General features: G+C 70.9%; 764 protein-coding genes, 6 tRNA genes, 3 rRNA genes, 8 pseudogenes and 3 riboswitches (1 of these 784 only partly in view). Of the genes and pseudogenes, 298 read left to right on the top strand and 483 right to left on the bottom strand.

The window, feature by feature from the left end; all coding sequences use genetic code 11:
- A protein-coding gene (locus IOD14_RS11865; RefSeq protein WP_123992375.1) for a rhamnogalacturonan acetylesterase crosses the window boundary here: on the bottom strand, nucleotides 1–628 show its 5' portion. The gene continues 413 nt to the left of window position 1, outside the view; 628 of the gene's 1,041 nt are visible here — the first part of the coding sequence; its start codon is at nucleotides 626–628; the stop codon falls past the left edge of the window.
- Between the two features lie 193 nt (nucleotides 629–821).
- Between IOD14_RS11865 and IOD14_RS11860 the strand changes: the two genes are divergently transcribed.
- Complete coding sequence (locus IOD14_RS11860) at nucleotides 822–2,504, top strand: rhamnogalacturonan lyase B N-terminal domain-containing protein (protein WP_212670208.1); 1,683 nt, start codon at nucleotides 822–824, stop codon at nucleotides 2,502–2,504.
- A 16-nt stretch (nucleotides 2,505–2,520) separates the two neighbouring features.
- On the opposite strand, the gene IOD14_RS11855 is transcribed toward IOD14_RS11860, so the two are convergent.
- Together IOD14_RS11855 and IOD14_RS11850 are read right to left on the bottom strand one after the other, a co-directional pair.
- On the bottom strand, nucleotides 2,521–3,930 hold the full coding sequence (locus IOD14_RS11855) for an RICIN domain-containing protein (RefSeq protein WP_123992373.1): 1,410 nt from the start codon (nucleotides 3,928–3,930) through the stop codon (nucleotides 2,521–2,523).
- Entirely contained in the window at nucleotides 3,927–5,027 is a 1,101-nt protein-coding gene (locus tag IOD14_RS11850; RefSeq protein ID WP_212670207.1) for a glycoside hydrolase family 43 protein, read from the bottom strand. Before IOD14_RS11850 ends, IOD14_RS11855 begins: the two co-directional genes overlap by 4 nt.
- Nucleotides 5,028–5,290: 263 nt before the next feature.
- Here IOD14_RS11850 and IOD14_RS11845 point away from each other — a divergent pair, with 263 nt between their 5' ends.
- Together IOD14_RS11845 and mmuM are read left to right on the top strand one after the other, a co-directional pair.
- Nucleotides 5,291–7,318: an autotransporter gene (locus tag IOD14_RS11845; protein ID WP_249125898.1), complete on the top strand. Its 2,028-nt coding sequence runs from the start codon at nucleotides 5,291–5,293 to the stop codon at nucleotides 7,316–7,318.
- 145 nt (nucleotides 7,319–7,463) lie between these two features.
- On the top strand, nucleotides 7,464–8,405 hold the full coding sequence (gene mmuM, locus IOD14_RS11840; protein WP_212670205.1) for a homocysteine S-methyltransferase: 942 nt from the start codon (nucleotides 7,464–7,466) through the stop codon (nucleotides 8,403–8,405).
- 81 nt (nucleotides 8,406–8,486) lie between these two features.
- Here the strand turns inward: mmuM and ppk2 are convergent, their stop codons facing one another.
- The gene (gene ppk2, locus IOD14_RS11835) at nucleotides 8,487–9,476 is read right to left on the bottom strand and encodes a polyphosphate kinase 2 (protein WP_123992950.1); all 990 of its coding nucleotides are present in this window, start codon (nucleotides 9,474–9,476) and stop codon (nucleotides 8,487–8,489) included.
- Between the two features lie 239 nt (nucleotides 9,477–9,715).
- Here ppk2 and IOD14_RS11830 point away from each other — a divergent pair, with 239 nt between their 5' ends.
- Nucleotides 9,716–9,910 carry an antitoxin gene (locus IOD14_RS11830; RefSeq protein WP_123992369.1) on the top strand — a complete coding sequence of 65 codons (195 nt, stop codon included), beginning with the start codon at nucleotides 9,716–9,718 and terminating at the stop codon, nucleotides 9,908–9,910.
- A 71-nt stretch (nucleotides 9,911–9,981) separates the two neighbouring features.
- On the opposite strand, the pseudogene IOD14_RS44235 reads toward IOD14_RS11830, so the two are convergent.
- A pseudogene (locus IOD14_RS44235) lies at nucleotides 9,982–10,208 on the bottom strand (hypothetical protein); the annotation flags it as partial.
- A gap of 237 nt (nucleotides 10,209–10,445) precedes the next feature.
- On the opposite strand from IOD14_RS44235, the gene IOD14_RS11825 reads away from it, so the two are divergent.
- The 3 genes from IOD14_RS11825 to IOD14_RS11815 all read left to right on the top strand — a co-directional run bounded on the left by IOD14_RS11825 (nucleotide 10,446) and on the right by IOD14_RS11815 (nucleotide 14,410).
- A complete protein-coding gene (locus IOD14_RS11825; RefSeq protein WP_123992368.1) occupies nucleotides 10,446–11,450 on the top strand; it encodes a TIGR03885 family FMN-dependent LLM class oxidoreductase in 1,005 nt (334 codons plus the stop codon).
- Nucleotides 11,441–13,141, top strand: coding sequence for an alpha-amylase family protein (locus IOD14_RS11820; RefSeq protein ID WP_212670204.1), 1,701 nt, complete (start codon nucleotides 11,441–11,443; stop codon nucleotides 13,139–13,141). Before IOD14_RS11825 ends, IOD14_RS11820 begins: the two co-directional genes overlap by 10 nt.
- A gap of 213 nt (nucleotides 13,142–13,354) precedes the next feature.
- Complete coding sequence (locus IOD14_RS11815; RefSeq protein WP_212670203.1) at nucleotides 13,355–14,410, top strand: LacI family DNA-binding transcriptional regulator; 1,056 nt, start codon at nucleotides 13,355–13,357, stop codon at nucleotides 14,408–14,410.
- Nucleotides 14,411–14,483: 73 nt separating this feature from the next.
- On the opposite strand, the gene IOD14_RS11810 is transcribed toward IOD14_RS11815, so the two are convergent.
- Nucleotides 14,484–16,064 (bottom strand): carboxylesterase family protein, encoded by a 1,581-nt coding sequence (locus IOD14_RS11810; RefSeq protein ID WP_212670202.1) that lies wholly within the window; start codon nucleotides 16,062–16,064, stop codon nucleotides 14,484–14,486.
- 93 nt (nucleotides 16,065–16,157) lie between these two features.
- Nucleotides 16,158–17,209, bottom strand: a pseudogene (locus tag IOD14_RS11805) (alginate lyase family protein); the annotation flags it as partial.
- 199 nt (nucleotides 17,210–17,408) lie between these two features.
- On the opposite strand from IOD14_RS11805, the gene IOD14_RS11800 reads away from it, so the two are divergent.
- From IOD14_RS11800 to IOD14_RS11790, 3 genes are all read left to right on the top strand, one after another.
- Nucleotides 17,409–18,161, top strand: a complete 753-nt coding sequence (locus tag IOD14_RS11800; protein ID WP_212673532.1) for a hypothetical protein — start codon at nucleotides 17,409–17,411, stop codon at nucleotides 18,159–18,161.
- Nucleotides 18,162–18,231: 70 nt separating this feature from the next.
- Nucleotides 18,232–19,275 (top strand): substrate-binding domain-containing protein, encoded by a 1,044-nt coding sequence (locus IOD14_RS11795; protein ID WP_212670201.1) that lies wholly within the window; start codon nucleotides 18,232–18,234, stop codon nucleotides 19,273–19,275.
- Nucleotides 19,276–19,436: 161 nt separating this feature from the next.
- Nucleotides 19,437–19,859: a helix-turn-helix transcriptional regulator gene (locus IOD14_RS11790; protein ID WP_123992363.1), complete on the top strand. Its 423-nt coding sequence runs from the start codon at nucleotides 19,437–19,439 to the stop codon at nucleotides 19,857–19,859.
- Nucleotides 19,860–19,892: 33 nt separating this feature from the next.
- On the opposite strand, the gene IOD14_RS11785 is transcribed toward IOD14_RS11790, so the two are convergent.
- Both IOD14_RS11785 and IOD14_RS11780 read right to left on the bottom strand, forming a co-directional pair.
- Nucleotides 19,893–20,432, bottom strand: coding sequence for a peptidoglycan-binding domain-containing protein (locus IOD14_RS11785; protein WP_123992362.1), 540 nt, complete (start codon nucleotides 20,430–20,432; stop codon nucleotides 19,893–19,895).
- A gap of 214 nt (nucleotides 20,433–20,646) precedes the next feature.
- Nucleotides 20,647–21,306 (bottom strand): ThuA domain-containing protein, encoded by a 660-nt coding sequence (locus IOD14_RS11780; RefSeq protein ID WP_123992361.1) that lies wholly within the window; start codon nucleotides 21,304–21,306, stop codon nucleotides 20,647–20,649.
- 73 nt (nucleotides 21,307–21,379) lie between these two features.
- Between IOD14_RS11780 and IOD14_RS11775 the strand changes: the two genes are divergently transcribed.
- Nucleotides 21,380–22,012, top strand: coding sequence for a VOC family protein (locus IOD14_RS11775; protein ID WP_123992360.1), 633 nt, complete (start codon nucleotides 21,380–21,382; stop codon nucleotides 22,010–22,012).
- 52 nt (nucleotides 22,013–22,064) lie between these two features.
- A complete protein-coding gene (locus tag IOD14_RS11770; protein WP_174269266.1) occupies nucleotides 22,065–22,466 on the top strand; it encodes a VOC family protein in 402 nt (133 codons plus the stop codon).
- Here IOD14_RS11770 and IOD14_RS11765 read toward each other — a convergent pair.
- Together IOD14_RS11765 and IOD14_RS11760 are read right to left on the bottom strand one after the other, a co-directional pair.
- Nucleotides 22,449–23,114 carry a helix-turn-helix domain-containing protein gene (locus tag IOD14_RS11765; protein WP_123992358.1) on the bottom strand — a complete coding sequence of 222 codons (666 nt, stop codon included), beginning with the start codon at nucleotides 23,112–23,114 and terminating at the stop codon, nucleotides 22,449–22,451. The two genes, IOD14_RS11770 and IOD14_RS11765, sit on opposite strands and share 18 nt — an antisense overlap.
- Before the next feature lie 9 nt (nucleotides 23,115–23,123).
- Entirely contained in the window at nucleotides 23,124–24,065 is a 942-nt protein-coding gene (locus tag IOD14_RS11760) for an AraC family transcriptional regulator (protein ID WP_123992357.1), read from the bottom strand.
- An 81-nt stretch (nucleotides 24,066–24,146) separates the two neighbouring features.
- On the opposite strand from IOD14_RS11760, the gene IOD14_RS11755 reads away from it, so the two are divergent.
- Nucleotides 24,147–24,983 (top strand): NAD(P)H-binding protein, encoded by an 837-nt coding sequence (locus IOD14_RS11755; protein ID WP_123992356.1) that lies wholly within the window; start codon nucleotides 24,147–24,149, stop codon nucleotides 24,981–24,983.
- Nucleotides 24,984–25,062: 79 nt separating this feature from the next.
- On the opposite strand, the gene IOD14_RS11750 is transcribed toward IOD14_RS11755, so the two are convergent.
- Nucleotides 25,063–26,208 (bottom strand): YihY/virulence factor BrkB family protein, encoded by a 1,146-nt coding sequence (locus IOD14_RS11750; RefSeq protein WP_123992355.1) that lies wholly within the window; start codon nucleotides 26,206–26,208, stop codon nucleotides 25,063–25,065.
- A gap of 585 nt (nucleotides 26,209–26,793) precedes the next feature.
- Between IOD14_RS11750 and IOD14_RS11745 the strand changes: the two genes are divergently transcribed.
- The 20 genes from IOD14_RS11745 (at nucleotide 26,794) to IOD14_RS11645 (ending at nucleotide 50,595) form a co-directional block, all read left to right on the top strand.
- Nucleotides 26,794–28,002 carry a heparan-alpha-glucosaminide N-acetyltransferase domain-containing protein gene (locus IOD14_RS11745; RefSeq protein WP_212670200.1) on the top strand — a complete coding sequence of 403 codons (1,209 nt, stop codon included), beginning with the start codon at nucleotides 26,794–26,796 and terminating at the stop codon, nucleotides 28,000–28,002.
- A 35-nt stretch (nucleotides 28,003–28,037) separates the two neighbouring features.
- Nucleotides 28,038–30,506, top strand: a complete 2,469-nt coding sequence (locus IOD14_RS11740; RefSeq protein ID WP_212670199.1) for a Pls/PosA family non-ribosomal peptide synthetase — start codon at nucleotides 28,038–28,040, stop codon at nucleotides 30,504–30,506.
- Nucleotides 30,507–30,577: 71 nt separating this feature from the next.
- Entirely contained in the window at nucleotides 30,578–32,677 is a 2,100-nt protein-coding gene (locus tag IOD14_RS11735) for a non-ribosomal peptide synthetase (RefSeq protein WP_123992352.1), read from the top strand.
- Nucleotides 32,678–32,689: 12 nt separating this feature from the next.
- A complete protein-coding gene (locus tag IOD14_RS11730; RefSeq protein WP_123992351.1) occupies nucleotides 32,690–33,676 on the top strand; it encodes a TauD/TfdA family dioxygenase in 987 nt (328 codons plus the stop codon).
- The gene (sbnB, locus tag IOD14_RS11725; RefSeq protein ID WP_123992350.1) at nucleotides 33,673–34,704 is read left to right on the top strand and encodes a 2,3-diaminopropionate biosynthesis protein SbnB; all 1,032 of its coding nucleotides are present in this window, start codon (nucleotides 33,673–33,675) and stop codon (nucleotides 34,702–34,704) included. Before IOD14_RS11730 ends, sbnB begins: the two co-directional genes overlap by 4 nt.
- Nucleotides 34,705–34,735: 31 nt before the next feature.
- On the top strand, nucleotides 34,736–35,719 hold the full coding sequence (gene sbnA, locus IOD14_RS11720; protein WP_123992349.1) for a 2,3-diaminopropionate biosynthesis protein SbnA: 984 nt from the start codon (nucleotides 34,736–34,738) through the stop codon (nucleotides 35,717–35,719).
- Between the two features lie 150 nt (nucleotides 35,720–35,869).
- Entirely contained in the window at nucleotides 35,870–37,504 is a 1,635-nt protein-coding gene (locus tag IOD14_RS11715) for an acyl-CoA dehydrogenase family protein (protein WP_123992348.1), read from the top strand.
- Between the two features lie 251 nt (nucleotides 37,505–37,755).
- Complete coding sequence (locus IOD14_RS11710; RefSeq protein WP_123992347.1) at nucleotides 37,756–39,045, top strand: GAF domain-containing protein; 1,290 nt, start codon at nucleotides 37,756–37,758, stop codon at nucleotides 39,043–39,045.
- A 156-nt stretch (nucleotides 39,046–39,201) separates the two neighbouring features.
- Nucleotides 39,202–40,497 carry a hypothetical protein gene (locus tag IOD14_RS11705; protein ID WP_123992346.1) on the top strand — a complete coding sequence of 432 codons (1,296 nt, stop codon included), beginning with the start codon at nucleotides 39,202–39,204 and terminating at the stop codon, nucleotides 40,495–40,497.
- A gap of 17 nt (nucleotides 40,498–40,514) precedes the next feature.
- Entirely contained in the window at nucleotides 40,515–41,087 is a 573-nt protein-coding gene (locus IOD14_RS11700) for a GNAT family N-acetyltransferase (RefSeq protein WP_123992345.1), read from the top strand.
- Nucleotides 41,088–41,423: 336 nt separating this feature from the next.
- Nucleotides 41,424–43,121, top strand: a complete 1,698-nt coding sequence (locus IOD14_RS11695) for a nitrite/sulfite reductase (protein ID WP_212670198.1) — start codon at nucleotides 41,424–41,426, stop codon at nucleotides 43,119–43,121.
- Nucleotides 43,118–43,297 (top strand): hypothetical protein, encoded by a 180-nt coding sequence (locus IOD14_RS11690; protein ID WP_123992343.1) that lies wholly within the window; start codon nucleotides 43,118–43,120, stop codon nucleotides 43,295–43,297. The genes IOD14_RS11695 and IOD14_RS11690 overlap by 4 nt, the downstream gene beginning before the upstream one ends.
- The gene (locus IOD14_RS11685) at nucleotides 43,294–44,004 is read left to right on the top strand and encodes a phosphoadenylyl-sulfate reductase (RefSeq protein WP_123992342.1); all 711 of its coding nucleotides are present in this window, start codon (nucleotides 43,294–43,296) and stop codon (nucleotides 44,002–44,004) included. Before IOD14_RS11690 ends, IOD14_RS11685 begins: the two co-directional genes overlap by 4 nt.
- Nucleotides 44,001–44,564: an adenylyl-sulfate kinase gene (cysC, locus tag IOD14_RS11680; protein ID WP_280845299.1), complete on the top strand. Its 564-nt coding sequence runs from the start codon at nucleotides 44,001–44,003 to the stop codon at nucleotides 44,562–44,564. The genes IOD14_RS11685 and cysC overlap by 4 nt, the downstream gene beginning before the upstream one ends.
- Complete coding sequence (cysD, locus tag IOD14_RS11675; RefSeq protein WP_123992340.1) at nucleotides 44,561–45,499, top strand: sulfate adenylyltransferase subunit CysD; 939 nt, start codon at nucleotides 44,561–44,563, stop codon at nucleotides 45,497–45,499. The genes cysC and cysD overlap by 4 nt, the downstream gene beginning before the upstream one ends.
- Nucleotides 45,500–45,501: 2 nt before the next feature.
- On the top strand, nucleotides 45,502–46,836 hold the full coding sequence (locus IOD14_RS11670) for a GTP-binding protein (RefSeq protein ID WP_123992339.1): 1,335 nt from the start codon (nucleotides 45,502–45,504) through the stop codon (nucleotides 46,834–46,836).
- 222 nt (nucleotides 46,837–47,058) lie between these two features.
- Nucleotides 47,059–48,162: an aliphatic sulfonate ABC transporter substrate-binding protein gene (locus IOD14_RS11660; RefSeq protein WP_123992338.1), complete on the top strand. Its 1,104-nt coding sequence runs from the start codon at nucleotides 47,059–47,061 to the stop codon at nucleotides 48,160–48,162.
- Between the two features lie 36 nt (nucleotides 48,163–48,198).
- Entirely contained in the window at nucleotides 48,199–48,984 is a 786-nt protein-coding gene (locus IOD14_RS11655; protein ID WP_123992337.1) for an ABC transporter ATP-binding protein, read from the top strand.
- The gene (locus IOD14_RS11650; protein WP_212670197.1) at nucleotides 48,971–49,849 is read left to right on the top strand and encodes an ABC transporter permease; all 879 of its coding nucleotides are present in this window, start codon (nucleotides 48,971–48,973) and stop codon (nucleotides 49,847–49,849) included. The genes IOD14_RS11655 and IOD14_RS11650 overlap by 14 nt, the downstream gene beginning before the upstream one ends.
- 5 nt (nucleotides 49,850–49,854) lie before the next feature.
- Entirely contained in the window at nucleotides 49,855–50,595 is a 741-nt protein-coding gene (locus IOD14_RS11645; RefSeq protein WP_212670196.1) for a sirohydrochlorin chelatase, read from the top strand.
- 3 nt (nucleotides 50,596–50,598) lie between these two features.
- Here the strand turns inward: IOD14_RS11645 and IOD14_RS11640 are convergent, their stop codons facing one another.
- Genes IOD14_RS11640 through IOD14_RS11630 form a run of 3 tightly spaced genes read right to left on the bottom strand, consistent with a single transcriptional unit; the run spans nucleotide 50,599 to nucleotide 52,545 of the window.
- On the bottom strand, nucleotides 50,599–51,618 hold the full coding sequence (locus IOD14_RS11640; protein ID WP_212670195.1) for a 2-dehydropantoate 2-reductase N-terminal domain-containing protein: 1,020 nt from the start codon (nucleotides 51,616–51,618) through the stop codon (nucleotides 50,599–50,601).
- A gap of 20 nt (nucleotides 51,619–51,638) precedes the next feature.
- The gene (locus IOD14_RS11635) at nucleotides 51,639–52,004 is read right to left on the bottom strand and encodes a DUF4440 domain-containing protein (protein WP_212670194.1); all 366 of its coding nucleotides are present in this window, start codon (nucleotides 52,002–52,004) and stop codon (nucleotides 51,639–51,641) included.
- Nucleotides 51,997–52,545: a DUF1697 domain-containing protein gene (locus IOD14_RS11630; protein WP_212670193.1), complete on the bottom strand. Its 549-nt coding sequence runs from the start codon at nucleotides 52,543–52,545 to the stop codon at nucleotides 51,997–51,999. The genes IOD14_RS11635 and IOD14_RS11630 overlap by 8 nt, the downstream gene beginning before the upstream one ends.
- 234 nt (nucleotides 52,546–52,779) lie before the next feature.
- Between IOD14_RS11630 and IOD14_RS11625 the strand changes: the two genes are divergently transcribed.
- Complete coding sequence (locus tag IOD14_RS11625) at nucleotides 52,780–55,044, top strand: MMPL family transporter (RefSeq protein ID WP_212670192.1); 2,265 nt, start codon at nucleotides 52,780–52,782, stop codon at nucleotides 55,042–55,044.
- Between the two features lie 74 nt (nucleotides 55,045–55,118).
- Here the strand turns inward: IOD14_RS11625 and mgt are convergent.
- The 5 genes and pseudogenes from mgt to IOD14_RS11600 all read right to left on the bottom strand — a co-directional run bounded on the left by mgt (nucleotide 55,119) and on the right by IOD14_RS11600 (nucleotide 60,448).
- Nucleotides 55,119–56,349: pseudogene (mgt, locus tag IOD14_RS11620) on the bottom strand (macrolide-inactivating glycosyltransferase).
- Between the two features lie 16 nt (nucleotides 56,350–56,365).
- The gene (gene erm / locus IOD14_RS11615) at nucleotides 56,366–57,142 is read right to left on the bottom strand and encodes an ErmE/ErmH/ErmO/ErmR family 23S rRNA (adenine(2058)-N(6))-methyltransferase (RefSeq protein ID WP_123992329.1); all 777 of its coding nucleotides are present in this window, start codon (nucleotides 57,140–57,142) and stop codon (nucleotides 56,366–56,368) included.
- 263 nt (nucleotides 57,143–57,405) lie between these two features.
- A complete protein-coding gene (locus tag IOD14_RS11610; RefSeq protein WP_212670190.1) occupies nucleotides 57,406–58,683 on the bottom strand; it encodes a sugar ABC transporter substrate-binding protein in 1,278 nt (425 codons plus the stop codon).
- Nucleotides 58,683–59,516: a carbohydrate ABC transporter permease gene (locus IOD14_RS11605; RefSeq protein ID WP_212670189.1), complete on the bottom strand. Its 834-nt coding sequence runs from the start codon at nucleotides 59,514–59,516 to the stop codon at nucleotides 58,683–58,685. Before IOD14_RS11605 ends, IOD14_RS11610 begins: the two co-directional genes overlap by 1 nt.
- On the bottom strand, nucleotides 59,513–60,448 hold the full coding sequence (locus IOD14_RS11600) for a sugar ABC transporter permease (RefSeq protein WP_123992326.1): 936 nt from the start codon (nucleotides 60,446–60,448) through the stop codon (nucleotides 59,513–59,515). The genes IOD14_RS11605 and IOD14_RS11600 overlap by 4 nt, the downstream gene beginning before the upstream one ends.
- Before the next feature lie 212 nt (nucleotides 60,449–60,660).
- Here IOD14_RS11600 and IOD14_RS11595 point away from each other — a divergent pair, with 212 nt between their 5' ends.
- Nucleotides 60,661–61,515, top strand: coding sequence for an aminoglycoside phosphotransferase family protein (locus IOD14_RS11595; RefSeq protein ID WP_212670188.1), 855 nt, complete (start codon nucleotides 60,661–60,663; stop codon nucleotides 61,513–61,515).
- A 6-nt stretch (nucleotides 61,516–61,521) separates the two neighbouring features.
- Here the strand turns inward: IOD14_RS11595 and IOD14_RS11590 are convergent, their stop codons facing one another.
- Nucleotides 61,522–62,430: a LysR family transcriptional regulator gene (locus IOD14_RS11590; RefSeq protein ID WP_123992324.1), complete on the bottom strand. Its 909-nt coding sequence runs from the start codon at nucleotides 62,428–62,430 to the stop codon at nucleotides 61,522–61,524.
- Between the two features lie 92 nt (nucleotides 62,431–62,522).
- Between IOD14_RS11590 and IOD14_RS11585 the strand changes: the two genes are divergently transcribed.
- A complete protein-coding gene (locus IOD14_RS11585; RefSeq protein WP_249126262.1) occupies nucleotides 62,523–63,506 on the top strand; it encodes a DMT family transporter in 984 nt (327 codons plus the stop codon).
- A 96-nt stretch (nucleotides 63,507–63,602) separates the two neighbouring features.
- Here the strand turns inward: IOD14_RS11585 and IOD14_RS11580 are convergent, their stop codons facing one another.
- The 4 genes from IOD14_RS11580 to IOD14_RS11565 all read right to left on the bottom strand — a co-directional run bounded on the left by IOD14_RS11580 (nucleotide 63,603) and on the right by IOD14_RS11565 (nucleotide 67,990).
- Nucleotides 63,603–64,325 (bottom strand): 3'-5' exonuclease, encoded by a 723-nt coding sequence (locus IOD14_RS11580; RefSeq protein ID WP_123992323.1) that lies wholly within the window; start codon nucleotides 64,323–64,325, stop codon nucleotides 63,603–63,605.
- A gap of 111 nt (nucleotides 64,326–64,436) precedes the next feature.
- Nucleotides 64,437–65,681, bottom strand: a complete 1,245-nt coding sequence (locus IOD14_RS11575) for an SAV2148 family HEPN domain-containing protein (RefSeq protein ID WP_123992949.1) — start codon at nucleotides 65,679–65,681, stop codon at nucleotides 64,437–64,439.
- A 115-nt stretch (nucleotides 65,682–65,796) separates the two neighbouring features.
- Nucleotides 65,797–67,113, bottom strand: coding sequence for a copper amine oxidase (locus IOD14_RS11570; protein ID WP_123992322.1), 1,317 nt, complete (start codon nucleotides 67,111–67,113; stop codon nucleotides 65,797–65,799).
- A 58-nt stretch (nucleotides 67,114–67,171) separates the two neighbouring features.
- On the bottom strand, nucleotides 67,172–67,990 hold the full coding sequence (locus tag IOD14_RS11565) for a Tat pathway signal sequence domain protein (RefSeq protein ID WP_212670187.1): 819 nt from the start codon (nucleotides 67,988–67,990) through the stop codon (nucleotides 67,172–67,174).
- Nucleotides 67,991–68,187: 197 nt separating this feature from the next.
- Between IOD14_RS11565 and glgX (IOD14_RS11560) the strand changes: the two genes are divergently transcribed.
- Both glgX (IOD14_RS11560) and IOD14_RS11555 read left to right on the top strand, forming a co-directional pair.
- The gene (gene glgX, locus IOD14_RS11560) at nucleotides 68,188–70,317 is read left to right on the top strand and encodes a glycogen debranching protein GlgX (RefSeq protein WP_123992320.1); all 2,130 of its coding nucleotides are present in this window, start codon (nucleotides 68,188–68,190) and stop codon (nucleotides 70,315–70,317) included.
- Between the two features lie 324 nt (nucleotides 70,318–70,641).
- The gene (locus tag IOD14_RS11555) at nucleotides 70,642–71,871 is read left to right on the top strand and encodes a histidine kinase (RefSeq protein WP_123992319.1); all 1,230 of its coding nucleotides are present in this window, start codon (nucleotides 70,642–70,644) and stop codon (nucleotides 71,869–71,871) included.
- 23 nt (nucleotides 71,872–71,894) lie between these two features.
- On the opposite strand, the gene IOD14_RS11550 is transcribed toward IOD14_RS11555, so the two are convergent.
- Together IOD14_RS11550 and IOD14_RS11545 are read right to left on the bottom strand one after the other, a co-directional pair.
- On the bottom strand, nucleotides 71,895–72,503 hold the full coding sequence (locus IOD14_RS11550) for a response regulator transcription factor (RefSeq protein WP_123992318.1): 609 nt from the start codon (nucleotides 72,501–72,503) through the stop codon (nucleotides 71,895–71,897).
- 130 nt (nucleotides 72,504–72,633) lie between these two features.
- The gene (locus IOD14_RS11545; RefSeq protein ID WP_123992317.1) at nucleotides 72,634–72,918 is read right to left on the bottom strand and encodes a DUF6059 family protein; all 285 of its coding nucleotides are present in this window, start codon (nucleotides 72,916–72,918) and stop codon (nucleotides 72,634–72,636) included.
- Nucleotides 72,919–73,048: 130 nt separating this feature from the next.
- Here IOD14_RS11545 and IOD14_RS11540 point away from each other — a divergent pair, with 130 nt between their 5' ends.
- Together IOD14_RS11540 and IOD14_RS11535 are read left to right on the top strand one after the other, a co-directional pair.
- Nucleotides 73,049–74,641 (top strand): acyl-CoA carboxylase subunit beta, encoded by a 1,593-nt coding sequence (locus tag IOD14_RS11540; RefSeq protein ID WP_123992316.1) that lies wholly within the window; start codon nucleotides 73,049–73,051, stop codon nucleotides 74,639–74,641.
- A gap of 34 nt (nucleotides 74,642–74,675) precedes the next feature.
- Nucleotides 74,676–74,888 carry an acyl-CoA carboxylase subunit epsilon gene (locus IOD14_RS11535; protein WP_123992315.1) on the top strand — a complete coding sequence of 71 codons (213 nt, stop codon included), beginning with the start codon at nucleotides 74,676–74,678 and terminating at the stop codon, nucleotides 74,886–74,888.
- Nucleotides 74,889–74,977: 89 nt separating this feature from the next.
- On the opposite strand, the gene IOD14_RS11530 is transcribed toward IOD14_RS11535, so the two are convergent.
- Nucleotides 74,978–77,092, bottom strand: coding sequence for an MMPL family transporter (locus IOD14_RS11530; protein ID WP_123992314.1), 2,115 nt, complete (start codon nucleotides 77,090–77,092; stop codon nucleotides 74,978–74,980).
- 149 nt (nucleotides 77,093–77,241) lie between these two features.
- Here IOD14_RS11530 and IOD14_RS11525 point away from each other — a divergent pair, with 149 nt between their 5' ends.
- The 6 genes from IOD14_RS11525 (at nucleotide 77,242) to IOD14_RS11500 (ending at nucleotide 85,440) form a co-directional block, all read left to right on the top strand.
- Complete coding sequence (locus tag IOD14_RS11525) at nucleotides 77,242–77,997, top strand: TetR/AcrR family transcriptional regulator (protein ID WP_160160177.1); 756 nt, start codon at nucleotides 77,242–77,244, stop codon at nucleotides 77,995–77,997.
- Nucleotides 77,998–78,197: 200 nt separating this feature from the next.
- Nucleotides 78,198–79,919 carry an MFS transporter gene (locus IOD14_RS11520; protein WP_123992312.1) on the top strand — a complete coding sequence of 574 codons (1,722 nt, stop codon included), beginning with the start codon at nucleotides 78,198–78,200 and terminating at the stop codon, nucleotides 79,917–79,919.
- Nucleotides 79,920–80,141: 222 nt separating this feature from the next.
- Complete coding sequence (gene asnB / locus IOD14_RS11515) at nucleotides 80,142–81,989, top strand: asparagine synthase (glutamine-hydrolyzing) (protein ID WP_212670186.1); 1,848 nt, start codon at nucleotides 80,142–80,144, stop codon at nucleotides 81,987–81,989.
- A 56-nt stretch (nucleotides 81,990–82,045) separates the two neighbouring features.
- The gene (locus IOD14_RS11510) at nucleotides 82,046–83,143 is read left to right on the top strand and encodes a methyltransferase (RefSeq protein ID WP_212670185.1); all 1,098 of its coding nucleotides are present in this window, start codon (nucleotides 82,046–82,048) and stop codon (nucleotides 83,141–83,143) included.
- A gap of 40 nt (nucleotides 83,144–83,183) precedes the next feature.
- Nucleotides 83,184–84,209: an LLM class flavin-dependent oxidoreductase gene (locus IOD14_RS11505; protein ID WP_123992309.1), complete on the top strand. Its 1,026-nt coding sequence runs from the start codon at nucleotides 83,184–83,186 to the stop codon at nucleotides 84,207–84,209.
- Nucleotides 84,210–84,267: 58 nt separating this feature from the next.
- The gene (locus IOD14_RS11500) at nucleotides 84,268–85,440 is read left to right on the top strand and encodes a nucleotide disphospho-sugar-binding domain-containing protein (protein WP_212670184.1); all 1,173 of its coding nucleotides are present in this window, start codon (nucleotides 84,268–84,270) and stop codon (nucleotides 85,438–85,440) included.
- A gap of 80 nt (nucleotides 85,441–85,520) precedes the next feature.
- On the opposite strand, the gene IOD14_RS11495 is transcribed toward IOD14_RS11500, so the two are convergent.
- Complete coding sequence (locus IOD14_RS11495) at nucleotides 85,521–86,378, bottom strand: LLM class flavin-dependent oxidoreductase (protein WP_123992307.1); 858 nt, start codon at nucleotides 86,376–86,378, stop codon at nucleotides 85,521–85,523.
- A gap of 201 nt (nucleotides 86,379–86,579) precedes the next feature.
- Between IOD14_RS11495 and IOD14_RS11490 the strand changes: the two genes are divergently transcribed.
- The 3 genes from IOD14_RS11490 (at nucleotide 86,580) to IOD14_RS11480 (ending at nucleotide 89,128) form a co-directional block, all read left to right on the top strand.
- A complete protein-coding gene (locus IOD14_RS11490; RefSeq protein WP_123992306.1) occupies nucleotides 86,580–87,596 on the top strand; it encodes a methyltransferase in 1,017 nt (338 codons plus the stop codon).
- 96 nt (nucleotides 87,597–87,692) lie between these two features.
- Complete coding sequence (locus IOD14_RS11485) at nucleotides 87,693–88,427, top strand: SDR family oxidoreductase (RefSeq protein WP_123992305.1); 735 nt, start codon at nucleotides 87,693–87,695, stop codon at nucleotides 88,425–88,427.
- Nucleotides 88,424–89,128 carry an SDR family NAD(P)-dependent oxidoreductase gene (locus IOD14_RS11480; RefSeq protein ID WP_212670183.1) on the top strand — a complete coding sequence of 235 codons (705 nt, stop codon included), beginning with the start codon at nucleotides 88,424–88,426 and terminating at the stop codon, nucleotides 89,126–89,128. Before IOD14_RS11485 ends, IOD14_RS11480 begins: the two co-directional genes overlap by 4 nt.
- A 38-nt stretch (nucleotides 89,129–89,166) precedes the next feature.
- On the opposite strand, the gene IOD14_RS11475 is transcribed toward IOD14_RS11480, so the two are convergent.
- The 11 genes from IOD14_RS11475 to IOD14_RS11425 all read right to left on the bottom strand — a co-directional run bounded on the left by IOD14_RS11475 (nucleotide 89,167) and on the right by IOD14_RS11425 (nucleotide 96,209).
- Complete coding sequence (locus tag IOD14_RS11475; protein ID WP_212670182.1) at nucleotides 89,167–89,499, bottom strand: antibiotic biosynthesis monooxygenase family protein; 333 nt, start codon at nucleotides 89,497–89,499, stop codon at nucleotides 89,167–89,169.
- A 5-nt stretch (nucleotides 89,500–89,504) separates the two neighbouring features.
- On the bottom strand, nucleotides 89,505–90,371 hold the full coding sequence (locus IOD14_RS11470; protein WP_123992302.1) for an NAD(P)-dependent oxidoreductase: 867 nt from the start codon (nucleotides 90,369–90,371) through the stop codon (nucleotides 89,505–89,507).
- 76 nt (nucleotides 90,372–90,447) lie between these two features.
- Entirely contained in the window at nucleotides 90,448–90,759 is a 312-nt protein-coding gene (locus tag IOD14_RS11465) for an antibiotic biosynthesis monooxygenase family protein (RefSeq protein ID WP_123992301.1), read from the bottom strand.
- Nucleotides 90,749–91,072 (bottom strand): antibiotic biosynthesis monooxygenase, encoded by a 324-nt coding sequence (locus tag IOD14_RS11460; protein ID WP_123992300.1) that lies wholly within the window; start codon nucleotides 91,070–91,072, stop codon nucleotides 90,749–90,751. The genes IOD14_RS11465 and IOD14_RS11460 overlap by 11 nt, the downstream gene beginning before the upstream one ends.
- Nucleotides 91,072–91,827, bottom strand: coding sequence for an SDR family NAD(P)-dependent oxidoreductase (locus IOD14_RS11455; protein ID WP_123992299.1), 756 nt, complete (start codon nucleotides 91,825–91,827; stop codon nucleotides 91,072–91,074). Before IOD14_RS11455 ends, IOD14_RS11460 begins: the two co-directional genes overlap by 1 nt.
- A gap of 73 nt (nucleotides 91,828–91,900) precedes the next feature.
- Entirely contained in the window at nucleotides 91,901–92,362 is a 462-nt protein-coding gene (locus tag IOD14_RS11450; protein WP_123992298.1) for a DUF1772 domain-containing protein, read from the bottom strand.
- A 16-nt stretch (nucleotides 92,363–92,378) separates the two neighbouring features.
- Complete coding sequence (locus IOD14_RS11445; protein ID WP_123992297.1) at nucleotides 92,379–92,840, bottom strand: SRPBCC family protein; 462 nt, start codon at nucleotides 92,838–92,840, stop codon at nucleotides 92,379–92,381.
- A gap of 40 nt (nucleotides 92,841–92,880) precedes the next feature.
- A complete protein-coding gene (locus tag IOD14_RS11440; RefSeq protein ID WP_212670181.1) occupies nucleotides 92,881–94,122 on the bottom strand; it encodes a ketosynthase chain-length factor in 1,242 nt (413 codons plus the stop codon).
- Nucleotide 94,123: 1 nt separating this feature from the next.
- Nucleotides 94,124–95,422: a beta-ketoacyl-[acyl-carrier-protein] synthase family protein gene (locus IOD14_RS11435; protein ID WP_123992295.1), complete on the bottom strand. Its 1,299-nt coding sequence runs from the start codon at nucleotides 95,420–95,422 to the stop codon at nucleotides 94,124–94,126.
- The gene (locus tag IOD14_RS11430) at nucleotides 95,419–95,877 is read right to left on the bottom strand and encodes a cupin domain-containing protein (RefSeq protein ID WP_123992294.1); all 459 of its coding nucleotides are present in this window, start codon (nucleotides 95,875–95,877) and stop codon (nucleotides 95,419–95,421) included. Before IOD14_RS11430 ends, IOD14_RS11435 begins: the two co-directional genes overlap by 4 nt.
- Entirely contained in the window at nucleotides 95,874–96,209 is a 336-nt protein-coding gene (locus IOD14_RS11425; RefSeq protein WP_123992293.1) for a TcmI family type II polyketide cyclase, read from the bottom strand. Before IOD14_RS11425 ends, IOD14_RS11430 begins: the two co-directional genes overlap by 4 nt.
- Before the next feature lie 186 nt (nucleotides 96,210–96,395).
- On the opposite strand from IOD14_RS11425, the gene IOD14_RS11420 reads away from it, so the two are divergent.
- Nucleotides 96,396–96,779: a SchA/CurD-like domain-containing protein gene (locus tag IOD14_RS11420; RefSeq protein WP_123992292.1), complete on the top strand. Its 384-nt coding sequence runs from the start codon at nucleotides 96,396–96,398 to the stop codon at nucleotides 96,777–96,779.
- A gap of 67 nt (nucleotides 96,780–96,846) precedes the next feature.
- Here IOD14_RS11420 and IOD14_RS11415 read toward each other — a convergent pair whose 3' ends face one another.
- The 5 genes from IOD14_RS11415 to IOD14_RS11395 all read right to left on the bottom strand — a co-directional run bounded on the left by IOD14_RS11415 (nucleotide 96,847) and on the right by IOD14_RS11395 (nucleotide 99,670).
- Nucleotides 96,847–97,299 (bottom strand): DUF1772 domain-containing protein, encoded by a 453-nt coding sequence (locus tag IOD14_RS11415; protein ID WP_123992291.1) that lies wholly within the window; start codon nucleotides 97,297–97,299, stop codon nucleotides 96,847–96,849.
- 4 nt (nucleotides 97,300–97,303) lie between these two features.
- Nucleotides 97,304–97,684, bottom strand: a complete 381-nt coding sequence (locus IOD14_RS11410; protein WP_123992290.1) for a SchA/CurD-like domain-containing protein — start codon at nucleotides 97,682–97,684, stop codon at nucleotides 97,304–97,306.
- Nucleotides 97,684–97,947: an acyl carrier protein gene (locus IOD14_RS11405; protein ID WP_123992289.1), complete on the bottom strand. Its 264-nt coding sequence runs from the start codon at nucleotides 97,945–97,947 to the stop codon at nucleotides 97,684–97,686. The genes IOD14_RS11410 and IOD14_RS11405 overlap by 1 nt, the downstream gene beginning before the upstream one ends.
- Nucleotides 97,948–98,031: 84 nt before the next feature.
- Entirely contained in the window at nucleotides 98,032–98,859 is an 828-nt protein-coding gene (locus IOD14_RS11400) for an AfsR/SARP family transcriptional regulator (RefSeq protein ID WP_123992288.1), read from the bottom strand.
- Between the two features lie 28 nt (nucleotides 98,860–98,887).
- Nucleotides 98,888–99,670 carry a thioesterase gene (locus tag IOD14_RS11395; RefSeq protein ID WP_212670180.1) on the bottom strand — a complete coding sequence of 261 codons (783 nt, stop codon included), beginning with the start codon at nucleotides 99,668–99,670 and terminating at the stop codon, nucleotides 98,888–98,890.
- 452 nt (nucleotides 99,671–100,122) lie between these two features.
- Between IOD14_RS11395 and treY the strand changes: the two genes are divergently transcribed.
- Together treY and IOD14_RS11385 are read left to right on the top strand one after the other, a co-directional pair.
- A complete protein-coding gene (gene treY, locus IOD14_RS11390; protein WP_212670179.1) occupies nucleotides 100,123–102,477 on the top strand; it encodes a malto-oligosyltrehalose synthase in 2,355 nt (784 codons plus the stop codon).
- Between the two features lie 268 nt (nucleotides 102,478–102,745).
- Nucleotides 102,746–103,996 carry a M14 family zinc carboxypeptidase gene (locus tag IOD14_RS11385; protein WP_123992285.1) on the top strand — a complete coding sequence of 417 codons (1,251 nt, stop codon included), beginning with the start codon at nucleotides 102,746–102,748 and terminating at the stop codon, nucleotides 103,994–103,996.
- A 49-nt stretch (nucleotides 103,997–104,045) separates the two neighbouring features.
- Here IOD14_RS11385 and IOD14_RS11380 read toward each other — a convergent pair whose 3' ends face one another.
- The 3 genes from IOD14_RS11380 to IOD14_RS11370 all read right to left on the bottom strand — a co-directional run bounded on the left by IOD14_RS11380 (nucleotide 104,046) and on the right by IOD14_RS11370 (nucleotide 106,525).
- Nucleotides 104,046–104,474: an SSI family serine proteinase inhibitor gene (locus tag IOD14_RS11380; protein WP_123992284.1), complete on the bottom strand. Its 429-nt coding sequence runs from the start codon at nucleotides 104,472–104,474 to the stop codon at nucleotides 104,046–104,048.
- Nucleotides 104,471–105,835 (bottom strand): M14 family zinc carboxypeptidase, encoded by a 1,365-nt coding sequence (locus IOD14_RS11375; protein ID WP_123992283.1) that lies wholly within the window; start codon nucleotides 105,833–105,835, stop codon nucleotides 104,471–104,473. Before IOD14_RS11375 ends, IOD14_RS11380 begins: the two co-directional genes overlap by 4 nt.
- A 138-nt stretch (nucleotides 105,836–105,973) precedes the next feature.
- Entirely contained in the window at nucleotides 105,974–106,525 is a 552-nt protein-coding gene (locus IOD14_RS11370) for a DUF1707 and FHA domain-containing protein (protein ID WP_123992282.1), read from the bottom strand.
- A gap of 173 nt (nucleotides 106,526–106,698) precedes the next feature.
- Between IOD14_RS11370 and treZ the strand changes: the two genes are divergently transcribed.
- Nucleotides 106,699–108,444: a malto-oligosyltrehalose trehalohydrolase gene (gene treZ / locus IOD14_RS11365; RefSeq protein ID WP_123992281.1), complete on the top strand. Its 1,746-nt coding sequence runs from the start codon at nucleotides 106,699–106,701 to the stop codon at nucleotides 108,442–108,444.
- A gap of 19 nt (nucleotides 108,445–108,463) precedes the next feature.
- Here the strand turns inward: treZ and IOD14_RS11360 are convergent, their stop codons facing one another.
- From IOD14_RS11360 to IOD14_RS11345, 4 genes are all read right to left on the bottom strand, one after another.
- A complete protein-coding gene (locus IOD14_RS11360; protein ID WP_212670178.1) occupies nucleotides 108,464–108,997 on the bottom strand; it encodes a hypothetical protein in 534 nt (177 codons plus the stop codon).
- A gap of 101 nt (nucleotides 108,998–109,098) precedes the next feature.
- The gene (locus IOD14_RS11355) at nucleotides 109,099–110,046 is read right to left on the bottom strand and encodes an aminoglycoside phosphotransferase family protein (protein ID WP_123992279.1); all 948 of its coding nucleotides are present in this window, start codon (nucleotides 110,044–110,046) and stop codon (nucleotides 109,099–109,101) included.
- A 47-nt stretch (nucleotides 110,047–110,093) separates the two neighbouring features.
- A complete protein-coding gene (locus tag IOD14_RS11350; protein ID WP_123992278.1) occupies nucleotides 110,094–111,218 on the bottom strand; it encodes an aminopeptidase P family protein in 1,125 nt (374 codons plus the stop codon).
- Between the two features lie 115 nt (nucleotides 111,219–111,333).
- Complete coding sequence (locus IOD14_RS11345; RefSeq protein ID WP_212670177.1) at nucleotides 111,334–111,957, bottom strand: LysE family translocator; 624 nt, start codon at nucleotides 111,955–111,957, stop codon at nucleotides 111,334–111,336.
- A gap of 128 nt (nucleotides 111,958–112,085) precedes the next feature.
- Between IOD14_RS11345 and IOD14_RS11340 the strand changes: the two genes are divergently transcribed.
- The gene (locus IOD14_RS11340) at nucleotides 112,086–112,841 is read left to right on the top strand and encodes a phosphodiesterase (protein ID WP_212670176.1); all 756 of its coding nucleotides are present in this window, start codon (nucleotides 112,086–112,088) and stop codon (nucleotides 112,839–112,841) included.
- Between the two features lie 89 nt (nucleotides 112,842–112,930).
- On the opposite strand, the gene IOD14_RS11335 is transcribed toward IOD14_RS11340, so the two are convergent.
- Together IOD14_RS11335 and IOD14_RS11330 are read right to left on the bottom strand one after the other, a co-directional pair.
- Nucleotides 112,931–113,515, bottom strand: a complete 585-nt coding sequence (locus IOD14_RS11335) for a PDZ domain-containing protein (protein ID WP_212670175.1) — start codon at nucleotides 113,513–113,515, stop codon at nucleotides 112,931–112,933.
- Between the two features lie 89 nt (nucleotides 113,516–113,604).
- Nucleotides 113,605–114,480 carry a LysR family transcriptional regulator gene (locus IOD14_RS11330; protein WP_123992274.1) on the bottom strand — a complete coding sequence of 292 codons (876 nt, stop codon included), beginning with the start codon at nucleotides 114,478–114,480 and terminating at the stop codon, nucleotides 113,605–113,607.
- A gap of 78 nt (nucleotides 114,481–114,558) precedes the next feature.
- On the opposite strand from IOD14_RS11330, the gene IOD14_RS11325 reads away from it, so the two are divergent.
- Entirely contained in the window at nucleotides 114,559–115,302 is a 744-nt protein-coding gene (locus IOD14_RS11325) for a hypothetical protein (RefSeq protein ID WP_212670174.1), read from the top strand.
- Between the two features lie 145 nt (nucleotides 115,303–115,447).
- On the opposite strand, the gene cyc2 is transcribed toward IOD14_RS11325, so the two are convergent.
- Complete coding sequence (gene cyc2 / locus IOD14_RS11320) at nucleotides 115,448–117,607, bottom strand: germacradienol/geosmin synthase Cyc2 (protein WP_212670173.1); 2,160 nt, start codon at nucleotides 117,605–117,607, stop codon at nucleotides 115,448–115,450.
- Nucleotides 117,608–118,009: 402 nt separating this feature from the next.
- Between cyc2 and fxsT the strand changes: the two genes are divergently transcribed.
- Nucleotides 118,010–121,273 (top strand): FxSxx-COOH system tetratricopeptide repeat protein, encoded by a 3,264-nt coding sequence (fxsT, locus tag IOD14_RS11315; protein ID WP_212670172.1) that lies wholly within the window; start codon nucleotides 118,010–118,012, stop codon nucleotides 121,271–121,273.
- Here the strand turns inward: fxsT and IOD14_RS11310 are convergent.
- From IOD14_RS11310 to IOD14_RS11295, 4 genes are all read right to left on the bottom strand, one after another.
- Nucleotides 121,234–121,968 (bottom strand): class I SAM-dependent methyltransferase, encoded by a 735-nt coding sequence (locus IOD14_RS11310; RefSeq protein WP_249125897.1) that lies wholly within the window; start codon nucleotides 121,966–121,968, stop codon nucleotides 121,234–121,236. The two genes, fxsT and IOD14_RS11310, sit on opposite strands and share 40 nt — an antisense overlap.
- 88 nt (nucleotides 121,969–122,056) lie before the next feature.
- A complete protein-coding gene (locus IOD14_RS11305) occupies nucleotides 122,057–123,208 on the bottom strand; it encodes a damage-control phosphatase ARMT1 family protein (RefSeq protein WP_212670170.1) in 1,152 nt (383 codons plus the stop codon).
- A 20-nt stretch (nucleotides 123,209–123,228) separates the two neighbouring features.
- Nucleotides 123,229–123,876 (bottom strand): ScbR family autoregulator-binding transcription factor, encoded by a 648-nt coding sequence (locus tag IOD14_RS11300; protein WP_212670169.1) that lies wholly within the window; start codon nucleotides 123,874–123,876, stop codon nucleotides 123,229–123,231.
- Between the two features lie 70 nt (nucleotides 123,877–123,946).
- Nucleotides 123,947–124,888, bottom strand: a complete 942-nt coding sequence (locus IOD14_RS11295) for a ScbA/BarX family gamma-butyrolactone biosynthesis protein (RefSeq protein ID WP_212670168.1) — start codon at nucleotides 124,886–124,888, stop codon at nucleotides 123,947–123,949.
- A gap of 146 nt (nucleotides 124,889–125,034) precedes the next feature.
- On the opposite strand from IOD14_RS11295, the gene IOD14_RS11290 reads away from it, so the two are divergent.
- Nucleotides 125,035–125,697: a ScbR family autoregulator-binding transcription factor gene (locus IOD14_RS11290; RefSeq protein WP_123992266.1), complete on the top strand. Its 663-nt coding sequence runs from the start codon at nucleotides 125,035–125,037 to the stop codon at nucleotides 125,695–125,697.
- A 261-nt stretch (nucleotides 125,698–125,958) separates the two neighbouring features.
- On the opposite strand, the gene IOD14_RS11285 is transcribed toward IOD14_RS11290, so the two are convergent.
- Nucleotides 125,959–127,743 carry a S8 family serine peptidase gene (locus IOD14_RS11285; RefSeq protein WP_123992265.1) on the bottom strand — a complete coding sequence of 595 codons (1,785 nt, stop codon included), beginning with the start codon at nucleotides 127,741–127,743 and terminating at the stop codon, nucleotides 125,959–125,961.
- A gap of 411 nt (nucleotides 127,744–128,154) precedes the next feature.
- Between IOD14_RS11285 and IOD14_RS11280 the strand changes: the two genes are divergently transcribed.
- A complete protein-coding gene (locus tag IOD14_RS11280; RefSeq protein WP_123992264.1) occupies nucleotides 128,155–129,090 on the top strand; it encodes a lytic polysaccharide monooxygenase in 936 nt (311 codons plus the stop codon).
- 18 nt (nucleotides 129,091–129,108) lie between these two features.
- Here IOD14_RS11280 and IOD14_RS11275 read toward each other — a convergent pair whose 3' ends face one another.
- Nucleotides 129,109–129,771, bottom strand: coding sequence for a Tat pathway signal sequence domain protein (locus IOD14_RS11275; protein ID WP_174269265.1), 663 nt, complete (start codon nucleotides 129,769–129,771; stop codon nucleotides 129,109–129,111).
- A 664-nt stretch (nucleotides 129,772–130,435) separates the two neighbouring features.
- Here IOD14_RS11275 and IOD14_RS11270 point away from each other — a divergent pair.
- Entirely contained in the window at nucleotides 130,436–131,101 is a 666-nt protein-coding gene (locus IOD14_RS11270) for a DUF6230 family protein (protein WP_123992263.1), read from the top strand.
- On the top strand, nucleotides 131,101–131,640 hold the full coding sequence (locus IOD14_RS11265; RefSeq protein ID WP_212670167.1) for a DUF6114 domain-containing protein: 540 nt from the start codon (nucleotides 131,101–131,103) through the stop codon (nucleotides 131,638–131,640). Before IOD14_RS11270 ends, IOD14_RS11265 begins: the two co-directional genes overlap by 1 nt.
- A gap of 73 nt (nucleotides 131,641–131,713) precedes the next feature.
- Here IOD14_RS11265 and IOD14_RS11260 read toward each other — a convergent pair whose 3' ends face one another.
- On the bottom strand, nucleotides 131,714–132,445 hold the full coding sequence (locus IOD14_RS11260) for a peptidase E (RefSeq protein ID WP_212670166.1): 732 nt from the start codon (nucleotides 132,443–132,445) through the stop codon (nucleotides 131,714–131,716).
- A 398-nt stretch (nucleotides 132,446–132,843) separates the two neighbouring features.
- On the opposite strand from IOD14_RS11260, the gene IOD14_RS11255 reads away from it, so the two are divergent.
- Genes IOD14_RS11255 through IOD14_RS11235 form a run of 5 tightly spaced genes read left to right on the top strand, consistent with a single transcriptional unit; the run spans nucleotide 132,844 to nucleotide 138,227 of the window.
- Nucleotides 132,844–133,854 carry a substrate-binding domain-containing protein gene (locus tag IOD14_RS11255; RefSeq protein WP_123992260.1) on the top strand — a complete coding sequence of 337 codons (1,011 nt, stop codon included), beginning with the start codon at nucleotides 132,844–132,846 and terminating at the stop codon, nucleotides 133,852–133,854.
- A 59-nt stretch (nucleotides 133,855–133,913) separates the two neighbouring features.
- The gene (locus IOD14_RS11250; RefSeq protein WP_249125896.1) at nucleotides 133,914–136,853 is read left to right on the top strand and encodes a nitrate- and nitrite sensing domain-containing protein; all 2,940 of its coding nucleotides are present in this window, start codon (nucleotides 133,914–133,916) and stop codon (nucleotides 136,851–136,853) included.
- A gap of 10 nt (nucleotides 136,854–136,863) precedes the next feature.
- Nucleotides 136,864–137,286 carry a roadblock/LC7 domain-containing protein gene (locus tag IOD14_RS11245; RefSeq protein ID WP_030313681.1) on the top strand — a complete coding sequence of 141 codons (423 nt, stop codon included), beginning with the start codon at nucleotides 136,864–136,866 and terminating at the stop codon, nucleotides 137,284–137,286.
- Nucleotide 137,287: 1 nt separating this feature from the next.
- The gene (locus IOD14_RS11240; protein ID WP_123992258.1) at nucleotides 137,288–137,647 is read left to right on the top strand and encodes a DUF742 domain-containing protein; all 360 of its coding nucleotides are present in this window, start codon (nucleotides 137,288–137,290) and stop codon (nucleotides 137,645–137,647) included.
- Entirely contained in the window at nucleotides 137,634–138,227 is a 594-nt protein-coding gene (locus IOD14_RS11235) for an ATP/GTP-binding protein (RefSeq protein ID WP_123992257.1), read from the top strand. Before IOD14_RS11240 ends, IOD14_RS11235 begins: the two co-directional genes overlap by 14 nt.
- Nucleotides 138,228–138,293: 66 nt before the next feature.
- Here the strand turns inward: IOD14_RS11235 and IOD14_RS11230 are convergent, their stop codons facing one another.
- The gene (locus tag IOD14_RS11230; protein WP_212670165.1) at nucleotides 138,294–139,802 is read right to left on the bottom strand and encodes a M81 family metallopeptidase; all 1,509 of its coding nucleotides are present in this window, start codon (nucleotides 139,800–139,802) and stop codon (nucleotides 138,294–138,296) included.
- Between IOD14_RS11230 and IOD14_RS11225 the strand changes: the two genes are divergently transcribed.
- Complete coding sequence (locus IOD14_RS11225) at nucleotides 139,801–139,941, top strand: hypothetical protein (protein ID WP_160160175.1); 141 nt, start codon at nucleotides 139,801–139,803, stop codon at nucleotides 139,939–139,941. The genes IOD14_RS11230 and IOD14_RS11225 overlap by 2 nt on opposite strands.
- On the opposite strand, the gene IOD14_RS11220 is transcribed toward IOD14_RS11225, so the two are convergent.
- Nucleotides 139,938–141,131, bottom strand: a complete 1,194-nt coding sequence (locus tag IOD14_RS11220) for an ROK family transcriptional regulator (RefSeq protein ID WP_123992255.1) — start codon at nucleotides 141,129–141,131, stop codon at nucleotides 139,938–139,940. The two genes, IOD14_RS11225 and IOD14_RS11220, sit on opposite strands and share 4 nt — an antisense overlap.
- A 180-nt stretch (nucleotides 141,132–141,311) precedes the next feature.
- On the opposite strand from IOD14_RS11220, the gene IOD14_RS11215 reads away from it, so the two are divergent.
- From IOD14_RS11215 to IOD14_RS11195, 5 genes are read left to right on the top strand one after another with little or no spacing between them, the layout of a single operon-like run.
- Nucleotides 141,312–143,057 carry a peptide ABC transporter substrate-binding protein gene (locus IOD14_RS11215; RefSeq protein ID WP_212670164.1) on the top strand — a complete coding sequence of 582 codons (1,746 nt, stop codon included), beginning with the start codon at nucleotides 141,312–141,314 and terminating at the stop codon, nucleotides 143,055–143,057.
- Nucleotides 143,057–144,016, top strand: a complete 960-nt coding sequence (locus IOD14_RS11210) for an ABC transporter permease (protein WP_123992253.1) — start codon at nucleotides 143,057–143,059, stop codon at nucleotides 144,014–144,016. The genes IOD14_RS11215 and IOD14_RS11210 overlap by 1 nt, the downstream gene beginning before the upstream one ends.
- A gap of 26 nt (nucleotides 144,017–144,042) precedes the next feature.
- Nucleotides 144,043–144,915 carry an ABC transporter permease gene (locus IOD14_RS11205; RefSeq protein WP_249126261.1) on the top strand — a complete coding sequence of 291 codons (873 nt, stop codon included), beginning with the start codon at nucleotides 144,043–144,045 and terminating at the stop codon, nucleotides 144,913–144,915.
- Complete coding sequence (locus IOD14_RS11200) at nucleotides 144,912–146,537, top strand: ABC transporter ATP-binding protein (protein ID WP_123992252.1); 1,626 nt, start codon at nucleotides 144,912–144,914, stop codon at nucleotides 146,535–146,537. Before IOD14_RS11205 ends, IOD14_RS11200 begins: the two co-directional genes overlap by 4 nt.
- 2 nt (nucleotides 146,538–146,539) lie before the next feature.
- On the top strand, nucleotides 146,540–147,433 hold the full coding sequence (locus IOD14_RS11195) for an ROK family protein (protein ID WP_123992946.1): 894 nt from the start codon (nucleotides 146,540–146,542) through the stop codon (nucleotides 147,431–147,433).
- A 150-nt stretch (nucleotides 147,434–147,583) separates the two neighbouring features.
- Here the strand turns inward: IOD14_RS11195 and IOD14_RS11190 are convergent, their stop codons facing one another.
- Nucleotides 147,584–148,549: an ABC transporter substrate-binding protein gene (locus tag IOD14_RS11190; RefSeq protein ID WP_123992251.1), complete on the bottom strand. Its 966-nt coding sequence runs from the start codon at nucleotides 148,547–148,549 to the stop codon at nucleotides 147,584–147,586.
- A gap of 368 nt (nucleotides 148,550–148,917) precedes the next feature.
- On the opposite strand from IOD14_RS11190, the gene IOD14_RS11185 reads away from it, so the two are divergent.
- Genes IOD14_RS11185 through IOD14_RS11170 form a run of 4 tightly spaced genes read left to right on the top strand, consistent with a single transcriptional unit; the run spans nucleotide 148,918 to nucleotide 153,220 of the window.
- Nucleotides 148,918–151,722, top strand: a complete 2,805-nt coding sequence (locus IOD14_RS11185; protein ID WP_123992250.1) for a sensor histidine kinase — start codon at nucleotides 148,918–148,920, stop codon at nucleotides 151,720–151,722.
- Nucleotides 151,719–152,195 (top strand): roadblock/LC7 domain-containing protein, encoded by a 477-nt coding sequence (locus tag IOD14_RS11180; RefSeq protein WP_123992249.1) that lies wholly within the window; start codon nucleotides 151,719–151,721, stop codon nucleotides 152,193–152,195. Before IOD14_RS11185 ends, IOD14_RS11180 begins: the two co-directional genes overlap by 4 nt.
- 19 nt (nucleotides 152,196–152,214) lie before the next feature.
- Nucleotides 152,215–152,631 (top strand): DUF742 domain-containing protein, encoded by a 417-nt coding sequence (locus tag IOD14_RS11175; protein WP_123992248.1) that lies wholly within the window; start codon nucleotides 152,215–152,217, stop codon nucleotides 152,629–152,631.
- Nucleotides 152,618–153,220, top strand: coding sequence for an ATP/GTP-binding protein (locus IOD14_RS11170; RefSeq protein WP_123992247.1), 603 nt, complete (start codon nucleotides 152,618–152,620; stop codon nucleotides 153,218–153,220). Before IOD14_RS11175 ends, IOD14_RS11170 begins: the two co-directional genes overlap by 14 nt.
- Before the next feature lie 34 nt (nucleotides 153,221–153,254).
- Here the strand turns inward: IOD14_RS11170 and IOD14_RS11165 are convergent, their stop codons facing one another.
- The 3 genes from IOD14_RS11165 to IOD14_RS11155 are packed head-to-tail and all read right to left on the bottom strand — an operon-like array spanning nucleotide 153,255 to nucleotide 155,736.
- Nucleotides 153,255–153,923, bottom strand: coding sequence for an ABC transporter permease (locus IOD14_RS11165; protein ID WP_212670163.1), 669 nt, complete (start codon nucleotides 153,921–153,923; stop codon nucleotides 153,255–153,257).
- The gene (locus IOD14_RS11160; RefSeq protein WP_123992245.1) at nucleotides 153,920–154,609 is read right to left on the bottom strand and encodes an ABC transporter permease subunit; all 690 of its coding nucleotides are present in this window, start codon (nucleotides 154,607–154,609) and stop codon (nucleotides 153,920–153,922) included. Before IOD14_RS11160 ends, IOD14_RS11165 begins: the two co-directional genes overlap by 4 nt.
- A complete protein-coding gene (locus IOD14_RS11155) occupies nucleotides 154,606–155,736 on the bottom strand; it encodes an ABC transporter ATP-binding protein (RefSeq protein ID WP_123992244.1) in 1,131 nt (376 codons plus the stop codon). Before IOD14_RS11155 ends, IOD14_RS11160 begins: the two co-directional genes overlap by 4 nt.
- A gap of 233 nt (nucleotides 155,737–155,969) precedes the next feature.
- Here IOD14_RS11155 and IOD14_RS11150 point away from each other — a divergent pair, with 233 nt between their 5' ends.
- From IOD14_RS11150 to IOD14_RS11140, 3 genes are all read left to right on the top strand, one after another.
- Complete coding sequence (locus IOD14_RS11150; protein ID WP_212670162.1) at nucleotides 155,970–158,054, top strand: glycosyltransferase family 39 protein; 2,085 nt, start codon at nucleotides 155,970–155,972, stop codon at nucleotides 158,052–158,054.
- Nucleotides 158,055–158,190: 136 nt separating this feature from the next.
- Entirely contained in the window at nucleotides 158,191–159,024 is an 834-nt protein-coding gene (locus IOD14_RS11145) for a tetratricopeptide repeat protein (RefSeq protein WP_212670161.1), read from the top strand.
- Nucleotides 159,021–159,443 (top strand): hypothetical protein, encoded by a 423-nt coding sequence (locus IOD14_RS11140; protein WP_123992241.1) that lies wholly within the window; start codon nucleotides 159,021–159,023, stop codon nucleotides 159,441–159,443. The genes IOD14_RS11145 and IOD14_RS11140 overlap by 4 nt, the downstream gene beginning before the upstream one ends.
- Before the next feature lie 44 nt (nucleotides 159,444–159,487).
- Here the strand turns inward: IOD14_RS11140 and IOD14_RS11135 are convergent, their stop codons facing one another.
- From IOD14_RS11135 to IOD14_RS11125, 3 genes are read right to left on the bottom strand one after another with little or no spacing between them, the layout of a single operon-like run.
- A complete protein-coding gene (locus IOD14_RS11135) occupies nucleotides 159,488–160,228 on the bottom strand; it encodes an FAD:protein FMN transferase (RefSeq protein ID WP_249125895.1) in 741 nt (246 codons plus the stop codon).
- Between the two features lie 10 nt (nucleotides 160,229–160,238).
- Nucleotides 160,239–160,949 (bottom strand): FMN-binding protein, encoded by a 711-nt coding sequence (locus IOD14_RS11130; RefSeq protein ID WP_123992239.1) that lies wholly within the window; start codon nucleotides 160,947–160,949, stop codon nucleotides 160,239–160,241.
- A gap of 10 nt (nucleotides 160,950–160,959) precedes the next feature.
- Complete coding sequence (locus IOD14_RS11125; RefSeq protein WP_212670160.1) at nucleotides 160,960–162,300, bottom strand: ferredoxin reductase family protein; 1,341 nt, start codon at nucleotides 162,298–162,300, stop codon at nucleotides 160,960–160,962.
- 148 nt (nucleotides 162,301–162,448) lie between these two features.
- Here IOD14_RS11125 and IOD14_RS11120 point away from each other — a divergent pair, with 148 nt between their 5' ends.
- The 3 genes from IOD14_RS11120 (at nucleotide 162,449) to IOD14_RS11110 (ending at nucleotide 165,664) form a co-directional block, all read left to right on the top strand.
- A complete protein-coding gene (locus tag IOD14_RS11120; RefSeq protein ID WP_174269264.1) occupies nucleotides 162,449–163,138 on the top strand; it encodes a response regulator transcription factor in 690 nt (229 codons plus the stop codon).
- A complete protein-coding gene (locus IOD14_RS11115; protein WP_123992238.1) occupies nucleotides 163,135–164,592 on the top strand; it encodes a HAMP domain-containing sensor histidine kinase in 1,458 nt (485 codons plus the stop codon). Before IOD14_RS11120 ends, IOD14_RS11115 begins: the two co-directional genes overlap by 4 nt.
- A 70-nt stretch (nucleotides 164,593–164,662) precedes the next feature.
- Complete coding sequence (locus IOD14_RS11110; RefSeq protein ID WP_212670159.1) at nucleotides 164,663–165,664, top strand: NAD-dependent epimerase/dehydratase family protein; 1,002 nt, start codon at nucleotides 164,663–164,665, stop codon at nucleotides 165,662–165,664.
- Nucleotides 165,665–165,758: 94 nt separating this feature from the next.
- On the opposite strand, the gene IOD14_RS11105 is transcribed toward IOD14_RS11110, so the two are convergent.
- Nucleotides 165,759–166,871, bottom strand: a complete 1,113-nt coding sequence (locus IOD14_RS11105) for a HAMP domain-containing sensor histidine kinase (protein ID WP_123992236.1) — start codon at nucleotides 166,869–166,871, stop codon at nucleotides 165,759–165,761.
- A 2-nt stretch (nucleotides 166,872–166,873) separates the two neighbouring features.
- Complete coding sequence (locus IOD14_RS11100; RefSeq protein ID WP_123992235.1) at nucleotides 166,874–167,590, bottom strand: response regulator transcription factor; 717 nt, start codon at nucleotides 167,588–167,590, stop codon at nucleotides 166,874–166,876.
- 103 nt (nucleotides 167,591–167,693) lie between these two features.
- On the opposite strand from IOD14_RS11100, the gene IOD14_RS11095 reads away from it, so the two are divergent.
- The 3 genes from IOD14_RS11095 (at nucleotide 167,694) to IOD14_RS11085 (ending at nucleotide 170,310) form a co-directional block, all read left to right on the top strand.
- Nucleotides 167,694–168,404 (top strand): glycosyltransferase family 2 protein, encoded by a 711-nt coding sequence (locus IOD14_RS11095; RefSeq protein WP_212670158.1) that lies wholly within the window; start codon nucleotides 167,694–167,696, stop codon nucleotides 168,402–168,404.
- A complete protein-coding gene (locus tag IOD14_RS11090) occupies nucleotides 168,401–169,009 on the top strand; it encodes a DUF2064 domain-containing protein (RefSeq protein ID WP_123992233.1) in 609 nt (202 codons plus the stop codon). The genes IOD14_RS11095 and IOD14_RS11090 overlap by 4 nt, the downstream gene beginning before the upstream one ends.
- Before the next feature lie 413 nt (nucleotides 169,010–169,422).
- Entirely contained in the window at nucleotides 169,423–170,310 is an 888-nt protein-coding gene (locus tag IOD14_RS11085; protein ID WP_212673250.1) for a class I SAM-dependent methyltransferase, read from the top strand.
- Between the two features lie 292 nt (nucleotides 170,311–170,602).
- Here the strand turns inward: IOD14_RS11085 and IOD14_RS11075 are convergent, their stop codons facing one another.
- Nucleotides 170,603–171,829 (bottom strand): molybdopterin-dependent oxidoreductase, encoded by a 1,227-nt coding sequence (locus tag IOD14_RS11075; RefSeq protein ID WP_212670157.1) that lies wholly within the window; start codon nucleotides 171,827–171,829, stop codon nucleotides 170,603–170,605.
- Nucleotides 171,830–171,943: 114 nt separating this feature from the next.
- Between IOD14_RS11075 and IOD14_RS11070 the strand changes: the two genes are divergently transcribed.
- On the top strand, nucleotides 171,944–173,302 hold the full coding sequence (locus IOD14_RS11070) for a hypothetical protein (protein WP_212670156.1): 1,359 nt from the start codon (nucleotides 171,944–171,946) through the stop codon (nucleotides 173,300–173,302).
- Here IOD14_RS11070 and IOD14_RS11065 read toward each other — a convergent pair.
- From IOD14_RS11065 to IOD14_RS11005, 14 genes and pseudogenes are all read right to left on the bottom strand, one after another.
- Complete coding sequence (locus tag IOD14_RS11065) at nucleotides 173,289–174,722, bottom strand: ATP-binding cassette domain-containing protein (RefSeq protein ID WP_249126260.1); 1,434 nt, start codon at nucleotides 174,720–174,722, stop codon at nucleotides 173,289–173,291. The two genes, IOD14_RS11070 and IOD14_RS11065, sit on opposite strands and share 14 nt — an antisense overlap.
- A gap of 90 nt (nucleotides 174,723–174,812) precedes the next feature.
- Nucleotides 174,813–175,577 (bottom strand): annotated as a pseudogene (locus IOD14_RS44865) (ABC transporter permease subunit); the annotation flags it as partial.
- Between the two features lie 32 nt (nucleotides 175,578–175,609).
- The gene (locus IOD14_RS11060; protein ID WP_212670155.1) at nucleotides 175,610–176,563 is read right to left on the bottom strand and encodes an ABC transporter permease; all 954 of its coding nucleotides are present in this window, start codon (nucleotides 176,561–176,563) and stop codon (nucleotides 175,610–175,612) included.
- On the bottom strand, nucleotides 176,560–178,125 hold the full coding sequence (locus IOD14_RS11055; protein WP_123992229.1) for an ABC transporter substrate-binding protein: 1,566 nt from the start codon (nucleotides 178,123–178,125) through the stop codon (nucleotides 176,560–176,562). Before IOD14_RS11055 ends, IOD14_RS11060 begins: the two co-directional genes overlap by 4 nt.
- 15 nt (nucleotides 178,126–178,140) lie before the next feature.
- Nucleotides 178,141–178,956 carry a class I SAM-dependent methyltransferase gene (locus IOD14_RS11050; protein WP_212670154.1) on the bottom strand — a complete coding sequence of 272 codons (816 nt, stop codon included), beginning with the start codon at nucleotides 178,954–178,956 and terminating at the stop codon, nucleotides 178,141–178,143.
- Nucleotides 178,953–180,191 carry an MFS transporter gene (locus IOD14_RS11045; protein WP_212670153.1) on the bottom strand — a complete coding sequence of 413 codons (1,239 nt, stop codon included), beginning with the start codon at nucleotides 180,189–180,191 and terminating at the stop codon, nucleotides 178,953–178,955. The genes IOD14_RS11050 and IOD14_RS11045 overlap by 4 nt, the downstream gene beginning before the upstream one ends.
- Complete coding sequence (locus IOD14_RS11040; protein WP_212670152.1) at nucleotides 180,175–181,230, bottom strand: dipeptide epimerase; 1,056 nt, start codon at nucleotides 181,228–181,230, stop codon at nucleotides 180,175–180,177. The genes IOD14_RS11045 and IOD14_RS11040 overlap by 17 nt, the downstream gene beginning before the upstream one ends.
- Nucleotides 181,227–182,309 carry a pyridoxal-phosphate dependent enzyme gene (locus IOD14_RS11035; RefSeq protein ID WP_212670151.1) on the bottom strand — a complete coding sequence of 361 codons (1,083 nt, stop codon included), beginning with the start codon at nucleotides 182,307–182,309 and terminating at the stop codon, nucleotides 181,227–181,229. The genes IOD14_RS11040 and IOD14_RS11035 overlap by 4 nt, the downstream gene beginning before the upstream one ends.
- On the bottom strand, nucleotides 182,306–183,133 hold the full coding sequence (locus IOD14_RS11030) for a DUF364 domain-containing protein (RefSeq protein WP_123992942.1): 828 nt from the start codon (nucleotides 183,131–183,133) through the stop codon (nucleotides 182,306–182,308). Before IOD14_RS11030 ends, IOD14_RS11035 begins: the two co-directional genes overlap by 4 nt.
- Nucleotides 183,134–183,294: 161 nt before the next feature.
- Complete coding sequence (locus IOD14_RS11025; protein WP_174269263.1) at nucleotides 183,295–184,545, bottom strand: ATP-grasp domain-containing protein; 1,251 nt, start codon at nucleotides 184,543–184,545, stop codon at nucleotides 183,295–183,297.
- 1,378 nt (nucleotides 184,546–185,923) lie between these two features.
- Complete coding sequence (locus tag IOD14_RS11020; RefSeq protein ID WP_212670150.1) at nucleotides 185,924–187,060, bottom strand: NlpC/P60 family protein; 1,137 nt, start codon at nucleotides 187,058–187,060, stop codon at nucleotides 185,924–185,926.
- 100 nt (nucleotides 187,061–187,160) lie between these two features.
- The gene (locus tag IOD14_RS11015; protein WP_123992223.1) at nucleotides 187,161–187,694 is read right to left on the bottom strand and encodes a sigma factor-like helix-turn-helix DNA-binding protein; all 534 of its coding nucleotides are present in this window, start codon (nucleotides 187,692–187,694) and stop codon (nucleotides 187,161–187,163) included.
- 85 nt (nucleotides 187,695–187,779) lie between these two features.
- On the bottom strand, nucleotides 187,780–188,445 hold the full coding sequence (locus IOD14_RS11010; protein ID WP_123992222.1) for a M15 family metallopeptidase: 666 nt from the start codon (nucleotides 188,443–188,445) through the stop codon (nucleotides 187,780–187,782).
- Nucleotides 188,446–188,543: 98 nt separating this feature from the next.
- Entirely contained in the window at nucleotides 188,544–191,774 is a 3,231-nt protein-coding gene (locus IOD14_RS11005; protein ID WP_212670149.1) for a BTAD domain-containing putative transcriptional regulator, read from the bottom strand.
- Nucleotides 191,775–192,158: 384 nt separating this feature from the next.
- Between IOD14_RS11005 and IOD14_RS44740 the strand changes: the two genes are divergently transcribed.
- The 4 genes from IOD14_RS44740 to IOD14_RS10985 all read left to right on the top strand — a co-directional run bounded on the left by IOD14_RS44740 (nucleotide 192,159) and on the right by IOD14_RS10985 (nucleotide 198,051).
- Entirely contained in the window at nucleotides 192,159–193,103 is a 945-nt protein-coding gene (locus IOD14_RS44740; protein ID WP_282959516.1) for a hypothetical protein, read from the top strand.
- 122 nt (nucleotides 193,104–193,225) lie between these two features.
- Nucleotides 193,226–193,678: a hypothetical protein gene (locus IOD14_RS10995; protein WP_123992220.1), complete on the top strand. Its 453-nt coding sequence runs from the start codon at nucleotides 193,226–193,228 to the stop codon at nucleotides 193,676–193,678.
- Between the two features lie 213 nt (nucleotides 193,679–193,891).
- On the top strand, nucleotides 193,892–194,932 hold the full coding sequence (locus tag IOD14_RS10990; RefSeq protein ID WP_123992219.1) for a lysylphosphatidylglycerol synthase transmembrane domain-containing protein: 1,041 nt from the start codon (nucleotides 193,892–193,894) through the stop codon (nucleotides 194,930–194,932).
- A gap of 47 nt (nucleotides 194,933–194,979) precedes the next feature.
- The gene (locus tag IOD14_RS10985) at nucleotides 194,980–198,051 is read left to right on the top strand and encodes a beta-N-acetylglucosaminidase domain-containing protein (protein ID WP_212670148.1); all 3,072 of its coding nucleotides are present in this window, start codon (nucleotides 194,980–194,982) and stop codon (nucleotides 198,049–198,051) included.
- 111 nt (nucleotides 198,052–198,162) lie between these two features.
- On the opposite strand, the gene IOD14_RS10980 is transcribed toward IOD14_RS10985, so the two are convergent.
- Nucleotides 198,163–198,927 (bottom strand): SIS domain-containing protein, encoded by a 765-nt coding sequence (locus IOD14_RS10980; protein WP_123992217.1) that lies wholly within the window; start codon nucleotides 198,925–198,927, stop codon nucleotides 198,163–198,165.
- Between the two features lie 119 nt (nucleotides 198,928–199,046).
- Here IOD14_RS10980 and IOD14_RS10975 point away from each other — a divergent pair, with 119 nt between their 5' ends.
- From IOD14_RS10975 to IOD14_RS10950, 6 genes are all read left to right on the top strand, one after another.
- Entirely contained in the window at nucleotides 199,047–199,931 is an 885-nt protein-coding gene (locus IOD14_RS10975; protein ID WP_123992216.1) for a MurR/RpiR family transcriptional regulator, read from the top strand.
- Between the two features lie 110 nt (nucleotides 199,932–200,041).
- The gene (locus tag IOD14_RS10970) at nucleotides 200,042–204,256 is read left to right on the top strand and encodes an NEW3 domain-containing protein (RefSeq protein ID WP_212670147.1); all 4,215 of its coding nucleotides are present in this window, start codon (nucleotides 200,042–200,044) and stop codon (nucleotides 204,254–204,256) included.
- A complete protein-coding gene (locus IOD14_RS10965) occupies nucleotides 204,253–204,942 on the top strand; it encodes a peptidyl-prolyl cis-trans isomerase (RefSeq protein WP_123992214.1) in 690 nt (229 codons plus the stop codon). The genes IOD14_RS10970 and IOD14_RS10965 overlap by 4 nt, the downstream gene beginning before the upstream one ends.
- 117 nt (nucleotides 204,943–205,059) lie before the next feature.
- Nucleotides 205,060–206,436, top strand: coding sequence for an extracellular solute-binding protein (locus IOD14_RS10960; protein WP_123992213.1), 1,377 nt, complete (start codon nucleotides 205,060–205,062; stop codon nucleotides 206,434–206,436).
- A gap of 2 nt (nucleotides 206,437–206,438) precedes the next feature.
- Nucleotides 206,439–207,452, top strand: coding sequence for a sugar ABC transporter permease (locus tag IOD14_RS10955; RefSeq protein WP_212670146.1), 1,014 nt, complete (start codon nucleotides 206,439–206,441; stop codon nucleotides 207,450–207,452).
- The gene (locus IOD14_RS10950; protein ID WP_212670145.1) at nucleotides 207,449–208,333 is read left to right on the top strand and encodes a carbohydrate ABC transporter permease; all 885 of its coding nucleotides are present in this window, start codon (nucleotides 207,449–207,451) and stop codon (nucleotides 208,331–208,333) included. The genes IOD14_RS10955 and IOD14_RS10950 overlap by 4 nt, the downstream gene beginning before the upstream one ends.
- Here the strand turns inward: IOD14_RS10950 and IOD14_RS10945 are convergent.
- Together IOD14_RS10945 and IOD14_RS10940 are read right to left on the bottom strand one after the other, a co-directional pair.
- Nucleotides 208,323–210,542 carry a glycoside hydrolase family 3 N-terminal domain-containing protein gene (locus IOD14_RS10945; RefSeq protein ID WP_212670144.1) on the bottom strand — a complete coding sequence of 740 codons (2,220 nt, stop codon included), beginning with the start codon at nucleotides 210,540–210,542 and terminating at the stop codon, nucleotides 208,323–208,325. The two genes, IOD14_RS10950 and IOD14_RS10945, sit on opposite strands and share 11 nt — an antisense overlap.
- Complete coding sequence (locus IOD14_RS10940) at nucleotides 210,539–211,615, bottom strand: BadF/BadG/BcrA/BcrD ATPase family protein (RefSeq protein WP_123992209.1); 1,077 nt, start codon at nucleotides 211,613–211,615, stop codon at nucleotides 210,539–210,541. Before IOD14_RS10940 ends, IOD14_RS10945 begins: the two co-directional genes overlap by 4 nt.
- Nucleotides 211,616–211,718: 103 nt before the next feature.
- Here IOD14_RS10940 and IOD14_RS10935 point away from each other — a divergent pair, with 103 nt between their 5' ends.
- A complete protein-coding gene (locus IOD14_RS10935) occupies nucleotides 211,719–212,939 on the top strand; it encodes a cellulase family glycosylhydrolase (protein ID WP_249126259.1) in 1,221 nt (406 codons plus the stop codon).
- A 64-nt stretch (nucleotides 212,940–213,003) separates the two neighbouring features.
- Here the strand turns inward: IOD14_RS10935 and IOD14_RS10930 are convergent, their stop codons facing one another.
- The 5 genes from IOD14_RS10930 to IOD14_RS10910 all read right to left on the bottom strand — a co-directional run bounded on the left by IOD14_RS10930 (nucleotide 213,004) and on the right by IOD14_RS10910 (nucleotide 217,927).
- Entirely contained in the window at nucleotides 213,004–214,476 is a 1,473-nt protein-coding gene (locus IOD14_RS10930) for a glycoside hydrolase family 3 protein (RefSeq protein ID WP_212670143.1), read from the bottom strand.
- Nucleotides 214,477–214,552: 76 nt separating this feature from the next.
- Nucleotides 214,553–214,960, bottom strand: coding sequence for a peptide-methionine (R)-S-oxide reductase MsrB (gene msrB / locus IOD14_RS10925; protein ID WP_123992206.1), 408 nt, complete (start codon nucleotides 214,958–214,960; stop codon nucleotides 214,553–214,555).
- Nucleotides 214,961–214,973: 13 nt separating this feature from the next.
- Nucleotides 214,974–216,365: a UDP-N-acetylmuramate--L-alanine ligase gene (murC, locus tag IOD14_RS10920; protein ID WP_212670142.1), complete on the bottom strand. Its 1,392-nt coding sequence runs from the start codon at nucleotides 216,363–216,365 to the stop codon at nucleotides 214,974–214,976.
- A gap of 137 nt (nucleotides 216,366–216,502) precedes the next feature.
- On the bottom strand, nucleotides 216,503–216,958 hold the full coding sequence (locus tag IOD14_RS10915) for an indole-3-glycerol phosphate synthase (RefSeq protein WP_123992204.1): 456 nt from the start codon (nucleotides 216,956–216,958) through the stop codon (nucleotides 216,503–216,505).
- 171 nt (nucleotides 216,959–217,129) lie between these two features.
- The gene (locus IOD14_RS10910; protein WP_123992203.1) at nucleotides 217,130–217,927 is read right to left on the bottom strand and encodes a pyrimidine reductase family protein; all 798 of its coding nucleotides are present in this window, start codon (nucleotides 217,925–217,927) and stop codon (nucleotides 217,130–217,132) included.
- Nucleotides 217,928–218,000: 73 nt separating this feature from the next.
- Between IOD14_RS10910 and zapE the strand changes: the two genes are divergently transcribed.
- From zapE to IOD14_RS10835, 16 genes and pseudogenes are all read left to right on the top strand, one after another.
- On the top strand, nucleotides 218,001–219,068 hold the full coding sequence (gene zapE, locus IOD14_RS10905; RefSeq protein WP_212673248.1) for a cell division protein ZapE: 1,068 nt from the start codon (nucleotides 218,001–218,003) through the stop codon (nucleotides 219,066–219,068).
- A 185-nt stretch (nucleotides 219,069–219,253) separates the two neighbouring features.
- Nucleotides 219,254–219,649, top strand: a complete 396-nt coding sequence (locus IOD14_RS10900; RefSeq protein ID WP_123992202.1) for a hypothetical protein — start codon at nucleotides 219,254–219,256, stop codon at nucleotides 219,647–219,649.
- Nucleotides 219,650–219,761: 112 nt separating this feature from the next.
- Nucleotides 219,762–220,340, top strand: coding sequence for a carbonic anhydrase (locus IOD14_RS10895; protein WP_123992201.1), 579 nt, complete (start codon nucleotides 219,762–219,764; stop codon nucleotides 220,338–220,340).
- Between the two features lie 5 nt (nucleotides 220,341–220,345).
- The gene (locus IOD14_RS10890) at nucleotides 220,346–221,827 is read left to right on the top strand and encodes a SulP family inorganic anion transporter (protein WP_123992200.1); all 1,482 of its coding nucleotides are present in this window, start codon (nucleotides 220,346–220,348) and stop codon (nucleotides 221,825–221,827) included.
- A gap of 100 nt (nucleotides 221,828–221,927) precedes the next feature.
- Nucleotides 221,928–222,704: a slipin family protein gene (locus tag IOD14_RS10885; RefSeq protein WP_123992199.1), complete on the top strand. Its 777-nt coding sequence runs from the start codon at nucleotides 221,928–221,930 to the stop codon at nucleotides 222,702–222,704.
- 101 nt (nucleotides 222,705–222,805) lie between these two features.
- Nucleotides 222,806–224,173 carry a PhoX family protein gene (locus IOD14_RS10880; protein ID WP_123992198.1) on the top strand — a complete coding sequence of 456 codons (1,368 nt, stop codon included), beginning with the start codon at nucleotides 222,806–222,808 and terminating at the stop codon, nucleotides 224,171–224,173.
- Between the two features lie 79 nt (nucleotides 224,174–224,252).
- Complete coding sequence (locus tag IOD14_RS10875) at nucleotides 224,253–225,149, top strand: PPK2 family polyphosphate kinase (protein ID WP_212670141.1); 897 nt, start codon at nucleotides 224,253–224,255, stop codon at nucleotides 225,147–225,149.
- A 21-nt stretch (nucleotides 225,150–225,170) separates the two neighbouring features.
- A complete protein-coding gene (locus tag IOD14_RS10870) occupies nucleotides 225,171–226,688 on the top strand; it encodes an FAD-dependent oxidoreductase (RefSeq protein ID WP_212670140.1) in 1,518 nt (505 codons plus the stop codon).
- A 60-nt stretch (nucleotides 226,689–226,748) separates the two neighbouring features.
- Nucleotides 226,749–227,597, top strand: a complete 849-nt coding sequence (locus tag IOD14_RS10865) for a polysaccharide deacetylase family protein (protein WP_212670139.1) — start codon at nucleotides 226,749–226,751, stop codon at nucleotides 227,595–227,597.
- A 9-nt stretch (nucleotides 227,598–227,606) separates the two neighbouring features.
- On the top strand, nucleotides 227,607–227,786 hold the full coding sequence (locus tag IOD14_RS10860; RefSeq protein WP_123992194.1) for a hypothetical protein: 180 nt from the start codon (nucleotides 227,607–227,609) through the stop codon (nucleotides 227,784–227,786).
- A gap of 16 nt (nucleotides 227,787–227,802) precedes the next feature.
- Nucleotides 227,803–228,519, top strand: coding sequence for an aminoacyl-tRNA hydrolase (locus IOD14_RS10855; protein WP_123992193.1), 717 nt, complete (start codon nucleotides 227,803–227,805; stop codon nucleotides 228,517–228,519).
- A pseudogene (locus tag IOD14_RS44225) lies at nucleotides 228,516–228,647 on the top strand (TetR/AcrR family transcriptional regulator); the annotation flags it as partial. The gene IOD14_RS10855 and the pseudogene IOD14_RS44225, both read left to right, overlap by 4 nt.
- Before the next feature lie 233 nt (nucleotides 228,648–228,880).
- Complete coding sequence (locus tag IOD14_RS10850; protein ID WP_212670138.1) at nucleotides 228,881–230,185, top strand: DUF692 domain-containing protein; 1,305 nt, start codon at nucleotides 228,881–228,883, stop codon at nucleotides 230,183–230,185.
- Nucleotides 230,186–230,422: 237 nt separating this feature from the next.
- Nucleotides 230,423–231,211, top strand: coding sequence for a DUF4142 domain-containing protein (locus tag IOD14_RS10845; RefSeq protein ID WP_123992191.1), 789 nt, complete (start codon nucleotides 230,423–230,425; stop codon nucleotides 231,209–231,211).
- Between the two features lie 100 nt (nucleotides 231,212–231,311).
- Nucleotides 231,312–232,109 carry a TIGR04222 domain-containing membrane protein gene (locus IOD14_RS10840; RefSeq protein WP_123992190.1) on the top strand — a complete coding sequence of 266 codons (798 nt, stop codon included), beginning with the start codon at nucleotides 231,312–231,314 and terminating at the stop codon, nucleotides 232,107–232,109.
- A 116-nt stretch (nucleotides 232,110–232,225) separates the two neighbouring features.
- A complete protein-coding gene (locus IOD14_RS10835) occupies nucleotides 232,226–233,872 on the top strand; it encodes an alpha/beta hydrolase (protein ID WP_212670137.1) in 1,647 nt (548 codons plus the stop codon).
- On the opposite strand, the gene hemQ is transcribed toward IOD14_RS10835, so the two are convergent.
- Nucleotides 233,873–234,604, bottom strand: a complete 732-nt coding sequence (hemQ, locus tag IOD14_RS10830) for a hydrogen peroxide-dependent heme synthase (protein WP_062022024.1) — start codon at nucleotides 234,602–234,604, stop codon at nucleotides 233,873–233,875.
- A gap of 5 nt (nucleotides 234,605–234,609) precedes the next feature.
- Nucleotides 234,610–236,049 carry a protoporphyrinogen oxidase gene (gene hemG, locus IOD14_RS10825; protein ID WP_123992188.1) on the bottom strand — a complete coding sequence of 480 codons (1,440 nt, stop codon included), beginning with the start codon at nucleotides 236,047–236,049 and terminating at the stop codon, nucleotides 234,610–234,612.
- A gap of 157 nt (nucleotides 236,050–236,206) precedes the next feature.
- On the opposite strand from hemG, the gene IOD14_RS10820 reads away from it, so the two are divergent.
- Both IOD14_RS10820 and IOD14_RS10815 read left to right on the top strand, forming a co-directional pair.
- Nucleotides 236,207–237,208 carry a DUF4349 domain-containing protein gene (locus IOD14_RS10820; RefSeq protein ID WP_123992187.1) on the top strand — a complete coding sequence of 334 codons (1,002 nt, stop codon included), beginning with the start codon at nucleotides 236,207–236,209 and terminating at the stop codon, nucleotides 237,206–237,208.
- A 73-nt stretch (nucleotides 237,209–237,281) separates the two neighbouring features.
- On the top strand, nucleotides 237,282–238,676 hold the full coding sequence (locus IOD14_RS10815) for an FAD-dependent oxidoreductase (protein ID WP_123992186.1): 1,395 nt from the start codon (nucleotides 237,282–237,284) through the stop codon (nucleotides 238,674–238,676).
- Nucleotides 238,677–238,688: 12 nt separating this feature from the next.
- Here the strand turns inward: IOD14_RS10815 and IOD14_RS10810 are convergent, their stop codons facing one another.
- On the bottom strand, nucleotides 238,689–239,015 hold the full coding sequence (locus IOD14_RS10810) for a hypothetical protein (RefSeq protein WP_174269261.1): 327 nt from the start codon (nucleotides 239,013–239,015) through the stop codon (nucleotides 238,689–238,691).
- A gap of 134 nt (nucleotides 239,016–239,149) precedes the next feature.
- On the opposite strand from IOD14_RS10810, the gene IOD14_RS10805 reads away from it, so the two are divergent.
- Nucleotides 239,150–239,977 carry a rhomboid family intramembrane serine protease gene (locus tag IOD14_RS10805; protein WP_123992938.1) on the top strand — a complete coding sequence of 276 codons (828 nt, stop codon included), beginning with the start codon at nucleotides 239,150–239,152 and terminating at the stop codon, nucleotides 239,975–239,977.
- A 1-nt stretch (nucleotide 239,978) separates the two neighbouring features.
- Here IOD14_RS10805 and hemE read toward each other — a convergent pair whose 3' ends face one another.
- A complete protein-coding gene (hemE, locus tag IOD14_RS10800) occupies nucleotides 239,979–241,034 on the bottom strand; it encodes a uroporphyrinogen decarboxylase (protein WP_212670136.1) in 1,056 nt (351 codons plus the stop codon).
- 116 nt (nucleotides 241,035–241,150) lie between these two features.
- Between hemE and IOD14_RS10795 the strand changes: the two genes are divergently transcribed.
- From IOD14_RS10795 to IOD14_RS10785, 3 genes are all read left to right on the top strand, one after another.
- Nucleotides 241,151–241,819, top strand: coding sequence for a DUF3000 domain-containing protein (locus IOD14_RS10795; protein WP_123992184.1), 669 nt, complete (start codon nucleotides 241,151–241,153; stop codon nucleotides 241,817–241,819).
- Nucleotides 241,820–242,030: 211 nt separating this feature from the next.
- Entirely contained in the window at nucleotides 242,031–242,693 is a 663-nt protein-coding gene (locus IOD14_RS10790; protein ID WP_123992183.1) for a response regulator transcription factor, read from the top strand.
- Nucleotides 242,694–242,826: 133 nt separating this feature from the next.
- Nucleotides 242,827–244,107, top strand: a complete 1,281-nt coding sequence (locus IOD14_RS10785; protein ID WP_123992182.1) for a ribonuclease D — start codon at nucleotides 242,827–242,829, stop codon at nucleotides 244,105–244,107.
- 28 nt (nucleotides 244,108–244,135) lie between these two features.
- Here the strand turns inward: IOD14_RS10785 and IOD14_RS10780 are convergent, their stop codons facing one another.
- The 3 genes from IOD14_RS10780 to IOD14_RS10770 are packed head-to-tail and all read right to left on the bottom strand — an operon-like array spanning nucleotide 244,136 to nucleotide 247,223.
- Nucleotides 244,136–244,966, bottom strand: a complete 831-nt coding sequence (locus tag IOD14_RS10780; protein ID WP_123992181.1) for a carbohydrate ABC transporter permease — start codon at nucleotides 244,964–244,966, stop codon at nucleotides 244,136–244,138.
- Nucleotides 244,963–245,904, bottom strand: a complete 942-nt coding sequence (locus tag IOD14_RS10775) for a sugar ABC transporter permease (RefSeq protein WP_212670135.1) — start codon at nucleotides 245,902–245,904, stop codon at nucleotides 244,963–244,965. Before IOD14_RS10775 ends, IOD14_RS10780 begins: the two co-directional genes overlap by 4 nt.
- Nucleotides 245,904–247,223 carry an ABC transporter substrate-binding protein gene (locus IOD14_RS10770; RefSeq protein ID WP_212670134.1) on the bottom strand — a complete coding sequence of 440 codons (1,320 nt, stop codon included), beginning with the start codon at nucleotides 247,221–247,223 and terminating at the stop codon, nucleotides 245,904–245,906. The genes IOD14_RS10775 and IOD14_RS10770 overlap by 1 nt, the downstream gene beginning before the upstream one ends.
- Before the next feature lie 163 nt (nucleotides 247,224–247,386).
- Here IOD14_RS10770 and IOD14_RS10765 point away from each other — a divergent pair, with 163 nt between their 5' ends.
- The 4 genes from IOD14_RS10765 (at nucleotide 247,387) to IOD14_RS10750 (ending at nucleotide 254,257) form a co-directional block, all read left to right on the top strand.
- Nucleotides 247,387–249,756 carry a glycoside hydrolase family 2 protein gene (locus tag IOD14_RS10765; protein WP_212670133.1) on the top strand — a complete coding sequence of 790 codons (2,370 nt, stop codon included), beginning with the start codon at nucleotides 247,387–247,389 and terminating at the stop codon, nucleotides 249,754–249,756.
- Nucleotides 249,753–250,790 (top strand): LacI family DNA-binding transcriptional regulator, encoded by a 1,038-nt coding sequence (locus tag IOD14_RS10760; protein ID WP_212670132.1) that lies wholly within the window; start codon nucleotides 249,753–249,755, stop codon nucleotides 250,788–250,790. Before IOD14_RS10765 ends, IOD14_RS10760 begins: the two co-directional genes overlap by 4 nt.
- A 117-nt stretch (nucleotides 250,791–250,907) precedes the next feature.
- Nucleotides 250,908–252,134: an acetyl-CoA C-acyltransferase gene (locus IOD14_RS10755; RefSeq protein WP_062022059.1), complete on the top strand. Its 1,227-nt coding sequence runs from the start codon at nucleotides 250,908–250,910 to the stop codon at nucleotides 252,132–252,134.
- On the top strand, nucleotides 252,131–254,257 hold the full coding sequence (locus tag IOD14_RS10750) for a 3-hydroxyacyl-CoA dehydrogenase NAD-binding domain-containing protein (protein WP_212670131.1): 2,127 nt from the start codon (nucleotides 252,131–252,133) through the stop codon (nucleotides 254,255–254,257). The genes IOD14_RS10755 and IOD14_RS10750 overlap by 4 nt, the downstream gene beginning before the upstream one ends.
- A 58-nt stretch (nucleotides 254,258–254,315) precedes the next feature.
- On the opposite strand, the gene IOD14_RS10745 is transcribed toward IOD14_RS10750, so the two are convergent.
- Entirely contained in the window at nucleotides 254,316–255,344 is a 1,029-nt protein-coding gene (locus IOD14_RS10745; protein WP_212670130.1) for a hypothetical protein, read from the bottom strand.
- 70 nt (nucleotides 255,345–255,414) lie between these two features.
- Between IOD14_RS10745 and IOD14_RS10740 the strand changes: the two genes are divergently transcribed.
- Nucleotides 255,415–255,783, top strand: coding sequence for an NTP pyrophosphohydrolase (locus IOD14_RS10740; RefSeq protein ID WP_123992174.1), 369 nt, complete (start codon nucleotides 255,415–255,417; stop codon nucleotides 255,781–255,783).
- Nucleotides 255,784–255,888: 105 nt separating this feature from the next.
- On the opposite strand, the gene IOD14_RS10735 is transcribed toward IOD14_RS10740, so the two are convergent.
- From IOD14_RS10735 to ngcE, 10 genes are all read right to left on the bottom strand, one after another.
- Complete coding sequence (locus IOD14_RS10735; RefSeq protein WP_212670129.1) at nucleotides 255,889–257,319, bottom strand: glycosyltransferase family 39 protein; 1,431 nt, start codon at nucleotides 257,317–257,319, stop codon at nucleotides 255,889–255,891.
- 71 nt (nucleotides 257,320–257,390) lie between these two features.
- Nucleotides 257,391–258,890 carry an amino acid permease gene (locus tag IOD14_RS10730; protein ID WP_123992172.1) on the bottom strand — a complete coding sequence of 500 codons (1,500 nt, stop codon included), beginning with the start codon at nucleotides 258,888–258,890 and terminating at the stop codon, nucleotides 257,391–257,393.
- A gap of 142 nt (nucleotides 258,891–259,032) precedes the next feature.
- Nucleotides 259,033–260,952, bottom strand: a complete 1,920-nt coding sequence (dxs, locus tag IOD14_RS10725) for a 1-deoxy-D-xylulose-5-phosphate synthase (RefSeq protein WP_212670128.1) — start codon at nucleotides 260,950–260,952, stop codon at nucleotides 259,033–259,035.
- A gap of 134 nt (nucleotides 260,953–261,086) precedes the next feature.
- Nucleotides 261,087–262,403: a sugar ABC transporter permease gene (locus IOD14_RS10720; protein ID WP_123992170.1), complete on the bottom strand. Its 1,317-nt coding sequence runs from the start codon at nucleotides 262,401–262,403 to the stop codon at nucleotides 261,087–261,089.
- Nucleotides 262,400–263,191, bottom strand: coding sequence for an ATP-binding cassette domain-containing protein (locus IOD14_RS10715; protein ID WP_174269260.1), 792 nt, complete (start codon nucleotides 263,189–263,191; stop codon nucleotides 262,400–262,402). The genes IOD14_RS10720 and IOD14_RS10715 overlap by 4 nt, the downstream gene beginning before the upstream one ends.
- 288 nt (nucleotides 263,192–263,479) lie before the next feature.
- Nucleotides 263,480–264,571, bottom strand: a complete 1,092-nt coding sequence (locus tag IOD14_RS10710) for a substrate-binding domain-containing protein (protein ID WP_123992937.1) — start codon at nucleotides 264,569–264,571, stop codon at nucleotides 263,480–263,482.
- A gap of 133 nt (nucleotides 264,572–264,704) precedes the next feature.
- Complete coding sequence (locus IOD14_RS10705; RefSeq protein WP_123992936.1) at nucleotides 264,705–265,904, bottom strand: ROK family transcriptional regulator; 1,200 nt, start codon at nucleotides 265,902–265,904, stop codon at nucleotides 264,705–264,707.
- Nucleotides 265,905–266,087: 183 nt separating this feature from the next.
- Nucleotides 266,088–267,011 carry a carbohydrate ABC transporter permease gene (locus IOD14_RS10700; RefSeq protein ID WP_123992168.1) on the bottom strand — a complete coding sequence of 308 codons (924 nt, stop codon included), beginning with the start codon at nucleotides 267,009–267,011 and terminating at the stop codon, nucleotides 266,088–266,090.
- 18 nt (nucleotides 267,012–267,029) lie between these two features.
- The gene (locus IOD14_RS10695; RefSeq protein WP_123992167.1) at nucleotides 267,030–267,965 is read right to left on the bottom strand and encodes a sugar ABC transporter permease; all 936 of its coding nucleotides are present in this window, start codon (nucleotides 267,963–267,965) and stop codon (nucleotides 267,030–267,032) included.
- Between the two features lie 67 nt (nucleotides 267,966–268,032).
- Nucleotides 268,033–269,478 carry an N-acetylglucosamine/diacetylchitobiose ABC transporter substrate-binding protein gene (ngcE, locus tag IOD14_RS10690; RefSeq protein WP_123992166.1) on the bottom strand — a complete coding sequence of 482 codons (1,446 nt, stop codon included), beginning with the start codon at nucleotides 269,476–269,478 and terminating at the stop codon, nucleotides 268,033–268,035.
- A 357-nt stretch (nucleotides 269,479–269,835) separates the two neighbouring features.
- On the opposite strand from ngcE, the gene IOD14_RS10685 reads away from it, so the two are divergent.
- Nucleotides 269,836–273,633: a GH92 family glycosyl hydrolase gene (locus tag IOD14_RS10685; RefSeq protein ID WP_212670127.1), complete on the top strand. Its 3,798-nt coding sequence runs from the start codon at nucleotides 269,836–269,838 to the stop codon at nucleotides 273,631–273,633.
- Nucleotides 273,634–273,653: 20 nt separating this feature from the next.
- Nucleotides 273,654–275,591: an alpha-glucuronidase gene (locus tag IOD14_RS10680; protein ID WP_212670126.1), complete on the top strand. Its 1,938-nt coding sequence runs from the start codon at nucleotides 273,654–273,656 to the stop codon at nucleotides 275,589–275,591.
- On the opposite strand, the gene IOD14_RS10675 is transcribed toward IOD14_RS10680, so the two are convergent.
- From IOD14_RS10675 to IOD14_RS10650, 6 genes are read right to left on the bottom strand one after another with little or no spacing between them, the layout of a single operon-like run.
- Nucleotides 275,585–277,594, bottom strand: a complete 2,010-nt coding sequence (locus IOD14_RS10675; RefSeq protein WP_212670125.1) for a beta-galactosidase — start codon at nucleotides 277,592–277,594, stop codon at nucleotides 275,585–275,587. The genes IOD14_RS10680 and IOD14_RS10675 overlap by 7 nt on opposite strands.
- The gene (locus tag IOD14_RS10670; RefSeq protein ID WP_212670124.1) at nucleotides 277,591–278,295 is read right to left on the bottom strand and encodes a DUF624 domain-containing protein; all 705 of its coding nucleotides are present in this window, start codon (nucleotides 278,293–278,295) and stop codon (nucleotides 277,591–277,593) included. The genes IOD14_RS10675 and IOD14_RS10670 overlap by 4 nt, the downstream gene beginning before the upstream one ends.
- Nucleotides 278,292–278,579 carry a hypothetical protein gene (locus IOD14_RS10665; protein ID WP_249125894.1) on the bottom strand — a complete coding sequence of 96 codons (288 nt, stop codon included), beginning with the start codon at nucleotides 278,577–278,579 and terminating at the stop codon, nucleotides 278,292–278,294. The genes IOD14_RS10670 and IOD14_RS10665 overlap by 4 nt, the downstream gene beginning before the upstream one ends.
- The gene (locus IOD14_RS10660) at nucleotides 278,576–280,231 is read right to left on the bottom strand and encodes an extracellular solute-binding protein (protein ID WP_212670122.1); all 1,656 of its coding nucleotides are present in this window, start codon (nucleotides 280,229–280,231) and stop codon (nucleotides 278,576–278,578) included. Before IOD14_RS10660 ends, IOD14_RS10665 begins: the two co-directional genes overlap by 4 nt.
- A 35-nt stretch (nucleotides 280,232–280,266) precedes the next feature.
- The gene (locus tag IOD14_RS10655) at nucleotides 280,267–281,139 is read right to left on the bottom strand and encodes a carbohydrate ABC transporter permease (RefSeq protein ID WP_212670121.1); all 873 of its coding nucleotides are present in this window, start codon (nucleotides 281,137–281,139) and stop codon (nucleotides 280,267–280,269) included.
- Nucleotides 281,133–282,113 (bottom strand): ABC transporter permease subunit, encoded by a 981-nt coding sequence (locus IOD14_RS10650; RefSeq protein WP_212670120.1) that lies wholly within the window; start codon nucleotides 282,111–282,113, stop codon nucleotides 281,133–281,135. Before IOD14_RS10650 ends, IOD14_RS10655 begins: the two co-directional genes overlap by 7 nt.
- 203 nt (nucleotides 282,114–282,316) lie before the next feature.
- Here IOD14_RS10650 and IOD14_RS10645 point away from each other — a divergent pair, with 203 nt between their 5' ends.
- Nucleotides 282,317–283,312, top strand: coding sequence for an acetylxylan esterase (locus IOD14_RS10645; protein WP_212670119.1), 996 nt, complete (start codon nucleotides 282,317–282,319; stop codon nucleotides 283,310–283,312).
- On the opposite strand, the gene IOD14_RS10640 is transcribed toward IOD14_RS10645, so the two are convergent.
- From IOD14_RS10640 to acnA, 6 genes are all read right to left on the bottom strand, one after another.
- Entirely contained in the window at nucleotides 283,302–286,571 is a 3,270-nt protein-coding gene (locus tag IOD14_RS10640; RefSeq protein ID WP_212670118.1) for a GH92 family glycosyl hydrolase, read from the bottom strand. The genes IOD14_RS10645 and IOD14_RS10640 overlap by 11 nt on opposite strands.
- 354 nt (nucleotides 286,572–286,925) lie before the next feature.
- Nucleotides 286,926–287,990, bottom strand: coding sequence for a lytic polysaccharide monooxygenase (locus tag IOD14_RS10635; RefSeq protein WP_174269259.1), 1,065 nt, complete (start codon nucleotides 287,988–287,990; stop codon nucleotides 286,926–286,928).
- A gap of 203 nt (nucleotides 287,991–288,193) precedes the next feature.
- Entirely contained in the window at nucleotides 288,194–288,958 is a 765-nt protein-coding gene (locus IOD14_RS10630; protein WP_212670117.1) for a phosphotransferase, read from the bottom strand.
- 485 nt (nucleotides 288,959–289,443) lie between these two features.
- Nucleotides 289,444–289,992 (bottom strand): DUF1062 domain-containing protein, encoded by a 549-nt coding sequence (locus tag IOD14_RS10625; RefSeq protein ID WP_123992153.1) that lies wholly within the window; start codon nucleotides 289,990–289,992, stop codon nucleotides 289,444–289,446.
- Nucleotides 289,993–290,199: 207 nt separating this feature from the next.
- The gene (locus tag IOD14_RS10620; protein WP_249125893.1) at nucleotides 290,200–292,065 is read right to left on the bottom strand and encodes an ATP-binding protein; all 1,866 of its coding nucleotides are present in this window, start codon (nucleotides 292,063–292,065) and stop codon (nucleotides 290,200–290,202) included.
- Nucleotides 292,066–292,216: 151 nt separating this feature from the next.
- Nucleotides 292,217–294,934 (bottom strand): aconitate hydratase AcnA, encoded by a 2,718-nt coding sequence (acnA, locus tag IOD14_RS10615; protein WP_123992152.1) that lies wholly within the window; start codon nucleotides 294,932–294,934, stop codon nucleotides 292,217–292,219.
- Between the two features lie 419 nt (nucleotides 294,935–295,353).
- Here acnA and IOD14_RS10610 point away from each other — a divergent pair, with 419 nt between their 5' ends.
- The 4 genes from IOD14_RS10610 (at nucleotide 295,354) to IOD14_RS10595 (ending at nucleotide 298,427) form a co-directional block, all read left to right on the top strand.
- Nucleotides 295,354–295,554, top strand: a complete 201-nt coding sequence (locus IOD14_RS10610) for a DUF4236 domain-containing protein (protein ID WP_123992151.1) — start codon at nucleotides 295,354–295,356, stop codon at nucleotides 295,552–295,554.
- Nucleotides 295,555–295,637: 83 nt separating this feature from the next.
- Nucleotides 295,638–297,167 carry a UDP-N-acetylglucosamine 1-carboxyvinyltransferase gene (locus IOD14_RS10605; RefSeq protein WP_212670115.1) on the top strand — a complete coding sequence of 510 codons (1,530 nt, stop codon included), beginning with the start codon at nucleotides 295,638–295,640 and terminating at the stop codon, nucleotides 297,165–297,167.
- 203 nt (nucleotides 297,168–297,370) lie between these two features.
- Nucleotides 297,371–297,940, top strand: coding sequence for a TetR/AcrR family transcriptional regulator (locus IOD14_RS10600; RefSeq protein WP_123992149.1), 570 nt, complete (start codon nucleotides 297,371–297,373; stop codon nucleotides 297,938–297,940).
- Nucleotides 297,941–298,031: 91 nt separating this feature from the next.
- Nucleotides 298,032–298,427, top strand: a complete 396-nt coding sequence (locus tag IOD14_RS10595; RefSeq protein ID WP_123992148.1) for a helix-turn-helix transcriptional regulator — start codon at nucleotides 298,032–298,034, stop codon at nucleotides 298,425–298,427.
- 25 nt (nucleotides 298,428–298,452) lie between these two features.
- Here IOD14_RS10595 and IOD14_RS10590 read toward each other — a convergent pair whose 3' ends face one another.
- Nucleotides 298,453–299,142: a M24 family metallopeptidase gene (locus IOD14_RS10590; protein WP_212670114.1), complete on the bottom strand. Its 690-nt coding sequence runs from the start codon at nucleotides 299,140–299,142 to the stop codon at nucleotides 298,453–298,455.
- Nucleotides 299,143–299,421: 279 nt separating this feature from the next.
- On the opposite strand from IOD14_RS10590, the gene modA reads away from it, so the two are divergent.
- The 4 genes from modA (at nucleotide 299,422) to IOD14_RS10570 (ending at nucleotide 303,257) form a co-directional block, all read left to right on the top strand.
- Nucleotides 299,422–300,240 (top strand): molybdate ABC transporter substrate-binding protein, encoded by an 819-nt coding sequence (gene modA, locus IOD14_RS10585; protein ID WP_212673246.1) that lies wholly within the window; start codon nucleotides 299,422–299,424, stop codon nucleotides 300,238–300,240.
- Nucleotides 300,237–301,109: a molybdate ABC transporter permease subunit gene (gene modB, locus IOD14_RS10580; RefSeq protein ID WP_212670113.1), complete on the top strand. Its 873-nt coding sequence runs from the start codon at nucleotides 300,237–300,239 to the stop codon at nucleotides 301,107–301,109. Before modA ends, modB begins: the two co-directional genes overlap by 4 nt.
- Before the next feature lie 634 nt (nucleotides 301,110–301,743).
- The gene (locus IOD14_RS10575; RefSeq protein WP_212670112.1) at nucleotides 301,744–302,841 is read left to right on the top strand and encodes an ABC transporter ATP-binding protein; all 1,098 of its coding nucleotides are present in this window, start codon (nucleotides 301,744–301,746) and stop codon (nucleotides 302,839–302,841) included.
- A gap of 209 nt (nucleotides 302,842–303,050) precedes the next feature.
- On the top strand, nucleotides 303,051–303,257 hold the full coding sequence (locus tag IOD14_RS10570; RefSeq protein ID WP_123992143.1) for a hypothetical protein: 207 nt from the start codon (nucleotides 303,051–303,053) through the stop codon (nucleotides 303,255–303,257).
- 31 nt (nucleotides 303,258–303,288) lie between these two features.
- On the opposite strand, the gene IOD14_RS10565 is transcribed toward IOD14_RS10570, so the two are convergent.
- Nucleotides 303,289–303,717, bottom strand: a complete 429-nt coding sequence (locus tag IOD14_RS10565; protein WP_123992142.1) for a DUF6299 family protein — start codon at nucleotides 303,715–303,717, stop codon at nucleotides 303,289–303,291.
- Between the two features lie 243 nt (nucleotides 303,718–303,960).
- On the opposite strand from IOD14_RS10565, the gene IOD14_RS10560 reads away from it, so the two are divergent.
- On the top strand, nucleotides 303,961–304,155 hold the full coding sequence (locus tag IOD14_RS10560) for a DUF5999 family protein (protein WP_123992141.1): 195 nt from the start codon (nucleotides 303,961–303,963) through the stop codon (nucleotides 304,153–304,155).
- A gap of 85 nt (nucleotides 304,156–304,240) precedes the next feature.
- Here IOD14_RS10560 and IOD14_RS10555 read toward each other — a convergent pair whose 3' ends face one another.
- Both IOD14_RS10555 and IOD14_RS10550 read right to left on the bottom strand, forming a co-directional pair.
- On the bottom strand, nucleotides 304,241–304,639 hold the full coding sequence (locus IOD14_RS10555; protein WP_212670111.1) for a RidA family protein: 399 nt from the start codon (nucleotides 304,637–304,639) through the stop codon (nucleotides 304,241–304,243).
- Entirely contained in the window at nucleotides 304,636–306,081 is a 1,446-nt protein-coding gene (locus IOD14_RS10550; RefSeq protein ID WP_212670110.1) for an acyl-CoA dehydrogenase, read from the bottom strand. The genes IOD14_RS10555 and IOD14_RS10550 overlap by 4 nt, the downstream gene beginning before the upstream one ends.
- A 159-nt stretch (nucleotides 306,082–306,240) precedes the next feature.
- Between IOD14_RS10550 and IOD14_RS10545 the strand changes: the two genes are divergently transcribed.
- Together IOD14_RS10545 and IOD14_RS10540 are read left to right on the top strand one after the other, a co-directional pair.
- Nucleotides 306,241–307,833, top strand: a complete 1,593-nt coding sequence (locus IOD14_RS10545; protein ID WP_212673245.1) for an AMP-binding protein — start codon at nucleotides 306,241–306,243, stop codon at nucleotides 307,831–307,833.
- Nucleotides 307,834–307,848: 15 nt separating this feature from the next.
- A complete protein-coding gene (locus IOD14_RS10540) occupies nucleotides 307,849–308,661 on the top strand; it encodes a PaaX family transcriptional regulator C-terminal domain-containing protein (protein ID WP_123992138.1) in 813 nt (270 codons plus the stop codon).
- A 79-nt stretch (nucleotides 308,662–308,740) separates the two neighbouring features.
- Here the strand turns inward: IOD14_RS10540 and IOD14_RS10535 are convergent, their stop codons facing one another.
- Nucleotides 308,741–311,023 carry a bifunctional salicylyl-CoA 5-hydroxylase/oxidoreductase gene (locus IOD14_RS10535; RefSeq protein WP_249125892.1) on the bottom strand — a complete coding sequence of 761 codons (2,283 nt, stop codon included), beginning with the start codon at nucleotides 311,021–311,023 and terminating at the stop codon, nucleotides 308,741–308,743.
- The gene (locus IOD14_RS10530; protein ID WP_123992137.1) at nucleotides 311,024–311,851 is read right to left on the bottom strand and encodes an enoyl-CoA hydratase family protein; all 828 of its coding nucleotides are present in this window, start codon (nucleotides 311,849–311,851) and stop codon (nucleotides 311,024–311,026) included.
- A 328-nt stretch (nucleotides 311,852–312,179) separates the two neighbouring features.
- Here IOD14_RS10530 and IOD14_RS10525 point away from each other — a divergent pair, with 328 nt between their 5' ends.
- Complete coding sequence (locus IOD14_RS10525) at nucleotides 312,180–312,632, top strand: ATP-binding protein (RefSeq protein WP_123992136.1); 453 nt, start codon at nucleotides 312,180–312,182, stop codon at nucleotides 312,630–312,632.
- Between the two features lie 3 nt (nucleotides 312,633–312,635).
- Here IOD14_RS10525 and argF read toward each other — a convergent pair whose 3' ends face one another.
- Nucleotides 312,636–313,643 carry an ornithine carbamoyltransferase gene (argF, locus tag IOD14_RS10520; protein ID WP_123992135.1) on the bottom strand — a complete coding sequence of 336 codons (1,008 nt, stop codon included), beginning with the start codon at nucleotides 313,641–313,643 and terminating at the stop codon, nucleotides 312,636–312,638.
- A 59-nt stretch (nucleotides 313,644–313,702) separates the two neighbouring features.
- Entirely contained in the window at nucleotides 313,703–314,926 is a 1,224-nt protein-coding gene (locus IOD14_RS10515) for an arginine deiminase (RefSeq protein ID WP_123992134.1), read from the bottom strand.
- 123 nt (nucleotides 314,927–315,049) lie between these two features.
- Here IOD14_RS10515 and IOD14_RS10510 point away from each other — a divergent pair, with 123 nt between their 5' ends.
- Both IOD14_RS10510 and IOD14_RS10505 read left to right on the top strand, forming a co-directional pair.
- Nucleotides 315,050–316,054, top strand: coding sequence for an SPFH domain-containing protein (locus tag IOD14_RS10510; RefSeq protein WP_123992133.1), 1,005 nt, complete (start codon nucleotides 315,050–315,052; stop codon nucleotides 316,052–316,054).
- Entirely contained in the window at nucleotides 316,051–316,941 is an 891-nt protein-coding gene (locus IOD14_RS10505; protein WP_212670109.1) for an NAD(+)/NADH kinase, read from the top strand. The genes IOD14_RS10510 and IOD14_RS10505 overlap by 4 nt, the downstream gene beginning before the upstream one ends.
- Before the next feature lie 41 nt (nucleotides 316,942–316,982).
- Here the strand turns inward: IOD14_RS10505 and IOD14_RS10500 are convergent, their stop codons facing one another.
- From IOD14_RS10500 to IOD14_RS10490, 3 genes are all read right to left on the bottom strand, one after another.
- Complete coding sequence (locus IOD14_RS10500; protein WP_123992131.1) at nucleotides 316,983–319,526, bottom strand: polynucleotide kinase-phosphatase; 2,544 nt, start codon at nucleotides 319,524–319,526, stop codon at nucleotides 316,983–316,985.
- The gene (locus tag IOD14_RS10495) at nucleotides 319,523–320,986 is read right to left on the bottom strand and encodes a 3' terminal RNA ribose 2'-O-methyltransferase Hen1 (protein ID WP_212670108.1); all 1,464 of its coding nucleotides are present in this window, start codon (nucleotides 320,984–320,986) and stop codon (nucleotides 319,523–319,525) included. The genes IOD14_RS10500 and IOD14_RS10495 overlap by 4 nt, the downstream gene beginning before the upstream one ends.
- A gap of 153 nt (nucleotides 320,987–321,139) precedes the next feature.
- Nucleotides 321,140–322,063 carry an LLM class F420-dependent oxidoreductase gene (locus IOD14_RS10490; protein WP_212670107.1) on the bottom strand — a complete coding sequence of 308 codons (924 nt, stop codon included), beginning with the start codon at nucleotides 322,061–322,063 and terminating at the stop codon, nucleotides 321,140–321,142.
- Between the two features lie 290 nt (nucleotides 322,064–322,353).
- Here IOD14_RS10490 and IOD14_RS10485 point away from each other — a divergent pair, with 290 nt between their 5' ends.
- The gene (locus tag IOD14_RS10485) at nucleotides 322,354–322,524 is read left to right on the top strand and encodes a hypothetical protein (RefSeq protein WP_212670106.1); all 171 of its coding nucleotides are present in this window, start codon (nucleotides 322,354–322,356) and stop codon (nucleotides 322,522–322,524) included.
- A 219-nt stretch (nucleotides 322,525–322,743) separates the two neighbouring features.
- Here IOD14_RS10485 and IOD14_RS10480 read toward each other — a convergent pair whose 3' ends face one another.
- From IOD14_RS10480 to IOD14_RS10465, 4 genes are all read right to left on the bottom strand, one after another.
- Complete coding sequence (locus tag IOD14_RS10480) at nucleotides 322,744–323,208, bottom strand: DUF6099 family protein (protein WP_123992128.1); 465 nt, start codon at nucleotides 323,206–323,208, stop codon at nucleotides 322,744–322,746.
- 178 nt (nucleotides 323,209–323,386) lie between these two features.
- Nucleotides 323,387–323,713, bottom strand: coding sequence for a nucleotide pyrophosphohydrolase (locus IOD14_RS10475; RefSeq protein WP_123992127.1), 327 nt, complete (start codon nucleotides 323,711–323,713; stop codon nucleotides 323,387–323,389).
- Nucleotides 323,710–324,906, bottom strand: a complete 1,197-nt coding sequence (locus IOD14_RS10470; RefSeq protein WP_123992126.1) for an ATP-binding protein — start codon at nucleotides 324,904–324,906, stop codon at nucleotides 323,710–323,712. The genes IOD14_RS10475 and IOD14_RS10470 overlap by 4 nt, the downstream gene beginning before the upstream one ends.
- Nucleotides 324,907–324,987: 81 nt before the next feature.
- On the bottom strand, nucleotides 324,988–325,377 hold the full coding sequence (locus IOD14_RS10465; protein WP_174269257.1) for a cell division protein SepF: 390 nt from the start codon (nucleotides 325,375–325,377) through the stop codon (nucleotides 324,988–324,990).
- Nucleotides 325,378–325,644: 267 nt separating this feature from the next.
- On the opposite strand from IOD14_RS10465, the gene IOD14_RS10460 reads away from it, so the two are divergent.
- Nucleotides 325,645–327,315 carry a hypothetical protein gene (locus IOD14_RS10460; RefSeq protein ID WP_212673243.1) on the top strand — a complete coding sequence of 557 codons (1,671 nt, stop codon included), beginning with the start codon at nucleotides 325,645–325,647 and terminating at the stop codon, nucleotides 327,313–327,315.
- On the opposite strand, the gene IOD14_RS10455 is transcribed toward IOD14_RS10460, so the two are convergent.
- The gene (locus IOD14_RS10455; protein ID WP_123992125.1) at nucleotides 327,296–327,811 is read right to left on the bottom strand and encodes a YceI family protein; all 516 of its coding nucleotides are present in this window, start codon (nucleotides 327,809–327,811) and stop codon (nucleotides 327,296–327,298) included. The genes IOD14_RS10460 and IOD14_RS10455 overlap by 20 nt on opposite strands.
- Nucleotides 327,812–327,899: 88 nt before the next feature.
- On the opposite strand from IOD14_RS10455, the gene IOD14_RS10450 reads away from it, so the two are divergent.
- On the top strand, nucleotides 327,900–328,382 hold the full coding sequence (locus IOD14_RS10450) for a winged helix DNA-binding protein (RefSeq protein WP_212670105.1): 483 nt from the start codon (nucleotides 327,900–327,902) through the stop codon (nucleotides 328,380–328,382).
- 131 nt (nucleotides 328,383–328,513) lie between these two features.
- On the opposite strand, the gene IOD14_RS10445 is transcribed toward IOD14_RS10450, so the two are convergent.
- The 5 genes from IOD14_RS10445 to IOD14_RS10425 form a co-directional block, all read right to left on the bottom strand.
- Nucleotides 328,514–329,113, bottom strand: coding sequence for a sigma-70 family RNA polymerase sigma factor (locus IOD14_RS10445; protein ID WP_249125891.1), 600 nt, complete (start codon nucleotides 329,111–329,113; stop codon nucleotides 328,514–328,516).
- 262 nt (nucleotides 329,114–329,375) lie between these two features.
- The gene (locus tag IOD14_RS10440; protein WP_212670104.1) at nucleotides 329,376–330,032 is read right to left on the bottom strand and encodes a hypothetical protein; all 657 of its coding nucleotides are present in this window, start codon (nucleotides 330,030–330,032) and stop codon (nucleotides 329,376–329,378) included.
- 66 nt (nucleotides 330,033–330,098) lie between these two features.
- Nucleotides 330,099–330,812, bottom strand: a complete 714-nt coding sequence (locus IOD14_RS10435) for a YcnI family protein (protein WP_212670103.1) — start codon at nucleotides 330,810–330,812, stop codon at nucleotides 330,099–330,101.
- Nucleotides 330,813–330,852: 40 nt separating this feature from the next.
- On the bottom strand, nucleotides 330,853–331,428 hold the full coding sequence (locus IOD14_RS10430; RefSeq protein WP_174269255.1) for a hypothetical protein: 576 nt from the start codon (nucleotides 331,426–331,428) through the stop codon (nucleotides 330,853–330,855).
- A gap of 48 nt (nucleotides 331,429–331,476) precedes the next feature.
- Nucleotides 331,477–335,745: a bifunctional nitrate reductase/sulfite reductase flavoprotein subunit alpha gene (locus tag IOD14_RS10425; protein ID WP_280846270.1), complete on the bottom strand. Its 4,269-nt coding sequence runs from the start codon at nucleotides 335,743–335,745 to the stop codon at nucleotides 331,477–331,479.
- Nucleotides 335,746–335,961: 216 nt separating this feature from the next.
- On the opposite strand from IOD14_RS10425, the gene IOD14_RS10420 reads away from it, so the two are divergent.
- Together IOD14_RS10420 and katG are read left to right on the top strand one after the other, a co-directional pair.
- Nucleotides 335,962–336,408 carry a Fur family transcriptional regulator gene (locus tag IOD14_RS10420; RefSeq protein WP_123992121.1) on the top strand — a complete coding sequence of 149 codons (447 nt, stop codon included), beginning with the start codon at nucleotides 335,962–335,964 and terminating at the stop codon, nucleotides 336,406–336,408.
- A 24-nt stretch (nucleotides 336,409–336,432) separates the two neighbouring features.
- Nucleotides 336,433–338,646 (top strand): catalase/peroxidase HPI, encoded by a 2,214-nt coding sequence (gene katG, locus IOD14_RS10415; RefSeq protein WP_123992120.1) that lies wholly within the window; start codon nucleotides 336,433–336,435, stop codon nucleotides 338,644–338,646.
- A gap of 46 nt (nucleotides 338,647–338,692) precedes the next feature.
- Here katG and IOD14_RS10410 read toward each other — a convergent pair whose 3' ends face one another.
- Nucleotides 338,693–339,874 (bottom strand): pyridoxal phosphate-dependent aminotransferase, encoded by a 1,182-nt coding sequence (locus IOD14_RS10410; protein WP_123992119.1) that lies wholly within the window; start codon nucleotides 339,872–339,874, stop codon nucleotides 338,693–338,695.
- A gap of 197 nt (nucleotides 339,875–340,071) precedes the next feature.
- Here IOD14_RS10410 and IOD14_RS10405 point away from each other — a divergent pair, with 197 nt between their 5' ends.
- Both IOD14_RS10405 and IOD14_RS10400 read left to right on the top strand, forming a co-directional pair.
- The gene (locus IOD14_RS10405) at nucleotides 340,072–341,280 is read left to right on the top strand and encodes a phospholipase D-like domain-containing protein (RefSeq protein WP_212670101.1); all 1,209 of its coding nucleotides are present in this window, start codon (nucleotides 340,072–340,074) and stop codon (nucleotides 341,278–341,280) included.
- A 36-nt stretch (nucleotides 341,281–341,316) separates the two neighbouring features.
- On the top strand, nucleotides 341,317–342,231 hold the full coding sequence (locus IOD14_RS10400) for a YihY/virulence factor BrkB family protein (protein ID WP_212670100.1): 915 nt from the start codon (nucleotides 341,317–341,319) through the stop codon (nucleotides 342,229–342,231).
- On the opposite strand, the gene IOD14_RS10395 is transcribed toward IOD14_RS10400, so the two are convergent.
- From IOD14_RS10395 to IOD14_RS10380, 4 genes are all read right to left on the bottom strand, one after another.
- The gene (locus IOD14_RS10395) at nucleotides 342,218–343,060 is read right to left on the bottom strand and encodes an RNA polymerase sigma factor SigF (protein ID WP_123992117.1); all 843 of its coding nucleotides are present in this window, start codon (nucleotides 343,058–343,060) and stop codon (nucleotides 342,218–342,220) included. The genes IOD14_RS10400 and IOD14_RS10395 overlap by 14 nt on opposite strands.
- 105 nt (nucleotides 343,061–343,165) lie before the next feature.
- A complete protein-coding gene (locus IOD14_RS10390; RefSeq protein ID WP_212670099.1) occupies nucleotides 343,166–345,130 on the bottom strand; it encodes a thiamine pyrophosphate-dependent enzyme in 1,965 nt (654 codons plus the stop codon).
- A 14-nt stretch (nucleotides 345,131–345,144) separates the two neighbouring features.
- Nucleotides 345,145–346,728 carry an FMN-binding glutamate synthase family protein gene (locus IOD14_RS10385; RefSeq protein WP_212670098.1) on the bottom strand — a complete coding sequence of 528 codons (1,584 nt, stop codon included), beginning with the start codon at nucleotides 346,726–346,728 and terminating at the stop codon, nucleotides 345,145–345,147.
- Nucleotides 346,729–346,941: 213 nt separating this feature from the next.
- Nucleotides 346,942–348,375 carry an amino acid permease gene (locus tag IOD14_RS10380; RefSeq protein ID WP_123992115.1) on the bottom strand — a complete coding sequence of 478 codons (1,434 nt, stop codon included), beginning with the start codon at nucleotides 348,373–348,375 and terminating at the stop codon, nucleotides 346,942–346,944.
- A gap of 168 nt (nucleotides 348,376–348,543) precedes the next feature.
- Here IOD14_RS10380 and IOD14_RS10375 point away from each other — a divergent pair, with 168 nt between their 5' ends.
- Complete coding sequence (locus IOD14_RS10375) at nucleotides 348,544–349,269, top strand: GntR family transcriptional regulator (protein WP_212670097.1); 726 nt, start codon at nucleotides 348,544–348,546, stop codon at nucleotides 349,267–349,269.
- A 107-nt stretch (nucleotides 349,270–349,376) separates the two neighbouring features.
- Nucleotides 349,377–350,849, top strand: a complete 1,473-nt coding sequence (locus IOD14_RS10370) for an APC family permease (RefSeq protein ID WP_212670096.1) — start codon at nucleotides 349,377–349,379, stop codon at nucleotides 350,847–350,849.
- A 40-nt stretch (nucleotides 350,850–350,889) separates the two neighbouring features.
- Here IOD14_RS10370 and IOD14_RS10365 read toward each other — a convergent pair whose 3' ends face one another.
- Nucleotides 350,890–352,356, bottom strand: a complete 1,467-nt coding sequence (locus IOD14_RS10365; RefSeq protein WP_123992112.1) for a WGR domain-containing protein — start codon at nucleotides 352,354–352,356, stop codon at nucleotides 350,890–350,892.
- A 262-nt stretch (nucleotides 352,357–352,618) separates the two neighbouring features.
- Here IOD14_RS10365 and IOD14_RS10360 point away from each other — a divergent pair, with 262 nt between their 5' ends.
- The 3 genes from IOD14_RS10360 to IOD14_RS10350 are packed head-to-tail and all read left to right on the top strand — an operon-like array spanning nucleotide 352,619 to nucleotide 355,084.
- Nucleotides 352,619–353,056, top strand: a complete 438-nt coding sequence (locus tag IOD14_RS10360; RefSeq protein ID WP_123992111.1) for a GntR family transcriptional regulator — start codon at nucleotides 352,619–352,621, stop codon at nucleotides 353,054–353,056.
- Nucleotides 353,057–353,060: 4 nt separating this feature from the next.
- A complete protein-coding gene (locus tag IOD14_RS10355) occupies nucleotides 353,061–353,993 on the top strand; it encodes an ABC transporter ATP-binding protein (RefSeq protein ID WP_123992926.1) in 933 nt (310 codons plus the stop codon).
- Entirely contained in the window at nucleotides 353,990–355,084 is a 1,095-nt protein-coding gene (locus IOD14_RS10350; RefSeq protein WP_249125890.1) for an ABC transporter permease subunit, read from the top strand. Before IOD14_RS10355 ends, IOD14_RS10350 begins: the two co-directional genes overlap by 4 nt.
- 162 nt (nucleotides 355,085–355,246) lie before the next feature.
- On the opposite strand, the gene IOD14_RS10345 is transcribed toward IOD14_RS10350, so the two are convergent.
- Together IOD14_RS10345 and IOD14_RS10340 are read right to left on the bottom strand one after the other, a co-directional pair.
- On the bottom strand, nucleotides 355,247–356,575 hold the full coding sequence (locus IOD14_RS10345; RefSeq protein WP_212670095.1) for a class I SAM-dependent RNA methyltransferase: 1,329 nt from the start codon (nucleotides 356,573–356,575) through the stop codon (nucleotides 355,247–355,249).
- A gap of 70 nt (nucleotides 356,576–356,645) precedes the next feature.
- Nucleotides 356,646–358,691: an APC family permease gene (locus IOD14_RS10340; protein WP_123992095.1), complete on the bottom strand. Its 2,046-nt coding sequence runs from the start codon at nucleotides 358,689–358,691 to the stop codon at nucleotides 356,646–356,648.
- A gap of 383 nt (nucleotides 358,692–359,074) precedes the next feature.
- Here IOD14_RS10340 and IOD14_RS10335 point away from each other — a divergent pair, with 383 nt between their 5' ends.
- Nucleotides 359,075–359,746 (top strand): TrkA family potassium uptake protein, encoded by a 672-nt coding sequence (locus IOD14_RS10335; protein ID WP_123992094.1) that lies wholly within the window; start codon nucleotides 359,075–359,077, stop codon nucleotides 359,744–359,746.
- Complete coding sequence (locus IOD14_RS10330; protein WP_123992093.1) at nucleotides 359,746–360,423, top strand: TrkA family potassium uptake protein; 678 nt, start codon at nucleotides 359,746–359,748, stop codon at nucleotides 360,421–360,423. The genes IOD14_RS10335 and IOD14_RS10330 overlap by 1 nt, the downstream gene beginning before the upstream one ends.
- 79 nt (nucleotides 360,424–360,502) lie before the next feature.
- Here IOD14_RS10330 and IOD14_RS10325 read toward each other — a convergent pair whose 3' ends face one another.
- From IOD14_RS10325 to IOD14_RS10285, 9 genes are all read right to left on the bottom strand, one after another.
- The gene (locus IOD14_RS10325; RefSeq protein ID WP_212670094.1) at nucleotides 360,503–361,267 is read right to left on the bottom strand and encodes a DUF3159 domain-containing protein; all 765 of its coding nucleotides are present in this window, start codon (nucleotides 361,265–361,267) and stop codon (nucleotides 360,503–360,505) included.
- Nucleotides 361,268–361,270: 3 nt separating this feature from the next.
- A complete protein-coding gene (locus IOD14_RS10320; protein ID WP_123992091.1) occupies nucleotides 361,271–361,669 on the bottom strand; it encodes an OB-fold nucleic acid binding domain-containing protein in 399 nt (132 codons plus the stop codon).
- 46 nt (nucleotides 361,670–361,715) lie between these two features.
- Nucleotides 361,716–362,399, bottom strand: a complete 684-nt coding sequence (locus IOD14_RS10315) for a response regulator (RefSeq protein WP_123992090.1) — start codon at nucleotides 362,397–362,399, stop codon at nucleotides 361,716–361,718.
- Nucleotides 362,396–364,951, bottom strand: coding sequence for a sensor histidine kinase KdpD (locus IOD14_RS10310; RefSeq protein WP_123992089.1), 2,556 nt, complete (start codon nucleotides 364,949–364,951; stop codon nucleotides 362,396–362,398). The genes IOD14_RS10315 and IOD14_RS10310 overlap by 4 nt, the downstream gene beginning before the upstream one ends.
- 398 nt (nucleotides 364,952–365,349) lie before the next feature.
- Nucleotides 365,350–366,042, bottom strand: coding sequence for an ABC transporter ATP-binding protein (locus IOD14_RS10305; RefSeq protein WP_123992088.1), 693 nt, complete (start codon nucleotides 366,040–366,042; stop codon nucleotides 365,350–365,352).
- A 70-nt stretch (nucleotides 366,043–366,112) separates the two neighbouring features.
- Nucleotides 366,113–367,279 (bottom strand): alginate lyase family protein, encoded by a 1,167-nt coding sequence (locus tag IOD14_RS10300; protein ID WP_123992087.1) that lies wholly within the window; start codon nucleotides 367,277–367,279, stop codon nucleotides 366,113–366,115.
- Between the two features lie 157 nt (nucleotides 367,280–367,436).
- Complete coding sequence (locus IOD14_RS10295) at nucleotides 367,437–368,195, bottom strand: DUF3710 domain-containing protein (protein ID WP_123992086.1); 759 nt, start codon at nucleotides 368,193–368,195, stop codon at nucleotides 367,437–367,439.
- 1 nt (nucleotide 368,196) lies between these two features.
- Nucleotides 368,197–368,748: a dUTP diphosphatase gene (gene dut / locus IOD14_RS10290; protein ID WP_212670093.1), complete on the bottom strand. Its 552-nt coding sequence runs from the start codon at nucleotides 368,746–368,748 to the stop codon at nucleotides 368,197–368,199.
- The gene (locus IOD14_RS10285; RefSeq protein WP_212670092.1) at nucleotides 368,745–369,329 is read right to left on the bottom strand and encodes a PaaI family thioesterase; all 585 of its coding nucleotides are present in this window, start codon (nucleotides 369,327–369,329) and stop codon (nucleotides 368,745–368,747) included. The genes dut and IOD14_RS10285 overlap by 4 nt, the downstream gene beginning before the upstream one ends.
- Before the next feature lie 58 nt (nucleotides 369,330–369,387).
- Here IOD14_RS10285 and IOD14_RS10280 point away from each other — a divergent pair, with 58 nt between their 5' ends.
- Complete coding sequence (locus tag IOD14_RS10280) at nucleotides 369,388–369,852, top strand: DUF3093 domain-containing protein (protein ID WP_123992083.1); 465 nt, start codon at nucleotides 369,388–369,390, stop codon at nucleotides 369,850–369,852.
- 53 nt (nucleotides 369,853–369,905) lie between these two features.
- On the opposite strand, the gene IOD14_RS10275 is transcribed toward IOD14_RS10280, so the two are convergent.
- From IOD14_RS10275 to IOD14_RS10260, 4 genes are all read right to left on the bottom strand, one after another.
- The gene (locus IOD14_RS10275; protein WP_123992082.1) at nucleotides 369,906–370,802 is read right to left on the bottom strand and encodes a hypothetical protein; all 897 of its coding nucleotides are present in this window, start codon (nucleotides 370,800–370,802) and stop codon (nucleotides 369,906–369,908) included.
- A 13-nt stretch (nucleotides 370,803–370,815) separates the two neighbouring features.
- Nucleotides 370,816–371,112, bottom strand: a complete 297-nt coding sequence (locus IOD14_RS10270; RefSeq protein ID WP_005481602.1) for a DUF4193 domain-containing protein — start codon at nucleotides 371,110–371,112, stop codon at nucleotides 370,816–370,818.
- Nucleotides 371,113–371,516: 404 nt separating this feature from the next.
- The gene (locus IOD14_RS10265; RefSeq protein WP_123992081.1) at nucleotides 371,517–372,755 is read right to left on the bottom strand and encodes a HAMP domain-containing sensor histidine kinase; all 1,239 of its coding nucleotides are present in this window, start codon (nucleotides 372,753–372,755) and stop codon (nucleotides 371,517–371,519) included.
- Nucleotides 372,756–372,761: 6 nt separating this feature from the next.
- Entirely contained in the window at nucleotides 372,762–373,415 is a 654-nt protein-coding gene (locus tag IOD14_RS10260) for a response regulator transcription factor (protein WP_007385219.1), read from the bottom strand.
- Between the two features lie 414 nt (nucleotides 373,416–373,829).
- Here IOD14_RS10260 and IOD14_RS10255 point away from each other — a divergent pair, with 414 nt between their 5' ends.
- Nucleotides 373,830–374,000, top strand: a complete 171-nt coding sequence (locus tag IOD14_RS10255) for a hypothetical protein (RefSeq protein WP_174269254.1) — start codon at nucleotides 373,830–373,832, stop codon at nucleotides 373,998–374,000.
- Nucleotides 374,001–374,104: 104 nt separating this feature from the next.
- Here IOD14_RS10255 and IOD14_RS10250 read toward each other — a convergent pair whose 3' ends face one another.
- Entirely contained in the window at nucleotides 374,105–374,920 is an 816-nt protein-coding gene (locus IOD14_RS10250) for an inositol monophosphatase family protein (RefSeq protein WP_212670091.1), read from the bottom strand.
- 8 nt (nucleotides 374,921–374,928) lie between these two features.
- Complete coding sequence (locus IOD14_RS10245; RefSeq protein WP_123992079.1) at nucleotides 374,929–376,056, bottom strand: ferrochelatase; 1,128 nt, start codon at nucleotides 376,054–376,056, stop codon at nucleotides 374,929–374,931.
- A gap of 170 nt (nucleotides 376,057–376,226) precedes the next feature.
- Here IOD14_RS10245 and IOD14_RS10240 point away from each other — a divergent pair, with 170 nt between their 5' ends.
- The 3 genes from IOD14_RS10240 (at nucleotide 376,227) to sepH (ending at nucleotide 380,210) form a co-directional block, all read left to right on the top strand.
- Nucleotides 376,227–377,465, top strand: coding sequence for an MFS transporter (locus tag IOD14_RS10240; protein WP_123992078.1), 1,239 nt, complete (start codon nucleotides 376,227–376,229; stop codon nucleotides 377,463–377,465).
- Nucleotides 377,425–378,744 carry a D-arabinono-1,4-lactone oxidase gene (locus IOD14_RS10235; protein WP_212670090.1) on the top strand — a complete coding sequence of 440 codons (1,320 nt, stop codon included), beginning with the start codon at nucleotides 377,425–377,427 and terminating at the stop codon, nucleotides 378,742–378,744. The genes IOD14_RS10240 and IOD14_RS10235 overlap by 41 nt, the downstream gene beginning before the upstream one ends.
- 431 nt (nucleotides 378,745–379,175) lie before the next feature.
- On the top strand, nucleotides 379,176–380,210 hold the full coding sequence (sepH, locus tag IOD14_RS10230) for a septation protein SepH (protein WP_123992076.1): 1,035 nt from the start codon (nucleotides 379,176–379,178) through the stop codon (nucleotides 380,208–380,210).
- Nucleotides 380,211–380,266: 56 nt separating this feature from the next.
- Here the strand turns inward: sepH and IOD14_RS10225 are convergent, their stop codons facing one another.
- Nucleotides 380,267–381,124 carry a sulfurtransferase gene (locus IOD14_RS10225; RefSeq protein WP_123992075.1) on the bottom strand — a complete coding sequence of 286 codons (858 nt, stop codon included), beginning with the start codon at nucleotides 381,122–381,124 and terminating at the stop codon, nucleotides 380,267–380,269.
- Nucleotides 381,125–381,421: 297 nt separating this feature from the next.
- Here IOD14_RS10225 and IOD14_RS10220 point away from each other — a divergent pair, with 297 nt between their 5' ends.
- A complete protein-coding gene (locus IOD14_RS10220) occupies nucleotides 381,422–382,213 on the top strand; it encodes a VOC family protein (protein WP_174269253.1) in 792 nt (263 codons plus the stop codon).
- A gap of 70 nt (nucleotides 382,214–382,283) precedes the next feature.
- On the opposite strand, the gene IOD14_RS10215 is transcribed toward IOD14_RS10220, so the two are convergent.
- From IOD14_RS10215 to IOD14_RS10200, 4 genes are read right to left on the bottom strand one after another with little or no spacing between them, the layout of a single operon-like run.
- The gene (locus IOD14_RS10215) at nucleotides 382,284–382,943 is read right to left on the bottom strand and encodes a thymidine kinase (protein ID WP_212670089.1); all 660 of its coding nucleotides are present in this window, start codon (nucleotides 382,941–382,943) and stop codon (nucleotides 382,284–382,286) included.
- 49 nt (nucleotides 382,944–382,992) lie between these two features.
- Nucleotides 382,993–384,189: a nucleotide pyrophosphatase/phosphodiesterase family protein gene (locus tag IOD14_RS10210; RefSeq protein ID WP_123992072.1), complete on the bottom strand. Its 1,197-nt coding sequence runs from the start codon at nucleotides 384,187–384,189 to the stop codon at nucleotides 382,993–382,995.
- Nucleotides 384,189–384,785 carry a DUF5998 family protein gene (locus IOD14_RS10205; RefSeq protein ID WP_123992071.1) on the bottom strand — a complete coding sequence of 199 codons (597 nt, stop codon included), beginning with the start codon at nucleotides 384,783–384,785 and terminating at the stop codon, nucleotides 384,189–384,191. Before IOD14_RS10205 ends, IOD14_RS10210 begins: the two co-directional genes overlap by 1 nt.
- Before the next feature lie 42 nt (nucleotides 384,786–384,827).
- Nucleotides 384,828–387,662, bottom strand: a complete 2,835-nt coding sequence (locus IOD14_RS10200) for a bifunctional GNAT family N-acetyltransferase/acetate--CoA ligase family protein (protein WP_123992070.1) — start codon at nucleotides 387,660–387,662, stop codon at nucleotides 384,828–384,830.
- Nucleotides 387,663–387,860: 198 nt separating this feature from the next.
- On the opposite strand from IOD14_RS10200, the gene IOD14_RS10195 reads away from it, so the two are divergent.
- Complete coding sequence (locus IOD14_RS10195; RefSeq protein ID WP_069767459.1) at nucleotides 387,861–388,142, top strand: HPr family phosphocarrier protein; 282 nt, start codon at nucleotides 387,861–387,863, stop codon at nucleotides 388,140–388,142.
- A 127-nt stretch (nucleotides 388,143–388,269) separates the two neighbouring features.
- Here IOD14_RS10195 and IOD14_RS10190 read toward each other — a convergent pair whose 3' ends face one another.
- The 4 genes from IOD14_RS10190 to IOD14_RS10175 all read right to left on the bottom strand — a co-directional run bounded on the left by IOD14_RS10190 (nucleotide 388,270) and on the right by IOD14_RS10175 (nucleotide 393,080).
- Entirely contained in the window at nucleotides 388,270–388,965 is a 696-nt protein-coding gene (locus IOD14_RS10190; protein ID WP_123992069.1) for a GntR family transcriptional regulator, read from the bottom strand.
- Between the two features lie 189 nt (nucleotides 388,966–389,154).
- Nucleotides 389,155–389,916 carry a M23 family metallopeptidase gene (locus tag IOD14_RS10185; protein WP_123992068.1) on the bottom strand — a complete coding sequence of 254 codons (762 nt, stop codon included), beginning with the start codon at nucleotides 389,914–389,916 and terminating at the stop codon, nucleotides 389,155–389,157.
- A gap of 13 nt (nucleotides 389,917–389,929) precedes the next feature.
- Nucleotides 389,930–390,094, bottom strand: a riboswitch (cyclic di-AMP (ydaO/yuaA leader).
- Between the two features lie 209 nt (nucleotides 390,095–390,303).
- Nucleotides 390,304–391,692: a pitrilysin family protein gene (locus IOD14_RS10180; protein WP_123992067.1), complete on the bottom strand. Its 1,389-nt coding sequence runs from the start codon at nucleotides 391,690–391,692 to the stop codon at nucleotides 390,304–390,306.
- Complete coding sequence (locus tag IOD14_RS10175; RefSeq protein WP_123992921.1) at nucleotides 391,689–393,080, bottom strand: pitrilysin family protein; 1,392 nt, start codon at nucleotides 393,078–393,080, stop codon at nucleotides 391,689–391,691. The genes IOD14_RS10180 and IOD14_RS10175 overlap by 4 nt, the downstream gene beginning before the upstream one ends.
- Before the next feature lie 363 nt (nucleotides 393,081–393,443).
- Here IOD14_RS10175 and IOD14_RS10170 point away from each other — a divergent pair, with 363 nt between their 5' ends.
- The gene (locus IOD14_RS10170; RefSeq protein WP_212670088.1) at nucleotides 393,444–395,897 is read left to right on the top strand and encodes a DNA topoisomerase IV subunit A; all 2,454 of its coding nucleotides are present in this window, start codon (nucleotides 393,444–393,446) and stop codon (nucleotides 395,895–395,897) included.
- Here IOD14_RS10170 and IOD14_RS10165 read toward each other — a convergent pair.
- Nucleotides 395,894–396,970: a GTP-binding protein gene (locus IOD14_RS10165; protein ID WP_212670087.1), complete on the bottom strand. Its 1,077-nt coding sequence runs from the start codon at nucleotides 396,968–396,970 to the stop codon at nucleotides 395,894–395,896. The genes IOD14_RS10170 and IOD14_RS10165 overlap by 4 nt on opposite strands.
- Before the next feature lie 322 nt (nucleotides 396,971–397,292).
- Between IOD14_RS10165 and IOD14_RS10160 the strand changes: the two genes are divergently transcribed.
- Both IOD14_RS10160 and IOD14_RS10155 read left to right on the top strand, forming a co-directional pair.
- Entirely contained in the window at nucleotides 397,293–397,835 is a 543-nt protein-coding gene (locus IOD14_RS10160; protein WP_212670086.1) for a DUF6082 family protein, read from the top strand.
- A 150-nt stretch (nucleotides 397,836–397,985) separates the two neighbouring features.
- The gene (locus tag IOD14_RS10155) at nucleotides 397,986–398,222 is read left to right on the top strand and encodes a hypothetical protein (protein ID WP_123992064.1); all 237 of its coding nucleotides are present in this window, start codon (nucleotides 397,986–397,988) and stop codon (nucleotides 398,220–398,222) included.
- Nucleotides 398,223–398,390: 168 nt separating this feature from the next.
- On the opposite strand, the gene IOD14_RS10150 is transcribed toward IOD14_RS10155, so the two are convergent.
- Entirely contained in the window at nucleotides 398,391–399,557 is a 1,167-nt protein-coding gene (locus tag IOD14_RS10150; RefSeq protein ID WP_123992063.1) for a citrate synthase/methylcitrate synthase, read from the bottom strand.
- Between the two features lie 112 nt (nucleotides 399,558–399,669).
- Here IOD14_RS10150 and IOD14_RS10145 point away from each other — a divergent pair, with 112 nt between their 5' ends.
- From IOD14_RS10145 to IOD14_RS10130, 4 genes are all read left to right on the top strand, one after another.
- Nucleotides 399,670–400,932, top strand: a complete 1,263-nt coding sequence (locus IOD14_RS10145; RefSeq protein WP_212670085.1) for a citrate synthase — start codon at nucleotides 399,670–399,672, stop codon at nucleotides 400,930–400,932.
- A 51-nt stretch (nucleotides 400,933–400,983) separates the two neighbouring features.
- Nucleotides 400,984–401,928 (top strand): sucrase ferredoxin, encoded by a 945-nt coding sequence (locus IOD14_RS10140; RefSeq protein WP_212670084.1) that lies wholly within the window; start codon nucleotides 400,984–400,986, stop codon nucleotides 401,926–401,928.
- A gap of 156 nt (nucleotides 401,929–402,084) precedes the next feature.
- Entirely contained in the window at nucleotides 402,085–403,761 is a 1,677-nt protein-coding gene (locus IOD14_RS10135; protein ID WP_212670083.1) for a sensor histidine kinase, read from the top strand.
- Nucleotides 403,761–404,441, top strand: coding sequence for a response regulator (locus tag IOD14_RS10130; RefSeq protein ID WP_212673241.1), 681 nt, complete (start codon nucleotides 403,761–403,763; stop codon nucleotides 404,439–404,441). Before IOD14_RS10135 ends, IOD14_RS10130 begins: the two co-directional genes overlap by 1 nt.
- A gap of 15 nt (nucleotides 404,442–404,456) precedes the next feature.
- Here IOD14_RS10130 and IOD14_RS10125 read toward each other — a convergent pair whose 3' ends face one another.
- From IOD14_RS10125 to IOD14_RS10115, 3 genes are all read right to left on the bottom strand, one after another.
- A complete protein-coding gene (locus IOD14_RS10125) occupies nucleotides 404,457–405,530 on the bottom strand; it encodes an ABC transporter substrate-binding protein (protein ID WP_123992059.1) in 1,074 nt (357 codons plus the stop codon).
- A 70-nt stretch (nucleotides 405,531–405,600) separates the two neighbouring features.
- Entirely contained in the window at nucleotides 405,601–406,479 is an 879-nt protein-coding gene (locus IOD14_RS10120; protein ID WP_123992058.1) for an ABC transporter permease, read from the bottom strand.
- Nucleotides 406,469–407,284 carry an ABC transporter ATP-binding protein gene (locus IOD14_RS10115; RefSeq protein WP_123992057.1) on the bottom strand — a complete coding sequence of 272 codons (816 nt, stop codon included), beginning with the start codon at nucleotides 407,282–407,284 and terminating at the stop codon, nucleotides 406,469–406,471. The genes IOD14_RS10120 and IOD14_RS10115 overlap by 11 nt, the downstream gene beginning before the upstream one ends.
- A gap of 161 nt (nucleotides 407,285–407,445) precedes the next feature.
- Here IOD14_RS10115 and IOD14_RS10110 point away from each other — a divergent pair, with 161 nt between their 5' ends.
- A complete protein-coding gene (locus tag IOD14_RS10110) occupies nucleotides 407,446–408,138 on the top strand; it encodes a response regulator (RefSeq protein WP_123992056.1) in 693 nt (230 codons plus the stop codon).
- A gap of 155 nt (nucleotides 408,139–408,293) precedes the next feature.
- Here IOD14_RS10110 and IOD14_RS10105 read toward each other — a convergent pair whose 3' ends face one another.
- The 6 genes from IOD14_RS10105 to IOD14_RS10080 form a co-directional block, all read right to left on the bottom strand.
- The gene (locus IOD14_RS10105; RefSeq protein WP_212670082.1) at nucleotides 408,294–409,886 is read right to left on the bottom strand and encodes a cation acetate symporter; all 1,593 of its coding nucleotides are present in this window, start codon (nucleotides 409,884–409,886) and stop codon (nucleotides 408,294–408,296) included.
- Nucleotides 409,883–410,443, bottom strand: coding sequence for a DUF485 domain-containing protein (locus IOD14_RS10100; RefSeq protein WP_212670081.1), 561 nt, complete (start codon nucleotides 410,441–410,443; stop codon nucleotides 409,883–409,885). Before IOD14_RS10100 ends, IOD14_RS10105 begins: the two co-directional genes overlap by 4 nt.
- Nucleotides 410,444–410,503: 60 nt before the next feature.
- The gene (locus tag IOD14_RS10095) at nucleotides 410,504–411,196 is read right to left on the bottom strand and encodes a response regulator transcription factor (RefSeq protein ID WP_123992053.1); all 693 of its coding nucleotides are present in this window, start codon (nucleotides 411,194–411,196) and stop codon (nucleotides 410,504–410,506) included.
- On the bottom strand, nucleotides 411,193–412,344 hold the full coding sequence (locus IOD14_RS10090; protein WP_212670080.1) for a histidine kinase: 1,152 nt from the start codon (nucleotides 412,342–412,344) through the stop codon (nucleotides 411,193–411,195). Before IOD14_RS10090 ends, IOD14_RS10095 begins: the two co-directional genes overlap by 4 nt.
- Entirely contained in the window at nucleotides 412,341–412,865 is a 525-nt protein-coding gene (locus IOD14_RS10085) for a DUF1453 domain-containing protein (protein ID WP_123992051.1), read from the bottom strand. Before IOD14_RS10085 ends, IOD14_RS10090 begins: the two co-directional genes overlap by 4 nt.
- A gap of 513 nt (nucleotides 412,866–413,378) precedes the next feature.
- Nucleotides 413,379–415,502 (bottom strand): DNA topoisomerase IV subunit B, encoded by a 2,124-nt coding sequence (locus IOD14_RS10080; RefSeq protein ID WP_123992050.1) that lies wholly within the window; start codon nucleotides 415,500–415,502, stop codon nucleotides 413,379–413,381.
- Between the two features lie 442 nt (nucleotides 415,503–415,944).
- Between IOD14_RS10080 and IOD14_RS10075 the strand changes: the two genes are divergently transcribed.
- Complete coding sequence (locus IOD14_RS10075; RefSeq protein ID WP_053848812.1) at nucleotides 415,945–416,175, top strand: hypothetical protein; 231 nt, start codon at nucleotides 415,945–415,947, stop codon at nucleotides 416,173–416,175.
- A 123-nt stretch (nucleotides 416,176–416,298) separates the two neighbouring features.
- Here IOD14_RS10075 and IOD14_RS10070 read toward each other — a convergent pair whose 3' ends face one another.
- The 7 genes from IOD14_RS10070 to IOD14_RS10040 all read right to left on the bottom strand — a co-directional run bounded on the left by IOD14_RS10070 (nucleotide 416,299) and on the right by IOD14_RS10040 (nucleotide 427,578).
- Complete coding sequence (locus IOD14_RS10070; RefSeq protein WP_212670079.1) at nucleotides 416,299–417,180, bottom strand: serine protease; 882 nt, start codon at nucleotides 417,178–417,180, stop codon at nucleotides 416,299–416,301.
- 121 nt (nucleotides 417,181–417,301) lie between these two features.
- On the bottom strand, nucleotides 417,302–418,840 hold the full coding sequence (locus IOD14_RS10065) for an RNA polymerase sigma factor (RefSeq protein ID WP_123992048.1): 1,539 nt from the start codon (nucleotides 418,838–418,840) through the stop codon (nucleotides 417,302–417,304).
- Between the two features lie 428 nt (nucleotides 418,841–419,268).
- Nucleotides 419,269–420,156: an FCD domain-containing protein gene (locus IOD14_RS10060; RefSeq protein WP_123992047.1), complete on the bottom strand. Its 888-nt coding sequence runs from the start codon at nucleotides 420,154–420,156 to the stop codon at nucleotides 419,269–419,271.
- Between the two features lie 162 nt (nucleotides 420,157–420,318).
- The gene (locus IOD14_RS10055) at nucleotides 420,319–422,316 is read right to left on the bottom strand and encodes an ATP-binding cassette domain-containing protein (RefSeq protein WP_212670078.1); all 1,998 of its coding nucleotides are present in this window, start codon (nucleotides 422,314–422,316) and stop codon (nucleotides 420,319–420,321) included.
- Between the two features lie 40 nt (nucleotides 422,317–422,356).
- Nucleotides 422,357–423,115, bottom strand: a complete 759-nt coding sequence (locus IOD14_RS10050; protein ID WP_030326766.1) for an NUDIX hydrolase — start codon at nucleotides 423,113–423,115, stop codon at nucleotides 422,357–422,359.
- Nucleotides 423,116–423,244: 129 nt separating this feature from the next.
- Nucleotides 423,245–425,155: a glycogen debranching N-terminal domain-containing protein gene (locus IOD14_RS10045; RefSeq protein WP_249125889.1), complete on the bottom strand. Its 1,911-nt coding sequence runs from the start codon at nucleotides 425,153–425,155 to the stop codon at nucleotides 423,245–423,247.
- Nucleotides 425,156–425,814: 659 nt separating this feature from the next.
- A complete protein-coding gene (locus tag IOD14_RS10040) occupies nucleotides 425,815–427,578 on the bottom strand; it encodes a DUF4192 domain-containing protein (protein ID WP_212670077.1) in 1,764 nt (587 codons plus the stop codon).
- 141 nt (nucleotides 427,579–427,719) lie between these two features.
- Here IOD14_RS10040 and IOD14_RS10035 point away from each other — a divergent pair, with 141 nt between their 5' ends.
- Together IOD14_RS10035 and IOD14_RS10030 are read left to right on the top strand one after the other, a co-directional pair.
- Nucleotides 427,720–429,891, top strand: coding sequence for a RecQ family ATP-dependent DNA helicase (locus tag IOD14_RS10035; protein ID WP_123992044.1), 2,172 nt, complete (start codon nucleotides 427,720–427,722; stop codon nucleotides 429,889–429,891).
- Nucleotides 429,892–430,184: 293 nt separating this feature from the next.
- Nucleotides 430,185–430,817, top strand: coding sequence for a hypothetical protein (locus IOD14_RS10030; RefSeq protein WP_123992043.1), 633 nt, complete (start codon nucleotides 430,185–430,187; stop codon nucleotides 430,815–430,817).
- Between the two features lie 285 nt (nucleotides 430,818–431,102).
- Here IOD14_RS10030 and IOD14_RS10025 read toward each other — a convergent pair whose 3' ends face one another.
- From IOD14_RS10025 to IOD14_RS10015, 3 genes are all read right to left on the bottom strand, one after another.
- Nucleotides 431,103–431,768 (bottom strand): hypothetical protein, encoded by a 666-nt coding sequence (locus IOD14_RS10025; protein ID WP_123992042.1) that lies wholly within the window; start codon nucleotides 431,766–431,768, stop codon nucleotides 431,103–431,105.
- A 68-nt stretch (nucleotides 431,769–431,836) separates the two neighbouring features.
- Complete coding sequence (locus IOD14_RS10020; RefSeq protein WP_212670076.1) at nucleotides 431,837–432,538, bottom strand: ribonuclease HII; 702 nt, start codon at nucleotides 432,536–432,538, stop codon at nucleotides 431,837–431,839.
- Between the two features lie 82 nt (nucleotides 432,539–432,620).
- Nucleotides 432,621–433,244 (bottom strand): TetR/AcrR family transcriptional regulator, encoded by a 624-nt coding sequence (locus tag IOD14_RS10015; protein ID WP_123992040.1) that lies wholly within the window; start codon nucleotides 433,242–433,244, stop codon nucleotides 432,621–432,623.
- Nucleotides 433,245–433,431: 187 nt separating this feature from the next.
- Here IOD14_RS10015 and IOD14_RS10010 point away from each other — a divergent pair, with 187 nt between their 5' ends.
- Nucleotides 433,432–434,979 carry an MFS transporter gene (locus IOD14_RS10010; protein ID WP_212670075.1) on the top strand — a complete coding sequence of 516 codons (1,548 nt, stop codon included), beginning with the start codon at nucleotides 433,432–433,434 and terminating at the stop codon, nucleotides 434,977–434,979.
- Between the two features lie 343 nt (nucleotides 434,980–435,322).
- Here IOD14_RS10010 and IOD14_RS10005 read toward each other — a convergent pair whose 3' ends face one another.
- The 3 genes from IOD14_RS10005 to IOD14_RS09995 all read right to left on the bottom strand — a co-directional run bounded on the left by IOD14_RS10005 (nucleotide 435,323) and on the right by IOD14_RS09995 (nucleotide 437,622).
- Nucleotides 435,323–436,225 (bottom strand): ADP-ribosylglycohydrolase family protein, encoded by a 903-nt coding sequence (locus IOD14_RS10005; RefSeq protein WP_212670074.1) that lies wholly within the window; start codon nucleotides 436,223–436,225, stop codon nucleotides 435,323–435,325.
- 12 nt (nucleotides 436,226–436,237) lie between these two features.
- Nucleotides 436,238–436,897 carry a phosphoglycerate mutase family protein gene (locus IOD14_RS10000; protein WP_123992037.1) on the bottom strand — a complete coding sequence of 220 codons (660 nt, stop codon included), beginning with the start codon at nucleotides 436,895–436,897 and terminating at the stop codon, nucleotides 436,238–436,240.
- Between the two features lie 119 nt (nucleotides 436,898–437,016).
- Complete coding sequence (locus IOD14_RS09995) at nucleotides 437,017–437,622, bottom strand: YdbC family protein (RefSeq protein WP_123992036.1); 606 nt, start codon at nucleotides 437,620–437,622, stop codon at nucleotides 437,017–437,019.
- Between the two features lie 149 nt (nucleotides 437,623–437,771).
- On the opposite strand from IOD14_RS09995, the gene IOD14_RS09990 reads away from it, so the two are divergent.
- The gene (locus IOD14_RS09990; RefSeq protein WP_212670073.1) at nucleotides 437,772–438,296 is read left to right on the top strand and encodes a TerD family protein; all 525 of its coding nucleotides are present in this window, start codon (nucleotides 437,772–437,774) and stop codon (nucleotides 438,294–438,296) included.
- Nucleotides 438,297–438,300: 4 nt separating this feature from the next.
- Here IOD14_RS09990 and IOD14_RS09985 read toward each other — a convergent pair whose 3' ends face one another.
- From IOD14_RS09985 to nrdR, 3 genes are all read right to left on the bottom strand, one after another.
- Nucleotides 438,301–439,008 carry a DUF6215 domain-containing protein gene (locus tag IOD14_RS09985; protein ID WP_212670072.1) on the bottom strand — a complete coding sequence of 236 codons (708 nt, stop codon included), beginning with the start codon at nucleotides 439,006–439,008 and terminating at the stop codon, nucleotides 438,301–438,303.
- Nucleotides 439,009–439,150: 142 nt separating this feature from the next.
- On the bottom strand, nucleotides 439,151–442,051 hold the full coding sequence (locus IOD14_RS09980; protein ID WP_123992033.1) for a vitamin B12-dependent ribonucleotide reductase: 2,901 nt from the start codon (nucleotides 442,049–442,051) through the stop codon (nucleotides 439,151–439,153).
- A gap of 162 nt (nucleotides 442,052–442,213) precedes the next feature.
- Entirely contained in the window at nucleotides 442,214–442,792 is a 579-nt protein-coding gene (nrdR, locus tag IOD14_RS09975; RefSeq protein ID WP_212670071.1) for a transcriptional regulator NrdR, read from the bottom strand.
- Nucleotides 442,793–443,353: 561 nt separating this feature from the next.
- Here nrdR and lexA point away from each other — a divergent pair.
- Complete coding sequence (gene lexA / locus IOD14_RS09970) at nucleotides 443,354–444,133, top strand: transcriptional repressor LexA (RefSeq protein ID WP_057613273.1); 780 nt, start codon at nucleotides 443,354–443,356, stop codon at nucleotides 444,131–444,133.
- A gap of 141 nt (nucleotides 444,134–444,274) precedes the next feature.
- Here lexA and IOD14_RS09965 read toward each other — a convergent pair whose 3' ends face one another.
- The 4 genes from IOD14_RS09965 to IOD14_RS09950 all read right to left on the bottom strand — a co-directional run bounded on the left by IOD14_RS09965 (nucleotide 444,275) and on the right by IOD14_RS09950 (nucleotide 451,808).
- Nucleotides 444,275–446,293: an ATP-dependent DNA helicase gene (locus IOD14_RS09965; protein ID WP_212670070.1), complete on the bottom strand. Its 2,019-nt coding sequence runs from the start codon at nucleotides 446,291–446,293 to the stop codon at nucleotides 444,275–444,277.
- A gap of 310 nt (nucleotides 446,294–446,603) precedes the next feature.
- Nucleotides 446,604–447,485 carry a GNAT family N-acetyltransferase gene (locus IOD14_RS09960; protein ID WP_212670069.1) on the bottom strand — a complete coding sequence of 294 codons (882 nt, stop codon included), beginning with the start codon at nucleotides 447,483–447,485 and terminating at the stop codon, nucleotides 446,604–446,606.
- Between the two features lie 38 nt (nucleotides 447,486–447,523).
- Complete coding sequence (locus tag IOD14_RS09955) at nucleotides 447,524–449,467, bottom strand: IucA/IucC family protein (RefSeq protein ID WP_123992029.1); 1,944 nt, start codon at nucleotides 449,465–449,467, stop codon at nucleotides 447,524–447,526.
- A 787-nt stretch (nucleotides 449,468–450,254) separates the two neighbouring features.
- Nucleotides 450,255–451,808: a diaminobutyrate--2-oxoglutarate transaminase family protein gene (locus IOD14_RS09950; RefSeq protein WP_249126257.1), complete on the bottom strand. Its 1,554-nt coding sequence runs from the start codon at nucleotides 451,806–451,808 to the stop codon at nucleotides 450,255–450,257.
- A gap of 425 nt (nucleotides 451,809–452,233) precedes the next feature.
- On the opposite strand from IOD14_RS09950, the gene IOD14_RS09945 reads away from it, so the two are divergent.
- On the top strand, nucleotides 452,234–453,463 hold the full coding sequence (locus tag IOD14_RS09945; RefSeq protein WP_212670067.1) for a hypothetical protein: 1,230 nt from the start codon (nucleotides 452,234–452,236) through the stop codon (nucleotides 453,461–453,463).
- A 156-nt stretch (nucleotides 453,464–453,619) separates the two neighbouring features.
- Here IOD14_RS09945 and hflX read toward each other — a convergent pair whose 3' ends face one another.
- The 6 genes from hflX to miaA form a co-directional block, all read right to left on the bottom strand.
- Nucleotides 453,620–455,116, bottom strand: a complete 1,497-nt coding sequence (gene hflX / locus IOD14_RS09940) for a GTPase HflX (protein ID WP_123992026.1) — start codon at nucleotides 455,114–455,116, stop codon at nucleotides 453,620–453,622.
- Nucleotides 455,117–455,250: 134 nt separating this feature from the next.
- Nucleotides 455,251–456,804 (bottom strand): M1 family metallopeptidase, encoded by a 1,554-nt coding sequence (locus IOD14_RS09935; protein ID WP_123992025.1) that lies wholly within the window; start codon nucleotides 456,802–456,804, stop codon nucleotides 455,251–455,253.
- A gap of 274 nt (nucleotides 456,805–457,078) precedes the next feature.
- The gene (locus tag IOD14_RS09930) at nucleotides 457,079–459,397 is read right to left on the bottom strand and encodes an HD domain-containing protein (RefSeq protein ID WP_212670066.1); all 2,319 of its coding nucleotides are present in this window, start codon (nucleotides 459,395–459,397) and stop codon (nucleotides 457,079–457,081) included.
- A 287-nt stretch (nucleotides 459,398–459,684) separates the two neighbouring features.
- Complete coding sequence (dapF, locus tag IOD14_RS09925) at nucleotides 459,685–460,554, bottom strand: diaminopimelate epimerase (RefSeq protein ID WP_212670065.1); 870 nt, start codon at nucleotides 460,552–460,554, stop codon at nucleotides 459,685–459,687.
- 485 nt (nucleotides 460,555–461,039) lie between these two features.
- Nucleotides 461,040–461,543: a hypothetical protein gene (locus IOD14_RS09920; RefSeq protein WP_123992917.1), complete on the bottom strand. Its 504-nt coding sequence runs from the start codon at nucleotides 461,541–461,543 to the stop codon at nucleotides 461,040–461,042.
- Nucleotides 461,544–461,651: 108 nt separating this feature from the next.
- Nucleotides 461,652–462,590, bottom strand: a complete 939-nt coding sequence (gene miaA, locus IOD14_RS09915; protein ID WP_123992022.1) for a tRNA (adenosine(37)-N6)-dimethylallyltransferase MiaA — start codon at nucleotides 462,588–462,590, stop codon at nucleotides 461,652–461,654.
- 183 nt (nucleotides 462,591–462,773) lie between these two features.
- On the opposite strand from miaA, the gene IOD14_RS09910 reads away from it, so the two are divergent.
- Both IOD14_RS09910 and IOD14_RS09905 read left to right on the top strand, forming a co-directional pair.
- Nucleotides 462,774–463,145: a hypothetical protein gene (locus IOD14_RS09910; protein ID WP_123992021.1), complete on the top strand. Its 372-nt coding sequence runs from the start codon at nucleotides 462,774–462,776 to the stop codon at nucleotides 463,143–463,145.
- Nucleotides 463,146–463,169: 24 nt separating this feature from the next.
- Nucleotides 463,170–463,439, top strand: a complete 270-nt coding sequence (locus tag IOD14_RS09905) for an antitoxin (RefSeq protein ID WP_123992020.1) — start codon at nucleotides 463,170–463,172, stop codon at nucleotides 463,437–463,439.
- A 104-nt stretch (nucleotides 463,440–463,543) separates the two neighbouring features.
- Here the strand turns inward: IOD14_RS09905 and IOD14_RS09900 are convergent, their stop codons facing one another.
- From IOD14_RS09900 to IOD14_RS09825, 16 genes are all read right to left on the bottom strand, one after another.
- Complete coding sequence (locus tag IOD14_RS09900) at nucleotides 463,544–464,251, bottom strand: class III extradiol dioxygenase subunit B-like domain-containing protein (RefSeq protein WP_123992019.1); 708 nt, start codon at nucleotides 464,249–464,251, stop codon at nucleotides 463,544–463,546.
- Nucleotides 464,252–464,261: 10 nt separating this feature from the next.
- Nucleotides 464,262–464,561 (bottom strand): hypothetical protein, encoded by a 300-nt coding sequence (locus tag IOD14_RS09895; RefSeq protein WP_123992018.1) that lies wholly within the window; start codon nucleotides 464,559–464,561, stop codon nucleotides 464,262–464,264.
- 27 nt (nucleotides 464,562–464,588) lie between these two features.
- On the bottom strand, nucleotides 464,589–466,115 hold the full coding sequence (miaB, locus tag IOD14_RS09890; RefSeq protein WP_174269250.1) for a tRNA (N6-isopentenyl adenosine(37)-C2)-methylthiotransferase MiaB: 1,527 nt from the start codon (nucleotides 466,113–466,115) through the stop codon (nucleotides 464,589–464,591).
- A gap of 93 nt (nucleotides 466,116–466,208) precedes the next feature.
- Complete coding sequence (locus IOD14_RS09885; protein WP_123992017.1) at nucleotides 466,209–466,883, bottom strand: response regulator transcription factor; 675 nt, start codon at nucleotides 466,881–466,883, stop codon at nucleotides 466,209–466,211.
- Between the two features lie 95 nt (nucleotides 466,884–466,978).
- A complete protein-coding gene (gene mslH / locus IOD14_RS09880) occupies nucleotides 466,979–468,301 on the bottom strand; it encodes a lasso peptide C-terminal Trp epimerase (protein ID WP_123992016.1) in 1,323 nt (440 codons plus the stop codon).
- The gene (locus tag IOD14_RS09875; RefSeq protein WP_212670064.1) at nucleotides 468,298–469,029 is read right to left on the bottom strand and encodes a thioredoxin domain-containing protein; all 732 of its coding nucleotides are present in this window, start codon (nucleotides 469,027–469,029) and stop codon (nucleotides 468,298–468,300) included. The genes mslH and IOD14_RS09875 overlap by 4 nt, the downstream gene beginning before the upstream one ends.
- The gene (locus tag IOD14_RS09870) at nucleotides 469,026–469,580 is read right to left on the bottom strand and encodes a MauE/DoxX family redox-associated membrane protein (RefSeq protein WP_212670063.1); all 555 of its coding nucleotides are present in this window, start codon (nucleotides 469,578–469,580) and stop codon (nucleotides 469,026–469,028) included. Before IOD14_RS09870 ends, IOD14_RS09875 begins: the two co-directional genes overlap by 4 nt.
- On the bottom strand, nucleotides 469,577–470,446 hold the full coding sequence (locus tag IOD14_RS09865) for an ABC transporter permease (protein ID WP_123992014.1): 870 nt from the start codon (nucleotides 470,444–470,446) through the stop codon (nucleotides 469,577–469,579). Before IOD14_RS09865 ends, IOD14_RS09870 begins: the two co-directional genes overlap by 4 nt.
- On the bottom strand, nucleotides 470,443–471,408 hold the full coding sequence (locus IOD14_RS09860; protein ID WP_123992013.1) for an ATP-binding cassette domain-containing protein: 966 nt from the start codon (nucleotides 471,406–471,408) through the stop codon (nucleotides 470,443–470,445). Before IOD14_RS09860 ends, IOD14_RS09865 begins: the two co-directional genes overlap by 4 nt.
- On the bottom strand, nucleotides 471,408–471,896 hold the full coding sequence (locus IOD14_RS09855) for a lasso peptide biosynthesis B2 protein (RefSeq protein WP_123992012.1): 489 nt from the start codon (nucleotides 471,894–471,896) through the stop codon (nucleotides 471,408–471,410). Before IOD14_RS09855 ends, IOD14_RS09860 begins: the two co-directional genes overlap by 1 nt.
- The gene (locus IOD14_RS09850) at nucleotides 471,893–472,156 is read right to left on the bottom strand and encodes a lasso peptide biosynthesis PqqD family chaperone (protein ID WP_123992011.1); all 264 of its coding nucleotides are present in this window, start codon (nucleotides 472,154–472,156) and stop codon (nucleotides 471,893–471,895) included. The genes IOD14_RS09855 and IOD14_RS09850 overlap by 4 nt, the downstream gene beginning before the upstream one ends.
- Complete coding sequence (locus IOD14_RS09845; RefSeq protein WP_123992010.1) at nucleotides 472,153–474,006, bottom strand: lasso peptide isopeptide bond-forming cyclase; 1,854 nt, start codon at nucleotides 474,004–474,006, stop codon at nucleotides 472,153–472,155. The genes IOD14_RS09850 and IOD14_RS09845 overlap by 4 nt, the downstream gene beginning before the upstream one ends.
- Before the next feature lie 74 nt (nucleotides 474,007–474,080).
- Complete coding sequence (locus IOD14_RS09840; protein ID WP_123992009.1) at nucleotides 474,081–474,209, bottom strand: aborycin family tricyclic lasso peptide; 129 nt, start codon at nucleotides 474,207–474,209, stop codon at nucleotides 474,081–474,083.
- A gap of 115 nt (nucleotides 474,210–474,324) precedes the next feature.
- Nucleotides 474,325–475,077 (bottom strand): ABC transporter permease, encoded by a 753-nt coding sequence (locus tag IOD14_RS09835; RefSeq protein ID WP_160160173.1) that lies wholly within the window; start codon nucleotides 475,075–475,077, stop codon nucleotides 474,325–474,327.
- The gene (locus tag IOD14_RS09830) at nucleotides 475,070–476,020 is read right to left on the bottom strand and encodes an ATP-binding cassette domain-containing protein (protein WP_123992007.1); all 951 of its coding nucleotides are present in this window, start codon (nucleotides 476,018–476,020) and stop codon (nucleotides 475,070–475,072) included. The genes IOD14_RS09835 and IOD14_RS09830 overlap by 8 nt, the downstream gene beginning before the upstream one ends.
- 139 nt (nucleotides 476,021–476,159) lie before the next feature.
- The gene (locus tag IOD14_RS09825; protein WP_249125888.1) at nucleotides 476,160–477,296 is read right to left on the bottom strand and encodes a histidine kinase; all 1,137 of its coding nucleotides are present in this window, start codon (nucleotides 477,294–477,296) and stop codon (nucleotides 476,160–476,162) included.
- A gap of 150 nt (nucleotides 477,297–477,446) precedes the next feature.
- Here IOD14_RS09825 and IOD14_RS09820 point away from each other — a divergent pair, with 150 nt between their 5' ends.
- Nucleotides 477,447–478,139, top strand: a complete 693-nt coding sequence (locus IOD14_RS09820; protein WP_123992006.1) for a response regulator transcription factor — start codon at nucleotides 477,447–477,449, stop codon at nucleotides 478,137–478,139.
- A 190-nt stretch (nucleotides 478,140–478,329) separates the two neighbouring features.
- Nucleotides 478,330–479,784 carry an argininosuccinate synthase gene (gene argG, locus IOD14_RS09815; protein ID WP_123992005.1) on the top strand — a complete coding sequence of 485 codons (1,455 nt, stop codon included), beginning with the start codon at nucleotides 478,330–478,332 and terminating at the stop codon, nucleotides 479,782–479,784.
- A gap of 248 nt (nucleotides 479,785–480,032) precedes the next feature.
- On the opposite strand, the gene rutA is transcribed toward argG, so the two are convergent.
- Nucleotides 480,033–481,118 carry a pyrimidine utilization protein A gene (rutA, locus tag IOD14_RS09810; RefSeq protein WP_212673239.1) on the bottom strand — a complete coding sequence of 362 codons (1,086 nt, stop codon included), beginning with the start codon at nucleotides 481,116–481,118 and terminating at the stop codon, nucleotides 480,033–480,035.
- A 169-nt stretch (nucleotides 481,119–481,287) separates the two neighbouring features.
- On the opposite strand from rutA, the gene IOD14_RS09805 reads away from it, so the two are divergent.
- Both IOD14_RS09805 and IOD14_RS09800 read left to right on the top strand, forming a co-directional pair.
- Nucleotides 481,288–484,176, top strand: coding sequence for a SpoIIE family protein phosphatase (locus IOD14_RS09805; protein ID WP_212670062.1), 2,889 nt, complete (start codon nucleotides 481,288–481,290; stop codon nucleotides 484,174–484,176).
- A gap of 112 nt (nucleotides 484,177–484,288) precedes the next feature.
- Nucleotides 484,289–484,750, top strand: a complete 462-nt coding sequence (locus tag IOD14_RS09800; protein WP_212670061.1) for a hypothetical protein — start codon at nucleotides 484,289–484,291, stop codon at nucleotides 484,748–484,750.
- Here the strand turns inward: IOD14_RS09800 and IOD14_RS09795 are convergent.
- On the bottom strand, nucleotides 484,737–485,390 hold the full coding sequence (locus IOD14_RS09795) for a response regulator transcription factor (RefSeq protein ID WP_123992001.1): 654 nt from the start codon (nucleotides 485,388–485,390) through the stop codon (nucleotides 484,737–484,739). The genes IOD14_RS09800 and IOD14_RS09795 overlap by 14 nt on opposite strands.
- A complete protein-coding gene (locus IOD14_RS09790) occupies nucleotides 485,390–486,337 on the bottom strand; it encodes a HAMP domain-containing sensor histidine kinase (RefSeq protein ID WP_212670060.1) in 948 nt (315 codons plus the stop codon). Before IOD14_RS09790 ends, IOD14_RS09795 begins: the two co-directional genes overlap by 1 nt.
- A gap of 174 nt (nucleotides 486,338–486,511) precedes the next feature.
- Between IOD14_RS09790 and IOD14_RS09785 the strand changes: the two genes are divergently transcribed.
- From IOD14_RS09785 to IOD14_RS09775, 3 genes are all read left to right on the top strand, one after another.
- Nucleotides 486,512–486,997 (top strand): TrkA C-terminal domain-containing protein, encoded by a 486-nt coding sequence (locus IOD14_RS09785; RefSeq protein ID WP_123992000.1) that lies wholly within the window; start codon nucleotides 486,512–486,514, stop codon nucleotides 486,995–486,997.
- Nucleotides 486,998–487,002: 5 nt separating this feature from the next.
- On the top strand, nucleotides 487,003–488,217 hold the full coding sequence (locus tag IOD14_RS09780) for a cation:proton antiporter (protein WP_123991999.1): 1,215 nt from the start codon (nucleotides 487,003–487,005) through the stop codon (nucleotides 488,215–488,217).
- A gap of 618 nt (nucleotides 488,218–488,835) precedes the next feature.
- Nucleotides 488,836–489,834, top strand: a complete 999-nt coding sequence (locus IOD14_RS09775) for a TAXI family TRAP transporter solute-binding subunit (RefSeq protein WP_123991998.1) — start codon at nucleotides 488,836–488,838, stop codon at nucleotides 489,832–489,834.
- Here IOD14_RS09775 and IOD14_RS09770 read toward each other — a convergent pair.
- Together IOD14_RS09770 and IOD14_RS09765 are read right to left on the bottom strand one after the other, a co-directional pair.
- Nucleotides 489,824–491,206: a HAMP domain-containing sensor histidine kinase gene (locus tag IOD14_RS09770; RefSeq protein WP_212670059.1), complete on the bottom strand. Its 1,383-nt coding sequence runs from the start codon at nucleotides 491,204–491,206 to the stop codon at nucleotides 489,824–489,826. The two genes, IOD14_RS09775 and IOD14_RS09770, sit on opposite strands and share 11 nt — an antisense overlap.
- A gap of 401 nt (nucleotides 491,207–491,607) precedes the next feature.
- Nucleotides 491,608–492,294 (bottom strand): response regulator transcription factor, encoded by a 687-nt coding sequence (locus IOD14_RS09765; protein ID WP_123991996.1) that lies wholly within the window; start codon nucleotides 492,292–492,294, stop codon nucleotides 491,608–491,610.
- A 311-nt stretch (nucleotides 492,295–492,605) separates the two neighbouring features.
- Here IOD14_RS09765 and IOD14_RS09760 point away from each other — a divergent pair, with 311 nt between their 5' ends.
- From IOD14_RS09760 to IOD14_RS09730, 7 genes are all read left to right on the top strand, one after another.
- The gene (locus IOD14_RS09760; RefSeq protein WP_007385132.1) at nucleotides 492,606–493,382 is read left to right on the top strand and encodes an amino acid ABC transporter ATP-binding protein; all 777 of its coding nucleotides are present in this window, start codon (nucleotides 492,606–492,608) and stop codon (nucleotides 493,380–493,382) included.
- A gap of 61 nt (nucleotides 493,383–493,443) precedes the next feature.
- Nucleotides 493,444–494,289 (top strand): glutamate ABC transporter substrate-binding protein, encoded by an 846-nt coding sequence (locus IOD14_RS09755; protein ID WP_123991995.1) that lies wholly within the window; start codon nucleotides 493,444–493,446, stop codon nucleotides 494,287–494,289.
- Between the two features lie 220 nt (nucleotides 494,290–494,509).
- Nucleotides 494,510–495,187: an amino acid ABC transporter permease gene (locus IOD14_RS09750; RefSeq protein WP_123991994.1), complete on the top strand. Its 678-nt coding sequence runs from the start codon at nucleotides 494,510–494,512 to the stop codon at nucleotides 495,185–495,187.
- A complete protein-coding gene (locus tag IOD14_RS09745) occupies nucleotides 495,184–496,125 on the top strand; it encodes an amino acid ABC transporter permease (RefSeq protein WP_123991993.1) in 942 nt (313 codons plus the stop codon). The genes IOD14_RS09750 and IOD14_RS09745 overlap by 4 nt, the downstream gene beginning before the upstream one ends.
- 182 nt (nucleotides 496,126–496,307) lie before the next feature.
- Nucleotides 496,308–497,912 carry an FAD-dependent monooxygenase gene (locus IOD14_RS09740; protein WP_123991992.1) on the top strand — a complete coding sequence of 535 codons (1,605 nt, stop codon included), beginning with the start codon at nucleotides 496,308–496,310 and terminating at the stop codon, nucleotides 497,910–497,912.
- 240 nt (nucleotides 497,913–498,152) lie between these two features.
- Complete coding sequence (locus IOD14_RS09735) at nucleotides 498,153–498,686, top strand: cysteine dioxygenase family protein (protein ID WP_212670058.1); 534 nt, start codon at nucleotides 498,153–498,155, stop codon at nucleotides 498,684–498,686.
- Nucleotides 498,683–499,159, top strand: a complete 477-nt coding sequence (locus IOD14_RS09730; RefSeq protein ID WP_212670057.1) for a rhodanese-like domain-containing protein — start codon at nucleotides 498,683–498,685, stop codon at nucleotides 499,157–499,159. Before IOD14_RS09735 ends, IOD14_RS09730 begins: the two co-directional genes overlap by 4 nt.
- A 172-nt stretch (nucleotides 499,160–499,331) precedes the next feature.
- Here IOD14_RS09730 and recX read toward each other — a convergent pair whose 3' ends face one another.
- Nucleotides 499,332–500,348, bottom strand: coding sequence for a recombination regulator RecX (recX, locus tag IOD14_RS09725; RefSeq protein WP_123991990.1), 1,017 nt, complete (start codon nucleotides 500,346–500,348; stop codon nucleotides 499,332–499,334).
- A gap of 4 nt (nucleotides 500,349–500,352) precedes the next feature.
- Nucleotides 500,353–501,477, bottom strand: coding sequence for a recombinase RecA (recA, locus tag IOD14_RS09720; protein ID WP_123991989.1), 1,125 nt, complete (start codon nucleotides 501,475–501,477; stop codon nucleotides 500,353–500,355).
- Between the two features lie 332 nt (nucleotides 501,478–501,809).
- On the opposite strand from recA, the gene IOD14_RS09715 reads away from it, so the two are divergent.
- Nucleotides 501,810–502,214 carry a hypothetical protein gene (locus IOD14_RS09715; protein WP_212670056.1) on the top strand — a complete coding sequence of 135 codons (405 nt, stop codon included), beginning with the start codon at nucleotides 501,810–501,812 and terminating at the stop codon, nucleotides 502,212–502,214.
- Complete coding sequence (locus IOD14_RS09710; RefSeq protein ID WP_249125886.1) at nucleotides 502,214–503,014, top strand: hypothetical protein; 801 nt, start codon at nucleotides 502,214–502,216, stop codon at nucleotides 503,012–503,014. The genes IOD14_RS09715 and IOD14_RS09710 overlap by 1 nt, the downstream gene beginning before the upstream one ends.
- A 51-nt stretch (nucleotides 503,015–503,065) precedes the next feature.
- Here IOD14_RS09710 and IOD14_RS09705 read toward each other — a convergent pair whose 3' ends face one another.
- Nucleotides 503,066–504,325, bottom strand: coding sequence for an AI-2E family transporter (locus tag IOD14_RS09705; RefSeq protein ID WP_123991987.1), 1,260 nt, complete (start codon nucleotides 504,323–504,325; stop codon nucleotides 503,066–503,068).
- Between the two features lie 125 nt (nucleotides 504,326–504,450).
- Nucleotides 504,451–504,645 (bottom strand): DUF3046 domain-containing protein, encoded by a 195-nt coding sequence (locus tag IOD14_RS09700; protein ID WP_123991986.1) that lies wholly within the window; start codon nucleotides 504,643–504,645, stop codon nucleotides 504,451–504,453.
- An 80-nt stretch (nucleotides 504,646–504,725) separates the two neighbouring features.
- Here IOD14_RS09700 and IOD14_RS09695 point away from each other — a divergent pair, with 80 nt between their 5' ends.
- From IOD14_RS09695 to IOD14_RS09680, 4 genes are all read left to right on the top strand, one after another.
- Nucleotides 504,726–505,670: a hypothetical protein gene (locus IOD14_RS09695; RefSeq protein WP_123991985.1), complete on the top strand. Its 945-nt coding sequence runs from the start codon at nucleotides 504,726–504,728 to the stop codon at nucleotides 505,668–505,670.
- A 389-nt stretch (nucleotides 505,671–506,059) separates the two neighbouring features.
- Complete coding sequence (locus IOD14_RS09690) at nucleotides 506,060–511,018, top strand: ATP-dependent helicase (RefSeq protein WP_212670055.1); 4,959 nt, start codon at nucleotides 506,060–506,062, stop codon at nucleotides 511,016–511,018.
- A gap of 47 nt (nucleotides 511,019–511,065) precedes the next feature.
- On the top strand, nucleotides 511,066–511,920 hold the full coding sequence (locus tag IOD14_RS09685) for an Fpg/Nei family DNA glycosylase (RefSeq protein ID WP_212670054.1): 855 nt from the start codon (nucleotides 511,066–511,068) through the stop codon (nucleotides 511,918–511,920).
- Nucleotides 511,921–511,952: 32 nt separating this feature from the next.
- Nucleotides 511,953–512,717, top strand: coding sequence for an SDR family NAD(P)-dependent oxidoreductase (locus tag IOD14_RS09680; protein ID WP_212670053.1), 765 nt, complete (start codon nucleotides 511,953–511,955; stop codon nucleotides 512,715–512,717).
- Here the strand turns inward: IOD14_RS09680 and IOD14_RS44220 are convergent.
- From IOD14_RS44220 to IOD14_RS09640, 9 genes are all read right to left on the bottom strand, one after another.
- Nucleotides 512,665–512,979, bottom strand: a complete 315-nt coding sequence (locus IOD14_RS44220) for a hypothetical protein (RefSeq protein ID WP_249125885.1) — start codon at nucleotides 512,977–512,979, stop codon at nucleotides 512,665–512,667. The two genes, IOD14_RS09680 and IOD14_RS44220, sit on opposite strands and share 53 nt — an antisense overlap.
- 208 nt (nucleotides 512,980–513,187) lie before the next feature.
- Nucleotides 513,188–513,568 carry a helix-turn-helix transcriptional regulator gene (locus IOD14_RS09675; RefSeq protein ID WP_007385114.1) on the bottom strand — a complete coding sequence of 127 codons (381 nt, stop codon included), beginning with the start codon at nucleotides 513,566–513,568 and terminating at the stop codon, nucleotides 513,188–513,190.
- 109 nt (nucleotides 513,569–513,677) lie between these two features.
- A complete protein-coding gene (locus IOD14_RS09670) occupies nucleotides 513,678–514,223 on the bottom strand; it encodes a CinA family protein (RefSeq protein WP_212670052.1) in 546 nt (181 codons plus the stop codon).
- The gene (gene pgsA / locus IOD14_RS09665) at nucleotides 514,220–515,092 is read right to left on the bottom strand and encodes a CDP-diacylglycerol--glycerol-3-phosphate 3-phosphatidyltransferase (RefSeq protein ID WP_123991979.1); all 873 of its coding nucleotides are present in this window, start codon (nucleotides 515,090–515,092) and stop codon (nucleotides 514,220–514,222) included. Before pgsA ends, IOD14_RS09670 begins: the two co-directional genes overlap by 4 nt.
- Nucleotides 515,089–516,585 carry a 30S ribosomal protein S12 methylthiotransferase RimO gene (gene rimO / locus IOD14_RS09660; protein WP_123991978.1) on the bottom strand — a complete coding sequence of 499 codons (1,497 nt, stop codon included), beginning with the start codon at nucleotides 516,583–516,585 and terminating at the stop codon, nucleotides 515,089–515,091. The genes pgsA and rimO overlap by 4 nt, the downstream gene beginning before the upstream one ends.
- A gap of 92 nt (nucleotides 516,586–516,677) precedes the next feature.
- Nucleotides 516,678–517,514, bottom strand: coding sequence for a helix-turn-helix domain-containing protein (locus tag IOD14_RS09655; RefSeq protein ID WP_123991977.1), 837 nt, complete (start codon nucleotides 517,512–517,514; stop codon nucleotides 516,678–516,680).
- Nucleotides 517,515–517,758: 244 nt separating this feature from the next.
- Complete coding sequence (locus IOD14_RS09650) at nucleotides 517,759–520,464, bottom strand: DNA translocase FtsK (protein ID WP_249125884.1); 2,706 nt, start codon at nucleotides 520,462–520,464, stop codon at nucleotides 517,759–517,761.
- A gap of 140 nt (nucleotides 520,465–520,604) precedes the next feature.
- Nucleotides 520,605–521,291 (bottom strand): response regulator, encoded by a 687-nt coding sequence (locus IOD14_RS09645; protein ID WP_212670050.1) that lies wholly within the window; start codon nucleotides 521,289–521,291, stop codon nucleotides 520,605–520,607.
- Nucleotides 521,292–521,535: 244 nt separating this feature from the next.
- Nucleotides 521,536–527,007, bottom strand: a complete 5,472-nt coding sequence (locus IOD14_RS09640; protein WP_123991974.1) for a HAMP domain-containing protein — start codon at nucleotides 527,005–527,007, stop codon at nucleotides 521,536–521,538.
- A 396-nt stretch (nucleotides 527,008–527,403) separates the two neighbouring features.
- Between IOD14_RS09640 and IOD14_RS09635 the strand changes: the two genes are divergently transcribed.
- Nucleotides 527,404–530,157, top strand: coding sequence for a SpoIIE family protein phosphatase (locus IOD14_RS09635; protein WP_212670049.1), 2,754 nt, complete (start codon nucleotides 527,404–527,406; stop codon nucleotides 530,155–530,157).
- A 47-nt stretch (nucleotides 530,158–530,204) separates the two neighbouring features.
- Here the strand turns inward: IOD14_RS09635 and IOD14_RS09630 are convergent.
- The 8 genes from IOD14_RS09630 to thyX all read right to left on the bottom strand — a co-directional run bounded on the left by IOD14_RS09630 (nucleotide 530,205) and on the right by thyX (nucleotide 540,455).
- Nucleotides 530,205–530,280, bottom strand: a tRNA-Thr gene (locus tag IOD14_RS09630).
- Between the two features lie 74 nt (nucleotides 530,281–530,354).
- On the bottom strand, nucleotides 530,355–531,014 hold the full coding sequence (locus IOD14_RS09625) for a DegT/DnrJ/EryC1/StrS family aminotransferase (protein ID WP_212673238.1): 660 nt from the start codon (nucleotides 531,012–531,014) through the stop codon (nucleotides 530,355–530,357).
- Between the two features lie 114 nt (nucleotides 531,015–531,128).
- Nucleotides 531,129–531,245: ribosomal RNA gene (gene rrf, locus IOD14_RS09620) — 5S ribosomal RNA — on the bottom strand.
- 71 nt (nucleotides 531,246–531,316) lie between these two features.
- Nucleotides 531,317–534,439: ribosomal RNA gene (locus tag IOD14_RS09615) — 23S ribosomal RNA — on the bottom strand.
- A gap of 307 nt (nucleotides 534,440–534,746) precedes the next feature.
- Nucleotides 534,747–536,272, bottom strand: a 16S ribosomal RNA gene (locus IOD14_RS09610).
- Together the 16S, 23S and 5S rRNA genes form the textbook arrangement of a ribosomal RNA operon.
- Before the next feature lie 502 nt (nucleotides 536,273–536,774).
- Nucleotides 536,775–538,460, bottom strand: a complete 1,686-nt coding sequence (locus tag IOD14_RS09605) for a ribonuclease J (protein WP_212670048.1) — start codon at nucleotides 538,458–538,460, stop codon at nucleotides 536,775–536,777.
- 151 nt (nucleotides 538,461–538,611) lie between these two features.
- The gene (gene dapA / locus IOD14_RS09600) at nucleotides 538,612–539,511 is read right to left on the bottom strand and encodes a 4-hydroxy-tetrahydrodipicolinate synthase (protein ID WP_123991971.1); all 900 of its coding nucleotides are present in this window, start codon (nucleotides 539,509–539,511) and stop codon (nucleotides 538,612–538,614) included.
- Between the two features lie 209 nt (nucleotides 539,512–539,720).
- Entirely contained in the window at nucleotides 539,721–540,455 is a 735-nt protein-coding gene (gene thyX, locus IOD14_RS09595) for an FAD-dependent thymidylate synthase (RefSeq protein WP_212670047.1), read from the bottom strand.
- A 154-nt stretch (nucleotides 540,456–540,609) separates the two neighbouring features.
- On the opposite strand from thyX, the gene IOD14_RS09590 reads away from it, so the two are divergent.
- Together IOD14_RS09590 and IOD14_RS09585 are read left to right on the top strand one after the other, a co-directional pair.
- Nucleotides 540,610–540,849 (top strand): hypothetical protein, encoded by a 240-nt coding sequence (locus IOD14_RS09590; RefSeq protein WP_123992909.1) that lies wholly within the window; start codon nucleotides 540,610–540,612, stop codon nucleotides 540,847–540,849.
- Between the two features lie 90 nt (nucleotides 540,850–540,939).
- Nucleotides 540,940–541,497: a phage holin family protein gene (locus IOD14_RS09585; RefSeq protein WP_212670046.1), complete on the top strand. Its 558-nt coding sequence runs from the start codon at nucleotides 540,940–540,942 to the stop codon at nucleotides 541,495–541,497.
- 69 nt (nucleotides 541,498–541,566) lie between these two features.
- Here IOD14_RS09585 and IOD14_RS09580 read toward each other — a convergent pair whose 3' ends face one another.
- From IOD14_RS09580 to eccD, 6 genes are all read right to left on the bottom strand, one after another.
- Entirely contained in the window at nucleotides 541,567–542,022 is a 456-nt protein-coding gene (locus IOD14_RS09580) for a tetratricopeptide repeat protein (RefSeq protein WP_123991968.1), read from the bottom strand.
- Nucleotides 542,022–542,774, bottom strand: a complete 753-nt coding sequence (gene dapB / locus IOD14_RS09575) for a 4-hydroxy-tetrahydrodipicolinate reductase (RefSeq protein WP_123991967.1) — start codon at nucleotides 542,772–542,774, stop codon at nucleotides 542,022–542,024. Before dapB ends, IOD14_RS09580 begins: the two co-directional genes overlap by 1 nt.
- 25 nt (nucleotides 542,775–542,799) lie before the next feature.
- Entirely contained in the window at nucleotides 542,800–544,179 is a 1,380-nt protein-coding gene (locus tag IOD14_RS09570; protein ID WP_123991966.1) for a pitrilysin family protein, read from the bottom strand.
- Nucleotides 544,176–546,398: a polyribonucleotide nucleotidyltransferase gene (locus IOD14_RS09565; RefSeq protein WP_123991965.1), complete on the bottom strand. Its 2,223-nt coding sequence runs from the start codon at nucleotides 546,396–546,398 to the stop codon at nucleotides 544,176–544,178. Before IOD14_RS09565 ends, IOD14_RS09570 begins: the two co-directional genes overlap by 4 nt.
- 313 nt (nucleotides 546,399–546,711) lie before the next feature.
- Nucleotides 546,712–546,999: a 30S ribosomal protein S15 gene (rpsO, locus tag IOD14_RS09560; RefSeq protein WP_005479656.1), complete on the bottom strand. Its 288-nt coding sequence runs from the start codon at nucleotides 546,997–546,999 to the stop codon at nucleotides 546,712–546,714.
- Nucleotides 547,000–547,257: 258 nt separating this feature from the next.
- Nucleotides 547,258–548,721, bottom strand: a complete 1,464-nt coding sequence (eccD, locus tag IOD14_RS09555; protein WP_249125883.1) for a type VII secretion integral membrane protein EccD — start codon at nucleotides 548,719–548,721, stop codon at nucleotides 547,258–547,260.
- 260 nt (nucleotides 548,722–548,981) lie between these two features.
- On the opposite strand from eccD, the gene eccCa reads away from it, so the two are divergent.
- Nucleotides 548,982–552,920 carry a type VII secretion protein EccCa gene (gene eccCa, locus IOD14_RS09550; protein WP_123991964.1) on the top strand — a complete coding sequence of 1,313 codons (3,939 nt, stop codon included), beginning with the start codon at nucleotides 548,982–548,984 and terminating at the stop codon, nucleotides 552,918–552,920.
- A gap of 78 nt (nucleotides 552,921–552,998) precedes the next feature.
- Here eccCa and IOD14_RS09545 read toward each other — a convergent pair whose 3' ends face one another.
- The 7 genes from IOD14_RS09545 to IOD14_RS09515 all read right to left on the bottom strand — a co-directional run bounded on the left by IOD14_RS09545 (nucleotide 552,999) and on the right by IOD14_RS09515 (nucleotide 558,172).
- A complete protein-coding gene (locus IOD14_RS09545) occupies nucleotides 552,999–553,583 on the bottom strand; it encodes a hypothetical protein (RefSeq protein ID WP_249125882.1) in 585 nt (194 codons plus the stop codon).
- The gene (locus tag IOD14_RS09540; RefSeq protein WP_212670045.1) at nucleotides 553,580–554,077 is read right to left on the bottom strand and encodes a hypothetical protein; all 498 of its coding nucleotides are present in this window, start codon (nucleotides 554,075–554,077) and stop codon (nucleotides 553,580–553,582) included. Before IOD14_RS09540 ends, IOD14_RS09545 begins: the two co-directional genes overlap by 4 nt.
- On the bottom strand, nucleotides 554,074–554,832 hold the full coding sequence (locus IOD14_RS09535; RefSeq protein WP_212670044.1) for a hypothetical protein: 759 nt from the start codon (nucleotides 554,830–554,832) through the stop codon (nucleotides 554,074–554,076). Before IOD14_RS09535 ends, IOD14_RS09540 begins: the two co-directional genes overlap by 4 nt.
- 3 nt (nucleotides 554,833–554,835) lie before the next feature.
- Nucleotides 554,836–556,056 (bottom strand): putative T7SS-secreted protein, encoded by a 1,221-nt coding sequence (locus tag IOD14_RS09530; RefSeq protein ID WP_123991961.1) that lies wholly within the window; start codon nucleotides 556,054–556,056, stop codon nucleotides 554,836–554,838.
- 107 nt (nucleotides 556,057–556,163) lie between these two features.
- Nucleotides 556,164–556,451: a type VII secretion target gene (locus IOD14_RS09525; protein WP_007385088.1), complete on the bottom strand. Its 288-nt coding sequence runs from the start codon at nucleotides 556,449–556,451 to the stop codon at nucleotides 556,164–556,166.
- Between the two features lie 110 nt (nucleotides 556,452–556,561).
- Complete coding sequence (locus tag IOD14_RS09520; protein ID WP_249125881.1) at nucleotides 556,562–557,332, bottom strand: hypothetical protein; 771 nt, start codon at nucleotides 557,330–557,332, stop codon at nucleotides 556,562–556,564.
- 123 nt (nucleotides 557,333–557,455) lie between these two features.
- Entirely contained in the window at nucleotides 557,456–558,172 is a 717-nt protein-coding gene (locus IOD14_RS09515; protein ID WP_123991960.1) for a DinB family protein, read from the bottom strand.
- Between the two features lie 204 nt (nucleotides 558,173–558,376).
- Between IOD14_RS09515 and IOD14_RS09510 the strand changes: the two genes are divergently transcribed.
- Genes IOD14_RS09510 through IOD14_RS09495 form a run of 4 tightly spaced genes read left to right on the top strand, consistent with a single transcriptional unit; the run spans nucleotide 558,377 to nucleotide 563,401 of the window.
- A complete protein-coding gene (locus IOD14_RS09510; protein WP_123991959.1) occupies nucleotides 558,377–560,104 on the top strand; it encodes a nucleic acid/nucleotide deaminase domain-containing protein in 1,728 nt (575 codons plus the stop codon).
- A gap of 53 nt (nucleotides 560,105–560,157) precedes the next feature.
- Nucleotides 560,158–560,730 carry an SUKH-4 family immunity protein gene (locus tag IOD14_RS09505; protein WP_212670043.1) on the top strand — a complete coding sequence of 191 codons (573 nt, stop codon included), beginning with the start codon at nucleotides 560,158–560,160 and terminating at the stop codon, nucleotides 560,728–560,730.
- A 5-nt stretch (nucleotides 560,731–560,735) separates the two neighbouring features.
- Entirely contained in the window at nucleotides 560,736–561,512 is a 777-nt protein-coding gene (locus IOD14_RS09500) for a nucleic acid/nucleotide deaminase domain-containing protein (protein ID WP_212670042.1), read from the top strand.
- Between the two features lie 17 nt (nucleotides 561,513–561,529).
- A complete protein-coding gene (locus IOD14_RS09495; RefSeq protein ID WP_249125880.1) occupies nucleotides 561,530–563,401 on the top strand; it encodes a hypothetical protein in 1,872 nt (623 codons plus the stop codon).
- Nucleotides 563,402–563,845: 444 nt separating this feature from the next.
- On the opposite strand, the gene IOD14_RS09490 is transcribed toward IOD14_RS09495, so the two are convergent.
- The 15 genes from IOD14_RS09490 to eccB form a co-directional block, all read right to left on the bottom strand.
- On the bottom strand, nucleotides 563,846–565,126 hold the full coding sequence (locus IOD14_RS09490) for a hypothetical protein (protein ID WP_249125879.1): 1,281 nt from the start codon (nucleotides 565,124–565,126) through the stop codon (nucleotides 563,846–563,848).
- 191 nt (nucleotides 565,127–565,317) lie between these two features.
- On the bottom strand, nucleotides 565,318–566,448 hold the full coding sequence (locus tag IOD14_RS09485; protein ID WP_123991955.1) for a WXG100 family type VII secretion target: 1,131 nt from the start codon (nucleotides 566,446–566,448) through the stop codon (nucleotides 565,318–565,320).
- Complete coding sequence (locus IOD14_RS09480) at nucleotides 566,445–566,768, bottom strand: hypothetical protein (RefSeq protein ID WP_123991954.1); 324 nt, start codon at nucleotides 566,766–566,768, stop codon at nucleotides 566,445–566,447. Before IOD14_RS09480 ends, IOD14_RS09485 begins: the two co-directional genes overlap by 4 nt.
- A gap of 597 nt (nucleotides 566,769–567,365) precedes the next feature.
- Nucleotides 567,366–568,172, bottom strand: coding sequence for a hypothetical protein (locus tag IOD14_RS09475; RefSeq protein ID WP_249125878.1), 807 nt, complete (start codon nucleotides 568,170–568,172; stop codon nucleotides 567,366–567,368).
- Between the two features lie 247 nt (nucleotides 568,173–568,419).
- Nucleotides 568,420–569,082, bottom strand: coding sequence for a hypothetical protein (locus IOD14_RS09470; protein ID WP_249125877.1), 663 nt, complete (start codon nucleotides 569,080–569,082; stop codon nucleotides 568,420–568,422).
- Nucleotides 569,055–571,268, bottom strand: coding sequence for a hypothetical protein (locus tag IOD14_RS09465; protein ID WP_123991953.1), 2,214 nt, complete (start codon nucleotides 571,266–571,268; stop codon nucleotides 569,055–569,057). Before IOD14_RS09465 ends, IOD14_RS09470 begins: the two co-directional genes overlap by 28 nt.
- Before the next feature lie 84 nt (nucleotides 571,269–571,352).
- Nucleotides 571,353–571,793 carry a hypothetical protein gene (locus tag IOD14_RS09460; protein WP_249125876.1) on the bottom strand — a complete coding sequence of 147 codons (441 nt, stop codon included), beginning with the start codon at nucleotides 571,791–571,793 and terminating at the stop codon, nucleotides 571,353–571,355.
- Nucleotides 571,794–572,067: 274 nt separating this feature from the next.
- Nucleotides 572,068–572,712: a hypothetical protein gene (locus IOD14_RS09455; protein ID WP_212670041.1), complete on the bottom strand. Its 645-nt coding sequence runs from the start codon at nucleotides 572,710–572,712 to the stop codon at nucleotides 572,068–572,070.
- Nucleotides 572,713–573,527: 815 nt separating this feature from the next.
- A complete protein-coding gene (gene mycP, locus IOD14_RS09450; protein WP_212670040.1) occupies nucleotides 573,528–574,859 on the bottom strand; it encodes a type VII secretion-associated serine protease mycosin in 1,332 nt (443 codons plus the stop codon).
- Between the two features lie 93 nt (nucleotides 574,860–574,952).
- Nucleotides 574,953–576,362 (bottom strand): hypothetical protein, encoded by a 1,410-nt coding sequence (locus tag IOD14_RS09445; protein ID WP_212670039.1) that lies wholly within the window; start codon nucleotides 576,360–576,362, stop codon nucleotides 574,953–574,955.
- A gap of 57 nt (nucleotides 576,363–576,419) precedes the next feature.
- Nucleotides 576,420–576,734 (bottom strand): hypothetical protein, encoded by a 315-nt coding sequence (locus IOD14_RS09440; protein WP_020122655.1) that lies wholly within the window; start codon nucleotides 576,732–576,734, stop codon nucleotides 576,420–576,422.
- A gap of 5 nt (nucleotides 576,735–576,739) precedes the next feature.
- Complete coding sequence (mycP, locus tag IOD14_RS09435) at nucleotides 576,740–577,906, bottom strand: type VII secretion-associated serine protease mycosin (RefSeq protein WP_249125875.1); 1,167 nt, start codon at nucleotides 577,904–577,906, stop codon at nucleotides 576,740–576,742.
- A 376-nt stretch (nucleotides 577,907–578,282) separates the two neighbouring features.
- A complete protein-coding gene (locus tag IOD14_RS09430) occupies nucleotides 578,283–578,576 on the bottom strand; it encodes a WXG100 family type VII secretion target (RefSeq protein WP_007385065.1) in 294 nt (97 codons plus the stop codon).
- A 67-nt stretch (nucleotides 578,577–578,643) separates the two neighbouring features.
- Nucleotides 578,644–578,964, bottom strand: a complete 321-nt coding sequence (locus IOD14_RS09425) for a WXG100 family type VII secretion target (protein WP_007385064.1) — start codon at nucleotides 578,962–578,964, stop codon at nucleotides 578,644–578,646.
- 222 nt (nucleotides 578,965–579,186) lie between these two features.
- A complete protein-coding gene (eccB, locus tag IOD14_RS09420) occupies nucleotides 579,187–580,764 on the bottom strand; it encodes a type VII secretion protein EccB (protein WP_123991949.1) in 1,578 nt (525 codons plus the stop codon).
- Nucleotides 580,765–580,959: 195 nt separating this feature from the next.
- Between eccB and eccE the strand changes: the two genes are divergently transcribed.
- From eccE to IOD14_RS09400, 4 genes are all read left to right on the top strand, one after another.
- The gene (eccE, locus tag IOD14_RS09415; RefSeq protein WP_123991948.1) at nucleotides 580,960–582,291 is read left to right on the top strand and encodes a type VII secretion protein EccE; all 1,332 of its coding nucleotides are present in this window, start codon (nucleotides 580,960–580,962) and stop codon (nucleotides 582,289–582,291) included.
- A complete protein-coding gene (locus tag IOD14_RS09410) occupies nucleotides 582,291–583,121 on the top strand; it encodes a hypothetical protein (protein WP_123991947.1) in 831 nt (276 codons plus the stop codon). Before eccE ends, IOD14_RS09410 begins: the two co-directional genes overlap by 1 nt.
- Nucleotides 583,122–583,268: 147 nt before the next feature.
- Nucleotides 583,269–583,562 (top strand): DUF397 domain-containing protein, encoded by a 294-nt coding sequence (locus IOD14_RS09405; protein WP_037708688.1) that lies wholly within the window; start codon nucleotides 583,269–583,271, stop codon nucleotides 583,560–583,562.
- 288 nt (nucleotides 583,563–583,850) lie between these two features.
- Nucleotides 583,851–586,889, top strand: a complete 3,039-nt coding sequence (locus tag IOD14_RS09400; RefSeq protein ID WP_212670038.1) for an SCO5717 family growth-regulating ATPase — start codon at nucleotides 583,851–583,853, stop codon at nucleotides 586,887–586,889.
- Nucleotides 586,890–587,006: 117 nt separating this feature from the next.
- Here IOD14_RS09400 and IOD14_RS09395 read toward each other — a convergent pair whose 3' ends face one another.
- Both IOD14_RS09395 and IOD14_RS09390 read right to left on the bottom strand, forming a co-directional pair.
- Entirely contained in the window at nucleotides 587,007–587,957 is a 951-nt protein-coding gene (locus IOD14_RS09395) for a bifunctional riboflavin kinase/FAD synthetase (protein ID WP_123991945.1), read from the bottom strand.
- 166 nt (nucleotides 587,958–588,123) lie between these two features.
- Nucleotides 588,124–591,465 (bottom strand): trypsin-like peptidase domain-containing protein, encoded by a 3,342-nt coding sequence (locus tag IOD14_RS09390; protein WP_212670037.1) that lies wholly within the window; start codon nucleotides 591,463–591,465, stop codon nucleotides 588,124–588,126.
- A 102-nt stretch (nucleotides 591,466–591,567) separates the two neighbouring features.
- Between IOD14_RS09390 and IOD14_RS09385 the strand changes: the two genes are divergently transcribed.
- Nucleotides 591,568–592,011, top strand: coding sequence for a hypothetical protein (locus IOD14_RS09385; RefSeq protein ID WP_212670036.1), 444 nt, complete (start codon nucleotides 591,568–591,570; stop codon nucleotides 592,009–592,011).
- A gap of 376 nt (nucleotides 592,012–592,387) precedes the next feature.
- On the opposite strand, the gene truB is transcribed toward IOD14_RS09385, so the two are convergent.
- The 7 genes from truB to rimP all read right to left on the bottom strand — a co-directional run bounded on the left by truB (nucleotide 592,388) and on the right by rimP (nucleotide 599,386).
- On the bottom strand, nucleotides 592,388–593,296 hold the full coding sequence (truB, locus tag IOD14_RS09380) for a tRNA pseudouridine(55) synthase TruB (protein ID WP_123991943.1): 909 nt from the start codon (nucleotides 593,294–593,296) through the stop codon (nucleotides 592,388–592,390).
- Nucleotides 593,293–593,745 carry a 30S ribosome-binding factor RbfA gene (gene rbfA, locus IOD14_RS09375; protein WP_007385054.1) on the bottom strand — a complete coding sequence of 151 codons (453 nt, stop codon included), beginning with the start codon at nucleotides 593,743–593,745 and terminating at the stop codon, nucleotides 593,293–593,295. The genes truB and rbfA overlap by 4 nt, the downstream gene beginning before the upstream one ends.
- A 32-nt stretch (nucleotides 593,746–593,777) precedes the next feature.
- Nucleotides 593,778–594,071, bottom strand: coding sequence for a DUF503 domain-containing protein (locus IOD14_RS09370; RefSeq protein WP_031052658.1), 294 nt, complete (start codon nucleotides 594,069–594,071; stop codon nucleotides 593,778–593,780).
- A gap of 134 nt (nucleotides 594,072–594,205) precedes the next feature.
- Nucleotides 594,206–597,352 carry a translation initiation factor IF-2 gene (gene infB / locus IOD14_RS09365; protein WP_123991942.1) on the bottom strand — a complete coding sequence of 1,049 codons (3,147 nt, stop codon included), beginning with the start codon at nucleotides 597,350–597,352 and terminating at the stop codon, nucleotides 594,206–594,208.
- Between the two features lie 162 nt (nucleotides 597,353–597,514).
- Nucleotides 597,515–597,796, bottom strand: a complete 282-nt coding sequence (locus IOD14_RS09360) for a YlxR family protein (RefSeq protein WP_123991941.1) — start codon at nucleotides 597,794–597,796, stop codon at nucleotides 597,515–597,517.
- 97 nt (nucleotides 597,797–597,893) lie between these two features.
- Nucleotides 597,894–598,886, bottom strand: a complete 993-nt coding sequence (nusA, locus tag IOD14_RS09355; RefSeq protein ID WP_123991940.1) for a transcription termination factor NusA — start codon at nucleotides 598,884–598,886, stop codon at nucleotides 597,894–597,896.
- Nucleotides 598,887–598,888: 2 nt separating this feature from the next.
- Nucleotides 598,889–599,386, bottom strand: coding sequence for a ribosome maturation factor RimP (rimP, locus tag IOD14_RS09350; RefSeq protein WP_123991939.1), 498 nt, complete (start codon nucleotides 599,384–599,386; stop codon nucleotides 598,889–598,891).
- 176 nt (nucleotides 599,387–599,562) lie between these two features.
- On the opposite strand from rimP, the gene IOD14_RS09345 reads away from it, so the two are divergent.
- From IOD14_RS09345 to IOD14_RS09335, 3 genes are read left to right on the top strand one after another with little or no spacing between them, the layout of a single operon-like run.
- Nucleotides 599,563–600,111: a hypothetical protein gene (locus IOD14_RS09345; protein WP_212670035.1), complete on the top strand. Its 549-nt coding sequence runs from the start codon at nucleotides 599,563–599,565 to the stop codon at nucleotides 600,109–600,111.
- On the top strand, nucleotides 600,108–600,587 hold the full coding sequence (locus tag IOD14_RS09340) for a ferritin-like domain-containing protein (RefSeq protein WP_212670034.1): 480 nt from the start codon (nucleotides 600,108–600,110) through the stop codon (nucleotides 600,585–600,587). Before IOD14_RS09345 ends, IOD14_RS09340 begins: the two co-directional genes overlap by 4 nt.
- 28 nt (nucleotides 600,588–600,615) lie before the next feature.
- Complete coding sequence (locus IOD14_RS09335) at nucleotides 600,616–601,506, top strand: aminoglycoside phosphotransferase family protein (protein WP_212670033.1); 891 nt, start codon at nucleotides 600,616–600,618, stop codon at nucleotides 601,504–601,506.
- Nucleotides 601,507–601,640: 134 nt separating this feature from the next.
- On the opposite strand, the gene IOD14_RS09330 is transcribed toward IOD14_RS09335, so the two are convergent.
- The 8 genes from IOD14_RS09330 to IOD14_RS09295 form a co-directional block, all read right to left on the bottom strand.
- A complete protein-coding gene (locus IOD14_RS09330; RefSeq protein ID WP_212670032.1) occupies nucleotides 601,641–603,344 on the bottom strand; it encodes a proline--tRNA ligase in 1,704 nt (567 codons plus the stop codon).
- 73 nt (nucleotides 603,345–603,417) lie between these two features.
- On the bottom strand, nucleotides 603,418–603,948 hold the full coding sequence (locus IOD14_RS09325; RefSeq protein ID WP_123991934.1) for a GNAT family N-acetyltransferase: 531 nt from the start codon (nucleotides 603,946–603,948) through the stop codon (nucleotides 603,418–603,420).
- Nucleotides 603,949–603,973: 25 nt separating this feature from the next.
- The gene (locus tag IOD14_RS09320; RefSeq protein WP_212670031.1) at nucleotides 603,974–604,822 is read right to left on the bottom strand and encodes a GNAT family N-acetyltransferase; all 849 of its coding nucleotides are present in this window, start codon (nucleotides 604,820–604,822) and stop codon (nucleotides 603,974–603,976) included.
- Nucleotides 604,823–605,010: 188 nt separating this feature from the next.
- A complete protein-coding gene (gene ispG / locus IOD14_RS09315) occupies nucleotides 605,011–606,168 on the bottom strand; it encodes a flavodoxin-dependent (E)-4-hydroxy-3-methylbut-2-enyl-diphosphate synthase (protein ID WP_123991932.1) in 1,158 nt (385 codons plus the stop codon).
- Between the two features lie 189 nt (nucleotides 606,169–606,357).
- The gene (locus IOD14_RS09310; RefSeq protein WP_212670030.1) at nucleotides 606,358–608,316 is read right to left on the bottom strand and encodes a recombinase family protein; all 1,959 of its coding nucleotides are present in this window, start codon (nucleotides 608,314–608,316) and stop codon (nucleotides 606,358–606,360) included.
- A gap of 122 nt (nucleotides 608,317–608,438) precedes the next feature.
- On the bottom strand, nucleotides 608,439–609,731 hold the full coding sequence (locus IOD14_RS09305; protein ID WP_212673232.1) for a site-2 protease family protein: 1,293 nt from the start codon (nucleotides 609,729–609,731) through the stop codon (nucleotides 608,439–608,441).
- Nucleotides 609,732–609,739: 8 nt separating this feature from the next.
- A complete protein-coding gene (dxr, locus tag IOD14_RS09300; RefSeq protein WP_123991930.1) occupies nucleotides 609,740–610,996 on the bottom strand; it encodes a 1-deoxy-D-xylulose-5-phosphate reductoisomerase in 1,257 nt (418 codons plus the stop codon).
- Between the two features lie 75 nt (nucleotides 610,997–611,071).
- Nucleotides 611,072–613,003, bottom strand: a complete 1,932-nt coding sequence (locus IOD14_RS09295; RefSeq protein ID WP_123991929.1) for an acyl-CoA dehydrogenase family protein — start codon at nucleotides 613,001–613,003, stop codon at nucleotides 611,072–611,074.
- A 447-nt stretch (nucleotides 613,004–613,450) separates the two neighbouring features.
- On the opposite strand from IOD14_RS09295, the gene IOD14_RS09290 reads away from it, so the two are divergent.
- On the top strand, nucleotides 613,451–614,464 hold the full coding sequence (locus IOD14_RS09290; protein ID WP_123991928.1) for a LacI family DNA-binding transcriptional regulator: 1,014 nt from the start codon (nucleotides 613,451–613,453) through the stop codon (nucleotides 614,462–614,464).
- Nucleotides 614,465–614,612: 148 nt separating this feature from the next.
- Nucleotides 614,613–616,652 carry a glycoside hydrolase family 31 protein gene (locus IOD14_RS09285; RefSeq protein WP_212670029.1) on the top strand — a complete coding sequence of 680 codons (2,040 nt, stop codon included), beginning with the start codon at nucleotides 614,613–614,615 and terminating at the stop codon, nucleotides 616,650–616,652.
- 56 nt (nucleotides 616,653–616,708) lie between these two features.
- On the opposite strand, the gene IOD14_RS09280 is transcribed toward IOD14_RS09285, so the two are convergent.
- From IOD14_RS09280 to IOD14_RS09245, 8 genes are all read right to left on the bottom strand, one after another.
- On the bottom strand, nucleotides 616,709–617,329 hold the full coding sequence (locus tag IOD14_RS09280; RefSeq protein WP_212670028.1) for a chorismate mutase: 621 nt from the start codon (nucleotides 617,327–617,329) through the stop codon (nucleotides 616,709–616,711).
- A gap of 35 nt (nucleotides 617,330–617,364) precedes the next feature.
- Nucleotides 617,365–618,075: a hypothetical protein gene (locus tag IOD14_RS09275; protein ID WP_212670027.1), complete on the bottom strand. Its 711-nt coding sequence runs from the start codon at nucleotides 618,073–618,075 to the stop codon at nucleotides 617,365–617,367.
- Between the two features lie 39 nt (nucleotides 618,076–618,114).
- Complete coding sequence (locus IOD14_RS09270; RefSeq protein ID WP_212670026.1) at nucleotides 618,115–620,334, bottom strand: glycoside hydrolase N-terminal domain-containing protein; 2,220 nt, start codon at nucleotides 620,332–620,334, stop codon at nucleotides 618,115–618,117.
- Nucleotides 620,331–622,313 carry a beta-galactosidase gene (locus IOD14_RS09265; protein ID WP_212670025.1) on the bottom strand — a complete coding sequence of 661 codons (1,983 nt, stop codon included), beginning with the start codon at nucleotides 622,311–622,313 and terminating at the stop codon, nucleotides 620,331–620,333. Before IOD14_RS09265 ends, IOD14_RS09270 begins: the two co-directional genes overlap by 4 nt.
- Nucleotides 622,310–624,523 (bottom strand): sialidase family protein, encoded by a 2,214-nt coding sequence (locus IOD14_RS09260; RefSeq protein WP_123991922.1) that lies wholly within the window; start codon nucleotides 624,521–624,523, stop codon nucleotides 622,310–622,312. Before IOD14_RS09260 ends, IOD14_RS09265 begins: the two co-directional genes overlap by 4 nt.
- A gap of 123 nt (nucleotides 624,524–624,646) precedes the next feature.
- Nucleotides 624,647–625,573, bottom strand: a complete 927-nt coding sequence (locus tag IOD14_RS09255) for a carbohydrate ABC transporter permease (protein WP_123991921.1) — start codon at nucleotides 625,571–625,573, stop codon at nucleotides 624,647–624,649.
- Nucleotides 625,570–626,631 carry an ABC transporter permease subunit gene (locus IOD14_RS09250; protein WP_123991920.1) on the bottom strand — a complete coding sequence of 354 codons (1,062 nt, stop codon included), beginning with the start codon at nucleotides 626,629–626,631 and terminating at the stop codon, nucleotides 625,570–625,572. Before IOD14_RS09250 ends, IOD14_RS09255 begins: the two co-directional genes overlap by 4 nt.
- A complete protein-coding gene (locus tag IOD14_RS09245; protein ID WP_123991919.1) occupies nucleotides 626,631–628,319 on the bottom strand; it encodes an extracellular solute-binding protein in 1,689 nt (562 codons plus the stop codon). The genes IOD14_RS09250 and IOD14_RS09245 overlap by 1 nt, the downstream gene beginning before the upstream one ends.
- Nucleotides 628,320–628,646: 327 nt before the next feature.
- Between IOD14_RS09245 and IOD14_RS09240 the strand changes: the two genes are divergently transcribed.
- Nucleotides 628,647–631,484: a glycoside hydrolase family 3 C-terminal domain-containing protein gene (locus IOD14_RS09240; RefSeq protein WP_212670024.1), complete on the top strand. Its 2,838-nt coding sequence runs from the start codon at nucleotides 628,647–628,649 to the stop codon at nucleotides 631,482–631,484.
- Between the two features lie 145 nt (nucleotides 631,485–631,629).
- Here IOD14_RS09240 and IOD14_RS09235 read toward each other — a convergent pair whose 3' ends face one another.
- From IOD14_RS09235 to IOD14_RS09225, 3 genes are all read right to left on the bottom strand, one after another.
- On the bottom strand, nucleotides 631,630–633,075 hold the full coding sequence (locus tag IOD14_RS09235) for an aldehyde dehydrogenase family protein (RefSeq protein ID WP_123991917.1): 1,446 nt from the start codon (nucleotides 633,073–633,075) through the stop codon (nucleotides 631,630–631,632).
- A 120-nt stretch (nucleotides 633,076–633,195) separates the two neighbouring features.
- A complete protein-coding gene (locus IOD14_RS09230; RefSeq protein ID WP_123991916.1) occupies nucleotides 633,196–634,851 on the bottom strand; it encodes a PucR family transcriptional regulator in 1,656 nt (551 codons plus the stop codon).
- Between the two features lie 137 nt (nucleotides 634,852–634,988).
- A complete protein-coding gene (locus IOD14_RS09225; RefSeq protein WP_212670023.1) occupies nucleotides 634,989–637,103 on the bottom strand; it encodes an ATP-binding protein in 2,115 nt (704 codons plus the stop codon).
- 267 nt (nucleotides 637,104–637,370) lie between these two features.
- On the opposite strand from IOD14_RS09225, the gene gabT reads away from it, so the two are divergent.
- On the top strand, nucleotides 637,371–638,705 hold the full coding sequence (gene gabT / locus IOD14_RS09220; protein ID WP_212670022.1) for a 4-aminobutyrate--2-oxoglutarate transaminase: 1,335 nt from the start codon (nucleotides 637,371–637,373) through the stop codon (nucleotides 638,703–638,705).
- Between the two features lie 223 nt (nucleotides 638,706–638,928).
- Entirely contained in the window at nucleotides 638,929–639,720 is a 792-nt protein-coding gene (locus IOD14_RS09215; protein ID WP_212673231.1) for a phosphatase PAP2 family protein, read from the top strand.
- A gap of 141 nt (nucleotides 639,721–639,861) precedes the next feature.
- Here the strand turns inward: IOD14_RS09215 and IOD14_RS09210 are convergent, their stop codons facing one another.
- The 7 genes from IOD14_RS09210 to IOD14_RS09180 all read right to left on the bottom strand — a co-directional run bounded on the left by IOD14_RS09210 (nucleotide 639,862) and on the right by IOD14_RS09180 (nucleotide 647,637).
- Nucleotides 639,862–640,317: a hypothetical protein gene (locus IOD14_RS09210; protein ID WP_123991913.1), complete on the bottom strand. Its 456-nt coding sequence runs from the start codon at nucleotides 640,315–640,317 to the stop codon at nucleotides 639,862–639,864.
- 120 nt (nucleotides 640,318–640,437) lie between these two features.
- Nucleotides 640,438–641,856, bottom strand: a complete 1,419-nt coding sequence (locus IOD14_RS09205; protein ID WP_212670021.1) for an FAD-dependent oxidoreductase — start codon at nucleotides 641,854–641,856, stop codon at nucleotides 640,438–640,440.
- A gap of 47 nt (nucleotides 641,857–641,903) precedes the next feature.
- Nucleotides 641,904–642,704 carry an ABC transporter permease gene (locus tag IOD14_RS09200; protein WP_123991911.1) on the bottom strand — a complete coding sequence of 267 codons (801 nt, stop codon included), beginning with the start codon at nucleotides 642,702–642,704 and terminating at the stop codon, nucleotides 641,904–641,906.
- Nucleotides 642,705–643,634 carry an ABC transporter permease gene (locus IOD14_RS09195; protein ID WP_123991910.1) on the bottom strand — a complete coding sequence of 310 codons (930 nt, stop codon included), beginning with the start codon at nucleotides 643,632–643,634 and terminating at the stop codon, nucleotides 642,705–642,707. It lies immediately after the preceding gene.
- Nucleotides 643,634–644,800 (bottom strand): ABC transporter ATP-binding protein, encoded by a 1,167-nt coding sequence (locus IOD14_RS09190; protein WP_212670020.1) that lies wholly within the window; start codon nucleotides 644,798–644,800, stop codon nucleotides 643,634–643,636. The genes IOD14_RS09195 and IOD14_RS09190 overlap by 1 nt, the downstream gene beginning before the upstream one ends.
- Nucleotides 644,797–646,044, bottom strand: coding sequence for a spermidine/putrescine ABC transporter substrate-binding protein (locus IOD14_RS09185; RefSeq protein ID WP_123991908.1), 1,248 nt, complete (start codon nucleotides 646,042–646,044; stop codon nucleotides 644,797–644,799). Before IOD14_RS09185 ends, IOD14_RS09190 begins: the two co-directional genes overlap by 4 nt.
- Nucleotides 646,045–646,101: 57 nt before the next feature.
- On the bottom strand, nucleotides 646,102–647,637 hold the full coding sequence (locus IOD14_RS09180) for a gamma-aminobutyraldehyde dehydrogenase (RefSeq protein WP_212670019.1): 1,536 nt from the start codon (nucleotides 647,635–647,637) through the stop codon (nucleotides 646,102–646,104).
- 210 nt (nucleotides 647,638–647,847) lie between these two features.
- Between IOD14_RS09180 and IOD14_RS09175 the strand changes: the two genes are divergently transcribed.
- Nucleotides 647,848–648,417: an NADAR family protein gene (locus IOD14_RS09175; protein WP_123991906.1), complete on the top strand. Its 570-nt coding sequence runs from the start codon at nucleotides 647,848–647,850 to the stop codon at nucleotides 648,415–648,417.
- A 44-nt stretch (nucleotides 648,418–648,461) separates the two neighbouring features.
- Here the strand turns inward: IOD14_RS09175 and IOD14_RS09170 are convergent, their stop codons facing one another.
- Nucleotides 648,462–649,136 (bottom strand): DUF4190 domain-containing protein, encoded by a 675-nt coding sequence (locus tag IOD14_RS09170; RefSeq protein ID WP_212670018.1) that lies wholly within the window; start codon nucleotides 649,134–649,136, stop codon nucleotides 648,462–648,464.
- Nucleotides 649,137–649,785: 649 nt separating this feature from the next.
- On the opposite strand from IOD14_RS09170, the gene IOD14_RS09165 reads away from it, so the two are divergent.
- On the top strand, nucleotides 649,786–650,829 hold the full coding sequence (locus IOD14_RS09165; RefSeq protein ID WP_123991904.1) for an adenosine deaminase: 1,044 nt from the start codon (nucleotides 649,786–649,788) through the stop codon (nucleotides 650,827–650,829).
- Between the two features lie 40 nt (nucleotides 650,830–650,869).
- Nucleotides 650,870–651,571: a glycerophosphodiester phosphodiesterase gene (locus IOD14_RS09160; RefSeq protein ID WP_123991903.1), complete on the top strand. Its 702-nt coding sequence runs from the start codon at nucleotides 650,870–650,872 to the stop codon at nucleotides 651,569–651,571.
- Here the strand turns inward: IOD14_RS09160 and IOD14_RS09155 are convergent.
- On the bottom strand, nucleotides 651,556–652,152 hold the full coding sequence (locus tag IOD14_RS09155) for an NAD(P)-binding domain-containing protein (protein WP_212670017.1): 597 nt from the start codon (nucleotides 652,150–652,152) through the stop codon (nucleotides 651,556–651,558). The two genes, IOD14_RS09160 and IOD14_RS09155, sit on opposite strands and share 16 nt — an antisense overlap.
- A 103-nt stretch (nucleotides 652,153–652,255) precedes the next feature.
- Between IOD14_RS09155 and IOD14_RS09150 the strand changes: the two genes are divergently transcribed.
- Complete coding sequence (locus IOD14_RS09150) at nucleotides 652,256–652,615, top strand: helix-turn-helix domain-containing protein (RefSeq protein WP_123991901.1); 360 nt, start codon at nucleotides 652,256–652,258, stop codon at nucleotides 652,613–652,615.
- Here IOD14_RS09150 and IOD14_RS09145 read toward each other — a convergent pair.
- Nucleotides 652,597–654,261, bottom strand: coding sequence for a sigma-70 family RNA polymerase sigma factor (locus tag IOD14_RS09145; RefSeq protein WP_249125874.1), 1,665 nt, complete (start codon nucleotides 654,259–654,261; stop codon nucleotides 652,597–652,599). The two genes, IOD14_RS09150 and IOD14_RS09145, sit on opposite strands and share 19 nt — an antisense overlap.
- A 233-nt stretch (nucleotides 654,262–654,494) precedes the next feature.
- Between IOD14_RS09145 and IOD14_RS09140 the strand changes: the two genes are divergently transcribed.
- Nucleotides 654,495–655,628, top strand: coding sequence for a serine hydrolase domain-containing protein (locus IOD14_RS09140; protein ID WP_212670015.1), 1,134 nt, complete (start codon nucleotides 654,495–654,497; stop codon nucleotides 655,626–655,628).
- Between the two features lie 60 nt (nucleotides 655,629–655,688).
- Here the strand turns inward: IOD14_RS09140 and IOD14_RS09135 are convergent, their stop codons facing one another.
- The 4 genes from IOD14_RS09135 to IOD14_RS09120 form a co-directional block, all read right to left on the bottom strand.
- A complete protein-coding gene (locus IOD14_RS09135; RefSeq protein ID WP_212670014.1) occupies nucleotides 655,689–656,216 on the bottom strand; it encodes a hypothetical protein in 528 nt (175 codons plus the stop codon).
- Between the two features lie 60 nt (nucleotides 656,217–656,276).
- Nucleotides 656,277–656,702, bottom strand: coding sequence for an SRPBCC family protein (locus tag IOD14_RS09130; protein WP_212670013.1), 426 nt, complete (start codon nucleotides 656,700–656,702; stop codon nucleotides 656,277–656,279).
- 153 nt (nucleotides 656,703–656,855) lie between these two features.
- A complete protein-coding gene (locus IOD14_RS09125) occupies nucleotides 656,856–658,049 on the bottom strand; it encodes a spermidine/putrescine ABC transporter substrate-binding protein (RefSeq protein WP_212670012.1) in 1,194 nt (397 codons plus the stop codon).
- A gap of 137 nt (nucleotides 658,050–658,186) precedes the next feature.
- The gene (locus IOD14_RS09120) at nucleotides 658,187–659,626 is read right to left on the bottom strand and encodes a gamma-aminobutyraldehyde dehydrogenase (RefSeq protein WP_123991895.1); all 1,440 of its coding nucleotides are present in this window, start codon (nucleotides 659,624–659,626) and stop codon (nucleotides 658,187–658,189) included.
- Nucleotides 659,627–659,796: 170 nt separating this feature from the next.
- Here IOD14_RS09120 and IOD14_RS09115 point away from each other — a divergent pair, with 170 nt between their 5' ends.
- From IOD14_RS09115 to IOD14_RS09085, 7 genes are all read left to right on the top strand, one after another.
- The gene (locus IOD14_RS09115) at nucleotides 659,797–660,327 is read left to right on the top strand and encodes an Lrp/AsnC family transcriptional regulator (RefSeq protein ID WP_123991894.1); all 531 of its coding nucleotides are present in this window, start codon (nucleotides 659,797–659,799) and stop codon (nucleotides 660,325–660,327) included.
- 19 nt (nucleotides 660,328–660,346) lie between these two features.
- Nucleotides 660,347–661,711 (top strand): aspartate aminotransferase family protein, encoded by a 1,365-nt coding sequence (locus IOD14_RS09110; protein WP_123991893.1) that lies wholly within the window; start codon nucleotides 660,347–660,349, stop codon nucleotides 661,709–661,711.
- Between the two features lie 190 nt (nucleotides 661,712–661,901).
- Entirely contained in the window at nucleotides 661,902–662,642 is a 741-nt protein-coding gene (locus tag IOD14_RS09105) for an ATP-binding cassette domain-containing protein (RefSeq protein WP_123991892.1), read from the top strand.
- Nucleotides 662,624–664,045, top strand: coding sequence for a hypothetical protein (locus tag IOD14_RS09100; protein WP_123991891.1), 1,422 nt, complete (start codon nucleotides 662,624–662,626; stop codon nucleotides 664,043–664,045). The genes IOD14_RS09105 and IOD14_RS09100 overlap by 19 nt, the downstream gene beginning before the upstream one ends.
- 85 nt (nucleotides 664,046–664,130) lie before the next feature.
- Nucleotides 664,131–664,550: a VOC family protein gene (locus IOD14_RS09095; RefSeq protein WP_123991890.1), complete on the top strand. Its 420-nt coding sequence runs from the start codon at nucleotides 664,131–664,133 to the stop codon at nucleotides 664,548–664,550.
- 48 nt (nucleotides 664,551–664,598) lie between these two features.
- Complete coding sequence (locus IOD14_RS09090; RefSeq protein WP_123991889.1) at nucleotides 664,599–665,720, top strand: LOG family protein; 1,122 nt, start codon at nucleotides 664,599–664,601, stop codon at nucleotides 665,718–665,720.
- A 147-nt stretch (nucleotides 665,721–665,867) separates the two neighbouring features.
- A complete protein-coding gene (locus IOD14_RS09085; RefSeq protein WP_123991888.1) occupies nucleotides 665,868–666,563 on the top strand; it encodes an LAETG motif-containing sortase-dependent surface protein in 696 nt (231 codons plus the stop codon).
- A gap of 113 nt (nucleotides 666,564–666,676) precedes the next feature.
- On the opposite strand, the gene IOD14_RS09080 is transcribed toward IOD14_RS09085, so the two are convergent.
- From IOD14_RS09080 to rlmN, 5 genes are all read right to left on the bottom strand, one after another.
- Nucleotides 666,677–667,465: a maleylpyruvate isomerase family mycothiol-dependent enzyme gene (locus IOD14_RS09080; protein ID WP_212670011.1), complete on the bottom strand. Its 789-nt coding sequence runs from the start codon at nucleotides 667,463–667,465 to the stop codon at nucleotides 666,677–666,679.
- Between the two features lie 140 nt (nucleotides 667,466–667,605).
- Complete coding sequence (locus tag IOD14_RS09075) at nucleotides 667,606–668,628, bottom strand: ABC transporter ATP-binding protein (RefSeq protein ID WP_212670010.1); 1,023 nt, start codon at nucleotides 668,626–668,628, stop codon at nucleotides 667,606–667,608.
- On the bottom strand, nucleotides 668,628–670,292 hold the full coding sequence (locus tag IOD14_RS09070) for an iron ABC transporter permease (protein ID WP_174269249.1): 1,665 nt from the start codon (nucleotides 670,290–670,292) through the stop codon (nucleotides 668,628–668,630). Before IOD14_RS09070 ends, IOD14_RS09075 begins: the two co-directional genes overlap by 1 nt.
- Nucleotides 670,268–671,344: a thiamine ABC transporter substrate-binding protein gene (locus tag IOD14_RS09065; RefSeq protein ID WP_123991884.1), complete on the bottom strand. Its 1,077-nt coding sequence runs from the start codon at nucleotides 671,342–671,344 to the stop codon at nucleotides 670,268–670,270. Before IOD14_RS09065 ends, IOD14_RS09070 begins: the two co-directional genes overlap by 25 nt.
- A riboswitch (TPP riboswitch) is annotated at nucleotides 671,341–671,448 on the bottom strand. It overlaps the preceding gene by 4 nt.
- A gap of 23 nt (nucleotides 671,449–671,471) precedes the next feature.
- Entirely contained in the window at nucleotides 671,472–672,578 is a 1,107-nt protein-coding gene (rlmN, locus tag IOD14_RS09060) for a 23S rRNA (adenine(2503)-C(2))-methyltransferase RlmN (protein WP_123991883.1), read from the bottom strand.
- Between the two features lie 169 nt (nucleotides 672,579–672,747).
- Between rlmN and IOD14_RS09055 the strand changes: the two genes are divergently transcribed.
- Nucleotides 672,748–672,969: a hypothetical protein gene (locus IOD14_RS09055; protein WP_249126256.1), complete on the top strand. Its 222-nt coding sequence runs from the start codon at nucleotides 672,748–672,750 to the stop codon at nucleotides 672,967–672,969.
- Between the two features lie 578 nt (nucleotides 672,970–673,547).
- Here IOD14_RS09055 and IOD14_RS09050 read toward each other — a convergent pair.
- From IOD14_RS09050 to rpsB, 8 genes are all read right to left on the bottom strand, one after another.
- On the bottom strand, nucleotides 673,548–673,811 hold the full coding sequence (locus IOD14_RS09050; protein WP_212670008.1) for a hypothetical protein: 264 nt from the start codon (nucleotides 673,809–673,811) through the stop codon (nucleotides 673,548–673,550).
- Entirely contained in the window at nucleotides 673,808–674,944 is a 1,137-nt protein-coding gene (locus IOD14_RS09045) for a WXG100 family type VII secretion target (protein WP_212670007.1), read from the bottom strand. The genes IOD14_RS09050 and IOD14_RS09045 overlap by 4 nt, the downstream gene beginning before the upstream one ends.
- Nucleotides 674,941–675,270, bottom strand: coding sequence for a type VII secretion target (locus tag IOD14_RS09040; RefSeq protein WP_249125873.1), 330 nt, complete (start codon nucleotides 675,268–675,270; stop codon nucleotides 674,941–674,943). The genes IOD14_RS09045 and IOD14_RS09040 overlap by 4 nt, the downstream gene beginning before the upstream one ends.
- Nucleotides 675,271–675,518: 248 nt before the next feature.
- On the bottom strand, nucleotides 675,519–676,703 hold the full coding sequence (locus tag IOD14_RS09035; RefSeq protein ID WP_123991879.1) for a phosphatidate cytidylyltransferase: 1,185 nt from the start codon (nucleotides 676,701–676,703) through the stop codon (nucleotides 675,519–675,521).
- Nucleotides 676,703–677,260 carry a ribosome recycling factor gene (frr, locus tag IOD14_RS09030; protein WP_037708751.1) on the bottom strand — a complete coding sequence of 186 codons (558 nt, stop codon included), beginning with the start codon at nucleotides 677,258–677,260 and terminating at the stop codon, nucleotides 676,703–676,705. The genes IOD14_RS09035 and frr overlap by 1 nt, the downstream gene beginning before the upstream one ends.
- Nucleotides 677,261–677,407: 147 nt before the next feature.
- The gene (gene pyrH, locus IOD14_RS09025; RefSeq protein WP_123991878.1) at nucleotides 677,408–678,166 is read right to left on the bottom strand and encodes a UMP kinase; all 759 of its coding nucleotides are present in this window, start codon (nucleotides 678,164–678,166) and stop codon (nucleotides 677,408–677,410) included.
- 189 nt (nucleotides 678,167–678,355) lie between these two features.
- The gene (gene tsf / locus IOD14_RS09020; protein ID WP_123991877.1) at nucleotides 678,356–679,192 is read right to left on the bottom strand and encodes a translation elongation factor Ts; all 837 of its coding nucleotides are present in this window, start codon (nucleotides 679,190–679,192) and stop codon (nucleotides 678,356–678,358) included.
- Nucleotides 679,193–679,350: 158 nt separating this feature from the next.
- Nucleotides 679,351–680,280 (bottom strand): 30S ribosomal protein S2, encoded by a 930-nt coding sequence (gene rpsB, locus IOD14_RS09015; RefSeq protein ID WP_123991876.1) that lies wholly within the window; start codon nucleotides 680,278–680,280, stop codon nucleotides 679,351–679,353.
- A 272-nt stretch (nucleotides 680,281–680,552) separates the two neighbouring features.
- Between rpsB and IOD14_RS09010 the strand changes: the two genes are divergently transcribed.
- Nucleotides 680,553–681,125 (top strand): M23 family metallopeptidase, encoded by a 573-nt coding sequence (locus IOD14_RS09010; protein WP_249125872.1) that lies wholly within the window; start codon nucleotides 680,553–680,555, stop codon nucleotides 681,123–681,125.
- A gap of 37 nt (nucleotides 681,126–681,162) precedes the next feature.
- Here IOD14_RS09010 and IOD14_RS09005 read toward each other — a convergent pair whose 3' ends face one another.
- The 18 genes from IOD14_RS09005 to proS all read right to left on the bottom strand — a co-directional run bounded on the left by IOD14_RS09005 (nucleotide 681,163) and on the right by proS (nucleotide 695,798).
- Nucleotides 681,163–681,720, bottom strand: a complete 558-nt coding sequence (locus IOD14_RS09005) for a TetR/AcrR family transcriptional regulator (protein WP_123992898.1) — start codon at nucleotides 681,718–681,720, stop codon at nucleotides 681,163–681,165.
- A gap of 105 nt (nucleotides 681,721–681,825) precedes the next feature.
- A complete protein-coding gene (gene whiG / locus IOD14_RS09000) occupies nucleotides 681,826–682,668 on the bottom strand; it encodes an RNA polymerase sigma factor WhiG (protein WP_057616558.1) in 843 nt (280 codons plus the stop codon).
- A 243-nt stretch (nucleotides 682,669–682,911) separates the two neighbouring features.
- Nucleotides 682,912–684,057 carry a DNA-processing protein DprA gene (dprA, locus tag IOD14_RS08995; protein WP_212670006.1) on the bottom strand — a complete coding sequence of 382 codons (1,146 nt, stop codon included), beginning with the start codon at nucleotides 684,055–684,057 and terminating at the stop codon, nucleotides 682,912–682,914.
- Nucleotides 684,054–685,664, bottom strand: coding sequence for a YifB family Mg chelatase-like AAA ATPase (locus IOD14_RS08990; protein ID WP_212670005.1), 1,611 nt, complete (start codon nucleotides 685,662–685,664; stop codon nucleotides 684,054–684,056). Before IOD14_RS08990 ends, dprA begins: the two co-directional genes overlap by 4 nt.
- Nucleotide 685,665: 1 nt before the next feature.
- Nucleotides 685,666–686,028, bottom strand: coding sequence for a YraN family protein (locus IOD14_RS08985; protein ID WP_123991872.1), 363 nt, complete (start codon nucleotides 686,026–686,028; stop codon nucleotides 685,666–685,668).
- A 126-nt stretch (nucleotides 686,029–686,154) separates the two neighbouring features.
- Complete coding sequence (locus IOD14_RS08980) at nucleotides 686,155–686,463, bottom strand: DUF2469 domain-containing protein (RefSeq protein ID WP_123991871.1); 309 nt, start codon at nucleotides 686,461–686,463, stop codon at nucleotides 686,155–686,157.
- 56 nt (nucleotides 686,464–686,519) lie between these two features.
- Nucleotides 686,520–687,044: an NUDIX hydrolase gene (locus IOD14_RS08975; RefSeq protein ID WP_123991870.1), complete on the bottom strand. Its 525-nt coding sequence runs from the start codon at nucleotides 687,042–687,044 to the stop codon at nucleotides 686,520–686,522.
- Entirely contained in the window at nucleotides 687,034–687,807 is a 774-nt protein-coding gene (gene lepB, locus IOD14_RS08970; protein WP_123991869.1) for a signal peptidase I, read from the bottom strand. Before lepB (IOD14_RS08970) ends, IOD14_RS08975 begins: the two co-directional genes overlap by 11 nt.
- A gap of 114 nt (nucleotides 687,808–687,921) precedes the next feature.
- Nucleotides 687,922–688,893, bottom strand: a complete 972-nt coding sequence (gene lepB / locus IOD14_RS08965) for a signal peptidase I (RefSeq protein WP_123991868.1) — start codon at nucleotides 688,891–688,893, stop codon at nucleotides 687,922–687,924.
- Nucleotides 688,781–689,875 carry a signal peptidase I gene (lepB, locus tag IOD14_RS08960; RefSeq protein ID WP_212670004.1) on the bottom strand — a complete coding sequence of 365 codons (1,095 nt, stop codon included), beginning with the start codon at nucleotides 689,873–689,875 and terminating at the stop codon, nucleotides 688,781–688,783. The genes lepB (IOD14_RS08965) and lepB (IOD14_RS08960) overlap by 113 nt, the downstream gene beginning before the upstream one ends.
- Entirely contained in the window at nucleotides 689,868–690,563 is a 696-nt protein-coding gene (lepB, locus tag IOD14_RS08955; protein ID WP_123991866.1) for a signal peptidase I, read from the bottom strand. Before lepB (IOD14_RS08955) ends, lepB (IOD14_RS08960) begins: the two co-directional genes overlap by 8 nt.
- Before the next feature lie 45 nt (nucleotides 690,564–690,608).
- Nucleotides 690,609–690,959 carry a 50S ribosomal protein L19 gene (gene rplS, locus IOD14_RS08950; RefSeq protein WP_053848457.1) on the bottom strand — a complete coding sequence of 117 codons (351 nt, stop codon included), beginning with the start codon at nucleotides 690,957–690,959 and terminating at the stop codon, nucleotides 690,609–690,611.
- 133 nt (nucleotides 690,960–691,092) lie between these two features.
- Nucleotides 691,093–691,926 (bottom strand): tRNA (guanosine(37)-N1)-methyltransferase TrmD, encoded by an 834-nt coding sequence (gene trmD, locus IOD14_RS08945; RefSeq protein ID WP_123991865.1) that lies wholly within the window; start codon nucleotides 691,924–691,926, stop codon nucleotides 691,093–691,095.
- Nucleotides 691,926–692,495 (bottom strand): ribosome maturation factor RimM, encoded by a 570-nt coding sequence (rimM, locus tag IOD14_RS08940; protein ID WP_212670003.1) that lies wholly within the window; start codon nucleotides 692,493–692,495, stop codon nucleotides 691,926–691,928. Before rimM ends, trmD begins: the two co-directional genes overlap by 1 nt.
- Nucleotides 692,496–692,584: 89 nt before the next feature.
- Nucleotides 692,585–692,824, bottom strand: coding sequence for an RNA-binding protein (locus IOD14_RS08935; protein ID WP_003973401.1), 240 nt, complete (start codon nucleotides 692,822–692,824; stop codon nucleotides 692,585–692,587).
- A gap of 2 nt (nucleotides 692,825–692,826) precedes the next feature.
- Nucleotides 692,827–693,246 (bottom strand): 30S ribosomal protein S16, encoded by a 420-nt coding sequence (rpsP, locus tag IOD14_RS08930; protein WP_123991863.1) that lies wholly within the window; start codon nucleotides 693,244–693,246, stop codon nucleotides 692,827–692,829.
- A 272-nt stretch (nucleotides 693,247–693,518) separates the two neighbouring features.
- The gene (locus IOD14_RS08925; protein WP_123991862.1) at nucleotides 693,519–694,121 is read right to left on the bottom strand and encodes a hypothetical protein; all 603 of its coding nucleotides are present in this window, start codon (nucleotides 694,119–694,121) and stop codon (nucleotides 693,519–693,521) included.
- 261 nt (nucleotides 694,122–694,382) lie between these two features.
- Complete coding sequence (proS, locus tag IOD14_RS08920) at nucleotides 694,383–695,798, bottom strand: proline--tRNA ligase (RefSeq protein ID WP_123991861.1); 1,416 nt, start codon at nucleotides 695,796–695,798, stop codon at nucleotides 694,383–694,385.
- A gap of 199 nt (nucleotides 695,799–695,997) precedes the next feature.
- Between proS and IOD14_RS08915 the strand changes: the two genes are divergently transcribed.
- Nucleotides 695,998–696,855, top strand: a complete 858-nt coding sequence (locus IOD14_RS08915; protein ID WP_123991860.1) for an SAM-dependent methyltransferase — start codon at nucleotides 695,998–696,000, stop codon at nucleotides 696,853–696,855.
- On the opposite strand, the pseudogene ftsH reads toward IOD14_RS08915, so the two are convergent.
- The 6 genes and pseudogenes from ftsH to IOD14_RS08885 form a co-directional block, all read right to left on the bottom strand.
- A pseudogene (ftsH, locus tag IOD14_RS44735) lies at nucleotides 696,852–698,825 on the bottom strand (ATP-dependent zinc metalloprotease FtsH). The gene IOD14_RS08915 and the pseudogene ftsH overlap by 4 nt on opposite strands.
- 72 nt (nucleotides 698,826–698,897) lie before the next feature.
- Complete coding sequence (gene ffh / locus IOD14_RS08905; RefSeq protein ID WP_212670002.1) at nucleotides 698,898–700,445, bottom strand: signal recognition particle protein; 1,548 nt, start codon at nucleotides 700,443–700,445, stop codon at nucleotides 698,898–698,900.
- Between the two features lie 85 nt (nucleotides 700,446–700,530).
- Nucleotides 700,531–702,984, bottom strand: coding sequence for a [protein-PII] uridylyltransferase (locus tag IOD14_RS08900; RefSeq protein ID WP_123991858.1), 2,454 nt, complete (start codon nucleotides 702,982–702,984; stop codon nucleotides 700,531–700,533).
- A gap of 26 nt (nucleotides 702,985–703,010) precedes the next feature.
- Nucleotides 703,011–703,349, bottom strand: a complete 339-nt coding sequence (locus IOD14_RS08895; RefSeq protein ID WP_003997576.1) for a P-II family nitrogen regulator — start codon at nucleotides 703,347–703,349, stop codon at nucleotides 703,011–703,013.
- Nucleotides 703,346–704,677, bottom strand: coding sequence for an ammonium transporter (locus tag IOD14_RS08890; RefSeq protein ID WP_123991857.1), 1,332 nt, complete (start codon nucleotides 704,675–704,677; stop codon nucleotides 703,346–703,348). Before IOD14_RS08890 ends, IOD14_RS08895 begins: the two co-directional genes overlap by 4 nt.
- A gap of 324 nt (nucleotides 704,678–705,001) precedes the next feature.
- On the bottom strand, nucleotides 705,002–706,507 hold the full coding sequence (locus tag IOD14_RS08885) for a hypothetical protein (RefSeq protein ID WP_123991856.1): 1,506 nt from the start codon (nucleotides 706,505–706,507) through the stop codon (nucleotides 705,002–705,004).
- A gap of 434 nt (nucleotides 706,508–706,941) precedes the next feature.
- Here IOD14_RS08885 and IOD14_RS08880 point away from each other — a divergent pair, with 434 nt between their 5' ends.
- Entirely contained in the window at nucleotides 706,942–707,598 is a 657-nt protein-coding gene (locus IOD14_RS08880; protein WP_123991855.1) for a bifunctional DNA primase/polymerase, read from the top strand.
- Nucleotides 707,599–707,685: 87 nt separating this feature from the next.
- On the opposite strand, the gene ftsY is transcribed toward IOD14_RS08880, so the two are convergent.
- Nucleotides 707,686–708,879 (bottom strand): signal recognition particle-docking protein FtsY, encoded by a 1,194-nt coding sequence (ftsY, locus tag IOD14_RS08875; protein WP_123991854.1) that lies wholly within the window; start codon nucleotides 708,877–708,879, stop codon nucleotides 707,686–707,688.
- 105 nt (nucleotides 708,880–708,984) lie between these two features.
- On the opposite strand from ftsY, the gene IOD14_RS08870 reads away from it, so the two are divergent.
- Nucleotides 708,985–710,400, top strand: a complete 1,416-nt coding sequence (locus IOD14_RS08870) for a cytosine permease (RefSeq protein WP_249125871.1) — start codon at nucleotides 708,985–708,987, stop codon at nucleotides 710,398–710,400.
- A 53-nt stretch (nucleotides 710,401–710,453) separates the two neighbouring features.
- Entirely contained in the window at nucleotides 710,454–711,425 is a 972-nt protein-coding gene (locus IOD14_RS08865; RefSeq protein ID WP_212670000.1) for an LLM class flavin-dependent oxidoreductase, read from the top strand.
- 152 nt (nucleotides 711,426–711,577) lie between these two features.
- Here IOD14_RS08865 and IOD14_RS08860 read toward each other — a convergent pair whose 3' ends face one another.
- The 4 genes from IOD14_RS08860 to IOD14_RS08845 all read right to left on the bottom strand — a co-directional run bounded on the left by IOD14_RS08860 (nucleotide 711,578) and on the right by IOD14_RS08845 (nucleotide 717,839).
- Nucleotides 711,578–712,996 carry a sugar porter family MFS transporter gene (locus IOD14_RS08860; RefSeq protein WP_123991851.1) on the bottom strand — a complete coding sequence of 473 codons (1,419 nt, stop codon included), beginning with the start codon at nucleotides 712,994–712,996 and terminating at the stop codon, nucleotides 711,578–711,580.
- Nucleotides 712,997–713,164: 168 nt separating this feature from the next.
- Nucleotides 713,165–716,749, bottom strand: a complete 3,585-nt coding sequence (smc, locus tag IOD14_RS08855; RefSeq protein ID WP_212669999.1) for a chromosome segregation protein SMC — start codon at nucleotides 716,747–716,749, stop codon at nucleotides 713,165–713,167.
- Between the two features lie 222 nt (nucleotides 716,750–716,971).
- Nucleotides 716,972–717,175, bottom strand: coding sequence for a hypothetical protein (locus IOD14_RS08850; protein WP_123991849.1), 204 nt, complete (start codon nucleotides 717,173–717,175; stop codon nucleotides 716,972–716,974).
- A 382-nt stretch (nucleotides 717,176–717,557) separates the two neighbouring features.
- On the bottom strand, nucleotides 717,558–717,839 hold the full coding sequence (locus IOD14_RS08845) for an acylphosphatase (protein ID WP_031041224.1): 282 nt from the start codon (nucleotides 717,837–717,839) through the stop codon (nucleotides 717,558–717,560).
- A 171-nt stretch (nucleotides 717,840–718,010) separates the two neighbouring features.
- Here IOD14_RS08845 and IOD14_RS08840 point away from each other — a divergent pair, with 171 nt between their 5' ends.
- Together IOD14_RS08840 and IOD14_RS08835 are read left to right on the top strand one after the other, a co-directional pair.
- Nucleotides 718,011–719,087 (top strand): CAP domain-containing protein, encoded by a 1,077-nt coding sequence (locus IOD14_RS08840; protein ID WP_212669998.1) that lies wholly within the window; start codon nucleotides 718,011–718,013, stop codon nucleotides 719,085–719,087.
- 80 nt (nucleotides 719,088–719,167) lie between these two features.
- Nucleotides 719,168–719,569, top strand: coding sequence for a helix-turn-helix domain-containing protein (locus IOD14_RS08835; RefSeq protein WP_123991846.1), 402 nt, complete (start codon nucleotides 719,168–719,170; stop codon nucleotides 719,567–719,569).
- On the opposite strand, the gene mutM is transcribed toward IOD14_RS08835, so the two are convergent.
- The 8 genes from mutM to IOD14_RS08795 all read right to left on the bottom strand — a co-directional run bounded on the left by mutM (nucleotide 719,542) and on the right by IOD14_RS08795 (nucleotide 727,851).
- Complete coding sequence (mutM, locus tag IOD14_RS08830; protein ID WP_212669997.1) at nucleotides 719,542–720,402, bottom strand: bifunctional DNA-formamidopyrimidine glycosylase/DNA-(apurinic or apyrimidinic site) lyase; 861 nt, start codon at nucleotides 720,400–720,402, stop codon at nucleotides 719,542–719,544. The two genes, IOD14_RS08835 and mutM, sit on opposite strands and share 28 nt — an antisense overlap.
- Before the next feature lie 103 nt (nucleotides 720,403–720,505).
- Nucleotides 720,506–721,315, bottom strand: a complete 810-nt coding sequence (gene rnc, locus IOD14_RS08825; protein WP_123992897.1) for a ribonuclease III — start codon at nucleotides 721,313–721,315, stop codon at nucleotides 720,506–720,508.
- 19 nt (nucleotides 721,316–721,334) lie between these two features.
- On the bottom strand, nucleotides 721,335–721,508 hold the full coding sequence (gene rpmF, locus IOD14_RS08820; RefSeq protein ID WP_006139588.1) for a 50S ribosomal protein L32: 174 nt from the start codon (nucleotides 721,506–721,508) through the stop codon (nucleotides 721,335–721,337).
- A 2-nt stretch (nucleotides 721,509–721,510) separates the two neighbouring features.
- Nucleotides 721,511–722,164 (bottom strand): DUF177 domain-containing protein, encoded by a 654-nt coding sequence (locus tag IOD14_RS08815; RefSeq protein WP_123991844.1) that lies wholly within the window; start codon nucleotides 722,162–722,164, stop codon nucleotides 721,511–721,513.
- 132 nt (nucleotides 722,165–722,296) lie between these two features.
- Nucleotides 722,297–723,409: a cell division initiation protein gene (locus IOD14_RS08810; protein WP_212669996.1), complete on the bottom strand. Its 1,113-nt coding sequence runs from the start codon at nucleotides 723,407–723,409 to the stop codon at nucleotides 722,297–722,299.
- Nucleotides 723,410–723,466: 57 nt separating this feature from the next.
- Nucleotides 723,467–723,946, bottom strand: a complete 480-nt coding sequence (coaD, locus tag IOD14_RS08805) for a pantetheine-phosphate adenylyltransferase (protein WP_020138732.1) — start codon at nucleotides 723,944–723,946, stop codon at nucleotides 723,467–723,469.
- Nucleotides 723,947–723,972: 26 nt separating this feature from the next.
- Entirely contained in the window at nucleotides 723,973–724,575 is a 603-nt protein-coding gene (rsmD, locus tag IOD14_RS08800; protein ID WP_212669995.1) for a 16S rRNA (guanine(966)-N(2))-methyltransferase RsmD, read from the bottom strand.
- 39 nt (nucleotides 724,576–724,614) lie between these two features.
- The gene (locus tag IOD14_RS08795) at nucleotides 724,615–727,851 is read right to left on the bottom strand and encodes a helicase-related protein (RefSeq protein WP_212669994.1); all 3,237 of its coding nucleotides are present in this window, start codon (nucleotides 727,849–727,851) and stop codon (nucleotides 724,615–724,617) included.
- Between the two features lie 163 nt (nucleotides 727,852–728,014).
- On the opposite strand from IOD14_RS08795, the gene IOD14_RS08790 reads away from it, so the two are divergent.
- Nucleotides 728,015–729,850 (top strand): HSP90 family protein, encoded by a 1,836-nt coding sequence (locus tag IOD14_RS08790; protein ID WP_212673229.1) that lies wholly within the window; start codon nucleotides 728,015–728,017, stop codon nucleotides 729,848–729,850.
- Nucleotides 729,850–732,774 carry a tetratricopeptide repeat protein gene (locus IOD14_RS08785; RefSeq protein ID WP_212669993.1) on the top strand — a complete coding sequence of 975 codons (2,925 nt, stop codon included), beginning with the start codon at nucleotides 729,850–729,852 and terminating at the stop codon, nucleotides 732,772–732,774. Before IOD14_RS08790 ends, IOD14_RS08785 begins: the two co-directional genes overlap by 1 nt.
- Nucleotides 732,775–732,787: 13 nt before the next feature.
- Here IOD14_RS08785 and IOD14_RS08780 read toward each other — a convergent pair whose 3' ends face one another.
- Nucleotides 732,788–734,551, bottom strand: a complete 1,764-nt coding sequence (locus IOD14_RS08780; protein ID WP_212669992.1) for a DAK2 domain-containing protein — start codon at nucleotides 734,549–734,551, stop codon at nucleotides 732,788–732,790.
- A 257-nt stretch (nucleotides 734,552–734,808) separates the two neighbouring features.
- On the opposite strand from IOD14_RS08780, the gene rpmB reads away from it, so the two are divergent.
- Entirely contained in the window at nucleotides 734,809–734,994 is a 186-nt protein-coding gene (gene rpmB, locus IOD14_RS08775) for a 50S ribosomal protein L28 (RefSeq protein WP_007384934.1), read from the top strand.
- 161 nt (nucleotides 734,995–735,155) lie between these two features.
- On the opposite strand, the gene thiD is transcribed toward rpmB, so the two are convergent.
- The gene (gene thiD / locus IOD14_RS08770; RefSeq protein ID WP_123991838.1) at nucleotides 735,156–735,959 is read right to left on the bottom strand and encodes a bifunctional hydroxymethylpyrimidine kinase/phosphomethylpyrimidine kinase; all 804 of its coding nucleotides are present in this window, start codon (nucleotides 735,957–735,959) and stop codon (nucleotides 735,156–735,158) included.
- Nucleotides 735,956–736,924, bottom strand: coding sequence for a thiamine-phosphate kinase (locus IOD14_RS08765; RefSeq protein WP_123991837.1), 969 nt, complete (start codon nucleotides 736,922–736,924; stop codon nucleotides 735,956–735,958). Before IOD14_RS08765 ends, thiD begins: the two co-directional genes overlap by 4 nt.
- A gap of 206 nt (nucleotides 736,925–737,130) precedes the next feature.
- Here IOD14_RS08765 and IOD14_RS08760 point away from each other — a divergent pair, with 206 nt between their 5' ends.
- Both IOD14_RS08760 and IOD14_RS08755 read left to right on the top strand, forming a co-directional pair.
- The gene (locus tag IOD14_RS08760) at nucleotides 737,131–737,364 is read left to right on the top strand and encodes an Lrp/AsnC ligand binding domain-containing protein (protein WP_020121007.1); all 234 of its coding nucleotides are present in this window, start codon (nucleotides 737,131–737,133) and stop codon (nucleotides 737,362–737,364) included.
- A 20-nt stretch (nucleotides 737,365–737,384) separates the two neighbouring features.
- Nucleotides 737,385–737,867 carry a DUF3515 domain-containing protein gene (locus IOD14_RS08755; protein WP_123991836.1) on the top strand — a complete coding sequence of 161 codons (483 nt, stop codon included), beginning with the start codon at nucleotides 737,385–737,387 and terminating at the stop codon, nucleotides 737,865–737,867.
- An 11-nt stretch (nucleotides 737,868–737,878) separates the two neighbouring features.
- On the opposite strand, the gene IOD14_RS08750 is transcribed toward IOD14_RS08755, so the two are convergent.
- From IOD14_RS08750 to IOD14_RS08740, 3 genes are all read right to left on the bottom strand, one after another.
- Nucleotides 737,879–739,036, bottom strand: coding sequence for a D-alanine--D-alanine ligase family protein (locus IOD14_RS08750; protein WP_212669991.1), 1,158 nt, complete (start codon nucleotides 739,034–739,036; stop codon nucleotides 737,879–737,881).
- An 82-nt stretch (nucleotides 739,037–739,118) separates the two neighbouring features.
- A complete protein-coding gene (locus IOD14_RS08745) occupies nucleotides 739,119–740,129 on the bottom strand; it encodes an NAD(P)H-dependent glycerol-3-phosphate dehydrogenase (protein ID WP_123991834.1) in 1,011 nt (336 codons plus the stop codon).
- The gene (locus IOD14_RS08740) at nucleotides 740,126–740,890 is read right to left on the bottom strand and encodes a lysophospholipid acyltransferase family protein (RefSeq protein WP_123991833.1); all 765 of its coding nucleotides are present in this window, start codon (nucleotides 740,888–740,890) and stop codon (nucleotides 740,126–740,128) included. The genes IOD14_RS08745 and IOD14_RS08740 overlap by 4 nt, the downstream gene beginning before the upstream one ends.
- 155 nt (nucleotides 740,891–741,045) lie before the next feature.
- Here IOD14_RS08740 and cofC point away from each other — a divergent pair, with 155 nt between their 5' ends.
- Nucleotides 741,046–741,684, top strand: coding sequence for a 2-phospho-L-lactate guanylyltransferase (cofC, locus tag IOD14_RS08735; protein WP_123991832.1), 639 nt, complete (start codon nucleotides 741,046–741,048; stop codon nucleotides 741,682–741,684).
- Nucleotides 741,685–741,693: 9 nt separating this feature from the next.
- Nucleotides 741,694–741,885: a hypothetical protein gene (locus IOD14_RS08730; RefSeq protein WP_123991831.1), complete on the top strand. Its 192-nt coding sequence runs from the start codon at nucleotides 741,694–741,696 to the stop codon at nucleotides 741,883–741,885.
- Nucleotides 741,886–741,957: 72 nt separating this feature from the next.
- Here the strand turns inward: IOD14_RS08730 and IOD14_RS08725 are convergent, their stop codons facing one another.
- From IOD14_RS08725 to leuC, 4 genes are all read right to left on the bottom strand, one after another.
- A complete protein-coding gene (locus tag IOD14_RS08725; RefSeq protein ID WP_037708473.1) occupies nucleotides 741,958–742,605 on the bottom strand; it encodes an HU family DNA-binding protein in 648 nt (215 codons plus the stop codon).
- A 137-nt stretch (nucleotides 742,606–742,742) separates the two neighbouring features.
- Nucleotides 742,743–742,973 carry a hypothetical protein gene (locus IOD14_RS08720; RefSeq protein WP_007384922.1) on the bottom strand — a complete coding sequence of 77 codons (231 nt, stop codon included), beginning with the start codon at nucleotides 742,971–742,973 and terminating at the stop codon, nucleotides 742,743–742,745.
- A 277-nt stretch (nucleotides 742,974–743,250) separates the two neighbouring features.
- A complete protein-coding gene (gene leuD / locus IOD14_RS08715; protein WP_123991830.1) occupies nucleotides 743,251–743,844 on the bottom strand; it encodes a 3-isopropylmalate dehydratase small subunit in 594 nt (197 codons plus the stop codon).
- Between the two features lie 5 nt (nucleotides 743,845–743,849).
- Nucleotides 743,850–745,274, bottom strand: coding sequence for a 3-isopropylmalate dehydratase large subunit (gene leuC, locus IOD14_RS08710; protein ID WP_123991829.1), 1,425 nt, complete (start codon nucleotides 745,272–745,274; stop codon nucleotides 743,850–743,852).
- 191 nt (nucleotides 745,275–745,465) lie between these two features.
- Between leuC and ndgR the strand changes: the two genes are divergently transcribed.
- On the top strand, nucleotides 745,466–746,182 hold the full coding sequence (ndgR, locus tag IOD14_RS08705; protein ID WP_007384919.1) for an IclR family transcriptional regulator NdgR: 717 nt from the start codon (nucleotides 745,466–745,468) through the stop codon (nucleotides 746,180–746,182).
- Nucleotides 746,183–746,276: 94 nt separating this feature from the next.
- Here the strand turns inward: ndgR and IOD14_RS08700 are convergent, their stop codons facing one another.
- Nucleotides 746,277–746,789, bottom strand: a complete 513-nt coding sequence (locus IOD14_RS08700; RefSeq protein WP_123991828.1) for a DUF4188 domain-containing protein — start codon at nucleotides 746,787–746,789, stop codon at nucleotides 746,277–746,279.
- A gap of 80 nt (nucleotides 746,790–746,869) precedes the next feature.
- On the opposite strand from IOD14_RS08700, the gene IOD14_RS08695 reads away from it, so the two are divergent.
- Entirely contained in the window at nucleotides 746,870–747,514 is a 645-nt protein-coding gene (locus tag IOD14_RS08695) for a MerR family transcriptional regulator (RefSeq protein ID WP_123991827.1), read from the top strand.
- A 64-nt stretch (nucleotides 747,515–747,578) separates the two neighbouring features.
- Here the strand turns inward: IOD14_RS08695 and IOD14_RS08690 are convergent.
- From IOD14_RS08690 to IOD14_RS08650, 9 genes are all read right to left on the bottom strand, one after another.
- Nucleotides 747,579–747,651 (bottom strand) — tRNA-Glu (locus IOD14_RS08690).
- Nucleotides 747,652–747,695: 44 nt separating this feature from the next.
- Nucleotides 747,696–747,767: transfer RNA gene (locus IOD14_RS08685), tRNA-Gln, on the bottom strand.
- Nucleotides 747,768–747,788: 21 nt separating this feature from the next.
- A tRNA-Glu gene (locus IOD14_RS08680) sits at nucleotides 747,789–747,861 on the bottom strand.
- Between the two features lie 62 nt (nucleotides 747,862–747,923).
- Nucleotides 747,924–747,996: transfer RNA gene (locus IOD14_RS08675), tRNA-Glu, on the bottom strand.
- A gap of 40 nt (nucleotides 747,997–748,036) precedes the next feature.
- Nucleotides 748,037–748,108 (bottom strand) — tRNA-Gln (locus IOD14_RS08670).
- A 91-nt stretch (nucleotides 748,109–748,199) separates the two neighbouring features.
- Nucleotides 748,200–748,934, bottom strand: a complete 735-nt coding sequence (locus tag IOD14_RS08665; protein WP_123991826.1) for an HAD family hydrolase — start codon at nucleotides 748,932–748,934, stop codon at nucleotides 748,200–748,202.
- A gap of 102 nt (nucleotides 748,935–749,036) precedes the next feature.
- A complete protein-coding gene (locus IOD14_RS08660) occupies nucleotides 749,037–749,699 on the bottom strand; it encodes a DUF4241 domain-containing protein (RefSeq protein WP_123991825.1) in 663 nt (220 codons plus the stop codon).
- A 119-nt stretch (nucleotides 749,700–749,818) separates the two neighbouring features.
- On the bottom strand, nucleotides 749,819–751,303 hold the full coding sequence (gene gltX, locus IOD14_RS08655; RefSeq protein WP_123991824.1) for a glutamate--tRNA ligase: 1,485 nt from the start codon (nucleotides 751,301–751,303) through the stop codon (nucleotides 749,819–749,821).
- Nucleotides 751,287–752,072: a fumarylacetoacetate hydrolase family protein gene (locus IOD14_RS08650; RefSeq protein WP_123991823.1), complete on the bottom strand. Its 786-nt coding sequence runs from the start codon at nucleotides 752,070–752,072 to the stop codon at nucleotides 751,287–751,289. The genes gltX and IOD14_RS08650 overlap by 17 nt, the downstream gene beginning before the upstream one ends.
- Nucleotides 752,073–752,379: 307 nt before the next feature.
- Between IOD14_RS08650 and IOD14_RS08645 the strand changes: the two genes are divergently transcribed.
- Nucleotides 752,380–752,787, top strand: a complete 408-nt coding sequence (locus IOD14_RS08645) for a peptidase inhibitor family I36 protein (RefSeq protein WP_249125870.1) — start codon at nucleotides 752,380–752,382, stop codon at nucleotides 752,785–752,787.
- Nucleotides 752,788–752,896: 109 nt separating this feature from the next.
- On the top strand, nucleotides 752,897–753,847 hold the full coding sequence (locus IOD14_RS08640) for a hypothetical protein (protein ID WP_249125869.1): 951 nt from the start codon (nucleotides 752,897–752,899) through the stop codon (nucleotides 753,845–753,847).
- Between the two features lie 52 nt (nucleotides 753,848–753,899).
- On the opposite strand, the gene IOD14_RS08635 is transcribed toward IOD14_RS08640, so the two are convergent.
- Nucleotides 753,900–754,085 carry a hypothetical protein gene (locus IOD14_RS08635; RefSeq protein WP_123991821.1) on the bottom strand — a complete coding sequence of 62 codons (186 nt, stop codon included), beginning with the start codon at nucleotides 754,083–754,085 and terminating at the stop codon, nucleotides 753,900–753,902.
- 565 nt (nucleotides 754,086–754,650) lie between these two features.
- Here IOD14_RS08635 and IOD14_RS08630 point away from each other — a divergent pair.
- From IOD14_RS08630 to IOD14_RS08595, 8 genes are all read left to right on the top strand, one after another.
- A complete protein-coding gene (locus IOD14_RS08630; protein ID WP_123991820.1) occupies nucleotides 754,651–758,445 on the top strand; it encodes a nitrate- and nitrite sensing domain-containing protein in 3,795 nt (1,264 codons plus the stop codon).
- Between the two features lie 9 nt (nucleotides 758,446–758,454).
- Nucleotides 758,455–758,868 carry a roadblock/LC7 domain-containing protein gene (locus tag IOD14_RS08625; RefSeq protein ID WP_003993189.1) on the top strand — a complete coding sequence of 138 codons (414 nt, stop codon included), beginning with the start codon at nucleotides 758,455–758,457 and terminating at the stop codon, nucleotides 758,866–758,868.
- Between the two features lie 110 nt (nucleotides 758,869–758,978).
- Nucleotides 758,979–759,377, top strand: coding sequence for a DUF742 domain-containing protein (locus tag IOD14_RS08620; protein ID WP_003973454.1), 399 nt, complete (start codon nucleotides 758,979–758,981; stop codon nucleotides 759,375–759,377).
- Nucleotides 759,358–759,933, top strand: coding sequence for an ATP/GTP-binding protein (locus tag IOD14_RS08615; RefSeq protein WP_123991819.1), 576 nt, complete (start codon nucleotides 759,358–759,360; stop codon nucleotides 759,931–759,933). Before IOD14_RS08620 ends, IOD14_RS08615 begins: the two co-directional genes overlap by 20 nt.
- Nucleotides 759,934–760,335: 402 nt before the next feature.
- Entirely contained in the window at nucleotides 760,336–763,626 is a 3,291-nt protein-coding gene (locus tag IOD14_RS08610; protein WP_123991818.1) for a nitrate- and nitrite sensing domain-containing protein, read from the top strand.
- Nucleotides 763,627–763,636: 10 nt separating this feature from the next.
- The gene (locus tag IOD14_RS08605) at nucleotides 763,637–764,050 is read left to right on the top strand and encodes a roadblock/LC7 domain-containing protein (protein WP_004983065.1); all 414 of its coding nucleotides are present in this window, start codon (nucleotides 763,637–763,639) and stop codon (nucleotides 764,048–764,050) included.
- A gap of 100 nt (nucleotides 764,051–764,150) precedes the next feature.
- Nucleotides 764,151–764,738: a DUF742 domain-containing protein gene (locus IOD14_RS08600; protein ID WP_123991817.1), complete on the top strand. Its 588-nt coding sequence runs from the start codon at nucleotides 764,151–764,153 to the stop codon at nucleotides 764,736–764,738.
- Nucleotides 764,719–765,300 carry an ATP/GTP-binding protein gene (locus IOD14_RS08595; protein ID WP_026248371.1) on the top strand — a complete coding sequence of 194 codons (582 nt, stop codon included), beginning with the start codon at nucleotides 764,719–764,721 and terminating at the stop codon, nucleotides 765,298–765,300. The genes IOD14_RS08600 and IOD14_RS08595 overlap by 20 nt, the downstream gene beginning before the upstream one ends.
- 179 nt (nucleotides 765,301–765,479) lie before the next feature.
- On the opposite strand, the gene IOD14_RS08590 is transcribed toward IOD14_RS08595, so the two are convergent.
- The 3 genes and pseudogenes from IOD14_RS08590 to IOD14_RS08580 all read right to left on the bottom strand — a co-directional run bounded on the left by IOD14_RS08590 (nucleotide 765,480) and on the right by IOD14_RS08580 (nucleotide 769,798).
- Complete coding sequence (locus IOD14_RS08590) at nucleotides 765,480–765,671, bottom strand: acyl-CoA carboxylase subunit epsilon (protein WP_020121024.1); 192 nt, start codon at nucleotides 765,669–765,671, stop codon at nucleotides 765,480–765,482.
- A gap of 57 nt (nucleotides 765,672–765,728) precedes the next feature.
- On the bottom strand, nucleotides 765,729–767,324 hold the full coding sequence (locus IOD14_RS08585) for an acyl-CoA carboxylase subunit beta (RefSeq protein ID WP_123991816.1): 1,596 nt from the start codon (nucleotides 767,322–767,324) through the stop codon (nucleotides 765,729–765,731).
- 151 nt (nucleotides 767,325–767,475) lie between these two features.
- Nucleotides 767,476–769,798, bottom strand: a pseudogene (locus IOD14_RS08580) (polysaccharide lyase 8 family protein).
- 134 nt (nucleotides 769,799–769,932) lie between these two features.
- On the opposite strand from IOD14_RS08580, the gene IOD14_RS08575 reads away from it, so the two are divergent.
- Entirely contained in the window at nucleotides 769,933–770,487 is a 555-nt protein-coding gene (locus IOD14_RS08575) for a YceI family protein (RefSeq protein ID WP_123991814.1), read from the top strand.
- A gap of 15 nt (nucleotides 770,488–770,502) precedes the next feature.
- Here the strand turns inward: IOD14_RS08575 and IOD14_RS08570 are convergent, their stop codons facing one another.
- Nucleotides 770,503–774,366, bottom strand: coding sequence for a DNA-binding protein (locus IOD14_RS08570; protein ID WP_212669990.1), 3,864 nt, complete (start codon nucleotides 774,364–774,366; stop codon nucleotides 770,503–770,505).
- A 252-nt stretch (nucleotides 774,367–774,618) separates the two neighbouring features.
- Here IOD14_RS08570 and IOD14_RS08565 point away from each other — a divergent pair, with 252 nt between their 5' ends.
- Together IOD14_RS08565 and IOD14_RS08560 are read left to right on the top strand one after the other, a co-directional pair.
- The gene (locus tag IOD14_RS08565; RefSeq protein ID WP_249125868.1) at nucleotides 774,619–775,995 is read left to right on the top strand and encodes a glycosyltransferase 87 family protein; all 1,377 of its coding nucleotides are present in this window, start codon (nucleotides 774,619–774,621) and stop codon (nucleotides 775,993–775,995) included.
- A gap of 244 nt (nucleotides 775,996–776,239) precedes the next feature.
- Complete coding sequence (locus IOD14_RS08560) at nucleotides 776,240–777,022, top strand: serine protease (RefSeq protein ID WP_123991812.1); 783 nt, start codon at nucleotides 776,240–776,242, stop codon at nucleotides 777,020–777,022.
- Between the two features lie 116 nt (nucleotides 777,023–777,138).
- Here IOD14_RS08560 and IOD14_RS08555 read toward each other — a convergent pair whose 3' ends face one another.
- Together IOD14_RS08555 and IOD14_RS08550 are read right to left on the bottom strand one after the other, a co-directional pair.
- Nucleotides 777,139–778,554, bottom strand: a complete 1,416-nt coding sequence (locus IOD14_RS08555) for a hypothetical protein (protein WP_212669989.1) — start codon at nucleotides 778,552–778,554, stop codon at nucleotides 777,139–777,141.
- Between the two features lie 91 nt (nucleotides 778,555–778,645).
- Nucleotides 778,646–781,651, bottom strand: coding sequence for a glycoside hydrolase family 3 N-terminal domain-containing protein (locus IOD14_RS08550; protein ID WP_212669988.1), 3,006 nt, complete (start codon nucleotides 781,649–781,651; stop codon nucleotides 778,646–778,648).
- Nucleotides 781,652–781,833: 182 nt separating this feature from the next.
- On the opposite strand from IOD14_RS08550, the gene IOD14_RS08545 reads away from it, so the two are divergent.
- A complete protein-coding gene (locus IOD14_RS08545) occupies nucleotides 781,834–782,325 on the top strand; it encodes a hypothetical protein (RefSeq protein ID WP_123991809.1) in 492 nt (163 codons plus the stop codon).
- Between the two features lie 3 nt (nucleotides 782,326–782,328).
- On the opposite strand, the gene cimA is transcribed toward IOD14_RS08545, so the two are convergent.
- The 10 genes from cimA to IOD14_RS08495 all read right to left on the bottom strand — a co-directional run bounded on the left by cimA (nucleotide 782,329) and on the right by IOD14_RS08495 (nucleotide 795,543).
- Nucleotides 782,329–783,933 (bottom strand): citramalate synthase, encoded by a 1,605-nt coding sequence (cimA, locus tag IOD14_RS08540; RefSeq protein WP_123991808.1) that lies wholly within the window; start codon nucleotides 783,931–783,933, stop codon nucleotides 782,329–782,331.
- Between the two features lie 309 nt (nucleotides 783,934–784,242).
- The gene (locus IOD14_RS08535) at nucleotides 784,243–785,457 is read right to left on the bottom strand and encodes a PD40 domain-containing protein (RefSeq protein ID WP_123991807.1); all 1,215 of its coding nucleotides are present in this window, start codon (nucleotides 785,455–785,457) and stop codon (nucleotides 784,243–784,245) included.
- 26 nt (nucleotides 785,458–785,483) lie between these two features.
- Nucleotides 785,484–787,541, bottom strand: coding sequence for a PD40 domain-containing protein (locus IOD14_RS08530; RefSeq protein ID WP_212669987.1), 2,058 nt, complete (start codon nucleotides 787,539–787,541; stop codon nucleotides 785,484–785,486).
- The gene (locus IOD14_RS08525) at nucleotides 787,541–788,602 is read right to left on the bottom strand and encodes a protein TolB (protein WP_212669986.1); all 1,062 of its coding nucleotides are present in this window, start codon (nucleotides 788,600–788,602) and stop codon (nucleotides 787,541–787,543) included. The genes IOD14_RS08530 and IOD14_RS08525 overlap by 1 nt, the downstream gene beginning before the upstream one ends.
- 124 nt (nucleotides 788,603–788,726) lie before the next feature.
- Nucleotides 788,727–789,329, bottom strand: a complete 603-nt coding sequence (locus IOD14_RS08520) for a TetR/AcrR family transcriptional regulator (RefSeq protein WP_123991804.1) — start codon at nucleotides 789,327–789,329, stop codon at nucleotides 788,727–788,729.
- A 95-nt stretch (nucleotides 789,330–789,424) separates the two neighbouring features.
- Nucleotides 789,425–790,450 (bottom strand): agmatine deiminase family protein, encoded by a 1,026-nt coding sequence (locus IOD14_RS08515; protein ID WP_123991803.1) that lies wholly within the window; start codon nucleotides 790,448–790,450, stop codon nucleotides 789,425–789,427.
- Between the two features lie 17 nt (nucleotides 790,451–790,467).
- The gene (locus IOD14_RS08510) at nucleotides 790,468–792,177 is read right to left on the bottom strand and encodes an urease subunit alpha (protein ID WP_212669985.1); all 1,710 of its coding nucleotides are present in this window, start codon (nucleotides 792,175–792,177) and stop codon (nucleotides 790,468–790,470) included.
- Nucleotides 792,174–792,980, bottom strand: a complete 807-nt coding sequence (gene ureA / locus IOD14_RS08505; protein ID WP_212669984.1) for an urease subunit gamma — start codon at nucleotides 792,978–792,980, stop codon at nucleotides 792,174–792,176. The genes IOD14_RS08510 and ureA overlap by 4 nt, the downstream gene beginning before the upstream one ends.
- A 174-nt stretch (nucleotides 792,981–793,154) precedes the next feature.
- The gene (locus tag IOD14_RS08500) at nucleotides 793,155–794,243 is read right to left on the bottom strand and encodes a branched-chain amino acid aminotransferase (RefSeq protein WP_123991800.1); all 1,089 of its coding nucleotides are present in this window, start codon (nucleotides 794,241–794,243) and stop codon (nucleotides 793,155–793,157) included.
- Nucleotides 794,244–794,499: 256 nt separating this feature from the next.
- The gene (locus tag IOD14_RS08495) at nucleotides 794,500–795,543 is read right to left on the bottom strand and encodes a 3-isopropylmalate dehydrogenase (protein WP_123991799.1); all 1,044 of its coding nucleotides are present in this window, start codon (nucleotides 795,541–795,543) and stop codon (nucleotides 794,500–794,502) included.
- A gap of 142 nt (nucleotides 795,544–795,685) precedes the next feature.
- Here IOD14_RS08495 and IOD14_RS08490 point away from each other — a divergent pair, with 142 nt between their 5' ends.
- Nucleotides 795,686–797,236, top strand: coding sequence for a metallophosphoesterase family protein (locus IOD14_RS08490; RefSeq protein WP_212669983.1), 1,551 nt, complete (start codon nucleotides 795,686–795,688; stop codon nucleotides 797,234–797,236).
- A 51-nt stretch (nucleotides 797,237–797,287) separates the two neighbouring features.
- On the opposite strand, the gene IOD14_RS44730 is transcribed toward IOD14_RS08490, so the two are convergent.
- From IOD14_RS44730 to IOD14_RS08480, 3 genes are all read right to left on the bottom strand, one after another.
- Nucleotides 797,288–797,419, bottom strand: coding sequence for a hypothetical protein (locus IOD14_RS44730; protein WP_107056436.1), 132 nt, complete (start codon nucleotides 797,417–797,419; stop codon nucleotides 797,288–797,290).
- Nucleotides 797,420–797,729: 310 nt separating this feature from the next.
- The gene (pruA, locus tag IOD14_RS08485; RefSeq protein WP_123991797.1) at nucleotides 797,730–799,361 is read right to left on the bottom strand and encodes an L-glutamate gamma-semialdehyde dehydrogenase; all 1,632 of its coding nucleotides are present in this window, start codon (nucleotides 799,359–799,361) and stop codon (nucleotides 797,730–797,732) included.
- A 39-nt stretch (nucleotides 799,362–799,400) separates the two neighbouring features.
- Entirely contained in the window at nucleotides 799,401–800,327 is a 927-nt protein-coding gene (locus IOD14_RS08480; protein ID WP_212669982.1) for a proline dehydrogenase family protein, read from the bottom strand.
- A gap of 107 nt (nucleotides 800,328–800,434) precedes the next feature.
- On the opposite strand from IOD14_RS08480, the gene IOD14_RS08475 reads away from it, so the two are divergent.
- Nucleotides 800,435–801,775 carry a helix-turn-helix domain-containing protein gene (locus IOD14_RS08475; protein WP_212669981.1) on the top strand — a complete coding sequence of 447 codons (1,341 nt, stop codon included), beginning with the start codon at nucleotides 800,435–800,437 and terminating at the stop codon, nucleotides 801,773–801,775.
- Nucleotides 801,776–801,843: 68 nt separating this feature from the next.
- On the opposite strand, the gene IOD14_RS08470 is transcribed toward IOD14_RS08475, so the two are convergent.
- Nucleotides 801,844–802,443, bottom strand: a complete 600-nt coding sequence (locus tag IOD14_RS08470) for a TetR/AcrR family transcriptional regulator (RefSeq protein WP_212669980.1) — start codon at nucleotides 802,441–802,443, stop codon at nucleotides 801,844–801,846.
- A gap of 76 nt (nucleotides 802,444–802,519) precedes the next feature.
- Here IOD14_RS08470 and IOD14_RS08465 point away from each other — a divergent pair, with 76 nt between their 5' ends.
- Nucleotides 802,520–804,070, top strand: coding sequence for an MFS transporter (locus tag IOD14_RS08465; RefSeq protein WP_212669979.1), 1,551 nt, complete (start codon nucleotides 802,520–802,522; stop codon nucleotides 804,068–804,070).
- Nucleotides 804,071–804,130: 60 nt separating this feature from the next.
- Here IOD14_RS08465 and serA read toward each other — a convergent pair whose 3' ends face one another.
- The 6 genes from serA to IOD14_RS08435 form a co-directional block, all read right to left on the bottom strand.
- On the bottom strand, nucleotides 804,131–805,720 hold the full coding sequence (gene serA, locus IOD14_RS08460; protein WP_007384881.1) for a phosphoglycerate dehydrogenase: 1,590 nt from the start codon (nucleotides 805,718–805,720) through the stop codon (nucleotides 804,131–804,133).
- Between the two features lie 232 nt (nucleotides 805,721–805,952).
- Nucleotides 805,953–806,951: a ketol-acid reductoisomerase gene (ilvC, locus tag IOD14_RS08455; RefSeq protein WP_123991792.1), complete on the bottom strand. Its 999-nt coding sequence runs from the start codon at nucleotides 806,949–806,951 to the stop codon at nucleotides 805,953–805,955.
- Nucleotides 806,952–807,061: 110 nt separating this feature from the next.
- Complete coding sequence (ilvN, locus tag IOD14_RS08450; RefSeq protein WP_123991791.1) at nucleotides 807,062–807,589, bottom strand: acetolactate synthase small subunit; 528 nt, start codon at nucleotides 807,587–807,589, stop codon at nucleotides 807,062–807,064.
- 21 nt (nucleotides 807,590–807,610) lie between these two features.
- Nucleotides 807,611–809,455, bottom strand: a complete 1,845-nt coding sequence (locus IOD14_RS08445) for an acetolactate synthase large subunit (protein WP_174269332.1) — start codon at nucleotides 809,453–809,455, stop codon at nucleotides 807,611–807,613.
- 207 nt (nucleotides 809,456–809,662) lie between these two features.
- Nucleotides 809,663–812,659: an EAL domain-containing protein gene (locus IOD14_RS08440; protein ID WP_212669978.1), complete on the bottom strand. Its 2,997-nt coding sequence runs from the start codon at nucleotides 812,657–812,659 to the stop codon at nucleotides 809,663–809,665.
- 440 nt (nucleotides 812,660–813,099) lie between these two features.
- Nucleotides 813,100–814,050 (bottom strand): 2-hydroxyacid dehydrogenase, encoded by a 951-nt coding sequence (locus IOD14_RS08435; RefSeq protein ID WP_212669977.1) that lies wholly within the window; start codon nucleotides 814,048–814,050, stop codon nucleotides 813,100–813,102.
- 75 nt (nucleotides 814,051–814,125) lie between these two features.
- Between IOD14_RS08435 and IOD14_RS08430 the strand changes: the two genes are divergently transcribed.
- Nucleotides 814,126–815,124, top strand: a complete 999-nt coding sequence (locus IOD14_RS08430; protein ID WP_212669976.1) for an aldo/keto reductase — start codon at nucleotides 814,126–814,128, stop codon at nucleotides 815,122–815,124.
- A gap of 477 nt (nucleotides 815,125–815,601) precedes the next feature.
- A complete protein-coding gene (locus IOD14_RS08425) occupies nucleotides 815,602–816,813 on the top strand; it encodes a PQQ-dependent sugar dehydrogenase (protein ID WP_123991786.1) in 1,212 nt (403 codons plus the stop codon).
- Here IOD14_RS08425 and IOD14_RS08420 read toward each other — a convergent pair.
- From IOD14_RS08420 to IOD14_RS08390, 7 genes are all read right to left on the bottom strand, one after another.
- Nucleotides 816,806–817,012: a DUF6191 domain-containing protein gene (locus IOD14_RS08420; RefSeq protein ID WP_123991785.1), complete on the bottom strand. Its 207-nt coding sequence runs from the start codon at nucleotides 817,010–817,012 to the stop codon at nucleotides 816,806–816,808. The genes IOD14_RS08425 and IOD14_RS08420 overlap by 8 nt on opposite strands.
- A 35-nt stretch (nucleotides 817,013–817,047) precedes the next feature.
- Complete coding sequence (locus IOD14_RS08415) at nucleotides 817,048–820,110, bottom strand: helix-turn-helix transcriptional regulator (RefSeq protein ID WP_212673227.1); 3,063 nt, start codon at nucleotides 820,108–820,110, stop codon at nucleotides 817,048–817,050.
- Between the two features lie 140 nt (nucleotides 820,111–820,250).
- Nucleotides 820,251–820,439, bottom strand: coding sequence for a hypothetical protein (locus IOD14_RS08410; RefSeq protein ID WP_123991783.1), 189 nt, complete (start codon nucleotides 820,437–820,439; stop codon nucleotides 820,251–820,253).
- Between the two features lie 196 nt (nucleotides 820,440–820,635).
- Entirely contained in the window at nucleotides 820,636–821,235 is a 600-nt protein-coding gene (locus IOD14_RS08405) for a hypothetical protein (protein ID WP_212669975.1), read from the bottom strand.
- A 35-nt stretch (nucleotides 821,236–821,270) separates the two neighbouring features.
- The gene (locus IOD14_RS08400; protein ID WP_123991781.1) at nucleotides 821,271–821,843 is read right to left on the bottom strand and encodes a GNAT family protein; all 573 of its coding nucleotides are present in this window, start codon (nucleotides 821,841–821,843) and stop codon (nucleotides 821,271–821,273) included.
- Complete coding sequence (locus IOD14_RS08395; RefSeq protein ID WP_123991780.1) at nucleotides 821,821–824,061, bottom strand: MMPL family transporter; 2,241 nt, start codon at nucleotides 824,059–824,061, stop codon at nucleotides 821,821–821,823. Before IOD14_RS08395 ends, IOD14_RS08400 begins: the two co-directional genes overlap by 23 nt.
- 194 nt (nucleotides 824,062–824,255) lie before the next feature.
- The gene (locus tag IOD14_RS08390) at nucleotides 824,256–824,561 is read right to left on the bottom strand and encodes a hypothetical protein (RefSeq protein WP_123991779.1); all 306 of its coding nucleotides are present in this window, start codon (nucleotides 824,559–824,561) and stop codon (nucleotides 824,256–824,258) included.
- A 140-nt stretch (nucleotides 824,562–824,701) separates the two neighbouring features.
- Here IOD14_RS08390 and IOD14_RS08385 point away from each other — a divergent pair, with 140 nt between their 5' ends.
- Nucleotides 824,702–825,517 carry a methyltransferase domain-containing protein gene (locus IOD14_RS08385; RefSeq protein WP_123991778.1) on the top strand — a complete coding sequence of 272 codons (816 nt, stop codon included), beginning with the start codon at nucleotides 824,702–824,704 and terminating at the stop codon, nucleotides 825,515–825,517.
- Between the two features lie 73 nt (nucleotides 825,518–825,590).
- On the opposite strand, the gene gatB is transcribed toward IOD14_RS08385, so the two are convergent.
- The 9 genes from gatB to IOD14_RS08340 all read right to left on the bottom strand — a co-directional run bounded on the left by gatB (nucleotide 825,591) and on the right by IOD14_RS08340 (nucleotide 836,356).
- Complete coding sequence (gatB, locus tag IOD14_RS08380; RefSeq protein WP_123991777.1) at nucleotides 825,591–827,105, bottom strand: Asp-tRNA(Asn)/Glu-tRNA(Gln) amidotransferase subunit GatB; 1,515 nt, start codon at nucleotides 827,103–827,105, stop codon at nucleotides 825,591–825,593.
- Between the two features lie 15 nt (nucleotides 827,106–827,120).
- Complete coding sequence (locus IOD14_RS08375) at nucleotides 827,121–827,360, bottom strand: hypothetical protein (RefSeq protein WP_031051298.1); 240 nt, start codon at nucleotides 827,358–827,360, stop codon at nucleotides 827,121–827,123.
- On the bottom strand, nucleotides 827,357–828,850 hold the full coding sequence (gatA, locus tag IOD14_RS08370) for an Asp-tRNA(Asn)/Glu-tRNA(Gln) amidotransferase subunit GatA (protein WP_123991776.1): 1,494 nt from the start codon (nucleotides 828,848–828,850) through the stop codon (nucleotides 827,357–827,359). Before gatA ends, IOD14_RS08375 begins: the two co-directional genes overlap by 4 nt.
- A gap of 5 nt (nucleotides 828,851–828,855) precedes the next feature.
- The gene (gene gatC, locus IOD14_RS08365; RefSeq protein WP_007384860.1) at nucleotides 828,856–829,152 is read right to left on the bottom strand and encodes an Asp-tRNA(Asn)/Glu-tRNA(Gln) amidotransferase subunit GatC; all 297 of its coding nucleotides are present in this window, start codon (nucleotides 829,150–829,152) and stop codon (nucleotides 828,856–828,858) included.
- A 169-nt stretch (nucleotides 829,153–829,321) separates the two neighbouring features.
- Nucleotides 829,322–831,559 carry a bifunctional diguanylate cyclase/phosphodiesterase gene (locus tag IOD14_RS08360; protein ID WP_212669974.1) on the bottom strand — a complete coding sequence of 746 codons (2,238 nt, stop codon included), beginning with the start codon at nucleotides 831,557–831,559 and terminating at the stop codon, nucleotides 829,322–829,324.
- A gap of 272 nt (nucleotides 831,560–831,831) precedes the next feature.
- On the bottom strand, nucleotides 831,832–834,024 hold the full coding sequence (ligA, locus tag IOD14_RS08355; protein ID WP_123991774.1) for an NAD-dependent DNA ligase LigA: 2,193 nt from the start codon (nucleotides 834,022–834,024) through the stop codon (nucleotides 831,832–831,834).
- A gap of 15 nt (nucleotides 834,025–834,039) precedes the next feature.
- Nucleotides 834,040–835,041: a methionine synthase gene (locus IOD14_RS08350; RefSeq protein ID WP_212669973.1), complete on the bottom strand. Its 1,002-nt coding sequence runs from the start codon at nucleotides 835,039–835,041 to the stop codon at nucleotides 834,040–834,042.
- A 62-nt stretch (nucleotides 835,042–835,103) separates the two neighbouring features.
- Complete coding sequence (locus IOD14_RS08345; protein ID WP_123991772.1) at nucleotides 835,104–835,793, bottom strand: SDR family oxidoreductase; 690 nt, start codon at nucleotides 835,791–835,793, stop codon at nucleotides 835,104–835,106.
- A 23-nt stretch (nucleotides 835,794–835,816) separates the two neighbouring features.
- Entirely contained in the window at nucleotides 835,817–836,356 is a 540-nt protein-coding gene (locus IOD14_RS08340; protein WP_123991771.1) for a TIGR00730 family Rossman fold protein, read from the bottom strand.
- Between the two features lie 50 nt (nucleotides 836,357–836,406).
- On the opposite strand from IOD14_RS08340, the gene IOD14_RS08335 reads away from it, so the two are divergent.
- Together IOD14_RS08335 and IOD14_RS08330 are read left to right on the top strand one after the other, a co-directional pair.
- Nucleotides 836,407–836,730: a DUF427 domain-containing protein gene (locus IOD14_RS08335; protein ID WP_020139928.1), complete on the top strand. Its 324-nt coding sequence runs from the start codon at nucleotides 836,407–836,409 to the stop codon at nucleotides 836,728–836,730.
- Nucleotides 836,731–836,767: 37 nt separating this feature from the next.
- The gene (locus IOD14_RS08330; protein WP_212669972.1) at nucleotides 836,768–837,550 is read left to right on the top strand and encodes an alpha/beta hydrolase; all 783 of its coding nucleotides are present in this window, start codon (nucleotides 836,768–836,770) and stop codon (nucleotides 837,548–837,550) included.
- 310 nt (nucleotides 837,551–837,860) lie between these two features.
- On the opposite strand, the gene mnmA is transcribed toward IOD14_RS08330, so the two are convergent.
- Nucleotides 837,861–838,985, bottom strand: a complete 1,125-nt coding sequence (gene mnmA, locus IOD14_RS08325; RefSeq protein WP_123991769.1) for a tRNA 2-thiouridine(34) synthase MnmA — start codon at nucleotides 838,983–838,985, stop codon at nucleotides 837,861–837,863.
- Nucleotides 838,986–839,045: 60 nt separating this feature from the next.
- Between mnmA and IOD14_RS08320 the strand changes: the two genes are divergently transcribed.
- Together IOD14_RS08320 and IOD14_RS08315 are read left to right on the top strand one after the other, a co-directional pair.
- A complete protein-coding gene (locus tag IOD14_RS08320) occupies nucleotides 839,046–839,717 on the top strand; it encodes a peptidoglycan recognition family protein (protein ID WP_123991768.1) in 672 nt (223 codons plus the stop codon).
- 175 nt (nucleotides 839,718–839,892) lie between these two features.
- Nucleotides 839,893–841,416, top strand: a complete 1,524-nt coding sequence (locus IOD14_RS08315; RefSeq protein ID WP_249125867.1) for a multicopper oxidase domain-containing protein — start codon at nucleotides 839,893–839,895, stop codon at nucleotides 841,414–841,416.
- A 204-nt stretch (nucleotides 841,417–841,620) separates the two neighbouring features.
- On the opposite strand, the gene IOD14_RS08310 is transcribed toward IOD14_RS08315, so the two are convergent.
- From IOD14_RS08310 to IOD14_RS08300, 3 genes are all read right to left on the bottom strand, one after another.
- A complete protein-coding gene (locus IOD14_RS08310; RefSeq protein ID WP_212669971.1) occupies nucleotides 841,621–842,790 on the bottom strand; it encodes a cysteine desulfurase family protein in 1,170 nt (389 codons plus the stop codon).
- 66 nt (nucleotides 842,791–842,856) lie between these two features.
- Nucleotides 842,857–843,123 carry a DUF4190 domain-containing protein gene (locus tag IOD14_RS08305; protein WP_123991766.1) on the bottom strand — a complete coding sequence of 89 codons (267 nt, stop codon included), beginning with the start codon at nucleotides 843,121–843,123 and terminating at the stop codon, nucleotides 842,857–842,859.
- A gap of 35 nt (nucleotides 843,124–843,158) precedes the next feature.
- Complete coding sequence (locus IOD14_RS08300) at nucleotides 843,159–843,323, bottom strand: hypothetical protein (RefSeq protein ID WP_174269245.1); 165 nt, start codon at nucleotides 843,321–843,323, stop codon at nucleotides 843,159–843,161.
- A 145-nt stretch (nucleotides 843,324–843,468) separates the two neighbouring features.
- On the opposite strand from IOD14_RS08300, the gene IOD14_RS08295 reads away from it, so the two are divergent.
- Nucleotides 843,469–844,095, top strand: a complete 627-nt coding sequence (locus tag IOD14_RS08295) for a TetR family transcriptional regulator (RefSeq protein ID WP_123991765.1) — start codon at nucleotides 843,469–843,471, stop codon at nucleotides 844,093–844,095.
- 225 nt (nucleotides 844,096–844,320) lie between these two features.
- Here the strand turns inward: IOD14_RS08295 and IOD14_RS08290 are convergent, their stop codons facing one another.
- The 3 genes from IOD14_RS08290 to IOD14_RS08280 all read right to left on the bottom strand — a co-directional run bounded on the left by IOD14_RS08290 (nucleotide 844,321) and on the right by IOD14_RS08280 (nucleotide 846,736).
- Nucleotides 844,321–844,734, bottom strand: coding sequence for a hypothetical protein (locus IOD14_RS08290; protein ID WP_212669970.1), 414 nt, complete (start codon nucleotides 844,732–844,734; stop codon nucleotides 844,321–844,323).
- A gap of 114 nt (nucleotides 844,735–844,848) precedes the next feature.
- Nucleotides 844,849–845,853: a YafY family protein gene (locus IOD14_RS08285; protein WP_212669969.1), complete on the bottom strand. Its 1,005-nt coding sequence runs from the start codon at nucleotides 845,851–845,853 to the stop codon at nucleotides 844,849–844,851.
- Between the two features lie 28 nt (nucleotides 845,854–845,881).
- Nucleotides 845,882–846,736: a thioesterase family protein gene (locus tag IOD14_RS08280; protein WP_212669968.1), complete on the bottom strand. Its 855-nt coding sequence runs from the start codon at nucleotides 846,734–846,736 to the stop codon at nucleotides 845,882–845,884.
- Nucleotides 846,737–846,882: 146 nt separating this feature from the next.
- Here IOD14_RS08280 and IOD14_RS08275 point away from each other — a divergent pair, with 146 nt between their 5' ends.
- Nucleotides 846,883–848,103 (top strand): alpha/beta hydrolase-fold protein, encoded by a 1,221-nt coding sequence (locus IOD14_RS08275; RefSeq protein ID WP_123991761.1) that lies wholly within the window; start codon nucleotides 846,883–846,885, stop codon nucleotides 848,101–848,103.
- Here the strand turns inward: IOD14_RS08275 and IOD14_RS08270 are convergent.
- The 10 genes from IOD14_RS08270 to IOD14_RS08225 form a co-directional block, all read right to left on the bottom strand.
- Complete coding sequence (locus tag IOD14_RS08270) at nucleotides 848,012–848,668, bottom strand: trimeric intracellular cation channel family protein (RefSeq protein WP_123991760.1); 657 nt, start codon at nucleotides 848,666–848,668, stop codon at nucleotides 848,012–848,014. The two genes, IOD14_RS08275 and IOD14_RS08270, sit on opposite strands and share 92 nt — an antisense overlap.
- Nucleotides 848,669–848,691: 23 nt before the next feature.
- Nucleotides 848,692–850,083 (bottom strand): M1 family metallopeptidase, encoded by a 1,392-nt coding sequence (locus IOD14_RS08265; protein ID WP_212669967.1) that lies wholly within the window; start codon nucleotides 850,081–850,083, stop codon nucleotides 848,692–848,694.
- A gap of 98 nt (nucleotides 850,084–850,181) precedes the next feature.
- Nucleotides 850,182–851,513 carry a dipeptide ABC transporter ATP-binding protein gene (locus IOD14_RS08260; protein ID WP_212669966.1) on the bottom strand — a complete coding sequence of 444 codons (1,332 nt, stop codon included), beginning with the start codon at nucleotides 851,511–851,513 and terminating at the stop codon, nucleotides 850,182–850,184.
- Nucleotides 851,510–852,601 carry an ABC transporter ATP-binding protein gene (locus tag IOD14_RS08255; protein WP_123991758.1) on the bottom strand — a complete coding sequence of 364 codons (1,092 nt, stop codon included), beginning with the start codon at nucleotides 852,599–852,601 and terminating at the stop codon, nucleotides 851,510–851,512. Before IOD14_RS08255 ends, IOD14_RS08260 begins: the two co-directional genes overlap by 4 nt.
- A complete protein-coding gene (locus IOD14_RS08250) occupies nucleotides 852,598–853,605 on the bottom strand; it encodes an ABC transporter permease (RefSeq protein ID WP_123991757.1) in 1,008 nt (335 codons plus the stop codon). Before IOD14_RS08250 ends, IOD14_RS08255 begins: the two co-directional genes overlap by 4 nt.
- A gap of 69 nt (nucleotides 853,606–853,674) precedes the next feature.
- Nucleotides 853,675–855,423: an ABC transporter substrate-binding protein gene (locus tag IOD14_RS08245; RefSeq protein WP_212669965.1), complete on the bottom strand. Its 1,749-nt coding sequence runs from the start codon at nucleotides 855,421–855,423 to the stop codon at nucleotides 853,675–853,677.
- A gap of 59 nt (nucleotides 855,424–855,482) precedes the next feature.
- Nucleotides 855,483–856,481: an ABC transporter permease gene (locus tag IOD14_RS08240; RefSeq protein WP_123991755.1), complete on the bottom strand. Its 999-nt coding sequence runs from the start codon at nucleotides 856,479–856,481 to the stop codon at nucleotides 855,483–855,485.
- A 334-nt stretch (nucleotides 856,482–856,815) separates the two neighbouring features.
- On the bottom strand, nucleotides 856,816–857,610 hold the full coding sequence (locus IOD14_RS08235; RefSeq protein ID WP_123991754.1) for an enhanced serine sensitivity protein SseB C-terminal domain-containing protein: 795 nt from the start codon (nucleotides 857,608–857,610) through the stop codon (nucleotides 856,816–856,818).
- A 139-nt stretch (nucleotides 857,611–857,749) separates the two neighbouring features.
- Nucleotides 857,750–858,544: an enhanced serine sensitivity protein SseB gene (locus IOD14_RS08230; RefSeq protein ID WP_123991753.1), complete on the bottom strand. Its 795-nt coding sequence runs from the start codon at nucleotides 858,542–858,544 to the stop codon at nucleotides 857,750–857,752.
- 112 nt (nucleotides 858,545–858,656) lie between these two features.
- The gene (locus tag IOD14_RS08225) at nucleotides 858,657–859,325 is read right to left on the bottom strand and encodes an AAA family ATPase (RefSeq protein ID WP_123991752.1); all 669 of its coding nucleotides are present in this window, start codon (nucleotides 859,323–859,325) and stop codon (nucleotides 858,657–858,659) included.
- Between the two features lie 194 nt (nucleotides 859,326–859,519).
- Nucleotides 859,520–859,616: riboswitch (glycine riboswitch) on the top strand.
- A 153-nt stretch (nucleotides 859,617–859,769) separates the two neighbouring features.
- Between IOD14_RS08225 and gcvT the strand changes: the two genes are divergently transcribed.
- The 5 genes from gcvT (at nucleotide 859,770) to IOD14_RS08200 (ending at nucleotide 864,954) form a co-directional block, all read left to right on the top strand.
- Complete coding sequence (gene gcvT / locus IOD14_RS08220; protein ID WP_123991751.1) at nucleotides 859,770–860,888, top strand: glycine cleavage system aminomethyltransferase GcvT; 1,119 nt, start codon at nucleotides 859,770–859,772, stop codon at nucleotides 860,886–860,888.
- Between the two features lie 98 nt (nucleotides 860,889–860,986).
- Nucleotides 860,987–861,364, top strand: a complete 378-nt coding sequence (gene gcvH, locus IOD14_RS08215) for a glycine cleavage system protein GcvH (protein ID WP_031058756.1) — start codon at nucleotides 860,987–860,989, stop codon at nucleotides 861,362–861,364.
- 14 nt (nucleotides 861,365–861,378) lie between these two features.
- Nucleotides 861,379–862,644 (top strand): serine hydroxymethyltransferase, encoded by a 1,266-nt coding sequence (glyA, locus tag IOD14_RS08210; protein ID WP_212669964.1) that lies wholly within the window; start codon nucleotides 861,379–861,381, stop codon nucleotides 862,642–862,644.
- Nucleotides 862,645–862,702: 58 nt separating this feature from the next.
- Nucleotides 862,703–864,070: an L-serine ammonia-lyase gene (locus IOD14_RS08205; RefSeq protein WP_212669963.1), complete on the top strand. Its 1,368-nt coding sequence runs from the start codon at nucleotides 862,703–862,705 to the stop codon at nucleotides 864,068–864,070.
- 299 nt (nucleotides 864,071–864,369) lie between these two features.
- A complete protein-coding gene (locus IOD14_RS08200; RefSeq protein ID WP_212669962.1) occupies nucleotides 864,370–864,954 on the top strand; it encodes a nucleotidyl transferase AbiEii/AbiGii toxin family protein in 585 nt (194 codons plus the stop codon).
- A gap of 422 nt (nucleotides 864,955–865,376) precedes the next feature.
- Here IOD14_RS08200 and IOD14_RS08195 read toward each other — a convergent pair whose 3' ends face one another.
- The 5 genes and pseudogenes from IOD14_RS08195 to IOD14_RS08175 form a co-directional block, all read right to left on the bottom strand.
- The gene (locus IOD14_RS08195) at nucleotides 865,377–865,787 is read right to left on the bottom strand and encodes a hypothetical protein (RefSeq protein ID WP_212669961.1); all 411 of its coding nucleotides are present in this window, start codon (nucleotides 865,785–865,787) and stop codon (nucleotides 865,377–865,379) included.
- A 75-nt stretch (nucleotides 865,788–865,862) separates the two neighbouring features.
- Nucleotides 865,863–866,375 (bottom strand): hypothetical protein, encoded by a 513-nt coding sequence (locus IOD14_RS08190; protein ID WP_212669960.1) that lies wholly within the window; start codon nucleotides 866,373–866,375, stop codon nucleotides 865,863–865,865.
- A 52-nt stretch (nucleotides 866,376–866,427) separates the two neighbouring features.
- Nucleotides 866,428–868,602 carry a ricin-type beta-trefoil lectin domain protein gene (locus IOD14_RS08185; protein ID WP_212669959.1) on the bottom strand — a complete coding sequence of 725 codons (2,175 nt, stop codon included), beginning with the start codon at nucleotides 868,600–868,602 and terminating at the stop codon, nucleotides 866,428–866,430.
- Between the two features lie 661 nt (nucleotides 868,603–869,263).
- A complete protein-coding gene (locus IOD14_RS08180) occupies nucleotides 869,264–869,452 on the bottom strand; it encodes a hypothetical protein (protein ID WP_249126254.1) in 189 nt (62 codons plus the stop codon).
- Nucleotides 869,453–869,519: 67 nt separating this feature from the next.
- Nucleotides 869,520–870,539: pseudogene (locus tag IOD14_RS08175) on the bottom strand (MFS transporter); the annotation flags it as partial.
- Nucleotides 870,540–870,869: 330 nt separating this feature from the next.
- Here IOD14_RS08175 and IOD14_RS08170 point away from each other — a divergent pair.
- Both IOD14_RS08170 and IOD14_RS08165 read left to right on the top strand, forming a co-directional pair.
- On the top strand, nucleotides 870,870–871,427 hold the full coding sequence (locus IOD14_RS08170) for a glycoside hydrolase family 25 protein (RefSeq protein WP_123991748.1): 558 nt from the start codon (nucleotides 870,870–870,872) through the stop codon (nucleotides 871,425–871,427).
- A 26-nt stretch (nucleotides 871,428–871,453) separates the two neighbouring features.
- A complete protein-coding gene (locus IOD14_RS08165) occupies nucleotides 871,454–871,996 on the top strand; it encodes an MOSC domain-containing protein (RefSeq protein WP_123991747.1) in 543 nt (180 codons plus the stop codon).
- A 253-nt stretch (nucleotides 871,997–872,249) separates the two neighbouring features.
- On the opposite strand, the gene IOD14_RS08160 is transcribed toward IOD14_RS08165, so the two are convergent.
- Entirely contained in the window at nucleotides 872,250–872,468 is a 219-nt protein-coding gene (locus IOD14_RS08160) for an EF-hand domain-containing protein (protein ID WP_123991746.1), read from the bottom strand.
- 174 nt (nucleotides 872,469–872,642) lie between these two features.
- On the opposite strand from IOD14_RS08160, the gene IOD14_RS08155 reads away from it, so the two are divergent.
- On the top strand, nucleotides 872,643–873,323 hold the full coding sequence (locus IOD14_RS08155; protein WP_123991745.1) for a GNAT family N-acetyltransferase: 681 nt from the start codon (nucleotides 872,643–872,645) through the stop codon (nucleotides 873,321–873,323).
- Between the two features lie 94 nt (nucleotides 873,324–873,417).
- Here IOD14_RS08155 and IOD14_RS08150 read toward each other — a convergent pair whose 3' ends face one another.
- The 6 genes from IOD14_RS08150 to IOD14_RS08125 form a co-directional block, all read right to left on the bottom strand.
- Complete coding sequence (locus IOD14_RS08150; RefSeq protein WP_212669958.1) at nucleotides 873,418–874,605, bottom strand: YncE family protein; 1,188 nt, start codon at nucleotides 874,603–874,605, stop codon at nucleotides 873,418–873,420.
- Nucleotides 874,605–875,339 carry a polysaccharide deacetylase family protein gene (locus IOD14_RS08145; protein ID WP_123991743.1) on the bottom strand — a complete coding sequence of 245 codons (735 nt, stop codon included), beginning with the start codon at nucleotides 875,337–875,339 and terminating at the stop codon, nucleotides 874,605–874,607. Before IOD14_RS08145 ends, IOD14_RS08150 begins: the two co-directional genes overlap by 1 nt.
- 20 nt (nucleotides 875,340–875,359) lie before the next feature.
- Complete coding sequence (locus IOD14_RS08140) at nucleotides 875,360–875,863, bottom strand: ATP-binding protein (protein ID WP_174269243.1); 504 nt, start codon at nucleotides 875,861–875,863, stop codon at nucleotides 875,360–875,362.
- 262 nt (nucleotides 875,864–876,125) lie between these two features.
- Nucleotides 876,126–876,893, bottom strand: coding sequence for an enoyl-CoA hydratase-related protein (locus IOD14_RS08135; protein WP_123991741.1), 768 nt, complete (start codon nucleotides 876,891–876,893; stop codon nucleotides 876,126–876,128).
- A 76-nt stretch (nucleotides 876,894–876,969) separates the two neighbouring features.
- Entirely contained in the window at nucleotides 876,970–878,211 is a 1,242-nt protein-coding gene (locus IOD14_RS08130) for an Ig-like domain-containing protein (protein WP_212669957.1), read from the bottom strand.
- A 162-nt stretch (nucleotides 878,212–878,373) separates the two neighbouring features.
- Entirely contained in the window at nucleotides 878,374–879,606 is a 1,233-nt protein-coding gene (locus tag IOD14_RS08125) for an Ig-like domain-containing protein (RefSeq protein ID WP_212669956.1), read from the bottom strand.
- A 196-nt stretch (nucleotides 879,607–879,802) separates the two neighbouring features.
- Between IOD14_RS08125 and glgX (IOD14_RS08120) the strand changes: the two genes are divergently transcribed.
- The gene (glgX, locus tag IOD14_RS08120; protein WP_212669955.1) at nucleotides 879,803–882,049 is read left to right on the top strand and encodes a glycogen debranching protein GlgX; all 2,247 of its coding nucleotides are present in this window, start codon (nucleotides 879,803–879,805) and stop codon (nucleotides 882,047–882,049) included.
- Between the two features lie 70 nt (nucleotides 882,050–882,119).
- On the top strand, nucleotides 882,120–883,532 hold the full coding sequence (locus IOD14_RS08115; RefSeq protein WP_212669954.1) for a sulfatase-like hydrolase/transferase: 1,413 nt from the start codon (nucleotides 882,120–882,122) through the stop codon (nucleotides 883,530–883,532).
- Here the strand turns inward: IOD14_RS08115 and IOD14_RS08110 are convergent.
- The 4 genes from IOD14_RS08110 to IOD14_RS08095 are packed head-to-tail and all read right to left on the bottom strand — an operon-like array spanning nucleotide 883,529 to nucleotide 887,063.
- Nucleotides 883,529–884,167 carry a response regulator transcription factor gene (locus IOD14_RS08110; RefSeq protein ID WP_123991737.1) on the bottom strand — a complete coding sequence of 213 codons (639 nt, stop codon included), beginning with the start codon at nucleotides 884,165–884,167 and terminating at the stop codon, nucleotides 883,529–883,531. The two genes, IOD14_RS08115 and IOD14_RS08110, sit on opposite strands and share 4 nt — an antisense overlap.
- Nucleotides 884,157–885,401 (bottom strand): sensor histidine kinase, encoded by a 1,245-nt coding sequence (locus IOD14_RS08105; RefSeq protein WP_123991736.1) that lies wholly within the window; start codon nucleotides 885,399–885,401, stop codon nucleotides 884,157–884,159. The genes IOD14_RS08110 and IOD14_RS08105 overlap by 11 nt, the downstream gene beginning before the upstream one ends.
- Before the next feature lie 25 nt (nucleotides 885,402–885,426).
- Nucleotides 885,427–886,161: an ABC transporter permease gene (locus tag IOD14_RS08100; protein WP_123991735.1), complete on the bottom strand. Its 735-nt coding sequence runs from the start codon at nucleotides 886,159–886,161 to the stop codon at nucleotides 885,427–885,429.
- Entirely contained in the window at nucleotides 886,158–887,063 is a 906-nt protein-coding gene (locus IOD14_RS08095; RefSeq protein WP_123991734.1) for an ABC transporter ATP-binding protein, read from the bottom strand. Before IOD14_RS08095 ends, IOD14_RS08100 begins: the two co-directional genes overlap by 4 nt.
- A gap of 250 nt (nucleotides 887,064–887,313) precedes the next feature.
- Here IOD14_RS08095 and IOD14_RS08090 point away from each other — a divergent pair, with 250 nt between their 5' ends.
- The 7 genes from IOD14_RS08090 (at nucleotide 887,314) to IOD14_RS08060 (ending at nucleotide 899,384) form a co-directional block, all read left to right on the top strand.
- A complete protein-coding gene (locus tag IOD14_RS08090; protein ID WP_123991733.1) occupies nucleotides 887,314–889,164 on the top strand; it encodes an ABC transporter ATP-binding protein in 1,851 nt (616 codons plus the stop codon).
- Nucleotides 889,161–891,020 carry an ABC transporter ATP-binding protein gene (locus tag IOD14_RS08085; RefSeq protein WP_212669953.1) on the top strand — a complete coding sequence of 620 codons (1,860 nt, stop codon included), beginning with the start codon at nucleotides 889,161–889,163 and terminating at the stop codon, nucleotides 891,018–891,020. Before IOD14_RS08090 ends, IOD14_RS08085 begins: the two co-directional genes overlap by 4 nt.
- A 28-nt stretch (nucleotides 891,021–891,048) precedes the next feature.
- Nucleotides 891,049–892,791 (top strand): ABC transporter ATP-binding protein, encoded by a 1,743-nt coding sequence (locus IOD14_RS08080; protein WP_123992892.1) that lies wholly within the window; start codon nucleotides 891,049–891,051, stop codon nucleotides 892,789–892,791.
- Nucleotides 892,788–894,542, top strand: coding sequence for an ABC transporter ATP-binding protein (locus IOD14_RS08075; RefSeq protein ID WP_212669952.1), 1,755 nt, complete (start codon nucleotides 892,788–892,790; stop codon nucleotides 894,540–894,542). Before IOD14_RS08080 ends, IOD14_RS08075 begins: the two co-directional genes overlap by 4 nt.
- A 255-nt stretch (nucleotides 894,543–894,797) precedes the next feature.
- Nucleotides 894,798–896,843, top strand: coding sequence for a M4 family metallopeptidase (locus IOD14_RS08070; RefSeq protein WP_212669951.1), 2,046 nt, complete (start codon nucleotides 894,798–894,800; stop codon nucleotides 896,841–896,843).
- A gap of 284 nt (nucleotides 896,844–897,127) precedes the next feature.
- On the top strand, nucleotides 897,128–898,795 hold the full coding sequence (locus tag IOD14_RS08065) for a M4 family metallopeptidase (RefSeq protein WP_123991729.1): 1,668 nt from the start codon (nucleotides 897,128–897,130) through the stop codon (nucleotides 898,793–898,795).
- Between the two features lie 79 nt (nucleotides 898,796–898,874).
- Nucleotides 898,875–899,384, top strand: coding sequence for a DUF1990 domain-containing protein (locus IOD14_RS08060; protein ID WP_123991728.1), 510 nt, complete (start codon nucleotides 898,875–898,877; stop codon nucleotides 899,382–899,384).
- Between the two features lie 24 nt (nucleotides 899,385–899,408).
- Here IOD14_RS08060 and IOD14_RS08055 read toward each other — a convergent pair whose 3' ends face one another.
- The gene (locus IOD14_RS08055) at nucleotides 899,409–902,027 is read right to left on the bottom strand and encodes a glycosyltransferase family 1 protein (RefSeq protein WP_123991727.1); all 2,619 of its coding nucleotides are present in this window, start codon (nucleotides 902,025–902,027) and stop codon (nucleotides 899,409–899,411) included.
- Between the two features lie 299 nt (nucleotides 902,028–902,326).
- On the opposite strand from IOD14_RS08055, the gene IOD14_RS08050 reads away from it, so the two are divergent.
- From IOD14_RS08050 to glgB, 5 genes are all read left to right on the top strand, one after another.
- On the top strand, nucleotides 902,327–903,529 hold the full coding sequence (locus tag IOD14_RS08050) for a S8 family peptidase (RefSeq protein WP_212669950.1): 1,203 nt from the start codon (nucleotides 902,327–902,329) through the stop codon (nucleotides 903,527–903,529).
- A 216-nt stretch (nucleotides 903,530–903,745) separates the two neighbouring features.
- The gene (locus tag IOD14_RS08045; protein WP_212669949.1) at nucleotides 903,746–905,836 is read left to right on the top strand and encodes an alpha-1,4-glucan--maltose-1-phosphate maltosyltransferase; all 2,091 of its coding nucleotides are present in this window, start codon (nucleotides 903,746–903,748) and stop codon (nucleotides 905,834–905,836) included.
- Nucleotides 905,833–907,533 (top strand): maltose alpha-D-glucosyltransferase, encoded by a 1,701-nt coding sequence (gene treS, locus IOD14_RS08040; RefSeq protein WP_123991725.1) that lies wholly within the window; start codon nucleotides 905,833–905,835, stop codon nucleotides 907,531–907,533. Before IOD14_RS08045 ends, treS begins: the two co-directional genes overlap by 4 nt.
- A gap of 96 nt (nucleotides 907,534–907,629) precedes the next feature.
- The gene (locus tag IOD14_RS08035) at nucleotides 907,630–909,018 is read left to right on the top strand and encodes a maltokinase (RefSeq protein ID WP_123991724.1); all 1,389 of its coding nucleotides are present in this window, start codon (nucleotides 907,630–907,632) and stop codon (nucleotides 909,016–909,018) included.
- A gap of 33 nt (nucleotides 909,019–909,051) precedes the next feature.
- A complete protein-coding gene (gene glgB, locus IOD14_RS08030) occupies nucleotides 909,052–911,760 on the top strand; it encodes a 1,4-alpha-glucan branching enzyme (protein WP_212669948.1) in 2,709 nt (902 codons plus the stop codon).
- A 494-nt stretch (nucleotides 911,761–912,254) separates the two neighbouring features.
- Here glgB and IOD14_RS08025 read toward each other — a convergent pair whose 3' ends face one another.
- From IOD14_RS08025 to IOD14_RS08005, 5 genes are all read right to left on the bottom strand, one after another.
- Nucleotides 912,255–913,682 (bottom strand): cytochrome P450, encoded by a 1,428-nt coding sequence (locus IOD14_RS08025; protein WP_123991722.1) that lies wholly within the window; start codon nucleotides 913,680–913,682, stop codon nucleotides 912,255–912,257.
- A 55-nt stretch (nucleotides 913,683–913,737) separates the two neighbouring features.
- Nucleotides 913,738–916,026 carry a UvrD-helicase domain-containing protein gene (locus tag IOD14_RS08020; RefSeq protein ID WP_212669947.1) on the bottom strand — a complete coding sequence of 763 codons (2,289 nt, stop codon included), beginning with the start codon at nucleotides 916,024–916,026 and terminating at the stop codon, nucleotides 913,738–913,740.
- Between the two features lie 132 nt (nucleotides 916,027–916,158).
- The gene (locus IOD14_RS08015) at nucleotides 916,159–916,473 is read right to left on the bottom strand and encodes a thioredoxin domain-containing protein (protein WP_123992888.1); all 315 of its coding nucleotides are present in this window, start codon (nucleotides 916,471–916,473) and stop codon (nucleotides 916,159–916,161) included.
- Between the two features lie 14 nt (nucleotides 916,474–916,487).
- Nucleotides 916,488–916,916 (bottom strand): MerR family transcriptional regulator, encoded by a 429-nt coding sequence (locus tag IOD14_RS08010; RefSeq protein WP_212673225.1) that lies wholly within the window; start codon nucleotides 916,914–916,916, stop codon nucleotides 916,488–916,490.
- Nucleotides 916,917–916,945: 29 nt separating this feature from the next.
- On the bottom strand, nucleotides 916,946–917,455 hold the full coding sequence (locus tag IOD14_RS08005; RefSeq protein ID WP_249125866.1) for an Lrp/AsnC family transcriptional regulator: 510 nt from the start codon (nucleotides 917,453–917,455) through the stop codon (nucleotides 916,946–916,948).
- A gap of 45 nt (nucleotides 917,456–917,500) precedes the next feature.
- Between IOD14_RS08005 and IOD14_RS08000 the strand changes: the two genes are divergently transcribed.
- On the top strand, nucleotides 917,501–918,412 hold the full coding sequence (locus tag IOD14_RS08000; protein WP_212669946.1) for an NAD-dependent epimerase/dehydratase family protein: 912 nt from the start codon (nucleotides 917,501–917,503) through the stop codon (nucleotides 918,410–918,412).
- 29 nt (nucleotides 918,413–918,441) lie between these two features.
- On the opposite strand, the gene IOD14_RS07995 is transcribed toward IOD14_RS08000, so the two are convergent.
- The gene (locus IOD14_RS07995) at nucleotides 918,442–920,004 is read right to left on the bottom strand and encodes an ATP-binding protein (protein ID WP_123991718.1); all 1,563 of its coding nucleotides are present in this window, start codon (nucleotides 920,002–920,004) and stop codon (nucleotides 918,442–918,444) included.
- A 564-nt stretch (nucleotides 920,005–920,568) separates the two neighbouring features.
- Nucleotides 920,569–921,225: a maleylpyruvate isomerase family mycothiol-dependent enzyme gene (locus tag IOD14_RS07990; protein ID WP_174269239.1), complete on the bottom strand. Its 657-nt coding sequence runs from the start codon at nucleotides 921,223–921,225 to the stop codon at nucleotides 920,569–920,571.
- 79 nt (nucleotides 921,226–921,304) lie between these two features.
- On the opposite strand from IOD14_RS07990, the gene IOD14_RS07985 reads away from it, so the two are divergent.
- Nucleotides 921,305–921,778 carry a MarR family transcriptional regulator gene (locus IOD14_RS07985; protein ID WP_123991717.1) on the top strand — a complete coding sequence of 158 codons (474 nt, stop codon included), beginning with the start codon at nucleotides 921,305–921,307 and terminating at the stop codon, nucleotides 921,776–921,778.
- Nucleotides 921,779–921,802: 24 nt separating this feature from the next.
- Here the strand turns inward: IOD14_RS07985 and IOD14_RS07980 are convergent, their stop codons facing one another.
- Nucleotides 921,803–922,570: a DUF2127 domain-containing protein gene (locus tag IOD14_RS07980; RefSeq protein ID WP_123991716.1), complete on the bottom strand. Its 768-nt coding sequence runs from the start codon at nucleotides 922,568–922,570 to the stop codon at nucleotides 921,803–921,805.
- Nucleotides 922,571–922,746 lie beyond the last annotated feature (176 nt).

Genomic DNA, 922,746 nt, shown 5'->3' with positions numbered 1-922,746 from the left:
TGTCGTTGTGGGCGAGCTGGATCAGGACGAGGTCGCCGCGGTGGATCAGCGGCTGGACGGTGGCCCACAGGCGCGGCTCGGACAGATAGGTCACGGTGCTCTCGCCGGAGTCGGCGTAGTTGGCCACGGAGACGCCCTTGCGCAGGTACTGGGGCAGCTGCTGGCCCCAGCCGGAGTAGGGGTCGCCGGGCTGGTCGCAGACCGTGGAGTCGCCGACCAGGAGGATCTGGCGGGTGTGCCGGGCGCGGGTGACCTTGATGTCGGCGAGCGCGGGGGCCGAGCCGCCCAGCACCAGGTCGAGGCCCGGCGTGCCGTCGGGGCCGGTCGGTTCGCCCTCGGGGGTGCGGACGTTCACGGTGAAGCTGCGGGAGACCCGCTCGCCGGCCTCGACCGCCGTCTCCGGCAGCAGGGAACGCCGGGTCTCACCGCTGATCCTCGTGCTCGACGCGGCGTCGCCGCCGAGGAGGACCTTCACGTCGTACGTTCCCGGCGGGACGTCGAAGTGGCAGCCGGCGGTGGTGCAGTTCTCGATGCCGAGGGGACGGCCGGAGTGCGCCTGTGCCGGTACGGCGGTCAGGCCCGCGCTCAGGGTGACCGCCGCCAGCACGGCGAGGTTGAAACGTCTCATTCGAGGCTCCTCAGACGGACGACAAGGCCTGGCGGCTGGACCGTACCCCCATTGGCAAGCGCTTTCTAGTCCCTGGGCGGATTTCACAAGATTGCCAACTCCCAGGCAGCGAAAGCCCTTTCGCGAAATCGATTCAACTGTCACTCTCCAAAGCACCCGCACCACCCCCACACGTCTCGAAGGAGGCACCCCCATGTCCGAATCCACCGTGCACAGAGCGGTCGGACGCCGCACCTTCGTCCTCGGCACCGCGGCCGCCGCGGGCACCGCCGCCCTCGCCGGACCGCTCGCCGAAAGCGCGTCCGCCGCGGGCTTCGGCTACACCGACGACGGCTCGAACTACGTCGTCGACACCGGCGCGAACCTGGTCTTCAAGGTCAGCAAGACCAACGGCGACCTGACCTCGCTGGTCTACAAGGGCACGCAGTACCAGGGCTACGGCGGCAAGAATTCGCACATCGAGTCCGGCCTCGGCACGTCCACCGTGAGCATCAAGCAGTCCGGTACGACGATCCTGATCTCGGTCGCGCACGGCACGCTGAAGCACTACTACGCGGCCCGCAGCGGCGAGAACAACATCTACCTGTGGACCAACAAGGCAGACGACTCGGTCTCGGCGACCCGCTACATCCTGCGCGTCAACGCGGGCAGGTTCCTCAACGACGAGCCCGACTCGTACACCTACGCGCCCACCACCATCGAGGCCGCCGACGTCTTCGCGAAGTCCGACGGCCAGACCCGCTCCAAGCACTACGCGAGGGCGCGGGTCATCGACTACAACTACGTCGGCTGGACCACGGGCAGCGTCGGCCTGTACATCGTGCGCTCCAACCACGAGAAGGCCTCCGGCGGCCCGTTCTACCGCTCCCTCCTGCGTCACCAGAGCGCGGACGGCGGCGGCCTGTACGAGATCCTGTACTACGGCGAGAACCAGACGGAGGCCCAGCGCTTCGGCCTCCAGGGCCCCTACGTCATCGCCTTCACCGACGGCGGCGCCCCCTCCTCCTCTCTGTACCCCGGGACCCTCACCACGTCGTGGGCGGACTCGCTCGGCATCTCGGGCCACGTCCCCGCGAGCGGCCGGGGCAAGGTCGCCGGCGTCGGCATCACCGGGCGGAACACGGCGTACGCCTACACGGTCGGGCTCGCCAACTCCGCGGCCCAGTACTGGGGTTCGGCGCGTTCCTCGGACGGCTACTTCTCCATCGGGGGTGTGCTGCCTGGGACGTACACGCTGACCGTCTTCAAGGGTGAACTCGCCGTCTACACCGGCTCGGTGAGCGTCAGCGCGGGCGGTACGACCACCCTCAACTCCATCGCGATCCCGTCCTCGAACGATCCGGGCAACGCGAGCGCGATCTGGCGCATCAACAACTGGGACGGCACGCCCGGCGGTTTCAAGAACGCCGACCTGATGACGTACGCCCATCCGTCCGACGTCCGCGCCTCCTCCTGGACCGGCAATGTCGTCATCGGCAGCGGCACCGAGACCTCGGGCTTCCCCTGCTATCTGTGGAAGGACGTCAACAGCGGAATCATCGTCTACTTCAAGCTGACGGCCGCCCAGGCCGCCGCCGCGCACACCCTGCGCATCGGGGTGACGACGGCCTACGCCAACGGCCGCCCGCAGGTCGTCGTCAACGACAGCTGGACCTCCGCCGTCCCCTCCCCGCCCACCCAGCCGAGCACCCGGTCGCTGACCGTGGGCTCGTACCGTGGCAACAACCACACGTTCACCTACAGCGTGCCGGCGTCCGCCTGGCTGACGGACACCGGCGCCTACAACACGCTGAAGATCTACGTGGCGAGCGGTTCGGGGTCCACGTCCTTCCTCAGTGCGGGCACCTCGATCGACGCGATCGACCTGCTCGCGTGAGGCCCCTGAGCTGACGTCAGGTCCCGCGCGTCCACTGCTGGTTGGTCGCTCCGTTGCACGTGTACGTGATGATCGCGGCGGAGTTGGCGGTGGACGCGCCGTTCACGTCCAGGCACTCGCCGCTGGCGCGGGCCTTGATGTTCACGTACGAGCCCGAGGTGACCACCGACCACTGCTGGGCGGTCGCGCTCCCGCAGTTCTCCTGGGTGACGTTCGTGGCGTTCTCCTGGAGGCACAGCGAGCTGCCGCGGCCGACCAGCTGGTAGTAGCCGGTGCCGAGGCTCTTGAACCACCACTTCTGGTTGCCGCCGCCGTTGCAGGTGTACTGGCTGATCGCGACGCCCTGCCACAGCGACTGGTTGGCCACGTCCGCGCACTTGCCGCTGTGCCGGGCGACGAGCGTGTTGTACGTGGCGCTCGTGCCGCCGATCGTCCCGGCGGCCGCGTCGATCGTGACCTCGGGGTACCAGGACATGGACATCGTGGTGGAGGTCGGGAAGGTCAGCGGCAGCCACACGTAGCGTGAGTCGTTGACGGTGCCGCCGAAGGAGTTGCCCCAGCGGTCGCCCATGTACAGGTACGAGGTGCCCGAGGTCCCCTGCACCGGAAGGACGTACGCGGTCTGGGAGTTGTAGGTCGTGGAGTCGCCGACGTTCGCCATCGAGGTCCAGGGACCGGCGAGGGAGGTCGCGGTGGCGTACTGCTGCTGGTTGGCGCTCCAGCCGGTCGCGCCCGAGGTCAGCATGAAGTAGACGCCGCCCCGCTTGAAGAGGGCCGGAGCCTCCCGGTGGCCGCCCGGCCAGGGGTTGGCGACCAGACTCGCGATGCCGGTGTAGTCGGCGGTGAGCCGGTAGATCTGCAGGTCGTAGTTCTCGTTGGCGGCCGAGACCATGTAGCCGGTGCCGTCGGTGTCGACGAACGTGGTGATGTCCCGGGACATGTACTGGCCGAGCGGGCGGAAGCTGCCCTGGTAGGAGTAGGTGCCGTCGACGGTGTCGGAGACGGCGACGGCCGCGCGGGCCTCGCTGTAGTCGGTGCCGTTCTCCTTGTGCATCCACATCACGAACTTGCCGGTGGTCGCGTTGTGGACGACCTTGGGCCGCTCGATGTAGGCGGTGCCCAGTTCGGAGGCGCTGGACTGGGTCAGGACGTGGTTCCTGAACTCCCAGTTCTTCAGGTCGGTGGAGCGGTAGGCGTCCACGTACCGGAAGGTGTTGTCGGCGTTGCGGTCCTCGCCGAACCAGTAGTAGTAGGAGCCGACCTTGATGACCCCGCCGCCGTGGGCGTGCAGGGGGTTCCCCGAAGTGTCCGTGAACTGGACGCCGTTGGGGACGGTCAGCGGGGCCGCCTGGGCAGGTCCGGCGGTCACCAGGGCGCCGGCCAGGGCCAGGCACAGGGCGAGCAGTACCGCGTGAGCACGTCTCATGACGCGACCTCCGTGTCCGTGACGGTGTCCGCCACCGGTATGCCGAAGTTCGGGGTGCCGTCCGCGTTCCAGCCGAGCTTCTGGACGCGGGTGTGGCGGTTGGGGTCGTTCAGCGGGTCGCCGACGATGTCCTTGTACTGGCGGGCGTGGTAGACGAGGACGTCACTGCGGCCGTCCTCGGCGACGGTGAAGCAGTTGTGGCCGGGGCCGTACTGCTTGGTGGTGTCGTTGCTGGTGAAGACGGGCACCGGCGACTTGGACCAGCTCGCCGGGTTCATCAGGTCGGCGTCCGCGTCGACCGTGAGCAGGCCCATGCAGTAGTGCCAGTCGGTGGCGCTGGCCGAGTAGGACATGAACAGGCGGCCGTTGCGGGCGATGACCGAGGGCCCCTCGTTCACCTTGTAGCCGATGCGCTCCCAGTCGTACTCCGGTGTGGAGAGCCTGATCTGAGGGCCGGTCAGGGTCCACGGGTTCGCCATCCTCGACAGGAAGATGCCGGTGTTGTTGTCCATGCCGGGCTCGTGCTGGGCCCAGGCGAGGTAGCGGGAGCCGCGGTGGGCGAAGGTGGTGGCGTCCAGGGAGAAGGTCTCCCAGGCGGTCCTGATCTGGCCCTTCTCGACCCAAGTCCCCTTGAAGGGGTTGGGGTTGGCGTTCTCCAGGACCCAGATGCGGATGTCCCAGACGCTCTCGGCGGGCGCGGAGGCGAAGTAGATGTACCACTTGCCGCCGATGCGGTGGATCTCCGGCGCCCAGATGTGGGCGCCCATGGCACCGGTCGGGTGCTTGGTCCAGATGACGGACTCGTCGGCGCCGGCGAGGCCGTTGAGGGTGCGGGAGCGGCGCAGGATGATGCGGTCGTACTCGGGCGCGGTGGCCGTGAAGTAGTAGTGGCCGTCGGAGTGACGGTGGATGTACGGGTCGGCGCGGTTGCGGACGAGCGGGTTCACGAAGGGTGCGGCCTTCTCGGGGCGGACGGCGGCCGGGGCGGCCGTGCGGGTCGCGGCCTGGGCCGCCGTGGGGGTCGCGGCCAGGGCGCCCGCGGCCAGGGCACCCTTCAGCAGCAGTCGTCGGTGGGGGACTTGGGGAACGCGGCTCATGCGGACTGCCTCTCGGGTGGGGGTGTCCTGAGAGCGATGTTCGGTATTGAGAACATCTGTTGTTATTGCGAACAGCCGAAAGGTACGGCTGGGGAACCAGGAGGTCAACGGGTCGGACGCGACCAAGAGAAGGCGCTTTCTGTTCTCGGGTTTCTGTTCTCGGGTTTCTGTTATCCGTCCCCGTCTCACCCGTCTCCGATCATGTGTGCAGCCATTTCCACAGAACAGCAGCGGCCGCCGGCGCCCTGGCGGCGGTCGCCCTCATGGTCACCGCTCCCCCGGCCCTGGCCGCCGGCACCCGGGACGTCACCGCCGACGTCCTCGCGGACCGGGACGTCACGCTGAGCGGAGACACGGTCGTCACCGTGCCCGCGGGGACGACGACGTACGACGGGGTGTTCCGCGGCGAGGGAACGCTCACCGTGCGCGGCCGCGGGACGCTGATCCTCACGAAGGACAGCGACTTCACGCTGCCCCGGTCCCGGCAACGGCAGTCCGTACGGACTCAGGGCGGCAACCACCCGTACGTCACCACGACCCGTCCGGACCCGCCCGCGATCACGGTCGAGCGCGGAGCGACCCTCCAGTACGGCAACGGCGGGACGACCGGCCTGATCGGCCACTTCCCCTACGCCACCCCGGCGTTCCGGCTCAACCAGGACAACATCCGGGTCGACGGCACCCTGCGGCTGTCCCTCAGGAGCGCCTACAACCTGGGCACCGTCAGCGGCTCCGGCCTGATCACCCAGCCCCGCTTCCTGTGGGGCACTTGGGACCTGACGTCCGGCCCCTTCTCCGGGGTCATCGACAACGGCACGCAGACCAACGCGGGGCGGCCCGAGTACGCGACCGCACTGCCCGGCATGCGCAAGGTGCTGAACCAGGGCACCTGGACCGTGGACACCCCGCTGGGCCAGACCGTCACCGAGCGGATGGACTTCTACCAGCGCGAGTACGGCAGCGACATCAACGTCCAGTCCCGGCCGGGCGGCAAGGTGATCCTTACCGGCCAGTACAGCTGGTCGAACCAGGGCGGCGACACCGATCCCTCGCTCAGCGACCCCGCCCTGAACTGGACGCCCGCCACCAAGAACGTCAACAAGCGCGGCACCAACATCAAGGGCGCGAACGTCCAGTGGGGCGACGGCACGACGCACCGGATCTTCATGCCGGGCACCGCGGAGACGGTGTACATCAACCTCCTCGCGGCCCGCTCCCGCTCCCTGCTGACCTTCGACTACAACGGGCCGGTCACCCTCGGCGCCCCGATCGGCGGCGGCCGTTTCCACGACACCCTGTCCGCGCCCGGCGCGGGTGACATCGTCATCAAGGGAACCAGGGGCAACGACGTCACCTTCGCCGCCGTCCAGTACTACGACGGCTCCACCACCGTCGAGAAGGGCGCCGTGCTGCGCCTGGGCAGCGGCAGGCCGGGGGGCGACGGCGGCCTCTACACCGGGGGCAGCCTCTACAGGCTCGTCAACAACGGCTCGCTCGTGCTCGCCAACAGGGCCAGGTCCCTGACCCTGCCCCGGGTCAGCGGCAGCGGCTCCCTCACACAGGCGGGCACGGCGACCACCACGCTGACGGGCGGGGCGATCACGTACACGGGGACGACGACGATCCGGAAGGGCACGCTGGCGCTGCGCGGTGGCGCGACGCTTCTTCGCAGCAGGGCGATTCGGCTCACCTCGACGGCGGCTCGTCTGGACGTCGGCGCGGCGGGGCTGCGGGTGACCTCCTCGCTGTCCGGCAAGGGGACGGTGAAGGGCTCACTCACCAACGACGGTGTGGTCGCGGGCGGTGTCACCGTGTCCGGCGGCTACACGCAGAGCGCGAAGGGCGCACTGGTTCTGGGCGGGAGCCCGTTGAAGGTGACGGGTCCGGTGCGGCTGTCCGGCGCCCTCGACCTCGCCGCAGCCGCCACGGACCCGGCCCGCACGATCACCGTGCTGGACAACAAGGGCGGCGCGAGGATCGTGGGCGCCTTCAAGGGCCTCAAGGAGGGCACACGGCTCGAACTGGCCGACACGACGTACCGGATCACCTATCGGGGCGGGGACGGCAACGACGTCGTGCTGACCGCGGTCACGGCGAGCGCGGCGCCGGGGGTGCGCGCGGACACGTCGTCGGCGACGTCGGCTGCGCCGCACACGGCGGCGGCGGAGTCCGAGGGGCTGGGCTGGTGGCCGTATGTGCTGGCGCTGGGACTGCTCGGCGGGCTGGTGGTGCCTCCCACCATGAGAAGGCGAGGCAAGCGCCGCGGCGCCGGACGCCACGCGGCGCCCTGAACGCGTTGCCGCGGGTGAGGGGGACGCGAGGACGTCTCCCGGGCCGGTGCCGAGGAGCGCGTGAGCGACGTCCCACATTCTGGTCCCGATGTTCGCGGACCGGACAGGCGCGGCCGTCCTCCGCCCCTTCGGCTAGCGTCGGGGCATGACCAGCGACACCCCCGAAGTCCCCGACGCCCCCTCCCGCTCCTTCGCCGAGGCCCTCGCGGCCGGGCCGGTCGTGCTCGACGGCGGCATGTCCAACCAGCTGGAGTCCGCCGGGCACGACCTGAGCGACGAACTGTGGTCGGCGCGGCTGCTCGCGGAGCGGCCCGAGGCGATCACCGAGGCGCATCTCGCGTACTACGAGGCGGGCGCGGACGTGGCGATCACGTCCAGCTACCAGGCCACGTTCGAGGGGTTCGCCAAGCGCGGGATCGCGCGCGAGCGGGCGGCCGAGCTGCTCGCCCTGAGCGTCGGGCTGGCGCGGGAGGCGACGCGGCAGGCGGCGGCGAAGGGGATCGGGCGGTCGCTGTACGTGGCGGCCTCGGTCGGGCCGTACGGAGCGATGCTCGCGGACGGTTCGGAGTACCGCGGCCGGTACGGCCTGAGCGTGGCCGAGCTGGAGGCCTTCCACCGGCCACGGCTCGAGGTGCTGGCGGCGGCCGGGCCCGACGTCCTGGCCCTGGAGACGGTCCCGGACAGCGACGAGGCGAAGTCGCTGCTGCGGGCGGTCCGCGGTCTCGGTGTCCCGGCCTGGCTCTCCTACTCCGTCGCCGGCGACCGCACCCGTGCCGGGCAGCCGCTGGAGGAGGCGTTCGCTCTGGTCGCCGATGCGGACGAGGTCGTCGCGGTCGGTGTGAACTGCTGCGTCCCCGAGGACGTGGACAACGCGATCGAGACCGCCGCACGGGTCACCGGCAAGCCTGTCGTGGTCTACCCCAACAGCGGCGAGACCTGGAACGCGGGGGCGCGCCGCTGGGAGGGACGGTCCTCGTTCACGTCGGACGAGGTCATGGGGTGGCGGGAGTCGGGCGCACGGCTGATCGGGGGATGCTGCCGGGTGGGTCCTGAGGCGATCTCGGGGATTGCGGGAGCGGTGCGTTAGCGGATTCCGGCGCCCCACGTACCGCGGTCGGCCGGCCGGTGCCGGGCCGGCCGGGAACACCTCGTTGCACAGTGGTGCCGCTCAGTCCCCCTCCTCCGGGTGCTGCCCGGGGCCGCCGCCCTGGGGCGACAGCGGGGTGGGGGAAAGGTCCGTGGGTTCCTCCCCGCTCTCCAGGAGAGTGTTGGCGGCGCCGATGATCCGCGGGTCGGCCGACCCGACCGCCTCCTCGTCCTTGGCGGCGTAGTCGCAGCGCAGCAGCAGATGCCGCATCGCCTCGAGCCGGGCCCGACGCTTGTCGTTGCTCTTCACCACGGTCCACGGGGCGTAGGGCGTGTCCGTCGCGCGGAACATGTCGACCTTCGCCTTCGTGTAGGCGTCCCACAGGTCGAGCGAGGCCAGGTCGATGGGCGACAGCTTCCACTGCCGTACGGGATCGACCTGGCGGATCGCGAACCGTGTGCGCTGTTCACCTCGCGAGACGGAGAACCAGAACTTGACCAGCGTGATGCCGTCGTCCGTGAGCAGCTTCTCGAAAACGGGTGCCTGGGCGTGGAAGTGCCGGTACTCGGCAGGGGTGCAGTAACCCATCACCCGTTCCACGCCGGCCCGGTTGTACCAGGACCGGTCGAAGAAGACGGTCTCGCCGGGAGCGGGCAGATGGGGGATGTAGCGCTGGAAGTACCACTGCCCGGCCTCCCTCTCGCTCGGCTTGTCGAGCGCCACCACCCGGGCTCCACGCGGGTTGAGGCGTTCGGTGAACCGCTTGATCGTGCCGCCCTTTCCGGCCGCGTCCCGCCCCTCGCACACCACCACGAGGCGCTGCCCGGTGTCGCGCACCCACTTCTGCAGCTTCAGCAGTTCGATCTGAAGGATCCGCTTCTCCCGCTCGTACGGCATCCGCCGGAGCTTCTCCTCGTACGGATGGTTCTCGCGCCAGGTGTCGAGGGCATTGCCGTCGCCGTCCAGCAGGATCGGCTGCTCGGGCCGCTGCTCGTCCACGAGCAGCCCCGCGAGCAGTTCCGACGGGGCGGACGTGCCCTCGGGGGCTGCGGCCGGTGCCGCCGGCCTCACGGAATCAACCACGGGCGGGTTCCTCCTGCTCACGACGTCGACGGTTCGCTGCGCTCCGCTCCCGGGCCGAAAGGGGGAGGGGGCGACCGGGCGGACCGTCCGGGTCCTGCCGAGTGCCCGCTGCCCGGCCGTGCATGTCCGTCCGCGCGGTTCGCCCGTCGGCCGGTTCGCGATGATTTGCCCCGGCCACCCCGGGTACTCGGCGCCGGGTACGACGCACGCGCTACGGGAGGTATCCCATGGGCAAGCTGGGCGACATGGCGAACAAGGTCAAGGCAATGGCGAAGGGCCACCCGGACCAGGCCGACAAGGGCGTGACGCGCGCCGAGCGCATGGTCGACGAACGGACCGGGAACAAGTACGACGCCCACACCGACAAGGCCGCCGACGCGGCCCGTCGTTCCTACCGGGACAGCGGTACGACGGAACACTGACCCGCGTGACGGACCTGCGGCCCCCGGCGCACGGCGTCGGGGGCCGCAGACGTGCGGCCGGCCGGCGGGGTCCGCAGGCCGATGGAGTCGGCGCCGAGCCGGGGCTTGACGAGTACCGGTCCGCTGCGGGCAGCCGGTCCAGGTCCTCGGCGCGGTCGGCCGTCGGAATGACGGGGAGTCCGGCGGCCGTGAGGTCGAGCAGGTACTGCTTCCCCGCCATGTCCGTCTTGCCGCACAGCGGGTTGTAGACCCGCGTGCCGGCTCGCAGCGCCCGCTCGCGGAACGCGTCGTAGGCCTCGCTCCGGGGGCGGTCGCCCGGGGACTCCGATCGCCCACCGGTCCGCACGGCGCCTTGTGCCGCGAGACGGGCAGGAGGCCGCTCACCTCCCGAGGACGTCCTCCGGGCGCAGCTCCCGAGGCCTCCTGCCGCGCCCCGGCTCCACCAGGCGCATCGTGCGGCCCGGGAGTTCCGAGGGCGCCGACACCCGTGGGGTCGGCGCCCGCTGAGGGACCGCCCGGGGGGTAGTCGCTTGCCATGACTGTCTACGGATTGCACGCCTCGCACGAACAGGTGCCGCCCGCGGATCTGCTCGACGCAGTGGTACGCGCGGAGCAGGCGGGCTTCACCGCCGCCATGTGCTCGGACCACTTCTCGCCGTGGAGCGTGCGTCAGGGCGAGTCCGGCTTCGCCTGGTCATGGCTCGGAGCCGCCCTCCAGGCCACCGACCGGGTGCCGTTCGGTGTGGTGAACGCGCCCGGCCAGCGCTACCACCCCGCCGTCGTCGCCCAGGCGATCGCCACGCTCGCGTCCATGAACCCGGGCCGGTTCTGGACCGCGCTCGGCACCGGAGAGGCCTCCAACGAACACATCACCGGCGCGGGCTGGCCCCGCAAGGACATCCGTTCCGCGCGCCTGCGGGAGTGCGTCGACGTCATCCGGGCGCTGCTGCGGGGCGAGGAGGTCAGCCACGACGGGCTGGTGACCGTGGACCGGGCCCGGCTGTGGACGCTGCCGCCCGAGGAACCGCCGCTGATAGGGGCCGCGTGCAGCACGGCCACCGCGGCCTGGTGCGCCGAGTGGGCGGACGGACTGATCACGGTCAACGCCCCGCGTGAACGCCTGCGCGAGATCATCGGCGCGTACCGTGACGCGGGCGGCCGTGGCCCCCTCCATCTCCAGGTGCATCTGAGCTGGGCGCCCGACGAGGCCGAGGCGCTCGCCCTCGCGCACGACCAGTGGCGGACCAACGTGCACGCCCCGCCGGTCAGTTGGGACCTCGACTCCGCGGAATTGTTCGATGTCGTCAGCGAGCACGTCACCCCCGAGCAGGTGGCGCGCACGGTCGACGTCTCCTCCGACCTCGGCCGGCACGCCGCCCGGCTCCAGGAGTACGCCGACCTGGGGTTCGACGTGGTGATGCTGCACCACGTGGGCCGTGAACAGGCCGCGTTCATCGACGCGTTCGGCGCCGAGGTACTGCCGCGACTCGACGTGACCCGCCCGATCCCCGCCACGGCCAAGGAGTACCGATGCGTCTGACCCGCACGTCCGACCTGTGGTGGAAGAACGCGGTGGTGTACTGCCTGGACGTCGAGACGTACCAGGACGGCAACGGCGACGGCATCGGGGACTTCGCGGGGCTCACCCAGCGCATCGACCACCTGGTGCGCCTCGGCGTGACCTGCGTGTGGCTGATGCCCTTCTATCCCACGCGGGAGCGCGACGACGGCTACGACATCACGGACTTCTACGGCGTGGACCCGCGCCTGGGCACCCTCGGCGACTTCGCCGAGTTCGTCCGCACCGCGCGCGACCGCGGCATCCGTGTGATCGCCGATCTCGTCGTCAACCACACCTCCGAGGACCATCCCTGGTTCCAGGACGCCCGCTCCGCCCGGGACTCCGCCCACCGCGACTGGTACGTCTGGAAGGACGAGCCCCCCGAGGACGGCCCCCAGGGCGTGGTCTTCCCCGACGCGGAGGACAGCCTGTGGGAGTACGACGAGGGCAGCGGCCAGTACTACCTGCACCGCTTCTACAAGCAACAGCCCGACCTCAACGTCGCCCACCCCGGGGTCCGTGACGAGATAGCCCGCATCATGGGCTTCTGGACCCAGCTCGGCCTGTCCGGCTTCAGGGTCGACGCCGTGCCCTTCCTGCTGGAGACCGACGGTCAGAGCGACGCGGGGGAACTTCCCGATCCGCACGAGTACCTCGCCGACCTGCGTGCCTTCCTCGGCCGCCGCAACGGCGAGTCGGTCCTGCTCGGCGAGGTCAACCTGCCCTACGACGGCACCACCCGCTTCTTCGGCGACCCCTCCTCGGACCGCGGCGACGAACTCACCATGTGCTTCGACTTCGTCGCGATGCAGCAGATGTACCTGTCGATGGCACGCCACGACGCCAGGCCGCTGGCCGCCGCACTGCGCGACCGCCCCGAGGCGCCGCGCGACGCCCAGTGGGCGATGTTCGTGCGCAACCACGACGAACTCACCCTCGACAAACTCGGCGACGACGAACGGGCCGAGGTGTTCGCGTCCTTCGGCCCGGAGAAGGACATGCAGCTGTACGACCGAGGGCTGCGCCGCAGGCTCCCGCCCATGGTCGACGGCGACCGACGCCGCGTCGAACTGGCCTACAGCCTGCTGTTCACCCTGCCGGGCACCCCCGTGCTCTTCTACGGCGAGGAACTCGGCATGGGCGAGAACCTCGCCGCGGAGGGACGCCAGGCCGTACGCACCCCGATGCAGTGGACCCCGGAGAAGGGCGCCGGTTTCTCCACCGCCGAGCCGGACGCCTTCCCCAACCCGCTGGTGGAGGGCGCGTTCGGTCCCCAGCACATCAACGTGTACGAGCAGAGCCGCGACCCTGCTTCCCTGCTGAGCCGCATGCGTCTGTTCGTCGAACGCTACCGGGAGGCCCCCGAACTGGCCTGGGGCGACCACCGCTTGCTGAACACGGGAGAGGACGCGGTCCTGGCGCACGTCTGCCGCGCCGGCGACGGCACCGTACTGGCCGTGCACAACTTCGCGGACCGGCCTCACACCGTACGGCTGGAACTTGCCGAGGCCGGACCCGGCGGACGGCTGACGGACCTGCTCGACGAGGGCCACACCGGCCTCAAGTCGGACGAGGACGGCATGTTCCACGTCGACCTGCCCCCGTACGGCTACCGCTGGCTCCGCGTCGGCACCCCGGCGGACGACCCCGACAGCATCACGTCCGGCTGACCGGCCCATGGGTGACAGCACGATGCCATCCAGCACGGCGACCGACCCGATCGCCGCGGCCTTCATCACCCCACTGCGCATGCGAAACCCCGCCCCGGGTGCGCTGCGCTCCCCCGGTTTTCCGCGCTCCGGCACTTAGTCCTGTCCCTCCTCCCCTGCTAGCTCGGGAACCGGTTTCCATCGGTGTTGCCGCTGTTCGCGAGGGGGCGAGGCATGACCAGGAAGAGCGAGGACGCTAGCCGGAGCACGATCCGGGACGTGGCGACGCGGGCCGGGGTGTCGGCGTCGACGGTCTCTCGGGTGCTCGGCGGGGTGTATCCGGTGAGCGCGGCGACACGCACGCGCGTGATGCGGGCCGTGCGCGAGATGGACTATGTCGCCGACGCGCGCGCGAAGGCGATCGCGGGGGTCGGCACCCCCACGCTGGCGTTCGTCCTGGAGGACATCACCGGCCCGTCGTTCGCCCTGATGGCGCACGGCGTGGAGCGCGAGGCGACCCGGCTCGGCCATCTGTGCCTGGTGTGCAGCACGGAGGGGGACGTCGCGCACGAACTGGAGTTCGTGGAGATGATGCGGGCCCAGCGGGCCGCCGCCGTGATCCTGGTGGGCGGCGGCGCGGACACCGCCGAGTACCGCGAGCGGACCCGCCGGATGGCCGACTCACTGGCGTCGGCGGGGTCCCGGCTGGTGCTGTGCGGCAGACCGCCGCTCGGCCCCGGGGCACCCGTCACGGTCATCGAGTACGACAACGAGGGCGGCGCCTACGCGCTCGTGGCCCATGTCCTGGCCCAGGGCCACCGACGCGTCCTGTTCCTCGGCGGCAGGGCGGACCACACCACCGCCCAAGGCCGTGAGCGCGGCTATCTCGCGGCGCACCGGGCCCGGGGGCTGGATCCCGACCCCGCGCTGGTCCTCAACGGCGACTTCACCCGTGGCTCCGGTCACCGCCTGATGCGCCGGGCCCTCAAGGACGGCCTGGACTTCACCGCCGTGGTCGCGGCCACGGACATGGTCGCGGCGGGCGCCCTGACCGCCCTCCACGAGTCCGGCCTCGACGTCCCCGGCGACGTCTCCCTGGCCGGCTACGACGACATCCCCTTCGCCCGCGACCTCCACCCGGCGCTCACCACGGTCCACGTGCCCTACGAGGAACTGGGCCGCCTCGCCGTACGCACCGCGCTCGGCCGTACGGCGGAGGACCCGGCCGAGCATCTGCTGCTCGGCACCCATGTGGTGGTCCGGGACTCGGTCGCGGCGACCGGTACCTGAGACGGACGTCCCGGCCGCGGTGCCGGGGGCCGCGCGTGCCCTCGGCATCCCGCGTCCTCGGCGTCCCGCGCGCTCAGTGCCGCCGGGCCAGCCCGGTGCGCCGCAGCCGCCGTACGGCCGACCGGAGCTCCCCGGTCCGCCCGGGCCAGCCCTCCACGGGTTCCGACACGGGGGCCGTCTCCGCCGTGGTCGGGTCAGCCGTCCACACCGCGAAATCGTGGTCCCGAGGGCCGGACTCGACGTAGGGGTCGCCCTTGCCGAAGATCTGGACGGGATGGGTGGCGTCCCAGGACGGCCAACCGGGATCCCCGTCGGCGGCGAAGCGCACCCACGACCCGTGCATGGCGTCGGCGAGCTCGGTCGGGGCGCCCTCGCCCGCGAGCTTGGCCGATTCGGGGGCGGCGCCGGTGTCGAAGACGAAGCCCAGTTCGAGGGCGTGGCAGGCGCCGAGGTCCGGACGGTTGGAGGGCCAGGCGAACTCGTAGACGTACGACGAGCCCGGGCGGGCCTCGGCGAGCCGGTGCAGGGGGATGCGCAGCAGGTGGTCGGTGACCATCTGGCCGACGATGTCGGCGGTGCCCGCGCCGGGGTGCAGGGCGCGGTAGCCGCGGACCACCTCGGAGCCGCAGTGGCAGCGGGCCATGGCGCCGGCGAGGGCGACAGGACCGAGCCGGTCGACGCGCTCAAGGAGGCCGCCGGGGACGAGCCAGAGGCGGTACTCGTCGCTGGTCCAGCCCAGCATGAGGTCGACCCCCGGGGCCGCCGAGCCCTCGACCAGCGCCTCCAGGGGATCGCGCGGCACGAGGTCGCCGTCGACGACGATCCCGAAGGCCGGGCCGCCGAGGACCGGGCTGCTCAGGCGGCCCACCTCGGCCTGGGTGCGCAGCAGCAGTTCGCGGTCGACCTCGGCGAAGGCCGCGGCGGTGGCGGGGATCTTCAGCCGGGTCGCCATGCGGCGCACCATCCGCCGCACCTTGTCGCGGTCGCTCGCCTCGGGCGGCCCGCTCTGCAGCACCGCGCGCCGGAACAGGCCCTGGGCCTGCGGGGCGGCCAGCAGGGCGCCGATGCTGATCGCGCCGGCCGACTGTCCGGCCAGGGTGATCCGGCCGGGGTCGCCGCCGAAGGCCGTGATCGCCTCGTGCACCCAGCGCAGGGCGGCGAGCTGGTCGCGCAGGCCGGGGTTGGCGGGGGCGTCCGGGAAGAGGCCGTAGCCCTCGACGCCGAGGCGGTAGTTGACCGAGACGAACACGACGCCGTCCCGGGCGAAGGCGTGCCCGTCGTACACGGGCACCGCGGAGGATCCCCTGGTCAGGGCGCCGCCGTGGAGCCACACCAGGACCGGGAGCCGGGCACCGGGGCCGGGCTCGGGCGTCCACACGTTGAGGTTGAGGCAGTCGTCGCCGGGGACGACGGGGTCGGACAGGTACTGGGCGAAGGCCTCGGAGTACGGCGGTTTCGGCGCGGTCGGTCCGAAGTCGACCGTGTCGCGCACGCCGTCCCAGGGCTCGGGCGGCACCGGTGGCCTGAAACGGTGGGGGCCGAAGGGCGGGGCCGCATAGGGGATGCCCCGGAACACCGCCACGCCGTGTTCGTACCGGCCGCGTACGCTCCCGTACGGCGTGCTCACCACGGGGTCTGCCTGGAATGCTGTCATACGGCCACCAGCCTCCTCGCCGCGCTACTGCACCGTGAACAACAGAGCATCACATTTCGGCCCGTTATTCCGGTGCAGAGCGCGGTTCGGCCGCTACTTGGCGTACATCAGGGTGCCGAAGCCCAGCTGGTCGAAGCCCCGCTGGTGGTGCCGTAGTCACCGCCTCCGCCCTCGGGGGCGACGAGGTCGTAGTACATCTGCGAGATGTACTTGTCGTCGAGACCCAGGCGCCGGTTGTAGTGGAAGTGGAGCATCGCCCAGACCGGGCGGACCTGGCCGCGTGAGGCGGAGGAGACGACGGTCTGGGAGGAGGCGGCGCAGTTCTGCCCGGTGCCCCAGTCGTAGGTGGTGAAGGGGACGTCCTGGCCGAGGTTGTACTTCGCCACGTACTGGGCGCCCTTCATGAAGCGGCGGCTGTCGTAGGAGTAGAGGTCGTCGCCCTGGTTCCAGGCCATCTCGCAGACGGCACTCATCTGGCCCATGCCCATGACGGTGTGGCCCTGGTCGCGGCCGAACTCCTGCCACTGGCCCAGCGCGTACCCGTCGGAGTCGGTGTACAGGTACGGCACCGCGTGGGCGATCGAGCCGTTGCCCGCCCCGGACTTGAAGTAGGTGACGGCCTGGTCGTACTTGGCGCTGTCCTCGTTGAGGATGCCGATGGCCAGGACCGAGGCCATGTTGCACAGGTCCCAGTTGGCCCAGTAGTTGGTGATGCAGGCGTCGTTGTGGTTGGTCAGGAAGCTGTTGTTGAGCGGGTAGAAGACCCTGGCGAGCATGTCCTGGGCGGCGGCCAGGTCGAACCCGCTGTAGCCGCGCATGAGTTCGCAGGCGTTGGCGAACTGCCAGCCGTAGATGCCGGCCGCGAGGAACCGGTCCGCGTTGCCGGTGACTGTGGTCAGCGTCGTCGACCAGGCGTTGAGGATCCGCGCGGCGCACGCGGCGTTGGCCTCGGTGCCGCCGACCTGCCGGCGCAGTGCGTTCTGGTAGGCGGCCGCGATGTCGTTGAAGAGCAGGGAGTAGTTCTCGCCGGTGCCGCCTCGGATGACGGTCGCCGTGGCCCGGTCGGTCCAGGTGGACCGGGAGTGGGAGTTGGCGACCAGCTTGTTCCAGCCGGAGAGCCAGGGGTCGGTGCCCGCGGCGACCCGTCGGCATCTCGGCGGGCGGCCGACTCCGAGAGCGGGCCGCGCCCGGCCGCGTTCGTCCCACCTGCGCCTGGAGGGTGGGGCCGCTGCACCGGCGGATCCGGAGCCGGCGGACCGAATCGGCACTCCGGCGCACCCTCAGCCCCAGGCCCAGGCCTACCCAAGCACCCCAGCCCAACCGCACCCGGCGTTCCAGCCCGCCGTGCCAACACACCCGCAGTCGTCCAGACAACTCGCGCACGCGGCCGATCCGTTGGGCTGGCCCTGGAGTACTCTTCGGGCCGCGCCCGATCCCTCCTGGACGGACACCACCGCCCGACCCGGCTGGATCCGGCTGCGCGGACGGCACGGGCCGGAGTCGCGGTGGGCGCACAGTCTGCTCGCCCGGCGGATCACCGAGCACCGGGCGGGGGCCGAGGTCACCGTCGAGGCGCGGCCGGACAGCTTCACGCGGGCCGCCGGACTGGTGCTCTGGTACGACACCCAGTCCTATCTGGCCCTGGACGTGACGTGGGCGGAGCCCGAGGGAGAGGGGCAGCGCGGTCAGCAGTGGCGGGGCGGCGGGCGGACCGTGCTCAGCCTGGTCGAGCGGGACGAGGGCAGCACCCGGCAGGTGGCCATGGTGGACGTCGGCACGGAAAGCGCCTTCATGCTGGGGGTGACCGTGGAGGACGGGGTGGCCCGTTTCTGGCACCTCGGCAGCGATGGCGCACGGCGGTCCGTCGGTCCGGGACTGGACTTCACCCAGCTCTCCGACGACCACGGCTCAAGGCTCCGGTTCACGGGCGCGATGGCCGGAATCCATGCGGTGGACCTGGTCGACGCGAGCTTCACGGCCGACTTCACAGGGTTCCGCCTGAGCTGCGGGCAGCGTTCGAGGTTTCGAAAGTCACGGGGACGCCAAGACCCGCCGAGCCCGACCTCTTCCCGACTTCACACGGCGAACCTAGGGTAGGAAGCGCTTACTGTTTCCGCGCTGGTCGAAACTTTCATGGCCCTCGGGCGGGCCGGAGAGGTGGTTCCCGATGGTCCGCACGGGGAGTGCGAGCGTGGCGGCCGGTCCCACGCTGGCGGTGGTGGCCCGGGAGGCGGGCGTGTCGGTGCCGACCGCCTCCAAGGTGGTCAACGGCCGTGAGGACGTGGCCCCCGAGACCCGCCGCCGGGTCACCGAGGCGCTGGACCGGCTGGGCTATGTCCGCAGACCGAGGTTCGACGCGGCGAAGGCGTCGGGGCTGGTCGACCTGGTGGTGCACTCCCTGGAGACCTCGTGGTCGGGCGCGGTGCTGCACGGGGTGGAGGCGGCCGCCCACGACGCGGGTCTGGAGGTGGTGGTCTCGGCCGGGCTGACCCGGAACCGGGCGGGGCGCCCGGACCGCGGCTGGATGGACAAGCTCACCGCGCGCGGCTCCTCCGGGGTGCTGTTCAACCTGGCCGAGCTGACGCCCTCGCAGTACGGCTGGCTGGACCAGCACCGCATCCCGTACGTCCTGATCGACCCGGTGCTCGAGCCGCCGCCGGGCGTGGTCTCGGTGGGCGCGGCGAACTGGCAGGGCGGGGTGACGGCGACCGAGCATCTGCTGGCGCTGGGCCACGAGCGCATCGCGGTCGTCGCCGGGCACCAGCGCAGGATGTGCAGCGGCGCGCGCGTGGCGGGCTACCGTTCCGCGCTCGCGGCGGCGGGGATACGGCAGCGTCCCGAGTACGTCCGCCACGCCGGTTTCGACGAGAGCGCGGCCCACCGCCGCACGCTGGAACTCCTCGATCTGCCCGAACCACCCACCGCGGTCTTCGTCTGCTCCGACCGCATGGCCCTCGGCGTGTACGAGGCCCTGGCCGAGCGGGGCCTGCGCGTCCCCGACGACATCAGCGTGGTCGGTTTCGACGACCTCCCCGAGGCCCGCTGGACGACCCCGGCCCTCACCACGATCCGTCAGCCGCTGTCGGAGATGGCGGCGACGGCCCTGCGTCTGCTGGTCCGCATGATGGAGGGCGACCGGCCGGAGAGCACCCGGACCGAGCTGTCGACGCGGCTGGTGGAGCGGGCGAGCACGGCCCCGCCGCGCGGCTGATTCGCCGATCGGCTGCATGAGCCACCCACCGCCGGATTCGTTCACCTCCGGTCAACTGTGGGCGAGGGGAACTGGCCGGGGCGGGCGGGCGTCGAACGATGCGGCGGGGAGGGGGGCCGCTGCCCCTGCCGGGGGTGGCGGCGAGCACTTGGGGGACGACCATGACGCGCTGGCGGCCGCTGCCGGACTCACTTCCGAGGGAGGCGCGGCATCTCGTCGAACAGCTGCGGCACCTCAAGGACCGTACGGAGCTGAGCCTGGCCGAGCTGGCCCGGCGCACCGCGTACAGCAAGTCGTCCTGGCAGCGGTACCTCAGCGGGGCCAAGCAGCCGCCGCGGGGGGCGGTGCAGGCGCTGTGCCGGGTGGCGGGCGCGGACCAGGCACGGCTGCTGGCGCTGTGGGACCTGGCGAATCCGGTCTGGCCGTACGGCTCGGTGGTGAGCGCGGTGGCCCAGGAGGCGGCGGTGCCGGTTCCGGCCGGTGTCGAGTACCGGCGATGGCGTACGGCGGCGCTGACCGCGTTCGCCGTCATCGTGCTGCTGGTGGCGGGAGTGCTGTGGGCGTGGCCGTCGGGGGGCGGGTGACCGTTCGGCCGCCCGCTCCCCCGCCGGCAGGGGTCAGCCGAGCTGGTCGTAGTACGCGATCCGCCAGGGTCCGTTGCCCTTGAGCTTCACCCGGTACTTGCCGCTGACCCGCTTGAAGTCGACGTCCCGCCGGTCGCCGTCGTAGCGGACACCGCCGCCCGAGACGGGGCCGTGGAGCCACTGCTGGGCGAACTCCCAGCTCTGGTCGGTGACCACGCCGTCGTTCTCCTGGAGGCCGTAGCGCTCCTGCCACCACTGCGTGGCCGACTCGGTTTCCGGGCCGAACGAGCCGTCGATCTGGCTCTTGCCGAAGTTGTGCCAGTCCCCGTCCTCGTCCTGCCACTTGGCGCCGTCCGCGTACAGGACGGACTGCCACAGGGCGGTGGCGTTGCTGTTGGCGTAGTCGTCGACGCTCAGGTTCTCCTCGTCCTGCAGGTCGTCGCTGACCACGCCGTTGCCGTCGATGCCGTGGTACGAGGCCGCGTCGGCCGTCGGCGCCACGGCGAGGCCGAACGTCCCGGCGCCCAGCAACGCGGCCGTCACCATCGCGACGGCCCGCTTGCGCATGCTCATGGAGGTCTCCCTTTCCGAACCGCCGTGGTTCCCCCCGTGGTTCCCCCTCGGGCGGTTCGCTTCGCTTGGCACGGCAAAGACTCACAGTCCGAGGTGCGCGCGGCGAGACCTGCCGGCGTCCCCGGACCGGCGGGGGACGGTCCGCCCCGGGTACGGCGGTGCGGTCCGGCAGCGTGGACCGTACGGAGACCTGCTGGGACGGGGTGGGACGGGTTCAGTCGGTGTCGTGCCCCGGCCCTGCCGCCCAGGTGATCCCGCCGAGCAGATGGGCCCGGAAGTCGGGGTCCCGGTACGCCTCGGCGGCGTGCCCGAGGGCCGTGTAGAAGACCCGGCCCGCGCCCTGCCGCCGGCACCACACCAGCGGATGGTCGGCGCCCATGCCGCCGCCGTCGTACGACGACTCGTCGGCACTCGCCAACACCCGTACGGATCCTCGGGGGTTGGTCTCGAAGTCGTACCACTCGTCGGTGAACCGCCATACGGCGGGGAGGTGTCGGGTGGCCGGGTGGTCGCGGTCCTCGACGCGGATCCTGCCGGGCTGGTACGCGGGGTGCTTGTCGAACCGGGCCCCCAGCAGCTCGCCGTAGTGGGGCCAGGTGTACTCGGTGCAGGCCGCCGCGTGCACCCCGACGAACCCGCCGCCGGACGCCACGTAGCCGGCGAGCCGCTCGCGCCCCGCCGGGGTGAGGATCTCACCGCTGGTGGAGAGGAAGACGACGGCGGCGTACCGGTCCAGGGGCCGCTCCAGGGCCGCCGGGTCCTCGCTCGCGTCCACCTCGAAGCGTCCCAGGGCGCGGACGGCGTCGACGGCGGCCGGAATGGAGTCGTGGCGGTAGGCGGTGGTGCGGGTGTGGACGAGCAGTCGGGGAGCCATGGCCCGAGCCTAGGAGGTGTGTCCGCCGTACGAGTGTTCCGTCGTGCGGAGTGCGGGCCGTAGCCTCGGCGCGGTGAACGCGATTCCCGCACGGCTGGACCATCTCGTCCTCGCGACCCCCGACCTGGCGGCGACGGTCGCCGACTTCGCCCGGCGTACCGGTGTGCACCCCGCTCCCGGCGGGGTGCATGTCGGTCTCGGCACCCGCAACCACCTCGTGTCGCTGGGCGGGGCCGCCTATCTGGAGATCATCGGCCCGGACCCGGAGCAGCCGGAGCCGATGGGCCCGCGCCCCTTCGACGTCGACACGCTCGCCGCCGCCCGCACGGTGACCTGGGCGATCGCCCCGCCCGACCTGGACGCTGCGGTGGCGACCGCTCGGGCCCGTGGTTACGACCCCGGCGAGATCCGTCCGATGAGCCGCCGCAGGCCCGACGGCACCCTGCTGGAATGGCGTCTGACGGACGGCGAGACCCAGCACCCCTCCGGTCTGGTCCCCTTCCTCATCGACTGGGGCGCCTCCCCGCACCCCACGGCCTCGGGTCTGCCCACCACCGCCCTGCTCTCGCTGACCGCGACCGCGCCGGCCCCGCACGAGATCCAGCCCCTCCTCACCGCCCTCGACACCGAACTCCCCCTGGCCGAGGGCCCCGTGGGCCTCTCCTTCACGGTGGACGGCCCGCGGGGACCGGTGACCTTCGGCTGAGGTGTCCGATTCCTTCAAGACCGCTCGCCCCGGCCCCGCCTACGGTGGCGTCATGACTCCACGATTCGACGCCATCGGTCTGGTGGCCTCCGACATGGCCGCCTCCGTCGCCTTCTACCGGCGGCTGGGATTCCCGTTCCCCGAGGGCTCGGAGACCCAGCCGCACGCGGAGGCCGAACTGCCCGGCGGTGTGCGGCTGATGCTCGACACCGAGGAGACGGTCCGCTCCTTCCACCCCGCATGGCGGGCGCCGTCCGGCGGCAGCCGCACCGGGCTCGCGCTGCGGTGCGCCGGTCCGGCCGAGGTCGACGCGGTGTACGAGGAACTGGTGGCAGAGGGCTTTCACGGTGAGCTCAAGCCGTGGAACGCCGACTGGGGCCAGCGGTACGCGAGCCTGCACGATCCCGACGGCAACGGCGTCGACCTGTACGCCCCGCTAACCGGCGGCGAGTAGCCGCCCGAGCGGCAGGCCCGCCAACTCCCGCACGTCCCGCGCGAGATGGGCCTGGTCCGCGAACCCGCTCCGCGCCGCCGTCTCCGCGTACGGCACCCCGGACCGCGCCAGCGCGAGGGCGCGCCGCAGCCGCAGGATCCGGGCCAGCGTCTTCGGCCCGTACCCGAACGCCACAAGGGATCGGCGGTGCAACTGGCGTGCTCCCAGGCCGAGTTCGTCGGCGGTGGCGGCGACGGGGCGGCCCGCGTCGAGACGGGTCACGAGAGCGCGCAGGACGGGGTCGACAGGCGCCGCGCGCTCCGCCACGACCTCCTCGAGCGCCGTGGTGGGGTCCGGGGCCCCGGCGATGCGGCTCCGCAGCCGCCGTACCTCCGGAACCGGCCAGAGGTCGGCCAACTCGACCCGCAGGTCGCGCAGTTCGTGCGCGGGCACGCCCAGGAAGGCGGGCGCGGAGCCGGGGTAGAAGCGCAGGCCGACCCAGGTGCCGGGGGCGCCCGCGGTGACATGGGCCCGGGTGTCGGGGCCGGCGACAAGCAGCCGCCCCTCGTGCCAGAGCAGATCCATGCACCCGTCGGGCAGTACCCGCCCGGAGCCGTCCCCGGTCCAGACGACGGCGCCGGCGAGCCGGGAAGGCCGTTCGGTGTACATCTCCCCAGGTTACGACGGGCCGATCCGCAGCCGGAACTCCTGCGGGCTGACCCCGTACGCCCTCTTGAACGCACTGGACAGAGCGAACGCACTGCCGTAGCCGACCTGCCGGGCGATCGCGTCGAGGGTGGACGAGCTCCCCCGCAGGAGGTCCGCCGCCAGCGCCATCCGCCACCCGGTCAGGTAGGCCATCACCGGCTCCCCGACCAGCTCGCTGAACCGCCGGGCGAGCGCCGCGCGCGACACCCCGGCCTTCGCCGCCAGGGACGCCACCGTCCACGGATGCGCGGGATCGTCCTGCACCAGCCGCAGCACGCGCCCCACCACGGGGTCCGCCAGTGCCGCGTACCACGCGGGCGCCTCCGCCTCGGGCCGGGAGAACCAGGCCCGGAGCGCGGCGATGACCAGGAGATCGAGCATCCGGTCCAGCACCACCTCCTGGCCCGGTTCGTCGCGCACGATCTCCTCCATGAGGAGGGGCGTCAGGGGGCACTCCCACACGTCGGTGGTCAGCGACAGCAGCGGTGGAAGCGCGTCCAGGAGGCGGTTGCTGATCTCCCCCTCCATCAGGTACGTCCCGATGAGGACGACGGTCTCGCCGTCGAGCCGGTCGCCCCAGCTGCGCACCCCGAGGTCCATGGAGCCGTTCAGGGCGCGCCCGTCCGGATAGCGGCACTCCGCGTTGGGCAGGATCAGCGCCTGCGGGGCTGTACCGGGGTCGTCGGCGCAAGTGTAGGGGTCGGGGCCGCGGGCGATGGCGAGGTCGCCGGGGCGCAGCCGGATCCGCTCGCCCGTGTCGGGCAGGATCACGGCCTCCCCGCGGACCATCAGCATCACGGTCAGGGGCGCCCGGTCCTCCACCCGCACCGCCCACGGCGGGTCGAAACACGCGCGGATCATGAAGGCGCCACGCGCCCGCGGTCCTTCCAGCAGGCCTGCCAGAGCGTCCATACGGTCAGCGTAGACGCGTGCGCATGGGAATGAGCCGTTCAGCGATGGTCCCTTGCGGCGGGCGGCAGTTGACTCGATGGCATGACGGAGAACTCGCGGAACATGACAGTGGTGGTGACCGGTGCCTCGGGTCGTACGGGCAGCCGGGTGGCGCGGTCCGCGCAGGCGGCGGGGCTGACGGTCAGGGCGGCCTCGCGGGCGCAGGGGTTCGACTGGCAGGACCGGTCGACGTGGGCGCAGGTGCTGCGGGGCGCGGACGCGGCGTACCTCGTGTACCCCTCGGACATCGGCGCCCCGGGGGCCGCCGAGGCGGTCGGGGCCCTCGCCAGGGAAGCGGTGGACGTCGGCGTGCGGCGGCTGGTGCTGCTGTCGTCGCGGGGGCAGGACCGGGCGCGGGACGCGGAGGAGGCGCTGCACGCGTCGAAGGCCGACTGGACGGTCGTACGGGCCGCGTGGTTCGCGCAGAACTTCAGCGAGGGGCCGCTGGTGGAGGAGCTGCGGCTGAGCGGCGAGCTGGTGTTTCCGGCCGGTGAGGTGCGGGAGCCGTTCGTGGACGTGCGGGACATCGGGGACGTGGTGGCGGCCGCGCTGGTGTCGGGCGACCGCTATGTCGGCGAGACGGTCACCGTCTCCGGGCCACGGCTGCTGACCTTCGGCGAGGCGGTGGCCGAGATCGCGCAGGCGACGGGGCGCGAGCTGACGTATCGGGCGGTGTCGCCGCGGGAGTACGGCGAGAACCTGGCGGGGTTCGGGGTCCCGGCGCAGGAGGTGGACGCCCTGGTGGAGGCGTTCACGCAGCTGCTGGACGGTCGGAACGCCTACCTGTCGGACGGGGTCCGGCAGGTACTCGCCCGCGAGCCACGGGACTTCACGGAGTTCGCGAGGGAGGAGGCGGCCGCGGGAACGTGGAAGGCATGACCGCGGCGAGTGGTCCCACCGGGGGCGCGCGGAACCGCGCGATCAGCCCCCACCGGCCCCCGGCCCACGACGTGTCCCCTCAGGAGCGCTCCGGCTTCTGAGGGGGGTGCGTCGACTTCGCATGCGTGCGCAGACGGGACGTCACATCCTCCGGCGGCAGGAAGCGCGACCACCTCTCCGGGAACTCCGAGGGCATGTCGGGGTCGTCCGAATCGACGTCGGCGTCCCGGACCGCTGCCGCCGCCCGAGCCACGTACTCCGCGACCTGCGCCTCCCGCACCCGCTCGTTCGCCGCCCGCGCCGCCGCCGTCGCCGCGGCCGGCCAGACGCGGTCGATCGCCGCGTTGACGGCCGCGCCCACCAGGACCGCGAAGGCCGAGACCCCGATCCACAGCAGCACCGCCACGGCCGCGGCGAGCGAGCCGTAGATCGTCGCGCCCTCGACGGTGCTCTGCAGGTAGATGCGGAGCAGGAAACTGCCCAGGACCCACATGGCGAGGGCCACCAGGGCGCCGGGGACGTCCTCGATCCACGGGGAGCGCACCGGCACCGACACGTGGTACAGCGTGGTCAGGAAGGCGATGGACAAGATGATCACCACGGGCCAGTACAGGACCTGGACCACCGTCGTCGACCAGGGCACGATCCGCACCACCGCGTCCGGTCCCGCCACCATCAGCGGCAGCGCCACCGAGCCGATCAGCAGCGCCGCGACGAACAGCGCGAACGCCACGAGCCGGGTCTTGACGATGCCGCGGACCCCGTCGAGGCCGTACATGACGGTGATGGTGTCGATGAAGACGTTCACCGCGCGGGAGCCGGACCACAGGGCGAACAGGAAGCCGACGGAGATGACGTCGGGACGGCCGCCCTTCATCACGTCGTCGAGGATCGGCTGCGCGATCTCCCGTACCCCCTTGTCGGACAGGACCGTGCGCGCGGCGTCCAGGAGGTTGGCCTCCAGGCTGCTGATGCTGTCGGTGCCGGTCCAGTCGTCGACGTAGCCGAGCAGGCCGATGAGGCTGAGCAGCAGGGGCGGCACGGACAGCAGCGAGAAGAACGCGGCCTCGGCGGCGAGCCCCAGGATGCGGTACTCGATGCACGAGTTGACGGTGTCCTTGAGCAGCAGCCAGGCGGTCCTGCGCTTCGACACGTTCCGGTAGAGGGCACGGGCCCGGTGGAGCCGCCCGGAGGGCTGTTGAGGGGATTCGCTTGCTGCCTGCACGACCTAACGGTATCCGCCGTGGCAGCGTGCACTCATCCCCCGGCCCCGGTCCCGGGCACGCCCGTGCGGGGAACGCCCGCTCGCGTTCGGTTCCGCCATGGTGCGGAAAACACCGGGCAACCCCGCGGAAATCGTCAAGGAAATCGAACCCCTTTTCTGTCATGAACTCGGTGGCCGGATTTCGAGGACCGGTGAACCGGAATGCCGGATGACATATGCACCGCCCGTGGAGTGAGTTCCCCGGTAGCGCCATCCGACGGGAAGAACCAGCCTTACCGCCGACGAACGACCGACCAGCTAGAAAGCGCCATTGACTGAAATGCGCTTGACCCGTTCATGAGCCCCTCGAAACAATTCGGATTGCATACTCAGGGCCCTGACCTAGGCTCGAGCCGACCACCCCGTCCCCGCCGTGTGGTCACTCCAGGCGCATACCGAACCGCTCCTCCTCCTTTCTCATTCCGTGTCTCATGACACTTCTTCTCCTTCCGGCACACCGGAAACACGGGGGTTCTTCGTCATGGTTTTCCGCTGCGCGATGAACAGCGGGCACTATTCCGCCGTATCCCACTCTGGAGAATTCGCATGCCTGCTCCGTACACGCCGAAGCATGTCGTGCCGCGCATCGTGGGGGTCGATGTGGCACGGGGCCTCGCCCTGCTCGGAATGTTCTCCGTTCACGTGTTCGGGGCGTTCGACGAGGCCGGCTCGCCCACGCCCGCCTGGATGTTCGCGGGCGGCCGTTCCTCGGCGACGTTCGCCGTGACGGCCGGGATCGGGCTGGCCTTCACGACCGGCGGACGACGGCCGGCCACCGGACGGCCCGCGGCCGTCGCGGTGGCGGCACGGGCCGGTGTCATCGCGCTGATCGGGCTGCTGCTCGGCTTCGCCTCACGCGCGGCGGACCTGGACGTCGACGTGATCCTGGCCTTCTACGCCCTGCTGTTCCTGCTGGCCATCCCCCTGCTGGGCCTCGGCCCACGGACCCTGGCAGGTCTGTCCCTGACCCTGGCCGTGGGGGCGCCGTTCGCCGTCCACGCACTGCGGGGCGTCCTGCCCGAGCCCGCGTTCGACGGCGATCCGACCCTCCTGGACGTGCTCACCGATCCGCTCGGCCTCCTGTCGGACCTGCTGGTCCACGGCGACTACCCGGTGCTCGCCTGGACCGCCTACCTGTGCGCCGGACTGGCCGTCGGCCGACTGGACCTGACAGCGCGGAAGGTGGCGCCCCGGCTTCTCGGGGGCGGTCTCGCGCTCGTCGCCGGGATCTGGCTGCTCTCCGACCTGATCCTGTTCCGGTACGACGGGCTCCGGCACCTGTGGCGCGCGGAGTTCCCCGGCGCCTCCCGTGCCGAGGCCCTGTGGGACAGCCCCGACGGAGCGACCTGGTGGGCGCTGCTCTCCCGCGCGCCGCACGCGACCACGCCCTTCGACATGCTCCTCACCCTGGGCTCGGCGGCGGCGATCCTCGGCGGCGCCCTGCTGCTCACCAGGAGCGCCCTCCTCACCCGTGCGCTCACGCCGCTCGCGGCGGCGGGCAGCATGCCGCTGACCCTGTACGCCGCCCATGTGCTTCTGCTCGCCACCGGCGCGCTCTCCGGCTCCCCCGAGCTCCTCTACGCCGTCATGACCACCGGAGCGCTCCTGTTCGCCCTCTCGTGGCGGCACGTCGGACGTGGCCCGCTGGAAACGGTCGTCGCAGGCGCGGCCCGGCGGTGTCGCGAGGCCGTAACACCGCCGCGGCCGCCGGAACCGGTCACGGACCCGGCCCGACTTAGCAGGCACACGGAATAGTCCATAAGGCCAAAAGTAATGATCTAGGAGCTCAAGTGGTGGTAAATCCCGGCGAGATCACGACAGTCGCCCCGGTGGACGGCACCGCTCACGTCCTCGCCGAGGTGCTGGCCGGGGTCGTGAAGACGGATCAGGTCCCCCTCGACAGCCACTTCTTCGACGACCTGGGCGCCAACTCCCTGCTCATGGCCCAGTTCTGCGCCCGGGTGCGGAAGCGGGACGATCTGCCGCAGGTCTCGATGAGGGACATCTACGGCCACCCGACGATCCGCGCCCTGGCGACGGCTCTCGCCGAGGTCCCGGACGCCGGGCCGGCTCCCGCCCGGCCGGCCGAGCCGCCCCCGCCGCCGGGCAGCACCGCCCGCTACGTCCGGTGCGGGATCCTGCAGTTCCTCGCCTTCGCCGCGTACTGCTTCGGGGCCGGGACCGCCACCGCCGAGGGGTACTCCTGGATCTCCGGCGGTGACGGCCCGCTCTCCGTCTACCTGCGCTCGCTGGTCTTCGGCGGCGCCCTGTTCCTCGCCCTGTGCACCCTGCCCGTGGTGGCGAAGTGGGTCCTGGTCGGCCGCTGGAAGGAGACGGAGTTCCCGGTGTGGGGCCTCGCCTACGTCCGCTTCTGGCTCGTCAAGGCGCTGCTGCACGCCAACCCGATGGTCCTGTTCAGCGGCAACCCGCTGTACGTCCTCTACCTGCGGGCCCTCGGCGCCCGCATAGGCCCGGGCGTCACGATCCTGTCCCACTCCGTACCGGTCTGCACCGACCTGCTGACCGTCGGCGCCGGGACCGTGATCCGCAAGGACGCCCTGTTCCTCGGCTACCGGGCGCACGCGGGCCGGATCCGCACCGGCCCCGTCACCCTCGGCCGGGACGTGTTCGTCGGCGAGAAGACCGTCCTCGACATCGGCACCTCGATCGGCGACGGCGGCCAGCTGGGCCACTCCTCCGCGCTGTACGACGGCGCCGCGGTCCCCGCGGGCGAGCGCTGGCACGGCTCACCGGCGCGCCCCACCGACGTCGACCACGTCCGTGTCCCGGCCGCCCGCTGCACCACCCCGCGCCGGGCCGGCTACGCCCTCGCGGCACTCCTCCAGACGCTGCTGGTGTACGTCCCGCTCGGCGTCGGCGGCACCTTCCTGCTGCTGGACCTCGTGCCGGCGCTCGACCCGCTGCTGGAGCCGAACGCGAGGGAACTGGAGTCGGCGGCCTTCTACGCCCAGGCGCTCGCCCTGTCCGTCGCCCTCTTCGCGGGCTCCGTGGTCCTCGGCCTCCTCACCGTGACCGTGCTGCCGCGGCTGCTGAACCTGACCCTGAAGGCCGACCGGGTCTATCCGCTGTACGGCTTCCACTACTCGGTGCAGCGCGCGATCGCCCGCATGACCAACATCAAGTTCTTCAAGTGGCTGTGCGGCGACAGCTCGTACATCGTTCCCTACCTGCGGTCCATCGGCTACGACCTCTCGCGCGTCGAGCAGACCGGATCGAACTTCGGCACCGAGGTCGCGCACGAGACGCCGTACCTGGCCACCGTCGGCAGCGGCACGATGGTCGCCGACGGGCTGTCGATCCTCAACGCCGAGTACTCCAGCACGTCGTTCCGCGTCTCGCGGGTGACGATCGGCCGGCACAACTTCCTCGGCAACCACATCGCCTATCCGGTCGGAGGCCGCACCGGCGACAACTGCCTGCTGGCGACGAAGGTGATGGTCCCGCTCGACGGCGAACTCCGCGAGGGCGTGGGCCTGCTGGGCTCGCCGCCCTTCGAGGTCCCGCGCACGGTGGAGCGCGACACCCGCTTCGACCACTTCCGCCAGGGCGACGAGCTGCGCCGCCGCCTCGCCGCCAAGAACCGGTTCAACGCCCGCTCGATGGCCCTGTTCCTGTTCGTCCGGTGGCTGCACTGGTTCGTGCTGACGCTGCTCGGCTTCGCGGTCGTCGATCTCCACGGCGGCCAGGGCACCCTCGGCGGGGCACTGATCGGCGGCTACCTGATGGCCGGGCTCGCGCTGACCGTCGCCTACTACGTCCTCGTGGAGCGGGTGATCACCCGGTTCCGGCCGCTGCGGCCGCGGCTGTGCTCGATCTACGAGCCGTACTTCTGGTGGCACGAGCGCCTGTGGAAGGTGCCCGACGGGCAGCTGAAGATCTTCAACGGCACGCCGTTCAAGAACGTCGTCTGGCGGCTCATGGGCGTACGGATCGGACACCGGGTCTTCGACGACGGTGTCGCCATCACCGAGCGGACGCTCACCTCGATCGGCAGCGACTGCACGCTCGGGGCCCACTCCAAGGTGCAGGCCCACTCGCAGGAGGACGGCACCTTCAAGTCCGACCACATCGTCATCGGCGACGGCTGCACCCTCGGGGCGGGCGCGCTGGTCCACTACGGCGTCTCGATGGGCGACGGCGCCGTGCTCGGTGCCGACTCCTTCCTGATGAAGGGCGAGGAGATGCCGGCGGGGGCGCACTGGGGCGGGAATCCGGCGGTGGCGCTGCGACGCGCCTGATCAGGCAGGACCGCCGGGGCTGCCCGGACTGCCCGGACTGCCCGAACGAAGAAAACAGGGGGAAAAGAGTCATGGAAACAACTCCGCACCGGATACCCGGTCCGGTACCGGACGTCATCGAGTACACGGTCCCGCTGCCCGACGGCACACCGACCGATCCCGCCGCGCTGCTCGCCGCCCACACCAGGGTGCTGGCCGCTCTCTCCGGCGAGCCGGCGGGCGCTCCCGCCTCCGACGACCTGCGGGTCGCCGTCACCGACGGCGAGCTGCGGCTGCGCTGTCGCACCGGCGCCCTCGACGCCCTCGACACGGGGGCCGCCGCACGCATCGCGGGCTATCACCTGACCGCGCTCGCCCACCCGGACCGCACGAGCCTGCTGTCCGAGGAGGAACTCCGCTTCCAGCTGGAGGAGTTGGCGGGCCCGGTCCGCGAACTCCCGGACCGGCGGGTGCACGAGCTGTTCGAGGAGCGGGTCGAGAAGCACCCGGACGCCGTGGCCGCCGTCCAGGGCGGGCGGCGCTGGACCTACGCCGAGCTCAACTCCCGGGCCAACCAGGTCGGACGAGCGCTCCTGGCCCGCGGTCTGGAGGCCGAGGACGTCGTCGCCGTCGTCATGGAACGGAACCTGGACTGGATGGCTGCCGTGCTCGGCGTGCTCAAGGCGGGCGGGGTCTACCTGCCCGTCGAGCCGCACTTCCCGGCCGAGCGGGTCGCGAGGACACTGTCCCGGGCGGGCTGCGCGTTCGTCGTCACCGAGCAGGGGAGCACCGGCTCGCTGTCCGGGACGGCCGCCGAGACGCTGTTCGTGGCGGGCGCGTACGCCGAGGGCCACGCGGGCGACGATCTCGGGGTCCCGGTCCGGGCGGGTCAGCTCGCCTACATCTACTTCACGTCCGGATCCACCGGCGAGCCCAAGGGTGCGATGTGCGAGCACGCCGGCTTCCTCAACCATGTGCTCGCCAAGGTGGAGGACCTGGGGATCGGCGAGGACGACGTGGTCGCACAGACCGCGCCGCAGTGCTTCGACATCTCCCTGTGGCAGCTGCTCGCCGGGCCGGTCGTCGGCGGACGGACCCTGATCGTCGACCAGGAGACCGTCCTGGACGTGCCGCGGTTCGTGGACACGGTGGTGCGGGGGCGGGTCAACGTGCTCCAGGTCGTGCCGTCGTATCTGGAGGCCGTGCTCTCCGAGTTGGGGCAGCGGCCGCGTGAACTGGCCGACCTGCGCTGTGTGTCGGTCACCGGGGAGGCGGTGAAGCGGGAGCTGGTGCAGCGCTGGTTCGCCGTCGCGCCCGGCATCGGGCTGGCCAACGCCTACGGTCTGACCGAGACGTCGGACGACACCAACCACGAGGTCATGGACCGGGTGCCGGACGGCGACCGGGTGCCCCTCGGGCGGCCGGTGCGCAATGTGCGGGTGTACGTCGTCGACGAGAACCTGGTCCCCGTGCCGCTGGGCGCACCGGGCGAGATCGTCTTCTCCGGCGTGTGCGTGGGGCGCGGGTACGTCAACGACCCCGAGCGCACCGCGGCCGCCTTCACGGAGGACCCGCACCGGCCCGGCGAGCGCCTGTACCGCAGCGGTGACGTGGGACGCTGGCGCTCCGACGGCAGGCTGGAGTTCCTCGGCCGCCGGGACACCCAGATCAAGATCCGCGGGTTCCGCGTCGAGATCGGTGAGATCGAGAACGCGCTGCTGCGGGTGGACGGGGTGCGCGACGGGGCCGTCGTGGTGGTCAGGGGCGCCCAGCTCGCCGCGTTCTGCACCGGGCCCGAGCCGGTCGGCGCGGACACGGTACGGGAGCGGCTGGCCGCGTCGCTGCCGTCGTACATGGTGCCCGCCGTCGTGCACTGGCGGGAGCGGCTGCCGCTGACCGCCAACGGCAAGACCGACCGCAGGACGCTCACCGCGCTCGCCGAGGACCTCGAGTCCGGCGCGGCGGACGGGCCCCTGACGGACGGTGAGCGGCGGCTGGCGGACGCCTGGGCCGAGGTGCTCGGTGTGCCCGCCGACCGGATCGGCCGGCTCGACCACTTCTTCGACCGCGGCGGCAGCTCGCTGTCCGCCGTGCGTCTCGCGATCGCCCTGGACCGGGCGATCACCCTCCAGGACGTCGTCCGTCACCCGGTCCTCGCGGACCTGGCGGGCCTGCTCGACCGGCGCAGCTGAAAGGAATCCGAGATGTCATCCACGAGTCTGCTTCCGTACCTGGACCTGGCCCCGGGCGCTCCGCCGATCCTGCACGCCAAGTCCGTGGACGATCCGGCGAGTTGGGCCGCCGCGCACCACGACCCGCTGCGCGCCCTCGTCCTCGAGCACGGCTGTGTCCTGGTCCGCGGCCTGGGCCTCGCCGACCCCCTGACCAGCGAGGCGGTCTTCCGGCGGCTGGCCGGCGGCCTGATGGCCGACCGCGAGCCCTTCGCGCCCCGCCGGCGCTACGCGGACGGCGTGTACTCCTCCACCAAGTGGCCGCCGAACCAGCAGATGTGCCTGCACCACGAGGTCAGCTACGGCCTGGAGTTCCCGGGTCTGCTGCTGTTCGCCTGTCTGGAGGCCCCCGGATCCGGGGGCGCGACCGCGCTCGCCGACGCGTCGGCGGTGCTGCGGGACCTGCCCCGCGACCTGGTCTCCCGCTTCGAGCGGGAGGGCTGGCTGCTGACCCGCGCCTACCACGAGGAGATCGGCGCGTCGGTCGAGGAGGCCTTCGGCACCGGTGACCGCGACGCCGTCGAGCGCTACTGCCGCCGGCACGCCATCGAGTTCGCCTGGCAGGACGACGGCTCCCTGCACACCCGGCAGCGGCGCGGCGCGGTGCTCCGGCACCCCGCCTCCGGTCTGCCCTGCTGGTTCAACCAGATCGCGTTCCTCAACGAGTGGACCATGGAGCCCGAAGTGCACGAATACCTGGTGGACATGTACGGCGCCGACGGACTTCCCTTCAACACCCGCTTCGGGGACGGGAGTCCGATCGACGCGGACGTCGTGCGGGCCGTCAACGAGGTCTACGACGCCCACACCGTGCGCGAGCCCTGGCAGGACGGCGATCTGCTGCTCGTGGACAACATCCGTACGGCACACGGCCGCGAGCCCTTCGAGGGGCCGCGCGAGGTGCTGGCCGCGCTCGGCGAGCCGGTGCTGCGCGCCGACGGCGAGGTGAGCGGCGTATGAGCACCGTCGACGCCCCGTCCTTCGCGCTCGTCACCGGCGCCCAGGTCCAACAGGCCCTGCACGGGCGGGAATCGGAGATCGCGGACCTCGTCGAGGCCGTGTACCGGCTGCACGGGGCGGGCGACTCGGTGAACCCGCCGTCGTACTTCCTGAGGTTCCCGGACCGGCCGTCGTCCCGGATCATCGCGCTGCCCGCCTCGCTGGGCGGACCCTTGCGGGTGGACGGCCTGAAGTGGGTCTCCAGCTTCCCGGAGAACATCGAGTCCGGGCTGCCGCGCGCCTCGGCGGTGCTGATCCTCAACGACCCGGACACCGGCTATCCGTTCGCCTGTCTGGAGAGCTCGGTCATCAGCGCCACGCGCACCGCGTCCTCGGCGGCGCTGGCGGCCGGGAGGCTCAGCGCGGGTCGGACCCGCCCGGCCCGGGTGGGCTTCATCGGCACCGGGCTGATCGCCCGCTACATCCACACCCATCTCACCGCCACCGGCTGGGAGTTCGAGGAGACGGGCGTGCACGACCTGTCCGCCGAGAGCGCCGCCGGGTTCCGCGGCTACCTGGAGCGGTCGGGGGCGCCGGGGAAGGTGTCCGTGCACGACACGGCGGAGTCCCTGATCCGCTCCAGCGACCTGGTGGTCTTCGCCACGGTCGCCGGCCGGCCGCACGTCCACGATCCGTCGTGGTTCGGCCATCACCCCCTGGTCCTGCATGTGTCCCTGCGCGATCTCGACCCGGAGATCCTGCTCGCGTCGGCCAACTTCGTCGACGACGTGGAGCACTGCCTCAAGGCCGAGACCTCCCCGCATCTGGCCGAACGGCTCACGGGGAGCAGGGACTTCATCGACGGCACGCTCGACGACGTGCTGACCGGACGGGTGACCGTCCCGACGGACCGGACGGTGGTGTTCTCCCCCTTCGGCCTGGGGGTGCTCGACCTCGCCGTCGGCCGGTTCGTCCACGACGAACTGGCCCGGCGCGGCGAACTGCATGTCGTCGACGGGTTCTTCAACGAGCTGCGCCGGTACGGCTGATCCACCGGTGGCGCATGAGGAGGGGGGCGTCATGCCCGTCATATCCGATCCTTCGGAGTTCAACGAGTCAGACCTCTACGTCGACCTGCGGGCGGCGCTGGAGCTTCCGCTGTACCTCAAGTGCGAGGGCTTCAACTTCGCCGGGTCCATCAAGCTGAAGGCGGCCCGCGAGATGGTGGACGCCGCCGAGCGCGACGGCACCCTGCGGCCCGGGTCGATCCTGGTCGAGTCGTCGTCGGGGAACCTGGGGGTGGCCCTGAGCATGATCGCCGCGAGCCGGGGCTACCGGTTCCTGTGCGTGACCGACTCGCGGTGCAACCTGGCGACGATCCGGCTGATGGAGTCGCTCGGCACCCGGGTGCACGTGGTGCGGGAACCCGACCTGCACGACGGGTACCTCGGGGCCCGGCTCAACTACGTGCGGGCGCTGTGCGCCTCGGACGAGCGGTACGTGTGGCTCAACCAGTACAGCAACCAGGGGAACTGGCGGGCGCACTACCGCAGCACGGCGCCGGAGATCGCGCGGCGCTTCCCGGACCTGGACGTGCTGTTCGTCGGGGCCGGCACCACCGGGACGCTGATGGGCTGCGCCCGCTGGTTCTGGCAGTGGCGGCGCCCGGTGCGGATCGTCGCCGTCGACAGCGTCGGCTCGGTCACCTTCGGCGGGCCGCCCGGCGTCCGGATGATCCCGGGACTCGGCACCAGCGTGCCGCCGCAGCTGCTCGACAAGTCGTACATCGACGACGTGGTCCTCGTCGAGGAACCGGACACCCTCCAGGTCTGCCGCAGGCTGGCCGCCCGGGGTTTCCTGTTCGGCGGGTCGACGGGCACGGTCGTCGGCGGCGCCCACCAGTGGCTGTCCGCGCACGGCCGCCGCGGGCTCACCGCGGTCGCGATCGCCCCGGACCTCGGCGAGCGCTACCTCGACACCGTGTACCGGCCCGGCTGGCCGCACGGCCTGCCCGAGGCGGACCCGGTCCACCACCCGGCGGAGGTGATGGCCCACCTCGCCTGAGCCCCGGCCCGCCCGCGCCCCCACGGCGCCCGGACCGCGCACCGCGGCGACCGGGCGCCGGGTCCGTGCGGGTCGGACCGCGCCTCCGAGGTGGTCCGATGCCGTGTCCGTGAGGTGACCGGCCCCCTGCCCCGGGGTACTTTCGCAGGCATGGCAGGCACCACGCACACCGTGACCAACCAGCCCCCACCCCTGATCGGCTACGACGTCTACGGCGCCGACCGTGCGCTGAGGGCGGCCGTCGAGCGGCACCTCGATGCAGCCCTGCTCGACGAGGTGCACGGCGAGCTGTCGGCGCTCGGCCGGGCCTGCGGCTCCGCGCAGGTGCAGGAGTGGGGCGCCCAGGCCAACGAGAACCCGCCCCGGCTGCGCACCCACGACCGCCACGGCCACCGCGTCGACGAGGTCGAGTTCCATCCGGCCTGGCACCGGCTGCTGGGCAAGGGCGTCTCCGCGGGCCTGACCGCCGCCTGGGTCCGCCCCGGCGGACATGTCCGGCGCGCGGCGGCCTTCCTGCTGTGGACCCAGGTCGACGCGGGCAACTGCTGCCCCCTGTCGATGACCCACGCGGCGGTCCCCGCCCTGCGCACCGACCCGGATCTGGCGGCCGAGTGGGAGCCGCGGCTGACCTCCATGGTCTACGACCGGGAGCTGCGGCCCGCCCACCTGAAGGCGGGGGCCCTGTTCGGGATGGGCATGACCGAGAAGCAGGGCGGCAGCGACGTCCGGGCGAACACGACGTCCGCCCACCCCCTGCCCGACGGCGAGACCTACGAGCTCACCGGCCACAAGTGGTTCTGCTCCGCCCCCATGTCGGACGGCTTCCTGGTCCTCGCGCAGGCGCCGGGCGGACTCACCTGCTTCCTCGTCCCCCGGGTCCTGGAGGACGGCACCCGCAACCCGTTTCTCCTCCAGCGCCTCAAGGACAAGCTCGGCAACCGCTCCAACGCCTCGTCCGAGGTCGAGTTCGACCGGACCTGGGCCCGCCGCGTCGGCGACGAGGGGCGCGGGGTCCGCACCATCATCGAGATGGTCGCCGCGACCCGGCTCGACTGCGTGCTGGGCTCGGCGGGCCTGATGCGCCAGGCCGTCGCCCAGGCGATCCACCACTGTGCCCACCGCGAGGCCTTCGGCGGCAGACTCCTCGACAAGCCGCTGATGCGCAACGTCCTCGCCGACCTCGCCGTGGAGTCCGAGGCCGCGACCACCCTCGCCCTGCGGCTCGCCGCCGCCTACGACACGGACGACGAGCAGGAACGGGCCCTTCTCAGGATCGCGGTCCCGGCAGCCAAGTACTGGATCACCAAGCGCTGCACCCCGCTGACCGTCGAGGCCGCCGAGTGCCTGGGCGGCAACGGCTACGTCGAGGAGTCGGGCCTGCCCCGTCTGGTCCGCGAGTCACCGCTCAACTCCGTCTGGGAGGGCGCGGGCAACATCCAGGCCCTGGACGTCCTGCGCGTCCTGCGACGAGAACCGCAGGCCCTGAACGCCTACCTCCTGGAGATCGGCGAGACCCGGGGTGCCGATCACCGCCTGGACGCGGCGACCAAGGGCCTCTTCACCGAACTGGCCGACCTGGAGGGCGTCGAGGGCCGGGCCCGCCATCTGACGGAGCGCCTCGCGCTCGTCCTGCAGGGCTCCCTGCTGGTCCGCCACGCGCCCCCGGAGGTGGCCGACGCGTTCTGCGCGTCCCGACTGGGCGGCGACGCCGGATCGGCCTTCGGCACCCTGCCCGTCGGCCTGGACCTGGCGTCGGTGGTGGAGCGGGCCCGGCCGGTGCACTGACCGGTTCGCACGGGAACGCGTGAACGGGGGTGGTGCTGCGCCGACACGGCACCACCCCCGTTGTGGCCCTCGGAGGCCGAAGAACACCGCTGCGAGACGGCGTTCGACCAAGTTTCAAACAAGCCGGGGTCCACCACCAGGGTTGCAGGGGGTTGCAACTTCCTGGCGTCTGTGGGCGGACTGTGTTCCTCTTCGAGGCACGACCGGCACTATGAGACAGACAGTCAATGGACCCGGGACCGGGAGGACCAGTGCCGCTCTCGCCGACGCATGTGACCCACCTAGCCACCGTGGACACGGCACGTGCAGCCCGGGTACTGAACGACATCCGCTCCGCCGCCCTGTCCGGCCGGCGCGCGCCCATCGCCCCGCGTCCCGTCATCGAGGAGTCGTGGAGCCGTATGCTGCGCGGCGGCGTCGATCCGGACCACGACTTCCGGTCGGGTCTGCTGCCCCCCGAGGAGGTGCAGCGGCGCCGGGAGAGCACCCCGCTGCGGCACGTCCTGCCGGTCCTGCGGGAGGGCCTGCTGTCGGTCGCGGACGTCGCCCACCACATCATGGTCGTCGCCGACGAGGACGGCCGTGTGCTGTGGCGGGAGGGCAGCTCCCCCGTGCTGCGCAAGGCCGACGGCACCGGCTTCGAACTCGGGGCCGACTGGCGGGAGAACGTCGTGGGCACCAACGGCATCGGCACCCCGGTGGTGGTGCGCCGCCCCGTGCAGGTCTTCGCCTCCGAGCACTTCGTGCGCTCGCAGACCTCCTGGACCTGCACCGGAGCCCCCATCAAGGATCCGCGCGACGGCCGGCTGATCGGCGTGGTCGACGTGAGCGGCCCCCTGGACACCATGCACCCGGCGACGCTCGCCTGGGTCGACTCGGTGGCCAAGCTCGCCGAATCACGGCTGCGCGAGCTGCATCTGACCTCGCTGGAGCAGTTGCGGGCGGTGGCGGCGCCGGTGCTCTCCCGGCTCGCCGGCCGGGCCCTGGTGGTGGACCGGGACGGCTGGACGGCGGCGGTGACCGGAATGCCGTATCCGAACCGGATCGCGCTGCCCAAGTCGCCGTCGCCGGGCCGCCGATGGCTGCCGGCGCTCGGTCTGTGCGCGCTGGAGCCGCTGGCGGGCGGCTGGTTGATCCGTGCCGCCGACGAGCCGGAGCAGCAGGGCGTGACCCGGATCGTGCTCGACCTCGCGCATCCGCGCCGCTGGACGGTGACGGTGTCGGGCGGCGCGGGCACCTGGAGTCACGAACTGAGTCCCCGGCACGCCGAGTTGCTCTATCTGCTGGCCCTGCACCGCTCGGGCCGCAGCGCGGCGGGCCTGGCGCAGGACATGTTCGGCGATCCGGCACGCACGGTGACCGTGCGTGCCGAGATGTCCCGGGTACGGCGGTATCTCGGGGCGTTCCTGGAACACCGGCCGTATCGTTTCTGCGAGGAGGCGGAGGTCGAGGTGCTGCTGCCCGACGACCCGGGCGACCTGCTGCCGCACTCGACGGCCCCGGCGGTGCTCGGGGCCCGCGCCACCGCCCGGACCGAGTGAAAACCCTCGATCTGGGCGCATCTTCCGCATAATTGCAGGGTCTTCGTCCCCATCGGTGCCTTACTGCCGTAGCATCCCTCTACGGGCCACACCCCACCTGCTCCTCGGTCAACGTACAGATCATCAGGCGCAGTTGGCCCGCCTCGGGAGGACGGTATGAAGCAACGTGGCAGACACCGCAGGCGGAAGCGCGGCCAAGCCCTGCGCGCCTTCCTCGCCGGGACCGCCCTCGCACTGACCGCCGCGGCCACCCTGATCAGCGCCTCGCAGGCCACGGTCGCCGCGAATCCCGGGACCCTGAAGCCGCTCACCTCGGCCGCCGAGACCGCCTCGCTGCGCCTCAAGGAGTCCCAGGTCCCGCCGGGGGCCCTCGAGCGGCTCTCCTCCGCGATGGGGCGTCCGGTCGGTGTCTCCGCCGTCCTCGACTCGGCCGACCGGCCCCTGGGCGACGCGATCGACTGCACGCCCGGCGAGCGCAGGGCGCTGCCCCTGGAGCCGACGGCCACCGCCGCGTACTGCTGGGACTCCGCCGACACCCGGTCCTGGCGGGCCGGGGCGGTCACGACCTCCGGGGACGCCGACGACGACGGCCTGTGGGGCGCCAACCGCGTGATCCTCTCCGCGTGGAGCCGCACCGGCACCGCGGCGGACGACGGGGGCCTGGCCCGGGTCGCCTTCGTCGACGCCAACGACCTGAACCGGCTCACCTACTCCTGGGTCCTCCTCGCCGTCCCGGTCGACGACGGACGCGACTTCCGCGGCCTCGTCTCGCAGGTCTCCGGGATGGTCTGGTACCAGAACAAGCTGCTGGTCACCGCGAGCGGCGACGGCGGCGACGCGCTGTACGTCTACGACATGAACCGCATCCAGCGGGCCACCGTCGACAGCGGCGCGATCGGCAGGGTCCGCGGCGGCTGGTCGGCGCACGGCGCCCAGTGGGTCCTGCCCGCCGTCGGCTCCTACCGGCTGACCGCAGACGCGGGCGCCGCCCGCCCCGACTACCTCTCGCTGGACCGCACCACCGCACCGGACAGCCTGGTCGCGAGCGAGTGGATCTCCGGGGACGGCGACGCGGGCACCCGTCTGTGGCGCTACGACTTCAGCGGCGACCCAGGCCGCTCCGGCCTCCTGGCCACGGACACCGGCGGGTACGCGCGCCCGGCCGAGGTCTATGTCACGAAGGCCTCGGGCTCCGGCCCCGTCCTGTCGCACGACTCCGAGTGGTACCTGGGCCGCGCGGCCGAGACGGAGGGCGACCACGGCACGCTCTGGCGCCAGAACACCTCGAACCCCGCGAAGACCACCCGCTGCGGCACGGACGAGACCCGCAGCTGCTGGAGCGGGGAGTCGGAGTCGCTGTCGTACTGGGAACAGACGGGCGACGTGTGGTCCCAGTCGGGCAGGGTGCTCTTCGCACTGCCGCTGGCCTCGATCGACAGATCTCTGGGATAGATGATTCCCTGACCGGCATGCCGAACATCCCCGTGACCACCTGGTCCCTGGAACAGACCGCGCCCACCGACCTCCTGGCGGCCGAGCCGCCGGAGGGCGACGTCCGCGTCCACCGCGCGGAAATCCCCTCCCCCGAGTTCAGCCGCTTCCTCTACGCCTCCGTGGGCGGCGACATCCGCTGGACCGACCGGCTCTCCTGGACGTACGCGCGGTGGCGGGAGCACCTGGAGCGGCCGGGCGTTGAGACCTGGGTGGCGTACGACCAGGGCACTCCCGCCGGATACGTCGAGCTGGAGCCCCAGGACGACGGTGTCGTGGAGATCGTCTACTTCGGCCTGCTCCCGGCCTTCCGCGGCCGGCGGATCGGCGGCCACCTCCTCTCGTACGGCACGGCCCGCGCCTGGGACCTCGCGGACCGCTGGCCGGGGCTGACGGACACCAAGCGGGTCTGGCTGCACACCTGCTCCAAGGACGGCGAGCACGCGATGGCCAACTACCAGCGCCGTGGCTTCCAGCTCTTCGACACCAAGGTCGAGGAGGAGCCGGAGGTGCCCGCTCCGGGTCCCTGGCCTGGGGCGTACCCGGCCTGACCTGCGGGAACAAGAGGTCCCGCGATCTTTGTGACCAACGACACCCTTATCTCGCCTGTCGAGACAAGGGTGTCCACATGGCGGATAAAGCTGGACTGTGTCCAGATCGCCGTGACACGCTTCCGTCATGTCTGGAACTGGAATTGCCTTGGTGAGTCGGCGGCACGTCGACCTCGGCCGCATGTCCAGCGCCATCTGTCCGGTGCGCTGACGAGCCGCAGCGTCACCCGACACATCCTCTCGTTCTCCTCCCCGCGCAATGACGCGCAGGTATACCCATGCGCCCGTACGCGCAGGTAAGAGCCGCTTTCCGCCTGTCCCGAAGGACGTAGAACCATGGCCGCCACCCCGCAGAACCCTGCTGCCGCAGCGCCCCGCCGCAAGGTGAGCCGTCACCGCGGCGAGGGTCAGTGGGCCGCGGGGCACCACACCCCGCTGAACGGCAACGAGCAGTTCAAGAAGGACGACGACGGTCTCAATGTGCGGACACGCATTGAGACGATCTACTCGAAGCGCGGCTTCGACTCGATCGACCCCAACGACCTGCGCGGCCGGATGCGCTGGTGGGGGCTCTACACCCAGCGCAAGCCCGGGATCGACGGCGGCAAGACCGCGATCCTGGAGCCGGAGGAGCTGGACGACAAGTACTTCATGCTGCGGGTGCGGATCGACGGCGGACGCCTCACCACCCAGCAGCTGCGCGTGATCGGCGAGATCTCCGAGGAGTTCGCCCGCGGCAGCGCGGACGTCACCGACCGGCAGAACATCCAGCTGCACTGGATCCGCATCGAGGACGTCCCGGAGATCTGGAACCGCCTGGAGGCGGTCGGGCTGTCCACGACCGAGGCCTGCGGTGACACCCCGCGCGTGATCATCGGCTCGCCGGTCGCCGGCATCGCCGAGGACGAGATCATCGACGGCTCCTGGGCCGTCGACGAGATCCACGAGCGGTACATCGGCAGCAAGGAGTTCTCCAACCTGCCCCGCAAGTTCAAGACGGCGATCTCCGGCTCCCCGCTCCTGGACGTGGTCCACGAGATCAACGACATCGCGTTCGTCGGTGTCGAGCACCCCGAGCACGGCCCCGGCTTCGACCTGTGGGTCGGCGGCGGACTGTCCACCAACCCCAAGCTCGGTGTGCGGCTCGGCGCCTGGGTGCCGCTGGAGGAGGTCCCGGAGGTGTGGGCCGGCGTGGTCGGCATCTTCCGTGACTGGGGCTACCGGCGGCTGCGCACGCGTGCCCGGCTGAAGTTCCTCGTCGCCGACTGGGGGCCGGAGAAGTTCCGCCAGGTCCTGGAGGACGACTACCTGGAGCGCAAGCTCGTCGACGGTCCCGCGCCCGCCGAGCCCTCGGGCCGCTGGCGCGACCACGTCGGCGTGCACCGCCAGAAGGACGGCCTGTTCTACGTCGGTTTCGCCCCGCGCGTCGGTCGCGTCGACGGCGCCACCCTCACGAAGATCGCCGAGGCCGCCGAGGCGCACGGCTCGGGCCGGGTCCGGACCACCGTCGAGCAGAAGATGATCATCCTCGATGTCGAGGAGGCGCAGGTCCAGCCGCTGGTCGAGGCCCTGGAGGCGCTCGACCTCACCGCCAAGCCCTCCTCGTTCCGGCGCGGCACCATGGCCTGCACCGGCATCGAGTACTGCAAGCTCGCCATCGTCGAGACCAAGGCGCGCGGCGCGCAGCTGATCGACGAACTGGAGCGCCGGATCCCGGACTTCGACGAGCCGCTCACCATCAACCTCAACGGCTGCCCGAACGCCTGCGCCCGTATCCAGGTGGCGGACATCGGTCTCAAGGGCCAGCTGGTCCTGAACGACCGGGGCGAGCAGGTCGAGGGCTACCAGGTGCACCTGGGCGGCGCACTCGGCCTGGAGGCCGCGTTCGGCCGCAAGGTGCGCGGCCTGAAGGTCACCGCCGAGGAGCTGCCCGACTACGTCGAGCGCGTCCTGAAGCGGTTCCAGGCCGAACGCGAGGAGGGCGAGCGCTTCGCCGCCTGGGCCTCCCGGGCGTCCGAGGAGGCACTGTCGTGAGCGAGCGGGCCGCCCCCTTCTACTGCCCCTACTGCGGCGACGAGGACCTGCGCCCGTCCGAGCAGGGTCACGGCGCGTGGGAATGCGCGGCGTGCAACCGCGCATTCCAGCTGAAGTTCCTCGGGCTGCTCGCCCGGGGCCTTCAGTCCAACGACGCAGGGGGAGACGAGATATGACCGCGGTTCAGGAAGAACGCACGACCGACGAGCTCAAGGCGCTCGCCGAGCAGGCGGGCCGCGACCTGGAGGACGCCTCCGCGCTGGAGATCCTCCAGTGGGCGGTCGACACCTTCGGCAAGCGCTTCTGCGTGACCTCCTCGATGGAGGACGCGGTGGTCGCACACCTCGCGTCCCGGGTCCTCAAGGGCGTGGACGTCGTCTTCCTCGACACGGGCTACCACTTCGAGGAGACCATCGGCACCCGCGACGCGGTCGAGGCCGTGATGGACGTCAACGTCATCACGCTCACCCCGCGCCAGACGGTCGCCGAGCAGGACGCCGAGTACGGCCCCAAGCTGCATGACCGCAACCCCGACCTGTGCTGCAAGCTGCGCAAGGTCGAGCCGCTGGAGCGGGGCCTGAAGGACTACGTGGCCTGGGCGACCGGCCTGCGCCGCGACGAGTCCCCCACCCGGGCCAACACCCCGGTCGTCGGCTGGGACGAGAAGCGGCAGAAGGTCAAGATCTCCCCGATCGCCCGCTGGACCCAGGACGACGTGGACGCCTACGTCCAGGAGCACGGCGTCCTCACCAACCCCCTGTTGATGGACGGCTACGCGTCCGTCGGCTGCGCCCCCTGCACCCGCCGCGTCCTGGAGGGCGAGGACGCGCGCGCCGGCCGCTGGGCCGGGCGTGCCAAGACCGAGTGCGGGCTGCACGGATGACCGCCACCGACAAGGAGTTGCACGTGACGACCGGAGCCACCGTCTGGCTCACGGGTCTGCCGAGTGCCGGCAAGACCACCATCGCGTACGAGCTGGCCGGCCGGCTGCGCGAGGAGGGCCACCTCGTCGAGGTGCTCGACGGCGACGAGATCCGCGAGTTCATCTCCGCGGGCCTCGGCTTCAGCCGCGAGGACCGGCACACCAACGTGCAGCGCATCGGCTTCCTCGCCGAACTGCTCGCCCGCAACGGAGTCAAGGCGCTGGTCCCGGTCATCGCGCCCTACGCCGACAGCCGTGAGGCGGTGCGCAAGCGCCACCAGGAGAGCGGCGCCGCCTACCTGGAGATCCATGTGGCGACTCCGGTCGAGGTGTGCTCCGTACGCGATGTGAAGGGTCTGTACGCCAAGCAGGCCGCGGGCGAGCTGTCCGGGCTGACCGGGGTCGACGACCCCTACGAGGAGCCCGAGTCGCCCGACCTGCGGATCGAGTCGCAGAACCAGACCGTGACCGAGTCCGCGACCGCGGTCCACGCGCTGCTCACCGAGAGGGGACTGGCATGACGACGACCGTTGCCCAGGTGGCGGAGGGTACGGACGCTCCGTACGCCCTGTCCCACCTGGACGCTCTCGAGTCCGAGGCCGTGCACATCTTCCGTGAGGTGGCGGGTGAGTTCGAGCGGCCGGTGATCCTGTTCTCCGGGGGCAAGGACTCGATCGTCATGCTGCACCTGGCGCTGAAGGCGTTCGCCCCGGCTTCCGTGCCGTTCTCGCTGCTGCATGTGGACACCGGACACAACTTCCCCGAGGTCCTTGAGTACCGCGACCGTGTGGTGGCCGCCCATGGGCTGCGCCTGCATGTGGCCTCCGTACAGGACTACATCGACCGCGGTGTGCTCAAGGAGCGTCCCGACGGGACCCGCAACCCGCTCCAGACGCTCCCCCTGACCGAGAAGATCCAGGCGGAGAAGTTCGACGCCGTGTTCGGCGGCGGCCGCCGGGACGAGGAGAAGGCCCGCGCCAAGGAGCGTGTGTTCTCGCTGCGGGACGAGTTCTCGCAGTGGGACCCACGCCGCCAGCGCCCGGAGCTGTGGAACCTGTACAACGGCCGCCACGCCCCCGGCGAGCACGTCCGGGTCTTCCCGCTGTCCAACTGGACCGAGCTGGACGTCTGGCAGTACATCGCCCGCGAGGGCATCGAGCTGCCGGAGATCTACTTCGCCCACGAGCGCGAGGTGTTCTCGCGCAGCGGCATGTGGCTGACCGCCGGCGAGTGGGGCGGGCCCAAGGACGGCGAGAGGGTCGAGAAGCGGCTGGTGCGCTACCGGACCGTCGGGGACATGTCCTGCACGGGCGCGGTCGACTCCGACGCGGTGACGCTGGAGCAGGTCATCACCGAGATCGCCGCCTCCCGGCTCACCGAGCGCGGTGCGACCCGCGCCGACGACAAGATGTCCGAGGCCGCGATGGAAGACCGCAAGCGCGAGGGGTACTTCTAGACATGAGCACGACCACTTCCGAGGTGCTCTCGGAGACGACCCTGCTGCGCTTCGCCACCGCGGGCTCCGTCGACGACGGCAAGTCCACGCTGGTCGGACGGCTGCTGCACGATTCCAAGTCGGTCCTCACCGACCAGCTGGAGGCCGTCGAGCGGGTTTCGGCCTCCCGCGGCCAGGACACGCCCGACCTCGCGCTGCTCACCGACGGTCTGCGGGCCGAGCGCGAGCAGGGCATCACCATCGACGTCGCCTACCGCTACTTCGCCACGCCGAAGCGCCGGTTCATCCTCGCCGACACCCCCGGCCATGTGCAGTACACCCGCAACATGGTGACGGGTGCCTCCACGGCCGAGCTGACGGTGATCCTGATCGACGCCCGCAACGGCGTCGTGGAGCAGACCCGCCGGCACGCGGCCCTCGCCGCGCTCCTGCGCGTCCCGCACGTGGTGCTCGCGGTCAACAAGATGGACCTGGTCGACTACGCCGAGCCCGTCTTCGCCGCGATCGCCGAGGAGTTCACGGCGTACGCGCTCGAACTGGGCGTCCCCGAGGTCACCGCGATCCCGATCTCCGCGCTCGCCGGGGACAACGTGGTGGAGCCGTCCGCGAACATGGACTGGTACGGCGGCCCGACCGTCCTGGAGCACCTGGAGACGGTCCCGGTCACCCACGACCTGAGCCACTGCCACGCGCGTCTGCCGGTGCAGTACGTGATCCGGCCGCAGACCGCCGAGCACCCCGACTACCGGGGTTACGCCGGTCAGATCGCCGCCGGTTCCTTCCACGTCGGCGAGCAGATCACGGTGCTGCCCTCGGGGCGTTCCACGAGGATCGCCGGCATCGACCTGCTCGGCGAGCCGGTCGACGTCGCCTGGACGACCCAGTCGGTGACGATCCTCCTGGAGGACGACATCGACATCTCGCGCGGTGACCTGCTGGTGCCCAGCAAGGACGCCCCGCCGACCACCCAGGACATCGAGGCGACCGTCTGCCACGTCGCCGACGCCCCGCTGACGGTCGGCCACCGGGTGCTGCTCAAGCACGGCACCCGCACGGTCAAGGCGATCGTCAAGGACATCCCGTCCCGGCTCACGCTCGACGACCTGTCCCTGCACCCGCACCCGGGACAGCTCGTCGCGAACGACATCGGCCGGGTGAAGATCCGTACCGCCGAGCCGCTGCCCGTCGACTCCTACTCCGACTCGCGGCGCACCGGCTCGTTCATCCTCATCGACCCGAACGACGGCACCACGCTCACCGCGGGCATGGTCGGCGAGTCGTTCGCGTCCCCGGAGCCCGTCAAGGACGCGTCCGAGGACGACGGGTGGGACTTCTGACATGAACTCCACCGACTACTGGTCCACGTTCGCGAAGGAGGGCGGCCGCGTAGGCAGCGGCGCGCTCGGCAGCGGGCAGGGCGGGGTGGCGCGATGTGTGCGCTGACGTACGCGCACCGCTTGCGCGCCCCGTCCCCCCACAGCCGTAGACGCAGACCTGCCGACCTCCCGGCCACGACCTGAGAGACCGTGACCGCCGGGCCTCCGAGAGGAACACCTCCCGTGCCTGCTTCATCCGCTCTTCGCCGCTCCTTCGCGGTCATCGCCGCGCTCCCGCTTCTCACCCTCGCCGCCTGCGGCTACGGCTCCGAGGCGAAGGACACCGACACCGCCAAGGTCGCCGCCGGGGCCAAGAAGATCGACGGACTGGACTCCGTCAAGATCGGCTACTTCGGCAACCTGACCCACGGCACCGCGCTCGTCGGGGTCGACAAGGGCTTCTTCCAGAAGGAGCTCGGGGCCACCAAGGCCTCGTACGCGACCTTCAACGCCGGCCCGTCCGAGATCGAGGCCCTCAACTCCAAGTCGATCGACATCGGCTGGATCGGCCCGTCCCCGGCGATCAACGGCTACGTCAAGTCGGGCGGCAAGAGCCTGAAGATCATCGGCGGTTCGGCCTCCGGCGGTGTGAAGCTGGTCGTCAACCCGGACAAGATCAAGTCCCTGAAGGACGTCAAGGGCAAGAAGATCGCGACGCCTCAGCTCGGCAACACGCAGGACGTGGCGTTCCTCAACTGGATCGCCGACCAGGGCTGGAAGGTCGACGCGCAGAGCGGCAAGGGTGACGTCACCGTCGTCCGCACGGACAACAAGATCACGCCGGACGCCTACAAGTCCGGTTCCATCGACGGCGCCTGGGTGCCGGAGCCGACCGCGTCGAAGCTGGTCGCCGAGGGCGGCAAGGTGCTGCTGGACGAGTCGTCGCTGTGGCCCGACAAGAAGTTCGTGATCACGAACATCATCGTGCGCCAGGACTTCCTCAAGGAGCACCCGAAGGCGGTCGAGGCCGTCCTGAAGGCGTCGGTGGAAGCCAACAAGTGGATCAACGCCAACCCGGACGAGGCGAAGGCGGCGGCCAACAAGCAGCTGGAGGCCGACTCCGGCAAGGCGCTCAAGCCCGAAGTCCTGGACCCGGCCTGGAAGTCGATCCAGTTCACCGACGACCCGCTGGCCGCCACCCTCAACACCGAGGCGGAGCACGCGGTCAAGGCCGGTCTGCTGGAGAAGCCCGACCTGAACGGGATCTACGACCTCACGATCCTCAACAAGGTCCTCAAGGCCGACGGCGAGCCCACGGTCGACGCCGCCGGTCTCGGCACCAGCTGATCCCGTTCCCCGAAGAGTTCCCAGGAGGTGACGACCATGGCCACGACCACGACACTCGCCAAGGCCGACGAGTCCGTCGAGTACGCCGCACGCCTCGATCACGTTTCGAAGTCCTTCGCGGGACCGGGTGGACAGCAGCTCGTCCTGGACGACGTCAGCATCGATGTCGCTCCGGGCGAGTTCGTCACCCTCCTGGGAGCCTCGGGCTGCGGCAAGTCCACGCTGCTGAACCTGGTGGCCGGCCTCGACAGGCCGACCGCCGGGTCCATCACGACGGACGGCCGCCCCGCCCTGATGTTCCAGGAGCACGCCCTCTTCCCGTGGCTGACCGCGGGCAAGAACATCGAACTCGCCCTGAAGCTCAGGGGAGTTCCCAAGCCCGAGCGGCGCGGCAAGGCCGAGGAGCTGCTCGAACTGGTCCGGCTGAAGGGCGCGTACGGCAAGCGCGTCCACGAGCTGTCGGGCGGTATGCGCCAGCGCGTGGCCCTGGCCCGCGCGCTGGCGCAGGAGAGCAACCTGCTGCTGATGGACGAGCCGTTCGCGGCCCTCGACGCCATCACGCGGGACGTGCTGCACGACGAGATCACCCGGATCTGGACGGAGACCGGGATCTCTGTCCTGTTCGTCACGCACAACGTGCGCGAGGCGGTACGGCTCGCGCAGCGGGTGATCCTGCTGTCCTCCCGGCCGGGCCGGATCGCGCGCGAGTGGACGGTCGACATCCCGCAGCCGCGCCGCATCGAGGACGCGCCCGTGGCCGAACTGGCCCGTGAGATCACCGAAGAACTGCGTGGGGAGATCCGCCGTCATGGCCAGCACTGACACGACACCGGCCCAGGACGCCGGGAGCGTAGAGGCGGGCCTCGACGCACTGGAGACCCAGGTCACCGGCCGCCCGACCCTCCGGCAGACCCTCGTCGGCAAGATCCTGCCGCCGGTCATCGCGCTCGCGGTGGTCCTCGCGGTCTGGACCCTGCTCTACCCGGTCGTCGACGACCCGTCCAAGCTGCCCTCGCCGGCGGCCGTGGGCTCCACGTTCAAGGAGGCCTGGCTCCAGGGCGATCTGCTCGGCTACATCTGGACCAGCGTCTCGCGCGGTCTGCTGGGCTTCTTCTTCGCCCTGCTCATCGGCACCCCGCTGGGTCTGATCGTGGCCCGGGTGAAGTTCATCCGCGCGGCCATCGGCCCGATCCTGTCCGGCCTGCAGTCGCTGCCCTCGGTGGCGTGGGTGCCGCCGGCCGTGATCTGGCTGGGCCTGAACAACTCCATGATGTACGCGGTGATCCTGCTCGGCGCGGTCCCCTCCATCGCCAACGGCCTGGTGTCCGGCGTCGACCAGGTGCCGCCGCTGTTCCTGCGGGCCGGCCGCACGATGGGGGCGACGGGCGTCAAGGGCATCTGGCACGTCACCCTGCCGGCCGCGCTGCCCGGCTATGTCGCGGGCCTCAAGCAGGGCTGGGCGTTCTCCTGGCGCTCGCTGATGGCCGCGGAGATCATCGCCCAGTTCCCCGACCTGGGCGTGGGCCTCGGCCAGTTGCTGGAGAACGGCCGCACCAACAGCGACATGGCGATGGTGTTCGAGGCGATCCTGCTCATCCTGTTCGTCGGCATCGCGATCGACCTGCTGATCTTCAGCCCGCTGGAGCGGTGGGTGCTGCGCAGCCGCGGTCTGCTGGTGAAGGGCTGAGTCCCATGAAGCCCGTCCTCCTGGTCATCGCCCACGGCAGCCGCGACCCGCGGCACGCCGCGACGGTGCACGCTCTGGTGCGCAGGGTGCGCTCGCTGCGCCCGGACGTACGGGTGGAGACGGGCTTCCTGGACTTCAACCTCCCTTCCGTGCAGGGGGTGTTGGAGTCCCTGGCGGCCGAGGGCGTCCGTGACGTCGTGGCGCTGCCGCTGCTGCTGACGCGGGCGTTCCACGCGAAGGCGGACATCCCCGCGGTCCTCCGGGAGGCGCCGCCGCGGCTGCGCATCCGGCAGGCGGAGGTGCTGGGGCCGTCCCCGCTGCTGCTGTCGGCGCTCGAACGGCGCCTGTACGAGGCGGGGTTGACGCCCGCCGACAAGTCCTCGACCGGGGTCGTGCTGGCCTCGGCGGGGTCCACCGACCCGGAGGCGATCGCAGTGATCGCTGACATCGCGCGGGAGTGGCGGCACACCGGTTGGTGCGCCGTGCGGCCTGCGTTCGCCTCCGCGGCCCTGCCCCGCACCGAGGACGCGGTGCGCGAACTGCGGGCTCTCGGCTGCGCGAAGGTCGCCGTGGCGCCGTACGTCCTCGCCCCCGGGTTCCTGCCCGACCGCATCGCGCGGGGCGCGGCACAGGCGGACGTGCTCGCGGACGTGCTCGGCCCCGCGCCGGAGGTGGCGCGAGTGCTGCTGCGGCGGTACGACGCGGCGGCGGCGCGGGGGCTGCTGCGGCTGACGGTGAGCGCGTAGGCGCTACTCCTGGGCAGCCGCCACCGCCTCCTCGGCCAGCCGTGCCAGCTCCCCCACCGGCAGCGACCCGGCCGCCCTGCGCTCGCGGGCGAAGGTGTTGGCCAGGCCCTGGAGAAGTTCGTTCAGCGGCGTCGGGACGCCGTGCAGGCGGCCCAGGAGGACGATCTCACCGTTGAGGTAGTCGGTCTCGATGGTGCCGGTGGCGCGGGCGAGGGACTGCCAGGAGGAGCCGCCGACCGGGACGCCGTCGAGCGGGACGGCGGTGACCTTGTCGCCGCGGGTCGTCCGCTGTTCCTCGACGCTCGCGTAGGGGATCCCGGCCGCGTCGAGCACCGCCTCGCCCTCGGCACGCACCCGGCGGCGCAGGGACCTGCTGTCCGCCCCGCCGTCGTCGGGGCCGCTCAGCGCCATCAGGGCGTTGCCGAGGTTGGTCAGCAGCTTGGCGTACTGCCAACGCGTCACGTCCGCCACGACCGGCGCCTCGAACCCGGACTTCTCCAGGTCGGCGGCGATCCGGTGCAGGATCTCGTCGGTGCCGTGCGGGTGCCGGCCGAGGTGCAGCATCCCGGTGAGCGGGGCGCAGGCGGCGCTGACGACACCGGGTTCCACGAAGCTCGCCGGCAGCCAGACGCAGACGCCGTACACGTGCCGGAACCGGCGCAGGGCCATGCGCTGCCCCTCCACGCCGTTCTGCGCGCACAGCAGCGGCAGCCGCTCGGCCGCCGTGCCACCGCCCTCGACCGGGGCCCGGCCCCACGCGTCGAGGGCGCCTTCCGTGTCCTGGGTCTTCACGGCGAGCACGAGCACGTCGTCGGCGCGCAGGGCGCCCAGCGCGGCCGGCCCGTCCACGACCGGGAGCCGGTGGGTGAACTCGCCCTCCGGCACCCTCAGCCGCAGTCCGCCGGCCTTGAGCGCCGCGTGGTGGGCGCCCCTCGCGACCAGGACGACCTCGTGCCCGGCCCCCGCGAGCCGCCCGCCGACGGCACCGCCGACCGCTCCTGCCCCGATGATGACGTAGCGCATGGGAGGAGCCTCGCACACCGTCAGGGTGCGAACGGCGTCGCCTGGTGGAAGTACAGCAGCCACCCGCCGGACGTATGCCGCCACAGTGAACTGCGGTGCGCCCGGCTGCCGTTGTGCTCGGTCTCGAAGGTGAGGTGGACGACGTCCGGCGCGAGCCGGACCCCCTTCATCCCGGATGCCACGATCGGGGCGGCCTCCCGGTCCGTGGCCCCGGCGAGGGCGGCGATGATCGACACCCGGTCCCAGTGCCGCCCGGACGCGCCGAACTCGTGGAACTCGGGGTGCAGCAGCGCGCCCACCTGCTCGGGCGAGGCGCGGACCTCGGGGTCGAGGAGACGCAACTCGCCCCGGACGGCGGCCTCCACGGCGGGGTCGCGGTCACTCACCCGTCATCTCCACCAGCTTGACGACGGTGTTCCAGTTGCGGCTGGTGGCGATCACGCCCTTGTTCAGCCGGGGCTTGGACAGGTGCTCGGCGAGCTTGGAGCGGCCGAGGCCGTTCGGGGCGTAGAGGTACAGGGCGCGGTCGCCGAGGCGGAACTCCTCGGGGAGGTGTGCGGCTTGGTCGATCTCCGCGAAGCGGTCCTCGTCGACGGGGGCGGAGAAGTAGGTGACGTGCAGCTGCTTGCCTTCCAACTCGGCAGCTGGAAACGGGCAGTTGTCGGCGACGGCCTTGAGGTAGGCGTGGTCGCGGACGATCACGTCGACGGTGAAGCCGAAGCGCTTCTCGATCGCGTCCGTGAGCTCGGCGGCCAGGGAGTCCTCGTCGCCGTGGTCGGCCGTGAACACTGCCTGGCCGCTCTGGAGGTAGCTGCGTACACCGTCGTGGCCGAGGCCTTCCATCAGCGTGCGCAGGTCGGCCATGGGGACCTTCCTGCTTCCGCCGACGTTGATTCCGCGCAGCAGCGCCGCGTACGTCGTCGTCATACGCACACCCTAGGACGGCGCTCCCCCGGACCCCGATCACCGCCCCGCACAAGGTCCATTAGATGTAAGGGTCACGATCCTCCCCAGTACGGAGGCCGCGCGGTCCCTTGGGAGGAGCCGGTGGCCCCCGCACTTCACCGGACAGCACGACGAGAGAGGTTTATCCAGCTCATACCTTCGAAGCGAGAGGTGGCGGCAGGGGGCTGCCACCGCTTTTGAGGGGGCAAGCCCGTCATGGGGAACGGAGACACAAGGGTGCGTGGCCTGGCCGCCAGGGCCGGCGGCTGGAGCGCACGGCACCGATGGGCTGCCGTCGGCATCTGGGTGCTGTTCGTCGTCCTGGCCATGGGACTCGGCTCGGCGGCCGGCCGGGTCGACGTCAAGGACAGCGACCAGCTGAAGGGCGAGACCCACACCGCCGCGAAGATCATCGAGGACGCCGGGATCGAGGAGCCCGCCGGCGAGACGGTGCTGATCCAGGCCAAGGGCGCCGGCGGCAAGGCAACCGACGCCGACTTCAGGGCCGCCGTCGCCGCGGTGATGAAGGCGGTCGAGGGCACCGGCAAGGTCACGGACGTGACGTCGCCGTACGACACGAACACGATCTCGAAGGACGGCCGCAGCGCGCTCGTGCAGTTCGACATGCGCGGCGAGGCGGACACCGCCGGTGACCGGGTCGAGCCGGTGCTGAAGGCGGTCGAGGGAGTGCAGAAGGAGCACGGGTCGCTGCGGATCGAGGAGATCGGCGGCGCCAGCATGATGAAGACGTTCTCCGACGCGTTCGGCGACGACTTCGAGAAGGCCGAGCTCTCCGCGGTCCCGGTGGCCCTCGGCATCCTGCTCATCGCCTTCGGCGCGCTGGTCGCGGCCCTGCTGCCGGTGCTGCTCGCCGTCAGCGCGATCATGGCGACGATGGGCCTGATGGGCATCGTCAGCCATGTGATGCCGATGAGCGACACCGCCAACTCGGTGATGCTGCTGGTCGGTCTGGCCGTGGGCGTCGACTACTGCCTGTTCTACCTGCGCCGTGAGCGCGAGGAGCGGCAGGCCGGACGGGACTCGCAGACCGCGCTGAGGATCGCGGCGGCCACCAGCGGCCGCGCGATCATCGTCTCCGGTGTCACGGTGTGCGTGGCGATGGCGGGCATGCTGTTCACCGGGCTCGCCGAGTTCGAGGCGATGGGCCTGGCCTCGCTGATGGTCGTGGCGGTCGCCATGGTCGGTTCCGTGACCGTGCTGCCCGCGCTGCTGTCGCTCCTTGGCGAGCGGGTCGAGAAGGGCAAGATCCCCTACCTGCACCCGGAGAGCCGGCTGCGCCGCAAGCGGGCCGGCAACCGGGAGAGCCGGTTCTGGACCGCCGTGCTGAAGGGCGTCCTCGCCAAGCCGGTCGTCTCGGTCGTGGTCGCGGCCGGCGCACTGCTCGCCATCGCGGCACCCGCGCTCGGCATGAAGACCCAGAACCTCACCCTGGACCAGGAGTTCGGCGACTCGCTGCCGATCGTGCAGACGTACAACCGGGTCAACGACGCCTTCCCCGGCGGTTCCGAGCCGGCCGAGGTGGTCGTCAAGGCCGCCGACATCAACTCCCCCGAAGTCACCGGTGCGCTGGCCGAGTTCAAGGAGCGGGCGATCTCCTCGGGCGCCTCGCGCGGCCCGGTCGAGATCAAGCTGCACGACGCGCAGAACCTCGCCTTCGTGTACGTCCCGCTGGTGGGCGGCTCCGACTTCGACAAGGCCGGTCAGAGCCTGGACAAGCTGCGCGACGAGGTGCGTCCGGCCACGCTCGGCAAGGTCGACGGTCTTCAGGCGCCGATCACCGGACAGGTCGCGGGCTCCAAGGACTTCAACGACCAGCTGACCGGAGCGGTCGTCCCGGTCTTCGCGTTCGTCGTGGTCTTCGCCTTCGTGCTGATGCTGCTGTCGTTCCGCTCGCTGACCGTCGCGATCACCTCGATCGTGCTCAACCTGCTGTCGGTGGGCGCCGCCTACGGCATCCTCGTCGCGGTCTTCCAGCACGGCTGGGGGGCGTCCCTGGTGGGCGCCGAGGGGGTCGGCGCCATCATCACCTGGCTGCCGCTGTTCCTCTTCGTGATCCTGTTCGGTCTGTCGATGGACTACCACGTGTTCGTGGTCTCGCGGATCCGCGAGGCGCGACTGCGGGGCCGTACGACGAAGGACGCGATCCAGCACGGCGTGGTCACCACGGCCGGTGTCGTCACCAGTGCCGCCGTCATCATGGTCGCCGTGTTCGCGATCTTCGGAACGCTGTCCATGCAGTCCATGAAGCAGATGGGTGTGGGCCTGGCGGCCGCGGTGCTCATCGACGCGACCATCATCCGGGGCGTGCTGCTCCCGGCGGTCATGGCGCTGCTCGGCGAGCGCAACTGGTACCTGCCGAAGTGGCTGAACCGGCTGCCCGACCTCACCCACGACGAGGCCGCGGACGCCGTGGTGGCGCCCGCGGCACGGGACGACGAGGGTGAGCCGCTGAGGGTCTGAGCCCTCTGCACGGCGAGGCTGAACCCCCTTTTACCGAGGGCCCGTTGGCGACCGGGGTGCCAACGGGCCCTCTCTCATGCGCGCAGGTGTGCCTCGATGAGATCGGCCGCCCTGCGGGTGCCGCCCTCCTGGGCCATCCCGGCCTGGATCTCCTTGAGCCTGCGGGCGGCCTCGGGGTCGTCGACGAGCGCGAGGGCGGCCTCCCGCAGCACCTGCGCGGTCGCCTCCTCGGTGTCGATCCGGCGGGCGACCCCGCACGCCTGGAGCATGTCCGCGTTGCCGAACTGGTCCACGGCCTGCGGTACGGCGATCATCGGCGTGGCGGTCGCCAGTCCCTCCTGGCTGCCGCCCGCACCGGCGTGCGTGACGAACAGGTCGGCCTGCCCGAGGATGGCCAACTGCGGTACCCAGGAATGCACTTCGACGTTGTCCGGTACGGCGCCCAGCTCGGCCGGATCCACGTGTTTGCCGATCTGGAGCACGAGGTGCCAGCCGGGGAGGTCGGCGAATGCCCTGACGCACTCCCGGTAGAAGTCGGGCCGCTTGGTGAAGGAGGATCCGAGCGAGACGAGCACCACCTTCTCGGCAGCGGCCGGCCGCTGCCAGTCCCCCTGGGAGCCGCGGTCCCCCTGGCAGGCGCCGACGAAGGTGTACACGCTCTCGTCGACCCGGTCGGCGTTCGGCTGAAGCACCCTGGGGATCAGGACGAGGGAGCGGTCGGGGCGGCCGACGAAGGGGTCGGGGTGCAGGGCGATCCCGTTCTCCTCCAGCCAGCCCTGGAACCGGGCGTAGTAGGCCTGCCCCCGTTCGGTGCGCTTCGGCTCGGCCCACATCGGCTCGGCGACCTCCTCCTCGTAGCCCTGCCAGGCGACGAGGTTCGGTGAGAGGGAGATCGCCGGGACGCCCCAGCGGTGGGCGAGGATCCGGGCCGGGTAGGCGGCGATGTCGTGCAGGACGAGATCCGGTTCGTCGCCGTCGTAGGCCTCGGCGAGCTGCGGCAGGGCCTGCATCGCGTCGGCGAGAAAGATCTCCACGTGGTCCAGGAGTTCGGAACCCCAAGCCGCGGGGTCGTCGTCGGGCCCGGGAAGCGTGGAGTTCCAGAGCTTCGGCTCGGCGCCGGTCTCGGCGACCTTCCGGGCGAACAGGGGCGGGATGGCGTACGTGACCCGGTGCCCGCGCGCCACGAGCTCGCGGATCACTTCCAGGCTGGGGTTCACGTGGCCGTGGGCGGCGACGGAGAACATGGCGATGTGCGAGCGAGGGGTCATGTCGGCAACGTTAAACGAGACGAGACGTCTCGTGCAAGTTGTTGGAGTCCTTCTCACGCCTCCAGCCCCTCGTGCAGCCGCAGCCACCGGTCGGGCGACACCTCTCCCACGAGTACGGCCCGGTCGACACCGGCGCCCCGGAAGGCCGCGTCCACCCGGCGCCGGGGGTGGGCCCGGCACAGAGAGGCGTGCAAGGAACCGCCGACCCCCGAGAAGCCGAGCTCGACCAGGTGCCGCCAGCCACTCAGTGCGGCCGGGTCGAGGAGCGGGGTGCGGCGGCGCTCGATCCGGAGGATGCCCGCGTCCACCCGCGGCACGGGCCGGAAGCCGTGCCGTCCGACCCGCCCCACCAGACGCCACTCGTACCGGGGCCAGCTCAGAACGGTCAGAGAAGTCCACCTCCCGTAGTCCCCCGTGCGCTTGCGGGCGTACTCCAGCTGCGTGAGGAGTGTCGCGTCGGTGAGTGCCGGGGCCGTCAGACACCAGTGCACGATGGCGGCCGTCCGGGAGAAGGGCACGTTCCCCGCGACCGAGAACGGCGTCCGGGGTGGGCGCGCGGCGAGGAAGTCCCCCGCGACGACCTGGACCTGGGATGCGGAGCGAAAGCGGGCGTCGAGCTGCGGGACGAGCCGTTCGTCGATCTCGTAGGCGAGGAGCCGACGGCAGCGCGGGGCGAGCAGCTCGGTCAACGCGCCTTTGCCGGCGCCGACTTCGAGGACGAGCCCCGCTTTCGGGTGCGGTACGGCGAGCCTGGCGAGCCGGGCCGCCGCCGTGCGATCGGTGAGGAAGTTCTGCGAGAGCGCGCGAGAGACGTGCGTGGGGCGGGCCATGGCCTGCGGTCCTTGTCTTCCGGAAGGGGAGGGAGGGCAGACGAAGGCCCTGACCGGAAGACAGGAGAGTGTGTGCGGGACGAACCGGGCCGCGGGTGATCAGCGGCGGCGGGCGTGGCTCCCGGGACCGGTCAGGGCTCCGGGGCCACGGCGCTTCCGCTGGGAATGCGCACAGCCCCGGCCGAGACCGGAGAAGGAGATCGCGTTGTTCGCTGCCACGGACGGGACGTTAGGGCGCGGCGTCCCGCCCGGGCAACCGGTTTTCAGCGCTGGTAGCGGGCGAGCACCCGGTTCCCGTCGTCCACCAGCCGTTTGCGCAGCTCACCGAGGCCGATCGCACCGCTGTAGTACTCCTGGAAGGCGGGGGTGGCGACCTTGTCCTTCCACTCCGGATAGCCCCGGACGGACTGCGCGGGCGCCGGGCTCAGCCGGGAGGCGAGGGCGGTACCGGTGGCCCAACCGTCCTTCGCGGTGCGCAGGGCGGGGTCCTTCAGGGCCTCGGTTCCGGTGGGCAGCATCCAGTCCCCCAGCGCCAGCCGGACCATGTTCTTCGGCTGGAGAAGGAAGTCGATGAACGCGGCGGCCTCCTTCTTGTGCGGGCTGTCCTCGGCGACGGACAGAGTCTGCGGGCTGACTCCCTGGGTGAGCCCCTCGGCGCCGGCCGGGGCGGGCAGCACCTGCCATGCGAAGCCCTTCGGCGCCTGCTGTGCGATCTGCTGACGGTAGGAGAACCCGAGCGGGACCATCGCGTACTTGCCGCCGAAGAAACCGGGCAGGGTGTCGGAGCCGCCGCTGCCGAGCGTGGTGGGCGAGGCGCTGTGGTCGGTGTTCGCCTGGTCGTGGATGGTGCGGGGCACGGTCTCGTCGGGCTTCTCGAAGCGGATGGTGACCTTTCCGTCGGCTCCCCGGTGGAAGAGCCGGCCGCCCGCCGACAGCGACAGGTTGAGGGTCGCGGAGACGGGTTCCTTCAGCGGCCAGGCCACTCCGTACTTTCCGTCCCCGCTGAGCCTTGCGGTGATGTCCCGGAACTCGGCCCAGCTCCAGGGGTGTTCGGGGGTGGGGATCCGCACGCCGGAGTCCTTCAGCCACTCGGCGTTGGCGATCAGCACGCGGGGTTCCTGCAGGAAGGGCACGCCGTAGACGCCGTCGCCGAAGGTGGCGGTGTCCCAACTCCGCTGCGGGATGTCCGACGTGAGACGCCGGGGCAGCAGGTTCTCGAGGTTCGCGAGATAGCCGCCGTAGGCGAAGTCCGCGAGGTCGTCGGTGGCGTCGTGGATGATGTCGGGCGCCTCGCCGCCCTCGAAGGAGGTGAGCAGCTGATCGTGCACACTGTCCCAACTCCCCTGTACGTACTCGACCTCGACGCCGGGGTGGGTCGCGTTCCACTCCTTCACGAGTTCCTTGTTGGCCGCGACGGACTCCTCCTGCCAGGCGAGGGACTGGAAGCGGAGGGTGATCCGGCCGTCGTCGCGCGCGCTCGTGCCGGTGCAGCCGGCCAGGAGCAGCAGGAGGAGGACTCCCACGAACCGCCGTGCGCGCATCAGCTCTTCACCGCCCCGGTCAACATGCCTCCCGTGATGCGGCGTTGGATGATCGCGAAGATGATCAGCGAGGGCAGGGTGGCGAGGAAGGCGGCGGCCGCCAGTGGGCCGAGGTCAGCGACTCCCTCCGCGCCGATGAAGTGGGTGAGGACGACCGGCAGGGTCTGTTTGTCCGCGGTCTTCAGCAGCACCAGGGCGAAGAAGAACTCGTTCCACGCGGTGATGAACGCGAACAGCCCCGTCGCCACGATCCCCGGCGCGAGCAGCGGCGCGGTCACCGACACCAGGGTCCGCAGCCGCCCGGCCCCGTCGACGGCGGCCGCCTCCTCCAGCTCCGTCGGCACGGCACGGACGTATCCGACGAGCATCCACAGCGCGAACGGCAGCGCCCACACGACGTACACCATCACCAGGCCCGCGAGGGAGTTGATCAGTCGTAGCTCCTTGAGCACCAGGAACAACGGGATGATCACCAGCACCAGCGGGAACGCCTGGCTGACCACCACCCAGCCCGTGGCAGCCTTCCCGAGCCGGGTGCGGTGGCGGGCCATGACGTAGGCGAGCGGGGTCGCGATCAGTACGGCGATCACGGCGGCGGCGAACGCGGCGAGCAGCGAGTTCCCGGCGGCGCGCAGCAGGGGCTGTTCGTCGAAGGCCTGGCGGAAGTTGTCGAGGGTGGGCTGGCGGGGGATCCAGGTGGGATGCAGACTGCCCAGCTCGCGCGGGGACTTGAAAGCGGTGGAGATCAGCCAGAGGAAGGGGAACGCGAGGAAGACGAGATAGGCGAGGAGGGCGGCGTACTGGCCGACGCGGCCGGAGGTACTGGTTCTCATGCGTCGTCACCTCCCTTCAGGCGGCCCACGAGGAACAGGGCGAGCAGGACGGAGACGACCGCGACCATCACACAGCCCATCGCGGCCGCGTAGCCGAACTGGCCGTAGCGGAAGGCCTCTTCGTAGGCGAAGAGCATGGGCAGACGGGTGCGGCCGCCGGGTCCGCCGCTGGTCAGCACGTACACCAGGGCGAACGAGTTGAAGTTCCAGATGAAGTTGAGCGCGGTGATCGCGAGCGCGACGGGTCTGAGCGCGGGCCAGGTGACCGTGCGGAACCGGCGCCAGGCGCCCGCGCCGTCCATGGAAGCCGCCTCGTGGAGTTCGCGCGGGGTGTTCTGGAGGCCGGCGAGCAGGGTGACCGTCGTCTGGGGCATCCCGGCCCAGACGCCGACGACGATCACGGCGGGCAGGGCGGTGGACAGGCCACTGAGCCAGTCACGGCCGTCGCCGAGGCCGAGGGTGCGCAGCGTCTCGTTGAGGACACCGGCGTCCGGGTTGTAGACGAGGCGCCACATCACGCCGACGACGACCTCGGGCATGGCCCAGGGGATGATCGCGAGGGCGCGGGCGAGCCAGCGCAGCTTGAGGTCCTGGTTCAGCAGGAGTGCGAGGCCGAGCGCCAGCAGGAACTGCGGGACGGTGACGCCGACCGCCCACACCAGGCCGATCCGGAACGACTCCCAGAACAGGGTGTCGTGCAGCAGGTCCTGGAAGTTGAGGCCGCCGATCCACTGCGTGGCCCGGGTCCGGCCCGACTGGGCGTCGGTGAAGGCCAGCAGGATCCCGTACAGCAGCGGCCCCACGCTCAGCACCAGGATCGGGATCAGCGCGGGCAGCACCAGGAACCAGGCCCCGCGGTCGGACGGGCGACGGTCCCCCTCGGCGTGCCCAACGCCCTGCGCCGACCGCTGCGTCGCGGTCACCAGTGTCACGTGATCGGCTCCTTCGCGCGGTTCGTGACGATCCGGCCCTCCCGGCCCGGGCCCCCGTCATGGTCGTGAAGGGGGTATGCGCCGTCAAGGCAGCGCGCACACGTGCCCACCTGTGGGAATGCGAGACTGGCCGGGCGATGGCGCGAACTCGACGCCGTTCGCGGTGGCAATACACAGGCATGCGCGACATGTCGGGAGCGGGAGGCCGGACGATGGACGAGACACGGGCGCGGGACGTACTGGCCGCGGCGGGGCTGCCGGTGGGGCCGGCGCGACTGCTCGCCCTCGGCGAGAACGCCGTGTTCGCCGTCGATGACCTGGTCGTCAAGGTGGGCCGCGACGCCGAACTCCTCGACCGGGCGCGCCGGGAACTGGACATCGCCCTGTGGCTGGCGCAGGCGGAGGTGCCCGCGGTGCGGGCGGCCGAGCCGGAGGCACGACTGGTCGACGGCCATCCGGTGACGCTGTGGCACCGGCTTCCCGACGCCGTACGGCCCGCCGGACCGCGGGATTTGGCCGAACTGCTGCGGGTCGTGCACGCGCTGCCGGCGCCGCCGTTCGAGCTGCCGCCGCGTGAGCTGCTGGGCGGTGTCGAGCGGTGGCTGCGGCTCGCGGGGGACGCGATCTCCTCCGCCGACGCCGAGTATCTGCGTCGGCGGCGGGACGGCTTCGTGGGGGCGGCGGCCGCGGTGACGCCTCGTCTGACGCCGGGGCCGATCCACGGGGACGCGCTGCCCCGCAATGTGCACGTCGGGCCCTCCGGACCGTTCCTCGTCGACCTGGAGACCTTCTCCTCGGATCTGCGCGAGCACGATCTGGTGGTCATGGCTCTGTCCCGGGACCGGTACGGGCTGTCCGCGGACGCCTACGACTCGTTCACCGCCGCCTACGGATGGGACGTGCGGGAGTGGGAGGGGTGCTCGGTGCTGCGGGGTGCCCGGGAGACGGCCAGCTGTGCGTGGGTCGCCCAGCACGCGCCGTCGAACCCCAAGGCGTTGGCGGAGTTCGAGCGGAGGGTGGCTTCGCTGCGGGACGGCGACGAGACGGTGCGGTGGTATGCGTTCTGACCGCCCTCAGGAAGTCTCCTCGCCCTGAATCACAAGCGCCGCCCTCCGCAGTTCGGTCAGCACCGTGCGGACCGCCCTCCTCGCCGTTCTCTCCGGGCGGTACAGGGCGTCGATGCGGCGCCTGGCCCGTACGCCGCTCAGCGGTCTCAGCACCAACGCCGGATGGCGGCGCATCGTCCAGCGGGGCATCAGCGCCAGGCCTCCCCCCGCCGCCACCGCCTCCGCCGCCACCGCGAACTCGTTGATGCGGTGGGCGAGGTGCAGCCGGTGGCCCGCCGCCGCCCCGATCGCCTCGATGGTGGCCATGACCGGGAAGCCGTCGTGGACGGTGATCCAGGGCTCGCCGGCCACGTCCGCCGGAGTCACCCGGCCCTTGGCCGCCAAGGGGTGGTCGGCGGGCATGGCGACGTCCAGCGGTTCGCGCAGGAGCGTGGTGGCCGTCACCGTGGGCGGCCAGGCGCCGGCGTGGTCGAGGCGGTGGGCCAGGACGAGGTCGTACGCGCGGGTGAGGCGGGGGAAGTCCTCCTGCGGGACGTCCTCGTCGGCCAGCCTCGGTACGGGGCCGCCCGGGTCGGCGAGGGCACGCAGCAGCAGGGGGAAGAAGGCCGCGCCCGCGCTGTGGAAGGCCGCCACCGACACCTCGCCCTCGGGCCGGTCCGCGAACTCCTCGACCGTGTGCCGCGCGCGGGCCAGCGCCGTCTCCACCTCGATGGCCGCGCCCGCGAGCGCCTGCCCGGCGTCCGTGAGCACCAGCCGTCGGCCGTCGCGCTCGGTCAGCGGCACCCTGACCGACCGCTGCAGCAGTCTGAGCTGCTGGGAGATCGCCGACGGGGTCACCAGCAGCGCCTCGGCGACCGCGGTCACGCTGCCCAGTTCGCCGAGTTCCCGCAGGATCCGCAGCTGTCGTTCGTCCACCTCCCGAGTCTAGGGAACCGTGCAGCAAAACTAAAAGATCGTTGAAGAAGGTGCCTCTGGGCTTCAACGGGCTCCTGGTGGACCGTGGGGAGGTGTCCGACGCCCGCCGTACCGACGTGGTACTCCTGCTGGTCGCGATCGTCTGGGGTTCGAGTTATCTCTCCGCCCAGACGGCGACGTCCGCCCTGCCTGTCCTGCTGGTGCTCCTCGCCCGCTACGCCCTGTCCGCGCTCGCCTGTCTGGGCGTCCTCGTCTCCGGGCGAGGGCCCCGCCGGTGGACCCGTGAGGAGCTCCGGGCCGGGGTGCCCCTGGGCCTGACCCAGGCCGCCGTCCTGGTCGTCGAGACCTACGGCGTCGCCCACACCAGCGCCGCCAACGCGGGGCTCATCATCAGCCTGACCATCGTCCTGACCCCCCTCCTCGACCGCACCGGCCACCGGGGCGGCCTCCCGCCCGCCTTCTACGCCGCGGCCGGTGTGTGCGTCCTGGCCGTCGGACTGCTCATGGCGGGCAACGGCTTCCACGCGCCCCGCCTCGGCGACCTGCTGATGCTCGGGGCCGCGGTCGTGCGGGCCGGCCATGTGGCGCTGGTCGGCCGGCTCACCACGGGCCGGGCGATCAGGCCGATGCATCTCACGACCGTGCAGACCCTCGTCGGCACCGCTCTGTTCCTCCCCCTGTCCGCGCACGAGCTCCCGACCCTGGCCCACGCGGGAACGGCGACCTGGGCCCAGCTGCTCTATCTCGCCCTGTTCTGCAGTGTGTTCGCCTTCCTCGCCCAGACCTGGGCGGTGCAGCGCACCTCGGCCAGCCGGGCCAGTCTGCTGCTGGGCACCGAGCCGATCTGGGCCGCCGCGGTGGGACTCGCCCTGGGCGGCGAGCACTTCACCGCTCTGACCGGGCTCGGAGCGGTACTGATGGTCACCGGCACCTACTGGGGGCAGTCCGTGGAACGAGCCCACCGCGGGGCCGCCCCGCCCCGCGCCGAAGCGCACGCGCACCTCACCGACGAGGAACCCCCGAAGCCCGACGACGCCCGCGACACCACGACGCCCGCGACACCTACGGCCGTCTGAGCTCGCGGAGGATCGAGCGGCCGGCGGCCGACCACGAGCCGTCGGCGAAGCCCCGGAGGGAGTCCGTCGCCGGCCCGCAGCCGGGGTGAGCCCCGCTCATACCGTCTCGTCGGCCGGCTCGCGCAGCGGCCAGGTGCCGTCGACCACCGCTGTCGCGTCGCCCTTGCGGCGCAGGAAGTCCTGGAAGTCCGCCGCCCACTCGGCGTACCACTCGATCTGACGGCGGTGCAGGTCCGCCGGGCCCAGGGCGGCGACCTTGGGATGGCGCACGGCTATCGCGCAGGCCAGCCGGGCCGCGGCGAGGGCGTCGGCGCAGGCGTCGTGGGCGGCGTCGAGCGCGACGCCGTACTCCGTGCAGACCGCTTCGAGGTTGCGCTTGCCGCGGCGGTAGCGGTCCACCGAGCGGTCGATGGTGTACGGGTCGATGACCGGGGCCGGGTCGAGGCCGCCCAGGCGTTCACTCAGGGACGGCAGGTCGTACCGGCGCAGTTCGGCGGAGAGCAGGCTCAGATCGAAGGCGGCGTTGTACGCGACGACCGGGACGCCCGTCTTCCAGTAGGTGGTGAGGACGTCCGCGATGGCGTCGGCGACCTGGTCGGCGGGGCGGCCCTCGGCGGCCGCCCGCTCATTGCTGATCCCGTGCACCGCGACGGCGTCCGCCGGGATCTCCATGCCCGGGTCCGCCAGCCACTCCCGGCGTCCGAGCGGCTGCCCGTCCCTGACCTCGATCACGGCTCCCGTGACGATGCGCGCCTCGCGCGGATCGGTGCCGGTCGTCTCCAGGTCGAAGCCGATCAGCAGCTCTCGGTGCCAGCCCATGGGCGGTCCCCCTTCTTGGTGGTGCTTTCCCCCAGTGGTCTCCACCTTCCCATGTGCCACTGACAATCAGAGGACCGCATTCCGCTTGGCGGCATCGCAACCCTGGACACTTCAGGACACCGGCCGCGAATCCGCCCAGTTCGTCTCGAACTCCTCGCGGTAGGTGGGGAAGAGACCGCTGTCGTCCACATCGCCCGCCTTGACGACCCGGTTTCCGTTGCGCAGCACGAGGACCGGCGCCTCCATGCCCCGCGACCGGCGCAGATAGGACTGCACGACCGCTATGCCGTCGGTGCCGTCGCCGTCCACGAGGTAGGCCGTGAAGCGCGGGGTGTCGTCGTAGACCTGGATCTCGAAGGCGCCCGGGTCGCGCAGTCTCGACCGCACCCGGCGCATGTGCAGGATGTTCATCTCGACGGCACGGCTCAACTCGCCCCGCTTCATGCCGAGTTCCCGCTCGCGTCGCTTGACCGCGCTGGAGGCCGGGTTGAGGAACAGCAGCCGCACCCGGCAGCCCGCCTCGGCGAGCCGCACCAGACGGCGGCCGGAGAAGTTCTGCACGAGGAGGTTGAGGCCGATGCCGACGGCGTCGAGCCGGCGGGCGCCGCCGAAGATGTCCTCGGCGGGGAACTGCCGCAGCAGCCGCACCCGGTCGGGGTGCACGGCGACCACGTCGGCGTACCGGTCGCCCACCAGGTCCTCGACCGCGTCCACGGGCAGTCGGCGGGCGGACGGCACGTCACCGCCGGCGCCGAGTATCTCGAGGAGTTTGGCGGAGGCACGCTCGGCCTGGCCGAGGACGGCCTCGGACAGGGCCCGGTTGCGGGAGACGACGTTGCGCGTCACCTCCAGCTCGTCCAGGGCCAGTTCGACGTCCCGCCGGTCGTCGAAGTAGGGCTCGAAGCAGGGCCAGTGCTGCACCATCAGCTCGCGCAGCTGGGGCAGCGTGAGGAAGCTGAGGACGTTGTCGTCGGCGGGGTCGAGCAAGTAGCCCTTGCGGCGGCTGACTTCGCGGACGGCGACCGCACGCTGGACCCACTCCTGACCGGCGGGCCCGGCGGCGGCCACCACCCAGTCGTCGTGGCCGTGGACGGGTTCGTAGATGGGACGCAGAACAGCGGCCACGACAGCCCGCAGCCGCTGTTCGACGAGGTTCAGCCAGATGTAGGCCCGCCCCGCCCGTTGTGCGCGCGTACGCACCTCGCGCCAGGCGTCGGCGTCCCAGTCCAGCTCCGGCCCGATCGTCGCTCCCGCGTCCATCGGCCGTGCCAGGGACACCGTGCCGGGCGGGGCGTCTTGGGAGTTCCCCTCGTGACCCTCGTCACCAGGGGGCAACTCCAGCCCTCCCGAGCCCACCCGCGCACCGCCTTCCGCTCCCCCGGGCTCGGCCCGAGGGGTCACCCCCACCCAACGATCAAGGAAGGGTACTCCGGGAGCGGTCGGCGGTGCAGCCGGATGGACAGGGTCGTTCTCAACTACCGAACTCCCAGTGGCCGTTCTGCCCGGCGAGCTCGGCCGGAGTGAGCGGATTCATAGCCGTGACGTCCCTGGGGGCGACGGAGAATCCCTGCCAGTGGACCGGCATGGGCTGCTGGTCCTCGTCCCGCGCGATGTGGTGGAAGCCCACGTTCATCCAGACGACCGGGTGGGTGAGGGTCTGGCCGTTGACCCACTTGTCGACGGAATTGCCCGCTCCGGCGGCGCAGCTGCCGGTGTTGTTGCTGGCGAACTGCTCGCACTGGTTGTACTCGGTGAAGTACACGTCGTGCTTGGTGAAGCTGCGGCCCGGGTACTTGGTGCTCGGACCGGGGACGATCTCGTACGACCGCTGGTGCCAGTCCTTGTTCTTGCCGACCGCGCTGACCATGCGCCACCAGCGGTAGCTCTTGGCGTCGCCGGCGAGTTCCTTGGTGACCGGGGTGCGGGTGGTCTTGGTCGTCGGCGCCTGCTGGCCCTGGGCGGCCGCGGTGACCGTCGAGTCGTACTGCTCGACCCGGTTCTTGGAGGAGCCGTCGAGGGCGAAGTCCAGGCGCCAGAAGGCGTTGTGGCTGTGGCTGGTGGCCTGGGCGCGGGGACCCTTGCCGATCGGCCAGCCGCGGCCGTCGCCGGCGTCGTAGTCCTCGTAGGAGAGGCTGCCGGTCGCGCCGAGGTTCATGGTGATGGTGCCGTCGTCCTGGAAGCGCCACTCGGTCATGTACTCGTACCAGCCGACCTGGTTGACCGAGTAGACGAGCAGGTCCTTGCCCTGGGCCTGGTAGACCTTGTTGGCGCTGTCGCCCTGCATGCGGTAGGCGTGGCCGCGGGAACGGGTCGTGGTGCACAGGCCGTTGACCTCGGCGCGGTCCGGGTCCCAGGAGTCCGGGACCTTGACCTTCTTGATGGTGCCGCCGGGACACTCGCCCGGGTCCAGGTTCATCAGGCCCTGGGCGAAGCCGAAGCCCGTCAGGTCGTCGTACTCGACGCTGCCGTCGTCGTAGGGGACGTGGATCTGGCCGAGCCGCGCGCTGTTGAGGACCTTGATCGGGGTGGCCTCGCCCTTGGGCTGGTAGGAGATGTCCTCCAGCACCATTCCGGCCTTGCTGTCGTAGCGCCAGCACATCCGCCAGGTCGTGCCGCTGGAGAGCTTCTGCTCGATCTTGTAGGCGGTGCTGCACTCCGCGGCCGCCGCGGCGGCCTTCGGCTGGGCGACGGCCGGACCCGCACCGGTGGTGACACCGGCGGCCAGCGCGGCCACGGACACGCCGAGGGCCGCGTGCCTGCGCGCGCGGCTGATTCTGTTGACACGCATGAAGAGATGACTCCCTTGCGGAAGGAGCAGGTGGGAAAAGTGGACTGAGGGAGGCGGATCAGCTCTCGAGCTTGGCGACCTTGCGGGCGCTCAGATCGATCACGAAGGCCCTGGCGTCGATCCAGGGGCCGTTCTTCACCTTCGGGAACAGCCGCACACAGCGGTGCTCGCCGCACTTGTCCAGCGCGGCGGGCTGGCCACTCGGGACGGCCCGGTACACGGCGCCGGTGAGCAGCAGCTGGTCGGGGTTGGTGAGTTCCTTGTCGGTGGCGTCCTTGTAGTCGGCCTTCAGGTCCGCGCCGAGCGGGTCGGCGATCAGAAGGCTCGCGGCCTCGGCGTACTCGGCGCTGCTCAGCGGCGGCTGGACGCCGTGCTGGGTGCCGGTCGCGACGACCTTGCCGCTGGCCAGGTCGACGGTCCTGGTGACCAGGGCGTCGTCCCGGTAGTCGTAGAACGTGACGTTCGCGCGCCGGGGCGCGTTCGGGTCGTCCAGTTCACCGGCCTTCGGGTCGGCGAGGTCCACGGTGAGCCGTTCGGGGCCGCGGTCGCCCTCGACGTCCTCACTGGCGTTCATCATCTGCGGGTTCACGGCGAGCTGCTCGACCCGCTTGATCTCGTCGTCGGTGAGCGGGTCGCGACCCTTGCCCTTCTCACCCTCGGCGGCCGGCGCCTGCTCGACGACGCCGGGCGCGACGGAACCGTCCGCCCCCTGTCCCGCCTGCGCCGCGGACTGTCCGGCGGCCGCCTTGCCGCCGTCCGTGTCGTCCGCCCCCGCCGTGCCGGGCAGGGTGATCCCGATCATCACGGCGGTCCCGGCCACCGCGATCGCCGCACCTGCCACCACCTTCCCGAGGTGGCGGTGCACTATCTTGCGCACATCTTCCCCCTACTCCCCGGGCAACTTCCGGGAGTACGTGTCTGCCCCAATGGTTCGGCACGGAACGGTCTCTGTGATCGTCCCGTGCTCCGGTCGATCGGTAAGAGGGACGTAAGTCATAGGTGGTTCCATCAGTTTCGGGGACACTCGGGGCCAAGGGGCCCCACGCGGCGCGGCACAGCTGAAAGAGTCGTTTCATGCAGGTCTGGCCTGGAGAGGCGTATCCACTCGGTGCCACGTACGACGGCGCCGGTACCAACTTTGCGGTCTTCACGGAGGCCGCGGACCGAGTAGAGCTGTGTCTGTTGCACGACGACGGCTCGGAAACGGCGGTGGAACTGCGCGAGAGCGACGCGTTCGTGCGGCACGCGTACCTGCCCGGCGTGATGCCCGGACAGCGCTACGGCTTCCGTGCGCACGGCCCGTACGCACCCGACCGGGGCTTGCGCTGCAACTCGTCGAAGCTGCTGCTCGACCCGTACGCGCGCGCGATCAGCGGTTCGATCCGCTGGGGCGAGGAGGTGTACGGCTATCACTTCGACTCCCCCGACAAGCGCAACGATCTCGACTCGGCGCCGCACACCATGACGTCGGTCGTGGTCAACCCGTACTTCGACTGGGGCGACGACCGGCGGCCCCGGATCGGGTACCACGAGACGGTGATCTACGAGGCCCACGTCAAGGGCCTCACCATGCGGCACCCGGGGCTCCCGGAGGAGCTGCGCGGCACCTACGCCGCCCTAGCGCACCCCGCGATCATCGAGCACCTGGTGGAGCTCGGCGTCACCACCCTGGAGCTGATGCCGGTCCACCAGTTCGTGAACGACCACCGCCTGGTCGACATGGGCCTGAACAACTACTGGGGCTACAACACCATCGGTTTCTTCGCCCCGCACAACGCGTACGCCTCCTGGGGCGACCGCGGACAGCAGGTCCTGGAGTTCAAGTCGGCGGTCAGGGCGCTGCACGAGGCCGGGATCGAGGTCATCCTGGACGTCGTCTACAACCACACCGCCGAGGGCAACCATCTGGGCCCGACGCTGTCCTTCAAGGGGCTCGACAACCCGCAGTACTACCGGCTGACCGACGACCAGCGGTACTACATGGACACCACGGGCACCGGGAACTCGCTGCTCATGCGGTCCCCGCACGTCCTCCAGCTGATCATGGACTCGCTCAGGTACTGGGTCACCGAGATGCACGTCGACGGTTTCCGCTTCGACCTGGCGGCCACCCTGGCCCGGCAGTTCCACGAGGTGGACCGGCTGTCGTCGTTCTTCGACCTGGTGCAGCAGGACCCGGTGGTCTCCCAGGTGAAGCTGATCGCCGAGCCGTGGGACGTGGGCGAGGGCGGCTACCAGGTGGGCAACTTCCCGCCGCTGTGGACCGAGTGGAACGGCAAGTACCGCGACACCGTGCGGGACCTGTGGCGGGGTGAGGGCCGCGCGCTCGCGGAGTTCGCGTCCCGGCTGACCGGTTCCTCCGACCTCTACCAGGACGACGGGCGCCGCCCGCTGGCCTCCATCAACTTCGTCACCTGCCACGACGGTTTCACCCTGCGTGACCTCGTCTCGTACAACGAGAAGCACAACGAGGCCAACGGTGAGGACAACCGCGACGGCGAGAGCCACAACCGGTCCTGGAACTGCGGGGCCGAGGGCGAGACCGACGACCCGGGCGTGCGGGAGCTGCGCGCCCGCCAGATGCGCAACTTCATCGCCACGCTGATGCTGTCCCAGGGCGTGCCGATGATCAGTCACGGCGACGAGGTCGCGCGCACGCAGCGCGGCAACAACAACGCCTACTGCCAGGACAGCGAGCTGGCCTGGGTGAAGTGGCCGGACGCCGACGAGGACGAGACGGGGCTCGGCAGCGAGCTGCTGGCCTTCACGCGCGCGATGGTGTGGCTGCGCAAGGACCATCCGGTCTTCCGGCGCCGGCGCTTCTTCCACGGACGGCCCGTGGAGGGCACCCATGACGAGCTCTCGGACATCGCCTGGTTCACCCCCGAGGGCAAGGAGATGACTCAGCGGGACTGGGACCGGGCGCAGGCCTCGGCGCTGACGGTCTTCCTCAACGGCAACGCGATCTCCGAGCCCGGCACCCGCGGGGAGCGGATCACCGACGACTCGTTCCTGCTGATGTTCAACGCCTCGCCGAAGACGCTCGACTTCGTGGTCCCGGTGAACCACGGCCGGCAGTGGCAGGTCGTGGTCGACACCGGCCGCCCGGACGGGGTGCCGCCGGGCACGGGGGCGAAGGTGCAGGCCGGGGACCGGCTGACGCTGGTGGACCGGAGCATGGTGGTGCTGCAGCGTCCGGTCTAGGCAAATGGAGGGTGAAGGAATACCACAGAGAATTATGGGATTTCTTCACCCTCTTCCATGTTTAACCAGCTCGAATTGAATGCGGGTAGAGAACCGGTAAAGTTCCCCAACGAAACTCCAACGATCGCCCGCCGCTTATCGGAGCAGACTGTTCCGGTTTACCGGATTTCAAGACGCGCTTGCCATGATAATCCGGTCACGGTTAAGCTTCGAGCCGTCAGTTACGGGGTAACTGCAGGCTGCCGCCGCCTCACCGCCGGCGATTACTCCTCACACTCACTGAATGGTTTGAATCAAACCGGCCACGTGCAGAGGTGATACTCGATGAAATCGGTGCAGCCACGGAAATCACCGAGCAGCCGTGTCGCTCACCTGGACAACTCACCCGCTCCACGTCTGGCACACGCCGTCCAGCTCGCTGCCTTCGCCCTGATCTGTGGTTACAGTCTGCTCTGGCTGCTCGCCCTCAGACCGGACAGATATCGCCTCATCGGCGCCATCCTGTGCATCCTGGGTTCGCTGGCGATCATGGTCAGACTGTGCTGGCCCGGCTGCCACAGCCGAAGGGCCCGCCGCCGGATTCCGGTCCTGCTCACCCTGGCGGCGCTGACCTTCGCTCCGGTGTGCTGGTTCGGCGCCGGCTGGCTGGGCGTCCCGGGGTTCCTCGACGGGGCGATCCTGCTGATGTACTCCGGCGCGGTCAGCTGGTGCTGCTTCGCCCTGCTGGTGCTGCTGACCGGGGCGATCGCCACCGGTGAGCACCCGGGAGCCCTGGGCACCGCCTACTTCGTCGGATCCACCCTGCTGTCCGGCCTCAGCGTCTTCGGCCTGACCCGGCTCAACGACATGGTGCTCAGCCTGCGGGCGGCCCGCGAGGGACTGGCCGTGCTCGCGGTGGAACAGGAGCGGCTGCGCTTCGCCCGCGACCTGCACGACCTGCTCGGCTTCAGCCTCTCCACCATCGTGCTGCGCGGCGAACTGACGGCCCGGCTGGTCCGGGACGACCCCGGCCGGGCACACCAGGAGGTCGACGCCATCCTCGGGGTCGCGCGCCAGGCACTGACCGACGTACGGCAGGTGGCCCGGTCCTACCGGCATCTGAGCCTGTCCGAGGAACTGTCGGCGGCGCGCTCGGTGCTCGGCTGTGCGGGGATCGAGGTCGAGGTGCGGGGAGCGGCGCTCGCGGAAGGGCTGAGTGCGACGGTCAGCACCGTCCTGGGCACGGTGCTGCGAGAGGGCACCACGAACATCCTGCGACACAGCACGGTGCGGTGGTGCCTGATAGAGGTACGGCGCGAGGGGGCGTCCGGTGTGCTGACGCTCGTCAACGACGGGGTGCCCGAACACGGACCCTCCTCCGGCTGCACGGGCGGCCCGGGCGGTACCGGGCTCGGCAACCTGGCCGCACGCGTCGCGGCCATCGGCGGCACGCTCGGGGCCGGCGTCCTGCCCGGTCACCGCTTCCGGCTGGCGGCCGAGGTGCCGCTGGCGCCGGTGTCGGCCGTCGCCGACCCCGTCGGCACCGCGGCCGGACGGGACGCGCGGGAACACTGACCGGGGGACGGCGGGGGCGGGGCCTACAGCCATCCGGACTGCCGGGCGACCCGGATGGCGTCGACCCGGTTGCGCGCGTTCAACTTGGTGACGACCGCGGTGAGATAGTTGCGCACCGTACCGACGGACAGACACATCCGTTCGGCGACCTCCCTCGCCTCGGCGCCGTCGGCGGACATCCGCAGCGCCTCCATCTCCCGCGCGGTGAGCGGGTTCTCATGGCTTTCCCAGGCTGCGAGGGCGAGTTCCGGATCGATCGCGCGGCGCCCGGACGCCACGGTCCGGATCGCGTCGGCGAGCCGTTCCGGCGGCGCTTCCTTCAGCAGCAGGCCCCACACCCGCAGTGACATGGCCCGGCGCAGATTCGCCGGATGGCCCAGGTTGGTCAGCATCAGCGTCTTCGTGCGCGGCCAGCGTTCGTGCAGCACCGCGGCGGCCGTCAGACCGTCGGTGCCAGGAAGGTCTATGTCGAGCACCGCCACGTCGGGCCGGTGCCGGGCCACGGCGGGCACGATCTCGTCACCGGACGAGACGGCCTCGACGACGGAGATGTCGGCCTCCGTCTCCAGCAGGGCGACCAGCGCCCCTCTGATCATGTGCATGTCCTCGGCCAGGACGATTCTGATCGGCATCGGCTCTGCTCTCCCCCGTGGTACCGACTGCGCTGCCCGGTGTGCGAAGCGTCCCGGCGAGCACGCGGGGCGCCTGTGCGGACACCTGAGCGTAACCGTTCAAATCCTCTACCGGACAAGCCGGTTGACGCTACTCCGTGGGCCACCGCTGGTCCGAGAGCTCCCTCAGCAATGCCTGTTCGGCATCCGTCAGCGGCAGGTCCGGACACAGCCGCTCGGGGTGGCACGGCGGCGGCGCCGACAGCTCCCGCGGGATCGGCGGCGGCCCGGACGGGACACCCCACGGCAGGGGCGGGAAGCGGGTGAGATCGAAGGGCGGGAGCACGCCGTACATCGGGGCCAGCGCGGCGAAGCACTCGCCGACGGTCCGCAGGGCCCGGACACTCCAGCGCCGAAGCCAAGTCCTGTGCTGCACTGCGCGCTCCTCCCGCTGTGCGGTACACCGTTGCGGGGTGAGCCTGGCAGCCGGGACTCGAGGAACACTCGGCACACGCATCGAGCCGCCCGCGAGCCAGGACCGAGGCCGCCTTCCTACGGTCCTGCGCATGACCACCCTTGAGGAACCGGCCGCTGTCACCGCCGCCACGGGAAGCACCCGCGACCGGACGGCCGCCCTGCACGCCGTGCGGGAGCGGGTGCTGCGCGGCCCCGGCGAGCAGGCCACGGCCGCACAGCACGCGAAGGGCAAGCTGACCGCCCGGGAGCGGATCGGCCTGCTCCTGGACGAGGGGTCCTTCCACGAGATCGAGCCGCTGCGCCGGCACCGGGCCACCGGCTTCGGCCTGGAGGCCCGCCGTCCGCACACCGACGGCGTCGTCACCGGCTGGGGCACCGTCCACGGGCGTACGGTCTTCGTCTACGCCCATGACTTCAGGATCTTCGGTGGCTCGCTGGGCGAGGCACACGCCCAGAAGATCCACAAGATCATGGACATGGCCATCGCCGCCGGGGCACCACTGGTGTCGCTCAACGACGGCGCGGGCGCGCGGATCCAGGAAGGCGTGACGGCCCTGGCCGGGTACGGCGGGATCTTCCGGCGCAACGCCACGGCGTCCGGCGTGATCCCGCAGATCTCGGTGATGCTCGGCCCGTGCGCCGGCGGCGCCGCCTACTCCCCGGCGCTCACCGACTTCGTGTTCATGGTCCGGGAGACCTCGCAGATGTTCCTCACCGGACCGGACGTGGTGCAGGCGGTCACCGGGGAGACGATCGGGCAGGACGGACTCGGCGGCGCCGACGTGCACGCGTCGGTCTCGGGGGTCGCCCACTTCGCCTTCGACGACGAGCGCGGCTGCCTGGAGGAGGTGCGCTACCTGCTCTCCCTGCTGCCGCAGAACAACCGCGAGGCGCCGCCGTACCGGCCCACCGGCGACCCCGCGGACCGTCCCACCGAGGCGCTCACCGAGCTGGTCCCGGCCGACGGCAACCGGCCGTACGACATGCGTGCCGTGATCGCGGAGATCGTCGACCACGGCGAGTTCCTGGAGATCCACGAGCACTGGGCGTCCAACGTGCTGTGCGCCCTGGCCCGCGTCGACGGCCGGGTGATCGGGGTGGTGGCCAGTCAGCCGCAGTCGCTGGCCGGGGTGCTGGACATCGACGCCAGCGAGAAGGCGGCCCGCTTCGTGCAGCTGTGCGACGCCTTCAACATCCCCCTGGTCACCCTGGTGGACGTGCCGGGCTTCCTCCCCGGGGTGGGCCAGGAGCACGGCGGGATCATCCGGCACGGGGCCAAACTGCTGTACGCGTACTGCAACGCCACCGTGCCGCGGGTGCAGTTGATCCTGCGCAAGGCGTACGGAGGCGCGTACATCGTGATGGACTCCCGGTCGGTGGGCGCCGACCTGTCCTACGCCTGGCCCACGAACGAGATCGCCGTCATGGGGGCCGCGGGCGCCGCCGAGGTCGTCTTCCGCCGGGAGATCGCCACCGCGGCGGACCCCGAGGCGGTGCGCGCCGAGCGGACGAGGGCGTACGAGAACGAGCTCATGCACCCGTACCACGCCGCCGAGCGCGGACTGGTCGACGACGTCATCGACCCCGCGCGTACCCGGTCGGTGATCGCCGCCGCGCTCGCCGTGCTCCAGTCCAAGCACGCCGACCTGCCCGACCGCAAGCACGGCAACCCCCCGCTCTAGTCCGCCCGTCCCGTCCCCCAGGAGGTCTCCGCCCATGTCGTCCGTCCCGAAGCCTGCCGAATCGGTCCTGCGTGTCGTCAGCGGCACCGCGACCGACGAGGAACTCGCCGCCCTCACCGTCGTCCTCCTCTCACGGCTCGCCGGGACGGGGCCGGCGCCCGTCCCCCTGCGGCCGGTCGACCGCTGGTCACGCGCCGAGCGGCTGCGGGCCCTGTGGTCCCCGACCAGTTGGCGCCGGGCCGCCTGAGCCGCCCGCGGATCGCCGCCGTCCCCCGGCCCGCCCCGGCCGGGGGACGGCGGCTTCGTTTGCGTACCGCGTCCGGCGCCCGCTCCGGGTCAGCCGCCCACCGGCGAGGTCCGGTCCGGGCGTGCGGTCGCGGAGCCGGCGGGCTCGGTGCGCGACGCGAGCCGGGCGGGCCACCAGCTGAGCCGGTCGAGCCGCAGCGTGAGCGCGGGGACCAGCAACGACCGCACCAGGAAGGTGTCGAGCAGCACCCCGAAGGCCACGATGAAGGCCTGCTGGGCCATCGAGACCATGGGGACCACCGCCAGTGCGGCGAAGGTGGCCGCGAGCACCACACCGGCCGAGGTGATGACCCCGCCGGTGGTGCGCAGGGCCGTCGTGACGCCGACGCGGGTGCCCGCCCGCAGCGCCTCCTCGCGCACCCGGTGCATCAGGAAGATGTTGTAGTCGACGCCGAAGGCCACCAGGAAGACGAACCCGAGCAGCGGCACCCAGGGTTCCGCGCCCGCGAAGTCCAGCACATGGTCGAAGACCAGCGCCGAGACCCCCATGGTCGCGGCGTACGAGAGGACGACGCTCGCCACCAGCACCACCGGTGCGACCAGGGAGCGCAGCAGCAGCGCGAGGATCACCAGGATCACCGCGAGGACCGCCGGGATGACGACCTTCAGGTCCCGCTCGCCGGCCGTCCGGGTGTCCAGGGCGACGGCCGTGTAGCCGCCGACCTGGGCGTGCGCCCCGGGTACGGCGTGCACCGCCGTACGCACCCGCCGTACCGCCTGCTCGCCCGCCGGGCCGTCGGGGGTCACGTCGAGGACGGCGCTCACCGAGACCAGGCCGTCCTCGGGACCCTGACGGGTGACGGCGGCGACGCCGGGCACCCCGCGCACCGCGGTGACCACCGCGTCGGCCCGCGCGGCCCTGGCGATCACGGTGACGGGGGTCGCCGTGCCGCCGGGGAAGTGCGCGCCGAGCACCCGTTGTCCCGCGACGGCGTCGGTGGTCTTGGTGAAGCCGTCGGACAGGGCGAGCCCGGATGCCTTGAACTGCCCCACGAACGCCGCGCCCACGGCCAGCAGCAGCACGCTCGCCGCCAGGACGGTCCGCTGCCTGCGCTCCACCAACCCGGCCACCCGGGCCCAGACGCCCTGCGCGCCGCGTCCGGTGCTGCCGTACGTCGGGCGCAGCGGCCAGAAGGTGCCGCGTCCGGTGAGCGCGAGCACCGCCGGCACGAAGGTGAGTCCGGCGAGCAGGGAGGCGAGGATGCCGAGCGCGGCGACCGGACCCAGGCTGCGGTTGCTGTTGAGTCCGCTGAGCAGCAGGCAGAGCGTGCCAAGGACCACGGTCCCGCCGGAGGCCAGCACCGGCCGGAGCACCGCCCGCCAGGCGGTGGTCAGCGCCTGGCGGGCGTCCTCCGTGCGGCGCAGTTCCTCCTGGTAGCGGCTGATCAGCAGCAGGGCGTAGTCCGTGGTGGCGCCCACCACCAGGACCAGCAGCACGCCTTGGCTCTGGCCGGTCAGGGTGAGGTGGCCGCCCTTGGCCAGGGCGTAGACCACGGCGGCGGCCAGTCCCATGGCGAACACGGCGGCGAGCAGGACGACGAACGGCAGGGTGGGGCTGCGGTACACCAGGATCAGCACCAGGACCACGAGCCCGACCGCGACCAGCAGCAGGGTGCCGTCCAGGCTGGTGAAGGCCGCCCCCAGGTCGGCGAAGAGTCCGGCGAGGCCGGTGACATGGACGACCGGGCCGGGACCGGAGTGCACCCGGTCCCGCAGGGCGGTCACGGTGTCGTGGACCCACTGGGTCCGATTGCTCACCGGGACGGTGAACTGCAGTGCCCGGCCGTCCTCGGACGCCCGCACCGGACTCACCGGACCGGTGAGGTGGGGCAGCCGGGCGGCGAAGGCGGCGTCCGCGGCGGCCTTGTCACGGTCGGCGGCCGTGATGCCGGACGTTCGCTCGTAGACCACGACGGCCGGATAGGTCTCGGCCGTCCGGTCGAAGCGTGCCTGCGCCTTGTCGGCCTCCACGGACTCGGCGCTCGTGGGGAGGTAGGCCTGGCCGTCGTTGGTGGCCACGTCGGAGAGCTTTCCCTCGTAGGGGCCCGTCGTGGCGGCGAGCGCCAGCCAGCCGACGACGAGGAGCGCCGGCAGCAGCCGGCGCAGGATCCTGCCGGTTCGCGTGGTGCCGCTTCGGGGTGTCACGGTGAGACCTCCTGGTCAGGTGCGTACGGATGGGGTGGCGGGGCAAGGAGGACACGAGGGCGGCGCGCCGGTCTTCCCGGCGCAATCGAGCACGGCTCGAGCGAAGGGGCTCCCTGACCTCGCGGGACCGCGCAGTAGGATCCGAAGCCATGGACGAGCCGCTGCCCCCCGTTGCCGGAAAGGCCGCCGGTGTGCCGACACCGCCGTGGCTCCAGCCCGAGCGGGCGCCGCGCCGGATCCGCGTACCGCTCAGCCAGGAGACCGTGGTGGACGCGGCCCTCGCACTGATCACCGAGGAGGGTCTCGACCGCCTCACCATGCGCCGGGTGTCGGACCGGCTGGAGGTCAGCCCCGGGGCGCTGTACGCGCATGTCCGCAACAAGGAGGAGCTGCTGCAGCTGACGCTGGACCGGGTGATGGGCGAACTGTCGCTGCCCGAGCCCGAGCCGGGGCGCTGGGCGGAGCAGGTGAAGGAGTTCGCGCGGGCCACCCGGGCCCTGCTGTCGCGGTACCCGGCGGTGGCGCAGATGTCCTTCGGACAGATCCCGTCGGGCCCGAACGCGGTGGTGGTCTTCGAGGGGCTGCTGGCGATCCTGACCGCCGGCGGTCTGTCGGGCCGGGATGCGGCGTACGCGGCCGAACTGGTCGCCGGCTACGTCAAGTCGGCCGTCTTCGAGGCGAGCGTGTGGCGGGAGGCGGACGCCCAGGGCGCCTCGGTCGAGCAGCGCCTCGAACAGGCCCGCGCCTACCTCAGCGCGCTGCCGGCCGAGCGGTTCCCGAACCTGACGACCCTGGCCGGGCCCATGTACGACGCCTCCCCGGGCGACCGCTTCGAGTTCGGCCTCGACGTGCTGGTGGGCGGCCTGACCCGGCTGACCGGACCGGCGTCCGACCCGGCGGGCTGACCTCTCTCCCGGGCCCTCGCCCGGCGCTTCTCCCTGCGAACCCCGCGGCCTGTGCCGCGGGGTTCGCCTTTGCTGTCCGGGCACAACAGCCCCCTTGGATTGAATGCCGTACTCTTGCTGAACAACGTTTTCTTCTGAACACTGTTCACCAAAACAACGCCGCTCAGCAAGCGGCGGGGGCAAAATCTCTGGAGGCCGGGATGTCCACCCAGAACGAGACGGCCGAGCGGGCGGCCGAAGAACGGGAAGAGGCCGCCGATCCACGGCGGTGGCGGGCACTGATCGTCGTGATGTGCGCGTCGTTCATGAACCTGCTGGACGGCTCGATCGTGAACGTCGCCACACCCGCCATCGAGAAGGACCTGCACACCGGCTATGCCGCCATCCAGTGGATCGCGGCCGGATACACCCTGGCCTTCGCCGCGATCCTGATCACGGGCGGCCGGCTCGGCGACATCCACGGCCGCAAGCGGATGTTCACCCTCGGGATCCTCGGCTTCACCGTGGCGTCCGCCCTGTGCGGGCTCGCCACCAGCGGCGGGATGCTGATCGGCAGCCGGGTGCTCCAGGGCGCCTGCGCCGCGGTGATGGTCCCTCAGGTCCTCGGCGTCATCCGGGACATGTTCCCCCGCCGGGAGCAGGTCGTCGCCCTGGCCATGTACGGGCCGGTGATGGGGCTCGCCGCGGTCGGCGGGCCCGTCCTCGGCGGTCTGATCACCCAGGGCGACCTCTTCGGTCTGGGCTGGCGGCCCATCTTCTTCGTCAACGTCCCCGTGGGGCTCGCGGCCTTCCTCGCCACGGGTCCGCTGCTGCGCGAGTCCCGGTCGCCCCGGCCGCTCCGGCTCGACCTGGTCGGCATGGTGCTGGTCGTGGTGGCCCTGCTGATGCTGATCGCACCGGTGATCGAGGGACGCGAGCACGGCTGGCCGCTGTGGACCTTCGTCTGCATGGCGGCCTCGCTGCCCGTCTTCGCCGTCACCGCTGTGTACGAGCGCCGTCGCGACCGCGCGGGCGGCTCACCGCTGCTGGAGCTGAGCCTCTTCCGCAACCGCACCTATCTCGCCGGGCTGCTGGTCACCGTCATCTTCTTCGCCGGAATGGCCGCGTTCTTCCTCGTCTTCGCCCTGTACCTGCAGATCGGCCTCGGGTACTCGACCCTGCGCACCGGCCTGACGATCGGGGCCTGGGCCCTGGGCACGGCGATCGGCGGCGCGGCGGCGGGCGGCTCGCTCGGCCCGAAGTACGGCCGCAAGGTGCTCCAGGCGGGAGCCGCCCTGATGACCCTCGCCGTCGCGGCGACCGTGCTCACCATCCAGCACTACGGCGCCGCGGTCACCTCGATGGAACTGGTGCCGTCGCTGACCGCAGCGGGCGTCGGCATGGGCCTGGTGCTGGCACCGCTGTTCGACATCATCCTCGCGGGCGTCTCGGACCGGGAGATCGGATCCGGCTCCGGCATGCTCAACGCCGTCAACCAGATCGGCAACACCGTGGGCGTCGCCGTCGTCGCCACGCTGTTCTTCACCTTCATCGGCCAGCAGGCCGGGACCGCGGCGACCGACTCGGCGGCGCCGGTAAGGGCCGCACTGACCGCGGCGGCGGTACCGTCCGCCCAGCAGCGGTCGATCCTGGCCGACTTCAGCACGTGCAGCCACGACGAGGCGGTCAACAAGGACCAGGGCAGGACCCCGCCGAGCTGCGCCCGGCTGGCGCGGGAGATCCGCTCGTCCGCCGGCTCGCCCCGCGAGGCCGCCGCGATCGGCCGGGCGGTCGGTGCCGCCGGTACCGAGGCGACCGGCACAGCGTTCACCGCGGCGGTCAAAAGGACCCTGTGGATCGAGGTCGGACTGTTCGGCCTGACCTTCGTCCTGGCCTGGCTGCTCCCCCGACGCGCCCGCGGCCACGTCGCGGAGGCCGCCTGACGGCTGTCCCGTCACCACGCCCGGGAGGGCCGGCCCTGCGGCCGGCCCTCTTTCCGTGCGCGGCGCCGCGCACGCCTCTGGTCCCGTGCACAACGGCACCCGCGGCTGGAGCCCCGTGCACGAAGGCGGCGCCCGCGGCTCGAGCCGGTTCCCACCCCGCCTCCAGCCGGGGCCGCCACGATCGAGCCCACGCCAGTGCCGAGCCACATCAGGAGGCAGTTCATGTCGGGTATCGCCGGGTGGGTCGACTACAGCAGGGATCTGACCAGTTGGCTCCCGACCGTGAGGACCATGGCGGCCGAGCTCGCCCACCGCGGCCCCGACGCCGAGGAGCTGTGGGCCGACGGCCACGCCGCCCTCGCCCGGCGCGTCCTGGCCGCCGACGGCCCTCCCGTCCGTGAGCCCTGGACGGTCGCCGACGCGAACGGCACCCCCGTCGCGGCCGTCGCCTTCGCCGGGCAACTCACCAACACCAGTGCCCTCGCCACGGAACTGGCCTCCCGGGGCCACCGCGGCGCCGCCGCCGGCAGCCAGGCGCGCACCGTCCTGCACGCCTACCTGGAGTGGGGACCCGCGTTCGTCGAACGGCTGGAGGGTGTCTTCGCCTTCGCCCTGTGGGACATCCGGTCGCAGGAGCTGCTGCTCGGCCGGGACCGGCTGGGCTTCACCCCGCTCTACTACGCGCCGGTCCCCGGCGGTGTGCTGTTCGGATCCGAGGCCAAGGCCATCCTCGCCACCGGCGCGGTGGAACCGGTCGTCGACGCCCAGGGGATGCTGGAGATCCTCACCTACGCGGGCAGCCCGGAGCACGCCGTCTACCGCGACATCCGCAAGGTGCGGGCCGGAACCGTCGTGCGCGTCGACCGCAACGGCAGCCGGGTGCTGCCGTACTGGCGGATGACCTACCGGGAGCACACCGACGATCTGCCGACCACCATCGACACCGTGCGCGAGCTGCTCGGCCGGTCGGTCCGCGACCAGATCGCCCATGACGGTCCGATCAGCTCGATGCTCTCCGGTGGCCTGGACTCCAGCGCCATGGTGGGCATGGCCGACCGGCTGCGCCCCGACCGCCCGCAGAAGACGTACACCGTGACCTTCACCGGCTACGACGAGCAGTTCCAGCCGGACGTCATCCGCTCGACACCCGACACCCGGTTCGTCAGGGACGTCGCCGACCGGGTGGGCGCGGAGCACTTCGACATCGTGCTGGACACCGAGGAGCTGACGGACCCCGTGGTCCGCCGGGCGGCGCTGCGCGCGCGGGACCTGCCCAGCACCTACGGCGACATGAACACCTCCCTCTATCTGCTGTCGCGGGCGGTCCGCGAACACACCCGGATCGTGCTGTCCGGCGAGACCGCCGACTCGGTCTTCGGAGGCAACGTCTTCAGCGACGAGGAGGAGCCGGGCGGCGAACCCCTGCCCTGGGTGGCCCTGGCCCGTCGGCACGGCGCCCGCCACGCCCTCGGCTGCGGGCTGCTCTCCGACGACCTGCTGACCCGATTGGACGTGCACGGCTACGCGGTCGACCGCTGCCGCGAGGCCCGCGAGGAGCTGGACCTGCCGGCCTCGCTGGCCCCCGCCGAGCGCCGCGCCCGTCAGTACACCTACCTGCAGCTCACCCGCTGGGCCGAGAACCAGCTCGCGCACAGCGAGCGGATGGCGGCGGCGGTCGGGCTCCAGCTGCGCATGCCGTACGCGGACACCCGGCTCATCGACTACGTCTTCAACGTCCCGAACGCCATGAAGACCTTCGACGGCCGGGAGAAGAGCCTGCTGCGGGCCGCCGCCGACGACGTGCTGCCGGAATCGGTGCTGCGCCGGCGCAAGAGCCCCTTCCCCATCGCCATCGACCCCGGTTACCAGAAGACCGTCGTCGAGGACCTGCGCGCACTCGCCGACGACCGGGACGCCCCGGTCGGACCGCTGCTCGACCGGACGGCGGTGCGCCGGCTCCTCGACCGGCCGGGCGGACCGCCGGAGAACTGGATCATCCGCACGGACGCCGAGACCGTGCTCTCCCTCGACCAGTGGCTGCGCCACTACGGCGTGCGGCTGGCGCTCTGAACGCGCCACCGCACCGGACAGTCATCAAAACCACCGTCAGAGAGGAACCGACTGCGATGCAGCACGAGGAACCGGACCAGCCCACCGACCGCCCCGTCCCCTCCGGCTTCTGGGCCTGGGTCTCCCGCAACGCCGAACTGCCCGCCTTCGACCGGCTGTTGTTCCTTCTGTACGGCGTGCGGATCATCGCGATCCTCAACGTCGTCGCCGAGCTGGGCGTCGCCGACCTCATCCGCGAGCGGCCGCGCACCGCCGAGGAGCTCGCGGAGGCGACGGGGACGCGTCCGGACGTCCTGTCGCGCGTCCTGCGGGCCGCCTCCTCGATCGAGCTCTTCGCCGAACTGCCCGACGGCCGCTATGTGATGACCCCCGAGGCCGAGTCGCTCGCCTCGGACGGCTTCAGCCTCCGCGACCTCACCCTGTTCAACACCGGCGAGATCTTCACCACCGGCTACGCGGCTCTGATGCACAGCGTCCGCACCGGTGAACCCGCCTTCGACAAGGCGTTCGGCCTGCCGCTGTACGCCTACTTCGACGAACACCCCGAGGCCGGAGAGCTGTTCGACCGGTGCATGCTCCAGCGCAGCCGCCTCGTCGTCAACGCCGGCGACCTGCTGTCCACGACCGACTTCTCGCGGTTCTCGCGGATCGCGGACATCGGCGGCGGCCGGGGCCATTTCCTCGGCGAGGTGCTCAGCAAGCAACCGCACGCCACCGGGGTGCTGTTCGAGCGGCAGGCCGTCCTCGACCATGCGGGCCCGCTGCTCGAGCAGTTCGGGGTGCAGGACCGCGTCGACCTGGTCGCCGGGGACTACTTCGCCCAGGCCCCCGCCGGTTGCGACGCCTACGTCCTCAACACGGTCCTCAACACGATGGACGACGCCCGGGCCGAAACCGTCCTGCGGCGCGTCCGGGCGGCGATGGGCGACCGCGCCGACAGCCGGCTCTTCGTCTGCGAGAAGGTCGTCAGCCACCTGCCCAACAAGTGGGACTACAGCAAGCTCATCGACCTGGACCTGCTGATGCTCTACGGCGGCGGCGAGCGCACCCTCGCCCAGTGGCGGGAGCTGGCCGCGCGCGCGGACTTCGAGGTGGTCACGGTGCCCGCCCGGGACAGCTCGCCGTGGACCGCGCTGGAGTGCCGTCCCGTCTGACCACGCCCCCGGCCGCCCGGGACGACGAACGGAGAGCACCATGCGCCTCGGGGCGTACTTCACCTACGACGAAGCGGCGTGGACGGCGCCGGTGGCGGAAGAACTCGGTTACGAACTGGGACTGGTGGCCGAGGGGTACGTCACCGAGGCCGCGGTCGCACTGGGCGCGGCGGCGAGCCGGACGACCCGGCTCCAGCTCGCCTCCGGGGTGTTCGAGATCCCCGCCCGGACCCCGGTGCTCACCGCGATGACCGCGGCGACGCTGGACGCCGTGTCCGCAGGCCGCTTCACACTCGGCCTGGGTGTGGCCAACGCGCAGGTCTCGGAGGGCTGGCACGGTGTCCCCTTCGACCGGCCGCTGGCCCGCACCCGTGAGTATCTCGACGTGGTGCGGCTGACGTTGAGCGGCTCCCCGGTGAGCCACCGGGGAGAGCACTTCCCGCTCGCTCCGCCCGGCGGGCCCTGGGCACCCTTCACCCTGCGGGTGCCCGGGGCCCGCCCCGACCTGCCCATCCACCTCGCCGCCGTGGGGCCACGCAACGTGGAGCTTGCGGGAGAGGTGGCCGACGGCTGGATCGGCAACTTCTGTCCGCCGGACCGGGTCGCCGAGAACCTGCGCCGGCTGGAGACGGGCCGGCGACGGGCCGGCCGGGACGGCCTCGCGGACTTCGACGTGCTGCTGTCGGTGCCCGCAGTGGTGGCCGACGACCCTCGGGAGGCCGCCGAACCGGTGCGACGGTATGTGTCGCGTTTCGTCAGCCTCGGGCGCGGCACCGGGAACTTCTACTACGCGCATCTCGCCCGGCTCGGTCTGGGCGAGGCCGCCGAGGCCGTCCAGGAGAGGTTTCTCGCGGGTGATCCGGCGGGCGCGGCGGCGGCCGTGCCGTTCGACTTCGTCGACCGGATCGCCCTGCTGGGACCGCCGGAACGGATCGCCGAGCGGCTGCGCGCCTACGACAAGGCCGGCGTCACCACGCTCGCGGTCTCCCCGCTCTCCCCCACCTCCGAGGAGCGGGCGCGGACCCTGACCGGGGTCGCCGCCGCCCGCCGCCTGGCGGGCCTGTGATCCCCGCCCCGCCACCCCAGCTCGCGATCGCTCCACCGGGAAGGATCAAGGACCGGACATGAAAGTGCTCTTCTGCACCTGGGCCTGGCCGTCGCATCTCTACGCCCTGGTCCCCCTCGCGTGGGCGTGCCGGGCCCGCGGCCACGACGTGGTGGTGGCGGGCCAGCCCGCGCTGCTCGACGAGATCGCGCGCACCGGTCTGCCGGGCACCGCCGTCGGGACGGACGTGGACTCGGTCGAGCTGGTCCGCGGCTATGTGCTGCCGTCGGCGGCGGACGGGCCCCCGTCGGCCGGCCCGCCCGTCGGCGGGGGCCCGCGCGCGCTGCGCATGGTGCTGGACAACGCCGAGTCGATGACGGCCGACCTGGTGGACCTCGTCCGCGACGAGCGGGTGGACCTCGTGGTCCACGACCCCACGGCCATGGCCGGTCCGATCGCCGCGGCGGCGGCCGGTGTCCCCGCCGTCCGTCATCTGTACGGCACCGACCTGCTGCTGCGAGCCCGCGGCCCGCTCACCGAAGCGCTCGCACCGCTCGCCGCACGGCACGGGGCGGTCGGATTCGACCCCTTCGGGACGGCTACCGTGGATCCCACCCCCACCGGTCTCCAGGTGCCCACCGACTACCGCCGGCTGCCGATGCGCCACGTCCCCTACAACGGGTCGTCGAGGGGCCCACGGCCGACGGGAAACTCCAGCCGACCGCGGGTCTGTGTCACCTGGGGGCACACGATGGCCCGGCTCGGCCCCGACCGCTTCCTCGGCGCCCGGACGGCGGCCGCGCTCGCCGCGGCCGGTGCACAGGTCGTCCTGGCGGTCTCCGAGGCACAACTGCCGCTGCTCGACGGAGTGGTGCCGGAGGAGGTCGAGGTCGTGGTGGACACGGCGCTCGACCGGGTGCTCCCCGGATGCGACCTGGTCGTCTCCCACGGCGGCGCCGGGACGGTCCTCACCGCTCTCGCCCACGGGCTCCCGCTGCTCCTGGTGCCGCAGCTCCCCGACCATGCCGGGCACGCCCGGCGGGTGGCCGAGGTGGGCGCGGGCGAGGTCCTGACCCGCGACGAGGCCACCCCGGGGCGCTTGCTGGAGGCGACCCGGCGACTGCTGCCGGAGGACGGTCCGGCGCGCGCGGCAGCGCGCAAGCTACAGGCGGAGATGGCGGCCCAGCCGTCACCGGCGGAGGTGGCCGAGCAGCTGGAGGGGTACCCCGGCGGACGCGCCGGGCACCTCTGACGAGCCACGGCGGAGGCCGTCGTACGTCGAGGTCCGTCTCCGGGTCGGAGGGAGGCGGACCTCGACGCGTGCGGGCCGGCTCAGCCGAGGGCGGCGCGGGCCAGGTGGTCGAGCTGGCCGAGGTCGGCCGTGCACGGGAAGACCAGCAGTTCGTCACAGCCCTCGGCGGCATACCGGCCGATCGTGTCCTTGAGCTCTCGCTCGTCGGTGATCACGGCACGCGCGGCCATCTCCGCCTTGGGCCCGATGAAGGCGTAGTAGGCCCGGAGATATCTCTCGGCCGTCGCCCGGGCGTCCGGGCCGAGGCAGGCGTAGAGCAGCGCCACCGTCCGCGGCCGCCCGGTACGCCCCTCGGCCGTCCAGATCTCGCCCGCCCGCCGGGCCAGTTCACCGAACCCGGCCGCCGAGCTGCCGCCCGCGATCCAGCCCTCGCCGTGGCGGGCGGCTCGGCGCATCGCCGCCGGGGAGTGGCCGCCGAAGAGCAGGCGCGGACCGCCGCTCCCGGGCCGGGGGCCGATGCCCGGCACCGGACCCCCGCCGGCCCAGATCTCCCGGAGAGCGACCGCGAGGGCGTCGAGTCGGCGCCCCCGGTCGCCGTACGCCGCCCCGGTGGCCCGGTAGTCGTCGTCCCGTCCGCCGGCCGCCAGGCCCACGACGAGCCTGCCGCAGGAGAGCTCGTCGAGGGAGGCGAGCTGCTTGGCCAGCAGGGCGGTCCCGGGGCGGTAGGGGGCGATCAGGATGGTGGTGGCGAGCCGGATCCGCTCGGTGACGGCCGCCGCGGCGGCCAGTGACACCAGGGACTCGTGGTTGTCGTACACCAGGCGGTCGAGGACGCCGAGCGTGGAGAACCCGTACCCGTCCGCCTCCCGCGCCCAGGTCAGCAGCCTGTCGCGGGTGACGTCGGGGACGGTGGTGGGCAGGCCAACTCCGATGTCCACGGGGAACGTCCTTCCTGTCGGCTGTTCGCTTCGTCGCTCCTACGCCAGGGATAGCCGGGCCTCCTCGAGGACGGCCTGAGGTCCGCGGGACCGCCGCCCGGCTGCCGTGAGCGCCCTTCGAGCCGTACTCCATCGCCGCCTGCGACTGTCCGACGCAGCGGCGGTGGCGCCCGACCACGCCGTCCTGGAAGGAGTCCGCGCATGACGCTCACCACCCCGGACGTCAGCACCCCCTCCGGCATCATCCGGATGGCCAACATGTTCTGCGACGCCAAGGCACTGCTGACCGCCGTCGAGTTCGGTCTGTTCACCCACCTGCACCGGCACGGCCCGGCCACCGAGGAGGACGTGCGCGCCCACCTCGGTCTGCACGGGCGCGGTCTGGCCGACTTCCTCGACCTGCTCACCGCCCTGGGGCTGCTGGTGCGCGAGAACGGCACCTACCGCAACGCCGAGGGCCCGGACCGCTTCCTGGTGGCGGACCACAAGGACTACGTCGGCGGGTTCCTCCAGCGCTCGAACCGCAACCTGTACCCCGCCTGGGGCAGGCTCTCCGAGGCGCTGCGCACCGGGGAGCAGCAGTCGGGCAGCCACTTCGAGGCGGTCACGCAGAACCCGGCCGTTCTGCGGCAGTTCGTGGGAATGATGGACGCGCTGACGCAGGTGATCGGCCCGGAACTGGTCAAGTCGTTCGACTGGTCGCGCAGTTCCTCCGTGCTGGACATCGGTGGCGCGCGGGGCAATCTCGCCTCCCTCGTCGTCGCCGCCCAGCCGCACCTGAGGGGCCACGTCTTCGACCTGCCCGCCATGGAGCCGCTGTTCACCGAGCACATGGCCGAGCGCGGTCTGACCGGACGTGTGGAGTTCCACGGCGGCGACTTCTTCGACGACGGCGTCCCGGTCACCGCCGACGTGGTGACGATGGGTCACGTCCTGCACGACTGGGACCGGGACCGGCGCGAGCAGCTGGTGCGCACGGCGTTCGACGCCGTCAACCCCGGGGGATACCTGCTGGCCTACGACCGGATGCTCGACGAGGGGCCGGCGTACGTGGAGAACCTGGTGATCAGCCTGGACATGCTGCTGGTGACCGACGGCGGCTCCGAGTATCCGGTGTCGGAGCTGCTGGGGCACACCGAGAAGGCCGGCTTCGTCTCCACCGAGATCATGCCGCTCGGCGAGTTCGACACCCTCGTCATCGCCCACAAGGCGCCCTGACCACCCGCCGGGGCGGCGCGCCGATTCCGGTGCGCGCCGCCCCGCAGTCGTGCTCCGGGCCCGGTCGCGCGGCCCGGGATTTCTGGGAGGAAGCTGATGGATCACGGACTGTCCGGCAAGCGGGTGCTGGTCACCGGCGGTACCCGGGGGATCGGCCGGGCCACGGTGCTCGCGTTCGCACGCTGCGGTGCCCGGGTCGCCGTGGCGTCCCGGGGCGGTGAGCAGGAGCAGGCCCTGGGACGGGAGTTGAAGGAGCTGGGAGCGTGGCATCTGCTGGTGCGCGCGGACGTGACGCGCGCGGAGGAGGTGGCCGACCTGGCCGAGCGCGTGCGGGAGTCCCTGGGCGGGCTCGACGTGCTGGTCAACAACGTCGGCGTGGACGGGCACACGGCCTTCGGTGAGCTGACGCCCGACGAGTGGCACCGGGTCGTGGACCACAACGTCACGTCCACGTACCTGGTCACCGGGGCCGTGCTGGACCTCCTCGGTGAGGGGGCCTCGGTCGTCAACGTCGGTGCGTCGGTGGCGCTGCGGGGGCGGCCCGGCGGGGCCCACTACGCGGCCTCCAAGGCGGCCCTGATCGGCCTGGGGCGGTCGCTGGCCAAGGAGTTGGGCCCCCGCGGTGTCCGGGTCAACACGGTCGCTCCCGGGGTCATGGGGGGTGAGCCGGGAGCGGGCCCGCCGCCGGCCGTCGCCGCGCGGATCGCCGCGTCGACGGCCCTGGGGCGGCTGGGGCGGCCCGCGGAGGTGGCGGGCGCGATCCTGTTCCTGGCGGGCGCCGCCGCGTCGTACGTCACCGGTCAGGTCCTCGACGTGGACGGCGGGATATGAACGCGGCGGGGGCGGTGGCCGGGGTGCGTCGCACGGTACTCGTGACCGGGGCGGGGCGCGGTCTCGGACTCGCGGTCGCCACGGCGCTGAACGGGCTGGGGCACCGGGTGCTGGCAGGGGTGCGCGACGAGCGGGACGGTGCACGGGTCGCGGCGGGGCTCGGCGGGGATGCCGGGTCGCTGGTGCTGGACGTCACCGACGCGGGATCGGTGGCCCGGGCCGCGGAGGCGGCGGGTCCGGTGGACGTCCTCGTGAACAACGCGGGTATCCAGCTCGACTGGGGGACCCGGCCGTCGTCGGTGGCGCTGGGCGTGGTGGCGGACACCTTCGCGGTGAATCTCTTCGGGGCCTGGCGGGTGTCGCAGGCGTTCGTGCCCGGCATGGTGGAGCGCGGCTGGGGCCGGGTCGTGATGGTCTCCAGCGGGGCGGGGTCGTTCACCCACGGCATCGCCGCGCAGTGTGCCGGCTACTCGGTGTCCAAGGCCGCCCTGAACGCCCTGACCGCGACGCTCGGTGCGGAGCTGGACGGCACGGGAGTGCTGGTCAACGCGGTCAATCCCGGTCTGGTGCGCACCCGGATGCGACCGGACGCCCCGCAGAGCCCTGAGGAGGCCGCCGAGGCGGTGGTGCACGCGGCGCTGCTGCCCGACGACGGCCCCACCGGGGTCCTGCTGCGGCGGGGGGCCGTCATCGGCTGGTAGCGGCCGCGGCCGCAGGGACCCGCCCGACGCTCCGTCGGTCAGGCGGGTCCTTCCAGTGTGTGCACGACCGCGGTCACCGTCATGTCGCCGCCCGCGCGCAGCGGGCCGAGGCGGCGCCGGTTGTCCCCGTGGTGGCGGCTGGTCTCGAACGCCCGGAAGCTCGCCTCGTCCGTCCAGTCGGTGTACACGTAGTACACGCTCGCGCCGTCCACCGCACCGGCCCGGGCCAGGACCTGCCCCCGGTTGGCCGGGCTGCGCCCGATCGTCCGGGCGATCTCCAGCCAGAGCTCCTCGAACTCCCGCTCCCTGCCGGAGACGATCTCCATCCGCAGCACCACCCGCACCGGTTCCCCGGTCCGCGGCCCGCTCATGGCGCTCACCGTCCGGTGTGCCGGACGACGACGGCGGCGTCCTTGTCACCGTCGCCCGCCCGCACGACGTCCTCGAAGCGGCTCCGGACCGTCTCCAGCACGGGCATAGGCACCCCGAGGCCCGCCCCGTCGGAGACCGCCAGGCGCAGGTCCTTCTCCATCAGCGCCGAGCGGAAGAAGGCCGGTTCGTAGCTGTCCTTGCGCATCAGCTCGGCCCGGAAGCGCAGGACGGCCGAGCTGAAGCCGCTCCCGGCGACGGAGGCCAGCAGCTGGTCGCGGTCCAGGCCGGCCCGTACGCCGTAGGCGACCGCCTCGGCCAGGGAGGCGACCTGGGCCCCGAGCAGGAGGTTGAGGACCAGCTTGACGGTGGCCGCCGTGCCGGGGGCGCCGACGGTGACGACCTCCGTGCCGATCGCCTCCAGGAGGTCGCGCACTCCTTCGATGTCCTGCTCCTCCCCTGCGGCGAACACCCGCAGGGCGCCTTGGCGGGCCTGGAGCGGGTTGCCGACGACGCATGCCTCCACCCGGCGCACTCCGGCGGCGGCGAGCCGCCGGGCACAGGCGCGGGCGTAGCGCGGGGAGACGGTGGAGGTGTCGACGACCGTGGCGCCCTGCCGCAGGACGGGCAGCACCTGGCCGAAGAGCACCTCTTCCACGGCGGTCTCGTCGCTGAGGCTCAGCACGACCGTGTCCCGGTCGGCCGCCGCCCGGGCGGCCGAGGCGGCGACGTGTGCTCCGGCCTCGGCGAGCGGGGCCGCCCTGCTCGCGGTCCGGTTGTGGACAGTGACGTCGAAGCCCGCGTCGAGCAGGCTGTGGGCCATGCCGGCACCCATGGCGCCGAGTCCGATGAATGCCGTTGTCCTGCTGCTCACAGTGGTCTCTCCCAAGGTCGTGGAAACGGTCCCCGGCACGGCGGAGGCCGGGCCGGGGACCGGGGCGGTGTGCCGGTCAGTGCGCGGCGTCGACTTCGTAGACCGCGAACGGCACGGGTCTGCGGGTGTCGCGGTAGGCCCGCAGCGGGGCGGTGTCCGCGCGGTGCGAGGCGCCGGACTCCCAGGCGTCGAACGCCTCCCGGCCGGCCCAGCGGCTGAGCACCACCAGGGACGTCGGGTCGTGGGGGCTGCGCAGCAGTTCGTTGCCGAGCAGCCCGGGCACCGTCGCGAGCCGGGTGCTCACCTCGTGGTAGGCGGCGCGGACGGCGGCCAGTTCCCGTTCGTCGTGGGCGGCCTGATAGACCATCACCCGCACTTCAGCCGTCATGGACCGCCGCCGCCCTTCCCTCGATCCGGGCGACGATGTCCATCGTGTGGAAGGAACCGCCGGACCTGAACGGATGGAGCTTCGCGCGGTGCCGCAGGTGCTCGGGGCTGTCCTCGAAGGAGCGGAACCCGGCCTCGTCCACCCAGTCGCTGACGATCCAGTAGACGCGCGGCTCGGCGGTGTCCCTGGCCAGCCACTGGCCGAGGCACGCGGGGTGCCCGGTGACCGCGTCGGTCCCGCCGAGCCACTCCGCCTCGAACGCGGCGGCCGCGGCCTGCTCCACCTCCATGCGGAGCACGACCCGGAAGCCCATCAGGAGATGCCTCCGTCGACGCTGACGGTCGAACCGGTGACGTACCGGGACAGGTCGCCGGCCAGCCACAGCACCGCGCCCGCCACCTCCTCGGGCAGGCCGAGCCGGCCGAGGGCGGTCTTCGCGCTGTACCGCTCGATCATGAGGCGCCGGTCCGCCTCCGGCAGCGCGTGCAGGTTCTCGGTCTCCACCACGCCGAGCGCGACCACGTTGAAGCGGATGCCCCGGGGCCCGAACTCCTTGGCCAGGGAGCGGTTCAGTCCCACGAGCGCCGCCTTGGTGGCGGTGTAGTGCGAACGCAGCGGTATGCCGGCGTCCACCGCCTTGGACCCGATGCTCACCACGGAGGATCCCGCCCGCAGCAGCGGCAGGGCGTGCTGGACGACGAGGTGGACGGCGGTGAGGTTGGTGGCCAGGATGCGCTGCCATTCGTCCAGCGAGAGCTGCTCGTACGGGATGTGGCTGATGGCTCCCGCGTTGTTGACGACCAGGTCCAGGACTCCGCCGTGGGCCTCGCGCACCTGTTCCAGCAGCCGGGCGACGCGCACCGGCTGGGTCAGGTCGGCCTGGACCACGAGGTGGTCGCCGCCGATCTCCTTGAGCTCCCGTTCCAGGGAGGCGACGTGCTCGCTCTCGCTGCGGTAGCAGGTGACGACGTCCGCTCCGGCACGTGCCAGGGCGAGCACGATGCCCCGGCCCACACCTCGGGTGCCGCCGGTGACCAGGGCCTTCTTGCCCCTGAGACCGAGATCCATGGTTGCCTCGTTTCTTGGTAGAAGCCCCGGAGTTCCGTCGGTACGGGTCCGGACGGGCTCGTGGGGAGGGTCGTCACAGCAGGGTGGTCAGGGCGACGCAGTTCACGGCGAAGGCCGCGATGCTCAGCACGCTGCGGCGCCGGTTCCAGGGGCCCCAGCTGGGCCGGGGGTCGAGTCGTGCGAAGTCGGGCGGCAATCGGTCCGGGTCGATGGTCCGGATCCACTTGTTGACCGGGACGTTCTTGGTCACCGAGATGGCCACGGTGGCGGCGGCCGCCAGCGCGCCCGCCCCGAAGAGCAGCCGCGCGGCCGTGTGGGGTGCCGTGAGGGCGAGGACGCCGTCGCCGAGCACGGTGCCGAGCAGGCAGATCGGCATGGCGGGGTCGTAGCGGGTGGCGAAGAAAGCGTGGGCGTGCACGTAGCGGTCCGGGGGGAGGGCGGCGAGCAGCGGCCACCCGCCCAGCTGGGTGCCGAGGAGGACTCCGGCGGCGAGACCGTTCAGCAGCACGACCACCGGGGCGAGCACGGGGATCATCGTGGCCTCCGCGGTGTCAGACGGCGGCGCGGGCGGCCGCCTCGACCTTGTCCTTGATGAGCCGCATCTGCACCGCGGTGCTGCGGTTGAGGTGTTCGGTCATCGCCTCGTCGGTGACCGGGGCCTCGGGCTTCATGCGGAAGTCCTGGATCCAGCGCATCCGGATCCCGCCGCCGTCGGCCCGGGTGTACTCCCAGCGCAGGTTCATGTAGGCGAAGGGCCCGGTCTCCACCCGGTGGGCCACGACGGTGCGGGTCACCGGGTCGGGGGTGCGCCGTGAGACCCAGGACCAGACGTTGCCGTCCTCGTCGGGGTGCATGGTGAGCCGGAAGGTGACCGTGTCGCCGTCGCGCTCCAGGATCTCGGCGGCGGCGTACTCGCTGAACAGGTTCGGCCAGTCGGCCACGTCGTTGGTGGTGTCCCAGACGAGGTCCATGGGTGCCTGGATGACGATCGAGTTGTCGGTGTGGCCTGCCATTGCGGTTCTTCCTTCCGGTACGGGGTGCCGTGACGGGTGCTCAGCGCCCGAGGACGAGGGCGGAGACGAAGCCGCCGTGCCCGCGGGCGAGGACGAGGGCGTGGCGCAGGTCGGCGGTGCGCGGTTCGCCGGTGACCAGGTCGATGTCACAGCCCGGCGCGAGGGCGGTGACCCCTGCGGTGTGCGGAACGACGCCGTCGCGCAGGGCCAGCAGGGCGGTGGCGGCGTCGAGGGCACCGCCCCCTCCGTAGAGCCGCCCGGCCAGGACCTTGGGGACGGTGACCGGGACACCGCGCGGACCGAAGACCTCACTGATCGCCTCGGCCTCGGCGCGGTCGGCGGCGGGCACCGCGGCGCCGTCGGCGAAGACCACGTCGATCGCACCGGGTTCGAGGCGCGCGTCCGCCAGCGCCTTCAGCACGGTGCGGCGCAGCGCCGGGGGGCGGTCGCTGCCCGGGGGCGGGTCGAACCCGGCCGCGTATCCGAGGACGGTGCCGTAGGGCTGCCCGGCGCCGCGTTCGCGGGCCGCGGCTGCGTTCTCCAGGACGAGGATGGCGCCGCCCTCGCCGGGCAGGTGTCCGGCGGCCGCGCGGTCGAAGGGCAGATAGGCCCGGGCCGGGTCGGGGACGGTGGAGAGCGTGCCGGCGGCGAGCTGGGCGGTTAGGCCGTAGGGGCACAGGGAGGCGTCGGTGCCTCCGGTGAGGACGAGCCGGGCCCCGCCCCGGGTGAGTCGTCGGGCCTGCCCGACGGCGTCGAGGCCGCCGGCCTGCTCGGCGCAGAGCACCCCGCACGGGCCGCGCATGCCGTGCCTGATCGAGAGCTGCCCGGTGGTGGCGGCGTAGAACCAGGCGATCGACTGGTAGGCCCCGACCCAGGACGGGTCGTGCTGGTAGAGCGCCTCCATCTCGTGCTGGCCGAACTCCGTTCCGCCGGAGGAGCTGGAGGTGACGACCGCCATTTCGTACTCGGGCAGTTCGGCGGGGTCGACGCCCGCGTCGGCGAGTGCCGACTCGGCGGCCGCCAGCGCCAGATGGGTCCAGTGGTCGGTCTGCGGGATCAGCCGCCCGGGCACCCGCTCCTGTGCCGAGAAGCCGGGCACCTGCCCGGCCAGCCGGACCGGGTAGGGCTCGGGATCGAAGCGTTCGATGCGCCCGATGCCGGACTTGCCCGCCAGCACGGCGGACCAGTGGGCCTCGACACCGATGCCGGTGGGGGCGGTGATGCCGAGTCCGGTGACGACGGGCGCTTCGGGCCGGGCCGCCGGGGTCGGTCGCAGGCTCATGTCAGCTCCCCTCGTAGTCGACGACACCGGGCCGGGTCAGCACCATGGCGCTCTGGAAGCCGCCGAAGCCGCTGCCCACGGTGAGCACCACGTCGGTGGCCTGCTCCCGGGCGGTCAGCGGTACGTAGTCGAGGTCGCACTCCGGGTCGGGGTGGTGCAGGTTGGCGGTCGGGGGGATCACCCGGCGGTCCAGAGCGAGGGCGCAGGCGGCGATCTCCAGGGAGCCGATGGCGCCGAGCGAGTGGCCGATCATCGACTTGATGGAGCTGACGGGGATCCGGCGGGCGTGGTCGCCGAGGCTGCGTTTGAAGGCGGCGGTCTCATGGCGGTCGTTCTGCTTGGTCCCGGAGCCGTGGGCGTTGACGTAGTCCACCGCAGTGGGATCGAGCCGGGCCTGGTCCAGGGCGACCCGGATCGCCTCGGCCATCTCCCTGCCGTCGGGCCGCAGCCCGGTCATGTGGTACGCGTTGCTGCGGCCGGCGCTGCCGACGATCTCCGCGTACACATGGGCGCCTCGCGCCTCGGCCGCCGTCTTCTCCTCCAGCACCAGAACGGCTGCGCCCTCGCCGAGGACGAAGCCGCGGCGGTCCCGGTCGAAGGGGCGCGAGGCGTGTTCGGGGTCGTCGTTCATGGGTGTGGTGGCCCGGATGGCGTCGAAGCAGGCCGCGCTGATCGGCGAGACGGGGGCGTCGGTGGCGCCGGCGACGGCGACCTCGGCGCTGCCTTCCTCGATCAGCTGGACGGCGTGCGCCACGGCGTCGATGCCGGAGGTGCAACCGGTGGAGACCAGGGCGACCGGTCCCTCCGCGCCGATCTCCCGGGCCACTTCCACCGCGAGGGTCGAGGGCACCATGTAGCCGTACAGGTGCGGCACCGCGTAGGCGTGGTCGACGAGCCACTGCCTGCCGTGGTCGCTGAGGACGACGTACTCCTCCTCAAGGCCCATGGTGCAGCCGACCGCGCTGCCGAGGCCGACGGCAATGTCCTCCGGGGCCAGCGCGGCGAGGTCCAGGCCGCTGTCGGCGAGTGCCTCGCGCGCGCAGACGACGGCGAACTGGGCCGCCCGGTCCGTGCGGCGGATCTGCCGGGCCGTCAGTCCGGCGGCCTCCGGGTCGAAGTCCACCTCGGCGGCCACCTGGGAGCGCAGTGCGGCCGGGTCGAACAGGCTGATCCGGCGGGTGGCGGTACGGCCGGCGGTGAGCAGGTCCCAGAACGCCTCGCGGCCGACCCCGCCGGGGGCCACCACACCGATGCCGGTGACCACGGCCCGCCGCGGGCCGGCCCGGTGCGCGGTGGTCACGGCGTCCCGCCGACCCGGGGATCCCCGGCCTGCGGGTGCTGGACCTGTTCGGTGTCCACGTGCCCGAGTTCGGGGCGGGGCGCGAGCGGGGACAGGTGGAAGACGCAGTGCGCCACCGTGTCGCCGGTGTTGACCAGCCGGTGGCGGACTCCGATCGGGACGAGCAGCGAGTCCCCGGCGGCCAGTGCGACCGGCTGTCCGTCCATGGTCATCTCCAGCTCGCCGGAGACGATGTGCAGGAACTCCTCCGAGTACGGGTGGTAGTGCTCGCTGACGAAGTCGCCGGGGGCCAGCTCGAGCCGGCCGCCGAAGCCGGAGGTGCAGGCCACGGTCTTCGGGCTGAGGGTCACCCGGATGTCGCCGCCTCGCCGGGTGTTGGCCTCGACGTCGGCGGCAGTGACCCTGACCGTGCGGGTGAGCGTGGTGGGGCGGTCGGCCGTGGGGGTGGCGGTCACAGGATCCGCCCCCCGTCGCCGGTCCACACGTAGAAGGGGGTCGCCATGGCGTCCTTGGGTTCCTTCCAGTCCGGGTCGTAGGGGTGGACACACTCCGCGAGCCGGGTGTTGACGTCCTCGTACAGGGGGTGGCTGCGGGCCCGGTAGAGGTTGGGGGAGATGTCCTGGTCGGCCTCGACGAGGTGGAAGTACAGGTCGTGGAAGCGGAAGAGGGTCCGCCGGGAGACCCCGATCATGTGGGGCAGGTCGGTGGCGTCCGAGTCGCCGAAGATGGTGGCGATGTCGTCGGTCCGCCCCGGGCGCAACTTCGCCACGATGAGGGTTCGATGCACTGCTGGCCTCCTGCCAACCGGTTACCGGAAATCGGCTCCGTGGCACCGTCGCAGCGGCTGCTGGAATGCCGCTCGAAAGCGCGTACAGGACGGCGGCCGCGGCGTCCCGGACGCTCCAGGTGGACACGAGCGGGCTCTGCTGGCATGGCTCTGCCCTTACGTCCAGCTCCCGAACAGGAGTGGCCCATGCCGTTCGCCGCCGTCACCTACGACGTCAAGCCGGGGTTCGAGGAGGAACTCGCCGAGATCTTCCGCACCTTCCGCCGGGTGAAGTCGGACCAGGTCAGGGACGAGACCGGCGCGCGGGCCGGCCGGATCCTGTCGACCGCCGTGTTCGTCAGGGACGCCACGCTGGTGCGCGTGATCGAGTACGAGGGCGATCTCGACGCGGTGGCCCGTCACATGGCGGCGCAGCCGGGGGTGCGGGAGGTGGAACGGAAGCTGAAGCCCTATCTGAGCAGGCCGCGGGAGACCGACACGGTGGAGGGCTTCGTGGCGACGTTCCGGCGCAGTCTGCTGCGCACCGTCGCCCAGGTCTCGGTCCGCGACCGGCAGCCCGCCGCGGGCTGAGGCGCACGGAGGCGGCCCGGAACCCCTGGGTTCCGGGCCGCCTCCGTGCGCGGGACGCGTCAGGCCGTCAGCGCAGGGCGACCGCCGCCGCGTTGACGGCGAGGGCCGCGACGGCGAGGGCGGTGCGCAGCAGGTGCCAGCGCCGCCACAGCGGGCGCGGGTCGGTCCAGTCGTCCGGCAGCCGCCGGGTGTCGGTGACCGCCTTGACGCGCCGGTTGATGGGCACGTTCGCCAGGTGGGACACCGCGGAGACACCCAGCAGCAGCACCGCGGCGGCCACCGCGAGGGCGCGGGCGGTGCCCGTGGACCACACGGCCAGCAGGGCGTCCGCGGCGGTCGAGGTCAGGACGATGACCGGCATGGTGGGGTCCCAGTTGCGGCCGAGCAGCTGGTGGGCGTAGACGTAGGTGCCGGTCGGCATCGCGAGGAGGGCCGGCAGGACGCTCACCGCGACCGCGAACAGCACGCCGGCGGTGAGCCCGCTGCCGAGCAGCACCAGGACCCCGAGAGTCACCGTCATCCGCTCACGTCCGGGTGGGGTGGGTGTCGATCGTCAGCTGGGAGACCGACCGCATCAGGGCGTTGCGGAAGTACTCCTGGAAGCCCTCCGCGGTGGCGGTTTCACGCCGCTCGGCGAGGAAGGGTGCCAGCCGCTCCTCCAGCAGGTGCACGCCCTTCTGCCCGGCCATGTGCCGGCCCACGGCGGCGAAGTCCCCCTCGTAGTGGATGACACGGACCATGACGTCGTCCTTGACGAACACCCCGGTGCCCAGCAGCCGGCCGGACGGAGTGCCGTTCTCGGCGCCGAACTCGGGGGTGTCGACTCGTTGGAAGGCGGCGAAGATCTCGGCGATCTCGTCCTCGTGCCCCGGCCGGACCCGGTAGGTGATCGCTGCGTACGGCATCAGGCGGCCTCCGTCCGCAGTCCGGCGTTGATCAGCCGCAGCAGCAGCCGAGGGGTCTCCACGGCCGTCACGTCCTCGTCGGCCAGTTCGACGCCGTACTCGCGCTTGACCAGGCCGGCCACCTGCAGCAGGGCGAGGGAGTCGTAGCCGAGGTCCAGGAACGTCAGGTCCGAGACGTCCTGCGTCCCCAGATCCGCCGTCTCGATGTCACCGGCGCTGTCGCGCAACAGCGCGGTCAGGTCCTCCATGGTGAGCTCGTTCATCGCGGGGTTCCTCTCGTGGCTCGTCGTCGGGTCGGTGCCGCGGCGCGCCGGTCCGTCGGCGCGCCGCTCCGGTGGGAAGGCGGCTCACCCGGCTCGCAGCAGGCTGCGTGACCGGGGTTCGGCGGGCAGGTCCAGTGCGGGGTCGGAGTCGAGCAGGGCGCTCTGCAGTTCCCGCAGTTCGGGGGAGGGGTCGAGGCCCAGTTCGGTGTTGAGCACGGTGCGCAGCCGCTGGTAGGTCTCCAGCGCGGTGCTGCGGCGTCCGGCCCGGTGCAGGGCGAGCATCAGTTGGGCGTGGTAGCCCTCGTGCAGCGGGTACTGGTCGGCGAGCCCGGACAGTTCGCCGACCAGCTCGTGGTGGCGGCCCAGGCTCAGGTCCGCCTCGATCCGCCGGCTGAGGATGCTCAGCCGGGACTCCTCCAGGCAGCGGGCCTCGGCCTCCAGTCGCGGGCCGCGCTGGACGTCGGCCAGGGCCGGGCCCCGCCACAGGTCGAGGGCCTGCCGGAACGCCAGGGACGCGGCGGCGCGGTCCCCGGCCTCCATCGCGCGGTGGCCGCGTCGGGAGAGCCGGTCGAACTCCACCGAGTCGGCCGATCCGCCCCCGGTGTCCAGCAGATAGCCGCCGGGTTCGGTGACCAGGACGCTCTTGTTGCCCAGCGGCAGGTCGCCGTGGGGCGTGTCGCCGAGCGCGGCGGAGATACGGCCCCGCAGTTGCAGGACGTAGGTCTGGAGGGTGGTCTGCACGCTTCGGGGCGGACGTTCTCCCCACACCTCCTCGATCAGGGTCTCGACCGGGACGAGTCGGTTCGGACAGGCCGCCAGCAGCGCCAGGACGGTCCGTGGCTTTCTCGCCGTGGGTACGACTGGTTGTCCCGAGAGTTCGACCTTGAGCGGACCGAGCAGACCGATGTCCACGGTGAGTCCTCCTTGGGGTGGGTGGGGGTCAGCGCCCGGCCGGGACGGCGGTAGCCGCTGCGGCCAGTGGTTCGAGCAGCTGCCCGACGAGGCGGGGCAGCGCGGGCTCCCGTACGAAGAAGTGGTCGCCGGGAAGGACGTGCATGCGGAACGCGCCGGTGGTCCAGCGTTGCCACCCCGCGACCGCGGCGGGGGCGGCGACCCGGTCCCGCCGTCCGGCGAAGGCCCAGAGCGGGCCGGGCACCGGGCGGTGTGAGCGCGCCCGCAGGGCGCGGCAGAGCCGGAGATCGTCGCGGGTGGTGGCGAGTGTGCTGCGCAGCAGGGCCGGCCGGGCCTCCAGATCGGCGGGGACACCGCCGGCCGCCCGCAACGCGGCGAGCAGCCGGTCGTCGGTCAGGTCGCCGTCGTCGGTCAGGTCGCCGTCGTCGGTCAGGCCGTTCGGCAGGTGCGGCGGCGCGCAGGCGCCCAGGAGCAGCGCCCGTGGCGGTCGCCCGCCCGCCGCGAGGCGGTGCTCCGTGTAGCCGTGGGCCACCAGGGCGCCGAGGCTGTGCCCGTAGAAGGCGTACGGTCCCTCCTCCAGCAGCGCGCCGAGGTTGTCGTCGAGGTCCTGGAAGAGGACCTCGGGTTCGGTGATGCCGGCTTCGGCGCGCCGGCTCTCCCGGCCGGGCAGCCGCACGGGCACGACGGAGAACGCCGGGCCGAGGCGGCGCGTCCAGCCGGCGAAGGCGGAGGCGCCCGCTCCGGCGTGGTGGAAGCAGTAGAGGGTCAGGGAGGTGCCGGTGCGCGGCCGGGCCGCGAGGTACTGGTTCACAGGAGTCCTCTGCCGTGGGACGGCGCCGCCCGGTCCGGCCGGGTGCGGGCCGCGACAGGGAGCGGTGTCGGCGCGTGGGTGAACGAGTTCGGCCGAGTGGCACGGGCGGCGTGCGAGCGGGGGGGGGGAGCCGCGACCGTGCGGGTGAGGGGACGGGTGTGGGGTAGTTGTGGGGTTGGATGCGGGGTGCGGTGCCGGATCGCGACGGTCTTCGATGCCGTGTCCGACTGTCTGGAGCTTGCCATCCGGCAGCGGCCCGCGGACAGTGACGCCCTCAGGAATCGGGCAGGAGGAAGACTCACGCGAGGACCGTGAGATTCTCACGGTCGCTCGCCATTGCGGCAGGTCCAGGCCGGTGTCCGCCCGGAGCGGCCCGTGGGCGTCCGCAGGCGGTGGGGCCGCGTGGACCAGTCCGTGTCGGGAAAGCGCGCTCGGTGGGTACCTAGCTCTGCATGACACCTGAGCGATCCGCCCCTGCGGTGCCCACGGCCACCTACCGGCTCCAGCTGCAGCCCGAGTTCCCGTTCGCGGCCGCGGCGTCCGCTGTGCCGTACCTGGCCTCGCTCGGTGTCTCGCACCTGCACCTGTCCCCCGTCCTGGAGGCGGTCCCCGGTTCGTCGCACGGCTACGACGTCGTGGACCACACGCGCGTGCGCGAGGAACTGGGCGGCGAGGACGGGCTGCGGGCGCTGTCGCGCACCGCGCGGGAGCACGGGCTCGGCCTGGTGGTGGACATCGTGCCGAACCACATGGCGATGGCTCCGCGCCACAACCGCGCCCTGTGGGAGGTGCTGCGGGAGGGCCCGAAGTCGCCGTACGCGCGCTGGTTCGACATCGACTGGGAGGCGCAGGGCGGCCAGGTGCTGCTGCCGGTGCTGGGGCGCCCGGTCGGTGCGGAGCTCGGCGACCTCAGGGTGGACGGCGAGGTGCTGCGCTACCACGACCATGTGTTCCCCGTCCGCGAGGGCACCGGGGACCTCCCCCTGCCGCAGCTCCTGGACGCGCAGTGGTACCGGCCGGCGTGGTGGCGGCTGGCCCGTACGGAGCTCAACTACCGGCGTTTCTTCAGCATCTCGGAGCTGATCGGGGTGCGGGTCGAGGACCCCGAGGTGTTCGAGGCGACCCACGCCAAGATCCTCCAGCTGCTGCACGAGGACGTGGTCGACGGGCTGCGGATCGACCACCCGGACGGCCTCGCGGACCCCGACGCCTACCTGCACAGGCTCCACGAGGCGACCGGCGGGCGCTGGACGGTCGTGGAGAAGATCCTCGCGGACGGGGAGCACCTGCCCGCCGCCTGGCCGGTGGCGGGGACGACCGGCTACGACGCGCTCAGGCACCTCGACGGGCTGTTCACGGACCCGGCCGGGTTCGGGGAACTCCTCGGCCAGTACCGGCGGTTCGCGGCCCCGCAGACCGACCGGGGCGGCGACTGGGCCGCGACGGCACGGCGGGCGGCGTACAAGGTGATCACGCACGAGCTGGCCGCCGAGACGGAACGGCTGACCCGGGTGGCGACCCGCCTGTGTGCCGGGTCCCCGGAGCCCGCGCTGCGCGACCGCGCGCCCTGGGCGCTGCGCACCGCCCTGCAGGAACTCCTGGTGCGGATGGAGGTCTACCGGCCCTACGGTTCCTCGGACGCCGCCGCCGTGGTCACCGAGGAGGCCGCGGCCGAGGCCCGGCTCGCCTTCGTGGTCCCCGAGGAGGCGGAGGCCGTCGATGTCGTACGGGATCTGGTGCTGGGGCGGGCCGGTGACGGGCCGGAGCACGAGGAGTTCCGGACCCGGTTCGCGCAGACCTCGTCGGCGCTGCGGGCCAAGTCCGTGGAGGACACGGCGTTCTACCGGTACGTGCCGCTGCTCTCGGCGACCGAGGTGGGCGGGAACCCCGGCAGCCCGGCCGTCGCGCCCGAGGAGTTCCACGCGTACTGCACGCGCGTGCAGCGCGACTGGCCGCTGACGGGGACGGTGGTGTCGACGCACGACACCAAGCGCAGTGCCGACGTGCGGGCCGCCCTCGCCGTGCTCACCGAGTGTCCCGAGTGGTGGGCGGACACGCTGGCCGAGGTGACCCGCGCCGGCGACGGCGTGCCGGACGCGCAGCTGGCGTGGGCGGCCTGGCAGACGGTGTTCGGGCTCGGCCCCGCGGCCCCGGAGCGGGTGCGGGAGGCGCTGCTGAAGCATGTGCGCGAGGCGGGGCTGTACACGAGCTGGACGGAGCAGGAGCCGGCGTACGAGGAGGCGGTGGCGGCGTTCGTCGAGGCGGGGCCGTGCGGGCCGCAGGGCGAGCAGGTGGCCGCGTTGCGAAGCCGTCTCGAGCCGCACATCCGGGCGAACGAGCTGGGCACGGCCCTGGTGCAGCTGACGATGCCCGGGGTGCCCGACGTGTACCAGGGCACGGAGGGCAGGTACCTGGCGCTGGTGGACCCGGACAACCGGCGGCCCGTGCGGTTCCCGCCCGAGGACAGCGGGGACAAGGGCGCGCTCACGGCGGCCGCGCTGCGGCTGCGCCGACGCCGGCCGGACGTCTTCGGGGACGCGGCGACGTACACGCCGCTGTCCGCGGAGGGGCCCTCGGCAGCGCACTGCGTGGCGTTCGCGCGCTCGGGCGAGGTGGTCACCGCGGCGACCCGGCTGTCGCTGCGGCTGGCGGAGGCGGGCGGCTGGGGGGAGACGGTGCTGCCGCTGCCGCCCGGCCTGTGGCGCGATGTGCTGGTCCCGGAGCGGGAGTTCTCCGGGCACGCGCGCGTGGCGGAGCTCCTGGGCGAATCACCGGTGGCGCTGTTGGAGAGAGTCGCCGCGGAGTGAGCGGGGCCGCGCGGGAGCACCGGAGCGGAGTGAGCCGAGCACCAGCGCCGGGGAGTGCGCGCGGCCCGCGCGGGAGCACCGCACCGGCGGCGGCGCCGGCCCGTCGGAGCGGGTGGAGGGGCGCGGGCGACCCCGCTGGTGGCCACCGCCCTACCGGTTGCCGGTAAATGCTTCTGGGCGCCCCCTGGAGGCTCCCCCACGGCGTCCTTGACACCTCAACCAGACCGTGGGGTACTGCGGATTGCGAGGCCGGTCGGACGTGTCGGGGGTGAGTCTCCTGCCGGAGCTGCGCTACCCCACGGTGACCGAACTGGTCCGGTCGGCGCGGGCGCTGGCCGCACTGCGGCCTGGCGTCTGCAGACTGCGGCAGGTGGGTGTCTCGCGTGCGGGCAGACCCCTGCAGCTGCTGTCGGTCGGCGATGCCCGGCGGGCCGTCCTGGTGGTCGCGGGCGCCCACTCCAACGAACCGGCCGGCGGCCCCGCGGCCCTCGCGGTGGCCCGGCGGGTGGTGGCCGACCGGGAGTTGAGGGCGGACACGTCCTGGCACTTCCTGCTGTGCGCGGACCCCGACGGGGCGAGTCTCCATGTCACCCCGGCGCCGCGCAGTCTCTTCGACTACCACCTCGGCTTCTTCCGGCCGGCCGGCCAGGAGCAGCCGGAGTGGGCACCGGCGATGCTGCCGGCCGACCGGCTGCCGCCCGAGACCCGCGCCCTGACCGGGGTGATCGACGAACTGCGGCCCTACCTCCAGGTGACCCTGCACGGCACCGATCTCGGCGGCAGCTGGGTGCAGTTGACGAAGGACGTGCCGGGTCTGGCCGAGCCGTTCGCCAAGTCGGCGGAGGAGCTGCGGATCCCGGTGGAGACCGGTGCCTCGGACGCGGCGGGCTGGCCGGCGTCCGGGCCCGGGGTGCATGTGATGCCGGCGCCGGGCGCGGGGGCGGCGTACCCGAGCATGCCGGACGACGCGCGGCGCAGCACCTGGTACCACGCGCACCGCTACGGCGGTCTGACCGCGGTGGTCGAGGTGCCGATGTGGGCGAGCGACCTGGTGGACGATCCGGCGCCGCACCCGGCGCCGCAGGCGGAGATGCGCCGGTTGGCGGACCGGCTGCTGCGCCAGTCGCGGGCGGTGGACCGGGTGCTTGCGGAGGCACGGCCACGTCTGGTGGGTCGCGACGGGCCGCTGCTGCGAGCCGCCTGCTGGGGACTGGAGCTGGTGCCGGGGCTGGCCGCGGACTGGATCCGCACCCGGCCCGCCGACGACACCCGGGCGTACATCGGCAGTGTGGACGCGTTCTCCCGCCGGCTGCCGCTGCGGGCGGCGGCCATGCTGCTGCGGGTCCTGCGCGAGGCCGACGACCGCGCGGCGCCGGGACTCGAGAGGCTCGTCGAGACCTGGAGCGACGCCTTCGCGGAGCGTTTCCGGGCCCGCTGGGTGCCGTTGGAGCACCAGGTCGAGCACCAGGCCCGCACGGTCGTGGCGGTGGCGCGGCACGCGCGCGGACGGGCGGACTGAGCCGACGCCGCGCCACGCGCGTGTGCGTCACCGCGCCACGAGCCGTGCGTCAGCTCTCCAGTGCGAAGACCGCCCCGGTGCGCGCCCCCATCACACAGCCGTTCGAGAAGGTCTGCCGGTACTCGACCGGCCGACCGCCCCATGCTCCGCGGGCCTGGACGGTGACCGGCGCGTAGATCATCGGGCAGCGGGCGGGGGCGGGTTCGAGGGCGCCGATGTCGCCGCCGACCGAGTCCAGTTGGGCGCAGGCCTCGGCGGCCCTGCCGTGACCCTGGGGCGGGTCGCAGAGCAGGAGCGTGCCGCGGGTGTCGCTGGAACGGCCGTCGCCCTTGGTCACCATGAGGAAGAGGTGGTCGCCGCCGGCAAGGGGCCCGGCCGTCGCGGGGGCCGCGGCGGCGAGGAGCAGGGCGGTCGCCGCCGTCAGAGCCGCGTGCGCCGCCCGCCGAGCCACCGCCGCCGTTGTGATCGTGTACGTCATTCCCTGTGCATCGGCACGGCGGCCTCGGATCCCCACTCCGGCTCACCCGAACGGGAACACGCGGGCGCGTGCCGCGCGGCGAGCTCGAAGGCGGCGAGCACGACCCGGGACTGGTACTCGATCTGGCGCGGCACCGGGATCCAGCGCGCGCCGCAGCCGTCGCGGTAGTCGGCGCACCACAGGTCGATGAGCCGGTCCAGCTCCGGCAGCGCGCCGGCCGGGTCGGCGCCCGCGCGGGTCACGAGCTGGTGCAGGAGTCCGGCCGTGCGCAGGGCGAGGCGCCGTCCGGCGATGCGCAGCGCGGCCAGGTGGCCGGTGCTGAGCGGGGGCAGCGGACGGCCGCCGTCGGTGACGTCGGGGTCCCAGGCGTCGGCGAGTCCGGGGCAGACCAGTAAATAGTCCTCGACCGGGGCGAGCAGGCGTGCCGCGTCCGGGGCGGCCGAGACATGCGGGCGGATCCGCGCCAGGACGTCCTCCAGGAGCCGCGCGTCGCGGCGCAGCCCGTGGCTGACGGTGCGCAGCACGGCGGCCGCGTCGGCGGGGGTTCCGGCGTCCTCGACGGCGGCCACCCCCCACATGGGGGACTCCACGACGGCGGTCACGGTGCCGTACCGGTGGGGGTGGTACCAGGTCGACTCGACGGCGGCCTCGGTGATGGCGGCGGCCAGGTCGCCGCGGCGGGGCGGCGGGATCCGGTAGACGGCGGGCCCCAGACACGGCCAGTAGAGGGTGTCGTACGGGCCGAGCTCGCGCGGGATGCGCAGCCGGGCCGCGGTGTGGGCGACGCGCCGGGCGAGGCCGGGCAGGTCGCGGGTGAGTTCGACGAAGCCGCCGCCGACGTCGACGCCGTGCAGGGAGCACTGGAGGAAGGGTTGCAGTTCGTCCTGGAGGGCGAGGAGGGTGCGGGTCTCCGGCAGGGCGGCGGCCTCCGCGCCGTCGGGCAGCCATTCCGGCTGTTCCCCGAAGCCGGGCCGGAAGAAGTTCCGGAAGTAGCGGTCGAGGGAGTACGGGCCGCGCAGCCAGCCCTCGTTGCGGCGCAGGCCGTCGGGGTCCAGGCAGAGCAGAAGGTTCCAGGTGGCGTCCGCCCCGACGGTGAGCCGGGGGTCGGCCAGGGCCCGCTCGGCGAGTCTGAGGACGGTGCCGCCGCCCACGGGCTCGTTGGCGTGCGGTCCGGCGACGACGAGGGCCTGGCGGCTGCCGTGGCCGACGGAGAGCAGCCACAGGGGGGTGCCCGCGCGGGAGGTGCCGGCGCGGCGCAGTCGGGCGTCCGCGGGATGGCGGGCGACGAGCGCCGCGGCCCGTGCGCCGAGCTCGTCGACGGTCGGGTAACTGAGGAGGGGCGGCAGGGCACACCTCCACAATGTGGTGCCGTCGATTCACCTGGTGTGCATGGTGTACGCACAGTCAGTCACGACTTGAGGGGTACGTCAACACCGCGCGACGGACCGGGTTTTGAGCCGCGACCGCACGTAAAGCCCAGGCCAGAGGTGAGGTTGGGCTCAGTTGATCGCGAGCCGGAAGGCCATCCGGCCGAACCCGACCTGGTCGCCCTCGCGGACGACGGCGGCGCCGATGACACGTCGGCCGTTGACCGTCGTGCCGTTGGTGGAGCCGAGGTCCCGCAGGACCCACATCCCGCCCTGACGGCTGAGTTCGGCGTGGACGCGGGAGACCGTCTCGTGGGTCAGCCGGAGCCCGTTCGCCGGGTCCCGTCCGATGCGCAGCGCATGGCCGCTGCCGGGGTGCGGCAGCAGCAGCTTGGGCAGGCGCTCGGCCTGCCACGCCCTGCGCAGCCGTACGGTGAAGCCGGAGACGGCCTCGACGGTGCCGAACACCAGCCGGGAGACACGGCTCTCCTGGGGCAGGTCCGCGGTGAGCGCGACGAGTTCGTCGGAGCGGCGCGCGATGAGGGCCAGCTCCATGCGGCGCACGAACGTGTCGTGCGACAGGCGGCCCATGGCGACGCCGTCACGGAGCACCTTCAGCACCTTGTCGCGCTCCGCGTCGGACAGCCGCGCGGGGTACGTGTTGAACTCGAAGGACGACGTCACGTTGGTGATTGTCGGGCAGTGAACCCCGGGTGTCCAGAAAACGAGACAACGGCCGCCCCGCGCGCGCACCCGACGACACCTGCCGCAATGGGGAGGATTCCACGACGGATTGATCGCGTTTGAAGCACCATGGACGGGCTACATCACGGTGAGCAGACGAAGGGGAACCGTCCGTGCAGTTCGAGGTGTGGGCACCGCAGGCCGGCCGTGTGACGCTCCATTGCGCGGGCGTCGCGCGCGCGTTGGAGCGCGATCCTGAACGTCCGGGATGGTGGTGGGGGGAGGCGGAGGCCGAGGACGGCACGCGGTACGGCTTCGCGCTGGACGACGGTCCCGTCCTGCCCGATCCGCGCTCGCGCCGCCAGCCCGACGGGCCGGACGGGCTCAGCGCGGTCGTCGAGCACGAACGCCACGCGTGGCGTACCCGGTGGGCCGGCCGGCCGCTGCCGGGAGCGGTCCTCTACGAGCTGCACGTGGGCACGTACACGCCCGAGGGCACCCTGGACGCGGCCGCCGCCCGTCTCGACCACCTCGTGGAACTCGGGGTCACCCACGTCGAGTTGATGCCGCTGTGCCCCTTCCCCGGGCGGCACGGCTGGGGCTACGAGGGTGTCTCCCTGTGGGCGGTGCACGAGCCCTACGGCGGTCCCGAGGCCCTCAAGCGGTTCGTCGACCGGGCGCACGAGGCGGGCCTCGGGGTCGTCCTGGACGTGGTGCACAACCACCTGGGTCCGTCGGGCAACTATCTGCCCGCCTTCGGGCCGTACTTCACGGACACCCACCACACCCCCTGGGGTTCCGCGGTCAACCTCGACGCCCCCGGCTCCGACGAGGTGCGCGCGTATCTGCTGGGCAGCGCGCTGTCCTGGCTGCGGGACTACCGGATCGACGGACTGCGCCTGGACGCCGTGCACGCACTCGCCGACACGCGCGCGTGCCACTTCCTGGAGGAACTGTCGACGGCTGTCGACGCCCTCGCCGCCGATCTGGGGCGGCCGCTGTTCCTGATCGCCGAGTCCGACCTCAACGACCCGCGGCTCATCACGCCTCGCGCGCAGGGCGGTCTCGGGCTGCACGCGCAGTGGAACGACGACTTCCATCACGCCCTGCACACCGCGCTGACCGGCGAGTCCCAGGGCTACTACGCCGACTTCGCCCGCGCTCCCCTGGCCTCGCTCGCCAAGACCCTCACCGGCGGCTACTTCCACGACGGCACCTACTCCAGCTTCCGCGGCCGCGGCCACGGGCGCCCGCTGGACCGTACACGCGTGGCGGCGCACCGGCTGCTCGGCTACTCCCAGACCCACGACCAGGTCGGCAACCGCGCCCAGGGCGACCGGCTGGCCGCGTCCCTCTCCCCCGGTCTGGCGGCCTGTGCGGCGGCGCTCGTGCTGACCGCGCCCTTCACGCCCATGCTGTTCATGGGTGAGGAGTGGGCGGCGGGCACGCCCTGGCAGTTCTTCACCGACCACACCGACCCCGAGCTCGCCGATGCCGTACGACGGGGCAGGCGGCGGGAGTTCGCGGAGCACGGCTGGGCCGAGGAGGACGTGCCGGACCCGCAGGACCCGGCGACCCGCGACCGCTCCTGCCTCGACTGGTCCGAGCTCGAACGCGAGCCCCACGCGCGGGTGCTGGCCTGGTACCGCAAGCTCCTCGCGCTGCGGCACGAGCAGCCGGACCTCACCGACCCCGACCTCGCCGACATCAAGGTCGCCCACGACGAGGGCCAACGCTGGCTCGCGTTCCGCCGGGGAGACGTCCGGGTGGCCGTGAACCTCGCGAAGTCGTCGGCGACGATCCCGCTGGGGCCGCGCGAGGCCCGCGTCCTGGCGGCCTGGGAGCCGGTGGAGGCACCGGGCGCGGACGGGGTGCTGCACGTGCCCGGGGAGTCGTGCGTGGTGCTGCTGCAGGCGTGACCTCACGGGGCCCTCCGGTTCAGACGGCGGCGGGCAGGGAGTCGCGTCCCCAATGGCCGGCGCGGGTGTGGAGGAGGCGGCCGCGGACGACGATGACGGCGAGACGGACGACGACCTCGCCGAAGGCCATGAGGACCATGGCGGCGACCCACGCCTGCTCGCCGGTGATGGTGTGGTCGGCGGAGAAACGGGCCAGGTGGTCCATGCCGGAGGGGTGCGAGGACCAGACCGCGAAGCCGAGACGGAAGCCCATGCTGATCACCCAGAGGGCCGCCGCGCCGAGGGTGGCCCTGACCCGTATGTGCCCGTCCGCGTACCGCACCCGGGTGATCAGGCCTCCTGCCAGCCCGAAGGCGACGCCGGTGCCGGCGAACGCGCCGATCAGCACGAGGTCGTTGCCCGCGGTGGGGATGTCGTGCAGGTAGGTGGCCGCCGCCCAGCCGATCAGTGCCAGCGGCAGCAGGATCGTGCGCGCTGTCAGTCTCTCCTCCCGCAGCTGCCGGAAGACCACGAGGAGAAGCGCCACGTCGATGAGCCAGTCGGAGATCGTCATGCCTCGACTATCCGGCTCCGGCACGCTCCGCCGCCTCGGCCCACGGGTGGACCGAGGGTGGAAAAAACCAGGTGGAGCCACCTGCACCCGCCTGCACCCGCCTACAGTTCCGCGTCGTCCGTCTCCTCGTCCCGCAGCTCGGTGACGCGCTCCAGCAGGATGGCCTCCCAGGCGCGCCGCAGCCGGGTGCGCAGGAGGGGCGGCGGCTCGGCGGCGCGGCCGTCCAGGCCCGCGGCGAGGCGGATCACGGTGTCGCAGCGGGCGAGCCACAGTCCGCGCAGACAGGGGCGGGCCCCGTACCCGGCGAGGGTGGCGGCGCGGACGGCGGCGGGCGAGCCGACGGCAAGCGCGAGGCCCGCGATGTCCTCGGCGGGGTCGCCGACGACCGTGTGCGTCCAGTCGAGGACACCGCGCACCCGTCCGTCGGCGCTGATCACGAGGTGTTCGCCGGTCAGGGCGTGGTGCACGAGGACCGCGCTGCCCGGCTGTGCGGCGAGCTGGACCGCGGCGGGAGAGGTGAGCTGCTGGAGCCGTACCGGGTCGAACTCGTCGGCCGCGCGCAGGAGTTCGGCGGCTCTCCCGGCCTCCCGGCGCAGCGCCTCCAGGGAGCGCGGGGCGACGCGTGGCACCCCGAGCGCCTCGGCCTGCCGTACCGGCACCTCGCGCAGCCCGGTGAGCAGGCCGGCCAGGTCGGCCTCGCCGACGGCGGACACGTCGTGCTCCTCCGCCGACCCGCCGGGCACCTTGGTGTCGAGGGTGTAGGCCAGCCCGGGCGCCCACTCGCCCTGGGCCACGCTGGTGGGGACCGCGACCGGGACGTGCGGGCGGACCAGATCGCGCAGCCGCAGTTCGCGGCGTCGGCGGGTGGCGGCCTCGCGATCCCCGGCGAGGCGCAGGACATGGCGGGTGCCGACCCACCAGGTGGAGGGTTCGCCGCCCTCGGCGACGGGCCGGACCTCGGGCCCGCCGGTGTCGGGCGTGCCGTCCTTGAGCAGGGAACGGACCAGTCGGCGGACCGTGTCCGCGGTGGGTGTCGGTGCCTGGGTCATGGTCGCGCCGTAGTCGCTCGGGGGTGGAGGGTCTCCTGGGGGCCGGGTCAGTCCACTATGACCATCTCGCGGGTGGTGTCGTTGAGCCTGCGGCCGCCGTCCTCGGTGACCGTGACGATGTCCTCGATCCGCACCCCGAAGCGGCCCGGCAGATAGACGCCGGGCTCCACGGAGAAGCACATGCCCGGGACGAGGGGCTGTTCCTCGCCCTCGATCATGTACGGCGGTTCATGGGTGGTGACGCCGATGCCGTGCCCGGTGCGGTGGATGAAGTACTCGCCGTACCCGGCCTCGGCGATGACCGCGCGTGCGGCCCGGTCGACCTCCTGGCAGGGCACCCCGGGCCGTACGGCACGAAAGCCCGCTTCCTGCGCCGCGCGCACGACGTCGTGCACCCGGCGTTCCTCGTCGGTGGGTTCGCCGACGTGGACGGTGCGGGAGGTGTCGGAGCCGTAGCCGTCCTTGAGGCCGCCGAAGTCGAGGACCACCATGTCGCCGCGTTCGATGACCCGGTCGCCCACCTCGTGGTGCGGGTTGGCGCCGTTCGGTCCCGAGGCGACGATGGTGAAGTCGACCTGGGAGTGGCCGAAGCGGCGCAGCAGGTCGGCGAGGTCGGCGGCCACCTCGGACTCCCTGCGGCCGCCGAAGGCAACCGTGCGGATCTCCTCGAACGTGGCGTCCGCTGCCGCTCCCGCGGCCGCCAGGAGCTCCAGCTCCGCGCTGTCCTTGACGGCGCGGAGCATCGGCAGGGCCTCGGTGAGGGAGGCGTACGACGTGCCGGGCAGGGCCTTCTGGAGACCCAGCAGGTGCATGGCCCAGGCGTTGTCGCTGATGCCGAACCGGCCGCCGGAGTCCAGGAGGACCGCGGTGGCGGCGTAGGGGTCCTTGCCGTCGGTCCAGTCCCGCAGGGTCAGCGCGCTCGCGCCGGCGGCCTTGGCGGCGTCCGGGGCCTCCAGGGTGGGCACGACGAGGACGGGGTCCTGTCCGGGGGCGAGGACGAGCAGGGTGAGCCGTTCGGTGGCGGCGGTGGGCGCGTAGCCGGTGAGCCACACCAGGTCGGGGCCCGGGGCGACGAGGAGTCCGGCGAGCCCGGCCTCGGCGGCCGACCGTGCCGCGCGCTCCATGCGGGCCCGGTAGTCGTCGGCTGCGAAGGGCGCTGCGGTGCCGGTCATCGGGGCCTCCCTGGGCGGATGAAGGTCTTTGGGCAGCATCCTGCCCGGACGGCGAGGGGCGCGCGAGCCGGTCGACACGTCTTTCGCACGGACCGTACCGAACGCCGGGCGGGTGTCAGCTCTCCAGGGCCATGCGGACACCGAGGAGCAGCAGGACGCCCCCGGAGACCTGTTCCAGGCGCCGGCGCACGCCCGCGCGGGACAGCACGGCCCGCAACCGGCCGACGAACCAGACGTAGAGGCCGTAGTAGCCGATCTCGTAGACCGCCCAGAGCGCGGCGAGCCCGATCATGGTGGGCAGGTGCGGGGCGCCCTCGGGCACGAACTGTGGCAGGAAGGACAGGGCGAAGACGGCCGCCTTGGGGTTGGCGAGGTTGAGCAGCAGTCCCGCGCGGTAGGCGGCCGGGCCGGTCCTGCCGGTGCTCTCCCAGCCGCCGTCGTCGGTGCGGGTCCTGGCGCGGCGCGCCTGCCGCAGCGCCTGGATGCCGAAGGTGACGAGGACGACCGCACCGACGATCCGCATCACGTCGTAGGCGATCTCGGAGGCCGTCAGCAGTGCGGTCAGGCCGAGGGCGGCGACGACGCCCCAGACGAACACACCGGTCTCGTTGCCGAGGACGGTCAGGAAGCCGGAGCGTCGGCTGTGCAGGGACTGCTTGATGATCAGCACCGTGCTCGGCCCGGGTGACGCGGCGATGAGGGTGCAGGCCCCCAGGAAGGCGACGAGCGTGGTCGGCATGGGCTCATCGTGGCTCCGGGGGCCGGATGCGGACCAGTGGTTTTCCGCCCTGGGCGCGGTAAGCAGCTTGATGGAACGTCACTTCTAATGCTTGTATCAATCAAAACCATTAGAAGAAGGGGTACGTCGTGCTCGTACTCGCACACATCAGCGATCTGCATCTCGACGGGAGCGCGCGGGCGACCGAGCGCGCCGAGCGGGTGCGTGACCGGCTGTGGACGCTGCCGGGGCAGGTGGACGCCCTGCTGGTGACCGGTGACATCGCGGATCACGGCACGGAGGCGGAGTACGAGGAGGCCGCGCGGATCCTGGGGCTGCACGAGGGCGATCCGCCGTTCCCGGTGCTCACCTGCCCGGGCAACCACGACAGCCGGGTGCCGTACCGCAAGGCCCTGCTGCGGCGGCCCGCGGCCGTCGGGCCGGTGAACAGCGTGCGGGTCTTCGCCGGCGGCGCGGTACTGATGTGCGATTCCAGCATCCCCGGGAGCGACGAAGGGGCGCTGGACGAGGAGACGTACGACTGGATCGAGGCCACGCTCGACGAACTGGACGGGAGCCTTCCGGCATTGCTGGCCTTCCACCACCCGCCGGTGGCGCTGCACCACCCGCTGCCCGACTCCTACCGGCTCGACGGGCCCGGGCGGCTGGCCGCGCTGCTGGAGCGGCGGCCCGAGATCGCCGGACTGATCACCGGTCACGCGCACACACCCGCGGCGACCGTGTTCGCCGGGCGCCCCCTGGTCGTCGGCCCGGGGGTGACGTGGACCCTGCGGCTGCCGTGGGAGGGCGAAGAGATCGCGGACCGGGACGCGCCGGTCGGCCTGGCCTTCCATGTGCTGGACGACGAGGGACGGCTCACCACTCACTTCCGGGTGGTCACCTGAGCACACGGGGTCCGACGGGGGTTCGACGCACCCCTGCCGACGATTCGACGGACCCTTGCCGACGGTTCGTCGGACCACTTGCCGACGGTTCAGGTGACGACTCCCGGTACGGCCGTGAGCTGCTGATAGCCGCCGCTGCGGTGGCGGACCGTCAGCACCAGCTCGCGACCGGGCCGGGCGGCGGCGACGGCCCGCGCGAGTTCGGCGGCCGTGTCGACGCGGGTCCGTCCGACGGCGAGGAGTACGTCGCCGCGGACCAGGCCCGCCCTGTAACCCGGGCCGGGGACATGGACGCCGACCACCAGCGCGCCCGCCTTCTCGGCGTCCACGGCCTCCAGGGCGAGGGTCGCGGCGGCTGGCGCGGGCGAGGAGGCGGTCGTCGTGGGCGACGGCGAGGGGCCCGGGTGCGCCGAGGCGGACGGACCGCCCCCGCCGGGGCCCGCCTGCCGTTGGAGTTCGGCCAGCCTGCTCATGCCGATGATCGCGGCGCCCACCGTGCCGAGCCCCACCCCCGACAGCACCAGGACGAGCGCGACGATCAGACCGAACAGCACGGTCGTGAACCGGCGCCCGCGCCGGCGCGCGGCGTGCGGGCGCCGGGCGGGCCCGGACTTCCTGCCGCCGCCGGGCTCCTGACCGGGCATCGGCTTGGGGCGCAACGCAGTCTGTTCCATGGATCGCCTCCGGCTGGATCACCACCGGGTGGTGACTACCCGGCGCACCGGCGCGCGACGAGCCACGAACGAGTGAGACTGACGACCGGTCAGGAGCGGGAAGCGGCGGGAATCAGCAGGTCGACGAAGTCCGCCGCCGCCCCGCTCGGTGCGCCCGCGTGCACCAGTTCCGTCCGGTGCACGACCCGCGGGTGGGTGATCGGCACGGCGACCGCGCCTTGCACGCCGGTCGCGGCGGACCGGGGCAGCAGGGCCAGGCCGTGCCCGGCGGCGGCGAGGGCGGTCAGGACGGCGACGTCGGTGCCCTCGTACCGCAGGGCGGGCCGGAAGCCGCGGCCGCCGTTAGCGGCACGGAGCCGGGCCGGCGGCAGGGCGGTGTCCGGGGCGTCCAGCCAGCGGGCGTCGGCGAGGTCGCCGAGGCGCAGTCCGGTGCGCCCGGCCAGCGGATGCGTGTCCGGCAGCAGGACGCACACGGGCTCCTCGGCGACGCCCCGGGTGATCAGCGGGGCCACGTCGGGCAGGCGCAGCGGGTCGCTGGGGGCGACCAGGCCGTCGGTCAGGCCCAGGTCCGCGGTGCCGGTCGCCACGGCCGCGGGGACCGCGTCACGGGCGACCACCCGCAGGGTCACACCGGCAGCCGGGAGCGCGGCGAGGATCCGCGGCCCCAGTGCGGTGGGCGCTGCCGCGAGGGTCAGTCCGTGCGCGGGCGCGGCGGCCGTCCTGGCCACGTCCGCGCGGGCCGCGTCCAGGCGCAGCAGCAGTGGCTCGGCGTGTTCCAGGAGCCGCTCGCCGGCCGGCGTGGGGGCGACCGGCCGCCGGGTGAGCAGCGGCGCGCCGAGATCCTGTTCGAGCGCCGCGATGTGCTGCGACACCGCCGACTGGGTGTAGCCCAGCTCCCTGGCGGCCTCGGAGAAGGAGGCGAGGCGGGCGACGGTGACGTAGGTGCGCAGGAGGTGCGGGTCCATGCGGCCAGCATCGCATCAGATCTGCTTATCGAGAGTGCAGCAATCATCGTTGGACGCGATCCTCGGGCGCCGGTCAGGATGACGGGCATGACGACGAAGACGGCACGGACCGCCCGGGTCGCCCTGGTGGGCGACCGCTCCCCCGGCGTGGTCTCGCACACCCGCATCCCCGTCCTGCTGGACGCCCTGGTCGAGCACGAGCGGATCGTGCTCGACGCCTACTGGATCCCTTCCGAGGACGCCGGCGACACCGACGCCGTACGAGGGTTCGACGCGGTGTGGGTGGTGCCGGGCAGCCCCTATCGCAGTGAGGCGGGCGTCCTCGCGGCGATCCGCACCGCGCGCGAGGCCGGCATCCCCTTCCTCGGCACCTGCGCCGGGTTCCAGCACGCGCTGCTGGAGTACGCCCGTCACGTCTGCGGGCTGACGCGGGCGGCGCACGCCGAGAACGACCCCGATGCCGACGACCTGCTCATCGAGCCGCTGGCCTGTTCCCTCGTCGACCACGAGGGCCGGGTGGACATCGAGCCGGGCTCGCTCGCCCGGTCGGTGATCGGCTCCGAGCGGACCGTGGAGCGCTACTTCTGCGCCTACGGCCCCTCCCGCCATCTGGACACCCTGCGCGCACACGGTCTGCGCTTCTCCGGGCACGACGAGAGCGGCCGGGTCCGGATCGCCGAACTCCCCGGCCATCCCTTCTTCCTGGCCACCCTGTTCCAGCCGGAGCTGTCCGACGACGGCTCGCGTCCGCACCCGGTCGTGCGAGCGCTGGCGCGAGCCGCGGTGGATCATGCGACGCGGGGGGAGCGTCAGCCCGCCTGACCCTCGACGTGGGCGCCGTGAGCGCCGTGAGCGCCGTGAGCGCCGTGGCCGCCGTGAGCGCCGTGGCCGCCCTCGCCGCCGTGGACCCGGCCGGGCCCGAACGACCGGCTCCTCGGCGAGGGCTTCGAGCGGCCCGGCGGGCGGGTCAGCCCGCCAGGGGGAGCGCCGGCGGCCGGTCCGGGAGGAAGCCGTGGGTGCGGCGGGCGAGGTGCTCGGCCTTGTAGCGGTCGACCGTGCGGTGCCAGTTCAGGATGCCCGCCATCCAGTGCTGCAGGTCGGTCACATAGCCCCGCATGACCTCGCGCGCCTCCTCCGAGAGCCCGAAGTCGTCGTAGACGACGGGCAGTTCGTTGGCGGCGACATGCTCGAACTGCTGCATGCGCTGGGTCATCAGGTCGTGGACGACACGCAGCGCCCGCGGGTAGTCGATGCCGAAGAAGTTCTGCACGACCAGGATCGCGTTGTGCACCTCGCCCTCGTACTCGATCTCCTTCTGGTACGAGAAGACGTCGTTGACCAGGCACGCGTAGTCGACGGCGGCGTTCTCCAGGGAGCGCACGGGTCCGCTGCGGTAGACCTCCGGCGGGACGGCGGGGCCGTGGCCCATCCGGCACATGCTCATGGTGAGGTCGGAGCCGAAGGTGGCGCGCCGCATCTCCAGGTAGTCGACCGGGTCCGGGACACGGTGCTGGATCTGGTTCACCAGCTCCCACACCCAGCTCTCGGTCATCACGTTCACGGCGTCCTTGAGGGTGCGCCGCTGGTCGGGCGTCATCTCGGCCGTGGTGCGGGCCCACAGGTCGATCAGGCCGCGTTCCATGCCGTTGACGGGGACGAGGGTCTGCTCGCCGTCGAGGGGCATGCAGTCCGACAGGCGGTGGGTGGTCAGGCGGGCGGCGGCGAGGTCGCGGCGGCCGCCGTAGACCAGGGGGTAGTAGTCGTCGCCGTAGGTCCCCCAGGCCAGCCAGTGCGAGCTGAGGTCGAGGGCCTCGGGACTCGCGTCGGGGTCGATGCCCGCGGAGCACAGGGGCAGGTCGGCGGCGGCGAGCCTGTCCTCGTCCCAGACGCCCTCCTGGAGCATGCCCATGCGGTGCATCCACTCGGTGAGGCGGGGGCGGGCGCCGGGCAGGTGCGGACTGAGCTCGTGCTGGAACGGCATGTAGAAGTCGGGCAGCAGGGACGGGCCGACCTTCTGGAACGGCACGTGCGCGTGTGCGCGCAGCCGCTCCGCGCCGGCCGCGGCGAGCAGGGCGCCCACGTCGGCGGCCGAGGTGCCGGGGCCGGTCAGGGACTGCCAGGGGGAGGTGGTCTCGGCGCGTGCGTTCATGTAGCGGCTGGAGCGCATGTGCCATTCGTGGCCGCCGGACTGCCAGTCCTGGAGCCCCTGCGTGTACCGGGCGACGGCGGTCACCTCCCCAGGCGCGAGACTCTTCTCCAAGGCGACCGCGGGGACCTCGGTGAGGGCTGTGTGCTCGAACTGGTGGAGACGGGAGGTGAGGACGTCGTTGACGGTGTCGGCGGCCTCCTGGGTGGTGCAGCCGAAGAAGGTCTCCAGGACCAGGACGCCGTTGCTGAGCTCGCCCTCGTCCTCGACCTCGCGCTGGTAGGAGAACAGGTCGTTGCGCAGGTGAACGGCGTCCGAGAAGGTCTCCATGAGCACCCGCAGGGGTCGGGTCCCGGCCACGGACGCCGGTACTTCGGCCGTCGCGTACTCCACGAGACCGGCCGACCAGGGGGCGCCGCCGACCTTGCGGCGCATCTCGATGTACTCGACGGGGTTGGCGATCCGCCCCTCGTTGATGTTCGACAGCTCCCACAGTGACTCGTTGAGCAGATGCTCGGTGGCGACGGCGAAGCGGCGGCGCCAGTCGGAGGACATCGACGGCACGGTGCGGGTCCACAGGTCGGCGAGGCCGGCCTCGACCGGGTTCTCCGGCTCGGGCATCGGGGTCGCCAGGTCCATCGGCATGAACAGGGGCAGCCGGTCCAGGTAGGCCTTTCCGCCGGCACGGTCCTGGGTGCGCTTGAAGATCTCCAGGAAGTGGTCGTCGAAGAAGAACACCCACACGTACCAGTCGGTGATGAGCGAGAGCGCGGGGCCGTCGCAGTCGGGGTGCGTGTAGGCGCAGAGCAGTCCGTAGTCGTGCGCGTCGAGGTCGGACTGCTCCCAGATCCCGGACCCCTCCAGCATGCCCATCTCGCGCGCCCACGTGGACGAGTGGGCGCGGGCCTCCTCGACGTGCGGGTTCAGTCGCGCGGGATACGGCATGTAGAAGTGCGGGAGTTCGAAGGGCTGCTGCGTCATGAGCCGGGCCCTACCCAGGGCTCTTCACAGGCATCCGCCGCGGCACACATGATCACACCATCGCGTGAATCGGGACGCCTGGGCTCACGGGTACCGCTACAGTGCCGGCACCGTCCGCGAGCCCCGACGGCCCGGACCCGTCCGGCGAACGGCTGTCCGAGGTCCGGCGAAGACCGCCCGAGGTCCGGCGAACCGCCCTCCGCGCGGCCGGAGTCGAACCGCTCGGCGAGCGCCCGCCGAGCATCCCCGCCCGCGCCGCGCGCCGCGATAGCACCCGTTCGAGCCGTGTCGAACTGCATCACCGCAATCAAGTCCCTTCTTGTCCACATGACATGAGAACCTGAGGACGGGAGAGGAGTTCGGACGTAGCCGTCGAGGTGTGTGCCGACAGGGGGGTCCTCGATGTTCGGGCCAGAGTTGTTCACCCAGACCGCTGCCGCCGCCGCGGGCACGATGGTCGGGCTGATGACCACCGATGCCTGGCAGGCGGCCCGGCAGCGGATGGCGCGGTTCCTGCGACGGGAGGACGTCGAGCGGCTGGACCGGGTCCGTGCGGCGCTCGACGCGGCTCCGCCGGCCCGGCAGGAGATCATGCTGCGGGAGCAACGGCAGGAGTGGGATTCCACCCTGCGCGGCCTGCTGGCCCGCGATCCCGCGATGTCCGCTCTGCTGAGCGAGTTCGTCCAGGAGTTCTCCGGCCTCGCGCGTCCGGTCTTCATCCAGGTCCAGCAGTCCCAGGCCCCGCCGGACCCCGTCCGGGTCCCGGGCGCGCTGACCGTCGCCCCTCCCCTGGGCCGGCTCGACCGCCGGGTGCGCGGCCGTGAGCCCCTGCTCGACACGCTCAAGCAGCTGGTGGGCAAGCCGACTTCGGGTGTGCGGGTGCTGCACGGCATGGGGGGCAGCGGGAAGACGACGGTCGCCCTGGAGATCGCCGCCTACGCGGCCGCGCTCAACGTGGACGTGTGGTGGGTGACGGCGAAGAACCCCGCCACGCTGAGCGCCGGAATGCGCGAGGTGGTGGCGGCGCTGGGCACCCCCGCGGACCTCATCGACCGTGCCTGGTCGGGGCGTTCGAGCGCGACCGACCTCCTGTGGCGGCGGCTGTGCGACACCGCGAACCCCTGGGTGCTGGTGGTGGACAACGCGGACGAGCCCGAACACCTCGCTCCCTACGGCCGGTTGGCGGAGGGCACGGGCTGGGTCAGGCCCGCCGCGGAGCTGCCGGGACTGGTGCTGATCACCAGCAGGGACAGCAGCCCGACGACCTGGGGGCCGTGGGCCACGCTGCACTCGGTCGACGCCCTGGAGGAGGACGACGCCACCGAGGTGCTGTGGGACCTCGCCGGGGAGCGGGCCGGTTCCCGGGAGGACGCCCGGCTGCTGACCCGGCGGCTCGGCGGGCTGCCGCTGGCCCTGCGCATCGCGGGCTCGCACCTCGCGGCGGCCTCGGCGTTCCCCGCCTGGCCGGGCACGACGACCGTGCGCACGTACGCCGACTACCGCGTGGCCCTGGACGAGCGCTTCGCCGAACTCCTCGACGAGCGCCCGCCCGGGCAGCAGGGCGGCACCTACTCCGTGCCGGTGACCGGCACCTGGGAGCTGTCGCTGGACCTCCTCGAGCGGCGGGGCATCGTCCAGGCCCGGCCGCTGATGCGGCTGTTGTGCTGTCTGGGCGAGGCGCCGGTGCCGCTGGTGGACCTGTTACGGCCCGACCGGCTGGCGGCCTCCTCGCTGCTGCCCGGTGTCACACCCCAGGAGCTGTTCACCGCGGTCACCGCGCTCGCCGACTTCGGCCTGGTCGAGCTGCACACCCCGCGTGGCGGGGACGACCACGCCCGCACCCTGCTGATGCACCCGCTCGTGCGGGACGCCGGCCGGCTTCAGCGGGACCTGGCCGAGCACATGAGGGAGTACGCGGCCGCGATAGCCGATCTGGTGGTCTGCGCCACGGCCGGGCTGAGCGAGGACGACCCCCGTGACTGGCCGCGCTGGCGGCTGCTGCTCCCGCACTGCGACGCCCCGCTGGCCCTGATCGGCGACCCGTACGAGGCGGAGGACGACCTGGTCTCCAAGGCGCTTCGGTCGGCGGCGGCCGGGGCCCGGCATCTGATCCGGAGGGGCTGGCTGGACCGGGCGGAGGAAGTGCTCGGGGCGTGCGAGCCGGTGGTCCTCGCGTGCGGCCCACGCGACCCCGACGCGCTCGAAGTGCGGTCCGCCGCAGCCCATCTGCTCCATCTGCGCGGCCGGCTGTCGGCGGCCGAGTCGCTGCTGCGTACCGTCCTTGAGGACACGCGAGCCCTGTTCGGCGACGCGGCCGGTGAGACCGCCGACGCCCGGTACGCACTGGCGAACCTGCTCAACGGCCGGGGGCGCCCGGTCGAGGCGGAGACCGAGTACCGCGCGGTCCACGCCACGCGCCGGACCCTGCTGGGCGAGCGCGATCCGCGGACCCTCGCGGCCCGCAAGGGCGTGGCCTGGATGGCCCGGTACCGAGGACTGCTCGCGGAGGCCGAGGAGGAGTACCGGCTGCTCCTGGACGCCTACCGGGAGACCCTGGGCGCGAACCACCCCGACACCCTGGTCACCCGGCACGAGATGGCCCAAGTGCTGCACGAGCGCGGTATGTTCCGGCAGGCCGAGCAGGAGCTGCGCCAGACGCTCGGGGTGTGCGCGGACGTACTGGGCGAGCGCCACCCGAGCACGCTCGCGGTGCGCCACGACCTCGCGGACGTCCTGCGCGACCGCGGCCTGCTCGTGGAGGCCGAGCAGGAGTTCCGTACGGTGCTCGGGCTGCGCGCCGACGCCTACGGCGAGGATCACCCGGAGACCGTGGCCGCCCGGCACGGCCTGGCCACCGTGCTGCGCGACCGGGGCTGGCCCGGTGACGCGGAGACCGAGTTCCGGGAGGTCTTCGAGGTCCAGCGTCGGCTGCTCGGCGACATGCACCCCCACACCCTGGTGGTCCGGCACAACCTCGCCGACCTGCTCATGGAGCGCGGCCAACTGGAAGCGGCGGAGACGGAGTTCAGGGAGGTGTACGCGGCGCGCCGGGAGGTGCTCGGCGAACAGCACCTGCTGACCCTCTCGGTACGGCACGGCGCGGCGCACGTCCTGCACCTGCGGGGCCGTACCGACCGGGCCGAGACCGAGTACCGCACGGTCCTGGCGGACTGCGTGGAGACCCTCGGCCCCCGCCACCCGGGCACGCTCGCGGTCCGGCACAACCTCGCCGACCTCCTCAAGGACCAGGGCCGACTCGCCGCGGCGGAACAGGAGTTCAGGGAGGTCTACGAGGCCCGGCGGACCGTACTGGGCGAACAGCACCTGCTGACGCTGTCCGTACGGCACGGCGCGGCGCACGTCCTGCATCTGCGCGGGCACGTCGAGCAGGCGGAGGCGGAGTACCGGACGGTGCTCGCGGACTGTGTGGAGACGCTGGGACGGCGGCACCCCGGAACCCTGGCGGTCCGGCACAACCTGGCCGGACTGCTCTGCCTCAAGGGCGAACTGCGCGCCGCCGAGGTGGAGTTCACGGAGGTACGGGAGGCCTGTGAGGAGGTGCTGGGACTACGGCATCCCCGGACCCTGGCCGCCCGGGAGGCCCTCGCCCGTCTGCGCTCCGGGAATCAGGCGCCCAGGGACCCGGACTCGGCGGCGGGCTCGTAGCCCGGAAAGCGCGCGGGGATCTGCGCGAGGTCCCACAGGGCGAGAACCTTGTCGTCGTAGAAGTCGTCGGACTCGTCGTCGTCGATGACCTGGAGGGGCTCGGGCAGTCCGAAGGGGGCCAGCCGGAGGTTGATCGGCCGCCACCAGCCGGTGACGATGTCGGTGTTGGCGGCCGTCCGGGAGAAGGTCGTGGTGAGCAGGTAGCGCGAGCCGCTCTCCCGGAAACGGGTCAGCGCCTCCACCACGTGCTGGTAGGAGAAGTGCACGAGGGCGTCCCGGCACACGATGAGGTCGACGCGCGGCACGGGCTGGGCGGTGAAGTCGAGCAGCTGGAACTCCCGCCCCGGACCGGGGTGGTCGGCGCGGTTGGCCGAGACGAGCTCCGCGACGACGTCCCCGCCGAGGTAGGAGGCGCCGTGCAGGTCGACGTACCGCATCCAGTTGAAGTCGCCGCACGGCGCGTCCAGCACGGAGCGGACGCCCAGGTCCTCGACGAGTGCGCCGAGCCGGCCGATCACCCGCTTCATGCGCTGCAGTTCGGAGCCCGGTCCGGAGCGGGTCTCGTCGGAGCCCCAGCGGTTGGTGCGGTAGATGTCCGTGAACACGTCGTGCAGGTCGGCCTCGTCACGGGCGTCGGTGACATCGACGTAGCGCCGTGCGTCCACGTCGTAGACGGGCTCCCCTGGATTGCTCACGTACCGCGGGGTCAATGACGTCCTCTTTCGCTGCCCGTCGGCGGGACGTAGGGCAGCCCACCGGTACAACTCGGCAGCATAACGCTCCTCAGGGCCGGACCTGGATCAGCGCACGGGTCCCGCCGGTCCGCCAGCGCTGCCCATCCGCCTCGACCAGCGCGGCCTCCGTACGCTCGTCGAGCCCGGTGATCACATCGGACTTCAGTGTGCGCAGGGCGGCGAGCGGCCCCGGGAAGTGGGCGGTCACATCGGCGAAGGACGTCGTCGGGGCCCACCAGCGATCCCCCACCAGGCGCCGGTAGTTGAGGTCGCCCTTCAGCACGGTCAGCGCGGCCCCGCCGATCTCCGCACGAAGGTCGTCGGGCATGTCCGCGTAGGGCAGCGGGGCGCAGGAGAAGGCGTGCGCGCGGACGCTCAGCCGCCCGTCGCCCATGGCGTCCCACAGCCGGCGCCCGTAGGCCGCGGCCTCCCCCGGTGCCCGCACGAGCCGGCGCAGCGCGTCGACGACGTCGGCGGTGGTGGCGTCGGAGACGTAGTAGGGGTACGGCTTCACGTGCAGCAGAGCCCGCTCGATACGCCCGTGTTCGAGGAGGTGGGCGATGAGGAGGAGATCGGGGATCAGCTCGCGCCCGGCGTTGTCGGCGATGAGGCAGAGGGTGCCGGCGCCGTCGAGCAGTGCCCACAGCCGCTCGCTGTCGTCGGCGACCAGGTCGGACACGGCGTCACGTTCCTCGGCCCCGCCGTCGGAGAGCCGGAACCCGAGGTCGGCGCGGTTGCCCCACAGCGATCCGTGCAGCAGGGCCGCGCCCTGCTCCTCGGCCGGCCGCAGGGCGAGTTCGTCCAGCGCGGCCAGTTCCTGGTCCGTCTCCGGGGAGTCGAGTTCGGCGAGCTTGGAGGGCCTGAAGGGGTCGATGCCCTGCCAGGGGCCGGGCCCGAAGTAGCCGACGGCGTCGAGGAGTCGGCGGTAGAAGTAGCTCTCGGACCAGAGCCAGGGCACGTCGAACCAGGACTGACCGAGATGGGTGTCGATCCCCCACTCGCCCCACGCCCCGTCCGGGAGCGGCTCGATCACGCCCTTGGTGCAGCTGTCGAGCAGGGCGTCGAGAGCGCGGTGCTGTCCGGGGCCGTAGGGGAACGCCTCCCGCACCTGCGCGATGATCGCGGGATGCCGCTCGGCGAGCACGCTGTGGGGGAAGGAGCCGGGTTCATTGGCGAGGACGACAGCGGCGCTGAGAGACATACGCCGACTGTAGCCACCTCTCACGCACCCCTCGACTCCTGCTCCAGCTGACTCACCAGAGCCAGGTAGCGGGCCCGGCGGGGAACCGGCACCAGACCCCGGATCATCACGTGCCACATCTCGGCGAGTCGCCGCGGCTGGCGCCCCACCGGCTCCAGATGCCGTCCCACGACCCGGGTCCCGACGAAGAAGCAGACCAGCGAGTGCGCCACCGCGTCCACGTCGGTGTCCGGATGGAGGTCGGACTCCTTGACCGCGCCCTGCAGTCTCCCCGTGGCGAGGTCCAGCCACTCCGTGAACGGATGCCGCAGCGGCGGCCGCACCGCGACTCCCCCGGTGGCGAGCCGGAGCCCGGCCCGCAGCACCGGCCCCTCGACCGACAGCCGCGCTATCCCGAAGGTGATGCGGACCAGTGCCTCCAGTGAGGTGTACCCCCGGGCGTCCACGTCGCCCGCCACCTGCCGCGAGGCCCGGGACTGGATCTCCATGATCGCGTGGGCGAGGTCGTCCTTCGCCGCGAAGTGGAAGTACAGCGCGCCCTTGGTGACTTGGGCGTGCTCGACGATGTCGCTGAGACTGGTCGATTCAAAGCCACGGCGGTCGAACAGATCGGCGGCGGCGGTGATGATCGTCGCTCGGGTCTGTTCAGCGCGTAACTGCCTCGGCATCGACTGCACACTCCTGGTACGGAAAAGAACGGGTCATGCCGTTTGTTTCTCACTCCCTGTACACGATATCTCACCCTTCGGCGACACCCACCCGGCACTCGAAGACCACGGATTCCCCTTGCAGCGCTACGAGTTGTACGTCGGCGCCGCCCTCCTCGCTCACTTCCATCCGGACCGGCCGGTCGAGTTCCGCGTACTGGTGGAAGGCGGCATGGAAGGAGAAGGGCACCCGGGGCGGCATCCCCTTGTGTGCGCGTGCCGCCTGGCGGGCGGCCTCCAGGAGGAGCATGCCGGGGATGTGGTCCAGCGGGTGGTCGAAGAAGACCGGGTGTGCGGTATCGACCCGGAGCAGCCAGCGGCCGGGGCGTCCCGCGGGCGACAGGAGGACGTCGGCGCTCAGGGCCCGCCCCACCGCGGCGGCGGGCAAGGGCGGGGGCAGCGGTCGCGGCAGCCGCAGGGCACCGACGTCGGCGGTGCGCCCTCCGCGCAGTCGGCGGTAGACGGACTCGTTCGTCCAGGTCACGGCGATGTGGCCGGTGGCGACCCGCTCACCGCCCAGGCGCAGGTCGGCGTCGTAGCGGAGCGCGGCCGGGCGGCCGGCACGGCGGCGGACCTCCGTGACGGTGATGTCGATGACGGGCTCGGCGGGGGCCGCGCCGACGGCCAGGTGTTCGGGGCGCGTGTCGACGCGCAGCTCCTGTAACACGAACTGGTGACCGAGCGGAACCTGGTACGCCGCGTGGGCGAGCAGCGCCCCGCACTGGCGGACCGTTTCTGCAATCAACAGCGGCTCGTAGGCCGAGCGGTCAGGGGACACGTGTAACTGATGGGCGCGCGGCCACTGGGCGGTGATGGTGAACCGGTCGGCGTCGAGCCCGTCGGTGTGCACCCGCGTCCAGCCGGTGAGCAGGATCTCCGCGACGGCCGCGCGGTGCACGAACTCACGTGGGACGGTGGCGGTCAGGAGCCCTGACCCGGCCGGGGCCTGCGTGAACCGCCGTGACTCTGGCATGTTTCCCCCTCGTTCCCCCGAAGCGATGACGGACGGTGAGGTGCCCGTGTCGGTGAGCGATAGAGTACGAGGGATTCCGGTCTGTTTTCAATGTGACCTGATCGAGACCGGACGAGATCCGAACTCGGCGCATGGGAGGGGTTCTTATGGCGAGACAGGAGCGCGCCATCAGGACACGCAGGACGATCGTGGAGGCCGCGGGTGCCGTCTTCGACGAGCACGGGTACGCCGCGAGCACCATCGCGATGGTGCTGGAGCGGGCCGATGTCACCAAAGGCGCCCTGTACTTCCACTTCCCCTCCAAGGAGTCCCTGGCCCAGGCCGTGCTCGACGAGCAGTTGTCGCTGGGTGCCGTACCGCCGCATCCGTGCAAGGTGCAGGAGATCGTCGACATGACGTTCGTCTTCGGGCAGCGGCTGCGGACCAACGCGCTGCTGAAGGGGAGCGTGCGGCTGACGGTGGATCAGTGCGCGCCGCCCGGCGTCGATCACACGGGGCCGTTCCGGCAGTGGAGCGAGCATCTGGTGGCGATGCTTCAAGAGGCCCGGGAACAGGGCGAGTTGCTGCCCACGGTGGAGCCGCGGGACACGGCGGACCTGCTGGTCGGGGCGTTCGCCGGGGTGCAGCTGATGTCACGGGCGCTGCACGGACGGGAGGATCTCGGGCACCGGATCTCCGTGATGTGGGCCCATCTGCTGCCGAGCATCGCGGTGCCGGGGCTGCTGATCGGCCTCGACAGCCGCCCCGACCGCGGGGCACGGGTGCTGGCGTCCGTCGGGAGCGGTGAACTGGTGGGCGCCGAGGCGTGATCGGGGCGGGGCCTTGCGACGGGGGCCGAGCGGTGCGCCGGTGTGACGGGAGCTGAGCGGGCCGGCCCTTCCGACGAGTGCCGAGCGAGGTGGGCCCGTGTGACGGGTGCCGCACGAGGCGGCCGGTACTACGGATGCCGCACGAGGCGGCCGGTACGACGGGTGCCGAATGAGGTGGGCCGGTGCGGCGGATGCCGAGTGAGGTGGGCCGGTCGGTGCCCCATCCGCACCGGCCGGCCCACCTCGTCGGGGGAAGGTCGCTCAGAAGGTGAGCTTCCAGCTGTTGAGCGTGCCCGTGTCCTGGGCGGCCGTGTCCTGGACGCGCAGCTTCCAGGTGCCGTTGGCCGTCTCGGAGGAGGCATTGACGGTGTAGGTGGTGTTGACGTTGTCCGCGGAGTCCGAGGAACTCGCCGCCTTCAGGCTGTACACCGTGCCGTCCGGGGCGACGAGGCCGATCACCAGGTCACCGCGGTAGGTGTGGGTGATGTCGACGCCGACCTGCAGGGTCGAGGGGGCGTTGCCGCTGCGGCCGCTGACGGCGATGGAGGACTCGATCGCGGAGCCGTTGTCCGGGACGGCGACGGCGGTGGTGCTGGAGAAGGTCGTCCCCGTCGTCGTACCGCCGCCGCTCACGGCCGCCACGGTCTTCGCCGCGTCCGCGAGGCCCGCGCCGCAGCCGCCCGAGCAGGCGCCCGGCAGCGGACGGGCGTTGTTCTTGATGGCGGTCTCGATCTGCGCCGGGGTCAGCGAGGGGTTCGCCGACTTCACCAGCGCGACCAGGCCCGCGATGTGCGGGGTGGCCATGCTGGTGCCCTGGTAGTAGGCGTACGACTCCGAAGAGGGCGTGGACGCACCGGAGTTGAGCGTGGACAGGATGCCGTTGGCGGTGCCGGTGCTGGTCTGGCCGCCCGGCGCCGAGATGTCCACCAGCGAGCCGTAGTTGGAGTACGAGGCCTTGGCGCCGGAGCGGTTGGTGGCGGCGACCGAGATGATGTTGTTGCAGTTGCCCGGGGAGTGGCCGGAGACGTTCTCGTTGTCGTTGCCCGCGGCCACGACGACGGTCGTACCGCGGCCGACGGCATTGTTGATGGCGGTCTGGGTCGCCGAGGTGCAGGCGCCGTCGCCGCCGAGGCTCATGTTGATGACCTTGGCGACGTTGGTGTTGGCGGGCACGCCGGAGACGGTGCCGCCGGACGCCCAGGTGATGGCGTCGATGATGTCGGAGTCGTAGCCGCCGCACTTGCCGAGGACGCGCACCGGGGAGATCTTCGCGCCGTATGCGATGCCCGCGACACCCTTGCTGTTGTTGGTGACCGCGGCGATGGTGCCGGCGACGTGCGTGCCGTGCCAGGAGGAGCTGGAGGCCGGGATGCCCGAGCCGCACTCGTTGGCCGCGTAGTAGTCGCCCGGGTCGGCCGGGTTGCTGTCGCGGCCGTTGCCGTCGACGGAGACCGCGGTGTCGGAGATGAAGTCGTAGCCGCCGACGATGTTCGCCGCGAGGTCCGAGTGGGTGACGTAACCGGTGTCGATGACGGCGACGGTGACCCCGGTGCCGGTCGACGTCGGCCAGGCCGCCGGCACGTTCATGCCGGCCGTGGACTCGAACAGGTCCCACTGCTTGGCGTACTCGGTGTCGTTCGGGTCGGCCTGCGGCTTGTTGAGGCGGTCCGGCACGACGTAGGCGACCTGCGGGTCGGCCTTGAACTCGGCCACGGCGTCGGCGACTTCGGCCTTGCTGGGGTCCGCGCCCAGGTCGACGAGGGCGGCACCGGTGCCGAGTCTGCGCTGGAAGTCGGCGTCCTTGGCGGCGGCGTCGGCCTCGGCGGCCTTGTTCGACGTGGCCTCGGCGGCGCCGGACTTGTAGCCGACGATGAGGCGCTCGGCCTGGACGCCGGGAGCCGCCTCGGTGAGCGCGGCCGGGACGGCGGCCTGCTGGACGGGGGCGTCCTGGGCGGCGGCGACGGAGGCCGTGCCGACGGAGAGCAGGGCCGCGGAGACGGCGGCGGCGGATATCAGCTTCCGCCGGAGGGAGGGGGAGGTACGCAAGGGCTTGCCTTTCGTAGCCGTGCTCCGGGCAGCGCGGAGCGGCAGTCGATCGCTTCGTCGATGAAGCGGCGGGGGGGGTGAAGCCAAGAGCGCGGCGGCCGGCCGGAGGGGGAGAGCGTGACCCGTTCGGGGTTACCTGGGAGTCAGCTGTGGTCGAACGATAGGCAAAGAGAAGGTCATGCGGATACAGGGGAAACCCTTGACCCGGCCGGGAACCCACCCTCTGCGATGGCCGGTTGACCGCGGATGGCCGCTTTGCCCGCGTCTGAACGCGGGCGAACGACGTCCGCTCGCGGGCGAACGGAGCCGGCTTCCGGGCGAACGACCCGGCGCGCCGGTGAACGCGGGCGGCTGCTGCCCCGTACTGCACGGAAGCCCGTCGTTCCCGCGCCGCCCGAGGAGGCGTTCCGGATGGCCCGGATGCCCTGGACAACCGCCCGTCGTACGAGTGCGGCGCTCGCCGCCCTGAGCCCGTTCCTGCTGACCGTGTTCGCGGCGGCGCCCGCGCAGGCCCACGGGGCCCCCACAGATCCGGTCAGCCGGGTCTTCGCCTGCTCCCCCGACGGCGACTCCACGGGCACCACCGCGTGCCGGGCGGCCGTCGCGGCGAACGGCTCCGCCTTCACCGCGTGGGACAACCTGCGGGTCGCGAACGTCAACGGCCGGGACCGGCAGACGATCCCCGACGGAAAGCTGTGCAGCGGCGGCCTGCCCGCCTACCAGGGCCTCGACCTGGCCCGCTCCGACTGGCCGGCCACGCGCCTGTCTCCCGGCGCGACCCTGACCATGAAGTACGTCTCGACGATCCCGCACACCGGGACGTTCCGCATGTACCTCACCGAGCCCGGCTACGACCCGTCGAAGCCGCTGAAGTGGTCCGATCTTCCGGAGCAGCCGTTCGCCCAGGTGAAGGACCCGGCGCTGACGGACGGCGCGTACCGGATCAGGATGACGCTGCCGAAGGACCGCACGGGCCGGCAGGTGCTGTACACGATCTGGCAGAACACCAGTACCGCGGACACGTACTACTCGTGCTCGGACGTGGTGTTCCCGGCGGCGGCCGAGGACAAGGGTGCCGCGGCGGGTGCAGGGGCCTCCCCGACGCCGTCGAAGAGTGCGAAGAAAGAGCCCGCGACGAGTCCGGCGCCGACCACGCCGGCCGCCGTTGCCACGCCGGCACCTTCCGTGGCCCGTTCGGCGGCCGCGGCCGTTCCCGACTCCACTCCGGTGGCCGCCGACGCCGATCCCGGCTCCGGACCCTCCGCGCCCATGCTGGCGGGCGGCGCCGCCGGGGTGTTGGTACTCACCGGCGGCGCCGCCCTGGCGCTTCGTCTGCGTCGACGCTGAACTACGTTGCTACGAGGTTCAGTTGACGTAGACCGGCTGGCCGTCAGCGGTCACCGGGCTGTACTTCGCGGTCCAGAACCCGCTGGCGGGGCACAGCGAGGAACCGGACGTCCGGCTGAACTGCTGGTTGGCGAACTTGATGCTGTTGTCGGTGTTGTCGGCCGTGCCGGACAGGCCGGACGCCGCCTGGTAGACACAGCTGACGCTGCCCAGCAGGGTGCGCAGCACGACGGTGGTCTGGATGGCGGAACCGCTCGCCGGGGTCACGGCGACGGAACCGTCGGAGGACACGGCGGTGGTGTACGGCAGGTTGTTCACCGTGATGCTGGTGACGCCGAGGACACCGACCACGTTGGAGGTGCAGCTGCTGAAGGTCTGCCCGGTCAGGGACTCGGTGGCGGTGCCCGGCGCGGTGGGGTTGCTGCCGACCGTGGCGGTGAACGTGGAGGCCGAGCAGGTGATGCCGCTCGTGCCCGTCGCGCTGGAGTAGAGGGTCGCGGTGGTGCCGCTCGCCAGGGACGCGCTGATGGTCGAGCCCTCGGCGACGTTGGGGCCGCCGACCGAGCCGGTGGTGAGGACCGCGACGTCGGCCGCCGCGGCGGGGGCGGACGCGGCGACGGCCACGGGAAGCGCGAAGGCGGCGGCAGCGGCGGTGAGGGAGAGCAGAGAACGCATACGCATGCGGGGTTGCCTCTTTCCTGAGGTGAGGGTGGGTGTGGGGGGCGCGGACGCGCGTCGGCGTCCGCCGTTGCCGACCCGTCACGCCTTCTCCGTACGTGACGGACCGGCAACGGCATCCGGCCGGCGGCGACCGGGCGCCCCATGGGGGAGGGCTCCGGCCGGGCCGGGCGAGAGGTGGCGAGCCCGGCACGGCCCAGGGGGGAAGCGGCCGGTTCGGGTGCCGTGGAGGGTCGGACTCGGGCGGTGCGGAGCCCGTGCTGGACAGATGGTCCGGGAAACGTGGGCAGGTGCCGCCCGACAACTTGGATCCGGCGCCACGGATCCGGGGGAAGCCAGGGAGAGTTGTAGACCTGATCATCCGTCAACGTCAAGGTGCAGAAGGGGAGTTGATCATCGATCGACTCTTTTTTCAGGTGGCAGGGACGTTGTGGATCACAGGTGGCACATAATCAACACCCTTTACTCACAACTTGCTTGACCCATGAGCGTAACCGCCGGTAACTTCCGTGGCATTACTGCGGAGTACGGGAAAGCCCTTGCAGCCGCCGGGGGTTGGAAGAACACGTGCGCCGCAGCCGATGTCCGCGCCAGGACACCAAGCCACTGAAGCCGTAACACCGCACGTGAGCCCCACTTGCGTTGACTATGCCCCTGGGAGCAGCACATGGCCTCGTCCGTCGGCACCACCTCCGAGACCCCCGAAAGCGGTTCCGCACCCGAAGCCCCCGACACCCCCGCCAGACGCGGGCGGGTCCGGGGTCGCCGGGCCGCGATCATGGCCGTGCCGGCCGTCGCGATCACCGCGGGTCTCGCGATCATGACCGCCGAGGGTGCTCTGGGCGTCCAGTTCGCCATCTCCGGCATGCCCTTCACCGTCACCGCGGAGAACCTCGACGGCACCGGGTTCGAGCAGTTCGGCGGCCTCGACAACATGGCGGAGAACAGCCCGAACGCCGGCGACAGCGGTGGTCAGGTGCTGGTCGTGACCTCCGCCATCAAGAAGGCGACGCTCAGCAAGCTGTGCCAGAGCGTCGACCTGGGCGGCACCAACCTGCTCATCAAGGCGGGCCAGGGGAAGGACAAGGTCGAGGCGACCGACCTGACCACGGACTCGACCGAGCTCACCGGTAACGCCTCCTTCGACAACATCGAGATCGGCAACGACGCCAGCACCCTCACCAAGGCGGGTGTGAAGGGTCCCATCGGCGTGTTCAGCCAGCAGGCCGACACCGTGCACATCGGTGACCTGCGACAGACCAACTACGCGACCACGGCAGGTGTGTTCAAGCTTCCCGGCCTCAAGCTCAGCTTCAGCGACAAGGGTTGCTGATGGCGAGCCAGGAGCCGGCGAGCGGGCACGAGCCTCAGGACGGGCAGCTGTCTGTGGCCGGCCAGGACGCGTTCACCCGCTGGGTGAACGGGCGCCCCTTCTTCGGCGGACTGTGGCTCACGCTGGGCGGGGCCTGGATCCTGCTCACCATGAAGGCCTCGATCAAGGTCGTCATGCACGTCGGGATGCAGGGAGTGGCGGGCTACCTCCTGCCGACCATGATGATCCTGGTGGGTCTGCTGACCCTCTTCAGTCCGGCGCAGCGTCTGTTCTACTCGATCGTCGGCGTCCTGTGCTCGATGGGCACCTGGCTCACCTCGAACCTGGGCGGCTTCATGGTCGGCCTCCTGCTCGGGGTCGTGGGCAGCATCCTCACCTTCGGCTGGCTGCCCGACCAGGAGCCGCGGGTGAGCCGTCGCGAGCGGCGCGGGCCGGCACAGCAGGCGCCGCACGACGGCCCGGCGACCGAGACGGGACCGACCGGTACCGACACGGCTCAGGCCCACATGGCCGCAGGTACCCCGCAGACCGCACAGTGACCCGGATGCGCGGGCCGTTCCCGCAACCGGCTCGCGCATCCGCCCTCCCGGGGCTCCGCGCGCAGGCCGCCCGTCACACGCCGGGCAGCCTGCGCGGTTCGACGCGTTCCTCGACCGCCGTGTCGCCGTCGCGCGTGACGACGTAGGCGCCCTTTCCGGGGACCTCGGTCACGGCCTCGACGAGTTCGGTGCCGCGGTAGACCAGCCCGACGCCGTCGTCCGTGCAGTGGGTGGCGGGCAGGGTGCCGTCCGCGACGAGCCGGTGGATCAGGGGGCGACGGCCCGGGTCGCTGTCGTAGTGCACCCCGTTGCCGTACGGCAGAAAGCCCAACGCGTCGGTCAGCGGCCTGAGTTCGGGGCCGTACGAGTCCGTGGTGCCGCCCTGGAACCAGCACAGGGAACCCGCGCTGACCCCGCTGAGCACCACGCCGGACTCCCAGGCCCGGCGCATGATCCGGTCGAGGCCGTGCACCCGCCACACGGCGAGCAGGTTCGCCACCGAGCCGCCCATGACCCACACCACGTCCTGCTCCAGGACGGTGCCCTCGACGTCGTCCAGGTTGGGCATGGGGAACAGCTGGAGCGGTGTGAGATCGAAGCCGGCCACCCGGGCCGCCTCGTGCATACGTGCCGTGAAGTGCTCGGCGTCCCCGATGGCCGTGCCGACGTACATCACGCGCGGCCTGCGGCCGTGGGCGCCGGAGAGCTCGACGGCGTGGTGCACCAGTGCGTGGAACGACACCATGGTGCGACCGCCGGTGCGGTGCCCTCCCGAGGTGGCGACGATCGTCGGTTGTGAGGCCATTCCCGTGATCATAGTCAGCGGCCCGGCGGGGAGGGACGGGAACGGGGACGGGGACGGGGACGGGAGCATGCTCGACGGGGCGGGCGCCGTTCAGCCGGATCGCCTCGGTGCCGGACGTCTCGGTGCCGGACGTCTCGGTGCCGGATCGCCTCGGTGCCGGACGTCTCGGTGCGGACCCTCGCGAACGCAACCCCGCTACCGCCACCTCCCTGTGCGTGCTGACGTGAAGATCATTACGATGCGGAACCGAGAAGCCACTACAAGGGGCTGATCACTTGACTACCGGCGGTCACACGCGGTTGGCTCCTGGCCAGTGAAAGTCACCCGGCCGACGCGCCCGCGTTCCGGCCACCCTTTCGCGTTCCGCCTGCTAGGCCGCACAGCGAGGTGCCGCACCCATGAACACTCCTCCCCCACCTCGGACTTCCTCGAGATCCCTGCGCGTGGCCGCCTTCACCTCCGTCGTCCTCCTGCTGCTCGCCGGCTGCTCGGGCGCCGGTGACGACTCCCGGCTCGACACGGGCACGGCGGAGCGGGCGGGCGCCGCAGGGCTGAGGATCGCCCTGATCACCCATGCCGGCAAGGACGACGCCTTCTGGGAGCGGGTGCGCAAGGGCGCCGAGGCCGCCGCCGCCAAGGACGGTGTCGAGCTGACGTACGCGAACGACCCCGACTCGACGGGCCAGGCCCAGCTGGTGCGCGACGCGATCGGCGACCGGGTCGACGGCATCGCGGTGACCCTGGCCAAGCCCGCCGCGATGAAGGCACCGGTGGCCGCGGCGCGGGCGGCGGGCATCCCGGTGGTGGGCCTCAACTCCGGTATCGACGCCTGGAAGTCGCAGGGGGTGCTGCAGTACTTCGGCCAGGACGAGATCGTGGCAGGCGCGGCCGTCGGGAACAAGCTGAACGGCCTGAAGGTCAAGCACGCCCTGTGCGTCATCCACGAACGGGGCAACGTGGCCCTGGAGGCGCGCTGCGCCGGCGTGAAGAAGACGTTCGGCGGCGAGACCGAGAACCTGTACGTGGAGGGCACCGACCCCGAGGCCGTGGACGCGGTCCTCACCGCCAGGCTGCGGCAGGACTCCGACATCGACGAAGTCGTCACCCTCGGCGCGCAGTTCGCGCTGGACGCCGTGGACTCGGTGCAGGCCGCCGGCAGCAGGGCCCGGGTCGCCACCTTCGATCTCAACGACGACCTGGTCAAGGCGATCCGCTCCGGAAGCGTGCAGTTCGCGGTGGACCAGCAGCCGTATCTGCAGGGCTACCTCGCGGTGGACTCGCTGTGGCTGTACAGGACCAACGGCAACATCAGCGGGGGCGGCGTGGCTCCCGTGCTCACCGGTCCCGCGTTCGTCACCCGGACGAACGTCGCCTCGGTCGCGAAGTTCGCCGCCGCCGGCACCCGGTGACCTCCCCTGTGACCCCCGGAACGGCCCACCCCGTTCTCCCTGACCGCCCAAGGACGACCATGCCCGACCGGAAAGGTGCCCGGCGCCGCCTCGGCTCCATACGTCTCTCCCTCATCATGCTGGCGCTGGTGCCGAGCGTCACGCTCACCGCGATGTGGGCCGTGACGACCAGCCAGTTGTTCTCGGAAGGCCTACGGCTGCGCTCGCAGACCGAGCTGAGCAGGTCGACCGGTGCGATGGGTACCGAGGCCACGCTCGCGCTGCAGGGGGAACGCGCGGTGTCCGCCGCCTGGTTGGCCGAGGTGCCCGGTTCCCGGGCCGCCCTGGACGAGAAGCGCGCGGCCACGGACGCGGCGGTCGCCAAGCTGGTGCGGCAGTCCGACGAGATCCAGCGGGCGCCCTCGCGCGTCGCCGACCAGCTGTACTCGGTCCTCGGCTCGGTGGGCAGCCTGGAGTACTACCGCGACCAGGTGGACCGCCCCACCGACATCACCGCCCAGCAGGCCCTCGACCAGTACACGTCGATCATCGATGACCAGATCCACGCCTTCCAGCAGCTCTCGCAGGTCGACGACGGCGACCTCACCTCTCAGGCCGGGCCGCTCGTCGCGCTCGAACACGCGGCGGAGCTGACCTCGCAGGAGGACGTGGCGCTCACCCTGGCCTGGCCGTCCGGTCATCTCGACGAGAACGCCTGGGAGCAGTTCGTCCAGCTGGTGAACACGCGCCGGTGGCTCGTCGAGGACCAGATCGTGCCCGCGCTCAGCGGCAGCGCGAAGACACAGACCGAGCGGATCCTGACGAGCGCGGACTGGCGCACGCTGACGGCGGTCGAGGACCAGGTCCTCGCCGCGCGGCCCGCCGACGGCACGGGGCGGGTGGCCCTGCCGGACGCGGGGAAGCGGTGGACGGCCGCGATGGAGCGGGTCTCCGTCAGTTACACCGCCCTGATCCGGCAGCAGACCTCCGCGCTGCTGAACCGGAGCGCGGACAAGGCGCACGAGCAGCTGCTGACGGCGGCCTCGCTCAGCGCGGGCGGGCTGATCGCGCTGCTGATCTGTCTCGTGATGTCCTGGCGGATCACCCGCTCGCTGTCCCGGCGGCTGCGCGGCCTGCGCGAGGCCACGCTGGGTCTGGCCCAGGAGCGGCTGCCGGACGTGGTGGCCCGGCTGGAACGCGGCGAGAAGGTCGACGTGGACCGGGCCGCGCCCGAGCTGGACTACGGCTCGGACGAACTCGGGCAGGTGGCCAAGGCGTTCAACGCGGCACAGCGGACGGCCGTGGTGACCGCCGTCGAACTCGCCGACACCCGGCGGGGGTTCCAGAAGGTGATCCTCGGGATCGCCCGGCAGAGCCAGAACCTGGTCAACCTCCAGCTCAGCCGGCTGGACACGCTGGAGCGCGAGCACCAGGACCCGGACGTGCTGTCGGGGCTGTACGAACTCGACTCCACGGCCAGCCAGTTGCGGCGGTACGAGGAGAACCTGGTCATCATCAGCGGCGGGCAGCCGCGGCGCAGCTGGACCGAACCGGTCGCGCTGATCGACATCCTGCACAGTGCGGTGGGTGAGGTCGCCGAGTACCAACGGGTGCAGGTGCACACGGAGGAGGAGGTCTGTCTGGCCCCGCCCGCGGTGGCGGACGTGATCCACCTGCTGGCCGAACTGATCGAGAACGCGACGCTGTACTCGCCGGCACCGAGTCCCGTCGGGGTGCGGGCCGCGCTGGTCGGCAAGGGCCTGGCCGTCGAGGTCGAGGACCGGGGCCTCGGCATGTCGGAGGACGAGTACACCGCCTTCAACGCCCAGCTGGCCGAGGAGCCCAAGTTCGACGTGGTCGCGCTCGCCGACGATCTCCGCCTCGGCATGTTCGTCATCGCCCGCCTCGCCAACCGGCACGGCATCCAGGTGACCCTGCGCGCCTCGCCGTACGGCGGAACGACGGCGATCGTGCTGATCCCGCACGAGATCGTCGTACGGGAGGAGGACGAACCGAAGACCCTGCCCGGACCGACGGCTCTGGAGCTGGGAGCCGCGACGCGGGGAGGACGTACGGAGAGCGGCGGCGGAGCCCTGGTGGGCGCGGGGCACGCGGAGAGCGGCGCCGGAGCCCCGGTCGGCTCGGGGTACGCGGACGGTGACGCCGAGGGCCCGGCCGCTGCGGGCCGCGTGCCGGGAGCCGTGGAGGCCGACGGCGCCGAGGGCACGGAAGACGTCCCGGACACCGGCGACCCGGCCGCAATCACGGGCCCCACTGCGGCTTCCGGGGACGCGGCAGGCTCGGCGGGCGTGGGGAGTTCGGGTGCCCCTGCTGCCGCCGTGGAGGCCGGGAAGTCGGGCGATCCGGCTGCCACCGTGGAGGCCGAGAAGTCGGGCGATCCGGCAGACGGCTCCGCGGGCACCGCCGGTTCGGGCGATCCGGCAGACGGCTCCGCGGGCACCGCCGGTTCGGGCGATCCGGCAGACGGCTCCGCGGGCACCGCCGGTTCGGGCGATCCGGCAGACGGCTCTGCGGGCGCCGGGGGTTCCGCCGACCGTCCGGGCGGGCTTGCGCCGCTCCCCCGGCGGGTGCCGCAGACCAGTCTGGCGGTCGAGCTGCGGGAGGACGCCCCGGCTGCCTGTGAGGAAGAGGGCGCCGACGAGTTCACCGCCGACCACGCTGCCTCCTCGCTCGCCGGATTCCAGCGCGGGACGCTCCGCGCCCGGGACGAGGACGACCTCTCGGGCACCCCGGAGGACCTGACGGCGGGGGCCGGACCGGCGGACGAACCGAAAGAGGCGCCCTCCCCCGGGGCCGACCCGCACGGCACCCCCGACCCGCACGGCACCCCCGAGGACACGGCACCCGAGGACACGGCACCGGCAGACCGCACCCCCTCCCCCGGCCCCCCGACCACCCCCGGCGCGCAAACCCCGCTCCACGCCGAAGAGGTCCTCCCCGATGGTCCGCCGCCCGACGTGGCCGTCGCCGCCCGTACTCCGCATACCGATCGCTCGTGAAGGACACCCCATGACACGCCCCACCCCCGCCACGCACACCCAGCTGGACCAACTGCTCACCGGACTCGTGGAGCGGGTCGCCGACGTGACGCAGGCTGTCGTGCTCTCGGAGGACGGGCTGGTCGTCAGCAAGTCCACCGGGTTCCTGCGCGACGACGCCGAGCGGCTGGCGGCGACCGCGTCCGGTCTGATGAGCCTGAGCAAGGGCGTCAGCATGGACTTCCGCGGCGGCCCGGTGCGCCAGGCCCTCATCGAGATGGCCAACAGCTTCCTGATCCTCACCTCCGCGGGGCCCGGCGCCCATCTCGTCGTCCTCACCGGACCGAACGCCGACGTCGGTGTCGTCGCGTACCAGATGAACATGCTGGTGAAGAAGATCGGCGAGCACCTCAGCGCGGCACCACGGGCCGGCATCGGCCCCACCGGCGGGTGAGGTGACCGACAGTGACGCGTCGGGCCGGCTGGTGCGACCGTTCGCCCTGACCGGTGGACGGACCAGACCCAGTCGCGCCGACTTCACCCTCATCACGACGGTGACCGCGGTGGACCCGCCGCCGGAGCAGGCTCCCCGCCCGCAGGCCGAGCAGTCCCGCATCCTGCGCCGGTGCGCCCGCCCGGTCGCCGTGGCGGAGCTGGCCGCGCTGCTGGACCTCCCGGTCAGCGTGGTCGTGATCATGCTGTGCGACCTGCTGGAGGCGGGCCTGATCACCGCGCACCCGCCGCGCCCCGTCTCGCCCCGCACTCCGGACCTGGACCTGTTGCAGAAAGTGAGGGAAGGCCTTGGCCGGCTCTGACACGCTCGCCACCGGGACAACCGGCACTCCGGCCGCACCCGACACCGTCAAGATCCTGATCGCCGGGGGCTTCGGCGTCGGCAAGACCACCATGGTCGGGTCGGTCAGCGAGATCACCCCGCTGCGCACGGAGGAACCCCTCACCGTCGCGGGCCTGGGAGTGGACGACCTCGCCGGGATCGAGGAGAAGCGGGCCACCACCGTGGCCATGGACTTCGGCCGCATCACCATCAGCGACGAACTGGTGCTGTACCTCTTCGGCACCCCGGGCCAGCAGCGGTTCTGGTTCATGTGGAACGACCTCGCCGTCGGCGCTCTGGGGGCCGTCGTCCTCCTGGACGTCCGCCGCCCGGAGTCGAGCTTCGCCGCGGTGGACTTCTTCGAGCGCCGGCGCATCCCCTTCGTCGTGGCGGTCAACGGCTTCGACGGCCGGCACCCGTACCCGGCCGAGGACATCAGGGAGTCCCTCGCCCTCCCGGCGGACGTGCCGGTGGTGCTGTGCGACGCACGGCGGCGGGAGTCGTCCCGGGACGTGCTGATCACCCTCCTGGACCTGCTGATCGCCGCCGCGGTCGACTAGCCGCCGTCGCTCGTCGGGATCCGCCGTCACGCGTCAGGATCCGCCGTCACGCGTCGGAACCCGCTGTCACTCGTCGGGACCGGTCAGCTCCTCGTTCGAGGACGGGATCAGCCGGGCCCCGAGGTCCGGTTCGGGCATCTCGCGGTCGAAGGGGAACATCGGCCGGCGGATCCGGCGATGGCCCAGACGCGGCAGGTCCTGGTCGACACCGCCGGGAGTGAGGGCCATCTTCCAGTCGGCTGCCATCGCGAACAGCTCAGGCTCGAGATACCCGATCTTGACGAGCACGACGTCCGCCTCGCGCGGGGCCAACTCCAGGTCGGTGAAGTCGTGTTCGCAGTGGTACGGCTTCCTCAGCCGGGTCAGGACCACGTACACGCTCCCCACCCGCAGCACCACCTCGGTCCGCGCGTGCGGGTCGCCGTGCCGGATCGCGTGGACGACCCCGGTCAGGGTCAGCGGGCCCGCGTGCCGGTCGTCGACCTCGGCGCCCGCGGTGACGGTGACCGTGGCGCCGACGCCGGCCCGTACGGCCGTGTCGACGGCGGACGGGCCCGGGAGCGAGGCGTAGATCGCCGTCGGGCCGGACGGGTCGGCGAACTCCGGCCTGGCCAGCACCTGTCGGAGCCCCCAGGTGACGTCACCCGCGCCGCCCGCCGTGGGGTTGTCGCCGGTGTCACTGATGAAGTACGGCCGTTTCCGGGAGGCCAGGGCCGCGTCCAGGCACTCCTCCATCGTGCCGGTCGGGGCGACGAAGCCGAAGTCGTGGCGGGCCTTCCAGAAACCGCGGGCGAGCCGTTCGGCACCGGTCGTCACCGCGTCCGCAGAAGGGCCCGTGACGACGACGGCGGCCCGGTTGCGGGGTTCGTCCGCCCACGCGTAGCCCACCCAGATCGCCGCGTCCGTCACTCCGTCGGCCGCCTCCACCTCCGCCACGGCCGCGTAGACGCTCTTCGCCGGCTCGATCCGGGTGGAGGTCTGCTCCCCTGCCAGCAGCACGGGGACCGGGATCCAGGCCTTGACCGGGCGGGGCGCGCCGCTCGCGAGGTGGTCCACGAGATTGCGGGCGGCCCGCTCCTTGGTCTCCATGGCGTCCTCGTGCGGGGCCATGCGGTAGCAGGTGATCAGGTCGGTGCGGTGGACCAGTTCGCGGGAGACGTTGCCGTGCAGGTCCATGGAGGCGGAGATGACGGTGTCGGGGCCGGTGATCTCCCTGATGCGGTTCAGGAGTTCGGCTTCGGCGTCGACCACGCCCTCCACCGTCATCGCGCCGTGGATGTCGTACCAGAGGCCGTCGATCGGGTCCGACCGGGCCAGACGGTCGAGGAGTTCGGCGGTCAGGTCGGCGTAGGCGGCGGCGGTGACGATGCCGCCGGGGAGTGCCTTGCCCACGAGGGCGCCTCTCCAGTCGGCGGCTTCGCGCAGCGGTCGTCCCGGCGCGAGGAAGGGGTAGCGGGTGAGGACGTCGTCGCCGCGCAGGGGGTGGAAGGCGGGGGCCTCGGTGCGGGCCGGGGAGAAGGTCGAGGACTCGATGCCGAGTCCTGCGACGGCGATCACGGGACGGGAAGGGGGCATGGGGTGCTCCAGGTCGTTCGTCGACTGCGGATTCGTCGGCCGCGGATTCGTCGGCTGCGGATTCGTGGACTGCGGGTTCGTCGTGTCCGGCCGTGCCCGCGCGGCGGAACCGCGCAGGGACACGGTCCAGCGCCTCTAGAGGCCCCCCGTGACCGTCTGCATCGCCCGCGCCAGCGCCCGCTGCAGGGCGAACTGACCCGCCCCCGCCAGCCCGGCGTCCGCCCCGAGCGACGTCCGCTCGATCACCAGGTGCTGTGTCACCAGGGGATGGCAGCCCTCGTACAGCTGGCTGCGAACGGCCGCGACGAAGGGTTCCAGCGTGGAGAGGATGCCGCCGAGATAGACCGCGTCGGGGTTGAAGAAGTTGACGTTGGCCGCCAGGACCCGGCCCAGGTAGCCACCGGCCCGGCGGACCGCGCGGGTGGCCTCGGGGTCGGCGTCGGTGGCGAGCCGTACGACGTCCTCGGTGGCCGCCACCCGCAGGCCCTGTTCCCGCAGGATCCGCACGAGTGCCGCGCCCGAGGCGACCGTCTCCAGGCAGCCGGTGTTGCCGCAGGAGCAGGGCGTGTCCTGGGCGGCCTCGACGCGGACGTGGGTGATCTCCCCCGCCCCGCCGGTCGCGCCCCGGTACAGCCGTCCGTCCGCGATGACGCCCGCGCCGATCCCGGAGCCCACCTTCACCATGATCGACTGCCGGTGCTCGGCGGGCCGGACGCTGTGCTCGCCGACGGCCATGCAGTTGGCGTCGTTCTCGACGGCCACCGGCACGGCGAAGCGCTCCTCGAACCAGTCGCGTACCGGGAAGCGGTTCCAGCCGGGCATGCGCGCCGGAAGGGTGACGAGTCCCGGTTCCACGTCGACCGGGCCGGGCAGGCACAGGCCGACGCCCCGCAGCCGGTCCCGGCCGTGCCGGTCGATCAGGGTCTGGAGGGTGTCCGCCAGGCCGGGCAGCGCGGCCTCGGGGCCGTCCGCCGTGGCGAACGGCACGGTCGACACGTCGGTCAGGCCGCCCCCGGGGTGAACGACCCCCACGCGCGCGTGCTTTCCACCGAGGTCGGCCGCGACCGCGTACCCGTCGCTGCCGCCGAGCCGCAGCACCTTGCGCGGTCGTCCGCCGGTCGAGGACCGGGTGCCCTCCTCGGCGACCAGGCCATGGGTCAGCAGCTGGCCGACCGCGAAGGACACGGTCGAAGGGGCGGCACCCAGCAGTGCGGCGAGTTCGGTACGGGTCGACGCCTGTCCGGAGGCGAGGAGTTCGAGGACGCCCTCGGCGAGGGAGGAGAAGCCGGTGCCGTGCCGGCGATGCGATGGCGGACTTTTTTCAAGCATGGACGAAGTTACTCCCGAATTCCGGGGTCGGGGCGTCGAGCGTAAGTCCCAAAACTCTCCCTGTCCTTTTTCCAGAACAGCAGAAACAGGCTTTTTACAGCGGCGCGCCTGTTTCTTCCAACGGACGGGGCGTTCACTGGCTCCACCCCCGCTTCCGCCTCCCTTGTCCCTGGAGCAACCATGTCCCCTGTCCGCACGAGACTCTTCGCCGGCGCCGCCGCCCTCAGCGCGGGCGCCCTGCTTCTCACCGCGTGTTCCGGGTCGAGCGGCACGTCGTCGTCCTCGCACGACGTCATCAACTACGCGCTGCCGGCGAACTTCACCCCGAACTGGATCCTGCCGATCGGCACCGCTGCGCACCTCAACACCAACAACATCTCCATCGCGAACACCCTGTGGGAGCCGCTCATCGCCTACGACGGCTCCACGGGCAAGATCGCCTGGAACAAGGCCGGTTCGGTCGCCACGGCCGCCGACTTCGCCGCCGACAACAAGAGCGTGACGATCACCCTGGGCGACCGGCACTGGAGCGACGGAAAGCCGATCACCTCGGCGGACGTGAAGTTCTGGTTCGACCTCATCAAGGCGAACAAGGCCCAGTGGGCGGGTTACAACCCGGGCAAGGCGCCGGACAACTGGACGTCCTTCAGGACGGTCGACGACCGCCACTTCACCATTACCTTCGACCGGGCCTACAACCCGCAGTGGATGCTGGCCAACGAGCTCAACTCCATCACCCCGCTGCCGCAGCACGCCTGGGCCGGGGGCCGGGACGCCAAGCAGGCGTGGACGTATCTGAACGACGCGGCCAAGAACATCTCCGGGTACGCCTCCGACCCGCTGTGGAAGACCGTCAGCGGCCCCTACGCCGTCAAGTCCTTCTCCACGGCGGGCAAAGTGGTCCTCACCGCCAACAAGAAGTACGACGGCGGCGAGAAGGCGAACATCCCCACGGTGAACCTGCTCCCCTTCACCACCGCGGACGCCGAGAAGAACGCCCTGCGTTCCGGCAGCGTCGACTACGGCTACATCGAGGCCACCGACCTCGACCAGAAGGACAGCTTCACCGCGCGGGGCTACAAGGTGGAGCCGTGGTCGGGCTGGGCGATCACCTACATGCCGTACAACTTCAACAACCCGGCGATGGGCGCCGTGTTCAAGCAGCTCTACGCCCGTCAGGCCGTCCAGCACTCCATCGACCAGACCACCCTCGCGAAAGTCGTCCTCAACGGCACGGCGGTACCCGGATACGGGCCGATCCCGCAGGGACAGGCCTCCGACTTCCTGTCGCCGGTCCAGAAGGACAACCCGTACCCCTTCTCGAACGACACCGCCAAGTCGCTCCTGACCAGCCACGGTTGGACCGAGCAGGGCGGGGTGATGACCTGTGCCGAGCCCGCGAAGTGCGGTGAAGGCATCGCCAAGGGCACCAAGTTCGAGATGCAGGTCCTCTCGCAGTCCGGCTCCGCGGTCACCGACAACATGATGAGCGCGATCCAGTCCTCGCTCGCGAAGAGCGGCATCAAGTTCTCCATCAGGACGGCTCCGGTCAACTCGGTGCTCTCCCAGACCCCGCAGTGCACCTCGGGCCAGCCCATCTGCAAGTGGCAGCTGAGCTTCTTCGGCACGGCGGGCAGCTGGTACTTCAACGCCTTCCCGACCGGTGACTCGCTGTTCCAGACCGGCGGCGGCTCCAACTTCGGCGGCTACTCGAACGCGGACGTCGACAAGCTCGTCTCCGCCTCCACGACGTCGAGTTCGAACCGGGCGATCCAGGACTACAGCGCGGCCCTCGCGAAGGACCTGCCGGTGATCTGGCTGCCCGAGCCGGACTACCAGATCTCCGTCGTCAGAGACGGACTCGGCGGCTTCTCCCAGGACTCGCTCGCCAACTTCCACCCGGCGCAGTGGAAGTGGACCGACTAGTGGACACGGTGCTCTACCTCGTCCGCCGGCTCCTTCAGGCCCTCGCCGTGATCCTGATCGTGACGATCGTGGTCTTCGGCCTGCTGCACGCACTGCCCGGGGGCCCCGCACGCGGAATCCTCGGACCGCAGGCGACGGCCGGCCAGATCGCCGCGTTCAATCACGAGCAGGGGCTCGACCGGTCCTTGCCGGTGCAGTACGTCCTGTATCTGCGCGAGTTGGTGCAGGGGGATCTCGGGACGTCGTACACGCTGAACGAAGCGGTCTCTCGGCTGATCGGGCAACGGCTGCCGAAGACCCTGGTGCTGACCGTGCTGTCGGCCGTCGTCGGGCTGCTGCTGGCGGTGCCGCTCGGGATGTGGCAGGCGGTGCGACGGAACAAGCCGGCCGACTACGTCATCACCACGCTGGGTTTCGTCGCGTACTCCACGCCCGTGTACTTCCTGGGACTGCTGCTGATCCTGCTGTTCACGCAGGTCCTGCGGTGGTTCCCCTCCCAGGCACCCCAGGGGGACACGCTGGGGCAGGTGTTCGCGGACCCGGCGGCGCTGGTGCTGCCCGTGGTGACCGGGGCCGCGTCCATGGTCGCCGTGTTCAGCCGGTACATGCGCGGCGCGACCCTGGAGAACCTCTCGGAGGACTACGTGCGGACCGCTCGGGCGGGTGGGGCCTCGCAGTACGCGGTGCTCTTCCGGCACGTCCTCCGCAACTCGCTGACCCCGGTCGTGGCGATGCTCGGGTACTACGTGCCGGTGCTGTTCGGCGGCGCGCTGGTGGTGGAGCAGTTGTTCAACTACCCGGGGATGGGGCTGCTGTTCTGGTCCGCGGCCCAGTCGTCGGACTATCCGGTGCTGCTCGGGTGTGTGCTCGTGATCTCGGTGGCGACCGTGGTGGGGACCTTGCTCGCGGATGTCGTGCAGCGGGTTGTGGATCCTCGGGTGAAGGAGGGGCGGGCGTGAGTGTTCAAAGCGCGGGCCGGTGGGGGCTGATCGCGCCCCGCGGCGGAGCCGCGAAGGGACGCACCCCCTCGCCGCTGAGAGCGCGCTTCGCGCGAAATCGGCTCGCTGTTGCGGGGAGCGCTGTGGTCGTTCTCTTCCTGCTGTTCTGTTTCGTCGGCCCGCTGGTGTACTCCACCGACCAGACCCATACCGATCTCACCCAGGTCAACCTGGCGCCCGATTCGGCCCATTGGCTCGGTACCGACGCCGTCGGGCATGACCAGCTCGGGCGGCTCATGTACGGCGGTCAGGTCTCCCTGCTCGTCGGGCTCGCGGCCGGGGTGCTCGCCACGGTCATCGGGACCCTGTGGGGCGCGGTCGCCGGATACGTGGGCGGCTGGGTGGACGCGGTGATGATGCGGGTCGTCGACGCCGGCATCGCCATCCCCGCGCTGTTCATCCTGCTGGTCGTCTCCGCCATCACCAGTCCCGGCACGCTCGGGCTGATCGTCGTGCTGGGGCTGGTGTCCTGGCTGGTGCCGTCCCGGCTCGTGCGGGCCGAGACGCTCACGCTCAAGAACCGGGACTACGTGCTGACACTGCGCGCCACCGGCGGCACGCACGGGCGGGCGATCCGCCGGCACATCCTGCCCAACGCCGTCTCCACGATCGTCGTCGCGGCCACCTTCCAGGTCGCCGACGCGATCCTGCTCATCGCGTACGTGTCGTATCTGGGCCTCGGTGTGCAGCCGCCGAAGACCGACTGGGGCGGCATGCTGTCGACCGGGCTGACGGCCGCGTACTCGGGGCGCTGGTGGCTGATCGTGCCACCGGGCCTGGCGATCATCCTCGTCGTGTGCGCGTTCAACGCGATCGGCGACGGCCTGCGGGACGCCTTCGACGTGAGGGGACGGGCGTGAACATCCTGGCCATCGAGGACCTCGGGGTGACCTTCTCCACCGAGACGGGTGACGTGCCCGCCGTGCGCGGGGTGTCGCTGCGGGTGCGGCCCGGCGAGACCCTGGCGCTGGTCGGCGAGTCGGGGTCCGGCAAGTCGACGGTCGCGCTCGCCGCGATGGGGCTGCTGCCGGGCAACGCGCGCGCGTCGGGGCGGATCACGGTCGACGGCACGGAGATCGTCGGCGCGTCGGAGGCGTCACTGGCCCGGCTGCGAGGACGGACCGCCTCCATGGTCTTCCAGGAACCGGCCACCGCTCTCGATCCGCTGACCCGGGTCGGTGCCCAGATCGCGGAGGTCGTACGCAATCACCGGGCCGTCTCCCGGTCCGAGGCCGCCCGGGAGGCGGTCGAGCTGCTGCGCCGTGTCGGGATTCCCGAGCCGGAGCGGCGGGCCTCGGCGTTCCCCTTCCAGCTGTCGGGCGGCCAGCGGCAGCGGGTCGTCATCGCCATGGCGATCGCCAACTCGCCGAGCCTGCTGATCGCGGACGAGCCGACCACCGCCCTCGACGTCACTGTGCAGGCCGAGATCCTGGATCTGCTGCGGCGGTTGGCGGCCGACTCCGGCACCGGTGTCCTGCTGGTCACGCACAACATGGGCGTGGTGGCCGACTTCGCGGACCGGGTCGCCGTGATGCTGCGGGGCGAGGTCGTGGAGAGCGGGCCGGTGGAGCAGGTGCTGCTGCGGCCCGGTCACACCTACACGCGGGAGCTGCTGGCGGCGGTGCCGCGGCTGAGGTTCACCGGCGAGGACGCTCCCCCGGTCGAGGTCGAGGAGCCCGCGGTGGTGCGGCTGCGTGAGGTGTCGGTGCGGTTCGGTCGGGTCCGGGCCCTCGACGGCGTCTCCCTCGACGTCCGTCCCGGTGAGACCGTCGGGCTCGTGGGCGAGTCCGGGTCGGGCAAGTCGACGGCGGCCAGGGTCGCGCTCGGGCTGATCGCGCCCGCCTCCGGCTCGGCGTCGCTGTTCGGGGCCGACCTGGGCCGGGTCCGGGGCCGGAAGCGGCGGGCCCTGCTGTCCGGTGTGGGTGTGGTGCTCCAGGACCCGGTGGCCTCGCTGGACGCGCGGATGAGTGTGGCCCAGTGCGTGGCCGAGCCGCTGCGGGTGCACCGCCGGGGCATGTCGCGGGCGGAACGTCGGGACCGGGTCGCGCAGGCCCTCGAACTCGTGCGGCTGCCGCAGGAGTTGGCCGAGCGCGGCCCCCGTGAGCTGTCCGGCGGTCAGCGGCAGCGGGTGAGTCTGGCGCGGGCGCTGGTGCTGGAACCCCGGCTGCTGGTCGCGGACGAGCCGACGAGCGCGCTCGATGTGAGCGTGCAGCGGACCGTGCTGGAGGTGATCGCCGAGTTGCAGCGGGAGCTGGGGTTCGCCTGTCTCCTCGTCTCCCACGACCTGGCCGTGGTGCAGGAGTTCGCACAGCGGGTCGTCGTCATGCGGGACGGGCGCATCGAGGAACAGGGGGCGACCATGTCCACGCTGCTGCGCCCGGAGAGCGCGTACACGCGGCGGCTCATCGCGGCCGTACCCGTGCCGGACCCGGTGGTCCAACGGGAGCGGCGGGCCCGACGGCGGACGGAGGCCACCGCGTGAAGGTGCTCGCCGGGGTCGACATCGGCGGCACGACCACCCAAGTAGCGCTGCTCTCGGGCGACTTGACCGTGGTGGAGCGGTTGGAGGTGCCCACCCCCGCGGCCGCCGGCGGGGGTGCGATGGCCGGCGCCGCGCTGGCCGCCGTACGCCGGCTGCTCGACCGTACGGGCGCACGGCTGCTGGGTGTCGGGGTCGGGGCGGCGGGCGTGGTGGACGCGCGCGGGGGGCGGATCCTGGTCGCCAGCGACTCCTTCCGGGACTGGGCGGGGTTCGCGGTGACGTCCGCGTTCGAGGAGGCGCTCGGGGTGCCGGCGTTCCTGGACAACGACGTCAACGCGTTCCTGCGCGGCGAGGCCACGGCCGGAGCGGTCGCGGGTGAGCCGCACGTGCTCGGGATGACCCTGGGCACCGGGGTCGGCGGGGCGCTGTGGCTGGACGGGGCACTGTACGACGGTCCGCACGGCGCGGCGGGCGAGATCGGGCACGTGCCGGGCTTCGGCGACCTGCCGTGCACGTGCGGCGGGCGCGGTCATCTGGAGACACTGGCGTCGGGACGGGCGATCGCGGCGCGGTACGCCGAGCGGACAGGGCGTGCACTGAGCGCCCGTGAGAGCGCGGAGGCCGCCGACCCGGACGCGCTCGCCGTGTACGAGGAGGCGGGCACCGCCGTCGCCCGCGCGCTGCTCGTCACGGCGGGGCTCCTGGACGTCACCACCGTCGTGATCGGCGGGGGCGTCAGCCGCGCCTGGGCGCTCCTCGCACCACCGATCCTGCGGGCCCTGGGCGCCGAACCGCCGGTCAGCGGGCATCCGGTGCGGGTGGTGCCCGCGCTGCTCGGCGCGGACGCGGTGGCGGTGGGAGCGGCGGCGCGGGTGCGGGCGGAACTCGGGGCGTGAGCGGCGCGGACGCGAACGGCGCGGATCACCCCCGTGGAGGCGGGTGTCCGCGCCGGTCGTGGATCGGTGCCGGCCGAGGCCGCGCGCCGATCGGGATCAGCCGAGGCCGGTCGTCGATCGAGGTGAGCCGAGGCCGGTCGTCGATCGAGGTCAGCCGAGGCCGTTCGTCTTCAGCCAGGCCTTCGCCACGTCCAGCGGGTCCTTGTTCTCCAGCTGGACCTGGTAGTCCATGTCGAGGAGCGCCTTGGTGTCCAGCTTGGCCGAGACCGCGTTGAGGGCGGCGACGCCCTCCGAGGAGAGGCCGGACTTGTACACCAGGGGGGTCACGTTCGCAAAGCCGAACAGGTTCTTCGGGTCCTTGAGGACGACGAACTTCTCCTTGGTGATGGTGGGGTCGGTCGTGAAGATGTCCGCGGCCTGCACGGTGTTCTTCTTCAGCGCCGCCTGGGTCAGCGGACCACCCGCGTCGAGGGCCTTGAAGGACTTGAACTTCAGGCCGTACTCGGACTCGAGGCCGAGCAGACCCTGCTGCCGGGTCTGGAACTCGGGCGATCCGCCGATGACCAGGTCCGGGGCGATGGCCTTGAGGTCGGCAAGGGTGGACTCGGCGGTCAGGTTGTACTGCTTCGCGGTGGCCGCGTTGACCGAGACCGAGTCCTTGTCCTCCGCGGGCGCCGAGTCCAGCAGCGTCAGCTTGGAGTCGAGCTTGGCCTTGACCGCGGCGTCCACGGCCTGGATCGACTCCTGCTTCGCGTCCTTGTCGAGGTAGGCCAGCAGGGAGCCGTTGTACTCGGGCAGGACGGTGATGGAGCCGTTCTTCAGCAGGCCGTAGGTGGTCTCGCGGCTGCCGATGTTGGGCTTGTAGGTGACCTTGACGCCCTTGGCCTTCAAGGCCTCGCCGTAGATGTCGGCGAGCAGGATGCTCTCGGCGAAGTTGTTCGAGCCGACGACGACGGTGTCGCCGCTGCCGGCGCCGGCCGTGTCCTCGGAGAGCGGGTCGGAGGTGTCGTCGGAGGACCCGCATCCCGCCAACAGCACCGTCGCGGCGGCGAGCGCGACGGCGGCCACGCCGGGGTTCTTCCTGAGGGACCTGCGGAGTGCGGCGGTAGAAGTCACGATTCCCGTTCCGGAACTGAGGGGATTCAAAGTGGTTCAAGGGCGTTCGAGGAGGGAAGCCCTTGCACTGATCCAATCCAGCCCGTTCTGGCTCAGTCAAGACCGGCCTGGTCACAATTGGCGTCAACCCGTGGCCGGTTGTGAAGGAAGAGCGAAACCGGCCCGCCGGGTACGGCGCAGGTTGTAACGGATTCTTGACTCAGGGCAGCGGCAAGCGCTGTCGGAAGAGGCTGTAGTCTCGCCGAAGTTGGCGCCGGTCACACAGGCGTGCAGGAGCCACTCAGGTGTCCTATGCACGTCCCGTAGCGATCAGGATCGGTCATGTGCGGTTGTCGCGCGCCGACCGAGACACCCACGAAGGAGGGCTGGTGTCCACGAACGAGGTGGGCGCGTCCACCCGGCCGGCACCGTCGCCGGCCCGGGACGGCATACGTGGCAGCGGCATACGTGGCATACGGGACTTCGCCGAACGCTGGCCGTTCCGGCGCAAGCTGAACATCCTCGTGGGCGTGCCGCTCGCGGTGGTCGCCGTGCTGCTGGCCTATCTCTTCGCCGACCAGGTCGGCCAGTCCCAGGACGCCTCGGACGCGGCCCAGCTGGTGCGGGACAGCGCCCAGGTGGCCAAGCTGGTCGGGCAGTTGGAGGCCGAGCACCAGCAGGCCGTCCTGCTCTCGGTGCGCCACCAGTCCACCTGGGACGGCAACACCCCTTCGCAGAGCGCCTACCGCGAGGCCCAGACCCGTGTGGACAACCAGGTCGAGAAGGTCCTCTCGACCTTCGGCGACCGGCTGCCGGAGGAGGAGGCCCAGGCCCTCCGCGAGGTCAACGGCCTGGAGGACCTGCGCAACACCATCGAGAAGGCGTATCTGCCCGCCGACAACATCGACCCGGCCTACAGCGACGCCGCCAAGGGGCTCATCGACGGTCTCGGGCTCGACCGCAACCCGGCCCTCGCCGCCACCTTCACCGGCAACCTGCTCGACTCGCTGCTGCGCGCGGACGCCGCGCACGGTTCCTTCGAGACCGGTGTCTTCTCCGCGACGACCGGCGACTCCAACGCCCTGATCGAGCTGATCGGCGCGATCGGCTCCTACGACGAGTACACCCACCAGGTCGAGCGCTTCGGCCGGTTCGCCACGACGGAGCAGGCCGAGGAACTCGGCGACATCGAGCACAACACGGCCCAGGCGACGATCGCCCGGCAGTACGCCGAGCTCCAGATCGACCCCGGATCGCTCCAGGCGGGGAGCCCCGCCGAGATCAAGGCCGCCTTCCAGACGGCGCTCGACTCCTACCCGGACTACCGCACCCAGGCCCGGACGCGGCTGAAGACCACCACCTCGCTGATCGACCAGATCGCCGACCGTGCCGACGCCGCCTCCCGGGACGCGCGCTCGAACGCCGCCTGGCTGCTCGGGGCGGCTCTGCTCGGCTTCGTGCTCTGGTTCGCCTTCTCGGTCGCCGTACGACGCTCGGTGGTGCGTCCGGTGCAGGCGCTGACCGGTGCCGCCAAGCAGGTCGCCGAGGTGGCGGGCCGCGAGCTCGCCCGCGTGGCCGACGACGACACCGAGGACGACGGTCCGCCGCGGCTCCAGGAGATGCCGGTCACCGCGAAGGACGAGATCGGCGACCTCGCCGACGTGTTCAACCAGGTGCAGACGACCTCGCTCGCGCTCCTGGAGCGCCAGGTGCTCAGCCGCCGCAACGTCGCCGAGATGTTCGGCAACGTGGGCCGCCGGGTCAGCAACCTGACCACCCGGCAGCTGGCCCTGATCGACGCGGTGGAGCGCGGCGAGACCGATCCGGAGCTGCTGGAGCGCCTCTACAGCATCGACCACATCGCGGTCCGGCTGCGCCGCAACGCCGACAGCCTGATGCTGCTCGCCGGCATCCGTGAGACGGTCCTCGACTCCGGGCCGCTCGCGCTCACCAACGTGGTGCGGGCCGCGCTCGGCCAGATCGAGGGTTTCCAGCGGGTCTCCCTGCAGGTCGGCACGGAGGTCATGGTCGAGCCCGACATCATCGGCGACCTCACGCTGATGGTGGCCGAACTCGTCGAGAACGCCGTGTCCTTCTCCCCCGCCGGCAGCCCCGTCGAGGTCATCGTCAAGGACAGCCACGAGGGTGCGCTGGTCGTGATCTCCGACCACGGTCTCGGCATGAGCGCCGAGCGCCTGGAGGAGGAGAACGCCCGCCTCATCCGCCGCGAACGCCTCGACCTCGTCCCGACGAAGGTGCTCGGTCTGTTCGTCGTCGGCTCCCTGGCCCGGCGCTGGGAGGTGGCGGTCACCCTCTCCCGCACCCCCGGCGGCGGCGTCACGGCCGAGGTCACCATCCCCTCCTCCCTCCTGCTGACGATGAGCCCGGTGGCGGTCGCCGCCGGCGGTCCGACAGCAGCCGCGGCGACGGACTCCGCCGCGACGGATGCCCGTACGGCGGCCACGGCAGGACACTCCGGCTCCGTCCCGGACGCGGCCGAGGACGCCCGTACGGTTTCGACGGCGGCCGCAGTGCACTCCGGCGCGGGTACCGGCGCACCCGCCGCCCGCCCGGCACCGGCCTGGGCCTCGGACACCGACTCGGACACCGACTCGAACACGACGCCGGCCCCGGCCCCTGCCCCGTCGACAGGTCCTACGGCGGTACGGCCCGACTCCGGTCAGGAGGCGGCCGCGGGCACGGCGGCCCGGGGTACTGCCCCCTCCGAGCCCGGCGTCACCGGGGGCGCTTCCGGTGACGGCGATCACGCACCTCTCCCCCGCCGGGTCCCCCAGCGCGATGCGGCCCCCACCGGCCCGGGCACCGGGTCCACGGCCTCCGAAACCCCCTCTCCCGCACCCCCGTTCATCCCGAAGGCCCGCACCGGTGACGTGACCGGGACCGGCGCGGAAGGAGACGGGCCCCGTCCCTTGCGCCGCCGGGTACGCGGCGCCACCCTGCGGACCACCGTCGGTGCCGACGCCCTGCAGAAGGCGGTCCCGCCCCGGCCCGCCGACGCCGAGGCCGTACGTGACGCACTCGACGAGTTCGAGGCGGCCGTGGAGCGCGCCCACCGGGACAGCGACACCGGCAGCCACACCAGACCCGCACTCAGGGACGACGTGGAAACCCGTCAGACCGCATCCAACCCCCCGCACGAACAGAACCACTCCCCGGAAGGAGCGGAGCAGTGAGCACGTCCACAGGTGACACGCCTACGGAAGGCACCACGCCCGCCGACCTGCAGGCCGCCGCAGCCGACTTCACCTGGCTGCTGAACCGTTTCGCGACAGAGACCGCGGGCGTCGTCGACGCCATCGCCGTGTCCTCGGACGGGCTGCTCATCGCCGTGTCCGAGCTGCGCGAGCACGCTGACTCCGAACGACTGGCCGCGATCGTCTCCGGCATCACGAGCCTGGCCGCCGGGGCCTCCGGCAACTACGGCCTCGGCGGCCTCAACAAGGTCATCATCGACCTGGAGGGCGGCCATGTCCTGGTCTCCGCGATCGGCAGCGGCGCCGTCCTCGGCGTCGTCACCGACAAGGAGGCCAAGCTCGGCAACATCGCGTACGAGATGACGCTGTTCGCGAACCGTGCCGGTGCCGCGCTCAGTCCCCAGCTCGTGCTCGAGCTGAAGAACAGCGTCGGCGCCACGTCGAAGCGCTGACCGAGGAGGAAGCGCAGTCATGGCGGACGGCAGCACGCCTCCGAACCCGGAGCCGGGCGGCCACGTGCCCGCCGTACGGCCGTTCCTCGTCACCGCCGGCCGGGTGGCACCCGATCCGTCCGGCCGGACGATGCCCGTCGAGACCCAGGTGGTGGCCACCGCCGAGGGACTCGCCGTGCTCGACCGGCTCGCCTTCGAACAGCACGACATCGTCGCCGCGTGCCGCATCCCGCAGTCCATCGCGGAGATCGCGGCCCGGCTGCGGCTGCATCTGAACGTGGTCAGGATCCTCGCCGAGGACCTGCGCACGGCCGGTCAGCTGACGGTGCACGTGCCCGACACCGGCGTCACCCACGACGCCTCCGTCCTGCGCAGGCTCATCGACGGCCTGCGCGCCATCCCCGACTCCCGAGGGGTACTCCGTGACACCGACTGAACCGGCCACCCGGCCCTCGGCCGCGCCCTCCGCCGCCGTACGACCGCCGCTGCCGGTCAAAATGGTGATCGCGGGCGGTTTCGGGGTGGGCAAGACGACCGCGGTCGGCTCGATCTCCGAGATCGAGCCGCTGACCACCGAGGCCGCCATCACCGAGGTCGCGGCCGGCGTGGACGACCTCAGCCACACGCCCCGCAAGACCACGACGACGGTCGCGATGGACTTCGGCTGCATCACCGTCGACCCGACCCTGAAGCTGTACCTGTTCGGCACGCCGGGTCAGGAGCGGTTCGGGTTCATGTGGGACGACATCGTCGAGGGCGCGGTCGGCGGACTCGTCATCGTCGACACCCGCCGCCTGGACGACTGCTACGCCGCGGTCGACTACTTCGAGCACAAGCAGATCCCGTTCGCCGTCGCCGTCAACGCCTTCGACGGCAGGGTCGAACACACCCTGGACGAGGTCCGCTGGGCCCTGGACGTCAACGACCGCGTCCCCGTGGTCGTCTTCGACGCGAGGGAGCGCGGTTCGGTGCGGGACGCCCTGCTGGTCGTGCTCGAACAGGCACTGGCCCGCACGCAGACGTGACATGGGCCGGGGGCGAACACCCCCGGCCCTTTGTCTAGTTGCTCCTGAGCACCCCGCGCGAGACCGTGAGCCGGGTGATCCCCCAGAACAGCGCGAGTGTCGCCAGCGCCATCAGGGCGACCAGCGTGGCGCCTCCCACGACCTTCTCGTAGTTGCGCTGGTACAGGCCGTCGACGATGTAGCGGCCGAGCCCGCCCAGGGAGACGTACGCGGCAATGGTGGCCGTCGACACGATCTGGATGGCCGCGGACCGCAGCCCGCCGAGGATCAGCGGAAGGGCCACCGGGAGCTCGACCCGGAAGAGCACCTCCACCTCGTGCATGCCCATGCCCCGCGCCGCGTCCACCGGGGCGGGATCCACCGACCGCATCGCCTCGTAGGTGGTCACGAGAATCGGCGGCACGGCGAGCACGACCAGCGGGATCATCACGTTGATCAGCCCGAACCCGAGCGACAGGGTCATCAGCACCAGCAGACCGAAGGTCGGCAGGGCCCGTCCGGCGACGGCGATGAAGGCCAGCGCGTTGCCGCCGCGCCCGTAGTGCCCGGTGACGAGCCCCACCGGCAGCCCGATCGCCGCGGCGATGGCGAGCGCCTCCAGGGTGTACTGGACGTGCTCCCCGAGCCGCGTGGGAATCCCGTCGTAGCCCTGCCAGTGGGCGCTGTCGCTGAAGAAGGCGTTGATGAAGTTGAGGATGTTCACCGGGCGGCGACCTCCGGTTCGGGCCGCTGCGCGCGCCGCGCACGCGCGCCGCTCGGCATCCACGGCGTCAGAAGCAGTCGTACGACGACCAGCAGCCCGTCGGCCAGGATCGCGAGGACCGCCATGGTCACCACGGCGTTCACGGCGAGTTCGGGCCGGTTGTAGATGTTGGCGTCGTTGATGAGGTTGCCGAGCGCACCCTGGTTGCCGATGAGCGCGCCGACGCTGACGAGGGAGATGCTCGACACGGTCGCCACCCGCAGCCCCGCGATGATGGCGGGCACGGCGATCGGCAACTGCACCTGGACGTAACGGCGTACGGGCCCGAAGCCCATCGCCGTCGCGGCGGCGAGGGTCTCCTGCGGCACCGAGCGGACGCCGTCGACGATCGCCGGGACCAGGATGACGAGCGTGTAGACGGTGAGCGGGATCATCACCGTGAGTTCGGTCTGGCCGGTGTAGTCGATGAGGACGACGAAGAAGGCCAGCGACGGGATCGCGTACAGCACGGTCGTCACCCACAGCACCGGCGGGTACAGCCACCGGAAGCGCACGCACAGCTGGGACAGCGGCAGGGAGATCAGCAGCCCGGCGAGGACCGGCAGCAGGGCCTCCCTCAGGTGCAGCCCGATCAGCCCGAGCCAGCTGTGCTGGAGGTCGCTCGGAATGTCGAAGAAGCCGCTCATGGACTGACCTTGGAGTCCGTACGGCCCTCGGCGTGCGCTCCGCGGATCGCCTCGCCGATGGCCTGCTGGGAGACCACCCCGGCCACCCGTCCCTCGGCGTCGACGCCGACGGCCCATCCGGTGGGCGAGAGCACGGCACAGTCCAGCGCGGCCCGCAGCGAGTCGGTGCCGGCGACGAACGGCCGTCCGTACGGCAGCAGTCGCCCGACATCGATGCTGCCCGCGGTGAGGTCGCGCGGTTCGCTCCAGCCGAGGGGCCTGCCGTCCACGTCCGTGACGAGGAGGTAGGGGGCGTCGGCCGTGCCGCGGGCGGCGATCTGCTCGGCGGTGGCGTCGACCGCGACGACCGGCGTGGTGAGCAGCCGGAGCCCGGCGGAGGTGAAGAAGGACAGCCGCCGGATGCCGCGGTCGGTGCCGAGGAAGTCCTCGACGAACGCGTCGGCGGGGTGGGAAAGCAGTTCGGCGGGCGGCGCGTACTGGGCGAGCTTGCCGCCGGTGCGCATCACGGCGACCATCGTGCCGATCTTGACGGCCTCGTCGATGTCATGGGTGACGAAGACGATGGTCTTGCCCAACTCGTCCTGGATGCGCAGGAGTTCGTCCTGGAGTCCCTTGCGGACGACGGGGTCGACGGCCGAGAACGGCTCGTCCATGAGCAGCACCGGCGGATCGGCGGCGAGTGCCCGCGCCACCCCGACGCGCTGCTGCTGTCCGCCGGACAGCTGGTAGGGGTACCGCCGGGCGAGCGAGCCGTCGAGCCCGACCCGCTCCATCAGCTCCCGGGCCCGGGCCCGCGCCTTGTCCTTGCCCCAGCCCAGCATCCGGGGCACGGTGGCGATGTTGTCGACGATCGTGCGGTGCTGGAAGAGACCGGCGTTCTGGATGACGTAGCCCATGGACCGGCGCAGGGTGTTGACCGGCTGCTGCCGGCTGTCCTTGCCGTCGATCAGGATGGTCCCCTCACTGGGCTCGACCATCCGGTTGATCATGCGCAGCGTCGTCGTCTTGCCGCAGCCCGAGGGGCCGACGAGCACCGTGATCGAGCGGTCGGGTATCTCCAGGGAGAGCCGGTCGACCGCCACCGTGCCGTCCGGGTACCGCTTGGTGACTGAATCTATCCGTATCAAAGCGCCGAATACCCTTCGGGTCTGGCAGAAGTCGTCCGCATTCGGCCGGTTCAGCAGGCCGTCCGGCAGAGTCTAGACCGGTTGTGTTACGTCACCGAGGTCGGTCCCGGGCCGCTGTGGGCTTCCTGTGAGTTCCCTGATTCTCATCCTTCGTTCAGTGAAGCCACAGGGATCACCCAGGCCCGGGCCCGATGGTCGTGGCAACCACCGCTCGCAGACCTGGAGTACGTGCCATGACGACCCTCGCCCCACCGCCCGCGCCGTCCGTAGAGGAGGGCAGGCACCGGGCCGTGCCGCCCGCCGCGAGCAGCCGGCTGCGCAGGATGTTCACCGGCGCCCCCGAGGACCCGCGCTGGGCCCGCCCCGCCCTGTGGGCGATCCTGGTGCTGGCCACGGTGCTGTACGCCTGGAACCTGTCGTCCATCACCGGCAACACCTTCTACGACGCGGCCGTCTACTCCGGCACGAAGAGCTGGAAGACGTTCTTCTTCGGCGCCCTCGACTCCGGCAGCTTCATCACGGTCGACAAGCCGCCGTTCGCCCTGTGGGTGATGGGGCTCTCGGCCCGTGCCTTCGGGTACGGGACCTGGCAGTTGATGCTGCCGATGGTCGCCGTCGGCACCGGTTCGGTGGCGCTGCTGTACCGCATGGTCAAGCGGGACTTCGGTGCCGTGGCCGGCACGATCGCGGCACTCGCGCTCACCCTCACCCCGATCACCGTCGCCATCAACCGCGACACCAACCCCGACCCGGTCCTGGTCTTCCTGATGCTGCTCGGCGCCGCCGCGCTGATGAAGGCCGTGCGCACCGGGCGGCTGATGCCGCTGGTGTGGTCGGGGGTCGCGATCGGCTTCGCGTTCAACACGAAGATGATGCAGGCGTACGTCGTCCTGCCGGCCTTCTTCCTCGTCTATGTGTGGGCGGCCAAGGGCTCGCTCGGCCGCCGGGTCCGCAACCTCGCCGTCGGCACCGTCGCCCTGGTCGTCTCCAGCGCCTGGTGGATGGTGGTCGTCGATCTCATCCCCGCCTCCTCCCGGCCCTACATCGGCGGCTCCACCGACAACACCGTGTGGGACCTGGTCATCGGCTACAACGGCTTCGGCCGGATCTTCGGGGCGAGTTCCTCGGTCGGCTCGCAGGGCAACGGCGCGAGCTTCGGCGGTGAGGCGGGTCTGTACCGGCTGTTCAACAGCATCATGGGCGGTCAGATCTCCTGGCTGATCCCCTTCGCGCTGATCGCGCTGGTCGGCGGTCTGGTGCTGCGCGGCCGGGCGCCCCGCACCGACGCCAGGCGGGCGGCGCTGATGCTGTGGGGCGGCTGGTTCGTCCTGCACTACCTGACCTTCGCGCTCGCCGAGGGCACCTTCCATCCGTACTACGTCACGGCGATGGCGCCGGGCGTCGCCGCCCTGGCGGGTATCGGCGCGGTGATGCTGTACCGGGCCTTCCGGGAGGGCTCGGCGGCGAAGTGGGGCTGGGTCCTGCCGGCGTCGATCGCGGTCAGCACGGTGTGGGCAGTCGTCCTGCTCCAGCGGGTCTCCGGCTCCGGGACGCTCTACACGGTCGCCGAGGTCGTGGCCGGGGTCGCCGGTGCGGTCGCGGTGATCGGACTGCTGCTCGGCAGGTTCACCAAGCGGCAGCGCCTGACCGGCATCGCGGCCCTCGCGGCGGTCGTCGCCCTGCTCGCCGGTCCCGCCGCGTACTCGGCGTCGGCCGCCACCTCCAGCACCAACGGCACGAACCCGACGGCCGGTCCCAGCACCGGCGGCATGGGCGGGGGCGGCGGCATGGGCGGCGGTCAGCGCCCGAGCGGCAACGGCGGCCCGGGCGGCGGCACGAGCGGCTCCACCGACTCGGGCAGCTCCAGCGGCTCCGGCAACCAGTCCACGGGCCGGCCCCCGTCGGGCACCGGTTCCGCCACAAGTGAGTCCGGTACCGGCGCCGAGTCGAAGACGGCCGGCGGTGGTGGCATGGGCGGCGAGAGCCAGGTCTCCTCCGCGATGATCACGTATCTGAAGAAGCACCAGGACGGCGCCACCTGGCTGGTCGCGGTCGCCACCGACCAGACCGCCTCCTCGATCATCCTGGAGTCCGGTCAGCCGGTGATCTCCATGGGCGGTTGGTCCGGCTCCGACAACGCGATGACCCTCGCCAAGCTCAAGAGCCTCGTGAAGTCCGGCAAGCTGCACTACATCGTCATCAGCGACTCAGGCCAGGGCTCGTCGAACTCCGATATCGCCACCTGGGTCAAGAAGAACGGCACGGCGGTGAGCACCTACAGCGGCCTGTACCGCCTGGACGCCTCCGACGTCGGCTGACGGACGACCAGGGCACGCGGGCGCACAGCGGGCGGGCCGCCGGTGAACACACCGGCGGCCCGCCCTCGTCTCTGCCCAACCTCCGTTTCCTCCCCTACAGTTGAGCCGTCGGCGAGCCCGGGGAGGGGAGGCGCGAATGGCGTGGAGAGCCCTCCTCGACGGCGCGCTCGACGTCCTGGCCCCCGGGCACGCGCAGGTCGGGGCGCGGCGGCAGGAGCCGGACTTCCACGAACGGCTGACCCGGCACTGGGCGACGGCGTACGCCGATCTGGGGACACCGCCCGAGACGGACACCCACCTGCGCGCACTCGACCTCGCCCGTGGCGGACGGATCGAGGAAAGCGCCCGGCTGCTGCGACGGCTGGCGGACTCAGGCAGCGTGCGGGCACTCACCGACCTCGGGGTGCTCCGTTTCCGGATGGGTGGACCGGCGGAGGCGCGCCGTCTGTGGCGCGAGGCCGGCAGCCGGGGCAGCTCGCGCGCCCTGCACTTCCTGGGCCTGACGTCGATCCAGGCGGGTGACCACGCCCAGGCGGAGCGGCAGTTGCGGCAGGCCTTCGAGAACGGCACGGCCCAGGCGGCCAAGGACCTCGGGCTGCTGCTGCAGCGCGAGGGCCGGATCGAGGAGGCCGAGGAGGCGTGGGTGGCCGCCTCCGAACAGGGGGTGGCGGAGGCGGACTCGCTGCTGGGGCTGCTCTGGAGCGAACGGGACGACCTCGAACAGGCTCGTCGATGGTGGCGCAGAGGAGCGCTGCGGGGCAGCCCGGACGCCGCGTACAACCTGGGGTTGCTGCTGGCCGACGAGGGGAACCTCGCGTCCGCGACCGAATGGTTCCGGCAGGCGAAGAGCCTGGGGCACCCCCGTGCCAGGACCGCCCTCACCCGGGCGGCGGCCAAGAATCGGGCTCTGCGGCGAGCCGCCCACGAGGACCTCGACATCGACCCCGTACACGGCCGGGAGCGCCGATGACACGTCAGGATCCCGGCCCGGGCCCACGCTGGGACGCGAGCGTCGCCCGCGAGTGGGAGTCGGTCAAGCCCGGTCTCGCGGCCGAGATCTGGGACGAGTTCCGCGTCGACGAGCGCCACCGCCGCCGTATGGCATGGGCGGCCGTCGCCCAGCGGGCCATGGGCCAGGTGTTCGCGCTGACGTCCGTCGGGGCGATGCTCCTGTTCGCGAAGTACAGCATCGACGCCGGGGAGCCGCTGGTCGCCGCGTTCGCGGTGGGAGCACCGTCGATCTCCCTGGCGGTGATCTTCGGCCTGTCCCGTATGCCGGGCCGCACCCTGGAATCGGGACTGAGCCGTCCCGTCCGCCGGATCACCGCGGTGACGGCTGCCCAGCCGCCGCCGCCCGACGCGGTGTCCGGCGGTTCGACGGGACCCTGAGCGAGCGCGAGGCCGGCACGACGGAGCGCCGGCGGATCACGCGGCTACGCGGCCGTCTGCTGCCCGACCGCCGGGAACCCCGGCGTCCGCAGCACCCGTCGCTCCGCGTCCACCGCGAACACCTCGCACCCGTCCAGCGACGCGGCCCAGTCGACCCCCTCGGGCCCCATGGCGAAGGCCGCCGTGGCGACCGAGTCGGCCTCCGTCAGGGTCGGGGCCACGACGGTGAGGCTGAGCAGGCCCGTCGCCGCGCGGCCGGTGCGGCCGTCGATGATGTGGTCGCCCCGTTCGTAGCACGCGGACGTCGCGACCGCGCCGCTGTCGAGGGAGAGGACCGTGCAGAGTCTGTCGGCGTGCTCGGGGTGGCGCACGCCCACCCGCCAGGGGCCGCCGGCGGCGACCACGTCGCCGCCGGCGTTGAGGACGAACCGTGTCGCGCCCGCCGCGGCCAACCGCTCCGCCGCGCGCTGCACCGACCAGCCCTTGACCACCGCGCATGGGTCGAGACGGCGGCCGGGCAGTCGTACGTCGAAGGCGCCGCCGGTGGCCTCGCGGTAGTGCTCGCACAGGTCGAGGATCTCGCGCAGGTCCGCGCTCAGCTCCTCGGCGGACAGCTCGCCGCGGCCGTACCGTGACACCTCGCTGTCCTCCTTGAAGGGGCTGAACCGGGCGTCGACCTCGCGCAGCCACGCGAAGACCGCGTCCGCCGCGGACTCGCGGACCGTCTCGTCGTCGACCCGCAGCGAGACGGGAAAGCCCATGACGTGTTCGACCCGGTGCAGCATGCTCGGTTCCTCAGCCCTTCGCGTCGATCGCGGCCTGGAGGGACTCCTTGTAGCCGTCGCTGGTGATGGTCGCACCGGAGACGGTGTCGATGTCCGCGCTCTGCGCCTCCAGCGTCTCCGCGACCAGCTTCGGCACGGCGGCCGTGGTCTGCGGGTGGTTCGGCTGCTGGAGCATCCTCACGGCGCTGATCTTGTCGCCCTCGAAGGTCACCTGAACCTGGACGGTGCCCTTCTCCGTGTCGACCGCGGTGCCGTCCACGGTCCTGGACGCCTCCTCGGTGGCGGAGGCCGACGGGGACGACGAGGCCGCCGACGCCGTCTTCGCGTTGTCGTCGATCGTGGCCTGGAGGGACTTCTTGTAGGCCTCGCTGGTGATCGTCGCGCCCGACACGGTGTCGATGTCCGCGCTCTGCGCCTCCAGCGTCTCCGCGACCAGCTTCGGCACGGCGGCCGTGGTCTGCGGGTGGTTCGGCTGCTGGAGCATCTTCACCGCGGTGATCTTCGTACCGTCGAAGGTCACCTGGAGCTGCACGGGGCCCTTCTCGGTGGTGATCGTCGAGCTCGTGACGACGTTCGCACCGGAGGATCCCGAGGACGAGGAGGTGGAGGAAGGCGCGGGGGTGGTGGCCTGAACGGTGGAGGAGCCGGCCGAGGGCTGGTACAGCCACACGGGGACCAGGCCCGCGATGCTCAGGACGACGACAGGTATGGCTCGTTTCACGGTCTCTTCCTCATCCCGCCAGGCTGAAGCGTTCGAAGTGGGTCTGCGCCTTGGGCACGTTCAGTTCGCGCAGGCTGGCCAGGACCGCGTTCATCATCGGGGGCGGTCCGCACAGGAAGACGTCCCGCTGCGCGATGTCCGGCACGAGCCGCGCCAGCTCGCCCGCGGCCAGCTTGTCGGGCACCGGCGGGCCGGTGACCAGGTGGAGTTCGGCGCCCTTGGCGAGGGCGAGGTCGCGCAGCTCGTCGTAGAGGACGGCGTCCCGGTCGGAGCCGACCCGGTAGATGACCACGGCGTGTCCCTCCAGCTCCTCCAGGAGGGCCCGGATGGGGGTGACGCCGACGCCGCCGGCGATGAGCACGGACTCGGGGCGGGTGCGGTGCAGGGCGGTGAAGGCGCCGTAGGGGCCCTCGGCGAAGACGCGGGTGCCGACCTTGACGTGCCGGAGGGCGGCGCTGCCCTCGCCGGCCGCCTTGGCGGTCAGGCGCAGCGTCCGGCCGTCGGGGGCGGCGGACAGCGAGAAGGGGTTGGCCTGCCACCAGCGGTCGGCGGTCAGGAAGCGCCACAGGAAGAACTGTCCGGCGCGGGCGGGCAGCTGGTCGAGGTCCTTGCCGCTGATGTAGATCGAGACGACCTGGTCGTTCTCCGGCACCACGGCGGTGACCCGGAACTGGTGGCGCCAGTTGCGCCACAGCGGGAGCACCGCGCGGCCCAGGACGACCGAGCCGAGGGCGACGCCCCAAACGCCGTACCAGTAGGCGGTGGCGGCGGACGAGGACGTGAAGGTCGTACCGACCGAGACCTGGTGGGTGAAGGCCAGCACCACGGCGACGTAGGTGTACAGGTGGATGAAGTGCCAGGTCTCGTAGGCGAGGCGGCGCCGGGCGTAGCGGGCGGAGACGGCGCCGACCGCGAGGATCAGGAAGAACGCGACGACCGCGCGGAGCACGCCCTCGGTGGTCTCGGCGAGGTCGACGATCTCGCCGATCGGGCCCACGTCGGTGCCCTCGGCGTAGCCGAAGGCGATGAGGACGACGTGGGCGAGGAGCGTCCACAGGATGCCGAAGCCGGTCCAGCGGTGCCAGGAGGTCAGCCGGTCCATGCCGATGCGGCGGTCGAGCCAGGGCAGCCGGGCCACCAGGACCAGCTGGAACGCCATGATGAGCGCCGCGTACAGGCCGGTGAGGCGGCCGAGCACGATGAGCGCGTTGGAGGCGAAGCCGGCCTGGGCGAAGAACCAGGCGACCACGGCCACGTTGGCGGCCAGCACGGCGTAGAGCCCGGCGCGGGCCACCACCCTGGGGCGTTGTGCCGCCGTGGGGGGCGCAGGGGGCGATTGGACGGTCGTCACTGACTAGCTCCTTGATCGGGGCCTGGGTAACGAGCTTCTCCGGCGGGAGCTGTCGTTTTACTGTCGTACAACTTTCAAGAGGTTATCGATGTGGCCTGAGAGCCGACCCCGCATCGGCTTTCCGCCCGCTGTGAAGCACTATGAGCGGGTGGAAAAAGTACGACTCCTCGTCGTGGACGACGACCCGCCGATCGCCGATCTCGTGGCGACGGTCGCCCGCTACGAGGGCTGGGAGGCGGTCACCGCCAACTCCGGCGAGGAGGCGCTCGCCCGCGCCGCGGAGTTCCATCCGGACATCGTGGTGCTCGATCTGATGCTGCCGGACATCGACGGCTTCGGCGTCCTGGACCGGCTGCGCCGTTCGGGGACCATGGTGCCCGTGGTGTTCCTCACCGCGCGCGACGCGGTCGCCGACCGGGTGGCGGGGCTGACCCGCGGCGGGGACGACTACCTGGTCAAGCCGTTCGCGGTGGAGGAGCTGATGGCCCGGCTGCGGACGGTGCTGCGGCGCAGCGCCGGGCCCGGCTTCCAGCGCTCGGTGCTGCGGGTCGCGGACCTCACGATGGACGAGGACACCCGCGAGGTCCGGCGCGGCGACAAGCTCCTCACGCTCACCCCCACCGAGTACGAGGTCCTGCGGTACCTGATGCGCAAGTCGCCGACCGTGCTCACCAAGGCGCAGATCCTCGACCATGTGTGGGAGTACGGTTTCGGCGGCCGCTCCAACGTCGTCGAGCTGGTCGTCAGCCGGCTGCGCCGCAAGCTGGACGACACGGGCGAGCCGCTCATCCACACCGTGCGGGGCTTCGGGTACGTCATCCGGCAGACGGCCGAATGAGGTCCGTCCTCGGCCGGGTGCGGTCGGCCTACCGGAGGATGCGGCTCGGCACCCGTCTCGCGCTGGGCCTCGGGGCGCTGGCCCTGGTGGTGTTCGCGGTCGTGGGGACCGCGCTGACCACGTACATGCGGGACTATCTCTCGGCCCAGCTCGACACCCAGCTGGCGCAGGCCCAGATCGCCCAGTCCAAGAGCATCGCGGACTACGGCACGCTGTCCGGCAAGAAGTACTACAGCTGGTTCTACGCCGTGTACGACGTGTCGGACGGCGCCCCGCGGCTGCGCAAGCCCGAGGACCCCGGCGACCTGCCGAAGGACGTCGAGGACTTCACCGCCCTCGCCGAGGCGCAGACCGCCTCCCACACGGAGGTCCTGAGCACCGGGCACATCGGCGGCGCCGGCGACTACCGGCTGCGCGCCTGCGAGGTCGAGCCGGGGGTGGTCCTGGTCAGCGCCGCGCCGATGGACGAGATCGACGACACCGTACGGCGGCTGATCACCGTGCAGGTGATCGCGTTCGGGCTCGCCCTGCTGGGGCTCGTGGTGATCGGCCGGAAGCTGCTGCGGCGCGGTCTGAAGCCGCTGAGCGACATGGCGACCACCGCGCACGGCATCGCCTCGCACGACCTCAGCGACACGGCGGCCCGGCTGCCGCTGCGCGCCGACAAGCGGGGCGGCGGCCCGGAGGTGGAGGAGCTGCGGACGGCGTTCAACACCATGCTGGAGCACATCGACGACTCGCTCGCGGTCCGCGCGGAGGCCGAGCAGCGGCTGCGCCGGTTCGTCGCGGACGCCTCGCACGAGCTGCGCACCCCGTTGATGTCCGTGCGCGGCTACGCGGACCTCTTCCAGTACGCCGCCGCGAACGCCCCCGAGGAGCGGGACAAGCACCTGGCCCGGCTGCGCGCCGAGGCCGCCCGCATGGGCTTCCTCCTGGACGACCTGCTGCTGCTCGCCCGCCTGGACGCGGCGGAGGTGGAGACCCCGCTGCGGCCCGCCGAGGTGGATCTGGTGGAGCTGGTGGAGCAGGCGGCCGACGCGTTCCGCGCGAGCCACCCGGGCCGTCCGCTGACGGTGACGCCGGGCCCGCAGGCCCTGAAGCTGCGGCTCGACCCGCAGCGGGTGCGCCAGGTCCTCGACAACCTCCTGACCAACGCGGCCGTGCACACCCCGGCGGGCACCGAGGTGTCGGTCGGGGTGCGGGTGCGGGACGGGCAGGCGCAGGTGCGGATCGCCGACAGCGGGCCGGGCATCCCGGCCGCCGACCAGGAGCGGGTCTTCGACCGCTTCTACCGCGTCGACAAGGCCCGCAGCCGGGACCGGGGCGGCAGCGGTCTCGGCCTCGCGGTGGCGAGCTCCCTGGTCCGGGCGCACGGCGGCACGACCGAGCTCTCCAGCGAGCCCGGCTCGACGGTGTTCACGGTGTCGTTCCCGCTGAGCCTCATGGGGCCGTGAGTCTTACGAAGCCGTGACGTGACGGGCGCGGTCCGGCCGTCCGGGCAGCGCACGGCCCTAGCGTGAGGGCATGCGCGTACTGGTCACCGGCGGTGCCGGTTTCATCGGGTCCCGGATCGTCGAAGCGCTCGTGGCACACGGTCACGAGCCCGTCCTGTACGACGTCCGGGCCGACCCGGCGTCCGACGTACGGGACCCCGACGCCGTCCGCCGCGCCCTGAAAGGGGTGGACGCGGTGTGCCACCAGGCGGCGATGGTCGGCCTGGGCGTGGACTTCGCCGACGCCCCGGCGTACGTCTCCCACAACGACCTCGGCACGGCGGTGCTGCTCGCCGCGATGGCCGGGGCGGGGGTACGGCGGCTGGTGCTGGCCGGGTCGATGGTGGTGTACGGCGAGGGCCGGTACACCTGCGCCGCGCACGGGACCGTACGGCCGGGCCCGCGGGCCGTCGCCGACCTGGACGCGGGGCGCTTCGAGCCGCCGTGCCCGGTGTGCGGCGCGGACCTCTCCCCCGGCCTGGTGGGCGAGGACGCCCCGGTCGATCCCCGGAACGTGTACGCGACGACCAAGCTCGCCCAGGAGCACCTGGCGGCCTCCTGGGCGCGGGCCACGGGCGGTTCGGCGGTGGCCCTGCGCTACCACAACGTGTACGGGCCGGGCATGCCCCGCGACACCCCGTACGCCGGCGTCGCCTCCTTCTTCCGCTCCGCGCTCGCCCGCGGCGAGGCCCCGCGCGTCTTCGAGGACGGCTGCCAGCGCCGGGACTTCGTGCACGTACGGGATGTGGCCGCGGCCAACGTGGCGGCGCTGGAGGCGAGTTCGAGGGACGGCGCGCTCACCTCGTACAACACCGGAAGCGGCGAGCCGCACACGGTGGGCGAGATGGCCCGCGCGCTGGCCGGGGCGTACGGCGGGCCCGAGCCCGTGGTCACCGGGGAGTACCGTCTCGGGGACGTACGGCACATCACGGCGGACTCGGCGCGGCTGCGGGCGGATCTGGGGTGGAAGGCGGAGGTCGGATTCGCCGAGGGAATGCGGGAGTTCGCGGGCGCGGGGATGCGAGGCGCGTAGCCCGCGGTGGACCGGTGGTGCCGCCCGCGAAAGAAAGCGGCCGCGGGTGGCACCACCCACTTTCCCTGTGGTGCAGGCGTTTGCGCCCGCCTTCTCAGGAGGCCGCCGACGGCAGCACCACCTCGAAGCGGCAGCCGCCCGGGACGTTGCGCACGGTGGCTCGGCCGGCGTGGGCCTCCACGATGCCCCGGACGATCGCGAGCCCGAGTCCGGCCCCGGCGGGCGGTGTCCGGGCGTGCGTGCCGCGCCAGCCGGTGTCGAAGACGCGGGGCAGATCCTCCTCGGGGATGCCGCCGCAGCCGTCCGTGACGGACAGGACGACCCCCTCGGCACGGTGCTCGGCGGCCACCGCGACCGTCCCGTCGGCGGGCGTGCGGCGGATGGCGTTGACGAGGAGGTTGCCCAGCACCCGGCTCATCTCCTTGCCGTCCACCTCGACCGGTACGGCGGCCACCCGGTCGCCGACCAGCCGTACTCCGTGTTCGCGCGCCAGGGGGTCGGCGCCCGCGAGGGCGTCCGAGACGAGGTCGTACAGGGAGATCCGGCTCGGGCTCAGCGCCAGCGTCCCCGCGTGGATGCGGGAGAGTTCGAAGAGGTCGCCGACCATGTCGTTGAGGCGTTCGACCTCGGTGCGGATCTGCCTCAGATAGCGGGCGGGGTCGGCGGCGACACCGTCCTCCAGGGCCTCGGACATCGCGCGCAGCCCGGCGAGCGGGGTGCGCAGGTCGTGGGAGATCCAGGCGACGAGTTCGCGCCGGGAGGACTCCAGGGCGCGTTCGCGCTCCCTGGACTCGGCGAGCTTGGCGCTGGTGGCCTCCAACTCCCGGCTGAGGTCGGTGAGTTCCGCGGTGGTGGGCCCGCCGGGCGAGGTGAAGTCGCCGCCGTCGCCGAAGGAGCGGGCGGCGAGCGCGAGGGCCCGGCTGCGCGCGGCGACCCAGCGGCCGAGCAGCAGGGCGGTGGCCAGCGAGACCACGGCGGCCATCAGGACGACGGTCGTGACGACGCTCAGGTCGTGCCGGGACAGGAACATGGCCTGGGCGACCGCGAGGGTGCCGGCCAGCATCGCGGTGACACCCACGGCGGCGACCACGGTGAGGTGCAGGGAGAGCGAGCGGCGACGGATCAGCAGCAGCACCCACGCGCCGAGGAGTCCGGCGGCGACGGCGCCGAGGAAGGCGTAGAGGGCGATGAGGAGCATGTCGGACATGGTCAGACCTCGGTTTCCGGGGCGCCCTCGAAGCGGTAGCCGACGCCCCACACCGTCTGGATGAGCCGCGGGCGCGCCGGGTCGTCCTCGACCTTGCCCCGGAGCCGGCGCACATGGACGGTGACGGTGGACAGGTCGCCGAAGTCCCAGCCCCACACCTCGCGCATCAGGTCCTCGCGGCCGAAGACCCGGCCGGGGTTGCGCAGGAAGAACGCGAGGAGGTCGAACTCGCGGATGGTGAGGGCGAGTTCGGTGCCGTCCTTGAGGGCGCGGCGGGCCGCAGGATCCATCGACAGGCCGGCGGCGCGCAGGTGGCCGGACGGCTGGGAGGGGCGGGCGCGGCGCAGCACGGACTCCACGCGCAGGACCAGTTCTCGGGGACTGAAGGGCTTGGTGACGTAGTCGTCGGCGCCGACCTCCAGGCCCAGGATGCGGTCGTCCTCGTCGCCGCGGGCGGTGAGCATGATGACCGGCACGGGCCCGCGCCCGCGCATCCGGCGGCACACCTCCAGGCCGTCCATGCCGGGCAGCATCAGATCCAGGACGACGAGGTCCGGGCGGTGCGCGGCGGCGCGGGCGAGCGCCTCGGGGCCGTCGGCGGCCCGGTCCACGAGGTAGCCGGCCCGGTCCAGGTAGCCGGAGACCACCTCGGCGACGGTGGGGTCGTCGTCCACGACGAGCACCCGGGGCCGGGTCTGTGCGTACTGCTGCTGCTCCATGCCGCCAGCCTCGCACCGCGCACGCGCATGTGCCGCCCACGGCCGCCGACGTCCTTGTTTCGTAAGAAGCCGAAGTCGGATTCGTCCGTTTTGTACTCGTAGGGTGAAAGCCGTGACGACCCCTTCCCCAAACGAAACGGCGGCGTCCGTGGACGTCGTGCTGCCCTGTCTGGACGAGGCCGAGGCCCTGCCGTGGGTGCTGGAACGCATCCCGCCCGGCTGGCGCGCGCTCGTCGTCGACAACGGCTCCACGGACGGCTCCGCCCGCATCGCCCACGCCCTCGGCGCGACCGTCGTCCGTGAGGAGCGGCGCGGTTTCGGCGCCGCCTGCCATGCCGGGCTGACCGCGGCCACGGCCGACATCGTGTGCTTCTGCGACTGCGACGCCTCCCTGGACCCCTCGGACCTGGTGCCGTTCGTGGGCGAGGTGCTGGCCGGAGAGGCGGACCTGGTGCTCGGCCGGCGCCGCCCGCAGGCCCGCCGTGCCTGGCCACCGCACGCCCGGGCGGGCAACCTCGCGCTCGCCCGGCTGCTGCGCCGCCGCACCGGTCTGCGCCTGCACGACCTTGGCCCGCTGCGGGCCGCCCGGCGCGAGCCGCTGCTCGCCCTCGGCCTCACGGACCGACGCAGCGGCTACCCGCTGCAGATGGTGGTGCGGGCGGCCGACGCAGGCTGGCGGATCGCCGAGCACGACGTCCCGTACCGGCCGCGTACCGGCACCTCCAAGGTGACGGGCACGTGGCGGGGCACCTGGCAGGCGGTCCGGGACATGAGCCAGGTCCTCTCCGAGTCCGAGAAGGGGGTGCGCGCGTGACCACGCTGCTCGTCATCGCCAAGGAGCCGCGGCCGGGGCGGGTGAAGACCCGGCTCACCCCGCCCTTCACGCCCCCGGAGGCGGCCGCGCTGGCCGAGGCGTCCCTCGCGGACACCCTCGACGTCGTGGCCCGCACCCCGGCCCGGCGCCGGGTCCTGGTCCTGGAGGGCGAACCGGGCCCCTGGCTGCCGCCCGGCTTCGATGTCGTACGGCAGTGCGCGGGCGGTCTCGACGAACGGCTGGCCGCGGCCTTCGCGGGCTGCGACGGCCCGGCCCTGCTCATCGGGATGGACACCCCCCAGGTGACTCCGGAGCTGCTCACGGTGGATTTCGCCGACTGCGAGGCGTACTTCGGGCCGGCCGAGGACGGCGGCTTCTGGGCGCTGGGTCTGGCGGACCCGGATCCGTCCCTGCTGCGCGGGGTGCCGATGTCGACACCCCGGACCGGAGCGGCCCAGCGCGCCCGGCTGACCGGCCTGCGGGTGCGGGAGCTGCCGCCGCTGCGGGACGTGGACACGGCGTACGACGCGCAGTTGGTGGCGAAGGCGGCACCGGGCGGACGGTTCGCGGCCGAGCTGGAACGGCTCGCGGGAGCGGGGCGATGAGGGGGCCGGGGGTCGACGTCGCGAGGGCGCCTCTGCGGGAGGACGGTGACAGCGGCGCAGGCCCCGAGCCGCGCGACGAGGCCGACAGCCCGCGACGGGCCGGGGTCGGACGACAGCGGGACGCGGACCGGACACCACGGGCACAGCCCCTGCCGACCGCACCCGACACCCGGCCACCCGCCCCGGACACGCAAGCCCGAGCGGACAGCACCGGGCCGCACCGAAACCCGGCCACGACCACCACGACCGACACACGACCCGGAACCCGACCACCCGGCCCCGGCACCGGCATCGGCACCGGCGCCCGAGCCGACAGCCCGCAACCGCAGACGGACAGCACCGGGCCGCACCGAAACCCGGCCACGGCCACCACGACCGACACACGACCCGGAACCCGACCACCCGGCCCCGGCATCGGCACCGGCACCGGCACCGGCGCCCGAGCCGACAGCCCACAACCGCAGACGGACAGCACCGGGCCGCACCGAAACCCGGCCACGGCCACCACGACCGACACACGACCCGGAACCCGACCACCCGGCCCAGGCACCGGCGCCCCCTCCCACGACGGCACCTGGTCCGCCGACCCCTATGCCCGGGCCCTCCGCACCGGGCAGGGTCCGCTGTTCCTGCGTCGCTCCGACGGATGGCTGCTGCTGCTCGAGCTGGAGCGGTGGTGTGCGGCCGCGGATGCCGCGGACCTGGAGGTGCTGCGGCGCTGCGAGGGGGCGGTACTGGACGTCGGCTGCGGCCCGGGGCGGCTCGTCGCCGCGCTCGGTGCCCACGGCCGGCCGGTGCTCGGCATCGACGTGAGCGAGGCGGCCGTCGCACGGACCGTCGCGCTGGGCGGGCAGGCCCTTCGGCGGTCCGTCTTCGAGTCCCTGCCGGGCGAGGGCCGCTGGGGCACCGCGCTGCTGATCGACGGCAATGTCGGCATCGGCGGCGACCCGCAGGCCCTGCTCGACCGGATGTCCCAACTGCTCGCCCCTGGCGGACTGCTGATCGCGGAGACGGTCACGGACCCGGACATCGACGAGCGGATCCAGGTGCGGGTCACCGATGCCAGGGGAGCCACCGGCAACCCGTTCCCGTGGGCCCGGCTCGGCAGCCCCGCCCTGCTGCGGCACGCGCCCCGCACCGACTGGGCGTTCGTGGATCAGTGGACGGCGGGCGGCCGTTCCTTCGTGTCCCTGCGCCACCGTACGACGAAGACCGCCGCCGAGCCACCGAACAGCGCGGCCGTCACCAGCAGCCAGCGGGCCAGGAAGCCGTCAGGGGACAGGCCGGTCGCGGAGGCGTAGCGGTCCGCGACCTGCCCGCTGATCAGCGGGAACCACACGAGCAGGAGCAGGAGGGAGAGGGCGGCGGGGACCCGCACGTACAGCACGTGCCGCCCCGCCGTCCTCACGAGCGCCCGGTCCGCCGCCGCGTACAGCGGCAGCAGCACCAGGTCGTGCACCACCGCCGCCCCCACGAACCACAGCGCGACGCCGAACCAGTCATCTGCCAGGAGCCGCACCCCCGCGTACCCCGCGAGGGCGAACGAGCAGGCGAGCAGGAGGATTTGGAGAGGGTTGCCGAGAGGGATCCGCATCACAGGTCTCCGAACGTCAGCCGGGCCACCCACTTGGTGTTGAGCACACCGGGCGCCGCGGGCACGATGATCCGGGCCGGGTGGCCGTGGTCGGGGGTCAGGTCCTCGCCGTTGACGAACAGGGCGAGCAGGGACCGCGGGTCGGCGACCTGGTTGGCGCGCAGGGCGGCCCGCCGGAAGGCACCGTGGCGTTGCAGCGACTCCACGAAGACGTCCGGTGGATCGTCCTCGTACCCGACGAGCGCGGCGAGGTCCCGCAGCCGCACCCCGCGCCACCACTGGTCGGAGGTGGACCAGCCCTCCACACAGGCGATGGGCAACGCCGAGCTGTGCAAGGGAAGTCGGAGGAGTTCCGCGCGGCCGAGGCGGACGGTGCGCCCCGCGCGCCCCACGACGACGAGCCGCCAGGCCTCCTCGCTCGTCTCATCCGGATCGATCCCCGCGTACGCGGCGGTCTTGTTGATCTGGAAGCCGCCCGGTCCGGAGGCCGGCTCGCCGCCTCCGTGCGGGGCGAGCAGGGCGGTTCTGCGGAGCACACCGTCGAAGTTCTGCCCGGCCGTGGTGACGAACAGCAGCAGCGAGCCGCTCCCGACGAACCAGAGGGCCCCGCGCCGGGACACCGTCGGCGGCGCGGGGTTCGGCGACACCAACTCGGTCTTCTCCTCACGGAGTCGGCGCAGATTCCGCCAGGCGAGCGGCATCTTCAGGACGGCATGGGCGACGAACGCGCTGAAGAACACCCATGCCCCGTAGAAGTGCAGGGGATAGAAGGAGCCCGGGAAGAGGTAGTCCAACTGGACGTTGAGCACGCCGGTCACGAACTCGAACAGGGCGCCGCCGACCAGCAGCAGGAGCGAGATCCGTTCCAGGACGTGCGCGAGCGACCGCGCGGGCGGCAGCGTGAACAGCTTCGGTACGACCGACCACAGCTTGGCCAGCAGGACGGGGATCAGGGTGATGCCGAGGGTGACGTGGACGCCCTGGTTGAGCCGGTACAGCCAGTGCGGGTCGGTCGGCCAGGAGAAGAGGTAGAAGCCGAGGACGCCCTTGTCCGGGGTCTTGTCGTTCACCGGCGAGAGGTCCGGGTTGTAGGCGGCGTACGACAGCAGCCCCGTCATGAACAGCAGGGTGATCCCGCCGAGGAGGACGACCCCGAGGACCGAGGTGAGCCAGGGGCCGCGCAGCGGACTGCGCCAGAAGGAAGGTGCGAAGGGTGACCGTGCCATGCCCCGACGGTAGGTCCGCACCACCCCGTGAACGGGTCCGCGAACCATGACGAAACTCTGACGTCCTCGCATGTCAGCCGTCCGGGGGAGACCGTGCGGCCTAGCGTCGTCCGCGTGAACCGGGACCTCCTTCGTGACCTGTACGCGGCCGTGTGCGCCGCGCTCCTCGTGCTGACCGCCGCACTGGTCGGCACGGCGATCCAGCACCGGGACGGCTCGCTCCGCGTCGGCTGGCCGCCGCTGCTGGCGAGTTGGGACCCGCACGTCGGCCCCGGCACGCCGGCCGCGGCCGTCGTCGCGGCCGCCGTGGTGGCGTACGGCCCCTCGCTCGCCGCCCGGCTGTCCTGGCGCCCGCTGCTGCTCGCCGTCTGGGGCGCGGGCATGGCCTGGACGTGGTCCCTGGCCCTCGTGGACGGCTGGCAGCGCGGGGTCGCCGAGCAGCTCACCACCAGGAACGAGTACCTCCCGGCCGTCGGCCGCTTCCACGACATCCCGGCCGCCCTGCGCGACTTCACCCGGCACATCCTGATCGACTCGCCGGACAACTGGGGCGCCCATGTCGCCGGGCATCCCCCGGGCGCGACCCTCACCTTCGTCCTGCTCGACCGGACCGGGCTGGGCGGCGGGGGCTGGGCGGGCACCTGGTGCATCACCGTCGGCACGACCGCGGCGGTCGCGGTCCTGGTCGCCGTACGGACTCTCGCCGCCGAGTCGCTCGCCCGCCGCGCCGCGCCCTTCCTGGTCCTGGCCCCGGCCGCGGTCTGGGTGGGCACGTCGGCCGACGGGTACTTCGCGGCGGTGGCCGCGTGGGCGGTGGCGCTGCTCGCCCTCGCGGTGCGGGGGGTCCGGCCGGGACCGTACGGCTTCTGCTCGGGGCTGCTGTTCGGGCTGACCGTCTATCTGTCGTACGGCCTGACGCTGATGGCCGTCGTCGCGGGGGCGGTGGTGTGGGCGGGGTCCTCCCGTCGGCGGCCCCTGTTGTTCGCCCTGGCCGGTTTCGTGGTCGTGCCGGCGGTCTTCACCGCGCTCGGGTTCGAGTGGTGGGAGGGGTATCGGATCCTCGTCACCCGCTACTACCAGGGGGCGGGCGGGGTTCGGCCGTACGGGTACTGGGTGTGGGCGAATCTGGCGTGCACGGTGGTGATCGTCGGACCGGCGACGGTGGCGGGGGTGCGGCGGGTCGTCGTTCGGCTGCGGCCGTACGGGGGCTGGTCGCACAGCTCCCTGCGCCCCCACCCGGCACCCCCGAACCGTGGTGATCACCGCCTGGGCCTGCTGGTGACGGCCGCTCTCCTGGCCCTGCTCGTCGCGGATCTGTCCGGGATGAGCAAGGCGGAGACCGAGCGGATCTGGTTGCCGTTCGCGGTGTGGCTGTTGCCGGCGGGTACGTTTCTGACGGGTGTGCGGGGGTGGCTGGTCGGGCAGGCCGTGCTCGCGCTGCTCGTCAACCACCTGTTGCTCACGGGGTGGTGAGGCGCCTCGACTTCCGTACGGTGACGAGTTCACCCCCGTCCACCACGGCGACACGGTGGGCGATCCTCGCCGTGTCCTGGTCGTGGGTGATCAGGACCAGGGACAGGCCCTCGCGCTCACGCAACAGACCGGCGAGGAGGTCGAGAATCCCGCGCCGCGTGACCATGTCGAGTCCGGAGGTGATCTCGTCGCAGATCAGCACCCGGGGACGGGCCAGGAGGGCACGGGCGAGCGCGACGCGCTGGAGCTCGCCCCCCGAGAGCCTGCCGGGCAGGCGGTACGGCAGATCGTCGGCAGGGAGACCGAGGCGGACGAGAGTGGCCAGCGCCTCCTCCCTCGCCTCCTGTTCGCCGCTGCCTCGCAGGCGTACGGCCGTGCGGGCGACCTGGTCGAGGACGGGCCGGTATTCGTCGAAGGCGGCCCGTGCATCCTGGAACACGTATTGCACGGCGGCGAGTTGGGCACTGCTGCGGCGACGGAGGGTGCGGGGCAGCGGCGTTCCGTCGAGGAGAACCTCACCTCCGTGGTCGCGGTGGAGCCCCGCCAGGCAGCGGGCGAGGGTGGTCTTGCCGCTGCCCGAGCGGCCCACGACGGCCAGGCATTCGCCGGAGTCGAGGGTGAGGAGGGGAGCGCGCAGGACCGTGGCCTTGCCGTGTGCGGCGGTCAGATCGCGTATTTCCAGGACGGGTCGGCCTCCTCCGGCCTCGGGTGGGTCCGCCCGGTGCTCGTCGAGCAGCCGACGGGTCCATGCGTGCCGCGGCGCACGCCACAGCCGTTCCGGCGGTCCCGACTCCACGACCCGGCCCGCCCGCATGACCAGGACGTCGTCGGCGAGCGCGCGGACCACGTCGAGATCGTGGCTGAGCAGCACGACGGCGATACCGCGCGCCGCGACCGCCGCCAGCTGCTCGACGATCCGGCTCCTGGTCAACGGGTCCTGCCCGGTGGTCGGTTCGTCGGCGACGATGACGCGGGCCCCGAGGAGAAGGGCCTGGGCGAGGACGACGCGTTGCTGCTGACCGCCGGAGAGCTGGTGCGGATAGCGCCGCAAGAGGGCTTCCGCATCGGGGAGTTGGGCGTCCGCCAGTGCGTCGAGCACCCGCGCGCGGGCCGCCGCACGGCGCCGGCCCCGGGGCAGATGGCGGACGCGGGCGCGGGCGATGTCGTGGAGAAGCGCGGAGATCCTCCTGGCGGGATTGAGAACGGCGGCGGGATGCTGCGGCACGTAACCCACGGGCCCGTCGGCCGCGCGGTACACCTCACCCGTGACCCGGGCACCGGGCGGGAACTCTCCGAGCAGGGCGAGCCCGGTGGTGGTCTTCCCGCTCCCGGAAGCCCCGACGAGCGCGGTCACCTTCCCGGGCAGCACACACAGATCCACGCCGTCGACGATCACCCGGCCACGGACCTCGACCCGCAGACGACGAAGTCCGGCAACACAAGTGCTGCTCCGCCGCGTGGGGGCGCCCGGCGACGACGGCGACGCAGACTCACGACGGCCGGGTCCCACCGCGTCGAAGAGCAGATTCGTGCCCGTGGTCAGCGCCACGATCAGCACCGCGGGCACCACCACGGCCCAGGGCTGCACCACCAGCCCGGTCCGGTTCCGGTCCACCATCACCGCCCAGTCCGCCGCGTCCGGAGCCACCCCGACCCCGAGAAACGCGGCCGTGGACACCAGATAGAGCACCCCGGTCAGCCGCACACCCGCGTCGGCGGCAAGAGTGCGCACGGTGGCCCGGCCGACATGACCGAAGGCGATCCGTCCCCACGACTCCCCCTGCATCCGCAACGCCTCGACGGCGGGCCGCGCGGCCACCTCCCCCGCCGCGGTCCGTACGATCCGCGCCGCGTCCGGCACGTTCACCGCCGCCACGAGCAGCGCGAGCCCCACCGCCCCGGGCGAGAACACGGACGCCACCAGCAGGATCAGCAGCAGCGACGGCACGGCGAGCAGCACGTCCAGCGGCCGCATCAGCACGTCCTCCAGCCGCCGCAGATGGGTGAGCGCGGCGACGAGACCGACCGGCAGCGCGACCAGATAGGCGAGGGCGGTCGCGGCGAGCGCGGTCACGACGACGGTACGGCCGCCGAGCAGCACTTGCCGCCAGACGTCCCGGCCCACGAAGTCGGTGCCGAGCCAGTGGCCGTCGCCGAGCGTGAAGGAGACGGCACGGGGGCCGGGCTCGCCGGCGAAGAGGGGCCCGAGGAGGGCGAGGAGCAGGGGGACGGCGATGATCGCGAGTCCCCACGCGAACCGACCGGCACGAGGGATACGAGAGGCCCGTGCAGCGGGAGTCCGTGTCGTCACGCCGCCACCCACGCCCTCGGCGTCAGCCGGTACGCCACCACGTCCGCCCCCAGGTTCAGTACGACGGTCAGTGCGCCGAACACCACCGCCAGCCCCTGCACCACCGGCACGTCGCGCTCCGCGACCGCGTTGAGGAGGACCGTGCCGAGGCCCGGGATCACGAAGAGGGCCTCCACGACGATGACCCCGCACAGCAACCAGTCGACGGTGCGGGCGAGTTGCTGGACCGCGGGGGCGAGGGCGTTGGGCAGGGCGTGGGTGTAACGGACCCGGGCGCCGGGGACGCCGTAACGGTGGGCGTGGGCCGTGTAGGGGGCGGCGAGGGCATCGACCATGCCCGCGCGGACCAGGCGCGACAGGGAGCACACCGGGCGGGAGAGCAGGACGAGCACCGGCAGGACCAGTGCGGCCGGGTGGCCGAGCAGGTCCGTGCCGTACCCCACCGCGGTCGGCGGCAGCCAGGCCAGCTTCAGGGCGAACACCGTCACCAGCAGCACCCCGAGAGCGAACTCGGGGACCGCGTACACGGCGAGGGTCACGGAGCTGACCAGCCGGTCGACGGGCCGCCCCTCGTGGCGGGCCGCGAGGACGCCGAGCCCGAGGCCGAGCGGGACCAGCAGGGCCAGGGTGAGTGAGGCCAGCAGCAGCGTCGGACCGAAGCCGCCGGTGATGTAGCCGAGCACCGGCCGTCCGGAGGCGAGGGAGGTGCCGAAGTCGCCGTGCGACAGGCCCCACGCCCAGTCGGCCAGCCGCTCGTGGGCGGGCCGGTCCAGGTGCATGGCCTCGCGGATCGCGGCGATGCGGGCCGGGTCGGGCTGGTCGCCCGCGAGGGCCACCGCCGCGTCGCCCGGCAGTGCCTCGGTGAGCGCGAAGACCAGCAGCACCACGGCCACGGTCTGCACGGCACCGAGGACCAGCCGCCGGGCGACGAAGGAACGCAGACCGCTCACGCGAGCCAGACCTTGTCGAAGCGGGCCCAGTCGAGCGTGTTGGCGGGCGCCTTGGTCGCAACCCCCTTCACATTGCGGCCCGTTCCGATGATCCAGTCGGCGAACCCCCAGATCAGGAAACCGCCCTCGGCGTACAGACGGCGCTGCATCCGCTCGTACACCGCCGCGCGCGACGCCTTGTCACGGGTGGACTGCGCCTGCTGGTACAGCGCGTCGAAGTCCTTGTGGTGCCACTTCGTCGCGTTGGTCGTGGAGTCCGTGAGCAGGCGCTGGGAGATGTGGGCCTCGATGGGCATGGCGCCGGAGCGGTAGCAGCACAGGGTGCCGTTGTCGAGGATGTCGCTCCAGTAGGAGTCCTTGCTGCCCATCCTCACGTCGATCGTGACGCCCGCCTTGGCGGCCTGGTCGCGGAAGATGCCGGCGGCCTCGGTGAACCCGGCGGCGACGGCCGAGGTGTCCAGGGTGACCCTGAGCTTGTCGGCACCGGCCTGCTTGAGGAGGGAGCGGGCCCTGTCGAGGTCCTGTGCCCGCTGCGGGAGGCTGTCGGCGTAGTACTCGTAGCCCTTCCCGAACAGGTCGTTGCCGACCACGCCCGCGCCGGACAGGGCGCCGTCGACGAGTTCCTGGCGGTCGGCGATCAGGAAGAACGCCTCGCGCACCCGCCTGTCGTCGAAGGGAGCCCGGTCGGTCTTCATGCAGAACGCCTGCATGGCGCTGCCCCGCAGCCGCACGATCTCGATCTGCCCTCTGCCTTCGTGGGCGCGGGCGGTGGTGGGGCTCAGTTCGTGGGCGTACTCGACCTGGCCGCCGAGCAGGGCGTTGACGCGGGCCGACTCCTCGTTGGCGACGAGGAGTTCGAGTTCGTCGAGGTGCGGAGCGCCGTCCCAGTAGTCGTCGTTGCGGCGGAAGACGGCGGAGCGGCCGGGGGCGAAGGAGACGAGGCGGAAGGGGCCCGAGCCGATCGGCTTGCGGTCGAAGTCCTTCGCGCCCTCAGGGATGATGTACGCCCCGAACGCGGCCAGGATGTTGGGGAATTCGGCGGTCGGCCGCTTGAGGACGAACTCGATCGACCGCTGCCCGGTGGCCCGGCTGGCGTCGAGGTCGATGGGGTCCAGGGACGCCTTGGCGCGGAACGCCTGGTCCGGGTCGGCGATCCGGCGGTAGCTGTGCAGGACGTCGTCGGCGGTGACCGGGCTGCCGTCGTGGAAGGTGGCCTCGCGCAGGGTGACCTGCCAGCGGCCCAGCGTCTTGTCGGGTTCCCACTTGGCGGCGAGACGGGGCTGGGCGGACAGGTCGGCGCCGTAGTCGGCGAGCTTGTCGTAGAGGGCCTTGGCGCGGGCCACGTCGGCGAACAGGTTCGCCAGGTGCGGGTCGAGGGTCTCGCTCGCCCCGCCTCCGGCGAACGCGGCGCGCAGCCGGCCGCCCCGCTTCGGAGTGCCGTCGGCGGACGGGGACTCACCGGTGTCGGATCCGGCGCAGCCCACCAGGGCGGCCGCGGCGACGCCTCCGGTGGCGGCGAGGAATCCGCGTCGGCGCAGGCCGGAGAAGCGTTCGTCGTGCATGGATGGTCCTTCGTGTCAGTCGGTGCGGCTGCGCGCGACGACGTGCAGCCGGTCCCCGTCGGTGGTGGTGCCGGGCAACTCGCCCTGGTTCCAGGTGGGTTCGGTGCGCGGTCCGGGCCCGTCGTGGAGTTCGAGGACCTCGAAGCCGTGCACGGCGAGGAAGTGCCGCAGCTCCTGCGGGAACAACAGCCGCCAGGCGGACCGCTGTTCGACAGGAGGTGAGGAGTCGGACGTCCATACCCGGGTGCGGCGCAGGAGTTGCGCGGCCCGGTCGACGTACAGGGTGGTCGTGGAGCGGTGGTCGGCGCCCTGCCAGGTGAAGCTGTTGACGGTCTCGGTGTCGAGGAGTTCGGTGCGGCCCAGGAAGTAGGCGCCGTTGCGCATCTCCGCGACGAGCAGTCCGCCCGGGGCGAGGGCGCGGCGGCAGGAGGCGAGGAAACCGTCGAGCTGGGCGTTGGTGTGGCAGTACAGCAGGGCGCTGTCCAGGCAGACGAGCGCGTCGAACGCGGCCGGGCCGAAGTCGAAACCGTGCAGGTCGGCGTGGACGTACTCGGGCCCCGGATGGTGGGAGCGGGCGTGCTCGAGCATCGCCTCGGACAGGTCGGCCCCGGTCACCGTACGGCCGGCCCGGTACAGGTGGGCGGCGTCGCGCCCGGTGCCGCAGCCCAGGTCGAGCACGCGCGGTCCGGCGCCGTGGCGGCTCAGACAGTCCTCGGCCCAGCGTCCGGCGAGCCGGTCGGGGTCGGGGAAGCGGACCTCGTACAGGGCGGGGTTGTCGGTGAGGAGGTTGCCGGCCGCGGCGCTCTCGTCGGCGTTCGTCCGCGGGCTCACGCCGTGCTCCTCTCCCGGGCGGGAGCGACCACGGTCGGCGGACTCCCCGGCAGCATTCCGCGCCGGTGCAGCCACGCCACCCCGCCCGCCGAGGCCAGCCCGAACAGGGCGCAGCACCCCCAGGGCAACCGGTCCCCCGTGTCCATGGCCCAGCCCACGGCGGTGTTCCCGATCGCGGCCGCGACGCCCGAGACGACGTAGAAGATCCCGAAGTACGTGCCGGTCAGTTCGGACCGGCCGAAGCCGGGGATCAGCTCCATGACGAAGGGCGAGGCGACCATGACGCCGAGGTAGAGCAGCAGGGTGCCGAGCAGCACGGCGACGACGGCGAGCGGCCCGCGGGCCCCGGTCACGAGCATGGGCGGCAGGAACGCGAGACCCATCAGGGCGAGTCCGGTGGCGATCCAACGCGCCCTGCTGCCGCGGGACTTGAGGGCCCGGGTGATGCGCAGTTGGAGGGCCAGGTTGGCGAGCGTGCCGACGAGGAAGACGAGCCCGGCCGCCCCGCCCCAGCCGGTGGCCTGCCGGGCCCCGTCGGGCAGCAGCAGGTAGAGCTGGCTCTCCAGGGTGAACATGCCGACCATGGCGAGGGCGAACGCGACGAAGGCACGGTTGCCGAGGACTTCCCGCCAGTCCCCGAGGACGGACCCCTTGCTCGGCTCGGGCCGGTGCGCGGGCAGCACGAGGGCCTGTGCCACGGTCAGGACCGCGAAGAGGGCGGCGGCGGTGAGCGCGGACGTGCGGAAGTCGACGAGGAGCAGGGCGCTGCCCAGAAGCGGTCCGATCAGCGCTCCGGCGGTGGCGAAGACGTTGAACAGGGCGAACGCCTCGGCCCTGCGCTCCCCCGACTCCTGTGCGAGGTAGGCGCGCACGGCCGGGTTGAACAACGCCCCGGCGAGTCCGCTGAGCACGGACGCGGCGAGCAGCACGGGCAGCCCGTCGCCGAGCGCGAACAGTCCGAACCCGACCGTCCTGAGCGCGCATCCGGCGATGATCACGCCTCGCGCGCCGAGCCGGTCGGAGGCGGACCCGCCGATGATGAAGAGCCCCTGCTGACTGAGGTTGCGCACCCCGAGGACGACGCCGACGACGGCCGCCGACATGCCCAGGTTGTCGGTGAGATGCACGGCGAGATAGGGCACGAGGAGGTAGAAGCCGGTGTTGACGCCGAGCTGGTTGACCAGCAGGAGCCGGACGGCGAGCGGGAAGCGGCGCATCTCACGCCACGTCTTCACGCGCCACCACCTCCTCGACTCCCAGGCCGGGCAGGCCGTTCGCGCGTACGACCCCGTCGGCGCCGCCGATCCCGGACCACGGGTCGTGGGCGAGCAGCAGGTGTCCGTCGAGGTCGGTCCAGCGGGCCCGGTCGGCGAGGTGGACGGCGGGGGCGAGCCCGAGGGTGCTGGCGGTGAGACAGCCGAGCATCAGCTCGGTGCTGCTGCCCTCGATCAACTCGGCGATGCGCAGGGCGGCTTGGACCCCGCCGCACTTGGCGAGCTTCACGTTGACGCCGTGGACGCGTCCGGCCAGGCGGCGGACGTCTTCGAGGCTCACCGCGTCCTCGTCGGCGATGACGGGCAGGGGCGAGCGTTCGGCGAGGGCACCGAGGGCGTCCGGGTCGCCGGGGGCGAGAGGCTGCTCGACGGCCTCGACACCGAGGTCGGCGAACCGGGGCAGCAGGGCCAGGGCCTGCCGTACGGTCCAGGCGCCGTTGGGGTCGAGGAGCAGCCGGGCCCCGGGCGCGGCGTCGCGGATGACGCGTACGCGTTCCACGTCGTCCTCGGGGTCGGGGGTGCCCGCCTTGACCTTGATGACCTGGAAGCCCTGCGCGGCGAGGCGGCGGGCCTCGGCGGCGGCGTGCAGGGGGGAGGTGATGCCGATCGTGCGGGCGGTCGCGGCGACCGGCGGTTCGGGGGTGCCGAGGAGACGGTGGACGGGGGTGTTCGCGCGCTTGCCGACGAGGTCGAGGAGCGCGGACTCGACGGCGGCGGTCACGGCGGGCGGCACGGCCCGCGGTGACGCCAACTCGCCTTGCCGCAGGGCCTCCAGGGCGCTTTCCGGACGAGCGAAGAGGGTGAGGTCCACAGCCGACAGCAGCCGTACGAGTGTGTCGGCGTCGAGGCCGTAGTACACGCTGGTGACGGCCTCGCCGTGGCCGGACAGGCCCTCGTGGTCGAGGGTCAGCCAGACGGCCTCGCGAGCGGTCATCGTGGAGCGGGAGATGCGCAAGGGCTCGGCGAGGTCGAGGCGCACGGTGCGCAGGCGGGCCTTCACTCGGTGCCTTTCAGGGGAGTGAGCGGATCGGTGATCCTTGTGCAGCGCACCCAGCCGGTGGCCTCGGCCGCGCAGGGGTCGGGTATCTCGACCGGCCGGTCGGCCGCGGTGTGCGGGTCGAGGCCGTGCGCGGTGGTGAAGGCGTCGTCGTAGACGGTGCCGAGGTAGCGGTGGGGGCCGTCCGGGAAGACGGTCGCGACGACCGCGCCGGCGTGCACGCGGGCGGCCCAGGCGGCGACGCGGGCGGCGGCCCCGGTGCTCCAGCCGCCGCTGACGAAGGAGCCGCGGGCCAGTCTGCGACAGCTGTCGACGGCCGCCGCGGGGCCGACCCAGTGGACCTCGTCGAAGGCGCCGTAGGCGACGTTGCGGGGGTGGATGCTGCTGCCGAGGCCACGCATCAGGCGGAGCCGGGCGGGCTGGCCGAAGATGGTGGAGCCGGTGGCGTCGACACCGATGAGCCGCAGGGCGGGCCAGTGCCTTCGGAGCGGGCCGATGATGCCGGCGCTGTGGCCGCCGGTGCCGACGCTGCACACCAGGATGTCCAAGTGGTCCAACTGGGCGGTGAGTTCGGCGGCGAGGGAGGCGTATCCGGCGGTGTTGTCGGGGTTGTTGTACTGGTCGGGCCAGTAGGCGCCGGGGAGTTCGGCGAGCAGGTCCTTGAGGCGGGCGAGCCGGGCCGCCTGCCAGCCGCCCTGGAGCGCCGGGCGGTCGACGATCTCCAGGCGGACTCCGTGGGAGTGCAGCAACTGCCGTACGGAAGGCTCCAGTTCGCTGTCGCCGACGAGGACGATCGGATGCCCGAGCGCCTGGCCCGCGAAGGCGAGACCGATACCGAGGGTGCCCGAGGTGGACTCCACCACCGGGGCGCCGGGCAGCAGTTCGCCGCGCTCGCGGGCGCCCAGCAGCATGGACACGGCGGCCCGCGCCTTCATGCCACCGGCGGCGAGGCCTTCGAGTTTGGCCCAGAAGCCGGGGTGGGCGCCGGGCAGGTCGGTGGTGATCCGGACGACCGGGGTGCGGCCGAGCAGGGCGAGCAGTTCGGGGCGCGCGCCTGTGGGGCGTACGGCGGTCGTGGTCATCGGCCGTCTCCCCGCCGACGGTAGCGGTGGACGAGTCCGGGGCCGCCGTCGAGCCAGAAGAAGGGGTACGGCTCCGCGCACACCGCGCTGACCCCGTGGCCGAGGAAGCGGGGCAGGACGGCGCTGCCGGTCTGGGCGAACATCACCAGCTGCTTGCCGTGGAGCAGGGCGTGGCGTCGCAGGGGTTCGAAGGTGCCGTTGCCGAGTGTCATGCCGGAGACGAGCAGGGCGTCGCAGTCCCCGGCAGCGACGAGCGCGTCGGCGACGACGTGCTCGCCCCACTCGGTCGTGCCGCCCTTGAGGTCGCAGGGCACGTATCCCAGTCCGCGCGAACGCAGGGCCTCCAGGAGGGAGTTGACCACTCCGACCACGAGCACCCTGGCACCGGCGGGCAGATCCAGCAGCTCGACGACGACCTTCGCGCGGGCCCGGGACTTCTCCAGGGAGGAGCCGGCGGCCAGCGCTGCAGCGCGGGCCCCGTGGTCCGGGGTGTGCGGGGTGACGTGCATCAGATACGCGTCGAGCGCGGCCACCCGCACCGGCGGCAGGGGGTGTTCCAGAAGCCGGGCCACATCCGCGCCCACGCACTCGTCGAGCGCGCTGTCCGGCAGCTCGCCGGGTTCCACCGCGCACGAGCCGACGGCTTCGGCGAGGCGCAGGCTGAGGACCTCGTTGCGGTAGCCGGTGCCGCGTCCGTCGTGGCGTACGGCCTGGCGGGTGGTGAAGGCGACGGCGATGCGGAGCGCGGCCGGGTCGGGGCCGAGGGCGCCCGCACGGACGTGGCCGACGAGGTCGCCGTAGCTCTGGAAGGTCACGGTGGACATCGCGGGACGAGCCCCGGCCGCCGCGTGGGCCCGGAACGCCGTCACGAGCGACGGAGGCCCGGCCCCGTTCGCCGTGTCGCCGTGCCCCGGCGCAGCCGCGGCTGCTGCGGGGGAGCGGGGACCGCCCGCCTCGGCGGCGTCGGCCCGGAAGGTACGCGCGGTCATCGGACGACCAGTCCCGACCGCAGTTCGGCCAGCAGTGTCTCGACGCGGTCGCGGGCGCCGGGTCCTTCGGGGTCGCCCGCCATGACATGGCCCAGGTACTCGTTGTTGCTGCCCGCAGCCTTCACGGCCTTGCCGGGCTCGGTGAGGAGAAGTTCCAGCACTCCGTCGGTGTCCCGGAGTTCGCCCTGTGCTTCGAGCGTGCCCGTGTGCTCCGGCACGAGGAAGCCGATGGCGGCGCTGCGCAGGCCGGTGTCCGTGCGGCGCAGGTCGGGGGCGCGGCCGAGGGAGACGTCGACGAAGGCGGCGGCGAGGTCGATGCCGGTGACATGGCGGACGAGCTCGGTGATGCGATTGCCCGCGGGGCGGGGGTTGACCTCGACGACGCGGGGTCCTGCGGAGGTCAGCTTGATCTCGGTGTGAGCGACCACCGCGTCGGTCAGGCCGAGGGCCTTGAGAGCGGTCAGGGCGGTCTGCTCGGCCGCCTCGGTGTCGGCGGAGGACAGGGCCGCCGGGAACATGTGCCCGGTCTCGACGAAGGCGGGCGCTCCGCCGATGCTCTTGTCGGTCACGCCGACCACGTGCACCGCGCCGGCGTGCGACACGGTCTCGACGCTCACCTCGGGGCCGTCGAGGAGCTCTTCGAGCAGGACGACCGGGTCCCGGCGCTGCCCGCGGGCGTTCACCGGGAAGTCGGCCAAGGCGCCCACCGCGTCGGCCAGTTGGGTCTCGTCGTCCACGCGGCGGACGTACATGCCCGCGCACAGGTCGACGGGTTTGACGACGAGCGGATAGCCGATCTCCCGCGCGGCCCGGGCGAGGTCGGCCCACTCACGGTGCAGGGCGAAGCGGGGACCGGGCAGGCCGGCCTCGGCGAGGACGCGGCGGGTGGCGTCCTTGCGGCAGGCGTTTCCGACCGCTTCGGGGCCCGGTCCCGGCAGGCCGAGATGCCCGGCGATCCGGGCCACGGCCGGCAGGTAGTAGTCGCAGGAGGTGAGGACGCCGTCGAAGCGCAGCACCGTGTGCAGCCGCTCGATCTCCGGCAGCAGGGTCTCGGTGTCGTTGGTGTCGGCGGTGATCACGTTGCGGGCGCCGAGCAGCGGGTGGGCCGCGCCCTCGGGCGCCGAGCGGAGGTAGTGGTGCAGGTCGCGGGTGAGGAACGTGAACTCGTGTCCGCTCTCCCGGACCGCCCGGGGCAGCAGCCTGCTCATCGACCCGACCCAGCTCTCGACCATCAGCAGATGAGCCACAACTCCCCTTTTCATGCGGTTGGTTCAGGCGTCAGGGCAGCCCGGAAAGACCCTCGGGCGGGAGGGGCGGGCGCTGCGCATCAGACGTTATCGATAATCATTTTCATTTACTAGTCCCTTACCGAACATGAATCGGAGAGACATGTGTTCATGACCCGTAGCGCCCTTACGGCAGCGGCAGTTCGGTCCGGATGAAGTTCCGTCAGGGGCGCGGTCGCGGGGCGGCCGTAGCCGGACGGGCCCACGGCGTGACGGATGGCGTTGGTGACCGGTTCGCCGGCGACGGGTTCGACGGTGAACGACAGCTCGTCCAGGCAGGCCACGTCGGCTGGGGCAGGCCGGGAGCGGCGTGTCCCGCACGGCCTCGCAGGTCTCCTCCGGTGCCCGGTCGGCACGGGCCGGGACGGTACGCAGCCCCTCCGGCCCGGCGTCGACGTCCTGGTGCCGGTCCTCGATCAACCCGTCGGTGCGGAGCACCGGTTGGCCGCCCTCGGCCGGTTCGGGCTCCACCGTCCCGAGCAGCCCACGCGGGCCCGCCGCTCTCCCGCTTCCCCCTCCGGGCCTTCGGGGCGACGAGCTGCCCGGCTGGCTCCTCGGGATCCGGTCGGCCGCGGCGAAGGGCATGCCGCCGAGCCCGAGGGCAGAGGTCGACGAACTCGACGGTGCCGTCGGGGCCGACGACCGCGGGCAAGGGGTGTCCGGCGCGGGTGGGGCACAGCGCCGGGACACCGGGTCGTAGCCGGCGCACGGACAGGCGGCCCCGACGATGCCGGAGTCCGCCTGACTGCTGTCCACCGCCCAGCCCTCGCCGCGCTCCAGGCGGCCCACCGGGTCGTCGAGGCGGGTGAGGAGTTCGTCGGGCGGGGTCCGGGGAAGCCGGTCGCCGCTGGGCCGTCCGGCCCTGGCCGTCGCAGAGCGCGATGGTCATGCCGGCCTCGGACAGCGAGCCGGTGAGCCGTTGCAGCACCGGTTCGGCGGCCCCCAGGAAGTGTCGTCCGGGGCCGGGCCGGGCGCACGGCACCAGCAGCCCGCCCGGCTCGGGACCGGCGGACCTGCACAGCTGCCAGGAGTCGAGCACCGCGCCCCGGACGTCCGCGTCCACCCGGGCACCGGCCAGGAATCGTTCATGGGCATCGACCAGGCCGCCGATGTCGTCCCAGGGTGACGGGCAACGGAATCGCTTCCCTCACCTGGAGGCGGCCCGGTCGCTCGCCGCCACTCGGCTCGCCCCAAGGCGCCCGCCGAGCGCCTGCACCGCAGACCCCTTGCGCCACGCATCACAGCACCTGCCGGGCGCTGGCACATCGCCTTCGACACCGGGTCGTGCCGCGACCGGACCGGCCCACCCGCACGGCCGATCCGGTGGCAAGGGGACGGGTCAGCAGGTGGCCACGCCGTCCAGCCAGGCCGGGCCCTTGATGTAGATGTTGGTCATCCACGAGCCGTCGGTCAGCTTCGACCAGGCGTCGTTGGTGTAGCCGTCGGCCGTGACCTGCTGGGCGTGCTTCTGGCAGACCACGTTGACCGTGGTCGGCTGCGCGAAGTAGTCGACCACACCGGCGTTGACGTTCGGCTCGCTGTGGGTGCGCACCCCGGTGCCCCAGGTCTGGAACGCCTTGCTGCCGCCGGACGGCGGCGGGGTGCTGCTGCCGCCGCAGTCCGGGATGCCGGGCAGCCAGGCCGGGCCCTTGATGTAGATGTTGGTCACCCACGAGCCGTCGTCGAGCTTGGCCCAGGCGTCGTTGGTGTACCCCTCGGCGGTCACGGTCTCCGCGTGCTGCTGGCACTGGACGGACACCTGCGTCGGCCCGGGGAAGGTGTCGACGACGGGGGAGCCCACGCTCGGCGACCGGTGCGTGCGCACACCCGTGCCCCAGGTCTCGAAGACCGTGCCGCCGTTCGCGGGCGGCGGTACGGGCGTGCCGGAGCCGTTGATCCGGACTGCGCCCGCGTAGTCGCCGCCGGTGCGCACGGACGTGACCCTGATGTGGGTGCCCGACTCGTAGGCCTCGACCATCTGGCCGCCGCCCAGGTACATGGCGACGTGGTGGATGTGCCCGCTGCCCCAGAACATCAGGTCGCCCGGCAGCAGCGGGGCGGTGCCCTGCCCGGCGGAGAACCGGGCGGAGGCCTGCGGGGTGTGGAACTGGTCGTCGGCCGTGCCGTTGAGGAGGTCCTTGCCGGTGGCCCGGTAGTAGGCGTACCGCATCAGGCCCGAGCAGTCGAAGCCCTTGCGCTCGCCGTCGTGGAGGCTGTCCGGGTCGGAGCCGTCGTAGAAGCCGTAGCTGGCGCCCGGCGTGGCCGCGTGGCCGCCGCCCCAGCTGTACCAGACGCCGATCTGCGAACAGGCGGCGTCGACGGCGGCCTGCGCGGTGGCCGAGGCGCCGGGCGCGAGCACACCGCAGGTGGCGTCCTGGGCCGCATGGGCCGGGGCGGAGAAGAACGCGGTGAGCGCCAGTGCCGAGGCGCCCAGGATCGCGCCGCTGGTCCGGCGGCGCGTGCTGATGGTCTTCAAGGGACTCTTCCTTCGTCGAGGAGGCGTCAGCGGGATGCCGGTGGCGCCGACGGGAGGTGCGGGTGGCACACCCCACCCCCGTGGGGGTGTGCCACCCGGGCTAGTTGGGGAGGGCGGCGCGCATCTTGGCCAGGCCGCGCAGGCGGTTGCGCTGGACCGTGCCGCGATGGGCGCCGAGGCGCTCCCCGGCCGTGTCGTGGGTGAGTCCCTCCAGGTCCACGAGGATCACCGCGGCGGCCTCCTTCTCGGAGAGCATCCCGAGCAGCGCGAGCGCCGTGGCGGAGGCCTCGTAGGAGGCGAGTCCGCCGTCCCAGCCGGCCTCCGGCAGCTGGTCCGTGGTGCGCTCGCGGCGGGAGGGGTGCTGCCAGGAGTCGCGCAGCAGGTTGAGGGCGACGGCGCAGGTGTAGGCGTACGGGTGCTGCTGGCGCGTCAGGTTCCGGTCGCGGGCCCGCCGGGACAGCCGCAGATAGGTCTCCTGGAGCAGGTCGTCGGCGTCGTGCGGATTGCCCGTCAGGGCCAGCAGCCGTCTGCGCAGGCGTGGCATGTCGGCCGTGAAGGACGCGTCGAAGTCCCCCGGGCTCATCCGGTTGTCGGCCTCGCGCGGTGGTGGCGGACAGGTGGCGTGGCTGTGCATGTTTCCCCCTTGCGGTGTTCCTCGCGGCGATCCCCCTGCGGTGATCCCCTCGTGGTGCTCTTCGTGCGGTGTCGCGCTCCGGTGGTCAGGCCGGAGGGCGGGGCGGGTCGGCGGGCCCGTAGCGGGCGGTGGGGACGCGGCGCAGCAGGGCCCAGTACCGGTCGCCGTACGACCAGTGCCACCACTCGGTCGGGTAGTTGACGAAGCCGGTCGCGCCGAGCACCCGGCCGAGCAGGGCCCGGTTCTCGCGGGCCTCGGCGTCGATGCCGGGCGCGTGGGTGCGGCAGGCGCCCGCGCTCTCCTCCGGGGTGGCGTTGACCTCCGTGCCGAGCGGCAGTTCCCGGCCCGCGTGGTCGCACAGGGTCAGGTCGACCGCGCCGCCGCTGACGTGCGGGGCGACCTCCGGCGGCGAGATGTACGCGCTCGCCAGCTCGCGGATCCGCTCGGGAGACGCGTCCGGGTGGGCCTGCCGCATGGTCGCCGCGTACTGCTCGAAGTACCGGCGCTGCAGGTCGGGCGGCCGGTACCCCTCCACCACCAGCAGGCGGATCCCCGCGGGCAGCAGCCGCTGCGCCCGCACGAGCCGCCGCAGCGCGCCGGCCCTCAGATGGGCGTAGCTCCCCTCCTCGTCGGCCTGGCGGGAATCGAGGAGCAGTTGCCCGTCCTCGCGCAGATCGACGAGCGGTTCCCCGCACTCGTCGTGCGCCACCGCGGCAACCCTGGGATCCGCGAGCGTGATGATGTCTGTCACGGGAAGAGCTTCTCCGGGCCCTCTGCAAATGCTCTGCAGTTCGCCTGCAAGCGCCGCCCCAGGGGTTCTGCAGGGACATCGCGGCACCCGCGTCGCACCTACGCGCGGTCCCGCGCCTCCCGCGCCCCCAGCTCCCGGAAGACGCCCATCGCCTCGGCGCGGGACCGCGCGGCCGCGTCCGTGTCGTCCGCGGCCTCCCGCACCCGGGCCAGGTCCCACAGGGTCCGCGCCCGCCACAACGGCAGCCGCAACGCCTCCCACAGCGACAGCGACCGCTCCAGCGGTTCCCGGGCGCTGTCGGCGTCGCCGGAAGCCAGGTGCCACTCCCCCAGGGTCCGCAGCACCAGCGCCTCACCGAACCGGTCCTGCCGCTCCCGGGCCAGCTCCAGGCACCGCCCGAGCCGTTCGCGCGAGGCGTCCAGGAGGCCCAGCCGCAGTTCCACCTTGGCCAGCGACTGCTCGGTGTACATCACTCCGAAGGTGTCGTGGAGCTCGGTGAAGACCCGCAGCACGCCCCGCAGCAGTCGCTCGGCGTCCGCGTACTGCCCCTGCGCCCGGTGGCACAGGGCCACCGCGCGCAGGACCAGCGCCTCACCGTGCCGGTCGTCCTCCGCCCGGTGCAGCTCCAGGGCCTGCGCGAAGGCCGCGCGGGCGGCGGGGTCGTCGCCCTGTTCCCGGTACACGTAACCGAGTCCGTAGAGCACCCGGGCCCGGGCGCCCCGGTCGTCGAGCCGCTCGTAGTGCTCCAGTGCCGCGCCGAGCAGCTCCAGCGCCTCGGGGTAGCAGGCCTGTTCCCGCCGGGCCGTGGCCATGCCGAGAAGGGCCTGGGCCGCCCCCTGCGGTACGTCGTCGTGATGGGCCTCGAACAGCCGCAGGGCGTCCCGGAAGTAGCCGTACGACTCCTCGAACTCGTCCTGCTCGTAACGCAGTTGCCCCAGCCCGGTGAGCAGCCACGCCTCCCCCTCGCCGTCCCCGCTGCGCCGTACCGCCGCCATGGCCGCGGTGTGCGAGCGGGACCAGGCGTCGAACTGGTTGTAGAGCGCGACCGAGCTCGCGATCAGCGCCCCTGCGAGGTCCCGGGCGGCGCGGTCCATCCCGTGGTCGGCGCAGTACTCCACCGCCGCCAGCAGTCCGGTCTGCTCGGCGGCGAACCAGGCCGCGGGCCGGCTGAGCAGGTCCTCCTCGGCCTGCGGATCGAGCGGGTCCACGGGCCGTACGGCGGCCGGTTCGGGGAAGTAGCGTGCGGTGCCGCCGGGGCCCCGCGCGGCGGCCTTCTCGGCCAGTCCCAGCCAGCATTCCACCAACCGCCCCACGGCCGCCGTCCGTTCCTCGGCGCTCTCCTCCGACAGACAGCGCTCGCGGGCGTGTTCGCGGGCCAGGTCGTGGATGCGGTAGCGGCCGCGGCCCGTGCCGTCCACGCCGATCACGTCGATGAAGTGGCAGTCCACCAGGCGCTCGACGGCCTCCTCGGCCTCCTCCGTGCCGATGTCCAGCAGGGGCGCGGCGACCCAGGCAGCGAAGTCGGGCAGGTCGAGCAGGGCCAGCCGGCGCAGGGCGCGCCGCTCCTGCGGATCGAGGTCGGCGTAACCCAGTTCCAGGCTGGTGCGCAGCTCCAGGTCCCCGGCGCGCAGTTCGTTGAGCCGCAGCCGCTCGTCGCGGAGCCGGGCGGCGAGCCGGCCGGGCACCCAGTGCGGGCGGGCCGCGAGCCTGGCCCCGGCGATGCGCACGGCGAGCGGCAGCCGTCCGCACAGGGAGACGATCTCGGCGGTCTGCTCGGGCTCGGCTCGCACCCGGTCCGCTCCGGCGACGCGTCTGAGGAGTTCGAGTGCCTCCTCCTCGTCCGGGACGGTCAGATCGAGGTGGGCCGCGCCCTCCAGGGCCACCAGCCGGCGCCGGCTCGTGACGAGCACCGCGGAGCCGGGGCCGGGCGGCAGCAGCGGCCGTACGTGGGCCTCACCGGCGGCGTTGTCGAGGATCAGCAGGATGCGGCGGTGACCGGTGTACGTGCGGTACAGCCCCGTCAGTTCCTCCACGGAGCTCGGCAGGGTCTCCGGTTCGGCGCCCATGGCGCGCAGCAGCCGGGCGAGGGCGTCGGCGGGCTGCAGCGGGGCGGTGTCGGCGGCCCGCAGGTCCACGAACAGGCGTCCGTCCGGGAAGAGTTCGGCGGTGCGGTGGCCGACGTGGACGGCGAGGGCGGTCTTGCCCGTTCCGGAGCGTCCGGAGATCACCCCGATCGGCGGGGCGGTACGGCCGGGGTCGTCGACGCGGCCCAGCAGCGAGACGGCCCAGTCGATCTGGTCCGAGCGGCCCACGAAGTCGGCGATGTCCGGGGGGAGATGGGAGGGGGCGGGTCGAAGTACCTCTTCAACGACCCGCAGGGCACCGCTTCGCGGGGCCGACGCGCCCGGCCCGGTGCCCGCCGCCTCCGTACGGCCTGTCGCCCGCTGCCGGGCGGTCGAGGCGGCGGCTTCCCCCGCGACCGGACCGGCACCGGAGTCGGATCCCGGCCGTGCGGGGCCGTGGGGGCGGGGGCCCGAGCCCTGTGGTGCGGGGTCGTGGGGCCGGGAGCCGGTGCCGAGCAGCGCGGTGTCGTTGGTCAGTACGGCCTTGTGCAGCGCCCGCAGTTCCGGGCCCGCGTCGATGCCGAGTTCCTCGCGCAGGACCTCGCGGCCCTCCTGGTAGGTGTGCAGGGCGTCGGAGACACGTCCGGTGCGGAACAGGGCGGTCATCAGCTGGCCGCGCGGCCGTTCCCGGAGCGGGTGGGCGGCGACGTGGGCGAGCAGGGGCGCGATGGTGCGGTCCGCGCGGCCGAGCTCCAGTTGGAGGCCGAAGGACTCCTCCTGGGCGACCAGCCGCAGTTCGGCCAGCCGGGCCGCCTCGATCCGGGCGAACGACTGGCCCAGCCCTTCGAGGGCCTCCTGTCCCCGCCACAGTCCCAGCGCCTCGGAGAGCAGTTCGGCGGCCTGGTCCGCACGGCCGGCCGCGGCCTCGGCCCGGCCCGACACGAGCAGTTCCTCGAAGCGGCGGGCGTCGACCTGGGAGGCGTCGAGGTCGGCGACGTAACCCGGCGGCCTGGTGCGGATCACCTCGGCCTCGCCGACGCGGGCCAGGGCGCGGCGCACCGCGGAGACATGGGTGGCGACGAGGGCGCTGGCGGTGGCGGGCGCCTGCTCGTCCCAGACACAGTCCACGAGCCGTTCCGTGGAGAGCACCTCGCCCAGGTGGACGACGAGTGCGGACAGGACCGCCAGGGGTCTGACCCCGCCGAGCGGAGCCCGTCGGTTGCCCTCCCACACCTCCACGGGACCCAGAAGACGTACCTGGAGCATCGTTCCCCGATCGCCGTACCGCCCGCTCCACGGATGCGTGTTCGACGATATCGACGGGCGGTGTCGCCGGACGACGAGAACGGGGCGGTCCTGGCCGGATCCAGCCAGCCGTTCACCCCTCGACGGGCGCTGAACGGCGGCTGACAGCGGGAGCACAGGAAGCGGGCTCCCGGCTTCCTCCTGGGCGGCGGTTGGCTGGATTTCGACGGCGCGCACAGAGGGCCCTCGCCTGAGGGACGGCTGCTCGGGGCCGCCCGTATGAGCGTTCCGCGAAGTTTCTCGCGCCGGAAATTCATGAGGGTCACGGGTCATACGGACGGGGCGTGCGAGGCGTCAACAGCCTGCAAGCACAAACCGTTTCCACCGCGCCCAGGGAGTCGCCCGATGTCACGCCGGACCTTGCTCCTCACGACCGCCGCTCTGCTGGCGGTGACGCTCACGGGGTGCGCGGACGGCACGACGCCGTCGCAGACAGCCGCCCAGGGGTCGGGCTCCGGTACCGGCCGTCACGCCTCGGACACCCCGGAGCAGACCCTCCACCTGGCCGAGCAGCTCCTGACCAAGGAGTGCATGGAGAAGCTCGGATACAAGTACTGGGTCGAGGAGCGGCCGGCTCCCGACGGGCCGAGCCTGTTCCCCTACGTCGTCGACGACCCGGCGTGGGCCGCCCGGCACGGATACGGCAACGACATCTACCGCGCACAGCAGCGGGAGGCCCTGCGCGACCCGAACCAGCGGTACTTCCGCTCCATGCCCGCCGACCGGGCTCCCGAACTGGTCAGCGCCCTCAACGGGCCGCGGCCGGAAGGACTGTCCGTCCGCCTCCCGAACGGCATCCAGGTCACCCACAGCGACCAGGGCTGCGTCGCCGAGGCCGAACGCGCCCTGTACAAGGACCTGCCGGCCTGGTTCCGGGCCACCCGTGTCGCCACCAGCCTCGCCGGCATGCGGGCCGGCATGGTGGTCGCCGACAAGCGCTACCTGGCGGCCCTCAAGCCGTGGGCGCGCTGCATGAAGGCGAAGGGCTACACGTATCCGAGCCCCGCCGAGGCCCGCGCCGCGGCCACCCGGCCCGACAAGGAGTGGCCGCACGCCGAGGAAGTGCGCCTGGCATCGGCCGAGGCGGCCTGCGCCGGCTCCACATCCAGCCCCAGCCCCAGCTCCGGCCCGGGTTCCGGCTCCGACACCCTGTCCGCCGTCGTGAAGTCGCTCGACGCCGAGTACCGGGCCGAACTGCGACGGCGCCACCCCGGACCGACGGCCGATCTCGACCGCCTCAAGCGCGAGGCGCTGCCGCGCGCCCGGACGATCGTCGCGCGCGGCGACTGAGTCGCGGCCGGCCCTCCACAGACCACCACGGCCCCGGCCGTGGCCGCACCACCCACCGCTCACTCACCACCGTTCACCCATCACCGCTCACTCAACACCCCTCACGAAGCGAAGGATTCCCCATGTCCATCAAGCGCGTCCTCACCCTCGCCGCCTCGGCCGCGGCCGTCGCCGTCCTCGTCTCCCCGGTCACCAGCGCCAGCGCCCTGGAGTCCGGCTCGCAGGGGACCAGGGCGGTGGCGGCCGCGGACGGTTACCTGCACGTCTACACCCAGCCGTACGGCCGCGGCACCGAGTGCAAGTGGGAGGGCAACTCCAACAACTGGGGCGCCTGCCGCAACCTGACCTCCGACATCTGGAACAACGCCTACCTGGGCGGCAACGACGCCGTCGACCTGTACACGGCTCCCGACGCGGGCGGTGCGCACGCCTGCATCGACGGGGGCGACCGCTGGATCGACACCACCACCAACCAGTACCACTTCACCTACGGCGCCGGCCTGGAGGGCTACGGGCAGAGCGTCAACAACAACATCTCCTCGCACCGCTGGGTCAACTACTGCAGCCAGCACTGATCCGTCCGCGAGACCGCCCCGGCACCCCGGCAGGGTTGCCGGGGCGGCCCGTTCTCCCCACCCCGTGTCGCCCACCCGCCCGCGCTCCTTCGGCTGCCGGACATTTGAACGTCACACCGAGCGGGAACGTTTCACTCGTCCCCTCAGCATCGCCTTGCCTCCGCCATGCCCCGTGTTCCGCACGGGGCGTGACGCGAAAGGACGACGTGCGCCGTGTCCCTGCTTCCGCTCGAAGGCCCCGCGGGCCCGCTCCCCGCCCCCGCCCCGGCCCCGCTCCCCATCGGCGTTCCGGCCCCCGCTCCCGCCGGTTCCCGCCGCGGCCTGAGCCGTCTCACCCGCCGTCTGCTCACCCTGCTCCCCCTTCTGCTCATCGGGATCTGGGCGGCGCTGGACTGGCGTGCCCTGTACGACGGCACCTCGCGACTGGCCTCGGCGGACCCCGGCTGGCTGCTCGTCGGGCTCTTCTACACCTGCCTGGGCTGGATCTCCGCCTCCGTCGTACGCCAGGGCGCCCTGCCCGAGCGGCTGCCGACGGGGCTCCTGGTCGCCTCGCAGTTCGCCGCGGGCGCCGCCAACCATGTGCTGCCGGCGAGCCTCGGCGCCCATGCCGTCACCCTGCGCTTCCTGCAGGGCCAGGGCATCCCGCTGCCCCGCGCCACCGCCTCACTCGCCCTGTACGCGCTGGTCAGGCCGATCGCGAAGACGCTCGTCCTGATCGGTTTCCTGGTCGCTCTGCCCGGTCTGCTGGGGCTCGGTGATCTCGTCCCGGACCGGCGCATGCTGTTCCTGCCCCTGGTGGCCGTGGCACTCGGACTCGGCGGCACACTCCTGCTGCTGACCCTCGTCCGCCCGCTGCGCCGCCCGGCGGTCACGTTCGTGCGCACCGCCCTGACCGACGCCCGCCGTCTGCACACCATGCCCAGCCGGATCCTCGCCCTGTGGGGCGGCGCGGCCGCCGCACCGCTGCTCCAGGCGAGCGTGATCCACGCGGTCGGCGCCTCGCTCGGGGTGACGCTGTCCTGGGCGCAGGTCGCGTTCGCCTATCTCGCCGCGAGCAGCGCGGTCGGGTCCGTGCCCGCGCCCGGCGGCATCGGCCCGGTGGACGCGGCCATGGTCTTCACCCTCGCCGTCTACGGCGTCCCCGTGGCCCTCGGCACGGCGACCCTGATCGGCTACCGCGTCCTGACGGTGTGGCTGCCCCTGCTGCCCGGGGTGCTGTGCATGTCGGCCCTCGTGCACCGGAAGGCTCTTTGAACGTTCGCCCCATTGAATGCTTCATTCAACATCCATAGCCTTACAGGGTGGATTCATTCATCAGTCTCAGACGTACGGCCGTCGCCCTGCTCCTGGCCGTCGGTCTCGCGGCTCCGGCGGCCCCCGCCACCGCCGAGTCCCGGCAGTCCGCCCCCCAGGTCTGGCCGACTCCGCAGAGCACGAGTGTCGGAAGCGGCCGAATCCCCGTCCCCCGCCGGGTCGTCGAGGTCGTCGGCCCCCGCACCGACCCGTCCGCGAGACGGGTCGTCGAAGCGGCTCTCAGAGCCGCCGGAGCCGACCGGATCACCACGGTCGACGCCGGTGAACGGCCACCCGCTGCCGCCCTGACCGTCTACCTGGGCGGCCCCGGCGAGAACAGCGCCACCGCCCACGCCCTCGAACAGCTCCACGCGGGCGCCCCGACCGGCCTCGCCTCCGGCGGCTACGCGCTGGCCTCCGGCCGCAGCCACGGGCGGGCCCTCCTCGCCCTCTCCGGCGTCGACACCACGGGCACCTTCTACGCCGCCCAGACCCTGCGCCAACTCCTCGACGGCAGGCGCGAGATGCCGATCGTCACGATCCGCGACTGGCCGACCGCCGCCCTGCGCGGGGTCATCGAGGGCTTCTACGGCACCCCCTGGACGCAGGCCGAGCGGCTCGCCCAGCTCGACTTCTACGGCCGGACGAAGCAGAACGTCTACGTCTACTCCCCCAAGGACGACGACTACCTGCGCGCCCGCTGGCGGGACGAGTACCCGGCAGCCGCGCTGGCCCGGATCAAGGAGCTGGTGGACCGGGCCGAGGCGAACCACGTCCGCTTCACCTACGCGCTCTCCCCCGGCCTGTCGGTCTGCTACTCCTCCGACGCCGACATCAAGGCGCTCACCACCAAGTTCGACTCGCTGTACGCCATCGGCGTCCGCTCCTTCGCGATCCCGCTGGACGACATCAGCTACACCAAGTGGAACTGCCCCGAGGACGAGCGGGAGTTCGGCACCGGCGGCGGCGCGGCCGGTGCCGCCCAGGCGCAGCTGCTGAACACCGTCTGGCAGCGGTTCTCCGCCGACCACACCGGACTTCAGCCCCTGGAGATGGTCCCCACCGAGTACTCGGACCTCGCCGACTCCCCGTACAAGAAGGCCCTCAGGGAGCAGCTCGACCCGTCCGTGGTCGTCGAGTGGACCGGCGTCGGCGTGATCGCGCCCACCATCACCGCCGACCAGCTGAAGCAGGCCCGTCAGGTCTACGGCCACCCGATCCTGGTCTGGGACAACTACCCGGTCAACGACTACGTCACCAGCCGCCTCCTCCTCGGCCCCTACACGGGCCGCGCACCCGCCGTCGCCTCGGAGGCGACCGGTGTGACGGCGAACCCGATGGTCCAGGGCGAGGCGAGCCGGATCGCCCTGTTCACCTCGGCCGCCTACCTGTGGAACCCGCACGCCTACGCCCCCCACAAGGCGTTCCTCGCCTCGGTCCGGGACCTCGCGGGACCCGCGGCCGCCAAGTGGCTGCGGATCTTCGCCGAGAACAACTACTCCTCCCAGCTGGACGCGACCGAGTCCCCCACCCTCACCGGGCTGATCGCCGCCTTCCGCACGGCGTACGAGCACGACAGCGGGCTCGACCGGGCGGCGGCCCGGCTGAAGTCCTACTTCGCGGACATGGCGGCCGCACCGGCCCAGTTGCGCGCCCGCCTCGACAACCCCGGGTTCCTCGACGAGACCTCCGCCTGGCTCGACAAGCTCGGCAGCTACGGCAGGGCGGGCGGGACGGCCGTGGACCTGCTGCTGGCCCACAAAGCGGGTGACACGGCGGCGGTCTCGACGTACTGGAAGCAGCTCCAGCAGCAGCGCAAGGCGTTGGACGCCGTCCCGCAGCAGGTGGCACCGGGCGTCATGGACCAGTTCCTCTACACGACGATGCTGGAGAACGCCCCCGACCCCGGCGTGGACGCCTCCTTCTCGCCGGCTTCCCTCTCCTTGAAGCCCGGTGCCTCCGCGACGGTCACCCTCGACTTCTCCGACGCGCAGGCCAAGACGGTGAACTGGAGGCTCAAGGTGCCCGAGGGGGTCACCGCCACGCCCGCCGAGGGCACGGCCGACACCCCGGACGGCAAGGTCACCGTCACCCTCACCGGGAAGACGGAGGGCGTGCACTCCGTGGTCGTCGAGGGCACCGGCATCCTCGACCGCGCCCTCCCCGTCCAGGTCACCGACGGCACCGGTACGGCCCGTGCGCTGACCGCCGACTTCAGCGGGGCGTCGGTCAGTTCGATCGACCTGGGCGACGGCACGACCAAGAACATCGCCGTCGGCGCCAACCCTGGCGAGGTCGTGGTGAGCGCGGACGGCCGTACCGCCTACGCGGCCAACCAGGGCTCGAACTCGGTCAGCGTGATCGACGTGGCGAGCGGCGCGGTCACGGCGACGGTCGCCGTCGGCAAGGTCCCGGCGGGTCTCGCGCTCACCCCGGACGGCACCACCCTCTGGGTCGCCAACTACACGGACGGCACCGTGCAGTCGATCGACACGGGCACCCTCGCCACGGGCACGCCCGTCGCCGTCGGCGACGGCCCCGAGAACATGGCGATCACCCCCGACGGCAGGACCCTGTACGTGGCGAACATCCACGACAACACGGTCAGCCCCGTCGATCTCACCACCGGCAGGGCGGGCGCGGCGATCCCGGTGGGCCCCAGCCCCTTCAACGTGGTGGCCGCACCCGACGGCAAGACGGTGTACGTCTCCAACTCCGGCGGTTCGACGGTGACCCCGATCGACACGGCGACGAACGACACGGACCCCACCCTCCTGGTCACAGGCCAGGCGTACGGCCTGGGCCTGTCCCCTGACGGCCGAACCCTCTGGGTCAGCCCCAGCAACGGCGACACGATCACCCCGGTGAACACGGTCACCGGCGCCCCGGGCACCCCGGTGAAGGTGGGCAGGTCCGCCTTCGACGTGTCCCTGGACTGGAACGGCACGACCGCCTACGTCACCACGGCGGACGCCAACACCCTGGTCCCGGTGGACACGGCGACGAACACCACCGGGTCGCCGCTGACGACGGGCGCGTACCCCCTGGCGGTGGCCCTGACCCCGGTACCGGTGAAGTAGCGGCATCCGCAAAGGATCGCGGGGAGCTTGCGACCGGCCCTCACCGGCCGCAAGCTCCCCGCGACATCCCGAGCTCCCGAGCTCCCGAGCTTCCCGAGCTACCGGGAGAACCTACGTGGCCGTACGCCGAACCCGGCCCGCGTACCGCTTCTCCAACTCCAGGTTCCCCTCGAAACCACCGGGCACGTTGGCCGACACATAGACCGGCGGACGCTCACCCGCGGCGAGCAGCAGCCCCGACGCCTCGGCCACGACCATCTGCACCAGCATCACACCGGTCAGGGTGGACAGCGCCCCCACCGCCCCGCCCCCCGGCAGCGACAGCAGCGCGTCCCCGACCGGGGCCGCGTTGTCCAGCACCACGTCCGCCAGGTCCACGAGCTTCTTGCCGCTGGAGTGCCCCGCGGGCACCGCCCCGGTGTGGGTGAGCGAGGTGATGGCGAGGATCTTGTGCCCCTGCTCCTTCGCGTGCAGGGCCATCTCCACGATGACGTTGTTGACCCCGGAGTTGGAGATGATGACGAACAGGTCCTGGGCGCGCGGGGCGGCGAGCTCGTAGAGCCGGACGGCCACCCCCGGCTCGCGTTCGAGGAGCGGGTCGTCGAGGACGCTCGGCGCGTCACCGCCGTAGAGGACGAGGTCGGACATCTGGAGCCGGTTCGTGGGCACGAGCCCGCCCGCGCGGCCCGCGACCTCCAGGACCATCGCCTGGGAGTGGCCGGTGCCGAAGGCGTGGATCACGCCGTCGGCGCGGATGCACCCGACGAGCAGTTCGGCGGCGCGGCGCACGTCCTCGCGGGCGGACTCGGTGACGTGACGGAGGACGTCCAGGCTCTGTTCGGCGAAGCCCTGGGCGCTGACTGACTCGACGGACACGCGACACTCCCCACTGATGGATTGAACCACCATTCAATCACTCATGGGTGAATCAATAAACCATGGTGCGGTCCTGGTATTCAATCAGTGGCCCTATGGGTGGCTGATACCTTCTCTGCATGCCTCCGACCGACGTCACCACACTGATCCGCACCGAGCTGCCCCGGCTGGCCGGTTCCCTGCGGAAGGTCGGCGAGCTGATCCTGGAGGATCCGGCCGCCGTCACCCACTGCTCGGCCGCCGAACTGGGCCGCCGCACCGGGACTTCGCAGGCCACGGTGACCCGTTTCTGCCGGGCCATCGGGCTCGACTCCTACCAGCATCTGCTGATCGAACTGGCCCAGGAGCGCGGCCGCGGCGAGGTCTCCGACTGGGGCTCGGCCGAGATCGGCCCCGACATCTCCCCGGACGACAGCCTGGAGCGGGTCGTCCAGGTGGTCGGCAGCGCGGATCTGCGGGCGATCCAGCAGACCATCGAGCGTATCGACCTCGACGCCCTGGAGCGCGCGGCCCAGGCCCTCGCCCGGGCCCGCCGCATCGACGTGTACGGCGTCGGCGGCAGCGGCGCGGTCGCCCAGGAGACCGAGACCCGGCTGTTCCGCATCGGCTGTCAGGTGCGCGGCTGGACCGAGGTGCACGGCGCGGCCACCTCGGCGGCCCTGCTCACCCCGGCCGACGTGGCCATAGGGATCTCCCACTCCGGCGCCACCCGCGAGACCCTCGAACCGTTCGAGATGGCCAAGGAGCGGGGCGCGACCACCATCGCCATCACCACCGATCCGCGCTCCCCGCTGGCCAGGGCCGCCGACATCCGGCTCATCTCGGCGACCTCGGAGACCAGTTTCCGCACCGGCAGCATCGGCGGCCGGCACTCCGTCCTGATGATCGTCGACTGTCTCTACGTCCGTGTCGGCCAGGTCGCCTACCAGCGGGCCAGCGCCTCCCTCGCGCTCACCGACCACATCACCCCGCAGCACGCCGTGAAGGCGCGCCGCTCTCGTTGACCGTGTCTGATCATGCATGGATGAACCACCGAGATAACGCAAAGATGGTTGTTTGAATCATCCCCTCGGTGCCAGGATGGGGCTCCCCCGAGCCATCTCGTAGGAGCCCCATGCGTGTCACCGCCGTTGAGTCGACCGAGTTGTTCGTCGGTACACCCGAGCAGCCGCTCCAGGTGGTGGCCGCCTCGATCGAGCATCTCCCGGGCCGCCCGGTCCACGTCACCGTCGAGGGCCGCGGCACCGGAGAGACCGTCGTCACCGTCGGCGAGGACGGCACCGTGCGCGCCGAGATCCCCGTGACCGGCGAGGGCGGCCCGATCACGGTCACGGCCACCGACGGGGACGAGACGGCGACCGGTACCGGTGTGTTCACGGTCGCCGAACCCGGCTGGACCATGTTCATGGTCAGCCACTTCCACTACGACCCCGTCTGGTGGAACACCCAGGGCGCCTACACCGAGACCTGGGACGTCGCCGACGACCCGGCCACCACCGGCCTGACGGCCCGCACCTTCGACTCGCGCGGCCAGTCGGGCATGAGCCTGGTCCGGGCCCACAGCGACCTGGCCCGGCGCGACCCGGCGTACACCTTCGTGCTGGCGGAGGTCGACTACCTCAAGCCGTACTGGAACGCCTTCCCGGAGGAGCGCGGCTTCCTGCGCGAGCTGATCCGCACCGGCCGCGTCGAGATCATGGGCGGCACCTACAACGAGCCGAACACCAACCTCACCGGCGCGGAGGCGACCGTACGCAACGCGCTGTACGGCGACGGATACCAGCGGGCGATCCTCGGGGCGTCCCCGGAGACGGCCTGGCAGCTGGACGCGTTCGGGCACGACCCGCAGTTCCCGGGGCTGATGGCCGACGCCGGGGTGACCTCCAGCTCCTGGGCGCGCGGCCCGTTCCACCAGTGGGGCCCGACCCTGTCCGTCTTCGGCGAGGAGCCCCGCGACCCCAAGCGGATGCAGTTCCCGGCCGAGTTCGACTGGATCGCCCCTTCGGGACGCGGGATCCTCACCGCTTACATGGTCAACCACTACGGCGCCGGCTGGCGGATCGACAACGCGCCGACCCTGCCCGAGGCGGAGGCGGCCGCGTTCAAGCTGTTCCAGGGGCTCAAGCAGGTCGCGCTCACCCGCAACGTGCTGCTCCCGGTCGGCGGGGACTACGCGCCGCCGTGCCGCTGGGTGATGGACATCCACCGGGACTGGAACGCCCGTTACGTCTGGCCGCGCTTCGTCTCCGGCATCCCCCGGGACTTCTTCGCCGCCGTGCGCGCCGAGCTGGAGGCGGAGGGCCGCAGGGCCTCGCCGCAGACCCGGGACATGAACCCGATCTACACCGGCAAGGACGTCTCCTACATCGACACCAAGCAGGCCCAGCGGTACGGCGAGACGCTCCTCGCCGACGCGGAGGCCTGGGCGACCCTCGCCTCGCTGGTCACCGGGCACCCCTATCCGGACGCGGCCCTCGACAAGGCGTGGCGGCAGCTGGTCTACGGCGCCCACCACGACGCCATCACCGGCTCCGAGTCGGACCAGGTGTACATCGATCTCCTCACCGGCTGGCGGGAGCTGGCCGACCTCGCCGAGACCGTGCACGCGGACGCCACCCAGGCGCTGGCCGACCGCGTCGAGCCGGGCACCGGCCCCGACCTGGTGGTCTTCAACCCCGTGACCTGGGAACGGCAGGACGTGCTGAGCGTCGACGACCCGGGCCTGGTACCGGTCGGCGAAGACTTCCAGCCGCTGCCCGCCGTCCGCGAGAAGGACGGCACCCTCAGGGTCGTCGTCCCGCAGCTGCCCGGCATGGGCCTCAAGGCCCTGCCCCTGGCGGCCGGTTCGCTCCCCGGGTGGACCGCGGGCGAGGGCACCACCATCCGCAACGAGTTCTACGAGGTGACGGTCGACCCCGAGCGCGGCGGGGCCGTGAGCAGTCTGCGCTCGTTCGCGGAGGGCGGCCGTGAACTGCTGCCCGGCGGTGACATCGGCAACGAGCTCGTCGTCCAGGAGGAGTTCCCGAGGCACCCGCGCTTCGGCGAGGGCCCCTGGCACCTCACCCCGACCGGCACGACGGCCGCGCGCAGCCGTGACGTGACCGCCGACATCGATGTCGATCACTCCCCGGCCGGGTCCCGGATCACCGTCCGCGCCGACCTCGGCCCGTTCAGGTACACCCAGCGACTGACCCTGTGGACCGGCGTCGACCGGCTCGACATCACCACGACGATCGACGGCTACGACGGCGAGGACCGCCTCATCCGGGTCCGCTGGCCCTCCGACGTGCGGGGCGGACTGCCCGTGCACGAGGTCGCCGACGCGGTGATCGGGCGGGGGTTCGGGTTCGTGGAGGTGAACAGCGAGGAGTTCCCCTGGACCTTGGACAACCCGGCCAACACCTGGTTCGCGCTGGGCTCCACGGCCCGCGTCGCGCTCAAGGACGACTCCGGTGCCTCGCTCGGCCAACGGGCCTTCGGGGTGGCCGAGTTGGTGTACGCCGACTGGGACGAGGCCGGTGAGCTGGGCGCCCCGCTCGCGGCCGCCCTGGTCCGCGCGGGCGTCACGGCCACCTCGACCGTCGCGGGCGGCCCGCGCTACGGCGACCTCGAGGTCGACTCCAACCTCCCCGACATCCGGATCGCCGTCGGCGGCCCCGAGCGCAACCTGCTGGTCGCCGAGGCCCTCGCCATGGACCCGGCCGCCGACCGCGAGCTGCGCCGCCAGGTCGCCGCACAGGGCACGGCGGCCGTCTGGGTCGCGCCGCGTGCCTCCCTGCGCGAGGAGTGGGTGCCCGGCGCCGACCTGCGCGACCTGGAGCGGCTGCCGCTGCTGGTGATCGCGGGCGCGGACTCCTCGGGGGACGCGAAGGCGGTGGATGCGCTGATCACGGATCTGGAGGACTTCACCGTCACGGCCACGGCGGCCGGCGGCGGCGAGGCACTCCCGCCCGGTGACGCCTGGGACGGGCGCGGCTTCGCCGTCCTGAACCGGGGCACCCCCGGCTGCGTGATCACCTCGTCCGGTGACCTCTGCATGTCCCTGATGCGCTCCTGCACCGGCTGGCCCTCCGGCATCTGGGTCGACCCGCCCCGCCGCACGACCCCCGACGGCTCGGGCTTCCAGCTCCAGCGCTGGTCGCACACCTTCGAGTACGCGGTCGTCGCGGGCGAGGGCGACTGGCGGGACCTTCGGCTCCCGGCGCGCGGCCACGAGTTCAACCATCCGCTCACGGCCCGGGTGCGCGGCGAGGGCGAATCCGCGCTCCTGCCCCGCACGGCCTCCCTGCTGGAGGTCGAACCGGCCCGCGAGGTGCTCCTCGACGCCCTCAAGCCGCTCGGCTCCCCACTGGCCCGGGGCAGCGCGGCGCCCGTGGATCCGGGACGCGGGGTCGTGGTGCGGGTGCACGAGGTGAACGGACGGCCGGCGAGGGCGCGGGTGCGCGGGCCGGTCGCCTGGACGGAGGGCGCCCGGGCGGACGTACTGGAAAGGCCCGGGGACTCCCTGCTCCCGGACGGCGAGGGAGCCCTGGAGACGGCGCTCACCGGCTTCGAGGTGGCCACGCTCCTCGCCACGCCCCCGCAGGCGCCGGAGCCCGGGTCCGACCCCGGCATCGCGGCCCACGAGCCCGCCCAGCCCGTCCACACCCGCTACTGGCTGCACAACTCCGGGCCCGCCCCGCGCGGCAACATGCCGGTGTCCGTCTTCCTCTCCCCCACCGCGCTCACCGCGACCGGCCCGGTCACGGCGACGGTCCGGGTCGGCTCGGAGCTCACGGACACCTCGACGAACGGCACGGTGGAATTCGAGGTGCCGCCCGGCTGGTCCGTCCAGCCGGCGGAGCTGCCGTACGCGCTGGGCCCGGGCGGCTTCTCGCTGTCCGAGGTGACGGTGACCCCGCCACCGGACGCCGAGCCCGGCCGGCACTGGCTCAGGGCCCGGCTGTCGTACGGCGGCCAGAGCTACGAGGACGTCGTGGGCCTCGACGTACCAGGCGGACCTCCCCCGGGGCCCGGCCTGGTGTGCGACCTGGTCGCCGACCGGATCACCGTGCGCAGGGGTGAGCGGGCTCAGGTTCCGGTGAGCCTGCGCAACACCACCCGGGGTCCGGTCGGCGGCCAGCTCTGGGCGGTGTCGTCCTGGGGCACATGGCAGGGCGTGGCACCCGGGCTGCAGGGCTTCAAGGTGCCGGGCGGTGAGCAGGTCGAGTCCGTGATCGAGGTGGACGGCTCGGCGATCCCGCCGGGTTCGTACTGGCTGATGGCGAAGGCGGCGTGGAACGGCCAGGTGGCGTACACGAGGACGATCCCCCTGGAGGTGACCCCGTGACGCCGGAGTACGCGGCCCTGATAGACGGCGAACCGCTGCCGAGGGAACGGGTGGACGCGTTCCTTCAGGCGCCCCTCGGGGGCGCGGGGCCGCATCGATCCGCGGCTCCGCCGCTAGGCGCGAGCAGCCACGACGAACCCGCACCCGCCCGACGACGGAACGAACCCCCCTCGGTCGCGCGACAACGCCGCCGCTGGGCGACCCAGGTCGTGGTCACGGACGAACTCGCCCGCCGCGCCTGCGCCGACCGGGGCCTGAAGGTCCCGGAAGAGGTGTCCCCCGTCTCCGTCCTGGCCGTCGCCGAGACAGCCGTGGCCGACCTCGGCAGCATCGTCGCGGCAGCGCTGGCCCACTCCCCCGCCGCCCGCATCCTCCTCGCCGCCCTGGAGTCCGGACAGACGGTCCCGGAGACCGCCGTACGGGATTACTACGACCGCAACCAGGACCGCTTCCTCACCCCGGACGCCCTGAGACGCGGCGCGGACCCCTTCGGCGAGGCAGCCGCCCCGCAGGACGTCCTGCCGTACGAGGACGTCCGCGAGGGCATCGCACGCGAGCTCCGGAAGGCAGCCGGCCGCCAGGCATTCTTCGGTTGGCTGGACCAGGCACGCGGCGGCGTGACGTACTCGCACGGCCATGAACACCCCGGCGACCCCTCGCACCCGGACCACGAGCACCGGCACTGATCTCGCACGGAACCTAAACGCAACACTGGAAACCATTGACCTCCGATGAATTCTGGTCCACCTTTTCATCAATCGGAGTCGGAGTTGGTTCATTGAACCAGCCGTGGAGGGCATGACATGAGCGCAAAGAGACTGACCCGCACCCTGACCTGTATCGCCGTTCTGTCGCTGACGGCCGCCGGCTGCGGCCTGTCCGGCGGCGGATCCGACAGCGGTGACGCCACCGCCGGCGGCTGCAAGGTCGACAAGGGCAACGTCGGGTCGGGGAAGCTCACCGGCGAGGTCAAGGGCGACATCACCTTCCAGACGACGAACCTGAAGAAGGACTTCGGGGACTTCTTCAACGGAGTCATCGCCGACTTCGAGAAGGCCCACCCCGGCACCAAGGTCAAGTGGATCGACGACCCCGGCGACAACACCTTCACCAGCCGGACCGTCGCCGACGCCCAGGCCTGCACGATGGCCGACGTCATCAACGTCAACGCGCCGACGGCGACCGCCCTCACCAAGGCCGGCTACCTGCTCGACATCGGCACCAAGGACCCGGACGCGTACAAGCCCTTCGTCCCGTCCTTCTGGAAGACCGCCACCTTCGCGAACGCCTCCGGCACGTCGATCCACACCACGCTGCCCTGGTACACCGGCGGGGTCCTGCTCACCTACAACAAGGACCTGCTGGACAAGGCCGGCGTCGACCCGGCGAAGCCGCCGACGAGCATCTTCGGGCTCTTCGCCGACTACGAGAAGGTCGCCAAGGCCGCCGACGGCAAGTACTTCGCGACGATGGCCAACCCGGTCTGGCGCATCCCCGCCGACTTCGACCAGATGGGCATCAAGGTCCTCTCCGCCGACGGCAAGTCCGCCGTCTTCGGCGACGACCCGCGCACCACCCAGTGGGTCGCGTGGATGGCGAAGCTGTACAAGGAGGGCGCGATGCCGAAGGACTCGCTGTCCTCCAGCAACGACCCGTCCACGCTCTACAGCCAGGGCAAGGTGGCCTACGGCTCGACGAACCCGAGCTTCGTGCGGTTCGTGAAGCAGAACAGCCCGTCGATCTACGCCAAGACGGCCGTCGGCCAGCAGCCCTACGACGCGCTGGGCCGCGCCTCCGCCGGCGCCCCGCAGTACATCTCGGTCGCCGCGACCAGCAAGCACGCCCCCGTGGCGCTCGCGTTCGCGGAGTTCCTCACCAACGCCGAGAACCAGACGGCCTGGTGCAAGGACCCGGCGGTGGTGATCTTCCCGACCACCACCGACTCGCTGAGCGACCCGTTCTTCCAGAACGTCAGCGGCACCGACGCGTTCTCCCAGGCCCGCAAGCTCGTCGCCGACCAGCTGAAGACGGCCTCCACCAACCAGACCAACCTGTCCCCGGCCGTGCAGAACGCGATCGTGGCCCAGGTGCAGCTGGCCATGCAGGGCAAGAAGAGCGCGGCGGACGCCGTCAAGGACGCCCAGGAGAAGGCGAACGAGCTGCTGAAGCAGGGCAGCTGACGGTGACGGCACAGATCACGCAGCCGGTGTCCGGCGTGGAGCTCCAGACCTCCACGCCGGCCCCGGCCCCCTCCCGCCTCCGCCGACTCGCCAAGGCCGCACTGCCCGGTCCCGCTCCCGGGGCCAACGGGGCCGCCATGTACCGCCGTTGGTGGCTGCCGTGGCTGTGGACCGCCCCCGCGATCGGGTGCGCGGTGGTCTTCGGGGTGTTCCCGTTCCTCAACACGGTCCTGCTGTCGTTCACCAACGCCAAGCCGCTGGGCGGCACCGCGGGTTTCGTCGGACTCGACAACTACACGCGGATGCTCCAGGACGACGACTTCTGGCTCGCCACCCGCAACAGCATCCTGTACGCGGTGATCGTGGTGCCGCTGATGGTGCTGCTGCCGCTGATGCTGGCCGTCCTGGTGGAGAAGAACCTCCCCGGCATCGGCTTCTTCCGCTCCGCCTTCTACACCCCGGTGCTCGCCTCCAGCGTGGTCGTGGGCCTGAGCTGGCAGTGGCTGCTCGCGGACGACGGACTGGTCAACACCTGGCTGGAGAAAGCCCACTTGATCCAGTCGGCGATCCCCTTCCTCTCCGACTCGTGGCTGATCCTGCTCTCCGCGATGGGCCTGACCCTGTGGAAGGGCCTCGGCTGGTACATGGTCTTCTACCTGGCCGCCCTCGGGAACGTGCCGAAGGAACTCCACGAGGCCGCTCAGATGGACGGCGCGGGCGCGGTGCGCCGCTTTTGGCACATCACGATCCCCGGAGTCCGGCAGGCCATGATGCTCGTCGGCACCCTCACCGGCATCGGCTCGCTCAGGGTCTTCACCGAGATCTACATGCTCGGCAGCTCCACCGGCGGCCCCGGCGGCGCCGACCGCACCCTGCCGTTCTACATCCGGGACGTCGGCCTGGACCCGATCACCGGCAACGCGGGATACGGCTCGGCCGTCAGCGTGGCCCTGTTCGCGCTGACGCTGGGGCTGACCCTGCTGGCGCAGCGTCTGACCAAGGAGGACGAGTCATGACGACGAGTGTCGTCGAGACCAAGGGCCGTCGCCTGCTGCCGCGTTGGCGTGACTACGGCCGCCCGCGCGAGCTCGTCGTACGCTATCTGCTCCTCCTCCTGGTGCTCGGCCTCACCGTGGGCCCGCTGCTGTGGCAGCTGCTGGCCTCCCTGAAGGGCACGAGCGAGGACGTCTTCGGCGCGGACGCCACCCTGCTGCCGCACCACCCGACGCTGCGCGCCTACCGGACGGTCTTCGACCAGGTGCCGGTGTGGTCGTACATCAAGAACAGCCTGATCGTGGTCGCCCTGTCGATCACCAGCCAGCTGGTCTTCTCCGCGACGGCGGGCTACATGCTCTCCAAGCCCGCCTGGAAGGGCCGCAAGGCGGTCTGGGTGGTGCTGGTCGCCTCGATGATGTTCCCCTTCGAATCGATCATGGTGTCGCTGTTCATCAGCATCCGCGACCTGGGCCTGGTCGACAGCCTGGCCGGTGTGTGGCTGCCCGGCTTCGTCGGCGCGATCAACGTCCTGCTCATGCGCGGCGCGTTCCTCGCGGTCCCGCGCGAGATCGAGGACTCGGCGATGCTGGACGGCGCCAACGAGTGGCAGCGCTTCCGGTACCTGTATCTGCCGTCCGCGTGGGGCGCGATCATGGTGGTCGTCATCAACACGTTCATCAGCGCCTGGGACGACTTCCTGTGGCCGCTGATCGTGCTGCGCTCCGAGAGCAACATGACGCTCACGCTGGGACTCTCCCGACTGCAGAGCTCCTCGTTCGGCTACGACCAGCGGATGGTCATGGCCGGTTCGGTGATCTCGGTGGTCCCCGTACTGGTGCTGTTCGTGATCACCCAGCGCTGGTTCTACAAGGGCGTGTCCTCGGGAGCGGTCAAGGTCTGAGGTCGAGGGTCAGCGGTACGGCGGTGAGGGCCGCCCGTGCCGACTCGGCGACCCTGACCTCGACGACGTCGGCGCCGGCCAGCTGGTCGGCGCCGAGTCGTGTCACGACCGTGCGGGACTCGCCCGGCGCGAGGTCGACGTTCTCGAACGCGCACAGTTCGAGGGTGCGCGGCCAGGTGGTCGTGATCATCCGCCGCAGATAGACCTGCAGGACCGAACGCCCTCGCCGCTCACCGGTGTTGGTGACCTCGACCTCGACCGTGCGCCCCGTCAGACGTGGCTCGCCGTACGCGAAGCTCGTGTACGCCAGTCCGTGCCCGAAGGAGTGAGCGGGCTCGGCGCTCTCGTCGACGTAACCGCCGTACTCGGTGTCCTTGTGGTTGTAGTGGACGGGGAGCTGGGCCGCCGAACGCGGCACGGAGACCGGCAGCCGGCCCGCCGGTTCCGCGAGTCCGAGCAGCACCTCGGCGATCGCCTCGCCGCCCCAGGGGCCGGGATACCACGCGGTGAGCAGGGCGGGCGCGGTGTCCGGCACGACGTGCGGGCGCCCCTGGACCAGCACGACCGCGGTCGGTGTGCCCGTCGCCACGACGGCGTCCAGCAGTGCGTACTGGGCTGCTCCCAGCCGCAGTTCGGCGAGGTCGACGCCCTCGCCACAGGTCATCTCGGAGACCGCTGTGAGCGCTGCCCCGTTGGCGTCGAACTCGGTCTCCGGCGTACGGGCGCTGCTGCCGCCCAGGACCAGCACGGCGAGGTCGGACGCGGCGGCCTCGGCGATCGCCGCCGGGATGCCGGAGAGGTCCGTGCCGGTGAGGGTGCAGCCGGGAGCGTGCCGGATGTCGAGGCCGGGCGGGGCGAGCCGGCGCAGGGCCTCGAGGACACTGCCGCCGGTGCCGGGGCGCTGCGGGGCCGTGTAGTCGCCCAACGCGTGGGCGGTGGTGTCGGCTTGGGGTCCGAGGACGGCGATCCGGGAGACGTTCCCGCCGACAGGCAGCACACCGTCGTTGCGCAGGAGGGTGACCGCTGCTCGGGCGACCTCCCTGCTGATCTCCGCGCCGCCGGTCGGCACAGGGGTGGCCGTCCCCTGCTGCTGCTCGAACAGCCCCAGCCGGAACTTGAGATGCAGGACGCGAGCGACGGCGGCGTCGAGGACGCTCTCCTCGACGAGCCCTCGCTCGACCGCCTCCTCCAGATGCGTGAAACCCTCGTCCCAAAGGCTCAGATCCACACCGGATCTGAGGGCGAGGGCGCCCGCGGAGACCTTGTCCCCGGTGATCCGGGCCAGCCGGTCGACGGCGAGACCGTCCGCCATGACGAGCCCCTCGAAGCCCCACTCCTCGCGCAACAGGCCGGTGAGCAGGGCCCGGTTGCCGGAGCAGGGCATCCCGTCGACCTCGTTGTAGGCGGCCATGACGGCGGCGGCCCCGGCGCGGACACCGGCCCGGGCGGCGGGGAGGTGGATCTCGTGCAGTTCGCGCAGGCCGAGTTCGGACTCGGCGGAGTTGCGGCCGCCGACGGTGGCGCCCTGGCCCGCGAAGTGCTTGAGGACGACGGGGGCCTTGTCGGCGGCGAAGACCCCGTCGGCCGGGGAGCCCTGCATGCCGCGGACCAGCGCCTCCGTGAGCCGGGCGGCCAGGTACGGGTCCTCGCCGAAGCACTCCTCCGTGCGGCCCCAGCGGGGGTCGCGGGCGATGTCCAGCGCCGAGACGAGGGCGATGTGGCCGCCGCGGGCGCGCAGTTCGGCGGCGGCGTGCGCGGCGGCGCGCTCGTACAGGTCCGGGTCCCAGGTGGCGCCCACGGCCAGGTTCACCGGGAGGACCGTGCCGTCGAGGGCCATGAGACCGTGCGGGACCTCCTCGACGAACAGGGTGGGGATGCCGAGCCGGCTCCGCTCCACGACATGGCGCTGGACCAGCTCGGTGAGGGCGGCCCCGTCCTCGGCGCCGGGTCCGTCGCCGTGGTCCACGCCGGACCAGGCGTCGGCGCGCTGGAGGCCGTACAGGGCGCCGAGCCCCTCGAAGCGGTCGGTCTCGGCGTACAGGGCCTCGGTGAGTTCGAAGCCGCCGTCGGGGGTGCGGCGGTAGGCGTCCCAGCCGTACATCCGCTGGTTGAGCTGGCCGGCCTTCTCGCGCAGGGTCATCCGGGCGAGGAGGTCCTGGACGCGGGCGTCGGTCGGGGCGGTGGGGTCGCGGTACACGGCGTCGCTCATGACAGGTGCGCCAGCCGTGCGAGGGCGACCGCGCCGGGGCAGCCGTCGGCCACCCAGTCGAGGCTCAGACCGTGGGCGTGGAGCCGCTCGGAGAGCGGGGCCGTGAGCGGCCCCTCGGGGCCGAGGAGCCCGCCGGTGGCGACGATCCGCTCACCGGGGAGCGGCTCCAGTGCCCGTACGGCCTCCAGCAGGTGGTCCGCCGCCTCGCTCAGGATCGCCTGGGCCACCGCGTCCTTCTCGGCGGCCGCCTCGGCGACCAGCGGGGCGAAGCGGGCCAGCCGGATCGGCGGGTCGGCCATCACGGCGGGCAGCAGATGGCGGCGGAAGTCCTCACGCCGGGCGCGTTCCCAGCCGGGGACGCCGGTGGGGTGGGCCCCGGTACCGCTCGGGAGGGGGGCGCCGCCACGGTCGTACGAAGGGATTCCGCCCTTGGGGAGGACGTCGACCGGCAGGCCGAGGGTGCGGCCGACCCAGCCGGCGAGGACGGTCGGGCGGCCGCGGCCGTCGGCCATCCGCAGGGCGGCCCGGACCGCGCCGCGGCCGATCCAGAAGCCGCTGCCCTCGTCGCCGAGGAGCCAGCCGTCGCCGTCGACCGTGGTCGTGGCGTGCCGACCGGTGATGCGCATGGCGACCGCGCCGGTGCCCGCGACCAGGGCGAGGCCCTCGGAGGGGGTGCCCGGGGCGGCGGCGAAGGCGGCCTCGATGTCGCTGCAGACGCCGATCCGGCCGGCCGGGACGCCCAGGCGGCGCAGGGCCTCGGTGAGGGCGGCGCGGGCCCGGCCGGTGCCGGGGTCGTCCTCGGAGGCGGCCGTGGCGCCCGCGAAGCCGCCGGTCACGGCCACGACCCGGGCGCGCTCCTCCTCGGGCACCACCCGGGCGAGCGCCTCGGTGAGGTGGTCGGTGAGCTGGGGGACCGGCACGGTCATGGCGTTGCCAGGGCCGCCGGTGCTCTCGTTCAGCACGCGGCCGTCGGCGGCGGCTGCGAGGACCGCGCGCGTGCGCGTGCCCCCGGCGTCGAGACCGATGACGAGGTCGCGGCCGCCGCGCGGTTCGTGGTTCAAATAATTACCCATCGATGACTATGGTGATTGATACATTCGCGCAGGACAAGAGCGAACCAGAGCCGGACCGAGGTCGGACCCCAGGTCGGACCGGGCCGGACCCGAGGAGGATCCCATTTCCACGCTCCGCTTCGGCGTCAACTACACGCCCCGCCACGGCTGGTTCCACGCCTGGCACGACTTCGACCCGGCCCGCACCCGCGAGGACCTCGCCCAGATCGCCTCACTCGGCCTCGACCACGTCCGGGTCTTCCACCTGTGGCCGCTGCTCCAGCCCAACCGCACGCTGATCCGCTCCGCCGCGGTGGACCAGCTGGCGCAGTTGGTCGACCTGGCGGCCGAGGCGGGCCTCGACGTCATGGTGGACGGCGTGCAGGGCCATCTGTCGAGCTTCGACTTCTACCCGGAGTGGACCCGCAGCTGGCACCACCGCAACGTCTTCACCGACCCGGACGCGATCGCCGCCCAGGCGGACCTGCTGCGCACCCTCGGCCGCGCCCTGTCCGGCCGCCCGAACCTCATCGGCCTCCAGCTGGGCAACGAGCTCAACAACCTGATCGAGCACAACCCGGCGACGGCGGCGGAGGTCGACCACTACCTGGACTCGCTGCTGGCGGCCGCCCGGGAGGGTCTCGGCACCGCCCGGCACCTGGTCACCCACTCCGCGTACGACGCGGCCTGGTACGGCGACGACCACCCCTTCACCCCCGAGGCCTCGGCCCGCAAGGGTGACGTCACCACCGTCCACCCCTGGGTCTTCTCCGGCGGCTGCGCGAGCCTCTACGGCCCCCGCTCCCCGCAGGTCCTGCACCTGGCCGAGTACGGCACGGAACTCGCCAAGGCCTACGCCGAGGACCCGTCCCGCCCCGTCTGGATCCAGGAGACGGGCGCCCCCGAGCCCCACATCCCGGCCGCCGACGCCCCGCACTTCGCCCGCGAGACGATCCTGAACGCCTCCGGCTGCACGGGCCTGTGGGGCGTGACGTGGTGGTGCTCCCACGACGTGGACCGGTCCCTGGCGGACTTCCCGGAGCTGGAGTACACGCTGGGTCTGTTCGACGCGGAGGGCCGCCCCAAGCCGATAGCGGAGGCGGTGGCGGCGACGGTGGCGGAACTGCGGAGTGGTTCAACGGTCCCGGAGCCCCGCGACACGGCCCTGGTCCTGGACTGCACCCCGTCCACCCGGTCGGTGTCGGGCCCGGGCGGGGTGTACTTCGAGGAGTGGATGCGACTGCGTCAGGAGGGTCTGCGCCCGGCGGTGGTGCGGGCGGAACGGGCGGAGGACGAGAGCTACTTGGCGGCGAGGGAAATCAAGGAGCTCAGACGCATGCCGTGAAGGTGAGCCACCCAAGGGGCGCGGGGAACTGCGCGACAGGCCCCCACCGGCCCGCGGACGAGATTCAACCCGCACCGACCAGAACCTCGGCCGCCGCCCGCAGATTGACCTTCCCCCGTCCGTAAGAACACATCGCACCCCCGTCCGGCAGCCCCGTGGCGACCTGAACCGCCCCGGGCCGCCGGGCCACCAGCGCGTCCCGCAGACGCCCCTGCCAGGGATACAGCCCCGCGTCGCACGTGGCGACGACAAGCGGCGCGCCCCCGGCCTTGGCCAGGATCTCCTCGACCACACCGTCGAGGTCGGCCGGCTCCCCGGCCACCGCCGTCCCTGTGGCCGTCGGGTCGACGGCCAGCACCTGGGTCAGCAGATCCTCCCCGCCCCAGTTCAAGGCGGGGTGCGGCGCCGGGAACAGGTCCACGACATGCGCCCCCCGCACCCCCACCGGCGGTACCCGCACGGCCCGCCGCGCCGCCTCCAGCCCTGCCCCCGCGTCCCACGGGGCGACCTGCGCGGCCGGCGTCGCGTACCGCTCGACCAGCCGCTGAACCCGCCGGGAGGCCTCCCGCACCCGTTCCTCGGCCAGCACTCCCTCGCGCAGCGCCTCGATCACCGCGTCCCGGCACTCCAGAGTGACCCCGAGATCCGGCACGGCGACGATGACCTGGTCAGCCCCCGCGGCGAGGGCGATTCGTGCCCCCGCAGCCTCCCCGTACCGGTCGGCGATGGCCTTCATCTCCAGCGCGTCACTGACCAGGACGCCGTCGAACTCGAGCTCGTGCCGCAGCAGATCCCCGAGGATCCGCCGGCTGAGCGTGGCCGGCCGGTTGGCGTCCAGCGCCGTGAAGACGACGTGCGCGCTCATCAGCATCGGCACGCCCGCGGCGATCGCGGCGCGGAAGGGGGCGAGGTCGAGTTCCTCGTACGGGCGCGGGTCGACGGCGAGCTCGTGGTGGCTGTCGGTGAGGGTGCCGCCGTGCCCCGGGAAGTGCTTGGCGCAGGAGGCGATGCCCCGTGCCTCGGTGGCCGCGATCCAGGCGCTCAGGTGCCGGGAGACCAGCTCGGTCTCCTCGCCGAAGGCACGCGTGCGCACGATCGGGTTGTCGGCCTGCCGCTGGACGTCGGCGACGGGGGCGTAGGAGGCGGTGATGCCGAGGGTGGCCAGGTGTCCGGCGAGGGCGTCGGCGCAGCGGGCGGTGAGGGCCGGGTCGTCGACGACGCCGAGGGCGTAGGAGCCGGGGACCTCCGGGGCGCCCGCGGCGACCAGGTGCCCGATGCCGCCGCCCTCGTTGTCGATGGCGACCAGCAGATCCGGGCGCAGCGCCCGGAGCGTGTCGGTGAGCCGGCGCACCTGTTCCGCGTCGCGCACGTTGCGGGTGAACAGGATGACCCCGCCGAGCCCGCGGTCGATGAGCCGCTTCAGCGTGTCGGGGACGGCCGTGGTGCCTTCGAACCCGGCGACGAGACAGCGGTGTGCGGCCTCGTCGAGGTCGACGGGCAGGGCGGTGCGGACAGACGGGCGCTGGGTGTGGGTCACCCCCGGAATCTTCTGGCTCGATCAGCCGAAAGTCAACATACCGATGGTTCGGTCATTCACTCCGGGGGTGCCGGTGTCAGCTCTCGTCCGCCGTCAGCCGCAGCGAGATGCTGTTGATGCAGTACCGCTGGTCGGTGGGGGTCGGATACCCCTCACCCTCGAACACGTGCCCGAGATGCGAGCCGCAGCGGGCGCAGCGGACCTCGGTCCGCACCATCCCGTGCGAGCGGTCCGCGATCAGTTCGACCGCGTCGGTGTCCTTCGGGTCGTAGAAGGACGGCCAGCCGCAGTGGGACTCGAACTTCGTGGTGGAGGTGAACAGTTCGGCACCGCAGGCGCGACAGGAGTACACACCGGTGGTCTTGGTGTCGGTGTACTCGCCGGTGAAGGCGGGTTCCGTCCCGGCCTGACGGAGTACGGCGTACTCGGCCGGCGTCAGCTCCGCACGCCACTGCTCGTCCGGCTTTTCGACGTCGTACGACATGAAGCTCAGCCCCTTACTTCGCGAGACGTTCCAGGATCAGCGGGCCGAGGTCCGTCACGTCACCCGCGCCCATGGTGAGAACGAGATCACCGGCCTTCGCCATTCCCGCGACCACCGCGGGCACCTCCGCCGTGTCGTGCACCGGCGTCACGTCCGCGTCCGCGGCCCGCGCCGCCTCGATGATCAGCTCGCTCGTCACCCCGGGGATCGGGTCCTCACGGGCCGGGTAGATGTCCAGCACGACCGAGGCGTCGGCCAGCGCGAGCGCCTCGCCCATCTCCTTGCCGAGCTCCTGGGTCCGCGAGAACAGATGCGGCTGGAAGACGACCAGGATGCGGGCGTCACCGGCCGCCGCGCGCATCGCCTCCAGGTCCGCCGTCATCTCGGTGGGGTGGTGGGCGTAGGAGTCGATGACCTGCACCCCGGCCGCCTCGCCCTTCAGCTGCAGGCGCCGCTTGACGCCGGTGTACGCGGCCAGGGCCGGTGCCAGCTCGGCGGCGGGGACCCCGAGGGCCACGCCCGCGGCCAGGGCGGCGACGGCGTTGTGGGCGTAGTGGCGGCCCGGGACGGAGACGGCGAAGGTGAGCTCCGCGCCGTCGAGGAGAACGGTGACCTCGCTCCTCAGGCCCTGCGGGACGACCGACAGCACCCGCACATCGGCGTCCTCGGCGTCGCCGTACGTCACCACGCGCACGCCGCTCGCGGTGACGCGCCGGGTCAGCTCCCGCGCGCCCTCGTGGTCGGCGTTGATCACCAGCGTGCCGCCCTCGGTGACCCGGCCGACGAACGTCTCGAAGGACTCGTAGATCTCGTCCATCGACGCGTAGTTGGCGTGGTGGTCGAGCTCGACGTTGAGGACGATCGCGACCTCGGGGGCGTACTTGTGGAAGCTGCGGTCCGATTCGTCCGCCTCGGCGACGAAGATCTCGCCCTCGCCGTGCAGCGCGTTCGAGCCGGGGGCGTCCAGGTCGCCGCCGATGGCGTACGACGGCGCGAGGCCCAGCGCCGACAGGGAGACCGCCAGCATCGAGGTCGTGGTCGTCTTGCCGTGCGTCCCCGCGACCGCGATCGGCCTGAGGCCGTCCATCAGGGAGGCGAGGGCGTCGGAGCGGTGGACCACGGGGATGCCGAGCTCGGCCGCGCGGGCGAGCTCGGGGTTGTCGGCCCGGATCGCCGAGGACACGACGACGCAGGTGGCGTCGGACGCCAGGTGCTCGGCGGCGTGCCCGATGTGCACGGTGGCGCCCAGCGCCCGCAGCGCCTCGGCGGTCGCCGACTCCTTGGCGTCGCTGCCGGCCACCTTCGCCCCGCGCTGCGCGAGGATCTTCGCGATCCCCGACATCCCGGCCCCACCGATCCCGATGAAGTGCGGTCGGTCCATGGCGGTAGGAAGGCCGGGTGCCATGCGATTTCTCCCCAGGATGTGGTGCGACGGTGAGCCCTCAGCCTATTGCGTACGGGGAGGTGCCCACCCCGAGGGGCACGGGGCCGTGTCGGTTCGCGCCTCCGTCCCGCCGCCGACGGTCCTGCCCTGCGGCGGCGCTACGCCTTGCTGTGCGAGAACAGCTTCAGCACCGGTACGCCCACCTTGTGCCGGGCCCGGGACGCCCAGTCGCGGTGGAAGAACTCCTCCACGTAGTGGGGGTCGGTCAGGACGATCACCTCGTCGGCGCCGATCTCCTCGACCAGGGCCTTCAGCGCGTCCAGCGGGTGGTCCTCGATGAGCCGCCCCTCCGCCTCGCTCCCGGAGGCTCTGAGCGCCTGCAGGGACACGTCGAGGGCCCGCTCCCCCACGCCCTTCGCGTCCTCGCCCTCGGGCGTCTCCCGCTCTCGCACGGCCTCGTCCAGCTCGCCCAGCGCCACGTCGTCGATGGCCCGCAGCAGCCGGTCGGCCTGGTCCCCCCGCGGCTGGAGCAGCACGTGGAACGCGACCGACTCGTCGCCGTGCAGCGTGGTGACGAACTCCACGTCTGCGGACGTCAGGGCCTTCTCGATCATCAAAACGCTTGTGAACACCGGGCGTCCCTTCTCTGCGCTCTGCGGAAACCATCCTGCCCCGTGATCGCACGGGTAGTGCCCGGATTCAGTGTGCCCGCCGGAAGCTAAACGGAACGGCAGATTCCATCGATGTCGGCTTCAGCGGTACCGCTCGAACCCTCGTCCGGGCGGTCACGTCCTGCGATACCTGCTGAAGAGGAATCCGTCCTCCTCCAGCAGGGAGTCCAGCGCGAACCGCACCGGGACCGCCACCGACGGCCCTCCGGCGATCCGCTGCGCGTCCCCCGCGGTGAGCATCGGGGACAGGGTCAGACAGAGCTCGTCGAGCACTCCGGCCGCCACCAGCTGCCCCAGCAGCCGGGGGCCGCCCTCGGTGAGCAGCCGGGTGTGCCCGAGCTCGGCGAGCGCCCGTACGGCCCGCGCGGGGTCGACGCCGACGCCGTCCCCGGCGATCACCACCCGGGCGCCCGCCTTCTCGGCCGCGGCGATCCGGTCCGGGGCCGCCGCGGCACCCGTGAGGATCAGCGTGGGCACCAGGGGCGAGGTGTAGAGCGGGAGCGAGAAGTCCAGGTCCAGGCTCGCGCTGACCACCGCGATCGCCGGGGCCGGGCCCTGTCCGGCCGCCTCCCGCGCGGCCGCGAACTCCGCACGCGCGCGTGCGGGCCGGTACCCCTCCTGCCGGACCGTTTCCGCGCCGGCGATCACCACGTCCGCCAGCGCCCGCAGCGTCCCGAAGATCCGCATGTCGGTCGCGGTGGAGATGGGCTGCGAACGGCCGTCGTGCTGGGCGGCCCCGTCGATCGTGGAGACCATGTTCGCGCGCAGCCACACCTCGGGGGTCCCGGGGCCGGGGCCGAGCTCGGGATACGCGTAGGCGGCGGCCAGCTCGTCGAGGCTCCAGTCATGGCCGGCCTCCCCTTGCGGGCTCCGGATCGCTGTCTCGTCGGTCACAGGGAACAGGCGTCGCATGTCGTGCAGTGTGGCACGGCCCTTAGCATGGTGAACCGTGTCTACTTCCCCCGCCGCGTCCGGGTTCGGCTCGATGACCGAGACCGCCCCGCTGTCCCTGTGCGACCGTGAGCCGCACGTCCCCGCGGACCGGCTGGTCGCCGAGATGGTGCCGCCCCCGCGGTTCGACTCGGTGCGTTTCGACACCTACATCCCGGACCCGAACCAGCCCAGCCAGACCGAGGCCGTCCGGGTCCTCGCGGGCTTCGCGGCGGGCCTCGGCGGCGCGCACGCGATCGGCGGCGGCAAGCGCGGCTTCCTCGGTCTCGGAAGGTCCCGCGCCAAAGCCAAGGCCCCCGCCGGCCCGCGTGGCGTCTACCTCGACGGCGGCTACGGCGTCGGCAAGACCCACCTGCTGGCCTCCCTCTGGCACGCCACCCCGGCCGAGCCCTCCCTCAAGGCCTTCGGCACCTTCGTGGAGCTGACCAACCTGGTCGGCGCCCTCGGCTTCCAGAAGACGGTCCAGACGCTCTCCGGCCACCGCCTGCTGTGCATCGACGAGTTCGAGCTGGACGACCCGGGCGACACCGTCCTGGTCTCCACGCTGCTCGGCAAGCTGGTCGACGCGGGTGTGGCGCTCGCCGCCACCTCCAACACCCTGCCGGGCAAGCTGGGCGAGGGCCGGTTCGCGTCCGCCGACTTCCTGCGCGAGATCCAGGGCCTCGCGGCGCACTTCCGCCCGCTGCGCATCGACGGCGAGGACTACCGCCACCGCGGGCTGCCCGAGGCACCGGCGCCGTTCGCCGACGAGGCGGTCGTCAAGGCGGCGCACGCCACCGAGGGCGCCTCGCTCGACGACTTCCCGAACCTGCTGGCACACCTCGCCAAGGTCCACCCCAGCCGGTACGGCGCCCTGACCGACGGCCTGAAGGCGGTCTGCCTCACCGATGTCAAGCCGGTGCCGGACCAGTCGACGGCCCTGCGGCTCGTGGTGCTCGCGGACCGGCTCTACGACCGCGAGGTGCCGGTGCTGGCCTCCGGGCTGCCCTTCGACCGGTTGTTCAGCGAGGAGATGCTGAACGGCGGCTACCGCAAGAAGTACTTCCGCGCGATATCCCGCCTCACCGCGCTGGCCCGGGACGCCAAGGGGCTCGTCGCCTAATCACGCCGAAACCTCGCACGTCAAGGGCAGGTTCGCGTCAGCGACCCCGCACTCTTCAGCCTCTCTTCAGCCGGAAACGTTAAGTTAACCCAGCAAACAACTTTGCCGGGCTAAGGTGTTTCTTGACCAGCCATTGACCAAGCGTTGGTCTGGACTAGAGGCACGAACTGCGAGAGGGGGGTGGCATGTTCCGAGGTGCGACGGTCCGAACCGTGATCGCGGCCCTCGCCGCCCTTCTGCTCGCCCTGCAGTTCTTCGCACCGGCCGAGTGCTTCGCATCCGCGTACACAGGCCGTCAAGTTGAGGCCAAAGCCCTTGCCGGATTGAAGCTCTCCGGCAAGACCGCGCGTGCCGAAATCGCCACGAAGCGTCACTGCAACCCGGCAGGGGACCCGACCGGTCCCCTGCGCGTCCGCGACCGGCACCGGTCCGTCGACTTCGCCCCCGAGGGGCCCGAGCGCTCCCCGCAGGCCCAGGAGTCGGCGGCCGTGTCCGGGAAGCAGGCCGTACCGGGCGGCTTCCCGCTGTCGAGACCCTCGACAGCCCATGCTCCGGCGGCACTTCAGGTCTTCCGCTGCTGACAGCAGAGCAGTCCCCCACCTCAGCTGAACCACTGTCATGTAAGCCGACGCGCGTCTCGCGCGCCAGGTAAGCCCGACGCGCCCCCCACAGCGCGCCAGGAGGAGTCACCACATGCAGCCCCTCATCGACAACGCCCGTACCTTCGGACAACGCCCTGAGGAGTTCGCCAAGCTGGCCGAAGGCCAGTCCCCCCAGGTTCTGTTCATCACCTGCTCGGATTCCAGGGTCGTCCCGGCCCTGATCACGGGCGCCCGCCCGGGCGAGCTCTTCGAGCTGCGCACCGCGGGCAACATCGTTCCCCCCTACGCCTCGGAGCACCCCACCAGTGAGGCGGCCACCATCGAGTACGCCGTGGAGGTCCTCGGCGTCCGCGACATCGTGGTCTGCGGACACTCGCACTGCGGCGCCGTCGGCGCCCTCGTCCGCGGCGACGACCTCGACGCCGTCCCCGCCGTCCGCGACTGGCTGAACAACGCCACCCCGCGCCCGGCCGGCACCGTCGAGGACCCGGAAGTCGCCGAGGGCGTGCAGAGCCACGTCCTGGCCCAGGTGCTGCGCCTGCGGTCCTACCCGTTCATCGACAAGAAGCTCGCCGAGGACCGACTGACCCTGCACGCCTGGTACTACGAGGTGCACACGGGCGCGGTGCGCGTCCACCGCACCGAGACCGACGCGTTCGAGGGTCTGTGATCGGCATGATGACCAAATACCCTCACCTGCGGCAGGACTTCGCCGCCTCCCTGGTCGTCTTCCTCGTCGCGCTCCCGCTCTGCGTGGGCGTGGCCGTCGCCTCCGGCGTCCCGGCCGAACTCGGCCTGGTCACCGGCATAGTCGGCGGCCTCGTCACCGGACTCATGCGGGGCAGCAGCCTGCAGGTGTCCGGCCCCGCCGCCGGTCTGACCGTCCTGGTCTTCGAGGCGGTGCAGGAGTTCGGGCTGCCCGCGCTCGGCGTGATCGTGCTGGCCGCCGGACTGATCCAGCTCGCCATGGGCGCTCTGAAGCTGGGGCGCTGGTTCCGGGCGATATCCGTCTCGGTCGTCGAGGGCATGCTGGCCGGTATCGGCCTCGTGCTCATCGCCGGCCAGCTGTACTCGGCGGCCGGTCTGAAGGCGCCCACCACCGGGATCGACAAGATCCTCGGACTGCCCGGTGCCGCCGCCGACGCGCTCGGCAGCACCACCGCGCTCACCTCGCTCGCCGTCGGCGCGGGCACCGTCGCCGTGCTGGTGCTCTGGAAGAAGCTGCCCAAGAAGGCGCAGGCCGTGCCGGGCGCGCTCGCCGCGGTCCTGCTGGCCACCGTGGTCACCCAGGTCTTCGGTCTGTCGATCGCCACGGTCGAGGTGAACGGCCTGCTGGACTCCATCCAGCCGCCCGGCTCGGAGGCCTTCGGCGAACTGGCCAACCCGGCCATCTTCGGCACCATCATCGCGTTCACCCTGATCGCCTCCGCCGAATCGCTGTTCAGCGCGGCCGCGGTGGACCGGCTGCACGACGGTCCGCGCACCGAGTACGACAAGGAGCTCATGGCCCAGGGCGCGGGCAACGCGGTGTGCGGGGCGCTCGGCGCCCTGCCCATGACCGCGGTCATCGTGCGCAGCTCCGCCAACGTCCAGGCGGGCGCCAGGACCAAGGCGTCCCGGGTCATGCACGGCGTGTGGCTCCTGCTGTTCGCGGCCCTGCTGCCCTCGACGCTGGCGCTCATCCCGCTGCCCGCGCTCGCCGGCATCCTCGTCCACGCGGGCTTCAAGCTGATCCCCTTCCGGGGCATCGCGTCGCTGTGGCGCGGCCACCGCGGCGAGGCGCTGATCCTGGTGGTGACGGCCGTCTCGATCGTCGCGGTGAACATGTTCGAGGGCGTGCTGATCGGTCTGGCCCTGTCGGTCGTCAAGACCGCGTGGGAGGCCTCGCACCTCAAGCTGGAGATCGTCGACAAGGGCGCGGGCCCGATCCAGGCCCACCTGTCGGGCAACGCGACCTTCCTCAGGCTGCCCAAGATCCTCGACAGCCTGGAGTCGCTGCCGCAGGACCGGCCCGTGGAGCTGGACCTCTCGGGTCTGCACCACCTGGACCACGCCTGCCGTACGGCCCTGGAGAACTGGGCCGAGCGGCACAGCGCGGTCGGCACCGAACCGGTCCGGGTCACGGAGCCGGAGCCGGCGAAGATCACCGCCGCCTAGTGCTCTCCCGCCCGGTCCGGGGCCGAGCGTGGCCCCGGACCGGGCGCCGGGCATATCGTTGCAGGAGCAGACATACAGACCTCTGGACGAGGAGGTCGGAATGCTCCAGGAACTGTTGACGGCGGCCGTGGCGGCCGGTGCCGCGGGGCTCGTCTACCTCGCGGCGGCGGCCCGGGTCGTCAAGCAGTACGAGCGCGGGGTCGTCTTCCGTCTCGGGCGCCTCGCGGGCGAGGTGCGCGAACCCGGGTTCACGGTGATCGTGCCGTTCGTGGACCGGCTGCACAAGGTGAACATGCAGATCGTCACGCTGCCGGTGCCCGCCCAGGAGGGCATCACCCGGGACAACGTGACCGTGCGCGTGGACGCGGTCGTCTACTTCCGCGTCGTCGACGCGGCGAGCGCCCTCGTCAAGGTCGAGGACTACAAGTTCGCCGTCTCCCAGATGGCCCAGACCTCGCTGCGCTCGATCATCGGCAAGAGCGAGCTGGACGACCTGCTCTCCAACCGCGAAAAGCTCAACGAGGGCCTGGAGCTGATGATCGACAGCCCGGCCGTCGGCTGGGGCGTGCAGGTGGACCGCGTCGAGATCAAGGACGTGTCGCTGCCGGACGCGATGAAGCGCTCGATGGCCCGTCAGGCCGAGGCCGACCGTGAGCGGCGGGCCCGGATCATCAACGCCGACGCCGAACTCCAGGCCTCCAAGAAGCTCGCCGAAGCCGCCAAGGAGATGTCCGAGCAGCCCGCCGCGCTCCAGCTCCGACTGCTCCAGACGGTCGTCGCGGTGGCCGCCGAGAAGAACTCGACGCTGGTCCTGCCGTTCCCGGTGGAGCTGTTGCGCTTCCTGGAGCGCGCGCAGGAGCACCCGACCGGGCAGTGACGGACGGGGACACGCTACGCGCGTGGTTCCCGCGGGCCGACCCAGGTGATAGACACAGCGGCGTCACAGTTCCTGTCCGCCAGCAGGAAGGTCGCACCGCCATGTCTGCTACACGACGTCAAGTCCTCGCCCGCTCAGGGGCCCTCGGGGTCGGCATCGCCTTCACCGGTGCCCTCTCCGAACTCTTCGCCGGCACCGCCGCCGCCCAGTCCCTCGGCCACACCGGCTACGGCCCCCTCGTCCCCGACCCGAAGGGCCTGCTGGACCTGCCGAAGGGCTTCCGCTACAAGGTCCTCTCCCGCGAGGGCGACCAGCTCCGCTCCGGCGAGGGCAAGGTCCCCTCCAACCACGACGGCATGACCGCGCTGCCCGGCAGACACGGCCGGGTCCACCTCGTCCGCAACCACGAGAACCGGCCCACCGCCGCCATCGCGGTCCCGACGGTCAAGGGCCTGACCTACGACCCGGCAGGCAAGGGCGGCTGTACGGCCCTCACCCTGGACTCCCGCAACGACGTGCTGTCGGAGCGGGTCGCCATCGCCGGTACCGCGGTCAACTGCGCGGGCGGGCCGACCCCTTGGGGCACCTGGCTGACCTGCGAGGAGACCGAGGACAAGGCCGGCACCAACGGCTACACCAAGGACCACGGCTTCATCTTCGAGGTCGACCCGGTCGACCCGCACCGCTCCGGGGCCGTACCGCTGACCGCGATGGGCCGCTTCCAGCACGAGGCGATCGCGATCGACCCGAAACGCGGCATCGTCTACGAGACCGAGGACGCCTTCCTCAAGCCCTTCGGCCTCTTCTACCGCTTCCTGCCCAACAAACCCGAGGGCGGCCTCGGTTCGCTGCGCGCGGGCGGCAGGCTCCAGGCGATGCGGGTGCCCGGCGTGCCGGACCTGTCCGTGATCCAGGAGACCGGGGCCTGCTTCGAGGGCATCGAGTGGGTCGACGTACCGGACCCGCTCGCCGCTCAAACCCCGATCCGGCTCCAGGACTTCGGCCCGAAGGGCATCACCCACGCCCAGAAGCTGGAGGGCTGCTACTGGGGCGGGAAGTCCGTCTACTTCGTGTCGTCGTTCGCGCACAGCGCCGACGGTTCGGCCGCCGACCACTTCGGGCAGATCTGGCGCTACGACCCCTCGGCGCGCCGGCTGACCCTGGTGATCGTCTTCGGTCCCGACACCGACGTGCAGCTGCCCGGCGAGTCCCCGGACAACATCTGCCTGGCCCCCAGCGGCGGCCTGATGGTGTGCGAGGACGGCAACGGCGCCCAGCACGTCTTCGGCGTCACGAGGCACGGCGAGGTCTACGCGATGGCCCGCGGGCGGCAGAACATCGGCACCCCGGAGGCCCCGGAGTGGGGCGAGTTCGCCGGCGTCACCTTCTCCCCCGACGGGCAGACGATGTACGTCAACTGCTACACGCCCGGGACGACCTTCGCGGTCACGGGTCCCTGGCGCAGGTAGCCGTCCTCCGCGACGGCTGGCGCCTCCCGGCCTCTCGACGCAGGATCGAGGGGCCGGACCCGGACCGGAAGGGGCGCCCATGTCCACGAAGGGCTCGAAGACCCGCACGGCGAAGAAGAACGCGAAGACCGGTGACGGCCTCGCGCTGCGCGAGCTGCTGCGCGTGCCCGGCGGCAAGCCGGTGGACCTGGCCGCCCACGGCACCCGGGCGGTCCCGGCCGGTCCCCGTCACAAGCAGGCGGGCCTTGCCGCGATGACCGACCTGGCCACACCGCTCGCCGACCTGCAGGAACGCCTGTGGGCGGCGAGCACGGCGGGCGACCGGCGGCGGGTGCTGCTGGTGCTCCAGGGCATGGACACCAGCGGCAAGGGCGGCACGGTCAAGCACGTCATCGGCCTGTTCAACCCGTCGGGCTGCCGGATCCGGGCCTTCAAGGCACCCACCCCGAAGGAACGGGCGCACCCCTTCCTGTGGCGCATCGAAAGGGCTCTGCCGCACGCCGGTGAGCTGGGCATCTTCGACCGCTCCCAGTACGAGGACGTCCTCGTCGCCCGCGTCCGCGCGCTCGTCCCGGCCGCCGAGATCGAGCGCCGCTACGACGAGATCAACCGCTTCGAGAAGACCCTCGCCGACGACGGCGTCACCCTCGTCAAGTGCTTCCTGCACATCTCCTACGACGAACAGCGCGACCGTCTGCTCAAGCGCCTCGACCGCCCGGACAAGCACTGGAAGTTCCACGCCTCGGACATCGACGACCGCGCCCTGTGGCCCGCCTACCAGCACGCGTACGAGCTCGCCCTCGAGCGCTGCTCGCCCCCGCACGCCCCGTGGTACCTGGTCCCCGCCGACCGCAAGTGGTACCGGAACTGGGCGGTCAGCCGGCTCCTGCTGGAACACCTGACCGAGCTGGACCCGCGGTATCCGCCGGCCGACTTCGACGTGGAGGAGGCCCGCAGGCGGCTGCTCCAACAGTGAATCCCGGGGTACTCGGGGCGCATGACCGAGAACCGGCACGTCAAGGGCTCGTACTGGCTGGACACGGCACCCGGCAACCCCCAGCCACCGCTGACCGAGGACCTCGATGTCGACGTGGCCGTGATCGGCGCCGGCATCGCCGGGCTGAGCACGGCGTGGGAACTGACGCGGGCCGGGCGGCGGGTGGCGGTCCTGGAGGCCGGGCGGGTGGCCGCCGGCGTCACCGGGCACACCACCGCCAAGCTGACCGCCCTGCACACCCTGATCTACGACAAGCTGCGCCGCACCCGCGGCCCCGAGGGCGCCCGGCTGTACGCGCGCTCGCAGAGCGAGGCGATCGAGCGGGCCGCCGGGATCGCGGAAGAGCTGGGCGTCGACTGCGACTGGGAGCAGCGCAGCGCCTACACCTACGTCCGTGACGAGGGCCGGGCGGAGGAGCTGCGGGCCGAGGCCGAGGCGGCCCGGGAGGCGGGGCTGGCCGCGTCGTTCGTGACGGAGACCGGGCTGCCGTTCCCGGTGGCGGGCGCGGTGCGGGTGACCGGGCAGGCGCAGTTCCATCCGCGCAAGTACCTGCTGGCCCTGACCGAGGACCTGATCGCCTCCGGGGCGGCCGTCCACGAGGACACCGTCGTGGTCGGCCTCGACGAGGGCGAACCGTGCCGTCTGACGACGGACACCGGGGTCAGGGTGACGGCCCGGGACGTCGTGGTCGCCACGCACTACCCGATCTTCGACCGGGCCCTGCTGTTCACCCGGCTCTCCCCGCGCCGCGAGCTGGTCGTCGCCGGGACGATCGAACGGGAGCGGGATCCGGACGGCATGTACATCACGCCCGACGAGGGCACCCGCTCGGTCCGCACCGCCCCCTGGGACGCCGATCGGCGCCTGCTCATCGTCACCGGGGAGCACTTCACGCCCGGCACCGGCGACACCCGGGCCCGGTTCGACGACCTGTCCGCCTGGGCCGCCCGGCACTTCCCCGACGTCGAGCTCACCCACGCCTGGGCCACCCAGGACAACGACCCCACCGACACCGTGCCGCTCGTCGGCCCGCTGCACCCGGGAGCCCGGCACACCTATGTCGCCACCGGCTTCGGCGGCTGGGGCATGAGCGGCGGTGTCATGGCGGGCAGCCTGCTCACGGCCCAGATCACCGGCGAGGAGTGCGCGTGGAGCGAGCTGTACGACCCGCGCCGCCTGCGCTCGACGGTCCGCGAGGCCCCGTCCTTCCTCAAGCACCAGGCGCAGGTCGCCCGTCACTTCGTCGGCGACCGGCTGCGCCCCTCCCCGCCGCTGGAGGCTCTTCCGCCCGGGGAGGGCGCGGTGGTCCGCGTGAACGGCGACCGTGTCGCGGTCTACCGCGACGACGAGGGCGCCCTGCACGCCGTCTCCCCGCGCTGCACGCACATGGGCTGTCTGGTGTCCTTCAACGGGGCCGAGGACGCCTGGGAGTGCCCCTGCCACGGCTCCCGCTTCGACACCAACGGCAAGGTGATCCAGGGCCCGGCGACCAAGCCGCTGGAGAGGCGGGACATCTGAGCGGGTGACGGCACGGCCGGGGTGAGAGGCAAATGAGGCGGTTCGCCCTACTTTCATACGGTGATCACTCTGGTACGACGCGTCACCGCCGCCTGTGTCCTCGGCGCCGCCCTCACGGCCTGCGCCGCCGCTCCCCACCAGTCCGCCCGGGCGGCCCACCCGGCCCCCACCGCGACCTCCCGGACCTCCCCGACCGCGGCGGCTTCGGCGCCACCCACGCTGGCCCCCGGCCCCGGAGGACTGACGCCGGTCTTCAGGAACGGATCCCGTGCGCACGGCAGGACGATCGCGCTCACCTTCGACGCCGACATGACCGCGGACCAGGGGCCCCGGGCGGCGGCCGGCGAGCACTTCGACAACCCGGGACTGATCGCCGCTCTGCGCGCGCTGAAGGTGCCGGCCACCGTGTTCATGACCGGGCGGTGGGCCGAGGAGTATCCCGAGCAGGCCCGCTCCATCGGGCGGGACCCGCTCTTCGAGGTCGCCAACCACTCCTACAGCCACCACGCCTTCACCGACGACTGCTACGGACTGCCGACCGTCTCCGGCGACCGGATTCGGGCGGATGTGGAGCGGGCGTACGCGGCGTTCCGGAAGGCGGGCGTACCGGACGCGCGGCCGTACTTCCGCTTTCCCGGTGGGTGCTACGACCGGCGGGCACTGAAGGCGCTGACCCCGGTCGGTGTGACCGCCGTCCAGTGGGACGTGGTGAGCGGGGACGCGTTCGCGACGGACGCGGAGGCGGTGTCCCGGCAGGTGCTGGAGGGGGTGCGGCCGGGGTCGGTCGTGGTGATGCACTGCACGCGCAGTGCCGCGCCGACGACGGAGCGGGTGGTGCGGACGGTGGTGCCGGAGCTGCGCGAGCGCGGGTACCGGTTCGTGAAGGTGTCCGCCCTGATCGGGTCCTAGGCTGGAGGCATGAGCGAGGACTACTGCACGATCGGCAAGGTGCCGAAGCCTCCGGTCGCCGACGGGCCGCCGTACGCGGAGTGCGTGCTGTGCAGGCGGCCGACGGAGTATCCGGAGTCGTACAAGGGGATCACCCTGTGCCCGGTGTGCGAGTGGCAGGAGGCACAGCGGACGGCTTGTTCGGGGTGACCTTAGGGTTGTCCGGGTGAGCCACGACGTGACGCCCTCGACCGACAGCCCCTTCCGCCCCGAGCCGACCGCACGCGACCAGGCACCCCAGTTCGTGCTGCCCCTGGTCGTCCGTATCGAGAAGGCCGCTCCGCCCGCGCGTACCGACGCCCTGGAGACCGCCGCCCGCGCCGTTCTCGTCATGCTGGCCGACGAGCGTTCCGTCGGCGACGGGGAGTGGGCCGAGGTCATGAGGGACTGGCAGGACGCCCGGATCCGGAAGGTCGTGCGGCGGGCCCGGGGCGCCGAGTGGCGGCGGGCCGAGGCGCTGCCCGGGATCACCGTGACGGGGAAGTCGGCCGAGGTGCGGGTGTTCCCGCCGGTGCCGCTCGACGGGTGGCCGAAGGACCTGGCCAGGCTCCAGGTCTCCGGCACCGACCTCGAGGACCCGGAACCGCCCGCCGAGGCCGATACGACCGTCCCCGTGCTCTGGCTCAACCCGGATCTCGACATGTCGGCCGGCAAGGCGATGGCCCAGACCGGTCACGGCGCTCAACTGGCCTGGTGGGAACTGTCGGACGAGGAGCGGGCCGTCTGGCGGGACGCCGGGTTCCCGCTCGCCGTGCGCACCGCCGATCCCGGCCGCTGGCCCGAACTCACCACCGCCGGACTGCCGTTGGTCCGTGACGCCGGTTTCACCGAGATCGCGCCCGGCTCCTGCACGGTCGTCGCGGACCATCCGGCGCTGCGATGACCCGGCTCGACGGCCGCGTGGAACGCGGCAACCGCACCCGGCGGACGGTACTGCGACGGGCGGTCGACATCGCCTCCGTCGAGGGTCTCGAGGCCTTGTCCGTGGGACGGCCGGCGGGGAGCTGGAGCTGAGCAGGAGCGGGGCTGTTCGCCCTGCTGGGTCCAAACAGGCTGCGGCTGCTGGACCGGGACCCACGGGCGTGGTCCGGCACCGGCGTCCGGCGCCCCGGGTCCGAACCTCAAATGTTGCTCTGAAGGTTCCCCGGGCGCGGTTCGGGCCCGGGCCCCGGGGCCATACCTCCGTCACGCCGGGCGGACGACGACCGGAGGGCACGCGGGAGAGGCCGAGGAGGGGACGGACCATGGAGCGACTGGGAACGGGTATCGGGTGGCGGCCGGAGATCGCGGACGCCGTGGAGGGCATGCCGGGCATCGACTGGGTCGAGGTCGTGGCCGAGAACGTCTGTCCCGGGCATCTGCCCGAGTCGCTGCGGCGGCTGCGCGAGCGCGGGGTGACCGTGGTGCCGCACGGCGTCTCGCTCGGCCTGGGGGGCGCGGACCGGCCCGACGCGGGGCGGCTCCAAGCGCTCGCCGAGCGGGCCGAGGCGCTGGGCTCGCCGCTGGTCACCGAGCACATCGCCTTCGTCCGCGCGGGCGGCCCGCTGACCGCCTCCCCGCGGCTGGAGGCCGGACATCTGCTGCCCGTACCGCGCACCCGGGACGCCCTCGACGTGCTGTGCGAGAACATCCGCGTCGCGCAGGAAGCGCTGCCGGTGCCGCTCGCCGTGGAGAACATCGCCGCACTGCTCTCGTGGCCGGGCGAGGAGATGACCGAGGGGCAGTTCCTGTACGACCTGGCCGACCGGACGGGCGTGCGGCTGCTGATCGACGTGGCCAACCTGCACACCAACCACGTCAACCGCGGCGAGGACCCGGCCGAGGCGCTCGCCGAGCTGCCCCTGGAGGCCATCGCGTACGTCCATGTCGCGGGCGGGTTCGAGCGGGACGGGGTGTGGCACGACAGCCACGCCCACCCGGTTCCGCGGCCGGTCCTCGACATCCTCGCCGACCTCGCGTCCCGGGTCTCGCCACCGGGGGTGCTGCTGGAGCGGGACGAGAACTTCCCCGAGCCGGCCGTGCTGGAGGGGGAGCTGGCGGCGATCCGGGAGGCGGTGGAGAAGGGGTGCGGGGAGCGGGCCGACGGTGCGTGGCGCGCGGCCCCCGCCGCGGAGGACTCCGGGGTCCCGGCCGACGCCGCCCGTCAGCGGCTCGCCCTCGCCCAGACCGCGCTGCTGTCCGCGCTCGTGGCGGGGACGCCGGTGCCGGAGGGGTTCGACCGGGTGCGGCTGGGGGTGCAGGCGCGGGCCCTGGCCGGGAAGCGGGCGGACGTGGTGGCGAAGGTCGCGCCCGAGTTGCCGGTGATCCTCGGGGCGGGCTACCGGCCGGCGTTCCTGGCCTACGCGCAGGGGGCGCCGATGACGGACGGGTACCGGCGGGACGCGCTGAGCTTCGCCGAGCAGCTCCTGCTGGGCGGGGAGTTGGGGGACGCGAGGGCACGGCGGGAGCTCCGGGAGTGGTGGCTGGAACGCTCGGGCCCGGCACCGAGGTCCCGGAGGCCCGGGGTGCGGCTGGCCCGGGCGACACGGAGGGTACTGCTCAGGCACTGACGGGTCGGGGGCCGAGGGCTTCGGATGTCGGGGGCGGGGGCTCCGGAGTTCGCGGGGGCTGGGGGCTCCGGAGTTCGCGGGGGCTCAGGAGTTCGCGGGGGCGCAGGGCTCCGAAGCTCGGGGGCGGAGTCGCCCCCGCCTTCCCCACAGCCGTCGAAGGACCGCGCGGACCCGGCAGTAATATGTCAGTCCCGCACCTGAAACTCACTAGCGTGCGGTGCCGCAACAGGAGGCACCATGCGACCGCGACCGCCCGTCAAGGGGCGAGGCATATTCTCCGGCACCGGCGTCATCATCGCCGGGCTGACGGCGACCCTCGTGGCCCTGCTCTTCCCGATCTGGTCGTACGCCGACCGCTCCGGCACGGGAGTGAGCGTGCTCAACGCCGGGACGGTGACGACACCGTACGGACCGCTCTCCGCCCTGGACCGGGACTTCGTCACGAAGGTACGGCTCGCGGGGCTGTGGGAGCTGCCCGCCGGTCAGCAGGCGGAGCAGAAGGGGACGACGCAGGCGGTACGGACGGCGGGACAGCACCTCGTGGAGGGGCACACGTTCCTCGACGCCCGGGTGCGCGACGTGGCGTCCAAGCTCGGACTCGCCCTGCCCAACGAGCCCAACGACCAGCAGAAGCAGTGGCTCGCCACCCTGAACCAGGCCCAAGGGGTCGACTACGACCGCCAGTTCGCCAACATCCTGCGCCTCGCGCACGGCAGGGTGTTCTCGGTCGTCGCCCAGGTCCGCGCGAGTACCCAGAACTCGCTGGTCCGCGCCCTGGCCGACGACGCCAACACCACCGTGCTGGACCACATCAAGGTGCTGGAGGCGACCGGATACGTCGACTTCGGCGCCCTGGCCCGGGACCTGGCCGGGGACAGTGCCCCGCCGCTCGTCAACTCGCCCGCCCCGCCCGGCCCGACGACCGACCCGGGCGTGGTCGTCCCGGTCACGCCCTCGCCGTTCGCGACGACGTACTCGCTTCCCCCGGCCGCCTCCAGCCCGGCCCCGGACCCCGTCGCGTCGTAGTCCGCTTCCGGACAAACGGAACGTCACACACCGACAACACTCCGTCCGGATGGTGAACAACCCATGGCGCCGCCAGGAGCCTTTGGCATAGAAACGCGGCATGTTCTGGGTTCTTCTTCTGCTGCTGGCCTGGGCCGCCGCCGGCACCGCGTGCACGCGGCTGTGCCTGGCCGCCGTGCACGCGGCGGCCGCGGACGCGGATGCCCGGGCGCACGATCTGACGCTGTACGAGGCCGCGTTCCTGTCCGGCGGCCCGCGGCGGGTCGCCGACCTGACGCTCGTCTCCATGGCCCGGCAGCGACGGCTGCTGCTGGCCCACACCGGCTGGGCGACCGTCGTCGACCCGCGCGGGCGGGACGAGATGGAGCGCACGGTCATCGGAGCCATCGGGCCGGAGGGGCAGTCCCGCATCGCCCCGGTGCGGGCGGACGCGGCCTCGGCGGACGCGGTGCGCAGCCTCGCCGACCGGCTCGTGGACGCGGGTCTCGCCGTGCCCGACGGAGCCCGCTCCGGCATCGCGGAGGGGGTCCGCCAGGTGCAGCTGGCGGCGGCGGCCGTCGTCGCGCTGGGCGCTGTCGCGCTGCTGGCGCCCGCCCCTTCGGAGATGCCCCGGCATCTGGTCGCCCTCTGGTTCGCGCTGCCGCTCGCCCTCAGCCTGAGCTGCCTGGCCATCGCGCGGATGGAGGTCCACCCGTACTCGCGCTGGGCCTCCCCGGCGGGCCAGCGGCTGCTCGGCACCCTGAACAGGCGCACCGGCGGCACGGACGAGCGGACGTATCTCACCTCCGTCGCCGTCCGCGGGATCAGGGCCATCGGTGAGCCGGACCTGCGCGCGGCCTTCGCCCACCGGCCCGACGGCCAGGGCGAGGAGCACCACCGTCCGCACCGGCGCCACTGAGCCCGACCGGGGGCGCACGGAGGCATTGGGGCCGACACCGGCGGGGCGGTGCTTGCCTTCCACCACGGCCGAACCAAACATCCCTTTTGTCGCTGCCGCGCACCGAAGGGATACCGATGAGAGCTCCCGCCCTCTACACGGCCGCCGGGTCCTTGCTCCTGACCACGCTCGCCGCCGCACCGGCCGGGGGCGCTCCGGCCGCCCCGGGCGCGGCGGAACTCCACGGCACCGCGATCGCGGCCGCCCGCGCCGAGGCGGCCGGCATCCGCTTCGGCGCCTGCCCCGCGGTGGAGGACCTGCCCGACGGTGTCCGGTGCGGCACGGTGTCCGTCCCGCTCGACTACGCACACCCCGACGGCAAGCAGATCAAACTGACCGTCAGCCGGGTGCCGGCCACCCACAAGGACCCGCGCAACAGCAAGCGCCGGGTGCCCCGGCAGGGCGCCCTGGTCTACAACCCCGGCGGCCCCGGCGCCTCCGGCATGTACTTCCCGCTGATCGGTGTGCTCCCCGAGTGGAAGGGGCTCGCCGCGGCGTACGACCTCGTCGGCTACGCCCCGCGCGGGGTGGGCCGTTCGGCGCCGCTGTCCTGCACCGACCCGAAGCAGTACTTCAAGGCGCCCACACAGGCGCCGACGCACCCCTCGGAGTCGTACAAGAAGGAACGCGTCGCGCAGGCGAAGGCGTACGCGCGCGGGTGCGCGCGGCGGGCCGGCGCGACGCTCCGGCACTACACGTCCCTGAACAACGCCCGTGACCTGGACGTGCTGCGGGCCGCGCTCGGCGAGCAGAGGCTGACGTTCATGGGGGCGTCGTACGGCACCTATTTCGGCGCCCTGTACGCGACCCTGTTCCCCTCCCATGTACGGCGGATGGTGTTCGACGCGGCGGTGAACCCTGACCCGGATCAGGTCTGGTACCGCAACAACCTGGACCAGTCGGCCGCGTTCGAGGGGCGCTGGGCGGACTTCCGGGAGTGGGTCGCCAGGCACGACGACGTGTACGGGCTCGGGGCCACGGCCGAGGAGGTGCTGCGCAGCTACGAGAAGGCGGCGGCCCGGCTGGCCGTGGAGCCGGCCGGCGGGAAGGTCGGGCCGGGGCAGCTTCAGGGCGCCTTCCTGTCGACCGGTTACTACGACGACTTCTGGCCCCATCGGGCGCAGGCCCTGTCGGCGTATCTCAAGGGCGATCCGAAGCCGCTGATCCAGCAGGCGGGGCCGCATCAGGAGGCGGCGAAGGAGGCGGAGAACGCCAACGCGGTCTACACGGCCGTCGAGTGCAACGACGCGCCCTGGCCCACGGACTGGAAGGTCTGGGACCGGGACAACACACGGCTGGCGCGGGTGGCGCCGTTCGAGACGTGGGACAACGTGTGGACGAACCTGCCGTGCGCGTACTGGCCCGCGGCCCGGCAGGAGCCGCTGGACGTGCGGACGGGGCCCGGTGAGCTGCCCGCGACCCTGATCCTGGCCGCCGAGAGGGACGCCGCCACCCCGTACGACGGCGCCCTGAAACTGCACCGGCGGCTGTCCGGGTCGGTGCTGGTGACCGAGCGGGACGCGGGCACGCACGGCATCGCGGGCGGCCCGAACCCCTGCGTCAACGGATACCTGGACGCCTACCTGCTGGAGGGCCGCCTCCCGGTGCGGCGCGCCGCCTGCGCCCCGCACCCCGAGCCGAAGCCGCGGGTCGCCTCCCGGAAGGCGACACCCGAAGGGAAGGCGACCGCTGGAGGGAACGCGACCGTCACACCCGCTCGCTGATCAGGCGAGGCCCGCGACGAGGTCGCCGAGGTCCTTGCGGCGGCCCGTGTAGAACGGGACCTCCTCGCGGACGTGCATACGGGCCTCGGAGGCGCGCAGGTGGCGCATGAGGTCGACGATGCGGTAGAGCTCGTCGGCCTCGAAGGCCAGGATCCACTCGTAGTCGCCCAGCGAGAACGACGCGACGGTGTTGGCACGGACGTCCGGGTAGCCGCGGGCCATCTTGCCGTGGTCGGCGAGCATGCGGCGGCGGTCCTCGTCGGGGAGGAGGTACCAGTCGTAGGACCGGACGAAGGGATAGACGCTCACGTAGTCCCGGGGGTTCTCGTCCGCCAGGAACGCCGGGATGTGGGAGCGGTTGAACTCGGCGGGGCGGTGCAGCGCCATGTTCGACCAGACCGGCTCGAGGGCGCGGCCCAGCTTCGTGCGGCGGAAGAGGTTGTACGCCTCCTGGAGCTGGTCGCTGGTCTCCGCGTGCCACCAGATCATGACGTCGGCGTCGGCGCGCAGCCCGGACACGTCGTAGGTGCCGCGGATCGTGACGTCCTTGGCGGCGAGCTGGTCGAACAGCTCCTGGACCTCGTCGGCGTAGCCGGTGCGGTCCTCGGGCAGCACGTCCTTCAGCTTGAAGACGGACCAGAGCGTGTAACGGATGACCTCGTTGAGGTCCTTGGCCAGCTTGCCCTTGTTCGGGACCCTGCCGGACTCGGGGGTGGGGGCGTCGTTGCTCATGGGCCCTATTCTCCCGCTCCGCCGTGCAGACTCTGCACCGGGTTGGCCGTGAGCTCCCGCACGGCGGCGAGGTCGCCCTGGATCTGGTCCACGGCCGCGTGGGCGCTCGCGATGCAGGCCGGAATGCCCACGCCGTCGTACTGCGCGCCGCACACCGCGAGGCCGGGCAGCTTGGCGATGTGCTCGCGGATGCGGGCCACGCGCGCGTGGTGGCCGACGGGGTACTGGGGCAGGCCGTCGGTCCAGCGGGTGACACGGGTTTCGAGGGGGGCGGCGTCCAGCCCGGTGGCCTCGCGCAGGTCGTGGCGGGAGACGTCCACCAGGGCGGTGTCGTCGCGCTCCAGGATCTCCGTCTCGCCGTGGCGGCCGACGGAGGTGCGCAGGACGACGACGTCGGGGTTCTCCTCGGCGATCCAGCCCCACTTCTGGGAGGCGAAGGTGGACGCCTTGATGGTGCGGCCGTCCACCGGCGGGACGAGGAAGCCGCTGCCCGCGGGCAGGGCGGTGTCGGAACGGCGGTAGGCGAGGGTGACCAGGGCCATGGAGGCGTACTCGACGGTGTCGAGCTCGCCGGCGGCCTCGGGGGCCTCGGCGCGCAGGAGGCTCGCGGCGGCCGGGGCGGGGACGGCGACGATCACCGCGTCGGCGTGCAGGACGCGGTCCGCGGTGACGACCCTCCAGCCGCCGGACGCCTCGCGGCGCAGCTCGGTCACCGGGGCGCCGGTGACGATCTCGCCGCCCTGTGCGCGGACCGCGTCGGCGACGGCGAGCGGGAGGGTGCCCACGCCGCCCTCGATGCCCATGAACACGGGCCCGGTCTGCTGGTTGGCGGCCATCCGGGCCTGGATCTCGCGGACGCCCTCGGTGAGGGAGGTGTGGGTCCTGGCGACCTGGAAGAGCTGCGGGACCGCCGAGCGCATCGAGATGCGGTACGCGTCGCCCGCGTAGACCCCGCCGAGGAGGGGCTCGATGAGGCGGTCGACGACCTCGCGGCCCAGGCGCGCCGCCACGTACTCCCCCACCGCCACGTCGTCGCCGACCTCCGTGCGGGGCAGCCGGGCGTCCTGCTCGATGCGGGCCAGGCCCTCGTCGGACAGCACTCCGGCCAGCGCGTCGGCGGTGCCGGGGACGCCCATGACGTGGCCCTTGGGCATGGGGCGCAGGGCGCCGCGGGTCCAGATCGAGGCGGTTGCGGTGGCCGGGGGCTGGAGGCGCTCGTCCAGGCCCACCTCGCGGGCGAGGGCCACCGCCTCCGGCCTGCGGGCCAGCATCGACTCGGCGCCGAGGTCCACGCGCGCGCCCGCGATCTCGCCGGGCAGCAGCTTGCCGCCCACCCGGTCCGACGCCTCGAGGACGGTGACGCGCGCGCCGCGCCGCGCCAGTCGGTGGGCCGCGGCCAGTCCCGCGATGCCCGCTCCGACGACGACCACCTGTGATCCGCTCATGGACCCAGCCTCTCAGACCCCTCTGACAGTCCTGCGGCGGCCCGGTGTCCTTCACGAGTCCTGACCGTGACCGCATCGGGACCGCCGGAGTCCAACGTTCGCACCCCTTCCGGCGTCGAAGGAGCGTCAGTTGTTCACGACCCTCGGGGGGACGCCCATGCGCACACCACGTTCACGCCGTTCACGCAGCTCGGTACGTCCCGTCCGGGCCCTGGCCGGACTCCTGCTGGCCGGGTCCCTCGCACTGGCCGGGTGCAGCGGCGCCTCCGATTCGGGTGCCGACAGCAGCGCCCTCTCCAAGGACGACCGTGCGGCCGCGTCCCAGGCTCCCGAGGGCGCGGCCGGTGCCGAGGCCGACGCGGGCGGCAAGCAGGCCACCGCCGCGCCGAACCCCGCCGCGAACCACATCATCCGCACCGCCACGCTGACCGTGCGGGTCAAGAACGTGCCGAAGGCGCTCGCCGCGGCCCGCACCACCACCGAGAACGCGGGCGGGTTCGTCGGCAAGGAGTCCACCTCCCGCGACGAGGAGGGCCGGGAGCAGACCGAGGTGGTGTTGCGGGTGCCCGTCGAGAAGTACGACGAGGTCCTCGACGACCTGCAGGGCGCGGGCAAGCTCATGGAGCGCACCGCGAACGCGCAGGACGTCACCGACCAGGTCGTCGACGTGCAGAGCCGGATCGCGACGCAGCGCGCGAGTGTGGCGCGGATCCGGGAGCTGATGGACAGGGCGACCAGGCTGAGCGACGTGGTCACCCTGGAGGGCGAACTGAGCACCCGCCAGGCCGACCTGGAGTCGCTGCTGGCACGTCAGGCGTCCCTGAAGGACCGCACGAGCCTGGCCACCATCACCCTGTCCCTGTCCGAGGCGCCCGTCGTCAAGGCCGAGAAGGACGACGACCCCGGTGTCGTCGACGCGCTCGCGGGCGGCTGGGACGCGTTCGTGACCATGCTGCGCTGGATCGTGATGGCGCTGGCCGCGGTGCTGCCCTTCCTGGCCGGGATCGCGCTGCTCGTACTGGTGTGGCTGCGGCTGGTCCGCCCCCGGCTGCCGCGCCGGCCGGCCCCCGCGGGCGCCTCGACCGCGCTGGGCCCTCTGCCCGTGGCACGGCCCGTCCCCGACCCGGACCGCCCGCAGGAGCGGGGCGAGGAGGACTGACGCCCGCGGGCGTGACGCACGCACGGGGCGGGGCGAGCGGGACTGAAATGCCCCGCTCTCGTAGCGTGTTCGCATGAACATGAGCCGTACGCGGGACACGAGGGAACGTCTGGTCGTGATCGGCGGCGACGCCGCGGGGATGTCCGCGGCGTCGCAGGCACGCCGGATGAGGGGCCCCGACGAGCTGGAGATCGTGGCGTTCGAGCGGGGCCACTTCACCTCCTACTCGGCGTGCGGCATCCCGTACTGGGTGGGCGGGGACGTCGCCGAGCGGGACGAGTTGATCGCCCGTACTCCCGAGGAGCACCGGGCCCGGGACATCGACCTGCGCATGCGCACCGAGGTCGTGGAGATCGACGTCGACGGGCAGCGGGTACGCGCGCGTGACGTCGATTCGGGGGCCGAGTCCTGGACGGCGTACGACAAGCTGGTGATCGCGACCGGGGCCCGTCCGATCCGCCCGGACATGCCGGGCGTCGACGCCCCCGGGGTGCACGGGGTGCAGACCCTCGACGACGGGCAGGCGCTCATCGACACGCTGGCACGCACGCGTGGCCGCAGGGCGGTGGTGGTGGGCGCCGGTTACATCGGCGTGGAGATGGCCGAGGCCCTGATCAACCGGGGCTACGAGGTGACGGTCGTCAACCGGGGCAGTGAGCCCATGTCGACGCTCGACCCGGACATGGGCCGTCTGGTGCACGAGGCGATGGAGGGCCTGGGCATCACGATGGTCAACGAGGCCGCGGTGACCAAGGTGCTCACGGACGAGGACGGCCGGGTGCGCGCGGTGGCCACGGAGGACGCCGAGTACCCGGCGGACGTGGTGGTGCTCGGGATCGGCGTGCGCCCGGAGACGACGCTCGCGAAGGCGGCGGGCCTGCCGCTGGGGAGCCACGGCGGTCTGCTGACGGACCTCGCGATGCGGGTGCGCGGCCACGAGAACATCTGGGCGGGCGGTGACTGCGTGGAGGTCCTCGACCTGGTGTCGGGGCAGGAGCGGCACATCGCGCTCGGCACCCACGCCAACAAGCACGGCCAGGTCATCGGTACGGGCGTCGGCGGCGGCTACGCCACGTTCCCGGGTGTCGTGGGCACGGCGGTCAGCAAGGTCTGCGACCTGGAGATCGCCCGCACCGGGCTGCGGGAGAAGGACGCCCGTCGGGTGGGGCTCCAGTTCGTGTCGGTAAGGATCGAGTCGACCAGCCGCGCCGGCTACTACCCGGGCGCCTCCCCCATGACGGTGAAGATGCTCGCCGAGCGCCGCACGGGGCGGCTGCTCGGCGTGCAGATCGTCGGGAGAGAGGGCGCGGCCAAGAGGGTCGACATCGCCGCGGTGGCCCTGACGGCGGGGATGACGGTGGAGCGGATGACCGCCCTGGACCTGGGGTACGCGCCGCCGTTCAGCCCGGTGTGGGATCCGGTGCTGGTGGCGGCCAGGAAGGCCGCCGCGAAGGTGCGGGCCTCCTGAGGGCTCTGACCGCTACGCCGTTCCGTTGATCCGTTCGATGGCCTGTCGGGCCTGGTCTGCCGGCGGCCGGGGCGGCAGCGCCGAGACGGAGGCACTGGTGCTGGTGGGCATCGCGGTCGGCTGCTCGCCCGCCGGCTTGGCGTGGGCCGCCGGCCGCGTGGTCCTGAGACGGTTGCTCACCGCCTCGTCGAGGGTGACCGGGCGCTGCATCTGGGAGGCCAGCCGCCCGGCCTCCTGACCGAGCCTGGCCACGTCCTCCCACGGCAGTCGCACCACCAGGGAGAGTTCGGCCTCACCGTCGGGAAGAGCGTGCATCGGCGGAGCAATACGGTCGTTCATCGCTGTTCCTCACGTAGTCCCCGCGGCCCGCCTTCCCCGTGCCGCGGGCGGTTGAGGAGACATACGCACGCGTGCGTGCGGGTGTTCACCGAGCGGCACCGATTCGCGGGGCCCATCGCGGGCACTACTTCCTTGTGGTCATCCCCGTCCATGACGTGAACCCCGTGCGCCGCACCCCTGTGGTGACGTACGCGCTCATCGCCGCGAACGTCCTCGTGTTCCTGTTCATGCCCGGCCTCGCCGGTTCGGTGGCGGGCGACAGCAGCGTGTCGCAGCTGTGCCACCTCCAGGCGTTCCTGGACCACTGGGCGGCGATCCCGCAGGAGTTGATCCACCATCAGATGCCGAAGCTCGTCCCCACGGGCGACGTCGGCACGAATGCGCAGGGCGCGACGGGCTGTGTGGTGGCCCCGCCGGACTACGACAAGTCCCCCGCGCTGTCGGTCCTGACGGCGATGTTCCTGCACGGCGGCTGGCTGCACCTGCTGGGCAACATGCTGTTCCTGCTGATCTTCGGCAACAACGTCGAGGACCGCATGGGGCATGTGCGCTTCGCGCTGTTCTACGTCGTCTGCGGCTACGCGGCCTCGTACGGCTTCGCGCTCCTCAACGCCGACTCGCGCGACCCGCTGATCGGGGCCTCGGGGGCCATCGCCGGTGTTCTGGGCGCCTATCTGGTGCTGTACCCGAAGGCCAGGGTGTGGGTCCTGGTGCCGTTCCTGGTCTTCCTGCCGCTGAGACTGCCGGCCTGGCTGGTGCTGGGCTTCTGGTTCGTGCTCCAGGCGTTCTACTCGTCCGGCGAGGGCGTCTCCGCCGCGGGCACGGTCGCGTACGCGGCGCACGTGGTCGGTTTCCTCGCCGGGATGCTGCTCGCCTGGCCGCTGAAGGCCGGCACTCCCCCGCCGCCGGAACCGCGCGGCCTGCTGTTCGGCAGGAAGGCGCGGCCCCGGCACACCTGGTGACTCAGCCGGCGGTGTGCGTGTGGACGTAGTCCACGAGGCGGGTCAGCGCGTCCGGGTCGGTGGACGGCATGACGCCGTGGCCGAGGTTGAAGACGTGGCCCTCGATGTCCTTCGCCGAGTCCAGGACCTCGCGGGTCTTGGCCTCGACCGCCTCGGTGGAGGCGAACAGGACCGTCGGGTCGAGGTTGCCCTGGAGCGCCTTGCCGGGACCGACCCGGCGGGCGGCCTCGTCGAGCGGTACCCGCCAGTCGACGCCGACGACGTCCGCGCCGGCCTCGCCCATGAGCTTCAGCAGCTCGCCGGTGCCGACGCCGAAGTGGATGCGGGGGACGCCGTATCCCTCGACCGCCTTGAAGACCTTCGCGGAGGCGGGCAGCACCGAGCGGCGGTAGTCGGCCGGGGCGAGGGCGCCGGCCCACGAGTCGAAGAGCTGGACGGCGGAGGCGCCGGCCTCGATCTGGACCTTCAGGAAGGCGGCGGTGATCTCGGCGAGGCGGTCGAGGAGGTCGACCCACAGTTCGGGGTCGCCGTACATCATCGACTTGGCGTTCTCGTACGTGCGCGACGGACCGCCCTCGACGAGGTAGCTCGCGAGGGTGAAAGGCGCGCCCGCGAAACCGATGAGGGGGGTCGGGCCGAGCTCGCGGGTCAGCAGGCCGATGGCCTCGGTGACGTAGGAGACGTCCTCGGGGGTGAGGTCGCGCAGCTGGGCCAGGTCGGCGCGGGTGCGGATCGGGTGCTCGACGACCGGGCCGACGCCGGGCTTGATGTCGAGGTCGATGCCGATGGCCTTGAGCGGGACGACGATGTCGCTGTAGTAGATCGCCGCGTCGACGTTGTGGCGGCGCACCGGCTGGAGGGTGATCTCGGCGACCAGCTCGGGCCGTGCGCAGGACTCGAGCATCGGGATGCCCTCGCGGACCTTGCGGTACTCCGGCAGCGAGCGCCCCGCCTGGCGCATGAACCAGACCGGGGTGTGCGGCACGGGCTCGCGCCGGCAGGCCTTGAGGAAGGCGGACTCGTACGTGGCTGACGGCGGCGTCTCGTGTGCACTCACGTCGGAAAGTCTCGCACGGTGCGATGTGTGCCGAGCGCGCGGTGTCCGTGTGGGCGAGGAGCCAAGTCCGGGTGTCTAGGGCGGCACCACGCCCCCCTTCCGCTTAACCTTCCCGCATGGCTGCGGCACAAGGACGACTGTCGGACGACACGGGTGGTATGGACGACGCGAAAGGGAGTGACCGGGATGGGAGCGGTGCGGCTCCGCCGGCCTTCCAGGCCGCGGTTCAGGCCCTGCGCGGCAGTCGGCTGCGGCCGCAGATCGAGATCGAGCCCACCCGGGCCCCCCAGCGGCTCGCCCCGCACGCGTACGCGCTGGAGGCGACCGTCGTCGACGGCGACCAGGACCTCGCCGACGGGCGGCTCGTGCTGCTGCACGACCCGGACGGCCACGACGCCTGGCGGGGCACGTTCCGGCTGGTGACGCTGGTGCGGGCGGAGCTGGAGCCGGAGATGGCCGCCGACCCGCTGCTGCCCGAGGTCTGCTGGTCCTGGCTGACCGGGGCGCTCTCGGCGCGCGGGCTGTCGTACGGCGAACCGAGCGGCACCGTCACGCGCGCGAGCTCGCACTACTTCGGCGGTCTGTCCGAGCGCCCGGCGGCCTCGCAGATCGAGATCCGTGCCTCCTGGACGCCCCGCGAGGGCCTGGGAGGGGTGCCGGACACGGCGGGGCATCTCGCGTCCTGGTGCGATCTGCTGGCCCAGGTCGCGGGTCTGCCGCCGGCCGGTCCGGGTGACGCGTCGGTCGTGACGTTGCCGCAGCGGCGGGATCCGCAGGCGCGCTGACCACCCGCACGGAGCATCACTTTGTCGATACGGCCACTTTCAGTCAGGAGTGGCCCCTCGAACGAACCGATGTGTTCACCGAACGATCGACCGTACGTCCGAATTGCACTAATTGTTACTCACTAGATCGTGATCATTCTCTAAAGGACGCCGGGTTCGGTGCCGAAGACGTCTGTGACCTTCCAAGCCGTCCCGCACCCCAGGAGGCCCGGTGTCCGTTCTCCTCGAGCAGCCCGCAAGCCTGGTCGCCTACCGCCCGAACAAGCCCACCGCCATGGTGGTCGTGGCCGACCCGCGCGTACGATCCACCGTCACCCGTCACCTCTGGGCGCTCGGTGTGCGCGATGTCATCGAAGCCTCTTCCGTGGCGGAGGCCCGTCCCCGCATCGGCAACCCCAGAGACATCTGCGTAGCCGACGTCCACCTCCCCGACGGCTCCGGCCTGACCCTGCTGTCCGAGACCCGCGCGGCGGGCTGGCCCAACGGCCTCGCCCTCTCCGCGGCCGACGACATCGGCGCCGTGCGCAACGCCCTCGCGGGCGGCGTCAAGGGCTACGTCGTCACCGGCACCCGTACGAACCTCGGGCTCCCCACCCGACCGGGCGCCGCCCCCATCGGCGCCGCCGCCGCCCGTATGCACCGCCGCCCCCCGGGTGCCCCGAGCCACCCGGGCGGCTACCGCGAGCTCTCCGGCCGTGAGGTCGAGGTCCTGCGGCTGGTGGCCGAAGGGCAGTCGAACAAGGCGATCGGCGTCTCGATGGGCCTGTCCGCACTGACCGTCAAGAGCCACCTCGCCCGGATCGCCCGCAAGCTCGGCACGGGCGACCGCGCCGGCATGGTGGCGGTGGCGCTCCGTACCGGCATCATCCACTGAGGCTCTTCGAAGCCTCGCAGTTCACGGACGTGAACCAGAGCTTTCACCGGGCTGACTGGTTTACGACCCTCAGGCGCCTGCCGACGGAACGTTCCGTCGGCAGGCGCTGTCCATACACAGATACCCTTGACATGTGACCGACGCCCAAGAGACCGCAGCAGACGTTTCACTGCGAACCACCGGAGGCGGCCCTCCGGACGATGGCGGATCTTCTGTCGCGGAGGCTCCGATCCCTCTGCTGGAGCCGCGCGAGGGCATTCCGCCCGTGATCGCCGACGAGGACTCGCTCGCCGAGGTGATCGCCGCGTTCGCCGCGGGCTCCGGCCCCGTCGCCGTCGACGCCGAGCGGGCGTCCGGCTACCGCTACGGACAGCGCGCCTATCTCGTGCAGCTGCGCCGCGCCGGTGCGGGCACCGCGCTGATCGACCCTGTGGCCTGTCCCGACCTCTCCGGGCTCGGCGAGGCACTCTCCGGCGTGGAGTGGGTGCTGCACGCCGCCACGCAGGATCTTCCGTGTCTTCGCGAGATAGGCATGATCCCCTCGCGCCTCTTCGACACCGAGCTGGCCGGGCGGATCGCCGGGTTCCCCCGGGTCGGGCTCGGCGCGATGGTCGAGGGAGTGCTGGGCTTCGTCCTGGAGAAGGGGCACTCGGCCGTCGACTGGTCGACCCGTCCGCTGCCCGAGCCCTGGCTGCGCTACGCCGCCCTCGACGTGGAGCTTCTCGTCGACCTGCGGGACGCGCTGGAGAAGGAGCTCGACCGGCAGGGGAAGCTCGAGTGGGCACTCCAGGAGTTCGAGGCGATCGCCGCCGCGCCGCCCGCCGAGCCGCGCAAGGATCCCTGGCGCCGTACGTCCGGGATGCACAAGGTGCGGCGGCGTCGGCAGCTGGCCGTGGTGCGGGAACTGTGGGAGGCGCGGGACCGGATCGCCCAGCGGCGTGACGTGTCTCCGGGCAAGGTGCTGTCCGACGCGGCGATCGTCGAGGCGGCGCTCGCCCTGCCGGTGAACGTGCATGCCCTCGCCGCGTTGAACGGGTTCGGGCATCGGATGGGGCGGCGCCAGCTGGAGCAGTGGCAGGCGGCCGTCGACCGGGCCAGGGCGCTGGCCGAGACGCAGCTGCCGCAGCCCGGGCAGCCGGTGACGGGGCCTCCGCCGCCGCGGGCCTGGGCCGACAAGGACCCTGCCGCCGCGGCTCGCCTGTCCGCGGCCCGAGCGGCGGTGTCCGCGCTGGCCGAGACGCTGAACATGCCCCAGGAGAACCTGATCACTCCGGACACCGTGCGGCGGGTGTGCTGGGAGCCGCCCGGTGTGGTCAGCGCCGAGTCGGTGGGGGCCGCCCTGGCGGGGCTCGGGGCCCGGGCCTGGCAGGTGGAGCAGGTGACTCCCGTGCTGGTGGCCGCGCTGTCCGCCTAGCCGCCGTAGGTGGTCCTCGGGCGCGGAGTCATCTGGTCGCGCCCCTCATGAAGCCGTTGTAGATGAAGCGCTGCAAGGACAGGAAGACGATCAGCGTCGGGAGTATGACCAGGACCGCTCCCGCCGAGATCACCTCCCAGTGGGCCGCGTAGGGGCCCTTGAAGCGGAACAACGACGTCGAGATCACGCCAAGATCTTCCGAGGGCATGTAGAGGAAGGGGATGTAGAAGTCGTTGTAGACGGTGATGCCCTTCACGATCACCACGGTCGCCGTCGCCGGCTTCAGCAGCGGGAAGATGATCCTGCGGTAGATCGTGAAGGCGTTGGCTCCGTCCAGGCGTGCCGACTCGTCCAGGGAGATCGGGATCGAGCGGACGAACTGCAGGAAGATGTAGATCGAGACGATGTCCGTGCCCATGTAGAGGACGATCGGGGCCCACAGAGAGTCGAACATGCCGAAGCTGTTGACGATCTGGAACGTCGCCACCTGGGTGGTGACACCGGGGACCAGGGCCGCCGTCAGGAACAGGGCCACCACCAGCTTCTTGAAGCGGAAGGTGAAGCGGTCGATGGCGTAGGCCGTCATCGAGCCGATGAGGACCGTGCCGCCGACCGAGATCAGCAGGATGATCGCCGTGTTGGTGAAGGCGGAGAGCATCTCGCCGTCCCGGAACGCCGCCGCGTAGTTGTGGAAGTTCAGCAGGTCGTGCGGGAGTTCGAGGGCGCCGCTCGTGTCGGCCATCTCCCGCTCCGACTTGAGGGAGGTCAGGACGACCACCACGAGCGGGAGCAGGACGACCACCGTCGCGGCGATCAGGGACAGGTGGACCAGGGCGCGGGTGAGAGTACGGCGGGTCATACGAGGTCCACCTTGTCGTCGGGGACCAGGCGCCGCTGCACCCAGGTCACCAGCAGGATGATCAGCAGGAGAACGACGGCGGCGGCCGAGGCCAGGCCCGTCTTGTTGAAGCGGAAGGCCAGGTTGACCGTCTGGATCACGAAGGTCTCGGTGCCGGTCGCGCCGCCGGTCATGATGTACGGGATCTCGAAGACCGAGAGCGAGCCGGAGATCGAGAGGATCACCGTCAGGGTCAGGACCGGTTTGATGCCCGGCGCGATGATGTGCCGGAACTGGTGCCAGCGGTTCGCGCCGTCCAGCTCCGCCGCCTCGTACAGCTCCCCCGGGATGGACTGGATCGCGCCCAGGAAGAGGACGAAGTTCAGGCCCAGGTAGCGCCAGACCGAGACGCCGGCCAGCGAGGTGTTCGCGGAGACCGGGGTGCCGAGCCAGGCGTGGTCGGTGTGCACCCCGAACAGGCTCAGCACCGAGTCGAGGGTGCCGCCGTCCTGGAAGAAGTAGAGGAACACGAAGCCGATCGCGACCCCGTTGATCAGGTACGGGAAGAACAGCACGCCCTTGAAGAAGTTCCGGAAACGGACGTCGAAGCTCAGGACCGTCGCGAAGTAGAGCGCGAGGACGATCTGGACCGCCGACGCGGCGAGGTAGTAGCCGCTCACCCAGAAGACCTCGAAGAGATCCGGGCGGGTGAAGACCTCCCGGTAGTTCTCGGCGCCGGTGTAGTGCAGCACGGGGCTGACACCGTCCCAGTCGGTGAAGCTGTAGGCGAGCATGTTGACGATCGGCGCGTACGTGAAGGTGACCAGCAGGGCGAGCGGGGCGATCAGGAACAGCCAGGGGGTGACGCCCCGCCACGCACGGGTCCGGCGCGGGGCGGGTGCCGGGACGGGGGCGGCCGTGCTCACCTCCACGGCCGCCTTCTCGGTGATGTCCGTCATCAGGACCCCAGGTTCTTCTGGGCGTCGGTCCAGCGCTTGCTCAGGTCGCCGAGGAAGCCGTCGAGGCTGCCCTTGCGGGCCCCGCGGGCGAGGTCGACGAGGTTCTGGCGGTACTCGGGGGCGTAGATGCCCACCTCCGAGTCGCTGTCGATCTGCTTGACCCGGGCGCCCTGTGCGTCGTCGACCTCGATGAGCTTCACGCCCTGCTCCTCGTACGGCGCCAGGACCTCGGGCATGGGGGCGTTCTTCAGCGGTGAGACGGCGAGGTTGTCCTGCCCGTACGTGGACTTGTCGGTGAACCAGTCGATCCAGGCGCGGGCGGCCTCCTTGTACTTCGAGTGGACGTTGACGGCCTGGTTGTAGTCCGGGGCGACGGTCGCGCAGAACCTGCCGTCCGTCTGGGACGGGAAGGGCATGAACCCGATGTCGTCGGGGTTCACGCCGGCCTTCCTGGCGGCGTCCTGGAACTGCACGATCGCCCAGGTGCCGAGCCACTGGGTGGCGATCTCACCCTTGGCGGTACGGGGCTTGGACTCCTCCCAGTTGCTGGTCGTGGGGTCCTTCTCGACCAGGCCCGCCTTGACGATGTCGTGGAGCAGGGTGTCGCCGACGCGCAGGTCGGCGCCCTTCGCCCACGGGTCGCCCTCGGCGAGCTCGGTGGTGGCCTGCGGATCGCAGTGGACGGCGCCGTCGACGTACGTCCACGAGGTGAGCGTCCAGCCGGCCGCGAAGTTGGTGTAGTACGGGATCGCGTCGGTCTTGGCCTTGATGGCCTTGAGGTCGGCGATGAACTCGGCCGGAGTGGTGGGCCAGTCGGTGACCCCGGCCTCCTTCCAGATCCGCTTGTTGTAGACGAACCCGGGGGCCACGCCGATCGGGCTCTGCCCGTAGACCTTGCCGCCGACGGTGGTGTAGTCGGTGAAGCGGTACTTCTTGCCGCGCTCGGCCGCGGTGCCCAGCGAGGCGAAGAACCTCGGGTAGTCGGCCTTCTTGATGACCGCGGGGATCAGCAGGACGTCACCGTAGTTCTCGGTGTTCATCCGGATCTTGACCTCGGCCTCGTAGTTCGTGAGGGCCTCGAACTCCACCTTGACCTTGGGGTACGTCTTGTTGAACTCGGCGGCGTACTTCTTCATCGTGCCGTCCTGCACGAGGTCGGTGCGGACGGTGAGGACCTTGATGGTTCCGGAGACCTTCGACGGGTCGTCAGCAGCCTTCGCGTCGGCGCCCTTCGAGGATCCTCCGGTGCCGGTGCAACCCGGCAGCAGCAGGGCGGCACTCATGGCCACGGCCAGGGACAGGACTGTACGGCGGTTCATGTGCATCAGCTCCGTTCACGGGACGGACGAGCACGAGCGGGTTGGCTGGTTCGGTACTCTGACAACGTTTTCTTAACCGGTAAAGTCCCTATCCCGCCAACGATGGCAGCGCTGCCGGAAGGCATCCGCAACACTGGACTTGATCGGTTTAGGGAGTGCGTAGATGCTTCAGGCGACACCGCTCACCGAGGGATGGATCCTGCGGCACGAGGGTGAGGCGCTGCCGGCCGCCGTGCCGGGCTGTGTGCACACCGACCTGCTGGCGGCCGGGGTGATCCCGGATCCGTTTCTCGGCCTGGGCGAGACCGAGGTCGCGTGGGTGGGGCGCCGGGAGTGGACCTACGAGAGGGACCTCGCGCCCGTGAACGGGCACGAGCAGACCGACCTCGTCTTCGACGGTCTCGACACCGCGGCCGAGATCCTGCTGGACGGCCGACTCCTGGGCCGCACAAGGAACATGCACCGCTCCCACCGCTTCGACGTGACCGGCATGGCGGGGCGGCTGAGCGTGCGGTTCGCCTCCGCGTACGCCGAGGCCGAAGCCGTGCGCGGGAAGCTGGGCGAGCGGCCCGCCGCCTATGCCGAGCCCTATCAGTACATCCGCAAGATGGCCTGCTCGTTCGGCTGGGACTGGGGGCCCACGCTGGTGACGGCCGGGATCTGGCGGCCGGTGCGGCTGGAGCGCTGGTCGACGGCCCGGATCGCCCGGGTGCGGCCGCTGGTGAGCGTCCAGGAGGGCACGGGGGTCGTCGAGTTGGCCGTCGACGTCGAGCGGGCCCGGGTCGAGGCGCCCCTGACCGTCGAGGCCGTGGTGGGCGGGGTGCGGGCACGCGCGGCGATCGTGAAGACCTCGGGGACAGTACGGCTCGAGGTCCCGGACGCGCGGCTGTGGTGGCCGCGCGGATACGGCGAACAGCCCTTGTACGAGGTCGAGTTGACGCTGCTGCACGAGGACGGGCCGCTGGACGTGTGGCGGCGCCGGATCGGCTTCCGGACCGTCGAGCTGGACCGGTCCGCCGACGAGCACGGCACCGGGTTCACGTTCGTCCTGAACGGCGAGCGGCTGTTCGCGCGCGGCGTGAACTGGATCCCGGACGACGTGTTCCCCTCCCGGATCACCCGTGAGCGGTACCGGGAGCGGCTCGGGCAGGCGGCCGGGGCGGGCGTCGATCTCGTACGGATCTGGGGCGGGGGGATCTACGAGAGCGAGGACTTCTACGACGCCTGCGACGAGTTGGGGCTGCTGGTCTGGCAGGACTTCCCGTTCGCCTGCGCGGCCTATCCGGAGGAGCAGCCGCTCAGGGGCGAGGTGGAGGCGGAGGCGCGGGAGAACGTCGTACGGCTGATGCCGCATCCCTCGCTGGTGCTGTGGAACGGCAACAACGAGAACCTGTGGGGCTTCCGGGACTGGGGCTGGGAGGCGCGGCTGGCCGGGGACTCCTGGGGCGAGGGGTACTACCTGGGTGTACTGCCGCGTGTGGTGGCCGAGTTGGATCCGACACGGCCGTACACGGCGGGCAGTCCCTGGTCGGGTTCGTGGGAGCACCATCCGAACGACCCCGCGCACGGGACGCACCACTCGTGGGAGGTGTGGAACCGACTCGACTACGCCGAGTACCGCAGTGAAGTGCCGCGCTTCGTGGCCGAGTTCGGCTGGCAGGCACCGCCCGCCCACGCCACGCTGGCGCGTGCGCTGCCCGGGGAGGTGCTCGCGGCGGACTCGCCGGGCGTACTGGCCCACCAGAAGGCCGATGACGGGAACGGGAAGCTGCGTCGGGGGCTGGAGCGGCACTTCCCGTTCCCCGAGGGGGACTTCGACCGCTGGCACTACCTCATGCAGGTCAACCAGGCGCGGGCCGTGGCCGCCGGGATCGAGCACTGGCGCGCGCACTGGCCGGTGTGCGCGGGGACGGTGGTGTGGCAGCTCAACGACTGCTGGCCGGTGACGAGTTGGGCGGCGGTGGACGGGGACGGCCGGGAGAAGCCGCTGTACCACGAGCTGCGGCGGCTGTACGCGGACCGGTTGCTGACGGTCCAGGAGCGGGCACGGGGACTGGCGTTGGCGGCGGTCAACCAGGCGGGCGAGCCGTGGACGGGCGTGCTGCGGCTGCGGCGGATGTCGGTGGAGGGGGTGCTGATCGGCGAGGCCGAGGTGGGGTTCGCCACCGAGAGGCGTGCGGTGGGCCGTGTCGACGTACCGAGGGAGCTGGAGCCGGCCGGACCGAAGGAGTTCCTCGTGGTGGACGCCGACGGGCTGCGGGCCCTGCACTTTCCCTCCCCCGACCGTGAAATCCCTTACCCCCGAACCGAGTTCGACGTGTCCGTGGCGCCGGGTTCGGTCACTGTGACGGCGCGAACCCTCGTACGGGACCTGCTGCTCCAGGCGGACCGGTTGCAGCCGGAGGCGCGCGCCGACCGGGGGCTCGTCACCTTGCTGCCCGGGGAGCGGGTCACGATCGGTGTACGGGGCTGGGAGACTCCTGACGCGGACCTCGCCCGGTCCGCCCTGTACTGCCTGGAGTCCGGTCGATGACAGCCCAGCCCGCCTCGCGCGTCACCATCAAGGACGTCGCCGCGCGCGCCGGGGTGTCCAAGGGGGCCGTGTCGCTCGCCTTCAACCACAAACCGGGGCTGTCCGAGGCGACCCGGGACCGGATCTTCCGGGCCGCGCGGGAGCTCGGCTGGGCACCGAACCTCACGGCACGGACGCTGGCCGGGTCGCGGGTGGACGTGGTGGGTCTCGCGATCTGCCGGCCGGCCCGGCTGCTGGGGCTCGAACCCTTCTACATGGAGTTCGTGTCGGGCGTGGAGAGCGTGCTGATCGAGCGGAGCTGCTCGCTGCTGCTGCGGCTCGTGCGCACGGTGGAGGAGGAGGTCGGGCTCCAGGAGTCCTGGTGGCGGGGACGGCAGGTCGGAGGGTCGATCCTGGTCGACTTCCGGGCGGACGACCCGCGCGTCACGGCGGTGGAGCGGCTTCGGATGCCGGTCGTGGCCGTGGGGCATCCGACGTTCACCGGCTCCCTCACCTCGGTGTGGACCGATGACGCCACCGCCGTGACGGAGGCCGTGCGGTATCTGGCGGCGCTGGGACATCGGCGGATCGCCCGGGTGGGGGGTGCGGCGGCGCTCGGGCACACGGCGACGCGGACGGCGGCGTTCGACGAGGCGGCGCGGGGGCTGCGGCTGTCGGGGGCCTGGCAGGTGACCACGGACTACTCGGGGGAGGCCGGGGGGCGGGCGACCCGGTCCCTGCTGGCCGCTCCGCCGGCGGACCGGCCGACGGCGATCGTCTACGACAACGACATCATGGCGGTGGCCGGTCTGTCGGTCGCCGCGGAGATGGGACTGAGCGTTCCGCACGACGTCTCGCTGCTCGCCTGGGACGACTCCCAGCTGTGCCGACTCACCCACCCCACGCTCTCCGCGATGAGCCATGACGTGCACGGATTCGGCGCCGACGCGGCCCGTACCCTGTTCGGAGTGATCACCGGGGAGGGGCCGGGATCGCACCCCGTGCCCATTCCGGTACTGACCCCACGGGGTTCCACGGCGCCTCCCGCGATGTGACCTTCGCCGCTCCCTCCCTCAGGACTGTGCAGTCACGTTACTCATAAGTAGCATGGTCCTGAGCGCGCGCTCAGCGCATCGCAGCAGTGCAGATCCCGCATCTGGAGGAGAGCCATCGTGCCTCGTACCGTCAGGGACGTCGTCTTCGTCGACGGCGTCCGCACCCCGTTCGGCAAGGCGGGCCCGAAGGGCATCTACCACGAGACCCGCGCCGACGACCTCGTCGTGAAGGCGATCCGGGAGCTGCTGCGCCGCAACCCGGGTCTGGACCCGAAGAAGATCGACGAGGTCGCCATCGCCGCGACCACGCAGATCGGTGACCAGGGCCTCACCATCGGCCGCACGGCGGGCATCCTCGCCGGTCTGCCGCAGTCGGTACCCGGTTACTCCATCGACCGCATGTGCGCGGGCGCGCTGACCGCCGTGACCACGGTCGCCGGTTCGGTCGCCTTCGGTGCCTACGACATCGCCGTCGCCGGTGGTGTCGAGCACATGGGCCGTCACCCCATGGGCGAGGGCGTGGACCCGAACCCGCGGTTCGTGAGCGAGAAGCTGGTCGACGAGTCCGCCCTGTTCATGGGCATGACCGCCGAGAACCTGCACGACCGGTACCCGACGATCACCAAGCAGCGCGCCGACGAGTACGCCGTGCGCTCCCAGGAGAAGGCCGCCAAGGCGTACGCCAACGGCAAGATCCAGGCCGACCTGGTCCCGATCTCGGTGCGCCGCACCAACCCGGAGGCCGGTGAGACCGGCTGGGGCCTGGTCACCGCCGACGAGCCGATGCGCCCGGGCACGACCCTGGAGAACCTCTCCGGTCTCAAGACCCCGTTCCGCGTCCACGGCCGGGTCACCGCCGGTAATGCGGCCGGTCTGAACGACGGCGCCACCGCCTCGCTGATCGCCTCCGAGGACTTCGCCCGCGAGAACGACCTGCCGGTGAAGATGCGCCTCGTCTCGTACTCCTTCGCGGGTGTCGAGCCGGAGGTCATGGGCTACGGCCCGATCCCGGCCACCGAGAAGGCCCTCGCCCAGGCGGGTCTGTCGATCTCCGACATCGGCCTGTTCGAGATCAACGAGGCCTTCGCCGTCCAGGTCCTGGCCTTCCTCGAGCACTACGGCATCGCGGACGACGACGAGCGCGTCAACCAGTACGGCGGCGCGATCGCCTTCGGTCACCCGCTGGCCTCCTCGGGTGTGCGTCTGATGACGCAGCTGGCCCGCCAGTTCGAGGAGCAGCCCGAGGTCCGCTACGGCCTGACCACCATGTGCGTCGGCTTCGGCATGGGCGCGACGGTCATCTGGGAGAACCCGAACCACAAGGACGCCGGAGGCAGCAAGTGAGCACCACTGAGCTCTTGAAGGGTGCGGCCGAGCTGTTCCCGGACGAGGTAGTCACCCAGGCGCACGTACGCCACCTGGACCTGCCGTTCAACGCGGGGCGCTTCGCGCTCATCACGCTGGACAACGGCTTCGACCACACCAAGCCGACCACCTTCGGCCCGGCGTCCCTGGCGAACCTGAACACCGCCATCGACCAGGTCGAGAAGGAGGCCTCCGCCGGCGAGATCGTCGGTGTCGGCATCACCGGCAAGCCGTTCATCTTCGCGGTGGGCGCGGACCTCAAGGGCGTCGAGCTCCTCAAGGAGCACAAGGACGCGCTGGCCATCGGCAAGGGCGGCCACGAGGTCTTCAAGCGCCTCGCCGGCATCGCCGTGCCGACCTTCGCGTACTACAACGGCGCGGCGATGGGCGGTGGCGTCGAGGTCGGTCTGCACTGCACCTACCGCACGGTCTCCGCGGCCCTGCCCGCCTTCTCGCTCCCCGAGGTCTTCCTCGGTCTGGTCCCCGGCTGGGGCGGGTGCACGCTGCTGCCGAACCTGATCGGCGCCGAGAAGGCCGTCTCGGTCATCATCGAGAACTCGCTCAACCAGAACAAGCAGCTCAAGGGCGCGCAGGTCTACGAACTGGGCATCGCCGACGCGCTGTTCGAGGGCGCGGACTTCCTGGAGCAGTCCCTGCTGTGGACGGCGTCCGTCCTCAAGGGCGAGATCGTCATCGAGCGTCCGGCGATCGACCGCGGTGAGGCCTGGGACCAGGCCGTCGCCAAGGGCCGCTTCGTCGCGGACTCCAAGGTGCACGGCGCCGCTCCGGCCGCCTACCGCGCCCTGGACATCATCGAGGCCGCCAAGAACGGCGACCTGCAGCAGGGCTACGACGCCGAGGACCAGGCCCTCGCCGACCTGATCATGGGTGGCGAACTGCGCTCCGGCATCTACGCCTTCAACCTGGTGCAGAAGCGCGGCAAGCGTCCCGCCGGTGCCCCGGACAAGAACCTGGCCCGCCCGGTCACCAAGGTCGGTGTCGTCGGCGCCGGTCTGATGGCCTCCCAGCTCGCGCTGCTCTTCCTGCGCCGCCTGGAGGTGCCGGTCGTGCTGACCGACATCGACCAGGAGCGCGTCGACAAGGGTGTGGGCTACGTCCACGCCGAGATCGAGAAGCTGCTCGGCAAGGGCCGTATCAACCAGGACAAGGCCAACCGCCTCAAGGCCCTGGTCACCGGTGTGCTGGACAAGGCGGAGGGCTTCTCCGACGCCGACTTCATCATCGAGGCCGTCTTCGAGGAGATCGGCGTCAAGCAGCAGGTGTTCGCGGAGGTCGAGGCGGTCGCCCCGGCGCACGCGATCCTCGCCACCAACACCTCCTCGCTGTCGGTCACCGAGATGGCGTCGAAGCTCAAGAACCCCGAGCGGGTCGTGGGCTTCCACTTCTTCAACCCGGTCGCGATCCTCCCGCTCCTCGAGATCGTCCGCGGCGAGCAGACCGACGACGCCTCGCTGGCGACCGCCTTCGCGGTGGCCAAGAAGCTGAAGAAGACCGCGGTACTGGTCAAGGACGCCCCGGCGTTCGTCGTGAACCGCATCCTCACCCGCTTCATGGGCGAGATCCAGAACGTCATCGACGAGGGCACCCCGGTCGCGGTCGCCGAGAAGGCCGTCGAGCCCCTCGGTCTGCCGATGTCCCCGCTGGTGCTCCTGGAGCTGGTCGGTCCCGCGATCGGTCTGCACGTCTCGGAGACCCTCAACCGGGCCTTCCCGGACCGCTTCACGGTCTCCCCGAACCTCGCGGCCGTCGTCAGGGCGGGCAAGCGCGGCTTCTACGTCTACGACTCCGGCAAGCCGGAGCTGGACCCGGAGGTCGCCGCGCTGCTGAAGCAGGGCGATGTCGTCCTGTCCGAGGAGCAGGTCCGCGAGCGCGTCCTGGACGCCGTCGCCCAGGAGATCGGGCTCATGCTCGACGAGGGCGTCGTCGCCGAGGCCCAGGACATCGACCTCTGCCTGATCACGGGCGCCGGCTGGCCCTTCCACCTGGGCGGCATCACGCCGTACCTGGACCGCGAGGGTGTCTCGGAGCGCGTGAACGGCAAGAAGTTCCTGGCGCCGGGTGTGGCGTCGGTTCCCGCGTAAGTGTTCTTCGTACGACCGTGAAGAGGGCCTCCGCCGCGGCGGGGGCCCTCTTGGGCTCTCAGACCTCCTGCCAGGCCGCCAGCGCCAGTCCCGGCTCGTCCTTCTGCCGGGCGACCCGCAGTTCGCCGTCGGGAGTCACCGTCGCCGCGACGACACGGCCGTCCGCGTCCTCGGCACAGGCCACGGCCGTGCCCACGGGCAGCTGCGGCCCGGACTCCGTCCACCACAGGCCCGCCGACTCCTGCTCGGTGGGGTAGGCGGCGAAGGCGACCCGGCCGGAGGCCGAACGCTGGGCGAGCAGCGTGCAGTCGTGGCCGTCCAGTGTGCAGCGCAGCGGCATCACCGGACCGGGCCCGGCCGCGGCGAGCAGGGCCGTGGGAGCGGTGTCCGGACGCCAGGCGTGGAGCATGCCCTCGGGGTCCGCGAAGAACAGGGTGGTGTGCTCCTTGGAGGTGGGCAGCGCGCTGAGCGTGCCCGGCTCGACGCGCACCGGCAGCGGATCGGCCGGTACGGGAGCCGCGCCGGCCTCCTCCTGGAACCAGCGCACGATGCCGGCCGGGTCGGTGCCGTACAGCTCGACCCGGCCCGACTCGCCCGTCACGGCGGTCAGTTGCCCGTGCACGCCGGTCCCCCCGAGGTCGGCCCAGGCGTTCCAGCCGCCGCGTTCCTTCTGGATGAGGGCGTGCACGCCCTCGCCGCGGTTGCCGACGAAGACATGGGCCCGGCCCTCCGCGTCGACGGCCACGGCGGGCATGCCGGTGCGGGCGCCTGTCCTGTCGGGGTGGCCGACCGGAGCCCAGTCGAGGGCGGCGAGGTGGACGCGGAAATGCGTGGAGTGGACCAGGCCCGCCTCCTGGGCCTTGGTGGGCCGCCAGGAGACGAGGTGTGCGTAGCCGTCGGCGCCGTGTCCGACGGCGAGCCCGGGGTGCAGGCGCTGGCCGCCGCCGACCTTGCGCCAGGGCAGCCAGGTGTCGCCCCCGGGGTGCCGCTCCGCCCGGCACCACACGGCGTCGTCGCGGGTGGCGTAGACGCCGAGTCGGCCGTCGCGGGCGCGGATGAGCCAGTCGCCGTTCACTGTACGGACCATTGACACGGCACCACTTTAATCGGGCGGTCGGCGCGGTCCTCGGGTGGGCCGGTCGTGGGACGCTGGGGGCATGAGTGACGTGCTGCTGGTCGTCGTGGATGCCGCGAATGTCGTCGGGTCGGTGCCGGACGGCTGGTGGCGGGACCGGCGGGGAGCGGCGGAGCGGTTGCGGGACCGGCTCGCGGCGGACGGGGTGCCGGGGCGTGAGGGTCCCGCGGAGATCGTCCTGGTGGTGGAGGGGGCGGCTCGGGGGGTGTCCTCCGTGCCCGGGGTGCGGGTGGAGTCGGCTCCGGGGAGCGGGGACGACCACATGGTGGAGCTGGTGGCGGGGGCGGCGGGTGAGCGCCCGGTCCTTGTGGTCACCGCGGACCGGGAACTGCGGCGCAGGGTCGGGGAGTTGGGGGCGGAGGTGGCGGGTCCGCGGACGGTTCGTCCCTGACCGGGTGCGGTCGACGCCTGGCCGGCTGTACCCACCCAGGGGCGCGGGGAACTGCGCGGCCAACCCCCACCGGCCCGCAGCCGAACGAGACCGCCCCCACCGCCCCTACCGCCGCCGCGCGTACAGCACAGCCCCGTCCACCGTTCCCACCTCCTCGTACCCCGCCGAGAGCAACCGCCGGAGGCCCCGCACCCGTTCCGGCGCGTACGGCTTGCCCCGGGAGTCGTCCACCACCAGGGCCGCCGAGACCGCCTCCCGCCGGAACACGGTCCACGCACCCCGCATGGCATACCTCTCCCCCACGCGCCCGCCGTCGCGGCCCCCGCTGTAGTTGGTCAGGAGTCCCGCCGTCAGATAGCGGCTGGCCGGGGCGCGGTCCGCCAGCCAGTACGTCTCCGGGTGCATCCCCCAGATCAGGACCGGATCACCGGGGACCGTCCGCGACGTCACCGCCTGCGCGACCCGGCGTGCGTGGTCGAGGTCGGGGCGAGGGGCCAGCACACCCCACGTCAGGAAGAGCACGCACGCGCAGGCCGACGTGAGCAGCGCGGTGACCGTGCGGTCGTACGGCAGCGTGCGGAGCGCCCCCGTGGCCAGGAGGGCGGCGGGTGGCAGGAGTTGGAGGTAGTAGTGGCCGAAGAAGTGGAGGCCGAGCAGGACCGCTCCCGCCGACGCGAGCAGCCACAGCCACAGGTCGGCCGTCGGTGCGCGCCGGGCCCGTACGACGGGTGCGATCAGGCCCGCGCAGGCCACCGCCACGATCCCGGTGTTGACCAGACCGCGTGCCAGGACGTGGAGTTCGGAGCCGGTCGGTGTCGCGTACGCCCCCGAACCCGTCACCGTCCAGAACACGAAGCCCGCCGGGTCCGTGACCAGCGCCGCGCACAGCACCGGCAGCACGGCGCCCGCGACGAGCGGCGGCACCCCTGCGCGGCCCGCGCCGGCGGCGACGTACAGCCACAGGACCGGCAGCAGCACCGCCCCGCCCGTCTGCTTGGTGAGGAAGGCGCAGGCGACGGCCGTGCCCGCCGCGCCCCACCGCCGCCGGTCCGCGCACCACATCGCCGCGGCCGTGCAGGGCAGGAGGAACACCTCGAAGGTGGCTGCCTGCGCGTCCAAGGGGTTCAGTCCGACGGAGACGAGCAGGTACAGCACTCCGGCGGTCCGGCCGGGCGTGTCGCCCCAGCGGCGGCGCGCCAGGGAGGCGAGCAGGGCGGCGGTGAGGAGCTGGGCCAGGACCGCCAGGACCCGCACCCCGGCCAGGGTGCCGGAGCCCGTCACCGCGAAGGCTGCCTCGTAGAGCCAGGGGACGAACGGCGGCTTGCGGTCGACGACCGTCTCGTAGAGCTGTCCGCCGTGCGCGAGGAGCCGTGCCTGTACGGCGAGGTAGCCCTCGTCCGGGTTCCAGAGGGGGCGCGTGAAGGACGGGAACCTCGTCACGCAGGCCAGGACCGCGAGCGGGGGCAGCAGTCGGCTCCAGTACGCGGCACGGGAGCCGGGCACGGAGGGTGACGGGAGCAGGAGCTCTGCAGGCATGACCCGCACGCTATCCGGCCCCGCATCTCCTGACTGATCAGGACATACGGGGCCGGTAGGCGGAACGTGTGTTACTCCGTGTTGTCGGCCGTCGTTTCCGCGCGCTGTCCGAGACGGCTGTGGCTACGGCCGTAGAGGAAGTAGACGAGGAAGCCGAGGACCATCCAGCCCGCGAACCGCAGCCAGGTCTCGGTCGGCAGGTTGAGCATCAACCAGAGGGAGGCCGCCACCGACAGGATCGGGATGAACGGCACCCACGGGGTGCGGAAGGCGCGGGGCAGGTCCGGGCGGGACCTGCGCAGGATGATCACGCCGATCGCGACCACCACGAACGCGAACAGCGTGCCGATGTTGACCAGTTCGGCGAGCTCGCTCAGCGGGGTGAAGCCCGCGACGATCGCGATGATCACGCCGAGCAGGATGGTCGGGCGGTGCGGGGTCCGGAACTTCGGGTGGACGTGGGAGAAGAACGTGGGCAGCAGTCCGTCGCGGCTCATGGCGAAGAAGACCCGGGTCTGGCCCAGGAGCAGGATCATGCAGACGGTCGTCAGGCCGACCGCGGCGCCGAAGCTGATGAAGCCCGCGAACCAGGGGTGGCCGGTGGCCTTGAAGGCGTCGGCGAGGGGGGCCGTGATGGACAGGTCGGTGTACTTCTGCATGCCCGTCACGACGATCGACACGGCCACGTAGAGCGTCGTGCAGATGAGGAGGGAGCCGAGGATGCCGCGGGGCATGTCGCGCTGCGGGTTCTTGGTCTCCTCCGCGGCCGTCGCCACGACGTCGAAGCCGATGAAGGCGAAGAAGACGACGGAGGCGGCGGTGAAGATGCCCATCACGCCGAAGTTGGAGGGCGCCCAGCCGAACATCAGCTGGATCAGCGGCGACTGGAGACTGTCACCGGCGGGCACGTCCTGCGCCTTCGGGATGAACGGGTCGTAGTTGTCGCCCTTGATGAAGAAGGCGCCGGCGATGATCACGGTCAGGACGACCGTCACCTTGACGGCGACGACGATCGAGGTGACGCGCGCGGAGAGCTTGGTGCCGAGCACGAGGATGGCGGTGAGCACCAGGACGAGCGCGGCGGCGAGGATGTCGAAGCCGAAGCCGTCGGCTCCGTCGCGGCTGCCGAGCGCCGCCGGCAGATGCCAGCCCGCATTGTCCAGCAGTGAGGCGATGTAGCCGGACCAGCCGACGGCGACCACCGCGGTGCCGAGCGCGAACTCCAGGACCAGGTCCCAGCCGATGATCCAGGCGGGCAGTTCGCCGAGGGAGGCGTAGGCGAAGGTGTACGCCGATCCGGCCACCGGGACGGTGGAGGCGAACTCGGCGTAGCAGAGCGCGGCGAGCGCGCAGACGACGCCGGCCACGACGAAGGCCAGGGCGACCGCCGGGCCGGCGTTGTTCCTGGCGACGGTGCCGGTCAGGACGAAGATGCCGGTGCCGATGATGACGCCGACACCGAAGACGGTCAGATCCAGCGCGGACAAGGACTTCTTGAGCGCGTGCTCTGGCTCCTCGGTATCGAGGATGGACTGCTCGACCTTCTTCGTCCGGAAGAGGGTGCTGCTCACGGGTACCTCCCACGCTGTGTCGTCCTCGACATGATCGAGAGGGGGCGTAGGTCGTATGCCCCGGCGCGGGCGGATTCACGCGAACGGGCCGGTCACACCACTGTCAAGAGTGGTGCGACCGGCCCATACGGACGAGCCCCCGTCAGTCGCGGGCGGGCTCCACCTCGGCCGGGGCGCTGTCGTAGCGGCCGTCGAGCTTGGAGACCAGGCCGGTGACCTGGCGGGCGATGTCGGGGGCGGTGAGCCCGATCTCGGCCATGATCTCGGCGCGGGAGGCGTGGTCGAGGAAACGCGGCGGGATGCCGAAGTCGCGCAGCGGGACGTCCACGCCCGCGTCGCGCAGGGCCTGGGCGATCGCCGAGCCGACACCTCCGACGCGGGAGTTGTCCTCGACGGTGACGACCACTCGGTGCCGCTCCGCGAGCGGGGCCAGGGCCTCGTCGACGGGCTTGACCCAGCGCGGGTCGACGACGGTGGTGGAGATGCCCTGCCGGTCGAGCAGACCGGCGATCTCCAGGCACATCGGGGCGAGGGCGCCGACGGAGACGAGGAGCACGTCGGGCGTGTCCGTCCCCGGCTCGCGCAGCACGTCCATGGAGCCGACGGTGCCCACGGCGGGTACGGCGGGGCCGACGACGCCCTTGGAGTAGCGCAGCACGGTCGGCGCGTCCTTGACCTGGACGGCCTCGCGGAGCTGGGCGCGCAGCTGCTCGGCGTCGCGCGGGGCGGCGAGCCGCAGCGTCGGGACCACCTGGAGCATCGACATGTCCCACATGCCGTTGTGCGAGGCGCCGTCGTCGCCTGTGACGCCGGCCCGGTCGAGCACGAAGGTCACCCCGCACTTGTGCAGGGCGACGTCCATGAGGACCTGGTCGAAGGCGCGGTTGAGGAAGGTCGCGTAGACCGCGAAGACCGGGTGCAGTCCACCGGTCGCGAGGCCCGCCGCGGAGACGGCCGCGTGCTGCTCGGCGATGCCGACGTCGTAGATGCGGTCCGGGAAGGTGTCCGCGAACTTCTTCAGGCCGACCGGCTGGAGCATGGCCGCGGTGATGGCGACGATGTCCTCGCGCTCCTGGCCGAGCTTGACCATCTCGTCGCCGAAGACGGAGGTCCAGCTGGCGGCGGAGGCCTTGATGGGCAGCCCGGTGTCCGGGTGGATGGGGCCGATGCCGTGGAAGCGGTCGGCCTCGTCCTGCTCGGCGGGCTCGTAGCCGCGGCCCTTCTCGGTGAGGCAGTGCACGATCACCGGGCCGCCGAAGCGCTTGGCGCGGGCCAGCGCCGACTCCAGCGCCTCGATGTCGTGGCCGTCGATGGGGCCGACGTACTTCAGGCCGAGGTCCTCGAACATGCCCTGGGGCGCGATGAAGTCCTTGAGGCCCTTCTTGGCGCCGTGCAGGGTCTCGTAGAGCGGCCGGCCGACGACCGGGGTGCGCTCCAGGAGGTCCTTGCCGCGGGCCAGGAAGCGCTCGTAGCCGTCGGTGGTCCGCAGGGTCGCGAGGTGGTTGGCGAGGCCGCCGATGGTCGGCGCGTAGGAGCGCTCGTTGTCGTTGACGACGATGACGAGCGGGCGGTCCTTGGCGTCGGCGATGTTGTTGAGCGCCTCCCAGGCCATACCGCCGGTCAGGGCACCGTCACCGATGACGGCGACGACATGGTCGTCGCGTTTGAGCACCTGGTTGGCCTTGGCGAGCCCGTCGGCCCAGCCGAGGACGGTCGAGGCGTGGCTGTTCTCGATGACGTCGTGCTCGGACTCGGCGCGCGAGGGGTAGCCCGAGAGGCCGCCCTTGGATCGCAGCTTCGAGAAGTCGTGGCGACCGGTGAGCAGCTTGTGCACGTAGGACTGGTGACCGGTGTCGAAGAGCACCCGGTCCTTGGGCGAGTCGAAGACCCGGTGCAGCGCGATGGTCAGCTCGACCACACCGAGGTTGGGGCCGAGGTGGCCGCCGGTCTTGGAGACTGCGCCGACGAGGAAGCTCCTGATCTCCTCCGCCAGCTGGTCCAGCTCCTCAAGGCTGAGCCGGTCCAGATCACGCGGTCCCCTGATACGGGTCAGCAGCGGCACCCGTGCCTCCTTGCATTAGAGCTGATCGAGCTTGCCGGGTGTGTCGAGTCTAATGTTCTACGACAACAGTCCTGCCCGGCACCTTGAGGGTGCCGGGCAGGACTGTCGACCGGGAGGGGCTGCCCCCTGCGGTGTTATCCGCGACCCGAGGCCTTCTGAGACCTTCGCGACACCGAGTCGATGACGACCGCGCCCAGCAGAACACCGCCGGTGATCATGTACTGGATCGAGGCGTTCATGTTCAGCAGGTCCAGACCGGTCGTGATGGACTGGATGACCAGCATGCCCAGGAGGGCCGACCACACCGAACCGCGGCCGCCGAACAGGCTCGTACCGCCGATGACGGCCGCCGCGATGGCGAGCATCAGGGTGTTGCCGCCGCCGGCGCTGAGCGTCGCGCTCGCGGTCTGACCGGCGAAGAACATACCGCCGATCGCGGCGAACCCGCCGGAGATGGCGAACACGGTGATACGGACCATCGGCACGTTGATACCGGCACGTCGCGCGGCCTCGATGCCACCGCCCACCGCGAAGACCTGACGGCCGTACGTGGTGCGGCGGAGCACGAAGTCGACGACCACCAGAGCCGCCAGGAAGATCACCAGCGAGTTGGAGACACCGGCCGCGTTGTTGAGCACGGCGGCGGCCAGGAAGGACGCGACGGCGAGCGCGCCGACGCGGACCAGGATCTCGACGGTCGGCCGGAAGGGCACGCCGGCGGCCTTGCGGCGCCGCTGCTCGTTGAAGTTGCCGACGAGGGTCAGCACGACGGCGAGGCCGGCCAGCAGGTACGCGCCGATGATCGCCTGGTCCATGAAGAACGAGCTCTGGCCGAACAGGTGGATCGGACCCGAGTCGGACGGGATGTTGATGGTGCCGCTGGAGCCCAGCAGCCACAGCATCAGACCGTTCCAGCCGAGGAGACCGGCCAGGGTGACGACGAACGCCGGTACGCCGACCTTGGCGAAGAACCAGCCGTGCAGGGAGCCGATGGCGATACCGGTGACGACCGCCAGGATCAGTGCCAGCCAGACGTTCATGCCGTTGTTCACGACCCACACCGCGAACAGGGTGGAGGCCAGGCCGCTGACGGAACCGACCGACAGGTCGATCTCGCCGAGCAGCAGCACGAACACCAGGCCGATGGCGATCATGCCGGTGGCCGACAGGTAGTAGCTGATGTTGGAGACGTTGTCGGCGCTCAGGAAGCGGTCGTTCTTGAACTGGAAGATCGCCCAGATGACGATCAGGCCGACCACCACCGGCAGCGAGCCCAGCTCACCGCCCTTGACCTTGCGCGTGAACTCGGTCCAGTAGCCCTTGAAGCCCTCTTCGCGGACCAGCAGCCGGGGGTCGACCACCGAGACCGGTGCCGCGGTGGGGTCGTCGGCGGGGGCGACCGTGGTCTGCGCCTCCGCGTCCGCCTTGGAAACCTTCGATGTGTCGCTCACTTTGCCGCCTCCGCGCTGCGACGTCCCGCACGACGGGTCACGGCGTTGTCCGTGGCACCCGTGATCGCGGAGATGATTTCTTCCTGACTGGTGTCCTTCACCGAGAAGGAACCGTTGTTCCTGCCCAGCCGCAGCACGGCGACGGTGTCGGCGACCGCCTTCACGTCGGCCATGTTGTGGCTGATCAGGATGACGCCGAGGTTGCGCTCGCGCAGCCGCTCGACGAGGTCGAGGACCTGTGCGGTCTGCTCGACGCCGAGGGCGGCGGTGGGCTCGTCGAGGATCACGACCTTGGGGTCGCCGATCAGGGCGCGCGCGATGGCGACGACCTGACGCTGACCGCCGGAGAGGCTCGCGATCGGGATGCGCACACTCGGGATGCGGATGGAGAGCGTGTCCAGCAGCTCGCGCGCCTTCTGCTCCATCGTGACCTCGTCGATCACACCACGGCGCAGCAGCTCGCGTCCGAGGTAGAGGTTGCCGACCACGTCGAGGTTGTCGCACAGGGCGAGGTCCTGGTAGACCGTCGCGACGCCGAGTCCCTGGGCGTCGTGCGGCCTGTTGATGCTGACCGGGTTGCCGTCCCACTCGATGACACCCTCATCGATGGGGTGGACACCGGCGATCGTCTTGACCAGCGTGGACTTTCCGGCGCCGTTGTCGCCGACGAGGGCGACCACTTCTCCGGCGTGGACCTCCAGTTCGACATCGGTGAGGGCCTGCACCGCACCGAATCGCTTGGAGACTCCGCGCAACGCCAGCACGGGCGTAGCGGACACGTTAACCATCTCCTTCGCCGCCTGACCGGCGGGGATGCCGCGCTTGGGGTAAGGCGCGGAGGGGTCGTGCTCGGGGCACTGGGCTCGTAGCACTCGACTGACGAGTTGTGCCGCAAGCACCGATTTACAAGTCGAACATGCGCGCGACCGATGCCTCTTGGCAACGGCTGCGTCCGTCATGCTTCCGTCCGGCGCCCGCCCCGCAGCGGGGTATGAAGGCGGTGCGGGCGCCGGACAGGCTCGGTGCCGGCCTCGGGGCGGGTCCGTCGAAGGACGCGCCCCGGGGCTCAGCGGCTCTTACTGAAGGCCGGCCTTCTTGCACGCGGCGGCGTAGTCCGCGGTGCAGATCTGGGCGACGGTGTACAGACCGTCCTTGACGACCGTGTCCTTGATGTTCTTCACGGTGACCGAGACCGGGGTCAGGAGCTTCGCCTGGACCTTGTCGCCGGAACCGCTGGTGACCTCGGTGTCGGCCAGGGACTTGATGTCCTTGCCCTGGAGCAGGTTGACCGCGAGCTCGGCGGCGGTGTCGGCCTCCGGCTTGTAGGCCTTGTAGACCGTGGCGGACTGGGTGCCGGCGACGATCCGCTGGATGGCGGCGAGCTCGGCGTCCTGACCGGTCAGCGGGATGGTGCTGATGCCCGCGCCCTTGAGGGTGTTGGCGATACCACCGGCCATGCCGTCGTTGGCGGCGTAGACGCCCGCGATGTTCTTGGCGCCCAGCTGGGTGATGGCCGCGGACATCTTCTGCGCGGCGACGGTGTCCTTCCACAGGCCGGACTGCTCGTAGGCGATGTCGACCTTGCCGTCGAGGACCTTGTGCGCGCCCTCCTTGAACTGACCGGCGTTCGGGTCGGCGTCGTCACCGTTGATCATGACGACCTTGGCCTTCGGGGTCGCCTTGGAGCCGAGCGCGTCCAGCAGCGCCTGGCCCTGGAGCTCGCCGACCTTGACGTTGTCGAAGGAGACGTACGCGGAGACCGGGCCCTGGGCCAGACGGTCGTACGCGACGACCTTGACGCCCTTGCTCACCGCGGAGGCGATGGAGGACTTGATGGCGGCGGAGTCCTGCGCCGAGACCACGATCACCTTGACGCCCTTGGTGACCATGCTGCTCATCTGCTGGGCCTGCTTGGCCGGGTCGGCCGCGGCGTTGGCGTAGGAGACGGTGCAGTCGCTGCACAGCTCCTTGACCTTGTCCTCGAAGTACGGCTTGTCGAACTTCTCGTACCGCGCGGTGACGTTGTCGGGCAGGAGCAGGCCGATCGACTTGCTGCCCGAGCCCGAGCTGCTGCTGTCGCTGCCGTTGTCGTCGTCGCCGGCCTTGCCACAGGCCGCGGCCGAGACGGCGAGCGCCGAGATCGCGACGGATACGGCCACACGACGCATGAGCGTGTTCACTTGAGAAACCTCCCTGACGAGGCCGCGTCGTTGCGGCCGAGGTGGCTGGAAGTCAACTCGGCCGCACGTGCGACGTCAAGAAGTAAATACTTAACGAGATGGCAACGACCTCCTGCGTTCTCTAAGTGAACGCAGGTGCCGCCGCATGCAGCGTGCTGTCCAAAAGGGTCGAATCACCCATCTCGCTGAGAGCGAGGGCGAGCGCTCCGAGCACCTCCGCACGACCTCCAAGTGCCCCTGGAAGCACGGACAGTTGACGCGCCGCACTGGGGATCGCATAGCGGCCGACGGACTCCCTGATCGGCCCGAGCACCAGCTCACCGGCCTCGGCGAGATCACCGCCCAGGACGACTCGGCTCGGGTTCAGCAAGTTGCAGAGATTGGCGACTCCACTGCCGATGTGTCGGCCGACGTCGGCGATCACCCGACGACAGCCTGGGTCTCCGTCCCGCGCGAGTCGAACAACGCCTTCCATGGTGAGATCGGTGCCGTGGCTGGACTGGAGCAGCGGAAGCACATAGCGCGCGGCCGCGAAGGTCTCCAGACAGCCGCGGTTGCCGCAACGGCAGACAGGGCCGGACTCATCAAGAGTAATATGCCCGATTTCTCCCGCCGTGCCACCCGGACCCCGGTAGATCTTGCCATCGATCACCAGTCCGGCCCCCACACCGCTCGCGACCTTGATGTACGCCAGGTCCCGCACCCCGCGGCCGCTGCCCCACACCAGCTCACCGAGGGCGCCGAGGTTCGCGTCGTTGTCCACGTGCACGGGCACGCCGAGGCGCCCCTGGAGCTCCTCGGCGGGCTTGGTGCCGATCCAGCCCGGCAGGATGGCGGAGGAGCCCAGGGAGCCGGATTCCAGATCGATCGGCCCGGGCACGCCGAGGCCCACTCCGGCGATCTTCGAGCGGTCCACCCCGGTCGCCTCGATCAGCCGGTTGACCAGCTGTTCCGCCCGGTCGAAGCCCTGCGGCGCGGAGGCGTCCACGTCCAGCGGCTCGGATTCCTCGGCGAGCACCTGGTGGGCGAGGTTCCCGACCGCGACACGCAGATGGGTGTGCCCGAAGTCCACCCCTATGACGATGCCTGCGTCCCCGCTCAGGGAGACCGCGCGGGCCCGCCGGCCACCGGCCGAGGTGGGTGTGACCTCGACGGTTCCGCCGTCCTTGAGCTCGCGGACGATGTTGGAGACGGTCGCGGCGGACAGTCCCGTGGTCCGTGCGATCTCGGCCTGCGTGAGCGACCCGGCCAACCGGACGGCCCGGACGACCCGCTCCAGGTTGGCTCGGTGCAGCGACGACTGCGACCCCGGAGTCTCCACGACGACCTCCCGCGCGCGGGACCGCATCGGTGAGGCCCCGTCTATGTCCAACTAGTGAACTCTAAGCTGAGCCGTTCGGGTCGCCTCCCGTCAAGAGGTTGAACAGTTTCCGGGGTGTAGGGCACACATGAACGCACCGTCACCGAGACCGGCGACAGTGCGCTCGTGCGCGCTCGCGCAGCGCTACTTCAGGGTCGCCGAGGTGAGGCCCGCCTGCACCTGGCGCTGGAAGGACAGGTACACCACCAGCATGGGGATCATCGCGATGGTCACCCCCGCGAAGAGCACGGGAAGGTCCGAGGCGTAGCCCATCTGCTGCTGGAGCTGGATGAGGCCCTGGGTGAGCACATAGCGCTCCGGATCGTCGCCGCTCTGCGGCTGCATCAGCACCGTCGGCAGGATGAACTGGTTCCACTGGCCGAGGGTGTTGAAGATGCCGACGCTGATCAGTCCCGGCTTCGCCATCGGCAGCATCACCTGGAAGAAGGTCCTGGTGTGCGAGGCCCCGTCGAGGACCGCGGCCTCGAAGACGGCCGTGGGCAGCGTCCGGAAGAACGCGTGCATGAAGAACACCGTGAACGGCATCGAGTAGGCGACGTACACCAGGATCAGCCCCTGGTAGGTGTTCAGCATGTCCAGCCGCTTCACCATGAAGAACAGCGGGACCAGGGCCAGGAACACCGGGAACATCGCGCCCGCGACGAAGAAGAAGTACAGGAACCTGTTGCCCCAGAACTGGTAGCGGGCCAGGACGTAGGCGGCCATGGAGCCGAGCAGCATCGTCAGTGGCACCGAGAAGACCAGCACGATGACGGTGTTCAGGAAGTAGTCGCCGATGCCCTTGTCCCAGGCCCGCCCGAAGACGTCCAGGGACCAGTTCTGCGGCCAGCCGAAGGCCGAACCGCCGATCTGGACGTCGGTCTTGAAGGAGCTGAGCACCAGCCACAGCAGTGGCAGCACGATCAGCAGGGCCCACAGCGCGAGGAAGCCGTGCGAGAAGGCGTTCAGGACGACGCCCTCGCTGCGCTCGCTGCCGGGGCGGGCCGGGGCCTTGCCCGTGGTCCGCTGGGCCGGGACGGCCGCGGTCTCCTTGATGGGTGCGCTCATCGTCGCAATCTCTCCCGCTCAGAACTCGACGCGGTCGCGGCGGGTGGCACGCAGCATGACCACGGACAGGACCAGGGTGAGCAGCAGCATGACGACGCCCATCGCGCAGGCGTATCCGCTCTTGCCGAAGTACTGGAAGTTGCGCATCATCACCGTCGACATCACGTCGCTGTGGTGGTCGGGGCCGCCGCCGTAGGCGCCCATGTTCTGGGTCATCGACGACACCAGCACGAACATGTCCATCGCGACGATGCCCAGATAGACCCAGGCGGTCTGCACGGTGTCCCACAGCAGCGGCAGGGTGATGCGGAAGAAGGACTGGTTGCGGCCCGCGCCGTCGATGAGCGCGGCCTCGTAGATGTCCCTCGGGATGGACTGCATGGCGGCCGAGAACAGCACCAGGTAGAAGCCGACCCCGTGCCACACCACGGCGATGATCAGCATCCACAGCACCAGGTTGGGCTCGTTGAGCCATTCCATCGGATTCTCGGCGTCGACCAGGCCGAGTTTGATCAGGAATCCGTTGAGCAGACCGCCGCCGTCACTGCGGTACACCGCGTTGAACAGCACGGCGACGATCGCCAGCGACAGCACCTGGGGAAAGAAGTAGACGACTTTGTAGAACTGCGATCCGGCGACTCCCCGTACTCCGCCGGCCCTGCTGCGCCCGCCCGCGTTCAGCATGAACGCGAAGAACAGGGCGAGCAGGATCGTGATCACCGGAATGAAGATCAGGAACAGGATGTTGTGCCAGATGGCCTGCATGAAGACGTCGTCCTGGAACAACGCCTGGTAGTTGTCCAGACCGACGAACTTGAACGTCTGCGACTGCCCTTTCCAGTCGGTCAGCGAATAGCCGAACGTCTGGACATACGGCCAGATCACGAAGATCAGGTAGAGCGTCACGGGAACGAAGAGAAATCCCGCGACAAACCTGTACTGCCCTTTGCGCATTGGCGATTCCTGCCCCTGGTGTCCTCCCCCGGGCCGGAGCGCTCCGGCCCGGGAAACGGCGTTGCGGTCAGTCCCGGTGGTTCTTCTTGGAGGCCGGGTCCTTGGCCTGCTTGTCGACCGCGGCCTGGGCCCGCTTGAGCCACTCCTTCGGCTGGATGCGCTTGGCCATCAGCTCGTTGGACGCGGCCTCGATCGCCGCCCCCATCTCGCTGTACCACTCGGTGTACAGGTAACGGAAGGTGTCGTCACCGGCCGCCTTGGACGCCTCGACGGTGGACTGGGTGCCCGGGCGCAGCTTGACGCTCGGGTCGACGCCGTCCTTGAGGATGGTCAGCGAGTTGGCCTCCTTGGCGAACAGCGTCGACCACTCCTTGGAGAGCATGCGCCGCATGAACTCCTTGGCCGCGGGGAGGTTCTTGGCCTTCGCCGGGATGATGAAGGGCTCGCCGGAGCCGGCCCGGATCGCCGGGAAGGGCAGTGCGCTGTCGGGCAGCAGCGGCATCGGCATGAACTTCATGTCGAAGTCCGTCGGCGTCTGCTTGAGCTGCTCGTTCTCCAGCCAGGAGCCACAGGTGATGAAGGCGGCCTTGTACTGGTTCCAGCGGGTCTGGGACTCGGTGTGGGTCAGGCCGTTGGTGCCCGGCATCAACAGGCCCTTCTCCACGACCTCGTAGATCGCCTCGACACCGGCCTGGGCCGCGTCCGAGCCGACGAAGGCCTTCGGGTCGAGGTTGTCGATCGCCTTCATGGCGTCCAGGCCGCCCTTCTTGGCGATCAGGTCCATGATGGCGACGTTGATGTAGTACGGGTACTTGCCCTGGTGGGCGAGGCCGCCGATGCCCTGCTTCTTGGCGTCCTGGCAGATGGCGAGGAAGTCGTCCCAGGTCTTGGGCTCCTCCCAGCCCTTCTCCTTGAAGAGCTTGCCCGAGTACCACAGGCCCCAGACGGTGTAGATGTAGTTGAGGGCGACGATCTTGCCGCCCTGGAGACCGGCGTCGAGCGTGCCCGGGATGATGAGGTCGCGGACCTTCTTGCCCGGATCGTCGATCGCGGGCGCGTCCAGGACCTCGGCGAGGTCGAGCAGCTGCCCGTTCTTGTAGAGGACGTCGACCTTGATCTGCTGGGCGCCGGAGTCGTCGACGATGTCCGGCGGGTTGCCCGCGTTGAAGCGCGGCTGCAGCTTTCCGGTGATCTCCTGGGTGCCGGTGTGGGTGGAGGTGATCCCGAGCTTCTTCTGGAAGTCGGCCTCCCACGCCTTGGCGTAGTCGTCGCCGTAGCCGCCCTTGAAGATCACGACGTCGAGCTTGCTGCCCTTCGCCGCGCCGAAGGGGTTGTCCTTCGAGGTGGTGCCCTTGGTGCTGTCGTCGCTCGAGTCGTCGCCCCCGCCGCTCGCGCAGGCGGACAGGAAACCGGTCGCGGGAACGGCGGCCAGTCCGAGCGCGGCGGACCGCTTGATCAGATCTCGGCGGCCGACACCTTCATCACCGTGGCTGTCTGCGGAAGTGGATCCCATGCTCAAGTCCTCGCCTTCTCCAGGACTCAGGCGGTGAACCGGATCCTCCCGGCACCGCGGTCAGGTCAAGCAGGTTCGTGCAAGAGGTTCGTGCAAGAGGGGTGAATCGCCGACAGGTATAGTCCACTTCCGGTCGGCGGAGCAAGATCGAATGCAAGGTTGGCCATGGGTGTTTTCGAGTTGAGACCTCGCGGAAATATGAGCGCCCTGTGCGAAGCTTGCCGGAAAAATCCGCGACATAGGCCTCGAATGCCACAGCCAACGCCCTTGACATCACTGTCCACTTGGGCCCCTACTGAACCTTGCACGGAATTGGTGACAACGTTGTCCGTCCTTGTGCAGGGAGGGTACTAGCCGATGGATCGGTACAGAACTCGGCTCAGACGGAGTACGGCGGTCGTGATCACGGCCGCCTTTTGCGTGACCGTGGGCTCGCAGGGCGCGGCGGTCGCCCTGCCCGAGGCCCCCACCCGGGCAGACCGGGGCTTCGCCTCCTCCTTCGAGGCGGGCGACCCGGCCCCCGACTGGCTCAGCACGGTCGACGGCGGCCGGGCGGCCGGCGTCGACGGCGGCTACCGCACCGGCATCCCGGGCAATGTCACCGACCACGTCACCGACGTCCGGGCGAGCGCCGAGAACGCCTCCGGCGGCGAGGTGAAGGAGAACCTCGCCGACAGCGAGGCGGGCACCAAGTGGCTCGCCTTCGCGTCGACCGGCTGGGCGGAGTTCGACCTGGACAAGCCGGTGAAGGCGGTCACCTATGCGCTGACCTCGGCCAACGACTTCGCCGAGCGCGACCCGAGCAACTGGACGCTCAAGGGCTCCACCGACGGCAAGGACTGGAAGACGCTCGACACCCGCACGGGCGAGTCCTTCGCCGAACGGTTCGAGACGAAGTCGTACGACATCCCCGCGGACGCCGTCGCCGAGTACCGGCACTTCCGGCTGGACATCACCGCGAACAACGGCGCCTCCGGCATCCTGCAACTCGCCGACGTGCAGTTCTCCACCGGGCCGAGCGACGGGCCGGTCCCGCCGGACATGCTCTCGCTGGTCGACCGCAGCCCGACCGGATCGCCCACCGCGAAGGCGGCCGCGGGATTCACCGGAAAGAAGGCCCTGCGTTACGCCGGACGGCACACGGCCGACGGACGGGCGTACTCGTACAACAGGATCTTCGACGTGAACGTGCGGGTCGACCCGCTGACCCGGCTGTCGTACCGGATCTACCCCTCGATGGTGGACGGCGACCGGGACTACGACTCCACCAACGTCTCGGTGGACCTGGCCTTCACCGACGGCACCTTCCTGAGCGACCTCGGGGCGCGCGACCAGCACGGGTTCACGCTGTCGCCGCAGGGACAGGGCGCGTCGAAGGCGCTCTACGTCAACCAGTGGAACAACGTCGTCTCGCGGATCGGGTCGGTCGCGGCCGGGAGGACCGTCGACCGGATCCTCGTCGCGTACGACTCCCCGAAGGGCCCGGCGAAGTTCCGGGGCTGGCTCGACGACGTGACGCTGGAGCGGGCCGCGCCGGAGAAGCCCGAGGCGCATCTGTCCGACTACGCGCTCACCACCCGGGGCACCAACTCCAGCGGCGGCTTCTCGCGCGGCAACAACTTCCCGGCGACGGCCGTGCCGCACGGCTTCAACTTCTGGACGCCGGTGACCAACGCGTCCTCGCTGAGCTGGCTGTACGACTACGCGCGCGCGAACAACGACGACAACCTGACGACGATCCAGGCGTTCAGCGCGAGCCACGAGCCGAGCCCGTGGATGGGCGACCGGCAGACCTTCCAGGTGATGCCGTCCGTCGCGTCCGGCACCCCCGACACCGGCCGGGAGGCGCGGGAGCTGGCCTTCCGGCACGAGAACGAGACCGCGCGGCCGTACTACTACGGGGTGCGGTTCGAGAACGGGCTGAAGGCGGAGATGGCACCGACCGACCACGCGGCGGCCCTGCGCTTCACCTACCCGGGCGACGACGCGAGCGTCCTGTTCGACAATGTGACGGACCAGGCGGGGCTCACGCTCGACAAGGAGAGCGGGACCTTCACGGGCTACTCGGACGTGAAGTCGGGGCTGTCGACGGGAGCGACCCGGCTGTTCGTGTACGGCGAGTTCGACCGGGCGGTCACGCAGGGCTCGTCGAGCGGGGTCAAGGGGTATCTGCGGTTCGACGCCGGCGACGACCGGACCGTCACGCTGCGCCTCGCCACCTCACTCATCAGCGTCGACCAGGCCAAGGACAACCTGCGGCAGGAGATCCCGGACGGCGCGTCCTTCGACGACGTGAAGAAGGAGGCCCGGCGCGCCTGGGACCGGATCCTCGGCAAGGTCGAGGTGGAGGGCGCCACGAAGGACCAGCTGACCACGCTGTACTCCAGCCTGTACCGGCTGTATCTGTACCCCAACTCGGGCTTCGAGAAGGTGGGTTCGAAGTACCAGTACGCCTCGCCCTTCTCGCCGATGCCGTCTCCCGACACCCCGACGCACACCGGGGCGAAGATCGTGGACGGCAAGGTGTACGTCAACAACGGCTTCTGGGACACCTATCGGACCACCTGGCCGGCGTACTCGCTGCTGACGCCCTCTCAGGCGGGCGAGATGGTCGACGGGTTCGTGCAGCAGTACAAGGACGGCGGCTGGACCTCGCGCTGGTCCTCGCCCGGCTACGCGGACCTGATGACCGGCACGTCCTCGGACGTCGCCTTCGCGGACGCGTACGTCAAGGGTGTGGACTTCGACGCCCGGTCGGCGTACGACGCGGCCCTGAAGAACGCCACGGTCGCTCCCCCGTCCTCCGGTGTGGGCCGCAAGGGCATGGAGACCTCGCCCTTCCTCGGCTACACCAGCACGGACACCCATGAGGGCCTGTCCTGGGCGCTGGAGGGCTACCTGAACGACTACGGCATCGCGCGGATGGGCCAGGCCCTCCACGCGAAGACCGGCGAGAAGCGCTACAAGGAGGAGTCGGAGTACTTCCTCAACCGGGCCCGGGACTACGTGAACCTCTTCGACTCGAAGGCCGGCTTCTTCCAGGGCCGCGACAAGAAGGGTGGGTGGCGCGTCGAGTCCTCGAAGTACGACCCGCGCGTGTGGGGCTACGACTACACCGAGACCAACGGCTGGGGCTACGCCTTCAGCGCCCCGCAGGACAGCCGGGGCCTCGCCAACCTGTACGGCGGCCGCTCCGGGCTCGCCGAGAAGCTGGACGAGTACTTCGCGACGCCCGAGACGGCCTCGCCGGAGTTCGTCGGCTCCTACGGCGGTGTCATCCACGAGATGACGGAGGCGCGGGACGTCCGGATGGGCATGTACGGCCACTCCAACCAGGTCGCCCACCACGTCAACTACATGTACGACGCGGCCGGTCAGCCCTGGAAGACGCAGAGGAACGTCCGTGAGGTGCTGTCGCGGCTGTACGTCGGCAGCGAGATCGGCCAGGGCTACCACGGTGACGAGGACAACGGCGAGCAGTCGGCCTGGTTCCTGTTCTCGGCGCTGGGCTTCTACCCGCTGGTGATGGGCAGCGGCGAGTACGCGGTCGGCTCACCGCTGTTCACCAAGGCCACCGTCCATCTGGAGAACGGCCGGGACCTGGTGGTCAGGGCGCCGAGGAACAGCGCGCGGAACGTGTACGTGCAGGGTCTGAAGGTCAACGGGAAGCCGTGGACGTCGACTTCGCTCCCGCACTCGGTGCTGTCCAGGGGTGCCGTCCTGGACTTCGACATGGGGCCGCGGCCGTCGAAGTGGGGCACGGGGAGGAACGCGGCTCCGGTGTCCATCACCCGGGACGACGAGGTGCCCACGCCGCGTGCGGACGTGCTCGCCGGGGACGGGGCGCTGTTCGACGACACCTCGGCGACGGACGCGACCGTGACCTCGGTGGATCTCCCGGTGTCCGGTGCGGTCAAGGGCGTGCAGTACACGGTGACGTCCTCCGGGGACCGGTCGAAGGCCCCGACCGGCTGGACCCTCCAGGGCTCGGACGACGGGACCACCTGGAAGACCCTCGACCGGCGGTCCGGTGAGTCCTTCGCATGGGACCACCAGACACGGGCGTTCTCCGTGGGGTCCCCGGGTACGTACGGGAAGTACCGTCTCGTGCTCGACGGCGAGGCGGTGGTCTCGGAAGTCGAACTGCTGGCCTGAGCGCCGGTGTTGGGGGTCTCATGCAGGGTGTCGATCCGGCCTGGCTGCCGGACGTGGCGTTCCGGCCGATCGGCACCCGGCGGACCCTGATCCGCGGCTCGGGCCCGCTGGTGGACACGGTGCGCGGCGAGGTGGCCGCGGCCTGCGAGCGGTTCGGCGGGCGTGTCCTGCGTGAACCCGGGCCGTGCGACCTGCTGTTGGAGCTGGACGGCGACGACGGCTCCGAGGGATTTCGGTACGGACGCCGTGACGGCCGTACGACCGTCACGGCGTCCGGTGCGCGCGGGCTGCTGTACGGGTTCTTCCACGTCGTACGGCTCGGGGAGACCGCGTTCGCCGACGAGGCCCCACCTGCCCTCCATCGGCCGGAGTCGGCGCTGCGGATGCTCGACCACTGGGACAACGTGGCCGTGCATCCGGTCATGGGCCAGGTGGAGCGCGGGTACGCCGGCGGTTCGCTGTTCTGGGCGGACGGGCGGGCTCGCGGGGACCTCGACCGGGTGCGGGCGTACGGCAGGCTGCTGGCGGCCTGCGGGATCAACGCCGTGGCCGTGAACAACGTCAACGTGCACGCGGCCGAGGCCAGGCTGCTGACCGATCGTCTCCCTGAAGTGGCCGACATCGCGGGCGCGTTGCGGCCGTACGGCATACGCACCCATCTGTCGGTGACGTTCGCCGCACCGGTCGTGCTGGCCGGCCTGGAGACGGCCGATCCGCTCGACGCGGAGGTGCGGGCGTGGTGGGCCGAGGCGGCCGCACGGGTGTACGCGGCGATCCCCGACTTCGGCGGCTTCGTGGTGAAGGCCGACTCCGAGGGACAGCCGGGCCCGTTCGCGTACGGGCGCAGTCACGCGGACGGCGCGAACCTGCTGGCCGCCGCGCTCGCGCCGCACGGCGGCACCGTCCACTGGCGGGCCTTCGTCTACGACCACCGCCAGGACTGGCGGGACCGCTCGACGGACCGGGCGCGCGCCGCGTACGACCATTTCGTGCCGCTGGACGGGGAGTTCGCCGACAACGCCGTGCTCCAGGTCAAGCACGGGCCGATGGACTTCCAGGTGCGGGAGCCGGTCTCCCCGCTGATCGGGGCGATGCCAGGGACGCGGCTCGCGGTGGAGCTGCAGGCCACGCAGGAGTACACCGGGCAGCAGCGGCATGTGTGCTGGCTGGGGCCGATGTGGAGCGAGGTGCTGCGGTTCGGGATCGACGGGGAGTCGTCCGTGGGGGCCCTCGCGCGCGGCGGGCTGGTCGCCGTGTCCAATGCCGGTGACGACCCGTTCTGGACCGGGCATCCGCTGGCCCAGGCGAACCTGTACACGTTCGGGCGGCTGGCCTGGGAGCCCGGTGCGGATCCGCGTCGGATCCTCGACGAATGGATCCGGCTCACCTTCGGGGACGGACCGGCGGCGGGCGTGCGCGCGGTGCTGACCGGATCGTGGCGGACGTACGAGAAGTACACCGCTCCGCTGGGTGTGGGCTTCATGGTGCAGCCGGGCCATCACTACGGGCCGAGCGTCGACGGCTACGAGTACAGCCCGTGGGGGACCTACCACTTCGCGGACCGCGACGGCATCGGCGTCGACCGGAGCGTGGCGGGCGGGACCGGGTACGCGGGGCAGTACACCAAGCCGTGGGCGGACCTGTACGAGTCGCCGCTCTCCTGTCCGGACGAGCTGCTGCTGTTCTTCCACCATGTGTCGTACGGGCACGTACTGAAGAGCGGCAAGACGGTGATCCAGCACATCTACGACACGCACTTCGAGGGCGTGGAAGAGGTGGAGGCGGCCCGCGAGGTGTGGGCGTCGCTGGTGGACCACATGGACCCGGCGCGCCACGCGCGGGTGTCGGAGCGGTTCGAGGAACAGCTCCGAAGCGCCCGCGAGTGGCGCGATCAGGTGAACAGCTACTTCTTCCGGAAATCGGGGGTGCCGGACGAGCGGGGGCGGACGATCTACTGAAGGCGCAGGACGGCGACGCCCCGTGGGTCGAGGACCGACGGAGCTCCGGCCTCGATCCGTTTGCCGGTGAGCAGGTCGGTCGCGGTGGCGTGGGCCGTGAAGTGAGCTGTTGCGTCGGCGTGGTTGAGGAGGAACAGCAGGCGGGTGCCGTCGGGGGCGACTCGGGTGGCCGTCTCCAGGGCCTCGTGGTCGGCGTACGGGCCGATCAGGTCGTGGCGGGCCAGGACGCGGCGGACCACCTGGTCCACGCCGGGCGGGTCCAGGGCCGTGGCGATGTACCAGCCCTCGCCCCGCCCGTACCGGTTGCGGGTCACGGCGGGGGTTCCGGCATAGAAGTCGGTGCCGTAGCCGGCGACCGTCTCGGCTCCCCTGAGCTGCACGAGCTCGAAGACGAGCCGCCCCTGCGACGCCAGTTCCGGGACGGGCTGGGCGAACTCGGGCCGGCGGGCGTCCCATTCGTCGACGCGGATGCCCATGAGGGGCGCGAGGGGTCCCGGCACGTCGGCGAGGAAGGCCCGGTCGTGTGCGTCGACGCGGCCGGAGAGGAAGGTGGCGAGGACCGTGCCACCGCGTTCCGCGACCGCTTCGAGGCGGGTGGCGAGGTCACCCTTGACCATGTGCAGGGCAGGGGCGAGAACCACGTCGTACGGGGTGAGGTCGGCGGTGTGCGGGACGACGTCCACGTCGGCGCCGGCCTCGCGGGCGGCCCGGTAGTAGGCGTGCACCACCTCCTGGTACTTGACCAGTCGCGAGGGGCCGTCGGAGATCTCCAGGGCCCACCAGCTGTCCCAGTCGAAGAGCAGCGCGGTGCGGGCCGGGGTGCGGGCGCCGAGGGAGGCGCTGCCGAGCAGTTCCAACTCCGCGCCCAGCGCCGCCACTTCCCGGAAGACCCGGGTGTCGTCACGGCCCGCGTGGCCGATGACCGCCCCGTGGTACTTCTCGCAGGCGCCGCGGGAGGCACGCAGCTGGAAGTAGAGGGCCGCGTCGGCGCCGTGGGCGATCGCCTGGAAGGTCGCCAGACGCAACTCCCCCGGTCTGCGCAGGGGGTTGACGTCTCGGCAGGCGGTCGTGGACGGGGTCTGCTCCATCAGCCAGAAGGGGGCGCCGTCCTTCAGGCCCCGCATCAGGTCGTGGGCGAGGGCGGCCCAGGTCGTCGGGGCGTCGACCGGCGGATAGTTGTCCCAGGACACGAAGTCGAGGTGGGGTGCCCAGCGGTGGTAGTCGAGGGGGCGGAACATGCCCATGAAGTTGGTCGTGACGGGGGTGACCGGATCATGGGTGCGGATCACCTCCTTCTCGGCGAGGAAGCAGCCGAGCAGCGCGTCGGTGGTGAAGCGGAAGTAGTCGAGCGTGATGCCCTGGAAGGCGGTGTGGTCGGGGCCCCGCCAGTGCTCGGTGAGGGCGTTCGGCGGTTCGATCTCGGCGAAGTCGGTGAAGCGGTGCGACCAGAACGTCGTCCACCAGGCGTCGTTGAGGGTGTCGAGGGTGACGTACCTGTCCCGCAGCCAGTTCCGGAAGGCCTCGGCGCACAGCTCGCAGTAACAGACGCCGCCGTACTCGTTGTTGATGTGCCAGGCGAGCAGCGCCGGGTGGTGCGCGTACCGCTCGGCGAGCCGCGCCGCCAGCTCCGTGGCGGACCGGCGGTACGCCGGTGAGCTGGGGCAGAAGTTGTGCCGCTGGCCGTAGCGGTGCCGGCGGCCCTCGAAGTCGGTGCGGTTGACCTCGGGGTACTTCTTCGCGAGCCAGGGCGGAAGGGCGGCCGTGCCGGTGGCCAGGCAGACTCGTCGGCCCTCGGCGGCCGCCCGGTCGAGGATGCGGTCCAGGACCGTGAAGTCGTAGGTGTCCTCGGCCGGTTGGGTGAGCGACCAGGAGAAGACGCCGACGGTGAGGGTGTCGATGCCGGCCCGGGTGAACAGCCGGTGGTCCGCGTCCCAGACCTCCGCCGGCCACTGCTCGGGGTTGTAGTCGCCGCCGTAGGGGATCTTGGGGCTCGACGGGGTCATGCGGTGAAGTCCTCCTGGGTCTCGGCGATCACCGGGCGGCTGCTGTGCAGCAGGGACAGCAGCAGCGGTGCCGCCAGCAGGGCGGGCAGGGCCTCGGTGAGTACGGCGGTCCCGGCGGCGGTCAGGACGAGCAGCGAGGCGGCGCCGAGGGTGGCGCGGACGTGCCGGAACAGGAAGTAGCCGGCGAGGCGAGCGGTGTCCCGTGCCCGGAAGGCGAACAAGGAGGTCAGGACGAGCGCGTGCGCGCCCCACAGCAGCAAGCCGACGCCGATCGCCGCGAGCAGCACCGCCCACCAGCCGGGCAGGCCGGTGGCGGCGAAGTGGGTCAGTGTGAACGCGATGACCGTCAGCCACGCCAGCAGGGGTGACCACAGCTTCAGTGCGGGGACGGCGTTGAGCCGCCAGCCGCGCCAGTACGCCCGGGCCGGGTGGAGGTCGGCGAGATCGCGGTCACGACGGTCGAGCGCGTACAGGGCGGCGGCCGTGGCCGGGCCGAACGGCAGCAGGCACACGGCGGCGAGGGGCAGGTTCGAGGGAGCGGCCCCCAGCAGGAGCAGCCCGACCACCCCCGGGGACACGGCGACGAGCAGCAGCGCCTCGACGGTGAGGAGGGTGTGCACGAGGGCGACGGCCCGGGAGAGGGCGCCGGTGCCGACCCCGCCCTCCCGGCTCGCCGTACTCGTGTCGCTCGCCCCGCTCACCCCGGCACCTTCCCCAGCAGTCGGCGTTCGTCCCACCACTCGGGTTTCTCCTCCGTGAGCGGGGTCACCTCCACGAGGGTGATCTCGTGGCGGGTCAGTGTCAGGTCCAGCTCGGTGCGGTCGTCCTCGACCGGGAGCCGCAGGTGCTGTCGGCCGGGCTCGGCGGCCTCGTGGAGTACGTCGAGCCGGTGCCGGCCGGGTGAGTGCGGGCTGCCCGTTCGCTGCCGGGCCGTGCGGGCGTTGCCCTGCTCCTCGTCGACCACGGACCGCCGACGGAAGATCACCCGTTCTCCTTCTTGAACCGCTCGTGCGCCTTGTTGTGCAGGTCGACGAGTTGCTGCATGTTCTTCGCCTTCAACTCGGCGATGAAGGAGTCCCATTCGGACAGGGGGCGCTTGCCGAGCACGAACTGGAGGGTGTTCTGGATGGCGTGGTCCTTGAGCGGCGTGTCCCACAGGGTCGCCTGCTCCTGCTCGAAGGACTGGAGCGGGTGGGCCGGGTCGACGGGGAGTTCCTTGCGCTGGGACATGACGTCCTGGAACTTCTTCTCGTCGGGGCTGAAGTTGGAGGAGACCAGCTCCCAGCTGCCCCCGTAGGTGAACACGCCGTTGAAGAAGCCGTAGTCCTTCTGGAGGTCCTTCGGGGCGTCCGAGTCGGAGCCCATGAGCGAGATGCCCGGCTCCAGCGTGTACCTGCCGCCCGACTCGGTGTAGGTGACGCCCTTCACGCCCCACTTGCAGAACTTCTGGCCCTCGTCGGAGTACCAGAGCCAGTCCACGAACTGCATCATCGCGACGAAGGTGTCGCTCTTGAGGGCCTTGCTGGAGATCATGACGCCGTTCTCCAGCCGGATCCCGCTCAGGAGGATCGGTCCCGCCGGGCCGAGGGGCACCGGGACCATCTCGATCTTCGAGCCCTTGACCTGCTTGCCCAGGTTGTAGCGGTAGTTCTGCACCAGCTCCTGCGGGTTGGCGCTGATCGCATAGGACTTCTCGGCCAGCAGCTTCTGGATGGCCTGGTCGTCCTGCTGGGTGAAGCTCTCGGGATCCAGCAGCTTCTCGGCGACGATCCTTCTCAGGTACTCGATCATCTGCCGGTAGGCGTCCTGGGCCGCGGTGAAGACGAACTTCTGCGCCTTGGTGTCGAAGCTGATGTTGTCGTAGTTCCACCCCGCCTTGACGCCGTACGCCTGGCCGAGATAGCCGAACAACGCGCCGCACGGGAACGGGGTGTTGGTGCTCCAGCGGTCCGTCCACGGGTACTTGTCCGGGTACTCCGCCTTGAGCGCCTTGAGGACGTCGTACACCTCGTCCCAGGTCGTGGGCAGAGTCAGTCCGTGCTTGTCGAGGACGTCCGTGCGGAAGGACAGCGAGTAGCCGGACTTGGGCCGCTCGTGCAGGCCGGGCAGCAGGTAGTACTTGCCGTCGGACTGGCGGATGGAGTCGAGCTCGGGCTCCAGCTTCCACTTCCTCACCTTGTCGCGGAAGTTGGGCATCAGGTCGACGTACTCGCTGACCGGGAGGATCGCGCCCGAGGACACGAAGGCGACCTCGCCGGGGTGGTACGTCTTGGGGATGATGAAGGGGGCGTCGCCCGAGCCGATGAGCACGCTGCGCTTCTTCTCGTAGTCGGCCAGCGGGACGTCGAGGGGCTTGATGGTGATCCCGGTGCGCTTGGTGACCTCCTTCCAGAACAGCCAGCCGTTCTTCAGGGGGTAGACCGGGTTGTCGTTGTGCAGCATCGAGAAGGACAGCGCCTTGGCGGCCTTGAACTGCTGGCCGGCCTGGTAGTCCTTCATCGCGCCGTTCTGCTTCTTGGTCAGGTCCTTGGAGTCGCCTCCGTCGTCGCCGCTGCCGCAGCCGGTGAGGGTGGCGAGGCCGATGAAACCGGCGGCGGCCAGGATCTGACGCCGTGACAGCTCTCCTGCATTGCGCACGGGAACTCCCTTGTTCCGTAGCTGAGTTGCTGGGATCAGCCCTTGACCGCGCCGAGCATCACGCCCGAGACGAAGTAGCGCTGGACGAACGGGTACACGCAGATGATCGGCAGTGCGGTGAGCACGATGGTGACCGCCTGGATGCTCGCGCCGACCTGGCTGAGCTCCGCGGTGGAGGCGCCCGCGTTGCCGCCGCCGGTGGCGCCCGCGATGAGGTTGCGCAGGTAGACGGTGACCGGCATCAGGTCGGAGTGGTCCATGTAGAGGAAGGCGCTGAACCAGGAGTTCCAGAAGGACACCGTGTAGAAGAGCACCATGGTCGCCACGACCGCCTTGGACAGCGGCAGCACGATCCTGAGGAGGATGCCGTAGGTGCTCAGTCCGTCGATCTGCGCGGCCTCCTCGAGCTCGGTCGGCAGGCTCTCGAAGAAGGCCTTCATCACCAGCAGGTTGAAAACGCTGATCGCGTTGGGCAGTGCGATCGCCCAGACGCTGTTCTTCAGTCCGAGGCTGGTGACCAGGACGTAGTTGGGGATCAGTCCGCCGGTGAAGAACATCGTGAACACGGCGATGCCGACCAGCACCCCGCGCCCCTTGAGATGCTTCTTCGACAGGACGTAGGCGTAACAGGTCGTCAGGACCATGGCGACGGCGGTGGCGACGACCGTGTAGAACACGGTGTTGCCGTAGTTCCGCCAGAACATCGCGTCCTGGAACACGATCTTGTACGTGGTGAGGCTGAACCCCTTGGGCCACAGGGTCACTTGGCCGGCTCGGATCTGCCGCTCGCCACTGAAGGACCGCGCGACGATGTTGACGAAGGGGTACAGGGTGACCACGACGACCAGGGTGAGGATCACCCCGTTGACACCCTGGAAGACCCGGTAGGAACGGCTCGGCTTCACCACAGGCTGGTCCCCACTGTGCGGCGCGAGAGCGTGTTGGCGGACGTGATCAGGACCAGGCCGATGACCGCCTCGAACAGGCCGATCGCGGCCGCGTAGCTGAAGCTGTTGGACTCGACGCCCGCCCGGTAGACATAGGTCGAGATCACATCGGCGGTCGGGTAGGTCAGCGGGTTGTACAGCAGCAGGACCTTCTCGAAGCCGACGGCCATGAAGGTGCCGATGTTGAGGATCAGCAGGGTGATCATGGTGGGGCGGATGCCGGGCAGGGTGACGTGCCAGATCTGCTGCCAGCGGTTGGCGCCGTCGATGCGCGCGGCCTCGTACAGGTCCTCGTCGATGGTGGTGAGCGCGGCGAGGTAGAGGATCGTGCCCCAGCCGGCGGTCTGCCAGATCTCCGAGCCGACGTAGATCGTGCGGAACCATTCGGGTTCCTGGATGAAGCGGATCTCGTCGTGGCCGAGCAGGCCGAGCGCGTGGTTGACCGGGCCGTCGGTGGCGAGTATCTGCAGGGTGAGGCCCGCGACGATCACGATCGACAGGAAGTGCGGGAGGTAGGACACCGACTGCACGAACCGCTTGAGGGAGCGTCGGCGCACCTCGTTCAGCAGGAGGGCGAGGACGATCGGGATGGGGAAGCAGAACACCAGCGTGAGTCCGCCGAGCCACAGGGTGTTGCGGAACACCTGCCAGAAGGTCGGGTCGCTGAGGAACATGCGCACATAGCGCAGGCCCACCCAGTCCTCACCGAACATCGAGCCGCCGGGCTCGAAGCGCCGGAAGGCGATCACGTTGCCGATCATCGGCAGATAGCGGAAGACCAGGAAGAACAGCAGCGGCAGCACGGCCAGCGAGTACAGCTGCCAGTCGCGGCGCAGAGACCGGCGCCATCCACCGCGCGGCGCGGGGCGGGCGGCGACTCCGGGTGGGTCTTCGACGCTGGGTGGCAAAGAGGCCGACTTGACGGATGTGCTCACGCTCGGTCCTCTCAGACGGAGGCATGGAACCGAAACTTTCGAGCTCTTACCGGTAACTTCGCGGCAACTTAGAGCCACGAAGAAAGCGCTGTCAATGGGGCGGGCGCGAGATACCTGAGGCAGGAGTGGGGTAGGACAGGGAAGCCAAAGCCCGGCCCCCTCCGCAAGTTTCACCACTTGGACCGACTCATGCGAGGTGCCCTGTGCCTGCGTTCGACCTGCCCCTCGGAGAGCTGCAGCAGTACCGTCCCGATGTCCAGGAACCCCCGGATTTCGACGAGTTCTGGCGTGACACCCTGAAGGAAGCCGCGCAGGCGGACGTGTTGGTGTCGGTACGCCCGGTCGACAGCGGGCTACGGCTCACGGACACCTGGGACGTGACCTTCCGGGGCTTCGCCGGCGATCCGGTGCGCGCCTGGTACAGCAGACCGGCGGGAGTGCGCTCGGCACTGCCCGCGGTCGTCGAGTACGCCGGTTACGGCCGCGGGCGCGGTCTCCCCCACGAGCGGCTGACCTGGGTGAACGCCGGTCACGCGCATCTGTTGATGGACAACCGCGGCCAGGGCGACCAGTACGGCAACGGCGGCGCGACCCCCGACCCGCACGCCCTGGCGCCGGGCGGCCCGGGTCCCGCGGTCCGGGGTCTGCTGGACCCGCGCGACTACCACTACCGGCGTCTGATCACGGACGCCGTGCGGGCGGTGACGGCGGTGCGGGTACTGCCGGGGGTCGACGGGGGACGCGTCGCGGCCGTCGGCAACAGCCAGGGCGGCAGCCTGGCGCTGGCCGTCGCGGGACTGGTGCCGGAGCTGGCGGCGGTCCTGGTCACCGCGCCCTTCCTGTGCGGCATCCGGCGCGCTCTGGACCTGACCGACGCGAGTCCCTACGGCGAGATCGGCGCCTACCTCTCCGTGCACCGGGGCGTGGAGGAGGCCGCGTATCGCACGCTCTCGTACATGGAGGGCGTCTCCTTCGCCCGCCGCGCCGGCGCACCGGCTCACTTCGGGGTGGGCCTGCGCGACACGGTGTGCCCGCCGAGCGGGGCGTACGCGGCCTTCAACCGCTACGGCGAACTGACCGGCGTGGACCCCCGCAAGGAGATCCACGCCTATCCGTACAACGGCCACGAGGGCGGCGACGCGGTGCAGGTGCGCCGCCAACTCGACTGGCTGGCCGCCGCGTTGGAGGTCAGTCGGTAGCCAGGGCGAACACGTGCAGATCGGTGTTCCGCGGCAGCGTCACGCTCGCGATCCGCCGGCCCTCCGGTGCCGTGAACGCCTTCGTGGCGAAGACGTACGTCGCCACCGGGTCCCGGTCCGCGCCCGCCACGTTGCGGTAGGCGGCGCGGGCGACGACCTCGTTGCCGTACTGGACGGTGCCGCCGCCTCCTCCGACGGTCCAGTCGGTGAAGGCGAGTCCGATCGTGCCGGTGCTGCCGTCGGTGTAGGTGACGGTGGCCTCGGCCTGTTGGTTGCCGTTCACGGCACTGCCGACGAAGGACAACTGACGTGCGGGACTCGGCAGTTGGATGGTCCGGCCGGATCCCGTGGCGTTGTCGGGCCGTCCGGCCGGTGAGTTCGGCCATGTGAAGGTCAGGCCGGCGGTCGTGCCCTGCTCGCCCGGCGTGAGGCCGGCCGCCTCCAGGGCCTGGCGGGAGTAGCTCCAGCCGCCGCCGTCGTAGTCGGCCTCGTCGTGGTCGCCGGAGTCGTCGGAGATCCCGGTGCTGTCGTAGGCGGCGAGGAGGGTGCCCGGCGCGGCCACCGTGAGGGACACGGGCTGCTCGTAGGCGGTGCCGTCCGAGGTGACGGCGACCGTGACGTCGTAGAAGCCCTGCTTGCTGCCCTCGTCGGCGCTGAGGGTGATCTCCTGGGAACCGTCGACGACTGTGCCCTCGCCGGGAGTCGCCTTGACGCCCTCGGGTGTCCGGACCCGGAAGCGGACCTCTGGGCCCGTGCCGTCACCGCTCAGCGAGAGTGCGCGGACACCGACCTTCGTGCTGCCGCCCGGCGCGATCGTCGCCGTGGTCGGGCCGACTCCGATCTGGTACGGCTGCTCGCCCTCGCGGAAGGACGGCGGGGGCGCGTCCGCTCCCCAGGCCGGGGCGGGCTCGGTGGAGAGGGTGTAGTCCAGCCGGCCGCCGTCCCTCACGAAGGAGGCCGGGAGCCAAGCCGCCTTACTGGTACGGCCGTTCAACTTGAGCGCGTGCACGTACGGCGCGTCGGCGGCCGCACCCTGCGCGCGGACGGAGATGTCGTTGCCGGTGGGGCGGTCGATCTCGATGCGCGGGAACAGCGGTGAGGCGAGGACCAGTTCGGAACGGGACGGCACCTGGGGGTACATGCCGAGCGCGGAGAAGACGTACCAGGCGGACATCGCGCCGAGGTCGTCGTTGCCGGGGATGCCGCCCGGGCGGGTCGACCAGAGCTGCCGCATGGCGGCGCGGACGGTCTCCTGTGTCTTGTAGGGGGCGCCTGCGTAGGCGTACAGGTAGGGGACGTTGATCGACGGCTCGTTGTCCAGCTCGGACTTCTCGCCGCCATTGCCGGTGAAGGCCCAGTCGCCCTTGTCGTCGTGGAAGAAGGCGTCCAGGCGGGCCAACGCCCGGTCCCGGCCGCCCATCGCGGCGAACAGACCCGCCGGGTCGTGCTGGACCATCCAGGTGTACTGGGCCGCCGTCCCCTCGACGAAGCCGTTGCCGGTGGACGGGGTGAATCCGGTGACCCAACTGCCGTCCGCCTTGCGGTTGGCGATGTAGCCGCCGCTCGGGTCGGCGGCGATGTTGAAGTTGTTCTGCCACCACTGGGACCTGTCGGAGAAGGCGGCCGCCGTGCCCTTCTCCCCCGCCGCGCGGGCCAGTTGGGAGAGCGCGAAGTCCGCGCCGGACATCTCCAGGGTCTCGGCGGCGCCACCCCAGGCGTTGGAGACGGACGGCATGTAGTGCAGTTTCAGGTACTTGTCGAGGGAGGGGCGTTGACCGACGGAGAGCACCGGCTTGCCGGCGGACGACAGGTCCTGCGCGGTGGGGACCGTGGCCGCCTTCACCAGGGAGTCCAGTGCGCCGCGCAGGTCGAAGTCCCTGCCGCCGAAGGCGTGGATGCCGGCCAGGGCGATGGGTGAGGGGTCGCCGTTCATGACGTGGGTGCCGCTCGTGCCGTGCAGCCAACGGTCCCAGACTCCGCCGTTCTGCCGGGCCAGTTCGTACAGGGACTGCGCCACGTCCGAGCCGGTGCGCGGGTCGAGCAGGGTCAGCAACTGCACCTGGCCGCGGTAGACGTCCCAGCCGGAGAAGGTGCCGTACTGGGCCCGGTGGCCGCGGGCGACGGAGTGCACCTCACCGTCACTGCCTCGGTATCTGCGGTCGGCGTCGCTGATCACATTGGGGTGGAGCAGGGCGTGGTAGAGCGCGGTGTAGAAGGTGGTGCGCTCGTCGTCGGTGCCGCCGCCCACGCGGATCGCCCGCAGCCGCTCCCGCCAGGCATGGCGGGCCGCCTCGCGCACCGAGTCGAAGGAGCGCCGGGGCGGGTTCTCCGCGGCGAGGTTGGCCGCCGCGCCGGCCCGGCTGACGTACGAGATCCCGATCCTGACGCCGACCTGTTCGGTGCCGGGTGCGAACTGGACGTAGCCGCCCGCTCCCTTGCCCGCGACGGGGCGCCCGCCCTGCGAGAACCCGCCCGTGCCGCCGGAGGCCGTGCGGGATCCGGGGGCGAGCCTGTCGTCCTGCCAGGTGCCGGTGGCCGCGAAGGGCTGGTCGAAGTGAGCGGTGAAGTGGACGGTGTAGTAGGCGCGTTGGCCTTCCGGGTCCAGGTAGCCGCAGAAGTTGCCGGAGGTGACCGAGCCGGAGACCGTCCGGGCCGCCGGGTCGATCTCGACGGTCGAGTCGGACGAGCCCACCTCGGAGTTGGCGGTGCGGAACAGCAGCGAGGCGGGCTTGTCGGCCGGGTAGGTGAAGCGGGCCGAGCCGGTGCGGGCGGTGGCCGTGAGGTCGGCGGTGACGCCGGAGGCGAGGCCCACCCGGTAGTGGCCGGGCTCGGCCGTCTCGTCGGCGTGGCTGAAGTCGGCCGCGTACACCGCGTCCTTGGTGTCGCTCGCCGGGGAGGAGGTGACCTCGCCGGCGAACGGGAAGAGCGGGATGTCACCGCTGCCGCCCGCGCAGCCCGTGCCGGACATGTGCGTGAGGCTGAAGCCGCGGATGCGGGTGGCGTCGTACAGATAACCCCCGGGCGCGGCGGTTCTGGTGGCGTCGCCGCGGGTGTTCTCGGGGCTGAAGGAGAACATGCCGAACGGGGTGACGGCGCCCGGGAAGACGTTGCCGCCGTTCGTCGTGCCGATGAGCGGATCGACGTGTGCGGTCGGGTCGTCGACGAGACCGGGGGGTGCGGCGGAGGCCGCGAGGGCTGGGGTGGCGCCGGTGACGGCGAGAACGGCCGCCAGCAGCAGGGACGTAGGACGCAAACGCATGACGCGGCCCCTCCTTCTTCGGACGGGTCGCGCACCACAGGTCGCACAAGCCGCTGGGACAGTAACGTGCGCCACGCGTATCACGGAAGGGCGCGTGTGTCGGTGGGGACGCGCGAGGGCGTCACTCCGCTGGTCCAGCCCTTTCCGCCAACTAATTTGACATCGTTGTCCGTTGAGGCGGTAGAGTCATGCACAGACCACTCGACAACGTTGTCGCGCGTCACGTCGTCACAAGCCATGCACCATCCGCGTCGGCCACCACCCCCCTGTGCCGACACGGCTCGCGGACCCGGTGGCGCACAGCCCCACCGGGTCCGCCCTGAGCTGAGGGTTCGAGCGTGTTCGGACGGTGGCTCAGCCGACGCGGCAGGGAAGGGTCGTGGCCGTGTCGCCTCCGGAGCCGGTGACGACGTAGCCGAACGTCGTACTCTGCCCCGGACTGAGCGAGCCGTTCCAGTTGGCGTTGTGGACCATCACGCCCTGACCGCTGTAGGTGGCGTTGCCGTTCCAGAGACTGTCGACCTTCTGGCCGGACGGCAGGTTCCAGTCGACCATCCAGCCGAGCATCGGGACGTCGCCGGAGTTGGTGACGGTCACCTCGGACTGGTAGCCGCCGCTCCAACTGCCGGTGGTCCTGCGGGTGGCCGTGCAGGTACCCGGCACCGGTTCGGTCGGGTTGCCCGGCTCGTGGATGCCGGTGACCTCGCCGTTGCCGCCGTCGAAGACGACGTCGGAGCAGGAGTAGAAGGTCTCCGCGCTGTCCGAGCGCTGCCAGACCATGTAGATGATGTGGCGGCCGGACTTGTTGGCCGGAAGCTGACCGGTCCAGGAGTAGTTGGCCTCGACCGTGCCCGGGCTGCCGTTGAGCGGCGGGTGGTCGACGCTGAGGAACGGCTGCGACTCCATGTCGTTCCAGGTGAGCGTCTTCTTGGGGTCGAAGCCGTCCTTGGTGACGTAGACGTAGAACCAACCCGGGTGCGCGGCCCAGGCGTTGTAGGAGAAGTCGACCGTCTTGCCCGAGGTGAGGTGGGTGAGCGGCCAGTCGTCACGGGCCGCGTTGAAGCCCGTGAAGTTCGTGTTGCCGCCGCTGCACAACTGGCCGTCGGGGACGAAGCCGCGGGTGCGGCCCGCGCCGTCCGAGCGCAGCACCGAGAACCAGTTGTAGAACGGCGTGGTGCCGCTGACCTGTTGCGCGTTCTTGCAGGCCGGGTTGACCGGTTTGATCTCACCGGTGTCGGTCAGCCCGTCCTGCCAGCACAGGAAGGTGCGGCTGGCGGGCTTCATCGGGGTGCCGTGGGCCTCGGCCTTGCCGCCCGCGGTGAGGACGAGACTCAGAGCGGGGATGGTGGCGAGAAGGGAGACGAGGACCAGGAAGAGGGCTCTGGGGCGGGTCACCCTCGATAACTTTGTCAGGATCATGACAGTCCAGTCCGTTCCTTGAGGTACGGGCCGTGCGGGGTGTGTTGTGCGGGGTGTGTTGTTGCGTCGTTCGGGGTGTGTTGTTGCCGCGGGGTGGGAGCGGCACGCGGGCGGGTTCCGGTCCGTCCGCATGGGAGCGCTCCCACCCCACGTGTTGCGGAAGGTAGCGCGAACCGGGGCGACTGTAAACAGTCTGCGGCTCTTCAGCCGCCCGCGCGGTCCGACATCCGGGCTCTCAGTACGTCGACCTCGCAGCCCGGCGCGAAGGGGTCGAAGCCGTGCTCGGCCAGCCAGCGAACGATCAGCAGGCTCCGCAACGACCACCACGCGCGGATGACGTCGAGGTCGACGTCGATGCCGTAGCCGGCGATGACGTCGTCGAGGTGCCGCTCGTGTTCGAGCGTGAAGGTGGCGAGGTCGTGGAGGGCGTCGCCCCGGCCCGCCTCGGACCAGTCGATGATGCCCGTGACCTCGTCGCCGTCGACGAAGACGTGCGCGATCTGCAGGTCGCCGTGCGTGAACGCCGGCGTCCACGGCCGGAGCGCGGCCTCGGCGACCTGGCGGTTGCGGGTGACGAGGTCGGCGGGCAGGACGCCGATCGCCACGAGCGACGCGCACTCGCGGTCGAGTTCCGCCGCCAGCGCGGCGGCGCTCCGGCCCGCCTGGCCCGTCCGGGACGGCAGCGGCGCCTCGTGCAGCTTCCGGATGGCGGCGCCCGCCGCGGCCCACGCCTCCGGCGACCCGGTGGACGGCCCGCCGAGGCGTCCGAGGGTGGTCCCCGGGAGCGCGGCGAGCGCCAGCACGGACGGCTTGCGCCAGAGGATCCTCGGGGTCGGGACCGGCACGAGGGACATCACCTCGGCCTCGGCGTCGATGCGCGCCTGATCGCCGTCCACCTTCAGGAACACGTCACCGACGCGCAGCGTGGCACGTTCGGAATGGGCGACGACTACTTCGACCTCATTCATGGGCGATCAGTATCGCGGGGATGTCGGGCGGCGTCGCCCGGTTTGTGGCGCGCGATGACGGGGCCGGCCGTGGTGCGCCAGCCTGAGCACTCGTCTTGGTGGCGTGTCACCGGGGGTGCGTCACCGGGGGCACCGGGGGGTCTGGTGGTTTGTCGGTGCTTGGTGGGCGGGTGCGAGTGGCCGAGGGCGAGCGGCCGGGTGCAAGTGGGCGGGTGCGGGTGGCCGTGCCCGAGTGGACGGGTCAAGTGGGCGGGTGGAAGCGGCCGTAGTCGAGTGGCCGTTGTGGAAGCGGCCGCGCCCGAGCGGGCGGGTGCGAGTGGGCGGGTGCGAGTGGCCTCGCCCGGGCGGCCGCGCCCGGGCGGGCGGGTGCAAGCGGCCGAGCCCGAGTGGCCGGTGCGAGTGGCCGTGTCGTGGTCTCTCGCATGTGCGGGCGCCTGGGGCCGGCCCGTGGAGTCGGTGGGCCGGGCCCAGGTGGCCGGAGGGGCTCAGCGTTTGAGCGTGAAGGTGAAGTCGCTCGAGAGCCTGGTGTTCAGGCGGACGGCCGAGACGAGGTTGCCCTCGGTGATCGCCCTTTCGACCTCGGCCCGGGGAAGACCGCAGCCTTCGGCGATCAGCCGCACCGGCCGGACCGGGATCCGTGCCGCGAAGCGGACCGAGACGTCGATCACCTCACGGTCCAGGTGATCCGATCCGCCGGTGTCGAGGCGCCAGGCGTCGTCCCAGTCCAGGGCGATGCGGTTGCGGCGCCGCAGAGCCGGGTCCTGGAGCAACTCGGCTGCCAGGTCAGGGTCGTTGTCGTGCAGCCGGTCCAGCAGCTCGGGTCGTACGGAACGCACCTGCGCCCGCTCCAGGACCGTGAGCTTCGCCGTGTCCCCGCAGCCGGTGCAGAGCACGAGGAGCCAGGCGTCGAGAAGCTTGTGGTGGGCGTTGACGCGGAACTTGCCGTTCGCTCGGAAGCTGTCCGACGCGCACGTGTGGCAGCGGCGCAGGACGAGGGGCAGGCAGGTGGGCATGACCACCCAGGAGGTGAGCACAGAAGTACACCGGTTTCAGTGAGAAAGCCGCAGCAGGAAGCAGCGCGGCGCACAGGTGCGACGCGCGACCAATCAGCGTTCGGGGGGTCTCACACGGTGTACAACGGCACGTCCTTGCCTCGGCGACTCGGTCCGGCAGCACGCTAACCGCGCGCTGCGGTGCCGATCCACCGGTTTTCGACCGGCCGACCGACGGCACTCCTGGCGTTACACCGACGCCCCGTTGCCCGAGACCGCCCGCTGCTCCGCCTCGGCCTCCACGGCCGCCGGGAGATCGACCGTGAACTCCGTACGCCCGGGGACGCTGTCGACGTGAATGCGGCCTCCGTGCGCCGCCGTGATCGCCGCCGCGACGGCCAGCCCCAGCCCGGAGCCTCCGGAGCCGGCGTCGGTGCGGGAGCGGGACGTGTCGGCCCGGGTGAAGCGTTCGAAGACCGTGGGCAGGAGGGGCGCGGGGATGCCGGGGCCGTCGTCGCGGACGCGGATCACACGGCGTTCGGCCGTGGACCGCACCGATGCCGTCACCGTGGTGCCGGCCGGGGTGTGCATCCTCGCGTTGGACAGGAGGGCGGCCACCACCTGGCGCAGGCGGGCCTCGTCGCCGGTCACCGACGCCGGTGCGTCCAGGCTCAGTTCGAGCCGCCAGTCATGGCCGCCGGCCGCCGCCCGCGCTTTCCGCACCGTCTCGGCGACCAGCGCCGCCATGTCCACGTCGCGGGAGTCCAGGGGGCGGCCCTCGTCGAGACGGGCCAGCAGGAGGAGGTCCTCCACCAGGCCCGTCATCCGTGCCGACTCCGCCGAGACCCGGCGCCAGGCCAGCACCGGTTCGACGCGGTCGGTGCCGCGGTTCATCAACTCGGCGTATCCGGCGATCGAGGCGAGCGGGGTACGGAGTTCGTGGCTGGCGTCGGCCAGGAAGCGTCGCATGCGTTCCTCGCTGCGCCGCATGCCTTCCTCGCTGCGCCGTACCCGCTCCTCGCTCCGCCGGATCCGCTCCTCGTCGCGCTGCCGCTCGGCGAGGGACGACTCCACCTGGTCGAGGAGATGGTTGAGCGCTGCGCCGACCTGGCCGGCCTCGCTGCCCGGGTCGGTGTCGCGTGCGGGCACCCGGGTCAGGCCGGTGATCCCGCCGTCCCCGAGCGGGGCGCGGGAGACTTCGGCAGCGGTGGCGGCCACCCGGCCGAGGGGGCGCAGTTGCCGTCGTATGACCACCGCGCAGACGCAGCCGGCGGCGGCGAGCCCGGCCACGGCCACGCCTGTCTCGATCGTCACGAGTGCGTCGAGGGTGTCCTGGACGTCGTCCATGGGCAGCCCGGCGAGGACCCGGACGTCTCCGTCCTCCAGGACCGTGACCCGGTAGGTGCCGAGGCCGGGCACGGTCCGGGTGTGCATCGCGCCGTCGGCCCGGAGCCCGGCCAGGGCGGAGCGCTGGCCGGTGCCGAGGTCGTGGACGGGGTCGTGCACGGGATCGTTGGCGGAGGCGTCCTGGACCACGACGGCCGCGGAGAGGACTGCGCCCTTCTCGTCCAGCCGGGCGGAGAGCGTCCCGGCGGGCTGCCCGGTCCCCCTCAGGAAGGTCGGGTCGTCCGCGCCGTCCGGGTGCGAGGAGGCCCTGCTCAGGGCCCGTTCGGCGGTGTCGAGGACGCGGTCGTCCAGGTTGCCCATCAGATAGGCGTGCTGGAAGAGCGCGGTGATCACGCCCATCGCGACACAGACGACGACCAGGGTGGCGCCGACGAGGACGTACAGGCGGGTACGGATGGACCGGGTGCGCGCCCCGGCGCTGGACCGCCGGAGAGTCTCCCGGCCTCCGCGGGCCCGCTGGACCGGGCCGGGTCCGGGCAAGGGCTGGGTGACGCGGTCGTCGGCCGGGTCGGGCGGCGTGCTGTCGGGCGCAGTGGCGGGGGGTGTGCGACCGCGGTTAGCGGGAGGGGCGCTGCGCCCGTCCGGTGCCGGGTGGGGGCGCCGGGCCGCCTCGGTGACGGCGCCGGGCGGTACGTCGTCGAGTGCGGGCCTGTCGTCGGCGATGAGCCCGCGTACGCGGCCGGTTCGGTACCCGGGTGTGCCAGTCATGTACCGATCGTGTCCCCGCCCGCTGAGGGAATCCTGTGTTCCGCCTGAGGGTGGGTGATGACCTGCGGTGACGGGGGAGGTACGGCGAAGGGCCGCACTCCCGTGACGGGGAGTGCGGCCCTCGGATGCCCGAAAGGACGTGCCCAGGGGCTTACTTGCGGATCAGGCTGCGCAGCACGTACTGCATGATGCCGCCGTTGCGGTAGTAGTCGGCCTCACCGGGGGTGTCGATGCGGACGACCGCGTCGAACTCGACGCCCGTGTCGGTGGTGACCTTGACCGTGCGCGGTGTGGTGCCGTTGTTGAGCTCCTCGACGCCGGTGAAGGAGAAGGTCTCCTCGCCGGTCAGGCCGAGGGTGGCGGCGGACTGGCCCTCCGGGAACTGCAGCGGCAGGACGCCCATGCCGATGAGGTTCGAGCGGTGGATGCGCTCGTACGACTCGGCGATGACGGCCTTGACGCCGAGGAGCGCGGTGCCCTTGGCGGCCCAGTCGCGGGACGAGCCGGAGCCGTACTCCTTGCCGGCCAGGATGGCCAGCGGGATGCCCTGCTCGATGTAGTTGCGGGAGGCGTCGTAGATGAACGACACCGGACCGCCGTCCTGGGTGAAGTCGCGGGTGTAGCCGCCTTCCGTCCCCGGCGCGATCTGGTTGCGCAGACGGATGTTGGCGAAGGTGCCGCGGATCATGACCTCGTGGTTGCCTCGGCGCGAGCCGTAGGAGTTGAAGTCACGACGCTCCACACCGTGCTCGGTGAGGTACTTGCCGGCCGGGGTGTCGGCCTTGATGGCGCCGGCGGGCGAGATGTGGTCGGTCGTCACCGAGTCGCCGAGCTTGGCGAGCACGCGGGCGCCGGTGATGTCGGAGACCGGGGTGGTCTCCATCGTCATGCCCTCGAAGTACGGGGGCTTGCGGACGTAGGTCGACTCCGCGTCCCACTCGAAGGTGTTGCCGGTCGGGATCGGCAGCGCCTGCCACTGGGCGTCGCCCGCGAAGACGTCGGAGTAGGACTTGTTGAACATGTCCTCGCCGATGGCGTTCGCCACGACGTCGTTGACCTCGGCCTCGGAGGGCCAGATGTCCTTCAGGTAGACGGCGTTGCCGTCCTGGTCGACACCGAGCGCGTCCTTGGTGATGTCCACCTTCATGGAGCCGGCGAGGGCGTACGCGACGACCAGCGGCGGGGAGGCCAGGTAGTTCATCTTGACGTCGGGGTTGATACGGCCCTCGAAGTTCCGGTTGCCGGAGAGGACCGAGGTGACCGCGAGGTCGTGGTCGTTGACGGCCTGGGAGACCTCCTCCGGCAGCGGGCCGGAGTTGCCGATGCAGGTGGTGCAGCCGTAGCCGACGAGGTTGAAGCCGACCTTGTCGAGGTAGGGGGTCAGGCCCGCCTTGTCGAAGTAGTCGGTGACGACCTTGGAGCCCGGGGCGAGGGTGGTCTTGACCCACGGCTTGCGGGTCAGGCCCTTCTCCACGGCCTTCTTCGCGACGAGCGCGGCGGCGACCATGACGTACGGGTTCGAGGTGTTGGTGCAGGAGGTGATGGCCGCGACCGTCACCGCGCCGTGGTCGATCTCGTACGTCGAACCGTCGGGGGCGGTCACGGTGACCGGGTTGGACGGGGCGCCGTTCGGGGCGACGGCCGGGGCGTCGGAGGCCGGGAAGGACTCCTGGCCCGCCTCGTCCACGGAGTCGACGTAGTTGCGCACGTCGACCTTGAACTGCTCGGCGGCGTTCGCGAGGACGATGCGGTCCTGCGGGCGCTTCGGGCCGGCGATGGAGGGGACGACCGTGGAGAGGTCGAGCTCCAGCTTCTCCGAGAAGTCCGGCTCGGCCTTCGGGTCCAGCCAGAGGCCCTGCTCCTTGGCGTACGCCTCGACGAGCGCGAGCTGCTGCTCGGAGCGGCCGGTGAGCTTGAGGTACTTGATGGTCTCGTCGTCGATCGGGAAGATCGCGGCGGTCGAGCCGAACTCCGGCGACATGTTGCCGATGGTGGCGCGGTTCGCGAGGGAGGTGGCGGCGACGCCCTCGCCGTAGAACTCGACGAACTTGCCGACGACGCCGTGCTTGCGCAGCATCTCGGTGATGGTGAGCACCAGGTCGGTGGCGGTGGTGCCGGGCTTGAGCTCACCGGTCAGCTTGAAGCCGACGACGCGCGGGATGAGCATGGAGACCGGCTGGCCGAGCATCGCGGCCTCGGCCTCGATGCCGCCGACGCCCCAGCCCAGCACACCGAGGCCGTTGACCATGGTGGTGTGCGAGTCGGTGCCGACGAGGGTGTCGGGGTAGGCCTGGCCGTTGCGGACCATGACCGTGCGCGCCAGGTGCTCGATGTTGACCTGGTGGACGATGCCGGTGCCGGGCGGGACGACCTTGAAGTCGTCGAACGCGGTCTGGCCCCAGCGCAGGAACTGGTAGCGCTCGCGGTTGCGGCCGTACTCCAGCTCGACGTTCTGCGCGAAGGCCTCGTTGGTGCCGAACTTGTCGGCGATGACGGAGTGGTCGATGACCAGCTCGGCCGGGGAGAGCGGGTTGACCTTCGCCGGGTCGCCGCCGAGCTCCTTGACGGCCTCACGCATGGTGGCGAGGTCGACGACACAGGGCACGCCGGTGAAGTCCTGCATGATCACGCGGGCGGGCGTGAACTGGATCTCCTGCGACGGCTGGGCCTGGGAGTCCCAGCTGCCGAGGGCGCGGATGTGGTCGGCGGTGATGTTCGCGCCGTCCTCGGTACGGAGCAGGTTCTCCAGCAGAACCTTGAGGCTGTACGGCAGGCGGGCCGAGCCCTCCACCTTGTCCAGCCGGAAGATCTCGTACGACTCGTCGCCCACGCTCAGCGTGGCGCGGGCGTCGAAGCTGTTCGCCGACACGACAGTCTCCTTCATTTTTGTGCGCTTACCACCGCATCCTGCCGCCACGCCGTCTTGGCCGATCCGCTAAGGTAAGGCTAAGTTAGGTATGCCTTACTGCCAGACCCAGCGAAAGCGTGCGACTGCGGTACGCCTCGGCAGATATCTCGATGTCGAGATAACTCTAGTACATGAGGCCGGGATGGTCATGCCCGGCCTCGCTGTGATGTGCGGCGCTTCCACGGAATTCCCCGCGAGCGTCCACGCCCAGGCCCAGGTCCGGGAACCGCGCCCCCCGCCTTCCGCGGCGCGATCCCCGTCGGACATCCCCAACTCGCCCATGACGACGGGGTGATACGAACCCCGCACCCATCACTTCGCCGAGCCGGGGTATTCGAACGAGGTCGAAAGCACGCGACCGACCTACGAGGGAGGCCCCCATGGCGCTCACTTTCCGCAAGAGTTTCCGGATCCTTCCCGGAGTGCGGCTGAACATCAACCGGCACTCCTGGTCCATCACGACCGGTGGCGGAAGCCACGGACCGAAGCACACCCACAGCAGCACGGGACGTCGTACGACATCGATGGATTTGCCCGGACCTTTCGGATGGCGTCGGACCCGTACCGCCAAGCGTCACTGACGTTCCCTCAGGTCAACGGGGGCCTCTCACCCGAGCGGACCCCTCGGAATGCGCCATCTCATATCTGAGATAGCCTCAAGCTCATGGCAGACGACTACCTCGTACGTATCGGCAAGCTCATCCGTGACGCCCGACAGCACCGTGGCTGGACACAGTCGCAGCTCGCCGAGGCGCTCGGCACCAGCCAGAGCGCCGTCAATCGCATCGAGCGCGGCAACCAGAACATCAGCCTTGAGATGATCGCCCGTATCGGCGAGGCACTGGACAGCGAGATCGTCTCTCTGGGCTACGCGGGCCCGATGCATCTGCGGGTGGTCGGAGGCCGTCGGCTGTCCGGCGCCATCGACGTCAAGACGAGCAAGAACGCGTGCGTGGCCCTGCTCTGCGCCTCGCTCCTCAACAAGGGGCGGACGGTGCTGCGCAGGGTCGCCCGCATCGAGGAGGTCTACCGCCTGCTGGAGGTGCTGAGCTCCATCGGGGTGCGCACCCGGTGGATCAACGGCGGTGTCGACCTGGAGCTGGTGCCGCCGGCCGAGCTGGACATGGACGCCATCGATGCCGAGGCGGCCGTCCGCACGCGCTCGATCATCATGTTCCTCGGCCCGCTGCTGCACCGCATGGACGGCTTCAAACTGCCGTACGCCGGCGGCTGCGATCTCGGCACCCGGACCATCGAGCCGCACATGATCGCGCTGCGCCGGTTCGGCCTGGACGTCGCGGCGACCGAGGGTCAGTACCACGCCCGGGTCGACCGCGCGGTCCGCCCCGACCGTCCGATCGTGCTGACCGAGCGCGGCGACACCGTGACGGAGAACGCGCTGCTCGCGGCCGCCCGCCACGACGGCGTCACCGTCATCCGCAACGCCTCCTCCAACTACATGGTCCAGGACCTGTGCTTCTTCCTGGAGGCGCTCGGGGTCCGGGTCGAGGGCATCGGCACCACCACCCTCACCGTGCACGGCGTGCCGAACATCGACGTGGACGTCGACTACTCCCCCTCGGAGGACCCGGTCGAGGCGATGAGCCTGCTGGCCGCGGCCGTGGTGACCGAGTCGGAACTCACGGTGCGCCGGGTGCCGATCGAGTTCCTGGAGATCGAGCTCGCGGTCCTGGAGGAGATGGGGCTCGACCACGACCGCACGCCGGAGTACTTCGCCGACAACGGCCGCACCCGCCTGGTCGACCTCACGGTCCGCCCCTCCAAGCTGGAGGCGCCGATCGACAAGATCCACCCGATGCCGTTCCCCGGCCTCAACATCGACAACGTCCCGTTCTTCGCGGCGATCGCGGCGGTCGCACAGGGCCAGACCCTCATCCACGACTGGGTCTACGACAACCGCGCGATCTATCTGACGGATCTGAACCGCCTCGGCGGACGCCTCCAACTCCTCGACCCGCACCGGGTGCTGGTGGAGGGCCCGACCCGCTGGCGCGCCGCCGAGATGATGTGCCCGCCCGCCCTGCGCCCCGCGGTGGTCGTCCTCCTGGCGATGATGGCGGCCGACGGCACGTCGGTCCTGCGCAACGTCTATGTCATCAACCGGGGTTACGAGGACCTGGCCGAGCGGCTCAACTCGATCGGGGCGCAGATCGAGATCTTCCGGGACATCTGACGCGACGGTACGGTCCGGGATCGTCGCCCTGTGGCCGACGGTGCCGAGCGGACGACTGTACGGTGCGTCTCCTTCGTGCCGGTCCTTCGTGCCGGGCAGTTGTCCGCTTCGGTTCCCGTCCCCTGCCGTCCCGTTCCGCTTTACCGGCCCGCCTTGAAAACCGATCGGTTTTCATTTTGTCCTGTTCGCGTTACCCTCACAGCATGACCACCGCAGTGAAGCCAAGCCCGAGAGAGCGGCTGCTGAAGGCAGCGGCCACGCTCACCTACCGCGACGGTGTCGGCATCGGCGTCGAGGCGCTGTGCAAGGCGGCGGGTGTGTCGAAGCGCTCGATGTACCAGCTGTTCGAGAGCAAGGACGAGCTGCTGGCCGCGAGCCTGACGGAGCGGGCCGCCGCCTACGTGGCGGCCCTCCTGCCCGCGGCGGACGACGGCAGGTCACCCCGCGAGCGAGTCCTGTACGTCTTCGCGCAGGTGGAGTCGCAGTCGGCCGAGCCCGAGTTCCGGGGCTGCCCCTACCTGGCCGTACAGATCGAGCTCAAGGACCAGGACCACCCCGCGAGCCAGGTGGCCCACCGGATCAAGGCCGACCTGACGGCCTTCTTCCACGCCGAGGCCGAGCAGGGCGGCGCGAGCGACCCCGGCCTGCTGGCCCGGCAGCTCAGCCTGGTCTTCGACGGCGCCAGTGCCCGGGCGGGCATCGGGGCGGACAGCATGGCCGGGCTCATCGCGCCCACAGTCACCGCGCTGCTCGATGCGGCAGGCATGCGCTGAGGCGACGCGGCGCGGCCTTGTCGGTTTTGCGGGCCGCCCCTGCGCGGCCCGACGCGCGTCCCGCCGTCATGGATCGCCTATCTTGGCGCCTATGCAGTCCTACACGATCGGCCAGGCGGCGCGTCTGCTCGGGGTGAGTCCGGACACCGCGCGGCGCTGGGCGGACGCCGGGCGCGTTCCCACGCACCGGGACGAGGGCGGGCGGCGCCTGATCGACGGGAAGGATCTTGCCGCCTTCTCCGTGGAGCTGGCCAAGGGCGACGGCGGCGAGGAGGACATCTCCCACACCTCCGTCCGCAACGCCTTCCCCGGCATCGTCACCGCCGTGAAGCTCGGGGACGTCGCGGCCCAGGTGGAGATCCAGGCGGGCCCGCATCGCCTGGTGTCACTGCTGACGCGGGAGGCCGTGGAGGAACTGGGCCTCGAGGTCGGCGTGGAGGCCATCGCCCGGGTGAAGTCGACGAACGTGCACATCGACCGCGCCTGACCGCGGCCGCCCTGCGTACCGAGGTTCAGAGGGTGAGCAGTTCCTCGTGGAAGCCGCCGAACTCCCTCTCGGTGTCGATGAGATGGATCTCCAGGATCCAGTGGCAACGGCGTCCGGCCTTGTCGGTGCGGCGCAGGGGGGTGTCGTTGGCGGGGGTGATGTACGACTCCACGTCGGCGCCGTCGATCCACTCGTGCGGGAACTCCCCCACCAGGTGACCGGCGTGCCACCCGCCCAGTGCCCAGCCGGACTCGGCGGCCAGCCGCTCGACCTCGGCGTACAGCTGCGCGCCGGTGATGTCCGGGTCGGCCTCGAAGCGGCTCCGGCCCGCGGCGAAGATCTTCGGCAGGTCGTCGTGGAGGCGGTGCTTGACCGGGTCGTCGCCGAGGACGAAGGTCCGGCCGAAGTCCGCCTCGTACTCCTCGAAGATCGGGCCGAAGTCCGCAAAGACGATGTCGTCCGCGCCGATCACCCGGTCCGGCGGGTTCTCCCGATACGGCATGAGCGTGTTGGGCCCGGAGCGCACGATCCGTTTGTGCCAGTGCCGGGTGGTGCCGAACAGTTCGTTCGCCAGGTCCCGGATCCGGTCGCTGACCGCCCGCTCCCCCTCGCCCGGCGCCACCAGCCCGCGCGCCTCGATCTCCGCGAAGAGCCGGGCGGCCTTCGCCTGGGCGTCCAACAACTGTGCCGCGCGCGTGGGTTCGTCATCCGCCATGGGCCCGAACGTAATCACCCGGATCATCCCCGGCAACGCAATTCGGTGGGTGAGTGGGCGGCGGGTGAGTGGGCGGTCAGCGGCTGCCCGGCTAGCGGATGCCGGACCCGACCCCGTCGGCCGTACAAACGCACATGCCAACCTGATAGATCACAGATCCGGCTCATGCGGTGCCACAAGAGATTTTCACCTCGCATCTGCGTCATTATCATCGGGATGGGGTCCGTCCGGGCCGCAAGCGATTCGTGTCCGTCAGGACCCAGAGGGAGTGGACCCGTGATGACCCGTACCGCGCGTCGGAACCGCCGGAGCCTGCAGGTGGCCGGGGTCGGCGCCGTCGCGCTGCTGGCCCTCAGTGCCTGCTCGTCGTCCGGCTCGGACTCCTCGTCCACGACCTCGGGTTCCTCGGCGTCCGGCAAGCTCTCCGGAACGGTGACCGTCTTCGCCGCGGCCTCGCTCAAGGAGAGCTTCACGACGCTGGGCAAGCAGTTCGAGCAGGCCCACCCCGACACGAAGATCACCTTCAGCTTCGGCGGCAGCGACTCGCTGGCCGCGAGCATCACCGGCGGGGCCCCGGCGGACGTGTTCGCCTCGGCCAGCCCCAAGACGATGAAGATCGTCACGGATGCCGGGGACGCCTCCGGTACGCCCGCGACCTTCGTGCGCAACCAGCTGGAGATCGCCACCCTGCCCGGCAACCCGCACAGGATCGCGTCCCTGAAGGACCTGACCGGCTCGGACCTGAAGGTCGTCCTGTGCGACAAGCAGGTGCCCTGCGGCGCCGCCGCCCAGAAGGCCCTCGACACCAGCGGACTGAAGCTGACGCCGGTCTCCTACGAGCAGGACGTCAAGGCCGCGCTGACGAAGGTCGAGCTGAAGGAGGCCGACGCGGCCGTCGTCTACAAGACCGATGTGCACGCCGCGGGTGACAAGGTGGAGGGCGTGGAGTTCCCCGAGTCCGCCGACGCCGTCAACGACTACCCGATCACCCTGCTCAAGAACGCGCGGAACACCGGCACCGCCAAGGCGTTCATCGCGCTGGTGCGGTCCGCCGAGGGCCAGAAGGTGCTGACCGGGGCGGGGTTCCTCAAGCCGTGACCGTTCCCTCCCCGGGCAGGGCCGATGCCGCGACCGAGACCCTCCGGGGCGGGCCGTGGCGCCGTCGCGTCCGAACGGGTGGGGGCGGCGGCCGTGGTGTGCCGCTGCCGCTGCTGGTGCCCGCGCTGCTCGGTCTGGCGTTCCTGACCGTGCCGCTGGTGGCACTTCTCGTACGGGCGCCCTGGCGGAGCATGCCCGAGCAGCTGACCAGCGCCGATGTGTGGCAGGCGCTTCAGCTGTCCCTGGTCTGCGCCACGGCCGCGACCGCGGTGAGCCTGGTCGTCGGGGTTCCGCTGGCCTGGCTGCTGGCCCGCGTCGAGTTCCGCGGCCGCGGGCTGGTTCGTGCCCTGGTCACCCTGCCGCTGGTCCTCCCCCCGGTCGTCGGCGGAGTCGCGCTGCTCATGGCGCTCGGGCGCAACGGGATCGTCGGCAAGTGGCTCGACGCCTGGTTCGGGATCACGCTCCCGTTCACCACGGCCGGGGTCGTGGTCGCCGAGGCGTTCGTCGCGATGCCGTTCCTCGTCATCAGCGTGGAGGGCACCCTGCGGGCCGCCGACCCGCGCTACGAGGAGGCGGCGACGACCCTGGGGGCCTCCCGCTTCACCGCGTTCCGCCGGGTCACGCTGCCGCTGATCGCACCGGGCATCGCGGCGGGCGCCGTCCTTGCCTGGGCGCGGGCGCTCGGCGAGTTCGGCGCGACGATCACTTTCGCCGGCAACTTCCCCGGCCGCACCCAGACCATGCCGCTCGCCGTCTACCTCGCCCTCCAGAGCGACCCGGAAGCGGCCATCGCCCTCAGCCTGGTCCTGCTGGCCGTGTCCGTGGCGGTGCTGGCGGGGTTGCGCGACCGCTGGATGACGGCGGGGTGAGGGCTGGTGCGGGATGGACTCCGGGGGCCGAGGAGGGCGGTTCCGCGGCCGAGGAGAGCGGGTCCGCTGCGGCCGAGGACCGCATGGCCGCTCGGGGCGGCGAGAGCAGGGCGGACGACACCGACGCGAGCCGCCGGCCACGTCAGGCCACTGACCGCCGTAGGCGCCGGGTGGATGACTGCGGGACGGCTCGGGGCAGCGACTGCCGAGGCCGCCTGGCCGGAGACGACGGGACAGCGCGGGCGGGTGGCTCCAGGAGGGCAAGGGCGGATGACTGCGGGACCGCTCGGACGGATGACGGCAGGACCAGCCCGGCCGACGCCTACGGGACGGCGAGGGCGGGTGACCGCGGGACGGCAAGGGCGAGTCACCACGGAAGAGCAAGGGCGAGTCACCACGCGACGGCAAGGGCGAGTCACCACGGAACAGCAAGGGCGAGTCACTACGCGACGGCTCAGGCGGGTGACGACGGGGCCGCTCCCGACAGCGACAGCAGAACGAGCCTGGGCGACGTCTCCCGACCACCTGGCAACCCACCCACCGCGACAGGCACCGACCGGCCCACACCGAAGCCCGTCCCAGCCCACGGCGGCAGCCGACGGCTGTCCCCCCGACGGCGACCGGAGGCCGTGCGATGAGTGAGAAGACCCGAGCCGCCACCCCCGGCACCCGCCCCCGGTCCGCCGTCGCCGTCGAGGGCCTTGACGCCCGTCTCGTCGTGGACCGCGGTGCCTTCCGACTCGACGTGTCGCTCACCGTCGCCCCCGGAGAGGTCGTCGCCCTCCTCGGTCCGAACGGTGCCGGCAAGACCACCGCACTGCGCGCTCTCGCCGGCCTGACCCCCCTCACCGACGGTCATCTGCGCCTGGACGGCACCGCGTTGGAGCGTACGGCCCCGGAATCCCGTCCCGTCGGTGTCGTCTTCCAGGACTACCTGCTGTTCCCGCACCTCACCGCCCTCGACAACGTCGCCTTCGGCCCGCGCTGCCAGGGCGCCACCAAGGCGGCGGCCCGCGCGCGGGCCGCCGAGTGGCTGGACCGGATGGGGCTAGCGGCCCACGCGGGCGCCAAGCCCCGCAAGTTGTCGGGTGGACAGGCCCAACGCGTAGCCCTGGCAAGGGCGTTGGCGACCCACCCCCGGCTGCTGCTCCTCGACGAGCCCCTGGCCGCCCTGGACGCCCGTACCCGCCTGGAGGTGCGGGCCCAACTCCGGCGCCACCTGGCAGAGTTCGAGGCCGTCGCCGTACTCGTCACGCACGACCCGCTGGACGCCATGGTCCTCGCCGACCGTCTCGTGGTCGTCGAACACGGCGAGGTCGTCCAGGAGGGCGCCCCGTCCCACATCGCCCGCCACCCGCGCACCGACTACATCGCCCAACTGGTCGGCCTGAACCTCTACCGGGGCGAGGCCGACGGCCATACGGTCCGCCTCGACGCCGGGCCCGCCCTCACCACCACGGAAGACCTCTCAGGACCGGTGTTCGTCGCCTTCCCGCCGAGCGCCGTGACCCTCTACCGCGAACCGCCCGCCGGCTCCAGCGCCCGCAACCACTGGCGCTGCGAGGTGGCCGGCCTGGAGACCCACGGCGACCAGATCCGCGCCGACCTCACCGGTGAACTCCCCCTCGCGGCGGACCTGACGACGGTGGCCGCGGCCGAACTCGATCTGCACCCCGGCGCGGAGGTCTGGGCGGCGGTGAAGGCGGCGCAGACGCACGCGTATCCCGTCTGAGCGAGGCGCCGCCCGAGGACCGGTACGAGACGGACCTCACCCGAACGGCCGTCCGGACGGGCTGCCCGGCCCACGCGTTCCTAGCGTGGTGAGCGCATGCGGGATGCGTCTGCCGGTCCCCCACCTCGCCCGGCCGGCGGACCGCAGGAGGAGGACACCATGAACCCGGCCACCCTCGAACACATCTCCGACGTCAAGGCGGGCTTCCGGTGACGGCCGCGGACGCCGCGCCCGCGCTGCGGTGCGCGAGCCGGCACTCCGGTCCGCGGGACGGGGAGGAGTGCGGGGCCCGCGCCCGCTTCCGGATCTCCTGCCACGCCCGGCCACCACTGGTCGTGTGCCCGCAACACCTGGGCCCCGCCCTGCTGTTGGCCGAGGGTGTGCTGTGGCCCCCGGAGATCGCACTGGTGCGTTGAGCGAGGGCCTCCGACATGACCGGCCGGCCGCTCAGCCCTTCGTCAAGGTGATGTCCTGCTGCCCGGCCGCGTGAAAGCGGGGCAGGGGCAGGCCGCCCTGGGGGCTGAGTTCCATGAGGGTGGCCTCGACGTGTGCCGCACCCGGCTCGAGGGCGCCCGGGGTGGGCTTGCCCGTGTTCTCCCAGATGTGCTCCACGCCGTCGCACACCGCGACGGTCCCGCCGATGCCGTGCCGGACCGACGTGGAACGCTGGGCCACGGAGGAACTCACGAACACCGGGCCCGTGCCGCCGGTGCAGCGATAGGTGCCGGACAGGATCACGGTGCCGTCCTCGGCGATACGTCCGCCGGGGTCGACGGTGACGGTCTCGTACGGGTCGGCGCTCGCCGGCAGCGTGGGGACGGCCAGCAGGAACAGCGCGGCACCGGCGGCGGCGACGAGAGCGGGGCGAACAGACACGGGGAGTACCTCCCGGGTGAGTGGAGTGGGAGCCTCCACTGCTACCGGGAACGCGCGCCCCCGGCCGTGATCGTCACTCCTTCGGTGGCGAGTCCGCACCGAGCGTCGTGGAACCGTCCGAGAGTTGTCCGCGTGTTGTCACGCTTCACGTCGGCCGGTTCCGATGAGTTCGCGACGAGAGCATGGTCTACACATACGGATACGGACCCCATGTGGGGGGTCCCAGCAATGTGGAGGTGCGCCATGTGTTCTCACCGGTCTTCGTGCGCTTCGTCCGACCGCACCGCCCCGCACGTCGTCGCGGCCCACCCCGAGCAGGGCTGGAATCTGCTGTGCAACGGCGCGATCGTCTTCGACGACACCGGCGAGCTGCTGCCCGACGGCCGGATCGTCGCACCGCACCGGGTGCCGGCCGGACAGCTGGCCGTCGCCGCCTGATCCCTTCCCCGCCCAAGCAAGCTGCCGCCTGGTCCCTCCCCCGCCCAAGCAAGCTGCCGCCTGGTCCCTCCCCCGCCAAAGGAAGCTACGGCAGCACGGCGAACCCGTCGAGTTCCACCGCCGCCTGGTCGTCCCACAGCCGCACGACCTCCACGACCGCCATCGCGGGGTAGTTCCTCCCCGCCAACTCCGCCCAGATGCGCCCGAGTTCGGCGGCATGTGTGCGGTAGGCGGCGATGTCGGTGGCGTAGACGGTGACGCGCGCGAGGTCGGACGGGCCGCCGCCGGAGGCCTTGAGGGCGGTGAGGAGGTTGGTGAGGGCCTTCTCGAACTGTTCCGGCAGGGACTCCCCGACCACTTTGCCGTCGGCGTCGAGCGCGGTCTGCCCCGCCAGGAAGACCACCCGGGACCCGGAGGCGACGACCGCGTGCGAGAAGCCGGTGGGCGGGGACAGTTCGGGCGGGTTGATGCGCTCGGCGGTCATGAAGCCTCCCTCGTCGTTACGGCATCATCGGCGCCCTCGGCCTCCAGCGTCGCCAGGCCCGCGTACAACTCCTTCGCGATGATGCCCCGTTGCACCTCGCTCGCCCCCTCGTAGATGCGCGGGGCGCGCACCTCCCGGTACAGGTGCTCCAGCAGATGACCGCGTTGCAGGGCGCGTGCGCCGTGCAGTTGGACCGCGGTGTCGACGACGTACTGCGCGGTCTCGGTGGCCAGGAGCTTCGCCATCGCCGCACGCTTGGGCACGTCCGGGGCGCCTTCGTCGTACGCCGTCGCGGCCGCGTACACCATGAGGCGGGCCGCGTCCGTGCGCAGGGCCATCTCGGCGACCGTGTGGGCGACGCTCTGCAGGTCCCGCAGCTTGCCGCCGAAGGCGTCCTGTCGGGCGGTGTGTCCGAGGGTGGCGTCCAGCGCCGCCTGTGCCATGCCGACCGCGAAGGCGCCGACGCTGGGCCGGAAGAGGTTGAGCGTGCCCATCGCGACCCGGAACCCGCGGTCCACCTCACCGAGGACGTCGTCGGCGCTCACCGGCACCGCGTCGAACGCGAGGGCGCCGATGGGGTGCGGGGAGAGCATGTCGAGGGGGGTGCCGGTGAGTCCGGGGCGGTCGGCGGGCACGAGGAACGCGGTCACGCCCCGGGCCCCGGCACCCGGGGTGGTGCGGGCGAAGACGGTGTAGAAGTCGGCCTCGGGGGCGTTGGAGATCCAGCACTTCTCCCCGGTGAGCCGCCACCTCGAGGAACCGTCGGACTCGGCCACGGGGTCACCGGTACGCGACCGGGCCCCCGACGCCCCGGCCGACGGGAGGACCGCGGACTCCGTCCCCGGCACGTCCTCCGACCGCACGTCTCCCGACACCGCTTCCGACCTCACATGCCCCGACGCCGCCCTCGCAGCCGACGCGTCAGGATCAGGCGATCCGCCCGCCGCTGCCCTCTCCGACTCCGCCCTCTCCGACTCCGCCCCCGGCGATCCACCCACCCCATCGGCCCTCGCCCCGGCCGCCTCCCCCCACTTCCCCCGCTCCGCCCGCAGCGCCAACCCCGCCGCGTCCGACCCCGCCCCCGGCTCGCTCAGCGCGAACGCGGCCACCGCGGTGCCGTCGCTCACCGCGGGCAGCCAGCGCTCCCGCTGGGCGGGGGTGCCGTGGGCGTGGACGGGGTGGGCGCCGAGGCCCTGGAGGGCGAGGGCCGTCTCCGCCTCGGTGCAGGCGTACGCGAGGGACTCCCGCATCAGGCAGAGGTCGAGGGCGCCGGAGGTGAACAGCAGTTCCAGCAGACCGAGTTGACCGAGCTCAGCGACCAGTGGGCGGTTCACCCGGCCCGGCTCGCCCTTCTCCGCCAGCGGGCGCAGCCGTTCCGCGGCCAGGGCGCGCAGTTCCGCACACCGGGCGGTCTGTGACGGTTCGAGCGAGAATGCGGGCATTGCCGGTCCCTTCTCGTCGACAGGGCCCCACGACAGTATCGCGTGCCGTTGACTGTCGTCACCAACACGATACGCTCCTTGTGCGAGCCCACCATCGACGCCCACGAGGCGGCCCACACGGCGGCCCACGCGGCCCGGAAGGCAAGGGGGCGACCCGCCATGAACGTCTCGGCCCACGTCGACACCTTCGCGCGCGACCACCTCCCGCCCCCCGACCAGTGGCCCGAGCTCCGCTTCGACCTGCCGGAGCTGCGCTACCCCGATCGGCTGAACTGTGCCGCCGAGCTGTTGACGGGCCCGCCCGACGAGCGCCCGGTGTTCCACACCCCGACCGGGGACACATGGACGTACGGCACACTGCGCGCCCGTGTCGACCGGCTCGCCCACCTGCTCACCGGCGACCTCGGGGTGGTCCCAGGCAACCGGGTCCTGCTGCGCGGCCCGACCACCCCCTGGCTCGCGGCCTGCTGGCTGGCGGTGCTGAAGGCGGGCGCGGTCGCCGTGACGGTGCTGGCCCAGCAGCGGCCGCACGAGCTGGCCACGATGTGCGAGATCGCGCGCGTCGAGCACGCCCTGTGCGACATACGCGCCGTGGACGATCTCGCCAAGGCCGAGATACCGGGCCTCAGGATCACGACCTACGGCGGCGACGCCCCCGACGACCTGCTGAACCGCGAGGCGCCCGGAACGCCGTACACCGCCGTGCGGACCGCGGCCGACGACGTGGCGCTGATCGCCTTCACCTCCGGGACCACCGGGCGCCCCAAGGGCTGTATGCACTTCCACCGGGATGTGCTGGCGATAGCGGACACCTTCTCCAAGCATGTGCTGCGACCCCATGTGGACGATGTCTTCGCCGGCAGTCCCCCGCTCGGTTTCACCTTCGGCCTCGGCGGGCTGGTGATCTTCCCGATGCGCGCGGGCGCCAGCTCCCTCCTCCTCGAACAGGCCCATCCCCAGCAGCTGCCGCCGGCGATCGCCGAGCACCGCGTCTCCGTCCTGTTCACCGCCCCCACCGCCTATCGCGCCATGCTCGACGGACTCGACGCGTACGACATCTCGTCCCTGCGCCGCTGTGTCTCCGCCGGCGAGAACCTGCCCGCGGCCACCTGGCGGGCCTGGCAGGAGCGGACCGGGCTGCGGATCGTCAACGGCATCGGCGCCACCGAACTGCTGCACATCTTCATCTCCGCGGCCGACGAGGACATCCGGCCCGGGACGACCGGGGTGCCCGTACCCGGTTGGCAGGCGCGCGTGGTCGACGAGACGGGTCGCGAGCTGCCCGACGGCGAACCCGGCCTGCTCGCCGTGCGCGGCCCCGTCGGCTGCCGCTATCTCGCCGATCCCCGGCAGCGCGAGTACGTACGGAACGGCTGGAACATCACGGGCGACACATACATCCGGGAGAACGACGGTTACTTCCGCTATGTGGCCCGCGCGGACGACATGATCATCTCTGCCGGGTACAACATCGCCGGACCGGAGGTCGAGGACGCCCTGCTGCGGCACCCGGACGTGATCGAGGCGGCGGTCGTGGGGCGGGCCGACGAGGCGCGCGGGCAAGTGGTCGTCGCCTTCGCCGTCCTCAAGGAGGGCGCAGAGCGGGACGCCGACACGCTGCGCACCTTCCTCAAGGCCGAACTGGCGCCCTACAAATGCCCGCGCGAGATCGTCTTCCTGGACGCGCTGCCGCGGACGGCGACCGGCAAACTCCAGCGGTTCAGGCTGCGCACCGATGGTGACCAGCAGTGATCCACACGACCTAAGATGATCAACGTGTCCGACCAGCATGCACCACGGTCTCTCATCGTCACGCTCTACGGAGCCTACGGCCGCTTCATGCCGGGCCCCGTGCCCGTCGCCGAGCTCATCCGGCTGCTGGCAGCGGTCGGCGTGGACGCACCCTCCGTACGGTCGTCCGTGTCCCGCCTGAAACGGCGCGGGCTGCTGCTGCCGGCCCGCACCGCACAGGGCGCGGCCGGGTACGGGCTGTCGCCGGACGCCCGTCAGCTGCTCGACGACGGCGACCGGCGCATCTACGCGGTGACCCCGCCCGAGGACGAGGGCTGGGTGCTCGCCGTGTTCTCGGTGCCCGAGTCGGAGCGGCAGAAGCGGCACGTGCTGCGCTCGCGGCTGGCCGGGCTCGGCTTCGGCACGGCGGCCCCCGGGGTCTGGATCGCGCCGGCCCGGTTGTACGAGGAGGCCCGGCACACGCTCCAGCGGCTCCGGCTCGACCCGTACGTGGACTTCTTCCGCGGCGAGCACCTCGGCTTCGCGGCGACCGCCGAGGCCGTGGCCCGCTGGTGGGACCTGGCCGCGATCGCCAAGGAGCACGAGGCGTTCCTGGACCGCCACGCGCGCGTGCTGCACGACTGGCAGGACCGGGCCGACACCCCGCCCGAGGAGGCCTACCGCGACTACCTCCTCGCCCTCGACTCCTGGCGCCATCTCCCCTACGCCGACCCCGGCCTGCCCGCCGCGCTGCTGCCCGAGGACTGGCCGGGCGAGCGGGCGGCCGCGGTGTTCCGGGGCCTGCACGAGCGACTGCGGGACGCGGGTGCCGCGTTCGCGGGTGTGTGACCGGCGACGAGACACGCCACTGCCTCTCCGCCGGTCTGCTTCTCCTGCGCAGCGCACCGCCGATCCGCGTCGGCGGGTCTCAACTGCCCAGCACGAGACGGGGTTTCGGCCCGTCCGTGCGGCCGGTCCGGGGTCGCCGGCTGCCCGCGCGGTAGGGGTCCGGCCAGCGGGCGCCGGGGCCGTCGTACCCCTGCTCGGCGGCCGCGTGCAGGGTCCAGTTCGGGTCGTGGAGATGCGGCCGGGCCAGCGCGCACAGGTCCGTGCGCCCGGCCAGGATCAGTGAGTTGACGTCGTCCCAGGAGGAGATGGCGCCGACCGCGATCACCGGGATCCCGGTCTCGTGACGGATCCGGTCGGCGTACGGCGTCTGGTACGACCGCCCGTACTCCGGCTGCTCCTCGGCCACGACCTGCCCGGTCGACACGTCGATCGCGTCGGCGCCGTGCGCGGCGAAGGCGCGGGCGATCTCGACGGCGTCCTCGGCCGTGTTGCCGCCCTCGGCCCAGTCGGTGGCGGAGATGCGGACGGTCATGGGCCGTTCCTGCGGCCACACTCCCCTGATGGCGTCGAAGACTTCGAGCGGGAAGCGGAGGCGCTTCGCGAGCGAGCCGCCGTAGGCGTCGGTGCGCCGGTTGGTCAGCGGGGAGAGGAAGCCGGAGAGCAGATAGCCGTGGGCGCAGTGCAGTTCGAGGAGGTCGAAGCCGGCCCGGACGGCGCGCCAGGCGGCAGCCGTGAACTGTTCGCGGATATCGGTCAGTTGTGCGCGGCCGAGCTCGCGCGGGGTCTGGTTGCAGGGCCGGTACGGGATCGGGGAGGGCGCCACGACCGGCCAGTTGCCCTCCGGCAGCGGCTCGTCGATGCCCTCCCACATCAGCTTGGTCGAGCCCTTGCGGCCGCTGTGGCCGAGCTGGACGCCGATCGCGGTGCCCGGTGACCGCGTGTGGACGAAGTCGGTGATCCGCTTCCACGCCTCGGCCTGCCTGCCGGTGTAGAGGCCGGTGCAGCCGGGCGTGATGCGCCCCTCGGGCGAGACGCACACCATCTCGGTCATCACCAGCCCGGCGCCGCCGAGCGCCCGGGCGCCCAGGTGGACCAGATGGAAGTCGCCGGGGATGCCGTCGGTGGCGGAGTACATGTCCATCGGCGACACCACGACCCGGTTGCGCAGAGTCAGACCGCGCAGCCGGAACGGGGTGAACATCGGGGGCGTGCCGGGCGGGCAGCCGAACTCGCGCTCCACGGCGCCGGTGAAGCGGGCGTCGCGCAGCCGCAGGTTGTCGTGGGTGACGCGGCGGCTGCGGGTGAGCAGGTTGAAGGCGAACTGGCGGGGCGGCTGGTCCAGGTACAGGCCGAGGTTCTCGAACCACTCGAGGCTGGCGCGGGCGGCGCGTTGCGTGGAGGCGACCACCGGCTTGCGCTCGGCCTCGTAGGCCGTCAACGCCTCCTGCAGTGACGGCTGTTCCTGCAGGCAGGCGGCCAGGGCGAGGGCGTCCTCCACGGCGAGCTTGGTGCCGGAGCCGATGGAGAAGTGGGCGGTGTGGGCCGCGTCGCCGAGCAGCACGGTGTTGCCGTGCGACCAGTGCTCGTCGACCACCGTGCGGAAGGTGGTCCAGGTGGAGTTGTTGGAGCACAGGGGGCGGCCGCGCAGCGCCTCCGCGAAGATCTTGGCGCAGCGGTCGATGGATTCGGCCGTGTCCGGTTCGGCGAAGCCCGCTGCCCGCCACACCTCCTCGCGCATCTCGATGATCACGGTGGAGGCGTCGGGGGCGTAGGGGTAGCCGTGGAGCTGCATCACGCCGTGCTCGGTCTCGGCGATCTCGAACCGGAAGGCCTCGAAGGCGAAGTCGGCGGCGAGCCAGATGTAGCGGCAGCGGTGCGGGGTCACATGGGGGCGGAACACATGGGCGTGGGCCTCGCGTGTGGTGCTGTTGACTCCGTCGGCGGCGATGACGAGGTCGTGCGTGTCCGCGAGGTCGGGTGGGGCCTGGGTGCGGAAGCGGAGGTCCACGCCGAGGGAGCGGCAGCGGTCGTGCAGGATCTCGAGGAGCCTCTTGCGGCCGAGTGCGGCGAAGCCGTGGCCTCCGGAGGTGTGCCGTACGCCTCGGTGCACGACGTCTATGTCGTCCCAGCGCACGAAGTCCTTCTGCAGGGCCGCGTAGACCACGGGGTCCGCGTGTTCGATGCCGCCGAGGGTCTCGTCGGAGAGGACCACGCCGAAGCCGAAGGTGTCGTCGGGGGCGTTGCGTTCCCAGACGGTGACGTCCCGGGCGGGATCCAGGCGTTTCAGCAACGCGGCCGCGTACAGGCCGCCGGGGCCGCCGCCGATGATCGCGACGCGCAGGGGGTGGCTAGGTCGGGACACTTACCGCCCCTTCCATTTGGGCGGCCTCTTCTCCGCGAAGGCCGCATGGAACTCCGCGTAGTCCTCACCGTTCATCAGGAGGGCCTGCGTCGAGGCGTCCAGTTCCACCGAAGCCGCCAACGGCATGTCCAGCTCCGCCGTGAGCAGGGCCTTCGTCTGGGCGTACGCCAGTGCCGGGCCCTCGGCCAGGCGGCGGGCCAGTGTCCGCGCGGCCTCGTCCGCGGCGCCCTCCGCCGTCAGTTCGCTGATCAGGCCGATGCGCTCGGCCTCGGGAGCGCGGACCGGTTCGCCGAGCATGAGGAGGCGGGTGGCATGGCCGAGGCCGACGACCCGGGGCAGCAGATAGGCCGCGCCCATGTCTCCGCCGGACAGGCCGACCCGGGTGAAGAGGAAGGCGAAGCGGGCCGAGGGGTCCGCCACCCGGAAGTCGGCCGCCAGGGCGAGGACCGCGCCCGCACCCGCGGCCACCCCGTGCACGGCCGCGATCACCGGGAACGGGCACTCCCGTACGGCCCGTACCACCTGGCCGGTCATCCGGTTGAAGTCGAGGAGCTGGGCGGTGTCCATGGCGAGGGTCGCGCCGATGATCTCGTCGACATCGCCGCCGGAGCAGAAACCGCGTCCCTCTCCGGCCAGGACCAGGGCCCGGACGGAGCGCTCGCGGGACAGCTCGGCGAGCAGGTCGCGCAGGTCGGCGTAGGCGCCGAAGGTGAGCGCGTTGAGTTTCTCGGGGCGGGCCAGGGTGACGGTGGCGACCCCCTCGGTGACGTCGACGCGCAGGTGCTGCCAGTCGGGGGTGCGGGCGGCGGAGCCGGTGAAGGGGCTCATGTCCGTGCGGCCTCCTCGTGCTCGGGCGAGGTGCGAGGTGCGGTCCACTCTCGAAGCTATCACTCATCTTTGACTGTCGTCACGAGTGCGCGATAGGAGTGGGCGAGGAGTAGGCATGCCGAGGAGGGCATGGACATGTGACCTGGCCCCGTCACATCCGTCACGGCTCGTCGACAGACCGGCAACGGCGGGATCAGCGGTGCGAGGCAAGCCGTTGCTACGGGTAAGCCGCCTGCCAACGGGGCCGAAGGTCCCGTACGGCGCCCGCCGGACGACCCTGCCGACGGCGCCGTACCATTCATACGGTTGAAAGCAGGACAGCCTGCTCATGAACGGACCCGCCTTGCAAGATCGCCCCTCAGCCTCCGCCTCCTGGCGCATCGCGCTGCCGCATTCCGCCGCGGCCGTGCCCGTGGCGCGCGCCCTGGTCCGCACCGCGCTGGCCGAGCTGGAGCACGGGGCGGACAGCGACACCGCGGAGCTGCTGACGGCCGAACTGGTGGCGAACGCCGTGGAGCACACGGCCGGCGACACCCCGATAGAGCTGGTGGTGGAGCTGCTGCCGACCGGCTGTCAGGTGGAGGTGCACGACCCGGACCCGGCGCCTCCGGGGCACCTGACCCAGCCGGAGCCCCGGGACCCGGACCCCTGGCAGGAGCACGGCCGGGGTCTGCTGCTGATCCGGGCGCTCAGCTCCTCGTGCGGCCACCGCCCGACCGAGACCGGCAAGGCGGTGTGGTTCCGGCTGTCGGTGGTGCCGCCTCAGTGGCACCCGGCGTGACGCTCAGGCCAGCGTCGCGACCAGGATCGCCTTGATCGTGTGCAGCCGGTTCTCCGCCTCGTCGAACACGACCGAGTGCGCCGACTCGAACACCTCGTCCGTGACCTCCAGGGACTCCAGCCCGTGGGTCTCGAAGATCTCCTGACCCACCTTGGTACCGAGGTCGTGGAAGGCGGGCAGGCAGTGCAGGAACTTCACGTCCGCATTGCCCGTGGCCCTCAGCACGTCCATGGTCACCGCGTACGGCCCGAGGGCCGCGATCCGCTCGTCCCACACGCTCTTCGGCTCGCCCATGGAGACCCAGACGTCGGTCGCGACGAAGTCCGCCCCCAGCACGCCTTCCGCCGGCGACTCGGTGAGCGTGATCCGCGCCCCGCTGTCCACGGCGAGCGCGCGCGCCCGCTCGACGACGTCCTGCGCGGGCCAGTAGGTCTTCGGCGCGACGATCCGCACGTCCATGCCGAGCAGGGCGCCGGTGATCAGATACGAGTTGCCCATGTTGAACCGCGCGTCACCGAGGTAGGCGAAGGCGATCTCCCGGACCGGCTTCGCGGTGTGCTCGGTCATCGTCAGCACGTCGGCCAGCATCTGGGTGGGGTGCCAGTCGTCGGTGAGCCCGTTGTACACCGGCACCCCGGCGTACGCGGCCAGCTCCTCCACGTTCTGCTGGCTGTCCCCGCGGTACTCGATCCCGTCGTACATACGACCGAGCACGCGCGCGGTGTCCCGTACGGACTCCTTGTGCCCGATCTGCGAGCCGGACGGGTCCAGGTAGGTCGTCGAGGCGCCCTGGTCGGCGGCGGCGACCTCGAACGCGCAGCGCGTGCGCGTCGAGGTCTTCTCGAAGATCAGCGCGATGTTCTTCCCGCTCAGGTACCGCGTCTCGGTTCCCGCCTTCTTGGCGGCCTTCAGCTCGGCGGCCAGCTCGACCAGGCCGAGGAACTCCTCGGCCGTGAAGTCGAGCTCCTTGAGGAAGTGGCGCCCGGCGAGGGCGGTGGGAACAGTCGCCATGGGGGCGCTCCAGAGGGACGGGAACAGGACGCTGGAAGTCTATACGATGTTCAGCATTTCTATACAGCCTCCCTCTCCACCGGACAGCTCATGCAGCGCGGCCCGCCCCGCCCCCGCCCCAGTTCGCTGCCCGGGATCTCGATGACCTCGATGCCCTGCTTGCGCAGATGGGTGTTGGTGGTGGCGTTGCGCTCGTAGGCGACGACGACACCCGGCTCGACGGCGAGGACGTTGCAGCCGTCGTCCCACTGCTCGCGTTCGGCCGCGTGCACGTCCTGGGTGGCGGTCAGGACCCGGATCTCGCTCAGCCCGAGCGCGGCGGCGATCGCGCGGTGCATGTGCTCCGGCGGATGGTCGGTGACCTTGAGCTCCTTGTCCCCGACGCCCGGTTCGATGGTGTACGACCGGAGCATGCCGAGTCCGGCGTACTGGGTGAAGGTGTCGCCGTCGACCATCGTCATCACGGTGTCGAGATGCATGAAGGCCCGCCGCTTCGGCATGTCGAGGGCCACGATCGACTGCGCGGAGCCTGCGGCGAACAGCTTGTGCGCGAGCATCTCGACGGCCTGGGGCGTGGTCCGTTCGCTCATGCCGATGAGGACGGCGCCGTTGCCGATGACGAGGACGTCGCCGCCCTCGATGGTGGACGGGTAGTCGGCCTGACCCTCCGACCAGAGGTGGAACGTCTCGTCACGGAAGAGCGGGTGGTGGCGGTAGATCGCCTCGAAGTGCACCGTCTCGCGCTGCCGGGCGGGCCACTTCATGGCGTTGACGGAGACCCCGTCGTATATCCAGGCCGAGGTGTCGCGGGTGAACAGGTGGTTGGGCAGCGGGGCCAGGAGGAAGTCGTCCAGGTCCATGACGTGGAAGCGCACGGAGGTCGGCTCCGGGTGCGCCTCCAGGAACTCCCGCTTGGTCATGCCGCCGACGAGTGCTTCCGCGAGCTCCTCGGCGGGCAGCGCCTCGAAGGAGGCGCGGAGATGGTCGGTGGCGAGCGGGCCGTACTCCTTCTCGGCGAAGACCCGGTCGAGGACGAGCGACCGGGCCGCCGGGATGTCCAGGGCCTCGGTGAGCAGGTCGCCGAAGAGGTGCACGGCGACACCGCGGTCGCGCAGCACGTCGGCGAACCCGTCGTGCTCGGCGCGCGCCCGGCGCACCCACAGCACGTCGTCGAAGAGGAGTGCGTCCTTGTTGCTGGGGGTGAGCCTTTTGAGCTCGAGGTCCGGCCGGTGCAGGATGACGCGCCTGAGCCGCCCGGTCTCGGAGTCGACATGGAATCCCATGCCTCCATCCTGACCAACGGGGGCCGTCTTGACCCCTCCGTCCGCCGGGGTTTCTTGTTCTCGTCCCCTTGACGACAATCCTGCCCCACGGTTATCGTCCAAGAGACGAAAAGAGGGGGTTCGATGGCCGACATCACCCGGCGCCTCGGTTGGCGCCATCTGCGCGGTGCGCCCACGGCGCACATCCGGCACCACCGCGGCGGCACCCTGCTGCACGACGGTCCCGGGCTCAGCTTCTGGTTCCGCGCGCTGACGGCCGCACTCTCCGAAGTTCCGGTGGACGACCGCGAGTTGGCCATGACGTTCCATGCCCGTACGTCCGACTTCCAGGACGTGGCGGTGCAGGCCACCGTGACCTACCGGATCGGCGACCCCGCCCTCGCCGCCGCGCGCCTGGACTTCTCGATCGACCCGGACACCGGGGTGTGGCGGGGCGCGCCCCTGGAGCAACTGGGCACGCTGCTCACGGAGACGGCCCAGCAGCACGCGCTCGACGTACTGGCCCGCACTCCGCTGTCCTCCGCCCTGGTGGACGGGGTCGCGGCGGTGCGCGAGCGGGTCGCGGCGGGCCTGGACGCCGAGCCACGGCTGCCGGCCACCGGCATCGAGGTGGTCGCCGTACGCGTGATGGCCCTGCGCCCCGAGCCGGAGGTGGAGCGGGCGCTGCGGACCCCGGCCCGCGAACAGATCCAGCAGGAGGCCGACCGGGCCACCTACGAACGGCGGGCCGTCGCCGTGGAGCGCGAGCGGGCCATCGCCGAGAACGAACTGGCCAGCCAGATCGAACTCGCCCGCCGCGAGGAGCAGTTGGTGGAGCAGCGCGGCACGAACGCCCGCCGGGAGGCGGAGGAGCACGCGGCCGCGGACGCGGTACGGGCCGAGGCGGAGGCGACGCGCTCGGTACGGCTGGCTCGCGCGGAGGCCGAGGGAGTGCGCGCGGTCGGTGACGCGAAGGCACAGGCGCAGGCCGCCTGGCTGAAGGTGCACGAGGACGTCGAGGTCGCCACCCTGCACGCGCTCACCGGGACCCGTCTCGCGGAGAACCTGCCGCACATCGACAGCCTGACCGTCTCGCCGGACGTGCTGACAGGGCTGCTGGCCAAGCTGGGCGCGCGGGAGCCGGAGTGAGTCTCGCGCCACGGGCCGTCCTGGTCCATCGCACCACGGAGTACGAGGAGTTGGTGGCCCACCACGGCACCCACGGCCAGGCCGCCTTCTTCCTCTCCTCCCGGGGCCGGGACATCGAGGAGGTCGCCGCCCGCCACGAGCGCACCCGACGGGCGCTCGCCGAGGTGACCTCCGCGATTCCCCTGACCTGGCGTCAGGCCCGGGTGGAGCGGGCTGACCTGGACCGTTTCCTGTTCGCCCCCGAGGACGTCGTGGTCGTGGTCGGCCAGGACGGACTGGTGGCCAACGTGGCCAAGTACCTGTCCGGGCAACCGGTGCTGGGCATCGACTCCGAGCCCGGCCGCAACCCCGGTGTCCTGGTGCGGCACCGCCCGCGGGACACGGCGAAGTTGCTGGCAGCGGCGGGTGCGAGCGTCGACGAGCTGACGATGGTCGAGGCCGTCGCGGACGACACCCAGCGGCTCGTCGCACTGAACGAGATCTACCTGGGCGCCTACGGTCATCAGACCGCCCGATACCGCCTGGGCCTGGAGGGCGACGGGGGTGTCGTCGAGGCCCAGGCTTCGTCCGGGGTGCTGGTGGGGACGGGGACCGGGGCCACGGGCTGGCTCCGGTCCGTGTGGCAGGAGCGGGGTGGTGCCCTGCGGCTGCCGGCCCCGACGGAGACCCGCCTGGTCTGGTTCGTCCGCGAGGCCTGGCCGTCCCCGGCCACCGGCACCTCCCTGACCGCCGGCGAGCTCCCCGCCCCCGCCCGCCTCCGCCTCACCGTCGAGTCCGAACGTCTGATCGCCTTCGGGGACGGCATGGAGGGCGACTCGCTGGAGCTGACGTGGGGGCAGACGGTGGAGGTGGGGGTGTGCGGGGAGCGGTTGCGGCTGGTGGGGTGAGGGGTGACCGACGGGTCACCCCTCACGTCCGGCCCGGTGGCTCACAGCCGCGGGTCCACCGGCTCCGACTCCAGTGCCAGCACCCCGAACACCGCCTCGTGCACCCGCCACAGCGGCTCGCCCTCCGCCAGCCGGTCCAGGGCCTCCAGGCCGAGGGCGTACTCGCGGATCGCGAGGGAGCGCTTGTGGTTCAGGAACCTCTTGCGCAGGCGGTCGAGGTTCTCCGGGCGGGTGTACTCCGGGCCGTAGATGATCCGCAGGTACTCCCGGCCACGGCACTTGATGCCGGGCTGCACCAGACGCCCCTCCGTGCTGCGGACCACCGCGCCGAGCGGCTTGACGACCATGCCCTCGCCGCCGCGGCCGGTCATCTCCAGCCACCAGTCGACGCCCGCCCGCACCGACTCCGGGTCACCGGTGTCGACGTAGAGGCGTCGGGTGGTCTGGAGCAGGCCCGTGCTGTCGTGCTCCACCAGCCGGTCCAGCAGGGCCAGCTGCTCGTCGTGCGGGAGCCCGGCGAGGCTGCGACCCTGGACCGCGAGGATCTGGAACGGTGCCAGGCGGACACCGTCCAGGCCGTCGGTGGTCCAGCAGTAGCGGCGGTACGCGTCGGTGAACGCGCCTGCCGCGTCGGCCCGTTCGCGCTGGCGGGCCAGCAGGTCCGTGACGTCCACGCCCCGGCCCGCCGCGCCCTGGAGCGCGGCCAGCACTCCCGGGAACACCGCGCCGGACGCGGCGCCGACGGCCGCGTACTGCGACCGCAGCAGACCGGAGGCCTTCAGCGACCACGGCATCAGCTCGGCGTCCAGCAGCAGCCAGTCCGTACCGAGTTCGTCCCACAGGCCCGCCTCGCCGATCGCCGTCCGCAGCCGGTCGAGGATCGTCTCCGTCACCGACTCGTCGTCGAAGAACGGGCGGCCCGTGCGGGTGTAGAGCGAACCCGTGGGTCCGTCCACGCCGAAGCGCCTGCGCGCCGCCTCCGCGTCCCGGCAGACCAGGGCCACCGCCCGCGAGCCCATGTGCTTCTCCTCGCACACGACCCGCTCGACCCCGTCCCCGGCGTATTGCGCGAACGCCTCCGCCGGGTGCTCCAGGAAGCCGTCGACATGAGACGTGGCGGTCGGGGCCATCGTCGGCGGAAGGTACGGCAGCAGCCGCGGGTCCACCGCGAAACGGCTCATGACCTCCAGGGCCGCCGCCGCGTTCTCCTCACGGACCGCGACCCGCCCCTGGTGCCGGGTCTCGACGGCCCTGCGGCCGTGCACGTCGGCGAGGTCCAGCGGACGGCCGTCCTGGCCGCCGGGGGCCTCCGACTTCAGCGGCCTGGCCGGCTCGTACCAGACCTGCTCCGCCGGTACGTCGACCAGCTCCCGCTCCGGCCAGCGCAGCGCCGTGAGCTTGCCGCCGAAGACGGCACCGGTGTCCAGGCAGATCGTGTTGTTGAGCCAGGTCGCGTCCGGGACCGGGGTGTGGCCGTAGACCACGGCCGCCCGGCCGCGGTAGTCCTCCGCCCACGGGTAGCGCACCGGCAGGCCGAACTCGTCGGTCTCGCCGGTGGTGTCGCCGTACAGGGCGTGCGAGCGGACCCGGCCGGAGGTGCGGCCGTGGTACTTCTCCGGCAGACCGGCGTGGCAGACGACCAGGCGGCCGCCGTCGAGCACGTAGTGGCTGACGAGGCCGTCGATGAACTCCCGCACCTCGGCCCGGAACTCGTCCGACACGCTCTCCATCTGCTCGATGGTCTCCGCGAGGCCGTGCGTGTGCTGGACCTTGCGGCCCTTGAGGTAACGCCCGTACTTGTTCTCGTGGTTGCCCGGCACGCACAGCGCGTTGCCGGACTTGACCATCGACATCACCCTGCGCAGCACACCGGGGCTGTCCGGGCCGCGGTCGACGAGGTCGCCGACGAAGACCGCGGTACGGCCCTCGGGGTGGACGCCGTCGGAGTACCCCAACTTGCCCAGCAGCGACTCCAGTTCGGCGGCGCAGCCGTGGATGTCGCCGATGATGTCGAAGGGGCCGGTGAGGTGGGTCAGGTCGTTGAAGCGCTTCTCGGTGACGACGGTGGCGCTCTCGACGTCCGCCACCCCGCGCAGGACGTGCACCTTGCGGAAGCCCTCGCGCTCCAGGTGACGGATCGAGCGCCGCAGTTCACGGATGTGCCGCTTGATGACCCGGACCGGCATGTCGGCCCGGTCGGTGCGGCCCGCGTTGCGCTCGGCGCACACCTCCTCGGGCACGTCGAGCACGATGGCGATGGGCAGGACGTCGTACTGCTTGGCCAGGTCGATCAGCTGCCGCCGGGAGTCCGACTGCACGCTGGTCGCGTCGACGACCGTGCGGCGGCCGGCGGCCAGGCGCTTGCCCGCGATGTAGTGCAGGACGTCGAAGGCGTCCTTGGTGGCGCCCTGGTCGTTCTCGTCGTCGGAGACCAGGCCCCGGCAGAAGTCCGAGGAGATCACCTCGGTCGGCTTGAAGTGCCGCCGGGCGAAGGTGGACTTGCCGGAACCGGAGGCGCCGACGAGGACTACGAGGGAAAGGTCGGTGACGGGCAGAGTCCGTCCCCTGGTCTGTGTCTCGCTCATGCGGCCTTCGCCTCCTTCTCGTTCCTCATGACGAACGCGGCCATCTGGGTGGGCGGTCCGACCTCCGGGTCGTCCGGCCCGACAGGCACGAACTCCACGTCGTAGCCGTGCCGTTCGGCCACCGTGGACGCCCACGACCGGAACTGCTCGCGCGTCCACTCGAAGCGGTGGTCGCCGTGCCGTACGTGCCCGGCCGGGAGCGACTCCCAGCGGACGTTGTACTCGACGTTCGGGGTCGTCACCAGGACGGTCCGCGGGCGGGCCGCTCCGAACACCGCGTACTCCAGGGCGGGCAGCCGGGGCAGGTCGAGGTGCTCGATCACCTCGCTGAGCACGGCGGCGTCGTACCCCTTGAGCCGCTTGTCGGTGTACGCGAGCGAGCCCTGGAGGAGCTGGACGCGGGAGGCCATCCGCTCCCCCATGCGGTCCAGCTTCAGCCGCCGGGAGGCGATGGTGAGCGCCCGCACCGACACGTCGACGCCGACGATCTCCGTGAACTTCGGGTCCTTGAGCAGCGCCTGCACCAACTGGCCCTGGCCACAGCCGAGGTCGAGGACGCGGGCGGCGCCGGCGGCGCGCAGCGCCTCCAGGATCGCCTCGCGGCGCTGGACCGCGAGCGGGGTCGGCCTCTGTTCGGTCTCGGTCTCCGCCTCGACGGCGTTGTCGATGTCCTCGACCTCGCTGTCGTCGGCCTCGGCGAGCCGCACCAGCTCCAGACGCTCCATGGCCTCGCGCGTCAGAGACCAGCGGCGGGACAGGTAGCGGCTGGTGATCAGCTTCTGCTCCGGGTGCGCGGGCAGCCAGCCCTCACCGGCCCTGAGCAGCTTGTCGACCTCGTCGGGGGCCACCCAGTAGTGCTTGGCGTCGTCGAGGACGGGCAGCAGGACGTACAGATGGCGCAGCGCCTCGGCGACGGTGAGCTGCGTGGACTCCAGTTCGAGACGGACGTAGCGCGAGTCGCCCCACTCCGGGAACGCGCTGTCCAGCGCGACCGGTTCGGCGGTCACGGTCCAGCCGAGCGGCTCGAAGAGACGCCGTACCAGCTCCGGGCCGCCGCGGGCCGGGAGCGCCGGCACCTCGACACGCAGCGGCCGTGCCTGCGAGGGGAGTTCGGGCCTGGCGTTGCACATCCCGCGCATCGCACTGGAGAACACCGCGCTCAGTGCGACCGCGAGCAGCGAAGAGGCCGCGTACGGGCGGTCGTTGACGTACTGCGCGAGGGCCGCGTCGGGGGCGCCGCCGCGGCCCTTGCCCTTGCCGCGCCTGACCATCGCCACCGCGTCGACCTCCAGCAGCAGCGCCGCCGTACAGCGCTGCTCGTCCGCCTCGGGATAGAGGACGTGCGCCGTGCCGTAGGAGGTGGAGAACGCCTGCGCCTTCTCGGGATGCTTGTGCAGCAGGAAGCCGAGGTCGGTCGCGGGGCACTTGGGAGTGCCGGTGGTACTGATCGTCAGAAACATGCGCGTGGCCTCTCCGGCCGGTGGACGGGACTGGGACGCCGTACGCCAAAGCCCCCGAGGACGGTGATCCCGGGGGCTCGGCAGGACGACGTCCTCAGCTTCCCACGATCGGTCCGACCTGCGCCTTCGAATAAGCGGGAGACGTCGGCCGGATCACGACAGCTGCGACTGGACCTGCGCGGAGATCAGCTCCAGGTGGTCCAGGTCGTCGAGGTCGAGGATCTGGAGGTAGATCCGGCTGGAGCCCACGGCGGCGTAGCGGCCGATCTTGTCGACGACCTCGGCGGGGGTACCGGCCAGGCCGTTGGTCTTGAGCTCGTCGACCTCACGGCCGATCGCCGCGGCGCGCCGGGCCACCTCCTGGTCGTCCTTGCCGACGCAGACCACGAGGGCGTTGGAGTAGGTGATCGCGTCGGCCGCGCGGCCCGCCTCCTGGGCGGCGGCCCGGACCCGGCCGAACTGCGTCTCGCTGTCCTCGGGCGAGCCGAACGGCAGGTTGAACTCGTCGGCGTAGCGGGCGGCCAGACGCGGGGTGCGGGTCGCGCCGTGGCCGCCGATCAGCACGGGGATCTTGCTCTGGGCGGGCTTGGGCAGCGCGGGCGACTTCGTGAGCTGGTAGTGCTCGCCGTGGAAGTCGAAGGTGTCGCCGTGCTCGGTGGCCCACAGGCCGGTGACGATCTCCAGCTGCTCCTCCAGGCGGGGGAACTTCTCCTTCGGGAACGGAATGCCGTACGCCGAGTGCTCCTCCTCGAACCAGCCCGCCCCCAGGCCGAGTTCGACACGTCCGCCGGACATCTGGTCGACCTGGGCGACCTGGATGGCGAGGACGCCGGGGAGCCGGAAGGTGGCGGCGGTCATCAGGGTGCCGAGCCGTACGCGCTTCGTCTCGCGGGCCAGGCCGGCGAGGGTGATCCAGGCGTCGGTGGGGCCGGGGAGGCCGTCGCCGTCGCCCATCCTGAGGTAGTGGTCGGAACGGAAAAATGCGTCGAAACCGAGGTCTTCCGTGGCCTTCGCGACAGTGAGGAGGGTGTCGTAGCTTGCGCCCTGCTGGGGCTCGGTGAAGATGCGGAGATCCATGTCTCCATCCTGCACGCAGGAGTGAACCGTGGCCCCCTCGGCCCCCGCGACCTCCTCGGACCCCATGGCCCCCGTGATTCCGCCGCCCCCGCCGCCCCCGCGGTCCTCGCCGTCTCCGCGGTCCCCGGGCGGGTGAAAATCCGTCAACGGCGTGCGCGAGGGGTGAACGTGCCAGTGACCGGGCCCTTTGGTGATCGTTGGCTCGGGCGGAGCCGGCTTGTCGTCGCCGGCGCGTCATCCGTTACCCGCGTCGGCCCCTTCGTCGGGGTCCTTTGGCCGAGGAGGCCGTCATGTCCGAGGAAACTGTGCCGCTGATCGCGGGGGCTGGGCAGCCGAAGGGGTTGCTGCAGCAGATGGAGGAGCTGATGGCGGCCCTGAACGCGGATCTGTCGGCGCTGGACGCGGATCTTCAGGGGGCCGGAGGTGCTGGGCGCGAGGCCGGTGAGGAGGCGGCCGACTGAGGACGGTCTTCGGCTGCGGGCCGGTGAGGAGGCGGCCGACTGAGGACGGTCTTCGGCTGCGGGCCGGTGGGGGGCTGGTCGCGCGGTTCCCCGCACCCCCGGGTCGGCGCAGTCGAAGCATGCCCAGCGGAGCCCACCTCTTTCAGGGGCGGCGCGGGGCCGTGACATCAACGGCTCCGCCGGGGGCGCGACCGGCCCCACCGGGACGGGCCGAGGAGCTCACCCCGCCTCCGGCAACTCCTCCCCCCGGTCCGCCAGTCTTCGCAGCATCTGCAGGACCCGGTCCCGTGACTCGTCCGCCGCGTCGATCGCCTCCATGCACTGCCAGTACGTCGTCTCGTCGTCCGCCGCGCAGGCGAGGCCGACCAGGGCGATGCCCACCTCGCCGAGGAGGCCGCCGAGGTACAGGAGGGCCTGGCGGGCATCGCCGAGCTCGGTGAGCTGCGCGGCCCGCAACTCCGCCAGGGCTATGTCGGGACGCTCCAGGACCCCGCACCCCCGGCCCGCGAGTTCGGTCAATCCCAGTGCCTCGCCCCGGAGTTCGGGCGGCCCGGCGACCGCGAGGCGACTGCCTATCGCCTGCGCCAGGGCCTGCGCCTGCCACACCTCCGCCATGACCTCGGGCGCCTCGCCGCCCCCGGCCAGGGCACGCCTGCTCGTCACGATGAGCCGCACCGCGTCCATCGGCTGCCCCCGTCTGTCCCGGCGCACTGCCGGGCACGTCCGCCCGAACTCCCTTGTCCACTACCCAGAGTGAGCTCGCTCGGAACGAAAAACCAGAGGTAGACGGAAATCTGTGGACAACAAATCGGTTTCGGACTCACTTTTCATCACGGAGAGTGAAAGAGGACTGCATCCTTCCTCACGGTGCCGGAAATCTCCGTTCGTTGCGGTCGATCTTCGCGTCCAGCGCCGCCAGCGGATCGACATCGAGCACCTCGCACAGCTGGAGCAGATACGCGAGCACATCGGCGATCTCGTCCGTCACGCGGTGCGCGCTGTCGGGGTCGTCCATGACCCGCGTCGACTCCTCGGGCGTCAACCACTGGAAGATCTCGACCAGTTCGGAGGCCTCCACACTGAGCGCGGCGACGAGGTTCTTGGGGGTGTGGTACGGCTGCCAGTCGCGTGCCGCCGCGAAGTCGGCCAGCCGGCGCTGCAGTTTCGCCACGTCGAGAGGTTCTGTCACGGCTCCAGGTGTACCACCGTGACCCCGTCCACCCCGACGGCCCACGAGGCGTCGCTCACCGCGCCGACGAGCCGGATGTGCCCGCGCTCGCACATCCGCACGGCCAGCCGCAGCAGTTCGGCCCGCTGCCGTGGGTCCAGGTTCCGGTCGAGGTTGTCGGCGAGCACGGTGAGCGTCTGCATCGCGGCGGGCACCTCGCCGGCCGGGTCGACCTCCAGCACCCCCGGCCCGGTGAGCAGCACCAAGGCGAGCGCGAGATACCTCAGCTCGCCGTCGCCCAGCCGCCCGAGCTCCGTGCGGCCGCCGTCCCCGCGGTCGAGCAGGGCCCGGACCGTCCCGATGGGCAGGGGTTCGGCGAGCACGTCGGCGACGGGCCCCGCGCATCCGGCGCGCACCGCGGCGACGAGTTGCGCGTGCCGTCGGGGGCACTCCGCGCGGGTGCGCCACAGGACGTCGGCGAGGTTGTCGCAGCCGCCCAGCAGCCGTCCGGTACCGGTCGGGACGGGCAGCCGCATGCGCCCGGGGCGCGGGTCGCAGCCGAAGACCGAGCGCAGGGCGACGACCATCTGCTCGGCGGCGGCCAGGACGCGCCGCTGTCCGTCGGTCTTGCCCGCCACGCGCAGCGGCAGCAGGGCGGTGCCGAGCTGGTCGTCCGGGAGCGGGGCGCGGGTGACCGGTGCGCTCCCGGCCGTGTGCCAGGCGGCCTGCACGAACCGGCGGGAGGGGTCGCGCAGCGCGGTCTCCAGGAGAACGAGCCCGCCGGACGTCAACCGCTCCCCCACGACACGTAGTTCGGGCTCGGCCTGGACGGCGACGTCGAGCCGGACCGGCCCCTCGGGGCCGTCCGCCGTGCAGCCGATCCGGAAGCCGCGGCGGCGCTGTGCGTCGGGGCGGGCCCGGTCGGGGACGCACCCGAGGGGATGCGGGAACACCTCGCCGAGGCTCGCGCCGCCACCGAGCCGGGCGAGCGCCTCGTACGCCCGCAGCGCGCTGCTCTTGCCGCTCCCGCTGGGCCCGGCGAACAGGGTCAGCGGCCCGAGCGGCAACCCGGCCCGCCGGTGCACGGCGTACGCGGACAGTCGCAGTTCGGTGAGACAGGGCCGGTCGGGGCGGTGTTCACCACCGTGCGCGAGCTCCGCGCGCGGTGCGGCCGACTGAGCCGGGACGACAGCGGATGTGGGGGATGCACGCATATCCGGACCGTAGGACTCCGCCCTTGGGCGAACCGTTCCTGCCCGACGGCCTTCCTACGAACGAGCTAACCGTCCCGAGGCTCAGACCCCGGGCATCCCCGCCCCCTCCATCAGCCCGGTCACCTCGGTCCCGGCCGGGGTCAGCAGGAACACGTTGCGGTCCACGCGGTGCATTCCGCTCGCCAGGCCGAACACGACACCCGTGCTGAAGTCGAGGACCCTCTTGGCGACCTCCGTCTCCGCGCCGGTGAGGTCGAGCAGGACCGGGATGCCCGCCATCAGGGTCTCGGCGACCTCGCGGGCGTCCGCGAAGACATTGATCCGCAGGACGACGAAACGGCGTCGGGCCTCGGTCACGGCCTCCGGCATCGACCGGTGGTCGATCGCGGACGGCCACGCGTCCCGTCCACGCAACGGAACGACCTGGGCGAGCCCCTCCCACTGTTCATCGGTGACGTCGTACCTGTTCACCGGCTCCCCCCGATCCGACTCGCCTTCAATGCCTGCACCAGCCAATTCTTACGCCAAGTCACCCGTACGGCCCAACAGCGACACGGTCCGCGACGGACTCGGCGGACACATCACGTCACCCCCCATCGTGACGAAAGGGTCTTACCCCCCTCACACCGGACTCTTGGCCTCCGTCGCCACCCCGCTCACCGGGTCCGATTAGCGTCCGATGCCGTGCTCCTGGCAGATACTCAGCTGTCGGCACCCGGCCGGCCCACCCAGCCGGCGGTGTCCACCGCCCCGGAACCCCCCACGCAGTGGCATCGCGTCCTGACGCTGCTCGCGGACGTCAGCCTTCTCATCGGCACGCGCGAGGTGTGGACCCAGGCGGCCACCCACCGGCCTGCCGTCGCCGCGGTCATCTCGGTCTGCTACGCCTCGATCCTCGTCTGCGGCGTACTCGCCCTGGTGGTGCGCGGCCGGCGCGCCCTCGCGCGCGTGGACCTGTGCGTGCTGGTGACCGGTCTGGCACTCGCACTGTGCGCGTTCGTCCTGTTCCACCGCGGCTCCGACGAGTCCGTCCTCACCACCCAGGCGGCGCGCGACCTGGTCGCGGGGCACGGCGTCTACGGCAACCCCTGGCCCTGGCTCTTCGGCGCCAAGGGCATCGCACTGACCCCGACCGTCACCGGGGGGTACGACTACACGTACGGCTATCCCCCGCTCGCCCCGCTGCTGACGGCCCCCTTGCTGTGGCTCGGCCACGGCAGCCTGCCGGCCATAGCGATGAGCACAGGTGCCCTGCTCGTCGGCACGGTCGTGCTGTGGTGGCTGCTGCCCGCGCCCTGGCGTTCGGCGGCGACCATGGCGTGCCTCGGATTCTCGATGCTCACGATGTACGGCCGTCTCGGCTACCCGGCGATCCTGGCGCTGGCCCTGATGATCCCGGTGGTGGTGCGCTGGCCCCGGATCGGGCGGGGCGGGCGGCTGGGTCCGGCCGGGGTGGCGCAGGCGGCCTGCCTGGGCGCGGCGTGCGCGGCGCAGCAACTGCCGTGGTTCCTGGCGCCGTTCCTGCTCGCCGGGATCTACGCCGTACGGCGCGGGGAGCTGGGCGGGCGGGCCGCGGGAGCGGTGTTGCTACGGCTCGCCGGGGTCGCCGCCATCGCATGGCTGCTGATCAACGCGTACTTCCTCGTGAGCCAGCCGGTCGCGTGGCTGAAGGGCATCGCGCTGCCGCTGATCCAGGGCGCGGTGCTGCACGGCCAGGGCCTGGTGGGGGTGTCGCTGTACCTCACCGACGGCAGCGACCGGCTCGACTGGTACGGGTACGCCAGTCTGCTGCTGCTCGCCGGTCTGCTGGCGTTGTTCGTGCTGTTCGTGCGTCGCCTCGGTCCGGCGGCGACCGTGCTGCCGTGGCTGGCCTTCTGGCTGGCGACGCGTTCGCAGGACGGCTACTACCTGATGATGACCCCGCTGTGGCTGGCGGCGGCGGTCACGGCGCCCGCGTCGGAGTTCGCGGGGGCCTGGCAGCCGTTCACGCGCCGGCTCGCCGGTCCGCACCGGCGTCCGGCGCGGATCGCCGCGGCCGTGCTGCTGCTCGGCCCGGCGCTGGCGAGCGCGGCGCTGGCGGCCACCGGCTCACCGCCCCTGCGCATGCGGGTCACCGCCGTGCGCCACGACGTCCGCTCCCTCTCCCGGCTGACCCTGCGGGTCACCAACACCGGCGACGAAGCCCTCACCCCGCACTTCACGCTCACCCGGGGCCAGGGCATGTACCCGTACTTCTCGGTGCTGCGGGGGCCTGCCACGCTGGCCGCCCACGCGACGGCGACGTACGAACTGCGGCCGCCCGGGGGGACGTACGCGCTCCCGCACGCGCATCAGCAGGTCCGGCTGCGGGTCTTCACGTCCTCGCCGCAGACGCTGTCGAGCACCTACGTCAAGCTGCCGACCGCTTGAAGCGGAGCGTCGCGGTGACCGCGGTCAGGCCGCGGATCATGCCCAGCTGGTTCCAGCCCAGGCCGAAGTGGTCGCGGTCCACCGAGAACTCGGCGTTGATCGTGACCGCGTCGGCGCTCGCGTCGGTGACCGCGGCGGTGAAGGACTGGGGGCGGCTGATGCCGCGCACGGTCAGCTGGCCGATCACATGCACCTGGTCGCCCTCACGCAGCTCGGCGCTGCGCACCGCGAAGGTGATCTCGGGGTGGTTGGCGACGTCGAAGAAGTCGGCCCCGCGCAGGTGCTCGTCGCGCTTGGCGTTCTTGGTGTCGAGGGAGGCGGCGTCCAGGGTCACGGTGCCGACGACGGACCCGTCCGCCCGTACCTCGCCCTGACCGTCCACGGTGGTGAAGGCGCCCTTCACCGTGACCAGACCCCACATCGTCCTGTGCTTCAGGGCGACGGTGGTGGCGGTCCGGTCGAGCTGCCAGGTTCCGGTTTCGACGGCGACGGTCATGGTTCCGTTCCTCACTGAGGTAGTCCAAATTTGGATGACAGCACGCTAGTCGATTATTCAAATTTGGACAACGGGTAGAATCGAATCCATGGCCGACCACTCCGACTGCCCCTCCGCCGCAGGTGACGGGCTCCTGCCCGCCGAACTGCACGCCTGGATGCTGATGCTGGCCGCGACCGGTGCCGTGGAACAGGAGCTGCGGGGCGTCGTCAAGGAGCGGCTGGACGTCTCGCACGACGAGTTCCTGGTCCTGTGCCTGCTGGCCGCGGGCCCCCGCGAAGGCCGCCGCATGACGCGGATCGCGGAGCTCCTGGGCCGCCCCAAGACCCGTCTCACCTACCAGATCGCCTGTCTCCAGCACGCCGGACTCGTCACCCGCAAGTCGGTCTGCGGAGACAAGCGGGGCGTGGAGGTGGCCCTCACCGAGAAGGCCCGGGACCTGCTCAAGGACGCCTCCGACACCCTCGCCGCGACGGTGAAGGAGGCCCTGTCCCGCTTCATGGGCGCCGACCAGCGCCAGGCCCTGTGCGCGCTGATGCCCGACCTCGCCGCGGAGGCGAAGCCGGAGTAGGCGCCGGTGCGGTGCCATGGCGCCGGAGACGGCGGCCGGGGACGCGCGCCGGGCGAGCGGGTCGACGGCGAGGTCCGCTGCGACGCCGGCGGCCGGGTCGCAGGGCCGCCGTTCTGGTCGTCGAGTCGACCTCAGACCACCAGTTCCATCAGCTCTCCCCTGGCCCGCGCCACGCGAGATCTCACCGTCCCCACCGGGCAGCCGCTCACCACTGCCGCCTCCTCGTACGACAGCCCCAGCATCTGTGTGAGCACGAACGCCTCCCGCCGCTCGTCGGACAAGGTGCCCAGGAGATCGGTCAGCGCTATCCCGTCGTCGAAGCCGGGCACGCCCCGCGGCTGGGCCCGCTCGGCCGCGGCCTGCCAGTCCGCACCGTCGTACCGGCGGGGCCGGACGGCCGCGTGCCGGAACCCGTCGATCACCGCGCGCCGGGCGATGGACAGCACCCAGGCCCGCGCCGAGGACCGCCCTTCGAACCGGTGCAGACTGCCGAGCGCCCGCAGGAAGGTGTCCTGGGCCAGATCGTCCACGGCCTGCGGGTCGGCGCACAGGTGGGAGACATAGCGCAGCACGTCACGGTGCAGAGCGCGTACGAAGTGGTCGACGGCGTCGGTGTCACCGGCGCGGGCGGCGAGTGCCCAGGCGGTGGCGGAGGCGTCGGCCGACTCGCGGCGGGCACGGAGGTCGGCGGAGGCGGGGGCGGGGGCGGCGGGCAGGGTGGAAGTGATCACCAAGTGTCCTTCGGGGTCAGCCGTGATCCGGGCCGCCGTGGCGCACAGGGGTGCGCGGCGGTCCGGTGAGGGGATACGGCCGTGCGGCGACCACATGTGCGCAGACCACAGCTGCGTTGCGCGCATCTGCGGTGCGACGCGCCTGTGTGGGGTGAACACATGGTGGTGAGCACATGGTGGTGAGCGCGGGGCGCTGAGCACATGTGCGGGTGCACGACCGAGCCCGAGGCGCACCGGGGCGGCCTCGGGTTGCCGTCTGTCGTCAGGCGACAGCGGTCCCCGGGGGTGGCCCCCGATGGGTGATCGCGTGGACGAGAAGAAGGGCCCGCGGCCCGCGCTCCGAGCGGGGCCGGCACACCCGCAGACGCGGGCGGTGCGGGGTGGCGGGCAGGGCGAGCAGCAGCCGCAGCGGGGCCACCAGCCGTCCGGCGACCGCCCGCAGGATGCGGAACGCGGCCCGCTCCCCGTACGCCAGCCACAGGCCGGTGAGGAGCGCGGCGAGCAGATGGGCGGCGTACATCCCGAACGGCATCCAGAACGAGAGGGCGTCGACACCCGACGACGTCCCCATGGGGGCCGTGTCCATGGGGGCCGCATCAATGGCGTCCATGCCGCTGGTGTGCATGGACGCCATGTGCATCACGCCGGTGTCCTGCGCCGCCGGTGCGGGCTGCGCGAGGGAGAACGCCGAGTGGAGGGCCGTCTGGGCGCCCACCACCACGGCCACGATCAGCGGCAGCCCGCGTTCACGGCCGGCCAGGCACCAGCCCGCGCACCCGGTCGCGACCAGGCCCGCGGCCAGTGTCCAGCCCGGCACATGGGCGCCGGACATGAGGACGTGGCCCAGGGCGGCGAGCAGCACACAGACGGCCGCGAACACCGCGGCCCTCAGCGTGCGTGCGCACCACCCTGCTGTCATGGCGCCATATCCTCCCATCCGGGCACCGGAAGTCACCCGTGGGTACGGAAATCCACAGGTGACTGCTCAGTTCGTACGGCGGCTCCGTACGACGGCGAAGGCACCGGCCGCGAGGCCGAGCACGCCCACGACCAGCCCGGCGACGCCGAGGCCGCGGGCGGTGGAGTCGCTCGCGGAGGTCTTGGCCGCCCCGGCCGCGACGGCGGAGGTCCGCGCCGTGGTGGCCGACGCGGCGGTGGCCGCCGTCAGCTTGAGGACCGGGGCCGGGTTCTCCGGCTCCTCGTCGCCCTTGGCGGCCTCCTCGATCCAGCGGACCACCTTCCCGTCGGAGTAGGTCTGGAGCGTCTTGAAGGTCAGCTGGGCGGTGTCGTCCGGGAGTTGACCGAAGGCGACGTCGAAGTCCTCGTACTGGCCGGGGCCGATCCTCCCGCCGGTCCAGGTGATCTCGGAGACCGCGTCGGTGATCGTGCCGTCGTCCGTCTTGACCGGCGTCCTGAGCCTGGTGTCGGTGACCTTGGCGGTCCAGCCGTCGTGCGGGGAGACGAGCACGCCGAGCAGCGGGTGGTCGCTGGGCAGGAACAGCTGGACCTCGGTGGTGCTCGCGGTGTCGCTCTCGTCGGGGACCCGGAAGCTCAGGGCGCCGTCGGTGGCGCCCTTGGCGTAGCTGTCGGGGTGGACGGTGACGTGCGCGGAGGCGACGCCCGCGGCGGTGAGGACGGCGCAGGCGGCGAGGGCGGTGCCGAGGCCGGCGCGGCGCACGGCGGTGTGTGCTGAGGACATGGGTGAGGGATCTCCGTACTGACAGGAAAGGGTGAAGGAGTCAGATCGCGTACGGGATCGTCGTGGGCGGTCCGCGCCGGTGGACCGTGTGGCGGAGCAGCAGGGGGCGGGGGGTGCGCGGGGCGTCGGCGGTAGGGCGCACGGGGTCCGGGGCGACCGGTTCGCCGTACCCCCGCCACCAGGCCGCGAGGCCGGGTACGAGGGCGACGGCCCGGCGCAGGAGCGACCACAGGGCCGCCTCGCCGCGCCGGAGCCACCAGGTCAGCAGGAGGGCGGCCGAGAAGTGGGCCGCGGTGGCGTACGGGGTGAGGGCGTGGACGGGTGTGTGGGTCATGCGCATGCCGTGCATGACCATCACGGTGTGCGGACGGGCGGCGCCGAAGGCCATGTGCAGTCCGCCCTGGGCCGTGAGGGTCGCCCCGCCGATGGGGCCCAGCGAACGCTCCCGGCCGCCGAGCAGCCATCCGGCCGCGAACACCGGCACGAACCCGGCCGCCTGCGTCCACACGGGCGGCGCCATGCCGGTCGCCAGTGTGTGTCCCCCGGCGGCCAGCAGCACGCAGAGCGCGGCGAACACCGCCGCGCGCAGGCTCCGGACCGCAGAGGACGCCCTCATGGCGACCGATACTCCCACGTGTGGCCAGAGCTCCGCCGACGGGTTCGGTCAGTAGATGTCTCGCACATAGCGCTTGTCGGTGGCGAGTTGCTTCACCCAGGCCGCCGCGCCCGCCTGGTCCATGCCGCCGTGGAGGACCGCGATGTCCCGGAGCGCCTGGTCGACGTCCTTGGCCATGCGGGAGGCGTCTCCGCACACGTAGAAGTGGGCGCCGTCCTGGAGCCAGGACCACAGCAGCGGGCCGTGCTCGCGCATCCGGTCTTGGACGTAGACCTTGGCGCGCTGGTCGCGGGAGAAGGCGGTGTCCAGGCGGTCGAGGGTGCCGTCCGCCAGGAATCCGGCCATTTCGTCCTCGTAGTAGAAGTCGGTCGCCCTGTGCTGTTCGCCGAAGAACAGCCAGTTCGGGCCCCGGTGGCCGAGGGCCCGGCGCTGCTCCAGGAAGCCGACGAAGGGCGCGACCCCGGTGCCGGGGCCGACCATGACCATGGGGGTGGCGGGGTCGGCCGGCGGACGGAAGTGCGGGGAGCGCTGGACGTGGACGGGCACCGGGGTGCCCGCGGCGGCGTCGGCGAGGAAGGGTGAGCAGACGCCCTGCCGGGGCCTGCCGTGCAGGTTCTCGTAGCGCACGACGGAGACGGTCAGCGAGACGAGGTGCGGGTCGGTCAGCGGGCTGGACGATATGGAGTACAGACGCGGCTGGAGGCGCCCGAGGGTCTGCGCCCACTCCTGCGGGGCGGCCTGCACCGCGTACTCCGTGATCACGTCCACGGCCTGCCGGCCCCAGCCCCACTTGGCGAGCTCGTCCTTGTTGTCCGGGCGCAGGAGCTTCTTCAACTCCCTCGGGTCCCGGGTGCGTTCGGCGACGAACCGGAGCAGGCCCGGGGTGATCCTGGTGATGTCGAGGTGGCGCAGGAACGCCTCGCCGAGCGCGACCTCGCCCACGCCGTTCACGTCCACCGCGGCCCCGGCGTCCAGTCCGGTGACCGCCAGCCACTCCTCGACCAGGTCGGCCGAGTTGAGCGGCCTGATGCCGAGCGCGTCGCCCGCGTCGTACAGCAGCGGGCCCTCGGCGTCCCGGGTGTCGAAGGTGAACCTGCGGACCTCCTTGCCGGCGCCGGGCAGGCTCAGGAGGCGGTTGCCGGTGAGACGGGCGAGGACGGGGGCGGGTTTCCCGGTGCGGGGCGCGGCGGGGGAAGGGGCGACCGGGACTGACGACGGGACCGCGGCAGGGGTTGGTCGCGGGTCGACGGGGGCCGTCTGGAGGCCGGTTGGCGCGAGCCGGACACCGGCGGACATCGGCGGGACGGCACCGGGACCCGGCTCCCCCGCTCCGGGGGCGGTGTCGGACAGTGCCGTCAGGACCTGGTCAAGCCATCCGTGCGCCGCGTCCTCGAAGTCCGGCTCGCAGTCCGTGCGCGGGGCGAGCCGCAGCGCGCCCAGTTCGTCGAGGCGCCGGTCGAGTCGGCGGCCGTGCCCGCAGAAGTCGTCGTACGACGAGTCGCCGAACGCCAGCACCGCGTACCGCCGGCCCTCCAGCCCCGGGGCGCCGGGGTCGGCGAGGGTCTCCCAGAAGCCGCTGCCGTTGTCGGGGGCGTCGCCGTCGCCGAAGGTGCTGGTGATCAGCAACAGGTCGGCGCCGGGCGGCAGTTCGCCGAGGTCGGCCTGGTCCATGCCGACCAGGGACGTGCGGTGGCCGACGGTGGTGAGCCGCTCGGCGGTGGCGGCGGCGAACTCCTCCGCGGTGCCGGTCTGCGAGGCCCACAGGATGACGACCTCACGGCGCAGGACCGTCACCGGGGCCGAGGTGGCCGGGGACTGTGTGGGCGCGGACTGTATGAGCGCGGCCTGTGTGGTCAGGGGCTGTGTGGCCGGCGCCCGGGAGTACATCCCGGCGAGTGTGCCGTTCACCCACAGGGCGTGCTCGGGGCTGAAGGGTGCGTCGGGCGGCAGCACCGGCACCCCGGGAGCACCGGCGGGAATCCCGGCGAGGAATCCGACCAGATACTGCCGTTCCTGTGCGGTGAGAACGGGCGGCGGGGCGGGGACGAGCCCGAAGGCGGACACGGCCGTGGACGCGGTGGGTGCGATCTCGGCAGCCCCGGCAACCCCAAGAGTCCCGGGAGCCTTGGGAGCCTCAATGACCTCGGAAGCCGAGGAAGACCCCGCAGCCCCCGCAGACCGCAGGGCCACCGGCACCGCCACCTTCGTCAGCGACACCGCGCACACCTTGAACTCCGGCTGGAACGACAGCGGATCCACCGCGTCGCTGGTCACCGCGTTGACGCTCAGGTACTCCCCGAACAGGTCGTTCCAGTGGAAGGGCGCGAAGCAGCAGCCGGGCCGCACCCGGTCCGTCACGACGGCCGGCAGCACGGCCCGTCCACGCCGCGAGGCCACCTCCACGGAGTCGCCGTCGACCACTCCCAGGGCCGACGCGTCCTGCGGATGCAGCTCCACGAACGGCCCGGGGTTCAGCCTGTTCAGCTTCGCCACCCTCGCCGTCTTGGTCAGCGTGTGCCACTGGTGCTGGAGCCGCCCGGTGTTCAGGACGAAGGGGTAGTCGTCGTCGGGCATCTCCGCCGGCGGGATGTGCGGCCGGGCGTGGAAGACGCCCCGTCCGCTCGCCGTGGGGAAGCGGAGCGTCCCGTCCTCCCCCACGTACCGGATCGGGTTGCGGTCCGGCCCGTCCTCGCGCGCCGCCGGCCACTGCACCGGCGTCTCCCGCAGCCGCTCGTACGAGACCCCGCGCAGATCCCATCCCGTCTTCGGGTTCCAGGCCCGCTTGATCTCCTCGAAGACCTCCTCCGCGCTGTCGTACGAGAACCCCTTCTCGTACCCCATCGCACACGCGACGGCCGCGATGATCCGCCAGTCCGCCATCGCCTCGCCGGGCGGATCGGCCACGGCCGGGGTCAGCGTGAGGTTGCGCTCGCTGTTGACGAAGACGCCCTCGCCCTCGGTCCACATCGCGCCGGGCAGGACGACATCGGCGTACGCGTTGGTCTCGGTGTCGGCGAAGACGTCCTGGGTGACGACGAACTCGGCGGCCTCCAGGCCCTCGATGACGGTACGGCGGCCCGCGACGGAGGCGACCGGGTTGGTGCAGATGATCCAGCAGGCCTTGATCTCGCCGTCGGCCATCTTCCGGAACATCTCGACGGTGCCCTTGCCGACGCCGTCGGCGCGCAGGGTGTCCGGTGGCAGCTCCCAGAGGTCCTCCATGAAGGCCCGCTCCTCGTCGACGAGGACGGACCGCTGGCCGGGGAGGCCGGGGCCCATGTAGCCCATCTCGCGGCCGCCCATCGCGTTGGGCTGGCCGGTGAGGGAGAAGGGACCGCTGCCGGGACGGCAGATGGCTCCCGTGGCCAGGTGCAGGTTGACCAGGGCGTTGGTGTTCCAGGTGCCGTGCGTGGACTGGTTGAGGCCCATGGTCCACAGGCTCATCCACTCACCGGCCGATCCGATGAGCCGCGCCGCCTCCCGGATGTCCTCCTCGGCGAGGCCCGTCATCCCGGCCACCGCCTCGGGCGTGTAGTCGGCGAGGAACTCCGGCATCGCCTCCCAGCCCTCGGTGTGGGCGGCGATGAAGTCGGGGTCGGTGCGGCCCTCGGCGTGCAGCAGGTGGAGCAGGCCGTTCAGGAGGGCGAGGTCGGCGCCCGGCTTGATCTGGAGGAACAGGTCGGCCTTCGCCGCGGTGGCGGTGCGCCGCGGGTCCACGACGATCACCTTGGCGCCCGCCGACTTCACCCGCTCCATCATCCTGAGGAACAGGATGGGGTGGCAGTCGGCCATGTTGGAGCCGATGACGAGGAACAGGTCGGCCTTCTCGAAGTCCTGGTACGAGCCGGGCGGGCCGTCCGCCCCGAGCGACAGCTTGTAGCCGGTGCCGGCGCTGGCCATGCACAGCCGGGAGTTGGACTCGATCTGGTTGGTGCGGACGAACCCCTTGGCGAGCTTGTTCGCCAGGTACTGGGCCTCAAGACTCATCTGGCCGGAGACGTAGAGGGAGACCGCGTCGGGGCCGTGCTCGTCGATGATCTCCCGCAGCCGCCGGGCCGTCTCGGTGATCGCCGTGCCGACGGCCTCCGGCACCGGCTCCTCGCCCCGCTCGGGCCGTACCAGGGCCGTGGTCAGCCGGCCGGGCGCGGCCAGCAGGTCGGCGGTGGTCGCGCCCTTGGTGCAGAGCCTGCCGAAGTTGGCGGGGTGCTCCTTGTCGCCGGAGGCCTTCAGGACCGTACGGCGTCCGTCGGGGCCCATGCCGATGTCGAGGACCAGGCCGCAGCCCACACCGCAGTACGAGCAGACCGTCCGCACCACGGGCACGCCTCCTGAGCTCAGCCGGTTCGATCTCCACCGACCGTACGAAACACCCATTACGCAGATGTCTCCCGAGCCGTTCATCAGGAGTTACACCGCCCGCACACCTGACAAGGAAGCCTTGTGAGCGCCTCCGGGCCCCCGAGCCGACGCGACACAGATTTGGAACGGTTCCATTTCTTGAACCATTCAGGTTTATGGGGGTAGGTTGGTCGCATGACCGCCCCCCAGCTTCCGAACACCGCCGCTGAGCTGCGCGGTGCCGGCCTGCGGGTGACGGCCGCGCGCGTCGCGCTGCTCGAGACCGTTCGGGCCGGTGACCACCTCCCGGTCGACGCGATCGCCACGGGAGTGCGCGACCGTCTCGGCCATATATCCCTCCAGGCCGTCTACGAGGCCCTGCACTCGCTCGCCGCGGCGGGGCTCGTGCGGCGCATCGAGCCGCCGGGCAGCCCGGCCCGGTTCGAGGGGAGGGTCGGGGACAACCACCATCACCTGGTCTGCCGGTCGTGCGGGGCCGTCGTCGACGTCGACTGTGCCGTCGGTCACGCGCCCTGTCTGACAGCTTCCGACGACCGCGGCTTCTCGATCGACGAGGCCGAGGTCATCTACTGGGGCCTGTGCCCCGCGTGTTCCCCCCAAGCCGTTACTTCAGCACCCTGATCCACCCAGTTCGGAAGGACTCCCATGTCTGAGAACCCCGATGCAATCGTCACCGACGCCAAGACCGACGGCACCGGTGGCTGCCCGGTCGCGCACGGGCGCGCCCCGCACCCGACGCAGGGCGGCGGCAACCGCCAGTGGTGGCCTGAGCGCCTCAACCTGAAGATCCTTGCCAAGGACCCGGTCGTCGCGAACCCGCTCGGCGCGGACTTCGACTACGCCGAGGCCTTCCAGGCCCTGGACCTTGACGCCGTGAAACGGGACATCGCCGAGGTGCTCACCACCTCGCAGGACTGGTGGCCGGCCGACTTCGGCAACTACGGCCCGCTGATGATCCGTATGGCCTGGCACAGCGCCGGCACCTACCGCATCAGCGACGGCCGCGGCGGTGGCGGCCGCGGTCAGCAGCGCTTCGCGCCGCTGAACAGCTGGCCGGACAACGGCAACCTGGACAAGGCCCGCCGTCTGCTGTGGCCGGTGAAGAAGAAGTACGGCCAGTCCATCTCCTGGGCCGACCTCATGATCCTCACCGGCAACGTCGCGCTGGAGACGATGGGCTTTACGACCTTCGGCTTCGGCGGCGGCCGCGCCGACGTCTGGGAGGCCGACGAGGACGTCTACTGGGGTCCCGAGACCACCTGGCTCGACGACCAGCGCTACACCGGCGACCGTGAGCTGGAGAACCCGCTCGGCGCCGTCCAGATGGGCCTCATCTACGTCAACCCCGAGGGCCCCAACGGCAACCCGGACCCGCTGGCCGCGGCCCGCGACATCCGTGAGACCTTCCGCCGGATGGCGATGAACGACGAGGAGACCGTCGCCCTCATCGCCGGTGGTCACACCTTCGGCAAGACCCACGGCGCCGGTCCGGCCGACGCGGTCGGCAACGACCCCGAGGCCGCCTCCATGGAGGAGCAGGGCCTGGGCTGGAAGTCCACCTACGGCACCGGCAAGGGCGGCGACGCCATCACCTCCGGTCTCGAGGTGACCTGGACCACCAAGCCCACCCAGTGGAGCAACGACTTCTTCGACATCCTCTTCGGCTACGAGTGGGAGCTCACCCAGAGCCCCGCCGGCGCCAACCAGTGGGTGGCCAAGGACGCGCAGGCGATCATCCCCGACGCCCACAGCGACTCCAAGAAGCTGCCCACCATGCTCACCACGGACCTCTCGCTGCGCTTCGACCCGATCTACGGCGAGATCTCCAAGCGCTTCCACGAGAACCCCGACCAGTTCGCGGACGCCTTCGCCCGTGCCTGGTACAAGCTGACCCACCGTGACCTGGGCCCGAAGTCCCTCTACCTCGGCCCGGAGGTCCCGGCGGAGACCCTGCTGTGGCAGGACCCGCTGCCGCAGGCCGAGGGCGTGGCCATCGACGCCGCCGACGTGGCGGCCCTGAAGGCCAAGGTCCTGGAGACAGGTCTGACCGTCTCGCAGCTGGTGTCCACCGCGTGGGCCTCGGCGTCCACCTTCCGCGGCAGCGACAAGCGCGGCGGTGCCAACGGTGCCCGCATCCGCCTGGAGCCGCAGCGCGGCTGGGAGGTCAACGACCCGGAGCAGCTCGCCCAGGTCCTGCGGGTCCTGGAGGGTGTCCAGGCCGAGTTCAACGCCGGTGCCAAGAAGGTCTCCCTGGCCGACCTGATCGTCCTCGCGGGTGCCGCGGCGGTCGAGAAGGCCGCCAAGGACGCCGGCGTCGAGGTGGAGGTCCCCTTCACCCCGGGCCGTGTGGACGCGACCGAGGAGCACACCGACGTCGAGTCCTTCGCGGCGCTGGAGCCGGTCGCGGACGGCTTCCGCAACTACCTGGGCAAGGGCAACCGCCTGCCGGCCGAGTACCTGCTGCTCGACCGCGCCAACCTGCTCACCCTGAGCGCCCCCGAGATGACCGTCCTCGTCGGTGGTCTGCGCGTCCTCGGCGCCAACCAGGGCGGCGCGGCGCACGGCGTCTTCACCGACCGTCCGGGCGTCCTGACCAACGACTTCTTCGTCAACCTGCTCGACCTGGGCACGACGTGGAAGTCCACCTCGCAGGACCAGACGGCGTTCGAGGGCCGCGACGCGGAGACGGGCAAGCTGAAGTGGACCGGCACCCGTGCCGACCTGGTCTTCGGCTCCAACTCCGAGCTGCGCGCGCTCGCCGAGGTCTACGCGAGCGACGACGCGAAGGAGAAGTTCGTGAAGGACTTCGTCGACGCGTGGGTCAAGGTCTCGAACCTGGACCGCTTCGACCTGGTCTGAGCGTCTGAACGAGGTGGGGGCCGGTCCTCTGGGACCGGCCCCCGCTTCATGCCTGCGACAGCGTGGCCACGAACTTCCCGAGCCGCGCGATCCCCTCGCGCAGCTCCTCGGCCGAGGCCGCGTAGGACAGCCGTACATGCGTGTCGGCGGTGCCCACGCCGAAGTCCCGCCCCGGCGTGAGGGCGACGTGCGCCTCCTTCAGCGCCCGTCCGCAGAACTCCCACGAGGTGAGCCCGGTGCCGCTGACGTCGAAGTAGACGTAGAAAGCCCCGTCGGGCGGCACGGGCACCGGCAGCCCGAGCTGCGCGAGCCCGTCGAGCACGAGCGTCCGCCGCCGCCCGAACTCGGCCCGCCGCTCCTCGCACACGGCGAGCGACTCGGGCGTGAAGCACGCGAGCGCGGCGTGCTGGGCGGGGGTGGAGGCACAGATCATGTAGTTCTGGGCCAGCCGCTCCATCGCCGGCACGAGCGCGTCGGGCACCACGCACCAGCCCAGCCGCCAGCCGGTCATCCCGAAGTACTTCGAGAAGCTGTTGATGACGATCGCTTCCGGGTCGTACGACAGCGCGCTGCGCGGCGGTCGCCCGTGCTCGTCGTGGTCGCCCAGGTCGAGGTAGATCTCGTCGACGATCCGCCAGGCGCCCCGCTCCCGGGCCAGCTCGCAGATCGCGGCCAGCTCGTCGGCCGGTACCGAGGTGCCGGTCGGGTTGGAGGGGCTGGCGACCATGATCCCGCGGGTGCGGTCCGTCCAGTGCGAGCGCACGGACGCCGTGTCCAGCTGGTACCGCGATGCGGCGCTGGTGGGCACGAGGGTGACCCGCGCCCCGAAGCTCTCGGCGATCTGCCGGTTGCAGGGGTAGGACGGGTCGGCGATCAGCACCTCGTCCCCGGGATCGACGAGCGCGGCGGCGCCCAGCACCAGCGCGGCCGACGCCCCGGCGGTCACCACGACCCGGCCCGGGGCGATGTCGACGCCGTGCTGATCGCCGTAGAACCGCGCGATCGCCTGCCGGAGCTCGGGCAGGCCGAGCGCCCCGGTGTAGCTCATGGGCCGGCTGCCCACGGCCTCCCGGAGCGCGTCGAGCACGGCCGGCGGCGCCCCGAAGTCCGGTTCGCCGAGGCTGAGTTTGACGACGTGGTGCCCCTCGGCCTCCAGCGCCGCCGCGTGCTTGCCGAACTCCATGGCGTAGAACGGCGCGACGGACTGGGCGCGTTGCGAGATCCTCATGCGGCGGGCCTCCCGGGGGTCATGTGATCGAGGGCTCCAGAGGGGCCACGCTCTCGTGCGGGATGTCAGCCACATCGTGCCGCAGGAACCCGGGACCGGGGTAATCGTGTGCAGCGGCGCCGACCGGGAAGGTGGTTGTTCGGGCTCGCTCGGCAGCCCGTGACCTTCCCGTTTCGCGACCCGTTCGGAGACTCGGCGTGACACTCGGCGGCAGACCCGCACCACCCGCACCGGACACCGCCCCCGACCTCGCGGCGCGCAAGCAGCGTCTGCGCCGCCGTCTGGAGCGGCTGATCGGTGTGGCCGCGACCGAGGGCAACGTTCTGGTGCCGCTGCGCAACGGCGATCGGATCTTCCCCGCGATGCTCGAGGCGATCCGTTCCGCCCGGCACACCATCGACATGATGACGTTCGTGTACTGGCGGGGGCAGATCGCCCGGGACTTCGCCGAGGCGCTGGCCGAGCGCGCCCGCGCGGGGGTACGGGTGCGCCTGCTGCTCGACGGCTTCGGCGCCAAGGAGATCGAGCGGCGGCTGCTGGACCTCATGAGCGACGCGGGCGTGCAGGTGGCCTGGTTCCGCAAGCCCGCGTGGCTGTCGCCGTTCAAGCAGAACCACCGCTGCCATCGCAAGGCGCTCGTCGTCGACGAGGACACCGCCTTCACCGGCGGCGTCGGGATCGCGGAGGAGTGGTGCGGCGACGCGCGCAACCCTTCCGAGTGGCGGGACACGCACGTCCAGGTGCGCGGTCCGGCCGTCGACGGCATCGCGGCCGCGTTCGCGCAGAACTGGGCGGAGTGCCACGACGAACTCTTCGACACCCGCGACCGCTTCACCGAACACCGGCAGGCCGGCTCGTCGGTGGTGCAGGTCGTCCGCGGCTCCGCGAGCATCGGTTGGCAGGACATGCAGACCCTCATCCGGGTCATGCTCAGCTCCGCCGAGGAACGCTTCCGGCTGGCCACCGCATACTTCGCTCCGGACGCCTACTTCATCGACCTGCTGTGCGAGACGGCTCGGCGCGGCGTGCGGGTCGAGATCCTGCTGCCCGGTCCCCACACCGACCAGCGCGCCTGTCAGCTGGCCGGTCAGCACCACTACACGCGGCTGTTGCGGGCCGGTGTGCACATTCGTCAGTACCAGCCGACCATGATGCACGCCAAGATCATCACCGTGGACTCGGTGGCCTCCCTCATCGGGTCCACCAACTTCAACCGCCGGTCCATGGACCACGACGAGGAAGTGATGCTCGCCGTCCTGGACGAGGAGTTCACCGCCGTCCTCGACCGGGACTACGACGCGGACCTCGAACGCAGTGTGGACATCGACCTGCACCGGTGGAGACGGCGGGCCGTGCTGCAACGCGTCGAGGAGGCCGCGGTCGGACCGATCCGGCGCTTCCTGTGAAGGTCAAGTCCCCCGCAACCACGAGAAAGTCCTGCCATGGATGACGCGGACGGTCGCACGGCCCGATGGGGGGCGGCGCTGCGCCGTACTCCGGTGTCCGTCTGGAACGACGACGTCACGGACTGGGCCGCGGCGCTGACCTACTACGCGGTGCTGGCCCTGTTCCCGTCGCTGCTGGTGATCCTCTCGATCCTCGGTCTGGCCCTGCCCGCCGCCGAGCCGGGCGTCATCGACCGCATCGTGCAGGCCACTCCGGCCGCGTCCCGCGAGCTGCTGCGCGGCGCCCTGCGGGAGATGGCCGGGCAGTCGTCGACGGCATGGACGCTGATCTTCGTCGGCGGGACGGGTGCCCTGTGGTCGGGATGCAGCTATCTGAGCGTCTTCCGTCGGGCGCTGTACTCGATGCACCGCATCGACGCGGACCGGCCGGTCTGGCGGACCGCTCCGCGCATCCTCGCCACGGCCCTGGTGCTGCTCGCCCTGCTCCTCGCGTCGACCCTCGCGCTGCTGCTCAGCGGCGGTCTCTTCCGGCGGCTGGGCAGCGCGCTGGATCTCGGCACCGGGCCGCAGGCCGCCTGGGACACGCTGCGGTGGCCGGTCATCGCGGCGGTGGCCGTCGCCCTGGTACTCGTTCTGTACCGTTCGGGTCCGTCGCGCTCCCGCCCCATCGGCCGGATGGCACCCGGTGGCACCCTGGCGGTGGCCCTCCTGCTGGCCGTCTCCCTCGGGTTCGCCGTGTACACCTCGCACGTCGGCACGTACAACCGCCTGTACGGCTCGCTCGCGGGCGTCGTGGTGTTCCTGGTCTGGCTGTGGCTGTCCAACCTGGCACTTCTGGTCGGCGCCCAGTTCAACGCGGAGCTGTCGAAGGCCGGTCACGGGGAGCGATCCGGTACCGGGGAGGGGGCAGGTACCGGATCGCTCACCCCGCCGTCCGTCACTGGGTGCTGAGCATGCCTTCGCGCAGACGGGCCAGGAGGCGGTTGATCAGACGGGAGACATGCATCTGGGAGATGCCGAGGCGCTCGCCGATCTGGGCCTGGGTGAGTTCGTCGACGAAGCGCCAGTGGATGATCTGCCGGTCGCGTTCGCCCAGTTCGGCGATCATCGGCGCGAGAGCGTGGAAGTCCTCGACCAGGGCGAGGGCCCCGTCCTCGTCGCCGATGAAGTCCGCCAGTGCGGCCTCGCCGTCCTCGCTGCCGTTGATCGCCGCGTCCAGGGAGGCCGACCTGTACCCGTTGGAGGCCAGCCGGGCCTCGACGACCTCGTCCTCCGGAAGACTCATCAGCTCGGACAGTTCGGCGATCGTGGGCATGCGGCCGAGCCGGCTGTGCAGTTCCTCGTTGGCGCGGGCCAGCTGGACGCGGGCTTCCTGCAGACGCCGGGGCACGTGGACGGCCCAGGAGGTGTCGCGGAAGAACCGCTTGATCTCACCGACGATGTAGGGGACGGCGAAGGAGGTGAACTCGACCTCGCGGGTCAGCTCGAACCGGTCGATCGCCTTGATCAGGCCGATCATGCCGACCTGGACGATGTCCTCCATCTCCTCCGGACCGCGGCTGCGGAACCGGCCGGCCGCGTAGCGGACCAGGGACATGTTCATCTCGATCAGCGTGTTGCGCGCGTACTGGTACTCGGGCGTGCCCTCCTCCAGCACCGCGAGCTGCTCGAAGAACAGCCGCGACAACTCGCGCGCGTCCTTGGGCGCGACCTTGGAGGGCTCCGCTATCTCCGGAATGTCCACGGTCTGCTCAGCGGTCCGCACGGTGGTCGTCGTCATGCTGCACCCCTCCCGGCCGATCGGTCTTGAAATCGCCGGCCCTTGGTCCGGCAAGCACGCGCATACCCCGGCTCCGGAAGCACACACCAGGAACGTCAAAAACTTTCAGCGCCCGTCCGGCTCCCCGATGCTCCGCAACGCCTCCTTCATCTTGGCCACCGCGAAACCCCAGCCCTGCTCGACCGTCGGTTTGGCGGGAACGGCGATCTCGTCGGGGTTGGTGAGGACGTCGAGGAGGACCGGGCCCTCGGTGCGGAACGCCCGGCGCACGCTGTCCTCGAGTGCGGCGGGCTCCGTCACGCGGATGCCGGGGATGCCCATGGCCCGGGCCACGGAGGCGAAGTCGGGATTGTCGAGCACGGTGCCGAACTCGGGCAGCCCGGCCTGTTCCTGTTCGAGTTTCACCATGCCCAGGCGCCGGTTGTCGAAGACGACGAGCTTGACGGGCAGCTTGTACGTCTTCAGGGTCATGAGATCGCCGAGCAGCATGCTCAGCCCGCCGTCGCCGCAGAAGGCGACCACCTGGCGGTCCCGGTCGAGGCACTGGGCGCCCAGTGCGTGCGGCATGGCGTTGGCCATCGACCCGAGGTTGTAGGAGCCGATCAGCCGCCGCTCGCCGCGCATCTCGACGAAACGCGAGAGCCACACCGTGGCCATGCCGGTGTCGGAGGTGAAGACCGCGTCGTCGGCCGCGACCCGGTCCACGACGGCGGCCAGCGCCTCGGGGCGGATGTCCTTCCCACGGTTGTCCAGCGCGGAGCGGACCCGGCCGACGAGCCCCTTGTCGTGTCCGGGGTCGGCGAGCCGGGCCTGACCGTCCCGCCAGCGGTCGTAGCGGTCGCGCGCCTTGGTCAGGTGCGAGCGGTCGCGCGCCGGGGCCGGGGCGGAGCGGTCGTGCGCCTGCGCCGGCGCCGAGGCCGAGGCCGAACGGTCGTGCGCCCCCTCCGAGCCCGAACGGTCCCGCGCCCCCTCCGAGCCCGAACGGTCCCGCGCCCCCTCCGAGCCCGAACGGTCGTGCGCCCCCTCCGAGTCCGAACGGTCCCGCGCCCCCTCCGAGTCCGAGCCGTCCCGCGTCTCCTCCCTGCCGGCCGGGGTGGTGGCGAGGTGGCTCAGGAGGTCGCGCACGGTGGCGCCGGTGTCGCCCACGAGTCCTACCTCCACCGGGACCCGGCGTCCGATGTGGGTGGCGTCGGTGTCCACCTGGACGACCGTGCGTCCCTCGGGATACCAGTCCCGGTAGGGGAAGTCGGTGCCGAGCAGCAGGAGCGTGTCCGCGTCCTGGAGGGCGGAGGCCGCCGCGGGGTTGCCGATCAGCCCCGTCTGCCCGACCTGGAAGGGGTTGGCGTCGCCCTCGAAGCCCGCCTTGGCCTTCAGGGTGAGCACCATCGGCGCGGCGAGGCGGTCGGCGAGGGTGAGGACGTCGTCGCGGGCGGCACGGGCGCCCTCCCCGACGAGCAGGGTGACGCGTTCGGAGCGGTCGAGGAGTTCGGCGGCGCGACGAACGGCGGACTCGTCGGGCCGGCTCACCGGAGCGTTCAGGGAGAACCGGGCTGACCGGTCCGCGGTCAGCTCCTGGTCGCCGAGGTCGCCCGGCACGGTGAGGACGGCGACGCCCTTGCGGCCCAGCGCGGTGCGGACGGCCGTCTCCAGCATCTGCGGGAGCTGGCCGGGAGAGGTGACGGTCGCGCGGAAGACGGCCACGTCGCTGAAGAGGGCGTCGTTGTCGACCTCCTGGAAGTAGTCGCTGCCGAGCTCGGCGAGCGGCACCTGGCCGGCGATCGCCAGCACCGGGGCGTGCGACTTGGCCGCGTCGTAGAGGCCGTTGAGCAGGTGCACGGAACCCGGTCCGACCGTGCCCATGCACACCCCGAGGGTCCCGCTGAGCTGCGCCTGGGCGCTCGCGGCGAATGCAGCCGCCTCCTCGTGCCGGCATCCCACCCATTCGAGGCCGTCCGTGGTGCGGATGGCGTCCGTGACGGGGTTGAGGGCGTCTCCCACGACGCCGAAGACCTGACGCACGCCGAGTTCGCTCAAGGCGTCCACGATGACTCGGGCAACGGTACGGGCCACTTTCGTCCTCCAGGTCACACGGTGAAACGGTCGGGGTCGGCGGCCTGCCAGTCGGCCGCCCACGAGGCGGGCGGCTCGGCGAGCAACTGGCCCGGCGCGAGCCACTCGTACAGCTCCGCGTAGGAGCGCTCGGTGCAGGGGTCGACGCGCCGGTGGAGCATGTGCGGGCGCAGCTCCGCGGGGTCGGTGACCCCCATGGACGCCATGATCTGCAGCGCGCCGGCCACGGTCGCCTCCTGGAAGCGCCGGACGCGCGGCGCCTTGTCGGCGACGTCGAGGGCGCGGGCTCGGCGCGGGTCCTGGGTGGTGACACCGGTGGGGCAGGTGTTGGTGTGGCACCGCTGCGCCTGGATGCAGCCGACGGCGAACATCATGGCCCGTGCCGCGTTGCCGTAGTCGGCGCCCTGCACCATGCGTTTGACCAGATCGGCGCCGGTGGCGATCTTGCCGCTCGCACCGATTTTGACCCGGTCGCGCAGACCGGCGCCGACGAGGGCGTTGTGCACGGTGAGCAGCCCCTCGGTGAGCGGGGCCCCCACGTGGTCGGCGAACTCCAGCGGCGCCGCGCCGGTCCCGCCCTCGGCTCCGTCGACCACGATGAAGTCGGGTGCCGTGCCCTCCTCCAGCATGGCCTTGCACACGGCGAGGAACTGCCGGCGCGAGCCCACGCAGAGTTTGAAGCCCGCCGGCTTCCCGCCGGACAGCTCACGCATGCGGGCGATGAAACGGACGAGTTCGCGCGGGGTGGAGAAGACGCGGTGGTACGGCGGTGAGACCACCGTCCGCCCTTCCGGCACGTCTCGCACCCGGGCGATCTCCGCGTTGACCTTGGCTCCCGGCAGCACTCCCCCGATCCCGGGTTTGGCTCCCTGCGAGAGCTTCAGGGACACGCACTTGACGTGCTCGTGCGCGGCCTTGTCCGCGAACTCGGCCGCGTCGAAATCGCCCTTGTCGGTACGGCAGCCGAAGTACCCGGTGCCGATCTCCCAGACGAGGTCGCCCCCGGGACGCAGGTGATACTCCGACAGGCCGCCCTCACCGGTGTCATGGGCGAAGCCTCCGGCCGCGGCGCCCCCGTTCAGCGCGAGGATCGCGTTGGCGGACAGCGAGCCGAAGCTCATCGCCGACACGTTCAGCAGCGCCATGTCGTAGGGGCGGGCGCAGTCGGGACCGCCGAGGCGCACCCGCGGTGGCGTCTCCGGTACCGCGCAGGGTGCCATGGAGGGGACGAGGAACTCGTGGCCGGGCCGGTACACGTCCCGTTCGGTGCCGAACGGCTCCTCGGCGTCGGTGCCCTTCGCCCGCTCGTAGACGATGCTGCGCACATCCCGGTCGAAGGGACGCCCGTCGTAGTTGCGTTCGATGAAGTACTGCTGGAGTTCCGGGCGAATCCGCTCCAGAAGGTAACGGGCGTGCCCCAGGACCGGATAGTTGCGCAGCACCGAGTGCCGGCGCTGCAGCAGGTCCCGGGAACCCAGCAGTGCCAGGAGCGCGAGCGGGACGGCGGCGAACAGCCAGCCGGGCGAGACCCGGATCGAGGCCGCGGCCGCCGCGACGGCGACGACCCAGGTCAGGACGATGATTCCGACGCGTGTCACTCCTCGCAGGTTGCCCGGCGATCGCGCTCCATGCGTCCGTCCCTGCCCAAGAGACGACAAAGCCGGATGACCCGCGCGAGCCCGGCCCGGGCGCTTGCGCGTCGCGCCGGCCCGCACCCGGCAATTGGGCGTCGCGGGAGCCGGGACTCGGCGCCTTTGCGTCGGAAGGAGCGGCGACGCGGTGGTGGCATGCGCCGGAAGCGCCCGTACGGCCTACGACACCGGGGCGCGGTCAGGCGTGTGCGTGCCCTTCCGGACCGTCCGGCGCTCGCGGACCACGGCGAAGACCACCACGGCCAGCGCCACCAGGGTGGACAGGACGACCTGGTCGCGGCCGCCGCCGTCGGCCGTGTCGGTGAGCATGTAGCCGAGGACGAAGGTGATCAGGGCGATGGTGGCCCAGGTCAGATAGGGGTAGAGCCACATCCTCACGACCAGCTTCTCCGGCGACTCCCGCTGGATGATCCTGCGCATGCGCAGCTGGGAGAAGCAGATCACCAACCAGACGAACAGGGCGATCGCACCGGAGGAGTTGAGCAGGAACTGGAAGACGGTGTCCGGCCACAGGTAGTTGAAGGCGACCGCGACGAAGCCGAAGACCACCGAGGCCAGGATGGCCGCCTGCGGCACCCCGCGGCCCGTGGTCCGCCCGAACGCGGCCGGGGCGTCGCTGCGGCGGCCGAGCGAAAAGGCCATCCGGGAGGCCGTGTACAGGCCGGAGTTGAGACAGGACAGGACCGAGGTCAGCACGATGGCGTTCATGATCTGGCCGGCGTGCGGGATGCCGACGGAGCTCAGGGCGGCGACGTACGAGCCGTCCTTGAGGATCGCCGGGTCGTTCCAGCTCACCAGCGACACCACGACCAGGATCGAGCCCAGGTAGAACACCGCGATCCGCCAGATGACGCTGTTGGTGGCCTTGGTGACGGCGGCACGCGGGTCCGCGGTCTCGCCGGCCGCCAGTGTGACGATCTCGCTGCCCATGAAGGAGAAGACGACCATCAGGACGCCGGTGAGGATCGCTCCGGGTCCGTTCGGCAGGAAGCCGCCGTGCGCGGTGAGGTTGGAGAAGCCGGAGGCCGGGTGGTCCGAGCCGGGCAGCAGACCGAAGACGGCGAGCCCGCCGATGACGATGAACGCGGCGATCGCTACGACCTTGATCCCGGCGAACCAGAACTCGAACTCGCCGTAGGAGCTCACCGAGGCCAGGTTGGTGGCGGTGAGGACGACCATGACGATCAGCGCCCAGCCCCACTGCGGGACCGCCGGTATCCAGCCGGCCAGGATCTTGGCCCCGGCGGTCGCCTCGACGGCGAGCACCACGACCCAGAAGAACCAGTACAGCCAGCCGATGGTGAAGCCGGCCCAGCGGCCGAGCGCGCGGTCCGCGTAGGCGGAGAACGAACCCGAGGTGGGGTTGGCCGCCGCCATCTCGCCGAGCATCCGCATCACGAGGACGACCAGGACACCGACGAGGGCGTACGAGATCAGGATGCCGGGTCCCGCGGCGGCGATGCCGGAGCCGGAGCCGACGAACAGACCGGCGCCGATGACACCTCCGATCGCGATCATCGACAAGTGGCGGTTCTTGAGCCCGGGCTTCAGCCCCTGCTCGTCGGGCGGACTCTGGGTGATCGTTGCGGTCATCGAGACATCCAAGAGGGGAGTCGGGGACGGTGACCGGGAAATTAGTTCAGTACGATCCAAAAAAACAGTCTTGTTTAACTGTTCACCTTGCTCTATTTTCCGTACATGCAGAGCACGCCGTGCCACCGTCCCCCGTAACCGCGCTCAGCAGGCCGTTAGGGTGGCGTCGTGGTGAATGCAGCGGGCAAGTTCGGGCCCTACAACCAGCCGGCGCCCGCGCAGGTCGGCGGGGTGTGGGACACCCGTGTGCTGGCCGGCCGGGGCCCCACGGGCGCCGAGCTCGTCCGGTCCCGCATCGCCCTGCGGCTGCGCCTGAGGTCCGTGGCACCGGGCGACCGGCTGCCGGACGCGGGCGTCCTCGCCGAGGAGCTGGGCATCAGCGAGATCACCGTGCGCCGAGCGCTGGAGGCCATGTGCCAGGACGGTCTGCTGGACCGCCGTCGGGGCCGGGCGGGCGGGACCTTCGTCGCGGCCGACTGGGACACGGTCGTCGCCGTGACCCACGACGCCGACGAGACGGCCTCGCTGGACTCCTTCCATCTCCTGCTCGAATGCGGTCTCGTGGCGCACGGCACGGGCGAGGTCCCGGACGGACGGCTCGACGGACTGCGGACCCTGGTCGAGGAGATGGACCTGTCCGAGGACCCGGCCCGGCTGCTCGAACTGGAGACCCGCTTCCACCTCGACCTCGCCGAGGCGCTCGGCGGCGTCGGGATCCGCGAGTTCGCCGCCGACCTGCTCGGCCGCCAGTGCCTGCTGGGGCCCGCACCCGCCCCCTCCGTCATACGGGCCCGCAACCGCTGCCACGCCGACCTGCTGGACGAAATCACCCGCGGCGCGATGGACCCGGCGGTACGCGCGGTGAAGGCACACCGCCACGCCGGCCTGAACTAATCCCCTCTGTCCCCTTCTCCTCCGTCCCCTTCTCCTCCGTCTCCCTTCCCCCTCCCCCGCTCCCCTCACCCCTCCCGCGTCGCCGACCCGCTGAAGGAGCTGTCTCCATGCCGGTACCCGGACCTGCCGGCCCGTCGCCGACGTCGGGCCCCGCCGCCGACGCGCCGCAGCGGCTGCGCGGCGGCGTCCTCGGCATGGCCGACATCGCCGCCGCCACGATGGCCAACGTCGGCCCGGCGATGAGCTTCTTCTTCGGCTTCGCCTTCCTGGCCACCACCGCGGGCGTCGCGTCCCCGCTGACCATCGTGGCGGCGGGCGTGGCGGTCGCGCTGCTCGGCAACACGCTGGCCGAGTTCTCCCGGGCGCACCCCTCGGCGGGCAGCTTCACCACCTTCGTCGGCAAGACCTTCGGGCCGGTCAGCGCGGTGACGACAGCCCTGCTGGCAGGGCTCGGCTACATCATCGCGATGGCCTCGGTGATCGCGATCTCCGGCGGCTTCGTGCAGATCACCCTGCAGCACTACACGGGCGTCGACCTGCCGTGGATCCTCTGGACGCTACTGCTGACCGGCCTCTCGGTGGTGCTCATGCTGCGCGGGATCGTGGTGTCCACCAAGTGGGCCGGGTACTTCTTCGGCGTGGAGATGCTGGTGCTCGTCGTGGTCTCGGTCGCGGCGATCGTCGAGCACCGCGGCGACCTCTCCGCCACCCCGTTCCTGCCCGGTCATCTCGCCCATGGCCTCAAGGGCCTCGCGGCCGGATTCCCGCTGGCGGTGTACCTGTTCATCGGCTGGGAGAACTCGGCGGCGCTCGCCGAGGAGACGGAGAACCCTCGGCGCAACGTCGGCCGGGCCGTGTTCTCCTCCGTCGCGATCATGACGGTGAGCTACATCCTCTTCTCCTACGCCACGGTGACCGGCTTCGGCTACGACGTGGACCGGCTCGGCGCCTCCAGCATCCCCTTCATCGACGTCGCCCAGCACACCCTCGGCGCGCTGGCGTTCCTCGCCTACGTCGGCGGCCTCACCTCCACCCTCGGTGTGCTGATCGCGGGCATCAACTCCCAGGCACGTCTGGTCTTCAACGCGGGGCGCGAGGGACTGCTGCCGTCCTTCTTCGGATACGTCCATCCCACGCGCCGTACGCCCAACAACGCGATCGTCACCTTCGCCGTCACCGCGCTGCTGATCATCGGCGGCTGGGGTCTGGGCCATCTGCTCGGCGCCGACGGCGGTCCGATGAACCCGGTGGTCTTCTTCACGGAGTCCTCCAGCCTGGGCGCCATCCTGATCCTGCTGGTCTACCTGGCGTCCAACATCGCCCTGCCGCTGTACTATCGCCGCTACCGCCCGCAGGAGTTCCGGACCGTCCGCCACCTCGTGCTGCCCGCGCTCGGCACGCTCGCCATCCTGGTCCCCCTCTACTACCTCGCCAAGCCCGGCCAGCCCGCCCCCTACAGCTGGTTCCCCTACGCCGCCCTGGTCACGCTGCTCGCCGCCGTCGGCTACGCAGCCCTCCTGGTCCGCCGCGACCCCGGCCTGGCGGAACGGGTGGGGTCGGTGGTGGCGGACGCGGAGTAGCCGCAGCGGGTGCCGTCGCCGCCGGTCCCGGCGCGCCCGGTCACACCAGACGCCTGATCTCTCCGCGCACCCGGTAGAAGCCACCCGGGGAGGAGTGCAGGGCGTCCACCACATAGCGTGCGCCGGGCTGACGTATCGCCCGCGGGAACTGGACGTTCCAACCGGGCTCGTAGCCCTCGGAGACCACGTGCACCCGCACGCGGCCGCCCTGCTCGACGCACTCCACCACCACTCCGCTCCCCGCCGCGGGGACCGCGCTGACCGTGGCGACGGAGGCGGCCGTGGTCAGCGGCGCGTACGTCGGCAGGGCAGCCGCCAGCTTGACGTCCGCGGCGACCGGAACGGTGCCCGACTGGGCGGCGTTGATCGCGGTCTCGCTCGCGTCGATGCAGGCCAGCGAGCCGTCGGTAGAGACGAGGTAGAGCCGCTCGTCGTGGTACTGCATGGAGAGCGCCGAGCCGCCCCCCGTGCCCAGCTTCCACAGGCGGGTGCCGTCTGCGGTGAAGCAGTAGACGGAGGAGGCGGAGTCGCCCGCGAAGACGTACCGCCCGCCGGGGGACGTGGCGCACGAGTACACCGCGGCGTCGCACGAGTAGGAGGCCTCGACGAGCCCGGAGGACTTGGCGAGCCGCTGGACGACCCGCCGCCCCGTCCCGGCGTAGACCGCGTCCTCCTCCTGCCATCCGAAGAGCACATTGCCGCCGGTCCGGGTGTGCCAGAGCTGGCTGGTGCCGTCGGCCGCGTAGGCCGTCACACCGTCACTGTGCCCGTGGAACACCGCGTGTTCGTCGGCCCGCACCATCCATCCGTGTTCTCCGGAGGAGTTGCGCGACCACTGGAGCTCGTCCTCGTGGTCGATGACCGTCAGGCCGCCGTTGCGGTCGGAGACGTTCAGCACGCCCGCGTGGATGTCCAGCCAGAAGATGTCCACCTCCGCCGCGATCTCGTAGGCGGCGAACGGCACCTTCGCCGAGAGGTCGTACACCCGGCCGTCGTCACAGCCCGCGTAGATCCAGAAGTCGTCCGCCACCAGGCACTTCACACCGTCGGGCAGCGAGTAGTGCGCCAACACCTCACCGTCGTGGCTCAGGTTGTAGACACTGCCCTGCTGGTTGCCGACCCAGCAGCGGTCCTCGTCCACATGGATGCCGAACGCCGAGGCGCCCGTGCGGAACCGCCACAGCACCGGGGCGGTGGCGCGCGCGGTGGACGGGGCGGACGTCACCTGACGGCGCGTCACGGGCCGGGCCGCACGCTGTCCCTGGACCGCGGGCTCGTATCCCTTGCGCACCTTCTCGGCGATCTTCTTCGCCGCGGCCGTCCTCGCCTTCTCGGCGGTGGGAAAGGTGGAGGTCTGGCGCTGCCCGTCCACACCGATCCGGCCGTACCGCACGGAGACCGTCGTCCCCTCGACGATCACCTCGTAGAACTTGTGGGCACCGCCGCTCTCCTGAGACAGCTCCAGGTACGTCACGCTCTCCGACTGTCGTGCCTGCGCAGCGGACACAGCACACCCCTCCCCAAGGCCCCGGTCGACCGCGGCGGCCGATCTCCAGTGACTCCCAAGCTAATGGTCACCACTGACATCGACGCCCGAGCCCGATCACGGGGCCCCGCCCCGTCCCCGCGAAACCCAGGGCTCCGGTTCAGCAGGTCAACATTCCTCTCCTGGTCTGCTTCCGGACCGTTCCCGAACCCTGTTGACAACTACCTCCACTCCCTTCCATCATCATTCCACTAATCGAGTAGTGGAATGATGATGGAAGGGAGTGGAGGCCGTGGAGTACCGCATCGACAGGCGGAGCGGGGTCCCCGCCTTCCAGCAGATCGTGCAGCAGACCAAGCAGGCCCTCCGGCTGGGCGTACTGGTGCCGGGCGACCGGCTGCCCACCGCCAAGGACGTCGCCGAGACGAGCGCGGTCAACCCGAACACCACCCTCAAGGCGTACCGCGAGCTGGAGCGCGAGGGCCTGGTCGAACCGCGACCGGGCCAGGGCACCTTCGTACGCCGCACGCTGGGTCGCCCCGAGACGGGCACCGACTCACCGCTGTACGGGGAGCTGCTGGCGTGGATGTCGAAGGCGGCCGGGGCCGGTCTGGAGCAGGAGGACGTGGCCGCGCTGGTCGCGTCCGCGCTGGAGAAGCAGTACGCCCCCGGGACCACGGTGGTCGCGGGGGTCACGACAACGAGGAGCACAGGTGAGTGACGTCATGTACGCGGAGGAGCCGGCGCTGGAGGCGCGCGGACTGGGGATGCGCTACCGGCGGGGCTGGGCGCTGCGGGACTGCACCTTCCGGCTTCCGGCAGGCAGGATCTGCGGGCTGGTCGGACCCAACGGGGCGGGCAAGACCACGCTGCTGAACCTCGCGGCCCATGTCCTGAAGCCGACGCAGGGCTCGATCAGTCTGTTCGGCGAGGCGCCGGGCTCGGTGGAGTCCGGTCGGCGTACGGCCTTTCTCGCGCAGGAGAAGCCGCTGTTCCGTCGTTTCACCGTGGCGGAGACCCTGCGGCTGGGGCGGGAGCTGAACCCCACCTGGGACCAGCGCGCCGCCGAGGACATCGTCCGCGCGGGCAACGTGCCCTTCGACGCGAAGATCGGCACCCTCTCCGGTGGCCAGCGCACCCGCGTCGCCGTCGCCCTGGCCTTTGGGAAGCGCCCCGACCTGCTGCTGCTCGACGAGCCGATGTCGGACCTCGATCCGGTCGTGCGCCACGAACTCATGGGCACCCTCCTCGCCGAGGCCGGCGAGCGCGGCACCACCGTGGTGATGTCCACCCACGTCCTGGCCGAACTGGAGAACGTGTGCGACTTCCTTGTCGTCGTCTCCGGCGGCGGAGTGCGCCTCGCCGGTGACGTCGACGACCTGATGACCGTGCACGCCCTGGTCACCGGGGCCCGGGAGGGCGAGGGCCTGCCCGCCGAACTCGGCTACCACACCCTCGTCGAGGCCCGGACCAGCGGACGGCAGTTCACCGCGCTCATCCGCCCGGAGGGCCGGATCACCGGCCCCTGGGATGTGGCTGCCCCGAACATGGAGGAACTCCTGCTCGCCTATCTCCGCTCCCCCGACGCACCGCCGCTGATCACCCCCACCGCCCATGTCCAGGGCCAGGCGTTCGGCACCGGGACGGTGGCGGCGTGAGCACATTCACCAGCCCCTCGACCGACGGCACGAACGGGAGAACGAACCGCACGATGAACGGCACCATGCACGCAACCAAGAACGGACCCAGGCACGGGGCCAGGAACGCGACCACCCCGAAGGCCACCCGGCGCCCCCGCCTCAGCGGTATGACCTGGCTGGTCTGGCACCAGCACCGGGCCGCGTTCTGGACCATCATCGCCGCCACCGTGCTCTGCTCGGCCTGGATCGTCTACCAGCGCGGCCAGATGATGGACTTCCTCGACGCCTACGGCTTTCCCACCAAGCCCCTCCAAGACGCGGAGACGGAGTTCAAGCCGTACGCAGGCGCGTTCACGTCCGTCACCACCGGTCTCACCGCGCTCCCCGTCATGCTCGGTGTCCTCCTCGGTGCCCCGCTGTTCGCGGGCGACCTGGAGAACGGCACGGCCAAGCTGATCGCCGCCCAGTCCGTGAGCCGCAACCGCTGGCTCGCCACGAAACTGGGGCTGACCGGGCTAGTGGTCGTGGCGACCACGGTCACCCTGTCGGCTGTGTTCGCCTGGTGGTGGAGCCCCATCAAGTCCGATTACCTGCACTTCGACTGGACCTCCCGTGAGTTCTTCAACACCACGGGTGCGGTGCCCGTCGCCCTCACCCTCCTTTCCGTGTTCGGTGGAGCGGCGATCGGTGTGGTCCTGCGCCGCACGCTGGTAGCGATGGTCGTGACCCTCGGTTTCACCGTCGCCCTCCAGGTGGTCTGGGGCCACTTCAGGCTGGCGCTCGGCGACATCGTCACGGCCACCAGCAAGCCTGTCAGCCCCGGCACCCCGATCGTGTTTCCGAAGGTGCCCGGCACCGCGCACCAGTTTGACCCCTCGTATGTCACCGGCAGCGGGAAGCTGCTCGGCTTGGACACGTGTACGGAACAGCAGACGGATCAGGCACTTCAGCTGTGCATGAAGAAGGCGGACATCGTCGGCGCGTCGGTGGATTACATCCCCATCTCGCAGATGAGCGGAATGCAGTGGCTCGGGGCGTCGATTCTGTTCGCCCTGACGGCCGGCATCGTGGTGTTCCTCTTCATCTGGGGACGCAAGCGGCTCGTCTGAGGAACCGGTCATGCCCCCACAGGGAAACTCGCTCTCCGCAGTCCCACCGACGAAGGCGAGCAAGTGCGGCTTCGACGCCCCGGCGACGACCGCGAAGACCGGGCCACGGAGTACCGCATTCCGCGGGCAGGGCCACGTCGCATCAGCTGCTGGAACCGCAGTTCACAGCCCCTTTTGGGCAGGCTCCAGAATCGCCACGCACTCCACGTGATGCGTCATCGGAAACAGATCGAACACCCGAAGCGTCCGCACCCGGTACCCCCCGTCCCGGAAGTACCCCAGGTCCCGTGCCAGCGCGGCCGGATCGCAGGCCACGTACGCGATGCGGCGCGCGTCCAGGGACGACAGGTGTTCCACCGTCTTCCGCCCCGCCCCCGCCCGCGGCGGGTCGAGGACGATCAGGTCGACCTCGGTGATGCCCGTGCGCGGCAGGACGCTCTCGACCTTGCCCTGCTCGATGCGGACCCGGTCGAAGGAGGCCAGGTTGTGCCGGGCGTCCTCGACCGCGCGCTTGCCGGACTCGATGCCGAGGACCGCGCCCTGGTCGCCGAGGCGGTCGGCCAGCGCCCCCGCGAACAGTCCGACACCGCAGTACAGGTCGAGCGCCATCTCGCCCTTGCGCGGGAGCAGGCCCTGCATGACCGCCTTCACCAGGGTGTCGGCCGCCTGCGGGTGGACCTGCCAGAAGCCGCCGCTGCCCACCCGGTGGGTGCGGCCGTCGGCCCGCTCGCGCACGAAGGCGCGGCCGTGGACGCGGTGGACGCCGCCGTCCTTCTCCTCGACGCGCATGACGGAGACCGGCTTGTCGAGCTCCACGAGGGGAAGGCGAGCGCCCGGCCGGGGCTCCAGGATGACCATGCGGTCCTGCGACCCCGTCGCCGCGATGGCCTCCACGGACGCCATCCCTGACCAGTCGCGCTCCTCGATGCCCAGCTCGCTCACACCGGGCGCCGCGATCATGCAGTGCTCGATCGGCTCGACCTCGTGCGAACGGTGGCGGCGCAGACCGGCGTTGCCGTCGGCGTCCACCGCGTACTGCACGCGCGTGCGCCAGGCCGGCACCTCGCCCGCCGGCAGCTTGTCGCCCTCGGCCGGCATCACCGTGCCGTCCCAGCCGGCCTCCTCGGGCGTGAGGCCCGCGAGCCGCTTCAGCTGCTCGGCGACGACCTCGCCCTTGAGGCGCCGCTGCGCCCCCGGCTTGGCGTGCTGCCAGTCGCAGCCGCCGCAGCGCCCGGGACCGGCGTAGGGGCAGGGCGCCTCGATGCGGTCCTTGGACGCCTCCAGCACGGAAACGGCGTCGGCGCGCAGGAACCGCGCGCCCTCCTCGCCCTCGGTGACCCGGGCCACGACCCGCTCGCCGGGCAGGGTGTGCCGGACGAACAGCACCTGGCCGTCGTCCGTGCGGGCGATGCAGTGCCCGCCGTGGGCGACGGGGCCGACCTCGACCTCGAACTCCAGCCCCACCATCGACTTCTTCGGTTCTGCCTGCATGGCGGGGTGACTCCACAACGTCAAGGGAAGCGGTGGGACGACAAGCCCACCAGGACAACAGCCGACCAGTCTACTTCGGCGTCGAGGGCTCCTTCGCCCGCTCGGCCGGACCCCGGCGCACCGCACCCGGCGCGTTCCACTCCTGCCGCTTCTTCGCCCGCTTCTTCGCCACCTCCGAGGACTGGAGCTGGTAGGGCACCGAGGTGACCATGACTCCCGGCGTGAACAGCAGCCGGCCCTTGAGCCGCAGCGCGCTCTGGTTGTGCAGCAGGTGCTCGTACCAGTGACCGACGACGTACTCGGGGATGATCACGGACACCGCGTCCCGCGGGGACTCCTTCCTGAGCCCCTTCACGTAGTCGATGATGGGGCGGGTGATCTCCCGGTACGGCGAGTCGAGGACCTTCAGCGGTACGGCGATCCCGCGGCGTTCCCACTCCTCGCGCAGTGCCTTGGTCTCGGCCGGGTCCACGTTGACGCTGAGCGCCTCCAGGGAGTCGGAGCGCATCAGCTTGGCGTAGGCGAGGGCGCGCAGCGCCGGGCGGTGGATCTTGGAGATCAGGACGACGGAGTGGACGCGGGACGGCCTCAGGGTGTCGTCGCTCGGGCCCTCGGGCGCGGCGAGTTCCTCGGCGACGCGGTCGTAGTGCTTACGGATCGCCGTCATCGTCGCGTAGAAGATGCACATGCCGAGCAGGGCCACCCAGGCGCCGTGGGTGAACTTGGTGACCAGGACGACGACCAGGACCAGGCCGGTGAAGAAGGCACCGAAGGCGTTGATCGCCCGGGAGCGGATCATGTGGCTGCGCTTTGCCTGGTCCTTCTCCGTGGCCAGGTGGCGGTTCCAGTGCCGGACCATGCCGGTCTGGCTGAGCGTGAAGGACACGAACACGCCGACGATGTAGAGCTGGATCAGCCGCGTCGAGTCGGCGCCGTAGATCCACACCAGGAGTCCGGCCGCGCCGGCCAGCAGCACGATGCCGTTGGAGAAGGCGAGGCGGTCGCCGCGGGTGTGCAGCTGGCGCGGGAGGTAACGGTCCTGCGCGAGGATCGAGCCGAGCAGCGGGAAGCCGTTGTAGGCGGTGTTGGCCGCCAGGAACAGCACCAGCGCGGTGGCCGCGGCCAGCACGATGAACAGGAAGCTGCCCTTGCCGAAGACGGCCTCGGCGACCTGGGAGATCACCGGGTTCTGCACGTAGTCCGAACCGAGCGCGACGCCGTTGTGGATCAGGTCGACGGCCGGGTTCTCGGCCATGCGCACATTGGTGGCCATGGCCAGCGCGATGATCCCGCAGAACATGGTGACGGCGAGCAGGCCCATCGCCGCGAGCGTGGTCGCGGCGTTCTTCGACTTGGGCTTGCGGAACGCCGGCACACCGTTGGAGATCGCCTCGACGCCGGTGAGCGCGGCACAGCCGGAGGAGAAGGCGCGCAGCATCAGGAAGACCAGCGCGAAACCTGCCAGCCCCTGGTGTTCGGCCTTGATGTGGTAGTCCGCCGTCGGTGCCCGCATGGTGTCGCCGAGGACCAGACCGCGGAAGGCGCCCCACGCGATCATGACGAAGACGCCCGCGACGAAGACGTAGGTCGGGATCGCGAAGAGCGAGCCGGACTCCTTGACTCCGCGCAGGTTCATCAGGGTCAGCAGGATGATCACGGCGATCGCGCACAGCACCTTGTGCTCGACGACGAAGGGAATCGCGGAGCCGAGGTTCTCGATGCCGGAGGCGATGGAGACGGCGACCGTGAGCACGTAGTCGACGAGCAGCGCGCTGGCGACCGTGAGGCCCGCCTTGGGTCCGAGGTTGGTGGTGGCCACCTCGTAGTCGCCGCCGCCGCTCGGGTACGCGTGCACGTTCTGCCGGTAGGAGGCGACCACCGTGAACATCAGCACGACGACCGCCACGGCGATCCAGGGGCTGTAGTGGTACGCCGACACACCCGCGATGGACAGGACCAGCAGCACCTCGCCGGGCGCGTACGCCACGGAGGACAGCGGGTCGGAGGCGAACACGGGTAGGGCGATGCGCTTCGGCAGGAGCGTTTCCCCGAGCCGATCACTGCGCAGTGCGCGCCCGATCAGGATCCGTTTGGGCACGTCGGTCAGTTTGGACACAACAGAGAAGCGTAAGCGTTCGAACGCGCGCGCAACCACCCGGCACCCCGCATCTGCTCTCCGGGTGAAAACAGGACACGTCCCGGCTACGGATTCCGCAGGTGGGCCGCGCGGCATGCCTATATGACAGGACCCCCGTTCCTCGCCGCCCCCGGAGGTCCCGTGCACACGACCGCAGAGCTGATCGGCGCCGCAGCCACCCTCGTCGGCCTCGGAATCCTGACCCTCGCGAGCGTCCGCAGCATCAGCCGCCGTTGACGGACTCCAAGTCGAGGGCAACCGTGCACAGGGGTGCCGTCGTCCTACCGCGCGTGTGTAGCTTGGGCCTCTGTCTGAGACCCTGATGTGGCTGAGCAGTAACTATTGACACCGGAAGGACGGTCGTGCACATCGTCATCATGGGCTGCGGGAGAGTGGGTTCCGCTCTCGCCCAGACCCTGGAGCAACAGGGGCACACGGTCGCCGTGATCGACCAGGACCCCACCGCCTTCCGACGACTGGGCTCCGGTTTCGGCGGCCGTCGCGTCACCGGAGTCGGCTTCGACCAGGACACCCTGCGCGAGGCGGGCATCGAGGAGGCCGGCGCCTTCGCCGCGGTCTCCAGCGGCGACAACTCCAACATCATCGCCGCGCGCGTGGCCCGCGAGATGTTCGGCATCGAGAACGTCGCGGCCCGGATCTACGACCCCCGGCGCGCCGAGGTCTACCAGCGCCTGGGCATCCCGACGGTGGCCACGGTCCGCTGGACGGCGGACCAGATGCTGCGCCGGCTGCTGCCGTCCGGCGCGGAGCCGCTGTGGCGCGATCCCACCGGCGGGGTCCAGCTGGCCGAGGTGCACGCCTCGACCGCCTGGGTCGGCCACAAGATCAGCAGGATGCAGGAGGAGACGGGCGTCCGCGTGGCGTTCCTGACCCGTCTCGGCGAGGCCGTCCTGCCCACCTCGCAGACCGTCCTCCAGGAGGGCGACCTGGTCCACGTCATGATGCGCACGGACGACATCGAGAAGGTCGAGGCGTCCTTCGCCGAGGGCCCCGAACAGGAGGGCGGGCACTGATGAGGGTCGCCATTGCCGGTGCCGGTGCGGTCGGCCGCTCGATCGCGGGCGAACTGCTGGAGAACGGCCACGAGGTCCTTCTCGTCGACAAGGCGCCGACCGCCATCTCGGTCGAGCGCGTCCCGCAGGCGGAGTGGCTGCTCGCCGACGCCTGCGAGATCACGTCCCTGGACGAGGCCGCGCTCCAGCGCTGCAACGTCGTGATCGCCGCGACCGGCGACGACAAGGTCAACCTGGTCGTCTCCCTGCTGGCGAAGACGGAGTACGGCGTCCCGCGTGTCGTCGCCCGCGTGAACAACCCCAAGAACGAGTGGCTGTTCAACGAGTCGTGGGGCGTGGACGTCGCCGTCTCCACCCCGCGCCTCATGTCCGCCCTGGTCGAGGAGGCGGTGAGCGTCGGCGACCTGGTCCGCCTGCTCCGCTTCAGCCACGGCGACGCGAACCTGGTCGAGCTGACCCTCCCCGAGGAGTCGGCCCTGGCGGGCACGCAGGTCGGCGACGTGGAGTGGCCCGAGGACACCTCCCTGGTCACCATCATCCGCGGCACCCGCGTCCTGACCCCGTCCCGGGAGGACTCCCTGGAGGCCGGCGACGAACTCCTGTTCGTGGCCGCCCAGGCCCGCGAGGAACAGCTGGAGGACCTGCTGTCGGTGCGCCGCGAGGACGCGACCGGCTGAGGTCTTCGAGGGGTACGACGGCGGAGGGCGCCCTGCGTGTGCAGGGCGCCCTCCGCCGTCGTAAAGGAAGTGCCGGGTGCTACGCCTCGCGCCGGTGCCGTCCGGCCGCGGCCTCCGTGTCCCCGTGCTCCGCGGCCTGCGCCGCCTTGCGCTCCTCCTCGGCCTTCTCCTCCGCCTCCATCTCGGCGAAGACGTCGATCGGCGCGGGCGCCTTCGCGAGGAAGACCCAGGTCAGCCAGACCGCCAGCAGGAACGGGGGGATCTTCAGGGCGACCAGGACCCACCCGAGCTGGGCGGTGTTGGCCCACCAGTACAGCGAGAAGAGGATCGCGCACTTGGCGAGCAGGATCGCGCCCCAGGCGTAACTGGCCTTGGCGTACGCCTTCTTGCGGCCGGGGTTGCGGGTCCGCCAGGAGAGGTTCTCCTTGAAGACCGGGCCGAGGATGAGGCCGATCAGCGGGACCCCGCACAGCGTGGTGATGATGTACGCCAGCCCGAGACCCAGGGTGTACAGCATGCCGGGCAGGTAGAAGTCCTTGGCATTGCCCGTCATCATCGCGAAGACGACACCGAAGGCGACACCGAAGACACCGCTGAAGGCGTGCTTGACGGTGTCCCGCATCACCAGGCGGACCACGACCAGCAGCAGGGACACCGCGAGCGCGGCGATCGCCGACAGGTGCAGGTCCTTGTTGATCGTGAAGATCGTGACGAAGAGCAGGCCCGGCAGGACCGTCTCGACCATGCCCCGGACGCCGCCGAACGCCTCGAACAGGGCAGCCTCGGTCACCGCCCGAGCGTCGTCGGCCTGAGTGTCTTCGGTCGGCTTGTCGAGCGACGTCACCGGCTACTCCCGTCCCACGGGTCGGAGTTCGTATTTCGGATTGAACAGCACCCGGCGGCCCCGGCTCATCGAGATCCGGCCCGATGCGATCAGCTTGCGCCCCGGTTCGATCCCGACGATGGAGCGCCTGCCGAGCCACACCACGTCCAGGGCGGCGGAGCCGTCGAACAGCTCGGCCTCCAGGGCCGGGACGCCCGCGCGCGGCCGCAGGGTGACCGTGCGCAAGGTACCAGTAACGGTCACGATCTGACGGTCGTGGCAGTCGCCGATGCGGGTGCAGCCAGCGGTCTCGGTGTCCTCCCGCAGCTCCTCGGACTCCAGGTCCTCCTGCGACGAGGAGAGCCGGTCGAGCATGCGCCGGAACCGGCCCGCCGGCTTCTCGGAACGCGGAACAGCACTCATATCCGAAAGCGTACCGGGGTGCGCCGACAGCGTTGTACCCGCAGCACTAGCGTTCGAACCGGTATCCCATCCCCGGTTCCGTGACGAAGTGCTTCGGATGCGAGGGGTCCGCCTCCAGCTTCCGCCGCAGCTGGGCCATGTAGACCCGCAGGTAGTTCGTCTCCGTCCCGTACGACGGCCCCCAGACCTCCTGGAGGAGCTGCTTCTGCCCGACGAGCCGGCCGCTGTTGCGGACCAGCACCTCCAGCAGGTGCCACTCGGTGGGGGTGAGGCGCACGTCCCTGCCGTGCCGCTGGACCCTCTTGGCGGCCAGGTCGACGGTGAACTCGTCGGTCTCCACCAGGACGTCGTCCTCGCCGCCCCCGGTGGGCTCGGCGCGGCGCACGGCGGCCCGCAGGCGCGCGAGGAGCTCGTCCATGCCGAAGGGCTTGGTGACGTAGTCGTCGGCTCCCGCGTCGAGCGCCTCGACCTTCTCGTCCGAGGAGTGCCGGGCGGACAGCACGAGGATCGGCACCCGGGTCCAGCCGCGCAGCCCCCTGATCACCTCGACGCCGTCCATGTCCGGCAGTCCCAGGTCCAGGACGACCACGTCGGGGTGGCGGGCGGCGGCGAGCCTGAGGGCGGTGGCGCCGTCGTGCGCCGCGTCGACCTCGTACTTGCGCGCCTTGAGGTTGATCACGAGGGCGCGCACGATCTGCGGCTCGTCGTCGATGACCAACACCCTGGTCATGTGGCCTGCCTTTCGGGTTCCGCGGCTGCGAAGGGGTCTGCGAGGAGTTCCGCGGGCGGGTCCGCCGCGCGGAGCGTCAGCACCATGGTGAGGCCTCCCCCGGGTGTGTCCTCGGCGTTGAGAGTGCCGTTCATGGCCTCCGCGAAACCCCTGGCCACCGCGAGCCCGAGCCCCACCCCGGCTCCGCGCGGGGCGTCGCCGTAGCGCTGGAAGGGCGCGAAGATGCGCTCCTTGGCCTCGTCGGGGACGCCGGGGCCGCGGTCGACGACCCGTACCTCGACCCGGTCGGCGATGGCGCTGGCGGAGACCCAGACCACGGTGCCGGGCGGGCTGTACTTGACGGCGTTCTCGACCAGGTTGGCCACCGACCGCTCCAGGAGCCCCGGGTCCACGGCGACCATCGGCAGCGACTCCGGCACGTCCAGCTCCACGCTCCCGTCCGGCACCCCGCCGAGCGCCATCGGCACCACCTCGTCGAGGTCGATCTCGCGGATGATCGCGGTGACCGTGCCGGTCTGGAGGCGGGACATGTCGAGCAGGTTGCCCACGAGATGGTCGAGCCGGTCGGCGCCCTCCTCGATGCCCTCCAGGAGCTCCGCCTGGTCCTCCTCGGACCAGGCCACGTCGTCGGACCTGAGCGAGGACACGGCCGCCTTGATGCCCGCCAGGGGCGTGCGCAGATCGTGCGAGACGGCCGCCAGCAGGGCCGTACGGATGCGGTTGCCCTCGGCGAGCGCCCGGGCCTGGTCGGCCTCCTCCTGGAGCCTGCGGCGGTCCAGGACGACGGCTGCCTGCGCGGCGAAGGCAGCCAGCACCCGGCGGTCCTCGGCGGGCAGCACCCGGCCGGTGAGCGCGAGCGCCATGTGGTCCCCCACCGGCATGTCGACGTCGGCGTCCTCCGGCCGCTCCACGGGCGGCCCGAGTCCCGCCCGGCCCGCGCAGGTCCACGGCTCGACGTCGCCGGCCCGTTCCAGCAGGGCCGCCGACTCCATGCCGAAGGTCTCCCGGACGCGCTCCAGGAGCTCCTCCAGGCCGGTCTCGCCGCGCAGCACGTTGCCGGCCAGGAAGGACAGGATCTCCGACTCGGCGCGCAGCCGGGCAGCCTGGTGGGTGCGGCGGGCGGCGAGGTCGACCACCGAGGCCACCGAGATGCCGACGCCCACGAAGATCACGATGGCGACGATGTTCTTCGGGTCGGCGATGGTCCAGCGGTGCAGGGGCGGTGTGTAGAAGTAGTTCAGCAGCAGGGAGCCGACCGCGGCCGAGGCGAGCGCGGGCAGGAGTCCGCCGAGCAGGGCCGCAGCGACCACGACGGCCAGGAACAGCAGCATGTCGTTGGCGAGGCCCAGGTCGACCGTGGTGAGGAGGACCGTCAGGAGCGCCGGCCCCGCGACCCCGACCAGCCAGCCCCACAGGATCCGGGCCCGCCCCAGCCGCGCGCCGCGTGCCACGGGCAGTCCGCGGCCCTTGGCGACCTCCTCGTGGGTCACGATGTGCACGTCGAGGTCCGGCCCGGACTCCCGGGCCACGGTCACGCCGACGCCGGGCCCGAAGACGTACTGCCAGGTCCTGCGCCGGGACGAGCCGAGGACGATCTGGGTGGCGTTGACCCCGCGTGCGAAGTCGAGCAGCGCGGCCGGTATGTCGTCGCCGACCACATGGTGAAAGGTTCCTCCAAGGTCCTCGACGAGGGTCCGCTGGACGGCGAGCTCCTTCGGCGAGGCGGAGGTCAGCCCGTCGCTGCTGGCTATGTAGACGGCGAGCACCTCACCGCCGGCGCCCTTCTCGGCCAGCCGCGCGGCTCGTCTGATGAGCGTCCGGCCCTCCGGACCGCCGGTGAGCCCGACCACGATCCGTTCCCGTGAACCCCAGATCTTCGAGACCCGGTGCTCGCTGCGGTACTGCTTGAGGTACTCGTCGACCCGGTCGGCCACCCACAGCAGCGCGAGCTCGCGCAGGGCGGTCAGATTGCCCGGCCGGAAGTAGTTGGACAGTGCCGCGTCGACCTTGTCGGGCTGGTAGATGTTGCCGTGCGCCATCCGGCGCCGCAGCGCCTGGGGCGACATGTCGACAAGCTCGATCTGGTCGGCCCGGCGTACGAACTCGTCGGGCACGGTCTCCTGCTGCCGCACCCCGGTGATGGACTCGACGACGTCGCCGAGCGACTCCAGATGCTGGATGTTCACGGTCGAGACCACGTCGATCCCGGCCGCGAGCAGTGCCTCCACGTCCTGCCAGCGCTTGGCGTGGCGCGAGCCCGGGATATTGGTGTGGGCGAGTTCGTCCACCAGGGCGACGGCGGGAGCGCGGCGCAGGACGGCGTCGACATCCATCTCGGTGAAGACGGAGTCCCGGTACTCCAGCTCCCGGCGCGGGATCTCCTCGAGGCCGTGCAGCATCACCTCGGTCCGCGGCCGCCCGTGGTGCTCCACGAAGCCCACGACGCAGTCGGTACCCCGCTCGATCCTGCGATGCGCCTCGGACAGCATCGCGTACGTCTTGCCGACGCCCGGTGCCGCACCGAGGTAGATCCGAAGCTTTCCGCGTCCCATGAGCCCATTGTCTTCCGGTCACCACTGCCTACGCAGCGTCGACCTTACGGCCAACAATCCCGGCAAAGGGGCCCAGGACCAGCCCGAAGGCCGTCTTTGACGCAACTCTGACGCGGAGGGGCGGCGCGGTGGCGGGGCCGGGGCGCGGCGCGGTTCGCGGGTGGCCCGGCGGCCCTGGAAAGCGCGACGAGGGCCGGACCGGCCCTGCCCCCGGACCGACAGGGCGGTGACTGCCCGGGCGCTCCCTCGACCGTGGACGCCTCATCCCTGCCACCGCACCCCGGGGCCCACGCCGGAGCGGCCACCACGCTCCCGCCCTGCGGCTCGGAGCCGCGGACCCGAGCACGCCCTCCAGAGCCGGGCGGCCGGTCCGACACCGCGTGGCCCCGTGACGCCCCTCAGCGCCCGACGATCTCCCCGTCCCCCAGTTCCAGCACGCGGTCGGCCAGGTCCAGCAGGGTCGCGTCGTGGGTGGCCACCAGCGCGGTGACGTTCTCACTGCGCACGACGGCCCGCAGCAGCTCCATGACGGCGTGACCGGTCTCCGCGTCCAGCTGTCCGGTCGGCTCGTCCGCGACGAGGAGGGAGGGGTTGTTGGCGAGGGCACGGGCGATGGCGACACGCTGCTGCTGGCCGCCGGAGAGCTCACCGGGCCGCTGTTTGGCGTGGTCCGCGAGGCCGACCAAGGACAGCAGCAGCTCGACGCGCTCCTCACGCGCGCGTGCGTCCATCCGGCGCAGCCGCATCGGCACGCCGACGTTCTCGGCGGCGGTGAGGATCGGGATGAGCCCGAAGGACTGGAACACGAAGCCGATGCGGTCCCGGCGCAGCGCCAGCAGCCCGTCCTCGTCCAGCCCGACGAGGTCCACCCCGTCGAGCTCGACCCGCCCCCGGTCGGGCTGGTCGAGCCCGCCGACGATGTTGAGCAGCGTGGTCTTGCCGGAGCCCGAGCGCCCCTTGAGGGCGACCAGTTCACCGCGCGGCACCTCGAAGGAGACCCCGCGCAGTGCGTGCACCGCGGCGGCCCCCTCACCGAACGACCTGTGGATGTCCTCGACCCGCACCATGGTCTCGGTGACCACCTGAGTCATGCGTCCTCCCCCGTGAAGCCGTGCAACCGGGCGCCAGTATCACCGTCCGGCGCCCGGCCTTTCAACGGTTTCAGCTCGGGTTGTCCCCGTGGGTGAGGGTCTCCCAGGCCACGAAGAGGTTGTTGCTGCCGGCCGGACGGTTCCGCTCGGTCAGCGCCTGAGTGTTGGTCATGCCCATGCCAAGCCTGTTGTGCAGCGCGTTGTAGCCGACCTCGGTGACCGGCCCGAGCCCGAGCTTCAGCGACCCTCCGCAGAGCCAGCCGGGCACGGCCGTCCCCAGCTCGTACTTCGCCTGGAACCCCAGTGCCTGCCGCAGCCGTTCGCCCACGTCCGTGCCGTACAGGTCCTGTCCCTGGATCCGGCTCGTCTCGGCGACGTGCGAGATCGCGGAGATGCCGTACCCGGTGTGCGTGAGGTCCCGGCAGGTCTCCTGGGTGAGCCCGGTGACGAAGGTGGACTGCCCCTGCCAGTAACCGACGATCTTTTCCCGGGTGTTGAGGTTCTGACTCGGCACGGTCTTCGGCACCTCGCCGTCGGAGTCGAGGTACACATAGGCCGCGGTACGGGTGCGGAACTTCCCCATGGCCTTGTCGTACGACGCCTTGTCCTCCAGGAAGACGGAGATGCCGACGGCCGCCTCCATCATCGACAGCTCCCAGTTCCCGTTGGAGTTCGAGCCGTTGATGATCTCGGGCAGATAGACGCTGCGGAGCATGGTCGCGAAGCGTCCGGAGTTCGCCCAGCTCCCGCTGTAGGTGTACTTGATGATCTCGGCCGCCCTGGGCCACGAGGAGCCGGCCCAGCCGGTCTGCAGGGGCGCGTTGCTGTTGGTGTGGTCGGTGATCACCCCCGACCAGGCGTCCATGAGCTGGATGGCCTTCCTGGCGTACCGCTCGTCCCGGGTGATGTACCACGCGAGGGCGTCGGTGTAGGCGGCGATCGCGTCCTCGCGCTCGTCGGTGCAGCCGTTGTTGGGGTTCGAGTACGACCCGCACTCGACGACCGCGCGCGGCTTGGGTGTGCGGTTCAGGTCGGCGTACTTGCTCGCCAGCATCTTGTCGAAGGCGCCCTTCCAGGGCTGGGCGCCGGCGTTGACCTTGCCTCGGACGAAGTCCAACTGCCCCTGGGAGACGGTGACCCCGGGGTGGACGAAGGTGGCGGGGGCGGCCTCGGCGGGCACCGCGAGGGCACCGGCGGCAAGGGCCGCGGCGGCGGCGAGGAGAGCGGTTCTGCGCATGCGTGGGGGGCCTTTCGTTCTCGTATATGAACGGAAAGCGCCTTTATGAACAGAGGCGTTGAGCGGAGACCGTAGGTACAGACCAATCGGCCGTCAAGGGTCCGCGCACGCAAAAGGGCCGCACCCCACCAGGGGTACGGCCCTCGACGTCGTACGACTAGCGGACCTCGGTGATCTCCGGTCCACGCTGGAGCTGGCCCATGCCGCCGGAGAAGCGGGAGCCCTCGTCCTGCTGCTGGACGCCCTCGGGGACCATCTGGGCGTCGTTCGGCAGCTTGAGGACGATCGGGTCGCGAGGCGCCATCGGGCCCTCGCCGCGGACCACGACCGTGTCCCGGAAGATCTGCTCCAGGAGACCGGCCGCCTGCGGCTGCACCGCGCCCTGACCCGAGATCACACCGCGCAGGAACCAACGCGGGCCGTCCACACCCACGAACCGCACGACCTGGAAGCCGCCCGTGCCGTCCGGCAGCTGCACCGGCACCTGGGCACGCAGCTCCCAGCCCAGCGGACCCTCGACCTCGTCGATGATGCCGCCCTGCTGGGTGATCCCGGAGCCGATCTCCTCGCGCACCTCGCCCCAGATGCCCTCGCGCTTGGGAGCGGCGAAGGCCTGCAGCTGGATGGCGCTGTCGCGCAGCACGACGGTCGCCGCGACGATCGCGTCGCCCGCGACCTCGACCCGCAGCTCCATGCCGTCGACACCCGGCACGAACAGACCGCCCAGGTCCACCCGGCCCTCGGCGGGGTCGCGGACCTCGGTGTCGTCCCAGGGCCCGTCGGGGCGCGGCTCCGGCTCCAGCCGTACGCGCTCGCGCTCTACGTCGTCCGCCTCAGTGTCGACACTGTCGACGACCTGCTCGGCCTCGCCGGCCGCGTCCTCGGCGGCACCCTTCTTCTTGCGACGTCCGAACACGTCACTGTCCTTCCCGGTCGGATACGACCGAAGCGTATCGATTCCCACCCGTATGACCGCCCACGGCGGCCGCATCGTCTGTATCGCCCCCGTCGCCCACGGCGGCGTGACCGCCGGTGGACCCGAAGCCCCCCTCGGCCCGCGCCGATTCGGGAAGCTCCGCCACCTCCTGGAAGCGGACCCTCTCGACCTGCTGGACGACGAGTTGGGCAATCCGGTCGAAGCGCTCGAACCGCACCGACTCGTGCGGGTCGAGATTCACCACGATCACCTTGATCTCCCCACGGTACCCGGCATCAACCGTCCCCGGGGCATTCACGAGAGCGACACCGCAGCGGGCGGCGAGACCGGATCGGGGGTGCACGAAGGCCGCGTACCCCTCCGGCAGCGCCACAGACACCCCCGTGGGCAGCACGGCCCGCTCCCCCGGCTTGAGTTCACGGCTCTCGGTCGTCCGCAGATCGGCCCCCGCGTCACCGGGGTGCGCGTACGACGGAAGCGGTACGTCGGGGTCGACGCGCCGGATCAGCACGTTCAGGGGATCACGGCTCACGGGTTCACCTCGAAGGCACGGGCACGCCGGACCTGGTCCGGGTCGTCCATGGCGGCCCGGATCTCCTCCAGGCGGCCGTTGTCGATGAAGTGGTCCACCTTGACCTCGATGAACAGGGCGTCCGCGCGGACCGCGACGGGCCCCTCGGGGCCGCCGATCCGGCCGGTGGCGGTCGAATAGATCTTCCGCCCGGCCACCGCGGTCACCTCGGCCTCCAGGTGCAGCACCGTGCCGACCGGCACCGGACGCACGAAGTCGCTCTCCAGGCGTCCGGTCACCGCGATCGTGCGCAGCAGCCAGTTGAGCGAGCCCAGGGTCTCGTCGAGAGCGGTCGCGAGCACACCGCCGTGGGCGAGTCCGGGAGCACCCTGATGGGCGGGGCGCACGGTGAACTCGGCGGTGACCGAGACCCCCTCGCCGGCCCGCGTCTCCAGGTGCAGCCCGTGCGGCTGCTCGCCGCCACAGCCGAAGCACTGGCCGTAGTGCGCACCGAGCAGCTCACCGGGCGCGGGAGCGTCCGGGTGACGCACGGGTTGCGTCGCGTCGGCGGGAGGCTTGAGAGCCGGGGAAGTACCACTCACAGGCGCAGACCTTACCCGCGCGTCGGCCCCATCAGGACACCGTGCCAAGCTTGGATTCATGCAGCCCTCCGCCGCCCCGTACGACGAACGCCTCACCGCCCCCCGCTCCTGGTGGCTGATCTCCTTCCTGGTCGGGGTCTCCTTCGCCCTGATCCTGCTCCCCTTCGGGACGCTTCCGCTGCTCGGCGGCCTGGTCGGCGGCACTGCCGTGGCGGCGGTCTGCGCCAGCTCCTACGGCTCGATGCGCATCCGCGTCGTCGGGGACTCCCTGATCGCCGGCGAGGCGAAGATCCCGGTGTCGGCGCTGGGCGAGGCGGAGATCCTGGACCCGGAGGAGGCCCGCGCCTGGCGGACCTACAAGGCCGACACCCGCGCCTTCCTGCTGCTGCGCTCCTACATCCCCACCGCGCTGAAGGTGGAGGTCACGGACCCGGCCGACCCGACGCCGTACCTGTATCTGTCGACGAGGGAGCCGGAGCGGCTGGCCGAGGCGCTGAAGTCGGCCCGCACGGCCGCCGCCTAGAACGTTCGTGCAGGACTTCACCCGGCGGTGAGACCTGAAGTCTCACGGAAGTCTTACCCCTCCAGTTCCAGCGGGTCCGCCGGAGTCTCCAGGGCGGGGAGCTCGGGCAGCGCGTCCCACGGGACCTGGGTCTTCCGCAGGTCCTTGCGGATGCGCTCGGCGAGCTTCCGGGTGTCGCGGCGGTTCATGACCGCCCCCACGGCCGCGCCCACCATGAACGGCATCAGGTTCGGCAGGTCGCGAATGGTCCGCTTCATGATCTGCTGGCGCAGCTGTTGCTTCATGTGGCTGTTGACGGCCGAGTTGAACGTCGACGGCTTCTTCACGTCGATCCCGCGCTCACCCGACCAGGAGTCCAGATAGGCGGTGCTGCGCTGCTTCAGGTTGCCGGGCGGCCGTACGCCGTAGACCTCGTGGAGTTCGGCGATCAGCTTCAGCTCGATCGCGGCCACGCCGGTGATCTCGGCGGCCAGTTCGGTCGGCATCGCCGGCGGCACGGGAAGCATCGCCGCCGCGCCGATCCCGGCTCCGACCGTGGCCGTGGCGCTCGCGGCTCCCGTGACGAGCTTGTCCGCGAGTTCCTCGGGTCCGAGACCGGGGAACTGACGGCGGAGGGTCGCGAGGTCCCGTACGGGGATACGCGGGGCGTTCTCGATGATCCGGTCGGTGACGTACGCCAGGCCCGCCCTGGCCCGGCTGCCGCCCTTGCGGACCCCTTCCCGGGCCCTGTCCCGGATCGCCGCCACCCGTCGTTTCGCGACGGGCGCGGGCGTCCTGGTCCTGTCGGCCTGCACCGGGAGGTCAACCCGGCCGGCCGCGGGTTCGAGCGAGGCTCCCGGATCGAAAGAGCCCCGCTCGTCGTCACGCGCGCGGTGGGGGCCGTCGGACGGCCCCTGGTCCGCTCCCCATCGGGGAGAGCGGCGCTTCCAAGGAGGGGTCGAGCCAGTCATGCCCGACCCGCCCTCAGTCGCAGTCGCGGCAGATCGGCTGGCCGTTCTTCTCCCGGGCCAGCTGGCTGCGGTGGTGCACCAGGAAGCAGCTCATGCAGGTGAACTCGTCCTGCTGCTTGGGAAGCACCCTTACGGCCAGCTCTTCGTTCGAGAGGTCCGCTCCGGGCAGCTCCAGGCCTTCGGCGGCCTCGAACTCGTCGACGTCCACTGCGGAAGTCGACTTGTCGTTCCTACGCGCCTTGAGCTCTTCAAGGCTGTCCGAGTCGACGTCGTCGTCGGTCTTGCGTGGGGTGTCGTAATCCGTTGCCATGTCGCTCTCCCCCTCTGGGTGTCTGCGGTGTCTCCAGCGCACGTAACGCGTGAGAGGCCGGACTTGTGCCCGACCCGAGGCGGAGATTTTGCCTCACATCAAGGTCTGTTACTCAATCGACACCCAACCGGACTCCTCTTGAGTGATCGGGTTGGATGGCGATCGGGACCGTACACGGTCCGAATCCCGCACTTCAAAGGCGTCTCACCGTGTACTTCCCGTGATCAGGACCCCTGAAAACCGGATGTTCCCGGCTTTCCGACAGGGTGCATGATCACGGAGAGTAGATGGCCGGAAATTCTCCCTTGTGATCGATCACACATGGGGCGGTCCTCCTGGTGCCCAGAAAATTCCGCGCAAAGCGAACATCCCTGTGTGTTGATCTCAGTGCGGGGGCCATGGTCTCAGACGGGAAGGGCGACTCGCATCACGAGCCCACCCCCTTCACGCGGCTGAGCGGTGATGTGCCCGCCGTGCGCCCGCGCCACGGACCGCACGATGGACAGACCGAGACCGACACCCTTGTCGCTGCCCGTGCGGTCGGCGCCGCGCAGTCGCTTGAAGGGCTCGAAGAGATTGTCGACCTCGTACGCCGGCACCACGGGGCCCGTGTTGGACACCGTGAGCACCGCGTGGCCGTGCTGGATCTCCGTGGTCACCTCGACCCAGCCGCCCTCGGGCACGTTGTAGCGCACGGCATTCTGCACCAGGTTCAGGGCGATCCGCTCCAGCAGGACGCCGTTGCCCTGGACAACCGCCGTCTTCTGCTCGCCGCGGATCGCCACGCCCTTGGCCTCCGCCTCGCCGTGCACCTGGTCGACCGCCTGCTCGGCGACCTCGGCGAGGTCCACGGGCTTGCGCTCGACGATCTGGTTGTCGCTGCGGGCGAGCAGCAGCAGGCCCTCCACGAGCTGTTCACTGCGCTCGTTGGTGGCCAGCAGCGTCTTGCCCAGCTGTTGCAGCTCCACGGGTGCCCCCGGATCCGACAGATGCACCTCCAGGAGCGTGCGGTTGATCGCCAGCGGCGTCCGCAGCTCGTGCGAGGCGTTGCCGACGAAGCGCTGCTGGGCCGTGAAGGCGCGCTCCAGGCGTTCCAGCATGTCGTCGAAGGTGTCGGCCAGTTCCTTGATCTCGTCGTCCGGGCCGTCCAGCTCGATACGGCGGGAGAGGTCCGAGCCGGCCACCGCGCGGGCGGTGCGCAGGATCCGGCCCAGCGGCGACAGGACGCGGCCCGCCATCGCGTAGCCGAAGGCGAAGGCGATGATCGCGAGGCCGAGCAGGGCCAGCAGGGAACGGCTCAGGAGGTCGTCGAGGGCGTGCTGGCGCTGGGCGTTGACGCAGGCGTTGATGGCCTTGTTCATGACGTCGGCCCGCCCTGCCGACGGCAGGTTGTTGCAGATGTCGCTGGTGACATTGCCCGAGGTGATCTCGAAGGGCAGTTTGCTGCCGACGTTCAGTGCCTGGGCGGCGACCAGGTAGATGATCGACAGCAGCAGGATGCCGGCGATCAGGAACATGCCGCCGTAGAGCAGGGTCAGCCTTATGCGGATGGTCGGGCGCAGCCAGGGCAGCTGCGGCGCCGGCCTCCGGGGGTCCCAGGTGGGCTTCGGAGGGGCCTGGGGAGGAGCGGGAGTCGAGGCCACGGGTTATCAGATCCGGTATCCCGAGCCGGGGACGGTGACGATCACCGGGGGTTCGCCCAGCTTGCGGCGCAAGGTCATCACGGTCACCCGCACGACGTTGGTGAACGGGTCGGTGTTCTCGTCCCAGGCCTTCTCCAGGAGCTGCTCCGCGGAGACGACGGCGCCCTCGGAGCGCATCAGCACCTCCAGGACGGCGAACTCCTTCGGCGCCAGCTGGACCTCCTTGCCGTCACGGAAGACCTCGCGGCGGTTGGGGTCGAGCTTGATCCCGGCGCGCTCCAGGACCGGCGGCAGCGGCACGCTGGTGCGCCGGCCGAGGGCACGCACGCGTGCCGTCAGCTCGCTGAAGGCGAAGGGCTTCGGCAGGTAGTCGTCGGCGCCGATCTCCAGGCCCTCGACACGGTCGCTGACGTCGCCGGACGCCGTGAGCATCAGCACGCGGGTGGGCATGCCGAGTTCGACGATCTTGCGGCAGACGTCGTCGCCGTGGACGAGGGGGAGGTCGCGGTCGAGGACGACCACGTCGTAGTCGTTGACGCCGATGCGCTCCAGGGCGGCCGCACCGTCGTACACGACGTCGACGGCCATGGCCTCCCGGCGCAGTCCGGTGGCCACCGCATCGGCGAGCAGCTGCTCGTCCTCGACGACGAGTACGCGCACGTCGCTTGTCCTTCCTGTGTCCACCCGCGTAGCGCGTTTCGGGCACGCGCGGGCAGGGGTCCGGGTCAGTGTTGGCTTCCATCCTGCCCTTTTCGGCCATAAGTCGGCTGTAAGGCGGGTGAGCGGCAGCTGAAAGACAGGTGTGAGAGCGGGAATGCGGGATTTTCTCGCGTGGTTGAGGTTTCCGTCGAAGGGAGCGGGGGGAGGACGGCTTTACACCCCGCGATCACGCTCTGCATGTGCCGTACCACCATGCGGCACTACGTGCTCCCGTTTGTCCAGAGCGGGCGTGGGTGTCCGGCACCGTCGCCGCCCGGCAGGGCAGCGCTGGGCACCCGCAGGAGACGTGATCGCCCCTTCCGATCGGCACACCCCCGTGCCACCGACCCACGACCCAGGACGAGGGGGCGCAGCATGGACGCATTCACCGCAGGACTTCTGCAGCGCATAAGGGCGACCGAGACCGACCTGACGCGGGCTCGTGACGAGGGCGACGACTTCCTCGTCGAGGTGGAGCAGGGCGAGCTCGACGACCTGCGCCGCCTCGCCGCCGAGCACGGTGTGGAGGTCAGCGCCGGCGTCTGATCGACTTCGCGGCACGACAGCGGGCCCCCGGCGAATCCAGCGCCGGGGGCCCGCTGCGTCGGCGCACGGGCCTGTTCACCTCGTGTTCGCCGGGAGTCGGCCCGTCAGTCGTGCCAGGCGCCGAAGTCCTCCAGGAGCTGCTGGAGGGGCTCGAAGACCCCTGGGGTGCCGGCGACGGTGAGGCCGGGGTTCGGGCGCTCTCCGGGGCGGCCGCCGGTCAGGACGCCCGCTTCCCGGGCGATGAGGTCGCCCGCCCCGTAGTCCCAGGCGTTCAGTCCTCGCTCGTAGTAGCCGTCCAGGCGGCCCGCGGCCAGGTCGCACAGGTCGACCGCCGCCGATCCGCCGCGGCGGATGTCACGCAGGAGGGGGATCAGCCTCCGGGCCACGTCGGCCTGGTGGGTGCGGACCTCGGTGACGTAGTTGAAGCCGGTGGACACCAGGGCCTGTTCCAGGGGCGGCGCCGGGCGGCAGGTCAGCGCGCGCTCGCCCTCCCAGGCACCCGTGGCCCAGGCGCCCGCGCCGCGGACCGCGTGGTACGTCTCCCCGCGCATCGGCACCGCGACGACCCCGACGACGGTCTCGCCGTCCTGCTCGGCGGCGATGGAGACGGACCAGGTCGGCAGCCCGTAAAGGTAGTTGACCGTGCCGTCGAGCGGGTCGATGACCCAGCGGACGCCACTGGTGCCCTCGGTGGAGGCGCCCTCCTCGCCGAGGAAGCCGTCGTCCGGGCGCTGCTCGGAGATCAGGTCCGTGATGAGTTTCTCCGCCGCGATGTCCATCTCGGTCACCACGTCGATGGGACTGGACTTGGTCCTGGCGACGGCGAGGTCGGCCGGGCGGCCGTCCCGCAGCAGGGTGCCGGCGCGACGAGCGGCCTCCTGGGCCGGCCGAAGCAGTTCCGCGTGCAGGGGGTCGGTCACGGGGCTCCTCACGCGTACGGGCTGTCGACGCCCGCGGCGGCGGGCTTGGGGGCTCGGGCGGGGCAGCAGCCGACCGGGCAGACGTTGTGGTCGGCCCCGAGCGCGCCGAGGGCGCAGGGCGTGACCTCCTGTCCGCGCTCGACGGCGGCCCGCTCCAGGACCAGGTCGCGGACGGCGGCGGCGAAACGGGGGTCGTCGCCGACGGTCGCCGAGCGTCGCATCGGCAGGCCGAGTTCCTCCGCCTTGGCCTTCGCCTCGGTGTCGAGGTCGTAGAGGACCTCCATGTGGTCGGAGACGAAACCGACGGGCGCGATCACCACGGCCGGGACGCCGGACTCGTGGCGCTCCTCCAGGTGGTCGCAGATGTCGGGCTCCAGCCACGGGATGTGCGGGGCTCCGGACCGCGACTGGTACACGAGCTGCCAGGGGTGCTCGACACCGGTGCGCTCACGGACGGCGTCGGCGATCAGTCGCGCGACCTCCAGGTGCTGCGCGACGTACGCCCCGCCCTCGCCGTGGCCCTCGACGGGACCCGAGGTGTCCGCGGAGGCGGTCGGGATCGAGTGGGTCGAGAAGGCGATGTGGGCGCCGTCGCGGACGTCCTCGGGGAGCTCGGCGAGGGACTCGACCACCCCGTCGACCATGGGCTCCAGGAAGCCGGGGTGGTTGAAGTAGTGCCGCAGCTTGTCGACCTTGGGGAGCTCCAGGCCCTCGGCCTCCAGGGCCGCCAGCGAGTCGGCGAGGTTCTCGCGGTACTGGCGGCAGCCCGAGTAGGAGGCGTAGGCGCTGGTGGCGAGGACCAGGATGCGGCGGTGGCCGTCGGCGACCATCTCGCGCAGGGTGTCGGTGAGGTAGGGCGCCCAGTTGCGGTTGCCCCAGTAGATCGGCAGGTCCAGGCCGTGGTCCGCGAAGTCCTTGCGGAGGGCGTCCAGCAGGGCACGGTTCTGGTCGTTGATGGGGCTGACCCCGCCGAACAGGAAGTAGTGCTGTCCGACTTCCTTCAGGCGTTCCTTGGGGATGCCGCGCCCGCGCGTCACGTTCTCCAGGAACGGGACCACGTCGTCCGGGCCCTCGGGGCCTCCGAACGAGAGCAGGAGCAGGGCGTCGTAGGGGGTGGCGTCGAGCGCGTCTCGCATGGGTCGATCCTGTCATCCGGTACTGACAGCCGGGAAACGGCGGGGTGACCACCCGGGTTCCCGACCGTTCGAACGGGTGCGTCGGGGTCACCTCACCCGTAAGCTGTATCAGGCGTATTCGCGCCTTACCGCTGCACGAGCCGCTGCTCGCCGGCCGACCGGAGACCCCTGTGCCCAGCCCCTACCGCGCCCTGTTCGCCGCCCCCGGCTCCAAGGGCTTCGCCGCCGCGGGCTTCGTGGGCCGGATGCCGCTGTCCATGATGGGCATCGGCGTGGTCACGATGATCTCCCAGCTCACCGGCCGGTACGGGCTGGCGGGCTCGCTGTCGGCCACCATCGCGCTGGCCGCCGCGGCGATCGGACCGCAGGTCTCCCGGCTGGTGGACCTGCACGGCCAGCGGCGGGTGCTGCGCCCGGCGACGCTGGTCGCGCTGGTGGCCTCCGCCGGGATGCTGCTGGCCGCGCACTTCGGCTGGCCGGACTGGGTGCTGTTCGTGTGCGCCGTGGGCATCGGCTCGGTGCCGAGCCTCGGCGCGATGATCCGCGCCCGGTGGGCGGCCCTGTACCGCGGCACGCCTCAGTTGCACACCGCCTACTCCTTCGAGTCGGTGGTCGACGAGGTCTGCTTCATCTTCGGGCCGATCATCTCCATCGGGCTGTCCACGGTCTGGTTCCCGGAGGCGGGTCCGCTGCTCGCCGCCTGCTTCCTGGCGGTCGGTGTCTTCTGGCTGACCGCGCAGCGGGCCACCGAGCCGGCCCCGCACCCGCGTGAGCACGACGGTGGCCGCACGGCACTGCGCGCACCGGGTCTGCAGGTCCTGGTGCTCACCTTCGTGGCCACGGGGGCGATCTTCGGGGCGGTGGACGTGGTCACCGTGGCCTTCGCCGACGAGCAGGGCCACAAGGGGGCCGCGAGCCTGGTGCTCGCCCTCTATGCGGCGGGCTCCTGCGTCGCAGGCCTCGTCTTCGGGCTTTTGCACTTCGGGGGGCGGCCCGAACCTCGCTGGCTGCTGGGCATATGCGCCATGGCCGTGAGTATGATCCCCCTCCTACTGGTCGGAAACTTGCCGTTTCTGGCCGTGGCGCTGTTCGTAGCGGGTCTGTCCATCGCTCCCACGATGATCACGACGATGTCCCTGATCGAGCAGCACGTACCACGCGCACAGCTGACCGAGGGAATGACCTGGATCAGTACCGGGCTCGCGGTCGGGGTCGCGCTCGGCTCCTCCGCGGCCGGCTGGGTGATCGACGCGGCCGGTGCGCGCGCCGGGTACGGGGTTCCGGCGGTGTCCGGGGCCGTCGCGGTCGCGGTCGGTTTCCTGGGGTACCGCCGGCTCAAGAGGCCGGCTCCACGTCGGGGAGGCAGCGTTGAGCACGGCAGCGAGCGCGAAGAACGGCACGTGGCGTAACTGGGGCGGCAATGTTTCCGCGCGTCCCGCGCGGGAGGTCACGCCCGCCTCGGTCGACGAGCTGACGGCTGCCGTGCGGAAGGCGGCCGAGGACGGTCTGAAGGTGAAGGCCGTCGGCACCGGCCACTCCTTCACGTCGATCGCCGCGACCGACGGTGTGTTGATCCGTCCTCAACTGTTGACCGGCATACGCAACATCGACCGGGACGCCATGACGGTCACGGTGGAGGCCGGCACCCCGCTCAAGCGACTCAACATGGCTCTGGCGCGCGAGGGACTGTCGCTCACCAACATGGGCGACATCATGGAGCAGACGGTCTCCGGGGCCACCAGCACCGGAACCCACGGCACGGGCCGCGAGTCGGGGTCGATAGCCGCCCAGATCAGGGGCCTTGAGCTGGTCACTGCCGACGGTTCGGTGCTCAGCTGCTCGGAGAAGGAGAACCCGGAGGTCTTCGCGGCCGCGCGGATCGGCCTGGGGGCACTGGGCATCGTCACCGCGATCACGTTCGCCGTCGAGCCGATCTTCCTGCTGACGGCCCGCGAGGAGCCGATGAGCTTCGACAGGGTCGCCCGCGACTTCGACGAACTCTGGGCCGAGAACGAGCACTTCGAGTTCTACTGGTTCCCGCACACCGGCAGCACCAACACCAAGCGCAACAACCGCAGCGCGGGCCCCGAGAAGCCGGTGCCGCAGCTCCAGGGCTGGTTCGAGGACGAGTTCCTCTCCAACGGGGTCTTCCAGGTGGCGCAGTGGGTGGGCCGCGCGGCGCCGGGCACGATCCCCTCGATCGCCCGGATCTCCAGCAAGGCACTGTCCGCGCGGACGTACACGGACATCCCGTACAAGGTCTTCACATCGCCGCGCCGGGTGCGCTTCGTGGAGATGGAGTACGCCGTCCCGCGCGAGGCCGTGATCGAGACGCTGCGCGAGCTGAAGACGATGGTCGACCGCTCGGGTCTCCGGGTCAGCTTCCCCGTGGAGGTGCGCACCGCGCCCTCCGACGACATCACGCTGTCCACCGCCTCGGGCCGCGACAGTGCGTACATCGCCGTCCACATGGTCAGGGGGACGCCGTACCAGGCGTACTTCACGGCCGCGGAGCGGATCTTCACGGCGCACGAGGGACGCCCGCACTGGGGGAAGATCCACACGCGCGACGCCGAGTACTTCGCCGGGGTCTACCCGCGCTTCGGCGAGTTCACCGCGCTCCGGGACCGCCTCGATCCCGAGCGGCTGTTCCAGAACGACTACGTGCGACGGGTGCTGGGGGCGTAACGCGACGTTCGACGGACGTACGCGCGAAGCCAATAGTTCCGTTTCTGGTGATTCCGTGAAGTGCACCACGTCCAAGATCGCGAAAACCGCTCAACGAACGGCCGGACGGCGTTTCTTGAACGAAGTTGAGTGGCGCGCCAATCCACGCACGTGGCCCAAATGGAGTACTGTTGCGAGCCCTGGGTCCGGTCTCCCGCCAGGGCGTCCGTGGCCTTCAAGGGCGGCCGGGAGGGGGCTAGTTGCACAGGGTGACGGAGTTGGTCACTTAGCGTTGCGAATAAGTAACCGTGCCATAACGGCGATCCAGGGCCCGTGCCCGACACGCCGGGCAACTCGGCAAGGTTGTGGCAGGCTGCACCCGGGCAGGCCACACTCGACTAGCGGAAGCAGCGACGCACGTGACGTCGGCAGGCACCACCCGGGAGGTCCCCATGCCCGAACTGCGTGTCGTGGCCGTCTCCAATGACGGCACACGGCTGGTGCTGAAGGCTGCCGACTCAACGGAGTACACGCTTCCGATCGACGAGCGGCTGCGCGCAGCGGTGCGCGGCGACCGTCCCCGCCTCGGTCAGATCGAGATCGAGGTCGAAAGCCATCTCCGTCCCCGCGACATCCAGGCGCGTATACGCGCGGGTGCCACCGCGGAAGAGGTAGCCCAGCTCGCAGGTATCCCCGTAGACCGTGTACGGCGCTTCGAGGGCCCCGTGCTCGCCGAGCGCGCCTTCATGGCCGAACGAGCCCGCAAGACCCCGGTGCGCAGGCCCGGCGAGAACGCCGGACCGCAGCTCGGCGAGGCCGTGCAGGAGCGGCTGTTGCTGCGCGGCGCCGAGAAGGACACCGTCCAGTGGGACTCCTGGCGCCGTGACGACGGCACCTGGGAGGTGCTGCTGGTCTACTGCGTCGCGGGCGAACCGCACTCGGCGAGCTGGACCTACGACCCGCCCCGGCGGCTCGTGCAGGCCGTCGACGAGGAGGCCCGCTCGCTGATCGGCGAGTCCGAGGACCTCGGGTCGCCGGAGCCCAGCTTCCCGTTCGTGCCGCGTATCGCGCGGCTGCCGCGCGACCGTCCGCTGGACCGCGCCCTGGACCGACCGAGCCTGCCCCCGGCCGAGCCCGGCGAGGAGACCGTCGCCGAACGGGACTCGCTGACCAGCCTGTTGGAGGCCGTACCGAGCTTCCGGGGCGACATGGTCGTACCGGAGCGGCCGTCCGAGACGGCGAGCATCGAGGAACCTCCCGCCCTCGAGGAGGAGCCCGAGGCGGAGGAGCCGCCGGCTCCCGCGGCCTCGGCCGGTTCCGCCTACGCGGATGTCCTCATGCCGCGTTCGGTGGCCAGCCACCGCGACCGCCTCATCGGCGCGACCGACCGCCAGGCCGAGGCGGACGGCGTCCGCCCGGGCCGCAGGGCGGCGGTCCCGAGCTGGGACGAGATCGTGTTCGGGACGCGGCGCAAGAAGCAGGAGTAGTCCGTTGAGCGCAGAAGGGCCCGCCTCTGTCCGAGGCGGGCCCTTCTGCCGTGCGCCTACTGCGGATCCGGGCCCACCGCGACCGGGCGCTCGGGGTCGGAGGACCACTCCGACCAGGAACCGACATACAGCGCGGCCGGGATGCCCGCCACCGCCAGCGCCAGGACCTCGTGGGCGCCCGAGACGCCGGAGCCGCAGTAGACACCGACCTCGGCGTCCTCGGTGGCGCCCAGGGCCTTGAAGCGGGCGTGCAGCTCCTCCGCGGGCAGGAACCGGCCGTCCGGGCCGACGTTGTCCGTGGTGGGCGCGGAGCGGGCGCCCGGGATGTGGCCGCCGACGCGGTCGATCGGCTCCACCTCACCGCGATACCGCTCCCCCGCCCGCGCGTCCAGGAGAACCCCCGCACGGGCCAGCGCCGCGGCCGCGTCGGCGTCGAGCAGACCGGCCGTCGCGGGCACCGGCTCGAAGTCGCCCTCGGCGAGGGCGGGACCCGGCACGGAGGACTGCAGCGGCCCCTGCCAGGACGTCAACCCGCCGTCGAGAACCCTCACGTCCGGGTGACCCGTCCAGCGCAGCAGCCACCACGCGCGGGCGGCCGCCCAGCCCTGTCCGCCGTCGTACACGACCACCGGCCGCCGGGCGGAGACACCCGCCCTGCGCATCGCGGCACCGAACTCCGCGAGGTCGGGCAACGGGTGCCTGCCGGCGGAGCCGGCCCGGCCGGCCAACTCCCGGTCCAGGTCGACGTAGACGGCTCCCGGGAGGTGCCCGGCCGCGTACTCGGCGCGGCCGTCGAAGGGCGGCTCACCGGCCGCCTTGGCCACGCTCAGCTGCCAGCGGACGTCGAGCAGGACGGGCGGGTTCGGGCCCGCCAGGTCACTCGCGAGTTCGGATGCGGAGATGATGGCGTTCATGCCCACCATCCTTGCGCACGGGGTGGCCGCGTCGTCCATGTCCGGCTACTGTGCTCCGCCGGACAGGCCCGATCACCAGGCGTACGGGAACGGGCACATGCTGTACTGCCGATCGACATCCGCCGGCCATCGCGTGGCAACGCTCAGGCAGCCGTGCGGCAGGCACTCTCCCGGCACGGGAGGCCGTGCGGCGGCGCGCCCGGAGCGCGCGGCACCGCGGGCGGTGCGAGCATCGGCACGGAGGTCCGGACAGCGGACACGACACGGCCAACGCGAGAGGCCGAGGAGAGAGTGACGATGACCGAGGCAAGGGGGTCGGCCGCCCCGCCCTCTCGGCACACGCCCGGTGCACCCTGCTGGGTGAGTCTGATGGTGCACGGGATGGCCGCGACCCAGGAGTTCTACGGATCGCTGTTCGGCTGGGAGTTCGTGCCGGGGCCGCAGCAGCTCGGTCCGTACGTCCGCGCGCTGCTCGACGGACAGGAGGTCGCCGGGATCGGCCAGCTGCCGCCCGACCGCCATCTGCCGATCGCCTGGACGCCCTACCTCGCCTCGGACGACATCGACCTGACGGCCGAGACGGTACGGCTGTGCGGCGGCACGGTGGGGGTGGGGCCGCTGGACGCCGGGGACGCCGGGCGGCTGGTGATCGGCTCGGATCCGTCCGGCGCCGTCTTCGGCGTGTGGCAGGCGGCCGCCCACCTCGGCACCTCCGTCGCGGGCGTACCGGGCACTCCCGCCTGGCACGAGCTGCTCACCTTCGAGACGGTGAGCGTCATCAAGTTCTACGAGACGGTGTTCGGCTGCGAGGGGGAACGGGTGGTCTCCGCCGACTTCGACTACATCACCCTCCACGTCGGCGGCCGCCCGGTGGCCGGTCTCCACGGCGTCGGCCACGACCTCCCCCGCGACCGGGGGCCGCACTGGATGACGTACTTCGAGGTCGCCGACGCCGACGCTGCGACCCGCCTCCTGGTGGACCTCGGCGGCCACGTCCTGCGCCCGCCGCACGACAGCCCGCACGGCAGGGTGGCGACGGTGGCGGATCCGGAGGGGGCCCGGTTCTCGTTGATCGAGAATCCGCACTGAGGCGCGTCTTTCGCGCCTTTCGCGTCTTTAGCGTGAGACCAGGGCGTCGGCGCGCGGTCGTCGATTCCGCCTAGAAGCGCGCCTCGGCCGACGGGACGGGCAGGACGTCCGGGGACAGCGCGGCCGCTCGGGCCGTACCCGCGGTCATGCGGCGGCGGTGGTGCCGGCGGCACAGGACCTCGTAGCCGATGTCGTCGGCCTGGTTGACGTCGCCGACGACCACCTGGGCGCCCTCGACGACCATCTCGCCGCCCACCGTGCGGGCGTTGTGCGTGGCCCGGGCGCCGCACCAGCACAGGGCCTCGACCTGGAGGACCTCGACCCGGTCGGCCAGCTCCACCAGGCGCTGGGAGCCGGGGAACAGCTTGGAGCGGAAGTCGGTGGTGATGCCGAAGGCGTACACGTCGAGGTCCAGGTCGTCGACGACGCGGGCGAGTTGGTCGATCTGCTCCGGCGCGAGGAACTGCGCCTCGTCCGCGATCACGTAGTCCGCGCGGCCGCCCCGGGAGAGGTGGTCGACGAGGTACGCGTACAGGTCCTGGCCGTCCTCGACCTCGACCGCGTCCGTGACCAGGCCGAGCCGCGAGGAGAGCTTGCCCTCGCCGGCCCGGTCGTCCCGGGTGAAGATGATGCCCGTCAGGCCACGCGCCGAACGGTTGTGCTCGATCTGGAGAGCCAGCGTGGACTTCCCGCAGTCCATCGTTCCGGAGAAGAACACCAGCTCGGGCATGGGAGGTCGAGCGCCTTTCGGTTCGTGCGGGCAGGGGGCCGGGTGGGCTTCAGGAGCGTACTTCGAGCAGCGGGACGAGTTGCTCGGCGGGGGTCATCGAACCGTGGTTGCCGACCATCGCCGACTCCTTCGGCTCCCGCTCGGAGGCGATGAGCAGCACGTCGTCGCGGGCGGCGGCGATCACGTCGCCGAGGCGGTCGTAGACCCGCTCGTCGAACTGGTCCGGCGGCCCGAACCAGCCGGCCGCGATGGCCTCGTCCCGGGATGCGACCCAGAACTGCTCACCGAGCACCTCGCGCCAGCAGGTCAGGACGTCCCCCGCGGCGCCCGGCACCGCGTAGACATGGCGGGCGCGGCCCTCGCCGCCCAACAGGGCGACCCCGGCGCGCAGTTCCCAGTCCTCGTCGAAGTCGATGCGGTGCTGCTCGTCGAACGGGATGTCGATCATGCCGTGGTCGGCGGTGACGTACAGCGCGCTGCGCGACGGCAGTTGCTCGGCGAGGCGCTGGACCAGACGGTCGACGTACATCAGTTGGCCGCGCCAGGTGTCGGAGTCGACGCCGAAGCGGTGGCCGGCGCCGTCGACCTCGGCGTAGTACGTGTAGACCAACGAGCGGTCACCGGCGGCCAGTTGCTCGGCCGCGAGATCCACCCGCTCCTCGCCGGACAGCCGTCCGTGGAACGTCCCGCCGCTGAGCGCGACCTTGGTCAGCGGGGTGTTCTGGAAGGTGGGCGAGGAGACCTGGGCCGCGTGCACCCCGGCCTGGTGGGCGAGTTGGAAGACGGTGGGGTACGGCTGCCAGGCCCCCGGCTTGGTCCACGGCTGCCAGCGCAGCTGGTTCATCAGCTCGCCGGTGGCCGGATTGCGCACGGTGTAGCCGGGCAGGCCGTGCGCGCCGGGCGGGCGGCCGGTGCCGACGGAGGCGAGGGAGGTCGCGGTGGTCGCCGGGTACCCGGCGGTCAGGGGGCGGCCGGTGCCGCCGCGCGAGCCGGCCAGCAGGGAGGTCATGAAGGGCGCCTCGTCCGGGTGCGCCTTCAGCTGCTCCCAGCCCAGGCCGTCGATCAGGAACACGCAGTTCCGGTCGGCGGGCGTGAGCTCCTGGATCGTGGCGGTCATGTCCGGTACGGCCATGCCGGCGGCGAGGGTGGGCAGCAGGTCGGCGAGGGAGCCGGTGCCGTACTCGGGGACGGGCGCGGTGTCGAGGGCGAGGGGTTCGGGGTGATCCCAGGCTGCGGGCTGTGCCATCAGCGGGTGACGTCCGCGGTCGCCTCGGAGATGGCCTGTGCGAAGGCGAGGGCCTGGCGCACGGTGTCCGGGCCGTCCCCCGCCTCGCTGACGCGCAGGCTGAGGTCGTCCGCCGTGGAGTTGCCGGTGTAGCCGTGGTCCGCCTCGCAGTTGGGGTCGCCGCAGGCGGCGGGCTCCAGGTCGATGCGGGAGACGGCGCCCCAGCCGATGGTCAGCACGACCTCGCGGGGCAGGGTGCCGGGCTGGTACTGCTCGGGGTTCGCGACGACCCTGCTGACCACGACCGACGAGATCCGGCCGAGCTTCACGGACTCCGTCGACGTGGTGGCGTACGGCGTCGGGGACGTGGTGTCCGCGTTCTGCTCGTCGGTGTGGCTCACGATGAAGCGGTTGCCGGTGAGGACGAGCACGGTGACGTGCCGCCGCACCTCGTTCTGGTCGAACGTCGTCTCCTGATGGACCAGGTACGACCGGATGGGCTCGCCGCCCACAGCGGCCTCCACCGCCTCGGCCACGAGGGCCGGGTAGTAGCCGCTGCGCTCGATCGCCGCACGCAGCCCCTGGGTCGTCGTACTGGTCTTGGCCATGACGTCCATCCTACGGTGGACCACTGACTGCGAGGCACCGCTCGCGGCCGCTCAGTACGCGGGAAGCGTGCGCGGGCCGAGGTCGTCGCGGGCGGGCGGCGGCGCGAGCCGTACGGAGGCGCCGAGGACGCTCAGGCCGCGCTGGGCGACGACGACCGGCTCCAGGGTGACCGCGACGACCTCGGGATGGTCGTCGACCAGCCGGGACACCCGCAGCAGGAGTTCCTCCAGGGCCGGTGTGTCGACCGGGGTGGAACCGCGCCAGCCGAAGAGGAGCGGTGCCGTCCGGATCGAGCGGACGAGGCTCGTCGCCTCCCGGTCGGTGACCGGAATCAGCCGGTGCGCGGTGTCGCCGAGCAGCTGTGAGGCGGCCCCGGCCAGTCCGAAGGACAGCACGGCACCGGCGGCGGGGTCGATGACGGCCCGGATTACGGTGTCCACCCCGCGCGGGGCCATCCGCTGCACCACGGGCCGCAGTTCGTCGGGGGTGCCGAACAGCTCGGTCAGCTCGGTGTACGCCCGCCGCAGCTGCTCCTCGTCCGCGAGATCCAGGCGTACGCCGCCGAGGTCGGCGCGGTGGCGCAGGTGCGGGGCGGTGGCCTTGAGGGCGACCGGGTAGCCGAGGGTCGCGGCGGCCCGGACCGCGGCGTCGGCGGTGGCGGCGGGCAGGGCGCGGTGGACCTCGATGCCGTACGTGCCGAGCAGCTCGCAGGTCTCCTCGGCGCCCAGGGTCAGGCCCTGCCCGCGCGTGAGCAGTCCGTCGATCAGGGCGGCGGCGCCCTTCTCGTCGATGTTCTCGTACTCGGGCACCCTGCCCGGCTCGGCGGCCTCCCGGCGCCACTGGGCGTACTGGACGACGTCGGCCAGGGCGCGCACCGCGCGCTCGGCGGCGGGGTAGGCGGGGATGAGGCGGTCGTCGCCGGGGGCGGGCGGTTCGGCGGGGGCCGGCGTGGCGCGCAGCCGGTCCAGGGCGCGGAACGGGTGGTCGGCACGGATCTTCGGCGGTCCCGCGGCGGCCTGGGGCGCGGTGCTGGCCGCCGCCGACAGAGCCTCCGCGAGCCCGCCGAGCTCGACATGGACCACGAGGACGGGCTTGCCGGGAACCTGCTTCGCCGCGGAACTGAGCGCCTCGGCGAGGGCGGCGTCGCCGACGGTTCCCTCGCCGACCGCCGGGATGGCCGTCACGATCACCGCGTCGTAGGAGTCGTCGGCGAGCGCCCGCGCGAGGGCCGCGTGGAAGTCCTCCGGCGCGGCCGACGTGGTCAGGTCCAGCGGGGTCGACGGCCGCAGCCCCTCGGCGACGCACGCGTCGTAGGTGAGCAGACCGAGCGACTCGGAGTTGCCGAGGATCGCGACCTTGGGACCGGTGGGCAGCGGCTGGCGGGCGAGCAGCAGGCCGGTGTCCACGAGTTCGGTGATGGTGTCCACGCGGATGACTCCGGCCTGCCGGAGCAGTGCGGACACCGTGGCGTGCGGCAGGCGCGTGGCGCGGACGGCGTGGCCCTGCGGGGTGGTGCCCGAGCCCTGCACGACGACCAGCGGTTTCGCGGCGGCCGTGCGCCGGGCGAGGCGGGTGAACTTGCGGGGGTTGCCGATGGACTCCAGATACATGAGGACGACGTCGGTGTCCGGGTCGTCGTACCAGTACTGCAGGACGTCGTTGCCGGAGACGTCCGCGCGGTTGCCGGAGGAGACGAAGGTGGAGACGCCGGTCACGCCGGTGACGCCGCCGCCGCGCCGGTGCAGCCGGGAGAGCAGGGCGATGCCGATGGCGCCGGACTGGGCGAACAGGCCGATCCTGCCGGGGCGGGGGGTCTCGGGGGCCAGGGAGGCGTTGAGCCGGACGTCGGGGTTGGTGTTGATGATGCCGAAGGCGTTCGGGCCGATGATCCGCATGCCGTACGCGCGCGCGTGCCGCACGAGTTCGCGCTGGCGCTCGCGTCCTTCGGGGCCGCTCTCGGCGTACCCGGCGGAGAGCACGACGAGTCCCTGCACTCCGTGGGCCCCGCACTCGGCGACGACCTCGGGGACCTGCTCGGCCGGCACGGCGACGACCGCGAGGTCGACGGGGCCGTCGATGTCGCGCACCGAGCGGTGCGCCGGGATCCCGTCGAGCTCCTTCTGCTCCTCGGGGAACGCCTTGTTCACGGCGTACAGACGGCCGCCGAAGCCGTAGTCCCTGATGTTGCCGAGCACGCTGCGGCCCACCCCGCCCGGGGTGCGGCCCACTCCTACGACGGCGACGGAGCCGGGGGTGAGCAGCCGCTGCACGGACCGCGACTCGGCACGCTGCTCGCGCGCGTACTGCACGGCGAGCGAGCGGTCGGTGGGCTCCAGGTCGAACTCCAGGCGTACGACGCCGTCCTCGAAGCTGCGCTTCTGGGTGTACCCGGCGTCGGTGAACACCTTGATCATCTTGACGTTGGCGGGCAGCACCTCGGCGGCGAAGCGCCTGATGCCGCGCTCGCGGGCGACGGCCCCGATGTGTTCGAGGAGGGCAGAGGCCACGCCGCGCCCCTGGTGGGCGTCCTGCACGAGGAAGGCGACCTCGGCCTCGTCGGCGGGGGCGGAGGCGGGCATGCCGTCGGCGCCGATGCGGTCGTAGCGTACGGTGGCGATGAACTCGCCTCCGACCGTGGCGGCGAGTCCCACCCGGTCCACAAAGTCGTGGTGCGTGAAGCGGTGGACGTCCTTGGCGGACAGTCGTGGGTAGGGCGCGAAGAAGCGGTAGTACTTCGACTCGTCCGACACCTGCTCGTAGAAGCTGACCAGGCGATCGGCGTCGTCGACGGTGATGGGCCTGATGCGCGCGGTGCCGCCGTCGCGCAGCACCACGTCGGCCTCCCAGTGGGCGGGGTACTCGTGCCGGTCCGACGCGCTCTGCATGGGCCCCAGAGTACGGCTCGCGTACGACAACGGCGCGAGGCAGTCTGTGGAGAACGCGCAAGAGGGCACAAGGACGGAAGTCGGGCCGAGGCCGCGGTCCGACCACTCACCCCGGACGGGACTTCGGGTCCTGTCCGGAGACGCTTCACGTGTGGGAAACTGGTCTAGACAACCCTGAACACCGAAGGGCAGCATCACATGGCTGAGCGCCGCGTCAACGTCGGCTGGGCCGAGGGCCTCCACGCCCGCCCCGCTTCCATCTTCGTCCGGGCCGCCACGGCCGCAGGTATCCCGGTGACGATCGCCAAGGCCGACGGCAACCCCGTCAACGCGGCCTCCATGCTGGCCGTGCTCGGCCTGGGCGCACAGGGCGGCGAGGAGATCGTCCTCGCCTCCGACGCCGAGGGCGCGGACGTGGCCCTCGACCGGCTCGCGAAGCTGGTCGCCGAGGGGCTCGAGGAGCTTCCCGAGACCGTCTGAGAACGGGTGCCCTGAAAAGCACCGGAGGGCTCGTCCGAATTATCGGGCGGGCCCTTCGCTTTTCCCTTTGAATGGGCAGCAGAAATACCGCCCCGCGAATTACTCCTCTTTGTATACGGCGCCCGTGTTAATGCCGCACACCCGTCACGTTTACAGGATGTTGCGAGGTCCTCACACGGTCCGCGCGGTCCGGCCCGGCGACGAATCGGAGCCGGTGCACCGCGCCCGAGCGTTCGGTGTGCAGCGCCGTGATCGCCCGCGCGCGCTCTCCGTCGCCGCGGGCCACCGCGTCCACGATCGCGCCGTGCTCCGCCCAGGACTCCACGGGGTCGGCCGGCGCGTCCACCGCGTACATCCAGGCGATCTTGTGCCGCAGCTGGGTCAGCATCGAGGTCAGGGCGGGGCTGCCGGCGGCCTGCGCGAGCGTCTCGTGGAACCAGCCCCCCAACGAGCGCAGATCGTCGCTGTTGCCCCGCCTGGCCCGCTCCTGGCCCAGCCGGACCAGGCCGCGCAGCACCTTCAGATGGGCCTCGGTGCGCCGCTGGGCGGCCCGGGAGGCACCGAGCGGTTCCAGGAGCATGCGCATCTCCAGGAGGTCGGCGCCCTCCTGCTCGGTCGGTTCGGCCACGCACGCGCCCGCGTGCCGCCGCGTCACCACGAAGCCCTCGGCCTCCAGCGTCCGCAGGGCCTCGCGGACGGGGACGCGGGAGACGCCGTAGCGGCGGGCGAGGAGTTCCTCGGTGAGCCGGCTGCCGCGCTCGTAGACACCGGCGACGATGTCGTCCCGGATCGCCGTGCATACCGAGTGCGCCGGAATACGCATGTCCGACCTCCGTCTTAATCCCCGTGAAACGTCGCCGATTGACGTGTGTTCAGTGACTCTATTGCAATGAGCGGGAATTTCCGACGCCGGACCGGAATCCGGGGATATTTTTTGGACAACAGGGCCGTGGAAACGACGAAACCCCGGCTCGGGGAGCCGGGGTCTCGCAAAGATCGCGCGGTGGGACCGTCAGAGGTTCACGCCGTGCGAACGCAGGTAGGCGACAGGGTCGATGTCCGAGCCGTACTCGGGCGTGGTGCGCGCCTCGAAGTGCAGGTGCGGGCCGGTGACGTTGCCGGTCGCGCCGGAGACGCCGATCTGCTGGCCGGGGGTGACCGACTGGCCGACCGAGACGCCGATGGACGACAGGTGGCCGTACTGGGTGTACGTGCCGTCGGCCATCCTGATCACGATGTTGTTGCCGTACGACCCGCCCCAGCCGGCCTCCACGACCGTGCCGCGGCCGACCGCGTGGACCGAGGTGCCGCTCGCGGCGTGGAAGTCGACACCGGTGTGGCTGCCGGACGACCACAGGGAGCCGCCGCTCTTGTAGCCGGTGGAGATGTAGGAGCCGGAGATCGGGGCGACGAAGGCGTTGAGGCGCTTGCGCTCGGCCTCGCGGGCGGCGCGCTCCTTGGCCTCGCGGATCTCCTTGGCCCGCGCCTCGGCCTTGCGCCTGGCCTCCTCGGCCGCCTTCTTCTGCGCGGCGGCCCGCTCCTGGGCGACGGCCTGGGCGTCGATCTGCTCGGCGAGCGAGTCACCGGCGCTGACGACGGGCATGAGGCCGGTCTGTTCCACGGAGCTGACGGAGTTGTCGGCCGCGAGGGCCGGAGCGGCGATGGTGCCGATGACGCCGGTGGTGGCGAGGGCCGCGACGCCCGCCGCGCGGGCGGTGGTGCGCTTCATGCGGCTGGGACGACGGTGCTTCCCGGTGGCGCAGGTGAACGCCATGTAGTGGCTGATCCTTTCCTTCCTTCTCGCCTACCGGGTTAGCTGACGGGTTCGGAGCAGGAAGGTCTCCTACGGACCCCCTCGCGGTGCGCGGGCGTCCGATTCACCCCAGGGACTCTTGGTGTGGGTCCCCGGCTCCCCTGGCTCGCGCCATGCGGGGACTCGGCGATGACTGCCCGGTGCCGCGGGCGCGGCGCAGTGCCTGACGGACAGCCCAGAGGACGCTAAGCGGGGCCACTTTCAATCCCCAAACCGATCAGGGCTTTTGTAGCGCATCCCACAGGGCAGACAGGCAACCTCCTGCCCAATTCGGACATCTGACGAACTCGGGTGACGAAGGGGCCCTGGTGACGCTTCCGTCACCAGGGCCCCTGAGGTCGGGTGCCGCTACTCGGCCGTCACGACCTTGACCTCGCCGATGCCGAGGGCCTCGACGGGCTCCTTGATGGCGGCCGCGTCGCCGACCAGGACGGTCACCAGCCGGTCCACCGGGAAGGCGTTCACGACGGCGGCGGTGGCCTCGACGGTGCCGGTCGCGGCGAGCTGCTGGTACAGGGTCGCCTGGTAGTCGTCGGGCAGGTGCTGCTCGACCTGGTCGGCCAGCGTGCTCGCGACGGCCGCCGCGGTCTCGTACTTGAGCGGCGCCACCCCGACGAGGTTCTGCACGGCGACATCGCGCTCGGCGTCGGTGAGACCGCCCTCGGCGAGCGTGCGCAGCACCTTCCACAGATCGTCCAGGGCGGGACCGGTGTTGGGGGTGTCGACCGAGCCGCTGATGGCGAGCATCGCGGCGCCCGAGCCGTCCGGGGCGGACCTGAGGACCTGGCCGAACGACCGTACGCCGTAGGTGTAGCCCTTCTCCTCGCGCAGGACGCGGTCCAGACGGGAGGTGAGGGTGCCGCCGAGGCAGTACGTGCCGAGCACCTGCGCGGGCCACACGCGTGCGTGCCGGTCGGCGCCGATGCGGCCGATCAGCAGCTGCGTCTGGACGGCGCCGGGACGGTCCACGATGACGACCCGGCCGGTGTCGTCGGCGGTCACCGGCGGCACGGGGCGCGGCTGGGCCGTGGACCCCGTCCAGGAGCCGAGGGTGTCGGCGAGCAGCGCGTCCAGGTCGATGCCGGTGAGGTCGCCGACGACCACGGCGGTCGCGGTGGCGGGGCGCACGTGCTTCTCGTAGAAGCCGCGCACGGCCGCGGAGTCGATGTTCTCGACCGTCTCCTCGGTGCCCTGGCGCGGACGCGACATGCGCGAGTCCGCCGGGAACAGCTCCCGGGAGAGCTCCTTGGCGGCGCGGCGGGACGGGTTGGCCAGCTCGTGCGGGATCTCGTCCAGGCGGTTGTTGACGAGCCGCTCGACCTCGCTGTCCGCGAACGCGGGCGCCCTGAGCGCGTCGGCCAGCAGACCGAGCGCCTTGGCGAGCCGGGAGGCCGGCACTTCGAGGCTGAGCCGGACGCCCGGGTGGTCGGCGTGCGCGTCGAGGGTGGCGCCGCAGCGCTCCAGCTCGGCGGCGAACTCCTCGGCGGAGTGCTTGTCGGTGCCCTCGGAGAAGGCGCGCGCCATGATCGTGGCCACGCCGTCCAGTCCGGCCGGCTCGGCCTCCAGGGGGGCGTCCAGGAGCACCTCGACGGCGACGACCTGCTGGCCGGGGCGGTGGCAGCGCAGAACGGTGAGGCCGTTGTCGAGCGCCCCGCGCTCGGGGGCGGGGAAGGCCCAGACCTTGGGCTCGCCCGCCTGCGGCTGCGGGTGGAACTCCATCGCGGCGAGCTCGCTCACTTGGCCGCCTCCTCGTTGTCGTCGGTGGCTTCCACGGTGGCCGCGGACTGCGGGGCGTCCGCGTCCTCGGCGCTCTGGGCGATCTCGCCCGGGGCGGTGGGTTCGTAGACGAGCACCGCGCGGTTGTCGGGGCGCAGCTTGGCCTGGGCGACCGCCCGGACCTCCTCGGCGCTCACCTCCAGGACGCGCTGCACGGCGCTCAGGGCGAGCTGGGGGTCGCCGAACAGGACGGCGTAGCGGCACAGTTCGTCGGCACGGCCGGCGACGGTGCCGAGCCGGTCCAGCCACTCGCGCTCCAACTGGGCCTGGGCGCGCTCCATTTCCTCGGCGGTCGGGCCCTCCTCGGCGAACCGGGCGAGCTCCTCGTCGATGGCGGCCTCGATGACCGGCACCTCGACGTCACCGGAGGTCTTCACGTCGAGCCAGCCCAGGGAGGGCGCACCGGCCAGCCGCAGCAGGCCGAAGCCGGCCGCGACGGCCGTACGGTCGCGCCGTACGAGCCGGTTGTAGAGGCGGGAGGACTCGCCGCCACCGAGGACGGTGAGGGCGAGGTCGGCCGCGTCGGCCTCACGCGTGCCGTCGTGCGGCAGCCGGTAGGCGGCCATCAACGCGCGCGCAGGGACCTCCTCCTCGACGACCTCGCGCAGCTGCTCCCCGATGATCTCGGGCAGGGAGCCGTCGCGGGGCGCGGGCTTGCCGTCGTGCGAAGGGATGGAACCGAAGTACTTCTCGACCCAGGCGAGCGTCCGCTCCGGGTCGATGTCGCCGACCACCGACAGGACGGCGTTGTTGGGCGCGTAGTACGTGCGGAAGAACGCGCGTGCGTCCTCCAGGGTGGCCGCGTCCAGGTCGGCCATCGAACCGATCGGGGTGTGGTGGTAGGGGTGGCCCTCCGGGTAGGCGAGCGCGGTGAGCTTCTCGAACGCGGTGCCGTAGGGGACGTTGTCGTAGCGCTGCCTGCGCTCGTTCTTGACGACGTCGCGCTGGTTCTCCATCGACTCGTCGTCGAGGGCGGCCAGCAGCGAGCCCATGCGGTCGGCCTCCAGCCAGAGGGCGAGCTCCAGCTGGTGGGTCGGCATGGTCTCGAAGTAGTTGGTGCGCTCGAAGCTGGTCGTGCCGTTGAGCGAACCGCCCGCGCCCTGGACGAGCTCGAAGTGCCCGTTGCCGTGCACCTGCTTCGAGCCCTGGAACATCAGGTGCTCGAAGAGGTGAGCCAGGCCGGTACGCCCCTTGACCTCGTGGCGCGAACCGACGTCGTACCAGAGGCACACCGCCGCGACCGGGGTCAGGTGGTCCTCGGAGAGCACCACGCGCAGGCCGTTGGCCAGGCGGTGCTCGGTCGCTGTCAGGCCCCCGGTGCCTGCCTGGTCTGTGGCCGTGTGACCCATGGGCATGTACGTCCCTTCGATCGCGGTCGCGGTCGTGGAAACCGCGGTTCGTGGAGCTGTTTTCCTGCCGGTCCTGCCACTGTATGCAAGCGTGCGGACCCTCGGTGAAGTTCCCGGGGCGCGTACGCCCACAGCGGATCGCGTAGCCTGCGGACAACCGTGAGCAGGGCACTGCGCGGTCGCCGGGCCGGGTGGCCCGGTGGTCGCCGGGCAGAGCGGCTCAGCCGGGTCCTGGCCCGGACTGTCAGTGCCGCGGTCCACAATGGTCCGCGTCAGATCCTGTTCACGCTTCAGCAAGAGTGAGCCAAAGGGCCGATGTGAGCGACCCGTAGGCGAGCGACCAGAAAAGAGGAGCCGGCAGCGATGGCCCGCCGCAGCACGAAGACCCCGCCGCCCGACGACTCGTACGAGGAGCGGATCCTCGACATCGACGTCGTGGACGAGATGAAGGGCTCGTACCTCGAGTACGCGTACTCGGTCATCTACTCCCGCGCGCTCCCGGACGCCCGCGACGGCCTCAAGCCGGTGCACCGGCGCATCGTCTACCAGATGAACGAGATGGGCCTGCGCCCGGATCGCGGATACGTCAAGTGCGCGCGCGTGGTCGGCGAAGTGATGGGCAAGCTGCACCCGCACGGAGACGCGTCGATCTACGACGCCCTCGTGCGCATGGCCCAGCCCTTCTCCATGAGCGTGCCGCTGGTCGACGGCCACGGAAACTTCGGCTCGCTGGGCAACGACGACCCGCCGGCCGCCATGCGGTACACCGAGTGCCGCGCTGCCGAGGCCGCGAGCCTGATGACCGAGTCCATCGACGAGGACACGGTCGACTTCGCGCCCAACTACGACGGCCAGGAGCAGGAGCCGGGCGCGCTGCCCGCCGCCTTCCCGAACCTCCTGGTGAACGGCGCCTCCGGCATCGCGGTCGGCATGGCCACCAACATGGCGCCGCACAACCTCACCGAGGTCATCGCGGCCGCCCGCCACCTGATCCGCTACCCGAACGCGGATCTGGACGCCCTGATGAAGCACATCCCGGGCCCCGACCTGCCCACCGGCGGCCGGATCGTCGGTCTCTCCGGCATCCGGGACGCCTACGAGACGGGCCGCGGCACCTTCAAGATCCGCGCGACGGTGTCGGTGGAGACGGTGACCGCCCGCCGCAAGGGTCTGGTCGTCACCGAGCTGCCTTTCACGGTCGGCCCGGAGAAGGTGATCGCCAAGATCAAGGACCTGGTCGGCTCGAAGAAGCTCCAGGGCATCGCCGACGTCAAGGACCTCACCGACCGCGCGCACGGCCTGCGCCTGGTCATCGAGATCAAGAACGGCTTCGTGCCGGAGGCGGTCCTGGAGCAGCTCTACAAGCTGACGCCGATGGAGGAGTCCTTCGGTGTCAACAACGTGGCGCTGGTGGACGGCCAGCCCCTCACGCTCGGCCTCAAGGAGCTCCTGGAGGTCTACCTCGACCACCGCTTCGAAGTGGTGCGCCGCCGCAGCGAGTTCCGGCGCACCAAGCGGCGCGACCGGCTGCACCTGGTCGAGGGCCTGCTCACCGCCCTGGTCGACATCGACGAGGTCATCCGGATCATCCGCTCCAGTGACAACTCCGCGCAGGCCAAGGAGCGCCTGATCGAGCGCTTCTCCCTGAGCGAGATCCAGACGCAGTACATCCTGGACACGCCCCTGCGGCGCCTGACCAGGTTCGACCGCATCGAGCTGGAGTCGGAGCAGGACCGGCTCAACGCGGAGATCGCGGAGCTGACCCGGATCCTGGAGTCGGACGCCGAGCTGCGCAAGCTGGTCTCCGCCGAACTGGCCGCGGTCGCCAAGAAGTACGGCACCGAGCGCCGCACCGTCCTGCTGGAGGCCGGAGCGACGGCCCCCGTGGCCGCCGTACCGCTGCAGGTGGCGGACGACCCGTGCCGGGTGCTGCTGTCCTCGACGGGACTGCTGGCGCGTACGGCGAACGGCGAGCCGTTCCCGGAGGACCCGGGCGGCAAGCGCGCCAAGCACGACGTGATCGTCTCGGCGGTGCCGGCCACCGCGCGCGGCGAGATCGGCGCGGTGACGTCGTCAGGCCGCCTGCTGCGGCTGAACGTGATCGACCTGCCGCAGCTGCCGGAGTCGACCGCGAACCTCGCGGGCGGCGCCCCGCTGGCGGAGTTCCTGTCCCTGGAGGACGGCGAGACGCTGATCTGCCTGACCACGCTGGACGAGTCCTCGCCCGGTCTGGCGCTCGGCACCGAGCAGGGCGTCGTCAAGCGCGTGGTGCCCGACTATCCGTCCAACAAGGACGAGTTGGAGGTCATCACGCTCAAGGAGGGCGACCGGATCGTCGGCGCGGTCGAACTGCGCACGGGCGAGGAGGACCTGGTCTTCATCACCGACGACGCGCAGTTGTTGCGCTACCAGGCCGCGCAGGTCCGCCCGCAGGGCCGTCCGGCGGGCGGTATGACGGGCATCAAGCTCACCGAGGGCGCGAAGGTCATCTCCTTCACCGCGGTGGACCCGGCGGCCGACGCGGTCGTCTTCACGGTCGCGGGCTCGCGCGGCACGCTCGACGACTCGGTCCAGACGACGGCCAAGCTGACCCCGTTCGACCAGTACCCGCGCAAGGGCCGCGCCACGGGCGGCGTCCGCTGCCAGCGGTTCCTGAAGGGCGAGGACTGCCTGTCCCTGGCCTGGGCGGGTCCCGTCCCGGCCCGCGCCGCGCAGAAGAACGGCACACCGGCCGAGCTCCCGGAGATCGACCCGCGCCGCGACGGCTCGGGCGTGTCGCTGGCGAAGACGGTGTCGGTGGTGGCGGGGCCGGTCTAGGCCGGTTCCTCGGGATCCTCCTCGGTCCCGCGGACGTAGCGCAGGACGCCCCACATGCCCGCCTCGTCGGCATGTGGGGCGTCCTCGTGGTCCGCCTTGCACGCCTCCAGCTCCTTGCCGAGCGCGGAGGTGTCGCTGCCGGAGCCGATGAGGACGAGCTGGGTGAGCCGTTCGTCCCCGGCGCTCCACGGCTCGAGGTAGAACCGCAGGAAGCTGCCCACGGCGTGCACGGCGTAGCGGTTGCGGGTGTCGTACGGTCCGAAGTCGACGTACCCCTTGATCCGGTACAGCCCCTCCGGCCGGCTGTCGAGGAAGGCCATCAGCCGACGGGGGTCCATGGGCACGTCGGACCGGAAGGGCACGCTGTCGTAGCCCGAGTGCAGGTGGTCCTCGTGACCGTGTTCGTCGGTGCGGTCGTGAAGGTCGTCGAAGGACAGCTGCCCGATGCGCTCCTCGCCGGGGCGGCAGTCGAAGAGGAACTCGGGGTCGATGCGGCCGTAGGTGGCCGGGACGACGGCGGCGTGCTCGACGAGGGATCGGACGACCCCGAGAACGCGCTCGGCGTCCTGGCCGGCCGCCCGGTCGAGCTTGTTCACCACGACGAGGTCGGCGAGGGCGAGATGCCGGTCGACCTCGGGGTGCTTGGCACGGGTGTCGTCGAACTCGGCGGCGTCGACGACCTCGACGAGACCGCCGTACACGATGTCCGTCTGCTCGCTCGCGAGCACCATGCGCACGAGTTCCTGCGGCTCCGCGAGACCGCTGGCCTCGATGACGATGACGTCGATGCCTGCGTCGGGGTGGGCGAGCCTGGCGAGGTACCCGTCGAGCTCGCTGACGTCGACGGCGCAGCACAGGCAGCCGTTCCCGAGGGAGACGGTGGAGTCGCCGAGCGCGCCGGCGACGGCCATGGCGTCGATCTCGATGGCACCGAAGTCGTTGACGAGGGCGCCGATACGGCTGCCACCGCTGCGGTGGAGGAGATGATTGAGAAGCGTGGTCTTGCCGGAACCCAGGAATCCGGCGAGCACGACGACCGGGATCTGCCGGGGGCTCCCGCTCGGCTGACTCAACGTACGACCTCTTTCGCGCTGCCGCGTGCACCGGATCGCGGTCCCGGCGCACGTACGGGGTGTGAATGCCGGACCAGGATACGAGCCGGAACAATCCCCCCGAAGTGAACGATTGTTAGCAGCGCTTGCGGGGCAGACGTTGGGCAAGGCGCCGGTTCGTGCGACCCTCACTTCCCTCCGTGCGCCTCCTCTCCGCCTCCCCCGCCGATCAGAGCCGCTCGGCACCCTGGGAGACGGCAAGCGCCGCCCACCGCTCGCCGGTCCCCATCAGTCGACCCGAACCCCGACGACCGGCGGACGACCGCCTGATCCGGGGGTTGACATGGCCACACAGAAGTCTGGGAAGCCGGGGCTCGATTGCGTGCTCGCGGCGGGGGTCGCGTTCACCGCCGGGGTCCTCACCGCACTGAGCGCGCGGCGCAACAAGGCAGCTCGACACCGGTCGGCGGAAGCCCTGCGGGCCGAGAACCTCCGCGCCAGCCTGGTGGACTACCAAAAGCTGCAGCTCGGCCTCCTGGAGCGCGCCATCGACGATCCCGAACTGGCCGCGGTCCTGAGCACCTTCGAGGTGGAGTCGCCGACCCATCTGCGGCAGCACCTCTTCGCGAATGCCCTCTACTCCAACGCCCTGTTCGGCTACCGCATCGGCGTCGCGACGATGGAGGAGTTGCACGGCCACTTGCGGGTGCTCTGCAGGAGCGCGCTCTTCCGCAAGTACTGGGAGTCCACACGTCCGCACCGGGCCAGTCTCAAGGACGACTCGGAGGAGGGACGTATCGGCCGGATGGTGGACAACCTCATTCGCGACTTGGACGAGGCCGACACGGAGGAGTGGTGGGTGGTGGGTGAACCTCCGGCCGATTGAACCCAGTTGAGGCAAGGCGAATCGTCCGGGGCGCAGATCCGTTTGGCGTAGACCGTCTCAATGGATGGACAGAGGGTGTGGCAACAGGGGTCGACGGTGGGACTACCCTGTCCCCCGCCCAACACCCACATCGTGAGAACGGGGACTCCCTTGAGAATCGTGCGTCGCATTGGTGCCTCTCCCAGGGAACGCGGGAGCATGAGCGGCGACACCTGTCCCGACATCTTCGAGCTCAGCGACGGCAACTTCGCCGTCATCGGGACCGAGGCCACTGCGGCGCTCGACGGCCAGCTCCCTCCGGACGCGGCACGCGCCGACTACGAGCGGATCGTCGTGGTGACCCGGGAAACCCTGGTACGCGCCAAGGCCGACATCCCCGACGCCTGAAGACCTCCCCGGGCACCTGAGCGACCCTGACCCGTGCCCACGGACCGCCGCCCGCCCTACCCGTCGACAAGCGGCAGATGCGTCCGATTCCGAGCAGTTCGACACCCCGGACACTGCTCACGACTCCCGTGAGCCCGGCGCCAGAACGGCACCGGGCCTCATTCACTCTCAGGCCATCATCGGCACCGCCACCGGCGCCTCCGCCCCCACATACCGCGCCACCGGCCGGATGATCTTCGAGTCCGCCGCCTGCTCCAGGACGTTCGCACTCCAGCCCACCACCCGTGCCGCCGCGAACGTCGGCGTGAACATCTCGCGAGGCAGCCCGCACAGTTCCATGACCACGCCCGCGTAGAACTCGACGTTGGTGTGCAGCTCCCGCCCCGGTTTGAGCTCGGCCAGGATCGCCTCGACATGGCGTTCCACCTCTACGGCGAAGTCCACGCGGGGACCGCCGAACCGCTGGGCGACCTCCCTGAGCATCCGGGAGCGCGGGTCCTCCGTGCGGTAGATCGCGTGGCCGAAGCCCATGATCCGCTCCCCGGCGAGCACCCGTTCCCTGATCCAGGGGTCGATGCGGTCGGGCGTGCCGATCGCGTCCAGGGTGTCCAACGCCCTGCTCGGCGCACCGCCGTGCAACGGTCCGGACAGCGCACCCACCGCCCCCACGAGGCACGCCGCCACATCCGCTCCTGTCGAGGCGATGACCCGGGCCGTAAAGGTTGATGCATTGAAGCCGTGATCAATGGTTGAGATCAAGTACTGCTCGACCGCACGGGCCCGTTGAGGCTCCGGCTCCGACCCCGTCAACATGTAGAGGTAGTTCGCCGCGTACGAGAGGTCCTCGCGCGGCTCGACCGGCTCCAGCCCCTCACCCAGCCGGTGCAGCGCGGTGAGCAGCGTCGGCACCGCCGCGGCCGCCACGAGCGTGTCCCTTCGCCGCTCGTCCGGGTCTATGTCGTACACCGGCCGGAACCCCTTCGCCGCACCGAGCAGCGACAACGCGGTGCGCATGCCGGCCAGCGGCCCGGACCGCCCGCTGGCCGCGGCGACGGCGGGCAGCGCCGCCCGCACCTCGTCCGGCAGCCGCCGCAGCGCCGCGGTCTCGGCACGGAAGGCCACGGCCTGTCCGGCGTCCGGCAGTTCGCCGTGGACGAGGAGATGCCAGACGTCCTCGAAGCCGCGGGTGTGCGCGAGCTCGACGGCGGAGTACTGGCGGTAGTGATAGAACCCCTCCCGCCCCCGGACATCCCCGACCTCGGTGTCGGTGACGACGACGCCGGCGAGTCCTCGCGGTACGTCGACGAGTGTGGTTGCGGACCTGTTGACCGACATGATTCCTCCCTGGACTTGATTCGACTGTCCATGGTTGACTCATTCACTGTCAATATTGATTGAATCAATGCACACCGATCAACCCACCCGTCTGCGGATACGGTGACCTCTTATGCGCGATCAAGACCCCCTCCCCGGCTCCGCCGACCACCGGCTCAGCACCAAGGAGGCCGCCGAGCTGCTCGGCGTGAAGCCCGAGACCGTGTACGCCTACGTGAGCCGCGGCCAGCTCAGCAGCCGACGCGTCCCCGGCGGCCGGGGCAGCACCTTCGACGCCAAGGAGGTGGAGGCCCTCTCCCGGCGCAACCGCCGGGAAAGCGGCGGGAGTCCGGGCTCCGGCGGCGAACTGTCCGTACGGACCCGCATCACGTTCATCGACCGGGACCGCTACTACTTCCGGGGCGTCGACGCGACCGAACTCGCCGCGCGCCACTCGTACGAAGAGATCGCGGAGTGGCTCTGGACCGGTCGGATGCAGCCCGGCGTCACCTTCACCGCGCCCGACGGCACGGTCGACGCGGCCCGCCGCGCGGTGGACGCGCTGCCCGAACACACCAGCCCCACCGACCGGTTGCGGATCGCCGCGATCGCCGCCTCGGCGGCCGACCCCCTGCGCTTCGACCTGTCCGAGGAGGCCGTGCTCGGCACCGCGCGGACCCTCATCCCGACCCTCGTCGGCGCCCTGCCGCCGGTCCTCCACGACCGCCGCCGCGACGACGGCCCGCTGGGCCCCCGGCTGTGGACACGCCTCACCGGACGCAAGCCCGACGACGCGTCCCTGCGCACCCTGGACACCGCACTCGGCCTTCTCGTCGACCATGACCTCGCGGCCTCGACGCTCGCGGTGCGCGTCGCCGCATCGGCCCGCGCCCACGCGTACGCGGCCGTCTCCGCCGGGCTCGGCGTCCTGGAGGGCCCCTTGCACGGCGCGGCGAGCGGGCTCGCCCACAAGCTGCTGCTCGACGTGCTCGACCGGGGCGACGCGGCCCCCGTGATCGCGGAGGAACTGCGAGCCGGCCGCCGCATCCCGGGCCTCGGTCACCGGCTCTACCCGGGCGAGGACCCACGCGCGCGTGTCCTGTTCGCCCTCCTGGAGAGGATTCCGCGCGCCGAGCCCGCTCTCCTCGCGGCCCGCGACATCGTGGCCACCACGGCCCGCCACGCTCCCCTGCACGCCAACGTGGACCTGGCCCTCGCCGTGCTCACCGTCTCCTCCGGGATGCCGTCCACGGCGGGCGAGACCATCTTCGCCGTCGCCCGTACGGCGGGCTGGATCGCCCACGCGCTGGAGGAGTACGGGGAACGCCCCCTGCGCATGCGGCCGAGCGGCATCTATGTGGGTCCCAAGCCACCGCAACCACTGCCGGAGCCCTGACAACACGAGGCCGGAAGTCGCCGCGCCCCAAGTCAGGTTAGGCTCACCTCTGTGAGTACCTGCTCAACGGTCTCGCACGACCTGGACGAGCCCGTTTCCGGAACCGCGGCCACCGCGCGGACCTGGCTGCTGCTGGAACAGCCCGGCCCCTGGGGCGCCAAGGCGCTCACCTCGAGCCACCTGGATCCCGCGCTGGGCCGCGCCCTGGAGGCCGCGGCCAAGGACACGGGCGTGCGCATCGCGTTGATCCGCCGCCCCGGTCGGCACGCCGACAGCGGTACACCCACCCTCCGGCAGGTGTACGCCGCCCACACCGTGCCCGGGAACGTGTGGTTGCACAGCGCGACGACGTGCGATCCGCGTGACCTGCTCGACCTGGATCTCGCCGCACTCGGCAGGGGCGACCACGGCAGCTTCGACGCGAGGCTCGGCGGACGCCCCCACACCGGCGATCCGCTGGCGCTCGTCTGCACCAACGGCAAACGGGACCGCTGCTGCGCACTCCTGGGCCGCCCGCTCGCCGCGGAACTCGCCGCCTCGGGTGTCGGGGGCGCCTGGGAGGTCACCCATCTGGGTGGTCACCGGTTCTCCCCGACGCTGCTCGTCCTGCCGTACGGCTACGCCTACGGCCGCGCCGAGGCCCATGCCGTCAAGGACGTCCTCCACAGCGTCCAGGAGGGCCGGGTCGTGGTCGAGGGGTGTCGCGGCAACTCCGCCTGGGAGCGTCCCGGCCAGGCCGCCGAGCTGGCCGTGCGCACGGCGGTGGGCGAGTACGAGGCGGAGGCGCTGACGGTCGTCCGCACGGACGGCGCGGCCCCGCAGTGGGAGGTGACCGTCGCGCACACCGACGGTCGCCGCTGGCGCGTCCTGGTGGCGCAGACCGCGTCCCTGCCGCCCCGCCCGGAGAGCTGTGGGGCGTCGGTGCTCGGCTCACCCGCGCGGATGGACGTGGTGGCGGTGGACGAGCTGACGACCTCGGCGGCGGCGACGAGCTGACGGCCCCCTTGTGCCTCTCGGCCCCGGTGTGCACCCGGTGTGCCCGTCACCGCACTGTCAGGCCGGCCCGACGGCAACATCCGTCAACGTGTTGATCAAGAGATCCATGCCACACCCCCTGCGGCAGATCCGGCACCTCCCCGTACCGTCATGGGTATGAGCCGCACTCCCCCCGCACGTCGTCTGCGCCTCGGGCTGCCCCGCCGGGTGTTCTCGCAGGTGCTTCTGATGCAGTTGGCGATCGCCGCGGGAGTCGCGGTGCTCGCGACCGGACTGTTCCTGGCGCCTCTCAGCAACCAGCTGGACGACCAGGCGATGCGCCGGGCCCTCGCCATCGCCCAGACCACCGCCGCCGAGTCGCAGATCGCCGAGCAGGTCAAGGACACGCCCCCGCTGCCCAACGGCCCCGTGCAGAAGGAGGCGGAGCGAATCCGCCGGGCGACCGGGGCCGAGTACGTCGTGGTGATGGACTGGCGCGGCGTCCGCTGGTCGCACCCCACCCGCAGCGAGGTCGGCAGGACCGTCTCGACCGACCCCGGCCAGGCGCTGGCCGGCGACGAGGTCATGCAGATCGACAGCGGCACCCTGGGCCGTACCGCCCGCGGCAAGGTGCCGCTGTACGACAGCGAGCACAAGATCGTCGGGGCGGTCTCGGTCGGCATCGCCTACGACAGCGTGCGCGCCCGGCTGATCCACGCGATCCCGGGGTTGTTCGCCTACGCCGGCGGGGCCCTCGCCGTCGGCGCGCTGGCAGCCTGGCTCATCTCCAGGAGAGTCCAGCGGCAGACCCGTGACCTGGCCTTCTCCGACATCTCCGGCCTCCTCGCCGAGCGCGAGGCCATGCTGCACGGCATCCGGGAGGGCGTTGTCGCCCTGGACCGCGCCGGACGCATCCGCCTGCTCAACGACGAGGCCAGGCGTCTGCTGGGCATCGGCGACGAGGCCGTCGGCCGCTCTCCCGACGAGGCGCTCGGAGACGGCCGTACGGCCGATGTCCTGGCCGGACGGGTGACAGGGACCGATCTGGTCACCGTCCGAGGCCAGCGGGTGCTGGTCGCCAACCGCATGCCCACGGACGACGGAGGTGCCGTCGCCACCCTGCGCGACCGCACCGAACTGGAGCAGCTCGGCCGGGAGCTCGACTCGACCCACGGGCTCATCGACGCCCTGCGCGCCCAGGACCACGAGCACGCCAACCGGATGCACACGCTCCTGGGGCTGCTGGAGCTGGAGATGTACGACGACGCCGTGGAGTTCGTCGGCGAGGTCGTGGGCGACCACCGGGCCACCGCCGAACAGGTCACCGAGAAGATCGAGGACCCGTTGCTCGCCGCGCTGCTGGTGGGCAAGGCGACCGTCGCCGCCGAGCGCGGGGTCGCCCTGTGGGTCTCCGACCGCACCCGGCTGCCGGACCGGCTGGTCGATCCGAGCGGCCTGGTCACCATCGTCGGCAACCTCGTGGACAACGCCCTGGACGCCGTCGCCGGTGCCCTGCACGCGCGCGTGGAGGTCGAGCTCCACGCGGAGGGCCGTACCGCCGTCCTCAGGGTGCGCGACACCGGGCCCGGAATCCCGGTGGAACAGCGCGAACTGGTCTTCACCGAGGGCTGGTCGACGAAGGAGCCCCCCGCCCACCGCGGCCGCGGACTCGGGCTCTCCCTCGTGCGCAAGCTCGCCGAACGTCAGGGCGGCAGCGCGACCGTCGGGGAGGCCGCGGGCGGAGGCGCGGAGTTCACCGTCGTACTGCCCGACGCCCTGGCCGAGCCGCAACCGGCGCTCACCGCGCCGACCGCCCGGCAGACCGCGGTTGGCGCCACCGAGGAGGAGTCGTGATGATCGAGGTCCTGGTCGTGGACGACGACACCCGCGTGGCGCGCGTGAACGCCGCCTACGTCGAGAAGGTCCCCGGCTTCCACGTGGCCGGGGAGGCGCACAGCGCGGCGGAGGCACTGCGGCAGCTGGAAGCGCTGCCCCAGGTCGACCTGGTGCTCATGGACCACTACCTGCCCGACGAGACGGGCCTGGCGGTCGTCCAGGAGATGCGCCGGCGCGGCCACCAGACCGACGTGATCATGGTGACGGCCGCGCGGGACGTGACGACCGTGCAGGCGGCGATGCGTCACGGCGCGCTGCAGTACCTGGTCAAACCGTTCGCCTTCGCGGGCCTCAGGGCCAGGCTGGAGGCGTACGCCGAGCTGCGGCGCACCCTGGACGGCGGCGGCGAGGCGGAGCAGGCCGAGGTCGACCGCATCTTCGGTGCCCTCTCCTCGCCGGCGGAGCCCGATCTGCCCAAGGGGCACTCCCCCACCACGGTGGAACTCGTCCGCAGGTCCCTGATGAACGCCGAAGGGCCGCTGTCGGCCCAGGAGATCGCCGACCGCACCGGGGTGAGCCGGCAGACCGCCCAGCGCTATCTGAAGCTCCTGGAGCGCACGGGGCGGGCCAGACTCACCCTCAAATACGGCGACGCGGGCCGCCCGGAACACCGTTACGTGTGGGCGACCCGCGCGTGAGGAGGTGTCTCGCGCTCAGCCGGTGGTGCTCTGCGCGGCCTTCTCGACGAACTCCGTCGTGTACGTCTTGTCGAGGTCCACGTCGGCGTTCTGGATGTTGGGGTTGAACGCCTTGAGGACCTTCTCGACGGTCTCGGGGCCGTCCTTGGGCATCACGCCGTCCTTGGTGAACATCGGCAGCGTGTTCTTGATGGCCACCGAGTAGAGCAGCTTGTTGCCCTGTGAGTAGTCGGCGGGCATCTTGTCGGCGATCTGGGTCGCGCTGTGGGTGGACATCCACTTGAGCGTCTTGACGAATGCATTGGCCAACTTCTGGACGGTGTCCTTGTGACTGTTGACCCAGTCCGTCTGCATGTACAGGCTTGACGAGGGATACGGTCCGCCCAGCGCCGCGTCCGAGCCCTGGGGCGTGCGCATGTCCAGGAGGATCTTGCCGGCCTTCTTGTCCAGGATCGTCGCCACGGTCGGGTCGGTCGTCATACCGCCGTCGATGGCCCCCTGCTGGAGCGCCGAGATGAAGGTCGGCCCCGCGCCGACGGCGACCGGGGTGAAGTCGCTGACCTTCACGCCGTTCTTGACCGCGAGGTACTTGGTCAGGAAGTCGGTCGAGGAGCCGAGGCCCGTGACACCGAGCTTCTTGCCCTTGAAGTCCTTGGGCGAGGTGATGTCGCCCGCCGCCTTGTTCGACACGATCTCCACCTCGCCGGGCGCGTGCGAGAACTGCACGACCGACTCCACGTCCTTGCCCTTGACCTGCAGGTCGAGTGTGTGGTCGTAGAAGCCGACGGCGCCCTGGACCTGGCCGGAGACGAGCGCGGTCTCGGCCTGGACGCCGGCGGGCTCGCTCAGCAGTTCCACGTCGAGTCCCTCGGCGTCGAAGTAGCCGAGCCGCTGGGTCAGCATCGCGGGCAGGTAGATGACCTTGTCGAGGCCACCGACCATGATCTTGACCTTGGTTCCCTTGCCGTCGCCCTTGCTGTCGGAGCCGGCGGAGGCCGTGCTGGAGGCGTCGTTCGCACAGGCGGTGAGCGAGGAGAGGGCGAGCAGGCCGACGGCAGCCAGGGAGGTGTATCTGGCGGTCTTGCGCATGGGGTTCACGTCCTTGTGAGGGGCGGTGCGGGAAGGGCTGAAGCGGGGAGGGGGCAGTTGTCGCGCGGGCTCAGCTGTCGGAACTCGCCGGCTTCCAGCGGAAGATGCGGCGCTCGGCGAAGGTGAGCAGCCCTTCGGCGAGGAGTGCGACGACGGCGAGGATGACCATCGCGGCATACACACCGGCCGCGTTGAAGGTGCCCTGCGACTGCGCGACGAGCAGGCCGATGCCCTTGGTCGCGCCGATGTACTCGCCGACGATCGCGCCGATGAGGGCGAAGCCGAAGCTGACGTGCAGGCTGGTGAAGATCCAGGAGGTCGCGGACGGGATGACGACCTGAAGCGTCACCCTGCGGTCGCTCGCGCCGAGGATGCGGGCGTTGGCGACCAGGTTGCGGTCGACCTCGCGGGCGCCCTGGAAGGCGTTGAAGAAGACCGGGAAGAAGACCAGGACCACGGCGGAGGCCACCTTGGAGGCCGGTCCGAGTCCGAACCAGATCACGAAGATGGGTGCAAGGACAATCCTCGGGATCGAGTTGAGCACCTTGATGTATGGACCAAGGACGTCGGCAAGCAAGGTGATCCGCCCCAACGCAATACCGAAGACCACGCCGGCCACCACACCGACGATCCAGCCGAGCAGCGCCTCGTACAGCGTGTACCAGATCTGTTCGCCCAGGGACCCGAGTGCAGTCCCGTGCGTCACCCAGGTCCAGATCTGGTCCCAGATCTTCGAGGGCATGGAGAAGTTGAAGGGATCGATGACCTCGGCCCGGGAGAGGACCTCCCACAGACCGAGGACCACCACCAGCAGCAGCACCCGGGACGCGGCGACGACGATCCGGCGTCTGCGGGCGGCACGCGCGCGTGAGTACGCGCGGTCGGTCTTGGCGCCGGACTCGCTCGGGGCGGGCGCCACCTGGGCTTCGGGCAGGACGTCAGGCGACATGGGCGGCACCCCTCTCGCGGGTGATGCGGACCTCTTCGCCGAGGGACTCCCAGATCTCGCGGTAGATCTCGATGAACCGCGGTTCCAGGCGCACCGCCTCGACCTTGCGCGGCCGCGGCAGGTCGATCTCGAAGACGTGTTTCACGGTGGCGGGCCCTGCCGTCATCACGACGACCTTGTCGGCCAGGGCGATGGACTCCTCCAGATCGTGGGTGACGAAGACGACGGAGGCGCCCGTGCCCTCCCACAGTTCGAGGAGCTCGTCGGACATCAGGGCCCGGGTCTGCACGTCGAGCGCGGAGAACGGCTCGTCCATGAGCAGGATCTCGGGATCGTTGACGAAGGTCGCGGCGAGTGCGACCCGCTTGCGCTGGCCACCGGAGAGCTGATGGGGGTAGCGGTCCTCGAAAGCCGCGAGGCCGACCCGGGCGAGCCACTCCCGCGCCTGCTGCCGGGCCTCCGCCTTGGGCACACCGCGGAAGCGGGGGCCGGCCATGACATTGGACAGGACGGTGCGCCAGGGGAAGGTGGCGTCCTGCTGAAAGACGAAACCGACCTTGTCGCCGACTCCCCTGACCGGCTCCCCGACGACCAGAACCTCCCCCTCGGACGGCTCCTCCAACCCGCTGACCAGCGTCAACGTCGTCGACTTGCCACAGCCCGTGGGACCGACGACCGCCACGAACTCCCCACGCCCCACCGTGAGATCAAGTCCCCTGACGGCCGTGTGCAGACCCCCCGACGGGGTCCGGAATGTCTTGCTCGCGCCCCGCAACTCGATGGCGGGGCTGGTGTCTGCGCTCATGGCCGGGGACGGTAGATGTGGCCTGCGCCACGGCATCAGTCTTCTGGGCACATGCCGTTCTTTTGCTTGCAACGGCCTGTTGTGCTCGTTTTGCGCGCGCTACAACAGCGAAGCCGAAACACGGGCGTTACGCCCGCCAGGCCTTGAGGGAAAGAGGCCCGATGATTGACGTCCTGGTCGTGGACGACGACTTCCGTGTCGCCGAGATCAATGCCAAGTACGTGGGAAAGGTTCCCGGCTTCCGGGTGGCCGCCCGCGCGCACAGCGCCGCCCAGGCGCTCGCCAGCGTGCAGCGCGGGACCATCGACCTGGTCCTGCTCGACCACTACCTGCCCGACCAGACGGGCCTCGAACTCGTCCACCGCATGCGCGAACAGGGCCACGGCACCGACGTCATCATGATCACGGCAGCCGGCGATGTGACGACCGTCCAGACCGCGATGCGCCTGGGCGCCCTCCACTACCTCGTCAAGCCCTTCACCTTCGCTGCCCTGCGCACCCGCCTGGACTCCTACGCCGCCCTGCGCCGCACCGTCGACCGGGTCGGGGGCCGTGGCGTCGCCGGCCAGGAACAGGTCGACCGGATCTTCGGCGCCCTGCGCACCACACCGGCTCCCGCCTCCCCCGGACTGCCCAGCGGCCACTCGGAGCCGACGACGGACCTCATCTGCCACGTCCTGCACCACGCCGACCACCCGCTGTCGGCCCACGAGGTCGCCGCCGAGACGGGCCTGAGCCGCTCCACCGCCCAGCGCTACCTCCGCCACCTCGAACAGGCCGGCCGCCTCCGCCTGTCCCTCCGATACGGCGACACGGGGCGCCCGGAACACCGGTACGCGTGGGTGGCGCCATAGCCGTACGCGGCGAGAGGCGCCACCTGCAGACGTCGTACACCGCAGACGGCTGCCCGTACGCCGCGAACGGCAGCCGTACGACGAAGACGGTCGCCGTCGGGCCAAGACAGTCGCCGTACGACGACGAGGGCGCCGCCATGTCGCACGCGCCGCCCCTACACGGCCCCCGCCCCCGTGAGTGACCGCACCTCGGTCTCCGCGTGCTTGGCCTCGTCGGCGATCTCCGCAGAGGTGACCGTGCCGAGCCAGCCCGCGACGAAGCCCAGCGGGATGGAGACCAGGCCGGGGTTCTGCAGCGGGAAGTACTGGAAGTCGACGCCGGGGAAGAGCGATTCGGGGCTGCCGGACACCACGGGTGACAGCAGCACCAGAGCCACGGCCGGGATCAGACCGCCGTAGACGGACCAGACGGCGCCCCGGGTGGTGAACCCGGGCCAGAACAGCGAGTAGAGCAGCACCGGCAGATTGGCGGACGCGGCGACGGCGAAGGCGAGGCCCACCAGGAACGCGACGTTGAGGTCGCGGGCCAGCAGGCCGAGGGCGATCGCGATCACACCGATCCCGACCGCCGCGGTCCTGGCCACGGCCACCTCGCTGTGCGGCTTGGCCCGTCGGCGTCGCAGTGAAGCGTACAGGTCGTGGGCCACCGAGGCCGAGGAGGCGAGCGTGATGCCGGCGACCACGGCGAGGATCGTGGCGAAGGCGACGGCGGCGACGACCGCGAACAGAACCGTTCCTCCCGTGGAGTCGGCTCCGCCGCCCAGGTCAAGGGCCAAAAGAGGGACAGCGGTGTTCCCCGCTGCGTTCGATCCCCGGACCGTCTCCGGTCCCACGATCGCCGCGGCACCGAACCCGAGGACGATCGTCATCAGGTAGAAGCCGCCGATGAGCCCGATCGACCAGACCACCGAACGCCGTGCGGCGCGTGCCGTGGGCACGGTGTAGAAGCGGGACAGGATGTGCGGCAGCCCTGCCGTTCCGAGCACGAGCGCGAGTCCCAGGCTGATGAAGTCCAGGCGCGCGGTCCAGTCCCCGCCGTACTTGAGGCCGGGCGCCAGGAAGGACTCGCCGTGACCGCTGCGCTCCGCCGCGGTGAGCAGCAACTGGTCGAAGTCGCCGTGGAACCGCACCAGCACGAGCACGGTCAGCACGATGGTCCCGCCGAGCAGCAGGACCGCCTTGACGATCTGGATCCAGGTGGTCGCCCGCATCCCTCCCAGGGACACATAGATCACCATGAGCGCCCCGACGGCGATGACCGTCCAGGACTGTGCCGCCTCGCTGGTGCCCCCGAGCAGCAGAGCAACCAAGCTGCCCGCGCCCACCATCTGCGCCACCAGATAGAGGACGGACACGGTCACGGAGGAGGTGCCCGCCGCGATCCGCACCGGCCGCTCACTCATCCGCGCGGCGACCACGTCGGCGAGCGTGAACCGCCCGCAGTTGCGCACCAGTTCGGCGACGAGGAACAGCACCACCAGCCAGGCCACGAGGAAGCCCACCGAGTAGAGCATCCCGTCGTAGCCGAAGAGCGCGATGAGCCCGGAGATACCGAGGAAGGACGCTGCCGACATGTAGTCGCCCGCGATGGCAAAACCATTCTCCATCGGCGAGAACAGTCGGCCGCCCGCGTAGAACTCCTCCGCCGAACCATGCCGGTGGCGGCTCACCCATGTCGTGATCCCCAGCGTGACCGCGACGAACGCGCTGAACAGCAGCAGCGCCAGAGTCTGATGGTCCCCCGTCACGACACACCGCCCCGTGCTGTGCGCGTCAGTTCCTGCGTGTCCCACCGCAGTTCGAGCGCCGCCCGGTCCCTGCGCAGCCTCGCGTGCCGGGCGTACGCCCAGGTCAGCAGGAAGGTGGTGAGGAACTGCCCGAGTCCCGCGAGCATCGCCACGTTCACCGCGCCGGCCACCGGCCGCGCCATCAGCCCCGGCGCGCTCGTCGCCGTCACGACATAGGCCACGTACCAGGCGAAGAAACCGATGCCCGCCGGTACCACGAACCGCCGGTACCTGCTGCGCACCTCCCGAAAGGCAGCGCTGCGCTGCACCTCGAGGTAGACGTCGGCCGCCGCCGCGGCCCGGACCTCGCGCTCCGCGCGCGCGGACGCGACCGGCGCCCCGGGTGTGCCGTCACCGCCCGTCTCACCCCAGCCGGAGGCAAGCGCGTCATACCAGGGGTCGTCGTAGCGCACCCCGGCGGACGCGTCGGCGCGGGCCACCTCGTGGCCGTCGGGGTTCTCGGCCGAACTCTCGGCGTCACCCCCGCTTCCGCGGGGACGAGCGTTGCTTGACTGCATGCCCAAGGATGGACAGAACGGGAAGATCCCCGACTCTTCTTCCTGACGCTCTTCACCCCATCAGGTGATTCCTCCCATCGGTGGCCGTACAAGCCCCTTCGCATAGGCGTAACGCACCGCCTGCGCACGGTCCTTGATGCCCGTCTTGGCGAAGAGGTTGTTGATGTGTGTCTTCACCGTGGCGGTCGAGACGTGCAGTTCGCGGGCGATCTCCTGATTGCTCAGTCCCTCGGCGATCAGCGCCAGCACCTCGACCTCCCGGGCGGTGAGCCCGTCGGGCGCCTCCGTCGGCAGCGGTTGCGGCGGTTCGGGGTCGGACAGTCGCTCCAGCAGCCGCCGCTGGATGCTCGGTGACAGTCCGGCATCCCCGGAGAGCACGCTGTGCACCGCCCGCACGATCTCGTCACCCCCCGCGTCCTTGGTGAGGTAACCCCGCGCCCCTGCCCTGAGCGCCGGGAACAACGACTCGTCGTCCCCGAACGTCGTCAGCACCACGACCTGCGTCCCCGGGTATTCGGCCCGGATCCGCCGGGTCGCCTCCACGCCGTCGCAGCGGGGCATGCGCAGATCCATGAGCACCACGTCCGGGGCGAGTTCGGCGACGAGCTCCACCGCCTCGTGACCGTCCCCGGCCGCGCCCACGACCTCGATCCCCGGCAGCAGACCGAGCAGCATCACGATGCCTTCGCGCACCACGGTCTGGTCGTCCGCGACCACCACACGCGCGGGCTTCGCCTGTGCTCCCTCCGTCATACCGGCACCTTCAACGTCACCACGAACCCTTCGTCGTCCGGCCCGGCGTCCAGCGAACCGCCCAGGAGCTCGGCGCGCTCCCGCATCCCCAGCAGACCGTACCCGCCCCCGGAGGCGGTGAGTTCACCCGGCGAACCTCCCGAGTCCCGCACGACCAGCATCACCTGGTCCTCGCCGTACTCCAACCGCATCCGGACCTTGGCCCCCGGCGCGTGCTTGCGGACGTTGGTCAGGGCCTCTTGAGCGACCCTGCGCACGGCCTGCGACGCCTCGGCCGACAGCGCTCTGCGCTCACCCGAAACGGTGGCCTCGGCTCCGTCGGCCGTCCCGACGAGCTGAGTCAGGAACTCCTCCAGCGGTGTCATGTCCCCGCGCAGAGCCGACAGCGCCTGCCGGGTCTCCGCGAGACCGTCGCGGGCCATGCCTCGCGCCGCCACCACCCGTTCGAGGATCTGGTCCCGCCCCGCGCCCCGTTCGATGAGCAACCGGGCTGCCTCCAGGTGCACGAGCTGGGCCGAGAGACTGTGGGCCAGCACATCGTGGATCTCCCGAGCGATACGGGCGCGCTCCGCGAGGGCCGCCGACTCCGCCTCGGCCACCCTCGCGGCCCGCTCCTGGTTGAGCAGGCGTTGCGCGTTGCCGCGGGCCTCGGCGTCCAGCCGCAGGACATAGCCGGCCAGGGCGAGTCCCGCCGTCGTGGCCAGGGTGGTCAGCCACACGTCGTCGTTGACAGCCGCGTAGAGGGCGAGGGCCACCACGGTCACGGGCAGGGCGGCGGCGATGGGCAGCCGCTCCAGAGCGGTGATGGCGCAGCCGCACCACAGGACGAGGGCAACGGCCCCGAAGTCGGCGACCTGGGCGGCGACCGCGATCGCCAGGAGGACGCCGTAGAGCGCCATGGAGGGCCAGAGCCGGTGCGCCAGCGTGGTGCGGAAGAGCGCCCAGGCGACGACTGCGGACAGGAGGATCGCCGCCACTGCGCCCAGCACGCTCCAACCGCGTACATGAGTGCTGTTGAAGGCGCCCCAGAGGAGCATGGCGAGCACCAGCGACCTCGTGACCCAGCCGAGCACTCGCCGGGGACGCGTGGCCGCCTCGCGCTTGAGTGCCTCTCGGGAGGGCCAGCGGGTCCAGGCGTTCTCCGTCACGCGCGTTCCTTCCCCGTGGAGTGGAACATGGGCTCACCGTACGCCGGGGCCGGTGCGGCGGCAGGGCGCAGGGAATGCGCTCGCTGGACGAGAATCCCGGAGCGCACGAGCAGGGTGGCTGCCAGGGCGAGCAGCAGTGCGGAGGAGTTCTGGTGGACACCGATCGCCGCGCCGAGTGCGAAGAGGCCGACACGCACACCGATGCCCACGGCCCAGACAGCGCCGCTCGCCCTGGTGCTCCTGCTCCACACCGCGCCGTCGGGCTCCGCCCATATCCGGCTCGTCCAGGCCCAGCCGGCTCCGATGGCGAGGCCGGTGAGCAGCTCGGCGGTGAGCAGGACGACGGATGCCGTGCGGTGATGGGCGTCCACCAGCCCCGGCTCGCGAAGGGCCACGACGGCCAGGACGACGGGCAGCAGCCACCAGCGCCGACCGGCGTCGATCCGGCTCGCCCGGAACTGGCGGGCGATCACCACGACCACCACGACCACGATCAGCAACGCGTCGACGAGCCCGGACATCACAGCCTCCGTGAGCGAGAAGGGGACTGTCGGCAGCGGATGCCGCCGACACCTTCGAAGCTACGGAAATCCGCAGGCCGGGAGATCGGAGCCGGGGTGGATCACGGGTGGAATCTCAGGCGGGCGACTCCTCCACCCCTGGGTGGAGCCCGCCGAACCGGACCTTCGCAAGCAGGGCGATCCGGAACTGGCCCTTCCGGGCCAGGGCTGACGGAATCCGGGCCGACGCAGTACGGGCCTTCGGAACCGGGACAACGGATCCGAGCCTTCCGAACCCGGGCCCACGGAATCCAAGCCTTCCGAACCCGGGCCTCGCCGGAACTCAGGCCCGTCAAGCCCACTCTCGGACCCAGGCCTTCGGACCCAGTCGTCGCCCCGAAGGCCAGACAAGCCAGACGCAACGGGAGCCACCCACACCACCGACCACGCAAGCCCCCCGTCAGCGCCAGCGCAAAAGCAACAACCCGGTCGACCATGCCCGGGGCCGGTCGCAGAACCAGCCCCGGCCCGCCCCTACGCGTCGATGCGCGACCGATCCAGCGTCGCGGCCGAGCCCGAGATGAACTCCTTGCGCGGCGCTACGTCATTGCCCATCAGCAGATCGAAGACCTGCTCGGCAGCCTCCAGATCGGCGAGGTTGATCCGCCGCAGAGTCCGGTGCCGCGGGTCCATCGTCGTCTCGGCCAGTTGGTCGGCGTCCATCTCGCCCAGACCCTTGTACCGCTGGATGGAGTCCTTGTACCGGACCCCCTTGCTCTGGAACTCCAGCAGCTTCTCGCGCAGCTCACGGTCCGAGTAGGTGTAGACGTACTTGTCCTGGCCCTTCTTCGGCTGGACGAGTTCGATGCGGTGCAGCGGCGGCACCGCGGCGAACACCCGGCCCGCCTCGACCATGGGCCGCATGTAGCGCTGGAACAGCGTCAGCAGCAGGCATCGGATGTGAGAGCCGTCGACGTCGGCGTCGGTCATCATGATGATCTTGCCGTAGCGGGCCGCGTCGATGTCGAAGGTCCGGCCGGACCCTGCTCCTATGACCTGGATGATCGCACCGCACTCGACGTTCTTGAGCATGTCGGTGACGGACGACTTCTGGACGTTGAGGATCTTGCCGCGAATGGGCAGCAGCGCCTGGAACTCAGAGTTCCGGGCGAGCTTCGCGGTACCGAGCGCGGAGTCGCCCTCGACGATGAACAGTTCGCTGCGGTCGACGTCGTCGCTGCGGCAGTCGGCGAGCTTGGCGGGCAGCGAGGAGGTCTCCAGAGCCGTCTTGCGGCGCTGTGCGTCCTTGTGCTGGCGGGCCGCGATACGCGTGCGTGCAGCGGCGACCGCCTTCTCCATGACGACCCGGGCCTGGGCCGCGGTATCCCGCTTCGTGGACGTCAGGAACGCCTTGAGCTCCTTGGAGATCACGGTGTTCACGATGCGGCGGGCCGCCGAGGTGCCGAGGACTTCCTTGGTCTGGCCCTCGAACTGCGGCTCGGCGAGGCGAACGGTGACGACTGCGGTCAGGCCCTCGAGAGCGTCGTCCTTGACGATGTCGTCCTCGGCGACACGCAGCATCTTCTTGGCGCGCAGCACCTCGTTCATCGTCTTGGCCACGGCCTGCTCGAAGCCGGCGACATGGGTGCCGCCCTTGGGAGTGGCGATGATGTTGACGAACGACCTCAGGGTCGTGTCGTAGCCGGTCCCCCAGCGCATCGCGACGTCCACGCCGAGTTCGCGGGTGACCTCGGTGGGCGTCATCTGGCCGTGGTCGTCGAGGACCGGGACGGTCTCCTTGAAGGTCCCCTGGCCGGAGAAGCGGAGGACGTCGTTGACCGGCTTGTCGGTGGCCAGGTACTCGCAGAACTCGCTGATGCCACCGTCGAACCGGAACGACTCCTCGCCCTTGCTGCCGCCTTCGCCCAGCCCGTACTCGTCACGGACGACGATGGTCAGGCCGGGCACCAGGAACGCGGTCTGGCGAGCGCGCTGGTGGAGGTTCTCGAGGGAGAGCTTGGCATCCTTGAGGAAGATCTGGCGGTCGGCCCAGTACCGCACGCGCGTGCCGGTCCGGGTCTTGGGGATCCTCTTGGCCTTGCGCAGGCCGCTCGCGGCCTCGAACTTGGCGTCGGGGCCGATGGCCGCGAAGGCACCCGGCACACCGCGCCGGAAGCTGATGGCGTGGGTGTTGCCTGCGCGGTCCACCTCGACGTCCAGCCGCGCGGACAGGGCGTTCACCACGGAGGCGCCCACGCCGTGCAGACCGCCGGAGGCGGCATAGGAGCCACCGCCGAACTTGCCGCCGGCGTGCAGCTTGGTCATGACGACCTCGACGCCGGACAGACCCGTCTTGGGCTCGACGTCGACCGGGATGCCCCGGCCGTTGTCCCGGACCTCCACGGACGCGTCGTCGTGGAGGATCACCTCAATGTGGTCGCAGTACCCGCCCAGGGCCTCGTCGACGGAGTTGTCGATGATCTCCCACAGGCAGTGCATCAACCCACGGCTGTCGGTCGAGCCGATGTACATACCCGGGCGCTTGCGTACGGCCTCGAGCCCCTCGAGGACGAGCAGGTGCCGCGCGGTGTAGTTGGACCCGTCCCGGTCTGCTCCTGCCAGCAGAGCTGTGGACGGCACGGACGTCTCGGCGGTCACGCGGTTCGCTCCTCGCTGAATTTCAGGTGAGGCCCTTGTGGGTAAGGGCGCGGCTTCGGTCGCCGCCAAGAGGGTACCGAGGCCTGGTAGAGCCGTTGTAACGCCACCCTCGTGCGGAAACACAGACTAGTCCACGGTCGCATACCTGTTCGATCCCTCGATGGGGTGAAGTACATATCACGTTCCCTTGGGGGCATGAACCATTTAGGCTCCGGGCACGTCCTCATGAACAACCGGCAACCCAGCCGGGAGGACCGACCTTGACCGACAGCGCGAAACCGTAAGACACACAGACACGCAATACGGCACATTCGCCGCCAAACCGGCAGCAGCCAGCCGTCCGGAAAATTTCTCTCTGGGTGAAGCCCCGAGCGGGAACGTTTTGGGGCTGGTTGGATGTTGACCCTGGTACGACAGCTCGTCGAGCTAGAGAAGAGGCGACGTGACTACTGTTCTGACCCCCGCGAGCCCGCTGACGGCCGCTGACCGCTGCGACCGCTGCGGCGCCCAGGCGTACGTGCGCGTCGTCCTGCTCAGCGGCGGAGAACTGCTCTTCTGCGCCCACCACGGTCGCAAGTTCGAGCCGGAACTCAAGAAGATCGCCGCTGAGATACAGGACGAGACGGAGCGGCTCACGGCCGTTCCCGCATCCGCCTCAGAAGAAGAGCGCTGACACCTCGCGTCCACGACGAGCCAGCTCCGGCACAGGCCGGCACAAGGGCGGCTGTCCCTGCTCCCAGGGGCAGCCGCCCTTACTCATGGCTCTTGTGGGGCGCGCATCGCCCTCAAAGTGCTGTCACGCGATTCCGTGGCGTCCGTCCCCGGCATGGCGGCCATCCACAGCGTGACGACCGTCCCAGTCGAGCGTTTTCATGACCTCGGACACACGGGCGTAGACACCGGGCCGGCCCGCTCGCCCGCAGCCGCTGCCCCAGGACACCAGCCCTACAAGCTTTCCTCCGGCGACCAGCGGTCCACCACTGTCGCCCTGGCAGGCGTCACGGCCACCCCAGTCCTCCCCGGCGCACAACATGCTGTCGGCCCGGTAGGTGCCGTCCGCACCACCCGGATAGGCCTCCTCACAGCTCGCGTCGGACATCACGTGCACGCGTGCCGCCCGCAGACTGCGCGCATAGTCGCCGCCGCCCGTGGCGTCACCCCAGCCGTACACCGTGGCGCCGGTCCCGGGTGCATACGCGGCGTCGCCGGCCGCCGCCATGGCGATCACGGCGCTCTGCGGCAGCGGCTCCGCGAGCGTGAGGACCGCGAAGTCGCCCGCGTTGCTCTGCGGGTCGTAGCCCGGATTCACCCAGGCTTCGCGCAGGGCGATCTCCTCCCCCTGGTCCGAGAGAAGATCCGTACGGCCCGCGATGACACGGAAGTCCCTCACCTGCTCCGGCGGTGCCCCCAGGACGTCCTCGCCCATGCAGTGGGCCGCGGTGAGCACCGTCATACGGCCGACGGCGACACCGCCGCAGAACTGCCCGGCGCGCGTACCCCCGAACCGGTCACGGCTGGACAGGGCCACCGTCCAGGGCGCCTTGGACACGTCGACCGGGAATCCCCCGACGACGATGTTGTCGGCGGCCACGGGGGCGGCCGACACCAGCGGTATGGCCGCCGCCACGGCCGCCAGAACCAGCGGCCGGGCCAGCGCCCGGGTAATGGGATGACGCATGCATGCTCCTCACTCCGGGGTGATGATCGGAAACCCAGAGTCATGCAGGGTGCCTGTGCGCGCAGCACGAAGGCCCGGCCCCCGAGGAGGGACCGGGCCTTTCGTGTCGTAGGACTACGACCTAGTCGAGGTAGTCGCGCAGCACCTGCGAACGCGACGGGTGGCGCAGCTTCGACATGGTCTTCGACTCGATCTGGCGGATGCGCTCGCGCGTGACGCCGTAGACCTTGCCGATCTCGTCGAGGGTCTTCGGCTGACCGTCGGTGAGACCGAATCGCATCGAGACGACGCCCGCCTCGCGCTCGGACAGGGTGTCGAGGACGGAGTGCAGCTGCTCCTGCAGGAGGGTGAAGCTGACCGCGTCGGCCGGGACGACGGCCTCGGAGTCCTCGATGAGGTCACCGAACTCGCTGTCGCCGTCCTCGCCCAGCGGGGTGTGCAGCGAGATCGGCTCGCGGCCGTACTTCTGGACCTCGATGACCTTCTCGGGGGTCATGTCGAGTTCCTTGGCCAGCTCCTCCGGGGTGGGCTCGCGGCCCAGGTCCTGGAGCATCTGGCGCTGCACGCGCGCGAGCTTGTTGATGACCTCGACCATGTGCACCGGGATACGGATGGTGCGTGCCTGGTCGGCCATGGCGCGGGTGATCGCCTGACGGATCCACCAGGTGGCGTACGTGGAGAACTTGTAGCCCTTGGTGTAGTCGAACTTCTCGACCGCGCGGATCAGACCGAGGTTGCCCTCCTGGATGAGGTCCAGGAAGAGCATGCCGCGGCCGGTGTAGCGCTTGGCCAGGGAGACCACCAGACGGAGGTTGGCCTCCAGGAGGTGGTTCTTGGCGCGGCGGCCGTCCTCGGCGATGATCTCCAGCTCGCGCTTGAGCTTGGGGGCGAGCTTGTCGGCGTTGGCCAGCTTGTCCTCGGCGAACAGACCGGCCTCGATGCGCTTGGCGAGCTCGACCTCCTGCTCGGCGTTGAGGAGGGGGACCTTGCCGATCTGCTTGAGGTAGTCCTTGACGGGGTCGGCGGTGGCACCGGCCACGGCGACCTGCTGGGCCGGCGCGTCGTCCTCGTCGTCGTCGGAGAGGACGAAGCCCTTGTTCTCGGCCCCCTCCTCTTCCTCCTCGCCCGGCTTGATCTCCTCGAGGACCTCGTCCTCGACGGCCTCGGCGTCGTCCTTCTTGGCAGTCGTCTTCTTCGCCGTCGCCGTCTTCTTGGTGGCGACGGTCTTCTTCGCGGCCGCCTTCTTGGTGGCGACGGCCTTCTTCGCGGCGGGCTTCGCGGGCGCTTCGCCCTCGACTGCGGGCTCGGCGGCGGGAGCCGCGGGGGTGGCGGTGGCGGTGGCCTTCTTCGTGGTCACCGTCTTCGCCGCGACCGTCTTGGTGGCGGTGCGCTTGGCCGGGCTCTTCGCTGCGACGCTCTTTCGGGTGCGCTTGGGCTCCGCGGCACTGACCATCAGCGTCACACCCTCTTCCTCGAGGATCTGGTTGAGGCTGCGCAGTACGTTCTTCCACTGAGTGGCCGGAATCTGGTCAGCTTCGAAGGCCCGACGCACGTCATCGCCGGCGATCTGCCCCTCAGCCTTTCCCCGCTCAATGAGAGCCATGACAGAGACGGACTCGGCGATCTCCGGCGGGAGCGTACGGGATGTGCTGGCCGACACGAACAACCTCTCGGAACGTTGGAAAACGGCTTCCGGCCCCGTCCAGGGCGGACAGGAGCCGACCACCGGCCTGGGAGTGGCCGACGGCGCGGGCGGGGGGCCGGGAAGATGCACAGCGCCTGAAACGGCGTCCGTATTCCCTCCGCGGCTGTCACCTCTTAGGTCATCGCGCTGTTCCCGCGAGCGTTACGCCCAATCTGCGTGGCCCGAGTCACACCCCGTAAGCAATCAAAAACGGTCAGACAAGGACAGACAAGGCCACCCGCCTGCCCCGACCAGCGATGCCCTGTGATGCCGTCACCACGCCGCGCCGTCGGACCCCGCAGGAACCGTGGGGCTCCTGCGGGGTCCGACGACGGCGGTTCGGCGGCCGAACGATGTCGCAGGAGGGGAAGAACACCCTCGGCCGCGCGGCCCGCGGTGCGCGGTCAGTGCTCGCGCGGGGCGGGCACCACGCGCTCCACCTCGGGATGGACGGTCAGCAGTTGGCGCATGGCCGCTTCCGCCGCCGCGCCGTCGCCTGCGGCGAGGGCGTCGGCAATCCGGCCGTGGTGCGCCAGGGAGGACTCGTTCGGCCGGTCACAGCCGGTGACCGGAGCACCGGAGACCTGGAGGGCGGCGGAGACGATCCCGGAAAGGTGCTCCAGCATGCGGTTGCCCGCGAGCTGGATGAGCAGGGAGTGGAACTCGGCATCGGCGCGGGAGAAGGTGAGCGCGTCGCCCTGGCTCATGGCGTGGCCCATGATCTCGACCATGTCACCGAGGCGCTGCTGGACGTCCTCCCTGCCATGACCGGCGGCCAGCCGCGCGGCGAGCGGCTCGATCGTCCAGCGCAGCTCGCTCAGCTCCCGGCGCTGGTCGTCGCGCTGCGGTCCGAAAGCACGCCATTCGATGATGTCCGGGTCCAAGAGGTTCCAGTCGCTGACGGGACGCACGCGCGTGCCGACGTTGGGACGGGCACTGACCAGGCCCTTGGCCTCCAGGACGCGGAGCGACTCACGGACGACGGTACGGGAGACCTCGAAACGCTGGCCGATCTCCTCGGGGACCAGCGGGCGGTCGGCGCCGAGGTCACCGGAGACGATCATCTGGCCCAGCTGCTGGACGAGTTGGCCGTGCAGTCCGCGCCCGCGGCTGCCCGCGGCCCGTCGGCCCACGCGGCCCAGCTCCGGGTCCGAGCCGTCCCAGACGGAGGCTCCGACGCGGCCTGCGGCCGGGGCCTCGGCGTAGGGGTAGCGGTCGAGTTCGCCCGGGCCGGCCAGACCGGAGTCGGCGGAGCGGGCGGCGGTCATCATGGTGTGCGCAAGGGTACTCACGGATCCTTTGTCGGCGTTGCCTCCAACTCCCTTGAGGTCTTTGGTGAAAAGCACACGAAAGGGTGATCGCTCACCCCGTCGCAATTGACGCCTTATCGGAAAGAAATGCGCTTTCGTCGGGAAGTTGTGCGCAGGTCGGGACCGGAAGCGCCCGGACGGTCGTCATCGGACCCTGCTGCGCAGGGTCGTGAACAGATACGCGCAGACCAGAGCGGTCAGGGACAACGTCAGTGCGCCGCCGACGGGTTGAGCGATCACCCGCACCGCCCCGGTGAGATAGCGCTCTCCACCGAACGGCCACTGCGACAGGAAGACCTCGCGCAGCCGCGCGGGAAGACCCACCGCGGCTCGCATGGATGCCCCCTGCAGAGCTTTTTGCACGAGGGGGACGACGAGAACGGGAACGGCGACCACGGCGGCGAGCCCGGCTGTGGTGGACCGGAAGACGCCGGCGGCCAGCACACCGGCCCATGCGCACCCGACCACGAGTCCGAACCAACTCGCGCTCAGCAAAAACCAGTCGGCGGGAACTTCCGTGAGTTCCCGTCCGTAGACGAGATAGAGCACTTCGGCGTCGCAGCCCAGCGTGAGAAAGGCCAGCGCCAGCGCGGTGACGGCGGTGACGACGAGTTTCGCGGTCAGCAGTCCCAGTCGACGGGGGACGGTGCCGCGGTCCGCGGCCAGGGCGGGGTGGCGGAACTCGTCGCCGAACGCGAGCGCGCCGAGCAGTCCGGCTCCGAGTGCGGCCGGTGGCAGCGGCAGCTCCCTCGGCCACGCGGCCAGCAGACGCGCCTGCGGAGTGTGACCGACTCGCGCCAGGAATACGGCGGTGAGGGCGGACGTGACGAGCACGGCGGCGGCGGTGAGGAACCCGGTGCCGATCCCTGCCGCGCGACGCAGTTCGTAGCGCAGAGGACGCAGGGGGCTGGGGGCGGACCGGACGGAGATGGGGGGCGGGAGGGAGGGCAGGGGGGCGGGGGGCCTGGAAACCGTGGCGGCGCCCTGAACGCCGCCACCGCTTCCCGCAGCCGGGCGGGCACCTGGAACGTCGTGTGCCGTCCGGTCCCCATGCTTATCCGATCCGGCGGGCACCACCGTGTCTCCGTGCACCTGGGAACCGCTCTGCGGTGCGCTCTGATCGAGCTCGACTCGGCCGCTCGACCTCTCCGTCCCGGCCGGCTCGACGGCCCCGGCATCAAGGAGCTCGCCGGACTCCGGCCCCTCGCCCGCTGCCGGGACACCCTGGACCGCCTCCAAGGCCTCGCCTGGAAAGGGGCCGGCACCGGGTCCCATGTCCCCGATCTCGTCGGCGAGTTGGTGGACGAGGATGCCGTGGCGGAAGGCAGTCTCACCGATGTCGGCACATGTACTGCCGTACACGGACAGACGGTTGCCGCCCTCCCGGACGACTTCGACGGAGCGGTGTGCCGTGCGGGCCTCCTTGGCGAGCAGGGCGGCGAGGCGGGCGACATGGGGGGTACGGACGGCGACACGGGGCCGGAGTCTGGTGCGGGCGAACTCCGCGGCCGCCTGGTCCGCGACGACTCTTCCTTGATCGAGTGTCACTACGTGATCTGCGGCGCGTGCGGCCTCTTTCGGCTCGGCCGTGGTGAACAGGACCGTGCCGCCCTGAGTGGCGTGGGCTCGCAGCATGCCGTGCAGCCAGTGGCCCTCACGAGGGGCGAGTCCGTCGGCGGGATCGTCCAGTACGAGAGTGTGCGGGTCCGACAACAGGGCGCAGGCCAGGCCGAGACGGCGGTCCATGCCGCGTGACAGGGCGCCGAGCCGCTCGTCGCGCAGGCTGACCAGGCCCACCACCTCGAGCACCTCGTCGGCACGCCGGACCGGGACACCGGCCGCGGCGCACAGCATGCGCAGATGACCGCGGACCGTGCGCGCGGGATGGCCGGGCACATCGCCCATGAGGACGCCGACCTCGCGTGAGGGATGCGCGATGCGATGCAGCGGACGGCCCCTGAAGTAGGTGAGGCCACGGCCCTGTTGGAGTTCGAGCATCAGTCTGAGCGTCGTCGTCTTGCCCGCACCCGTCGCTCCGAGAAGCGCGGTGACATGGCCCGCGCGGGCTTCGAAGGACACGTCGTCGACCGCGGGCGGGAGGTCCTTGCGGGAATTGCTGGTCAGTCCGAAGGCCTGGATCACCCGTAGCAAGATAGCGCGTTATGTCCGGTTTTCCGGTCCGTCACACTTCGGGACGCAGCATCGGAGGGTTGAGAAGGGTGGCGCCGCCGGCCCTGAAGAGCTGGGCGGGGCGGCCGCCCTGGCGCGTGGTCGTGCCTCCGGTGGGGACCAGGAAGCCCGGTGTCCCTGTCACCTTGCGGTGGAAGTTGCGGGGGTCCAGTGCCACGCCCCACACCGCCTCGTAGACACGGCGCAGCTCGCCGACGGTGAACTCGGGTGGGCAGAAGGCGGTGGCCAGCGAGGAGTACTCGATCTTCGAGCGGGCGCGCTCCACTCCGTCCGACAGGATCTGCGCATGATCGAAGGCGAGTGGTGCGACCGGCTCTCCGTCCCGGCCGTAGCCGCCCTGCTGCAACAGTTCTTCGACGGGTGCCCAGCGCGCGTTGCTGGCGTCGCCGCCTGCCCGGGGAGCGGGCAGGTCGGGGGCGAGGGCGAGGTGGGCGACGCTGACCACGCGCATCCGTGGGTCACGCTTGGGGTCGCCGTAGGTCGCGAGCTGCTCCAGGTGCGCTCCGTTGTCCTGGACGGGGACAGCGGGGTCGTGGGCGCGCAGCCCCGTCTCCTCGGCCAGCTCACGGGCGGCAGCCTGCGCCAGGTCCTCATCGGCCCGTACGAAACCGCCGGGAAGCGCCCAGCGCCCCTGGAACGGCGGCTCGCCCCTGCGCACCGCGAGCGCACACAGGGCGTGGCGGCGCACGGTCAGTACGACCAGGTCCACGGTGACGGCGAAGGGCGGAAAGGCTGACGGGTCGTAGGGCATGCGGCGATCATAGTCGTCTGCCTGACGATAAACAGTCCCTTCGCCGGTCGCATCGGTGGTTGATCCACTCCGCCCGGGCCAGGTCCTGCCCCGCCCCCCTGTCTGTGTCGGACGTGGTGTCGTTCGAGGTCACGCCTTCAGTCGCAGCCCTTCGGCAACCTCCTCGGCCATGGCCAGCCCGAGTCTGCTGACCCGGACCGAGAACGGGGCCTCCGCGACCCTGAGTCCGGTCAGGACGATCTCCCCGAGAGGCACGCTGCGCACCGGGCGCAGTGTGACCGTCCCCGCCGGGACGTCGGGGCGGATTCCCGCCAGGGTGCTCAGCAGCAGGACTCCGGAGGCGGCCGCCGTGGCCGCGGGACGGCAGGCCGCCGGGTGCGGAAGGGGGGCGCTCCCGTCGGTGCGTCGCTCACCCGCGTACATCTCGGGGAGCCGGTGTCCGAAGGCCTCAGCCGCGGCCAGCAGACCTCGCAGGAGCGAGCCGGCTTCCTTCTCGTACCCGGCTGCGGCCAGGCCGGAGACGGCGATCGCCGTCTCGTGGACTCTCACGGTGCCGGTGCGGTGGCCGAACGGGTTGTAGCCCTCCTCGTTCGTGCCCAGTCCGCGCAGCCCCCAGCCTGAGTCCATGGCCGGGCCGCCGAGCAGCCGGGCGAGCTGCTCGGTCTGCACCCTGTCGAGCAGGCCGGGCGCCAGTTCGCCTCCGCCCAGCAGGCCGGTGTCCAGGAGATGCGCGGCCGCGGCACCGAGGTGCGGCACAGGGCGCCCGTCGGGGCCCCTGGCGGCCGCCGGTCGACCTCCGCCGCGATCCTCGACCCAGAAGTCCCGGCGGAAGGCCGTACGCAGTGCGCGGCCCCATTCCCGCAGCGCCGCGCCGCCAGGTCTGTCGAACACGTCGAGCAGGTCGGCACCGAGTACGGCCGCGCGGTGCGCGTGGGCCTGTGTCTCGCAGCGGGCGGGGCCGCCGGATTGTGGATCGCACAGGTATGTCGTGTCCCCGACCGCTGCCCGCATCCAGGCCAGGCATCGTTCGGCTGTGGGGAGCAGCTCTTGCGTCTCCTGGTGCGAGAGCCCCCACCGGAAGGCCTCGGCGAGGAGGGTGGGGAAGAGCAGGGTCGCCTCGGTGCCCGTGCAAGCGGGTGGAAGGTGCGCGCCCGCGTCCCGGCGCGGCCCGGGGATCAGGCCGGACTGGGCTGTCCGCCCGCGGAGTTGGGTGCGGGCGAGGGTCCGAAGGGTGCCGGCGGCGAGTCGGGTGCCGAGCGGCAGCGCCATCCGGGCTGCGGCGAGTGCGTCGGCGGGGGCCAGGCCGCAGCGCCACGGGGCTCCGGCCGCGAGGTGGGTGTCGGTGGGGTCTGCCGGATCGCGCAGCAGCAAGGACCGGAGATCCTCGATGCTCGTGTGCAGGAGCGGCTGGACCGCGGAGTGGTCTCCTGTCGCACGGGCCGAGGTCAGGGGGCTGGTCGCCGCGCGCCCCACAGCCCGGACGGGGCCCGCGCCGTCCAGGCGTACCCGCAGCTCCAGTCCGGCCGTGCCTCCGGGGGGCAGGTCGAGTTCCCAGCGCAGCAGGCCTGCCGACGCGAGCGCGTCGGCGGGCGGTGGGTCGGCCGTGACCGTCGCCTCGCCTGCCGCGCAGGACCAGCGCAGGCCGGAGTCGTGGACGGTTGCCGGCAGTTCGGGCCCCGCTCGGCCCGACGCGATCGCGCCCAGGTCCGCCAGGTCCGTACCGAGTGCCACCTCCACCGGCAGCCGCAGGGGGCGGGCCGCGGAACTGTGCAGCAGGATGCGCTCCGTCCCGTCCGCGCGGCGTGTGCGCTCCACGACCACGTCCGGGTCCGGGCCGCCGCCCTGGGCGACACGCGCGGTGGCCACGAAGCGCGCCCGGTCCGCCGCGGTCGTCCGTGCCTGGACCACCACCGGCTCACGGCCGGCTACACGGATCCGGCACCGGGAGAGCACGCGTCGGCCTGCGTGGTAGAAGCCCTCCAGCCCTTGGCCGGTCAACTGCCCTTGGTCCGTGGAGATGGCGAGGCCCGGAAGGGCCACGCAGATGATGACCGAGTGCGCCGGGGGGAGTTCGGCCGGGCCCCGGGAGCCCGGATAGGAGTTCTGTGGCGGCGGACCGGAGGGGACGGGCGAAGGGGGACGGGAAGGACGGCTGGCCGTCGGAGGCTGAGTCCAGCCCGGCGTCGCGGGTGTCGACGGGCGTCGTACGGGCCTCGACGGAGGCTCACGGTCCCACGACGGTGAGGGGGCGAGGTCCTTGCGGTCCTGTTCCGGAGCCGGGTTCCGACGGTGCTCGGCTGCCTGCGAGGTGGGCCGGGTGCCGCTCGGGAACCTCGGCTCAGGCATGTCGTCGTCCGTGGCCCGCGGCGGCGGACCGGCGCTCTGTCGCCATGCCGTCGCTGGCGCGCCGAGGGTGGGGCGGCCTTCGTCGGTGGAGGGCGGAGTCGGCTGATGCAAGGGGTGCTTCCTCTGCGCTCTGCGCGGCTCGGGCGTGTTCGGCGCCCGGTGCGGGGCTCCTGAAGGACATGGGCGAGGCGGCGGCACGGTCCGTTCGGGCGTTCCGCCACTCAGGTGAACGGGGCGGGCTTGTTCCGGGTCACGCCCACGGCCTCGGAAGCCGACCGAATGGCGGCGGGCCGAAGCCCTCATCCGGCTGCACAGGTGTGCGCACTCACGTGCGAGGCGCTCCCAGCGGCCGTTCATCCCTCCTCCTCGGTGGCACCGCTCCCCGGCCGTGTGCCCTCGGGTCGGCGCGCGCCGTCCTTGCCCGTGGTGCGGCGGACGGCACCGGGACGTGTCCCGCGGGCCGGCCGGGTGCGTGGGCGGGATCCCTCGGCACAGACCTGGCGTCCCTCAGCCTCCGTGGGACGGGGAAGGGCCTCGGTACGAGCCCCTGGCCGCACCCGCTTGCGGCGGCGGGCGGCCGTGGTGGGCTGCGGCGCGGGCAGCGCAGGGTCGGTTTCGGCCGGGCACGACGGCAGCGCGCGTTCCGCAGGGGGCGGACAGGCGGAAGGGGCCTCCATGCGGTTGCCGGGCAGTGACGTGGCGTCCGTGACCTCGCCGGAAGGGTGCGAGGTTGTCGGGGGCTTCCGGTCAGGAGCGGGCGTGCTCGGCCGGTTCAGGTCCTCGGTCGTCTTCACGGCGGCGGACTGAGTGGCCTCCGACCGCGCGCGTACATCGCGACTCTCGCGTTCCGCACGCAGGCAACGGCGGATGGATTCCGGGTCGAGCCCCTCGTTGCAGGCCTGGTGCAGGAGTCGGGCGAAGAGATAGCCGGAATCCGCGCCCAGGGCCATGGCCAGCGCCTCCCGGGCCTCGATCTCGTCGCCACCGGACCACGCGACCCATCCGGCGAGGGTGAGGGGCGCCGCCGCATGCTCGCCGTAGGGTCCGACGCACCGGCGGGCCAGTGCCCGCCACAGACGCAGGGCGGGTCCGGCCTCCTCCGCCTCCATCCACTCGGCCGCGCGGTCCCGGGTCGTGCGGTCCTGCAGACCGAGGATGAGCTCCGCCGCCTCGTCGTGCCCCAGCAGCTCATCGTCACGCAGATCCGCCTGAAGCGGTCCCGCGACGGGCGCGGCCTCGGCGAGACGTGTCATGGTGCGCCTGGCCAGGCGCACTGTCTCCTCGGCCACCTCCGCCCTGCTCACCTCGTCGAGCATCCTGGGCACCAGGGCCATGCCCGCGGTGTCCAGGGCGACCTCCTGTTCCAGCGCGGCCGCGGTCTCCCAGGGCTGCAGCCTGGCCCGCAGCTCGCGCAGTGTTCCGCGCACCTGCAGTCCGGCGTAGGTGGCCGCGGCGGCGAGCACCGATGTGCCGGGCAGCCCCATCGGGACGCCCTCCGCGGGGCAGCATTCCTCGCTCGGACAGCAGTAGGACCAATAGCGGCCGTCGGAGATGCACAACGCCTCGATCACGGGAACGTCGAGGCGGCCGCACTCCGTGCGCAGCAGCCCGGCGAGCGGGGCGAGCCGTTCCGTGATCTCCCTGCCCGTCTCGCCAGCTCCCGGTTCCTGGCAGAGGTAGGCAACCATCTGCTCGGGGCGGGCACCCCTGCGCTCGCTGCCGGTGATCAGTCCGTGGGCCAGTTGCCGGGCCACGGCCGACCAGTCGTCCTTGTTCGCGGGGATACCCAGCCGGGCGCGCCCTCCGAATCGGCCACGGCCGCCCTGGTCGTGCAGGGCGACCAGCACGATGCTGTCCTCGGGCCGGTACCCGAGCAGGTAGGGCAGGGCGTCGGCCAGTTCGCCCGGAGTTCGCAGGGTGACCTGGTGTTCGGCACCGTGTGCGTCGAAGCCGACCCGGTCGCCGATCCCCGAGCCGTCGTTGTCCCGCCTGCCGTTGTCCCGGCCGGCGCCGTTCTGTCCGTCGGTGTTCTGTTCGTCGGTGTTCCGTCCGCCGCTGTTCCGTCCGCTGTTGTTGCCGTTTGCAGCGGGCCCGGCCGTTTCGCTGTGATTCGTCATGCGCAGACGATCTCGCGGATCTCGATGTTCCGTTTGAGCCTGTGGATAAGTCCGATCAGGGCCACGACAAGCCCCGTCCCGTCGTCCACAGCCGGACCGCCGCGACGCCCCGCTGTCGGAGGCGTCCTGTTGTATGGGGGCATGACGCACACGAGCAAGACGGAGTTGCGCGAGGCTGCCGACGGGATCCTCGTCCGGCTCGTCGGGGACGGCACCGGATCGGCCAGGCTGCGCGAGGACCAGTGGCGGGCGATCGAGGCGCTGGTCGCCGACAAGCGCCGGGCCCTGGTCGTGCAGCGCACGGGGTGGGGCAAGTCCGCGGTGTATTTCGTGGCGACGGCCCTGCTGCGCGAGCGCGGCGCCGGGCCGACCGTGATCGTCTCTCCGCTGCTCGCGCTCATGCGCAACCAGGTCGAGGCCGCCGCCCGAGCCGGCATTCACGCCCGGACCATCAACTCCTCGAACCCCGAGGAGTGGGAGACGGTCCGCGCCGAGATCGCCGCGGGAACCGTGGACGTACTGCTGGTGAGCCCCGAGCGGCTCAACAACCCCGACTTCCGCGACAACGTCCTTCCCGAACTGTCCGCCGCCACCGGCCTCCTCGTCGTCGACGAGGCGCACTGCATCTCCGACTGGGGCCACGACTTCCGCCCCGACTACCGACGGCTGCGCACCATGCTCACCGACCTCCCGCCCGGGGTTCCGGTGCTGGCCACCACCGCCACGGCCAACGCCCGGGTCACCGCTGACGTGGCGGAGCAACTGGGCACCGGCGGCGGTTCGGACGCACTGGTCCTGCGCGGCCCGCTCGACCGCGAGAGTCTCAGCCTCGGCGTGCTCCAACTTCCCGACGCGGCGCACCGGCTGGCCTGGCTCGCCGATCACCTGGACGACCTGCCGGGCTCCGGGATCATCTACACACTGACGGTGGCCGCCGCCGAGGAGATCACCGCCTTCCTGCGGCAGTGCGGACACACCGTCACCTCGTACACGGGCAAGACGGAGAACGCCGAACGCCAGCAGGCCGAGGAAGCCCTCCTCGCGAACAAGGTGAAGGCCCTGGTGGCCACCTCCGCGCTCGGCATGGGATTCGACAAGCCCGACCTCGGCTTCGTCGTCCATGTCGGCTCGCCCTCCTCCCCCATCGCCTACTACCAGCAGGTCGGTCGCGCCGGACGCGGCGTCGAGCACGCCGAGGTGCTGCTCCTGCCCGGCCGTGAGGACGAGGCGATCTGGTCCTACTTCGCCTCCGTCGCCTTTCCGCCCGAGGAATCCGTACGGCGCACCCTGGACGCCCTCGCCCGCGCGGACCGGCCACTGTCGCTGCCCGCACTCGAGCCGCTCGTGGAGCTCAACCGGACCCGCTTGGAGATCATGCTCAAGGTGCTCGACGTGGACGGAGCGGTCCACCGGGTCAAGGGCGGCTGGATCGCCACAGGAGTGCCCTGGTCGTACGACACCGAGCGCTACGCCTGGGTCGCCAAGCAGCGCAGCACCGAGCAGCAGGCCATGCGCGACTACGCCACCACCACGGGCTGCCGTATGGAGTTCCTGAGGCGGCAGTTGGACGACGAGCAGGCGGCCCCGTGCGGGCGCTGCGACAACTGCGCCGGACCTCGTTTCACCGCCGACATCTCCTCGACCGCCCTGGACACGGCGGGCGGCTCGCTCGCCCGCGCTGGTGTCGTGGTGGAGCCCCGCCGCATGTGGCCCACAGGCCTCCCGGCCATCGGCGTCGACCTGAAGGGCCGTATTCCGCCCGGCGAACAGGCGCTGCCGGGCCGGGCGCTCGGGCGACTCTCGGACATCGGCTGGGGCAACCGCCTGCGTCCGCTGCTCTCACCCCTCACTCCGGATGCTCCCGCGCCCGACGACGTGGCGAACGCCGTCGTGACTGTGCTCGCCGACTGGGCCCGGTCGCCCGACGGCTGGGCCTCCGGCGCTCCGGACGCACCGGCCCGCCCCGTCGGGGTCGTCACGGTTCCCTCGCGCAGCCGGCCCCAGTTGGTCCACTCACTGGGGAGCCGTATCTCCGCCGTCGGACGCCTGCCGTTCCTGGGGTCCCTCGCGTACACGGACCACTCCGACGACCTCTCTCTGCCCCGCTCCAACAGCGCCCAGCGGCTGCGAGCCCTCCACGGAGCGCTCACCGTGCCCCCGCCCCTCCTGGAGGCGCTGCGAGCATCCTCGGGTCCGGTCCTGCTCGTCGATGACATGACCGAGACCGGCTGGACCCTCGCCGTCGCCGCCCGACTGCTGTTGCGATCAGGCGCCCAGGGAGTGTTGCCTCTGGTGTTGGCCGTACGTGGCTGAGCGGACACCGGAAGCGACAACGCTCCCCGCGCGCGACGGATGCGGGCTTCGAACGTTCGGGCGCGGCGGCCCCTGGCGTCGCCCGGTAAAACACTGGGTAGGGATATAAGCCACGAACCGTCTGATTCGGGTCTGTGGACCCAATTGCTCGTTGCCGCAACCAAGTTCGGCAGGAAGAATTGAGGTCCGCTCCCCGCACGGCCCGTCCGTAGACCGGTAGGGCTCTGCTGCGGTGCGCGCTCCCCCGAATCCGACCCCGCCCGCCGTATGGGCGCGTAGCCGAAGGGAGGACCGTGACCTTCGGATTCGCTCCGTCCTCCGCGGCGTCCACGTCGTCAACCGACCTGTCCGCCGCATCCGCCAACCCTCTGGCCCGTCTGCTCGAACCCGCCGAGTGGGCCGAGGCCGGTATCCCGCTGCTGCGCAACCCGCGCGAGGTCGTCAGCGGGCTGCACTCGCGGCATCGCCCCAAACCGGCGACCGCGATCGTGGCAGTCCTCGACCCGGACGAACGACTGCGGGCGAGCGCCTCGTTCACGCGGCGCCCGACGCCGGCCGACGGCTGGATGTTCCGGAACACGCTGCTCGCCCAGCTGCGCCGGGTGATCCCGCACGACCTGCGGCGCCGCACCCCGGTGCGCACCGCCGTGCTGCTCTACTGCCGTGAGGGCGACGCGCGTTGGACCGAGGAGGACGGCGCGTGGATGTGGGGGCTGCGTGACGCCTGCACCCTGCACGGGCTGCGCTGCGGGGCGTACATCACGCTGACACGTGACGGGTGGCAGGTGCTCGGCGAGGGACGCGGCGGACGCCGGCCCAACGCGGACTCCGCGCCGGAACCCTTCGCCACGTCCGAGTCACCGCCACTGCTGCCGCGCACCGGTGGCGCCGCCTCGGAGGTCCTGCGCCGCGTGGCGGCTCGCTGAAGCGGAGACCGTCCCGATTCACCGCTGCCGAACCCGATTCACCGTTGCCGGACCGGATCACCGCTGACCGACCGATCACCGTTCCTCGGCCGTACGTCCATGACGTACGGCCGACGACATCATGGGCCGCTCAGGGCGCACACCCTGCCGGTCCCCCGCACGGCGTGAGGCGTGAGCGGGGATGCCCCGCCCGGACGCGGGCATGCCAAGGGATTCGCCGTGCAGGTGCCGCACGAGCGGCACCTTCGTCACCCCCGGTGCCCTTCCGGACGTACCGGAACCGGCTCAGACGCCGACGCCCAGTACCGAGTTGATCTGCTGCGGGTCGCCGCAGACGATCAGCAGGGCACCGGCCCGGGTGTGTGCCAGCGGCAGAGCTTCGGCGACAGCGGCGGTGGAACCGCCGTTGACGGCGACCACGACCACCGGACGGGACGCGGCACGCGAGGCCGCCGTGGCGTCCGCGTAGAACACGTCGTCACCGGCGTCGTGCTGGGCCCAGTAGGCGGCTTCGCCGAAGGACAACTCATGGGCGGCCCACGGGTGGTGTTCGCCGGTGGTGATCACCAGTACGTCACCGGGGGCACGGCCCGAGTCCAGCAGCAGGTCGACAGCTTCCTCGGCGGCATCGAGCGCACCCTCGACCGAGGCCGGGATGAGCTGGATCTGCGGAGCTGCCGAAGCCGGAGCTGAAGCCGGGGCCGGAGTCGGAGCGGAGGTGGCACGGGCAGCCGGGCCCGGCACTGCGGGCTTGGCCACGGCCACGTCGTGCGGCGTCCGCTGCACCGGCGGCGCGGGCCGCAGCGGGCCGGGACGACCGGGGCGCGGCGGAGCCACGGGGCGTGGACCGGGTACGGGGCGGGGGGTCGGCGCGGTGCGGCCGCTGGCCGGAGTGGCGCGGGGACCCTGGGCACTCTCGTGAATCTGAGGCTCCTCGGGAATGAGAGGCATGGGCTGATGTTTATCAAACGTTGGTGCGGCTCGCGTCAGCGGGTGGCACATCAGTGCGAGCGGAATCGTCAGAAATCGAAGCCGAGCTGGCCCTCGATTTCCGGAACGCTTCCGTCCGCCCAGCTGCGGGCCTTCTTGAGGTGCCGCCACTGAGGCAGCGCATCAAGATACGCCCACGACAACCGGTGGTACGGGGTGGGGCCCCGAACCTCCAGCGCGGCCTTGTGCACGGGCGACGGATACCCGGCATTGGCCGCAAAACCGAAGTCTGCATGGTCGACACCCAGTTCGGCCATCATTTTGTCGCGCTGAACCTTGGCGATCACCGAGGCCGCCGCGACCGCCACACACGATCGGTCGCCCTTGATGACGGTCCGGACCTTCCAGGGCGTTCCGAGATAGTCGTGCTTCCCGTCGAGGATCACCGCGTCCGGACGGACCGGGAGCGCCTCCAGGGCGCGTACGGCGGCGATCCGCAGGGCGGCCGTCATCCCCAGGTTGTCGATCTCCTCGTGACTCGCGTGCCCCAGGGCGTACGACGTCACCCAGGTCCGCAGTTCCTCTGCGAGTTCGGTGCGGCGCTTGACGCTGAGCAGCTTGGAATCGGTGAGGCCTTGGGGCGGTCGGCGCAGTCCGGTGACGGCCGCGCAGACGGTGACCGGGCCGGCCCAGGCACCTCGCCCCACCTCGTCGACACCGGCAATGATCTTCGCTCCGGTCGTGGCGCGGAGGGAGCGCTCGACGGTGTGAGTAGGCGGTTCGTACGGCATGGCGCCCTTAGCGTACGCCGCTCGGATCACCCTGCGACACCCCGGTTTCCTCGGTCGGCCTCGGGACATCCACGATCGCCGGTCACAGACCGGTCGGCCGCAGCAGCGGCAGGATGAACCGGTCGATCATCTCTTCGAGATCCTCGTCGCTCCATTCGCTTCCGCGCATCTTGGAGCGGTACATCATCATGGCCGGAATGGCGTCGAAGACGTAGTCGTTGGCCGCGTCGGGGCGCACTTCACCGCGCCGTATTCCACGGGTGACGATCTCGCGCAGCAGCTTGATGCTCGGCTCCACGACGCCGTTGAAGATCACTGCATGGAAGCGCTCGGCCTGCACCTGATCGCATTCGTGAATGACTGAACGCAGCGCGAAGCCCGGCCGGGAGTACATCGCCTCGCGCGCCTGGCGACACAGCTCGAGCAGGTCTTCGCGCACACCTCCGAGATCGGGAACATCCTCGAACTGCGGCAGCCCGGCCCGAAGTGCGTCCGCGACAAGGTCCTCCTTGGAGGGCCAGCGACGATAGACCGCAGCCTTGCCGGTCTGGGCTCCGGCGGCGACGCCTTCCATCGTGAGGGCGTTCCAGCCGACCGTACTGAGCTGTTCCAGCGCGGCGTCGAGGATCGCGCGCTCCAGCACGGCGCCGCGCCGACGGAGGGAGGCCGTCCGAGCGGGGGCGGCCGTCCAGCGCGAGGTAACCATCTGAGTGTCTCCAGCGAACAGGGAAGCGGGGATTTCGGGGAGGGGTGCATCGCCGCGCGGTGACACAGGGGGATACATCGCGCGCCGACAAACTTAAGTGAACGCTTGCGTTCACTACGGGGGACTCACTACCGTTGACGCAACAGTGAACGCGACCGTTCACTAAAGCGCTTGTGGGGGACCCATAGTGACGACCTCTCAGTTGTTCAAGGATCAGAAACCAGGTGCGGCACGCCGGGAGGGGCGACCCGGCATCGCGCTCGCGGTCATCGCGGCCTGCCAACTCATGGTGGTACTCGACGCGACGATTGTGAACATCGCGCTGCCGCACATTCAAGACGCTCTCAAGTTCAGCACGACCGACCTCACATGGGTCGTCAGTGCCTACACGCTCACCTTCGGCGGTCTGCTGCTTCTGGGTGGCCGCGCGGGTGACATCCTCGGACGCCGCCGGGTCTTCATGACCGGCATCCTGTTGTTCACCTTCGCCTCGCTGCTCGGCGGACTCGCCCAGGAGCCCTGGCAGTTGCTGGCCGCCCGCGTCCTGCAGGGTGTGGGTGGCGCGATCGCGTCGCCGACCTCGCTGGCGTTGATCACCACCACGTTCCCCGAGGGGCCCGAGCGGAACCGGGCCTTCGGTGTCTTCGCTGCCGTCTCCGCGGGCGGCGGCGCCATAGGCCTGCTGGCGGGAGGCATGCTCACCGAGTGGCTCGACTGGCGATGGGTACTGTTCGTCAACGTGCCGATCGGCGTGCTGATCGCCGTACTCACCCCGCTCTACATCAGCGAGTCCGAACGGCACAGCGGCCGCTTCGACATCGCGGGCGCCCTGACCTCCACGGGTGGCATGGCCCTGCTGGTCTACGGCTTCATCCGTGCCGCCGACGAGGGCTGGCGGGACAACCTGACCATCGGGTCCTTCGGCGTCGCCGTGGTGCTCCTGCTGGCCTTCGCGTTCATCGAGTCGCGGGCCACGGAGCCGATCACACCCCTGCGGATGTTCGCCGACCGCAACCGCTCGGGCACATACGTGATCATGCTGAGTCTCGCTGCCGCGATGTTCGGCATGTTCTTCTACATCGTGCTCTTCGTCCAGAACGTCCTGGACTACACCCCGATCGAGGCCGGTCTCGCCTTCCTGCCGGTGACCGTCGTGATCGCGCTGGGGGCGGGCCTGTCGCAGCGGTTCCTGCCGGTGCTCGGCCCCAAGCCGTTCATGCTCGCCGGTTCGGCGCTCGCGGTGACCGGGCTCGCCTGGCAGGCCCTCATCAGCTCCGACAGCTCCTACGTCGGTGGGGTGCTGGGCCCCATGCTGATCTTCGGCTTCGGCATGGGTCTGAACTTCGTGACGCTGACGATCACCGCGGTCTCCGGCGTCGCCCAGCACGAGGCCGGCGCGGCGTCCGGGCTGCTCAACACCACCCAGCAGGTCGGCGGTTCGCTCGGTCTGTCCATCCTGACGACGGTGTTCGGGTCGGCCAGCAGGGACGAGGCGGAGAAGCAGCTGCCGCGCTTCATGGCCGACGGTTCGGCGGAGCAGAAGGCGGAGTTCGCCAAGACGCACCAGCTGCCCGCCCCGTGGGGACACGAAGTACTCGCCCAGGGCATCTCGTCGGGCTTCGTGGCAGCCGCCTCGATGGCCGTACTCGCCCTGGTCAGCGCCTGGTTGGTGATCAAGGTCCGCAAGAGTGACCTGGAGGCGCTGGCGGGCACGGCGGGTCCGGGGCTCGGCTGATCGGGCCTGGTTCACACCGAACAGCGGATGGCCGGGCCCGGTCCGAGGGACCGACGGCGAGGACGGCGGCCCGGCCATCCGTACGCGGAACATCAGCCCCACGCGCACGTGCAGCATCAAGCCCTCGTACATGGGGAGCATCAGGCCCACGCGCACTCGGAGCATCAGGCCCACCCCGACGAGCATCGACAACCACCCCACGACCACACCCCCCGCGCCTGCCTTAAGCGACCGACGCTCCGCCCATCCGCCGCACCGCAACTGACACGACAACGAGCGCACGGTCACGCAGAGTTCCCGAAGAACACGGAGAGTTTCCGCGAGCGGGCGGGCGGGGCTCCTATCAAGGGACTCGCAACCACTCGGGAAACGCCTCGGTCCGTTCCACCCACTCGGCGGGCGGCGTCCCGGCCTTCCCCGCGGCGATCACACCGCCCACGATGGCGCAGTTCGTGTCCACGTCGCCGCCGACCTGGGCGGTCGTCCAGAAGGCCGCTTCGTAGTCGCCCAGGGAGCGGGCGGCGGACCAGAGCGCGAACGGCACGGTGTCGTGGGCCGTCGTACGGCGCCCGCAGCCCAGCACGGCCGCGACGGTGGAGGCGTCGCCGTAGTCGAGCATGTCGCGCGCCCGCCGCAGCCCGGCTGCGACGGCACTCTTCGGAACGAGTGCGATGACGCCGTCGAGGAGCGCCCCGGGGCTGGGCGGACCGCCGGGGACGGCGGCCAGCGCGGCGGCCGCGGCTACGGCCATGGCGCCGACGACGGCCTCACGGTGCTGATGCGTGGGATATGCGGAGATCTCCGCCTGGTGGGTCGCCTGCTCCGGGTCGTCCGCGTAGAAGGCCCCGAGGGGCGGGATGCGCATCGCCGCCCCGTTGCCCCAGGAACCCTGCCCGTTGAAGAGGGCCGCGGCGAGTTCACGCCAGTCGCCGCCCTCGCGGACCAGCCGCAGCAGACGGTTGACCGCGGGGCCGTACCCTCGGTCGAAGTCGTGGTGCTGGGCGAAGGAGTGGGCCAGGGCATCCTGGTCGATGCGGTGGTGGGCGGCCAGGACGGCCACGACGGAGCAGGCCATCTCGGTGTCGTCCGTCCACTGCCAGTGGCCGGGCGGCAGCTCGCGGTTCTTCAGCAGGGGGTAGTTCACCGGCACGAAGAACTGCGAGCCCAGCGCGTCTCCCACGGCCAGACCACGCAGGCTGGCCAGGGCGCGCTGCAGGCGCCCGTCGGTTGCGGAGTCAACGGTCATCGGTCTGCCACTCTAATCGGTGATCCCGTAGGGTTCCGGCTCTCGCCAGCGTCCGAAGGGCCGGTCAAGGGCGTATTTGCCGTCGTCCCCGAGAACGAGCATGCGCATCTCCGCGTTCCCCGGGTTCGACAGCGACTCGAATTCGGCGACCGTCCAGTGGAACCAGCGCATGCAGAACAGCCGCATGGCCAGACCGTGCGTCACGATCAGCACGTTGGGCGGATGGTCGGGTGCCTCGAAGCTGCGGAACAGGCTCTCCAGGAAGCCGCCCACCCGGTCGTACACATCGGCGCCGGACTCCCCCTGGGCGAACCGGTAGAAGAAATGCCCGTAGGCGTCGCGGTACGCCTTCTGGAGACGTACGTCGTCGCGGTCCTGCCAGTTTCCCCAGTCCTGCTCCCGCAGTCGGGGTTCCTCGCGCACCCGTATGAGATCGGGGTCGAGATGGAAGGCGCGCAGGGTCTCGTGCGTGCGGCGGTACGGCGAGACGTACACACTGACGCGTTCGCGGCCCAGCACCTCTCGTATCCGCTTACCTGTCTCCTCCGCCTGCCGCCAGCCCTGTTCCGTCAGGGCCAGGGCGTGGTCGGGCTCGCGTTCGTACACGGTGTCATCAACATTGCCCGTTGACTCCCCGTGCCGGACAAGGATGATTCTCCGTGGTCGTGCCATGCCAAGACCCTAGATCGAGTGAGGTCGTATCGAGCACTCGTACGGGCTCCATACGGCGTAGGTCACACATTTCCCGCACCATCGGCCACACAGAGGCGCACGGATGGGGCGTCCGGATGTCAAACCGTCCAGGCCGGTTCGAGATCCAGGATGTCACCTGTGAGGGCGGCGACGTCGGCCTCGGTCTGGGCTCTCAGCGCGAGCCGTTCCACGCGTTCGGCGCGGTATTTTCCGTGCTCGGCGGCCGATCGCCACATCGAGAGCACCAGAAACTCGTGCCCCGGGGCCTCTCCGAACAGACCACGGATCATGCCGGGCGAGCCGGCCATCGCAGGGTTCCAGACCTTCTCCTGCATCAGGGTGAAGTGCTCCGCGCGCTCCTCATGGACGCGGCAGTGGGCGAACCGCACCAGATCGGCGTCGGTGAAGCGGGGCTCGAAGCCCGTCTTCACGTCGAAGCGGTAGTCGAACAGCTTGACCTGGATGTCCTTGAACGTGCCTGACTGGGCCGCCGCGAGCCGGTCATGGGAACGCGCCATGAAGGAGTCGTAGAAGGAACGGCTCTCCCAGAAGGAGAAGATGTGCGCCACACCCTGCCGCCCCCGGCTCCAGCCTCCGCCCTGTCCCCGAAATCCCGGCTCTCCCAGAAGCCCCGCCCACTTTCGCTGCCCCCGCTCGAAGCCGCGGCGGTCCACCACGGTGCAGCGAATCCACTTGACCAGCACCGCGCCATGGTAAGGCCCCGGAGCGTGGCGCCGGTCACGCTCGGCGGCAGAGGAGACCCACGAGTGACACACGCGCGTGGCAGGATGGACAACCGGTCCTGCCTGACCGGCAGTTCGGACCGTGGGCACTGGGGGAAGGGGAGAATCTGGTGAGCGGCATCAACAAGGGGATCCGCAAGGTCGAAGTCTCGCTCAAGTGGGATCCGAGTCCGGCGGGGCAGCCGCCCACCGACCTGGACATCGTTGCCGCGACCTACGTGGCGGGCGATCCGTACGGCGATCCCGCCTACGTGGTGCACTTCGACAGCCGCTCCCCCGACGGCACCATCTATCTGAACCGGGACAGCAAGGACGGCAAGGGCTTCGGCTGGGACGAGGTCATGACCCTCGAACTCGACCGTCTGGACGCCCGGTACACGCGCGTGGTCGTCGGCGCCGTGATCCAGCAGCGCTCCGCACCCCGCACCTTCGTCGGTGTGATCAACCCGGCGTTGCGGATCCGCGAGGGTTACACGGTTCTGGCCGAGGACGACTTCGGCGGCGTCCTCGGCGCCACGGCGGCGCGGGTCGCGGAGTTCGTGCGTCAGGAGTCCGGCACCTGGGACTTCCACCCCGGGATCAACGGCTACGAGGACGACCCCGCGACCTTCACCCGGAGCATGGGCCGGGCGTAGGACGTCAGCCGGCGGTCCAGCCCGGGACCGTCGGCAGCACCGCCTCGGCGACGCGGAGCAACGCGAGGTCATCGGGTACGACGTCGTCCTGACGCCATATGGAGACCTCGTAGAAGCCGCCGCCGTCCTTGGCGTCCTTGGCGACCAGCAGGCTGCGGGCGATACCGCCGGGACCGGTGTCGACCTTGCCGCCACCGAGGTTGAAGTTGAGGGCGATGGTCCGGTCCGAGTAGAGGACCGCCGGGTGCCCGCCTATGGACCTGTTCTCCACCCGGCTCCCCAGGAAGCCGGCCATCTCGGCCACCGGGATGTCCTCGTCGGACGTCGAGAGCTTCACGGAGTACGTGGCCAGCTGGATCTCCGCCTCGGGCGTGACGGTCTTGGTGCCGTCGGCCCAGTTGCTCATGCTCTCGTTGCCGCTGGCGTTCATCACGTACTCGGTCGGTGTACCGAGCAGCGTGGGCAGTTCCGCACGATTGAGCGCCGTGCACAACTGCACGCCGGAGACCGGCTTCGACGGCCTGGCGTCGTCCGATGCCTCACAGGCCGCCGCTTCGGGGTCACTGGACTTCTGCTGAAAGGTCCCTGACAACAAAAGAGCCGCGAGGCCCCCGACCACCACCAGGGCCGAGAGTGCCTGCCCCCACTCGTTCACGCCCTTCTCAGGTCTCTCGACGCTCTTCGTGGCGTCGACCATCTGCTGCTCGCTCATGTCCCCGTGTCCCCACCCTGCCGTTCGCGCCGGTCGTGCGCGGGGGGAGCCTAGCCTGTGATCGTCTCGTGGAGAAACGGAAAAGACCGAGGGCGGTGCGGTCGGTTTCCCGACCGCACCGCCCCTAGCGACTCATTCGGCGTCAGCTGCAACCGCTGGTCGAGCCACAGCCCTCGCAGATGTAGCAGGAACCGGCCCGCTGCATCTTCGTGCCGCAGGAGAAGCACAGCGGAGCGTCGGCCTGGATGCCCAGCTGCATCTCCACCAGCTCGGCGCTGGTGTGGGCCTGCTGCGGGGCGGGCTTGGCCGCCTCGACCTCGGCACGCGGCGTGGCGACGGCCTTCAGCTCCTGGGTGCGCGGCGCCGACTGGGCCAGCCCCTCGACGTCGACCTCCTCCTCGGTCGGCTCGTAGGAGCCGGTCTCGAGGTGGCGCTGACGCTCCTCGGCGGAGTGGATGCCGAGCGCGGAACGCGTCTCGAAGGGCAGGAAGTCGAGCGCCAGGCGGCGGAAGATGTAGTCGACGATCGACTGCGCCATCCGCACGTCCGGGTCGTCCGTCATACCGGCCGGCTCGAAGCGCATGTTGGTGAACTTCGAGACGTACGTCTCCAGCGGCACGCCGTACTGGAGACCGACGGAGACCGCGATGGAGAAGGCGTCCATCATGCCCGCGAGGGTGGAGCCCTGCTTGGACATCTTCAGGAAGACCTCGCCGAGACCGTCGTCCGGGTAGGAGTTGGCGGTCATGTAGCCCTCGGCGCCGCCGACCGTGAAGGACGTCGTGATGCCGGGACGGCCCTTCGGGAGGCGCTTGCGGACCGGGCGGTACTCGATGACCTTCTCGACCGTCTCGCGGATGGTCGCCTCGGCCTTCTCCGTGACCTCGGTCTTCTCCTTCTCCTTGGTCTTCGCGGAGAGGGGCTGGCCGACCTTGCAGTTGTCGCGGTAGATGGCGAGCGCCTTCACGCCCATCTTCCACGCCTCGAAGTAGACCTCTTCGACGTCCTCGACGGTCGCCGTCTCCGGCAGGTTGACCGTCTTGGAGAGCGCACCGGAGATCCACGGCTGGATCGCGGCCATCATGCGGACGTGGCCCATCGCGGAGATGGAGCGCTCGCCCATGGCGCAGTCGAACACCTCGTAGTGCTCGTGCTTGAGGCCGGGGGCGTCGATCACATTGCCGTTCTCGGCGATGTGGGCGACGATCGCCTCGATCTGCTCCTCCTGGTAGCCCAGGCGGCGCAGGGCCTGCGGGACGGTGCCGTTGACGATCTGCATCGAGCCGCCGCCGACCAGCTTCTTGAACTTGACCAGCGCGAGGTCGGGCTCAAGGCCGGTGGTGTCGCAGGACATCGCCAGACCGATGGTGCCGGTCGGGGCGATGACGGATGCCTGGGCGTTACGGAAACCGTTCTTCTCGCCAAGGCGCAGCACGTCCTGCCAGGCCTCCGTGGCGGCGGCCCAGATCGGCGTGTCGAGGTCGTCCATGCGGACGGCCTTGCCGTTCTCGTCGGAGTGCTGCTTCATGACCCGCAGGTGCGGCTGGGCGTTGCGGGCGTAGCCGTCGTACGGGCCGACGACCGCGGCGAGTTCGGCGGAACGCCTGTACGAGGTACCGGTCATCAGAGAGGTGATGGACCCGGCGAGGGCGCGACCGCCGTCGGAGTCGTACGCGTGGCCGGTCGCCATCAGCAGGGCGCCGAGGTTGGCGTAGCCGATGCCGAGCTGGCGGAACGCGCGCGTGTTCTCGCCGATCTTCTGCGTCGGGAAGTCGGCGAAGCAGATGGAGATGTCCATCGCGGTGATGACGAGCTCGACGACCTTGGCGAAGCGCTCGACCTCGAAGGACTGGTTGCCCTTGCCGTCGTCCTTGAGGAACTTCATGAGGTTCAGCGAGGCGAGGTTGCAGGACGTGTTGTCCAGGTGCATGTACTCGCTGCACGGGTTCGAGCCGTTGATACGGCCGGACTCCGGGCACGTGTGCCAGTTGTTGATGGTGTCGTCGTACTGGATGCCCGGGTCGGCACAGGCCCACGCGGCCTCTGCCATCTTGCGGAACAGCGCCTTGGCGTCGACCTCTTCGATGACCTCGCCGGTCATACGGGACGTCAGGCCGAACTTGCCGCCCGTCTCGACGGCCTTCATGAAGGTGTCGTTCACACGGACCGAGTTGTTGGCGTTCTGGTACTGGACCGACGTGATGTCGTCGCCGCCCAGGTCCATGTCGAAGCCCGCGTCACGCAGGGCGCGGATCTTCTCCTCCTCCTTCACCTTGGTCTCGATGAAGTCCTCGATGTCGGGGTGGTCGACGTCGAGGATGACCATCTTGGCGGCGCGACGCGTGGCGCCACCCGACTTGATCGTTCCTGCGGAGGCGTCGGCACCGCGCATGAAGGAGACGGGACCCGAGGCGTTGCCGCCCGAGGACAGCAGCTCCTTGGAGGAGCGGATGCGGGAGAGGTTCAGGCCGGCGCCGGAGCCGCCCTTGAAGATCATGCCCTCTTCCTTGTACCAGTCGAGGATCGACTCCATGGAGTCGTCGACGGCCAGGATGAAGCAGGCCGAGACCTGCTGCGGCTGGGGCGTGCCGACGTTGAACCACACCGGGCTGTTGAAGCTGAAGATCTGGTGCAGGAGCGCGTACGCCAGCTCGTGCTCGAAGATCTCCGCGTCGGCGGGCGAGGCGAAGTACTTGTAGTCCTCGCCGGCCTTCCGGTAGGTCTTCACGATGCGGTCGATGAGCTGCTTGAGGCTCACCTCGCGCTGGGGGGTGCCGACGGCACCGCGGAAGTACTTGCTGGTGACGATGTTGACCGCGTTCACCGACCAGAAGTCGGGGAACTCGACGCCACGCTGCTCGAAGTTGACCGAGCCGTCGCGCCAGTTGGTCATGACGACGTCACGGCGCTCCCAGGCCACCTCGTCGTACGGGTGCACGCCGGGGGTGGTGTGGATGCGCTCGATGCGCAGGCCCTTGTTCGCAGCCGCCTTGGTGCCCTTGGCGCGGGAACTCCGTGCCGGACCGCTCGCCGTCTCTGTCATGCCGCCTCCCTGTACGGGCGAAAACGCCCTGAAGTGCCCCGTTGTTCCCGTGGCACGGTGTTCTGTCTGGTATTGCGGGCACCCACTCACTACGACCCGCAACAGGTCCTGGTTCGCCGCCGTCCGGCCGGCCCGGGGTCCTGGCCCGGTCCGGCCCGCCGATCAGTCGGCGGCGCGGGCGGGCACGGGGACTTGAGCAGTCCCGCCGGGCCCGCGATCGTCTTCCTGGCTCCCCACGACGGCCTCTTCGCCGTCCGCAGCCTCTCCGCGGTCCTCGTCGTCCGCGGCGGGCGGTCCCGTGTCTTCCCTGAGTTCCGCGATCGCGGCCTCGAAGTCCTCGAGCGAGTCGAACGCCCGGTAGACGGAGGCGAATCGCAGATACGCGACGAGATCGAGCTCCTGCAACGGTCCGAGTATGGCCAGACCCACGTCATGGGTGGTCAGCTCGGCGCTTCCGGTGGCCCGCACCGCCTCCTCGACCCGTTGGCCGAGCTGGGCGAGCGCGTCCTCGGTGACAGGTCGTCCCTGACATGCCTTGCGCACGCCGTTGATGACCTTGGTACGGCTGAAAGGCTCGGTGACCCCGGACCGCTTGACCACCATCAGCGAGCAGGTCTCCACGGTCGTGAAACGACGGGAGCAGTCCGGACACTGACGGCGCCTGCGGATCGACGTGCCGTCATCGGTCGTACGACTGTCGACGACACGGCTGTCGGGGTGCCTGCAGAAGGGGCAGTGCATGTACTCCAACCCTCCTCACAGCAGACTCAATAGCCTCGCTGAGCCCCATGGGCCCCTCGAAGCAGCCCCAAGCATAGGCGATCGCTGCGGGCGTGGAGACCCGGGGGACCACAACTTCTGGGCTGCTGTAGCAATCCAAGCACTACATGTAGGGATTGGCACGGCATACACGCCGTACACGCGTGTCGCGCCTGTATGAGCCTGTGCCATACGACCGCCCCGGCGCCCGGCGAACACGGCGCACAGCCGTATCGCTGCGGCGGATGCGGAGATACCGTGGGCGCCACAAGGAGGGGACGTGGGATTCCCGCACAGATGGGAGCCGCTACCCGGCCCGCGGAGCACCGGATGGCAGACTGGGGCAACAACCCGCGAGGTCGCCGTCCGGCGGTGAAGAGTACAGCAATGGGCCCTTTTGTTCGGCAGGCGGCGCGTTAGCCATACACCCAGACACATGATCGCGACAGGCTATTCACGTTTTTTCACTCGAACGTGTGTTTGGCGCAACCTTTCGAAAGCAACTACCGTTGTCCAGCAGGGAGACCATCGAGAGGGGCCGACGTGACCACGACCGCAGACAGTGCCACCATCACTGCCCAGGACCGTTCCCAGGGCCGACTCGAGCCGGTGCATGCGATGAACGAAGCCGTGAATCCCGAGGGACACAAGCGGTCCCTGCCGGGGCGACCTCCAGGCATCCGGGCGGACAGCTCGGGACTCACCGACCGGCAGCGCCGGGTGATCGAGGTCATCAGGGACTCCGTCCAGCGGCGCGGCTACCCGCCGTCCATGCGGGAAATCGGCCAGGCAGTCGGCCTGTCCAGCACGTCGTCCGTGGCACATCAGTTGATGGCACTGGAGCGCAAGGGCTTCCTGCGCCGCGACCCGCACCGTCCGCGCGCGTACGAGGTGCGCGGCTCGGACCAGGGCGCCTCGGTGCAGCCCACGGACACCGCGGGCAAGCCCGCCGCGTCGTACGTCCCGCTGGTGGGCCGGATCGCCGCCGGTGGCCCGATCCTCGCCGAGGAATCCGTCGAGGACGTGTTCCCTCTGCCCCGCCAGCTCGTCGGTGACGGTGAGCTGTTCGTCCTGAAGGTCGTCGGCGATTCGATGATCGAGGCCGCGATCTGCGACGGCGACTGGGTCACCGTGCGCCGCCAGCCCGTCGCCGAGAACGGCGACATCGTGGCTGCGATGCTCGAAGGCGAAGCCACCGTCAAGCGCTTCAAGCGCGAGGACGGCCATGTCTGGCTGCTCCCCCACAACTCCGCGTACGAGCCCATTCCCGGCGACGACGCGACCATCCTCGGCAAGGTAGTCGCGGTCCTGCGGCGCGTCTGAGCCCCGCGACCGGCCTCGCCGACCCGACCGGGCCCCGGAACCCCTGCGCCGGTTCCGGGGCCCTGTGCTGTCCGGCCCCGACTCCGGGTCGCTGTGCATGGCCGGTTGGGCTGCCCGGTGCCTGGGCAGCCCAACCGGCGATCACTCGACGGCCGCCTGCGCCTTCTCCGCCTCGGCGGCGAGCTCCGCCGCTTCCATGACCTTGGCCGCGGCGTCGATCGCCGCAAGCGACTTCCGCACCTGGTTACGGTCCGTGGTGTACCAGAAGTCGGGCAGTGACGCCTTCAGATAGCTTCCATACCGCGCCGTGGCCAGCCGCTGATCCAGGACGGCGACCACGCCACGGTCCCCAGAGGCCCGTACGAGGCGGCCGGCGCCCTGTGCCATGAGCAGGGCGGCGTGAGTGGCCGCGACCGCCATGAAGCCGTTCCCGCCCGCTTCCTCCACCGCTTTCTGGCGGGCGCTCATCAAAGGGTCGTCTGGGCGCGGGAACGGGATCTTGTCCATGACGACCAGCTGGCAGCTGGGGCCGGGCACGTCGACGCCCTGCCAGAGCGACAGCGTGCCGAAGAGACAGGTCTTCGGGTCGGCCGCGAAGTTCTTGATCAGCTCGCCGAGGGTCTCCTCGCCCTGGAGAAGGATCGGGAACTCCGGGATCCGGGAGCGGAGTTCCTCGGCGGCCAACTGTGCCGCCCTCATGGAGGAGAAGAGCCCCAGGGTGCGGCCGCCGGCACACTGGATGAGCTCCGTCAGTTCGTCGAGCATGTCCACGCGGTCACCGTCACGCGCGGGACGCGAGAGGTGCTTGGCGACGTAGAGGATGCCCTGCCTGGGGTAGTCGAAGGGCGAACCGACATCGAGGCCCTTCCACTGCGGCAGGTCGTCGCCTTCGGTTCCCTCCGGGGCGAGCCCCAGGGACGCTCCCACGCCGTTGAAGTCGCCGCCCAGCTTCAGGGTTGCCGAGGTCAGGACCACGGAGCGGTCCGCGAACAGCTTCTCCCTCAGCAGGCCCGACACCGACATGGGGGCCACGCGCAGTGAGGCGCCGAAGCGATCATGGCGCTCGTACCAGACGACATCCCACTCCGAGCCGTTCGTGATCCGCTCGGCCACGTCGTGCACCGACTCCACGGAGGCCAGCGCCTGTTTGCGGACCGCGTCCTCGTCCTGGACGGACTTGTCGCGCGTCGCGCCGATCGCGGAGATGACCGTACGGGCGGCGTCGCGCAGGGCCATCAGCGCGTAGCCGAGATCCTCCGGGATCTCCTCCAGCCGGCCGGGCAGGGCGAGCTCCATCAGCCGCTCGAAGCCCTCGGCGGCGGTCTGGAGCTGGTCGGCGGCCTTTTCGTTGACGAGCTTCGCGGCGCGGCGCACCGCCCGGTTGACCTGGCCCGGGGTGAGCTCGCCGGTGGCGACGCCGGTGACCCGGGAGACCAGTTCGTGCGCCTCGTCGACGATCAGCACCTCGTGCTGTGGAAGGACGGGGGCGCCTTCGATGGCGTCGATCGCGAGCAGCGCGTGGTTCGTGACGACGACCTCGGCGAGCTTGGCGCGCTCGCGGGCCATTTCGGCGAAGCACTCGGCGCCGTAGGCGCACTTCGTGGCTCCGAGGCACTCGCGGGAGGACACGGAGATCTGTGCCCAGGCACGGTCGGAGACGCCCGGCGTGAGGTCGTCGCGGTCGCCGGTCTCGGTGTCCTGCGACCAGTCCCGCAGCCGCAACAGGTCCTGGCCCAGCTTGCTGGTGGGCGCGGCGGCCTCGAACTGGTCGAAGAGACCCTCCTCCTCGTCCTGCGGGACGCCCTCGTGGAGGCGGTGCAGACACAGGTAGTTCGACCGGCCCTTGAGCATCGCGAACTCCGGGCGGCGGCGCAGCAGCGGGTGCAGCGCGTCGACCGTGCGCGGTAGGTCCCGCTCGACGAGCTGTCTCTGCAGGGCCAGGGTCGCCGTCGCGACGACGACCCGCTCTCCGTGCGCGAGCGCGGGCACGAGGTAGCCCAGCGACTTTCCGGTACCGGTGCCGGCCTGCACCAGCAGGTGGGAACCGTCATCGATCGCGTCCGCGACGGATTCGGCCATGGTCACCTGGCCGGGGCGCTCCGTACCGCCGACGGCAGTGACGGCAGCATGCAGGAGTTCGGGGAGTGAGGGCTTCGTCATAGCGCGACCACCCTACGGCGCTGCACTGACAAAGGGGTGATCAAGGCGGGGACGAGGGGTGGGATCAAGACCCGGAGCTGGTCGGTGAAGGGGCGGGATGTCGACGGATCGGCACGACTTCGTTCGCCTTCGGCCGGGTGCGGTCCGGTCGGGACCGACTTCGGTCCGGAGGGGGTCGGAATTGATCGATGTCCCGCAGGGTGATGTGGCGGAAGCGGTGCGGTCGGGGCCGTTGGAAAAAGTCTCGCGGAGAGTGGGAACCGACTCGGCGCGAGCGGTGTACCAAAAGTGATTGCACGATGACGCATTGCTACATCAGATCGCGCAGGGACCGGTCTCGGATCACGAGGGCTGCCCGTTTGGCGGGCAGGTCCATTTCGGCGGAGAACCGGAACCCTGCGCTCAGAAAGGCGGTGACGGACGGGATGTTGCGAAGGTCGGGTTCCGCGATGACGCGGGCACAGGCGGGCCGCTTGTCGAGCACGAGATCGGCGACAGCTCTGAGCAGAGCGCTGCCGAGACCACGCCCCCGATCACTGACGGCGCCGAGGAGGAGATGGATACCGGTGTCGTGCGGCCTGGCCGGATAGTGGCGGGCCAGCGGATCCAGGTCTGCCCGGTAGATCTCCCAATAGCTCATGGGGACGCCTTCCAGTACCCCCAGGCAGGGGACGCTGCGCCTGTCGCCGCCCAGTTGGGACCGCAGGTGGTCCTCCGTCACGTTCTGGGGCCCGGCCAGCTCCCAGAACGCGGCGACGGCGGGGTCGTTCATCCAGCGGCAGATGAGGGGAAGGTCGCGTTCAACGCGCACGGGCACGAGTTGGAACGGGCCTGCGGGGGTCGTGATCGGGCCCCACTCGGCGACCCCGTCGAGCAGGTCATCGCCGGCCGAGGTGCCTGAGGCGGGGAGCCCGGCGCTGTCACCCGGGGCCAGTTGCCCGTGTCCGGCCACGGGGTCGGTGCCGCTTGCTGGGGCTGGGCCTGCGGCTGCGGCTGCGGCTGCGGAGGACGGTCCGGCGTCGAAGAGCGCGATGAGTTCGTCCGGCAGGCGCAGATCCAGTGTGTCCTCGTGGTCGGTACTCCGTCCGGCGCCCCCGGCAGACCCGTCCACGCCCGGGTCGGGGCGGGTGCCGGAGCCGAAGTCGGGCAAGGGAGCGGGCACGGCGTCGGCAGGGGCGTCGGGGGGAGACACGGGGTGCTCCTCTCAGGAGACGGGGTGGGTCATGTTCCTCAGGAGTGAAGGGGGTTGGCGATCGTGACGTAGACGGACTGGGTGTCGACCGGTCCGACGAGCTCGTCCAGGCCGTGCACGCGGGTCAGCAGATTGGCCTTGCAGCGCAGGACGGGTGAGTCGAGCAGGCGGCCGGGGAGCGTGGAACGCAGTCGGGTGGGTCCGGAGGCCACGCCGGCGAGGAAGCGGCGGAAGGCGGCCAGCAGCAGCCGTTCGTCAGCCAGGCGCTGGGAGCCGAAGGCACCGACGAGGCCGAGGACGTTGTTGATCGCGAGGTAGTAGACGAAGCGTTCGTCGGTGACCTCGTCGGAGACGAAGGTGTCGCTGTGCGCGCCGATGCCGGGCAGCCGGGCGTCGAGTTCCGCTCGTCGGGACTCGCGGAAGTAGTAGCCCTGGTTGTCGCGGTAGCGGCCACCGGCGGGCCAGCCGTCGCCGTCCAGCAGGACCAAGGTGTTCTGCTGGTGTGCTTCCAGCGCGATCCCCGCCTCGCCGTCGAGCCACAGCACCGGGCGGACGACGTGTTCCAGGTAGCGCAGGAACCACTCGGCGGCGACGGCACCTCGCGGGCGGCCGGTGCGGGCGGCAAGGCGGGTGACGACTTCGCCCAGCCGGGACCGCCAGGCCGGTCGGTCCGACTCCGGGCGGCCTCTGTCCGGTCGGTCCCCGGCGGTACCAGCTCGGGCGTGGGGGCGGGATGAGACGAGTCCTGCGATGCAGGAGACGTCGTGCGAAGGACTGAAAGGGTTGTGCCGGATCATCACGTCGATTCCGGGGACGGGACTGCCGTCGGGTCCGTCGACGGCGAGCCAGGCCGGATCACGGACGATGTCGAACGCCGGGTGGGCCGCCTGCCACTCCTTGGACAGGCCGCCGCGCAGGAGCCGGTGCACCTCGACACCACGATGGAGTTCCTTTCGGAGGTTCTCGCGTCGGGAGTTGGTGATGCGCAGGCCCAGGGAGAGCTTGAGCATGGCGGGAGCACCGGATCGATGGACAGTGCGTACGGAAGAGGTGGGGTACCAGGGAGAGCCGTGGGCGCCCAGGTCTCGAAGCAGTCCGGTGGCGAAGAGAGGGGCGGACTCCGGACGGTGCCAGACCTCTCGGAGTTGCCAGGGGTGAAGCGGCAGGGCGGTGTGTCCGTCCGGCAGCGGCAGGTCGGGGCCGGCCAGGCGTTGGGTGAGCTGAGCGGCGGTGACGGGGCGACCGCGCTCGGTCCAGGCCGAGTCCGTGGCGAGGAGCGAGGGGTCGACAGCGAGCCAGTGCAGGGGGAAGGAGCCGCCCAATTCGGGTGAGTACAGGGCCGCTTCGGCCTCGGAGAGACCTTCGCGGCTCTTCGGGGCCGGGTGCAGAGGGTGGCCGAGGACGAGCGCCTGTTCGGCGCTGAGGAAGAGATCGGGGCCGTCGTCGGGGTTCTCGCGGCGCTCGCGGACGAAGGTGGCAGTGCGGCGGACGGAGTCGGCCACCCTGGCCACGAGGTCGGCGCCGCGTGCGGAACCGGGGGCTTCCGCAGCCGGCGACTCTCGGGTGAGCAGCGCCGCGACGGTGACGGAATCGACCGGCGGGGCCTGTTCGGAGACGTTGGCGAGACGGGGGAGGCCGAAGCGGTGCCAGCCCGTCGGGGACCAGTAGTGGACGGGGACGAGGAGGGAGGTGCCACTGGCGGGGAGGGGGATGCGGAGCGTGCCGCTCGCAGGGGCCGGCAGGTCGGTCTCGCGCACCCAGCAGCGCAGCAGATTCTCCACGGTCGCGGCTTCGGCGGCAGCGTGCGGGTCAGGGTGGTTCAGGGGGTCTGCGGTGGCGTCACGCAGGCGTTCCTGTTGAGGCGGCCCGCTCTGGGGCGGGGTGCGGTCCGGGCGGGAGAGGCGTTGTGGGGCGGGCGCTGTGTCGGAGGAGTTACGCGGATGCGTGGGGGTGGGGCCGTGGGGGGTGGGGGTGGTGTTCAAGTTCGGGGTTCCTCGGGGGTGGTTCTGCCTTGGAGGGGTGGATCTGACTCGGCGAGCTGCTGTCTCGTTGAGGCTGGGGCTGTCGTGCCGGTCCGGAGCGGCTGGTCGGGAGCTGGTGGCGGTGAGGGGTGGGGTCGTGGAGGGGGTGTTCGTGAAGGGGCCAGTGCGCGATCAGCGTGGTGGCGGTCGTTCGGGGGCGTCGGTGGCTGTGGAAGTGGATGTCGGGCGACGGTTCGGTCTGTGGCGCAGGGGGTGGTGGCATTTGCGGGGCTGGGCCGGGCTTCGGGTTCCGGACCGACTCCGGGTGCAGCGCCGACCCGAGCCTCAACGCCACCGCCAACACCAACCCCTTCGCCAACACCGACTCTGGCTCCGATTCCGGCTCCGGCTTCCGATCCAGCTCCGGCCTCGACTCCGGACCCAGGTCCGACTCCGGACCGAGTCCGGACCTCGGCTCCAACTCCGGCTCCGGCTCCTGAATCCGACCCCGGCCCTGGCTTCGCCGCGCGCCCCAGCATCGACACCGCCCCCAGGCCCGGCCTCGGCCCCAAGTACGGTTGCCAACCAGCGTCGGGGGAAGCTGCCGTGCGGGCCGAAGCCATGGCTGCTAAGCCGGTTTCATGTACGGCGGCTCCAGCCAGGACGCCGACCGCTGCCGCTCCGTCCACACCAACCGCCACGGAACCGTTTGCCGTTCTGCCGGAGTCAGCCGCCAGCACGTCGGCTACCGGCGCTCCAGCAGCCTCAGCCAAGGCACCAGCCTTTGCTGTCCCTTCAGCTCCAGCCGTCACCCCGCCGACGTCACCGCCCCGTCGCCCCAGCTCCGACCTCGGTGATGCTGTTGCCTCCTGCCACCGGGTCCGTGATCGCGGGCCACCACTGCCACGGCGTCGGCGAGGCGGTCGAGGACGGCGGTGGCCTGTTCGTCAGTGATCGTCAGAGGCGGGAGCAGGCGGACGACGCTCGCGTGACGGCCACCGAGCTCGACGATCAGGCCACGCCTGAGACACTCTCGCTGGACGGCGGCAGCAAGCTCGGGGGAGGCAGGGCGAGGAGACGAAACGGCGCGGGGCGTCATCGCGGCACTCGCACCAGCGGATCCGGCGGCCCCACCGAACCCACTCACCCCATCAGAGACACCGGAATCACCGGAGCCACCGGGCGCACCGAGGCCCCGTCCCTCCCACTTGCTCTCCCTCTCCCCTTCCCCCTCCACCATCTCCACCCCGATCATCAACCCCCGCCCCCGCACATCACCGACGACGGCGAACTCCCGGCTCAGCTCACGGAGTTGAGCCAGCATCCGCGCACCCAGCGTGGCCGCGCGTTCCGTGAGGCCGTTCTCGCGGACGTAGGCCATCGTGGCCGTGCCCGCGGCCATGGCGAGTTGGTTGCCGCGGAAGGTGCCGGCGTGGGCGCCGGGTTCCCAGACGTCGAGGTCGTCGCGGTAGACGACGACAGCGAGTGGCAGGCTGCCGCCGATGGCCTTGGAGAGGACCATCACGTCAGGGGTGATGCCGCTGTGCTCAACGGCCCAGAAGGCGCCGGTGCGGCCGACTCCCGTCTGGACCTCGTCGGCGATGAGCGGGATCGAGCGATCGGCGGTGATCCGGCGCATGCGCCGCATCCACTCGTCCGGGGCCGGGAGGACCCCGCCCTCACCCTGGACGGGTTCGAGGATCATCCCGGCGGGCAGCGGCACCCCGGACTTGGGGTCGTCAAGGACGGATTCGGTCCAGCGGGCGGCGAGTTCGGCGCCGTGGGGGCCACCGACCCCGAAGGGGCAGCGGTAGTCCTGCGGATAGGGCAGCCGGGCGACCCGTACGTCGAGGGCGTCGCCGGACGCTTCGAGCGCGCCGGAGGTCATGCCATGGTAGGCGCCGGCGAAGGCGAGCATGCCGTTGCGGCCGGTCGCGGCGCGTACGAGCTTGAAGGCGGCCTCCACCGCGTCGGTGCCGGCCGGGCCGCAGAACTGCACGCGTGCGTGGCCGGCCAGTCCGGGAGGAAGAGTGCGGAACAGTTCGGTGGTGAAGGCGTCCTTGACGGGGGTGGCCAGGTCGAGGACGTGGAGGGGCGCGCCCGAGTCGAGGACCTTGCGAATGGCTTCCAGGACCACGGGGTGGTTGTGTCCGAGGGCCAGGGTGCCGGCACCCGAGAGGCAGTCGAGGTAGCGGCGGCCGTCGGCGCCCTCGATGGTCAGGCCTCGTGCGCGTACGGGGACGATCGGCAGGGCTCGGGCGTAGGTGCGGGCCGCCGATTCGCGGGCCGACTGGCGCCGCAGGATCCCCTCGTGCGCGGAGCGGGCCTGCGACGGCTCGGCGACGGCGGTGGGGGCCGCCATGGCCTCCCCGGGTGCGGTCTCGGTCACGGCCATGGTTCTCCCGTCGTCGCGCTGTGCGGGGGCAGGCGGTTCGCGCGGACTCGCCCGCCCCGACATACGGAACCCCGGGATCCTTTGCTCGACATCTCGGCACATCGATGCCCCGACTGTCGGGAGAACGCCGGGGATTGTGGCGCCGGGGACCGCACCGCCCGTCGGCGGCGAGCCCCCATCGCTACCAACCCCGGACTGTTCATCGGGTTACGGGTTGTCTGAAGATCTTTGGCGTGACGGAACTGTTGCGGTTCCGTCGGAAGTCGCCCATAGCGGGCGCATAGTGTGTGATGCCGTTCCAAGGCGCGGTGCCGGGGGGTGGACTCACGGGTCGTCTGCGGGAAGTCCCCGGTTCCGGCGCCGGGTTCGTCCACACCAGGGGGAGGCAGAGCATGCGATACGAACCACTGTCGTTGTCCGCTCGCGGCGAAGGCTCTGGGGGCGGGCGCCGCAGAAGCTCACCTGTGCTGGCCGCCATGGCCCTCGCTTCGGTGCTGGCACTGACCGCCACCGGCTGCGGCTCCGGCGATCCGGAGGCGAACGCGCAGGCCTCCGCCTCCTCACCGTCGGAGGGGGACGGCAAGATCACGATCCCGGACGACATCAGGGACGAGCTCAAGGAACACGGGATCGATATCGACAAGTGGAAGAACGGCGACTGGAAGAACTGGGACAGGGACGACTGGCTGCGCGAGGCCCAGGACTACATCAACCCCATCATCGAGGGTCTGTGGGATCCGGAGCGGATGCGGGAGGCCCAGGACCCCGACCGCGGTGTCCAGGACAGCGACCTCTCGGGTGACCAGGGAGTGACCGACCCCGAGCCGGCGCCGGTGGACGCGAGGGCCGTGTCGCCTACGTACCACGACAAGGTCCCTGTGGCGGGCAAGGTGTTCTTCGACTCCCCCGAAGGCACGATGGTCTGTTCGGCGACGGTCGTGGAGGACCCGGCCAACCCGGGCAGGTCGAACATGGTGTGGACGGCGGGGCATTGTGTGCACGCGGGCAGGAGCGGCGGCTGGTACCGCAACATCGCGTTCGTGCCGTCGTACAACGACCGGGCCCTGTCGGCAGCGGAGTTGGCCGGTGCGACCGAGGACGAGGTGGCTCCGTACGGCGTCTGGTGGGCCGACTGGGCGCGGACCTCGGACCAGTGGATCGCGCAGGGCGGTCCGACGGGTGGGGCCGGTGCGCCGTACGACTTCGCCGTCATCCATGTGACGCCGGAGGAGGGCGGGACCGGCAAGTCGTTGGAGGAGACGGTCGGTTCGGCGCTGCCGGTGAACTTCGCCGCTCCGGCGGTGCCGAGGGTCGAGACCATCACGGCCAGCGGGTATCCGGCGGCGGCGCCGTTCGACGGGGAGACGCTGTATCAGTGCCAGGACCGGCCGGGACGGCTGTCGATCAACGCCTCGGATCCGACGATGTACCGGATCGGCTGCACTATGACCGGTGGTTCGTCCGGCGGCGGCTGGGTCGCGGCGGGTGCGGACGGAGAGCCGGCGCTGGTGTCCAACACCTCGATCGGCCCGGTGAACGCGGGCTGGCTGGCCGGCCCCCGGCTGGGTGAGGTGGCCGAGGGGGTGTACGACTCGGTGAGTCAGAAGTTCGCGGGGCAGTGACGTCCCCGACTCCCCCGACCCCCGGGCCACCCGGCCCTGCACCCCTCAAACCGTCCGGACGCCCACGGTCGCGACCGCGACCACGGCTCACCGACCGAACACGCCGAAGGCCCGCCCCTTCTCGAAGGGGCGGGCCTCTCAGCAGAGCTACGGCACTCAGGCCACAACCGGTGCCGGCACGTACGGCGCCAGATCCGCGGCCAGTTCCTCGTGCACCCGGACCTTGAGCAGGGTGCCCTCCGCCGTGTGCTCCTCGGAGATCACCTCGCCCTCGTCATGGGCGCGGGCGACCAGCTTGCCGTGGGTGTACGGCACGAGCGCCTCGATCTCGACGGACGGCCTGGGCAGTTCGTTGTCGATCAGGGCGAGCAGCTCGGTGATGCCCTGGCCGGTCCGGGCCGAGACCGCGATGGAGCGCTTCTCGACCCGCATCAGCCGCTGGAGCGTCAGCGGGTCCGCAGCGTCGGCCTTGTTGATCACGACGATCTCGGGGACGCCGGTGGCGCCGACGTCCCTGATCACCTCGCGTACGGCGGCCAGCTGCTCCTCCGGGTTCGGGTGCGAGCCGTCCACCACGTGCAGGATCAGGTCGGACTCGCCGACCTCCTCCATGGTGGAGCGGAACGCCTCGACCAGGTGGTGCGGCAGGTGTCGTACAAAACCGACGGTGTCGGCCAGCGTGTACAGACGGCCGCTCGGGGTCTCTGCCCGGCGGACGGTGGGGTCCAGGGTCGCGAACAGGGCGTTCTCGACCAGGACGCCCGCGCCCGTGAGGCGGTTGAGCAGGGACGACTTGCCGGCGTTGGTGTAGCCCGCGATGGCGACCGAGGGCACCTTGTGGCGCTTGCGTTCCTGGCGCTTGATCTCGCGGCCGGTCTTCATGTCCGCGATCTCCCGGCGCATCTTCGCCATCTTCTCGCGGATCCGACGCCGGTCCGTCTCGATCTTGGTCTCACCGGGACCACGGGTGGCGAGGCCGCCGCCCTTGCCGCCGCCCATCTGACGGGACAGCGACTGACCCCAGCCGCGCAGTCGCGGCAGCATGTACTGCATCTGCGCGAGCGCGACCTGCGCCTTGCCCTCTCGGGACTTGGCGTGCTGGGCGAAGATGTCGAGGATCAGGGCCGTACGGTCGATGACCTTGACCTTGACGACGTCTTCCAGGGCGATGAGCTGGCCGGGGCTGAGCTCGCCGTCGCAGATGACGGTGTCCGCGCCGGACTCCACGACGATGTCACGCAGCTCCAGGGCCTTGCCGGAACCGATGAAGGTGGCCGCGTCGGGCTTGTCGCGGCGCTGGATCACGCCGTCGAGCACGAGTGCGCCGGCGGTCTCCGCGAGGGCGGCGAGCTCCGCGAGGGAGTTGTCGGCGTCCTGCGCGGTCCCCGTGGTCCAGACGCCGACGAGGACGACCCGCTCCAGACGGAGCTGCCGGTACTCGACCTCGGTGACGTCCTCGAGCTCGGTGGAGAGGCCGGCTACGCGGCGCAGGGCCGCGCGCTCGGAGCGGTCGAACTGCTCGCCGTCCCGCTCTCCGTCGATCTCGTGGCTCCAGGCGACGTCCTCTTCCATCAGGGCATCGGCCCGAAGACCTTCGGCGTAAGTGTGCGCGAGGCGCTGCGTGTCCTGGGAAGGGGATGAAGAGGAGGTCATTTGATCCTTACGTCGATGGGGATTCCGATTCGGCGGTCATGTGTCTCAACGCACGAGTACCCCGGGAGATTCCCGCGCCCCGTGCCGCGCCGACCTGAAGATGGTCGCACGGTACGGGGCGTCTCGTCACCGCCTTATTTCACGGGTGCGACGGCGGGTGTCACGGCCTTCCAGTCCGGGTGGCCGGGCATCGGCGGGGTCTTCTCGGCGTGGAGCCACCCCTGGAGGAAGCCGCCGAGGTCGCGTCCGGAGATCTGGGAGGCGAGGCGCACGAAGTCGGCGGTCGACGCCGTGCCGTCCCGGTGTTCCCGCACCCAGGCCCGTTCCAGGCTCTCGAAGGACCGGCGGCCGATCTCCTGGCGCAGGGCGTAGAGGACCAGGGCCGCGCCGTCGTAGACGTTCGGCCGGAAGATGCTGATCTTCTGGCCGGGCTTCGGCGCCTTGGGGGCGGCGGGCGGTCCGCCGGCGGCGCGCCAGCGGTCGGAGGCGCCGTATGCGGCCTTCATGCGGGCCTCCAGGGTGCGGCCCGCCTTCTCCTCCGCGTAGAGGGCCTCGTACCAGGTGGCGTGTCCTTCGTTGAGCCACACGTCGGACCAGGTGCGCGGGCTGACGCTGTCGCCGAACCACTGGTGGGCGAGCTCGTGGACCATGATCGACTCGACGTACCACTTGGGGTAGGCGGGCTCGGTGAAGAGATCCTTCTCGAAGAGAGAAAGGGTTTGAGTTTCCAACTCGAAGCCGGTGTCGGCGGCGGCCATGAGGATGCCGTACGTCTCGAAGGGGTACGGCCCGACCTTGCCCTCCATCCAGGCGAGCTGGCCGGGGGTCTTCTCGAGCCAGGGTTCGAGCGCGGCGCGGTCCTTCGCGGGCACGACGTCCCGGACGGGCAGTCCGTGCGGTCCGCTGCGGTGCAGCACGGTGGAGCGGCCGATGGACACCTGCGCCAGCTCGGTGGCCATGGGGTGCTGGGTGCGGTACGTCCAGGTGGTCGCCCGGCCGACGCGGTCCACGTCGGTCGGCAGGCCGTTGGCGACGGCCGTGTAGCCGTCGGGTGCGGTCACCCGGATGGTGAACATCGCCTTGTCCGAGGGATGGTCGTTGCACGGGAACACCAGGTGGGCGGCGTCGGCCTGGTTGGCCATGGCGAGCCCGTCCGCGGTGCGCACCCAGCCGCCGTCCCGGTCCGCGGCGGACACGGGGTCGCTCGTGTGCCGGACGGTGATCCGCATCCAGCTGCCGGCGGGCAGCGGTTCGTCGGGCGTGATCACGAGGTCCTCGCCGGCGCCCGTGAAGGCCGCGGGCCGTCCGTCGACGTCCACCGACTGGACCTCGCCGTGCGCGAAGTCGAGGTTGACGCGGTCGAGTTCGGTGGTCGTCCAGGCGTCGATGGTGGTGACGGCCGTGAGCGGCTTGCTGTTGCTGCCGGGATAGGTGAAGGAGAGGTCGTACGACGCCACGTCGTAGCCGGGGTTGCCGAGCTGCGGGAAGAGGCGGTCACCGACACCGAGCGGCGCGGCCGGGGCGCTCGCGGCGAGCAGACAGACGCAGACGGCGGAGGCGAGCAGCCCGGCCGCCCTGCGCCGACGGGAGCTTCCGGTACGGCGACGGAGGGCGTCGCCGCCCGGCCGGCTGGCGGGGCTGAGGTGCAGGTGGGCGGGGCCGGCGTGAGTGCGGGGGGTGAGCGGCATGCACCACCGCTACCAGCGCGCACGTGCGCCACGGCGGCGACGCGCGACCGGCCCACTCGAACGGGGTCTTCCGGTCCCGTTGAGGCGACGCGTGCGGTCCTGCTGCCCCTCACGCGCGCGTGAGAAGCTCAGCTTTCGACCCACAGAGCCCGCTCCGGCTCCTGCTCCGGCTCCTGCTCCTGCTCCTGCTCCTGCTCCTGCTCCTGGAACACCTACCGGCGCACGACAGCCAGACCTGCACAGCCCCCGCTCCCCCGCGACCCTTGACGCTCCGTCACCCCCCGAGCGTCTGCGCCCTGCTCACGTCGTACACGCCCGCCACGTTCCGCATCGCCCGCATCAGCGCGGGGAGCAGGGCCGCGTCCGGCAGTTGGACCGTGTATGTGTGGCGTACCCGCTGCTGGCTGGGTGGTTCGACGGTCGCGGAGACGATCTCGGCGCCCTCGCCCGCCATGGCCTCGGTGAGGTCGGCGAGGAGGTGCGGGCGGCCGAACGATTCCGCGTACAGCGTGACCCGGCACTCTGCGGTGTCGCCCCAGCGCACGCCCACCTCTCTGCGGCCCACGCCCTTCATTCGGTCGACCGCTGCGCACTCGACGCGGTGCACGGTGACCACTCCCCCGCGCACGGCGAAGCCGGTGATCTCGTCGGGCGGTACGGGTGTGCAGCAGCCGGCCAGTCGTACGGTCGCGCCGGGCGGGTCGATGAGGGTGACGGCGGCTCCCGGACGGTCGGCGGCCGGGAGATCGGCACCCGCGCGGTCGGCGGCCGGGTCGGCGGGGTCCGGGCCGACGGAGGCCCGCGCCTCGGCGGTGATCCGGCCCCCGCTGTCGGGTGTGTCGGCAGCCCGCGACTCCGTGGCGGCGGTCCGGACGGGATCCGCATCACCCCGCGCGACCTGGCCGACCGGCCCGACCTGCGTCTCCCGCAGGTCCTCGGCCTTGGCGGCCGGGGTCGCGTCGACCGTCCCGCCCCGCTCCTCGGCCTCCTCCCCCTCCGCCGTCTCGTGCGAAGGATGCGTCGCGATCCACCGCTGGATGGCGATCCGGGCGGCGGGCGTGTGCGCGTGCTCCAGCCACTCCTTGGAGGGCTCGGCGGCCGGGTCCTGTCCCATGAGGAGCTGGACGGTGTCCCCGTCCTTCAGGACGGTGCTCAGGGTCGCCAGACGGCCGTTGACGCGGGCACCGAGGCACGCGTGCGCGTCCTCGCCGTACTGCGCGTACGCGGCGTCCACACAGGTCGCGCCCTCGGGCAGCCCCAGGGTGCCACCGTCGGGGCGGAAGACGGTGATCTCGCGGTCCTGGGCGAGGTCCTCGCGCAGGGTGGACCAGAAGGTGTCGGCGTCGGGCGCGGCCGCCTGCCAGTCGAGCAGGCGGGAGAGCCAGCCGGGCCGGGTGGGGTCCACGCGCTCGCCGTCGAGCGCGCTCGGCTCTTCGGGAGGGCCCACGTAGGGATTGCCGAGCGCGACGACGCCGGCCTCGGCGACCTTGTGCATCTGGTGGGTGCGGATGAGGACTTCGACGACCTGCCCGTCACCGCGGGCCACCGCGGTGTGCAGCGACTGGTACAGGTTGAACTTCGGTACGGCGATGAAGTCCTTGAACTCGGAGACGACCGGGGTCATACAGGTGTGCAGTTCGCCGAGGACGGCGTAACAGTCCGCGTCCTCGCCGACCAGGACCAGCAACCGCCCGAAGTCCGCGCCGCGCAGCCTGCCGCGCTTGCGGGCCGTCCGGTGCACGGAGACGAAGTGGCGTGGCCGGATGACGACTTCGGCCTGGATCCCGGCCTCGCGCAGCACGCCCCGCACCTCGTCGGCGATCTCGGCGAGCGGGTCGTCCGCGCGGGAGGCGTTGTCGACGATCAGCTCGCGGGTGTGCTCGTACTCCTCGGGGTGGAGGATCGCGAAGACCAGGTCTTCCAGTTCCGTCTTGAGGGCCTGGACCCCGAGGCGTTCGGCGAGCGGGATGAGGACGTCGCGGGTGACCTTGGCGATGCGGGCCTGTTTCTCCGGGCGCATCACGCCGAGGGTGCGCATGTTGTGCAGCCGGTCGGCGAGTTTGATCGACATCACGCGCACGTCGTTGCCGGTGGCGACGAGCATCTTGCGGAAGGTCTCGGGCTCGGCGGCGGCGCCGTAGTCGACCTTCTCCAGCTTGGTGACACCGTCGACGAGGAAGCGGACCTCCGCGCCGAACTCCTCGCCGACCTGATCGAGCGTCACGTCGGTGTCCTCGACGGTGTCGTGGAGCAGCGAGGCCGTCAAGGTCGTGGTCTCCGCGCCGAGTTCGGCGAGGATCAGGGTCACGGCGAGCGGATGTGTGATGTACGGCTCACCGCTCTTGCGCATCTGACCGCGGTGCGAGGACTCGGCCAGGACCCAGGCGCGTCGCAGGGGTTCGAGGTCGGCGTCGGGGTGGTGGGCGCGGTGGGCGTCGGCGACATGGCCGATGGCGTCGGGCAGCCGGTCCCGGGCGGCGGGGCCGAGCAGCGCGGCACGGCCCAGTCGGCGCAGGTCGATCCGCGCCCGCCAACGGGCGGCCGGGCCTGCTACCGGACCTGGGGTCGCGGGGTTCGTCGCCTCCGCACTCATGGGCACCTCCGGCTGCGTGGACCGGCGGACGGGGTGCCCCATGGCGGACACGGCTCAGGGGATGGCATCTGTCCCCCGTCCGGGCCGGTGCTTGATGCTACCGAGCCCATCACGCCCGACTGACCGCCTCTCGGCGAGCGTGAAACGGATCACCCATTCGAGCGAAGGTTTGTAGGTTTACGATTTCACGCCATGTGACCTGCGACTGTCCGTGGTTCCGAATCGCACAAGGGGTCGGAGGCTGCGTTTCCACGCCTTCACCCCCTTGATCATTGCGATTCATATGGTCAACGAACCGCGTTTTCAAGCCAGTCGGCGTCGATCTCGCCCTCGGCGACGATCACGGCGGGGCCCGTCATCTCGATCTCGCCGTCGGCCTGTTCGGTGATCACCAGGGTGCCGCCGGGCACATCGACGGTGTAGGTGGCCGGGCTGCCGGTGGCCGCCGGGTCGGCGCCGTCCCTGCGGGCCGTGGCCACGGCGACGGCGCACGCGCCCGTGCCGCAGGACCGGGTCTCGCCCGACCCGCGCTCGTGCACACGCATGGCCACGTGGCGCGGGCCGCGGTCGACCACGAACTCGACGTTGACCCCGCTCGGGTAGGCGGCGGCCGGGCTGAAGGGAGGCGGGGAGTACAGGTCACCGGCGTGCGCGAGATCGTCCACGAAGGCCACGGCGTGCGGGTTGCCCATGTTCACGTTCCGTGCGGGCCAGCTGCGGTCGCCGACACTCACCGTGACATCCCCCTCGGGGAGCAGAGCCTTGCCCATGCCCACGGTGACGTCACCGTCCTTCGCGATGTGCACGGTCTTCACGCCCCCGCGGGTGGCCACCGCGAGGTCACCCTCGGTGACGCGCCCGGCGTGCTGGAGGTAGCGGGCGAAGACGCGTACGCCGTTGCCGCACATCTCCGCGACGGAGCCGTCGCCGTTGCGGTAGTCCATGAACCACTCGGCCTCGCCGGCCATGTGCGCGGCCTCGGGATGCGCGGCGGACCGTACGACGTGGAGCAGGCCGTCACCGCCGATGCCGGCCCGGCGGTCGCACAGGGCGGCGACGGCGGCGGGGGGCAGGTCGAGGGCGTTCTCGGGGTCCGGGACGATCACGAAGTCGTTCTCGGTGCCGTGGCCCTTGAGGAAGGCGATCCGGGTGCGCATTCCTCGATCGTAAGGGAACGCGGCCCGTCGGCCGGTGGGCGGTGGGCCGGGCACACAGTCCCCCGCGCCCCTCAGGAGCCCGGCTCGTCGGCCGGGGGCCGGTGGGCCGGGCGCGCAGTTCCCTGAGTCCGCCAGGGAACGCAGCTCGTCGGCCTCCGGGTGGTGGGCTAGGCACACAGTCCCCCGGCGTCCCTCAGGGGCCCGGCTCGTCGGCCGGGCGCCGGTGCACTACGCGCGCAGTCCCCTGAGTCCCCCGAGTCCCCCAGAGAACGCAGCTCGTCGGCCTCTGGCCGGTGGGCCGGGCACACAGTCCCCCGCGCCCCTCGGGGCCCGGCTCGTCGACCAGGGCCGGTGCGCTGCGCGTGCAGTCCCCCGCGCCCCCCAGAGGCCCCGCTCGTCGACCGGGACCGGTGCCCTGGGCGCGCAGTCCCCCGCGCGCCTCAGAGGCTCGCGGGGGACTGCCCCGCGCGCCTCAGAGGCTCGCGTCAGCGCAGTCTTGCCACCCGCCACACGGCGAGGACGACCACCACGGCCACGAGCAGGACGTACGCGAGTACGACCCGCCAGTCGGCCCTGCGGTCCTCGCCGCGCCGCGGCAGTCCCGGCCACGTGTAACCAACGCGGCGCGCGGCCATCATGCCCCAGCCGGCCGCACAGGAGCAGATCAGCAGGCCCAGCATCGCGATCACCGCTCCGCTGTCGCCGAAGTCGAAGGCCAGCGGGAAGGCGAACATCAGGGAGCCGACCGCGGCCAGCGAGACGATGGGGGCGAGCTGCCAGATCCGCAGCCGACGCTGGGGGCGCAGCTCGACCTCGACCTCTTCCCCGCCCGGGAACATCTGCTCGGGGTCGGGGCCGTCGTCGGTCACACCGCCCTGGGTGTCGTCGGGCCCGTCGGGGCTCAGACGGTCAGCGTCCTGCTCCGGTTCACCGTTCTCGACGGTGAGGGGCTCGGTGCCTTGTGCGGTGTCGCGAGGGCCGGCCTCCATCGCCACGCGCCCTCCCAACTCGGACTCCACTTGGTCGATCGAAGCTCGATGATGGCACGGCGCCGGAGGCCGGGATGACGGCCGGAGCGTCCCGATGCCATGACGTGATCAGGCTGTGACCGGTCGTTCGACCAACGCCAGTGCGAGCTGCGGAAGTTCTGTGAGGTGCGCCGCAGCCCCACTCAACCAGTGCACCCGCGGGTCGCGCCTGAACCATGAATCCTGACGGCGCGCGAAGCGTTTCGTGGCACGTACGGTCTCAGCCCGCGCGTCCTCCATCGTGCACTCCCCGGAGAGCGCCGCGAGCACCTGCTGATACCCGAGCGCACGCGAGGCCGTGCGCCCCTCGCGCAACCCGCGCGCCTCCAGCTCCCGCACCTCGTCCACGAGGCCCGCCTCCCACATCCGGTCCACCCGGCGCGCGATGCGCTCGTCGAGCTCGGGCCTGGCCACGTCGACGCCGATCTGGACGGTGTCGTAGACGGAGTCATGACCGGGGAGGTTGGCGGTGAAGGGCTTGCCGGTGATCTCGATCACCTCGAGGGCCCGGACGATACGACGGCCGTTGCTGGGCAGGATCGCCCGCGCGGCCCCGGGGTCGGCGGCGGAGAGGCGGGCGTGCAGCGCGCCGGAGCCGCGCAGGACGAGCTCCTCCTCCAGACGGGCCCTGACCTCGGGATCGGTACCGGGGAACTCCAGGTTGTCGACGGCGCCGCGGACGTACAGCCCGGAGCCGCCGACGAGGATCGGCCAGCGCCCCTCGGCGAGCAGTGCGTCGATCCTGGCGCGGGCCAGCCGCTGGTACTCGGCCACGGACGCTGTGACGGTCACGTCCCAGATGTCCAGGAGGTGGTGCGGGACGCCGTCGCGTTCCGCGGGCGTCAGCTTGGCGGTGCCGATGTCCATCCCTCGGTAGAGCTGCATGGAGTCGGCGTTGACGACCTCGCCTCCCAGTCGCTGGGCGAGAAAGACGCCCAGATCGGACTTTCCGGCCGCTGTGGGTCCGACGACGGCGATGACGCGGGGGGCGGGGGGTGCGCTGCTCACCGCTCCAGTCTCGCAAACGTCGAGGCACCGCCACGAACGAGTTACGTGACGACCCGGGTCCGGCGTCGTTGCCAGTTGCGTGGTTTCCGCCCGCCTGTTCACAGAGGCGGCGATCCGGGGGGCGCAAACGGGCGCACCGGACGACGCGGGATTTCCCCCGCACGAGTAACGTATGGAGCGGATATGGGTGTTTTCGCACGACTTCTCCGAAGGTCGAAGGCCACGGAGGAGGCGTCGACCGCCGAGACGCAGGCCGACATCCGGACGGCCGAGCCCACGGCGGAGGAGGCGGCAGAAGCGAAGGGACCGACCGACACCGAGGCCGACGTCAAGGCCGAGGTGGACGTCAAGGCCGAGGTCACGGCCGACGCCGGGACGGAGAGCGAGGCCGAGGACAAGACCCCGGTCGAGGTCACCGGGACGGCCGAGGACACGGACGGATCGACGGCGACGGAGGCCGTCGAGGACGCTGCCGCCGATGGCGTCGGGATCCCCAAGCAGCAGTCCGCCGAGGAGGCGGCCGACCATGAGGCCGGCGAGGGCGCCCGTACGTAACTGTCCCGCGTGGGAAGGCGAACGATGGGTCTGTTGAACAATTTGAAGGCCAAGCTCAACCCGGCCAAGGACAAGGTCTCCGGTCTCGCGCAGCAGCACGGAGGCAGGATCCAGCACGGTCTCGACAAGGCCGCGAAGGTCGTTGACGAGAAGACCAAGGGCAAGTACAGCGACAGGATCCAGACGGGCACCGGCAAGGCCAAGGACGCCATGGACCGACTCGCGCACAGGGACGGCACGCAGGGACCGGGCGGCGGCAGCGCGCCGCCGACCTCACCGCCGCACGCCTCCTGAGCGGCGGCACGGCACACCGACGGACGGCCGCGGGGCACGACGCCTGCGGCCGTCCGCCGTTCGGCAACCGGCCCGCCACGGGGCCTGCGGCTCCTCCCCCGGCGTCAGGACCAGGTCGCGACCACGTACCCCACGCCGTAGGGCGCGTCCTCGTACAGCAGCGAGCCGCCGAGGTCCGCACCCTCGGCCGCGCCCGCGAGGAGCTGCCAGCAGGCCCGGCCGGAGGCCTTCAGTTCGTACGCCAGCTCCGCGTCCAGCGCGCGCAGGGCCGCCACGTCGGCCGCGCCGAGCGCACGCGCGACCTCCGCGTCGAAGGGGGCCGCGCGCTCATCCAGGTAGCCGGGTGCCTTGAGTGTGCGGCAGGCGCTGGCGTCGCCCATCACCAGCAGTGCCACCCGCTCGGCCCGGGCGGCGATTCCCCTTCCCGTCTCGATACACCGCTCGGGCTCCAGGGGTTCCCCCACTCCGAGTCCCTCGATCGGGGCATCGGACCAGCCGGTGCGCTCCAGGAGCCAGGCGCCGACGGCGAGAGAGGTCGGCAGTTCGCGCTCCGAGTCCCCGTCCCGGCCCAGTCGTACGTCGACCTCCACACCGAAACCGCGGAACGACCCGCGGGTCCCCTCCGGCAGCACCCCGCGCCCGCTCTGATCGGCGGGTCCGACGACCACGAGAAGATCGGGCCGGGCGGCCGCAAGCACACCCAGCGCGTCCGTGCACGCGGCCCGCGCGGCGTCCAGTTCGGGCGCGGCGCCCGCGGCGACCTCGGGCACGAGGAGGGGCGGGCAGGGGCAGACGGCGGCGGCGACAAGCATGGTCAGGAGCCTATCGCCAGGGGTTCTTCGGTTCGGGGTCGCTGCTCCAGACCTGCTCGGCGAGGTGGTAGGTCACGGCGAACGTGGACATCCTGCCCTGGATGCGCACGTAGTAGGCGTCGCCCTCACCGATCCGGAAGACCTCGCGGTGCTTCTGGCGCAGCCCCGCGCGGGGGCGCTGCGTGCAGGCGATCTCGTAGAGGCGGGCGCGGGCCTGCTCCAGGGTGTCCTCGAAGCGGACGACCTCCTCGCAGCTGTAGTCGGAGCCGCCCTCGGCACCGGACTGCACGACGACCACCCAGCGCGCCATGGCCTGCCCCCGTCCCCTGTGTCCCGCTCAGTGCGCCGCGCAACCGCCCGTGGCCGCCGGCAGCGGCTCGGGAACCCCGATCTTCGGGAGGCCCAGCATGACACCCGCGGGCTGGGCGGCCTCGGCCGTGTTCCGCTTCTCCCACGCGTCCCCCGCGCGCGTGCGGCGCACACCGAGGACGGTGCCCTCGGCGAGGAGGTGGTGGGGGGCGGCGTAGGTGATCTCGACCGTGACCACGTCGCCGGGGCGGACGTCCTCGTCGGGCTTGGTGAAGTGGACCAGGCGGTTGTCGGGCGCGCGGCCGGACAGGCGGTGGGTGGCGCCGTCCTTGCGGCCCTCGCCCTCGGCGACCATCAGCTCCAGGGTGCGGCCGACCTGCTTCTTGTTCTCCTCCCAGGAGATCTCCTCCTGGAGGGCGACGAGGCGCTCGTAGCGCGACTGCACGACCTCCTTGGGGATCTGCCCCTCCATGGTCGCCGCGGGGGTACCGGGGCGCTTGGAGTACTGGAAGGTGAAGGCGTTGGTGAAGCGGGCCTCGCGGACCACGTGCATGGTCTGCTCGAAGTCCTCCTCGGTCTCGCCGGGGAAGCCCACGATGATGTCGGTCGAGATCGCGGCGTCCGGCATGGCGGCGCGGACCTTCTCGATGATCCCGAGGTAGCGGTCCTGGCGGTAGGAGCGGCGCATCGCCTTCAGGACGGTGTCCGAGCCGGACTGGAGCGGCATGTGCAGCTGCGGCATGACGTTCGGCGTCTCGGCCATCGCCGCGATCACGTCGTCGGTGAAGTCACGGGGGTGGGGCGAGGTGAAGCGGACGCGCTCCAGGCCGTCGATGGTGCCGCAGGCCCGCAGCAGCTTGCTGAAGGCCTCACGGTCGCCGATGTCGGAGCCGTACGCGTTGACGTTCTGCCCGAGCAGTGTGATCTCGGAGACGCCCTCGCCGACCAGGGCCTCGATCTCGGCGAGGATGTCGCCGGTGCGGCGGTCCTTCTCCTTGCCGCGCAGCGCCGGGACGATGCAGAAGGTGCAGGTGTTGTTGCAGCCGACGGAGATCGACACCCAGGCCGCGTAGGCGCTCTCGCGCCGGGTGGGCAGGGTGGACGGGAACGCCTCCAGCGACTCCGCGATCTCGACCTGCGCCTCCTCCTGCACGCGCGCGCGTTCCAGCAGGACGGGCAGCTTGCCGATGTTGTGCGTGCCGAAGACGACGTCGACCCAGGGGGCCTTCTTGACGATGGTGTCGCGGTCCTTCTGCGCGAGACAGCCGCCGACCGCGATCTGCATGCCGGGCCGCGAGGCCTTCCTGGGCGCGAGCCGGCCGAGGTTGCCGTAGAGCCGGTTGTCGGCGTTCTCCCGCACCGCGCAGGTGTTGAAGACGACGACGTCGGCGTCCCCGTCGGAGCCCTCCGGCGCGGGCACGTATCCCGCCTCCTCCAGCAGCCCGGACAATCGCTCGGAGTCGTGGACGTTCATCTGGCACCCGTAGGTGCGCACTTCATACGTCTTCGAAGAGGGAACGTCCACTGCCGGGCTCCGGTCGCTGCTGCTGGTCATGGCTCAAGGGTAGGCGCTCGCGGAGGACGCGAGGCCCGGCCGCCTGCGGACGGCACAGCAAGGGCTGTGAGCCCGGGCCCGCTCGGACGGCGATCAGGCCGGCATGCCCCGCTCGGCCAGGCCGCTCTCGTAGGCGATGATGACCAGCTGCGCGCGGTCCCGGGCGTGCAGCTTGGCCAGGAGGCTGCCGACGTGGGTCTTCACCGTGGGCATGCTGATGACGAGGCGTTCGGAGATCTCGTGGTTGGACAGTCCGTTGGCGATCAGCACGAGGACTTCCTGTTCCCGGTTGGTCAGGCCGATGAGCCGGGGAGCCGGACGCGCCGTCCCACTGCGGCGGGAGAAGTCGGCGATGAGGCGCCGGGTGACGGTCGGGGCCAGGACACCCTCACCCGTGGCGATGACCCGGATGCCGTTGACCAGGTCGGACGGCGAGGCGTCCTTGAGCATGAAGCCGCTGGCACCCGCCTGGAGCGCCGGATAGACGTACTCGTCCATGTCGAACATGGTCAGGGCCAGCACACGGACACCCGAGAGCTCCTCGTCGGCGCAGATCTCCCGGGTGGCCGCGATCCCGTCCATGACGGGCATACGGAGGTCCATGAGGACGACGTCCGGGACGAGCGCGCGGGTGAGCCGTACGGCCGTGGCGCCGTCCCCCGCCTCGCCGACGACCTCCATGCCGGGCGTGGAGTCGACCAGGACCCGGAAGCTCCCGCGCAGCAGCGCCTGGTCGTCCGCGATCAGGACCCGGACCGCCTCGGCCATTGCGTGATCCTCGATCCTCGTCCGCATGCGGGGGTTGACGATATGCGCCACTTTAACGGGGTTCCCTCACCAACTCGACTGCGCCGTACAGCCTTTCACGCCACCTCGAGCATCAGCTCCCCGGTGCCGTCGTCCCTGACCTCGACCGTCGTACCGTACGGCTGGGACAGCTGAGCGACGTCGGTGAGGGTCTTCTCGGCCTCGGTCCGGTCGGCCAGCCGAGGGCGGCCACGGCGGTGGACCGGCAGGCCGAAGCCCAGGTCGATCGGGTGCAGACGGGCCGCCGTCAGGGTGCCGTCGTCGAAGGTGAGGACCGGCACGAGCGACTGCCAGTAGCGGGGATGCGGGGCGAACAGCCGGGTGCCGTGGCCGCTGAGCCGGTCGTAGTAGCGGCCGGGGGTGAGGGGCTGTTCCGCGGGGGCCTTGGCGTAGTCCTCGGCGGAGACGCGGTCGGTCAGTTCGATCTGGCTGACGATGTTGCCCAGGCTGTAGAAGATCGGCTTGTTCCGGTACAGCTCCACTCCGCGCAGGAAGTGCGGCCCGTGTCCGACCACGGCGTCGGCGCCCTCGTCGATCATCCGGTGGGCGAACGCGCGCAGGAACTCGCCCGGTGTCTCGGGCGTCGGGCCTGGCTCGTGGGAGTGCACGCTCACCACGACGAGGTCCGCGCGCAGCCGGGCCTCGCCGACCCAGCGGGAGATCTCGTCCAGGTCGCGCGGATCGCACTCGGTCGTGAAGCCCGGCGCGTCCGCCGTCCGGAAGCGGGTACCGAACAGGGCGAGCCGGTCGGGGCCGAGGAGGGCGGGATCGACTCCGAGGAGGGTACGGGCCTCGGCCCGGCGGGCCCGAAGGCCCGTCTCGGCGTCGATCGTCCGCAGCGCGTCCATCTGAGCCGCCGTGACCAGCATGGTCGCCGTGTGCCGCAACGGGTTGAGGCCGGGGCGGCCGGACAGCTCCGGTGACGGGTCGGCCGCTTCCTGGCCGGGCAGGAACGTCGCGGTGCAGGAGAGCAACGCCAGGCTGCCGCCCGGCCGGTCGGCGTAGACGGGCCGGCGCGCGCCCGTGAGGTCGGCACCGATGCCGGCGTACGGGATCCGCCGCGCCCGCAGCAGGTCCACGGTGCCGAGCACGCCCTCCGTTCCCAGGTCCATGGCGTGGTTGTTGGCGCAGCCCAGCACGGAGAATCCGGCCGCCGTGATCTCGTCGAGCACAGGGGAGTCCGCGATCAGGCAGCCGCCGCCGGCCGCGTTGTGCACGGGATGCCCGCGTCCCTCGCTGGGGACGACCTCCAGATTGGTGACGGCGAAGTCCGCGCCGTGCAGCAGCTCGCGGAGCCGTCCGGCGGCCGGGTCGGAGGTGATCAGTCCTCCTCGCGTCACCATGCAGTCGCCCGAGAGGGCCACCGTCAGCCGGCTCATCCTCGGGCCTCCGTGACCTCACGGGTGAGCGCGGCGCCGGGGTCGGAGCCGGTGACGTCGATGCGGCTGCCCTCCACCGTGACGGTGGGCGTCAGCGCCACCTTGCGGGAAGCGGCCAGGTCGGACACGTACTGCACCCAGGGCCGGAACGGGGCGTCCTCGACGCAGCGCGCGAAGGAATCCCGGGTGATACCGGCCTCCTTGCCCGCGGCGATCAGTTGGGCCTCACTGAGCCCGGGGCCCTGTTCGGCGGGTTGCTTCGCGAACAGGACGGTGGAGTACTCCTCGAACCTCCCCGCGTCTGCCGCACAGGCCGCCGCGGAGGCCGCCCGCGTCGAGTAGCCCGCGGGTTCGCTGCGGTCGTCGAGGAAGGCGACCGGGTGGTAGACGACGCTCACCCCGCCGCGCGAACGCAGGCCGTCCAGTGCCGAGTTCAGGGCCCGTTCGGTGCGGCGGCACTCGGGGCAGAGGTAGTCGAGGTAGATGTCGACTCGGACGGCGCCGGTGGAGGCCGCCACACCCGACTTGTCGGCTGCGACCCCGGCCGGCACGCGGCTCGGCGCCTTGTCCGGAGCGGTGTTGTTGGCCCGGACCAGGCCCGCGCCGACCAGCGCGGCGGCGACGACCACCACCACGGCCACCAGCGACACCACCATCGTGCGCCGCCGCCGCTGCCGTTGGTGCACCATCTCCCGCACCATGGCGTCCGTCGTCCGTGTGTCCGTCATGCTTCTCGCTCCTTCGGGTCCAGGACCCAGCTGTCCAGCGCGTACGGAGTGCGCGGGTTGCGGATCAGGAGGGCGGCCGCACCGAGCAGCACCAGGTCGCGCGCGATGTCGATCGCGTAGCCGCGCTCGGCGCCGTCGCTGAGCGTGCCCCCGCCGCCGAAGCACCCGCAGTCGATGGACATGCCCCGCGCCCACACCGAGGCGATGGCCGCGACGTAGACAACCAGCAGGACGGCCGAGCCCACCGCCGCCACCCTGGTCGCCAGCCCGGCCGCGAGCAGGAGCGCGATCGCCAGTTCGACGAACGGCAGGACGCCACCGATGAGTTGGGCCTGATCGTCGGGCACGATCCGGTAGAGGGCGACCGTGCGTCCGGCCTCCGTGAGGTCCCCCACCTTCACCAGAGCGGCGTAGGCGAGGACCGCTGCCAGCGTCAGCCGCGCCGCCAGCCGCACCAGGCCCGCCCGGGTCCGGGTCGCCGGCCGGGTGTCGGCCGTTCTCGTCGCCCCGGTCGTCATGACGTCGACCGTGCGCTGTCCTTCCCCGCTCATGACGTTCGGGAGAATCGGTAGCCCGCGAACCCGAGGGCGAGCGCGGTGAGGGCGGCCATCATGCCCAGCTCGGCGACGACGGGCGGGTGCCAGCCGCCGAGCATCAGCCGTGTCTGCTCCGAGGTGAGCACGTCCGGACCGGGCAGGGTCCGGCGGACCGCGTCGACGCCGTACGTCAGCGGGTTGAGCTTAACGACGGTGTCCAGCCAGCCGGGCAGGCCGTTGGGCGGGAACATCGCGCCGGAGAAGAACATCAGCGGCATCAGGCTCAGGTTCACCGCGACCTGGAAGGTGTCGACCTGCCGGATGGTGACGGCGGCGAGCAGTCCGAGCGAGGTGAACATGAGCGAGACCAGCAGGAGTTCGAGCAGCACGACCAGCAGCATGGGCGTGTAGCGGATGTTCGCGATGCCGCCGACGGACAGCACCATGAGGCCGTAGACCGCACCCGTGGTGGCGCCGCCGAGGGCGAGGCCGAAGATGATGGCGGCGCGCGGGAACGGAGCGACGAGCATCTGGCGCAGCACTCCCAGCCTGCGGTCCCACACCAGGGAGATGCCCACGGCGATCGCCGGGGCCTGCACCGACATGACCAGCGTGCCGGGGAACAGATAGGCCCGGTAGTCGTTGAGCTGTGCCTTCCCGAGACTGGACGACGCCGCGTCGAGACCGGTGCCGAGGACGACGAGGAACAGCAGGGGCGTCACGAGTCCCATGGCCAGCCGCACGGGGTTGTGCCGCAGGCGGATCATCTCGCGCCGCCACAGCAGCACGACGGGGCGTGCGGGGTGGCGGGACCGTTCGGCCGGCGGCGTCGAGGCGGTGCCGCCGGCGAGCGCGGCCGGTGCGGTGTCGGTCCGGGTCATCGCAGTCCTTCCCCGAGGTTGCCGAGCGTGCGCGGGCCGGCCGCGGCCTCCCGGATGGCCAGACCGGTGTGGTGCAGGAAGACGTCGTCGAGCGTGGGCGGGTCGATGCTCACCTCGCGCACGGTCACGCCGAGTTCGGTGCACAGGCGGGGCACGAGGGCGGCGGCTCGCTCGACCCGGAACAGCAGGCCGTCCGGGGTGGGCTCCGCGGTGAGGCCGAACCGCTCGCGCAGGGCTTCGGCGGCGCGCTTGTCGTCCTCGGTGCGCAGGGCGACGAGGTCGGCCCCGATGACGGACTTGAGGTCCGCGGGTGTGCCCTCGGTGACCACCTTGCCCCGGTCGACGATCGCGATCCGGTCGCAGTGCTCGGCCTCGTCCAGCTGGTGGGTGGTGACGAAGACCGTGATGCCCCGCTCCCGCCGGAGCCGCTCCAGATGGTCCCAGACCGCGGCGCGGGTCTGGGCGTCCAGGCCGGTCGTCGGCTCGTCGAGGAACAGCACGAGGGGCTCGGCGAGCAGGCCGCGGGCGATCTCCAGGCGACGGCGCAGGCCGGTGGAGAACTGCCGTACGGGCACCCTGCGGCGCTCGGACAGGTCCATCAGGTCGAGCAGCGAGTCGATGGCCCTGCTTCCGGCGCGGCGGGACAGGCCGCACAGGTCGGCCTGGAAACGGAGGTTCTCGGCGGCGGAGAGGTCCAGGTCGAGGGTCGACTCCTGGAACACGATGCCGATCCGGCGGCGGACCTCGGCGGGCCGGGTGGCGACGTCGAAGCCCGCCACCTCGGCACGGCCGGCGGTGGGACGCAGCAGGGTGATCAGCATGTTGATGGTGGTCGTCTTGCCCGCGCCGTTCGGCCCGAGGAAGCCGTACACACTGCCCGTGGGCACGGTCAGGTCGAGGCCGTTCACGGCCGCCGTGGTCCCGTAGTACGCGTAGAGGCCCTCGGCCCGGATCGCCGTCATCAGCGGCTCCCGTCGATGCGGCCCGGGCTCTCGCCGGACTGACCGGGGCTCTCGCCGGACGAACGTGGGCGCTCGCTCGGGCGGCGCACGGCCAGGACCGTGCGGAACGCGCTGAGTTCGCCGGGCTCGTCCACCGGCCGCCCGTCGACCTCCACCCAGGCGTGTGCGCCGAACGGCTCCGTCCTGAATCCGGTGCACCAGTCGGCCCACCGGCCGCGCGTGCGGCACAGCAGGGCGGTGGCCACGGAGCGCTGGAGGCAGCCGAGGCCCGCGCAGCGGGTGCTGACCGAGACGACGGCCCGGCGGGCCCGCGCCACCTCGGCGTATCCGGCGGGGCGGGACCCCTTGCTGAGCACGCGCAGCACGCGGTGCAGGCGAGCCGGGGGCAGCTGGACCAGCAGGCGGGCCGCGCCGGCCGCGCACCGGGGGGCGAACTGCCGGTGCCACGGCAGCCGCGGGGCCTGTTCGGCCACGGCGGGGGTGGTCACGAGGCGACCTCCACGAGATGGGCCGCGCTGAGCGCGTCGATGAGGGCCTGGACGTCCTGCCGTGCCTGGGCGTCGCTGACCGGGGCCGCGGCGCACAGGCCGGCGGCGGCCGTGTCGGGCGCGTCCCCGTCGAGGAGTTGGCGCAGGACTCCGGCGCCGGAGTGGTTGAGCTGGTAGTAGCGGCCGCGGCGCCCGTCGAGCAGCACGGCGCCCGTGTCGACGACGGTGAGGGTGACGTCGCGGGCGAGGGTCAGCTTCATCCGAGTTCTCCCGAGTGCGGGTCCTGGGCGGGGGGCAGGGGGTGCGACTCAGGACGCGTCTGCGGATGCGTCCTCAGCCAGCTCTCGCAGCCCACCGTGGTGTCGATCGGCATGAGGTGATGGGACATCGGCCCCGGATTCAGCACCGCGGAACGGAAGGCCCCCGGGTCGATGAGCCCGAGCCGGGCGAGCCGCGAGTCCTCGCAGAGCTCCAGGATCCGGGCCCGGTTGCGGGCCAGGCCCCGGAACGCCTCCGCGCTGAACTCGCCCTTGTCGCGGCGGTCCAGGACGTCGGCGGGGACGAGGCCCCGTACGGCCGTGGTGAGCAGTGGCTTGAACCGGCCGCCGAGCAGGCGCTGGTCGATCCGGGTGGCCAGGGCGGCCTCCACCACCCGGTCGTCGAGGAAGGGCGCGTCCCAGGCGATACCGGTGCCCGCGAGGGCGGTGTTGACCTGGCGGACGGTGGTTCCCTCGAAGACCAGCGAGGCGAGCGCCTGGTGCCGGGCCCGGTCGGCGTCCAACGGCCCCGGCCCCTCCATGGCGGCCTCGACGAGCAGGTCACGGACCGCGGCCACGGCGTCCGGGGTGGCCCAGGCGGGCAGGCGGGGCGCGAACACCCAGCCGAAGTCGGGCTCGTCGACGGGCGGGGGCGGGGTGTCGATGCGGGCGGCGACCGCGCCGAGGTTCTGTGTGAACGTCGACCGGTCCAGCAGCGCCCGCAACGTCGCCCGCCACGGCCAGCGGTTGGCGAGCCGGTAGCGGTTGACCAGCCGCAGCCCGTCGACCGGTGTGGCGCGGGCCAGGGACCAGGCGCAGGCCGGCATCCGGCCGAACAACTCGTCGCCGCCGAAGCCGGTCAGGTGCAGCGTGGCGCCCTCCGCCGTGGCCCGCTTGGCCAGGTCCTGGATGTGGGCGAGTCCGGAGGCCCAGGTCGAGGGCCCTTCCGGGGCCGCGCCCACGAGGTCGGCGGTGTACCCGACGTCGAACAGGTTCTCGGCGCGGTCGGCGGAGAGCATGTGGTGCCGGGCGGCCGGGAGGGACTCCGCGGCCCTGCGGGCCCATACGGTGTCCGCGTTGGCGCTGTCGATCGGCATCACGTGGTAGGTGACCAGGTCGGCTCCCGCCGCGTGGGCGAGGAAGCACAGTGAGGTGGAGTCCAGGCCGCCGGACAGGTCGGCGCTGAGGGTGCCGCCCGCGGTGACCCGGGCGGTGATCGCGTCGTCCAGCGCCGAGCGGACGGCGGCCGCTCCCTCGGCGAGGCCGAGAGTCGGCTCCGCCAGTTCCCACCAGCGGATCTGCCGGGCCCGGCCGTCCCTGTCCAGTTCCAGCCAGTGGCCGGTGGTCAGGGGTGTGATGCCACGCCGGACGGGGCGCTGGGCGAGCGGCCAGGGCGGACCGCCGGGGGCCAGCAGGCGGGCGGCGAGCACGCTCTCGTCGAGGTCGGCGCCGGTCAGCCGGAGCAGCGGCTCCAGTCCGCTCGCGGCTATGGTCACGCCGTCGAGGACGGCCGTGAAGATCTGTCGTACACCGACGACCGAACCCTGCACGCGGGTCTTGCCGTCCGCGGAAACCGCCAGGTGGAAGACGCCGGGCAGCCGGGAGGCGATCCCGTCGGCGTCGTGCAGCGAGCGCAGCCTGCCGAGCGCGGCCGTCGTGGTGGTCTCGTCGAGCCGGGTGTGTCCCAGCACGACCAGTCGGCGTGGGCCCGCCTCGACCGTGGTGACCTCGGTCTCGCGCCAGTCGCCGACGATCCAGGGTCGCCCTGACGCGTGGTCGACGCGCCGTTTCCCTCGCAGCCGGCCGGCCAGCGCGGCAGCGCCCGGATGATCCGGAAGCACCACGAATTCCATGTCGCCTCGTTCCCCGTCCCCTCGTTGCCCCCGGATGGTGCCGGTGCGCGTGAACGCACCGGCACCGGAGGTGATCACCAGAAGCAGACGATCGCGTAGCCGCAGCCGGCGAAGTCGTTGCAGCTTCCGACGCCGAGACACTTCGTGAGCTCGTCGAAGTCGCCGACTTCCTGCAGCATGGGGGGCTCGTAAATCGCGGACATGGATGTCCTCCCGTGTCGGATCGTTCGGGCCGACCTGTTCGGCCCGTGATCTGTCAGGGAAGCTACGGGGCTGAATGTCCCAAGAGCATGGGGCAGTTGTCCTATGCCGGTCCTGTCAGCTGTCCCACCGCCGCTGCCGTACCCATCCCCATCCGACGGCGGCGACGGTCCAGGCGAGCAGCACCGTGAACCCGAAGGCGGTGTGCGGGGAGTCGACGGTGAGCAGTTCGTTTCCGGCCTGGTCCGGGAAGTAGCGGGACATCTCCTTGGTCGCTCCGATGAGCGACAGGATGTGCGTCCCGGCGAGCACCATCGGCAGAAGGATGGCCAGCGGTACGACGGCGCTGCGGGCGACGGCCGCGATACCGGCCGCGAACAGGCACATCAGGGTCAGATAGACGACGGAGCCGGCCAGGGCGCGCAGGACGCCGCTCGCGCCGAGCGAGGAGCCGTGGGACCCGAGCGCCGCCTGCGTGACGAGGTAGCCGAGGAGGGTGACCGGGACGGAGACGGTGAGGGCCGCCAGGGCGGTGACGCTCATCTTCGCCGCGTAGAGGCGTCCGCGCCGGGGCACCGCGAGCAGGGAGACGCGCATCATCCCGGACGTGTACTCGCTGGTGACGACGAGCACCCCGAACACGATCAGCGCCAACTGGCCGTAGAGGATGCCGTCGAGGCCGGCCTGCTCGGGGGTGAAGTCGGAGCGCAGGCTCGGGTTGTCGGACTCCAGCGCGTTCTTCGCTGACCAGCCGCCGAGGGCCGCGATGAGGATGCTGACCACCGCGAACAGCAGCAGCGACACCTGGGTGCCGCGGATGCCGCGCAGCTTGGTGGTCTCGGCGCGTACGGCCGCGAGTGTCTCAGACACGGGAGTCCCTGCCTTCCTCACCGGTGATGCCTGTGTCGACGCCTGCGCTGCGGGCCGCGCCCGCCTCGCCGATGACCCCGAGGAAGGTGTCCTCCAACGACCCGGCGTGGGTGCTCAGTTCGTCGAGCGGGAAGCCGCCCTTCGCGGCGATCCGGCTGACGTCCGCGGCCGGCATGCCGACGACGTCGAGGCCGCCGCCGGGGATGCGTGTCACGGTGGCACCTCCGCTCACCAGCTCCCTTGCGAGCCGGTCGGGTTCGTGGGTGCGAACCCGGACGTAGGAGCTTCCGTGGCGGGCGAGGAACTCCGACATGCCGGTGTCCGCCAGGAGTTGGCCGCGGCTGATGACGACCAGGTGATCGGCGACCAGGGCCATCTCCGTCATCAGGTGGCTGGAGATGAGGACGGTACGGCCCTCGTCGGCCATCGAGCGCAGCAGGTCGCGCAGCCAGCGGATGCCTTCCGTGTCCAGTCCGTTGACCGGTTCGTCGAGCACCAGGACGGGCGGGTCGCCGAGCAACGCCGCGGCGAGGCCCAGCCGTTGACCCATTCCCAGGGAGAAGGTGCCGATCCTGCGCCGGGCCGCGTCCGCCAGCCCGACCGTCTCCAGCACCTGGCCGACCCGGCCCTGGGCGATCCGGTTGCTCTGGGCGAGCCAGCGCAGATGGTCGCGGGCGGTCAGGCCGCGGTGCGGGGCCGAGGTCTCCAGCAGGGCGCCGACGTGCCGGAGGGGGTAGGTCAGGTCGACGTAGGCGCGCCCGTCGATCCGGGCCGTTCCGGTGTCCGGGCGGGTCAGGCCCAGCATCATCCGCATCGTGGTCGACTTCCCGGCGCCGTTCGGTCCGAGGAAGCCGGTGACGGCTCCGGGCCGCACCGTGAAGGTCAGGCCGTCCACGACGGTGGCCTGCCCATACCGTTTCGTCAGGTTCTGGACGTCAATCACACGACGAGTCTGGCCGCGCCGGACGTCGGAGACATCGGACCGGGGTCGGGACGGGGAGGGACGGTTTCACGGCCCGGACTCATACCGGGGTATGAATTCCTTTTCGGCCACACTTTCGGTACGCGGCTCCGGGCCGTCCTCAATACGGCAGTGTCGCGAGGACGTGGAAGCCCGTCGCGCCGGGTCGGGGCCCCGCGGTGAGGGTGCCGCCGTGCGCGGCGACCCGTTCCTTCATCCCGACGAGCCCCATCCCGCCGCCGGGGACGGTCGCCCGGTGCCCGGGCCCCGGCCCCTCGTCGGTGACGTCGATCGTCAGCAGTCCGGCCCGCGCGGTGACGCGGACGAGACAGCGGGTCGGAGCGGCGTGTTTGACGACGTTGGTCAGCGCCTCCTGGACGATGCGGAAGGCGGCCAGCGCGACGCCGTCGGGCGGTTCCTCCGCGTGATCGGTGCGCAGGTCGACGGCGACGCCCGCCGCCTCGGCCGTACGGACCAGGGAGGGCAGGTCCGCCATGCCGCGGACCGGCTGGAGGTCCCGCTGTTCGTCGCCGTGCTCGCGGCGCAGCACCTTCAGGGTGGCCCGCATGTCACGCAGCGCCCGGCGGCTGACGTCCTCGATGACGGTGAGGGCCTCGCGCGCCTCCTCGGGGTGGGTGGCGACGACATGGTTGGCCACACCGGCCTTGATCGCGATCAGGCCCACGCTGTGCGTGACGACGTCGTGGATGTCCCGGGCGATCCGTATACGTTCCTCGACCTTGGCCTGTTCGGCCGCCTGCTCGATGGTGCGCCGCAGACTCTCGCGTCGCTCCCGCACAGCCGCCCCCGCAGCCCACGTCGTCCCCAACACCAGCAGCCCGAACAGCAGTTGCACCGCCAGGGTGCCGCCCTGGTAGTTGCTGCCGCCCGTCACCGTCAGCAGGGCCGCGCCCGCCGCGCTCGCCCCGCCGACGAGCACGGCCGACCGCCCGAGCTGTTGCCGTCGTGTCGTCGCGACCATGTACAGGGCGTAGGCGGCGGCCAGGAAGACGGCCGGACCGAGCCCGGCGGCCAGCGCCGCGCAGGATCCGGTGAGGACGATCGCGAACACCGGCACCGGCCACAGGCGTCGTACGGCGAGCGGCAGCGCGGTGGCGAGCGAGAGCAGTGCGACGGTGGTCCCGTCGGACGTGCCGCCGGTACCGGGGCGTACCACCATCAACTGAGGGAGCAGGGCGAACCCGAGGGCGGCCGCCCCGTCGAGGAGGATCAGACGTCGGCGCGAGACATCTCCCATGCGCCGAACCTATGCGGTCGATCGGACGGACGTCCAACTCGGCCTGAAGGCGACCATACGCCTTTACTCGGCGTTGACCGGCCGCTTCGTGCGCTTAGGCTGGCACGGTCTTTGCAGGCGAGTACGCTTATACCACGGGGGTGTGAAGTCGTGCGGATCAACCTGTTCATTCTGAGTGAGGATCCCGTCTTCCTGGCCGGACTTGAAGCGATTGTCGAACAGGACGACAGCGTCCACCTCATCGGCGCCGCGGTGGACGAATCCCGCGGCCTTCGATGTCTCAAGAGCAACCCGCTCCGGCCCGACGTCGTGATCATCGGCGAACCGTCGTCCAGACGCGCCATTTGCAGGAACGTTGCGTGGGTCGTGTCCACATACCGTCAGGAGAAGTCCCGGCCGCAGATCGTCGTGGTGTCGCAGAACGAGTACGACGACGTGATCGTCTCCGCCCTGCGCCTCGGCGTGAACGGGTACCTGGCCCGCATCGCGAGCCCGGAGGAACTGCTGCAGTCCCTGCCCATCGTGGCGCGCGGGGGCGCCGCGTTCAGCCCCACGATCGCCGCCCGCTTCAGCAAATATTTCGCCACCATGCAAAGGCTTCCCGAGCCCCCCGAATTCTCCCGGCTGACCGCCAGGGAGGGCGAGATACTGAAACTGCTCGCGGACGGTCTGAACAACCGTCAGATCGCCCGGCGACTGTTCCTCGCCGAGAAAACCGTACGCAATTACGTCTCCCGCATCTTCACCAAGCTGGAGGTGCACGACCGGGCCGCCGCCGCACTGCGGGCCCGCGACGCCGGTTTCGGCGACCATGCGGACGCCGTACTCCCGCAACCCGCCTGACAGCTCCGTCCCCTGAACAGTCGCGCACCGCGACATCGGTCGCGGTGCGTGCCACGGGACATCTCTCGACCGGCCTCACGGGCAGCGCGCTCGATCCGCGCCCACGCCTCCCGCGCGGATGACGTGAATCACGTGAGGGTCCACATGTCGGGGCTTTGCATGACCATACGCGGTGATGCATAATCTTCCTATGTCCAAGGTCCTCACGTCCCTCCCCGCCGGCGAACGCGTCGGCATCGCCTTCTCCGGCGGTCTCGACACCTCCGTCGCGGTCGCGTGGATGCGCGACAAGGGCGCCATCCCGTGCACCTACACCGCGCACATCGGCCAGTACGACGAGCCCGACATCGACTCGGTGCCCGGCCGCGCGAAGACCTACGGTGCCGAGATCGCGCGCCTGGTCGACTGCCGGGCCGCGCTGGTCGAGGAGGGGCTGGCCGCGCTCACCTGCGGGGCGTTCCACATCCGCTCGGGCGGGCGGGCGTACTTCAACACCACCCCGCTGGGCCGTGCCGTCACCGGCACCCTCCTGGTGCGGGCGATGCTGGAGGACAACGTCCAGATCTGGGGCGACGGCTCGACCTTCAAGGGCAACGACATCGAGCGGTTCTACCGCTACGGCCTGCTGGCCAACCCGAACCTGCGGATCTACAAGCCCTGGCTGGACGCGGACTTCGTGACCGAGCTCGGCGGCCGCAAGGAGATGTCGGAGTGGCTGGTCGCGCACCAGCTGCCGTACCGGGACTCGACCGAGAAGGCGTACTCCACCGACGCCAACATCTGGGGCGCCACGCACGAGGCCAAGACCCTGGAGCACCTCAACACCGGCATCGAGACCGTCGAGCCGATCATGGGCGTCAAGTTCTGGGACCCGTCGGTCGAGATCGCGCCCGAGGACGTGACGATCGGCTTCGACCAGGGCCGCCCGGTGACCATCAACGGCAAGGAGTTCGGCTCCGCCGTCGACCTGGTCATGGAGGCCAACGCGATCGGCGGCCGGCACGGCCTGGGCATGTCCGACCAGATCGAGAACCGGATCATCGAGGCGAAGAGCCGCGGCATCTACGAGGCGCCCGGCATGGCCCTGCTCCACGCGGCCTACGAGCGTCTCGTCAACGCGATCCACAACGAGGACACCGTCGCCCAGTACCACAACGAGGGCCGGCGCCTCGGCCGTCTGATGTACGAGGGCCGCTGGCTGGACCCGCAGGCCCTGATGATCCGCGAGTCGCTCCAGCGGTGGGTCGGCGCGGCGGTCACGGGTGAGGTCACCCTGCGCCTGCGTCGGGGCGAGGACTACTCGATCCTCGACACCACGGGTCCGGCGTTCTCGTACCACCCGGACAAGCTCTCCATGGAGCGCACCGAGGACTCGGCCTTCGGTCCGGTGGACCGGATCGGCCAGCTCACCATGCGCAACCTCGACATCGCCGACTCCCGCGCCAAGCTGGAGCAGTACGCGGGCCTCGGCCTGATCGGCACCGGCAGCCCGACCATCGGCGCGTCCCAGGCCGCGGCGACGGGCCTCATCGGCACCATGCCGGAGCTCCCCGAGGGCGGCGCCGAGGCGATCGCGTCCCGCGGCGAGGTCTCGGAGGACGAGGCGCTGCTGGACCGGGCGGCGATGGAGTTCGGCACGGACTGACGCGGTACGGCTCGAGAAAGGCCGGTTCCCACGCCACCGACGGCACCGGAACCGGCCTTTCCGCATGTCCGCAGGGGCCTCGACCGGGCACGCCTCCGCATGTCCGCAGGGGCCTCGACCGGGCACGCCCGGAAACCGGCTTCGGGCCGGCCGCGCACGGACCCGCCCTCTGAGCCGACCCCGCCACCACAAACCCCCGCCTCACCGCCCCACAGGCGGCCCGCCTCACCGCGCCACACGCCCCCGCCTCACCGCGCCGCAGGCACCCGCCCCTCCCGCGACCGCATCAACGGCTGGATCCGCGTCCCGAACTGCTCGATCCCGTCGAGGAAGTCGTCGAACACCAGCATGATCCCCTTGGTCCCCTCGACCCCGGCGATCTCGTCCAGCATGCGCGCGACACTCTCGTACGACCCGACGAGCGTCCCCATGTTGAAGTTCACGGCGCCCTCGGGCAGCACGATGGTGCGGGCCGTGGAGGAGTCGTCGGCGGTGGTGTCCGTGGCCGACTCCCCCGCCATGTAGGCCAGCGCCGCGTGGTCGGCGCCCGCGTGGTAGTCCTGCCACTTCGCGCGGGCGGCCTCGTCGGTCTCGTCGGCGATGACCATGAACAGGGACAGGGCCCCGACGTCCCGGCCGGTCTCCCGCGCCGCCTGGACCAGCGTGGCCGCGCTGTCCGAGAAGGCCAGCGGTGTGTTCACCCCGCTGCCCAGGATGAAGTTGTAGTCGGCGTGCTCCGCGGCGAACCGCATCCCCGTACCGCTCTGTCCGGCGGCCACGATGTCGATGTGCCCGTCCGCCGGGCGCGGCGAGAGCACACAGCCGTCCATCTCGTAGAACTCGCCCTTGAAGTCGCTGACGCCCTCGCTCCACAGCTCCTTCATCACCGTCACGTACTCCTCGGCCCGCGCGTACCGGTTGCCGAAGTGCTCGTCGCCGGGCCAGACACCCATCTGCGCGTACTCGCCCGGCGCCCAGCCGGTGACGATGTTGACGCCGAAGCGGCCGGGGGCGATGGAGTCGACCGTGACCGCCATGCGCGCGACGATCGCCGGCGGGAGGGCGAGGATCGGTGTGGAGGCGTACAGCTTGATCCGCTCGGTGACCGCGGCCAGCCCCGCCATCAGCGTGAACGACTCCAGACAGTGGTCCCAGAACTCGGTCTCGCCGCCGAAGCCCTTGAGTTTGATCATCGAGAGGGCGAAGTCGAACCCGTGCTCCTCGGCCTTCTGCACGACGGCCTTGTTGAGCTCGAAGGTCGGCATGTACTGCGGGGAACTCTTCGAGATGAGCCAGCCGTTGTTGCCGATGGGGATGAAGACACCGATGTCCATGCCGCTCCTCATGATCGGAGACTGCCCGGTCCGACGGCACGGTACACGGCCGATGTTTCGGCAACTTCCTGTGAAGTAAGGGCAGTTGAGGGAGGGGAGGGACGAGGAACAGCCCGTCGGAAACTGTGAAGCAGGTTTCGAACGGAAACGGGAACGATAAGTTCCCTCCATGAACGCGCGGCTCGCTCTTCTCGGCACGGTCACCCCTGGTGCGACGGAGAGCGAGGTCTTCCGGCTGGCGCTCGGGCATGCGGTCGGTGAGCTGAGCGCACTCGGCGGGACCGTGCACCTGCGCGGACCGATGTCCGCCCTGCGCCTGGTGTCGTCCGTCGGTCTGCCGCCCGCCCTGACCCGTTCCTGGGAGATCGTCGACCAGGAGGGCCCGCTGGCCCCGGCCCGCGCGCTCCAGCAGGGCAGGGGCGTCTGGGTGCCGCTGTCCCAGGACGTGCCGCAGGAGGACCCCTGGCCCGGCACCGGCCTCGCCGCCCTGCCCGTGTTCAGCGGCCGGCGCAGCATCGGCGCGCTGACGGTCCTGGCCGGCGAGCAGGGCGAGCCCACCCCCGAGCACTGGGACTTCCTGCGGGACGTCGTCGCCTGGACCGAGGACCGGATGGCGCAGGCTCCGCCGCCGTCGGGGCCCAACCAGGGGGAGCTGGGCGGCGAGCGGCTGCGACAGGCGCTGAAGGAGGTCCAGGTCGGCTCGTGGGACTGGGACATCCGCAACGGCGACCTGATCTGGGACGAGGCCGCGCTGGAGCTGTACGGCACGCTGCCCGCCGACTTCACCGGCCGGATCGACAACTGGATGCGGATCGTCCACCCCGACGACCTGGCCCCCACCCTCGCGGCGGCGCAGCAGGCGATCCTCGACCACTCCGTCTACGAGGCCGAGTACCGCGTACGGCGCCTGGACGGCACCTGGGGCTGGACGCAGGCCCGCGGCCGGGCGACCTACGACGAGCGGGGCGAGCCCCTGAGGATGATCGGGGTCGGCTGGGAGAGCAACGAGTCGCGCACCGCGCGGGACGCCCTCAGCAGGGCCCTCAGGCACATGAGCGACGGCTTCCTCGCGGTGGACGACGAGTGGCGGATCACCTTCGCCAACCTGGAGGCGGAACGCTTCCTCGGATTCTCCGAGGAGGAGCTGTTCGGGCGCCTGCTGTGGGACCTGCCCGCCACCCGGCAGGTCCCGGGCCTCAAGGAGAGCTGTCTGTCGGCCGCTGCGGAGGAGAAGTCCTCCGGGTTCGACGTGTACATCGCGGACTGCCGGCGGCGCCTGCACGTGCGGCTGGTGCCGGGGCCCGACGGCCGCACCCTCTACTTCCAGGACGTCACGGAGAAGCGCCGGCTGGCGGAGGAACGGCAGGCGGCCGAGCGCGCCGCTGCCGAGCGGGCGGTGCGGATCGCCGAGCTGACCATGGAGCTCGCCAAGGCGACGACCTCGCGGGACGTGGTGGACGCGGTCGCCCGCCGGGTGCTGCCGCCGTTCGCCGCCTCGGGGCTGATGGTCCAGGTCAGCGAGGGTGACCGGCTCCACCACGTCGGCGCGGTCGGCTACCCCCGGGACTTCGTGGCCCTCCTCGACAGCCGCCCCCGCGCGACGACCGGCGACCCCGCCTGGGACACCATCGCCTCCGGGCTGCCGCTGTTCATGTCGGCGCCCCACGAGTACGCCACCCGCTATCCCGAACTGGCCGACTTCCCCGCGCGCGGTGACAAGAAGTCCTGGGCGTTCCTGCCGCTGACGGCGTCCGGGCACACCTTCGGCGTCTGCGTCGTCTCCTTCGACCGGCCGCGGGTGCTCGACGACGAGGAACGCGCCCTGCTCACCACGATCACCGCCCTCGTCGCCCAGTCCCTTGAGCGGGCCCGGCTCTACGACGCCGAGCACACCCGGTCCCGGGAACTCCAGCGCAGCCTGCTCCCCCAGGCGCTGCCCGACCTGCCCGCGTGCACGGCGGCGGCACGCTATCTGCCGGCCGGACCGGGCGCGGACGTGGGCGGCGACTGGTACGACATCATCCCGCTCTCCGGCGGACAGGTCGCGCTGGTCGTCGGTGACGTGATGGGGCACGGCCTGCCCGAGGCGGCCACCATGGGCCGGCTGCGCACCGCGGTGCACACCCTGGCCGACCTGGAGCTGCCGCCCGACGAGATCCTCGGCCACCTCAACGACATCGTCGGCGGCATGGGAGAGGCGTCGTACGCCACCTGTCTGTACGCGCTCTACGACCCGACGACCCGGGTCTGCTCCATCGCCCGGGCCGGCCATCCACCGCCCGCCCTGGTGCGGCCCGACGGAACCGTGCACTTCCCCGAGCCGGACGCCGATCCCCCGCTGGGCGCGGCCAAGCCGCCGTTCGAGACGACCGAGTTGGAGGTGCCCGAGGGCAGTCTGCTCGTGCTGTACACCGACGGGCTGGTGGAATCGGCGAAGCGGGAGATCGACGAGGGCATGGCGGAGCTGGCGCGGCTGCTCGGCGCCGCCCACGCGGACGGGACCGCCGTAGACCTTGAACGGCTGTGCGACACGCTGACGGCCGGTCTGCTGCCGGCGGACCAGCAGGCGGCCGACGACGCGGCGTTCCTGGTGGCCCGTCTGCACGCGCTGGAGGCCGACCGGATGGCCGCCTGGTCGCTGCCCGAGGACCCGAAGGCGGCGAGCCAGGCCCGCCGCCACGTCCGCGAACAGCTCGCGACCTGGGACTTGGACGACCTGTCCCCCACCACGGAACTCCTGGTCAGCGAACTGGTGGGCAACGTCGTCCGGCACGCCCGCGGACCCGTCAGGCTGCGCCTCCTGCACACCACCGAGCTGATCTGCGAGGTCTACGACAGCAGCCAGACCATGCCCCGTATCCGCCACGCCACGGAGACCGACGAGGGCGGCCGCGGCCTGCAGCTCATCTCGGCCCTCTCCACGCGTTGGGGCGCCCGCTACACCCCCACCGGCAAGTGCATCTGGACGGAACAGTCCCTGCGCGCCCCTGAACAGCCCCCGGAGGTGGTGTTCCTGAACCCGGCGGACTTCGACGAGGACTGGGAGGCGCTCCTCTGACCACGCGCGTGACCACGCGCGCCCGTTCGGCCCAGCACCACGGGCCGCGCCCCGGGCGCGTCCCTAGGGTCGCGGTGACGGCTGTTCCGTCCCCGCCCGAAAGGCACGACCCATGGGAATACGCACCACGCTCACCGGCACGGCGGTGGCCGTCCTGGCCGCCACGGGACCGCTGACCGGCGTCGCACACGCTCAAGACGACCTGGACTGCGCCGACTTCGTCTACCAGGAGGACGCGCAGGAACGCTTCGACCTCGACCGCACCGACCCCAATCGGCTCGACGAGGACCAGGGTCCCGACGACGGCATCGCCTGTGAGGTGCTGCCCCGAAGGGACACCGCGGCCATGAGCGAGGTCCTGCCGCTCACCACGCCCACCACGCTCACCACGCCCCTCGCGACGCCCCTGCCCACGCTCGGCGTCCAGGGCGGGTCCGGAGGCAGCGTGGGCCCGGCGGGTTTCGAGCGGGCGATCGGGGTGGTGCTGGCCCTCGGCGGGGCCGGGCTCGCCGGCGCCCATGTGGTGCGGCGGCGTCGCGCCACGCACCCGCACTCCCGCCTCAGGGATCGATGAGCCCGGCCCTTATGGCATAGCGGGTCAGCTCCAGCCGGTCCCGCATCCCCAGCTTCTGCAGCAGATTCGCCCTGTGCCGCTCGACCGTCTTCGCGCTGATGAACAGCAGCTCACCGATCTCCTTCGTGGTGTGCCCCTCGGCGACGAGCTTGAGGATCTCCTCCTCGCGCTCGGTGACGGCTCGCGCGGGCAGGTCGTCACCGCGGTGCAGCCGGTCGAGGTAGGAGCGGACCAGGGCCCGCTCGGCCCCGGGATACACGAAGGACTCGTCGCGTACGGCGGCCCGACACGCCTCGACGAGATCGCGGTCGGCGACGGACTTGAGGACGTATCCGCTGGCGCCGGCCTTGAGCGCCTCGAAGAAGTACTGCTCGTTGTCGTACATCGTCAGGATCAGGATCCGCAGGTCCGGCAGTCGGCGGGACAGCTCACGGGCGGCCTGCAGTCCCGTCATCCGGGGCATCGCGATGTCCAGCACGGCCAGATCGACCTCACGCGCGCGTGCCAGCTCGACCGCCTCGGCGCCGTCCCCGGCCTCGGCCACGACCGTGAGGTCCGGCTCCCCCTCCAGGATCAGCCGCACCCCCCGCCGTACGAGCGTGTGGTCGTCGGCGAGCAGCACCCGGGTCGGCGCGGCCATCAGCTCACCCCCGCGGCGACCGGTATCCGCAACCGCACGTCCGTCCCCGTCCCGGGCCCGGCCGCCACCGAGAGGGCCGCCCCGACCAGCAGCGCCCGCTCCCGCATGCCCTGTATCCCGGCCCCTTCGGCCGCCCCGCGAAGCCCACTGCCGTTGTCCCGCACGAGCAGCTCGACACCCCCCGCGACCGGCTGGAGCCGCACCTCGGCACGGTCGGCGGCGGAGTGCCGCGCGGTGTTCGTGAGCCCCTCCTGGGCCACCCGGTAGACGACCAGTTCCGACTCCTCGGTCAGCCGGGGCAGATCGCCGCCGACGTGATGGCGCACGGTCAGCCCGTGCGTGGTGAACTCGGCCGCGAGCGAGCGCAGAGCACTCGGCAGCCCCAGCTCCTCCAGCACACCGGGCCGCAGCCGCCGCGCGATCCGACGGATCTCGTCGAGCCCGGCCCGGGTCGCCTCCTGCGCCTGCCCGACCTCCTCGCGCAGTTCCTCGGGCGCCCGGTCGGCGACCCTCTTCAGCTGCAGCAGCACGGCGGTCAGCGTCTGCCCGACCTCGTCGTGCAGCTCACGCGCGACCCGGTGCCGCTCCCGCTCCTGCGCGGAGAGCGCGTGGGCCGCCCCGGTCGCCCGCTCGGCCTCCAGGCGGTCCAGCATCTTGTTGTACGTCGTGATCAGCGCGGCCGTCTCGGAAGGACCGGAGACGGGTGCGCGCACCCCGGGACGCAGCAGGTCGGCGGCGGCCATGGCCCGCCCCAGCCGCTGCAGCGGGACGAGCCCGACCCGCAGCACCAGGGCATTGGCCACCAGCAGCAGACCGAGCCCCGCGAGGACGACCACGGCCTCCCCCTGCCGTACGGGCGTCGACACGGTGACCGGCCCCAGCAGCAGCGCGGCGGCGACGACGAGGCCCGCGGCGTTGAGCGAGAAGATCCGCCAGAACAGCGACACGGCCCTGCCCTCACTCCCCTCGTACGACGCCCGAGGCCCCAGCCTCCACGGTCCCCGCCGCTCGCGTATATCCGTCACGTCACCCATATCGCCACCGTACGGGGAGCTGGCAGCATGCAAACCCGGCACCCGTGATCACTCGCACCACTCATTCGAACCACAAGGGGAAGAAACGTGTCTGCTCCACGCCTGAGGGCGACGCCGCTGCCGGGAATCGGGGTCCAGTACGACCTCATGACCCGCGAGGACCGCCATCTGTCCGTGGTGGCGCACCGCGACGGGGCCCGCACGGTGAGCGTCTACCGGGCCGACGACCCCGACTCCTGCGCACAGTCACTGCGCCTGACGGGCTCCGAGGCGGGCGCCCTGATCGACGCGCTGAAGCCCTCCCACCACAGCGCGAGCCTCCTCTACACCACCGACCTGGGCCTGGTGGCCGAGCGCATCGAGGTGGCGGCCGGCTCCCGCTGGAACGGGCGGGTCCTCGGCGACACCAAGATGCGCACCGACACGGGAGCCTCCGTCGTGGCGGCGCTGCGCCGCGCAGAGGCGATCCCGTCCCCCGCCCCCGACTTCCGCCTGGCGGGCGGCGACATCCTCATCGTGGTGGGCACCCGCGAGGGCGTGGACGCCGCTGCGGCGATCCTGGGGCGGGAGTAGGAAACATGCACTCCGCGGTCCTCCTGATCGAGTTCGGCTCGATCATCCTCGGCCTGGGTCTCCTCGGCCGCTTCGCCGCCCGTTTCCGCCTGTCCCCCATCCCCCTCTACCTCCTGGCCGGCCTGGCCTTCGGCGAGGGTGGCCTGCTGCCGCTGGGCGCGAGCGAGGAGTTCGTGTCGATAGGCGCGGAGATCGGAGTGATCCTCCTGCTCCTGATGCTCGGCCTGGAGTACACGGCCGGTGACCTGGTCACCAACCTCAAGGCCCACTACCCCTCGGGCCTGGTCGACGGCGCCCTCAACGCCCTCCCGGGAGCAGCGGCCGCCCTGCTGCTGGGCTGGGGCCCGGTGGCGGCGGTGGTCCTGGCGGGCGTCACCTGGATCTCCTCCTCGGGCGTCATAGCGAAGGTTCTGGGCGACCTCGGCAGGGTCGGCAACAGGGAAACCCCGGTCATCCTGAGCGTCCTGGTCCTGGAGGACCTGGCGATGGCGGTCTACCTGCCCATCGTCACCGCACTGGTGGCCGGGGCGGGCCTCATGGCCGGAAGCATCACCCTGGCCATCGCCCTCGGAGCCGCGGGCCTGGTCCTCTTCGTCGCGGTCCGCTACGGCCGCCTGATCTCCCGTTTCGTCTCCAGCGACGACCCGGAGAAGCTCCTCCTGGTGGTCCTGGGCCTGACGATCCTGGTGGCAGGAGTGGCACAGCAACTCCAAGTCTCGGCGGCGGTGGGCGCGTTCCTGGTCGGCATAGCCCTCTCGGGAGAGGTGGCGGAGGGCGCCCACACCCTCCTGAGCCCCCTGCGGGACCTGTTCGCGGCGGTCTTCTTCGTCTTCTTCGGCCTCCACACCGACCCGGCGAGCATCCCCCCGGTCCTGCTCCCCGCGCTGGCCCTCGCCCTGATCACCGCGGCCACGAAGATCGCCACCGGCTACTGGGCGGCCCGCCGAGCCGGCATCTCCCCCAAGGGCCGCTGGCGCACCGGCGGCGCCCTGGTGGCCCGCGGCGAGTTCTCGATCGTCATAGCGGGCCTGGCGGTCTCAGCCGGCATAGAACCCTCCCTGGGCCCCCTCGCCACGGCCTACGTCCTCATCCTGGTCATCCTCGGCCCCCTCACGGCCCGCTACACAGAGCCCTTGGCAACGAGACTGACGACCCCCCGGAACCCCCCACAGAACGCACCACGCACAACAGAGGCGACGGTGGGGCGGGAGGGCGCATAGGGGATGCCGGGTTCGGTTGTCGGGCGACCATCAGCTGCGCTGGGCTTGGGCCGGGCGCGTATCGAGGTGCCGGGTCCGGTTGTCGGGCGACCATCAGCTGCGCTGGGCTTGGGCCGGGCGCGTATCGAGGTGCCGGGTCCGGTTGTCGGGCGACTGCGAGTCCGTCGTGGCCGGTCGCGCAGTTCCCCGCGGGCAGCTGCGCTGGGCTTGGGCCGGGCGCCTATGGGGGTGCCAGGTGAGGTGGTCGGGCGGCTACCGGCCGGTGGGGGCTGGTCGCGCAGTTCCCCGCGCCCCTAGGGGGTTGCAGTGACCCGGCGCCAGGACGGGCCGTTCGCCGGGCCGCGCGGCACGACGGGCCGCAAGCCGCCGACGGCGCGCAGGGGACGGGGTGGGGGGTGTCCGCCCGCAGCGGCCGGCGTCCGTTACAGGGCACATCGCAAGGCACAGCAACCGCCGGACCGAGGACGGACACCCCCCACCCCGGCCCCGACCCACCCACCGAACCACTCGCGCTACACAAGCCCCCACCGAACCCGCAGCTGCGCCGCAGGCATCAGGGGCGCCCCGGACGCACCCCACACTGGCCAGCCCCCCACACCCCCTGGCAGGATCACCGCCATGCCCCCGCCGCAGTCCCCCCGCCTCAACCGCCGCCAGGCACTCCAGACCGCGGCCGCCGCCCTCGTCGCCCTCGCCCTGATCCTCTGGTGGCTGCTCCCCCTGGGCGAGACCCCCCCGAGCGGCACGATCACCTTCAGCACGGGCACAAAGGCAGGCGTCTACCAGAAGTACGGCGAACTCCTCCGCGACGAGATCCACAAGGACATGCCGGACCTGACGGTCAAGCTGGAGACCAGCGCTGGCTCCCAGGAGAACGTCAGACTCGTCGCGACCGGAAAGTCCGACTTCGCCATCGCCGCCGCCGACGCGGTGGAGACCTACCAGCAGAACGGCGACCCCGGCGCCGACCGACTCCGCGGCCTGGCCCGCCTCTACGACGACTACGTACAGCTCGTCGTCCCCGCCGACTCGGACATCCACACCGTCGCCGACCTGAAGGGCAAACGCGTCTCCATCGGCGTCCCCAACTCCGGCGTACGCCTGATAGCGGACCGCGTCCTCGACGCCGCCGGCATCGACCCGGACAAGGACATCCAGCCGAGAGCCGAGGGCATCGACACCGGCCCCAAGCTCCTCGGCCACGGCCTGGACGCGTTCTTCTGGTCCGGCGGCCTCCCCACCGACGGCCTCAAGCAACTCGCCGAACGCTCCGCGTTCCGCTTCGTCCCGATCGAACCCTCCCTCGTGGCGACGCTGCACGCCGAGGGCGAGCCCACCCGCTACTACCGTGCCACCAACATGCCGGCCTCGGCATACCCGTCCGTCCAGAACAACACGACCGTCCCGACGATGGCCGTCTCCAACCTGCTGATCACCCGCAAGGACATGGACCCCGAGCTCACCGAGTGGCTCACCCGGACCGTGATCAAGAGCAGGGACGGCATCGGCCGGCACGTCCACTCCGCGCAGCTGGTGGACGTACGCACGGCGATCTACACCGACCCGGTCCCGCTGCACGACGGCGCCCGCCGCTACTACCGCTCGGTCAAGCCGTAGGACGGCTGCGGGGCACGGAGACCTTCACCACCAGCCCGTGCGGTTCGTGGTGGCCGTACGAGATCGCACCGCCGCCCGCGGCCAGCAGGGCCCGTGAGATGGAGAGCCCGAGCCCGGACCCCTTGATGTTCTGGTGCCGCCCGCTGCGCCAGAACCGGTCGCCGACGCGGGCGAGTTCCTCGTCGGTGAGCCCGGGCCCGCGGTCGGCGACGACGACGGTCGAGGTGTCCCCGTCGGCGGCGACGGTGACCTCGACGGTCTCGTCCTTCGGCGTGAACTTGAGCGCGTTGTCGATGACCGCGTCGAGGGCACTGGAGAGCGTGACGGGGTCGGCCCAGGCGGTGGTGGGCGGACAACTCCCCACCAGCCGGACTCCCTTGGCGTCGGCGGTGGGTGTCCAGGCGGCGACCCGTTCGGCGGTGAGTTCGCCGATGTCGGTGACTGCGAGGTCCGCCTCGGTGTGCTCGGCGAGCGCGAGGTCGAGAAGGTCGTCGAGCACCTGGGCGAGCCGTTTGCCCTCGGCCTGAACGGAGGCGATCTCGGTGTTCCCCTCGGGCAGTTCGAAGGCGAGCAGCTCGATACGGAGCAGGAGGGCGGCGAGCGGATTCCTCAACTGGTGCGACGCGTCGGCGACGAAGGCCCGCTGCTGCTCCAGCACGTCCTCGACGTTGTCGGCCATCTCGTTGAACGACTTTGCCAGCCGCCGGAGTTCGGGCGGTCCGCCGGCGACCGCGACCCGTGACTTCAGGGCTCCGCTCGCGATCGAGTGCGTGGTGGCGTCGAGGATCCGTACGGGTCGGAGCACCCATCCGGTCAGCCGCAGCGCGGCACCGACGGCCAGCAGCATGGCGGCGAGTTCGCCGGCGAAGATCACGAGCCAGCCGTGCAGGATCCGTGAACGCATCGGCCCGGTGGGCGAGTCGGTGACGACGACCGCGACGACGTCGCCGTCCCGGATCACCGGCGAGGCGACGACGAGCCGGCCCCGCTGCCAGGGCCACACCTGCTTGGGATCCTGACTGCGGCGGCTGAGCAGCGCCTCGCCGAACGCGTCGCGCACCTCGCCCTGCTGGGGGAGGAACCATGCGCGGGGCGCCGTGGCCATGGGTACGTCGCCGTCGTAGAAGACACCGGCGCGGATGCCGTAGACCTTGTAGTAGCTGGCGAGTTCGCTCTCCAGGGTCTCCAGGCGCTCGTCGGAGGCGTCGGTGACGAACTGGGCGAGCGCCGCGAAGTGCGCGGTGTCGTCGATCCGGTCGACGACGACCTTCTGCTGCTGAGCGCTGGCCACCCCGATGGCCAGCGGCACGCCGAGGGCCAGCAGCACGGCGGCCATGAGGATGATGAGCAGCGGAAGCAGACGTGTACGCACGACACCTACGCCCCGGACCGAAGCCGCGAGGACCGACCCGCACGGGAACCGCTGTGCGACAACCCGGCCGCACCGCGCACACCCAGACCCACCCGCACCGCACCCCACCGAGGCCGAGGACCGTCACCCGAGCGGCCCGGACCACCCGAACCACCCGACCGGCCCGAGCCGAGCCGCCCCCGCCCACCACCGCACACGCGGGCACCGCCACCGCGCCACTCACCCGCGCCCACAGCCACCGTCCTCACCCGACCCGAATCCCTCCCCCGAGCCTCGCACAACTCCTCGCCCCACACCGTCACCCGAAGCCCCACCGCACCGAGCCCCCACCGCACCCGAGGGCCCAGCACACCCCAAGCCCCCACCGCACCCGAAGCCCCACGCACCCACCCGCAGGCCCCTCACACCCCCGGCGCCACCAACCGGTACCCAACCCCCCGCACCGTCTCGATCAGCGCCGGCATCCGCAGCTTCGCGCGCAGGGACGCCACATGCACCTCCAGCGTGCGGCCCGTCCCCTCCCAGCTGGTGCGCCAGACCTCGCTGATGATCTGCTCGCGGCGGAAGACGACTCCTGGCCGCTGGGCGAGCAGCGCGAGGAGGTCGAACTCCTTGCGGGTGAGCTGGACGACCGTGCCGTCCACGGTGACCTGACGGGTCGGCAGTTCGATGCGCACGGCGCCGAGGACCAGCGCGGTGTCCGCGCCGCCGGGCGCGTCCTCGTGGACGGTGCGCCGGCTGACGGCATGGATACGGGCGAGCAGTTCCCCCGTGTCGTACGGCTTGACCACGTAGTCGTCGGCGCCGAGGTTGAGCCCGTGGATGCGGGAACGCACGTCGGAACGCGCGGTGACCATGATCACCGGGGTGCTGGTGCGTTTGCGGATCTTGCCGCACACCTCGTAACCGTCCTGGTCCGGCAGACCGAGGTCGAGCAGCACCACCCCGAAGCCGTTGCCTTCGGGAACGAGCGCCTGAAGTGCCTCCTCGCCGCTGCGCGCGTGCGTGACGTCGAAACCGTGCCGGGCGAGCACCGCGGACAGCGCGGCGGCCACGTGGTTGTCGTCCTCGACGAGGAGAAGTCTCACCCCGGCCCCCTTTGGTCCATCGGACGTACTATCTGTATGTGCAGTGAACAGGTACAAATGTGCTTCGCACGCGCGCATGCGCATCGTGCAGTCATGCTGATGGATGAGGACGGCGTCAAGAGCGTTCCGGTTGCGCCGCGGTTCCGTTACCCGGCCGATACGCACACCGGATGCGCACTGGTGGCAAGTGCTACGACACGTGTCCGATTGCTATCGGATCGTGATGCTCAGATTCCCCTCAAGACTAATGACGCTGGTCGCGTGGGGTTACTACTGTCCTCCGAAACCGAGGAGGACGGAGCCAGAGAGCGATGACCGAAGTATCGGTGGCCAAGGAAGATGTGGCCGCGACCGGCGAACTGGTCGTCCTGAAGAGCGTCAACAAGCACTTCGGCGCGTTGCACGTACTCCAGGACATCGACCTGACGATCGCCCGCGGCGAGGTCGTCGTGGTCATCGGACCCTCCGGGTCCGGGAAGTCCACCCTGTGCCGCACCATCAACCGCCTGGAGACGATCGACACGGGTTCGATCGCCATCGACGGCAAGCCGCTGCCCCAGGAGGGCAAGGAACTGGCGCGGCTGCGCGCCGATGTCGGAATGGTCTTCCAGTCCTTCAATCTGTTCGCGCACAAGACCGTGCTCGAGAACGTGATGCTGGGCCAGATCAAGGTCCGCAAGGCCGACAAGAAGCAGGCCGAGGAGAAGGCGCGCGCCCTGCTCGACCGGGTCGGCGTCGCCACGCAGGCCGACAAGTACCCCGCCCAGCTGTCCGGCGGTCAGCAGCAGCGCGTCGCCATCGCCCGGGCCCTGGCGATGGACCCCAAGGTCATGCTCTTCGACGAGCCCACGTCGGCGCTCGACCCCGAGATGATCAACGAGGTGCTGGAGGTCATGCAGCAGCTCGCCCGCGACGGCATGACAATGATCGTCGTCACGCACGAAATGGGTTTCGCACGATCGGCCGCAAACCGCGTGGTGTTCATGGCGGACGGACGGATCGTCGAGGAGGCTGCGCCCGACCAGTTCTTCAGCAACCCGCGCAGCGACCGCGCCAAGGACTTCCTGTCGAAGATCCTGCACCACTGACGTGCCACCCGGATCGACCCCTGACGGCTCTCGTCTCTCCACCTCCCAAAGGATGTTCACCATGAAGCTCCGCAAGGTCACCGCAGCCTCGGCCGCCGTCCTCGCCCTCGCCCTGTCCGCGACCGCCTGCGGCGGCGACAGCAAGGACGAGGGCTCCGGCTCGGGTTCCGGCGGTGGCGGCAAGATCAAGGTCGGTATCAAGTACGACCAGCCGGGTCTCGGTCTGAAGAAGCCCGACGGGTCCTTCTCCGGCTTCGACGTGGACGTGGCCACCTACGTGGCCAAGGAACTCGGCTACAAGCCCGACCAGATCGACTTCGTCGAGACCAAGAGCGCCGACCGTGAGAACGCCCTCGCCCGTGGCGACGTGAAGTTCATCGCGGCCACCTACTCGATCAACGACGAGCGCAAGAAGAAGGTCGACTTCGCCGGCCCGTACCTGCTGGCCCACCAGGACCTGCTGGTCAAGAAGGACTCCAAGATCAGCGAGGCCACGGACCTCAACGGCGAGAAGCTGTGTTCCGTGACCGGCTCCACCTCGGCGCAGAACGTCAAGGACGACTTCGCCCCGAAGGCCCAGCTGCGTGAGTACTCCGGCTACTCGGAGTGCATCGCCGGCCTCCAGAGCGGCGCCGTCGACGCGCTGACCACGGACGACTCGATCCTCGCGGGCTTCGCGTCCCAGGACAAGTACAAGGGTCAGTTCAAGCTCGCCGGCCTCAAGCTGAGCAACGAGAACTACGGCATCGGTGTGAAGAAGGGCGACACCGCCACCCTCAACAAGATCAACACCGCCCTGGAGAAGATGGTCAGCGACGGTTCCTGGCAGAAGGCGGTCGACGCCAACTTCGGCCCGGCCGGCTACAAGAACGAGCCCGCCCCGAAGATCGGCGTGATCGTCAAGTAACGCTGGGATCCACCGGCGCGGCGTTGCGACCGCGGTTCGGCCGCGCCCCTGAAGGGGGCGCGGGGAACTGCGAGCCCGCGGCCGGCCATCGGCGGGCGCCGACCGTCCGGCGGAGCGTCCGCGCAGGGATCCACCGGCGCCCCGCCGCCCGCCGCGATCAGGGCGGCGGCGCGTCGCGCCCCTTCATACCTCCGCCACACACCCGGAAGCGCGGGAGATCGTGTTCGACTTTATTTCAGACTATGACGACCCGAGTCTGTGGGGCGCCTTCTGGATGACGGTGAAGCTGACCTTCTTCTCCGGCATCGGCTCCCTCATCTGGGGCACCCTGCTGGCCGCGATGCGGGTCAGCCCCGTCCCGCTGATGCGCGGGTTCGGCACTGCCTACGTCAACATCGTCCGGAACATCCCCCTGACGGTCATCATCGTCTTCACCTCTCTCGGCCTCGCCGACATCTTCCGCATCACGCTGGGTGCGGCCGACGACGTGAAGGTCATGAGCTTCCGGCTCGCCATCCTCGGCTTCATCGCCTACACCGCCGCCTTCGTCTGCGAGGCGATCCGCTCCGGCATCAACACGGTGCCGCTCGGCCAGGCCGAGGCAGCCCGCGCGATCGGGCTGAACTTCAGCCAGACCCTGCGCCTCATCGTGCTGCCGCAGGCCTTCCGCTCGGTCATCGGTCCGCTGGCCAACGTCCTGATCGCGCTGACGAAGAACACCACGGTGGCGGCCGCGATCGGCGTGGCCGAGGCCGCGTACCTGATGAAGGAAATGATCGAGAACGAGGCTCAGACACTGCTCATCGGCGCGGTCTTCGCCTTCGGTTTCGTGGTACTGACCCTGCCCACCGGCCTGATCCTGGGCTGGCTGAGCAAGCGACTGGCGGTGAAGCGATGAGCTCGGTCCTCTACGACACTCCGGGACCCCGCGCCAAACGGCGCAACGTCCTCCTGTCGATCGTCTTCACCATCCTGCTCGCCCTCCTGCTGTGGTGGGTGTGGCGGACGATGGACGACAAGAACCAGCTGGACTGGGACCTCTGGGAGCCGTTCACCACGAGCGAGGCCTGGACGACCTACCTCCTGCCCGGTCTCGGTGACACCCTCAAGGCCGCCGCGATCTCCATGGTGATCGCCCTGCCCCTGGGCGCGGTCTTCGGCATCGCCCGGCTGTCCGACCACACCTGGGTGCGGGGCGTGGCCGGCGCGGTGGTCGAGTTCTTCCGGTCCATCCCGGTCCTGCTGCTGATGCTGTTCGCCAACGAGCTCTACGTCCGTTCCTCCCTGAACATCAGCAGCGAGGAACGGCCCCTGTACGCCGTCGTCACCGGCCTGGTGCTCTACAACGCCTCGGTGCTCGCCGAGATCGTGCGGGCCGGCATCCTCTCGCTGCCCCGGGGGCAGACGGAGGCGGCCTACGCGGTCGGTCTGCGCAAGGGCCAGACGATGACCAACATCCTGCTTCCGCAGGCGGTCACCGCGATGCTGCCGGCCATCGTCAGCCAGCTGGTGGTCATCGTGAAGGACACCGCGCTGGGCGGCGTGATGCTCGGCTTCACCGAGCTGCTCAACGCGCGCCAGACGCTGGCGGCCAACTACGCCAACGTCATCCCCAGCTTCATCGTCGTGGCGATCATCTACATCATCGTGAACTTCATCCTCACCAGCTTCGCGAGCTGGCTGGAGCAGAGGCTGCGGCGCAGCAAGAAGAGCACGGGTGCGGTTCTCGGCGAGGACACGGAGATCAACCCGGCGGCGGTGGGCGGCACCTTCGGGACCGGCGGGGAGGGCGGCGGCCCGAGCGGGTTCACCTTCACCGACAAGCCGCCCCGATGATCTGATGCACAGTCAAGTGGTGTGAGGGGCACGGAGGGCAGTGGCATGATCGCCACTGCCCTCCGTCACTTGACGCAAGCACCGGCAATGGGTTGCATACGTTCTGTGATCGTGCACCCTGCCCCAACCTCCTGTTCGCATACATCTCCCGGCACTCCGCTGCGGGCAGGGGGCGCCGCGCCGTGGACCCGGTGATCATCGTCGGAGCGGGGCCCGTCGGGCTCACGCTCGCCCTGGCGCTGGCGCGTCAGGAGGTCCCCTCCGTGGTCCTCGACGAGGGCCCGGGCAAGGACGAACCCCGCCTGGCCCGCACCGCCGTACTGCACGAGGACACCGCCGCCCTGATGTCCCGGCTGACCGGGGTGCCGGTCACCGAACTGGGTGTGCACTGGGCCGGATGGCGGTCGATGCGCCGCAAGCAGGTGATGCGCGAGGTCGACTTCGAGGAGGCCGGGGAGGCGCCCCTGCACCTCGCCCAGCACGTGCTGACGAACGCCCTGCGCACCGCCGTCGCCGGGGAGCGGCTGGTCAAGCTCACCGCGGACAGCCGTCTCGACACCATCGAGCAGGAGCCCTCGGGCGTCACCGCCCACACCCGCGGCCCCAAGGGCACCTGGTGGCGCGGCAGTTACCTGGTCGGCTGCGACGGCCCGCGCTCCACCGTGCGCAAGCTCCAGGACATCCGCTTCCCGGGCCGTACGGCGGTGGAACGTCACGCGGTCGCCGCACTGCGCACCGAACTCCCCTGGGAGGACCGGGCGTTGCTGCACCGGATGCCACCGTGGCGGACGTCCGGCCCCTCGGCCGGGGAGATCACCGCCCGTCCGCTCCCCGAGGGTGTGTGGCGCCTGGACTGGCTGCTGCCGCCGGGCAAGGACCTGGTCACCCCCGAGCTCCTGGTGGCCCGCGTCCGGGAGACCCTCGCGGGCTGGACCGGCGGCTCGACACCGTCGTACGAACTGCTCGACACCGGAGTCCACACCGTGCACCACCGGCTGGCCCGCCGCTGGCGCGCCGGCCGGGTCTTTCTCGCCGGGGACGCGGCGCACTGCCTCGGGGCACTCGGCACGCAGGGACTCGACGAGAGTCTCAGGGACGCCGACAACCTCGCCTGGAAGCTGGCCCTGGCCTGGCACCACGGTCCGCACGAGGCTCTCCTCGACAGCTACCAGGCCGAGCGGCGCGCGGTCGTCGCCGGCCGGCTGCGCGCCGCCGACCAGGTGCTGCCGCTGCTGCGCGGCGGCGGGGGCCTGCGCTCGGTGGTCCCCGGCTCGGCCCGCGGGCACGACGCGCTGCTCACGGACGGTCACCTGGGGCGCGGCCCGCTCGGCGCGCCCGTCGGATACGCCGACTCGCCCCTCGCCCCCAGGCACCTCGAAGGGGAGGTGCCCGTCGACACGCTCCCGGGGGCGTCGGTCACGGATGTGCGGGTCACCGCCGAGGACGGCTCGTTCGTACGGCTGCGCGAGCGCCTGGGCCGGGGCGCGCTGCTCGTCGTCCTGGTCGCGCCGGGCACCGGGGTGTGGGAGCGCAAGCACTGGGTGACAGCCGGCATCATGCCCCGCCTGGCCGCCGCGGTGACCGCGCTGCCGCACTCCGCCGAGCTCCTGGTCGCCGAGGAGTACCCGGGCGCGGCCCCGCACACGGTCCTTCTCGTACGACCCGACGGTCACCTCGTCACTGCGCTCAGCGGAGTCCGCCCGGCCGACCTGTACTCGGCGGCCGAGACGGTGCTCGGCGGGCCTCCCGCGAAGGCCGAGGCGAACGCGGGGGCGGGCTCGCGTTGACGTGCTCACTGTCACTGTGCGTCCACATAGTGACAGTGAGTTGAAACGGCCGTCTCCGGCATGGTGTACTCCGGATCGTGACCGACACCTGTGTGCGCCTGTGGCGGAGGGTCCATATGGACCTCGTCCGCTATGCGGGCTGCGTGTGTCGCCCGTCCTGCTGAATTCGCCTCTTCTCTCCCCCGCGTGCCGCGCCTGTGCGACGGCACGCTGTCGCGAACTCTTCTCAGGACGGTATCCGTGTCTGTCTCCCCCGCCCTTCCCTCGGTCTCCTCCGTCGCGCCGCCCACCCAGGCCGAACTGCTCGACTTCGTACGGCGCACCGCCGCCGACACCGAGTTGATCGACTCGCTCCCGCTCGACCCCGAGGGCCGCACCTGGGTGCGTCTGGAGGGGCCGGGAGGCAGCGAGGCCTGGCTGATCGGCTGGCCGCCGGGCACCGGTACCGGGTGGCACGACCACGCCGAGTCGGTCGGCGCCTTCACCACCGCGGCCGGCGAGCTCAAGGAGAACTGCCTCGCCGCCCGGCTGCCCGCCGACGGCTGGAAGACCCTCGAACTCTCCGACGACGTGGACCGCGAACGCCGACTGCCGGCCGGCAAGGGCCGCTCCTTCGGACAGCACCACGTCCACGAGGTCCTCAACGAGTCCGCCGAGGTCCACGCGATCTCCGTGCACGCCTACTACCCGCCCCTCCCCCAGATCCGCCGCTACAGCCGCACCGGCCAGGTCCTGCGCCTGGAGCACGTGGAGCGGCCGGAGGACTGGCAGTGAGCGTCCCGTCCGTCGACCGTACGGCCGAACGGGCGCCCGGCATCGACGAGTTGCTGGAGCGGGTGCGCACGGGCTTCGAGCGGATCGGGGCCCGGGAGGCGTACGAGGCCGTACGGGCCGGTGAGGCCCTGCTGGTGGACATCCGGTACGCGGCCCTGCGCGAGCGGGACGGGCTGATCCCGGGTGCCCTGGTCGTCGAACGCAACGAACTGGAGTGGCGCCTCGACCCCAGGGGCAGCCACCGCCTGCCCGAGGCCACGGGCCATGATCTGCGCGTCGTGGTGGTGTGCAACGAGGGCTACGCGTCCAGTCTGGCGGCGGAGTCGCTGCACCGGCTGGGGCTGCGCCGGGCCACGGATCTGGTCGGCGGTTTCCAGGCCTGGCGGGCGGCGGGGCTGCCGGTCGCCGTCCTGGCTGCCAGGACGGCGGCTCCCGACGGGCCGGGACGTCAGCGGACGCCGGGCGTGCTGTAGAGCGGGGCCGGCTCCGCGGTCCGCCCGGGGCCCGGCGACGGTTCGCGGGACCGGGCCGTGGAGGGGGGTGGGCTGCCCGGTCCTGTCGGCCGCTGTTTCCCCCTTGCGGGCGTCTCCCTTCGCGCCCCGGCGTCTCTCCGCCTCGGGGCCCGGCTCGCGAGAGCTCCCCGTTTCAGAACCCCTCGTCGCCGAGGAACTCCGTCTCCTCGCCCTCCTCCTCCAGCGCCTGCCGGACCACTCGCAGGGCCATGCCCTCGGAGTAGCCCTTGCGGGCGAGCATGCCGGCGAGGCGGCGCAGTCGCTTGTCGCGGTCGAGGCCACGCGTCGCCCGCAGCTTGCGGTCGACGAGCTCGCGGGCCGTCGCCTCCTCCTGTTCGGAGTCGAGCTGCGAGACGGCCACGTCGATCAGCGTGGAGTCGACCCCCTTGGTCCGGAGCTCCTGGGCGAGCGCCCGCCTGGCGAGGCCACGGCCGTGGTGGCGGGACTCCACCCAGGCCTCCGCGAACGCGCTGTCGTTGATCAGCCCGACCTCCTCGAACCGCGACAGCACCTCCTCGGCGGCGTCGTCCGGGATCTCCCGCTTGCGCAGGGCGTCGGCGAGCTGCTTGCGCGTGCGCGGGGTCCCGGTGAGCAGACGCAGACAGATCGCCCGCGCCCGCTCCACCGGGTCCGCCGGAGACTCCCCCTTCTCGGCCCTCGACGAGGAGAGACCGTCTCCGTCCTCACCGGGCGACTCCCCGAAGCCACGCCGACGCTGCCGACGCCCCCGGGAACCGCCCGCGCCACGGGTTCCACCCACACCGCCACGCGAACCCCGGCCCATCGCGCCGGAGCCACGCACCGCCCCTTCGCCGCCGTACGACTCTGCGTCGCCGTACGGCTCACTGCCGCCGTGGGACGGACGGTCGCCGTAGGACGAACCGTCACCGTCGGGGCTACCGACCTGGTAGGGCCGGCCGTCGCCGTACATCAGCGCACGGCCCCATCCCCCGTCCGTGCCGCCCGTCGTCTCGTCGCCGTGGGCCCGGCCCGCGCCGTAGGACACCGCACGGCCGTGTCCCCCGTCCGTGCCGTGCCCCGCGCTGTCCCCGTGTCCTTCGCCGCCCGGCCCGGCAGAACCCCCGTCGCCTTTTCCGCCCCGTCCTCGCGGAGCGTCCTCGTTCCCGGCCCAGTCGGTTCGCCGTGTCACAGGATCAGCTCTTGGCGGCCGGGGCCTTGGCCTTCGTCGCCTTCGTGGCCGCCGGAGCCGGCACCTTCGCGGCGTCGTCGGCGGCAGCGGACACCGCGGCGTCCGCACCCGGCTCCGCGGCAGGCTCCTCGGGACGCACGCCGACGCCCAGCTTCTCCTTGATCTTCTTCTCGATCTCGTTGGCCAGGTCGGGGTTGTCCTTCAGGAAGTTGCGCGCGTTCTCCTTGCCCTGGCCGAGCTGGTCGCCCTCGTACGTGTACCAGGCGCCGGCCTTGCGGACGAAGCCGTGCTCCACGCCCATGTCGATCAGACCGCCCTCACGGCTGATGCCCTGGCCGTAGAGGATGTCGAACTCGGCCTGCTTGAAGGGCGGCGCGACCTTGTTCTTGACGACCTTGACGCGGGTGCGGTTGCCGACCGCGTCGGTGCCGTCCTTCAGGGTCTCGATGCGGCGGATGTCCATGCGCACCGAGGCGTAGAACTTCAGCGCCCGGCCACCGGTCGTGGTCTCCGGGGAGCCGAACATCACGCCGATCTTCTCGCGCAGCTGGTTGATGAAGATCGCCGTGGTCTTGGACTGGTTGAGCGCGCTGGTGATCTTCCGCAGGGCCTGGCTCATCAGACGGGCCTGCAGACCGACGTGGCTGTCGCCCATCTCGCCCTCGATCTCCGCGCGCGGGACGAGCGCGGCGACGGAGTCGATGACGATGAGGTCGAGGGCGCCGGAGCGGACCAGCATGTCCACGATCTCCAGGGCCTGCTCGCCGTTGTCCGGCTGGGAGAGGATCAGGTTGTCGACGTCGACGCCGAGCTTGCGCGCGTACTCGGGGTCGAGGGCGTGCTCCGCGTCCACGAAGGCCACCTGGCCGCCGGCCCGCTGTGCGTTGGCCACCGCGTGCAGCGTCAGGGTCGTCTTGCCGGAGGACTCCGGCCCGTACACCTCCACCACACGGCCACGCGGGATGCCGCCGACGCCGAGTGCGACGTCGAGTGCGGTCGACCCGGTGGGGATGACCTCGATGGGCTCGTTCGGCCGCTCGCCCATGCGCATGACTGCGCCCTTGCCGAACTGCCGTTCAATCTGTGCGAGCGCGGCGTCCAACGCCTTCTCGCGGTCGGTTCCTGCCATGGGTTCCACCCGATTTGCTTGAGTCGATCGCTTCACGTCAAAGACGCTAACGCCTGCCACTGACAATGCGCCCCGACGCCCGCCCAGCCTGTGGATAACCCGGGTACTTCTCCATGCAAACCATGTCGAAACGCCCGTTGCCCGCTTCGCCGGAGCTTCCATAAGAATGGATGTTCGATTTTCGTGTCAAGCGCACCACGCGGCACCCACGGCACTTCCTGAGAGCGCACTCCGACGGCTTCCGCGAGCCCCTCCGGCTACTTCCCGCGGCGTACTTCAGGTGTCTTCGGCAGTACGACGACGGGCCGGGCCATGCTCGCGAGTCTTGTGCCATGGAGACCACGACGAGCACTCGAGGCACGACCCGGAACGACAGCGCGACGGCACGCCCCCCTGCCGTGATCGCGACCCTGTCCGCACTGCTGCTTCTGGCCGCGTCCATAGCGGGCCAGATCGCCGCCGGCGCGGACTATCCCACCGTGCCGCCCGGCCTCGTCATCGCGCTCGTGGCGGCGACCCTGCTTGCGTGGCGCACGAACGGCTGGACGACCGGGCTCGCCCTCGGCGTCGGTCTGTTCATCGGCGTGGGCGCGATCCTGACGCCGGACACCGGCGACCATCTCTCCTCGGGGGACACCGCGCTCATCGCCTCGACGGTCGCCGAACTCGTCGCCCTGGCCGCCCTGGTGATCGCCGGGGCCGCGGCGGTCCTGGCCCGGAAGGGAGCGCGGTCCTGATGGACCCGGTCCGGACGGACGTGCTCGCGGTGACGACCGGGCCACCGGTACCGCGGCCCGCCGGGGCCCGCCGCGTGGAACGTCTCTGCCACGCCACCGGCCTCCTCCTGGTCCTCTCCGGGCTCGCCCACCTGGTGGTGTTCGCCGTGGACGGCGGCCCCTGGGACGGGCCGGTCTCCTGGCGCAAGCCGGTGACGTTCGGGCTGTCCTTCGGGGTGACCCTGATCGCGGTCACCTGGGTCACGTCGTATCTGAGCGTCGGCCCCCGGCTGCGGACCCTGCTGCTCGCGGTGTTCGCGGCGGACTGCGCGGTGGAGGTGGGCGGCATCACCCTCCAGGCGTGGCGCGGGGTGCCCTCGCACCTCGACATGGAGACACCCTTCGACACGGTGGTGTCCATGACGCTCGCGGTGGGCGGCGGCGTTCTGGTGGTGCTCCTGACGGTGTTCGCGGTCGCGTCCTTCAGGCAGCGGCCCTCGGGCCCGGCGGGGATGGACCTCGCGGTGCGGTCGGGGTTCGCCGTCCTGCTGGTCGCGCTCGCCTCCGGCGCCGCGATGATCGCGCGCGGTGTCGTCCTCACCCGCACCGGTCACCAGGAGGCGGCCTACCACTCGACCGCCGCGCTCAAGCCGCTGCACGGAGTGAGCCTGCACGCGGTCCTGGTCCTTCCCGCACTGGCCTGGCTGCTGTCGCACACCACCTGGAGCGAGCCGCTACGGCGACGGATCCTGTACGCGGCGATCGGCTGCTACGTCACGGCCGTCGTCGGCACCGCGGTGTGGGCCGCCCTCACCTACTGAACCCGGAACCCTTCATCCACGGAACCGGCGCCCGGCTGCACCCATGCACCCTCAGGACGAGCCGTCGCCGTCGGCGGATTCCTGCGGCCCCGGCCGCCGCCGCTCCCACAGCGCACGCGCGCGCGTGAGGGGCGAGGGCGCCTCACCCCTCCTCCGGTGCCCGTGGACACGGGGGTCGTCCGTGACGTCGTACCGCTTCACGTACGCCCCCAGGAACGCCTGGAGCGTGGCGACGGCAGGGATAGCGATCAGGGCACCGACCGCGCCGAGCAGGGCGGTGCCCGCGATGACCGAGCCGAAGGCGACCGCGGGGTGGATGTCGACGGTCTTCGAGGTCAGCTTGGGCTGGAGCACGTAGTTCTCGAACTGCTGGTAGATCACCACGAAGATGAGCACCCACAGCGCGTACCAGGGATCGACCGTGAAGGCGATCAGCATGGGCAGGGCGCCCGCGAGATAGGTGCCGATGGTGGGGATGAACTGCGAGACCAGACCGACCCACACGGCGAGCACGGGCGCGTACGGCACGTCCAGGGCCTGCAGCAGGACGAAGTGCGCGAATCCGGAGACGAGCGCCATCAGACCGCGTGAGTAGAGGTAGCCGCCGGTCTTGTCGACGGCGATCTCCCACGCGCGCAGCACCTCGGCCTGCCGGGCGGGCGGCAGCACGGAGCAGATCGCGCGGCGCAGCCGTGGGCCGTCCGCGGCGAAGTAGAACGAGAACAGTGCGATCGTCAGCAGCTGGAAGAGCCCTCCGAGCACCTGGGCGGAGACGTCCAGCACACCGCTGGCGCTGTTCTGCACGTAGTTGCGCAGCCAGTCGGAGCGCAGCAGCCCCTCCTGGACGTCCACCCGCTTCAGCTCGGTGTGGAAGTGGCCGTTGATCCAGGCGATGACGGAGTCGAGGTAGTCGGGGAAGTCCTCGACGATCTTGATGATCTGGCCCGCGAGCATCGAACCGAGGAGCGTGACGAAGCCGGCGACCGCGATCAGCACCGCGAAGAAGACGAGGAAGGTGGCGAGCCCTCTGCGCATGCCGCGGGCGGCCATCTTGCTCACCGCGGGTTCTATGGCCAGGGCCAGGAAGAACGCGATGAGGATGTTGATCAGCAGGCCGATCAGCTGGTGGAAGGCCCAACTGCCGAGCTGGAAGACGGCGAAGAGCGTCAGCGCGAGCACCATGGCGCGTGGAAGCCAGCGCGGCATGCGGGCGTTCGGCCCCGCGTCGACGGCCGGGGGCCGGGTGGGCGGCGTCGTGCCGAACGGAGATGCCTGCTGGGCTGCCTGCCCGGACTCGTCAGTGGGTGCCACGCTGCAAGTCTCGCCCACATGACTGACAATCGGATCCCGTCCTGCGATCTTCGTGACCGGTCAGTGGCTCTTTCGTGAGATGTTCACGCCCGGTCTGCACTTCTCCGCGGAACGTCCACGCCGTATCAGTGCCGCTCCCCCGGAACGTTCATCACGGTGCAGACCACGCGCCACACGTCCTTGGCGTCCCAGCCCGCGTCCAGCGCCTCGTGCACCGTGCGTCCGCCGAGCTCCGCCATCACATGATCGCGCGCGAAGGTGTCGGCGTACCCCGGACCGAAGTGTTCCGCCATCCGCTGCCAGAAAACCGTCAACCGCATGACGTCAGTATCCCGCCCCTGAGGGTGGGCCTCGGCCGGGACCGCTTGCCGAGACCGCTTTCCGCCCTACGGTCTGACGCATGCCCGAAACAGGAGTTTCCCCACTCCCCCAGACGCCACCGGCGCACTCCCCGCTCTTCCGTGCCGAGCACTTCGTCTGGCTCACCGCGCGGGTGCTGGAACAGCGTCTGTTCGCGTATCACTTCCTGAACGGCGGCCCCGACCCGGTGGAGGCGGCCCTGGACGCCTACCGCAACGCGGACGGCGGCTACGGCCACGCGCTGGAGCCCGATCTGCGCGGCCCGGTCAGCCAGCCCGTGCACACCGGTCATGCCCTGCGGGTCCTGGACGCGGTCGGTCGCTGCGGCGGACAGCGCGTGGAGCGCGTGTGCCGCTATCTCACCTCCGTGTCCACCCCGGACGGCGCCCTCCCGGCGGTCACTCCCGCCCAGCGCGGTTATCCGACGGCCCCCTCCCTGCCGGTCCTGGACTCCCCTGCGAGCGACCTGCTGACCACCGGCCCCGTGGTCGGCCTGCTGCACCGCAACGAGGTGTGGCACGCGTGGCTGTTCCGGGCCACGGACTTCTGCTGGCAGGCGGTGGACTCCCTCCAGGTGTCCCACCCGTACGAGATCCAGGCCGCCCTGACCTTCCTCGACTCGGCCCCCGACCGCTCACGCGCCCAGGCGACCGCCGACCGCCTGGGCCGCCTGGTCCGCGAGCAACGCCTGGCCGCCCTGGACCCCTCGAACCTCGACGCGTTCCCCGTCTCCCCCGGCTACCCCCCGGGCGGCCACCACTTCCCGCACGACTACGCGAAAACCCCGGACTCCCTCGCACGCACCTGGTTCACGGACGACGAGATCTCCCGCTCACTCGACTTCCTCGCAGCCGAGCAGCAACAGGACGGCGGCTGGCCACTCCACCGACCCCACTGGGCCCCCACCACCCCCTTCGAAGCCCGCCCCATGGCCACCATCCAGTCCCTCCAGACCCTGCGCGCATACGGCCGAGAGGTGGGCTGAACAACCACCCCGCGACTCCCTGAAACGGGACGGTGGACGCTCGTAAAGCCGCCGACGGCGCGCAGGGGACGGGGTGGGGGGTGTCCGCCCGCAGCGGCCGGCGTCCGTTACCGAGCACTGCTCAAGTGACCGAGCCGCCGGACCGAGGACGGACACCCCCCACCCCGGCCCCGACCCACAACGCACCCGCACGCGCTACAACAGCCCCCACCGAACCGAAACAGGCCGCCGCAGGCATCAGGGGCGCGAGGAACTGCGCGCCCAGCCCCCACCGACCCGCAGGCACACCCCCCCCCTCACCACGAACCCCGCCCCACCCCGAACCCCGCCCCGCCCCGCCCCGCCCCGCCCCCGGAGGGATTGTCAGTGCCCGGGTGCAGGATGGACCCATGGTCAGCCCAGCACACCGAGCCCTGAACGGCTTCTCCCCCGCCACCCGCGGCTGGTTCACGGGTGCGTTCGACGCACCCACCACCGCCCAGGCCGGAGCATGGCAGGCCATCGCGGAGGGCTCGGACGTACTCGTCGTCGCCCCCACCGGCTCGGGCAAGACCCTCGCCGCCTTCCTCGCCGCCCTGGACCAGCTGGCCTCCACACCCCCACCCGCGGACCCCAAGAAGCGCTGCCGGGTCCTGTACGTCTCCCCCCTCAAGGCCCTCGCCGTCGACGTGGAGCGCAACCTCCGCAGCCCCCTCACCGGCATCCGCCAGGAATCCGTCCGCCTCGGCCTGCCGGAGCCCGAGATCAAGGTCGGCATCCGCTCCGGGGACACCCCCGCGGCCGAGCGCCGAGCCCTCTCCACCCGCCCCCCGGACATCCTGATCACCACCCCGGAATCCCTGTTCCTGATGCTGACGTCGGCGACCCGGGACGCCCTCACGGGCATCGAGACAGTGATCCTCGACGAGGTCCATGCCGTGGCCGGCACCAAGCGCGGCGCCCACCTCGCCCTGTCCCTGGAGCGCCTGGACGAACTCCTGCCGAAGCCGGCCCGCCGCATCGGCCTCTCCGCCACGGTCCGCCCGGTGGACGAGATCGCCCGCTACCTCTCCCCCCAGCGCAAGGTGGAGATCGTCCAGCCGAAGTCCGGCAAGGAGTTCGACCTCTCGGTCGTGGTCCCGGTGGAGGACCTCGGCGAACTCGGCGGTTCCCCGGTCGCCGAGGGCAACGAAGGCGCGGAGCGCCCCTCCATCTGGCCGCACGTGGAGGAGCGCATCACCGACCTCGTCCAGTCCCACCGCTCCACGATCGTCTTCGCGAACTCCCGCCGCCTCGCGGAGCGCCTCTGCAACCGCCTCAACGAGATCGCCTACGAGCGAGCCACCGGTGAGCCCCTGGACGAACACCACGCCCCGGCCGAGCTCATGGGCGGCTCAGGCGCGGCCCAGGGCGCACCCCAGGTCATCGCCCGGGCCCACCACGGCTCGGTCTCCAAGGAACAGCGCGCCCTGGTCGAGGAGGACCTCAAGGCGGGTCGCCTCCCCGCCGTAGTGGCGACATCGAGCCTCGAACTCGGCATCGACATGGGCGCGGTGGATCTCGTCATCCAGGTCGAGTCGCCCCCGTCCGTGGCCTCCGGCCTGCAGCGCGTCGGCCGCGCGGGCCACCAGGTCGGCGCGGTCTCCACCGGCGTGGTCTTCCCGAAGTACCGCGGCGACCTGGTCCAGGCGGCGGTCGTCACGGAACGCATGCGGACCGGTTCCATCGAGTCCCTCAAGGTCCCCGCGAACCCCTTGGACGTCCTCGCCCAGCAGCTCGTCGCGATGACCGCGATGGACACCTGGCAGCTCGACGACCTCCTCGCCACGGTCCGAAGGGCGGCCCCTTTCGCCTCCCTGCCCGAGTCCGCCTTCACCGCGGTTCTGGACATGCTCGCCGGCCGCTACCCCTCCGACGCCTTCGCCGAACTGCGTCCGCGCGTGGTCTGGGACCGCATCGCCGGCACGATCACCGGCCGTCCGGGCGCCCAGCGCCTCGCCGTCACCTCCGGCGGCACCATTCCCGACCGCGGTCTCTTCGGTGTCTTCCTCGCCGGCTCCGACCCCAAGAAGGGCGGCGGAAGGGTCGGCGAGCTCGACGAGGAGATGGTCTACGAGTCACGTGTCGGGGACGTGTTCACGCTCGGCACCAGCTCCTGGCGCATCGAGGACATCACCCGTGACCGCGTCCTGGTGTCCCCCGCCCCCGGCGTCCCCGGCAGGCTCCCCTTCTGGAAGGGCGACCAGCTGGGCCGTCCCCTGGAGCTGGGCCGCGCGGTGGGCGCGTTCCTCCGCGAGGTCGGCTCCCTGTCCAAGGAGGACGCCCGGCTGCGTCTCCTCGCCGCGGGCCTGGACGCGTGGGCGGCGGACAACGTCCTGTCCTACCTGGACGAACAGCGCGAGGCCTGCGGCCATGTCCCGGACGACCGGACGATCGTCGTGGAGCGCTTCCGGGACGAACTCGGCGACTGGCGGGTCGTCGTCCACTCCCCCTTCGGCGCCCAGGTCCACGCCCCCTGGGCGCTCGCCCTCGGCGCCAAGCTCTCCGAGCGCTACGGCATGGACGCACAGGTCATGCACGCCGACGACGGCATCGTCCTGCGGCTGCCCGACGCCGACATGATGAGCCTGGACCTCCTCGACCGGGAGCCGACCAGGACGGGCACGGAGTACGACGCCGAACAGGCCCCGGTGGGCGCGGCGGACGTCGTCTTCGACAAGGGCGAGGTCGACCAGGTCGTCACCGACCAGGTCGGCGGCTCGGCCCTGTTCGCCTCCCGCTTCCGCGAATGCGCCGCCCGCGCGCTCCTGCTGCCGCGCCGCAACCCCGGCAAGCGCACCCCCCTGTGGCAGCAGCGCCAGCGCGCTTCCCAGCTGCTGCAGGTGGCGAGCGAGTTCGGTTCGTTCCCGATCGTCCTGGAGGCGGTCCGTGAGTGCCTCCAGGACGTCTTCGACGTCCCCGGCCTCGTCGAGCTGATGGGCGACCTGGAGTCGCGCCGGGTCCGCCTGGTCGAGGTCACCACCCCCGAGCCCTCCCCCTTCGCCCGGTCCCTGCTCTTCGGCTACGTCGCCCAGTTCCTGTACGAGGGCGACTCTCCCCTCGCCGAGCGCCGGGCGGCGGCCCTGTCACTGGACTCCCGGCTGCTGGCCGAGCTGCTGGGGCAGGCGGAGCTGCGCGAGCTGCTCGACGCCGAGGTCCTGACCGAGCTGGAGCGCGAGCTCCAGTGGCTCACCGAGGACCGCCGCGTCAAGGACGCGGAAGGGGTCGCCGACATCCTCCGTGTGCTCGGCCCGCTCACGGACGCCGAGCTGGCCGACCGGGGCGCCGAGCCCCAGTGGGCGCGCGACCTCGCCGGAGCCCGTCGCGCGATCAGGGTCCGGGTCGCGGGCGCCGACCACTGGGCGGCGATCGAGGACGCGGGCCGCCTGCGCGACGCGCTCGGCACAGCGCTGCCGGTCGGTGTCCCGGAGGCCTTCACCGAACCGGTCAAGGACCCCCTCGGCGATCTCCTCGCCCGCTATGCCCGCACCCACGGCCCCTTCACCTCGGCGACGGTCGCCGCCCGCTTCGGGCTGGGCACGGCGGTCACCGAGGGCGCGCTGCAGCGCCTGGCGGCGAGCGGGCGGGTCGTCCAGGGAGAGTTCCACCCGGCGGGCATCGGCCAGGAGTGGTGCGACGCGACCGTGCTCCGCCGCCTGCGCCGCCGCTCCCTGGCCGCCCTGCGCCACGAACTCGAACCGGTGCCGCCACCGGCCCTCGCCCAGTTCCTCCCGCAGTGGCAGCACATCGGAAAGGGGCACTCCCTGCGCGGCATCGACGGACTCGTGCGTGCCGTGGAGCAGTTGCAGGGCGCCTCGGTGCCCGCCTCCGCCCTGGAGAAGCTCGTCCTGCCGTCACGCGTCACGAACTACACCCCGGCCATGCTCGACGAACTCACCGCGGCCGGAGAGATCGTGTGGGCGGGTGCGGGCGCGCTCCCCGGCAAGGACGGCTGGGTCTCCCTGTACCTGGCGGACGCGGCACCGCTCCTCCTGCCGCCGCCCCACCCCCTGGAGCTGACGGCCCTCCATCAGTCCGTCCTGGACGCCCTCACCGGCGGCTACGGCCTGTTCTTCCGCCAGATCGCCGACCAGGTCCGCGCCACCACCCACCCGGACGCCACCGACCCCCAACTGGCCGACGCCGTATGGGACCTGGCCTGGTCGGGCCGGCTCAGCAACGACACGCTCACCCCCATGCGCTCCCTGCTGGGCTCCGGCCGCACCGCCGGTTCCACCGCCCACCGCGCCAAACGAACGATCCCCCGCGGCCGCTACGGCTCCCTCACGGCGGCCGCCCGCACCGCCTCCCGCACCGGCCCGCCGACCGTCGCCGGCCGCTGGTCCCTGCTCCCGCAGCGCGAGGCCGACCCGACCGTGCGGGCCCACGCCCTGGCCCGGACCCTCCTCGACCGCCACGGAGTGGTCACCCGGGGAGCCGTCTCGGCGGAGGGCGTGGAGGGCGGCTTCTCGGCGACGTACCGCATCCTCTCCGCCTTCGAGGACAGCGGACAGGCCCGGCGCGGCTACGTCGTGGAGGGCCTCGGCGCCGCCCAGTTCGCGATGGACGGCGCGGTCGACCGCCTCCGCGCGGTGTCCAACGCCCGAGACCGCGGCGAGCCCGTGCCCGAGAGCGCGGCTCCCGACAGCTGGGAGCCCACCTGGGCTTCCGACGCGCCCCACAACCCCGCACCGGCCGATCCCGCAGCCGAGGACTGGGACTGGACCCGGGCCTTCGACAACCCCCACGCCCCCGGCCCGGAAACCGGACCGGACCTCACCTCCGGATCCCCGTCCCCCAGGTCTTCCGCCTCCCCCGCCTCCCGGGACGAGTACGTCTCACCGCGCGACTATCCGCCCCAGCCCACCCCCCAGCACTGGCAGGGCGCCCCCGCGTACGGTTCCGGCTTCGGCAACCGCAGGTCCAACACCTCCGACGCCTCCCGAGCCGTCGTCCTGGCCGCGGCCGACCCGGCCAACGCCTACGGCGCCGCCCTGCCCTGGCCCGACCCTCCGACCGAGGCGGGCCACAAGCCGGGCCGCAAGGCGGGCTCCCTCGTGGTCCTCGTGGACGGCGAGCTCACGCTCTACATGGAGCGGGGCGGCAAGACCCTCCTGGCCTGGCCCTCCGCCCCCGACACCGCCCCGGCCGACGATCCCCGTCTGCGCATCGGCTCCGAGGCCCTCGCCGCGGCCGCCAAGGCCGGCTCCCTGGGCACCGTCACGGTGGAACGGATCAACGGCGCCTCAGCCCTGACCTCCCCCCTGGGCACCCTCCTGGAGACAGCGGGCTTCATCGCCACCCCCCGGGGCCTGCGCCTGCGCGCATGACCACCGCACTCACGCCCGGCTCCCTCCCCCCGTGCCACCCTTGACGCATGCCCGAAGGAGACACGGTCTGGCAGTCCGCGAAACGCCTGCACAGCGCCCTCGCGGACAAAGTGCTGACCCGCAGCGACCTACGGGTGCCGAAGTTCGCCACAGCCGACCTCACCGGACGCAGGGTCCTCGACGTCACTCCTCGGGGCAAGCACCTGCTCACCCGTATCGAGGGCGGCCTGACCCTCCACTCGCACCTCCGCATGGACGGCTCCTGGAAGGTGTACGCGCACGACCAGCGCTGGACGGGCGGCCCCGCGCACCAGATCCGCGCGATCCTGGCCAACACGGACCGCGCGGCCGTGGGCTACCGCCTCCCCGTCCTCGAACTGATCCGCACCGCGGACGAGCACAAGGCCGTCGGTCACCTGGGCCCCGATCTCCTGGGCCCGGACTGGAACCCCGAGCGCGCCCTCGGCAACCTCCTCAAGGACCCCGCCCGCCCCCTCGGCGAGGCCCTCCTCGACCAGCGCAATCTCGCCGGCATCGGCAATGTCTACAAGAGCGAACTGTGCTTCCTGCTCGGCGCCACCCCCTGGCTCCCCGTCGGCGCCCTCCCCGCCGACCTCGCGGCACAGCTCCCCGCGCTCGCCAAGAAGCTCCTGGAGGCCAACCGTGAGCGCCCGGTCCGCACCACGACCGGCCGCCGCGGCCAGGACCTGTTCGTCTACGGCCGCGCCCGCCGCCCCTGCCTCCGCTGCCGCACCTCGATCCGCATCGCCGACCAGGGCGACGGCTCCCGGGAGCGCCCCACGTACTGGTGTCCCCGCTGCCAGACGGGCCCGGCCCCGAGCCCGCACCGCAGGACACCCGGCGGAGCACACCCCGGAACCTCACGCCGTACGACTGATTGACGGTCCGTCAGAAACGCTCGTACCGTCGCTCCATGGCCGTCAGCGCGTACGACCTCACCGGACGCACCGCGTTCATCACCGGCGCCGCGAGCGGCATCGGCCGCGCGTCCGCCGTCCTGCTCGCCGAGGCGGGCGCCACCGTGCACTGCGCGGACCGCGACGAGAAGGGCCTGCACGAGACGGCCGGCCTCATCAAGGACGCCGGCGGCACCGCGCACACCCACCCCCTGGACGTCACCGACCGCGAGCAGCTCCGCCGGGCCATCACCTCCTGCGAGCGCCTGGACGTGCTGGCCGCGGTCGCCGGGATCATGCACAGCAGCCCGGTCCTGGAGACGCGGGACGAGGACCTCGACCGCGTCCTGGACGTCAACTTCAAAGGTGTGCTCCGCGCCTGCCAGGAGGCGGCCCGCCTGATGGTCGACCGGAGGACGCGGGGCAGCATCGTCACGATGGCCTCCGGAGCCGTGGACACGGGCGGTCCCGGCCTGCTCTGCTACGGCGCGGCCAAGGCAGCCGTGGTCCAGCTGACGAAGACCCTGGCCACCGAAGTCGGCCGGTACGGCATCCGGGTCAACGCCGTCGCGCCCGGCTGGATCCGCACCCCGATGACCGACCGGCACGACGAGGACGCCCAGGCCCACACCGAGGCGCTCATGTCCCGCATGTCACCGCTCAAGCGGGTCGGCGAACCGGAGGACATCGCCCACGCCGTCCTCTACCTGGCCTCCGACGCCTCGTCCTTCACGACGGGCCAGATCCTCCGCCCGAACGGCGGGGTCGCGATGCCGTGGTAGCAGCCCCCGCCGCACCGGCCCGCCCGGCCCCGGTAGGACTCCCCGCCCGCCACGCCTGGCGCCACCGCCCGGCGGCCACGGCCCCCGCGGCCCGCGCCTTCGGCACACAGTGCACCGGCAGCAGGCTCAGCCCCCATCCACCCGCCGCGACCGCCCCCTCGAGCGCCCCGGCGTCCGGCGCCAGCACCAGTCGCGCCACGGCCCACCACCACAGCGCCCCGAGCCCGAAGGCCACGCCCCGGCGTACTGTCGGCCCCGCCATGCAGCCACCTCCAGCCCGGACGCTAGACGGCCGCCCCAGCCACGGGGAGGGCGCACCGAGGGCACACGGACGCACCGAGCGGCCGTCGCTCCAAGATGCACGAAAACCCCGACCGGCGCCTCTCCAGATCAACTGGAGAAGCCCGTCCGGGGCCTCGCAGACTTCCCGTTCGGTGCGCCATCAGCTCATGGCGCACCAGGCGTGAGCATCAGGCCGCGACGACGTCCACCGCTTCGCTGGGCGCCTTGATGGTCACCCGTTCCGGTGGCACACCCTTCACCGAGACGGAACCCAGCATCGGGCGCACGGGCGCCGGTACGGGCTCGCTGGGGGTGGCCGCAGCGGACTGGGCCAGCTCGGCGAGGGCGAGCTCGTCGCTCACTTCCCGCATGAGTTCGGACATCCGTACGTCCAGCGCGTCGCAGATCGCGGAGAGCAGCTCGGAGGAAGCCTCCTTCTGCCCCCGCTCCACCTCGGAGAGATAGCCGAGTGAGACTCGGGCGGACGAGGAGACTTCGCGCAGAGTACGGCCCTGGCGTTGGCGCTGCCGACGCAGCACGTCACCCAGCAGGCGACGGAGCAGAATCATCGGTGGCTCCCTCCTCGGACCGCGTAGCCGCATCCTTCACGCCCCACCGTACCGCCTTGCGCCGCGGCCGTGCGGGGAGCGATGTCGTGTTCACTCAGGGCTGCAAACATCAAAACCCCCCGTTCCGTTCCGTATCCTGTGCCCGCTCATTCCCGGTCTGTTCGCTCGCAAGCTCTTCCAGGAGGAGTGCGAGTACGCTCCGTACACTCTCCATACGAATTTCCGCGCGGTCGCCGTTCAACCGCAGCGCGGCCACTTTCCCGCCACTCGCTGCCTCGGAAGCATCCGTGAAGGGGCCGTCGACAGCCACGAAAACCGTTCCGACGGGCTTGCCGTCCTGTGGTTCCGGGCCGGCCACTCCGGTGGTCGCGATGCCCCAGTCGGCGCCGAGCGCCTTGCGCACTCCGGCCGCCATCTGGGCCGCGACCTGCGGATCCACCGCACCTCGCTGGTCCAGCAGGGTGGCGTCGACACCCAGCAGCTCATGCTTCAGTTCGGTGGCGTAGGCGGTCACCGACCCACGGAACGCCTTGGACGCGCCGGGGGCCGCTGTGATTTCCGCCGCAACCAGTCCGCCCGTGAGCGACTCGGCGACCGCGAGCGTCTGACCCTTCACGGTGAGTAGTCGCACCACTTGGGCGGCCGGGGAATTCACGCTTCCGTCTCCTCCAACGCCGCCGCGCGCTCGGCGATTCCCTGCCTGCGCAGCACAATGGCCTGTCTCACATAGTCGAGCCCGGTCGCGACGGTCAGCACGACCGCCACGGCCATCACCCAGAACCGCGCGGTGGCCAGCCACCCCGTCAGCGCCAGGATGTACATCCCCACGGCGATGCCCTGGCTGAGGGTCTTGAGCTTGCCGCCCCGGCTCGCCGGGATCACGCCGTACCGGATGACGAGGAAACGCAGCAGGGTGATCCCGAGTTCCCTGCCGAGGATGACGAGCGTCACCCACCAGGGCAGGTCGCCGAGCCCGGAGAGACAGATCAGCGCCGCACCCATGATCGCCTTGTCGGCGATGGGGTCGGCGATCTTCCCGAAGTCGGTGACGAGGTTGTACGTGCGGGCCAGGTGCCCGTCGAACAGGTCGGTGATCATGGCGACCGAGAAGGCCGCCCAGGCGAATGACCGCCACGCGGGGTCGTGCCCGCCGTCGGCGAGCATCAGGGCGACGAAGCCGGGCACGAGGACCAGCCGGAGCATGGTCAGCAGATTGGCGATGTTCCAGACGCTGGCCTGGTTGACGGCGGCGGCCGCGATCTTCTTGCCGCGCGGAGGCTTGGCTGCCGAGTCGGCGTCCTCCGACGCCAGGTCGGGGACGACACCCGCGCCGGGGACCACGGCCGCCCGCGCCTCGGGAGCCGCCACCGGAACCGCACTCACCTGAGCCTCACCGGCCGTACCGGAGACCACGTCCGCAGGAGCGCTCGGTGCCGCGCCGGACGCGGCGCCCGAGACTCCGCTCGCCGGTCCGCCCTTCGCGGCGGAGGGGCCACCCGCAGCGGACGCCGGAACTCCGGTCATCTGCCCGCCTCCTCACTACACGCGAGCGAGCCGTCGAGCGGCTCGGCCACCAGGTCGACACCTTCCGTACCGACCACCTTCGCCTCGACCATACGACCGACGCTCAGACCTTCGCCGCTCGTGAGCAGCACCTGGCCGTCGGTCTCCGGCGCCTGGTGCGCGCCGCGGCCGTGCACACCCTCCTCGTCCACGGACTCGACCAGCACGTGCACGGTCTCGCCGACGCGCTCCTCGGCGCGCTGCGAGACGAGTTCCTCGGCGAGCCGGGACACACGTGCCAGCCGCTCGGCGACGAGGTCCTCGTCCAGCTTGTTGTCGTACGTCGCCGCTTCGGTTCCCTCCTCGTCGGAGTACCCGAAGACGCCGATGGCGTCCAGTCGCGCGCCGTTCAGGAACCGCTCCAGCTCGGCGAGGTCGGCCTCGGTCTCGCCGGGGAAGCCCACGATGAAGTTGGAGCGCACGCCGGCCTCGGGGGCCTTGCCGCGGATGGTGTCGAGGAGCTCCAGGAAGCGGTCGGTGTCGCCGAAGCGGCGCATGGCGCGCAGCACGCCGGGGGCGGAGTGCTGGAAGGACAGGTCGAAGTAGGGCACGACCTTGGGCGTGGAGGTGAGCACGTCGATCAGCCCGGGCCGCATCTCGGCGGGCTGGAGGTAGCTCACGCGCACGCGCTCGAGGCCGTCCACCTCGGCGAGCTCGGGCAGCAGGGACTCCAGCAGGCGGATGTCGCCGAGGTCCTTGCCGTAGGACGTGTTGTTCTCGGAGACCAGCATGATCTCCTTGACGCCCTGCTCGGCCAGCCAGCGCGTCTCGTTCAGCACGTCGGAGGGGCGGCGCGAGATGAAGGAGCCGCGGAAGGACGGGATGGCGCAGAAGGAGCAGCGCCGGTCGCAGCCGGAGGCGAGCTTCACGGAGGCGACGGGAGAGCCGTCCAGCCGGCGGCGCAGGGGCGCACGGGGGCCGGAGGCCGGAGCGAGCCCCTCCGGAAGGTCCGCGGGAGCCGCCTCGGGGGCTTCGGCGGCCGGGCCGTGCCCGGGCAGCGCGACGGACGCCGCCGACTCCTGGCGCTGGGCGGGGCTGATCGGCAGCAGCTTGCGGCGGTCGCGCGGGGTGTGCGCGGCGTGCACGCCACCGCTGAGGATCGTCTGGAGCCGGTCGGAGATGTCGGCGTAGTCATCGAAGCCGAGCACCCCGTCCGCTTCCGGCAGCGCCTCGGCGAGGTCCTTGCCGTACCGCTCGGCCATGCAGCCCACCGCCACGACGGCCTGGGTTCTGCCGTGCCCCTTGAGGTCGTTGGCCTCCAGGAGGGCGTCGACGGAGTCCTTCTTGGCGGCCTCGACGAAGCCACAGGTGTTGACGACGGCGACGTCCGCGTCGGCGGCGTCCTCCACGAGATCCCAGCCGTCCGCCTCCAAACGGCCTGCGAGCTCCTCCGAGTCCACCTCGTTGCGGGCGCAGCCAAGAGTGACAAGTGCGACGGTACGGCGTTCAGGCATGGGCTCAAGACTACTTCGTCCCACTGACACCCCATGTCGAAGGGGTTGGCCGAGCCCGGCCAACCCCTTCACCGCGAAGAACCGCCCGCGAGCTATCCGACCTGCGGGTCGCCCTTCGTGTACGTCAGGCGCTCCACGGCTCCGGGCTGCCAGTCGTCGTCGATCTTCTTGCCGTTGACGAACAGCTGGATCGCCCCGGCGTCGCCGAGGACGAGGTTGATCTTGTCGCTGTCCTGGAAGGTCTTGCTGTCGCCCTGCTTGAGCAGTCCGTCGAACAGGGTCCGGCCGTTGTGGTCCTTGGCGAGGATCCAGCTCTTGCCGTCGGCGGCGCTGACCTGCACGGTCACCTTGTCCTGGGGCGCGGCCGCGATGGCGCTGTCGGACGGCGTGGGCTTCGGGTCCTTGGTCTTCTTGTCGGACTTGGGCGTCGGAGCCTTGCTGGTGGCGGGCGTGGTGCCGTCGGCGACCTGTGTCGTTCCGCCGTCGTCGCCGCCCTTGAAGGCGGTGAACCCGACGAAGCCGACGACGGCCACGATCGCGGCGACCATGGCCGCGGTCCAGTTGGGACCGCGCCGCTCGGGGCGGATACGTTCCGCCTCGAACAGCGGGGCGGCCGGGGTCGGGGCCGGACGCCCGCCGCCGTGATCGGCGGCGTACTGGTCCAGAAGGGGGGCCGGATCCAGATGGACGGCCTTGGCCAGGGTCCGGATGTGGCCCCGGGCGTACACATCGCCACCGCAGGGGGCGAAGTCGTCCGCCTCGATGGCATGCACGATGGCGATGCGGACCCTGGTGGCGTTGCTGACGTCGTCGACGGTCAGCCCGGCCGCGATCCGCGCCTGTTTCAGGGCGTGGCCGACGGAGAGGCGGGCTTCCTGCGGGTCGTCTTCGAACGGACGCTCGTCTTCAGGGGAGTTGCCGATGGACACGGGGGCGCCTTTCGAGCGTTTAGCCACCTGTGCTGGAGGTTCAGTCTAGGGGGGGTGCGAAAGGGTGGGGCAACCGGGCGGTGGGACTTTGTACGCCATCGGTATGGCCGAACACGCCGATGGTGGGGCAGCAGCTTTTCGCTTCCCTCAACTTGACGTACGCCGAAGGGAAACGGTTGCTCGATGATCCCTTACGGGTGAGTCACGATCGAACATCGGTGGCCGCACCCGCTCCGGGCTCCCCTTAAGCCTCCCCGCGGATCACCGCGAGCACTCCGTCCAGCTCGTCAGCCTTCACAAGAACGTCACGAGCCTTGGATCCCTCGCTGGGTCCGACGATGCCCCGGGACTCCATCAGGTCCATCAACCGGCCCGCCTTCGCGAACCCGACCCGCAGCTTGCGCTGGAGCATGGAGGTCGACCCGAACTGTGTGGAGACGACCAGCTCGGCCGCCTGGCACAGCAGGTCGAGGTCGTCGCCGATCTCCTCGTCGATCTCCTTCTTCTGCTTGGTGCCCACGACGACGTCGTCCCGGAAGACCGGCGCCATCTGGTCCTTGCAGTGCTGGACGATCGCCGCGACCTCGTCCTCGGTCACGAAGGCGCCCTGCATACGGGTGGGCTTGTTGGCCCCCATCGGCAGGAAGAGCCCGTCGCCCTTGCCGATCAGCTTCTCGGCGCCCGGCTGGTCGAGGATGACCCGCGAGTCGGCGAGCGAGGAGGTGGCGAAGGCGAGCCGCGAGGGCACGTTCGCCTTGATCAGACCGGTGACGACGTCCACCGACGGCCGCTGGGTGGCGAGCACCAGGTGGATGCCGGCCGCGCGCGCGAGCTGCGTGATCCGCACGATCGCATCCTCGACGTCCCGCGGGGCGACCATCATCAGGTCGGCGAGCTCGTCGACGATCACCAGCAGATACGGGTACGGCTGGAGCTCGCGCTCGCTGCCCTCGGGCAGCTTGACCTTGCCGTTCCTGATGGCCTCGTTGAAGTCGTCGATGTGCCGGAAGCCGTACGCCGCCAGGTCGTCGTAGCGCAGGTCCATCTCCCGCACGACCCACTGGAGCGCCTCGGCGGCCCGCTTCGGGTTGGTGATGATCGGCGTGATCAGGTGCGGGATGCCCTCGTAGGCCGTCAGCTCCACCCGCTTGGGGTCGACGAGGACCATGCGCACGTCCTCGGGCGTCGCGCGCACCATGATGGAAGTGATCAAGCAGTTAATGCACGACGACTTACCGGAACCGGTGGCTCCGGCGACGAGCACGTGCGGCATCTTCGCCAGGTTGGCCATCACATAGCCGCCCTCGACGTCCTTGCCGAGCGCCACCAGCATGGGGTGCTCGTCCTCGGCGGCGGCCGCGAGCCGCAGCACGTCACCGAGGTTGACCATCTCCCGGTCGGTGTTCGGGATCTCGATGCCGACCGCGGACTTGCCGGGGATCGGGCTGATGATCCGCACGTCCGGGCTGGCGACGGCGTACGCGATGTTCTTGGCGAGCGCGGTGATCCGCTCGACCTTCACGGCGGGTCCGAGCTCGACCTCGTAGCGCGTGACCGTCGGCCCGCGCGTGAAGCCGGTGACGGCGGCGTCGACCTTGAACTCCGTGAAGACGTTCGTCAGCGACGCGACTATGGCGTCGTTGGCCGCACTGCGCGCCTTGCCCGGCCCGCCGCGCTCCAGGAGGTCGAGGGAGGGCAGCGAGTAGGTGATGTCGCCGGAGAGCTGAAGCTGCTCCGCGCGGGCGGGCAGTTCGCTCGGAGCCTCGGGAGCGGGCTTGGTGAGGTCGGCGACCTCGACCTTGAGCTTCTCCTGCTTCGGCCGCGCGGCCGGTACCGGGGTGGGTACGGGGGTCGTCTCCACCCGGTCGCCCACACTGACGCCCTGGGTGAGGTCGGCGACCAGCGGCGAGGGCGGCAGACCGTGCATGACGACGCCGTCCAGGTCCGCGGCGGCGGCCGCGGCGATGTCCACGGCGTCCATCTGCCGGTCCATCGCGGGCTGCGGCACGGCGGAACGCCGGGGGCGCCCCCGGCGCTGCGAGAGGGCCTCCTGCTCGGCGCCGTCCGGGTCGTACGACTCGGGCGCGGGACCTCGCCTGCGCCCACGCGCGGGCAGCGCCTCACGCCACTGCTCGTCGTAGCGCTCGTCGTCCTCGCCGAACTCGTCCACCACCGGGTCGTGGACGATCCCGAGCCGTACCCCGAGCTCCCGCAGCCGCCGCGGAATGGCGTTGACCGGGGTGGCCGTGACGACGAGCAGCCCGAAGACCGTCAGCAGCACGAGCAGCGGTACGGCGAGGACCTCGCCCATGGTGTACGTCAGCGGGGTGGCCGCTCCCCAGCCGATGAGGCCGCCGGCGTCCCTTATCGCCTGCATGCCGGCGCTGCGGGCGGGCGAGCCGCAGGCGATGTGCACCTGGCCGAGCACACCGATGACGAGCGCCGACAGACCGATCACGATCCGGCCGTTGGCCTCGGGCTTCTCGGGGTGCCGGATGAACCGCACGGCGATGACCGCGAGCAGTATCGGCACGAGCAGGTCGAGCCGGCCGAAGGCGCCCGTCACGATGATCTCGACGAGGTCGCCGACGGGGCCACGCAGGTTCGACCAGGTGCCGGCGGCGACGATCAGGCCGAGGGCGAGCAGCAGGAGTGCCACGCCGTCCTTCCGGTGCGCGGGGTCGAGGTTCTTCGCACCTTGCCCTATCCCGCGGAACACCGCGCCGACGGCGTGGGCGAGGCCGAGCCATACGGCACGGATGAGCCGCAGGACGCCACCGGTCGGGCTGGGCGCCGGCCTCGGCGGCGCGGCCTTCTTCGCCGCGGCCTTCCTGGCGGGTGCCTTCTTCGCCGGTGCCTTCTTGGCAGCGGCCTTCTTCGCCGGACCCTTCGCGGGAGCGGCAGCCTTCTTAGCGGGCTGCTTCTTGGCTGCGGAGGGACGTGAGGCCATGGGTGTGAGGTTACCGGTGGAGGAGGCAACGGACACGTGTGCCCGGTGCTTCACCCGTTCGTGTCGCTTCTGGGGAGGCGTGGAACTGACGCACGCTTGAGGAACAGGTGAACTGACGCACGCTCACCCGCGACCCCGCGTCAGTTCTGCGAGGGCACCGAAGGAGAGCTCCCGGTCCCGGGCTCCAGGGCGTCCAGCGCCCGCCGCAACCCCGTGAGTTTGCGTTCGAGATGGGCCGCTGTGGCCACCGCGGCCGCGTCCGCGGACTCGTCGTCCAGTTGTTTGGACAGCGCCTCCGCCTGCTCCTCGACCGCCGCGAGCCGCGCCGACAGCTCGGCGAGCAGCCCGGCGGGCTCCTTCGCGTCCCCGATCGCCGCCTTGCCCTGGCCGCCGCCCTCCAACTGGAGCCGCAGCAGCGCCGCCTGCTCGCGCAGCTGGCAGTTCTTCATGTAGAGCTCGACGAACACGGAGACCTTCGCGCGCAGCACCCACGGGTCGAAGGGCTTGGAGATGTAGTCCACCGCGCCTGCCGCATACCCCCGGAAGGTGTGATGCGGACCGTGGTTGATGGCGGTGAGGAAGATGATCGGGATGTCCCGGGTCCGCTCCCGCCGCTTGATGTGCGCGGCGGTCTCGAAACCGTCCATGCCCGGCATCTGGACGTCCAGCAGAATCACCGCGAAGTCGTCCGTGAGCAGTGCCTTGAGTGCTTCCTCCCCGGACGATGCCCGCACCAGTGTCTGATCGAGCGCGGAGAGGATGGCCTCCAGCGCCAGCAGATTCTCCGGCCGGTCATCGACCAGGAGGATCTTGGCCTTCTGCACCATGGCCCGCCCTCCTCGCCCCGGATGTGCACCGGGCGCCGCCCCTGGGGACGACTCCCTTTCGCCGCCCGTCCTTGTGCCGGTCATCGTAGCCGCACCCTGTCTGTCGCCACACCCTGTCACCGCGATGTCACTGTGCACGTAGCAGAAACGTAGCGGGAGACCAGAAGGTTCCCCGAATCCCGTACTTCTACACGGCGTCGGGCACCCTGAGTCAGCAACTCCGCGTGAACTTCGCTGATTCCCATCACTCCCCTCGCATCCACTGTTGCATGACCGACAGCAGATGATCGGGATCCACCGGCTTGGTCACGTAGTCGGAGGCGCCCGACTCGATGGCCTTCTCCCGGTCGCCCTTCATCGCCTTGGCGGTCAGCGCGATGATCGGGAGCCCGGCGAACTGCGGCATCCTGCGGATCGCGTTGGTCGTCGCGTACCCGTCCATCTCCGGCATCATGATGTCCATCAGGACGACCGCCACATCCTCGTGCTGTTCGAGGACCTCGATGCCCTCACGGCCGTTCTCCGCGTAGAGCACGGACAGTCCGTGCTGTTCAAGAACGCTGGTGAGCGCGAAGACGTTGCGGATGTCGTCGTCGACGATCAGCACCTTCTCCCCGCCGAACCGGATGCCCCGGCGCGGCTGCGGGGTCGCCTGGTGCTCCACCGCCGACCAGCTGTCCGGCTGTCCGATCCGCTGTTCGAGGGCGGGCGCGGTCCTGCGACGACGCCGGAAGAGAGCCGCCGCACCGTTCTGCGTCTCCTGGTACGACTTCACCTCGGCCGGCGTCTCCACCTCGACCCCGGACATCCCGTTCTCCGACGTGGACGCCACCAGGTCGCCGGCCTCCAGGGCGGGCATGGACTGCTGGTAGCCCTGCGGCGGCAGTTCGCTGGGGTGCAACGGCAAATACAGCGTGAACGTCGATCCGCGTCCCGGCTCGCTCTGCGCGTGGATCTCACCGCCGAGGAGTTGCGCGATCTCCCGCGAGATCGACAGCCCGAGGCCGGTGCCGCCGTACTTGCGGCTGGTCGTGCCGTCGGCCTGCTTGAACGCCTCGAAGATCACCCGCATCTTGCTGCCCGCGATGCCGATGCCCGTGTCGGTCACGGAGAACGCGATCAGATCGGCGTCCGCGTCCCGCAGTGAGCCGGCCTCCAGCAGCTGCTCCCGGATGGCCAGCGGCACATCCCGCCCGGCGGGCCGGATGACCAGCTCGACCGCCCCGGAGTCGGTGAACTTCACCGCGTTGGAGAGCAGGTTGCGCAGCACCTGCAGCAGCCGCTGTTCGTCGGTGTGCAGCGTGGCGGGCAGCTCGGGCGAGACCCGCACGGACAGGTCCAGGCCCTTCTCCGCGGTCAGCGGCCGGAAGGTGGCCTCCACGTAGTCCACGAGCTGGACGAGCGCGATGCGTGTCGGCGAGACGTCCATCTTGCCCGCCTCGACCTTCGACAGGTCGAGGATGTCGTTGATGAGCTGGAGCAGATCGGAGCCCGCTCCGTGGATGGTCTCGGCGAACTCGACCTGCTTCGGGGTGAGGTTGGAGTCCGCGTTGTCGGCGAGCAGCTTGGCGAGGATCAGCAGCGAGTTCAGCGGCGTCCGCAGCTCGTGCGACATGTTGGCCAGGAACTCGCTCTTGTACCGCATCGATACGGCCAGTTGCTCGGCGCGCTCCTCCAGGACCTGCCGCGCCTCCTCGATCTCGGTGTTCTTGACCTCGATGTCGCGGTTCTGCTGGGCCAGCAGCTCGGCCTTCTCCTCCAGCTCGGCGTTGGACGCCTGAAGGGCCTTCTGCCGGTTCTCCAACTCCGCCGACCGCTCCCTGAGTTGCTCGGTCAGCTCCTGCGACTGCTTCAGCAGCACCTCCGTCTTGGTGTTGACGGAGATGGTGTTGACGCTGGTCGCGATCATCTCGGCGATCTGGTTGAGGAAGTCCTTCTGGATCTGCGTAAAGGGTGTGAAGGACGCGAGCTCGATGACACCGAGCACCTTGCCCTCGAAGAGCACCGGGAGGACGATCACTTGCGCGGGCGGCGCCTCTCCGAGGCCGGAGGAGATCTTCAGATAGCCGCTGGGCGCGTTCTCCACCAGGATCGTGCGCTTCTCCTCGGCGGCCGTCCCGATGAGCGCCTCACCCGGCCGGAACGAGGTCGGCATGGAGCCCATCGAGTAGCCGTACGAGCCGAGCATCCGCAGCTCGTACTGGTCCTCGGCCTCCGCACTGAGGTCCTTGCCGTCGAGCAGCGGCATCGCGACGAAGAACGCGCCGTGCTGCGCGGTCACCACCGGCGTCAGCTCGCTCATGATCAGCGAGGCCACGTCCTCCAGGTCCCGGCGGCCCTGCATGAGCGCCGAGATACGGGCCAGGTTGCCCTTGAGCCAGTCCTGCTCCTTGTTGGCGATCGTGGTGTCGCGCAGGTTGGCGATCATCTTGTTGATGTAGTCCTGGAGCTCCTGGATCTCCCCGGACGCGTCCACGTCGATCTTGAGGTTCAGGTCGCCCCTGGTCACCGCGGTCGCCACGCGCGCGATGGCTCGCACCTGGCGAGTAAGGTTTCCTGCCATTTCGTTCACGGACTCGGTCAGGTCCCGCCAGGTGCCGTCGACGTCACGCACGCGTGCCTGTCCGCCCAGCTGTCCTTCCGTACCCACCTCGCGGGCCACTCGCGTGACCTCCTCCGCGAAGGAGGACAGCTGGTCGACCATCGTGTTGATGGTCGTCTTCAGCTCCAGGATCTCGCCGCGGGCATCGATGTCGATCTTCTTCGTCAGGTCGCCCTTGGCGATGGCCGTCGTCACCATGGCGATGTTCCGCACCTGACCGGTCAGGTTGGACGCCATCTGGTTCACGGACTCGGTGAGGTCCTTCCAGGTGCCGGCCACACCGGGCACCCGCGCCTGGCCGCCCAGGATGCCGTCCGTGCCCACCTCACGGGCCACCTTGGTGACCTGGTCGGCGAACGAACTCAGCGTCTTCACCATGGTGTTGAAGGTGTCCGCGAGCTGCGCGACCTCACCGCGCGCCTCGATCGTCACCGTCCGCGTGAGGTCACCGTTGGCGACCGCGTTCGCCACCTGGGAGATGTTGCGCACCTGCATGGTCAGGTTGTTGGCCATCAGGTTCACGTTGTCGCTGAGGTCCTTCCAGATGCCCGTGACACCCGGCACCCGCGCCTGACCGCCGAGCTGGCCCTCGGTACCCACCTCACGGGCCACCCGGGTCACCTGCTCGGCGAAGGACGACAGCTGGTCGACCATCGTGTTGACGGTGGTGACGAGCTCGAGGATCTCGCCCTTCGCGTCCACGGTGATCTTCTTGGAGAGATCGCCCTTGGCGACCGCCGTGGTGACCTCGGCGATGTTGCGCACCTGGATGGTCAGGTTGTTCGCCATGAAGTTCACGGACTGCGTGAGGTCCTTCCAGGTGCCGGAGACACCCTGCACCTCGGCCTGCCCGCCCAGGATGCCCTCGGTGCCCACCTCGCGGGCCACCCGGGTCACCTGGTCGGCGAAGCTGGAGAGCTGGTCCACCATCGTGTTGAGGGTGTTCTTCAGCTCCAGGATCTCGCCGCGCGCGTCCACGTCGATCTTCTGCGACAGGTCACCCCGGGCCACCGCGGTGGCCACCTGGGCGATGTTCCGCACCTGAGCAGTAAGGTTTCCTGCCATTCCGTTCACGGAGTCGGTCAGGTCCCGCCACACACCGGCGACGCCGGGCACCTGCGCCTGTCCGCCGAGGCGGCCCTCGGTGCCCACCTCGCGGGCCACGCGGGTCACCTGGTCGGCGAAGGCGGAGAGCTGGTCCACCATCGTGTTGATGGTGTTCTTCAGCTCCAGGATCTCGCCGCGCGCGTCCACGTCGATCTTCTGCGACAGGTCACCCCGGGCCACCGCGGTCGTCACCTGGGCGATCTGCCGCACCTGCGAGGTGAGGTTGCCACCCATGAAGTTGACGGAGTCGGTGAGCTCCTTCCAGGTGCCGGAGACCCCGGGCACGACGGCCTGACCGCCGAGCCGGCCCTCGGTGCCCACGTCCCGGGCCATCCGCGTCACCTGGTCGGCGAAGGCGGACAGCTGGTCCACCATCGTGTTCACGGTGTTCTTCAGCTGGAGCATCTCGCCGGAGACGTCCACGGTGACCTTCTGCGACAGGTCGCCGTTGGCCACCGCCGTCGTCACCTGGGCGATGTTCCTCACCTGTCCGGTGAGGTTCCTGAACGCCGTGTTGACGGAGTCGGTGAGGTCCTTCCAGGTACCGGCGGCCCCGGGAACCTGCGCCTGACCGCCCAGCTCACCCTCGACACCGATCTCGCGCGCCACGCGCGTGACCTCGGCACCGAATGCGGACAGCTGGTCCACCATCCCGTTGACGGTGTTCTTCAGCTCCAGCATCTCGCCGGCCACGTCCACGGTGACCTTCTGCGACAGGTCACCGTTGGCCACCGCCGTGGTCACAGCGGCGATGTCCCGCACCTGAGTGGTGAGGTTCCGGAAGACCGTGTTCACCGAATCGGTGAGGTCCTTCCACGTTCCCGCCGCACCCGGCACGTTCGCCTGCCCGCCCAGCTGACCCTCGGCGCCGACCTCGTTGGCCACACGCGTGACCTCGTCGGCGAAGATCCGCAGCGTCTCGGTCATCTGGTTGATCGTGTCGGCGAGCTGGGCGACCTCGCCGCGTGCGGAGACCGTCACCTTCTGCGACAGGTCACCATTGGCGACCGCGGTCGTCACCTGGGCGATCCCGCGCACCTGGGCCGTCAGGTTGCCGGCCATGAGGTTCACCGAATCGGTGAGGTCCTTCCACACCCCGGCCACACCCGGCACCTGCGCCTGGCCGCCGAGCTCGCCCTCGACGCCCACCTCGCGGGCGACGCGGGTCACCTCGGAGGAGAAGGAGGACAGCTGGTCCACCATCGTGTTGACGGTGTTCTTCAGCTCCAGCATCTCGCCGGCCACGTGAACGGTGACCTTGCGGGACAGATCACCCTTGGCGACCGCCGTGGTCACCAGGGCGATGTCGCGCACCTGGGCCGTCAGCCGGTACGCCATCGTGTTGACGGACTCGGTCAGGTCCTTCCACGAACCCGACATGCCACGCACGCGTGCCTGCCCGCCGAGCTTGCCCTCGGTGCCGACCTCACTGGCCACACGCGTCACCTCGTCGGTGAAGGTGGACAGCTGATCGACAAGGTTGTTTACAGTCCGCCCGACCTTCAGGAACTCCCCGCGCAGCGGATGCCCCGTCCCGTCCGTGGCCTGGGTCCTGAGCTCCATCCGGGGCGACAGATCGCCCTCCGCGACCGCGGACAGCACCCGGCCGACCTCGGAGACGGGCCGTACGAGATCGTCCACGAGCGCGTTGGAGGCATCGATGGCAGACGCCCAGGAGCCCTCACAGGCGCCTGTTTCCAGCCGTTCCGTGAGTTTGCCCTCACGGCCCACCATGCGCCGCACCCGCGACAGCTCACCCGTCAGATGCAGATTGCGGTCGGCCACCTCGTTGAAGACCGCCGCGATCTCCGACATCACGCCGTCGCCGGACACCGTGAGCCGCTTGCGGAAGTTCCCGTCACGCATCGAGACCAGCGCGGCCAGCAGCCGGTCCAGGGCAGCCGCGTCCACCGCGGTGGTCCCGCCCCGCGGTTTGCGCCGGCCGCTCGGGGACTGTCCGTCCTTCGCGCGCGTCCTAGTGCCCCGCGTCGCTGCGCCAGACTCCACTGTGTCCCTCCCGCAGGGGTCGACCGTTACTGCTGTACTCGGCTGGTGCCGCGCGGCACACTGGTTGCGGCCGCGTACTTCTGCTTACTACAGCGATATTTCGACCAGGCGTGCAAAGCCGCACCACGGGCTGCTGCCCGCGTTGCGCTCAAGCCACTCGGCCTGGCCGAACCTTCTTCAGGAGCCTGCCCAGTGTTTCACCCAGGTTGAACCCGGCCATAACAGTTCGGCAGCTTCGCACATCGTCCGCACACCCTCCGGACGGAAACACTGCAGACCGGCATCCGCATGGCCGTCGAAGGTAAGTAACCTTGCATGCGGCTGTCCAGCCGAGCCGGTCCGTCCGGCCTGGGCGGTGGCACGAGCACGAGCGGGCATCGGAGGGCGGCCGCACACATGACCACCGGACTGATCCCCGGGGGACAGAACCCGGACCCCCGGCCGACGGGCGGTCTGCCGCAGCAGCGGCATGCGCCGGTCGGCCAGGCAGCCCTGCACGTCGACAACCGGTCGAGGAGTTCTGTGATCACCGCGCGCGCGGCCGCCAGCTTCGAGCCTGTCGGACGATCGGTAGCGACCGCCCGCTCCTTCGTCCGCGACACCCTCCAGGGCTGGGGCTTCGCCGACATCGTCGACGACGCGGTCGTCCTCACCAGCGAACTCGTCACCAACGCCGTGGTGCATGCGGGCACCTCCGCGGACGTTCTGTGTCTGCGCAGTGACGACGGTGTCCGGGTCGAGGTGGCCGACCGCTACCCCGAGCGGGAGATCCCGCTCCAGGGCCAGGCCGTCAACATGGGCAACCTCGACCGCGAGGGCGGCCGCGGTCTCCAGCTGTGCGCCGCGCTCGCCGGCCGCTGGGGCGTCGAGTACACCCCCACCCACAAGCAGGTCTGGTTCCAGCTCGACCTGCCCGAACGCCCGGTGGGCACCCGCACGGCGGGCCCGTCCCTGCCCGCGGACCTCCTCCCGCTGGCCGACGGCCGCGTCCGCGTCGCCGTCGTCCAGATCGACCGCACGTGCGCCATCACCTCGTGGAACGAGGACGCCGAGGAACTCTTCGGCTACGCCGCCGAACAGGTGATCGGCAAGCCGCTCACGGACCTCGCGGCCTGGCCGCACACCCCGGGCACCGGCACCGGAATCGCCGAGGCACTCCAACTCTCGCGCTGGGAGGGCAGTTACGGCATAAGGGCCGCCAACGGCCGCGTCGCCTCGGTCTACGCCTCCCACCTGCGCGTCCGCGACACCGGCGGCGAGCCCTCCACGGTCTGCCTCCTGGTCCGCGACCACGAACGCGCCGTACTCCAGACGCCGTTGCGCGTCCCCGCCTCCGACACGACCACCTCCTCCGACGGCCAGAGCACCGACCCCTTCGAGGTGTTCATCGGCTCCCCCGCCCCGGACGACCTCGACGGCCTCCTCCAGCGCACGGTCGAACGCGCGCGCGACATGCTCGACGGCGACTCCGCCTTCCTGCTCCTCGCGACGGACGACGAGACGGAGCTGGAGGTCCGCGCCTCGACCGGCCTGCCCTCGGCTCGACAGCGCTTCGCGCGCGTGCCCGTCGAAGCGGGCCCCGGCCGCTACGGCTCCGCGCGCATGCCCGCCGTCCACGACGACCTCCTGGCCGTACCGGGCGCCGTGCCGCTCCTGAGCGGCACCGGCATGCGTTCGGTCGTCACGGTCCCCCTGAAGGTCGAGGGGCGCCTCACCGGCTCCCTGGGCGTGGCCGCGGAGGGCCCCGGCAGATACTCGAACGAAGAGGCCCTGCGCCTCCAATTCGCCGCCGACCGCATCGCGTTGGCCGTCGAGTCGGCCCGCCTGGGCGAACTCGAACGCCTGCGGCGCGGCTCCCTGAGCTTCCTCGTCGAGGCCTCCGACCTCCTCGCCGGCACCCTGGACCGCGACCAGACGCTGGCCCTCATGGCCCAGATGACCGTCCCGACCCTGGCCACCTGGTGCGCCGTCTACACGATCGCCGACCAGGCCTCGGATCCCTATCTGTCGTACGTCCTGCACGAGGACGAGGAACTCATCGACGGCATCAAGTCGTTGCTGTCGAAGGTGCAGCCCCCGGACCCGGTCCCCACTCCCGGCGCCCGCGTCTGGTCGGCCCCCGGCGAGGCGGCCCACCAGGCCGCCCTGCGCAGCTCGATGCGCAGCCTCGGACTCAGCGGCGGACCCACCCACCAGCTCGCCTCCGGAATCGGCCCCACGCTGGCCACGGCCTCCGCTGTCGGCGGCGAGACCGTCGTCCTCCCCTTGGTCGCCCGCAACCGTGTCATCGGCATGCTGACCCTCGGCAAGCCGGCCGACGAGCACTTCCGCCAGGAAATCCTGGAACTGGCCGAGGACTTGTCCCGCCGGGCCGCCCTGGCCCTGGACAACGCCCGCCTCTACTCCGAGCGCACGGCCATCAGCCAGTCCCTCCAGCGCAGCCTCCTGCCTCCGGAGCTGCCCGAGATCGACGGCGTCGAGGTCGAGGTCATCTACCGCGCGGCCGGCGAGGGCAACGAGGTCGGCGGCGACTTCTACGACGTGTTCCCCATCAGCGACGGCGCGTACGGCTTCGCCATCGGCGACGTCTGCGGCACGGGCCCGAACGCGGCGGCGGTGACAGGACTCGCCCGACACGCCCTCCGCCTCCTGGCCAGGGAGGGCCTGAGCGGCCCCGCCGTCCTGGAGCGCCTGAACTCCGCGATCCTCGACGAGGGCGCCCGCAGCCGCTTCCTGACGCTCCTGTACGGCGAGCTGTGGCCGCAGGAGGACGGCAGCGCGCGCCTGAAGGTGGTCTGCGCCGGCCACCCGCTCCCGCTCCGCCTGCGCCAGGACGGCACCGTGGAACCGGCCGCCGAACCCCAGCCGCTCCTCGGCGTCATGGAGGACCTGGAGCTCTACGAGGAGACGGTCACCCTCGACCCGGGCGATGTCCTGCTCTGCGTCACGGACGGCGTCACCGAGCGCCGTGAAGGTACCCGCATGCTGGGCGACGACGGTCTCGCCGACGTCCTCACCACGTGCACGGGCCTGACGGCCGGCGCGGTAGCGGCCCGCATCATGCGCGCGGTCGAGCGTTTCGCTTCCGACGCCCCGTCAGACGACATGGCGATTCTGGCGATGCGCGTCCCGGGCCTCCACCAGGACTGAGAGCAGGCACGAGAAAGGCCCCGCCCGAATGGGCGGGGCCTTTTGACTGGAGCCCCCTAACGGAATCGAACCGTTGACCTTCTCCTTACCATGGAGACGCTCTGCCGACTGAGCTAAGGGGGCCTGTCGCTTTACGATGTTTCCCTCGCGGCAACGGAATAGATCATACCCCGAACAGACCCGTGCTCCCAACTCGCTCAGAAGGCAGGCTGAAGCAGTCCGCCGAGCGCATTGCACGCGGCCACGACCCGCTGCATGTCCCGCTTCGTCAGGGAAGCGTCCACCGGCAGCGCGAGCGTCTCGTCGGCGGCCCGTTCGGTTTCCGGCAGCGATACACAGCGCCGGAATTCGGGCAGCCGGTGCACGGGCGTCTTCACCGGGACGCGGCACTCGACTCCCTTGCTCCGCAGGGCCCGCGCAAAGGCATCCCGGTCCGGTCGCCCGTTCCCCGGCACCCGCACGACGTACTGCTGATAGGTGTGCCCGTCGCCGCCATCGGGCGTGCGCACCCCGCGCAACTTCCCATCGAGATAGCACGCCCGCTCCCGACGCTGTGCGACTTCGTCGTACGGCGCGGACTCACCCTCCTGCAGCACCAGCAGCCCGTGCCGCTGCCCCACCCCGAGCAGCCGCGCCATGTCGGCCGGCCGCCCGAATCGGTGTACGACCACGATGGCCGCCGTCCGCGGAGTGATGGCCGCTTCGACAGCGGACGCGTCGAGGCAGTAGCTGACCGGATGTATGTCCGCGAACACCGGAAGCGCACCCGCGAGTGTCACCGCCTGGGCGACCTCGACGTTCCCGAAGGCCGGTACGACGACCTCGTCACCGACTCCGACGCCGGCGGCCCTGAGCATTGCAGCAGTACCCATGCTCCGGATGGTGGTTGTGCAACGTGAACTCCAAGTGACGCACAACAAAAAAGGGTTGGACCCCGAACCGAAGTTCAGGATCCAACCCTTTTAATAATTGTTCGGCGGTGTCCTACTCTCCCACAGGGTCCCCCCTGCAGTACCATCGGCGCTGAAAGGCTTAGCTTCCGGGTTCGGAATGTAACCGGGCGTTTCCCTCACGCTATGACCACCGAAACACTATGAAGTTAGACCGGAAACACAACACGGTCGTTGCCTCAGAACTAACACAGTGGACGCGAGCAAATATGGACAAGCCCTCGGCCTATTAGTACCGGTCACCTCCACCCATTACTGGGCTTCCAGATCCGGCCTATCAACCCAGTCGTCTACTGGGAGCCTTAACCCCTCAAAGGGGGTGGGAATACTCATCTCGAAGCAGGCTTCCCGCTTAGATGCTTTCAGCGGTTATCCCTCCCGAACGTAGCCAACCAGCCATGCCCTTGGCAGAACAACTGGCACACCAGAGGTTCGTCCGTCCCGGTCCTCTCGTACTAGGGACAGCCCTTCTCAATATTCCTACGCGCGCAGCGGATAGGGACCGAACTGTCTCACGACGTTCTAAACCCAGCTCGCGTACCGCTTTAATGGGCGAACAGCCCAACCCTTGGGACCGACTCCAGCCCCAGGATGCGACGAGCCGACATCGAGGTGCCAAACCATCCCGTCGATATGGACTCTTGGGGAAGATCAGCCTGTTATCCCCGGGGTACCTTTTATCCGTTGAGCGACGGCGCTTCCACAAGCCACCGCCGGATCACTAGTCCCGACTTTCGTCCCTGCTCGACCCGTCGGTCTCACAGTCAAGCTCCCTTGTGCACTTACACTCAACACCTGATTACCAACCAGGCTGAGGGAACCTTTGGGCGCCTCCGTTACTCTTTAGGAGGCAACCGCCCCAGTTAAACTACCCATCAGACACTGTCCCTGATCCGGATCACGGACCCAGGTTAGACATCCAGCACGACCAGACTGGTATTTCAACGACGACTCCACCTGAACTGGCGTCCAAGCTTCACAGTCTCCCAGCTATCCTACACAAGCCGAACCGAACACCAATATCAAACTGTAGTAAAGGTCCCGGGGTCTTTCCGTCCTGCTGCGCGAAACGAGCATCTTTACTCGTAGTGCAATTTCACCGGGCCTATGGTTGAGACAGTCGAGAAGTCGTTACGCCATTCGTGCAGGTCGGAACTTACCCGACAAGGAATTTCGCTACCTTAGGATGGTTATAGTTACCACCGCCGTTTACTGGCGCTTAAGTTCTCAGCTTCGCCACACCGAAATGTGACTAACCGGTCCCCTTAACGTTCCAGCACCGGGCAGGCGTCAGTCCGTATACATCGCCTTACGGCTTCGCACGGACCTGTGTTTTTAGTAAACAGTCGCTTCTCGCTGGTCTCTGCGGCCACCCCCAGCTCATGAAGTAAATTCAATCACCGGTGATGGCCCCCCTTCTCCCGAAGTTACGGGGGCATTTTGCCGAGTTCCTTAACCATAGTTCACCCGAACGCCTCGGTATTCTCTACCTGACCACCTGAGTCGGTTTAGGGTACGGGCCGCCATGAAACTCGCTAGAGGCTTTTCTCGACAGCATAGGATCATCCACTTCACCACAATCGGCTCGGCATCAGGTCTCAGCCACAAGTGCGACGGATTTGCCTATCGCACGGCCTACACCCTTACCCCGGGACAACCACCGCCCGGGCTGGACTACCTTCCTGCGTCACCCCATCACTCACCTACTGCAAGTCTGGTTCGTCGGCTCCACCACTCCCCTTTGCCCGAAGGCTCCGGGGCGGCTTCACGGACTTAGCATCGCCTGGTTCGATGTTTGACGCTTCACAGCGGGTACCGGAATATCAACCGGTTATCCATCGACTACGCCTGTCGGCCTCGCCTTAGGTCCCGACTTACCCTGGGCAGATCAGCTTGACCCAGGAACCCTTAGTCAATCGGCGCACACGTTTCCCACGTGTGTATCGCTACTCATGCCTGCATTCTCACTCGTGAACCGTCCACCACTAGCTTCCGCTGCAGCTTCACCCGGCACACGACGCTCCCCTACCCATCACAGCCGCCGTTGGGCGTATTGCTGCAATGACACGACTTCGGCGGTACGCTTGAGCCCCGCTACATTGTCGGCGCGGAATCACTAGACCAGTGAGCTATTACGCACTCTTTCAAGGGTGGCTGCTTCTAAGCCAACCTCCTGGTTGTCTCTGCGACTCCACATCCTTTCCCACTTAGCGTACGCTTAGGGGCCTTAGTCGATGCTCTGGGCTGTTTCCCTCTCGACCATGGAGCTTATCCCCCACAGTCTCACTGCCGCGCTCTCACTTACCGGCATTCGGAGTTTGGCTAAGGTCAGTAACCCGGTAGGGCCCATCGCCTATCCAGTGCTCTACCTCCGGCAAGAAACACACGACGCTGCACCTAAATGCATTTCGGGGAGAACCAGCTATCACGGAGTTTGATTGGCCTTTCACCCCTAACCACAGGTCATCCCCCAGGTTTTCAACCCTGGTGGGTTCGGTCCTCCACGAAGTCTTACCTCCGCTTCAACCTGCCCATGGCTAGATCACTCCGCTTCGGGTCTTGAGCGTGCTACTCAAACGCCCTATTAGGACTCGCTTTCGCTACGGCTACCCCACCCGGGTTAACCTCGCAACACACCGCAAACTCGCAGGCTCATTCTTCAAAAGGCACGCAGTCACGAGAATGAAAGCAAGCTTTCATTCCGACGCTCCCACGGCTTGTAGGCACACGGTTTCAGGTACTATTTCACTCCGCTCCCGCGGTACTTTTCACCATTCCCTCACGGTACTATCCGCTATCGGTCACCAGGGAATATTTAGGCTTAGCGGGTGGTCCCGCCAGATTCACACGGGATTTCTCGGGCCCCGTGCTACTTGGGTGTCTCTCAAACGAGCCGCTGATGTTTCGACTACGGGGGTCTTACCCTCTACGCCGGACCTTTCGCATGTCCTTCGCCTACATCAACGGTTTCTGACTCGTCTCACAGCCGGCAGACTGTGAAAGAGAGATCCCACAACCCCGCATGCGCAACCCCTGCCGGGTCTCACACGCATACGGTTTGGCCTCATCCGGTTTCGCTCGCCACTACTCCCGGAATCACGGTTGTTTTCTCTTCCTGCGGGTACTGAGATGTTTCACTTCCCCGCGTTCCCTCCACATACCCTATGTGTTCAGGTATGGGTGACAGCCCATGACGACTGCCGGGTTTCCCCATTCGGAAACCCCCGGATCAAAGCCTGGTTGACGACTCCCCGGGGACTATCGTGGCCTCCCACGTCCTTCATCGGTTCCTGGTGCCAAGGCATCCACCGTGCGCCCTTAAAAACTTGGCCACAGATGCTCGCGTCCACTGTGCAGTTCTCAAACAACGACCAGCCACCCATCACCCCGGAGCAACACTCCGAGTTCACTGGGGCCGGCATCGAGGGGGTTCATTCCCTCAGACACCCAACAGCGTGCCCGACCAGATCCCGTCCGGAGATCATGCTTTCCACGCTCTTGCGAGCAGTACTTGCAGCCTCCGACCCGTGAAACCGGCCGAATAATCAACGTTCCACCCATGAGCAACCACCGCAGAACGTTTGCCTGCGTAATGGCCCTGGACCACCAAGCACGCTTGGCGGCCTAGATGCTCCTTAGAAAGGAGGTGATCCAGCCGCACCTTCCGGTACGGCTACCTTGTTACGACTTCGTCCCAATCGCCAGTCCCACCTTCGACAGCTCCCTCCCACAAGGGGTTGGGCCACCGGCTTCGGGTGTTACCGACTTTCGTGACGTGACGGGCGGTGTGTACAAGGCCCGGGAACGTATTCACCGCAGCAATGCTGATCTGCGATTACTAGCAACTCCGACTTCATGGGGTCGAGTTGCAGACCCCAATCCGAACTGAGACAGGCTTTTTGAGATTCGCTCCACCTCACGGTATCGCAGCTCATTGTACCTGCCATTGTAGCACGTGTGCAGCCCAAGACATAAGGGGCATGATGACTTGACGTCGTCCCCACCTTCCTCCGAGTTGACCCCGGCGGTCTCCTGTGAGTCCCCATCACCCCGAAGGGCATGCTGGCAACACAGAACAAGGGTTGCGCTCGTTGCGGGACTTAACCCAACATCTCACGACACGAGCTGACGACAGCCATGCACCACCTGTACACCGACCACAAGGGGGGCACTATCTCTAATGCTTTCCGGTGTATGTCAAGCCTTGGTAAGGTTCTTCGCGTTGCGTCGAATTAAGCCACATGCTCCGCTGCTTGTGCGGGCCCCCGTCAATTCCTTTGAGTTTTAGCCTTGCGGCCGTACTCCCCAGGCGGGGAACTTAATGCGTTAGCTGCGGCACCGACGACGTGGAATGTCGCCAACACCTAGTTCCCACCGTTTACGGCGTGGACTACCAGGGTATCTAATCCTGTTCGCTCCCCACGCTTTCGCTCCTCAGCGTCAGTAATGGCCCAGAGATCCGCCTTCGCCACCGGTGTTCCTCCTGATATCTGCGCATTTCACCGCTACACCAGGAATTCCGATCTCCCCTACCACACTCTAGCTAGCCCGTATCGAATGCAGACCCGGGGTTAAGCCCCGGGCTTTCACACCCGACGTGACAAGCCGCCTACGAGCTCTTTACGCCCAATAATTCCGGACAACGCTTGCGCCCTACGTATTACCGCGGCTGCTGGCACGTAGTTAGCCGGCGCTTCTTCTGCAGGTACCGTCACTTTCGCTTCTTCCCTGCTGAAAGAGGTTTACAACCCGAAGGCCGTCATCCCTCACGCGGCGTCGCTGCATCAGGCTTTCGCCCATTGTGCAATATTCCCCACTGCTGCCTCCCGTAGGAGTCTGGGCCGTGTCTCAGTCCCAGTGTGGCCGGTCGCCCTCTCAGGCCGGCTACCCGTCGTCGCCTTGGTGAGCCATTACCTCACCAACAAGCTGATAGGCCGCGGGCTCATCCTTCACCGCCGGAGCTTTCAACCACCACAGATGCCTGCGGTAGTGGTATCCGGTATTAGACCCCGTTTCCAGGGCTTGTCCCAGAGTGAAGGGCAGATTGCCCACGTGTTACTCACCCGTTCGCCACTAATCCCCACCGAAGTGGTTCATCGTTCGACTTGCATGTGTTAAGCACGCCGCCAGCGTTCGTCCTGAGCCAGGATCAAACTCTCCGTGAATGTTTACCCGTAATCGGGTGCACACACACGAGAGCGGAACAACCACCGGAATAGGGCGGTCGTTCACAGCGTCCTCGCTGTGTTTTCTTCAAAGGAACCTCGCCCTCTCGAAACCGAGAGAGACGGGGTATCAACATATCTGGCGTTGATTTTTGGCACGCTGTTGAGTTCTCAAGGAACGGACGCTTCCTTTGTACTCACCCTCTCGGGCTTTCCTCCGGGCTTTTCCCTTCGGTCTTGCGTTTCCGACTCTATCAGACCGTTTCCGGTTCCGATTTCCTCGGTGCTTTCCAGGTTCCCGCTCTCGCGTTTCCCTTTCCGGCGGCTCCGACTTTATCAGAAGTTCTGAGTCGGAATTCCCGCCCTCCTGGAGGCTGGCCCCGGAGCACGAAGCTGCCGGGTTCCCCCTCGGGCGGAGCCGTAAACCTACTGGAGCGGGGCGCCTCGATGCAAATCGAGGCGCCCCGCTCCTGGTTCACTCGGACGGATGTCCGACGGTCCGTCAGACCTCCACCACCACAGGGAGGATCATCGGCCTGCGGCGATACGTGTCGGAGACCCACTTGCCCAGGGTCCGCCGCACCAGCTGTTGCAGCTGGTGGGGTTCGACCACGCCGTCCTGCGCCGAGCGCTCGAGCACCTCGGTGATCCTCGGGATCACGTCGCTGAACGCCGAGTCGTCGATGCCGGAGCCGCGGGCCTGGATGTGCGGGCCGCCCGTGATCTTGCCTGTGGACGAGTCGACGACCAGGAAGACCGAGATGATGCCCTCGTCGCCGAGGATCTTGCGGTCCTTGAGGGCCGGCTCGCCGACATCGCCGACCGAGAGGCCGTCGACGTAGACGTAGCCCGCCTGCACCTTGCCCGAGATCTTCGCCTTGCCCTCGACGAGGTCGACGACCACGCCGTCCTCGGCGATGACGATGCGGTCGTGCGGGACGCCGGTCAGGGCGCCCAACTCGGCGTTGGCGCGCAGGTGGCGCCATTCGCCGTGGACCGGCATCAGGTTCTTCGGGCGGCAGATGTTGTAGAAGTACAGGAGCTCGCCCGCGGACGCGTGGCCCGAGACGTGCACCTTGGCGTTGCCCTTGTGGACGACGTTGGCGCCCCAGCGGGTCAGGCCGTTGATGACGCGGTAGACCGCGTTCTCGTTCCCGGGGATCAGCGAGGACGCGAGGATGACCGTGTCGCCCTGGACGATCCGGATCTGGTGATCGCGGTTGGCCATGCGGGACAGGGCGGCCATCGGTTCGCCCTGGGAGCCCGTGCAGACCAGGACCACCTCGTGGTCCGGGAGGTCGTCGAGCGTCTTGACGTCCACCACCAGCCCCGGCGGGACCTTCAGATAGCCGAGGTCCCGTGCGATGCCCATGTTGCGGACCATCGAGCGGCCCACGAAGGCGACGCGGCGGCCGTACTCGTGCGCCGTGTCCAGGATCTGCTGGATGCGGTGGATGTGGCTGGCGAAGCTGGCCACGATGATCCGCTTGCGTGCGTTCCCGAAGACCGTGCGCAGGACGTTGGAGATGTCCCGCTCGGGTGCCACGAATCCGGGGACCTCGGCGTTCGTGGAGTCGGAGAGAAGGAGGTCGATCCCTTCCTCGCTCAGACGTGCGAACGCGTGCAGATCCGTGAGACGGCCGTCCAGCGGGAGCTGGTCCATCTTGAAGTCGCCCGTGTGGACCACCATGCCCGCCGGCGTGCGGATGGCGACGGCGAGGGCGTCCGGGATCGAGTGGTTGACCGCGACGAACTCGCAGTCGAAGGGGCCGATGCGCTCGCGGTGTCCCTCCGCCACCTCAAGGGTGTACGGACGGATCCGGTGCTCCTGGAGCTTGGCCTCGATGAAGGCCAGGGTCAGCTTGGAGCCGATCAGGGGGATGTCCGGCTTCTCCCGGAGGAGATACGGGACGGCCCCGATGTGGTCCTCGTGACCATGGGTGAGGACGATGCCCTCGATGTCGTCGAGGCGGTCCCGGATGGACGAGAAGTCCGGCAGGATCAGGTCGATTCCGGGCTGTTCCTCCTCGGGGAAGAGAACGCCGCAGTCGACGATGAGCAGACGGCCGCCGAACTCGAAGACCGTCATGTTTCGGCCGATCTCGCCGAGACCGCCGAGCGGGGTGACCCGGAGGCCGCCTTCGGGCAGCGGCGGGGGCGGGGCCAGTTCAGGATGCGGATGACTCAAAAGACTCTCCTCACCACGCGCGCCACGTACCGGTGGCACGTGGCGCGCGTGACGTTCGTGCGTGTAGCAGTTGTCGTTGTGGAGCGGGCACCGGTGGCCCGCGTATTCAGTTGTTGAGTCTGGTTGCGCGCCGGGCGCGCGAAGTCTGGTGCTAGAGCTGTACCCCGCCGGCGGCAAGATCGATCTTGAGCTGCCGGATCTCTTCGGGTGAGAGCTCCACCATGGGGGCGCGCAGGGGCCCGGCGGGGAGGCCCTGGAGGGCGAGCGCCGCCTTGGTCGTCATCACGCCCTGGGTGCGGAACATGCCCGTGTAGACGGGAAGCAGCTTCTGGTGGATCTCGGTGGCCTTCTGGACGTCTCCGGAGACGAACGCCTCGACCAGGGCGCGCAGGTCCGGGGTGACGACATGGCCGACGACCGAGACGAAGCCGACCGCGCCCACGGAGAGCAGCGGCAGGTTCAGCATGTCGTCGCCGGAGTACCAGGAGAGGCCGGAGCGGGCGATGGCCCAGCTGGCGCGGCCGAGGTCGCCCTTGGCGTCCTTGTTGGCGACGATCCGCGGGTGCTCGGCGAGCCGGACCAGCGTCTCGGTGCTGATCGGGACACCGCTGCGGCCCGGGATGTCGTAGAGCATGACGGGCAGCTCGGCGGCGTCGGCGACGGCCGTGAAGTGCCGGTACAGGCCCTCCTGCGGGGGCTTGTTGTAGTACGGCGTCACGATGAGCAGGCCGTGTGCGCCGGTCTTCTCGGCGGTGCGGGCCAGCTCGATGCTGTGGCGGGTGTCGTTGGTGCCGACGCCGGCGACGACGTGGGCACGGTCGCCGACTGCCTCCAGTACGGCTCGTACGAGGTCCGATTTCTCCGCGTCACTGGTGGTGGGGGACTCGCCGGTGGTGCCGTTGATGATCAGGCCGTCGTTGCCTGCGTCCACCAGGTGGGTGGCGAGCCGCTGTGCGCCGTCGAGGTCGAGTGCGCCGTCCGCCGTGAAGGGCGTGACCATGGCGGTGAGGACCCGCCCGAAGGGGGTCTGCGGAGTGGAGGTCGGAGCCATGGGTAACACGCTACTCGTTGCTCAAGGCGGGGTCTGCCCTAGGGGGGCGGGAAAAGTCAGGACAAATGCGGAGCCCGGCACTGCCTGCTCGGGGGTTCAAGCAGTGCCGGGTCCGTTTGATCAGGCTAGATGAACTTCTCTAAATGCCGCAATACGGACACTTCGCACGGTGGACCCGCACATCTGTGCCCGCGGTAAACAGGCGTCCGTTACGGCGCCACACGGCCGTTCGCATTGAAGGCGGCGTAGGTGAGCGGCATGAGCTTCGCCCACTCCGCCTCCATCTTCTCGCCGACCATCTCGATCTCCCGCTGCGGGAAGGACGGCACCTTCGCCTGCTCGTGCTGGGTGCGCAGCCCCAGGAAGTGCATCAGCGAGCGGGCGTTGCAGGTGGCGTACATCGAGGAGAACAGGCCGACAGGCAGGACCGAACGGGCGACCTCGCGGGCGACGCCCTCGGCCAGCAGCTTCTGGTAGGCGGTGTACGCCTGGCGGTAGGAGTCGTCGAGGACGCTGCGGACGGCTTCGTGCTGCTCCGGGGAGCCCTCGACGAAGACGTACTTGCCGGGGCGCCCTTCCTGCACGAGCTTCCGGTCCGCTCCGGGGACGTAGAAGACCGGCTCGAGCTCCCGGTAGCGACCGCTCTCCTCGTTGTACGACCAGCCCACGCGGTGCCGCATGAACTCGCGGAAGACGAAGATCGGCGCCGTGACGAAGAAGGTCATGGAGTTGTGCTCGAACGGGCTGCCGTGCCGGTCCCTCATCAAGTAGTTGATCAGCCCCTTGGAGCGCTCGGGGTCCTTCTGCAGCTCGTCGAGGGACTGCTCGCCCAGGGTCGAGACACGGGCGGCGAACAGCACGTCGGAGTCCGAGGCGCTGGACTTCACCAGCTCGACGGTGACGTCGTTGCGCAAGGAGATTTCGGGGTCGCCGGCGGGGCTCACGGAGGGTCCTTCCCATCACATCTGCGGTCAGCGCCCACTCTACGTGGCTCCGCATCGAAGGATTTGGCGATAGTTGGGCACCATTTGCGGTACTCGCTCGTCTGTACAGACAGCAGTTGACTGTTCGATCCCCGAAGGGAGACGTACCCCCATGCTGTTGCGTCGGCGCGAGCCCGTACCGTTCGCCTTTCTCGCCGAAGCCGACAGGTTCCGCAGCAATGTCACTCCTCCGCCCCGTGAGCGGGCCTCCGTCGGTGAGATGGCCGGGCGTTGGCTGACGGGACTCACCATCGTCGCCGGGCTAGTGGGCTCACTCGTGCTCGGGATGCCGGCGCTGTCGCAGGATCAGGCGCCTTCGCAGACCCAGCAGTCGCAGGCATCCCAGGGGCACTGACTCAGACGGGCCCCCTCGGGTGGCTCGCGGGGACACCGGCGGATAGCCTCACCGGGCACAGCCCACGTACGGATCGAGTGAGGACCCGCCGTGCCCCTGCCCTTCCTGACGGCCGACCGCGCGTTCGAGGCGACGGACGACGACATCGCGCTGCCGTTCGACGACCGTGACCGCTGGCGGCGCCCCTACCGGCCCGGTCCGTGGCGGGTGGGTGTGGCGGCGATCCTCCTTCTGCTCGCCTCGTACGTGCTGTTCGCCGCGGTGATCATCGCGCTGACCGGTTCGCCGTCCGAGGCCGCCGTGGTGCTCGGCATCGCGGTGCTCGTCATCCTCGGTGCGCTGCGACTGCTGCGCATGGGCGTGTGGGTGAGCGCCCGCGGCGTACGTCGGGTGGGCTTCCTCTTCACTCGTACGGTGTCCTGGGAACAGGTCGTCGCCGTACGGACGGCACAGCAGCCGGTGCGCTGGCTGGGTCTGCCGCGCACCGTCCAGGGACAGGCCCTGACCGTCGTACGGCAGGGCCGGACGCCGGATGACATGCCGCCGCTGCTGACCACGCACAACGCGGACTTCCTCGCACGCGGCCAGGCGTTCGACCGGGCCGCGGACGCGGTGGAGGCCTGGGCGGCGGAGTACGCACGGGGCTGACCCCGGCAGGACGCATGACGAAGGGGGCCGGTCCGCACCAGGACCGGCCCCCTTCGTCATGTCCGGACCTCAGAGCTGCTGGACGGGCCTGCCGTCGTGGAGCGCTATCGCGCGCTGCATGGCCTTGCGGGCGCGCGGGGTGTCGCGGGCGTCGTGGTAGGCGACCGCGAGGCGGAACCAGCTGCGCCAGTCGTCGGGGGCCGCCTCCGTCTCGGCCTTGCGCTTGGTGAAGACCTCGTCGGCCGAGTCGCGGTCGATACGGCCGCCGGGCGTGCGCTTGAGCTCGTCGACGGGCAGGCCGCCCTCGGCGTCGAGTTCGGCGGCGAGGGCGTTGGCCCGGCGGACGAACTGGGTGTTCTTCCACAGGAACCACAGGCCGATCACCGGCAGGATCAGCACCGCCACGCCGAACGTGACGGTGACGAGGGTGCCGGACTGGATCAGCATGACGCCGCGGCTGCCGACCAGGACGAAGTAGAAGACCAGGACCGCGGCCGTGACGGCGTAGGACAGCTTGGCGCGCATCAGCCCAGGTCCAGGAAGTTCTCCAGGCCGAAGGTCAGGCCCGGGGTCGTGACCACTCGGCGGGCGCCCAGCAGGATGCCCGGCATGAAGCTGCTGTGGTGGAGGGAGTCGTGCCGGATGGTCAGGGTCTCGCCCTCGCCGCCGAGCAGGACCTCCTGGTGGGCCAGCAGACCGCGCAGGCGGACGGAGTGCACGGGGATGCCGTCGACGTCCGCGCCGCGCGCGCCGTCCAGCGCCGTCTCCGTGGCGTCCGGCGCGGGTGCGGTGCCCGCCGCTCGGCGTGCCTCGGCGATGAGCTGGGCGGTGCGGGTGGCGGTCCCCGAAGGAGCGTCGACCTTCTTCGGGTGGTGGAGCTCGATGACCTCCACCGACTCGAAGTAGGGCGCGGCGATCTGCGCGAACTTCATGTTCAGGACGGCCCCGATGGAGAAGTTGGGCGCGATGAGGACGCCCGTCTCGGGGGAGGCGGCCAGCCAGCCGTTCAGCTGCGCGAGGCGTTCGTCGGTCCATCCCGTCGTACCGACGACGGCGTGGATGCCGTGGCCGACGCAGTACTCGAGGTTCTCCATCACCGAGGCGGGCGTGGTCAGTTCGACGGCGACCTGGGCGCCCGTCTCGGCGAGGGTCTCCAGCTTGTCGCCCCGGCTCAGGGCGGCGACCAGCTCCATGTCGGCGGCGGACTCGACGGCCCGGACCGCCTCGGAGCCGATCCGGCCCTTGGCTCCGAGGACCGCCACACGCAACTTGCTCATCTTCTTGCTTCCTTCGGGAGAGGACCTACGCGACCGCTTCGTGCAGTCGGGCCGCCTGCTTGTCCTTCAGCGGGCCGATGACCGACAGCGACGGGCGCTGTCCCAGGATCTCGCGGGCGACCGCGCGCACGTCGTCCGGGGTGACCGACGCTATACGGGTCAGCATGTCGTCGACGGACATCTGATCGCCCCAGCACAGCTCGCTCTTGCCGATGCGGTTCATCAGCGCGCCGGTGTCCTCCAGGCCCAGGACCGTGGAGCCCCTCAGCTGGCCGATGGCGCGGCCGATCTCGTCGTCCGAGAGGCCGTGCTCGGCGACCTGGTCGAGTTCGTCGCGGCAGATCTTCAGCACGTCGTGGACCTGCGACGGCCGGCAGCCGGCGTACACCCCGAACAGGCCGCAGTCGGCGAACCCGGAGGTGTACGAGTAGACGCTGTACGCCAGTCCGCGCTTCTCCCTGACCTCCTGGAAGAGGCGGGACGACATGCCGCCGCCCAGGGCCGTGTTCAGCACGCCGAGGGCCCAGCGGCGGTCGTCGGTGCGGGCGAGTCCCGGCATGCCGAGGACGACGTGGGCCTGCTCGGTCTTGCGGCCGATCAGCTCCACGCGGCCCGCGGTGCGCAGGGCGCGCCTGCCGTCGCGCGGGGCGATGGGCGTGGCGTCGGGGTTCTTGAGCGCGCCGGCCTTCTCGAAGGCGGCGCGGACCTGTCGTACGACCTTGTTGTGGTCGACATTGCCGGCGGCGGCGACCACGAGGTGGGTGGGGTCGTAGTGCTTCTTGTAGAAGCGGCGGATGCGGTCGGCCGTCAGGGCGTTGACGGTGTCGACGGTGCCGAGGACCGGGCGCCCGAGGGGGTTGTCGCCGAACATGGTGGACGCGAACAGGTCGTGCACGCAGTCGCCCGGGTCGTCCTCGGTCATGGCGATCTCTTCGAGGATCGCGCCGCGCTCGACGTTGACGTCCTCTTCGAGGATCAGGGAGCCCGTGAGCATGTCGCAGACGACGTCTATGGCGAGCGGCAGGTCGGTGTCGAGCACGCGCGCGTAGTAGCACGTGTACTCCTTCGCCGTGAACGCGTTCATCTCGCCGCCGACCGCGTCGATGGCGGAGGAGATGTCCAGGGCGGAGCGACGCTGCGTTCCCTTGAAGAGGAGGTGCTCCAGGTAGTGGGTGGCGCCGTTGAGAGCGGGTGTCTCGTCGCGGGAGCCGACGTGCGCCCAGATTCCGAAGGTCGCGGAACGGACCGAGGGGAGGGTCTCGGTGACGATGCGCAGGCCACCGGGGAGGGTGGTCTTGCGGACGGTGCCGATGCCGTTCTCGCCCTTGATCAGGGTTTGGGTACGGGCGACGGCCCGCGCCTCCGAAGAGGTGCGGGCCGTCGCCTTGGAGCTGTGGGACGTCACTGGTCGGCGTCGTCCTTCTTCTCGTCGGAGGAGCCTTCCTCGCCCTCGATCACGGGGATCAGGGAGAGCTTGCCGCGAGAGTCGATCTCGGCGATCTCGACCTGGACCTTAGCGCCCACGCCGAGCACGTCCTCGACGTTCTCCACGCGCTTGCCGCCGGCCAGCTTGCGGATCTGCGAGATGTGCAGCAGACCGTCCTTGCCCGGGAGCAGCGACACGAACGCACCGAAGGTGGTGGTCTTGACGACCGTGCCCAGGTAGCGCTCGCCGACCTCCGGCATGGTCGGGTTGGCGATCGAGTTGATCGTGGTGCGGGCCGCCTCGGCGGAGGGGCCGTCGACCGCACCGATGTAGATGGTGCCGTCGTCCTCGATCGTGATGTCGGCGCCGGTGTCCTCCTGGATCTGGTTGATCATCTTGCCCTTGGGGCCGATGACCTCGCCGATCTTGTCCACGGGGATCTTCACGGTGATGATCCGCGGGGCGTTCGGGGACATCTCGTCCGGCGTGTCGATCGCTTCCATCATCACGTCGAGGATGTGGAGGCGGGCGTCACGGGCCTGCTTGAGGGCGGCGGCCAGGACGGAGGCGGGGATGCCGTCCAGCTTGGTGTCGAGCTGGAGGGCGGTGACGAACTCCTTGGTGCCGGCGACCTTGAAGTCCATGTCGCCGAAGGCGTCCTCCGCACCGAGGATGTCGGTGAGGGTGACGTAGTGCGTCTCGCCGTCGATGTCCTGGGAGATCAGGCCCATGGCGATACCGGCGACGGGGGCCTTCAGCGGCACACCGGCGTTCAGCAGCGACATGGTGGAGGCGCAGACCGAGCCCATGGACGTCGAGCCGTTGGAGCTCAGCGCCTCGGAGACCTGGCGGATCGCGTAGGGGAACTCCTCGCGGGTCGGCAGGACCGGGACGAGGGCGCGCTCGGCGAGGGCGCCGTGGCCGATCTCGCGGCGCTTGGGGGAGCCGACGCGGCCGGTCTCGCCGGTGGAGTACGGCGGGAAGTTGTAGTTGTGCATGTAGCGCTTGCGGGTCACCGGGGAGAGGGTATCCAGCTGCTGCTCCATGCGGAGCATGTTGAGGGTGGTGACGCCCAGGATCTGGGTCTCGCCACGCTCGAACACCGCGGAGCCGTGCACGCGCGGGATGGCCTCGACCTCGGCGGCGAGCGTACGGATGTCCGTGACGCCACGGCCGTCGATGCGCTTCTTCTCCTTGATCACGCGCTCGCGGACGAGCTGCTTGGTCAGGGAGCGGTACGCGGCGGAGATCTCCTTCTCGCGGCCCTCGAACTCCGGCAGGAGCTTCTCGGCGGCGAGCGCCTTGACGCGGTCCAGCTCGGACTCGCGCTCCTGCTTGCCGGCGATGGTCAGCGCGGAGGCGAGCTCCGGGCGGACGGCGGCGGAGAGCGCCTCCAGGATGTCGTCCTGGTAGTCGAGGAAGATCGGGAACTCGCCGGTGGGCTTGGCGGCCTTCGACGCGAGGTCGGCCTGGGCCTTGCAGAGCACCTTGATGAAGGGCTTCGCGGCTTCCAGACCGGCGGCGACGACCTCCTCGGTCGGGGCCTCGGCGCCGCCCTTGACGAGCTGGATGGTCTTCTCGGTGGCCTCGGCCTCGACCATCATGATCGCGACGTCGCCGTCCTCCAGGGTGCGGCCCGCGACGACCATGTCGAAGACGGCGTCCTCGAGCTCGGAGTGCGTCGGGAAGGCGACCCACTGGCCGTTGATCAGCGCGACGCGGACGCCGCCGATCGGGCCGGAGAAGGGCAGACCGGCCAGCTGGGTGGACGCGGAGGCGGCGTTGATCGCCACGACGTCGTACAGGTGGTCGGGGTTGAGCGCCATGATGGTGGCGACGACCTGGATCTCGTTGCGCAGGCCCTTCTTGAAGGAGGGGCGCAGCGGGCGGTCGATCAGGCGGCAGGTGAGGATGGCGTCCTCGGAGGGACGGCCCTCACGGCGGAAGAAGCTGCCGGGGATCTTGCCGGCGGCGTACATCCGCTCCTCGACGTCCACCGTCAGGGGGAAGAAGTCGAGCTGGTCCTTGGGGTTCTTGGAGGCGGTGGTGGCCGACAGCACCATGGTGTCGTCGTCCAGGTACGCCACGGCGGAGCCGGCGGCCTGCTTGGCCAGGCGGCCCGTCTCGAAGCGGATGGTGCGGGTGCCGAAGGTGCCGTTGTCGATGACGGCCTCGGCGTAGTGGGTCTCGTTCTCCACTAGCGTGTTCTCCGTTACTTTCGTCTGCGATTCGTCTTTTGTCCCTGGCCGCCCGTGTGGCGGGGGGACGTGCGCGGAGAAGCGCTCCATCTGGTGCGGGCCGGTCTTCGATCGAAGCACCCGGGTTCGCAAGGCCCGGGGGCCACTACCGAGGACCGGCGGCGGCGAGGTGCGTTTCTCCTCGTGGTACTGCGTTGTGCTACCACACTACAAAGTGGGTGTGACACCGCGCACGTTTCCGCACGCACGGTGAGCACATATGGCAAAGGGAGCGGCCCCCGATCGTTTCGGGAACCGCTCCCTTCACGGCGTCCTACTTGGCGCCCGCCGCACCGCGGCGGATGCCGAGGCGGTCGACCAGCGCACGGAAGCGCTGGATGTCCTTCTTCGCCAGGTACTGGAGAAGGCGACGGCGCTGACCGACCAGGATCAGCAGGCCACGACGGGAGTGGTGGTCGTGCTTGTGGGTCTTGAGGTGCTCGGTCAGGTCCGAGATACGGCGCGAGAGCATCGCGACCTGGACCTCGGGGGAGCCGGTGTCGCCCTCCTTGGTACCGAACTCGGTGATGATCTGCTTCTTCGTGGCGGCGTCGAGCGACACGCGTACTCCTCGTAGTCTCTTTGGGTAGCCACCGAGTGCCCCTGGTCCACTTCTCAGGGGAGCTTCCGTTACTCGGGAGGCGGGGATCCGCTGGGCGCGGCCTCCAGAGCGGTGAGCTCCGGGGGTGCGTACACAAACGGCCGTCAGCCAGGGTATCAGCCCTGCGGCAGTGCCCCGGCCCACGCCGGCGTCGTACACATGGCACGGCGGCTGCCACCCGGGTGGGTGACAGCCGCCGTCGGCTGATCGGGACGTGCGTCAGCTGGTCATGCCGCGGGCGGCCGCGTACAGGTCGAGGACCGCGAGGCACAGCGGGACGAGGGAGAGGAGCACCGCGCCCTCGCTCAGGTCGAGCATGCGGCCCCAGAAGGGGGTCACGCCCTTGCGCGGGACGATCAGGGCGACGGCCACCAGGAGCATCGCGCCGAACGCGACCGCGGCGGAGAGCCAGACGGTGCGGATGTCCAGCGGGGCGTGGTTGTGGTTGTAGACGAGCTCTTCCATGATGTCGGCCGGCGGGTTCAGGGCGAGGCCGAGGACCAGCAGGCTGACGGTGACGATGCCCGAGATCATCAGGGTCACGACCTGGGACGTGTACAGGAAGAGACGGGCCCGCATCAGCATGGCGAGGCCGGCCGCAAGGGACAGCAGCTGCGCCCAGCCGCTGCTGGAGAAGCCGAGCACCACGCCCGCGGAGGCGACACCGGTGACCGCGCAGCCGCCGACGAGGCCGAGCAGCAGTTCGTGGCCGCGGCGGGCCTGGTCGGTGATGAGCTGGTAGTCGACCGGCTCCTGCTCCTGCTGGTCCTCGGCGCGGCCGCGCTTGGCGATCTGGTCGGGCGAGCGGAAGCCGATGGGCAGCCGGGAGAAGCGGGCGGACCAGCCGGGCAGGAAGCCGATGACGGCGACCATGACCACGGCGGTGACGGCTGCGGTCTCGCGCGGCTCGGCCTCGGAGACGATCGCGGCGAAGGTGGCGAGGACGCCGATGCCGGCGCCGAACGCGGCGGCGATGAAGGGCGCGTCCTTCTGCGGGAGCATCAGGACGAGCAGCACCGCGGCGACGAGGACGGCGGCGAATCCGACGAGGAGGTTCAGCCGTCCGGGGCCCTCGCCCGCGTCGAGGCCCATGATGCCGGAGCCGCCGACCATCAGGTGCGGCAGCGAGGCGATGCCGAGGGCCACGGCCGCGTGGTGGTCCTCGTAGACCCGGGCCCGTACGGAGGCGAGCGCGACGAGGACGACGCCGGTGACGCCCGCGATGACGCCGGGCAGGCCGTGCATGTTGTGGCGGAGCGGCTCCGAGAACCACAGTGCCAGCGCCATCATGGTCAGCAGCAGTGCGCCGGCGGTCAGGCCGACGACCCGCATCATGCCGTCGTTCCAGCTGCGCCGGTCGGCCTCGACGACCGCGGCCACGGCGTCCACGACGTCGTCGAAGACGGCGGGCGGCAGCGAGTCCGCGAACGGCCGCAGGAGCAGCAATTCGCCATCGCGTATCTGCTGTTCGGCGAGCGAGCGGCCGTCGTCGAGGACGGAACCGTCCCTGCGCACGAGGTTGTACCCGGTGGGCGCGGCCTCTTCGGGCGTCTGCCCCGACAGCCGCAGGATCTCCGGGTATACGTCAGAGAGCGGCACGTCCTCGGGAAGTGCCACATCGATCCGGCTGTTCGGTGCCGCCACCGTGACCCGGCAGAATCCGGTTGCTGAAACCGTACTCACCTGACGGTTCCCCCTAGTCCAGTACTCGGTGATTCGTCGCGGTTTGCCAGGGCGAAACCCGCTCCGCGCTTCGTTTGGAGCGTCACCCTACCGTCCCCTTGCGGCATCTCCCCATCCCCTCCCGGCTCAACGGCCCCGCAGAACAGTAGGATCAACGCCCGACTCATGAGTGGGCTGAGCCCCATGAGTCGATGAACGTACGGGGGCCGTCACGACGGGGGCGGTTCGACATTGCTATCGCGTGAAGGACTGGTGGATCGGTGAGCGTTGTCATCGTCAAGCGCCCGCCGCGGGTTTACCCGCCGGAGGTGCCGAGTGAGGAGGTCAAGCTCGAGTCCCCTCCCGAACTCCCTCGTACCGAGGACGACAGTCTGCTGATGAACCTGCTGCCCATGCTGGGCATGGGTTCGTCGGCGGCGTTCTTCTTCATGCCGGGCGCCCAGGGCTTCATGAAGATCATGGGCGGGCTCATGATGGTCTCCACGGTCGCGATGCTGGTCGCGCAGATCGTGCGGGCCAGGAAGGGGCCGTCGGGCCAGATGGCCGAGGCCCGGCGCGACTACCTCAAGTACCTGGCGCAGAAGCGCCGCGAGGTGCGCCGCACGGTGCACAAGCAGCGGGACGCGCAGTACTACCTGCACCCGGCGCCGGAGCAGCTGTGGGCGCTGATCGCCGAGGGTTCCCGGCTGTGGGAGCGGCGTTCGACGGACCAGGACTTCGTCCAGGTGCGGATCGGTCTGGGCCCGCAGCAGCTGGCGACGCCGCTGGTGGCGCCCGACACCGCGCCGGTCGACGAACTGGAGCCGCTGACCGCCCACTCGATGCAGCAGTTCATCGCGAGCTACGGCACGCTCGGTGATCTCCCGCTGGCGATCGGGCTGCGCTCCTTCTACCACGTGACGATCTCCGGCGACGCGGAGACGGTCTACGGCCAGACCCGGTCCGTGGTCGGCCAGTTGGCCGCGCTGCACTCCCCCGAGGACGTGGTGATCGCGGTCGTGGCCTCGCCGGGCGCGGCGGTGGACTGGGAGTGGACCAAGTGGCTGCCGCACATGCAGCACAAGGAGTCCGACGGCGCCGGCAGCCGCCGTCTGCTCTGCTACGACCTCGGCGAACTCGAGGAGATGATCGCCCACCAGCTGGAGGGCCGCCCGCGCTGGAGCCGGGACGGCTCGCCGGTGCTGGACCAGCCGCACGTGGTCGTCGTCCTCGACGGCGGCGCGGTGCCCGCGGACTCGGTGCTCGCCTCGGCGGAGGGTCTGCAGGGCGTGACCATCCTCGAGGTGGTGCCCGGTGAACTCGACGAGGCACGCGGCTCGCTGTCGGTGCGGGTGTGGCCGGACGCGATGGAGCTGGAGGCGGGCACGGGTGTCTTCACCGGGGTGCCCGACGTGCTGGCGCAGGCGCAGGCCGAGTCGCTGGCCCGTCAGCTGGCGCCGCTGCGTCTCGGCGCGGCCGACGCGGACGAGCCGCTGCTGGCGAACCTGGACTTCACCGACCTGATGCAGATCGGTGACGCGGCGGGCGTGGACGTCTCGCGCACCTGGCGGCCGCGCACGCTGCACGAGCGGCTGCGGGTGCCGATCGGTCTCGGCGAGAGCGGCGAGCCGGTCATGCTGGACCTCAAGGAGGCCTCGCAGGAGGGCATGGGCCCGCACGGTCTGTGCGTCGGCGCCACCGGTTCCGGTAAGTCGGAGCTGCTGCGCACCCTGGTCCTCGGCCTCGCGGTCACCCACTCCTCCGAGACGCTCAACTTCGTCCTCGCGGACTTCAAGGGTGGTGCGACCTTCACCGGCATGGGTTCCATGCCGCACGTCTCCGCGGTCATCACCAACCTGGCCGACGAGCTCACCCTCGTGGACCGGATGCGCGACTCCATCACCGGTGAGCTGACCCGCCGCCAGGAACTCCTGCGCACGGCGGGCAACTACGCCAACATCACCGACTACGAGAAGGCCCGCGCCGCCGGTGCCGCGCTCGACCCGCTGCCCTCGCTCGTCCTGATCATCGACGAGTTCAGCGAACTGCTCGCCGCCAAGCCGGACTTCATCGAGATGTTCATCCAGATCGGCCGTATCGGCCGTTCGCTGGGTGTGCACATGCTGCTCGCCTCGCAGCGCCTCGAGGAGGGCAAGCTGCGCGGCCTGGACACCTTCCTGTCGTACCGCATCGGTCTGCGTACGTTCTCCGCGGCCGAGTCCCGTACGGCGATCGGTGTGCCCGACGCCTACCACCTGCCGAACGTCCCCGGCGCGGGCATCCTCAAGTACGACACCGAGACGATGGTGCAGTTCAAGGCCGCGTACGTGTCGGGCACCTACCGGGCGAACGGCCCGATCGCGCAGGGCGGGGGCCGGATCGACCGCTCCCCCGTGCTGTTCACCGCGGCGCCGGTGCCGGTGCGCATCCTCGCCGAGCCGGAGCCGGAGACGCGCGGCCACCAGGTCGACGACGCGCTCGCGGACACCGTCCTCGACGTCATCGTCAGCCGTCTGGACGGTCAGGGTCCGCCCGCCCACCAGGTGTGGTTGCCGCCGCTGGACGAGCCGTTCAGCCTCGACCAGGTGCTGCCGGCGCTCAACATCAGCCCGGAGCGCGGTCTGCACGCCGAGGGCTACCACGCGCAGAGCAAGCTGATCGTGCCGGTGGGCCTGGTCGACAAGCCCTTCGAGCAGCGCCGTGACGTGATGTACGCGGACCTGTCGGGTTCCGCCGGTCACGCGCTGATCGTGGGTGGCCCGCAGTCCGGCAAGTCGACGCTGGTGCGCACGATGATCACCTCGTTCGCGCTCACCCACACGCCGGCCGAAGTGCAGTTCTACGCCCTCGACTTCGGCGGCGGCGGCATGCTCGCGCTGGAGAACCTGGCCCACATGGGCGGTGCGGCCTCCCGTCTGGACCAGGAGAAGGTCCGCCGTACGGTCGCCGAGGTGCACGGCATCCTCAACGCCCGTGAGGAGTTCTTCCGCTCCAAGAGCATCGACTCCATGGGCACCTTCCGGTCCCGCCGGGCGCAGGGGCACTACCCCGACCAGCAGTGGGGCGACGTCTTCCTGATCATCGACGGCTGGGCGACGTTCAAGAACGACTACGAGATGCTCGACCCGGTCATCGCGGACATCGCGACCCGCGGTCTCGGTTTCGGTGTCCACCTGATCATCACCGCGACCCGGTACACCGAGATGCGGCCCGCGCTGCGCGACCAGATCCTCAGCCGCCTCGAACTGCGGCTCGGTGACGCGATGGAGTCGGAGTTCGACCGCAAGCGCGCCGAGAACGTGCCGATGGGCAAGCCCGGCCGCGGTCTGTCCCCGGACAAGCTGGACTACCTCGCGGCGACGCCCCGGATCGACGGGTCGACGCAGGTGGAGGACCTCGCCGACGGCATGGCGAACCTCGTGCAGAGCGTCAACAGCGCGTGGCAGGGCCCGACGGCCCCGAAGGTGCGGATGCTGCCGACGATGCTGCACGCGTCCGAGCTGCCCGGCGGCGGCGACTTCGGCAGCCGCGGTGTCGCGATCGGCGTCGACGAGCTCACCCTGTCGCCGGTGTTCGTGGACTTCGAGACCGACCCGCTGTTCGTCATCTACGGCGAGAGCGAGTCCGGCAAGTCCTCGCTGCTGCGGTTCATCGCCAAGCAGGTCTCCGAGCGCTACCAGCCCAACAAGGCGCTGTTCGTGGTCTCGGACTTCCGGCGCGCGCTGCTGGGCCAGGTGCCCGAGAGCCACATGTACAAGTACTGCGCCTCGGGTCCGCAGCTCCAGGAGGTCATGGAGTCGCTGGCCGGCTCGATGAGCCGCCGTATGCCGGGCCCGGACGTGACGCCGGACCAGCTGCGCAACCGGTCCTGGTACAACGAGCCCGACGCGTTCATCTTCATCGACGACTACGACCTCGTCGCCACGTCGATGGGCAACCCGATGTCGGTGCTCATGGAGTACCTGCCGTTCGCGCGTGACCTGGGCCTGCGCATCATCCTGGCCCGCACCACGTCGGGCGCCTCGCGCTCGTCCTTCGAGCCGGTCCTCACCCGGATCAAGGAACTGGGCGCGCAGGGCATCGTGCTGTCCGGCGACCCGTCGGAGGGCCCGGTGTTCAACAACATCAAGGCCACTCCGCAGCCGCAGGGCCGGGGCCAGTTCATCTCGCGCCGGACGAGCGGTCAGCTGGTGCAGACGGGGTATCTGCCGGAGAGCTGAGACCCCACGGGCATACGGCGATGGCGGCACCCTTTCCGGGTGCCGCCATCGCCGTATCCGTGTCGTGGTGTTGTCCGCTCAGGTGGTCCAGAAGTGGAGGACGGCCTGGGCATAGGCCACGCGGGGGTCCAGCTGGTCGGAGCGGAGCTTGTACTTGTCGGTGATGCCGTAGAACTTCAGGGGGGCGGGACCGAAGCCGCCGCCGGAGCGCCAGACCGTGCGCGAGGGCAGGTGCCAGTCGATGCCGTAGCCGCCGATGAGGCTCACCGCGTTGTAGAGCAGCGTCAGGGGCGAGAGGACGACGTAGACGGCCCACGCGGGGAGCGTGCCGACCCGGCCGACGAGTCGGGTGCCGTCCGGGAGTTCCAGCTCGTAGCGGCGGCCGCCGGCCGGTGGGTGGAGCAGGGCGAGCACGGAGCCGTCGGGCGCCGTCACGGTCAGGGTGTCGCCGGGGCCCCGTCGGGTCACGGTGCACAGGGGTTTGTGGCCCGCCTGGTCCTCGTAGAGGACGAAGTCGGTGGCGAGGCTCTCCGGTGTGCCGTCGTCCGAGGAACCTCGTGCGACGTGGACGGGGTTCGCGCCCCGCACCTTGATGACACTCTGGAGGCCCGGGGCCGTGGTGCCCTGGGCGGCCTGTGCGTGCACGCCAAATACAGTCGTCATCGCCATCTCTCTCCGGTGACCGGCTTCAGCCAGGCAGGCAGTCCGTGGTGCGGGAGCCCCGCCGCCGACAGGACCTGAAGGTACCCGTTGACCTGATCGCGAGTTCCGTCGCGCAGCCAGACGTGGCGGAACCAGAAGGCCCGGGCCAGCAGATACAGGCTGAGCGCGAGCAGGAGCGCCACCGGGGTGCCGAGGATCAGGTTCACCGCGGTGCCGGAGTCCGGGCCGGCGGTGTCGAGCAGGAACCAGGTCCCGACCGCACCGGGCACGAACAGCAGGCCGCCCCAGGCCCCGCGGGAGTTCATTCCGCCCAGCAGCCGGCGGTGCCGCTGGAGCATCGCCGCGACCTGCGGGTCGGCCAGGTAGTCGATGCCCCTGTCGGCACCGATCGTGCGCGCCACCTCGGGCAGGCCCGGCACCGTCGCCAGCTGCGCGGCCCTGACCTGCAACAGGTCGAGGGCCTCCGCCGGGACGGTGCCGTCGCCGCCGCTCATCCGAACACGTCTCGCACGGACTGGGCCTGGACGGGGACATGGGCGCCGGTCGAGGCGTCCGCCGGACCGCCGGCGGGAAGGTCCTCCGGCTGCGGGGGGACCGGTGGCTCGGCCGGGGTTCCGGTGTCGTTCAGTTCAATGGTGTTCACGATGTTGAAGAAGAGGTCGGAGTACAGGTCCCAGTCCTGCATGCACGGAGTGCTGAGTTCGAACAGCACCATCTCCGCCTCCTTGCGCAGCGGCAGGAAGACGGCGATCTTCCCGACCTCCACGTCCTCGGCACGGCCGGAGTCGGTGAGTTCCGCCGGGAGGGTCGTGACGTCCGCCGTGAAGCGGACCACCGCCTCGCCCGCCGTGAGCCACACCGTCTCGACCTGGGCCTGGTCCCCGCCGAGACCCGCGAGCTCCGCGGCCACGCTCGACGCGGTCATCTTCTGGCCGTCCGGCACGGACTCCAGCAGAGCGGCCGTCACGGTCGCCGTGCTGTGCCGCCCGTCGAGGTCGAGGAGACAGAACCCGGCGTAACTGACTCCGGCGTCCATCATCTGGGCGACCACCGGCAGTTGGGTCGCCGCGTACTGGAACCAGAGCTCGGGGGTGCCCTGCGGGTAGATGTCCTGGGCCAGCTCCATCAGCGCCTGTCCGACCTGCTCCTCGCTCTCGTAGACCGGGAGTTCGAAGAAGGCGGGCGGTACGCGGAAGGTCAGGCGCTCAGTGGTGACGGCCGAGCCGTCGGTGGGAGACATGGTGTTCATCGGTTACGCCGCTCCCGCCGCCGACATGAACGCGTTGCTGGACGGTGCGGGGGCCGACTTGGTGCTCAGCGCGTCCGACACGAGGCCGTACCCCAGGGCCACGCCCTTGACCCCCATCGCCGTGCCCCGCATGGTCCAGCTGCCGACATCCAGCGCCGCGTCGCTGAGGCCCGCCCTCTTGCCGGCCCAGGCCAGACCCTTGTACATGACGCCGTCGGCCATGCCGCGGGCGATGTTGGTCGACGTCGCCATGGTGTCGGCGCTGGCGAAGACGCCCTTGAGCCGGTTGCCGGTCGCCGCCGCCTTGGCGGCCTTTCCGGCGGCCGTCATGCCCTTGACCGCTCCGATGCCCGGCAGCACACCGAGTCCGGCGCCGACCCAGTCCATCACGCCGACCTTCTCGCCCCGGGCCGTCTTGACCCCGTAGCCGGCGAGCGCGAGGGCGCTGGCGCCGATGGCGAGTCCGCCGAGGATCGCGCCCACGGGCGGGATGGCCATGGTCGCCAGGGAGAGGATGGACAGCACGGATCCGATCTTGGAGAACAGGTCCGCGTGGTCGGCGAGGAAGTCCGTGAAGCCGTCCCAGGCGGCCTTCAGGCCGTCGCCGATCGACTCCCAGATGCTGATGTCCGGCGGCCGGTTGTTCGCGGCCTCGCGAATGGCGTTCTCGGCCTTCGCGGACTGTTCCTCCCAGTACTTGCGCAGCGCCTCGGCGTCCTGGATGAGGAGCTTGAGGTCGGTCGCGGCGTCCTGGGCCGCCCGCGAGGCGGAATCGGCCTCCTCGGAGAGGGCCTTGGCCTGCTGCTCGGTGAGCTGCTGGAACTGGGCGCCCTCGATCTTGACGTTGACCCGGTCGACGTCGGCGTTCTTCTGATCGAGCCGCTTGCGGGCCTCGACCGCGCGGCCCTCCAGGTTCCTGGCCTGCCGCTGCAGGGTCTCCAGTTCGTCGTGCCAGCCGCGCAGCGCCCTGGAACAGGCCGCCATCGACTCGTGGCCCTGCTGAAGGTACTTGGGCAGCTCGCCGACCTTCTCCTGGAACTTCTTGGCGGCCTCGCCGTCCCACACACCGTCGGTCTTGCCGATGCTCACGAGCATCTCGCGCATCTCGTCGAGCTCGTCGCCGACCGTCTTCACGTCGTACGCCAGCGACTCGATCGTGTGCAGGTCGCCCTTGGCCGGGTTGAACGTCAGTCCGGGCCAGTTGGGATCGTCGAACATCCCCATCGTCTTCTCCCCGTTGTGTGCTCGTGCGTGTGCTTGTGCCGTGTGCTTGTGCGAGGTGTCTCAGCGGTGGTGCGAGGTGTCTCAGCGTGGTGCGGGCTGCCTTGCGGCTACTTCTGGCTGAAGCCCTTCTGCAGTTCCTGGTCGGTCGTCTGGTACATCTCGACCGTCTTCTGCAGACCCTCGTGCAGGGTCTTGGAGGCGTCGGCGATCCGCTTGATGCCGTCGCCCCAGGCGTCCTGGAAGTCGTCACAGGCGTTGTCGAGACCGTCGGTACCAAGGCCCTTCGGGCCGACCTTGTTCAGCCGCTGCTGAGCGCCGCGCATGCGGTCGTCCACCTGGTCCAGCCTGTTGATCAGGGTCTTCATGCGATCGACATCGATCTGGAAGTCAGCCATCCCCGTTGCCTCCCCGTAGCGTGATCAGTGACCGGCGGTCAGACTATCGGAGCAGCAACTTCCGGCCTGCATCGCGATGTTCGCTGCCGCCAATTTGTGGCATGCGCATGCTATGCCCGGTCCCATACGTGCAGGACGGCCTGGGCACAGGCCGGCCGGTGGTCCAGCCGGGGTGCGGCGAGACGGTACCTGCGGCCTGTCCGGTACTCGCTGGCCGCCTCGGGCTCATCGGCCGACCGCCACCGCGTCCACGTCGGCGGCTCCATCTCCCAGGCGGCTTCCTTCTTCGCCTCGCCCTTCTCGCCGAGCAGCAGCCAGAGCGACCCCTGCGCGGCCATGACCGCCCAGCACACGAAGTACAGAGGAGAGATCAGCACGAACACCGCCCACGCCTTGCGGGTGCCGACCTCGCCGGCCAGAGGTGCGCCGCCCTGCGCGGGCTGCACGCTCCACCGCACGCGGCGCGGCCACGGCAGGGTCCGGCCGCTTCGCCGGGTGATGCGGCCGAGGAGGGCGCCGTCACCGCCGTAGACCTCGTAGACGCCGTCGCCGACGGACCGCACCGAGCTGAGCGGTTCGCCCTTCGGGCCGGTCACGGTGAACGGCGGCCGCGCCTGGCGGCTGCCCTTGGGGGCGTTTTGGGACACGTGGACGTACGTCGGCGGTTCGCCGTTCGTGCCGGGGCCGACCTGCTGGACGGTGACGGTCGGCTCCCCGGGTGCGGCCCTGTCGTACCTGCGCAGTCCCTTGTCGGGGACGTGGATCACAGTCTCCGCAGGAGCGGGCGCCGGGTTGTACGGCCCCGGTTGCCGAGCCGGCGGGGCCCATTCCTGGCTGCGGTGGTTCATGGCCGCCCAACTGTCGGTCCGGTTGAGGATCACGGTCGACAGACTCTCAAAAGTGGGTCGGCGATGTCGCGGGGTGGGTCGGCGTCGACGGGACCGTGGACGACTTGTCCACCAAACCTCCACGCCATGCCCCCGAGGGCTTGCGGCCGTACCGGATCAGCCCACGGCGCGGCGCGCCTGCCACAGGTCACGCAGCAGTGCGATCTCCGCCATGTGGTGGATGAGTTCGAGGTTGGAGCCCCAGAGCACGGAGATGTACGGCTCGTCGGGCGCGGAGCCGTACGGGTACTGGGAGAAGCCGATCGTGTCGAGCTGTTCCTCGGTGACCTTGCCGACCGCCTCGCGCCAGCGGTCGAGCAGGGACCAGAACCGCTCCTGGGCCAGCGCCGCGGAGGGGGTGAAGTCGACCAACTGGTGGGGATCCGTGCGGCGTTCGCCGAAGGTCCACTCCCACTCGCCGGCGAAGCAGGAGTGGAGGTGTCCGAGTCGCCACGCGATGGTCGTGACCGGCGAGATGTCGGGCTGCACCGGGCCGGTGTGGGCGAGGACCTCCTCGACGCGTTCGACGCTCACGCTCCAGTCCTCGGCGATCTTGGCGACGCTCATGCCGTCGGCGGCCTGCCGGGCGACCTCGGCGTACTCGCCGGAGGGGATGTCCGGGGCGCCCTTGTCGATCACCCACTCGCCGGGACCGTACGCCCGGGGCGTCACCGCCTCGCTGCGGCGCCGGATCGACCAGCTGCCGGGGGCCGGCTCCCAGAGGTACTCGTCGTCGCCGAGCCCTTCGAGCCGTATCTGCGCCCGCTCCCTGGCGCAGTCGAACTGGTCGAGCAGTACGCCCAGTCGGTCGGTCCGTACGCGTCCCGTCTCCATGCCCCGGCTCCCCTCACGGTCCCGTCCATTCGGAGGCTAACCGCCCACCCGAGAGGGCGCGACGGATTTACGTGCCCCTTGGTTCCGTTCGGAAAGGTCTGCGCCAACTGAGCTTCAGATCAAGTCATGTGACGTCGGATCAACTTGTTTCCAGGATTCGATCAAAGTTACGTTGCCCCGAGAAACTTTCGAACGGGGGTCCTTGTGGGTGTAGTCCTGCCGAGTGAGCTGGATGCGGCCCTGGACCTGATAGGCATCAGCTGGCCCAACGTCGACGAGGACGACTACCGCGACATGGCCCAGGCCATGCGGGAGTTCGCCGACGACATCGAGGACGGCGCCGCGGATGCGCACCAGGCGATCACCGATCTGGTCGGCGGCAACGAAGGCCTCGCGATCCAGGCGCTCGAGAAGCACTGGGACCTCGTCAAGGGCAAGCACCTGACCAACCTCGCCGAGGCGGGCCGGGTGGCGGCGACGGCGCTGGACGCGGTCGCCGTGCTGATCGAGGGTGCGAAGATCGCGGCGATCGCCCAACTCGGCATCCTGGCTGCGGAGATCGCGGCCGCCCTGGCCGCCGCCCCGCTCACCTTCGGCCTGTCCACTCTGGGCGGGGTCGCCGGTACGCAGGTCACCCGGATCGCGGTGAAGCGCATCTTCGAGGAGGTGTGCGAGGAGATCGCCGGGCGGATCATGGAGGTCGCGATGGGCCCGGTCTTCCAGGCCCTCGGCGCGATGGCGGGCGACCTGGTCGTGCAGATCGGCGGCAACGCCCTCGGCACGCAGAACGGCGTCGACCTCGGCCAGACCGCGAAGGCCGGTGAGAAGGGTCTGGGCGAGGGCGTCGACACCCTCAAGTCGGGCGGGATGCAGCTCGCCAGCGCGGGCGGGGGCACGGGCGGGTCGATGCAACTGGCCGGTGCCGACGGTGGGTCGAGCAGCTCGGGCGGCGGAGGCGGCGGCGGTCAGTTCAGCATGGACCCCGACTCCTACGACCGCGCCAGCAACGGCCTCAAGGGCGCGGGCGGCAAGATCCGGGACGGGGCCGGCACCAAGCTGTCCCGCGCGAAGTCCTCCCACGGCCGCGCACGGGGCAAGGACCCCCTCACCAACCTCCTCGACCCCATGGTGGACGAGGTCATGGAGGGCATCGGGCGGGGCGTCAAGCGCTCCGCCGACCACCTCGACGAGAGCATGACCGGCGGCCTGAAGCAGATGGCCAAGCGGCACCGGGACAACGACGACGAGACCGCCCTGTCCTTGAAGCAGCTCCAGAAGGGCAACGACGGCAAGACGCCGATGTACCTCATGGGCGACGATGGCACGCTCAAGAGGCTGCATGCGGACGGCGGGACCCACAAGCTGACCCAGGAGGACCGGGACCGCATCGGCCTCACGCTCGACGGCGACAACGCCGGCCGGCCCCTGCCGGGCGAGCCGAACCTGAAGCTCCACGGCAAGCAGCGGCCGCGTCCCCTCAGCAACTCGGAACAAGTGGAGCTCGGCAGCACACCCCTGTCCCAGGCCGTCCAGCTGGCCCGGCACTCGGACAAGAGCTACGGCAACCACAAACAGGTCAACGGGCAGGACAAGTTCGAGAGCAACAACTACGCCGCCGCCCGGTTCAACAGCGCCAAGCAGGACGACGGCAACTTCGTCATGGTCGCGCGTAGTTCTGGATTCCGTCACTCCGAGCGCATGATCGGGTTCCCGGTCCTCCGGGACAATGCCGGCGGCCGTATGACCGAGCTGTACACGGAAAGGGCTCCCTGTTCGTCCGCGCCGAACTGCAGCGCATGGATGAAGGAGAGACTCTCGCACGTCGACGTCACCCACAGCATCGATTACGGGAACACCAAGGAATCCAGAGCCCAGGGCAACGCGGAAATGATGGATTACCTGGACCGCCTCAAGGCGAACCGGCATAAATAGGCACATGCTAGCATCGGGCACTCCGATCATTCGCAAGGCAGGCAGGTCACGAGATGACGTCCCCCATCGACCGGGAGACCCTGGAATCCGAGTTCGATCCGGAGGAGCTCACCACCTTTTCCGCGGCGGCGGTGGCAGGCATCCGGCACGAGCCGAGTGCGGACTTTCTGCGCAATGTCGGCATCCCGGCCCGCCCGAATCCCTGGTTCGATCTCGTGGACGGCTCTCCGGAGCAGGTCAGGACGCTCGGCGATGCCTACGACGACCTCCGCGAGCGGTGGACGGACCTGCCCGAAGGTGCCGAGGGCTGGCTTCTGCTGGGCATGGTGCCCTATGACGACATCGCCCTGGACGGGGTCTCCGGAGTCGTGTACTGCCTTCCGGGCGACGAATCGGAGATCTATCCGCTGAACAAGGATCTCCCCTCCTTCGCCCACTTTCTCTTCCTGCTGGAGAAGGAGCGCCCGAACTACGACTTCGAGTCGGAACTCGAGAATATCGACCCGGAAAGCGCGGCGGCCCGCCTCACCGAGCAGATGCGGGAAATCGACCCGGCCGCTCTCGCCGTGAGCAATTCCCGCTGGCACGACATCCTGGAGTATGTCGCCGAACCCGAGGCGAGGTAATCGCGATGAATGACAGCGATATTCGGCGCATCGGGGAGATCACCCTCCCCCTGACCGTCGGCCCGTATTTCGCGACCGCCGCGTCCGACCCCGTTCCGCTGCAGGAGTTCGCCGGGTCCGTCGGGCGGACGGTCGTGCTGGAGGAGTGCCGGGAGTGGGCCCGGTTCGGGTCGGACCGCGGATTCGAGATCTGCGCCGATCAGGAGGGCGTCGTACGCGCCGTGCTCCTCGACTGGACCGAGGAGTCACGGTTCGTGAACGCGACCCCGGATGCCTTCGCGCAGTCGCTCGCCGCGCTCGACCAGGCCCTCGCCACCATCCTCGGTACCGACGAGCCGCAGCGGGCCGCCGCCGCCTTCGCGGAGCTCGAGCAGCGGCTGCGGACCCTCGACCCACGGGCGTTCGAGGGGCGGGAGCACTGGTGGCCCCTCGTCCTCGACGACATCCGGGACACCGCGAGCGCTGAGTGGTTCACCGCCTTCGAGATCCTCAACGACCAGGGCGAGAAGCAGATCGTCACGCAGGCCGGAGACATCGCCGTCCACCCGGAGGAGCGGCTGTGGGCCCGGCTGCGGGCCGCAGGTGTGCAGCCGGATCAAGTGCTGCGTATCCACACCGAGTTGGAGGCCTGCTTCATGCCGGGCCACTACTGCTCGCTGTGGCTCGGGCAGGTCTTTCCCGAGGCGCAGCTGACCCACAACTTCCCCTACGGGGAGACCGCCGAGTCCCGCGCCGAGGGCATCCGGCAACTGCGTGAGGCAGCGGCACAGCAGCCGCAGTAGAGGGGATTCAGCACATCATGACCGTCGGTACCGTCACGCCGGACATCGCCTCCTGGCCGCCCCTGGACGACGAAAAGCGGTCCCCGGGGCGGCAGTTGCTCGACTGGGCAGCCGGCGGCGGGGCTCGGCTGTGCCTGCTGCGTGGCGCGGAGGGCAGCGGCAAGAGCGGACTGCTCGCCTGGCTCCTGGCCGGGACCGTCGGCCGTCCGGGGCTCACCGTCCATGCCACCGTGCCGTCCGAGGGACTGACGGCCGAGAGCTTCGCCTGGGAGCTGGGACGCCAACTCGGTTACGGCCCCCTCTCCCCCGGCCGCCTGCTCGACCGGGTCGCAGCGGACGAGCGACCGCTGCTGATCCTTGTACCCGATCTGCACCGGGCCGGGGCGGGCCCCGCGGATCTGCCGTCGGCGGCACCGGAGAGCCTGGTCGCCGACCTGCTGGAGCCGTTGCTGGCTCTGCCCCACGTGCGTGCGGCCGTCGAGGTCGGGACGTCCGGGTTGCTGGCCGGTCACGGCGCCGAGGCCGTCGAGATCGTCGACCTGGGCGACGGTGACGTTGACGGCAACGGCAACGGCAACGGCAACGGCAACGGGCAAGCCTCGTACGAAGAGCTCGTCGCCGCGGTCCCGCGCACGGCCGGCGGCCGTCCCGACTGGTCCCAGGCCCCCGACGGGGTGCTCCGGCGCGTCCTCGACGCGGCGGTGCGCACCGACGGCCCTTCCGGGCAAGGTGGCGCCGTTCGCGGCCTGTTGGCCGACCCCGGGTTCCTGGTGCACGGCTCGGCCACCGCGCTGACCGCCGTACTCGCCGACGAGCGCGTGCCGGTGCCCGGGCGGCTGCGCGAGGTGTGGAGGCGTGCCGCACCGGAGCTGACGGCGTATCACACCGACAGCGCCGAACGGGCCGCCCTGCTGCACGCCGCCGCGGTCGACACGGACCCGGACCTCACCGAGTACCTGCGACCGCTCGCCCGACAGCACTGGTGGTCCACGGTATGGGCCCGGCAGGACATCCCCGTGAACGCGCTGGCCCTGGTGCCGGGCGTGGAGCGAGGGCTGCCGGCCGGCCCGGAGCGAGGGCTGCTGGCTTCGGACCCTGCGGGGCGGCTGCGGACGTACGACGTGGAGAGCGGTACGGCACTCGGAGCGTACGGCGGGAGCGCGTCGGCGGCCGTCGGAGCGTCAGAGGAGGGGGCGGCGGCTCCCACCGTCCACCCCAGCTCCGTACGACCGCGCTCCGTCGCCCCACGAGACGCCCGCTCGGCGCTGCTGCTCGACCGCTCCGACGCGCTGCTGCCGCTCGTGACCGAGGACGACCCGACCGCCGCGTTCGCGCTCGAGCGCATCGCCGAGTTTCACGGTTCGGCCGCGCTCGCCGGGGAGGAGTCCCTGGTCACCGCACTGGGCAGCGGCGGCACCCGGACTCCGTACGCGGTCGTCGGCGACCGGGGCGGCTCGGTGCATGTGTGGTCCCTGGGCGAGTACCAGGACGTCCCGCGCTCCTGCCGTGTGCACGAACAGCCGGTCACGGCCGTCACCTGCGTCGACACCGCCGACGGACTGACGCTCACCTTCAGTGCCGGGGCGGACGGCTCGGTGCGGCTGTGGGAGACGTCCTCCGCCGAGCCGATGCCCGTACCGGTGCAGCAGCGCCACTCCCTGGTCACCGCCCTCGCCGCGACGGACACCCCGGCCGGACCGGTGCTCGCCGTGGCCTGGAGCGACGGCGAGGTGCATCTGTGGCACGTGTTCTCCGGCAGGGTGCGTGTGCTGCCGTGGCTGCGGGACTGCGACGCCCTTGCGGTGACTCCCGAGGGGGTGTTGGTCATCGGGGACAGCGAGGGGTTGTCTGCTGTAGGGCTGCGGCTGGATGGGCTCTGGGGGCGGTGAGGCACGCTGCCGGCCGCGGCCGTGGCCGTCTTCGGTTCGCGGGCCCGGCGTCGGGGCTGTGAGAGAGAATCCGGCGGCCACCGACTTGGCCAGTACCAGGAACTCCGTCTCCGCCTCGAAGACCTCGGGTGGATGTCGTACCTTCCGCCACCCGGAGGGCCAGACGGCGGCCCGGATCCGCAGGGGCAGAGGGGCGTAGGCACCGCGTCCACCTCCAGAGCTGCCACAACCGCGGCCGGGTGGCGCGCGCTGTCCAACGCAGCTGCCGCCACTGCGCCGGGCCGGCACGCGGCACCTCACTCGCCGTACCCGCAGAGGCAACATCCCGGTGGCGTCGGAGGTAGCCAGGGGGTGGAAGCGGCCCACGGGCTGAGCCGCCTCCGTCGTCGAAAACCGCCCGGCGCCGCATCCTTCGGCTTGTTTGCTCACGGTCGCAATCGGGCTTCACCCCGCTGCGGTACTCCCTCCTCCGCCGTGACCGTCACGTGCCATCGCTTGCATGATGAAGCCGACAACGGGAGCCAACGCACCCACCGCGGCGGTCCACCATCGCCAAGCACCGCCGTCGGGGACGAGCAGCAGGGAGGCCATGCAGCAGAACGCCACGGCGAATCCCACGACCACCGGTGCGGACGCGGTCATGAGCCAGCCGGCACCGAGGTCCAATGTTCGTACCCGCCTCTCGGGATCGGGACTTGCGGACTCAGTGAGTGCCGCCTCCTCAATCTCCTCGGCCAGTTGTGCGGGAACCGCGCCCGACAGATGCCAGCCGTCGTCGCCCACCAACTCGGCGAGAACATTGCGGCCACGGCGCTGCTCCGGATGCCACAGCAGCCGACCACGAGCGCCGGACAGCACGGCACTGGCTGCCTCGATCTCCGTCAGGCAGTGGAAGGGGACCGCTCGTTCCTGATGTTGCAGCACAAGGGCTCGCGCCCTACCGGTGCCCTCCCCGCAGCTCTGTTCATCGGCCGTGTCCGCACTCTCGCGCGACTGCTGGTCGGTGTGCTCTCCGATTCCGGCGACGGTGACTCTCAGGACCCGCCAGGCGAGGGTGACCTTTCGCGTGGGGCGCCACGGGCTCTCTTCCTTCCACCAGCAGGCAAGCGGGCCCAGTGTCACCAAAGCCCACAGGCCGCCGATTCCCCAGGCGGTACCGACCTTCACGGCCCGCCCGGCAAGTTGACGCTCCAGCTCGACGCGGCGAACGTTTCCGACGGCCCCGAGTTCGGGCCGCTCAGGCACGTACCCCACATACAGCTTGCTGCCGACCCTCACCAGCCGGTTGACGGACGCCTCGAACGTCGCCGGCACGCCGTTCTTCCGGGTCGGCGAGGGCAGCAACACGGTGAAGTCGGCCGTGAGGTCGACCCCGCTACGGCGGTGGCCGACGACCTCGTTCTCGATCTTCACGATCGACCGCTGCTCGATCACCGCACCGGCCTCGCGGAGCACCACGCTCCGACCCGTCCCTCGCGAGTCCGCGGCGATCAGAGTCGCCCAGAGAGCCAGCAGGGCGGGAACCGCGACGAACACGGCCACGCAGCGGATCGACAACCAGCGCGGACCCGCCAGTGTCGACGGGACTGTCGCCGAATCGTCGGTCGGGACCGGGCTCACTGCCGCGGCCCGCACGGCCCAGCGATAGGTGTCGCGACGAGGATGACCACCCACCCGAGCCACCACCACGCCCAGGACCACCACGCATGTGGCGAGGAGCACCATCGAGCACCACAGGACACCGGTGCGCACCGGTGTCGCGCCCAGGAAGAGCCATGCCGAGTCCAGCGCCACGAGGGCGAGCGGAGCGGCTACGGTGACGAACCTCCCCCAGCGGACAACGCGACGAGCGCCGATCACACCACCGGTGCTCACCGTGCCGTGCGCGTCCTTGTCCATTGTCCACTCACGGCTGCTCATCCGAACGCTCCATGACGCCGTGGGTCGGGGCGTTCCCTCAAGGGCTTGATGTCCCGACCCGCGTCCCGCCTCGCGTCTGCGACCGCGCCAGGCCTGTCCTTCGGATCGTCCTCGTTGGGATTGCCGTTCACGTCCCCGTCGATGCTCTTGGAGATGTTGCCGCCCGCCCCCAGACCGAAGCCGATGGGCACGTTGGTGACCACATCACCGGCGAGACTCTGCCCCGGAGACAGTGTTCGCTCTGCCGTAGCCCGGTGAACTGCTGCGCTCCCGGCCCCGCCGGTGAGACCTCCGGCCACGGCACCGAGCGCCATCTGCGAACTGTCGAACCGGCCCCCGGTGAACAGGTTGTTCACGGAGTCGCCGGCGACGGACGACAGCACCCCGACCGTCGTGCCGTCGACAGCGTTGGCGACCGCACCCCCACCGAGCCGCGAGGCCACGTTGCCCGCCAGGAACCTCCCGCCGAAAGCACCCACCATGCCGTTGACGGCATTGCCCATCACGTCGGGCTCCTCGCCTGTTGCCAGGTTGGTCGCGACTCCGGTCGCCGTCCCGGCAGCCCACTGCACACCCAATTCGACCATCAGCACGTGCCACTTCGGGGTCTGCGTGCCGATGCGGAGAAACCGAAACGCACGGGCCGCCATCGCAAGCAGTCGCCCCAGCTTCGAGGCCGCATCCCCGGCCTGCGTCGCCAAGCGCATGGCGTTCGCCGCGCCTGCCGCCGCCGAGAATCCGACAGTGACGAAGGAGAGCAGGACGGACGCGCCGATCGAGACCCCGATCTCGATGTAGATCTTGTGGATCTCTTCGTTGATCTCCTCGATGTTGTCTGCGGCTTCCTCCAGACCCTTGGCTGCCTGCTCGAAGAGGGGAAGGGTCTCGCCGACCGCCTCGCCGATCTTCATCCAGTGAACGCGGAACGCCTCGGCGGAGTCGCCCCGCCAGTGTTCGCCAAGAGTGTTCTGCACCATCTTGTCGAGAGCGGTGTACGCCTCGTCGAGTTCCTCGCCCATGGTGCGCCAGCCCTTGGCCGCCCTGCGCAACACATCGGGCCGTCCGCCCGGGTTCACGACCTCGATCCCGGCTTCGTAGATCTTCTCGGCGGCGCCTTCCCCGCTCACTGCTTCACACCCTTGAACACGTCGGCCAGCGCGGCGTCACACGCCTCTGAGTTCTTCGCGTCCTTCTTGAGCGCCTGGCCGACATCGTCGAAGTGGCGGGCCAGCTTTCCCATCAACTCGGCCATCTCCGAAGCCAGTTCGATGTACGCCGACGTGACCTCCTCGGACTCCGTCAGAAACCCGAACCCATCATGGATCTGCTCCGCATCCGTCGCCCCCTGAAAGCTCCTGACCGCACTGGCCAGGTCATACGACCGCGAATCAAACGCGGTCGCCAACTTCGCCAGTTCTTGCGGCTCCAAGTAGAAGTCACCGGACATGCGCCACTCCGTACACCCATCCTTCAGGACCATTGACGTGCACTTCCGCAACACCGCGCGGACCGAAGAGTCACGTACCAGCACCCGATGGGGGGACAGCGTCAACTACCCGCCAGGAAAAGCCCTTTCGCTCTCCTCTGGGGCCACACGCCCCAGGAACGGTCGACGGCTGACGGTGACCAGCAAGCAGCCGCTGTTCGACGCTGGGAGCAGGGTGCCCATGACTGGACGGTCGTCGCCGAAGGGCCACGGGGCTGCGTGACCACCCCCGGAGGCGACTGCTTCGGGGTGCTCTCCCATGCCCGCAAGCAGGTCAGGGCCGCCGGTGGCTCCTGGGTGGGCGACACACCTGAAAGCCGCCCATGCGGCGGCACATCCCGGCTGCCGAGGTGACGAGCCGAGTGCCCGGGACCCTCGACACCCTCCTCACCAACGTGAGTGCCTCGTGGTGTGTCTGGATGCGGCCACCGAGCCCTTCCTGCCGGGTCACACGGCTCTCCCGGCCCGGCTCAAGGTGAGGCACCGCATCAGCCGGGCGCCCCGGCGTAGGTGTTGCCCCGGTCGAGTGCGCGCTGTCCCGGATACGGTCGCGGCGGGCTAGGGAAGGGCCGACGGGTTCCGGCACCCGTGACGGGCGGCCGACTGCACCGCAAAGTGCTCCAGATCCGCCCGCTCCGCCTTGGTGAGCGGGTCCGAGGTGAACTTCCGGTCGCTGCCCTCGACCGGCGTCGCGTGGTAGTAACCGACGCCGAGGGCCCCCTGGCACGCGGCCGACGTCCAGGCCGAGGTGCTGTCGACTCCTGAAGGGGCGTCGTGGCCACCGTACTTGCCGTTGACGACCGCGCCGGACGCGTCGCTGAAAGGACCGTACGCGGCGACGAGCCGCAGGCTGTCGCCGAGGAAACACTCCTCAACCGGCGCTTTCGCGGCGTCGGTCTCGCGCACGGTCGGCGCGGAGGTCGTCCCCTTGCAGGTCTCGGTGGCGGCCCCGGCCGAGACCTTCCGCGCATCGGCCGACGGAGCGGCCAGCTTGCCCGAATCTCCCGGTTCCGAATCGCAGCCGGTCTTGTCCGCCGCGCGCTGCGCCGTTCCTACGGCGGCCCGGGCGAGCTTGAGGCGTAGAGACTCGGTGGCCTCGACGTCGTACGGCGAATCAGCCGTCACCAGGATTCCGCTGCCCTCTTCGGGCGACCAGTTCCTGCAGCTGAGGAGCACCGATGCGGTGGCCTCCCCGTTCTTGGTCACCATGAGCCCCTGCCACCCGCCGTTCAGGGGTACGGGGGTGGCCTTCTCGTCGTCCTGGTAGGCGCCGTACGCGTTCTGGGCGCCGGCCGAGGTCTCGATGGCGATCTCGATGCCGTCGACCCGTGCATCGCGTTGCCAGACCGGCGGGCTCCTGCACATCGCCCGACACGTCGAACTGCCGACTGGAGACGTCGAATCCGAGGCCGACGAGGGAGAGTTTCGACTTTCCCGCGAGGTCCAGGACCGGGTTGAACGCGAGCATCCCACTGCAGGCCTGTGCGGTCTTGGCGGCCGGGTACTGGAGCTGAAATCCCTAGTACCCGGCTCCCAGAACAGCCGGCGTCAGCACGGAACGGACAAGCCGCCGCCGCGCCCTGTTCATTTCACAGGAGGCCAGCGGGGTCACTCACGTCGGGCTCGGGGAGCTCCCCGTGGAGTGAATCGCGGCGCATTTGAACACATCGCCGCCGAGATACCTCGCGGCGATGGTCGCGGCGGAAGCAAACGTCTCTCGCTGCCCGCTCTCGAGGGTCCGGGTCGGCGGCATGTTCGCCACCTCGACTTCGAGCAGTTCGTGCTTGCTCACGGACCGCCCCTCGAAGGCGCAGGGGATGGCGACGAACGCACGGTTCTTCTCCACGTACCCGACCGCGGAGTCGACCTTGAACGACTTGACTGTGGAGGCACCGGGCGACCGGTACCTGTCGAGATCGTCCATGTCGTCCGAGTGCCAGAGATAGTCGATCCGGACAGAGGCGTCTTTCCCGTAGAGCTCGCACCTCCCGGCAGCCGTCCACTTCGCGGGAGAGAACTTGCTGGTCTTCTCCGAGACGACGCCGCTGTCACCCACCAGCGTTGCGAAGACCTGCCCCTTGAGGTGGCCGTCACACACCGAGGTGCTGCGGTCGTCCGCGCTGTCGTTGCCCTGTCCGCTGCACCCGGCTGAGACCAGCACGGCCACAGTGACAGCGATCAACGCCCTCAGACTCTGCCGAGGTCGACGGGCGACGCCCGGCTCACGAGGATTCAGCACTGTCGAAATCACCGCCCGCTCCCGGAGGAGTTCCACGTCGCCCCTGTGGTGTGCCCGTCGTCCGCCGCCCGCGCCGCGGACTCGGCCAGTGTGTCGAGCTTCTGAGGGGACATGTCCACCCCCGAGTTCCTGATGGCTTCGCGGAGCGAATCAGCAGTCGAGTCCCGCACGGCCGACCTTCCATCCGCGTACCTGGCGTACGCCTCTTTCTGGGCTTCGTCAGTGGTGTCCTGCTGGACCTGGTCCACCACCATCGCCTGGATGTCCTCGACGGCCCAGCCCGCGATGGTCCCTACGATCGGAGCGGCCGCACCCGTCGCCGCGCCGACTGCCATGCCGAGGCCGCGCCCGGCCCACTTGTCGCCTGTCGCCACGGCGTCGTTGAAGTCCTTGTCGGACGCCGAGTGCTCCTCGAAGATCGCCTGATCGCGGGCGTCGCTGAGAATACCGGCCACGACGCCGCCCGGATGAGCCACGTTCTCCATCGCGGGGGTCATCTCGTCATAGCCGGGGTGCTGCTTCGCAACCTCCTGCATCCAGATGGCGGTATTGGCCTGCGAGGACTCGCTGATCGCGACGTAGGCGTCCGGGTCGCGCCCGACGTTCGCGAGAAAGGGCACGAGGGTGCCGGTCTCGAATCCTTTGGGGGGATTGACGGGTTCCCCGAAGGGCTTGATCGTGCCCTGCTCGTTCCCGAATGCGGCCTGGACGTCCGCCATGTACTCGGCCGTCATGTTGCCCAGGCTGTCCCGCATCTCGTCCCGGGGAGAGCCACTGATCAGACCGGGGTCACCGCCGATGGTGTTGACGAGTTCGTTCATCAGGGCTGCGCGCTCGGCGGTGTGCTTCACCGGGTCTCCGTCGCTGTCGAAGGGGCGGCCCGAGGTGGCGGACTCCATGGCATGCCCCAGGTTGTTGTAGCCGCTGGGGTTCCCGGAGTCGCCCGTGTAACCCGCACCCTCCGGCCAGTGCCGGTCCTTCAGCAGGTAGTCCAGGTGATCGACCTTCTCGCCGTCGATGGTGGCGTCGGAAGTGAGGAACTCGGTGGAGGCGTCCGGGTTGTGCCCCAGCGCGTCCATGAACCCCGTCATCGGGTCGAGCGCCCCGATGTTGGTCGAGCCGAGCGTCCGCGGGTATCCCCAGTAGGCGTCCGGGTTCTGCCCTGCGTTGGCGCCGTTCTTCTCCGCGGTGATCAGGGCGTCGCCGTAGTCCTGGAGGAAGTCCTTGTCCCACTTGCCCTCGCTCATCAGGCTGCTGGTGAGCTGGTAGCCGCTGAGGCCGTACGGCGATTCGGTGGGGTTGGCGTTGAAGTCGCGCTGGCCGGCCTTGAGGAGGTCGTTCTGGAACTTGGTGATCTCCGGGTCGGGCCCGCCCTTGCGGTGGTCGTCCGAGGTGGTCGCCGTGCCGATGGTGGTGCCCAAGTTCGCCTTGAGCTGCTTGAGTTGGGCCAGCTGCTCCTTGGAGAGGGTGGTGCCGGCCGGCGGGCTCATGAGCTCGTTGTACTTGCTCAGCATGTTCTCGCCGCCGGTCTTGACCGCGAACTCCCGTGAGAACTCGGGGTCGTTCTTGTTGGCGGAGAGAAGCAGGTTGAGCTTGGTGATCTCGGCGTCGGAGAGACGGTCCTTCTTGTTCATCAACGCGGCGGCCTGATCGGCCTCGACGGCGTCGAGGGTGGTGTAGACGCTGGTGTTGAAGGACTGGCTGTCGCCGTTGGCGTCGCGTTCCAGAGCCGAACTGGCCGCCTCGTCGGCGGCGGTGGCCACTTCCAGGACCCGCGTCAGCCGGGAGACGAGCGAGTCCAGCTTCTTCTTGCGCTCCTCGGCGAGGCCAGGAGAGGCGGAGGCGGTGGGGCTGTCCTGCCGGGGATCGACGTCCTCGACACGGCCGTCGTCGTAGACCTTGTAGTGGTCGGTGCGGGCCTCGTCGAGCAGGGCGTGCAACTGCTTCTGGGAGGCGGTGAATTCACCGTGGGCGTCCAGCAGCAGCTTGGCTATGCGCTCCGCCTCGGTGGCGGCGTTCTCGTACTCCGTGCGGGCCTTGCCCATGGTGACGAAGGCGGCGTCGGCCGCGTCCCCGTCCCAGTGGCCCTTGAGGTGGTTGATGACGCGCTGCTCGAACTCCCTTTGCAGCGCCTCGTACTTGGCCGGCAGTGCCTTCCAGGATGCGGCGGCGTCGGCCAGCGGGGCGAGGTCGGCCTTGTCGAGGTAGGGGATGGACACCATGGTGCGACTGCTCCTTGTGAGGGGGTTCCGGTCGGACTCGACGGGCTGTCCCGGGCGGCACGACGGCGGCCGGGACGGCCCAGGTCACCCGAAGGGTGTGCCGATCGAGTTCTGCCTGGCCCGTTCCTCCTGCTCGGTGCTGGTGTAGTGGCCGCTGGTGGTGTGGAGCTTGTCGCTGATGTCCTGGAGCAGACGCTTGAGATTGAGGACCTGGGATCCCCAGCGGACGTCCATGGTCACCAGGGAGCCGGCCGTGGCCCAGGAACCGCCCTCGGCCATGCCCCCGGCGGTGTGCTTGTTCAGGCCCCTGGACGCGCTCAGGCAGTCGTCGTCGGCGCCGTTGTCGACGTTCTCGGTGTCACCACGCAGTTCGACGAGCGCGTTGGCGGCCTCGTCGAGGCGCTGGGTGTCGACGTTGGTACCGCCACCACCGCCACCGCCCCCTCCGCCGCCGTCCGCGGGCACGGAGTTCAGCCGTGTCCGAGTGGATCCGCTGTGCTGCGGCGCATCGAAGGGAGTACTCATCCCTTGTCCCATCCCCGTTGTGACAGTGGTGGACATGCCCGGTTCGCTCACTCGACCGCGGGTTGCGTTGCATCCCTACGAACGTGAGGTGCCCAGGTCGGTCGGGCCGTGCGCCCGGCGCCGTAGGCAAGGACATGCCAATCAAGCAGGCCGAAGATACCGGATCTTCCTTTGCGTGGACCACCGGTCACCGGACCGTGAGACGCGAATGTGAAGGCCGACGCGAACAGCCCAGCGGGCGCCGGCCCGCCGAGCCGTCAGCCATCACCGCGGATCAGGCGTCCGGCGCCGCCAGAACCGCCCCGGACGGCGCCTTCGCACCCACCGACGTGCCGAAGTCGGAGTCCGTCAGGTCCTGCATGTCGTCGCGGGTGCTGTCCTGCTTGATGAAGTGCGGCTTGCCGGTGGTCGCCACGTACCACGTGACGGACTCGCCCTTCTCCGCCAGGACGACTGCCACGGCCGGTTGACCGTTCGCCGTGGTGACCTTGCCCTTGGTGGCCTTGCTGCCGGCGTCGAGGGTGTCCGGGGCGGTGAACTGCTCCTGGTGACACCAGCTGGCGAGCTTCGCCATCAGTGCGTTGCCGGGTGTTCCGTGGGTCCACTTGTCGCTGGAGAAAGCTTGCTTTCCGAGCGCAGAGTTCATTCCTTCGGCGAACGTCGTATCGGGCTTGGCCCAGATGTCGTTGCCCTTGCGGATGACCTCGAAGGAGCCCTTCTCCGAGATCTCTACAGTGCCTACACATTCGGTGGCAGAAAGCCGCAGATCGCTCTTGGTGCCATTGCGCTCCATCTCCTCGCGGAAGGATCCGGCCTCGGCGTTGGTCTTCATGCCGGTGTCGTAGATCTCCTTCGCGGAGAGCTTCTCGATACCGTTCGGCTCGGCGGCGGGACTTGCCTTCGCAGCCTGGGAGGGCATGGGACCGGCTGCTGACTTCGCGGTGTCGCTGTCGCCTGTGCAGGCTGTGAGCGACGTCAGCGTGACGGTGCAGAACAGTGCGACGGTGACACGTCGGATTGACTGGACGTGTGTTTGCATGGATACCCCCGTGGCAATTTCCGATTACGGACGGACATTCTCGATCATCCAATCAAGAGGCCCTCTGGAAATCCAAGTCGGCCCCGATCAGCGGACTTTCCACCCGAACCCTTCGGGGCGTCACGCTGTGATGCTGATGAGTTGTCGCAGCTTAGCGGATTCTGCTTACGCAGCCCAAACCGTGAAAAGCGGTGAAGCAGCAGGAGGAACGGCGGGATGGGGAATCTTCCAACCGCCTCACCGCCAATACTCCACGTAACCCATACGCTTTCTCGATCACCGAACTCAGGCCCGAATTGAATGAAGGGGAACTTGACCGGCTTCAGCGCCTTCGCACCCACGGGCGTCGCGAACAGTCCATCACCGGCGCACACCTGAGCGATGGGTGATTCCCGGAACGGGCTGCTGGGTCCTGCCGCGGCGCCAATAAGGCTTGAGGGGTTGGGGAGACGCGGGCTGCGGCTGCGGTGCTGCCGCAGGGACAGCCGGGCAGGTAGCGGGCCCGCGGGACGCTGTTGTCTCGATGTCGACGCCGATCTCCGCATGGCAGAGCCAGGGAAACGTCTGGCCTCGCGCGCATGGCGCACGACTATCGCGAGGCCTCTCGACCTACCTTCAAAAAGCAGCGTGGGTGCAAAGATGATCAGGCATCCTTGCACCCACACAGCGAGATCCTCGCCGGACCGAACCTGCGGCTACTGCTGCGGCGGCCACTGTGATTGGGGCGAGGTGTTCTGCTGGTAGGGGTTCTGCTGTTGCGGCGAGACGGGCTGCTGGTACGGATTCTGCTGCGGGGGGAGAGGCTGCTGACCGTACTGCGGGTACGCGGCCGGGCCTCCGGGCCCTCCGTTGTTGTTCTTGTTGCGGCGGGACAGCTTCACGATGAGCAGAACGATGAGGCCGACCACGACCAGGGCGACAACGCCCAGGACGACGAAGAAGATCATTTGCTTCTGGTCTGCCTTTTCTTGCTCCGCGGTGGAGCCAGCATCGGAAGCACTGGCGCCTGGAGCAGAGGAGGACGCCTCAGTCTCTGAAACCCTGAGTGGTCCGTACTTCGAGCCTGCCGGGATGTCCGCCGTCAGCGCAGCAAGCGGACGGATAGTTCCGTAACCGTACTTCTCGTCAGGGAGCGATAGGCCCTTGACGGATTCTGGCAGGACGGCTGTCTTTACAAGGCGGTTCGCGATCTGGCCCGCAGTGAGGTCAGGAAACTTGGACCTGAGCAAAGCTGCGGCAGCAGACACGAAGGCGGTGGCATCGGAAGTGCCGTCGCCGATACGCAATTTATTGCCGGGCCAGGATGCACTCACAATACGCGCCGCAGGCGCAGTCAGCAGAACCTCAGGACCGTGGTTTGATCCGCTCCAGAAGGTGCCGTCCTTGCCCACTCCGGCCACCGCGAGAACACCCGGATACTTTGCAGGATATTCAATTTTTGGATCTTGGTCTTGATTTCCTGCACCGGCAACGATCAGAACATCATGCTTCAGAGCGTAAGTGACTGCTTCACGGTCAGCAGGGTCGTCTTTGCCTGTAAACGCCGAAATGTTGACTACTGATGCACCGTGGTCGACGGCATAGCGGATCTCATCAGCAAAACTGAGATCACTGTCAAGATTGTCTCGAATGGGGAGGATCTTGGCTTCGGGCGCCAGTCCCATCACGCCGTCGACCTGACCTGAACCGTGACCGTGACCAGCAATGATCGAAGCCATACCGGTCCCGTGGGTGGGATCTGCATCTGCCGCGGAAGGAGAAGCATCTTCGTCGCCGTCTACGAAATCTTTACCCTGGAGAACATTTCCCTTAAGGTCAACATGTTGGGAATTTACGCCGTTGTCAATGACTGCGACAGTAACACCCTTACCCTCAGAAATTTTCCAGGCGGAATCGGCCTGTAGTGTCTCCAGCGCCCACTGGTCACGTCTGGTCTGGTCGGCGGAAGCAGCCGGGGCTGCGGCAAGGATCAGCGCGCCAGTCAGTGCCACGGCACCCAACGCGTGCACCGTTCGCTTCAAGGCCATTCCGTCTTCCCTATCCCGTTACTGAGCGTGGGCGTGGCCGGAAGCCACGCCCACGCATCCTGTCACGTGCCGGTGAGCCCCGACTGCAGGCGACTACTCAATGACTCGAGGAGCCGCGTTCGTCTGCGGAGTCCAGGTCTCTTCGTCCTCGACCAGGTAGTCGGGACGCTCGCCCTCGTGCTGCTCGTCTTCCTTACGACGGCCAGTGCGCGAGCCAGGGGCACCAGCAATGCCGCCCTTACGGACAGCACTGGCTCCCTTTCCTGCGGCGCCACGGCTGCTGTGCAGACCCGAGCCACCCGCAGTGCCCCTGCCGGCGCCAGCACCGGACTTGGGCGTGCCGCCGACTACGCCACCACGAGCCGTGCCTCCGACCCGTCCGGCCGCGCCCTTGGCTGCACCCGCGCCACCAACACCGCCGGCGCCGGCTCGGCCTGCCATACCGCCGGTGCCAGCACCTGCGCCAGCACGGCCGACCATGCCGCCGCGAGCTGCACCGGCTCCAGCCGCCGCTCCACCGACCGCGCCGCCGACGAAGCCGGCGCCACCAGCGACGCCACCACCAGCAGTTCCGCCACCGACCGTGCTGATACCGCCAGTCGAGGGCGCACCCGTACGACCGCCAGCAACGCCGTCAATCGCAGTACCGACCTCGGGCTGTGGCACCGACGGCTTGTGGGCACCGCCTGTAATGCCCGACGGGGGCGATACTGGCTTTGACTGCGCCACACTGCCGACTTGTCCCGCTCGGGCGCTACCCGACGTAACGGCCTTGGGGCTGCGAGAAGCGCTTTCCGCCGGCACGACTACCGGAGCTGGCGCAACGCCGCCGGGGTCACCTGGATAGTCTTCGTGATCGTCGACCCTGCCCTTGGGCTGCCACGACCCCATCTCCGCAGCCCGACTGTTATAAGCCGCCCCCAACGCCTCCATCTTCACGGCCATCCGAAGCTGCGCCTCGCGCCCCTCCGACAAGCTGCCCGCGTTGCCGTCAAGTGCCGACTGGGAGCTTTCGCCGCTCTTGAGGGCGTTGTTCGCGCCCGAGTCGTCGCGGTCGCCCATGTTGCCGATGTAGTCGAGGGCGCTGGAGACCTTGCCCGGCTTCTCCATCGCCATGACCTGGGGCTTGATGTCGTCGAGCACTGCGGCGGCGCCCTTCAGGGCGACCGAGGTGTGGGTGGCGTACTTGGAGCTGTCGGTGATCTTCTTGCCGATCACCTGGGCCCGTGCCCTGAACAGATCCGCGCTCTGTCCTTCCCAGTGGGCGAGCACGTGCTCGACGGCCGCGTCGAGGGTCTCCTTGATCCCGCCCGGCCCGACCAGGTCCTTGCTGAGGGACTCCCAGGCCGTCGCCACCCGCTTCACGGTGCCCGGGTCGGCGTCACGGACCATGTCCTTCATCTGGTCCATGTCGTAGTTGAGCCCGAACGGCGTGGTGTGCTTCGCCGAAATGCACTGGTTCGTCTCGACGTACTCGAAGTCGTCGATGTCCTTGCCACTCATGTCTACAGCCCCCTCAGATCCACGTAGTCCACGTAGTCCACGTAGCAGGACATCCCGTTACTTCCTGTTGAACGCCGCATAGTTCTCCGCCTCAGCGTCGCTGAACGCGTCATGCGTCCTCTTCGTCTTCTTCCCGAAGTCGTCCAGCACGTCTTCCAGGTGCGCGACGATCTCGTAGAGACGCTCCTTCATCGCTTCGTGGGCGTCGTACAGCGCCTTCGCCTCACCGAAGCCCGTACCCAGCGCGCCCTGCGGCAGGTACGTATTGCCCATGCAGCTCGACTTCGACGTCGTCATGTCCCTGATGACGCCGTTGAGCTTGGTGATCGTCCCCTCGATCTCACTCAGATCGACCTTGTACTGCTCAGCCATGATGCTCAGCTCCCCGTTGACTCCACGTTGTTACCCACACCCTGCTTGCGCCGCCAGTCGCTGAGGACCCGGCCGCCTCCGAACAGCAGCAGCACCAGGGCGAATCCGGCGGCGACCACGTACAGCGCGTACCGCTCCGTTCGTTGCTGTTCGGTCTCACCGAGGACCAGTGTCGCGGCCTGGACGTCGGCGGCACCGCCCGCGCGGTCGGCCGAGTCAGGCTTGGGGCCGTCGGCCGAGGGCACCGTGGAGTCGTCGTTGACCGCCGCGGTGGGGTCGACGACGCCCCAGCCCACGAAGTCGTCACGGCCCGCCTTGGTCCGGTCCGCCGTCTGCTCGATCTGGGTGATGACCTGCTTGTAGTCCCAGTCCGGGTGCTTGGCGCGGATCAGGGCCGCGACACCCGAGACGTACGGCGCCGCGAAACTCGTGCCCTGGTCGACGCAGTTGCCGCCCGTCGGGACGGTCGAGACCATGTCGATGCCCGGTGCCGCGACGCCCACGAACGGCCCCGACTGCGAGAAGGGGGCGCGGGCGTTGTTGCGGTCGGAGGCGGCGACCGCGAGGACACCGGGGTACGCCGCCGGGTAGGTCTCCTTGACCTTGCCGTCCGCACCGTCGTTGCCGGCCGCGGCCACGATCAGCGCGTCCTTCGACTGGGCGAACTTGATGGCCGAGAGGAACTCGGCGTCGACGGACGGGGCCATCTTCGACGCGGTGTCCTGCGAGATGTTGATGACCTGGGCGCCCTGCTCGGCGGCCCACCTGATGGCCTGCGTCATGGTGTTGACATTGCCGCTGCCCTGGTCGTCGTTCTGGCGGATCGGGATGATCGTCGCTTCCGGGGCGAGGCCGATGAAACCGGTGCCGTCGAGCTTCCGGGCCGCGATGATGCCCGCCACCTTGGTGCCGTGGCCCACCTTGTCGATCTTGCCGTTGCCGCCGGCGTGCAGGTAGTCCTTGCCGTTGGCGACGGCGCCGCCCTTGAGCTGCGCGTTGACGGTGTCGACACCGGTGTCGATGACGGCGACCTTGACGCCCTTGCCCTTGGTGGTCTGCCACAGCTGGTCCAGGACCACACGCTGCAGCGACCAGGGCGTCCCCTTGATGATGTCGGACGGGAACGAACAACTGGTGTCGTCGACCTGGAAGCGCACGTCGTCGTCTGCCAAGGTGGTCCGCACTCGCTCCGCGGCGGTGATCGGTGTGGCCCCCGCCAAGGGCAGCCCACAGGCCAGAACCGCCACGGCGGCGGTGCCTGCGGCGCTCCGACGCGCGATGCGCGATGCCCCGGATCCCACTGTGTTACGTCCTCCCGTTTTTGTTCTGCACAGGGCGCATGAACCAGCTGCGAACCGTTCAACCAGCCGCGAACCGTCCAACCGGCTGCGAACCACCCAACCGGCTATCCGCCGTTGATGCGGCTATGAACCGTTGTCGCGGCTATGAACCGTTGACGCGGCTATGCGCAGAAAAGTCCGCACGCCCCGTGAACCGCCGATGGGGGCGAGCGCGCTGTCGCGCACCCGCCCCCATCAGACGATCACGTCAGCCGCCCCAGATCTGGGCGTTCTTCGACTCGGTCGCCTGGTAGTTCTGGGCGGCGCTGTCGAGCGCCTTGGCGATGGCCTCGAGCGTCTGCTGCATGGAGGCGGCACGCTGGTCCCACTCGGCCTGCTTGGCGCGGTAGGACTCCTGCGCCGAGCCTTCCCAGCTGGCGGAGATGCGCTTGACGCCGCTCTCCAGCTCGTCAAGCTGCGTACGGATCTTGCCCGCAGTGCTGCGGACGTCCTGCGCGGCCTGGGAGATCGTGGCGAAATTTACAAGAATCTGCCCGGACATCTCTTCTATGTCTCCTCAGATGTGTGGATGGTCGGTCACGGACGTGCGCCGCGGCGCACGGGTCCGATCATCCGAAGGGGGACGAGGCCGCGATGTTCTGGATGGACGCGCGCTGCTCCTCTTCCGAAGCCGCGTAGGCCTTGGTGCTCTGGTCGATCGCTTCCTTGATGTCGTTCAAGATCTGGTTGATCTTGTTGGCATCCTGGTTCACCTGCGACTGCAGGTTGTTGTACGCGGTGGCCGCCGAGCCCTTCCAGCCGCCCGTGATCGTGTCGATCACGGTCTGCAGGCGGGAGATTTCGCCCTGGATCGAGGAGTTGACCGAGGAGATCTTGCCGCTGAACGCGACCATCTCCTCCTCGGTCATGGTGAACTGCTGTCCAGCCATGTTGTGTCCCCCATGAGACGTAGGAGTTCTGGTAGACCCTGACTCGATACGCCGACACCGAATGGTGGCAGGCGTATCCCGTCCGGTCTGGTTCCACTCTAGTCGCATCCGCCGACAGAGCGAACATCAGTTGGGGCATGTAGCAAGATCGCGATGAAGTCAACTCACCATTTTCACAAGTGCGTTCGTGAAGTGTGAGCGACGGGCGATCCGGCGGCCGGTCTACGAGCCCTGCGCCTGCTCCGCGTTGCCGCTGCTCAGTTCCGGACCCGCGGCGAGCAGGTCCGCCCATGTCGCCGGGACCGACGCCGCGCGGATCTTGCCGTAGCCGAGCCGCACCTGGGAGGTGTTGGTCTGCTGGGTCTGGGAGTCGGCCTTCTCGCCGCCCGTCACCTCGCTGTCGTTGCGCGCGGGGATCGAGTAGCGCAGGCCGGTGTCGGTCACCAGGAAGGTGCTGCCGCCGCCGGCGTCGGTGCCGGTGATCCTCTTGAAGAGGAGACCGCTGCCGGGCGAGACGTAGGTCCTCGAACCGCTCTGGGAGACGTCCTTCGGGAAGTCCTGTCCGGCCCAGACCGACATCAGCGCCGAGCCGGTCTGGTCGCTCTTCTCACCGCCGTGCCAGATGCTGCACGAGGTCTTCTTGCCACCCGTCTCATAGCCGGTGTTGGCCTGCGTCACCAGCGAGTCGGGCCAGTTCTTCCCCGCCAGCCACTCACCGGACTCCGGCTGGATGTCGTTGAAGGCGACCTTCACCGGCTTGGGGTCCTCGGTCCCGTACACGGCACTGATGAAGGGGTTGTACAGCCACATCTGCGCCGTGAAGTCGGAGACCGCCATGACTCCGTTCTTCAGCACGATGAACTTCTGCGTCGAGCTGCCGGAGGGAGCCTCCAGGACGAGACCCACCTTGGAGTACTGGGGAAGCAGACCCTCGATGTTCGCCTCGGCCCCGGCCTGCGCCCCCAGATCCTGCAGCGTGGGGAAGTCGAGGTCGCCCGCGATGTTCAGCGTCCTGATGAAGTCCGCACCGACCTTCTGCGGCTGCACCCCGCTGCCGAACACGGCGCGCTCGATGTTCGACAGCGTCTTCTCGCCCGAGAGCCGCCACGACTTGCCGCCGATCAGGTAGGCCCGCCCGTCCGAGGTGACCATGTACCGCGGGCCACGCCCGATCTGCGGGTCGGTCGGGCCCTCGATGTACAGCACCTGGTTCTGCTTCAACTGCCCGCCGCTCTTCTCGAACAGCTTGGTGTTGTCGCTCTTGTCCAGCACGTACGTCGCGCTGACGGGCTGCCCGTCCTGCCCCGGGGCCTGGCACAGCGCCCAGGTCTTCGCCGTCTTGGCGTCGTCCGCGGACGGCAGCCGGTCCGGGGCGAACGGGATGCCGACGGTCGCGCCCATCGGGTACTTGCTGTTGTCGAGCACCGACTCCTTGATCTTCATGACCTGGGGGTTCTCGCCGTTCAGCAGCAGCTTGGCGGAGGCCAGGTTGAGGACCGGGTGCAGGCTCAGCTTGTTCTCGCCCTTGGTCTTCACCAGCACGTAGCGCGTCGTCGACTCGCTGCCGACGAGGATGTTCTTGCCCTGGCTGTCCCAGCCCTTGGGCGCGGTCGGGCTGAGCATGCCCCAGGCACCGAATCCGATGAGCACCAGTGTGGCCACACCGAGACTCGGCAGGACGGTCTTCAGGGGGCGCGGTGCCGCCTCTTCCGAACCGTGCGGCGACGGCTGAAGAAACGCCGCCACCGTGCGCCTGCGCGCGAAGGAGTAAGCGTTCAGCTCATCCCGACGTGTCGCCATCGATGGGTCAACTCCCCGTTATTTCGCTTTGCTGCCGAATGCGGAACTCCCCAGGGCCGCCCGGTACTCCGTGGCGTTTGCTCCTGCAGGGGCCTCTACTATGCCGTGTGACGATCGCACCGTACGGTACGGGGTACGGTGATCCGCCGCCAGCTCGAGTCGCGGCCAGACAATGCAAAGGGGTTGTACCGGGGGATGAGCACTGCGACCAGGTCCCGGCGCCGTAACGGCAGCCGTCGTACCCAGGAGAACCAGGGGCCAGGACCGGGGCCGGAACCGGCACAGCCGTCCACGCCCCGCAGTCCGGCCTCGCCGTCGCTCGCCCGGCGCCCCGGCAGCATCGGCCCCATCCGGGTCCAGCAGCTGGTCGGCTTCGAACTGGCCGCCGCGGTCCTGCTGATCGGCTGGCTGCTGCGCCCCATCGGTCTCACCGTCGGCATCGTGCTGGCCGTCCCGCTGGTCCTCGCCGGACTGCTGCGCCGGCGCGGCCGCCCGCTGCCCGAGTGGTTCAGCACCGCCCGCGCCCTCCGGGACCGCCGCAAGCGCAACGCCGAACCCGTCCCGCCCGGCACCGACCCCGGCTTCGCCCCGGCCGTCGAGTGCGACCCGGCACTGCGCACCTACAGCTTCCAGGACCGCGAGCAGCGCGAGATCGGCATGCTCGGCGACGGCACCTTCCTCACCGCGCTGGTCCAGGTGCAGGCGGCCGACACCCCCCTGCGTCCTTCGTACGGCACCGGCGACATCCCTCTGGATCTGCTGCAGGGCCTGCTCGAGGTGGACGACATCCGGCTCGCCTCGGTCCAGATCGTCCAGCACACCCAGCCCGCGCCCGCCCCGCACCTGCCCCCGCAGGCCATGGCCGTGCGCTCCTACGGTCCGCTGCAGGCCCAGAGCATGACGCCCGGGCTGCGTATCACCTGGGTCGCGCTCAAGCTCGACCCGGAGCTGTGCCCGGAGGCCGTGGAGGCCCGCGGCGGCGGCATGCAGGGTGCCCGGCGTGCGCTGCTGCGCGTCGCCGACCAGCTGGCCAGCCGGCTCATGGGGGCCGGCATGCAGGCCAAGGTGCTGAGCGAGTCGGACATCTGCGGGGCCATCGCGACCTCCAGCTGTGTCAACCCGATGGCCACCACCGGCGGTGCCGCGATGGACGGCAGCCGCTCGGGCCGCCGTACGGCCGAGACCACCCGCACCTGGCGCTGCGACGACCGGCTGCACACCACGTACTGGGTCTCCAAGTGGCCGCAGTTCGGCGGCGGCGGACCGGCGTTCCCGCGGCTGGTCGGTGCGCTGACCTCCGCGCCCACGCTCGCGAGCACCTTCTCGCTCACCATCAGCAGGCGGCGCGGCAAGGTCCTGGCCCTGTCCGGGCACGTGCGTCTGACCGGCCGCGGTGAGAACGAACTGGGCGAGGCCGCCGAGCACTTGGAGCGGGCGGCGTCCGCTTTCAAGGTCGGTCTCGTACGGCTCGACCGTGAACAACTGCCCGGAGTCCTGGCCACCCTGCCGCTGGGAGGTACCCGCTGATGTCCGCTCCCACCGTCCGTCCCTCGGGCCGCTCCGGCTTCGGATCGTCGTCGACGCCGGGCTTTCCCGGACAGCGTCCCGGGCATCTGCCCCGCTCCCCCGAGCCCGCCCGGTTCGGCCCCGAGCGCCGCCTGCGGACGGCCTTCGGTCTGCTCGGCCCCCGGCGTGAGCGGCACCTCGTCGACGCCGATGTGCTGTCGCAGCTGACCCTGCCGGTCGGCGACGACGGGCTGATCCTCGGCATCGACCCCGACAACCGGCCCGCGGTGCTGGGGCTGTGCCGTCCCACCCGCCTGGACATGGTCCTGGTGGGCGGCACCTGGCTGGCTCAGGTCATCGCCCTGCGCGCGGCGGCGATCGGCGCCCGTGTGGCCGTCGAGACGGCCCGTCCGCAGCTGTGGGCGCCGATGGCGCAGGCGGCCGGCGGCGGCCAGCAGTGCGTGACCGTCCACCAGGTGGGGCGGATCGCCCCGCAGGGCCCGTCCCCGGCCAGCCCGGTGCTCATCATCCGCGACCTCGGCATCCGCCCGCCGCGCAGCCGTCTCACCACGGCGCCCTGGCAGTCGGTGCTGACCCTGCTCCCCTATCTCGGCCCCACCGCCCCGCGGCTGCTGGCCAACGCGGACGTCGTCGGCGTACAGCGGATCTCCCCGCAGGAGTCCGAGGTCGTGGGCAAGTCCATGCGGTTGCCCCAGGGGGACGCGGCGTCGCTGCCGTCGCTCTCCGACAATGTCGCCCTGTGGTGCACCCAGAAGCACCGCCAGTACGTGATGACCCAGCCCACCGACGCGGAGACCGGTCTCCTCGGAGCGCCCCGCCGGATGGACTGACGGGCGGGGTCCTGGTGCGGTCACCGCAGGACAAGGCAGCGCCCCCGCACGCGAGTTCGTAACCGAACCGTTGCGCCGTGTGAGGGGGCCCAGGCCAAGTAGGGTGCTGCTGCACGAGGTTCGCTCATGAGAAAGGGCCCTCCGACCATGACCGACGCGGACGACATCGCCGCAAAGACCCCGGACGAGGACGTCAAGGCGCGAAAGGCGAGGGAACGGGACGAGCTGTACGGCCTGGACATCTCCGGCGTCGAATGGCACAGCGCGCCCGGTACCGAGGAACACGAGGAGCGCGTCGAGATCGCCTATCTCCCCGAGGGCGCGGTGGCCATGCGGTCCTCCCTGGACCCGGACACCGTGCTGCGGTACACGGAGGCGGAGTGGCGGGCCTTCGTACTGGGCGCGCGCGACGGCGAGTTCGACCTGGAGCAGGCCGAGTAGCACGGCGGCCGAGCACGCAGGTCGGTCCGGGCTCAAGAGACAGACAACCGTCACAAGGGCGACATCGAGGCAGGCGCCGGTCCGTTGCGCGCGAGCGCACAGCGGACGGGCCTGCCCCGCCGACGCCTGTGGCGTTTACGCTTGATGCGGGTGCGACGTAAGAACCCACGGGTGGGTTGTTCGCGTCCTGGGGACTTCAGTCGGATCGGACAACAGGAACGGTCGCCCCCAGCCCGGCACATGAGTGCCCACACGGCACGAGGGTGCTCGACCACACCAGGAGGAATTGTGCAGAGCGATCGGGACGGGCTGCGCGCGGGCTGGACCACGCCCAGCGACGACCAGTCCGACGCGGAGTCCGCCACCGAGATGACGGGCGAGTTCACCATCGACTATGCCGCCCCTGCCTGGTACACGCAGAGCGCGGCACCCGAGGCCGAGGCGGCGCCTCCCGCGCCCGCCCCTGCCCCCACCGCGCCTGCACCGCACCCCGGTTACCCCGATACGTCCGGTTCCGCACCGTCGGCGCCGGCTCCCGGCCCGCAGTTCGACCCGTCCGCGGGCCCCTCGGGCGCGACACCCCCACCGCCGCCGTGGGCGGGCACACCCGGCGCGGCTCCCCAGCCGCCCGCGCCCCCGCACCCGCAGAGCGGCTACGGCTATCCCCAGCCCCCCGCACCTCCCACCCCGCAGAGCGGTTACGGCTACCCCCAGCCACCCACACCGCCGGCCCCGCAGAGCGGCTACGGCTACCCCCAGCCCCCTGTGCCACCGAACCCTCAGAGCGGCTACGGCTACCCGCAACCGTCCGCGGCTACGGCACCCCCTGCGGCCCCGACACCTCCCGCGCCCCCGGTTGCCCCCGCGCCTCCTACGGCACCCGTGGCCCCCGCGCCTCCCACCGCACCCGTGGCTCCGGCGCCTCCGGTGGCCCCCGGTCCCTCCGGCTCGGCCGGCTCGGACAGCCCGGCTTCCAACGGCGGTGACGGGGAAGGCCGTACCGACACGCCTTCCGCCTCCGCTGCGCCCACGACGGCCACGCCGCCGAGCGCACCGCCGCCCCCCGCTGCCCCCTCGCCGGAAGCGCCCACCGCGCCCGAGCCCGCGAGCCCCGCACCCGCAGAGGCTCCCCGGGTCGACGCGGAGGCGAGTGACACCGCACAGCCCGCCCCGGCCCCGGCCCCGAGCGAGGCGGCATCCGACGACGAGCCCGGCACCTCCGAGCAGCACGCGGAGGCCCCCGGGGCCCCGGCAGCGGAAGCCCCTCAAGCCCCGGCACCGCCGCCCACCGCCCCTGGCGGTGACGCCGACCCCGGCACGGAACCGCAGGCCGCCGCGCCGGAGGCCTCAGCCGCGCCGAGCCCCGTAGCGGAGCAGCCGTCGGCCGCCCCGAGCGCCGTACCGGAGCAGCCCTCGGTCGCCCAGACCCCCGCTCCGGAACAACCCGAGGCCGCGCAGCCCCCCGTACCGGAGCAGCCCGACGCCCAGCAGCAGGAGGGCTGGCGGCCGCCGCCGGCCCCGCAGGGTGCCGTCCCGCCGCTGCCGCCCCAGTTCGCGCAGGCGGCCCCCGGAGCGACGCCGCCCGGGGCCCCGGAGTGGAACACGGGCGGTCAGCCGCAGCCGCCCGCCGCGCAGCCCGGCGCCCCGCTTCCGCCCGTCCAGCCGGCGGCGCAGCCCCAGGCACCGCAGCCCGCGCCCGGCGGCTGGCCGGCCACCCCGCCGCAGCCCGACGGCCAGGCGCCGCAGGGCGGCTACGGCTACCCTCAGCCGCCCGCGCCCCACAACCCGCAGGGCGGCTACGGCTACCCCCAGCCGCCCGCGCCCCACAACCCGCAGGGCGGCTACGGCTTCCCGCAGCCCCCTGCCCCGCAGCAGGGCCAGAGCGGTTACGGCTACCCCCCGCACCAGGCTCCCGCACAGCCCGGCCAGCCGGGTCAGCCCGTGCCGCCGCCCCCCGCCCAGTCCCAGGCACAGCAGCCGGGACAGCCGCAGTACCCGGGACAGCAGCCGCCGCAGGCGCCCAACCCCAACCCCAACCCCTACGCGGGTGCGCCCGGCCAGCCCGGCGTGGACCCCCGCACCGGTGGAGCCTGGCCCGCCGCCGTCCAGCACGACCAGCGGCAGCAGGTGGCCGGCGCGGGCGCACCGCTCGGTTACAACGCCGCGGTCGAGCTGACCTCGGACCGGCTGGTCAACAGCAAGAAGCAGAAGGCCAAGAGCAGCCGTCCCACCCCGGGCGGGTCGAAGTTCAAGCTCGGCGGCAGGAAGGAGGAGCAGGAGAGGCAGCGCAAGCTCGACCTCATCCGCACCCCGGTGCTGTCCTGCTACCGGATCGCGGTCATCAGCCTCAAGGGCGGCGTGGGCAAGACGACCACGACGACCGCCCTCGGCTCGACCCTCGCCACCGAGCGGCAGGACAAGATCCTCGCCATCGACGCCAACCCGGACGCCGGCACCCTCGGCCGCCGGGTGCGGCGCGAGACCGGCGCGACCATCCGTGACCTGGTCCAGGCGATCCCGTACCTCAACTCGTACATGGACATCCGCCGGTTCACGTCCCAGGCGGCCTCGGGTCTGGAGATCATCGCCAACGACGTCGACCCGGCCGTGTCCACGACGTTCAACGACGAGGACTACCGGCGCGCGATCGACGTGCTGGGCCGCCAGTACCCGATCATCCTCACGGACTCGGGCACGGGTCTGCTCTACAGCGCCATGCGCGGGGTCCTGGACCTCGCCGACCAGCTGATCATCATCTCGACGCCGTCGGTGGACGGTGCGAGCAGCGCCAGCACCACGCTCGACTGGCTGTCGGCGCACGGGTACGCGTCCCTGGTCTCGCGGTCCATCACCGTGATCTCCGGGGTCCGCGAGACCGGCAAGATGATCAAGGTGGAGGACATCGTCACCCACTTCGAGCAGCGCTGCCGCGGCGTGATCGTCGTTCCGTTCGACGAGCACCTGGCGGCCGGTGCCGAGGTGGACCTCGACATGATGCGGCCCAAGGTCCGGGAGGCGTACTTCGACCTCGCCGCGATGGTGGCCGAGGACTTCGTGCGGGCCCAGCAGGAGCAGGGTCTGTGGACGGGGCAGGGCGGCCACCAACCGCCGACGATGGCTCCCCCGATGCCGGGCCAGCAGCAGCAACCCCCGGCCGGACAGCCGCAGCAGCCCCAGCCGCCGTTCCAGGGCTTCCCCGGCGCACAGCCCGGCCAGCCCTGGCAGACCGGTCAGCCGGGTCAGCCGGGTCAGCCGGGTCAGCCGCAGCCCGGGTTCCCGCAGCCGCCGTACGACCCGAACGCGGGACAGCCGCCGCAGCAGCAGTAGACGAAGGAGGGCCGGCACCACAAAGGTGCCGGCCCTCCTTTTGCTTCTCTACGCGTTACTTCTCTACGCGTTACTTCTCTGCGCGTTACTTCTCTGCGCGTTACTTCTCTACGCGCTTCAGGCCTCCGCGCCCTCGATCAGCTCCCGGCACCGCTGCACATCCTCGGCCATCGCCTTGAGCAGCGCGTCCAGCGAGTCGAACTTCTGCTGCCCGCGCACATAGGCGAGGAAGTCCACCGCCACGTGCAGCCCGTACAGGTCGAGCCCGACGCGGTCGATCGCGTACGCCTCCACCGTGCGCTCGGTGCCGTCGAACTGCGGGTTGGTGCCGACGGAGATCGCGGCCGGCATCGCCTCGCCCTGCGCGTGCAGCCAGCCGGCGTAGACGCCGTCGGCGGGGATGGCGGTGTGCGGGAGGGTCTCGACGTTGGCGGTCGGGAAGCCGAGCTCACGGCCCCGCTGGGCGCCGCGGACGACCACGCCCTCCACCCGGTGCGGACGGCCCAGGATCTCCCCGGCTCCCTCGACATCGCCCTCGGCGACCAGACGCCGGGTCAGGGTCGAGGAGAACGGCTCGCCGCCGCCCGCCGCGCCCGTCACGTACAGGTCGACGACCTCGACCTCGAAGTCGTACGTCTTGCCCTGCTCGACGAGGAACTCGACATTGCCCGCGGCCTTGTGGCCGAAGCGGAAGTTGGGGCCCTCGACGACCGCCTTGGCGTGCAGCTTGTCGACGAGGACCTTGACGACGAACTCGGCGGGCGAGAGCTTCGAGAACTCGGTGGTGAAGGGGAGGATCAACAGCGCATCCACGCCCAGTTCCGCCATGAGCTCGGCGCGGCGGTGGTGCGGGGCCAGCAGCGGCGGGTGGCTGCCGGGGCGGACGACCTCGCTGGGGTGCGGGTCGAAGGTGACGACGACGGAGGGCACGCCCAGCTCACGGGCGCGTTCCACGGCATGCCGGATGATCAGCTGGTGCCCGCGGTGGACCCCGTCGTAGGAACCGATGGTGACGACGCTGCGCCCCCAGTCCTCGGGGATGTCCTCCAAGCCACGCCAGCGCTGCACTGTGACCGCTCCTCGTCGAACCTGCGTCCGTATTGACTCTCAAGACCTGCGCAGGTCTAAGGGTGCCATGCCGCGTGCCCGTCGCTCGCATCGGCATGGGGGCTGTGACCCGACGCACGCGATCACGGCAACTCCGCCCGTCGCACTCCGCCCTGTCGTGGCGGACTCAGGCGGGCACCCGTACGCCTGCCAGATTCTCGATCATGCGCCGGGTGCTGGGGCCGACCACCGCCGCCCACTCCCGCGGGGACTCGGCGAGCCAGCCGGCCACCAGCGCGGCGAACCCGGGGACGTGCCGGCCGAGATCGACGAGACCGCGGTCGAAGCGGGCCGCACCGTCCGGGGTGCGGACCAGGAGGAGGCCGATGCGGTGGACGAGCTCGCGGATACCGGTGTCCGCGCGGGCGGCGGCCGCGGGCAGCAGGGCGATCAGCACCGCGGGCTCCCGTTCCCGGTCCAGGAGGAAGTCGAGGAGTTCCTGGCGCAGCGGGCGGGAGGCGGGGGTTCCGGGGCCGGCGAGCACGGCCGCCAGCGCGGCCCGCACCCCCTCCGGACCGCCGTCCAGCAGGCCGCTGACCAGCGGGAGGAGGACGGCCCGGGCGGCCGGGCCCTGATCGAGGCGCCGGTCGACGTACGCGGCCACGTCGCCCGCGGTCTCCGGGCGCCGCTGGACCGCCTCCCGCACCAGGGCTGCCACCCGGCGGGCCGGCGCGGGTGTGGTGATGTCGGCGAGCGCCCGCAACGCCTCCCCGGCGGCCGGGCCGCGCAGCCGCTCCCGGAAGGCGTCCAGGACCGGATCGGGGTCGGTGGCGAGGGCGGGGACCAGCGCGCTCGGCGGGAACTGCGGGTCGCCGGCCGTGAAGTGCCCGAGCGCCCGCGGGAGATGACGGGCGCGCGTGCGCGGGTCGCGGACCAGCAGGGCGAGCGCGCCGCCGTGCAGGGTGCAGTCCTCGGGGCGGGCCAGCACGGCGAGGGCCGCGTAGCGCAGGAGTTCGCGGTCGGCCTCGGTGCGCACGTGCGGGGCGGCACGCAGTCCGTACGCCACCGCGGCCACCCTCCTGGCCGGCCGCGCGTCGTGCGCCCACCGGTCCACGGCCCGGCACACCGCCGACGGTTCGTCCTCGGCCAGCACGGCGAGCAGTTCGTCGGCCCGCCGGTGCGCACATCCGACGAGCACCTCGGCGAGGTCGTCCAGGGCCCGGGTCCGGTGCGTGTGCAGCAGCGCCTGCGCGGCCTTCGCCACGGTCGCGTGCGGGGTCGCGGGCAGCGGCCGCTCGTCGTCGAACCAGCGGGTCAGCTGCGGCTGTACGGCCGTGGGGTCCGTGGCCAGCAGCTCTGCCACGGCGTCCAGGAACCGGGGGCCGGGCTCGTACGGGGGCCCGTCGGCGAGGACGAGCCGGCGGAGCAGGTCGAGGCGGGCGCCCGGCGAGAGGCGGAGAGCGGTCCAGAAGGCGGGGCCGAACGCGGCCGGGACCGGTTCCCCCTGAGTGCGCCGGGCCACGAGGCGGTCGGTGAGCTGCCGCAGGACATCGGTGTACGGGGTCGCGTCGGGCACCCGCAGCAGGGTCTCGGTGAGCAGGCGGGTCGCCCACCAGGAGTGCGGGTCGGTGTCGAGGGCGTGCAGCAACTCTTCCAGTCTGTACGCCAGTTGCGGTGCCCCGCGCTGGCGGGCGACGAGGAGCAGGGCCTGGACGACGGGGCCGATACGGTGGTGCGGGACCGGGAGGGGGTGCTGCCGGCCGGTGCGGCGGCGGTGGACCAGGGCGAGCAGGGCCTCGTCCAGGTCCAGGTGGGTGCCCTGGATCCAGTCGGCGAGTTCCTCGTGGGCGAAGCGGTAGCCGCTGCCCGCGGGGACGAGGAGGCCCTCGGTGAGGACGGCGGAGGCCCAGCCGGTGCCGCCGAGCCGCTTCGGGGCCGGGCCCCAGGGGAACACCGCCTCGAACGACTCCCGGTCCAGCTCGCCCTGACCGGGGCCGAGGCTGCGCCGGGCCGCCTCGTGGACCTGCCCGGAGACCTTCGCGGCGAGCCGGCGGACAGCGGTGCCGCGCAGCCCGCTCGGGGTGGCGAGGCGGACCGCGATGCGCAGACACATGAGGTCGAGGTAGGCCTCGAAGACCTGGTCGCGATCGGCGGGGGCGCAGGAGGCGGGCAGGAGGGCCGCGCGGACCTCGGAGAGGAGGCGGAGGGTGAGGGGGTGGCGGGCGTCGGAGGCGGCGAGGGTGCCCTCGGGCAGGGCGTAGCGGGCGCGGGCGCGGCGGGCCTCGTCCTCGGTGAGGTCGCCGAGGCGCACGCAGTGCTCCTGCGGGCCGCCGTACAGCAGGTCCGGCGGGAAGCCCGCCCGCTCCCAGTACTCCTCACGGCATGCCACCACCAGCCGGGCCCCCGTCTCCGCCAGCCACTGCGCCGTGCCCCGCGTCCACTCCGCGAGGCGGTGTGCCAGGACCGGGGGCATCTCCTCGGGGCCGTCGAGGAGGAGGAACAGGGGGCGGCCGGCGGTGCGGGACAGCCGGGCCAGCCGCTCGGGGGTGATGTCGCCCAAGTCGGCGGGGACGGGGTCCGCGGAGGCCGCCACGATCCGGGCCGCCCTGGTGAGCGCGCGGCGGGCCGCGTCGGCGACCGAGGCGTCGGTGGCCACCAGATCGGCGCCGCGCAGCCAGAGGGTGGGGGCCGGGGCGGGGCCGCGGTGGCGGCGGGCGGCGAGGGCGGCGAGTTGGGTCGTACGGCCGCTGCCCGGCGGTCCGACGAGACCGAGGACGGTGGCCGGGCCCTCGGTGAAGGCGGTGAACTCCCCTCTGATCGCGGCCCGTTCGACCGGTTCGGCGGTGTCCTCGCGGCCCACGTGGCCGGCCAGTGTGCCGGGCGGGCCGTCCTGGCCCACCGAGGTGGCCGTCAGTTCCAGCACACCGGCGAGGTTGAGGTCGGCGCCGTAGGCCGGGACCGTGGCGGCGTTCTCCGCGAGCAGGTCGGCGAGGGGGCCGGTGCGGGCGGGGCGGAGCGGCACCGCGTGGCCGCTGTCGCGCCGGCCGCTCTGCAGGGCGGTGCCGAGGACGGCGACCACCGCGCCGGTCCCGGCGTCGAGCACGGGGCCTCCGGCGGCCCCGCCGCCGAGCCGCAGGGCGTCGCGTCCCGCGGTGCCGATCGCCAGCTCCAGGGCGTCCTCGAGGAGATGGAAGCGGTCGGTGGCCGTGTAGGTCACGGAGGCCGCGCCGAGCACCCGGGCCTCGCGCCAGCAGCCTGCGGGGAGCCGGACATAGGTGCCGGTCTCGACGGTGTCGCGCACGGAGACGGGCAACGGGTCGACGCCGAGCCCCTCGGTACGGACGAGCGCCAGATCCAGCTCGGGCAGCGGGGTCACGGCGTCGGCGGTCACCACACAGCTGCGGTCACCGGCGTGCACCACGAGGCGGGCCAGCCCGTCGACGGCCTCGTGACTGGTGACGACGGTGCCGTGGTGATCGGCCGCGAAGCCGATGCCCCGCAGCCGCCCGGCCAGGTCATGCACCCGCACGAGATCCTCGTCCCGCCCGGCCCCGGCCCGAGGACGTGGCGCCCCCTCGCGCGCACGCCGCGACCAACGGCCCCGCCCGCCCGACCGAGCCCCCTTACCCCCGTGGGCCTGCCCCTCGTCACCGACGTCAGGGCCCTCACCGGTACCGAAACCGGCACCGGCACCGGCACCGGCACCGGCCGAGGCGGCATCACCGGCCCGAACACCCCACGCGACCGCACCGGCCCCCGCACCACCGACCTGCCCAGCCCACCCCGCCCCGCCCGCATCTGCACCGCCGTCCGGAGTACCCCACGCAACCGGGCCCGCCCCCGCACCACCGACCTGCCCAGCCCACCCCGCCCCGCCCGCATCTGCACCGCCGTCCGGAGTACCCCACGCAACCGGGCCTGCCCCAGCAGCGCCACCGACCTGCTCAGCCCACGCCAGCCCGGCCTCGTCGGCACCACCGCCCCGAGCAGCCCACGCGGGCCCACCGCTCTCCCGCTTCCCCCTCCGGGGCTTCGGGGCGACAAGCTGCCCGGCGGACTCCTCGGGATCCGGTAGGCCGCGGCGAGCCTCCCGGTCGGTCTGCTCCGCGGTCCCGGGCCACTGTCCCGAGCCCTCCCTGCCGGCGCCGGAGGCGAGCGGTGCCGCTCCGCCGACGGAGTCACCCCCTGCCGCCATGGCCGAACCTCCCCGCCGTACGCACGTTCCTGTTTTCGACGGTAGGCGTGCGGTGATCAGCGGGACAGATCGCTCGGTGAACGCGCCCCCTTCCACACCCCTGGTTCACTCCGAGCGCCTGCCCGCGTGGGTGAATGGATGGGGGCGGGCGGATACACCCTAGGGGTGGGGGAACCGAGGGGGGACCGTGGAGCGGCGGCACAACCCCGTGATCGCCGCTCCACGGGCGGATCGCCCCAGGGCCCCCGAAGGAGCCTCAGCCGAAGACGGCGAGGCTCTTCGCCTTGCCCTTGTGCTCCTCGACCAGCGCCAGGAAGTGGCCCTCGGGGTCGAAGACGGCGACCGTGCCGACGCCCGCGTACTCCTCGGGCATGTCGAGCCGTACGCCGTTGGTGAGCAGTTTGGCCCGGCGGGCGTCGACGTCCCAGCGTGGGAAGGCGGCCGCCGCGGCCTCGGCGATCGGCATGACCGTCAGCTCCTGCTGGAGCTGGTCGAGGGTCCTGGCCGAGTCCAGCTTGTACGGGCCGACGCGCGTGCGGCGCAGCGCCGTCAGATGACCGCCCACGCCCAGGTCGGCGCCCAGGTCACGGGCGAGCGCCCGGATGTAGGTGCCGGACGAGCAGACCACCGACACGACCAGGTCCAGCACCGGCGTGCCGTCCTCGGCGACCGCGTCACGGACGTCGTGGACCGCGAAGGACGAGATCCGCACGGGACGTGCGGGGATCTCGAACTCCTCGCCCTCCCGGGCCCGCTTGTAGGAGCGCACCCCGTCGATCTTGATGGCGCTGACCTTGGACGGCACCTGCATGATGTCGCCGGTCAGCTTGGCGATCCCGGCGTCGACGGCTTCCCGGGTGACCTTCGAGGCGTCGACCGACGACCCCGTGATCTCGCCCTCGGCGTCGTCGGTCAGGGTGGTCTGGCCGAGCCGGATCGTGCCCAGGTACTCCTTCTCGGTCAGCGCGAGGTGCCCGAGGAGCTTGGTCGCCTTCTCGACGCCGAGGACCAGGACACCCGTCGCCATGGGGTCGAGGGTGCCGGCGTGTCCGACGCGGCGGGTCCTGGCGATCCCGCGCATCTTGGCGACCACGTCGTGCGAAGTGAAGCCCGACGGCTTGTCGACGATGACAAGGCCGTCGGGCGTCCGGTTCTTCTCGGTCATTCGGCGGCGTCGTCCGTCTCGTCCTCGTCGCCCGGCTTCCGGTACGGGTCGGCGTCACCGGCATAGGCGGCACCCGCCGAGACCTCGCGCACCTTCTCGTCGGACTGGCGGGCCTTGTCGAGGAGGTCGTCGATGGTCTTGGCGGTGTCGGGCAGCGCGTCGGCCACGAAGGTCAGCGTCGGGGTGAACTTCACGCCCGCCGCCGCCCCGACCGCGGAGCGGAGCACGCCCTTGGCGCTCTCCAGTCCGGCTGCCGCGGCCGCTCGCTCCTCGTCGCCGCCGTACACCGTGTAGAAGACGGTCGCCTCCCGCAGGTCACCCGTGACCCGGGTGTCCGTGATGGTGACGTGTGAGCCGAGCCGCGGGTCCTTGATCCCGCGCAGCAGCTTCTGGGCCACCACCTCTCGGATGAGGTCCGCCAGCCTCTTGGCGCGCGCGTTGTCGGCCACTGGTCCGTCTCCTTAAGTACTTACTTGTTGCTTCAGTCTTCGTCGCTGTGGAGCCTGCGTCGAACCGAGAGCAGTTCCACCTCGGGCCGCGCGGCGACCAGCCGCTCGCAGCGGTCCAGTACGTCGGTGAGGTGTCCCGTGTCCCCGGAGACCACCGCCAGCCCGATCTCGGCCCTGCGATGGAGGTTCTGGTTGCCCGTCTCCGCCGCGCTCACCGCGTACTTGCGCTGGAGCTCGGCCACGATCGGACGGACGAGAGAGCGTTTCTCCTTCAGTGAGTGCACGTCACCGAGGAGCAGGTCGAAGGACAGAGTCCCCACATACATGCGCGTCCGGATGTCCCGCCGGTTCGGGGTACGGGCGCCGCGTCGACGCCGATACGGGAACCGTACACGCAACGGCCGGGGCCGATCGACGGATATTACGTCCGCCGACCGGCCCCGATCGCGTGCTGTGACGGTCAGCCGCGCGGCTTCTCGCGCATCTCGTACGTCGCGATGACGTCGTCGACCTTGATGTCGTTGAAGTTTCCGAGGTTGATACCGCCCTCGAAGCCTTCGCGGATCTCGGTGACGTCGTCCTTGAAGCGACGCAGACCCTCGATGTTGAGGTTCTCCGCGACCACCTTGCCGTCGCGGATGAGGCGCGCCTTGGTGTTGCGCTTGACCTCGCCGGAGCGGATGAGAACACCCGCGATGTTGCCCAGCTTGGACGACTTGAAGACCTCGCGGATCTCCGCCGTACCGAGCTCGACCTCTTCGTACTCCGGCTTGAGCATGCCCTTGAGGGCCGCCTCGATCTCCTCGATCGCCTGGTAGATGACCGAGTAGTACCGGACGTCCACACCCTCGCGCTCGGCCATCTGCTGCGCGCGCCCTGCGGCACGCACGTTGAAGCCGATCACGATGGCGTCGGAGCCCATCGCCAGGTCGATGTCCGACTCCGTGACCGCACCGACACCGCGGTGCAGGACGCGGATGTCGACCTCTTCGCCGACGTCCAGCTGGAGCAGGGAGGACTCGAGGGCCTCGACGGAACCAGAAGCGTCACCCTTGATGATGAGGTTGAGCTGCTGGACCTCGCCGGCCTTGAGCACCTTGTCCAGGTCCTCGAGCGAGACGCGGCGCGTGCGCTTGGCGAAGGCCGCGTTGCGCTCGCGGGCGGCGCGCTTCTCGGCGATCTGACGGGCCGTACGGTCCTCGTCGACCACCAGGAAGTTGTCGCCCGCACCCGGGACGTTGGTCAGACCCAGCACCTGGACCGGCGTGGACGGACCCGCCTCGGCGACGTTGTTGCCGTTGTCGTCGAGCATGGCCCGCACACGGCCGTAGGCGTCGCCCACGACCATCGTGTCGCCGACCCGCAGGGTGCCTCGCTGGACGAGGACCGTCGCCACGGCACCACGGCCGCGGTCGAGACGGGACTCGATCGAGATGCCCTGCGCGTCCTGGTTCGGGTTGGCCCGCAGGTCGAGCGAGGCGTCCGCGGTCAGGACCACGGCCTCCAGCAGCGAGTCGATGTGCAGACCCTGCTTGGCGGAGATGTCGACGAACATGGTGTCGCCGCCGTACTCCTCGGCCACCAGGCCGTACTCGGTCAGCTGACCGCGCACCTTGGTCGGGTCGGCGCCCTCGACGTCGATCTTGTTGACCGCGACGACGATCGGGACGTCGGCGGCCTTGGCGTGGTTGAGCGCCTCGACCGTCTGCGGCATGACGCCGTCGTTGGCCGCGACGACCAGGATCGCGATGTCCGTCGACCGGGCACCACGGGCACGCATGGCGGTGAACGCCTCGTGACCCGGGGTGTCGATGAAGGTGATCGCGCGGTCCTCGTCGTTGACCTGGGTGGAGACCTGGTAGGCACCGATGTGCTGGGTGATGCCGCCGGCCTCGCCCGCGATGACGTTCGTCTTGCGGATCGCGTCCAGGAGTCGGGTCTTGCCGTGGTCGACGTGACCCATGACGGTCACGACCGGCGGACGGACGACCAGGTCCTCGTCGTCGCCCTCGTCCTCGCCGAACTCGATGTCGAAGGACTCGAGCAGCTCACGGTCCTCCTCCTCGGGGCTGACGATCTGAACCGTGTAGTTCATCTCGCCCGCGAGGAGCTGCAGCGTCTCGTCGGAGACGGACTGCGTGGCCGTGACCATCTCGCCGAGGTTCATCATGACCGCGACGAGCGACGCCGGGTTGGCGTTGATCTTCTCCGCGAAGTCGGTGAGCGAGGCACCGCGCGACAGGCGAATGGCTTCGCCGTTGCCGCGAGGCAGCATCACGCCGCCGACCGACGGGGCCTGCATGGCCTCGTACTCCTGGCGCCTCTGCCGCTTCGACTTGCGACCGCGACGCGCGGGACCGCCGGGACGACCGAAGGCGCCCTGCGTGCCACCACGACCGCCCGGACCACCGGGACGACCGCCGAAGCCGGGACGACCGCCGCCACCGGCGCCGGGACCACCCGGACGACCGGCGAAGCCGCCGCCACCGCCACCGGGACCGCCGGGACGACCGGCGAAGCCGCCACCGCCGCCACCGGGACGACCGGCGAAGCCGCCGCCGCCCGGACGACCGCCGCCGCCACCGCCACCGGGACGACCGCCGCCACCGGGACCGCGGCCACCGGGGCCACCGCCACCGGGACGCGGGCCGGCAGCCGGACGCTGCGGCATCATGCCGGGGTTGGGACGCGGGCCGCCGGGGCCGCCGCCGGGACGGGGACCGCCCTGCGGACGGGGCATGCCGCCCGGGCTGGGACGGGCGCCGCCCGGAGCCTGCGGACGGGGACCGCCCGCCGCGCCCTGGGGACGGGGACCGCCCTGGCCCTGACCCTGCGGACGCGGAGCGCCGCCGGGAGCGCCTCCGGGACCACCAGGGCCGCCGGGACGCGGGGCACCGCCCGGACGGGGCGCCTGCGGGCGCGCCATGCCGGTGGAGCCACCAGAGGTGAACGGGTTGTTGCCCGGACGGGGACCCGCCGGACGAGCACCGGGACGTGCGCCCTGGCCGCCCGGACGCGGGGCGCCGGGACGGTCGGCGCGGTCACCGCGGCCCTGGCCGCCCTGACCGGGACCGCCGGCCGGACGCGGGGCGCCGGGACGCGGGGCCTGCTGGCCGGCCGGACGCGGAGCGCCGGGACGCGGGCCGGAGCCCTGACCCTGCGAGCCTTGGCCCTGGGAAGCCGGCGCGGCGGGAGCCGACGGCGGCGCGGTGAACTCGGGCGTGGTCGGAGCCGGGGACGCCGGGGCGGGCCGCGGCGCGGGCTTCGGGCCCGGGGTGGGACGGGGGCCGGGAGCGGCCGGCGCGGCGGAAGCCGCGGGCCTCTCGGCGGCGGCCGGCTTGGGAGCCGGCGGGCGCGGGGCGGCCGGACGGGCGGCCTGCGCGGGAGAGGGGGCCGCCGGACGAGCCGGGGCAGCCTTGCGGGCGGGGGCGGGCTTGCCGCCTCCGTTGCCCTGCTGAAGGGCGTCCGTCAACTTACGGACGACGGGCGCTTCGATGGTCGAAGACGCCGAACGGACGAATTCACCGAGTTCCTGGAGCTTGGCCATGACGACCTTGCTCTCAACCCCGAACTCCTTGGCGAGTTCGTATACCCGGACCTTAGCCACTTCGCTCCTTTTAGGTCCGGGTGTGTCCGGACCGTCGCTACTTCATGGGCGTACTCATCGCGTGCTCATCGAGTGCTCATCGCAATCTCGACCTACTTCCAACTCGCGGGGTACCAGGGCCGCACGGGGGTTCCGCACGACGCTTCTTACGGTGTTGCCTGCTCAGCAACTGTCTGTCTGCTCGACGTACTGGCGCAACGCCTTTGTGTCGAGCGCTCCCGGGGCGCGCAGCGCCCGCGTGAACGCCCGGCGGCGTACCGCCTGGTCGAGACAGACCAGGGCGGGGTGTACGTACGCACCCCGGCCGGGCAGCGTACCGCGAGGATCGGGGACGCATGCGTCCTTGATCGCCACGATGCGCAGCAGATCGGTCTTGGCCGCTCGCTGCCTGCATCCCACACAGGTTCGTTCAGGGCATGCGCGGGCGTGCGTCCGGCCAGACACTCTTAAGTCTACCTCCCCGTACCGACCTCACCCCTTGGGGGCAGGGATCGAACGGTTGTTGTCGTGATCTCAGCGGCGTACGGCTTGGATCTATTCCTCAGCCCTGCTCCGCGGCCTGCTCGGTGTCCGGCCGGATGTCGATCCGCCAGCCGGTGAGCCGGGCCGCGAGCCGGGCGTTCTGCCCCTCCTTGCCGATGGCGAGGGACAGCTGGTAGTCGGGCACGGTCACGCGCGCGGAGCGGGCGGCCATGTCCACGACCTCGACCTTGGAGACCCGGGCCGGCGAGAGGGCGTTCGCCACCATCTCGGCCGGGTCGTCCGACCAGTCGACGATGTCGATCTTCTCACCGTTCAGCTCACCCATGACATTGCGCACACGGCCGCCCATGGGGCCGATGCAGGCACCCTTGGCGTTCAGGCCCGACCGGGTGGACCGTACGGCGATCTTGGTGCGGTGACCGGCCTCACGGGCGATCGCGGCGATCTCGACGGACCCGTCGGCGATCTCCGGCACCTCCAGGGCGAAGAGCTTCTTCACCAGATTGGGGTGCGTGCGGGACAGGGTGACGGACGGACCGCGCACGCCCCTCGCCACTCGTACGACGTACGACCGAAGCCGCATTCCGTGCGGGTACGTCTCACCGGGGACCTGCTCCTGCACCGGCAGGATGGCCTCCAGCTTGCCGATGTCCACGAGCACGTTCTTCGGGTCGCGGCCCTGCTGGACCACGCCCATGACGATGTCGCCCTCGCGCCCCGCGTACTCGCCGAGCGTCGCGTCGTCCTCGGCGTCGCGCAGCCGCTGCAGGATGACCTGCTTGGCGGTGGTGGCGGCGATACGGCCGAAGTCGGACGGGGTGTCGTCGAACTCTCGGGGCTCCTGCCCCTCCTCGAGCTCCTCGGGGTCCTCCTTCGCCCACACGACCACGTGTCCGGAGTCCCGGTCGAGCTTCACGCGCGCGTGGCGGTGGCTTCCCTCGGTGCGGTGGTAGGCGATGAGGAGGGCCGACTCGATCGCCTCGACCAACAGGTCGAAGGAGATCTCCTTCTCCCGCACCAAGCCCCGCAGGGCACTCATGTCGATGTCCACGGCTACGCCTCCTCTTCGTTCTTGTCCTTGCGGCTGAACTCGACCTGCACGCGCGCCTTGTCGAAGTCGGAGAAGGCGAGCCGACGGGCGGTGGCCTTGCGGCCCTTCACACCGGGCACCTCGAGGTCCAGGCCCTCGTCGTCGACCTTCAGGATCCTGGCGACCAGCTCGCCGCCCTCGGTGAGCTGGAACTTCACCAGCCGGTCCACGGCCCGCTCGTAGTGCCGGTGCTCCTTGAGAAGGCGCTCCGCGCCCGGGGTGCCGACCTCGAGGGTGTACTCCCCCGCACCCATCGCGTCGCTCTCGTCCAGCTTCGCCGAGAGCGCGCGGCTCACATCGGCGATCTGGTCCAGGTCGGCTCCGGTGTCCGAGTCGACGACGACGCGCAGCACCCGCTTCCGTCCGACGGAGTCCACTGCGATCTCTTCGAGATCCAGGCCCTGGGAGGTGACGAGCGGTTCCAGGAGCTCTCGCAGCCTCTCGCTCTGGGTGGTGCTCATCCGGGTGACTCCTCGGCCGCGTGTGCTGTTGTGGGTAGGTCGCGTGTCTGGTCAAAGGGTATCCGGTCGCGGGGGGTGTTGCCGTCCAGGTGACATCCGATGCGCGGGTACCGTGATCGCCGGCGGGCCCGACCTCCCGCCCGTGTGTTCGTACGAGCTTCCTGAGGACGTCTCCCGTGCCGTACCCGCCTCCGCCGCGCGTCCCCTCCGGGCCGCGCAGAAGATCCCTGCTCGCCTCGGTCGCCGGGGGCGCCCTTCTCGTGGGCTGCTCCGACGGGACCGGAAGCAGCGAGGAGGGCACCGCCGGAAGTCCCTCCGTCGTCGAGCGGGCGCGCGTGCGTGCGGCCCGGGACAGCCGGGGGATCGTCGAGCGGTACGACGCCGTCCTGGCCGCCCACCCGGCTCTCGCGGAGCGCGTGGGGCCCTTGCGGGCGGAAGCGGTGCGGCATGTGGAGGCGTTCGGGGGGACGGCCAGGACGGCCTCCCCCACCGCGTCGAGCAGCACTTCGCCCACCGCGTCGAGCGGCGCCTCGCCCTCGCCGTCGGCCGCCGTGCCCACGACCGAGAAGGAAGCCCTGGCCCAGCTGGCCGCGGCCGAACGAGCGCTCGCCGACCGGCGGGCCAAGGCCCTGCTGGACGTGCCGGGCGAGCTGGCCCGGCTGCTGGCCTCGGTCGCGGCGGCCGGAGCGGGGCACGCCTATCTGCTGACGGAGGCCGCCCGATGAGCGAGAAGCAGCAGCTGGAGGCCCTCCAGAAGGCGCTGGCCGCCGAGCACGCCGCCGTCTACGGCTACGGCGTCGTCGGCGGCCGGATCCGCGAGGGCAGGCGCGCGGAGGCCAGGGCCGCCTACGACGCCCACCGGGCCCGCCGGGACGCCCTGGCGCGTGAGGTGCGGAGCCTGGGCGGGACGCCGGTGGCCGCGGCGGCGGGGTACGCGCTGCCCTTCCCGGTGCCGGACTCCGCCGCGGCCGTACGGCTCGCCGCCGACCTGGAGGACCGGGTGGCCGGGGTGTACTCCGACCTGGTGCGGGCAACCGGGTCCAAGCTGCGGAGCATGGGTGCCGAGGCGCTGCGGGAGGCCGCGGTGCGCGCGGTGCGCTGGCGCGGCGAGAGCGTAGCCTTCCCTGGGCTCGCCGAGCGGGCGACCACGGTGTCGCCCTCGTCCTCCGCCTCGGGTTCTCCGACGGCCCCCACGGCGTAACGCGGTACTGGAAGGGAACGACTCGCGCATGGCTTTCGAACCACCGCAGCGGCTGGTGCGGGCGCTCGGCGAGAGCGTCCCGGACGGCGACGACTGGGTGGACAAGCTGCCCCGGACCGCCGAACAGGCCGTCGAGCTGCGCGAGTTGACCGTGGAACGGGTGCAGGTGCCCGGCGGGCGCAGCAGCCTCGTCGTGCTCGTGCGACGGCCCGGCGGGACGCCGGCCGTGCTCAAGCTGGTGCCGCCCCGGTCCCGCCCCGAGAGCGAGCGGGCCGCCCTCGCGCACTGGGACGGGCGGGGGGCCGTACAGCTGCTCGAGCCGTTCGTCACCGAGGGTGTGCTGCTGCTCGAACGGCTGCATCCCGATGTCTCCGTGCGGTCCCTGCCGGAGGCGAAGGCGCTGCTGGAGGCGGCCGGGACCCTGCGGCGGCTGTGGGTGGAGCCGCCCGATGACCATGTCTTCGAGACGGTGGCCGAGCGGACCGGACGGCAGGCCGCCGCCCTGCGCGGTGCTCCCGCGGAGGTGACCGGGCTGGTGGGCGCGGCGCTCGACGCCCGGGAGTCCCTGCTGGCCGCGCCCCCGGAGCAGCGGTTGCTGCACGGGACGTTCCGGCAGAGCAAGGTGCTGGCCGGTGAGCGGTCTCCCTGGCTCGCCGTCGGGCCCGACCCCGTCGTCGGGGAGTGCGCGTTCGATCTCGCCCGGCTCGTGCGGGATCGGGTGGAGGACCTGATCGCCTCCCCCTCGGGGGCGGCGACCACTCGGCGCCGGGTGAAGCGGCTCGCGGAGTCGCTGGAGGTGGATCAGGAACGGCTGCGGGGGTGGACGCTGTTCCGGGCCGTCGAGTCGGGGGTCAGGGCCCTGCGAGTGGGACGGCCCCGGGACGCCGAGCTGCTGCTGGAGTTCGCCGGCTGGCTATGAGACGCACGGCCGGCGCCGCTGCGCGGTCACTCTCCGCCGACGCCGAAGTCGACGCTGACACCAATACCGAAGCGGGCCGGAGTGACACAGCCCCACTCCGGCCCGCTCCTTCAGACGCTCGGACTCTCAGACGCTCACACGCTGAGACGGGCGATCGCCTCGTCCACCGTCAGCTCCTCGCGCTCACCGGTGCGGCGGTCCTTGAGCTCCAGGACGCCCTCGGCGGAACGGCGGCCCGCGACCAGGATCTTCGGCACGCCGATCAGCTCGGAGTCGGTGAACTTCACGCCCGGGGAGACCCCGGCCCGGTCGTCCACGAGGACCCTGAGGCCCGCCGCGCGCAGCTTCTCCGAGACGTCGAGGGCCAGTTCGATCTGAAGGGCCTTGCCGGCGGCGACGACGTGCACGTCGGCCGGGGCGACCTCGGCGGGCCAGCACAGGCCCTTGTCGTCGGCGGACTGCTCGGCGAGGGCGGCCACCGCGCGGGAGACGCCGATGCCGTAGGAGCCCATGGTCACGCGGACCGGCTTGCCGTTCTGGCCGAGGACGTCGAGCTTGAGGGCGTCGGCGTACTTACGGCCCAGCTGGAAGATGTGGCCGATCTCGATGGCACGGTCCAGCTTGAGGCCGGTGCCGCACTTCGGGCACGGGTCGCCCTCCTGGACGACCACGACGTCGACGTACTCGTCGACCTCGAAGTCCCGGCCCGCGACGACGTTCTTCGCGTGCGTGGCGTCCTTGTTGGCGCCGGTGATCCAGGCGGTGCCGGGAGCCACGCGCGGGTCGGCGATGTACTTCAGCTTCTCCTGACGGCCCTGCGGACCGACGTAGCCGCGCACGAGGTCGGGGCGGCCGGTGAAGTCCTCCGCCGTCACCAGTTCCACCACGGCGGGCGCGAAGTGCGCCTCGACCTTGCCCAGGTCGACCTCGCGGTCGCCGGGGACACCGACGGCCACGATCTCGCCGTCGACCTTCACGAGGAGGTTCTTCAGGGTCTCGGAGGCCTCGACACCGAGGTGCGCGGCGAGCGTCTCGATGGTCGGGGTGTCCGGGGTGGGGATCTCCTCGAGCGCGGGGACCGAGGCGCCGTCCACCGGCTTCAATTCGTACGTGATCGCCTCGGTGTTGGCCGCGAAGTCGCAGTTCGGGCAGTCCGCGAAGGTGTCCTCGCCGGCCTCGGCCGGGGCGAGGAACTCCTCCGACTTGGAGCCGCCCATGGCACCGGCGGTCGCGGCGCAGATGCGGTAGTCGAGACCCAGGCGCTCGAAGACCTTCTGGTAGGCCTGCCGGTGCAGGGCGTAGGACCGGGCCAGGCCCTCGTCCTCGGTGTCGAAGGAGTAGGAGTCCTTCATCAGGAACTCGCGGCCGCGCAGGATGCCGGCCCGCGGGCGGGCCTCGTCACGGTACTTGTGCTGGATCTGGTACAGGATGACCGGCAGGTCCTTGTAGGAGGACGCCTGGTCCTTCACCAGCAGGGTGAAGATCTCCTCGTGGGTCGGGCCGAGGAGGTAGTCGCCGCCCTTGCGGTCCTGGAGCCGGAACAGCTCGGCCCCGTACTCCTCCCAGCGGCCCGTCGCCTCGTAGGGCTCGCGCGGCAGCAGGGCGGGGAGCAGCACCTCCTGGGCGCCGATCGCGTCCATCTCCTCGCGGACGATCCGCTCGACGTTGGCCAGCACCTTCTTGCCCAGCGGCAGCCAGGACCAGATACCGGCGGCGGTCCGGCGCACGTACCCGGCGCGCACGAGCAGCTTGTGACTGAGGACCTCGGCGTCCGCCGGGTCGTCGCGCAGCGTCTTCGCCATCAACTGGGACATGCGCTGGACCGGTGCGTTGGCCATGATTCTCGTACTCCTGCCGGGAAACGGTGATGGCTAGGAGGTTAGCCGGGCACGCTGTGCCGGTGGAAATCGGTCAGCGGCGACGCAGCGGCAGCGGGGCGCCCATCACGGCGTACGGCTTCGGGGCGCTCGGGAAGAGGACCTGGCGGGCGAGGTCCTGGTAGCCGAGGGAGTGGTACAGGCCGCGGGCCGGGCTGTCGGTGTCGATCGCGGAGAGGATCGAGCGGGGCTCGGTGACGCCGTCGGTGATCGTGGTGATCAGGGCGCGGCCGATGCCCCGGTTCTGGTGCTGCGGGTGGACGTGGAGCTCGGTGATCACGAAGGAGTCGTCGAGCCAGCCGTCGTTGTGCTGGGCCCGGAGGTAGGGCTCCACGACGGTGGACCACCAGTGGGTGCGGTCGTTGGGCATGCCGTACACGAATCCGACGAGCCGCTGTCCGACGGTCGCGCCGAGGGCTCGCGCGCCGGGATAGGTCATGTGGCGGAGCACGATCTGGCGGCGGACGGCCACTTCGTCCGCGCCGAGCCCGAAGGCGACGGCTTGGACCGCGAGAGCCTCGTCCACGTGGGCCGACAGGTCTAGGGGGCCGATGACGAGGTCCATGCGGGGAGCGTACAGGTAGGCGGGTTCAGAAAAGGACGCTCATGAACGCGCCCACTTCCTGGAAGCCCACCCTCGTGTACGTCCTTCTCGCCGCCGTGTTGAAGTCGTTGACGTAGAGGCTGACCACCGGCGCCACGTCCGCGAGCGCGTACCGCAGGACCGCGGCCATCCCGGGCGCCGCCACTCCCCTGCCCCGGTACTCGGGGGCCACCCAGACGCCCTGGATCTGGCAGGCCCGGTCCGTCGCCGCGCCGATCTCCGCCTTGAAGACGACCTTGCCGTGTTCGTCGAGGCGGGCGAAGGAGCGGCCGGCGCCGACGAGTTCGGCGACGCGGGCCTGGTACAGGAGACCGCCGTCACCGGCCAGCGGGGAGACGCCGACCTCTTCGGTGAACATGGCCACGCACGCCGGCATGATCGTCTCCATCTCGTCCTTGCGGATGCGGCGGACGTACGGATCCGGAGCGACGTTGGTGGGCATGCGGTCGGTGACCATGAGGGGCTGGCGGCCGCGGACCTCGCGGGCCGGGCCCCAGCTGGGCTCCAGCAGGCGCCAGAGCTGGGTGGTGGGTTCGGCGGGGCCGACGATGGAGGAGCAGCGGCGGCCGGCACGCCGGGCACGGTCGGCGAAGGCGCGGACGGCACGGGGGGTCGCGCAGATCGGGACGAGGTTGGCGCCGGCGTAGCAGAGGGACGTGAGCATGCCGTCCTCGTACCAGCCCCACATCTCGCCGCCGAGCCGCCAGGGGTCGAGGCCGGCCACCTGGACCCTCGACGTCACGAAGGCGTTCGCGACCGGCTCACGGTCGAGGACGGCGAGCGCGGCGTCCAGGTCGCTCGGTTCGAGGACCCGGGAGGTCGTCTGGGTCAACACGGGCGGGGCCTCACACTGGGGTCTGCTGATCTCCGCACTGTACCTGCGGAAGCTGGGCCGTGCCGACCTGTGTTCGGGTGCCGGTGGGCTGTGAGGCGCCGTGTGTCTCGGTGACCGTCCGGGGGCTGCGCCCCCGGATCCCCATCGGCCCCAAGGGCCTCGTCCTCAAACGCCGGACGGGCTGGGTGTCAGCCCGCCACCGACACCGACGGCTCGCCCGACTCCACGCCTTCGTCCTGCATCTTCTCGGCCAGCTTCATGGCCTCCTCGATGAGGGTCTCGACGATCTTGGACTCGGGGACGGTCTTGATGACCTCGCCCTTCACGAAGATCTGGCCCTTGCCGTTGCCGGAGGCGACGCCGAGGTCGGCCTCGCGGGCCTCACCGGGGCCGTTCACGACGCAGCCCATGACCGCCACGCGGAGGGGGACCTCCATGCCGGTCAGACCTGCGGTGACCTCCTCGGCCAGCTTGTAGACGTCGACCTGGGCCCGGCCGCAGGAGGGGCAGGACACGATCTCCAGGCCGCGCTGCTTGAGGTTCAGGGACTCCAGGATCTGGTTGCCGACCTTGACCTCCTCGACCGGCGGGGCCGAGAGGGAGACGCGGATGGTGTCGCCGATGCCCTGGGACAGGAGGGCTCCGAAGGCCACCGCGCTCTTGATGGTGCCCTGGAACGCCGGGCCCGCCTCGGTGACGCCGAGGTGGAGGGGGTAGTCGCACTGCGCGGCCAGCTGCTTGTACGCCTCGATCATGACGACCGGGTCGTTGTGCTTGACCGAGATCTTGATGTCCCGGAAGTCGTGCTCCTCGAAGAGGGACGCCTCCCACAGGGCCGACTCGACGAGCGCCTCGGGCGTGGCCTTGCCGTACTTCTGGAGCAGGCGGCGGTCCAGGGAGCCCGCGTTCACGCCGATGCGGATCGGGGTGCCGTGATCGCGCGCGGCCTTCGCGATCTCCTTGACCTTGTCGTCGAACTGCTTGATGTTGCCGGGATTGACGCGTACGGCCGCACAGCCCGCCTCGATCGCCGCGAACACGTACTTGGGCTGGAAGTGGATGTCCGCGATCACCGGGATCTGCGACTTGCGGGCGATCGTGGCGAGGGCGTCGGCGTCGTCCTGGGTCGGGCAGGCCACGCGCACGATCTGGCAGCCGGAGGCGGTCAGCTCGGCGATCTGCTGGAGCGTCGCGCCGATGTCGGACGTACGGGTCGTGGTCATCGACTGGACGGAGACCGGCGCGTCGCCGCCGACCGCGACGGTGCCCACCTGGATCTGCCGGCTCTTGCGGCGCTCGGCAACCCTGGTCGGAACGGACGGCATGCCGAGAGAAATCGCAGTCATCTGCTGTGCAACCCCAAGTCGTGGATCAAGGCCCAGGTCCCGTCAGCGGCGGGCTCCAGGCTTCGAGATTACGGCACCGGCACGGTCAGCAGCACATCGCGGCCGCCAAACCCACCCAATGGAGAACGGCCCGGCACGCAAAGCACCGGGCCGCCTCGAACGCCGCATGACTAGGAGATTCTGACCGGGTTAACGACGTCGGCCGGAGCGGACGGACAGTTCCGGAGCGGCTCCGTGACTCAGCACAGGAGTTCCGTCTTCGCCGTCACCGAGGAGCTCCACGATCTCCGCCCACACCCCGTCCGCCAACCAGGTTCGCTGCCGGAATCGCACCTTTCGAGGATCGCCGAAACGCTCCGGAAGATCACGCCACAGGATCCCCGTGCGCAGACGATGAAGCATCCCCGTGAGGGCAGCTCGCAGGTCGAGCGGCGAACGGAAGTGGTGAGGCCGGTACCTGGAGCGGAGCAACTCGTCGATGCGGGCCCACGAACTGTCTGTGGGATCGGCAGGAACAGTCACCCCTGTGCGCCCATGCCACTGCGCGGCCGAGCACTTCGTCCCCTCGCGGTACCGAAACTCGGCGTCCACGATGTCGACTCGCACCTGGAGCTGCTCAATCAGGCTTCGCTGCTCCGAAGGCAGCAATGCCTGACTGTCCGGTGCGGCCACCCCCAGGACATCCGTGAGCCGGACATCCCTGAGGACTCGGGCCTCAAGCTCCGCCAGCCAGTCCCGCGCGTGGGCGAGGACTCGCTCCAACGCTCTGCGGTCAGCATCAAGCTGCCGCAGCGCAGCTGCAACGACACGACTGTTCGGGGCCTGACACCGCAATCCTTCCAGTTCTTCCGCACACTGCGCCACAAGCCGCTCCAGGGACCTCACTCGCTCGGCATGCAGGTCCAGTCGCCTCTGCGTCTCGGACGCGGACGGGAGCATGGGCCGAGCATGGGGTGGCATGGATGCCAGCAGAGCATCGACGTGCCGTGCCACCTGTTCCTCGACGTGATCCGCACGGAGGTAGAAGCAACCGCAGGGGACCTTTTCCTGCCATCCCGAACAGCGGTACGTCCGCACCCCGTCCTTACTGCGGAAGCACCCGACGTACGGCCGTCCACACGGCCCGTGGATTCGCCCGGTGAGCGGATACTCCCCCAAGGGATTCCTCCGGGGCCGGGCCAGCTCCGTCAGCGCTTGCTGAAAGGCACGGGTCCGGTCCGCCGAGAGGATCGGAGGCAGCGGAATCACCACACTCTCGCCGTACAGAGGCTGTCCGGAGCCATCAAGCCTGGTGCAATGGCCACCCCATTGCTGATCGGTGCGGCGAAAGACGGCCTCTCCGAGAAACGCCGCGCTCTTCAGCCGTCGGTGAAGGTTCGCCGTCGTCCAACGCTTGCCGCTGCGGGTGGGAATGCCCCGCCTGTTCAGTTCCTCGGCAAGGTCTGTGAGGGTCTGGCCGCCCTCGATCACAAGGTCTGCCAGAAGCCTCACCACGGCAGCCTCGGTCGAATCGACCTCAAGAGTCGATCCGAAGGCGCCCTTCCCACTGATTCTGTAACCAAAGGGAGCGGGACCGCCCGGCCAACCGCCGCCAACTGCCTTGAGCTGCCGACCTGACTGGGTTCGGGTGACGATACGGCAGTAATCCGCCTCTACCGCCCGGGCCAGCCGGTCGAGCGTGAGCCACCTGTCGAGTCCCGGTTCCCCCAGAACCCGGTCACAGCACTCAAGTCCCGCCCCGGCATCCTCGATCTGCCAGAGGCAGCGCCAGATGGCGGCTTCGGTACGCCCCAGACGGTCAAGGCTGGACACGAGTACGACGTCGACCCGGCCTACGGCGATTTCCGCGAGCAGCTCGTTCAGCCCAGGCCTCGAAGTTGTCGCGCCTGATTCGCCGAGGTCCTCCCAGGAGCCCGCGAGTCGCCAATTCGAACGCCTCTCCACGAACGTCCGAGTGGCGTCGGCTTGAGCGGGGATTCCATACCTTCTCATCTGCTCCGCTGTCGAGACCCGCATGTACGCGGCGACGGCGAGTGCCTCGGAGCCCTTGCCCTTGTCTTCTGCGCTCGGCGCAGTACCTTGCTGCATGTCAGTCCCTTCGAGACTGGCCAGACCCCAGGGTGTTCGCGCACCGCTGGGGTCGCCCATGAACAGCAAGAACGTACGAAGTCCGCACCTACTCCGTACGAATAAGCCTCGCCTTTCACCCGTGTGAGCTACGCGGATGAAAGGCGAGGCATATTGATATCTTGATAGGAAGTGACCGCTTTTCAGCTGATCCTGACCGGATTAACTACATCGGCGACGAGGACCAGCAAGGTAAAGCAGATGAAGATGCCCGCCACCACGTAGGCCACCGGCATCAGCTTCGCCACGTCGAACGGGCCCGGGTCCGGGCGCTTGAGGACCTTGGCCAGGTTGCGGCGCAGGGACTCCCACAGGGCGCCCGCGATGTGGCCGCCGTCCAGGGGGAGCAGCGGGAGCATGTTGAAGAGGAAGAGGGAGAGGTTGAAGCCCGCCACCAGCATCAGCGCCATCGCGAGCTGCTGGGTGGGCGGGATGTCGAGGGTGAAGATCTCGCCGCCGACCCGCGCCGCGCCGACCACGCCCATCGGGGAGTCCGGTTCGCGCGGGGCGTCGTCGAAGGCCGCGTTCCACAGGGCCGGGATCTTGCCGGGGAGGGCGGCGAGGGAGTCGACGGCCTCGCCGACGCGGTCGCCCATCCACACCACGGAGTCGCCGAAGTCCTGCTTGACGACGCCGGTGGCGGCGCTGAAGCCGAGGAAGCCGGCGGTGACGTACTCGCCCTGGACGTACTGACCGCTGGAGTCCTTCTTGGCGACCTGGTTGGAGGCGATCTTCGCCGTCAGGGTGACGTCCTTGCCGTCCCGGTCGACGACGATCGGGACCCTCTTGTCGGGGTTGGCGCGGATCAGGTCGGAGAGTTTGTTCCAGTCGTCCGTCTTCACGCCGTTGAACGCGATGATCTTGTCGCCCGCCTTGAGGCCGGCGGCGGCCGCCGGGGAGGCGGGGTCGGAGGCCTTGCAGGTCTCGCGGTTCTGGCTCTGGGCGATCACGCACTTGGAGACCGAGCTGACCGTGTTGGTCTGCTGGGAGATGCCGAAGCCCATGAGGACCGTGAGGAACAGCGCGACCGCGAGGACCAGGTTCGCGAAGGGGCCCGCGAACATGACGATGACGCGTTTCCAGGGCTTACGGGTGTAGAAGAGGCGCTTCTCGTCGCCGGGCTGGAGCTCCTCGAAGGCGGCCGAGCGGGCGTCCTCGATCATGCCGCGCCAGGGGGACGTCGAGCGGGCGCTTATGCGGCCGTCGTCGCCGGGCGGGAACATGCCGATCATGCGGATGTAGCCGCCGAAGGGGACGGCCTTGATGCCGTACTCCGTCTCGCCCTTCTTCCGCGACCAGATGGTCGGGCCGAAGCCGACCATGTACTGCGGCACGCGGATGCCGAAGAGCTTGGCGAAGGACAGGTGCCCCAGCTCGTGCCACGCGATCGACACCAGGAGGCCGAAGGCGAAGAGCCCTATGCCGAGGATGAACATCAGGGTCGTCATGCACGGGCCTCCGCCGTCTGTGCCGTCAGTTCCCGGGCCCGGGTCCGCGCCCAGGTCTCCGCTTCGAGGACGTCCGCGACGGTGAGCGAGGTTCCCCTGCTCGGGGTGCCGTGCTCGTCCACCACCCGGGTCACGGTCTCCATGATCCCGAGGTACGGCAGCGCGCCGGCCCGGAAGGCCTCCACGCACTCCTCGTTGGCGGCATTGAACACCGCCGGGGCCGTGCCCGCGAGCTGTCCCACGTGTCTCGCAAGGTTGACCGAGGGAAACGCTTCGTTGTCGAGCGGGAAGAACTCCCAGGTGGACGCCTTGCTCCAGTCGAAGGCGGGCGCCGCGTCGGGGACGCGCTCGGGCCAGCCGAGACCGATGGCGATCGGCCCGCGCATGTCGGGGGGCGTCGCCTGGGCGATCGTGGATCCGTCAGTGAACTCAACCATCGAGTGGACATACGACTGGGGATGCACGACCACCTCAATGCGGTCGAAGGGAATGTCGTAGAGGAGGTGTGCCTCGATGACCTCGAGCCCCTTGTTGACGAGGGTCGAGGAGTTGATGGTGATGACTGGTCCCATGGCCCAGGTGGGGTGGGCGAGGGCGTCCTCGACGGTGACCCGGGCGAGCTCGGCCTTGGTGCGGCCGCGGAAGGGGCCGCCGGAGGCCGTGACGACCAGCTTGCGCACGTCGGCCCGCGTTCCGGAGGCCAGGGCCTGGAAGAGGGCCGCGTGCTCGGAGTCGACGGGGATGATCTGCCCGGGCTTGGCGAGGGCCTTCACCAGCGGGCCGCCCACGATGAGCGACTCCTTGTTGGCGAGCGCGAGGGTTCGGCCCGCCTCCAGGGCGGCGAGGGTGGGGGCGAGTCCGATGGAGCCGGTGATGCCGTTGAGGACGGTGTGCGCGTCGGAGGCGGCCGCCTGTGTGGCCGCGTCCGGTCCCGCGAGGATCTCGGGGAGCGGTTCGTCCGTGCCGTACAGGGCGCTGAGCGCCTCGCGGAGCTGCGGTACGACGTCCTCGCGGGCGACCGCGACGGTCCGCACCCTCAGCCGGTGCGCCTGCTCGGCGAGGAGCGCCACACGTCCGCCGTTGGCGGAGAGCGCGGTCACCCGGAACCGGTCGGGGTTGCGCAGCACGAGGTCGATGGCCTGGGTGCCGATCGAGCCGGTGGAACCGAGGATCACCACGTCCTTGGGGCCGTCGCCCGCGACGGGGTCGTAGACCAGGTGCGGATCGGCGAGGGGGGCTGGACTGTCGCTCATCCCTCCATTGTGGCCGTAAGGGCGGTGTAGGAGGACAGCGCGTCCCTCTCTCGGGGGGCGCGCTGTCGTGAGGGGTCAGCGGACGGGCCGGTGGACGTTCTCCTTCTCGGAGGGGCCGGGGGTCGCGTCGGCGATCCAGGCACCTTCGCCGGAGGGGTCGACGATGCCGTCCTCGAGCCAGGTGTAGGTGCCGGAGAGGACTCCCTTGACGACCTTGCGATCCTGTTCGTCGGTGTTGTTCCAGAGGCGGCCGAAGAGTTCCTCGACGCGCAGGCGGGACTGGTGGCAGAAGGCGTCGGCGAGCTGGTAGGCCTCGCGGCCGTGGGCTTCGGTGGTGTACAGCAGTTCGGCGCGTACGCAGGCCGCGCTCATGGCGAACAGTTCGGCGCCGATGTCGACGATCCGGCCGAGGAAGCCCTGTTTGGTCTCCATGCGGCCCTGCCAGCGGGACATGGCGTAGAAGGTGGAGCGGGCGAGTTTGCGGGAGGTGCGTTCGACGTAGCGCAGGTGCGTCGAGAGGTCGACCTCGCGTTTGAACTCTGCGTAGGAGTTCGGCAGTTGGCCCGGTCCTGCGACCAGTTTCGGGAGCCATTTGGCGTAGAAGACGCCTGCGTTCGCGCCGGCCTTCGCCTTGTCGGACAGGGACTTGTCGGGGTCGATCAGGTCGCCCGCCACCGACAGGTGGGCGTCGACGGCCTCCCGGGCGATCAGGAGGTGCATGATCTCCGTGGAGCCCTCGAAGATGCGGTTGATGCGCAGGTCGCGCAGGACCTGTTCGGCGGGGACGGCCTTCTCGCCGCGGGCTCGCAGCGATTCCGCGGTCTCGAAGCCGCGGCCGCCGCGGATCTGGACGAGTTCGTCGGCGACGAGCCAGGCCATCTCGGAGGCGTAGAGCTTGGCGAGGGCGCCCTCGATGCGGATGTCGTTGCGGTTCTCGTCGGCCATCTGGGAGGACAGGTCGAGGACGGCCTCCAGGGCGAAGGTGGTCGCCGCGATGAAGGAGATCTTGGAGCCGACGGCCTCGTGGTGGGCGATGGGCTTGCCCCACTGCTCGCGGGCGGCGGACCATTCGCGGGCGATCTTCAGGCACCATTTGCCGGCGGCGACGCAGGAGGCGGGCAGCGAGAGGCGGCCGGTGTTGAGGGTGGTCAGGGCGATCTTGAGGCCCTGACCCTCCTTGCCGATGAGGTTGGCGGCCGGGACGCGGACCTGGTGGAAGCGGGTGACGCCGTTCTCGATGCCGCGCAGGCCCATGAAGGCGTTGCGGTTCTCGACGGTGACGCCGGGTGAGTCGGTCTCGACGACGAAGGCGGTGATGCCGCCCTTGTGTCCCTCGGACTTCGGGACGCGGGCCATGACGACGAGGAGGTCGGCGACCACTCCGTTGGTGGTCCAGAGTTTCACCCCGTCGAGGATGTAGTCGTCCCCGTCCGGTACGGCGGTGGTGGCGAGGCGGGCCGGGTCGGAGCCGACGTCGGGTTCGGTGAGGAGGAAGGCGCTGATGTCGGTGCGGGCGCACCGGGGCAGGAACTTCTCCTTCTGCTCCTGGGTGCCGAACAGTTTCAGCGGCTGCGGTACGCCGATCGACTGATGGGCGGAGAGCAGCACGCCGATCGCGGGGCTCGCGGAGCCCACGAGGGCCAGGGCCTTGTTGTAGTACACCTGGGTGAGGCCGAGGCCGTCGTACTTGGGGTCGATCTTCATGCCGAAGGCGCCGAGCTCCTTGAGGCCGCCCACGACGTCGTCGGGGATGCGGGCCTCGCGTTCGATGAGGGCGCCGTCCACCTTGGTCTCGCAGAAGTCGCGGAGCTTGGCGAGGAACTCCTCGCCGCGACGGGCGTCCTCCTCGGGGGGCATCGGGTGGGGGTGGATGAGGTCGAGCCGGAATCGGCCGAGGAAGAGTTCCTTGGCGAAGCTGGGCTTGCGCCAGTCCTGCTCCCGGGCGGCCTCCGCCACCTCGCGGGCCTCGCGCTCGGTGACGACGGGCTTGGTGGACGGTGCGGACATCAGGCTCACCTCGTCGTGAATCGGGATCTTGGGGGCCGTATGGTTACCGACGGGTGCTACCCGATCGTATGTACCCGATCCCGGGCGAGGTCACCACCCCTCGCGCGGCCGTTCGGCCGATGTCGACGCAATGCGGTGCGGTGTCCAGTCGCGTGGGCGACCTGGCAGGCATCCGGCGCCGGACTCCCCCGTGCCGTTCCATGGCCTGCTGTCGGCCCGTCGTGGTAGGCAGGAGGCCGCGCTCCGGCGAGTGGGCGAACGGCCAGGCCGGAGGGGCTCCGCCGGCTTCGGTCCCGTCTGTGCGGGGCGCCCGGCCACGAGTCTCTGTCGAAGCGCTTCGACAACCTATGGACACCCACTCCCGGGGGAGCTACTGTCGAACCACCCCCACCCGCACCTGTTCGTACTGCGCACTGTCGAAGCGCTTCACAAAGCTTGGAGAGCTGGATGGTCACCCTCGCCGAGGTCGCCCAGCACGCCGGAGTCTCGGCGAGCACGGTGAGCTATGTCCTCAGTGGCAAGCGGTCCATCTCGACGAGCACCCGGCAGCGGGTCGAGGAGAGCATCCGCGAACTCGGCTACCACCCGAACGCCGGCGCCCGCGCACTCGCCAGCAGCCGGTCGAACATCATCGCGCTGATGATCCCGCTCCGCACCGACATGTACGTGCCGGTGATGATGGAGATCGCCATCGCGGTGGCCACCAACGCCCGGACGCACGGGTACGACGTCCTGCTGCTCACCGGCGAGGAGGGTCCCGACGCCGTACGACGCGTCACCGGCAGCGGGCTCGCCGACGCGATGATCCTGATGGACGTCGAACTCGACGACGAGCGGCTGCCGTTGCTGCGCGGCACCGACCAGCCCTCCGTGCTCATCGGCCTCCCCGCCGACACCTCGGGGCTGACCTGTGTCGATCTGGACTTCCGGGCCACCGGCGCCCTGTGCGTCGAGCATCTCGCGAAGCTCGGTCACCGCGACATCGCTGTCATCGGCGAGGCCCCCGCGGTCTACGAACGGCACACCGGTTTCGCCGAGCGCACCTTGGACGGACTCCGGTCGCGCGCCGGGGAGTTGGGCGTACGGCTGCTGCACCGGCCGTGCGAGGGCGGGTACGACGCGATGGCCGTGACGCTCGCCCGCATCCTCGACGAGCGCCCGTCCACCACGGGCTTCGTCGTGCAGAACGAACAGGCCGTCGAACCGCTGCTCGCACTGCTGCGCCAGCAGGGCCGGGCCATCCCCGAGGACGTCTCGGTGGTCGCGATCTGCCCCGAACAGGTCGCCGTCCAGGCCTCGGTGCGGCTGACGTCGGTCGCCATCCCCGCCCAGGAGATGGGCCGGCACGCCCTGGAGCGGCTGGTCGCCAAGCTGGAGGGCCGCGGTGAGGACGAAGTCGTCCTGATCGAACCCGAGTTGACGGTCCGGGCGAGCACGGGCCCGGCGCCCTCGGCGTCCTGAGCAGCTCCCGCCCCGGACACCACGCACACCGGCACACCACCCACACCTGACACCACGTGTCCGGACATCACGCACCCCGGACCACACCACCACGCGTTCCGTTCCTGTGCGGCACGCCCCTGTCTGCATTCCTTCAGGAGCACTCCTCGTGAATCAGTCTGCCGAAATCCAGCCCAAGGTCAGCCTCGCGCAGTCGTCCCCCACCCTCGGTACGTTCCGGGAGCGGGACGGGGCGCTGGAGTGGAGCGGGCGCCAGGAGACCGTGCGCGTCGAGCCCTGGGGCCCGGACGCGGTACGGGTGCGCGCCCGGCTCGGCGGGCCGATCCTGCAGGGGCTGCCGGGCGCCCTGCTCGACGAGCCGCCGGCCACCGAGAGCACGGTCAAGATCGGTGACGGGGAAGGCCAGTTGACGGTGGGCGCGCTGACCGTCCACGTCGACGCCGAGGGGCAGCTGCGCTTCCTGCGCACCGAGGACTCGGCCGAGCTCCTCGCGGAGGCCCGCGCCCACTTCTGGTGGCCCGGCTCGCGCCTGTACACGGCGGTCGGCAACGGCCACCACCGTCTGGAGCAGCGCTTCGCCGCCTACGACGACGAGAAGCTGTACGGCCTCGGCCAGCACCAGCACGGCAAGCTGGACCAGAAGGGCCTGGTCCTCGACCTGGTCCAGCGCAACGCCGAGGTCACCATCCCGGTCCTCGCGTCCAGCCGCGGTTACACCCTGCTGTGGAACAACCCGGCGATCGGCCGGGTGGAGCTCGCCCGCAACGGCACCCGCTGGGTGGCCGACTCGGCCCGCCAGATCGACTACTGGATCACCGCGGGCGATCCGGCGGACGGGCAGCGCCGCTACAGCGCGGTGACCGGCCGTACTCCGATGCTGCCGGAGTGGGCGGCGGGCTTCTGGCAGTGCAAGCTGCGCTACCGCACCCAGGACGAACTCCTCTCCGTGGCCCGGGAGTACAAACGCCGGGGCCTGCCGATCTCGGCGATCGTCTGCGACTTCTTCCACTGGACGCACCTCGGCGAGTGGAAGTTCGACCCGGCCGAGTGGCCCGACCCGGCGGCGATGGTCCGCGAACTGGAGGAGCTGGGCATCAAGTTGGTGGTCAGCGTCTGGCCGTCGGTGTCGCCGCTCAGCGAGAACCACTCCCTGATGGAGCAGCGCGGCTGGTTCATCGGCACCCAGTACGGCCCGATGGCCCACGCCGACTGGCCGGACAAGGGGGTCGCATCGACCGTCCAGGTGGCCTTCTACGACGCGACGAACCCGGAGGCCCGGGAGTTCATGTGGTCGCGCGTGAAGGAGAACTACCTGGAGCCGTACGGCATCACGGCGTTCTGGCTGGACGCCTGCGAGCCCGAGCTCAAGCCCGGCTTCCAGGAGAACCTGCGGTACTGGGCGGGCCCCGGCCTGGAGGTCGGCAACCTGTACCCGGCGGAGAACTCCCGCACCTTCCACGAGGGCCTGGCGGCCGCCGGCGAGGAGGTCATCACCCTCAACCGCTCGGCCTGGGCGGGCAGTCAGCGTCACGGCGCCGCCCTGTGGTCCGGTGACATCGGCACCGACTTCGCCACTCTGCGCGAGCAGATCGCGGCGGGCCTCAACACGGCCATGTCCGGGATCCCCTGGTGGAACACGGACATCGGCGGCTTCCACGGCGGCGATCCGGACGACCCGGCGTATCGCGAGGTCATGGTCCGCTGGTTCCAGTTCGGCACGCTGTCGCCGCTGATGCGGCTGCACGGCTTCCGTGACCCGGGCATGCCGCTGGGTCCCGACATGACGGGCGGACCCAACGAGGTGTGGTCGTACGGGGAGGCGGCCGGCGCGATCATGGAGAAGTACCTGCGGCTGCGGGAGCGTCTGAAGCCGTATGTCCTGAAGGTCATGCGCGAGGCCCATGAGGAGGGCCTGACTCCGATGCGGCCGCTGTTCCTGGAGTTCCCGGAGGACCAGGCGACGTGGACGGTCGACGACGCCTACCTCTTCGGCGCGGACCTCCTGGTCGCCCCGGTGCTCACGGCGGGCGCGACGGCCCGTACGACCTATCTCCCGGCGGGCGCGACCTGGACGGACGCGTGGACCGGTGAGACGTACGAGGGCGGCAGGACGGTGACCGTCGACGCGCCGCTGGACCGCATCCCGCTGTTCCTGCGGGACGGGGCACGGCTGCCGGTGACGGAGTAGGCATACCGAAGCGGCCGGTCCCACGGGGGTGGGCCGGCCGCTTCGTCGTGCGGGGGTCAGCCTCGGCAGACGGAGGGCAGGGCGCGGATCAGGGCGCGGGTGTGCAGGGCGTCCAGGTGGTCCTCCTGGTGGACCTGGAGGCCGGCCAGGGCCAGTTCGGGACGGCACGCGACGGTGCCGCGGTTCTCGGAGGTGTCGGCCAGGGCCTGGACCAGCGCGCTGGTGATCCGGTTGATCTCCTGCCGTACGACGGTCAGGTCCGGCTTGGTCGTCGGGGCCTGGTCGGGGTGGTCGGTCCAGCGCTGGAACAGGCCCCGCTGGACGACCTTGTTCGCCTCGATCTGGTCGCGGAAGATGACCCGGATCTCGTCCGGGTCCGCGCCGAGCTGCTGGGCCTGGGCGGCCACGTTGTCGAGGACCTGCTGTTCGCGGGCGGGGTCGTCGATGGGGCTGTCGGTGCCCCACTTGGCCGCGGCGACCAGGTCGGCGGTGGCCAGGCGTTCGGCGGCGAGTCCGACGACGGAGTGCAGGGGGGACAGGGCGAGTGCGGCGGTGTGGGGGGCCGCCGCGGTGCCGTGGACCGGAACCGCGACCGCGGTGCCCGTCGCGGTGAGCACGACGGCCGCGGTCGCGGTCACGGTGATCAGGGCACGTCGGAGGGGGGTGGTGGTACGCATGTCCCCATCAAACCCGACGCTCCCTCAAGGTCAGGTCAACTGCTGCTCACGGTCAGGTTGTTGGTGGTGAAGTTCAGGCCGCCGGACGAGCTGGTGACCTCGTAGCCGAACTGCACGTCGCCGATGGTCTCGTTGCCGAACCAGCCCTTGGTGTCCTTGATCCACTTCAGGATCGGCAGGATGCTGACCGTGCCGGAGGTGGAGTTGGAGGTGCGGATGAAGGAGAAGACCTCGTTGGCGCCGTTGGTGCCCTTGTAGACGGTCCAGGTGTGGCCGCCGAGCGTCACGTTGCCCTGCGAGGTGCCGAGCGGGCCGACGGCTCCGGTCTTGTTGACCCAGAGCATGATCTCGTAGTCGTAGTCGGTGTCCCAGATGTCGTACGAGGTGTTGTACGCGCCGGACGACGGCACCGAGACGTTGTAGCTGCTGGAGAGCGAGCCCAGCGAGGTGATCGACTTGTTGATCACCTTCTTGGAGTTGGGGTAGGACTTGATGCCGCCGGTGTTGGGGTGGTCGGCCCAGACACCCCAGTTGGTGCCGGAGTTGGCCCAGATGCACTGGCTGCCGGCGCCGGAGCCCCAGATGTTGTTGTAGAGCGTGTAGCCGTTCAGGCTCGTGTTGCCGTACTGGTCGCAGGTGTTCCAGACGGCGGCGGAGGCCGGGGCGGAGGCGAGTCCGACGGTGGCGCCGATGGCCATCGCCGGGGCCAGTACGGCCATGGTGATCTTGCGCAGGGTGCTTGCCATGGTGTCCCTTTCCATGGGTGGGGGGAAATGCGGGGGGGGTTACCACGCCTCCAGACGGATGACGTGGTCTTCTCCGGCGACGAGGTCGAGCGGTTCGGCGCCGGAGGAAGTCCTCAGTTCGACGCGGTGGGTGCGCGTGGGGCGCAGCACCGCGGTCGCTTCGGTGGGGCTCCAGGTGAGGTCGAGCGCGGCCCCGAACCTGGTGCGGACGCCCCGGAGTTCGCCCCGGGGGCAGGTGGCGGGTACCGCCGGGAGCAGTACCAGCCGGTCCGGTGTCGACTGCACGAGCATCTCGACGAGGACCGCGGGCAGGGTGTGGGCGGCGTCCGCGTTGTAGACGTCCCGGTTCGGGTAGTGCGCGCTCATCAGCGAGGTGTGGAAGAAGTCGCCCTTGAGGACCTGGCCGAGGGCGTGCGCGACCCGTTCGCCGTCGCGCAGGCGCGCAGCGACGAGGGCGTGGTGGAGGTGGCCGTGGGCCGAGTCGTTCTCGGAGCCGCGGAGTTCGAGGGCCCGATGGGCGGCGCGGGCGAGGTCGGGGGTGTCGTAGGGGGTGATCTCGTCGAGGGGCCAGACGCCGTACAGGTGGCTTAGGTGGCGGTGGTCGTAGGTGTCGTCGAGGCCGGGCCAGGCCCATTCGGCGAGGGCGCCGTCGGCGTTGGTCCGGTGCGGCGGGAGCCGGTCGGCGAGGGCGCGCCAGGCTGTGGCCTCCCCGGGGTGGTAGGCGGCGGCCGTGAGCAGGGCATGCCGGGCGGCCGAGAGGTCCATGGCCGCGTTGATCGCGCCCCAGCTTGCGTTCGCGGGGCGGTTCTCGGGCGAGTAGGAGGGGACGACGACGAGCCGGCCGTGCTCGTCGACCCGGTGCAGGAAGTCCTCGTAGAACCTGGCGACCTCGGCGAGCGCGTGCGCGGTGCGCGGGTCCTGTTCGCCGCGTGTCTCGTCGTGGTCGACGAGGGGCTTGAGCAGCCAGTCGGCGCCCGCGGTCCACAGGTGCAGCGGGTACTCGCGGCTGAAGTGGTACGTCAGCCCGGACTCGCCGTCGGAGTGCGGCGGGGCCACGACGCCCCGGGCGCCGAAGATCTCGCGGGCGTTGTCCTGCCAGTCGGGTAGCTGACGGTGGATCAGGGAGGCGAGGGCTTCGGCGACTTCGGGCAGGGCCGCACAGGCGGCGGACGCGGTCTGGAGGTTGAGGTTGGCATCGTTGGTGAACGCTCCCGACCATGCCGTGTCCCAGTCGCCGGTCCACAGGCCGGTGAGCCGGGGCGGGAGGAGGCCGCTGGAGGAGAGCAGGTGGTAACGGCCGGCGGCGAAGAGGCGCTCCAGGAGGGCTGGGCTGTCGGGCCGGTCCAGCAACTCCGAGCCGGCGAGGGCGCGTTCGGCGGGGTCGGCGGCGAGGTCGAGGGTGACGCGTCGGTAGGCGGCGCGGTGGAGCGGGATGTGCCGGTCGAGGAGCCGGGTGTACGCCTCGGATCCCGACTCGGCCCCCGACTCGGACTCGGATTCGGGGACGAGCTCGCGCAGGGCCTCGACGTGGCGGGTTGTGTCCAGTTCGCCGGTGTGGCGTACGACGCGGGTCAGCAGCAGGACGGATGCGGCGCCGGTGACGTGGGCGCCGGGCGGCACGAGCGCGGTGCGGCCGCCCGTGGGGACGACCAGGGTGATGCCGGTGTAGCCGCGGTCGCTGTGGGGGTAGCGGATGCGCAGGGTGATGAGGGCCCCGTCCGCGGCGCGGACGATGCTCTGGCCGACCATCAGGGCGTGGGGGGCGCCCGGCAGCCGGTGGTCCAGCGAGACGACCAGGTCCGGCGCCTCGACGCACTGGACGATGACGTCGTCCGCGCGGGAGACGAAGACCTGGCTGAGCCGCCCCTGGCACTGGGTGCGCAGGACACCGGTGGTGAAGTCGACGGTCCGGCGGTATTCGGGCTCTTCCGCGCGCGGACGGCGCAGCCGGATCTGGAAGGCGGGGTGGAAGGGCTGCACCCACTGGAGCGGGCGGCCGTCCGTGAAGCGCTCGGCGGCGTCGAGCTCGCCGGCGAGCAGCCGGTCCTGGAGCGCGGGGAGTTCGGCGGCGAGCCGGGGCGGCCTGGCGTGTTCGGCGCCGTTGGGGCGGACGAGGGTGTGGTGGGTGACGACGACCCGCTCGTCCTCCGGGTCGCCGAACAGGAGGGCGCCGTGGTGGCCGTTGCCGCTGAGGAAGCCGTCCTCCCAGCGGGCGGCCGGCCGGGGCTCCCAGGTGCCGTGGACGGGGCCGTCGGTCATGGCCGCAGCACCGCCGCTCCGTAGCGGCCCAGGGTGACCCGGTCCGTGCGGGACTCCCCCGTCAGCAGGTCCTCGTGGGTCCCGGGCACGTCGACCGTCACCGGCTCGCGGCCGTGGTTGAGCAGGAACAGCAGGTCGCCGCGGCGGACGGCTTCGACCTGGTCGGGCAGCGCGTCGAGGACCGGTCGCGCGCCCGCGCCCCCGGCGATCCGGGCGAGGAGCTCGCGCAGGGCGGCCGGCTCGGGCAGCGTCGAGAGGTACCAGGCGCGGCCCTTGCGCAGCACGGCGGGCAGCTCGTCGAGCTCACCGCCCTTGTACGAGGCCTCGGTGACGGCGTCCTCGGTCTTCTCGATCTCCTCGGACCACAGGGTGCCGCGGAACGTGTCGCACTGCGCGTGCTCCCCGGCGTCCAGCGGCCACCACTCGTGCAGGGTGCGCAGGCCGAACAGGTCGCGCAGCCGGGCGTCCATGCCGCCGGGCCGTACCCGGTCGTCCTGGTCGGCGACGCCGGTCAGGAAGCCGGAGACGAGGGTGCCGCCCTGGCGGACGTAGGCGAGGAGGTTGTCGATCGCCGCGTCGGTGAGGGCGTAGAGCTGGGGGACGACGACCAGCTTGAAGGCGGTGAGGTCGTGTTCGGGGTGGGCGAAGTCGGTGGTGAGGTGGGCCTCCCACAGGGCGCGGTGCCAGGCCTTCAGGACGTCGGGGTGGTCGACCTCACTGGAGAGGCGGCCGTCCTGGGCGCCGGCCCACCAGGCATGCCAGTCGTGCAGGACGGCGATGTCGTTGCTGGTGTGACGACCCGTCACCTGATCCGCGACACGCGCCAGTTCGGCGCCGAGCTGCTTGACCTCCTGGTAGGTGCGTCCCTCCTCCCCGGCGTGGCTGACCATCCCGGAGTGGAACTTCTCGGCGCCTTGCCGGGACTGGCGCCACTGGAAGTAGCAGACCGCGTCGGCGCCGCGGGCGACGGCCTGCAGGGACCAGAGGCGGTTCAGGCCGCGGGGTTTGGGGTGGTTCACGCCCCGCCAGTTGACCGGCCCGGCGGCCTGCTCCATGAGCATCCAGGGGCCGCGCGCCTGCGAACGGGTCATGTCCTGCACGAGGGCGCCCTGTTGGGCCCCCAGAGGGTCCCGCGGGTCGGGATAGAGGTCGACGGAGACGACGTCCTCCTCCTCGGCCCAGCGCCAGGCGTCCTGACCGACCCACAGCGGCATGAAGTTGCTGGTCACCGGGGTGTGCGGGGTGAACCGGCGGACGATGTCCCGCTCGGCGCGGTAGCACTCCAGCAGCATGTCGGAGGTGAACCGCTTGAAGTCCAGCACCTGGGTGGGGTTCTTCATGTAGTGGGCCTGGCGGGGTGTGTGGATCTCGGCCCAGTCGCCGTAGCCCTGGCTCCAGAAGGCGGTTCCCCAGGCGGCGTTGAGGGCGTCGAGGGTGCCGTAGCGGCCTTGCAGCCAGGTGCGGAAGCGGGCGGCGGCCTCGTCGCTCCAGTCGTAGGTGCAGTACTCGTTGTTGATGTGCCACATGGTGAGGGCCGGGTGGCCGCCGTAGCGGGCGGCGAGGTCCTCGGTGATGGCGGCGGCGCAGCGGCGGTAGGTGGCGCTGGAGTGCGAGAAGTGCTGGCGCCCGCCCCAGTACTCGGTGCGGCCGTCCTCGGTGACGGGCAGGGTGTCGGGGTGGAGGTGGCCCATCCACGGCGGCGGCGAGGAGGTCGGGGTGGCGAGGACGACCCCGATGCCGTTCTCGTGCAGGAGGTCCATCAGCCGGTCCAGCCAGCCGAAGTCCCGCTCCCCCGGCCGGGGTTCGAGCTTCGCCCAGGAGAAGACGCCGAGGGTGACGGAGTTGACGCCGGCGGCCTTCATCAGCCGTACGTCCTCGTGCCAGGTCTCCTCGGGCCACTGCTCGGGGTTGTAGTCCCCGCCGAAGAGGATGCGGCCGCGGGTGGCGTCGTCCAGCGACGGCCTCTTCTGCTCGGTCATCGGACGGGATCCCCGTACTGGATGCCCCGGCCGTTGGTGGCGATGTAGACGCGGCCGTACACGCGCGGGTCGGCTGCGATGGTCGCGCCGATCCAGCCCCACTGGTGCTGGTCGTCGTTGACGCGCACCCAGGTCTTCGCGCCGTCGTCGGAGCGGTACACGGCGGTGATCGTCTCCGTGGCGCCGACCTGGTAGATCGCCGGGTAATCGGCGCCCTTGGCCGCCTTGCCGAAGGCGAGGGTGTGCGAGGCCCAGCAGCTGGTGAGCTTGGTGAAGGTCGCGCCGCCGTCGGTGGACCGGTGGAGGCCGTTCGTCTTGGTGCTCAGCCACAGGTCGCCGGAGCGCCCCGGGGCCGCGGTCAGCTGGAACTGGCTGTCCCCGGAGGGCAGTCCGCTCGCGCGCGCGGTGAAGGTGAGACCGCTGTCGGTGCTGGCGAACAGGGTCCCGGTGTCGGTGTCGTACGCGTAGAAGCGTGTCGGGTCGGCCGGGTCGGCGAGCGGGGTGGCGCCCTTGGGGCAGGTGGCGACCTCGGACCAGGTCGCCCCGTTGTCGGTGGAGCGCTGGGCGGGGTACTTGGTGCCGTCCCAGTGCACGAAGGTCCACAGCAGCACGCTGCCGTCGCTGTTGGTGGCGATCGGTCCCGGCGCGTCCTTGGCGGGGGCGGGCTGGGTCGCGAAGGGCGCCCAGGACCTGCCGCCGTCGTGCGAGAAGGCGCCGTTGCCGTGGTCGCCGAAGCCCGTGCGGACGACGTACGAGGGCTTGGCGGCGGCCTGGGCGAGTCCGGTCGCGGACCCGAACACGGGGTTCGAGGCCATGCCGCGCGAGGGCGACGCCGTGAGCCGCTCGTGGTACATCACCCCGATGTCCCCGAGACCGCTGAGCAGGTGCGCCTGACCGGTCGGGGGCGAGATCAGCAGGCGTACGGAGGTCTCCTCCAGGCCCCGGATCTGCGGGGCCCAGTGCTTGAGGTCGCGGGTGCCGTAGAGGGTGGCGCCGGTGCCATAGACGATGTGCTTCGAGTCGTACGGGTCGACGGCGAGGGCCTGGATCCACCAGCCGAACTTGGGCTCGTCGGCGCCGAAGGTGAGGAACGGGGTCTCGGAGACGTCGAGGACCGCGGAGTCCTTCAGGGACGTCCAGGTGCGGCCGCCGTTGGTGCTCCGGTACAGGGTGTCGACGGCGGCCCAGCGGTTGTTGGTGGAGACGACGACCGTGCCGGGGCGGCGGGCGTCGACGCTGACCCCGCCGTAGCCGAAGGTGTCGGCGGAGCCGTCGCTTGTGGTCCCACCGGGCTTCACGGGCGTGACCTCGGTCCACTTGCCGCTCGCCGTGGCCAGCTTGTGCACACTGCCGTCGGACTGCCCGTTGGGCCCCGGCGCGTTGGCGTAGGTGAGGTACAGCTCGCGGGTGTGGCAGTCGTAGGAGGCCCGGATCGGCACCTTGGCGCTCGTGCCGGAGGGCTGCCCGGGCACGGCTTCCCAGGTGGTGCCGTCGAAGGTGCGGTACAGGTTGGCGGAGGTGCCGTCGGAGTCGCCCCAGCCGGCGTAGAGGACCCGTCCGGCGGCGACGAGCAGGGTGACGCCCTGGCCGCTCGCGCTCGGCGTGCCCGGGAAGCCGTCGGCGCCGGCCCACGTGGCGCCCCGGTCGGTGGACTTGAGCAGCCCGTCGTGTCTGGTCCCCAACCACAGCGTGTCGCTGTCCCGCGGATCGACGAGCAGCCGCTCCCCGGCCCCTCTTCCGTCCTCGTTCCCGCCGAGCTTCACGGTGAGGTCGGTTCGCGCCCAGGTGGCTCCGCGGTCCTCGGAGCGCAGCACGGCCCCGTTGCCGGCCCAGGGCTGCGCGTAGGTGCCGAGCGCGAGGTAGACCCGGTCGGGGTGGGCGGGGTCGACGGCCATGGCCTCGACCCCGAGCAGGTTCCAGTCGTCCCACCCGAGGTCGTCGTTGAGGGGGATCCAGCGTGCGTTCCGGTCGTCCCACCGGTAGGCGCCGCCGATGTCGGTGCGGGCGTAGGCGAGCCCGCGCACGGACGGGTGGAAGAGCACACCGGAGACGAATCCGGTTCCGCCGATGACGACTTGGCGCCAGCGGTAGGAGGGGGCGGCGGAGTCGGCGGCCGTGGCGACCCCCGGGAAGGACGGGACCACGGTGATCGCGGCGGCGGCCGCGGTCCCGGCAAGAACGGCACGACGGCTGGGCCCGGACGTAAGCATGACGAACCTCGCTCTGAACTAAGGGAAAGTGAGCACACTCAGAGGCGCGGGGAACCACGCGCCCGGCCATGACGAACCCGCGGCCGCCGTCCGACGGAACCACCCCTTCGGGACGGCGGACGGTCAGCCCTTCACCGCACCCGTCAACATGCCCTTCTTGAAATGCCTCTGGACGAACGGGGAAGCCACCGCGACGGGAATCAACGCCAGCACCATCACGGCCATCTGCAGGCCCAGCGACGACAACTGCCCCGTACGGACGGCCTGCTGCAATCCCGTGGGGGCCGAGGTGTTCTTCTGCACGAGCTGAATGAGCACGTTCTGCAGCGGCATCATGTCCTGGTCGCTCAGATAGATCGAAGCGTTGAACCAGGCGCTCCAGTAACCCACCGCGTAGAACAGGGAGATGACGGCCAGCACGGCCCGGGACAGCGGCATGATGATGGTCAGCAGGATCCGCATGTCCCCGGCCCCGTCGATCCGCGCGGACTCGGTGAGCTCGGGTGAGATCCCCATGAAGAAGGCGCGCAGCACCAGGATGTTGAAGACGCTGACGGCGCTCGGCAGGATCAGCGACAGATAGGTGTCGGTGAGCCCGAGCGACTGCACCAGCAGGTACGTCGGGATCAGCCCGGCCCCGAAGAACATCGTCGCCATCATGGTCACCAGGAAGAACCGGTGGCCGAGGCTGCCCGGCCTGGACAGGCCGTAGGCCGCCAGTACCGACACCGCCATCGAGAACAGCGTGCCGACGAGGGTGACCCCGACCGACACCATGATCGCCCGGCTGACCTGACCGCCGCTGAGGAGTTCGGTGTAGTTGACGAAGGTGATGCCCTGGGGGATCACCACGAGCCCGCCGACCCGGTCGATCACGGGCTTCGGGGAGAGGCTGGTGACGACCACGATCCACAGCGGGGCGAGCACGCCCAGGCAGCACAGGACGAGCAGGCCGCTCTTCGCGGTGATCCCGGCCTTGCTGGGTTCCTCCTCCCACACCGGCCGGGCGGGAGCCCTGAGACTGCGGACGAGCTGCGTGTTGAGGCTCACTTCTGGTACACCCCCTGCTCACCGAGCAGATGCGCGAACTTGTTCGCGGCCAGGACGAGACACACTCCGATGGCTCCCTTGACGAGGCCGACCGCGGCCGCGTAGCTGAAGTCGCCGTTCTGGATGCCCATGTTCCACACATAGGTGTCCAGGACCTCGCTGGCGCCCACGCCGACCGCGTCCCGCTGGAGCAGGAACTGCTCGAAGCCGACGCTCAGCGCGTCGCCGACCCTGAGGACCAGCAGCAGCGCGATCACCGGGCGCAGTGCCGGCAGCGTCACGTGCCACATGCGCCGCCAGCGCCCGGCGCCGTCCATCGCGGCGGCCTCGTAGAGGTCGGTGCTGACGGCGGCCAGCGCGGCGAGGAAGACGATGATCCCCCAGCCGGCGTCCTTCCAGACGGCCTGCGCGGTGACCAGGTACTTGAACAGGCTCGCGTTGGTCATCAGGTCGAAGCCGCTCCAGCCGTGGTCCTCCAGGGTCTGGGCGATGATGCCCGCCCCGCCGAAGACCTGCTGGAACACGGTGACCACGAGGACCCAGGAGAAGAAGTGCGGCAGGTACATGATCGCCTGCGCCACGGCCCGCACCCTGGGCCTGATCACGCTGTTGATGAGCAGTGCGAGCGCGATCGGGATCGGGAAGAACAGCACCAGCTGGAGCACGAAGAGCACGATGGTGTTCTTCGCGGCGCCCCAGAACAGCGGGTCGTCGACCATCCTGGAGAACTGCTCGACGCCGACCCACGGGCTGTGGAAGATCGCGGTGACACCGTTGCTGGAGACGTACGGGTCGTAGTCCTGGAAGGCGACGACGTTGCCCAGCAGCGGGACGTAGTTGAAGAGCAGGAGCAGGACCATGACCGGCAGCGTCATGAGAATGAGCGTGCGGTCGCGGCGCAGCCTGACCCTGAAGGGGACCTTGTCCGCCCTGCTCCGTGTCCGCGGTGTCCGCTCCTTCCCCGAGGCGGCCACCGCGGCGGCGACCGCGGCCGTCGGTTCCTCGACGGCCGCGGGGGGACGAGTCCCGTCGGGCCTGCTCCCGGCCGTGAGGGACATCAGTTGCCGCTGCCGTTCTTGTCGATGAGCTCCTTGTACCAGTCGCGCAGCTTGTCGCCGCCGGAGGACTTCCAGGTGGAGATGGCGGCCTGTACGTCCGAGAGCTTGCGGTTGCCGCGCACGTAGTCGATCTCCAGCTGCTCGAACTGGCTGGAGAGGTTGGCCCAGCGGGTCGGCTCGACGATGTTCATGCCGAACGTGGACGTCTTCTTCATGAAGGCGCCCATCCGCTGCTGCCACTCGACCTGCTTGCGGGCGACCTCGGGGAAGTCGGGGTGGGCGAAGTAGGCGGCCGGCGCGGCCAGCATCACCCAGGCGTTGAGCACCTCGGAGTTGCCGAGGTCGTTCTTGACCGGGACACCGTCCTTGACCGAGTAGTGGGTGCCCTCGACGCCGTAGTCGACGAGCATGCGCTCCTTGGTGCCGTAGGGCGCGGCCGAGAAGTTCGCCGCGGCCAGCGCGTTCTCGATCGTGTCCTTCGAGGCGCCCTTGCGGATCAGGGACCAGATGGTGGCGGGCTGGGATGCGTACAGGGTCGGGTTGCCGCCGTCCGCGCCGAAGAGGTCGATGGCGTCGATCTGGAGTTCCGGGTTGGACTGGGCCTGCTCGGCGACCTTCCCGTACCAGTCGGCGATGTTGGTGTTCCAGACCAGGATCTGCCCGGCGGTGAAGCGCTGGCCCGCGTCGCCGGAGCGCGCCTTGTCGTCGGGATGGACCACGCCCGCGTCGAAGAGCTTGCGGACCCACTCCAGGGCCTCGAGGTACTCGGGCTGCTCGATGCGGTACGTCAGCTTGCCGTCGGACCCCATGTCCCAGCCGCTCGAGCCCGAGCCGCGGACGCCGAAGATGCTCCACGCGGACCAGGTCATGTCACCGCAGGCCCACACCTTGGCCTTGGAGCTGGTGGCCTCCTTGGCCCAGCTCATGAACTCGTCGGCCGACTTGGGCTGCGCGTACCCCTTCTTGTCGAAGACGTCCTTGCGGTACAGCGGGGCGATGCCGGCCGAGGTCGCGGCCGGCATCGGGATGCCGCGCAGCGCGCCCCCGAAGATGCCCATGCGCCAGGCGTCGGAGGGGATCGCGGCCAGGTTCGGGTACTTCTTGACCTTGTCGCCCGCCAGGTAGGGACCGAGGTCCATGAACTTGGCGGTGACCGCGTTGGAGATCTTGCCGACCAGCTCCCAGCTGGGCACGACCACCATGTCGGGTATGGAGCTGGAGGCGAGGACGGCGCCGAGCTTCTGGCCGTAGGTGTTGCCGTCCTGGTTCTCCCAGGTGACCTTGGTGCCCGCGGCCGCGTCGAGCGCCTTGTAGTACGCGCAGCCGGACTTCGGCGGGGAGCCCCAGAACGGGGACATGATCTTGAAGGGGGCGCCGGTGCCGAGCTTGTCCGGGACCGAGGTGGCCAGCGCCGCGAGGTCGACCTTGCCGGTGTAGCCGTCGGCCGATCCGTTCTTCGACGGCAGGTCCGGCTTCGCGACCGTGCTGGCGACGAACGTCGGGAGCAGCTTGTCTGCAGCCTTCCCCGACGTGGTCCCCTCCCGCGAGTCGCCGTCCGAGCCGCCGCAGGCGGAGAGCAGCGGCATTCCGCCCGCCACCGCGGCGGTGGCGACCGCCGTCGAGGCGAGGAAGCTTCTCCGGCTGGGCCCCGAAGGACCCGAGGAGGGGGCAGCGGCATTCGGCGTCATTGCGTCAACCCTTCGTGGCGCACCAGGACACCCGGCGGTGGAGCCGTCGGCTGCGGTGTCTTGAGTGGAACTGGCTGAGCCGAAGCGATACTTCGACCGTTGCGACGGAATCCGTAGTCGAAGCGCTTCGATGTTGCTGTGAGGTTAAGTGAACACCCAGGGGTGCACAAGGGTCGTTCCCAAGATTCCTCGGAGGTGCGAGAGGTGACCTTTTCTTATGCACCGCTTGAAGTGACGGTGTTGATCTCTTGACACCCGCCCCGATGTCGAATGAGCATCGAAGCGCTTCGAAAGCCTCGCACCGATCCATCACAAGGGGATCCCCACGTGACCGCACACCCGCCGCACACCCCGCCATTTCGCGATCCGCACCTGCCGTTCGCGAAGCGCATCGACGATCTGCTGTCGCGGCTGACCCTCGACGAGAAGATCGGCTTCCTGCACCAGTTCGCCCCCGCCGTCGACCGGCTCGGCATCGCCGCCTTCCGCACCGGCCAGGAGGCGCTGCACGGCGTCGCGTGGATGGGCCCGGCGACGGTCTTTCCGCAGGCGGTGGGCCTCGGCGCGACCTGGAACACCGAGCTCGTACAGCGGATCGGCGAGGCGGTGTCCAAGGAGATCCGGGCGATGCGCGCCCGCGACGACCGGGTCGGCCTCAACGTCTGGGCGCCGACGGTGAATCTGCTCCGCCATCCGCTGTGGGGCCGTAACGAGGAGGGCTATTCGGAGGACCCGAAGCTCACCTCGGCCATCGCCACCGCCTACACCCACGGGCTGCGCGGCGACCATCCGACGTACTGGCGCACGGCCCCGGTGCTCAAGCACTGGCTGGCCCACAACAACGAGACGGACCGGTCCACCTCGTCCAGCTCGGTGCGTCCCCGCGTGCTGCACGAGTACGACCTGCGCGCCTTCCGCGAGGCGGTCGAGGCGGGCGCGGTGGCCGGGGTGATGCCCGCGTACAACCTGGTCAACGGCCGCCCCAACCACGTCTCGCCGTATCTGCGCGAGCAGCTGCGCACCTGGACGCAGGAGGAGCTGCTGGTCTGCTCGGACGCGGGCGCGCCCTCCAACCTGGTCGACCACGAGCACTACTTCGACACCCACGAGGAGGCCACCGCGGCCTCCCTCAGGGCCGGCGTCGACAGCTTCACCGACCACGGCACGGACAGCTCGCAGATGATCGCGCGCATCCAGGGGGCCCTCGACCAGGGCCTGTTGACCGAGGCCGAGATCGACACCGCGGTCCGCCGGCAGCTCTCGGTCCGCTTCCGGCTCGGTGAGTTCGACCCGGGGCACGACCCGCACGCCGACGTCACGGACTTCGACACCCCGGCGCACCGCGCGCTCGCCCAGGAGGCCGCGGAGCAGGCGATCGTGCTGCTCAGGAACGACGGTGTGCTTCCGCTCGCCGCCGACACCCGGCTCGCGGTGGTCGGTCTGCTCGCCGACGAGTGCAAGCTGGACTGGTACAGCGGCACGCTGATCCACCGCTCCACCCCGCTGGAGGGGCTGTACGAGCGGTTCGGCGCCGAGCGGGTGGAGTTCGCGGAGGGCGTGGACCGGGTCCGGCTCCAGACCTCCGCCGGGACGTTTCTGCATGTCCCGGCCTCCGGGGCGGCCGAGGACGAGGTGCGCGGCGCCGAGGGCGCCCTGGACCCGGCGCTGCTCGCGGGCCGTACGGACCTGCCCCCGCTGACGACCGACGCGACCGGCACCGAGTTCGCGCTGATCGACTGGGACGAGGGCGTCCTCACGCTCCGCGCCCCCGACGGCCGCTATCTCTCCGTCGCCGAGGACGGCTACCTGCGCGCCTCCGCCGACCAGCCCGGGGGCTGGGTCGTCCAGGAGACCTTCCGTCTGGAGCAGCACGGCAGCGGTCACCTCCTCAGGCACATCGGCACGGGTCGCCACGTCACTGTCGCCGCGGACGGAGTGAAGGTTGCCGACGAGAATCCGGAAACCTTCCAGCTGATCATCGTCGAACGTGGCGAGGACGCAGTGACCCGGGTCACGTCCGAGGCGGATGTCGTGGTGGTCGTCGCGGGCAACGACCCGCACCTCAACGGCCGCGAGACCGAGGACCGGGCCTCCCTGCGACTCCCCGCACACCAGGAGCGCCTGCTGCGGGCGGCGCGCGCCGCCAACCCGCGGACCGTGCTGGCGCTGGTCTCGGCCTACCCGTACGCGGTCGACACCGCGGGCCTCGCGGCAGTGCTCTGGACGGCCCACGCAGGTCAGGCGGCCGGTACCGCCCTGGCCCGCGTCCTGGCCGGTGACGTCTCCCCCGGGGGCCGGCTCCCGCAGACCTGGTACGAGAGCGACGCGGACCTGCCAGGCCTGCTCGACTACGACGTCATCGGCAGCCGCCAGACGTACCTGTACTTCGAGGGCACGCCCCTGTTCCCCTTCGGCCACGGGCTGTCGTACGCGTCCTTCTCGTACGGCGACCTCGTCTCCCGCGCGGCGGAGGGGAACCTGCACGTCTCGTTCACGATCACGAACACCGGTGACGTCACCGCCGACGAGGTCGCGCAGCTCTACACCCGTGCGATCGACCCGGCGCTCCCCCGCCCGCGCCGCGAACTGCTGGCCCACCGGCGCGTGACACTCGCCCCGGGCGCCCGCGAGGAGCTCTCCTTCGAAGTCCCCTTGCGCGCCTTCGAGTTCTGGGACGTGGCGCGGGGCGGGTGGCGTCTGGATCCGGGGCCGTACGAGCTGCTGGCCGGCGCCTCCAGCGAGGACATCCGGCTGCGGACGACGGTCCTGCTCGACGGCGAGCCCGGCGCACCGCGTCCGGTGCTCCAACGGGGCCTGGACGGCGCGGACTTCGACGAACAGAGCGGCGTCGAGATCGTCGACCGGACGAAGACGGCGGGCGACGCGGTGACGGCCGCTGCGGGACGGACCGGCGAACTGGTCTACCGGGACTGCGACTTCGGCGAGGGCGTCACCGGGGTGACGATGACGGTCTCCGGGCAGGGCGCGGTCGAACTGTCGCTGGACGGGGGCCCGGTGCTCGCCCTGGTGCAGGTGGAGGAGTCCGGCTCCGGACCGTACGACTACACCGCTCTCGGCGCCGAGTTCGTCGCCGAGGGCGTGCACGACGTGCATCTCAGGCTGCGCGGCCCGCTGCGGCTCGCGCAGGTCGGCTTCTCCGGTTGAGGGTCCGGAGCGGTCGGCACACAAGAAGGGGCCCGGCACCGGAAGGCATCGGTGCCGGGCCCCTTCGGGGCGGCGGGTCAGCGTCGCTGCGCCGACTCTATATGAAAATGGTTCCCATTAGCTAGTGGTACGGGCCATGGGTTTCTCAGAGCGCGAGCCCCGTCAGCACCAGCACCCGCTCGTAGGTGTAGTCGTCCATCGCGAACCTCACGCCCTCGCGGCCCACACCGGACTGCTTGACCCCGCCGTACGGCATCTGGTCGGCACGGTAGGAGGGGACGTCGCCGACGACCACGCCGCCGACCTCCAGCGCACGGTGGGCGCGGAAGGCGGCCTGGAGGTCGTGGGTGAACACGCCCGCCTGGAGGCCGTACTTGGAGGCGTTGACGGCGGCGAACGCCTCGGCCTCGCCGGTCACCTTCTGCACGGTGAGGACGGGGCCGAAGACCTCCTCGCAGGAGATCGTCGCGTCGGCCGGGACGTCGGTGAGGACGGTCGGGGCGTAGGAGGCGCCGTCGCGGTCGCCGCCGGTGAGCAGGGTGGCGCCCGCCTCGACGGCCTCCTTCACCCACGCCTCGACACGCACCGCCGCGTCCTCGCTGACCAGCGGGCCGACATCGGTCTTGTCGTCGGCCGGGTCGCCGGTGACCTGGGCCTCGACGGCGGCGACGATCCTCGGGAGCAGCCGGTCGTACACCGACGCGTCGGCGATCACCCGCTGCACCGAGATGCAGGACTGGCCGCCCTGGTAGTTGGAGAAGGTCGCGATGCGGGTCGCGGCCCAGTCGAGGTCGGCGTCGGAGGCGTAGTCGCCGAGGACGACCGCGGCGCCGTTGCCGCCCAGCTCCAGCGTGCAGTGCTTGCGGGGCACCGAGTCCATGATCGCGTAACCGACCTTCTCGGAACCGGTGAAGGAGATCACGGGCAGCCGCTCGTCCTGGACGAGGGCGGGCATCCGGTCGTTGGGGACGGGCAGGATGCTCCAGGCGCCGGCGGGCAGCTCGGTCTCGGCGAGGAGCTCGCCGATGATCAGCCCGGACAGCGGGGTGGCCGGGGCGGGCTTCAGGATGATCGGCGCGCCGGCCGCGATCGCCGGGGCGATCTTGTGAGCGCAGAGGTTGAGCGGGAAGTTGAAGGGCGCGATCCCGAGCACGACCCCCTTCGGGAAGCGCCGGGTCAGCGCGAGGCGCCCCTGGCCTCCGAGGTCGGTGTCGAGGCGCTGGGCCTCACCGCCGTTGAAGCGCCGGGCCTCCTCCGCGGCGAACCGGAACACCGAGACGGCACGGCCGACTTCCCCGCGGGCCCACTTGACCGGCTTGCCGTTCTCGGCGGAGATCAGCTGGGCGATCTCCTCGGTGCGCTCGACGAGCCTGCGGCTGACGTGGTCGAGCGCGGCGGCGCGGACGTGGGCGGGGGTGGCGGCGAACTCGTCCCGTACGGCGTACGCGGCGGCCACGGCCTCCTCGATCTGCGCGTCGTCCGGCACGGCGACCGTGCCGACGAGCCGGCCGTCCCACGGGGAGGTGACGTCGAAGGTGTCCTCGCCGGTGACCTGGCGGCCGGCGAGCCAGAAGGCGTGGGTGGAAGTCATGCCCCCCACGGTAGGGCCGCGCGGGCGAGATCGAATTTGTCCGGGGTGGAGCAGTGAGGGACTCGGACACTCCGGTTCGGCGCTTCCGTCGGCACTGCTCGCGACGGCCGGCGGCGCCGGTCACTCCGCCGAGGTCGCCTTCAGCGCGAGCCACAGCTCCATCCGCACATCGGGATCGTCCAGCGACCGTCCGAGGATCTCCTCGACCCGCCGCATCCGGTAGCGCAGGGTGTGCCGGTGGACGCCCAGGTCGGCGGCCGCCGCGTCCCACTGGCCGTGCCGGGAGAGCCAGGCCCGCAGTGAGGCGACCAGGTCGCCGCGGCCGGTCGCGTCGTGCTCGTACAGCGGCCGCAGCAGCCCGTCCGCGAAGGCCCGTACGGCGTCGTCGGCGAGCAGCGGCAGCACCGACCCGGCGGCCAGCTGTTCGTGCTCGACGTACATCCGGCCCCGCCGCCGGGCGACCGAGAGCGCCTGTTCGGCCTGCTTGTAGGCGGCCGCGGCGGCGATCGGACCCACGGGCGCCGAGACGCCGACGACCAGTTCGTCCGCGTCCCCTGCGCCCGCCTGCTCACGCGTGCGCGCCGCCTCCAGCGCCACCACGTACGCCCCGCACGCGGTGACGGCGGCCCCGCCGTCCGCGGCCAGCACGACGAGCCGCTCCCCCTCGGGCACCACGAGCACGGTCTCCCCCGAGCGGGCCGCCGCGGACTCCACGATCTCGGTGAGGGCCCCGAGCGGATCGCCGTTCGCGTCACCGGCGGCGACCGCGGTGGCGGGCGGGACCCGCGACGAGGTGTCGGCGGCGACCCGCACGGACAGCACGGCGACCGTCTCCGCCACGATCAGCCGGAAGGGCGCGTCCAGAAGCCCGCCGTACAGGTCTCCCGCGACCGTGCGCGCGTGCTCCGGCTCGCCCGCGAGCAGCATCCGCAGTACGGCAGCCCCGATCCGCTGCTCGGCGGCGTGCAGGGAACGGGACCGCTCGGTGGTGAGCGTCAGCAGCGCGATCGCCGAGTGCACCGCGTACCGCTCCGCCGTACCGAGCGCGGCCGCGGTCCCCACCGCCAGCGCGGCCCGCGGCCGCCGCCCGGTGCCCAGGGAGTGCAGCTCCACCCGGTCGTCGTTGTCGCCGGTACCGGACCCCCCGACCACGGCGGAGGCGGGCGCGGGCCGCTCCCGCAGTCGTTCCACGTCGGCGGTGATCCGCGCGGCCCGGCGCCCGGCCCACTCCGGCGCGGTGGCGACGACGGCGCCCGAGGCGTCGTACAGCGCCGCCCAGCCGTCCACCTGGGAGGCGAGCGCGGCGAGCAGCCCCTCCGGGCCGTCGGTCAGGGCCTGCCTGGTCAGTTCGCGCTGGGCGGCGAAGCCCGCGGTGACGGAACGGTACTGATCCGCCGCGATCGCCGCGGACACGGCCTTGCTGATGGCCAGGAAGGGGGTGCGGCGCGGCACTTCGAGCAGCGGGAGCCCCTCGTCGCGGGCTGCGTCGACCAGAGCCTCGGGGATGTCGTCGTAGTTCACGCCGACGGCGAACCCGAGGCCCACCACGCCCGCCCCGGCCAGCCGCTTCACATACCGCCGCATCGCCTCCGGATCCTCCGCGTCCAGCTTGAGCGCGGTGATCAGCAGCAGCTCACCGCCCTCCATGTACGGCACGGGGTCGGCGAGCTCGCTCACGTGCGCCCAGCGAACGGGGACGTCCAGCCGGTCCTCGCCCGCGCGCACGGTCAGCTTGAGCGCCGAGTGGTGGACGAGCGAGGCGAGGGTGGGGGGCATGGGGCCTTCAGAGCGTCAGGGAGCGGCGATCGTCGGTCGCCGCGATCTTTTGGCCGCCGTGTATGAACGACCTGTCACGATTCTGCCTCACCGTACGGTCCTCGGGTCACGCCCTCGGGTCACGCCTTCGGGTCACGTCATCCCCGCAGATCCACCAGCAGCGGTGGCGCGTGCTCGCCCGTCACCGTGGTCAGCGACAGCACCGCGTGCCCGGGCGGCACCCCGTGCGCCAGCTCGGACGCGGACCACCGCTCCCGCTCGACCTGCCGTACGGTCACCGCCCGCGCGGTCGGCGCCTTGCCCGTGATGACCCGGCGCACCGCGTGCAGCACCTTGCCGGCCGGGGTCTCGGCGATGATCTGCCGGTCGGTGACGTCCCGCGCCTCGATCCACTCCTTGCCCCACACCTCGGCGAAGTCCTGCCCGTCCCACGGGGTGAGCCCGGACAGCGCCATCCGGCACCCGGTGGCCCCGAGCAGCGGACCGCGCAGCGGCCTCGGCACGTCGTCCAGGGTCCGCAGCGTCAGCACCACCCCCGCGTTGCCGGACCGCAGCCGCTGGACGCCCCGCACGGCCTCCGGCGTCACGACCCCGGTGGCGTCGTCGACGACCAGACAGGCGAACAGCGACCGGTCCTCCCGCACCGCGACGCTCGCCGTGAACTGCGCGAGCACCAGCCGGGCCAGCATCCGCGAGGCGTCCGCGTGCCCGCGCTGCGGCAGGTCGATCCGGACCCGGACCGGATGGTCGAGGGCCTTCAGCGAGAACGGCCGCGACTGTCCCGAGGTGTCGAAGAACGCGGCGAAGGCCGGCCGGTCGAGCAGCGCGACCCGGTCCGCGAGAATGCCTCCCACGTCCCCCGGATTCCCCATCTGCCGCTCCCGCGCGTCCAGTTCCCGCAGCAGCGACTCCTGCCCCGAGTCCTCGAGGCCCTTGCGCAGCGCGGCCAGCGGCCCGGGCGCGCCGTCCAGCAGCTGCCGCAGCTCAGGTACGGAGGGGAAGCGGCCGTGGACCGCGCGGAACGGTCCGAGGAGCTGGGCGAGGACGGTGGTGGACCGCCGGGTGTCGCCCCCCTGATGAGGCTCGGCGAGGTCCCCGACGAGCGCCTCCGCGAGCACGGCCGCGGCCTCGTCGGGATCGGTCGTCCCGCCGTACAGGTCGAGGTCGTACACCGACTCCGGATTCCCGATCTGTACGACGACGTCGTAGGCGTCGGCCGGTCCGAGCCCGGCGCCCGCGGCGCCGATCACCACGACGGCGGCCCGCCCGGCGAGCGCGTGCAGACACAACGACTCGGCGATCGGCCTGACGACGGTACCCGTCTTCCCGGACCCGGCAGGCCCGACGGCGAGCAGCGAGGTGCCGAGCAGCTCGGTTCCGAGGCCCAGCCCTGTCCCCCGGTACGCGTACGGATTGCGGGCGTCGTCGGCGGTGGTCCCCAGCCGCACCTGCCCGGTCAGCAGATCGTGCCGAGCGAGCCGCGTGGGCAGGTCACGGTGGCCGGAGGGGTGCAGACAGGCGGCGGCACCGTCCTGGAGCACGGCGCCGCTGAACGTGGCGAGACTGAACCGCCCCCCACGCACCCCCTGCCAGGCCCGCACGATCCGAGCATGATCGACATCCCCCATCCTCCCGGCCCGAGCCTCAGCAGCAAGCCGCTCAGCAGCATCGACGGCACCGGCGGCGCGGAGCTGGGGGTATTCGGCGGGGTCCTGCTCGGGAGCGGGCGGCGGCTCATGAGCGGGGACGGCCCGACGCCAGGCCGGGGGGCCGAAACGGCGCCAGATCTCGCCCCAGCGACCGAGGCGACCAACGGTGACCATGATTGCGAGGGCAATGACCAGGTACCAGACGTAGCTGATGATCACTCGGCCGAAGGAGTGGGGATCCGTCCAGGAGTCCGGGATCATCACGTAGAGCGGCAGAAGCCACCAACCGCCGAGGTAGCCGTTCCACAGCAACGACCAGACCAGCCAGCCCACCAGGAACGCGATCAGCGCCCCGCTGACCAACTGCCGGGTGGGAATCTCCTCGGGCTCCACCCCGGCTCGCGCCTTGTGCCCGAACCGCCAGATGCCTGGTGCCGCCTCCGGCCGGGACGTGCGCAGCCAGGTCAGGAAGGCCGATCCGTCAGGCATCGGCGGCACACCGGGTGCTCCTGCAGGCCGTGGCGGCACGGCCGGGGGCCCCGCCGGACGTGGCACAGGGCTCGCATGCGTACCCCGGGTGTCCCGCGTCCCGTCGCTGTCCATCGCTCTCGCCCCTTGACCAGCCGTTCCGTCCACCATCAGCGGTCAATCTAACGCCCACGCCAGGGGAGTTCACCGCTTACGCGGCCGGGCCGACGGTCACCGGCCACTACCGCAACCACACTCCTCTATGTCCAAGACGGACAACCCACATTGTCGAGGACGCCCACATGGAGCATGCCCACCCCTCCTCCCCCGCCCTAGCCTGCGAGAAAAGAACTGGACAGAGTCCGCGAACATCTCCGCCCGCAACACCCCCAGGAGCCCCTCATGACCGCCCTTCCGCAGGAGCGCCGCGTCGTCACCGCCATCCCCGGACCCAAGTCGCAGGAGCTGCAGGCCCGCCGGGTCGCCGCGGTCGCGCAGGGTGTGGGGTCCGTGCTGCCCGTCTTCACGGCGCGCGCCGGCGGCGGGATCATCGAGGACGTCGACGGGAACCGGCTGATCGACTTCGGTTCGGGCATCGCCGTGACCTCCGTCGGCGCCTCCGCCGAGGCCGTCGTACGCCGGGCCACGCAGCAGCTCGCCGACTTCACCCACACCTGTTTCATGGTCACCCCCTACGAGGGCTACGTGGAGGTCGCCGAGGCCCTCGCCGAGCTCACCCCGGGTGACCACGCGAAGAAGAGCGCCCTGTTCAACTCCGGCGCCGAGGCCGTCGAGAACGCCGTGAAGATCGCGCGGGCGTACACCAAGCGGCAGGCCGTCGTCGTCTTCGACCACGGCTACCACGGGCGCACCAACCTCACCATGGCGCTGACCGCGAAGAACATGCCGTACAAGCACGGCTTCGGGCCCTTCGCGCCCGAGGTCTACCGCGTCCCCGTCGCCTACGGCTACCGCTGGCCCACCGGCCCCGAGAACGCCGGCCCCGAGGCCGCCGCCCAGGCCATCGACCAGATCACCAAGCAGGTCGGCCCGGAGAACGTCGCCGCGATCATCATCGAGCCGGTCCTCGGCGAGGGCGGCTTCATCGAGCCCGCGACGGGCTTCCTGCCCGCGATCAGCGAGTTCGCCAAGGACAACGGCATCGTCTTCGTCGCCGACGAGATCCAGTCCGGCTTCTGCCGCACCGGCCAGTGGTTCGCCTGCGAGGACGAGGGCATCGTCCCGGACCTGATCACCACCGCCAAGGGCATCGCCGGCGGCCTCCCGCTCGCCGCCGTCACCGGCCGCGCCGAGATCATGGACGCCGCCCACGCGGGCGGCCTGGGCGGCACCTACGGCGGCAACCCGGTCGCCTGCGCCGGTGCGCTGGGCGCCATCGAGACCATGAAGGAGCTCGACCTCAACGCGAGGGCGAAGGCGATCGAGGCCACCATGAAGGCCCGCCTCGGGGCCATGGCCGAGAAGTTCGACCTCATCGGGGACGTCCGCGGCCGCGGCGCCATGATCGCCATCGAGCTCGTCAAGGACCGTACGACCAAGGAGCCGAACCCGGAGGCGACCGCCGCGCTCGCCAAGGCCTGCCACCAGGAGGGCCTGCTGGTCCTGACCTGTGGCACCTACGGCAACGTGCTGCGCTTCCTGCCTCCGCTCGTCATCGGCGAGGACCTGCTCAACGAGGGCCTCGACATCATCGAGCAGGCCTTCACCCGTATCTGAGGCCACCGGAGCAACACGGCAGGTCAGAAGCGGACTCGCACCTTCCGACGCCGGCCGTCACAGGCCTGACATCCCTTGGGATTCCGGGGCTGCGGTGGCGAGCGGCAGAGGGTGTGAAGAAGGTGTGCGAGGTGGTTGTGAGGATGGGATTCTGTCTGTCGTACGCCGTCGCCCTGCCGTAGGTTCTACCCAGATGAGAGATACACCCCGCCCACAGGGGACTGTGGGCGACATCAGGCCGGGGCCTCCCCAGCTTCGACCTGGTCGTGCCCTCGCGCACACAACTGGAGCCTCCGGCTCCGGATCTCCTCACCGATCGGATGGTCGCCCGCCCCAAACCCCCCGGGGCGGCCGACCATCCGATCCGATCGGCCGCCCCGGAACCACCCCCCCTGTTCCGGGGCGGCCGGCCTTCCTCACCCTCCTTCTCGGAATTCCGGCCCTCCTCTTCGCCCTGATCACCTGGCAGGTCGTGGAGGACGGGCCGCTTCTGCGTGTCGACGAGCGGGTCAGCCGCGCACTGGTCCACCCGGACCGCTTCTCCGCGGGCCTGGCCGATCTGGGCAATGTCGAGATCGCGATCCCGGTCCTGGTCGCGGCCATCCTCCATTCGGCCTGGCAGGCCCGCCGCGCGGGTACGGACCGCTGGTGGCTGCCGCCCACCGCGGCCGCCGTCCTGATGGCACTGGTCCCGGCCCTGGTGGTCCCCCTGAAGGAACTCACCGACCGCCCGGGCACGGACGTCTCACCCGGGACCGGCTACTACCCCTCGGGCCACACCGCCACGGCCGCCGTCGCGTACGGCGCCGCCACCCTGCTCGTACTGCCCTGGCTGCGCACCACCCGCACCCGCCGCGCACTCGTCATCGGCTACGGCCTTGTCGTCCTCGGCGTCTCCTTCGGCCTGGTCCGCCGCGGCTGGCACTGGTCGCTGGACGTGGTGGGCAGCTGGTGCCTGTGCACGGTCCTGCTGCTGGGGTTCTGGCTCCTCCTGGCGCGGCACAGCCGCCGCTGAACTCCTGGGCACACTGGGCGTCGTCGCTGCCGGCGGGGGACGCCCGCAGCGCCGCACTCCCACTGGGCACAGGTCTGTCCGGTCCGCGTCGGCCGCACGGGCGGCCGACGAGAGCGCGGTGAGGCGGTCAAGGCCTACGGTTCAGCCGTCGCCCTCCGTCGCCAGACCCGCCGCCGCCTCGTGCATCGCCAGTTCGAGCAGCGCCGGGTCGGTCAGGGTGCCGGAGCCGTCCGGCGGGACCAGCCAGCGCACCCCTCCCCCGGCCACCCGTCCCGGGTACGGCACGACGATCCACGTGCCGGCCCCGGCCGTACGGATGCCGGTGCCGAGCCAGCGGGCCGCGGTGCCCGGGGGCACGAAGAAGCCCATCCGTGCGTCGCCGAAGTCGACGAGCACCGGGCCGAGCTGGTCGAGGATGCGGGTCAGGACGTCGAGCGTCGGATAGCCGAGCTCACCCGGCAGGATCAGTACGTCCCAGGCCCGGCCCGCCGGAAGAAGGGCGACCCCGAGGGGGTTGCGCTCCCACTCCCAGCGGCAGGCCTCGGGATCCGGTGCGACGGATGCCAGCCATTCGACCGCCGTCTTCGCCCCTGTCATGAGAAGACCTCCCTTTCTCTCGTCGACGCTGGTCGCGTCACGAGGGAGAGGAAGGTCTCCCGGCGAGCATTACGCGGGTTCCGACCACCCGTTGGAGTGAATCAGATCACATACGATCGTTCAGCTGTCGAATCCCAGCCCGAGCTTGTCCATGGTCCGCAGCCACAGGTTGCGCCGCCCGCCGTGCGAGTCGGCGCGGGCCAGCGACCACTTGGTGAGGGCGATACCGGTCCAGGCGAAGGGCTCCGGCGGGAAGGGCAGCGGCTTCTTGCGGACCATCTCCAGCGCGGTCCGCTCGGTGCTCTCCCCGGCCAGCAGGTCCAGCATCACGTCCGCCCCGAACCGGGTCGCCCCGACGCCGAGCCCCGTGTAGCCGGCCGCGTACGCCACCCTGCCCTGGTGGGCGGTGCCGTAGAACGCGGAGAACCGCGAGCAGGTGTCGATCGCGCCGCCCCACGCGTGCGTGAAGCGGAGGCCCTCCAGCTGCGGGAAGCAGCTGAAGAAGTGCCCGGCGAGCTTGGCGTAGGTCTCCGGCCGGTCGTCGTACTCGGCGCGCACCCGGCCGCCGTACGGGTAGACCGCGTCGTAACCGCCCCACAGGATCCGGTTGTCGGCGGAGAGCCGGAAGTAGTGGAACTGGTTCGCCGAGTCCCCGAGCCCCTGCCGGTTCTTCCAGCCGACCTCCGCGAGCTGTTCCTCGCTCAGCGGCTCGGTCATCAGCGCGTAGTCGTAGACCGGCACGGTGTACGCCCTCACCCGCTTGACCAGGTTCGGGAAGATGTTCGTGCCGAGCGCGACCCGCCGGGCCCGGACGGAGCCGTACGGGGTGCGGACGGCCATGCCGGCGCCGTACGGCTTCAGGTTCAGGGCGGGTGTGTGCTCGTAGATGCGGACGCCGAGTCGCAGGCAGGCCCGCTTCAGGCCCCACACGAGCTTGGCCGGGTTGAGCATGGCCACGCCCCGGCGGTCCCACAGTCCCGCCTCGAAGGTCGGTGAGGCGACCTGCTCGCGCACCGCGTCGGCGTCGAGGAAGTCGACGCCGTCGGCGAGGCCCTTCTCCTGGAGTTCCTCGTACCAGTCGCGCAGCTCCCACGCCTGGTACGTCTCGGTCGCCACGTCGATCTCGCCGGTGCGCTCGAACTCGCAGTCCAGGTCGTGCCGGGCGACCGCCTTCTCGATCTCGTCGAGGTTGCGGGCGCCCAGCTCCTGGAGCTTGTGGATCTCGTCCGGCCAGCGGGTCAGCCCGTTGGGCAGACCGTGGGTGAGGGAGGCGGCGCAGAAGCCGCCGTTGCGACCGGAGGCGGCCCAGCCCGCCTCTCGGCCCTCCAGCAGGACGACATCCCGCTCGGGGTCGCGCTCCTTCGCGTTGAGCGCGGTCCACAGCCCGCTGTAGCCGCCGCCGACGACCAGCAGGTCGCAGGTCTCGGCGCCGGTGAGGGCGGGTTCGGGGTGGGGCCTGCCGGGGTCGTCCAGCCAGTACGGCACCGGCTGTGCTTCGGAAAGTGCCTTCGTCCAACGGCTCATGGCGCTCGGGGCCATGATTTCAACTCCCTACAGGGGTTTTTCGAAAGGCCTGCTGAGAAGGCCTATGCCTTTTGCTTGTTGCGGCGGTTGCCGATGACCATCGAAGTCAGGACCAGGAGCACGGCGACGAGGAACATGGTCGTTCCGATGACGTTGATCTGGACGGGTGTTCCGCGCTGTGCCGAGCCCCAGACGAACATGGGGAAGGTGACGGTCGAGCCCGCGTTGAAGTTGGTGATGATGAAATCGTCGAAGGAGAGCGCGAAGGCGAGCAGTGCGCCCGCCGCGATCCCTGGAGCGGCGATCGGCAGGGTCACCCGGACGAAGGTCTGGAAGGGCCCGGCGTACAGGTCCTGGGCCGCCTGCTCCAGGCGCGGGTCCATCGACATCACGCGCGCCTTGACCGCCGTCACGACGAAGCTCAGGCAGAACATGATGTGGGCGATGAGGATCGTCCAGAAGCCCAGCTGCGCGCCCATGTTGAGGAACAGCGTGAGCAGCGAGGCCGCCATGACGACCTCGGGCATCGCCATCGGCAGGAAGATCAGCGAGTTCACCGCGCCGCGGGCGCGGAAGCGGTAGCGCACCAGCGCGAAGGCGATCATCGTGCCGAGGGCGGTCGCGCCGAGCGTCGCCCAGAACGCGATCTGGAGGCTGATGGACAGCGAGCCGCACATGTCGGCGACCCCACAGGGGTCCTTCCAGGCGTCCAGGGAGAACTGCTGCCACTGGTAATTGAAGCGGCCCTTCGGCTTGTTGAAGGAGAACACCGTGACGACGACGTTCGGCAGCAGCAGATATCCGAGCGTGATCAGTCCGGCGATGACGACGAGATGGCGCTTGAGCCAGTTGACGAAGGTCATTTAAACCAGATCCTCCGTGCCGGACCTACGGATGTAGAGCGTGACCATGAAGAGAATCGCGGCCATCAGGATGAAGGAGAGGGCCGCCGCCGTCGGATAGTCGAGGATCCGCAGGAACTGCGTCTGGATGACGTTTCCGACCATGCGGGTGTCCGTCGAGCCGAGCAGATCGGCGTTGACGTAGTCGCCGGCCGCGGGGATGAAGGTCAGCAGGGTCCCGGAGACCACGCCCGGCATGGACAGCGGGAAGGTGACCTTGCGGAAGGTGGTCACCGGCTTTGCGTACAGATCGCCCGCCGCCTCGTGCAGCCGCCCGTCGATGCGCTCCAGGGAGGTGTACAGCGGCAGGATCATGAAGGGCAGGAAGTTGTACGTCAGACCGCACACCACCGCGAGCGGGGTGGCGAGGACGCGGTCGCCGGTGGTCCAGCCGAGCCAGTTGGTGACGTCCAGGACGTGCAGCGTGTTGAGGGCGCCGACGACCGGGCCGCTGTCCGCGAGGATCGTCTTCCAGGCGAGGGTGCGGATCAGGAAGCTGGTGAAGAACGGCGCGATCACCAGGACCATGATCAGGTTCCGCCAGCGTCCCGCGCGGAACGCGATCAAGTACGCGAGCGGGTAGCCGAGAACGAGACACAGGATCGTGGCCGCGCCGGCGTACAGGATCGAGCGCAGGAACTGCGGCCAGTAGTCGGCCAGCGCGTCCCAGTAGGTGGCGAAGTGCCAGGTGACCTTGTAGCCCTGCTCCAGGGAGCCCGTCTGCACGGACGTGGAGGCCTGGTAGATCATCGGCAGCGCGAAGAAGATCAGCAGCCACAGGATGCCGGGCAGCAGCAGCCAGTACGGCGTGAAGCGGCCCCTCCTGCGCGGGGGCTTCTTCTCGGGGGCGGTCGGGGAGAGAGGCGGCGGCGCCTCGGTGAGCGTCGCCATCAGACCGTCGCCTCTTCCTGGATGCCCGCGTCGATGTCCTGGGCGGCGTCCAGGCCGAAGGTGTGGGCCGGGTTCCAGTGCAGGACGACCTCGGCGCCGGGCACCAGCCGGGCGTCGCGGTCGATGTTCTGGGCGTAGACCTCGAACTCGGGGCAGACGGGGCTGTCGATGACGTACTGCGTGGAGACGCCGATGAAGCTCGAATCGGCGATCCTGCCGGTGATCCGGTTGCGACCGTCGGGGATCTCACCGGCCTCGTCGGCGTGGGTGAGGGAGATCTTCTCGGGCCGGACACCGACGAGCACCTTGCCGCCGGTCGTGGTCGGCCCGGAGTAGCGCGCCTCGGGCAGGACCAGCTTTCCGCCGCCCGCCTTCAGCACGATCTCGCCGCCGCTCTTCGCGTCGACCTCGGCCTCGATGAGATTGGAGGTGCCGAGGAAGTTGGCGACGAAGGTGGTGTTCGGGTTCTCGTACAGGTCGGTGGGCGAGCCGAGCTGCTCCACGCGGCCCGCGTTCATCACGGCGACGGTGTCGGCCATGGTCATGGCCTCCTCCTGGTCGTGCGTGACGTGCACGAAGGTGATGCCGACCTCGGTCTGGATCCGCTTGAGCTCCAGCTGCATCTGGCGGCGCAGCTTGAGGTCGAGGGCGCCGAGGGGCTCGTCGAGGAGCAGCACCTTGGGCGTGTTGATCAGGGCTCTGGCCACCGCCACGCGCTGCTGCTGGCCGCCGGACAGCTGGTGCGGCTTCTTGCGCGCCTGCTCCCCCAGCTGGACGAGTTCCAGCATGTCCTCGACCTGCTTCTTCACCGACTTGATGCCGCGGCGGCGCAGACCGAAGGCGACGTTCTCGAAGATGTCGAGGTGCGGGAAGAGGGCGTACGACTGGAAGACGGTGTTCACCGGCCGCTTGTAGGGAGGCAGCCGGGTGACCTCCTGGTCGCCGAGGTGCACGGTGCCCGTCGTGGGCTCCTCGAGCCCGGCGATCATGCGCAGGGTGGTCGTCTTGCCGCAGCCGGAGGCGCCGAGCAGGGCGAAGAAGGAGCCCTGGGGCACGGTCAGGTCGAGCGGTTGCACCGCGGTGAAGCCGTTGTCGTACGTCTTGCTGATGCCGGCGAGGCGGACGTCGCCGCTGGTCTCGGTGTTCTTGTTCGTCACGGTGGTCACGCCCCAGTCAGCTTCGCGAACTTCTCTTCAAAGGCCGTCTCTTCCTTCGAGCTCAGGGAGCGGAAGGCGTGGGACTTCGCGGCCATGGCCTTGTCGGGGATGATCAGCGGGTTGTTCGCCGCATCCGGGTCGAGCTTCTCCAGCTCGGGCTTCACACCGTCGACGGGCGACACGTAGTTGATGTACGCGGCGAGCTCGGCGGCCGGCTTGGGCTGGTAGTAGAAGTCGATGAGCCGCTCGGCGTTCGTCTTGTGACGGGCCTTGTTGGGGATCAGCATGTTGTCGGTCGACGTCATGTATCCGCTGTCCGGGATGATGAAGTCGATGTCGGGGCTGTCCGCCTTCAGCTGTACGACGTCCCCGGCCCAGGCCACACAGGCGGCGAAGTCGCCGCTGGTCAGGTCGGAGGTGTAGTCGTTGCCGGTGAAGCGGCGAATCTGCCCCTTGTCGACGGCCTTCTGGAGCCGGGCGATGGCCGCGTCGTAGTCGTCGGCGGTGAAGTTCGCCGGGTCCTTGCCCATGTCGAGCAGGGTCATCCCGATGCTGTCGCGCATCTCCGACAGGAAGCCCACCCGGCCCTTGAGCTTGGTGTTGTCGAGCAGATCGGAGATCGACTTCACCTCGACGCCGTCGAGGGCCTTCTTGTTGTAGGCGATGACGGTCGAGATGCCCTGCCACACATAGGAGTACGCCCGCCCCGGGTCCCAGTCGGGATCACGGAACTGCTGGGACAGGTTGGCGTAGGCGTGCGGCAGGTTGGAGGCGTCCAGCTTCTGGACCCATCCGAGACGGATCAGACGCGCCGCGAGCCAGTCCGTGAGGACGATGATGTCGCGCCCGGTGTCCTGCCCGGCGGCGAGCTGCGGCTTGATCTTCCCGAAGAACTCGACGTTGTCGTTGATGTCCTCGGTGTACTTGACCGAGATGCCGGTCTGTTTCTTGAACTGGTCGAGCGTGGGGTGGTGCTTCTCGCTCTCGTCCACGTCGATGTACTCGGTCCAGTTGGAGAAGTTGACGACCTTCTCCTTGGCCGAGTGGTCCTCCGCGGAGACGCCGCCCTGGGTGTTGCCGGCCGCGGGGATACCGCAGGCGCTCAGCGTGCCGAGGCCGCCGACCGCGAGCGCGCCGCCCGCGGAGGCGCGCAACAGGGACCGCCGGGTCATGGCGGCCCGGCCATTGCGGAAACTGCGCCGCACGGCGGCCACTTGGGCCGGCGACAGGCGGTCGGGCTCGTACTGCTCCATGCGCTGGTGCCCTTTCGGGAAAGTGGGCGGCCGCGGGTCAGACGGCCTGCACAACGGCTATCGGTCCCCGAAGATCGTGCGGTGCCAGTCCTTCCTGACCACCGCCGTATTGTCGAACATAACGTGCTTGATCTGGGTGTACTCCTCGAACGAGTACGAGGACATGTCCTTGCCGAAGCCGGACGCCTTGTACCCGCCGTGCGGCATCTCGCTGATGATCGGGATGTGGTCGTTGACCCACACGCACCCGGCCTTGATCTCCCGCGTGGCGCGGTTCGCCCGGTAGACGTCCCGGCTCCAGGCGGAGGCGGCAAGCCCGTAGGGGGTGTCGTTGGCGAGCCGGATGCCCTCGTCGTCGCTGTCGAAGGGCAGCACGACGAGGACCGGCCCGAAGATCTCGGACTGGACGATCTCGCTGTCCTGAGCGGCGTCGGCGACGAGGGTGGGCTTGTAGTACGCCCCCTTCGCGAGCTCCCCGCCCGGCGCCTCCCCTCCGGCCACCACGCGCGCGTAGCCACGCGCACGGTCGACGAACCCGGCGACCCGGTCCCGCTGGACGTGCGAGATCAGCGGCCCGAGATCGGTACCCGCGGCGAACGGGTCCCCGAGCCGTACGGTCTCCATGAGGGCGGCGGTGCGCTCCACGAACGCCTCGTACAGGGGCCGCTGCACGTACGCGCGCGTGGCGGCCGTGCAGTCCTGCCCGGTGTTGATGAGCGCGCCCGCGACGGCCCCGTTGACGGCGGCCTCCAGGTCGGCGTCGTCGAAGACGACGAAGGGGGCCTTGCCGCCGAGCTCCAGATGCAGCCGCTTGACGGTGGCGGTGGCGATCTCGGCGACCCGCTTGCCGACGGCCGTGGACCCGGTGAACGAGGTCATGGCCACGTCGGGATGCCCGACCAGACGCTCCCCCGCCTCCTTCCCGGTCCCGGTGACGATGTTGACGACACCGTCCGGGATCCCGGCGTCGGTGGCGGCCTGGGCGAAGAGAAGGGAGGTCAGCGGGGTGAGCTCGGCGGGCTTCAGCACGATGGTGTTGCCCGCGGCGATCGCCGGAAGGATCTTCCAGGCGGCCATCTGCAGCGGATAGTTCCAGGGCGCGATGGACCCGACGACCCCGATGGGCTCCCGCCGGACATAGGACGTGTGGTCCCCGGAGTACTCACCGGCGGACTGCCCCTGCAGATGCCGCGCGGCCCCGGCGAAGAACGACGTGTTGTCGATGGTCCCCGGAACGTCGAACTCCCGGGTCAGCTTCAGCGGCTTCCCGCACTGCAGCGACTCAGCGCGGGCGAAGTCCTCGGCCCGCTCGGCGAGCACGGCGGCGAACCGGTGCAGGGCGTCGGACCGCTCACCGGGAGTGGCTCCCGCCCAGCCCGGAAAGGCGGCGCGAGCCGCGGCGACGGCGGCGTCCACGTCCTCCACGCCCGCCAGCTCGTAGGTGAGGACCTCCTCGCCGCTCGCGGGATCCACGACCGCGTGGGTACGCCCGGAGGTCCCCTTGGTGAGACGCCCTCCGATGAACTGCGCGCCTTCGGCGAACCGCTCCTGGGCCGCGAACCGGTCCGGGGTGGCACTGCCCGGCTTGTGCATGTCGCTCTCCTCCGCCGTCATCCCTCGGTCCCGAGGGCGGGTGGCGTAGCTCCAGCTCGATTTGAGTGCCGATCCTGACAGAGCAATGACACTCCTACAAGTGATTCCGTTGTTGCCTTTCGGTTACGCGACGGAATCTGTCGACCAGGTGTCGAGTCGCCCCCGAAAAGGAAGGACGGAATGTCCGTGGCAGCTGTCAGACTCGCGTGCATGGGGAAGATCACGGGGAAGATCGATTCACAGGATGCCCTGGTCAAGCAGGTCCGGGCCGGAGCGAAGGTGAAGTATCTGCACTTCTGGGGGCACCGCCCGCGTCCGGACGGCCGAGTCGGCGCGAGCTGTCTGAGCCAGTGGTGGCCGTCACCCTTCGTGGTGGACGGAGTGACCTATGCGACCGCCGAGCACTGGATGATGGCGGGCAAGGCGCGACTTTTCGAAGATCAGGAGGCCGAACGCCGGGTCCTGGCCGCCGGCCACCCCTCCCAGGCCAAGGCCGCGGGCCGCCTGGTCCGCGGCTTCGACGAGCAGGTCTGGCGGCGAGAGCGCTTCGGCATCGTCGTCGAGGGCAGCGTCCACAAGTTCACGGCCCACCAGGACCTGCGGCAGTTCCTGCTGAACACCGGTGACCGAGTCCTCGTGGAGGCCAGCCCGGTGGACCGGGTATGGGGCATCGGCCTGGCGGCCGACGACGAGGCGGCGAGCGCCCCCGACCGCTGGCGGGGCCCGAACCTCCTGGGCTTCGCCCTGATGGAGGCGAGGCACCGCCTCAGAGACGCCTGAAGGGGACCGCCTCCCGGCGATCCCCTTCGCACTTCCCGTCCGTACTACGCCACCGAGGCGGCCGTCGCCACGACGGCGAGGGAGCCGTCGTAGTAATCGGAGTCGTCCTCCGAGTTGATGGCGGCGGTGATGCCGATGACGAGCAGCACGATCACGGCGATGCCGAGGATCGTCCCGATGATCCCCATGATGAAGCCGGCCTGCGCCTGCCCGTGGTTGGTGGCCTCGCCCCGCTCGGCCCGCTTGCGCCCCTTGATCCCGAACACGATGGCGAGGACCCCGAGCACCAGCGAGAGGATCCCGTACATGCAGAACAGGGCGCAGGACAGGATGCCCAGCACCATCGCGGCGACACCCATGCCGTTCTGCGGGGGCATCGGCGGGGCCCAGCCGCCGTACCCCTGCGGGCCCTGCGGATACGTGGGGTAGCCGTAGCCGACCGGAGCGCCGGGACCCTCGGGCCCGATGGGCGGGGGCGGCACGGAGGCGGGCCCGCCGGGTATGCCCTGCTCGGGGGCGGGGTAGCCGTAGCCGGGAGGCGGAAAGCCGTACCCGCCGTTCGGCATGGACGTCACCGTGGCCTGATCATGCACGGAAGAAGACGGCGGCTGACTGTCCCCGGGCGACGGACTCTTCTCCAGCGAGGGCCCACTCTCCGGCACCGCCCAAGGATCCCGCCCGGCTTCCCCGCTCGACTGCGTCCCATCCGCCATGCCCATGTCCCCCTATGTCGTTCGTCCGGCCATGCTACGTCAGCTGCGACTGGCTGAAACGGGGCGCCTATTGGGGTGCCGGGTCCGGTTGTCGGGCGGCTGCGGGCCGGTGGGGGCTGGTCGCGCAGTTCCCCGCGGGCAGCTGCGCTGGGCTTGGACCGGGCGCCTATCGAGGTGCCGGGTTCGGTTGTCGGGCGGCTGCCGGCCGGTGGGGGCTGGTCGCGCAGTTCCCCGCGCCCCTGGGGGGTTGCAGTGACCCTGCGCCAGGACGGACCGTGCGGCACGACGGGCCGTAAGCCGCGTACGGCGCGAAGGGGACGGGGTGGGGGGTGTCCGCCCGCAGCGGCCGGCGTCCGTTACCGAGCCCCTTCTCAAGCAACAGCAACCGCCGGACCGAGGACGGATACCCCCCACCCCGGCCCCGACCCCACCACCGGGGCCCATGCGCTACGCACGCCCCCACCGAACCCGCAGCTGCGCCGCAGGCATCCAGGGGCGCGGGACTGTGTCCATATGCGGCTCCGCCGCGTGGGCGCAAAAACCCCCCGCCCCCACCGACCCGCAGACACCCCCCGCCCTAACATGTTCCGCATCGATCAGCCGATCACCGCGCCCCCGCACCACGCAAGGCGGCGCCCACCAAGGGGAGGCCCCCATGACGACCACCGACCACGACCTCCACGCCTTCATCGCCGACCTGCCCAAGGCCGAACTCCACGTCCACCACGTCGGCTCCGCCTCCCCCCGCATCGTCTCCGAACTCGCCGCCCGCCACCCCGACTCCAAGGTCCCCACCGACCCCGAAGCCCTGGTCGACTACTTCACCTTCACGGACTTCGCCCACTTCATCGACGTCTATCTCAGCGTCGTGGACCTCATCCGCACCCCCGAGGACGTACGCCTGCTCACCTACGAGGTCGCCCGGGACCTCGCCCGCCAGAACGTCCGTTACGCCGAGCTCACCATCACCCCGTTCTCCTCCACCCGCCGCGGCATCGACGAGCGCGCGTTCATGGAGGCCGTCGAGGACGCCCGCAAGGCGGCGGAGTCGGAGTTCGGCACGGTGCTGCGCTGGTGCTTCGACATCCCCGGCGAGGCCGGACTGGAGGCCGCCGAGGAGACGACCCGCCTCGCCACCGACGACCGCCTCCGCCCGGAGGGCCTCGTGAGCTTCGGCCTCGGCGGCCCGGAGATCGGCGTCCCCCGCCCGCAGTTCAAGCCGTACTTCGATCGCGCGATCGCCGCCGGCCTCCACTCCGTCCCGCACGCCGGCGAGACGACCGGCCCGGAGACGGTGTGGGACGCCCTGACCCACCTGCGCGCCGAGCGCATCGGCCACGGCACGAACTCCTTCCAGGACCCGGCGCTCCTCACGCACCTCGCCGAGCACCGCATCCCGCTGGAGGTGTGCCCCACCTCCAACATCGCGACCCGGGCCGTCCGCACGCTCGACGAGCACCCGATCAAGGAGTTCGTGAAGGCGGGGATCGTCGTCACGATCAACTCCGACGACCCCCCGATGTTCGGCACGGACCTGAACAGCGAGTACGCGGTGGCGGCACGGCTCCTGAACCTCGACGAGGAGGGCCTGGCCGCGCTCGCGAAGAACGCGGTCGACGCGTCGTTCCTCGACGAGCCCGGCAAGACCAGGATCAAGGCCGAGATCGACGCCTACACCACGACCTGGCTCGCGCCGTAGCCCGTAACAACCGCCCCCCACCCCCCACCACAATGAGCGCATGCAGAAGCTGACGGCCGTGGCACACCGCGGCGACCCCTACCGCGTCCGTGAGAACACGATCGGCTCCCTGCGTGCCGCGCTCGACCGGGGCGCGGACGCGGTGGAGATCGACGTACGGCTCACCAGGGACGGCGTACCGGTGCTGCTCCACGACCGGACGCTGAAGCGGCTGTGGGAGCACGACCGCCCCCTGCGGTCCCTGTCGGCGGACGAGGTGCGAGGGCTGACGGACGGCGGGGTGCCGACGCTCGCGGAGGCCCTCGGGGTCACCGACGGCCATCGCCTGATGCTCGACCTGCCCGGCACGAGAGAGGTACGGGTCGCGCGTCGCGTGGTCGACGTGGTCCGCGAGTGCGGTGCGCAGGACCGCGTCTACTACTGCGCGGACGCCACCGCGATGCTCGCCGTGCGCGCGGCGGACCCGTCCGCCGAGATCGCGCTCACCTGGACGACTCTCGCGCCCCCGCGCCCCGCCCTCCTGGACGCGGTGCGGCCCCGCTGGCTCAACTACCGCTTCGGCCTGATGGACCGGGCTCTCGCCGACCGGATCCACGCCGACGGCCATCTGGTCTCCGTCTGGACCCCCGACACCCGCCGCTCGATGCGCCGGCTCGCCGCGATGGGCGTCGACTCGATCACCACGAACCGCGTGGACGTGCTCTGCGCCCTGCGCGCGAACGGGAGTCAGGCCCCGGAGTAGGCCAGCGGCGGCGAGATCGCCTGCGCGTCGGCCCCCTCGCCCAGCCACAGCCGGATCAGCAGGGCCGCGGTCGCCTCGACCAGACCCGCCCGGTCGAGGCCTCCGGCGTTGAGCGGCTCGCAGCCCAGGTCGCGCACGAGTCGTCGTACGACGGTCAGGGCCCCCTCGTCGTCCCCGCACAGCGGCACCGCGAGGGGACGGCCGTCGAAGACGGGCGGGGTCAGCCGCCACACGTCCTCGTGGCACAGGTTGAAGGCCTTCACCACATGGGCCGAGGGCGCGGCCCGGGCGATGCGTTCGGCGGCCGCGGGACCGCCCGCCGTGAGCAGGCCGAAGTCACGGCCGACCGGGTTGGTGCAGTCGATCAGCACTTTCCCGCGCAAGGTCTCCCCGAGTCCCTCGACGACCCCGACCACGGCCTCGTACGGCACCGCGAGCAGCACCGCGTCCGTGCCGGCCTCGGCGGCCTCGCGCAGGTCGCCGCCGGAACGGCTCCCGGTGACCACCCCGTGCCCGGCCCGCCGCCACTGTGTCCCCAGGGCGTCCGCCATACCGCCCCGGCCGATGATCCCCACCCGCATGACGTGTCCTCCTGTCTCGTCCTGTCCTGCCGGAAGCCGTTTCGGATCCCGGTTCTCCTGGTCTCCCACGACAGTAGGAAGCCGCTCGGGCACCATTCGGTACGTGACCGCCGACCTCGCCTTCCTCGCCGACTGCCGTACCCGCCTCGCCTTCGATCTCGTCTCCCACACCTGGAACCCCGTGGTGATCTGGGCGCTCAAGGACGGTCCGGGACGCCCCGGCGAACTGCGCGCACGGATCGGCGGGATCAGCCAGAAGGTGCTCACGGAGACCCTGCGCAGGCTGGAGTTCAACGGGCTGGTCGCCCGGCAGGCGTACGGCGGCTCGCCGCCTCGTGTGGAGTACGAACTGACCGCGCTGGGCCGGTCGTTGCTCGGGCCGATCGAGTCGTTCGGCGCCTGGGCGCACGATCACGGCGACGAGGTGATGGACGCGCAGGAGCGCTACACCCGGGACTCCTGAGCGACGGTCGCCGGGTCTGCGGGGGTCGACCGGGTGAGGTACTGCGGTACGGGGGTGTCGTCCTTGCCGGTGTCGCGGACCAGGCCGTAGCGCCGCACTCCCCGGTCGGGGCCGGTGGTGATGTCCTTCTCCACGGCGTCCCAGGTGGAGGGGAAGACGCTGAGGCCGTAGTCGGCGCCGCGTTCGTTGACGGTGAGGGTGACGCTGCCGTCGATCCAGAAGTACTCGTTCTGCCACATCTGCTGGGTGCCTTCGGGCGGGACGGCGTAGCCGACGGTGGTGTTGCCCATGCCGGTGGCGGTGCTGTCGGTGGCGCTGACGGGGTCGTCCATGCGGCGGCCGCCGCCCGAGGCGACGTGGAAGAGCTCGCCCTTGAGGCCGGTCCAGGCCGGCATGACCAGGCTGCCGGACCGGTACTGCGGCGAGATCTGCCAGCGGACCAGGACATAGCCCTTGCCGGTGAGCGTGACGCTGTCCCCGCGGTGGTTCATGACGGCGTGTGCGCCGCCGGTGCTGGTGACTCCGGTCTCGGGCCGGTGCGGCAGGGCGGCGGGCGGGGTGTCGGGGTCCGGAGCCCGGTCGACGGCGTCGACGACGCTGCCGTAGCGGGCGGTCCTCGTCGGCGTCGCCGAGGGAACGGGGGCCGGTGAGGCCGTCGGCGTGCCCACGGCGGCCGGCGCCGGCGGCCGGTGCGTGCTCGCCGCCGTCGGCGAGACGGCCACTCGGGGCGCCGGGGCGGTGTCGGGGGTCCGTGTGACGACGTAGGCGCCGCCCGCGACGATCGTCGCGCCCGCGGTGGCCGCGACGAGGGGCTGGGTGAGGGCGCCCATCACCTTGGCGGACCAGCTCACGGAGGCGACGGTGGCCGCCGCGGCCGTCTTGCTCCCCAGGGTCAGCGCCAGGGTGAAGCCCACCGGGACCGGCACCAGCGCGATGCCGACGAGCAGTCGCTCGGCCGGTACGACGGCCTCGCGGGTGTCCCCGCAGTAGCCGCAGCCGCGGATGTGCCGGGCCAGCCGCTTGCGCCAGACCGAGTCGGGACGGTTGCTCCAGGGAGCGGTGAGTTCGCGCAGGTCGGGGCATGCGCCGTCGAGGGCGCGGACGATGCCGCGGGAGGTCTCCAGGCGCTCCTTCATCCGCTGGACGCGCACAGCGGCGTGCTGTCGGCTGATGCCGACGGCGGCGGCCAGCTCGCGCCGGGTGAGTTCGCCCGCGACCTCCAGCCACCACAGCGAGAGCAGTTGCCGGTCCTCGTCGTCGAGCCAGCGCACGGCCTCCGCGACCTCGCGCCGCTGTCCTTCCAACTGGAGTCGCAGAACGGTGAGTTCGGCGAAGTCGGCGGCTTCGTGCGCGGCCGACTCGTCGAGCGGGGCGGGGGTCCTGCGGCGGGCCCGGTCCCGTATCTGGCGCATGGCGATGGCGACCAGCCAGGACCGGAAGCTGTCCGGGTCGCGCAGACTGCCGAGGTTGTCGACGGCGCGCAGCATGGTCTCCTGGACGACGTCGTCGACGTCGGCATGGCCGTTCAGGGCGCGGCCGACGATGTTGTACACCAGCGGCAGCCAGCCCTCGACGAGTTCGTCCAGCGCCCGGCGGTCGCCGTCCTGCGCCGCCGCGATGGTGTCGCGCCACTGCCGCGTGTCCACGTCGTCCTTTCCGGCCGGTTGTCCCTTCGTGCATGTCCGCGCATGGAGACGGAGTGAAGGACTCCGCGATAACAGTTTTTCGCTCCCTAGGGGCATCCCCCATCAACTCCCTTATGGAAAGCGGAAGTTGCTCAGGGTTTCACCAGGGTCCGGCCCCTGCTCGCGGACGATCCCGCCCGCGCGGCGGCCACGCAGGATGATCACACACATCCCACGTCCCCAGGAGCCCGCCCATGCGTGACCTCCGTCGCAGAAGCCTCCTCGCCGGCGCCCTCGCCGTGCCCCTGACCGCGAGCCTGCCCGTCTTACCGGCGCGGGCCCGCACCGCCTCAGGCCCGGACGCCGGGGCGTTGCGGGCCGCGATCGCGGGCCTGCCCGACGCGAACGTCACCGCCGCCCTGGTCCGGGTCGGCGGCAGCGACGGCAGCTGGCGCGGCAGCTCGGGCGTGCACGACCTGGAGAGCGGGCGGCCGGCCGATCCCGGCGCGCGCTTCCGGGCCGGCTCGACGACGAAGGTGGTGACGGCGGCGACCGTACTGGGGCTGGTGACCGAGGGGTGGATCGATCTGGGCAGGCCGGTCCAGCACTACCTGCCCGGCCTCCTCGGCAGTCGCTTCCGGCCGGTCACCGTCCGGCAGTTGCTGAACCACACCAGCGGCATCCCGGCCGGCGACGGTCTCGGCACCACCTTCGAGGAGGTGTACGCCCACCGCTTCGACACGCTGGCCCCCGAGCGGGTCGCCGCGTCCGCCGGTGCGAAGGAGCCGGAGTTCTGCCCGGGGAAGCAGCAGCACTACCTCAACATCAACTACACGTTCCTCGGCCTGCTGGTCGAGAGGGTGACCGGTCGGTCGTACGCCGCCGAGGCCGCCCGGCTGGTGCTGGCACCGGCCGGGATGCGGGACACGTACTTCCCGGGCACCGACCCGCGCATCCTCGGCCCGCACAACCGGGGCTACCAGGCGGTGCGCAGGGCCGACGGGACGACGGAGTTCGTGGACGTCACGGAGTGGAACCAGGCGGACCGGTTCGCGGCCGGGGACATGATCTCCACGATCGCGGACCTGGAGCGGCTGCTCACCGGCCTCTTCCGGGGCCGGATCGTCCCGCGGCCGCTGATGAGGGAGGTGTTCTCGGTCCCGTCGGGCATCACCGGCGCGAGTTACAGCGCGGGCGGCCTCCAGCGCTTCGAGATCGAGGGGAAGGTCTACTGGGTCAAGTCGGGCGGCCGGTACGGCTACAACTCGGCGATCGCCGCCACCTGCAACCTGAGCCGCACCCTCGTCTACTCGGTCAACTCCACCGACGCGAAGAGCGAGGACGCGAACCCGGTCGTCGTGCGGATCATCACGGCGGCGCTCAGGTAGCGGACGCGGGGGCGCTCAGGTAGCGGGCACGGCGGCGCTCACGCGCGGACGCGGGGGCGCTCAGGTAGCGGGCACGGCGGCGGTGCCGCGCGGGGCCTCGGGCCGGGTGAGCGCCTCCAGCCGCTTGATCCTCCTGCGGACGACGTACAGCGGGAGCACCCCGAACACCCCGAACGCCATGTCGATCACGCTCCACCAGAACGGGATGCCCCGGATCGGTCCGCAGATCAGCGCGAGCGGGACGATCCCGGCGCAGGCGATCATCCCGAACTCGACGACCCAGATGTTGCGGACCGGGTCCCGGTAGGGGCCGTAGAAGGCGACCGCGATCACCAGGTGGGCGAAGGCCAGCCAGTCGGTGCCGTAGAGGAGGAAGGGGTAGTCGGAGTCGGCGGTGTCGAGCCCGCGCCGGACGCGCGTGATCCAGTCCGTCAGGGCGTCCGGCGCGGGAAGGTGCCGCAGCACGTCCTCGGTCCAGCGCAGTTCGTGGACCAGCGGGAAGGCCGTGGCGCCGCTGAGCACCAGGCAGACGACGAAGAAGACCAGCCATGCGCGGATGCCCCTGAGTTGGGCGGCTCTGTCGCTCATGGCAGCAGCGTACGCCTGGAATTGAACATGTTCAAAACATTGTGGGAGCGGTGTTCGCGGTCAGGACGCCGCCGCCGTCTCGGCGAGCTTCTGGAACTCGCCGAGGTCGTAGTTGGCGAGGGCCGAGTCCAGGTTGGTGAGCGCCCCGAGGTGCTCGATGAACCCCTTCGGGTCGTACTCGATCTGCAGCGTGACCCGGCTCGTGGTGTCACTGAGCCGGTGGAAGGTGACCACGCCCGCGTGGTGAACCCCCTCCACCGTGTGCCAGGCGATGCGGTCCTCGGGGACGACCTCGGTGAGTTCGGCGACGAAGTTCTTGTCGGCGCCGGGGAGTTGCAGTTGCCAGGCGAAGCGGCGCTCGTCCATCCGCTCCACCAGGCGTACGTGGCTCAGGAAATGCGGCCACCGGGTCACATCGCTCCACAGGTCCCACGCCACAGCGACGGGAGCCTCGACATCGACCGTTTCCACGAGGGACGCGGACATGCGGTACCTCTCCTTCTGATCGTCCGGGAGCCGGCCCGGGGGTTGGGGTGCGAAGCGGATACCCCCGTCGGGACGGAACACCCGTGTCAGGAAGGCACCACCGCGGACGTCCCGTGTCGCCGCCTCCGCCCCGCCACCGCGTGCCCCTCACGCTCACAACCCCACGATCACGTTCCACCGCCTCGTGTACTCCCCCCGCTCCTCGGACGTGATGTCCCGCGCGATCACCAGCCGTTCGCGCATCCGGGCGTCCGGGAAGATCAGCGGGTTCTCGGCGAGGGCGGCGGTGTCCTCGTCCTTCGACGCGGCCAGGACGTCCCGCGCCGCGGGTACGGGGCAGACGTAGTTGACCCAGGCGGCGAGCTCCGCGGCGACCTCGGGGGCGTAGTAGTAGTCGACGAGCCGCTCCGCGTTGCTCTTGTGCAGGGCGCGGTCGGGGATCATCAGGGAGTCCGACCAGAGCTCCGCGCCCTCCTCGGGGACGACGAAACGGATGTCGGGGTTGTCGGCCTGGAGCTGGATCACGTCCCCGGAGTAGGCCTGACAGGCCAGGACGTCACCGGTGACGAGGTCCTTGGTGTAGTCGTTGCCGGTGAAGCGGCGGATCTGGCCGCTCCTGACGTACTTCTCGACCTGGTCGCAGACCTCGTGGAAGTCGTCCGGGGTCCACCGGGTGATGTCGACGCCGTTGCCCTGCATCAGCAGTGCGAAGGCCTCGTCGAGCCCGGAGAGCAGGGTGACCCGGCCCTTGAGGTCGCTCGCCCACAGGTCCTTCACGTGCCGGATCTCGCGGCCCAGCCTTCTGCGGTCGTACGCGATCCCGGTGATCCCCGACTGCCACGGCACGGTGTGCTTGCGGCCCGGATCGAAGGCGGGTGAACGCAGCAGCGGGTCAAGGTGCTTCGTGACGTTCGGCTGCCTCGCCCGGTCCATCTCCTGGACCCAGCCGAGCCGTACGAACCGGGCGCACATCCAGTCGCTCATGACGATGAGGTCGCGGCCGGTCTGCTGGTGGTTCATCAGCGCGGGGCTGATCTTGCCGAAGAACTCGTCGTTGTCGTTGATCTCCTCGACGTAGTCGACGGATGTGCCGGTCCGCTTCTCGAAGGCGTCCAGCGTCGGCCGCCGCGTCGAGTCGTCGTCGTCCGTGTCGATGTAGAGCGGCCAGTTCGCCCAGGTCAGCCGCTTGTCGATGGCGGAGCGATCGGGGACGGCCCGGTCGCCCGCGGCCACGTACGCGGCGGGCACCCCGCACCCGGCGAGACCGCCCAGCGCCGCCCCGCCGCCGAGCGCACGCAGCAGGGTCCTACGGGAGAGCGGGGACGGCGTCCTCGGTGTGAGTGGCATGGACGCAGCATGCAGTCCATGGCCGTGGGCCGACAATCGACGCGGCGTCGAGCGGGGCGGGGTGCGGCGGACACCCTGTCGAGCGTCGCCGCACCGCCGCCGCACCGCCGCCGCACCGCGCACCCGCGGTCGAGGAACTACGCGTCCAGCGACGTCATCACGTGCTTGATCCGCGTGTAGTCCTCGAACCCGTAGCCGGACAGGTCCTTGCCGTAGCCCGACTTCTTGAAGCCGCCGTGCGGCATCTCAGCGACCAGCGGAATGTGCGTGTTGATCCATACGCAGCCGAAGTCCAGCTTCTTGGACATCCGCATGGCACGGCCGTGGTCCTTGGTCCACACCGAGGACGCGAGCGCGTACTCGACGCCGTTGGCCCAGGACACGGCCTGCTCCTCGTCGGAGAAGGACTGCACGGTGATGACCGGCCCGAACACCTCGTTCTGGATGATCTCGTCGTCCTGCTGGAGCCCGGACACGACGGTCGGCGCGTAGAAGTACCCCTTCTCACCGACCTGGTGGCCGCCGGCCTCGACCTTGGCGTGCGCGGGCAGCCGCTCGATGAAGCCGGAGACCTGCTTGAGCTGGTTGGGGTTGTTGAGCGGCCCGTACAGCACGTCCTCGTCGTCGGGCTGGCCGGTCTTGGTGTCGGCGGCAGCCTTCGCCAGCGCCGCGACGAACTCGTCGTGGATCGAGGACTGCACCAGCACGCGGGTGGCGGCCGTGCAGTCCTGTCCGGCGTTGAAGAACCCGGCGACCGAGATGTCCTCGACGGCCTTCGGGATGTCGGTGTCCTCGAAGACGACGACCGGGGCCTTGCCGCCCAGCTCCAGGTGCACCCGCTTCAGGTCCTTCGACGCGGACTCGGCGACGGACATGCCGGCCCGCACCGAGCCCGTGATGGAGGCCATCGCCGGCGTGGGGTGCTCGACCATCAGCCGGCCGGTGTCGCGGTCACCGGTGACGACGTTGAAGACGCCCTTCGGCAGGATCCCGCCGATGATCTCCGCGATCAGCACGGTCGAGGCGGGGGTCGTGTCGGAGGGCTTCAGCACCACCGTGTTGCCGGCGGCGATCGCCGGCGCGAACTTCCACACGGCCATCATCATCGGGTAGTTCCACGGTGCCACCTGCGCGCAGACCCCGACCGGCTCGCGGCGGACGATGGAGGTGAGGCCCTCCATGTACTCACCGGCCGAGCGTCCCTCCAGCATCCGCGCCGCACCGGCGAAGAAGCGGATCTGGTCGACCATCGGCGGGATCTCCTCGGACCGCGTGAGCCCGATCGGCTTGCCGGTGTTCTCCACCTCCGCCGCGATGAGCTCCTCGGCCCGCTCCTCGAACGCGTCCGCGATCTTCAGCAGGGCCTTCTGGCGCTCGGCGGGGGTGGTGTCGCGCCAGGCGGGGAAGGCGGCGGCAGCGGCGGCCATCGCCGCGTCCACGTCCGCCTGTCCGGACAGCGGCGCGGTCGCGTACGCCTCACCGGTCGCGGGGTTGACCACGTCCGTGGTCCGTCCATCGGCGGCGTCCCGGAACTCACCGTCGATGTAGTTGCGCAGACGACGCAGCTCGGTGCTCACTGCCGGCCTCCTGAGGGGGTTGGAACTGTCCACTGGCTGAGACATCCACCCTAATCGCCAGGCCCACGTTTTCAACACCCCCGATCCCGCCAAGGCTGCGAAATCCGCAGGTCTCGGACGTGTAAACAACGAATTTCATCGCCTCAACCTTGCGGAACCGACGAGACGTCGTGCACAGTGAGCTCGTGGCCAGTCGAAGTGCAGACCCCAGGGACTCCCGCGAGTCCAGGAGCGAGTCCAGGAACGGCAGCAGCCCGAACCTGGACGCCGTCTCCCTCGCCATCATCGAACAGCTCCAGGAGGACGGCCGCCGTCCGTACGCCGCGATCGGCAAGGCCGTGGGCCTGTCCGAGGCGGCCGTGCGCCAGCGCGTCCAGAAGCTGCTCGACCAGGGCGTGATGCAGATCGTCGCCGTCACGGACCCGCTCACCGTGGGCTTCCGGCGCCAGGCAATGGTCGGTATCCACGTCGAGGGCGATGTCGAGTCCGTGGCCGACGCGCTGACCTCCATGTCCGAGTGCGAGTACGTCGTGATGACCGCCGGCTCCTTCGACCTGATGGTGGAGATCGTCTGCGAGGACGACGACCACCTGCTGGAGGTCATCAACCGACGCATCCGGGCCATCCCCGGAGTGCGCTCGACCGAGAGCTTCGTCTATCTGAAGCTCAAGAAGCAGACCTACATGTGGGGAACCCGATAACCGTGAGGACCCGATAACCGTGAGCTCCAAGGACCTCAGCCGCACCGCGTACGACCACCTGTGGATGCACTTCACCCGCATGTCCTCGTACGAGAACTCCCCGGTCCCGACCATCGTCCGGGGCGAGGGCACCTACATCTACGACGACAAGGGCAGGCGCTACCTCGACGGTCTCGCGGGCCTGTTCGTGGTCCAGGCCGGTCACGGCCGCACGGAACTGGCCGAGGCCGCCTTCAAGCAGGCCCAGGACCTGGCGTTCTTCCCGGTGTGGTCCTACGCCCACCCGAAGGCCGTCGAGCTCGCGGAGCGCCTCGCGCAGCACGCGCCCGGCGACCTCAACAAGGTCTTCTTCACCACCGGCGGCGGCGAGGCGGTCGAGACCGCCTGGAAGCTCGCCAAGCAGTACTTCAAGCTCACCGGCAAGCCCACCAAGCACAAGGTCATCTCCCGCGCGGTCGCCTACCACGGCACCCCGCAGGGCGCCCTGTCGATCACCGGTCTGCCGGCCCTGAAGGCCCCTTTCGAGCCGCTGGTGCCGGGCGCGCACAAGGTCCCGAACACCAACATCTACCGCGCCCCGCTCTTCGGCGACGACCCGGAGGCCTTCGGCCGCTGGGCCGCCGACCAGATCGAGCAGCAGATCCTCTTCGAGGGCCCGGACACGGTCGCGGCGGTCTTCCTGGAGCCCGTGCAGAACGCGGGCGGCTGCTTCCCGCCCCCGCCCGGCTACTTCCAGCGCGTCCGCGAGATCTGCGACCAGTACGACGTCCTGCTGGTCTCGGACGAGGTCATCTGCGCCTTCGGCCGCCTGGGCACGATGTTCGCCTGCGACAAGTTCGACTACGTCCCGGACATGATCACCTGCGCCAAGGGCATGACCTCGGGCTACTCCCCGATCGGCGCCTGCATCATCTCCGACCGTCTGGCCGAGCCGTTCTACAAGGGCGAGAACACCTTCCTGCACGGCTACACCTTCGGCGGCCACCCGGTCTCCGCCGCGGTCGGCCTCGCCAACCTCGACCTGTTCGAGCGCGAGAACCTCAACCAGCACGTCCTGGACAACGAGGGCGCGTTCCGCTCGACCCTGGAGAAGCTGCACGACCTGCCGATCGTCGGCGACGTCCGCGGCAACGGCTTCTTCTACGGCATCGAGCTCGTCAAGGACAAGGCGACGAAGGAGTCCTTCAACGACGAGGAGACCGAGCGGGTCCTCTACGGCTTCCTCTCCAAGGCGCTGTACGACAACGGCCTGTACTGCCGTGCCGACGACCGCGGTGACCCGGTCGTCCAGCTCGCCCCGCCGCTGATCTCCGACCAGGGGACCTTCGACGAGATCGAGCAGATCCTGCGCGCGACCCTCACCGAGGCCTGGACGAAGCTCTAGCCCTCGGCGATTCAGCGGATTGTACGGCCCGGGGTGCGCCCGTCCGAGTGACAGGCGAGCACCCCGGGCCGTGTGCTGTACGGCGTCCCGCCCCCGTCTCCTTAGCGTGCCTGGTAACCGATCGGCCCTGCTTTCGTTCCCCCGCACGGGGGATTGCAAGGCACAACGGACCAGAACGAGGTGTACGCCCATGGAGGCCCCGCCCGACAACGATGTGCTCTGGGCACGCTCCCTGCACTTCACCCACCGCGACGGCTCACCGGCCCTCCAGGGCGTCTCCCTCGGAGTGCGCGAGGGCGAGATCCTCGCCGTGACCGGCCCACGCGGCAGCGGCAAGACCGCACTGCTCAGCTGCCTCGCGGGACTCACGCCGGCCCAACGAGGCGAGGTCTGGTTCAACAGCGCGCCCGTGCACACCATGGGCCCGATGACCCGCGAGCGCCTGCGCCGAGACCGCTTCGGCTGGATCGACCCGGCCCCGGTGCTCGTCCCGGAGCTCAACGCCTGGGAGAACGCCGCCCTGCCCCTCATGCTGCGCGGCACCGGCCGCCGACGGGCACGGACGGCCGCGCTGGAGTGGCTGGAGCGCCTCGACATCGGCGACCGGACCCGCAGGCGCCCGCACGAGCTGACCCAGTCCGAACGCCAGCGCGTCTGCATCGCCCGCGCCCTGGCCCCGGCCCCGTCGGTCCTGTTCGCGGACGAACCGACGGCTCCCCTGCACCGGGCGGACCGCGCACACGTACTGCGAACGCTCACGACGGCCGCCCGCTCCCACGCCATCACCGTGGTCCTGGCGACGCACGACCCCGACACCGCAGCCCTGGCGGACCGCACGGTCACCCTCCTGGACGGACGCCGGGTGAACACCGTGCACCTGCCCCCGATGGCCGACTCGGAAGGCCGTACCGCGTGCTCGCTCTCCGTCTGACCCGGGGCGCCCGTCCCGCCGTACAGCTGCGCCGCCTTCTGGTGGCGCTCGCCTCGGCGGGCACGGGTTTCCTCCTCCTGTGCACCCTCGGCCACGCGATCAGCCACCCCGAGGACCCGTCCGGTGCCCTCCTCCGGCTGGCCTGGTGCCTGACTCCGCTGGCGGCGACCGTCCACTTCAGCCTGGCGGTCGCCCGTACCGACCCGGGCACCCGCCCCCGCCCCGGTCTCGCGGCGATCGGCCTGGGACCGGCCCGCCTGATGGCCGTCACGGCCACGACGACGGCCCTGTCCTGCACGCTCGGCTCGATGCTGGCGCTGCTCTTCTTCCTCCATCTGCGGGGCGATCTGACGGGCATGCCCTTCGACGGGGCGGCGGCGGACTTCCTGGCGGCGGACGCCCCCCTCCCCCTGCCGGCGGCCCTGACCCTGCTGGGCCTGGTCCCGGCGATCGCGTCGGTGACGGTGGGACTCGTCCTGCGGCCCCGGGACGACAGACCGGCGGCGGCAAGGAGGGAGGCACGGTCGTACGGCCGCTTCGGGGCGTACGGCAGGACGGCGGCCCGGGAGACCTTCGGGGCGTACGGCCGCTTCCGGGGTCACTCCGCCGCGGCCGGTCGTACCGCCGGGACGGCTCCCGCCCCGCAGCGGGACGGCACCCCGCGGACGCGGGCGAGCGACAACGCCCCAACAGCGGCCCCCGCCGAGGACGCCCGGGCCGCGGACACCCGGACCGAGGACCACAGGATCGACGGCAACCGGTCCGAGGACCTCGCCCCGGAGGCGCTCCCCGCCCTCCGGGAAGCCCCCAAGGGCCTGCCCTGGGGCATCGCCGTCCTCGCCGCGGGGCTCGCCGTGGAGGCGTACGCCAACCGGCAGGGAACCGCTGCGGCCACCCCCCTGCCCGGCGGTCTCGTGGGCACTCCCTCCGTCCTCGTCGGCTGGCTCCTCACCGCCGCAGGGCTGGCGATCGCGGGGCCCGGCCTCACCCACCTGTGCGGCCGTCTCCTGCAGTCCACCCGGCCCGGCGCGCTCCGTCTCCTCGCCGGCAGAGTCCTCATGGCGGAGTCCACCCGGATCGGCCGGCCCCTGGGCATCGTCTGCGCGGTGACCTCCGGCGCCTACGCCATGACCACGCTGTACGACCCCACGAGCCCCGAGGTCGGCCCCCTGACGACCCTCGGCCTGCTCCTCGTGACGGGCTGCGCCCTCGCCACGCTGCTGACGGCCGCCGTGGAGGCGAAGCACGCGAGGTCGGACACCACGGCCGCGCTGCTCCGCCTCGGCGCCCCCGCGACCATGCTGCGCAGTGCCGCGGCCCTCCGCGCCGGCGCCCTGCTGGCCCTCTTCGGCCCGCTCACCCTGGTCGTGGCCGAGCTGGCGGCCCTCCCGCTGACGTCCTGAGAAAAAACTCTCTCCCCACCGATGAGTTCCGCCGCACCCGCCCGTCTACCCCCCGTACAGCACGCACCCGATGGGAGAGACTCCGATGACTGCGCCGGCCTACCAGCAGATGATCTTCGTCAACCTGCCCGTGAACGACCTCGATGCCTCGAAGAAGTTCTTCACGGAGCTCGGCTACTCGCTCAACCCGCAGTTCAGCGACGACAATGCGGCCTCGGTGGTGATCAGTGACACCATCGTCGCGATGCTGCTCACGAAGCCCTTCTACGCGACCTTCACCAAGAAGGAGATCGCGGACGCCACACAGACCAGCGAGGTCCTGGTCGCGCTGAGCGCGGAGAGCCGCGCGAAGGTGGACGAACTGGTCGACAAGGCGCTCGCGGCGGGCGGCTCCCCCTCCGGCGAGACCCAGGACCACGGTTTCATGTACGGCCGCTCCTTCGACGACCTCGACGGCCACACCTGGGAGGTCATCTGGATGGACCCGGCGGCGATCCAGGGCTGACCCCCGGGTCGCGACACCGGCCGGAACAGGGCGTGCAAGCATGGGCGGGTGCAGACGAGCCCCGCCCATGCGGCACATCACGACGACCGTGAGATCGAGACCGTCGAGGAGTTCGACGCGGTCGTCTCGACCCGCGGCTCCCTCACCGGCTTCCGCGTCCAGTCCGTCGATCTGACCGACCGGACAAGGGAATTGCTCGCCACCGACACCGCGGGCGCCGTCTTCCTCGGCTGCCCGATGCGGGAGAACGCGGCAGAGAAGCTGCGCACGGACGGCGCCCTGGTCTTCCCGCCCGTCCCGGGCCTGCCCTTCGACCCGTACCGCGGACTGCTCTACTCCCCCGAGGAGTTGTTCGACGGGCTGGAGAAGGGCTACGAGCAGACGCCCGACGCGCTCGCCTACGCCTGGTTCCAGCGCACCAGGGCCGACGGCGACATATACGCGTCGATGCTGCGCTCCGTCCACGACGACGCCGTCTCCGACGCCCTCGACGAACTCCTGCGCGGCGCGAAAGTCGTGGGGGTGATGGGCGGTCACGCGATGGCCCGGGGCACGGAGGCCTACGCCGGCGCCGCCCGACTCGGCCGCGAGCTGACCCGGGCCGGGTTCACCGTGGCCACCGGGGGCGGGCCGGGCGCGATGGAGGCCGCCAACCTCGGCGCCCACGCGGCCCCCTTCGAGGACAGCATGCTGGACGAGGCGTGCGAACTACTCGCCAAGGCGCCGTCGTTCACGCCCTCGATCACCGACTGGGCGCGCGCCGCCTTCGAGGTCCGCGCCCGGTGGCCCCGGGGCGGTCACTCCGTCGGCATCCCGACCTGGTTCTACGGGCACGAGCCGCCGAACGCCTTCGCCTCGCACATCGGCAAGTACTTCGCCAACGCCACCCGCGAGGACGGTCTGCTGGCCCGCTCCACCGCGGGCGTCGTGTTCCTGCCGGGCGCCGCCGGCACCGTGCAGGAGATCTTCGACAACGCGACGCCCAACTACTACGAGTCGCGCGGCGAGCCCACGCCGATGGTGCTCGTGAACCGCGTGCACTGGACGGAGAAGCTGCCCACCTGGCCGCTGCTCCAGGCGCTGGCGCGGGAGCGGTCAATGGAGGCCCGAATCGCCCTGGTTGACCGGATCGAGGAGGCTCCGGCGGCACTGAAACGTCTCACACGGTAATAAGAATGCAAAGCCAACGGTTGTAGGGCGCCTACACGTTGACACTTCTTATGCAGCGCTTATAGACCTGTGAGACTCGTGGGGATGGTGAGGACACATCACCATCCTCTCAACCCCCCGCATTTGCGCACCCCGTGAAGGACGAACGTGGCATTCACGCCCATATCCCGCCGCACCTCCCGCGCCGCGCGCTTCCTCGGCGTCGCCGCCGCCTCGACCGCGATCGTGCTCAGCGCCTCCAGCAACGCCCTTGCCTGCAACATCAAGGAGTTCTCCGCCGAGGCCAAGTGTGACGGCGAGAAGGGTGTCATCACCGTCACCGACGTGGACAAGGCCGGTGTCGAGGCCACGGTGTCCGTGTACCTCCAGAACAACGGCGCCGACGCCAAGAAGGTCGGCGAGCAGACGGTGAAGGGTTCCAAGGACGGAACCACCATCACCTTCGAGGAGGACTGGGCGCCCAACGCCGAGTACCGCATCCACGTCGAGGCCCTGCCCTACATCAAGGGCGAGGACATCAAGCCGAACCTGATCACCCCGGCGACCGCCTGCAAGACCGAGGACACGCCGACCCCGACGCCCACGCCCACCCCGTCGGACTCCGCCAGCACCCCGGCCGAGGAGTCCCCGACCCCGACCCCGTCGGCCTCCGAGGGCACCACCGCCCCGGCGACCGTCGAGAGCAACGCCCCGTCGCCGGCCGCCGGTGACTCCAACCTCGCCGAGACCGGCGCCAACTCCAACACCGGTCTGATCGCCGGGATCGCGATCGCGCTCGTGGCGATCGGCGGCGGAGCGGTCTTCTTCGGCCTGCGCCGCCGTGGAGCGAGCAGCTCCCGCTGACGCCCACAGCATTTCGACGGCCCGTCCCTCCAACGGGGGCGGGCCGTCGCCATGTTCACCGGAAACCCACCGGCACGAGGTTCACCCCTCCCCTTGGCGCCCGCTCCCCCGGGTCACCCGAAGCTCGCCCGCTCCAGCCAGAACTCCAGCAGCCGGCGCTCTCCGAGCACCTCCAACTCCGGGCTGTCCAGCGGCAGTCGGCGGTAGAAGGCGAGCATGACCGAGGTCAGCGGCCCCCGCAGCGCGACGGTCGCCTTCTCGTGCCCGCGCCGCCAGGCGATGACGTCCTCGGTGAATCCGATCAGCCACTCCGCGTTCAGCTCCGCGGCCGTGTCGGTGGCGTGCAGATGGATGCTCCGCCCCGGCCCGCGCAGCTCCCGTGCCTCGTCGTGCGGCATGGTCCGCTGCACGAACTCCACGATCTGCAGCCACTCGTCGATCGCGTCGGCGGCGATCTCCGGGGCGACCTCGTAGGGCAGCCCGGCGGCGAGCGTGGCGTCGGCGCGGTGGACGGTCAGCTCGTGCGCCATCCGCCGGGCCCAGAACCCGGAGGTGGGAACCCCGGCCCAGGACCACACCTCGGTGTCCGGCCCGGCCTCCCGCAGCGCGGCGACGAGCATGTCGCCGGTCTCGGCGAGCCACGCGTCCAGCTCACCCGCGTCCTCGGGCCCCTCCCCCGACGGCACCTGCTCCTCGGGCACTTCCTCCTGGGCCCGGGTCCGCACCATCAGCTCCACCCAGCGCAGAGCGCCCCCGGTGTGCCTCACCAGCCGCTCCAGCGACCAGTCCGGGCACGTCGGCACGGTCACCGCCAGGTCGGCCCCGGAGGTCACCACGGCCCTCAACCGGCCCACCTGATGGGCGATCTCGTCGCAGTAACGGTCATGTGCGAGCAGCGTCATGCCCCGCACCCTATGTCCGCCCACACCGCCCGAGCACGACGATTTCAACCCGCCCGCGTCAGCCCAGCACGACGATCTGGCCCGCCCGCGATCGCTGTGGCCCACACCCACGCCAGCCCACCACGACGCTGCCGCCCGCGTCAGCCCAGCACGACGATGTCGGCCGCGTCGAACTCCACCCCGACCGCGTCCCCGACCCCCGGCGCCTCCCGCAGCGCGCACGCGGCCTCCAACCGCGGCCCGCCGTCCGCGGGTTGCAGATGTACGGCGACATGGGTGCCCTTGAAGGTGCGCGCGGCGACCGTGCAGCGCAGTCCGTCGTCGGCCGCCACGAGCCGCACTCCCACCGGCCGCACCAGCACGCTCCGGACCCCCTGGGCGGCTCCCGGGGGCACCGGCACCTTGCCCCACACCGTGTCCGCGGCCTCGCCCGTCACCGTCCCCTCGACCACGTTCTCGAAGCCGAGGAAGCGGGCCACGAACTCGTCGGCCGGCCGCTGCCACACCTCAAGCGGCGTACCGGACTGGGCGATCCGCCCGTCCCGCATCACCACGACCCGGTCGGCGAGCGCGAAGGCCTCGCCCTGGTCGTGGGTGACCGCGAGCACGGTGGTGCCCAACCGCCCGAACAGCTCCCGCAGTTCGACCACCAGCCGCTCCCGCAGCGAACGGTCCAGCTGCCCGAGCGGCTCGTCGAGCATCAGCAGCCGGGGCCGGGGGGCAAGTGCCCGGGCCAGCGCGACCCGCTGCTGCTCACCGCCGGACAGCGAGCCGACGGCCCGGCGACCGGCGCCCGGCAGTCCGACGAGGTCGAGCAACTCCCTCACCCGCTCGTCCCGTTGTGCTCTCGCGACGGAGTGCATCCGCAGCCCGAAGGCCACGTTGGCCCCCACGTCCCGCTGCGGGAACAGCTGATGGTCCTGGAACATCAGCCCGACCCCGCGTCGGTGCGCGGGCACCCCGGCCTGGTCGCGCCCGTCGAGCAGCACCCGCCCCTCGTCGAGCGGCTGGAGTCCGGCCACCGCCCGCAGCAGCGTCGACTTGCCGCTGCCGCTCGGCCCGAGCACACACACGATCTCGTGCTCGGCGACATCCAGGCCGACCCCGTCGAGCACGGCCCGCCCGCCGAACCGTACCGTCGCGTCCGCAAGGCTCAGCAGCATCAGAACTCCCCGGTCCGGTCGGTCCGCAGCCGTTCAAGGGCCAGCAGCGCCACCGCGCACACGATCATCAGGATGGTCGAAAGGGCCATCGCCTGGCCGTAGTTGAGATCACCGGCACGTCCGAGCAGCCGGGCCACGGCGACCGGCAGGGTGGGGTTGTCGGGCCGTGCGATGAACACGGTCGCCCCGAACTCGCCCAGCGACACGGCGAAGGCGAAGCCCGCCGCGATCAGCAGCGCCCGCCGCACCATGGGCAGGTCGATCTCCCGCCACACCCGCCACGGCGAGGCCCCGAGCACGGCCGCGGCCTCCCGCAGCCGGTGGTCCACGGCCCGCAGCACCGGCAGCATGGTCCGCACGACGAACGGCACCCCGACCAGCGCCTGCGCGAGCGGCACCAGGATCCAGGACTGTCTGAGGTCCAGCGGCGGCTCGTCGAGGGAGATCAGGAACCCGAAGCCGACGGTCACCGCGGACACCCCGAGCGGCAGCATCAGCAGCGCGTCGAAGCCCCGTACGAACCGCCCCGCGTCCCGCCTGGTCAACGCGGCCGCCGCGAGCCCTCCGATCGCCACCGCGATGGCGGTCGCGGCGAGGGCGTACTCCAGCGAGTTCCCGACCGCCTCGATCGGCGGGACGAGGAAGACCCCGCCGTCGGAGCTCGTCAGCGCCCGGTAGTAGCCGAAGTCGGGTGCGTCGAGCGACCGCTGGACCAGCACGGCGAGCGGCAGCAGCAGGAGTACGGCGATGATCGCGACGACCCCGGCCAGCAGCGACCGCTCCCCCGCCCCGCGCGGCCGCCGGGCGGTGCCGGAGGCGTCCACGAGCCGCAGGGCCGTCTCCCGGCGTCGTACCGTCCACGCGTGCAGGGCGAGGACCGCGCCCACCGCGACGAACTGGATGAGCGTCAGCACGGCGGCCGTGGAGAGGTCGAAGATCTCGGAGGTCTGGCGGTAGATCTCCACTTCGAGGGTGGAGAAGGTCGGCCCGCCGAGGATCTGGACCACGCCGAAGGAGGTGAAGGTGAACAGGAAGACCATCAGCGCGGCGGCGGCCACGGCCGGCCCGAGCGCCGGGAGGGTGACCGTCCGCCAGGCCGCGAGCCTGGACGCGCCCAGCATCCGCGCGGCCTCCTCCTGACGCGGGTCGAGCTGGGCCCACAGTCCGCCGACGGTCCGTACGACGACCGCGTAGTTGAAGAAGACGTGCGCGAGCAGGATCGCCCACACGGTGGTGTCCAGCCGTACGCCCCACAGCTCGTCCAGCAGTCCGCCGCGGCCGACCAGCGCCAGGAAGGCCGTGCCGACGACGACGGTCGGCAGGACGAAGGGGACGGTGACCACGGCCCGCAGGATCTGCTTGCCGGGGAAGTCGAAGCGCGCGAAGACGTACGCGCCGGGGAGCGCGATCAGCAGCGTGAGCACGGTGGAGGCGAGCGCCTGCCAGGTGGTGAACCACAGGACGTGCCGGATGTCCGGCTGGGTGAGGACGTCGGTGATCCTGCCGAGCTGCCACGTCCCGTCGGTCTTGAGGCCGCGCGTGACGATCGCGGCGACGGGATAGGCGAAGAAGACGGCGAAGAACGCGACGGGCACGGCCATGAGACCGAGCCGCGCCGCGCTGCCCCTGCGCCTGCCGGCTACCTCAGTACGAGCGAGGTCCACGACTTGACCCAGTCGTCACGGTTGTCGGCGATCTTGGCCGGATCCATGGTCTCGGGATCCTTGGCCTGCGGACCGTACTCGGTGAACTCGGCCGGTACCGCGGCCCCCTCCACCACCGGATAGACGAACATGTTGAGCGGCATGTCCTGCTGGAACTCCTTGGTGAGCAGGAAGTCCAGGAACGCCTTGCCGCCCTTGCTGTTCTTGGCGTTGCTGAGCAGCCCGGCGTACTCGATCTGCCGGAAGCAGGTGCCGTCGGCGACCCCGGTGGGCGCGGTCTTCGGCCTCGGGTCGGCGTAGATCACCTCGGCGGGCGGCGAGGAGGCGTAGGAGACGACGAGCGGCCGATCGGCCTTGGCCTTCTTGCCGCCGGCCGACCCGGAGAACTCCTCGTTGTAGGCCTGCTCCCAGCCGTCGACGACCTTGACGCCGTTGTCCTTGAGCTTCTTCCAGTAACCCTGCCAGCCGTCGTCCCCGTACTTCGCGGCGGACCCGAGCAGGAATCCGAGCCCCGGTGAGGACGTGGAGGCGTTCTCGGTGACGAGGAGGTTCTTGTAGGCGGGCTTGATCAGATCGTCGTACGACGTCGGCGGCTGGAGCTTGTGCGCGGTGAACCAGGCCTTGTCGTAGTTGACGCAGATGTCGCCGGTGTCGATGGGCGTGACCCGGTGCTTGTCCTGGTCGGCCCGGTACTCGGCCTTGATCCGGTCGGCGCCCTTCGCCTCGTACGACTGGAAGAGGCCGTTGTCGAGCGCGCGGGAGAGCAGGGTGTTGTCGACGCCGAAGAAGACGTCGCCCTGCGGGTTGTCCTTGGTGAGGATGGCCTTGTTGACGGCCTGCCCGGCGTCGCCGTCCTCCAGGACCTTGACCTTGTAGCCGGACTTCTTCTCGAAGTCGGCCAGGACGTTCTTGGAGACGGCCCAGGAGTCGTGGCTGACGAGGGTGACGGTCTTGGAGTCGCCGCCACTGCTGTCGTCGGACGAGGACCCGCAGGCGGACAGCGTGACGAGACCGAGGCCGACCACGGCAGCGAGAAGCTTCTTGTTGTTCACGGTGATGACCGAACTTCCTACCCAGAATGACCTGGGCGAGGTTCAGAGGGTCTGCGGCCCGATTGCCGCACTCTCAGCGCTGTGGCGCTCCCCTGTCGGATATGAAGGTGTACGTACGTTCGTCAGACTACCGCTCGGTGGCCGCGAGCTGGCCACAGGCCCCGTCGATCTCCTGACCACGGGTGTCCCGGACGGTCACCGGCACACCGTGCGCGGCGATCGCCTCGACGAAGGCCTTCTCGTCCTCGGGCCGCGACGCGGTCCACTTCGACCCCGGGGTCGGGTTCAGCGGGATGAGGTTGACGTGCACGGGCTTGCCCCGGAGCAGCCGCCCGAGCCGGTCACCGCGCCAGGCCTGGTCGTTGATGTCCCGGATGAGCGCGTACTCGATGCTGAGCCGCCGTCCGGACTTCTCGACGTACTCGAACCCGGCGTCGAGGACCTCGCGCACCTTCCACCGCGTGTTCACGGGGACGAGGGTGTCGCGCAGTTCGTCATCGGGAGCGTGGAGCGAGATCGCGAGCCGGCACTTGAAGCCTTCGTCGGCGAACCGGTGAATGGCGGGCACGAGCCCGACGGTCGACACGGTGATGCCGCGCTGCGACAGCCCGAGCCCGTCCGGCGCGGGATCGGTGAGCGCGCGGATGGCGGTGACGACCCGCTTGTAGTTGGCGAGGGGCTCGCCCATCCCCATGAAGACGATGTTGGACAGCCGCGCAGGACCCCCGGGGACCTCCCCGTCCCTGAGCGCCCGCATCCCGTCGACGATCTGATGGACGATCTCGGCCGCGGACAGATTGCGATCCAGCCCGGCCTGTCCCGTCGCACAGAAGGGACAGTTCATCCCGCACCCGGCCTGCGAGCTGATGCACATGGTCACCCGGTCCGGGTACCGCATCAGCACCGACTCCACGAGCGTCCCGTCGAACAGCCGCCACAGCGTCTTGCGCGTGGTCCCCTGGTCGGTCGACAGATGCCGTACGACGGTCATGAGCTCGGGAAGCAACGCCTCCTGGAGCTTCCCGCGCGCACCGGCCGGGATGTCCGTCCACTCCGCCGGGTCGTGCGCGTACCGCGCGAAGTAGTGCTGCGAGAGCTGCTTGGCACGAAACGGCTTCTCCCCGATCTCGGCAACAGCCTCTTTGCGCTCGGCAGGCGTGAGATCGGCAAGGTGCCGCGGCGGCTTCTTGGCTCCGCGGGGGGCGACGAAAGTGAGTTCTCCGGGTGCAGGCATAACCCTTCCAGTGTGGCAGATCAACGCGGGGGGCCCGGGCCACAGCGGGGTGGGGGTGGTCACCTGTGGGCGCCGGCTGTCGTCGTGGCCGGCTTCGGACGGTCCGGTTGCGGCCCAGGAGCCGTGCCGCCGGGGATGGGATGATCTCCCCGGAGGGGTGCGCGTGGACATGCTCGAACTGATGGAGTGGCTGGCCGAGCGCGGAGTCACGGCTTTCTTCAAGGTCGACGGTGACCGCATGGTCGAGGGACGGGCGGCATGGATGGTCATCGTCAGCGGCGGGCCCCTCGGCGAGGAGTCGTTCTTCCGGGCCGACCTGACCACGCCGGACGCCTGCCTCGACTCGTTGCTCGCTCACCTGGGGAGCAAGGGCCTGTCGCCGTTCGCATGATCTGCCGGGGTCTGCTCGGCAGATCAGTCGGCCGTCGGAGGCTGATGGCGGTCGGCTACGGGTGCAGTGGCTGCTGTACCTCCTTGCTGCACAGCGCGCTTCGCCGCCGCGTTCCCGACATGAGCCTCACGCCGCAGCCGACGCTCGTATTCCGCGATCTGCAGGGGTACGGGCCTGCTGGTCGCAGCTCGGATAATCCGCTCGCGCTCCTGATCCACCAGGAAAGGGCCGTTCCCGCCGAGTGAGGGCCGTTGGCCGGCGGGACGACCGATGTCCTGTCGCGCGCACCAATAGAACACCCACCCGAACGACACGGGTTCAACCCTGGAGATGGCGAGCTCTAGGTGTGTCGCTCTTTCGGCCTGCGCGAGCTCCGCCAGAACGAGCCCCCGTGCTTCGTCTTCAGTGAGCATCTGCCCAGCGTCTCAGAGGGGGCCACACGAAGGTCCGCTCGTGTCGGTTGAGCCGGCGGGACGCTTGCCGAGAACACCCTCCAGCTCGACGGCGACACCCTTCGTGTCACCACTCGGGGCTCAGGCATGGCCGTACCCGTGCCGCAGATCATTCCGGAACCGCGTTCAGAGGATCCACAGGCCGAAGGCCGCGATCGCGAGGCCGATGGCCACGAAGAAGAAGGCGGTGAGGGTGACCGGGAGTGCCTGGCCTCGGCGGCGGGCGGGGTCCAGGCCGCGGTAGGTGCTGACCGCCGCGTAGATGCCGATCAGGGCGAGCGCGCTGCCGATGACGAGGGCGACGAAGCCGAGGAAGCCGGACCATGTGGAGGGGTGATCCGGGTTGGGGGTGACCACGGCCGCGAGGGCCGCTCCGCCGAGGGGGCTCACTTGTCGTTCTCGTCCTTCGTCAGGTTCTGGATGTCGGACTCGATGCCGGAGGCGGCTGCGTAGACGCCGGTGTTGAGCGTGGTGCCCACGGTGTTCCTGAACGCTCCGTCCGCGAGCCTTCCCCGGTCGCTCAGGTGTTCCCCGCCGAGGCTGCCGTGCTCCTCCAGCGCATGGTTGACCCCGTGGTTCTGGGCGTTTCCGGCGGCACCGGCGACGGCGTTGGTCAGCGCGTCCTGCCCCATGGTCGAGGCGTCCTGACTGTTCGCGTAGTCGGCCGTCAGACCACCGCTCACGTTGCCGAGCGCCCCGTTGACCGCGGTGCCGAGCAGGCCCTCCCCTCTCAGGAGGTCTCCGGCCACCCCCGTGACCCGGGCCCCGATCGCGCCGGCTCCCGCGGTGAACCCGGCCGTGCCGCCCGCGAGCAGCGCGCCGTTCCTCAGGTCGGCGCCCACGGTCACCGGCTGCCCGTTGACGGCCTGGGTCACCATCAGGCTTCCCGAGTCCGCCACGAAGTTCGTCGCGAAGCTCTCCAGCCCCGTCTTGGCGAAGCTCGCGCTGACCCTGGCGACGGCCGTGAGCATCCGCTCCAGCGTGGCGACCGTCTCCGCGCTGAGCCCCGAGAACCGCTCCAGGAGGCCCGCCACCCGCTCCGCCGCCGACGTGAACAGCTTGACCAGGTCCACGACCTTGGCGACCCGCTCCGCCACCGCCGTGTTCGCGACGAGGTCGGAGATGAAGCCGGTGAAGAACGACAGCGCGACCCCGGCGATCTCCATCTCGGCGATCTCGACACAGATGTCGATGATCTCCTTGTTGATCCCGTCGATCTCGTCGGCGTAGGAGCGCAGCCCGTCGGCGACATGGTGGAAGTTGCCGGCGACGTCCTGGATCACCCTCCTCTGCTCGGCCCAGTGGCTCTCGAAGGCGTCCCGGGCGGCCCCGTGCCAGCCCTGCCGGTCGACTCCGGCGATTGCGACGTCCAGGGCCCGTACGACGTCCGTCAGTTCGGTGCCCATGGTGTCCCAGGCCCGGGCGATGGACCGGAGCGTGTCACCGTCTCCGCCAGGGAGTTCCACACCGGCGGCCTGCAGGATCTCCAGGACCTTGCCGTCGATCCAGCTGTTGATGCTCACGGACGGCCTCCCGAGGCCGCGGAGTGCAGATAGCCGAGGGCGGTGCGGTCCGAGTCGGCGTAGTGCGTGGCGTTCAGTCTGAGCCGGTCACCGTCGGTCCTGAGCACCTCCGGAAGATGCCCGATCGCCTTCACCGTGCTCTCCAGCAACTGCCGGTACTTCTCGGTCGCCCCGTCGCAGATCCCCAGCAGCCCGAACGCCTGCCCGATCTCCGCCGCGCTCCCCGAGAACGCCCCGATCGGCCCGGCAAGCCCCGTCGCCTCCCGGTCGAACCTGCCCGCCAGATCCGTCAACGTCTCGGGGTCCACCCCGAACTGCCCGCTCATCCTGTTCCCCCGTTCGAAAACCGACGCGGCGGTCAGCATCCCGGACGAACTCCCGCGGAAACGGCTCCTTTTACGTATGCGAAGCAAGGCCTGACACACAATTTGCGCCACCCTGGCCTCCGCCATGCCTACGTGACGGATCTCCGCCAAGGCTGCGACGACGGACCCCGCCACGCCTGCGGTGACCAACGCAAAGGGGCGGCAGCCGTCGCTACCGCCCCTCGCCCGACTTCGTACGTCCTCGTACGTCAGCCGCTGCCCACGAACAGCACCATCAGCAGCCACACCACGGGAGCCGTCGGCAGCAGGGAGTCCAGGCGGTCCATGATGCCGCCGTGGCCCGGCAGCAGCGTGCCCATGTCCTTGATGCCGAGGTCCCGCTTGATCATCGACTCGCCGAGGTCACCCAGCGTCGCGCTGGCCGCCACCGCGAGGCCCAGGAGCAGGCCCTGCCACCAGCGGCCGTCGTCGATCAGGAACTCCATGCACAGCGCGCCCGCAGCCATCGCGAACGCCACCGCTCCGACCAGGCCCTCCCGGGTCTTGCCGGGGCTGATGCGCGGCGCGAGCTTGTGGGTGCCGAAGCGCCAGCCGACTGCGTAGGCCCCGGTGTCGCTGACGACGGTCAGGAGCAGGAAGGTCAGAACGCGTGCCGCTCCGTCCTCGGCCGTCAGCATCATGGCGACGAACGTGGCCAGGAACGGGACGTAGAACGCCGCGAAGACACCGGCGGTGACGTCCTTGAGGTAGCCCTCCGGCGGCTCCGTCATCCGCCAGACGAGGACCGCCAGCGCCGTGAGCGCCATGGCGACCCAGGCCCCCTCGGCGCCCCGGACGTACCCGGCGACGACCATCGCGGCCCCGCCGAGCGCCAGCGGCACCAGCGGCGCCTTGATGCCCTTGCGCTCCTCCAGCCGCTTGGTCAGCTCCCACAGGCCCACCACGACGGCGACCGCTATCACGCCGACGAAGGCGGCCTTGACGAAGAACAGCGAGGCGATGATCACCGCGCCGAGTCCGACGCCGACCCCTATGGCCGCACCCAGGTCCCGCCCCGCGCTCTTCTTCTGCGGCGCGGGCGCCGGCTGCGAGGCATCGGGCATGGGCTCCGGATTCTGCTTCTGCGGCGCCGCCGCGTAGGGCTGCGCCGGCGCTGTCTCGTCACGGAACATTTCGTTCCGGAACGTCTCGTCGCGGAACGTCTCGTCCCGGAACAAGGGACCGCTCAGCCGAGCGGCCCCCCGGTCGTCATCCTGGTCGTCGCCGTGTCGGGGTACGACGGGTCCGTCGGGCACGATGGGCATGGGGCGAGTGTGCTGCGCGTCATGCGCATCGTACGCGGGACCCGCCGGGGCAGCCCCCTGGACAGGCCCCTGGTCGGACGGCCCCCAGTACCCGGCGTGTGGCGGAGTCGCCCAGGAAGAGTCGTTCATCAGACCTCGAGAAGCTCCGCTTCCTTGTGCTTGAGGAGCTCGTCCACCTGGGCGACGTACTTGTGCGTCGCGTCGTCGAGCTCCTTCTCAGCACGGCGGCCCTCGTCCTCGCCGACCTCGCCGTCCTTGACGAGCTTGTCGATCGCGTCCTTGGCCTTGCGGCGGACCGAGCGGATGGACACGCGCGAGTCCTCGGCCTTGCCCCGGGCCACCTTGATGTAGTCGCGGCGGCGCTCCTCGGTGAGCTCGGGGAACACCACTCGGATGATGTTGCCGTCGTTGCTCGGGTTGACGCCCAGGTCGGAGTCGCGGATCGCCTGCTCGATGTTGCGCAGGGCGGTCTTGTCGAACGGGGTCACCACGGCCATGCGCGGCTCCGGCACGGAGAACGAAGCCAGCTGGTTGATCGGCGTCGGCGCGCCGTAGTAGTCGGCCACGATCTTGTTGAACATCGCCGGGTGCGCACGACCGGTGCGGATCGCGGCGAAGTCCTCCTTGGCGACCACGACGGCCTTCTCCATCTTCTCCTCGGCCTCGAGGAGGGTCTCTTCGATCACCACTTGCTCCTGCGTGTCTTGAGTAGGCCCGGCTGCTGTTCCGTATACGTGGGGGCGGCGGCCGGCTGCGTCGCGTCTTCTTCCTGCACGGTTCCCGACCGGCAGGACATTGTCCATCCCCCGGTCAGGGACCGGGTGTGTCCCGGGTCAGTCCCGGCTGCCCTGATCACCCACAAGCGTGCCGATCTTCTCACCCTTGACGGCGCGCGCGATATTGCCCTCCGCCAGGAGCTCGAACACCAGGATCGGGAGCTTGTTGTCGCGGCACAGCGTGACGGCGGTGGCGTCGGCGACCTTGAGGTCGCGGGTGATGACCTCGCCGTAGCCGAGGGCGTCGAACTTGACCGCGTCGGGGTTGGTCTTCGGATCGGAGTCGTAGACCCCGTCCACGCCGTTCTTGCCCATGAGCAGCGCCTCGGCGTCGATCTCCAGGGCGCGCTGGGCGGCGGTGGTGTCGGTGGAGAAGTACGGCATGCCCATACCGGCGCCGAAGATGACCACGCGGCCCTTCTCCAGGTGGCGCACGGCCCGCAGCGGGATGTAGGGCTCGGCGACCTGGCCCATGGTGATGGCCGTCTGCACCCGGCTGTCGATGCCCTCCTTCTCCAGGAAGTCCTGGAGCGCGAGGCAGTTCATCACGGTGCCGAGCATGCCCATGTAGTCGGAGCGGGCCCGGTCCATGCCGCGCTGCTGAAGCTCGGCGCCGCGGAAGAAGTTGCCACCGCCGATCACGACGGCGATCTCGGCGCCGTCCCGGACGACGGCGGCGATCTCACGGGCGATCTTGTGCACCACGTCGGGGTCCACACCCAGGCCCCCGCCACCGGCGAACGCCTCTCCGGACAGCTTCAGCAGAAACCGGCCGTGCACTTTGCCGTCGTCGCTCTTCTGGGCCTTGGTGGTCATGGGGATCCCGCCTCTTTCACCTGTCGCACATACGAAGAAGGCCATTGCCGGTTGGGAACTGGTTCGCATCCCATGCGCGGCAATGGCCTCCTCGTCAGATCTGCTGTCGTCCGCCACGCGCGTGCGTGGCGGCGTACCGGACGACTGCTGACGACCCTATCGGGCCCGCGCGTCGCTCGCGGTACGGACTCAGATGCCGACCTTGATGCGCGTGAAGCGCTTCAGGGTGACACCGGCCTCGTCCAGAACCTTCTGGACCGACTTCTTGTTGTCCAGCGCGTACGGCTGACCGAGCAGCGTGGCGTCCTTGAAGAAGCCGTTGAGGCGACCCTCGACGATCTTCGGCAGGGCGGCCTCGGGCTTGCCCTCGGCGCGGGTGGTCTCCTCGGCGACGCGACGCTCGGACTCGACGACCTCGGCCGGCACGTCCTCCTTGGAGAGGTACTTCGGCGCGAAGGCGGCGATGTGCTGGGCGACACCGCGGGCGACCTCGGCGTTCGGCTTGTCCAGCTCGACGAGGACACCGATCTGCGGGGGCAGGTCGGGCATCGTGCGGTGCATGTACGCGGTCACGAAGCCGTCGGCGAACTGCGCGAAGCGGTCCAGGACGATCTTCTCGCCGAGGTTGGCGTTGGCCTCGTCCACGAACGCCTGGACGGTCTTGCCGGCCTCGATCTCGGAGGCGAGCAGGGCCTCCAGGTCGGCCGGGGAGGTCGCGGCGACGTGCTGCGCGATCTGGTTGGCCACGGCCTGGAACTTCTCGCCCTTGGCGACGAAGTCCGTCTCGCACTTGAGCTCGACCAGGACACCGGAGGAGTTGTCGTCGGCGATGATCGAGACCACGGCGCCGTTCTCGGCGGAGCGGCCCTCGCGCTTGGCGACGCCCTTCTGGCCCTTGATCCGGAGCGCCTCGACAGCCTTCTCGACGTCGCCCTCGGCCTCGTCCAGCGCCTTCTTGCAGTCCATCATGCCGGCGCCCGTGAGCTCACGGAGCTTCTTGACGTCGGCGGCGGTGTAGTTCGCCATGAGTCTGTGAATCTTTCTCGAAGTCTGGAAGATCGAAGATCTACGGGGTCTGCGGCCCCCATCTAGCCCGGGGCCGCCGACTCTCCGCTGACCTACGGGTGAACGGCGGGAGCGGAGTTGATGCCCCCGCTCCCGCCGTCACCGCTGACGCTGACGGGTCAGGCCTGCTCGGCGTCCGCGGCCGGAGCGGCCTCGGTGGCCTCAGCGGCCGGAGCCTCGGCGGCGGGGGCCTCGGCAGCCGGGGCCTCAGCGGCGGGAGCCTCGGCAGCCTCCGCGGCCGGAGCAGCCTCGGCGGGAGCCTCCTCGGCCTTCTTCTCGCCACCCTCGAGCAGGTCGCGCTCCCACTCGGCGAGCGGCTCGCCCGCGGCCTTCTCACCCTTGTCACCGGTGGCGACGCGCGAGCGGCTGATGAGGCCCTCGGCGACGGCGTCGGCGATCACACGGGTGAGCAGGGTGACGGAGCGGATCGCGTCGTCGTTGCCCGGGATCTTGTAGTCGACCTCGTCGGGGTCGCAGTTGGTGTCGAGGATGGCGACGACCGGAATGTTGAGCTTCCGGGCCTCGCCGACCGCGATGTGCTCCTTCTTGGTGTCCACGATCCAGACGGCGCTGGGCACCTTCTGCATCTCGCGGATACCACCGAGGGTCTTCTCGAGCTTGGCCTTCTCACGCGAGAGGACCAGGAGCTCCTTCTTCGTCAGACCCGAAGCGGCGACGTCCTCGAAGTCGATCTGCTCGAGCTCCTTGAGGCGCTGCAGACGCTTGTAGACGGTCGAGAAGTTGGTGAGCATGCCGCCCAGCCAGCGCTGGTTGACGTAGGGCATGCCGACGCGGGTGGCCTGCTCGGCGATGGCCTCCTGCGCCTGCTTCTTCGTGCCGACGAACATGACCGTGCCGCCGTGGGCGACGGTCTCCTTGACGAACTCGTAGGCGCGGTCGATGTACGACAGCGACTGGAGCAGGTCGATGATGTAGATGCCGTTGCGCTCCGTGAAGATGAAGCGCTTCATCTTCGGGTTCCAACGACGGGTCTGGTGACCGAAGTGGACGCCGCTTTCCAGCAGCTCCCGCATCGTGACGACGGCCATGGCCGTTCTCCTTGGTGTTCTCGGTTGTACCGCGGGTACCGGAGGGCACTCGCGCCTGACGCCCGCGACGCGCCTTGCCACAGAGGACCGAGAGGCGCTGACACCGACCGCATGACGGCGTGGTGTCGGGGCGTGCGAAGTCGACCCGGTGACCCGGATCGCCAGAAGAAGTGTACGGGACCCGCGAGGTACCGGGTGACGCCGCTGTCCACAACCGGGCAGCGGTCCACAGGTCCCGGCCGTGATCAGGGCGGGTGCGGCACGGTTTCCGCATGCGAGCGAAGCGATACGGACGATGCGGTGCGTGGCTGGTGCTGGGGTTTCTGCTGTTTCTGACGGCGCCGGCGCCCGGTCCGGAGCAGGCCCTCCTCGCACCGGCGGCCACGGACACCTCGGTACCGGCTCTCGGCCGCGCCTGGCCGGTGGGCGCGCGTCCGGCGGTCCTGCGCGGCTGGGAGCCCCCGGCGACGGTGTACGGCCGCGGCCACCGGGGCGTGGACCTGGCGGCGCCTCCGGGAGCCCCGGTACGTGCGGTGGCGACCGGTCGGGTGTCCTTCGCGGGCCGCGTGGCGGGAAAGGGGGTGGTCTCGGTGGAACTGACGGGCACAGACCTTCGAACGACCTACGAACCGGTGACGGCGTCGGTGGAGAAGGGCGACGAGGTGACCGCGGGCGAGGTGGTGGGGGTGGTGGAGCCGACGGGCTCCCACTGCCCGAGCACCTGCGTGCACTGGGGCCTGCTGAGAGGCGAGACCTACCTGGATCCGCTGTCGCTGCTCCCCCCGTGGCTGTTGCGCAGGGGCCCGTCGAGACTGCTCCCGGTCCTGGGCGTCCCTCTTCCCTAGGTCCCGTCTGCTCGGGCAGGCGAAGGACGCCCCAAGCTCAGCCCCGCACACCCCGCAGAGCCATGGACACGGCAGCCTCGGTCACCACGTCGGGCTCCTCGGCGGCCCCCAGCTCGATCCTGCGCACAGCCGCGTCCACGACCCCCTGCACCAGCATCGCCGCCAGCCGGGGCTGCTCGTGGCCCATCTCCCCGAGCGCCTCGACGATCAGCGCGACAAGCCCTCCGTGCGCCGCCCGGATCTTCTCCCGGGCCCCCGCGTCCAGCTCACTCGCGGAGATGGCCACCACGGCCCGATGCCGCCGGTCCCCGACCAGCGCCAACTGCCGGCGCACATACGCCTCGACCCTGCCCTCGGCCGTCGACGCCCGCTCCATCGCCGCCGAGACCTCTGCCGCCCACACCGGGAAGTCGGCCTCGCACAGCTCCTCGACCACGGCGGCCCGCGACCGGAAGTACTCGTACACGGACGACCGCGCGAGCCCCGTCCGCTCGGCGAGGGCCGGGAAGGTCAGCGCCTCCGTACCGCCCTCGGACAGCAAAGACCGAGCCGCGTCCAGCAGGGCGGCTCGCTGCATCGACCGGTGCTCGGCCACGGAGGCCGCTCGAATCCTTGGCACGTCAACCACTGTACGGACGCACCACTGCGGACGGGAGTCACTCCACCCGACCAGCCGTCGCCGGGGAGCCGCACCGCCGGGTCAGCGACCGAAACTGGCCAGCTTGGCCCGCAGCTGCAGCACGGACTTGGTGTGGATCTGGCTGACCCTGCTCTCGGTCACCCCGAGGACGTTCCCGATCTCGGCGAGCGTGAGTCCCTCGTAGTAGTACAGGGTCACCACCGTCTTCTCCCGCTCGGGCAGCGTGTTGATGGCCCGCGCGAGGAAACGCCTGAGCTCGCGGTCCTCGGCGACCTCCACGGGGTTGTCCGCGGCGGTGTCCTCCAGGGTGTCCATGAGGCTCAGCCGGTCGCCGCCCTCGCCCCCGACGTGCAGGAGCTCCTCCAGCGCCACCACGTTGGCCAGCGACAACTGGCTGAAGACCGCATGGAGATCGTCCACCGCGATCCCGAGTTCGCCGGCGACCTCCCCCTCCGTCGGCGTCCGCCGCAGCCGCGCCTCCAGCGTCGCGTAGGCCCGCTCGACGTTGCGCGCCTTCTGCCGCACGGACCGGGGGATCCAGTCCAGCGCCCGCAGTTCGTCGATCATGGCGCCCCGGATCCGGGTGATCGCGTACGTCTCGAACTTGATCTCCCGGTCGATGTCGAACTTCTCGATCGCGTCGATCAGCCCGAAGACCCCCGAGGACACGAAGTCCGCCTGCTCGACGTTGGGCGGCAGCCCGACGCTCACTCGTCCGGCGACGTACTTCACGAGCGGTGAGTAGTGCAGGATCAGCTGCTCGCGCAGCCGCTCGTCCCCCGTCGCCTTGTACGACCGCCACAGCTCGTCGAGCGTCGAGGGAGCGGGCGGCCGCACGCTGCCACCGTCACGGGCGGCTGGGGGGATCGCCGCCCGGTCGGACCCGGAGGTGTGCTGGGGCATTCGTCGCCTTGTGCCGTTCTGCCGTGAAGTACGCGATGTACGTGAAGTGCGTGGGAATCCCCGTGAGCGTAGCGTGACTGAGGAGTCGCAGTGCGCACACAACGAGGCCGGGTGCGTGCGCGGGAGCGTTCCGCCGACCGCTCCCGCGCGGTTCGACCGTCGCCCTGTGTGATCAAAGGAACACCCCAACTGCGGGAATCCTCAAGGACTTAGGGGTTCCCCCGGACAGCCGAACACGCTCGGTCAACACGGCCCGCGACCGCCCCGGACGGAGATCATCGCCTGGCGTGTCAACTTCCAGCCGTCGCCGTGTCGTTCGACGTAACCGAGTGAGCGGAGTTCGTACAGTCTCGCGATGGCGTCGTCCCGCGTCGTCTGCGCACCGCGCGCGATCTCGTCCGCACCGGCCTCCCCTCGGCCGGGAAGCGCGGACAGCACCCTGCGGGCCGCAGGGGCCAGCAGATCGCGTGGCAGGACGGGTCCGCGCCGGTCGGGGGCCAGCTCCCCCATGTCGCCGACCAGCTCCACGACTTCCGCCGCGTCCGTGACCAGCGTGGCGTCCGCGCGCAGCAGCTCGTGCACGCCGGCGGACAGGCTGCTGGTGGCCGGGCCGGGCACCCCCATCGTGTGACGGCCGAGCCGCTGTGCGGCGCGTGCGGTGACCAGTGAGCCGCTGCGGTGGGCGGCCTCGACGACCACCGTGCCCCGGGTGAGGGCGGCGATCACCCTGTTGCGCAGCACGAACCGGCTCGGCGTCGGATGGTCGCCGGGCGGCAACTCCCCGATCACCAGGCCCTGTTCCGCGATCCTGGTGATCAACTGGGTGTGTCCGCGCGGGTAGGGCCGGTCGACCCCGCAGGCCAGGACGGCGACGGTGGCACCGCCGGCGCCGAGGGCACCGCGGTGGGCGGCGCCGTCGACTCCGTAGGCCCCGCCGGACACGACGACCCACCCGCGTTCGGCGAGCCCGGTGCCGAGTCCGGCGGCCATGTGGGCTCCGTACTCGGTGCAGGCACGGGCCCCGACGACGGCGACCGACCTGAGCGCCCACATCCGCAGGCTGGGCCGCCCCCGCACCCACAGTCCGATCGGCCGGCTGTCCCCGAGGTCGTCGAGCTGTCCCGGCCACTCGGTGCTGCCCGGAACGACGAACCGCGCACCGGCCTCGTCCGCCTCGGCGAGATCCCGGCGCGGCTCGGCCACTCGTGCCCTGGCCAGCAACCCGCTCCACCGCTTCTCGCTCACCCCGGGCAACGGCTCCCCGCCCCCACGCACCCGCAAGGCCACCTCGCGCACCCCCCACTCTCGCACCCACCGCCCCACGACCTCGTCCCCGGGCTCGACGACCCGGGCGAGGAAGACACGGTCCAGGAGTTCGTCGTCGCTCACCTCGAGATCCCCTGTAGGACAGCACCGCGTCGGACACCGGTACGCAGTTCCAGGGCCCAGTTCACGTCGTTGGCCGAGGGCCGGTCGCGGCCGGCCAGGTCGGCCACGGTCCAGGCCACGCGCAACACCCGGTCCAGGCCGCGAGCCGTCAGGAGGCCGCGGTCCAGATCCTCCTCGGCCTTGCGCAGCGCACCCGACTGCACATGCCAGCGGGTGCGCAGTTCATGGCCCGGCACCTCGCTGTTGGTTCGCCACGGCGTCCCCTCGTAGCGCCGGGCGGCCCGCTCCCTCGCGGTCTTGACGCGCTCGGCAACCGTGGCCGTGGTCTCCGCACCGTTGTGGAGCTGGAGCAGCTCGGCCCTGGCCACCGGTTCGACGGTCACGCGCAGGTCGACCCGGTCCATCAGGGGGCCGGACAGGCGGGCCCGGTACCGCTTGATGGAGGAAGGCCTGCACTCGCAGACGTCATCGCCTCTTCCGTGCCGTCCGCAGGGGCAGGGGTTGGCCGCCAGGACCATGAGGAACTTGGCGGGCATCCGCAGCATCCCGGCGGCTCTGGCGACCACCACATGCCCCGACTCCAACGGCTGACGCAGGGCGTCCAGAACGCTGCTGTGGAACTCAGCGGCCTCATCGAGGAACAACACGCCGTGGTGAGCCAGGCTGACCGCCCCGGGCCGGGGCAGTCCGTTCCCTCCGCCGACGAGCGAGGCCATCGTCGCCGAGTGGTGCGGGGCGCAGTACGGCGCCCTGTCCACGAGTGGATGGCCTGCCGGCAGCACCCCTGCCACCGAGTGCACCGCGGTGACCTCCAGTGACTCCTGCCTGCTCAACTCAGGCAGCAGCCCCGACAACCGTTCGGCCAGCATGGTCTTGCCTGCGCCCGGTGGCCCCTTGAAGAAGACGTGATGCCGACCCGCCGCCGCCACTTCCAGGGCCGACCTCGCCATCTGCTGACCTGCCACGTCGGCCAGATCGGGTGCGTGTTCACCGGAGACGGCCCCCGTCCCCAGGCCGGTCCCGGGGAGAGCCAGGCCCGCGAGGAAGGGATCCGGACGGATCTCTCCCGGGACCGGCTCCTCGTCGGGCACCGGCTCATCGGTGAGCACCGCGATGAGCTGACGCAGGCTGCGGACGCCCAGCACCGAGACACCTGGCACCAGCGACGCCTCGGGCACAGCACACTCGGGCACGACCACCTGCTCGTACCCGGCGTCCGCCGCGGCCAGCACCGCGGGAAGGATCCCCCGAACCGGCCGGACCCGCCCGTCCAGCCCCAGCTCCCCGATCATCACGATATCGGCGAGCACACGGGGGTCGATCCGCTCGGCCGCCCCGAGGACAGCCGCGGCGACGGCCAGGTCGAACCCGCTGCCGCTCTTCGGCACGGACGCCGGGCTCAGCCCCACGGTCAGCTTCTTCTGGGGCCAGGGCGCCCCCGAGTTCACCATGGCCGCCCGAACCCGGTCCCGGCTCTCCGTCAAGCTCTTGTCCGGCAGCCCCACCAGCGTGAACGCCGCCACCCCGGGCTCCAGGTCCGCCTGGACCTCGACCACGACTCCCTCGACGCCCACCAGGGCCACCGAGCACGTACGAGCGAAGCCCATCTCAGGCCACCCCCCGCGCATGCTCGACCACGGGCGCGCCGCGCCGGGGCAGGACGACGCCCACCAGGTCGATGCGGACGCCTCCCGGTGGCGCCCCTCCGTGGGCGTGGATCCAGCGCGCGGCGAGGCCTCGCAGGCGCTCGGCCTTCTCGGGGGTCACCGCGGCCATGGGGTGCTCGAAGGCACTCGACCGCCGTGTCTTGACCTCGCAGACGACGAGGACCTCGCCGTCCCGCGCCACGATGTCGATCTCGCCCGTCCTGCCACAGCGCCAGTTGCGCTCCAGGACCGTCATCCCGGCCTCGGTCAGCCGCCGCGCGGCCAGACTCTCGCCATACTTGCCGAGTGCACTGCGTGCGTTCATGTCGGCACCACCTCCGGCACCAACGTTCACGCAACCCCGCCCACCGAGTTGATCTTGGTGGACTACTCACCGGTTGTGGACAACCGGGTCACCCCTGGGCGTCACCACGAGGCGGCGCCCCCGGCGTCACCCGCCCGGCATCTCCAGGTCGCTCTTGTTCAGCTCCTCGATGTTCACGTCCTTGAACGTCAGCACCCGGACCTGTTTCACGAAGCGAGCCGGCCGATACATGTCCCACACCCACGCATCGGCCATGGACACCTCGAAGAACACCTCACCCTGGACCGAGTGCACCTGCATCTCGTAGTCGTTGGTCAGGTAGAAGCGCCGCTCGGTCTCGATCACGTATTTGAACAGACCGACGACATCGCGGTACTCCCGGTAGAGCTTCAGCTCCATCTCGGTCTCGTACTTCTCGAGGTCCTCGGCGCTCATGGCATGTTCCCCTTCAGCCGTGCGATCCCACCATTGTGCGCCAGTCCCGTCAGCCCCTAGACGATTTCGGTGTCGAGGGTCACGGGCCCGGCCGGGGGACCTTCGTCGAGCAGCCTTCGCAGGAGCTCGGCGAGTCTGGTCGGATACACCGTCTCATGTGCCCGGGTCAGTTCCTGACACGTCCACCAGCGCGCTCCGGCGACGCTGCGTCGCTCCAGCTCGGTCAGGGCGGTGGCCCGGGTGGCCGTCACCGTCGTACGGGCCAGGTAGTACCACTCGTCCTGGTCCCAGCGACGGCCCGCGAACGGGAACGAGCACATCCGCCGCCAGAGCACCGGCCCGAGTTCCACCTCGGTGATGCCGGTCTCCTCGGCGAGTTCCCTCAGTGCGGCCTCTTCACGGGTCTCGTCGCCCTCCAGTCCGCCACCGGGGGTGAACCACCAGTCGTCGGCCGGATCGTCCGGCTCGTGCCCGTGCAGCAGCAGGATGCGGTCCTCGGGATCGAGCAGGACCACCCGGGCGACCTTGCGCAGGCCGCCCTCGGGCGAGTCCCCGGACGCGACCGGCGCCTCAGCGGGCACCGACGGGCTCCGTCCGGACCCCGGTGCGCCTGCTGAAGAGCTTGGCGACGGGACCGTACGCGCCGCCGCCGAGAACCAGTGCTCCGCCGACGACGATCAGGACGAGGATCGTGCGCAGCGGCCCCGGCGAGGAGAGCGCGCCGAGCGGCTCGAAGCCGGTGGGGCGCTCCAGCATGCCCTTCATGGGCCAGACGACGGCGTCCACCCGAGCGGTCACGGCCGAGCTCGCGACCGTGCCCTGGGCGGCGTCGGTGAGGTGGGCCGAGGAGTCCAGCGAGCCCTGACGCTCGTCACCGAGCAGGAACAGCCGGCCCTTGGGCACCTTCACGGTCGGGATCGACTTGTCCTCGACGGGGCTGCCCTTGAGGTAGGTCTCGTCGACCTGCTTGCCGTTGACGGTCAGCTTGCCGTTCGTGCAGCAGGAGACCGTGTCGCCGCCCACCGCGACGACGCGCTTGACCACGGGGGCGTTGGTCACCCAGGTCTTGTCGGTGAAGACGACGACGTCGCCCCGGCGTACCTCGTCGCCGTCGACGCGCTGGGCGAGCACCCGGTCACCCGCGTCGATCGTGGGCGTCATCGAGCTGGTGGGCACGGTGTACGGCCGGTACAGGAAGGCACCCCAGGCGAATCCCCCGAGAAACAGCACCAGGCCCAGTGCGACGGCCAGTCCGGACAGTCGCTGTCCGGTCCGGCTGCCCACCGGGCCCGTGCTGGTGCCTCCGCTGTGCGGGGCCGTACGTGCAGTGCTCTCGCCACCCATGGATCCGCACCCTACCCGGCGGTACCTGACCGGGGCAGCCCCTCCTGCCCGGCCGGAGCACCAAGCTCCGCAAAGCTTTCACCAGGCCCGTGGGCCCGATCGCCGAAAGAGTGCTCAGCGGGTGCGCTCGACGGCGGCCTTCCTGCGCCGCCACAGCGCCACCGGCACCACACCGACGAGGGCGATGCCCTGCGGCGCGACGGTCAGCGCGGCGGACGCCGAGGACTTGTCGTTGATGCCGGCCTGGTCGAAGGTGTCCGGCTTCGGCAGCGTGCCCCAGCGGTTGATCGGCCAGGCCTTGACGATGGCGCGCCCGACGACGTCGTCGACGGGGACCATGCCGTGGTGCTTGTCCGACTGGTTGTAGCGGGAGTCGCGGGAGTTCTGCCGGTGGTCGCCCATGACCCAGATGTAGCCCTTGGGAACCTTGACCGTGAACTGACCGCCCTGGTCGTCCTGGCTGCACGGGGTGTTGCCCGCGTAGACGTACGACGCCTCGTCGAGCGCCTTGCCGTTGACCTTCAGCGGGCCGGTGCCCGAGCAGGAGACCGTGTCCCCGCCGACGCCGATGACGCGCTTGATGAGGTCCTTCTCCTCGGCGGAGGGCATCAGGCCGATCCAGGAGAGGAACGTCTGCAGGGCGTTCGGGTCCGCCGTGGGCTCTCCTGCCAGCCAGTTGTCGGGGTCGTGGAAGACGACGACCTCGCCGCGCTCGGGCTCGGAGCCGAACCACGGGGTGAGCTTGTCGACCAGCACCCGGTCACCCTGCTGGAGGGTGTTCTGCATCGAGTCGGACGGGATCGAGAAGGCCTGCACCAGGAAGGTCTTGATCAGCAGCGCCAGTACGAGCGCGATGCCGATCAGGATGGGCAGCTCCTTCCAGAAGGAGCGCTGCTTCTTCGCCCCGGGGGTCGAATCGCCGGACCCCCCTCCCCGAACCTCCGTCGTCGTACCGTCCTCGGTCGCCCCGGAGTCACTCCCGGAGGTCACGGCGCTGTCCGCGGCCGGGTCGGCTGCTTCCACGGGGCGTCCGCGGTGCTCCTCGCCGTCGTGCCCGGATCGTGCGCCAACCGCCACATCCCCCACGCCAACTCCTTACTCTGTGCCGCCGCCTGCCCCAAGTACGGCGCAGGCCCACCACTCCCATAACGAGCGGGAGTTCCGCAGGGCTCGGGAGTTGGATCGCTTCGTTCGGATCGTCGTGAGCAACCCTAAGCGACGGCTGGGAAGCTGCGGTCGCCCCGGGCACCGAGTCGGCAACGGAAGAGTAAGTTTTCGGTTCGTCCAGCATGCTCCAGTGCCCGAAAGGCCATGCGATGACCCTGGCCCGGCCCACCACCGAGTCCAGGGACACGGTGCCGCCGTAGTCGGTGTCCTGGTGCGAGCGGGAGTCCGCGGAGTTGGCACGATGGTCGCCCATCACCCACAGCCGCCCCTGGGGGACGGTGATGTCGAACTGCTGGGTGGACGGGGCGTTCCCGGGATACAGGTAGTCCGTCTCGCTCAGGGGGACGCCGTTGACGGTGACCCGCCCCTCCGTGTCACAGCATTTGACCCGGTCACCGCCCACGCCGACGACCCGCTTGATGAGGTCCTTCTCGTTGTCGGACGGCAGCAGGCCGATGAAGGTGAGCCCTTCCTTGACCTGTTTGACGACGACGGGGTCGTCCTTCTTCGTCGTGGTCTGCTCGTCCTGGAGCCAGCCGCCGGGGTCCTTGAAGACGACGACGTCCCCGCGCTTGGGCTCGGAGCCGAACCACGGGGTGAACTTGTCGACCAGGACGCGGTCGCCGATCCGGATCGTCTGCTCCATCGAGCCGGACGGGATCACGAACGCCTGGACGAGGAACGTCTTCAGGACGAGGGCTATCAGGACGGCCACGCCGACGAGGAGGGGTATCTCCTTGACCGCGCCGCGCCTCCTGCGCCGCTTGACCTTGCGCTGCAGCTTGCGTCGCTCCGCGCGGGAGCGGCCGCCCGCCGGGCTGGCGGACCGCCGGACACCGGTGGGCAGCAGATTGTCGGCGGCGGTGCTCGACACACCGCGCGGTTTGCCGCGGTTACCCATGCGCGCCCTCCACTGCGGGCACGCGCGCGTAGGCGGCGGAACGGTGCAGTCGGGTGGCGTGACCGGCGGGCCAGATGATCCAGTCGGCCCGTCCGAGGACGTCGCCCACGGGGATCATGCCGCCGCCCGGAGAGCCCAGGTGGTCCCGGGAGTCGCTGGAGACGCTGCGGTGGTCACCGAGGACGAACAGGGCGCCGTCGGGCACCTCGACCTCGAAGGGCACCGAGGACGGGCTGTCGCCCGGGTACAGGAAGCCCGACTCGTCGACCGACCGGCCGTTCACCTCGATCCTCCCCTTCGTGTCGCAGCAGACCACGTGGTCTCCCCCCACGCCCACAACGCGCTTGATGTAGTCCCCGTCCCCGAAATACCCGGTTCCGTCGAACACGACTACATCTCCCCGCCGCGGCTCGGCACCGAAACGGTACGCCAACCTATTTACGAGAACGCGGTCCCCGATCCTCAATCCGTTTTCCATGGATCCGCTAGGAATCTGGAAAGGTCTGACCACGAACGTACTGATCAGCAGAAGAAAGACCAGGCAGAGCAGCAGGACCAGGGAGATCCGCCCACCGGGCAGCCACCGGGTGATTCTCGACACCAACGCGAAACGCGACCGTCCCTCCGCGCCCCCTGGTTCGGGGCGGGAGGAGCGGTCGCGCTCCGTCGGCTGTGCTTCGGTGTCCATCGGGGCCAGATGCTATCCGGCCGCGCTGTGACGCCCGAAAAGCGCTCAGTTCTCGCGCTTCTCCTTGATCTTCGCAGCCTTGCCGCGCAGCTCGCGCAGGTAGTACAGCTTGGCGCGACGCACGTCACCGCGGGTGACGAGCTCGATCTTCTCGACGATCGGGGTGTGCACCGGGAAGGTGCGCTCGACGCCCACGGAGAACGAGACCTTGCGGACCGTGAAGGTCTCGCGGACACCGGCGCCCTGGCGACGGATGACTACGCCCTTGAACTGCTGCACACGGGAGCGGTTGCCCTCGATGACGCGGACGTGGACGTTGACGGTGTCACCCGGGCGGAAGGCCGGGATGTCGCTGCGCAGCGACGCGGAGTCGACGGAGTCGAGCAGGTGAGACATTTCGTCTGCTTTCTTCACCCATGCCACAGGTCATAGGCGGGAGCTAGGTGTATCGGAGGATGCTGTCCGTGCCGGGGCGGGCGTCATGTCCCCCTGTGGCAGGGGCGCACGCCGGACGACGCACAACAGCGGCCTATTGTTCCACGCCGTCGACCCGACGCCAAAATCGGCCGTACGGCTCCCCCGCCGGATCGGGCGCCCAGCCCAGGATGGAGAGCATCTCGCGGTCCTTCTTGTCGAAGGCCCCCGGGTCGCAGCGCTCGATGAGGTCGGGCCGGTGGGCCGTGGTGCGCTTGAGGGCCTCGTCGCGCCGCCAGCGGGCGATCTTCCCGTGGTGGCCGCTGAGCAGCGTCTCCGGGATCCCACGGCCGCGCCAGGCGGGCGGCTTGGTGTAGACGGGGCCTTCCAGGAGGTTCGCCATGGCGCCGGGCGCGAAGGAGTCGTCCCGGTGCGACTCGGCGTTGCCGAGGACGCCGGGCAGCAGCCGCGCCACGGCCTCGGTGATGACCAGTACGGCCGCCTCGCCGCCGGCGAGGACGTAGTCGCCGATGGAGACCTCGTACACGGGCATCCGGGTCGCGTACTCGTCGATGACCCGGCGGTCGATGCCCTCGTAGCGGGCGGGCGTGAAGACCAGCCAGGGCCGCTCGGAGAGCTCGACGGCGAGTTCCTGGGTGAAGGGGCGTCCGCTGGGTGTCGGGACGATGAGAGCGGGCGCGCGGGAGCCCGTCTCGTAGCCGTCGGCCAGCACGGAGTCCAGCGCGTCCCCCCAGGGCTCGGTCTTCATGACCATGCCGGGGCCGCCGCCGTAGGGGGTGTCGTCGACGGTGTTGTGCCGGTCGTACGTCCAGTCGCGCAGGTGGTGCACCCGGACGTCGAGCTGTCCACGCGCGCGTGCCTTGCCGACGAGGGAGACGTTCAGGGGTTCGAGGTACTCGGGGAAGATCGTGACGACGTCGAGGCGCATTACGACTCGTCCCCGGAGTCGGCGGAGTCCCCGGAGTCCCGCGCGGACGCGATCTCGGCCCGGTCGTCGATCAGCCCGGGCGGCGGATCGATGATCGCCCGCTGCTCCTCCAGGTCGATCTCCGTGACGATCTCCTGCACGAACGGGATCATCACCTCGCTGCCGTCGGGCCGCTCGACGATGAAGAGGTCCTGGGAGGGCAGGTGCGAGATCTCGGTGATCCGGCCGACCTCCACACCGTCCTCGGTGACCACGTCCAGGTCCATCAGCTGGTGGTCGTAGTACTCGTCCTCCTCCTCCGGCAGCTCCTCCGGGTCGATCTCGGCGATCAGGAGGGTGTTGCGCAGGGCCTCGGCGCCGGTGCGGTCCGTGACGCCCTCGAAGCGCAGCAGGAGACGGCCGCTGTGGACACGGCCGGTCGCGATGGTGAGGGGACCGGTGGCGGCGGGGTCCGTGAGCAGTACGGCACCGGGCCCGAGCCTGAGCTCCGGCTCGTCGGTACGGACCTCGACGGTGACCTCGCCCTTGATGCCGTGGGCACGGCCGATGCGAGCGACTACGAGCTGCACTTTTCGAAGATCTCCTGATCGTACGTACGACTACGGGCCGGGGACGGCCCAGTGGCCCTCCCCGGCCCGAGCCGGTGCTGCGTTTGACGTCAGCGGACGTGGTCGACGTCGACGAGGTCGACGCGGACACCGCGGCCGCCGATGGCGCCCACGACGGTACGCAGGGCGCGTGCGGTGCGGCCGTTGCGGCCGATCACCTTGCCGAGGTCGTCGGGGTGGACCCGGACCTCCAGCACTCGCCCGCGGCGCAGGTTGCGCGAGGCGACCTGCACATCGTCAGGGTTGTCGACGATGCCCTTCACGAGGTGCTCGAGAGCCTCCTCGAGCATGCTCAGGCCTCGGTCGACCCGGACTCAGCCGCAGCCTCGTCCTTCTTCTCGGCCTTCTTCTTCTGGGTGATGGCCTCACCCTTGCCCTCGTCGTCGCCACCGAGGGCCTCGAACGAGGGACGCGCGGCCTTCTCGGCCGGCTGGAGCAGCGGAGCCGGGGCGGGCTCGCCCTTGAACTTCTGCCAGTCGCCGGTCTTCTTCAGGATGGCGAGCACGGGCTCGGTCGGCTGCGCGCCGACACCCAGCCAGTACTGCGCGCGCTCCGAGTCGACCTCGATGCGCGAGGGGTTCTGCACCGGGTGGTACAGACCGATCTCCTCGATCGCACGGCCGTCACGACGGGTGCGGGAGTCGGCGACGACGATGCGGTAGTGAGGCGCGCGGATCTTGCCCAGACGCTTCAGCTTGATCTTGACTGCCACGGGAGTGGGTTCTCCTGGATTTGACGTGGTTGGGCACGGCGAGAAAGCCGCGTGGGGTTGCGGTACCCGAGTGCCCGATGGACGCGTCAGCCGGAGGCGAGAGGGTTCCTGTGCGGCTGTCGAGTACAGCTAGCCATTGTGCCACACCCTGCGGCTCCCCTCCGACCGAGGGCGACGGAGGGCGACCAGGGCCGCATCCGGGCACGCCTGAGGGGCACCCGGTGCTCCGGGTGCCCTCGGGCGGGCCGCGACTGCCACGAGCAGCCGCGACCTCAGCCGGCCGCCGCGCCGACGATCTCGGGGATCCGGAACGGCTTCCCGCAGCCTCCGCAGACGATCGGCGCCTGGGCCAGGACGGAGGGGACGACCCTCACATTGCGGCCGCAGTCACAGACCGCCTTGACCCGGACTCCGCCTCCGGAGGAGCCGTGTCGCGCCGCCGGGCCCCGGAAGGAGCGGGCGGTGTCGGCGGAGGTCGCCGCCGTGTGGGCCTTGAGTGCACGCTGGAGCCGCTCGATGGTCGGGCGGTAGCGGCGCTTTGCCTCGGGGGTGAGCGTGACCAGGGAGAAGCCGCTGCTCGGATGCGGCTCCTCGGGGTGGTCCAGGCCCATCTCCTCGGCGATCGCGAGGAATCTGCGGTTGTGGTAGCGACCGGCGCGGGAGGTGTCGCGGATGCCTCGCGCGGCGGCGATGCCGTGGACTGCCTCGTGAAGCAGTCGCTCGAAGGAGAGCTCGTGACCGCACGCGGACGACGACTCCCCGATCAGGGACTCTGGCGCGGCAAGGTCAGGCAGCTCGGGGTGGTACCGCTGAATGTCGGCCCACGCCTCTGCCAGCTCTGCGGCGAGAACAGGTGGTGTCTGTGTCGTGCTCACGTAATGACAACGAGCCAGAGTGCCGCTGTGTTCCTATTCCGGGGCATCCCAAATAATTTGCACGTACCCGTCAGTTGCCGCTGATGCGTGGAGACGAGGGCGGGTGCGCTGATCTGCGGAGAAGCCTCACAGCTCGTAACAAGCTGGTGCGTAGTGTGAGGTACGCCCCGGCGCGTAGATCGTGTCCACGCGCCGGTGCGACTGTGATCCGCAGGTGCGCAAGAGGCGTTTCGGTCGCTCTCGCACCGGAAGGGCGCTGCCTCAGTAAGCGCGCGCGACCACTGCGACGTTACCGGGGGCGTCGTCGGTTCCCGGCACCGACCCGTCCTCGGCGACCAGACACCGTACGGTCACTCCGTGCTCGGCCAGCCTGGCCTCGCCTTCTTCGCCGAGGGTGGCCCACGGGATCCGCGCCCAGCCGCCGGCGACGGCGGCCTCGACGGCTTCGTCGAACGTCGACACCTCGGCCGTACGGGACACGCGGCGCTCGCGGGACTGGGCCAGCAGCAGCGCCTGATCCTCCTCGAGCGCGGCCGGGAGCAGTCGTACGAGATCGTCGACGGCGACCGCCTCCTTGCCGCCCGGGATCCGGCGGGCCACCATCGCGGTGCCGTTCTCCAGGTCACGGGGTCCGATCTCGACGCGGATCGGTACGCCCTTGAGCTCCCAGTCGACCGCGCGGCGGCCGAAGGGGGTGTCGGTGCGGTCGTCGACGTGGACGCGCAGCCCCGCCGCCCTCAGCCGGTCGCCGATCTCGCGGACCTTGGCCAGAACCGGTTCGTCCCCCTTGATCGCGAGCACGACGACCTGGGTCTGTGCGAGCCGGGGCGGGACGCGCAGGCCGTTGTCGTCGCCGTGCATCATCACCAGGGCGCCGATCATGCGGGTGGTCGAGCCCCAGGAGGTCTGCCAGACGAGTTCCTGGGTGCCGTCCTTCGACAGGTACGAGGTGTTGAAGGCCTTGGCGAAGTTCTGGCCCAGCTCATGGCTGGTGGCCATCTGGAGGGCCTTGCCGTCGCCCATCATCCCTTCGAGGGTGAGGGTGTTGATCGCGCCGGCGAAGCGCTCCTTGACGGTCTTGCGGCCGGGGACGGTGTCCATGGCGAGGACCTCGGTCATGAAGTCCTCGTAGACCTGGCGGTGGATGTGCGAGGCGAACGCGCGCGCGTCCTGCTCGGTGGCGTGCGCGGTGTGGCCCTCCTGCCACAGGAACTCCGTCGTCCGCAGGAAGAGCCGGGGCCGCAGTTCCCAACGCACCACGTTGGCCCACTGGTTGATCAGCAGGGGCAGGTCGCGGTAGCTCTGCACCCACTTCGAGAAGTAGTCGTTGATGATCATCTCGGACGTGGGGCGTACGACGGCGGGCTCTTCGAGTTCCTTGCCGCCACCGTGGGTGACCACCGCGAGCTCGGGCGCGAAACCCTCGACGTGGTCGGCCTCCCGGGTGAGGTACGACTGCGGGATCAGCAGCGGGAAGTACGCGTTCTGCGTGCCCGTCGCCTTGATCCGGGCGTCCATCTCGGCCTGCATCCGCTCCCACAGCCCGTACCCGTACGGTCGGATGACCATGGTGCCGCGCACCGGACCGTTGTCGGCCAGTTCGGCCTTGGTGATCAGATCCTGGTACCAGCGCGGGAAATCGTCCGCCCGGGGTGTGAGAACAGGTGCCTTTGCCATGGCGCGATGTTACGGGCGCACATTGCCGGGATGTGAATTCTTTTCCCCGGCCCCGCCAACCCGCAAGCGGGGCCCTTCTGCCTCTGGACGAGCGGTCGAGTGCGGAGTTACCTGGCATACGGGGGAAGTGCGAGCGCACGTCACGGGGGCTACGGAATCAGGCACGGAGTCAACTCTCGGCGGATTGGGGCGCTTATCCATGACACCTACGCTCGTGCGGCAGCACCTGCCTTCGACGGGGGCGATCTCCCGTGCGGACCTCGGTGCACGCGCGCGTGACTGGTCCGAGATCCAGGAGCGGATGCTGGTTCCGCTGTACGAGGCCGTCTACGAGCGACTGGAAGTGGGCCCGGCGACACGGCTGTTGGGCCTCGGCTGCGGCAGCGGACTCGCCCTGCTGATGGCCGCCTCCAGAGGAGCGACGGTCGCCGGGGTCGAGTCCTCCTCCCGCGAACGGCTGGCTCTCGCGCGAGAGCGGCTGCAGCCGGGCGCGTGGGGCACGCGCGCGCACGTCGCCACCCGGCTGGTCGAGGGCGCGCCCGGGGACACCGCCGACACCGGCACTCCCCCGTACAGCGTCGTGACCTCCTTCGAGCCGATCGGGTGCCTCGCGGGCGGCTCGGAGGGGCTCGGGGAGCTGCTCGCCTCGGCGACACCGCTCGCCGAGCGCGGGGCGCCCGTGGTGCTCGCCGGCTGGGGTCCCCCGGAGCGGTGCGCCACGTCGTCCGTGCTGCGGGTGGCCACCAGGCTGGCGGATCCGCTGCCCGGCGCGGGCAGGTGGCGCCCGGCCCTGCGCGACGACCTGGAGGTGGTGGCCCAGCGGGCCGGTCTGCGGCCCGACGGTTCGGGCCGGGTGGCCTGTCCCTTCGGGTACGCCGACCTCGACAGCGCCCTCAAGGGGCTCCTGTCGACCGGGCTGTTCGACGCGGCGATCGCGACGACCGACCAGGAGCAGGTGGACAAGGAGATCACGGAGGCACTCCATCCGTACCGACGCCGGGACGGCACGGTGTGGATGCCGAACGTCTTCCGGTACCTGATCGCCCGGGTGCCCTAGCCGTCGGCCTCCTTGGACAGCCGCGTGATCCCCGCGATCCGGTACGCGTCGGCCTCCTCCAGAGTCTCCCGCTCCAGCAACGCCTGGGCGAGGGCGTCCAGTTGCCCGCGGTGGTCGCGGAGCTTGCGGCACGCCTCCTCGTAGCACTCGTCGACGATCCGCCGCATCTCGCCGTCGATCACGTCGAGGGTCCGGGGCGCGGCGGAGAGGCCGTACGCCCGTTGCGCGTCGCTGGGAAGCGCGGACAGGCGTCCCACCCGTTCGCTCATCCCCCAGCACGCGACCATGCCGCGCGCGAGGTTCGTGACCTGTTCGAGGTCGTTCTCCGCGCCGGTCGTGATGACGCCGTAGACGACCTGTTCCGCGGCCATGCCGCCGAGCGCGCCGATGATCCGGCCGCGCAGGTACTCCTCGGTGTACGCGTACTTGTCGGCGTCCGGCGTGGACAGTGTCACGCCGAGCGCGCGCCCGCGCGGGACGATGGTGATCTTGCGGACGGGGTCGGCACCGGGCTGGAGCATGCCGAGCAGGGCGTGCCCGCTCTCGTGGTAGGCGGTCCTGCGCCGCTCCTCCTCGGGCATCACCAGCGGCCGTTCGGCGCCCAGTTGGACCTTCTCCAGCGCCTCCGAGAGGTCGGTCTGCGTGACCCTCTCCTGCGTGCGCTTGACCGCGAGGAGCGCGGCCTCGTTGGCGAGGTTGGCCAGTTCGGCACCGGTCATGCCCGGGGTCGTACGGGCGACCTGGGCGAGGTTCACGTCGTCGGCGAGCGGGATCTCACGGGTGTGGATCTCCAGGATGGCCTCGCGGCCGCCGCGGTCCGGGGGCGAGACCATGACGACCCGGTCGAAGCGACCGGGGCGGGTCAGGGCCGGGTCCAGGACGTCGGCGCGGTTGGTGGCCGCGATGACGATGACGCCCTCCGAGCCGGAGAAGCCGTCCATCTCGGTGAGGATCTGGTTGAGGGTCTGCTCGCGCTCGTCGTGGCCGCCCATGCCGGAGCCGCCGCCGCGGGCCCGGCCGATGGTGTCGATCTCGTCGATGAAGATGATCGACGGGGCCACCTTGCGGGCCTCGGCGAACAGTTCACGCACGCGTGAGGCTCCCCCACGCTCGAATACGCTCGCGCGGGGGCACCCCCATCGCCGACGATCATCTCGATGAACTCGGAGGCGGACGCGGAGAAGTACGGCACCCCGCCTCGCCGGCCACGGCCCGCGCGAGCAGCGTCTTGCCGGTGCCGGGCGGGCCCGCGAGGAGCACACCGCGGGGCATCTTGGCTCCCATGCGGCGGTACGCGTCGGGGTTCTTCGGGAAGTCGACGACGTCGTTGAGCTCGCCCTCGACCTCGTCGATGCCGGCCACGTCCTCGAAGGTGGTGCGCTTGGTGCCCGGCTCCAGCTCGACCGGTTTGGGCGGGGCCTTGCGGCCGAGCATGCCGCCCGCGCCGCCGAGCCCCGCGCTCATCCGCCGTGCGATGAAGATCCAGAGCACGACCAGGAGGAGCATCGGGGCCAGCGCGATCAGCAGGTTGGCCAGAAAACTGCGGTGCTGGACGACGGGCTCCGCGGTGACCGTGACGTCGTGCTTGGTCAGGTCCTCCCAGAGCTGGTCGTCCGCGAAGGTCGGCCGCTCGGTGTTGAACTTGGTGCAGGTGCCGTCGCCCCCGGGCTTGTCCTGCTTCTTCTTGAGCTGCCCCTGGATGGCGTCGCCCTTGGCGTAGATCTTGCTGACGTTGCCGGCGTCGACCTGCTTGCTGAACTCCGTGTAGGAGATCGTCGGCTCGTCGCCCTCGTTGAAGAAGGACAGCACGAGGTTGGCGATCAGGTACACGACCAGCGCGGTGACGATCAGGCCCCACCAGCCGCCGCGCGGCCTGCGCCCGCCCGACGGCGGCTTCGGCGGCTCCCCGGGGTGCCCTCGGTACGCCAGGGCTGCTCGGGAGACTTGCGCGGTGGGGCGGGGTTGGTCATATCCGGACGTCACGACAAACACCCACCCCCGGCACACGCGGGGATGAACTCAGCCGGTGGGCTTCCTGAACGTCAGCCCATGAACTTCTTGAACTCGTCCGGCAGCTCGAAGTCCTGCGGGGCCTGCTGGCCGGGCACCCCGAAGGCGCTGCCGCCCTGGGCCGCCCGGCGCGCGGCCTCCTCCTGCTCCTGCTGCTTGCGCTTCATCGGGTTGCCGGAGCGCTGCTTGCCCTTGGCCTTCTTCGGCTGCTTCTTGGAGCGGCCGGGACCGCCCCCCATGCCCGGGATGCCGGGCATGCCGGGCATCCCGCCGCCCTGGGCCATGCGGGACATCATCTTGCGGGCCTCGAAGAACCGCTCGACCAGGTTCTTGACGGCGCTGACCTCGACACCGGAGCCCTTGGCGATACGGGCGCGCCGCGAGCCGTTGATGATGGTCGGCTCCTGGCGCTCGGCCGGGGTCATCGACTTGATGATGGCGGCCGTGCGGTCGACGTCCCGCTCGTCCAGGTTGTTGATCTGGTCCTTGATCTGGCCCATGCCCGGGAGCATGCCGAGCAGCTTGGAGATGCTGCCCATCTTGCGGACCTGTTCCATCTGGGCCAGGAAGTCGTCCAGGGTGAAGTCCTGGCCCTTCTTGGACGCCAGCTTGGAGGCCATCTTCTCGGCCTCTTCCTGACTGAACGTCTTCTCCGCCTGCTCGATCAGGGTGAGCAGGTCACCCATGTCGAGGATGCGGGAGGCCATCCGGTCGGGGTGGAAGGCGTCGAAGTCCTCCAGCTTCTCGCCGTTGGAGGCGAACATGATCGGCTTGCCGGTGATCTGCCGGATCGACAGGGCCGCACCACCGCGGGCGTCGCCGTCGAGCTTGGAGAGCACCACGCCGTCGAAGCCGACGCCGTCGCGGAAGGACTCGGCGGTGTTGACCGCGTCCTGACCGATCATCGCGTCGACGACGAAGAGGATCTCGTCGGGGCTGACGGCATCGCGGATGTCCGCGGCCTGCTGCATCAGCTCCTGGTCGATACCGAGACGTCCGGCGGTGTCCACGATCACGATGTCGTGGACCTTGGCCTTGGCGTGCTCGATGGAGTCCTTGGCGACCTTGACCGGGTCACCGACGCCGTTGCCCGGCTCGGGGGCGTAGACCGCGACCCCGGCGCGCTCGGCGACGACGCTCAGCTGGTTCACGGCGTTGGGGCGCTGGAGGTCGGCGGCGACGAGCAGCGGCGAGTGGCCCTGCTCCTTCAGCCACCGGCCGAGCTTGCCCGCGAGGGTGGTCTTACCGGCACCCTGGAGACCCGCCAGCATGATCACGGTGGGCGGGTTCTTGGCGAACCTGAGGCGCCGGGTCTCGCCGCCGAGGATCGTGACGAGTTCCTCGTTGACGATCTTCAGGACCTGCTGGGCGGGGTTCAGCGCCCGGGAGACGTCGGCGCCGAGCGCGCGCTCCTTGACGTTCTTGATGAACGTCCGGACGACGGGCAGGGCCACGTCCGCCTCGAGGAGGGCGATACGGATCTCGCGCGCGGTGGCGTCGATGTCCGCCTCGGAGAGCCGTCCCTTGCCGCGCAGGTTCTTGAAAGTCGCTGAGAGGCGATCGGAAAGAGTATCGAACACGGCGCTCGCGGTCCTCGGGGTCGGTGGCAGCTGGGAATCGCCCTCCAGGGTATCCCGGCGACACAGGTCACCGGGATCCCCCGGGTCAGCCGCGCAAGGTCTCCTCCAGCTTCCGGGCCACGGAGGCCGCCTCCCCGCCCGAGAGCGGCGCTCCCTTGGCGTCGGTCACATAGAAGGCGTCCACCGCGTTGGCGCCCAGCGTCGACACATGGGCGCTGCGCATCCGTACGCCGGCGTCCTCCAGGGCCCGCCCGATGCGGAACAGCAGGCCCGGGGCGTCCTGGGCGCGGACCTCGATCACGGTGGCGTGCCGGGAGGCGGCCGAGGCGACCGTCACCCGCGCGGGGGGCGCGACGACACCCCGGCGCCTCGGGTAGGCGGCGTCCCGCTCGGCGAGGCGCCCGGCGACGTCCAGGGAGCCGTCCAGGGCCCGTACGAGATCGGCGCGCAACCGGGCCGCCTGGGGCAGCGAGCCGTACTGGGCGGCGACCCGCCAGTTCAGCAGGAGCACGGAGCCCTCGACGCCGTCGGGCAGGTCCAGGGCGCTCAGCTCCGCGGTACGGACGGTCAGCCGGTGCACGGCCAGCACGCCGGCGACCGCGGGCAGCACGCCGGGCTGGTCCGGCACGGCGATGAGGAGTTCCACACCGAGCGGCTCGGGGTCCCCGGCCGGCTGGTCCTCCGCGAGAACCGGCGGCTCGGTCTGGGCGCGCAGGGACAGCACCGGTCCGCCGGTGGCGACCGCCTCGATGGCCAGCCGCTCCTGCTCGGCGGTGGGCGCGACGGCCTCGGGTTCGTCGAGGTCGTCCCCGGCGAGCACGGCGCCCACCCTCTTGACCAGGTCGGCGACGAGCGAGCCGCGCCAGGTCGACCAGGCGGCCGGTCCGGTGGCCAGGGCGTCGGCCTCGGTCAGCGCGTGCAGCAGCTCCAGCGTGCCCTGCGATCCGACCGCGTCGGCGACCGAGCGCACGGTGAGCGGGTCCTCCAGGTCCCGCCGGGTGGCGGTGTCCACGAGCAGCAGGTGGTGCCGTACGAGCGTCGACAGCACGGCGACGTCGTCGCGGTCGAAGCCGATGCGCGCGGCGACGTCCTTCGCGATGATCTCGCCCGCCACCGAGTGGTCGCCGGGCCAGCCCTTGCCGATGTCGTGCAGCAGCGCGGCGACGAGCAGCAGGTCGGGGCGGTGGACGCGCCGGGTGAACTCCGAGGCGCGCACGGCCGTCTCGATGAGGTGCCGGTCGACGGTCCAGATGTGCACGGCGTTGCGCTGGGGGCGGCAGCGCACCCGCTCCCAGTCGGGCAGCATCCGGGTGATCAGGCCCTCGGCCTCCAGGGCCTCCCAGACGTCGATGGTGGGCTGGCCCGAGCCGAGCAGGGTCACGAGCTGTTCGCGCGCCTCGGCGGGCCACGGGGTGGGCAGGGGGCGAACTCCGGCCGCCATGCGCCGTACGGCGTGCAGGGAGAGCGGGAGTCCGGCCTGTGCGGCGGCGGCCGCGGCCCGCAGCGGGAGCACGGGGTCGCGGTCGGGGCGGGCGGCGCGGGCGAGGACCACCTCGCCGTCCTGCTCGACGACGCCCTCGGCGAGGGGCGACCGCTCGGCCACCGGTTTGCCGCCGCCGAGCATGGCGCGCAGTCGCGGCCGCACGGCACGCGACCTGAGCACGCGTCCCACCTCGCGCCAGGTGACGTCACTGGCGTACGAGATGACCCGGGCGGCCTCGTAGACCTGCCGCAGCAGGGTGTCGGCGTCGAGCAGTCCGAGCTCGGCGGCGACCTGGTCCTGTTCCTGGAGCGCGAGGCGGTCGGTCGCGCGCCCGGTGGTCAGGTGCAGGGCGTCCCGGACGTCGAGCAGTCGGCGCCGGGCGTCGTCGAGGCCCTCGCGCGGGGCGTCGGCCAGCCAGGAGGCGGCGACGGCGCGCAGGACGGTGGCGTCCCTCAGGCCGCCGCGGGCCTCTTTGAGATCGGGTTCGAGCAGGTACTGGAGCTCGCCCTGGCGCTCGGCGCGCTCGTCGCACAGCTCCTGGAGCTCCGGGAGGCGCTTGGGTGCCTGGTTGCGCCAGTCGGCGAGGATGGCCGTGCGCAGGCCTGCCGTCAGGCCCAGGTCGCCGGCGATGTGCCGGGCGTCCAGGAGGCCGAGTTGGACCTTCAGATCGTCCGCGGCGGTCTTGCGGGCCTCCGCGGGCGTGCGCACCGAGTGGTCGAGGGCGAGGCCGAGGTCCCACACGGGGTACCAGATGCGGTCGGCCAGGGCGGCCACCGCGTCGGAGGCGCTGCCGTCGTGCAGCAGGACCAGGTCGAGGTCGCTGCGGGGCGACAGCTCGCCGCGGCCGTAGCCGCCGACGGCGATCAGGGAGACCCCGCGCAGCTGCTCGGCGCCCGCGGTGAACAACCCCGCGAGCCAGTCGTCCGTCAGCTCGGCGAGGGCGGAACGGCGCGGCGGCCCGGACCGCGCCCCCTCCTGGAGGAGGCGCAGCCGGGCCGCCGCGTAGCCGCTGGGTCCCGAGTCCTCTACGTCCTTGTGCACGTTCGTGCTCGTCACCCAGCAGCTCCTGTTCTGTTCTTCCCTCAGAGCGCGTCCGGGCCGCGCTCGCCCGTCCTGACCCTTACGGCGGTCTCGACCGGCAGGGACCAGACCTTGCCGTCACCGATCTTGCCGGTCCGGGCCGCCTTGACGATGACGTCGATCAGCTGCTCGGCGTCGTCGTCCTCGGCGAGGACCTCGATGCGGATCTTCGGGACCAGGTCGACGGTGTACTCGGCACCGCGGTAGACCTCGGTGTGGCCCCGCTGACGACCGTAACCGCTCGCCTCGGTGACCGTCAGGCCGTGGACCCCGAATGCCTGGAGGGCTTCCTTGATCTCGTCGAGCCGGTGCGGCTTGACGACGGCGGTGATGAGCTTCATGCGTCCACCTTCTTGCCCGCGTCGGCGGCCGGGGCCGTGACGGAGGTCCGGGCGGCGCCACCACCGGCACCGCTGAAGTCGTATGCGGTCTCGGCGTGCTCGGCCTGGTCGATGCCCGAGACCTCCTCGTCCTCACTGACCCGCATGCCGATCGTCTTGTCCAGCAGGAAGGCCAGGATCGCGGAGGCGATCAGGGAGTAGGCCAGGACCGCGAAGACACCGGCGCACTGCTTCCAGAGCTGGTCCGCGTTGCCGCCGTAGAAGAGGCCCTTGACGTCGGACTGACCCTTGCCGCTGGCGAAGAAGCCGATCAGCAGGGAACCGATGACACCGCCGACCATGTGGACGCCGACGACGTCCAGGGAGTCGTCGTAGTTGAACCGGTACTTCAGGCCGACCGCCATGGCGCACAGGACACCGGCGATGACGCCGACGCAGATCGCGCCGATCGGGGTGACCGCACCACCGGAGGGGGTGATGGCGACCAGACCGGCGACCGCGCCGGAGGCGGCACCGAGGGTGGTGAACGCGCCGTGGCGGATCTTCTCGTAGATGAGCCAGCCGAGCATGGCGGCCGCGGTGGCGATCTGGGTGTTGACGAACATCAGGGAGCCGACGCCGTCGTCGTTGCCGAGCCACGAGCCGGCGTTGAAGCCGAACCAGCCGAACCACAGCAGGCCGGCGCCGAGCATGACCAGCGGGAGGCTGTGCGGACGCATCGGGTCCCGCTTGAAGCCGACGCGCTTGCCGATGACGAGGATCACGCCGAGTGCCGCGGCACCCGCGTTGATGTGGACCGCCGTACCACCGGCGAAGTCGATCACACCGAGCTCGAAGGCCCAGCCGCCGGTGCCCCAGACCCAGTGGGCGACCGGGAAGTACACGACCGTCGCCCACAGCGCCACGAAGAGCGCCCAGGCGGAGAACTTCACGCGGTCGGCGATCGCGCCGCTTATCAGGGCGGGCGTGATGATGGCGAACATCATCTGGAAGACGGCGAAGGCGAGGACCGGGATCGTGTACCCGGACCAGATGTCGCCCTTGTCGATGCCGGTCCATCCGAAGAAGTCGGATTCCCAGCCGATGAGCGAGCCGTGGTCCGTACCGAACGCCATGGAGAAGCCGTAGACCACCCACAGGATGGTGACGATACCCATGCTGATGAAGCTCATCATCAGCATGTTGAGGGTGCTCTTGACGCGGACCATGCCTCCGTAGAAGAAGGCGAGGCCCGGGGTCATGATCAGCACCAGGGCGGAACAGATCAACATGAAGCCTGTGTTGGCCACAGACAGCTTGTCTGCGGCGAGCGTGATGGCTGGTGCCATCGGCGTCTCCTCGTCGTAGGTACGGCCCCGTGCGGGCGAAGCCAGAGCGGATTGAGGGGTGGGCCGGTTATGCGCCATGAGATTGGCGCAGCGCCGTTTCCGTGGAAGCCCCTCGTTGTTTCGCCGCCGTGACGAAGGCGCCTGGTGTGTTACGCGTCGATGAACTGGCAGATTCGGGCCGCGTCGATCGTTATCGTGGCGCAACCTTCGTAGAAGGAAAGAAACCGGCCGCGGTCGGCCTTCCGATGACCTGGCATGGGGGAGCCGAGTCGGGCAGTTCGGGAGGGCCGGCCGCGGCCGGGGTTCTGGGGATCTACGGGGTTCTCAGACGGCTTCCGCGGTCTCGGGCAGTTCGACGGCGAGCTTCTCCGTCAGGTCGACGACCTCGGCGAGATCACCGAAATCGCGTACGGCCGTGTCGACCGTCTTTCGAATACGAGTGTTGACGCGCTCGGAGCGGACCTTCTTGGCGATGTGCATGGCCTGTTCCGCCAGTACGGCGGACTGCTCGGGCTCGCGCCGCAGCAGATGCACGGTGGCCATGCCGATGAGATTGAGTGCGTACGACCGCTGGTGCTCGCCGTCCTCGGAGAAGAGCTCCACCGCCCGCTGCATGAGGGGCTCGGCCAGGGAGGCGTAGGTCGGGCTGCGGCCGGCGACGTAGGCGAGGTCGCGGTAGGAGTGGGAGTTCTCGCCGTACAGCTCGGCCTCGGAGAAGAAGCGGATCCAGTCGGGGTCCGGCTCGTCCCACTCGTCGGCGTCGGCGAAGGTGTCCTCGGCCATCCGGACCGCCCGCTTGCACTTGCCGGGCTGGCCCATGTTGGCGTAGGCGCGGGCCTCCATCGCATACAGCATCGACTGGGTGCGCGGGCTCGCGCAGTCCCGGCTGCCGTACTGCGCGAGGTGGATCAGCTCCAGGGCGTCCTCGGGCCGCCCGAGGTGGATCATCTGGCGGCTCATGCTGGACAGGACATAGGAGCCGAGCGGCTTGTCCCCGGCCTCCTTGGCGGCGTGCAGGGCGAGCACGAAGTACTTCTGGGCGGTGGGCTGGAGGCCCACGTCGTACGACATCCAGCCCGCGAGCTCGGCCAGTTCGGCGGCGACCTTGAACAGCTTGCGGGTGGTGGTCTCGGGCTGGGGCTCCTGGAGGAGGTCGGTCACCTCGTGCAGCTGGCCGACGACCGCCTTGCGGCGCAGGCCGCCGCCGCACTGGGCGTCCCACTGGCGGAACATCACGGTCGTCGACTCGAGGAGGTCGAGCTCCGGCCGGGAGAGCCGGCCGACGCGCCGCGCCGCGGCGGGGTCGGGCTCCCGGTGCGGGGTGCTGCCCGGGCCGGGGACCAGCCAGCGCTGCATGGGCTCGATGAGGGACGGGCCCGCGGACAGGGCCAGCGAGGTCCCGAGGAAGCCGCGCCGCGCCAGCATGAGGTCGCTGCGCGAGAACTCGCTGAGCAGGGCCACGGTCTGCGGGCCCGTCCAGGGCAGGTCGACCCCGGTCGTGGACGGCGACTGGCGGGCGGCGCGCAGTCCGAGGTCCTCGACGGAGACGACGCATCCGAACCGCTCGGAGAACAGCTCGGACAGGATCCTGGGGATGGGTTCGCGGGGGTTCTCGCCGTCCAGCCAGCGGCGCACCCGCGAGGTGTCGGTGGAGATGTGGTTGGCGCCCAACTGGCGGGCCCTGCGGTTGACCTGGCGGGCGAGCTCGCCCTTGGACCAGCCGCTGCGCACGAACCAGGAGGTGAGCAGTTCGTTCGGGCGTTTGTCGGCCTGAGGGGAGCTCTGCGCGGCGCCCCCGGCGCCCGTCCCGCTTCCACTGTTGCCGCCCACTGGAACGCCCCCATCCCTGAGACCACTTGTCGCCGAGTGCGCCAAGCCTTATCAGAATGCCGGTAAATACGGCCGTTCGTCCGGCGGTTGTCAGCCTTCGAACGGGGAACCGACTTGCCTCCGGCATACCCACAAGCGCATGTGCCCCCAGGACTCGTGCACTCAAAGTAATCCTACGATCACGCGTCCAGCCATGGCGATCCCGGAAACGCCACCATTCGCCACCCCTTCGAATGAACTCACGGTCGCCTCCACACGATTCACTTGACATAGACCGAGCGGGGGTGGGCGGAACGGTGCACTCAGGGGCGCACATGCCCCAGCGCACCACCCGGGACGCTTCCGGACGCCCGGATCGCCCGGATGAGGAAACGGAGAGTGACCGAACGCGTCCGTCTCGTAACCACCGGCGCGCTGGACCCGTTGGAGGGGGCATGGGCTTCACGATCGGCGGCATTCGGGAGATTCGTTCCGGCACGCGCAGGCGCGGCCGCTCCTCGGAGTGCACCGCCGTCGCCGAGTTCACCGGACTCTGGGGCTGGGACGTCGTCCCGGGCGCGCGGGCCTCGGCCGGCGCCTGCTCCTGCGGTCGCGCGGACTGCCGCCGACCCGGCGCCCACCCCCTCGACTTCGCGCCCCCGGTACCGGCCGGGGCCACGCTCGACGACGTGACCAAGGCGTGGGCCGAGTTCCCCGGCGCCTCGGTGATGCTGCCGGTCGGCCGCGCCTTCGACGTCATCGAGGTCGCCGAACCGGCCGGGCGCCGCGCCCTGGTCCGTCTGGAGCGCATGGGCCTGCCCCTCGGCCCGGTGACCGCGACCCCCGAGGGCCGCGCCCAGTTCTTCGTCGCCCCCGGCGCCGCGTCGGACCTGACCGAACTCCTCTACCGCATGGGCTGGGACGACGCCGCCTCCCTGGACCTGCGCGGCCTGGGCCCCGGCAGCCACATCACGGCCCCGCCGTCGGACCGCGGCGGCCTGGGACCGGTCCGGTGGCTGCGACCGCCGTCACTGGACACGGCGACGAAGCCACCGGCGGCGAGGCTGCTGCTGGGGACCCTGGCGTACGTGGCGCACCGCTCGCGCGCATAGCCGTACACGGCGGAGCTGCCACGCACAGCGAAGCGCCCGCTCCCCACTGCACCTGGGGGGCGGGCGCTTCCTCGTGCGCGGGGTCTCTCACTCGCCGATAAGGGCATCCACGAACGCTTCCGGCTCGAACGGCGCCAGATCGTCGGCGCCCTCGCCCAGTCCGATCAGCTTGACCGGCACACCGAGTTCGCGCTGGACCGCGACCACGATGCCGCCCTTGGCCGTGCCGTCCAGCTTGGTCAGCACGATGCCGGTGATGTCGACGACCTCGGCGAAGACGCGGGCCTGCACCAGGCCGTTCTGCCCGGTGGTGGCGTCCAGGACGAGCAGCACCTCGTCGAGCGGCGCGTGCTTCTCCACGACCCGCTTGACCTTGCCGAGCTCGTCCATGAGGCCGGTCTTGGTGTGGAGGCGGCCGGCGGTGTCGATGAGGACCACGTCGACCCCCATCTCCTTGCCCTCCTTCACCGCGTCGAAGGCGACGGAGGCGGGATCGCCGCCCTCGGGCCCGCGCACGGTGTGGGCGCCCACCCGCTCGCCCCAGGTCTGGAGCTGGTCGGCGGCGGCGGCCCGGAAGGTGTCGGCGGCACCCAGCACGACGCTGCGCCCGTCGGCCACGAGCACGCGCGCGAGCTTGCCGGTGGTGGTGGTCTTGCCGGTGCCGTTGACCCCGACGACCATGACGATGCCCGGCTTGCGCTCCTCGGGCTCGGTCCTCACGGTGCGGTCGACCTCGGTGCCGACCAGCTTGAGCAGTTCCGCGCGCAGCAGCCCGCGCAGTTCGTCCGGGGTGCGGGTGCCGAGCACCTTCACCCGCTCACGCAGCCCGTCGACCAGCTCCTGGGTGGGGGCCACGCCGACGTCGGCGGTGAGGAGGATGTCCTCGATCTCCTCCCAGGTGTCGTCGTCGAGGTGCTCGCGCGACAGGAGCGTGAGCAGCCCCTTGCCGAGCGCGTTCTGCGAGCGGGATAGCCGGGTGCGCAGCCGGACGAGGCGTCCGGCGGTGGGCTCGGGGACCTCGAGCTCGGTCGGGGGGAGTTCTTCCACGACGGGCGGCGCCGAGCCGCCCGGGAGATCGACCTCCTCTATGGTCCGGCGCGGTTCGTCGCGCGGAGTCTCGGCCTCGTCGCCGACGTGCGGCTCGGCCGGAGGGGCGGTGATGTCGGGAGCGGCGGGAGGTGGCGGGGGCAGCGACTTCTTGCGCCGGCTGCCGACGACGAGCCCGCCGAGCACACCGAGCACGACCACGGCGATGACTACAGCAAGGATGACGGTTTCCATAACCCGTCCAGTATCCATCCCGGCCCCGCCGGGGAGACGGCGCCGCAGCGCTGGGTGAGCGCGAGCCCATTCGGTGACTTTTCACCGCATATAGGGTGATTGCTTGTGAGTGCCCTCGAAACCCACGGTCTGGAACCGGTCCCCGAGCAGGAGCGCACCGCACGGACCAGGAGCCTGTTCCCCACCTGGGTCGCCGCCAACATCAGCGTCCTGCTCCTGACGATGGGAGCGGGCCTGGCCGTGTCGTACGGCCTCAACTTCTGGCAGGTCCTCACCGTCGGTGTCACCGCGCCGGCCGTGTCGTACGGCCTGGTGGGGCTGATCTCGATCGCGGGCAGGCGCGGCGGCGCCCCCGGTACGGCGCTGTCCCGCGCGGTCTTCGGGCAGCGCGGCAATCTGCTGCCCGGGGCGCTGATCTGGGTCGCCCGCTGGGGCTGGGAGACGATCAACGCGGTGACGGGTGCCTACGCGCTGCTCACCGTCCTGAACATCCTCTTCGGCGTCCACGGCGGTACCGCCCTGATCGTGGTGACACTGCTGTTCTTCGTGCTCGCGACCTTCGCGATCTCCGGCCTGGGCATCGGCGTCCTGCAGAGGTGCACCAAGGGGGCGGCCTGGCTCTTCGCCGCCTTCTCGGTCCTGGTGCTCGTCCGGCTGCTCGTCGTCGCGGACTGGGGCGAGGTGTTCGGCCGGGCCGCGGGACCGACGTCGGCGATGATCACGGGCATCGGCCTGATCGCGGCCGGGGGGATCAGCTGGGTGCCCTCCTCCCCCGACTTCACACGCTATCTGCCGGGTACGGCGTCCTCGGCGGCGATCGTACGCAACACGGTGGGCGGCGCCGGGGTCGTCGTCCTGCCGATGCTCCTCATGGGCACGGTCATGGCGTCCGCGACCCCGGACCTGGCCCGGGCCCCGGACCCGGTGTCCTTCCTCGGCGAGATCCTGCCGCTGTGGCTCGCCGTGCCCTATCTCCTGATCGCCCTGGTCGGCACCCTGCTGATCAACTCGATGTCCATGTACTCCGCGGGCTTCACCGCGCAGGCGCTCGGCTTCCGTGTCCCGCGGCACTGGGCGGTCTCGGTCAACGCGCTGATCTCACTGGTCCTCGGCGGCATCCTCATGCTGGCGGCGACGAGCTTCCTGGGCACTTTCGTCGCCTTCCTCTCCCTGCTCGCGGTGGCCTTCTCGGCGTGGGCCGGCGTCTTCGGCGCCGACATGCTGCGCAGGACGTCGTACGACGGCGAGGCACTGCTCGACACGACCCCGGCCGGCGCCTACTGGTACCGGCACGGCTTCGGCACGGCCGCGGTCACCGCGTGGGCGGCGGGCCTCGGCACGGGTCTCCTGTTCACCGCGTCCGACTGGTTCACCGGCCCGTTCGCCGCGGACAACCCGGTCGGCGAGTACGGCCTCGGCTGGGCGGCGACGATCGCGGTCTCGGGGCTGCTGTACGCGGTGCTGCCGAAACCTCCGGTCGTGGAGCCCCGGTACGGCGACCCCGCGGCCATGGCGATCTGACGTTCCGTCAGCTACCGTCCCCCGCACCATCCGCCCGGTGAAGGGGGACCCCCATGCCCGTCACGGTCGTCCGTTTCAACCTCGTCGAGCCCGGCGCGACGCCCGCCTCCCTCAGCGCCCGCTACCGGGCTGCCCTGGACATGGCCGCGTACGCCGACGAGCACGGGATCAGCACCGTGCAGACCGAGGAGCACCACGGCGTCGACAACAACTGGCTGCCGTCGCCCTTCGCCTTCGCGGGCGCGGTCTTCGGCGCGACGCGCAGGATCGCGGTCACCGTCTCCGCGGTGATCGGCCCGCTGCACGACCCGCTCCGCCTGGCCGAGGAGATCGCCGTACTGGATCTGCAGAGCGGCGGCCGGCTGGTGACGGTCGCCGGGATCGGGTACCGGCCCGAGGAGTACGCCCTGTTCGACGTGGACTGGCGGCGGCGCGGCCGACTGCAGGACGAGCTCCTGGAGACCCTGCTCAAAGCCTGGACCGGCGAGGAGTTCGAGTACCGCGGCCGAACGGTACGGGTCACCCCGCGCCCCTTCACCGATCCGCACCCCCTCCTCCTGGTCGGCGGCTCCTCCAAGGCCGCGGCTCGCCGGGCCGCCCGCCTGGGTCTGCCGTTCTTCCCCAGCGCGCATCTGCCGGAGCTGGAGGCGTACTACAAGGAGCAGCTCGTCGAGTACGGCACCGAGGGCTGGACCATGATGCCGACCGCCGAGACCCCCCTGCTGCACATCGCCGAGAACCCGGACGAGGTGTGGGCACGGCACGGAGAGCACTTCCTGCACGAGGCCCGCACGTACGCCTCCTGGCAGTCCGGCGACATCCGCTCGGCGGTCCGGTCGGCGGCGACCAGTGTGGAGGAACTCCGGTCGGAGGGCGTGTACCGGATCCTCACGCCGGACCAGTGCGTGGAGCTGGGACTCGACAACCTCGTCCTGCATCCGCTGGCGGGCGGGATGCCGGTGGAGGAGGGGTGGCGGAGCCTGCGGCTGTTCGCGGAACGGGTGCTCCCGGCACTGGCCGGCTGAGCCGGGCGCGAGCGCACGGACTCCGGTGACCCCGCGCGCGTACAGCACCGCCGCCCCCGGTCCAGGCGGTTGCCTGGACCGGGGGCGGCGGAAGGTTCGGGGAGAGGGGCAGCGGGGTGTTGGCCCCTCCCCCCGGGCTCGCGGGTGGGCCGTCAGCCCATCTCCTCCAGCGCCTTGCCCTTCGTCTCCTTGACGTACTTGAGGACGAACGGGATGGAGAGCGCGGCGAAGACCGTGTAGATCACGTAGGTCGCGGAGAGGTTCCAGTCGGCCAGCGACGGGAAGCTCGCGGTGATGGCCCAGTTGGCGATCCACTGCGCGGACGCGGCCACGCCGAGCGCGGCGGCGCGGATCCGGTTCGGGAACATCTCGCCGAGGAAGACCCAGACGACCACACCCCAGGACAGGGCGAAGAAGAGGACGAACACGTGGGCGGCGATCAGCGCGGTCCAGCCCTGCGCGGCCGGCAGCTTGCCGTCGACGAGGTCGAAGGAGAACGCCCAGGCCTCCAGCGCGAGACCGATCACCATGCCGACCGAACCGATCAGGGCGAGCGGGCGGCGGCCGATGCGGTCCACGAAGATCATCGCGATCACGGTGCCGACGATGTTGATGATCGACGTCGTGAAGGAGTAGAAGAACGAGTCCGTCGGGTCGACGCCGACCGACTGCCACAGCGTCGAGGAGTAGTAGAACGCGACGTTGATGCCGACGAACTGCTGGAAGACCGACAGGCCGATGCCGACCCAGACGATCGGCTTGAAGAAGAAGGAGCCGCCGAGCAGGTCCTTGAAGGTCGACTTGTGCTCGCTCTTCATCGCGTGCTCGATCTCGGCGACGCGGGCGGTGAGGTCGATCTTGTCGCCCTCGACCTCGGCGAGGATCTCGCGGGCCCGCTCGCGCTTGCCGACGGAGATCAGGAAGCGCGGGGACTCGGGGATCGCGAAGGAGAGCAGACCGTAGAGGACGGCCGGGATCACCATGACGCCGAGCATGACCTGCCAGGCCTCCAGGCCCATCAGCTTGCCGCGCTGGTCGCCGCCGGCCGCGTTCAGCAGGCCCCAGTTGACCAGCTGCGAGATGGCGATGCCGATGACGATCGCGGCCTGCTGGAAGGACCCGAGACGGCCGCGGTAGGCGGGCGGGGCGACCTCGGCGATGTAGGCGGGGCCGATGACGGAGGCCATGCCGATGGCGAAGCCGCCGACGATCCGCCAGAACGCCAGGTCGTACAGCGCGAAGGGCAGCGCCGAACCGACGGCGCTGACCGTGAAGAGGGCGGCCGAGATCTGCATGCAGCGGATACGGCCGATGCGGTCCGCGATGCGTCCGGCGGTCGCCGCGCCGATCGCGCAGCCGATCAGGGCGATGGCGATGACCTGCGCCAGGGCCGCGGAGCCGATGTCGTAGCGGTCCCGGATGGCCTCGACGGCGCCGTTGATCACGGAGCTGTCGTAGCCGAAGAGGAACCCGCCCATCGCGGCCGCCGCCGCGATGAAGATGACGTGCCCGAGATGATCGGGATGAGCCGTTCCGGCTCCTGACTTCTGCGCCTGGGCTGTGCTGGTCACGTTCCACTCCTAAGGCCATCGGCAACGCTGCCTGAAGGCAAGAACAACGATGAAGACCTTATGCCTTCAAGTTCCGAAAGCAACAGCTGGGGCGGTGTGAGAAAACAGGCACAGGTGAGGATTCTGAGTTCAAAGAATGAACAGATGAAAACGGGGTAGACGAACGGACTAGCGGAGCCGCTGGCTGATGACCTTCGACACCCCGTCGCCCTGCATGGAGACGCCGTACAGCGCGTCCGCGACCTCCATGGTCCGCTTCTGGTGCGTGATCACGATGAGCTGCGAGGCCTCCTGCAGCTCCTGCATGATGCGGATCAGCCGCTGGAGGTTGGTGTCGTCGAGCGCGGCCTCGACCTCGTCCATGACGTAGAACGGGCTGGGCCGCGCCTTGAAGATCGACACCAGCAACGCTACGGCCGTGAGAGACCGCTCGCCACCGGAGAGCAGGCTGAGCCGCTTGACCTTCTTGCCCGGCGGCCGCGCCTCGACGTCCACGCCGGTGGTGAGCATGTTGTCGGGGTCGGTCAGGATCAGCCGTCCCTCGCCGCCCGGGAAGAGCCGGCTGAAGACGCCCTCGAACTCACGGGCTGTGTCCCGGTATGCCTCGGTGAAGACCTGCTCGACGCGCTCGTCGACCTCCTTCACCACCTGCAGCAGGTCGGCGCGGGTCTTCCGCAGGTCCTCCAGCTGCTCGCTGAGGAACTTGTGCCGCTCCTCCAGCGCCGCGAACTCCTCCAGCGCGAGCGGATTGACCTTGCCGAGCTGCTGGTACGCCCGCTCGGCCGCCTTGAGCCGCTTCTCCTGCTCGGCCCGGTGGAACTGCTTCGGCTGGTTGCGCGGATGCTCCGGGTCCTCGGGCAGCTCCTCCCCCTCGGCAGGCAGGGAGGGCGGGACGAGCTGGTGGGGTCCGTACTCCTCGACGAGGCCCGCCGGTTCGACCCCCAGCTCCTCCAGTGCCTTGGTCTCCAGCTGCTCGATCCGCATCCGCTTCTCGGCACCCAGCACCTCGCCCCGGTGGACGGAGTCGGTCAGCTTGTCGAGCTCGGCCTTGAGGTCGCGGCCGGTGTTCCGCGCGGCGGTCAACTCCCGTTCCCTGAGCGCCTTGGCAGCGTCGGCGGCGGTCCGCTCCTGGTCCGCGCGCGCGAGGGACACCTCCACGTGCGCGAGCAGCTGCCGGGCCCCGGAGGCGACGGCCTCGGCGACGGCGGCCTCGTGCCGCAGCCTCGCCTTCCGCTGCTCGGCACGCGCGCGTGCCTCGCGTTCCGCGCGGGCGGCCCGGTCGAGGGAGTCCGCCCGTCCCGCCAGTCCCTTGACCCGCTCCTCGTGGGTACGGACCTGGAGGCGGGCCTCCATCTCGGTCTGGCGGGCGTTGGCGCCGTCGGCGGCGAGACGGTCCCGTACCGACGTGTCCGGCTCCTCCTCGACCGGCATCTCCTCGGCGACGGCGAGGCGTTCGGCGAGTTCCTCGACCTCTTCGAGGGCCTTCTCCAGGGCGTCCTGCGCGCGCGTGGCCGCCGCCGTGGACCGCTCGGCTTCACCGGCGGCGCCTTTCGCCTGACCGGACAGCCGGCCGAGCTGCTGGGCCACGGCCGACTTCTCGCGGTCGGCGGCGCGGCGGCGCTCGCCGAGCTCCTCGACCTGGGCGGCCGCTGCCGTGCGCCGCTCCACGGCTGTGTGCTGGGCCTCGGTGAGTTCCTCGCAGCGGATCGCCAGCTCTTCGAGTTCGGCCGCCGCCTCGTCCACGGAGGCCTGTACTTCCAGGAGGCTGGGGGCGCCCGCGGAGCCGCCGTGGGCGAAGTGGGCGCCCAGGAGGTCGCCTTCGGCGGTGACGGCGGTGAGGTGGGGGTTGGCGTAGACGAGGTCCTCGGCGTCCTCGAGGGTGCCGACGACGACCATGCCGTGGAGCAGGCGTCGTACCGCGGGGAGGAGATCCTGGGGGGCGCGGACCAGATCTGCCGCGTGCTGATGGGTGGCGTCCGCGGGTCCGTCGTGGCTGGTCGAACAGGTCCCCGCGCCCCCGGAAACGCTCTCCGGAGCCCCGGCCAGGAGCAGTGACGCCCGGCCCGCGTCCTGCTTCCTCAGCAGGCGGATCGCTTCTGCCGCCGCCGACGGGGACGTCACCGCGAGGGCGTCCGCCGCCGCTCCGAACGCCGCCGCCAGCGCGACCTCGTGGCCCGGGGCCACCGTGAGGAGTTCCGCTGCCGGGCCCAGCAGGCCGGTGAGGCGGTCCTTCGCTCCCAGGAGCGCTCCCGTCCCGTCCTTCCTCCGCAGCCCCATCGCCAGCGCCTCGTGGCGGGCCTGCGTCGCCGCGCGCCGGCGTTCCGCCGCCGTGGTCGCCTCCCGGGAGGCCGTCAGCGCGGCCTCCGCCTCCGTGAGCCGCCGCTTGGCCGCGTCGTGCTGCTCCGCCAGCTCCGCATCGCCCGCGTCGAGGCCGTCCACCTCGGCCTTCAGGGCCTCGTACTCCTCCTGCGCGGCGAACGCCCGCTCCTCGGCCTCGTCTCGCGCGGCGGCCAGGCGGTCGATCTCGGCCTGGGCGGAGGCGGCGCGCGAACGGGCCGCGTTGACCTGGCCGCTGAGGCGGGCGAGGCCCTCGCGGCGGTCGGCGATGGCGCGGGCGACGTCCTTCAGCCGCCGCTCCTCCTGGACGAGCTCGCGCTCCAGCTCGGAGCGGTGCGCGACCGTGTCCTCCAGGGCATGCTCGGCCGCCTCCAGGGCGGCCTCCAGCTCGGCCTCCTGCTCGCGGATCCGGGCGGCCTCGCGTTCCATGTCCTCGGGGTCTCGGCCCCGCCGTTCCTCGGGCGGCGCCGAGGTCGCGCTCTTCACGCGTGCGTCGGCCAGCGAGATCGTGCCGCGCACCCGCTCGGCGAGCTGGGAGAGCTCGTACCAGGTCTGCTGGGCGCGCTGGAGACGGGGAGTGAGCTGCCGTACCTCGTCCTCCAGAAGGCCCTCCCGCTGGAGGGCCTTCCTCAGCTCCTGCTCGGCGGCCTCCTTGCGCTCCTTCAGCGCGGCCTCGTCCGCGACCTCGGCCTGGAGCGCCTGTCGCAGTCGTACGAGATCGTCGGCGAGCAGCCGCAGGCGGGCGTCGCGCAGGTCGGCCTGGATGACGGCGGCCCGGCGGGCGACCGCCGCCTGCCGGCCGAGCGGCTTGAGCTGGCGCCGGAGTTCGTCGGTGAGGTCCTGCACGCGCGCGAGGTTGGCCTGCATCGCGTCCAGCTTGCGCAGCGCCTTCTCCTTGCGCTTGCGGTGTTTGAGGACGCCGGCGGCCTCCTCGATGAAGGCGCGGCGGCCCGTCGGGTCCGCGTGCAGGACGGAGTCGAGCTGGCCCTGGCCGACGATCACGTGCATCTCGCGGCCGATGCCGGAGTCGGACAGGAGTTCCTGGATGTCCAGGAGACGGCAGGTGTCGCCGTTGATCTGGTACTCGCTGCCGCCGTTGCGGAACATGATCCGCGTGATGGTGACCTCGGCGTACTCGATGGGCAGGGCCCCGTCGGAGTTGTCGATGGTCAGGGACACCTCGGCACGGCCCAGCGGGGGGCGCCCCGTGGTGCCGGCGAAGATGACGTCCTCCATCTTGCCGCCGCGCAGCGACTTGGCGCCCTGCTCGCCCATGACCCAGCTGAGCGCGTCCACCACATTGGACTTGCCCGAGCCGTTGGGCCCCACGACACACGTGATCCCCGGCTCGAACCGGAGTGTGGTCGCCGAGGCGAACGACTTGAACCCTCGGAGGGTCAGGGCCTTGAGGTGCACGCCGCTGGACTCTACCTTCCGGGGGTGTCTCACTCCATGAACGCGCTGTTGCCCGCGGTTTCACGATTGAACGTGCAGGGCACACCAAACGTTAAGAGAGTGAAAGGGTGCACGGGGGCAAGAAAGAAGGGACGCCGAAGCGTCCCTTGCAAACTCTGACAACTTAGCGGTTGATACAGGCCGCCCAACCACTGCATGAGCTGTCGTGGAGCGATGCAGCGATCAGGTGAGCGCAGGCTCCGCCTGGTGTGCGTCGATGCTCTCCATGAGACTTTCGTGAGAAGCGGCAGCCGCGAGCGCGTCGTTCTCCGCCTGGATCCGTACGAGCTCGGATTCCAGGTCCTGTACGCGCTGCTGGAGCCGTCGCATCTCGGCGAGGAGTCGAGGGTCGGAGCCGCCGACGTAACCGAGAAGCGCCTTTGCCATGATGGATGGTCCTCCACACTGAGTGACCGACCGAAGCGGTGTGGGTCGTGAGGGATTCGCACCCGCGGTGCTTGACACTCTTGAGTTCGTGCTGCCGTTCATCCATGCCAAACAGCTAAGGTGCGCGGGGTGCTTTCAGCGTCTCACCAAAAAGTTTGACGGTCAACACGATCACGCCCCGTATTGGGGGACAACCCGTGCCTGCGCGGCTTCGGACGGCGGCGCTGCGGCTCCTTCAGGGCCCCGGGGGTGCGGCGATCATTCTTAGCTGCGGAGCCTGCCACGGCAGGGGCTTCTTGGCAACCACCAGCACCTTTCCGCTTCCGGCGGGTGCCGGTGGCATGTCCCCGCACCGCCGCCCGGGCGGTTCCGCAGAAACGGCTCATCGGATGGCGAAGCCGTCGTAACCCCCGCGAGGTGTGTCCCAGATCTCGGTGACCCCGTCGACGCGGCCGGGCGTGTCGTCACCCAGGAGCCACTCCAGGAGCCCTTGGCAGCCCTTCCGCGGCCCTTCGGCGACCACTTGGACGCGTCCGTCGTCCAAATTGAGAGCAAAACCACTCAGGCCGCCGATCTCGAGGGCCTTGGCCCGTGTGAACCAGCGAAAACCCACACCTTGGACGCGTCCTCGCACCCAGGCGACCAGTCGTACATCCTCGCTCATGGGTGCAACCTAACCGGCCAATGTCTCTCCGGACACTCCTTCCTCTGGCGCCATGCGGTACTGTCCGCTGCCAATGAATCTCATACGAAACTCACTCGATCGTGTGGGTTTTGTGACTTGGTTGACCGGGGGGACGCGTCGACCTCAAGAACAGACGAGGAAGGCAAGGACATGGGACGCCACCGACGCTCCGCCGCCGGCCGCGCCGCCACGGGCCGCGCCACGGGGGTCACACAGACGTACAGCTCCTTCGGGAGCGGACACGACCCACAGGACTCGTACAACTTCGCCTCGGCGGGCACCGCGACCTACCTGAGCCACGAGGACCCCGACCCCTACGCGCGCAGTGACGCCTACCTGTTCGCGTCGGAGGAGGAGTACGCGCTGTACCGCGGCGAGGGCTACACGCCCGCCGGCGGACCGCGCCGCGGCGGCTCGCACCGCCGACGCAAGAAGAACCTCGTGACGCCGGTCAAGACCGGTCTGCTCGGGGTCTCGGCCGCCGTCGCGATCGGCACGGTCGCGGTCGCCTCGGGCGTGGTGCCCGGCCTGGACAACTACAAGCTCGGCGGCGGCAACAGCAGCACCGGCGGCGATGTGCAGGCGGCGGGCTCGCCGACCAACTCCCCGGCCGAGCAGGGCGGCACCGCCGGCAGCGCCGAGAACCGCGAGGACGGTTCGTCGACGAGCCGGGACGCCGAGCGCGCCTCCTCGCCCTCGCCCGCCCCCTCGACCTCGACGGCCGCGCCGAGCGAGAAGCCGACGAAGAAGCCGGAGGCCAAGCCGAGCGAGAAGCCGGACAAGAAGCCTTCGCAGAAGGAGCGGGAGCCGGCGAAGAAGGAGACCACCACACCGGTGGAGGTCTCCACCGAGGCCGCCGCCGCGGCCCAGGTGCTGGAGCTCGTCAACGTCGAGCGGGCGAAGGTCGGCTGCAGCCCGGTCGCCGCCAACAGCGCGCTGGCCGACCTGGCCACGGCCTTCAGCAAGGCGATGGCCGACCAGGGCTTCTTCGACCACACCGACCCGAGCGGCGCCACGCCGTGGGACCGCGCGGCACAGGCCGGGATCACCAGCCTCGGCGGCGAGAACATCGCCCGGGGCCAGGCCGACCCGGCGGCGGTCATGGAGGCCTGGATGAACAGCCCCGGCCACAAGGCCAACATCCTGAACTGCGACTTCAAGACGCTGGGCGTGGGTGTGGTCTTCGGTTCCGGCGGCCCCTGGTGGACGCAGGACTTCGGGTACTAGAGGGAACACCGAGGCAGGTTGCACTAACTTTCGGTTAGTGCAACCTGTTGGTTAGTGCTGTCTTCCAGTACGCTCGTGATATGGACACCACGCAGCAGCCCCCGGAGGCGCGGGACCTCCCGTACGACGTGTTCGCCAAGGCCTGCCCCTCGCGCGGCACGCTGGAGCACGTGACGGGCCGCTGGGGCGGACTGACGCTCGGCGCCCTGCACGAGGGCTCGCTGCGCTTCAACGAGCTGCGCCGCCGGGTGGACGGCGTGAGCGAGAAGATGCTCTCCCAGACGCTCCAGGCGCTGGAGCGCGACGGCCTGGTGCACCGCGAGGCACAGCCCACCAACCCGCCCCGGGTCGACTACGAGCTGACCCCCCTGGGCCGCGAGGTCGCCGAGCGCCTGCTGGACCTCATCCACTTCGTCGAGGGCCGCATGGACACCATCCTGGCCGCCCGCGAGCGCTACGACGTGACGCGCGGCGCCCGCTGACACCTCGGGCAGAAGTAGCTGGACCGATTCATCCAGGGCCGTCGGCGCATCGGCGTACCGCACCGCTTGCACGGCAGCCCCTCACGGCCGTACGCGTCGAGGGACCGGTCGAAGTACCCGGACTCGCCGTTGACGTTGACGTACAGGCTGTCGAAGCTGGTGCCGCCGACCGCGAGGGCCGCGTTCATCACATCCCTGACATGGCCCAGGAGTTCGTCCGTGCGCGGGCGCGTGAAGCCGGCGGTGGGGCGCTCGTAGTGGATGCGGGAGCGCCAAAGGGCCTCATCCGCGTAGATGTTGCCGACCCCGCTGATCAACGACTGGTCGAGCAGGGCCCGTTTGATGGTGGAGCGCTTGCGGCGCAGGGCCTGGTGGAAGGCGTCGTCGTCGAAGAGCGGGTCGAGGGGGTCGCGTGCGATGTGCGCGATGACATCGGGCAGGCCGTCGGGGGTGTTGTCGTGCAACGACAGTCCGCCGAAGGTGCGTTGGTCGACGAAGCGGAGCTCGGTGTCGACCTCGTCGGCGAACCGCACCCGGATCCTGAGGTGCTTCTCGTCGGGGGCGGCATGCGGCTGCACCAGCAGCTGACCGCTCATCCCGAGGTGGGCCAGGATCGACTGGTCCGTGTCCTCCAGCGGCAGCCAGAGATACTTGCCACGGCGGCTCGGGGTGCCGACGCGGTGCCCCTTGAGCCGGTGCGCGAAGTCGTCGGCGCCGGCGAGGTGACGGCGGACCGCGCGCGGGTGCAGCACCTCGGCCTCGGCGACCGCACGGTGGGCGACCCACCGCTCGAGACCACGCCGTACGACCTCGACCTCGGGCAACTCGGGCATGGGACTCCCCCGTCACGGACCGGTGATGAGCCGAGCGCCCGCCCCGGTGTGCTGGGGCAGGCGCTCGGCTGCGCTGTTCTTCCGGACGCTCTGTCGCCAGGCGTCAGGCGGAGACGGACGACGGACCTTCGTCGTCGTCCTCGGCGACTGCTACGGCTTCGACAGCCTTCGCGGCCGCCGCCTTGGCGCGCTCGTCCGCGGCGGCCCGGATGGACCTCCAGGCGGACTCCGCGGCCTGCTGCTCCGCCTCCTTCTTGCTGCGGCCGGTGCCGGTGCCGTACGAGACGCCTCCGACGCGGGCGGCAGCAGTGAAGGTCTTCTCGTGGTCGGGGCCGGTCTCCGTGACCAGGTACTCGGGCACGCCGAGTCCTTCGGTCGCGGTGAGCTCCTGGAGACTGGTCTTCCAGTCCAGGCCGGCACCGAGGTTCGAGGACTTCTCGATCAGGGGGTCGAACAGGCGGTGCACCAGTTCGGAGGCCGCCTCGAGACCTTGGTCGAGATAGACCGCGCCGATCACCGCTTCCAGGGTGTCGGCGAGGATGGATGCCTTGTCCCGGCCGCCCGTGCCCTCTTCACCACGGCCGAGCCGGATGAAGGAACCCAGGTCGAGCCCACGGCTGACCTCCGCCAGCGCGCGCGAGTTGACCACCGCGGCCCGCAACTTGGCCAGTTGGCCTTCGGGCAGGTCGGGGTGGGTGGTGTACAGCGTGTCGGTGACCACGAGGCCGAGCACGGAGTCCCCGAGGAACTCCAGGCGCTCATTGGTCGGCAGACCGCCGTTCTCGTACGCGTAGGACCGGTGGGTCAGCGCACGCACCAGAAGGGCGGACTCGAGCTTGTACCCGAGCCGCCCTTCCAACAGCGTGTGGGACGAGGCCTGGTTGTCGCCCGCGTTCTTCTTCGGCGTGGACACAGTGCCTCTCACCAGCCGCTCAGACCTCGAGGACCTGGCGCTTGTTGTAGGTGCCACAAGCGGGGCACGCGATGTGCTGCAGCTTGGGCTCGTGGCAGCGCTCGCACGCAACCAGGGTGGGGACCGCAGCCTTCCACTGCGACCGGCGGTGGCGCGTGTTGCTGCGCGACATCTTCCGCTTCGGAACAGCCACGGCTACTTCTCCTGCTTCTCGTTGGCGGGCGCCGATCGAGGCGCTTCGCCACTCATCTCGTCCTTCTCGCCGTCTTCGAGTGAACCGGCGAGTCCCTGCAGTGCCGCCCAACGGATGTCGACGGCGTCGTGGTGGTGGTCCGGGTCGTCCGCCAGCCGGGCTCCGCACTCGGAGCACAGGCCGGGGCAGTCGTCCTGGCACACCGGCTGCATCGGCAGTGCGAGCACCACCGCATCACGCAGCACGGGTTCGAGGTCGAACAGGCCGTCCTCGATGAAGAGCCTGTCCTCGTCTTCCTCGGCGTCGTCGGCCGGTTCCGCTTTCACACGGCCCCGGTCGTCGGCGTCAGGGTACGAGAACATCTCCTGGAAGTCCGCAGCGAGCGCCAGCTCGAGCGGCTCCAGACACCTTACGCACTCCCCCTTCGCCTGTGCACGGGCGGTGCCTGTGACAAGCACCCCTTCCATGACCGACTCAAGGCGGAGTTCGAGCTCGACCGGGGCGCCTTCCGGCACTCCGATGACTCCCTGGATACCGAGATCCTTGGGAGCGTCGATCTCACGGGTCAGGCGCTGCAGCGCGCCAGGACGCCGCCCCAGCTCGTGCGTGTCGAACACGAGAGGGTTGCGGTGGTCGAGGCGAGCGTTGGGAGCCATTCCTGCTTTCGATCTTCGAACTCAGAGGGACGCTGCCCTTCGGTGTTCCCGGGCAGCGTTGATCGCGGACGTACGCGCGACCGAAGAGCCAGGATACTGGACCTTTCGCTCACGGCCCAATCCGGTGGTCCCTTACTGGCCGCGACCCTGTTCGTACGCCCTCAACTGCTCCGGTGTGATCATGCCGGTGTCGAAGAGACTGGTCTCGTCGAGGGCGTAGCTCTGCTGGGACTGGTGCGTCTGCTGCGGCTGGTGCGCCTGCTGGGCCTGCTGGGCCTGCTGGGCCTGCTGGGCCTGCTGGGCCTGCTGGGCCTGCTGGGCCTGCTGCTGGTCGTACGCGGCCTGCTGCTGGTCGTAGCCCTGGTAGGCGTAGGGATCGGCCTGCTGGTAGCCGTACGGGTCCTGCTGGGCGTAGGGATCGGGCTGCTGCTGGTAGCCGGCGTAGGCGTCGGCCTGCTGGTAGCCGTACGCCGGCTGCTGGGCGTAGTCCGGCTGCTGGGCCGCCTGCTGGGCCTGGGCGTCCTGCTCCGCCAGGGCGGTGAGATCGGCCAGGTAGTCGGCGTCGCTGGAGTGCTGGACGGTGGAGGTGTCGTCGCCGAGGGCGCCGAGGTCGTCGGTGGCGATCCGGCCGTGCAGCTTCTGACGGCCGCGGCCGACGGCCTCCAGGGTCTTGGCGAGGACCGCCTCGAAGGCGCCGAGCTTGGCGTCGACGTAGGAGTCGGCGTCCTTGCGCAGCGTCTCGGGGTCGTGGCTGCGCTCGGGGGCGTCCTCGTCCTCATAGCCGTTCTCGTCGAGGCCCGGGCCGGTGCCGAGGAGCTTCTCGCGGCCGCGGCCGACCGAGCCGAGGGTCTTGGTGAGGACGACCTCGAAGTTGGCGAGCTTGGAGTCGACGTAGTCGTCGGCCTCCGCGCGCACCTCCTCGGCCTCCTGGCGGGCCTCGTTCAGGATCCGGTCGGCCTCGGCCTGGGAGCGGCGGGCGACCTCGGTGTCGGAGATCAGCGAGCCGCGCTCGGCGTGCGCCTGCCCGATGATCCGCTCGGCCTCCTGGCGGGCCTGCTCGACCATCTGCTCACGGTCGCCGATCAGCTCCTGGGCCTGCGCGAGGGAGCCGGGCAGGGCCTGGCGCAGCTCTTCGAGCATCGCGAGCAGGTCGGCGCGGTTGACCATCACGGAGGCCGACATGGGCATCGACCGGGCGCCGGAGACCGCGGCGACGATCTCGTCGAGCTTCTTCTGCACGTCCACCTGTGCTCGCCACTCTCTACAGCTGTGTTGGAGACGGACGGGACGACTGTAGTCCCATCAGCCCTTGCGGAGGCGCTCGTTCAGCGCTTCCAGAACCCTTGGGGGCACCAGGTGGGAGACGTCTCCGCCCCAGGTCGCGACCTCCTTGACGAGCGAGGAGGAAAGGAAGCTGTAGGTGGGGTTGGTCGGCACGAAGAGGGTCTCGACGCCGCTGAGGCCGTTGTTCATCTGGGCCATCTGGAGCTCGTAGTCGAAGTCGCTGACCGCACGCAGGCCCTTGACGATGGCCGGGATGTCGCGTTCCTTGCAGTAGTCGACCAGGAGGCCGTGGAAGGCCTCCACGATCACGTTGCCGTACTCGGCGGTGACCTCGCGGATCAGGTCGATCCGCTCGTCGATCTCGAAGAGGCCCTTCTTGGACTTGTTGATCATCACCGCGACGTAGACCTCGTCGTACAGCCTGGAGGCGCGGGAGATGATGTCGAGGTGTCCGTTGGTGATCGGGTCGAACGACCCGGGACAGACGGCGCGGCGCACTTGAGATCCCTCGCTCTCCGGTCCGGTCATCGTGCGTCTTCGCACGTAGAGGCGTTGTCGCCCATGGCGGCGCGACCGTACCAAAACGTTCCCTCGCCGTAGCGACGGGCCTTGACCGCGGCGAAACCGGGCGGCCAGGCGAATTCGCCCCCTCTGGTACTGCGCTCCACGGTGACGAGGGCCTCCGGCGCGAGCCAGTGTTCCGTGCGGAGTGTGAGGAGAATCTCGCGAAGATCGTGATCTGTGACGCGGTACGGGGGGTCCAGGAAGACCAGGTCGTACGGCTCGCTCGGCGCCGGTGCCTGGATGATCTGTTCGGCTTTGCCGGTGCGCAGTTCGGCGCCGGGCAGACCGAGGCTCTTGATGTTCTCCCGGATGGTGCGGGCGGCTCGGGCGTCGGCCTCGACGAGCAGGGCGTGGCCCGCGCCGCGGGAAAGGGCTTCGAGGCCGACCGCTCCTGATCCGGCGTAGAGGTCCAGCACCCGTTCGCCTGCCAGTGGGCCGCCGAGCAGGGACTGCCAGGTGGAGAAGAGACCTTCGCGGGCGCGGTCGGAGGTGGGACGGGTTCCGTTTCCCGGCGGGACGGCCAGGCGGCGTCCGCCGGCCCTGCCCGCGATCACGCGCGTCATCTTCGGTCCTTGTTCGGGGGCGGTTACGGGTCCAGTTTCTCAGCCCTTTTCGAGGTACTGCTCCCTCTCCTCGTCCACCAGCGCGTCCAGGGCCGTGCGCAGGCCGGGAAGTGCCTTGAGCTCGGGATCGGCCTCGACCACCGCTGTCGCCTCCTGCCTGGCCTCCGCGATGATCTCCTCGTCCTCGATGACCGCGAGGACTCTGAGACTGGTGCGGGCGCCGGACTGGGCCTGGCCCAGGACATCGCCCTCGCGGCGCTGTTCCAGGTCGATGCGGGAGAGTTCGAAGCCGTCCAGGGTCGAGGCGACCGCGTTCAGGCGCTGGCGGGCCGGGCTCGCCTCGGGCATCTCCGAGACCAGGAGGCACAGGCCCGCCGCCGAGCCGCGGCCCACCCGGCCGCGCAGCTGGTGCAGCTGGGAGACGCCGAAGCGGTCGGCGTCCATGATGACCATCGCCGTGGCGTTCGGGACGTTGACGCCGACCTCGATGACCGTGGTGGCCACCAGGACGTGGGTCTCGCCTGCGGCGAAGCGGCGCATGACCGCGTCCTTGTCGTCGGGGTGCATGCGGCCGTGCAGGACCTCGACCTCCAGGCCCCGCAGCGGGCCTTTCACCAGCTGGTCCGCCACGTCCAGGACGGCCAGCGGCGGACGCTTCTCGGCCTCGTCCTGCGCCGACTTCCCGGTCTTCTTCGGATCGTCCTGCTCGTCGCCGATCCGGGGGCAGACGACGTACGCCTGGTGGCCGTTCTCCACCTCCTCGCGGACGCGTTCCCAGGCCCGGGTGAGGAAGTGGGGCTTGTCCGCTGCGGGCACCACATGGCTGGCGATCGGGGAGCGGCCGGCCGGGAGCTGGTCGAGGACAGAGGTCTCCAGGTCGCCGAAGACCGTCATGGCGACGGTGCGCGGGATGGGGGTGGCCGTCATGACGAGGAGGTGGGGCGGCTGCTTTCCCTTGCCGCGCAGGGCGTCCCGCTGCTCGACGCCGAACCGGTGCTGTTCGTCGACCACGACCAGGCCCAGGTCGTGGAACTGCACCTTGTCCTCGATCAGCGCGTGCGTGCCGATCACGATGCCGGCCTCACCGGTGACCAGATCCAGCATCGCCTGTCGGCGCGCGGCCGTCCCCATCGAACCGGTGAGCAGCACGACCTTGGTGCCGTGCTCGGATCCGCCCAGCATGCCGCCCTCGGCCAGCTCGCCCATCATCTCGACGATCGACCGGTGGTGCTGCTGGGCCAGCACCTCGGTGGGGGCCAGCATGGCGGCCTGCCCGCCGGCGTCGACCACGGCGAGCATGGCGCGCAGGGCCACCATGGTGTTGTGGGTCACCGTGAAGTTGTCGGTGATGTAGGCGCGGCTGGGGTGCGCGACGCTGATGCACTGGACAGGCTCGCGTCCCACGTACTCGACCGCCCGAATCCCCCGCCGGAACGTGTTGTATTTCGGGCGGGGACCTACTCGTTCGGCCTTGCGCCTCAGCCTGAACGGGGCGTACCCGTCGGGCAGAGAGACGGAGACGTTGAACGCCGCCCGCTTCGGCAGGACTCGCGCCCTTCCGCCCAGTGAACGGACGAGCCACGCAACGTCTTCCGCGAGCCTCAGCGAAGCGGAGCAGAACGAGATGCTGAGGCCCGCCTCGTCGACAGTGCCGTCCGTGTCCATCAGCCCTTGCAACACGGCGAGACGGTTTTTGATCGATGTGTTCTTGAACTCGTCGGGAACGAACTTGCCGTGCGACGTCACGCCCCAGAGCTTCAGGTCCCGAACGGCCTGGATCACCGGATTGCGCACGCCACCCGCGCGGCGAGTCGGCTGGATCGTGTAGTCGCACCGGGAACCGCCCACCGGAACCAGCCTGCATTCCGGTGCCACGGCGGTCTCGACAGCCTCGCGGATCTCGGCATCGACCGTGGACAGACGCAGGTTGTGCCGGAAGGAACCGACTCCCAGAAGCACGCCGAACAGGTACGGATCGAGAGGCAGCCCGCAGTCGTCCCCGAGATCGACGGGGGTGGCGGCTGGGAGGTACCACTTCGACGATCCGTTGGCCTTGAAGGTGTCCAGCCGAATCTCGCGAGTCGTCATGACCTCGGGGGCCTGGCCGCGGTGCCACCCGCACCTCGTGCCGACAATCCACAGATGCTCGTCGTCGCACTCGACGGAGCTGCCGTCCGAAAGGACCAGCCGCCAGACATCGCGCTCGCCTTGTGGGAAGACACCGTCGATCAGCGCGATCTCCCCGTCAGGCACGACGATCTCGTCACCCACCCTCATGTCCCCCATTCGGCGGAAACCGGCAGGCGTGAGGACGAGCGAGTCCAGAGGCTGGGCCTTGCCCGAGCCCACCTCGCCCTGCAGCAGCCGGTGCATCGGATGGTCCGTCGCAAGGTCGTCGAAGATCTCCTTGGAGACCTTCTGCTGGCCGTCCGTGAGGGTGAAGGGGAGGCGGTCGTCGAAGGCCGAGAGCAGGCCGTCGGGAGCGGGTCTGCGCGGGACCGCCGGGAGTTGGGCGTCCGCGTGGCGGCGGCGGGCGAGGGCAACCTGGAGGACGAAGGCCTCGTCCCACTTGAGGCGGGCGTGGGCGTCGGCGATGTCGGCCTTGGTGTGCGGGCGGTGGATCTTGAGGAGTGCCTCGGGGAGGGTGACCAGGCCGCGGCCCTCGCGCAGGGACGGCGGGAGGGGGTCGATCGCCTCCTGCGCGCTCGGCAGGACCGTCTGGATCGCCTTGCCGATCTTCCAGGACTCCAGTTTGGCGGTGGCGGGGTAGATGGGGATCAGGGCGCCCGCCCAGGACTCCACCGTCTCCACTGCCTCGTCGTCGGCGCCGCGCAGCAACTCGTAGGCCGGATGCGCCAGTTGGAGGCGGCGGTTGAACAGGGAGACCTTGCCGGCGAAGAGCGCGCGGGTGCCCGGCAGGAGTTCCTTGTGGGGTTTGTGGACGCCGTTGCCGAAGAAGACCAGTTGGAGGCGGCCGCTGCCGTCCGTGATCGTGACCTCCAGCCGCTGCCCCTTGCCGCGCGGTGCCTTGGCGGAGGCGAAGGTGTGCAGCCGGGCGTCGGCGACCTGGGCGACCACGGTGACGTGTTCGTCCATCGGCAGGTCGGCGAGGTGGGTCAGCTGGCCCCGCTCCTCGTATCTGCGCGGGTAATGGTGCAGGAGGTCGCCGACGGAGTGCAGGCCGAGATGCTCGGCCATCACCTTCGCGGTGGCGGGGCCGAGCACTGCCTTGAGCGGCTGTTCCAGTGGTTCTTCCAGTGCGGGCACGAGATCCATTGCACACCACACCTCTGACATTGCCGTATACATACCGGGAAACCCCTGGTCAGACGGCTGGTTGGGGACTTAGGATGGCGCGCTCCGGCCATCCCCGCGGATCCCCGCCCCACCCGGGACCGCCCGACCCCGCGCCGCGAACGCCCCCACCGGCGCTGTGATGATGGATTCCCAGACCTCACAGTCATCCCAGGTACCCCAGGTCCCTCAGCAGCCTCACACGTTCCAGGTCGACCTGCGCGGTCTGGTGGACCTCCTCTCCCATCACCTCTACTCCAGCCCCAAGGTCTATCTGCGCGAGCTGCTGCAGAACGCCGTGGACGCGATCACGGCCCGGCGGGCCGAGCAGCCCGACGCCCCGGCCACGGTGCGCCTGTACGTCGAGGAGGGCGCCCTGCGGGTCGAGGACTCCGGGGTCGGGCTCACCGAGGCGGACGTGCACGACCTGCTGGCCACCATCGGACGCAGCTCCAAGCGGGCCGAGGGGCTCCAGGAGGTCCGCTCCGACTTCCTGGGGCAGTTCGGCATCGGGCTGCTCGCCTGTTTCGTGGTGGCCGAGCGGATCCGCGTGGTCAGCCGCAGCGCCCGCACGCCGGATGCGCCGCCGGTGGAGTGGACGGCGAGCGACGACGGTTCGTACCGGGTGCGCACGCTGCCCGAAGACGCCCGTCCGGAGCCGGGGACCACCGTGCACCTGGTCGCGCGGGCGGGCGCCGGCGAGTGGCTCACGCCCGAGCGGGTCCTCCGGCTCGCCCGGGACTTCGGCTCCCTGCTGCCGTACGACGTCCGGGTCGGCGACGAGGCGGTCACCGATCTGCCGGCGCCCTGGGACCGGCCGTACCCCTCCCCCGCCACCCGCAGGGTGGCCCTGGCCCGGCACTGTCACGACCTGTTCGGCTTCACCCCGCTGGACTCGATCGAACTCAACGTGCCGCTGGCCGGGATCCGCGGCGTCGCCTACGTCCTTCCCGCTGCCGTCAGCCCCGCCCAGCGGGCGACCCATCGCGTGCACCTCAAGGGCATGCTGCTGACCGAGCGGGCCGAACAGCTGCTGCCGGACTGGGCGTTCTTCGTGCGCTGCGTGCTGGACACGGACAGCCTGCGGCCCACCGCCTCGCGCGAGTCGCTGTACGAGGACGAGACGCTGGCCGCCGTACGGGACGCGCTCGGGGAGCGGATCCGGTCCTGGCTGACGGGGCTCGCCGCCGGGGACCCGGAACGGCTCGCGGCCTTCCTCTCCGTGCACCACCTGGGGGTCAAGTCGCTCGCCCGGCACGACCGGGACATGCTGCGCACGATGCTGCCCTGGCTGCCGTTCGAGACGACCGACGGGCGGCTGTCCCTGGAAGAGTTCGCGCAGCGCCACGCGGTGGTGCACTTCACGCGGACCGTCGAGGAGTACCGGCAGGTCGCGCCGATCGCGTCCGCGCAGGGCGTCGGGGTGGTCAACGGCGGTTACACCTACGACAGCGACCTGGTCGAGGCGCTGCCCTCGGTGCGGCCGGGGACGGTCGTCGCCGAGCTGGACGCGGACACCGTCACCGCCCACATGGACCTGGTCGATCCGGCCGAGGAACTGGCGCTGTCCGGCTTCCTGGCGGCCGCGCGGGCCAGGCTCGACCCGCTGGGCTGCGATGTCGTCCTGCGGGCCTTCCGGCCGCTGTCCGTGCCCGCGCTGCACCTGGACGACCGGGACTCCCGGCACGAACAGGCACGGGCGGAGGCCGAGGACCGGGCCGACGACCTGTGGGCGGGCATCCTCGGCTCGCTGCGCGGGAGCGCCCCCCGCGCGCGACTCGTGCTGAACCATCTCAACCCGCTGGTGCGGCGGATCGGTTCGCTGGGCGACCCCGAGCTGATCGGCACCGCCACCGAGTCCCTGTACGGGCAGGCGCTGCTGATGGCCCAACGGCCGCTCAGGCCCGCGGACTCGGCGCTGCTGAACCGCGCCTTCATGGGCCTGCTTGAGTGGGCCACGAACGGCGAGGAGGGCCGCTGATGAGCGGAGTCGACCAGAGCCCGGCCTTCGACGCACTGCGCCGAGCGATGGCGGAGAACGCCGAGGAGCCGGAGGGACCCGCCCGCAACGCGCGCGCGGAGCAGCTGCTCGCCGAGGCCGAGAGGCTGAACATCCCGCTCGCGGTGATCGAGGCGCTCGGGCATCAGCTGAAGGTCTACAACTACAGCTCCGAGAAGGCCAAGATGTTCGTCCCCTTCGCGCGGCTGCTGCGCATGTGGGACGAGCACCCCGAGGACTTCGACGAGTACGAGACCCACGCGCTGCACTGGGTCTTCAAGTGGATGACGGCCGGCATGCTCGACCAGCCGCACATCCCGCTCTCCGCCATGGAGAAGTGGCTCGGCGAGATGGAGCACCGCTACCGGCTGGCCGGGCACTCCGAGCGGGCCGTGCGCAGCGCCGAGTACAGCGTGGCCGCCCACACCGGGGACCTGGAGCGGGCCGAGCGCGCGTACACGGCGTGGCTGGCCGCCGACCGGGACGACATGGCCGACTGCCACGCCTGCGAGCTGCACGAGCAGGGCTGGTGGCAGGTGCAGCGCGGACGGGACGAGGAGGCGCTCGAGCTGTGGGCGCCGGTCCTGGCGGGCGAGTTCACCTGCGCCCATGAGCCGCACGCGGTCCTCGCGTCCTCCCTGGGGCCGCTGCTGCGCCTGGGCCGCCTCGACGAGGCACGCGCCAACCATCTGCGGGGCTTCCGGCTCGTGCGGTCCATGGAGAGCATGCGCGGCGCCTACGCGGACCACGTCGAGTTCTGCGCGCTCAGCGGCAACGAGGCACGCGGCCTGGAGCTGCTCGCGGAGCGTCCCGCGTACTTCACGGACGACGGCCACCCGCGCAGCAGGCTGGAGTTCACTGCCGTGGTGGCCCTGCTGATGGACCGGCTGACCGGGCTGGGCCTGGGCGACCGGTCGGTGCCCGGGCCCGCCGGCCGGTCCTGGACCGCGCGTGAACTCGCAGCCCACGCGCGCGCGGAGGCCCTCGCACTGGCCGCCCGCTTCGACGAGCGCAACGGCACGGCACACATCAGCGAACGGGCACGCGCGCGCATGGCGCAGACGGCCCTCGTGGAGCGGCTGCCGCTGGGCGTGCGGACGGTGCGCACGGTCGCCGCGCCCGTGACGGCGCCGCCTGCTCCCGTGAGCGTCGAGGAGCCCGATCTGCCCGCGCTGGTCGCCGAGGCGCGGCGGCTGTCGGACACCCTCCGGCCGAACGCCGTGGAGGCGTGGGCGGCGGTCGAACGGGCCGCCCGGGGTGTCGAGCTGGACCCGCGCGACCGTGCGGAGGCGGCCGACCACCGGGCGATGGGTATGGGCCCCGAGGGTGTCGAACTGTTCGAGCAGGCCGCCGAGTTGTACGCGGAGGCGGGCGACCCCGGCGAGGCGCTGGCCGCACACGCGCGTGCCGCGTACGTCCGCGCGCTGGCGGGCGAGGTGGACGAGGCACTCACGGCGATCGCCGGGCCGTACGACGAGATCCTGGCGCTCTACTCCGCCGACGGCACGGGCGTGCTGCAGACCGCGTCGGTGCTGATGTCCCGGGCGCGGATCCTGATGCGGCGGGTGCACGAGAGCGAGGACGCCGGTGTCCTCTCCGAGGCGGAGCGGGCCGTATGCGAGGTCCTCGCGCTCGTCGAGGGGCGGACCGGGGACGATGTGCGGCTCGCCGCGCGGGTCGCCGAGGCGCAGGCCATGCTGGCGGAGCTGGCCGCGCGGACCGGGGACCTGGCGGCCGCCGCGGAAGGGTTCACGAGGGCCGCGGCCGGGTTCGTGACGGCCGGTCTGCCGTGGTTCGCGGTGGAGTACGAGGCACGGCTGGCCGGGCTCAGGCACCACCTGGGCGACCCGGACGGGACGGAGCAGGCACTGCGGGCGGCCCTGGAGCACGGCGGCCCCCATCTGGAGGCGGTCGGTCGGGCCCAGCTGCATCTCCAGCTCGCCGAGGTCGTCGGCGGCCGCGGACTCGCCGAGGAGGCGGCCGAGCATGCCCTGGAAGCGGCTCACTGGGCCGACGAGGCCGGGGAGGGGCCGACGCTGGGTGCCCTCGCCCGGCACCAGCTGGGCGGGTTCCTGCTGCGCCTCGGCCGGTGGGCCGAGGCCGCGGAGGTGCTGGAGTCGGCGCTGCCCGACCTGAGTGCCGAGCGGCACGGCGAGGGGACGGTCGTCCAGACGCAGTGGTGGCTCGGCGACTGCCTGAGTGAGCTGGGCGAGTACCGGGAGGCGGCCGAACGGCGTCTTCAGGCCGCCGAGATCGCCCGGCACTGGCCCGAGCAGCACGACCACGCCACCCTCGCCCACCTCGCCGCCGAGTCCCTCGGGGCCGCGGGGCTGCCCGCCGAGGCCGACCGGGCGTACGCGCGCGCGGGCGGCCTGTGGCGCGAGCTCGGCAACGTCCACGGCCTGGTCCGCTCGCTGCGCGCCCGCGCGTGGCTCGCGCTGCGCGCCGAGCACGGGGCGGACGCGGCACGGGAGCTGATGGCGGAGGCGGTCGGGGAGTGCGAGTCCGCGCTGGGCGACGCAGGGGCCGACGAGGAGGCGCGGCTGCGACTGGTCGGCGAACTCGGGCACACCCACCGGCAGTTCGGGGATCTGCTGGCCCGTTCCGTGCCCGAGGACGCCGAGGACGACTCGATCCGGGCGGTTCTGGAGGAGGCGCTGACCCAGGTCGCCGAGTCGATCGTGCTGTTCGCCTCGCTCGGCGACGACGCCCTGGACGCCCGGACCGGTGCCGAGCTCGCGGCGGGCTGGCTGGCGGCCGACCTGAGCCGGCCGGCCGAGGCAGCGGCACGCGCGCGTGCGGTGCTCGACGCCTACGGCGACGCGGACGGGGCCGACGCGACGGCACAGTCCCGTCGTGCCGAGGCACGGCAGGTGCTGGAGCTCACGGAGGAACAGGACGGCTGAGCGCCCAGGGGGCCTATTCGACGCCGATGAGCAGTACGGCTCCCTGCCGTCCGCCCCGATACACCACCGTGTCCACGGCGAGGTACGACTCCCGGACCCGCGCCTCCAGGTGGTCCGCGACGGCCTCGGGGGCCTCGTCGCCGAGGACGAGGGTGACCAGCTCGCCGCCGGCCGAGAGCATGCGGTCGAGGACGGCCTCGGCGGTGACGGTGACGTCCGAACCGATCACGGCCACGTCCCCGTCGATCAGCCCGAGGACGTCACCGGCCTGGCAGATGCCCGCCATGGTCCAGGACTGGCGTTCGGCGACGGCGACCTCGGCGTAGCGGGTCGCGCCGGCCGCCGAGGTCATCTGAACGACGTCCTCGTCGAAGCGGCGCTCCGGCTCGTGCACGGCGAGCGCCGCGATGCCCTGGACCGCGGAGCGCGTCGGGATCAGCGCGACCCGGATGCCCTCCGTGCGGGCCTGCTCGGCCGCGGCGGCCGCGGTGTGGCGCAGGTCGGCGTCGTTGGGCAGCAGCACGACCTCGCGCGCGTGGGCCCGTCGTACGGCCTCCACGAGTTCCCCGCTCGCGGGCGGCTCCCCGGGACGGGCGAGCACGGTGGTCGCGCCGGCCTCGGTGTAGAGCCCGGCCAGGCCCTCGCCGGGCACGACGGCGACGACGGCCCGCTGGGCGCGCTCGCGGGGCGGCCGTTCGGCACCGGTGGTGTGCACGTCCTCGAGGCCGAAGTGGGTGATGCGGATGCGGTACGGCCGTCCGGCCTCGACACCCGCCTCCACGGCGGCGCCCGCGTCGTCGACGTGCACATGGACGTTCCACAGTCCGTCGCCGCCGACCACCACGAGGGAGTCCCCGAGCCCGTCGAGCCGCTGCCGCAGCCGCGCGACGGCGTCGTCGTCGGCCTCCAGGAGGTAGATCACCTCGAAGGCGGGGCCACCGCTGTCCGGGCCGTCGGCGCACTCCTCGGGGGCCGCGGCGAGAACGTCGGCGGCGGCTTCGGAGATGTCGGCGGAGATCGCGGGGGAGGTCACAGCCGTATGGCCCGCCACGCGCGTGTGCCCCGTATCTCCGGCCACGCGCGCATACCCCGTCCCGCTCGTCACCGGGACCGCCCTGGGCACCTCCCCCGTGAACGTCTCCACCAGCGCCCCCAGCACGGCCACCAGCCCCCGCCCGCCGGCGTCCACCACTCCCGCCCGCTCCAGGACCGCCAGCTGGCCGGGGGTCGCGGCGAGGGCGGTGCGTGCGCCGTCGTAGGCGGCCCGGGCGACCGTCCCGCAGTCGCCCTCCGCTCCCCCGGCCGCGTCGGCGGCGGCCGAGGCGACCGTGAGGACCGTGCCCTCGACGGGGTGGGCCACGGCCTGACGGGCGGAGTCGGCGGCGTGCCGGAGGGCGAGCCGGAGTCCCTCGCCGTCCGTGTGAGTCGTCTCACCGTCGGCGGCGAGCACCTGGGCCATGCCGCGCAGCAGCTGGGCGAGGATCGTGCCCGAGTTGCCGCGGGCGCCTATGAGGGCTCCGTGCGCCATCGCGCGCGCGGCGTCGGCGAGCGCGGGTTTCCCCGAGTCATGGGCGTCGTGGGCCTCGAAGACGGCCTCCACGGCCGCGGCCGCCGACTCCGCCGTGAGATACAGGTTGGTGCCGGTGTCCCCGTCGGCGACGGGGTAGACGTTGATCGCGTCGATCTCCTCGCGGGCCCGGCCCAGCGCCCGCAGCGCGAGACCGCACCAGGTGCGCACCGCGAGAGCATCGAAGAATGTCTGCGGCACCTGCGCCACCTGCGCCTCCTCGGGCTGCTGGACTGGACGCAGCGTAGACCCCGGGCGGGTGTCCGCCGGAAGAGGGCCGGGAGCGAGTGCCTGATCAGCCATGGTAGTTTCGTTCTACTGGCGCAGTCGTTGTATGCTGTTCCGGTTGCCCGATCCCGATCGGGCCATTCCCCCTGGCAGCGCCAATCAGATCTTTGATCCTACGATCTCGATCCCGGCCCGCCGGGATCCAACCGTAAGTGCATCTGAAGTCTTTGGAGTGACCCGTGGCTGCCAACTGCGACGTCTGCGGCAAGGGGCCGGGCTTCGGCAACAGCGTGTCGTTTTCGCACCGCCGTACGTCCCGTCGCTGGAACCCGAACATCCAGCACGTCCGTACGGTGGTCGGCGGGACGCCGAAGCGCCTCAACGTTTGCACCTCGTGCATCAAGGCCGGCAAGGTCTCGCGCTGACGCACAGCTAAGCGCGCGGCCACTGCTGGTTCGCGGCTCTGAGCCGGTTCACCCGAGGGTGGACCGGCTTTTTGCCGTACCTGCCAAGCCGGCCGGCGACGCGGCCTCCCGCCCGTCGGCGGCCTTCTTCGAGCGCCTCACCGAGATCTCGGCGGCGAGCATCAGGCTCCCGGAGCACCCCGCCGTGTGAGCGCCCAGCCGTGGTCCACGGGCCCGATCCCGCCGCCGAGCGCGAACCCGGCGGCGATCGCCCCGGTCACGTACTCCTTCGCGGCCCCCACCGCCTCCCGCACGGACTGTCCCTTCGCGAGCTGCGAGGCGATCGCGGAGGCGAGGGTGCAGCCCGTGCCGTGCGTGTGCCGGTTGTCGTGGCGGGGCGCGCGCAGCCAGTGCTCCTCGGAGCCGTCGGTGAGCAGGTCCACGGCGTCGCCGGGGAGATGGCCGCCCTTGATGAGCACCCACTTCGGCCCGTACGACAGGACGGCGTCGGCGGCCTCGCGCAGCCCGGCCTCCGACTCGACCCGTACGCCGGTCAGCTGGGCCACCTCGTCGAGGTTCGGGGTGGCCACGGTGGCGACCGGGAGCAGTTTGTGCCGCATGGAGTCGAGCGCCTCCGAGGCCAGCAGGGAGTCGCCGTGCTTGGAGACCCCCACCGGGTCGATCACGGCCGGGGCGTCGGTGGCGCCAATCAACTCGGCCACCGCCTCGACGAGTTCGGCCGAGGCGAGCATCCCGGTCTTGACGGCCTGGACGCCGATGTCGTCCACGACACTGCGGTACTGGGCCCGGACCGCCTCCACCGGCAGCTCCCAAGCGCCTTGCACGCCAAGGGAGTTCTGCGCGGTGACCGCCGTGACGACACTCATGCCGTGCACGCCGAGCGCGAGCATGGTCTTCAAGTCGGCCTGGATTCCGGCGCCTCCGCCGGAGTCGGAGCCCGCCACCGTGAGCACCAGGGGCTTCACGACTCGATGTCCTCGCCGAAGTGGTCCCAGCCGCCCTTGCTGGTCCAGGGCGCCCCGTCGACCGTCACCTGGGGCAGCGCCGAGGGGTTGAGCACCTCGCCGATCACCTTCCAGCGGGCCGGGAGCTTCACGTCCGGCGAGAAGGTCGCCACGATCGCGTGGTCCTCGCCTCCGGTGAGCACCCACTGCAGGGGATCGACACCGACGGCCTGCCCGATGTCGTTCATCTGCGAGGGGATGTCGATCGCGCCGGAACGGACGTCGATACGGACCTTGCTGGCCTCGGCGATGTGTCCGAGGTCGGCAATCAGCCCGTCGCTGACATCGCACATCGCGGTCGCGCCGAGCGCGGCGGCGGCCGGGCCCGCGTGGTAGGGCGGCTCGGGGCGCCGGTGCGCCTCGACGAAGGCGCGCGGCGAGCGGAAGCCGCGGGAGAGCACCGCGTACCCGGCCGCGGACCAGCCCAGCCAGCCGGTCACGGCCACCAGGTCGCCGGGCTGGGCACCGGCCCGGGTGACCGGCTCCTGGCCCCGCAGATCGCCGAGGGCGGTGATGGAGACCATGATCGTGTCGCCTCGTACGACGTCCCCGCCGACCACCGACGCGCCGGCGACCTGGCACTCGTCGCGCAGGCCGTCCATGAGCTCCGAGGGCCAGGTCACGGGGAGTTCGGCGGGCACGACCAGGCCGAGCAGCAGGGCGGTCGGCACGGCGCCCATGGCGGCGATGTCCGCGAGGTTCTGCGCGGCCGCCTTGCGCCCGACGTCGTAGGCCGTGGACCAGTCGCGGCGGAAGTGCCGCCCCTCCAGCAGGATGTCGGTGCTCGCCACGACCCTGCGGTCGGGCGCGGCGACCACCGCGGCGTCGTCGCCGGGGCCCACCCGGACCGCCGGGGTGGTGGTGAGACGGGAGGTGAGCTCCCTGATGAGCCCGAACTCCCCGAGCTCACCAACAGTGCCCTTCATTGCCCTTACGCCCCTTCTGTACCGTGCCGTGCCCGGTCGCGCGTCATCAGTGTCCTCGATACGGTCGAGGGGACCGTGAACTTCTGCCGTGTCCGCACCCCGGCACGTGCGTCCGGGTCCCCGCGGGTCTCCCCGCGGCGAGCGACGACGCGATACCGTGGCGTTCCTTTTCCCCACATGATCCTCGTGGCCGCCCTGGAGGTTCCGTGGTACAGGCGTACATCCTGATCCAGACGGAGGTCGGCAAGGCGTCGACCGTCGCCGAGACGATCAGCAAGATTCCTGGAGTCATCCAGGCCGAGGACGTGACAGGACCGTATGACGTGATCGTTCGTGCCCAAGCCGACACCGTGGACGACCTGGGCCGACTGGTGGTCGCCAAGGTCCAGCAGGTGGACGGCATCACCCGCACCCTGACCTGCCCGGTCGTCCATCTGTAGCCCCCGTCTACCCTTGGCCGGTGAACTTCTTCCGTCACCGGCCTCTCGGCCTGCCCGCGCTCGTCCTGCTGATCACGGTCGCGGGCTGCTCCTCCGCAGACGACAGCGCGTCGGCGGCGGTTCCCTCGCCGGGGGCGGGTGTCGCGAAGCTGTGCCGAGAACTGGATCGGGTTCTGCCGTCCAAGGTCGACGACCAGGACCGTCGGGATCCCGAGCCCGCGTCCGCGCTGACCGCGGGCTGGGGTGACCCGGCGATCATACTGCGGTGCGGTGTCGAACGGCCCGCGAAGATGGACGATCCGGAGGCCGACGGGGTCGAGGTGAACGGGGTGGGCTGGCTGCTGGAGAAGCGGGACGACGGGTCGTTCCGGTTCACGACCACGCTTCGGAAGGCATACGTCGAGGTGACGATCCCCGAGGACCGCACGGCAGACGGAATGGCGCCCCTGGTGGATCTGGCCCCCGGCATAAAGAAGGCGATCCCCGAAGGGATCGCCGACTAGCCGCCCGACGGTTACCGAAGCCCCGTCGACCTGCGCAGGGCCGCCTGGATCAGCCTGTCCACCAGCTCCGGGTAGGCCACCCCGCTCTTCTCCCACATCTGCGGATACATCGAGATCGGCGTGAAGCCCGGGAGCGTGTTGATCTCGTTGATCACGAACTCGCCGTCCTCGGTGAGGAAGAAGTCCGCGCGGACCAGGCCCTCGCAGGAGGCCGCCTCGAAGGCGTCGACCGCGAGCCGCTGCACCTCGGCCGTCTCCTCGGCCGTGAGGGGCGCCGGCACGATGCCCGGGGTCGAGTCGATGTACTTCGCCTCGAAGTCGTAGTAGGCGTGCTCCTGCGGCGGGGGGATCTCGGCCGGGACCGACGCGCGCGGGCCGTCCTCGAACTCCAGGACACCGCACTCGATCTCACGGCCCCGCAGGGCCGCCTCCACGAGGATCTTCGGGTCGTGGCTCTGCGCCTCGGCGATCGCCTCGTCGAGCCCGGAGAGGTCGTCGACCTTGGTGATGCCGATCGACGAGCCCGCGCGCGCGGGCTTCACGAAGAGCGGCCAGCCGTGCTCACCGGCGAAGTCGACGATCTTCTTGCGGGCCGCGGACTCGTCCCGCTCCCACTCGCGCGGCCTGATCACCACGTACGGGCCCACCTTGAGCCCGAAGGAGGTGAACACCCGCTTCATGTACTCCTTGTCCTGGCCGACGGCCGAGGCGAGCACGCCCGAGCCGACGTACGGGACGCCGGAGAGCTCCAGGAGGCCCTGAAGGGTACCGTCCTCGCCGTAGGGGCCGTGCAGGACGGGGAAGACGACGTCGACCTCACCGAGCGCCTTGGGCACCGATCCCGGCTCGCTGTAGACGACTTCGCGGTTCGCGGGGTCGACGGGGAGCACCACGCCGCCCTCGTGCGACTCGGCCAGTTCCTCGACGCTCGGCGTACGGCGCTCGGTGATCGCCATGCGTTCCGGTTCGTCGGCGGTGAGCGCCCAGCGGCCGTCCCGGGTGATGCCGATCGGCAGGACGTCGTACTTGGTCCGGTCGATGGCCCGCAGTACGGCGCCGGCGGTGACCACGGAGATCCCGTGTTCGGAGCTGCGCCCGCCGAACACGACGGCCACACGCGGCTTGCGAGGCGGCTGCTCAGGGCTCTGGGGGAGGTTCTCGGTGCTCATATCGCGTTGAGAGTACCCGTTGGTAGTGCCCTGATACAGCGTCCACCCCTGCGGCGAACGAGGCAAAAGGCGCTGTCGTGGCTCAGTGTCGCTCGGGCTTCGCGCTGCGCGACATCAGCTCCTTGACGGCGACCACCGGGGACTTGCCCTCGTGCACGATGCCGACGACGGTCTCGGTGATCGGCATGTCGACGCCGTGCCTGCGGGCCAGATCCAGCACCGACTCACAGGACTTGACGCCCTCCGCGGTCTGCTTGGTGACCGCGATGGTCTCCTGCAGGGTCATGCCCTTGCCGAGGTTGGTGCCGAAGGTGTGGTTGCGCGACAGCGGCGAGGAGCACGTCGCCACCAGGTCGCCCAGACCGGCGAGGCCGGAGAACGTCAGCGGATCGGCGCCCATGGCGAGTCCGAGCCGGGTCGTCTCGGCGAGACCGCGCGTGATCAGCGAGCCCTTGGCGTTGTCACCGAGCCCCATGCCGTCCGCGATGCCGACGGCGAGGCCGATGACGTTCTTCACGGCGCCGCCGAGTTCGCAGCCCACCACGTCGGTGTTGGTGTACGGGCGGAAGTACGGCGTGTGGCAGACGGCCTGGAGCCGCCGGGCGACCGCCTCGTCGGTGCAGGCGACCACGGCGGCGGCCGGCATCCGGGCGGCGATCTCACGCGCCAGGTTGGGGCCTGTGACCACGGCGATGCGGTCGGCACCGACCTTCGCGACGTCCTCGATCACCTCGCTCATCCGCATGGCGGAGCCGAGTTCGACGCCCTTCATGAGGGAGACGAGGACGGTGTCGGGCGCGAGCAGCGGGGTCCACTCGGCGAGGTTGGCGCGCAGGGTCTGCGAGGGGATCGACAGGATGGTGAAGTCGGCGTCCGCGGCGGCCTCGGCGGGATCGGTGGTCGCCCTGACACTCTGCGGGAGCTCCACGCCGGGGAGGTAGTCGGGGTTCGTCCGCGTGGAGTTGATGGCCTCGGCCACCTCCGGACGACGTGCCCACAGGGTCACGTCGCAGCCTGCGTCGGCGAGCACGACGCCGAAGGCCGTGCCCCACGAACCGGCGCTGAGGACCGCCGCCTTGACGGGCTTGCTCACTTGCTCTTCTCCCCCTCGTGGCCGCTCTGGGCCTGGGTCCGGCGCCGCTGCTCGATCCGCTCGCGGCGCGGGTCGTACGCCTGCGCGGGTGCCTTCTGGCCGCGGAGCACCTCCAGCTGGGCGGTGATCGCGGCCATGATGACCTCGGTGGCCTCCTTCAGGAGCTCCTGGGTCATCTCCTTGTCGTAGAAGCGCGCCAGGTCCACGGGCGGGCCCGCGAGGACGTGCGAGGTCTTGCGCGGCAGGACGTGGAGTTTCTTGGCGTACGGCGGCAGCAGTTCGTTGACGCCCCACTGCGCGACCGGGATGACCGGGCACTTGGTCTGCAGTGCCACGCGCGCGGCGCCGGTCTTGCCGACCATGGGCCACTGGTCGGGGTCCCGCGTGATGGTGCCCTCGGGATAGAAGGTGACGCACTCACCGCGCTCCACGGCGTCGATCGCGGCCCGGAAGGCGCTGAGCGCGTCGGTGGTCTCGCGATAGACGGGGATCTGACCGGTGCCGCGCATCATGGCGCCGATGAATCCCTTGTTGAAAAGACCGCTCTTTGCGAGGAATCGCGGAACGCGGCCGGTGTTGTACTGGAAGTGCGCGTACGCGAAGGGATCGATGTGCGAATTGTGGTTGACGGCGGTGATAAAGCCGCCGTCGGCCGGAATGTGCTCCGATCCACGCCAGTCCCGCTTGATCAGAACCACGAGCGGCGGTTTGGCGATCACCGCTGCCAAGCGGTACCAGAAGCCGATTCTGCGGCGGGGCACGCGGACACCTTCCTCTAGAGCCTGGGGGGCCGCACAAGTGTCGCCCCAGGCCGTCTGTCTGTCGAGAACACCGTACGCCCCGCCACGGACACCGCCAGATGGGCCGCGTGACGACTGAGTGACAATGGCCGCGACAAGACAAGGACGGAACGCTCGTGCAGTGGACGTTGGTCATCCCGCTGAAACCCCTGGCGCGGGCCAAGAGCAGGCTCTCGGACACCGCCGGCGACGGGCTGCGCCCGGGTCTGGCCCTCGCGTTCGCCCAGGACACCGTGGCGGCCGCGCTGGCCTGCCCGGCGGTCGGTGATGTGGCGGTAGTCACGGACGACGCCCTGGCCGGCCGTGAGCTGGCGGCCCTGGGCGCCCACATCGTCCCCGACGAGCCCGGAGGGGGCCTGAACGCGGCTCTCGCACACGCGGCGGCCGTCGTACGGTCGAAACGCCCCGAAAGCGCCCTCGCCGCCATGAACGCCGATCTCCCGGCACTACGTCCGCTGGAATTGACCCGGGTCCTCGACGCCGCCGCCGAATTCCCGCGCGCATTTCTCGCGGATGCCGCGGCAATCGGCACCACGGTGCTGGCGGCCCGCGCGGACACGGAATTGCGCCCCGTCTTCGGTCCGGATTCCCGCGCCCGGCATCGCGCCTCGGGTGCGCTGGAACTCTCCCTCGGCGAGGTGGATTCCGTACGGCAGGACGTGGACACCGGCGAGGACCTGCGGGCCGCGCTGGCGCTCGGGGTGGGCCCCCGGACGGCCGCCGCCGCGGCGCGGTTGCTGATTCCCGGGCAGTAGGCTGCGGCCATGCAGGCGACCGCGTACACGTACGACCCCGAAAGCCGCAGTGGGCAGGTGCTTCTCGACGACGGCACCCCCGTGTCCTTCGACGCCGCGGCGTTCGACGCGGGTGGCCTGAGGCTGCTGCGCCCCGGACAGCGGGTGCGCATCGAAATGGCCATGGACAAGATCACCCTGGTGACCCTCCAGACCTTCTGAACCCCCCTCGCACACGCCGCGGGCCGGACTCCGATGCGGAGTCCGGCCCGGCGCGTGAGTGCCCCTGTGCCCTTACCTCTTGCGGGCCGTGGCCTTCTTGGCGGTGGTGGTGCGGGCCGCCGACTTCTTGGCGGGCGCCTTCTTGGCGGTCGCCTTCTTCGCCGGGGCCTTCTTGGCCGTCGTCTTCTTGGCCGTGGTCTTGCTCGCGGCCGTGGTCTTGGCGGCGGTGCCGGTCGCCTTCTTGGCGGGGGCCTTCTTCGCCGTCGTCTTCTTCGCGGTGGCCGTGGTCTTCTTGGCCGTCGTCTTCCTCGCCGTGGTCTTCTTGGCCGCGGCGGTCTTGGCGGTGGCCTTCTTCGCGGCCGCCTTCTTGACCGTGGCCGAAGCCCCGCCGGTCAGGCTGCCCTTGGGGGCCTTCTTGACCGCGACGTCGTTCTTCGGGAGCTTCTTCGTGCCGCTCACCAGGTCCTTGAAGCCCTGGCCCGCGCGGAAGCGCGGAACGGAGGTCTTCTTGACCCGAACCCGCTCGCCCGTCTGGGGGTTGCGGGCGTAGCGGGCCGGCCGGTCGACCTTCTCGAACGAACCGAAGCCGGTGACCGAGACCCGGTCGCCCGCGACCGTCGCGCGGACGATGGCGTCCAGGACCGCGTCGACCGCGTCGGCGGCCTGCTGGCGGCCGCCCACCTTGTCGGCAATCGCTTCTACGAGCTGCGCCTTGTTCACGTCTTCCCCTTCGGAGACATTGCCCGAACGAAAGTGTTCAAGCTTTTTCGCACGTTAGGCAGATATATACCGCAAATCAAACACGAAACGGGCTTATCACCCTTGTGCCGCAACGAACTCGACTGTTCTGGACTTGTTCAGCGTTCCTCTTCCGGGATTCGACCCGCGTCGAGGTCGGCCATGAACCCCTCCAGACGCCTTGTCGCTTCGACGACGTCGTGCTTGGCCGCGGCCGTAATGACCAGCAGCTTCCGGGTCAGCGCCATCCGTACGCCCTCCGGGACTTGCAGTGCGCGCACTCTTGCGTGCGCTTCCTTGAGTTGGTCCGCGACTGCCGCATAGAGCTCGAGTTGGCCGTCGTGTTCCATGCACAGATTGTGCCATCTGGGGCGAGTTGTCGCCTGCTAGGGGTGCAACTGCCGCCTCAAACGGCCTTCCGGGCACATCCGGGAGCCACGGCTACAAGGGACGCGTACCCCGACAACACCCGCCGTAACGTGGGAAGTTGAGCGGGCGTGTCGCGGGCCGCGCGGCCGTCCGGGCGCAGACACGGCCGTACCCCCGATCGGGCTGATCGGGGGTACGGCGGGGGTGTTGGGGTGGCCGAAACTCGACCTGTTCAGTTGCTCCGAAGGAGGGGTGCCGTCACGCCTGGAGCGTCCGCGGCTTGTACGAGGGCCGCTTGGCCTCGTACGCGGCGATGTCGTCCTCGTTCTGGAGGGTGATGGAGATGTCGTCCAGGCCGTTCAGCAGCCGCCAGCGGGAGTTCTCGTCCAGCTCGAAGCTCGCGGTGATGCCCTCGGCGCGCACCTCGCGGGCCTCCAGGTCCACCGTGATCTCGGCCTCGGGGTCCTTTTCGCTCAGCTCCTGCAGGGCCTCCACGATCTTCTGGTCCAGAACCACCGTGAGCAGGCCGTTCTTGAGCGAGTTGCCGCGGAAGATGTCGGCGAACCGGGAGGAGATCACGGCCTTGAAGCCGTAGTTCTGCAGCGCCCACACCGCGTGCTCACGGGAGGAACCGGTGCCGAAGTCGGGACCGGCGACCAGCACCGTGGCGCCCTTGCGCTCGGGCTGGTTGAGGATGAATTTCTCGTCCTTGCGCCAGGCCTCGAACAGCCCGTCCTCGAACCCGTCCCGCGTGACCTTCTTGAGCCAGTGAGCAGGGATGATCTGGTCGGTGTCGACGTTGGAGCGGCGCAGCGGGACGGCCCGGCCGGTGTGCGTGGTGAATGCTTCCATGACTCTCAGACTCCAGCGGCGGCAGGGGCGTCGGACAGGTCGGCGGGCGAAGCCAGGTGGCCCAGGACCGCGGTCGCGGCCGCGACCTGCGGCGACACCAGGTGCGTACGACCGCCCTTGCCCTGCCGGCCCTCGAAGTTGCGGTTGGAGGTGGACGCGGAGCGCTCACCGGGGGCCAGCTGGTCCGGGTTCATGCCCAGACACATCGAGCAGCCCGCGTGCCGCCATTCGGCGCCGGCCTCCTTGAAGACGACGTCCAGGCCCTCGGAGACGGCCTGGAGACCGACCCGCGCGGAGCCGGGGACGACCAGCATCCGTACGCCGTCGGCGACTTTGCGGCCCTTGACGAGCTCGGCCGCCGCGCGCAGGTCCTCGATGCGGCCGTTGGTGCACGAACCTACGAAGACGGTGTCCACCTTGATGGAGCGCAGCGACTGTCCGGCCTCCAACCCCATGTATTCCAGGGCCTTTTCGGCGGCGAGGCGCTCCGAAGCGTCTTCGTACGAAGCGGGATCGGGGACGTGCGCCGAAAGCGGCGCGCCCTGGCCGGGGTTGGTGCCCCAGGTGACGAACGGCGACAGTTCGGCGGCGTCGATGACGACCTCGGCGTCGAACTCGGCGTCCTCGTCCGTCCTCAGCGTCTTCCAGTACGCGACGGCCGCGTCCCAGTCCTCGCCCTTGGGAGCGTGCGGGCGGCCCTCGAGGTAGTCGAAGGTGGTCTGGTCGGGGGCGATCATGCCCGCGCGGGCACCGGCCTCGATCGACATGTTGCAGATGGTCATGCGGGCTTCCATCGAGAGCTTCTCGATGGCGGAGCCGCGGTACTCCAGGACGTAGCCCTGGCCGCCGCCCGTGCCGATCCTCGCGATGATCGCCAGGATCAGGTCCTTGGCGGTGACGCCCTCGGGCAGCTCGCCGTCGACCGTGATGGCCATGGTCTTCGGGCGGACCAGCGGCAGCGTCTGGGTGGCCAGCACGTGCTCGACCTGAGAGGTGCCGATACCGAACGCCAGACCGCCGAAGGCGCCGTGCGTGGAGGTGTGGGAGTCACCGCAGACGACGGTCATGCCCGGCTGGGTCAGACCCAGCTGCGGGCCGACGACGTGCACGACACCCTGCTCGACGTCGCCCAGCGGGTGCAGGCGGACGCCGAAGTCGGCGCAGTTCTTGCGCAGCGTCTCCAGCTGGACGCGCGAGACCGGGTCGGCGATCGGCTTGTCGATGTCGAGGGTCGGGGTGTTGTGGTCCTCGGTGGCGATGGTCAGGTCGAGCCGGCGCACCTGGCGACCGCTCTTGCGCAGACCGTCGAAGGCCTGCGGGCTGGTCACCTCGTGCAGCAGGTGCAGATCGATGAAGAGGAGGTCGGGCTCGCCCTCGGCGCGCCGGACGACATGGTCGTCCCAGACCTTCTCCGCGAGTGTCCTACCCATCGCTTTCCCTCCGGTCGGCCAGAGCCGCGCCGACCCAACTAGAAGATCTTGTGGAGGCGACGCCCGTGGCCCCTGTTCCCGGGCACCCGCCGCCAGGCCCGTTGGTCTGCGGGCCGCTGTGCCTACAAGGGTTGCGCGTCTCACGAAAAAAGGAACTTGCGTTTCACAGAGTGAGACGTGAGTATCGTTTCATGGACAACAGTAGCGGCGTCGGCGTTCTGGACAAGGCAGCCCTTGTTCTGAGCGCTCTGGAGTCCGGTCCGGCCACCCTCGCAGGCTTGGTCGCGGCGACCGGACTGGCACGACCCACGGCCCACCGGCTGGCCGTGGCTCTGGAACACCACCGCATGGTGGCACGCGACATGCAGGGCCGTTTCATTCTGGGCCCGCGCCTTGCCGAGCTGGCCGCGGCCGCCGGCGAGGACCGTCTCCTCGCGACGGCAGGCCCGGTGCTCACGCACCTGCGGGACATCACCGGCGAGAGCGCGCAGCTCTACCGCCGCCAGGGCGACATGCGCATCTGCGTCGCCGCGGCCGAGCGCCTGTCGGGCCTCAGGGACACGGTCCCGGTCGGCTCGACGCTCACCATGAAGGCGGGTTCCTCGGCACAGATCCTGATGGCCTGGGAGGAGCCGGAGCGCCTGCACCGCGGCCTCCAGGGCGCCCGCTTCACGGCCACGGCCCTGTCGGGCGTACGGCGCCGCGGCTGGGCCCAGTCCATCGGCGAGCGCGAGCCGGGCGTCGCGTCCGTCTCAGCGCCCGTACGCGGCCCCTCCAACCGCGTGGTGGCCGCCGTCTCGGTCTCCGGGCCCATCGAGCGCCTGACCCGCCACCCGGGCCGCATGCATGCGCAGGCCGTCATCGACGCGGCGGCCCGCCTCTCCGAGGCACTGCGCCGCACGGGCTGAGGACGTCGGGATCGTCGTGACCCCGTCGGAACAGGACCGGCCTCAACGCCGCGGCAGGTCCTGGACCGACGGGTCGCATCCATCGGCCGCGCCCCTAGGGAGTCACGCTCCCGGACTTGTGAGCGAACCGCTCCTTCGCCGAACGCCCCCTGCGCTCCACCGGCACCTGTCCGTGCGCCGCCGCCAGGCCGAACGCCGGCATGTCCGCGTAGATCGACTCGTGCGAGCCCTCCGGCACCACGTACGTCTCGTGCCACAGCCCCACGTGCTGCCGGGCCTTGCCCGCCTTCTCCTTGCGGTTGATGATCGCCCAGGCCCGGTGGTGGAACATCTGCGGCGAGTGGGCGTAGGCGTACAGCTTCTCCTTGGACTCCCAGTACTGGACGACGTAGTACGTCCGTGGTGACGCCGTCAGCAGCACATGCCCGAGCAGCCCCCGCTCCGGCGCCCGCGACAGCTCCCGCAGCATTCGCGGCATCGCCACCAAGACGGGGACCCAGTGATGCACGGCCCAGAAGTGGTTGATGCGCATGCCGATCAGCAGGACCACCGCGTCCCCGTCCACCGACGCGGTCGTACGCCCTGCGGCGATCTTCTTCCCGAACATGGGACCCCCTGGTTGGCGAGCGGCACTATCCGAGTGTGGCGTGCTTGGATAGTGCCGTTATCCGAGAGGGGGCGCAAGGGATGCGACTTGCCGAACTGAGCGAGCGCAGCGGGGTGTCCACCGCGACTATCAAGTACTACCTGCGCGAAGGGCTGTTGGCGCCCGGCCGCCAGATCAACGCGACGACCGCGGACTACGACGACGAGCATCTGCGCCGGCTGCGGCTGGTGCGCGCGATGATCCAGGTCGGCAAGGTGCCGGTGGCCAAGGTCAGGGAGGTGCTGGGCCACGTCGACGACGACTCCCTGCCCCTCGCGACGCGTCTGGGCTCCGCGGTGTGGGCGCTGCCTCAGCTGCCGGAGCCGGACGAGGACGACGACTTCGTACGGGGCGCGAGGCTCGCGATGGAGGAGCTGCTCGGCACGCTGGGGTGGTCCAACGCGCGGGCCATGGCGAGCGTCTCCCCCGCGTTCCGCTCCCTGGTGCTGGCGGCGGCCGCGCTGCGCCGTCTCGGCTACGACTGGAGTCCCGAAATCCTGGTGCCCTACGCGCGGTTGATGCGCGAGGTGGCCGAGCTGGACATGGCGTTCATGGAGTCGCATGCGTCGGAGGCGGAGAAGGCCGAGATCGCGGTGCTGGGCACGGTGCTCGTCGAGCCGATGCTCCTGGCACTGCACCGGCTGGCCCAGGAGGAGGAGTCGACCCGGAGATACGGTTTCGAATGAACCCGGGGAATGAACCCGGGACGCGACGAAGGCCCTCCGCCACAGCGAAGAGCCTTCGTGTTTGTACCCCCGACCGGATTCGAACCGGCGCTACCGCCTTGAGAGGGCGGCGTGCTAGGCCGCTACACAACGGGGGCGTGGAGCCTGCAGGCGCTTAGTACTGCACCGCCGCAGGTCCGAGCTGGTCTACCTGGACTCGAACCAAGACTAACTGAACCAGAATCAGTCGTGCTGCCAATTACACCATAGACCAATGTGGTTTAGACCAGTTCCGTACCCCCGACCGGATTCGAACCGGCGCTACCGCCTTGAGAGGGCGGCGTGCTAGGCCGCTACACAACGGGGGCCCTAGCGATCCTGCATGAGAGTCAGCGGGTGCGACCCTGACTGACCCTCCGGGAAGGATCTGTACCCCCGACCGGATTCGAACCGGCGCTACTGCCTTGAGAGGGCAGCGTGCTAGGCCGCTACACAACGGGGGCTTCGCGGAGTTGATCTCCGCCTGCAGATGAGCTCTGCGAGCTGGCCTACCTGGACTCGAACCAAGACTAACTGAACCAGAATCAGTCGTGCTGCCAATTACACCATAGGCCACTGGAACGCAAGCCCCGGAGGGGATCTTGTTCTAGTTCGCTCCTCCGGTTTTCGGCCTTTCGGCCCGCTCCCCGGCGGCGCAGGAAGAACATTACCCGAAGGTGGACGGGGCTCCAAAACGGGTATCCGCGCCGAGGATCGCGGGGAGTTCGGCGAGCGAGGCGATCCGGCGTGGTCCGGTGGGCGTGGGGACATCGGCGTGCACACTGCCGTCGCGGTGGATCCAGACCGACAGCAGTCCGGCCTCGGCGGCGCCCCGGCCGTCGATCTCGGGGTGGTCGCCGACGTACGCCACCTGGTGCGGAGCGAGCTCCAGGGCGTCGCAGGCCGCGAGGAAGGCGCCGGCCTCGGGCTTGGAGACGCCCAGTTCGGCGGCGCACAGGATGACCTCGAAGCGGTCGTGCACACCGAGGACGCGCAGCTTGTGGTCCTGGACGTGGATGCTGGAGTTGGACAGCACCGCGTGCCGGTGACTGGTGGCGAGGGCGTCCAGTGCGGGCAGGACGTCAGGGAAGAGGGCCCAGGCGGTCTCGTAGTGCGCGATGTACCGCTGGAACCAGGCGTCGGCCTGCGCGTCGGTCAGTTCCTCACCGAGGAACACCCGCACCCGGTCCCGCCGCTGCCCCTGGAAGTCGACCTCGCCCGCGGAGAACCGCGCCCACTGGGCGTCGGTGACCGCCCGCCACCGCCCGATGGCCTGGTCGACGCTCTCGTACGCCTCCAACAGCCCCTCGGCCGCCAGATGCAGCCGCATTCCGATCCGGTCCGCCCCCGTGTAGTCGAAGAGAGTGTCGTCGACGTCCCAGACCACCGCCCGAATGCTCATCCCCCGACAGTACGCCGAACCGGCCGAGGGCTCGGGGGTCGCCCCCCGATGAGCGCGGCGTCGAAGAGGGTGTCGTCGGGGCGCGTTCGGAGGTCGGGGGCCTCAGGAGGGGTCGGGTGCGACGAAGAAGTCCGTGAGGAAGCAGGTGACCTCGCCGGACGCGGACCGTCCGATCCAGGTGGGGTAGAAGCCGTCGCCCCAGCCGGAGGTGGCGGCGACAAGGGTGTGGCCGGTGGAGGGGGAGGTGACCAGGTGCGGGCCCCCGGACCAGTCGCTGTCCTCGAAGGCGTCCCACAGCGGCCCCTCGTCCTCCTGCGCCTCCGGGAAGGCCTCCTCGGCCGCGGCGTCGTAGAAGCAGCCGGTCCCGGCGTCCACGCCGTAGCCGAAGAACTCGTCGTCCCCGAGCTCCGCGGGATCCTGGTCGGGGCGCAGCGCCAACTCCCAGGCGGCGGTGGGCTCGTCGCGGACGACCAGGCGGAGCGCGGCCACCCGCAGGTGGGGCTTGTCGGCCGGGGGTTCGTCGGGCCGGCCCAGGGTCGCGACGGCCGCCTCCACGCGGTAGCGGCCGGGCGGCACGGAGACCGTGAACGGCTCGATGTCCCCCGAGCCGAGGTAGACGAACGGATCGCAGGCGACGACCTGTCCGGTGGGCAGATCGAGCTCCCCGCCCTCGGCGACGTGGATCACACCGGTGGACCCGGACTCGTAGGAGAACGTGCTGCCCGGCGTGAACAACCAGGTGTAGTCGCGAGGGGACATCGGCATGACGGCGCCTTTCCGGATCTTGTGTGCGAGTGAGCCGGAACACTAGTGCGCACCACTGACACGCACGCGTGAGGGGCGGCGCCGGAAAGCCCGGTCGCCGCCCCTCACGCGCGTGTGCGTCAGGCCGCCAGCTTCTCCAGCGCCGCGTCGATGCGGGCCAGGGTCGTCTCCTTGCCCAGGACTTCGAGGGACTCGAAGAGGGGCAGGCCGACCGTGCGGCCGGTGACGGCCACCCGGACCGGGGCCTGGGCCTTGCCGAGCTTGAGGCCGTGGGTCTCGCCGGCGGCCAGGACGGCCTCCTTGAGGGACTCCGGCGAGGTCCAGTCCGCCGACTCCAGCTTCTCGCGGGCCGTGCGCAGCAGGGCGTCCGAGCCCTCCTTCATCGCCTTCGTCCAGGAGGGCTCGTCGAAGACCGGCTCCGGGAGGAACAGGAAGTCGACGTTGTCGGTGATCTCCGAGAGGACCTTCAGGCGGGTCTGGGCGTGCGGGGCGATCGCCTGCCACTTCGACTCGTCGAAGTCCTCCGGCGCCCAGGGCGCGAAGGGGGCCTTGAGCCACGGGGCGCAGCGCTCCGTGAAGTCCTTCACGTCCAGGAGCCGGATGTGGTCGGCGTTGATCGCCTCGCACTTCTTCAGGTCGAAGCGGGCCGGGTTGGGGTTCACGTCCGCGATGTCGAAGGCCGCGACCAGCTCGCCGGTGGTGAAGATGTCCTGGTCCGCCGAGAGCGACCAGCCCAGCAGGGACAGGTAGTTGAGCAGCCCCTCGGGGAGGAAGCCGCGCTCGCGGTAGAGGTTGAGCGAGGCCTGCGGGTCACGCTTGGAGAGCTTCTTGTTGCCCTCGCCCATGACGTACGGCAGGTGCCCGAACGCGGGCGTGTACTTCGCGACGCCCAGCTCGATCAGCGCCTTGTACAGGGCGATCTGGCGGGGGGTGGAGGAGAGCAGGTCCTCGCCGCGCAGGACGTGGGTGATCTCCATCAGGGCGTCGTCGACGGGGTTCACCAGCGTGTAGAGGGGCGCCCCGTTGGCCCGTACGATCCCGTAGTCCGGGACGTTCTCCGGGGTGAACGTCAGCTCGCCGCGGACCAGGTCCGTGAAGGTGATCGTCTCGTCGGGCATGCGGAAGCGGACGATCGGGGTGCGGTCCTGGGCCTTGTACTCCGCGATCTGCGCCTCGGTCAGGTCGCGGCAGTGACCGTCGTAGCCGGACGGCCTGCCGGCGGCGCGGGCGGCCTCTCGGCGGGTGTCCAGCTCCTCCTGGGAGCAGTAGCAGTGGTACGCGTGGCCGGCGTCCAGGAGCTTCTGCGCGACCTCCTTGTAGAGGTCCATGCGCTGCGACTGGCGGTACGGCGCGTGCGGGCCGCCGATCTCGGGGCCCTCGTCCCAGTCGAAGCCCAGCCAGCGCATCGAGTCCAGCAGCTGCTCGTAGGACTCCTCGGAGTCGCGGGCCGCGTCGGTGTCCTCGATGCGGAAGACGAGCGTGCCCTGGTGGTGCCGGGCGAACGCCCAGTTGAACAGGGCGGTGCGGACCAGGCCCACATGGGGGTTACCCGTGGGCGAGGGGCAGAAACGTACGCGGACGGGTGCGCTAGCCACGCTTGACAACCTTGTTGGTGAGAGTGCCGATGCCTTCGATGGTGACGGCGACCTCGTCGCCGACGGTGAGCGGCCCGACGCCTGCCGGGGTGCCCGTGAGGATCACGTCGCCGGGGAGCAGCGTCATGGCCTCGGAGATGTTGACGATCAGATCCTCGATCGGGTGGATCATCTCGCTGGTGCGGCCGAGCTGGCGTTGTTCGCCGTTCACGGTGAGCTGGATCGTCAGGTCGGAGGCCGTCTCCAGGTCCAGGCCGGTCTCCACCCAGGGGCCCAGCGGACAGGAGGTGTCGAAGCCCTTGGCCCGGGCCCACTGCTTCTCGCGCTTCTGGACGTCACGGGCGGTGACGTCGTTCGCGCAGGTGTAGCCGAAGATCACGTCCTTGACGCGCTCGCGCGGGACCTCGCGGCACATCCGGCCGATGACGACGGCCAGTTCGGCCTCGTGGTGGACGTCCGCGGAGAAGGACGGGTACTGGATGTCGTCGCCGGGACCGATCACCGAGGTGGAGGGCTTGAAGAAGGCGAACGGGACGTCCGGGACCTCGTTGCCCAGTTCCTTCGCGTGGTCGGCGTAGTTGCGGCCGTACGCCACGACCTTGTTGGGGAGCACCGGGGGCAGCAGCCGCACCTTGCTCAGCGGGACCTTCGTACCGGAGAGCTGGAAGTCCGCGAACGGGATGCCCTTGATGATGTCGAGGACGAGTTCGTCCGGCTTGTCGCCCTCGACCGCGCCGAAGGCGACGTTCCCGTCGATGGAGAATCTGGCGATGCGCACGGGATCCTGGCGCCCCTCACTGAGAACTGTGCGTGCGTGGGCCGGCTGGTGGGTGCGACAGCCGACTCTGGACGCTCCAGGCTAACCGGTACCGGCTCTTGATCATCGGGCGACGGGGCCTGCGCCGGTGCCGCGCGCCCGTCGCATCCCGGCCACCCCACCGGTCGCACCCCGGCCAACCCACTGGCTGGAAACCGCTTGTCGTGATCCCTTCATCCTCTTTAGGGTGATCTTCGCGAATGCCGCTCAGGCATTTCACAAACGAGGGGATCCCATGAAGTCGAAGCGCAAGGTTCTTTCTCTCGCAATGGCAGTTCCCGCTGCGGCCGTAGCGGTCCTCGGTGTGGCCCCGACGGCGCACGCGGAGGCCAGAGAGGGCTGTCCCACCTGGGCGAGGGACTGCGCAGTCTTCTACTACAACAGCAACCTTTCCGGGTCGCACACCGCTTTCACGGACGACGGCGTCTCCAACCTCGCGGGTTACACGTACCTGTCCTCCGGAAGCGGTAAGGGACAGGCCGTGAAGAACAACGCGGCATCGTTCTGGAACGCGAGCGTCGACCACATCGCCACGGTCTTCTTCAGCAGCAATTACGGCGGCGCCTGCGACACGTTCGCCCCCCTGGCGGACACCAACAAGCTCGCCAAGACGTACAACGAGAACGCCTCTTTCGATTTCAACCGGAACGGCACGAACTGCTACAAGTGGAACTGACCCGCCACCTGTAGGAGAAGAGCAGAGGACCCCGCGCGGGGCGATGAGCCCTGCGCGGGGATCCGCTGTTTGCGAGCGAGCGACATCCGGACTCGAGACCTCTGGACCCATGAGACGTTTGGCGACCCCCGTCCTGCCCCTCCTGCCCTTCCTGCCCGTCCTGCTGCTGGTCGGCTGCACCTCGCACGAGCCCTCGGCCCAGAGCTCCCCGGCCGCCTTGACCTCCTCCTCCGCGGCCCCCTCCTCCGCGGCACCGGAAGCAAGCCCGAGCCCTTCGCCGCCCGGTCAGGACAGCTACACCTTCCGGCTGCCGATCGCCGTGTACAGCTACAGCGACGCCGATTACGAGCTGATCCGGTCGGCCGAGCAGATCCTGGCCCGTGACTGCATGAAGGACTTCGGCCTCACCTACCGGCCCACGAAGAACGCGGCTCCGGCGATCGCGCCGGATCGCCGGTACGGGATAACGGACACGGACAGCGCGGCACGCTACGGATACCGGATGCCGCCGCAGCCGGCCGCGCCGGAAGCGAAACTCACGAAGGACCAGATCAAGGTCCTGTACGGAAGGACATCCCCCGCGGCCGATTCGACGAAGAACGCGGAGCTGCAGTACCGGGGAAAGAGAATTCCGGATCAGGGCTGCCTCGGGTCGGCGATCCTGGGCTTCCGCAAGCCGTACGAGGACAATTCCGGAGCCGAGGCGGCGAGCCGTATCTCGACGGACAGCTTCGCGAATTCCCAGAAGGTGCCCGAGGTGCGGGCGGTCTTCGAGAAATGGTCCTCCTGCATGCAGCAGAAGGGCTATGACTACAGCTCACCGATGCAGGCCCTGGAGACGCCTTCCTTCCTTCGGGGAAAGGTGTCGGCGCAGGAGAAGAAGACGGCGGTGGCCGACGTCTCGTGCAAAAAGGCGACCGGTCTTCTGAAGATCTGGTTCGACGCCGAGTCCTCGATCCAGAAGGAGATGATCAAGACGGAGACCAAGGCGCTGAACAAGCTGGGCGAGCTGCATCGGAAGAAGCTGAGCGCCGCCCGACGGATCATCGCCGGCGCATGATACGAAGAAGGCTCCCCGGTGGCCGGGGAGCCTCGTCGAGCGCCGTGCGGGACTACTGCGCGGCCGCGGAGACCGGGATCTCCATCAGAACCGTCCGCCGCGGGTTCGCGGTCTGGGCGGGGAGGTCGAGCGGGTGCTCCGGCCGCTCCGGGATCTGCAGTGCGTCGGCGCCCTCGAGGTGCGCCAGCGTCGTGCGCCGCGGGTTGGCAATGTTGCGGAACATCATCGTCGTCTTCACGGTTGTACTCGACCTCGGATGTGGTGGGTTGGGCAGATACGGCCTTCTTGTAAAGCGTCAGGCTAAACACGCCATTCCCTTCGGAAGTCACGAGGCCTCAAGATCGGCGTGTGAGTTTGCTCACTGAGCTACGGTCAAACCGGACAATTGCGAGCCGCAACTCACCCCAACGAAACGGACATTGACTCCCTGAAGCCATCATTCCGCTCCTGATCATGGCGACTGGGACACCCACCCCCGCGGGGAGACTCGCGGGCCTTTGTCCGAAATCACCAGAAACGCTTCCCACACCCGGTGACCTGACCCTCACGTGGTGTCACGTAGGTCACGGTCTGACCCACGGACCTTGTTGGAGATCCTGCACTGTGCTGCAATTCCACGGACCGCCGCGGGATCGAACCGGCGCACAGGGGGCGCTCAGAAGCGCCGAGCGGCGGTGAGAAGGGGGAGCCAGCGCCGGTCAATCACGAACACCCGGGGTGCGTATTCAGGGCGCTCCCCACAACGCCGACACCGTGCTCCGCCGTCCTGCGGAGGAGCGCCTGGTCCAGAGGTTGCGACGCTAGTGCAGGGACGTTTCAAGAGGGATGGCAGCGCTTCGGCCGAGCCGGAGCAGCACGGCGGGACTGGCCCCAATGTCGGCAGTTCCTCCCCGCAGCACGCCCAGAACCAGGGCCCGGCCGCCGACGGCGGTTCCGGCCCCGGCCGCCTCGGCACGTCGGCGTCCTCGGGCCCGGCGGCCCCGGCCCCACCGACGGTGAAGCCCCCGAAGGGCCCGAACGGCCCGGGATCGCGGATGGCCCTGCGCAACTGGCGCATCTCCACGCGCCTGGTGTCGCTGCTCGCCCTCCCCGTGGTGGCGGCCACCTCGCTGGGCGCGCTGCGTATCAACGACTCCATGGACGACATCCAGCAGCTCGACAACATGAAGCTGCTGACGGAGATGACCAAGCAGGCCACCGAGCTGGCCGCAGCCCTCCAGGAGGAGCGCGACCAGTCGGCGGGTCCGCTGGCGCACAACTCCACGGCGAGCAACATCACGGTCAAGGGCTACCGGGACAAGACGGACCGGGCCGCGACCAACTTCGTCAACGCCGCCGAGGACATCGACACCTCCAGCAAGGACGGCAACCTCCAGGGCGTCCGCGACAGCCTCGTCGGCCTCGTCCGCGACCTGGACACGCTCAGCAAGATCCGCAGCGACGCCTACGAGACCAAGGGCAACGCCACCCAGACGGTGGAGTCGTACCACCGGCTGATCACCCACCTGCTGGACCTCTCCCAGGACATGGCGGAGGCCACCAGCAACCCGGACATGATCCAGCGCACGCGTGCCCTGGCGGCCTTCTCCTCCGCCAAGGAATACGCCTCCGTCCAGCGCGCGATCCTCGCCGCGGCCCTGCCGGCCAACAACAAGACCCTCGGCAACCTCACCGAGAACGACCGGCTGTACGCCCAGGGCGCCCTGGAGAGCGAGGAGTCCGACCTCAACAGCTTCCGGAGCATCTACGGCGACGACGGCGCCGAGGAACTCCTCAAGCCCATCGAGGACGGCAACTCCACGATCGAGGCCTCCGAGCAGTACGCCGGCCGTGCCTTCGGCCGCCCGGAGGGCCTCGCCGACCTGGACCGGCGCTCCTACAAGGACTGGGTCGACGACAGCTCGACCAAGATCCAGCAGATGGGCAACATCGAGCACACCCTGCTCGAGGACATGGAGCAGAAGGCCCGCGAGCTGCGCAGCGCCACCGAGCGCGACGCGATCATCGCCGGTGCGCTGATCCTGCTCGTCCTCGGTGTCTCCCTGGTCGGCGCCTTCGTCGTCGCCCGGTCCATGATCCGCTCGCTGCGCCGCCTGCAGGAGACCGCCACCAAGGTCGCCCAGGACCGGCTGCCCGAGCTGGTCAAGCAGCTCTCCGAGTCCGACCCGCAGGACGTCGACACGTCCGTGGAGTCGGTCGGTGTGCACTCCCGGGACGAGATCGGCCGGGTGGCCGCGGCCTTCGACGACGTGCACCGCGAGGCGGTCCGCCTCGCCGCCGAGCAGGCCCTGCTGCGGGGCAACGTCAACGCGATGTTCACCAACCTCTCGCGCCGCTCCCAGGGCCTCATCCAGCGTCAGCTCTCGCTCATCTCCGAACTGGAGTCCCGCGAGGCCGACCCGGACCAGCTGTCCTCGCTGTTCAAGCTCGACCACCTCGCGACCCGCATGCGCCGTAACGGTGAGAACCTCCTCGTCCTCGCGGGTGAGGAGCCCGGCCGCCGCTGGACCCGTCCGGTCCCGCTGGTCGACGTGCTCCGCGCCGCCGCGTCCGAGGTGGAGCAGTACGAGCGCATCGAGCTGGCCGCCGTGCCGACCACCGAAGTGGCCGGCCGTGTGGTCAACGACCTCGTGCACCTGCTCGCAGAGCTGCTCGAGAACGCGACCTCCTTCTCCTCGCCGCAGACCAAGGTCAAGGTCACCGGTCACGCGCTGCCCGACGGCCGTGTGCTGATCGAGATCCACGACACCGGTATCGGCCTCTCCCCCGAGGACCTCGCGGCGATCAACGAGCGGCTCGCCTCGCCGCCCACCGTGGACGTCTCCGTCTCCCGCCGCATGGGTCTGTTCGTGGTCGGCCGACTGTCGCAGCGCCACGGCATCCGCATCCAGCTGCGCCCGTCCGACTCCGGTGGCACGACCGCGCTGGTCATGCTGCCGGTGGATGTGGCCCAGGGCGGCAAGAAGCCCCAGCCGAAGCCCGGTCAGGGCGCTCCCGCCGCTCCGGCCGCCGCGCAGGCCGCCGCCGGTGTGGCCGCGGCCCGTCGTGGCGGCGGCAACGGCCAGGGCGGCGGCGCGCTCGGTGCCGGTGCCCCCTCGGGTGGCCGGCTCAACGCCGGTCAGGGACCGCGGGCCGCACTGCCCGGCAGCGGTGAGGGCGGTCGTCCCGGTGCGCCGGGCGGCTCGCGCGGACCGCAGGGTCCCGGTATGCCCCCGCAGGGCCGGCCCGCTCCGGCGGGCGCCGGCTTCGGCGGCCAGGCCCCGGGTGCCCCGCAGGGCCTCCAGGCCGCGGGCACCGGTGGGCCGGGCCAGGACGCCTTCAACGGTCAGGACGCCTTCGGCGGCCAGAACTCGTTCGGCGGAGGCCAGGACGCCTTCGGTTCCCGGGGCCCCGTACCCCCGCAGTCGCAGGCCCCGAAGGGCGGCCAGGCCCCCGAGCAGGGCCGGCGCCGTCGGCCGCAGCTGCCGGGCCGCGGTGGTCCGCGGGCCGAGCTGCCGGGCGGCAACCAGCAGCCCCGCACCCCGAGCTGGAGCGACGAGAACGCGCAGCCGCCGGTGCCGCGCGCCTCGCTCGACGTCCCGCGCGGCCACGACGAGCAGGACCCGGCCGCCACGTCCCGCATGCCGCGGATCGAGGAGCACCAGGGTCCGGCGAGCACCTCCGAGTTCCCCCGTCCGGACTTCGACGTCCCGCAGAACACCGGCCAGTTCCCGAGGCCGGGTGCGAACGGTCCGCAGAACACCGGTCAGTTCCCGCGTCCGGGTGCGCAGAGCCCCCAGGACACGGGCGAGTTCCCCCGCCCCGGCGCGAACGACCCGTACGTCCGCTCGGACGTCTTCGGCACCCCGCCCGGGCAGAACGGCGCCTCGCAGACCGGACAGTTCGCGACTCCGCAGGCGTACGACAACGGCTCGACGGGCCAGTTCGCGATGCCGGGTTACGACAGCGGCTCCACCGGGCAGCACTCGCTCCCGGGTCGCCAGGACCCCGCGAACACGGGCCAGTTCGAGCGCCCCCAGACCAACGGCGCCGACTTCGGTGCCCCGCGGCCGCCCATGCCGCCGCGGCCCCAGCAGCGGCCGGTCCGCCAGGAGCCGGAGGCGTTGCCGCCCGCGGGTCCCGGAGACGGCCGTACGCCGCTGTACGACACGTTGGAGACCAACTGGTTCCACGGCAGCCAGCAGCAGGGACAGGGGCAGCCGGCCAACGGCAGCGGCTCCTCCCCGGCGCAGGCTCCGCGGCCGCAGGCTCCGGCGGCCCCACAGAGTTCCGCGGCCGCTCCGCAACGGCCCACGGCCTCCGCGGCCTGGCGCAGTTCGCCGAACGACGACCTCGTCCGGCAGGCGGAGCGCGTCCGGCAGCCGGCCGCGGGCGGTGTCACCACCTCCGGTCTGCCGCGCCGGGTGCCCAGGGCGAACCTCGTCCCGGGCACGGCACAGCAACAACAGCACCAAAGCGGTCCGGCTGTCTCGCGTGCGCCTGACGACGTGCGCGGTCGCCTGACCAATCTCCGTCGGGGTATCGCGCAAGGTCGTCAGGTCGGCGGCAACGGCCAGACGGGCAGCTTCCCGAACCCCACTCACCAGCAGGAGCGTTAGTTGAGCCCGATGAGCCAGGCGGCACAGAATCTGAACTGGTTGATCACCAACTTCGTGGACAACACCCCTGGGGTGTCCCACACCGTCGTCGTGTCCGCCGACGGCCTTCTGCTGGCGATGTCCGAGGGTTTCCCGCGCGACCGTGCCGACCAGCTGGCGGCCGTCGCGTCCGGACTCACCTCGCTGACGGCGGGCGCCTCTCGGATCTTCGAGGGCGGCAGCGTGGCACAGACCGTGGTGGAGATGGAGCGGGGGTTCCTCTTCCTCATGTCCGTCTCGGACGGTTCCTCGCTCGCGGTCCTCGCGCACCCGGAATGCGACATCGGCCTCGTCGGCTACGAGATGGCACTGCTCGTCGATCGCGCGGGCGCCGTGCTCACGCCCGATCTGCGAGCCGAGCTGCAAGGCAGTCTGCTCCACTGACCGAACCGGATCCACCCGTCTCACCAAACCACCGTCCGGCCGCCACAATCCCCCCACCGGCCTCACCAGACGGCTAGCCAGACCGACTTGCTGTCCCGCCCGGAGGATTCATGACCCCGCCCACCGCCTCTCATGATCCGTACGCGGAGCCGTACGAGGATGAGGGCGACCAGCCGCTGGTACGTCCGTACGCGATGACCGGCGGCCGGACCCGGCCGCGCTACCAGCTCGCCATCGAGGCCCTGATCAGCACCACGGCCGACCCGGCGGCGCTCATGGGGCTCCTCCCCGAGCACCAGCGCATCTGCCACCTGTGCCGTGAGGTGAAGTCGGTCGCCGAGGTCTCGGCGCTGCTCGCCATGCCGCTCGGTGTGGCTCGGATCCTCGTCGCGGACCTCGCCGAGGCCGGCCTGGTGGCCATCCACCAGCCGGGCGGCGACGAGAACAACGGCGGCGCTCCCGATGTGACGCTGCTCGAAAGGGTGCTCAGTGGACTTCGCAAGCTCTGACGCGGGGCGGACCACCACCTCCGCGAAGATCGTGGTGGCGGGTGGCTTCGGCGTGGGCAAGACCACGTTCGTCGGCGCGGTCTCCGAGATCAACCCGCTGCGCACGGAGGCCGTGATGACGTCCGCGAGCGCGGGCATCGACGACCTCACCCACACCGGGGACAAGACGACCACCACGGTCGCCATGGACTTCGGCCGCATCACGCTCGACCAGGACCTGATCCTGTACCTCTTCGGTACGCCGGGCCAGGACCGCTTCTGGTTCATGTGGGACGACCTGGTCCGCGGCGCCATCGGCGCGGTGGTCCTCGTCGACACCCGCCGGCTCGCCGACTGCTTCCCCGCGGTCGACTACTTCGAGAACAGCGGTCTGCCGTTCGTCGTGGCCCTGAACGGCTTCGACGGGCACCAGCCGTACGCTCCCGAGGAGGTGCGCGAGGCCCTGCAGATCGGGCCGGACGCGCCGATCATCACGACGGACGCCCGGCACCGGTCGGACGCCAAGAGTGCCCTGATCACGCTGGTCGAGCATGCCCTGATGGCGCGGCTGCGGTAACGCTCCGAAGGCATGTCGTCCAGCACTCAAATCAACAGCGCCATACGGCAGTTGTCGTAGTTGTCCCGGAGCCGGCTGTGGTCTTAGACACGGTCGGCCCCGGTGTTCATAACGTTTCGGCAGAGGAATCGGGTGGTACGGCCACGCGTGGTTGCCAACCGGTCTCGCTGCGCTCACAACGGCCCCGTCTTTTGACGGGGCTCGTTCTTTATGACCGTTTTATCTGGGGCTTACATCACTCGGAATCCGTGCGTACCACTGTTTGGAGGTGCGCAGGCCGTCGTGCTGGAATGCCTGAACTGCCCAATAGTCAAAGACGTACTCACTAGTCGATGACGTACTGGGCTCTGAGAGACTGCGGCACAACGTAGGTGCCGACCCCTCCGAGAGGTTGTTGGTCGAGTGAGGCGAAGCAAGAACGGTCCCGAGCCGTCGGCCCGGGGCAACTTCACCCCGCCGCCGCGCGGAGCGGCGCCCGCCCCTGTGTCCGGTCCGGAGCCGACGGCAGCCCCGCCGTCCGGCGGTGGCCGGTTCTCCCCGCGCAACTGGCGGGTGCCCACCCGGCTGAACGCGATCCTGCTCATACCCGTGATCGTCGGCCTCGTCATGGGCGGCTTCCAGGTCAAGAGCTCGATCGACACCTGGCGCGAGGCCGAGGACGCGGAGAACACCGCCCGCCTCGTGCGTGCCTCCCTGAGCTACGCCGACGCCCTCTACAACGAGCGCGACAGCACCGCCGCCCCGCTGCTGAGCGGTCAGGGCCAGGACAACGCCACGGTCGTCGCCGCCCGCAAGAAGACCGACCAGGCCGCCGACGCCTTCGACGAGGCCGCCCAGAACATGCCGCAGAAGGCGGGCCTCGAGCGCCGCCTGAAGCTGTTCCGGGACGGCGAGGGAGCGCTCCAGACGCTGCGCGCGGGCGCCTACACCTCCTCCAAGCTCACCGGTGTGAAGACCGAGGAGGGCTACACCCAGGTCGCCCACCCGCTGACGGAGTTCGCCAACGAGCTGGGCCTCGGCACCGGAAACATCACCAGCTACGGCCGTACGGTCTACGCCATCGAGCTCACCAAGGCGGCCCTGTCGCTGCAGCGCTCCATCGGCATGCACCTGCTGATCAAGCCCGGCCCGGGACTGAGCAGCTTCGCCAGCCAGAAGGTCGCCCTGTCCTCGTACGCGTACCTGGAGGGCATCGCCGTCGAGGAGTACGTCGGCGGTGGCACCGAGGCCGACGCGGCCAAGCTGGACACGGCGAAGAAGCAGATCCAGACGGAGGGCGCGGCGCTCGCCAAGGAGGCCGCCGCCAAGAACCCGAACTACGTCCCGCCGCCGGCCAACCCCGTGGACATGGTCTCCAGCCTGGCCCAGCTGCCGTCGATGGACGAGAGCGCCCGTGAGTCGCTCGCCAAGGACGGCATCACGGCGGAGAACTGGTGGGCGGTCAACACCCTCAAGTACAACGCCTACCGCCAGATCGAGACCGACCTGGCCGACACCGCGGTGAACGAGGCCGCGAGCATCGCCGACGAGGCCAAGCGCGACGCGTTCATCGTGGGTGCCGCCGTCGTGGTCGCCCTGCTCCTCGCGTTCATCCTGGCCGGCGCGGTCGCCCGCCAGATGTCCCGCTCGATGCGCCAGCTGCGCAACGCCGCCTTCGGCATCGCCGAGCAGCGCCTGCCGATGCTGGTCGACCAGCTCTCGCGCACCGACCCCGGCCGGGTCGACACCCGGGTCGCGCCGATCCCGATCAACACCAAGGACGAGATCGGCGAGGTCGCACGCGCCTTCGACCAGGTCCACCGCGAGGCCGTACGACTCGCCTCCGAGCAGGCCCTGCTGCGGGGCAACATCAACGCGATCTTCACCAACCTGTCCCGGCGCAACCAGTCGCTGATCGAGGGCCAGCTGACCCTGATCACCGACCTGGAGAACAACGAGGCCGACCCGGACCAGCTGGAGAACCTCTTCCGTCTGGACCACCTCGCGACCCGTATGCGCCGCAACGGCGAGAACCTCCTGGTCCTCGCCGGCGAGGAGCCCGGCCGCCGCTGGGACCAGCCGGTCCCGCTGGTCGACGTGCTGCGCGCCGCCTCCTCCGAGGTGGAGCAGTACGAGCGCATCGAGCTGTCCGGCGTCCCGGAGGCCGAGATCCACGGCCGCGCGGTCACCGACCTCGTGCACCTGCTCGCCGAGCTGCTGGAGAACGCGACCACGTTCTCCTCGCCGCAGACCAAGGTCCGCGTCACCGCGACCCGTCTCCCCGACGGCCGCATCATGATCGAGATCCACGACAAGGGCATCGGCCTGACCGCCGAGGACTTCGCGGACATCAACCACAAGCTGGCCAACCCGCCGACCGTGGACGCCGCGATCTCCCAGCGCATGGGCCTGTTCGTGGTCGGCCGGCTGTCCGACCGGCACGGCATCCGCGTCCAGCTGCGCCCCTCGGGCGAGCAGGCCGGCACGACCTCGCTGGTCATGCTGCCCGACGCGATCACCCACGGTGGTGGCGGCGAGCAGCAGCCGGCCAGCGACGAGTTCACCGTCTCGCAGATCATGCCGGAGCAGCAGCAGTACCAGGGCGAGGACTTCAACAACGGTCTGCCCATGCGTACGGCCGCGGAACTCGGCTTCGACGACAGCCGCTACTCCGAGGTCCCGGACGACATACGCGAGCTGGACCCGGTCGGCCGCTCCCTGATGCGCGAGGAGCGCCGCGCGGCCCTGGAGTCGCAGGGCCAGGACCAGCCGCCCGCGCTGCAGGGTCCTGAGGCGTCGTACGGGGACGGGTTCGACACGTCCCACGGCGCCCAGCAGACCGGCTACGACAACAGCCGCAACGGCTACCCGGAGCAGCAGCCCGCCTCCTACGACCAGCAGACGTCGTACGAGGAGCCTCAGCAGGCGCCGTACGAGGAGCAGCGGCAGACGTCGTACGAGGAGCCGAAGCGCCCGTCGTACGAGGAGCCGTACTTCGCCCAGAACGGCGGCCTGCCGCAGAGCGACACGTTCTCGACGGGCGCCGGCTACCCGGAGCCCTCCTATGCGGAGCCGGTCCAGGAGGAGCCCGCCGCGGTGCACGCGGCCGCCCCGGAGACCTACTCGGGCTTCGAGGAGCGCCGCTACCAGGATGACTGGCCGCAGTCGGACGGTTACCGCAACGGCTACCCGGACCAGTACGCTCCGGAAGCGGAATCTGCGCAGGCCGCTGACGTGAGTGAGCGTGACCGCGTAGGCTTCGAACGTCCGGGGCCGGCCCCCGCCACCGTGGGTCACGAGCTGACCGACGCCGGGCTCCCCCGCCGTGGCTCCACCGGGAGCGGCGCGAACGGCTCGAACGGCACGCGGCACGCGAACCAGGAGCCGCCGGCCTCAGCGCCGGAGAGCAACGGCGGCGGCGACATCTGGCGTTCGGCCAACGACGCGCGGTGGCAGCAGGCCTCCCAGCTCCGGAAGCCCAAGGCGGGCGGGGTCACCTCCTCCGGTCTGCCGCGGCGGGTGCCCAAGGCCAACCTGGTCGAGGGAGCCGCCGAATCCACTCCCCAGGGAGGCCCTTCGGTCTCCCGCGCTCCGGAGGACGTCCGGGGCAGGCTGAGCAACCTGCGCCGCGGTGTCCAGCGGGGCCGCAGCGCAGGCAGTGAAACGAACGGTCAGGGCTTCGGTTCTGACAGCACCTACAACCAGGAGCGTTAGTGTGAGCCCGATGAGCCAGGCGGCGCAGAACCTGAACTGGTTGATCACCAACTTCGTGGACAACACCCCGGGGGTGTCCCACACGGTGGTGGTCTCCGCCGACGGACTCCTTCTGGCGATGTCCGAAGGCTTTCCGCGCGACCGTGCCGACCAGCTTGCGGCTGTCGCCTCCGGTCTGACCTCGCTGACCGCCGGTGCCTCGCGCATCTTCGAGGGCGGCAGCGTGAACCAGACCGTTGTGGAGATGGAGCGGGGATTCCTGTTCATCATGTCCATCTCCGACGGTTCCTCGCTCGCGGTTCTCGCACACCCGGAGGCGGACATCGGTCTCATCGGGTACGAGATGGCTCTTCTGGTGGACCGTGCCGGTACGGTCCTGACGCCCGATCTGCGTGCCGAGCTCCAGGGCAGCCTGCTCAACTGACAGACAGACGGTGCGTTTTGGCGTCCCGGGGCCGTAAGGTTTCGGGACGCGGCTCCACACAGCGTGATGGGTGCCCGGCACAGTCGGAGGAGGAGAGAAAGTGGCAACACCCCCAGGTGGTTCATCTGGCAATTGGTCGTACGGTCCTGGCCAGGGCCAGAACGACGGTTCCCAGAACCCGAACCGCTACAACTTCCCCTCCGCACCGAGCCAGCGGCGTCAGCAGCCGTACGCGCCCCAGGGCCCCCAGGGCCCCGGTCCGTCGCCGTACGACCAGCCGCCGGCCCCGCGCATCCAGCCCGTGCAGCCGCATCGACGCTCTGAGCCGGCGCCCGCAGGGTCGTCGAACAACCCCTTGGTGCGTCCGTACGCCATGACCGGCGGCCGCACCCGCCCCCGCTACCAGCTCGCCATCGAGGCGCTGGTGCACACCACCGCGCAGCCGCACCAGATGCAGGGCCAGTTGCCCGAGCATCAGCGGATCTGCAACCTGTGCCGGGAAATCAAGTCGGTGGCGGAAATCTCCGCGCTCCTGACGATCCCTCTCGGCGTGGCCAGGATCCTCGTCGCCGACTTGGCGGAGGCGGGCCTGGTCGCCATCCATCAGCCCGGCGGCGACGAGAACGCCGGCGGCCAGCCAGACGTGACACTGCTCGAAAGGGTGCTCAGTGGACTTCGCAAGCTCTAGCGGCGGTCCTTCCCGCTCCACCACCTCGGCGAAGATCGTGGTGGCGGGTGGCTTCGGCGTGGGCAAGACCACGTTCGTCGGGGCCGTTTCGGAGATCAACCCGCTGCGCACAGAGGCCGTGATGACGTCCGCGTCGGCCGGCATCGACGACCTCACCCACACCGGGGACAAGACGACCACCACGGTCGCCATGGACTTCGGCCGCATCACCCTGGACCAGGACCTGATCCTGTACCTCTTCGGTACGCCGGGCCAGGACCGCTTCTGGTTCATGTGGGACGACCTGGTCCGCGGCGCCATCGGCGCGATCGTCCTCGTGGACACCCGCCGTCTCGCCGACTGCTTCCCCGCGGTCGACTACTTCGAGAACTCGGGTCTCCCCTTCGTGATCGCCCTGAACGGGTTCGACGGCAACCAGCCGTACAACCCGGACGAGGTCCGGGAAGCCCTTCAGATCGGCCCGGACACTCCGATCATCACGACGGACGCCCGGCACCGGGCCGATGCGAAGTCGGCGCTCATCACGCTCGTGGAGCACGCGCTGATGGCTCGTCTGCGGTAAGTGGGTCTCTGTTGCGGCTACTGGGCTGCCTCGGACGGTTGAGTGCCGTCTGCGGCAGCCCAGTGGCTTGTCGCGCAGTTCCCCGCGCCCCCGAAGGGGCGCGGGGAACTGGGCGAGCAAACGACAACGGCCCCGCTCTCCCCACAAGGGGAAGAGCGGGGCCGTTCAAGCAGCGCAGCTCAGTGCCAGCTGTGCGGGGCGCGGAAGCCGCCCTCGCGCTCCAGGCGGCGCCAGCCGGCCTTGGGGCGGCCTCGGTGGGCCGGGGTCTCGGAGGGCTGGGCTGCGGCGCGAGCCAGGAGGATCGCCGTGATGGCGGCGACTTCCTCGGGCTCGGCGTGGCCCTTCTCGACGCGGATGTCAGGGGTGCTCATAGGTCACAGTCTCCGTGAGAGAGGTTTCCGCGAGGGTGTCGCGGAGGGTCCGCCGGGTTACTGCGGAGGGTTGCCGTGCTTGCGGGAGGGCAGGTCGGCGTGCTTCGACTGGAGCATCGCGAGGGACCTGATCAGGACCTCGCGGGTCTCCGCCGGGTCGATCACGTCGTCCACCAGGCCACGCTCCGCCGCGTAGTACGGGTGCATGAGCTCGGACTTGTACTCCTTGACCATGCGGGCCCGCATGGCCTCGGGGTCCTCGGCCTCGGCGATCTGGCGCCGGAAGATGACGTTGGCGGCACCTTCGGCACCCATCACCGCGATCTCGTTCGTCGGCCAGGCGTAGGTGAGGTCCGCGCCGATGGACTGGCTGTCCATGACGATGTAGGCACCGCCGTAGGCCTTGCGCAGGATCAGGGAGATCCTCGGCACCGTGGCGTTGCAGTACGCGTACAGCAGCTTGGCGCCGTGGCGGATGATGCCGCCGTGCTCCTGGTCGACGCCCGGAAGGAACCCGGGGACGTCCAGGAAGGTGACGATCGGAATGTTGAAAGCGTCACACATCTGGACAAAGCGCGCAGCTTTTTCCGATGCCTCGATGTCCAGGACCCCGGCGAGCGTGGAGGGCTGGTTGGCCACGATGCCGACGACCTGGCCGTCCAGCCGGGCCAGCGCGCAGATGATGTTGCGGGCCCAGCGCTCGTGGACCTCGAGGTAGTCGCCGTCGTCGACGATCTCCTCGATGACCTTGGCCATGTCGTACGGCCGGTTGCCGTCCGCCGGCACCAGGTCGAGCAGTGTGTCGCCGCGCCGGTCCGCCGCGTCCGAGGACTCCACGCGCGGCGGGTTCTCCCGGTTGTTCTGCGGGAGCATCGACAGCAGGTAGCGCACCTCGGCGAGGCACGTCTCCTCGTCGTCGTAGGCGAAGTGGCAGACACCGGAGGTCTCGGCGTGCACGTCCGCGCCGCCGAGGCCGTTCTGGGTGATCTCCTCGCCGGTCACCGCCTTGACCACGTCCGGTCCGGTGATGAACATCTGGGACGTCTCGCGGACCATGAAGACGAAGTCGGTCAGGGCGGGCGAGTAGGCCGCGCCGCCGGCGCAGGGGCCGAGCATGACCGAGATCTGCGGGATGACGCCCGAGGCCCTGGTGTTGCGCTGGAAGATGCCGCCGTAGCCGGCGAGGGCGCTGACGCCCTCCTGGATGCGGGCGCCGGCGCCGTCGTTCAGCGACACCAGGGGCGCCCCGGCCGCGATGGCCATGTCCATGATCTTGTGGATCTTCGTGGCGTGGGCCTCGCCCAGCGCGCCGCCGAAGATGCGGAAGTCGTGGGCGTAGACGAAGACCGTGCGGCCCTCCACCGTGCCCCAGCCGGTGATGACACCGTCGGTGTACGGCTTCTTGGCCTCCAGGCCGAACCCGGTCGCCCGGTGCCGGCGCAGCTGCTCGACCTCCTGGAAGGAACCCGCGTCGAGGAGCAGCTCGATGCGCTCCCGTGCGGTCAGCTTGCCCTTGGCGTGCTGCGCCTCGGTCGCCTTCTCGCTGGGGCCGGCCAGGGCCGCCGCACGGATTCCGTGCAGTTCGGCCACCCGCCCGCGCGCGTCCGTCGGCTCGCCCGTCGACTCACCCGGCGCCTCATCCAAAACGGTCATGTAGCGACCTTACGAAGCCCCGCGGGGAAAGCGAGCCGTCGACTCCTCACAGTCTCCGGCCCGTTTTCCTGGTGCGACCGAACAGAACCCTGGAGGCATGCAGGCGTTCCGACTGCTCAGAGGGCCTGCCGCTTGTAGGGGTCGAACAAAGTCAGGGCGTGAGAGCCACCTCACATCCGTGCGTGGCGCATGCCGTCCCCGGAGTGACGCGCAGATGCAGCAGACGGCCTGTGGCGCGTACCTCGACCGTGTCGTCGGCGCGTACGACCGAGCGCACGGGGCGGTTGAGGACGATCTCCAGCGGTTCGCCCGAACGGGTTGGTTCGGCCACGCAGAGCGTAGCGGTACGACCCCTGCGGCGGACCAGCACGCTCGCCCCCGCCGACGCGGTGAGCGGACCCGCCGTGCCGGCCCGCCAGAAGTTCGCCAGGGTCAGGCCCGGGCTGCCGACCCGGACCGCCTGGCACGCGCTGTCGTTGGCGAGGACCGACAGCCAGTGGCGGTCGGCGGCCCGGGCGTCGACGGCACGGCGGGAGGCTCCGGGCATCAGGACATAGGCGTACGAGGCGTCCACCGGGTCGGTGCCGTGGTCGAGCCAGAGGGTCTGCCAGCGCCGGGTGCGCCGCTCGGTCGTACCGGAGGTGTTGATGTCGGACCAGGCGCCGGTGCGGTCCTCGCGCAGGGTGTGCAGCCCGCCGGGGACGAGCCAGCCTCCGTGTCCCTCCAGATGCGCCCAGCCCGGCCCCCGTACGAAGGCCTGCGTACCGCCCTCCCCCAGGTTGCGGTTGTCGACGACCGTCTCGACCGGGACGCCGTCGGCGCAGGTGATGCCCGCGCCGAGGCAGATCACCGCGTCGTCGACGCAGAACCACGACTTGCGGGCCTGCAGTGTCGACCCGAGCCCCTTGAGGTGCTGGCCGATCGCCGCGTACTCGCCGTCGGTCGTGCCGCCGACCCAGCGGACGTCCGGCTTGGGCTCGCCCCACTCGCCGCCGGCCCGGTCGGGGAGGCGGCGGGTGGAGACGGTCGTCCCGGGGAGGCGGTACCAGTCGACGGTGGGCCAGTACCAGTCGGTGTACTGGCCCGAGTCGGCGGCCCACCAGGAGAGCATTCCGGCGCCGGTGTGCCAGCCGCGCGGGTTCTCGCCGTTGCCGCATTCGTAGGCGGCGATGCGGTCGCTCGCCATGGCGATGTTCGCGACGAATCCGGGGCGGCGGTGGACGGCTCTGTCCATGGCGGCGAAGAGCCTGTGCCCGACGGGTTCGGGGGCGGCTGGGACGGGCGAGGCGGCCACCGCGTGCAGCCGGGCCAGGTCGGCCACCGAGAACTGGGGGGCGGTCAGGATCGGGGTGACGGTGTCACGCTCGATCCAGCCCTTCACCAGGCCGTGCCAGCGGGACCGCTCCTGTTCGCTCGCCCCGCCCGCGAGCAGCGCGACGGCGGCGATGATGCCCTGGCCGTGGAAGTGGTCGCTGCGCATCACCCGGCGGTCGTCGCTCCTGAGGAGACCGCGGCTGATGGCACGGCCGTTGACGCTGTCCATCACCAGCCCGTCGTGGATCAGCGGGGCGTAGGCGTGCTCGACGCTGTCGAGGACGTTCTGCCGCTGCGGGTCGGTCACCTCCCACTCGGAGCCCGCGAGGAGGGCGAAGAGGCGGCCGAGTCCGTCGAGCATGACCTGGCCGTAGGTCCCGGAGTACGCGACCCAGGTGTGCTGGACGAAGGAGCCGTCGGCGTGGAGGCCGTCGCCCTTCGTGACGTACGGGAGGACCGGCGAGAGGGCGTCGCGGGCCAGGGCGATGCGGTCGGGGGCCCTGCCGAGGATGCCGCGCAGGGCGACGGAGCGGCACAGGTCGACCCGGTTGGCGCCGGTGGAGGTGCCGGAGTAGTCGGTGAGCATCGCGTCGGGGATGAAGTGGTCGACGGCGGCGCAGGCCGCCGTGACGCGGTCCGGGCCGAGGTGGTCGTGGAGGGCGGCCGTGATGTCCATGAGGAGGCGGGGGCTGCCGATCTGCCACTCCCACCAGTTGCCGTACCGGGTGGTCCCGGGGTGGTAGACGGTCGCGGAGAGGTGGTCGAGGCCGCGCAGGATGTCCGCGAGGAGCGTCTCGTCGCCGGTCGAGCCGGTGCCCCGCTGCACGTGGGCCTGGGTCATGGTCCACAGGCGGCTGTAGCTCTGGGTGATGCCGGCCGGGGGGTCGTAGGGATGGCCGGGCCACAGGGAGGTGGGGGTCGGGGCCATGGTGGCGCGAAAGCCTGGCGAGTTCGCCGGTCTCGGCGAGGCGGGAGGCGTACGGCTCCGAGGCCGGGTCGTATCCGGTGCCCAGGGCGATGTCGAGCCAGCGTCGGCGGAGGGTGTCGTAGGGGTCGGCTGCGGCGGCGCGGACCGGCGGGGCGGCGGTGGCCAGGAGCGCCGCCGCGAGTAAGACGGCTCTGCGGGTGGGTCGCACGGGAGCTCTGCGCTGCGGGTTCATACGGGGGCATGTACCACCGTGGGGCGATCCCGCCAACACTTCGCGGATGATGTTGAAACCCGTAGGGAATAGGTCTACGGTCGTTCGCGTTGAGTGGTTCAAGATTCAACATCCTCACTTCAAGGAGCTTTCTCATGACGAACACCGACCTGACCGCACTGACCGGCGACTACACCATCGACGCGGCCCACTCCACGATCGGCTTCACCGTCCGGCACGCCATGGTCACCAACGTCAAGGGCAAGTTCGACGACTTCAGCGGCTCGCTGCACCTCGACGGCAGCGACCCCTCCGCGTCGTCGGCCTCCATCGACGTCAAGATGGACAGCATCGACACCGGGTCGGCGGACCGTGACGGGCACCTCAAGAGCGCGGACTTCTTCAAGATCGAGGAGTTCCCGACCATGACCTTCCGCTCCACCAAGGCGGAGGCGCTCGGCGACGAGGACTACCGGATCACCGGCGACCTGACGATCCTCGGCACCACCAGGCCGCTCAGCATCGACCTCGAGTTCAACGGCGCCGCGAAGGACCCCTTCGGCAACGAGCGCGTGGGCTTCGAGGGCAAGGCGGAGATCAAGCGCTCCGAGTGGGGCCTGACCTGGAACGCGGCCCTGGAGACCGGCGGCGTCCTCATCTCCGACAAGATCAAGCTGAGCTTCGACATCTCCGCGATCAAGAACGCCTGACCCCGTCGCCGCGAATCAGCAGGTGCGCCGGTACGGAAGGTCCGGGAGGTACGTCCGCCAGACGGACTCGGACAGACCGGAGCCGGCGCGCTCGCATACCTCGCTGATCAGACGGCCCGGATCCAGGTCGTACGGCACGACGGGGATGTCGGTCCCGGCGGCGTGGAGCGTGCCGTCGGCGCCGAACGCGAGGGCGCGTATCTCGTCGCCCGCGGTGGGCAGGGTGGTCCCCAGGAGCCGTTGGGACGCCAGGTCCCACAGCTGCAGACTGCCGGCCGAGCCGGCGACGGCGAGCGTACGTCCGTCGGGCGAGTAGGCGAGCGCGGTCACCGCGCCGGTGGCGTCCGTCGTCGGATCGGACGTGGTGCCGTCCAGCACGCCGAGACGCGCTCGCGCGGCCCCGTCCCAGAGCGTGACCCGGCCGAGGACGTCGCCCACCGCCAGCCGGGTGCCGTCGGGTGCGAAGGCCGCGGTCGTGATCAGGTCCTCGCCGAGCACACGCGGCTCCATGCGTCCGGCCCGCAGGTCGGCGACCAGGCCCTCCTGGGTCACCAGGCGGGCCCCGTCGGACCGGACGTCGAGGCCCACCCCCTGCGAGCTCCAGGTGACGACACCGTCGGGACGCACACTGCGGACCGTCCTGACCCGCTTCTCCCGCCGCACGTCCCACACCTCTACGGCGGGCCGTTCCATGGACCGGTACACCAGCAGGGTGCGGGCGTGGGTGTCGAGGGCGAGGCCGTCGACCGCGAGGGACCCGTCGGGCTCGGCGTCGACGGCCACGGTGGCGTGGACGCGACGAGTCCTGAGGTCCCACACGGTGATCCGGGTCGGGTCCGGTGCCGTCCTCTCCTCCGGGTCGTGCGGTGCGCCGCCGGTCGCCAGGTACCTGCCGTCGCCGCTGAGCGCCATGAGTTCGGTGCAGGACTCCGTCCCGGGACACGACTGCGCCGACGGCTCGAAGACCACCCGCCCCCGCCGGGTGTCCAGCACCTGCACACGCCGCTTGCCGCCCGTCTCCACGGAACGGGCCAGGACGCGGCCGTCGTCGGAGAGTTCCGCGCGGTACGCCGGGGGCCCCTGCGGGCGGGCCGTCGCGGCGGCGCCGAGGGCCAGTGAGCGGACGACGGTCCCGGAGCCCCCGAGATAGCGCACCACGCCCGCTCGTCGGTCGTGGGCGACGTCCTCCCATTCGTCCGCGACGATCCGCCGGCTCAGCACGGGCACCTGCGGGTGGGCCGCCCGCCACACCACGAGCCGATGTGGTCCGGTGCCCACGAGAAAGGTGCCGTCCCCGCCCGGCCACACCTGGGTCAGCCCGTCGGCCTTGAACGACGGTGTCCGGCGCCCGGTGCGCAGGTCCCACCCGTGGATCCCGTCACCGGTGACGACGGTGAGCGTGCGGCTGTCCGGGGTGAACTCCAGAGCGTGGTCGCGGCAGTCGGCGGGCCGTGCCTTCGCCGTCCAGGGCGCCGGCGCCTCCCGTCGGCGCGCGAGATCCCACAGCTCCACTCGCCGGCCGCCCGTGCACAGGGCCAGCCACCGGCCGTCGGGGCTGGCGGCGACGCCTTCCGCGCCGCCGTCCGGTTCGGGGATCCGCAAAGTCTCGCGCCCGCTGCGGGGGTCCCAGGCGTGTACGCCGCCGTCGTCCCAGTCGACGGCGGCGAGAGTCCGCCCGGTGAAGGCGAACGGGGTCTGCATCGCGTCCACGCCGGGCAGCGTCCTCGCGACCCGCCCGGTCTGCACGTCCCACAGCTCGATCCGGTCCTGCGCCAGCAGGGCGAGCGTGCGGCCGTCCGGGCCGACGGCGGCCGGAACACCGTCCATCAGCTTTCCGGGGCCCGGCGCGGACAGCGTGAGCCGGTGCGTGCGCAGGTCCCGGATCCGGACCCGGTCCGCGGTGACGGACACCACGGACCTGCCGTCCGCCGTGAGCCGGTTCACGTCGTTGCCGGAGCCGTCGAAACCGGCGTCCGCGCCCGGCACCGCGAAGACGTCCTCGTCCCGCTGGGCCATCGCCCCGATCAGCGTCGAGCGGGTCTCCGTGGTGTCGGCCAGCCGCGCCGCGGCCACGCTGAGCCGCATCGCCGTGCGCGGGTCGGAGAACCGCATGCCGTCGGCGACGGCGGCGACGCGGCGGGCCTCGGCCTCCACCTGGCGGCGGTCGCTGGTGCGGCTCTGCTGCCAGGCGACGGCGCCGGCGACGAGGGCGAGCACGAGGAGCGTGGCGAGGGCACCGACGAGCCCGCGGCGCCTGCGGCGCTCGCCCCGCCGGGCGGCACCGCTCGCCGTCAGGAACGCCCGCTCCGACGGGGTGAGCGAGGCTCCGGCCAGCTGCTCCTCCGCCGTGGCCAGCCGAGTGCCGCGGTACAGGGCGCCCGGGTCACGGCCGAGGTCGTCCCAGGTGCGAGCGGCCTCGGTCAACCGCCGGTGCACCCGCAGCTGTTCGCGCTCCTGCTCGATCCAGCCCGACAGCCGGGGCCAGGCGGTGATCAGCGCCTCGTGGGCGAGGTCGACGGTGCCGTGGTCGAGCGTCACGAGCCGGGCCCGCGCGAGGCGGTCCAGGACGAGGGAGACGTCGGGGGCGGGGGGTGTGGTGGTCCGTGGGGCGACGGCGTCGGAGGGCGCGCCGTCGCCTTCCGAACCCACCGCACCAGGCGTCGCCCCGTCTCCGCCCGCCGAACCCAGCGCACCAGGGCCGGCCCCGTCCCCACCCCACGGACCCGTGAAGTCCAGTTCGGCGCGGTCGACGGGACGGCGGGTGTCCTGGGAGCCCTCGCCGGGGGTGATGAGGCGGAGAAGGACCAGTCGGGCGAGTTCCGCGTGTTCGGGGGAGAGGTCGGCCCACACCTCCTCGGCGCTCTGGGCGATGGCCCCGTGGACCCCGCCCGCGGCCTCGTACGCCTCCTCGGTGAGCGCCCGGCCGCGGCGGCGGCGCCAGGTCTCGCGCAGGACGTGCGACAGCAGCGGCAGACCGCCGGGTTCGTCGGCGATCTCCTCGACCAGGCGGGCGGTCAGGGCCCGTTCGACGATGTGTCCGGCGCTCTGGGCGGGTTTGACGATCACTTCGCGCAGCTCGGCCGGGTCCATGGGGCCGACCAGCAGGCCGGACTCCCCCAACGCGTCCGCCAGGCCACGGTGTTCGGCGCAGCGGCCGTAGAAGTCCGCCCGGACAGCGATGACGACCCGCAGCCCGCTCTCCTCCTGCCGGGCGGCGAGCAGGAGGTCGAGGAAGGCGCGGCGATCGTCCGGGTCCCGGCAGAGGGTGAAGACCTCCTCGAACTGGTCGACGACGACCAGGGTGTCTCCCTTCCCCGCAGGGCGCAGGGCACCGGCGTGGGTGCGGGCCGGGTGCGCGCCCGGGGTGAGGACGCGGATCGCGGCCAGCTCGCGCTCGGCGCGCAGGGCAGGGATCAGTCCGGCCCGCAGGAGCGAGGACTTGCCGCTGCCGGAGGGGCCGAAGACGGCGGTGAAACGCCGGTCGCGGACCAGCTGCCGCAGCGCCGTGACCAGTCGCTCGCGGCCGAAGTACCGGTCGTGGTCGTCCGGTTCGAAACGAGCGAGGCCCTGGTAGGGCGGCTCCGTGTCGTCGTCCTCGCCGGCGGCCGCCTCGCGGACCTCGCGCTCGGCCTCCTTCCAGCGGCGCTCCCACTCCCCCGCGTCGCCACCGCAGGCCGTGACGTAGGCCAGGGTCACCTGGAGCGAGGGCAGTTGTTCGCCGGCCGCGGCCTGGGAGAGCGCGGTCACGGAGAAGTGGGCCCGGCGGGCGAGTTCGCGGTACGTGGGGCCGCCGGCCTCCTGGCGGAGCTTGCGCAGTGCGAAGGCGAACCTCGGCACCGGTCCCGCGGCCGGATCGACCGGGGTCTCCCGACGGCCCATGCGCGCTCGTCTCCCCCGTGTCCGCCCACGCCCCCGCGACGTCGACGCCTGTTCGCCGCCGCCACCCTAAGGAACCCTCCGGGCCCCTCGCAAGGTTCCGCAGCGCCCGCGACCAGGCACTTTGTTTTGTTCACAGTGGCGTGCGGTGGCTGCTTAACAATCCGCGGGCCGCTGAACTCGTGGTCACGGGCCTCGTACAGGGGCCGTACCGCAGCCGTGCGGTCCCTGCGCACAGAGGCCACGAGAGACAACATGACCATGATGAAGGGGACGGCGACGCCGGCCTCCCGCACTGCCCGAGGTGTCCTCACGGGGGTGGGACACCTCGGGCAGGCCTCCCCGCCCGCGCTCCCCGAACGGCGCTCCGTCCTCGCGCGCCGCGCCTGGGCCTACTGGCTCGGGTGCGCGGGATTCGCGCTGACGCTGGCGACGACGACGGGACTCGGCCCGCACCGGGTCTGGGGCGGCTGCGCGGCGGTCGGCTACGGCACGGCGGCGCTGCTCGCCGGAGCCCGGCGGGACTCGCGCGCCTGGCACCGGGCCGGGACGTGGGCCGCGGTGCTCGGAGCGGTCCTGGTGCCGCTGGTGGTGCTCGTCGTCTCCGGGGCGGCCCAGTCGGAGGTCGGTGTCGTCGAGCGCTCGGGGGCTCTGCTGCTGCACACCGGCAGCCCCTATCTGCCGCACCCGGCCCACACCGTGGACTACGACCCGTATCTGCCCGGCATGGCGCTCTTCGGGCTCCCGCGCGCTCTCTTCGGCGACGGCCCGCTCAGCGACGCCCGCGTCTGGTTCTGCCTCACCTTCCTGGCCTGCATGTTCTTCACCGCGCGCCGACCCGCCGTGCGCCGTCCCGCCGGGGGGCGACCCACCGGGGGGCGACTCGCCGACGGCCGCGGCCCGGCGTCGGTGAGCGCGGTGGCGCTGCTCGCCGCGTTCCCCGCGGTGGCACTGCCGCTGGCGGTCGGCGGGGTGGATCTGCCGGTGGTCGGGCTGATGTGCCTGAGCCTGGCGCTGGCGGGCCGGGGCGGCTCGGGAACGGCGGCCGGCGTGGCCATGGGCGCTGCGGCCGCGCTGAAGTGGACGGCGTGGCCGCTGCTGCCGGTGGGCCTTGTCCTGCTCGCGGTCACGGCGGCCCGCCGCACGGCACTGCGGGCGGCGCTGGCCGCGCTGTCGGTGGCGGCCCTGGCCGTCGTGCCCGTCGCCCTCGCCGACCCGCACGCCTTCGTCGAGCACGTGGTGCTCTTCCCGCTCGGTGAGGGCGGCGTCCGCTCGCCCGCCACCAGTCCGCTGCCGGGCCACCTGCTGGCCGCGCACGTGCCGGGCGGTGCCGCTCTCGCGACGGCGGGGCTGGTGGCCGCCGCCCTGGGGGTGACGGTCTCCTTGCTGATACGGCCGCCCCGTACCGTTCGTGCGGCGGCGGACCGGCTGGCGGTGGGACTGGGGCTCGCCATCTGTCTGATCCCGGCGACCCGCTTCGGCTATCTCGTCCTGCCGCTGGTCCTCGCGGGCTGGTTCCGGTGCACGTCGAGAACCGGTGCCTCTGCCTCCACGCGGCCGGTCAGCCTGCCTCCGTGGCCGGTCCCGAGGCGTCCGGACTCCAGCCGCCAACTCTCCGGCGGCGGTGCGTGACGCCGCTTCGACGCTCCGTCATCTCCGCTGCCCGGACGGCCGGTTCCGCCTGCCGTGTCGCCGTCCGCGACGTTCCGGGTGGCGGAGACGCTTGGCTGAATCGCGCCCCTTGTGCGCCAGTTCACAGGATTCCCATAATCCATCTACAGATTTGACCGGCCCATGTCAGAACTTGGGCGTTTCTTTTGCTGTCCAATTTGGCATGCGCCCGTCAAGGCCACCCCCACCTGGAAGAGGCGTCACCTTGAAGAAACTCCTCACGGCCCTCAAGAGATGTCTGGCGGTCGGAGCCGCCGCGCTCGCGATCGCCAGCCTCCAGCCCGTGTCGGCCGCACAGGCCGCACCCGCGCCCGTCGTCGGCGGAACCCGTGCCGCGCAGGGCGAGTTCCCGTTCATGGTGCGCCTGTCCATGGGGTGCGGCGGAGCGCTGTACACCCAGCAGATCGTGCTCACCGCCGCCCACTGCGTGAACGGCACCGGCGCCAACACCAGCATCACCGCGACCGCCGGCGTCGTGGACCTCCAGTCCAGCACCGGACGCGTGCAGGTCAGGTCGACGTACGTCTACCAGGCGCCCGGCTACAACGGCGACGGCAAGGACTGGGCGCTCATCAAGCTCGCCCAGCCCATCAACCTGCCGACGCTGAAGATCGCCACGACCACGCAGTACAACACCGGCACCTTCACCGTCGCGGGCTGGGGCGCGGCCAGGCAGGGCGGTGCCCAGCAGCGTTATCTGCTGAAGGCGACCGTGCCGTTCGTCAGCGACGCCACCTGCCGTTCGTACAGCGGGTACAGCGGGCTCATCGCGAACGAGGAGATCTGCGCCGGGTACGCGGCCGGCGGGGTCGACACCTGCCAGGGGGACTCCGGTGGCCCGATGTTCCGCCGCGACTCGGCGAACGCGTGGGTGCAGGTCGGCATCGTCAGCTGGGGCATAGGCTGCGCCCAGCCGAACGCCCCCGGCGTCTACAGCGAGGTGTCCACGTTCGCCTCGGCGATCGCTTCCGCGGCGGCGTCGTTGTGAGGTGAGGGGCGGATCGTACGGTCCTGTGCGGGTCCGGTGCCCTGGGCGCCGGACCCGCGCTTCTCGACTCCGCCGCGGGGAGCTCGGGCCCCGGAGGACCCGCGCCGGTCCCGCCCTCAGAACCCTCCGCCCCCGAAGTCCCCTCCCCCGCCGCCGAAATCGCCACCGCCGCCGAAGTCCCCGCCGCCTCCGAAGTCCCCGAAGTCCCCGGAGTCGAAGTCCGAGCCGGAGAGGTCGCCGCCCTCGTGGCCGCCGCCGAAGTCGCCGTATCCGGAGCCGTAGTCGGCCGCGTAGGCGGGCGTGGCCATCATGCTGCCGAGGACCGTGCCGACCAGCAGCCCCGGGAGGAGGCCGCCGCCGAAGTAGCCGCCGGCCCAGGGACCGTAGGCCGGGCCCGCGTCCCAGTAGGGGCGGCGGCCCTGGTCGGTGTCGACCTCGCGCATCACCGGGTCGCGGCCGTCGGCCAGACGGGTGGCGTCCGCCGCACAGACCGGGACCTCGCGCGGGGCCCCGCCCGGCGGTGTCCAGGTGGCGTCGGTGACGGAGGGACCGTGGCGGGGGTCGAAGAAGCAGGGGACCCGGCGCTCGGGCAGCGGCCGGCCCTCGCGGCGCGCCGCGAGCTGGGCCAGTGAGAAGCGGCCGTCCTCCAGGGCCTGGGTGACCGCCCGCACGTCCTCCGGTCTCGAAGCCGACCCCATGAACGACTTCGCCTGCTCGTACGCGTCCAGCGCCCGCTCGTAGTCCGCGCGCATCGCGTCGTCGGCGCCCGCCTCGCCGGGGTGGAAGTCCAGCCGGTCCAGTTCCTCGCCGAACGCCGTGATGTCCTCGTCCACCACCACCCGCAGCTTCTCCAGCGCGGCCCGCTGCTCCTCCGCGTGCCGGCGCCGGTTGCGCCGTACCAGCGTGTACGCCCCGGCTCCGCCCGCCGCGAGCACCACGCCGACCGTGATCAGTGCCGTGGACGAGACCCCGCCGCCGTCGTCCGCGGACCGCCAGGTCGAGGGGGCCGAGCCGCCCATGTTGGTGACCGCGGCGGCGGTGAAGTCGGTCAGCTGGGTGCGGGTGTCCTCGCCCTCGACGGTGCTCACCAGGTTCCGTACGGCCGCCTGCGGCAGGACCGAGGAGTCGGCGCGGGCGTCGAAGGCGTCGCCCAGGCGGACCGCGTAGAGGCCGGTGATGCCGGTCGCGGTGCGCAGCTTGGTGAACAGGGCCTGCTTCGGATAGTCGGCGGGCAGCACCGCGACGAACAGCGGCTTGTCCGCCTTCGTGATCCGGTCCGCCAGGGCGTCCGCGTCCTTTGCGGACAGCTGGGCCGCGGCGGCCGGGTCGACGTAGACCGGGCTCTTGCGGAGGGCCTGGCCGATCGTGGAGACGCTGGTGGCGCTCGTCGCGCTCCTTGCGTCCCCCGCGTCCGCCCTGGCGGAGGCCGGCGGGGCGGCCGCCGCCAGGGCGGCCAGGGCCACGAGCACCAGGGCGAACAGCAGCCCCGGGAGGCTTCGGGTCCGTACTACGGCCTGCGCGGTGGCCTTCATACCTCGACGCTACCCGAAGCCCCCCGAAACGGACCTCTCCGACCTCCCTCCGCCCTCCCTCGGGCATCCCCTGGTCTCCCGCCGACGGCCCTCAGGCCGCCCGATACGCCTCGGTCAGCTTCGCCACCGCCTCCGCGTAGCGTCCGGTGAGCAGGAGGCGGTCGGCGTCGGCGAAGGGGGCCGCCATCGGGGCGGTGACGCTCCGGGCCCTCTCCTGCACGATCAGCCGCGCCTTGGTGACGAGCGCGCGGCCGGTCTCGTCCGCTCCGGCCCGCTCCGCCGCCCGGGCCGCGAGCCCGAGCGCCTTCAGCGTGGTCAGACCGCCCGCCGGGACCTTGCCGAGCGTGGTGAGGCCCCAGCCGTAGGGGAACTGCGGGTCGTAGGCCGCGTCGCCGACGTTGATCGGCAGCTGGGCCTGCGACCTGGGCCAGGTGACGGGGAGTTGCCCGGTGAAGGGCCGCCTGCCGTACAGGACGTCCGCGACTCCGTCGCCCTCGGTGCCCGGCAGCCAGGAGGCGACCAGGGCGTCGATCTCGCCGAGCCGGTCACCGATGAGCTGCGGCCGCCCGGAGACGACCAGCACCGCGCACTTCATGGCGGCGCACACCTTGTCGACGGCGGCTCTGTCGGTCGCCGACAGCTCCAGGTCATGGCCGTTGCCCACGTCGCCGACGCCCTCCGCGTACGGGGTCTCGCCGACGACGACCACGCCGACGTCGTAGCCGTCGGTCGGGGCCGAGGCGTCCTTGGAGTACGTCAGTCGGGCGGAACTCTTGCGCATCGCCTCCAGGATCGTCGTGCCCGGGGTGATGTCGCCGGAGGAGCCCTGCCAGGTGACGGTCCAGCCGCCGCTCTGGTTGCCGATGTCGTCGGCGTCGGACCCGGCGACGTACACCTTCTGCGACGTCCGCAACGGCAGGAGCCCGCCGCTGTTCTTCAGCAGCACCTGCGACTCGGCGGCCGCCTCGCGTGCCACGGCCCGGTGCCCGGCGGAACCGATCCTCGAGGCGCCGCTCGTGTCGGCGTACGGCTTCTCGAAGAGTCCGAGCCGGAACTTCTGCGTGAGGATGCGGGACACGGCGTCGTCGATCCGCCGCTCGCTGACGCGTCCGGCCCGCACCTCCTGGATCAGCGCGGTGCGGAAGTCCTTGTAGGCGTAGGGGGCCATGACCATGTCGACACCGGCGTTGACGGAGGTCCGGACGTCCGAGGCGTAGTCGCCGGGGATCTGGTCGATGCCGTTCCAGTCGCTGATGACGAAGCCGTCGAAGTGCATACGGTCCTTGAGCACTCCGTTGATCATGTCGGCGCGGGCGTGCATCTTCACCGGGCCCAGGCCGTCGCCGACGACGTCGAGCGAGGAGTACGACGGCATGACCGTGCCGACGCCGCGGTCCACGGCCGTCCTGTAGGGGGCGAGGTGGATCGCCTCCAGTTGCTTCCGGGTGACCGTGGTGACGCCCTGGTCGATGGTGTAGGTGCCGGTGGTGGAGGAGCCGTACGCGGTGCCGCCGTCGCCGACGAAGTGCTTGGCGGTGGCGAGGACCTTGTCGCCACGGCTCAAGTCCTTGCCGCTGCGCGCCCCTTGGAGGCCCTGGATGACCGTCTCCATGGACTCCACGAGTGCCGGGTCCTCGCCGAAGGACTCGTAGGAACGGCCCCAGCGTTCGTCACGGGTGACGCAGAGGCAGGGCGCGAAGTCCCAGGGGATGCCGGTGGCGCGGACCTCGGCGGCGGTCACGGCCCCGGTCCGCTGAGCGAGTCGGGGGTCCCTCGTGGCCCCGATGCCGATGTTGTGCGGCATGACCGTGGCGCCGACCAGGTTGTTGTGGCCGTGGACCGCGTCGACGCCGTAGACGAGCGGGATCTGCAACCGGGTTGCCTGCGCCCGCAGTTGGAAGGAGTCGATCATCTTCGCCCAGGCCTCGGGGGTGTTGGGCGTGGGTGTCGAGCCGCCTCCGGAGAGCAGCGAGCCGAGGTCCTCGGTGGCGATGTCGGCCCCGGTCCCGACGGCTCCGCGCTCGGCCTGGGTCATCTGGCCGGTCTTCTCCGCGAGGCTCATCCGGGACAGGAGGTCCGCGACCCGCTTCTTCACGGGGAGCTTGCTGTTCAGATACGGCAGCCCGTGCGCGTCGATGACGACCTGCGGGGTCTCGGCGGGGGCCTTGGCGCCGGTGACGGTGAGCTTGAGGGGGACGGTCTCGGCGGTCTCGGCGGCCTTGTCCTTGAGGGTGGCGACCTTCAGGGTGCGGGTGGTGCCGGAGGCGGTGCCCGCGGGGAAGGTGAACTCGCCCTTGAGAGGGGTGTAGTCGGAGGTGGAGGCGGTGCCGCCGGCCGTGTCGTAGGCGACGGTCACGGGCTCGTCGAGGGGCGCGGACCCGGTGATGGCTACGGTGACCTTCACGGTGGCCGTGCCGCCCTCGTCGACCGGGTACACCGCGGAGTCGGTGAGCACCGAGGCGCGCAGCGACTGGTCGGCCCTGCCGTACAACTCGACGCCGTCCATGGCGAATCGACCGGGCGCGCCGACGGGGAGGGTGACGGCGTACCCCCACATCTGCGTCAGTCCCAGGACGTGGTCGATGCCGCCGACGGGCTGGTAGTCCGTCCGGTACGCGAAGTCCGTGAACGGGATCTCGATCTGCTTCCAGCCGGTGAAGTCGTCGGTGAAGGAGGTCGTCCACAGCTCGGAGGCCTCGCCGTTGGCGCCGCCGTCCTTGAGTTCGAAGGCGACCTTCTTGCCGTTGTCCTGTCCCTCCCACCAGAAGCGGATGCCCTTGCGGGCGGACCAGTCGTGGGCGGGCTCGGCGAAGGCGAAGTCGTGCGTGAAGCCGCCGTAGCCGCTGATGTCGTAGGTGCCGGAGAGGACCTTGTCCCCCTCGGGGGCGTCCTCGCGGGGGCTCAGCCGCAGAGTCGGCGGGTCGTCGGTGTCGCTGCCCCAGGTGAAGATGCCGTTCTCCGGCGGGCCGGCGAAGGGGACTTCGCCCTCGAAGCGGTCCACGGGGACCGGAGGCGGGTCGTCGGCCGCCCGGGCGACGGCCAGGGGCAGCAGGGAGGTGAGCAGGGCGGCGGAGGCGAGCAGGGCGGTTCTTCGCATGGACCTTCCCTCGGCTCTCAGGATTCACACAGGACTTACCTCACGGCGTGAGTGAACTGAGAGCACGTGCGTCCGTCAAGACGCCACGTCGGCCATCGCGTCCGGGGCGAGTTGTACGACCGCAACGCGACCGGTGCACAACGGTGGTCGTCGGGCGGCGCCTTCGCTGCTGTGCTGGGGTGATGAGACGGGGTTTCCTCGCGGTGGCCGGTGCGGTCGCCGCCGCAGGTCTGCTGAGCGGGTGCGGGGCGCAGATCCTGCCGCTGGTCGCGGTGCGGGTGGACGGCGCGGGTGCGGTGGAGGTCGTGCTGCGGCCGTGCGGGGACGATCTCGTACGGGGGCCTTCCCTGACCGGCGTGCCCACGGGTCAGGAGGAGTCCGGGCACAGCGCGTCCGGCTGGCGGGCCCCGGGCAGCCGCCGGCCCGTCGACGCCGAGTTCCCGCTCTTCTCCCCGCCCGGGGAGTGGCATGTCCTTCCGGTGGGCGAGCAGCGGCTGCTGCCCGGCCACACCTATCAGCTCGCCTTCGGGAAGGACGAGTACAACTACGAGTACACCGGGGTCGTCACCTTCACGGCCGCGGACCTCGCCGCCCTGAAGCCCGGTCAGGTCCGGGCCGACGACCGGGCGATGAGCCTCGGCGAGTTCGAGGAGCTCGCCGAGGACTCCTGCTGAGGACTACTCGGCCGGCTCGACGCCCGCGCGCAGCAGACCATAGGTGTACGCGTCCTCCAGGGCCTGCCAGGACGCCGCGATCACGTTCTCCGCGACGCCCACCGTCGACCACTCGCCCGAACCGTCCGACGTGGAGATCAGGACACGGGTGGTGGACGAGGTGCCGTGGACCCCTTCGAGGATGCGGACCTTGTAGTCGACGAGGTCGAGCTTGGCGAGCTGGGGGTAGATCTTCTCCAGGGCCACGCGCAGGGTGCGGTCGAGGGCGTTGACCGGGCCGTTGCCCTCCGCGGTGGCGACGATGCGCTCGCCCTTGGCGAAGAGCTTGACCGTGGCCTCGTTGGCGTGGCTGCCGTCGGGGCGGTCCTCGACGATCGCGCGCCAGGACTCGACCGTGAAGTACTTCAGGGGCCTGCCCTCGACCTCGCCGCGCAGCAGCAGCTCGAAGGAGGCGTCCGCCGCCTCGTAGGTGTAGCCCTTGAGCTCGCGCTCCTTCACGCGCTCCACGACCCGGCCGACCAGCTCGCGGTCGCCGCCGAGGTCGATGCCGAGTTCCTTGCCCTTGAGCTCGATCGAGGCGCGGCCCGCCATGTCGGAGACCAGCATCCGCATGGTGTTGCCGACCTGCTCGGGGTCGATGTGCTGGTACAGGTCCGGGTCGACCTTGATCGCCGAGGCGTGCAGACCGGCCTTGTGGGCGAAGGCGGAGACTCCGACATAGGGCTGGTGGGTGGAGGGCGTGAGGTTGACGACCTCGGCGATGGCGTGCGAGATCCTCGTCATCTCGCGGAGCTTGCCGTCCGGCAGCACCTTCTTGCCGTACTTCAGCTCCAGGGCGGCGACGACCGGGAACAGGTTCGCGTTGCCGACGCGCTCGCCGTAGCCGTTCGCCGTGCACTGGACGTGGGTCGCGCCCGCGTCCACGGCGGCGAGGGTGTTGGCGACCGCGCAGCCCGTGTCGTCCTGGGCGTGGATGCCGAGGCGGGCGCCGGTGTCGGCCAGCACGGTCGACACCACTGCCTGGATCTGCGCCGGGAGCATGCCGCCGTTGGTGTCGCAGAGGATGACGACGGCGGCGCCGGCCTCCGAGGCCGTCCGTACGACGGCCTTCGCGTACTCGGGGTTCGCGCGGTAGCCGTCGAAGAAGTGCTCGCAGTCGACGAAGACGCGGCGGCCCTGCTCACGCAGGTGGGACACCGTGTCGCGGACCATCTCCAGGTTCTCGTCGAGGGTCGTCCTGAGCGCCAGCTCGACATGGCGGTCGTGCGACTTGGCGACCAGGGTGATCACCTCGGCGCCGGAGTCCAGGAGTGCCTTGACCTGCGGGTCCTCGGAGGCCTTCGCGCCCGCCCGGCGGGTCGCGCCGAAGGCGACGAGCTGGGCGTGCTTGAAGTCGATCTCCTGACGGGCGCGGGCGAAGAACTCGGTGTCCCGCGGGTTGGCGCCGGGCCAGCCGCCCTCGATGAAGCCCACGCCGAAGTCGTCCAGGTGCCGCGCGATGGCCAGCTTGTCCGCGACGGTCAGATTGATGCCCTCCCGCTGGGCGCCGTCGCGCAGGGTGGTGTCGAAGACGTGGAACTGATCGTCGAGCTCGCTGGTTGCGGTCATGGTCTCAAGGCTCCTGAGGATTTGGTCTCGGTCGTACCGGAATGACCGGCTCCACCGCCCCCACATACTCCCTCGCGCTCTCGCCTCCGGCTGCGGGTGGGCCAGAAAAGCGAAAAACCCCTCGCGGGTGCGAGAGGTCTGCGCGCGGGTCGAGGACGACGGTGTCCACCCGTACCTGGTCGTACGTGGCGGTCACTGCGGACCGGCGCGCCTGCTGCCAATAATCATGGCGAACGAGAGCACGGGGGCAGTCTGGCACAGACCACCCCCGTGCTCACCCTCCGTCTCAGGATGCGAACACTGTGCTGGTCATCGCAGGTGGCGTACGAACGCGTCGGTGCCGTCGTTGTCGTCGCCTGCCGGGATCAGGGTCGGGTCGGAGGACTGGAAGAGGATCCTGCGGGCGCCGTCGGCGATCCGGCCCGGCAGGACGTCGGCCGTCGCGGTGCCGCCGGTGGTGTCGGGGGTGACGAGAGTCGTCGTGCCCTTCCTCAGGTCCCGCAGATAGACGGGGTACTCCTTGCCGTACCGGCTGCCGGCCTCGGTCACCTCCGACGTGAACGTGAGGTACCGGCTGTCGGCGCTGATCGCCGCGCCCCGGGTGTAGACCTCGCCGGGGCCGCCCTGGGTGCCGTGGATGCGCTGGTTGGTGCCGGTGCGGACGGTGTGCACGAACACGTTCCAGCTCGCGTCGGTGTCGCCGGGCACCAGGTGGGTGTCCCGGGACTCGAAGACGACCGTACGGCCGTCACCACTGATCGACGGGTTCAGCGACTCCTTCTCGGTCTGCGAGCCGTCGTGGGAGCGGTCGATCTGGGTGTGCTCGCGCGTGCCGCGGTCGTACATCCACACGTCGCCCCAGTCGTCGCCACGCGGGCCGTTGGCGTAGTTGTACTGGTAGACGATCCGGCGTCCGTCGTCGCTGACCGTCGGCTGGAACGCGTTGCGCGGCTCCCAGGTGGGCCGGGGGTGACTGATCCGCTCGGTGGTGCCCTTGATGCGGTCGCGCAGGAAGACCACGCTGGTGTGCTCGGTGGCGTCCTGGAGGGTGTAGACGGCGTAGCGGCCGTTGGGGCTGACGGAGATCCCGGCGGGCTGCCCGGTGAAGCCCTCGGGGACCTCGAGGCCGAACCCGACCCGCTTGCCCGTGTCGATGGCGGCGATCCACAGCTCCGCGGACTCCGCGGTGTACTGGGCGTAGACGTAGCGGCCGTCGTTCAGGACCGCCACCAGGCCGCCGAAGCCCGCGAAGCGGAGCTTGCCGGTGTGCGGGTCGCGCAGGTACATGCCGCTGTGCGGCACGTTCGGGTCCAGGTCCTCGGCGTCCGAGGTCAGGGCGAGGTGGCGGCCGTCGCGGCTGATGACCGCGGTGCGGGTGACGCCGTTGCCCGCCTTCCCCTCCGGGGTGACGCTGACCGGCTCGGTGTACGCGGCCCTGGGTGCGGCGCTCGCCGCGGGACCCGTGAGGGCCGCGGCGGCGAGCACCGCCAGGAGCGCGGCTGCCAGGTGCTTCTTGCTGTGCATGGTGGTTCCCCCGTGTCTGGTCGTTGTCATTGCACTGTCCGCAGGAACACGTCCGCCACCCCGTTGGTGTCTCCCTCCACCAGATCGGGTGACGCCGACTCGAACGCGACGACCGTGCCGTCGGCGTTCACGGACGGGTGCCCGGCCGGCAGGTCGTTGCGGCCGCCCCAGCGGTCGACGCTGACCAACTGGCTCTTTCCGGTGGCGAGTTCGAGCGCGTATACGGACCGGCCCGAGGTGTAGGCCACCCGGGTGCCGTCTCCCGACAGCGAGGGCTGGGTGCCCTCGACCCGGGTCGTGGTGCCGGTGTCGAGGTTGCGGACGGCGGACGTGCGGCCCTGCTGGTAGGCGATGGTGCGGCCGTCCGCGCCGAGGGAGAGTGCCGTCGCGTGCGCCGCGGCCTTCTCCAGGGTTCCGGTGTCCAGGTCGCGGACGTACACGGCGCCGCCCTGCTCGAAGGCGACGTACCGGCCGGAGTAGTCGATGGCCGGGTTGCCCGCGGCCTCGCCGGTGGGCGCGCTGACCACGTCGGTGTCGCCACCGTTGAACTTGAAGCGGTACACGCGCGGTTGCGGGTCCGGGTCGGTCTCGGTGGCGGGCAGGGTCGCCGCGTAGGTGAGCCACTGGCAGGTGGGGTTCACCACGGGCTGTCCCGTCCAGGTGAAGCGGACGCCCTGGTAGGAGCCCAGGCTGGTGAGCTTGCCGACCGCGCGGTTGCGGACGTGGACGCCCGGGCCGCCGTCGGCCAAGGGGGCCGTATAGCCGACCATGCGGCCGCTGTAGCAGGGCGCCCCCTCGGACGAGGGTTTCTGGCCGTCCGAGTTGACCTGCGAGAACCAGCCGGGGGCGCTCACGAACACATCGCCCTCCGACGTGAAGGAGACCACCTTGTTCTCCCCCATCACCGGGTCGTGGGACGCCCCGGACCGCTGCTGTCCGTCCCGGGTCGTGCTGATCCGCTCGGTGACGGACGGCATCGGCGCCGGGTTCCTCCGCAGTGCGCCGGAGAAGACGAACACGTCGGACTCCGCGTTGGTGTCGCCCGGCACCAGGTGGGAGGCCGACGAACTGAACACCACCGCCCGCCCCTTGGCGGCCAGCGCGTTGTCCAGCACCTGGGCGTACCGCGGGAGCGCGGCCCCGCGTGCCCCGGTGCGCAGGTCACGCACGCGCGTGCCGTCCTCGCCGGCGACGACGGCGTACCGGCCGTCCGCCGTGGCCGCGCCGGGGTTCCCGTCGGCGACCCGCCGCGACTCACCGGTGCGCAGGTCGTGGACGTACAGGCCGCTCTCGGCGTGGAGGAGGACCCGGCGGCCGTCCGCCGTGATGCGGACCAGGTAGGCGGCTCCGAGGCCGTTGTCCACCTGGGTCCGCTCGCCCGTCGTCCGGTCCCTGACGTAGACGTCGGCGGGGTCCTGCTCGCTGTCGGCGTGCAGACCGTAGGCGACCCGCGTGCCGTCGGCGCTCACCGAGGCCCCGTTCTTCTCGCCCTCCTCGGCCGGCGAGACCAGTGCGTCGGCGCCGGTGGCCGTGTCGCGGACGTACAGCAGACGGGCGCTCCCGGAGCCGTTGCGGTTCCCGAGGGTGTACGCGACGTGCGTGCCGTCCGGGCTGATGGACTCGGCACGGCCCGACTCGACGGAGCCGGGCGGGTCCTGGGGCCACAGCTTCTGCGCGCGGCCGGTGGCGCGGTCGTACAGGTAGGGGGCCAGGAAGCGGGTGCCCGCGGAGAAGGCGATACGGCTGCCGTCGGCGCTCGGCGCCGGTGAGCCGTAGGTGTAGCCGTCGCCGAGGTCGATCCTGGTCACCCCGCCCCCGGTCACGTCCTTCACCAGCAGGCACGGGGTGAAGTGCGCGCAGCCGAAGCTCGCCGCGGTGGACACGAACGCGACGGTACGGCCGTCGGCGCTGATCGCGGCGTCACCCGACGACCCGTCGGCCTGGCTGCCGTCGGCCGCCGTGCTCACCCGCTCGGTGCGGGCTTTCCCCGGGGCGGCCTCGGCCTCGGTCCGGGCCTGGGCCGTCGTACCGGCCAGCATGAGGACGACTGCCGCCCCCAGCAGGGCTCTTGCAGCGCGGGACATCAGCGGGACCTCCACCGGAAGACGTCGTTCACGGCATTGGTGTCACCGGGGACGACGTCCGCGTCCTCCGTGGCGTAGACGACCGAGCGGCCCCGGTCGGAGACCGATCCGTCGGCGGCGCTGCCGTGTCCGACGAGGACCCGGTGGCCGCCGTGGAGCAGCCAGAGGTTCGACTGCCCGTCCTGGAGGAGCAGTCGGCGCCCGTCGGGGCTGACGGCCCGCACCTGGTCGCCGGGGAAGTGCTGGACGCGGCCGGTGCGCAGATCGCGTACGTAGGAGCCGTCCGCCGAATCCATCACCAGGACACGCCCGTTGACGCTCAGCTGCACGACGGTCGAGCGGGTGCCGTCGTCGGCCTCGGTCCGCGTCCCGGTGGTGCGGTCGGCGACCCACACGTCACCGGTGCCGTTGTCCTGGTAGGCGACGTAGCGGCCGTCGCCGCTGATCGACGGGTTGTCCATGTCCCGCCCGGAGTCGTCGGGGCCCGTGCTGACCGTCTCGGTGGTGCCGGTGACACGGTCGTAGAGGTCGACGCGGGTCGGGAACTGCGGATGGCCGGACCACCGGTAGACGATGTAACGGCCGTTCGCGCTGATGTCCGGGTAACCGGAGCTGTTCTGACCGTCATCCCCCACCCGGGTTCTGGTGCCGGTGGTCAGGTCGGTCAGGAAGACGGTGACGTTGCGTCTGCCCCAGGCGATGTACGTGGCCCAGCGGCCGTCGGCGCTGAGGCGGGGCGTGGCGAGCGCGTCCTCCCTCTTGGTCACGTGCCCGGTGCGCAGGTCACGGATGTAGGAGTAGGTGCCCGGGCGGCTGATCCCCTCGGGCACGAGCTTGGTCGCCGACGAACGGAACGCGACGAAACGGCCGTTCGGGGTGGTGACGGCGGCGCTGGAGGCACCGTCGCCCTGGGTTCCGTCGGCGGCGGTGCTGACACGGTCGGTGTGCGGTGCGTGTGGACCGTGCGGTGCTTGTTGACCGTGTGGTGCGGCGGTCGCGGTGGTTCCGGTGAGCGCGACGAGCAGGGCCGCGCCTAAAAGGCATACGGCGGCTCTGGACATGTTCCCCCCCTGTGATCCCCGTTGACGCATTACCCCCGGCCCCGCGCCGAGGGCTCCCCACGAGGCAAACGCACCACCGGCCACAGGGTCAATCGGCCTTATTGCGTACAACCCGGGCGGAAGGTCACGCGTCCGCGAGGAGGCCGTCGTCGAGGAACTCCCGTACGTGGCCGAGAATCGTCCCCCGGTCCGTGCCGCGCAGCCCGATCGCCACATGGATGGAGAACCCGTCGAGCAGGGCCCGCAGCCGGGTCGCGAAGCGGTCCGGGTCCACGGCCCGGAACTCCCCCCGCGAGACCCCCTCCGCGAGCAGGGCGACCAGGTCGCGATGCCAGACGCCCTCGATCGCGGCCTGGCGTTCGCGGGCCTGTTCGTCGGCGTTCTGCGAGCGGTTCCACACCTCCAGCCACAGCGTCCAGTGCGGGTCGCGGTGGCCGTCCGGGACGTACAGGTCGACGTACGCGTCGAGCCGTTCACGTGCGGTCGCGGTGCGGGTGAGCAGCCGGGCACGCTCGGCGCCCAGCCGCCCCTCGCTCCACTCCAGGGTCTGGAGCAGCAGTTCGTCCTTGGAGCGGAAGTAGTAGAGCAGGTGCCCGCTGCTCATGCCGAGCTCGCGGCCGAGCCCGGCCATGGTGAGCTTCTCCAGGCCCCGCTCGGCGATCATCTCCATGGCCACGGCGAGGATCCGCTCGCGCGGCGGGGCGGGGGTGCGGCGAGGGGTGCTCATACGGCGGCCCCGCACACGGCACCGGGCGAAGGCCGCGGCGGGTCGGTCGGCCGGCTTCCGCGGGCGGCGCAGGTCAGCACGTTCACCTGTCCGTTCTACCCGACCGTGGCCCGCGGCTGCTGCTGCGTGATGCAGTGGATGCCGCCCCCGCCCGCGAAGATCGTCCGCGCGTCCACCGGCGTGACCGTGCGCTCCGGGAACAGTCGCCGGAAGATTCCGGCCGCGAGTTCGTCGCGCGGGTCGTCGAAGCCGCAGAGCACGACACCGCCGTTGCAGAGGTAGTGGTTGATGTAGGAGTAGTCGACCCAGTGCCCGTCGGCCTCCAGGACGGTCGGCGCGGGTACCTCGACGACTTCCAGGCGCCGACCGCGAGCGTCGGTCGCCGCCCTGAGCAGTCCTACGACCTCCTTGGTCACCTCGTGGTCCGGGTGCGCGGGGTCCGGCTGGACGTGGGCCACGACGACTCCCGGGCGGGCGAAGGCGGCGACGATGTCGACGTGGCCCTGGGTGCCGTACGTGCCGTAGTCGCCGGTCAGGCCGCGCGGGAGCCAGATCGCCCTGCTGGTGCCGAGTCTCGCGTGGATCTCCGTCTCGACCTGCTCCCTGCTCCAGCCGGGGTTGCGGCCCGCGCCGAGCTGGACGGTGTCGGTGAGCAGGACGGTGCCCTCGCCGTCGACGTGGATCGCGCCGCCCTCGTTGACCAGCGGGCTGCTCAGCACCGGCACCCCGGCGAGGTCCGCGACCTGACGGGCGATCTTCGAGTCGTGCTCCCAGCGGGCCCAGTCCTGGCCGCCCCAGCCGTTGAACACCCAGTCCACGGCGGCCGGTCGGCCCTGCTCGTCCTTGACGAACGTGGGGCCTATGTCGCGCATCCACGCGTCGTCGAGCTCGCGCTCCACGAGTTCGACGTCCGGGCCGAGCAGTGCGCGGGCGGACTCGGCGTGGCCGGGGCCGTGGACCATCGTCACCGGCTCGAAGCGGCGCACCGCGCGGGCCACGGACGCCCAGGCGGCGCGGGCCGCGGCCAGCTCACCGTCGTCGGTGAAGGTCGGGTTGGGGCCGGGCCAGGCCATCCAGGTGCGTTCGTGCGGAGCCCACTCGGGCGGCATGCGGTAGGTCATCGGGGGTCCTACAAGTCCTAGAGGAAGTAAAGACGGTTGAGGGAGACCGAGTCGGCCGGTGCGGAGGTGAGCGGCTCGCCGTCCAGCGTCACCAGGCCGGTGTGCCGGTCCACGTCCACCGCTCCGGTACGGGAGTTGAGGCGCAGGTCGGCCGGTCCGATGCCGCGGGTGCCGCGTACGGCGACCCTTCTCCTGCGGGTCGGCATCAGGTCGTGGCCCTGGTCGAGGGCGGCCTGCGCGACGAAGGCGACGGAGATCTCGGCGGGGGTGGCGCCGTGCGCCCCGAACTGCGGTCCCAGGACGAGGGGTTCGCAGGTGTCGGTGGCCGCGCCCGGGTCGCCGACCACGCCGTATGCCGGGAACCCGGACTTCAGGACGAGCTGCGGCTTGGCGCCGAAGTACTCCGGCCGCCACAGCACGAGGTCGGCCAGTTTGCCGACCTCGATCGAGCCGATCTCGTGTGAAAGGCCGTGGGCGATGGCCGGGTTGATGGTCAGCTTGGCCATGTAGCGCAGGACGCGCTCGTTGTCGTGGTCGTCGGGCGCGCCGAACTCGGCCTTCATCTTCCCGGCCATCGCGAAGGTACGGCGGACCGTCTCGCCGGCCCGCCCCATGCCCTGCGCGTCCGAGGAGGTGATGCCGATCGCGCCCAGGTCGTGCAGGACGTCCTCGGCGCCCATGGTCCCGGCGCGGATGCGGTCACGGGCCATGGCGGCGTCGCCGGGCAGGTCGAGTTTCAGGTCGTGGACGGAGACGATCATGCCGTAGTGCTCGGCAACGGCGTCCCGGCCGAAGGGCAGGGTGGGGTTGGTGGAGGAGCCGATGACGTTCGGGACGCCGGCCATCTTGAGCACGTTCGGCACGTGTCCGCCGCCGCAGCCCTCGATGTGGAAGGCGTGGATGGTCCGGCCCTCCAGCACGCGCAGGGTGTCCTCCACGGACAGGCACTCGTTCAACCCGTCGCTGTGCAGGGCGACTTGGACGTCGTGGTCCTCGGCGACGCGCAGGGCGGTGTCCAGGGCGCGGGTGTGGGCGCCCATGTCCTCGTGCACCTTGAAGCCGCAGGCGCCGCCTTCCGCCAGGGCCTCGGTCAGGGGGGCGGGAGTGGAGGACGAACCCCGGCCGAGGAAGCCGATGTTGACCGGCCAGGCGTCGAAGGCGCCGAACGCGTGCCGCAGCGCCCAGGGCGAGTTGACCCCGACGCCCCACACGGGCCCGAACTCCTGCCCGATGATCGTGGTCACCCCGGACGCCAGCGAGGCCTCCATGATCCGCGGCGACAGCAGATGGACGTGGGTGTCGACGGCTCCGGCGGTGGCGATGAGCCCCTCGCCGGACACGATGGAGGTACCGGTACCGACGACGACGTCGACCCCGTCGAGGGTGTCGGGGTTCCCGGCCCGCCCGAGGGAGCAGATCCGCCCCTCCCGGATCCCGATGGAGACCTTGCGGATCCCCTGGACGGCGTCGATCACGACGACGTTGCTGACGACGACGTCACAGGTCTCGCGCACGGCGGCCGCCTTGAGGTGCAGCCCGTCCCGCGCGGTCTTGCCGAACCCCGCGAGGAACTCGTCCCCGTACCGCTGCGAGTCCTCCTCGACCCGGATCACCAGCCCGGAGTCCCCGAGCCGGACACGGTCACCGGCCCGGGGGCCGTGAGTGGCCGCGTACTCATGAGGCGTGAGACGCCGAGCCTCGGCAGGATGCCCACCCGGACGACTCATCGACCGACCTCCCACTCGAACGAGACCGGCTCATCGGGGTCACCGGGACGGGGGGCTTGGCCGGGGGTGGTGGGGCGCGGGGCCTGGCCGGGGTCACCAGGGTGCCGCCCCTCCCCGCCCGCCCCCGGCGCCGCACCCAGGTAGCCGCAGGCCGCCGCTCGTCGCAGGGCTTCCTCCCTGGCTCCCGGCGCGTCCAGCGGGCCGTCGACGAGTCCGGCGAAGCCGATGGCCACGCGGGCGCCGCCGATCGGGACGAGGCCGACCTCGGCGCTCTCCCCCGGCCCGAAGCGCACGGAGGACCCGGCGGGGACGGCGAGCCGCATGCCGTAGGCGGCGGCCCGCTCGAAGTCGAGGCGCGGGTTGGCCTCGAAGAAGTGGAAGTGGGAGGTGACGGAGACGGGCACGGCGGCCGTGTTGGTGACGGTCAGCCGTACGACCGCCGCCGGATCCACGTGCGCCGGCCCCGGCAGCAGCGCCCCCGGGCCCGCGTCGCCGAGCCCCCCGCCGATCGGGTCGCTCACCACCGCGAGCCGCGAACCGTCGTCGAAGACCGCCTCGACATGGACCTCGGTGACGACGTCCGCGACACCGGGCAGCACGTCGTCGGGCCCGAGCACCGACCGCGCGCGCTCGACGGCCTCGGCCAGCCGTGCCCCGTCCCGGGCGGCCTCGCACACGGTGTCCGCGATGAGCGCGGTCGCCTCAGGGACGTTCAGCCTCAGACCGCGGGACCGGCGCGCCCGCGCCAGCTCGGCGGCCCCGAAGAGCAGCAGCCGGTCTCGTTCGGTGGGGGTCAGCCGCATATCGTTCCCTCCTTTAGAGCGTCACTCTAAACATCTTCGACAGAGGAAGGAAGAGGTTGCGGCAGGCATCGGACACATCACATCGAGCATCGCTCTAAATGGAGATCACAGCACAGCATGCGTCAGGGCCGCCGCGGAACCCGTCTCCGCGGCGGCCCTGACGTACCGGTAGGACTAGCCCAGCTTGTGCATCCAGCCGTGCTTGTCGTCCCTGACCCCGCGCTGGATGCCCAGCAGCGCCTCACGCAGCTTGCCGGTGACCTCGCCGGGCGTGCCGTCGCCGTGGGTCCAGGCGTCCGTCTTCGTCTTGACGTGGCCGATCGGCGTGACAACAGCCGCGGTGCCGCAGGCGAAGACCTCGGTGAGGGCGCCGGAGGCGGCGTCGGCGCGCCACTGGTCGAGGGTGATCACACCCTCCTCGGCGGTGTAGCCGAGGTCGCGGGCGACCTGGAGGAGGGAGTCGCGGGTGATGCCCTCGAGGATGGAGCCGGTCAGCGCCGGCGTGACGATCCGGTCGCCGTAGACGAAGGCGATGTTCATGGAGCCGGACTCCTCGACCTTGGTGCGGGTCACCGCGTCGAGGTAGACGACCTGGTCGCAGCCGTGGGCGGCGGCCTCGGCCTGCGGGAGGAGCGAGGCCGCGTAGTTGCCGCCGGTCTTGGCGTCACCGGTGCCGCCGGGGACGGCACGGACGTGGTCCTCGGAGACCCAGATGGTGACCGGCTTGACGCCCCCGGCGAAGTACGCGCCGGACGGGGAGGCGATCAGCATGAAGAGGTACTCGTTGGCCGGGTGGACGCCGAGCGCGGCCTCCGTGGCGAACATGAACGGGCGCAGGTAGAGGGACTCCTCGCCACCGTGCGGCGGGACCCAGTCGGCGTCCTGGCCGATCAGCGCGTCGAGGGCCTCGATGAAGAGCTCCTCGGGCAGCTCGGCCATCGCCATCCGGCGGGCGGAGTTGCGGAAGCGCCGGGCGTTGGCCTCGGGCCGGAACACGGCGACCGAGCCGTCGGCCTGGCGGTACGCCTTCAGGCCCTCGAAGATCTCCTGGCCGTAGTGCAGGACGTGCGTGGAGGGGTCGAGGGAGATCGGGCCGTAGGGGACGAGCTGCGCGTCGTGCCAGCCGCGGCCCTCGGTCCACTTGATCGTCACCATGTGGTCGGTGAAGTGGCGGCCGAACCCGGGACTGGCCAGGATCGCCTCGCGCTCGGCGGCGGAGAGCGGGCTGGCGGAGGGCTTGAGCTCGATCGTGGGCGTCGTCATGAGTGGTTGTCCTTCACCGGTTGTGTAGTGACGGGCCGCGCTCACGCCCTTTTACTGTCAGTGACCAGTGCTAGGACGTCCGAGCATTCCCTCATTCCGCGGCTCCGCGTTCGATTATCGCAAGCGGGGAGCCGGGGAAGAAACGGCGTGAAATGCGACCCAGGGGATGATGGTGACACCCGGCGGGGGACATGCGAAAGCCGCCGGGTGCGAGTGACCCGGCGGCTTCGAATGCTTTTTCGAGTGATCCGCCCGGTCAGCCGGCTACTCGTACGGCCAGCGCGTCGCCGATCTCGGCGGTGCTGCGGGCGGGCTTGCCGGTGCGCTCGGCGAGGTCGGCGGAGACCGCCTCCTCGATGCGGGCGGCCTCGGCCTCGTAGCCGAGGTGACGCAGGAGCAGGGCGACGGACAGGACCGTGGCGGTGGGGTCGGCCTTGCCCTGGCCGGCGATGTCCGGGGCCGAGCCGTGGACGGGCTCGAACATGGACGGGAACTCGCCGCTCGGGTTGATGTTCCCGGAGGCGGCGACGCCGATGCCGCCGGAGACGGCCGCGGCGAGGTCGGTGATGATGTCGCCGAAGAGGTTGTCGGTGACGATCACGTCGAACCGGGCCGGGTCGGTGACCAGGTAGATCGTGGCCGCGTCGACGTGGATGTAGTCGGTGGTGACCTCGGGGAACTCCGCGGCCACCTTGTTGAAGATGTTCGTCCACAGGTGCCCGGCGAAGGTCAGCACGTTGTTCTTGTGGACCAGCGTGAGCTTCTTGCGCGGGCGGGCCTGGGCGCGGGCGAAGGCGTCGCGGACCACGCGCTCGACACCGAAGGCCGTGTTCACGGAGACCTCGGTGGCGACCTCGTGCTCGGTGCCCTTGCGGATGGTGCCGCCGTTGCCGGTGTACGGGCCCTCGGTGCCCTCGCGGACGACGACGAAGTCGATGGCCGGCTCGCCCTTCAGGGGCGTGTCGACACCGGGGAGCAGCTTCGACGGACGCAGGTTCACGTGGTGGTCGAAGGCGAAGCGGAGCTTGAGCAGGAAGCCGCGCTCCAGCACACCCGAGGGGACCGACGGGTCGCCGATGGCGCCCAGCAGGATCGCGTCGTGCTTCTTCAGCGCGTCGAGGTCGGCGTCGGTGAGGGTCTCACCGGTGGCGTGGTAGCGCCGGGCACCGAAGTCGAAGTCCTTGGTCTCCAGCTTCACATCCTGCGGAAGGACGGCGGAGAGGACCTTCAGACCTTCGGCCACGACCTCCTGGCCGATGCCGTCACCGGGAATCACTGCGAGATTGATGCTGCGAGACATGCGGGAACCCTACTCCTCGTCCCATGGGATGACACCGGCTGTCCGCGATACGGACATGTGCGCGGCTCCGGGCGTCAGCCCTTCGACTGGCGTTCACCCGTAGGTATGGCGGTCGTTGAGGTCCGCTGGGAACTTCATCGTCATGGACCTCCCCGACTTCGGCCTTCCGCCCCGGCTCGCGCGTCGCCTCAGCATGGCCGAGCAGCACGAGTACCTGCGGACGAAGCTGACCCGCCGCCGCACGCTGGTGACCGCGGGCGCGGTGGCGGGCGGCCTGCTGACGGGCTGCTCCACCGAGGGGACGTCCACCGCGGCCCCCTCCCCCACGACCGCGGTCCACGGCTCCGCCGTCTCCCCCTTCGGCCGCCATCTCGCCTTCGGTGCCGATCCGAGGACCCGGATGCGGATCTCCTGGCAGGTCCCGCTCGCGGTCCGGAAGCCGTTCGTCCGAGTCGGTCTGCGGCCCGACGACCTGAGCCGCCGGATCGAGGCCGAACTCCGCCCCCTGCACACCCCGGGACAGACCGGCGTGCGCCTCGCCCTAGACCAGTACTACCTGCACGCGGCCCTCGACGGGCTGCGCCCCGGCACGACCTACTACTACGGCGTCGGCCACGACGGCTTCGACCCGGCGGACGCGCGCCACCGCTCGACCATCAGCGAATTCCGTACGGCCCCGTCGAGCCCGGAGAAGTTCGCCTTCACCGCCTTCGGCGACCAGGGGGTCGGCACCGCGGCTGCCGCGAGCGACAACCTCCTGCTGCGCCGGAAGCCCGCCTTCCACCTCCACGCCGGCGACCTCTGCTACGCCGACGGCAACGGCCAGGGCCTGAAGTCGGACGGCTACGACCCGGGCTTCTGGGACCTGTTCCTCAAGCAGAACGAGGAGGTCGCCCGGAGCGTGCCCTGGATGGTGACGACCGGCAACCACGACATGGAGGCCTGGTACTCCCCCGACGGCTACGGCGGCCAGCTCGCCCGCTGGTCCCTCCCGGACAGCGGCTTCGACCCGCGCTCGGCGCCGGGCGTGTACTCCTTCACGTACGGCAACGTCGGCGTCGTGGCACTGGACGCGAACGACGTGTCGTACGAGATCCCCGCCAACTTCGGTTACACGGACGGGAAGCAGACGAGGTGGCTGGAGAAGAGGCTCGGTGAACTGCGGGCCGACGAGGCGATCGACTTCGTCGTCGTGTACTTCCACCACTGCGCGTACTCGACGTCCTCGCACGCCTCCGACGGCGGGGTGCGTGCCGCGTGGCTGCCGCTGTTCGAGAAGCACCAGGTGGATCTGGTGATCAACGGGCACAACCACGTGTACGAGCGCACGGACGCCATCCGCGGCGGCGAGGTGGGCCGGTCGGTGCCGGTCGGCGGCGCCACGGATCCGACGCGGGACGGGATCGTCTACGTCACGGCGGGCGGGGGCGGCCGGGATCTGTACGGCTTCCCCGCGGGCGTGAAGGAGAGCTACGAGGGACGCGTGCACGACCACGAGTCCGTCGAGACCTTCCAGTGGACGAAGTCGAGGCAGTCCCGGAAGGAGACGGTGGAGTGGTCGCGGGTGCGCTACCGCGGCTTCTCGCTGCTCTCGGTGGAGGTGGAGAGCGGGGCGCGGCCACGGCTGACGGTGTCGGCGCTCGCGCAGAACGGGGAGCGCATCGACCGGTTCGAGGTGCGGCGCGGGGCCTGAGGGGCCCGCGCCACACCTCGTGCGGGTGCGGCTCCCGGCTTCGGGGGTCGGTCAGTGACCGGTCGAGCCGCCGTTGTCACGGCGGTCGAGGGCGCGCTGCAGGGCTGCGGCGGCGTTCTTGCGGTCGGACTCGCTGGTGCGGGAGATGTGACGGACTCGACGGCGGGCGGTCGTCTCGGCCATGAGAAATCGACTCCTTCGAATTCCAGGGAAGGGGACTACGAGACGCCGGAAGGGGCGGGGAGCGACGGGCCGCAGGGGTTGCCTGCACGGGGCCCGGCTCACGACCGCCATTCGCTTGATCGAGCGAGACGTTCGGCTCCTACAAAGCTAAGGGAGGACAGCCGGTCTGTCTCCACAATTACTCGGACTTCCTACTATCTGAGACGGTGCAGTGCATCACACGGCGCTGACCTGCGGATACTCACGACGGGGACCGGAGACGCAAAGAGGCCGGGCGACAGCCCGGCCCCTCTGTGCGTGCGACAGATCCTCAGCCCATGTGCGGGTAGCCGTAGTCGGTCGGCGGGACCAGCGTCTCCTTGATGGCGCGGGTCAGGGTCCAGCGCTGGAGGTTCTGCGGGGCGCCGGCCTTGTCGTTGGTGCCGGACGCGCGGCCGCCGCCGAAGGGCTGCTGGCCGACGACGGCGCCGGTCGACTTGTCGTTGATGTAGAAGTTGCCGGCCGCGTAGCGCAGCTTCTCCATCGTGTACGCGGCGGCCGCGCGGTCGCCCGCGATCACCGAGCCGGTCAGGGCGTAGTCGGAGACCGACTCCATCTGCGCCAGCATCTCGTCGTACCGGTCGTCCTCGTAGACGTGCACCGCGAGGAACGGGCCGAAGTACTCGGTGGTGAAGACCTCGTTCTCCGGGTCGGAGCACTCGACGACGGTCGGGCGGACGAAGTAGCCGACCGAGTCGTCGTAGGAACCGCCCGCGACGATCGTGCAGGTGGGGTCGGACTTCGCGCGGTCGATGGCGGCCTTGTTCTTGGCGAAGGCGCGCTCGTCGATGACGGCCCCGATGAAGTTGGAGAGGTCGGTGACATCACCCATGGTGAGGTAGTCGACCTCGGCCGCGAACTCCTCCTTGAAGCCGCTGTTCCAGATCGACGCCGGGATGTAGGCCCGGGAGGTGGCACTGCACTTCTGGCCCTGGTACTCGAAGGCACCGCGCGTGAGAGCGGTCTTGAGGATCGCGCGGTCGGCCGAGGGGTGGGCGACCACGAAGTCCTTGCCGCCGGTCTCGCCGACCAGGCGCGGGTAGGTGCGGTACTTCTCGATGTTGGCGCCGACCGTCTTCCACAGGTGCTGGAAGGTCTTGGTGGACCCGGTGAAGTGGATGCCGGCGAGGTCCCGGTGCTCCAGGGCGACCTTGGAGACCTCGATGCCGTCGCCGGTGACGAGGTTGATGACGCCCTTGGGCAGACCGGCCTCCTCGAGGAGCTGCATGAGCAGCACCGCGGCGTGGGTCTGGGTCGGGGACGGCTTCCAGACCACGACGTTGCCCATGAGCGCCGGGGCCGTCGGCAGGTTGCCCGCGATCGCCGTGAAGTTGAACGGCGTGATCGCGTAGACGAAGCCCTCGAGCGGGCGGTGGTCGAGGCGGTTCCAGACGCCCGGGGAGTTCGCCGGGGGCTGCTCGGCGAGCAGGTCGCGGGCGTACTTGACGTTGAAGCGCCAGAAGTCGACGAGCTCGCAGGGCGTGTCGATCTCGGCCTGCTGGGCCGTCTTGGACTGGCCGAGCATGGTGGACGCGGCAAGGGTCTCGCGCCAGGGGCCGGCGAGCAGTTCGGCGGCGCGCAGGATGATCGCGGCCCGGTCGTCGAAGGACATCGCGCGCCAGGCGGGCGCGGCGGCGAGAGCGGCGTCGATGGCGTCCTGGGCGTCCTGCTGGGTGGCGTTGGCGTAGGTGCCCAGGCGGGCCTTGTGGTTGTGCGGCTGCACGACGTCGAAGCGCTCACCGCCGCCCATCCGCTTCTCGCCGCCGATGGTCATCGGCAGGTCGACCGGGTTCTCGGCCAGCTCCTTGAGCTTCACCTCCAGCCGTGCCCGCTCGGGCGAGCCGGGGGCATAGCCGTGCACCGGCTCGTTGACGGGGGTGGGGACCTGGGTCACAGCGTCCATGGTTTCCGTAACTCCTTGTGCTTGAGCGGGTGTTCGGGCTCAGCCTTTGCTGATCATGCTGCGGACGAAGAAACGCAGGTTCGCCGGCTTCTCCGCGAGCCGCCTCATGAAGTAGCCGTACCAGTCGGTGCCGTAGGCCGTGTAGACGCGCATGCGGTGGCCCTCGGCGGCCAGGCGCAGGTGTTCGTCGCCGCGGATGCCGTAGAGCATCTGGAACTCGTACTCGTCGGGCTTGCGGCCCGCCTGCCGGGCGAGTTCCTGGGCGATGGAGATCAGGCGCGGGTCGTGGGAGCCGACCATCGGATACCCCTCGCCCTCCATCAGGACGCGCAGGACCCGGACGTACGCCTTGTCGATCTCGTGCTTCTGCTGGTAGGCGACCTCGGCGGGCTCCTTGTACGCGCCCTTCACCAGCCGCACCCGGCTGCCGGCCGCGGCGAGCCGGCGGGCGTCGGCCTCGGTGCGGAACAGGTACGCCTGGATCACACAGCCGGTCTGCGGGAAGTCCTTCCGCAGTTCCTCGTGGATGGCGAACATCGAGTCGAGGGTGGTGTGGTCCTCGGCGTCGAGCGTGACGGTCGTACCGATGGCGGCGGCGGCCTCGACGACGGGACGGACGTTGGCGAGCGCGAGCTCGTGCCCGCCCGGAAGCGCCTGGCCGAACATCGACAGCTTCACGGACATCTCGGCCCTGGTACCCAGTTCGAGCGTCCTGAGCCGCTCGACAAGTGCGAGGTAGGCGTCCCGGGCTGCCTCCGCCTGCTCGGGCGTGGTGATGTCCTCGCCGACCACGTCCATGGTCAGCTCCAGCCCCCTCGAGGTGAGCTCCTGGACGATCGGCACGATCTCGTCGACCGTCTCACCGGGGATGAAGCGGTCGACGACCCGCTTGGTCACCGGGGCCGCCGAGATCAGGCGTCGCATCCGGTCGCTGCGCGACGCGGCAAGAATCACGGGACCCAGCACGGGGCACCTCCACAGACCAGCAGACAGGACCACCGTGAAACCTAAGGATCCTCTCGATCGTCGGCCATCGACAGCTGTCACGCATCCGTGCCGCAGATCTCAGACAGATGTATGAAGGGCCCGGTGTCGTGCGGGAGAATGTCCGGGTGACGACGGATTCCAGAGGTGAGTACCAGGAGCTGGTCGACGAGATCTCGGAGCTCCTGGGCGTCCCGGCGACCCTGGAGAACCGTGACTTCGAGCTGATCGCCTTCGGTGCGTACGACAGTGAGGGCGAGCTCGATCCGTCGGCGCTGGACCCCGTCCGCACCCGCTCGATCCTGACCCGGCGCTCCACGGCCGCGGTCCGTACCTGGTTCGAGGGCTTCGGCATCACGCGGGCCGCCGGCCCGGTGCGGATCCCGCCGACCCCTGAGGCGGGGGTCCACCGGGGACGGATCTGTCTGCCCGTACGGCATCGGGGGGTCGTCCTCGGTTACGTCTGGCTCCTGGACTCCGACCCCGGCGACCCCGGCCCGACCGACCCGCAGCTGGACGCGGCCATGCGGGTGACGGCCCGGATCGGCGCCCTGCTCGCGGACGAGGCGCAGCACGGGGCCGACCTGAGCCGGGAGCTGCGGGCGGTGCTGACCGCCGAGCGCGGCTGGCAGGCCGACATGGCGGTGGCCGCCCTGCGCACGGCACTGGGGTCCCGCGGCGACGGCCCGTACGCCGTGGTGTGCGTCGCCCCGTGGCCGTCCGCCGACCCGGAGGACGCCCCGTCGGCCCGTACGATCCCGCACGCGACGGCCTCGTGCACGGTGCCGTGGGGCGTCTCGGCCCAGTCGCTGGCCGCGCTGGTGCGCCTGCGGGCGACGGACACGCTGACCCCGGCGAACTCCGCGGCGACCCGGTTGCTGGAGCGGGCGCGGGGCGTGGGAGCGGGCGCCGACGGCGAGACGCGCGCGACCGGGAACAAGGGCGGCGCACCGGAAGGCGGCAGCGGCGACCGGCCGGTCCAAGGCACGCAGGGCGCGGCGCGGGACACGGCGGTGGCTCCGGTCGCCGCCGGGATCGCTGCCGCGCGGGTGGGCCTCGCCGAGCTGGCCTCCGCCTGGCAGGAGGCGTCGGCCGCGGCCCGGGCCGCCCTCGCGGAACCCCGGTTCGGCCCGGTCGCGGAGTGGTCCCGCATCGGCCCGTACCGCCTGCTGACCTCACTCCCCCCGGACACGGCCCACGACCCGGTCGTACGCCCCCTCCTGTCCCCCGCCCACCGCGAACTGGCCCGCACCGCCGAGACCTACCTCGACTGCGCGGGCCAGGCCGCCCGCACCGCAGCCGAGCTGGGCATCCACCGCCAGACCCTCTACTACCGCCTGTCCCGCGTCGAACAGCTCACCGGCCTGGACCTGGACGACGGGGAGGACCGGCTGTTGCTGCACATGGCGCTGAAGGGGATGCGGCTGTAGGTCCCGGTCGGGTTCCCGGGGTCGGTGCCCCACCCTCTCGATGTACGGCCCGCTGACCCGCGGCCTGGTCAACCGCGACTGGTGGTCCTGCTCTTCGTCATTCCGGCGATCATCTGACGCAGACCCTCGGTGAGCTGTTCGCCGGTGGGCGCGGTCTTCGGGTCGAAGGTCCACTGGGCGATGAGGCCGGTCATGAGGGTCACGTAGAACATGCCGAGGGTGTCGGCGGTCTCGTCCGAGACGTCCTCCTCGCGCCCGCCCATGAGCATCGGAACGAACCCACGTCCGGCCTCCCGCTGGGCCCGTGCCAAGTGGTCGCGCACCTCGGGCAGTTGATCGCCCATGACCACGATCTCCATGCTGAGGTGCCAGATCGAGCCGGGTTCCCGCATGGTGGCGACGACGTTCGACCACACCTCCTGGAACCGTTCGAGGGAGCCGGGCTCGGCGGTCAGGGCGGTCCCGTCCCCCTCGAAGGCGTCGCCCATCGCCTCGACCAGCGACACGTACGCCTGCGCCAGGAGTGCGTCCTTCGAGCCGTAGTGGTAGCCGATCGAGGCGAGGTTGGTCCCCGACTCCTTGACGATGTCGCGCGCGGTCGTACGCACGAACCCCTTCTCCAGCAGGCAGCGCTTGGCGCCTTCGAGTAGATCCTCGCGATGTCCCATGCGCCCAGCCTATCTAGACAAGCGATTTATACAATCGTCATAGACAAGCGTTTAAGACGCTCGTATAGTCACCGGCATGACGAACTCGACGAGCACCACCACCCCGTCCGGCCGCGCCGGGCGACGCTGGGAGTCCCCCCTCTGGGGGAGGACCGCACTCGGCGTGCTGATGCTCCCGCTGCTGCTGGTCTCGATGGACGTCTCGGTCCTCTACTTCGCGATCCCGTCCATCAGCGCGGACCTGGAGCCGACCGGCACCCAGCAGCTGTGGATCTTCGACATCTACGCGTTCGTGCTCGCCGGCCTGCTGATGACGATGGGCTCGCTCGGCGACCGCGTCGGCCACCGCAGGCTCCTGCTGATCGGCGCCGCCGCCTTCGCCACCGCCTCACTGGTGGCGGCGTACGCGAACAGCGCCGAGATGCTCATCGCGGCCCGCGCGGTGCTCGGTATCGGCGGCGCGACCCTGATGCCGTCGACGATGGCCCTGCTCCGCACGATGTTCACCGACCCCGGCCAGCGCGCGAAGGCGATCGGTCTGTGGTCCGGCGTGATGACGGCCGGGATCGCGCTCGGCTCGGTGATGAGCGGTGTGCTGGTCGAGTACTTCTGGTGGGGATCGGTCTTCCTGGTCAACCTGCCCGCGATGGCACTGCTGCTGGTCCTCGGCCCGGCCCTGCTCCCCGAGTCCCGGAACGCCACCCCCGGCCGCTTCGACCGGCTGAGCGTCCCCCTGTCGATGGCCGCCGTGCTCCCCGTGGTCTACGGCCTCAAGGAGATCCCCTCGGAGGGCTGGAACGTCCGTTACGTCGTCTCGATCACCGTCGGCCTGCTCTTCGCGGCCCTCTTCGTCCACCGCCAGCGCACCGCGGCCTCGCCGATGATCGACCCCGCTCTGTTCCGCGGCCGCGGCTTCGCGCCGTCCGTCGCCCTGAACCTCGTCTCGGCGTTCGGGATCATGGGGTCGGCCTACTTCACCACGCAGTACCTGCAGTCCGTGCTCGACAAGAGCGCGCTGGAGGCCGCCCTGTGGGCGCTGCTGCCGTCAGTGCCGATCGGGGCCGCGGCGCCGGTCGCGACCGCGCTGGTCCAGAAGGGCGTCAACCGCGCCTCTGTCGTCACCGCGGGCTTCGCGATCGCCGCGGCCGGCTTCGCGCTGCTGGCCTTCGCCGGTACGGACTCGATGTGGCTGGTGCTGGCCTCCTGCGGTGTCCTCGCGGTCGGCGGCGTCATCGTGATGTCCCAGATCATGGACCTCGCGATGGGCACCGCCCCGGTGGAGCGGGCCGGTGCCGCGTCTTCCCTGATGGAGACCGGCTCGGAGTTCGGCGGTGCGCTGGGCATGGCGGTCCTCGGCTCCATCGGTACGGCCCTCTACCGACACGACATGCCGGCCTCGGCACCCGGCGTGGCCCGCGAGACGCTGGGCGGGGCGCTGGCCGTCGCCGATCGGGTACCGGGGCTGGCGACCGTGGCCCGGGAGGCGTTCACCAGCGGGATGCAGGGGGCGGCGATCGCGGGGGCGGTGCTGCTCGCGGGGGCGGCGGTGCTGGCTGCGGTGACACTGCGCCGGGTCGAGCTGCACACGCCCGAGGAGGCAGCGGAGCCGGAGAAGGTGCCCGTGTGACGGAAAAGCGCCGGGCGGGCCGAGGAAACCCTCGGCCCGCCCGGCGTTCGTGGTGCAGCGTCAGACCAGGTTCACCGCACGCGCGGACGTCGCGCCGATCTCCTCGGCGACCTCGGTCAGCACACCCGCGGGAACGGTGTCGTCGACCGTCAGGACGGCGAGCGCCTCGCCACCGGCGATCGCACGCGAGACCTGCATGCCGGCGATGTTGATGCCCGCCTCTCCGAAGATCCGCCCGACCGTACCGACGACACCGGGGCGGTCCTCGTACTTGAGGACGACCATGTGGTCGGCGAGCGCCAGGTCCACGTCGTACTCGCCGACCGCGACGATCTTCTGGAGGTGCTTGGGACCGGCCAGCGTGCCGGAGACCGAGACCTCCTCGCCGCTGCCGAGCGTGCCGCGCACGGTGACGACGTTGCGGTGGTCGGCCGACTCCGAGCTGGTCGTCAGCCGCACCTCGACACCGCGCTCCTGCGCGAACAGCGGGGCGTTGACGTACGACACGGTCTCGGCGACGACGTCCTCGAAGACACCCTTGAGGGCGCTGAGCTCCAGCACCTTCACGTCGTGCTGGGTGATCTCGCCGTACACCTCGACGTCGAGGCGGACCGCGACCTCACCGGCGAGCGCGGTGAAGATCCGGCCGAGGCGCTCGGCGAGCGGCAGGCCCGGCTTGACGTCCTCGGCGATCACGCCGCCCTGGACGTTCACCGCGTCCGGCACCAGCTCACCGGCGAGCGCGAGGCGCACCGAGCGGGCGACGGCGATACCGGCCTTCTCCTGGGCCTCGTCGGTGGAGGCGCCGAGGTGCGGGGTGGCGACGACCTGGTCGAACTCGAAGAGCGGGGAGTCGGTGCAGGGCTCCTTCGCGTACACGTCGAGACCGGCACCGGCGACCCGGCCCTCCTTCAGGGCGGAGTACAGCGCCTCCTCGTCGACGATCCCGCCGCGCGCGGCGTTGACGATCCGTACGCTCGGCTTGACCTTGCGCAGCGCCTCGTCGCCGATGAGGCCGACGGTCTCGGGGGTCTTGGGCAGGTGGACGGTGATGAAGTCGGAGACCTCGAGCAGCTCGTCCAGGGACAGCACCTTGACGCCCATCTGGGCGGCGCGGGCGGGCTGGATGTAGGGGTCGTAGGCGACGACCTTCATCCCGAAGCCGGACATGCGCTGAGCGACCAGCGCACCGATCCGGCCCAGACCCACGACACCGAGGGTCTTCTCGGCGAGCTCCACGCCCGTGTACTTGCTGCGCTTCCACTCGCCGTTCTTCAGCGCGGCGTTGGCCTGCGGGATGTGGCGGGCCGTGGCGACGAGGAGACCGCAGGCGAGCTCGGCGGCGGTCACGATGTTGGAGGTCGGCGCGTTGACGACCATCACGCCGGCCTTGGTGGCGGCGGAGACGTCGACGTTGTCCAGGCCGACGCCGGCTCGGGCGACGACCTTCAGCTTGTGCGCGGCGGCGATGGCCTCGGCGTCCACCTTGGTGGCGGAGCGGATCAGGATCGCGTCGACATCGGCGATGGCCGGGAGCAGTTCGGCTCGGTCCGCTCCGTTGCAGTGCCGGATCTCGAAGTCCGGGCCAAGCGCGTCCACGGTCGCGGGCGACAGCTCTTCAGCGATGAGTACGACAGGTTTCGAGCTCACGTGAGTCCTCACAAGTCCATTGCGTGCGGACGGCCGTCCCGACGGCCGCAGGCGGTGGAGGGTACTGGCCGCGTTGGAGACGCACGACGCTGTGGGCCTGACGCGTATGTAGTACGGCAGTGTAGTGGCGCGGCAAGGGTCGTCCCACGCCTCTGTGGAAGGATCACCCGTCCGTGATGCGACGGGTTGGACAACGGGGCCGGAGCTGTCCGCTCCGACCCCGCACGGAGACCTACGCCTCCTCGTCGACCCAGCTCATCAGCTTGCGGAGCTGCTTGCCGGTGGTCTCCAGCAGGTGCTCGGAGTCCTGCTGCTTGTACTCGTTGTACTTCTTCAGACCGCCGTGGTACTCGGCCATCCACTCACGGGCGAAGGTGCCGTCCTGGATCTCGGCGAGGACCTTCTTCATCTCGGCCTTGGTGGCGTCCGTGATGATCCGCGGGCCGGTGACGTAGTCGCCCCACTCGGCGGTCTCGGAGATCGACCAGCGCATCTTCTCCAGGCCGCCCTCGTACATGAGGTCGACGATGAGCTTCAGCTCGTGCAGGCACTCGAAGTACGCGATCTCCGGCTGGTAGCCGGCCTCGGTCAGCGTCTCGAAACCGGCCTTGACCAGCGCGGCCGTACCACCGCAGAGAACGGCCTGCTCACCGAACAGGTCGGTCTCGGTCTCCTCGGTGAAGGTCGTCTTGATGACGCCCGCGCGGGTGCCGCCGATGCCCTTGGCGTACGACAGCGCGAGCGCGAAGGCGTTGCCCGACGCGTCCTGCTCGACGGCCGCGATACACGGAACGCCGCGGCCCTCCTCGTACTGGCGGCGCACGAGGTGGCCCGGGCCCTTGGGGGCGACCATGCAGACGTCGACATTGGCCGGCGGCTTGATGAAGTCGAAGCGGATGTTCAGGCCGTGGCCGAAGAACAGCGCGTCGCCGTCGCTCAGGTTGTCCTTGATGGACTCCTCGTAGACCTGGGCCTGGATCGGGTCCGGGACCAGGATCATGATGACGTCGGCCTCGGCGGCGGCCTCGGAGGGCGTCACCACGCGCAGGCCCTGCTCCTCGGCCTTGGCCTTGGACTTGGAGCCCTCGTGCAGACCGACACGCACGTCGACACCCGAGTCACGGAGCGACAGCGCGTGGGCGTGGCCCTGGCTGCCGTAACCGATGACCGCGACCTTGCGGCCCTGGATGATGGACAGGTCGGCGTCGGCGTCGTAGAACAGCTCGGCCACTTTGGGTTCTCTCCTTGTGTGCAGGTGTTGCGTCCCACCGTATGACGGCGGGCTGAGATGAAGTGTCGGGGTCTCGGTATACGGGCGGCCGGGGCCGCCCGTACCCGGTGTCACGCGCTGCGGTCGAGGGCGCGCAGCGAGCGGTCCGTGATCGAGCGCGCGCCGCGGCCGATCGCGATGGTGCCGGACTGGACCAGTTCCTTGATGCCGAAGGGCTCCAGCATCTTGAGCATGGCGGACAGCTTGTCGCTGGAGCCGGTGGCCTCGATCGTGACGGCCTCCGGGGAGACGTCGACGGTCTTGGCGCGGAACAGCTGGACGATCTCGACGATCTGGGAGCGCGTCTCGTTGTCGGCGCGCACCTTCACCAGAACGAGTTCACGCTGAACCGCGGCGCCCGGCTCCAGTTCGACGATCTTCAGGACGTTGACCAGCTTGTTGAGCTGCTTGGTCACCTGTTCCAGCGGCAGTTCGTCGACCACGGTGACCACGATCGTGATGCGCGAGATCTCGGGGTGCTCGGTGACACCGACCGCGAGCGAGTCGATGTTGAAGCCGCGGCGGGAGAACAGGGCGGCGATCCGGGCCAGGATGCCCGGGGTGTTCTCCACCAGGACGGAGAGCGTGTGCTTGGACATGATCTTTTACGTCTCTCTCGCTCAGTCGTCTTCGTTGTCGCCGAAGTCGGGGCGGACGTCCCGGGCGGCCATGATCTCGTCGTTGGAGGTGCCGGCGGCGACCATCGGCCACACCATCGCGTCCTCGTGGACGATGAAGTCGACGACGACGGGACGGTCGTTGATGGAGTTCGCCTCCGCGATGACCTTGTCCAGGTCCTCCGGGCGCTCGCAGCGCAGGCCCACGCAGCCCATCGCCTCGGACAGCTTCACGAAGTCCGGCACGCGCGTGCCCTTCGCGTCCGGGTTGATGTCCTCCGGGCCGCTGTGCAGCACGGTGTTGGAGTAGCGCTGGTTGTAGAAGAGGGTCTGCCACTGCCGGACCATCCCGAGGGCGCCGTTGTTGATGATGGCGACCTTGATCGGGATGTTGTTCAGGGCGCAGGTGGTCAGTTCCTGGTTGGTCATCTGGAAGCAGCCGTCGCCGTCGATCGCCCAGACCGTGTTGCCCGGCATGCCGGCCTTGGCGCCCATCGCGGCCGGGACCGCGTAGCCCATGGTTCCGGCGCCGCCGGAGTTCAGCCAGGTCGCGGGCTTCTCGTACTGGATGAAGTGCGCGGACCACATCTGGTGCTGGCCGACGCCCGCGGCGAAGATCGTGCCCTCGGGGGCGAGCTGTCCGATCCGCTCGATGACCTGCTGCGGGGAGAGCGAGCCGTCGGCGGGCAGGTCGTAGCCGAGCGGGTAGGTCTCGCGCCACCGGGACAGGTCCTTCCACCAGGCGGTGTAGTCGCCCTGGTGGCCCTCGCTGTGCTCCTTCTGGACGGCCTGGACCAGGTCGGCGATGACCTCGCGGGCGTCACCGACGATCGGCACGTCGGCGGCGCGGTTCTTGCCGATCTCGGCCGGGTCGATGTCGGCGTGGACGATCTTGGCGTGCGGGGCGAAGCTGTCCAGCTTGCCCGTGACGCGGTCGTCGAAGCGGGTACCGAGGGCGACGATCAGGTCGGCCTTCTGCAGCGCGGTGACGGCGGTGACCGAACCATGCATGCCCGGCATTCCCACGTGCAGCGGGTGGCTGTCGGGGAATGCGCCGAGCCCCATCAGGGTGGTGGTGACGGGAGCTCCGGTGAGTTCTGCGAGGACCTTCAGCTCGGCGGTGGCACCGGCCTTGATGACACCGCCGCCGACGTAGAGGACGGGCCGCTTGGCCTGGGTGATCAGCTTGGCGCCCTCGCGGATCTGCTTGGCGTGCGGCTTGGTCACCGGACGGTAGCCGGGCAGGTCCATGACGGGCGGCCAGGAGAAGGTCGTCTTCGCCTGGAGGGCGTCCTTGGCGATGTCGACCAGGACCGGTCCGGGGCGGCCCGTGGAGGCGATGTGGAAGGCCTGCGCGATGACCCGCGGGATGTCCTCGGCCTTGGTGACCAGGAAGTTGTGCTTGGTGATCGGCATGGTGATGCCGACGATGTCCGCCTCCTGGAAGGCGTCCGTGCCGATCGCCTTGGAGGCCACCTGCCCGGTGATCGCCACGAGCGGCACCGAGTCCATGTGGGCGTCCGCGATCGGGGTGACCAGGTTGGTGGCACCGGGACCCGAGGTCGCCATGCAGACGCCGACCTTGCCGGTGGCCTGCGCGTAACCGGTGGCCGCGTGACCCGCGCCCTGCTCGTGACGGACCAGGACGTGCCGCACGCGGGTGGAGTCCATCAGCGGGTCGTACGCCGGAAGGATGGCACCGCCGGGGATACCGAATACCGTCTCGGCGCCGACCTCCTCGAGAGAGCGGATGAGGGACTGCGCGCCCGTGACGTGCTCGGGGGCGGACTGCTGTCCTCCGGATCGGGGCCGCGGCTGCGGATGGGCCCCGGTGGCCTGCTCGGTCATCGTCATTCTCTTCTCGATGCTGAGGGTGTGAAGCTGAGGTGGGGAGGCTGGGCAACAAAAAACCCCTCGTGCCATAAGGCAAGCGAGGGGAGCGCGCCGGGTGGGGATCGCTGAGCGGTCTGTGGCTCAGCGTCAGCCGACGCGCTTTCCAAGTACGAGAATTCGGGTGCGCATGAGACTGACCCTCCCCCCGGCACGCACTCACTGTCAAGTGGGTGGGACGGGAGTCTCATTATGTGAGCGGAGGGGCGTCCCACCACCGAGTACGGCAGTCATGCCACCGGTGTACACCCCCGCACCCCCGCCGGCGAACGCGGGCTCCGCCGAGCCGTGCGGCACCGGATAGTGCCCCGAGGCCAGCGCCCTGCGCAGCCGGTACTCGTCCAACGGCCCGGCGAACGCCATGCCCTGGCCGTGCGTGCAGCCCATCGCGCGCAGGGCGACCACCTGTTCGGGAAGGTCCACCCCGTCGGCCACGGACTGCAGCCCGAGGTCCCCGGCGATCCTGAGCAGCCCGCTGGTGATCTTGTGCAGCCGGGCGGACTCCACGACGCCCTCGACCAGACTGCGGTCGAGCTTCAGCACGTCGACGGGGAGTCTGCGCAGCGCGGTGATCGCCGCGTAACCGCTGCCGAACCCGTCCAGAGCGATCCGGACCCCGACGCGCCGGATCGCGGTCAGCCGGCGCTCCAGCTCGTCCAGGGAGACCCGGGGGTCGGTGTCGGAGAGCTCGATGACCAGGGAGCCCGAGGGCAGCCCGTGCCGGGTCAACAGCGCCTCGACGGAGCCCAGGGGCAGCGAGCGGTCGAGGAGCCGCTGGGCACTCATCCTGACCGCCACGGGCACGGTGAGGCCGTTGGCCGCCCGCTCGGCGGCCTGTTCCACGGCCTCCTCCAGGATCCAGCGCCCCAGCTCCTGCGTCCGGTCGCTGTCCTCGGCCACCCGCAGGAACTCCGCGGGCGTGAACAGCACCCCCTGGGAGGAGCGCCAGCGCGCCTGGGCGGAGAGCGAGGTGATCCGGCCGTCCTCCAGACAGACCACGGGCTGGTGCAGCAGGGCGAACTCGCCGTCGTGCAGCGCGGCACGCAGGCGTGTGGCCAGCTCCGCCTTGCGGACGACGTCCTGCTGCATCTGGGGCGCGTACAGCTCGACGCGGCCCTTGCCGCCCGCCTTGGCGCGGTACATCGCGAGGTCCGCGTTGCGCAGGAGCTCGCCCGCTCCGAGGCCGGGTTCGGCGAAGGCGACACCGATGGAGGCGGCGACCCGGACATCGTTGCCGTCGATGAGGTACGGCTGCGAGAGCGTGATCCTGAGACGGTCGGCGAGCTCCAGGATGTGGCCTTCGCGTGCGGTGCGGTCCCGGGTGCCGTCCCCGACGATCAGGGCGGCGAACTCGTCCCCGCCGAGCCGGGATGCGGTGTCGCCGTGGCGGACCGCGTCCTGCAGTCTGCGGGCGGCCTGGACGAGCAGTTCGTCCCCGGCCTGGTGTCCGATCGTGTCGTTGACGGCCTTGAAGCCGTCCAGGTCGATGAAGAGGACGGCCGTGCCGCGGTCGGAGGAACGGCGGCCGGACAGGGCCTGCTGGACGCGCCGGGTGAACAGGGCGCGGTTGGGCAGGTCGGTCAGCGGGTCGTGCTCGGCGTTGTGCTGGAGCTGCGCCTGCAGGCGCACTCTTTCGGTCACGTCCCGGCTGTTGAAGATGAGGCCGCCGTGGTGACGGTTGACGGTGGACTCGACGTTGAGCCAGCCGCCGTCGCCGGACTTGAAGCGGCACTCGATGCGGGTGGTGGGTTCTTCGAGGGGGTTGGCGGCGAGGAAGCGGCGCACCTCGTGCACCACGCAGCCCAGGTCCTCGGGGTGGATGAGACCGGCCAGTTCCGTGCCCACGAGTTCCTCGGCGGGGCATCCGTAGACGCCTGCGGCCGCCGGGGAGACGTAGCGGAGGATGCCGTTGGGTGCGGCGATCATGATGACGTCGCTGGAGCCCTGCACCAGGGAGCGGAAGTGGTTCTCCTTCTGCGCCAGTTCCTGGGTGAGGGTGATGTTGTCGAGCAGCATGATGCCCTGGCGCATCACGAGCGCGAGCACGACGGTGCCGCCGGTGAGCAGCACGACGCGGTCCACGCTGCGGCCGTTGAGGACGTTGTAGAGGATCCCCAGCGTGCAGACGGCGGCGGCGAGATACGGGGTGAGGGCCGCCAGCGACCCGGTGATGGGGCGGGTGGCCGGATACCGACCGTGCTCACCGCCCTGCGCTCCCTGCGCGGACGGGTGGTGCTGGATCCCGAACCGCTGCCTGGGCAGGTGTTCGTGGACCACGCGCGTGTGCCCGGCCGGCCGCTGCCGGTCACCGCCCGACAGCCGGGGCGCGGCCCAGGGGGCGTAGGCGAGGAGCAGGGAGCCGGCGAACCAGCCGGCGTCCAGCAATTGGCCGGAGCGGTAGTTGTTGTGGAGCAGCGGCGAGGTGAACAGGGCGTCGCACATCACGGTCAGGGCGAGCGCGCCGATCGCGGTGTTCACCGCGGTGCGGTTGACCGCCGAGCGCCGGAAGTGCAGGGCGAGGACCATGCTGACCAGGGCGATGTCCAGCAGCGGGTACGCCAGGGACAGCGCGGTGTGCGCGACGCTGGGCCCCTCCGACTTGGCCGCCTGGGCCAGGGCGAGGCTCCACGAGAGCGTGAGCAGCGAGCCGCCGATCAGCCAGGCGTCGAGGCCCAGGCAGACCCAACCCGCCTTCGTCACCGGCCGCTTGGCGAGGACCAGCAGGCCCACGATGGCGGGTGGCGCGAAGCAGAGGAAGAACAGGTCGGCGTAGCTCGGGTTGGGCACGTTGCGGCCCAGGACGACTTCGTACCACCCCCAGATCAGGTTGCCGAGGGACGCCATCGTCGAGGAGAGCGCGAAGAGCAGCCAGGCGGGCCGAAAGCGGACCCTGCGGTTGCGGGCGTAGACGAAGCACGACACGGCGGCGGTGCCCGCCGCGGCGCTCAGCCCGAAGTCGCCCATGATCAGGGCCGCTTCGCGCGAGCCCCAGCCGAGTGCGGAACCGACGGCGTATCCCGCGCACACCAGGGCGAGGAGGAGTTGGTGGACCAGGCTCGACCCGCCGCGGAAGGCCGGCGGCCGGGAGGGCAGCGCCCCCCGTGCGGGCCGGGCCCGCAGCGCTCCGTCGAGAGTGGTCGTGGGAGACGGGGGCGAACTCACCGGGCCCTCCCGGTCCGCGCCGCTCCGGGGTCCCGGGGGTCCGGGTGCGCCGGGTGCGCATGCCTCCTGCGGCTGTTGTGCCTGCGGTGGTGATGGCTGTGGTGACCGCCGTGACCGGCGTGGTGGCCGCGTCTGCGCGCGGCTGTGTGCCAGGGTCGGAGCCGGCGGCCCCGCCGCGTCGGATCGTTGGTCCATAGGCCGTGCATCGCCCGTCGCCCCCCTCACAGTCTGCAATGTCCATCCCCGGCGCCGAACGGTGCGCGGCGCAGCCCCTGTCGGGACGATACACCAGTCTCGTCACTCAGGGACATAGTTCCTCTACGCTCCGTGACGACCAGCGGCGATGTGGGCACGGAACGCGTCCGAAAGGTTGCGGAGGGTACCGGAAACGGATTACACGCCTGTTGCGCGCCCGCGCCCGACAGCGCGCTGGGTACGCGTCACGCGCCGTCCGGTCCCGTCGTAAGGATCACGTTGCGCAGCGGCTCCTGGTTCACATAGCGGTTCAACTGGTCCACCAACAGGCGCTTGGCGCGCGGCAGGAACGCGGACGTGGGTCCTCCGACGTGGGGACTGACGAGTACGCCCGGCGCCCGCCACAAGGGGTGCTCCAGGGGCAGCGGCTCCGGGTCGGTGACGTCGAGGGCGGCGGTGATGCGGCCGGTGTCCAGTTCGGCGAGCAGCGCCTTGGTGTCGACCACGGCACCGCGGGCGACGTTCACGAGGAGCGCGCCGTCCTTCATACGGGCCAGGAAGTCGGCGTCGGCCAGATGACGTGTGGTCTCGTCGAGGGGCGTGGACAGGATGACGACGTCCGCCGAGGGGAGCAGGGCGGGCAGTTCGGCGAGCGGGTGCACGGGGCCGCGCTCCGTGGTGCGCGCGGAGCGCGCGACGCGCGCCACCCGCGCGACCTCGAACGGCACGAGCCGGTCCTCGATGGCGGAGCCGATCGAGCCGTAGCCGACGATGAGGACGCTCTTGTCGGCGAGTGCGGGGTGGAACCCGCCGCGCCACTCCCCCTTGTCCTGGGCCCGCACGAAGCCGGGGATCCCGCGCAGCGAGGCGAGGATCAGGGTGAGCGTGAGCTCGGCGGTGCTCGCCTCGTGCACACCGCGCGCGTTGCACAGCCGCACGCCGGACCGCAGGTGCTTCAGGCCCGGCGTCACGTTGTCGACGCCGGCCGACAGCGTCTGCACGACCTCGACGGAGCTCAGGTGGGGCATCGGCCGCAGGACGACGTCCAGGGGCTTCATGTAGGGGACGACGTAGTACGCGCAGTCGGCCGGGTCCGCAGGGAAGTCCTCCTCACCGTTCCAGAAGCGGTAGTCGGGGCCTTCGGGGAGCCCCTCGATGTCGTCGGGCGGGATGGGAAGCCACACGTCAGCACTCATGCTCTGGAGGCTATGTCAGGCACTCCCGAGCCCAGAGGTTAGGTTGGGGGCCGGAAGAGGGAGGGTCACGAGCAGGTGGAGCGCAGGACGATCGGCGCGGCGGCGCTCGCGGTGGGAGCCGTCGGACTCGGGTGCATGCCGATGAGCTGGGCCTACAGCGGGTCGCGGCAGCGGGGCGACGAGTCGGTCAGGGCCGTGCACCGGGCGCTCGATCTGGGTTCGACGCTGCTGGACACGGCCGACATGTACGGCCCGTTCACCAACGAGCTTTTGCTGGGGCGGGTGTTGAAGGAGCGGCGCGAGGACGCGTTCGTGTCGACCAAGGTCGGTCTGCTGGTGGGCGAGCAGCACATCGTGGCCAACGGCCGCCCCGGCTATGTGAAACGGGCCTGCGACGCCTCTCTTCGGCGCCTCCAGACCGATGTGATCGACCTCTACCAGCTGCACCGCGAGGATCCCGAGGTCCCGGTCGAGGAGACCTGGGGCGCGATGGCGGAGCTCGTACAGGCCGGAAAGGTACGGTCGTTGGGGCTGTGCGCGATGGGGGCGCGGGGCGGGCGCCGCTCCGGGACACGGCTGTACGACGCGACGATCCGGCAGTTGCGGCGGGTCCAGCAGGTCTTCCCGGTGAGCGCGGTGGAGGCGGAGCTGTCGGTGTGGTCGCCGGAGGCGCTGGAGACGCTGGTGCCGTGGTGCGCCGCGCGCGGCATCGGCTTCCTGGCGGCGATGCCCCTCGGCAACGGCTTCCTGACCGGCACCCTGACCCCGGGCGAGGGCTTCGAACCGGACGACGTCCGTGCCCGCCACCCCCGCTTCACCGCCGAGATGACGGCCGCGAACCAGCCGATCGTCTCCGGCCTGCGCCGCATCGCGGCCCGGCACGGGGAGGGAGTGACCCCGGCCCAGGTGGCACTCGCGTGGGTGCTGGCACAGGGCGGTCACGTGGTCCCGGTGCCGGGCACCAAGCAGGAGCGCTGGGTGACGGAGAACGCAGCGGCGGCCACCCTCCGCCTGACCACCCAGGACCTCACGGAGGTGGCACAACTGCCGGCGGCCCAGGGGTCGTGGGACTAGCGAACGTGCTGGTGGGGTGTGGGGCCAGCGAAACCGGTCCGGGGCGTGGGGCCAGCGAACCGGTAGGGGGGCGTGGACCAGCGGACGGGTCGGGGGTGTGTACTCAGCGAACCAGTCAGGGGCGCGCGGGAACAGCGGACTGGTCTGGGGCGTGAGGCCCACGCCCCCAGTCAGGGCGCGTGGGACCAGTAGACCGGCCTGAGGCGTGGGCCCAGCGGACCGAACTGGGGGCGTGAGGCCGGCGGACCGGTCGGGGGCACCTGGGACCCCGGCAGCGGCGGAGCGCGTGGGACCTCGGGAGCGGCGGAGCGCGTTCAAGGAAGGGGGCCGGCACGCGGCGGCCGATCGGCGGACCCGTCCGCTCTCCTCCAGACCACGCACCAGCAAACCCACCCACTCCGCCCATGCCGTCCACACGGCGCGAGCCGGTGTGCATCGGGGGCGGGAGATCGGGAACCTGTGGGGCGTGAGCGGTGTATGACAGGTAGGACTCGCCGCTTCGAAGGGACCATGATCGTGCATCGTCGAGCTGTGACGGCCGTGTTGGCCGCGACCACGCTCCTGCTGACGGCCGGCTGCTCCTCCGACGGCACCGGAGGAGGCGGCTCACCGGACGGCGGGGACAGCGCCTCATCGAGCAGTACGGCCTCGGGGTCCACGCCCACCCAGCAGGCCGCGGAGGCGACCCCGCCGGCGAAGGGCTCGGTGAAGGTCGTGCGCACGGTCGCCGAGGACCTCAAGACCCCCTGGGGCCTCGCCCCGCTCCCGGACGGCGACCTGCTCGTCTCCTCACGGGACGAGGGCACCCTCACCAGGGTCGACGGCACGTCGGGCCGGAAGACGGAGCTGGGCCAGGTCTCCGGGGTCTCCGCGGCGGGCGAGGGCGGTCTCCTGGGCATCGCCCTGTCCCCGGACTACGCCTCCGACCACATGGTCTATGCCTACTTCACCTCCGACTCGGACAACCGCATCGTCAGGATGGTCTACGACGAGCAGAAGGCGTCCGGCGAGCAGCTGGGCGCCCCCGACACCGTCTTCAAGGGCATCCCCAAGGGCTTCATCCACAACGGCGGCCGGATCGCCTTCGGCCCGGACAAGATGCTCTACGCGGGCACCGGCGAGAGCGGCAACACCGGCCTCTCCCAGGACCGCGACTCCCTGGGCGGCAAGATCCTGCGCCTGACCCCGGAGGGCGACCCGGCCCCGGGCAACCCGTTCCCGGGCTCCCCGGTGTATTCGTACGGCCACCGCAATGTGCAGGGCCTCACCTGGGACTCCAAACAGCGCATGTTCGCCTCGGAGTTCGGCCAGGACACCTGGGACGAGCTGAACGCGATCAAGCCAGGCGACAACTACGGCTGGCCGACGGCCGAGGGCAGGTCCGACGACAAGCAGTTCCACAACCCGATAGCCCAGTGGCAGACCGACGACGCCTCCCCCAGCGGGGTCGCCTACGCCGAGGGCTCCGTCTGGATGGCCGGTCTGAAGGGCCAGCGCCTGTGGCGCGTCCCCTTGAAGGGCACGGCGGCCTCCGCCGACCCGCAGTCGTTCCTGAAGGGCGAGTACGGCCGGCTGCGCACGGTGGTCGCCGCGGGCGGGGACAAGCTGTGGCTCGTCACCAGCAACACCGACGGCCGCGGCAGCCCCAAGGCGGGGGACGACAAGATCCTGGAGATACAGGTCAGCTAGCCGGACGCTCCCCCTCGGCCTCGGGTTCGTCCTGGTCCGGCTTGGGCCTGCGGACGACGACCTTCCCGGACGTGAGATCTATCGGTCCGCGTCCGGGGTCGCCGTCGCCGACGTCCTCGCGGGTCAGCTCCAGCCGCTTCTGCTCGTCGTGGGTGTGCTTGCGGCCGGGTGCGAACAGTTCCTCGAACATGTTGAACATGCGGCCTCCCGTGCCGGTCTCCTACACCGTACGCCTCACTCTGTGACCGGCGCGTGGAGCACCTCCGCCGGGAACAGCCCCAGCCGGTGGGTCACCGCCGCCGCCTCTCCCCTTCCGGAGACGCCGAGCTTGGCGAGGATGTTGGAGACGTGGACGCTGGCCGTCTTCGGGGAGATGAAGAGTTCCTCGGCGATCTGGCGGTTGGTGCGGCCCTGGGCGACCAGGCGCAGGACATCGCGTTCGCGGCCGGTGAGGCCCAGGGAGCGCACCGGGTCGCCCCGGTCGGGCGCCGGGGCCCCGGTCAGGACGAGGCGGGCGCGCTGGGCGAGAAGGGTGACCGCGTCGGCGAGGGGCCGGGCGCCGAGGTGGTCGGCGGTGGCGTGGGCGAGGCGCAGGAGCTCCGTGGCTCGGTCGCGTTCGGGCTGCTCGGCGCCGCCGGGTACCGACAGGAGGGCCTGGGCGAGCCGGTGGCGGACGCGGGCGAGAGCGTAGGGGCGCTCCAGGGGCTCGAAGGCGATGAGGGCCTCGCACCAGTGGTCCGGGGTGTCGGCGCGCTCGGCGCGCAGCAGTTCGGCGCGGAGCCAGCGTTCGTGGGCCAGCCAGACGGGCGCGTTGGTGGCGAGGGGCCTGGCGGCCTCCCGGATGCGGTCGAGGATCTTCGTGCGGCCCTGTTCGGCGACGGGCAGGGCGAGGCTGTCGGCCTCCATGACGGCGGCGGACAGGAGCAGGGGCCAGGCGTAGCGCTGGGTGCCGGGCGGGAAGCCGACGTCCAGGACGCGTTCGAGTTCGGCTCGGGCGTCCAGGAGACGGCCTTCGGCGGCGGCGATGCCGATGGCGAGTTCGCAGAGGGGGATCTCGTGTTGCGGAGCCCGGTCATGGGTGCCGAAGTAGCCGCGGGCGGCCGAGAGTTGGCGGGCGGCCTCGGCCGGCTCGCCGCGGGCGAGGGCGAGTTGGGCGCGGGTGGCGGCGTGGAAGCCGCGGGGTTTGGCGCTCTGGCCGACGAGTTCGGCCTTGGTGGCGGCCTCCGCGGCCCGGTCCCAGTGGCCCAGGGAGCAGAGGGATTCGGCGAGGTTGCCCCAGATCCACGCCTCCTTGTCGGACAGGCCGAACTTCCGTGCGTAGCCGATCCCTTCCTCCAGGACCGGTACGGCTTCCCGGGAGCGCCCGATGGATTCGAGGGCGCTCGGCAGATTCACGTAGACGCGGCTGGCGACGGCGGAGATGCCGTCCTCGAGTGTCTGCCGCAGGATCTCGAACATCTCGGCCAGCCCGCTGTCGACGCCCCCGGACTCGACGATCAGGCCCGCGTGGGTGAGGCGGGCGTTCATCTCGATCTCGCGGGCGCCCACCATGCGTGCGTACTCCACTGCGCGCTCGGCGGCCGAGATCGCGTCGGGACCGGGGATGTGGATCATGGACCAGTGGGCGACGTTGGCCAGTACCTCGGCGTGCACCTCGGACGGCGGCAGACCGCGGACCAGGTCCTGGGCCGTGGCCAGCTCGGTCCAGCCGTCGCCCCGGGTCAGACCCTGGATGAGATGGGAGCGCTGGACCCAGAACCAGGCCGCGCGGAGCGGGTCGCCGTCGTCGTCCGCCAGGAGGTTCAGGGCCCGCTTGGTGATCTTCAGGGCGCGTTCGCGTTCGCCGCCCAGGCGGCCGGCGACGGCGGCCTCGGCCATCAGGTCGAGGTAGCGCAGCGGGGTGGTGGCGGGGTCGCAGCCGCAGGGAGGGTAGACCTCGGTGTAGTCGACGGGCCGCAGGTCGGCCCGGACGTTCTCGGGAGCGCTGTCCCACAGCTCCATCGCGCGCTCCAGGAGCCGGAGTTGCTCGGAGTAGGCGTGCCGGCGGCGGGCGGTGACGGAGGCGTCCAGGACCGCGGGCAGCGCCTTGGCCGCGTCGTGGGCGTGGTACCAGTAACTGGCCAGGCGCATGACCCGCTCGTCGGCCGGGACGAGCGTGGGGTCGGCCTCCAGGGCTTCGGCGTAGCGGCGGTTGAGGCGGGAGCGTTCGCCGGGCAGCAGGTCGTCGGCTACAGCCTCGCGGACCAGGGAGTGCCGGAAGCGGTAGCCGTCGCCGTCGGGTGCCGGGATGAGGATGTTGGCGTTCACGGCGACCCGCAGGGCCTCGATGAGGTCGTCCTCGGCGAGCCGGGTGACGGCGGCGAGCAGCCGGTACTCCACGGTGGAGCCGCCTTCGGCGGCAACCCGGGCGACTCGCTGGGTGCTCTCGGGCAGCCCCTCGACCCGGACCAGGAGCAGATCGCGCAGAGAGTCGGTGAGGCCGGTGCCGCAGCCCTCGGTGGCGCAGACGGCGAGTTCCTCGACGAAGAAGGCGTTGCCGTCGGAGCGTTCGAAGATGTCGTCGACCTGGGCGGGGTTCGGTTCGGTGGCGAGGATGCCGGCTATCTGGCGGCTGACCTCGTCCCGGTTGAAGCGGGCGAGTTCGATCCGGCGGACCGTGCGCAGGCGGTCGAGTTCGGCGAGCAGGGGGCGCAGCGGGTGGCGGCGGTGGATGTCGTCGGCGCGGTAGGTGGCGAGGACGACCAGGCGGCCGGTGCGCAGGGTGCGGAAGAGGTAGGCGAGGAGGTGGCGGGTGGAGGCGTCGGCCCAGTGGAGGTCCTCCAGGGCGACGACGACGGTGCGTTCGGCTGCGACGCGCTCCAGGAGGCGGGCGGTGAGTTCGAAGAGGCGGGCGAGGCTCTCCTCGTCGTGCCGGCCGGTGCCCCGGGCGGGGTGTGCCTCGGCGACCTCGGGCAGCAGCCTGGCCAGTTCCTCCTCCTGGCCCGCGGCCGCGGCGGCCAGTTCTTCGGGCAGGGCGCGGCGCAGGGCGCGCAGGGCGGTGGAGAAGGGGGCGAAGGGCAGTCCGTCGGCGCCGATCTCGACACAGCCTCCGAGGGCGACGACCGCGCCCTGCCGGCAGGCGGCGGTGGCGAACTCCTCGACGAGCCTGGTCTTTCCGACGCCTGCCTCACCACCCAGCAGCAACGCCTGCGGCTCTCCCGCGGCGGCGCGGGAGAGCGCTTCGTGCAGGCTGTTCAGTTCTTCGGTGCGGCCGACGAACACGGGACTGACGGACCTGGTCTCCACAGGGCCGAGCATGGCATGCGGGTACGACAGGACGGCACCCGTTTTCGGGGCGAGCCCGGGTTCCCGACCGGCCCCGGTCGCCGGGAGGACGGCCGCGGTGGTGACCGCGGGGACGGACAGAGCCGTGCGGCCGTCCTCCCTCCCCCCGGCGCTCACGCCGTGCGGAGGAACCGGTGCCGCCGGGGGCGGCCGGTATGCGAATCGGTCTCCGCGGTGCGTTCGGCGGCTTCGCGGCGGGCGGCGCGGCGGCCGCGCAGGGTCTCGCGGGCGAGCCGCTCCTGCTCGGCCTGGCGGATGAGTTCGGCGGAGCGGTACTGCGAGATCTCGTACTCGGGATACATGGCGTGGTCCTTGTCGGAGTCGGTTTCGGGCTTCGCTTTCTGCGATGCCTCTACCTTCGTCTCCGAGGGGGGTGCGCCACATCGGGAGAGTTCCGCATCTTCGGGAGCCACAGGGGCCTTAGACGCGCGTGAGGGGCCTCAGGGACTCCGTAAGGTACCTACGGACGCCCTAAGACCCCTCGTGACCTGCGCCGATTCAGGCGGAAGGCAGGTCGAGCAGGAAGTCGGTGTACTTGAGGACGGCCAGGAGCAGGCCGATGACACCGAGCGCCACACCGCCCCAGGCGACGGACTTGATCCAGGTGGCCTGCGGCTTGCCGGGGGCGCCGAAGGCGGGCCGGACCAGCACCGCGACACCGACGATCAGTGCGATCAGCGCGAAGACGCCGCCCCACAGCGCGGTGGCCTTCCAGGCGTCGCCGTAGCCCTCGTCGAGGAGCTTGGCCACGTCGGAGGAGGTCGCGGTCTGCGCGTGCAGCTGGCCGATGAGCGACTGCCGTGCGGATGCCACGGTGCCGATCCAGCTGCCGGTGAGCGAGACAAGGCCGAGCGCGGCGGAGACGACGGCGCCCGCGCCCTGGCCGACGCCGGTGGGGCCCTCCTCCTGGGGCACCTCGGGCAGCTCGTCGCCCTCTTCGTCGTCGATCTCGTCGGTGATCTCGGCGGCGGTGTCCTCGGCCGGGGTGGCCTCCGCCTCCGCCACCTCGTCGGTCTTGGCGACGTTCACCTTCTCCTGGTCGGTCGTGGTCTCGGCGCCCGTCTCGGCGCCGGTCTCGTCAGCTGTCTTCGTTCCCATGTCGGGCACCGTACGGATCCTGTCTGAGAGGTCTCTTAATGATCGCTGTGAACGGCACGCCCGCGTGCTTCACGCCATTCGGGGGCCAGAATCGACCACACCTCCAGGTCGTGCCGCACGCCACGATAGGGGTAGGCCTCCCGCCGTACGCCATCGCGGGTCATGCCCAGGCGCCGGGCGACGTTCAGGCTGGCGGTGTTGCCTGCGGACGCGACCCATTCGATCCGGTGGATGCCGCGCTGGTCCACGGCGAAGTCGATCAGTACCCGCATGGCACGCGTGACCAGGCCGCGCCCCGTGCCGGCGGGCTCCAGCCAGCAGCCGACCTCGCCGTTGCCGTTCTCGGCGTCGAAGTTCAGGAAGAGCACTCCGCCCACGAGCTTGCCCTCCAGCCACAGGCCGTGCAGGGAGCCGGTGTCGGCGGCGCGCAGGTCGGCGTAGCGCTGGAGCACCTCGCGCGCGCCCTCCGCGTCCGTCGCCTTGGCGGCGAAGGGGATGTACTGATTGATGAACTCGCGCCCGCGCTCCAGGTGGGCCAGGAACTCCTCGGCGTGCCACGGCTCCAGCGGCCGCAGCTCGGCGTCCTCACCCAGGGATATCGCGTACATCCTCGTCCCGCTCCCTCTCCATCTGCTCCACGACGTCCTGCTCCACGACATCGGTGAGCCTCTCATGTGCGGCACGGCACTCGGGAGGTTCGATGCTGATGCGGGGCATCCGGCGGTCCAGCCAGCCCGGCAGCCACCAGTTGGCGCCGCCGAGCAGGTGCATGAGGGCGGGCACCAGCAAGGTGCGCAGGACGAAGGCGTCGAGGGCCACGGCGGCGGCGAGCGCGATGCCGAACATGGCGATCACGCGGTCGCCGCTGAGGACGAAGGCGAGGAAGACGGAGATCATGATGACCGCGGCGGAGTTGATGACGCGGCTGGTCTCGGCGAGGCCGACGCGGACCGCCCGCCGGTTGTCGCCGGTCTCCAGCCACTCCTCGTACATCCGGCTGACCAGGAAGACCTGGTAGTCCATGGAGAGCCCGAAGAGGACCGACACCATGATCACGGGCAGGAAGGGTTCGATGGGTCCGGCGCGGCCCAGTCCCAGCAGCTCGCTCCCCCAGCCCCACTGGAAGATCGCCACGACGACTCCGAAGGCGGCGGCGACCGCGGCCACGTTCATCGCGGCGGCCTTCAGCGGGATGCCGACGGAGCGGAAGGCCAGCAGGAGCAGCAGACAGCCGAGGCCGATGACGACGCCGACGAACAGGGGCAGCTTGCCGACGATGACGTCCGCGAAGTCGTCGTACGAGGCGGTCATCCCGCCGACGTGGATGTCGAGGGAGGTGCCGGTCTCGGCGCGCGGGAGCACCTCGGTGCGCAGCCGGTCGACGAGGTCGCTGGTCTGCCGGGACTGCGGGGCCGAGTCGGGGACGACCGTGAAGTAGGCGAGGTCGCCGCCGGTGTCGTAGGTGACCGGGGTCGTGGAGGCGATGCCCTCAGTGGTGCGCAGGGTGGCGTCGAGGTTGTCGAGGAGCAGTTTGTCCTCGGCGCCGTCGACACGAGTCACCAGCGTGAGCGGTCCGTTGACGCCGGGCCCGAAGCCGTCGGCGAGGAGGTCGTAGGCCTGTCGGGTGGTCGAGGACCGGGGGTCGTTGCCCTGGTCGGAGGTGCCGAGGCGCAGGCCCAGGGTGGGCAGGGCGAGGACGGTGATGACCAGCAGGGCGATCGCCCCGAGCAGCTTGGGGTGGCGTTCCACGAACGCGGACCAGCGGTGGGCGAACCCGGTGGGCAGTTCGGGCTCGGGCCCGTGCTCGGCGAGGCGGCGCCGCTCGCGCCGGCTCAGGGCGCGCATGCCGATGAGGGAGAGCAGGGCGGGCAGCAGGGTCACGGACGCGGCGACCGTGAGGACGACGGTGAGGGAGGCGGCTATCGCGACGCCGTTGAGGAAACCGAGCCGGAGGATCAGCATGCCCAGCAGGGCGATGCAAACGGTGGCACCCGCGAAGACGACCGCCCGTCCGGTGGTGGTGACCGCGTTCGCGATGGACTCGGCGACACCCAGGCCGCGTTTCAGCCCGCGTCGGTGCCGGGTGACGATGAAGAGCGCGTAGTCGATGCCGACGCCGAGCCCGATCAGCATGCCGAGCATGGGCGCGAAGTCGGCGACGGTCATGGCGTGCCCGAGGAGCACGATCCCGGCGTACGCGGTGCCCACGCCGACCAGGGCGGTGGCGATGGGCAGCAGCGAGGCGGCGAGCGAGCCGAAGGCGAGGAACAGCACCAGCGCGGCCACGAGGACGCCGACGATCTCGGCGACATGCCCGCCCGAGGGCTCGGTGAGGGCGACGGCGCTGCCGCCCAGCTCCACCTGGAGTCCGTCGGCCTCCGCGTCCTTGGCGGTGTCCACCACGGCCCGCGCCTCGGAGGTGTCGATGTCCTCGGCGGAGCGGTCGAAGGTGACGGTGGCGTAGGCGGTGTGCCCGTCGGCGCTGATCCGGCCGCCCTGCGCGTCGTAGGGGCTGACCACGGCGGCCACCCCGGGCAGGTCCGCGATCTTGTCCAGGGTCGCGGTCATCGTCTGTTCGACGTCGGCGTCGCGGACCGAGCCGGAGGTGACGTGCCAGACGACGGTGTCGTTGTCGCCGCCGAGGTTGTGGAAGCCGTCCTGGAGCAGCTGGGTGGCGCGGCCGGACTCGGTGCCGGGGACCTCGTAGTCGTTGGAGTACGCGGAGCCGGTGACGGCGGCGGCCGCGCTCACTCCGCCGAGGGCGAGGAGCCACAGGAGAACGACGACCAGGCGTCGTCGGACACACCAGCGTGCGAGGGCTGCCACGAACGTGCTCCCAGGGGGTGGTGAATTGTGGATCTTTGACCGGGAACAGTCGTCCGGATGTGAACGGCCCGCAAAGAACGCATGAGCAATGCGTGGTCCACTCTCGCAGGCAAAAGTGATCGTTTATCGCGATCGTGCGCTTATTCACAGGAGTGGGAGGCAGATCACAGGACAGTAACGGTCACTCTGTCACATCAGTCGAACTGGTCGCCCAGAGCCATCACCATGACGCCCGCGATCAGCAGCCACAGGGCTCTGCGGGTGCGCCCGCGGGAGCCCAGGAACGCCGCGAGCGCGCACACCGCGGCGCCGAAGGCGTAGGCCGCCGGCACGAGTGCGGGGGCGGAGCCGGCGGCGCGCAGGGCCGCCGCGGCCAGGCCGGCGAGGGCCAGCAGGGCGCCGGTGCCGGAGGCCGTCCAGCGGGCCCTCCGGGCGTCCAGCACCTGACCGTCGTACTCCTCCTGTATGTCGGATGGCTCGGAATTCGCAGGACCGTTCATGGCGGGCGAGCGTAGCGTGTTCCGCTGAGAGATCCCGGGCCCGTCCGGCCCCCGACCGAAGCAGGTGCGTTGTTTGAGCGTCCGACCGAGCTCCGCCGTATCCCTTTCCGTCTCTCAGGACTCAAGGAGCCCGTTCACCGATGCCAGACGACATCACCCCGAGGACCTCGCAGACCTCGAATGAGGACCTCACCCGACGGCTGACCCAGGCCCGCTACCCCCGCAGCAACAGCTACGACGCCCGCTGGGTCATCGAGAACCAGATGGGCCCGAACGCGCTGTGGCTGCTGGAGTGGCTCGCGCCCGCCCTGGGCCTCGACACCCTGCGGCCCTGTGCCCGCGTGCTCGACCTGGGCTGCGGCCGCGCGATGACCTCGGTCTTCCTGGCCAGGGAGTACGACGTCCAGGTCACCGCGGCCGACCTGTGGGTCAAGCCGGACGAGAACGCCAAGCGCATCGCCGAGGCCGGTTTCGCCGACCGGGTGCTTCCCGTGCACACGGAGGCGCACGACCTGCCGTTCGCCGAGGCGAGCTTCGACGCGATCGTGAGCATCGACGCGTACCAGTACTTCGGCACGAACGACCTCTATCTGCCCACGCTGACCCGGTTGCTGAAGCCGGGCGGGCGGATCGGGGTCGTGATGCCCGCGGTACGGGAGGAGCTGGAGGGCGACGAGCCCCCTGAGCACCTCAAGCCCTTCTGGGACGCCGGATTCTGGGCGTTCCACTCCGCCGCCTGGTGGCGGCGCCAGTGGACGCGCACGGGGGCCGTCGAGGTCGAGACCGCCGAATGGCAGCCCGACGGCTGGAAGGACTGGCTGCTGTGGAGCGAGGTCTGCGCCGAGGAGAGCCCCTACGCGTGGATGGCCGACATGGCCCGCGACTCGGTGGATCTGGTGCGCGCCGACGAGGGTCGGACGCTCGGATTCGTACGGCTCGTAGGACGCCGTAAGTAGCCGTGGACAGCCGTACGGCCCCGGAGGACATGTCCTCCGGGGCCGTACCGCGTGCCTTGTCGCGTGCTTCGGCTCAGCCTTCGCTGACGCCCAGCTTCTCCAGGATCAGCTCCTTGACGCGCGCCGCGTCGGCCTGACCGCGGGTCGCCTTCATGACCGCGCCGACCAGGGCACCGGCCGCGGCGACCTTGCCGGAGCGGATCTTGTCGGCGATGCCCGGGTTGCCGGCGATGGCCTCGTCGACGGCGGTGCCGAGGGCACCCTCGTCCGACACGACCTTCAGACCGCGCTTGTCGACGACCTCGTCCGGGGTGCCTTCGCCCGCGAGGACGCCTTCGATGACCTGGCGGGCCAGCTTGTCGTTGAGGTCGCCCTTCGCGACGAGCTCGGTGACCCGGGCGACCTGCGCCGGGGTGATCGCGAGTTCGTCGAGCGCCTTGCCCGACTCGTTGGCGCTGCGGGCGAGTTCGCCCATCCACCACTTGCGGGCGGAGGCCGCGTCGGCACCGGCGTCGATCGTGGCGACGATCAGGTCCAGGGCACCGGCGTTGAGGATCGCCTGCATGTCGAGGGCCGTGATGCCCCACTCCGCGACCAGGCGGTTGCGGCGGACCAGCGGCAGCTCGGGCAGCCCGGCCCGGATCTCCTCGACCCACTCGCGGGAGGGGGCCACCGGGACGAGGTCCGGCTCGGGGAAGTACCGGTAGTCCTCGGCCTCCTCCTTCACGCGGCCCGAGGTCGTGGACCCCGTGTCCTCGTGGAAGTGCCGGGTCTCCTGGATGATCGTCCCGCCGGACGACAGCACGGCCGCGTGCCGCTGGATCTCGAAGCGGGCCGCGCGCTCCACGGACCGCAGCGAGTTGACGTTCTTCGTCTCCGAACGGGTGCCGAACTTCTCGGTGCCGTGCGGGCGCAGCGACAGGTTCACGTCGCAGCGCATCTGGCCCATCTCCATGCGGGCCTCGGAGACGCCGAGCGCCTTGATGACCTCGCGCAGCTCACGGACGTAGGCCCGCGCGACCTCGGGAGCACGCTCGCCCGCGCCCTCGATCGGCTTGGTGACGATCTCGATGAGCGGGATGCCGGCGCGGTTGTAGTCCAGGAGCGAGTGCGAGGCGCCGTGGATGCGGCCCGTCGCGCCGCCCACGTGGGTCGACTTGCCGGTGTCCTCCTCCATGTGGGCGCGCTCGATCTCCACGCGGAAGGTCTCGCCGTCCTCCAGCTGGACGTCGAGGTAGCCGTTGAAGGCGATCGGCTCGTCGTACTGGGAGGTCTGGAAGTTCTTCGGCATGTCCGGATAGAAGTAGTTCTTCCGGGCGAAGCGGCACCACTCGGCGATCTCGCAGTTCAGCGCGAGACCGATCTTGATGGCCGACTCGATGCCGATCGCGTTGACGACCGGGAGCGCGCCGGGCAGGCCGAGGCAGGTGGGACAGGTCTGCGTGTTGGCGTCCTGACCGAGCTCGGTCGAACAGCCGCAGAACATCTTGGTCTTGGTGCCGAGTTCGACATGGACCTCGAGGCCCATGACGGGGTCGTACGACGCCAGAGCGTCCTCGTACGACACCAGGTCGGTCGTGGTGGTCACGGTCTGCATTCCCTCTCAGCCCAGCAGGACGTCGTCGTCGCCCAGCCGCTTCAGCTCGCGGTACAGGACGGCGAGGCCGGTGACGACGGCGACGGCGGCCACGGTCGCGTCGATCAGAACCAGCGTGTCGCTCTCGGCGCGCGCCTTCTTGAGCCGCTTGGCGACACCGATGGCGCCGAACGCCGTGGTGGCGATGGACAGGTACGTACCGGACTTGGACTTCTTGAAGTCCTTCGCCTTGGTCAGCTTGCTCACAGCGACGGTGCCTCCTCCAGGAGCGGGTGGCCCCACCTTTCCACGAAGGCGGCTTCCACGGCGGCGCCGACCTTGTAAAGACGGTCGTCCTTCAGGGCCGGGGCGATGATCTGCAGGCCGACCGGGAGGTTGTCCTCCGGGGCGAGACCGCAGGGCAGCGACATGGCCGCGTTGCCCGCGAGGTTGGTCGGGATGGTGCACAGGTCCGCGAGGTACATCGCCATCGGGTCGTCGGCGCGCTCGCCGATCGGGAAGGCGGTGGTCGGCGTCGTCGGGGAGACGATCACGTCGACCTGCTCGAAGGCCTTCTCGAAGTCCCGGGTGATGAGCGTGCGGACCTTCTGGGCGGAGCCGTAGTACGCGTCGTAGTACCCACTCGAAAGGGCGTACGTCCCGAGCATGATGCGGCGCTTGACCTCGGGGCCGAAGCCCGCCTCACGGGTGAGGGAGGTGACCTCCTCGGCCGAGTGCGTACCGTCGTCGCCGGTCCGCAGGCCGTAGCGCAGGCCGTCGAAGCGGGCGAGGTTGGAGGAACACTCCGAGGGCGCGATCAGGTAGTACGCCGACAGCGCCAGGTCGAAGGACGGGCAGTCCAGCTCGACGATCTCGGCGCCCAGCTCCTTGAGGAGGGCGACGGACTCGTCGAAGCGCTGGATGACACCGGCCTGGTAGCCCTCACCGCGGAACTGCTTCACGACGCCGACGCGCATGCCCTCGACGCTGCCGTTGCGGGCGGCCTCGACGACCGGCGGGACCGGCGCGTCGATGGAGGTGGAGTCCAGCGGGTCGTGCCCGGCGATGACCTCGTGGAGGAGCGCCGCGTCCAGGACCGTACGGGCGCAGGGGCCGCCCTGGTCGAGGGAGCTGGAGAACGCCACCATGCCGTAGCGGGAGACCGCGCCGTACGTCGGCTTGACGCCGACCGTGCCGGTGACGGCGGCCGGCTGGCGGATGGAGCCGCCGGTGTCGGTGCCGATGGCGAGGGGGGCCATGTGCGAGGCCAGCGCGGCGGAGGAACCGCCGCCGGAGCCGCCGGGGATCCGGGTGAGGTCCCAGGGGTTGCCGGTCGGGCCGTAGGCGCTGTTCTCCGTCGACGACCCCATGGCGAACTCGTCCATGTTGGTCTTGCCGAGGATGACGACGTCGGCGGCCTTCAGCCGCTTGGTGAGGGTCGCGTCGTACGGCGGGATCCAGCCCTCGAGGATCTTCGAGCCGACGGTCGTCGGGATGCCCTCGGTGGTGAAGATGTCCTTCAGCGCGAGCGGGACGCCGGCGAGCGGGCCGAGCTTCTCGCCCTTCGCCCGCTTCTCGTCGACGGCGCGTGCCTGTGCGAGGGCGCCTTCGCGGTCGACATGCAGGAAGGCGTGCACCTTCTCGTCGACGGCCTCGATCCGGGCCAGGTGGGCCTCGGTGACCTGCACGGCCGTGAGTTCACCGGAAGCGATCCTCGCGGCGGTCTCGGCGGCGGTGAGCTTGATGATGTCCGTCATGGCGATTAGTCCTCCCCCAGGATCTGCGGCACCTTGAAACGCTGCTGCTCCTGGGCCGGGGCGCCGGAGAGCGCCTGCTCGGGGGTGAGCGACGGACGGACCTCGTCCGCCCGCATGACGTTCGTCAGCGGGAGCGGGTGCGAGGTCGGCGGTACGTCTTGGTCGGCGACCTCACTGACGCGTGCGACCGCGCCGATGATGTCGTCCAGCTGTCCTGCGAAGTGCTCGAGCTCTTCGGGCTTCAGCTCCAGACGCGCCAGCCGTGCGAGGTGGGCGACCTCCTCGCGCGTGATGCCAGGCATGCAGCGATCCTCTGGGGTGAGTGTGTGTGGTTTGGGCTCAATCCTAGGGGGCGGGGGGCTCGGGCCGTTAAACGGTTTGCCGGGCCGCGGCCGCCGACGCCGATCGAGCCCCACCGGGGCCACCCGCACCCTGCCACGAAACCCGCACCGGCGGTGCGGGCGGGAACGGCTACTCGGCCGCCGGCAGGGCCGCCCGAGGACGCTGCCAACCGCGCGAACCCCGCGCCCGCAGCCACGCCGTCGTCTCCTCCGGCGGCATCGCCGCCGCCACCAGCCAGCCCTGTACGGCGTCGCAGCCCATGTCGCGCAGACGCTCCCAGGTCTCGTCGTCCTCGACGCCCTCCGCCACGACCAGGAGGCCCAGGGAGTGGGCGAGGTCGACCGTGCAGCGGACGATCTCCGCGTCCTCGGTGTCGACGGCCAGCTTGGCCACGAACGAGCGGTCGATCTTCAGTTCGCTGACGGGGAGGCGGCGCAGGTGGACCAGGGAGGAGTAACCGGTGCCGAAGTCGTCCAGGGACATCTTCACGCCGTGCCCGGTCAGCGCGGCGAGGGTGTCCGCGGCCCGCGAGGGGTCCTCCAGCAGGACGTGTTCGGTGATCTCCAGTTGGAGCGCTCCCGCCGGGACGCCGTGCCGGGCCAGCCGGGCGGCGACGGAGCCGGCGAAGCCCGGGGTGTGGACGTCACGCGGGGAGACGTTGACCGCCACCGGCACGAACAGGCCTTGCGCCCGCCACTCGGCGACCTGGGCGAGGGCCGTGTCGAGGACGTACTCGGTGAGGTGGGGCATCAGGCCGGACGACTCGGCGATGGCGATGAACTCGTCCGGCGGTACCTTCCCGCGCTCCGGGTGCACCCAGCGCACCAGGGCCTCCAGGCCGGCGACCTGTCCGTCGAAGCGGACCTTGGGCTGGTAGTGCAGCTGCACCTCGTGCGCGTCCAGGGCCCGGCGCAGATCGCCCAGGAGCCCGAGCCGGTCGGGGGTGTTGGAGTCCCGCTTGGACTCGTACACCTCCACTCCCGTACGGTCCCGCTTGGCCTGGTACATCGCCACGTCGGCGCGGCGCAGCAGCCCCTCGGCATCCAGGGCGTGGTCGGGGAAGACGGCGACCCCGGCGCTGGCCTCCAGGACGAGGGTGAGTCCGTCGAGGTCGAGCGGGGAGCTGAGGGCGGCGACCAGGTTGCGGGCGACCCGGGTCGCGGAGGTCGTGGAGTCGGCGACCGGCAGTAAGACGGCGAACTCGTCGCCGCCGAGCCGCGCCGCCTCCGCCCCGCGCGGCAGGGCGATCCGCAGCCGGTCGGCGATCTGCAGGAGGAGCCGGTCGCCGGCGAGGTGGCCGAGGGTGTCGTTGACCGAGCGGAAACGGTCGAGGTCGATGAGCATCAGGGCGGACCGGGCGCCGATGCGTTCGGCGTCGTCCAGGGCGGTCCAGATGCGCTCCAGGAGCCACTGCCGGTTGGGCAGTCCGGTCAGCGGGTCGCGCAGCTGCTCCTCGGCGCGGGCCCGGGCCATCCACAGGGTGGAGTCGAGGGCGATGAGTGGGATCGCGAACAGCGGGAGCAGCAGGGGCTTGGCGGCGGCGACCACGCAGACCAGCGGGGCGATGCCGAGCAGCGCGACCGCGACCAGACCCTGTCTGACCAGGGCGGTGCGGGCCACGGTGGGCAGACCCGCGTGCCGCGAGGAGTGCAGGTACCAGCCCAGGGTCCGGGTGACCGCGAGGTAGGCGATGGCGACCAGGACCACTTCGGGGCCGGTGTAGAAGGTCCAGCTGTCGGGGTTCCAGGGGGTCTCGACGGACGGCGACTGGCCGAACACGGCGAGGACCAGGGCGCCGGTGGCTATGCCGAGGATGTCCACCGCGCCGTGCAGGATGCCCTGCCGCCAGCGGTGGCGCCTGGCTATGCCGACCAGCAGGACGACGGTGAGGCTGACCATGCCGGCGGGCACCCAGCCGTACAGCAGCAGGACGGCGAGGGTCAGGGCGGCGCCCGAGCCGGTGCCGCCCCACCAGCGGGCGCGGCCGAGGGCGACCAGATGGCCGACGATGACTCCGGTCAGCACCGCCAGCGACCAGCCGACGGTGCCGGACGGGAAGAGGGCGTGGCCGCCGGTGAAGGCCCGGTAGAAGCCCGCGCCCAGCACGAAGCCGGCCGCCGCGACGACCGCCGTGGGCAGGGCGGGCCAGGACAGGTGCCGGTCGGATTCGGAGTGCGGCAGGCCGGCGGCGCGCTCGGCGGTGAGCTGTGGTGCACCGGGGCCGCGGGCCGCGGTGTAGGGTCCGGCGGCGCGCCCCTCCGCTCCCGGACGCTCCGAAGGCCGCCCGGCTCCCCACCGGCTCGTCCGCCATGCGCCGGCGAGCCGGCGCAGCCGTGAGTCCGGGGCGGCGCTATCGGTCGGTTCCATTCCCGTCCCTCTCACAGCCGGCGGTGCCCACGCCACGCGGCTCGTTCGCCCGACAAAACCCTCGACGGCGCCGCGTTGGAAAACCCTTCCCCTTGCTCATCAGGAGCAAGGGGATGCCCCGACCGCAGCTGGGCACGGCAGGCGCACATCTCAACAGTAGGCCGCAGAAGGCTTCCACGGGCAGCGGTCGTCGACGGTTGCCCGAATGCGCCCCGGCCACCCGTATGCATCTGGTATGCGCCGATCGGGTGGCCTTCAACCGCCGCTCCCCGCTACTCCTCCGTGGGAAGCGCCACATCGGTGGCCGCTTCCGGGCCCTGTTCCAGCAGCACGTCGAAGCCGTCCTCGTTCAGAACAGGCACCTTGAGTTGCATCGCCTTGTCGTACTTAGACCCTGGATTGTCACCCACGACCACGAAAGACGTCTTCTTCGAAACCGAACCGGTCACTTTCGCCCCCCTGGTCTGCAGTGCCTCCTTGGCCCCGTCGCGGGTGAAGCGCTCCAGGGTGCCGGTGACGACGACGGTGAGCCCTTCGAGGGGACGCGGGCCCTCGTCCTCCCCCGAGCCCTCCTCCTCCATGCGCACTCCCGCGGCCTTCCACTTGCGCAGGATCTCCTGGTGCCAGTCCTCCGCGAACCACTCCTTGAGGGACTTCGCGATGATCGTGCCGACGCCGTCGGTGTTGGCCAGCTCCTCCTCGCTCGCCTGCTCGATGCGCTCGATCGAGCGGAAGCCGCGCGCGAGGGCCTCGGCGGCGACCGGGCCGACATGGCGGATCGACAGACCGGTCAGGACGCGGGCGAGCGGGCGGTCCTTGGCGGCCGCGATGTTCTCCAGCATGGCGACGGCGTTCTTCTTCGGCTCGCCCTGCTGGTTGGCGAAGACGGTGGCGACCTTCTCCTCGCCGGTCTTCGGGTCGCGCTTGGGCAGACCGCTGTCCTGGTCGAGGACGTACGCCTTGATGGGCAGCAGCTGTTCGATGGTGAGGTCGAACAGGTCGCCCTCGTCGGTCAGCGGAGGCTGCTTCGGCTCCAGCGGCGCGGTGAGGGCGGCCGCGGCGACATAGCCGAAGTGCTCGATGTCCAGGGACTTGCGGCCCGCGAGGTAGAACAGACGCTCCCGCAGCTGCGCCGGGCAGGAACGGGCGTTCGGGCAGCGCAGGTCGACGTCGCCCTCCTTCATGGGCCGCAGCGCCGTGCCGCACTCGGGGCACTCGCTCGGCATCACGAACTCACGCTCGCTGCCGTCGCGCAGGTCGACGACCGGGCCGAGGATCTCCGGGATGACGTCACCGGCCTTGCGCAGCACCACGGTGTCGCCGATGAGGACACCCTTCAGCTTGACGACGTCCTGGTTGTGCAGGGTGGCGAACTCGACCTCGGAGCCTGCCACCGTCACCGGCTCGACCTGGGCGTACGGCGTGACCCGGCCCGTACGGCCCACGCCGACACGGATGTTGATGAGCTTGGTGTTGACCTCCTCGGGCGCGTACTTGTACGCGATCGCCCAGCGCGGGGCGCGGGAGGTGGAGCCGAGGCGGCCCTGGAGCGGGATCTCGTCGAGCTTGACGACGGCCCCGTCGATCTCGTGCTCCACGGAGTGCCGGTTCTCGCCGAAGTAGGCGATGAACTCCCTTACGCCGTCGAGGCCGTCGACCACCTTGTTGTGCTTGGCGGTGGGCAGGCCCCAGGACTTGAGGAGGTCGTAGCCCTGGGAGAGGCGGGTCATGCCGTCGAAGCCCTCCAGTGCGCCGATGCCGTGCACGACCATGTGGAGGGGGCGGGTGGCGGTGACGCGCGGGTCCTTCTGGCGCAGCGAACCGGCCGCCGCATTGCGCGGGTTGGCGAAGGGCTTGTCGCCGGCCTCGACCAGGCGCGCGTTGAGCTCCTCGAACTTCTCCATCGGGAAGTAGACCTCGCCGCGGATCTCCACGAGGTCGGGGACCTTGTCGCCGGTGAGGCGGTCCGGGATCTCGGCGATGGTGCGGACGTTGGGCGTGATGTCCTCGCCGGTGCGGCCGTCGCCGCGGGTCGCCGCGCGGGTGAGGCGGCCGTGCTCGTAGGTGAGGTTGACGGCGAGGCCGTCGACCTTGAGCTCGCACAGCAGGTGGTAGTCGGTGGTGCCGACGTCCTTGGCCACCCGCTCCGCCCAGGCCGCCAGCTCCTCGTCACTGAAGGCGTTGTCCAGGGAGAGCATGCGGGAGCGGTGCTGGACGGAGGTGAACTCGGTCTCGTACGCCCCCGCGACCTTCTGGGTCGGCGAGTCCGGGGTCCGCAGCTCGGGGTACTCCTCCTCGAGGGCTTCGAGGGAGCGCAGGAGCTTGTCGAAGTCGGCGTCGCTGATGACCGGCGCGTCGTTCACGTAGTACCGGAAGCGGTGCTCCTCGATCTGCTCAGCGAGCTTCGCGTGCTTCTCCCGCGCCTCGGCGGGCACCGTCGTCTCCGCTTGCTTGTCGCCGGCCACCGTGTTGTCCTCCCGTTACTCTGGGTTGTCCGCGAGGGATCTCGCCGCCTGGACGCAGTGGGCGAGAGCCTGGCGCGCGTACCCGGGGGAGGCCCCCGCGAGTCCGCACGCCGGAGTGAGGGTGACCGCCTCCGCGAGAAGTCCCGGATGCAGCCCCAGCCTGCGCCACAGCGTCCTGACACCCATGACGCTACCGGCAGGGTCTGACAATGCCGTGTCCGTGCCCGGCACGACACCGGCGAAGAGCCTCGTCCCCCCTTCCACCGCCTCGCCGATCGCGTCGTCGTCACGCTCGGTGAGGAGCGAGAAGTCGAAGGAGACCGCCGCCGCGCCCGCCCTTCGCAGCAGGGCGAAGGGGACGTCCGGTGCGCACGAGTGGACCACGACGGGGCCGCCGGCGTGAACCCCGACGACGTCGCGCAGGCCGGCCTCGACGACCTGCCGGTCCACGGCCCGGTGGGTCCGATAGCCGCTCGCGCTCCTCACCTGGCCCCGCAGGACGGCGATGAGGGAGGGCTCGTCGAGCTGGAGCACGACCTGCGCGCCGGGAACCCGACGCCGGACCTCCTCCAGGTGCAGCCGCAGCCCCTCCGCGAGCGAGGCCGCGAGGTCCCGGCAGGCGCCGGGGTCGGAGAGGGCGACCTCGCCGTTCCTCAGCTCCAGCGCGGCGGCGAGCGTCCAGGGCCCGACGGCCTGCACCTTCAGCTGCCCCTCGTACCCCTGGGTGAACTCCTCCAGCGCGTCGAGGTCCTCCCCCAGCCAGGACCGGGCCCGCTTGGTGTCCCGGCCCGGCCGGTCCCCGAGCCGCCAACCGCTGGGCTCCACGCGCGCGTACAGCTCGACGAGCATGCCCGCGGTACGGCCGATCATGTCGGCGCCGGGGCCGCGGGCGGGGAGTTCGGGCAGGAAGGGGAAGGCCTCGAAGGAGCCGGTGGCCGTCCTGGCGGCCTCACGGGCGTCGCCGCCGGGGAGGGAGCCGATGCCGGTGGCGGGGGCGAAGCGAAGGTCTGCGGTCACACCCGAAGCCTACGTACGGGACAGGAGAAGGTCCTCGCCGGTTCTCGCCCCCACCTGTGCCGTCAGCGACCAGGGCGGACCGTCAGGTCGTTGATCTCCGCGTCGCGCGGGAGGTCGATCGCCGTCAGGATCGTCGTCGCGACCGACTCCGGGTCGATCCACCGCGAGGGGTCGTAGTCCTTGCCCTCCTGCTGGTGGACCTTGGCCTGCATGGGGCTCGCCGTGCGGCCGGGGTAGACCGAGGTGACGCGGACGCCGTTCGCGTGCTCCTCGTGGCGCAGGGAGTCCGCCAGGGCCTTCAGGCCGTGCTTGGAGGCGGCGTACGCGGACCAGTCGGCGTGCGCGTTCAGGCCCGCGCCCGAGTTCACGAACACCACATGGCCCCGGGCCGCCCGGAGCTGGGGCAGGAAGTGGCGGGTCAGCTCGGCCGGGGAGACCAGGTTGACGTTCAGCTGGTGGCGCCAGGCCTTCGGGGTCAGGTCGCCCACCGGGCCGAGGTCGACCACGCCCGCGATGTGCAGCAGGGACTCCACCCGGTCCGGCAGCGACTGGTGCGAGAAGGCCCAGCTCAGCTTGTCCGGGTCGGCCAGGTCACCGACCAGCGTCCGGGCTCCCGGGAACTGCGCCGCCAGCTCCTTCGCACGGCCCGCGTCACGCGCGTGCAGCACGAGTTCGTCCCCGCGCGCGTGCAGCCGCCGGGCCACCGCCGCGCCGATGCCGGAGCCCGCTCCGGTGATCACATGTGTAGCCATGCCGTCATGCTCGCATCACCGCGTCACGGCGTACCGAGCGACTCCTCCAGGTACGCCAGCGCCCCGACCGGCTCCTCCGCGAAGAACACCAGCTCGGTGAGGGGGCGGGGCAGGAAGCCCTCGTCCTCCATCCGCCGGAACTGTTCCTTCAACCCGTCGTAGAAACCCGCGGTGTTCAGCAGCACGACCGGCTTCTCGGTGTGCCCGTGCTTCTTCAGCTCCAGGATCTCGGTCGCCTCGTCGAGCGTGCCCGTGCCGCCCACCATGATCACCACGGCGTCGGCCTTCTCCAGGAGCAGCCTCTTGCGTTCGGCGAGGTCCTTGGTGATCACCATCTCGTCGACGCCCGGACGGACCTTGGACGCCAGGAACTCCACGGAGACCCCGACGAGCCGTCCGCCCGCCTCCTGCACGCCGTCCGCGACCACCTTCATCAGGCCCACGTCCGAGCCGCCCCACACCAGGGTGTGGCCGCCCTTGCCCAGCAGCTTCGCGAACTCCCGCGCGGGGCGGGTGTAACGGTCGTCGAGGTCGGCGGCGGAGAGGAAGACGCAGATTCGCATGACGCCACCGTACGCGGGAAGAACCGGGGGCCCGCGAGCGCTCTTCCGGTATGGCCGAAGGACACACGATCACCATCGAGCAAGCCGACCAGCACGTGCGCGTGGTGCACGGCGACCAGGTCCTCGCGGAGAGCGCCCGCCCGCTGATCCTCAGGGAGACGGGCTGCCCCGCGCGGTACTACCTCCCCGCCGAGGACGTACGGCTCGACCTGCTGACCCCCTCCGACACCCACACCTACTGCCCCTTCAAGGGGACCGCGTCCTACTGGTCCCTGCCGGACGCACCCGACCTGGTGTGGTCCTATCCCGAGCCGAAGCCCGCCGTCGCCGAGATCAAGGACCACCTCTGTTTCTACGAGGTCGACGTGTCCTGACCGACGACTCCGCCGCCGTACGGCAGTCTCGACAGGCATGGACAAGAAGACCCTCTCGCGCGACGGCACGCCGATCGCGTACGAACGCACCGGGCAGGGCCCGGCCGTCATCCTCGTCAGCGGCGCGATGTCCACGGGCGGCACGGTCGCGCCCCTGGCCGTGCCGCTGTCCGAGCGGTTCGACGTCCTCGTGTACGACCGCCGGGGCCGCGGCCGGAGCGGTGACACGGCCCCCTACGCGGTGGCCCGTGAGGTGGAGGACCTCGCCTCCGTCATCGAGGCGGTCGGCGGCGAGGCGTGCCTGTGCGGCATCTCGTCCGGCGGTGCGCTGGTCCTGGAGGCCGCGGCGAGCGGACTGCCGGTGCGCCGGGTCGCCGTGTACGAGACGCCGTTCGCGGACTTCCTGGACGGCGGCGCCGAGCTCAACGCCGAGTACACCCGGGGTCTCGAGGCGGCACTCGCGGAGGGGCGACGCGGGGACGCGGTGGAGCTGTTCCTGCGGCTCACCGGCATGGGCGAGCAGATGATCCAGGGCGCCCGCCAGTCCCCCATGTGGCCCGGCATGGAGTCCGTCGCACCGACGCTCGCCTACGACAACGCGGTCATGGCCGGCGGTCTCGTCCCCCGGGAGCGGCTGGCCGCGATCACCGTCCCGGTGCTGGCCGTCGCGGGCGGCGCGAGCCCCGAGTGGATGCGCGAGGGCACCCGGGCGGTCGCGGAGGCGGCCCCGATGGGCTCGTACCGCGTCCTGGAGGGCCAGACCCACATGGTCGACCCGACGGCCCTGGCACCGGTACTGACGGAGTTCTTCGCCGACTGACGGCCCGGGCACGCGCAGGTGGCAGGACGTGGGCGTACGCGTACAAGGCGGGGCCTGGACGGACGCGGATGGCGGGATGTGGGCGTACGCATACGCGGCGGGACACCTTGGCGTGCGCGTGGGCGTGGGGGCGGCGATCGGCGCGCACGTCGGCACCCCACGGACACGCGGGTGGGGCCCCGTACGCGCGCGGGCCGTTCTCAGGCCGGGCAAGCGCGCAGGACCGTGCTTGCCCGCGGAGGCTCTCCACCGCCGCACGCGCGTGCCGGCGTCCTCGGCCTCCGGCGCCCGCACGGCGTCCGGTGGGTCGTCAGGACACGCCCGCCGTGGCCCGTACCGTCGACGCGATCGTCGCCGACCCCACCACGCGCGTGCCGTCGTACAGGACGATCGCCTGGCCGGGGGCCACCCCGCGGACGGGCTCCGCGAAGGACACGCGCAGCCGGCCGTCCACCAGCTCCGCCGTCACCTCGGTCTCGCCGCCGTGGGCGCGGAGCTGGGCGGTGTAGGTGCCGGGGCCGGTCGGGGCCGCGCCGCACCAGCGGGGCTTGATCGCGCTCAGGGCCGTGACGTCCAGGGCAGCGGCCGGGCCGACCGTCACCGTGTTGTTCACCGGCGAGATGTCGAGGACGTAGCGCGGCTTGCCGTCGGCTGCCGGGGTGCCGATGCGCAGCCCCTTGCGCTGGCCGATCGTGAAGCCGTACGCGCCCTCGTGGGTGCCGATCTTCGCGCCCGCCTCGTCGACGATGTCGCCCTCCGCCCTGCCGAGGCGCGAGGCGAGGAAGCCTTGGGTGTCGCCGTCGGCGATGAAGCAGATGTCGTGCGAGTCGGGCTTCTTGGCGACGGCGAGGCCCCGGCGCTCGGCCTCGGCGCGGATCTCGTCCTTGGTGGTGACGGTGTCACCGAGCGGGAACAGGGCGTGCGCCAGCTGCTTCTCGTCCAGGACCCCGAGGACGTACGACTGATCCTTCGCCATGTCGGAGGCGCGGTGCAGCTCCCGGGAGCCGTCCGCGAGCGTGACCACCTTCGCGTAGTGACCGGTGCACACCGCGTCGAAGCCCAGCGCCAGCGCCTTGTCGAGGAGCGCGGCGAACTTGATCTTCTCGTTGCAGCGCAGACAGGGGTTGGGCGTGCGGCCGGCCTCGTACTCGGCGACGAAGTCCTCGACGACGTCCTCGCGGAAGCGGTCGGCGAGGTCCCAGACGTAGAACGGGATGCCGATGACGTCGGCGGCGCGGCGGGCGTCGCGTGAGTCCTCGATGGTGCAGCAGCCACGCGCGCCGGTGCGGAACGATTGGGGGTTCGCGGAGAGCGCGAGGTGGACGCCGGTCACGTCATGGCCGGCCTCGGCGGCGCGGGCGGCGGCGACGGCGGAGTCCACTCCGCCGGACATGGCGGCGAGTACACGAAGGGGGCGCGGCGTGGTGTCAGTCATAACCCCTCAAGAGTACGGGGGCGCGGGAACCGAAGCCCACGCGTATCCGTTGACGATCACATGGGGGCGAAACCAGCATCCGAGGACGGCGACCGGCGCATCGGTCGCCGCGCTCTGCTCGTCGGCGGGACGGCCGCCGCCGTGGGCTCGGCCGTGCTCGCCCGGGACGAGCTGGCGCGGCTGTGGTGGCGGGCGCCGGGAGTGGAGAAGCCGCGGGTCGAGGGCGCGGTCGACTTCGGCGGCGCGCGGTGGGTGGCGGCCTCGGAAGCGAACTGGCGGCGCGCGGACCGGCCCGACGACTACGGCATAGACATGGTGGTCATCCATGTCACCCAGGGCAGTTTCGCGAGCGCGGTCAAGGTGTTCCAGGACCCGGGGCACGGCGCGGCGGCGCACTACATCGTCGGCAAGGACGGCCGCATCACGCAGATGATCCGCGAGCTGGACGTGGCGTACCACGCGGGCAACCGCTCCTACAACGAACGCAGTGTGGGCATCGAGCACGAGGGATTCGTCGACCGGCCCGAGGACTTCACGGACCGGATGTACGCGGCCTCGGCCCGGCTCACGGCCCGGATATGCGTGCGGTACGACATCCCCGTCGACCGCGAGCACATCATCGGCCATGTCGAGGTGCCGGGGACGGACCACACCGACCCGGGCGAACACTGGGACTGGGACCGGTACATGAAGCTGGTGCGGCAGGCGCGGCAGGCCCCCGCGCAGGTATGAACTTCCGGCGCGGATCGCGCGCCCGACATGTCCCGCGCCCCGATCATGACCTGCGGATCGTCAACGCGGCTTTTCCACAAGGGAGTTGATTCGAGCCCCGCCTTCACAGTTTCCCGGGCTCGCACCCAGCTTGGCCCCAGTCCTCGCACAGCCCTTGGGTCGAGGCTCCCCGGCCATGACACACACCACAGACGGCCTGGGGGCCAAGCCCGAGCATTCCAAGGAGAGCAGAGGCCACAAGAAGGGTCTGCACCGGCGGAAGTTCCTCGGCGGAATGGCCGGGGTGGGCCTCGGCGCCGTGGGAGCGGCGGGAGCCGCCTTCTCGCTGCTGACCGAGGGCACCCGCAGCAAGGCGGCCGCCGCGACGGACGGCACCCTCACCATCCCGGACCTGCTGGAGGGCACCACGTCCGACGGCACCACCACCTTCACCCTGGCGGCACAGACCGGCAGCGCCGAAGTGCTCAGCGGGGTCACCAGCACCACCGCGGGTTACAACCAGTCGTTCCTCGGCCCCACCCTGAAGTGGACCAAGGGCGACACCGTGCTGCTGAACATCACCAACAATCTGTCCGAGGACACCACCGTCCACTTCCACGGCGTCCACGTCCCGCCCAAGATGGACGGCGGGCCGCAGAACGCCTTCTCCGCCGGGACGACCTGGTCCCCCACCTTCACGGTCCTGGACGAGGCCAAGACCCTCTGGTACCACCCGCACGCCCTGGGCACCACGGCCAAGCAGGCCACCCACGGCCTCGCCGGGATGATCATCGTGGAGGACGACTCCGACACCTCCGCCGCGCTGCCCGGCGACTACGGGGTGGACGACATCCCGCTCGTCTTCCAGTGCCTGGCCGTGGACAGCGCCGGTGACATCAAGTACGACCAGAGCGGCTACCTCAGCTCCGGCCTCAGCTTCCCGGTGCTGGTGAACGGCGAGAACGTCGACGACACCACCCTCGCCTTCGCCGCCACGAAGACCCGCAACCGCTTCCGGGCGCTCAACGCCTCGCCCTCCGACATCATCACCATCCAGCGCAGCGACGGGGGCACGCTGACCCAGATCGCCACCGACCAGGGCTATCTGGCCGAGGCGGCCGAGGTGACCGCCATCCGGCTGGTGGCCGGGGCGCGCGCCGAGTTCGTCATGGACGTCACCGCGGACGTCACCCTCCAGGTGGTCATCACGACCGGCTGGATCCGCGGCGGCTCCGGCACGTACGACTTCCTCACCGTCACGGCGGGCGGCACCGACACCCCGGACGACCTGCCGAGCACCCTCAACACCATCGAGCGGTACGACACCTCGGACTTCACGGCCCGCACCATCACGCTCAGCAACACGGGCGCGACGATGAAGATCAACGGTTCGGCCGGGCTCACCATGTCCAGCATGGCCATGATCAGCACCACGCTGGGCGCGAAGGAGGTCTGGACGATCACCAACGCGAGTCAGCTGGAGCACTCGTTCCATCTGCACGACGTGCCCTATCAGCTCGTCTCCATCAACGGCGAGGAGCCCACCGGGGTCGATCTCGGCTGGTACGACACGTTCGAGGTGGTCGGCGGCGGGGAGATCGTGATCGCGATGGAGTTCACGGACTTCGCCGACGACACGTACATGTACATGCTCCACTGCCATCTGCTCCAGCACGAGGACGAGGGGATGATGGCCTCCCTCATGGTCACGGAGAGCTGAGACCGGAGCACGGCTGCCGCCGGCGCCGGGGCCAGGGCCGGGGCCGGGGCCGGGGCCGGTGGCAGCCTCTGGCCCAGGGCGGGCGCGGAGGCGATCAGGAACGCGCAGAGGCAGCGGTTCGCACCCGGAGGGTCCTGCTTCGGGTCCGTAGCTTCGGGTGCGTAGCTTCGGGTGCGTTGCTTCGGGTGCGTTGCTTCGGTTCCGTTACGTCAGCCCTGCCGCGCGGGCGCGTTCCACCGCCGGGCCGATGGCCTTGGCGACCGCCTCGACGTCGGCCTCGGTGGAGGTGTGGCCGAGGGAGAAGCGCAGGGTGCCGCGGGCCAGGTCGGGGTCGGTGCCGGTGGCCAGCAGGACATGGCTGGGCTGGGCGACGCCCGCGGTGCAGGCGGAGCCGGTGGAGCACTCGATGCCCTGGGCGTCCAGGAGGAGGAGCAGGGAGTCGCCCTCGCAGCCGGGGAAGGTGAAGTGGGCGTTGGCCGGAAGACGGCCCCCCGGCGCCGGGTCGCCGCCGAGGATCGCGTCCGGGACCGCCGTACGGACCGCTTCGACCAGGGCGTCGCGCAGGGTGCCGATCTCGATCTCGAACCACTCGCGCTGTTCGGCGGCGAGGCGGCCGGCCACGGCGAAGGAGGCGATGGCGGGGACGTCGAGGGTGCCGGAGCGGACGTGGCGCTCCTGGCCGCCGCCGTGCAGGACGGGTACCGGGGTCCATTCACGGCCGAGGACGAGCGCTCCGATGCCGTACGGGCCGCCGATCTTGTGGCCCGAGACCGTCATCGCGGCGAGCCCGGAGGCGCCGAAGTCGACGGGGATCTGGCCGAAGGCCTGGACGGCGTCGGCGTGCAGCGGGATGCCGAACTCGGCTGCGACGCCGGCGAGTTCACGGACCGGAAACACGGTGCCGATCTCGTTGTTGGCCCACATGACCGTGGCCAGGGCGACGTCGTCGGGGCTCTGGGCGATGGCCTCGCGCAGCGCGTCGGGGTGGACCCGGCCGTGCTTGTCGACGGGGAGGTACTCGACGGTGGCGCCCTCGTGTTCGCCGAGCCAGTGGACGGCGTCGAGGACCGCGTGGTGTTCGACCGGGCTCGCGAGGACCCGCGTCCTTGCGGGGTCCGCGTCGCGCCGGGACCAGTACAGGCCCTTCACGGCGAGGTTGTCGGCCTCCGTGCCGCCGGAGGTGAAGACGATCTCGCTGGGGCGGGCGCCGAGCGCCTCCGCGAGGGTCTCGCGGGATTCCTCGACCGTGCGACGGGCCTTGCGGCCGGATGCGTGGAGGGAAGAGGCGTTGCCGGTGGCGCCGAGGTGGGCGCTGAGTGCCTCGACCGCCTCGGGAAGCATCGGGGTGGTCGCGGCGTGGTCGAGGTATGCCATGGTGACGCCGATTCTACGGGTCGCAGACGGGCGCCCTCAGGCCAGGACCGGCCGGTGCCGGCGGCCTCAGAGGTTCCAGGACACCGTGCTGTCGAACTGCATGAAGGCCACCAGGACCAGCAGGTCGGCCACGCCGAGTCCGAGGCCCAGGTAGGCGCGCCCGCGGCGGGTGGTGCCGCGCCACAGGGCCACCGAGGCCAGGACGATGGCGATCGGGCCGAGGAAGACGTTGAGGACGAGAAGGCCGAGGAGGCCGAGGACGAAGGACGCCACAGCCATGCCGTCGGCGTCACGGGCGCCGGTGCGGGGGGTGGCCTGCGCGGTGAGCTGCATGGTGATCAGTGCTCCTGGGGACGGTGGGGCGGCGGTCAGTGGGACGGGGTGCGGCGGCGGGCGTGGCGCTCGCGGAGCGCGAAGACGCCCAGCCAGACGGCGATCACGGCGGCGGCGACGGCGGTGAAGGTGAACGGCGCGTGGGCGACGGTGCCCAGGACGACGCCGAGCAGCATGAGTGCGGCGACGAGGAACAGCATGGGACGGATCCCCCTCCGATACGGCTGTCGTTGCGTGGGTCGTTACGTTTGGGTGAACAGTTGTGGTTACAGTTGTTCACTGACTCCAGAGTCTAGCGCGTCCTACGGCTTTCCAATTACGGAGAACAGTTGTTAACTGGATGACATGAGTCACACCCTCGGCATCCGGCAGGCACAGAAGCAGAAGACCCGACAGGCGCTCCTGGACGCGGCGCTCGTCCTGCTGGAGGAGCAGAGCCTGAGCAGCCTGGGCCTGCGTGAGGTCACGCGGGCCGTGGGCGTCGCCCCGACCGCCTTCTACCGGCACTTCCGCTCCACCGCGGATCTCGGTGTGGCCCTGGTCGAGGAGGCGCTGGGCAGCCTGCACCCGATGATCCGGACGACGGTGTCCACGTCCGACGACCACACTCAACGCATCCAGCGCGCGGTCGAGTTGATCGCCGGCCATGTGGACGCGTACCCCGCCCACGTCCGTTTCATCGCCCGGGAGCGACATGGCGGGGTCCAGCCGGTCCGGGAGGCCATCCGGGAGCAACTGGCCCGGTTCGGGCAGGAGGTGAAGGACGAGCTGGCCAAGGACCCGGTGTCCGTCGGCTGGAGCGACGACGACCTGCTGATGCTGGCCAATCTCTACGTGGACCAGATGCTGATCACGGCCTCCCTGTTCCTGGAAGCCCTGGAGGCACCCGCGGAGGAACGGGAGCGCGTCTGCCAGGTGGCGGAGCGTCAGATGCGGCTCATCGGCACCGGCCGTCAGCACTGGCTGGACTAGGTCGGCCGAGGCACGGCGACGCAAAGGGGCTAGGCGAAGGACGACACAAAGGGCGGCACAAAGGGGTGGCCCCCCGTTCACCGGGAGTGCCGCCCCTGCCGTACGGCGTCCGGCGTCCGGCGTCCGGCGCCGGGTCAGCTCTTGGTCGCGGCCGCACTCGCAGCCGCGCTGGGCGCACCGCTGGGCGCGCCCACTCGGAGCCGCACCGCCCGCGCCGCCGCCGGGTCAGCTCTTGGTCGCGGCCGCACTCGCAGCCGCGCTGGGTGCACCGCTGGGCGCGCCGCTCGGGGCCGCCCCGCCCGCGCCGCCGCCGGGGCCGCCACAGCCGCCCACGCCGCCGCCGGGGCCGCCCTGACCACCCTGGCCGCCCTGGCCGCCCCCGGGACCGCCGCTCGGCATGCCGGAGGGGTTGGCGCTGGGCGCGCCCGAGGGCCGCGCGGTCGCGTCGCCGGTCGGGGCGCCCGAGGGGGCGCCGCTCGGCATGCCGGAGGCGTTGCCGGTGGGGGCCTGACAGTTCTGCTGCTGCCCCGAGTTGCCGCTGTCGGAGGTCGAGGACGAGTCGCCCGAACCGCAGGCCACCAGGGCGAGGGGCGAGAGCGCCAGCAGGGCGACGGCGGGGAGGAGACGCACACGCTTCATGAGAGACAGCTCCAGGGAGGATGAGGAGGACCTGAGGCCGGGAACTCTCGCAACGGCCCCTGAGCCTTCCTTGAGTCCGGCCTGTCCCCGGCCTGTGCGCAGGGCAAAGCGCGGCTAAAGCAGCCCCGTTGAGCTGGGGTTACGTCCGGAGCGCCCGCCTACTGGCTGGTACAGAGCCGTGACAGACGCGGCCGCGCGGGCCACCTCCTCACGCACCTCGGGCGGTGCGAGGACCTCCACCCGGTCGGAGAACTGCAGGAGTTGGCGGGCCTCACCGACCACCCCGAGGCGGAGCCGGGCCGTCACCCACGCGCTCGCGCCGTCGTCCTCGGGGAGTTCGCGCAGGTACGGCGCCATCAGCCGCAGGAACAGGTCGAGTCGGTCGCGGCGGACGCGCACGGTGACGTCGATGCCGCCGGGTCGCTCCTCGACGCGGCGGCGCAACACCGCCCAGGCGTCGGCGAGTTCGACCCCGGGCCGGCGCTTGACGGGCGTGTCCAGGACGGCCGCGGAGTGCACCCGGTCGGCGCGGAACAGCCGCGGGAGCCCGCGCCGGTCGGCGACCAGGTACCAGACCCCGGCCTTGGAGACGAGGCCGTACGGGTCGACGGTGTACGTCCGTGTCGTGCGCTCGCCGCTGTGCCGGTACCGCAGTCGCAGGCGGCGGTCGGCGAAGACCGCGTCCTGCAACACGTCCAGGTCGACGGCGGGTTGCGGTCCGCCCTGCCAGCGGGTGGCGTCGACCAGGACGCGCCGGGAGGTGGCCTCGGCGGCCGGGCGGTGCGGGGCGGGCAGCGCGGCCATCACCTTGCGCAATGCCGAGCCGAGGGCGGAGTCCAGACCGAGGGCCGCGTGGGCGCCCTGGGCGGCCAGGACGAACAGGGCGCGCGACTCGTCGGCGGTCAGGCCGGTGACGTCCGTGCGGAAGCCGGCGAGGAGTTCGATGCCGCCGTGCCGCCCGCGCTCGGCATAGACCGGGACACCCGAGGCGGAGAGGGCTTCGACGTCCCGGTAGACCGTGCGGACGGAGACCTCCAGCCGCTCGGCGAGTTCGGGGGCGGTCACCCGGCCGCGGGTCTGGAGCAGGAGCAGGATCGACAGGAGGCGGTCGGACTTCACCGCACCAGGATCCATCCCTGGGCCGGGCTCAGCCCAGCCGCACCCTCGCCAACTGCCGTGACTGGGCGACCAGCCGGTCCTCGCTGTCCCAGACCTCCGCGTCCTCCTCCAGGAAGCCGCCGGCGAGGTTGCGGGTGGTGATGGAGACACGGAGGGGGCCCGGGGCCGGGCGGCAGCGCACGTGGACGGTCAGCTCGACCGTCGGCACCCAGCCCTTGAGGCCGATCTCGAAGGCGGTGGGCGGCAGCGCGTCCACCGCGAGCAGCAGCGAGAGGGGGTCCATGTCCCGGCCGTCCGCGAGGCCGAACCAGGAGCGCATCTCGCCCTTGCCGGAGGGCGCGCCGAGAGCCCAGCCCAGGGTCGACGGGTCGAGCTTGAGCATCAGCCGGTCGGTGATGGCGGAGCTGCCCTCGACCGGGGCGGGCCCGTCCTGGGGGCCGAAGCACTGGTCCATCGGCGGGATCAGGGGCGGCTCGGCCGTCGTACGGACGTCGTCGGGGAGGGTGTCGAGATCGCCGTAGGAGGCGAGGACGCGGATGCGTTCGACCTCCCTGCCCTCGTCGTCGTACTGGAAGAGCGAGGCCTGGCCGGTGGAGAGGGTGCGGCCGGTGCGGACGACGTCCGTGCGGATCACCGCGGGGCCCGGCTGGGACGCGGTCAGGTAGTGCGCGGAGATCGTGAACGGGTCGGCGTGCGGCAGGGCGTCCGCGAGGGCGCGGCCCAGGACGGCCAGGAGGTAGCCGCCGTTGACGGCGCTGATGATCGTCCAGCCCGCGGAGAGGTCGATGTCGTAGACGCCGGGTGCGCGGCGGGTGACCGCGGTGTCCCGGTCGAACTCGCTGTCGCCGATCGTGGCGCGCGTGACGGAGGCTGCTTCTGGCATGGCTGAACGGTACAACAACCGACTACTAAGCGGTAGCTTTGTAACGCCTCTCACGTGGATCACCCCAGGTGAGACCCGGGCAATTCTTCGGTAAGTGTCCGTACTCGCCCGTAAACCCCTCCCCCGGCATCCCCCTCTACAGGGACATGAGCCTCACCGGGACCACGTTCCTCTACACGCTGATCGTGCTGTCCGTCGTCGCCCTCGTGCTTCCGCTGGCCCTGTGGTCGCGGCTTCGGGGACCCCGGATCGCACGCGCCGTCGCCCGCGTACTGATGGTGCTGTTCGCCCAGGGCACCGCCGTCGGCCTCGTCTTCGTCCTGGTCAACAACCAGAACAACCTGTACGACAACTGGGCCGACCTGCTCGGCACCGGCAACCACGTCCAGCAGGCCGCCGACCTGGGTGCCGACGGCACCGGCGGCATCTCGCTGAAACGGTTGCCCAAGGTGAGGCAGCACTTCACGAACGCCTCCGGACCCGGCATGAAGGGCGTACGGGTCACCCAGCTCAAGGGCCGGGTCTCGGGGGTGAACGCCGAGGTCTACGTCTGGCTGCCGCCGCAGTACGGCGAGCCCGCCTACCGGCACCACAAGTTCCCCGTGGTGGAGCTGCTGTCGGGCTATCCCGGCTCGGCGAAGGCCTGGTTCGGGTCGCTGCACGCGGTGAACCAGCTGCAACCGCTGATGCGGGACGGCAGGGTGGCGCCGTTCATCCTGGTCGCCCCCCGCATGAACCTGCTGGCCGGGGTGGACACCGGCTGCGCCAACATCACGGGCACGGTCAACGCCGACACCTGGCTCAGCGTCGACGTCCCGAAGATGATCACGGACAACTTCCGCGCCCAGTCCGGGCCTGCGGGCTGGGCCGCCGCCGGGTACTCGGCGGGCGGGCACTGCGCGACCAAGCTCGCCGTCGCCCACCCCGACCGCTACCGGGCCGCGGTGAGCATGTCCGGCTACAACGACCCGATCGGCGAACGCAACTCGCTGGCCGCCGAGACACCCGCCCTGCGCCGCGCCAACAACCCCTATCTGCTGCTGCGCGAGGCCCGCACCCCGCCCGCGATCGCGCTCTACCAGTCCGGTCAGCCGGGCGACGGCTACGAGGCCGCCATGGGCCTCGAACAGGTCGCGAAGGCGCCGACGACCGTGCACGTGGTCTACATCCCGAAGAGTGCCGGCGGCCACAACATGGCGCTGTGGCGGCCGCAGGTGGTCCCGGCGTTCCGCTGGCTGACCGAGGAGATGGGGCTGCTGCACGGCCGGGCGGGCGCTACTCCTCACGCACGGTCGACCGGCGGTTCCAGGCCCGCGGAGCTCGCCAGTGGAACCGCATCGCGAGCAGGCGCAGCACGAAGGCCGTGAGCGCGGCGAGCCCGCTGGTGAACGGGGTGAGGGCGTCGTAGCGGATGCACAGGACCACCATGGTGGCGCCGACGATCGCCGGGACCGCGTACAGGTCGCGGTCCCAGCGCAGCAGTGAGGGCACCTCGTTGGCGAGCACGTCCCTGAGCACACCGCCGCCGACGGCGGTGGCGAGCCCCAGAGTGGCGGACTGGGTGAGGCCCAGTCCGTACTCGTACGCCTTCGTCGTCCCGGCGACGCAGAACAGGCCGAGGCCCGCCGCGTCGAAGACGTTCACACCGACCTGGATGCGCTCCACGTGCGGGTGCAGGAAGAAGACCAGGAGCGCGGCGAGCAGCGGGGTGATGAAGTAGCCGAGATCGGTGAACGCGGCAGGCGGCACCGCGCCGATGATCAGGTCCCGGAACAGCCCTCCGCCCAGCGCGGTGACCTCGGCGAGGACGGCGATGCCGAAGACGTCGAAGTTCTTGCGGACGGCCAGCAGCGCGCCGGAGATGGCGAACACGAAGATGCCGACGAGGTCGAGCGTGTGCTGGACGGAGGGAGTGAACAGTTGCTGGAGCACACCGCATTCTTGCGCAGAGGCTGTTACCGGGCCGGTTTGCCCGTGGTGAAGAGCCAGGTGCGGAACAGGTCGTCCAGTTGCTGTCCGCTGACCTTCTCCGCGAGGCCGATGAAGTCGGCCGTGTTCGCGTTGCCGTAGCGGTGGAGCTTCGTCCAGGCCGGCAGCAGCTTGAAGAACGCGGTGTCGCCGATCCGTTCGCGCAACGCCTGGAGGGTCATCGCGCCGCGCTGGTAGACCGCGGACGCGAACATCGTGTCCCGCTGCGGGTCGCCGACGGTGATCTGCCAGAAGGCGCTGTCGGCCGGACGGGCGTCGTAGGCGGCGACGAAGGAGTCGTGGGCGCTGCGCGTGCCCTTGTGCTCGGCCCACAGCCACTGGGCGTAGGTGGCGAAGCCCTCGTTGAGCCAGATGTCCTTCCAGCGCTCGACGCTCACGGAGTCGCCGAACCACTGGTGGGCCAGTTCGTGCACGATCGTCGTCTCGCTGCGCACCGCCGAGTAGGCCGGCTTGGTCTGCACCTCCAGCGAGAACCCGGCCTGCGGCATGTCGTCGACGATCGCGCCGGTCTCCTCGAAGGGGTACGGCCCGAAGACCTGGGACCAGTAGTCGGTGGCGTCGGCGGTGACGGCGTACACGTCGACGTTGTTGCTGTTGGCGAGGACCGGGTCGATGGCGACGTAGATCGGGGTGCCGCCCGGGGTGGTGCCGGTGCGGACGTCGAACTTCCCGATGGTGGCGGTCGCGAGATAGGTCGCCATCGGCTTCTTCTCGCGCCAGTGGGTGTACGTCGAGCCGCCCTTGTCGTACGTCGACACGAGCCGGCCGTTGGACACGGCGGTCAGGCCCTTCGGGGTCCTGATACGGATGTCGTAGGCGGCCTTGTCGGAGGGGTGGTCGCTGGAGGGGAACCAGGTGGAGGCGGCGTTGGGTTCACAGGCGACGAAGACACCGTCGGGGGTCTTCATCCAGCCGTAGTCGGAGCCGAACACGATGGGTCCGTTGAGGGGTTCCGGGACGCCGCCGTAGGTGACGGCGACGGTGAAGTCCCTGTTCTTGCGCAGGGATTGGCGCGGGGTGATGTGGATCTCGTCGCCGTCGCGCGTGAACCGGGCCCGTCTGCCGTCGACTTCGACCTTGGTGACTTCCAGCTTCTGGAGGTCGAGGTCGAAGGAGGAGAGGTTCTGGGTGGCGCGGGCGGAGAGTGTCGTACGGCCGTCCAGACGGTCGGTGTCCGGGTTGTACGCCACGTCGAGGGTGTAATGGCGGGCGTCGTAGCCGCCGTTGCCGAGGTTCGGGAAGTAGGGGTCCCCGATGCCGGGGGCGCCGGGTTTGGGTCCCGGGGCGGCCGCGATGACAAAGAAGGAAGCCGCCGCGGTCGCGACGGCTCCTAAGCGTGCCGAACGGGAGAGTCTCATGGTGTCGTCCCTTTCGAGCGTGTGCCGATAAGTCGGACACGGACGACTCTTCACTCTCCCGTTCGGGCATGTGCATGACTTTGCCAACTCGTCATGCGTTACTTGTCGGTTGACTCCTGACCGGGGGTTTCCGGTTCGTCGGCCGACTCACCGGTCTCGAGCGGTGCCGTCCTCGCGCCGGGCCCCGTCTTCCCGGTCGTGGCCTTGGCATCCACCGCGGCCTCCGCCTCAGGCTGCTCCGCCGTCTCCGCGGCAGCCTCGGTGTCGCCCTCCCGGGGGGACTCCACCTCCGCCGCCACCGCCGCCGACGTCGCCGCCGACTCCGCGAGGACCTCCTCGGCGACCAGCCCGGCCGCCTCCTTGGCGACCGACAGCAGGACCGTGTCCTGGGGCGCCTGGTCCGCGAAGTTCTCGGGGTGGTGGCAGGCCACGCGCTGGCCCGGGCGCAGCTCGATCAGCTGCGGCTCCGTGGTCCGGCAGATCTCCGTCGCCTTCCAGCAGCGCGTGTGGAAGCGGCAGCCGGAGGGCGGGGAGATCGGGGACGGGACGTCGCCGCGCAGCAGGATGCGCTCGGACTTGGCGCCCCGGCGCTTGGGGTCCGGCACCGGGACCGCCGACATCAGCGCCTTGGTGTACGGGTGCATCGGCGCCTCGTACAGCGAGGTGCGGTCGGCGAGTTCGACGATCTTGCCGAGGTACATCACCGCGATGCGGTCCGAGACATGCCGTACGACGGACAGGTCGTGCGCGATGATCACGTAGGTGAGGCCGAGCTCCTGCTGGAGGTCGTCCATCAGGTTCACGACCTGCGCCTGGATCGACACGTCGAGGGCCGAGACCGGCTCGTCCGCCACCACCAGCTTCGGCTTCAGGGCGAGCGCGCGGGCGATGCCGATGCGCTGGCGCTGGCCGCCGGAGAACTCGTGCGGGTAGCGGTTGTAGTGCTCGGGGCTCAGGCCCACCAGCTCGAGGAGGCGCTGGACCTCCTTCTTCACCCCGCCCTCGGGCTCCACGCCCTGGAGACGGAAGGGTGCCGAGACGATTCCGCCGATGGTGTGGCGCGGGTTCAGCGAGCCGTACGGGTCCTGGAAGATCATCTGGATGTCCCGCCGCAGCGGACGCATCCCGGCCGGCTTCAGCCGCGTGATGTCCTGGCCCTCGAAGTGGATCGAGCCGCCGGTCGGCTCCTGGAGACGGGTGATGACCCGGCCCATGGTCGACTTGCCGCAGCCCGACTCGCCGACCACACCGAGCGTCTCGCCCTTGCGGACCTCGAAGTCGATGCCGTCGACCGCCTTGACCGCGCCGACCTGGCGCTGGAGGACACCCTTGCGGATCGGGAAGTGCTTCTGGAGGCCCTCGACCTTGAGCAGCACCTCGCGCTCGTCGGGGGCGGTCGTCACGTCCGCGTCCTTCTTCGTCTCACTCACAGCTTCGGCGCAATCTCTTCGGTCCAGATCCGCGTGCGGTCCTCCAGCGAGAGGTGGCACGCGGAGAAGTGCCCGGCGCCGACCTCTTGGAGCTCCGGGCGCACGGTACGGGTGACATCGCCCTTGGGGATGTCCGCGTACGGGCAGCGGGGGTGGAAGGCGCAGCCCGAGGGGACGTTGATGAGGCTCGGCGGCTGACCCTTGACGGGGATGAGCCGCTCGGAGGTCTCCCGGTCGATGCGCGGCATCGAGCCCAGCAGACCCCAGGTGTACGGGTGCTGCGGGCGCTCGAAGACGTCGTCGACGCTGCCGCGCTCCACGCACCGGCCGCCGTACATCACGAGGACGTCGTCGGCGATCTCGGCGACCACACCCAGGTCGTGGGTGATGAGGACGACCGCGGAGCCGAACTCCTTCTGCAGGTCCCGGATGAGGTCGAGGATCTGCGCCTGGACGGTGACGTCCAGGGCGGTCGTCGGCTCGTCCGCGATGAGCAGCTCGGGGTTGTTGACGAGCGCCATGGCGATCATCGCGCGCTGGCGCATACCGCCGGAGAACTCGTGCGGGTAGCTGTCGATCCGCTTGCCGGGCTCGGGGATGCCGACCCGGTCGAGCATCTCGATCGCCCGCTTGCGCGCGGTCTTCTTGTTGACGTCGTGGTGGACCCGGTACGCCTCCACGATCTGGTTGCCGATCGTGTAGTACGGGTGCATCGCGGACAGCGGGTCCTGGAAGATCATCGCCATCTCGCGGCCGCGCAGCCGGCGCACCTCGTCCGGGTCGGCGGAGATCAGTTCCTTGCCGTCCAGCCAGATCTCGCCGGACATCTGGACGTTCTTGCCGCGTGCGCCCAGCCGGTGCAGGCCCATGATGGCCAGCGAGGTGACGGACTTGCCGGAGCCCGACTCGCCCACGATGCAGAGGGTCTTGCCCTTCTCCACCTGGAAGCTGAGCCCGTCGACGGACTTGACCAGGCCGTCGTCGGTCGGGAAGTGCACCTTGAGGTCGCGGACCGCGAGGAAGGCGTCGGGAGCGTTGCCGGGCGCGGGCTCGCCCAGCGCGGCACCGGTCTTGGACAGTTCGGTCACGAGAGCCTCACCCGCGGGTCGGCGGCGGCGTACAACAGGTCCACCAGGAGATTTGCGACTACGACGAAGATGGCGGCCAGCAGGGTGACGCCGAGGATCGGGGGCAGGTCGTTGTCGGTGATGCCCTGGACCGCGTACTGGCCGATGCCGGGCAGCGAGAAGACGGTCTCGGTGATCACCGCACCGCCGAGCAGCAGACCCAGGTCCATGCCGAACACGGTGATGATCGGCGTCAGGGCGGCCCTGAGGCCGTGCCGGGCGACCACGTTGCGCTCGCGCAGGCCCTTGGCGCGGGCCGTGCGGATGAAGTCCTCGTTCATCGTCTCCAGCATGCCCGAACGGGTCAGCCGGGCGTAGATGGCGGAGTACAGCAGAGCGAGCGAGCACCAGGCCGGGAAGAGCGTGTTGGCCCACTGGGCCGGATTCTCCGTGAACGGCACGTAGGTGCGGCCGAAGATCGGCCACTGGTAGGTGAAGAGCAGCAGCGCCAGGTTGCCCGTGAAGAACATGGGCAGCGAGACACCGGCGAGCGCGACACCCATGAAGCTGCGGTCGAAGAAGCTGCCGGGCTTGAGCGCGGAGATCACACCGATCACGACACCGGAGACCAGCCACAGCACGGCGGCACCGAGGGCCAGCGACGCGGTCACCGGGATGCGCGAGGTGAGCTGCGGCCAGACCGCCTCGTGGGTCTTGAAGGAGTAGCCGAAGCACGGCGCGTCGCAGTGCGCGGTCGTGGGACCCAGGTTGTAGGTGGCCCCGGACACGACACCCTTGATGAAGTGCCAGTACTGCAGGTACAGCGGGTCGTCCAGACCCAGGTTCTGCTTGACCGCGAGGATGTCCGCCTTCGTCGGGCTCTTGCCCAGGTACTGCTGCGCGAGCTGGTCGGCGGTCTGGCCGGCCATCCGTGGCAGCAGGAAGAAGATCGCGAAGGTGACCGCGGTGACGACCAACAGCAGGATCACTGCCGCGAACGTCCGACGGAGGATGTACGAGATCACGGGGACCGGCGCTGGTGCCCGTGGGCCGCGAAGCCCACGGGCACCAATGCCTTCACCTGCCTTCCGGGGCTACTTCTTGGTCGTGCCGATGTTGAGGTAGTCGTACTGACCGCTGAAGGCCGCCGTGGACACCAGGTTGGTGAAGCCGGCCGGACGGTACAGCAGGACCTTGAAGTAGGTCAGCGGGACGAGCGCCGCCAGGTCCATCGCACGCTTGTCGATCTGGGCGTACAGGGCGTTGCGCGCCGAGTCGTCCTCGGTGGCGATGGCCTTCTCCAGCATCTCGTTGATCTGCTTGTCGTTCAGGTACGAGAGGTTGGTGTTGCCGGAGGCACCGATCGCGTCACCGTGCAGGATCTGCTGCAGGAAGCCGTAGCCGGAGGGCCAGTCGGCACCCCACTGCATCATGTGCAGACCGATGTTCTGCTTCTTGTCGAAGGTCGGGACACCGGCGTAGTCGGTGAAGTACTTGCCCGACGGGTACTGCTTCAGGCTGGCGTTGATGCCGACCTTCTTCAGCGAGGCGATGATCGCGGTGGCCGCGTCGATCTCCTGCGGACGGTCGCTGCGGGCCGAGAGGTTGGTGCTGATGCTCGACTTGCCGCAGGCCTTCAGCTGCTCCTTGGCCTTGGCGACGTCACCCTTGTTGCCGGTGGTCGCGTAGACGTCCGCCTTCTGGTAGCCGGTGATGTCCGGCGGCAGGACGGTCGTGGCGATGTCACCGCGGATCGGGCCGCCCTCGGCGGTCTGCACGGAGACCTTGTCGATGGCGTACTCGACGGCCTTGCGGCACTCGACCTTGTCGAACGGCGCGACCTGGGTGTTGATCGCCATGTAGACCAGACGGCCACCGTAGGTGTTGTCCGTGTTGGCCTTCAGGTTGGCGTCGTTGACGACCTTCGCCTGGGTCGCGGCCTGGACACCGGTACCACCGAGGTCGATCGCGTCACCGGACTGGACGTCCTGGTCGATCGTCTCGGCGTTGACCTTCAGCTTGACGACGATCTTGTCCGGGTACTGCTTGCGCAGCGGGTCCGTCTTCGCGTCCCAGTTCTCGTTGCGCACGAGGACGGCCTGCTGGCCCTCCTTGTAGCTCTGGAACTTGTACGAGCCCGAGGAGACGATGCTCTTGACGTAGTCGACGCCGGTGTCCTTGGCCTGCGGCACCGGAGCCGTCTGCGGCGTCGCCACCAGGTAGTCGAACTCCTGGAAGGCACGGTCGAGCTTGAAGACGATCGTGTTGTCGTCCGGCGTCTCGATGGACTTCAGGCCCTCGGCGCTCTTGTCCTTGTAGGGGCCCTTGTAGTCCTTGCCGCCCACGAGGAACTGCTGGAAGTAGTTCGGGCCGAGGGAGAGCACGTCACGCGCGAAGTTCGAGCGCTCGACGGCGTACTTGACGTCCTTCGAGGTGATCGCGGTGCCGTCCTGGTACTTCAGGCCGGAACGGATCTTGTACGTCCACGTCTTGCCGCCGTCGCTGGGCACACCGGCGCTCTCGGCGAGGTCCGGGACCAGCTTGTTGCCCTCCTCGCCCGGACCGGGCGCGAAGGTCATCAGCGGGCGGGCGTACAGCCGGCTGAGGTTGTACATGTAGGCGTAGTACGTGTTGCCGGGGTCGAAGGAGTCCGGGACGTCGGAGTACTCGTACGTGACCGTCCCACCCTTCTGGGTGGAGGCGTTGACGACACCCTTGGTCGCTGCGTTGGCCCCTGCCGACTTGCTTTCGTCTCCACCGTTGTCATCGGCCTTGCTGCAAGCCGAGAGCAACAGGCTCGCACTGCCGATGGCCGCCACTGCGGCCAGCGCTGACCTTCGCATGATGGTCTGCTTCCCCTTCAATTGTCGGAAATCTTGTGGACTCTCACCGCCGCCGCGGGTCAGCGGCTGCGCGGGTCGAGAGCGTCGCGGAGACCGTCACCGAGCAGATTGAACGCCAGGACGGTCACGAAGATGGCCAGACCAGGCACGATCATGAACTGGGGGTCGACCTGGTAGTAGTCGACCGCCTGGTTGATCATGCCGCCCCAGGACGCCTGCGGAGGCTGGATGCCGACGCCGAGGAAACTGAGGGACGCCTCGAAGAGGATGTTGGTCGGGATGAGCAGCGTCGAGTAGACGATGATCGGGCCGACGAGGTTCGGCAGCAGCTCCCGGAAGAGGATGTAGGGCCCCTTGGCCCCCATCCCCCGCGAGGCGTCGACGAACTCCCGCTCGCGCAGGGCCAGGGTCTGGCCGCGCACGATACGGCCCAGGTAGGGCCAGTTGAAGAAGCCGATGATGAAGATCAGCACGCTGATGTGCAGCGGCAGGCCCTCCAGCCCGAAGGCACCGCCCTGCAGGGTGGCCGAGATGGCGATGGCGAACAGCAGCAGCGGGAACGCCAGGAAGGTGTCCATGAGCCGGCTGATGATCGTGTCGACCCGGCCGCCGTAGTAACCGGCGACCACGCCGAGGACCGCGCCGATCGTGTTGGACAGGATCGTGGCACCGAAGGCCACGACCAGCGAGACCCAGGAGCCCTCGAGGATGCGGGTGGCGATGTCGCGGCCGAACTTCGGCTCCACGCCGAGCGGGTGGTCCCAGCTCATGCCGCCCCAGCCGCCCTTGGGCAGCGAGGTGTTGGGGTCGATCAGATCCTGGTGCAGGGCGTTCGGGTCCAGCCCGAACATGGCCTGGATGGGACGGGAGAGCACCGCGACCAGGATCAGCAGGATGACGATCACACCGCCGGCGACCGCCACCTTGTCCTTCTTGAACCGGGACCAGGCGATCTGCCCCAGGGAACGGCCCTCGATCTGCCCCTTGCCGGCGCCGGCGAGGACAGCCTCCGGCTGCGCCTCGGCCTGCGCCCCGGTGGTCTCGATCGGTGCGGTCACAGTGACCCGACCCCTCTCGCCGGTGGTGACCGGCCTACACCTGCCGTGGATTACGGCTTTGTCGACTTGCTCAGTTCACAGGAACGTCCGATCCTGCGTCTGCCTGGGGAGTCTTCAGCTTCGCTGCGATCACCCGCCAGGCCTGGCGAAGAAAGTATGCGTAACCGTGATGCAGTAAGAGGGATTCCGTTATCCGAACAGCGGGTAACGCCCCCCGGACACATGTCAGTTGGGACAGAACGGCACAATAGGCGACATTCGCGATGATCCGCCGCTATCTACGCGCGAAGAAACGTGGCTGTTACGCAAACGAGCCGAACGGGTGTCATTGCTCTCAGTAACCACCACGGACGGGCGGGTAGCCGTACCCGGCCGCCGGTGCCTGAGCGGGAGATCCGTGGGCCTCACGGTCGTAGAACGGACGGGCACCGGCACGCATCCACAGCGCCACCGGGTCGTACTCGTCGGACATCGCGACCGTCGACACCGGCAGTCCGTCCGGGACCGCGCCGATGGACTGCTGCATCATCGCGCGCACCGAGTCCACCGCCGAGGGGCTGGTGTCGTACACATCCAGGCCGATGGCGAGATACGGCGCCCCGAGCGCCGGCTGCACCCAGGCGCGGCGCAGCGAGCGGACCGCCGGGGTGCGGTGGGCGTTCTGCACGAGCAGGGCGTAGAACTGGGGGATCTCGATGCCGGGTTCCGAGAGCCTGAGCGGCCCCGCGGGCTGACGCTCCAGTCCGGTCGCGATACGGCGCAGATCGAGCCAGGGGATGCCGACGCCGCCGCCGGGGGCGTGCGGGTTGAGCCAGAGGCCGAAGTGGTCGGGGTAGAGGGTGCGGGCCACGTCGATGGCGTCGGCCACTTCGTACGAACGGTTCCAGCCACTGGCGCTCAGCTCCTGGGCCGAGGTCACGCAGGGGGCGTAGCCGTAGCCGTCGACCTCCATGTTTCCGTACTGGGCGTCCGGGGAGCCGGACTGGCCGTGCCACAGGAGCATCCAGATCTGGCCGTTGTTCGGGGTCGCGAGGGCGCGCAGCAATGCCTCGTAGGCGTCGTAGCGCCCGGGGGTCACCTGGCGCAGCATGTGCTCGACCGTGCCGGTCGCGGTGCCGCTGGCGCTCACGTCGTATCGCCCCTTCTTGAAAGTTCCCCGAGTATGAAACCAGCTTAAGCGCCCACGAGCTCGGGACCTGTGCGATGTCGGCGGGTGCGGGTCGGCCGCGACTCCTCGCGCAGTTCCCCGCGGCCCAGGGTGAGTTCGGCTAGCCCTGCGTGTAGAAGGGGCGCACCTGTCCCCGCATCCAGTGGCCCACCGGGTCGTCCGCCACGTCCAGCAGGACCAGGTTGACCGGCCACCGCACCGGGGTCGTGCCGAGGGCCCTGCCCAGGGCGTCCATCGGCAGGGTTCGCAGGTCGCCCTCCCACTGGGAGAGTTCCACGCCCACGAACATCACCGGGTCGGCCGTCTCGATGGCGGCCAGGCAGCGGCGGGCGGTGAGGACCACGCCCGTCGCCGCGAACTCCGCGGCCGCGGTGGCGAGGAAGTCGACCGGGTCGTCCTGCCAGTCGGGCTCGTACAGCTTGACGCGTCCGCCGGTGTTGGGGCCGTCCAGCGGGGTGCGTCCGACCCGGCACAGGTCGGCCACCGCGGCGGGCGGCAGCGGGACGCCGACCACTCCGTCGGGGTTCACGGCGATGCCCACGTGCGGGGGCAGACCGCGGGCGAACTCCACCGCCGGGGCGATGGTGTACGACAGGTGCGAGCCGACGACCTGGCGGAACTGCTCCTCGGAGCTGAAGACCGGGACGAACGCCTGGCCCTGGATCTCCAGAGTGGGCAGGTCAAGGGGGCCGCTGTGCGGACCGCCCCCGTTGGGCAGGGGGATCCAGACGAAGCTGCGGCCGAGCACCTCGATGATCCGGCCGCCCGCCGAGGGCATGCCGAGGGAGGCCGAGAGCACCTCCTCCAGCTCGTTGCCGGGCCATCCGCCGTGCGAAGGGGGGTGGGGGTGCGCCTGTCCTGGAAAGTCCGCGGGAAGATCCGCCGGGAAGTCCATCTGTCTGACCGCCTGCTGTGAACCGCTACTGATGTGGCTGAAGGCTAGCGGGTGCGGCCCATGACCGGCTCGGCCCCGCTCCGCCCCGCTCGGCCCAAGAAGCCCACGCGCCTCAGCCCGTGAACCCGATCCGCCGCAGCACGTCCGCCGCGTCCCGGTCGATCAGCACCGCCGAACCGCAGCCCTGGGGCAGGTCACCGCGCTCCACCGAGCGGATCAGCCGGGAGGCCGCCCCCCGGTGCCGCAGGAAGGCGTACCGCGAGACGCCCCGGCCTCGCTCGCGCTGGCCCTCGAGAGCGGTGTCCGCGGTGACGTCGAGCAGCAGCAGATGCAGGGTGCCGCCCCGGCGCCGGGCCTCGCGGGCCAGCCAGCCCCGCACCCAGGCCTGGGTCCCGCAGTCGTGCACCACGACTCCCTCGCCGGAGCGCAGGGCGCGGCGCAGGCCGGCGTAGTGCGCGAACCGGACCCAGGGGCGGTAGACGGCGTACGGCAGCACACGGGACAGCCGGGCGTCCCAGCGGTCGCGGGTGTCCTGGGAGTCGATCCGGATTCCGCTGACGGCACGCTTCATCAGCGTGGACTTGCCGCTGCCCGGCAGACCGGTGATGACGACGAGGTCCTTGGGGCCGAAGAGCAGGGCGCGCGGACCGTGGCCCGCGCGGTCGCGCAGGTCACGGACGACCGGGCGGGCGCCGCGGGCCTCGACGGCCGGGGCCGCGGGCTGCTCGGGCAGCGCGAGGGCCGAGGTCGCCGCGTACGCCGTGGTCCTGTTCACCGTCATCGTCCTCCTCCGGGGTAAGGGTTCCCCTCCCCACCGAGCGTAAAGAGAAGGTAATGGACGATCTCTCGCGTTTCTGTACTCGTACCGCCACAAGCCGGTTACAAGAAGGAAGGGTCGAGGGGCGGTCGGGTGCGGCCCTGCCGTCGGCGTCCGATGCGTGCAATGATGTCCGCGCCAACTGCATACCGGCCGCTTGAATCCGCGCGGGAGAGTCCTGGGTACGTGTACCCGGGCGCCGAAGGAGCAAGTCCCTCCCTTGAATCTCTCAGGCCCCGTTACCGCGCGGGCGAGGCACATCTGAAAAGCGGGCCGCCCACCCGAGGCGGCCCCACCCAAGGTGCAAGCCATGTCTTCATGGCGAACCTCTCAGGTTCCGATGACAGATGGGGAGGAATACCTCGCCCGTCATACCCATGTCCTGGGATCCTTGGAGACGACCGTCCGATGAGCAGTTCTGAACTCCGTCTCACCGCGCTCGATGCCCTGCATCGCTCCCTCGGTGCGACGATGACCGACTTCGCCGGCTGGGACATGCCCCTGCGGTACGGCTCCGAGCGCGACGAGCACAACGCGGTGCGCACGAGGGCCGGGCTCTTCGACCTCTCCCACATGGGCGAGATCACCGTGACCGGACCGCAGGCCGCCCAGCTGCTGAACTTCGCCCTCGTCGGCAACATCGCCTCCGTCGGCGTGGGCCGCGCCCGCTACACCATGATCTGCCAGGCCGACGGCGGCATCCTGGACGACCTGATCGTCTACCGTCTCGCCGACACCGAGTACATGGTCGTCGCCAACGCCTCCAACGCCCAGGTCGTCCTCGACGCCCTGACCGAGCGCGCGGCCGGCTTCGACGCCGAGGTGCGCGACGACCGGGACGCCTACGCCCTGATCGCCGTACAGGGTCCGGAGTCCCCCGGGATCCTCGCGTCCCTGACCGACGCCGACCTGGACGGGCTGAAGTACTACGCCGGTCTGCCGGGCACGGTCGCCGGGGTGCCCGCGCTGATCGCGCGCACCGGGTACACCGGGGAGGACGGCTTCGAACTCTTCGTGAAGCCGGAGCACGCGGTGGAGCTGTGGCAGGCGCTGACCAAGGCGGGCGAGGGCGTCGGACTCGTCCCCTGCGGACTGTCCTGCCGGGACACCCTGCGCCTGGAGGCGGGCATGCCGCTGTACGGGCACGAGCTCTCGCGGGAGCTGACGCCCTTCGACGCGGGCCTCGGGCGGGTCGTGAAGTTCGAGAAGGAGGGCGACTTCGTGGGCCGCGCGGCCCTGCGTGAGGCCGCGGAGAACGCGAACCACGAGCCGCCGCGCGTCCTCGTCGGCCTGGTCGCCGAGGGGCGTCGCGTGCCGCGTGCCGGGTACGCGGTCGTCGCCGACGGCGAGGTGGTCGGCGAGGTCACCTCCGGCGCCCCCTCGCCCACGCTGGGCAAGCCGATCGCCATGGCGTACGTCGACCCCGCCCACGCCACACCGGGCACGGCCGGTGTCGGTGTGGACATCCGGGGCAGCCACGAGCCGTACGAGGTCGTGGCGCTGCCGTTCTACAAGCGCCAGAAGTAGCCGTCGTAGGTGATGCTGGGCACAGAGTCGCTGCTCACGCACGCCTTCCGCAGTCCCCCATTCACCAGCACTCCCCCGCGTACAGGAGAATTCAGGCCATGAGCAACCCCCAGCAGCTGCGCTACAGCAAGGAGCACGAGTGGCTGTCGGGCGCCGAGGACGGCGTCTCGACGGTCGGCATCACGGAGCACGCGGCCAACGCCCTCGGCGATGTCGTCTTCGTGCAGCTCCCGGAGGTCGGTGACACGGTGACCGCGGGCGAGACCTGCGGCGAGCTGGAGTCGACCAAGTCGGTCAGCGACCTGTACTCCCCCGTCTCCGGTGAGGTCACCGAGGTCAACGAGGACGTCGTCAGCGACCCGGCACTGGTGAACTCCGCCCCCTTCGAGGGCGGCTGGCTGTTCAAGGTACGCGTCTCGGAGGAGCCGGCCGACCTGCTCTCCGCCGACGAGTACACCGCCTTTTCCGCCGGCTGAGGAGTCCGCACCTGATGTCCGCACTGAACACGCCCCTGCACGAGCTCGACCCTGAGATCGCCGCCGCGGTCGACGCCGAGCTGGTCAGGCAGCAGTCAACCCTCGAGATGATCGCCTCGGAGAACTTCGCTCCGCTCGCGGTCATGGAGGCGCAGGGCTCGGTCCTCACCAACAAGTACGCCGAGGGCTACCCGGGCCGCCGCTACTACGGCGGCTGCGAGCACGTCGACGTGGCCGAGCAGATCGCGATCGACCGGCTCAAGGAGCTGTTCGGCGCCGAGTACGCCAATGTGCAGCCCCACTCCGGTGCCTCCGCGAACCAGGCCGCCCTGTTCGCGCTGGCCCAGCCCGGCGACACGATCCTGGGCCTGGACCTCGCGCACGGCGGTCACCTGACCCACGGAATGCGGCTGAACTTCTCCGGCAAGCAGTTCGACGTGGTCGCCTACCACGTGGACCCGGTCACCGGTCTGGTCGACATGGCCGAGCTGGAGAAGCTCGCCAAGGAGCACCGCCCCAAGGTGATCATCGCGGGCTGGTCCGCCTATCCGCGGCAGCTGGACTTCGCGGAGTTCCGCCGGATCGCCGACGAGGTCGAGGCGTACCTGTGGGTCGACATGGCCCACTTCGCCGGTCTCGTGGCCGCGGGGCTGCACCAGAACCCGGTGCCGTACGCCGACGTGGTCACCTCCACCACCCACAAGACGCTGGGCGGCCCGCGCGGCGGCATCATCCTCGCCAGGCAGGAGTTCGCGAAGAAGCTGAACTCCTCCGTCTTCCCGGGCTTCCAGGGCGGTCCCCTGGAGCACGTGATCGCGGCGAAGGCGGTGTCCTTCAAGGTGGCGGCGGGCGAGGAGTTCAAGGAGCGCCAGCGGCGTACGGTGGAGGGTGCGCGCATCCTCGCCGAGCGTCTGACGGCCGACGACGCCCGGGAGGCCGGGGTCGACGTGCTCTCCGGCGGCACCGACGTGCACCTGATCCTCGTCGACCTGCGCGAGTCCGAGCTGGACGGCAAGCAGGCCGAGGACCGTCTCCACGAGGTCGGCATCACGGTCAACCGCAACGCCGTCCCGAACGACCCGCGCCCGCCGATGGTGACGTCGGGCCTGCGGATCGGCACACCCGCCCTGGCCACCCGCGGCTTCACGGCCGAGGACTTCGCCGAGGTCGCGGACGTGATCGCCGAGGCCCTGAAGCCGTCGTACGACGTGGAGTCGCTGAAGGCCCGGGTCAAGGCCCTTGCCGACAAGCACCCGCTGTACCCCGGCCTGAACAAGTAGTTCCACGGTGGGGGGCACCCGACGACGTGTGCCCCCCGCCCTTGGTGAAGGAGTTCCCGTGGCCATCTCGGTCTTCGACCTGTTCTCGATAGGCATCGGCCCGTCGAGCTCCCACACGGTCGGCCCGATGCGCGCCGCCCGTATGTTCGCGCGCCGCCTGCGCAACGAGGACCTGCTGCCGTCGGTCGCCTCCGTCCGCTGCGAGCTGTACGGCTCCCTGGGCGCGACCGGCCACGGCCACGGCACCCCGAAGGCGGTTCTGCTGGGCCTGGAGGGCGCCTCCCCGCGCACGGTGGACGTGGAGAACGCGGACGACCGGGTGGCGGCGATCAAGGCCGCCGGGGTCCTGAAGCTGCTCGGTGAGCACCAGATCCCGTTCTCCTTCGACGACGACCTGGTGCTGCACCGCCGCAAGGCCCTTCCGTACCACGCGAACGGCATGACCGTGTGGGCGTACGACGCCTCGGGCGAGGAACTGCTGTCCAAGACGTACTACTCGGTCGGCGGCGGCTTCGTCGTGGACGAGGACGCGGTCGGCGAGGACCGCATCAAGCTCGACGATACGGTGCTGAAGTACCCCTTCCGCACGGGTGACGAGTTGCTGCGCCTGGCCGAGGAGACCGGCCTGTCGATCTCCTCCCTGATGCTGGAGAACGAGCGTGCCTGGCGCACGGAGGACGAGATCCGGGCCGGGCTCCTGGACATCTGGCGCGTGATGCAGGCCTGTGTGTCCCGGGGCATGTCCCAGGAGGGCATCCTGCCGGGCGGTCTGCGGGTGCGTCGGCGCGCCTCCATGACGGCCCGTCAACTGCGGGCGGAGGGCGACGCGTTGGCCCACTCCATGGAGTGGATCACGCTGTACGCGATGGCGGTCAACGAGGAGAACGCGGCCGGCGGCCGGGTGGTGACGGCCCCGACGAACGGCGCGGCCGGCATCATCCCCGCGGTCCTGCACTACTACATGAACTTCGTTCCCGGCGCGGACGAGGACGGCGTGGTCCGCTTCCTCCTCGCCGCGGGCGCGATCGGCATGCTCTTCAAGGAGAACGCCTCCATCTCCGGCGCCGAGGTCGGCTGCCAGGGCGAGGTCGGCTCCGCCTGCTCCATGGCCGCGGGCGCCCTCGCCGAGGTGCTCGGCGGCTCCCCCGAACAGGTCGAGAACGCCGCGGAGATCGGCATGGAGCACAACCTCGGCCTCACCTGCGACCCGGTCGGCGGCCTCGTCCAGATCCCCTGCATCGAACGCAACGGCATGGCCGCGGTGAAGGCGGTCACGGCGGCGAGGATGGCCCTGCGGGGGGACGGCTCCCACAAGGTGTCCCTCGACAAGGTCATCAAGACGATGAAAGACACCGGGGCGGACATGAGCGTGAAGTACAAGGAGACGGCCCGCGGGGGGCTCGCGGTGAACATCATCGAGTGCTGAGAAAGTAGGCCCTGACCAGCGCGTTCGTATCTTTCAGGGCTGTCAGGGCCTTCCCTGCTTACTCGGCGGAAAATCCCCGAGAAGTCCCTGGGACAGGCTTGAAAGTCCCCGAAAAGTCCCCAGGAAATCTCACGAGACGGAAGCCTGACCTGGGGGTTCGAGACTTCCTCGATCACTGTTCCGATCCGCCCTGAGCGCCGACCGCCGTCAGGATGTATCGAAAGCACGACTCAGCTCCAACTGAACGTCAGCTTCGACGACCCTGTCACCCCCGGACCATCGACTTCCCGCAGCAGCTCATGGCGGACAGCTTCCAGATTCTCGGCTACCCACACGCCACCGTCATCGCCGAAAAACTCTCCACCGCAGTCTCACTCGGCGACCTCAACACCCGCGACCGCGACTACGGCGACCTCTGCCGCCTGCTCAACCTCAACGACCTCGACGGCCAGGAACTCACCACTGCACTGACCGCCGCCGCCTCACACCGCGGCATCATCCGGCCACGCCATCGCCATCCCGAAGGTGCCCGCCGCCCCTGGAAGTCACCCAAACGCCAGCTGTTGGGTCCGAACACCTACGGGCCGCCTCCACAGCTCGAAGCCCTCAGTTTCGACGCAGAAATGCAGGCCCATGCGCAGCGGTTCAGGCCAGGCGGGTTCCTCCATAGCGGGCACAGACCACCGGGCCATAAAGGCGCGTTGATCGTGGGATTGTCCGGATGGCACAACCCTGCGGCCCCAAGCGCGTCTGTGACGCACGGCAGGCCGGGGCCCATTTGCACAATCGCTGCCCGCTTGGCCGCCAGATGGCCACCACACCGAACGCGCAGGGCCCTGGCTGGCCGGCAACACAAAGCAAAAGGCCAGTTCACAGCCCTGTGAACCGAAACGCCCACTGCCAGTCGATTCGCGCGGAGTTCGGCCTCCGGAACACCGGACGCCGAGGCCAGCCGCGCGACATCCGTGCGGCGGTGATACACCAGCCGGGTCAGCAGCACGCCGAAGCTCGGATGATCCGCCAAGTCGACACCTCATGTCTCAGGCTGGGAAGGACCCGAGAGGCTGGGAGCCCCGCCCCACTCCTCCGGCATGAACTGCCCGGAGGCACCAACACCCTGTCGGTGCCGATCCAGTACTGGCAGATCTGCCTGATGTCCGGATCGACCAGATCATCATCCCCGGAGCCGGTCGCGACAAGGGGCTCGCCCTCCGCCAGACACCGCACGATCGCGTCCAGAACCCCACTCTCCTGAGCGCCACGGATCCCCCTGGTCGCCAACGGATCACCATTTCATTCCGCGGCATCACCAATTGAATCGCTCCCTGAAGCCGGCCAGGGTCTTCCACAGCGGATCCGTGGGCTTCAGTTCGGTGGAGCCCGTCACTTTCCCGTCGGCGTCGCGCTCGACCCTGGACAGCAGGATTCCGTACTCGTACTCCTCCTCGATCAGCACATGCCCCGCGGTGTCATGGCAAACGCGCCTGCCGTGCGGGACGTTCTGACGGTACGTGGTCTCCTCGGAAAGGCTCCCGTCCGCATGCCAGTCGCGGGCGACGCCCTCCTGCCTGCCGTTCACGTAGCGGATCTCGGAGATCCGCCGACCGTCCGACTCCTCGTATCCGATCCCCGTGAACAGCTCGCCCCGGTACGTGTAGGTCAGATCCTCGTCGAAATCGAGGTCGTCGTCAGGAACCTCGTCGGGAACCTCATTCAACTTCCCGCACCCGATCCCCTATCTGCTATCTGCCGGCAGCACGCATCGAAGTCCTCAGCCGCCTGTACAAGCACTTCAGCGCCGCTTCGCCCGCTTCCTGACCCGGTCGATCAACTTGGCGTCGAAGTACTCGAACCGTTCGCGATCAGGGTCCACCGCGTCGAGGATCATCCGGGCCATCGACGCACGACCTGTCGCGTATTCCTGGTAGAGCGTCCAGATACCCTCGCGAGCCGCGATCTGGCAGTCGATCTCTAGCTCGGGCGCACCCGCCTCGACCTCCGTCCAATGGGACTCACCCCCGATGCACGAGATCAGCTCGTCGAGCAGACGGACATGCACCGCCTCGGACGTCTCCTCGTTCAGCGCCGCCACGATCATGGACGTCACCGGTACCGCGACCTCGAAAAGGAGCGACTGAATGTAGACATGCCCCTCCAGGGAAGCGGCCGCCATCTCCTGCGGCGTATCCGCCATAAGCAGACCAGCGAAGGTCTCGGGAATGTGCGCGCCCGTTTTGCCGCATCCGCAGCGCAAGGAGGCCCAGTCCACACGCTCCGCCTGGATCAACGACGGCCTGACAGTCATGCCTGCACCCCTAGCGCCTTCTCCCGCTGCTCCTGGACACCGTACAGACGCGTCATCTGTTGTCCCACTCGCCGGGGTGCATGTACCAGGCGCCCGGTTCGACGTCCTCCGGAGTCAGGTACGTCTGGCAGACCTGACAGATGGGCATCTCGTCCCAGATCTCCTCTTCTCTGTCCCAGAAGAGAGCCCTGGTGAGCATCACGCGATTCGCGTCACCGCCAAGGGCGTTGATGACATTGCCCTCCGCGCAGTAGCCGCAGCCGGACGAGGCGACGGCTATCTCACCGGTTTCCGCGTTGTAGCCCGCGGTCCAGGTCTTCTTGGCGAGTGCGGCGCTCGCCACCACGCCGTCTCCGTTCGGGAAGAGTTCGCGATCCGCCACCCGGTCACGCATGTTCCGGGCCCCGGCGAGTCCGTCCTCAATGCTCGTGCCACGCGGCAGGCGGCTCTTGCTGACGATCGCCGCCGACGACGCTTTCGAGCCGGTATTGCCCTTGCGCACGGGTGCACGGGAGTCCCGTGCGGACGGCTTCGTTCCCGAGGCTCCCGTCTGTGGGGCACTCGGCTTCGCCGCCCCCGCGTCCGCCTCCTCCGCCCGTGCCTGCGCGTTCGCCCGCTTCATGGCCACGAGGTCCGCCATGTCGGCCGCCGCGTCGTCGACCGCCTTCGCGCCCGCACCGGCGGCCGCCGCCGCGTCCCCCTCCGCGGCCCGCACGCCCGCGCCCTCCAACGAGCCCGCGACGTCGCCCTCGACACCGCCTTCCACGGCTCCGGCGGCTCCGCCACCCCCGACGCCGCCGGAATAGGCACCGCCGGCGGCGTCGCAGGACTCCTGGTGACCGGAGCTGCCGCTCAGCCAGAACGTGCAGTTGGCGAAGTCGTACGGCAGCATCAGGATCGAGTCGAGCACCGCCGTGAACCCGTGCGGGTCGATCTTCTCGTTCGGGTTGGCGTGCGGCAGTTCCTGGGCCGCCGGGACGGTCGAGGACGGCGAACTGCTGCTACCGCTGGAGGTGCCGGTGGGCGCAGGTGCAGGGGACGGCGACGGCGTCGGCGTGTTGCAGTCGATGACGCACGGGTTCTGGCCGGGGTAGTTGTACCAGTCGTCGAACCCGGTCGGGTCCGAACTGCTCGCCGGATTGTCCGCCGCGTACGTGTACCCGCCCATCTGGTTCGGGTCGCCCGCCTGGAAGAGCGGGTCCGGGGTCACGAAGCGGCCCAGTGCCGGATCGTAGTTCCGCGCCCCCAGCAGGTCCAGCCCCGTCACCGAGTCCGCCGGCTTGCCCAGGAAGCCGTGGTTCTCGTCCGCCGACACCCACCCAGACGGCTTCGAGCCGCGCGGGTTCCCGTACGGGTCGTAGTAGCGGCGGGTGACCGCCAGGTCGTCCGCGGCCACCGAAGTCGTCGCCGTGCCCTGGGAGTTGGCGACCTGGTACCAGACGTCACCCGAGCTGGAGCGGGTCACCCGCGTGCCGTCGGGGCCCGAGTAGTAGCGCAGCGCCGTGCACGTCTTCGCGGTCACGTCCAGCGTCAGCTGCTCCGCGCCGCCGAAGAGGTACAGGATCCGCGTCTTGTCGGTGCCGCCCGCCGACGCCGTCTGCTCCAGCAGGTTGCCGTCGGCGTCGTACAGGTACTTGCTCGTGCGGGCCATGGTGCCGGAGGGGGTCGAGACCGTGGCCGTGCGGCCCTCCGCGTCGTACGTGAACGTCTGCGTCTGACCCACCGGCAACGCGCCCGACGTGATCGTCGACCATGTCTGGCCCTTGCCGCCGCACGTGGTCAGGGTCAGCTGGGTGCCCTTGGTGGCGCTCGCGCTCGGGTCGGTCAGGCACAGGGTGGCCTTGGCCGCGTTGACCAGCGTTCCGGTCGAGGTCACGCGCCACTTCTGGGTGGCGTCGGTGGAGCAGGTGTCGGCCACCACGCCGGTGCCGGACGCGGTCGCGTTGCCCGCGGTGTCCAGGCAGAAGCCGCCCGCCTTGACCGTGCCGTCGGTGCCGATCGCCCACTTCTGGGCCGCCGCCGACGTACTGCACGTGTCGACGTCGACCTTCGCGCCCGAACCGGTCTCCTCGACGCACAGCTTGCCGCCGCCGGAGAGGGTGAAGCCGGTGGCGATGAGGCCGGTCGTCTTCGTGGCGCGGCTGACCGTGTTGCCCGCGTTCGTGCCGGCCGCGTCCGTGTACGACGGGGTCTGCGTCGCCGTACCCGTGCCCCAGGTGCAGCGCATTGATCGTGGGATTGTCCGGATAGCACAACCGTGCGACCCCAAGCACGCCTGTAACCTCGCAGCGGCTGGGGAAGCCGTTGCACGATCCCTGCACGCTTGGCCACCACATGGCCACCGCAACGAACCCGACAGGTCCGAGCTCACCGGCAGCACTGAACGAAAAGCCAGGTCACAGCCTGTGAACTGAAACGCCCACTACCAGTCGATCTCCGAGCTAAGCATTGCGATGCGTAGACCCACAGGTGCCCGGTTAGCCCGCATTCCAAGGTCACCTAAAACAAGAAACCCCAGGTCAGAGGCCTGGCCTGGGGTTCAAAAAGAGCCGCCTTCGGGATTCGAACCCGAGACCTACGCATTACGAGTGCGGGGACCCGGCGAAGCGATCGACGCCTGCAAGAACACTAAGGACCCGACTCCCCCAAGCACCTGACGTGCCATCGGATACTTCACAGGCAGCCCTCGGCAAGAAGTCCCCGAGAAGTCCCCGGCGCGACTCAGGACGAGCCTGCCCACGACAAATATGCAGTTCAAGAGCATGATCAATAGCCGCCGACATATCCGTGAAGTACAAGGAGACGGCCCGGGGCGGGCTGGCGGTGAACATCATCGAGTGCTGAGGGGGTGTGCTCTGCACTGCGGCATCGCCGCTCCCTCGCCGCGCTCAGCGACGGTGCACGGAGTTCACATCCACCGTCAGGAGCTGCAGCGCCGCCTCGTGCGGTGAGTCGGGTTCCGCGTGGTAAAACTTCAGGATGTTGCCGTCCTGGAGGTCGGCGGACTCGTACATCAACTCCAGCTCGCCGACGACCGGATGGCTGAAGAGCTTGGTGCCCTCGATGCAGTTGGCCACCCGCTGCCGGCAGCATGAACGCGCCCTGCAGGAGCAGCGAGACGCCGAGCATCGTGCGCGGGGAGACCTTCTGGAGGATGCGCGGGCCGACGGTGCCGGCGATGATCTGGCCCACACCGATACCGAGCAGCACCAGGCCGGCGACCAGGGACGACAGACCGAGCACGTTCTGGACGTAGAGGCCGGTGAAGAAGATCAGCGCGGTCTCGCCGCCGAAGATGAACAGAGCGGCGAGGTTGCCGAAGGCGATGTCGGGCTTCTTGAGGATCCTCACCGGGACGAGGGCGTCGGCGGTACGGCTCTCCACGGCCCAGAAGACGCCGAGCAGGACCGCGGCTGCGATCAGCGAGGCGCCCGCGGCCAGGTCGAGGCCCTTCTCGCCGACGCGGGTGACACCGTAGATCCCGGCGAACAGGCCCAGGGTGATCAGCAGCGCACCGGGCAGGTCGATGCGGCTGCGCCGCTCAGCCCGGCTCTCGTCGACGACGATCGGCACCACGACGATCGCGGCGATGGCCACGGGGATGTTGATGAAGAAGGCCCAGCGCCAGGAGAACACGTCCGTGAGGACACCGCCGAGGATCGCGCCGACACTGAAGCCGGAGCTCATCATCACGCTGTTGAGGCCCAGCGCCCGGGTGCGCAGGCCGGGTTCGGTGAAAGCGGTGGTCAGCAGGGCGAGTGCGGCGGGCGTGACGGCGGCGGTGGCCAGGCCCTGCAGCGTACGGGCGACCAGCAGCATCGCGGGGGAGTCGGCGAGGCCGCCGACGAGCGAGGAGACGGCCAGGACGACCATCCCGGCGGTGAAGATCCGTCGGCGTCCCAGGTAGTCACCGACCCGTCCGAAGACCAGGGTGCACCCGGCGGCGCACAGCGCGAACATCGTGGTGATCCACTGCAGGCTCCCCGTCGAGAACCCCAGGGACGTACCGACCTCGGGCAGCGCGACGTTCAGCACCGAGAAGTCGGCGGCCATCATGAACTGCGACGCCGGCAGCACCACCAGGGCGGCGACCTGGCGGCCTGTCATACGGGCACTGGTCGGCGGCGCGGCCGCGGTGGTCGTGGCGGTATCAGCGGTAGTCATGCGTCCCAGCCTCTGCCGCCCGCCGCCGCCCAGCCAGATCCCTCCTGACGGCATTCCTGCGGAGACTGTCACCGGCAGTGCCACCCTCCGGGAACCGGCGCCCGGCGTCCGAGGCCCCTGCCGAAAGCGCACATCCTCACCATGAGGAACACTTGCGGCGTGTCCGCCGCAAACGCCTCCACCGGTCCCCCTCCGGGCTGGTCGCAGGGGTGGGCGGCGCGGCCGGACGCGGTGGCCGGGAGGAGCCGAGGTTCCCGTGGGGGGCTTGTGGGGCATCATCAACTCCCATCCCCCCACTGTCACTTCACTCTCACTTCAGGGAGCCCCCACATGCTCCGCGGTATCGATGTCAGCGCCTACCAGTCCTCCTCCTACAGCACGGAGGGCCTCTCCTTCGTCTTCATCAAGGCGACCGAGGGCCGTTCCTACACCAATCCGAAGCTCTCCGCCCAGACCAAGCACGGCCGCGACGCCGGGCTGGTCGTCGGCTTCTATCACTTCCTGTGGCCCGGCAACCTCACCGCCCAGGCGGAGTACTTCGTGAAGCACGCCCCCGAGAAGGGGGGCGACATCCTCGCGGTCGACTGGGAGACCACCGGCGACGGCACCCACGCGAGCAACGCGGAGAAGGACAGCTTCATCCGCAAGGTGCGCCAGCTGCGCCCGAACAACCGGGTCGTCCTCTACACCAACCGGCACTACTGGTTGAACGTGGACACCACGTCGTACGCCGGTGACGGCCTCTGGATCGCCGACTACGTCACGGCCGGCAAGCCCCGGATCAAGGCCAAGTGGCGCTTCCACCAGTACACCGACGACCCCGTGGACAAGAACGTCGCCGACTTCGCGAGCAAGGCGGCCCTGCGCGAGTGGGCGGCCGACGCCTGATCCCGCAGGCCCCTTAGGCTTCGGGCATGGGTGGGACGATCACTGCGGTGAGCAGCAACGGCACGTACTCGTTCAGCAAGCCGAACCGGGAGAGCATCGCCTTGCTCGCCGGTTTCGGGGTGGAGGGGGACGTGCACGGCGGGGCGACGGTCAAGCATCGGTTCCGGATGGCGAAGGACCCCTCGCAGCCGAACCTCCGCCAGGTGCATCTGATGCACGAGGAGCTGTTCGAGGAGGTGCGGCAGGCCGGTTTCGAAGTGGCCGCGGGAGAGCTCGGCGAGAACGTCACCACGCGGGGGATCGATCTGCTCGGACTGCCCCGCGGTACGCGGTTGCGGCTCGGGGAGACGGCCGTCGTCGAGGTGACCGGGCTGCGGAATCCGTGCGCGCAGATCGACCGGTTCCAGAAGGGGTTGATGAAGCAGGTCGTGGGCCGGGGCGAGGACGGCCGGGCGCAGTTCCGGTCCGGGATCATGGGTGTCGTGGTCGCGGGCGGTGTGGTGCGGCCCGGGGATGCCGTGGGGGTCGTGCTGCCCGAGGGCCCCCACCTGCCCCTGGAGATCGTCTAGCCCGCGAAGGGGCCCTCCGGCTCCGCCCGCAGGCTCGCCGCCACCCACTCCACGTCGCCGCCCCCTCCGCGTCGCCGCCCCCTCCGCGTCGCCGTCCGCGACCGCCCGGACCAGCGCCGCCCGGGGGGCCGGGCCCCTCACAGGGGCCGGCGTCGGAGCGCCGCGACGGCCGCTGGGCGGTGCGGATCCGGGGCCGGGCATGAGGAAGGGGGCGTCCGCCGAAGTCCGGCGCGCGCCCCCTTCGCCCTCGGCCCTACTTGTTCAGGAAGGTCCAGAACTCGTCGAAGGACAGGAGCTTGTCGCCGTTCAGGTCGCGGCTCTTGATGATCGCCTCGGCGACCGACTCGGTGACGTTCCAGTCGCCGCCCTGGGCCAGGGCGGACTTGAACTCGGCGGCGGTGATGGCGCCGTCCCCGTCCGCATCGATCCGCTCGAACTGCTTGCGTGCTTCCTCGATGTCGATGTGCGCCACCGGTCCGCCCCTTTTCTTGCCTTTGTCGTGTCCTGCTGGCTTGCTGCCGCAGGTCAGATTAGCGGCCCGCTCCGATCCGTCGTACGGCGACCACCCGGGGAAACCCCGGTGCCCTCCTCGATCATGTCTGCGAGTGTGGGCCTTCCACCGGGTACGGATGCGAGGAGCGGTGTGATGGAGACCTTGCGGGACATTCTCGACGCGGCGGCCCGCGGCGTCTTCCCGCCCGCGGACGGCGGCACGACGGTCGTGCCGCAGGCCTGCCACCGGGACGCGGGGGTGCTGTCCTTCACGGCGCACTCGGTCGTCTTCACCGACGAGGACCCCGAGTGGGTCCACGCCACCCTGCGCGGCCTGGACTGCGACGCGCTGGCCGCGACCATGAACCCGCGGTTCCTCTCCGCCCTCCTGGACCGGACCGGGCGCAGGTCCGAGACCATCGACGTGATGCTGGTCGGCGAACCGCTCCCGGGCGGACCGCCGCTCGCCCTGAGGGAGATCGAGGACGCGAGCCACCCCCGGATCGTCTACGCCCGCCGGCGCCGCGACGACATCCGCGCCTGGACGGCCGAGGGCGGGGTGCTGGTGACGGGGCGCGGGATCGGCGGCCGTCTGGAGGTCTCGGTCGAGGTGGACGAGGACGTGCGGCACCGGGGGCTCGGGCGGGCGCTGGTGACCGCGGCCCGCCATCTGGTCGCGGAGCCGCTGTGGGCCCAGGTCTCCCCGGGGAACGCCCGCAGCATGCGGGCGTTCCAGGCGGCCGGTTACCGTCCGGTGGGCGCGGAGGCGGTGCTGCTCGCCGCGGGCCCGCGGGTCACCGGCGGTTCAGCGGAAGATGCCGGTGTGACCGAGTGAGTACCGGCCCGGCTGCGGGTACACCGCGAGCCCGTGCGGTCCGGTGGGCGCGGAGGCGGTGCTGCTCGCCGCGGGCCCGCGGGTCACCGGCGGTTCAGCGGAAGATGCCGGTGTGACCGAGTGAGTACCGACCCGGCTGCGGGTACACCGCGAGGCCGTGCGGTCCGCTGCCGACCTTGATGCGGGCGAGCTGGGCGCCGGTGCGGGTGTCGATGGCGTACACCTCGGAGTTGTAGCGGCCGGACAGCCACAGCACCTTGCCGTCGGCGGAGACGCCGCCCATGTCGGGGCTGCCGCCGTCGGGGAGGTGCCACTTCCTCGTGACCCGGTTCTGGGCGAAGTCGAAGACGGAGACGGTCCCTTCGCCGCGGTTGGAGACGTACATCTCGCGGGAGTCGCGGCTGACGTAGAGGCCGTGGGTGCCCTTTCCGGTGGGCAGCAGGGTCGGTCTGCCGAAGGTGTCGCCGTCCAGGACCCACATCCCGTCGGCCATCATGTCCGCGACGTAGAACCGCTTGCCGTCGGGCGAGACCTTGACGTCCTGCGGCATGGCCCCGTCGAAGGGGAGCTTCTGCTGGCCGATCACCTTCATCTTCTCGGTGTCGACCTTGAGCAGCTCGCCGCTGAACTCGCAGGACACGATGAAGTACCTCCCGTCGAGGGAGAAGTCGGCGTGGTTGACGCCGTAGCAGCTGACCGGGACGGTCTTCTTCCGCTCCATGGTGTGCGGGTCGCGGAAGACCAGCTCACGGTCGAGGGAGGCCATCACGACGGCGTACCTGCCGTTCGGTGTGAAGTAGAGGTTGTACGGGTCGTGCACCTCGACCGGTTTGCCCGCCTTCCCGGTTCTCGGGTCGATCGGGGTGAGGGTGTGCCCGCGGTTGTTGTTGACCCAGAGGGTCTTCATGTCCCAGGAGGGCACGACGTGCTGGGGCTGCCGCCCGACATGGAGGGTCTCGACGATCTCGTACGTCCTCGGGTCGATCACGGAGACGGTGTCGGACTCGGTGTTGGGCACGTAGACCCGCGACGGAAAGTCCTTGACCACCGGTGACAGCCGATTGGGGCGGTCGGCCGCGTACACGTCCCGCGGATCGAGGACGGGCGGCATCCCGGGCAGCCCCTGGACCGGCTTCTGCACCGGCTTCACCGGGGCCGGGACGGCGGCCCGGGTGCCGCGGTGCGCCGAGGCGGACGGGTCGTGGTGCTCGGTGCCGCAGGCGGCGAGGGCGGCGAGCGCGGCGCCTGCGATCAGGGCTTGTTTGACGAGGGTGCGGTGCATCAGCTGAACAGCTCCGTAGTGGTCACGGCGGCCAGGCCGCGGCGGTCGAGTTCTTCCAGTACGGCGGGGAGGGCGGCGACCGTGTCGGCGTAGCCGAAGTGCAGGCTGACCACGGAGCCGGCGCGGGCCTCGCCGAGGACGGTGCGGGTGACGGCCGCGGCGCCGGGCGAGGTGAAGTCGAGGGAGTCGACGTCGTAGGACAGGACGTGCGGGTAGCCGGTCTCGCGGGCGAGGCGCTCGACGAGCGGGGAGGCCCGGGGGGTCCTGGAGGGCCGGAACCAGCCTCCGATCGAGCCGGTGAGCCGCCGCAGCCGCTGTGCGCAGCCGGCGATCTCCTGCCGGGCGTCGGCCTCGGACATCGCGTTGATGTCGAGGTGGCGCAGGGTGTGGTTGCCGAGTTCGTGTCCGCCGTCGAGGATGCGGCGGGCCATGCCGGGGTGTTCGTCGAGCCAGGTCCCGACGGCGAGGACGGTGACGCGCGCGCCGTGCCGTTCGGCCTCGGTGAGGAGGGCGCGTGCGGTGGCGGGATCGCCGGCGCCGTGGAAGGTGAGGGCGAGGCGGGGGCGGTCGCGGGGGCCGTGGGCGAGCTGGGCGGGGAGGAGATCGGGGCGGGAGCTGGCGGTGGCGCGTGCGGGGTGGGCGAGTGCCCCGGTGGTGCCGCATCCGGCGGTCAGCGCGAGACCGGCGGTGGCGAGCAGCACGGCCCGACGATCGGTCGTAGTCACCCGCCCCATTTAAGGGGCTTTGTCGGCTCTTACCGGTCAGCCACCCGCATCTCGAACCAAGTCGTCTTCCCACGGGGCAGCAGATCGACGCCCCAGCGGTCGGACAGCTTGTCCACGAGGAACAGGCCGCGTCCGCTGATGTCCATGTCCTGCACCGGCATCAGACAGGGCAGCCCGCGCGACGGGTCGCGCACCTCTATCCGGATCCAGCCCCGGCGGCGCCGCATCCGCAGTCCGAACACCCGGGCCCCGGTGTGGCGTACCGCGTTGCCGACCAGCTCGGACACGAGTAACACCGCGTCCTCGGTCATCTTCGGAGTGAGCCCCCAGTGACGAAGGACGATCACCTGGGTCAAGCGTCGCGCGGCCGCGGCGGATTCCGGCCGGGACGGCAACGGAACCTCGGCCTCCGTGGGATTTCCGAACAGTTCGAGCGCCTTCAGTGCGTGCTCGTCCTCGACCGCCGGAGACCAGCGCGCCGCCGTCGTACGGCCGTCTCCCCGCGGCTGTTCGAAACCCTCCAGCCCCGCCATGCCCCCATCATGGCCGCCCAAGGCTCCCTCCGGGGCCGTTCCTGATGAATACGCCCCCCGGAATGCGTCGCTCCGATGGGGTCGATCGGCATATGCCCGAGGCACTTCGGTGCCCTCGATACCCCTTCTGACCTGCGGCGAAGGCTCATTGGGAGGCAATCGACGGACTCCCTCGACAAGGCAGACTTAAGGTTGCGTTAAGGCTCCCATAATCCGCCCCATCGAGGGACCCGGATCAGACATCGCGTCAATTGCAAGTGGTTCAGAGGAATTTCGCCTTGCCGGGGCCCTCTTCGACGAAGCTCTTCATGCCCCGCTCGCGGTCCTCCGTGGCGAACAGGCCCGCGAACCAGTTCCGTTCCACCGCGAGGCCCGTCTCGATGTCGGTCTCCAGGCCGGTGTCGATCGACTCCTTCGCCGCGCGCAGCGCGATCGCCGGTCCCTGTGCGAGCTTCGCCGCCCAGGCGTGCGCCTGGCTGTACACCTCGTCGGCGGGCACGACCCGGTCCACGAGACCCAGGGTGAGCGCCTCGTCGGCCTTGACCATACGGCCGGTGAAGATCAGGTCCTTCGCCTTGGACGGGCCGACCAGCCGGGCCAGACGCTGGGTGCCGCCCGCGCCGGGGATCAGGCCGAGCAGGATCTCCGGCTGCCCGAGCTTGGCGTTCTCCGCGGCGATCCGGAAGTCGGCGCACAGCGCGAGTTCGCAGCCGCCGCCCAGCGCGTAGCCGGTGATGGCCGCGACGACCGGCTTGGGGATGCGGGCCACGGCCGTGAACGAGTCCTGGAGGGCGCGGGCGCGCAGGACCATCGCGGTGTGGTCCATGTTCTGCATCTCCTTGATGTCCGCACCCGCCGCGAACACCTTCTCCCCGCCGTACACGACCACCGCGCGCACATCCGCACGCCGGGTCGCCTCCTCGGCGAGCTCCTTCAGCCGGTCCTGAGTGGCCACGTCCAGTGCGTTCATGGGCGGGCGGTCGAGACGAATGGTGCCGACACCTTCGGCGACTTCGAGATTCACGGTCATGGAGGCAGGTTAACCGCCGCTAACGACAACGGCCCCGGTGCAGTACCTCACACCGGGGCCGTCGCTCAGCGCGGCGTCACGCCTTCCACTTCTCCCACGACATGTTCCAGCCGTTGAGGCCGTTCTCCGGGGCGACCGTCGCGTCGTCGGAGTTCTTGACCACGACCACGTCGCCGATCAGCGAGTGGTTGAAGAACCAGGCGGCCGGCACATCGCTGTCGTAACCGCCCTTGACGTCACGCAGGCCCACGCAGCCGTGGCTGGCGTTGTAGTTGCCGAAGGCGTCGCCGCCCCAGTAGTTGCCGTGGATGAAGGTGCCGGAGTCGGTGAGGCGGGCGGCGTGCGGGACGTCCTTGATGTCGTACTCGCCGCCGTAGCCGACCGTTTCGCCGTTCATCCGGGTCACCGTGAGCTTCTCGCTGATGACCATCTGGCCGTTCCAGGTGTCGTAGCCGGGCTTGCCGGTGGTGACCTTGATGGTCTTGACGGTCCTGCCGTCCTGGGTGACCTTCATCGTGTGCTTCTTGGCGTCCACGACGGAGACCTGGTTGCGGCCGATGGTGAAGGAGACGGTCTTGTTCTGCTTGCCGTAGACGCCGGCGCGGCCCTCGACCCCGTTCAGGTTGAGGTCGACGGTGACCTTGGTGCCTTCCTTCCAGTACTTCTCGGGGCGGAAGTCCAGGCGGTCGTTGCCGAACCAGTGGCCCTCGACGTCGACGGCCGGCGTGGTCCTGACCGTGATGGCCTTCTCGACGTCCGCGGGGCTGGTGATGCCCCGGGTGAAGCGGATGGAGAACGGCATTCCGACGCCGACCGTCGAACCGTCCTCGGGCGTGAAGGTGCCGATGAAGGTGTTCTTCGGAGTCAGGGTGGTGAAGCTGGAGTCCTCGGCCGCGGTACGGCCCTTGGAGTCCTTCGCGATCGCGTGCACCAGGTACTTGGTGCCGGCGGCGAGGTGGGTGGACGGCGTCCAGGAGGCGCCGTCGGCGGCTATCTTCCCGGTTATCTCGGTGCCCTTGGCGTCCTTGACCTGGACCTCGGTCAGCTTGCCCTTGGTGGCGCCGACCTTGAGGACGCCGCTGGTGTCGACGGACTTCGCCCCGTCCTTCGGGGTGATGACGACGACCGCCTCGGACTGCTTGGTCTCGGCGGCGGACGAGTCGCCCTTCTCCGCCTTGGCGTCACCGGAGGATCCGGAACCTCCCCCACCGCAGGCGGTGACGGCCAGCAGCAGAACGCCGAGTATCAGCGCGAGCAACCCCTTGGCCCCGCGCCCCCGCGCGTCAACCGACGCCCCCGATATCGGTCGCACGTTCAAGTCTTTCTCCCCTCGAAGGGCCAGGTCAGGCCCGCTCCCCCGCGCGTTCGCCGCACGCGTTGGCGAATATTAACCGCTGAGTTTTGAGCATCGTGTGAGTCCAAGGTCACCGTTCCGTCCCAACTTCAACGGAACGTCGGGACGCCCCACCCCCCTGTCTCCTTACTTCACCGCACTGCCCGCCTTCCACTCCTTCCATCCCATATTCCATCCCCCGAGGCCATTGTCAGGAGCGACCTTTTTGTCATCGCTGTGGACGACCTCGACGACGTCCCCGACGAGGCTGCGGTCGAAGAACCAGCCCGCGGGCGTGTCCGAGCTGCCGCCCTTCACGTCCCTGAGGCCCACACAGCCGTGGCTGACATTGACCCTGCCGGGGGCGGTGGGCGCCCAGTAGTTGCCGTGCAGGAAGGTGCCGGAGTCGGTCAGGCGCAGGGCGTGCGGGACGTCCGGGATGTCGTACTCGCCGCCGAAGCCGACCGTGCGGCTGTTCATGCGGGTCACTTCGAGCATCTCGGTGACGACCATCTTGCCGTTGTAGGTGGTCGTCTTCGGGGCGCCGGCGGTGATCGGCACGGTGGCGAGGAGTTCCCCGTCACGCCTGACCTGCATGGTGTGCCGGGCCGCGTCCACGAGGGAGACCTGGCTGCGGCCGACGGTGAAGGAGAGGGTCTTGTGCTGGAGGCCGTAGACACCGGACGCGCCTTCCACGTCACGGAGTCTGAGCGCGACCGTGACCCGGGTGCCGGGCCTCCAGTAGTGCTCGGGGCGGAAGTCCAGGCGGCCGTCGCCGAACCAGTGCGGGCGGATCTCGACGGGCGGCTTCGCGGTGACGTGCACGGCGCGTTCGACGGCGGCGCGGTCCTCGATCTCCCGGTTGAACTCCAGGGAGACGATCATCCCGGTGCCGACGGTGGAGCGGTTCTCGGGGCTGACGTACCCGATGAAGCGCTCCTCGGGCACGTAGGTGGTGAAGGTGGTGTGCCGGGCCGAGCGGCGGCCGCGGGCGTCGAGCGCGACCGCGTCGACCGTGTACTCGGCGGCCAGCGCCAGCTGTGCCTCGTCGGGTTCCCAGCGCAGGCCGTCGTCCGAGATGCGCCCGGGCACCGGGAACTCCTGCGCGTCCTGGGACTTGACGACGGTGACGGACTCCAGGCGCCCGCTGGGCACCCGCACCCGGAGTTTCTCCTCGGGCGGCACACCCTTGCTGCCGTCGTCCGGGGCGACCCGGATGACGTCCTCGGGCGCCGGCGGTTTCCCGAACCCGCCGACACCTCCGATCCCGCCACCCCCGTCCGCCGTGCAGCCGGCGGCTCCGGCCAGCAGTCCTGCCCATGTCAGTACGGCGGCCAGAGCGGCCCCGACGCGCCGAACGCGCCCATGTCCATGTCTCACAGCGGGCTAAACGACGGCGCCCACCGGAGGGAAACGTGACCTTCCCCGGGCGCCCCGCCCAACCCGGCGGAGCGAACCCGTGAGTGCGAGGCGAGCGCTGGGCAGAACAGTGGGGAGAACGACGTGAGGGGGTGCCGCGGCCGGGACGCCGTGCGCCCTTTTCCACCTCGCTCCACGAGCCGTGGGAGGCCGACCGGTGTCCAGCGCAGCCGAGCAGGAGGCGGTGACGGAAGCCGCCGAGGAGCGCCCCGCCGCGCTGGTCAACGGCGTACGGCGGGGGGTGCCGGCCGTGCCGGTGTGGCCCGGTGCGCCGACGCCGCTGGGCGCCCGGTTCCGGGTCGGCCCGGACGGGGTGGCGGGGACCAACTTCGCGCTGTGGGCGGGCGGCGCCGAGGCCGTCGAGCTGTGCCTGTTCGACGCGGACGGCAAGGAGACCCGGGCCCGGCTCACCGAGCTCACGCACGAGATCTGGCACGGGTTCGTGCCCGGAGTCATGCCCGGCCAGCGCTACGGCTACCGGGTGCACGGCCGCTGGGACCCGTGGACCGGCGGCCGCTGGAACCCGGCGAAGCTGCTCCTCGACCCGTACGCCCGCGCGGTGGACGGCGACTTCAGCCTGCCGCCCGAGGTGTACGGCCATGTCCGCGACTGGCCCCAGCAGCAGGTCGCGGACACCGTGCGGGACGACCGCGACTCGGCGCCGTACGTCCCGAAGGGCGTGGTCGTCCACGACGACGCCACCGACGACGAATGGATGGAGGACCGCAGGCCCAAGACGCCGTGGGCGGACTCGGTGATCTACGAAGTGCACGTACGGGGGTTCACGGCCCTGCACCCGGACGTCCCGGAGGAACTGCGGGGCACCTACGCCGGGTTGGCGCACCCGGCCGCGATCGAGCACCTGGTGAGACTGGGCGTCACGGCCGTCGAGCTGCTCCCCGTGCACCAGTTCGCGCACGAGGACCATCTGCTGCGGCGCGGCCTGAAGAACTACTGGGGCTACAACTCCATCGGCTACTTCGCGCCCCACGCGGCCTACGCAGCCTCCGGTACGACGGGTCAGCAGGTCGGCGAGTTCAAGCGCATGGTGCGCGCGCTGCACGCCGCCGGGATCGAGGTCATCCTCGACGTGGTCTACAACCACACCGCGGAGGCGGGCGAGCTGGGCCCCACGCTGTCCCTGAAGGGCATCGACAACCGGGGCTACTACCGGCTCCAGTCGGACGCCCGGCGGTACGCGGACTACACAGGCTGTGGAAACACCCTGCACGTGGTGCAGCCGCATGTCCTGCGCCTCATCACCGACTCCCTGCGGTACTGGGTGACGGAGATGGGCGTGGACGGCTTCCGCTTCGACCTGGCGGCCGCGCTGGCCCGCTCCATGCACGACGTCGACATGCTGTCCCCGTTCCTCGCGGTCATCGCGCAGGACCCGGTGCTCAGGCGCGTGAAGCTGATCGCCGAGCCGTGGGACGTGGGCTCCGGGGGCTACCAGGTGGGCGCCTTCCCGCCCCTGTGGACGGAGTGGAACGACCGCTACCGCAACGCCGTACGGGACTTCTGGCGGGGCGCGCTGCCGGACGTACGGGATCTCGGGTACCGGCTCTCGGGCTCCAGCGATCTGTACGCGTGGGGCGGGCGGCGGCCGTACGCCTCGGTCAACTTCATCACCGCGCACGACGGCTTCACCCTGCGGGACCTGGTGTCGTACGAGCGGAAGCACAACGAGGCCAACGGCGAGGGCAACCGGGACGGCACCGACGACAACCGGGCGTGGAACTGCGGCACGGAAGGAGAGACGGACGACGAGCGCGTACGGGCGCTCAGGCGGCGGCAGCTCAGGAACCTGCTGACCACGCTGCTGCTGTCGACGGGCGTGCCGATGCTGGTCGCGGGCGACGAACTGGGCCGCACCCAGCGCGGCAACAACAACGCCTACTGCCAGGACAACGAGATCAGCTGGGTGGACTGGGGGCTCCTCGAGGACCCGGGCTGGAAGGCCCTGTTCGACCTCACCGCCCGGCTGATCGACCTCAGGCACCGCCACCCGGTGCTCAGGCGGCGGGCGTTCTTCTCGGGGCGGGCGCACTCGGCGGACGGGCTGCGCGACCTGGCCTGGTTCACGGCCCGCGGCACCGAGATGACGGAACGGGACTGGTACGCCCCCGCCGCCACCCTCGGCATGTATCTGTCGGGGCGGGACATCCCCGGCCGGGACGAGCGCGGGGCACCCATCCTCGACGACAGCTTCCTCGCCGTCCTGCACGCGGGCGACCGCCCGACGAGCTTCCTGCTGCCGGGCCCGCCGTGGGCGGAGCGCTACGAGGTGGTCGTCGACACGTCGAGGGAGGAGCAGGAACAGGCACCGGGGGTGGTGCACCGGGCGGGCACGTCGGTCACGGTGCCGGCGAGGGCGGTGCTGCTGCTGCGGGTGGCCGGGTGAGATTGCAGTCCCGTGAACAGGGCGGGTGATCGCTGGCCAGTGCACCGATCGGCTGACCAGACTCGATCACATGCCCGAGATCTCCCGCCGTGCCTTCGGTGGTCTCGTCGGCGGCGGTGCCGTGACCGCCGTCGCCGGTACGCCGACCGCCGCCGAAGCCGTTCAAACTGCCGCCGAACGTCCCTTCAGGGCCCGGCCCTGGGGCCCCTCCGGCAGACGGCCCAACCTCCTGGTCATCCTCGGCGACGACCTCGGCTGGGCCGACCTGTCCTCGTACGGCGCCCCGCACATCAGGACGCCGAACCTGGACCGGCTGGCCCGGCAGGGGGTGCGGTTCACCGACGCGTACTCGGGCTCGGCGACCTGCTCGCCGACGCGGTTCAGCCTGTACACCGGGCGCTATCCGGGCCGTACGAAGGGCGGGCTCGCCGAGCCGATCGCCGACCGGACGCAGGGGCTCGACCCGAACCATCCCACCCTGGCCTCCCTGCTGAAGAAGGCCGGCTACGCGACCGCGTTGATCGGCAAGTGGCACTGCGGCTGGCTGCCCGACCACAGCCCCACCAAGTCCGGCTGGGACGAGTTCTTCGGCAACCACGGGGGCGTGCTGGAGTACTTCTCCAAGCTGGGACAGCTCGGCGACTACGACCTCTACGAGGGCGACGCCACCTACAAGGACCTGCGCTACTACACGGAGGTCCTCACCGAACGGGCCGTCGAGTACGTGAGCCGCGACCATGACACGCCCTGGCTGCTCAACCTCAACTTCACCACCCCGCACTGGCCCTGGCTCGCGGAGGGCGACGAGGAGACCGGCGCCGAGATCGCCGCGAAGATCCGCGCCGCGAAGAGTCAGGCGGAGGTGTCGGCCGCGCTCAACCACTACGACGGCGGCTCGGTCGCCAAGTACACGGAGATGGTGCAGAGCCTGGACGCGGCCGTCGGCGAGGTCCTCACGGCGCTGCGCCGCTCCGGTCAGGAGGAGCACACGCTGGTGTACTTCGCCAGCGACAACGGCGGTGAGCGCTGGTCGTACCTGTGGCCGCTCAGCGGCGAGAAGTTCGTGCTCCAGGAGGGCGGCATCCGGGTGCCGACGATCGTGCGCTGGCCGCACCGGATCGACGGCGGCCAGGTCAGCCACGAGCCGAACCTCTCCCCCGACTGGACGGCGACCTTTCTGGAGGTAGCCGGTGCGCGACCCGATCCGGCCTTCCCGCTGGACGGCACGAGCCTGGCCGGGTACCTGCTGCGTGGCGAACGGCTGCCGGAACGGGACCTGTTCTGGCGGGTGCGGGCCAACCGGGCTCTGCGGCGCGGAAAATGGAAGTACTACCAGGACGCGGCCGGCCAGGACCACCTCTACGACCTCGGCGCCGACCTGCGCGAGCAGGCCGACCTGGCCCCCGACGAGCCGGAGTTGCTCGCCGAGCTGAAGGGCGCGTGGGAGAGGACGGCGGCGGGGCTGTTGCCGTATCCGAACTAGCCGAGGATCCCGCGTTCGTACGCCGTCGCGACCGCCGCCGCGCGGTCCTTGACGCCCAACTTGCCGTACAAGTGGGTGAGATGGGTCTTCACGGTCGCCTCGCTGATGAACAGCTCGCGGGCGATCTCTCGGTTGGACGTGCCCTTGGCGACCAGGGCGAGCACCTCGCGCTCACGGGCGGAGAGGGGCTCGTTCGCGGGTGCCTTGGGGGTGCGGACGGCGGAGACCAGGCGGGAGGCCACCGCCGGGGAGAGGACCGTGCGGCCCTCGGCGGCGGCGCGGACGGCCGTGAACAGCTCGTCGCGCGGGGCGTCCTTGAGGAGGTAGCCGGTCGCTCCCGCCTCGATGGCGGGCAGGGTGTCGGAGTCCGTGTCGTACGTCGTCAGCACGAGGACCTTCGCCCGGGCCCGGAGGCGGGTCAGCTCGCGGATGGCGTCCACCCCGCCCCCGCCCGGCATCCGCAGGTCCATCAGGATCACGTCCGGGTCGAGGGCGCCGGCCCGCTCGATCGCCTCGACGCCGTTGGCCGCCTCACCGAGGACGGCGAATCCGGGCGCGGACTCGAGCATGCCGCGCAGACCGTCCCGTACCACGGGATGGTCGTCGACGATCAGCACCGAGATGTCACTGGTCATGGCGGACCAACGGTACGCGAGCCGACAGCGCGGTGCCGTGGCCCGGTTCGGACTCGACGGTGAGGGAGCCCGCGATGCGCTCGGCGCGGGCCCGCATGCCGTCGAGGCCGAAGCCGCCGGTGCGGGTGCGGGCGGGGAGGGCGAGCGGGTCGAAGCCGCGTCCGTCGTCTCGGATGTCGAGGATGACCTCGTCGGTCAGGAAGCTCAGGGTGACGCCGAGGCGGGTGGCGTGCGCGTGCCGGGCGGCGTTGGAGAGGGCCTCCTGGGCGATCCTGAGCAGGGTCGCGGAGACCTCGTCGTGGAGCTGCTCGGCGGTGCCGGTGACCGTGAACTCCGCGCGTACGCCGGTGCGTTCACCCCAGTCGGCGACCGTCTGCTTCAGGGCTTCGGGAAGGCCCGCGTCGTCCAGGGCGACCGGGGCGAGGTTGTGCACCGAGCGGCGGGCCTCGCCCAGGCTGTGGCGGGCGAGGTCCATGGCCCGGTGGACATGCGCGCGGGCCTGGTCCTCGTCGGGTGTGTTCACGACGACCTGGAGCTGGGCGATGATCCCGGTCAGGCCCTGGGCGAGGGTGTCGTGGATCTCGGCGGCGAGCCGGCGGCGCTCGTCGGCGACGCCCGCTTCCCGTGCCTGGACGAGGAGTTGGGCGTGGAGGGCGGCGTTCTCGTCGAGCGCCTGCTGGAGGGCCTCGATGGTCGAGGTGCGCTCCCGGGAGCGCTGCTCCTCCTGCTCGGTGATGTGGGCGACCACCGACTGGAGGCCGAAGTTGGCGGCCAGCAGTGCGGCGAACCCCAGCCACTGGGCCGTGCTGTCCGGCATCAGCCCGCCGGCCTGCGCGCCCGCCACGGTGACCGCGCTCGCGAACAGTCCCAGTCGCCGCCACAGGCCTGGGATCAGCTCGTCGGCGTCCATGTAGCCGGTCGCGGCGTAGAACGCGAAGAACGGGTTGATCCAGGTCAGCGCGAAGGCGATGGCCCAGCGGACGGCGTAGTACGCGGTCCCGGCGCGGGAGGGGCTGCGGCCGCGCTTGACGCGGCGGTACCGGGTGCCGTGCCACCACAGCTGGAGGACGATCGCGGCGGCGACCAGGGCCCCGACGAGGTACCAGTCGACGGGGCCGTCCATGATGCCCGCGGAGACGACCGCGAGGACGACACTGGTGCCGAGCAGTCCGTACGGCCCCCAGACGTGCAGCCGTTCCCAGTACCGGTCGACCCGGGCGTCCGACGCGTTCATCTCCCCAGTCTGCACGGCGTCTCCCCTACTCCCAGCGGAACCAGCGCGACGCGGCGGCCGTCAGCAGCAGCGTCCACACGACGAGGACGCCCAGGTGGGTCCAGCCCGGCCAGTGCCCGGCCGCGGCCCGGTTCAGGGCCTCGGCGGCGGCGCCGAACGGCGTGTACCCGACGATCCGGGCGAGCACGTGCGGCATGGTCTGCACCGGCGCCCACACGCCCGCGCAGAACATCGCCGGGAAGAACACGGCGGACCCGATGGCGCCGGCGATCTTCGTGGTCCGGGACAGCGCGGAGACCACCGCGCCCAGCGCGAGGGCGGCGAGCACGGCCAGGACCAGGGCCAGCAGGTAGCCGAACAGCTGCTGGGGCAGTCGTACGTCGAAGGCGAACCGGCCGACGGCGAGCGCGAGCAGCGCGGATGCCAGGGCGGCACCGCCGTAGACGGTCATCTGCGCGGTGAGCAGGGCGGTGGGGCGGACCGGTGTGGTGGACATGCGGCGCAGGATGCCGCGCTCGCGGTAGCCGGTGAGGGTCTGCGGCATGGACTGCAGGCCGCCGACGATCATGCCCAGGAGCACGGCGACGGGCACGTAGACGTCGATGGTCCTGAGGCCGCCGAGGTCGGCCTCGTGGTTCCGGAAGGACGGGATCGAGCCGAGGATCACCAGGAGCAGGGTCGGGAACAGCAGGATCCAGAAGAGGGCGCCGGGTTCGCGGCGGAAGAGTCGGACCTCGGTCCGCAGTACGGCGGTGTTCATGCCGTGGCCTCCTGGGTCAGGTCGAGGAAGGCGTCGTCGAGGGTGGCGTCGACGACCCGGAGCTGGTGGGCGGTGACGTGCCGGCGGGCGAGCAGGGTGATCACGGCGTTCACGGTCTCGTCGGTGCCGGACAGGGTGAGACGGCCGTCCCGGTCCTCGATCGAGGCGAGCGCGGGCAGCGCGTTCAGCTCGTGCGCGTCGAGCGCGGTGGACGGGGTGAAGCTGATGACGGTGGCGCCCGCCGAGCGGTGGATGAGCCCGGCCGGGGTGTCCAGGGCGGCGACCCGGCCCTTGTCGATCACGGCGATCCGGTCGCAGAGCCGCTGCGCCTCCTCCATGAAGTGAGTGACGAGCAGGACGGTCACGCCGTTCGCGCGCACGTCCTCGATGAGCTCCCAGGTGTCGCGGCGGGCACGTGGATCGAGGCCGGTGGTCAGCTCGTCCAGGACGACGACCCGGGGGTTGCCGACCAGGGCGAGCGCGATGAACAGGCGCTGCTTCTGGCCACCGGAGAGCTTGCCGAACCGGGTGGTGAGCTTCTGGGTGAGCCCGAGCCGTTCGGCGAGCGGGCGCCAGTCGAGGGGCTTGTCGTAGAACGTGGTGTAGAGCTCCAGGGCCTCGCGGACGGTGAGCTTGGCCTGGAGTTCGCTCTCCTGGAGCTGGGCGCCGAGGACGCGGGCCACGCGCGCGTGGTCGGCGACGGGGTCGAGCCCGGTGACACGGACCCGGCCCGCGTCGGGGACCCGGAGGCCTTCGACGCACTCGACGGTGGTGGTCTTGCCGGCGCCGTTCGGGCCGAGGATTCCGAAGATCTCGCCCTCCTCGACGGTGAAGGAGACACCGTCGACGACGGCCCGGCCGCCGTAGGACTTGCGCAGTTCGCTGACTTCGATGACGGACATGGCATCAGCGTCCCGGTCGGGGCCCCGCCGCCGCATCGCCCGTCGCGCTCGACCCGGCATCAACCGATCGGTTGATGCGCCCGTACGACCCCCTCGGCTCCTCCCGCACAGCCTCTCCGCTCTTCCCCCACAGCCTCTCCGCTCTTCCCGTACGACCCCTCGAACACGCAGGTCGTAGGTCCATCGGCCGATTCCGGTCCGGCCAAAACTCGGTGGGCGTTGTCAGTGCCGATCCGTAGGCTCGCAGCTGATGTCCACGACACGTGCAACCACCAAGGACCGATCGGCCGTGAAGACCCTGCTGCGCCTGTGGCCGTTCGTCCGGCCGGTCCGCGCGCGGCTGTTCACCGCCGCCTGTGTGGCGATCCTCGCCTCCTGCACCGGGCTGGTGATCCCGCTCGTCCTGAAGTGGATGGTGGACGGACCGGTCGCCGACGGGGACACGGCGGGCGTGTGGCTGGGGGCGCTGTACCTGCTGCTGCTCGGGTTCGCGGAGGCGCTGCTGTTCGGGCTGCGGCGATGGCTGGTGGCCAGACCGCTCTCCCATGTGGAGGCGGAGATGCGAGCGGGCCTGTACCAGCACCTCCAGCGCCTCCCGGTGGCCTTCCACGACCGCTGGGCGTCCGGCCAGCTGCTGTCGCGGGCCACGACGGATCTCATGCTCCTGCGCATGTTCCTGGCATTCCCGCTGACCTTCCTGCTGGTCAACACCGTCACGATCATCGCCGGCGTGATCATCATGCTGCTCCAGGACTGGACCCTGGGCCTGGTGATCCTCGGCCCCGCGATCCCCGTGATGGTCACCTGCGTGATCTTCGAGAAGCGGTACCACCATGTGGCGCGACTCGCCCAGGACCAGGTCGGCGACCTCACGACGGTCGTCGAGGAGAGCGTGCTCGGCATCCGCATCATCAAGGGTTTCGGCCGCCACCGGTCGCAGGCGCGGGCGTTTCGCGACCTGTCCGGAAAGCTGCGCGGGACCGAGCTGCGCAAGGCGCGGCTGCTGGCCGCGATCTGGGGCGTGATCACCACCCTCCCGGAGGTGGCCATCGCGGCGGCGCTGGTGCTGGGCTGCGTGCAGGTGGCGGACGGCGACCTGTCGGCGGGGACGCTGGTGGCCTTCCTGTCGACGGCCCTCGCGCTCCGGTGGCCGGTGGAGTCGATCGGCTTCCTGCTGGCGATGAGCCAGGAGGCGGCGACGGCGACGGAGCGCTACTTCGAGGCGATGGACGAGGTACCGGAGCAGGAGAGCGCGCCCGTCAGGGACGCGGGACCGTATCGGTCCGCGGCTGCGCCGCCGGGAGCGACGAGCCCGGACCGGCCCGCGGACGGCCTCCGGTTCCACCACGTCCGCTTCCGCTACCCCGACGCCCCCGAGGACTCCCCGCCCGTCCTCGACCTGATCGACCTCCACATCCGCCCGGGCGAGTCCATGGCCCTCGTGGGCGCGACCGGAAGCGGCAAGACGACCCTCACCGCCCTCGTCCCCCGCCTCCACGAGCTCACCTCCGGCCGCATCACCCTGGACGGCGAGGACATCACCGCCATGCCCAGGGAGACGCTGCGCTCGATGGTCGCCGTGGCCTTCGAGGACCCCACCCTCTTCTCGACCAGCGTGGGCGACAACGTCCTGATGGGCGCGGACGAGCACGAACTGGACCGCGCCCTGTCCGTCGCCCAGGCCGGCTTCGTGCACACCCTCCCGCAGGGCACCGGGACCCAGGTCGGCGAACAGGGCCTCAGCCTCTCCGGTGGCCAGCGCCAACGCCTGGCCCTCGCCCGGGCCGTGGTCGGCAAGCCGAGGTTCCTCGTCCTCGACGACCCCCTGTCCGCCCTCGACGTCCACACCGAGGCCGCCGTGGAAGCCGCGCTGCGGGACGTCCTGGCGGACACCACCGCCCTGATCGTCGCCCACCGCCCCTCGACCGTGCAGCTCGCCGACCGCGTCGCCCTGCTGTCGGACGGCCGCGTCACGGCCGTGGGCACCCACCACGAACTCCTGCGCACCAACGCCGAGTACGCCCATCTGATGTCCGGGGCCGGGGAAGAGCCCGGTGACGTGTCCGGGGCGGAGTCCCGGGATGAGGAGGACGCCCGATGACGGCCCCCACGACGTCCGCGCCCACCGCGGACGAGGAACCCGGTCTGCCCGGGCCTAAGGACGGCGACGACGCCTTCGACCACGACCGCCTGCCCGCTCCCCCGAACTCGACCGCCCTCCTGCTGCGGTCCCTGCTCGCCCCCATGAAGGCGCGGGTCGCCGTGACGACCCTCCTGCTGCTGCTCCAGCAGGCGGCCGTGCAGGCGGGCCCGCTGCTGGTGGCGTACGCGATCGACCGGGCCGTCCCCGCGTTCCGGGACCACGACAACGGCCCGCTGATGGCGGTGGGCGCCGGCTATCTGCTGTGCGCGCTGGCCTCCGGGGGACTGCAGTACGCGTTCATCCTGGTCTCCGCGCGCGTGAACCAGGACGTGCTGCTCGACCTGCGGGGCCGGATCTTCCGGCACGCCCAGGCGCTGAGCATCGACTTCCACGAGCGCTACACCTCGGGCCGGCTCATCTCCCGCTCGACCACGGACGTGGAGTCGCTGCGCGAACTGCTCAACGAGGGCCTCCAGGAGCTCGTCACCGTCATCCTGTCCTTCCTGTACATCTCCGCCCTGCTGCTCTGGCTGGACCTCGGGCTCGGCGCGGTCGCGGTGGCGTCCTTCGTGCCCCTGTACCTGCTGGTGCGGAACTACCGGCAGCGGGCGGGCCGGGTGTACCGGAAGCGGTCGACCGCGATCGCCGCCGTGATCGTGAAGTTCGTGGAGACGATGAACGGCATCCGCCCGGTGCGCGCGTTCCGCCGCGAGGCCGCCAACGACGCCGAGTTCGCCGTCCTGAACAAGCGGCACGAGCGGGTCAACGGCGACGCGCTGCTCGAGATGGCCCGCTATGTCGTCGCGTCCCGGCTGGTCGCCAACGCGGCCGTCGCGGGGATCGTGCTGTGGGGCGCCTACCGGGTGGCGCAGGACTCGCTGGAGCTGGGTGTGCTGGCGGCGGCGGTGCTGTACCTGCGGCGGCTGTACGACCCGATCGACCGGCTCGGGATGTTCCTGAACTCCTACCAGTCGGCGGCGGCCTCCCTGGAGAAGATCGCGGGCCTGCTCGCCCAGACCCCGACGGTGCCGGAACCCGAGGCGCCCCGACAGCTTCCGGCCATCGAGTCGGAGCACCCGGGCCGCGAAGTCGTCTTCGACGGTGTCCGCTTCGGCTACCGCAGGGGCGGCGAGGTGCTCCCCCGCTTCGACCTGACCCTGCCCGCCGGGCAGACGGTCGCGGTGGTCGGCTCGACCGGCGCGGGCAAGTCGACGCTCGCCAAGCTGCTGGCCCGTTTCTACGACCCCTCCGAGGGCCGCGTCCTCCTGGACGGCGTGGACCTTCGCGACCTGGCCGTCCCCGAGCTGCGGCGCGGGGTGGTCATGGTGACGCAGGAGGCGTTCCTGTTCTCCGGCACGGTCGCCGAGAACATCGCGATCGGCCGCCCGGACGCCGGCCGCGAGGAGATCGAGCGGGCCGCGAAGGCGATCGGCGCGCACGACTTCATCAGCGCCCTGCCCGACGGGTACGACACGGACGTACGCAAGCGGGGTGGCCGCATCTCGGCCGGGCAGCGCCAACTCGTGGCGTTCGCGCGGGCGTTGCTCGCCGATCCGGCGGTGCTGATCCTGGACGAGGCGACCAGTTCGCTCGACGTCCCGGGCGAGCGGGCCGTGCAGCGCGCGATGGCGACGGTCCTGAAGGGCCGTACGGCCGTGGTGATCGCGCACCGGCTGTCCACCGTGGAGATCGCCGACCGGGTGCTGGTCATGGAGCACGGCCGGATCGTCGAGGACGGCACTCCGGCCGAACTCGTCGCGGGGACGGGCCGGTTCGCGGATCTGCACCGGGCGTGGCGGGACAGTCTGGCGTGAACGACGACATGGGTGACCAGGGGGAATGATGGTCGACGCGTACGAGGACCCCGGCACGCCCGATGTCCGCGGCGGTTGGCGGTACCTGTGGTGGCTGGTGCGCTGCCAGCCGGGGCGGTCGGTGGCCGGGGCGCTGCTGGGCAGCACGTGGATGGTGCTGCTGGCGGCGACGCCGTATCTGATGGCGAAGGCGATCGACGAGGGTCTGGAGCCGGGCGACTGGGGGGCGCTCGCCGGCTGGAGCTTCGCGCTGTTCGCGGTCGGTTCCTTCAACGCCTGGCTGAGCATCATGCGGCACCGCACGATGACCCGGGTGCGGATGGACGCCAACTTCCGCACGGTCAAGGTGGTCGTCGGTCAGGCGGTCCGTCTCGGGGCCGCGCTCTCGCGCCGGACCGGGGCCGGGGAGGTCGTCACGATCGGCGTGGGCGACGTGCAGACGATCGCCGGCGCCCTGACTGTCGTCGGCCCGGGCGTCGGAGCGTGCGTCGCCTATCTGACGGTCGCCGCCCTCCTGGTCGCGGTGTCCCCGGTCCTCGCGGCCGTGGTCCTCCTCGGCATTCCGGCGATCGTCCTTCTCGTGGGCCCCTTCCTGTCCCGCCTCCAGGGTGCCGAGACGGAGTACCGCAACCGCCAGGGCATCCTCACCGCCCGTATCGGCGATCTCGCGAGCGGTCTGCGCGTCCTCAACGGTCTGGGCGGCAAGAGCCTGGTCGCCGACGCCTTCCACCGCGACAGCGGGCACCTGCGGGCCCAGGGCTACCGGGTGGGCGCGGTCACGAGCTGGGTCCAGGCCCTCGGCGTGGGCCTGCCCACCCTGTTCCTCGCCGTGGTCACCTGGCTCGCGGCCCGTCTGGCCGCCCAGGGGGACATCACCGTGGGCGAGTTGGTCGCGGTGTACGGCTATGTCGCCGTCCTGGTGGGTCCGGTGGCGTTCTGGGTGGAGTGCGGGTACCAGCTGAGCCGGGGGGTGGTGGCGGCGAGGCGGGTCGTGGCGTTCCTGCGGCTGGAGCCGCTGGAGGACCGGGGGACGAGGGACGCTCCGGCGGAACCGTCGGTGCTGCACGACCCGGAGTCGGGTGTACGCATCCTTCCGGGCCGCATGACGGCACTGACCTCTGCGCATCCGGCGGACACGGCAGCGGTGCTGGACCGGCTCGGCCGCTACACCCCGTCGCAGGCGACCTGGGCCGGAGTCCCGATGGACGAGATCAGGCTGCCCCGGATCAGGGAGCGGATCTTGCTGGCGGACCACGAGGCAGACCTGTTCGCGGGAACTCTGCGTGAGGTGATCGCGCCCCAAAGGGGGGCGGGGCCGGGTCGATCTGCGGCTGCGCCGCGGGGCGCGACCGGCCCCCACTCGGCCGCAGCCGCGATACACGCAGCCGTGGCGGACGACATCGTGCAAGGCCTCCCGGACGGCCTCGATTCCCCCGTCGACGCCCAGGCCCGCAACCTCTCCGGCGGGCAGCGCCAACGCATCCGACTGGTGAGGGCCCTCCTCGCCGACCCGGAGATCCTCCTCGCCGCGGAACCCACCTCCGCCCTGGACGCCCACACGGAGGCCCTCGTGGCAGACCGGCTCAAGACCGCGCGGAGCGGCCGTACGACGGTCGTCACCTCCACCTCGCCCCTGATGCTCGACCACGCCGACACGGTCCACTACCTGGTCGACGGCAAAGTCGCGGCGTCCGGCACCCATCAGCAACTCCTCACCGAGGAACCGGGATACCGCGCCCTGGTCGCCCGGGACGTGGAGGTCGCGAAGTGAGCAAGGGCCACCTCCCGGTCGCCGACCAGGCCACCGTCCGGCGTGCCTCCGTCCGGCTGATCCGCAAGGACACCCGCGCCTTCACCGCCGTCCTCGCGCTGAACGCGGCCGCCGCCCTCACCGGTCTCGCCGGCCCCTGGCTGCTCGGCCGGATCATCGACGAGGTCCGCGCCGGCGAGGGCGTGGCCGCGGTGGACCGGCTCTCCCTGGTCCTCGTGGTGTGCGCGGGCACCCAGCTGCTCCTCGCCCGCTTCGCCCGCTACGTCGGCCACCGCTTCGGCGAGCGCACCCTCGCCCGGGTCCGCGAGGAGTTCGTGGACCGCGTGCTGGCCCTGCCCGCCTCCGTCGTGGAACGTGCGGGCACCGGCGACCTCACCGCCCGCGGCACCGCGGACGTCGCCACGGTCGGCACCACGCTCCGCGACGCCGGACCCGAACTGCTCATCAACTCGGTGCAGTTCCTGTTCCTGCTCGCCGCGGTGTTCGTCCTCGACCCGCTCCTCGGCGCGGTCGGGGTGTTCGGTCTGCTGCCCATCTGGTTCGTGCTGCGCTGGTACCTGCGGCGGGCGAGGGACGGTTATCTGGCCGAGGGCGAGGCCACCTCGGAGGTCGCCGAGATCCTCGCGGCCACCGCGTCCGGCGCCCGAACGGTCGAGGCACTGCGGCTCGAGGAGCGACGCGTGCGGGCGAGCCGGGAGGCCCTCGACACGGCCCGCCGCACCCGGCTGTACACGCTCTACCTGCGCAGTGTGTTCTTCCCCGTGGTCGAGGTGGCGTACATCCTGCCCGTGGCCGGCGTGCTGCTGGTGGGCGGGATGCTGCACGCGCAGGGCGTGATGAGCCTGGGCTCGGTGGTGGCGGCCGCCCTGTATCTCCAGCAACTGGTCAACCCGCTCGACCAGATCCTGGTGCGGGTGGAGCAACTCCAGTCCAGCGGAGCCTCGTTCGCGCGCGTGGAGGGCCTCGCGGCAGCGCCACGGGCCTCCGTCGAGGACTCCCCCGCCCCCGCCGACGACCGCATCGACGTGACCGGCGTGCGCTACTCCTACGGCCGCGGCGGCGAGGTCCTGCACGGCGTCGACCTGACCGTGCGCCCCGGTGAGCGGCTCGCGGTGGTGGGCCCGTCCGGTGCCGGGAAGACCACGCTGAGCAGGCTGCTCGCGGGCGTCGACGCGCCCACCTCCGGTTCGGTGACCGTCGGCGGGGTCCCGGTCGTCGGCCTGGACCCCGAGCAGCTGCGCCGCCAGGTCGTCCTGGTCACCCAGGAGCACCATGTCTTCCTGGGCACGGTCCGCGACAACCTCCTCATCGCCGAACCCGGCGCCGGTGACGAGGAGTTGTGGGCCGCCCTGACCGCCGTGGGGGCCGACGGGTGGGTGCGGGAGCTACCCGAGGGGCTCGACACCGGGCTGGGTGAGGAGGGTTGCCGTACGGACGGCTCGCAGGCGCAGCAACTCGCGCTGGCGCGGGTGGTGCTGGCGGACCCGCACACACTGATCCTGGACGAGGCGACCGCGCTGCTCGATCCCACGACCGCACGGCACACCGAGCGCGCCCTGGCCGCCGTACTCGAGGGGCGCACGGTCATCGCGATCGCGCACCGGCTGCACACCGCGCACGACGCGGACCGGGTGGCGGTGATGGAGGACGGCCTGCTGACCGAACTGGGCACGCACGAGGAGCTGGTGGCGGCGGGCGGGGCGTACGCGGCGCTGTGGGGGTCGTGGCACGGAGCGCCGGGCGGCAGCTGATCCCACGGGACCGTATATCGAACATGAACGACCGGACAACGGACTGTTTCCGGCCAAGTTTCTGACGCGCTCCTGACAGTACGGGCTTTCCGGTGCCACTCTTCCCACGGCCGCTTCACAGCAACCTCACAGATCTCTCTTGCTGTGGCCTGTTCGCGGCCGTCCGCACCTCGTTCCGCGTACCGCCCGGACGGTCGACCCACCGTCCGGTCTCCCCTGGCCGTGTGATCCGCGGCCGCGCAGAAGGAGTCAGTGTTGAGAGACAGTTCCTCCCACAGACGCGCCCCCCACACCCCGCACCGCAAGGCCGCCGCCGTGGCCCTCGTCGGTGTCTCCGCCCTGATCGCCGCGGCCGTCCAGTCGGGCGCCGCCACCGCAGCCCCGGAGAAGGCACCGTCGGCCGCGAGCAAGGTGATCCCGGGCGCCGAGTCCCTCAAGCTCACCCCCGCCCAGCGCGCCGAGCTGATACGCAAGGCGAACGCCGGCAAGGCGGACACCGCCGAGGACCTCGGTCTGGGCGCCAAGGAACAGCTGGTCGTCCGTGACGTGGTCAAGGACGGCAACGGCACGCTCCACACCCGCTACGAGCGCACCTACGACGGCCTGCCCGTCCTCGGCGGCGACCTCGTCGTGGAGACCACGAAGTCCGGGGCGACCGAGGGCGTCGTGAAGGCGACGGCCAAGGCCATCAAGCCGGCCACCACGACCGCGGCCCTGCCCGCCGCCAAGGCGGAGAAGCAGGCGCTCACGCTCGCGAAGGCCGCCGGCGCCGACAAGGCCGACACCAACCGCGCCCCGCGCAAGGTGATCTGGGCCGGCAACGGCACCCCGACCCTCGCGTACGAGACGGTCGTCGGCGGCCTCCAGGAGGACGGCACGCCGAACGAACTGCACGTGATCACGGACGCGGCGACCGGCGCGAAGCTCTACGAGTACCAGGGCATCGAGACCGGCACCGGCAACACCATGTACAGCGGCACGGTCACCCTCGGCACCACCCAGTCCGGGTCGACGTACAACCTGACCGACGGGGCGCGCGGCAGCCACAAGACGTACAACCTCAACCGCGGCACCTCCGGCACCGGCACCCTCTTCTCGGGCCCGGACGACGTCTGGGGCAACGGCAGCGCCTCCAACACGGAGACCGCGGGCGCCGACGCGCACTACGGCGCCGCGCTCACCTGGGACTACTACAAGAACGTGCAGGGGCGTTCGGGCATCCGCGGTGACGGGGTCGGGGCGTACTCCCGCGTCCACTACGGCAACAACTACGTCAACGCGTTCTGGTCGGACAGCTGCTTCTGCATGACCTACGGCGACGGGTCGGGCAACACCCACCCGCTGACGTCGATCGACGTGGCCGGTCACGAGATGACCCACGGCGTCACGTCGAACACCGCGGGGCTCAACTACTCGGGCGAGTCCGGCGGTCTGAACGAGGCGACCTCCGACATCTTCGGCACGGCCGTCGAGTTCTACGCCAACAACTCCTCGGACGTCGGTGACTACCTCATCGGCGAGGAGATCGACATCAACGGCGACGGCACGCCGCTGCGTTACATGGACAAGCCGAGCAAGGACGGCGCGTCCAAGGACAGTTGGTACTCGGGGATCGGGTCGGTGGACGTCCACTACTCGTCCGGCCCGGCGAACCACTTCTTCTACCTCCTGTCGGAGGGCAGCGGCACCAAGACCATCAACGGTGTCACCTACAACTCGGCCACCTCGGACGGCCTTCCCGTCACCGGCATCGGCCGGGACAAGGCGGAGAAGATCTGGTTCCGCGCGCTGACCACGAAGTTCACCTCGACGACCAACTACGCGGGCGCCCGCACCGGCACCCTCGCGGCGGCCGGTGAGCTGTACGGCACGACGAGCGCCGAGTACACGGCCGTGGCGAACGCCTGGGCGGGCGTGGCGGTCGGTTCGCGTCCGGGCGGCGGCGGTGGCGGCACCTCCTTCGAGTCCACCACCGACGTATCGATTCCGGACAACGGGGCGGCGGTCAACTCGCCGATCACCGTGTCGGGGCGTACGGGCAACGCGCCGTCGAACCTCGCGGTCTCGGTCGACATCGTGCACACCTACATCGGTGACCTCCGGGTGCAGCTGATCGCCCCCGACGGCACGGCGTACACGCTGAAGGCGTACGGCACCGGCGGCAGCACCGACAACCTCAGCACCACGTACACGGTGAACGCCTCCTCCGAGGTCGCCAACGGGACCTGGCAGTTGCGGGTCCAGGACAACGCGGCCCAGGACACCGGCTACATCAACAGCTGGAAGCTCACCTTCCCGTAGTCCGGTACGCACAGGGACAGGGCGCCGCCCCGGAGGTTCGACTCCCCGGGGCGGCGCCCTCTTTTTGCCAGTCCATGACCGACGTCCTGTTGGCGCTTTACCCAGGTCAACTCGCTTTACATGCCTGCAATGTTCATCCAGCCGTCGACTTTCAGCCAACATCACTTGGGGGTCATGACATGTACGCGCCTTGATGCCACGCTTCCTCACAACCGCCGCACAACTTCACAACCACCCCGGAAGGCAACCCCACGCCCTCCGGGCTCCCCCACGAAGGAGCTTGTGTGACCCCCCTCTACGCGCGTCACAAGCGCACCACCCTGGCCATCGCCACCGCGGTCGCGGCCGGGGCCCTTCTCACCACCGGTATGACCGCCGGTGCCGCCTCCGCCCAGACCCCGGCGGAGTCGAGCGGCAAGGCCACCCTCGCCGCCGCCCCGCTGCAGCTGTCCTCGGCCGCGCGCACCTCGCTCATCAAGGAGCGCCAGGCCACCGCCGCCGACACGGCCCAGGAGATAGGCCTCGGCACCAAGGAGAAGCTGGTCGTCAAGGACGTCGTGAAGGACGCCGACGGCACGGTCCACACCCGCTACGAGCGCACCTACGCGGGCCTGCCGGTCCTCGGCGGCGACCTCGTCGTCCACGAGTCGAAGTCCGGTGCGACCCAGGGCGTCTCCAGAGCGACCAAGGCCACCATCAAGGTCGCCTCCCTGACCCCGAAGCTCACCGTCGCCAAGGCCGAGAAGCAGGCCCTGACCGTCGCCAAGGCCGCGGGCTCGGACAAGGCCGCCGCCGACGGCGCGCGCAAGGTGATCTGGGCCGGCAACGGCACCCCCGTCCTCGCCTACGAGACGATCGTCGGCGGCTTCCAGGACGACGGCACCCCGAACCAGCTGCACGTCATCACCGACGCCGCCACCGGCAAGAAGCTCTTCGAGTACCAGGGCATCGAGAACGCGACCGGCACCGGCAAGAGCCTGTACTCGGGCACGGTCAGCCTGGAGACGACCCTCTCGGGCTCGACGTACCAGCTGACCGACGGCACCCGCGGCAGCCACAAGACGTACAACAAGTCGCACGGCACCAGCTCCTCCGCGGGCACCCTGTTCACGGACGCCGACAACGTCTGGGGCACCGGCGCGGCCTCCAGCTCCACCACCGACCAGACGGCGGCCGTCGACGCCGCCTACGGCGCGGCCGAGACCTGGGACTTCTACAAGTCCACCTTCGGCCGCAGCGGCATCAAGAACAACGGCGTCGCCGCCTACAGCCGCGTCCACTACGGCAACGCGTACGTCAACGCGTTCTGGGACGACAGCTGCTTCTGCATGACGTACGGCGACGGCGAGGGCAACGTCAACCCGCTGACCTCGCTGGACGTGGCCGGCCACGAGATGAGCCACGGCGTCACCTCGAACACGGCGGGCCTGAACTACTCGGGCGAGTCCGGCGGCCTCAACGAGGCGACCTCGGACATCTTCGGCACGGGTGTGGAGTTCTTCGCGAACAACTCCAACGACGTCGGTGACTACCTCATCGGCGAGGAGATCGACATCAACGGCGACGGCAGCCCGCTGCGCTACATGGACAAGCCCAGCAAGGACGGCGGCTCGGCGGACTCCTGGTCCTCGTCCGTCGGCAACCTGGACGTCCACTACTCGTCCGGCGTCGCGAACCACTTCTTCTACCTGCTGTCCGAGGGCAGCGGTGCGAAGACGATCAACGGCGTGTCCTACAACTCGCCGACGTCCAACGGCTCCACGGTCACCGGCATCGGCCGCGCCAAGGCGCTGCAGATCTGGTACAAGGCGCTGACGACGTACTTCACGTCGACGACCAACTACAAGGCGGCCCGCACCGGCACGCTCTCGGCGGCGTCGGCCCTGTACGGCTCCACCAGCACCGAGTACAAGGCGGTGGCGGCGGCGTGGTCCGCGGTCAACGTCAGCTAGTGGTCCCGAGGGACTGAGTTGCTGACGGGCGGTACCCGGAACGAAGGCATTTCCGGGTACCGCCCTACTCTTGGGTCCCATGTCCTTCACGTACGACGACGTCGGCGCGACCCGGCGGAGCGGCTTCTGCCCGCCCGGCTTCCACCCCCTCCACGTCCGCACGCGCATAGGCGAGGGCCACGACGTCTTCCGGAAGGCCTCCGAAGCGGTCCTGACCTGGGAGATGCACCGCGCGCTCGGCGTCGGCATCGACACCACCGCCGACCGCGCGGCCCCCGACGTGGACGTGACGGTCACCCTGGCGGGCGTCATCAAGGCACCCTGCCGAGTCGTCTGGACGGTCGAGGAACACCGCCGCGCGGGCTGGGCCTACGGCACCCTCGCCGGCCACCCGGAATGCGGCGAGGAATCCTTCGTCGTCGACCGCACGGGCGACGGCACGGTATGGCTGACGGTGTCGGCCTTCAGCAGAGCCGCCAAGTGGTACTCCCGGGCGGGCGGCCCTGCGACCAGAGGCCTGCAGCACGCGTACGCCCGTAAGTGCGGGACGGTGCTGCGGAAGCTGTGCGGAGGGGAGGACGCGGGCTGAGCGCGGAGCCCGCGCCCCCGTCGTTCACCGCATCAGCACCCCCGCCCCCTCCACCACCTCCTCCGAAGGCACCGCCACCAGGCCCAGTTCCGCGCCCGAGGCCAGCAGGCGGTGCGAGGGCAGGATGCGGACCGTATAGCCGAAGGGGCCCGTGCGATCCAGGGACAGGGGGCCCTCGTAGAGCCAGCGGCCCTCGTGGTCCGGGCCGCCCACCGGTTTCAGCGGGACCGTCGCCGCGTCCGCGATGCGGTCCTCCTCGTCCACGCGGCCGGAGACCGCCTGGACCTCCACGTCGTCGGGGCCGAGGGCGCCCAGGCCGACGCGGACCCGCAGGCCGAGCGTGGTGCCGAGTTCGGCCGTGGTCGTCGCGGCGGTCGTCTCGACGTGGTCGACCGTCACGCCGTGCCACTCGGCCCGCACCCGCGACTTCCAGTCCGCCAGCTCGCGCGCCGCGTCCGGAGCCATGGTGCGGTGGGCGTGGGCCGCGGGGGCGTACAGCCTCTCGACGTACTCGCGGACCATGCGGCCCGCCAGGACCTTCGGGCCCAGCAGGGTCAGCGTCTGGCGGACCATCTCGATCCAGCGGTCGGGCAGGCCGCCCTGGCCGTGCTCGTAGAAGCGGGGGGCCACCCGCTGTTCGAGGAGGTCGTAAAGGGCGTCGGCCTCTATGTCGTCGCGCCGGTCGGAGTCCGTGCCCGAGCCGTCGGCCGTCGGGATCGCCCAGCCGAAGTCGGGCTGGAACCACTCGTCCCACCAGCCGTCGAGGACGGACAGGTTCAGGCAGCCGTTCAGGGCCGCCTTCATCCCGGACGTACCGCACGCCTCAAGCGGACGCAGGGGATTGTTCAACCAGATGTCGCAGCCCGGGTACAGCTTCTGTGCCATCGCCATGCCGTAGTCGGGCAGGAAGACGATCCGGTGGCGCACCCGCGGATCGTCCGCGAACCGCACCAGCTCCTGGACCAGGCGTTTCCCGCCGTCGTCCGCCGGGTGCGCCTTTCCGGCCACCACGATCTGGATCGGGCGCTCGGGGTGCAGGAGCAGGTCCATCAGGCGGTCGCGGTCGCGGAGCATCAGGGTCAGTCGTTTGTACGACGGGACGCGGCGCGCGAATCCGATCGTCAGGACGTCCGGGTCCAGCACCCCGTCGATCCAGCCCAACTCCGCCGTGCCGGCACCGCGTTGGCGCCAGGACGCCCGCAGCCGGTCCCGCACCTCCACCACCAGCTGCTCGCGCAGATCGCGGCGCAGGTCCCAGATGTCCTGATCGGGGATGTCGCCCACGGCGTCCCAGCGGTCCGAGCCGCCGACGGTCAGTGCGTCCTCGGTGCGCTGGGCGCCGATCTGCCGGGCGCCGAGCCGGAGCACCTCGGGGGCGACCCAGGTCGGGGCGTGCACCCCGTTGGTCACGGAGGTGATCGGCACCTCCTCGGGGTCGAATCCCGGCCAGAGTCCGGAGAACATCTCCCGGCTGACCTGCCCGTGCAACAGCGAGACCCCGTTGGCGCGTTGGGCCAGGCGCAGGCCCATCACGGCCATGTTGAAGAGGTTGGGTTCGCCGCCGGGGTAGGTCTCCATGCCGAGGGCGAGGATCCGGCCCACGTCCATGCGCGGGAGCTCGGCGTCGGGGCCGAAGTGCCGGGCGACCAGCTCGCGGTCGAAGCGGTCGATGCCGGCCGGGACGGGGGTGTGCGTGGTGAACACCGTCCCCGCGCGGACCGCCTCCAGCCCCGCGTCGAAGTCCAGCCCCTGGTCGCAGAGTTCGGCGATCCGCTCCAGGCCGAGGAAGCCGGCGTGCCCCTCGTTGGTGTGGAAGACCTCGGGTTCGGCGTGGCCGGTCAGCCGGCAGTACGTCCGTACGGCCCGGACACCCCCTATGCCGAGGAGCATCTCCTGGAGGAGCCGGTGCTCGCTCCCGCCGCCGTACAACCGGTCGGTCACCCCGCGTTCGCCGAGGTCGTTCTCCTCGACGTCGGAGTCCAGCATCAGCAGGGGCACCCGGCCGACCTGGGCGAGCCAGATCTTGGCGTGCAGCTGTTTGCCGCCGGGCAGGGCCAGCGACACCTGGGCCGGGGTGCCGTCGGCCTCCCGCAGCAGCGCCACCGGCAGTTCGTTGGGGTCCAGGACCGGATAGTGCTCCTGCTGCCAGCCGTCCCGCGACAGGGACTGGCGGAAGTAGCCGTGGCGGTACAGCAGACCGACACCGATCAGCGGTACGCCCAGGTCACTGGCCGCTTTCAGGTGGTCGCCGGCCAGGATGCCCAGACCGCCGGAGTACTGCGGCAGGGCGGCCGTGATGCCGAACTCGGGCGAGAAGTAGGCGACGGCGGACGGGAGTTCACCGGTGTGCGCCTGGTACCAGCGCTCACCGGTGACGTAGTCGTGGAGGTCGTCGGCGACCGCGGTGAGCCGGCGCAGGAAGCGGCGGTCCTCGGCGAGTTCGGCGAGCCGGGCGGGGCGCACGCTGCCGAGCAGACGTACGGGATCACCGCCCGACGCGGCCCAGTGCTCCGGATCGACGGACTGGAAGAGGTCGCGGGTCTCCGCGTGCCAGGACCAGCGCAGATTGCGCGCCAGATCGCTCAGCGGCCGCAGGGCATCGGGCAGTACGGGTCGGACGGTGAATCGACGGATAGCCTTCACTTGCCACCTCGTCAGGCGTGCGGAGGGGGACACACGGCGGTGTGGGTCCCGTCGTCAACCTCGACCGTATCCGGGCGGGGGGTCTCGTCACCACGGCGCCGTTCCGGCTGGAACAGACCAAAAATCGCCGCAACCCCCCTGGATCCCCCATAGCCGATATGGCCGATTCCCTTCCCATAGGCCTCCTTGTGGTACTTCGCACCGCACGAGAGGCTTCCCCATGGCGTACCGGCCGACGCCGGGTGCACCCGGCGCGCCGCGGCTGCCGTACGCCGCGTCGAGGAGGGGAACTCAAAGCCATGGCACGGACGCGAGATCGGCGTCTGCGCTGGGTGGGGGGTCTGACCGCGGTGAGCTGTGCCGCCGCACTTTCGGCCATCACCCTGCCCGCGCACGCCGCACAGGAGGGGCGGATACTCGGCGCCGGAGAGGCCGGTTCCGTCAGCGGGAGTTACCTGGTGACACTCAAGGGGGGAACGAAGGCCCCGTCGGCGACCGGAAAAGGCGTCGCCGAGAAGTACGGGGCGAGAATCAGCCATACCTACGGCACGGTACTCAACGGTTACGCCATCCGGGCCGACGAGAGACAGGCCGGGCGGCTCGCGGCCGACCCACGGGTCGCCTCGGTCGTGCAGGACACCCGGGTGACCCTGGAGGGCACCCAGAAGAACCCGCCGTCCTGGGGGCTGGACCGCGTCGACCAGCCGAAGCCGTCGTTGGACAGGTCCTACAGCTGGCCGAGGTCCGCGGGCGCCGGGACGACGGTGTACGTGATCGACACCGGCATCCGGATCTCCCACAAGGACTTCGGGGGCCGAGCGGCCTACGGCTGGGACTTCGTCGGGGGCGACCGAACCGCGGGGGACGGCAACGGCCACGGCACCCACGTGGCGGCCACCGTCGCGGGCACCGGGTACGGCGTGGCCAAACAGGCCAGGGTGGTCGCCGTACGCGTCCTCGACAACGCCGGATCGGGCACGACCGCCCAGGTCATCGCGGGTATCGACTGGGTGACGAAGAACGCGCGCAAGCCCGCGGTCGCCAACCTCAGCCTCGGCGGCCCCCACAACGCCCAGTTGGACGCCGCCGTACGCACCTCCATCGCGTCCGGGGTGACCTACACGGTCGCCGCGGGCAACGACGGACTGCCGGCCGGGCTCTACTCCCCCGCCGATGTTCCGCAGGCGATCACGGTCGGCGCGACCGACCGGACGGACGCGCGGGCGGGTTTCTCCAACTACGGCTCGGCCGTCGACCTGTTCGCACCGGGGGTCTCGATCACCTCGGCGGGCATCGCCGGCGACACCGCCAGGAAGACCTGGTCGGGTACGTCGATGGCCACCCCGCACGCGGCGGGCGCGGCCGCGCTGTACCTGGCCGAGCACCCGGCGGCCACTCCGGCACAGGTTGGCAGGGCACTGGTGAAACTGGCGATCTCCGGGAAGGTGTCCGGTAGGGGAGCCGGTTCGCCGGACAAACTTCTTCAGGTGCCGCGTTCCTGAGGGAAGTGTCCGCAGACCGGTCCCGTTCGGCCAGAACGGGGCCGGTCTTGTGTGCAGACATACGCGTGAGTAGTTAACAAAGTGCCGGATTGCCCACCCGAATAGGGTGGGAAGGCTCCTGCGGTACACGGCTCGGGTAGGTTCACCGGGACGACACGCAGGACCCCCTCCCCACATCCATCCGCCCACCCGAAGTTGACGCGGACAGGAGCGGTCATGCCCGCCACGCACCACTCGTCAGCACCCCTGACGTCCAGCACCGACGCATCCACCCCGCGCCCCGTCGAGACCGGACCACCGCCCCAGGAGCGACCCTCCACGGAAGCGGACCGGGCTCCGGCCATCGGGCGCATACCCGTCCTCGACGTCCGCCCGGTCGTCCAGCGCGGCCGCCGGCCAGCCAAGGCGGTCACCGGGGAGACGTTCGAAATCTCGGCCACCGTGTTCCGCGAGGGTCATGACGCGGTCGCCGCCAATGTCGTACTGAAGGATCCGGAAGGCCGCGCCGGACCCTGGACCCCCCTGCGGGAACTGGCCCCGGGCACCGACCGCTGGGGCGCCACGGTCAGCGCGGGCACGCCCGGCCTGTGGACCTTCACCGTCGAGGCCTGGGGCGACCCGATCACCACCTGGCGGCACCACGCCCAGATCAAGATCCCCGCGGGCATGGACACCGAACTGGTCCTGGAGGAGGGCGCCCGGCTCTACGAGCGGGCCGCGGCCGGAGTCCCGGACGACGGGCGCAACGGCGTGATCCTCGCGGCCATCCGCGCCCTGCGCGACGAGAGCAGGCCTGCCGCCGCCCGCCTCGCCGCCGCGCTGACCCCCGAAGTGGACGAGGTCCTCGCGCGATATCCGTTGCGGGAGTTGATCACGGCGTCGGAGACGCTGCCGCTGCTGGTGGAGCGGGAGCGGGCGCTGTTCGGGTCGTGGTACGAGTTCTTCCCGCGCTCGGAAGGCACCCCGCAGCAGCCGCACGGGACGTTCCGGACCGCGGCCCGGCGGTTGCCGGCGATCGCGGCGATGGGCTTCGACGTGGTGTATCTGCCGCCTATCCATCCGATCGGCGGCACCTTCCGCAAGGGCCGCAACAACACCCTGTCGGCCGGGCCGGACGATGTGGGAGTGCCGTGGGCGATCGGCTCGCCGGAGGGCGGGCACGACGCCGTGCACCCGGATCTGGGCACGATCGAGGACTTCGACTGGTTCGTCGGACAGGCCGCGGCGCAGGGGCTGGAGATCGCGCTGGACTTCGCGCTGCAGTGCTCCCCTGATCATCCCTGGGTGCACAAGCACCCGGAGTGGTTCCATCACCGTCCGGACGGCACGATCGCGTACGCGGAGAACCCGCCGAAGAAGTACCAGGACATCTACCCGATCGCCTTCGACGCGGATCTGGAGGGTCTGATCGCGGAGACGAGCCGGGTGCTGCGGCACTGGATGGACCACGGGGTGCGGATCTTCCGGGTGGACAACCCGCACACCAAGCCGGTCGTGTTCTGGGAACGGGTGATCGCCGGGATCAACGCCACCGACCCGGACGTGATCTTCCTGGCGGAGGCGTTCACCCGCCCGGCGATGATGCACACCCTGGCCCAGATCGGCTTCCAGCAGTCGTACACGTACTTCACCTGGCGCACCACCAAGCAGGAGCTCACCGAGTACCTGACCGAGCTCTCCGGTGAGGCGGCCTCCTACATGCGGCCGAACTTCTTCGCCAACACCCCCGACATCCTGCACGCCTTCCTCCAGCACGGCGGCCGGCCCGCGTTCGCGCTGCGCGCGGTCCTGGCGGCGACCCTCTCACCGACCTGGGGCATCTACTCCGGCTACGAACTCGCCGAGAACACCCCCCTGCGCGAGGGCAGCGAGGAGTACCTCGACTCGGAGAAGTACCAGCTCAAGGCCCGCGACTGGGACACCCCCGACTCCCTCGCCCCCCTGATCACCCAGCTCAACACCATCAGGCGGGAGAATCCGGCCCTACGGCAGTTGCGCGACCTCCGCTTCCACCACGTGGACAAGGACGAGGTGATCGCGTACTCGAAGCGGAGCGGCTCGAACACGGTTCTGGTGGTCGTGAACCTCGATCCGCACCACACCCAGGAGGCCACGGTCTCGTTGGACATGCCGCAACTCGGCCTGGAATGGCACGAGTCGGTGCCGGTGCGCGACGAGCTCACCGGTGAGACCTATCACTGGGGCAGGACGAACTACGTGCGTCTCGAACCGGGCACTCGTCCCGCGCACATCTTCACCGTCCTGCGACCGTCCACCCCGCAGATCGGAGGGTCACCCACAACATGATCGTCAACGAGCCCGTCCACGACACCTTCGAGGACACCCCCGCCAAGGACCGGGACCCCGACTGGTTCAAGCGCGCGGTCTTCTACGAGGTGCTGGTCCGCTCCTTCCAGGACAGCAACGGCGACGGTGTCGGCGACCTCAAGGGCCTGACCGCCAAACTGGACTACCTCCAGTGGCTGGGCGTCGACTGCCTGTGGCTGCCGCCCTTCTTCAAGTCGCCGCTCCGGGACGGCGGGTACGACGTCTCCGACTACACCGCCGTCCTTCCGGAGTTCGGTGACCTCGCCGACTTCGTGGAGTTCGTCGACGCCGCCCACCAGCGCGGCATGCGCGTGATCATCGACTTCGTCATGAACCACACCAGCGACCAGCACCCGTGGTTCCAGGAGTCCCGCAAGGACCCCGACGGCCCCTACGGCGACTACTACGTGTGGGCCGACGACGACAAGCAGTTCCAGGACGCGCGGATCATCTTCGTCGACACCGAGGCCTCCAACTGGACCTTCGACCCCGTCCGCAAGCAGTACTTCTGGCACCGCTTCTTCTCCCACCAGCCGGACCTCAACTACGAGAACCCGGCGGTCCAGGAGGAGATGATCTCCGCACTGCGGTTCTGGCTGGACCTGGGCATCGACGGCTTCCGCCTCGACGCCGTGCCGTACCTGTACCAGCAGGAGGGCACCAACTGCGAAAACCTTCCGGCAACCCACGAGTTCCTCAAGCGGGTCCGCAAGGAGATCGACGCCTCCTACCCGGACACGGTCCTCCTCGCGGAGGCGAACCAGTGGCCGGAGGACGTCGTCGACTACTTCGGCGACTACCAGGCCGGCGGCGACGAGTGCCACATGGCCTTCCACTTCCCGGTCATGCCCCGCATCTTCATGGCCGTCCGCCGCGAGTCCCGCTACCCGGTCTCGGAGATCCTCGCCAAGACCCCCGCCATCCCCTCCAGCTGCCAGTGGGGCATCTTCCTCAGGAACCACGACGAGCTCACCCTCGAAATGGTCACCGACGAGGAACGCGACTACATGTGGGCCGAGTACGCGAAGGACCCACGGATGCGCGCCAACATCGGCATCCGCAGGCGGCTGGCCCCCCTGCTCGACAACGACCGCAACCAGATCGAGCTGTTCACCGCGCTGCTGCTGTCGCTCCCCGGCTCGCCGATCCTGTACTACGGCGACGAGATCGGCATGGGCGACAACATCTGGCTCGGCGACCGGGACGCCGTACGCACCCCCATGCAGTGGACCCCCGACCGTAACGCAGGGTTTTCCTCCTGCGACCCCGGGCGGCTCTATCTGCCGACCATCATGGATCCGGTCCACGGATACCAGGTCACCAACGTCGAGGCGTCGATGGCGTCGCCCTCGTCGCTGCTGCACTGGACCCGCCGCATGATCGAGATCCGCAAGCAGAACCCGGCGTTCGGCCTCGGCTCCTACACCGAGCTCCCGTCGTCGAACCCGGCGGTGCTGGCCTTCCTGAGGGAGTACGAGGACGACCTGGTCCTGTGCGTGCACAACTTCTCGCGGTTCGCGCAACCGACGGAGCTGGACCTGAGCACCTTCAACGGACGGCACCCGGTCGAGCTGTTCGGCGGGGTGCGGTTCCCGGCCATCGGTGATCTGCCGTACTTGCTGACGCTCGGCGGACACGGGTTCTACTGGTTCCGGCTCCGCAAGGACGCCGCATAACCGACGAGGACCCGGGCGGGGCGGTTTCCACCGCCCCGCCCGGGGCACGCATCAGTAACACCCCGACCAGCCAGCCCGGGGAAAGGACGCCACGCCATGTCGGAAGCCGTCACCCGCACCGCCACGACAAGTCCAGGCCTCCTCGACTCACTTGATCCACTCCTGCGCGAGTGGCTCCCACGGCAGCGCTGGTTCGCGGGCAAGGGCCGCCCCCTCGCCGGGTTCTCGCTGGTGGCGGCCACCGAGCTGCTGCCGCCCACCGCCAAGCTCGGCCTGTACCACCTGCTGGTCCGCGCCCACCAGCCGCTCACCGTGGGAGCCCCGCCGCACCCCGGGGACTGCTACCAGCTCCTCATAGGCGTGCGCGAGGCGCTGCCGCCCCGGCTGGCGCCCGCGCTGATCGGTCATGTCGAGGAGGGCCCGCTCGCCGGCCGTACCGCGTACGACGCCCTCCACGACCCACTGCCCGCCGAACTGCTCCTGGAGGCGATCCGCACCGGGACCCGGATCGGCGGGCTGTGTTTCGAGCGGGACCCCCACCAGGAGATCCGGGAGGGTCTGGTGGCCCGGGTGATGACCGCCGAGCAGTCCAATTCGTCGATCGTCTACGGAGATACGTTCATCCTGAAGCTCCTGCGCCGGATCGTGCCCGGCGTCAACCCCGACCTGGAGCTGCCGCTCGCGCTGGCCCGCGAGGGCTGCCCCCGGGTGCCCGCGCCGACGGGGTGGCTGCGGGCGGAGCTGGCCGGGGAGCCGTACACCCTCGCGGTGCTCCAGCCCTTCGTGCAGGGCGCTTCGGACGGCTGGGAGCTGGCCCTGCGGGAGCTCGCCAAGGGCGAGGACTTCGCCGCCGAGGCGCACGCCCTCGGACGGGCCACCGCCGAGGTGCACACCGCGCTCGCCCGGGCACTACCGACCGTCACGCTTGGCCACCAGCAGTTGCAGCTGCTCGTCGACGGCATGATCGAGCGGCTGGAGGCGGCCGTGCAGGCGGTCCCCACGCTGCGGCCGTACGCGCCCGGCCTGCGCTCCGCGTTCACCGCGCTGGGCGATCTCGCCGCCGAGGGCAGCACCTGGACCGCGCAGCGCATCCACGGCGACCTGCACCTCGGGCAGTGCCTGCGCTCGGCCGCCGGGCACTGGTCGCTGATCGACTTCGAGGGCGAACCGTCCAAGCCGCTCTCCGAACGCCGGCTGCCCCAGCCCACCGCCCGGGACATCGCCGGAATGCTGCGCTCCTTCGACTACGCGGCCCACTCGACCGACCTGCCGGTGCCGGGCTGGGCCGAGACGTGCCGGGCGGCGTACTGTTCCGGCTACGCCGAGGTCAGCGGGGTGGACCCACGGACCGATCCGGTGCTGCTGCGCGCCTACGAGACCGACAAGGCGATCTACGAGGTCGTCTACGAGGCCCGGCACCGCCCGGACTGGCTGCAGGTGCCGATGGCCGCGGTGGCCCGGTACGCGTCGTCCGACCTGATCTGACCCGACCTGACCTTCGCCGAGGAGGCTCCGCCAGTGACCCCCCGCCCCACCCCCAGCGGTTCGGACCCGAAGAAGTCGGCCGCGAAAGCGGCGAAGAGCGTGAAGAAGGCCGCGGAGAAGGCGGTGACCAAGAAGGCCGCCGTGAAGAACCCGGACCCGGTGGCCGAGAAGGCGCCCGCGAAGAAGGCTGCGGCGAAGAAGGCGCCCGCGAAGAAGGCCGTGGCGAAGAAGGCCGCCGAGCAGAACGCCGTCAGCAAGGCCGTCACCAAGGCCGTCTCCAAGAAGGCCGCCGCGAAGAAGCCGGCGAAGAAGGGGCCCGCCGCGAAGGCGAAGAAGGTCACCGCACCGGCCCCGGCCACCGCGCTGGAGGCACCCTCCGCACCGGCCCCGGCCACCGCGCTGGAGGCACCCTCCGCACCGGTCCCGGTCTCGCCGCCGGAGGCACCCGCACAGGTCCCGGTCCAGCCGCCGGAGGCACCCGCACAGGTCCCGGTCCAGCCGCCGGAGGCACCCGTATCAGTACCGGCCCCGCCGCCGGAGGCACCCGCGTCTCCCGAGATGCCCGTCGGCGATCGTGACCGGCTGCTGTCCGGCACGCATCACGACCCGCACGGGGTGCTCGGCGCGCACCCGGTGTCCGGCGGGGTGGCCTTCCGGGTGTTCCGTCCGTACGCCCTGGCCGTCACGGTCGTCACCGGGGACGGGGACGTGCGGGCCGAGCTGCACGACGACGGCGACGGCTTCTTCTCCGGGCTGCTGCCGCTGCGCGAGGTCCCCACCTACCGGCTCCTCGTGGCGTACGAGGGAGCGGTCCAGGAGACCGAGGACGCGTACGCCTTCCTGCCCGCGCTCGGCGACCTCGACCTGCATCTGATCGGCGAGGGCCGGCACGAGCAGCTGTGGACGGCACTGGGCGCGCAGCCCATGACCCACCAGGGCGCGACGGGCACGCGCTTCACGGTGTGGGCGCCGAACGCGCGCGGTGTCCGGGTGGCCGGCACCTTCAACTTCTGGGACCCGTCGGCGTTCGCGATGCGTTCGCTGGGCTCCACCGGCGTCTGGGAGCTGTTCGTGCCCGGTGTCGGCGAGGGCGAGCTGTACAAGTTCGAGATCACCCGCCCCGACGGCTCCAGGACCCTGCGCGCGGACCCGCTCGCCCGCCGCACCGAGGTCCCGCCCAACACCTCCTCGATCATCCACGCCTCGCACCACGAGTGGCAGGACGGCGAGTGGCTGGCGAACCGGGCGGCCGGCGTCCCCGCCCACGAGGCCCCCTTCTCGGTCTACGAGATCCATCTCCCCTCCTGGCGGCCCGGCCTGACCTACCGTCAGCTCGCGGAGCAGCTGCCCGCCTACGTCAAGGACCTGGGCTTCACCCATGTCGAGCTGATGCCGGTCGCCGAGCACCCCTTCGGCGGCTCCTGGGGCTACCAGGTCACCGGCTTCTACGCGCCGACGGCCCGCCTGGGCACCCCCGACGACTTCAAGTACCTCGTGGACGCGCTCCACCAGGCCGGGATCGGCGTACTGATGGACTGGGTGCCGGCCCATTTCCCGCGCGACGAGTGGGCCCTCGCCGAGTTCGACGGACGCACCCTGTACGAGCACGAGGACCCGCTCCGCGCGGCCCACCCCGACTGGGGCACGCTGGAGTTCGACTACGGACGCCGGGAGGTGCGCAACTTCCTGGTGGCGAACGCCGTGTACTGGTGCGAGGAGTTCCACATCGACGGCCTGCGGGTGGACGCGGTCGCCTCGATGCTCTACCTCGACTACTCGCGCGAGCCGGGCCAGTGGGTCCCGAACGTGCACGGCGGCCGGGAGAACCTGGACGCGGTGGACTTCCTCCAGGAGATGAACGCGACGGTGTACCGGCGGGTCCCGGGCGTGGTGACGATCGCGGAGGAGTCGACGGCCTGGGACGGCGTGACGCGCGCGACGCACCACATGGGTCCGGGCGGTTTCGGGGGCCTGGGCTTCGGCCTGAAGTGGAACATGGGCTGGATGCACGACTCGCTGGACTACATGGCCCACGAGCCGGTGCACCGCAAGTACCACCACCACGAGATGACGTTCTCGATGGTGTACGCGTACAGCGAGAACTACGTCCTGCCGATCTCCCACGACGAGGTCGTGCACGGCAAGGGCTCACTGGTCTCGAAGATGCCGGGCGACTGGTGGCAGCAGCGCGCCAACCTGCGCGCCTACCTGGCCTTCATGTGGGCCCACCCGGGCAAGCAACTCCTCTTCATGGGGCAGGAGTTCGCCCAGGGCGCGGAGTGGTCGGAGGCGCACGGCCCGGACTGGTGGCTGCTGGACCCGGCGTACGGGGCGGAGGCCGACCACCGGGGAGTGCGCGACCTGGTGCGCGACCTGAACGTCGTGTACCGCCACACCCCGGCCCTGTGGCAGCGCGACACGGATCCCTCGGGCTTCCAGTGGATCGTGGGCGACGCGTCCGAGGACAACGTCTTCGCCTTCCTCCGCTACGACGCGGACGGGTCCCCGCTCCTGTCGGTCTCCAACCTCTCCCCGGTGGTCCGCCCCAACTACCGCCTGGGCGCCCCGGACGACGTCCCGGCCTGGCTGGAGTCCCTCAACACGGACACGGCCAAGTACGGCGGCGGCGACGTGACCAACCCCGACATCGTGAAACCGGATCCCCAGGGCTGGCACGGCCGCCCGGCCAGCATCCAGCTCACCCTCCCGCCCCTGGCGACGGTGTGGCTGCGCCCGGCGTGAGCCGCGGCGGCCCGCCTACTCGAATCCGCCGATCAGCATCGACCACATGGAGTCCGGTTTCCCGAATGCCACCGGGTCCCTGTCCGTAGCCCTCGCCGCCCCTTCTCGCTGATTCCCACGCGGCCGTCTCCTGCTGGTCGGCGGCTTCCCGCTGTCCGGCCGGCAAGGGGGCCGGACAGGCCTCAGATGCGCGAGGGCCGGAGCCATGTTCACGTACCCGCTCCACCCTTCGCGCCCCGTGCACCCCGGTCCTTCCGCGGTCTGGAAAGCCGCGCCGAGCCGCAGGAGGATGTCGGCGGCGGGGACCGACGGCAGTCCGTGGGCGGCCGGGGTCGCCGCGCAGGTCGCGGGAATGCCCCACTCCCTGGACACGGCGGGCGGGCGCACGCCGGTCTGCACCCGGGCCGATTCCTCGAGACCGGCACTCAGGATGCGGTCCACCTCGGACCGTGCTTCCGGCAGTTCCACGGGGCCGCCGCCACTTGATGATCCACTCACAGCCCGGCGCGTCGGGTCATGGGGTCTTCTTCCCTGCCTCCGGGCATCAGCCGGCGCAGCACCGTGAGCAGCCGTCGGGCGTACCCGTCGGCGGTCGGCGCGGTGGACGGTCCGGCCGGTTCGGGCCGCTGCGCCGGCAGCGCCCCTGCCCGGAGTTCGTAGCGCACCGGCAGCAGTCTCAGGCCCCGCACCACCGGCCCCGACCGCCAGGGCAACTGGTCGGGCGGGAGGGTGAGTTCCGCGCGGGCGAAGTGGTCGAGGACGCGTCCGACCGCAGTCGCCACGATCATCCCGCCCAATTCCCTTGCCGCACTGGGGCATTGGTGTGCACCGGCTCCCCACCCCAGATGCGCCCGGGTGGACACCGTCGATCCCACCAGATGGGACGAGCTGAGCGCCAGCAGGTCACGATGGGCGGCCGCGGCGGAGGGGGACACCGCGTCCCCCGCCCGCACCCACACCTCTCCAAGCCGCACGTCCCGCGCGGCGAACCGGAAGCACATGTTGGCCACCGGGGGATTCGCCAGCGCCGCCCGGTTGACCGTTTCGCCGATCTGCCCGGCCGAAAGGCTCCGCCGGACCGTCGCGTTCCCCCGCAGCACCTCCAGCAGTGTGTTGAGCACCATGTTCCCGGTGATGTCGTTCAGGTACACGGCGTTCATGAACAGTTCCCGCCCGAGCTGTTCGTCGCTCAACCCCGGATCCGCGAGCAGCAGGTAGGACGTGAGGTCGTCACCCGGCCGCGCCCTGCGATGCGCGGCGAGCCGTGTGAAGGCTCCCAGCGCACGCGCCGTCGCGGGCCCCGAGTCCGGCCCTCCGTCCAGCATCCGCCACAGGTCCATGACCAGCTCGTCGCCCAACTCCACAGGGCAGCCGAACAACTTGGTCGTCACCATGAGCAGCAGGGGCCGCGTGTACTGCGCCCCGAGGTCCGCGAACCCCGCGGATCCGGACTCCGCCGCCAGCATCCCGACCAGTTCGTCGGCGTACCGTGCGACGGTGGCCCGCAGCTGCCATCCCTCCGGACTCCGCGCGTCCTGGAAGGGACTCAGCGCCGAGTGGTGGGTGCGCCGGGCCGCCAGATGCTCGTCGTCGTCCATGAACATCGTCTGCCGTACCTCGTAACCGGCCAGCAGCGGCCAGTCCCTCGGCAGCCGTCCCTCGGCCCGCGCCCGCCAGTACCGGATGTCCCGCCGCCACAGACTCTCGTTCCGCAGCACCTCGGTGACCTCGGTGTACCCGAGCACCAGCCACACCGGCACGCCCAGCAGACCGACCGGCGCGACCGGCCCGTAGGTGCCGCGCAGGCGTTCGTACACCGCGCCGGGGTCGACGTCGAACCCGGCGGTGAGCAGCGGCTCGACGGGCAGCGACCCGAGCGTGGGGCCGTCGGCCGGCGGGGTCGCGTGGGAGTGGGCTTCCATACCGCACACGCTTACCGCACCGGCCGTGCACAAGCAGTGACCATGGCGGGAACTGTTACGGCTCGGTGATCCCTGGGACGGATGTGTCGACCAGCGCCTTCGGCAGCCGGCCCGTGTGCAGCACCCCCAGCCGCTGGGTCGCCCGGGTCAGGGCCACGTACAGGTCGCTCGTGCCGTAGAGCGCCGGCTCGACCACGAGCACGGAGTCGAATTCGAGCCCCTTCGACTGGCGGGGGTCGAGGAGGACGACGGTCCGTGTCAGGTCCGGCTCCGCGCCCGCGGTCACTCCGTCGAGCCGGGCCGCCAGCCTGCGGTGCAGATGGCGCGGGGCGATGACCGCGAGCCGACCCTCGGCGGGGGTCAGCTCCTTCACGGCCTGCGCGACCGCGCCGGGCAGGTCGTCGGTGCCGCGCACCCAGGGCCGTGCACCGGTGGAACGGACCGAGCTCGGGGGTTCGAAGCCGGGGTCCTCGGCACGTACGACGGCCGCCGCGAGCTCCATGATCTCGGCGGGTGTCCGGTAGTTGACGCCCAGCCGGGTGTGCTCCCAGCGGTCCTGCACGTACGGTTCGAGGATCTTCCGCCACGAGCCCACTCCGGCGGCCTCCGCGGTCTGCGCCGGGTCGCCTACCAGGGTCATCGAGCGGGTCGGACTGCGCCGCATGAGCAACCGCCAGGCCATCGGCGACAGTTCCTGCGCCTCGTCGACGATGATGTGTCCGAAGGCCCAGGTGCGGTCGGCCGCCGCGCGCTCGGCCGCGCTGCGGTGGTCGTCCTCCTCCTGGCGCTCGGCGAACCGCTCGGCATCGATGATGTCGTGCGCGGACAGAACCTCGGAGTCCTCCTCGTCCTTGTCGTCGAACTCGTAGGTGCGCGAGGCGTACGACACGTCGAGGACGCCCTGCGCGTAGGCGACCTGCGACTCACGCTCGCGCTCGGCCCGGGCCCGCGCCAACCGCTCGTCCACACCGAGGAGTTCGGCCGCCTCGTCGAGCAGGGGCACGTCTGCCACGGTCCACCCCCGGGTCACCGGGCGGCGGATCGCAGCCGCGTCCTCGTCGGGGAGGTAGCCGACCGGGTCGGCGAGGAAGTCGGCGACCAGCCGCTGCGGGGTCAGCCGCGGCCACAACTGGTCGATGGCGGCCCAGACCTCGGGATTCTCGGCGAGTTCGTCGCGGATCTGCGTGATGTCGCTCGGGTCCAGCAGATTGTTTCCGTCGAAGGGATCCGTGCCGATGCGTTCGGCGACCATGTCGGTGAGCGTGTTGAGGATGTGGCCCTCGAAGTGCTCGCGGGCCACGTTGTGCGGCAGCCGCGCGGCGCGGGTCTTCTCGCGGGCGACCTTGACCAGGCCGTCGTCGAGCATCAGGATCTCGCGGTCGTGCTCGATCGCGATCACCGGGTCGGGCAGGGCCTGCCAGTCGCGTACGACGTCGGCGAGGACGTCCGCCATGGCGGCGCGCCCCTTCACCGCGGCCGCCGCGCGGCTGTCGGTCGCCGTCGCCCGCACTCCGGGGAAGAGCTCGCCGACGGTGGCGAGGAGCACACCGGTCTCCCCCAGCGAGGGCAGCACCTCGCCGATGTAGCCGAGGAAGGCCGGGTTGGGTCCGACGATCAGCACGGCCCGCTTGGCCAGCAACTCCCGGTGTTCGTAGAGGAGATACGCGGCCCGGTGCAGGGCGACGGCCGTCTTGCCGGTGCCCGGGCCGCCCTCGACCACCAGCACCCCGCGGTGGGGCGCGCGGATGATCTCGTCCTGCTCGGCCTGGATGGTCTGCACGATGTCGCTCATGCGGCCGGTGCGCGCGGAGTTCAGCGCGGCGAGCAGGACGGCGTCGCCGGTGGGGTCCTCGTGGCCGGTGCGCTCCTGGTCTCCGAGGTCCAGGAGTTCGTCGTGCAGGTCGGTGACCCGGCGGCCGTCGGTGCCGATGTGCCGGCGGCGGCGCAGGCCCATCGGGGTGTGGCCGGTGGCCAGGTAGAAGGGGCGGGCGACGTCGGCACGCCAGTCGATGAGGATCGGGGTGCGCTCGGCGTCCTCGGTGCGCAGGCCGATCCGGCCGATGTGGTGCGTGACGCCCGAGGTGAGGTCGATCCGGCCGAAGCAGAGCGAGCCGTCGACCGCGTTCAGCGCGGCCAGCAGTCCGGAGCGTTCGGCGACCAGGATGTCCCGCTCGAGGCGGGCCTGCATGGGGGTGTTGCCCTGGGCGAGGGCGTCCGTGACGGAGGCCTCGGTGTCGCCGCGCAGGGCGTCCACGTGTGCGTACAGGCCGTCGATGAATTCCTGTTCGCGTTTGATTTCTTGGTCTGGCAAACCGGTGTTTGACAATTCCACTCCCGCCCGCATATACTGTGCTCAGTGATTTTCTTTGCGGCCTGATTCCGTCAAAGTCACGAATCACTAAATATACGCAGAGAAAACCCCCGGGCGCAACGCCCGGGGGTTTTCTCATGCCGTCAGTCGCGTGGCTCGGATCGCTCAGAGCACATCGGAAATCTCTTCCAGAAGTCGGCGTTTCGGCCGCGCCCCCACCATGGACTTCACCGGCTCACCGCCTCGGAACACCATGAAGGTCGGCATGGAAAGCACCTTGTAGGCGTTCGTGGTGGACGGATTGGTGTCGACGTCCAGTTGCACCACCTTCACCCGCTCGCCCTCCTCCGCGGCGAGCGCCGCGAGCACCGGGCCCATCTGCCGGCACGGCGGACACCAGTCGGCGGTGAACTCCACCAGCACCGGCAGCTCCGAACCGAGCACCTCCGTCCCGAAGTCCGCGTCCGTCACCTCGGCCACACCCGCTGCCCTGATCACCTGTGGATCCCTCCCAGTTCGCACTCCGGCTCCGGTCCGCCCGGAGCCTCCGCGTCGGCGGCCAGTGCGGCGCGCGCCCGCTCGGCTCGCTCCAGCTGCTGCCCCACCTGGGCCCGCACGGCCTGCAACTCACCGATCAGCGCGTCCAGTTCACCGAGCTTGCGCCGGTAGACCGCGAGCGAGGCGGGACACGAGTCGCCCTCGGGGTGACCGGCCCGCAGACACTCCACGAAGGGCCGGGTCTCCTCCAGGTCGAACCCGAAGTCCTGCAGCGTCCGGATCTGCCGGAGCAGCTTCAGGTCGTCCTCGTCGTAGGTCCGGTATCCGTTGTGGCCGCGTCGCGCGGGCAGCAGACCCCGCGCCTCGTAGTAGCGCAGCGTCCGCGTCGTGGTCCCGGCCCGTGCGGCCAGCTCGCCGATTCGCATGTCCACGACCGTAATCCTTGACGCCGACGTCAAGGCAAGAGCGGTTTGCGCTGCACCGGGGAGGTCAGCACGATCGACGTGGTCGTGCGCCCCAGGGCGGAGACCGCCTCCAGGACCTCCTCCAGGTGGAGGGTGTCGCGGACGGCGACCTTGAGGATCCAGCAGTCCTCGCCGACCACGTGGTGCACCTCGGTGATCTCCGGCCGTTCCATCAGCTCCAGGGTCCTCGGGTGCTTCAGGGTGTAGCCGCCGTGCGGGCTGACCCGGATGAACGCCTGGATGCCGTAGCCGAGCCGGGCCGGGGTCACCTGGGCGCCGTAGCCGCTGATCACACCCGCCGCCTCCAGCCGCCGCACCCGCTCGGTGACGGCCGCCGGGCTCAGCCGCACCCGGCGGCCGAGCTCGCTGAGCTTGATCCGGCCGTCCGTCTGGAGGAGCTCCAGGATCTGCCGGTCCAGCGCGTCGAAGGCCACCGAGGTTTCGTCGGCGGCTTCCCGCAGACGCCGTGGTTCTTTCGGTGTCGCCGCCTGAACTCCCATGGTTCCCCCTTCAGTACGCGGGTGTCCGCCGGGAGAATTATGGTCATGGAAACCCCACGAGAGGTACTGGTCATCGGCGGCAGCCGCTATGTCGGCAAGCGGCTGGTCGCACGTCTGCTGGCCGCCGGCGACCGGGTCACGGTCCTCAACCGGGGCTCGTCCGCGGCCCCTCCCGGAACGGTCCATCTGGTCGCCGACCGCGACGACGAGAGCTCCCTGCGTCGCGCCCTGGGCACCCGCACCTTCGATGTCGTCGTCGACCAGGTCTGCTACACCCCGCGCCAGGCGGCGATCGCCCGCCGGGCCTTCGCCGGACGCGTCCGACGCTATGTGATGACCTCGACGGTGGAGGTGTACGAGTACGAGGACTCGATCGCCCTCGTGCGCGAGGACGCCGTCGACCCGACGACCGTACCCGTCGATCCCGAACTCCCCTGGGACGACCCGGCATTCCTCGACTCCCATTACGGCGAGGCAAAGCGGCAGGCGGAATCCGTCTTCTCGGCCGACCCCGCATTTCCCTTCACGGCCGTCCGTGTGGCCCATGTCCTCGGCGGTGACGACGACTTCACCGGGCGGCTCGCCCACTACGCCGACCGTATCCGCACCGGCGAGCCCATCGCCGTCCCGGTCGACAACCAGCCCGCCACCTACATCCACGTCGAGGAGATCGCGGACTTCCTCGCCTGGACGGTGGGCCAGGACTTCACCGGGCCGGTGAACGCGGCCTCCCACGGGCTGCTGCGCACGGAGGAGCTGTGCGGGGCGATCGCCGCACACCTCCCCGAGGGCAAGACCGTCCTGCAGCTGGTCGAGCTCGGCGAGGTCTCGCCGTTCTCCTTCACCCGCTCCTACGGCATGGACAACTTCCGCGCGACCCGGCTCGGGTTCACCTTCGGCGACGTACGGCGATGGCTGCCGCGGGCCGTGGCGGAGACGCTCGCGAAGGCACCGTGAACCCGATGCAGGGGGAGCCGCGAGTCACGTCAGCGCGGCGACGGGCCGTAGCGGCCCGGGGGTGGGCCGGGGATGCGGCGGCCGGGGGCCGGGCCCAGGTACACGCCGCCGTAGAACTGCGGGCCGCCCTCGTCCTCGTCCGTCATCCAGTCCTCGTCCTCGATGTCCTCACCGCTGCGCACACCGAGCAGTCTGCGGGTGAGCCGGTCGTTGTCGGAGAGGAGCTCGTCGAGGGCCTCCCGGACGTCCGCCGCCTCCATGCGCGGCGCTTCGCGCTCCGCGGCGATCAGGACGGCCCGGCGCACCAGCTCCTTGGTGAAGGAGGCCGTCGTACCTTCCGTCCGGGCCACGACCTCCTCGGCGAGCTCCTGGTCGATGCCTGGCCCCGAGCCGTACAGGTCGAGGAGGCGGGCGCGGCCCTCCGCGTCGGGCAGCGGGATCTCCACGGCGAGGTCGACGCGGCCGGGACGCTGGACGAGGGCGGGTTCGAGGAGGTCGGCGCGGTTGGTGGTGAGGAGGAAGGCCACGTCGGCGTCGTCGCCGAGGCCGTCCATCTCGTTCAGCACCTGGAAGAGCAGGGGCTGTTCGCCGCCGCCGTAGTCACGGGCCTCGGCGATCAGGTCGCAGTCCTCCAGGACGACCAGAGCGGGCTGCAGCATCCGGGCCAGGGAGCACGCGGGGCCGATGGCGTCGATGCCGGTGCCGGACAGGATCACCACCGTGAACTGCGGGAGGTGGGAGAGGAGATAGCGGATCGTGTGGGTCTTGCCGGTGCCGGGAGGGCCGTAGAGGAGAAGGCCGCGGCGCAGGTGCTGGCCGGCCGCGCGGAGCTGCTCGCGGCGCCGGGCCACGCCGACGACCTGGCGTTCGACGCGCTCCAGGAGGCCCTCGGGCAGCACGATCTCCTCGCGGGTGATGCCAGGGCGGCGGTGGAAGCGGAACGGGCCGAGACCCGAGCCGAAGTCCGATCCCTCGAAGGAGAGGACCTGGCCGCGGAAGATGTTGTGCTCCCGCACGAGCCGGTCGAGGTCGGCGAGCAGCCGGTCGCCGAACTCCTTGGTCTCCGCGAGGACTTCGACCTCGACCTTGTTGCGGCCGTACTCGTCGGCGGGGCCGCGCAGCAGGACGGCGAACCGCTTCTCGCCCTCGGTGCCGAGGTAGAACCCGCAGGAGACGCACGGGAGTTCCTCGTCGGGCGAGACCGGGAGCTGGGCGTAGTCGACCGCGCCGATCACGAAACGGTCGTAGCGGTCGGCGGATTCGAGGATGTCGCCGAGGGAGAGGTCGCCGTGGTGGCGGGCGCCGTGCAGGCCGATCAGTTCGTGGGAGCGGGCCTCGGCGTCCGCGGCGAACCAGCGCTCCAGGGCCAGGTGGACGTTGGGGAGGTCGAAGGGCGGGTAGGCCGCCTTGACGACGGGGCGTTCACTGGGCGTGAAGCCGAGATGGGCCCGCAGTCGTTTGCTGAGGTCGCGGGCCTCCTGCCGCTCCTTGTCCTGCGGCCGGGCGACCGCCGCCAGGAAGTCGTGGAACAGCTCGCCGACCCGCTCCAGCGAGACGGGATCCACCTCTTGCCGGTCCTCCGGCTCCCCCATAACCGCCTCCGCAACGTCGGTCCGGCCCCGCACACCGAGGCTTCCAGCGTGGGGCCCGTCCGGGCGGCGGGTCAAAGGATTTCGGGCAAGTGGCCGCGAACGGTGCGGAAGGGGACGGGAGATGGTAGGGGGCCGGGGCGGCTCCGCGCAGTCCCGCAGCGCCACCGTCACCCGCAGGGCCGCACCCGGTGCCGTACCGGCTCGCGCCGGGCCGACGGGTGCCGCACCAGCTCGCACCCGGCCGACGGGTGCCGCACCGGCTCGCACCCGGCCGACGGCACCGCGAACCCTTCCGCGGGCCCCCCGGCACGCACCGCACCGGCCCGCGCCCGGCAGGCGGGTCCCGCATGGGCCCGCGCCCGGCAGGCGGGTCCCGCACCGGCCCGCGCCCGACCGGCGGCACCGCGAACCCTTCCGCGGGCCCCCGGCACGCACCGCACCGGCCCGCACCCGGCCGACGGGTCCCGCATGGGCCCGCGCCCGGCAGGCGGGTCCCGCACCGGCCCGCGCCCGACCGACGGCACCGCAAACCCTTCCGCAGCCCCCCCGGCACGCACTCCCCCGTCACCGGGGAGCCGCGACCCCCGTCCACGGCTCCCCGGTGCGCTCGGCCCACTCCCGGGCCGCTTCCGGGCGCCCGGTGAGCAGCAGGAGGAGGGCGGTGACGGGGCCGCGGAGTTCCTCGCCGGTCCCGCGTGTCCAGTCGATGTCGGTGGCGACGAGCCGCGCCTTCGGCAGGGGCCAGGGGCGCGGCGGGAACCGCATGGTCCACACCCGCTCGGCGGCGTCCCGGGCGGCCGCAGGCGGCACCGCGCGCTCACGGCCGAGGGCGAGGGCGATGTCCTGGCCGTGGACGAGGAGGTCGAGAAGGGGCTCGTGGGGCGAGGTCGTCGGGGCGAGGCGGCGCGAGCCGATGATCGAACGGAGGTTGGCGACGATCTCGGTGACCGGCAGCTCGGCCTCGCGGACCGCCGAGTCATGGATCATCCGGTTCCAGTCACCCCGGGCGCGGACCATCTCCCGTACGGCCCGGCCGTAGGAGAAGCGCGCCGCGAGCGTCAGATGGGCGGCCAGGTCCCTGACCCGCCAGTCCCCGCACCGCGTGCGCGTCTCCCACTCCTCGGGGCTCAGGCCCTCCAGCAGGTCGACCAGGCTCGCCCGCTCCCGGTCGACGCTCTGCCAGAGCTCGTCGGTGTCCAGCACTGCACCCACGGCGATCACCCACTCAAGTGGTAAGCTTCTCTGACCAAAGTAGTCAGAGACTCTGACCAATGTCAAGCAGTGCGAGGGAGCGTCGACGATGGTGGCGGAGAGCGAGCTCAACACGGGGCTGCTCCTGTTCCTGCCGTACCGGGCCCTGGAGAATCGAATCTTCGCCGCGCTCGCGGAAGCCGGCTTCGACGACTTCACGCCCGCCCAGGCCCGGGTCATGCAGCGGATCGGCCCCCACGGCACCCGGTTGACGGAGCTGGCCGAGCAGGCCCAGATCACCAAGCAGACCGCGGGCTTCCTGGTCGACCAGCTGGAGAAGACGGGCTACGTCACCCGCGTCCCGGACCCGACCGACAAGCGGGCCCGACTGGTGTGCGGCGCGGCGAAGGCGCGGGCGGCGAAGGAGGTCGCCGACGGGGTCGTCGCCGAAGTCGAGAAGGAGTGGGAGGAGCACCTCGGCAGACGCCGTATGAAGCAGCTGCGCGAGGCGCTGACCCTGCTGCGGGAGATCACCGACCCGTGGGCCGAGCCGACCGGGTCGGAGACGGGAGAAGGCCGGTGAGGACCCACGCGCGGACGTGGGCGCCTACGCGGGGACCCCGGCGGCCTCCTCGACCTCCAGCAGCGAAGCACTCTGCCGTTCCGCCTCGAAGGCCTTGTGGCCGCCGCGCAGGCCGAACAGACGCTTGGCCAGGAGGATGTAGAGGACGGCGAGCACATTGAGCACCAGTGTGCCGATCTTCAACCAGCTGATGTGCTCGGTGAGTTCGTAGATCTCCAGTGGGAGGAAGGCGGCCGTCGCGACCACCGTCAGATACTCCGCCCAGCGCCTGGCGTACCAGAGGCCGACCGCCTCGACGAGTTCGATCAGCGCGTACGCCAGCAGCAGCACCGCCACCAGTACGAGGGTGTTGTGCCGGTAGCCGAACGTCTTCTGGACGGTGCCGACGATCGGCGAGTGGTCGAGGTCGTAGTGGAAGTGCTTGAACACCGGCCGGAAGACGTCCAGATACTCGTCGAAGAGCCTGCGCACCGCGTCCTGGGAGTTGCTGAACTTCCACACCGCCAGCGCGGCCAGCACGATGAACACCCCGCGCACCGCCCGCTCGACCGCGAGGAACCGAAGCACGAACAGGTCCCGCAGCACCTTGCCGCGCGGCACGAGGGGCGCCCGATCGGCGGGCCCCGAGCCGTGCGGGTCGCCGAGGGCGAAGTCGCCGCAGCGCAGGCAGCGCCAGGCCGCACCGAGGGCGGTCTCGGCGTGCAGCCGCTCCCGCAGGCGCGGATGATCGTCCGGCGCGTACGTCACATGCCCGCGGCGGGCGCAGGTCCGCCGGTCCCAGTCGATCTTCATCCCCCGTGTGCCTCCGATGGCAGAGCGTCCCGTTCGGGGACGGCACGCTAGTGCGGCGGGGTAAGAGTTCGGTGAGCAGCGCCACCCGCGCTTCTGCACAGCGATGTGCATCGCCTCGGCGTCGCGCACCGCCCGCTCCCTGCACAACCCCGTGCAGGTCCCCTCGGGAGGGGCAC

Origin of the sequence: Streptomyces sp. A2-16, from assembly GCF_018128905.1 — a bacterium.
In the GTDB taxonomy this organism is placed as follows: domain Bacteria; phylum Actinomycetota; class Actinomycetes; order Streptomycetales; family Streptomycetaceae; genus Streptomyces.
Note: the sequence above shows the minus strand (reverse complement) of the source record. Positions and strands in the feature narration are given on the sequence as shown.

Excerpts from the sequence above, each read along its gene's own strand:
- IOD14_RS11505 (WP_123992309.1), top strand. The coding sequence starts at position 83,184 with ATGCGCCTCGGGGCGTACTTCACCTACGACGAAGCGGCGTGGACGGCG.
- IOD14_RS11290 (WP_123992266.1), top strand. The coding sequence starts at position 125,035 with ATGGCGAGACAGGAGCGCGCCATCAGGACACGCAGGACGATCGTGGAG.
- IOD14_RS08700 (WP_123991828.1), bottom strand. The coding sequence starts at position 746,789 with ATGTTCGGGAAGAAGATCGCCGCAGGGCGTACGACCGCGTCGGTGGAC.
- IOD14_RS08190 (WP_212669960.1), bottom strand. The coding sequence starts at position 866,375 with ATGACTGTCAGGCCGTCGTTGATCCAGGCGGAGCGTGTGGACTGGGCC.
- IOD14_RS08010 (WP_212673225.1), bottom strand. The coding sequence starts at position 916,916 with ATGCGAATCGGCGAGCTGGCCGCACGGGCCGGGACCACGACGCGGACG.
- IOD14_RS11280 (WP_123992264.1), top strand. The coding sequence starts at position 128,155 with ATGGCCCGGATGCCCTGGACAACCGCCCGTCGTACGAGTGCGGCGCTC.
- gcvH (WP_031058756.1), top strand. The coding sequence starts at position 860,987 with ATGAGCAACCCCCAGCAGCTGCGCTACAGCAAGGAGCACGAGTGGCTG.
- fxsT (WP_212670172.1), top strand. The coding sequence starts at position 118,010 with ATGTTCGGGCCAGAGTTGTTCACCCAGACCGCTGCCGCCGCCGCGGGC.
- IOD14_RS08565 (WP_249125868.1), top strand. The coding sequence starts at position 774,619 with ATGACCATGATGAAGGGGACGGCGACGCCGGCCTCCCGCACTGCCCGA.
- IOD14_RS10685 (WP_212670127.1), top strand. The coding sequence starts at position 269,836 with ATGGATCGGTACAGAACTCGGCTCAGACGGAGTACGGCGGTCGTGATC.
- IOD14_RS11270 (WP_123992263.1), top strand. The coding sequence starts at position 130,436 with ATGGCCTCGTCCGTCGGCACCACCTCCGAGACCCCCGAAAGCGGTTCC.
- IOD14_RS08530 (WP_212669987.1), bottom strand. The coding sequence starts at position 787,541 with ATGTCCCGCGCTGCAAGAGCCCTGCTGGGGGCGGCAGTCGTCCTCATG.
- IOD14_RS11670 (WP_123992339.1), top strand. The coding sequence starts at position 45,502 with ATGAGCACGACCACTTCCGAGGTGCTCTCGGAGACGACCCTGCTGCGC.
- IOD14_RS11220 (WP_123992255.1), bottom strand. The coding sequence starts at position 141,131 with ATGCTTGAAAAAAGTCCGCCATCGCATCGCCGGCACGGCACCGGCTTC.
- IOD14_RS11250 (WP_249125896.1), top strand. The coding sequence starts at position 133,914 with ATGCCCGACCGGAAAGGTGCCCGGCGCCGCCTCGGCTCCATACGTCTC.
- IOD14_RS09130 (WP_212670013.1), bottom strand. The coding sequence starts at position 656,702 with ATGTCCGCGTCCCTCGTGGAAACGGTCGATGTCGAGGCTCCCGTCGCT.
- IOD14_RS11355 (WP_123992279.1), bottom strand. The coding sequence starts at position 110,046 with ATGACCCAGGCACCGACACCCACCGCGGACACGGTCCGCCGACTGGTC.
- IOD14_RS10715 (WP_174269260.1), bottom strand. The coding sequence starts at position 263,191 with ATGGTTAACGTGTCCGCTACGCCCGTGCTGGCGTTGCGCGGAGTCTCC.
- IOD14_RS09295 (WP_123991929.1), bottom strand. The coding sequence starts at position 613,003 with ATGTCCGCACCGTCCACCAAGCCCGTCGTCACCGAGCGCGAGGCCCGC.
- IOD14_RS11215 (WP_212670164.1), top strand. The coding sequence starts at position 141,312 with ATGTCCCCTGTCCGCACGAGACTCTTCGCCGGCGCCGCCGCCCTCAGC.
- IOD14_RS08135 (WP_123991741.1), bottom strand. The coding sequence starts at position 876,893 with ATGACCGTGAATCTCGAAGTCGCCGAAGGTGTCGGCACCATTCGTCTC.
- argG (WP_123992005.1), top strand. The coding sequence starts at position 478,330 with ATGTCCAAGGTCCTCACGTCCCTCCCCGCCGGCGAACGCGTCGGCATC.
- IOD14_RS08720 (WP_007384922.1), bottom strand. The coding sequence starts at position 742,973 with ATGGAACACGACGGCCAACTCGAGCTCTATGCGGCAGTCGCGGACCAA.
- IOD14_RS10975 (WP_123992216.1), top strand. The coding sequence starts at position 199,047 with ATGCCTCCGACCGACGTCACCACACTGATCCGCACCGAGCTGCCCCGG.
- IOD14_RS09870 (WP_212670063.1), bottom strand. The coding sequence starts at position 469,580 with ATGAGCGGGGAAGGACAGCGCACGGTCGACGTCATGACGACCGGGGCG.
- IOD14_RS11405 (WP_123992289.1), bottom strand. The coding sequence starts at position 97,947 with ATGAACGAGCTCACCATGGAGGACCTGACCGCGCTGTTGCGCGACAGC.
- IOD14_RS10470 (WP_123992126.1), bottom strand. The coding sequence starts at position 324,906 with ATGCGTGCATCCCCCACATCCGCTGTCGTCCCGGCTCAGTCGGCCGCA.
- IOD14_RS11860 (WP_212670208.1), top strand. The coding sequence starts at position 822 with ATGTCCGAATCCACCGTGCACAGAGCGGTCGGACGCCGCACCTTCGTC.
- IOD14_RS08090 (WP_123991733.1), top strand. The coding sequence starts at position 887,314 with ATGTCCACGACACGTGCAACCACCAAGGACCGATCGGCCGTGAAGACC.
- rimP (WP_123991939.1), bottom strand. The coding sequence starts at position 599,386 with ATGAGCACCACCCAGAGCGAGAGGCTGCGAGAGCTCCTGGAACCGCTC.
- IOD14_RS09910 (WP_123992021.1), top strand. The coding sequence starts at position 462,774 with ATGGGTGTTTTCGCACGACTTCTCCGAAGGTCGAAGGCCACGGAGGAG.
- IOD14_RS09225 (WP_212670023.1), bottom strand. The coding sequence starts at position 637,103 with ATGGACAGCGACGGGACGCGGGACACCCGGGGTACGCATGCGAGCCCT.
- IOD14_RS08110 (WP_123991737.1), bottom strand. The coding sequence starts at position 884,167 with ATGACCAGTGACATCTCGGTGCTGATCGTCGACGACCATCCCGTGGTA.
- IOD14_RS08490 (WP_212669983.1), top strand. The coding sequence starts at position 795,686 with ATGGACCTCCCCGACTTCGGCCTTCCGCCCCGGCTCGCGCGTCGCCTC.
- IOD14_RS08590 (WP_020121024.1), bottom strand. The coding sequence starts at position 765,671 with ATGAGCACCCCTGACATCCGCGTCGAGAAGGGCCACGCCGAGCCCGAG.
- IOD14_RS08985 (WP_123991872.1), bottom strand. The coding sequence starts at position 686,028 with ATGAACGCACGCAGTGCACTCGGCAAGTATGGCGAGAGTCTGGCCGCG.
- IOD14_RS11350 (WP_123992278.1), bottom strand. The coding sequence starts at position 111,218 with ATGACCGGCACCGCAGCGCCCTTCGCAGCCGACGACTACCGGGCCCGC.
- IOD14_RS07985 (WP_123991717.1), top strand. The coding sequence starts at position 921,305 with ATGGTGGCGGAGAGCGAGCTCAACACGGGGCTGCTCCTGTTCCTGCCG.
- IOD14_RS08005 (WP_249125866.1), bottom strand. The coding sequence starts at position 917,455 with ATGGGAGTTCAGGCGGCGACACCGAAAGAACCACGGCGTCTGCGGGAA.
- IOD14_RS08095 (WP_123991734.1), bottom strand. The coding sequence starts at position 887,063 with ATGTCCGTCATCGAAGTCAGCGAACTGCGCAAGTCCTACGGCGGCCGG.
- rpsB (WP_123991876.1), bottom strand. The coding sequence starts at position 680,280 with ATGGCCGTCGTCACGATGCGGGAGCTGCTGGAAAGCGGCGTCCACTTC.
- IOD14_RS11420 (WP_123992292.1), top strand. The coding sequence starts at position 96,396 with ATGCCGTTCGCCGCCGTCACCTACGACGTCAAGCCGGGGTTCGAGGAG.
- IOD14_RS11145 (WP_212670161.1), top strand. The coding sequence starts at position 158,191 with ATGGCGTGGAGAGCCCTCCTCGACGGCGCGCTCGACGTCCTGGCCCCC.
- IOD14_RS09545 (WP_249125882.1), bottom strand. The coding sequence starts at position 553,583 with ATGACGACTGTATTTGGCGTGCACGCACAGGCCGCCCAGGGCACCACG.
- cysD (WP_123992340.1), top strand. The coding sequence starts at position 44,561 with ATGACGACGACCGTTGCCCAGGTGGCGGAGGGTACGGACGCTCCGTAC.
- IOD14_RS08340 (WP_123991771.1), bottom strand. The coding sequence starts at position 836,356 with ATGCGAATCTGCGTCTTCCTCTCCGCCGCCGACCTCGACGACCGTTAC.
- IOD14_RS09920 (WP_123992917.1), bottom strand. The coding sequence starts at position 461,543 with ATGGAGGCCGGCCCTCGCGACACCGCACAAGGCACCGAGCCCCTCACC.
- IOD14_RS10545 (WP_212673245.1), top strand. The coding sequence starts at position 306,241 with ATGAACGTCTCGGCCCACGTCGACACCTTCGCGCGCGACCACCTCCCG.
- IOD14_RS10735 (WP_212670129.1), bottom strand. The coding sequence starts at position 257,319 with ATGCCTGCAGAGCTCCTGCTCCCGTCACCCTCCGTGCCCGGCTCCCGT.
- IOD14_RS08865 (WP_212670000.1), top strand. The coding sequence starts at position 710,454 with ATGCCCGTCACGGTCGTCCGTTTCAACCTCGTCGAGCCCGGCGCGACG.
- IOD14_RS08080 (WP_123992892.1), top strand. The coding sequence starts at position 891,049 with ATGGTCGACGCGTACGAGGACCCCGGCACGCCCGATGTCCGCGGCGGT.
- cimA (WP_123991808.1), bottom strand. The coding sequence starts at position 783,933 with ATGACCGCAACCAGCGAGCTCGACGATCAGTTCCACGTCTTCGACACC.
- IOD14_RS11110 (WP_212670159.1), top strand. The coding sequence starts at position 164,663 with ATGCGCGTACTGGTCACCGGCGGTGCCGGTTTCATCGGGTCCCGGATC.
- IOD14_RS09895 (WP_123992018.1), bottom strand. The coding sequence starts at position 464,561 with ATGGCGCGCTGGGTGGTCGTCGTGCAGTCCGGTGCCGAGGGCGGCTCC.
- IOD14_RS08625 (WP_003993189.1), top strand. The coding sequence starts at position 758,455 with ATGAGCCAGGCGGCACAGAATCTGAACTGGTTGATCACCAACTTCGTG.
- IOD14_RS11440 (WP_212670181.1), bottom strand. The coding sequence starts at position 94,122 with ATGAGCCTGCGACCGACCCCGGCGGCCCGGCCCGAAGCGCCCGTCGTC.
- IOD14_RS11460 (WP_123992300.1), bottom strand. The coding sequence starts at position 91,072 with ATGGGCTTCCGGGTCGTGCTCCGCATGGAGGTGGAGCAGGCCGCGGCC.
- IOD14_RS09690 (WP_212670055.1), top strand. The coding sequence starts at position 506,060 with ATGGTCAGCCCAGCACACCGAGCCCTGAACGGCTTCTCCCCCGCCACC.
- IOD14_RS08035 (WP_123991724.1), top strand. The coding sequence starts at position 907,630 with ATGTCGGAAGCCGTCACCCGCACCGCCACGACAAGTCCAGGCCTCCTC.
- IOD14_RS11795 (WP_212670201.1), top strand. The coding sequence starts at position 18,232 with ATGGTCCGCACGGGGAGTGCGAGCGTGGCGGCCGGTCCCACGCTGGCG.
- IOD14_RS11770 (WP_174269266.1), top strand. The coding sequence starts at position 22,065 with ATGACTCCACGATTCGACGCCATCGGTCTGGTGGCCTCCGACATGGCC.
- IOD14_RS10945 (WP_212670144.1), bottom strand. The coding sequence starts at position 210,542 with ATGAGCGACGCCGTGTACCGCGACCCCACCGCCCCGACCGACGCCCGC.
- IOD14_RS08640 (WP_249125869.1), top strand. The coding sequence starts at position 752,897 with ATGAGACGTTTGGCGACCCCCGTCCTGCCCCTCCTGCCCTTCCTGCCC.
- IOD14_RS09515 (WP_123991960.1), bottom strand. The coding sequence starts at position 558,172 with ATGGAGACGGGACGCGTACGGACCGACCGACTGGGCGTACTGCTCGAC.
- IOD14_RS11550 (WP_123992318.1), bottom strand. The coding sequence starts at position 72,503 with ATGCCGATCAGAATCGTCCTGGCCGAGGACATGCACATGATCAGAGGG.
- IOD14_RS08570 (WP_212669990.1), bottom strand. The coding sequence starts at position 774,366 with ATGGGCCGTCGGGAGACCCCGGTCGATCCGGCCGCGGGACCGGTGCCG.
- IOD14_RS10630 (WP_212670117.1), bottom strand. The coding sequence starts at position 288,958 with ATGAATGAGGTCGAAGTAGTCGTCGCCCATTCCGAACGTGCCACGCTG.
- IOD14_RS08165 (WP_123991747.1), top strand. The coding sequence starts at position 871,454 with ATGGGTGGGACGATCACTGCGGTGAGCAGCAACGGCACGTACTCGTTC.
- IOD14_RS08310 (WP_212669971.1), bottom strand. The coding sequence starts at position 842,790 with ATGGCATACCTCGACCACGCCGCGACCACCCCGATGCTTCCCGAGGCG.
- IOD14_RS08300 (WP_174269245.1), bottom strand. The coding sequence starts at position 843,323 with ATGCTGTTCCTCGTCGCCGCACTCATGCTGCTCGGCGTCGTCCTGGGC.
- IOD14_RS08335 (WP_020139928.1), top strand. The coding sequence starts at position 836,407 with ATGGCCGAAGGACACACGATCACCATCGAGCAAGCCGACCAGCACGTG.
- IOD14_RS09965 (WP_212670070.1), bottom strand. The coding sequence starts at position 446,293 with ATGACGAAGCCCTCACTCCCCGAACTCCTGCATGCTGCCGTCACTGCC.
- lepB (WP_123991869.1), bottom strand. The coding sequence starts at position 687,807 with ATGGGTGGCGAGAGCACTGCACGTACGGCCCCGCACAGCGGAGGCACC.
- IOD14_RS11480 (WP_212670183.1), top strand. The coding sequence starts at position 88,424 with ATGAACGCGGCGGGGGCGGTGGCCGGGGTGCGTCGCACGGTACTCGTG.
- IOD14_RS10345 (WP_212670095.1), bottom strand. The coding sequence starts at position 356,575 with ATGCAGGCAGAACCGAAGAAGTCGATGGTGGGGCTGGAGTTCGAGGTC.
- IOD14_RS08085 (WP_212669953.1), top strand. The coding sequence starts at position 889,161 with ATGACGGCCCCCACGACGTCCGCGCCCACCGCGGACGAGGAACCCGGT.
- IOD14_RS10900 (WP_123992202.1), top strand. The coding sequence starts at position 219,254 with ATGTTCCGAGGTGCGACGGTCCGAACCGTGATCGCGGCCCTCGCCGCC.
- IOD14_RS11645 (WP_212670196.1), top strand. The coding sequence starts at position 49,855 with ATGAAGCCCGTCCTCCTGGTCATCGCCCACGGCAGCCGCGACCCGCGG.
- IOD14_RS10880 (WP_123992198.1), top strand. The coding sequence starts at position 222,806 with ATGTCTGCTACACGACGTCAAGTCCTCGCCCGCTCAGGGGCCCTCGGG.
- IOD14_RS10205 (WP_123992071.1), bottom strand. The coding sequence starts at position 384,785 with ATGGACGTCATGGCCAAGACCAGTACGACGACCCAGGGGCTGCGTGCG.
- IOD14_RS11830 (WP_123992369.1), top strand. The coding sequence starts at position 9,716 with ATGGGCAAGCTGGGCGACATGGCGAACAAGGTCAAGGCAATGGCGAAG.
- IOD14_RS09465 (WP_123991953.1), bottom strand. The coding sequence starts at position 571,268 with ATGGTGTCCATCCCCTACCTCGACAAGGCCGACCTCGCCCCGCTGGCC.
- IOD14_RS09715 (WP_212670056.1), top strand. The coding sequence starts at position 501,810 with ATGGAGACCACGACGAGCACTCGAGGCACGACCCGGAACGACAGCGCG.
- IOD14_RS09075 (WP_212670010.1), bottom strand. The coding sequence starts at position 668,628 with ATGCTGCTGAGCCTTGCGGACGCGACGGTACGGTTCGGCGGGCGGGCC.
- IOD14_RS08660 (WP_123991825.1), bottom strand. The coding sequence starts at position 749,699 with ATGCCGATGTCCCCTCGCGACTACACCTGGTTGTTCACGCCGGGCAGC.
- proS (WP_123991861.1), bottom strand. The coding sequence starts at position 695,798 with ATGGCAAAGGCACCTGTTCTCACACCCCGGGCGGACGATTTCCCGCGC.
- treS (WP_123991725.1), top strand. The coding sequence starts at position 905,833 with ATGATCGTCAACGAGCCCGTCCACGACACCTTCGAGGACACCCCCGCC.
- IOD14_RS10185 (WP_123992068.1), bottom strand. The coding sequence starts at position 389,916 with ATGGCGTTCACCTGCGCCACCGGGAAGCACCGTCGTCCCAGCCGCATG.
- IOD14_RS11380 (WP_123992284.1), bottom strand. The coding sequence starts at position 104,474 with ATGACGTACACGATCACAACGGCGGCGGTGGCTCGGCGGGCGGCGCAC.
- IOD14_RS11745 (WP_212670200.1), top strand. The coding sequence starts at position 26,794 with ATGCCTGCTCCGTACACGCCGAAGCATGTCGTGCCGCGCATCGTGGGG.
- IOD14_RS10770 (WP_212670134.1), bottom strand. The coding sequence starts at position 247,223 with ATGAACCGCCGTACAGTCCTGTCCCTGGCCGTGGCCATGAGTGCCGCC.
- IOD14_RS10950 (WP_212670145.1), top strand. The coding sequence starts at position 207,449 with ATGACGACGAGTGTCGTCGAGACCAAGGGCCGTCGCCTGCTGCCGCGT.
- IOD14_RS09175 (WP_123991906.1), top strand. The coding sequence starts at position 647,848 with ATGGGGAAGATCACGGGGAAGATCGATTCACAGGATGCCCTGGTCAAG.
- IOD14_RS09745 (WP_123991993.1), top strand. The coding sequence starts at position 495,184 with ATGAGCTCGGTCCTCTACGACACTCCGGGACCCCGCGCCAAACGGCGC.
- rutA (WP_212673239.1), bottom strand. The coding sequence starts at position 481,118 with ATGGACATCGGTGTCTTCATCCCCATCGGCAACAACGGCTGGCTCATC.
- IOD14_RS09195 (WP_123991910.1), bottom strand. The coding sequence starts at position 643,634 with ATGGCGACGCTCACCGAGGCGCCGCCGCCTCTCTCCCCGACCGCCCCC.
- IOD14_RS09980 (WP_123992033.1), bottom strand. The coding sequence starts at position 442,051 with ATGACAGAGACGGCGAGCGGTCCGGCACGGAGTTCCCGCGCCAAGGGC.
- IOD14_RS11640 (WP_212670195.1), bottom strand. The coding sequence starts at position 51,618 with ATGCGCTACGTCATCATCGGGGCAGGAGCGGTCGGCGGTGCCGTCGGC.
- IOD14_RS09480 (WP_123991954.1), bottom strand. The coding sequence starts at position 566,768 with ATGTCCGGTGACTTCTACTTGGAGCCGCAAGAACTGGCGAAGTTGGCG.
- IOD14_RS09625 (WP_212673238.1), bottom strand. The coding sequence starts at position 531,014 with ATGCTCAGGGCCGCCGGCGTCGGAGTCGGTGACGAGGTCGTCGTACCG.
- IOD14_RS10555 (WP_212670111.1), bottom strand. The coding sequence starts at position 304,639 with ATGACCGCCGAGCGCATCAACCCGCCCGAACTGTCCCCGCCCACCGGC.
- IOD14_RS08790 (WP_212673229.1), top strand. The coding sequence starts at position 728,015 with ATGGATTCCCAGACCTCACAGTCATCCCAGGTACCCCAGGTCCCTCAG.
- IOD14_RS09260 (WP_123991922.1), bottom strand. The coding sequence starts at position 624,523 with ATGCTTACGTCCGGGCCCAGCCGTCGTGCCGTTCTTGCCGGGACCGCG.
- IOD14_RS08385 (WP_123991778.1), top strand. The coding sequence starts at position 824,702 with ATGCCAGACGACATCACCCCGAGGACCTCGCAGACCTCGAATGAGGAC.
- IOD14_RS08050 (WP_212669950.1), top strand. The coding sequence starts at position 902,327 with ATGGCACGGACGCGAGATCGGCGTCTGCGCTGGGTGGGGGGTCTGACC.
- IOD14_RS10575 (WP_212670112.1), top strand. The coding sequence starts at position 301,744 with ATGAGTGAGAAGACCCGAGCCGCCACCCCCGGCACCCGCCCCCGGTCC.
- IOD14_RS08555 (WP_212669989.1), bottom strand. The coding sequence starts at position 778,554 with ATGAAGGCCACCGCGCAGGCCGTAGTACGGACCCGAAGCCTCCCGGGG.
- IOD14_RS10915 (WP_123992204.1), bottom strand. The coding sequence starts at position 216,958 with ATGATCGAGAAGGCCCTGACGTCCGCAGACGTGGAGTTCGTCACCACG.
- asnB (WP_212670186.1), top strand. The coding sequence starts at position 80,142 with ATGTCGGGTATCGCCGGGTGGGTCGACTACAGCAGGGATCTGACCAGT.
- IOD14_RS10550 (WP_212670110.1), bottom strand. The coding sequence starts at position 306,081 with ATGCCCGCATTCTCGCTCGAACCGTCACAGACCGCCCGGTGTGCGGAA.
- ureA (WP_212669984.1), bottom strand. The coding sequence starts at position 792,980 with ATGCGGCTGACCCCCACCGAACGAGACCGGCTGCTGCTCTTCGGGGCC.
- IOD14_RS09825 (WP_249125888.1), bottom strand. The coding sequence starts at position 477,296 with ATGGGAGATGTCTCGCGCCGACGTCTGATCCTCCTCGACGGGGCGGCC.
- IOD14_RS11700 (WP_123992345.1), top strand. The coding sequence starts at position 40,515 with ATGCCGAACATCCCCGTGACCACCTGGTCCCTGGAACAGACCGCGCCC.
- IOD14_RS10170 (WP_212670088.1), top strand. The coding sequence starts at position 393,444 with ATGGCCCGCCGCAGCACGAAGACCCCGCCGCCCGACGACTCGTACGAG.
- IOD14_RS08980 (WP_123991871.1), bottom strand. The coding sequence starts at position 686,463 with ATGAGCGCCGAGGACCTCGAGAAGTACGAGACCGAGATGGAGCTGAAG.
- IOD14_RS11100 (WP_123992235.1), bottom strand. The coding sequence starts at position 167,590 with ATGGAGCAGCAGCAGTACGCACAGACCCGGCCCCGGGTGCTCGTCGTG.
- IOD14_RS10740 (WP_123992174.1), top strand. The coding sequence starts at position 255,415 with ATGAGTGACGTGCTGCTGGTCGTCGTGGATGCCGCGAATGTCGTCGGG.
- IOD14_RS08390 (WP_123991779.1), bottom strand. The coding sequence starts at position 824,561 with ATGAACGGTCCTGCGAATTCCGAGCCATCCGACATACAGGAGGAGTAC.
- IOD14_RS08525 (WP_212669986.1), bottom strand. The coding sequence starts at position 788,602 with ATGTCCAGAGCCGCCGTATGCCTTTTAGGCGCGGCCCTGCTCGTCGCG.
- IOD14_RS10500 (WP_123992131.1), bottom strand. The coding sequence starts at position 319,526 with ATGAGCGAGACACAGACCAGGGGACGGACTCTGCCCGTCACCGACCTT.
- IOD14_RS08890 (WP_123991857.1), bottom strand. The coding sequence starts at position 704,677 with ATGGCACCAGCCATCACGCTCGCCGCAGACAAGCTGTCTGTGGCCAAC.
- IOD14_RS11705 (WP_123992346.1), top strand. The coding sequence starts at position 39,202 with ATGAAGCAACGTGGCAGACACCGCAGGCGGAAGCGCGGCCAAGCCCTG.
- IOD14_RS10675 (WP_212670125.1), bottom strand. The coding sequence starts at position 277,594 with ATGACCCCGTCGAGCCCCAAGATCCCCTACGGCGGCGACTACAACCCC.
- IOD14_RS10130 (WP_212673241.1), top strand. The coding sequence starts at position 403,761 with ATGATCGAGGTCCTGGTCGTGGACGACGACACCCGCGTGGCGCGCGTG.
- IOD14_RS09245 (WP_123991919.1), bottom strand. The coding sequence starts at position 628,319 with ATGACGCCGAATGCCGCTGCCCCCTCCTCGGGTCCTTCGGGGCCCAGC.
- IOD14_RS11245 (WP_030313681.1), top strand. The coding sequence starts at position 136,864 with ATGACACGCCCCACCCCCGCCACGCACACCCAGCTGGACCAACTGCTC.
- IOD14_RS09460 (WP_249125876.1), bottom strand. The coding sequence starts at position 571,793 with ATGAGTACTCCCTTCGATGCGCCGCAGCACAGCGGATCCACTCGGACA.
- IOD14_RS11570 (WP_123992322.1), bottom strand. The coding sequence starts at position 67,113 with ATGCGTGTCAACAGAATCAGCCGCGCGCGCAGGCACGCGGCCCTCGGC.
- IOD14_RS10605 (WP_212670115.1), top strand. The coding sequence starts at position 295,638 with ATGGCAGACGACTACCTCGTACGTATCGGCAAGCTCATCCGTGACGCC.
- IOD14_RS11005 (WP_212670149.1), bottom strand. The coding sequence starts at position 191,774 with ATGCTCCAGGTACGTCTTCTGGGTCCCGTGGAGGTGTGGGAGGGCAAC.
- IOD14_RS09760 (WP_007385132.1), top strand. The coding sequence starts at position 492,606 with ATGACCGAAGTATCGGTGGCCAAGGAAGATGTGGCCGCGACCGGCGAA.
- IOD14_RS11160 (WP_123992245.1), bottom strand. The coding sequence starts at position 154,609 with ATGAGCGGCTTCTTCGACATTCCGAGCGACCTCCAGCACAGCTGGCTC.
- IOD14_RS10410 (WP_123992119.1), bottom strand. The coding sequence starts at position 339,874 with ATGAGGATCTCGCAACGCGCCCAGTCCGTCGCGCCGTTCTACGCCATG.
- IOD14_RS09850 (WP_123992011.1), bottom strand. The coding sequence starts at position 472,156 with ATGAAGCTGACCCTCGCCCGCGACGTCACCCTCACCGTCGTCGACACG.
- IOD14_RS10540 (WP_123992138.1), top strand. The coding sequence starts at position 307,849 with ATGATCAACGTGTCCGACCAGCATGCACCACGGTCTCTCATCGTCACG.
- IOD14_RS11525 (WP_160160177.1), top strand. The coding sequence starts at position 77,242 with ATGGACGAGCCGCTGCCCCCCGTTGCCGGAAAGGCCGCCGGTGTGCCG.
- IOD14_RS11260 (WP_212670166.1), bottom strand. The coding sequence starts at position 132,445 with ATGGCCTCACAACCGACGATCGTCGCCACCTCGGGAGGGCACCGCACC.
- glyA (WP_212669964.1), top strand. The coding sequence starts at position 861,379 with ATGTCCGCACTGAACACGCCCCTGCACGAGCTCGACCCTGAGATCGCC.
- IOD14_RS09930 (WP_212670066.1), bottom strand. The coding sequence starts at position 459,397 with ATGAGTGCGGAGGCGACGAACCCCGCGACCCCAGGTCCGGTAGCAGGC.
- IOD14_RS08665 (WP_123991826.1), bottom strand. The coding sequence starts at position 748,934 with ATGAGCATTCGGGCGGTGGTCTGGGACGTCGACGACACTCTCTTCGAC.
- IOD14_RS08305 (WP_123991766.1), bottom strand. The coding sequence starts at position 843,123 with ATGCAGCTCACCGCGCAGGCCACCCCCCGCACCGGCGCCCGTGACGCC.
- IOD14_RS11655 (WP_123992337.1), top strand. The coding sequence starts at position 48,199 with ATGGCCACGACCACGACACTCGCCAAGGCCGACGAGTCCGTCGAGTAC.
- IOD14_RS44740 (WP_282959516.1), top strand. The coding sequence starts at position 192,159 with ATGTCACGCCGGACCTTGCTCCTCACGACCGCCGCTCTGCTGGCGGTG.
- IOD14_RS10710 (WP_123992937.1), bottom strand. The coding sequence starts at position 264,571 with ATGCGTCGTGTGGCCGTATCCGTCGCGATCTCGGCGCTCGCCGTCTCG.
- IOD14_RS11075 (WP_212670157.1), bottom strand. The coding sequence starts at position 171,829 with ATGGCACGGTCACCCTTCGCACCTTCCTTCTGGCGCAGTCCGCTGCGC.
- IOD14_RS10700 (WP_123992168.1), bottom strand. The coding sequence starts at position 267,011 with ATGAGCGCACCCATCAAGGAGACCGCGGCCGTCCCGGCCCAGCGGACC.
- IOD14_RS08400 (WP_123991781.1), bottom strand. The coding sequence starts at position 821,843 with ATGTACGCGATATCCCTGGGTGAGGACGCCGAGCTGCGGCCGCTGGAG.
- IOD14_RS10815 (WP_123992186.1), top strand. The coding sequence starts at position 237,282 with ATGAACATGAGCCGTACGCGGGACACGAGGGAACGTCTGGTCGTGATC.
- IOD14_RS11630 (WP_212670193.1), bottom strand. The coding sequence starts at position 52,545 with ATGACGACGACGTACGCGGCGCTGCTGCGCGGAATCAACGTCGGCGGA.
- IOD14_RS44730 (WP_107056436.1), bottom strand. The coding sequence starts at position 797,419 with ATGGCCGAGACGACCGCCCGCCGTCGAGTCCGTCACATCTCCCGCACC.
- IOD14_RS09160 (WP_123991903.1), top strand. The coding sequence starts at position 650,870 with ATGCAGAAGCTGACGGCCGTGGCACACCGCGGCGACCCCTACCGCGTC.
- IOD14_RS09840 (WP_123992009.1), bottom strand. The coding sequence starts at position 474,209 with ATGTCCGCGATTTACGAGCCCCCCATGCTGCAGGAAGTCGGCGACTTC.
- IOD14_RS09475 (WP_249125878.1), bottom strand. The coding sequence starts at position 568,172 with ATGTGCAGGAGCCCGCCGGTCTGGCAACGCGATGCACGGGTCGACGGC.
- IOD14_RS10450 (WP_212670105.1), top strand. The coding sequence starts at position 327,900 with ATGGCCGACCACTCCGACTGCCCCTCCGCCGCAGGTGACGGGCTCCTG.
- IOD14_RS08020 (WP_212669947.1), bottom strand. The coding sequence starts at position 916,026 with ATGCGGGCGGGAGTGGAATTGTCAAACACCGGTTTGCCAGACCAAGAA.
- IOD14_RS11015 (WP_123992223.1), bottom strand. The coding sequence starts at position 187,694 with ATGCACAGCCACGCCACCTGTCCGCCACCACCGCGCGAGGCCGACAAC.
- IOD14_RS08105 (WP_123991736.1), bottom strand. The coding sequence starts at position 885,401 with ATGAACGCGTCGGACGCCCGGGTCGACCGGTACTGGGAACGGCTGCAC.
- IOD14_RS09430 (WP_007385065.1), bottom strand. The coding sequence starts at position 578,576 with ATGTCCGGGCAGATTCTTGTAAATTTCGCCACGATCTCCCAGGCCGCG.
- IOD14_RS11810 (WP_212670202.1), bottom strand. The coding sequence starts at position 16,064 with ATGACAGCATTCCAGGCAGACCCCGTGGTGAGCACGCCGTACGGGAGC.
- IOD14_RS08465 (WP_212669979.1), top strand. The coding sequence starts at position 802,520 with ATGACGAACTCGACGAGCACCACCACCCCGTCCGGCCGCGCCGGGCGA.
- IOD14_RS08405 (WP_212669975.1), bottom strand. The coding sequence starts at position 821,235 with ATGGGAACGAAGACAGCTGACGAGACCGGCGCCGAGACGGGCGCCGAG.
- IOD14_RS08150 (WP_212669958.1), bottom strand. The coding sequence starts at position 874,605 with ATGCACCGCACCCTCGTCAAACAAGCCCTGATCGCAGGCGCCGCGCTC.
- IOD14_RS09695 (WP_123991985.1), top strand. The coding sequence starts at position 504,726 with ATGCCCGAAACAGGAGTTTCCCCACTCCCCCAGACGCCACCGGCGCAC.
- leuD (WP_123991830.1), bottom strand. The coding sequence starts at position 743,844 with ATGGAAGCATTCACCACGCACACCGGCCGGGCCGTCCCGCTGCGCCGC.
- IOD14_RS11115 (WP_123992238.1), top strand. The coding sequence starts at position 163,135 with ATGAGGTCCGTCCTCGGCCGGGTGCGGTCGGCCTACCGGAGGATGCGG.
- cysC (WP_280845299.1), top strand. The coding sequence starts at position 44,001 with ATGACCGCCACCGACAAGGAGTTGCACGTGACGACCGGAGCCACCGTC.
- IOD14_RS10745 (WP_212670130.1), bottom strand. The coding sequence starts at position 255,344 with ATGGTCCGTACAGTGAACGGCGACTGGCTCATCCGCGCCCGCGACGGC.
- IOD14_RS08060 (WP_123991728.1), top strand. The coding sequence starts at position 898,875 with ATGTCCTTCACGTACGACGACGTCGGCGCGACCCGGCGGAGCGGCTTC.
- IOD14_RS11455 (WP_123992299.1), bottom strand. The coding sequence starts at position 91,827 with ATGGATCTCGGTCTCAGGGGCAAGAAGGCCCTGGTCACCGGCGGCACC.
- IOD14_RS08345 (WP_123991772.1), bottom strand. The coding sequence starts at position 835,793 with ATGGCTACACATGTGATCACCGGAGCGGGCTCCGGCATCGGCGCGGCG.
- IOD14_RS10050 (WP_030326766.1), bottom strand. The coding sequence starts at position 423,115 with ATGCCCTACGACCCGTCAGCCTTTCCGCCCTTCGCCGTCACCGTGGAC.
- IOD14_RS10135 (WP_212670083.1), top strand. The coding sequence starts at position 402,085 with ATGAGCCGCACTCCCCCCGCACGTCGTCTGCGCCTCGGGCTGCCCCGC.
- IOD14_RS10245 (WP_123992079.1), bottom strand. The coding sequence starts at position 376,056 with ATGCGAGACGCGCTCGACGCCACCCCCTACGACGCCCTGCTCCTGCTC.
- IOD14_RS10190 (WP_123992069.1), bottom strand. The coding sequence starts at position 388,965 with ATGCGTATTCCGGCGCACTCGGTATGCACGGCGATCCGGGACGACATC.
- IOD14_RS10695 (WP_123992167.1), bottom strand. The coding sequence starts at position 267,965 with ATGCGCAAAGGGCAGTACAGGTTTGTCGCGGGATTTCTCTTCGTTCCC.
- IOD14_RS11325 (WP_212670174.1), top strand. The coding sequence starts at position 114,559 with ATGACGGGCATGACGACGAAGACGGCACGGACCGCCCGGGTCGCCCTG.
- IOD14_RS08245 (WP_212669965.1), bottom strand. The coding sequence starts at position 855,423 with ATGCGAAGGTCAGCGCTGGCCGCAGTGGCGGCCATCGGCAGTGCGAGC.
- katG (WP_123992120.1), top strand. The coding sequence starts at position 336,433 with ATGTCTGAGAACCCCGATGCAATCGTCACCGACGCCAAGACCGACGGC.
- IOD14_RS09185 (WP_123991908.1), bottom strand. The coding sequence starts at position 646,044 with ATGGAGCAGTACGAGCCCGACCGCCTGTCGCCGGCCCAAGTGGCCGCC.
- IOD14_RS09950 (WP_249126257.1), bottom strand. The coding sequence starts at position 451,808 with ATGGCGGCCCCCACCGCCGTCGCCGAGCCGTCGCAGGCCCGCTCCGCG.
- IOD14_RS11035 (WP_212670151.1), bottom strand. The coding sequence starts at position 182,309 with ATGACCACGACCGCCGTACGCCCCACAGGCGCGCGCCCCGAACTGCTC.
- IOD14_RS08695 (WP_123991827.1), top strand. The coding sequence starts at position 746,870 with ATGCGACTTGCCGAACTGAGCGAGCGCAGCGGGGTGTCCACCGCGACT.
- IOD14_RS11765 (WP_123992358.1), bottom strand. The coding sequence starts at position 23,114 with ATGTACACCGAACGGCCTTCCCGGCTCGCCGGCGCCGTCGTCTGGACC.
- msrB (WP_123992206.1), bottom strand. The coding sequence starts at position 214,960 with ATGTCGTACGACGTCGAAAAGCCGGACGAGCAGTGGCGTGCGGAGCTG.
- IOD14_RS09675 (WP_007385114.1), bottom strand. The coding sequence starts at position 513,568 with ATGATTCTGCTCCGTCGCCTGCTGGGTGACGTGCTGCGTCGGCAGCGC.
- IOD14_RS10600 (WP_123992149.1), top strand. The coding sequence starts at position 297,371 with ATGACCACCGCAGTGAAGCCAAGCCCGAGAGAGCGGCTGCTGAAGGCA.
- IOD14_RS08550 (WP_212669988.1), bottom strand. The coding sequence starts at position 781,651 with ATGCGAAGAACCGCCCTGCTCGCCTCCGCCGCCCTGCTCACCTCCCTG.
- IOD14_RS10150 (WP_123992063.1), bottom strand. The coding sequence starts at position 399,557 with ATGTCGGTCAACAGGTCCGCAACCACACTCGTCGACGTACCGCGAGGA.
- IOD14_RS10025 (WP_123992042.1), bottom strand. The coding sequence starts at position 431,768 with ATGCCTCTCATTCCCGAGGAGCCTCAGATTCACGAGAGTGCCCAGGGT.
- IOD14_RS10270 (WP_005481602.1), bottom strand. The coding sequence starts at position 371,112 with ATGGCAACGGATTACGACACCCCACGCAAGACCGACGACGACGTCGAC.
- IOD14_RS10215 (WP_212670089.1), bottom strand. The coding sequence starts at position 382,943 with ATGCCCGAGCTGGTGTTCTTCTCCGGAACGATGGACTGCGGGAAGTCC.
- IOD14_RS11135 (WP_249125895.1), bottom strand. The coding sequence starts at position 160,228 with ATGCTGCACCGGGTCGAACACGTCATGGGCTTTCCCGTCTCGCTGCGG.
- ilvN (WP_123991791.1), bottom strand. The coding sequence starts at position 807,589 with ATGTCCAAGCACACGCTCTCCGTCCTGGTGGAGAACACCCCGGGCATC.
- IOD14_RS08470 (WP_212669980.1), bottom strand. The coding sequence starts at position 802,443 with ATGGGACATCGCGAGGATCTACTCGAAGGCGCCAAGCGCTGCCTGCTG.
- IOD14_RS10455 (WP_123992125.1), bottom strand. The coding sequence starts at position 327,811 with ATGACCGTCGCCGTCGAAACCGGAACCTGGCAGCTCGACCGGACCGCC.
- ndgR (WP_007384919.1), top strand. The coding sequence starts at position 745,466 with ATGGACAACAGTAGCGGCGTCGGCGTTCTGGACAAGGCAGCCCTTGTT.
- IOD14_RS08185 (WP_212669959.1), bottom strand. The coding sequence starts at position 868,602 with ATGCGCTGCACCTGGGGCACGGGTACGGCGACGCAGACCCCGTCGTAC.
- ispG (WP_123991932.1), bottom strand. The coding sequence starts at position 606,168 with ATGACTGCGATTTCTCTCGGCATGCCGTCCGTTCCGACCAGGGTTGCC.
- IOD14_RS11730 (WP_123992351.1), top strand. The coding sequence starts at position 32,690 with ATGTCATCCACGAGTCTGCTTCCGTACCTGGACCTGGCCCCGGGCGCT.
- IOD14_RS08045 (WP_212669949.1), top strand. The coding sequence starts at position 903,746 with ATGCCCGCCACGCACCACTCGTCAGCACCCCTGACGTCCAGCACCGAC.
- IOD14_RS11490 (WP_123992306.1), top strand. The coding sequence starts at position 86,580 with ATGACGCTCACCACCCCGGACGTCAGCACCCCCTCCGGCATCATCCGG.
- IOD14_RS09010 (WP_249125872.1), top strand. The coding sequence starts at position 680,553 with ATGCGAGCGAAGCGATACGGACGATGCGGTGCGTGGCTGGTGCTGGGG.
- IOD14_RS10435 (WP_212670103.1), bottom strand. The coding sequence starts at position 330,812 with ATGTCCTCAGCACACACCGCCGTGCGCCGCGCCGGCCTCGGCACCGCC.
- IOD14_RS44220 (WP_249125885.1), bottom strand. The coding sequence starts at position 512,979 with ATGGCGGGGCCGACAGTACGCCGGGGCGTGGCCTTCGGGCTCGGGGCG.
- IOD14_RS09530 (WP_123991961.1), bottom strand. The coding sequence starts at position 556,056 with ATGGGGATGTTCGACGATCCCAACTGGCCCGGACTGACGTTCAACCCG.
- IOD14_RS08500 (WP_123991800.1), bottom strand. The coding sequence starts at position 794,243 with ATGACGACGCCCACGATCGAGCTCAAGCCCTCCGCCAGCCCGCTCTCC.
- IOD14_RS10760 (WP_212670132.1), top strand. The coding sequence starts at position 249,753 with ATGACAGCCCAGCCCGCCTCGCGCGTCACCATCAAGGACGTCGCCGCG.
- IOD14_RS08155 (WP_123991745.1), top strand. The coding sequence starts at position 872,643 with ATGGAGACCTTGCGGGACATTCTCGACGCGGCGGCCCGCGGCGTCTTC.
- IOD14_RS11140 (WP_123992241.1), top strand. The coding sequence starts at position 159,021 with ATGACACGTCAGGATCCCGGCCCGGGCCCACGCTGGGACGCGAGCGTC.
- IOD14_RS09410 (WP_123991947.1), top strand. The coding sequence starts at position 582,291 with ATGTCCGCTCCCACCGTCCGTCCCTCGGGCCGCTCCGGCTTCGGATCG.
- IOD14_RS09635 (WP_212670049.1), top strand. The coding sequence starts at position 527,404 with ATGACCACCGGACTGATCCCCGGGGGACAGAACCCGGACCCCCGGCCG.
- IOD14_RS08545 (WP_123991809.1), top strand. The coding sequence starts at position 781,834 with ATGAGACGGGGTTTCCTCGCGGTGGCCGGTGCGGTCGCCGCCGCAGGT.
- IOD14_RS10780 (WP_123992181.1), bottom strand. The coding sequence starts at position 244,966 with ATGACCCGCCGTACTCTCACCCGCGCCCTGGTCCACCTGTCCCTGATC.
- IOD14_RS08835 (WP_123991846.1), top strand. The coding sequence starts at position 719,168 with ATGGACACCACGCAGCAGCCCCCGGAGGCGCGGGACCTCCCGTACGAC.
- IOD14_RS09425 (WP_007385064.1), bottom strand. The coding sequence starts at position 578,964 with ATGGCTGGACAGCAGTTCACCATGACCGAGGAGGAGATGGTCGCGTTC.
- IOD14_RS10035 (WP_123992044.1), top strand. The coding sequence starts at position 427,720 with ATGACGCACACGAGCAAGACGGAGTTGCGCGAGGCTGCCGACGGGATC.
- IOD14_RS10640 (WP_212670118.1), bottom strand. The coding sequence starts at position 286,571 with ATGCGTTTGCGTCCTACGTCCCTGCTGCTGGCGGCCGTTCTCGCCGTC.
- IOD14_RS10120 (WP_123992058.1), bottom strand. The coding sequence starts at position 406,479 with ATGTCGCCTGACGTCCTGCCCGAAGCCCAGGTGGCGCCCGCCCCGAGC.
- IOD14_RS11815 (WP_212670203.1), top strand. The coding sequence starts at position 13,355 with ATGACCAGGAAGAGCGAGGACGCTAGCCGGAGCACGATCCGGGACGTG.
- IOD14_RS09945 (WP_212670067.1), top strand. The coding sequence starts at position 452,234 with ATGCGATACGAACCACTGTCGTTGTCCGCTCGCGGCGAAGGCTCTGGG.
- IOD14_RS11225 (WP_160160175.1), top strand. The coding sequence starts at position 139,801 with ATGGGGTGCTCCAGGTCGTTCGTCGACTGCGGATTCGTCGGCCGCGGA.
- IOD14_RS10820 (WP_123992187.1), top strand. The coding sequence starts at position 236,207 with ATGCGCACACCACGTTCACGCCGTTCACGCAGCTCGGTACGTCCCGTC.
- IOD14_RS09685 (WP_212670054.1), top strand. The coding sequence starts at position 511,066 with ATGCCCGAAGGAGACACGGTCTGGCAGTCCGCGAAACGCCTGCACAGC.
- IOD14_RS08845 (WP_031041224.1), bottom strand. The coding sequence starts at position 717,839 with ATGAGCGAGGATGTACGACTGGTCGCCTGGGTGCGAGGACGCGTCCAA.
- IOD14_RS08785 (WP_212669993.1), top strand. The coding sequence starts at position 729,850 with ATGAGCGGAGTCGACCAGAGCCCGGCCTTCGACGCACTGCGCCGAGCG.
- IOD14_RS11580 (WP_123992323.1), bottom strand. The coding sequence starts at position 64,325 with ATGGGCTGGCACCGAGAGCTGCTGATCGGCTTCGACCTGGAGACGACC.
- IOD14_RS08145 (WP_123991743.1), bottom strand. The coding sequence starts at position 875,339 with ATGGGGCGGGTGACTACGACCGATCGTCGGGCCGTGCTGCTCGCCACC.
- pyrH (WP_123991878.1), bottom strand. The coding sequence starts at position 678,166 with ATGACCACCAAGGCCCAGAAGAGCGACGACGGCAAAGTGCACGGCCGG.
- IOD14_RS10210 (WP_123992072.1), bottom strand. The coding sequence starts at position 384,189 with ATGGCACAGCCCGCAGCCTGGGATCACCCCGAACCCCTCGCCCTCGAC.
- gatA (WP_123991776.1), bottom strand. The coding sequence starts at position 828,850 with ATGACGGACATCATCAAGCTCACCGCCGCCGAGACCGCCGCGAGGATC.
- IOD14_RS10070 (WP_212670079.1), bottom strand. The coding sequence starts at position 417,180 with ATGCGTCATCCCATTACCCGGGCGCTGGCCCGGCCGCTGGTTCTGGCG.
- IOD14_RS09445 (WP_212670039.1), bottom strand. The coding sequence starts at position 576,362 with ATGAGTGGCAAGGACATCGACGACTTCGAGTACGTCGAGACGAACCAG.
- dapF (WP_212670065.1), bottom strand. The coding sequence starts at position 460,554 with ATGCGCACCCGGATCGCCTTCCTCAAGGGCCACGGCACCGAGAACGAC.
- IOD14_RS10315 (WP_123992090.1), bottom strand. The coding sequence starts at position 362,399 with ATGACCAGGGTGTTGGTCATCGACGACGAGCCGCAGATCGTGCGCGCC.
- IOD14_RS10220 (WP_174269253.1), top strand. The coding sequence starts at position 381,422 with ATGACCGAGGCAAGGGGGTCGGCCGCCCCGCCCTCTCGGCACACGCCC.
- IOD14_RS08585 (WP_123991816.1), bottom strand. The coding sequence starts at position 767,324 with ATGACCGTTTTGGATGAGGCGCCGGGTGAGTCGACGGGCGAGCCGACG.
- IOD14_RS09680 (WP_212670053.1), top strand. The coding sequence starts at position 511,953 with ATGGCCGTCAGCGCGTACGACCTCACCGGACGCACCGCGTTCATCACC.
- IOD14_RS10310 (WP_123992089.1), bottom strand. The coding sequence starts at position 364,951 with ATGGGACGCGGAAAGCTTCGGATCTACCTCGGTGCGGCACCGGGCGTC.
- IOD14_RS10225 (WP_123992075.1), bottom strand. The coding sequence starts at position 381,124 with ATGAACGCCATCATCTCCGCATCCGAACTCGCGAGTGACCTGGCGGGC.
- IOD14_RS08330 (WP_212669972.1), top strand. The coding sequence starts at position 836,768 with ATGGACAAGAAGACCCTCTCGCGCGACGGCACGCCGATCGCGTACGAA.
- erm (WP_123992329.1), bottom strand. The coding sequence starts at position 57,142 with ATGGCCCGCCCCACGCACGTCTCTCGCGCGCTCTCGCAGAACTTCCTC.
- IOD14_RS08230 (WP_123991753.1), bottom strand. The coding sequence starts at position 858,544 with ATGGACTTCCCGGCGGATCTTCCCGCGGACTTTCCAGGACAGGCGCAC.
- IOD14_RS08225 (WP_123991752.1), bottom strand. The coding sequence starts at position 859,325 with ATGACGGTGAACAGGACCACGGCGTACGCGGCGACCTCGGCCCTCGCG.
- gabT (WP_212670022.1), top strand. The coding sequence starts at position 637,371 with ATGACCGCCCTTCCGCAGGAGCGCCGCGTCGTCACCGCCATCCCCGGA.
- IOD14_RS08360 (WP_212669974.1), bottom strand. The coding sequence starts at position 831,559 with ATGGAACCGACCGATAGCGCCGCCCCGGACTCACGGCTGCGCCGGCTC.
- IOD14_RS09875 (WP_212670064.1), bottom strand. The coding sequence starts at position 469,029 with ATGACGGACACACGGACGACGGACGCCATGGTGCGGGAGATGGTGCAC.
- IOD14_RS10020 (WP_212670076.1), bottom strand. The coding sequence starts at position 432,538 with ATGCCGTACGAACCGCCTACTCACACCGTCGAGCGCTCCCTCCGCGCC.
- lepB (WP_212670004.1), bottom strand. The coding sequence starts at position 689,875 with ATGGGTAACCGCGGCAAACCGCGCGGTGTGTCGAGCACCGCCGCCGAC.
- IOD14_RS11255 (WP_123992260.1), top strand. The coding sequence starts at position 132,844 with ATGAACACTCCTCCCCCACCTCGGACTTCCTCGAGATCCCTGCGCGTG.
- IOD14_RS10835 (WP_212670137.1), top strand. The coding sequence starts at position 232,226 with ATGAGAGCTCCCGCCCTCTACACGGCCGCCGGGTCCTTGCTCCTGACC.
- leuC (WP_123991829.1), bottom strand. The coding sequence starts at position 745,274 with ATGGGTAGGACACTCGCGGAGAAGGTCTGGGACGACCATGTCGTCCGG.
- IOD14_RS09500 (WP_212670042.1), top strand. The coding sequence starts at position 560,736 with ATGAATGACAGCGATATTCGGCGCATCGGGGAGATCACCCTCCCCCTG.
- IOD14_RS10765 (WP_212670133.1), top strand. The coding sequence starts at position 247,387 with ATGCTTCAGGCGACACCGCTCACCGAGGGATGGATCCTGCGGCACGAG.
- IOD14_RS09205 (WP_212670021.1), bottom strand. The coding sequence starts at position 641,856 with ATGGCCCCGAGCGCCATGAGCCGTTGGACGAAGGCACTTTCCGAAGCA.
- IOD14_RS10110 (WP_123992056.1), top strand. The coding sequence starts at position 407,446 with ATGATTGACGTCCTGGTCGTGGACGACGACTTCCGTGTCGCCGAGATC.
- IOD14_RS11410 (WP_123992290.1), bottom strand. The coding sequence starts at position 97,684 with ATGCCGTACGCAGCGATCACCTACCGGGTCCGGCCGGGGCACGAGGAC.
- IOD14_RS10420 (WP_123992121.1), top strand. The coding sequence starts at position 335,962 with ATGACCGCCCCCCAGCTTCCGAACACCGCCGCTGAGCTGCGCGGTGCC.
- IOD14_RS10940 (WP_123992209.1), bottom strand. The coding sequence starts at position 211,615 with ATGGGTAATTATTTGAACCACGAACCGCGCGGCGGCCGCGACCTCGTC.
- IOD14_RS10095 (WP_123992053.1), bottom strand. The coding sequence starts at position 411,196 with ATGACGGAGGGAGCACAGGCGAAGCCCGCGCGTGTGGTGGTCGCGGAC.
- eccB (WP_123991949.1), bottom strand. The coding sequence starts at position 580,764 with ATGGCGACACGTCGGGATGAGCTGAACGCTTACTCCTTCGCGCGCAGG.
- IOD14_RS09235 (WP_123991917.1), bottom strand. The coding sequence starts at position 633,075 with ATGACTTCCACCCACGCCTTCTGGCTCGCCGGCCGCCAGGTCACCGGC.
- IOD14_RS10970 (WP_212670147.1), top strand. The coding sequence starts at position 200,042 with ATGCGTGTCACCGCCGTTGAGTCGACCGAGTTGTTCGTCGGTACACCC.
- rlmN (WP_123991883.1), bottom strand. The coding sequence starts at position 672,578 with ATGCCTGCACCCGGAGAACTCACTTTCGTCGCCCCCCGCGGAGCCAAG.
- IOD14_RS08320 (WP_123991768.1), top strand. The coding sequence starts at position 839,046 with ATGGGGGCGAAACCAGCATCCGAGGACGGCGACCGGCGCATCGGTCGC.
- IOD14_RS09865 (WP_123992014.1), bottom strand. The coding sequence starts at position 470,446 with ATGACCCGGACCGACACCGCACCGGCCGCGCTCGCCGGCGGCACCGCC.
- IOD14_RS09490 (WP_249125879.1), bottom strand. The coding sequence starts at position 565,126 with ATGGTGCTCCTCGCCACATGCGTGGTGGTCCTGGGCGTGGTGGTGGCT.
- mslH (WP_123992016.1), bottom strand. The coding sequence starts at position 468,301 with ATGAGCCGGCTGACGGTGGCCCTCTCGGGCGACTGCATGGTGACGCGA.
- IOD14_RS09755 (WP_123991995.1), top strand. The coding sequence starts at position 493,444 with ATGAAGCTCCGCAAGGTCACCGCAGCCTCGGCCGCCGTCCTCGCCCTC.
- IOD14_RS10490 (WP_212670107.1), bottom strand. The coding sequence starts at position 322,063 with ATGGATCTCCGCATCTTCACCGAGCCCCAGCAGGGCGCAAGCTACGAC.
- IOD14_RS11175 (WP_123992248.1), top strand. The coding sequence starts at position 152,215 with ATGGCGGACGGCAGCACGCCTCCGAACCCGGAGCCGGGCGGCCACGTG.
- IOD14_RS11685 (WP_123992342.1), top strand. The coding sequence starts at position 43,294 with ATGACCGCGGTTCAGGAAGAACGCACGACCGACGAGCTCAAGGCGCTC.
- IOD14_RS08435 (WP_212669977.1), bottom strand. The coding sequence starts at position 814,050 with ATGAGTGCTGACGTGTGGCTTCCCATCCCGCCCGACGACATCGAGGGG.
- IOD14_RS09985 (WP_212670072.1), bottom strand. The coding sequence starts at position 439,008 with ATGAGCGAGCAGCAGATGGTCGACGCCACGAAGAGCGTCGAGAGACCT.
- IOD14_RS11475 (WP_212670182.1), bottom strand. The coding sequence starts at position 89,499 with ATGAGCGGGCCGCGGACCGGGGAACCGGTGCGGGTGGTGCTGCGGATG.
- IOD14_RS10200 (WP_123992070.1), bottom strand. The coding sequence starts at position 387,662 with ATGCAGAGCGCGTCGGACCGGCACGAGTACCCCGCCCACTGGGAGGCC.
- IOD14_RS08495 (WP_123991799.1), bottom strand. The coding sequence starts at position 795,543 with ATGTCTCGCAGCATCAATCTCGCAGTGATTCCCGGTGACGGCATCGGC.
- IOD14_RS10145 (WP_212670085.1), top strand. The coding sequence starts at position 399,670 with ATGCGCGATCAAGACCCCCTCCCCGGCTCCGCCGACCACCGGCTCAGC.
- rplS (WP_053848457.1), bottom strand. The coding sequence starts at position 690,959 with ATGTCTCACCTGCTCGACTCCGTCGACTCCGCGTCGCTGCGCAGCGAC.
- tsf (WP_123991877.1), bottom strand. The coding sequence starts at position 679,192 with ATGGCGAACTACACCGCCGCCGACGTCAAGAAGCTCCGTGAGCTCACG.
- rsmD (WP_212669995.1), bottom strand. The coding sequence starts at position 724,575 with ATGACGCGCGTGATCGCGGGCAGGGCCGGCGGACGCCGCCTGGCCGTC.
- ftsY (WP_123991854.1), bottom strand. The coding sequence starts at position 708,879 with ATGGAAACCGTCATCCTTGCTGTAGTCATCGCCGTGGTCGTGCTCGGT.
- IOD14_RS08315 (WP_249125867.1), top strand. The coding sequence starts at position 839,893 with ATGACACACACCACAGACGGCCTGGGGGCCAAGCCCGAGCATTCCAAG.
- IOD14_RS11715 (WP_123992348.1), top strand. The coding sequence starts at position 35,870 with ATGGCAGGCACCACGCACACCGTGACCAACCAGCCCCCACCCCTGATC.
- IOD14_RS10160 (WP_212670086.1), top strand. The coding sequence starts at position 397,293 with ATGGCCACACAGAAGTCTGGGAAGCCGGGGCTCGATTGCGTGCTCGCG.
- IOD14_RS09330 (WP_212670032.1), bottom strand. The coding sequence starts at position 603,344 with ATGGCCAACGCACCGGTCCAGCGCATGTCCCAGTTGATGGCGAAGACG.
- IOD14_RS09905 (WP_123992020.1), top strand. The coding sequence starts at position 463,170 with ATGGGTCTGTTGAACAATTTGAAGGCCAAGCTCAACCCGGCCAAGGAC.
- IOD14_RS10810 (WP_174269261.1), bottom strand. The coding sequence starts at position 239,015 with ATGAACGACCGTATTGCTCCGCCGATGCACGCTCTTCCCGACGGTGAG.
- IOD14_RS07980 (WP_123991716.1), bottom strand. The coding sequence starts at position 922,570 with ATGAAGATCGACTGGGACCGGCGGACCTGCGCCCGCCGCGGGCATGTG.
- IOD14_RS09800 (WP_212670061.1), top strand. The coding sequence starts at position 484,289 with ATGGGAATACGCACCACGCTCACCGGCACGGCGGTGGCCGTCCTGGCC.
- IOD14_RS10515 (WP_123992134.1), bottom strand. The coding sequence starts at position 314,926 with ATGGGATTCCATGTCGACTCCGAGACCGGGCGGCTCAGGCGCGTCATC.
- pgsA (WP_123991979.1), bottom strand. The coding sequence starts at position 515,092 with ATGACCGGAGTTCCGGCGTCCGCTGCGGGTGGCCCCTCCGCCGCGAAG.
- IOD14_RS10595 (WP_123992148.1), top strand. The coding sequence starts at position 298,032 with ATGCAGTCCTACACGATCGGCCAGGCGGCGCGTCTGCTCGGGGTGAGT.
- IOD14_RS11790 (WP_123992363.1), top strand. The coding sequence starts at position 19,437 with ATGACGCGCTGGCGGCCGCTGCCGGACTCACTTCCGAGGGAGGCGCGG.
- gatC (WP_007384860.1), bottom strand. The coding sequence starts at position 829,152 with ATGCCTGGCATCACGCGCGAGGAGGTCGCCCACCTCGCACGGCTGGCG.
- IOD14_RS08140 (WP_174269243.1), bottom strand. The coding sequence starts at position 875,863 with ATGGCGGGGCTGGAGGGTTTCGAACAGCCGCGGGGAGACGGCCGTACG.
- IOD14_RS08520 (WP_123991804.1), bottom strand. The coding sequence starts at position 789,329 with ATGAGCACCCCTCGCCGCACCCCCGCCCCGCCGCGCGAGCGGATCCTC.
- IOD14_RS09495 (WP_249125880.1), top strand. The coding sequence starts at position 561,530 with ATGACCGTCGGTACCGTCACGCCGGACATCGCCTCCTGGCCGCCCCTG.
- IOD14_RS10115 (WP_123992057.1), bottom strand. The coding sequence starts at position 407,284 with ATGAGCGCAGACACCAGCCCCGCCATCGAGTTGCGGGGCGCGAGCAAG.
- gcvT (WP_123991751.1), top strand. The coding sequence starts at position 859,770 with ATGAGCAGTTCTGAACTCCGTCTCACCGCGCTCGATGCCCTGCATCGC.
- modA (WP_212673246.1), top strand. The coding sequence starts at position 299,422 with ATGACCCGTACCGCGCGTCGGAACCGCCGGAGCCTGCAGGTGGCCGGG.
- IOD14_RS08515 (WP_123991803.1), bottom strand. The coding sequence starts at position 790,450 with ATGACCTACCGCATGCCGCCCGAGTGGGCTCCGCACGAACGCACCTGG.
- IOD14_RS11445 (WP_123992297.1), bottom strand. The coding sequence starts at position 92,840 with ATGGCAGGCCACACCGACAACTCGATCGTCATCCAGGCACCCATGGAC.
- IOD14_RS09155 (WP_212670017.1), bottom strand. The coding sequence starts at position 652,152 with ATGCGGGTGGGGATCATCGGCCGGGGCGGTATGGCGGACGCCCTGGGG.
- mutM (WP_212669997.1), bottom strand. The coding sequence starts at position 720,402 with ATGCCCGAGTTGCCCGAGGTCGAGGTCGTACGGCGTGGTCTCGAGCGG.
- IOD14_RS08290 (WP_212669970.1), bottom strand. The coding sequence starts at position 844,734 with ATGAAGCGTGTGCGTCTCCTCCCCGCCGTCGCCCTGCTGGCGCTCTCG.
- hflX (WP_123992026.1), bottom strand. The coding sequence starts at position 455,116 with ATGACCTCCTCTTCATCCCCTTCCCAGGACACGCAGCGCCTCGCGCAC.
- IOD14_RS10620 (WP_249125893.1), bottom strand. The coding sequence starts at position 292,065 with ATGACTGGCACACCCGGGTACCGAACCGGCCGCGTACGCGGGCTCATC.
- glgX (WP_123992320.1), top strand. The coding sequence starts at position 68,188 with ATGCAGGTCTGGCCTGGAGAGGCGTATCCACTCGGTGCCACGTACGAC.
- IOD14_RS11415 (WP_123992291.1), bottom strand. The coding sequence starts at position 97,299 with ATGACGGTGACTCTCGGGGTCCTGGTGCTGCTCGGCAGCGGGCTCACC.
- IOD14_RS09645 (WP_212670050.1), bottom strand. The coding sequence starts at position 521,291 with ATGGTGCAGAAGGCCAAGATCCTCCTGGTCGATGACCGGCCGGAGAAT.
- IOD14_RS11295 (WP_212670168.1), bottom strand. The coding sequence starts at position 124,888 with ATGCCAGAGTCACGGCGGTTCACGCAGGCCCCGGCCGGGTCAGGGCTC.
- IOD14_RS09775 (WP_123991998.1), top strand. The coding sequence starts at position 488,836 with ATGCCCCCGCCGCAGTCCCCCCGCCTCAACCGCCGCCAGGCACTCCAG.
- cyc2 (WP_212670173.1), bottom strand. The coding sequence starts at position 117,607 with ATGACGCAGCAGCCCTTCGAACTCCCGCACTTCTACATGCCGTATCCC.
- IOD14_RS10355 (WP_123992926.1), top strand. The coding sequence starts at position 353,061 with ATGTACGCGGAGGAGCCGGCGCTGGAGGCGCGCGGACTGGGGATGCGC.
- IOD14_RS10840 (WP_123992190.1), top strand. The coding sequence starts at position 231,312 with ATGTTCTGGGTTCTTCTTCTGCTGCTGGCCTGGGCCGCCGCCGGCACC.
- dxr (WP_123991930.1), bottom strand. The coding sequence starts at position 610,996 with ATGAGCGACAGTCCAGCCCCCCTCGCCGATCCGCACCTGGTCTACGAC.
- IOD14_RS08280 (WP_212669968.1), bottom strand. The coding sequence starts at position 846,736 with ATGCCAGAAGCAGCCTCCGTCACGCGCGCCACGATCGGCGACAGCGAG.
- IOD14_RS10300 (WP_123992087.1), bottom strand. The coding sequence starts at position 367,279 with ATGCGCAGAACCGCTCTCCTCGCCGCCGCCGCGGCCCTTGCCGCCGGT.
- IOD14_RS08750 (WP_212669991.1), bottom strand. The coding sequence starts at position 739,036 with ATGAGCACCGAGAACCTCCCCCAGAGCCCTGAGCAGCCGCCTCGCAAG.
- IOD14_RS10370 (WP_212670096.1), top strand. The coding sequence starts at position 349,377 with ATGCCGGTACCCGGACCTGCCGGCCCGTCGCCGACGTCGGGCCCCGCC.
- IOD14_RS09505 (WP_212670043.1), top strand. The coding sequence starts at position 560,158 with ATGACGTCCCCCATCGACCGGGAGACCCTGGAATCCGAGTTCGATCCG.
- IOD14_RS10995 (WP_123992220.1), top strand. The coding sequence starts at position 193,226 with ATGTCCATCAAGCGCGTCCTCACCCTCGCCGCCTCGGCCGCGGCCGTC.
- IOD14_RS08425 (WP_123991786.1), top strand. The coding sequence starts at position 815,602 with ATGACAGGTAGGACTCGCCGCTTCGAAGGGACCATGATCGTGCATCGT.
- IOD14_RS10890 (WP_123992200.1), top strand. The coding sequence starts at position 220,346 with ATGATGACCAAATACCCTCACCTGCGGCAGGACTTCGCCGCCTCCCTG.
- IOD14_RS10845 (WP_123992191.1), top strand. The coding sequence starts at position 230,423 with ATGCGACCGCGACCGCCCGTCAAGGGGCGAGGCATATTCTCCGGCACC.
- IOD14_RS10885 (WP_123992199.1), top strand. The coding sequence starts at position 221,928 with ATGCTCCAGGAACTGTTGACGGCGGCCGTGGCGGCCGGTGCCGCGGGG.
- IOD14_RS08000 (WP_212669946.1), top strand. The coding sequence starts at position 917,501 with ATGGAAACCCCACGAGAGGTACTGGTCATCGGCGGCAGCCGCTATGTC.
- IOD14_RS08765 (WP_123991837.1), bottom strand. The coding sequence starts at position 736,924 with ATGAAGGGCACTGTTGGTGAGCTCGGGGAGTTCGGGCTCATCAGGGAG.
- IOD14_RS08420 (WP_123991785.1), bottom strand. The coding sequence starts at position 817,012 with ATGTTCAACATGTTCGAGGAACTGTTCGCACCCGGCCGCAAGCACACC.
- IOD14_RS09165 (WP_123991904.1), top strand. The coding sequence starts at position 649,786 with ATGACGACCACCGACCACGACCTCCACGCCTTCATCGCCGACCTGCCC.
- IOD14_RS08575 (WP_123991814.1), top strand. The coding sequence starts at position 769,933 with ATGACGAACACCGACCTGACCGCACTGACCGGCGACTACACCATCGAC.
- IOD14_RS11855 (WP_123992373.1), bottom strand. The coding sequence starts at position 3,930 with ATGAGACGTGCTCACGCGGTACTGCTCGCCCTGTGCCTGGCCCTGGCC.
- IOD14_RS08620 (WP_003973454.1), top strand. The coding sequence starts at position 758,979 with ATGACCCCGCCCACCGCCTCTCATGATCCGTACGCGGAGCCGTACGAG.
- IOD14_RS11055 (WP_123992229.1), bottom strand. The coding sequence starts at position 178,125 with ATGCACGACGAACGCTTCTCCGGCCTGCGCCGACGCGGATTCCTCGCC.
- sepH (WP_123992076.1), top strand. The coding sequence starts at position 379,176 with ATGCCCGAACTGCGTGTCGTGGCCGTCTCCAATGACGGCACACGGCTG.
- IOD14_RS10175 (WP_123992921.1), bottom strand. The coding sequence starts at position 393,080 with ATGGGTCACACGGCCACAGACCAGGCAGGCACCGGGGGCCTGACAGCG.
- IOD14_RS11105 (WP_123992236.1), bottom strand. The coding sequence starts at position 166,871 with ATGTCCGACATGCTCCTCATCGCCCTCTACGCCTTCCTCGGCGCCGTC.
- IOD14_RS10330 (WP_123992093.1), top strand. The coding sequence starts at position 359,746 with ATGAGGGTCGCCATTGCCGGTGCCGGTGCGGTCGGCCGCTCGATCGCG.
- IOD14_RS11150 (WP_212670162.1), top strand. The coding sequence starts at position 155,970 with ATGACGACCCTCGCCCCACCGCCCGCGCCGTCCGTAGAGGAGGGCAGG.
- IOD14_RS08535 (WP_123991807.1), bottom strand. The coding sequence starts at position 785,457 with ATGCACAGCAAGAAGCACCTGGCAGCCGCGCTCCTGGCGGTGCTCGCC.
- IOD14_RS09035 (WP_123991879.1), bottom strand. The coding sequence starts at position 676,703 with ATGAACGACTCTTCCTGGGCGACTCCGCCACACGCCGGGTACTGGGGG.
- lepB (WP_123991866.1), bottom strand. The coding sequence starts at position 690,563 with ATGGACACCGAAGCACAGCCGACGGAGCGCGACCGCTCCTCCCGCCCC.
- IOD14_RS11735 (WP_123992352.1), top strand. The coding sequence starts at position 30,578 with ATGGAAACAACTCCGCACCGGATACCCGGTCCGGTACCGGACGTCATC.
- IOD14_RS11625 (WP_212670192.1), top strand. The coding sequence starts at position 52,780 with ATGGGGAACGGAGACACAAGGGTGCGTGGCCTGGCCGCCAGGGCCGGC.
- IOD14_RS09710 (WP_249125886.1), top strand. The coding sequence starts at position 502,214 with ATGGACCCGGTCCGGACGGACGTGCTCGCGGTGACGACCGGGCCACCG.
- IOD14_RS11335 (WP_212670175.1), bottom strand. The coding sequence starts at position 113,515 with ATGGAACAGACTGCGTTGCGCCCCAAGCCGATGCCCGGTCAGGAGCCC.
- IOD14_RS09370 (WP_031052658.1), bottom strand. The coding sequence starts at position 594,071 with ATGTATGTGGGGACTCTGTCCTTCGACCTGCTCCTCGGTGACGTGCAC.
- IOD14_RS09290 (WP_123991928.1), top strand. The coding sequence starts at position 613,451 with ATGGTCACCCTCGCCGAGGTCGCCCAGCACGCCGGAGTCTCGGCGAGC.
- IOD14_RS11605 (WP_212670189.1), bottom strand. The coding sequence starts at position 59,516 with ATGAGAACCAGTACCTCCGGCCGCGTCGGCCAGTACGCCGCCCTCCTC.
- IOD14_RS10775 (WP_212670135.1), bottom strand. The coding sequence starts at position 245,904 with ATGACGGACATCACCGAGAAGGCGGCCGTGGAGGTGAGCACGGCCGCC.
- IOD14_RS10125 (WP_123992059.1), bottom strand. The coding sequence starts at position 405,530 with ATGCGCAAGACCGCCAGATACACCTCCCTGGCTGCCGTCGGCCTGCTC.
- IOD14_RS08730 (WP_123991831.1), top strand. The coding sequence starts at position 741,694 with ATGCAGGCGACCGCGTACACGTACGACCCCGAAAGCCGCAGTGGGCAG.
- IOD14_RS09900 (WP_123992019.1), bottom strand. The coding sequence starts at position 464,251 with ATGCTTGTCGCCGCCGCCGTCTGCCCCTGCCCGCCCCTCCTCGTGCCC.
- IOD14_RS08510 (WP_212669985.1), bottom strand. The coding sequence starts at position 792,177 with ATGAGTCGTCCGGGTGGGCATCCTGCCGAGGCTCGGCGTCTCACGCCT.
- nrdR (WP_212670071.1), bottom strand. The coding sequence starts at position 442,792 with ATGCACTGCCCCTTCTGCAGGCACCCCGACAGCCGTGTCGTCGACAGT.
- IOD14_RS11845 (WP_249125898.1), top strand. The coding sequence starts at position 5,291 with ATGGTCACCGCTCCCCCGGCCCTGGCCGCCGGCACCCGGGACGTCACC.
- IOD14_RS11825 (WP_123992368.1), top strand. The coding sequence starts at position 10,446 with ATGACTGTCTACGGATTGCACGCCTCGCACGAACAGGTGCCGCCCGCG.
- IOD14_RS09780 (WP_123991999.1), top strand. The coding sequence starts at position 487,003 with ATGCACTCCGCGGTCCTCCTGATCGAGTTCGGCTCGATCATCCTCGGC.
- IOD14_RS08850 (WP_123991849.1), bottom strand. The coding sequence starts at position 717,175 with ATGGCAAAGGCGCTTCTCGGTTACGTCGGCGGCTCCGACCCTCGACTC.
- hemG (WP_123992188.1), bottom strand. The coding sequence starts at position 236,049 with ATGAGCGGATCACAGGTGGTCGTCGTCGGAGCGGGCATCGCGGGACTG.
- IOD14_RS09700 (WP_123991986.1), bottom strand. The coding sequence starts at position 504,645 with ATGCGGTTGACGGTTTTCTGGCAGCGGATGGCGGAACACTTCGGTCCG.
- IOD14_RS08990 (WP_212670005.1), bottom strand. The coding sequence starts at position 685,664 with ATGGGCTTCGCTCGTACGTGCTCGGTGGCCCTGGTGGGCGTCGAGGGA.
- IOD14_RS08115 (WP_212669954.1), top strand. The coding sequence starts at position 882,120 with ATGCCCGAGATCTCCCGCCGTGCCTTCGGTGGTCTCGTCGGCGGCGGT.
- IOD14_RS10860 (WP_123992194.1), top strand. The coding sequence starts at position 227,607 with ATGAGCGAGGACTACTGCACGATCGGCAAGGTGCCGAAGCCTCCGGTC.
- IOD14_RS09275 (WP_212670027.1), bottom strand. The coding sequence starts at position 618,075 with ATGGCAAGCACCCTGCGCAAGATCACCATGGCCGTACTGGCCCCGGCG.
- IOD14_RS08645 (WP_249125870.1), top strand. The coding sequence starts at position 752,380 with ATGGCAGTTCCCGCTGCGGCCGTAGCGGTCCTCGGTGTGGCCCCGACG.
- IOD14_RS09405 (WP_037708688.1), top strand. The coding sequence starts at position 583,269 with ATGACCGACGCGGACGACATCGCCGCAAAGACCCCGGACGAGGACGTC.
- sbnB (WP_123992350.1), top strand. The coding sequence starts at position 33,673 with ATGAGCACCGTCGACGCCCCGTCCTTCGCGCTCGTCACCGGCGCCCAG.
- IOD14_RS08840 (WP_212669998.1), top strand. The coding sequence starts at position 718,011 with ATGGGACGCCACCGACGCTCCGCCGCCGGCCGCGCCGCCACGGGCCGC.
- IOD14_RS10100 (WP_212670081.1), bottom strand. The coding sequence starts at position 410,443 with ATGCAGTCAAGCAACGCTCGTCCCCGCGGAAGCGGGGGTGACGCCGAG.
- IOD14_RS10320 (WP_123992091.1), bottom strand. The coding sequence starts at position 361,669 with ATGAGTGCTGTTCCGCGTTCCGAGAAGCCGGCGGGCCGGTTCCGGCGC.
- IOD14_RS09230 (WP_123991916.1), bottom strand. The coding sequence starts at position 634,851 with ATGCCCCCCACCCTCGCCTCGCTCGTCCACCACTCGGCGCTCAAGCTG.
- IOD14_RS09180 (WP_212670019.1), bottom strand. The coding sequence starts at position 647,637 with ATGCACAAGCCGGGCAGTGCCACCCCGGACCGGTTCGCGGCCCAGGAG.
- IOD14_RS08475 (WP_212669981.1), top strand. The coding sequence starts at position 800,435 with ATGTATGAAGGGCCCGGTGTCGTGCGGGAGAATGTCCGGGTGACGACG.
- IOD14_RS08935 (WP_003973401.1), bottom strand. The coding sequence starts at position 692,824 with ATGCTCGAGGAGGCTCTCGAGCACCTCGTGAAGGGCATCGTCGACAAC.
- ngcE (WP_123992166.1), bottom strand. The coding sequence starts at position 269,478 with ATGGGATCCACTTCCGCAGACAGCCACGGTGATGAAGGTGTCGGCCGC.
- sbnA (WP_123992349.1), top strand. The coding sequence starts at position 34,736 with ATGCCCGTCATATCCGATCCTTCGGAGTTCAACGAGTCAGACCTCTAC.
- IOD14_RS10895 (WP_123992201.1), top strand. The coding sequence starts at position 219,762 with ATGCAGCCCCTCATCGACAACGCCCGTACCTTCGGACAACGCCCTGAG.
- IOD14_RS09580 (WP_123991968.1), bottom strand. The coding sequence starts at position 542,022 with ATGCGCGCCAAGCTGTCCTACGCCGTCACGGCCGCGGTCCTGGTCTTC.
- miaB (WP_174269250.1), bottom strand. The coding sequence starts at position 466,115 with ATGACCAGCAGCAGCGACCGGAGCCCGGCAGTGGACGTTCCCTCTTCG.
- IOD14_RS11500 (WP_212670184.1), top strand. The coding sequence starts at position 84,268 with ATGAAAGTGCTCTTCTGCACCTGGGCCTGGCCGTCGCATCTCTACGCC.
- IOD14_RS07995 (WP_123991718.1), bottom strand. The coding sequence starts at position 920,004 with ATGGGGGAGCCGGAGGACCGGCAAGAGGTGGATCCCGTCTCGCTGGAG.
- IOD14_RS08415 (WP_212673227.1), bottom strand. The coding sequence starts at position 820,110 with ATGCTCGGCCCTGTGGAGACCAGGTCCGTCAGTCCCGTGTTCGTCGGC.
- IOD14_RS08445 (WP_174269332.1), bottom strand. The coding sequence starts at position 809,455 with ATGACCGAGCAGGCCACCGGGGCCCATCCGCAGCCGCGGCCCCGATCC.
- mnmA (WP_123991769.1), bottom strand. The coding sequence starts at position 838,985 with ATGACTGACACCACGCCGCGCCCCCTTCGTGTACTCGCCGCCATGTCC.
- IOD14_RS10560 (WP_123992141.1), top strand. The coding sequence starts at position 303,961 with ATGTGTTCTCACCGGTCTTCGTGCGCTTCGTCCGACCGCACCGCCCCG.
- IOD14_RS09040 (WP_249125873.1), bottom strand. The coding sequence starts at position 675,270 with ATGAGCGGGCAGTTCGGGGTGGACCCCGAGACGTTGACGGATCTGGCG.
- IOD14_RS09200 (WP_123991911.1), bottom strand. The coding sequence starts at position 642,704 with ATGACCTTCGTCAACTGGCTCAAGCGCCATCTCGTCGTCATCGCCGGA.
- IOD14_RS11465 (WP_123992301.1), bottom strand. The coding sequence starts at position 90,759 with ATGACGGCTGAAGTGCGGGTGATGGTCTATCAGGCCGCCCACGACGAA.
- IOD14_RS09055 (WP_249126256.1), top strand. The coding sequence starts at position 672,748 with ATGCTCGAACTGATGGAGTGGCTGGCCGAGCGCGGAGTCACGGCTTTC.
- IOD14_RS10875 (WP_212670141.1), top strand. The coding sequence starts at position 224,253 with ATGTCCACGAAGGGCTCGAAGACCCGCACGGCGAAGAAGAACGCGAAG.
- IOD14_RS09335 (WP_212670033.1), top strand. The coding sequence starts at position 600,616 with ATGGCTTTCGAACCACCGCAGCGGCTGGTGCGGGCGCTCGGCGAGAGC.
- IOD14_RS08265 (WP_212669967.1), bottom strand. The coding sequence starts at position 850,083 with ATGAGACTCTCCCGTTCGGCACGCTTAGGAGCCGTCGCGACCGCGGCG.
- IOD14_RS10015 (WP_123992040.1), bottom strand. The coding sequence starts at position 433,244 with ATGGTTACCTCGCGCTGGACGGCCGCCCCCGCTCGGACGGCCTCCCTC.
- murC (WP_212670142.1), bottom strand. The coding sequence starts at position 216,365 with ATGGCACCCGGCCTTCCTACCGCCATGGACCGACCGCACTTCATCGGG.
- IOD14_RS10590 (WP_212670114.1), bottom strand. The coding sequence starts at position 299,142 with ATGGCGGATGACGAACCCACGCGCGCGGCACAGTTGTTGGACGCCCAG.
- IOD14_RS09135 (WP_212670014.1), bottom strand. The coding sequence starts at position 656,216 with ATGAGCGACAGAGCCGCCCAACTCAGGGGCATCCGCGCATGGCTGGTC.
- IOD14_RS09340 (WP_212670034.1), top strand. The coding sequence starts at position 600,108 with ATGAGCGAGAAGCAGCAGCTGGAGGCCCTCCAGAAGGCGCTGGCCGCC.
- IOD14_RS11030 (WP_123992942.1), bottom strand. The coding sequence starts at position 183,133 with ATGTCCACCGTGACCTTCCAGAGCTACGGCGACCTCGTCGGCCACGTC.
- IOD14_RS08170 (WP_123991748.1), top strand. The coding sequence starts at position 870,870 with ATGCTCCGCGGTATCGATGTCAGCGCCTACCAGTCCTCCTCCTACAGC.
- IOD14_RS10255 (WP_174269254.1), top strand. The coding sequence starts at position 373,830 with ATGGACGCATTCACCGCAGGACTTCTGCAGCGCATAAGGGCGACCGAG.
- IOD14_RS11345 (WP_212670177.1), bottom strand. The coding sequence starts at position 111,957 with ATGCCGACCACGCTCGTCGCCTTCCTGGGGGCCTGCACCCTCATCGCC.
- IOD14_RS10870 (WP_212670140.1), top strand. The coding sequence starts at position 225,171 with ATGACCGAGAACCGGCACGTCAAGGGCTCGTACTGGCTGGACACGGCA.
- argF (WP_123992135.1), bottom strand. The coding sequence starts at position 313,643 with ATGGCGACTGTTCCCACCGCCCTCGCCGGGCGCCACTTCCTCAAGGAG.
- IOD14_RS11360 (WP_212670178.1), bottom strand. The coding sequence starts at position 108,997 with ATGACGATCTCCGACTGGCTCATCGACGTGGCGCTTCTCCTCGTGGTC.
- IOD14_RS09280 (WP_212670028.1), bottom strand. The coding sequence starts at position 617,329 with ATGCGTACCACCACCCCCCTCCGACGTGCCCTGATCACCGTGACCGCG.
- IOD14_RS11265 (WP_212670167.1), top strand. The coding sequence starts at position 131,101 with ATGGCGAGCCAGGAGCCGGCGAGCGGGCACGAGCCTCAGGACGGGCAG.
- IOD14_RS10305 (WP_123992088.1), bottom strand. The coding sequence starts at position 366,042 with ATGACTCAGGTGGTCACCGAGACCATGGTGCGGGTCGAGGACATCCAC.
- IOD14_RS11760 (WP_123992357.1), bottom strand. The coding sequence starts at position 24,065 with ATGGACGCTCTGGCAGGCCTGCTGGAAGGACCGCGGGCGCGTGGCGCC.
- IOD14_RS10510 (WP_123992133.1), top strand. The coding sequence starts at position 315,050 with ATGGCCGACATCACCCGGCGCCTCGGTTGGCGCCATCTGCGCGGTGCG.
- IOD14_RS09265 (WP_212670025.1), bottom strand. The coding sequence starts at position 622,313 with ATGACCGAGCAGAAGAGGCCGTCGCTGGACGACGCCACCCGCGGCCGC.
- IOD14_RS11520 (WP_123992312.1), top strand. The coding sequence starts at position 78,198 with ATGTCCACCCAGAACGAGACGGCCGAGCGGGCGGCCGAAGAACGGGAA.
- IOD14_RS10085 (WP_123992051.1), bottom strand. The coding sequence starts at position 412,865 with ATGTCCGGGCTCGTCGACGCGTTGCTGATCGTGGTCGTGGTGGTCGTG.
- IOD14_RS11785 (WP_123992362.1), bottom strand. The coding sequence starts at position 20,432 with ATGAGCATGCGCAAGCGGGCCGTCGCGATGGTGACGGCCGCGTTGCTG.
- IOD14_RS10395 (WP_123992117.1), bottom strand. The coding sequence starts at position 343,060 with ATGACGACGACCACCGTGCGGACCGCTGAGCAGACCGTGGACATTCCG.
- IOD14_RS10960 (WP_123992213.1), top strand. The coding sequence starts at position 205,060 with ATGAGCGCAAAGAGACTGACCCGCACCCTGACCTGTATCGCCGTTCTG.
- IOD14_RS08275 (WP_123991761.1), top strand. The coding sequence starts at position 846,883 with ATGAGCCTCACCGGGACCACGTTCCTCTACACGCTGATCGTGCTGTCC.
- IOD14_RS11485 (WP_123992305.1), top strand. The coding sequence starts at position 87,693 with ATGGATCACGGACTGTCCGGCAAGCGGGTGCTGGTCACCGGCGGTACC.
- IOD14_RS09935 (WP_123992025.1), bottom strand. The coding sequence starts at position 456,804 with ATGCCGCTCACCCCCCGCACTCACGCCGGCCCCGCCCACCTGCACCTC.
- truB (WP_123991943.1), bottom strand. The coding sequence starts at position 593,296 with ATGACCGAGAAGAACCGGACGCCCGACGGCCTTGTCATCGTCGACAAG.
- IOD14_RS09080 (WP_212670011.1), bottom strand. The coding sequence starts at position 667,465 with ATGACGCTGCTCGCACATGACCGTTACTGCGACGAGATCGCCCATCAG.
- IOD14_RS09170 (WP_212670018.1), bottom strand. The coding sequence starts at position 649,136 with ATGGGCATGGCGGATGGGACGCAGTCGAGCGGGGAAGCCGGGCGGGAT.
- IOD14_RS09125 (WP_212670012.1), bottom strand. The coding sequence starts at position 658,049 with ATGCCACTCACACCGAGGACGCCGTCCCCGCTCTCCCGTAGGACCCTG.
- recA (WP_123991989.1), bottom strand. The coding sequence starts at position 501,477 with ATGGCAGGAACCGACCGCGAGAAGGCGTTGGACGCCGCGCTCGCACAG.
- IOD14_RS11300 (WP_212670169.1), bottom strand. The coding sequence starts at position 123,876 with ATGCCGAGGCAGTTACGCGCTGAACAGACCCGAGCGACGATCATCACC.
- IOD14_RS11540 (WP_123992316.1), top strand. The coding sequence starts at position 73,049 with ATGACCACCCTTGAGGAACCGGCCGCTGTCACCGCCGCCACGGGAAGC.
- IOD14_RS09650 (WP_249125884.1), bottom strand. The coding sequence starts at position 520,464 with ATGGCCTCACGTCCCTCCGCAGCCAAGAAGCAGCCCGCTAAGAAGGCT.
- IOD14_RS09440 (WP_020122655.1), bottom strand. The coding sequence starts at position 576,734 with ATGGCTGAGCAGTACAAGGTCGATCTGAGTGAGATCGAGGGGACGATC.
- IOD14_RS10480 (WP_123992128.1), bottom strand. The coding sequence starts at position 323,208 with ATGGACGCGGTGCGGCTCATCGTGACGAGCAGGCGTGCCCTGGCCGGG.
- rimO (WP_123991978.1), bottom strand. The coding sequence starts at position 516,585 with ATGCCTGAACGCCGTACCGTCGCACTTGTCACTCTTGGCTGCGCCCGC.
- IOD14_RS10380 (WP_123992115.1), bottom strand. The coding sequence starts at position 348,375 with ATGACCGCAACGATCACCCAGAGTCCGCCCGACGAGCAGGGGCTGAAG.
- hemQ (WP_062022024.1), bottom strand. The coding sequence starts at position 234,604 with ATGAGCAACGACGCCCCCACCCCCGAGTCCGGCAGGGTCCCGAACAAG.
- IOD14_RS11305 (WP_212670170.1), bottom strand. The coding sequence starts at position 123,208 with ATGTCTCTCAGCGCCGCTGTCGTCCTCGCCAATGAACCCGGCTCCTTC.
- IOD14_RS08410 (WP_123991783.1), bottom strand. The coding sequence starts at position 820,439 with ATGTATCCCGAGTACGAGATCTCGCAGTACCGCTCCGCCGAACTCATC.
- IOD14_RS10635 (WP_174269259.1), bottom strand. The coding sequence starts at position 287,990 with ATGATCCTGACAAAGTTATCGAGGGTGACCCGCCCCAGAGCCCTCTTC.
- treY (WP_212670179.1), top strand. The coding sequence starts at position 100,123 with ATGACACCTGAGCGATCCGCCCCTGCGGTGCCCACGGCCACCTACCGG.
- IOD14_RS08025 (WP_123991722.1), bottom strand. The coding sequence starts at position 913,682 with ATGGAAGCCCACTCCCACGCGACCCCGCCGGCCGACGGCCCCACGCTC.
- IOD14_RS09535 (WP_212670044.1), bottom strand. The coding sequence starts at position 554,832 with ATGAACACCATGTCTCCCACCGACGGCTCGGCCGTCACCACTGAGCGC.
- IOD14_RS11275 (WP_174269265.1), bottom strand. The coding sequence starts at position 129,771 with ATGCGTATGCGTTCTCTGCTCTCCCTCACCGCCGCTGCCGCCGCCTTC.
- IOD14_RS09805 (WP_212670062.1), top strand. The coding sequence starts at position 481,288 with ATGAACGCGCGGCTCGCTCTTCTCGGCACGGTCACCCCTGGTGCGACG.
- IOD14_RS09305 (WP_212673232.1), bottom strand. The coding sequence starts at position 609,731 with ATGTTCATCCTCGGCATAGGGCTCTTCGCCTTCGGCCTCCTGGTGTCG.
- dapB (WP_123991967.1), bottom strand. The coding sequence starts at position 542,774 with ATGAGCAAGTTGCGTGTGGCGGTCCTCGGAGCCAAGGGCCGGATCGGC.
- IOD14_RS10850 (WP_212670138.1), top strand. The coding sequence starts at position 228,881 with ATGGAGCGACTGGGAACGGGTATCGGGTGGCGGCCGGAGATCGCGGAC.
- IOD14_RS09845 (WP_123992010.1), bottom strand. The coding sequence starts at position 474,006 with ATGGAATTCGTGGTGCTTCCGGATCATCCGGGCGCTGCCGCGCTGGCC.
- IOD14_RS10485 (WP_212670106.1), top strand. The coding sequence starts at position 322,354 with ATGTCCGAGGAAACTGTGCCGCTGATCGCGGGGGCTGGGCAGCCGAAG.
- IOD14_RS10040 (WP_212670077.1), bottom strand. The coding sequence starts at position 427,578 with ATGACGAATCACAGCGAAACGGCCGGGCCCGCTGCAAACGGCAACAAC.
- IOD14_RS08880 (WP_123991855.1), top strand. The coding sequence starts at position 706,942 with ATGGGCTTCACGATCGGCGGCATTCGGGAGATTCGTTCCGGCACGCGC.
- IOD14_RS10530 (WP_123992137.1), bottom strand. The coding sequence starts at position 311,851 with ATGAGCCCCTTCACCGGCTCCGCCGCCCGCACCCCCGACTGGCAGCAC.
- IOD14_RS11595 (WP_212670188.1), top strand. The coding sequence starts at position 60,661 with ATGGACGAGACACGGGCGCGGGACGTACTGGCCGCGGCGGGGCTGCCG.
- IOD14_RS11555 (WP_123992319.1), top strand. The coding sequence starts at position 70,642 with ATGAAATCGGTGCAGCCACGGAAATCACCGAGCAGCCGTGTCGCTCAC.
- IOD14_RS09455 (WP_212670041.1), bottom strand. The coding sequence starts at position 572,712 with ATGCCCTCCCAGGCTGCGAAGGCAAGTCCCGCCGCCGAGCCGAACGGT.
- IOD14_RS10000 (WP_123992037.1), bottom strand. The coding sequence starts at position 436,897 with ATGGCACGACCACGGAGAATCATCCTTGTCCGGCACGGGGAGTCAACG.
- IOD14_RS09140 (WP_212670015.1), top strand. The coding sequence starts at position 654,495 with ATGCGTGACCTCCGTCGCAGAAGCCTCCTCGCCGGCGCCCTCGCCGTG.
- IOD14_RS09250 (WP_123991920.1), bottom strand. The coding sequence starts at position 626,631 with ATGTCCCTCACGGCCGGGAGCAGGCCCGACGGGACTCGTCCCCCCGCG.
- mmuM (WP_212670205.1), top strand. The coding sequence starts at position 7,464 with ATGACCAGCGACACCCCCGAAGTCCCCGACGCCCCCTCCCGCTCCTTC.
- IOD14_RS09095 (WP_123991890.1), top strand. The coding sequence starts at position 664,131 with ATGACTGCGCCGGCCTACCAGCAGATGATCTTCGTCAACCTGCCCGTG.
- IOD14_RS09525 (WP_007385088.1), bottom strand. The coding sequence starts at position 556,451 with ATGGCTGACTTCCAGATCGATGTCGATCGCATGAAGACCCTGATCAAC.
- IOD14_RS11850 (WP_212670207.1), bottom strand. The coding sequence starts at position 5,027 with ATGAGCCGCGTTCCCCAAGTCCCCCACCGACGACTGCTGCTGAAGGGT.
- IOD14_RS11650 (WP_212670197.1), top strand. The coding sequence starts at position 48,971 with ATGGCCAGCACTGACACGACACCGGCCCAGGACGCCGGGAGCGTAGAG.
- IOD14_RS08200 (WP_212669962.1), top strand. The coding sequence starts at position 864,370 with ATGGCGGACAGCTTCCAGATTCTCGGCTACCCACACGCCACCGTCATC.
- IOD14_RS11510 (WP_212670185.1), top strand. The coding sequence starts at position 82,046 with ATGCAGCACGAGGAACCGGACCAGCCCACCGACCGCCCCGTCCCCTCC.
- IOD14_RS10680 (WP_212670126.1), top strand. The coding sequence starts at position 273,654 with ATGCAGGGTGTCGATCCGGCCTGGCTGCCGGACGTGGCGTTCCGGCCG.
- pruA (WP_123991797.1), bottom strand. The coding sequence starts at position 799,361 with ATGGACGCTGTGACCCAGGTCCCCACCCCCGTCAACGAGCCGGTGCAC.
- IOD14_RS10795 (WP_123992184.1), top strand. The coding sequence starts at position 241,151 with ATGGCTGCGGCACAAGGACGACTGTCGGACGACACGGGTGGTATGGAC.
- IOD14_RS11780 (WP_123992361.1), bottom strand. The coding sequence starts at position 21,306 with ATGGCTCCCCGACTGCTCGTCCACACCCGCACCACCGCCTACCGCCAC.
- IOD14_RS11820 (WP_212670204.1), top strand. The coding sequence starts at position 11,441 with ATGCGTCTGACCCGCACGTCCGACCTGTGGTGGAAGAACGCGGTGGTG.
- IOD14_RS08100 (WP_123991735.1), bottom strand. The coding sequence starts at position 886,161 with ATGAACACCGCCGTACTGCGGACCGAGGTCCGACTCTTCCGCCGCGAA.
- IOD14_RS09540 (WP_212670045.1), bottom strand. The coding sequence starts at position 554,077 with ATGAGCGGCGGCGACGGCACCGTCCCGGCGGAGGCCCTCGACCTGTTG.
- IOD14_RS10195 (WP_069767459.1), top strand. The coding sequence starts at position 387,861 with ATGGCTGAGCGCCGCGTCAACGTCGGCTGGGCCGAGGGCCTCCACGCC.
- zapE (WP_212673248.1), top strand. The coding sequence starts at position 218,001 with ATGACCGAGACCGCCCCGCTGTCCCTGTGCGACCGTGAGCCGCACGTC.
- IOD14_RS10525 (WP_123992136.1), top strand. The coding sequence starts at position 312,180 with ATGAACGGACCCGCCTTGCAAGATCGCCCCTCAGCCTCCGCCTCCTGG.
- IOD14_RS08795 (WP_212669994.1), bottom strand. The coding sequence starts at position 727,851 with ATGGATCTCGTGCCCGCACTGGAAGAACCACTGGAACAGCCGCTCAAG.
- IOD14_RS11610 (WP_212670190.1), bottom strand. The coding sequence starts at position 58,683 with ATGCGCGCACGGCGGTTCGTGGGAGTCCTCCTCCTGCTGCTCCTGGCC.
- IOD14_RS09210 (WP_123991913.1), bottom strand. The coding sequence starts at position 640,317 with ATGACAGGGGCGAAGACGGCGGTCGAATGGCTGGCATCCGTCGCACCG.
- dapA (WP_123991971.1), bottom strand. The coding sequence starts at position 539,511 with ATGGCTCCGACCTCCACTCCGCAGACCCCCTTCGGGCGGGTCCTCACC.
- IOD14_RS08915 (WP_123991860.1), top strand. The coding sequence starts at position 695,998 with ATGACACCTACGCTCGTGCGGCAGCACCTGCCTTCGACGGGGGCGATC.
- IOD14_RS09325 (WP_123991934.1), bottom strand. The coding sequence starts at position 603,948 with ATGGACCTCGTCATCGGCCCCCTAGACCTGTCGGCCCACGTGGACGAG.
- IOD14_RS09885 (WP_123992017.1), bottom strand. The coding sequence starts at position 466,883 with ATGGCCGAGGCGGTCCGGGTCCTGATCGCGGACGACCAGGCGCTGCTG.
- IOD14_RS10275 (WP_123992082.1), bottom strand. The coding sequence starts at position 370,802 with ATGACTGGCTCGACCCCTCCTTGGAAGCGCCGCTCTCCCCGATGGGGA.
- IOD14_RS09270 (WP_212670026.1), bottom strand. The coding sequence starts at position 620,334 with ATGACCGACGGCCCCGTCCACGGCACCTGGGAGCCCCGGCCGGCCGCC.
- IOD14_RS09105 (WP_123991892.1), top strand. The coding sequence starts at position 661,902 with ATGGAGGCCCCGCCCGACAACGATGTGCTCTGGGCACGCTCCCTGCAC.
- IOD14_RS10495 (WP_212670108.1), bottom strand. The coding sequence starts at position 320,986 with ATGTTTCTGACGATCAGTACCACCGGCACTCCCAAGTGCCCCGCGACC.
- IOD14_RS11755 (WP_123992356.1), top strand. The coding sequence starts at position 24,147 with ATGACGGAGAACTCGCGGAACATGACAGTGGTGGTGACCGGTGCCTCG.
- mycP (WP_212670040.1), bottom strand. The coding sequence starts at position 574,859 with ATGGCCTTGAAGCGAACGGTGCACGCGTTGGGTGCCGTGGCACTGACT.
- IOD14_RS10910 (WP_123992203.1), bottom strand. The coding sequence starts at position 217,927 with ATGCGACGCCTGTTCCCTGTGACCGACGAGACAGCGATCCGGAGCCCG.
- IOD14_RS08295 (WP_123991765.1), top strand. The coding sequence starts at position 843,469 with ATGAGTCACACCCTCGGCATCCGGCAGGCACAGAAGCAGAAGACCCGA.
- IOD14_RS09795 (WP_123992001.1), bottom strand. The coding sequence starts at position 485,390 with ATGGCCGCGCCGACCCGGGTGCTGCTCGCCGACGACCACACGCTCGTA.
- IOD14_RS08815 (WP_123991844.1), bottom strand. The coding sequence starts at position 722,164 with ATGGCTCCCAACGCTCGCCTCGACCACCGCAACCCTCTCGTGTTCGAC.
- IOD14_RS08895 (WP_003997576.1), bottom strand. The coding sequence starts at position 703,349 with ATGAAGCTCATCACCGCCGTCGTCAAGCCGCACCGGCTCGACGAGATC.
- IOD14_RS10430 (WP_174269255.1), bottom strand. The coding sequence starts at position 331,428 with ATGAGGGCGTCCTCTGCGGTCCGGAGCCTGCGCGCGGCGGTGTTCGCC.
- eccE (WP_123991948.1), top strand. The coding sequence starts at position 580,960 with ATGAGCACTGCGACCAGGTCCCGGCGCCGTAACGGCAGCCGTCGTACC.
- trmD (WP_123991865.1), bottom strand. The coding sequence starts at position 691,926 with ATGCGCCTCGACGTCGTCACGATCTTCCCCGAGTACCTCGAACCCCTG.
- IOD14_RS10440 (WP_212670104.1), bottom strand. The coding sequence starts at position 330,032 with ATGACAGCAGGGTGGTGCGCACGCACGCTGAGGGCCGCGGTGTTCGCG.
- IOD14_RS09310 (WP_212670030.1), bottom strand. The coding sequence starts at position 608,316 with ATGGGCGACCCCAGCGGTGCGCGAACACCCTGGGGTCTGGCCAGTCTC.
- IOD14_RS11450 (WP_123992298.1), bottom strand. The coding sequence starts at position 92,362 with ATGATCCCCGTGCTCGCCCCGGTGGTCGTGCTGCTGAACGGTCTCGCC.
- IOD14_RS11695 (WP_212670198.1), top strand. The coding sequence starts at position 41,424 with ATGGCCGCCACCCCGCAGAACCCTGCTGCCGCAGCGCCCCGCCGCAAG.
- IOD14_RS10005 (WP_212670074.1), bottom strand. The coding sequence starts at position 436,225 with ATGACCGTTGACTCCGCAACCGACGGGCGCCTGCAGCGCGCCCTGGCC.
- IOD14_RS10610 (WP_123992151.1), top strand. The coding sequence starts at position 295,354 with ATGGCGCTCACTTTCCGCAAGAGTTTCCGGATCCTTCCCGGAGTGCGG.
- IOD14_RS10400 (WP_212670100.1), top strand. The coding sequence starts at position 341,317 with ATGGATGACGCGGACGGTCGCACGGCCCGATGGGGGGCGGCGCTGCGC.
- IOD14_RS11535 (WP_123992315.1), top strand. The coding sequence starts at position 74,676 with ATGTCGTCCGTCCCGAAGCCTGCCGAATCGGTCCTGCGTGTCGTCAGC.
- IOD14_RS11330 (WP_123992274.1), bottom strand. The coding sequence starts at position 114,480 with ATGGACCCGCACCTCCTGCGCACCTACGTCACCGTCGCCCGCCTCGCC.
- whiG (WP_057616558.1), bottom strand. The coding sequence starts at position 682,668 with ATGCCCCAGCACACCTCCGGGTCCGACCGGGCGGCGATCCCCCCAGCC.
- IOD14_RS10280 (WP_123992083.1), top strand. The coding sequence starts at position 369,388 with ATGCAGCCCTCCGCCGCCCCGTACGACGAACGCCTCACCGCCCCCCGC.
- IOD14_RS11230 (WP_212670165.1), bottom strand. The coding sequence starts at position 139,802 with ATGCCCCCTTCCCGTCCCGTGATCGCCGTCGCAGGACTCGGCATCGAG.
- IOD14_RS08605 (WP_004983065.1), top strand. The coding sequence starts at position 763,637 with ATGAGCCAGGCGGCGCAGAACCTGAACTGGTTGATCACCAACTTCGTG.
- IOD14_RS09860 (WP_123992013.1), bottom strand. The coding sequence starts at position 471,408 with ATGACGGCGATCCGGGCCGAGGGCCTCTACGCGTACTACGGGACCACG.